We start from the raw sequence: 922,746 nt of genomic DNA, 5'->3' as shown, positions 1-922,746 counted from the left end.
TATTAATTATTGAATAAATCTATTACAAATAACGATATGATAATTTTCTTGACCACCAAGAATAAACTAACAACTATCTCAACAACATCAACTTAAACAACAATCCTAAAAACAATATGAAATAAACTTATAAGGAAATTTGTTAATTTTTTATGTAGTATATTTTTTTGGTTGCTAACTGAATACTCGCTTTTTTTGAATGTAATAATTACTCAAAATCATAGTTTCTTTTTTCAATTATTTTTTCATCAAAGCATTTAAAAAGCAAAAAATAAAACAGTTATTATTTTTATCTCAAGCGCTTACTAAATGATTCCAAATACGAAAAATTACTGATTAATATGAAATAACTAAAAACAACAGATTTCTTTTGTTTTTTGAAATAAAACAATTCTTTAGTAATAGTCCGTTGAAAGTAACTAGCCAATTTTATGTAATTTAGAGACATACTTACCGATGACATCAAACTCTAAATTTACCGTAGACCCAATCTTAAAAGTATTGAATGTAGTATGCTCCAATGTAAAAGGTATAATCGCTACACTGAACTCATTTCTTTTAGAATTCACAACTGTTAAACTTACACCATTAACCGTTATGGATCCTTTTTCTATTGTTATGTTATCACCATTAAAATCATATTTAAATGTAAAAATTGTACTACCTTCAGCATTTTCAATACGAATACACTCTGCTGTTTGATCAACGTGTCCTTGCACAATATGTCCGTCAAGCCTAGCGCCTAATTTCATACCACGTTCAAGGTTTACGGTTTCATTTACCTTCAAATTCCCTATGTTGGTCTTATCTAAAGTTTCTTTAATTGCTGTTACGGTATATTCATCATCTTCAATTGCAACAACAGTTAAACACACTCCATTGTGTGCAACGCTTTGATCGATTTTCAGCTCATTCGTAAATTGACTTTTAACAGTTAAATGCAAGTTTTCTTGTTCTTTTTCTAATCTTGTTATAATCCCAAGAGTTTCAATTATTCCAGTAAACATTCTCTAAATTTTAATTACTTTTGCTTGGATCAAAAATACGACTTTAGAAAACGTAACTATGGACAAATCAAACAAAATTATTGTTGGCATTTCGGTTGGAGATATTAATGGAATAGGTATTGAAATTATACTGAAAACATTTGAAGATAAGCGTATGCTTGATTTTTGCACTCCTGTTTTATTTGCCTCCAACAAAGTAATTTCTATCCATAAAAAAATTCTAAAACTTAATAATAGTATTCAAGTTCTTCAAAATGTAGATAAAATTACACATGAAAAGATAAACCTTGTAAACGTCTGGAAAGAAGACGTTAAGCTTGAAATAGGAAAATTGACCGAAAACGGAGGAAAATACGCTTTTTTTTCGTTGAAAGCGGCAGTTGAAGCTCTTAAAAGCAACAAGGTAGATATTTTAATAACAGCCCCTATTAATAAAGAAAATATTCAGTCTACAGACTTCTCTTTCGCTGGTCATACAGAATACTTAGAAAATGAGCTACAAGGTAAAAGTCTAATGATTTTAGTAGCTGAAAAGTTACGGATAGGCTTAATAACAGGACATATCCCTGTTTCTAAAGTATCAGAAACTATTACTCCTGAGCTTATCAAATCGAAAGTAGAAATTATGTATAATTCGTTAAAGCAAGATTTCAATATTAATAAACCTAAAATTGCAGTACTTGGGTTAAATCCTCATTGTGGTGATAACGGTGTAATCGGTTCCGAAGATGACAAAATTATTAAACCAACTATAAAAGAGATTCAAACAACGGGTAAATTAGTTTATGGTCCATATCCTGCAGATGGCTTTTTTGGTTCTAAAACTTATGAGCAATTTGATGGTGTACTAGCAATGTATCATGATCAAGGTTTAGCGCCTTTCAAAGCACTTTCGTTTGGCAATGGCGTTAACTTTACTGCTGGATTAGATAAAATAAGAACTTCGCCAGACCATGGGACTGGGTTTGATATTGCAGGAAAAAATAAAGCCAATCATCTGTCTTTTCAAGAAGCATTATTTAGCTCTTTACAATTATATAAAAATAGAATTGAATACCAAAAACTTATAAAAAACGCGCTAAAATCTTAAATTTTTAAAAAAAAACTGTGCACTATATTTATAAGAACATTTTTTGTATATTTGCAGGCTCAAATTGGTATTATAAATGAAAGACTTAAAAGATTTCAACATATCCTTTATAGGATTAAAACAGGGAAGTCATTTATTTGAGTATCAAATTAATAAAAAGTTCTTTGATGCTTATAATTTTGATGAATTCAACAATTGTAATATTGCTGTAAATGTTAATTTAGAAAAGAAAAGCACCTTTTTAGAGCTTGATTTCAATGTTAAAGGATTTGTGAATGTCCCTTGTGATATTACAAGTGAACTATTTGATCAAAAAATTAAAGGAGATTTACATTTAATTGTAAAGTTTGGTCATGAGTTTAATGATGACAATGAAGATGTGTTGATCATTCCTCACGAGGAATACCAAATTAACGTCTCACAATATATATATGAACTAATCATTTTATCAGTTCCTAGTAAAAGAATACATCCAAAAGTTTTGGATGGCACCATGAAATCAGAAGCATTGAAAAAGCTAGAAGAATTAAAAATAAAAGAAAATAATCCTATTAAAAATCAGGATTCAACAGACCCTAGATGGGATAAATTAAAGGATTTACTAACAGATAAATAAAACATAAAATGGCACATCCTAAGAGAAAAATATCTAAAACTAGAAGAGACAAAAGAAGAACACATTACAAAGCTTCTGTTCCTCAAATAGCGGTTGATCCAACTACTGGAGAAGCTCATTTATATCATAGAGCTCACTGGCACGAAGGAAAGTTGTACTACAGAGGTCAAGTAGTTTTAGAATCAAAAGTAGCTGAGGCATAATACATAAGACCTTTTAATAAATATATAAAACCCTCTTTTTGAGGGTTTTTTAGTGTATTTGAAGTAAAAAAAGTAAGTTTTCATTTTTTTTTCTTTAAAAAAGTGAAATAAATTTCATTTCTTTGGTCTCTCGTTTTACAACAATACAAACAACTATGACTAAAATAACTGCAGCTATTACAGCAGTAGGAAAATATGTTCCTGAGCATACTCTTACAAATAAAGAGCTTGAATCTATGGTTGATACCAATGACGAGTGGATAACCACCAGAACGGGTATAAAAGAACGTAGAATTTTAAAAGAGGAAGGTGCTGGAACATCATTTATGGCTATTAGAGCAGCCGAAGATCTATTAAATAAATCTGGAGTAAATGCCTCTGAAATTGAAGTGGTCATTGTTGCCACGGCTACGCCTGATCTTCCTGTAGCTTCTACAGCAGCCTACACTGCTTCTAAAATAGGAGCTATAAATGCATTTTCTTATGATCTACAAGCTGCTTGTTCTAGTTTTTTGTATGCCATGTCAACTGCTTCAAGATACATAGAGAGTGGTCGGTATAAAAAAGTTTTAGTGATTGGTGCTGATAAAATGTCTTCGATTATCGACTATACAGACAGAGCTACTTGTATTATTTTTGGTGATGGTGCAGGCGCTGTTTTATTTGAACCTAATTCAGAAAATTTAGGTTTACAAGATGAATATTTACGTAGTGATGGAATCGGTAGAGAATATTTAAAAATTGAAGCTGGGGGATCAATACTTCCTTCTTCAGAGGAAACAGTAAAAAAAGGTCAACACTTTGTTCATCAAGAGGGTAGAACCGTTTTTAAATTCGCTGTATCCAATATGGCTGATGTTGCCGAAAAAATGCTAGTTCGTAATCACCTAACAAAAGAAGATATTCAATGGTTAGTACCTCATCAAGCCAATAAAAGAATCATTGAAGCAACTGCAAATAGAGTAGGTTTAGAAGAAGAAAAAGTTATGATGAATATCCATAAATATGGTAATACTACATCAGCAACTTTACCATTATTATTAGCGGATTACGAAAAAGACTTAAAAAAAGGAGATAACTTAATTTTTGCTGCATTTGGTGGAGGCTTCACTTGGGGAGCCATCTACTTAAAATGGGCGTATAATTCAAAAAACCAAACAACTTAAATTTAGGAAAATGGATATTAAAGAAATTCAAAATCTTATAAAGTTTGTAGCTAAATCTGGTGCAAGCGAAGTAAAGTTAGAAATGGGTGAAACGAAAATCACTATAAAAACAGGAAGTAACGTACCTGAAACAACTATTATTCAGGCAGCTCCACAGGTTACTGCTCCACAAGTAGTTGCTACAGCTCCTCAGATTGCTCAGACTGAAGTTTCTGCAACTCCAGTAAAAGAAGCTCCTGTTAACGATGATTCTAAATATGTAACTGTAAAATCGCCAATAATTGGAACTTTTTACAGAAAACCATCGCCTGATAAGCCTACGTTTGTAGAAGTTGGTAGTGATATTAAAATTGGAGATACCGTTTGTGTTATTGAAGCTATGAAATTATTCAATGAAATTGAATCTGAAGTTTCAGGAAAAATAGTTAAAGTATTGGTAGATGATTCTACACCTGTAGAATTTGACCAACCTCTTTTCTTAGTTGATCCATCATAATTGTAGTTCTTAGATAAACGAGTATTTAGAATTGTAACTATTTTCACTTTCTAAATCCGTAATTCTAACTCTAAATCTTTATATTATGTTTAAAAAAATACTAATAGCCAATAGAGGAGAAATTGCATTACGTGTAATTAGAACCTGCAAAGAAATGGGAATAAAAACAGTTGCTGTTTATTCAAAAGCAGATGCAGAAAGCTTACATGTTCGTTTTGCTGATGAAGCTGTATGTATTGGTCCTGCCCCAAGTAGTGAGTCTTATTTAAAAATGGCAAATATTATTGCTGCAGCTGAGATAACAAATGCAGACGCTATACATCCAGGATATGGCTTTTTATCAGAGAATGCTAAGTTTTCAAAACTATGTGAAGAGCACGAAATTAAATTTATTGGTGCTTCCTCAGAAATGATTGAAAAAATGGGAGATAAAGCTACAGCAAAGGCAACTATGATTGCTGCTGGTGTTCCTTGCATTCCTGGCTCAGAGGGGATTTTAGGGTCTTATGAAGAAGCTGAGAAACTTGCTGTAGAAATGGGGTTCCCTGTTATGCTCAAAGCAACCGCAGGAGGTGGTGGTAAAGGAATGCGTGCTGTTTGGAAAAAAGATAACCTTCTCGATGCATGGGACTCTGCTCGTATGGAGGCGAAAGCATCTTTTGGAAATGATGGTATGTATATGGAAAAACTTATTGAAGAGCCTCGCCATATTGAAATACAAGTGGTTGGAGATGCTTTTGGTAAAGCATGTCACCTTTCCGAAAGAGATTGCTCTGTCCAACGTCGTCATCAAAAATTAACCGAAGAAACACCTTCTCCATTCATGACAGACGAATTACGTCAAAAAATGGGAGAAGCTGCGGTAAAAGCTGCTGAATTTATAAATTACGAAGGTGCTGGTACTGTTGAATTCTTAGTAGATAAGCATCGTAATTTCTATTTCATGGAAATGAATACTCGTATTCAGGTAGAGCACCCCATTACAGAGGAAGTGGTCGATTATGATTTAATTCGAGAACAAATTTTAGTGGCAGCAGGAGTACCTATTTCTGGGAAAAACTATATGCCTCAGCTTCATTCAATTGAATGTAGAATTAACGCTGAAGATCCTCACAATGGATTTAGACCTGCTCCTGGAAAAATAAATTCTTATCATGCTCCAGGTGGGCATGGAGTTAGGATTGATACGCATGTATATTCTGGTTATATGATTCCTCCAAACTACGATTCTATGATTGCCAAATTAATCGTAACTGCTCAAACAAGAGAGGAAGCTATTAACAAAATGAAAAGAGCTTTAGATGAGTATGTAATCGAAGGTGTAAAAACAACCATACCTTTTCATAGACAACTGATGGATCATCCAGATTATGTTGCAGGAAATTATACCACTAAATTTATGGAAGATTTTGAAATGAATTCTTAGTTAGTTATTCAACTAAATATAGTTAATAAAAACCGGTACTTTTGTACTGGTTTTTTTTATTGTCTACCTTCGTACCATGAAACTTATTTACAATATTATTATTTCAACGACCTATTTTTTCTTAAAAAAAATTTCTTTTGTAAGCAAAAAATTAAAGCTATTTACTGAGGGCAGAAAAAAAAGTTTTCATATTCTAAGTGGTATTAAAACAACCGATAAAGTTTTCTGGTTTCATGCCGCCTCACTTGGAGAATTTGAACAAGCCAGGCCTATTATTGAAACAATAAGAGATACTTATTTTGACTATAAAATTGTAGTAACATTTTTCTCTCCATCAGGCTATGAAATACGAAAAAATTATCCTTACGCCGATTTTGTTTGTTACCTTCCCTTCGACACAGAAAGCAACATGAGAAAATTTGTTTCTTTAATACATCCTACCATTGCTTTTATTATAAAATATGAATTTTGGCCCAACCTCTTAGATCAACTCGAGAGAAAAAAAATCAAAACAATTTTAATCTCTGGAATTTTTAGAAAGAATCAATTATTTTTCAAATGGTATGGAAAATATATGAGAAAAAAACTAAACACTTTTGATTATTTTTTTGTCCAAAATAGCACCTCACTTTCACTATTAAGATCAATTAACTTTACTAATGCTATAAGAAGTGGTGACACTAGGTTTGATCGTGTAAATGATATTTTAAAGCAAAATAATCAAATAACCTCTATTGAAGAATTTATAAACGATAAACATACAATAGTAGCGGGTAGTACATGGCCTGAAGATGAAAAATTTATTGTTGACTACATTAATAATCATTTATTAAACAATGAAAAAATTATCATTGTTCCGCATAATATTCATAAAAATAAAATACGTGAATTAAAAGCTTCTATTTCTAAAAATGTTGCATTACTCTCACAACAGAAATTAGTTAATTTTAAAACTTGTCAAGTTTTAATTATTGATACAGTTGGTTTGTTAACTAAAATTTATTCTTATGCAGACATTGCCTATGTAGGTGGGGGATTAGCCACTGGACTTCATAATATACTGGAACCCGCTATTTTTGGGATTCCAATTATTTTTGGTGGTATTAAATATAAAAAATTCCAAGAGGCCGTTGATTTATTAAATTTAGGAGGAGTAACAATTGTTACAAACAAAAAAGAATTAATTCATAATTTTGTAGATCTAAGAACTAATAATGAGTTAAGACAGAAAATGGGAGCCATAAACTTTAACTATATCACCAAAAATACTGGTGCTACAAAAATAATTTTGGAATATATAAAAAATAATTTATGCTAGATCTATTATTACAACCATGGCCATGGTACGTATCAGGAGTACTCATAGCTTTTGTATTATTCTTATTTTTTTACTTTGGAGAAAACTTTGGTGTTTCTTCAAATCTTGAAACTTTATGCACCATAGCAGGTGCTGACAAAGTTAGTAATTATTTTAAAAAAGACTGGAAATCAAAAAAATGGTCTCTTATTTTTCTTATTGGTTTAATTATTGGTGGCTTTTTTACCAAAACCGGGCTAACTTCATCTTCAGAAATTAGTCTAAATCCTGTAACAATAAAAGATCTTGAATCTATGGGTTTTACTGATGCTGGTAAAACATACGTTCCTAAAGAATTATATTCTGTTGACCAATTATTTACCATGAAAGGCTTTAGCTTACTTCTAATTGCGGGTATTTTTATTGGATTTGGAACACGATACGCTGGTGGTTGTACTTCAGGGCATGCTATAACTGGTATTAGTAGTTTACAACTACCTTCTTTAGTAGCTGTAATAGGATTTTTTATAGGAGGATTGTTTATGACTTGGGTTATATTCCCTTTAATTTTTAATTAGTATGAAATTATTTAGATTTTTATTGATAGGCATATTTTTTGGAATTGTATTGACAAAATCAGAAGCTATTTCTTGGTATCGAATATATGAAATGTTTAAATTTCAATCATTCCACATGTATGGAATCATTGGAACAGCGGTTGCTTTTTCTACAGTGTTTATATTCTTCTTCAAGAAAGGGGTTATTAAAAACTTTTTAGGACAAAAAATCATAATCAAAGACAAACAAAAAGGTTGGTTCAGAACACTAATCGGTGGTACAATATTTGGATTAGGGTGGGCATTAGCCGGAGCTTGTCCTGCACCTATCTTTGTTCTTATCGGAAACGGTGTATTTCCAATTATTATAGTTCTTATTGGAGCCGTATTAGGAGCATTTCTTTATGGTTTAACTCATAAAAAACTCCCTCATTAACATTATTTTACTTATTAAAAGCTTAAATTTTAACTACAACATATCCTTTAGAAGTTCTTTTGTGATAACGTCCTTTCCAAAAATAATATTTTTTACCCTTTACACGAACCACTTTGTATTTTGCAGGCCTTTTTACAACTACAATTTTTTGTGCAGGCCTCTTAACTACCACTCTTTGTGAACATGATATTGTTAAAAACCCGAATAGCATAATTAGAATAATTAATAAACTTCTCATTAGATAAAACTTTTATAATGGTAAGACTTACAATATTTAAGAAGGTTTAATCTATTTCTTAAAATTTATTTTTACTTCCTAAACATTTTTAGCAACATATTGTATTCTTATATTACTACTATTCAGTTAGTTTCAAAAAAAATTAAAATCTCACCCTTAATAATATCAAAGTAATATTTGGGTATTAAAACTGCAAATAAAAGGCTTGCTTTTTCTCTCAATTAATAATTAACTCTCTTTAGGAAATGCTTGCTTATTAAAAATAAATAATAAGACTACTCCAATAGAAATCCATGAGTCAGCACCGTTGAAAATAGCATTAAAAAAAGTAAAACTCTCTCCTCTATACATTGGGAAATATAGCATATCAACAACTTTCCCATAAAATAATTCACCATAGGGATTCTCTGCAAAAAGTGTCGCAACTTGTCCATGCGATGAATCAAATATAACTCCATAAAATACAGAATCTATTATATTCCCAATAGCACCTGCAAGTATTAAGGAAATAGCTATAATTACGCCAATATGAGTATTCTTTTTAATATTTTGAATCAACCAATATATAATTCCAGAAACAGCAAATAATCGAAATAACGTCAAAAAGAGTTTGCCTGCTCTTCCACCTAACTCAACACCCCAAGCCATTCCGTTATTCTCTGTAAAATGAATTTTAAACCAATCGGCAAAAACTACTACTTCTTCTCCCAAAGTAAAATGAGTTTTTACATAAATTTTACTAATTTGATCAATTAGAATTGCCAAAAAAACTGTTACGATTGCTATATTTTGTTTTGTCATTTTCAAGAATTAACGATGACAAAAATAAGAAAAGAATTGGAAGGAATTTAAATTATATTTTTGAAAAAATAAGTAATCATTAATTATAATGAATAAATTTGTAAGCGTGATTATTTATCTCTTTAACAAAAAAATTAAACCTTGGTTGATATACCTAAACCACTCTATTTTTTTATTTTAGTTACTCCCCACTCTTTGTAATTTCATTGCTATCTATTAAATTATTACAATTATGGAAAGTCTATTTTTTATATGCTCAATAATAAGCATGTTTTTAGTTGATGAAAAAATAGCAATTGCTCAAACTGATAAAACAAAAAACAAAGAAAATATTTGGAAAGCTTCTAGCGAGGATATTCTAAAAATCTTATGTACTACAAAACTTCTGAAAACCTACATATTCCCCAATAAAAAATATATGATTCTGACAAACCCTATTGTGTGTTTTACAATATCAGAATTATCTCAACCGATGCTCAAACCAATAGGAATTCGTGTAAATCCTAAAAATAATTATTATCATGGGAAGCATGGTGGTACTTCTAAAATAGTTTTAACAATAAAAAATGGAAAAACTATTCCTTTAAATATTCCCAAAAAAGAAGAAGTACATTCTATTTACTGGACTCCTGAAGGAAAACATTTTGCATTATCTATAGGATTTAAAAACAGGATGGAGTTATGGCTAATAGGTGTAGATGGTGACATCGAAAGGATTCCCAATATAACACTTAATCCCCTAATGGACAAAATCATAAAATGGTTTCCAAATAAAGAAAATATTTTAATTAGAAAAATCACCAATAGGAAACCAGCATCTCAAAAAACATTGATTCAAGATGGTCCTAAAATTTTAGAAGATAATAGTCCAATGGCAAAGTCTACCCATAAATCAAGAAATCTTTTAACTTCTGCTTTCAACGATAAGCAATTTAACCATTGTAATCAATGTGGATTAGTTAAATACAATATCAAATCAAAAACAAGAAGAACAATTGGTTTAATTAAAATCTTAAAAACCATAAAATTAACAATGTAAATAAAATAACGTATCTATGCTACCTGATATTCCAAAAGGAAAACAACTAGTTGTATTTGATGGAGTTTGTAACTTATGCAATAGTAGTGTCCAATTTATAATAAAATATGATGTAAAAGAGCACTTTTTATTTACTCCAATAAAAGGTAAAACTGGAGAGAAAATTTTCAATCATTTTAAAAGTCAAATAAAATCGGTGGACTCTGTTTTTTTATATACCGCAGAAAAAAAAATATATTATGGATCAAAAGCAGTTTTATTAATAGCCTCAAAACTAAAGTTTCCAATTAGTCTATTAGTCATATTTTTAATTATTCCATCATTTATAACAAACTTTATTTATAATTATATAGCCAGAAATCGTTATAAATGGTTCGGAAAAAGAAAATATTGTTACTCACCAACTGAAGAACTAATGTCTAAATTTTTAAATTAACACTATTACTGAATACAACGAGGACTAGAAACAAAAAAGATCAATAAATTAATATTGATCTTTTACCTTTTTAGGAAAACTTATTTTATCCTTTTAACCAAGCCTCTTTCAACTGTTTTTCTTGAATAGAAGCTTTTGAATTCACTTCCAATCCTGAAACTTTAGTATAAGATTGAGTTAAGGTTGTTTTAATTAATATTTCTTTCCCTTTCCTATCCAACTTTACTTCTACATCAGTTCCTGGTTTCCACATATACATTTTCATAAAAACCTCCCTTGCTGTTTCTTTAGCTACCTTAATACCGTCAACTTCTTTTATGACATCATCTGGTAATACACCATTTTCAGTCCAAAAACTATTATTTTTTACAGCATTCGTAAATTTAACTGTCTGAGTTACCTTATCAGGATTAAAGATAATCTGTCCATTATTTTCAATATAATTTGTTTTCTCTTTAATTTCTCTTTCTTGTAACCCTACCTTGGAAAAGAACTTACTATAATCTATAGGGGTATTTCCAACAACATGCGTATTTAAAAATATACCAATAGATGGGTAAGTCATTTTAGTAATTTCTTCAATTAATTTTTCATCGTTAAAAGGTTTACTTTTACCATATTTTAAAGCCAACTCTTTCATTAAAGATAAAATCCCCCTTGCTCCATTACTCTCTTCCCTAAGAATTATATCTATACACATTCCAATTAGCGCTCCTTTTTGATATACGTTTAGGTATTGAGATGCATAAGGCTCTTCTAAAATATTTTCACTCATCTTTGTAAAACTCATAGTATCATCCATTGAAGAAGCTGCGCGAATTTTACCTAAAATTTTACTATAAAACTCATCCTCTTTTACCAAACCTTGATTTATTTGAAATAGCGTTGCAAAATATTCTGTTACACCTTCATACATCCATAGATGCTTTGAAAATGTTGGTTGGTTATAATCAAAATAATGTACATCTTCAGAATGAACACTTAACGGAGTTACAATATGAAAAAATTCATGCGAAACAACATCTATCATACTTTTTGCAAGTGCCTGATCTGGCATTGCTTCCGGTAATACAACCACTGTAGAAGTATGATGCTCCAGTGCGCCAAACCCTTTTGGTGCTTTTTCTGTTCCATCAGATAAATACAAATAAATATCATAACGAGCAGTACTATTAATGCTTCCTAAATACGTTTTCTGTGCTTGCATCATTCTTTGAACCACTTCTTTAATTTTTTTCGCAGAGTGAGTTTTATTTGGTGAATAAACACTTAACACTATCTTTATATCTCCGACCTGAAACTCCTCAACATCCAATTCTCCAAAAAACATTGGATTATCAGTAATATCAAAATATCTTGGTGCAAAATAACTAGATGTTATTGTATTGCTATCTGAATTTGTTTCTGAAGCTACTTCTTGTAAAGCCGAAGTTCTTTTATAATTGAGAGGAGAAACTACTTCTAACTTATATTGATTATTCTTCAAAGAGTCAAAATAACCAATAACCCCATGAAGATTTAGAACGTAATTTGTAGGCTCTATATTAGTTCCCGCGGGTGAAAAAGGCACCTTCTTTCCTATACCTCCCTGGAGCTCTTGGTCAAAGGTGTCATTTACTAAATAGATTATCTTATCTAATTGTGTTGCTTTACTAATTTCCCATGTATTTGTATCAACCTTAACTACTGGTAAATCATTACCGTTATAATCAATAGCTTTTAAATTGTCAATATACCTACCAAAATCGCTAACTGAATAGGTTCCTTGAACTACACGAGGTAACCTATAAATTACTTTATCTTTTGTAAATCGTCCTGGATTTATAATTACAGGAAGCTTATCTTCTTTAACTTTCGTTAAATCAAGCTGTGCTTTGATGGGTGATTTGATAGCTAAATCGTTGCTCTTTGTATTTTTTGTTGAGCCACAACTACTAAAGAGTAATACTGTAATTACCCCTAAAATTACTATTCTATTCATGTATTCTATTTTTCTTATAAGTTATAAGTCTTCAAAAATTAAAATCTGTTACATGTATAGAAATAATAATTTTGTTCACTAAACTTTTGAAGGTAAATATCTATTGTTCTAGATTCCGTTTACAAAAATATTCCCCAAAACAGAGTTTACAAAAAGTTGTTTTTCTTTTTCCTCTATTTGTTTCTTAAAAGGGGAATTAACTCTTTTTTCTTCAAACATTATTGTTCCTTTATTGGACCAAAATTCTTTTCTAAATTCACTATTATTAACATACAAATTTCCTTGAAAAAAATCTACTTTATAAAATCCTTCAACAGTATTCAAATAAATATTACCTCTATGTATAGCAATATGGAGGTTTCCGATATAACTATATGAATTAACACCTAAATTTTCTCCATTGACAACAACTGATTTATCTTTCGGTATCTCAATAATTGCACTTGTATTTGATATTCTTCTCGTTATATATTTTCGAAATACTTTTTTATCGTTAAATCTATAAGTATCTTTTTTTACTTGAAAGTAAAACACCTCTTGATCTTGAAGTGATTTTGTTATTATACTGTATTCTCCTTTTTTTTCCGTTCGTAAAAGAATTCGTATAAACTTATCTTTTGAATTTTTGATTATCAAATCATCTAATCCTTCTCCATTAATAACAATTTCATCTGTATGAGTTTCATAAATCTTACTCCATATTTCTTGTGATAGAACTACGGGGCTTATCCATAATACATAAGTAATAAAAAATACTAATCTCATATTTATAAAGGGTACCGTATAATAAAGTTTTTTATTTGTACTAAAACAAAAAAACAGGATTTCAAATTAGAAATCCTATTTTTATATTCATTAGTTATGTTTCAGTATACTTTCTATTGCTTACGTTTTGCTTCAATACTGAGGGTAGCATGTGGAACCAGTTTTAATCTTTCTTTCTGAATCAACTTTCCTGTTACCCTACAAATACCATAAGTTTTATTTTCAATTCTAATCAAAGCATTTTTCAGATCGCGAATAAACTTCTCTTGCCTTATTGCAAGTTGCATATTAGCTTCCTTTGCCATTGTATCACTTCCTTCTTCGAAGGACTTGAATGTTGGAGAGGTATCGTCTGTTCCATTATCTGATCCATTCTTATAAGAATCTCTTAATAAATTTAGGTCGTTTTCAGCTTTATCGATTTTATCTAGGATAATTTCTCTAAACTCCTGTAAATCATCGTCTGAATATCTTGCTTTTACATCATCCATAATGTTATATTTTTTCAATTAACATTTTACTTTTGATAGCATCAAATTCTATTTCTAAGCCATCTTCCAACGCATCTACAAAAACTAGTTCGTTGGTTAAAGTTTCTGTTTTAATATAATTCTCATTTGCCAATACTGATTCTTGTAAGTCCGCATAGGTCAAGAAAGTTAATCTTATTCTATCTGTTACTTCTAAGCCAGAATCTTTACGAGCATTTTGAATGCGGTTGATTAGTTCTCTAGCAACACCTTCTTTTCGCAAATCTTCTGATATTGTTACGTCTAAAGCAACAGTCAAACCTTCTGAATTTGCGACCAACCAACCTTCTATATCTTTTGATGAAATCTCAACATCATCAGAAACTAAATTAATCATTTTATCATTAACTTCCACATTAACTTCTCCTTCTTTTTCTAAAATCGCTATATCTTCTTGCGTAAAATCACTAATTTTAGTAGCTATAAGCTTCATATCTTTTCCAAATTTAGGCCCCAAAACTTTAAAGTTAGGTTTAATTTGCTTTACCAAAATACCAGAAGCGTCATCTAACAGTTCAATTTCTTTAACATTAACTTCTGATTTTATTATGTCAGACACCTCTATAATTTCGTCTCTCTGAGTTTCATCTAATATAGGAATCATAATCTTTTGTAATGGCTGACGAACTTTGATTTTTTCTTTAGCCCTTAAAGAAAGAACTAATGAAGAAATAATTTGTGCATTTTCCATTTTACGCTCCAAGACCTTATTGACAAAACTTTCTTTAAACTCAGGGAATTTAGCGATATGAACACTTTCTGAATCTTCAACACTAGTCGCATTTGTCAAATCTTTATATAATCTATCCATAAAAAACGGTGCTACTGGGGCCGCTAATTTACAAACCGTAAGCATACATGTATATAACGTCTGATAAGCTGAAACTTTATCTTGAGCATACTCTCCCTTCCAAAATCTTCTTCTACAAAGGCGTACATACCAATTACTTAAATGATCTTGTACAAAATCTGAAATTGCTCTTGTAGCTCTTGTAGGCTCATAATCTCCATAAAATTTATCTACTTGTAAAATTAATGTATTTAACTCTGATAAAATCCATCTATCAATTTCTGGTCTTTCTTTAATTGGAATATCTGCTTCACTAAAAGTAAAATTATCAATATTTGCATATAACGAAAAAAAGGAATACGTATTATATAACGTTCCGAAAAACTTACGTTTAACCTCTTCAATACCTTCGATATCAAACTTTAAATTATCCCATGGATTTGCATTTGAAATCATATACCAGCGAGTGGCATCAGGACCATATTTACTTAAGGTTTTAAATGGGTCAACAGCATTTCCAAGACGCTTTGACATTTTCTGTCCATTTTTATCTAAAACTAGACCATTAGATACTACATTTTTATAAGCTACAGAGTCAAAAACCATCGTACCTATAGCATGAAGCGTATAAAACCAACCTCGAGTTTGGTCAACGCCTTCGGCAATAAAATTAGCAGGGTAACTTTCTTGATTATCTATTAAGTGTTTATTTTCAAAAGGATAATGCCATTGAGCATATGGCATTGATCCTGAGTCAAACCATACATCTATCAAATCAGATTCTCTTCGCATTGTTTTTCCTGTAGAAGAAATTAAAACAATTTTATCAACAACATTTTTATGTAAGTCAATTTTTTCATAGTTTTCTTCAGACATATTCCCTACCTCAAAATCAGCAAAAATATCCTCTGACATCACGCCTGCCTCAACTGCTTTTATTATCTCTTCTTTTAATTCAGCAACAGATCCGATACAAATTTGTTCTGTTCCGTCTTCTGTTCTCCATATCGGTAAAGGAATACCCCAAAAACGAGAGCGAGATAAGTTCCAATCGTTGGCATTTTTTAACCAATTTCCAAAACGTCCGTCTCCTGTTGATTTAGGCTTCCAATTGATTGTTTCGTTTAAGCTAAACATTTTATCCTTAATATCGGTTACTTTTATAAACCATGAGTCTAAAGGATAATATAATATTGGTTTATCTGTACGCCAGCAATTAGGATAACTGTGTACATACTTTTCGACCTTGAAAGCTTTATTCTCAGTTTTCAATTTAATAGCGATTTCAACATCTACAGACTTTTCTGGTGCCTCTCCATCCGCATAGTACTCATTCTTCACGTATTTGTTTGCTAAATCTCCTAATTCAGGTCTAAACTTACCTTGCAAATTAACGAGAGGAACTAAATTTTCATTTTCATCTAAAATTAGCATAGGAGGAACCTCTGGAGTTGCCTGTTTTGCCACTAAAGCATCATCTGCTCCAAAAGTTGGAGCTGTATGAACAATACCTGTTCCGTCTTCAGTTGTCACAAAATCTCCTGCAATAATCCTAAAAGCATTCTCTGGATTTTGGTTTGGTAAAACATAATTCAATAGTTGTTCATATTTTATGCCAACCAAGTCTTTACCTATAAACTCTCTGTCTACAAAATAAGGAATCTGCTTCGCTCCAGCTTCATAAGTTGCTATATCTTCTATATTTTCAACCTGAATAAACTTTTTACCTGTAAATTGCTTTCCTACTAAGTTTTTAGCCAATACAACTTGAATTGGCTCAAATGTGTATTGATTAAATGTTTTTACTAAAACATATTCTATCTTAGGTCCTACAGTTAACGCGGTGTTACTAGGTAATGTCCAAGGCGTTGTTGTCCATGCTAAAAAGTAAACATCGCCATCAACTTTCAAAAAGTTTGGTAATGTTTCTTTAATCGCTTTGAACTGTGCTACCACTGTAGTATCAGTAACATCCTGATAAGTTCCAGGCTGATTCAATTCGTGTGAGCTTAAACCTGTTCCTGCTTTGGGTGAGTATGGTTGAATAGTATATCCTTTATAAAGCAGATTTTTATCATAGATTTGCTTTAAAAGCCACCAAACAGACTCCATATATTTAGACTTATAAGTAATGTATGGTTCATCCATATCCACCCAGTATCCCATTTTTTGGGTCAAATCATTCCATATATCAGTGTATCGCATCACTGCTTTTTTACAAGCAATATTATATTCTTCAACAGAAATTTTAGTACCTATATCTTCTTTGGTAATACCTAGCTCTTTTTCTACTCCCAATTCAACAGGTAAACCATGTGTATCCCATCCTGCTTTTCGTTTAACTTGATATCCTTTTTGGGTTTTATATCGACAAAAAATATCTTTAATAGCACGTGCCATTACATGATGAATACCAGGTAAACCATTAGCAGAGGGCGGACCTTCAAAAAATACAAATGGCTCGTTTCCTTCACGGCTAGTAATACTCTTTTCAAAGATTTTATTCTCTTCCCAGTAGTTTAATATTTCCTCAGCTACTTTTGGCAAATCCAATCCTTTGTATTCAGTAAACTTTTTACTCATTTTGTCATCGTATTTGTTGAAAGTGCGAAATTACGTATTTTCTTGTAATTCTTAAGATTGTGAGTTAAAAAAACATAGCCTTTTAATGTGTTCATTTTTAACCCAAAACACATTTAAAGAGCAGTTTTGACTAGAATTTAAAAATTATTATTAGATAAAGAAAAGTGGAAAATATTATGGTTAAAATAAGTCAATTTTCTATTGAAGAATAAAAAGGTATATTTTAACATATCAAAAAAAATCGAGTTAGCTAACTCGATATTATAATAAATAATAGGATTCATTATTTCCATATATTTATGTAGCACCCATGAAGTTTTTTAAAACAAAAAACAGTTAGAGATTAAAAACCTCTAACTGCAATTTTCTTAGCTAGGATACTTATTATTTATTTATTGCTTTTATGTTATCTGGGGCATTTGTTATAAAAAAATATGATCTTCTATTTTTTTCATGTTGCTTTTCTGAACAATCTGATAAACAGTCATTAAGTAACTGACTCTCACCGTACCCTATTGCGCTTTCTATTCGCTCAGGAGCTATCCCTCTTGACAAGATATAATCTCTTGTCGAATTAGCTCTTTTTTGTGATAGTGTTTTATTGTAATTCTTAGTTCCACGACTATCAGTGTGCGATTCAATACGGATGATCATGTTCGGGTGCGCTTTTAATACGCTAATAATATGCTCTAATTCATACTCTGCATCTGCTCGAATTGTATATAGGTCATAATCAAAATAAATAGGATTAATTACTATTTGATCTTCAACTATCAATGATTGTAAAGAAATATTTACATTCAGTGACTTCTTATCTTCATCAAGAGTTGACTGTTCCTTTTGCCCTTGCTTATAATCTGATTTTGAAGCCACTACTGTAAATTTTTGCTCACAATCAAGCTCCGTAAAATTATAGGTTCCATTGCTACCTGTAACTTGCTCTGAAACTGGTTCTCCTTTTCCATTGATTAAACGAACCGATGCGCCTGAAATAGGTGAACCTGTAGTTGCATCACTTATAACTCCATTAATTGTCTCTTTACATCGATAGATACGAAAACTATATATATCATCATCTCCTTTGCCCCCTTCTCTATTAGATGAAAAGTATCCTGCTTTTCGACCTTCATCTAATATAAAACCAAAATCATCCATTGGGCCATTTACTGGCGCACCTATGTTAATCGGGGCTCCATAATCTGATCCCTCAATGGTACTTTCAAAATTATCTAAAGCTCCCAACCCTAAATGACCATCTGAAGCAAAATATAAACGATTATTAGAACCTATATAAGGAAACATCTCTCTTCCTTCTGTATTAATTTTACTGCCTAAATTTTCTGGATCACCATAGCTTCCATCTGATAGAATCGAAACTTTGTATAAATCCGTTTCTCCAAACCCTCCTGGCATATCGGAAACAAAATAAAGTGTCTTTTCATCCAAACTTAAAGAAGGATGACCTGTTGAGTAATTATCATTATTAAATGGTAATTCTTCTACCGCTCCCCAACTTCCATCATTTTGTTTGTATCCTTTATAAATTTTCAATTTGGCTGTCTTACTCTTGTCTCCTGAAGTATTATCTCTTGTAAAATATATTATCGTCCCATCTTTGTTAAGAATTGCATTGGATTCATGAAGTTTACTACTTAAAGAAGTTACCTTCTCGGCAGAACCAACATCTAAGTTACCCTTATCTTGTAAAGGCTGTTCTAAAGACCTGTAAATATTCAAATAAGGTTGATTATTCCACTTATATAATTTCTTGTTTTCTGAGTCGGGTTGAGTCGAAGAAAAATAAAAATATCCATCATGAACGAATCCTCCAAAATCCGAATAACTTGTGTTAACGGCAATATTTTGAATATTAATATATGTTTTGGGTCGATTAGTATAATCTGAAAAATATTTTTTGTTTGCCTCTAACTCTAAAGCCCTGCTATCATCAGCTTTTAAACTTTTTAACTTTAGCAACCACTTATCTGAATCTGATGTCTTTCCGTTACTCTTCAGTACCTGTGAATAACGAAACAAATGTTCTGGTAAAGCTTTTTCTTCAAAATTATCAATTAAATCACTATATGACTTTTCAGCCTCACCAAATGACGAAATAAAATAATAAGAATCCGCCAGCCTGCTGATAACCTCATAAGAACGATCTCCTTTATCATAAAGTTGTTGATATAACTCCGCTGATTTAGTGTAAGCATACTCTTGAAAGTAACGGTCAGCCGCGTAACGTCGTTGACCATAACCACTAAAACATATACTTAATAATAGTATAACAATAATCCGTTTCATACTCTCCTGTTTTTGTAATCCTTATATTATATTAAAAAAATCTTGGTGACTTTACCGTTTGTGGCCTAAATAACTCATAGCGAAGCAAAACTTCATGAGTACCTGAATTATAATTACTATAATTCGATGTTGTTAAATCGTAAGCATAGCCTATATGCAATGGTCTAGTAATTTGAAATCCTAACAGTGCACTGATCGAATCATCCCAGCGCCATGCCAGACCTGCTCGAAACTTCTCATTAAATAAAAAGTTAGCAGATACATCTAATGAAAGTGGCGCCCCACTGACGACTTTGGTTAGTACAGCAGGCTTAAACTTTACACTTTCACTTAAATCGAAAACATACCCTGCTATAAAAAAGTAATGCATACGCTCTACAGCAACACTCCCACCAGCTAAAGTGTCATCGTAATGGTCTGTTCTTAAAATATTAGGAACAGCCAGACCTACATACCATTTATTCGTATAATAATAAATACCTGCACCTATCGTCGGTAAAAATCTATTAATAGGAGCTTCCAACTGTTCATCTCCCCTATCTCTATAGATTCCCTTGGTCCAGTCTATATTGAACAATCTTCCTCCTAGTTTTAAACCAAAAGATAAATTACCCACGTCAGAAGTTCTTACAGTATAAGATACATTCGCATCTATGTAAGTTTCACGAGAAGGTCCTATAACATCATTGGCTAAGTTTATACCCAAACCAACTCCGCTAAACCCCAATGGTGTATCATAACTTAAAGTGAAAGTTTGAGGAGCTCCATCAATACCGATCCATTGAGCTCTTCCTAGTAAATTAATAACACCATGCCCTTTAGAACCCGCGTAAGCAGGATTTACACTCATTGTATTAAACATATACTGTGTGTAATGTGGGTCTTGTTGCCCGTAAAGTTTAACACCAGCAACTAAAAGCCCCAGTATTATAAGGTTCTGTACTATCTTATTCATCTTTTTATACTTTTGATCTTCTTATCTTAATTATCTTGAATATCCTTACCTAGATCAGTTATCTTCAGTCTATTCTTCTCAATAAATGTTCTTAAAAGCCCGATTTACTTAAACTAAGGTAGTTCTTACTAAGTATTTTCTTATTGTAGATCGATTTTAGAGCCGTATCCTTAGATCAAATAACCTTGTTATTCGTTCAAAAGAATACTATCATAAACCATCACTATACATCTTATCTTAAATTTTTAGAGACTAAGTGTATTTGAAATCATGTACTAACAAATACACTTAAGTCTTAAATTTTAGCTGCTTTTTAAAGGATACAGCAACCTTAATTCTGAATTGGTTATTTTCTATTAATATAAATCCAGCCAACTTTTGGTTTTTCTCCATTTCCTAGGTCTAACACATAGTAATAGGTACCAGAGGGGAGTCCTTCATCAACCTGAACATTTACACGTCCATTAGACTCTCCTTTCCAAGAATTATCGTATTGACTTTTACTATATACCGTGTTACCCCACCTATTGAATATTTCTAATCTGTTATTAGGATAATTTTCCAAACAATTGATGATAAGTGTATCATTTAAACCATCATTATTCGGTGTAAATTCATTGTAAACAACTACACAACTATCTAAACCAACTGCATCTCCAAAGACTTCATCATTTAAATCTGCACTATCAGAGATACCGTCACCATCAGCATCTGTTCCACTATCTGGCATTACCCCTGAACCACCACTATTAGGATCAGTTGGATCGGTATCATTCTCATCTGTGTTATCTCCATCTCCAAAGTTGGCATCATCTTGATCTGCTTCATCACTTATTCCATCTCCATCGGCATCGTCAACTATGCCATCTCCATCATTATCAGGGCCATCAACCATTCCATCTCCATTTTTATCTTCATTTCCACCTTCGTTAACGTCGTTAACTCCATCATCATCACTATCTAGATCTTTATAGTCTGGAACGCCGTCACTATCTGAATCAACAGTATCACCTTCACCTCCTGAACCTTCTCCATGATTATCTGGATCTGAATCTACGCTATCTGATATACCATCTTCATCGACATCTGAACCACCAGTATCATTACTATCTATAACTCCATCATTATTAGTATCTGCGTCTTTATTACCATTTTCAATAACATCGTTGATACCATCATTGTCACTATCTAAATCTTTATAATCTGGAACACCATCACCATCAGTATCTGGTTCCTCGTTTTCATCTACCGAATCATCTGCTTGTCCATCGTTATTATCATCTTTATATCCATCATCATTCGAATCGATAACTCCATCTCCGTTAGTATCTTGATCACCATTTCCACCCTCATCTACATCTAGGACACCATCATTATCACTATCTAAATCTAAATTATTTGGAATTCCATCACCATCTAAATCGCCCTCACCTTCCTCTGCATCTGGAATACCATCGTTGTCATCATCTAAATCGAGACTATCTGGTACGCCATCTCCGTCGGTGTCTGATGAATCGCCAAAGCCATCTAAGCCATCTACTGAATCAGGTATTCCATCACCATCTGAATCTGTCCCACTATCTGTTACAGTACCGTCTCCTCCGCTATTAGGATCTGTTGGGTCAGTATCATTTTCATCCGTATTACCGTTATCTCCAAAATTAGAATCATCTTCATCAACTTCATCTTTTATACCATCACCATCAGTATCTGGGCCATCAACCATACCATTTCCATCTTCATCTTCATTACCTCCTTCAGTAATATCATTCACTCCATCATCATCACTATCTAGATCTTGATAATCTGGTACACCATCACCATCTGAATCAACAGTATCACCTTCACCTCCTGAACCTTCGCCAAAATCGTTTGGATTTACATCAGCATCTATACTATCAGAAATCCCATCACCATCGGTATCAGCTCCTCCTGTATCACTCGAATCGATTACGCCATCATTATTAGTATCCTGACTTCCATTTCCATTCTCAATCACATCATTGATACCATCATTATCACTATCTAAATCTTTGTAATCCGGTACTCCATCGTTATCTGTGTCAGGTTCTTCATCTGCATCCACTGAATTATCAGCTTGTCCATCATTATTATTATCAGTGTAGCCTGTATCATTAGAATCAATAACACCATCTCCATTAGTATCTTGATCGCCATTTCCTCCTTCATCTACATCAAGGATACCATCATTATCACTATCTAAATCTAAACTATTAGGGATACCATCATTATCTAAATCTTCTGTACCTTCTTCCACATCAGGGATACCATCGTTGTCATCATCTAAATCTGCTACATCTGGAATTCCATCTCCATCTGTATCAGTTGCATCACCAAATACAGTGTCATCCCCATCTACACTATCCGCAATTCCGTCACCATCGGCATCCGTACCACTGTCCGGAACGGTACCATCTCCTCCACTGTCAGGATCAGTAGGATCTGAATCATTAACATCTGTATTTCCTGAATCTCCAAAATTAGAATCATCTTCATCAACTTCGTCTTTTATTCCGTCACCATCAGTATCAGGACCATCAACCATACCGTTTCCATCTTCATCCTCATTACCACCTTCAGTAATGTCATTTACGCCATCGTCATCGCTGTCTAGATCTTGATAATTTGGTACAGTATCTCCATCTGAGTCAACAGTATCTCCCTCACCTCCTGGACCTTCACCTATGTTATTAGGGTCCAAATTACCATCTACACTATCCGAAATACCATCGCCATCGGTATCAGCTCCTCCTGTATCATTCGAATCGATTACACCATCGTTATTCGTATCAGAAGTACCGTTTCCATTTTCAATAACGTCATTAATGCCGTCATTATCACTATCCAAATCTTTATAGTCAGGTATACTATCATTATCCGTATCAGGCTCTTCATCTACATCCACTGAATTATCAGCCTGTCCATCATTATCATTATCGGTATAACCTGTATCATTCGAATCAATAACACCATCTTCATTAGTGTCTTGATCACCATTCCCTCCTTCATCTACATCTAAAATACCATCATTATCGCTATCCAAATCAAGGAAATCTGGAATATTATCCCCATCAGTATCATCTATACCTTCAACTACATCAGGTATGCCATCATTATCGTCATCAACATCAATAGAATTTGGTATTCCATCATTATCTGTATCCTGACACCAATCAGAAGTTCCATTACTATCTGCATCTGGACCTACTTCTTGGAAATCTGAAGTGCCGTTAGCATCACTATCAATTGGCGTTGTATAACCATCACTACCTGTAACCGTTCCATTAGTTAGATCAATTCCTGTCCCATCAACCTCACCATCTGCGGGTGTCGTATCGGTATAACCCGCCTCCACAGCATCGTTACAACCATCACCATCTGAGTCTATCTCCTGACTATCAGGTATTCCATCTCCATCTGAATCTATTGGTGTTGTACCCTCTAGAGCATCATCCATACCATCATTGTCTGCATCAACTCCATCAGACATTCCATCATTATTAGTATCAGCAGCTCCATTCCCTCCTTCAACAATATCGAAAATACCATCATTATCACTGTCTAAATCTAAATAATCTAAAATGCCATCGCCATCACTATCAGCTGTCCCTTCTTCTATATCAGAAATACCGTCATTATCATCATCTAAATCTTCTGCATCAACTACCCCATCGTTATCACTATCCTGACACCAATCCATCGTTCCATTACTATCTGTATCTGGACCCGCTTCTTGGTAGTCTGAAGTACTGTTAGCATCACTATCTGCAGGTGTTGTATAACCATCACTACCTGTAACAGTACCATTTGTTAAATCAATTCCTGTTCCATCAACAATTCCATCAGCAGGTGCTGTATCGGTATAACCTGCTTCTACAGCATCGTTACATCCATCACCATCTGAATCTATCTCCTGACTATCAAGTATCCCATCTCCATCTGAATCTATTGGTGTTGTACCCTCTAGAGCATCATCCATACCATCATTGTCTGCATCAACTCCATCAGACATTCCATCAGTATTAGTATCAGCAGCTCCATTCCCTCCTTCAACAATATCGAAAATACCATCATTATCACTATCTAAATCTAAATAATCTAAAATGCCATCGCCATCACTATCAGATGTACCTTCTTCTACATCAGAAATACCATCATTATCATCATCTAAATCTTCTGCATCAACTACTCCATCATTATCATTATCCTGACACCAATCCATCGTTCCATTACTATCTGTATCTGGACCTACTTCTTGGAAATCTGAAGTACCGTTAGCATCGCTATCAATTGGCGTTGTATAACCATCACTACCTGTAACAGTACCATTTGTTAAATCGAAACCTGATCCATCAACAATTCCATCAGCAGGTGCTGTATCGGTATAACCTGCTTCTACAGCATCGTTACATCCATCACCATCTGAGTCTATCTCCTGACTATCAAGTATTCCATCTCCATCTGAATCTATTGGTGTTGTACCCTCTAGAGCATCATCCATACCATCATTGTCTGCATCAACTCCATCAGACATTCCATCATTATTAGTATCAGCAGCTCCATTCCCTCCTTCAACAATATCGAAAATACCATCATTATCACTGTCTAAATCTAAATAATCTAAAATACCATCGCCATCACTATCAGATGTCCCTTCTTCTACATCAGAAATACCATCATTATCGTCATCTAAATCTTCTGCATCAACTACCCCATCGTTATCACTATCCTGACACCAATCCATCGTTCCATTACTATCTGTATCTGGACCCACTTCTTGGAAATCTGAAGTACCGTTAGCATCGCTATCAATTGGCGTTGTATAACCATCACTACCTGTAACAGTACCATTTGTTAAATCGAAACCTGATCCATCAACAATTCCATCAGCAGGTGCTGTATCGGTATAACCTGCTTCTACAGCATCGTTACATCCATCACCATCTGAGTCTATCTCCTGACTATCAAGTATTCCATCTCCATCTGAATCTATTGGTGTTGTACCCTCTAGAGCATCATCCATACCATCATTGTCTGCATCAACTCCATCAGACATTCCATCAGTATTAGTATCAGAAGCTCCATTCCCTCCTTCAACAATATCGAAAATACCATCATTATCACTGTCTAAATCTAAATAATCTAAAATACCATCGCCATCACTATCAGCTGTCCCTTCTTCTACATCAGAAATACCATCATTATCGTCATCTAAATCAATAGAATTTGGTATTCCATCATTATCTGTATCCTGACACCAATCCATAGTTCCATTACCATCTACATCTGGACCTACTTCTTGGAAATCTGAAGTACTGTTGGCATCACTATCTGCAGGTGTTGTATAACCATCACTACCTGTAACAGTACCATTTGTTAAATCAATTCCTGTTCCATCAACAATTCCATCAGCAGGTGCTGTATCGGTATAACCTGCTTCTACAGCATCGTTACATCCATCACCATCTGAATCTATCTCCTGACTATCAGGTATTCCATCTCCATCTGAATCTATTGGTGTTGTACCCTCTAGAGCATCATCCATACCATCATTGTCTGCATCAACTCCATCAGACATTCCATCAGTATTAGTATCAGAAGCTCCATTCCCTCCTTCAACAATATCGAAAATACCATCATTATCACTATCTAAATCTAAATAATCTAAAATGCCATCGCCATCACTATCAGCTGTCCCTTCTTCTATATCAGAAATACCGTCATTATCATCATCTAAATCTTCTGCATCAACTACCCCATCGTTATCACTATCCTGACACCAATCCATCGTTCCATTACTATCTGTATCTGGACCCGCTTCTTGGTAGTCTGAAATACTGTTAGCATCACTATCTGCAGGTGTTGTATAACCATCACTACCTGTAACAGTACCATTTGTTAAATCAATTCCTGATCCATCAACAATTCCATCAGCAGGTGCTGTATCGGTATAACCTGCCTCTACAGCATCGTTACATCCATCGTCATCTGAATCTATCTCCTGACTATCAGGTATTCCATCTCCATCTGAATCTATTGGTGTTGTACCCTCTAGAGCATCATCCATACCATCATTGTCTGCATCAACTCCATCAGACATTCCATCATTATTAGTATCAGCAGCTCCATTCCCTCCTTCAACAATATCGAAAATACCATCATTATCACTGTCTAAATCTAAATAATCTAAAATGCCATCGCCATCACTATCAGACGTCCCTTCTTCTATATCAGAAATACCGTCATTATCATCATCTAAATCTTCTGCATCAACTACCCCATCGTTATCACTATCCTGACACCAATCCATCGTTCCATTACTATCTGTATCTGGACCCACTTCTTGGTAGTCTGAAATACTGTTAGCATCGCTATCTTCAGGTGTTGTATAACCATCACTACCTGTAACAGTACCATTTGTTAAATCAATTCCTGATCCGTCAACAATTCCATCAGCAGGTGCTGCATCGGTATAACCTGCCTCTACAGCATCGTTACATCCATCGTCATCTGAATCTATCTCCTGAGTATCAAGCAATCCATCTCCATCTGAATCTATTGGTGTTGTACCCTCTAGAGCATCATCCATACCATCATTGTCTGCATCAACTCCATCAGACATTCCATCAGTATTAGTATCAGAAGCTCCATTCCCTCCTTCAACAATATCGAAAATACCATCATTATCACTATCTAAATCTAAATAATCTAAAATGCCATCGCCTTCTGAATCTATTGGTGTTGTACCCTCTAGAGCATCATCCATACCATCATTGTCTGCATCAACTCCATCAGACATTCCATCATTGTTTATATCAGCAACTTCATTCCCACCTTCAACAATATCGAAAATACCATCATTATCACTATCTAAATCTAAATAATCTAAAATGCCATCGCCATCACTATCAGATGTCCCTTCTTCTGCATCAGAAATACCATCATTATCGTCATCTAAATCAATAGAATTTGGTATTCCATCATTATCTGTATCCTGACACCAATCCATAGTTCCATTACCATCTACATCTGGACCTACTTCTTGGAAGTCTGAAGTACTGTTGGCATCACTATCTGCAGGTGTTGTATAACCATCACTACCTGTAACAGTACCATTTGTTAAATCAATTCCTGATCCATCAACAATTCCATCAGCAGGTGCTGTATCGGTATAACCTGCCTCTACAGCATCGTTACATCCATCACCATCTGAATCTATCTCCTGACTATCAAGTATTCCATCTCCATCTGAATCTATTGGTGTTGTACCCTCTAGAGCATCATCCATACCATCATTGTCTGCATCAACTCCATCAGACATTCCATCATTATTAGTATCAGCAGCTCCATTCCCTCCTTCAACAATATCGAAAATACCATCATTATCACTGTCTAAATCTAAATAATCTAAAATGCCATCGCCATCACTATCAGCTGTCCCTTCTTCTATATCAGAAATACCGTCATTATCATCATCTAAATCTTCTGCATCAACTACCCCATCGTTATCACTATCCTGACACCAATCCATCGTTCCATTACTATCTGTATCTGGACCCGCTTCTTGGTAGTCTGAAGTACTGTTAGCATCACTATCTGCAGGTGTTGTATAACCATCACTACCTGTAACAGTACCATTTGTTAAATCAATTCCTGATCCATCAACAATTCCATCAGCAGGTGCTGTATCGGTATAACCTGCTTCTACAGCATCGTTACATCCATCACCATCTGAATCTATCTCCTGACTATCAAGTATTCCATCTCCATCTGAATCTATTGGTGTTGTACCCTCTAGAGCATCATCCATACCATCATTGTCTGCATCAACTCCATCAGACATTCCATCATTATTAGTATCAGCAGCTCCATTCCCTCCTTCAACAATATCGAAAATACCATCATTATCACTGTCTAAATCTAAATAATCTAAAATACCGTCACCATCACTATCAGATGTTCCTTCTTCTATATCAGAAATACCGTCATTATCATCATCTAAATCTTCTGCATCAACTACTCCATCGTTATCACTATCCTGACACCAATCCATCGTTCCATTACTATCTGTATCTGGACCTACTTCTTGGAAATCTGAAGTACCGTTAGCATCGCTATCTGCAGGTGTTGTATAACCATCACTACCTGTAACAGTACCATTTGTTAAATCAATTCCTGTTCCATCAACAATTCCATCAGCAGGTGCTGTATCGGTATAACCTGCTTCTACAGCATCGTTACATCCATCACCATCTGAATCTATCTCCTGACTATCAAGCATTCCATCTCCATCTGAATCTATTGGTGTTGTACCCTCTAGAGCATCATCCATACCATCATTGTCTGCATCAACTCCATCAGACATTCCATCATTATTAGTATCAGCAGCTCCATTCCCTCCTTCAACAATATCGAAAATACCATCATTATCACTGTCTAAATCTAAATAATCTAAAATACCATCGCCATCACTATCAGCTGTCCCTTCTTCTATATCAGAAATACCGTCATTATCATCATCTAAATCTTCTGCATCAACTACTCCATCGTTATCACTATCCTGACACCAATCCATCGTTCCATTACTATCTGTATCTGGACCTACTTCTTGGAAATCTGAAGTACCGTTAGCATCGCTATCAATTGGCGTTGTATAACCATCACTACCTGTAACAGTACCATTTGTTAAATCGAAACCTGATCCATCAACAATTCCATCAGCAGGTGCTGTATCGGTATAACCTGCTTCTACAGCATCGTTACATCCATCACCATCTGAGTCTATCTCCTGACTATCAAGTATCCCATCTCCATCTGAATCTATTGGTGTTGTACCCTCTAGAGCATCATCCATACCATCATTGTCTGCATCAACTCCATCAGACATTCCATCATTATTAGTATCAGCAGCTCCATTCCCTCCTTCAACAATATCGAAAATACCATCATTATCACTGTCTAAATCTAAATAATCTAAAATACCATCGCCATCACTATCAGATGTCCCTTCTTCTACATCAGAAATACCATCATTATCGTCATCTAAATCAATAGAATTTGGTATTCCATCATTATCTGTATCCTGACACCAATCCATAGTTCCATTACCATCTACATCTGGACCCACTTCTTGGAAATCTGAAGTACTGTTGGCATCACTATCTGCAGGTGTTGTATAACCATCACTACCTGTAACAGTACCATTTGTTAAATCAATTCCTGATCCATCAACAATTCCATCAGCAGGTGCTGTATCGGTATAACCTGCTTCTACAGCATCGTTACATCCATCACCATCTGAATCTATCTCCTGACTATCAAGTATCCCATCTCCATCTGAATCTATTGGTGTTGTACCCTCTAGAGCATCATCCATACCATCATTGTCTGCATCAACTCCATCAGACATTCCATCATTATTAGTATCAGCAGCTCCATTCCCTCCTTCAACAATATCGAAAATACCATCATTATCACTGTCTAAATCTAAATAATCTAAAATGCCATCGCCATCACTATCAGCTGTCCCTTCTTCTATATCAGAAATACCGTCATTATCATCATCTAAATCTTCTGCATCAACTACCCCATCGTTATCACTATCCTGACACCAATCCATCGTTCCATTACTATCTGTATCTGGACCCGCTTCTTGGTAGTCTGAAGTACTGTTAGCATCACTATCTGCAGGTGTTGTATAACCATCACTACCTGTAACAGTACCATTTGTTAAATCAATTCCTGTTCCATCAACAATTCCATCAGCAGGTGCTGTATCGGTATAACCTGCTTCTACAGCATCGTTACATCCATCACCATCTGAATCTATCTCCTGACTATCAAGTATTCCATCTCCATCTGAATCTATTGGTGTTGTACCCTCTAGAGCATCATCCATACCATCATTGTCTGCATCAACTCCATCAGACATTCCATCATTATTAGTATCAGCAGCTCCATTCCCTCCTTCAACAATATCGAAAATACCATCATTATCACTGTCTAAATCTAAATAATCTAAAATACCGTCACCATCACTATCAGATGTTCCTTCTTCTATATCAGAAATACCGTCATTATCATCATCTAAATCTTCTGCATCAACTACTCCATCGTTATCACTATCCTGACACCAATCCATCGTTCCATTACTATCTGTATCTGGACCCGCTTCTTGGAAATCTGAAGTACCGTTAGCATCGCTATCAATTGGCGTTGTATAACCATCACTACCTGTAACAGTACCATTTGTTAAATCGAAACCTGATCCATCAACAATTCCATCAGCAGGTGCTGTATCGGTATAACCTGCTTCTACAGCATCGTTACATCCATCACCATCTGAGTCTATCTCCTGACTATCAAGTATTCCATCTCCATCTGAATCTATTGGTGTTGTACCCTCTAGAGCATCATCCATACCATCATTGTCTGCATCAACTCCATCAGACATTCCATCATTATTAGTATCAGCAGCTCCATTCCCTCCTTCAACAATATCGAAAATACCATCATTATCACTGTCTAAATCTAAATAATCTAAAATACCATCGCCATCACTATCAGATGTCCCTTCTTCTACATCAGAAATACCATCATTATCGTCATCTAAATCTTCTGCATCAACTACCCCATCGTTATCACTATCCTGACACCAATCCATCGTTCCATTACTATCTGTATCTGGACCCGCTTCTTGGTAGTCCGAAGTACTGTTAGCATCACTATCTGCAGGTGTTGTATAACCATCACTACCTGTAACAGTACCATTTGTTAAATCAATTCCTGTTCCATCAACAATTCCATCAGCAGGTGCTGTATCGGTATAACCTGCTTCTACAGCATCGTTACATCCATCACCATCTGAATCTATCTCCTGACTATCAAGTATCCCATCTCCATCTGAATCTATTGGTGTTGTACCCTCTAGAGCATCATCCATACCATCATTGTCTGCATCAACTCCATCAGACATTCCATCAGTATTAGTATCAGCAGCTCCATTCCCTCCTTCAACAATATCGAAAATACCATCATTATCACTATCTAAATCTAAATAATCTAAAATGCCATCGCCTTCTGAATCTATTGGTGTTGTACCCTCTAGAGCATCATCCATACCATCATTGTCTGCATCAACTCCATCAGACATTCCATCATTATTAGTATCAGCAGCTCCATTCCCTCCTTCAACAATATCGAAAATACCATCATTATCACTGTCTAAATCTAAATAATTTAAAATGCCATCGCCATCACTATCAGATGTCCCTTCTTCTACATCAGAAATACCATCATTATCGTCATCTAAATCAATAGAATTTGGTATTCCATCATTATCTGTATCCTGACACCAATCCATAGTTCCATTACCATCTACATCTGGACCTACTTCTTGGAAATCTGAAGTACTGTTGGCATCACTATCTGCAGGTGTTGTATAACCATCACTACCTGTAACAGTACCATTTGTTAAATCAATTCCTGATCCATCAACAATTCCATCAGCAGGTGCTGTATCGGTATAACCTGCTTCTACAGCATCGTTACATCCATCACCATCTGAATCTATCTCCTGACTATCAAGTATCCCATCTCCATCTGAATCTATTGGTGTTGTACCCTCTAGAGCATCATCCATACCATCATTGTCTGCATCAACTCCATCAGACATTCCATCATTATTAGTATCAGCAGCTCCATTCCCTCCTTCAACAATATCGAAAATACCATCATTATCACTGTCTAAATCTAAATAATCTAAAATGCCATCGCCATCACTATCAGCTGTCCCTTCTTCTATATCAGAAATACCGTCATTATCGTCATCTAAATCTTCTGCATCAACTACTCCATCGTTATCACTATCCTGACACCAATCCATCGTTCCATTACTATCTGTATCTGGACCCACTTCTTGGTAGTCTGAAGTACTGTTAGCATCACTATCTGCAGGTGTTGTATAACCATCACTACCTGTAACAGTACCATTTGTTAAATCGAAACCTGATCCATCAACAATTCCATCAGCAGGTGCTGTATCGGTATAACCTGCCTCTACAGCATCATTACATCCATCACCATCTGAGTCTATCTCTAAACTATCTGGAACATCATCTCCATCACTATCCGTTGGATCGGTACTCTCTGCCACATCATCAACTCCGTTATTATTAGCATCCACAAACAATCCATCACTAATATCGATATCTCCATCTCCATCGGTGTCTCTTGATCCGACACCACTTTCAATAACATCATAAATACCATCATTATCACTATCCAAATCTCTATAATTTGGCGTACCATCACCATCGGTATCTGGACAGAATTTTTCATCTACAGAAAATCTAAAACCTTCCATATTGGCACCACCAACAGCTTCAATCGTAAACTGTGTTGCTCCTGTAGGAAAGACAACGTACCATTGTAAATTATTGTTATTCCATGCTCCATTTCCTCTATCAGTAGATACTGTCTGGGTAAAACTCCCACCGTTATTAATGGCTAATTCTCCTCCAGTACTATTCACTATTTGGTTTCCTGCTGGATCAAATACTTTTGCATTGCCATCTCCACCAACCCACGATATAGTATAAGTATTAAACTTAGAACCAAAATCTGCAGAAAAATCAGAAGTGGTCTTATCTACAAATCCAAAAAGTTTTAATTGCAGGTCTGACCCGACCGGTAAACTATTTATCTCGAATGTCGCTGATAAATCCCAATCAGGACTATTCCCGTTATAAACGTAATATAGTTCATCATTATCTGTTGTGCCAGAGGACGCAACAACACCACCTGTTTGCGTCATCGTCCAATTAGCCACTCCATTTGAGTTTGGTAGGCTGAACGTACCTCCTGCCTGTGAGTCAAAAACAAAACTCGCTGGAGTTGTTTGACATTCATCTGAGTCTAAAATTCCATCATTATCACTATCGTCATCACATTGATCTACGATACCATCATTGTCAATATCTGTAAAACCAGAAACATTGACATCACAACATGTAGTACTATCATTGACATCTGTTACAGCAGAATTAGTAGCTTGCCCTACAGATTGATCAACATCGTTGGGTATTCCTGTCGTTAAATTAACCGAAGCAAAAACACCAGATGGGGCATTAGCAATAGTAAAAGTTCCGGCAGCCTCTAAAGCATCAAAACAACCATCATTATCACTATCGGTATCTAAATAATTAAATATTCCATCATTATCTGAGTCACACAACAACCTGAAACCAAAAGCAACAGCTTGAAGGCCTCCTTGGTTTATATTCACATTAATTTCCGTTGTATTCTTAGAAGCATAAATAGAGGTTCCTGTTTGGGTCTCATTAACAATTAAAGTTTTCGTTCCCTCACCACTAAAACCACCGGTTCCTCCTCCTCCTGACTCAACAAAACGCCAAACCTCTCCATTTGTAATAAAAATAGTATTTTCCTGAGCTCCTGCCGCGGTCTCTTCTGCGTCAAAAACCAATAATTCAAGAGGATATGGATTTCCTGATATAGTTGCTGTAAATGTTATTGTAAATGAAACGTCTGCACCATTAACACTTGAATAAAATGCTTCATTAGTTCCAGGTGTATCATATAAATTTTGAAACTTAGCTGCTGGAAAAGTACTTAAATCTTGAGACACGAAAGAAGAAGTGTCACCTACTGCATTTGATATAGTAGCAACTACTGTAACGCCATTAGAGAGATTAAAAGTTTGTGAATCCCCATCTTGAATTCCGTTTATAAAGTCTGCCCCATCCCAGTTAAAAATATAAAATTTATCTTGATTAACACCTAATCCTGATTCCGAATTTGCAACTTCTGGTTGATCACAATAAGCTTCGGAAACATCTAATATACCGTCATTATCATTATCTAAATCACATGAATTTGCAACACCATCACCGTCTGCATCATCAAAACCAGAAACTAATGGATCACAACAAGCTGAATTAGGGTCAGCATCTGTAACTGCCGCTTCTGTAGCTTGCCCTGCTCCTCCGTTAACAGTATTAGGAACTCCATTTGAATTTACATTATTGCTAGGAAAAGATCCTGAAGGCACGGCAGTATGGACAAACCCTCCTGAGGTTTCTAAAATATCATAACATCCATCACCATCACTATCTACATCTAAATGATCAAGAATTCCATCTCTATCTGTATCACATAGCCTTAGCTCTATAAAATACTGATTATTTCCATTTCCTCCGTTAGAAAACACCTCAACACTCTGAACGCCTGGGTTTTCTGAAGTCCACTCAAAAGGTTGACCGTTACTTGTTTCCGATCCTCCTGTAGGGTTTTCAGCAACAAATGTATTTCCTTGGCTTTTAAGCACAAAATCACCGACTAAACTAGTCGATGTAAATTTAAATCTTTCTCCATTAGTCGCTATAAATCCATCTTGACTCCCTTGAGCCAAAGCACCTGCATGTGCTACTTTCATATATGCCAAACTTGCATAAGGACCTGAGAAAGTAAAAGTAGCATTCCCTGTAGCATCATTGGCTTTCCATGCTCCCGCAGATGAGTTTACTGAAGCATTGGTTATTGTTACAAAAAGGCTACCTAACGGTAAATTAAAAACACCACTAACATCTTCATTGACGACATTATAACCAGTTTGGTTTGATGTTGGAGGATTACTGGATATATCTGCTGGTTTTAGTCTTACAAAAGCACATTCCTCGTCATCAAGAATTCCATCATTATCATCATCTAAATCACAGACGTCAGCCACATTATCTCCATCAAAATCAACTGCGCTAGAAACTGTAGAATCACAACACGCAGAACTATCTAAAGGGCTCGTCACAGCAGGTATTGTAGCTTGTCCTGAACCACCATTAACTGCAGTTGGCACTCCATTTGCATTGACACTTCCAACTGGAAAAGACCCATTTACTAATTGTCCGATGTTAAAAACTCCTTGCCCTGCCTCTAATGCATCATAACATCCATCATTATCACTATCTACATCTTGATGATCCGGTATACCATCTAAATCTGTATCTACTCCGGTACAAGCAGTTACCGCAAATTCTATACCATCTTGAGTTCCTGATCCTGGACCTGCTGGATCCATTGGAAAAGATAGTGTAAAGGTAGAAAGGGTACCATTAATTTGTACTGACCCTGCTGCCGTCCCACTAGGGTCATCTAATGTACTTTCAGCAACATGGTTCACACCCCCTGTACCTGCTCCTGAGTCTCTAGCAGTTGTGTTAGTAGTGCCAAAATCACTAGTCCCAGCTAGTTCATTCCATGTCAGCGGATTTCCATCTACAGTAGTCCCACTAAGTGTAACTAATGCAGAATTTTGTGTGTTATCACCATTTCTACCTCCAATCCTATCCATGTGCAATATAGGATTGGTAACCTCAACGGGCACCCCATTAATATCTTCAAAACCAACAATTAATGAATTTCCAAAATCAAAGACTCCACTTAAGGAAGGGGACCCCGCCCATGATGGGTCGGACCAAAAGTTCTGATTATTAAAGTTATTTGAAGACCATAAACTAGCATTGGTAACAGTTTTTGTAAACCTTACAACCACACCTCCTCCTAAATTATAAGTTGCTACATTAGAAGAAACTATTGTCCAAACTCCAGTTTGGGCCTGCACACTACACTGTCCTTCATTAACATCTAAAATACCATCATTATCATCATCTGAATCTTGAAAATTTGAGATACTATCACCATCTTTATCTTGGAGATTATGATTATATGACTTTATATTAAATTGCTTGACTTTATTTCCTCCTATTTCTAAATTCCAATCTCCATCAATACCAGTAATATTGGAAGATGCAGCTATATGTATATTTAAATTTTCTTTTAAAAATTTGACTGCATTATTCCCCTTTTCACCCGAGCCAAAATTACAACCATAAATACTAATCGACTCGATACTTTCTATATCAATATCTAAGTTTTGAAACCAATTAAGAATTCCTTTTTTATCAAGCCATTTACCATCAATCAAAAGTCTTCCTGGTTCTCCATGAGAAAAAATCAAAAATCTTTTATCATTTTTTTCGGAACATTCTGAAAGATTAGCTTCTTCATCAAAGAAGGATTTTATAATATTCTTATCCTTAATAGCATCATCAATAAAAAGTAAATTATGAATATTGTTAGTCAGTTTGTCAACTCCAGAACTGAATGAATTTACTTCATTGGATTTATTACTAAAACAAATCTCTCCTGATTTTATTAATAGAATAAAAATAAACAGCACTGTACTTAAACTATTTATTTTCAGACACGAAAAGTATTTTTTCTTCATAATCAAGGGGTAAAAATTATTTTTTAACTATACATCAAAGTTTTTGTTAAGCACAAAAACCAAAAAATCTTATGTAATAATGAAACCGGTGCACTCATGTGCAAAAAAAGAATACCACAACTTAGACACAACTACGAATTCAAAAAAAATAAATCACGCAATGTATTCAAGCAATTAAAAACAAATATGTTTTTAAAACACAGAAATATGATTCAAAGAATAACAGAATTGTCTTCAGAATTTTTCAGGTTTGGAATTTCTCATTTTAATAGGGGTTTTATTATATCTTTTATCAACAATTCTTCACTCTTAAAAAAGAATTATTGTGTATTTTAATATTTTATCTGAATAATTCTTCACTCTTAAAAAAGAATTATTGTTTATCTAAAGTTTTTCTTTTCAAAAACTTTAACTTTTCATTAACGCTAATATATGTAATTAACATAGATTAACAAATTTTTTTCTTATTAATTTCGACCAAACAAGTCGAAATTAACGTTTAGCAGTAACTGATAAAGCACGAACTACTTTATACTTCACGCTCAGCCTTTATTTCTTCATAAGCCTTTTGAATCTGCTCAAATTTTTTCTTTGCTTCTTTTATATGCTCCTCTCCTAAGCCTACTAATTTATCAGGATGATACTTTTTAACCATTCTTCGATAAGCCTTCTTTACCTCTCCATCGGTTGACTCTTTAGAGACTCCTAAAGTTGCGTAGGCATTTTCAGTTTTCAACAAAAAACTTGATTTAATTGAGTTGAAATCTCCTTCACCTACACGGAAATAAAAAGCTATTCTTGCTATCACTTCCTCTTCACTTACTTTTATTTCACCGTCTGAATAAGCAATTCCAAATAAAAAGTGAATTAACTGTAATCTAGACGAATGTGACATATACTTCCTTATTTGTAAGCAAACCTGCCTCAAAGAAACATCTCTTTTTACAATTCCATTAAAAAGTTTAAAAGCATTATTAGCTCTTTCTTTTCCATAAAGCCTAATAAAATAATGCCTTACAAAATCTAACTCTTTTTTATCTACATTTCCATCTGCCTTAATAACCAAAGATGAGAGGATAAGTAAACTAATTTCAAAATCACCCGAATGCGCATTATTTTTTGATCTGCTTTTATCATAACTACTTTTTTCTCGCTCTCTTTCCAAGTCTTCTATCGAAATTCCATCTATAAAACTCCCCACGACGAAGCCTACAACAGCCCCTATAGGACCTCCTAATGTGAATCCTGCACCAGCACCTAACCATTTAGCAAACTTACTCATGTATTTTTTTTGCAAATATACTATTATTTCATTTTCAAAAGATTAAACTTTTTACGCTTTTCAAAATGTTTATTTTTTTGAAACCCTACCAATAATAATAAGAAAAATTTATTTAAAATATTTAAAAAATAACAAAAAACTATCAAAAAAAACACTGTAAACAACCTTTTAAGAGTCCTAAAACAAAAATACATACAAATACATACCACACGTAAAAAGAACTCTAAAAACCGCCTAAAATAGTTTTTTTGTTTTTTCAATATGAATAAAAACAATTATCTTTGCACAAAACTTAATTTATGTATCCAGAAGAATTAGTAAAACCGATGAGAGATGAATTAATCGAAGTGGGTTTTAACGCTTTATATACTGCTGCTGATGTGGACAATGCATTGGCAAAAAAAGGAACTACCTTAGTCGTTGTTAATTCAGTTTGTGGTTGTGCTGCAGGAACAGCAAGACCAGGAGCTATGGCTTCGTTAGGAGCTGATAAAGTACCCGATAACTTAACCACTGTTTTTGCTGGTGTTGAAAAGGAATCAACCGCAAAAGCACGTGAATACATGATTCCTTTCCCTCCTTCTTCACCAGCAATCGCTTTATTTAAAGACGGAAAATTAGTCCATATGCTAGAACGTCATCATATTGAAGGAAGATCAGCGCAAGCTATTGCCCAAAATTTAGCCGCAGCGTATGATGAATACTGTTAAAAAATATTACGATCTATATTGATAGATAGATTGAATTCTTGAAATCCACTAATTTTAGTGGATTTTTTTATTTTTACTTAACAATAGAAATTAAATATTCTAATACCTTTGTTGAAATTTCAATTTGGAATAATTTCTATACACCTGAAATTAGCGTTCCCCATATAAATAAATTTATGACCAAAAAGTTTAAAATTGACGGTATAGATAAAATTATAATAAAACGACTTGTTAAGGATGCAAGAACACCTGTATTAAGTATTGCGCGCGAAGTTGGTATTTCTGGTGCAGCCATTCATCAACGACTAAGGAAACTGGAAGACTCTGACCTTATTGATGGCTATAGAATGACACTGAACCCCAAAAGTCTAGGTTACAATACAACCGCTTTCGTAGGGGTATTTTTAGATTCCTCAAGTTTATATTCATCTGCTATAAAAAGATTAAAAGAAATTCCCGAAATTGTTGAAAGCCATTATACAACTGGTAATTATGCTATTTTTATAAAAATAATGTGTAAAAACAACGAAGACCTAATGCACTTATTAAACAAAGACATTCAAACAATTAAAGGCGTTTCAAGAACAGAAACCTTTATCTCTTTAGACCAACAAATTAACAGACAAATTAAAATTTAAATGAACGATTTTATTTTTTACTTTAAAATGGGCCTTTATCATGTATTAGATCTTAAAGGCTATGATCACATTCTTTTTTTAATAGTACTTGCAGTCGTTTATCAGTTTAAACAATGGAAAAAAGTTTTATGGCTTATCACTCTATTCACAATTGGACACTCCATTACGCTAACTTTAGCTGTATTTGGTATCTTAAATGTTCGGTCTGATTGGATAGAATTCTTGATACCTTTAACTATATTCATAACAGGTTTAATGAATATTATGACTGCAAAAAAAGCTTCTGTAGGAAAGGAAAATCAAAATTTATTTTTCGCTTTATTTTTTGGCTTAATTCATGGATTAGGTTTTTCAAACTATTTTAAAATAATGATTGGAAAAACCAGTAGTAAACTAATACCTTTATTAGAGTTTGCTGTTGGGGTAGAAGCCGCACAAATTATAATAGTTGTTGGTATTTTACTTATTGGAACATTAGCTCAATCAATTTTAGGTGTAAATAGAAGAGATTGGATACTTGTAACTTCTTCAATTGTTGTTGGCTTTGCTTTACAAATGATGTTTAACCGGGTATTTTGGTAATTTGACTTTTACACAAAAGCTCTTTTAACTTAAAAACATAAACAATCTGTAAAACTGAACTTTACCATACTTGTTTTATATTTTTGTTAACCTTATTTTACATATCTTAGCCTAACTTGTATATGCCTTAAATTTTGAATAAAAAACAACTGAAATACGACAAAGCTTACTTAAAAATGGCTAGAGAATGGGGACAACTATCTCATTGTGATAGAAAAAAAGTAGGTGCACTTATTGTAAAAGACAGAATGATTATTTCCGATGGCTACAATGGTACTCCGTCAGGATTTGAAAATCATTGTGAAGATGAGAGTGGATATACAAAATGGTATGTTCTTCATGCAGAAGCAAATGCTATTTTAAAAGTAGCAAGCTCAACACAGTCATGTGCTGGAGCAACTTTATACATAACACTCTCTCCATGTCAACAATGTAGTAAATTAATCCATCAAGCAGGAATAAAAAGAGTCGTATATGCTGACGCATATAAAGACCCCTCTGGTTTAAACTTTCTTGAAAAAGCAGGAGTTAAATTGACACATCTACCTTATGAACAAGAATAATTTACCTATTTACTTTTCAATTGCCGTTATATTCGGAATACTTATTGGTACCTTTTTTAATAATGGAAAATCTTATTCTTCCATTACGAAAAGAACTTCAAGTAATGAACAAAAAATACGACGACTTATTGAGTACATTCAGAGCGATTATGTTGACACGGTAAACACAGACCAATTATTAGACAATGCTATTGCTGAAATGCTGGATAAATTAGACCCACATTCTGTATATATCCCAAAGGAAAATCTCCAATCAGTTACTGAAAATATGCAAGGCAATTTTGTAGGAATCGGTATTCAGTTCAGAATGAAAGGAGATACCATAACAGTTGTTGATGCCATAAAAGGAGGTCCTAGTATAAAGGTTGGTATAAAGGCTGGAGATCGAATTCTAATGTCAGACAATGATACTTTATACGGAAAAAAAATAAAGTCTAGTGAAATCTTAAAAAAATTAAAAGGAAAACCAAACACTAAAGTTAATCTTCAAATATACCGCAAAACAAATGACAGTCTTTTTAATATAGATATCACAAGAGGAAAAGTTAATATTAAAAGTGTTGATATCGCCTATATGCTAAACGAAAACATAGGATACATTAAAGTAAATCGTTTTGCTAGAAATACTTATAGAGAATTCAAGACTTCCTTAGACACATTACTTACAAAAGGAATGGAAACCTTAGTTTTAGACTTAAGAAATAATGGTGGAGGTTTTATTGATATTGCCAATAAGTTAGTTGACGAGTTTTTGGAAGACGACAAACTTATTGTATACACAAAAAATAATAAAGGAGTTATAAATAAGTCGTTTGCAACAAATAGAGGTAGTTTCGAAAATGGAAAACTTTATGTTTTGATTGACGAAAACTCGGCATCTGCATCAGAAATAGTAGCTGGAGCTATTCAGGATAATGACAAGGGAATCATTATAGGTAGACGATCTTTCGGAAAAGGTTTAGTGCAACAAGAAATGGATTTGGGTGACGGCTCTGCTATTCGACTAACTACCGCACGTTATTACACTCCTACAGGTCGATCAATTCAAAAACCATACAAAAAGAATAAAAAAAGTTCGAATTACAGAGAAGACATAGAAAACCGCTTCTATAATGGAGAACTTTTTAATAAAGACAGCATTAAAACAACAGATAGCTTACAATTTAAAACCCCAAAAGGAAAAATTGTCTATGGTGGTGGTGGAATTATACCTGATGTTTTTGTTCCAATTGACACTACCTCTAATATTTCTACTTTTATTTTTATACCATTACAAAACTTTGCTTTTGATTATGTTGATAATAATCGTGCTACATTAAACACCCTATCAATTGATGAATTTATAAAAACATTTGATAGTAATCGTGAAGTTTCTGAACTCTTTTTCTCTAAAATAAAAGATTTTAAACTTTCTAATAAAAGAAAATCCAAAATAAGAAATAGCCTAAAAACAGTAATCGCAAGAGATCTTTTTAATGACGAGGGACTCTACAAGCTTAGCGAAAAAGATGATAAAATGATCCAAAAAGTACTTAAACTTGAAAAACAAACAAAAAACTTGCCTTAGAGCAAGTTTTTTTTATTTAAAAAAAACTACCTTATATGTAACCTTTTCAATTTTTAATTGTTTTAAAGATAACAACCGATCAAAATCAAGACTTTTGAAAAATTTTACAGATGAAGAACTTATGCTGAAAGTAGCCAATGGTGATCTTAACAAATTGTCTACGCTCTTTGACAGATACCATATTCGTTTATATAATTTTTTCAATAAAATGATAAAAGACAAAACAATTAGTGAAGATTTAACGCAAGAGGTATTCATGAAAATACTAAAAAGTAGACACACCTATAAAAACGGAAATTTTACTTCTTGGATATTCACTATTGCTCGAAATAGTTTTACTAATCATTATCAAAAAAACAAACGTGAAAGAGTTCATTTATTAAACGATGACATTTACAACCATACAGAAACTACCAACAACAAAACCGAAGACAATATAAATCATTTAAAAAATGCCCTTTTACAACTTTCTAAAAATGATAGAGAATTAATTGTAATGCATCGTTTTCAAGAAATTAAATATGAGCAAATAGCTGAAATAACAGGAGCATCTGTAGGCTCAATAAAGGTTAAAATGCATCGAGCAATAAAAAAGCTAAAAACTATTTATTTTCAACAACTTTGAAAAACAAAGAAATATGGATTGTAACAATGTTCAAAAATTATTAGTTAACTACTTAGATGGCGATTTAGCCAACAATGAACTTTCTAAGTTTGAAGCACATATTAAAACCTGTCATAGTTGTACTAAAGAGTTAAAAGAATATAAAGAGCTTTTTTTGACTATTTCTGACGTTAAAATGACTGCACCCAGCCAAAGGTTAACGTCAAATTTCAATAAACTATTACTTGAAGAAGTTAATAAAAACAAAATTACTCCTTTAACTTCAAAAATAGAATGGAAAACCCATATAAGAATTGCCGCAAGTATTCTTATCATTTTTAGCACATTTCTTTTAGGTTGGTATCAAGGAAATAACAACACAACGATTACTAGCGAAATTAACACCAAAGAAAAGAAAGACTTTTTAAGCTTAATCAATAGTGAATCAGCTAGCAAAAGAATTCTAGCTGTAGAGAATTCAAAAAATTTCCCTAAAGAAAGTATCAGAATTATAGAGGTGATCATTAGCAAATTATTTCATGATAAAAATACCAACGTGCGCTTAGCTGCAGCAGAGGCCCTTTCAAAATTTTCATCGCTAGAGATCGTTAAATCCTCTCTTACAAAAGCATTAGAATCTGAAAATGAACCAATTATACAGATAGAGCTTATCCAAATATTAACGAACATCCAGGAAAAGAGAGCACTTATGCCTATGAAAAAATTATTAGAAAATAAAGACACACCCAATTATGTAAAACAAGAACTACAACTTAACATCGCTAAGTTTTTGTAGGAAATAACTAAGAAAAATATGAAAAAATTAAGTTTACTAATAGCATTATTCGTTTTATATCCTTTATACGCACAAAATAAAGAATACACTCACAACTTACAAGAAATAAAAAAAGTACAAATACAATCGAATACCCCAATAAAAGTAGTTGGAGTAGATACTAAAAATTTAACTCTTTCTTTTTTACAAAAAAATAAAAACAATGAATTATTCGACTCAAAAATATCTTTAATAAAATCAAAAAAAAAGGATAAAAAAGCAGGACTTACTGCCATATTTCCTGGAGGTAAAGACGACACTAATGGCTTTGGATTTTCCGTAGAGAAGACCAATAATATATTGCATCTGAATGATCTAAAATCACGTTATGCTGAATCTATTATTATAAAGATACCTAAGAGCCTAAACTTTTCAATTGAATCAAAAAAATTTGCAGATATTACTATTGTTGGATTTTCTTCAGAAATTGAAGCCAAATCAAATATTGGAGAAATTAATATGAAAAATATTACTGGTCCCATTACTGTAAATTCAAAAATTGGCGGTATCAATATTGAATTTTCAACTATAAATCAATCCTCTCCTACAACAATAAGTTCCTCAATCGGAGAAATAGATGTTAGTTTGCCTTCTACTACAAACGCTGATTTGGATATCAAAACAAACGGTACTGTTTACTCTAACTTTAACTTTAAAAAACCTACCAAAGAAGAGCTTTCTGCGAATAATGAAAATAGAAAAATAAAAGGCTCTATAAACAAGGGAGGCGTAAAAATTAGCTTAAAATCTTCTCAGGGAAATATCTACTTAAGAAGAAAGTAAAATCAAAGAACACCGCTTAATTCAGGTTATTTTGACTTATATATTAGTTATTATAAACTATAATACTAAAACACTTATAAAATGAAAAAAATACTATTATTCATCGGGATTTTATTGAACTTAAACATTCTATATTCTCAAAAAAAAGTAATTTTCAAGAAGCATACTGAAGGAATATCAAATATTGATACAAACTTTAAATTTGCTAATGAAATAGAACTCAAAAACTGGGGTAAAAATGAAATATACATTGAAGCATCTGTTAGCCTTAGAAAGAATGATGATAATATCGATTATAATGATATGTATACTTTGAAAAGCAACATATCTAATAACGTTTTAAATATTTATTCTGACTTTGGTGATTTTTTTAAGGGATGTGGAAATAAAAGTAGATATCATCATGAAAATAATAAAAATAGTACTGAACATCACAATGATTGTAATCCTCAGGTCAAGATTAACTATCTAATTTACCTCCCCAAATCTATCGTCTTAAAAGTAAAAAGTATTTCGGGTTCTGTTAATAGCTCTTTAATTAATAGCAAACTAGATCTAGATCTTATCAGTGGAAATATTTCTATTAAAAACTACACTAACGATTTAAAACTAAAAACGATTAGTGGAGATATTGATATTTTTATTTCTGACACAGTATTGCAAGCAGAGACAATCACAGGGAAAATTTACTCTAATACAGACATTAAATTGAGGCATTCAGATAAAGAATTAATTTCAAATAAGATTCAAGGAATTGTTGATTCCGGTAAAAACAAATTAACTTTATCTACTATTTCAGGAAACATATATCTAAGAGACAAACACTTAAAAAACGAATAAATGTATCGAATAAATCTTAAAAAAATAACTGTACTTCTATTACTACTCACTTTTTTTTCTTGTAAAAAAGCTGATAAAAGTACTTCTTTTAAGGCTTTCATAGACCTCATTAATATGGTTGATGATAAAATTCAGGTAACTTTAGTCGCAAATAATTTCACAGCTACATCTAACTTGTTTTATATTCCCGAAATAATCCCTGGTACGTATGTGGATTTAGATTTCGGACAATACATCCATAATTTAAATGCCGAAGACAATCATGGTAATACACTAAAAGTTGACCGTAAAGATAAAAACACATGGTATATTCATGATATTCATAAATTACACAAAATAACCTATTGGGTAGACGATATAATTGAAAGAGAAAATCCAAAAAAAATATCTCATGGTAAAGATCAAATGCTAGCTACCTTTGGTACAAATTTTGAGAAAAACGATAATTTCCTACTCAATATGCAGGCTGTTATTGGATACTTTTCAAATCATAAAGATGTACCCTATAATATTAATATCTCGTACCCAAAAAATTTAGATATAGCTTCATTATGGAATAATTATTCTACAATTACTAAAGACAGCACCAAAATATCTTCTTTCCAATTTGATCGTTACTTTTCAGTAATAGACAATCCAATACTTATTAGTAACCATCAAAAAATAACATTTAATGTTGATAACCTCGAAATAGAGTTCATCTTATTTTCTAAATCAGAAAAAAGAGATGTAATAGGAATAAAAAAGGGTATTGAAGAATTAATTATAAAACAAAAAAAATACCTTGGTAATTTTAAATACCCTAAGAAATATACAATTATTTTATACGAAACACCTGCTGCATTTCACTCTGATGTTGGATGTTTAGAACATTATTTTGGAACTCAAGGTATATTTAGTGAAGAACTAGGGAACGACTATCTTGCTGGGAGGGTTAGGGATATTTTATCTCATGAGTTTTTTCATCTACTAACACCATTACAACTCCATTCTGATCAAATTCATGACTTTACTTACAATAATCCACAAGAAATGTCTCAACATCTATGGCTTTATGAAGGCGTCACCGAATATTTTTCTAATATTTATCAAGTAAATCGAAATATAATTAGCGAGAATGAATTTTACAAAAGACTCTTGAAAAAATACTATAATTCAAAAATATATACAGATAGCTTTCCTTTAACAACTCTAAGTAAAAATATACTAAAAAAAACCTATTCAAGAGAATATAATAATGTTTACCATAAAGCTCCTTTAGTTGCCATGGCATTAGATATTATGTTAAGAGAAAAAAGCAAAGGGGAGTATGGAATTTTACAGCTTATCAAAAAATTATCTGAAAAATTTGGAGAAAAACGACCATTTAAAGATGATACGTTTATCGATGAAATTATCAACATCACAGATAAAGATATCGGTAATTTCTTTAATAATCATGTGAAAGGAGGTATTCCAATCCCATATGATTCTATTTATAAAAAAGTAGGACTGAAATTAATAGAAAAAGAAGTTAGCACTAATTACTTCTCTCACCCAACAAATAATTCTTTAGGAGTTTATTTAAATAGAAACGAAAATAATAAATGGTTAATCGGTGGAATATATCCAATGAATGATTGGCAAAAATCAATAGGCCTAAAAAAGAATGACCTCCTTATTTCTGTTGATAATATAAATTGCAATGGCTTACAGGATATATTGACTATTATTGATAAATCTTTATTGTGGAAGAATAATGAAATTATAGAAATAAAGGTTTTAAGAAACCAGAAAGAAATTACTCTAAAAGGAAAAGCTTTTCCTCCAAAAGTAATGCAACTATACCTGATTGAAGACAGTAATAATTCATCAAAAAAAATAGTAGAGTTAAGAAACAGTTGGCTTTATAAATAAACTGAAATAAAAACAATATCACTAAAAACTTAGCACCATCAATAACCTCTTTTTATTTTAGACAAAAAATAGAGGATTAAAAACAACGATTCGTGATATTGTTTTTTTTTATTGAAAGACTGAACTAATTATCAAAACATTACCCCTATGATTAGTATGTTATATTAAGAAGCTTTTTTTAATCCTTTTATATCTATATACCTCTGCAATTGTTGGATTATCGGCACATTTTTTTATTAGTTGTAATTTATCACCAGCCCTAACCTCTCCTTTTTTTAAAACTTTAAAATAAATACCAGAAAAATCTTGTTTCCAAAACTGTTTTACAATTTTCATATTATTAAATCGCACTCCTAACTTCATACAAGGCTGTCTTGGTTTAGTTGCCTCTAAAATTACCTCTCCTGCCTTATAAATATCTCCAACATAAACTTTCGACTCATCTAAATCAGTAATAGTTAAGTTCTCACCAAACATTCCGAAGTTCCATTCTAAATTAGAATACAGTTTCTTCCAATAATCATAATGTTTAAAAGAATATCCGTATACTGCTTTATCAATTCCACCATGATGTTCTCTATTACAAATAGCATCACCTTTAACCTTCTCTGTATTCAAGAAAATAGCATGCCTTGTTGGATATTTAAAAATACCTGTTATTACTTTCTTCCCTTTCCAATCTATTTCTTTACGTTCTCCTATGTTGGTTGCAATAATTTCCATCTGCAAATATTTTTGACTTGACTAATTTTAATTTTTAATCAAAAAATTTTCAAGAACATTCGCAATTTTTCGGTTATCAGATAATTGAGGTATTTTATTTTGTCCTCCAAATTTACCAATTGACTTCATATATTCATGGAAACCTCCTTTTTTCACTTTCCTTACAATTAGAGTCTTTAAAATTTTACCTTCAATTAAATCTTTATAATAAATATTCTGAGCTTGCATTGATACATCTATTTTCAATGCCATTTCTTCGAGGTTTTCTGGTTCGTTTTCAAACTCGATAAACCACTCATGATATGGCAATCCTGATTCAGGGTTTACCTGTGGAGCCACTGTAAATTCACTTATATTTATATCTGTTCCTTGAATGGCATCGTTTAAAGCCTTTTCAACTTCCTTACCGATAACGTGTTCCCCAAAAGCAGAAATAAAATGCTTAATTCTTCCTGTAACCTTTATTCTATAGGGTTTTAATGATGTAAACTCAACTGTATCTCCAATATTATAACCCCATAAGCCTGCGGAGGTATTTAAGATAATTACATAATTAACACCTAATTTTACATCTTTTAAAGATATTCTTGTTGGGTTTTCATTATAAAATTCTGACGACGGAATAAATTCATAAAATATTCCTGAATTTAATTGCAATAGCATTCCTTTTTCTGTTTGAGAATCTTGATATGCTATAAAACCCTCTGATGCAGGATACAACTCAACATAGTCGATCTTTTTACCTATTAAAGTTTCAAATTTATTTTTGTAGGGTTCAAAATTAACTCCTCCATAGACAAAAAAGTTAAAATTTGGAAAAATTTCAGTAACCTTCTTCCCTGTTTTTTCGATCAATTTCTCAAAATAGACTTGAACCCAAGAAGGTATTCCGCTTATTACCGTCATGTTTTCTGAAACGGTTTCCTCTACAATTTTATCTACCTTTTCATCCCAATCCTCAATACAATTAGTTTCCCAACTTGGCAATCTGTTTTTTAACAAATAATTTGGTACATAATGCGCAGCAATACCGCTGAGTCGTCCTAATTTCACTCCATTTTTATCATCCAACTTAGGACTTCCTTGTAAAAATATCATTTTACCATCAACAAAACTTGCGTTTTTTGTTTCTGCGATATAGAATAAAAGGGCATTTCTAGCTGCTTTTATATGAGTTGGCATCGATTCCTTGGTTATTGGAATGTACTTGGCTCCTGAGGTAGTACCGGAGGTTTTTGCATAATATAAAGGCCTTCCTTTCCAAATTACACTATCTTCACCTTCAACTACACGATCTATATATGGTTTCAACCCTTCATAATCATTAATAGGAACGCGCTTTTTAAAATCTTCGTAATCATTAATAGAAATAAAATCGTGATCTTTTCCAAAAGCAGTTTTACACCCTTCCGAAACTAAATATTCAAAAACTTTTTTTTGAGTCTTGTGTGGCTTACTAGCCCATTTATATACTTGTTTCCTAATTTGATTTGCAAATGGAATTGCTAATTTTGACTTGATACTCATTTATTCAAAAGATATATAGTTAGTTGGATTTACAGAATACCCATCGTTCCATAATTCAAAGTGTAGATGAGGACCTGTTGTAAGTTCTCCAGTAGACCCTACATTTGCGATTACTTCTCCTGATTTCACAAACTCTCCTTGCTGTTTTAATAAAGTACCATTGTGTTTATATACTGACAGAAACTCATTTGAATGCTGAATCATAATGACATACCCTGTTGCTGCTGTCCATTCGGATATAATTACAGTTCCGTCTGCTATTGCTTTAACCGGTGTTCCTTTTTTTGATACTATATCCACGGCGTAATGTTTACTTTTTACATCATAAGATTGTGAAATAATTCCTGTTAAAGGAGCGAAAAAAACGTTTTTAGCCCTATCTTCGTTAACATCAGATAATGGAAATCTATCTTTACTCTCAATTTGCTCTCTGAATAAAGAGTCTTTTTTAGTTGCTAATAGTTTTGATTCATCCAAATCAAGTCCATTATCATTTATGTTCACAATTGAATCTATCTTTTCTGGTTTGATTTCTCCTGTTAAAACAGGTTTTAAAGCGCTTGTATAAGCCTCTAAAACTTCTAACCTACTCTTTAAAGAGTCCGCTTCATAGGTTAACCTAGTCGCCTTTTTCTTTAGAGAAGTCGAAGAATAGCCAGGAATATATTCTCTTAATGACGTAAATGCTATTAAGAGTGTTGTTAACACTATCAATAAAATTGAAAAAAGACCACCTAAAACAAAAACATTTAATCTTGATAGTTTTAATGAAAACCTTTCCTGAAAAGTATCCTCATTTAAAATTACCAAACGGTATTTATCTGTTAGTTTTTGTTTGAACTTTCGTTTTTTATCTTTTCTGGACACAGTCTACTAATTTATAAGTTCAAATATACAATGAAGTCTTTTAACTTTTTCATCATCTTATCTTCTGTTTTCTTTTTTTTGAAAATTTCAAAAATATTTTCTGTTGAATCATAAATAGTTCAAAACTTCGACTGATTATTCGACACCAATATTGGTAACGCTTTATATTTGAAATTTCCAAAAAAGAAAAAGAGAATATTTTTTCTTTGTATAAATTAAAAAGTTAAAAAACAACTAATAGCTATATGTGCTTTTAATTCTGATATAGAAGACACAAAAGAATGTTTTATTTCGATAATTTAAGATTCTAAATCATGGTGTATTTGTAATATCCAATCTAATTAAAATCGAATACGTACGAAATGGATATAGAGAAGGTATTGGTACTTGACAGATTCTCTTCTCCTTCAAACGCTGAGGGTATGTTAAAAACATAACCTAAATCTATATCAAAATTCCTATTTGAATATTGAATTGGAACATATAACTGTGTATTAACTAAGCCATAATCTTCATGATATTGATATAAAGTGATTTGACGACCTCTAAATGTAAAAGTTCTTGCCAACTGAACTGTTTGTTGACCCACGGTAACTCTTAACTCTGGCTTCAATTTAAATTGACTTGATCCTTTTTCAAAAAATTTAAATTCTTTATAGCCACCAAATACAAATTGAGAGGCATTTTCACTTCCAAATAAATAGCTAAAAATGATATCAGCTCCTATACTTTTGCCTTTATTGTCAAACTCTACTCCTGCATTAAAGCTATTTTTAAAGGGATTATATTCTGGATTATTGTAAAAGTAACGATCATAAGAAACAGACCACCTCAACCTGTTACTTTTCACAATATTATTCCCATAACCCAAAGAAATAGAAGTAAAATCCCATTTTGGATCAAATTCACTAAAATAGGTAGCTCCAAAATTTAGAAACAAACCAAGTGAATTAAAATAAGTTATCTGAGGAGCTATATTAAACTGATCTATTCCAACATCCCTTCCCGAAAAGTAGGTATTGTTATTGTAATCAATAGAAATAACTAAAAAATCTGTTTTAAATTTAGCTAACTCCAAAAATTTATCAAAACCTTCTTCATTAATTATATTACTTATTATTTCATTTTCATCATCAGTAAAATCATGTTCTATAACTTGTCCATATGTTAGAGACACTGATATAATTAATAATAAAAATAAAACAATATTTTTCATTTGCTTTTCAACAAAAATAATTTTCAATTCAAATCTGAGACTCCATTAGAAACATATACAATATTAAAATAGGTGATTATAAAAAATTAATTTATAAATATCACGATAAACATTGTGTTCACATCAATTTCTAACTCTTTTGTTTTTTACTCTTTGCATATTTCTTCTTATGTTTTTTTTTGCTCTGACTTTGTCTTTATTTGATACTCGCTCGCGAATTAAATTCTTTTGCTTAGTTGTTAAAGTTGCTCTAAACTTGGCTTTTGCTAATCTTATATTTGTTTTATTTTTTGAAATAATCTTCTTCTGTGAGTTCGTAAGCGTTTTTTTTAGCGCTCTCTGCCTTTGAATTTTAGATAACTTTTTATTTTTTAAAATAGCTCGTTGTTCTTTAGAAAGCGATGCTTTAAAGTATGCACTATTTTTTTTAATCATTTCTTTTTGAGAGCTCAACAACTCTTTTTGCTCGTTAGATAAGTCCAACTTTTCTATCTCTTTTTGAGCAAAAACATGAAAGAAGCTCAATAACAACAATATTAAACTTATATTTTTCATTTTTTCCATCTTTATCTTTTCTGTTATTATCTATCTGTAATAAAATTTTACAAATACAGATCTTTTTCTTATTTGACCTTCTTCAATTAAAAAGTTTTAACTATTAATCATAACTTTACTTACTCTGTAAAAACTTCCTCTGTTAACAGTTTATCATTTACAAAACTATCTAATATAGCATCTAATTCATTATCATCAGCTAATGCAGTTGCAATTAAAATATCTGTTTCTACCGATGAAGAATTACTTCGGAAAGGATTGTAAATAGCAAATCCTATAACCAATGCAATTACAGCGGCCGAAGACCACAAGAGTATTTTTTTAGATAAAGAAATCACTTTGTTCTTAGAATTATTAATTGTCTTATCTATTATCGAGTTTTTTGACTTAATAAAGTAATCTTTAGGTAGTTCTAAACCTAGATCCTCTTTATGTTTTTTCTCTATATCCAAATCCAATGTATTGCGATACATAAAGTTATTATTTTGTTTCTTCATAACAAACTATGCTTTAATTTTTTCTATATAGGAAACTACTGTTATATTCTTTTCTATGTGCCTTACAGCACTATAATAATGTGTTTTTATCGTATTTTCACTCATCTGTAATAACTCTGCAACTTCTCTAAATTTTAGATTATCATAATATTTCAATTGAAAAACTCTTTTTTGCTTTTCTGAAAGTAGCTCTAAAACTTCATTTAGCCTAATCTGAGCTGCCTTTCCATCAAAATACTCGTCTCCTTTTAAATTTATTAGAAACTGACTATCAAAACTCTGCATTGACAAGGTCTTTTTTCTATTTTCTTTTTCTATAAATCGAATAGACTCATTGTATGCTATCCTATACATCCATGTGTGTAAAGAACTTTCTTGTTTGAAAGTTTCTATACTTTTAAAAACTCTTATAAAAGTATTCTGTAAAACATCATCTGCATTTTCATGCGTTCCAACTATTTTTCTAATATGCCAATATAAACGTTCTTGGTATAGATCTAGTAACTTACTAAAAGCTTTTTCTCTATGTTTTTTACTAATTAATTGTTTTACAAAAATAGCTTCATTCATGTGGAAATTTATAGAATATTAATATTATATGATTTAAGAAGATTAAAACACTATGAAAAGTCTTTTTTATTCTTATAATTTACAAATTTAATTTGATAATATTTTTTATTTATTGAATTGAGCCCGTATTAAACACCAGAACAAATACTTAAATTATTTTAAAAAAACCTTCTTATAAATTTTTTAAAAATCCAGTAAATAATACGGGATTGATTTTATTTCATAAATGTTACTGCATATGCTTTATTTACATATTGTGCTCTGTGGGGCGTAGCACTCATTTGTGAAAAACTAATAAAAAACAATAACCTCCTCTAATCAAAGTCTCAATTCAAAATATGTAAAAATCTATTATACCAAATAATCACGAGTTATTTTTAAGCCCATACTCAGATTCGATATAAATACTAAATGTTTATATACCTTTTAAATTTCTGACAATAGCACAAGTGTATTGGCTATCGATTAATGGTAATATATTCGGTAATATTTAATCTTTGTTTTTTGGAGCAGTATTGTGTTATTTAAAATATTACCTTATTACATTTAATTTAAACCCGCATTATACTTTGAACACCTATCACAAAATAAAATAATAAACAAAATGAATAAATAAGTCTTCCTAATACTTTTTGGTATTAAATAATACGGGTTTTTCATTACCCCTAAATTTTACTTTTTCTTTTATCTTTCAATACAATTTCTCTTTTTACGCCATTTTCGTCCGTTATTGTTGCTAAATTGTCACACTCGCCATCTCCAAAATCTATTACATAACTTTCTGTCTCTTTTATTATTTGAGAAACGCCACTTACTATATACTTACAAGCATACTTCCTCTTTAATGGAGATTTTATGCTTGTTTTATAAAATTTTCCATTTTTATTGACTGATTCCCAAAAACCAATAACTAAAAAAACATCATCTTCTCTTTCTATCGAGTTACTTCCTTCAATCATCTCCTTTATTCTTTCCCCTTTTTTAGAAATTATCTCGCCTGTTGATAAGCTCATTGTCATATCAACAATAAATACTCTCTCTGGGTTTCCATTATCATTCTTATCTACCTTTGATAAATATATATTACCGAATACTTTAGTATCATCAACCGAAAACTCCTCAAAAGTAGTCTCTTTTATAAAAATCTCATTTTCTTTAGCATATTCAATAATTATCTTGCCCGCAAAAATTCGGCCTCTTCTTCCTTCACATCCCTCACCAAAATTTAACGTCACTATTTTACCATTTTCAGTTTCTTCAATAGTTCTTATGAAACAATCTGAATTATCATCAAGAACAATCTTTTTCTTTTCTGACACCTCTGATTTAAGTAAATTATCTTCAATTATATATTCTATGTCTGCGACATAATCGTCTGTCAAAACCACATTTTGAATTTCTTCCGTAGGCAGCGCTTCATTGATTGTCAATGGTTCTTCATCAGATTCACAAGAAGCCAATGTTAATAAACCTAAAAATGAAAAGACACACACATTTCTGCTAATAAATTTTACGATCATAATTTCTACCTTTTTAAAGTTAATTAGCTCTTTGACCCATTAAGCCTTAAAAAGTTTTAAAAAAATATTAACTAAAAATCAAACAGACACTTATTATCAAGCCATAAAAAAACAGAAAACTCCCCTATCGGAGAGTTTTCTGTTTTTTTATGATGATTTCTAGTTACAATTTTTTATAAAAATTCATTTCATCAATATAACGCCATACAGCATCTGAGATAAGTGGGCGTATCGATTTTTGTTCTTTAATTCCACTTCTGATCATAGTAGATGATATTTGTACTACAGGAGCCTCTACTCTAATAATCTTAGGATGATTGTGAAACCTAGTTTCAATAACTCCTTCTGAAATTCTAGGATACACATATACCTGATAATCATCTAAAATAGCCTCATAATTTTTCCATCTATGAAAACTTTTTAAATTGTCTTCTCCCATAATAAGACTGAACTTATTATCTGGATATTTCTCAGTAAGTTGTATTAGTGTAGTTATGGTATAATTTGGTTGTGACAACTTAAATTCAAAATCTGATGGTTTAATTTTATCATAATCTTTAGTAGCTAAATACACCATTTCTAATCGATGATAATTATCAAGTAACGAGTTTTTTTTCTTAAAAGGGTTATGAGGAGTAACCATCATCCATATTTCGTCCAAGTCAGAGTTTTCAACCATATGATTTGCTATAATCAAATGTCCTACATGAATAGGATTAAAAGTTCCAAAATACAACCCAATATTCTTACTCATTATTTATTTATTTTATTCATTAACTATTTAATTCCTAAAAACTCATCCACTAAAAATTCAGCATCTTTAAGCGCTACTTCTAAATCATAATTTTTGATAATTTTATCAAACTGAGGTGCCGTTGCTAATTCAACAGAAGCCTTTGCCACTCTTGATGCTATTTTTTCATCACTTTCCTCTCCTCTATTTTTTAATCTTCTAATGAGCTCATTAATATCTGGAGGTTTCACAAATACCGCTAATGTTCTATCGGGAAATTTTTCTCTAATTCTTAACCCTCCAACGACATCAATATCAAAGATGACATGTTTTTTTTGATCCCAAATTCGTTCAATTTCTGTTTTTAAAGTTCCATAAAAATTATCCTTATATACTTCTTCCCATTCTAGAAACTCACCTTTTTTAATTTTTTGTTTAAAATTCTCTAGAGAAATAAAATAATAATCCTCTCCGTCTTTTTCATTACTCCTTGCCGCTCTTGAAGTAGCTGAAATTGAAAATTCAAGATTGAAACGTTTTTTAGCTAAAAGATGACGTACAATAGTAGTTTTTCCAGATCCAGACGGTGCCGAAAACACGAATAATTTGCCTTGAAAACCCTTTGCCATTATTTATAGTATATTTAAAATTTGTTCTTTGATTTTCTCTAGCTCATCTTTCATTTGTATCACGCTTTTCTGCACAGGCGCGTAGTTGGCTTTCGATCCAGTCGTATTTATCTCCCTACCGATTTCCTGTACAATGAAACCTAATTTTTTTCCGTTAGAATCTGGCGTAGCTAATTGTTCTAGGAAATAGTCTAAATGATTAGCTAAACGTACTTTCTCTTCATTAATATCTATTTTCTCCAGATAATAAATAAGTTCTTGTTCAAATCTATTATCATCTACCTCTGTTTCGATTTCGGACAAAGCTTTTTTAAGACGTAATTTTACATGCTCAATTCTTTCGTGGTCTAACTTCTCTATATCGCAAAGCCCGTTTTTAATATTTGCTATTCTTTGCTTAAAGTCACTTTCTAAAGATTTTGCCTCATCGATCCTGTACTGAACAATCTCCTTTGTAGCCTTTTTGATACCTTTTTCAATTTCTTCCCATTCTTTTTCATCTAACTCCTCTCTTTCTGTTTTTAAGGCATCTGGCATCCTAATAGCCATGTTAAGCAATTCTACATCTTCTCCTGTGCCTGATTGAATAATATTTCTTAGCTGATTCATATACTCCTTAACAACCCCCTTATTTACAGTAGTTGTCGTTTCATCTGCAGTAATTTCAACAAAAACTGAAAAATCTATCTTTCCTCTTACTAAATCGCTTGCTAAACCTTTTCTTACTTGAAGTTCTTTTTCTTTATAATACGAAGGCATTCGAACACTAAGGTCCAAAGTTTTACTATTCAATGATTTTATTTCAATTGTAATTTTTTTTGTCGGTAGCTGTAAAATAGATTTACCATACCCAGTCATTGAGTGGATCATAATTTCAATTTTATTGGATGCAAATATACATTTATTTATCAGTAGTTTCTTTTCCTTGAATTGTAACCAGATATACTCCTGTAAATATAAGTATGGTTGCTATAATTTTAACGGTATTAAGTGAGTCACTTCCTACCATCAAAGCGTAAATAGTAGCAACAACTGGTTGTAAATAAATAAATACACTTACCGTAGTAGGTTTCAGTTTTGATAATGCAAATAAATTAAACAAGTATGTTACACAGGTTGAAAAAACAATTACAAATCCTATTTTTGAGTAGATTGAAAATGTCATTGAGGACCATTTTGCAATGATAATTTCATTCCACCCAAACGGTAAAACCATAAAAAAACCAAAAAGGTACAACCATTTAACAAATATAATTGGGTTATACTTTTGAATAATATCTCTAACAATTACTAAAAATAAACCGTAAGAAGCTGCGTTTATAAAAACAAGTAAGTTTCCAAGCATCATGCTTTTCGCTCCTTCTCCGCCTGCGTTCCCATATAGAATTAATATAACGGCGCCCACGAGGCCTATTACAACCCCTAGAACTTTTTTTAAAAACAACCTCTCTTTTAATATTAAACTAGCAAAAACTAGCACTAAGATTGGAGCTGTTAACATCATTACAGAAGCGCTAATTGGTGTTGTATAACTAAGTCCTTTAAAAAAAGTAAGCATGTTAAGTGCAATACCAAAAAAAGATGCAATAACAATTCTCTTAAAATCTTTTTTTTCTATGGCTTGTTTTTTAATAAAAAAACCAATTGACCAAAATAAAATAGCTGCTCCTCCAACTCTCAAAACTATAAAACCAAATGGTTTTAAGTACACAGGCATCACATCCTTTGCAACGGTAAAAGTGACCCCATAAATAATAGTTGCTATTGATGTTGCAAGCAACGCTAATATTCTTGAATTCATTGATAGCTTAAATTAAGAACACAAAGATGAGGAAATATCAACCAACTCTTATTCAAAATAATCATAAATAGAAGTCAAAATGTAACTTTGTTTTTTTTCTAGATGTAAGTGTATTTCACAAGTAATTTTAAGTAAAAATCTAATTGAATGTTATAAAGTACCCTACAAGGTGAAACTTAATTTATATTGTGAGAAAAAACTATTTGTCTAAGCATGATATCATTCGATAAATAAACAAGATTGTGCGTTTTGTCACATTTTAAAAAGGGCTGCACTAAATTTAGGGGAGCCTCTTTTAAAAAACAATTTATTTTTTAATTCATTAATAATGATGTTCATGATACTTGCTCTAGATAAATTTTATCTGAATTTAAAAGCATTAGCTTGATCACTAAACTCAGGTCTCTAAATATGAATAATCGTTCCAAAGAGATATTGGAAACCCTCTCATAAATTTAAAACATTGTAAAATTGACTAATTAAATGAATTCCAGCCTTGAGCTTTTAGAGCTATCTCTTGATTTGCACGGGTAACAAGGTTTAGTCCTTGGTCTTTTTCAGTAACATGACCAATAACCGTTAAATTTGGATTTCCTTTAATTTTATCAAAATCATTTATTGAAATCGTAAATAATAATTCGTAATCCTCACCTCCACTGAGCGCAACCATAGTTGAGTCAATATCAAACTCCTCACATGCAGAAATAACTTGCGGATCTAATGGAAGCTTGTCCTCATATATTTTGCAACCTACTCTACTTTGAGTACAGATATGAAAAATTTCTGATGATAATCCATCTGAAATATCAATCATAGATGTTGGTTTCACCTTAAGCTCCATTAAAAGTCTTGGTATATCTCTTCTTGCTTCTGGTTTTAACTGTCTTTCGATAATATAAGAATAATTATCTAAATCTGGTTGATTCTGAGGATTTACCTCAAAAACTTGCTTCTCTCTCTCTAATACTTGCAAACCTAAATAGGCCCCTCCTAAATCTCCAGAAACTACAATCAAATCAGTCGGTTTCGCTCCATCTCTATACACGACATCTTCCTCTTTAGCTTTACCAATTGCTGTTATCGAAATCAATATTCCTTTATTCGATGAGCTTGTGTCTCCTCCAATTAAATCTACCTTATAGTTACTACAAGCTAATTGAATTCCTGAATAAAGCTCTTCTAATGCCTCCAAGGAAAATCGGTTAGAAACGGCAACAGAAACCGTTATTTGCTCAGCTTCTGCATTCATGGCATAAACATCTGATAGATTTACCATTACTGCCTTATAACCAAGGTGTTTTAATGGCATATAACTTAGATCAAAATGCACTCCTTCTACCAATAAATCTGTAGTAATTAGCGTCTGTTTATCAGATGACCCTACAACTGCCGCGTCATCCCCTACTCCTTTTACTGATGTAAAATGCTGTAATGTAAAATGCTTTGTTAAATGATCTATTAAGCCAAACTCACCTAACTTTGACAATGAGGTTCTTCCTTGATTTTTATTTTCTAACATCTCACAAAGATACTCATATATCCAGAATTAACATAGTATAGTTAGCATAAGAGAATAAAATATATTAAGCATTGTATTTCAATATTTTATATATTTACTATACCTCTATTTTAATTGTATGATATGCTGAAAAAATTACCTTTTATCTTCTTTTTTTTGTTGCTTTCTACTGTTAGGTCTCAAACTCCCTGCATCAATGGCATGGCTAATGAATATCCTTGCAATAACTTTGACTTAATGAGTTTTATTCCTATAAAAACTTTAGCTAACTCAAATGGAACTCCCACCGGAAGTGACGTTTGGGGATGGACGGATCCGGAAACAAATAAAGAATATGCGATCGCTGGTATGTCAAACAGTACTGCCTTTATAGACATTACTGACCCTATAAACCCAGTTTTTTTAGGTAGATTAGACTCAAATAAAGGGAGTAGTCATTGGCGAGACATTAAAGTTTTTAATAATCATGCTTTTATCGTAGCTGATAATGTTGGAGAACATGGAATGCAAGTTTTCGATCTAACAAAACTCCGAGGAGCTACCTCTGAACAAAACTTTAATGCTGATTTTATTTACACTGGAGTTGGAAGCTGTCATAATATTGTTATTAATGAGACTAAAGGAGTAGCATATTTGTTAGGATGTAGGGAGATAAATGGGGGGGGTCCCATATTTATTGATATTACCACACCGACATCTCCTTCTTATATTGGCGACTATAGAATCGAAGGATACTCTCATGATGCTCAGGTAATTACTTATTCTGGTCCTGATACTATTCATCGTGGCAAAGAAATATATATTGGAAGTAATGAAAATAAAATCATCATTCTTGATGTTACGGACAAAACTAATATTGTAAAGATTTCATCATTAAATTATCCTCAAATTGGCTACACACATCAAGGTTGGTTTACAGATGATCATCGTTACTTTATTTTAGGTGACGAAAAAGATGAGCAAAACTTTGGAATGAATACAAGATCATTAATTTTTGATCTACAAGACCTGGAGAACCCGAAATTATCCTTTACTCATTTTGGAAAAACTAAGGCTATTGACCATAACGGATACGTCAAAAATAATGAGTTTTTTTTATCTAATTATACTGCTGGCATGAGAGTTTTTGATATTTCGAATATATTTTCTACATCAAATCCAATGGTTGAAATTGGCTACTTTGACACCTACCCTCAAAACGATAACACCGCTTTTAATGGTGTCTGGAGTATATACCCTTATTTCTCCAGTGGAAGTATAATAATCAATGATATAAATCGTGGGCTATATATTGTAAAAAAAAGCGGAACTTTAGATATAGACGAAAATAAAATAGATAAAATCAATGTAAAAATATTTCCAAACCCTACTCAAAAGCAGCTTGTAATTTCCATAAATAAAGGGAAAATAAAAAACCTAGATATTATATCCATAATTGGTAAAAAAATTATTTCAAGAAAGGACTTAAATTCATCTAAAATTGAATTAGACATAAGTAATCTTTCAACAGGAGTTTATTTAGTCAAGGTCAATACAAAAACGAAAAAAATAATACTAAACTAATAAATATTGTTATTTAAATTCATTAGGCTTAAAATTTTTATAGCTCTAATAATGAGCTGTAGCTCTAAGAAAGTTGAAATAAATTCTTTTTCAATGAGACAAATTGAATTTATAAAAACTTTCGGAGGATCAAAAAATGAAGTCGCAAAATCCGTTGTAAACTGTAAGAATGGAGGATATGCTATCCTTGGATACGTTCAAAGTAACGATTATGATTTTATTTTAAAAAAGAATGAAAGCTTTGATCTCTTTATCATTAAATATTCTGATAATGATCAATTGGAATGGGTAAAGACTTTTGGTGGAAGTAACAATGATAGGGGAGAAAAAATAATTACAACAAAAGATGGAGGCTTTGCAGTAATTGGGTATTCAGAAAGCTCAGATCTTGACCTCACTCAAAACAAAGGCGATAAAGATTTTTGGGTTCTGAAACTTAACTCAGAAGGTATCATTGAATGGCAAAAAAGTATAGGCTTTCTTGGTAAAGATTTCGGAACTGCTATAATCGAAACTTCAGAAGGTGGCTTTTTAGTTACTGGAGAAATCGATGTTACAGCTTCAATTGGGGAAGGAAACTTTAACGCAAAATCATTGCATGCTGGTGGGGACTTTTGGATTATCAAATTGAGCTCGCTTGGACTAATTGAATGGAGTAAATACTATGGGGGTACCCTTACAGACACTCCTTACGGAATAGTTCAGACTCAAAACAACAACTTTATTATTGTTGGTAGCTCTGATAGTCATGATGTTGATATTACCAATAATAAAGGAAGTTATGACTTCTGGATCCTTAAAATAAGTAATTCTGGAAAACTTATTTGGCAAAAGAACTTTGGGGGCTCAGAAATCGACGAAGCGAAAGCCATTGTAGAAACTAACAATAGGGATTTGTTAATTATTGGAAATAGCAGAAGCAAAGACAAGGATATAAACCAAAATTATGGAGGGTCAGATCTCTATATTATAAAAATTGATTACGATGGATCACTATTATCAAAAAGGAATATCGGAGGAATAAATTTTGATTCAGGAAACTCTATTCATCAAACATCTGATGGTAATTTCTTATTATCTGGTAGTACAAGAAGTACTTTTAAAAATATTCAGAATAAAGGCCAAAACGATTCCTGGATTTTAAAAATTGACTCTGAAGCCAATATCCTTTGGCAAAAAAACTTTGGTGGTTCAAATATCGATGTTTGCTTTGATGCAATTGAGCTTAAAGATGGAAAAATTATAGGCGTTGGAGAGACTATTAGCAATGATAAAGACGTCCTTATTAACAAAGGGTTTTCAGATATTTTAATTGTAAAACTTAAATAAAAATATTATAAATGTATATTTACATGAAATAAAAATAGCGATTATGAATAAAATTATAATAACATTTTTGTCTTTTTTCATGCTATGTTGCAGTTCTGATAATGACGAAGCTGTTAAACAAATCTCACTTCGATTACATTTCACTCACAATTGGGACGATACACCTATAAGTAGTGATGACTTTGGAAAATTCAACTACGAGAATCAAAAAGGAAACAAAATAAGCATCGAACACCTAAAATACTTGATATCAAGAGTTAACATAACAAAAAGCAATAATGATACTATTAAGTTTCAAGGATATAAACTGATTACGCTAGATGATGAGGTATTCTATGAATTACCTGAAACAATCTCCGAGGGATCTTATAAATTATCTTTTACTTTTGGGTTTAATGACGACGATAATATCTCGGGAGCTTATCCCGATTTAAATGCTGTAAATTGGAATGTAGAATCAGATAAACCAGGAGGGTATCATTTTTTACAACTTGAGGGTAAATATAAAGACTCCTTAGGCATGGAAAAACCTTACTTATTCCATGCTATAAAAGCATATAATGCTGTTAATGATTCAATAAAAGATACATCATTTAAATTAGATTTAGGAACCATTTCATTAAAAAACAATGCAACAATAGAAGTAAAAATGAACCTAGCAGAATGGTTTAAAAACCCTCATCCATGGGATTTAAACGAACGCAGTACAGATTTGATGATGAATTTTGATGCACAACTAGATATGTCTGATAATGGAAAAGATGTTTTTAGAATTGGTGAAATTACGCAATAACTAAATCATTAGTGCACTTTAAATTGAGGCCCCTAATACTCTTATTTACTCTATTTACTCTATTTACTCTAAGTTGTTCTTCACCAAGTAATGACATTGAAACGTACACACCTAAAAAAGTAGATTTAGAAATACCCGAAATATTCAAGAAGAAGTTAATCGCACCTATAATTCCTGAAACAAACCCATTAACGGAAGAAGGAATTAACCTTGGTAAAAAACTTTTTTTTGACCCTATTCTATCAAAGAATAATATCCAATCATGTGCAGGTTGCCACAACCCCAAAAACTCTTTTTCAGATATTCAATCACTTAGTGAAGGCGTTAACGGAATTAAAGGAGATAGAAATGCAATGCCCTTATTTAATTTGGCTTGGAATTTTAGTGAACGATTTACTTGGAGTGGTTCAGAATTAAGTATCGAAAGACAAGTCTTTTCTCCTATACGTAACCCCAAAGAAATGCATGGTAATTGGACAACTATAATAAAGAAACTAACGACGCATCATGAATACCCAAATTTATTTTTAAAGGCTTTTAACACCACAAAAATAGATTCTTTATTGGTAGCAAAAGCATTGGCTCAATTTCAACGTACTTTGATTTCTGCAAACTCTAAATTTGATAATTTTTTAGAAGGAAAAACCAACTTATCAGATGAAGAATTAAAAGGTTTCCAAATATTTACCAACGAAAATAAAGGAGATTGTTTTCATTGTCACGGAGGTACACAAAACCCGCTTTGGACTGACAATCAATTTCGCAACAATGGACTCGACTCTGAATTTAGTGATTTAGGCCTAGGCAGTGTAACAGGAGATCCTTCTGATTATGGAAAATTCAGAACCCCTTCTTTACGAAATCTAATATTCACTGCACCGTACATGCATGATGGTAGATTTTCCTCAATTGAAGAGGTTATTGACCATTACTCAGAGGGTTTAAAAAACTCCGAAACGATAGATCCTCTAATGAAAACGGTAAATGAGGGCGGCGTTCATTTAACAAACGATGAAAAAAAGAATTTAAAAGCCTTTCTTCTAACATTAACGGATTCGAGCTTTGTAAATAATCCTAACTACCGAAATTAATCATAATTATCGACATAATCTATGGTTTTATAAACGATATTCATCTTAAAAATGATATAAATCATATTTTGTCATTATCTTTGTAGTTGATTTAGGATATTAATCTATTTACAAGTATGATAAAAGTATCAGATACTGCAAAAAAAAAGGTTGTTCAATTAATGACTGAAGATGGCTTCGACGCTAAAATCGATTATGTAAGAGTTGGAGTTAAAAGTGGAGGTTGTTCAGGTTTATCATATGATTTAAAATTTGATAATGAACAAGAGGAAAATGACAAATTATTTGAAGATAATGGCGTTAAAATCATTGTTGACAAAAAAAGTTTCCTTTATCTAGTAGGTACAACACTAGAATATTCTGGAGGTTTAAACGGCAAAGGATTTGTTTTTAATAATCCTAATGCCAACCGTACTTGTGGGTGCGGTGAGAGTTTTTCCTTATAATAACACAAATAGAATAAAGAATATTGACAGCTGATGAGTAAATATACGGAAGACGATTTACGAGAGGAACTGAAAACCAAAGAATATGAATATGGTTTTTACACAGATATTGAAAGTGAAAAGTTTCCAAATGGTTTAAATGAGGATATTGTTAGAGCTATTTCCAAAAAGAAAAATGAACCGGAATGGATGACTAATTGGCGTTTAGAGTCATTTAAGATATGGAAAGAAATGGAAGAACCCGAATGGGCAAACGTCCATTACGAAAAACCTAATTTTCAAACTATATCGTATTATTCCGCTCCTAAAAAGAAACCAAAACTGAACAGCATAGATGAGGTTGACCCTGAGCTACTTGCTACTTTTGAAAAATTAGGTATTTCTTTAGATGAGCAAAAACGTTTGGCTAATGTTGCTGTTGACGTAGTTATGGACTCTGTTTCAGTTGCTACAACCTTTAAGGAAACGTTAGCTGAAAAAGGCATTATTTTTATGCCTATTTCAGAGGCAATTCAAGAACACCCTGAACTAGTGAGGAAATATATAGGTTCTGTTGTTCCTCCAAAAGATAACTTTTATGCTGCCTTAAACTCAGCCGTATTCTCTGACGGTTCTTTTTGTTATATTCCCAAAGGAGTGCGATGTCCTATGGAACTCTCTACTTATTTTAGAATTAATGAAGGAGGAACTGGACAGTTTGAAAGAACTTTAGTTGTAGCAGACGAAAGCAGCTATGTTTCTTATTTAGAAGGCTGTACCGCACCTCAAAGAGATGAAAACCAACTACATGCTGCGGTTGTAGAGCTGATTGCTTTAGATAATGCAGAAATAAAATACTCAACCGTACAGAACTGGTTTCCTGGAGATGCCACAGGTAAAGGTGGTGTTTTTAACTTTGTAACAAAAAGGGGCTTATGCGAAACGAATGCTAAAATTTCATGGACTCAAGTAGAAACTGGTTCTGCCGTTACCTGGAAATACCCTAGTTGTGTTTTAAAAGGTAATAATTCTGTTGGTGAATTTTATTCCATTGCAGTAACTAATAATTTTCAGCAAGCAGATACTGGTACAAAAATGATACACCTTGGAAAAAACACAAAATCTACAATCATTTCAAAAGGAATTTCTGCAGGTAGGTCTCAAAATAGTTATCGTGGATTGGTTCAGGTGAGTCCGCGTGCTGAAAATGCACGTAACTTTTCACAGTGTGATAGCTTGCTTATGGGAAATGAATGTGGAGCTCACACATTTCCATATATCGAAGCTAAAAATAAAACAGCACAAATCGAACACGAAGCTACCACTAGTAAGATTGGAGAAGACCAATTATTCTACTGTAACCAAAGAGGTATCGATACAGAAAAAGCTATTGCTTTAATTGTAAATGGCTTTAGTAAAGAAGTCCTCAATAAACTTCCAATGGAGTTTGCTGTAGAAGCTCAAAAACTTTTGGAAATATCACTGGAAGGTAGTGTCGGATAATTTAAGTTAAAAAATAAAACAAAACGCATACTTAAGCAAAAGCTTAAACAATACAGATTAGAATGTTAAAAATAGAAAACTTACATGCAGAAGTAGAGGATAAGGCCATTTTAAAAGGGATCAATCTCGAAGTTAAAGCTGGTGAAGTTCATGCAATAATGGGACCAAATGGAGCAGGAAAAAGTACGCTATCTTCAATTATTGCTGGTAAAGAGGAGTATGAAGTTACTTCAGGTTCAATTGAATTAGAAGGTGAAGATATCGAGGAGTTAGCTCCAGAAGAGAGAGCTCATTCTGGAATATTTTTATCATTTCAATATCCGGTTGAAATTCCTGGAGTTACTGTTACCAATTTTGTAAAAACAGCTATTAATGAATCAAGAAAAGCCAAAGGTCTTGAGGAAATGCCAGCAAAAGATATGCTGAAAAAAATTCGTGAAAAATCTGAGTTATTAGAAATTGATCGAAAATTTTTATCTCGTTCTTTGAATGAAGGATTTTCTGGAGGAGAAAAGAAAAGAAATGAGATTTTTCAGATGGCAATGTTAGAGCCTAAATTGGCTATCCTAGATGAAACAGATTCTGGTTTAGATATTGATGCTCTTAGAATTGTAGCTAATGGAGTGAACAAGCTAAAATCAAAAGATAACGCTGTTATTGTAATAACACACTATCAACGTTTACTAGATTATATAGTACCTGATTATGTTCATGTTTTACATGATGGAAAAATTGTAAAAACAGGTGATGCCTCTTTAGCTTTAGAGCTTGAAGAAAAGGGATATGACTGGATTAAAGAAGAAATGAATAGTTAAAATGTTAAAATTTATACTTCACCAAGTGAGTAAAATTTAACCTTTGAAATTACAACTATCAAGAATGGAGTTAAAAGAAAAATTATTATCGTCATACGTAGCTTTTGAAAATGGAAGAGACATCAATTCAGATGTTCATGAAATAAGAACAAAAGCCCTACAAGACTTTGAAACGTTAGGATTTCCCTCTAAAAAATTAGAAGCATGGAAATATACTTCCCTAAATTCGATACTAAAAGAAGATTATAGTCTTTTTCCTGAGCATGACATTGCTATAGAACTAGCAGATGTAAAAAAATATTTTATTCACGATATTGACAGCTATAAAATTGTTTTTATTGACGGAAAATACAGTTCTTTCTTATCTGAAACAACGCATGATGTAATAGATGTGTGTCTGATGTCTGCCGCTCTTTCTAAACCTAAATATAAAACTATTATTGATAATTACTTCAATAAAATTGCTAAGCAGGATAATATGACTTCGTTAAATACTGCTTTTGCTTGTGAGGGGGCTTTTATTCATATTCCAAAGAATATAGAAGTTCAAAAACCTATTCAGATTATAAATTTCGCAACAGGTAAAGAGAGGGCTATTATGGTTCAACCAAGAAATTTAATTGTAGTTGACAGTAATTCTCATATTCAAATAATTGAGCGCCATCAAAGTCTAACTGAAAATCCTGTACTAACAAATAGTGTTACAGAAATTTACACAAATACGCACGCAACAGTAGATTACTATAAAATTCAAAATGATAATGTAAATGCTTCCTTAATAGACAATACATATATTGAACAGCAGAAAGAAAGTATTTGTTCAGTGCATACTTTTTCATTTGGAGGAAACATTACAAGAAATAATTTAAACTTTTATCAAAAGGGAGAAAGGATAGATTCCATATTAAAAGGGATAACGATTATTGAAGGAAAACAGCATGTAGATCATCATACTTTGGTACATCATATAGAACCAAATTGTGAAAGTCATCAAGATTATAAGGGTATATATAATGAGCGATCGACAGGTGTGTTTAATGGTAAAGTTATCGTGGAAAAAGAGGCTCAAAAAACAAATGCCTACCAACAAAATAACAATATTCTTATCAGTGATAAAGCTACTATTAATGCGAAACCACAATTGGAAATTTTTGCTGATGACGTAAAGTGTTCTCATGGATGTACCATTGGTCAGCTAGATGATCAAGCTCTGTTTTACATGCAACAAAGAGGAATACCTAAAAAAGAAGGAAAAGCTCTTCTTATGTATGCCTTTGCTAATACAGTTCTGGAAAGTGTTAAAATACCAGAAGTGAAGAAAAGAATTACAAAAATTATAGCCAATAAATTAGGCGTTGATATAGGTTTCGACCTATAAAAAAATAAAAAACCTAAGACTTTAAAATCTTAGGTTTTGTTTAAAACAAAAAGTTTTGCTATTTTATTTTAATAAATGTTTTAGTATAATTAGCCTTATCAGTCTCAACTTCTAAAATATAGATACCTTCATACACCCCGTTCAATGGTATAATTTCTTGTAATTGACCTTCCATTATAACCCCTCCTGCTGCATTTAATATTTTATATTTACCTTTTACCTTCCTTTCAGGAATTTTAAACCGTAGTGTTTTTTGAACTGGATTTGGATAAATCATCAAATCATTTATAATTTCACCGCTAAAGTCAAAATTTTCTACTGCACCCTCATAAGAGTCTTCACCTATGCAGAATGAAGTAGTTTCTGAGCTAGAAAACTTTGCTCCTGAAGCTAGAATAGCCCCTGACTTATCATCAATAAGCGTATATGATCCTGATCCGTATTTACAGCATATACCATCACCATATGAATCTTTTATGATTAAATCATAGCATCCTTTTATTAAATCATTCGAGACTTTAATTTCAGTTCCTCCTTTTTGGTCTCCATAGGCTCCTCCTGAGGCCATCAAATTCCCTTTATCATCATTAATAACCCATGAAGTTTCTTTAGGATAATTATCAAATTTAATAGTTAATGTAACGGAGGTTTCATCACCTCCTGGTTTATCAGTAGCTAAAACGATGTTATCAATGGCAATATCACTAGTCCACCCATCACCAGTTGTACCTATAAACTTCAAGCGAAAAGCCTCTTCTCCTAGATAGTTAGTAAGACTCACCTCTTCTTTCAACCATTTATTCCCTTTATTACCAGATTTTTCCCACAAAGATTTCCAATTGATTCCATCAGTAGAGCCTAATAATTTCAAAGAACCTATTTTATCACCATACATGTGGGCACTAAAAGAAAACCTAGGATTAACTACCTCTTTTAAATTGAAACACGGACTCAATAATTCAGCAGTAGCATTACTTCCTATCTGACCTGCACTACTATTAGAAGATGCTTCCAAAAACATATAAAAATCCCCATCATCACCACTAGAAGGACCAGTGTTTCTAGAAGGAGTACCATTGTCGTCTCTTAACCAATCACCATCATCATTAGAAAGCTGTTTCCATCCATCATTAATCTCGAAACTTTCTGTGTAAGGATAAGAAGATATAACTTTAGTACAAGTTTGCGTTGGTGGTGGTGGAGTTCCTCCGCCAACTCCTTTGCTAGGCATATCAGATCCTATATCAGTAATTAAATTATCACAACGCCCGTATGACCCATTAGGACATCCACCTGTATTATGAATAGAAATAACTAAATTCGTTGTATAATTAATTACAGGAGAGCCCGAGCTCCCTCCTTCTGTATCTGCATAATACTTAACTTGTTGTCCAGAACCAGACGTACTTGCGTATACACTTGAAAAACCATCTGGTGTACCATCTGTGTCTGTTTTAACGGAAATTTCTTTTCTTCTTCCACCGGGATGCTGTGGTATATAAATACGATCACCTACTGAAGGAGCTATGGAACTTAAACTTAAATATCCATATGTATTTGTCGGGTTTACTGGTAATTTAACAAGTGTATAATCAAGCTGTGAATTTGTTTTTATAAAAGCTGCCGAAGAAGCTACAACATCTTTATTAGCAAGTGTAGTTCCTGAACAATTATCATATTGATAATTGAACACAAAATCAGTATTACTTGCTGAAGAAGAAGAACCTATGCAATGATTATTTGTCATTAAATGACCCTCTTCTCCTAATAGCCAACCAGTACAGAGTGAACTTCCTCCAATAAATAATCTACAAACAGCCTTCGCTTTTTCAAACATTTCTGTACCCTTATAACAAGCTATACGCTCTTTATTATCTGATCCACATATTGACTCTTGTCCTACTAGCTTTTTCATAATCTTTTCCTCACTATAACCATAGGCTACTTTTTTGATCTCAAATCCATTATAATTCACTGCTGAACCAGTAGAATAGAGTTCTAAGACTACTTTTTCATCAAAAAGTATTTGGGACCAAAAATTACTTATCATAGTCATTTTTTCATCAACAATCTTTCCTTTTCCTCCATATATAATTGATTCTTTTGTATTCGCTCCTGTAAGTTTAAGATAATCACCAGGCGCTAAATCAAAATTCTCGAAATATATTTTTATGTAAGATGATTTTTTTGAAAAAAACTCCTTCCGATAAACAAGTTCGCTTGCTTCTTTTTTTGTTTTTGATTTTCTGAATTTTTGATATAATTTAGTTACTCTAATATCGGAGTCAAACTCATCTCCAACTGTAAAAACTTTTTGAGCGTTTGTAATATTTACGCACAAAAAGGATATGGTTGTAAAAACCATTTTAAAAAGGTATTTTTTCATTTTTATATGGGCTTTGGTTAGTATTAAAACATTAAAGTATTAATAATCAAACTATTTAACAAGCTAAATATCATATTTTAATATTAATAGTACTAAAATTCAAAAGTGACAACTAATACTTTGTAGTCAAGAAACCTAATAACATAACATCTTTTCCATTATATAGAATGTAATATTATATAAGAATTGTGTGACAAATGCAATTATATCCTTATACAAACAAGAACTGTCCGGATTTTCCGAACAGTTCTTGTTAAAATATTTATTTAGTTATGTTATTTATTTTCTTTTTTAACAAAGGTTCCTTTGTATGTACCTTTTATTGTTTTAACTTCCAGCGTATATATTGATGGCGGTAAATTTACAGGTATATTTTGTCTTAACTTGCCATCACCTACATCCTTTCCTTCAAGATTTATAATTCTATAAGTTCCATTAAAGTCTCTTTCTGGTATTTTAATGTTCAACACCTCTGAAACTGGATTTGGAAATATAATTAAATCATCAACAACTTCGCCTGTAGGCACAAATTCAGATTCGAAATTTATTTCTGTACTATTCCCTAGGCAGAAATTTTTAGTCTCAGATCTACCAAATCTACCTCCAGAAGCTAATGTAGTACCTGTACTAGTAGATAATTTATAAGATCCACTTCCAAATCTACAACAAATACCATCTCCAACTTTATCCTTAAAAACTAAACTGTAACAACCATTTGCTAATTTAATATCTTTGGTTATTGTTGATCCACTAGTGCGAGAGTAAGGACCTCCAAACGATACCACCTTTCCTTTATTATCTTTAATTTCCCATGTAGTTTCTTCAGGATATCTATCAAGTTTTATATTCAACTTGACTATAGAACTTTGTCCATCAGACGATCCTGATCCACTCGTAGATAATGATAATTTATCAATCGCTATATCTCCTGTATACGAAGAACCTGTAGTTCCGTTGAATCTTAACTGAACCGTTTTACCAATATAGTTTCCTAAATTTACAGATGCTGACAACCAAGAACCACCTTGACTGTTAGACTTTTGCCAAATAGTAAGCCACGACTTTCCTTTATCTGTACTAGCTTGCAATTTTAAATTACCAATAGATGATCCATACATATGATAGTTGAATTTAAACGTAGCTTTATTAGCCTTGCTTAAATTAAAACATGGAGAATTAATAATTGCTGATTTAGAAGGGTGATTTGGAGAAGATGACTCCATATATAAATAATAAGACCCTGAACTAGCTGATGAAGGTCCTGTCCCTCTTGACCTTGTTCCTCCTCTATTTACTGCCCAGTTAAAATCATCACTCGTACTTTGCTTCCATTTACCAAGTGTATTTTCAAAATCTTGATTATATGGAAAAGATGAAACAGTACTAGTACATGATGGATTTCCACCACCGCCAGTACTACCACCAACACCATTTGTTGGCATATTGCTGCCAATTGAACTAATCAAGTTATCACATCTTCCATACGAGCCATTTGGACATAATCCAGTATTGTGAATGGCAATTACTAAATTTGAAGAATAATCAATCACTGGAGAACCTGAACTACCTCCTTCGGTGTCTGCATAATACCTAACCTGTTTTCCTGATCCAGACGTACTAGAATATACCCTTGAAAAACCACCAGTTGTTCCATCTCTATCCGTTTTTACTGAAATTTCTTTTCTTCTTCCTCCAGGATGTTGCGGGATATAAATCCTATCTCCTTTAACTGGTATCTTCTTACTTAAACTTAAATAACCATATTTAGCAGTAGGATTCGTAGGAAGTTTTACCAAAGTATAATCTAATGAAGAACTAGTTTTAATAAATGTTGATGATTCTGCTACAATATCACGCTGTGCTGTTGCATTACCAGAGCATCCCTGATATTGATAATTGAATATAAAATCAGTGTTCTGTGCATCTCTTGCAGAACCTATACAATGTTCATTTGTCATTAAGTGACCTTCACTTCCTAACAACCAACCTGTACATAAGTTACTACCATTAATCAATAGTCGACAAACAGCCTTGGCTTTCTCATACATTTGTGTACCCTGATAACAAGCTATTCGCTCTTTATTATCAGAACTACAGATTGACCTTATCTGAGAAGAAACTTTCTTCATAATTTTCTCTTCACTGTAACCATAAGCAACTTTAGTGATTTCGAACCCGTTATGACTAGATACTTCTCCTAATGAATATAGTTTTACAGTTACTTTATCATCAAAAATGACTCTTGACCAGAAATCGCTAATCATAGTCTTTTGACTATCCACTATCTTTCCCTTACCTCCATATACAATTGACTCTTTTGAATTTACACCTTGAATTTGGAGATAATCTCCAGGTGCTAAATCAAAATTTTTAAAATAAAGTTTAATGTAAGAAGAGTTTTTAGAATAAAATTCTTTTTGATAAACAAGTTCTTTAGAACCTTTGTTCAACTTTGACTTTCTGAATCTTTGATAAGTTTTAGTTACTTTAATGTCAGAATCATATTCATCACCAATTTTGAGAGTCTTTTGTGCACTTAAATTTGTTGTACACAGTACAATTATGGCTAAAAAAGCCATTTTGAAAAAGTAATTTTTCATATTATAGAAGGGTTTTAATAATTTAAATATGCAACAAAGTAGCTATAATACAAATACCCTACAACCCTCTGTTAAAAAATTAAATAATAATTAACTTTTTTTAACATAAATTAACAGAATTAGTTTTATTTTTTTGATGAAAACTAATTATAAACGTTAAAAATCACTATTTTAATCTAATAAAGAATTGACGATACTAATGTTGTAATCCACAAATAGAATAGATCCTTATTTAACAATACTACACTTATTTTGATAAGTAAGAAATAGGAATTATACTATAGTAATTTTAATTAAAGTGTAATGAATATCAACAGTATGCGTCTAAAATTTTATTAGAAATTCAAAAACTGGAAAATTATGCGAAAAATAATTACAATCTACCTGCTTACTCTAATCAGCTTTCAAATAAAAGCTCAAACTGATGTTTTTGATGCATTATTAAAAACATATGTCGATAAAAATGGGAATGTTGATTATATTGGATTACGTAAAAATAAAGCTATTTTAAATGTTTATTTAAAACAGCTTGAAAAAACTATTCCAGGAAAAAATTGGTCTACAGATAAAGCGAAGGCTTTTTGGATTAATACTTACAATGCCTATACTATAAAATTAATATTAGATAGCTACCCTCTTAAAAAAATAACTACTATAAAGCGAAAAGGTAGGAACGCATGGAAAATACCATTTGCCAAAGTAGGAAATGAAATGTATTCATTAGATTATATCGAGCATAAAATTCTACGAAGATGGCATGATGATCCAAGAATTCATGTAGGTATAAACGCAGCTTCAAAATCTGGACCTAAATTTGTTAACTTCGCTTTTACTGAAAAAAATATAAATACAAAGCTTGAAAAGCTAATGACTCATTTTATCAATGATCCTACCAAGAATAAGATATCAATTAATCGTGTAGAAGTTTCTAAAATTTTTGAGTGGTATCAAGAGGATTTTACCTCAAGTATTACGCTCATCGATTATTTAAATAAATACTCAAGTATTAAAATTCAAGATGGTGCAGAAATTATATATTCTAATTATGATTGGACTTTAAACGAAAAGTAAAAAAAGTGGCTAAATGCTTTCCTTCTAACTTGAATAAAGAATATCGTTTTGTTTTTTATATTCAAACTCCTGATATAAATTATAATTTGAAAATTACAAAAAATATAGTATTACTAGTAGTAGCACAACAATAAATTAAAATGCCTCTGACTATTCTGTAAGAGGCATTTTAATTCAAATATTTTGTACATTTAATCTAATTTGATATAGATAAACCTATCATAACTCTAATGCTTTATTTGGATTATTATCCATTAATAGCTCAGTTGGATTCTCTAGAGCTTCTTTTACCGCTACTAAAAATCCGACAGACTCCCGCCCATCAATAATCCTATGATCATAAGAAAGAGCCACATACATTATTGGTCTTATAACAACCTGACCATTTTCAGCAACTGGTCGATTGACTATATTATGCATTCCTAATATACCACTCTGAGGGGGATTAATAATAGGAGTCGATAACATTGAACCAAACACTCCTCCATTTGTAATGGTGAAAGTGCCTCCTGTCATCTCATCTACAGTAATTTGACCATCCCTTGCTCTTAAAGCTAATCGTTTTACTTCACTTTCTACTCCTCTAAAAGAAAGATTTTCTGCATTTCTAATCACCGGAACCATCAAACCTTTAGGCCCAGAAACCGCTATAGAAATATCTTGAAAGTCGTGAGATACTTTAAAGTCTCCATCAATCATTGAATTTACATCTGGATACATTCTTAAAGCCCTAACTACAGCTAAAGTAAAAAATGACATAAACCCTAGACCAACTCCATGTTTTTCTTTAAAAATCTCTTTATATTCCTTACGTAAATCGAATATCGGTTGCATGTTAACTTCATTAAATGTTGTTAACATAGCAGTTTCATTTTTTACAGATACTAAACGTTGGGCTACTTTTCTACGTAACATAGAAAGTTTCTTTCGTTCTGTAGTGCGTGTTCCATTACCTGGAGTTCCCATCGAAGGAACGGCTTTTATAGCATCCTCTTTGGTCACTCTACCATCCTTACCTGTTCCTTTTACAGAAGAAGCCTCTATTCCTTTCTCTGCTAACACTTTTTTTGCTGCTGGTGAAGCCGCACCTGTAGCATATGTTTCTTGCACTAGTTCAACTTTTGGAGTTGGTGATTTTTCTTCTTTTACAGACTCTGCCTCTACAGTAGTAGTAGTAGCTCCTTCTGGTTTTGGAGCGTCCATATCAATTAAACAAACTACAGCCCCCACTTCAACAGCGTCTCCTTCTTCAGCTTTTAGGGTGATTACTCCACTTTCCTCCGCTGGTAACTCTAATGTAGCCTTATCAGAATCAACTTCGGCAATCGGCTGATCTTTTTCAACATAATCACCATCTTCAACTAACCAGGTTGCTATTTCTACTTCGGTAATTGATTCCCCCGGAGAAGGAACTTTCATTTCTAAAACCATCAGTTCTAAATTTTATATCTGAATTTATTATTCTCTATTTTTTTGTTAATTCTCGGAATGTTTCTACATCCAAATCAAAGACTTTTGCCATCACAGTATCTTGACGTCGTTCATAACGCTTTTTAGATCCAGCAGCTGGTGCTGAGCGGTAATTCCTTGAAACACATTCTAAGCGAGCCAGTTCAAAGCGTTCTAACATATGAGTCCATGCCCCCATATTTTTGGGCTCTTCCTGAGCCCAAACATAACGCTCTACATTTGGATACTTATCCATGATTTCCTTTATTCTATCATTATGTAACGGAAATAACTGCTCTATTCTAATTAAAGCAACGTCAAATCTTTTAAGATCTTCTCTCTTTTGCAAAAGATCATAATAGATTTTACCTGTGCAAAACACCATTTTCTTTACATTATTTTGATCAATCGTATCGTCAATAACTTCTTGAAAACTTCCTGAAGCTAATTCTTCAATACTACTCACGGCCTTAGGTAAACGTAATAAGCTTTTTGGTGTGAAAACAATTAACGGTTTTCTAAAATCACGTTTCATCTGCCTTCGTAGTACATGATACATATTTGCAGGAGTAGAGCAATTTGCAATAGTCCAATTATCTTTACCACATGACTGTAAAAATCGTTCAATTCTTGCCGACGAGTGTTCTGGCCCCTGTCCCTCATAACCATGAGGTAAAAGCATAACTAATCCATTTTGAAGTTTCCATTTATCTTCTGCTGAAGAAATGTACTGATCAAACATAATCTGAGCTCCATTAGCGAAATCTCCAAATTGCGCTTCCCAAATAGTAAGAGTGTTAGGAGAAGCCATAGCGTATCCATAATCAAACCCAAGAACACCATATTCTGATAAATGAGAATTAAAAATTGTCATTTTACCTTTGTTATTCCTATTAGTATTCAAAAGATTAATTCTCTCTTCTGAAACTTCATCTCTCATTATCGCGTGACGATGAGAAAATGTTCCTCTCTCTACATCTTCACCCGATATTCTAACATTATATCCTTCTTCCAGCAACGTTCCGTACGCTAGATTTTCAGCAGTACCCCAATCTAGTTGATTGGTTTCGAAAACTCGTTTAGCCCTATCCTTTAAAATTTTATTCGCTTTTCTTACAAATTTAACCCCTTCTGGAACGGTTGATATTATCTTTGCTATTTCTTTTAACTTATCAAGCTCATATGAAGTATCAACAGGTTGTAGCATAGCCTCAAGCTGTTTGCGAACAAAACCGTCCCAAACTTCTGGCATAAATTCATTAACCCGAGAAGACTCTTGCTTTTTTGATTCTTGAAAATCATACTCAAGCATTTCCTTAAACTCAGTCGTTAAGCGATTTATATATGAATCATCTACAGTTCCTTCAGATTTTAATTTTTCTGAATAAATTATTTTTGGATTTTTATGTTTAGAGATTGCCTTATATAAATTTGGTTGGGTAAATGTTGGTTCATCACCTTCGTTATGTCCATATTTTCTATACCCTAATAAATCTATAAATACATCCCGTTTAAATTTCATTCTAAACTCAACAGCTAATTGCATTGCATGACAAACAGCTTCGGCATCATCTGCATTAACGTGAAGTACAGGTGACAAAGTTACCTTAGCAATATCTGTACAATAAGTACTAGAGCGTGCATCAAGATAATTCGTTGTAAAACCAACTTGATTATTTACAACTACATGAATTGTACCTCCTGTTTTGTAACCATTTAGTTGGGCCATTTGAATAACTTCATATACAATCCCTTGTCCCGCGATTGCCGCATCACCATGCACTAATATTGGTAAAATTTTACCACTATCACCATCATACTCATTATCAATTTTAGCTCTAACAATACCTTCTGCGACAGCATCTACTGTTTCTAAATGGGATGGATTGGGAACCAAATTCATTTTAATACCCTGTCCTTCTTTAAATTGTTTGCTTAATGTTAAACCTAAATGGTATTTAACATCTCCATCAATATCCTGATCTTCAAAATCTTTTCCCTCAAACTCACTAAAAAGATCTTTAACAGGTTTTCTAAAAATATTAACTAATGTATTTAAACGGCCTCTATGTGCCATACCTAGAACACATTCTTTAACCCCATAAGATTCAGCAGCATCCTTTAAAGCCATACTAATTCCAGGAATTAAAGTTTCTCCTCCTTCTAAGGAAAATCGTTTTTGCCCTACATATTTTGTTTGCAAAAAATTCTCAAAACCTACTGCTTGGTTTAGCTTAGAAAGGATATATTTTTTTACCTCATTCGAATATTTTGGATGATTGTCGTTCTGATTTAAACGATTTTGCCACCACTTTAATTCTTCCGGATTTCGCAAATACATATATTCTATGCCAATGCTATCACAATATATAGTTTGTAAATGCTGAATAATGTCTGCTAAACTCTTAGGACCTATACCTAATATTTCACCTGCTCTAAAAACAGTTGTCAAATCATTATTTGTAAGTCCAAAATTTTCAACATCTAGAGATGGAGTATACTTTCTCCTCTCTCTTACAGGATTTGTTTTCGTAAAAAGATGACCTCTTGTACGATATCCATTTATTAAATCAATGACTAAAAATTCTTTACGAACCTCCTCTGGCACCTCAAATGAGGTATCATTGATTTGCGAATAGTCTTCGCTTGCAAAATCATATCCCTGAAAAAAACTCCTCCAACTAGGCTCTACTCCGTCAGGATTTCTTTGATATTGTTCGTACAAATCACCGATAAAACCTGTGTGTACTGCGTTTAGGAACGAAAAATTGTCCATATTGTATGCTATACTTTTCTTTTTTAAGAATTCAATATTTAGATAAATTCTAAGAATAATAGCTACAAAAGTACAACTTTTAGTAAAAACTAAGTTTTTTTTCCTTCTTATTTTAACTGGTTAAAGTTGAGTTTTTTTTGACTAAACTACAATTAGATTAATTTCAGCAAACCAAACAAAGCACTGACTATCAAAACAAAAACAAAAAAAATATTTTTTTATCAATATTTATTTTGCAAATACGTTAATTTCTATTAAATTTGCACTCGCAATTTGTGAAAAGTTGTATTTAAATTCCTCCTTAGCTCAGTTGGTTAGAGCATCTGACTGTTAATCAGAGGGTCCTTGGTTCGAGCCCAAGAGGAGGAGCAAAAGCAACGTGAAAATCACTGATTCACACGTTAAACATACATACATTCCTCTTTAGCTCAGTTGGTTAGAGCATCTGACTGTTAATCAGAGGGTCCTTGGTTCGAGCCCAAGAAGAGGAGCAAAAAACACCTTTATTCAAGGTGTTTTTTTGTTTTAGTCTAAATAGCTTATTGAAAGCTATTTAGACTAAAGTTATTCCCAAAACAACAACGAGAATCTTAGTTTGCTAAAAATCGATAATTCATTAATTCCTCGTCATTAATCTTATTAAAGCAGACGAAAAACTCAGGAGAATCGACTACCAATGAACACTTATAATTCTCTTCAATATCCAAAGGATAATGATACCATTTCTTCTCTTCTATTTTTAAACTCTCACAACTTATATCTATCTCGTTCAAAGGAATATTCATACCCCTTCCATCTGCTTTCATCCCTGCCTCCTTAATTGTCCAAGTTTCATAAAAAGTATCCTTTGGACTTTTAGAATCTTTTATTCTTAAACTCTCCTTAGTAGTTAAGACTTCTTCAAAATCATTAAGATTAATTTTTGAATCTATTTTTTCTATATCAACACCTATTGAATTAGTTGTTAGAGAAAATAGACAAATAACATATGATCCCGAATGTGATACACTAAAGGATATATCTCCTTTAACATATGGTTTTCCATATGAATTGTATTGAATATCACATAAATTAAATTTCGAATTCTCTTCCAAAACCCTTTTAACAAGTAATTTTCCCAATATAAAAGCTTGCCTATCATTCCAAAATCGAAATGTTTTCGCTTTTTTTATTAATTTATTTGGAAGTACTTTCATCGTGTTATTAAGCTTAGTTTCTGACCATTCTATGTCATTATTAACACAAAGTGCAATAGTTGAAATACTCATTTAATTGTTTAATTTTAATAAAATTCACTTATTGAAATCGTTGCCCCTAAAAAACCAAATACTAATAAACACTTCACATGCTATAAAAATACCCAGCTCTAATATTTAGAAAGAGTTGGTTAATAGCCATGCCATAAATAGTAAAGAATAAGACAATAAATCGTCTAACTTCTTTCTATTATTTAAGAATTAAAGTTTTGGATTATATAAAGGAAGCACTCCTTAATATTTTTTAGCTGAATGTAAATCCTTTGCACAAATAGATAATACTTTGCCAAAAAATATGACTATTTTGTAATAGCAACGTCATATCTTTTTGTCCAATGATGATACACCTATTTATACTTAATAGGGTTTGGAAAAATATTTATTATTCCTTTGCAAACTAGAAGAATTGACTTCTTGAAACAAAAGCGTATGGTAAGATTTGTGCGTCTTTTTTTGTAATTGAAGATTTGACAACATTGTTAGAAGAAACTCATATTTTTTTCTAAAAAAATGAATTTTAAAGTTTTTGCCAATAACTTTATCGACGTTTGTAAAAAATAGATTAAAGTAATTTTTTGTCATAGTTTGTTAGTTTGTTAATGGTTAAAAATGACTATTACTCACAGGGAGTATATTTTAGAAAATTAAGATATCTAAATACAGATAACTATTTATATAGAAGGTAATTGAGTAGCAATGTTTTTATTGCATACATCTAAATTAATCATTTTTTTGAAGAAAAAAAACGAAAGGTTAAAAAAAAGTTAAAAAACTGTTTTCACAAATCAATACTAAACTCTTAATCTAAAAAATTCAACCCTCTTTTAACAGTCTTAATTAGACTCAATTTCTTTGACTTTCAGTAAGTAAAAGCATCTAATTTAATGTAATTTGAAAAACTGAACTTTTTTCACTTTCATTATTTGCCTTATCAAAAGCTTTTACAAACCAATAATAAGTATTTTTTTCTACCCCCTCTTTGTTGTATGACTTATTTACTCCTAAACCTTTAAAAATTAACGTTGTTAAATTCACATCAGAAAAAACATAAATACTATCTACCTCTGGTGTTCCAGCCACATCTATTCGACCCCATGAAAAGTCAATAGAACTTTCAGATTGAATATGGTTATTCTTAGGAAATAGGTTCTCCGGCACATTCGGCTTTTCTGTATCTACTGTAATCTTTCTGTTTACATATTTTCCATTTTGAAAATCATTTTGCGGTCTCACTTGCCATGTGAAGTCGCCTTCCGAAAAATCATAGCTGTATTCTGTTTCAGTTACAATCACATCATCAATCAACACCCCCTGTATATCCGGGCTATAAATTTGAACCCTATAATCAATGGCCCCGGGTACAACAGACCACGTTAAATTTTGATTTGAAATATTAGTTGTTTCTTCTGATTTTGGTGATAATAGCTCTGTTACTGAATTCGTAATTTCAGAATTTATAACTGTAAAAGTATTTGCTTCAAACATTGTTTCATAATCACTATTTTTTGCTTTTACCCTCCACTCATAATCACCTGGATTGAGCTTATGAACAAATGTATTAGGTAAAACAGTTGTGTCCAATATAACTTGACTTGGGTTTGAAAATGAAGGTGAAACTATTTGTAATTGATAGTTATCGGCTTCACTAACTTTCTCCCAAAGAAAACTAATTTCTCCTGTTTTTATGGATGCACTATTTAAGGGGGCTATTAGCGTAATGTAACTTTTTGAAATATCTTCTACAAAAATAGCTTCACAAGCTATTAAAAATAATATTGATAATCCAAATAATATTTTTTTTTTCATACCTAATTTATTTTTTAATAATTAAAATAGTTTTTTTTATGTTTTTTTTCTAGTTTTTTAGGGTCTCTATTTGATTGTATAGTACAATTTTCACCATCAGACACTAAAGAAACAAAACCTATCTTTTCCGCATCGATACCTCCCCAACAAAAAGAGGATAATTTTACACCAAAAATAAAAGCTTTTGATGTATCCAAAACGGCAATTTGTTTTCCATTTTTAAAAAGATATATAGTCTGTTTTTTTTGTTGATCTGTTCTGAAATATAATGCATCAGCTTTTTTAAAATCTTCCTTAACATTATTTTGAAACACAACTCTTAACCCTGAAACTATTTTTGTCTTAGGCATATTTCGAGTATAGTTTTTAACATTTGTATTATCTAAATCATTTAAAGACTCAATAACCAACGCTTTATCTTCAATTATAAGATCCATAAACTTAGGTTTAATTTTCAAAGAGTCCACATATTTAAATTCTTCCGAAACGCCTGTTTCTTTAATAACTTTTTGATATTCTTTATAGATCTTCTTTGTAAAACTCTTTTCTGTAACTGAAACCTTAATAAATTTTTTATAATAAGGAATACTTGATACTTCAAAGTTCGTTTTATATATAGATTTTTTCTTATTTCCTAGCACTCCTAATTCAACCGTATTAGAGAAAGTTTCAAAAGTATTTTGTTCTGGTAAAACTCCACAAGCAAAAAAGCTCATTACCATAATAACAATGGGTAGCAATTTTCTAGAAAACATACTGCAATTAATTTATGATATTTATTTAACAAAAGTAATAATTATTTTTTTTTAAACTTCTCCCCCGATAGCAACAAACAAATGTAATTTTAACTTTTTCAGTTGCTATTTATTAGAAGAATCGAAATTAGTTGAGAGATTTTTTTCTAGATGAACCAATTCCATACCAAACCAAAGCGTATTACAAAATCTCTATAAGGGTGGTTCGGTGCGGATAAATAGTTTTTCTTTAAGAAAAATGAACTTATATTATCTGCTTTAAAATAAATTCTTGTTCTACGAACCCTTCCATTAAAAAAAAGATCTATTGTTGGGTATCCAATTTCTGTTTCATTTTGAATAGTAAAGTCACCTAATAAAGGGTTATAAGCATTTGCTTTATATTTAGTAAAGTATTTAAAAGTCGCACCTATCTGAACTAATAAAGGCGATCCTTTAAACCAACTATCCATATAATAAAGAGTATTCCTAGTTACAAATTCTGGAACTCTTAAAACTTGACTTCCATCAGCAACCTTTTGATACATTATCGTATTATCTAGTCGAAGCTTCCAAGCCTTAAACTCTTTAGAAACTTTAGCCTTTAAATAATTAATATTTTTTTTGTGTTGTTTTGGCAATCCATCTTTATCAAAATAAGTGTAATTATCTATATTTGAAATATTTAAAGAAGCGCTACCCCATTTGCTTTCAAATTCTCCTCCCAAAATGCGCCTTCCAATATTCGCAAAATCATTATCCCAATTAAACTTATTATAATTACTCTGATGCAATAGAAAATTAAAGTCTGGCATCTTATTGTTAATGTGCAATTTAGCTTTTATTGAAAAAATGCTGTCTTTTTTATACAATGCACTTACTAACAAGTTATTTCCAGACAACCTACCTCTGCCGGGAGTTAAAGTTCCAGTTGCTTTAACTTGAAAATTTTTAACATTTCCCCTCCAATCTGCTCCAAAAGAAACCGCTTCTCCTTTGAGCCTATTGTTTTGAATATCAACCAAATTATTTTGTAGATTTTCATAACCATAATTATAAGTTGTATATCCAGACTTTACTCGGAATTTACCCAGCACATATTTTGAATTAAAATCGAGAAATATCTGGTTGTTATGCACCAAATAATTTGTTTTATTGGTAAAAGTTTCTCCAACCCGGTTTGTATCAAAAAAATCGGATGCAGTTCCTTGTTTAAACTCAAAGAGTTTGGAGTTTCTTGTATAAGAATGTCCTATTTTAAGATTTGAAAAATCTTTATCATTAATGGTATCTCTCGAATAAATAATTTTGTAAGTCTGCTCTACAAAAAGCCTTTTACCCTCTAAAACACTTTCAGCGTCGTTCAAATTAACATCAAGACGCCCCCTATCTGAACTAAAATTAGGATCATCTATCAAGAATGCGTTTAAAGACGTTTCCGTAAGCCCTCCATTTTCTTGATTCATAAAATCTTGGTTTACTGCATGTCCTTTTATGGCATATTGCCCTTCTGGACTTTCATAATTAAATGAAAATCTAAAATTACCTGTACTCGATAAAGATCTACGATACGCACCTAAAGATCTTAGTCCTCGATAGGCTATACCAATATTGAATCTTTTTGAGAAATTTACAGTAAATAAAGCGTCCAAAACTTGTCCCTGTTCCAAACCTGTGCGGTACATAATTTCAGTAGTAGGTGTCGGAACATGATAATAGTTTACATCTTTAAGGTCAATATTATTGAACTGTTTTGCTTTAAAACCAATATCAGGCCACTCTGAAGTGTTTTCAAAATCATATGCTAGTTTATTGAAAGTTTGCCCCTGATTATGAAATGCTAATAGTTCAAAATTATCTTTTCTCGTAAAATTAAATTTATAATATTTTTTAATTGTTAATGTAGTATCTACAATAGTTGTATCATTGTCTTGTGAAATAATTTTATAATCTGTGTATTTTGTTTTTCCGCTTAATTTTACTTTAACCTCTCCTTTAAGACTATCAACTTGCCTATCCATTATACCTTGTCCATTTTGAGGATTCGTAAAACCATCATTTATACTACGTATTTGAGAAACCACCTGAATTCCAAACGAACAAAACAATATTATTAACAAGATTTTCTTCATACTGGCAAAAGTAAAATAATAAAACGAAAAAAAGCATCTATATTTTCCTTGAAAACTGTTAATTTGTAGTATGTTGGAACTAAAGTATAGTACATTTTCTCTTGAAGCTGGAACAGATGAAGCTGGAAGAGGTTGTTTGTGTGGTCCTGTCGTAGCCGCAGCTGTTATCTTACCAGAAGATTTTTCTCATGAGCTACTCAATGACTCAAAAAAACTATCTGAGAAACAGCGTAAGCTACTTAGACCTTTTATTGAAGAAAACGCAATTTGTTTTGGCGTATCATTCGTAGATCAAATAGAAATTGATAACTTGAATATTTTACAAGCTTCAATTACTGCAATGCATAGGGCGATTGATAAACTTAAAACTACTCCTGAATTCATCATAATTGATGGAAATAAATTCAAGCCTTATAAAAATATACCTTTTGAAACTATTGTTAAAGGAGACGCCAAATATATGAGTATTGCCGCCGCTTCTATTTTAGCAAAAACATACAGAGATGATTATATGGCTAAAATTAATGAAAAATTCCCTGAATATAACTGGAAGAAAAACAAAGGATATCCAACAAAAGAGCATAGAAACGCCATTAGGAAGTTTGGAGCTACTCCATTTCATAGAAAATCTTTTAAACTACTCCCGGAGCAACTAAAACTTAACCTTTAAATTTTACTTTGATTTTGATCCGACAAATTGATCTGACTTTAACTTAAAAAGTACATTAAAAGTTGTTAAGCTTCCATAGATTCTTGTTATGTACTGCTGTAAATCTATTTTATCTTGATCGTCCAAAGTTTTACTAGAATTAATCTTTTGCTCCATAACCCTTATTCTGTCGCGAACCATAACTATTTTATGAAAAAAAGTATCAATTGGAATTTCTTTTGATACTAAATTCGTATCGGAGGGCTCAATAATCAACTTTCCTCCTTTGTATTTATCTGCAATAGGTACTATTTCCGAAATATCACTCCACTGTTTTAATATTTTTCTAAGCGTATGCTCTACTTCGTAAAAACTAACAGAATCAACTTCTTCATGAATTGCCTCAATAACTTCGAACTCATCGTTTATAGGAATTGTTTCTATTCCCTTATGCTGAAAAGTAACCCAATAATACTTGCTATCAACATTGGTTACAACTCCGAACCCCAGCTCTGAATGATTAATTCTTGATCCTATTCCTAATATTTTCATTTATTTTTTTGTTTAAATTATTTTTAGTTAAAATATAAATTAAAAATTAAAAATCATTACTTGTTTTCATCTAAAAACCCTCTTTATTTAACACATCCGTTATTTTAGCAAGGATTATTAAAATATACAACACGCATACTTAATCTCTTTCATAAAGACAGTTACTTTTTACATCTATCAAACACTCCTTTCAAATAAAATTAAATTTTTCATGTACTTTTGTACCTCAATTTTTTAGTATAATGATTAAAAGAACCCGCGCTGAACTCAATAAATGTATCATTCATAAAGTCGCTAACAAATACAATAGTGGGCAAAATGCTTTTTCTGAAAGTTTAGTCCGTTTTGATGAAGAAAGTTATGAATTACTACTCCCATTCCTTCTTAAGCCTTTTGGCTCTGTTACTCAAAGCTATCGTTTTAATCATCACTCTGATATCGGATTAAACGAAATCAATAAATATTCTACAGATATTTTTGAGAATGAAGATTCTTTTATTGAACATTCTAAAAATATTGTCAATCACCTATACGAGCAATCAAATTCAGCTAATATAAAAACGGGTGATGTCATTGTTGCTTATTTTGAAGGACTTGAGTATAGAGATGTATTGGTCGAAGCTGTGGGAATTTTTAAAATTGAAAGTAAAGTAGATTTCTTTCAAACTTATTTAGATGAAGAAGAAAGTTTTGATGTAGTTGTTCAAAAAGGTATTTCGACAAAAAAACTGGATAAAGGTTGTTTGATTCTAAATTCCTCAGATGTTGAGGGCACTGTTGTTTTATCTGTTGATAATAATAACTATGATGCACAATATTGGATTAAAAATTTTTTGAACGTAAAATATGCTGATGACAGAAACTTACATACGCAAAATTATCTTGAATTATGTAAAGAATTTTCAGAAGAAGTAATTAAACCGGAATTTGGAAAGCAAGAACAAAGCTCTTTTTTAGCCAATACTGTTGATTATTTTAAAGAGCATGAAAGTGTGGATTATCATAATTTTAAAGATGATGTATTTGAAGAAGATAAACATAAAGATATGTTTGAAGATTACAAAAAGCACTTTGAAAAACTAAATGATGTTTTAATCCGAAATAATTTCGATGTTTCCGATGCTGTATTAAAAAAAGAAAAGAGTAAATTTAAAACTGAAATTAAATTAGACACTAATATTCAAATTAAAATCGATGTGGACGCGCCTGACGCTTCCTCTGAATATTTAGAAAGGGGCTTTGATGAAGATAAAAAAATGAAATTTTATAAAGTTTATTTCAATGCAGAAAAATAATGCTACCCAAAAAATAAAAAAGGGATTAGATAATCTAATCTCTTTTTTATTTCATTCATTTTTCAAACCATTAAACATACTAAAGTTACTGTGTTAGAAACAACTATTTTTAAGCCATTTTTTTCACGTAATCCGTAATAATTACGATTTGTGTACCTCCTACTCTTCCTTCAACATACTTGGCATTTTCTGGGTCTAAAGAAATTCTTCTTACAGCCGTTCCCTGCTTGGCAACCATACTAGAGCCCTTCACTTTCAAATCCTTTATCAAAACCACGTTATCTCCTGCCTGTAAAATAGTTCCGTTAATATCTCTATGAATCACTTTTTCGCTTTCATCCAAGTGGTCTCCCAAAGCTTCAGCAAAACTCAATTCTTCCTCATTTAAATACATCATGTCCAATAAGTCTTGTGACCAACCTTCCTTTTTTAATCGATGTAACATTCTCCATGCAACAACTTTCACAGCAGTATACTCGCTCCACATACAATCATTTAAACATCGCCAATGATTAACATTCATTTTTTCAGGAGTTTTAATTTGTTCTACACACACCTTACATGCCAATAAACTTCCATCAAACCCTCCGTTTGAAACAGGAGGAACTTCATAAACTACTATGTTTTTTTTAGAAGTACACAACTCACATTGCCCACCACCTCTTTCTCTTAATTGCTCTATTAAACTCACGTTATAAAATTCAGTTTTTAACAACAAAAATACATTTTTTAACACCAAATTAAGATTGTTTTTATTCCAAATCTCTGCTTAAAAACTCAAGACAAACCGAATTAACGCTAGACATTTCCCCTATAAACCTATAGGGCAAGTACTTATTGTTAAATTACTTTTCAGAAAGTATATTTGACTCACAGAACTAATAAACTTACAATACCATGCAGTCATTTTTCATATCACTATTTTTTTACTGACTATTTCAAATACAACTTAACCCAAAAAAATAACCAAACGATAATTTCACCAAAATGAAAAAAACATTACTCTCAATCGGAGTGGCGGTAGAAACCGACTTGTCTAATATTAATAAACAAGAAATTTCAACGTTACAAGATTTACTTTACAAAAACAGAATAATTGTTATAAAAAATAATGAATTAACAGAAAAACAATTTTGTGACTTTGCACACTTAATGGGCGAACCAATACCATATTTACAAAAAAACTATAATCATCCAGAACATGATTTAATTTTTGTTTCATCCAATGTAAAACAAGGCAACACCCAAAAAATAGGTGTACCAAGAACAGGAGGCTATTGGCACTCAGATACAGCATTCGAAGAAGATCCTAAGTTAATCACAATGTTAATGCCAAAAATTTTGCCATTGAAAAGCCCCAGAACAACCAGATTCATTGACATGTCTAGTGTATACAAAAATCTTCCTTTACACTTAAAAAATGCTATTGAAGATGTTGAATTTTTACATAGTGGTCGTTACAAATACAAAGTAAGACCTGAAGACGTAGGGTTAGATGTTAGCGAAATTCTGGAAATGATTGATTACATCCAAGCACCTGTTGCACATCCTGCAGTAATAACACACCCGTATACGAAAGAAAAAATAATTTATGCTTCAAGAGGCTTTACTATCGGAATTAAAAACAAGGGACTTGATGAATCAAAAAAAGTACTAAATGAGCTATTTGACTTTGCTGAGCAACAAGAATTTGTAAAAGAAATACAATGGGAAAAAGGTGATTTGATTATTTGGGATAATAGATTTTTAGCTCATTCTTCAGGAAGAAAAAAAGCTCCGACAGATGATATCCATGTGGAAGTTTCAAAGGAGGAAGAAACAATGATGTATCGCATTACATTAAAAGATGGACTTCCTTTAACTGAAGAGAAAAAAATATATTGTAACAACAATAATTAAAAAACATGAATTCATTTACAGATAATTGTTCGGTACCTAGTACCGTTCCGGTACCTCCTATATTTCAATCTGACATTTTAACTCCTTACATGGAGCATACTACTTATTTGAAAAAATCTCAAATAATTCTGCCAAATAATGAGCAAACAGATGAAAAACAATCTTATCTTATCAAAGCTTTAGGTGAATTTTCTATTCCTGAAAGTTGCTATATTGATGACACAGGTCATTTTAATTCAGTTGAATTTAATATCTGCTTCAATCAAATATCTTATGTAATGTTTGCTTTCGCTTTTAAGCATAATATTTTCAACTCAGTTCTCAAAGACTGGAAAAAGAAAGGACTTAGCTATGAGTCTTTTAGAAAAAATCAGTTATCATCAATGCTTATCGTAAAAATTGAAGGAAAATTCCTAAGTAATCTAGCTTCTGATCAGTTTTGGGGAGAAGTTAGTTTAAAAAAGATATTATTTAGATCTGATGTAATTTATTTTTATACTGACATTATTTACTACGACAAACACAACGGAAAATCAAATGGATCTGTAGTACTAGCTTACAACCCTAATCTAAACAAAAGAACAACATAAGAGCACATAACAAAAAGCTGCTCTAAAGAGAGCAGCTTAAAATAAATTAACACCCTATTAAAATAAATTTAGACATGAGAAATCAAAAAAATAAAGCTATTAAATCTGCTGAGTCCGTTGCTGCTCTGAGAGCTTCTGCTCATCAAGATGCTGATCTCGAAATAAAATGTAAAGACTATCTTGCAAAACATTTTTTAAAAAGCAATTATAAATTACTTACCTCAATAAAACCTCATAGCTTACAAAAAAAGATTCTTGAAAAAATAGCGCCAGGCAGCTATAATTACATTATCACAAGAACAAAACATTTTGACAAAATTCTTTTGAGTGAAATAACTAATAATATTGAGCAGTTAGTAATCTTAGGAGCTGGTTACGATACTAGAGGTATTAGATTCCAAGAAGCTCTGAGAAATGCTTCAGTTTTTGAGGTAGACATACATTCAACACAGTTACAAAAAAAGAAAGTTTTAAATAAAAAAATTTCGTTCACACCTCCACAAAACTACACTTTTGTTTCCTTAGATTTCACCAAAGATGACCTGAGAGAATCACTTGAGAAACACGGTTTTTTAACTACCCAAAAAACACTGTTCTTATGGGAAGGGGTTTCTTATTACCTTCCTGAAAAAGACGTGAAGAAAACACTTAATTTTGTAAGCCTATGTAAAAAAGGAAGCTCCATTGTCTTTGACTATTCCATAAAGTCATTTGTTTTAGGTGATCATTCTACTTATGGTGGTAAGAAATTAGCAAAATGGTTGAAAAAAATAAAAGAACCATTTTTATTTGGACTAGCACCTGAAGAAACTCCTAACTTTATTAAAGAATGTAATTTAAAGTTACTAAGTGATATGGGACCGGAAGAATTAAGTAATCAATACCTTATAAACTCAAAAGGAAAAATTGAGGGGAATACATTGGGGCATGCAAGAATGGTTCATGCTTCCTCCTAAGAATTAATAAAACATAAATTAATTTAAAGTTAACTACGATAAATAAACAAATTTTAAAAATGAAAAACTCATATAGTCTAAGATACCCTCATCCTGTTTTGCTTTCTTCTAAATTAAAAAGAAAAAAAATAGTTGAAATAGTGATCAACGATAATAAATTCACTTTATTTAGAAATAAAGTAAATAAACCTCAAGCAGTTCCTTCAGCATGCCCTCACAGGGGGGCTAATTTAGCCAAAGGAAAATTAGACAAAAACTTTGAATTAATATGTCCATATCATGCATGGAAAATAAATCATAAAGGAATGGCCAGTAGCCCCTCTGCTCCAAAAAGAGTTTGTAAAATACATAATTTAAAAACTTGGGAAAAATATGGAGTCATATGGGTTGCTAATGAAGATACAACTGAAAAGTTTCCTGATTTTATGGAGGATAATTTTTCACTGGTAGGAAAATTTTCACAAAAATTTGAAGCTCCTATTAATGTGGTTATCGATAATTTTAGTGAAATTGAACATGCTTTTAAAGTACACCGTTTTATTGGTTCAGACAAGAAAGATTTACATACTGTAAACTTTTCAGTTTCAATAGAAGAAGAAGAAACAAAAGGGATTAGCTCAGGAAAATACAGAAAACAGCCTTTTATTTTCCGTAAATTATTTGGTATCGAAAAAGGAGATTATTATCATAATGATTGGTCTTTTAAATTCAAACCACTAAATGCATCTTACAGAAACTACTGGACCAATAAAACCGGAAATAAAGTAAGATCTAACCAATATATCATAACCACTTTTTTTACCCCCATAACATCTAATAAAGTTGATATATTTGTATTTGTACAAATGAGTATTAAAAATAAGTTTTTAAGAAAAATCAAATCTATCTTAAGCTTTTTCACTGTAATGGTTACAAAATATGAAATATGGGAGGATGCCAAAATTGCGAGATTTGCTCCTGAAAAACCTGAAGAGAATACTTCCTGGAAGTTAACAAGTTTCGACAAACAGATTTTTCATAATCGAAAAAAAGCCGAGCGTATTTATTTTGGAATTCAAGAAAAGAATACTGTAGCAGAAGAAGTGTAAAAATAGACGCTTGAAAACATAAAACCAATTTGATAAAATTTAGACTACCACGAAAAATGCCATTATTTTACCTTATGATTAAGGTAAAAATGGTAGGCTTCTACTTTACAAGCTGAATAATTTTCAATGTTTACTTATAAATATAACTCAATCAAACCTTCAGGCGTAACCACCTCTATAGTTTCATTTTCACGATCTACTTTTTTGATAAAATCATCTATCATAGGTATAAAAATTTCTTTACCATCCTTCTCCACTACAAATAACGGTTGTGAAGACGAATCGTTGATCTCTTTTATAACTCCTACTGATCCAAAAGAACTATCTTTTATCTTAAAACCTATAATTTCGTGATAATAAAATTTATCTCCTGATAATTTTGGCAACAAATCTAAAGGTAAATATACCCCGGTTTTAAGTATCGCCTCGGCATCACCCTCACTATCAACACCTTCAAATTTCAACCGAAGCATTGTGCCTCTGCTTAGAGAAGACTTTTCAATAAAAAAAGGAACCAGATTATCGCCTAAATCGACAAATACTGATTCCAAATTTCTATATAGTTCAGGTTCATCAGTATCAAGCTTGATTACTACTTCACCTTTAAAACTATGTTTTTTTACGATTTTGCCAAGATAAAAGCAATTGTCTTTATGCATTACCGTATTCACGTTGTTATTCTTCACTATCAGAACTAGCTTCTTCTGTAGTAGCGTCTTCATTATCTACCACTGGAGCTTTAGCAGCTATACGTGCTTCATTTGTCGCTTTTTCTGCCTCCAAAGCTTTTGCTTTGGCATCTTCTTGCGCCTTAGCTAAATCTTCAGCTTTACCTGCTACTTTTCCACTTTTCTCTTCAACCCACGCGTTGAATTTAGCCTCTGCTTGTTCTTCTGTCAAAGCACCTTTTCTTACACCACCAGCTAAGTGATTTTTCAACATAGCGCCTTTATAAGATAAAATTGCTCTTGCCGTATCTGTTGGCTGTGCACCATTTTGCAACCATTTTACAGCACTATCAACATCTAAGTTAATTGTAGCAGGGTTCGTATTAGGATTATAAGTTCCTATTTTCTCTAAGAAACGTCCATCTCTTTTTGCTCTTGAATCTGCAGCAACCACCCAATAAAATGGTTTTCCTTTCTTACCGTGTCTTTGTAATCTAATTTTTACAGGCATAATTTTAATTTGTAAGGTACACGTACCTTGATTATTAATTTGAGCTTGCAAAGCTACAAAATTTTTATAAAGTATACCGGTTAATTCAATTTATTTTAAAACGTCAACTAAGAATTAATGATCAATTAGCCTCCTCTTTTTTCATATCAATGAGAACTATTTATAATTACCCTTAAAATAGAATTAAATTTTATAAATCTTTCTTTAAAAAAAGCACTTCACTTCTCCATTTCCAAAATTTCATTTGCCTTTTGATGTTGATAACACGAATAATCCTTTTCAAAATACCCCGTAAATTCTTTGTATTTTTACACATTTAACAGAACCATAAGACCTCAAACAGAATATAAAAAAATGTACCTGATTTTTGATACCGAAACAACTGGACTGCCTAAAAGTTGGAATGCACCGATTACCGATATCGATAATTGGCCAAGAGCTATTCAAATTGCTTGGCAGTTACATGATGAAATGGGAAATTTAGTAGAACATAATGATTTTCTAATTCAACCTGAAGGCTTTAATATTCCTTTTGATGCTGAACGTATTCATGGAATCTCCACTGATCTAGCCATTGAGGAAGGTATTTCTTTAGCTGAGGGATTATCGTTATTTAATCAAGCCTTAGAAAAAACAAAATTCATTGTTGGTCAAAATGTTGGTTTCGATGTAAATATCATGGGATGTGAGTTCCATCGTTTAGGTGTTAAGAATAACCTGACTGACCTTCCTGTATTGGATACCTGTACAGAACATACGGCTGAACTTTGTAAAATCCCTGGAGGAAGGGGAGGTAAGTTCAAACTACCAACATTAACCGAACTTCATAACTTTTTGTTTGGAGTTGGATTTGGTGAAGCGCACAATGCAACTGCTGATGTTGAAGCAACAACACGTTGCTTCCTTGAATTAATTAGGCTTCGTCAGTATACTCAGGAACAATTAGATGTATCAGAAGATTATTTTGATAAATATTCCGAAAGCAACCCAATGCCTATTAAGGTTATTGGCTTAAAGCATCTGAACCTAAAAAAAGAAAGTGATAAAATTCGTAAACGAAAATCTTCTGAAGCGAATGATATTTCAACACATAGTACTTCTGAAGGCCTAGCTAAACTAGAAAATGTAAAATTCGCTCACCTCCATAATCACACACAATTTTCAGTATTACAATCAACGATTCAAATTAGCGGTATTGTTAAAGCTGCCGCGAAAGATGGTATGTCTGCAGTCGCACTTACTGATAGTGGCAATATGATGGCGGCTTTTCATTTCGTTAAAGAGGTATTAGGGTATAATAAATCTGCTGAAACTCCTATAAAACCGATTGTTGGATGTGAGTTTTTTGTGTGTGAAAATCATACTGACAAGTCTAAAAAAGACAACGGATATCAAGTTGTCCTTCTCGCCAAAAATAAGAGAGGATATCATAACTTGGCAAAAATGGCCTCCATTGCCTATGTCAATGGATTCTATTATGTTCCAAGGATAGATAAAGAAGTAATAAAACAGTATAAAGAGGATATCATTGTTTTAACAGGTAACTTATATGGTGAAGTTCCTGGTAAAGTTTTAAATATTGGTGAAAAACAAGCGGAGGAAGCTTTACTTTGGTGGAAAGAACAATTTGGTGATGATCTTTACATTGAATTAATGCGTCATGGACAAGAAGATGAAAACGCTGTAAACACAACACTTTTAAAGTTTGCTAAACAGCACAGTATAAAAATAATTGCAACTAATAATACTTTTTATTTAGATAAAGAAGATGCCAATGCACACGATATTTTATTATGTGTGAAAGATGGTGAAAAACAAGCTACACCTAAAGGTCGAGGTCGAGGATATCGCTATGGCTTACCTAACGAAGAATATTACTTTAAATCATCTGAAGAGATGAAAAAACTGTTTGCAGATATTCCTGATGCTATTATCAATATTCAAGAAATCGTAGACAAAGTAGAAGAATATACTTTGGCAAGAGATGTATTACTACCAGCGTTCGATATTCCTGATCAGTACCAGGATGAAGCCGACAAAGAAGATGGGGGTAAACGTGGAGAAAATAATTATTTAAGAGCGTTAACTTATGAAGGAGCAGAAGAAAGATATGATAAAATAACTGAGAGCATCAAAGAGCGCTTAGATTTTGAACTTGAGGTAATTGCCAATACAGGGTACCCTGGTTATTTCTTAATTGTACAGGATTTCATTAAAGCTGCTCGAGAAATGGGGGTATCTGTTGGGCCTGGGCGTGGCTCAGCAGCTGGATCTGCAGTAGCATACTGTTTAACTATTACCAATATTGATCCAATTAAATACGATTTACTTTTTGAGCGCTTTTTAAACCCAGAACGTGTATCAATGCCCGATATCGATATCGACTTTGATGATGAAGGTAGAGGACGTGTAATGGACTACGTAATTGATAAATATGGAGCCAATCAAGTAGCTCAAATTATTACTTATGGGACCATGGCTGCAAAATCATCCATTAGAGATACCGCCCGTGTTCTAGATTTACCATTATTTGAAGCAGATCGAATTTCGAAATTAATACCTGGGGTAAAACTGAAAAATATTTTTGGTGATGATGATAAAAGTAAGGGTAAAATTGCAGGACTTCGTTCAGAAGAGCGAGAAAGCGTTGAAGAACTTCGAAATATAGCCCAAGGAAACGGTTTAGAATCCGAAACAATTAGTCAAGCTGTTATTCTAGAAGGTTCTGTTCGCAATACAGGAATTCATGCCTGTGGCGTTATTATTACTCCTGATGACATCACCAATTTCGTACCTGTTTCCGTAGCAAAAGACTCCGATATGTATGTCACTCAATTCGACAACTCTGTCGTAGAAAGTGCCGGACTACTTAAAATGGATTTTTTGGGGTTAAAAACATTGACCTTAATCAAGGATACAGTAAAAATTGTAAAAGCACGTCATAATGTTGATCTCGATCCAGAAAGCTTTCCTATTGATGATGTAAAAACATATGAACTCTTCCAAAGAGGAGAAACGGTTGGAATATTCCAATACGAATCTCCTGGTATGCAAAAATACATGCGTGAATTAAAACCTACTGTATTTGCAGATCTTATTGCTATGAATGCTCTCTATCGTCCTGGTCCACTAGAATATATTCCTTCTTTTATTAGAAGAAAACATGGAGATGAGCCAATTGAATATGATCTTCCCGCGATGGAAGAATATTTAGCCGAAACATATGGAATTACCGTTTATCAAGAGCAAGTAATGCTGCTTTCACAAAAATTAGCTGATTTCACTAAAGGCGAGGCTGATGTGCTTCGTAAAGCAATGGGTAAAAAACAAATTGCTGTTCTTGAAAAAATGAAGCCTAAGTTCGTTGAACAGGCAGTAGCTAATGGTCATGATGAAACAAAACTCGAAAAAATTTGGAAAGACTGGGAAGCCTTTGCTTCTTATGCTTTCAACAAATCACATTCAACGTGTTATGCCTGGGTAGCCTATCAGACAGCTTACTTAAAAGCACATTATCCAGCTGAATATATGGCTGCTGTTCTTTCAAATAACATGAACGACATTAAACAAGTTTCTTTTTTTATGGAAGAATGTAAGCGAATGGGGCTTGAGGTATTAGGCCCTGATGTAAATGAATCATTTTCTAAATTCTCTGTAAATCAAGAAGGAGCTGTTAGATTTGGAATGGCTGCTATAAAAGGTGTAGGCGGCACTGCGGTTAAATCAATTATTGATGAACGTAAAAAAAACGGTAATTATTCCTCTATTTTCGACGTTGCCAAGCGCGTTGATTTAAGAGTTGCAAATAAAAAAGCTTTTGAAGGACTTATTTTGGCCGGAGGCTTTGATTCTTTTACCAACACACACAGAGCACAATACTTTGCTTTAGATGAAAAAAATCAAACTTTTTTAGAAAAAGCACTTCGCTTCGGAAATAAATATCAAGAAAATAAAAACTCATCACAAGTTTCCTTGTTCGGAGAAGCTTCAGCTGTTGAACTACCAGAACCTACCATACCTCTCTGTGATACTTGGGGAACCATGGAGCTTTTAGCTAAGGAAAAAGAGGTTATAGGAATGTATATTTCTGCGCACCCTCTTGACGATTTTAAAAATGAATTAAAGTTTTGCAACGCTTCTTTAAGTCACTATAAAGAGCTGGCAAAATATGAAGGGATGGCTCTCAGTTTCGCTGGTATTGTTACCGATGTACAGCACCGAGTTTCTAAAATGGGAAAAGGTTGGGCTGCTTTTACAATAGAAGATTATGGCGATAGCTTTGAATTTAGAATTTTTGGAGAAGAATATTTACTTTATAAACATTTTTTAGTTCCTAATTCATTTGTTTTTGTAAAGACGATGGTAAAGCCTGGATGGACAAATAAAGAAGGTATAAAAGGAGACCCTAGAGTTTCTTTTACTGATTTTACACTCCTTCAAGACATTATGGATAAACTGTGTAAAAAAATTACAATAACCATACCGTTAAACGAAATTAAAGAGAAAATCATCAAAGATTTGCAACATTTATTCGCTACAAATAAAGGTTCACAAAGTTTACACTTTACCGTTTGGGATGCTGAAGAAAAAATAGAATTAAATTTACCAAGCAGAAGTACTAAAGTGAAAATATCAAATAAATTTCTTTGTTCATTGGATGAACAATTTATCAATTATAAATTGAATTAAAAAAATATGCTCTCAAAAAACAATGATAGCAAAGACTTATTAAATGATATCTACAAAGGAAAATTGTATGAAGAATTAATTTTACAATTAAACAAAGATTTTTCCTTGGTTGGATTAGACTGTCATTTTTCAAAAGACGAATTGCCTTTTCAACTAAAGGAAAAACTAGACAAAACCATACGAAATCTGATTAAGACAGACTTTAACGTTTATTTATCTCTGCTTTATAGAATTGACGTTTCTGAAGATAATATTACTACCTCAAATACCGACAATCTAGCATCATATTCAGAAAAAGTATCCTTTGAAATCCTAAAAAGAATTTGGAAAAAAGTTTGGTTTAGATCTCATTTTTCTTAACATTCTCTTTTAACAATAAAAATCCTAAAAATAAAAACATCAGCTTTTTAGCTAAATCAAGCTTTTTAATTTTATTTTTAGTATTAAGCATTCTAAATAAGTCAGTACTTGTCTTTATTTTTTGCATATCAGCGATAAAGTATTGGATAAAAGGTTATTCATAGACAAATAATAGTGAGTCAACTAATTAAGCTCTCGTCTCTTATCTATATGTCTATCTCTAAAAACACCAGTGATAATTACGAGAATATAAGCTACTCTAGAGAATAAAATATATTTTTTAGTTGACAACTCTTTTCTTGTCAGTCTCTATTAAAAAATGTAACATTTTAACAATCAAAATTAAATCCAATTGTTTTTGATGATACAAATACATTTTGAAAACGGTGTAACTTATACTGAAAAAAATCTTGACAATTATTTAAACAGCAACTTACATCTTAAAAAAAGTCTTTTCAAAAACATTTATACCTTGACAATAAAAAGATTTTGGATTTTAGATGTGGAATAGCTGGTATATCTATCTAAATTGTAAAACAGTATGAAAATTGCAAAGTACATAGTTTAGATATTGATACGCATCATATTGTAATAACTGAATACATGTTGAGAAAGTACAATATTTCAATATGTAAAGGTAGAATTACATGATGCAATAGAATCACCTTTACAAAATCATGAGAAATTTGATCTGATTATTTTTAACGATGTAGTAGAACATATACCCATTAAAATTTTAGATGAAATTTTCAAACAAGAAGGTAATCATCACATAGTAGATAGACAAATATATTTAGGTTACCCACCTTGGAAGGGGACATATGCCTCACATGTTACCAAAGCAACTAAGTTATAATAGTGTCAGTTTATACCCGCCTAATTAGTAACCTGCTTGATTAGTAAATATAATGGAAAAATTGTTGTTGCGAACTAACCTAATTTAGTAAGTGTTTACAAGAGGTTAAATAAATTAACACAAAAAAATGGATCAAAATAAATTAGGAATATTTAAGAATAGTAACATTAGAATTTTTCCTTTTAATTATTTAATAATAAAAGAAATACTACTCATAGAAGTAAAATAGTTACTAAATAAGTTATTGTAGTCATAAACATTCAAGTATAATATATTACATCTGGAATGTTAATGTTTTTTTATTATTGAAATAACTCTAAAGGTTTAAATAATTGATTTCACAAATAAACAAGTTTCTTTATTGAAATCCTTCTTATTAATCACTTTTATTTTTAATAAAATTATCTCAAACATTGTATCCTTTTTAAATAAATTAAATTGGTAACATGAATCGAAAAAAAATCTTCTAAAACGAAATTTATCCTTGACAAAAACTTAAATCATATAACTCTCCGTTCTCATTTATTTTAAAATACTGATACCTGTATGTAAAAGTATAATTATTTCCATTGTATGGAACTTTCAGTATTGAACCTAATTAAAATATTACCCCTTCTTTGATTTTAATCTCATCATACATATTGTAAGTTATTGAGTCAGGATTAACAAAAACAATATCCTCATATGATAGACTCCAATACCAACCTTTATTAATCTTAATAGGTATTCCTTCTGACTTACAAACATTAACACCAAATTTCATTGGTCTGCTTGGATACCAATCTGTCCATTTTTATTGGCTCCAAAACTTGAACTTTTAGTTCAAAAATCTCGTTTCATTAATCATTGGAATTACTGGTTATTGTATATTTATAATACTAAAAAAACTCCACACCTTGTCCGATATTTTCTATATCTTCCTTTTGTTTTGATAATTATTTTAGAAAAATCAGTCTCTAAATTATTAGACATAATAACATTCTGTGAAGCGCCTTTATTTCTGATTTTTCAAGATCTATTCTATTTTGAAATTACCTCACGGAAAACAAGAAAATACACATTACTTCATCAGCATTACTCTTCGGATGCAAATAAGATACTTGTTTTTTAAGAGGATTCAATTTTTACTCCGAAATTATATTATATGACTCGAGGTAAAATTTGAAGACTTAATTTTTAATTAAATCAGTTTTTATCAAAAAATTAAACTAAAATAAAAACCTATTCTTAACATTGATTTTCCACACAACACATACAACAAACTAAATCCTTAACGAAATTTCATTAATACCCCCTATTACAAATCATATATAATTTGACTTAATTTGTCGAGATATCTTTCTATTAAACTGGGAATGTTATCACATAAATAATTCAAAACTTCACTCAAAAGAGAAAACTGAAAATAGAATTATTTTTCCTATTAAAATTATACTAAAACCAAATTTTATGAATCATTTTTTTAAAATATCAATACTTAGTTTATTAATATCATGCTCTTCAAATAACATAGAAGACGCTGGTTTAGGTGACTCTATCGGTACTAAAAATAAATCACAACAAGTAAGAAAAGAAGCAAAAAAGAATACAAGAAGGATTTCGGCAGGAAGAAATACAAGAAGAATTATAGCGGGTGAATATGAATTAATAGAAAGTAGCTCAGGATTACATATAAATAAATCAATTAAACTAAGGTTTAGAACTTACGGTCCTATATTGGAATCAGTAAACAGTCCTTATTGCTTTGATTTTAAAGCCTCTTTAAAAAGAATTGATTTAAACCCAACCCGTGTTGGTTCAAAATATATGGGTAATATTGAGTTTCATCGTTTTCTTTTTCCGCCACATATTGACCCAGAAACCTCACAACCTTTAGAATGCAACGAAGCAGAGCAAATTTTCAGAGACTTTATTCCATTCTTAATGATTAAAAAATTTACTTATGACACTAGTAATAAACGATTAACGCTACTTAGCAGAGATAGTAAAACGACACTTTTTATTTTTAATAAAATAGAATAGTTAAACATGTAAAACTCTTATAAAATATATTCCTTACCTTTCAAAAAGGTAGGGAAATATCTTAAAAGTTGAGAATTAAAATTCTTAGGTTAACACCCATAATATATGATAACGGAGTGATATTGACACTGCAATTAAATAATTATGAGACTGTCACCCCACAAACCTCGTTTAAAACTTGGTTTCAAAAAATAAACTCTTTTGTACTGTAATAAATCGCACATCCTTTTAGCACAAAATAGCCTCATTTAAAACTTATCTTCTTAAAAAAAGCAAAATTAATTTTTTTTGTTAGGAATCCTTACTATATTTGCATCAGCAATATTGCTACAAATTAAAAAAATTAATTATTATGAGTAAATCTATCTTTTATCATGCAGGTTGTCCAGTTTGCGTTAGTGCTGAACAAGACATCATCAACTTAATAGGCTTAGATAATGTAGAAATTGTAAATTTAGGTGATACAAAAAACAGAATTGATGAAGCTGAAAAGGCTGGTCTTAAATCAGTTCCTGCTCTTTTAACTCCTAATGGAAATGTACTACACATAAATTTTGGAGCTTCTTTGGAAGATGTTAAAGGAGCATAATTTTTTTTTAAAAAACAAAATAGTTAGTAATCCTAATTAAATAATATGAAACAAATAGCAATCTATTTTATAACTTCCCTATTTACATTAGCTGCTTTTAGTCAGGGGGAAAATGAGGATCCCAATTTTAGTTCGTCACCTGATTTAAAAATAACCAATACATCTGTGACCTACGATAGTCGTCTGGATCAATTGGTGTTTAGTATTGAAACGGAAGGAATAGCAGGTAACACCATTCCGAAGGCATTTGGGAAAATGGATGGAGCCCCTGTATTGGGATATGTTTTTCCAACTAATTTAAAATCGAGTGATGTTGGTTTTAGCGATACTCAAGGTATTGTCGCAATGGCTTTAACTTCACATCCTGATTTTGATGACACTCCTCTGTGGGATGAAAATAATGATCGTAATTATAAAAATGATGGCGTTATCTGGCATCCACACTGGGTTGTTTTAACAGAAGATTCAAATGTTAGTAATAACCTTTTTGTAAAACAGTTTGATCCAGATAATAACAACGTTACCCTACCTCCAACAAATCCTAAAATGCCAATGTATATGGATTCTCCAGGTTTTCCTGTTATAACAAAAGGAAATGTTATAAAAGTAGCAATACCTGCTTACCGAATGAATAATAAAACACAATTTAAATTTGATGCCGTGACAGCATATATGCAGGTTAACACATCAAATTCAAGTTATCCAATGCTTGGAGTATATAAAGTATATTCTATAGCTTCTACCGATTTATCACTTCCATATAGTGTTGTTACTAAATAATTAAAAAAGAATTTAATATGAAATTATCTAAAATTTTAGGTATACTCCTTTTAGCCTTCACCCCCTTACTAAACTCATGCTCTGAGGAAAATGAAACATCTGTAACACCCTCTATAAATCAAAACTTTAATCTTACAAGTGCTACAGCAACTTATAATGATGATTTAGAACAAATAGAAATGACAGTTAGTGTGGCAGGCATAGCGGGTGAAACCATACCAAAACCAATAGGTAAACAAGATGGAGCAACTGTTCTGGGGTATGTTTTTCCGACAGATTTAAATAGTAATGATGTCGGATTTGGAGATACTGAAGGTATTGTAGCCATGGCACTTACATCTCATCCAGACTTTGATGACACTCCTTTATGGGATGAGAATAATGACAGAAATTATAAGAATGATGGAGCTGTATGGCATTCTCATTGGGTTTTATTGGTCAATGATTCTAGAGTAGAAGGAGGGTTGTCTGTAAAGGAATTTAAAGATGGTGATTTGAACGTACAGTTACCTCCTACGAATCCTGGGATGAAAATGTACATGGATTCTCCTGGTTACCAAGTTGTTAAAAACAAAAATTCAATGACAGTAGTTATTCCAAAGGCATTTGTAAATAATAAAACTACCTTTAAATTTGATGCTGTTTCTGCCCGCATGAAGGTTAATACTTCTAAATCAAATCTACCTTTACTAGGGGTATATGAAGTTTATGAAATATTATCAGGAAATTTATCAATGCCTTACCAAGTACAATAACATTGATGGCTTAAGTAAACAAAAAATTACAACTGTTTTTGTCTATTAATTTGACATTTTTATCAGATTATTACACTAATAAATCATACGAATAAATTCGTATGATTTATTTTATTTTTAGAACTTAATTAGCAATAACTAATTACAAATGTCTTTGAATACCTGAATTATTAATGAATGGTAATGGCGTATACCAATTAATTTTACGATCTCTTATATGATGAGGTAGATCTTCTTTAGACCTTAAAAATTCTTCTCTAACTTTATTTGTATTTGCATTGGTATTATTTTTAATATATTCTCTGAGTTTTTCTTTTGCTTTAATTGTAAGATCTGAGTTTAGTTCATGTGTTGTTCCTGCAACACTGTTTAAGAGTAAGACGGGATAATCTGGAGATGTATTTGAAGGAATCATGATTGTTTTTCCTAAGGAATTGACACCTAGCAAGTATGATTTTTTTTCATATTGAGGTACAAAAGCAATTATAAAGTCACGCTCTTTATTGCCTATTGAAGGCTTATAATAAGTGAAATCTGAATTCTTTAAAAAACTTTTATAATAAAGATTTTCTTTTTCAATTCGCTGTTGAGCCTCTAAACTTTCTTTTGAATTTTGCTCTTGTTTCTCTTTATCGAAGATAGCAAGTGCTTTTGAAAAGCTTACCCTATCATTATCTTCGAACTCCTCCAATAATGAAGATTTACCACCTTCTTTAAAAATTTGCTTTGAAAGCCAATTTAATACTTTTATTTGACTGTCTTCTGATATCATTTTCTTTTGAACTGGTCTCATTACCTTACCATTGTCAATCGTATCAACAACATTGTCCTGACACGAAATTACTATTAACGGAATAAAAATTAATATCCACTTATATACTTTCTTCATTTATTTCTTTTGATTAGGTTAAATTTAAATATTTGTTTTACAATAAATGTTTTGCTTTGATATTTACCAAAAAATCTTTTTTATTTAATTTAATATGTATTGTGAGCTAAATTTTATTATTCCACCTGATTAAAAACGCTCATAATTTCTTTATTACGTTCAAGATCAACTATTATATAAATTTATTTTTACTAATTAATCAAGAACTTTATACGGTCAATGAAATCTCTTTCAATCATTAGGAATCCCCTTTTTCGGATAAAAAAAACGATTTTATTCCCTATGCCTTTTCTCACGCCTTATGTGTTACTTACTTCTAATCAATAAAATTATACTGATATTAGCTAATTTCATATTTATTAATGTATTTTCGCCACAAAAATATTGCGATTTCAAAACAAAAACAACAGGGATTAACACCCTATTAACACCCCTAAAACACGCATAAAAACAAACCAAAGGCGAGTATCAAAACTATCCTTTAGCGATAGCAAATAATTATATTTTATATATCAGCATAGTATCAAAAATAATATTATCTAAAACAATTAAAATAAAAATCAGTTTGGTATCTAATAAAGCAAAACACTCTTTAAAAACCCATCAACCTTCAAACTAAACAACTCGTAAAAACCCTATCATAATTACATCAAAATCCCTGATTAAAAAAAACTTTTAATTTGGTTTAATTTGTAGTGATATCTTTTCAGTGAATGGGAATTTTATCAAATGAATAATTAAAAGTTTCATTCAAATACGTGGGCCACAAAAAGGAATTTAACTTAAAACTAGGTCAGTAATAACATTGTTATACAAAGCACTCACTATAGAGCCTTATGTTTTTGCTGATTTAAACTAAAAAACAAATATTTATGAATAATTTTTTTAAAATAACAGTACTAAGTTTATTAATATACTCGTGTTCTTCTAATAGAACTGAAGAAGAAGTCGCTTTAAGCGAATCAGTAAATACAGAAATAAATAAACAACAACTTAAAAAAGAATCAAGAAATAATACAAGACGAATTATAGCTGGTAAATATGAATTAACACAAAGTAGTACAGGTATTCATAGAAACCAATCAATCAAATTAAGATTTAGAACTGACGGACCACTTATAGAATCAGTAAACAGTCCATATTGTTTTGATTTTAATGCTTCATTGAGAAAAATAGATGCAAATCCAACACGAGTTGGGTCAAAATATATGGGCGAAATAGGTTTTTACTCACTTCTTTTATTACAACATGTCGATCAAGAAACTTTTAGACCTATTGAATGTGATGAAGCAGAGCAAATTTTAGAGAACTTTGCTCCATTTTTCTGGAATCCAGATACCGTATTAAATAATGTAGAAGATCCTACTATGATCACAAAGTTTACCTATGATGCAACTTCTGGAAAGTTAACTCTTTTATCAGAAGATAATGAAACTACAAAATTTGTTTTTAGCAAAATAGATTAGTAAATATGAAGACTCTTTCTACTATTATCTGTCTTTCTTTTATTATCATCTTGACAGGAATTTCTTGTTCTCAAGATAAAGAAGATAATTATAATATTGATAATCTTAAAATGGAAGCTAGATCTTCTCATAAATTTACAATAAGAGAAGCTAGAAGGTTAATTTCTGGGAATTATAAAATGGTATGGAGCACAAATAATGTTCATTTAGAACAAGATATTAAATTAAAGTTTAGAGTATCAGGTAACTTTATTGAATCAATTGATGATCCATATTGTTATAAATTCCATGCTGGATTTAGAAAAATAGACAAAGACCCTGTTATTAATGGACCTTTATACAGCGGTACAATTGGTTTTTACAATTTAATTGTAACAAAAACAGGAGATCCTGATGATTTTGGTTGCAGTCAATATTATTCTTTATTTCATAACCTAATACCTTATTTCTACAACTATTATGCTGTTGTTTATGGTAGGAATGACCCACGACTTATTACTAGGTATTCTTACAATAAAAACACCAAAGTACTTGTAATTTCTTCAGAAGATGAAGAAACAACTAAGTTTATTTTTAAAAGAATAGAGTACTAAAAAAGTAATGCCTATCAGTTTATTATGATAGGCATTATTATTTTTTTGCAGAACTACTTGGTTAGTTCTTGAAATAATTTTTCTAAATTTTTATTCTCCTTATTTAAACCAAGAATTTTTAACCCATTATCATGAGCAAAATCAAAAATAACAGGACGCATATCTTTTGTGGTTTCGAACTCTAATATCCAATTATTTTCAATTGTGTTTTTAAACCCGCAAATATTAGGAAGCCTTTTTATAAACTGTTCTTCTAATTTATAATCAAAAGTAACTTCTATAACTTGTTTTTCACCAGATTTAAGTTCTTCTAAGGATTTATCTACCACTAATTTTCCTTTGTTGATAATTATAACCCTATCACAAATCGCTTCAACCTCCTGCATTATATGAGTCGATAATAATACTGTTTTATCTTTACCTAATTCTTTAATTAATTGACGAATTTCTACAAGTTGATTTGGATCCAATCCTGTTGTTGGCTCATCTAAAATTAAAACCTCCGGATTATGTAAAATTGCTGCTGCTAAACCTACACGTTGTCTATACCCCTTTGATAATTGTTTTATTCGCTTATGTACTTCTGGGAGTAACCCGACTTTTTCAATAGTATAATCTATTTTATTTTTCTCTACTTTATGTATGCTTGCATGAAACTGTAGATATTCTCTTATATACATATCCAAATAAAGTGGATTGTGCTCAGGTAAATACCCTATTTTTTTTTGTACTTCAATCGGGTTTTCAACAACATTGATATCACATACAGTTACTAACCCACTACTAGGCTTTACAAAACCTGTTAATATTTTCATTGTTGTAGACTTTCCTGCTCCATTTGGTCCTAAAAAACCGACTATCTCCCCTCTCCTTGCCTCAAAAGAAATAGAATTAACGGCTATTTGTTCGTTATAATTCTTTGTTAACGAAGTAAGCTGTATTGACATAATTTATTTATTTCTATTATAGGAAACGAAAGTATAATCGTATTTATTTTGACCGTCTGCTTCAAAGCGTTTTCGACTTACCTCTTTCCACTGTTTTGCATTAATCTCAGGAAAAAAAACATCGGCGTCAAATGAAGCGTTTATATAGGTAATATCTAACTTATCAACCAAATCATTTTCTAATACTTGCTTGTAAACTTGGGCTCCTCCAATAATAAAGATTTCTTTACCTTTTTCTACAAAACTAATAGCTTCCTTTATGCTATTAGCTATCAAACATCCATCTTTCTTGTAATTTGGATCTCTTGTTACAATAATATTAGTCCTATTTGGCAACGGTTTTCCAATACTTTCAAATGTATTACGCCCCATAATGATCGTATTTCCAGAAGTTAGCTTTTTAAACCTTTTTAAATCTGCTGGAAGATGCCAGATGAGTTCATTCTCTTTCCCTAATTCATTGTTTTTTCCTATGGCTGCAATTACCGTTATCATTTGATAAAAATTGTTTTTTTATTTAATTTCTATAATATTGAATTCAAAATCAATCAATACACAAAAATATAAATCTCTGTAATTTCTGTACAAACCTCTATTGAAAGTTTTTGCATTTCTTATGCCTAAAGTTATATTGGATTAATAACTAAAAAACGTTTATAAAAAATATTTTTTCAGTTATTTACCCCCTTTTCTCTTTTTATTGTTCGTTACTTATATAGCGACTTTTCCTTTGATATGGGGATGCGGATCGTAATCTACCAATTCAAAATCTTCAAAAGTGAATGCTTCTATATCCTTTATTTTCGGATTCATTTTAATCGTCGGAAGTTTTTTAGGCGTTCTTGACAATTGCAATTCTAGTTGCTCCACATGGTTGTTATAAATATGGGCATCTCCGAAGGTATGTACAAATTCTCCTGACGCATAACCACACACCTGAGCAACCATCATCGTTAACAAGGCATACGAAGCAATATTAAACGGCACTCCTAAAAATATATCTGCACTTCTTTGGTACAATTGACAAGATAGTTTACCATCTGCAACATAAAATTGAAAAAAAGCATGGCAGGGTGGTAATGCTGCTTTGCCATTGGCTACATTTTCGCTAAAGGATTTTGAAGTATCTGGTAAAACCGAAGGATTCCAAGCAGAAACTAACATTCTTCTACTATTCGGATTGGTTTTTAGGGTTGCTATTACCTCCTTTAATTGGTCTATCTCATCACTATTCCAATTTCGCCATTGGCGGCCATAAACCGGCCCTAAATCTCCATTTTCATCCGCCCACTCGTTCCAAATACGAACCCCATTCTCTTGTAAATAGTGAATATTAGTATCTCCTTTTATGAACCACAACAATTCGTAAATGATCGATTTTAAATGTAGTTTTTTGGTGGTAACCATAGGGAAACCTTTTTCCAAATCAAAACGCATTTGGTATCCAAAAACACTTTTCGTTCCAGTACCTGTTCGGTCCCCTTTTTCATTTCCACTTTCTAAAACGTGCTTTACTAAATCTAAATATTGTTTCATTTCTCTCGTAATTCTTACAACTAAATATAATCTGTAAAAATAAAAAAGCTTTGACATTTAATGCGAAAGCTTTTCAACTTTCTATTCATAAGTTATTAACGAAAATAGCGTCTTATATTTTTATCCTTGCCACTATTTCTTCCTTGTCTTTTCGAGTTAATCGAATTACGCTAGCCTCTTTACTAGCATTCTTTTTCCCTTGGTTTGTATATATGGTAACTTTAAGGAATGTCGGGGTTTCGAGCTTCTGCTTTCTATCTCCAAAATAGTTGATTTTGATATAATAAAATCCTTTTTGTGCCTTTTTTAGATGAAAACACTCTGACCCAAACCCTTCGGTTCCATCTTTGGATAATACGCCGCCTTGTTTTGTTGTTGGTTTAGCGTAATAACACTCTTCTCTATTAGGGTCGATGATATGTAAATCAATCTCGGTATCGTTGTGATTCCAATCGATTACCACTCTTACATCATAACCTATTTTATCTGTGCGAAACTCTTTTGGAATTATAGTGAGATCCAAATCCTCTTTGTATGCTGCATAGAGTAATTTTATCTCCTTTTTAGCTATGGCTTCCATCCCTTTAAAAACTCTTGCTTGGGGATGCTCTTTGTATATTTTTCCTGAGATAATGTCCCAAAAAACAGTATATACCTTTTGGCAAAGCCCCATATTTTGATAGGCCAATGCCTTTAGTTCTTGGTAGCTATCTGGATATAACTCGGCCATATTAGATAAGATTCTAGCAACATATTTTTCTGCCTTAAATTTCGAGTAAAAGAAGCTTGACACATCCAAATAATAGTGTGGTAGCTCTTTATAGCTCTCTCTTTGTCTGAGGTAGAACAGATACGCATTTCCTTTATCTTTAAAAAACTCTAGCGCATATATATAAGGTGTTTGCACCTCTCTTTTCTCTACTTGTAAAGTTTCTTTATGCTTGGGCACATTGTTGTGTTGCCTAGTGATTCCATTATTTCTAGATGTAGGCCTAACTGGATTCGCATTTACCATAGTTTCGCCATCTACCGAAATAGTGATCGGTAGGGTATACGACACTTCCACAAGCCTTCCTCTTTGTTTTCCATTTATCTCCAAGGTCAAACGCGCTATTTCTTGCCCTTCGCCAAGAGGAAATCGCAATTCTCCTTCCATTACCCTTTGCTTAGCATTGTAAAAAGTCATATCGTAATGTGTTAATCGCCCTATTACCCGTTGACGGTATGGATATGTAAGGAAGATAATGCCAATTGTTTTTGACTTTGAACCGCTGTAATCAAAAAGAGGAGTAGTACGCTAAGTATATTTTTCATAGGATATTTTTACATAAGCGGAAACAAAATCCATACCCAAAAAAAGCACCAACAAAATCGTTGGTGCTTTTTATATTTTTTAAATCATTGTCTATCCAATAATCATTCCTGCAATAGTAGCTGACATTAAAGAAGCAATCGTCCCTCCAATAAGTGCTTTTATACCAAACTCAGATAACGTTTTTCGTTGACCTGGAGCCAATGAGCCTATACCGCCTATCTGAATACCAATAGAAGCAAAGTTTGCAAAACCACAAAGCATATAGGTTGCCATTATTACCGATTTATTGAAAGTGAAATGAGTTACGTTAGAAACATCTTTTAATTCAGCTAATTGAATATAACCAACAAATTCACTAGCTGCAAGTTTTATTCCGAGCAACTGTCCCATAAGTGCCATATCCTCGCTAGCCACTCCAATTAACCACATCAAAGGGGCAAAAATGTACCCTAAAATAAACTCTAATTTTAAAGAATCATATGGTGTTGAACTTGCTATAAACTCATTTAGCGAAGTAAATTTCCAATTAAAATATGCTATTCCATCAAAACTACCTATCCCACCAAGAATACCATTGATCATTGCAATAAACGCAACAAAAACAAGTAACATAGCGCCAACGTTCATTGCTAATTGTAATCCCTCAGTAGTACCATTCGCAATAGCATCTAAAATATTTGACCCAATTTTCTCTTGAGAAACCTGCACATCAGTATTAACTTTTTCATTTTGAGGATATAAAATCTTAGATATAATAATAGCGCCCGGAGCGGCCATTACTGAAGCTGCTAATAAATGTTTTGCATACATCAGTTTTAACGCTTCGTCATTTCCTCCTAAAAACCCAATATATGCAGCTAAAACTGCCCCTGCAACAGTAGCCATCCCTCCTATCATAACAAGAAGCATTTCTGATTTATTCATTTTCTCAAGATATGCTTTAATAAGTAGAGGGGCCTCTGTTTGACCTAAAAATATGTTTCCTGCAACAGATAAACTTTCTGCTCCAGAAATTTTAAGAACTTTACTTAACGACCACGCCATAATTTTAACTACTTTCTGAATAACCCCCAAATAAAATAGTAAAGAAGTTAATGCTGAGAAAAAAATAATGGTTGGCAACACTTGAAAAGCAAAAATGAATCCGAAAGTATCCATATCGGAAATCAGCCCTTTAAATAAAAACTCACTTCCTGATTGCGTGAATTCTAAAATCTTAACAAAACCTTTACCTATAAAATCGAAAACCGACTGCACTAATGGGATTTTCAACACCCCAATAGCTATTAATATTTGAAAAGCCAATCCAATACTTACTGTTTTCCAATCAATAGCTTTTCTATTAGAACTTAAAACAAAAGCTAATAGAAGAAGAACAAACATTCCAATACTTCCTCTTAAAATGCTTTTAATAGAAAACCCTTGACTAGGAATAATCTCTTCCTTCTTCATCTCTAATGGGTTAGTTCCAAAAGAACCATCACTAGATAAAGCTTGATTCGTTTGTGTTTTATAAAATTTGTATAGTATATTTTTTTCTGATAATACTAAAGAAGTGTCGGACAATTCTATAATATTGTAATATCGTACTGTATCCTTTGGATAGGAGTAATTGAAAATCAGCAAATTATTCTGACGTATGTATGTTCCAACAGATTTTAGACTATCCTTTGACGCTAAAGTGTATTTAAAGTTTCTCTCTGATAACTCGAAGGTATCATTTTTACTAACAGATACAATTTCCTTTCCGTCTATATTTTGTATTGAAGAAAACCTCCATGTTTTCTGAATGCTTTGTGCTGTTAAAGCAAAAGAAACACAAAGCATTAAAAAAGTTAATACTTTTTTCATTCTTATTAAATTTTTAATAATTTAAGATCGCTTACTTATCTCATCACGAATTTTTGCCGCAAGTTCATAGTCTTCATTAACAACAGCATCATTTAACTGATTGTGCAGTTCATTAATAGACATATCTGAAAAAGTATTTTCATCAGTATCTAAAGCTAATTCAAACTCATCATCTCCTTCTTCTATAATATCGGAAAGGTCCTCATCAATTTTTAAATAAATACCTGCTTTATCTAAAATATTTTCGTAAGTAAAAATAGGTGCCTGAAAACGAACAGCGAGTGCAATGGCATCAGATGTCCTTGTATCAATAACCTCTTCTTCTCCATCTCTCTCACATAGTAAACTTGAGAAAAACACACCATCTACCAATTTATGGATGATTACTTGCTTTATTTTTATATTATATCGATCTGCAAATGTTTTAAAAAGATCATGTGTTAGCGGCCTTGGAGGTTTAATCTCCTTTTCAAGCGCTATTGCAATTGACTGTGCCTCGAAAGCACCTATAATAATTGGTAATGTTCGTTTACCTTCGACTTCACTCAATACTAAAGCGTATGCACCGCTTTGAGTTTGACTGTAGGAAATTCCTTTAATAGTTAGTTTTATAAGACCCATTTATCATCAACAAAAATAAAAAAGACTGTCTAACTTAGGCTTTGTTAAAGTTGTAGACAGCCTTTTATAAGTGGGCACAATTTAATAAAATTATGCGTTCTTTACTATTTTCTTGAAAAGAATATTACTACTAAATCTTAACTTTCTTTAAAAGCTCTTAGTTTTTCTATTAATTCAGGTACAACATCAAATGCATCTCCTACGATTCCATAGTCTGCCGACTTAAAGAAAGGCGCCTCTGCATCCGTGTTAATTACAACCTTAACTTTGGAAGCGTTTACTCCTGCCAAATGTTGAATAGCTCCTGAAATACCAATTGCTATATATAGGTTTGATGCCACAGGCTTACCTGTTTGCCCAACATGCTCACTATGGGGTCTCCACCCTAAATCTGAAACAGGCTTTGAACAAGCCGTAGCTGCACCAAGTACATCAGCTAATTCTTCAACCATCCCCCAATTCTCAGGCCCTTTTAACCCTCTACCACCAGACACAACAACATCTGCATCTGCAATCGTAACTTTTCCAGTAGCTTTATCAACAGATTCTGATTTAACTGTTAATTCAGTTAACGACGCCTCAAAGCTCTCAACATTACCATTTACTTGATTTTCAAATACACCAAAAGAATTTTTAGCTAACCCAATTACCTTTTTTTCTGTAGAAATAATAGTATTATTGAATCCTTTATTTGAAAAGGCCTTTCTTTTTACAACAAATGAATCAGTACTTTCAGGCAAAGCAACAACATTAGAAGCATAACCAGCCTCCAATATAACAGAAACCAAAGGAGCTACCGTCAATCCATCAATACTAGAGTCAATTATCACTAAATTTGACGACTTTGACTCAGCAACCTGAGCTATAACAGATGCGTAAGCTTTTGCATTGAATGAAGATAAGTCGTTTTTAACCTCTACAACATTCGTCGCTCCGTACACAAATAATTCTGAAGCATCTCCACCATTAATTGTTAATGTTACTAAATCAGTACCTAACTGTTCAGCTACTTTTTTCCCGTATGAAACAACTTCGAAAGCTGTTTTTTTAAATTTTCCTTCCGATGAATCGGCAAAAACTAATACAGACATAATTTTATATTTTTTGAATTTGACGATACTATATTGTAATAAGTAAACGTCAAGTTAATTTTACTTTTTATATTGCTTTTGCTTCGTTATGCAATAAATTGATTAACTCATCCACACTATCTACAAGTTTTACAGCACCCTTAGGAGCTGGCTTTTCAAAAGTTTGAGTTGATGTGGCTGCTACTGCCCCTGAAGACTCAACAACACTCAACGGTTTCTTTCGAGCCATCATAATTCCTCGCATGTTAGGAATTCGCAAATCTTTTTCTTCAACAATTCCTTTTTGACCTGCTACAACCATTGGTAAAACAGATGAAACCTTTTCTTCTCCCCCATCTATTTCACGCTCTAAAGAGACGTTAGTACCTTCAACTTCAATACCTACACATCCATTCACATAATTGTAATCCACTAAAGAAGCAAGCATTCCAGGAACCATTTGACCGTTGTAATCAGCAGATTCTTTTCCTGCTAAAACAAGATCATATCCTCCTTTTTTAACAACTTCTGCCAACTCTTTTGCTACCATCAAACCATCAGTAGGCTCTACATTTACTCTTATTGCATCATCTGCTCCAATCGCTAAAGCTTTTCTCAACGTTGGTTCAGTTGAAGCTCCACCAACATTAACAACTGTAACTTTAGCACCTTGCTTTTCTTTAAACCACATTGCCCTTGTTAAACTAAACTCATCATATGGATTAATCACAAATTGAACTCCGTTTATATCGAACTTGGTATTATTGTCTGTAAAGTTAATTTTTGAAGTGGTATCTGGAACATGACTTATACATACTAATATTTTCATATATCGTTATTTTTAAAAATCATTATTTGAACGACGAAGTTAAGGATTTTTTTTAAAAAATACTATGCACGCATAGTATTTTTATTACAAAAAAAAGAGTTTTAATTATTGTCTTACAATGACAATAATGATTACAACTCTATTTATATTTAGAAAATAAAAACACCATTAAAACTAAAAAATTAATATTTACTACAATGAAAAATAAAAATTTATAATTTAACTATAAAATTAATTAGGTAAACTACCTACATTAAACAAAAAGCCTCTCAGGAATCGATGAATAGCTAAAACTCAAAAACAGGCTTACGTTCTCAAAATTTTCACACATTTTAACACTTTTAGAATTCTATTATCATAAACAAATTCACTTTTTTAAATCTATTTTTCTTAATTTTGCAGACTTGATAAACAACTACTTATAAAACGTATGAAAACAGTACAATTTAGAGAAGCCGTTTGCGAAGCAATGAGCGAAGAAATGCGTAGGGATGAAACGATTTATTTAATTGGAGAAGAGGTTGCTGAATATAACGGAGCTTATAAAGCTAGTAAGGGTATGCTTGATGAATTTGGAGAAAAACGTGTTATTGATGCTCCGATTGCTGAATTAGGTTTTGGAGGGATTGCTGTTGGCTCTGCAATGAATGGAAATCGTCCCATTGTTGAGTATATGACTTTCAATTTCTCATTGGTTGGAATTGACCAGATCATCAATAATGCTGCTAAGATTAGACAAATGAGTGGAGGCCAATTTAATTGTCCTATTGTATTTAGAGGCCCCACGGCTTCTGCAGGACAATTAGCAGCAACACATTCGCAAGCCTTCGAAAGTTGGTATGCAAACTGTCCTGGTTTAAAAGTTATTGTTCCATCAAATCCTTATGATGCTAAAGGACTATTGAAAGCAGCAATACGGGATGACGATCCAGTAATTTTTATGGAATCAGAACAGATGTATGGTGACAAAATGGAAATACCTGAAGGAGAATATATCATACCTATAGGTGTAGCTGATATTAAAAGAAAAGGAACTGATGTTACTGTTGTTTCTTTCGGAAAAATAATTAAAGAAGCATATAAAGCCGCGGATAAGTTAGCAGAGGAAGGAATATCTATAGAAATCATTGACCTACGAACAGTAAGACCGATGGATCATAAAGCAATTTTAGAGTCTGTAAAAAAGACAAATAGACTTGTTATTTTAGAAGAAGCATGGCCTTTTGGTAATGTTTCTTCAGAAATTACTTTTCGAGTTCAAGAGGAAGCGTTTGACTATTTAGACGCCCCAATTAAAAGAATAAACACAGCTGATACTCCAGCTCCTTATTCTCCTGTTTTACTCGAAAAATGGTTACCGAATTCTGATGATGTTATAAAAGCAGTAAAAGAGGTTTTATATATTAAATAACCTCATAACAAAGAATAAAAAACAAAATCCTTTTGATTTTCATAATCAAAAGGATTTTGAAGTAAAAAAAAATGAATGAAAAATAAAATTCTATATCTATTTTTATTGATAACCTCATCGATAAGTGCCCAGCTTACAATACAAGGAAAAATAGTTGATGAGTTTAATAATCCGCTTCCTTTTGTAAATGTTATATTAAAGAAAACAACACACGGAACAATTACAGACGATGACGGGAAGTTCTTTTTAAAAACAAAAAAGTATAGAGGTACACTAGAAATATCGTTTATTGGATTTGAAAGCCAAGTGATAAAAGTTAATAAAAAAACTAAATACTTAAATATTGTTCTTAAGGAAGAATCAAACCAGCTTGAAGAAGTTGTTGTTGTTACAAAGCCAAAAAAGCGTTTAAAAAAAGAAGAAAATCCAGCTTACAAAATACTAAAAGAACTCTGGAAGAGAAAAAGAAAACTTGGTTTAAAACTTGTTAATCACTTTGAATACAAAAAACACTCAGCTATTGAAATTGGTTTGAATAACCTCGATACAGTATTTCTAAAAGGCATCTTTAAAAAAAGCTATAAAGATGACATAAAGCAAATCAAATACGATAATGATGGAATCAACTATTATATACCAATTTATCTTCAAGAAATCATAACAAAAGTTTATGGAAATAATGAAAAAAATCTTATCAGGGAAGATATAAAAGCAGAAAAGGAAGAAGGATTAGGTGCACAAGGGTTCGTTTTTGATAGAATGTCAAATACATTTCAAAATATTGATATATTCAAAAACAACATCCGTCTTTTACAAAAATCATTCGTTAGCCCACTATCATCCAATGGTTTCGCAACCTATGACTATGTGCTATATGATAGTATTTCAAGCAACAATCAGAAACTTTATAACATATATTTCTTTCCCAGACGAAATGGAGATTTAGCCTTTCAAGGTAATGTTTGGATTGCTGACAAAAGCTATTCTGTAAAAAGAATTAAAATGGCTGTTCACAAGAGCATTAATTTAAATTTTGTTAGAGGTTTAAGTTTCGACAAAGAATTTGAAGTTAAAAATGATAGTATTTATCTTCCTTTAAAAAATACTTACAGTGGTGATTTTACTTTAATTGATAAAAACGAATCTAATAAAGGGCTCACCATCAAAAAAACTGTTTCTTTTAGTAATTACAGTCTTGATAATCCAAAACCACAAGATTTTTACAGAAAAAAACTGAATAAAATTAGACCCAATCAATTTGAAAGAGATGAAGAGTTTTGGAATAAATCGGCAAAAATTGTTGATGACGAAACTTATGCTATAATTAATACAGTTAAAAATAAAAAAAGAATACAAACAATAACAGGAGTTATTAATACCTTCGCTAATGGTTATATTAATACTGGACTTGATTTTCAAATAGGTCCATTATGGACATTATTTGCGAATAATCAAATAGAAGGTTTTAGAACAAAACTTGGTTTTAGATCCTTTAAAACAAAGGATGATCGTTTCAGATTAGCTGGACATATTGCTTATGGATTTAAAGACAAAAAAATAAAATACGGAATAGAAGGTAAATATCTTTTGTCATACAAACCTAGAATTAGTGTTGGTTTGGCTTATCAGGATGATATTGAACAATTAGGAAGTAATTTATTGAATACAACACAGCTACTAGGAAATACTTTTGGAACAACTGCCTTATTTAATAGAGGTGATAATTTTTTCTTATCAAAAGTTCAAAAATTCGCTACTAACTTTGATTATCAAATAAAGTTGAATTTTCATGTTGGATTTAACTTTTCACATTCAAAAATACGTTCAGCTTCCGAGGAAAAATTTTCTATGAGTTATTTAGATCAAAACTATAATTTTCAATCAGAAACAATTGATGTTGCTTCTGATATATATTTATCTTATACACCAGGAAGATTCGTTTATGGCTTGGGGGTAGAGCGAAGATTTGGACGAAATATTTTTCCCACATTAATACTAAACTATAGAAAGGGCTATAAGGGACCTTTTAACGGAACACATGATTATGACAAGATTCAATTCAAATACAATCACCCAATACTTTTAGGAGAATTAGGTTTATTAGACGCAACGCTTGAAGCAGGAAAAACTTTTGGAACTGTACCTATCGGAATCTTAAGTGCTATACCTGCAAACCAATCATTCTCTCTAGTTAAGAACACTTTTTCTTTACTAAATTATTATGATTTTGTTACAGACGCTTATGCAGCGACACATTTAGAACATCATTTTAATGGTTTTATTTTTAATAGAGTTCCTTTATTAAAAAAGCTTAAATTAAGAAGTTTGATTACTTTCAGAGCTGCTTATGGTAGTATCTCAAATGATAATAGAGCAATCAATCTCTCTAACATAAAATACAACACCCCTGACAATCTTTATTACGAATATGGAGTAGGTATTGAAAATATTGGCTATGGAAATCTTAGATTCCTTAGAATCGATGCCATATGGCGAAGTAATTATACTCCTCCAGCTGGGCCACTAGTACTTCCAACACCTAAATTTGCAATTAGAATTGGTATAAAGCCAGGGTTATAAATCCAACTCTCTATAAAATAAGAGTTTTTTAACTGAAAAAAGCTAAAAAATAGCTAAGTTTGCCATCTTATTTTAGAAAACGAAGAAAAGTTAACAAGTATATGACTGCAAAAGAAAAACAAACAGTAGACGTTTTAATTGAAATTCCAAAAGGAAGTAGAAATAAATATGAATATGACTTCGAATTAAAAAAAATACGTTTTGATAGAATGTTATTCTCTTCGATGATGTATCCTGGTGATTATGGTTTTATTCCTGAAACGCTTGCATTAGATGGAGATCCTTTAGACGTATTAGTTTTAGGAGCAGAACCTACCTTTCCTATGTGCGTTATGGAAGTAAAGCCTATAGGTGTTTTTCATATGGCTGATGAAAAGGGGCCAGATGAAAAAATAGTTTGTGTACCTGTTTCTGATCCTATCTGGAACAAATACAACGATCTTTCCGATTTAAATCCTCATAGAAAAGATGAAATCACACATTTTTTCCAAGTATATAAAGATCTAGAAAAGAAAAAAGTAGATGTTGGAGACTGGGGAGATGCTAATGAGGCTTACGAAATTCTTCAAAAATGCATTGATCGTTATAAAGAAAGCGAACATAAAAGTAAAGGAAATTTCACTATTTAGATAGTAATAAATTATACAAATAAAAACTCTCAGAAAACTCTGAGAGTTTTTTATTGCTCATTGATTTAGTTATATTTACAATACTATAACTAATCAAATAACAAAAAACATGAAACAAAACATGATTTATGCGCCTATTATACTGGCAATCATTGGACTCATTTTTATGTATATAAAAATGATTTGGGTGAAAAAACAAGCTGCCGGTAATGAAAAAATGCAATCTATCTCAAAAAGCATAAAAGATGGCGCTCTTGCTTTTTTAGCTGCTGAATACCGCCTATTATTAATTTTTGTAATTATTGCTTCATTAGCTTTATTTGCTATATCTAAAATAGTGTCAACAACAAGCATAATGATTGTTCCAGCATTTATAATAGGAGCAATTTTTTCAGCTTTAGCTGGAAATATAGGAATGAGAATTGCAACAGATGCTAATTCTCGTACTGCTGAAGCTGCAAAAACTAGCTTACCCCAAGCCTTAAAAGTCTCTTTTGGAGGTGGAACTGTAATGGGCCTTGGTGTAGCCGGTCTTGCCGTTTTAGGTTTAGGACTTTTTTTCTTGTTATTCATCAATCAATTCATTGTTGATCAAAATAATTTCTACAATGAAATGACAGTTGTACTTGAAGCACTAGCTGGTTTTTCTCTTGGGGCTGAGTCCATTGCTTTATTTGCAAGAGTTGGAGGAGGTATTTACACTAAAGCTGCTGACGTAGGCGCTGATTTAGTTGGAAAAGTAGAAGCGGGAATACCCGAAGACGATCCTAGAAATCCAGCTACGATAGCTGACAATGTTGGAGATAATGTTGGAGACGTTGCAGGTATGGGAGCCGACTTATTTGGTTCTTATGTTGCTACGGTATTAGCTGCAATGGTTTTAGGAAACTATTTAATAAGAGACATGTCAATTGGAACTAATTACACTGATGACTTTAATGGCATGGGGCCCATACTGTTACCCTTAGTGATTGCTGGAATTGGTATAATATCATCAATTATAGGTACATTTTTAGTTGGAATTAAAGATAATTCAGCTAAAGAAGCTCAAGTTCAAAAAGCACTTGATTTAGGAAATTGGATTTCAATTATCATTACATTAACAGCAAGTTTTTTCTTAATAAAGTGGATGTTACCCGAAACTCTACAAATGAACTATTTTGGAGAAGGAATACAAGAAGTAAACTCAATTAATGTATTTTGGTCTGCTTGTATTGGATTAGCTGTTGGTGCCTTAATATCTATTGTTACATCTTACTACACAAGTCTAGGTAAAAAACCGGTTTTAGATATTGTACAAAATAGTGCTACAGGTGCTGGAACTAATATAATTGCTGGTTTAGCTGTAGGGATGAAATCTACCTTTTTATCTGTTCTATTATTTGCAGCTGCGATTTACGGGTCTTATTATTTTGCTGGTTTCTATGGAGTTGCATTAGCAGCTTCCGCGATGATGGCTACTACAGCTATGCAATTAGCAATTGATGCATTCGGGCCTATTGCAGATAATGCAGGAGGTGTAGCTGAAATGAGCGACCTAGAAGAACATGTTCGTGAGCGTACAGATATCTTAGACTCTGTTGGAAATACAACTGCCGCAGTCGGAAAAGGCTTTGCCATTGCTTCAGCAGCCTTAACAGCACTTGCCTTATTTGCAGCTTATGTTACTTTTACTGGGATAGATGGAATCAATATTTTTAAAGCCGATGTATTAGCTGCTTTATTTATTGGCGGTATGATTCCTGTTATATTTTCAGCATTAGCAATGCAATCTGTTGGTAAAGCTGCTATGGAGATGGTTCATGAAGTTCGTAGACAATTTAATGAAATACCAGGCATTATGGAAGGAACAGGCGTACCTGAATACGCTAAATGCGTTGATATTTCAACAAAAGCAGCATTAAAAGAAATGTTATTACCCGGATTAATTACCATAATAACACCAGTAATTATTGGAATTATATTTGGCGCAGAACCTTTAGGCGGATACATGGCCGGTGTATGTGTTTCAGGAGTAATGTGGGCTATTTTCCAAAATAATGCAGGAGGAGCATGGGATAACGCCAAAAAATCATTTGAAGCTGGAGTTGAAATAAATGGTGAAATGACATACAAAGGATCAGATGCTCATAAAGCAGCAGTGACAGGTGATACAGTAGGTGATCCTTTTAAAGATACCTCTGGTCCTTCTATGAATATTTTAATAAAGCTAACTTGCTTAGTTGGGTTAGTAATTGCTCCTATTTTAGGGGGACATTCGTCTAAAAGCAATATTGATCATGAAGCAAATTCAGAAAAAATAGATCACGAAATTCAAAAAGTTACTATTTATGATAGTGTCGTTTCTTCAAATACTATAAGTAAAAATGATAAAGTTATAACTAACATAGAAAAAGAAAAATAAAAGTATCAATCCTTTATAAAATTAAGTCCTTACATTAAATTTTAAATGTAGGGACTTTTATTTATCATAAACTGTAAACTATCATTTGTTGTTCTTTGAGCTAATCGGTTGATTCCATTTTCAGTTAATTGCAATACTCTTGGGTAACCTCCTGTAACTTGACAATCTCTCATCAATATAACTAATTTGCCAGATGGTGTAAGTTGCACTGTACCAGGCAAAACTGCAGATGTCAACATTGAACCAAAATTATTTGGTATTAATTTATTTAAACGATATCCCATCCTACTATTGTCGTTCGATATTACAAAGTGCTGACTTGTTAGGGCTTTTTTTTGCTCGTTAGACAACAAGTTGAATTCTGCCCCTTCGAAACATTGAATATTATTATTTAAAAAAAAATTTGATGGAGTTCTAATCACTCCTCTAAAGTTGTTCAACTGGTACTTAAAATTATTCTGGAAAGGTAGTAGCATTGCTTTTTCTAGTTTCGTGTTTGAAGTAATTCCCTCAAACCAACTTCTACTTTTAAGAACCTTATCTGTTTTAATTCCTCCTTTGACACCAATATAAGTTCTTGCGCCATATTTTCTTTTCCCAAAAGCTAAAACACTTCCTTTTTTAGCAAAAAAAGGAACATTTAACCTAATTAATTTAGAATCTAATGATACAGAGAAATCTGCTCCCGATACACATAAATAGCAGTTTTCTAAGAACAACAATCGTACCCCTCCAAAAAACACTTCTATAACAGCATCATTCAAATTATTCTCCAATAAAATGTTAACCAACTTACCTGAATAAGAATCCATTACACCTCCTAATGGAACTCCAATAGACCGGTATCCATATCTACCTAAGTCTTGTATTGATGCATAAAAGCCAGAAGAAAGAACTTTTATCATAAAACTTCTTTTTTTAAGTTAAATTTTCCTGTGGACACCTCTCTCTCTATTGCTAAATATTCCTTTTCACTAATCGAATAGAACTTTAATTTATCTCCAGGTTTTGCAAAACATGGTTCAGTTTTATTTACATCAAAAAAGGAAACAGGAGTTCTGCCTATAATATGCCAACCTCCCGGGCTTTCCATTGGATAAATACCAGTTTGACTTCCACCGATAGCTACAGAACCTCTGGAAACCTTTAGTCTTGGCGTATCTTTTCGGTCGATATGGAGCTTTTTATCTAAACCTCCTAAATACAAGAAACCAGGTAAAAAACCAATAAAAAAAACGGTATAAATCATTTTTGTATGTAAATTGATTATCTCATCAATAGAAATACAATTATTATTGATAATTTCATTTAAATCAATCCCAAATTTTCTATCATAACATACTGGTATTTTCCACAGTATACGCTCTACTTTATTTAATATAGGTTGGGTTTCATATAATTTTTTTAATTCTTGAATATTTTTTTTAAAATCAACTAGATTACTCTCAAAAATAAGTGTCATTGAATTATAACCCATCACTATATCATCAAGTAGAAAAAGTTTGGAATCGATAATTTTTTGTCTTAGGCCAATAATGTCTTCTAGAATAACCTCATCTATTGTCTTTTCCCATTCTATTATGATAGATTGGTCTCCGAAAATCTTGTATTTTAGTTCAAATTTATTCAAAGCAACGCTGTTTTAAATTTTGATTAGCCCTAGTTCTAAAAAATAATAGTTATCCATTTACTACAACTTAGCTACTTCAACTTTAATAGCCTTAAATTCATCAAAGAGATATTTAACCAACTCATTAGCGTTTTTATGATCCCCATGAATACAGAATGTATCAGCTAATAAAGGAATTTCTTTACCTGTAATCGTTCTCACCTTTCCTGTGTTCAAAACAGTGAGTATATGCGAAAAAACTTCTTCTTTTTGATTTATTAAAGCATTTTTATGTAATCTTGAGACAAGTGTTAAATTTTCATTATAATTTCTATCTCCAAAAGCCTCATACTTTATTTGAACTCCTCTACCCTTTGCTAACTTAGAAATAACTGATTGATCGGGAACATATAAATAGGTTTCTGGACAACATTCCAAAACAGTATCTACCACTACTTGGGCTGTTTTCTCATCAACAGCAGCAAGATTATAAAGAGCTCCATGTACTTTTATATGATGCATGCTTAAACCAAATTTCATCAAACTCTCCTTTACAAGTAGAATCTGATCTTCAAGACTTTTTCTCAGCTTATTTGAAGGAATATTAATAACTTTCCTCCCAAAATTTTCTCTATCTGGAAATGATGGATGGGCACCTACTTTAACATGATACTTTTTTGCCAATTGTATAACCTCGTTAATAATATTAGCATCACCCGCATGCCCACCACAGGCAATATTACAAGAGGAAATAAAAGGTAAAAGGTAATCCTCATTACCTACTCCTTCACCAACATCACAATTTATATCTACAACCATTTATAATAAATTAAATACTTTTAGAATACTCCTCAGCCCCAAAAAGATAGTTATTGCCAGTATACACAATACAATAAAATTCTGAAGTCTTGTATTGTGATATTTTCCCAAGACATTTTTCTTATTCATTATCCAGAGGAGGACTCCAACAATGATAGGTAATAATACTCCATTAGCTACTTGAGCAAACTTGATAATCTCAATCGGTTTTATCCCTATGGATGAAAAAATAACTCCTAAGACTAAAATCCCTCCCCAAATTAACTTAAACTTAATTGACTTCATGGTACCTTTCCATCCTAAACACCCTTTAACAACAAAAGCAGCGGCTAAAGGGGCTGTTATGGAAGATGTTACACCAGCTGCAAACAACCCAATAGCAAGAAAAAACTTTGAATATGAGCCATATAAAGGTTCCAAACCTAAAGCTAAATCAGCTCCATTATTGATACTTCCAGATGAAATACCAGAGGCTGAAATGATAATCGACATAGACACCACTCCACCCATCAAAATTGAAATAATAGTATCTTTTTTAGCAAGCGTTAATCCCTCTTTATTTTTCCATTTTTCTTTAACCAAAGAGGCATGTAAAAACAAATTGTATGGCACTACAGTTGTTCCTATTAAACCCATAATAGTAAAAAGACTATTTTCAGGAATAGTAGGCAAAAACACCCCCTTTAAAATAGCTGATAAACTTGGCTTAGTTATCACAGCTGTAATAACAAAAGATATGCTCATTAATAGAACAAGAATAACTAAAACCTTCTCCAATACCTTATAATTTCCAATTAACAATAGTCCAAATGCTATTAAACCAATAAGAATACTAAAAAAGTTCAAAGAAAAAGTCCCAAATTTTATACTAAAACTCCCTGTAATAGACTCTATCCCGATAACACTGCCACTAATATTACCAGCTTCATACGCAGCATTACCAATAACAATAGCAGAAAGAATGAGAAATATCATAAAGCCCCTTAGTATTGGTTCTTTTAACTCACTTCTTAAAACCTCTGACAAGCCTCTTTGAGAAATAATACCTAACCTTGCAGCCATTTCCTGAAGTGTAATGGTGGCAAATATTGAGAGTAACATAGCCCACAAAAGATGTGTTCCAAAATGAACTCCTGCCAACGTGCATAAAGTAACTGTACCCGGTCCAATAAAAGCTGCAGCTACAAGAGTACCAGGGCCTATATTTTTAAACAATTTATTAAGCATAGTAATATATTTATTCTGCTAAATGTAGTAAAAAGAAATTATCTGATTTAAGTTTCGTAGCTCATTTACATTTGTTTTATTTGGGTTTCTTATTTTTGCTCAATGCAAAGAGTGATTCGCAATTTTTCAATAGACAATCCAACTGAATTCAAACAAAAATTATTTGATTGGTCTAAACAATATGAAACGGTTGTATGGCTAGACTCAAATAATTACCAGCAAAAATATAGCTCTTTTGACTGTATGCTTGCTGTTGAAGAGTTTACCTCGATCAAAACAGACTACTTTAATGCTTTTGAAAAGCTAAAAGAATACCAATCACTAACAAAAGATTATATTTTTGGTTATATTTCATACGATGTTAAAAATGACGTTGAGGCATTAGAATCTAACAATCCAGATAGCCTTCATTTTCCTGATTTGTTCTTTTTTCAACCGCAAAAACTAATAACGATAAAAGATAAAAATGTTGTTTTTAGCTATTTAAATTTAATAGATGACGAGTTAGAGGAAGATTTTGAAGAAATTACGCAAGCTAATCCAACTATTATCAATTATGAAATAAGAAAACCGAAAGATAATCACTCGCTTAAAATAAAACTAAGAATTCACAAAAATCAATACCGTCAAAAAGTTACAGAAATTTTAGATCATATCCACAAAGGGGATATTTATGAGGCTAATTTTTGTCAGGAATTTTATGTAGAGAACGTGAATATTGATTCTTACGAAATGTATAAACATTTAAATGCAATATCCGAACCTCCGTTCGCCACGTTTCTCAGAAAAGAAGATCTTTATTTACTTTCAGCATCCCCAGAAAGGTACATTAAAAAAGAGAATAATAAAATAATTTCCCAGCCTATTAAAGGTACAGCAAAAAGATTTGTAAATAAAGTTGATGATGATAAGATTGCCTTTGATCTTTCCAGAGATGATAAAGAAAGGTCTGAAAATATAATGATTGTTGATCTTATAAGAAATGACCTATCAAAAACAGCCAAAAAAGGTAGCGTAAATGTTGAAGAATTATGTAATGTATACACATTTAAACAGGTACATCAGATGATTTCTACCGTAACTTCAACTGTTGATGATTCAACACACCCTGTTGATATTATCAAGAAAACTTTTCCAATGGGCAGTATGACAGGTGCACCCAAGGTATCAGCCTTGAAAATAATAGAAGAGCTTGAAGAAAGCAAACGTGGCTTATATTCAGGGACCGTTGGATACTTTACACCAGACGGGAATTTCGATTTTAATGTAATCATTAGAAGTATTTTGTATAACAAAAGTAACCAATATCTTTCCTTTTCGGTTGGGAGCGCCATAACGTCAAAATCTATACCTGAAAAGGAATATGAAGAATGTTTACTAAAAGCTAAAGCTATGAAACATGTTTTAACTAATTGATAAGAGAAAAAAATAATTTGATTAATGCTTTATTTTTACTTACCTTTTATATTTTGCAAACAAAATCATAATTAAGAAATCAATATGACTCAAGAGAGCTTCACTTACTCATTTCATGAAACACTATTTTTTGCACAGTACTGGAAACCAGAGAAGATCAAAGCTGTTGTAGTAATTATTCACGGAATGGGAGAACATTCTGGTAGATACCAACATGTTGCTCAAAAACTCGTAGCAAACGATTTTGCTGTCATCGCATTTGATCACTTCGGCCATGGAAAAACAAAAGGTAAAAGAGGCCATAATCCCGGATACTCTTTTGTACTAGACAGCATATCAGAATTAATACACAAAGCGAAAGATCTGTTTGGCAACTTTCCATTGTTTTTATATGGTCATTCAATGGGAGGTAATGCTGTTATTAACTATGTTTTACGTAAAAAAAATATTCTAAACGGAGTAATCGCCACGAGCCCTTTTTTACGTCTTGCATTCGAGCCGCCTGCATGGAAATTATACTTAGGCAAAGTTGTTCAAAAAATAGCTCCATCAATAACACTTGGAAATGAATTAGACCCTAATGACATTTCAAGAGATCCTATAGAAGTTCAAAAATATATTGAAGACCCTTTAGTTCATGATAAGGTAAGCCCTAATTTTTCTATAGATTTTATTGATGCTGGCGAATGGGCTATCTCAAATGCAAATAAGTTGGCTACTCCTATGTTAGTAATTCATGGAACTGATGATAAGATCATTGATTATAGAGGTTCAGAAGAATTTGTTAAAAATTCGAGTCTAGCAACATTAAAGTTAATTAAAGGTGGGTATCATGAATTACAAAACGACTTTTGTAAAGAAGAATTCCTAGAAGATATTATCAATTGGCTTCATACAAAAACACAGGTTTCTTGATCAAATGGAGCATAAACTTCTTGAGCATTTAAACGCTGAATTTCCTTTTATTTTTGGAAAAAAATTGGTTTTAGCAATATCAGGTGGTATTGATAGTGTGGTTGCTGCTCATTTACTAAAAAAAATATTTAATGACCTTTCATTGGCTCACTGTAATTTTCAATTAAGAAAAGAGGAAAGTGACAACGATGAACTATTCGTTTTAGAGTTAGGAAAAAAGCTAAGAGTAAAGACTCACACAACAAAATTCGATACATTTAATTATGCTATAAAGAAAAAAACTTCAACTCAAATCGCTGCTCGAGAACTGAGATATGAATGGTTTGCCTCTTTAATTGACGATTTTGATTATGATTACCTTGTTACAGCACATCATGCAGATGATAATTTAGAAACGTTTTTAATCAATTTAACAAGAGGAAGCGGTTTAACTGGTTTAACAGGCATTCCCAAAAAGAATGACTATATTATTAGGCCTTTTTTACTCTTCTCTAGGGATGAAATAGAAAATTACGCTTCTAAAAATAAAATTAGTTGGAGAGAAGATAGCAGTAATTCCGAAGTAAAGTACCTAAGAAATAAATTTCGTCATGAAATCATTCCAACTTTAAAAAAAATCAATCCTAGTTTTCTTAGTTCATTTTCCAATACAATTACATATTTAAGAGATAGCCAGCAAATAATTAACGACATGACTTTAGAGGTCACTAGAAAAGTTTCTAAAAAACATGGTGATATCTTACAAATTGACATTCAAAAAATTAAAGAGCTATCTAATCCGAATATTTATTTGTACCAGATTTTGCACCCCTATGGTTTCACAAAATGGAGTGACGTCTATAAATTAATAAATGCAGAAAACGGAAAATTAATAAGAACAAAATCACATACTTTACAAAAAGACAGAGAATTTTTATTACTTTTACCACTTCACAAACTTAATTCCCCTGATAAAGAGTATTCTATAGAAAGAAACTCCTCAAATATCTCAGTGCCTGTAAGTTTGATGTTTAAAAACGTTCAAAAAATGACATATTTAGATAAAAATTCTATTTATGTTGATAAAAATTTACTAAATTACCCCCTGACTGTTAGAAAATATAAAACTAACGATTTGATTTTTCCAAAAGGAATGAAGGGAAGGAAAAAAGTTAGTAAATATTTTAAAGATGAAAAATTATCATTAATAGAAAAACAAAATACATGGTTGCTTTGTTCCAGTAAAGATGAAGTAATTTGGATTATTGGTATGAGACAAGATCAAAGATTCGTACCAAAAAAGGAATCAACCAGTATTTTACAAATATTATATATCAACCCCTGTAAATTATTATAGAATGAAAAAACTTATTACTCTTTTTTTGTTTTTTATAGGTTTTGTTACTTTTTCCCAAACTGATGACGCTCCCTTGGAAGTTACACCATCTGTTAAAAAAGTATCAGACACTGAATACGATTTAATTTTTGAAATATCAATTGCTGAAGACTGGCATTTGTATTCCCAATTCAATCCAGAAGACGCTTCTTTACCGATGACTATTTCTCCCGCTGAAGGTGAGGAAGGTTATACTTTAGTTGGTAAAGCTGAAGAAAGTGAAACTGAAACTGAATTCAGTGAAATTTGGGGAAAAGACGAGATTTTCTTTGTTGACGAAGCTACTTTAGTACAACGTATTACCGTTCAAGACACTGCGCTGACTAAAATAATGCTTAATCTCGATGCGCAGGTTTGTAAAGAATTTTGTTTACCTTTTGATGAAGACTTCACGTTTACCTTTTCTCTAAAAGGAGGAGAAGTAGTACAAACAGTCACAGAATTAGACGAAAGAAGTAAGGTTCTATCTGAGTCTCTTAAATTAGATCTAAAAAATGAGTCGATGCTCAAAGGAGCAACTTCCAAAGAAAGTGAAAAAAAGAATAGTAGTCTACTTAATGTATTTTTACTCGGTTTCGTAGGAGGTTTATTGGCCTTTTTAACACCTTGTGTATTCCCAATGATTCCATTAACAGTTTCTTTCTTTACAAAGAAAAATGAAAAAAACTCCAAAAGTGGATCTGGAAGTGCATTATTATATGGTTTTTTTATAGTTCTAATATACGGCCTTTTAAGCCTACCTTTTCATTTTCTTGATACCTTAGATCCAGAAATACTGAATAATATTTCAACTAATATTTGGTTAAACATTTTCTTTTTCGTTGTTCTAGTTTTCTTTGCAGGTTCATTTTTTGGACTATACGAATTAACCTTGCCTGCATCTTGGACAAATAAAGCAGATAATGCATCTAGTGTAGGTGGTATTTTAGGAGTATTCTTTATGGCTTTAACATTAGCTATTGTTTCTTTTTCTTGTACGGGACCAATTTTAGGTTCGTTATTGGCAGGATCTTTATCTTCGGATGGAGGAGCTATGTTATTAACATCTGGTATGGTTGGATTTGGTTTAGCTTTGTCGCTACCTTTCGCTGTTTTTGCAAACTTTCCTAAATGGATGGCCAAGTTACCAAGATCTGGTAGTTGGTTAAACACTGTTAAAGTTTCTCTTGGATTTTTAGAATTAGCTCTTGCTTTTAAATTTTTATCTAATGCTGATTTAGTTGGTCACTGGAATCTTCTTAAAAGAGAAATATTTATAGGTATATGGACTATATTAGCTGTTTTAATGGCACTATATCTTTTTGGACTAATTGGTAAAAAATATGGTAAAGTATCAATGTTTAGAGTTTTATTAGGTGTCTTAGTTCTTGGAATTGCAGTCTATTTAGCTCCTGGTGTTTTACAAAAACCTACATGGGATCAAAGCCAGTTATTAAGTGGTTTTGCTCCTCCAAAGTTCCACAGTATTTACAAACAAGATGACAATCAATGTCCTTTAAATTTAACCTGTTTTAAAGATATAGAAGAAGGACTTGCTCATGCCAAAGAGGTTAATAAACCTGTAATATTAGACTTCACTGGATGGGCTTGTGTAAACTGCAGAAAAATGGAAGAAAATATTTGGAGTCAGCCTGATATTTATAAGATGCTCAGCAATAACTTTATTATCATTTCGCTCTATGTTGATGATCATCAAAAAATGCTTTCAAAGGAAGAACAATTCGATTACATTAAACCTAACGGGAAACTTAAAAGAATTAGAACTTATGGTGACAAATGGGCTACGCTTCAAACGGCTAATTTCAAAATAGCATCTCAACCTTTTTATGTTGCTTTGAGTCCAAATTTAGAAGTATTAAACTCACCAGAGCAATATACCGATAAAGACACTTATGAAAAGTGGTTAAAAACTAGTATCAATCGTTTTAAAGAAATAAATTAAAAGTTTATAATAGAATAAAAAAAGAGGAAGTATATTTAAAAGATACTTCCTCTTTTTTATTTGTATAAAAACACATCAAAAAACTAACTAATAAATACATATTTATCTACTTGTAAACATTGATAATATGTTATTTATTTTTTAATACCTATATTTATACAAATAAAAAAGCTATGTTAAAAAAAATATTTGGTAGTGCCGTATTTGGTATAGAAGCGACAACTATAATTGTAGAAGTTAATATTGGAAAAGGAATTGGTTACCATTTAGTCGGTTTACCTGATAATGCCGTTAAAGAAAGTTCGTATCGCATTTCTGCTGCCCTTAATAACATTGGGTACAGGCTCCCCGGAAAAAAAATCACTATTAATATGGCTCCAGCTGATATTCGTAAAGAAGGCGCTTCTTACGATGTTACAATAGCCATTGGAATTCTCGCCGCTTCAAAACAAATTAATTCTGAAAACATTCGCGACTATATAATAATGGGAGAATTATCACTTGATGGTAGCGTTCAACCCGTAAAAGGAGCCCTATCAATCGCTTTAAAGGCTAAAGAAGAGGGTTTCAAACATTTTATTTTACCTGAAGAAAATGCAGAAGAAGCTGGTATTGTTGATGGATTAAATATTTTGGGAGTAAAAAATATAACACAAGTTATAAATCATTTAAACGGAACATCTAAAATACAATCAACAAAAGTTGATATAAAAGCGAAGTACAGTCAACATTTAGAATCATCAGAATTTGATTTTTCTGATGTGAAAGGTCAAGAAGGAATTAAAAGATGTATGGAAATCGCTGCTGCTGGTGGACATAATATCATTCTCATAGGTCCACCGGGGTCAGGAAAAACTATGCTTGCAAAAAGACTCCCATCAATTCTTCCTCCCATGACAATCTACGAAGCTTTAGAAACTACTAAAATTCATTCAGTCTTTGGTAAGATTAAAAATACAGGTCTTGTATATCAAAGACCTTTTCGCTCACCTCATCATACCATTTCAGATGTAGCACTTGTTGGAGGAGGACAATACCCTCAACCTGGTGAAATATCCCTTGCTCATAACGGCGTTTTATTTTTAGATGAGCTTCCTGAATTTAAAAGAAGTGTTTTAGAAGTAATGAGGCAACCACTAGAAGATAGAGAAGTAACTATCTCTAGAGCTAAATTTACTGTAAACTATCCAAGTAGTTTTATGTTAGTAGCTAGTATGAATCCTAGTCCTTCTGGATTTTTTTATAACACTAACACTCCTACTTCTTCGTCGCCATTAGAAGTCCAACGATATTTAAATAAAATCTCTGGTCCATTATTAGATAGAATAGACATTCATATGGAGGTAGCTCCAGTTTCTTTTGAAAAACTTTCTAACAACATAGAAAGTGAAAGTAGTTCTAATATTAGAGAAAGAGTTGTTAAAGCAAGAGAAAAACAGTCAATAAGATTTCAAGCGATTAGTAATTTACATTACAACGCACAAATGGATGTTAAACATATAAAACTATTTTGTAAGCTATCAAAGGATAGTAAATTACTTCTTAAAAAAGCTATGGAAACTTTAAACTTATCAGCCAGAGCATATGATAGGATATTAAAAGTTTCAAGAACCATTGCTGATTTAGCTAATGAAGAGGCTATATTACCAAATCATATTTCTGAAGCAATACAATATAGAAGTTTAGATAGAGATGGTTGGTTGCATTAATTTAACAGATTTTAAACACGAACTTCTATCGTTAAATATTTGAATTAATTTATGGAGTATACTGTTATTTTTTGCTATTCAATATTGAAAAATTTAAATACTTTCGATTACACTTACCATAAACTCTTGCATTTTAAATAAAACAGATTAACATTTTTTTTATTATAATATAGATCCAACTTTAAGGTAAATTCTGACGAAACAAAAAATCAAACTTTATTAATATAATAGTTCACAATAAATTACGATTATTTAAATACGTTGATATTTTTATTTTATGCATGATTTATATACTACTATCATTTATTTGATTACTTAAAAAAAAACTAAATAAACATATACGCAATACTTTTAAACATTTTTACGTGTTTCCTTTTAAAATTAAAAATACGATGTGTTTTTTATGCTGACGTAAAAAACCATCTGTTTTATTATAAATCCTAAATTATAAAAAACATGAAAAAAAAAGGAATTATTATCTGTAGCTCTTTATTAGTGACATTCTTATTTTCTTGTGAAAATAAGATTAATGAAGAACCTACTACTAATCAAAATCAAGTAGAGTTTGTTTACGGCCCTGCAATAAAAATTAAAAGTGACTTTTCAAGAAAAAATCAATCTAGAAAACAAGAAATTATTAATGGAGAATGGAAAACACTCAACAAAGAAAATTTAAAAGAACTCAGCGAAAGCGTTAATATCAATTATAATAATGTTAACGATGCTAAAGAGCAATTTACTAAAGTTTTTAACAGAGGAACAGACCAACCAAAAGGTGTATTTATTAATGAACGTAATTTAGGAGAGGGTACAAACCCAAACTCAGAACAAGATTGGCATGCTGAGTTTAGGGCTACAGGAGAACCTATCAATGACTTCGATAATGAAAATACTAATTTTACCTCTTTCAAAAGAATCAGAGGGACTGCTTCAAGATCTGAAGTAAACAATTCAGGAGAAAGAAAATTCATGGAATTATCAGGTGAATGGAGAATTGAAACGAGTAATGAATCTAATTGGAATGTTACCGGTAATATTAGCACAAAAGTAGGTGGAAGTATCGGAGTACCTCTAGTTACTAAAGGAAGCATAGAAGTTGCTGTTGGACTATCTGCTGGTGGTGGTGGAAGCCATTCAAAAAAAATTACTGAAGTTATACGTGGTGGAAATGGAATATGGGTTCCTGCTGGTCATGTAGCCAATTGGGAGTTAGTAGAACGTCATAAAAACTTTAAAACTAAATGGAGAGTTCCACTTGAGTTTAAAGGTAGAGTTGGTGCTGATTTTGGAAAAATACACCATGGAAGTTATTTCTGGTCTGTTCTTGCCAAAGATTTCTTTGCTGATTTTCTTACAAAAGCTTATTTAGTAGATTTAAATGAAGAATACTCGAAAGAAATTAGAGTAAGAGCCTGGGTCAGTAAAATATAAGAGTTGTTTAACAGCAAAAATAATTCTTATATATTTTATTATAATTGATCACTTAAAAGAGGCTATACGACTAGCCTCTTTTTTAATTAATTAAAGCAACTTCCTAGTACATTTCATACTTGTTAAACTAGCAATAACACCTCCTAAAAAAACTTTAACACATTAGGCAAAATACTTATTTCACAACAAAACAAAACACTCTAAAACAGCTAAATAAAAAAAAAACACCAAGGAAATTATGTTAAAATAAATTATATTTTAAGGTTATTTATGATCAAATAAATTTATTTTTTTGATTGAAAAGAGTATAGAGGTATACTTTTTTCCTTTATACCACTAAATAGAATGAAGAGTTGTTTTTAACAATTATTAATATCGCCCCTAAACCCTCAAAATTATAAAAACGATGGTTCTTAGATTTGCTTCAAAATTATTGATAAATTTCAATTACACCTCTAAAATCTTTTATACTAAAGCATGTAATTTCAATAAAACATGTGCTTTTACCTTAAATAAAATAAAAAATAAATTCTTAGAGATAGAGGGACAAATTGTAAGTCCCTCTATTTTATTTTTTTTTAAAACTTCTTGTTTTAATAATACTTTTAGAAATATCAAGACCTCCATTAGTTTTATTAGAGCATTGAGAAATCTTATTTAAAAACTATTAGAATTACATTGTGTTTATTTCACAATAATTAAATATTATAACCATTCAAATAAAATTAATACTAACTCATTATAAGGAAATAAAAGCTCTATTTAAAAATAGATGCATGATTTTCGTAAATATTAAAACTTCTAATGATATACTCCCGTTAAATTCTATATTATTAGTTGAAAAAATAGTTACACATTGAGCGCCTTTTCTTTTATAAAATAAGTTGTAACAAGTCTTTTTTAATCAAATTAATCATTTTATAAAATCAAAAAACCAAACTTTAACATATCAGCTCAATACGCAAAATCAAACCAAACACAAAGATTTAAAATTCAAAAACTTAAAAACAAAATAATCAAAACACAAATGTTAAAAAAAACTTTATTTTAACTAAAAAACACGATAAATCATTCTTTCAAAAAAACTAAAAAGAGTATTCATAAAAGTTTTTCATCTTATTAAGACTACAACGAGTGAAGAATGATTTTTTTTAATTTATTAATCCCTAAAATACAATACAGAACGATTAAGAATCTGTAGTTTTTTAGATTATATAAATTCAATTTTACCATGAACTTTTTTGTATAATGTAGCATGTAAATTATAAGTTTAAGTAGCTGTTAATGATGCATGTGTTTTTTAACCCTTTATTTAAAAGAAAATGAAAAATAAACTAATTTTAATGAGCAGTGCTCTATTATTCGCAACTTTTTTCTCTTGTCAAAACCAAGAAGAAGAAATTATGTCAAGCCCTAGTCAACAAAAGGATAGAGGTATCAAAGTAGGAAAAACAATCAATATAAAATATTTTGATGTTGATACTTCGCATCGTTCGAAAGCACCTATCGTTGGTGAATGGCAGAAAATTAGTGGTAAGCATCTAAAAACCTTAAGCCGAGATGTTAATTTTAGATATGATAATGAAGGTTCTGCTAAAGCAAGATTTGCTGAAATATTGAACTCTGGTTCGCAATTACCTGTTGGAGTTTTTATTAATGATCGAGGATTAGGTTGGGGAACCAACCCTAACCCTTCACAATATTGGGAGGCCGAATTTAGACCTGTAGGTGAGTCTTTTTATGATAGAGAAAATATATCTGACTACACACCTTGGAAACCAATAGAGGAAACTATTTCTGTAAGAAATTACGACAATGAACCTAGAAGAATGGAAGCTCCAATAAAATGGGAATTCAGAGATACCCATTCTGTAAAATATGAGGTTGGGGGATCACTGGCTCTAACAGCAGGTGGAAAAATTGGCCTACCTCTTGTAGCAGAAGGTGAAACATCGGTTACTGCTACGCTTTCGGCATCTTATTCTGATACTTCGACAACTACTAAAATAATTACTATAGGTGGATCTGCTACTGGAATAATGGTTCCTGGACGCAAAAAGGTTACTTGGACATTATACGAACGTCATAAAAATTTTGATGGAGATTGGAGAGTTCCTGTTGAATTTAGAGGTGAAGTTGGAGCCGATTATGGAGCTGGTAAATATAAAGGTCATCATTTTTGGTATGTCCATGCTGCGGATTTCTTCCGTGAATTTAAGAACCCTAAAAACGCTTATCAGATTAGTGTATTCTCTACAATTCAAAAACAATTTGAAATAAGAGCTGTAATCCACGATAATTAAAATAAAATATTTATCTTAAAAAAGTTATAATAATTACTTATAAGCTTAATAAGAGGAACTACATTTTGTAGTTCCTCTATTTATTTTAAAACACACATAAATTATCTACTGAATATTAAAACAATTTCTTTTCTTACTTGACAACAATTGTTAGAAGCTTTGCTAAGTATTTATTCTTATTATAAGATTGTAATTTTAATTGTAAAGCAGATTTTACTATACATAGAAATAAATGTTCGCTGACCATTTTACACAAAAAATATATCAAATCATTCTATTTTTTTTAGAATCATGAAATTTTGAAATAGTTAATACTCCATTCAATTAATTATTAACATCTCATCATATTTACTAATACAAATATTTTACAATACTTTTTCTACTAGAAATAAAACATTAATAATAAACACCTTAAAACAAAATTTCAATTTAGTTGTATAATTAAATTACAAAAATGTTGATGTTTTTACAGACCAAAAATCAATGAAAATGAATACTCTCCTCAAACTTGAGCTTAAATATCATTAGTTAATAATTCCTTGTATTTTCATTTAGTCTATCTTATTGAAAGATTATAAGAAAAAAATGACTCTAATGTCCAGTATAGAAACTTAAAAATCAAAGAAACCTAACTAATACTATAATTAGTATTAGTTTTGATAGTGGAGCAAACAACAAACAAATTGCACTTTATAAAAAATAAAAAGACATTTTAATAATTAGGCATAATTACTTGTACTACCTTTGCCGATTAACACAAAAACAACTCATCGTATTTTAATTTTTAGAATCAAAAACTGTCTGACAGCAATTAAAGTTCTAAGAATTTAAATAATTTCCGTTACGAGTTGTTTCATTTTTTATAAAAAATTATAAACACGTTAATATGAAAAATAAATTGATACAAACTTTTTATTTAACACTATTTTTTTCTTCATTAAGTTGTAACGACCAAGTTAATGAATTAACTTCATCTGAACAAGGTAAAACAGACGACTACGACCTTTTCATAAAAAGGTCAAAAACCGTCTATCATAAAAAAAAATCTAGGAAGTTAAGTTCTTTTTTTGGGAACTGGCACAAAATTGATGGTTATAATTTAAGAGATATAAGCGTCAATACCAGAATCAATTTCCGAAATATTGACGATATAAAACAACGGTTTGCCCGACTGATAAATTTAGGAGAAGAAACTCCCATTGGAGTTTATTTCAATGAGTATGTCTGTGGTGAGGGACAAAACCCAAACATAAAACATAATTGGTCCTCTCTTTATAGAACAAAAGGTTTTCTTTGTAACGAAAAATCAAAAGAGGCGTACAGCGATTTTAAAAGAATTCCATATTCTGTAACTAGAGTTCATAAAAATAGTAGTAGTAAAGATACTTGGTTACCATTTCCAGGTAGTTCTGAATTTGACATTCATAACTATGTTCACTGGAATATAACTGGTGACATAAAGGAAGAGGTTGGGGGAAAAATAGAAATACCTTTAAGAACAGAACTTGATAATTCAATTACAATTGACTTATATTCGCAAGGGTTCGGTACGGGTTTAAAATCTTCAAAACATGTATTTATTGACGGAACTAATACTCTCTGTATTCCTAATGATAACACTGTCATAATAAATAGTAATAATGAAATTTTTGTTCCTGCAGGTAAAGTCGCGTACTGGGAACTAGTTGAACGACATAAAACTCACTCTTCTAAATGGAAAGCCTCTATAGAATTCAAGGGTAAAATTGGAGCTGACTATGGTAAAAAACATCATGAACATTATTTCTGGGCGATTGATGCAGAAGATTTTTTTTACGAATACAAAAACAAAGCTTATGTCATTGAGGTAAACGAACAGCATTCCAAAGAGATAAAAATTAGATGCTGGATAGCGGATAATTAAATCTAAAAAAATCATAATATTATAAAAGTAGAGTAAAATCAAATAGTGTTCTCCTTCTACTTTTTATCTTTCAATTATTTTACATAGTCTTCATTTTTTTATTAAATATTCTCTCTAATTGTATTAAATCTCATTAATGTTCGTTTATATTTAAAATTACAGATGATATAAGCATTTCTCACTCTTAAAAAGTTTCACCATAAAATAGTGTGTACTTTCTCTAAAATATTAGATATTGTGAAATATGTAATGAGCAAATAATTAATATATATTCACTACTTTAGAAGATTACTAAAAACAGTTAATAAAACTCAAATAATGAAGCAACTATTTTATTTTTCATTAGCCTTTTTATCAATAATCGCATGTAAAAAAGAGCCCAAAAACTACCTTTCGTTTTCAGGTAAAATCACAGATAAAAATTCTGATTCACTTCTTATTTTAAATCCAAAAACAGGGTTTAAAAAAACAATCAAATTAAATAGCGATGGTACTTTTAGTGATACCTTAAATATTAAATCTGGTTTGCATGTTATTTTCGATGGTAAAGAAAAGACAACTGCCTATTTTAAAAATGGTTTAGAACTGAATATGACACTTGATACTAAAAATTTTCATGAAACCGTATCATTTTCAGGAGAGGGTGCAACAGAAAGTAACTTTTTAGCCGAAGCATTCTTATTAGAGGAAGGTCTCATTAAAAATAGAGAAATTTTCAATTTATCAAAAGAAGATTTTGATGCAAAGTTAAAGTCTTATACTGCTAATTTCAAAAAAAGACTTTTGGATAATAATTCAGATTCAATCTTCGTAGCGGATCAAGAAAAACGCTTAAACACCATTATTAATTACATAGAAAAATATTACAATCAAACATCTTCTCTTACCAAAGGAATGGTCTCTCCAAAATTTGTAAATTATGAAAACTTTACTGGAGGAACTACCTCCTTAGATGATTTAAAAGGCAAATATGTTTTTATTGATATATGGGCTACTTGGTGCATCCCATGCTTAAATCAAATTCCCTTCTTAAAAAAAGTTGAGAAAGAATTTCATGGTAAAAATATTGAGTTTATTGGAATTTCAATAGATCAAAAGAAAGATCATGAATTATGGAAAAAAATGGTAGTAGATAAGGAATTAAAAGGAACTCAACTATTTGCTGATAATAACTGGAATTCTGATTTTATTAAGAGCTATAAAATTAATGGCATTCCTCGTTTCATTTTAATTGATCCAGAAGGTAACATTATAGATTCAAAAACACCAAGACCTTCCGATCCAGAACTAATGAAACTTTTAAAATCGCTTAAGCTATAAATTTCAATCGTTTAAACAAGTACAAATCATCAAATAATAATATATACTAGCCCTAGTAATTAAGGTTATTATCATGTTAAAAAAACATAAATAAACATGTCGAACTATCAAAAAAACATAGGCAATCAGAACTTTGACTCTCTGTAAATTATAAATGTAGAAACGGGAAAAATATGGTTTTAAACAAAAAAATAAACAATATCAAATAGCTTACAATAATTGAAATTCTGATTTTACTAAAGCCTATAAAATTGATCGTTTTTCTCGTTTCATTTTGATTGATCCAAGGGAAAATACTATTAACTCACAAACTCATTTCTTTTTAAATTAATACCTAATAAAAGTATTAGATTCTTTAAAGATTTAAGCAATTAAATATTATTTTATCAAAACATCTATTATAGATATAGAAGGTGTTTTTTGTTTTGTATTAAACACTAATTTTATAAAAAATATACTGAATTGGCAACTCTAATCTTGTTTAGATTAATTTAAAATAATATATTTGCATTTATGGAAGCTTCTTTAAAGAGTAAGAAATATTGCGTCATTTCGTCAGAACGAAATTCCTACCAATTAGATCTAGGTTACAAAACTATTGAGCTTACATTTTGTCAGTTATTGGCTTTAAGAAAAAAAATTATATATTACACTAGTTTTGATAAATTAGAAATGCTTATTAATGGAGATAATTATGTTCTTTTATTGGTAGCAGATAAATCGCATTTATTATATCTAGATATACCTCAACTTTTAGACTTGAAAGACCTTGTAGAATCAATTTTCATCTAAAAAGCCATCCTTATTTTTTCATTATTTCAGTTTACTAAGACTACTTTTAAATTGTATATCAAGTTATTAAATCATTGTTTTAATACTTATCTTTGATGTACAAACACCTAAACCACAATTAATATGGAAACTGCAGTAAGAAGAAACATGATTCTACATGTTGAAGTTGTCGATTTATTAAACCATCAAGTTATGATGGAACAAAAAGCCTCATCCAAATATTTAGCTATGGCTTCTTGGTGTGATCAACGAGAATTAAGAAATAGTGCACAATATTTCTATAATCAAGCAGAAGAAGAAAGATCACATATGATGAAAATTTTCAAATTTATCAATGACAATGGAGGTAATGCTCTTTCACCTACAATAGAAGGTATTACACATGAATATGAAAACTTAAAGAGTATATTTGAAGCTTCTTTAGATGCAGAAATAGCAGTAACTAAATCGATCCATAATGTATTTAAAAAAGCTCGTCAGGTTGGAGACTTCACCTCTGAGGTGTTTTTACAATGGTTCGTTACTGAACAAGCAGAAGAAGAAGAGAAAGTGAGAGATATTCTAGACATGATTGACTTAATGGGTGACTTTCCATTAAAAATGATTGATGAAAGAATTCCTAAGGAATAACAAATAACATGACAAAAACTGACATCAAAAAGTCTCAATTTAATTATTGAGACTTTTTGATTTATAATTCAAAGATAAATTAATACGATAAGTAAACATTTAACATATAAATACTTGTTCATTTTCTTTTTTAAACATTGCGATATAATTACGTAATTATAGATATGCTACTTTTTTTTAAAACACTGAAAAAATAAGATCAAATTATTTCTCTTATTTTAAATTAATTTTTTGTCATAACTTAAAAATATGAAAAGCCTGTAGGTTAATAATATTATAAGTTTTTAAAGACTTCCATTAAAAAAATCACATCATTTGCGTTTTAAAATTAGGGCAACTTAGAAAAGTCAAAATTCGCATAAATTCATTAATTTAGATTTACACTTAACGGTATAAATATACTCAAATGAAACAATTTATTTATCTTGCATTAGCTTCACTTGCTATTACTTCTTGTAATGAAAAACCAAAGGACTATGTAATATTTACAGGTAACATCACCAATAGAAATTCAGATTCGCTAGAAATTAACAACTATGAGGCAAAAACTAGAAAAGTTATAAAAGTAAATGAAACAGGAGCTTTTAGTGATACTTTAAAAGTCAAAACGGGTATTCATTACATATTCGATGGAACAGAATACACATCTCTTTTCCTTAAGAATGGAAGTGAAGTTAATTTAACTCTTGATACTAAAAAGTTTGATGAAACCATTACATATACTGGAAAAGGAGCTGATGAGAGTAACTTCTTAGCAAAATCTACTCTAATTAAAGAAAAATTTGATGTTGAAGAACTATACAAATTACCAAGGAAAGACTTTGAGGCTAAGTTAAAATCTTACGAAGAATCTTTTGAAAAAAGACTCGAAGAAAAAGTATTAGATAGTTCATTCATTGCTACTCAAAAAAGAAGTATCACAAAAATGAAAAAATCTATAACAAAAAAATATGATAAAAAAATTTACATAAAAAAGAATCTTGCGCAAGGATTAACTTCTCCAAAGTTTGAAAATTATAAAAATCACAAAGGAGGTACTACTTCTTTAGATAATTTAAAAGGTAAATACGTTTTTATTGATGTGTGGGCTACTTGGTGTCAACCATGCAAAAATGAAATTCCTTACTTAAAGAATATTGAAGAAAAATTCCATGATAAGAATATTGAATTCGTTGGAATTTCAATTGATGAAACCAAGAATTACGATATTTGGAAAAATATGGTTTCTGATAAAAAGTTAGCCGGCACTCAATTAATTGCCGATAAAAACTGGGAATCAGAATTTATAAAAAACTATAAAATAGATGCAATACCTCACTTCATTTTAATTGACCCGGAAGGAAATATTGTGGATGCACAAGCACCTAGGCCCTCTGATCCTAAATTAGTAGAAGTATTAGAATCTTTGAATATTTAAGAGGAATCCCATAGAAAATATTAAAACACCTTTGATAAGTTTACACACTTTTAAAGTGTGTTTTTTTATACTTCAATTTCAAAAAATGAAGTCCAAAGATATCTTAAATTATCTAAAAATTGTTTTTAATGCATAAAAATGAACATATTTATGAAATCACAACCTTCCTAATATGATCTGTCTTTAAAATTTTGTACCGTAATTGATTTTTTTATCACAAAGAATAAAAGAAGGAGGAACATAATCTATAGGCTACATTTTCTTTTTTTATCTGTTAGAAGGTAGAAAGGGATTGGTTTATATGCGAAATAGTTATCTGTGAATCGTACCATCTTTAAACAAGAAAGTCCCACAGCATAGGCTACAGGACTTATAATATAATTTTTGATTCTAAAAATATTTACTGATTTTCTAGTATCTATAGTGTTCTGGTTTGAAAGGACCTTCAACCGTAACTCCAATATATTCTGCCTGATCTTGTCGTAAAGAGGTCAGCTCTACTCCTATCTTTGCAAGATGTAATTTCGCTACTTTTTCATCTAAGTGCTTAGGAAGCATGTATACTTCGTTTTTATAAGCCTCAGCGTTATTCCATAATTCAAGTTGTGCTAATGTTTGATTTGTAAATGAGTTAGACATTACAAAACTTGGATGCCCGGTTGCACATCCTAAATTCACAAGGCGTCCTTCAGCTAAAACAATAATATCATTTCCATTAACTGTGTATTTGTCTACTTGTGGTTTTATTTCAACTTTTGTATTACCATGATTTTCATTTAACCAAGCCATATCAATTTCATTATCAAAATGACCTATGTTACAAACAATCGTTTTATCTTTCATTGCTTCAAAATGCTCTGAACGAACAATGTCTTTGTTTCCTGTTGTTGTAATAACGATATCTGCGTTTTTCAAAACAGTTTCTAATTTCTTAACTTCGAAACCATCCATAGCAGCTTGCAAAGCACAAATTGGGTCAATTTCTGTAACAGTCACGATACTTCCTGCGCCTCTAAAAGAAGCAGCCGTTCCTTTACCTACATCTCCATAACCGCATACTACAACTCTTTTTCCAGCTAACATTACGTCAGTTGCTCTTCTTATTGCATCAACTGCAGACTCCTTACACCCGTATTTGTTATCAAACTTTGATTTTGTAACTGAGTCATTTACATTAATTGCCGGCATTGATAATGTACCATTCTTCATACGCTCGTACAGACGGTGAACTCCTGTGGTAGTTTCTTCTGACAATCCTTTTATTCCATCAACTAAATGTGGATACTTATCAAGAACCATATTTGTTAAATCTCCTCCGTCATCCAAAATCAAATTTAAAGGCTTCTTTTCCTCTCCGAAAAATAACGTTTGTTCAATACACCAATCAAACTCTTGCTCATTCATTCCTTTCCATGCATATACTGAAGTCCCTGCCGCAGCAATAGCTGCTGCTGCCTGGTCTTGAGTAGAGAAAATATTACAAGAACTCCATGTTACCTCTGCACCAAGAGCTTGCAAAGTTTCTATTAAAACAGCAGTCTGAATTGTCATATGTAAACATCCTGCAATTCTTGCTCCTTTCAAAGGTTGTTCTTCTCCGTACTCTTCGCGTAAACTCATCAAACCTGGCATTTCAGCTTCTGCCAACTCTATTTCCTTTCTACCCCAATCAGCTAAAGAAATATCTTTAACTTTGTATGGGATGTATGTTGCTGTATTTGCGCTCATATTTTTGTATATTTAATATCATAAATTTATAAAACAAATTTACGGAATAACTTTTTAACTTATGCCTCTGTATAAAACAGTAATTGTCAATAAAAATACGAAAGTATTAATTTGGAAAATCGAAGAATCTATAGATGACTTATCTTGCAGATTTAGTTTGACTGAAAAAAGTAAAAAGAAACTAATGAACATGAAGTCTGAAATACACCAAAGAGGTTTTTTAAGTATTCGCTGTTTATTGGAACTTGAAGGTTATTCTGACCAAGACCTTAGTTATGATATTTTTGGAAAACCACATCTGAGAGATGGTAAATTTATTTCAATAACACATTCGTTCATCTTCTCAGGTATAATAATCTCTTCGGAGATACCTGTAGGAATTGATATTGAAAAAAGACGTGATAAAATATTAAAAATAGCACATAAATTTACACCAATTGAAGCCTACAAATCAATAGCTAACCATGATGCTTTAGTAAGTAAATTAACCATTGTTTGGGGCGCTAAAGAAAGTCTTTATAAAATTTATGGAAAAAAAAAATTGTTATTCTTAAATCACATGTATATTGAAGACTTTTCATTTGAAACGAATCATACTATTGGGAAAATTCTTTATGATGGAAAAACAAGTGATTATCGAGTGTTTTTTTTGGAAATTGAAGATTTTACTTGTGTGTATGCTTATTAGGTAATTAACAAGGAGTTCTTTTTTATATGTGTTATATAAAAAATTAAGACCAGTAAATAAATTTACAGTATACAATAGAATAACAAATTAATACCTAACAACACTTTTAAGTAAATAGACTTATATTTGTTTTTCAATTTTCACCGATGAATATTTCAGTAGAACTTACACTTACGCCTCTTCAAAATGAATTTGAAGAACCTATTATAAATTTCATTAAAAAAATGAGAACTTCCGGACTTACTGTTATGGAAAATCCACTAAGCACGCAAGTATATGGTAAATACGATGAAGTGATGAAAATATTGAGTTCAGAAATAAAAAATACTTTCGAGCTTATAGACAATGGTCTTATCCTACTTAAAATTGTTAAATCAGATAGAAGTAATTATGAGCCAACTTTTTGATTTCTTCTTTGGTCAATATTCTTTATACGATTCTATTGACATCTGGCTAGAGATTATAGCAGTTATCTTTGGTTTTCTATCAGTTTGGTTTTCTAAAAACAATAACGTTTTGGTGTTCCCTTCTGGGATGATTAGTACTTCTATTTTTGCATATTTATTATTAAAATGGGAACTCTTTGGCGATATGATGATTAATATCTATTACTTTTTCATGAGTATTTATGGCTGGTATATTTGGACTCGAAAGATCGACGAAAACAATGTAACTCCAATATCTAAGATGACATCAATGGAAAAACAAATTAGTTTGATTATATTTACTCTAACGTTGGCTTTTGTTTACTTAGTTTATAATATTTTAGATAAATGGAATGGGTGGACAGCTTATGCAGACACCATTACTACAGCAATATTTTTCGTGGGAATGTGGCTAATGGCTAGGAGAAAAATTGAAAATTGGACTTACTGGATCGTGGGTAATATTATTTCAATTCCTCTTTACTTTTACAAGGGACTTACCTTCACAAGTATTCAATATATTATTTTTACATTTATGGCAATTTTAGGATATCACGCATGGAAAAAAAATATCAACAGCAACCTATTAATTTAGTTAAAGTAGTTTTATTCGGACCAGAAAGCACAGGTAAAACGACACTTTCTAAAAAATTAGCAAAATATTACAATACCTCTTGGGTTCCAGAATATGCCAGAGAGTTTCTTCAAAACAAATGGAATAGAGAGCAAAAAGTTTGTGAAAAAACCGATTTACTTCCTATTGCAGAAGGACAAATGAAACTCGAAAATAAAGCAGCAAAAAGCGCAAACAAAGTTCTTATATGTGATACAAACCTACTCGAAACAAAAGTTTACTCAGAAGAATATTACAACGGATTTGTCGATCCGAAATTGAATGAAGCAGCCCTAAATAACTTTTATGATCTGTACTTACTAACGTATATTGATATACCTTGGGAAGCTGATAATTTAAGAGATCGCCCAAACCAGCGTCAAGAAATGTTTGAAGCATTTGAAAATACCCTAAAAAAATATAAAAAACCTTATGTTTTGATAAAAGGTTCCCTTGATATGCGTTTAAAAAAATCAGTGGAATATATAGATAAACTAATAATAGAAAAAATAAACCTATATTCATCTAAAGAAGAAAATATACTTGAGAAATAAATAAAAAACTCTTTAAATAAGTGCTAAAAGATGAATAAAACTATTATTTTTAGAGAACTGAACTTTAAAGCTGTTAGGAGTTCTGGAAATGGAGGGCAACATATTAATAAAGTAGCGTCAAAAGTAGTACTCAGTTTTTTTATCCAAACGTCACAAGGACTCTCTAAATCAGAAAAAGAGTTAATACTAAAAAACTTATCAAATAAAATTTCCAGTAATGGAGTTCTTAGAATGTCTTCCCAATCAACTCGTTCTCAACATCATAATAAAGAACTAGTCATTATTCGTTTTTTTAGCTTATTAGCACAAGCTACCATCATTTCTAAACCTAGAAAAAAAAGTTTATACAACAAAAAACTTCACCAAAAAAGGTTGAAAGCTAAGAAACATCTCTCAGAGAAAAAAGATAGCCGTAAGAAACTTCGGTTTTAAAAGAGGTCGTTTATTTTTGTAAATAAAATTTTTTTATTGTTTATCCAACCTCAATAAATACATAATCAATATTAAACAAAACTAATTTTAATTTTTAAGGCTAAAAAATCACAGATAAAATAATTAACAAATTATACTAGATGATAATTTATAATTACTTAGTAAAAACTGTCTTAATTAAATTAACAAGACAGTTTTAATATGATTTAAAAACATTCCTATAAAGGTATATTTCCATGCTTTCTTTTTGGTACCTCTATTTTTTTTCCCTCTAACATCGCGAAAGCCTTAATAAGCTTTCTTCTTGTTTCCTCTGGCAAAATTACTTCATCAATAAACCCCCTTTCTGCTGCACGATATGGGTTCGCAAACTTCTCTGCATATTCTGCCTCTTTCTCTGCTAGCTTAGCCTCATAATCGTCCGCTTCTGAAATTTCTTTTTTGAAAATAATCTCACTTGCACCCTTTGCCCCCATTACTGCAATCTCTGCAGTTGGCCATGCAAAATTCATATCAGCTCCTATGTGCTTCGAATTCATAACATCATAAGCACCTCCATATGCTTTTCTTGTAATTACACTTATTCTTGGCACAGTTGCCTCGCTTAATGCATACAATAGTTTTGCTCCATTTGTAATAATAGCATTCCATTCTTGATCTGTTCCTGGCAAAAATCCTGGTACGTCTACTAAAACTAATAATGGGATATTAAAGCAGTCACAAAAACGAGTAAATCTTGCAGCCTTTTTTGAACTATTAACATCCAGACACCCTGCTAAACTCATTGGCTGATTTGCAACAATTCCAATACTTCTTCCCGCAAGCCTGGCAAAACCCACAACAATATTATCTGCATACTCTTTTTGAATTTCAAAAAAAGAATTGCTATCAGCGATACCTTCTATCACTGAGCGCATATCATAGGGTTTATTAATATTATCAGGAACAATGGTTTTCAGCTCATCTCTGATTTCTGTACCTAACTCAAAAGGGAGCCTCTGAGTAATTCCCTGATTATTCTGTGGTAAATAACTCAATAATACTTTAATATTTTCTAGACATTGAACATCATTTTCTGCTGTTAAATGCGTCACTCCTGATTTCGTTGCATGAGTACTTGCACCTCCTAATTCTTCAGATGTTACTTCTTCATTTGTTACTGTTTTAACCACATTAGGTCCTGTAACAAACATATAACTGGTGTTTTCAACCATAATAGTAAAATCTGTCATCGCGGGTGAATAAACAGCACCTCCTGCACAGGGTCCCATAATTGCGGAAATTTGTGGAATGACTCCAGATGCTTGTACATTTCTATAAAAAATGTCTGCATACCCCCCTAACGATCGAACTCCTTCTTGAATACGAGCACCTCCAGAGTCGTTTAGTCCTACTAATGGCGCTCCTACTTTAACGGCTAAATCCATAACCCTACATATTTTTTCTGCATGAGTTTCAGATAACGATCCTCCAAAGATTGTAAAATCTTGAGCAAAAATATATACTAATCTTCCATTTACGGTTCCGTATCCAGTGATTACACCATCTCCAAAATATTTTTTATCTCCCATTCCAAAATCTGTGGTTCGGTGAGTTACCAAACCTCCAATCTCTTCAAAAGATCCTTCATCTAGAAAGTATGAGACTCTTTCTCGAGCTGTTAATTTCCCGTTTTCATGATGTTTATCAATTCGTTTTTGACCTCCACCAATTTTTGCTTTTGCAATTTTATGCTGTAAATCCTCTATTTTTGTATCCATTATTTTTAAAGTTCCTTTATGTTTTTGTTAGAAGTTATAAATTACATTTGTTTTAAATGATATTTTCCATCTCATAGAAAAAACTATATTCTCCAACGATAACCTAAAAATCAAAAATTAACATGTTTTTAAAACTTGTTTTTCCTTTAAATAAGCATACAAGGCTAACCTTGCTGCGATTTCTGCCTCTTGTTTGTATTGAGCACTTAAAGCCTGAGAGGTGTAATATTTTTTCACAAAATGGGTGTCAAAATCCCCAGAGGTAAATGCCTCATGATTAAAAACAAACTTTCCAAAGGGTAAAGTTGTCTCTATTCCCTTTATCTGATAATCATTAATTGCTTGTTTCATTAACTCAATTGCTTCTTCTCTACTTTGTCCAAATACGATTAACTTTGCTATCATCGGATCGTAATAGATTGGAATCTCCATTCCCTCCTCAAAACCATCATCCACTCTTATATTTGTGCCTTTAGGTACTTTATACGTATCAAGGATACCTATACTGGGAGCAAAATTATTCAGAGAATCTTCAGCATATACCCTTAGTTCAAGAGCATGTCCTTTAATTGTGACATCTCCTTGATTAAATGCTAATTTTTCATCGCGTGCAATTCTGATCTGTTGTTCTACCAAATCAATTCCCGTAATCATTTCTGTTACCGGATGCTCTACTTGCAAACGTGTATTCATCTCAAGAAAATAAAAATTTTTATTTTCATCTAACAAAAACTCTACCGTCCCAGCCCCTCTATAGTCGCATGCTTTTGCTACTTTCACTGCTGCCTCTCCCATTTCATATCGAAGCTCAGAAGTTAATACACTTGATGGAGCTTCCTCTACTACTTTTTGATGTCTTCTCTGAATAGAACATTCTCTTTCAAATAAATGAATTGTATTCCCCTTATTATCTGCTAATATCTGAATCTCAATATGCCTTGGAGAGGCTACATATTTTTCAATAAATACAGCTCCATCTCCGAAAGCTGATTCCGCTTCAGAAATAGCCCTATTCATTTGCTCTTCTAAATCTTCTTCTTTATATACAATTCGCATTCCTTTTCCACCACCACCAGCAGATGCCTTAATTAAAATAGGATAACCTATTTTCCTTGCTACTTCTTTTGCATAATTAACATCTGTTACTGCTTCATCAATTCCTGGAACCATGGGAATTCCATATGCCTTCACCGCCTCCTTTGCTGCTAATTTACTTCCCATAATTTGAATAGCTTTTGGCTTAGGTCCGATAAAAATTATTCCATTTTTATTTACTTTTTCACTAAATGAAGCATTTTCACTTAAAAAGCCATATCCAGGGTGAATTCCATCAACATTAAGTTTTTTTGCAACTTCAATTATTTTATCTCCCAAAAGGTACGATTGATTTGATGGCGCAGATCCAATACATACAGCTTCGTCAGCAAAAGCTACATGTGGTGATTTTCTATCTACATCCGAATAAATAGCTACTGTTTTAATTCCCATTTTTTTTACTGTCCGCATTACACGCAAAGCTATTTCCCCTCTATTGGCTACTAAAATCTTTTTCATAATTATTCCATTTCAATTAATAATGTATTTTTTTCAACCTTAGAACTTGGTTGTACTAACAATGATTTTACGATTCCATCTCTTGGGACTGATAACGTGTTTTCCATTTTCATCGCTTCCAGCACCAAAATTCCCTGTCCTTCTTTCACTTCTTGACCTACTGAAACATCAACTGAAACGATTAATCCAGGCATAGGAGCTTTAATATAATTCTCTTTTTTTGATAAATTAGTATTTAGACCTAATTTATCAATAAATACATCTAACGAATTATGTAATTTTACATCATAATTGTTTCCGTTTACTTCCACTTTATAGAGTTTATCTATAAAATTTTTCCCTATGACTTTTGCTTGAAATGATTTACTTTGATGAAGAACGTGTATGCTTGTGTCAGATCCAGTCACCATATCCAATTCACTAATTTGTTCTGGCGTAAAATCAAAATCATAATTATTATTGACAACAGCCTTGAATAGTTTACTCATAAAATTCCTGTTTATTCCTCTAAAATATTAAAATTATCGCAAATAAATTCTCCGAGATAGCACCTTAAAATCCAGCATTATAAATATGCATTTAAAACATGGCATACTTTTCTGTTATTTTTAGATGTTTTTTTAAACTATTCCTTATTAAAACATTGCTATTTTAATTTTCTGTTTTAATTTTGCATCGTTCTCAAAAGGGGTGCCTTTTTAATCTAGAGTTAAATCTATATTTTTATTTATTATTTAAAAATTGTTCTAAAAACATACTTTAAGTAAAAAGTAAAACCTAGGAAAAAAAAGCTGAGATCATACCCATGGAACCTAGAACAGGTAATGCTGTTTAGGGAAAATAGAAAAGCTTTTGGCTTTGAACAAAATTAACTTTAGAATAATAATCTCTTTTTATTCTCTTTAAATATATATAATGGCACTTTACATATTGCTTAAAAAAGTAAAAACTATAACTTTTTTAACACTTTTGCTTATTTCTCTGGGAACGAATGCACAAAATACTTTTGTAACTGGTAAAGTAATTAATCAAGAAAATAAACCACTGGAAGGAGCTACAATTATTGTTTCATCTCAAAAAAAAGGAACTATTTCTAATGCTGAAGGGAATTTTAAGTTAAACATGCCCAAAGGTAATTTTTTATTTGAGGTGTCATTCGTTGGATACAAAACGATTAAACAACAAATCAACACTAATAACTTCAAAAAATTAGTATTTAAACTTATCACTACAGATAATGTGTTAGAAGAAGTTTTAGTATCAGCTGTTCGAGTAAAAGCAGACGCCCCTGTTACACACTCAAACTTATCAAAAAAAGAAATTGCAAAACGTAATCTAGGTCAAGATATTCCTGTACTTTTAAATTATTTACCTTCTGTTACATCATCTTCAGACGCTGGTTCAGGAATAGGGTATACTTATATTCGTGTACGAGGTTCAGATGCTTCACGCGTAAATGTTACTATAAATGGTATTCCTTATAATGATGCAGAAAGCCAAGGTACTTTTTGGGTTAACATGGGAGACTTTGCTTCGTCAACTGAAAACTTACAACTCCAACGTGGCGTTGGAACTTCTACCAATGGATCTGGAGCTTTTGGAGCAAGTTTGAATATATTAACCGATGCCATTTCTAATGAAGCTGGTGGTGAAATTTCAAACTCCTTTGGTTCGTATGGAACCAGAAAACACACTATAAAATTCACTACTGGAAAAATTAATGAAAACTTTGAATTGGCAGGACGGCTTTCCAATATTTATTCAGATGGATACATAGATCGTGCTTTTACAGATTTAAAATCATATTTTCTTCAGGGAAGTTATAAAGATAAAAACACTTTGATAAAAGCGCTTACTTTTGGCGGTCAGGAAAAAACATATCAAGCCTGGTTTGGTTTAACAAAAGAACAACTGAACGAAGATCGTCGCCAAAATCCATATACCTACGACAATGAAACAGATAATTACTGGCAAGATCATTATCAATTACATTGGAATGAAAAAATATCAAATAGATTAACTACCAACGTTGGATTTAATTATACTAAGGGGAAAGGATACTTTGAACAATTTAAAGAAAATAGTCCTGTAACGAAATATAACGGTCTTGTTGATGCAACTGGTACAAGCTGGGATGGAACACCTGCAACAGACTTAATAGTTCGTCGTTGGTTAAATAATGATTTTTATGTAGCCAATGCAAATATAACCTATCAGAAAAATAATTTCGAGATAACATCAGGTGCGTCATACAGTTACTACTCCGGAGCTCATTTTGGAGAAGTTATTTGGGCAAAAAAGATTACAGAGGGCACTTCGATTAGAGATCGATACTACACAAGTGATGCTAAAAAAAGTGATTTCAGTATTTTTTCAAAGTTTACTTTTAATGTTTCTGATAACATAAAAACTTTTGTAGACCTACAAGGTAGATTTATTGATTACAAAACTAAAGGGTTAACTGCTGATAGAAACCCACTTGAAATCAACACCTCTTTTAGTTTCTTTAATCCTAAAGCTGGAGTTACCTATACAATAAATGATGAAAACAGCATATATGCTTCCTATGCTAATGCTAATAGAGAGCCAAATCGTGATGATTTTCAGAATGGCAAAAATGTAAAGCACGAAACCCTACATGACTTTGAATTGGGATGGAGACTAAAAAACACAAAAATTCAACTAAGCTCTAATATTTACTACATGAAATACAAAAATCAATTAATTCAGACTGGTGGCTTGAATGATGTTGGAGAGTACTTACGCAAAAATGTAGACGATAGTTACCGTTTGGGACTAGAAATTGATGCTAATATTAAAGTTAATAAGAAATTCAATATTCAACAAAACCTTACTATAAGTCGTAATAAAATAAAAAACTTCAAACTAGACCGTGATGGTACTAAACGTAATATAGGAAATACTAATATTGCTTTTTCACCAAGTATTATTGCTGGAAATATATTTACTTATTTTCCCGAAAAGAATATACAAGTAGCATTATTATCTAAATTTGTTGGTGAACAATATTTAAGTAATACAGATACAAAGGCTTCGAAATTAAAAAGCTATTATGTATCTGATCTTAATATTAGTTATGAGCTATCTCTAGAGAAAGTAATCAAAACAATAACCTTTACCGGACTCATTAACAACATCTTAAACAAAGAATATGTTGATAGGGGATATACCTATTTAGACTACTGGACAGGGCCTACTTCATTTGAAGTACAAGGTTATTATCCTCAAGCTACACGAAACTTTTTATTGGGTGCTATTTTAAAATTTTAAAATAAAAAAAATATTTGAACATTTTATCAAAATAAAAAGATTGAGAATCTTCTCAATCTTTTTATTTTACACAACTCATCATTGCATTAATTATCTTTTTAAGCTCATGAGGAGGATTTCCATCATCGAATATAGATGATTTGTATTTATTTCCCCCTTTAATTAATAAAAACTCAGCTTGTTTCGCTCTGTCCGTAGAATGATTATCTGTTGGAGCTTTATATTTTTGTATTTCAGCAAATTCTATTTCATTTAATAAATCAAGTAGTCTTTTTTGATCTTTAGTGGAAACTTTAAAGCTTTTTTCTTTTTCATTTGTTTTATATAATGCAGTTTCTGTGGTAACTTTTAAAAATAAAAAACTACCCCTTGTTGAAGCCTTATAAATTAAGGAATCAAAGCTATTTTCTGACTCTTGAGAAAAAGAAGAATAAATTACAATAAAAAATAAAATTAGAAAGTTTAATTGTTTCATGTAGTAACTCTTTTTTATTAAAAAGGACTGCTTTACACAATACTATTTGTTAAATAAGTATCAAAAAAACAATAGTAAGAAAAATAGTTGACTTTTTAAGGATTATAAAATTATTTTGTCGTTAAATATTGAGTTTCAAAAAAAATAAAGTTAACTATTCATTAACACTCTTAACATTAACAACTTATAATTTTGTCGAATATCCTCCACCCCATAAATTATATTTAAATTACAAAAACCCAACAATGAAAAACACGGCCCTTCTATTTAAAATAGCATTGATATTTGTTATTTTACAGGAAAACAATGTTTTTGCTCAAATCCCAGATTATTACAATTCCATAAATGTTAACCAAAAAGGAAAAGAGCTTAAAAATGATCTTTCTGTACTTATTTCAAGTACCCATACCACATTTTTAAGCTACACACCAGGTGTTTGGAATGCACTTAAGCAAGCTGATTTAGACCCTATTGACAAAAACAAAGTACTTCTTATTTATGGATATAATGATAACGACAATACCTCCATTAATGATCGTTCACGCTCAAAAGAAGATAATGGTGGAAATACCGGTGATTGGAATAGAGAACACACTTTTCCTAAATCTTTAGGAAAACCCAATCTGGGAACCAAAGGAGCAGGGGCTGATGCCCATCATTTAAGAGCAAGTGATGTTAAAATGAACAGTAACAGGCAAAGTACGCCTTTTGCTGACGGAGCTGGAAACGCAGGAAATGTTTCTAATGGTTGGTACCCTGGTGACGAATGGAAAGGAGATATTGCTCGAATGATGATGTATATGTATTTACGATATGGAAATCAATGTTCTCCTGAAGATGTCGGAACTGGAAAAAAAACGTACCATAATGAAATGATGGATATTTTCTTAGAATGGAATGCAGAGGATCCGGTTTCAATGCATGAGATTAACAGAAATATTATCATATCAAATATTCAAGGAAATAGAAACCCTTTTATTGATAATCCTGCCTTTGCTACATCAATTTGGGGTGGGCCACAGGCTGAAAATCGTTTCAACTCTAATAATGGAGATAATGAAGCTCCATCAACTCCAACTAGTTTAAGTGTTCAGAACATAACACAAACAACTGCTGACTTGTCTTGGACTGCTTCATCTGACAACACTGGTGTAATCGCTTATCAAATATTTAACAATAGTAAACAAATTTCTGCCACCTCTAAAACAAATTTTACAGTTACTAACTTAACACCAAACACAACGTATACATTTTTTATAAGAGCAATTGACGCTTTTGGAAATGCTTCATCAAATAGTATTGAAGTAAATTTAACCACCCTTGAAGAAGTAAATCCTCCTGTAGGATCTGCAATTGTTTTTCAAGGATTTGAAAAGACCTTAAATGATACCTGGAAATACGTTAATTCGCCTGTGAAATGTACAGACGGATCAGACATATGGGATATTGTAAAAAATGTTGGCTCTATAAATTCAGTTAATAGTGATAATCATTTTTTCGGTGTAAGAGACCTAGATGGTAACTGTGGTTCTGCTGATGGAGGTACTATTATTTTTGAAAATGTAGATATTTCGAATTATACCGATGTATCGTTATCATTTGCTATTAATGTTGTTGACTATGATGTGTCAAATGGTGATAGTATTAACTATGAGCTTTTTCATGATAACAAATCTCAAGGAACAATACCTGTAACATTGGGAAATACATACAACACTAAGGGATGGATTACTATTGAGGAAACCATTCCTAATTCAGTAAAATCAGTTAGCTTTGCCATAAGTGTAAAGCAAAACGGAGGAAGTGATTATGCTGGTTTTGATGATATTCAATTGCAAGGAAACGAAATAAAATCAACTTCAAATATTATAATCAATGAAGTAGATGCGGACACACCTGGTACTGACACTCAAGAATTCGTAGAATTATATGATGGAGGAACAGGAAACACAAGCCTTAATGGATTCGTTCTAGTTTTTTATAACGGTTCAAATAATCAAAGTTATGCTACTTATGATTTAGATGGGCAAAAAACCAATAATGAAGGTTATTTTGTTATTGGAAACGCTGGTGTACCTAATGTTTCTTCCCTTACTTTTAATAGTAATGGGCTTCAAAATGGAGCTGACGCAGTAGCGCTATACTTGGGAAATGCAATTGATTATCCTAATAATTCAAAAATCAGTACCGAAAACCTTATTGATGCCTTTGTGTACGACACCAATGATGCTGATGATGTTGAGCTAAAAAAACTTTTAAATAAAGACCAACCTCAAGTCAATGAAAATGGTGCTGGTAATAAAAATATCCATTCATCTCAACGCTTCGAAAATGGTAGTGGTGGAGCGAGAAATACAGAATCTTACGTACAAGCAATACCAACACCTGGTAAGAAAAATGAGTTAGAGCCTCAGGCAACCAAAGCTATACCTATTGTAGAAGCAAGAACCAAATCAGAAGGTGAAACTGTTACTATTACAGGAACCTTAACCGTATCAGATCAATTTTCTGGATCTGCTTATTTACAAGATAATACAGGAGGAATTGCTATTTTTGATAAGCAAATATATGGTGATGGTGTTTTTATGATTGGTGATTCTATAACAGTGACTGGAATAAGAAGTAGCTTTAATAATCAAATTCAGATTAGTTCAGTTGCAGAAGTTATAAAAAACGGAAAATCTTCGATCTCAATCAAACCTAAAACAATAACGTTAAGCCAATTGTCAGCACATCCTGGAGAGCTAGTTCGCATTAAAAATCCAAAATTCCCTGATCCAGGAAATATCTTTTTTGGAAATTCAAATTATACGCTTACGGATAAAAGCGGTAAAGCAGATATAAGAATAGATATGGATGTTAAGAGTATTGTGGGACTAGGACAACCACAATCTTGCAATGAAATAGTAGGTGTAATAAGTAGATTTAGAAATACTTATCAAATTTTACCAAGAAATCGTAAAGATATTGCATGTGCTAATAATTACGAAGTACCAGATATTTTTATCGAAGTAGACAAATCAAAAGCGTTAGACATAGCAACATGGAATATTGAATGGTTTGGTGATGAGTCAAATTCACCTTCAGCTGGAAGTCCGAATTCAGACGCTATACAGAAAGACAGCGTAAAAAAGGTAATTCAAGCTCTTAATGCCGATATTATTGCTGTGCAAGAAATTGTTGATATTCCTCTTTTCACAGAAATGATTAATGAGCTACCTAATTATAAATTTATTCTTTCAAGTGCTACTTCTTACCCTAACGATAGCAAAGAACCGAAACAACATATCGGCTTTATTTATAATAAGAACACAGTATCGGTTACAGATTCAAAAGTATTATTAGAGTCAATTCATCCATATTATAATGGTGGAGACGAATCGGCACTTGTAAATTACCCTTCAAATGATAAGACGAGATTTTACGCCAGTGGAAGGTTGCCATTTATGATTACAGCTAATATTACTATAGACGGAAATACAAAGGAATTCAATCTTGTAAATATTCATGCCAGAGCGAATAGTCGTAAAGACGCTCAGAATCGTTACGATATGAGAAGATATGATATTCAAATTTTAAAGGATTCTCTAGATACATCTTATGCTGATAAAAATATTGTTCTCTTAGGGGACTATAATGACGACGTAGATGAAACTGTCGCAGATGTCACAACCACTATATCTACTTATAATTCATTTATAGAGGATTCTGAAAACTATAACATTGTATCTTCATCTTTAAGTGATCTTGGATTCAGATCATATGTTTCAAGAGACAATATGATAGATCATATCATGCTTTCTAATGAATTAAATGAAGAATATATCACAACTTCCGAACGTGTTCATTACGAATTCTACAACGCTAACTATACTAACACTGTATCTGATCATTTCCCTGTATCTACACAGTTGTTAATAAAATCTCTCATGATAGATAGGGTAATAACTTCAGGTGTTTCATGTAATGGAAATCAGGATGGAAAAGCAACAGTATCTATTTCGGGAGGATGCTCTCCTTATACATACAAATGGAGTAATGGCGCACTAACTGAAGAAAATACTATTTCGGAACTTATTGCCGGAAATTATTCTGTTGAAGTTAAAGATGCTTTGGGTAACACAGTAACAACCTCATTTAAAATTTCAGAAAATGAACCTCTATCAGCGGTTATCTCTGATGAGAAAACAATTTACTACGGATATGAAACTAGTTATACAACTATTAATGTTTCAGAAGTTAAAGGTGGTCATCCTCCATATACATATCGATGGAATAATGGGGCTATAACAACTAGTAATATTATTCAGCCTTCAAAAACCACAACATATTCTGTTGAAATTACAGATGCTAAGGGATGCTCTATAAATATCAGTACAACCGTAAAGGTAATAGATATTAGGTGTGGAAAGAAGCTCAATCGTGTTGAAATGTGCTTTAGGGGAAAGTCAATTTGTGTTCCAAAATACTTTGTTAATTTTTACTTACACTATGGAGCAACTTTAGGTAGTTGTAATACTAATGATTTTTATTTCACACAATTTAGAGTTTTCCCAAACCCTTTTGCAAGAAACAGCTATGTCAAAATAAAAGGGTCAACAAATAAAACAATAGAACTGATCGTTTATAACTGTATTGGAAAACAGGTCTTCAAAGAAAAAGTTAACCTTATTAATAATAAAGCCAATGCAACGTTAAAATTATCTCATTTGAAAAGAGGACTTTATTACTTACAAGCAATTGTAGATGGTAAAGTAAAAAAGAGGAGAACTCTTTACAAATATAGATAGTAACTAAAAACTTTTTATTTCGGCATCTAAAATTAGATGCCGTTTTTCATTTGAAAGTAATTAGTATCCTTATCACTATTATGAATATATTTGCCAAAAAATATATTTATTATGAAAAATATACACAACACTAAAGTTTTAGCAGCACAAGTATCTCAAGAAGAAAGAATAGCTTTTTATAAAAAAACATATTCTCATGTAGCAGGAGGAGTTTTTCTTTTTTTAGTTTTTGAGTTTTTATTCCTACAAAGTGCCAGTCTTGTAAACTTTGCACTATCTATGTTGGATGGATATAAATGGTTAATCTTATTAGGCGGTTTTATGCTCGTTACAAACTATGCTGAAAGTACTGCGATGAAAACTTCGGATAAAAATGTTCAGTATTTAGCATATTCCATTTATATTTTTGCTGAAGCATTTATCTTTGTCCCCCTTATTTATATGGCTATTAATGCTACTAATAGTTTCGAAATTTTAAATCAGGCAGCTATTGTAACCCTCGGTTTATTTACAGGAATATCTTCAATTGTATTTATCACTAAAAAAGATTTTTCTTTTATTAGAGCTGGTTTAGCTTTAGGGTTTTTCATAGCTATAGCCTTAGTTATTGCTGGAGCAATTTTTGGTTTCAACTTAGGTCTGTGGTTTTCTGTAGGAATGTGTGTTTTAGCTGGAGGTTCTATTTTATATCAAACTTCTAATATGGTTCACAAATATTCGACCGAAGATTATATTCCTGCAGCTTTAGGTTTATTTGCATCTTTAATGTTATTATTCTGGTATATAATACAGCTTTTCTTGTCTCGAGACTAAGAAGAATAAAACTTGTAAAAAATAAAAAGGCATCTCGAAATCATTCAAGATGCTTTTTTTATGAAAAAATTCATTTTTTAATACTTTCACTTAGAAGAATTAGAAAATTTTCTTCTTATACTTTTTAAACCAACATCATTTGTGCCTTTTTTATAGCTCCCAACAATATGTCTATCTCCTCTTTCGTATTATAAAAAGCAAAAGAAGCCCTTACAGTACCTGGTATACAAAAGAAGTCCATAATAGGTTGCGCACAGTGATGGCCTGTCCTAACAGCTATTCCTAATTTATCGAGGATTGTTCCGATATCATAAGGATGAATCCCTTCTATATTAAAGGAAATAACAGCTGTTTTGTTAGTTGTACCATAAATTTTTAATCCATCAATCTCCTCAAGTTGTTTGGTTGCATATTTCAACAAGTCATTTTCCTGTTTCATAATAAATTCAAACCCAATTGAGTTCATATAATCTAAAGCGACACCAAAAGCAATACCTCCGCATATATTTGGTGTTCCTGCCTCAAACTTATGTGGCAAACCAGCATAAGTAGTTTTTTCAAAAGTCACTGTTTCAATCATTTCACCTCCTCCTTGATAAGGTGGTAATAAATTCAATAACTCTTCTTTACCATATAGAACACCAACTCCTGTAGGACCACACATTTTATGAGCAGAAACTACGTAATAATCAACATCTAATTTTTGAAAATCTGGTTTAATATGAGGGCAAGCTTGTGCTCCATCTATAAGTACTTTAGCTCCTACTTCATGAGCGGAATCTATTATTTCTTTAACAGGATTAATAGTTCCTAGAGCATTTGATACATGGTTACAAAAAACAAGCTTCGTTTTCGAATTTAAAAGTTTATGATAAGCTATCATATCCAAAGCTCCATCATCTTTCATTGGAATTACTTTTAAAACTGCTCCTACTTTTTCGCATACCATTTGCCATGGTACAATATTAGAATGATGCTCTAAAGCAGATACCAATATCTCATCTCCAAAACTTAAAATAGAGGAATAACCAGATGCTACTATATTTATACTATGCGTAGTACCAGAAGTCAAAATTATCTCATATGAGTTTTTTGCATTAAAATGCTTTTGAATCTTTATTCTTGACGCCTCATATTTATCTGTTGCCTCTTGGCTTAGAGCATGTACGCCTCTGTGAATATTTGCATTGTAATTAGAATAGTAATCAATTATTGCATCAATAACGATTTGAGGAGTCTGAGAAGTAGCTCCATTATCAAAATAAACCAATTGTTTCCCATTAACTTTTCTTTTTAAAATTGGGAAATCTTCTCTAATTTTCTCTATAGTGGGCATTTGCTATTCTATTTAACACAAAGGTACGGCTTGATTTTCAAAAAAAACAAGAATCAAATAAATTATTCGTATATTATAATAGTTCTAAATTTTTAAAATCAAACTAGTAGATAACAAGATATAACAAAAGACATCGGTATACATTTTTTTACTGAAATTAGTTATTTTTGCTTAAAATATTTAGAATGAAATCATTTAAATTCCCCCTTCTTCTTGTAATTCTTTTTATAATTTTTATTCTTCTGTATTTAAACTATCCGCGTTTAAATATCCTTGCTGGCTATTCTGCAAAAAACACTGCCTCGTCTGTATTTGTTGCTGGTAGAACACTTGCGTTTACTGATAGCACAGACAATAATTTCTCCCCAATCAATCTAACGTCTGATAAGATCAATAGCAAAGAAAAATCAGCTTCAGGGTCAGTTTTTGGTTTATTAACCAGGAAAGCTATTTACAGAAAAGGGCAAGGATGTGTTTTAATTGGTAATGACTTTAATACCCAAAAAACTTTTTTAGTTCCCAAAAGAACAAGACCTAACATAAAATCTTCATTTCCTTTTGGAAATAAACCACAGGAAGATACAATATTCAAAAATATTAATTATCAAAAATTGAATTCAGCCATAGAATCAATGTTTAACCCAATTAATAAAACAAGAGCTGTTGTTGTTGTTTATAAAAATCAAATTATAGCAGAAAAATATGGACCTGAATTCACCAAGAACTCTAAAATTTTAGGTTGGTCAATGACAAAAAGTATTACGGGTACATTATTCGGAATTTTACAATGTCAAGGACACTTAAATGTTTTCGACAAAGCGCCGATTTCGGAATGGCAAAATGATGATCGAAAAAATATCTCCATTCATAATTTACTTCAAATGAACTCAGGACTTGAATGGGAAGAAGATTATAATACCATTTCTGATGTGACTAAAATGCTATTTTTAGAAAAAGATATGACAAAAGTACAAATTGACAAACCTTTTGTTGGAAAACCAAATGAGACATGGAATTATTCTTCTGGAACTACAAACTTACTATCAGGCATTCTTAGACAACAATTTGACTCTCATCAAGAATATTTAGATTTCTGGTACCAAGCATTAATTGATAAAATAGGCATGAACTCAATGTTAGTAGAAACCGATATGAATGGAAATTACGTAGGATCATCTTATGCTTGGGCAACCCCAAGAGATTGGGCTAAGTTAGGACTTTTATATTTAAACAATGGTAATTGGAACGGTGAACAATTATTTGATAAAGATTGGGTCGATTATGCAACAACGCCAACGCCAACTTCGAATGGGGGGTATGGAGCTCAGATATGGCTAAATGCAGGAAATAGATATCCTGACGTACCCAAGGACATGTATTCTTTTAATGGCTATCAAGGACAAAATGTTTTTATATTACCAGAACAAGAAATGGTAATTGTTCGTATGGGGCTGACAAAAAATGCAGACATTAATTTATTTTTAAAATCTATAATTTCAGTAATAAAAAACTAAAATATGAATCCTTATTACTATGTAATTTCCATTAACGGTCTACTATTTTTTTTTAGTATTATATTTTATCTATTTCCTCCTAAAAAAATTAGCTCAATTTATGGATATAGAACACCAAAAACAATGAAAAACGAAACAGTATGGAAATTTGCTAATGCTTTTTTTGTGCAACAATTTTTTAAATATTCGGCAATTTCCTTTATAATGGCTCTTTTATTTGTTTATCTATTTAAGCACGTAAGCTGGCAACCAATGGCTATTATGCTTATATCTTTGGCTGTTTCAGTAGTAAAAACGGAAATAGAGATCGGTAAAAATTTTGACGATAACGGTAACCAAAAATAAACTTCAACAATTCTAAGAAGAACTAGGCTTAAAGTCCCTTTTGTAATAAACTATTTTTTATACTCCTCCTTTAGGATTGAAATATCTTTAATAATTTTCTGTATTTCTTCCTTCTTAGTCCCATCATAAATACCTCTTATTCTTCGTTCTTTATCGATGAGCACGAAATTTTCTGTATGTATAAAATCATTCTCATCTCCGTTTCCTTCATCTAGAACTGCGAAATAACTCTTACGAGCTAAATCATATATGTGCTTCTTGTCACCTGTAGTTACATTCCACTTACTATCAATAACACCCTTCATATCAGCATAATTGCGAAGTACAGAAACACTATCAATGGTTGGAGTAACTGAATGTGACAGAAACGCTATATCATCATCATTTATATAGTAATTTTGTAGGTCTGTCATATTACTAGCCATGACAATACAAATATTCTTACACCTCGTAAAAAAGAAATCTGCTACATAGATTTTATCTTTATAATTATTTTCAGTGATAGTATCTCCATTTTGATTAATCAGTTTAAAGTTTGCTACCGTATGATTTTTTGATTTTCCCCTTAAGGATACATCAACAAGTTTTGGATTAATATCTTTGGGATTAAGTATAGGTAATCTGTTTTCCACCTTTACTAGATGATAGTAAAACGGTAACCCAACAGCCATAAAAACTATAAAAAATATAAACGTATTCTTTGACTTTTTAAAGAACAGTAGATCCATTTTGAATAAATTGTGTATCACAAAAATACAGCTTTAAAAATCGTTTTTATTCCATTGAAACGAAAAGTTTGTTAAAAGAAAAAATAGATTAGGCTTCAAACTTTTAGAACTCTTTTTAAAAACGTACATTTGTCAGATTTTAAAAATATAGAAACGATACGTTTTATGGAAATTTTAATAAAGGCATCTCAATTTATTTTAAGTTTATCACTACTTATAGTTCTTCATGAATTGGGACACTTCATTCCTGCCAAATTATTTAAGACAAAAGTTGAAAAGTTCTATTTATTTTTCGATTATAAATTTTCACTATTTAAAAAGAAAATTGGAGAAACTGTCTATGGAATCGGTTGGATTCCTCTGGGTGGGTATGTTAAAATTGCTGGTATGATTGATGAAAGCATGGATAAGGAGCAAATGAAGCAAGAACCGAAACCATGGGAATTTAGATCGAAGCCAGCTTGGCAACGACTAATCATAATGCTAGGAGGTGTCACCGTAAATTTTATTCTAGGTATTTTAATCTACATCTGTTTATTATGGGGATATGGAGAAAAGTTTATACCTAATGAAAATGTTAAAGATGGTGTTTGGGTACAAGACTCATTAGCTATGAATTTAGGCTTAAAAACTGGAGACAAAATTATAAATATCGATGGTGAAAAGCCAAGAATGTTTCGGGAACTTACAGCCAAATTTATTAATGGGGAAGTATTTTCTATTGAAAGGAATGGAAAAACTATAACAAAACAAATTCCTGAAAACTTTATTGCTCAACTAATCGACAAAAAGGAAAAATTAGAACGTCCTCTAATTTCATTAAGAGTTCCATTCATGATTGCAAAATTGAGTGACAGTTCATTGAATATAAATTCTGGGCTAGAAAAAAAAGATTTAATCGTTGGTGTCAATGGAACAAAACTCAAATACTACGATGAAATTGTTAGTAGTTTTCAAACTTATAAGAATCAAACTATTTCATTAAATGTAAAAAGAGGCGAAGAACTAAAAACAGTAAATGTAAAAATTTCTCAGGAAGGAAAAATAGGTGCCTATCCAGTTAACTTATCTCAAGAACAACTTGAGAGGTTAGGATATTATAAACTAGCTAACTTTAATTACTCTTTTACTGAGGCGATTCCTAAAGGTTTTCAAAAAACTTGGACAACTTTAACAGACTATGTCAAGCAATTGAAAAAAATCTTTAATCCTAGTACTGGAGCTTACAAAGGTTTAGGTGGTTTCTTATCTATCGCAGATGTATTTCCTTCAGCATGGAGTTGGTATGCTTTCTGGAGTATTACTGCCTTTTTATCTATAATGTTAGGTTTCATGAATCTTTTACCAATTCCTGCTTTAGATGGAGGCCATGTAGTGTTTACGCTTTGGGAAATGATTACTGGTAAAAAGCCCAGCGATAAATTTTTAGAATATGCACAGATAATAGGCTTCATTATTTTACTTGCATTACTAATTTTCGCAAATGGTAATGATATTGCCAGAAAATTATTCTAAAAGAACTCATCAATAAAAAGTACTTGATAAAAAACAGCTAGAAACTCTCGAGATATTATCTCGAGAGTTTTTTATTTTTACTAAATGAAACTCCAACCACCTTTTAAAAAAATAATTCATGTTGACATGGATGCTTTTTACGCTTCCGTTGAACAACTAGATAATCCTGAATTAATTGGAAAACCTGTGGCTGTCGGAGGAAGTGAAGTTAGAGGTGTGGTTTCGGCAGCTAGTTATGAAGCTAGAAAATATGGAATTCGATCAGCGATGAGTGGTATTTTGGCTCGAAAAAAATGTCCTCATTTGGTTTTTGTGAAACCTCGTTTTGCTCGATATAAGGAAATCTCTTCTAAAATTAGAACCATTTTTCATGAATATACCGATCTAGTGGAACCTTTATCGCTAGACGAAGCCTATCTAGATGTTACAGAAAATAAAAAAGGAAATCCCTCTGCAAGTTTAATTGCTCAGGAAATACGTAAGAAAATTTGGGAAAAACTTCAACTGAAAGCATCCGCAGGTATCTCTATTAACAAATTCTTAGCCAAAGTGGCCTCCGATTTTAATAAACCTGATGGACAAAAGACTATAAATCCTGATGAAGTTATTAATTTTCTAGAAGAACTCCCAATTAATAAATTTTATGGCATCGGTAAAGTTACAGCAGCCAAAATGCATAATCTTGGCATCTTTGACGGTGCTGATTTAAAGAAAAAATCTCTTGAAGAGCTAACTAAATTGTTTGGAAAATCAGGAAATCATTACTACCATATCGTTCGAGGTATTCAAAAAAACGAAGTGAAACCCGATAGAACTCGCAAATCAATTGCAGCAGAACGCACATTCATAGATAATATTTCTTCTGAAATATATATGCTGGAACGTCTAGAAAGTATTGCAGATGAACTAGAAAAAAGAATGATTAACTCAAAAACGAAAGGAAAAACCATTACCTTAAAAATAAGATACAGCGATTTTACTCAACAAACTCGAAGCAAAACAATTTTAAATTTTATATCAAAAAAAAAGGATTTCTTTCCCTCAGTAAAAGAACTTCTTTTTCAAGAAAATTTAAGAGAATCCGTTAGATTACTTGGCATTTCAATTAGTAACTTGGATAATAACAAACATCCAATATCTATTCAACTTTCTTTCGATTTTTAACTTAAAGGAATTTTTAAAGTAACTCTTGTTCCCTTTGGATCCCCATTTTTCTTTATTAAATCACTGTATTCCAAAGTATAATTGTTCTGAAAACTATCGGAAAAATTTCTCAGCCTTTGTTTTGTTAATTCTATCCCTATTGATTTTCTCTTTAATGATTTATTTGTTTTTATTTTAAAAGCCTGATACCTACCAACACCATTATCTTCGATCTCGATTTGAAAGTAATCATCAGAACATTTAGTTACTTTCAAAGAAACTTTTTTATCGCCTCTCTTTGAAGATAATCCATGCCAAATAGCGTTCTCTAAAAATGGTTGGAGTATTAGTGGTGGAATTTTTACTTTATCAAGATTTATAGCCTCATCAACTTTTTCGATGTAATTTATTTCGTTTGAAAATCTCATGTTTTCAATACTCATATATAATTTCATCGTTTTCAACTCTTCACTTAAACTAACCTCTTTCGTTTTTGAGGACTCTAAAATACTCCTTATTAACTTTGAAAACTTATTTAAATAGAATACTGCATTCTTTTGTTCGTTTTTTATAATATAAAGTTTTATTGAATTTAATGCATTAAAAACAAAATGAGGATTCATTTGACTTTGGAGTGCTTCTTGTTTAAGCATAAGAATTTTCTTTTCATCATTCAGAAGCCTCTGTCCGTATATTGCATAAAGTAAAACACCAAACAAGGCTATCGAAACTAGAGCTATAACTAATACGTTTCTATTACGAGTTAATTTAAGCTTTGTTATCTCATTTTCCTTTGCTAATCCTTTTATCTTATTATTCTTAACTTCATTGTCATATTTATTAATTAAATTATTTACATAAAGTACATTTCTATCATTAAAAGTTTTACGTTCTCCCTCAATTGATTTTTTATAGAACATATAAGCTTTTTTATAATTTTCTTGTAACAAATATATTTCTGAAAGGTACTCGTATGATTTATTAAAAATTTTAGGTAAACCATACTTAATTCCTACTTGAAGAGCTTTTTTAATACTTTTTTCAGCTTCTTTTAATCTTAAAAGTTTTACTTGACAATACCCATAAGTATTATAAAAAATTCCTGAATAATAACTATTATCCATTCCGTCAACTATGGACCTTACTTCTTTAATTACGTCAAAAGCCTTAAGGTATTCCCCTCTCATTATCAAAATATTACTAATACTATTATGACATATAGCTTTCCCTAATTCTGATTTAATCTCCTTATTATACTTTAAAGATAAATTATAGTTTTCCAGCGCAGCGTTAATATCTCCCAGATTTTGATAAGCAAGCCCCATGTTTTGATAATTAATCGCTAAACCTCTTTTATCAGATAATTTTCTTTGAGTAACAATTGCTTCTTCAAATTTATCAAGAGCAAGCTTGTATTGCTTTAAAGTTAGATAAATATTACCTATACTATTTTGAGAGATACTTTTATTACGCATAATATTTTCAGTATCTTCTTCATAATTATTAAGTAATTCAAGAGCATATTGATGATAATTCAATGCACTTCTAATTTTCTCCTGTCTCCTATAAACAACTCCTATAAGATTTAACGTAGTTATTTCTGCAGGAATCTCTTTTATTTTCCTAGAAATGTTTAAAGCTTTATCATGGTTTTCTATTGATTCTCTATATAAAGATTTATTTCTCTGAGCTTTTCCAATCGAATTATATGCATATATTTTCCCAAATTCATTTCCATACTTAAAGCTTTTCTCTAGTAAATTATGTCGATCATAATTACTAAATTTAAAAGGCTCAAAATAAGCCTCCACCTCAAAAAATGTTTGGAATTTCTTTTCAAAATATTCATTAATGATTTCATCATTTTCAGACAGATTATGCTGCCCAAATGCCATAACCGAAAAAAACATTACGAAGAAAAAAACTAGCCCTTTTTTATCCATCAAAGTTAAAATTTATCGAGAAAATCAGATTTTTTTTGTCTTGAAACAGGGATTTTATGCCCTCCCTCTAAAACAACGTAACCATCTGCCTTCAAAAACTCCTTAATTTTATTTAAATTAATAATGAAAGAATTGTGTATTCTAAAAAACTGATCGTCTGGAAGTAATAGGTTTACTTCCTTCAATTTCTTTGTAATTACAATTTTTTTATTCTGTACCATGTATATAGAACTATAATTTCCATCAGATTCTACGTAAATAATTTCTGATTCATCCAAAAATATTAGTTTACCATCTGTACTAATAGTTATTTTTCTTCTATTAAATTGTTCGTTAAAACTCGTTAGAATTTTTTCAAATTTTTGTGTACTGTCTGTTTTTGAATGATACGTTTTTATTCGATTTAACGTTTCTTCTAAATCATCAGAATCAATCGGTTTTAGTAAATAATCTATTGCTTGATTTTTTAATGCTTTTATAGCATACTCGTTATATGCTGTAGTTATGACAACTGCAAAATCTCTCTTTTTTAGCTTTTGTAATAATTTAAAGCCATCCATTGTAGGCATTTCTATATCTAAAAAAAGACAATCTAAACTATTCGAATTTATATAATCTATTGCTTTTTTTTCGTCTGAAAATGTCTTAATCACCTCAATATCACTACTAAAATTAGAAAGTTCCCACTTAAGTCCCTGAATAGCTTTAGGTTCATCGTCAACAATAACTGCTTTTAACATGTATTACTTTTGTACCAAATGTACCTTAATAAAAATTAAAAATAAAATGGTTTTTTGATAATTAGCTACAAAAAACATTAATTTATGACCTTATATAAAATTAATCACTCCATTTATACAACTGAAACAACTAACTATACATAACCGTTTCACCAAACTGTTTTTTAGTCGCATCTTTGTAGTGTATTATACAAGGGGAATCATTTTGATAATTGGGGGATTAGTCAAAAATGATAATTAAATTGAGAGGTATTGTTTTAACAATACCTTTCTTTTTTTTACACATCTAGCATTATTATTTTTTTACAGCATAAAAAAAACTGTTTCATATATTATATGAAACAGTTTTTTTTTATACTAATAAACAATGTTTATACCTCAAAAGGAACTATAGAAACATACGATTTATTATCTCTTTTCTTTTGAAACTTCACAACACCATCAACTCTTGCATGTAAAGTATGATCTTTACCCATGTATACATTTTCTCCTGGATTGTGTTGAGTACCTCTTTGACGAACAATAATATTACCAGCAATTGCCGCTTGCCCTCCGAAGATTTTTACACCTAAACGTTTCGATTCCGATTCACGACCGTTTTTCGAACTACCGACACCTTTTTTATGAGCCATCTTTTAAGTTTTTAAGGTTAATTATTTACTTAATACTTCAATTAATTCAGCTTTCTTAAGAGAAGTGTATCCACTGATACCTTTTTCTTTTGCTAAAGCCTTTAATTCAGAGACAGTTTTTGAGCTTAAATCATTAGCGTCTACTACTTCCTCTGCTTTGGGAGCTTCTTTCTTAGCTACTGCTTTTTTTACACCTGAACTAGCAATTGCTTCAATCTGAATTTCAGTTAAGTATTGTCTGTGTCCATTTTTTTTCTTGTAACCTTTTCTTCTCTTCTTTTTGAAAACAATTACTTTATCACCTTTTAAGTGACCTAAAATCTTAGCAGTAACTCCTGCTCCTTCTATAGCTGGGGCGCCAACTGTTATACTTCCACTTTCTTCTATAAGCATTACTTTATCAAAAGTTACTTTTGATCCTTCTGCTTCTTGTAAGCGGTGAACGTATACTTTTTGGTCTTTTGCTACTTTAAATTGCTGCCCTGCTATCTCTACGATTGCGTACATACTTCTTATTTTGCGTTTATACATTAACACGCAACTCTATAATAGAATTGCGGGTGCAAATATAGTTGTTATTTCTTTAACTCACAATCTACTAGTCATAAAAGCAACAATTCATTTTTAAAAAAATAAAAAAAAGTTATTTTTTGTAACTAATAACCAAAATATGAGTCATATTTTTGATAATTAATAAAGTAAATTAAAAGTAATAGATGAAAAAAAATATTTTCACTCTTGCTGCCACTGTTGCATTTGTTCTTGCATCGAACGCACAGAAGGTTGATTTTGAAGAGTACGACTTAACTAATGGAATGCATGTAATTCTTCATCAAGACAATACTGCACCGATCGTAACAACATCAGTAATGTATCATGTTGGAGCCAAAGATGAAGAACCTAATCGTACAGGAATGGCTCATTTTTTTGAGCATTTATTATTTGAAGGCACTAAAAACATAAAAAAGGGAGATTGGTTCAAGATTGTATCCTCTAACGGAGGAACCAACAATGCAAATACAACAGATGATCGAACATACTATTATGAAGTTTTTCCATCAAATAATTTAGAATTAGGTTTATGGATGGAATCAGAAAGATTAATGCATCCTGTTATAAAACAAGAAGGAGTTGACACTCAAAATGAAGTGGTCAAAGAAGAAAAGCGTTTAAGAGTTGATAACCAGCCCTATTCTCGCTTTCTTGAAAATGTTAAAAAACATATGTTTAAGAAACATCCTTATAAGGGTACTACAATTGGGAAAATGAAACATCTTGATGCAGCAACTTTAGATGAATTTCTTGCTTTTAATAAAAAATTCTATATTCCAAACAATGCTACCCTAGTAGTAGCTGGAGATATTAACATTCAAGAAACTAAAAAATTAATCAAAGCATATTTTGGACCGATACCTAAAGGGAAAAATATTATAAGAAATTTTCCTAAGGAAGACCCTATAGAAAAAGAATTTAAAGCAAAGGCTTATGATCCAAACATTCAAATACCCGCTATAGTTGCAGCATACAGAACTCCCTCAATGAAGACAAGAGATGCTCGTGTATTAGATATGATTTCTTCCTATTTAAGCAGTGGTAAAAGCTCTGTACTATATAAAAAACTTGTTGACAAGAAAAAAATGGCATTTCAAGCTGGTGCTTTTAATTTAAGTCAAGAAGATTATGGAACCTACATCTTATATGCGCTTCCATTAGGAGCGAATACACTTGATGATCTAATAAAAGAAATTGATGTAGAAATTGATAAAATTCAAAATGAATTAATTTCTGAAAAAAGCTTTCAAAAGTTACAAAACAAGTTTGAAAATGATTTTGTAAACTCAAACTCAAACATCGAGGGCATTGCCAATTCATTAGCTCGATTTAACGTACTTTATGGCAACACTAACCTTATTAATACAGAGATCGATATTTACAGATCCATCACAAGAAAAGAAATTCAAACAGTAGCTCAAAAGTACTTAAATAAGAAACAACGCTTGGTAATGGAGTATTTGCCAGAGTCAAAAAAATAATTCCAGTAACTAGACATAATATGAAGAAAATTATAGCATCAGCAGTAGCATTGGTAACCATGTCTTTTGCTGTTACAGCGCAACAAATAGATAGAAGTATCCAACCGAAACCAGGGCCTTCCCCTAAAATTAAATTAGGGAAAGCTCAAAAATTTAATCTATCAAACGGATTAAAAGTTATTATGGTTGAAAACCATAAACTTCCGCGTGTCTCAGCATCATTAACTATTGATAACCCCCCTTTAATTGAAGGAAATAAGGCTGGAGTATCTGAATTAATGGGAGACCTTCTAGGAAGCGGCACTTCAAAAATTTCAAAAGACAATTTTAATGAACGTATTGATTATTTAGGCGCTTCTATTTTTTACAAAAGTAATGGAGCATATGCCTCATCGTTAACCAAATACTTTACTGAAATATTAGAATTAATGGCTGAAGGTGTTAAGGATCCTCTATTTACTAAAGAGGAATTTGATAAAGCTGTAGAAAGGACGCTAGAAGGTATTAAATCCAATGAAAAAAATGTAAAAGCAATAGCAAGAAGGGTAGAAAACGCATTAGTGTATGGTAAAAATCATCCTTATGGAGAGTTCATCACAAAAGAAAGTATTAATCAAATTACTTTGGAAGATGTAAAAAATAATTACACTACTTACTACAAACCTAATAATGCTTATTTAGTTATCGTTGGTGATATTGACACTAAAAAAACTAAAAAACTAGTAGAAAAATATTTTGATTCATGGAAAAAAGGAGTTATTCCATCATCAACAACACCAAAACCTAAAAATGTAAGTGCCACAGAAATCAATTTTATTGATATGCCAAACGCTGTTCAATCTGAAGTTTCTGTAATTAACTCAATAGACCTAACTTTAGGAGATAAAGATTACTATGCTGCATTATTAGCTAATAATATTCTTGGAGGTGGTGGAACAGCTCGTTTATTCATGAATTTACGAGAAGACAAAGGGTACACCTACGGGTCTTATTCAAACATATCTCAAGATAAATTAGAAGGAGCAGGAACCTTTAAGGCTAGTGCTGCCGTTAGAAATGTTGTTACTGACAGCGCTGTAGTTGAAATTCAAAAAGAAATCAATAAAATACGATACCAAAAGGCTTCAAAGGAAGAGCTTAAAAATTCAAAAGCTAAATACATTGGTAATTTCGTAAGGAATGTTCAAAAACCAAAAACAATTGCCCGATTTGCTTTGAATATAGCTAAATACAATTTACCCGATAATTTCTATGAAGATTATCTAAAAAACATTAATGCAGTTACTTTAGAGGAGGTTCAAAATGCAGCTTTAAAATATTTTAAAGGAGATAATGCTCGAATAATTATTACAGGTAAAGGTCTTGATGTACTTAAAAATCTAGAAAAAAACTCCGATTATACAATTAATTATTACGATAAATACGGAGAACCAACATCAAAACCTGCAATGAAAAAAGAGATTCCTGCTGGAGTTACAAAAGAAAGTATTTTGAATAAATACTTTGATGCTTTAGGTGGTGTTAATAAAATTAAATCCCTTTACTCAACATTTACTACTTACGAGGGCGAAGCAGCAGGTAATAAGATTAAGAACATTGAAAAAAGAACTGCGTCAAACTATGAAAATTCTCTTGGGATGAATGATAATATAATGATGAGAATGATCATGAATAAAGAATCTGTAAAAATTAATGGACAACCATTACCTGCAGATATGGCAACTGAAATGACTTTTTCACTTGGAGTATTTCCTGAAATCGGATATTTAAAAGATGAAAACACAAAACTAACAGGAATTGAATCAGTTAATAGTCAAGAAGCCTATGTGATATCTCGGAAAGGAAAAATAATATCATGGACCTCTTATTACGATTCAAAAAGTGGTTTAAAAATTAAAGAAATTCAAACAACCAATATGGGAGGGACGGCACAAAATCAAGAAACTGTTTATAGTGACTACAAGCAGTTTAATGGTGTTCTTTTTCCTTCTAAAAAAACGGGAAATTTAGGCCCACAGAGCATAAATCTAATACTGATTGATGCCAAAGTAAATGAAGGCGTTTCCGATGCTGACTTTAAATAAAAAATTCCTTTTTAAGAGTCAAGTTTTCTCTTGACTCTTTTTATTTTTTCTTATTTACCATATAAACCCCTAATAATATAACCAGTGCGGCTATTATCTGAATTCCACTTAGCTTCTCTCCATCAATTACGCCCCATATAACAGCTACAACTGGTATTAAGTAAGTTACAGACGTTGAAAAGATTGGCGAAGAAATCTGAATTAACTTATTAAATATTATTTTGGCCATCACCGTTCCGAATATAGCTAATATGAATATATATATAAGTGCTGTCTTTGTTTGAGATGTTAACTCAAATGACCCAGGAAAGTCAGAGTAAAAAAGTATTATTAAAGCTGGAATAATAATAAAAATGAAGTTGCCTACTGTGATGGCTAAAGCATCTAAATCTTGTAAATACTTTTTAATAATATTTACATTAAATGCATAACCAAAAGATGAAATAATTGGCAATAAAGCATACCAATAATTTTGATTAGGATTCATAGTTGCTCCTTGAGAAATCAAAACAATAGTCCCACATAAACCGATAAATATTCCCACTAATTGCTCTTTTTTAAAATTGAAACTAAAAAAAGTAGCTCCTATCCATAAAGCATTAAAAGGTGTAATTGAATTTAATATTGAAGCTATGGAACTATCAATACCCATGATCGCATAAGCATACATAAAAGCTGGGAAAAACGTACCCAAAAGTGAACTTATTAAAATCCACTTCCATTGTTTTTTTTTTATTGATTTAATTGATGAATAGCCTATAATTAACAAGAAAAAACCTGCTATAACCAGTCTTAATGCACCAACTTGAATAGGAGTTAAGCCAATAAGAGCTCTTTTCATAAGGATAAAAGAACTACCCCAAACAAGAGAAAGCGTAATGAGGTATAACCATTTTTGGTGATTAATAAGCATTTAAATTTATTTTGGATACAAAAATCGACTATTTATATAGTATAATATTATATTATTGATAAATTTGTATAATAACCCAATAGTCTAAAGTGATGAAAATTGAAAAATTACTAATAGTATTTGCCTTTATATGTCTGATCATTACAAGCTGTAAAAAATCAGAAAATAAAGATACTGAACCTCAGAAGAATGAGTTAACCACTAAAATAGAAGAAGCTAGCTTTACCGTATCAGGGATGACCTGTGAAATCGGTTGTGCAAAGATTATTGCTTCAAAACTCTCTAAAAAAGATGGTATAATTGATGCTAAAGTATCTTTTGAAAATGGTACTGCCAATGTAAAATATGATAGCAATAGAACCGACAAGAAAGATATTATTAAATTTATTGATGGAATTGCTGACGGTGAAACATACAAAGCTGAAGAATTTACAGGAGAAAAAATAAGTTGCAAGAAAGAATGTGAAAAAAATTGCAAAAAAGAGTGTGCAACGAACTCTGATAAAACACCCTCTGTTAAATGTGAGAAAAAATGCTGTGTAAAAGATGATGATAAAAAAGTCGCCTGTGCAGATGATTGTCAAAAAAACTGTTGTTCTAAAGCATAATTAAAATAAAGCAAAATAAAAAAGCGGCTAGTATTTTTAAAAATACTAGCCGCTTTTTTTATTTTGTATAATAACGATCAGTTTACAACAACATTGACAGACTCACTTGCTCTTCTCTCCAACTCCGCCTGAAATTCCTCCATAACAGGCTTGACTGTACTCTCTGGAATATCTATTATCTTGATATACATTAAACCATCAACTGCATTGTTAAATTTGGGATCTACATTAAACGCTACCAACCTTGCATTTTGCTTAACATATTTCTTAATTAATACAGGCATTCTTAAGGCACCTGGTTCAATTTCATCAATTATCTTATCAAACTTCTGAAGATCTGCTTCTGTTTCATCAAAAACGAAATCTTTATCTGTATCTTTTAATTTTACCTTAAACTCTTTCTTTGGATGGATGTATTGTGCTATATATGGATCGTAGTAATGTGACTTCATAAACTCGATCATAAGTGATTTCGAAAACTCAGAAAACTGATTACTAATACTCACACCCCCTATTAGGTATTTATGGTCAGGATAACGAAGTGTTACATGAACAATTCCTTTCCATAGAAGAAATAAAGGCATTGGTTTTTGCTGATATTGTTTCACGATAAAAGCCCTTCCCATTTCAATAGAAGACTCCATCATTGAATATAGCTCTGGCTCTATTCTAAACAACGTCTGAATATAGAATCCATTAATACCCAATTTCTTATAGATTTCTTTTCCAATACCCATTCTATAAGCTCCGACAAGACAATTTGCATCACTATCCCAAAGGAACATATGGTAATAATATTTGTCGTATTTATCTAAATCTAGTGATTTATTGCTTCCTTCCCCAACCTCTCTAAATGTGATCTCTCGTAATCTTCCTATCTCATGGAGGAGATTCGGTATTTGCTTAGCACTGGAAAAAAACACCTCATAATTCTTACTCTTCAATAATCTAGCATCTGATGCTCGAAGTTTTTCTACCTCCTTAATAAATAAATCTGGATTTTTTTGACTAGATATATTTTTTGCTTTCTTAGGAATTTTCAAATGTTGCGATGACAAAATTTTTTGAGAAGATTTTTCATATGGATTAGCTAACATATATGTTTTTCTTCTTAAAAACTGATAAAAATCGGGGATTTCTGGATAAGCTTCTTGATCTTTTACCAAAATAGGCTTTCCTATCCTTACTTTTATAATTCTATTTTTCTGAGAAAGTAACTCAGAAGGCAACTTAGCCGTGCGTAATGTATCACTAATCTTAGATAAAAAATAAAATAATTTACTATTTTTTGCATGAAAGTATATGGGTATAACAGGTACCTTTGCTTTTTTAATCAAGCGAACAGCTCCTTCCTCCCACTCTTTGTCAACCATAAGTTTACCATCACGATAGGTAGATACCTCTCCTGCTGGAAAAATTCCTAAAGGCTTTCCTTCTCTTAAATGAAGGAGCGCGTTTTTTATACCAGAAACACTTGATTTAGCGTCTTTATGGTTCTCAAAAGGGTTTACAGGCATAACATAAGGCTTCAATGGCTCAACCCGATGCAATAAAAAGTTAGCTATTATTTTGTAATCGGCTCTATGCTCAACTAAAAGTTTTAATAAAAGAATACCATCTATACCTCCCAATGGATGATTGGATATTGTTATAAATGGTCCATCCTTAGGTATTCTCTTTAAATCTTCCTCAGGAATTTCAAATTCTATTTGAAATTCATTCAACAATCCATTTAAAAACGGTAAATCTTTCTTATGCTTATGCTTGTTATAGACTTCATTTGCCTTCGAAATCCTCAAAATTTTCATCAATAACCATCCTGAAAACACTCCTAAAACTCCAAACTTATCTGTACCAATTGCTTTCGCTAATTCTTTTGGTGTTACTAATCCCATTATTTAGATTAAGTTAAACATAACTACAAATATAGGGTAAATTTGCGAGGTTTACGTGCTTTCTTCAATGACTAATTGCGCCGTTTTTGTATTTATTTGTCTTATTAGTGATTTTCCTTTTTGCCTTATCAAGTCAATCGCATCATCATCAAAATGTCTTATGGTATATAAAGTTACTCCTTTGTAGGCTTTTATATTATAAATATGTTTAAGCTCTTGGTAAAACTCATCAAAATTATTAAATTTATCGTCTACGCATACTGAAAAACTCAATGCTGAATTTTGCACTAAATTAACCTTTAATCTATGCTTATGTAATTTTTCAAATACCTGGCTAATGTTATTTTCCACCATAAATGAAAAATCTTTAACTGAGATAGAAATCAAAATCTGATTCTTCTTAACGATATAACAAGATATTAAAGGTCTCAATGAAACCCCTTTACTAACTCTTGTCCCTTTTTTATCAAGATGATCGAATGACCTTACATATAAAGGTATATTTCTCTTTTCTAGAGGCTGAATTGTTTTTGGATGAATTACAGAGGCTCCATAAAAAGCCATCTCAATTGCCTCAGAATATGAAATTTCCTTTAACAACTCTGTTTTTGAAAACACTCTTGGATCTGCATTTAAAACCCCCTCAACATCTTTCCAAATAGTTACACTATGCGCATTTAAACAAAAAGCGAAAATTCCTGCTGTATAATCGGAACCTTCTCTACCCAATGTTGTTGTTGTATCATTGTTTCTACCTATAAAACCTTGTGTTATATTTAACCTTTGAACATCAACATTACCCTTTATTATTTTTTCTGTAGAACTCCAATTAATTTTTGCGTCTCTGTAATTAGAGTCTGTTTTTAGATACTCTCTAACATCTAGCCAATTATTTTCGATTCCGATACTTTTTAAATAAAAACTAACAATCGTAGTTGACAACAATTCTCCATAACCTACAATTTGATCATAAACATAATTATAGTCTCTAGATTCATTTTGAATCATAAATCCATTTAATTCCCCTAACAATTCATTAACTCTATTTTTAACATTCTCACTGTCTATTTCAAATAAATCTTTAATAATATTAAAATGAAAATCATAAATGAAAGTTAAAGCTTCATTCAAATTATTTTGTCGGTTATAATAGGCGTCAATTAATACTTCAAAAGCATTTGTCATTTTCCCCATTGCTGAGATAACTACCAAGGTACTATCTGTTCCTTCTTGTTGTAATACTCTTACAACATTTCTTACAGCGGAAGCATTTTTTACAGATGCTCCTCCAAACTTAAATATTCTCATTATTTAGTTTTTCTTCACAAATTCTTTTAATCCAGTTTCATTCATATGCACAACTTGCCAACTATCTAAAATAGTAGCACCTGTACTTTCGTAAAAACCAACAGCACTTTTATTCCAATCCAACACTTCCCAAGATACTCTTTTACACCCCTGAAGGTCTGCATATTTCAGTACTTCTGTATACAAGGCTTTACCTGCTCCAATTCCTCTATGAGATTTTGTTACCATTAGGTCTTCTAGATGAATTATTCTTCCTTTCCAAGTTGAATACCTTTCAAAAAAAAGAGCCATTCCAATAACAAATCCATCAGAATCCTCAGCAACAAATGTTTTAAACTTTGAATTTGAGGAGAAACCATCTCGAATTAAATGATCTTCGGTTACCTCAACTTCATTCGGTAATTTTTCAAATTCAGCTAATTCTTTAATCAATCTAAGAATTGCATTTACATCATGTACCTCACCTTTTCTAATAACAAAATTCATTGTTGATTTTTTCGTAAAGATACTTTGAAAACACTTTTTTAAAAATAATCCTATGATTTAAAACATATCATTTTAATTTGTTGAAAATTTTAAAGTTTAAAATTGTTTCAGAACCTAAAAAGTTGAGATATTTGTATGTAAAACCAGAGAATTTTTAAACTATGAATAACAAGCATACCACACTTGGTGAATTTATCATCAACAATCAAAAATCTTTTAAATATTCCTCAGGGGAACTTTCGCGTTTAATAAACTCAATTCGTTTGGCAGCAAAAGTAGTGAACCACGAAATTAGAAAAGCAGGATTAGTTGATATCACTGGTGCTGCTGGAGATATTAATATTCAAGGTGAAGCTCAACAAAAATTAGACGTATTAGCGAATGATTTATTTAAACAAACCTTGATAAACAGAGAAATTGTTTGTGGTATCGCAAGTGAAGAAGAGGATAGTTACGTTATTGTTGAAGGTAAAAATAAAACAAACGAAAACAAATATGTTTTACTTATGGACCCCTTAGATGGCTCCTCTAACATCGATGTAAATGTTTCTGTCGGAACAATTTTTTCTATTTATCGAAGGGTCTCTCCTGTCGGAACACCAGTGACAGAAGATGATTTCTTACAAAAAGGCAGTGAACAAGTTGCAGCTGGTTATGTAGCCTATGGCACTTCAACTATGTTGGTATTTACCTCTGGAAGCGGCGTTAACGGTTTTACACTAAACCCAGCTATTGGAACTTTTTACTTATCTCACCCAAACATGAAATTTCCTGAAATAGGAAAAATATACTCCGTAAGCGAAGGTTATTTTACTCATTTTCAAGAAGGAATGAAGCGATTTTTAATTCACTGTAAAGAATTAAACAAAAAAGACAATAGACCTTACACCGCAAGATATATTGGATCTTTAGTTTCAGATTTTCACAGAAACTTAATCAAGGGTGGCGTGTATATATACCCCGCAACCGCTATTAATCCAAATGGTAAATTACGTTTACTTTATGAATGTAATCCAATGGCTTTTATTTGCGAGCAAGCCGGAGGGACCGCTTCTGATGGATTTACAAGAATTCTTGACATTAAACCAACGGAACTTCATCAAAGAGTACCTTTTTATTGTGGCAGTAAACAACTGGTTTCAAAAGCAGAAGGCTTCATGCAAGAATTTTCATCGAAAGAAAAGCCTGTTTACGAATAGAATTCATTATTTTTATAAGAAAGGTATTTTACACAAAGCGAATGGTTGTTTGCCTTGTTTTTTTACCCTAACTTTACCTACGTAAAATCAAAAAAATAAAACTTTTAAAAATTAAGAAATTATGGCTTTTGAATTACCAGAATTAGGATACGCGTATAATGCTTTAGAGCCTCATATAGATGCTAGAACGATGGAAATACACCATAGCAAACACCATGCGGGCTATACAAATAAATTAAATACAGCAATTGAAGGAAGTGATCTTGCAGAAAAATCTATTGAAGATATTCTCTTGAACTTGGACATGAACAATTCAGCAGTTAGAAATAACGGTGGTGGTTTCTATAATCACTCTTTATTTTGGTCAGTTATGAATCCTGAAGATAGAGGTTACTTGTCTGGAGAGTTAAAAGAAGCTATTGAAGCTGAGTTTGGGTCGAAAGACGAGTTTATTAATGCTTTTTCCAAAGCCGCTGCTACTCAATTTGGTTCAGGATGGGCTTGGTTGTGCGTACATAAAGGAGGGAAAGTTGAAGTGTGCTCTACACCAAATCAAGATAATCCGTTAATGCCAAATGTTTCATGTGGTGGGACCCCTATATTAGGACTTGATGTATGGGAACATGCTTATTATTTAAACTACCAAAATCGTCGTCCAGACTATATTGAAGCTTTTTTCAATGTAATTAATTGGAATGAAGTTGAAAGAAGATATTCTGCTGCCAAATAAAAATAACAATAACAAGAAAAATATGTCATCGACACATATTTTTCTTGTTATTTTCTTATAACTTTAATTCTATTGTTAGTTCGAACAATAGCTTGTTCATTTTTCCAATCAATCCATTTTTGTCCCTTTAATCTTCTCATAATGTTATCGATTGTTCGCATTATGAAGACATTATAAATGGCTTTTCCTAAATTTTTAGGAGTTCTCGCAATAGCTCTTAAACTCATAGAAAATCCTGGGGTTATGTACCTCATATAATGCCACCATCCTTCTGGCATATACAAAACATTTCCATGTTCTAACTCTGCAACATATCCCTTTACTTTTTTTAATGCAGGCCATTTTTCAAAATCGGGATCATTAAAATCGATATCTTCTCTTGTAATTAATGAGTTTGGAATTTTATAAAGATATTTATTTTGCTTTTGGTCAAACAAAATACACTTTTTTTTGCCTTCAAAATGAAAATGAAAAATATTAGCTAAATCAATATCATAGTGCATAAATGTATATGAATTCTTACCTCCAAAGAATAACATTGGTAATCCTTTCATTAGCCTTAGTCCAAAATCAGGAAACTTAAAGTCTTTTTGAAGTTGCGGCACTTCTTTAAGAATATTCCACAGAAAAATTCTAAATTTTGTAGGTTCTTTTTTTAATAAATCTACGTACTCGCTCATTTTCATGACAGCGTGTGGTTCATTAAACCCGTCCTTATAATCGACAGGTCTGTCATCATATAAAGGAACCTTCTTGTCTCCAGCAATGTCTTTCATATAGTCTAGTGACCATTTTGAATACGCGGGCCAATCTTCTATAAATCGCTCAATTACAACTGGTTTCTGAGGTTTAAAATATTTTTTTATAAAATCCTCCTTTGTAATAGTTTCAACTCTATCAACTTTTGTTAATTGTAGTCCCATTGATTCCATTTTTTCTATGTGTAAAATTAAGAAATTGTTATGAAATTTTTTGTATTATACTTTGTAAAAAAAATTGTTTTTGGTATGTATACTTACTTTTCAGGGAAAAAGTTAATTACTTCTTACGGAATTCTAAAGCCTGTTTCTTTTTTTGCTCATTTCTTTCAATTTTATGACTTGGTCTTGTCCATCTCGGCTTCTCTCCTAGTGCTTTAAATTTAGATTTTTCGGCTTCTATTGTATTACGTTGCTCATGTTTAAAAAAGGCTTTTTGAGGGTTCAATCCAAGCTCTTCAAACATCTTCATATCTTCATTAATGTCAGGGTTTGGTGTTGTCAATAACTTATCTCCGGCAAAAATAGAATTAGCTCCAGCAAAAAAACACATTGCTTGTCCTTCTCTTGACATTTGTGTCCTTCCAGCCGATAAGCGTACCTGAGATTCGGGAAGAACAATTCGTGTTGTAGCCACCATTCGAATCATCTCAAAAATATTTAAAGGAGGCTGATCTTCCATAGGTGTTCCTTCCACAGCAACTAAAGCGTTTATCGGAACTGACTCAGGATGAGGAGAAAACCTTGTTAATGTTTCCAACATTCCTGCTCTATCCTCTAAGCTTTCTCCCATTCCAATAATACCTCCTGAACAAACCGTTACGTTTGTTTTTCTTACATTTTCGATTGTATCAATTCTGTCTTTAAATGCTCTCGTTGAAATCACGTCATCGTAATAATCTTCAGAGGTATCAATATTATGGTTATAGGCATACAATCCTGCTTCTGCCAAACGTTTTGCTTGATTTTCAGTTACCATTCCCAGCGTGCAACACACCTCCATATCAAGTTTATTTATAGTTCTAACCATTTCTAATACTTGATCAAATTCAGGTCCATCTTTAACATTTCTCCATGAGGCCCCCATACAAACCCTTGAAGAACCTCCAGATTTTGCTCTCAATGCTTGGGCCTTTACTTGATTTACTGTCATAAGATCATTTCCTTCAATATCCGTATGATATCGAGCTGCTTGCGGACAATAACCACAGTCTTCTGAACAGCCTCCTGTCTTTATTGATATGAGTGTACTAACCTGCACAGTATTAGGATCATGATGTTTTCTATGCAATGAAGCAGCTTCATATAAAAGCTCCATCAATGGTTTATTATATATCGCTAATATCTCCTCTTTTGTCCAGTCATTTCTTACATCGCTCATAAACTTATGTTTACTTGTTTATTTTTTGATTACTCAAAAGTACTAATAATTAATTTATACTTTTAAATTTTTACTGAATAAGTGTACCCGGAAGACTTATCATTCAACATTTAAATTCTTAAACATTTATTAATTATCTATTGTATTTCTGCTTATTAAAACTGACACTGCATTGCCACCAAAACCAACAGCGTTTATCAATACCTTATTCATACTTTTTGGATCGTCTTGCTTTTCGACAAAAGGAACATGTATTGCCTTTTGATTCTTAATCATTAATACAGCAAGCTCAATACTAAGCAAACCAGAGGTCGCAAAAGTATGTCCTAACTTCCATTTATTCGTAGTTAAAAAAGGAATATTTTGTCCAAATACCGCCCTAATTGCATTCAATTCAGAAAGGTCTCCCTTTACAGTTCCTGGTGCATGCATGACAATAGCATCAATTTCATTTTTATTTGTATTTCCTATTGCCATTTTCATTGATTTTTGAAAACAATCCGCATTTGTCGAAATAGAAATATTATGTTTTAGAACTTCTGTCGCGTATCCCACTCCTTCAATGATTGCTTCTGCAGAAGGTATTACACCTAATTCTAAGCATAAAATTGAAGCCCCTTCACCTAATACCATCGTATTCTGTCTTTTAGTAAGATCAAAAGCTTTACATGGGTAATTTTCTGTATTATTAGCATACACTTTTAATGCTCTCATTTGGGCAATAGTAAACTCCGTTAAAGAGGCTTCACTCCCTCCAACTAAAAACTTATTTGTCATTCCTGACAAAATCCACGCAACACCGTTCAGTAAAGAATGTAAACCAGTAGAACAGGTTATTGAGTGAGATATTTCTGGACCTCTTGTTTGCTGATCATGTGCTATCCATGACGAAATATTTCCAAGGGTGGTTGTTGGTGAACTTATTGTCGAAGATCTACCTGTTTCTAAAAATTCTTTGTGATATTTTTCAAATAATGAAGTCGCTCCTCTTGAAGATCCTATATTTATTCCAAAGTTATCCTGCGGTTGCCAATCTGTATTTTGAACTGCTTTTCGAGCGGCAAATAGTGCATATAAAACAGAATTATCCAAGTTTTTATATCTTACATCTGAACATCTTATTTTTTCGATGAACTGTTTATCTTCTTCTGGAATCTTAGCTATCCATACTTCAAAATTTTCATAGTTTTCTAACTTTAGAAAATGTTCATCATTTTTGTAATTATTCCATACTTTTTCATGACTGCTCCCTAACGCAGATATTGAGCCTATTGAGGTAATCGATATTTTTTTATTCAAACTCAAAAAATTTTGACAAAAATAAAGCTAATTAGCTCCAATTTCCGAATATATACAACTGATTTTATCTTTCAATCTCTTTCTTCCACAAATCAATAAAATCGCAACGTCAAAAATCTTAGCTTTAAATTAATATGACTTTATTCGTTTAGTAGTTGCTTAAGTCGTTCTAAAACTTTTAAATTTGAATCAAAAATCACTTGAAAGCAATTTAACCTAACACTATCTAAATTATTATGTCAGATGAAAATCAGAGAAGTTGGTTTAGCAGAAACTGGCTTTGGTTTATACCAACTAGTGGATGTTTGGGTATTATTTTATTTTTAATTTTCGGAATTGGTTTTGCTTTTTTCGGAGTTTCAAATATGATTAATAATTCTACACCCATTAAAAATGCTATAGAAAAAGCAAATAATAACACTAGGGTGACCTCTATTTTAGGGGCACCTATTAAAAAAAATGGAATGCCTAATGGTAATATTTCATTGTTTAATAGTGATGGAGAAATAAGCTTTGCTATCCCTATAAAAGGTAGTAAGAGCAATGGCATTCTTGTCGTAAATGGCATTAAAACTAACGGAAAATGGGTTTTTGAAGATCTATATGTAAAAATCACAAAAACTCAAGAGAAAATCAACCTAATTGAGGAGGCTCTAAAAAGTATCTAAAGCCTCTTCAATTGTTTCATATATCTTATCTAATTCATCATTATTAATAATAAATGGGGCAAGTACATAAATTGTATTTCCTAAAGGCCTTAAGCAAACTCCTCTATTCATAAAAAAATTAAATAATTGGTAGCGAAGATTTCCATAACGCTCCATTTGAATATTCAAATCTAAAGCAAAAATCACACCTAACTGACGAATTTCTTTGACATTAGGATGACCTTGTATTTTTGCACCAAAAACTTTGTGAGCTTCAATAATTTTTTCAATTCGATCTTGAATCTCTTTACTATTTAAAAGCTCTATACCAGCTAATGCAGCAGAACAAGCTATTGGATTTGCAGAGTATGTATGTCCGTGAAAAAAGCCCTTTGCCAATTCATCACTAAGAAAAGCACTATAAATAAATGACGAACAACTAGTTATAGCCATAGGAACTAAACCTCCTGTTAATGATTTTGACAAACATATTATATCTGGTAGGTTATTTAAATATTCAGAAGCAAAATTTTTACCTGTCTTTCCAAAACCAGTCATTACTTCGTCTGCAATCGTTACTACTCCATAGTCTTTGGCTAATGCCACTAACTCATCTAATAGCTTAGCACTATGCATTTGCATTGCTGCAGCACCTTGAACTAAAGGCTCAAAAATAAAAGCAGCCACTTCAGCTTCTTCTAATAAAGTTTTGAACTGGTTTTTTACCACTTCAAAATTATCCATATTTGGTACTGGAATACGGGATACATTAATTAAGAAATCTTCAAAGGGCCCATTATAAACAGAAAGCCCTGAAACAGACATTGCTCCAAATGTATCTCCATGAAACCCTCCTTCAAAAGCAATTATTTTATTTTTTTTATGACCTCTATTAAAATGAAATTGCAAAGCCATCTTTATGGCAACGTCAACAGAAGTGGATCCGTTATCTGAAAAAAATATTTTCTCCTGATTGTGAGGTAATATTTTGATTAATTCTTCAGATAATTTTACCGCTGGCTCATGGGTAAATCCAGCAAATACTACATGATCAAGCTCCCTCATTTGCCTAGAAACTTTTTTTGTTATATACTCATTACAATGCCCATACATACAAGTATACCAAGAAGCAATACCATCAATATATTTATTTCCTCTCTCATCGTAAAGAAACACTCCTTTTGCTTTAGTTATGGCAATATGATCAGGATGTAACTTATGCTGAGTCAATGGATGCCATAAATGTTTTTTATCTCGTTCGCTTAAAATCATTTTTATCATGCTTTACTCTATAAATAGTGAAATGTATGTCTAAAGCTTTTCCCTGAAAAGATCAGCATACTCTTTGATCACATTTTTATCAAAATAGGGTTCTTCATCAATCCTTCCAATAACCTTGACATCGGTCATTTTCTCAATAATACCCTCTGTTGTTTTATGCTCTTTTCCTGAATAAATTACGGATACGTCGTACCCTTTATCTTTTAGTAAGTTTATAGTTAGAATCGAATGATTTATACTACCTAGATAATGACGAGAAACTACAATAACTTTGTATTCTGGTTCAATTAAATCTAAAATAGTATTTTGATCATTTAATGGAACCAGTAACCCGCCGGCCCCTTCAATTACAATATTATTTTTTGTCTTTGGCTCACAAATGAATTTCAAATCAATGGAAACACCATCTATTTCTGCCGCCGCATGAGGACTCATTGGAGTATGGAGTGCATACGAATTTTCATGAAAAATAGATTTTTTACTTGATACTAAACTTCTAACTTTATCTGTGTCTGAATTAGCTAAATCCCCTGCCTGAATAGGCTTCCAATAATCAGCTTCTAAAGCTTCCACTAAAATTGCTGAAGCAATTGTTTTACCAACCTCAGTGGATATTCCAGTAATAAAGTATTTCTCTTGCATTAAAAATTATCTTTTTAAAATTTTATTAATAAATTTTTTCTTCACGAAAAAGAGAAATATCAATAAAATACACCTAGCTACTCCTATGCAAATGATAGTTTCATATACCTATTCAAAAGAGTTTCTAATTTCCTTGTTTATTCTTGACTCTCTTTTTATATTAATTGTAATCTCTTTGATCTTTTTCATTTTTTCATTACGAAACAAAGGTAGTGAGCTTACCTAAAACTTTGGTTATTTGATCAAAATTATTATAACTATGTAAACAAAATCGTAGGCGTTCTTTTCCTTTAGTGACAGTTGGAGATAGGATTGGCTTAACATCAAACCCATTTTCATATAAGTTCTGAGCTATTTCTTTAGTTTTTTGATTTCCAGAGATTATACAACAATGAATAGCAGACGAGCTCTCTATAAAATTAAGATTTAACTCATACACTTTTTTCTTAAAAAAATCAATATTAGAATGAAGTTGCCCTCTACGCAATTCTCCCAACTTTCCTTGTAAAAACTTATGTGCGCTCCATATCGCGGCTAATGAATGAGGAGCTAAGCCTGTTGTATAAATAAAACTTCTTGAATAATTCACTAAGTAGGTTCTTAAATCGTTACTTCCCAAAATAACTGCCCCATGACAACCTAAGCTTTTTCCGAATGTTAAAATTCTTGCAAAAATTCTATCCTCCAATTTTAGGTTTTGGATAATCCCTAGCTCTTTTTTATCAGACAAACCTATAGCATGGGCCTCGTCAACAACAAAATAAGCCCCATATGACTCACATATCTCAAGCATTTTTTTTAAATCAGGAGTATCTCCATCCATAGAAAAAATAGACTCTGTAACTACATATATTTCCCTTGAGGTAAAAGCTCCTTCTGAAGAAAACTTTTGAAGTATATTTTCGAGTTTGGTACTATTATTATGCTCAAATTTATACGATTGAGCATTAGACAATCTTATTCCATCTCGAATAGATGCATGAATCAATTCATCAAACAATATTATATCATTTCTTTGAGGAACACACGAAAAAAAACCTAGATTTGCATTATACCCTGAGTTAAATATAAGTGCAGATTCAGAATTATGAATAGAACAAAGTACTTTTTCTGTTAAATCGTATAATTGATGATTTCCTGAGAGTAGGCGCGAACCCGTAGCTCCATTTAAGTCCACTTCATTTTTCATTAAAAATTCATATACCTCAAGACGAATCTCTTTTGATTTCGCAAACCCTAGGTAATCATTAGATGAAAAGTCTACTAAATTATTCGTCTCTCCTAGAGTTCTAAGAGAACCTTCTATTTCTCTTAAACTTATTTTTCTCTTTAACTTTTTTGGAAACTCCATAAGGCAAAATTAAAACAAATCAATTCTTACAGAAAAAAATATAGTTCTTTTCCTTGGAAACAATAGTTAGGATTACTAATTTTGTAATCGTAATAACTTTTTTCAAATGTCTTCATTCAATCCTATAACTCAAGGCAAAAAAATAGATAGTAAAATTATTGTTTCACTAGAACGTATTTCTGAGGCATTCCGAGTTCTGTTATGGGATGAAGGTAAAAAAAACTCTTTGAGTCCAATTCAAATACAAATTCTAATATTCCTGTTGTTTCATAAAAAAGAACAATGTAAAGTGAGTTACTTGGCTAAAGAATTTAATATGACAAAAGCTACCATAAGCGACAGTATAAAAACGCTTCATAGAAAAGAACTCATTAAGAAAGAAAATGATTTTAATGATACAAGAAGCTACACGATTTCCTTGAGTAAAAAAGGACTCGTTCTGGCCAAAGAAAGCGCTATTTTTACAACACCTCTAGAAAAAGCTATCGAAAAATTGAACCTCGATAAAAAAGAAATAATTTTAGATGGTTTGTTAGATTTAATTTCCTCTTTGAACAAAGTTGACGTAATAACCGTTCAACGGATGTGCAAAACCTGTAATAACTACAGTTTTAAAAACAGTAGTCATTATTGCAAATTACTAGAATTAGAATTAAATAAAACTGAGTTAAGAGTTGATTGTCCAGAACATGTTTCCAAAGAATAATAAAACTTATGAGCTACGATATAATAACCAATCCAAACTCTATAAAATTAAGTTTAGATGAAATTCATCTGGACAATAACAATAAAGAAAAGCTACAGCAAGTTATAGATGAAGTTAGCTACTTCAATATTTTAAATCAGTACGGACTAAAAATAACTAATAAAATACTTCTTCACGGTGCGAGTGGGTGCGGTAAAACAGCAACTGCTAAAGCGATTGCAAAAAAACTAAATAAAAAAATAATAACGCTTGATTTAAGTGAGTTCATTTCAAGTAGATTAGGAGAGACCTCTAGAAATATAAATAGTTCTTTTAAAAAGGCCGCAAGAGAAAATGCAGTTCTTTTTATAGACGAATTCGATTCGTTAGGAAAACTAAGAGACTACGAAACAAAAGATTCCGGAGAAATGAAACGTGTGGTAAATACCCTTTTACAACTTATTGACCAAATCCCCGATAATGTTTTATTAATTTGCGCAACAAATTTTATTAAAATAATTGACCAAGCTCTATTGCGACGTTTTGAAATCAAACTCTCCTTTAACCTGCCTACTAAAAGTCAACTAGAAACCTTTTATAATGAGATATTAGATAAGTTTCCAAAGAATTTACATGAAATAAAAAGAACTTATCAAATATCATATGCAGAAGCTAAAGATTTGGTAGAAAATCAAGTTAAAAAAAAATTAATAACCCAAGAAAAAGCGAAAGAAACACATTATGAAAACAAATCCATTAATAATTGAAAACATTAATAAAATACAACATAGAATACAAAAAGCTTGCACGGAAGCCAATAGAGAGGTTAACGAAGTAAGGCTTCTTTTAGCCACAAAAACCGTAAGTCCCGAAAATATTAAAATTGCTTTATCAAAAGAAAAACTAATCGGAGAAAATAAAATTCAGGAGATAAAAGAAAAATTTGATAGTCTTAACTCAATTACTCATCAAAAACACTTTATCGGCCATTTACAAAGTAATAAAATCAAAGATATTCTCAAATACAATGTAACATGTATACAATCTGTAGATCGATTAAGTCTTGCTGAAAAGCTACAAAAAAGACTTGTTCATGAAGATAAGCATATAGACATATTAGTTCAAGTAAACACCTCTGATGAAAAGAGTAAATTCGGTATTTCTCCTGAACTAGCCATTAATTTAATAAAAGAAATCGCTTTATTTGATAGAATTCATATTAAAGGACTTATGACTATTGGTGTTTTTAGCTCTAATGATGAAGAAGTAAGAAAGTGTTTTCAAAAGCTCAAACTATTACAACAAAAAATAATCTCAGAAAACATCCGTAATGTTCAAATGCATGAACTTTCAATGGGGATGAGTGGTGATCTTGAAATCGCCATAAAAGAAGGAGCTACAATCATAAGAGTTGGAACAGCTATATTTGGAAAAAGGGCCTACCCAGATAGCTACTACTGGAATGAAAATTCTGATACAAGTTTAAAAATCTAACACTATCACTAACTATCCCACTTGATAAAGTTCTTTTCGTTTAGAAAAGAACTTCTTTATAAAGCTTCTCTTTTTTATTTCTTCTTTGATAGCTGTCGAACCTTGAGTCCGAACGCCGCAAATATTAATGTCATAAATGGACTTAACCAATTAAAGATTGCAAATATTGCATACTCACTAACCCCAACTCCTAAAACACCAGATTGATATGCCCCACAGGTATTCCAAGGAATTAAAACTGATGTTACAGTACCCGAGTCTTCCAAAGTTCTACTAAGGTTTTCAGGAGCTAAGTCTCTATCTTCAAACGCTTTTTTAAACATTTTACCTGGAATTACAATTGCTAAGTATTGATCTGATGCAATCGCGTTTAGCCCTAAACAACTAACTACCGTACTTGCAAATAAACCAAATATGTTTGAAGCTAAGGAAAGTAACGTTTCTGTAATTTTTGAAAGCGCCCCTATTGCATCCATAACGCCTCCAAAAACCATTGCACATATTATCAAACAAATAGTCCACAACATTCCCTTCATCCCTCCTGCACTAAATAATTCCGTTAATTTATCGTTATTAGTTACAATTTGAATATCGGTAAAAATAGCCTTAAAAATTGATTGAATTTTTGAGTCCGATAAGTTAGTTAAGATATCAGATTGGAATACTAAAGCAAAAATTGCTGCTAATACAACTCCCGTACTCAAAGCAAATAATGGTTTGGTCTTTAAAAGAATTAAAACAATTACAGATAATGGGACTACAAAAAGCCAAGGAGTAATATTAAATGAACTATCAATTGAACTAAGTAAATCACTTATATCTGCATTACCCGAAGTTTCAATCGTCCCACTTAAAACGGCAAAAACGATAAGCGCAATTAAAATAGTAGGAACTGTTGTATATGCCATATATCTAATATGTGTAAATAAACTTGTTCCAGCCATTGCAGGAGCTAAATTTGTTGTATCTGACAATGGAGACATTTTATCTCCAAAATAAGCTCCTGAAATTACTGCTCCTGCAATCATTCCAGAAGGAATACCTAATGCATTTCCAATTCCAACTAACGCAATACCAACAGTAGCTGATGTGGTCCACGAACTACCAGTAGCGATAGAAATAATAGCAGCGATAATAACGGATGCTGGTAAAAATATTTCTGGTCTTAATACCTGTAAACCATAATACACCATCGCAGGAATAATACCACTAATCAACCATGTACCTGCTAAAGCTCCCACTAAAAATAGAATCATAATCGGTACGAAGACGCTTTTCCAATTTTCTATAACCTCGTCGAGCATACTTTTAAGAGGTACTTTATTAAACAATCCCATCACGGCTGCAACAGTTCCTCCAATTAGCAAAATAAATTGATTTGAATAATCACCTAACCAAGCACCGTCAGCAAAAAAAATGTTATATGATAAAAGTAACATTAGAAATAAAACAGGTATTAGAGCCTGTTTAAGGCTTAATTGATTGTCGTCGATTATTTTTTGATCTCCAATTTTAATTTCAGTTATTTTTTTCCCCTCTTGCATTTGAAACTAATTTAAGGCTGTAATGTTACTATTTTTAAAAGAATTACACAAATCGAAACTTCATAGCTTGTTTTTTTAGTGAAAAAACAATGACAGAAGCAAGTTTTTATTGCACAAATACAACAATTTCCTCTTCTAAAATTTCTTTACTCTTACTGTTTATCAAAATCATACAACTATAATTACGATCTTTTTTAGAATATAAAAGATCGTAATTATCTAAAAAATATTTACATAACCTGACTAAACAACTTTTTCAAGAACACCTACTTTTATCATACATTCTTTAATCATCCTATAAGTTCTCTGAATATCGTTATCTAAGCCAATTGAAAATCGAATCAACCCGTCACTAAGTCCCATTTCTTCTTGTTCTTCATATGGAATTTCAGACGAGGTTGAAGTCCCTGGAGCAGAAAAAAGAGTCTTATAAAAACCTAAGCTTACTGCTAAATAACCAATATTTACCTCTTGCATCAACTCCATTAATTGATTCGCTTTATCAAGAGATCCTGCATCAATAGTTAGCATTCCTCCAAAACCGTACTCATTATTCATCATTCGCTTGAAAATATCATGAGACGGATGTGATAACAATCCAGGATATACTGTTTTTATACCATCTTGCTCAAATTTCTCCGCCAAAAACAATGCGTTTTTACTGTGTTGTTTAATTCGGATATGTAATGTTCTCATATTTTTTAATATTGAAGCTGATCTCATCGAATCAATAGAAGCCCCCAAAAGCATGCTAGCTCCATCAATTACACTTTTTTGAGCATTTACAAACTCTGCAGTTCCACAGATCACCCCTCCCATTGTATCAGAACTACCGTTGATGAACTTTGTTAAACTATGAATTACGACATCAGCCCCTAACTTGTGAGGAGAAATTGATAGTGGAGAAAATGTATTATCTACAACCAGCTTCAATTTATATTTCTTGGCAAGTTTTGCCAATGCTAGTATATCTGCAACCTCTAGTAGCGGGTTACTGACAGTTTCACAATAAATCATTTTTGTTTTAGGACTGATAGCCTGTTCAACCACATCAAGCTTAGTTATATCAACAAATGAAGTACTAATATTCATTCTAGGAGTAAAGTTTTTTAAAAACGCGTAAGTTCCCCCATAAATAGTTCTGCTTGAAACAATATGATCTCCTGCTCCACATATTTGAAGTATTGTTGGCGTAATAGCTCCCATACCAGAGGCTGTTACATTAGCCATTTCTGTTCCTTCCATGGCTGCCAAAGCTTCTCCTAAATACAAATTTGATGGAGATGAATGCCGGGAATAAAGATAACAACCATCTGTATTTCCCTCAAAAGTATCAAACATGGTTTTAGCACTTAAAAAGGTATATGTTGATGAATCAGAAACAGAAGGATTTACACCTCCATATTCTCCAAAGTATTGTAGATCTTGAATATTATTAGCTGGCTTAAATTCCATTAGAATAAGGTTTATAAATTTAATTACTAAATTCATTTTTAAAAGACTAAAAATCAACATAAATACACAAGAATAGATTATATTTTTATATTTACGCTTTACTACCGAAAATTTAAAATAAAAAAAAGCCTTATTCAACACATAATAGATTATTTTTCAGATGAAATTAGACCAAAAAGACAAAAAGCTTCTTAATCTTTTACAAGAAGACAGTAAGCAAACAACAAAAAGCCTCTCCTTAAAACTAAATCTTTCTGTTACAGCAATATATGAAAGAATAAAAAAACTAGAGAAAGAAAAGATTATTAGGCAGTACACTGCTCTTCTTGATAAAAAAAAGATAGATAAAGCTTTAACGGTTTTTTGTAACATCAAACTTGATAAACATACTAAAGAACATATCACCTTGTTTGAAAATGAAATAAATAAACTTCCTGAAGTTATTGAATGTTTTCACGTAAGTGGTGAATTCGATTATATTTTAAAAATCTATATTAAAGACATGGAATCATATAGAGAATTTATGATCAATAAAATAACAGATCTAAAACATATTGGCAGTACGCATAGTGTTTTCACAATAAGTGATATAAAAAATACAACAACCATTAATTTATAGAAATTAAAAAGGTAGAGCAATAACTTTTTTCTTTTTAACCTTTTTAAGAAATAATTTTTTCTTACTGTAATCAATAATTGCTTTTCCTGCACCAAGAATGTCAGCTCCTATAATCCCCTGAACCTCTGAAACATCTTGCTGCCTTAAGGCTTCATTTACATGAGATAAATCGAAAAGGACCAAGTCGCAGTCCATTGTTTTCCAAGAGCCTATCTTTATATTATTATTGGATGATTTTTGAGTTTCCATTCCTAGAGCACCAGCCCCTGCTGCTTTTACATCCGTCTCCTCAGAAGTAAGATTAAAATGGTTTTTTAAATCAATTCCAATACAAGAACTTGAAGCCCCTGTGTCTAAAATAAAGTTTCCTTTAACTCCATTTACTTTAACTACAACTTCAAGATGATTAGTCTTAATTTGCTTTAATTTAATTTCCGAATACTTCTTTTTCTTTAATATTTTTTTCAAACTCGCCATTTCTTGTACTTTTGTTTCGCAAAGATACAATCCAATTCACAAATTCTATGATTACTGATACACATACGCATTTATACTCCGAACAATTTGATGAAGACAGAGAAAGTGTAATGGAAAGAGCTAAAAAGATAGGTGTTTCACGTTTTTTTATTCCAGCCATTGACAGTTCATATATGGATAGAATGTTAGACCTGGAAAAAAACTATTCAAATAGTATTTTTTTAATGATGGGTTTACATCCAACTTCAGTAAAAGAAAACTACAAAGAAGAACTTAATTTTGTAAAAAAATGGATTGATAAAAGAAACTTTTATGCAATTGGTGAGATAGGTATTGACTTATACTGGGATAAAGATTTTTTAAAACAACAGCAAGATGCTTTTAGAATTCAGATCCAATGGGCGAAAGAAAAAAAATTACCCATTGTTATTCATTGTAGAAATGCTTTTGATGAAGTTTTTGAAATTTTAGAAGAAGAGAAATCTGACAGCTTATATGGAATATTTCATTGTTTTACAGGAACCTTTGAGCAAGCTCAACAGGCAATATCATACAATATGAAGCTAGGTATCGGCGGTGTTGCTACCTTTAAAAACGGAAAGATTGATAAATTTTTGAAACAAATCGATCTTAAAAATATTGTTTTAGAAACTGATGCTCCTTATTTAGCTCCTACCCCATATAGAGGTAAACGTAATGAGAGCAGTTATATTACTAATGTAATAGATAAGTTAGTTGATATTTACGATATAAGCTTTCAAGAAATAACTGAAATCACTACGCAAAATTCAAAAGACGTGTTTGGTGTTTAAGTATTTTTTTAAGCATTTTGAAAAACATTTTTATAAGTAATAATATACTTGGTTCTATTATAACTCAAAACAAAAAAACCACAAGCAACTAAAAAACAATACATTAACTTGTGTTTTTGCATTTTTTTTGTATATTGTCAATGAAATTCTAACTAATTTTTAAATCCCCTTAAAATGAAAACAAAAAAAAGCGTCTAAAATCCCCATTCACTCCAACTTAGAAACTTTCAATAAATTTAAATCATCTATTTGATTTAGGTAAAAACAATGATAACAAGTTTTAGTATCATCAATATTATTTCTTGCTATGATGTAATTAAGTACTCAAATATTAAGAAAATCATCCCTAAAATGGAAAAAACAAACAAATATCTTAGAGACAGTTAACTAATTAACTGTACTTAGCATAACTCCACATGAATTTTTAATGAAATACAATTGAATAAATTTTCAATTGCTACCATCATATTGCATAAATCTATCTCTTATACATGAGTATTCTCATTTGCAAAGAGTATAGAAAGTAACTTAATAAACTAGATTAAACTTTAAATTCTCAAAAATGAAAGTAATTGTATTTATAATCTCATTTTTATTTCTTAATAACTTAACATCTCAAAATATTAGCTACAAAATCAAAAACCTAAGTTTAAATACAAAGGACTCAGAGATAGCACCAACTTTTTATAAAAACAACACTCTCGTTTTTGCTAGACCAATAGCAAACAATTCTAATAAAAGATTAAAATTTTTCAACTTATTTAAAACTGACGAAACTAATTTACTTTATTCCAATTCAACTAAAAAAGTCATTCCTTTTTCTAATGAAATTAACACCTTTTTCCATGAATCAAATGCTGTATTTACAAAGGACTATAATACTATATACTTTACAAAAACAAACGCAAAGAAAAGGAGACCTGGTAAAAAAGACTCAGAAGGCTCTGTTGTTTTGAAAATTTATACAGCAAATTATATAAATGGTAAATGGAAAAATATAAGAGAGCTCCCTTTTAACTCCGATAATTATTCTATAGGACACCCTGCATTAAGTAATGATGATAAAAAATTATTTTTTACCTCGAACATGCCAGGTACCCACGGAGAGTCAGATATATTTGTTGTAGATATTTTAGACAACAATAAGTACAGTACTCCAAAAAACTTAGGAAGACAAATAAATAGTTCAAAAAAAGAAATGTTTCCCTTTATTGATGAAAACAACAACTTGTATTTTTCATCCAATAACAATAACGAAGACTTAGATATTTATTGCTCTAAATTCAAAGATGGCACATACGAAAAACCTCACAAGTTAGACTCTCCTATTAATAGTAATGCGGATGATTTTGGTTTCATCAAAAAAAGAAACCAAAATAAAGGATATTTTTCTTCAAATAGATACGGAGGAAAAGGAGGTGATGATATTTATTATTTCGCACAAAATAATTTTACTTCAAGGCCCAAACCTAATTCTGATTAATTTAAATTCCTTTTTTCGATAAAAAATTTTTTTAACAGAAAACTACATTCTTTCTCCAGAACTCCTTTCTTTACTTTAGTTTTTGGATGAATTTTAGTAGCTAAAACAGAAAAACCTAATTTGGGCTCAGAGGCACCGTAAACAATTTTATCAATCTGAGTCCAATAACTTGCTCCAGCACACATTTGACATGGCTCTAAAGTTACGTAAAGTGTACAATTCTTCAAATACTTACCTCCTAAGTAATCAGCTGCTGCCGTAAATGCTTGCATTTCTGCATGAGCTGTTACATCATTTAAAGCTTCAGTAAGGTTATGGGCTCTAGCAATTATTTGATTGTTAAAAACAATAACTGCTCCAACAGGAACCTCACCTTTATCAAAAGCAACATATGCTTCTTGTAAGGCTTTTCTCATAAAGTATATATCATCAAATGGTTTCATCTAAACTAAGTTACTATGAAATTTTCAACAAAAGTAACCAAAATTAAACTGCATTAACTGAGATCAAATTAGTTATTTTTGTCTAAAATTATACGATTTGATCTCAATTACAATTTCTGAAAATAAAAAAATCTATTTTGCCTCTGATCAGCATTTAGGAGCTCCTAGTAGAGAGATTAGCTTTCCTAGGGAACAAAAATTTGTTAACTGGTTAGATATCGTAAAAGAAGATGCACAAGCTATATTTTTACTTGGAGACTTATTTGATTTCTGGTTTGAATACAAAACTGTTGTCCCTAAAGGTTTTGTAAGGGTTCTAGGTAAACTTGCGGAAATTAGAGACAGCGGCATTCCCATCTATTTTTTTGTTGGTAATCATGATTTATGGATGAATGATTATTTTCAAGAAGAACTTAACATCCCTGTTTTTCATAAACCAAAGGAATTTCTTATCAATGATAAAATATTTTTAATTGGACATGGAGATGGACTGGGGCCAAACGACAAAGGCTACAAACGAATGAAAAAAATATTTACTTTTCCTTTGTTTCAATGGATGTTTAGATGGCTTCATCCTGACTTGGGAGTTCGGCTCGGTCAGTACATGTCTGTAAAAAATAAACTAATTTCTGGAGATGAGGATGCGATGTTTTTAGGAGAAGAAAACGAATGGCTTGCTCAATATTGTAGGAGAAAGTTAAAAACCAAAAAGTATGATTTTTTTATTTTTGGACATCGTCACCTGCCATTAAATATTGATCTCACAGAAGAAAGTAAGTATATAAACTTAGGAGATTGGGTTAAATATTTTACCTATGGAGTTTATGAGAAAAAAAACATAGAATTAAAAGAATTTTAAACTCTTAACTTCACATTCATTATAAAAAACACCTCATAAAAAGTTAGCACTTATAAATTCATAGGGCTCTCTTAAAAAATAATACTATCACTAGAAAAAAGATATAGATCTTTTTGAAACTATAATTATAACTATCATTACAAATGATAATAGAAAAGTTTTAATAGAATCGTTAATGTAAATTTGTAAAGTATTATTCATAACAATACCTAGAGGACTTTAGAAGAAAAGCCTAATAAACTCAAAATATTAATCACTTACAATGTAGCTTTTCATCAAACAGGAGATATAAAAATACCAAAAACATACTGTTATCACTTTTCTGATTACCCTGAATTAAGTTCAGTGAAAACTTATTATCTTATAAAAATTTCAGAAAAAAAAGTACAATTTATTGAAAAAAACTGAAGTAAAACCTTAAAACAGGCAGTAACTCGAAAATGTATACGAACCCTTACTCTTATATTTCTAAAGCCAAAATAGCATGAGCTACTAAAAAACATCAATAAAACGAAACCGAAAAGATTTCAAGAAGTAATCTGATACTTTAAAAAAGAGTTGCGACATTATTTCATCAACTTTATAAATAACCTATCACAAGACTCAACTATTAGAATAACTTCGTTAATAACAATTGAGTATATCAACAAATTGCTATTTAGAACAACATTAATAATGCTAAAGGCAATACCACTTAATACTTTAACAAATGATAATAAAAAGCTAGATTAAGATGATTCAAATACTTATGTAGGCGGTTCAAAGTAATTTTATTTCAAGAGCTATGTAATTATTGAATATTTATAGAGCATAAAAAATATTTAATAGAGAGTAACTATGGATTTTAAAAAGAATTCTTTCTTTAATAAAGAAAGGCACAATAAGAATTTTCTTCTAGAAAAGAAATTTAATATTACTAGTATAAAAAGAAAATTAAAAAACACTAAAACACTAACTTTTATATCATTAGGATCTTTATTTTGGTTATCATCCTGTGACAGCGAAGATCTAGATCAAAAAGAATTGGATAATCGAAGTGATGTACCAATCGCTCAATTTTTAAATGACAATATACCTGATGGAATATCTAATGTTAGGGTTAGGGAGCTACCTATTAAAACTGCTCCTTTCAAAGCTAATGTTGGAACTCCAACCGAAGAAAATTGTGTTGAGCAAGAAGTTTCTTTTAATCAAACAGACTCTGATTTCTTTGTATTAGATGCGAATTCTTCTTTATTATGGCCAGGTAATCTTGTATCTTCAAAATCGATTAAAGACGGAGACCCAAGAGTTATACCCATAACAGGAGTATATAGAAATCCTATACAAGTTCGAGTTAATGCATTAGTAGGAACTAAAGAAAAAACCTATGCTAATATCAACGAACCAACATCAGGTAAAGTTCAAGATAGTCTGAATAATATTTTATATCGCTTGAATAAAAAAGTAAATTTCCCTGCTAGCTTTGAGATTTCTATTCAACAGATTCATGATCAAAAACAATTTCAAATGGCCTTAAAAGCAGGATATTCTGGGGCAAGCGCTGATGTTGCTGGTAGTCTTGGAGTCGACTTTTCTAAAGAGAGAACTAGATTTGCTGTTACCTTAAAGCAACGTTTTTTTACCGTTTCTGTTGAGGGAAAAGAAAATATTATTGGACTTAACGGATGGTTAAAAGATAATGTTGATTCAAAAAGGCTAGATCCATATGTGACTGACTTTAAGCAAGTACCAGAAGATGAGAAAAACCCATCAGGATATGTAGAATCAGTTACTTATGGTCGTATGTATACATTAATTTATGAATCTACTCGTTCTGCAACCGAAGTAGAAGCTGCATTGAATTTTGCATATAAATCTTTAGGTAATTCGGCAGACGCTTCAGCTGAAAGTAAGTATAAGAGTGTTTTTAGTGAATTTAATGTCATAGTAAAACAATTAGGAGGTGACGCAGAAAATGGTATACTTTCTACTATATCAGCAATGGCAAATAATTTAAATGAGGTTGTACAATATTTAAAAGAAGGAGCTAATGCTTCTGCTAGTAATCCAGGATACCCGATTTCTTATAAAGTAAACTACACATATAACAATAGTCCTTTTAAAGTTACTTCAAATTTAAGTTACATTAAAAAAGACTGCGATTTAGTTTACTATAATAATATACGAGTAGATCCTACAATGGTCGCCTATTATGGTTATGATCACGGAACTGATGGAGCTGAACTATTTGGAAGTTTTTATGTAGAGAAATATAACAAAGATACACAATCATGGTATTTGACAGGTAAGAAAATTGATTGGGGGTATGGTATCGAACCCAATATCGGATTAGATCATTATGTGTTTGACAAGAAAAAACATGTGGCACCTGGGAAGTTTATTGATTTTAAAGCAAGAGCGAAAGAAGGTGAGCGTTTTAGAATAGTATCTAGGATAGGAGAATGCGATGCAAGTTGTTATGTTTATCGTGATGGACAAATATCATCTAATGAGTATGAATATAATGCAAAAGAGAAAAAATGGTTTGACATTACGAAACATAATATATACGTATCAGATTATAGTATAGGTGAAAATATTGGCAGCAAAACATGGAACGGAACTAAAACTGAAATCGAAGGGTACCCTTGTTATTTAGATTATAACACATACATTTTACCATAATACATAATGCAAAAATCGCTAACTTATCGTTAGCGATTTTTTTTCTAAATCTAAAATGATAGCATTTTAATTTTAAATTAACCGTCAATAGTAAAAATCCGGTTTTTTAAAAAGAATTAAACTAATCATTTTAGAAGATTTTAAGTTTTTTGCAAAACAAGTTTCACAGTTTCAAAACACCTCACTAAAAAACAGAATTGGAGTAATTGTTTATTAAATAAAAGAAGTATAAGTTTTAGAGAAAAAATTATTAAAAAACAAGATAGAACGAAAAAAAACGATTCGGATTTAAAAGAACAATATTCAATATTTAAAACTAAATAATTAGAACTTTTGAATGCAGAGGGAATAACACTAAAATTAATAAATAAGAGTGCAATAATGCTAAAGAGCTTTAAAAAGAAAAAGAAGGCAATTATATTACCTTCTTTTTGAAAATTATATCAACTAAGAACTACCCTATTAAATTTAGTTTAGAACTTAAACGTTAAACTACCTCTAAACGAAGTTCCGTTAAAACCAAACTGATTGACTTCCCATGGATATTTAAAACGTCCTCCTAAATTAGTTGCTGGATCTCCTTTAGGATCTATCTCGTCAGGAAAAACATCAAATAAATTATTTACTTGTGCTGAAAAAGAAATTGAATCACTAAAATCATATCCTAAAGAAAGATTCGTTACAACCTTTCCTTTGAAGGTTTGATCTTTAGCTGGGTCTGAAGCATGTTGCCAAGTAACCTCTCCAAAATAAGTATTGTTCAAATTCGTTTTAAATTTACCTATTTTATAATCTCCCCCAAATAAAAATTTCATGTTAGGTCTTGCGCTTATAACTCGAGACTGTTCTTTTCTATTGAAAATTTTATTTTTATATCCACCCAAACTAGTCGGAGTCTCTGTATCCCCTTCTAAATTGGTTCTATTAACGTTTAAAGCCAAGTTAAGACCAAGCTTGCCCGAAGCAAAGTCTATGTTTTTATATCGCATGGTATAGTCAAACCCTTGAGTAATTGTGTTAATAGCATTGATAAAAAATTTAATACTTTTAATACTATTATCATCCAATATTTGTTGAACAGCAGCATTAGCAACCCCATTATCATCCTCACCGTTAATTTCTCCAGAGAACAATACCCTATCATCTACTCTAACATTATAGTAATCTAGTGAAATTGTAAAATTAGTTGACGCTTTCACTGTTAAACCCGCTGAAATATTCTTAGAAGTTTCTGCAAACAAAGGCGCAACACCTAATCTTCTAACAACAGGGCTAACATTGTTGAATGTTCCTTGATTTTCTATTCTACCTCCTGTAACAAGAGTTTGTATGTTACTTAAGAATACCTGATGTAATGACGGTGCTCTAAATCCTGTACTATAGGAAGCTCTTAACACTCCTGCTTCTCCTAATTTATATCTAGAATTAACCTTCCAAGAGGTATTTCCTCCAAAATCAGAATAATTCTCATAGCGAACAGCTCCTCCAATCAAAAAACGTTCAGAAATATCCCAATCTAATGTTCCATAAGCTCCAATATTAGTTCTTGTTTCATTTAGAGCATTACTAGGTTGTATTCCTGGAAAAGATTGTGCTCCACCACCTACATAAGATTCCGATTGTCCTTCAGTAACCTTGAAACGTTCTTGACGTGCTTCAACTCCAGCCCCCATGGTAACTTTACCAAAACTTCTATTTACATCTAAGTTTCCAATTATGTTACCAAAAGCATAAGCGCCAGCATCAAATTGGGTAGGGCTATTTGCACCAAGACTTGGATTTATCGTATTACCAATAGTATAATCGACTTGATTCATCCCGTATGTTGTGCTTAAATCAGCATTAAACCCTCCAATTGCAAACTGGCCTCCTGCCGTAAATAAAATATCTTTGATATCCGTTTCAAAAGTAGGCTGAAAACCTTGATAAGCTCCAGTACCATCGTAAAGAACATTATCTTCCGAAGAATTTTGCCCTGGTATTCCTGGAAAATAAGGTGTTCTATACAGGGCAAAACTTTTTCCTTGCCTTATATTAAAACCTCCAAAAGCATAAAGCTTCGTATTTTCATTAAGCGGATACTCAGAATTAAGATAAATATCACCTTTCTTCATTTCTGGTTGCCCAATAATCATTCCTAAATCAGGATTCTCTCTCAACCAATCTGTATTACCATTCAATATATCTGCTCCTGTAGCTATAACACCGTCAGTCGCCAAATAACCATCTGCTGCACCAATTGGTATTGCTCCTGAGTCATATAAAGAACCAAATAAACCATCACCTCCAGGCGAACCAGCTCTATTTGTGTAATCTTGATAACCAACGCCTAAAGAGGCGTTTAAAAAGCGCCCTTCACCAAAAGTAATCGTATGATTTACATCAGCATCAGCATTAAAACCATCTCCTCGTGAGGTTATTCCTGAATTAATGTTAACCTGAGTGTAATCGATATTTTTTTTCAAAATAATATTTACCACCCCTGCTACCGCATCAGATCCATATTGAGCAGAGGCTCCATCTCTTAATATTTCTACTCTCTCAATAGCTGCTGTGGGAATACTTTTCATATCAGTACCAACTTCACCTTTTCCTGGAGTATCATTCACATAAACTAAAGCACTCTGATTTTTTCTTTTGCCATTTACTAGCACCAAGGTTCTACTTGGACCTAACCCCCTCAAATCTGCTGGGTCAAAGTGTGCTGTAGCATCAGAAATTGTTTGGTTTGTTGAATTATAAGACGGCACAGCAAAAGTTAACATTTGATCAATATTAGTTTGACCTGTTGCTTGCAATTCACGTACTCCTACATTGTCAATAGGTACAGCTGAATCTAAAATTGTTCTTGGCTTCGCTCTATTTCCTGTAATCACCACCTCATCTAAAATACCTTTATCTTCCTCCAAAATAACTTTAACACTTGCTTTATCATTCACTGATACCTCTTGTGTTTTGAAACCTACCGAGGAAAATACAAGTATAGTTGGTAATTTAGCTACATTAATGGAAAACTCTCCGTCCATATTTGTTTCTGTCCCATTAAGAGTTCCTTTTATTATTACGTTAACAAAAGGAATGACATTACCTTGTAAATCCTCAACTTTACCAGATATTGTCTGAGCCATGATTGTTGTAGAGTAACAAATTAAAAGCAATATGAGCCATCGCTTTTGATTGATTTGTTTGTTCATTTGTGTATTAATTTAATTATTGATTTTTTTATCCCCCGCGTCAAATAAAGATCTAACAATAAGTTAGATCTACAAAAAATTAGTTGTTATTTTTTACTTTTTCAATTATTTAAACTGAAAATTAAATACGAATTAAATTCAAAAAATAAAACCACAGAATTACATTATTTTAATTAATGTCATTCTATCTATAGGTGAAGTCTAAGTATTACGATGGTTATAGCTATTTTATCATATTCTAACTGAATCCCCCTAACTTTTATGTTAAAATTATATTATAGCCGCTGCTAATTAACAAAAACAAATTAAAAAACACAAATATTAAAATTATGATAAGTACGTTATATATTTATTTTTTATATAAATCATTGATTTTTCAGGTTTAACCATACTTTAACAAATCAAAAATTCTTAATATTGTAGTTTTGTTAAACGTAAAGCTAAGAAAATCTAAAATATTTTATGGACGTAGATGTAAGAGCAATTAATGAAAAGATAGCACAAGAAAGTGCTTTCGTTGACTTGCTAACAAACGAAATGAACAAGGTTATTGTTGGTCAGAAGTATATGATTGAGCGTTTGTTAATTGGTTTATTAGGAAATGGACACATCCTATTAGAAGGTGTTCCTGGATTGGCAAAAACACTGGCTATAAACACGCTTTCAAAAGCTGTTCAAGGAAGTTTCAGTCGTATTCAATTCACCCCTGATTTACTTCCTGCGGATGTTGTAGGAACGATGATTTATAATGTTAAAGAAAACGATTTCGCTATAAAAAAAGGCCCAATCTTTGCTAATTTTGTGTTAGCTGATGAAATTAATAGAGCTCCTGCAAAAGTGCAATCGGCTTTGTTAGAAGCAATGCAAGAAAGACAAATTACAATTGGAGATGAAACTTTCAAACTGGATGAGCCATTTTTAGTTATGGCGACTCAGAATCCAGTTGAACAGGAAGGGACTTACCCTTTGCCGGAAGCCCAAGTAGATCGTTTTATGCTAAAGACGGTAATTGATTATCCAAAAATTGAAGACGAGCAATTAATTATGCGTCAAAATTTAAACGGAAGTTTCGGAAAGGTAAACCCTGTTGTTTCAATAGATCAAATTATAAAAGCTAGAGCATCTGTCAATGAAGTATATATGGATGAAAAAATAGAGAAATATATACTTGACATCATATTTGCAACACGTTATCCAGAAAAATACAACCTAGAAAAACTTCAACCCCTCATAAGTTTTGGTTCTTCTCCACGTGGTAGTATTGCCCTTGCAAAGGCTTCAAAATGTTACGCATTTATAAAAAGAAGAGGATATGTTATTCCAGAAGATGTAAGAGCTGTTGTCTATGATGTATTGAGACACCGAATAGGAATTACTTATGAAGCTGAAGCTGAAAATGTTTCATCAATAGACATTATTACCTCAATAATAAACGAAGTACAAGTCCCTTAAAAACAAACCAAAACAAGCATACTCTACATAAAAACACCCCTTCAACTAAAATACAGTTAGAGATGACATACAAATTAACAACTTACAAAACATTAACAGGAACAAAAACAATATTAGAATTGCAAAAAAGAAAAAAAACTGAAGCTATTGTTTATCAAAATGAAAAACCTTCTTATTATGTGAATTGTTTCGACTTGAAAACAGAATCAAATATCATAATGAACAGTTTGGTACTTGGACAGAAAAGAAGTATTAGCAACGTGATAAAGGAAGTAGCCCACAAAAACAACGTTAACATATCGATAAAAGAGGCGCCTTTGCTGTCAATTGAAAAATCTTTTGAACTTAAAGAAGTTGAACTGCCTCCTTTACCTGAAAATTGGTTAAGCTAGTGCATGGACACAAAAGAATTACTTAAAAAAGTTCGTAAAATTGAAATTAAAACAAAAAAACTATCCAATAATATATTTGGAGGAGAATATCACTCGACCTTTAAAGGTCGAGGGATGACTTTCTCCGAAGTTCGACAATATCAGTATGGAGATGATATTCGTGCTATTGATTGGAACGTTACTGCAAGATATAACGAACCTTTTGTTAAAATTTTTGAAGAAGAACGCGAACTCACAATGATGCTCGTTGTTGATATTTCTGGTTCTGAATTTTTCGGCACTTCTCAACAATTTAAAAAAGACACTATCACTGAAATTGCTGCTACGCTTGCTTTTTCAGCAATTCAAAATAATGATAAAGTAGGTTTAATTCTGTTTTCAGACCAGATTGAACTATTTATCCCTCCCAAAAAAGGTCGTAGCCATGTTCTTCGCATAATCCGAGAACTAATTGAGTTTGAATCGAAAAGTAAAAAAACAAATATTAATCAAGCCCTAAAATTCCTATCAAATGTACTTAAGAAAAAGGCAATTGTTTTTGTTCTTTCAGACTTTATGGACGATAATTATGAGCATACCTTAAAAATTGCAGGTAATAAACATGATTTGACAGGTATCCGTGTTTTTGATAAGCATGATCAAGAGATTCCAAATATTGGAATGGTTTCAATGAGGGATGCCGAAACAGGAGAAGTTATTCTTGTAAATACTAGTTCTTCAACCGTCAGAAAGCAGTATAAAAAACACGCTTTATATCTTAAGGATTATTTCACCTCTTCTTTTAGAAAGTCTGGATCAGGTATTATTCATGCTCGCGTAGATGAAAGCTATGTAAAAAAACTGCTAGGTTACTTTAAACAAAAAAACTAATTTTCAAGCAATTATGATGACTAAATTATGAAACAACACCTTTTACATATTTTATTCTTGAGCATTGTTACCATTGGTTTTTCCCAGAATCCAACGGTAAAAGTAGAAATTGACACAACAAATATTAGGATTGGTGAGCAATTTGAATATAAAATTACAATTGATGAAACAGAAAATGTAATTATTCCGAAATTAGAAAACCTCAAGAATATAGAAGTTGTTGATTCGTTAAAATTAGACACTCTTAACCGATCGTTAGTTCAAAGATATATATTAACTGGGTTTGATAGTGGTGCCTTTTATATACCAAAACAGCAAATATTTATAAAAAACCAAGCATACTTTACAGATAGCTTATTGATAAAAGTTGCTTCCGTAGCTATTGATACCACTAAAGTAAAAAAATTTCCTATTAAAGGGATCAAAGGAGAACCTTATCAAATTGATGATTTCAAAGAGTATATAATATGGATATTAGCTTTACTAATAATTGTTATAATAACTTTATATTTTGCACTTAATAAAACTGAAGAGAGTACATCTGAAACTTTCATTCCAAAATTAGCTCCTTTTCAGGAAGCCATGCAAAACTTAAAACTTTTAGATGATAAGCTTTTATGGCAGAACAATAAAACAAAGAATTACTATAGTGAATTGACTGAAATCATACGAAATTATATTGAACGAGAATTAAATATTCCCGCTCTTGAACAAACCACGAAAGAGCTTATATTTACACTCAACAATTTGAATAAGGTTAATACAATTACTACAGATAAAGATACAATTGAGAAATTGGAAAGATTACTTATTCAATCAGATTTTGTCAAATTTGCTAAATCAAAACCTTTAGCTAACGATATAGAGTTTGACAGGAAAAACGCAGAAATAATCATAAAAAATGTCAAACCAGCTGTTATAAGTGAAAATTCTGAAACTAGCTATTCTTCACCTGTTACTATTGTTGAAAAACCCAAAATAAAAAAACACAGCTTGGTTATTAAAATATTAATAGTTATTTCGTTAGTTTTAATAATAGCTTTGATTAGCTATAGTGCTTCCCAAGCTAAATCAATGTACGAATCAAAAAATCAACAGTTAGAAAATGCTAAATAATTTTGAATTCCACAACCCAGAATTTCTTTGGCTACTTGTGTTCATACCTGTATTAGCTATCTGGTTTATTTTTACAGATAAAAAAAATAGTGCACAGTTAACAATTGGAAATACAAGTGCTTTTCTATTAAAAAGATCTATTTCTTCTCGATTAAAACCGCTACTGTATATTTTAAGGTTACTTGCGTTAACATCCTTAATCATCGGGCTATCACGTCCGAGGAATGTATCTATAAGTAAAAAAACAAAGTCTAATAGAGGTATTGATATTGTTATGGCTATTGATGTATCTGCTAGTATGCTCGCTAAAGACCTAAAACCCAACAGACTTGAGGCTTTAAAAAGAGTAGCCATAAAGTTTGTTTCTAGACGTCCAAATGATAGAATCGGTATTGTGGTATATGCTGGCGAGAGCTTTACTCAGACTCCTATTACTAGTGACAAATCTATTGTAAAAAGAACTATTTCTGAGATTAAGTTTGGTCAAATGGAAGGAGGAACCGCTATTGGAATGGGGCTTGGTTCAGCCGTAAATCGTTTAAAAGAAAGCAAAGCTAAAAGTAAAGTAATTATTCTTCTGACTGATGGTGTAAATAATGCAGGATTTGTAGATCCTAAAACGGCTACTGAACTGGCTAAAGGTAATAACATAAAAGTGTATACAATAGGTATTGGCACAAATGGCATGGCTCCTTTTCCATGGGCAAAAGATCCAAGAACAGGAAAAATCTCTTTTAGAAACCAACAAGTAGAAATTGATGAAAAATTATTACAGCATATTTCTTCAGAAACTGATGGTAAGTATTTTAGGGCGACAGACAATAATAAGCTTAGTGCAATTTATGATGAAATAGACAAACTTGAGAAAACAAAAATTGAAGAATTTAAGTATTATAACTACACTGAACAATATAGACTATTTGTTTTTATTGCAGGATTCTTCTTAATTTTAGAATTTATTTTTAAAAACACCATTTTCAAAAGCTTCATATAACAACAATAAATATATGTACAAGATAGAAGAACCGATATATTTTTACTTATTTATTATCATTCCAGTAATAATTGGTATGCATTTATTAGTTTTCTTTTGGAAGAAAAGAGCTCAAAAAAAGTTTACATCTCCAGAATTATTGAAAAAATTAGCGCCAAACTCTTCTCGTTTCAAACCTCTTCTGAAACTTGCACTACTCTTACTAAGTTTTACGTTTTTAATAATAGCTTTAATTAACCCGAAAATGGGAACTAAATTAAAAACTGTAAAAAGAGAAGGTGTTGATGTAGTATTTGCACTAGATGTTTCAAAAAGTATGCTAGCTGAAGATATTGCTCCAAATAGGCTTGAAAAATCGAAACAAATTATTTCAAAGATAATTGACCGACTTGGTAGTGATAGAGTTGGAATAATAATTTATGCAGGTAGTGCATACCCTTTACTTCCAATAACAACAGATCATGCTGCTGGAAATATGTTTTTACAAAACGCTAATACCGATATGGTCTCTAGTCAAGGTACAGCCATAAATGAAGCTTTAAACTTAGCCAAAACTTACTACAATAACGATGAGCAAACTAATAGATTTTTAATTATAATATCTGATGGAGAAGATCACCAAGAAGAAACCAAGCAAATTACACAAAATATTTCTAATGAAGGAACAAAGATTTTTACTATCGGTGTTGGAACCCAAAAAGGAGGACCAATTCCAATAAAAATAAACGGATCTTTAATTGGCTATAAGAAAAACCGTGAAGGAGCAACGGTTATCACCAAAAAAGAATCCAAAATATTAAAAGACATCGCCGATATTGGCAAAGGAAATTATATTGAAGGTAATAAAACAGAAGCAGCTGTTAAAATTATTACTGATGTTATTGCTAATGCACAAAAAAGCGAGTTCGAAACAAAACAATTCTCTGATTATCAAGATCAGTTTCAATGGCCTTTGACATTCGCTTTATTCTTTTTAATGCTTGATATTTTGCTGTTTGAAAGAAAAACAAAGTGGTTAAAGAAAATTGACTTATTTAATGAAGAATCAAAAAATTAAACAAGTGAACATATTGAAAAGTTTAGTTATAATATTATTGTTATTTCAATCAATTGAGATTAACGCACAAATAGATACCCTTAAACAAAAAAAGGAGGCAAGATCCTTACTTCGTTTAGGAAATGAACTTTACAATAAGCAAAAATTCGATGAAGCTTCAATTTCCTACAGAAAAGCGCTGGAAAAGGACGGTAACTATGAAAAAGCTACCTATAATTATGGAAATTCTTTATATCAAAATAAAAGTTATAAAGAAGCTGTTTCTCAGTATGAATTAACTACAAAAGGTAGTAATAATAAAATTACTAAAGCAGAAGCTTTTCATAATATTGGAAATGCTATGATGGAGCAAAAACAATATGAAAAAGCTGTTGAATCCTACAAAAATTCTTTAAGAAATAACCCTAATGACGATGAAACACGCTATAATTTAGCAGTAGCCCAAAAAGAATTAAAAAAACAACAGCAACAGCAAAAAAACAATAACAATCAGGATAAAGATCAAAAGGATCAAAACAAAGATCAAAAGGATCAGAACAAAGACCAAAAGGATCAAAACAAAGATCAAAAGGATCAAAACAAAGACCAAAAGGATCAAAACAAAGACCAAAAGGATCAGAACAAAGACCAAAAGGATCAAAACAAAGATCAAAAGGATCAAAACAAAGACCAAAAGGATCAAAACAAAGATCAAAAAAATCAGAATAAGAAGAAAGACAAAGACAATAAAAAAGAATCTAAATCTCAAATAGGTAAGATGACTCCAGAGCAAATGAAACAGCTTTTGGAAAGCTTAAATAATGAAGAGAAAAAGACACAAAAGAAAATGAATATTAAAAAATCAAAAGGGCAAAAAGTCAAACAAGAAAAAGACTGGTAATATTTAACAAAAAGCTAAGACAAGGACTTTTTAAATTAATGTCCGTTTTTAGATATTTGGGTGTTTAGACATCAGTTTATAATGAATTAAAAATGAGCAGACATATAATATTGCATATTTTATTATTCTTTTTAGCTATATCTTCATTGCATGCACAAAAAGGAGAATTAGTAGCGAAAGTAAGTAAGAGTAAACTCGGGATTAATCAGCGACTAAAAGTTGAGTATTCAATAAATACACAAGGTGCTGATAATTTTACACCTCCTGTTTATACTAATTTTAAAATTATTGGAGGGCCAAGTCAATCCATAAGTCAATCATGGATTAACGGTAAAATGACATTTTCTAAATCGTACACCTATATCTTACAACCCAAAAAAAAGGGTGAGTTTAATTTACCCTCTGCTTCTATTGAAATAAATGGGGAAAAGATTAAATCAAACACCCTTAAAATAATAGTATTAGATGCAGTTAAACTTCCAAAAGACCCCAATGATCCAAATTATGTTGCTTCGCAAAACATTCATCTTGTAGCTGAAATTTCAAAATCTAAACCTTATTTAGGTGAAGGTATTTACCTGGAATACAGACTTTATTTTAGTGAAAATGTAGGTATTTACGATAATGCTATTACTGAATCTCCTCAGTATAATGGATTTTGGACACAAGAAATAAAGAAAAATGGAACGCAAGTTAAATCAGGCACTTATAATGGAGAAAAATATAGATATGCAGTTTTACATAAAGCACTATTGATCCCAACAAAAGCTGGAAAATTAACAATAGATCCAATGAAAATGGACATTGTAGTGGCTGTACCAACAGGAAGAGTTGACTTTTTCGGTAATCCAATGACAAGACAAATAAAAAAAGAATTTTCTTCTATAAAAAAAACTATCAATGTTAAAGAGTTACCACAGCAAAATAGACCTGAAAATTTTAATGGAGCCGTAGGGGAATTTTCACTAGATGTATCCTTAAGCAAACAAATACTGAAGGCCAACGAATCATCTCAAATATTTATAAATATCAAAGGAAAAGGCAATCTAAAATTATTTGAATTACCTAAATTAGACACTCCTAAAGAATTAGAAGTTTATCAACCAGAAAGAAAAGAAAAAATAATTATTACATCTTCAGGTTTACAAGGTAAAATATCAGACAATTATACACTTGTTCCTGAATATAAAGGGAAATATAAAATTCCTTCAGTTAGTTTTTCTTATTTCAACCCTAAAAAAGAAGTTTATCAAACAATTAACTCTGAAGATATGTATGTAGAAGTGCTAGGAGGTAAAGAACTTATTTCTTCTTCTCAAGAAATTAACAGTACTACCAAACAAAATATTCAGGTTACAGGTAACGATTTCAGATATATTCAAACAAAATCTAACTTTGAAAGCACAAATAAATTAGACTTCTTTAAATCTTCTTTGTTTTATTTTTTACTATTCCTTCCAATAATATCTATTCCAACAGTTATCATTCTCGATAAGAAAAAGGAGAGAAAAAATCGAGATACGGATGGAAATAAAAGAAGATTAGCAGATAAGTTAGCGAAGAAATATCTTTCAGAAGCTCAAAAACAACTTGGACAGAAAGAAGCATTTTACGAATCACTTGAACGCGCATTACACAATTATTTAAAAGCAAAACTAAAAGTAGAAACGCAAGATATTAGTAAAGATAAAATTACAGAGCTACTTAAAAAACGTGAAATAGAAAATAATACCATAAAGGATTTTATCACGGTTCTTAATGACTGTGACTTCGCAAGATATACACCACTTGACGATACTCATATGAATCAAGAATTCGATAAAGCTAAACAAGTGATAACCCAATTAGATAAACAGTTATAATGAGAAATATAGCATTATTTATAGTACTTTTGTCAAGTGTTATGTCCGCACAGACATCTACTGATTTATTCGAAAAAGCGAATAACTTATACCGTCAAGATAAATATGAAGATGCTCTCGCTTTATACGAAAAGATTGAGATAAAAAATGACGTTTCATCTGAGTTGTATTTTAATATTGCAAACTGCTACTATAAGCTCAATAAAGTAGCTCCATCTATTTATAACTATGAGATGGCGTTATTAATTGATCCGTCAAACAAAGATGCTAAAAACAACCTTACTATTGCTCATAAATTAACCTTAGATAGGATAGAGCCGCTTCCCCAAAATGTGTTTGAAAAATTTAGGAGTAATTTTCTAAATAGTCTTCACTATAACACATGGGCATTTGTTGTTATAATTTTCTCATTTATAACGAGTTTATTTTTTATTTTGTTCTATTTATCACATGATTCGTTCAGAAAGAGAATTTTCTTCAGCATTAGTATGTTAAACTTTCTACTTCTTATCTGTTCAATTGTTATAACTTTCCAACAATTCAATGAATTTCATAATGTAAAACATGCCATTATCTATAGTAACGAAATAAGTGTAAAAAATGCTCCAAATTTAAGCTCTGATGATGTTTTTTTGCTTCACGAAGGAACTAAGGTATCATTAATAGATTCGGTAGATGAATGGAATAGAATAAGATTAATTGATGGCAAAACGGGGTGGATTCAAAAACAAAATATTAAAATTATAGATAAATTTTAAATTTTGTTGGCATCAAAATTAAACTTAATGTTGTATATTGTGTTGTTTAAAAATGATCAAATATATACTAACATACCTTCTTTTATTCTTGGTAACTGCAACAGTAGTCGTACCTAGGTATACAAATATATTTGAAGAAGTCTGTGAAATTTCAGGAATGGAAGCGGAAAAAGACTGTGACGAAACAAACAAAGAATTAGAAATAAAATACTTGCACTTTACATCTGAAACAAACAATTTTTGTGGTGTTATAAATCGAACTAAACTTACACATCATAAAAGTTTCTATAGAACTATTTATCAAAAACAAGAGAATCCTCCACCAGAGGACTAAACTTCTCTGTACTGCTAATCTAGTAGTTTAAGACTCTTTTAATTATCCCCGAATTAGTGCGTTATAAGAAGGATTACTGAATAATAGTGTCCTAGAAACTATAATCAATTAATTTCAAATCATTAGTTAAATACTAATAAAAAACTCGTTTTATGTTTAAAACAATTAAAAATGATTTACCCGCTAGTATAGTGGTGTTTTTCGTTGCACTTCCCCTTTGCTTGGGAATAGCTCTAGCCAGTGGAGCTCCGTTATTTTCTGGCTTGATTGCCGGTATTGTCGGTGGTATTGTAGTAGGTGCCCTGAGTGGGTCCAAGATTGGTGTAAGTGGGCCTGCTGCAGGACTTGCTGCCATAGTGTTAACTGCCATTGGTGAATTGGGTGGCTTTAATAACTTTTTACTTGCTGTTGTCCTTGGAGGAATAATACAACTGATGTTCGGAATTTTAAAAGCGGGTATCATAGGGTATTATTTTCCATCATCTGTAATTAAAGGAATGTTAACCGGAATAGGTGTAATTATTATACTGAAACAAATTCCTCATTTTTTTGGGTATGATGCAGATCCTGAAGGTGATTTTGCATTCATGCAAGTAGATGGTGAGAATACTTTTTCGGGAATTTTTAATACTATTAATAATATTGGAACTGGGTCTACTGTTATTGGATTTATAGGCCTAGGAATATTACTATTATGGGAAAAAATTCTTGTAAAAAAAGCTAAAATATTTCAATTAATACAAGGACCTGTTGTTGCGGTTATTATTGGTATAATTTTTTATACAATAACTAAAACTAACGACGTATTAGGCATTAGCTCAAAACACTTAGTGAGTGTTCCTGTGCCTGAAGATATCACATCTTTCTTTGGCCAATTTCAATTTCCTAATTTCTCACTTATTTCTGATTCTAGTATATGGGTTACCGCTTTTACCATTGCACTTGTCGCAAGCTTAGAAACCCTATTATGTGTGGAAGCAACAGATAAGATTGATCCTAATAAAAATATAACCCCCACTAATAGAGAACTGTTAGCACAAGGTACAGGAAATATAATTTCTGGACTAATTGGCGGACTACCTGTTACTCAAGTGATTGTTAGAAGTTCAGCCAATATTCAATCTGGAGGAAAGAGTAAAGCTTCTACTGTAATTCATGGTTTTTTATTATTAATATCCATAATATTAATTCCAAATTTATTAAACAAAATACCTCTATCAGTTTTAGCCGCTGTACTTTTTATCGTTGGTTTTAAACTGGCTAAACCAACACTATTTAAGAAAATGTACGCATTAGGTTGGAAACAATTTCTACCTTTTATTGTTACGGTTTTAGGGATTGTTTTTATTGACTTACTAAAAGGAATCGGGCTAGGTTTAGCTATTGGAATTATTGTAATTTTAATCAAAAGCTATCAAAATTCACATTTTTTACATATTGAAGATGTAAGTAATGGCGTTCATAAAATTAAAATGACACTAGCAGAGGAAGTTACTTTTTTTAATAAAGGTGCTATTCTGAAGGAGTTAAATAACTTACCCCGAAATACATATTTAGAATTAGATGTAAGAAAAACAAGATATTTAGATAATGATATTATTGAAATTCTTGAAGATTTTCTTTTTAAAGCTAGAGAAAAAAGCATAAATATTAAAGTATTCTCAGAAAGAGGAACCATCGAAAACCCAAAAAGTTTCGTAGATTTTTTTAAATTGCGGCCGTTAATTAAATAGTAACTTTTATAACATAATAATTTTTAAGACACGCTAAAGAATATGAAGCTTTCGATTAGATTAAAATTTAATGATTTTTACCATTAAAAATAAAACAATCTATTTATTTGATAAAAAGCAACATACAGACACATTTTCAAAAAAAATCTAAATTATTAAACTCTGGTAAAAATAGCTATCTAAAATTAACGTTGTAGTAAGTCCTATATTATTAAAAGTGATAGGTAGTGATCTTAATCTTTAAGTAATCCTTAACGAAGTTTTACTTTTTATAAATAAAAAGCGATTAATTAAAAATCCACGAATTAATAGATGCATCTATTTAGCTATTTAAAATCAATAAATATAATAATGGAAAATTGCACATTTCATTATTATAAAAATATAAGCCAATTTTAACGAATTAAATATTAAATTAAATGAAAGCCCATACAAAAGAAACTCAAACCGCAATGACACCCCAAAAATCTCTTATAACCTTAAAAGAAGGTAATTTAAGATTTCAAAAAAGTCTAAAAGCGGATAGAAATTTACTTGAACAAGTTAATGACACAAAAAAAGGTCAGTTCCCTTTTGCAACCATATTAAGCTGTATTGATTCTAGAGTATCATCTGAACTTATTTTTGACCAAGGGATTGGCGATATTTTTAGCGTAAGAATCGCTGGTAATTTTGTTAATGAAGATATTCTAGGAAGTATGGAATTTGCATGTAAATTAGCTGGAACCAAATTGATTGTTGTTTTAGGACACACAAGTTGCGGAGCAGTTAAAGGAGCTTGTGATGACGCTAAACTAGGAAATTTAACAGGTATGCTTAAAAAAATAAAACCGGCCGTAGAGGCTGTAACTGAACCAAAGGAAGCATCGGTTAGGAATTCTTCCAATGAGAACTTTGTAAATGAAGTTGCCAAAAAGAACGTAGAGTTAACTATTGATAATATCATAAAACAAAGTGAGGTTTTAGCTGACATGCATAATAATAAAGAGATTCAAATTATTGGTGGAATGTATAATATCCAAGACGGATCCGTAACATTTTATGAATAACAACAAAATCATCACTAAAAACATAGAAGGACTTATGTAAAATAAGTCCTTCTATGTTTTTAGGATAAAATTATTGGGTAATTACAAATATTTCAGTCTATTTTTAAATTCATTACATATTCTTAATCAATTGTTTTTATTAAAAGGTCAATAAAATATCTGCATAAAAACGCACCTACTTACTTTCTTTATGATTTCTATTGTGAAAATCTGTGTTTGAACAACTTCTTTAAAATACTCTTTTAAATAGGAATACTGATAAACACCGAATAAACTTTTTCTAATACTAAATCTAAAAAAATATTCGTTATTCTTCGCGTAATTATTAAGTAATACCGTTTATCCTTTATTCGGTAATAAGAACAACCTTATTTTTCAATAATTTTTGAACAGTGTCACCCCTGAGATATCTTAAGAGATAATATATAACTACAACATCTTAAATAACCGAAATCAATGGAACAGCTTCAATTTCCTAATTTAAAAGGATTTTACTTTAGAGACTAGAATTTAGAATTAGAAATATATGTTTTCATTCTTAAAATCTTACTTAAAAACAAGCTTATAGCTTTCAATTAAAAGCTTTTAAAAATCAAACTTACTTCTACCAACATAAATAGATTTTATTTTATTTAAGACAACTTAAATTATAACTCAAGGAAAAAAAGTATTTTTTATAGATTTTTAGAACTCACATAAAAATCTTGATAAGTTTCCAAAAGACTTACAAGTCCAGAAACTAAATCTTGCGTTTCTAGTAAAATACTGAAATATAACGTAGTATTTTTAGGACTGGTTTCATTGGTTCTAATTCTATCAACTTGCTTTTCTATCGAATGAGATACCTCAGTAAGTAACTCTTTCTTTTCATCAATAATAATAGTGAGCTCATCAAAATTACGCTCAGAAAATACATTTTTCACATTAGTAAGTATGGACGAGAGCGTAACTTCTATTTGTTTTAGATCTTTTAATTGACCTTTTTTAAGATTTTTATGGTTATTATTTACATGTTTATAAGTCGCTCTTGATATGTAACTTATTGATTGCGCTACATCTTGTAAATAACCTAAAATCAATACATAAAACCTACTTGCCTGAACAGAACTATCATCGAGTGATTTAATAAAGTAAAAAACACCATCTTTCAAACTATCTATTTCATCATTTAATTTTGTAACATGTTTATCAGTTTTACGCAGCTTAACCAAATCATGATTTGCTAAATCATTGACAACGTTTGAAAAAAGTTTATTTATTCTTTCTGCAACCCCAGCGATATTGTCAGAACTCTCTTCAATAACACCATTAATAGAAATTAATTCTGCTCTTTCAACATAGATTTGTTTTTTTTCTTCTTTTGTTCTTCTAGAATACATGATACTGGTTCGAGTTACCAAACCAATAATTAATAAAAGAAGCACTGGTACCATAGCGATATGCCAACTTATCAAATAAGCCACAATTCCCGCTGCTATAAAAGCTATTATTGCTGTTAAAAACCATCCTCCTATAACATTAAAAACACCAGCAACTCTGTAAACAGCACTTTCTCTACCCCAAGCTCTGTCTGCTAATGATGTTCCCATTGCTACCATAAATGTTACATAGGTAGTTGATAAAGGTAGCTTCATAGAAGTTGCTATAGATATTAAAATACTAGCCATTATTAGATTTACAGCTGCCCTTACCAGGTCGAAAGCCGGCAATTCATAAACTTTGTCTTTAGGAAGTTTAATAATTGGTTTTTCAAACTTTGAATTAATAAAAACTTGGGTCTTTAACGGTATAACCAAATTAATACCTTTATTAAAAAACATTGCTAACCTTACTACAACTCTTGATAAATTGTTAGGTTGGAATTTTTCTTGTCCTTCTCCTTGACGTGATAAATTTATTCCTGTTTCGATTACTGCTCTTGCCTTTTTTGAAGTCCACAATGTAATGACCATCACTCCTCCCGCAAATAATAATAACCAAACATTTGATGGAACTTTTTCAGCTAGAATACCCATTGTAAATTGATTCGCAGCAACACCAGAAACTTTCCAAGCCTCATAAGAATTCAATGCAGCGATAGGTACACCTATAAAATTAACCAAATCATTCCCAGCAAAAGCCATTGCCAAAGAAAAGGTTCCAATTGCGATAATAAGGACTAATATATTTATTTTAAAAAACTTAACAAGAATGTGAGATACCGAAGACCAAGCTATAAAACTTCCCAAAACAATACCTACAGAATATCCCTCTACCAATCCCTTTATACTGCCATAAAAAGGAGTTCCCTTTAGCCCTTTGATAATTATAAAATAGGTAATAGCGGTAATCGCAAAACCACCAAATAATGAATTGATATAATCAGGTCTTTTCTCAAAATCAAAAGAATAAATAAGCCTAGAAAAATATTGAACAATTGCTCCTACTGTAAAAGCTACAATAACAGAAATAATAATACCTGAAATGATTTCTAAAGCTTTTTCGTCATTTATATAATTCCAAATATCAGTAATCGTCTTAGTATCACTTGCCGAAATTTTTATCAGCGCTATTGCCACAGCAGCTCCCAATAATTCAAAAACAATAGAAACGGTTGTAGAGGTTGGCATACCAAATGAGTTGAAGATATCAAGTAGTAAAATATCTGTTATCATTACCGCCATAAAAATATACATTATCTCCTCAAACACGAACATATGAGGATTGAATATACCTTTTCGGGCAACCTCCATCATACCACTTGAAGTAACTGCACCAACAAATACACCAATACTGGCAATGATCATAATTGTTTTTATTGGTATCGCTTTAGAACCAATTGCTGAATTCAGAAAATTAACGGCATCATTACTTACTCCAACGACCAAATCAGCCAAGGCTAGAACAGCTAAAGCAACTAGCATTAAAATATATGGATCTCCCATTGTTTAGTTTATAGTTTAGCAATGCAAAATTACTAACACGTAAAATCACATATGTTATTTTTATGTTATCATTTTAAATAATTTCATATTAAATTAAATCTTGTTTTTTTTAAAAAAAACAACAATATTCCTTCTAAAAAAAATTTTTTCATCTATTAAACTTCCTTTATAAAATGACACTTACGTTAAGTAACAATAATTAAAAGACTATATTTATTGATTAATGCATAAAAATTACTATAATTATTGAATTATAATCAACTATAATGAAGTAGTTTGTTTTAAAATTAAAGCATTTGAACAAAACACATTTACTGAAAGTCGCAAAACAACAATTATTATAGAAAATTGCTTTAGAAAGATTAAGCTAATAAAATTCTCTCTAAAATTGCATTTTACACCTCTTCTAATGTTAAGTAAATGTTAAGTAATCGTTTTAGATGTATTTTGATAAACTGCTTGGTCCCTCTAATACATCCTTTTTGACTTTTATAACTCCTTTATCATTAACCACCGAATGCCATTTTACTAAAGTTATTTTATTATTTTCAATTTCCAGACCAGTAATACATTTAGGATGAACACAACTTCCATCATTAAAATGAGGAAGTTCTTTATCGGTAGGAAATCTTGGCCTATGTGTATGCCCTGTTATAACCATTTGATTATCATTATTTTTAATCCATTTTTCAAGTAAATATTCCACCCTTATTAAATTTCTGTAATTTTGAGCAGGGCTTGTTGGATCTTTCACCCCCATTACCTGTAAAGGTTTCCAAAGTATTCTAACCAAAAACCTACTCAATTTCCAAAAATTATAATTAAACCAATCTGCTTGATGGCCATGAAGTAAAAAAATACTGCTCCCTCCTTTTTGTATAAGCCGTATTGCTTCAGAAAATTCAACTCCTATCATTAACTTCTTTTCTTTCTGTTCTTTTGAATCAAAATAGAAATGTAAGTTTTCAGCTATTTTTTCTGGTTTTCTGTAGTCCATGTCATGATTACCCCAAATAAAGTGTAACATTCCCTTATCATAAAACTTTTTCAAAATAAGGTAAACATCTTTATTTGCTTCAAAAATTGCGGGAAATTTATTTTCCCAAAGCTCATCTCCATCTCCAAGCTCTATATAAGTAAAATCTTTTTTCAAATATTGCAATAATGCATAACAATAAACATCTCTATTCCGTGAAAAATCATCAGCAAAGCTATTATCACCTCTATGACAATCAGAAAAAATTATATACTTTGAATCCTCTGATAAGTCTAAAGTTTTTGCATTAATAAAAGCTCTTGTAATTCTATCTCCAGACGACATCATAAAGTTTTTAATTATGTTACAATTCATTTAAACACTCTCAAATAATTAACTAATCTTATTTTTTTAACATTTAATTTAGATAAAAAAACAAAAATTAAGGACTGATTACAAACAAGATACACTATTTTAGCTTTAAACTGCTTTATCAGTTTTAATAAAAATTAATTTTAAACCCTTCTAAAAATGAAAAACAAGTATCTACTTACTTGTATAGCGTTGCTGTACATGAGCCTTAATAATATTTATGCTCAAACAACTAGTATGTTTTATGGAACTATTCAAACAGAGGATGCTGTAAAACTGAAAAAATTAGCCCCAGATGATATTAAAATAATTGCTTCTAGAAAAGGATTTAGTGCCGTAAAACTCAGTGATAAAGCTGCTGAAAAGCTTCATCATATGGTTCTAACTCATGGACCAGGCTTTATTTTTGAAACATCTGAACAAGAGGCTTTAAATACTATTAGAAATCATCAACTAAGACGAAAACAACGAAAAACAACTAGTTTTTCTATTTCTGAAAATCAAGCTGTACAAAAGAGTATTGCATTGGTAAAAAACACTAATATTGATACTCACATCAGAGAATTAGAAGCCTACGGCACTAGATACCACACCACTCAAAAAGCGAGGCAGTCCGTATTGGACTTAAAACAAAAATGGGAATCAATAGCTAACGGAAGATCTGACGTTTCTATAAAAATTGTAGAACATCAAAGTACATCAATGCCTTCTTTAATCATGACAATTAAAGGTCAAGAACTACCTAATGAATATGTTATTATTGGTGGACATATTGATTCTGTTAGTCCTCAAAGGACAACCAATGCTCCAGGAGCTGATGATAATGCTTCTGGAATTGCTACCATAACAGAGGTAGCCAGAGTTTTATTTGAAATGGATTTTCAACCAAAAAGAACAATTGAAATCATGGCTTACGCCGCAGAAGAAGTTGGCTTAAGAGGGTCTAAAGAAATTGCTGAGGATTATAAAAGAAGGAATATAAATGTTCTTTCCTATGTACAGTTTGACATGACAAACTATAAGGGCTCTTCAAAAGATGTTTATATTTCTGATGATTCTTACAACAGCTCTTCTTTAAATTCTTTTTTAGCTGATTTAATGGATCATTATAACAGTTCAGGTAATCATAAATTTAACTATGACTATACTCGTTGTAACTATGGTTGTTCTGACCACTATAGCTGGGCTCAACAAGGATACCCTGCTGCATTTCCTTTTGAAGCTTCATTTAATGAATCAAGCCCTTATATTCATACCATAAGGGATACTTCAAGTCAATTCCCTACAGCAAATGCAACCCATGCTGCTAAGTTTGCTAAACTTGGGTTAGAATACTTAATTGAGGTTGCTAAAAGTAAAGGGACAGTTATATCTCCTACTTATTGCAATTCACAAGGAAAAAATGTTAATGATGAATATATTCAAAATGTTAACATTGGTAGTATTAACAATAATTCCACTGCGCAAAATGGATATCAAGACTTCACTAGTAAGAATACTGAATTAAAAAAGAATATTTCTAATAAAATTTCAATTACACCAAAATGGACTAAAAGCAAATATAATGAAGGATACGCCGTATGGATTGATTTTAATCAAGATTCAGATTTTAATGACTCTGGTGAATTAGTATGGAGTAAAAAGGCATCAACCGAATCACCTGTAACTGGAAACTTTACTATACCAACATCTGCAAAACTAGGAAAAACAAGAATGCGTGTTAGTATGCGCTATCAAAAAATTCCTGATTCTTGTGGAAATTTTGATTTTGGTGAAGTTGAGGATTATTCTGTTACAATTTCTGAAGGAGCAGTAGTAAACCCTGATATTTGTGATGGCATACCTCAATATGATTCAAGTAAGAATTACAAAAATGGTGATAAAGTGATATATTTCGGTACATTATACGAAAGAACCTCAAGAGGTTGGAAGCGTATCGGAAAATGTAATGCAAATAAGCTTGAGAATACTAAAGAAATTTTATCATTGGTTAATGATAATGAAGTAATTACCATTTCTCCAAATCCACTGAAAGGTAAAACGTTTAGTATTCATGTAAAAAACGATTTATGGAAACATAAGAAAGTGACTATTTACGATTCTAACAGTAAACTATTAAGAAGTATTTCAATGGCAGATAGCCAAAAAGATATTACCATGTCCATAACTACAGGAGTTTACTACATCTCTCTATCAAATACAGGAAGTAAATATACAAAGCAGTTAATTAAAAAATAGTTTGAATTATAATAAACCCCGACTGTAAACTCGGGGTTTATAAAATAAATCATGCTAATTAAAGTTTATTTTACAGAAACTTTTACATTATCGACATGTATAGTCATATTTTTGTTTTCTCTATCGCTTCCTGTGTATTTAAATGCAATATAAGCTATACCCTCATATAACGATATATCTACCTCTCCAGAATCTACAAAGGTGAACCACGAAGAAAAGTCTTCAATATAACTTATTTTAGAATCTAGAGAATTCCAAGTAGCATACTCTATTCCCTCCTCAGTACCATCGAAATCTGTAGAAATTAATATTTCTAAAGGATCATGTCCTGAATCTGGATATGCATGCTGTGTTTGAAAAGTAAGCACTTCATTATCCTGGTTTTCAAGGTCAATTCTTGGAGTAATTAACCAACTTACATTTTCACTATCATCTGATCCATATGGATTAAATTCAACATATCCATTACTTTGAAACACTTTCTCTGTCCAAACCTTTGAACCCTTTTCTGTATAATTTATCCAACCATCAATATCAAAATCAGCATTACCTACAACACTCTGAAAATCTTCCGCATAAACAGGCTCACACCTACTTTGAATTAAATCCAAATCATTTGTATCTCTGATTAACAACTGAAAAGCTCCTCTATAATTTCCAACAATACCCGTAATTTTTCCTTGCATATTAGGTATCAATTGAGCTCTAAAGTCAGCAAAACCACTATTTCTCATGATAATTGTTTCTTCATCAGCGCAACTCTTAAATACTCTGTTGACCGAAAAGGTATTATTTAAATTTGCAAAAGTTTGATCTTTGGCTTCTATCTGCATGTTATCAATGGAAATTAACATACTGATATGTGAACTGTTTAGATCAGTAATGCTTACTATTTCTCTAGGCTCTATCTGAGCTACTTCTGAAGACCTCATAATGCTATATTTATCCTTCATATTAATAGCCTCAGGATCTTTTATAAGAGAAATTCTATCTACTGCACCTCCATTAAGTTTTCCTATTTCTAAAACACCATTATTATTGTGCATCCCTAAACCATTAAGAGGAACAAATACTTTTCTACCTACATTAAAAAAAGTATACATATCAGTATCATCTACGGTTAATTGAATAGCTGCAGTTGGATCTTTAGGTTTATCTTGAATAGATAGTATTTTATACATATTTCCTGCCTCATCACTAGAAACCACATAGCCTTCAAGTACCATCTCATCTTTTTGGATTGTACTGAAATCAAGTACACCATTTGCTTGTTCGTTAAAAATTCTTATAATACCTGAAATAGAAGTGTTTGCTATTATATTTGGTTCATCTATATTAATTTGAGGTAAATTATAATCATTATTATCTACACATGAGACAGTTACCTCAAAAAAAACAGCTAATATTATCATATTAAGTATCGTGCTTGTCTTCATTTTTTTCATAGCTATTATAATTAGAATCTGAAATAAACATTTATGAAAAACGTCGTACCTCTTCCATACCAATATTTATTCCCAAAAACAGGAGTTGTTGATTCTGAGTCTTTTTTTGATACTCTATAGTTCGCATTTCTACCCTGTTCAAATCCTCCTGACTTATATTTTTTATTAAATAAATTGTTTAAGCTGGCAAAAAAACCAACATAATAGTCTCCTAATTTCCAAGACTTACCTCCTATTGCATTTACTACCATATAATTTTCAAATTCTTCTTGATCTAAAAGATCACGTGCTATAAGTGGATCATAGTCCGAAAACTCAATACCATCTTCATCAACTACAAAATTTTGTGTTCTTCTTAGTGGAGAGATATCTACAAAAACATCATCTAGATAATTGACAGTAGCTCCAAACCACCAGAAGTCTGGGTCTCGATATTCAAAGCCAAGCGAATATGCCTTTTGTGGACCTGAAGCTACTCTGTAGTTCTTTAAATAAGATGTTGTCGGTCGTAAAAAATATTCACTATCATTATGACTCTGATTATCTGCATCTGAAGTCAGATATAACATTGGATTATTATGAAAAGTATACTGACCAATGTTAGTAGCTCCCTTCAATTTAATTGAAGGGGTTATTTGTGCCTCAATTCCTATTTCGATACCCAAATGTTTTTTTTCAATTTCCGTTATCACTTCCTGAATAAATGCCGAATTATTACCATTAATACCATCTACATAAAAAAATGATATTTCAGTTGCATCTTTGATCCCTACATAATACCCTGTTAACTTTGCTTGTATAGTAGGAAATCGCAGGATATAACTGATATCATTAGACATTATTTTTTCTGTAACAAGACCTAAAACAGCATTGTTAGTTTCCCTTGGATTTGAAAATGTATTTCTTATTGTTGGTGCTTTTGTTAAATAACCTCCGTTGAAATCTAATAAATGACGTCCTGAAACTTTGTAGGTAAATCCTCCTTTAAATCCAAAATTCGTAAATTCTAGTTTCTCAGATTTTCCCAAAGAATTATTCTTAAAAGCTCCACTCTGATACAATCCTTCTCTTTGATGCGAAGTTTTTGACGCATCTCCTGCCACGTAAAAATTAACCTTATTGTACTTGAACTGGGCTTGTAAAAAAGCACTTAAGACCTTTGACTTTAGAATATAATTATAATTAAATCGATCTCCTTCAGTTACAATTCTATTTGGATTCCTAAGATTATTTTGCTTTGAGGTTAAATTATCCCCAAAGGTATCTACATCTAAAAAACCTTGCCCACCCAATAGATCAAGAAGATTTGCAAAATTTTCAGATTTTATTTGAGTATAATGTAATTTACTGTTGATTACAATATGTTCATTTAGTTCGCTAAAAAAAATAGTATTCGCAGAAAATTGATCTTCATCATTTCTGTCTTCATATAAAATATACTTTGAATTTGTACTTTCATTACCGGCTAAGTTTTGCCTAATCATTTCATCCCAGTCCCACTGCCCATCATTTAAAAATTCTTGTAATAAATTGTACTCTGTTCGACTGCCATTTCGTATTGCGTAACTTGGTAACTTTTGATAATATGTTGGATCAGGGTTTGAACCTCCGCCAATTGGCCAACCATTTACTAATCGAGCTCCATTGAAGTTAATACGACTATTACCTTCTCTTCCTGTTTGAAAGGATAAATTAGAATTTAAAGTTGTATTATCGGATAATCTCCAAAAATGATTTAACATTAAAATTGGTTCGTATAAATCTCGTATTCGAGAATTTCTTGCTTTATTGTTTTGGTACCCCCAATAAGGATTATACTTGATTCCTTTTAAATCAAATACCTCTTGAGTATTAGGTGATGATTTCCCTCGTTTATTATTAGCAGAAATTATTGATAAATTAAGACTATGATAATCATTTAACTTTTTTTCTAAAGAAATAAAAAATGAATTCCCTTCATAAAAAGTACCTTCAATATATCCTTCCTCCCCTGATCTTCTACTTCCAGATACTGCTATTGCCCACCCATTATTCAATAGTCCTGAAGTATAAGTTCCCATAATACGATGTGAATAACTCCTATTAGAAGAAGCGTAAGATATCCTAATTCCTTTCTTAAAATCGGATGCTCTTGTGTTCATATTAACAGATCCTAAAACACCTCCAAATCCATAATTTGAAGGGGTTAACCCATTACTATATTCTTGATATTTAAAGATATCATTAAGTCCTCCCCAGTTACTCCATTGAGGTTTTCCATTATAAAGTTTATTCATTTCAATCCCATTTATCATTACTTTTCCATTTTCTGAATCTAAACCTCTGACACTATAAAAGGATGGGCTCCATTCAAAAGCTGCTGTTTTCAAATAAACATCTCTTGATGCTTGTAACAGACCTGAAATATTATCTGCTGTACTGGCATCATTATTAAGTTCATCTTCAGTAATTGTAATTGTACTTAAATCTTGATCAATAGAAACGTCTTCATGTAATAAAATAATCCCAAGATCAATGGTTTTCCCGATCAATTTCAAAAGGTATTTTTGCTTTTCATATCCATCAAAAGATATAGTTATAAGTTGCTCTCCATTAGGTATAAGCTCTACCATAAAGCTACCATCTCTTTTTGTTATTTGGCTAAGTTTAAGATCTTCTACATAAATGGATACTCCTTCAAAGGGCTCTTCAGAGTCAGCTTCTAAAACGACTCCTCTTATGATGTTTTGAGATGTAATTGGTAGTTGTGCTAGTAATAGCAATAGCATTATTACTTTAATTTTTTTCATAAACAATTAATTATTTTTAAATAGCTTTTTTTCAATAAAACAGCCATAAAATTACAAAAAATTTTATTTTAAAATAAAAAAATTAAAAAAAACACACTAAAAAACACCTTTTAGTTAAGTTTTTACATTACTTTAACCATTAAAAAAATCAAATAGAATGAAGAATAGAATACTGTTTATTATTCTTGGCCTGCTTTTAAATTATTGTTTTGCACAAAAAAGTAGAAGTTTTAAAATAAGAACTGTTGCCTTCTATAACTTAGAGAATCTATTCGATATTTTCGATAATCCTAATAAAGAAGATGAGAAAAGCCCGATAATGAGAATAAAGAATAATCGTGAAAAAATATACAAGGATAAATTAGATAAACTAGGAGAAGTCATACTTAAGATAGGTTCAGAGAAGACAAATACAAGTCCTGTTATTTTAGGGGTAGCCGAGGTTGAGAATAAAAAAGTATTAAAGGATCTTGTCAAAACAAAAAAATTAAAAAAAAAACAGTATGAAATTATTCATTTTGACTCACCTGATAAGCGTGGAATAGATGTAGCTTTACTTTATCAACAACGTTATTTTAAACCAATAAACTTTGAAACTTTTAATCCAAATATTTATGTAAAGAATAGAAAGATTAACACACGAGACATTCTTTTAGTATCTGGTTATTTAGACAACGAATTAATTCACATAATTGTAAATCACTGGCCATCAAGAAGGGGTGGTGAAGCAAAAAGTAGACCTTTAAGAGAAAAAGCGGCCTATAAAGTTTTACAAATATTAGAAAAAATAAAATTAACAGACACTAATCCTAAAGTCATTATAATGGGTGACTTTAATGATGACCCAAGTAGCTCAAGCTTTAAAAAAATTTTAAATACAAAATCAAAAATTAAGAATACTCTAAAAGGAGAGATTTATAACCCCTATGAAAGCATGTTTAAAAGAGGCTATAATTCTCTAGGCTTTAGAGATAACATTAATTTATTTGATCAAATTATGTTTACTTCTCCCTTTTTAAATTTCGATAACAAAAATTTCTTAGATTATAAAATGTTCAAATCAGCCATATTTAATAAGCTCTTTTTGACTAAAAAAACCGGAAAATATAGAGGTTATCCTTTTAGAAGCTTTTCTAATGGAAAGTATACAGGCGGATATAGCGATCATTATCCTGTATATCTTTACTTAATTAAAGAAGATAAAAAATAGAAGCTTTCTTTTTACTATTTAATTTTTGCATAGATCGTCTAAATAATTATTCATCTTAATTTGAAATAACGTCCCTCTTAATAGGTCTTCAATCTGGGAAAGTTCAGATATTGAAACTGCCATGCTAACTTTATCTGAAGGAGTTTGTAACAAGAGCGATCTACATGAGCCAGCAGCTTCGCATGAAGCACAGGATCTCTGGACTTTTGCGTCACAAACTTTATCTATAAATAGTTCAATTTCCTCTACTGTTAGATGAAAACCAGTATCCCTAAATATAACTTGGATTAGTCTTGATGGTATCTCTTTCCAACGAAAAGAGATACCAATATCGTTATTATAAATTTTGTATATACAGTCCATAATCAGTTTAATTGACGAGCAAATATAATTAATTTAGATTAATTCTAAATTGACTGCTTTAAATCTTTTAATACTAATTGTATTGACGTGGTACCATTCCATGTGTTTTCATCTAGACAATATGCAATATCAAAACTATTTTCTATTAACTTCATTTTTTTTCCCAAACTAAAACCAATGGCTCCATATGTTCTATTATCTGCTCCATATATAATATTGAGTTTTAAATGGCTTTTATCGCCTCCGACCTGCTTTCCGTATCCATTATCTCTAACACATGAACTATAAAACACAGGCTTCAAATTCTGAGGTCCGAAAGGTGCCATTTGTTGTAATATCCGATAAAACTTTGGGGTTATTGAACAAAGATCTAACTCTACATCAATCCCTATTTCTGGAACTAGAAGATTCTTATGAATTGATTCGGAAACTACCTGCTCGAATTTATTCTTAAAATTTTCATATTGTTCTGGTAAAATAGTTAATCCAGCCGCATATTTATGACCTCCAAATTGAACCAAATATTCAGAACAAGCTTCTATAGCATTATACACGTCAAATCCTTTCACTGACCTAGCGGACGCAGCTAATTTATCACCACTTCTCGTAAACACTATTGTTGGCCGATAATATGTTTCTATCAACCTAGAAGCTACAATACCTATTACCCCCTTGTGCCAGTCTTCCTCATATACAACTGTCGTAAACTTATCTTCTTCTTTATTATTCACTATTTGAATTAGTGCTTCTTGAGTAATTGCGGCATCTAATTCTTTTCGATCAGTATTAAATTTTTCAATATTAGAAGCTTCAACAAGTGCTATTTGATAGTCAAGTTCAGTCAGAAGACTAACAGCAAAGTTTCCATGCTTAATTCTTCCTGCAGCATTGATTCTAGGAGCAATAATAAAAACAACATCAGTAATTGTGAGTTCTTTTTTTCCAAACTGATGAATAATCGCCTTTATTCCATTTCTTGGCGCTGTGTTAATTACTTGTAGCCCAAAATAAGCCAATACTCTATTTTCTCCTGTGATGGGAACAATATCGGCTGCCACCGCTATTGCAACTAAATCTAAATAAGGAATTAAATTTTCAATTACACCATTATTACGATACTCTAAAGCTTCTATTAGCTTAAATCCTACTCCGCACCCACAAAGCTCTTTATAGGGATACATACAATCAATTTGTTTTGGATTTAAAACAGCTACTGCTTCTGGAACTTCTTGTCCTGGCTTATGGTGATCACAAATTATAAAATCTATATTATTCTCCTTTGCATATGTTACTTTGTCAATTGCTTTAATTCCACAGTCAAGAGCAATGATTAATTGAAAATTATTTTTTATTGCAAAATCAACACCTAAAAAAGAAATACCATACCCTTCTTTATATCGATCAGGTATATAAGTAGTAACATCAGAATACCTATCCTTAATATAAGAATACAATAATGATACTGCAGTTGTTCCATCCACATCGTAATCACCATAAATTAATATTCTTTCTTTTAATTCAATAGCTTTTTCAATTCTTTCTACTGCTAAATTCATATCCTTCATTAAAAAAGGATCATGCAAATTATCAAGCGAAGGACGAAAAAATTCCTTTGCTTCATCAAATGTCTTGATACCCCTTTGTACCAATAATCTTGATAAAACTTTATCTATTCCTAGCTCTTTCGTTAATTTTTCAACCTCCTCTTCATTGGGTTCAGGCTTTAAAGTCCATCGCATGTAATTTATTTTTTATGATAAAATATCTCTATTTTAACCTCGGCAAACTTTCTAAACATTTCCATAACACCACAATATTTTTCTACAGATAAAGCTACAGCTTTTTCTATTTTATCTTTTTTGAGATTATTTCCTGTAAAATGATAGTCAACCGTAACACTACTATAGTATTTTGGGTGCTCTTCGGTCAATTCTCCTTTTACAATAATTTTAAAATCATCAACTTCAACTCTCATTTTGCTAAGCAATGCGACAACATCTAACCCTGAGCACCCTGCCAAAGAAGAAAGCATCATCGCTTTGGGTGATAATCCACTTGCGTCGCCTCCATTTTCTTTAGATGTGTCAATTATAACATTATTTCCTAGCGGATTATCTGTTTCAAATGCCATATTCTCTTTCCAAATAGTAGTAACTGTATGATAAGCCATAATATTTATTTTTGCTGTTTACGTAATTTTATGTGATATTTACCAAGTTATACTTAATAAGTATACATTTCACAAAACAAACTTACAGTAAAAAAATATCAATAAAAACTAAAAAGTACAGACTATGCCATTAGTAAATCCTTTACCGGCTGATCACGACCAGGAAACAAAAGAACTAGCTGATTTTTTTAATGAAACCTTAGGCTTTTGTCCTAATTCTGTTTTAACAATGCAACATAGACCTAAAATTTCAAAGGCTTTCATCAATATGAATAAAGCCGTAATGGAAAATAAAGGTAGAGTTACATCTGCTTTAAAAAGAATGATTGCTTGGGTTTCAAGTAATGCTACAGGGTGTAGATATTGTCAAGCTCACGCAATAAGAGCTGCAGAGCGCTATGGAGCAGAACAAGAACAATTGGATAATATATGGGAATATAAAACACACCCTGCTTTTAATGGAGCTGAAAAAGCTGCCTTAGACTTCTCTTTAGCTGCTAGCCAAATTCCTAATATGGTAGATGAAAATATCAAGTCCGAGTTACAAAAATATTGGAACGAAGGAGAGATCGTAGAGATGCTTGGTGTAATATCTTTATTTGGTTATTTAAATCGTTGGAATGACTCTATGGGTACTATGATAGAGAAAGGCGCTGTTGAGAGCGGAAAAAAATATTTAGAAAAAAACGGATGGAATGAAGGCAAACATTCATAATTTTTCTTATATTAGTAATCAAAAGCCTTCTCCCTGCATAGAGAAGACTTTTTTTTAACCTTAAATAGATGTCCCCCCACAGTTCACCTAAACTAAGTCTTAATAACAAATTAAAAAAGATTTAGACAAAAGATGGTTGTAAATAATGCAAAATAAAAAATAAATTTTTTGCATTATTTAAGAATACCAGAACACTATTCAAGAGACATTATGGGTATAGAAAAAGATAAGCTCTTTGACGTTATTAAGCAGAAACTGCCTAAGAACGTTCTTTTTACGGAGGAAATCGCAGATGTATTAGATGTTAGCTATGATGCTTCTTATAGGAGAATCAAAGGTAGGACAGCATTAACATTTAAAGAGGCAGTAAAATTAGCAAGTCATTATAAAATTTCGTTAAACGAATTATATGACCTCCCTTCTGATAACACACTCTTAATTAACAAAAACAAATTTCAAGATAATATTGATGGACTTATCCACTTTTACAAAGAATTATCTTATTATACCAAAACTTTTCATTCGGGAAGTAAAGCACAGATTGTGTACTCTGCAAAAGATATTCCTTTTTATCATGTAAAGACAACAAATCTTTATTGGAAATTTAGAATTTATGCACATCTAAACTTTTCAAAAAAGAATTCAATAAATAACAATTTATCATTTTATCAATTTACACCAAAATTTGCTGCAGTTGAAGAGGCCAAAAATTTTAGAGAAACTTTTAAGTTAACTGATATCATTGATATTTGGAGCGACACAACAATAGACAGTTCTCTTTATCAAATTTTCTATTTTTTTAGAACCAAAACATTAAATAAAGAAGAAGCCCTGCTTTTATGCGATGAAATCAATACTATCATAAGTCGGCTTGAACAAAATGTTACTAACGTAAACACAGAAAACCGGCTTATTAATAAGAGAAAATACAGATACACATTGTATTACAGCAAACTACTCAATCTAAACCATTCTATTTTCTTTAAAAATGAGTTTAAAAAAGGAATATTAATGCCTTACGGCTCTTTTTCGCATATAAAAATAGAAGACTCTATAATCTGTAATGAAATGGACAGCTATTTGCAAAAACAGCTACAGTTCGCGAAAAAGATTTCTAGTGAAACAGAAATAGACAGAAAAGTCTTTTTTACTACTATGTATGAAAAAATAGATCAATTAAAAAACGAGATAAAATCAAAAACCTTAATCTCCTTTATGTAATAATTAATCTTCAGTAAAAAACGCCTTGGGAAAAATTTCTCAAAGCGTTTTAGTTATCTAAGATTATTTTTTTAATAAATCTCTTATTTCTGAAAGCAACTCTTCCTGACTTGGTCCTTTTGGTGTCTCTACTGTGGGCTCTTCTTTTCTTTTCATTTTATTGATCCCTTTTACGACTAAGAACATAATAAAAGCAACTATTATGAAATCAATCACATAAGTAAGAAACTCTCCATATAACAAAGCCACTTCTCCAACAGTCTTTCCTGTTTCATCAACCACGCCCTCTTTAAGGATCATTTTTAAATCTTTAAAGTCTGCATTAAATAGCAAACCTATTAGAGGTGATACGATTCCACCTGTAAAAGAAGTTATAACTTGTTTGAAAGCGGCCCCCATGACAAAACCTACAGCTATGTCAACCAAGTTCCCTTTCATTGCAAAGTCTTTAAACTCTTTGAGCATTCCCATATTTTATGATTTTTTAATTAAATTTATTAAATGTATAAAAAAAATTAGTTTTTTACTAATCTTTTAACTCTCTGAGAAATAGATGTTAGAATCTCATATGGAATTGTTTCACATTTACTAGCTATGAACTCGATATGTTTTTGGTTATTAAATATAATCACCTCATCTCCTTCATTACAGTCTATTTTCGTAACATCCACAATAATCATATCCATACAAACATTTCCTATAATAGGTGCGATATTATTATTAATTGTGACGAACCCATTTTTATTTCCTAATCTCCTAGAAATTCCATCTGCATGCCCTATTGGTATTGTAGCACTTTTTGTAAGTTTACTAGCTACGAAAGCCCTATTATAACCAACCGTTTCTCCTGGCTGAATAGTTCGTATTTGAGAAATTATAGACTTTAAATTATGGGTATTTTTTAAGTTTTGTGTTTCCTTGGGAGTATTCCCAAAACCATATAGACCAATCCCCAAACGAACCATATCAAATTGAGCTTTAGAATAATTTATTATTCCCGACGTATTAAGAGCATGTATTATAGGCTTATACCCCAAATGATCATAAATTTTTTTAACAATAAATGCGAAATTATTTATCTGTCCGACAGTAAATTCATACTCATGTAGATCTTCACTTGCGGCAAGATGAGTGAAAATCGATTTTGCTACTACATTATTTGACTTTTTTAGCTCTATTAAAATTGAAGGTACATCAGAATGACTAAAACCGAGTCTATTTAATCCTGTGTTAAATTTAATATGAATTGGATAATTCATCAGGGGCTTCTCATCTGCTAATTTCAAAAATGCATTTAATGTTTTAAAACTGTAGAGTCCTGGCTCTAAATGATATCGAACAATTTGCTCCATATTCTGAAGTTGTGGATGTAAAACTAAAATCGGTGTTTTAATGCCTGCCTCACGTAAAACAACCCCTTCATAACTATAAGCAACAGCAAAATAATCGACTTGTTCTTCAACTATTTTAGCAACTTCTACTGCATCACTACCATACCCAAAAGCTTTGACAACAACCAACACTTTCGTAGTTGATTCCAGTTTTTTCTTAAAATATTGGAAATTATATAAAATAGCTTTTTTATCTATTTCTAATATCGTAACATGGTTATTCATCTAGATTCTCTTTTTCTACTTTTGATTCCTTAATAGCCTTATAATAAGCCGCTCTACTAAGAGGCTCATATTCTTGTGTTTCTCCTAGCATAACAAGATCATCATTCGTTGCCTTTCTATGACTATAATGTGCTAAATTTCCCGTTCGCGTGCAAACAGCATGAACTTTTGTAACATACTCGGCTGTTGCCATTAGGGCTGGCATTGGACCAAATGGATTTCCTTTAAAATCCATATCTAATCCAGCGATAATTACTCGAATCCCTCTATTCGCCAAATCATTACAAACAGCAACAATTTCATCATCGAAAAATTGTGCTTCATCGATACCGACTACATCAACATTATTTGCTAGCAATCGAATATTTGATGAAGCTGGAACTGGAGTAGATCGAATTCTGTTCTCATTATGAGAAACAACTTCTTCCTGATCGTAGCGAGTATCTAAATCTGGTTTAAAAATTTCAACTTTTTGCTTCGCTAACTGTGCCCTTCTTAGACGTCTTATTAATTCCTCAGTTTTACCTGAAAACATCGAACCACAAATTACCTCTATCCACCCAAATTGTTCTGTGTGATTTACTGTATTTTCAAGAAACATTTTGTAATTTTAAGCTCTGTTACTAACATTTACATTATTATTGTAGTGAAAAGCAAATTTATTAAATTTTAAAAATAAAATTTAAAAACATAGAACAACTTATGCACAAAAAATTAGCATCCGATTTAACGAGCTTAGCACATAGTATTTTAAAAATGAAAAATAAAGAGGATGTGCTGGAATTGAAGAAAAAAGCTTTTGAAGTTTATGAAAAGCTTTCTATCTTGGCCTACGTTAATGAGTATATAAATACTACACCTAATGCAGATTTTACTAAAGAAGAGTTGCTAAAAAAAATAGTTGAAACAGAGAGAAAGTTAAGCAAACCAAATATATCCAAAGAAACTTTTAATTCAACAAAAATAGAAAACAAAACTACTCATAAAGAAATAATTCCTAAAGAGGGTCCGTTTAATTCAAAAAACAACAAAGTAGAAGAGCCTTCTCCAATAACAGAAAAAACTTCATCAAACACTACTCAAAATAAACTCGCCTCGGAAACTAAAGATAATGATCCTAACCCTGAGGTGAAAAAAATAACAGAACAGTCTTTCGACGAATTCAATAATATTTTATTCAACAAAAAAAATGATTCGGATGAGCGTAAAACTCCAACGTTAGAGGAAGAGTTAAACGATACACTGCCTGTTGATGTGATGGCCAATCTTTTTGAAAAAGTTGAATCAAAAAAATCTTTAAATGATCAACTACAGAAAACTCTACAAATTGGACTTAATGATAGAATTGCATTCGTCAAAAATCTTTTTGAAGGAAATCAATCAGACTTTAACAGGGTTATTTCTCAATTAAACACCTGTAAAACAGAGAAAGAAGCTAAAAACTTTATCAATAATCTTGTAAAACCTGATTATGATTGGTCTGAAAAAGAAGAATATGAAACACGTTTAATTGAAATTATTGAGAGACGCTTTACATAATGAGGAGCTTTAACTATGTTCAACCTAAAGTTTTAAATTTTTATGTTATTTTTGATCAGTTGATTCTTTCAATAACTAGAAATAACAGTAATTTTGGTATCTTAAAGTAATTTAAAAGAATGTTTACAGACAAAGCAAACGAAATTTTTAAAGAAGTAATAGATTGCTATCACATTGAAGACAGTGTACATCAACCTTTTACAAATAAATACAATAAAAACTCCCACTTAATTGAGCATTTACTATATAGAAAATGCTGGATTGACACTGTTCAATGGCATTATGAAGATATTATCAGAGATCCGAATATAGAACCAATTGCTGCCTTAGATTTAAAGAGAAAGATTGATACTTCAAATCAAGATAGAACCGATATGGTTGAATACATTGATGCTTATTTTTTGGAAAAATACAAAGGTATTGCGACAAAACATAACGCTACCATAAATACAGAAAGTCCTGCTTGGGGCATTGATCGCCTGTCTATTTTAGCTTTAAAAGTGTATCACATGAACGAAGAAGCAAAACGCAATGATGCTTCAAAAACACATAGAAATAATTGTGAAAAAAAATTAGCAGTTCTGCTCGAGCAACAAACTGATTTGTCTTCTGCAATAGACACACTGTTAAATGATATTAAAAATGGAGACAAGTATATGAAGGTATATAAACAAATGAAAATGTATAATGATGCAGATCTAAACCCTATTCTAAGATCTCAAAAATAATAAAGTAAAAAAGGTACTTGAAACTTTCAAGAAAACATATTTTAGTTATACGTCTTTCTTCAATGGGAGATGTTGCAATGACTGCCCCTGTAATACAAGCATTGACGAAGCAAAATTCAAACATTAAAGTTACAGTGCTTACAAGGCCTTTTTTTGCTCCTTTTTTCAAGGATATACAGGGAGTTAGTGTTTTTTGTTCGGATTTCAAAAATCATCATAAAGGCTTCTTAGGGCTTTTAAAGCTTTATAATGAGCTTATTAATCTAAAAATTGATTTTGTTGTAGATCTTCATAATGTACTTAGATCGAAAGTGCTTATTGCACTTTTCAGATTTAACGGATATACTTGTCATCAAATAGATAAAGCTCGAAAAGATAAAAAAAAATTAACTAGTAAAGATCCAAACAAAAAGCTAAAGCCACTCAAAACGACACACGAACGTTATGCTGATGTCTTTAGAAAATTAGGATATACTATTGACTTATCAGAAAGTTATCCGATTAGTAAAAAGATGATTCCTGAGCTCATTTCTAAAAAAGTTAAAGAGAAAAAGTTAATAGGTATTGCACCTTTCGCTGCTTACGAAAGTAAAAGCTTACCAATAAGCAAATTACATGAATTAATTAAAAGTTTAAGCACTACTGATAACATAAGTATTTTACTCTTTGGAGGTGGAGATGAACAAAAAGACATTTTTGAATCAATTACTAAAGATTATAAAAACACATTCTCTTGTGTCGGAAAGGTAAGCTTTAAAGAGGAGCTTGATGTTATTTCTAACTTAAATGTAATGATTTCTGTAGATTCTGGAAATGGTCATATAGCAGCATTATATGATGTTCCAGTAATAACAATTTGGGGTGTAACACACCCATTTCTTGGATTCACACCCTATAAGCAACCTGACTGTAATCAAATTATTCCAGATTTAAAAAAATTTCCGCTTATTCCAACATCTGTTTATGGTAAGGACTATCCTAAAACTTACTTGAATTGTTTTGAAACCATTCAAATTTCAGAAGTTTCTCACCGCGTCAGAGAATATTTATAAAATTAATCATATATAATTAAAAAGTATACTTAGAAGAGGAATCCCCGTCATAAATAACTTGTTTTTAATTTAAATTGATACACCACTGATACCTCATAAAATTTAAATTACACGATTTAAAAGAGATTAATTTAGTACTTTAATTATTAGTATCTCTACAAAACTTTTATACTATATATATGTTTCTACTAAAAATGATAATTTCATTTAAACAATTAATAGAAAAATTAAAAGCTCGATTTAATAATTTTGTAAATCGAGCTTTTATTAAGATACTATAATAATAAATTTATCTTGTAATTTACTTAAGTTTTTTCTTCACTGCAACTTCGGTATAAGCTTCTATACTATCTCCTTCTTTAATATCATTATAACCTTTAATTTGAAGACCACAGTCATAACCTTTTGTTACCTCTTTGACATCATCTTTGAAACGTTTTAACGAAGATAAAAGTCCATCATGAACCACGATTCCTTCTCTAATTATACGAACTTTGGCATCTCTTGTTATTTTACCAGTCATAACCATACAACCTGCGATGTTACCTATTTTTGAAATTTTATAAACTTCTCTTATCTCAACATTACCTAAAACTTCCTCCCTCATTTCCGGAGAAAGCATTCCTTCCATCGCGTCTTTTAAGTCATTAATAGCATCATAAATGATTGAATATGTTCTAATATCTACTTCTTCTTTATCCGCAACGACTCTGGCATTTCCTTGAGGACGCACATTAAATCCAACAATGATAGCATCAGAAGCAGTAGCTAATAACACATCAGATTCTGTAATTGCTCCAACACCTTTGTGAAGTATATTTACTTGAATTTCTTCTGTCGATAGTTTTTGGAATGAATCCGTTAAAGCTTCGACGGATCCGTCAACATCCCCTTTAAGAATAATATTCAACTCTTTGAAATCTCCTAAAGCAATACGGCGACCGATCTCATCTAATGTTAATGTCTTTTGCGTTCTTACAGATTGTTCACGTTGTAATTGAGAACGTTTTGCTGCGATTTGTTTGGCTTCTCTTTCGTCATCAAACACATTAAATTTATCTCCCGCTTGTGGCGCTCCATCAAGACCAAGAATAGATACTGGTGTTGACGGGCCTGCAACTTTAACTTTATTACCTCTTTCATCAAACATTGCTCTTACCTTACCACTGTGTTTACCAGCTAATAGATAATCTCCAATTTTTAATGTACCTGCCTGAACTAAAATTGTTGAAACATAACCTCTACCTTTATCCAATTGAGCTTCAACTACAGTTCCTAAAGCATTTTTATCGGGGTTTGCAGTAAGCTCAAGTACTTCCGCTTCTAGCAATACTTTTTCCAATAACTCGTCAACTCCCTGACCAGTTTTAGCCGAAATTTCCTGTGACTGAATATCTCCTCCCCAGTCTTCAACAAGGAGATTCATTGAAGATAATTGAGTTTTAATATTATCCGGATTAGCATTAGGTTTATCAATTTTATTGATAGCAAAAATTATCGGAACATTAGCTGCTTGTGCATGAGAAATTGCTTCTTTTGTCTGAGGCATTACATCATCATCTGCTGCAATTACAATGATGACTAGATCTGTAACTTGTGCCCCACGAGCACGCATAGCAGTAAAAGCTTCGTGACCAGGAGTATCTAAAAATGCTATCTTCTGACCATTATCTAAAGTTACTCCATAAGCGCCAATATGTTGTGTAATCCCCCCACTTTCACCTGCTATAACGTTTGCTTTACGAATGTAATCAAGTAAAGATGTTTTACCGTGATCCACATGTCCCATAACTGTAATTATAGGTGCTCTATTTGATAAATCTTCTGGCTTATCAATTACTTCTTCAATAGATTCTTCGACCTCTGCTCCAACAAATTCAACCTTGTAATTGAATTCTTCAGCAACTATTTGTAACGTCTCAGCATCAAGGCGTTGATTCATAGTTACCATCATTCCTAACATCATACATGCTGAAATAATGTCCGTAACTGGCTTATCCATCATCGTCGCAACCTCACTTACAGTAACAAACTCAGTAACTTTTAAGACCTTACTTTCCTCTTGTTGTGCTTTTAATTCAGCTTCAACTTGTTGGCGGTGCTGATCTCTCTTATCTCTACGATATTTCGCTCCTTTACCTTTATTTGATTTTCCTTGAAGTTTTTCAAGTGTTTCTCTAACTTGTTTCTGTATTTCAGCTTCTGTAAGCTCTTCTTTCTGAACAACAGGTCTTCTTCCTCTGTGATTGCCTCTATTGTTCCCTCTATTATTATTACCGCCAGGACGATTATTTCCACCTTGACGATTGTTTCCTCCTTGACGGTTATTGTTGCCTTGTGAATTATTGTTTCCCTGATTGTTATTACCACCACCAGGTTTATTTACAATTCTCTTGCGTTTTCTCTTATCTCCGTCTTTCTTATTATCTTGCTTTGGATCAGGTTTTTTCTTTTTAGGTCTTTCAAATTGCTTAAGATCAATCTTTTGACCTGTAATTTTAGGACCATCGAGCTTTTTATACTGAGTTTTAATTTTCTCAGCATTTTCAGGCGTTACCTCAGCTTGTTTTTCAACAGGTTTAGGTTTATCGCCTTTTTTTGATCTTAACAATTGACTTTGTTCTACTGCTTTATCTATTCTAGAAGCAGTGATAGGCTTAGAGTGCTCTACTTTTTGAGCTTTTTCTTCTACTTTTTTTATAGTATCTTGATTTTTTAAAATTGGGGCAGGTTCTTCCTTTTTAACGGGAGGAATAACTTCTTTCATAGGTTCAGTTATTTCTACTTTAGGCATCTCTGCTTGTTTGGTTATATTTTCTTCAACTTTTGGTTCTTGATTTTTTTCTTCAACAGCATTGGTAGCTATTTCTTCTTGACTCTCTACTACCTCTTTACCTGTTTCAATATCGATTTTACCAATAGTTTTAAGTTCTAATTTAGTCGCTTTGGCTTTTAAAACTTCTTGTTTTTTTTCTTCCTCCTCCTGACGTTTCTTTTCTTGCTCTGCCTCTAATTGTTGACGAATAGCCTCTTTTTCTTTTCTTTTCTCTTCGCTAACCTCTTTGGATGCTACTTTCTTTGATTTATCCGTTTGGAAACCATCAAGTAAAATCTGATATTCATTATCAGAAATCTTTGTAGTAGGACGAGCCTCTACATCATAGCCGTTCTTAGCTAGATGCTCCACAGCTCTATCTAAAGAAATGTTTAATTCTCTTAAAACTTTATTTAGTCTTAATTTTTTGCCTTCAGCCATAAATTATTTTATACTTTATTTCTAAAAAACACACTTTACATCGATTACAATATAGTTATGTTTTTTTTCTTAATTGCTGTTTTTTCGCGGCAGCCAGCACTCCGAATATAATTATTAATCTTCAAATTCTTCTCTAAGAATTTTCTGAACGTCTAAAATTGTCTCTTCTTCAAGGTCTGTTCTTTGAATCAACATTGACACATCTTTTTCTAAAACACTCTTAGCAGTATCCAATCCGATCTTTTTAAATTCTTCTATCACCCAAGCCTCGATTTCATCAGAAAATTCTGTTAATTCAACATCTTCTTCTTCAATTCCTTCTCTTTGTACATCAATCTCATAACCGGTTAATTCACTGGCTAGTCTAATATTTACACCGGCTCTACCAATTGCCTTGGATACTTCTTCTGGTTTTAAGAGTACATTTACCCTACCTTTTTTGCCTGACTTTTCCTCTTCAAATAAATCAATTTTTACTGACAAAACTTTAGCTGGACTCAGTGCTCTGGATATGAATAACTGTTCGTTTTTTGTATAATTAATCACATCTATGTTTTCATTACCAAGCTCGCGGACAATTCCATGGATACGTGAACCTTTTACACCAACGCAAGCCCCAACTGGGTCTATTCTATCATCATACGAGTCTACGGCTATCTTAGCCTTATCTCCGGGAATCCTAGCTACTCCTTGAATGGTTATTAATCCGTCGAAAACTTCTGGAATTTCCTGTTCAAATAACTTTACCAAAAATTGCGGAGCAGTTCTAGACAAAATTATAGCAGGTTTATTACCTCTTAACTCTACAGACTTTATAACACCTCTTACCGTATCTCCCTTCCTAAAAAAATCAGATCGAATTTGCTCACTTTTTGGCAATACGATTTCATTTCCTTCATCATCAAGTAAAATTACAGCATTATGGCGAATATGATGTACTTCTGCGCTATAAATTTCTCCTTCTAAATCCTTAAATTGTTTAAATACATTCGTACTGTCGTGCTCGTGGATTTTAGAAATTAAATTTTGACGTAATGCTAAAATAGCTCTTCTTCCTAGATCCACTAATTTCACTTCTTCTGAAACATCTTCACCAATCTCAAAATCAGGCTCTATTCTTCTAGCTTCTGCTAATTCAATCTCTTCGTTATCGTCTTCGGACATTCCATCAGCTACTACAACTCTATTTCTCCAAATTTCTAAATCTCCTTTATCAGGATTAATTATTATATCAAAATTCTCATCAGATCCAAATCTACGTTTTAAAGCTGCCCTAAACACCTCTTCTAGAATAGACATAAGTGTTACTCTATCAATACTTTTTATATCTTTGAATTCCGAAAACGAATCGATTAACGCAATATTTTCCATCTCATTATCTTAATTAAATATAATCTTCACTTTTGCTTCTTTTATATCTACATAAGGTAGCACAATGTTTTTTTCAACCGTATGCTTTCCTTTTCCAACAGGCTTAGGTTCTCTAGCTTTCCAGTGCAAAGTGATACCATTCTCATTCACTCCAGTCAAACTACCTTCATATTCATTATCATTTGTTTTCACCTTTAGAGTACGCCCTTTATTTTTTTTATATTGACGTTTGTGAGTCAAAGGATGAGCAATATCTGGCGTAGTTACCTCCAAGGCAAAATCCTCTTCTTCACGATCTAAATTATGTTCTATATTTCTACTAATCCGAACACACTCGCTTAGAGGCACCCCTTCATCACCGTCAATAACAACCTTTATTTTGTTATTTTCCAGAAACTGTAAATCAATCAAAAACAACTTGTTATTTTGATCTAAAGCCTCCCTTAATAATTCTTTAACTCTCTCTTTATTCATCATGGATATAAAAAGAGGGGACTTTTGTCCCCTGCATTCAATAATTCTTTAAATTCTTCGCAAAGTTACTAACTTATTACTTTATACGCAAATAGTTTTTCTCTTAAATATTTTGTACCTTAGGATTGTTGTTCTCCTCTCAAACCCCAGGTTATTATGAAAAAAATTTTGATCCCTATTGATTTTTCTAAGCATTCAGAATATGCATGTGTTCTAGGTTCTAAGATTGCAAAAAAAACCATGAGTGAAATACACTTGATTCACATGGTAGAATTACCTTCTGGAATTATAGATATGGGAGCTGGAAGTAACTTTAGTATTCCAGAAAGCATGCTATACCTTAGAAAGGTAAGGGATAAACTTATTGACATCAAATTAAAATATTTTGAAGACTTCAATACAATTCAGCACTCAATACGCTTTCAAAATCCATACGAAGGCATTCGTGACTACTCAAAAAAAATCTCCGCAGACTTAATAGTAATGGGGTCAAAAGGTCAAACAGCTTTAAAAGAAATGATTATCGGCTCTAATACAGAAAAAACAATTGCTAGTTTAGATACACCTGTTTTGATCACCAAGAAAAACGACGCTGAGTTTAAATTCAAAAAAATGGTTTTTGCTTCCACTTTTCAAAAAGACGAAGCGAAAGCTTTTGAAAGCTTTCTAGAATTTGCCAAATTCTTCAATTGCAAACTTTATTTACTAAAAGTCAATACCCCAAGAAATTTCGAAGACTCTATAGAATCCAAAGAAAAGGTTGAAAAATTTATTGAGAAATATGATTTAAAAAAGTACTCTATTCATATCTATAATAGCAAATCGGTTCCTAGGGGCATCTTAAATTTTTCAACAGATAAAAAAGTTGACCTTATTTCAATAGCGACGCACGGAAAAACAGGTCTTTCAAAATACCTGAATGGTAGTATATCAATGAGTTTATCGAAAAATGTTGTTAAACCTGTACTAACCTTTAAAGTATAGGCAACTACAGAATCTCTAAAATACAGTTAAAAAAAGCACCCGATCAAAATAATTATTTGACTTGTCGTTTGTTCTGTGTAAAAAAGAAGATACAGAATAGGACATTTATCAACTTGTTATTCATTAAACCCTATTAATGGTCCTTGTTTGAAATCAACAAACATAAACATTCCATTACAAATAAATTTTAAATAAGATACAAAAGACGATAAGGATAAATCCCGTTCAACATTATTGAACGGGAACGATTACAAAAAAAAATAGAAAATAAAATCTTAGATTGTCTCTAAGTTAAAACAAAGTAATTATTAAAATTTCAAACTCCCAATAGGTAGTAATACTATATTTAAACTAGGGTTCGCCATTAAATCAATAACAATATATTATTGTTATTGATTTCCATAGACTATAACGATTCAGTTAAAATAATTTTTAAATAAACTATTTAGAATTTAAAATATCACTTTAAAAAGAGTTGACATCAAATTATTTGCAACAAACACCAATAACAAACTATAAGACAGCATTTATAAACAAGAAAGAATATTAATTGAGATAGGCGAAGCACATATATGAGTTAAGCCATAAAAGATACTATTTACTATAAGAGAAAGGTTTTATTAACAAATTTAAAACTTCATTCAAAAGTAAAAAACTGCGCATTAATCTAGTTCAGGGATGTAGTTAGAAGTTTGGTTAATACGCAGAAGAACAATTACACTAATAAAGATAATAATTATAAAATAATTTTTAACTGTCAAAGACCTATAAAAATACGATTTAAGAGAGAAAATCATAAAATTTAATGTAGCACTTGACATGCTAAACCACAACATGGAACAAAAATAAATAACTATAAAACAGAATAAAAAAGCAACAAACAGAATAAAAAAACAACTTTGAAATCTAGGGTAATTAAAATTATGTTAAAACAGAATAGGACTTAACAATGGTTCTTAAAAACCGCGTGTTAGCTTTTATAGAGTGAAATGTATGAAGTTATGATGTTTTGCTAACACGCAGTAATTCTTACCTAGGACAACAAAAATGAATATTTAAATTTAAACAGGAAATAGACTCTAATACTGAAACTAAAACTAGTACAAACCCTTAGACCAAAAACAAAATTATAAAAAAGATTTTTAGAGTAGATCTATTTAAAAACTATAAATAAATTATCAAACTTGATAATCCTATTAAAGCTATTATTTTAAATCATACTTTTTTCGGTTGGTAAATTTTACTAGAAGAAAACCTTATAAACATTTAGCATGAATTAAACTTAAAACACTTATCAAACAGAATATTTTAATTTAAAAAAACAAGTAAAAAACCAGAAGGTGCTTACCCTTCTGGCTAAAGATGTGATAAAATTTCAAGAAATTCTATCATTTTATAATTAATTGAGAAATACCGCTTAGTTATTTACTAACTAAGGACGTTAAAATATCCGCGCACTAACATTTTTAGAGTGAAATATATGAAGTTATAATGTTTAGCTAATACGCAGAATTTTTAAAATCTAAGTACAAATCTGAAAAAAATATTCGAAGCAACCAATAGGCAATAATACTGAAAGACACACCGGCAAAAACCATTAAAGAAACAACAATAAAACCATTAAAAAAAATTAAAATAATATATTTTTTTAGTTTTAAATATAAAATGCATCTTTACTTAATTGATTTGAGCCTGAAATAATTGTATCATCTAGTTTAAAATAAAAAAGAAAGGAGCCTAAACTCCTTTCAATCAAAATGCGAATAAAAAACCCTTCTAAAATTTAAACGCTTTTATTATTGACAAGGAAGTGAAAATCCTTGGTTTGATCAGTGGTGTAAAAAAGGAGTTAAAAAACTCCTTTCTTCATAAATATAATATAGACTCTGCTAAAAATCTAAGGTTATTGAGAACATGACTGCAAAAAAATGAAAAGAATCTGGAAGGCTATTTGCAAAAAATAATAAGTAATTAAATAGTTATTGCAAATAAAACAAACCCCATTCTTAAGTGACTTAAGAGTAATCACAAACGTATTCAATATAATTTTCATAAAAAGAATTATTTTGCGATTAAAATTTAGATCGATATATGTCTCATTTTAAAAAATAACACAAGGAAGACTTCATTAAAATAGCTATTTACAAAATGTTGATATGAGGAACTACATTATAAAACTTAGAGATAATAAGCTATTCTGAATATTTTATTGAACTTTTTAACTCGATTTAAAATCATTAACGTTAGAAAGACACTATTTACCTATGTTTGAAACCTGATGCTAATAAAGTCAAACTTATAAAATGAAAAAAAGCAGTTATTATTTAATCATTTATTTACTATGTTGTTGTTCTAGTAAAGAATTAATGCTTGAAGATGGAGTAGAGTCCGGTAAAAGCACAAAAAAATATAGCGTAAAATTATCAAAACAAAATAAACACTCTAAAATAATACGATTTCAAGACATAAACTTTAAAAACGCTCTAATAGAAATAGGGATTGATAAAAATCGAGATGGAGAAATTCAGAAAAGTGAGGTGAAATTTATAAGACAACTTGAAATTTCCAGAAAAAAAATTAGCTCCTTAGCTGAAATCATATATTTTAAAAATCTTGAAATCTTAAACTGCATGAATAATCGGCTTAAAAAATTGAATCTATCCAAAAACTTAAAATTAAGGTCCTTGGGTTGTAAAAATAATATATTAACAAGTTTAATTACTTCAAACAATAGCCTTCTTGAAACTTTAAACTGCAGTAATAATCAACTCACAAATCTAGATTTATCATACAACACCAAAATAAGAGGCTTGATGTGTTCAAACAATCAGTTAATAAGTTTAAACTTATCTAAAAATAACAATCTTGAAGTTTTGATTTGCGAGAACAACGCTCTTAGCTGTATTAAAGTACCTTCTAACATAATAAATAAAAAAAGGTTTTGGTATAAGGATAATAAAACTATCTATAGCACCGATTGCTATAATTAATTAAAAATCAATAAAATTAGTTTAAAAAAGAAATTTTATTGATTTTTTTTAAATCTTCCAAAACACTAATCAAGCTATATTTTTAGGGGGTATTTTTTTAAAAACTATCTTAAAAATAATATGTAACCTAATTTAATTTTCAAATAACACATTAATTGTAAACACGTTGAAAAACCGCAAATATTTTTCCTATAAAACCTACAATAAACACTAGTAAAAGTCAGTTTTTTTAATAGTTTAGCGAACTCAAAAAAGGTGGAAAATTTTACCGTAAAGAAGAATTAATGAGTTCTCTTTTTACGATATTTTTCACCTTTTGATATTTAATAATATGTTCAATAAAAATGATAAGCATAAAAAAAGAAATCCCTTTAACATTTTATTTTGTTAGTCTTATTTTTCACCTATATGGGCAGAATAACAATGATTGCCAATTTAACGTCAATAAAGCAATAAGTTACCTACAAGGAAGTGCTCCTCAAGAAAAAAAAGCACTAAAGTACCTACTGCCTTGTCTAGAAGTAAATAATCCTTTCGCTCAAATTACTATGGCTCGTATTCTACTTAGCAAAAATAGTTCTGTTGAACATTGTAAAGCTTTTGAATTACTTAAGCATGCTTCTAGCTCTGGTAATCAAATCGCTATGAACGATTTAGCAGACCTTTACAAATTTGGCATTGGATGCAAGCTAGACTTTAATAAGGCTAGAAAGTGGTACTTAAAATCTTTTGAACATGGAAATAACGAAGCCGCTTATGGTTTAGGTTATTTATATTTAAAAGGGTTTGGTAACATTAAGCAAGATTATGAAAAAGCCATTTATTGGCTAAAAAAAAGCAACCATTCAATGGCTCAATATTGGTTAGGAGTATGCTATTACTTCGGTTATGGAGTCCCTCAAAACATTTCATTAGCTAATAAGCTCCTTAATACTGATTTTAATGAAAATCAAAAAACACAATCAAACAATCAAGCCAGTATACAGCAGGAAAAGGTATTAAAAAAAATAAAAAATCATATTGAAGAACAAAAATTCACCCCCCAAATAATAAGAAAAGATGAACTACTAGGGGAATGGAAAGGAACTTTATTACTAATGGATTGGTCAGACAGCCATATTGAGCATAAAGTACCGATAACAATAAATTTCGACAACCATAATGATGGCAGTCAATTACGAACAACTTGGACACTTGATAAACAAGTACATGAAAAAGATTTCACTAAAATTGATAACACCTTTTTTTACAGTGACTTTTCTATTGAAGTACCCCACACTTCTTTTAGAAAAGAAATCCCTAAAAGGATAAAACATCTTATTGTAGAAGCAGAGTTTTCTATCAAAAAACTTAAAAAAAACACTTATCTAACAGCCGAAGTTGAAAGCTATATAAAACAATGGAAAGAAAACGCTCCCCCAATAAGATTACTATTAACCAAAAATGAAACTACTGAAAAAGAATTATCAGACCAAGCAATTTTAACTTTAACTAAAAAGAAGCAAAAATTTATAAAACTATATCCAAATCCTTTTGATGAAAACTTAGTGATTTCTTACAACTTATTAGAAACACAAAATACAACTGTATTTATAGAAGGAATAACCAATTCTGATAAACAAATTGTAAAGCCAAAGGGTATTCAAAAAAGAGGGAGTTATACATATCTTATTGAAGGAAATACAATGACTGATGGGATATATACTGTTTCAGTAATTACAAATAACAAAAAACATACTCGTATTCTTATAAAGAAATAAAGAAAACATGCAAAAATCATTTTCTTTTTTACTTTTACTAGGACTTGTAACTGTTCTAAAAGCACAAAGTAAAAAAAATAGTAATCAGGCAAATATTGGGGAGTTTAAAATTAAAATAAAAGGTTTCGACGATCTTATTCAGCCTAATTCGATTAAAGTTAGCTCTACTAAAGAAGATATTGATGATATAAACATATCCCCTTCTGAAGACATCAATACTGTATTAAAGAATGAAAAATTAATACGATTAGCTTCCAAAAGAAATTTAAGAAATTGGTTAAAATATCAAAGAAATAACAAAATAAAACCTGCTATAGAGAATATTTTAAATCAAAAATTTAACAATTACAAAAATGCTAGACAAGCTTTATATAAAATCACAGAAGAATTTAATTTAAATCATCTTTTAAAGCATTCAGAACAGGAATACGATTTAAATATTATTAGAAAGGACAAAATCATTAATCAGTGTTTAAGAAGTTTAAAACTTCTTTCAATAAGAGAAAAAGAAATAAGAAATGGCAATCTCAATAATTCGTTATACCCAAAAGTAAAGATTAATGAGATTCTTCTTAAAAACATTAAAAATATTGGCTCTATAAAAAACTTACGAAAAGATCTTATAAAACTTTTTGAATCAAATTCTGCCGAAAAACATGTAAGCGAGAAATTCCAAAAAAAACTATTAGAGTTAAATACGAAGGACTTAAAAAACATCATTAATATAGTTATAAACAAAGAACGTAACTATTATGACTGTTTGGATGAATGGATGAAAATTACATATACACAGGCGCTTCTTTTTAAGCTGTATGTAATAAAAAGCTATTTACCAAAAAGATCTTATACCTACCCTAATTTTAAATACACTATGCTTACCTCATCACATATTGAACAATATATAAAAGACAACACAGATGATATCGCTTCTATTTTTGATGATGACTATTATAATAAACTTATAAACAAAGGCAGCAGGAAAACCAATCAAACAAAAAAAAATAAAAAATTAAAAGAAGAAATCGCAAAAAAGCGTTGGGAAATCATTAAAGAAAAAGAACTTAATCATAAGTTAAACAAAACCTCTATTGGTTGTTGTTCTAAGATTGATTTTTTAATAGAAACTTTTAATATTAAGAACCCTAACGTAATTCAATGGTTAAATGAAAATCATCAAAAAGAAACATTTAATGATTTACTTATAAAAATATATTCATCTCTCAGTAAAGAACATGACATATCAATTACGTATAACAAATACATTAAAGAACAATTTGAAAAGAGTAACTCTTCAAAACAGATCTTAAATAAAAATAGATAAGCCAAATTGATAGTTTTACAAGATACGATAAGGGTACTAATTAAAGTAAAACATCTTTAAACAAAACTCGTACACCATTATTAAAATCAAAAAATAAAACTAACCTATTTGTAACTTGGCTATAAGTTACATCGTAATTATAATTCTTAGAAAGAAATTGAAATAGATAACTTTGATAAATTCATTAATAATTATAGTTACAGATATTTTCAGCTAAAAAATCAACTACTCATTACTTGCTATAATACCTTATAACATCTAACAGAGCTATTTTCAATAAAAAAACCAAAAATTTGATAATAACCCAATATTAACACCCCTTTTAAAGATATTTAATAAATAACACAACCTACATTATTTTTACTTTGTTAAAAGTGTTTTTTTTCTGTTAATATAAAGTCTTATTGCTTTCTTTTGCAAGCACAATAAAATAACAAATAATATTTTAAAATGAAGAATCTATCTTTTAAAAAAAGTAATTTGATTTTACTTATAGCGACTCTATTTTTAGTGTCATGCTCAGAAAACAGTGAAAGCGAAATCCTAAAGAATAATAATGATGAATTTGGTACGATGCTATTAAATATAGAACTCAACAGTACGTCATTAAAGAATCGTAAAGGAAATGAGATTTATATCTCCTGCGAAGAAGAAAGCAATAAAATATCTTATCGCAGTAAGCAAAAAATCGTAGACACTCATAATAGTTTAACGATTGGAGGACGAATGGTTATTGCAAACCGTAGGCAAAAATTGTTTCTATTTACTAAGGTTGATGATGTAAAAAATAACCTAACTGCCAAAAATTTTAATGTAAAAAAACTAAAAAAGAGTTATAAAATTACTCCAATTAACTCCAAGTGTTTAATTTCTGTACCAGAAGAAACAACAGAAACTTTTTCTGTACCAAAAGAAATAATAGGAACTTTTGAAGTTTTTCAAGTTTTTCGAAATAGACAATTGACAGGCACTGGTTCTTACGACCAGGTAATTAAAGATGGAGAAGGTAAATATTTAATGGAGATCAAAAAAGATGGTTCTATTTCGGTATTCAATACATGTTATAAAGTCTCAGGAATTAAATTGTTAACTCTCGAATACGATGAAAACTCAATATTTGATGTTAGTGATTTTAAAATAAGCTTAAAAGAAGGTTGTGAAGACAATATTAATGAACAAAATCGTTTGAGAAAACTGAAGGGGGTTTTTAAAACACTAAGAGGTTATGAAAAAGGATTTTTTGGAATGTTTTCTTTCGAACGTTTTGAAACTGCTGCTCTTTTGTTTGATACTGAAATTATCTTAAGGCCAATTCCATAACTCACTAAATAAACAATAAAGTACTTTTCTATTAACATCAAAAGCCAAAGAAGTTAATTCAAAAGTGTAATAAATTTTATTCTTAAATATCGAGGTAGTTTTACCTCGATATTTTTTTATTAAAAACTAAACAATAAAAATAATTTTCTAAACTCAACAAATTAAATCGGACAAGTACATTGCATTATTATACCTTTTGAAGCTTTTATCAAAGTGTTAGAAAACACGAACCTACTTTTCATTTGCACCACTTTTTTAAGCGATTAATTATCAGTAAAAAAATCAAACAAGACAACTCTTAAAAACCAAGTAATTTAAAACAAAAAGACCAACTATATTTTTTATCGAAATCAGTAACATAACTTTAAAAAATATTTTAACATACAAAAAGTAATAAGTTAAATAAAAATATTGCGGATAACCGTAGTACTGAAATTGTGACAAATTATAACTTTACTCTAAAATGGCTTAAGAACTAATTATACGATAAAGTATTTACATTCTAAATCTTGTCTTTTTAACTCTTAATCCATCAAATAAAAATTATAATTTATAATATTTAAAAAATGAAATATTCTATAACTATTGTTTTAATACTTATTTTCATGTCTTGTGCAAGTGAAGATGAACCAGAAGCGACTGATCGTGGAACTTATATTAGCGGTACTGTTGACTCAAAAGTTGAAAATTATCAGCAACTAAATTTTGAAAATGTAAACACATCAAATACATTTTTTAGCAAGTCAAAAGAAACATGGCTACAGGCTTATGAAAATAAAGAAGAAACTAGTACAGGAGGACACTGGAGAATCAGAATTCATGATTTAAACATCCTGAAAGCTTCTCTACCATATTCGGATTGGTCAACCACAAGTGCATCCATAGCATGGGATAATAACCTTACTGATAAAGACAACAGATGTGGTGGTATTGATGCAGGTTGCGAATTTATAGGGTCCACTGAAAAAGGGTTGAAGCTTATAATAAAATCCGTTACAGATAATTACATCGAAGGGGAGTTTTCAGGTAGATTTTACTTGACTGGTGTAGGCTTTAGCAGGTTTAGAGATGAAGATACATATGTTAACGTTAGTGGTGGTAATTTCAGAATTAAATTCAGTCTTGATGACAACTAATTAAGTACTTTCTCAAGTTACTAATAACAAAGCACTTAATAAGTGCTTAAAAAATAACACAAATACTTCGATTAATTAAACGATTATTATAAGGTGTTGAATTATTTATATTATGCAAAAAGATTTTGATATTCTAAATGGTTATAAATACAACTGATTGGTTGCTTTTATTTGGAGAGTAACACTATTGACCTAAACATCATAAAATTAAGTAATCAAAATAAAACAGAAGGACTTTTACCAAAAAATAGACACAATATCGAAAGTTAAAATAGATATTTTTTTATTTAATAGCTTATTATAACTTTAATCCAAAGGAGTATTTAACAAAAAACACCTCTACTGAGGTGTTTTTAGATGATGAATTTAGTGGTATTTATAGAATATTGTATGGTGTAACAGAATCACAACTTCCACTATCTATATGATGTATGTTGTACTCATACCCTTCTGCCTTTATATTTATTAAATCTTTATTTTCAATTGGAAAGAAATCAAAAAGTAACTCGTCATTCATTTTTAATTTGTGTAGTTCTTTTCCTTCGTAATTAATAGTTAAATTTTTACCTGAATTATTTTTTAAATTAATTTTTACTGTTTTTATTAAATGTAGAGATAAAAAATTACTACTTCCAGTATACTCATTTAAAGTAGTAATTGTGTTATTTTTCATTTTTCCTACTTTTAAATCAAAATAATTATTAATACATCCATTAGAACTGAACGCCTCTACAAAATACTTTTTTCCCCTCTCAACTCCCTCGAAATATACAATACCTAATCCGTTAGTAATACCTTCAAAAACGAAATTTCTTTTCTGTACTAAATCTTCAAGACTTTGGTACAATTTTATATGAATTCCTTCAATAAAATTATTTCTATACTTCGTTACTACTACCAATTGATCCGGACTTTGTTCTGTAACTTTAATTGGTGTAGGTGGTGAAACTTCTATTGTTGGATTACCTTTAGAATTCAAATTAACCTCTGGTCCTAAATGGTCATCTGGAGCACACGAATTTAGCACACTAACAAACAATAAAATAGAAATTTTTTGTATCACTTTCATTTTTATTTATTTTTTAATCAAATAGCACATCATGAATTCCAGTGCATTGATTTTTAATACATCAAAATCATGGGCAAATATATTAGTTTTAAAAGGCTTTAAAACCAATATATTTTCTTTTTAGAGAACTTTAACTAAGCAATATAAACTCAAAGCAAATAACTTATTTTTTTGATTAAAAATCATCAATAAAGCAACCAAGTTGCTTTATTTAAAAAATCATTATATTTACTTTCAGTAAAATAAATAAACCTTATGAATAATGATAACAAAAGAACAAGTATTAGAAGCCCAAAATACATGGGCGAAAGGGGTTATAAAAATTGGATCTTTAAAAAAAGATAGGCTAAGCTGTGAAACATTTACTAATGAATTCTTAGATGAACTTTACGCATTTGATTCGGGTATCGTATTATTTAAGCCCACTAAATGCGCAGTCAAACAATTTAGACCGAAAAAAGTAGAAGCGATGTCTTATTTTATCGCCGGAGATAATCGTGCCTGTGAAGAGGACAAAGGATTTGCTATGAATCCATGGATAAAAGTTCGCTTTGAAAATACTGAAATTATCCTAGATGAAAATCGTGCTATCGCAATGGGGAATTACTTCTTTACTGCTCCTGATGGAAACGAAGCGAAAGTAGAATACACTTTCGGATATAAATTAGAAAACAGTAATTTGAAAATTGATTTACATCACTCGTCTTTCCCATACACCCCATAACCTAATTACAATGGATAAAGACATTGATAAGAATTAATCATATTTCAGAAATTACAGTTATCCTATAAAAAAACAATAAAATAAATCTACATGCATTAAAGAATTAACAATACAGGGAAATAAAGTCGTTAAAAAATCTATTATTATTGAAGAGCAAAAAAATAAAACAAAAGAATTATAGCATGTTTATGATATAAAAACTCTAATGATTGCTTATTAATTACATTTAAAAATTAAAGAGTTACAGAGGCAACTCAACGATTTAAACAAAAAAGCAAAATTTTAAATAAAGTACACTCGGCATTTTATTCATACCATTAAAAGTACAAACAAGCTATCCAGAAGTGAAGAAAAATTAGTTGAAATAAATAATAACTATGTCTGTTGTGCGCTACAAGAGGATTTAAGGGAAGAAGTAGAACACCTAGCCAAAGAAAGCCAATTCGACTACCTTATTATGGAAAGTACAGGCATAAGTAAACCAATTTCTATAGCTCAAACATTTTCATTTATGAATAAAGAAAAAGAAATAAACCTTTCAAAATTTAGCCATGTAGATACAATGGTTACTGCAATAAATACCTTCAACTTTTTCAATAATTTTGGCAACCCTAAAACTTTAATAGGCAGAGAACTTACCAAGATTGAAGGTGGTAATCTTGCTATTGTTGATTTGTTGACTGATCAAATAGAATTTGTTAATGTAATTTTAAATAAAGTAGATTTAATAACTAAGGAACATTTTGTGTGTTTTAAAAGCTACAATTAGTAAACTAAACCCTTCGGCAGGAACACTATCCTCAAACTATAGTCAAATAAATCTTAAAGAAATTCTAAATACAGGTTTGTTTAATTTTGAAGAAGCATAAAAAAGCGCTGGTTGGATAGAAGAATTGAGCGAAGATGATCACACTCCTGAAACTAAGACATACGAAATATCTTCTTTTGTTTATCGTAATAAAAAATCTTTTGATCTTAGACGGTTTTGGTATTATATACAACAAAATTCCCCTAATAACATAATGTGTGCTTCTCGACTAAAGCAAACATTAACACATTTAAAATAATGAAGTTAGATTAAATAAGATAGAACAGATGTTTGGTGGAGTAGCATGTCTTTTGAAAAATGAAATCAACACATAGCTTTCTTAAAAAATCAAAAACAGATAGAGTCTAACTGGGACATAGAAATTGGTGATCGTAAAAATAGACTTGTATTTATAGGGCAGAATATCAACAAAGAAAAAATAAGTGCAAACCTTGAACATTGTTTAACAATGTTAGATAAACTAAATAAGGACACCTAGAAAAAAAGAGTATTCTGATAACTGACCTACACAAAGAGCTTGTTCTATAGAATAATATTTTAATTACTCTTTACAGGAAGTCTTATAAAAACACCTATTACCTGACCAATTTGATCATTATTGAAAAGTAACATTACGCTTCTCTATTTTAAGCAATACTAAAAACAAAAAACACCTTTAATTAGCTTTAAAGGAAGTCTTAACCGCAGACAGTTACTATCAAATAGTTTTTAAGTATCTTTGACTACATAATCACATTAATACAGTACTTTGATAAACACTATACTTCGTTAATCCATTTAGATTTCTTATTTAGAAATTAGGAAAAACAAAATGTAAAAAACACAACCCAAATAATAAATTGCAATATGGATATACAGCATTTAACGAATTATTTATCAAACTACATACCTCTCCCTCAGAAGGATGCATTGCTCATAGCAGAAAAGTGTAAAAGAAGAGTATATCTAAAAGGTCAATATTTACTGCAGCAGGGAGACTATTGTAAATATACAAACTTTATAATTTCTGGCGCCACCAAAACCTTTCATATTGATGAAGAAGGAAAAGAGTATATTTTTAGATTTGCGATAGAAAATTGGTGGGCTGTAGACTTACCCAGCTTTATTCATCAAGTTCCATCAAATACAAATATTCAGGCTCTTGAAAAAACAGAAGTAATTCAAATTTCATCACAACATTTAGAAGAGTTATATAAAGAAATTCCAGAGTTAGAACACGTATTTCGTTTGCTTTATCAAGAAGCTTCCATATCATTAGAGAAAAGAATTATTTCTAGTCTGAGCCACACCGCAAAAGAACGCTATATTTTATTTAAAAAAGAATGTTCGAAATTTGAAAAACGTATCCCTCAGTATATGATTGCTTCTTACATAGGAATATCAAAACAATATTTAAGTGAAATACGAAAACAATTGACCCATGAATTGTAAAACATTCAATTAGTTGAATCATATTTATTCAACCAGCTGAATTTCTATATCATCTTTAGAGCTTAATTTTACACCATTACTAACTTAATAAAAAAATGTATTCAGTAAACTACTTTATACCTCTTTTTGATTTAAAAATAGATTATAATGGAAAAAATCATGTATATCATAGCTTCTCCTCGTGGAGCTAATTCTAAAGCTAAAGCTTTATCTGATGCTTATCTTAAAAAACTAAAAAGTAAAAACCCCAATATAGTCATAGAAACTATTGAGCTTTGGGATGAAAACTTACCCGACTTTGATGCTGATAAAGCCGCTGCGAAAATGACCTTTTTTGGAGAAGGTCAAATGAATGATAAAAAAAAATCAGTTTGGAAATCCGTAGTAGAAATCACAGAACGATTCATGAATGCAGATCATTATGTATTTGCCGTACCAATGTGGAATGGAGGACTTCCATATAGATTAAAACAATACATTGATATAATAACTCAGCCTGGAATTTCATTCAATTTTGATCCTGAAAAAGGATATTTGGGACTTCTAAAAAATAAAAAAGCAACTGTATTTTACACAAGTGGTGTTTTTTCACAAGGAGTCGACCCTAAATATGGAATCGATTTTCAATCTACCTATTTTAATTGGTGGCTACAGATGATTGGAATTAAAAACATAGAAGAAGTAAGGTTTCAACCTACCATACTAACCAAAAATCCTAAAAAAGACTTTGAAGAAGCACTAACTAAAGCACGAGAGTTAGTGTAATAATAGATGATCTCTCAAGCACTTTCAAGTAAAGCTTGATACCGTCCTTTTTTTTAAAAATTCAACAATAATATTTGAATTGACAAAAAATAACTGCAAAAAAAACAATACTTCAACAAAAATACTGAAGTATTGTTTATTATTTAAAACTTTATCGTGCGTGTATGCCTTTATTTAGGGTACTAAAATATTCTTAACGACTCTCGATCCATCTAATTTTTCAACGATTAAAAAATGAATACCTGCTACTTTTAAAGACAAATCAATCTTAATATTTAGTTTTTGATTGTTCTTAAAGCTAATTAACTTTTCAGCTCCCCCTGGCGAGGCTATATAAATTTTTGAAACTTTATTCATAAAAGTCTCTGAACATTGTAAATTTAAATATCCTGTTGTTGGATTAGGTCCATAGACCATATTTGTTTCAGTACTAAAAGTTGCTTCCTTTTCTATAGATCTTTTACTTCTTATGGATCTACCAGATCTACCACTAGATACATTTTCCTCTACATAATTCCCTATTTTTTGTACTACCAAAGATTTAATTTTATCATTAAAATTCGTACTCTTAGATAGTACTGGGGTTTGCGTAGTTAAATCAGTAGAATTTGAATTCAATAAAATAATATCCCCTCGGAATAAATCTTCTGTATAACCGATTACTCGCCATCCAGCAGGTACTTTTATAGAACTTATTGTACCAGAAAATTCTTCTAATAGCAAAGATGTATAATAAGTTATATCGCCCTCTAGCTCTTTTTGCTCTCCTTTAAAATCTCCATCAATAAATAACGTTACTTTTTCATTTTTAGAAATTTCAGGAACACTATAATCTTTTAGCTTTTCTATTTTTACAGATTTAACTTTATCATTCCATTTATCACCAATATAAGGGGTATCAAAGTTTATTTCTATAGGCTGCCCAGGGTCACTTTTCCCTAAGTCTTCATAATAAAGAGTAGCTTTCCACCCCCTAGGAACACGTATTGAAGACATTTGACCACTACCTATGCTTTCAAGGTCGGTAGCAGTATAAGGCTCATTCTCTGGATAAAAACCTTGAGAATTTCCTAGATAAAAAATATCTTGATATAGAAACACTCTTTCATCATCCAAAACAATTGTACTACTGCTACTATTAGATAAAACCTGAACAAGAATAGAACTTACAATATTGTCAAAATCTCCTTCTCCATGCGTTTGTTCTGGTATTTCAGCGTAGTCTCCCTCTTCTAATATTTTCAAAGCACCTTGATATTTTGGATCAGAATATAGTAATACTCGATATCCCTTAGGCACACGAATAGAGCTTAACTGGTCTCCACCAAGAGGTACTAGATCTTTCAAATCATAAGTACCATCCTTCACAAATTTATGATTTCCTGTAAAGTTTTTTTCAGAAAAAAGACCAACAGGGATATTCAATTGCGGTACTTGATAAGAATAATTTGGGTCCTTCTCTATAATTATTGCTTTTGTTTTATCATTCCAATGCTTTCCAACAAAAGGAGTGTCATAAGTAATTGTTAAGGGAGCTGTTCTTTTATGGTGGGTAACAATTCCGTCACTTTCTTCATCCAGAAATTCTAATTCTTCCTGATATAAAGTAGCTCTCCACCCCAAAGGTACTTTTAATGAAGACACCTTATTTTCTAAAACAGTTCCTTCTAACTTGTGATACCCTTCAGGCAACGCAAGTAACTTACCATTATATTGCGAATCTGAATATAACCGCACAAAATTTTGCACATCATAATCAATATCCATAGCACCTAAACAAGCATCGATTGACAAAAATGTACGCGATGAATTTCGTATTAAAGGAAGCCAATAGTCATTATAATATTTTTTAACCGTTTTAGAATCTTCAATAATAGTTGCAAATTCAGCCAGTTGTGCAGGGTACTGCGCGTATAAATTATGAGACCCTATTAGAAAAACACTTTGATCTACCATGATCGTTTTTGCGTGATTTGCAAAAGATTCTTTGGTATTGGGATAGGTTTCAGTAACCTCATCAATTCTAACATAACCCAAGTCAATATTTTCACATAATAACTTCCTGTTTACTAAGCTATCATCTACCCCCATTTCTTTAGCTACTTGCCAAATAATATTGATCAATTCTGTATTGCTGATGTGGCTAGTTGTGTCATGTCCCGCTTGTTCATTAGAAAGGATAATTTTTACAGGAATACCGCTGAGTGCTTTTTTTATAAGTATCCTTATAACTGCCTGGTCAACATGATTAACAAATTTATTATTATTAAAAAATTTATTAATAAACCCATGAGCTATAGCTTGTTGTGATATGTAAATGCTATTTTTTGCATGGTCCAATATATATTTTATAGCTTCTTTAAGTGTAGAAGTAGATAGGTTTGTTAAATTATCATTTTTATTTTCTGCTTTTGCATTTAATTGACCTACAGACAACACTTTAAGTCCTTTATTGGAGGTTTTTGGGGATGATGTAAAGTTTAAAATACTTTTAGCAAGAGGAACTTCTTTTACTGTTATTAAATCTGTCGCACTATCATTCCATTCTCTAATATGAGTTTCTTCTTTTGTTTTAACTTTTTCTAGATGTTCGTTCCATAATATATCCGCAAATTTATGAGCATACAAAGCTGCATCTCCATTAATAATAGTAGCTGCATCCATAGGAGGTGTATCCCCTAAATAAATACCCCACAGGTTGTTACCTCCTGAAAAAAGTGTTTTTCCATCTATTGCGACAATTTTAGAGTGATTCCATGATAATATACCCTCACCTAATAGTCCCTTTCCAAAAGTTCTAGAAGCGGTCATATAAACTTTTAAATTACCATTTCCTCCTTTAGGTAATCCTTCAGTAATTTTACCTAATATCTCGTTAACAACTTCATTACCTCTACTTTGAGGTAATCCTTCTATTCGATGACCTTGGCCTAGTCTCTCAAAAATTCTTTTTAAAGCAGTAAAAACACCATCAGTGTAAGAATCATTGGAAAAGCCAGATAAACCTAGGAAAATTCGAACTATTATCTCATCATCAGTATTTTCTGCTGATTTTTGAATTTGAGCCAAAACATCGTGTAATCCTTTTATATAATCTCCATCAATTTTAGATAAAGTAGTGATATCAATTATTTTTTTAACTTTTTTTAAGTTCTTATATAATTTATCGGTGTAAGAACTAAAAGTCAATTGAAAACGTTCGTTGGAAAAACTTGGAGTTGCAAATACTTCAATTTTATCATTATTAGAAATATCCCAAAGATTAAAGCCATTGCTTTCTAGATGCTTAGCAATATTGTCAATTCCAGTCTTCGCCGACCCATTATCAGATGGGTTATTTTCCATTTTTTCTGATTCAATTGGTTGAACAGAAAAATCTGTAAGGTAATTATAAATATAAATAAGTCCCCCGGCAACACCTCCTATTACAGCACAAGTCGGAGCACCTATTCCACCAGTGATGCTAGACAAATAAAGGCAAGATATTGTCCCTGCTGAAACTGTTGCTAATTCACTCGTATAATTTGCATTAACAGCTAAATCTCTCTTTACCCTTTGATTCTGCCGATTGTTTATATCAATCAAACCAACATAACTATCAGAAAAAAAGGCGTTTTTTTCAACATTTGAATTAGCCTCTATGTTTTTTAAACCTTGTTCTACCTCAATATACGTGACCGTTTTCCCCTTAGGAGTATCAAGGAAATTAGTAATTAATTCCTGATAATTATCATTTGAACTACAGTTGAATTCTCGCTTTTGTATACCAGAATAGAAAGAATTCAATACTTGATTCTTATCATCAAGCAATACTACCTTTAAATAATATTCATCTCCACAATTCAATCTACCGTATGATGATGAAAAAATAATTGCTGGAGAATTTTTTAAATCCGAATCCAAATATCCGTTTAATTTAAGGTCTATTTTCTGATTTCTAACGACCCAGTCTCCTCCTTCAACAGTCAATATTTTTTTATCATCAGCTCCACGAGGAAAAGTATTAATTTCCTCAGATGAGGTAAGCACTTCTTCTTTAACTAATTTTTTAGCACCTTTTACATTTGTTCCTTTCCAATTCCAAGAGTTTTCTTTTTCAGGCACTTCCAATAAATTTGGCGGACTAATTCCTAAATAAGCTTTTTTTAAACGTATACTTTCTCCTGTTCCCTTTCCTCGAATTTTATCAATCCACTTTATATACCGTACACCAAAACCATAATTAGTAATTCGTTTACTCAATAACTCCTGATAACCATCAATACTACAATCTATATTTTTAAATCCTTTATTTTGGCTTTGCCAAGTTCCTATTACTTGTTTTTTGGCATCCAAAAGCTCTAATTCCAAGTTATATTGAGCTCCACAAGTTACCCTTTCATATACTTCTGAAATTACAATAGGTGGTGCTTTATCTAATACCTCTTCAGAAAAGAAATTAGTCAAATTAATAAGCTGACTCCTATCCGCATTAGGACCCCTAGAGGTGAAATAATTATCGTCAGAATCTCTTGGGTTTCCTTGATGACCAAGCCATTCTCCTTTTTCTTGTTCCCAACCTACAACCGTTCCTCCATCAACAGAGTCAGGGTTAACAAGTAGATTCGCATGGTAATTTTGGTTTTTTGCTTTTTGAGCCAAAAGCTGACCGAAGCAACAAAACAAAACAAGTTGTAATGTTAATAATTTAAAAGACATTTATTTTTTATTTTAATTTTAAGTGATTATTCCAACTATAAAAAATCATCCACAACACTGATAACAAGCTGAAAATCTGAACAAAAATACTTAAAACCTAAAATAAAAGAACATTAATATTTAAACTTTAACACATCTCAAAAATAACAACACAAATAAAACAACAAGCAAAAACACCCAAAATTACATAAGTAAAAACCCTTAAACATATTTAGCTTTTAGACACATAAAAAAACATGTTTTTTAAAGAATACTACCATTGGATATTTGAAATTACGATTAAAAAAATTATTTACCTAAAACCATTGGCCATAATTACAGATCTTGGCAATCTAATAGAAATAGCACAATTACAGTAGTTATTAGATTTAATTATAAAAATAAAAAAACCCGCTCAAAATTTGAGCGGGAAAATTGCTATGAAAAAGAAAAGTCCTAAGACGTCTCAAAGGACAGTATCAAATATAAACTTATTCTATCAAAAACCAATGATGAAAATTTAAAAAAATCTATTTTTTAAATTTTTAACCTGAGCAATAATATAAAACACCATGACTCTAGAAAATACTTTTGTTTAAAAACACCCGTAAACACTGGGTTTATTACATTTTTTTATATAGTTTCGCAGCCGAAAAAAAGAATAAAAAAATAATGCTATGGAAAAGAACTCGCTCCTCTTTTCCCAGGTATTGTTTTGCGTTTTTTTTAAAATCAATGTAATACTATGAATACAGTAAAAAGAAAAATTATTTTGGTTATCTGCCTTATCAACATTCTAGGCAGTAGCCATGCACAACAACTAATCGATTGTCATTTTAACATTAGTAAAGCTCTAAATTATTTTGAAGGCGATGAATATCATGAAGTAAACCATCAAAAAGCAACGCGCTACCTTACCCCTTGTTTAACAGCAAAGCACTCACATGCGCAAATAATTATGGCTACTATCCTATTAGAGGAAGAACAAACCTCTTCCGACAAGAAAGCATTTAAACTATTAAAAAGTGCTGCTAATGCTGAGGATCATATTGCAATGAATGATTTAGCAGATCTCTACAAATATGGTATTGGATGTAAACTCAGTTTTAATAAAGCCCGAAATGGTATCTAAAAGCCTATGAACACGGCAATAAAGAAGCGGCATATGGCTTAGGATATTTACACCTAAAAGGAATGGGAAGTAGTCAGCAAAACTATAAAAAAGCCATTTATTGGTTTCGTAAAAGTAACCATCCTATGGCTCGTTACTGGTTAGGTGTGTGCTACTATTATGGCTATGGAGTTCCTAAAAACAGAACAATAGCTAATGAATATTTCAGCACAGAATTGGATTATCAGAATCCTCAAAAACCAGCCTCAGATCGTATCGAACAGCAAGAACTCCTGCTACAGCAATTCAAACAACAACAAACTATCCAAACAATACAGGAGAAAATAATAGAAGACCAACAATTACTAGGAAATTGGGAAGGCTCTCTTTTTGTAATGGATTGGTCTGATAATCAAATTGAACAAGAAATCCCTATTGAAATTAACTTTACAAAAAACGAAGACCTATTGCAAAGTATCTGGGAAATCAATAATAACTCTCATCAAAATGACTTTACCAGAATAGACAACACCTTGTTTTATGATGATTTCTTTGCCTCTATTGCTCACACATCCTTTAAAAAAGAAATTCCTTCAACATTGGTACATCAAATTACCGAAACAACCTTTTCTATTCAAAAAAAGGACGCCCAAACATATTTAACAGCCAATATAAAAAGCAATATAAACCAATGGAATGAAAAAGGAGCTCCCATAAGGTTATTACTAACAAAAAAGGCAACTACAGAAAAGCAACCAAAACAAGAATCACTTGCCCCTATGGCATTAGAACAATCGCAAAACTTTTTGCAGTTGTACCCCAACCCTTTTGAAAAGGATCTTACCATTAGTTATGAGTTAAACCGCCCACAGTACACCACCTTGTTTCTTGAAGGATCTTTTATTGAAAAACAATTGATAAAACCTACAGGTTTACAAAATAAAGGTAGCTATAACTATACTTTTAAAGGAGAAAATTTAAAAGTAGGAACCTACATACTCACCCTGATTACAGACGATAAAAAACACACTAAAATTGTTATAAAAAATTAAAAACGATGAAAAAAATATTTTATTTATTACTTGTATTAGGGCTTATAATTCCCTTGCAAGCACAAAGACAAAGCCGAAGTGCTAGACACCTAAAAAACGGTGAATATAAAGCTAGAAGAACAGCAGTTCGAAATCCAAATTTTCCAGACACCCGAAATGTTGAAGGACTTGACAATATAAGTTTCAATTACAGTTCTAGCCTTCAAACTATAGCCAATAATGAACACCTCATTCAAATGGCGGCCAAACGTAAATTACGACGATGGCTAGAACATCAAAAGAACAATAGAATTAAACCTGAAATAGAAGGAGTACTAGGCAAAAGATTTAGCAACTTTAACGATGCCAAAAATACCTTATTTAATTTTACAGAAAAGAAAAACCTTAACACGTTAATTTCAAAAACAAGAAATCGGTATTCTGGTGAAAACAAAAGAAACCAAACCACACAAAACAACCTGCTAAAGGAGTTAAAAATTCTTCAACACAGAGAAAATGAACTCAAAGGGGGCAATAGAAACAATGCTTTATATGCTGATAGAAGAGTCAATAATATTCCCGTACAAAGAATTGTATCGATACCCCAATTATCTAGAATTCGACAAGAACTAATTAAAAAAGTTGAACCTGCCATAGCTAAGTATCACGTAAGTAATCTCGTTAATAAAAAACTAAACAGTTTTAACAGTGAAGACCATACCCGTATCTTAAATAGTGCTGTAGGGCAGAAACACCAATATTACAATCATCTCAATGATTGGTCAAAATTAGATTATATACAGTCTCTTATATTTAAAATAAAAGATAGTAGAAGGATCGGACCATACTTATCGCGCACCAATTCAAAATTTCAGCATGAAATGCTTAGTGTTGCGCAAATTCAGCAATATGCAGAGCAACACAGAGAAGGAGGGTTTTCTGTTTTTGATTCTAGATCTTATAGCCTTTATATGTATAATATAAGAGATTTAAATAACAAATGGATTAGTAAGAAAAATAGAGAGCTTGCAAACATATTGAGTAAGACTGCTATTGGTGCAACTTCCGAAGTCGATTATTTAATAAATACCTACCGTATCAAACAGCCTGACAGAATTCAATGGTTAAACGAAAATTACCGCTCAAACGTATTTCGTGATATGGTAGCCAAAACAAAATCGTTGATAACTCCTCAAACCATTGCAAATACCAATACTGTTTTTAATAATCATATTAAAACAGCTCTTTATGCTGGGGGTAAAACAACCAATTGGCTAAACCGCGGTAATGTAACTAACGAACTACACCGACAGTTTTTTTACACCAATGCACATGCCAGTAGGGAACTCGATAAACTTATGTTTTTTAATGACCCTGTAAGGCAAACAACTATAATTATGTCTGAAAAAAATGCTACAGACTATTTAAAAAAGATACTGGCACCGTTAGACCGTAGAAATAGTTGGAGTGTTGCTGAGGCTCAACAATGGGCTCTTGGACAAATTGAACTAGACAATATACTTACACGTATTACAGTAAAGTGGCAACCCGCTACAGGAAGAATTAACGGAAAAGTAGGACAAGAATACACACACCGTTACAGTGATGGAAACACTACGTATTATAAAATGACTGACGGGGCTGTGGTTATTAATAGCGATAACACCCTTGTATTAAACAAAAACAATCAGTTAGTTAGAAAATTAAGAAGTGAAGCTGGAGGTAAATCTTGGTACATTAAACCCAACGGAGCTCAACACTGGTCTAACTACCTTATTCTAGGTCCTTCTAGCACAAAAGAAGAACTAGAAGTACTGTTTGAATTAGGTACTACAGCCCTAGCTAAATTTATTGGAAGTGTTATCATCCCTGTGGAAGATGTTAAAGTTCTAATTGACGGGAAAGATTTTGATGGACAAACCGCTTCACGTTGGTTAGCCGCAGGATTACTAGTTGTTGAAGTAGTTCCAGGAGGTAAATTAGTAAAAGTTATAGTGAAAGCAACTAGAACAAAAAAAGCTTGGAAAATTGCAACTAAAATAGGGGATAAAGTATATATTAGCTTGACTAAAGCGGTGAGGAGATTTACAACATCAGAATTAGCGCTTTTGAAAAAAGTTGATGTACCTGATTTTGTCTCAAATAATCTAGATGATCTATTGTTAACTGAAAACAGAACTACAATATGGAGCCTTAACAATGTTTCCTCTGGTCAATTCAAGAGAGGAGATTTAATTGAAGAAATATTTAATCAATGGGGTAATAAATATGGCGGTTATCAAAATTTAAATGATATAATTCCAAATTATAGGACTTTGGATTTTGACGGTGTCCTTGCAAATATTAATGAGGTCGTATCCCTGAAATCATATAAACGAGCAGATAAATCCATATCAACTCTAAAAACGACATTAAGAGGGTATGTCAGAAAGCTAAACAATGATATTGCGATAGGGGTCAATCATGCTGGAAAGAATAGGGTTTTAGATTTTGTGATTGAAGAAGGTTCCTTAACTCAAAATCAAATGGATAATATTTTGGATTACGTAGATGACTTGTTAGATGAGTTTACAGATGTGGATAAAATTAAAATAACACCTTTTTAAAATGATTAAAATAAATTTCAATATCACCTTAAATGAATCTGTAAACTCAAATTTACTTATAGATTTGATAAGGAAAGTAGAACAAATATTTCCGTCTAAAAACTTGATATATGAATATACTACTAATGTTGAAAAGGTTTTATATGGAGAAAAAAGATTTAAATCTTTTAAACCGTTTGCAGAATATTATAAGTCAAATAATTACAGGTTTGACTTATTGAAGCTGAAAAGTAAAGAAGATGATCTATTTATTGGTTTTCAGCAATCAAAAGGGGTATTAAGAGTTTTCGGAAATATAATTAAGCAGGAATTATTTCTTAAAATCGTCACTCTACTTGAACAACACATCCTATTTGCATATTGTCATAACGATTTAGACATTACATTATCTAGAGTTGAGACACATAGAAGTTGGATTAGAAAATTAGGTAAAGTCCCCTCTTATATAAGACTATTACCTAATCGAGAGAGTACAAGTGAAAGAGATAAGTATTTAATCGATTTAGAAAGTATACCAACACATTATCACCTTATCAAAACAGGAGATAGATTGTGGTTTGGTGCTTGTGCAATGATGTACTTCTCGGATGTTTATTATAAATATATTTCAAAAGAAATATGGGAAGAATTTACAGACTGTGAAGAGAATGTAGTTTTAGAAAATGGTCTAAGAAAAATAGTGTTATATAATAATTTATCTGACTTTGAGAATCCCAATAATAGAATAAAACAATGGGCTTTTAGAAATCAATTAGGTATTGATAAAGTTGCCCATAAACTCATTAAAGACGGTTCTACCCCAACTGCTGTTTGAGGTTAGATAAAACATTAAACTAATGTCAATGAAATATTTTGAAATTGATTGGGACTATGATAATTTAGACGTGATTGGGCATTATCCACAAATAAATATTAAAGAGGGATATAATCCAACTTTATCCGATAGTTATTGGAATGTAAAACCACATTCATTTCCTGATTTTATACCCAATTTAGAACTAGAATTGCATGATAAAGCTTATCCAACGGATTTTTTAGAAAAATATGTAGATTTTGGTATGCTTGTGAATACCAAGTTTAAAAATATTTTAAAGCAATTTAAATTACCTTCTCATGCTTTTTATCCTATAAAAGTATATCATAAAGGAGCGCTTTTGGAATATTTTTGGTTTCATTATATCATCGATATTTGGGAGTATGTTGACTTAAAAAAATCAACAGCTCAAATTGGTAAGAAATTTAAAAAGGAAATAGAAAAAGTAATTCTCATTCCTAATTTAGATAATATTCGAGAATATAAAAAGGCTTTACCGCGCCAACAAGAATTGAGGGTTAATGAAATTTATTTTAAACAGAATTTTCCAGCCTATGATGTCATTAAAATTTCAAAGGTAGGATACTTGAGAACTTTAATAAGTGAAGATTTATTAAAGGCTTTACAAAAAGCAGAAATGACTGGTTTTACAGTAAAACCTTACGATAAAATTGTTAATGAGTAATAATAACAAAGGAGCTGCAATAGTGGCTCCTTGTATCATTTTTATACAAATATTAATATTTTAAGATCTTATGAAGTATTACAGTATTAGTTGGGATTATGATAATTTAGAAGTGATTGGGCATTATCCACAAACGAGCTTAAAAAAAGGATATAATCCTTCTTTACCCGATAGTCATTGGGCTGTAGAACCACATTCATTTCCTAATTTTATACCCAATTTAGAACTAGAATTGCATAAAGATGCAAACGCTACAGATTACTTACATTTTGGTGATATTTCAGGGATTATTGTTAGTGGGAAATTTAGAGCCATTTTAAAAAAAATCAATTTACCACCACATGCTTTTTATCCTATAAAAGTATATCTCAAAGGAACACTTTTGGAATATTTTTGGTTTCATTATGCGATTAATGATTTTTTTAGTTGGTTGGATAAAGAAGAATCGAAAGCTATAATATACGATGATAAAAATGGAGTTTATAAAGTTATTTCGGAGTTAAATCTGAGCCTTTCTTTGGAGGAAATTGAAAAAATTAATCAAAAACTACCATGGCATCAACGTATGAAATGGGAAAAAATAATTTTCAAAAAAGAGTTTCCTAAGTATGATGTATATAAAACAAGAGGGTTAGACCTAAAAAATTTTATTAGTGAACGGTTATTAAATGCATTATTAGATACTGGAATGACAGGGTTTACATCGAAACCAATTGAAAATATAATTTGCAAATAACGCATAGGAGTTGTTTTTTAGGGCAACTCCTATCTTATTGTAAACCATAATTTAGCATTTAAAATGAAAGAGTTTGAAATAATTAAAAAATTGATGAAAGAGTTTGAGGACTCTGATTTAACAATTAAAGAATTACAAACTAAAATTCAAAAAATTACTAATAAAAAAATTGATGAGTATGTTTTGAATAATTATTGGAGATCAGAAACTTTAGATAATTTTATAAATAAACTAATATCAAACAAAAATTTTGATTTTTCAAAAAAGCTAGAGGATTCGGAGGCTCTATTGTTGATTGAAGAAATAATGAACAATGTGCATGACGACATAATTATTGAAAAAAATTCAAGAATACTTGAATATAATTATTCAAAACCAAGTGGATTAATATCCGATTTGATTTTTGAAGAAGATATAAATAACTGTAATATCATCTTAGAAAAATTAAAAGAATAGATAAGTTCGCATTTCTCTTAAAGTAAATAATGGTAATTTTTAAAAAACTAGAACCTTTATGTCTTAGAAATATAAATATTTGAGAAGTAAAGGATATACTTTACTAGATAATGGTTTAATGGTCAAACAATAATAAAATGATAGATGATATAGGATATGACACCTTTTTTAAGGATTGTGATGAAGTATTTAAAGATTTTTTAGCAGGTTATGGGTTTGAAGATATAGGAGGAGATGAGGAAGATTATGAAAAATTCTACAAAAGCAAGTTTTGGATATTAGAAATTAATATGCTTTGTAATTTTCCTCACATAGGAGTATGTAGAATATTTAAAAGTACTAGAGAAGAACATATTAAAGGGAGTATCCTTGAAAAAATCTTACAAATCAATTTTTCTGAATCTAGTAAAATTTATAATAAGCATCTAAAATTAAATACTTTTAAAACATATAAAGGAGAAATGATGTATGTTCGAGAAAAATTAGAAAAATTTTACAAACCTATCCTTACAGGAGAATTCACTTATGAAGATTATAAAAAGTTTGAGACTTTAGAGGAAAAATAGTAAATAAATCTAAACCTCTTTCAAATGCGGCTTATCAAAGAGTTAGAAAGATATATTGTCATTAAATGATTTAATGGTTGAACAATAATTATATGGGTTTAGATAATAATGCTTTTTTTGAAGATTGAGAGGAAGTGTTTAAAAAATTTTTAAAAGGTTATGGATTTAAAGATATAGAAGGAAATTAAGAAGAGTATGAAAAGTTCTATAAAAACAAAACACTTTAAAACACTAAAAACAAAACACATATTACTCTCTCTAAAAAATAATATCAGTCTCATATTTTTTCGGAAAATACACCAAAAACTATTGATTTCAGGTATCAACTACTATTGTCATTTCAAAAAATCGTATGATTCTAAAATGAATACATTACTATCCAAACAACTCCTTCTTAACTTAAACAAAAAGAAAAACAATGTTTGTCTTTGTTCATTTCATTATTCTTATCCAAATTTCCTTATTTCCTTTTCCAGATAACGCCCCCTCATTTACCTCATCAACAATATCTGTTAACTCAAAAGTATTTTCATTTGGGAAATGTACCCATCCGTACTTTACAACTTTTCCATTCGAATGCATAACCATGCGATCATCTCTTAACTCTATATTCGTTGGTGTTTTTTTATTTAATTCTTTAGATCCCCTATCCTCAATAACAAATGGAAATTCATAAATACCATCTGCCTTTACCTCTAAAGTTTTTTTCTTTTCATACCTATTTTCATTTAATACCATTCCATTTTTATCATACACTTTATGTAGCCTCCACATGCCAAAAATGAGTTCTTTATTTTGATCTGTTACTTTTTCACTATCATCACTACATGATGTAATAAAACTTAACAGCCCTAAGGTTACAAATATTTTTTTCATGTTTTTTAATTTGAATGTTTTTGTTTAAGTATAAATAAAATCAGTAAAGTAACTCATTGATTTTAATATAGATTTCAGTGTTACCAACACTGAGCTACCTTGCTTAATTTTCTAATTTTTTGAAAAATTTCTCATATATTAATTAACTCAAATATATAAACTAGTATTACTAATCAAAAGCGCTTCTAAATTCTTTTTTATACTCAAAACCCTGAAAATCGTTCCCCTATTCCCCTTATTCTTTTTACAAAATTTATTTTTCAAACACATCATTTAAAAAACGATAAATAGATCAGTTTACGGAATTTCATTAACCTTCGATATAACAACATTTTCTCTTTACCCAACAACTAAAACGTAAAAAAAATGCATAAAAAACCATCTTATTAGTTTAAGTTAAAATTGTTAAAATTTTAAATTCAAAAAAAACAAAAAACTATATTTATTGTTTGAAAAACAGCATATTATGAACACTTCCATTTATTTTTATAGCTTTTTACTAAGTTTATTTCTTTCTTCGTGTGATATGAAAAAGAACACAGAACTCAAAGAAAATCAAGATCAAAATGCCACTTTAGAAAAAAAAGAAGCTGCACAAAAAACCGTATATATAGACCCTGGAAGTACCTATAGTTATGCTACCATTGCACCTAAAAATGCTCAAATGATATATGTATCTGGAATCAATGCTCGGGGAGAAAATGGCGAAGGCTTGAACTTAGAACAACAATTACAAAAGATTTTTAAAAAATTAGATGATATATTAAAAAAAGCAGGCTCTAAGCCAGAATGCATTACTATGATCAAGCAATATACTACACGAATGGACAATGAGTTCTTCGATATTTTCTTACGGGAAAGAGGTAAATTTTTAAAAGGAAGCAAACCCGCAAGTGCCCTAATCCCTATGGCCAAAATACCTGGAGGCATTATTGATGTAGAAATTGAACTTGTTTGTTACAAATGTGAATAATCCTTTTAAAGACATAAACTATTTGACAATATAAAAAAAGCTTTAGAAAAAATCTAAAGCTTTTATTTTGTACGGGCGGAGAGACTCGAACTCTCACACCTTGCGGCACTAGATCCTAAGTCTAGCGTGTCTACCAATTCCACCACGCCCGCGTATACTAAAATTGTGCGTGCAAATATACATAAACTATTCAAATATCAAAGCTATTTTTAAAACTTTTACAGCACACCTCCATACCTCACTGTAAATCAAAACATATCAATAATTCAGAAAGCTCTCTAACGAGAGCTTTCCTTTAGAATCTATCTCAAACCCTTCTAAGATTAGAAAATAGAATATTAATTCAAATCAAAATAAGTACCTTTTTTATATAACTAATCTAATCAATAATCATTCCTAAATTTTAGATATGATATTTTACAATAAGATAAACGTATATACACCCTGTATTTATGAAACAAAAGCAATAAAAAAGTCACATCTTTTTTGAAAAAAGAATTCAAAAAAAATCTGTTAACTTAGCGTACTTAATTAAATTACAATGCAAACTATTCAAGAATATATAAGCAATCATAAGCAACGTTTTTTAAATGAACTCATCGAGCTCCTTAAAATCCCTTCTGTTAGCGCTGATCCTGCCTTCAATCAGGATGTACTTAATACAGCCGAAAGTATAAAAGATAGTTTGGAAAAAGCTGGCTGTGATAAAGTTGAAATATGTGAAACCCCTGGCTATCCAATTGTTTATGGAGAAAAAATAATTGACCCTACACTCCCAACAGTTTTAGTTTACGGACATTATGACGTACAACCCGCTGATCCAATTGACTTATGGGACTCTCCTCCTTTTGAACCCGTAATTAAGAAAACCGATATACACCCAGAAGGTGCTATTTTTGCAAGAGGTGCCTGCGATGATAAAGGTCAAATGTACATGCATGTAAAAGCGCTGGAATATATGACCCATACTGGTAATTTACCCTGTAATGTAAAATTCATGATTGAGGGAGAGGAAGAAGTAGGCTCAGAAAGTTTAGCTTGGTTTGTACCTAGAAATAAAGAAAAATTAGCGAATGATGTCATTTTGATCTCTGATACAGGAATGATCGCAAACAATATTCCTTCAATTACCACAGGATTAAGAGGATTAAGTTATGTTGAAGTTGAAGTCACTGGTCCTAATAGAGATTTACATTCTGGTCTTTATGGTGGGTCGGTAGCCAATCCGATTAATATTTTAACAAAAATGATTGCTTCTTTGCATGATGAAAACAATCATATTACCATTCCTGGGTTTTATGATAATGTTGAAGAATTATCGAAATCGGAGCGAGATGAAATGGCTAAAGCCCCTTTTTCTTTAGAAGCATATAAAAATGCTTTGGCTATTGATGATGTCTATGGTGAGAGTGGTTTTTCTACCAACGAGAGGAGTTCTATTCGACCTACTTTAGATGTGAATGGAATTTGGGGAGGCTACACTGGTGAAGGGGCTAAAACTGTTATTGCAAGTAAAGCCTATGCTAAGATTTCAATGCGTTTGGTACCCAACCAAGACTGGAGAAAAATTACCGAATTATTTAAAGCCCATTTTGAAAATATTGCTCCAGCAAGCGTAACAGTAAAAGTAACTCCTCATCATGGAGGACAAGGATATGTAACTCCTGTAAATAGCGTTGGCTATAAGGCTGCAAGTAAAGCGTATGAAGAAACATTTGGGGTAACTCCAATTCCTCAAAGAAGTGGAGGTAGCATTCCTATTGTCGCTTTATTTGAGGAAGAATTAAAGAGTAAAACTATTTTGATGGGATTTGGGTTAAATTCTGATGCTATTCACTCACCCAATGAACATTTTGGTGTTTGGAATTATTTAAAAGGTATTGAAACCATTCCTTACTTTTATAAATATTTTACAGAGTTAAATGCAAAATAAAACTATAAAAAGTCCCATTTTTTAAACATACGAAAATGGGACTTTTTTCTTCGTTCCTTACTTCACTTTAGTCGTTTTTTCATAATAACGCTTTGCCCTCTCATACTCTCTTTTCGCATGCGCTAATCTTCTCTTTGCTACTTCTTTTCTAGCGTCATTAGCCCCCTTCATAGCTTCTCCATTAATTACATATTTAAGTTCTTCGCCAATAGCTTTTAATTTTTCTTGAAAACCTTTTGAAATCATTTCTTTATCAGCATAAATTCTAACATGTCCCTCACTTAATTTACAACTAAAAGCCTCTTCTTTATTTTTAACTATTGTCCAAAAAGTAGTTTGATTGGTATTAGAAAATTTTAGATCTTTAAATTTCATCTGAAGAAAATCTCTTACATCAGCTGTAATCTCATCATTAAAGGAAGCTTTAAATTTATACGTGGTTTTGTTACTTTTAACTGAAATAGAACTCGAACCATTACACTTACTTTTATTTAACGTACTATTACTAAAGTAGCTCATACTATCCGTGTTCCCATAGTTTTCAGTTAACGATTGGGCTGATTCCTTCTTTTTTTGAGCTGTTGCCATTATAATGGCTAAAAAAAACACTAAACACATTGCATTTCTCATAATTATCGGTTTTAGAATTATATATTGATTTATGATATTAAAATCATTATTCCTGTAAAACAGTACAGAAATTATTTTATGTTGTATATCAATCTTAAACAGCTGGTTAAAAAACCAAAGAATGTTCAACAGTAATTATTTACATCAATTAAAAATGATTAATACTATTTTATTTTTAAGAAATTTTAAATTCAAGCCCTACACCTCTTATGCTTTCAATTTTAATAGAAGCATCTTCTTTAAAATATTTCCGAAGGCGACTAATGAATACATCCATACTTCTTCCTGTAAAAAAATCATCAGCCTTCCAAATGGCTTCTAATATTTCATTTCTTTTTAGCAATTGATTTTTGTGTTCAAATAAAAACTGAATTAGTGCTGCTTCCTTTTCTGTTAACCGTTGGATACTATCCTTATATTTTAATTCAAGCCTAGTTTTAAAAAATTGGTATTTCCCAATACTAAAACTGGTATTTGATGGTGAATCAACAGCTTTCTTTTGTGTTCTTTTAATGATGTTTTGTATTCGCAAAATAAGCTCTTCTGCTTCAAATGGCTTTATAATATAATCATCTGCTCCTAACTTCAACCCTTTAATTTTGTCTTCTTTGTGATTCCGAGCCGTTAAAAAAACAAAAGAAATTTCAGGATTATACTCAATTACTTTTTCGGCTAATGAAAATCCATCCAATTTAGGCATCATTACGTCAAAAACACAGATATCAAAATGGCTTTTGTGAATTCTTTTCAAAGCCTCCTCTCCATCTTTAAGCCAAATAACATGAAATTCATGTAAGCTTAAATATTCTTGTAAAATGTTACCAAAATCAAGATCATCTTCTACTAATAAAATCGTTTTCATTTGTTTATTATTTATTACTTCCATTAGATCAAATTTTGTTTATAAATAACAATCCGTTCATCATCGATGCCTTTGTATAATTTACTTTATTCAATTGGAATTTTAATAATTAGTATTGTTCCTTTAGAAACCTCGCTTTTTAAATTAATATATCCTCCATGAGCTTTAACAATTTGATCTACATAATACAATCCCAAACCCAATCCTTTTATGTTGTGAACGGTTTGATTCGCTATTCTATAAAATTTATCAAATACCTTTGCTTGATCATTTTTGGCAATACCAACTCCATTATCTTCAATTATAATTGCAAATTCTGTGTTTGATTTTTCTGTAGAAACACAAATTTTACTAGCTCCATACTTGGTTGCATTTTCCAATATATTAAGTATCGCAGTATTAAATTGAAATTCATCTAACACTAGTTTCGTACTTTCAGAATGAAAATGGCTTACAATACTGATGTTATTATGTTGCAAACAATAATCATTCAATAAGTTTTCTAACCATATTTTAGCATCCATCTCTTTTTTTTCAAGCTGAATACTTTCAAAACCTAAAGAATCATTAACCACCTGATCAACAAGTTTTTGAAGCCTTTTTCTTTGCCTATCTATAGTTGCTACAGTTGATTGAAATTTAGCTTTACTATTTTGAATAGCATTTGTTTGTAATGTTTTAGTAGCAATACTCAAAGTGGCTAAAGGGGTTTTAAGTTCATGGGTTATGTTATTAACAAAGTCCGTTTTTATATCTGCATTTCTTTTTTGTTTTATAACCGCATAAAAAGCATAAGTAAACAACATAATAATCATTGAGATGGAACCAAAACTTGCCAAAAGCACCCAAAACATACGTCTTAAAACCTCAATTTCCCAATTTTTCACATCAATATAGCTACTTGTTGTAATTTCAAAACCCCTATTTTTATTTACTAAATCCATTCTATTGTCCTTTTGCTTAGAAGAACTCATAGATGACCATTCACCTGTGTTCACATGATATCTCGTATCATTATTTAATAAATCTCCAAAAAGCAATACAGGCTCATTTTCGGCACTCACCAAAGTATCTTTTCCCAACTTATTAAAAACAATAGCGCTAGTGATATTTTTTTGATAAGATATAGGAAACGTAAGCTTTTTAGTTTCAATTTCTTCAGCAAAATAACTTTTAAATCTTTCATTTAAACTATCTCTTTTTTTATAAAACTGTACACGTAATTGCTCAGCTTGAATTACATTATCATCGCATTGAGATAAAGCACCCTCAAACATTTTTGCATATGTGTCATCCCATCTATCAATTTTTTCTAAAAACTTTAATTCTTGTTTTATTTCTTTAAAAAAAATATCACGTTGTAACTTAAAGGTATTTTTAATTAAAGCATATTGAATTGCAGACAAAACAATTAGTGCTAAAGCAGAAGCTATAATTAATATTTTGATTTTCGTTCTCACAATTCAAAAGTATTGTAAACTTTATTGAATAAAGCTATAATACAGTCTCGTTAACCTATCATTAACCATTAAACTAACTTTTAACATAATCAATTATTCAAAAGAAGAAATGAATTGTAAACTTATTTTAAATCAAATCATACAACTTATAAGCACTTCATTTTACCAATCAAGAATAACATTTAGACCCTAAGTATAGGAATGTCTTTTAAAACCACAAAAAAAACTTTAACACTTTTATTTTTTTTTATAAATTCGCAATCTTATTTCATTAATTAATTGCATGAAACCCTTTTACAGAGCTATTTTTGTTTTGTTATTCTTACATAACACTGTTTTTTCTCAAGATACCGAATTAAACGTAAACCTTATTTCTGAAGAATTTAAAGCCAATGCCGATGCGGTTTTGAGACTTTCTGATAAAATTATAACAGTCGCTGAAGTTGATAAACTAATAGTATCTAACAAAAGAATCGTAACAGTTCTTAACAAGAGAGGTAATAAGCATATCAGAGCTTTTGAATACTATAATGAAGATACTAAAATTAAAAAAATATCAGCAATTATTTATGATGCTTCAGGAAATAAAATAAAAAAATACTCAAAAAATGATTTTAAAGATATTAGCGCAGTAGAAGGCGGGCAATTATATTCAGATTCAAGACTGAAATATTTGGAACATACCCCGATATCTTATCCATATACAATAGTGTTCGAATCAGAATATCAAAACTCCTCTACAGCATTTATTCCTAAATGGATTCCACTAGAAGATTATAGAATTTCCGTAGAAAAAAGTGTTTTTTCTTTAAAAAACCCAAGGAATATAACTCTTCGAAAAAAAGAAGAAAATTTCACAGGCTATTCTATTAAAAAAGAAGAAAACGAACAATTTTTACAATATAGTTTAAATGATCACATAGCTATAAAACATGAAAAAAAAGCGCCTTCTTTATACAGCACTACTCCTTTCTTAAGGCTGGCTTTAAACTCTTTTTCTCTTAAAGGAGTTAAAGGAAAGGCTAAAAACTGGACTGAATTTGGAAATTGGATCTATACAAACTTATATGAGGGAAAAAATGAATTGTCTATAGCAACCATTACCAAAGTAAAAGAGCTTGTGAAAGACCTTAAAACAGTAGAAGAAAAAATCAAAAAAGTATACGAGTTTGTCCAAAATAAAACACGTTATATTGGGGTTCAAATTGATATCGGAGGATGGTCACCAATAACCGCTGATAGGGTAGATATATCAGGCTATGGAGACTGTAAAGGTTTAACTAATTATACAAACGCATTACTTAAAGCCATCGGAATATCATCTTATCATGTTATTGTTTTTGCTGGTAAAAAACGAAATATTGATACCGATTTTTCATCTATCGAAGGAAATCATATGATTTTAAATATACCTATCAAAGGTAAGGATGATATATGGTTAGAGTGCACAAGTCAAACAATGCCTTTTGGTTTTTTAGGAGATTTTACTGATGACCGGGACGTACTAGTAATTACACCTGAGGGAGGGATCATTAAAAGAACCCCGAGCTATAAAAACTCAAGTTTTCAAAATACCTTAGCACAAGTGAAACTTCTAAAAAATGGAAACTTGACGAGCTCATTAACTGCAAAATCTACGGGAACCCAATATGACAATAAGTTCTACGTTAAAGATTATACGCAAAAAAAACTTAAGAAGTACTATAAAGAATATCGTTGGGATTACAATAATAATCTAGAGCTAGTATCAGCTGAATTCAATAATAATAAAGAAACTGTTGAATTTACTGAAAAACTAGAACTTGCCATAGATAATTATGCAACTGTAAGTGAAACTAATTATTTGTTTAAGCCTAATGTTTTAAATAGAAACACTAGTATTCCAGATCGCTACAGAAACAGGAAAATGCCTTTAAAATTATACCATAGCTTTACAGATAAAGATGAGTATTTAATTGAAATTCCTGAAGACCATCAAATAAACGAACTACCTAAAGGTAAAGAAATTAAAAACAAATTTGGCTACTATAAAGTAGCCTTCGAAAAGATGGGTAATAAATCTATTAAATACACTCGAGAGTTTTCTTTAACCGAAGGTATTTTTTCTAAAGAAGATTACTCCTTATACAGAAAGTTTATAAAATCCGTAACTCGCCACGACAATCAAAGAATAGAACTTACGAAATAATACATATCCTAAAATTGTTTGCTAAGCCATAGGAAAATTATAGAATTTTTAAAATCAATAGTTTTTATAGCAAAACGTAAGCGCAAATTATAAAAATTAAAAACACATGAAAAAATCGATTGCCTTTATAGTATTGTTAATTTCAGCTTCTCTCTTTTCTCAAGAAATTAAATTTGGAAAGGTATCTAAAGATGCGCTGATGCAAGTTAAACACCCTATTGATTCAACAGCTAATGCATCATATTTATATAAAAAACGAAACACTTATTTCAATTATGATAAAGGTGAGGGCTTTGTTGTAATAACAGAATGTCATGAAAGAATTAAAATATATTCTAAAGAGGGCTTTTCAAAGGCGACTAAAAAAATATCATTTTATTCTCCTGAGTCAGGAAATAAAGAAAAGGTTATCATAGAAAAGGCTTATACATTTAATATTCAAGATAATAAACCTAAAAAAATCAAAGTTACCTCGGAACATATTTTTAAAGAAAAGTTAAATAAATACTACTCTGAGAAAAAAATTACCTTTCCTCAAATTAAAGAAGGAAGTATTCTTGAATTAAAATACAAAATTATATCGCCTTTTTGGTCTATAAGAACTTTAAATTTTCAATACAATATTCCTGTAGATGTTCTTGACTACCAAGTCAAAATACCAGAATACTTTATATTTAATAAGCGTTCAAAGGGCTACTTTTCAGTTCCTATAAAAGAAACTTCTTACAGAAATAGTATTAATTTTCAAACAAAATATAGAAGTAACGGTTATACCAACACTACAAGTTACCAAAACAATCAAGTAAGCTATACGGGGAATAAATATACCTTCAATGCAAAGAACATACCTGCTATGAAGGACAACGAACCTTACGCTGGTAACATTCAAAATTACAGAGGAGGAATGGAATTTGAACTTTCTGGAACAAGGTTTCCAAACACTCCTTATAAAAATATGGCAACCTCTTGGGAAGAGGTGAGCAAAGAAATATTCGAGTCTAATAGCTTTGGTGAGCAATTAAGCAAATCTAGTTACTATAAAGACGATATAAAAACTATTTTAAACGCAACAAAAACAAGTAATGAAAAAATAACTGCTATTTTCAATTTTGTTAAATCCAAAATAACTTGGAACGGGTACTATAATAAGTACACTGAAAAAGGAGTTAAAAAAGCTTATAAAGAGGGGGTTGGTAATACTGCAGAAATCAATCTTATGTTAACTTCAATGCTTCGGTATGCTGGTCTTACAGCCAATCCTGTATTGGTAAGTACCAAATCTAACGGTATTCCTATTTTTCCTACACGACAAGGGTTTAATTATGTTATTGCTAAAGTCAATTTCATGGATGGAAAATCTGTTTTACTTGATGCCACAGATAAATTTTCTGTTCCTAATATTTTACCCCTACACTGTCTAAATTGGCAAGGAAGAGAAATTAGAAAAAACGGAGTTTCGAACACAGTCCCCTTAATCCCCGATAATCAAACTCAAGAACTAAATCAATTAAATTTTGTTATTGATAGTGATTTATCTATAATTGGAAATTATCGAAAAACTTATGACAGGCATAATGCTTTAATATTTAGAAGTAATAATGAAAGTAAAAAGGAGGATGAAATAATTAATGAACTAGAGAATAATTATAACATTGAGATTATTAGCTTTAAAGATAAAAACCGATCTGATCTTTCAAAGAAACCAACTCGTTCATTTAAATTTACATCTGAAGATTTTATTGAAGAAATAGGTAATAAAATTTATTTTAACCCTATGATTTTCCTAACTAAAAGGAAAAATCCTTTTAAAACTGAGGAAAGAAATTACCCTATAGACTTTCTGATACCATGGCAAGAAAAATTTTCAGCAACAATTAAAATTCCAGAAAACTACAGTATTGAATCGGCTCCAAGTTCAATTGCGATTGGCTTACCAGAAAATATAGGCGTATTTAAATATAGAATTCTTTATGAAAAGGATAAAATAAGAGCTGAATGCTTGTTACAAATGAATCAACACGCGATACCTCCTACTTACTACAAAACAACAAAAAGTTTTTATAAACAAATTATTGAAAAAGAGATGGAAAAAATTGTACTTATCAAAAATTAAATCATAAAAAAAATCATCAAACAACATTTAATAAAAAAATAAAATCTTTTTTGTGTTTTTAGATATTTACGCATTATAATAATCAAAATATTTGTTACATTTAGATTTTAGTACCTTCCTAAAATTTCAATTTACTCGCTATATAAAAAAGATGTCAATAAAAAATGAACTTTATATGATAATGGAGGAGTATGGATACACCTTACTCTACTTAACAATATCTTTACTTTCTTTTATTTTTATAGATAATGACTCTACCATAGAGCTTATTTTAAAGCTTCTTTCGATACTTTCATTAACTTTTATGTATCTAAATAAGACTAGAATAATAAATTATTACTATCTGTTAGTTCTTTTATTTTCAATGGCCTCAGATGCCTTTCTTATTTTTTCCGAAGACTTTCTTTTTATAGGCTCCCTACCCCTTATTGCTAATCGATTCTTATATATTATTATTGCAAGCAAGGCTATAATCCAAACGAAATTAAAGTTTTTAATTTTTTATCTTTTTTTGTCTCTTTTGGTTTTTATTGTTATTTACACAATTTTGAAACCTTACATACAAGAAATAGTAGAAATTTTTATTGTTATGGGCCTATCTTCTGTAGTCATGGTTTTATTTTCCTATATCAATTATCTCAATAAGATGAATCGTCGGAATAAACTGTATTTCATAGGATTGTTTCTCCTTGTTTTTGCAGATATTTTAATGACTTTCAATAACTTCATCGATTATGACATAATGTATGTATTTTCCTATACTTTTATATACTATATAGCACGTTATTTGATTTGCGATTCTATGATTATAAACCTAAAAAAATCTACTAAAGGCTAACCCTATCCCCGATGCTCTTCTATTTAATAGGCCTTATAAGACCTTCTTGAGCTATGGAAGCTATTAATTTGCCATCGCGAGTATATATATTTCCTCGTGAAAAGCCTCTTGCACCAAAAGAGTTTGGACTTTCAACAGAAAACAGTATCCAATCACTAAAATTAAAATCTCTATAAAACCACATAGCATGATCTAAACTTGCCATTTGAGTATTTCCAAAATGAGCTTTACTTGCATTTGGATAGAGACAGGCAGTTAGGATATTATAGTCTGATATATAAGCCAAAATTTGCTGTTTTAGCGATAGCTCTATATTTTCTCGACTTCCCTTTAGCTTAAACCAAACATCAACAACAGGAGGTAAATCTTCTTTAGTTAAGGGATTTATAAGCTGGACGGGCTTAAACTCAATGGGGCGTTCAATACCCAAAAAATGCTTCATCTTTCTGGGAATAAAAGTACCATATTGTTTTACAATACAAGACCAACTTAATAATTCCTCTGGTTGCTTTACATTTACTTTCATTGGCATTTGATGCTCATACCCTTTTTCTATTTTATGAAAGGAACATGATAAAATAAACATTGTTTTTTTATTTTGAAATGCGGTCACACGCCGTGTTGAAAAACTACCACCATCTCTGATTTTCTCAACACTGTAAGTTATTGGTAACTTCAGGTCTCCTGGTTCTAAAAAATAAGAATGTAATGAATGTAAAACTCTTTGTTTTGGAAGAGTACGATAAGCGGCATTTAAAGATTGAGCCACTACTTGTCCTCCAAATATATTTAAACTACCAATATCTGTGCTCGTTCCTTTAAAACAATTATTTCCAACATCTTCCAAAATTAGCAATTTTAATAAGTCTTCTCTATCTCTCATTTTTTTATAATAAAAGGTATTATACAACAAAAAAGCTGTTAAAACCTACATAACAACCACTTAAACATCAAATAGAATTATTTAACAAGTACTGACTTAAAAGGGTATTTTTGATTAAAGCCTGTTGGTTTAATCTTTTTCAAAAATAAGCTAAGTATTTTATTCGGTAAATGCTTCCTATGTTTCAAATAAATGGTCATTTCTTCTGGAGTTGCTCCTACAGAGCTTTTTATTTCACTGGCAGTTCTACCAAAGTTAATTTGTTTTACCTTTCTTTGAATCGCTATATCAACATAATCATAAAGCATTCTTTGGTAAATAGCTAGTTCTCTATTTAAGTCATAATCTATTCCAACAAAATGGGCATCTAATATATCCTTTTGGTTAATAACACCTGACATAAACCCAACTAATTTGGTTCCCAGCCAATATCCCTTTAAAATATAATATTCACCAAGATTTTCTTTTAACGTTTTATAAGTTATCAAATTGAAAGCACCTAAATTAAAACTCGCCTTATTCGATACTTTTTTATAAAGTTCAGTCATTTGTGGAATTATGGAGTCCAAGTCTTTCAATTGAATATCAGCTATATGTAACCGTTCACTCTTCAAAAGCGCTTTTTTTGCTTTTACTCTAAATTTTGTTTTCATAGCCAAGAGATAATCTTCAAAGTCATTCCATTCTTTATTTATTTTCATCACCATGTTAGGCGCTACTTTGAAGTCATAAAATCCATCTGATTTTAGTTCGTCGGTAATAAAAGTTGACTCTTTAGTAAAATCTTTTATCATATAAACATCGATCTCTTCGTTTAGTTCTTTTTTAGAATTAACTAACCCTGCGATCGCTTTTGAAAATTGCTTAACTATATTTTTTTTATCCTGATCTGATCGAATAAAAACGCCATGTTCTCCCGTTACAAAAGTATTTCCACAAGTAAGAACTTTTAATGGCTTTCCTTGGGGAAGGATTCGAAGATTCCTAGCAATACATTTGAGGTATTCGAAAATAGTTTGAGTGTCATCCTGAAAACTATCTGAATAAAAATCAATGACTTGAATTACAAAAAAACCTATATAGTTACCCAATTCATTACTTAAGACAATATAAGCAAATTTAATTTGTGGATTATGCGTCTCCAAAGCAATTAAATAACTTGGATGAAAATAAAGATTATTTTTACACTTTAAATCCTCATAAACTTTATTAGGAATAGCATCAACCTTTTCGTAATAATTTACATGAGAAGCTGATAAGTCTTGATTACATGAAAAAAAGCTCACTAATTTTATTTTTGTGTAAAATTAAGAAAGTTTTATTAAGTGATAAAAGTCTAATCGAATTCAATTAACTATTTACATAGTTAAAACTGCTGTTTTATTTTTCGAATGGTTGATGAGCTGAGGTAAAATAGATAAAAACCAGACAGAATAGTTAGCAAGCCTAAAATTGAAAATACCCTTAACATCCAATTTGTAATTTCATCCCTAGTCTCAAAATCCATAACATGTAACATCCATAGAAAATCAAATCGTCTCCAATTATTATTTCTCACTGTGGTTATTTTTGCCAATTCTGGATGAACATACACCTTTGTATCTGTTTCGTGTTCTAACTTAACGATATACGCAGGTAATGGTTTTCCTCGATATTCATGATGCTTACTTACCGTGTTTTTTAAGAGTTCCGTATTTTTTACAGGAATAGGCTCGTATAATCTACTTTCTACAAAAGTAAGTACCTCTTCTTTTGTTAGTTCGTTGCGTAAACGATACGTTCCATGAGATAACGCTATTAATCGTGTGCCTTTCTCGTTAGAAACTCGAAGGATGCTATCCTTACCAAGGATAACACCTTGTATTTGATCTCCTTTAAAACCTTCTTTAAGCTCCAACAAATCCAGACATCTAACCAAAGATTGACTTACCTTAAAACTAAAACTCTTTTCTGATTTATCCAATAGGGTTTTACCATGAACATCATTCATATTGTTCCAGCTAAAATAAAGGCCTCCAAGTGTCCAAAATAAAAATTGAACACCAATAAATAATCCTAAATAACGATGTACTTTTCTCGTGGTTAAATGAAGTTTTCGTGACATTTTTTTGGTTTAATTATTATGTTCTATGAATTTAACTGATCTCTTTCATACTTTTTCTAGAAGACATAAACTTTATTGCGACTTGTGTTTTTTAAGTCTATTTCTTTTTCCATTAATGAAAAAGAAACAAAAAATCTAGTCTTAACCATGCTACACTCAAAAATAATCAATCTCGAACCTAAATTAAAATAACTCACTATCATTCAAACAGATTTTAATTTTAATGGTTCTTACCTAGTTATTTTTGGATTACCTGCTTATGACAATATAACTTTTTTACTCCGAATTATTAGAACAACAGGAATTCAACATTCTGTAGCAAAAAAGCCATTGCAAATTTTTACAATGACTTTTTCTTAATTTTATATAATAGTTTGTTATTTCGACTAATAAAAAGAAATCGTCTAAATTATTAGAGGATCGGTTTAAAATATGTCCTTTAAATCAATAACCTCTCAAGTGAAATAACTTTTACCCAACAATATTGATAATCTTTCCAGGCACAATAATCACCTTTTTTGGTTCTCTTCCTGCGAGTTGTTGCTGTGTTTTTTCATGAGCCATTACTGTTTTTTCAATATCCGCTTTACCCATATCCAATGGTAAATTCAATTTGAATCGCATTTTACCATTAAATGACACAGGATATTCTTTTTCAGATTCAACCAAATACTTTTCTTCAAATATTGGAAAATTTGCAAAAGCAATAGATTCTTGGTAACCTAACTTGCTCCATAATTCTTCTGCGATATGCGGTGCGTAAGGTGAGATCAAAACTAATAACTGTTTCAATATTTCTTTATTCCTACACTTTTGTGCCGATAATTCGTTCACTGCAATCATAAAAGTAGAAACCGATGTATTAAAAGAAAAATTCTCGATATCTTCTTCTACTTTTTTAATGGTTTTATGTAATGTTTTTAAACTTTCTTTGCTTGCTTCTCCTTCGGTAACTTCGAAATTATCATTGTTATGAAATAATTTCCATAATTTTTTCAAGAATGAATATACACCTGAAATGCCCGAAGTTTTCCAAGGTTTAAATTGCTCTAATGGTCCTAAAAACATTTCAAACAAACGTAAACTATCAGCGCCAAACTCTTCGCAAATATCGTCTGGGTTAACCACATTAAACCAACGTTTAGACATTTTTTCTACCTCTCTTCCTACAAGATATTTCCCGTCTTCTAATTTAAAATCTGCATTCGCAAATTGAGGCTGCCAATTCTTAAGCTTCTCTATGTTTAACTCATCAGATGAGTTGATAAGCTTTACATCTACGCGTAGCGCTTCTGTTTCATATTGATCTTTTAAGCCTGCCGAAACATAGGTATCAGTTCCAGAAACTCTATAAACAATTGCGGAAGTTCCTAGAATCATTCCTTGGTTGATTAGTTTTTTAGCAAACTCATCAACAGGTAAGAAACCTCTATCAAATAAAAACTTTTGCCAAAAACGTGCATATAACAAATGTCCTGTAGCATGCTCAGAGCCTCCAATGTATAAATCAACATCTTTCCAATATTCAACCGCTTCTTTACTTACAAACGCACCATCATTTCGAGCGTCCATATAACGGTTAAAGTACCAAGAACTCCCTGCCCAACCTGGCATGGTATTTAACTCTAATGGAAACACCGTTTCGTTATCAATTAGCTCATTGCTTACTACTTTATTTTCAACGCTATTCCAAGCCCATACCTCAGCATTTCCTAATGGCGGTTTTCCATCTTCAGTAGGTAAATACTTTTCCACTTCAGGTAGTACGATTGGTAAGTACTTTTTATCAATCATTTGAGGCATTCCGTCTTTGTAATACACCGGGAATGGCTCTCCCCAATAACGTTGACGACTAAATACCGCATCGCGTAAACGATAGTTTATTTTTCCGAAACCAAAACCGCGTTGCTCCATTTCATAGATCACGGTTTTCATTCCTTTTTTATAATTCAATCCATTTAGGAAATCAGAATTCGCTAAAACTGTTTTTCCTTTATCAGCAAAAGCTTGCTCCGAAATATCAACATCTTCAAAAATATTTGGAATATCTAATCCAAAATGCTTTGCAAAATCGTAATCGCGTTGATCTCCACAAGGAACTGCCATTACCGCACCTGTTCCATAACTAGCTAACACGTAATCACCAATCCAAATTGGCACTTGCTTTCCTGTAAACGGATGTAAAGCATAGCCTCCAGTAAATACTCCTGAAATCGTTTTAACATCTGCTAAACGATCGCGTTCCGAACGCTTTGCTGTAGCCTCAACATAGGTTTCTACAGCTTCTCTCTGCGCATCAGTAGTAATCTTAGCTACCAGCTCATGTTCTGGAGCTAATGTCATAAAAGACACTCCAAAAATAGTATCAGGACGTGTCGTAAACACGTCAATATTTGCATCATAACTGTCTACTTTAAAAGAAACCATCGCTCCTTGAGAGCGACCAATCCAGTTGGTTTGACTATCTTTTAACGGCTGTGGCCAGTCTATTTTATTCAATCCATCTAACAAGCGTTGCGCATACGCTGTAATCCGCATTGACCATTGTGTCATTTTTTTACGCACGACTGGGTGTCCACCACGTTCAGAAACACCGTTTACAATTTCGTCATTTGCCAGCACGGTTCCTAAAGCAGGACACCAGTTTACTTCCGTATCTGATAAATACGTTAAACGATATTGTAATAAAATTGCTTGTTGTTCAGTTTCAGAAAAGCTATTCCACTCTTCTGCAGAAAAACTTTTAATATCCTCCTCAGAAACTGCATTCACTTTTGCATTCCCCTCTTTTTCAAACATTGCAACTAATGTTGAAATATCTGCTGCTTTGTCAGTATCTTTATTGTACCAAGAGTTGAATAGTTGAATAAAAATCCACTGTGTCCATTTATAGTATTCAGGATTAGAAGTACGTACCTCACGAGACCAATCAAAAGAAAATCCGATTTTATCTAACTGACCTCTATATGTTTTAATATTAGTTTCTGTAGTAATTGCTGGGTGCTGTCCTGTTTGAATTGCATATTGCTCAGCAGGCAATCCAAAACTATCATATCCTTGAGGGTGCAATACATTAAAGCCTTTATGACGCTTATAACGCGCATAAATATCACTAGCAATATAGCCTAGTGGATGTCCAACATGTAATCCAGCTCCTGATGGATAAGGAAACATATCTAACACATAATACTTTGGTTTATCAGAATTATTTTCAGCTTTAAATGTACCGTTATCAGCCCAGTACTTTTGCCACCTTGCTTCAATTTCTTTATGATTGTATTGCATTTCTGTAACTTCTTGTTTTAAAGGAAGCAAATTTACGGTTATTTACCTATTATAAAAGAATAAGGCATAGCATTTCTATGATTCTCCTTATTTTTTAATTCCTTAGGAAAAGAACTCCATTTCAGAATAGTACAATATTCCTTGTTGAAACATTTTTATGTTTGATGGCAAGTCAGTCGTCACTTACTAAAATTTATAAAAAGCTTTCTTATTATGATAAAAAAATTACTCACTATTTTATAGCTTAAAACCTCAGTTAATATTACTCTATATAATATATTAAATAAAATATTCGCATTTAGCTACAAACACTCATTAGTATTTTAACTAATTTTGAAACGGGAAGTTTCTAAATATTAAAAACGTACGTATGAAATATCAACCTATTAATAGCAATCTTTTTAAAAGAAATCGCAAAAATTTCATGTCTCAAATGCAGGGTAATAGTTTAGCCGTATTTAATTCAAATGATATTTATCCTGTGAGTGCCGATAGTACATTGCCGTTTGAACAACACCGAGATATTTTTTATTTAAGCGGCGTAGATCAAGAAGAAAGTATCTTAGTTCTATTTCCGAGTTGTCCAAAACCACAGTATCAAGAAATTTTATTCTTAAAAGAAACGAATGCGCATATAGCCATATGGGAAGGCGAAAAATTAACAAAAGATAAAGCTTTTGAAGTAAGTGGAATTAAAACTGTTTTTTGGCTACAAGACATGGAAAAGGTAATGCGAGAACTAATGAGTTACGCTGATACTATTTATATAAACACAAATGAGCATTACAGAGCTGTTGTTGAAACCGAAACAAGAGAAGATCGATTTACTTCTTGGATTAGAAATAAATATCCAGCACATTCAATCGCTAAAAGTAATCCTATTTTACAGAGATTACGTTCCGTAAAAGATTCTATAGAAATTGATTTAATGCAAAAAGCCTGCGATATAACAGAGAAAGGATTTAGACGTATTTTAAATTTTGTAAAACCTGGAGTTTGGGAATATGAAATTGAAGCTGAATATATTCATGAGTTTGTAAAAAATCGCTCTAAAAAATTTGCATACACTCCAATTATAGCATCTGGTAACAATGCTAATGTTTTGCATTATATAGAAAATAATCAACAATGTAGTGAAGGAGAACTTATTTTAATGGATGTTGGTGCTGAATATGCAAATTATTCTGCTGATATGACAAGAACCATTCCTGTATCTGGTAAGTTCACAGATCGACAAAAAGCCGTTTATAATGCAGTTCATAGAGTAAAAAATGAAGCTACTAAAATGTTAGTTCCAGGAACCATCTGGGCAGATTACCATGTTGAAGTCGGTAAAATAATGACATCTGAATTATTAGGTTTAGGTCTTTTGAATAAAGAAGATGTTCAACATGAAAACCCTGAATGGCCTGCTTACAAAAAATACTTTATGCATGGTACCTCTCATCATATTGGTTTGGATACACACGATTACGGTTTACTTCATGAGCCAATGCAAGCTAATATGGTTTTTACAGTTGAGCCAGGTATTTATTTACCTGATGAGGGCTTTGGGATTCGACTGGAAGATGATGTTGTTATTAAAGAAAACGACACGCCGTTTAATCTAATGAGAAATATTCCTATCGAAGCTGAGGAAATCGAAGAGCTAATGAACTCGTAATAAAGAGTAAAATATTTTCAATAAAAAAAATGGATCATATGATCCATTTTTTTTGCTTTATGTAAGTAATATTTGAGCAAAATATGAAAGTCAGATTATTTATTATTCCGTAATTTGGCGAAAAATTAAAGCAGTATGTATTTATCTTTACAAAACATTGTATCTGAATTTTCCCAATGGGTATGGGGAATTCCGTTATTAATTTTGTTAATTGGAGGAGGGTTGTTTCTCTTTTTATATTCTGGGCTGGTTCCTTTCAGGTATATGAAGCATGCAGTCAATGTTTTAAGAGGTAAATACGATAAACATGATTCACCAGGAGATTTATCACATTATGAAGCTTTATCTTCTGCTATAGCAGCAACAGTAGGTATGGGGAATATTAGTGGCGTTGCTATTGCTATTGCTTCTGGAGGACCTGGAGCAATATTTTGGATGTGGGTGAGTGCTTTTGTCGGAATGGCAACTAAATTTTTCACTTGTAGTTTATCTGTAATGTATAGAGGAAAAGATGAAGATGGTAATGCTAAAGGAGGCCCCATGTATGTGATTACAGAGGGATTAGGTGAAAAATGGAAACCTTTAGCTGTATTTTTTGCCTTTGCAGGTTTATTCGGCACACTACCAGCGTTTCAAGCTAACCAATTAACGCAAACTTTAGTTGATGTTTTTCAAGTTAAAGCTACAAACATTGATACCGTAAAATTTTGTTTAGGTGTAAGTATTGCCTTAATTACAGGAATGGTAATTTTCGGAGGTATAAAAAGAATAGGAAAAGTAGCAGGTAAGTTAGTCCCTGCTATGGTAGTAGTTTATTTAATTACCGTACTCACCATTTTGATACTAAAAGTCGAAGAAATTCCTTCCATCTTTTCTCTCATTTTTACAGATGCATTCTCAGGAAAAGCTGTTGTAGGTGGTGCACTTGGTACCCTTATCATTACTGGTGTTAAAAGAGCTGCTTTTTCAAATGAAGCTGGTTTAGGAACAGCGCCTATGATGCACGGAACTGCAAAAACAGACGAGCCTATAAGGGAAGGATTAGTAGCAATGCTAGGGCCTGCTATTGACACACTTTTGGTCTGTACATTAACTGCTTTAGCTATTTTGGCTTCAGGGGTATGGCAAAACTTTAATGGCAATGGTATTTCGTTAACGCTTGTTGCCTTTGATAGCGTGTTACCATCTAATATAGGCAGCATCATTATCACAGTTTGTGTACTAATTTTTGCTTTCTCTACCTTGTTCACCTATTCATTCTATGGATATAGTTGCTTAAGCTATTTATTTGGTGTAAAAATCGGAAAGTACTATAACTACATCTACATAGTAACAATTATAGTAGCTTCAATTATAAAGTTAGACTTTGTTATAAACGTGATTGATAGTGCGTATGCATTAATGGCGATTCCTACGTTACTTTCAACGTTAATTCTAGCTCCCAAAGTAAAAAGAGCTGCTAAAGACTATTTTAATAGACTGAAAGAAGGAGCTTTTAATCATTAGCTACATAAAACTTTTTATTTTAATACAATAGCTTTATTCTCAAATAATAGTCCATCAAATCCATATTTAATAAAATTTCTAATATTTTGGTGATCTGTTCCCTGAGGATTTCCTAATACATCTTCGAAATAAAATGCTCCAAAACAAGCTAAAGTTTCTTCCTTAGTTAGCTCTTGATCTAAGGCAAAAGAAAAAACTTTGCAAGAGCCATTGTTTTCATTGGGCTTATTACTAATATCTCCATTCTTAAAAGCTGTTGGAGTAAAACTATAATGTGAATCTATTAATGCTATTGTATCTGAAAAATTAATCTGCTCCCTGCTATTAATCAATTTCGTTTTGAATTGTTCTAGTGTCATGATAATCATTTTTAAAAAACAAATTAACGTTGTATTGAGTGACAAAACCAATAATATTTAATTTTTAACAGACTGGCAATTCTCGTTGTATTTATGTGAAAAAGTATGTGTTTTTTTATAAAAGGCATAAACTTCAGCTCATCGATTATCCCTTTTTGTAATGAAAACTTAAAACAATAGCCTTCCAAACAACATACACGTTAAGCATTGTTATTAAAATTCCCCAAAACCAATAAGGGCCAAAAGTGTTTTGAGCAATAATTTCAGTATCAGAATAATTGATTTGACCAAACCTTTCAAATTGTTTTGTAAAAACATATCCTAATTCATAGTAACTACTTAATATCGCTTGCAAGCCCAAAAATAAAAGTGTTGATTTTTGAAAGCTCTTATTAGTAAACTTAAGAATTCCAGCAATTGCAATCGCAAAAACACTTAATAAAAAAACGCCCCAAAATGATCGAATCCATAAAAATAATGAAAGTACCATAAGAAAAAATAATACCCGTAATACATGAACTGCTGTTATATTATATTTTGAAACAACAATACATATGGTTCCGCCGATAGTAGTTCCTATTAAACCTCCAGCAGCTGTAATAGCTCTGGCCAAACGATATGGTAAATAAGAATTAGAAACATCAGTATAGGCAACACCGCCTCCATTTTTATAAATTTCTAAATACACAAATTTTCCCCCAAGTAATAAAGAAGCTATTCCATGTCCCATCTCATGAAACCATGTACCCAATAATCGAAATGGGTATTGTACAACATCAAAAAAGGGCAATTGAACAATTAAAAATATGAGAAAAGTAAGAAGAAATGGGACAAAGTGTTCTCTTTTATTCATATGATGAAAATTACATTTAGTTTTTACTAAAATAAAATTGTACTATTTATATCAGCTTTTATAAATATTATTAAAACAAACTATTATTTAAAAAACGAACTTAATGTAATTTTTTTGCATCCTGACATTTATAGTTAAATTTGCGAAGCTAAAAATTCAAAAAATGTACAGAACGCATAATTGTGGTGAGTTAAGAGCATCGCATGTTAATACCGAAGTTACCCTAGCAGGATGGGTTCAGAAGTCACGTGATAAAGGATTTATGATATGGGTAGATTTACGTGATCGTTACGGAATTACTCAATTAATTTTTGATGAAGAGCGTACTCCAAAAGAATTAATGGATCGTGCCAAAACACTAGGGCGAGAGTTCGTTATTCAGGTGAAAGGTTCTGTTATTGAAAGGGCTTCTAAAAATGAAAATATTCGTACTGGAAATATTGAAGTACTAGTTTCAGAATTAACTATTTTAAATGAAGCAAAACTTCCTCCATTTACTATTGAAGATGAAACTGACGGTGGAGAAGACTTGCGTATGAAGTATCGTTATTTAGATATTCGTCGTAATCCTGTAAAAGAAAGCTTAATTTTCCGTCATAAAGTATCAATGGAAGTCCGTAAGTATCTTTCAAATAAAGGGTTTATTGATGTAGAAACGCCGTACTTAATTAAGTCTACTCCAGAAGGAGCAAGAGACTTCTTAGTTCCTTCTCGTATGAATGCAGGGCAGTTTTATGCCTTACCACAGAGTCCACAAACCTTCAAACAACTTTTAATGGTCGGCGGTATGGATAAATATTTCCAGATCGTAAAGTGTTTTAGAGATGAAGATTTAAGAGCGGATCGACAACCAGAATTTACGCAAATAGATTGCGAGATGGCCTTCGTAGAGCAAGAAGATATTTTAGAAATTTTTGAAGGAATGACACGTCATCTATTAAAGGAAATTAATGGTGTTGAAGTAGCTAAGTTCCCAAGAATTACTTTTGATGAAGCAATGCAAAAATACGGAAATGACAAGCCAGATATTCGTTTTGGGATGGAGTTTGGTGAGTTAAATGAAGTAGCACAACATAAAGAGTTTAAAGTTTTTAATGATGCTGAATTGGTTGTGGGTATTGCTGTACCAGGAGGCGCGTCTTATACTCGTAAAGAAATTGATAAATTAATTGATTGGATAAAGCGTCCGCAAGTTGGTGCTTTAGGAATGGTATATGTGAAATGTAATGAAGATGGTAGTTATAAGTCATCTGTGGATAAGTTTTATGATCAAAACGATCTAAAAAAATGGGCTGAAGTAACAGGCGCAAAAGCTGGAGATTTAATTTGTGTGCTTTCTGGTAAAACCTCAAAAGTAAGAGCGCAATTAAGTGCTTTACGTATGGAAATTGCTGAGCGTTTAGGATTACGAAAAGCCAATGAGTTTGCTCCGTTATGGGTAATTGATTTCCCATTATTAGAGCTTGATGAAGAAACAGGTCACTATCACGCAATGCACCATCCATTTACCTCACCAAAGCCAGGGCAATTAGCATTATTAGATACCGACCCAGGAGCTGTAAAAGCAAATGCTTATGACTTAGTGTTGAATGGAAATGAAATTGGGGGTGGATCAATCAGAATTCACGATAAGGAAACGCAAGCAATAATGTTCAAACATTTAGGATTTACTTCAGAAGAAGCTAAAGCACAGTTTGGCTTTTTAATGGACGCATTTGAATACGGAGCTCCACCCCATGGAGGGTTAGCATTCGGCTTAGACCGTTTAGTAGCTATTTTGGGAGGACAGGAAACAATTAGAGACTTTATTGCTTTTCCAAAAAATAATTCAGGAAGAGATGTTATGATCGATGCTCCTGCTGCAACAGACAAAGAGCAATTAGAAGAACTGAATATAACTCTAGCGGTAAAAGAATAGATACCAAGTATTTTTTAATTATAAAAAAACCTCTAATAAATTAAAATTAATTTGCTAGAGGTTTTTTATTGTTTCTCTCTTTATCAAATATTAAAGAAAACAGAGCGGAAAAATTTAATTTAATGTTACGTTTTGCTTGCTTTTTAGTAAGGCTATTCTATTTTTTAACATCATAAACCAAAACTAAACACCGTATCACTTCTTTTTTACATTTAAAAACTTAAAAAGGCCGTAAAAATGTTTTTTACGGCCTTTTAAATATCTATTAATTTATCTTAATTATTGATAATCCAAGAGATATAATACTGTTGTCCTATTTGTCCCATCCCTGGAGCTACAAAATATTCTTTACCGAACAAATTGGTTCCTCCAATTTTTATTCTAGATTTAAACGAAGGAATACGGTAGTTCATTTGAGCATCAGCTACCCATCTAGCATTCACAACACCTCTTACAAATGGAGAGAGCCATGTGTAACGATCTTGCCATCTACCATTAATATTAAATCCGAAATTCTTAAATAATTTGTCATTCCCTACTTGAACTTTAAACGTATGTTTAGCAGTATTAAAATTAGGTGTAAATAAATTATAATCTTTATCATCAAGTGAATAGTCAATGAAATTATAATTAAGTCCTAAATCAAAATTCTTTAAAAATTTAGTGTGCATACCTATAGAAGCCCCATACGATGTTACTTGAGATTTACTGTTGGTAATGATATTAAAATCAGAAACATCCCCAAAGGAAAAAGCGTCCTCTGCTTCAGAATCAAGCTCACCATCACCAAGAACTTTTCCATACATAGGAACTGTAACAGCTTGATAAAATACAAAATCGTCATGTTTACTATAGAAACCATTGATATCTAAATCTAAATTTTTATTATTATTCAACCTAATTATACTTCTGTAACCTAACTCAAAAGACCTAACAGACTCTGGTTGAATTGATTTATATTCAGATTTTATCACTTTCTCTTTATATGGTCCAGAAGATTGGTCTTCATTTTCTTCGTAATAAAATCTTGTTAGTAATGCATTATTAATAACATCACTTCCTTTAATCCCATTTTCGTAAGTTACTCTATCTAAATTATCTTCAACAGTTCCAATAATATTAAGAGGAAAGCCATCCCTTCTTAAATATTGCTCCTGAATAGTTGGGTTTCGAAAACCAGTTTGATAAGAAGCTCTAAGGATATGGTCCTTATTTTCTCCTAAAGCATAGTTAACGGCAAATCTTGGCGAATAGTGCCCTGTAAAATTTTTAGACTTATCATAACGAACAGAACCTGTTAGCTTCAATCTTTCGTTAAATAACTTCTTTTGAATTTGCGAATAAAAACCATACTCTTCAACCCTAATAGGCTCCTCTTTGTCGTTAAAAATGGTTCCTCTTGAATTAGGAGAATATTTACGATAAGAACCTCCTATTTGAACATCTGCCCAATTATTTAATAAACTTTTAAAATTATAATTACCATCTGCATGAATATAAGAGCTTCTGTCATATATTGTACTTCCTCCTTCTGTAATTAAAGTATTGGTTATTTTATCTAGATTCTCGTTGAATAATGGTGTACCTGGTTTAAGACTAAAACCTTCAACATATGAATAAGCATCATTTACCCTACCCTCATGATTTACTTCAGGAGAATTAAAATATCCATATAAGAAGTCATATTTATAACTATTACCAGATGAATTAGCAGACCTAGCAATTTTTAACAAATTTCCTGTTCGCTCTAAATCGTAAGTTTTCCCAGCATCATTTTCAGTAAAGTATCCGCGTAAAAAGAAATTATTCCCTTTGAACTCTAATTTATGCTGGCCCAGGTAATAACCTCGTTGTGCTAATCTGCTATTTCCTTGTATCATGTTATCTCCTATTGCTAGTCTTGATGTTAACTCAACTTCTAGAGATTCATCTTTAAAGGGTCTAAAATATAAAGATCCTGAAAATTTTAAATTGTGTGTTTTAAAATCGTCTATTAAATCGCTTTCAAGGTAGCCCTTACGTCTTAGAAGTCGGTTCAAAAGGAAAGTTCGATCTTCATTAGGAAAGAAATCAGTTTCAACGATTTGTGAATATAATTCATCCCCATATACGTTTACTCCATCATAACTAACACCAGAAGGTTCAGGCGCTATTTCCTGTGTATCAATCAATCGGTTACGGGTATCATTTGCATGCCACTCTTCCGCTTCAAAATAAGAAAAATTTACTTTTGCCGCAAAAGCATCGCTAAATTTATAAGCCATTCTTGTAGAAACATCATAATAAGGGTTGGTTCCTGCTGCTAACTGATGGGTAACTCCCGTTTTAAAAGAAGTACTAATTCCTGTATAATCAAATGGACTTTTAGTATTCATCAATAAAATACCATTATATGCGTTCGCTCCATAAAGAGCTGAAGAAGCCCCAGGTAAAACCTCTACACTCAAAATATCAAGTTCTGAAACCCCAGAAAGGTTTCCTGGACTATAGTTTAATGCAGGAGCAGCAGTATCAATTCCATCGACTAATTGAACAAAACGAGAATTAGCAAAATCAGCAAAACCACGTGTGTTTACAGTTTTAAAACCATAACTACTTTCTCGCACATCAATACCTTTTAAATTAGCAAGACCATCGTAAAATGAATTGGCTGAATTTCGTTTAATTTCACTTAAACCTAAGCGTTCTACCGTTACTGGTGATTCTATAATACGTTCAGGGACTCTTGAAGCAGAAATAATTACTTGATCTAGTAGCAAGTTTTCTTTAAGAATTACATTAATTTCCTGATCAAGCGAAGTTATTTCAATTTCTTCAGTTTTATAACCAAATGCAGTTACCGTAATGGATGTTGGCAGTTTTCCTTCAAGGATTAAAGAAAACTCTCCAGATGTATTAGAAATTTCATAATTTTTACCTTGAGATATTTTAGCACTATAAAAAGGTTCTAAATACTCATCATAAACAGTTCCACTTATTTTTACTTGTGCATAGGAGGTGATCGCTAGCAAAGTAAAAACAATTAGCGTTAATTGTTTTTTTACCATTTTTTTGGGGTTTTAAAATGTATTGATTGATTGATTTATTCTTCTAAAGAGAAGTTAATGGGAAAACCATATTTAACAGACACCGATTTTCCATTTTTTCTGGCAGGCGCAAAACGGGGAAGTTTTGTAACAACTCTCTTAGCTTCTTCATTAAGAAGGTCACCTCCTTTTGGACCTAATGTTTTAATATTTTTTACGTATCCGTTTTTATCAATAACAAAACGAACCCAAACTTCTCCTTCCACCTGATTTCGAACAGCCTCACTAGGATAGCGGAAGTACTTTTGAATATGTTTTATCATTTCTGTATTAAAACAATCTAACTTTTCTTTGTTTCTGATTTTTTCACAAGCTTTAAATGAAGGCAGTTCACCAACAGTACTAAAACGTTCTGCTTTTTTAACCTCTTCACGAGATAACCTTTCTGTTAAAGATTCTAGGTTTCCTTTGATAGATTCCGATTTTGACTCGCTTGAACTTGTTAGAGAAGATTTGTTATTCTCACTAGACGATGTTGAAATTTTGCTATTCTCTATGCCAGAACTTGTGCTTAACTTGGTTACTCCAGCAGTATTAATACTACCGATACCTGAAGATTTTTTCTTTTTTTTGATCTCTCTTTTTTTAAGAAAACGCTTGCTAGCTGAAACTTTCACCATAATTTGACGAGATCTTTTATTTTTCGAATTCTTAGAAGGTTTTATAGAACACTTTGTAATACTGTTTAAATCAGCAATATCTTCATCTGGTGTTTCACATACTTCCTGAGCGGATGTTATAAATGACAGCATAAAAAATGCCATCAAAACAATTATTCTTTTCATAATTTAGGGGTTAAGAAGAATTATTATTTTACTGTATTATATTCGGCTAGTATTTTCTCTCTGGGGGCAAAATTAGCAAAAAAATACCAATAAACGTCAATGTTTACTCTTTTCTTAAAACCAGATCTTTTCCTTAAGTAATTTTACTTTAATTATTTAGTTCCAAAACTCATAGTTAACAGTCAAAGCCCATATAAACACTGGGAATATAAAACTTTTAAACAAGGTGTTTTATTTTACAAAAGAACACTTCTTTTTTTTGTAAAAAACACAAACAAAAAATTTATATGGAATTAAACGCTGTTTTTTATGGAAACTATTCTAAAATTAATCTCCTAGTTACGCTTTTTTACATAGTTTTTGAAAAGTAATGGCTTGAAAATATACTTTTTCGTTTAACAAAAATTATTTTATGATCATTAAACACTATTTTATGTAAAAGAGGACTACTAAATAAATCAAGAATACAAATTTCAAGAATGAAAAATTCTTGAAACTAAACATAAATGATTTACTATAATTTTATATAATTAATCTAAATTAAAACTAATTGGAAATGTATATCTCACACTTACTTCTTGATTATTTTGTTTTCCAGGTATGAAAGAAGGTAAAATTGAAATTACTCGTATAGCCTCTTTTGTTAACATTTCGCTACTTTCATCACCACCCGTAGCAAGTATATTCTTAACTTCTCCAGAATGCGTTATAATAAAGCTTACCCAAACATCACCTTGAATGTTGTTTTTTAATGCTTTTTCTGGATAGCTTATGTTATTTACAAGATGCTTTTCCATTTCGTGATTAAAACAATCATAAGGATCGAGAGACTCATCTGAGCAATCTCTAAATTGGGGTATGAATTCAACCTCATTAAAACAAACCTGTTCTTTAACAAGTTTTTCTTCGATAACGGTATTTACAGCTATGATATTTTCTTTTATATGATCTAATTGAAGGTGTTTAACACTGTCATTTATCTTTTTTCTATTACTAGCAGTGTTTTTTTGATCATTTTTTATTTCAATAGACCTTCTTTTTTGTCGACTTCTTGAAGACACTACCTTAACTTTTGATTTTTCCTTGTCGGTAGAAGATAAATTTCCATTTACCGAACACTTAGTGATGCTAGATATATCGTTAGCATCTTGCACAACATTTTTACTTTCACATACTTCTTGAGAAAGTAAAGATTGAGCCACTAGGGAAACTAGAAAAAATAGAATTAGCTTTTTCATGATGTTTTTTATTGTTTTTAACCTATAACACAAACATTATACAATAACAAAAGCCTTAGAAATATTAGGTTCAAAGCTGACTGAAATTATTTAATGTAGATTATTGATTTTTAATTAAACATCATTTTATCTATTGATAAATCAATTAGTTCTCTGCGAAAATAAACGCTCGTATAACTATTTTTTGATATAAAAGTCCATATTCTCATTCTTAGGGGGATTAAAGCATTAATAATTAGTAACTTATGTTTTATATGTAATTTCACTAAAAATAAGAAAAAAAAAATAAATAGGCAATATAAACGAGGTTTGTTTTAAGTAAACAAAATATTATCAATATGTTAACTTATTCAAAATATAGGAAATCATTGTATGGAAATCTTTGAATATGTAGCTCTCTGACACTTGCATATACCTTTTCACGAAACTCATCTAAATTACTTTTTTCTATGGCGGAGATAAAAATACTTTTTTTACCAATATCACTAATCCATGTTTTTCTCCAGTCATCCAAAGAATAATACTCTTTTGTTTTTTCAGTAACTAAATCATCCTCTTCTATAATTTTTGTAGTATAGGCATCAATTTTATTGAAAATCATTATTGTAGGTTTATCGACACTATTTATTTCTCCTAAAATATTATTGACTGACGCAATATGATCTTCAAAATTTGGATGTGATATATCTACAACATGTAGAAGTAAATCAGCCTCTCTAACCTCATCTAGTGTAGACTTAAACGATTCTACTAATTGAGTAGGTAGCTTTCGAATAAAACCAACTGTATCGGTCATTAGAAAAGGAATATTCTTAATGACTACTTTTCTTACTGTTGTATCAAGAGTAGCAAATAACTTATTTTCAGCAAAAACATCACTCTTACTAACAACATTCATAAGTGTTGATTTACCAACATTTGTATAGCCCACTAGCGCAACACGTATCAATTTACCACGATTTTTTCGCTGTACAGACATTTGCCTATCAATACTTTGCAGTTTTTTCTTCAATAAACTAATTTTATCTCGAATTATCCGTCGGTCAGTCTCTATTTCTGTTTCACCTGGTCCACGCATACCAATTCCACCTTTTTGCTTATCTAAGTGGGTCCACATTTTTGTTAAACGTGGCAATAAATACTGATATTGAGCAAGCTCTACTTGTGCCTTAGCAGAACTGGTTTGTGCACGATTGGCAAAAATATCAAGTATCAAATTAGTTCTATCTAAAACCTTACAATTTAAAATACGTTCAATATTTCTAAGTTGTGCAGGTGAAAGCTCGTCGTCAAAAATCGCTGTACCAATATCATTATTATCAATATATGTCTTAACATCATCTAATTTTCCTGATCCTAAAAAAGTTTTTGGATTTGGTTTATCAAGCTTCTGCACAAAACGCTTTAACGTTTTTCCTCCTGCTGTTAACGTAAGAAATTCTAATTCATCAAGGTATTCCTCCGATTGTTTATCATCTTGGTGCTGAGTAATAATGCCTATTAACACTACATACTCTGATATGGATTCTCTTGTTTCTATCATAAGGATGTAAAAATACAAATAAAAAGCGGTTAAGTGAACTATTGTATTTTATACTAATGCACTTGGCTTATAAACTATTTATACTTTCTAAATTAAATAAATACAATTAACCAGATTTAAGTAAAACAAGCTCATCAAATAGATTACTGCTGCAGTGTCGAGGTGGTTTATTAATTATAATAGCTTAATCTAAAGTAATTAGATAATTATTTACGTAAGATAAATGAATAATTATCTTTGATTTTTATTATTAATAAATGATTTGAGAACCGAATAAAAACGCACAAATGATAAAAGATAAACTAAAAAACACCTTAACTGTTGCTTTCTATAATGTTGAGAATTTATTTGATACACTAAAAGACCCCCTAAAAAATGATAAAGATTTTACTCCTAAAGGAAAGTTCAAATGGAATAAAAGTAAGTACTATCATAAAATAAAAAAAATCTCATCTGTATTAGCTAAAATTGGGGAACATGAATCTTATTACGCACCTGCTATAATTGGTTTGGTCGAAATCGAAAATCCCAAAGTATTAGATGATCTTATCACTCATAAGAATTTAATCAATCATAATTATAGGTTTATTCATTATGATTCACCTGATAAAAGAGGGATAGATGTTGCTTTGCTTTATAGACCTGATGTATTCAAAATTATTTCGTCAGAAACAGTTTATATTCCCCCCCTCGACGAGGGTAGTATTCTAGACCATACAAGAGATGTTTTAGTGGTAAAAGGAGTTCTCAATGGTGACCTTGTTTATATATTAGTTAATCATTGGCCTTCAAGAGCCAAAGGAAAGCTTGAAACAAAGCCTAAAAGAATAAATGCTGCAAGAATAGTATCAGAAACTATACATAAAATTATAGCTGAAGAGCGTCATGAACCTAAATTTATTGTGATGGGTGACTTTAATGACGACCCATCTTCTCAAAGCTTAAACGAGATATTAGTTGATAATACATTTTACAATCCAATGTTTTCACTACACGAAAAAGGTTTGGGCACCCTAAAATATAATGGAGATTGGCATTTATTTGATCAAATCATTTTATCTAAGAATTTTTTTAAAGAAAGTAGTAGCTTAGAATTTATTGAAGCTAAAATATATAGCAAGCCATGGATGAAAGTTGCTAAAGGCAAGCTAAAAGGGAGCCCTCTAAGAACATTTATAGGCCCCTGGTATCAAGGAGGCTTTTCCGACCACTTCCCTGTTTATATAAAATTAAAAAAGAAAAAAGCCAATTATTGATAATTGGCTTTTTTTGAAATATTTTATAAGTATATTATTCTACAGTAACAGACTTCGCTAAATTTCTTGGTTGATCTACATTTTTACCCAACATAACCGCAATATGGTACGATAACAACTGTAGTGGAATGGTTGTAAGTAAAGGAGTAAATGCATCTTCTGTTTCAGGTATTTCAATAACATGATCGGCTATTTCTTTAACAGTTACATCACCTTCAGTAACGATCGCTATAATTTTTCCACTTCTAGATTTTATTTCTTGAATATTACTAACAACTTTCTCATAATGCCCTTTATTTGTAGCTATTACAAACACCGGCATGTTTTCATCAATAAGTGCTATTGGACCATGTTTCATTTCAGCTGCGGGATATCCTTCTGCATGAATATATGATATCTCTTTTAACTTTAATGCGCCTTCAAGAGCTACTGGAAAGTTAAAGCCCCTGCCTAAATATAAACAATTACCTGCATTCATGTATACTTCGGCAATATGTTGAACTAAAGGATCTATTTTCAGCAATTTCTCAATTTGTTGTGGTATGTACTGAAGCGTCTGTAAGTAATTGTTTACTGTTGTCTTGGATAATGTTCCTTTTTCTTTAGCAAGTTTCAATGCTATTAAGGAAAGAACAGTTATTTGCGTTGTAAATGCCTTTGTTGATGCTACACCGATTTCAGGACCTGCATGTGTGTAAGCACCTGCATCGGTTTCCCTGGCAATTGAAGAACCGACAACATTACATACACCAAAAACAAAAGCTCCTTTTGATTTAGCTAATTTAATCGCCGCAAGAGTATCCGCAGTCTCTCCTGATTGAGAAATTGCTATAACAATATCTTTAGAAGTAATAATTGGATTTCTATACCTAAATTCAGATGCATATTCTACTTCTACAGGAATTCTTGCCATGTCTTCAAATAGATATTCCCCTACAAGACCTGCATGCCACGAAGTGCCACATGCTACTATAATTATTCTGTCAGCATTTAAAAACTTAGATAAATTATCATCAATTCCGGCCATCTTAATGATTCCTTCATTAGGCAGCATTCTTCCTCGATAAGTATCCAAAATTGCTTTAGGTTGCTCGTGAATCTCTTTAATCATAAAATGATCAAAACCGCCCTTTTCAATCTGGTCAAGATTCAATTGTAGTTTTTGAATATTCGCATCAATTTTCTCATCAGTTTCAATTTTACGGACAGCTATGTCTTTTTCTTTTTTAATAATAGCTAATTCACCGTCATCTAAGTAAATAGCATCTTTAGTGTACTCAATAAAAGGAGAAGCATCAGAAGCTATAAAAAACTCTTCGTTTTCTTTTCCAACACCAATAGCTATCGGACTTCCTAATTTTGCTACTACCAACTCATCTGGTTTACTTTTATCAAAAACAGCAATAGCATAAGCACCTATTACGCTGTTTAATGCCAGCTGAACCGCTTTACCTAATTTACATCCTTCACTATTTTTAACCTCTTCAATAAGATTGATTAAAACTTCTGTGTCTGTATCACTTTTAAATGTGTAACCTCTCGAAATAAGTTCTTTTTTAATGGTGTCATAATTTTCTATAATTCCGTTATGAACAATAACTAAATCTCCTGATTCAGAAAAATGAGGATGTGAATTTATATCGTTTGGAACACCATGAGTTGCCCATCTTGTATGACCAATTCCTATATTTCCTTTCCTACTCTTATGATCAACCTCAATAATCCCCTCTAGATCAGCCACCTTTCCTTTTGTTTTTGATAGATGAATTTTTTCACCATCATAAATCATTATACCAGCACTATCATACCCTCTATACTCGAGTCTTTTTAATCCATTAATAACTATTGGGTAGGCCTCCCTATTCCCAATATATCCTGTAATACCACACATATTAAATTCTTTGTCTTTTTTCTAGTTTATTTACTTTGTTCTGAGTACGAAAGAGTCAAAACTGCTTTTTTTGCTCCATGTGAAGCCTCATTACCATTTAGAAGAGTTACTCCTCTTGGATTCCAATTATACGTAGGCACATTTACATCTAGTGCACCTTTATAAAATGGGCTATCAGTAGGGTTATTAAAAACCCGAAGCTCTAAAGGAGAAAAGTTAGTAGAATTTTTATTAAGAAGGTTTGATATATAATCTGTTATTCTAAACGTATATTTTTCAGGTTTATCATTTGCAACAACTAAATTCCCACCATATAAAGCGCTTTCCGTGTGAGCATCTACTATATGTTTTGGTGATGAAGTATTAGTACCCTCATTAGATTCGTTTGTATAAATTACTAAACGTTGTGGAACAATATTTAGATCGTTACTTATTATTTCATTTACATAAAAAGAAAGAGAAGCATCATTAATCAAAATACCAAAATTATCGTCACTTGAATCTTCAATAGCCGATAATTCTTCCAAACTTAGATAACCATTATTATTTTCATCAAAGGCCTCATAGTTCAGAATAGGGTTATTAGGATCATTTTGTCTTGTTTTTTCAAGATTAACTCCTATGATTTTTACGGTTGCTTTTGTTCCAACAGTTCCTTGAATAGCAAAATTATCACTTGGAATGGCAATACTTGCTGACCCCATATCATATTTGGCTGCACGAATTCCATTTAAAGGAAAGCTATATTTTGATGGAACTGTATCTTTATATATCAAGTTTCCACTTTCATCCTTCTCAAACCGTGTAATTGTGTAATGAAATTCAACAGCAGCTGTATTTTGAGCATTTCTTGAATTTAAATCAAGCGGTACAAGAGAACCATTACTTCCTGTAGCTTTCACGTATAGCCCCCTAAAATAGTTATTAAACTGTTCTGTTGACGAGAACTCTGAATCTTCAAATTTATCCCAAAACAATTCTTTCATAAGATCTTTCTTAAGAGGTATTGCTATAAACGGGCCTTTTGAAGCTAATTTTTCTTCGCTTGTAAATAGTTCAACCGTATTGGGAGTATTAACACCCATAACTTTATGTCTAGTTATGGTGTATACCGTATCAGTAGCTTGAGGTCTTAGACTAAATACTTGATCATTTTTATTTAATAATCTTTTTTCATCATATATTTTATTCGAAAAAAATGAATTTGAATTAGCAGGGCTCAAAGGGTCCAAATTACTCAAATAAGTTCCATTCTCGAAAACTTCAATATTTGCAGCAATATCAGGGTTTCCTAGTATTGAATCTAAAACAAACTTAGGAGACCCGTCATCATGTACTCCATTTCTTGTTGCTTGGTAGGGTAATTTTAGTATTACCTCATCTAATGTGTAAACAGAATCGACTTCAACCTGATTATCATTAGTTTTAAGGTTTGTTATCAAACCTAATTGACTAACAAAAGATGATTTTACTGTTTTATAATTCCCACTATTATAAACTCCTATCCAATATTCAGGAACTACTCCTGGATTTTGTAAAAAAGCTATATTATCAGCCCTTACAGAGTCTATACTAGATGAAGAAATTTCTAGTTCTAGTTCAATTTGATTTGTAGTAAACGCTGTATTTTTTATAACGTTTCCTCCAATATCTTTAAAATCTTCCTCACATGAAATTAGTGACAACAAAGAACAGAGTCCTAATCCTAAGATACCAATTTTTCTAATCATTTATTCGCTTAATTCTAAAACATTTTCTTTGTAAAACTCTAAGTATGCTTCTGTAAGATTTTCTTCTTGCTGAAACTCAAGAACTTTTGTGTTGCTTTCTGCTATAAACTCTTCTATTTCTTCAGAGATAATTTCACTTCCCTTAACCACTGCGTCCGAATTCTCAATAGCGCTTTTTAAAATATTAATGTGATTTGGAATTTCTAAATTCGATGCTTTTTTATTATCTATACGATCAAAACGAATTTTATTCGCTAATTCTTTATTTAGCTCTCCTTCAAAACCAGTATTATACAAAGAAGTAACTATTTTACTTTGGTTAAACAAAGGCTCCTCTTTATAATATTCTCTTAGGTATAAAGGTAATAAAGAAGCCATCCAACCGTGAACATGAATAATATCAGGCGCCCAATTTAATTTTTTAACAGTTTCAACAACTCCTTTAGCAAAAAATATCATACGCTCATCATTATCGATAAAGAGCTGATCATCTTCGTCAGAATACATCGCTTTTCGCTTAAAATACTCATCGTTATCAATAAAATAAACCTGCATTCTTTCTTTAGGAATAGATGCGACTTTAATAATTAATGGCATATCCATATCATTAATTATTAGGTTCATACCTGATAAACGAATAACTTCGTGTAGTTGATGCCTCCTTTCATTAATGACCCCAAAACGAGGCATAAATATTCTTGTTTGAACTCCTTTTGAATGTGCTTGCTTCGCTACATTAAACGAGGTTGATGCCAATTCTGTCTCTGGTAAATAAGGTGTTACCTCTGAAGAAACATATAGTATTCTCTTATCCTTCATTAAATCGAACTCTTTGTATGAAGATGCAAAAATACGAATTTTTATGCAAAAATCGTGTTAAATTCCTAATTTAGCAGGATTTTCAACGAATAACTAATGAATGTTTTCAAATTAAAATCGGAATTAGAAGCCTTTTTAGGTCTTCAGAAAAAAGAGAACAAAACAATTGGTTTTGTTCCAACTATGGGGGCTTTACATAGAGGTCATTTATCTTTAATAGAGAGTGCTAAATTAAAAAATAGTTTAGTGGTAGTAAGTATATTTGTAAACCCTACCCAATTTGATAATAGCGATGATCTTAAAAAATATCCTAAACCTCTGGAAAATGATTTAAAATTATTAAAACAGGTTAAATGTGATGTTGTATTTATTCCCGACGTCAAAGAAATTTATTCAAAAAAAATCACTTCTCAAAATTTTGATTTCGATGGGCTTGAACTTGAAATGGAAGGCAAGCACAGAGAAGGGCATTTTGACGGTGTTGGAACTATTGTTAAAAAACTTTTTGAAATCATAAAACCAGATAATGCTTACTTTGGAGAAAAAGATTTTCAACAATTACAGATTATAAAAAAGTTAGTAAAAAAACTAAACATACCCCTAAAAATCATTGGTCTTCCTATTTATAGGGAAAGCAACGGTTTAGCTATGAGCTCAAGAAACTCAAGACTTTCAGAACAACACAAAAAAGCGGCTCCTTTTATTTATGAAGTTTTAAGAGATACTCAACAAAGATTTACTTCTAAAACTCCTAAAGAATTAACATTATGGGTAGAAGAAAAATTTAAAAATAATGAACTTTTACAGCTCGAATATTTCACAATTGCTGAAGAAGAAACCTTAAAAACAACAGAAAATATTCAGCCAAATAAAAACTATCGTGCTTTTATTGCTGCCTATGCCGGGAATGTAAGACTAATAGACAATATTAGACTACAATAAAAAAATAAAGAAATTAGTATTCATTAAAAAAGAACTATTTTTGCATTATGTTAGTACAAGTTGTGAAATCAAAAATACACCGTGTAAAAGTTACCGGTGCTGATTTAAATTATATCGGTAGTATTACCATTGATGAAGATTTGATGGATGCTGCCGGAATTATTGAAGGGGAACGCGTTCAAATCGTAAACAATAATAACGGAGAACGTTTAGAAACATATGCGATACCTGGTCCACGCGGAAGTGGAGAAATAACGCTTAATGGTGCTGCCGCTAGACGGGTTCAAAAGGGAGATGTGTTAATTCTTATTGTCTATGCTTTTATGGATTTAGAAGAAGCTAAAAATTTCAAGCCTAAATTAGTTTTTCCAAATGAATCTAATAATACGTTAACATAAATATGATTGTATTTTGAAAAAAACTTTAAAAATTATTTTACCTCTCATTTTGGGAGGTTTTTTAGTTTGGTATTCATTTACTATTGTATCACCCAAAGAGTTACTTGAGTATTTCAAAGGAGCCAATTATTATTGGGTTTCACTTGGATTACTTTTTGGTATACTAAGCCATATTTCGCGTGCTTATCGTTGGAAATTTTTATTAGAGCCCATTGGATTTAAACCTAGCTTTTTTAATAGTACTATGGCTGTTTTAGTCGCTTATCTTATGAATATTTTTTTACCGCGAGCAGGAGAGGTCTCCAGAGCCGCAGTAATGTCAAACTATGAGAAGATTCCTTTTGAAAAAGGATTTGGTACTATCGTTGCTGAACGAATTGCCGACTTGATCATGCTAATAATCGTAATTTGTATTGCCCTTTTTGTTCAATTCGACTTTATTTATAATCTTTTGACAAAAAACTTTTCTTTAGGTAAAATTATTCTTCTTATCGTTATTTTAATCGGAAGTTTTTTAATGTTTTTTAAATATGTGAGGAAGGCAAACAAAGGAGTTGGCTTGAGAATTAAAGAGTTTATTACAAGTCTTTCGGAAGGTGTTACTAGTATTTTTAAGATGAAAAATAAATGGGCCTTTATTTTCCATACAGCCTTTATTTGGATTATGTATATCGCTATGTTTTGGGCAACAGTTCCATCTATTGAAAATCTTAGTATTCCTTTTGGAGCAGTTCTCGTAGGCTTTATTGCAGGAGCATTTAGTATTGCGGCTACAAATGGGGGAATTGGTTTGTATCCTATTGCTGTGGCAGGAGCGTTTAGCTTGTTCAACATTTCTGAAGAGCCTGCTATTGCCTTTGGAAGTGTGATGTGGGCATCACAAACATTAATGATAATTATTTTCGGAGGATTAGCTTTTTTACTATTACCAATTTATAACAAAAACAAATAATATTTTATTCAGCTCATTCATAAAATGGCAAAAACTAAAACTACTTTTTTCTGTCAAAACTGCGGGACTCAACATGCACAATGGGTAGGTCAGTGCAATAATTGCAAAGAATGGAATACAATTGTTGAAGAAATTATTCAGAAAGAAGAAAAAAGAAACTGGAAAGTATCGTCTAATAAGGAGAAAAAAACTTCAAAACCATTAAAGGTAGAAGAAATAAGTTTAAATCCTGAAGAAAGAATTCTTTGCCACAATAACGAATTAGATAATGTATTAGGAGGAGGTATTGTTAAAGGAGCTGTCGTATTACTTGGTGGAGAACCAGGAATTGGAAAATCAACTTTGTTGCTTCAAGTTGCTTTGCACATCCCTCAAAAGGTATTGTATGTTTCTGGGGAAGAGAGTCAATCTCAGATTAAGATGAGAGCGGAAAGGTTAGACGCAAGTACTTCAAACTGTCTTATTTTAACCGAAACAAATACGCAACAAATATTTAAAAATATTGAAGAAGTACAGCCTGATGTATTGGTTATTGATTCAATACAAACATTACATACAAATAGCATAGAAGCCTCACCTGGAAGCATTTCTCAAATACGTGAAACTTCTGCAGAACTAATAAAATTTGCAAAAGAAACCGCTACTCCAGTTATACTGATAGGTCATATTAACAAAGAAGGGCATATTGCGGGACCTAAGATTTTGGAACATATGGTAGACGTTGTACTACAATTTGAAGGAGATAGAAACCATACCTACCGAATATTACGTTCTCAAAAAAACAGATTTGGATCAACATCAGAATTAGGAATTTACGAAATGTTATCAAATGGATTACGTGAAGTATCAAATCCCTCTGAAATTTTAATTTCCAAAAAAGATGCTGATTTAAGTGGCACTGCTATTGCTTCAACGTTAGAAGGAGCACGTCCTCTTATGATTGAGATACAAGCACTTGTAAGCACAGCTGTTTACGGAACTCCACAAAGAACAACCACTGGTTACAATTTAAAACGCCTTCATATGATTTTAGCAGTTCTTGAAAAAAGAGCGGGATTTAAATTAGGAGCCAAAGATGTATTTTTAAACATAACTGGAGGAATTCAAGTTGATGATCCAGCAATAGATTTAGCCGTTGTTGCTGCAATTCTATCTTCAAATCAAGATTTAGCAATAAATCCTGATGTTTGTTTTGCTGCCGAAGTTGGTTTAGCTGGAGAGATAAGACCTATTTCGAGAATAGAGCAACGTATTGTAGAAGCTGAAAAATTGGGATATAAAACTTTTGTAGCCTCAAAATACAACAAAATAACTATCAAGAACAACTCAATAAAGCTACTTTTAGTAAGTAAAATAGAAGAAGCTTTTGCTACCTTATTTACTTAGTTTAATTTTTCCCTATCAAGAATACTTAAATTATTTTAACATAATTACTAGCTAGTAAGTTCTATCAATTTTGTTCTATACGCAGACAGTAATTTGGATTTTGAAATAAACCCAATATATCTTTTGTTTTTAATAACAGGTAAGTTCCAAGCACCACTTTCCTTGAATTTTTTCATTACGATTTCAATTGAATCATCATAAAAAATAATATTGGGAGCGCTTTTCATTAGTGTGTGGACACCAACTTTGTCATATAAATCTTGGTCAAACATAAGTGATCTTATATCATCAAGCAAAACAATTCCTAAAAATCTATTTTCATTATCTACTACAGGAAATATATTTCGTGATGATTTTGCTACGACCCCTCTTAACATTTCTCCAAGATTCATTTCTGGATAAACCGTTTTAAAATTAGTTTCTATAAGATTATTAATACGCATCATCATCATCACATTTTTGTCTTTATTATGGGTTATCAACTCTCCTTTCCGAGCCAATTCAACAGTATAAATTGAGTTTGAAATAAAGTACTTTGTAAACGCATAAGATATAGCTACTACTAGCATTAATGGCACAAATAAATCGTATCCTCCTGTAATCTCTGCAATTAAAAATATAGCCGTTAAAGGCGCGTGTAACACACCTGCCATTAAACCACTCATTCCTATTAAAGTAAAATTACTTTCTGAAACAGCTCCTCCAATCTGGTTTATAATTTTTGCGAAAACATTTCCAAGAGCACTTCCCATTACTAAAGTAGGGATAAATATACCCCCAACGCCTCCAGCGGCAAAAGTTGTTGTCATGGCAATTGCTTTGAAAATTGTTATTAACAATAAAAAAACAACAACCATCCAAACGTTATTAAAATCTACCGAATAATGAATCGCCTCAAGGGCTTTCTGAGCATTCCCCTCCAATAAATTATTTATAATGTCGTAACCTTCACCATACAATGGAGGAATAAAATAAAGCATAATTCCAATAGCAATAGCTCCCAAAACAAGTCTATGTAAAGGATTTTTAAAAAGATTAAAAAATCGTGTAATTTTAAAATACATTTTAGAAAAGTATACCGAAGCTATACCAGTTCCAACACCTAATAATATATAGAAAAGAACATCCTTCACAAGAAACTCGTCCTGAAGTTTAAAACCGAGTAAAATATCCTTTCCCAAGAAAAAATACGATGTTATTACTGCTGAAACTGATGCTAATAAGAGTGGAACTAAAGAAGCAAAAGCAAGATCTAAACTAAATATCTCTATCGCAAAAATAATAGCCGCGACAGGAGCTTTAAACATTGACGACATTGCTCCTGCTGTTGCACAGCCAATTAAGATCATTCTTGTCTTAGTATTCATGTGAAATATTTGTGCTATAACTGAACCAAGGGCAGCTCCTGTGCTAACTGCAGGTCCTTGTAAACCTGCAGATCCCCCAAATCCAACTGTAATAGGAGCTGTAATAAGAGAAGCGTAAATCTTATATTTTTCTATAATTCCACTCCTTTGTGAAATAGCATGTAATGTTGTAGAAATGCCGTGATTAATATCTTTTCTTATAATTCTTTTCTTCAAATAGTAAACAATAATTAATCCAATAATAGGAAAAATGAAATATAATGAATGATGTAGATCTTTAATAAATCTCCCTTCTAAAATAGAATGAAAGAAAAATGTCAGATTTTTTAAAATCACAGTTCCTAATCCAGAAAGAAATCCTACTAAAATACTAAGTAAGTAAACAAACTGTCTTTCAGAAATATTTTTATATCTCCAAATTAGAACCTTCTTAAATATCATTTTTGTTTTAGGCATTTCTAATAGTCAATTAAATAAAAAACACTATTGAGAAGACAAAAACACCTTATTACCTCAAAATTAATTAACAACAACCGCCTCCATCATAGTGAAATGTAGACTCACTGATAAAAATATCGTTTCTTCTCAATTCTGCTAACAACTTAGCTGTTTTATCACAAACAGCTAACGGTTGATTTTTTAATAAAGTATGTCCTTTTCCATCGTCAAAGTACTCTTCTTCTCCAAAGTAAATAGCGGCTTTACCGGTAAATACACATGGTCCATCTTTTGGCATCGGATCTTTTATAGCTGCTACTTCTATGGACTCAATATATATTAATTCATCTGTAGGGTAATTCTTTGGATCCAAAATCCGATATGGTTTTCTAGCTCTTATTTCAATAGTTCCAAAACCTGCATCTGTTAACATCTTTACATATTCATTAATTGGTAGACTTCCGCTCAAGCATAAGGCACGAAGCCGCTCGTCACTTCTTAAGGTATCGTTCATAACTTGCTCGCAAGTTGGATCACTCATTACCAAACGTCCATGCGATTTTAAAACACGATACATTTCTGAAATAGCCTTTTTCAGGTCCTCTTCTTTAAAAATATTAAATAAGCAATTTTGTGCAGCAACATCAATCGAATTATCTTCAACAGGAAGGTTTAAAGCATCTCCTTTACGTAAATCAACAAATTCACTTTTAAACCAGTCATTTTTTACTTCAGCTTCTTTAAAGTTCGTTTTTGAAGCTTCTAACATTTCTTCAACAACATCAACACCTATAACCCCTTTTTGTTGTCGAGAAAAATAAGAAAACTGCAATAACTCCATACCTCCACCTACGCCAACGTATAGTATCTTTGGATTATTAGTCAAATCTCTTGCATGCACTGTTGAACCACAACCGTAGTTCATTTCTTGCATTATTTTTGGAATTTTCAGTCCTGGCAGTTCCCAAATTGGATTGGTAGTACAACAGAGCCCCACATCTGGTGATAAGGCCGCCTCTTTATATAGATTTTTAGTGGTTTCTAAATAGCTCATATAGTTTATTTAATGTATTCGTGAAATTCTTTTTTATTAAAATAAGATATTATTAAACAGCTTTCATTATTTTCTATCTGTATTTTTTCTATTTACATAGATACTCACTTTATAATTCTTTTAACAACTCTTTAAAAAGTGTTATCATTTTAGGCTCTGCCTTTCCTGCCACTTCAATTATTTCTGGAATATCAACTGGTTTTAAATTTTCCGGATCACACTCGTCTGTCAAAACAGAAATAGCTGCGCAAGGAAGTTTTAAATGTTTTGCTACGATTACCTCTGGAACCGTACTCATTCCAACAGCATCTACTTTTAAAATTTGTAGCATTCTATATTCCGCTCTCGTCTCCAACTGCGGACCAATTACACTGGCATATACTCCTTCCCTAAGATTTATCTCCTTTTTATTAGCTATAAGTTTAAGCTTATTATTCATTGTTTTTGAATATGGCTCCAACATATCGGCAAATACATCTCCAAATTCTCCTACCCCTTTAAAAGCTAAAGGCGAAGCACCTTGTAAATTCAAATGATCTTCAATAAGCATTAAATCGCCCTTCTTGTAATTTAGATTTACTGCCCCAGCAGCGTTTGAAATCAACAAATTATCAATACCTAATTCGTGCATGGTTCTTATACCATAGGTAATTTCCCACAAGCTGTATCCTTCATATAAGTGAAAACGCCCAGACATAACAATTACCTTTTTACCAGATAAAGTTCCATAAATTAATTTACCTGAATGGAATTCTACTGTGGCTTTTGGAAAATGTGGTATCTCGACGTACGGAATTTCCTTTTCAATAGTAATTTCATTTACTAACTTACCTAATCCAGTCCCCAAAACAATTCCTATCTCGGGCTTTTTAACTCCATTTTTAAATAGATATGCTTTGGTCTCTTCTAATTGCTCTCTTTTCAATTTTTATATGTTTTAAGTATAGTTAAAATTAGTACGTGTCTATTTATAAAATTGATCAAATATCGAATTATATTGAATATCTTCGAAAACATCAATATCATTTAGCGTAGGGAGTAAATGTACCGAAAGATCTTGTAAATCTTTTAAAGTATCTTTCCTTACTGTTTCTGTTCCCCATTTCTTATTTCTAAAAATTCTCGGAATCATTCTTTTTAAACCCAAGAGATAATAGCCCCCATCTTCGGCTGGACCAATAACTACCTCTGTTTTGTCTAAACTGTCAAAGGCTTCATTTATATGGCTTAACTCTAAGTCATATAAATCACTGCCTACAATCACTATTTTAGTATAGCTGTTTTCAAAGCCTTCTTCAAATGCTTTTAGCATGCGTTCTCCCAAATCATTTCCATTCTGAACATATTTTGTGAATTTTGGACCAGCCCAAATATCATTCTCTTTAATTTTCTCAGAATAATATACAGCGATATCGAAAGCTCCTTTTTCAATAACTTCCTTTGTATGGTTTAATAAGAACTCATAAATGTTTAAAGCAGCAGCATCTCCAATAGATTTTGCTAGGCGAGTTTTTACTTTACCAATTTCAGGATTACGTGTAAATGTTAACAGTAAGTTTTTTGACATATTTATTTTTTAAAAGTATCCATTATTTCCTAAATGGGTAAAGCTCTTGACCTATAAAATCTTTTGGAAATTTTTCATCCTCTTTAAATCCAATTTCTATGTCTCTACCATCATATGGAATGTAATTTGTCTTAAAAATATAATCCCATATACTTAAAGTAATTCCATAATTAACACCATTTTTTCTTTCAGGGGGAAGTTCTTTAGCATGATGCCAAATGTGCATTTTAGGATTGTTAAAAACATACTTTAAAAGACCATAATCTAAATTAATATTAGCGTGATTTAAATGACCTATACTAATATTAAAGAAATGAACAATAGCAACATCCTGAATAGTAAAACCTCCCATAATCGCTAAAACAATATATTTCAATGAATTATACAGAACAGGCTCCATCCAATGATAACGTAAATGGGCCGCAAAACCCATTTGCTTTACTGAGTGATGCACTTTGTGGAAGTTCCAAAGAAATTCATAACGATGAAGCAGAATATGCGTAAACCACTGAATAAAATCTAATGAAATAAAAAACACCAATAATTTTAATACATACGGAAAACTATTGACTTCAAATAATTGAAAGCTAGCAACGGATAAATTTACTATTTCTAAAGTATCATTTAAAAACTGCTCGGTCACGTTTGATAAAGCTATCAGAACAATTAGATTGAGTAAGAAAAAATTGAAGAACATATAAAAAGTATCTAACCAAAAGTCTTTTCTAAATATAGGTTGATTTTTACGCCATGGAAATCGTAACTCTAGAAGCCAGGTAAAAAGAGAAATGATAATTAAACCGTAAAAATAATTTTCCAATTGAACCTCAAAAAGAACTAAATCCTTTAGGTAATTCCAATATCCAGAATAGGCGTTTTTTATAAGTTCTATATATCTATTCATTTCGCACTCGTCTTCTCTATAAAAGTAATGAATTAATTATTAGTAAATCAATTTGTTCAAAGGTCGTCCTTTCCATAGTCGTTCTTTTAATGGTAAAATTTCCATATTATCCCAAAAACCAGTAATTAAAGTTTTGGCGTACTCTTTGGGAAGATGGTTTTTTATCATCAATCCATTGGCTCTTGAATGATCATATTCTAATGTTTTAAATTTAAAAGAAAAACCATCAGAATCATCAAGAATCATATACCAAACATAAGGAGTGCCGTCGTTAGCAGGCATACCAATAACACCTGGATTTAGCCAAAGCTTATCCTGATAGTTATCTACAAAAGGAAGTCCACAGTGTCCAGCAATAATCACATCACTTTCGGTTGAGATAAATGAAGGCTTTTTATACTTCCAAGGAGTTGATTTAAAAATAAAATCAGAAATTTGTTTGTAACTTCCATGTACTATCGTTAATCTTTTTTCCGCATATTCAAAACTTATATGATCTGGTAGATTTTTCATCCAATTGATAGATACTTCAGAAAGCAGAGATTGAGCGTATGGATACCAGAGCTTTGAAAGGTTATCGCAACGCGATCCTGTTGTAAAATCGCATCCACAATCTTCATCACCATTCCTTAACTGTAATTCTACATTTCCAATAATACTGTGTGCTCCCCAATTGATAAATCTCTGAACGGTCTCTTCTGGCTGAGCACAATAGCCGACAATATCCCCTGTGCAAAAACAATATTCTGATGAAATACCTTCTTTATTTGCAATACTTATAAGCGCTTCTAAAGCCTGTAAATTGCTGTATACCCCACCAAATAAAATTACTTTTCCTGTTAATGAACCTAGTTGAATGTTTTTTTTATCCATATGGGTAATAAATATAAAATGAAACAAATAAAACTTCCCCAAATATTAATCCATAACAAATCTGCATATTTTCCAGTTGTTAAAATTAAAGATGATGGAAAAGTTTTAAAAACCAATAGAAAGCCGAAGGTAATCCCAGCAAAAACAGATGCGTAAAAACTAATTTTTGGTGTTTTCATTTTCCAAAGAATAAAAACAGGAGCCAGACCAATAACCATAGTTCCACTAATCGTCGTAGCAGATAGAATAGAAGCATCTAAAAATACCGGTATCGTTCCTACAATAGCGATTCCTATCATAACAAGTCTACCAAAAGATAATGTAGGTTTTATATTTAAATCTATAGCTAGTAGCTTTGAGGCCGACGCAAAAGTAGAGTCCAATGTTGAAGCGGCTGAACTAATCATAATAAAATTGATAACTAATAAAAATACAGTACCAAATAATCTGCTAACAACTAACGTAGGCTGACCTACACTACCATTAGCTTTTGCAAAAACTCCAATAAAACTGAATAAAAGAATACAAAAAAAACCGACTATTGCTGCCCATAGAAAACTCTTTAATGTAGTTTTTGGATTACTTAAAAACCCACGATCTGTTAAAACAGGATCATGAAAAGGATAACTAAACGACTGAATTAAAGCGGTAAAAATTAAATTTCCTCCCAAAGCCATACTCCACTCACTTGACCAATAGATATCCGAAAGACTAAAGTTCTTATAAGAAAAAATCTTCCCTAAAATAAATATCAATAGAATAGCAAAAAATAGCATTTGAATAGCATCTGTAAAGATACTACTACTGAGCCCTCCTTTTAAAGCATAAAACAAAGTAAGTCCTGTAAAAACAACAATAGAACAATAGTAAGAACTACTACCAATACTGCCAAAATAAGCTCCTATAACCATGGTATTTGACCACACTTCATTAAAAAGTCGAATCAAAATTAAAAAAGAGAAAATAAGAATAGCTGTATGACCAAATTTCACTTTTAAAAAATCGTGTATACTTTCAAAATTCCCTTTTGTTCTTATTTGATAAATAACAACTCCTGCAACTACAAATGAAAAATAATACATTGCATAGGCCACACCACCAGCTACGCCAAATTGTTGTCCAAGGTTTGCTGCATTCGTAATACTTTTAGCGAAAATCCATGATATTACTAGGCTGCCCATTAATAACATAGTGTTTGGAGCTCTATTTTTTTGAGTCGCCTTAAAGAATACTTTTTTTGTTTTTGCTAGTGGAGAAAAGAATATAAAGGCTAAACTTGATATTAAGAGTATCCCCCATTGCCCTATTTCAATATGTTCGTCTATTGTTTCCAACACAAATTTTAAAATTTAATTATCATCTGGCCCACCAAACTTTAGCATTTATGCTATTGTTATCAGTTACCTCTGCTGCAATAGCATAATTTGTACTATTCAATGTTTTCTCTTCCGCAGGATAAGGCATTCTTAAAGGAATTAAACCGTTATTTAAACTCGCAGAAACGGGTTTTAGTTTTGGAAACCCTGTTCTTCTATATTCAATCCATCCTTCATAACCATTTATAAAGTTAGCAATCCATTTCTGTGTAATAATTTGTTCTAAAGCAATATCAGCGCGGTAAGCCGCTACCTCTGTTAAGTAGTCATCAGGTAAACTCACCCCCCAATAATCAAAAGCACTTTTAACTGCTGTATTATAAAGTAACCCAGCGTCATCAATTATCAATCCTTTTAAAGCCGCCTCTGCTAATAAAAATTTAGTTTCCCAATGCGTCATATAATTTATTTTCAATTTTCCTGTTTCTTCTCTAAAAATGGTGCCAGCCAATGAATAATCACCAAGAGAAATAGTTGTTTGTGAGGCATCTATTCCGTTAATTAAACCATTGTATTCATTGGTAGAGTTACCAAAAGGACGAAACAATATTTTTATTCTAGGATCATTTAAGTTTACTAAAACATCTTCTAAGGTTTCTGAAAGCACAAAGTTGTTGAAATCTCCTGCACGTAAGCGAGCCATTCTAAAGTTATTTGGTTCACCATCTGTAAATTGGAAAATTGCATTTTCATTATTAGTAGAAATATAATTTCCGTCAGAAACTATTGCTTGTAAAGTTGAAGAAACATCTTGTTTAGAAGAAATTCTTAACAAAGCCTTTATTAGAAGAGAGTTTGCAAATTTAACCCAATTTAAAAGATTTCCGTTATATAAAACATCACCCTCAAGAGGTAAGTTTCCAGCATAATTTTCTATGGCTATAATTCCTTTTCGCAAGTTATCCAGTATACCTCCTTCATCTAAATAAATACTTTGCTGTTTATCGTATTTAGGAGTTATTGTTTGTTGATTCCCAGAAAACGCTTCACTATAAGGAACATCGCCAAAAAGATCCGTTAAAGCCATGGTCATATAAGCTTTAAAAATTAAAGCAGGTCCTTCGTAAACTGAAAATATAGATTCCTGCTGTGCCTTATTTAAAATAATCTCATTATCACGCAAATTGGTATAGAAAATCGCCCATGGATTTCCTCCAAGTTGCGGTGATTTCAAGGCATGTCGATCAAATAAATTAAAATCTAGTGCGGTAAGTTGTTGGCTTAATAAGTTTCCAGCAACAAAACCTTCGTACGACATAGCTTCTCCGTAATTGTAAATCACCTTTCTGAATAACAAACTTGGGACTACATCTACTGGAAAATTTGGATTTGTATTAGTCTCTCGGAAATCTTTAGTACACCCGAAACTAGTCAAGATGATAAGAATATATATAAAACGTTTCATTTTTTAATAAGATTAGAAGTTAACACCAAGTTTAAAACCAAAACTTCTGGAAGAAGCATAAGACATGTCTTCAACACCTCCAACAATACCTTCTCCTTGAACAGCAATTTGTTCTGGATCAAAATGAGGAATATCGCTAATAGCAAATAGGTTTCTTCCAATGAGAGATAGGTTTACCTTCGCTCCATTTTTTACAAAGTCAAATGCATTGTTTTTCAAATGGAATGTATATCCTAAAGAAAACTGACGAAGCTTTAAAAATGAAGCATTATATACATTGTTTTCTTCATGATTTCTATCATAAAACTGACGATAATAACTTTCAGGAGTTACCGCTGTAGTATTAGGAGTGTATACTGGATTTTGAGCGGTTCCTGTATTCACAACACCCTGAGCAACAATACCCGCTTCAGGTCTGTAAGCAGTCTCTTCTAGTTGACCACCAACACCGGCAAGGGATAAAGTTCTTGAAACCAACTCTCCTCCTTGACGCCAGTCAAATAAGAAGCTTAGATTCCAGTTTTTATAGCTGAATTCGTTATTAAAACCAAGAGTGAAGTCGGGATTGTAGTTTCCTAGTTTTTTTAATGTTGGATCAGCGATAAATCTTCCCTCGGGAGTCAAAATAAAGTCTCCGTTTTCATTTTTTAAATATCCCGTACCATAAAAATCTCCAATTCTTCCACCTTCTTCTACTTGAAACCAAACTGTTTGATCAGGATTATTATATACCCTCGAATAAGCTAAAGTCACTCTTCCATTATTTTGAGGTAAAGATTCAATCGTAGAAACATTTCGACTGAAGTTTAAGGAAGTATTCCACTTAAAACTTTTGTTATTAATAAGAGTACTGTTCAATACAATTTCAATCCCTTCTGATCGCACCTTACCTCCATTCACAACTTGTTCGTTAAAACCAGATGATATTGGGATCGGTAGCGATAAAATTTGATCCTTAGTCAAATCATTATAATAGGTTACATCAAAGTTTAATCTATCGTTAAAAAAACGTAGATCTGTTCCTATTTCAAAAGAAGTTGTTTTCTCAGGTCTTAAGTTCGGATCCGGAATAAAATTCTGACTCGTAAAACTTGGTTGAGAATTTACATTTGCTGTTGGAAGGAACGTTCTTGAGGTTTGATAAGGATTTGTATCGTTTCCTACTTGAGCAATACTAGCTCTTAACTTTGCAAATGATATTGCATTCGGAAGTTGCAATAGATTGCTAACAATTAAACTCGTTGAAGCTGAAGGATAGAAGAAAGAGGTATTCTCTGCTGAAAAGGGAGTGGCTAAAGCACTTGACCAATCGTTTCTACCAGTAATGTCAATAAATAGGGTATTCTTATATCCAACTTTTAACAATCCGTATAAGCTATTGATTCTTTTCTCAGAAGAGAAATCAAAGGTTTCAATAGGGGAAGCAGCATTGTTAAAACTGAAAATTTCAGGTTGTGCTAGTTGTGTTGTTTGTGTTTGCTTTGTTGTGGCTTTCTGACGAAGTTGATTTCCCCCTAAAGAAATATCAACATCAAAATCAGTTATTTTCTTAGTATAGTTCAGTAAGAAGTCTGTGTTGATTTCTCGATAACTTACATCGTGTTCTGCATAAGCACCGTTTCTAAATCGGTTGGTACTAAAGTTCCTTAAAAACCTTCTTCTTTCTGTTGAGTAATCCATTCCTGTTCTCAACGTTGCAGATAAATCTTTTGTAATTTGTTGCTTTAAAGATACATTTCCGAAAATACGATCTCGGTTGAATTCATTTCGGTTTTCATGTAAAATAAAGTAAGGGTTGTCAAAGAAAGTATAATTGAATGAATATTGTTGTCTTCCTTCCAATCCAGGTTGCCAATAATTTCTCAGGTTATCAATATTTAAAGACCTCGGTCCCCAAGCAACTAGTGAATAATTTACATTTTCGGAGCCATATCCATTCGAAGGCCTATTATCACTAGTACTATTTACATAATTGATATGGGCTGAAACTGTTATTTTATCTGATGGAAGAAATTGAAGATTGGTTGTAATAGTCTTACGCTTTAAATTCACTCCAGGTATAATAGATTCACTATTTAAATCTGTAAAGGAAAGTCGATAATTTCCTTTCTCAAATCCAGAACCGATAGCAATATTATTAATGGTAGTTATTCCTGTCCTATAGAAGTTTTTAAGATTATCTGGATTAGAAACAAAAGCAGTCGGTGTAATTGGTAAGCCACTATAAAGTGAAGTGTCTCCACCTCTTACAATTGTTCCATCGGGTAAGTTAACAGGACTGTCAAACTGAGGAATTTTAGTACCTTGGTTTAACCTTGGTCCCCAGCTATAAGTAATATTGTCGTTAATTCCTGCACCTAACCCATCAACAAATTCAAAATTACCTGAGTTACCTTGTCCATATAAATTTTGAAACTGTGGCAACTTAAAAGCCGTATCGATAAATAAAGAAGAATTTAGATTCACTGAAAATTTATCTTTAGCTTTTTTAGTATTGATAATAATAACACCATTCGAAGCTCTTGTCCCATATAATGCCGCGGCACTAGCACCTTTTAATACAGATACCGATTCAATATCGTCAGCATTTACTTCCATGGCCCCATTTCCAAAATCTACTTCCTGAAAACCAGTAGCGGCTTCATTGGTGGAATTGAAAACCGTATTGTTATTAATAGGTGTCCCATCTACAATAAATAGTGGGTTATTATTAGTAAATGATTTTTCACCTCTAATCACAATTTTCGAAGAAGATCCAACTCCAGTTGCACTTCCTGGAGTAATTGAAACTCCAGCAAGTTTACCTGTAAGATTGTCTAAAAAGTTTACGGCTTTCACTTCTGCAATATCCTTTTGTTGAATACTTTGAACTCCGTATCCCAGTTCTTTAGATACTCTTCTTTTATTTAAAGCCGTAATAACAACTTCTCTTAGTCCAGTTGTTACTTCAGATAGCGTTATGTTAATCCTATTTTTACCCAATGTTTTAATCTCTCTGGTTTGATAACCAATCGACGAAAAAACCAGGATGCTTTTTGAACTAATCACTTTTATAGAATAATTTCCATCACTATCGGTCACAGTTCCAACATTGGAGTTTTTAACAGCTACATTTATATATGGAATAGGACTCTTATCAAGTTCTGATATCACTGTTCCAGTTATTATTTGTTGTGAATAAACATAATTTATAACAAATAATAATAAACCTATTAAGATATTCTTCATTTAGAGAAAATATTTGACATAAATTTATCGACTCTTTTGTTAACACAAAAAAACCGATAAATAAAGTCGATATCAAAAATTAAACATTACAAAATAAAAATAAAAAAACCACCAAAAAAATCGGTAGCTTTTTATGATATTCAATAAAATCTAATCTTAGGATTATTTTTTTCCATTTGATGTTTTAATATATTTTTCTAACGCCATTGTCATAGAGGGAGTTTCTGGTGCCGGAGCAGCAATATCTACTCTTAAACCTCTATCTTCTACAGCTTTTTTGGTAGAATTTCCGAAAACAGCAATTCGAGTATCGTTTTGTTTGAAATTTGGAAAATTCTTATACAAACTTTCAATTCCTGAGGGACTAAAAAACACTAAAATGTCATAAAAAACATTTTCTAAATCTGATAAATCACTAACAACAGTTCTATATAAGTCTGCTCGCGTCCAATTAACAGCCAACTTATTTAACTCATTAGGGATAAGGTCTTTTAATTTATCTGAAGAAGGTAATAAGAATTTTTCATCCTTATGCTTTTTAATTAATTTAATTAATTCGGGAAATGTTCTCGTTCCCACATAAATTTTACGTTTTCTATAAACAACGTATTTCTGCAAGTAATATGCAACAGCTTCAGACTGACAAAAATATTTCATATCATCTGGGACGGTAAAACGCATTTCTTCTGCAATTCTAAAGAAGTGATCAACTGCATTCCTACTCGTTAATATGATAGCTGTGTAGTTGTTCAAATCAATCTTTTGTGCTCTAACTTCCTTTACAGGAACACCTTCAACATGAATAAAAGAGCGGAAGTCTACTTTAATTTTAAGCTTATCTGCTAAGTCAAAATAAGGAGAAGTTTCTGTTTTGGGGGCTGGCTGGGATACTAAAATAGTTTTCACTTTCATAAATTTCTCTTTACGTAGTTGTTGTTTTATAAAGAATCAATAGCGGTGCTATTTCAAGTGTGCAAAAGTACAAAATAAAATAAAACAACTTACCTAGAATAAGTCTTTTATTGTTAAACAATATTAACAGGAATCTAAAAAGTATCAAAATAGTTAAAATCATGATTAAAAAATAATTGGTCTTGATAGCAAACTCATTCACAACAACAACAGGATAAATAAGCAGACAAATTGTGGATAGATAACTGTATTTCAATTGCAAGAAATAGTTAACCTCCTCCTTTATATCTAAAACACTTGCTAGAAAAACATCCGTAAAATATTTAAAAATCAAAAAACAAAAAACCACAGAAAAAATTTTTAAAAAAAAATAAAAACCAATATTACTGGATAGATGATTTACAAATAGTGAATATATTATAAGAGAGAATATAATAGTACTAAACAAAAAAAGTGTTAGTTTAAAAGGAGAGAAAACACTGATAAATTCACTTTCCTTTTGTTTAAAAAAACCAGGATTAAAAAACGCAATACAATAACCCGCCAAATACTTGGGTTTCAGTAGCTTTAAAAAAGCTAAAAGAATAAAGGAAAATAAAAGTACTAGTATAATCCAATTTTCTTTCTCACTATTCAATTCAATTGCTTGCAAAAAAAAAAATTAAAACAAAAATACATGATTTTACTAAGTATTCATATGGCGAACCAAAATTAAGCAAAGAAACACATAAAAAATATTAAATAAAATATATTCAATTTTAAAAAATTAGTTTTTTTATCAGGAAAAACTAGCAACAAATTAATGTATATTTGTACTTATTTCATAAAAAAATCTGATGTCAGATACAATTGTTATTATTCCCACTTACAATGAAAGAGAAAATATTGAACCTATAATAAGGGCAACTTTTAGTCAAGAAAAAAAATTTCACATTTTAGTTGTTGATGATAATTCTCCAGACGGAACTGCAGCCATTGTGAGAAAGTTGCAAGAGGAATATGAAGGACAATTGTTTTTAGAAGAAAGAGCCGGTAAAAATGGTTTAGGTACAGCTTATATTCATGGATTCAAATGGGTACTACTTAAAAAATATGATTTCGTAATAGAAATGGATGCCGATTTTTCACATGACCCTAATGACTTGGTAAAACTTTACAATTCATGCAAAAAAGAAGGAGCTGATGTATCCATTGGGTCTAGATATTCAATTGGAGTAAACATAGTAAACTGGCCAATGGACAGAGTACTTTTATCATATTTCGCATCAAAATATGTGCGTTTTATAACGGGGATACCAATACACGATACAACTGCAGGTTTTGTGTGCTGGAAACGGAAAGTTATTGAAACTATAAACTTGGACAAGGTAAAATTTGTTGGATATGCTTTTCAAATTGAAATGAAATACAAAGCCTGGAAACACAAATTTAAAATAAACGAAGTTTCTGTTATATTTACTGATAGAACTAAAGGAGAATCTAAAATGAGCGGTAGCATATTTTTCGAAGCTTTTTTGGGTGTTATAAAGATGAGATTAACCGGATTACCTAAATAATATGAAATCATACCTGATAAAAAAAGCAAAAATTGTAAACGAAAATAAAACCTTTGTTGGTGATGTTTTAATTGAAGGTGCTTATATAAAACAAATAGCTGAAAATATTGAATTTAATGACGCTATCATTATTGATGCATCAGGAAAATATTTAATTCCTGGAATGATCGATGATCAGGTACATTTCCGTGAACCCGGACTAACACATAAAGCAAACATCGGAACAGAAAGTAAAGCAGCTGTTGCTGGTGGTATTACTTCTTTTATTGAAATGCCCAATACCATTCCGCAAGCAACTACTCAAGATTTACTAGAAGATAAATTTGAAATAGCTAGTAAAACGTCTTATACTAACTATTCCTTCATGTTTGGAGGAACAAATGATAATTTAGAAGAATTATTAAAAACAGATCCTAAAAATGTGGCTGGAGTAAAGTTATTCTTAGGATCATCAACAGGGAACATGTTAGTGGATAATGAGGAAGTGCTAGAAAAAATTTTCTCATCAACAAAATTACCTATTTCGGTTCATTGCGAAGATGAAGAAACAATCCGCAAGAATACCCAAGAATTTATTGATAAATATGGTGAAGATATTCCTATTAAAAATCACCCGATAATTCGAAGTGAAGAAGCTTGTTATTTATCATCATCAAAAGCTATTGAGCTTGCTAAAAAAACAGGGGCGCGATTACATGTTTTTCATCTTTCGACAGCAAAAGAAATGGAATTATTTAGAAATGATATTCCGCTAAAAGAGAAACAAATTACAGCTGAGGTCTGTGTTCATCATTTATGGTTTTCAGATAAAGACTATGATGAAAAAGGAACGTTAATTAAATGGAACCCTGCTGTAAAAACAGAAAATGACAGGGATGCTTTATGGGAAGCACTGCTTGATGATCGCATTGATGTAATCGCAACAGATCACGCTCCTCATACGTTTGAAGAAAAAAACAATAAATACACCAAGGCTCCTAGTGGTGGCCCTCTTGTTCAACACGCCGTCATTGCTATTCTTGAAAAAGTAAAAGAAGGCGTTATACCAATTGAAAAAGCTGTTGAAAAAATGAGTCATAATCCTGCGATTCTTTTTAATATAGAAAAAAGAGGTTATATCAAGGAAGGGTACTACGCAGATATAGTCCTAATTGACCCTAATCAAAACTGGATGGTAGAAAAAAACAATCTTCTATATAAATGTGGATGGTCTCCCTTCGAAGGACAAAAGTTTTCTACTAAAATAACACATACTTTTGTCAATGGTAACCTTATATATAATGATGGTATATTTAATGATCAAGTTAAAGGTAAACGCTTAGTATTTGAAAGACAATGAAAAATATAATCTTTATTATTTTCTTAAACCTTTTGGTATCTTGTTCGAGTAATACTATCTATGAAAAACCAAACGATTTAATTCCGAAAGATACAATGGTAGCTTTTTTAACAGATATGTATATAGCATCATCCGCTAAAGAATTAAAAAACAAACTTCAAAAAAAAGAACCTAGTTATATTTTTCTAATCTACGATAAATATAAAATTGACACTACCAGATTTGATAAAAGTAATAAATACTATACCTCTAGAGTAGATGAATACTCTGAGATTTTAAAGCAGGTAAAAAATAATATTGATAGTCTTAGCACTTTATATCGTAATAAAAAAAGAGCCAGAGACTCTGTAAAGGTGGAACCTAATGATATTATAAAAACAAAAACCCCTCTCATTTCGAGACCTAAAGATACTGTAAAACCTAAGGATTTAATTCCAAAAGACACCATGATCGACATCATGAAGTATGTACAGCATTTTCAAAAAAAAATGGAAGTAAAAAAACCTAATAAGCTAATTAAAAACCGTATTTACTATTTTGATTCTATTCAGTCAAAATATAAGATTGATAGTTTAAGGCTCGATAAAAGTAGAAAATACTACATGTCTCAAAAAGATCTATTTACTGAAATGCTAAAAGAAACTAATAAAAGTAACGATAGTTTAATAGAAAAAGAGACAAAATCAAGAAAACAATTGTAATTCAATAACATATTTTATTTATACAAACCTAAAAACTTATTATAAGATTTATTGTCTATTCATTTTTTTCAATTTATAATCCTGACAAATAAGAGCTATCGATTTTGCAATAGGCGTAAACTCATGACTAATTATTTGTTTGATTTTTTCTGAAGTGTAAAACGATTGAGAATGAGATGAACGTGCTGAATTTTTTGTTAGTAGTGGCTTTTTTCCCGATAATTTGGTTATTACCCAGTCAATTCTCCAAAAAAATTCAGTAAAAAATTTTCCAATTTTTACATTCGGAGCTTTTTTATCAAATTCTTTTGCTATCATCGTTAATATTTCTTTGAATGACTTATTCTCTGAAACAAGAATAAAACGCTCATTATCAATACTTGATTCTACCAGACTAATCATGGCTCTAACAACATCCTTTACACATACAAAACCTGTAATTCCATTCGTATAAAATTTAAAATTGTTATCAACTCTCTTAAATAGTAAACCAGATCCTTCATTCCAAAATCCACTTCCAAGAATTACGCCTGGATTTACAATAACAACGTCTAGCCCTTCCTGACTACCACGCCAAACTTCCATTTCAGCTCCATACTTTGAAATTGCATAACCATGTTGACTACCATCATCAGACCACTCATTATCTTCATTTATATATTTTTCATTTAAAGAATCTCCTATAGCTGCAATCGAGCTTACAAAACAAAATTTTTCTATTTCAAAATCAATAGAAAAATTAATCATATTAGCTGTTCCATTAATATTTATATCACGCATTTTTTTATAGTCTGATGGATCAAAAGAAACTAATGCTGCACAATGATAAACTTTAGTAACTGGATATGAAAAAACTCTACTTAGAGATGGAATATCCGTAATATCAGCTTTAATCCACTGTATTTTATGAAAAATCTCATCAATATTATTGCCATAGTATAAGAAAACTTTTTTTACACTTTCTAATTTTTCTTTTCTCCTGTAAATAGCTAAGATACTGTCATTAGACAATGCTAAATGATATAATAAATGCGATCCGACTAATCCTGTTCCTCCCGTTACTAAAATCATATTACGAAAATAGAATTTTTTGTTTGATAAATGTATCTTTGTTTACTTAAAACGATAAAGATATGACCAAGAATTTAATTGAAGAGTTACAATGGCGTGGAATGATTCACGATATTATGCCTGGAACAGAAGACCAATTACAAAAGGAAATGACGACAGCGTATATTGGTTTTGATCCAACTTCAGATTCGTTACATATCGGTAGTTTAGTCCCTATCATTTTGTTAGTACACATTGAAAAGGCTGGGCACAAGCCAATTGCTTTAGTAGGAGGTGCAACAGGAATGATTGGTGATCCATCTGGAAAATCAGATGAACGTAATCTCTTAAATGAAGAAGCGTTAGCGCATAATGTTGCTGGAATTAAAAGAACATTAGGGCGTTTTCTAGATTTTGATAATGGTGCTGAAAATTCTCCAGTATTGGTGAACAATTACGATTGGATGAAAGATTTTTCATTTATCGAATTTGCTCGTGATGTTGGAAAAAGAATTACAGTAAACTATATGATGGCAAAAGATTCTGTAAGAAAGAGGATTTCTGGCGAAGGTGGAGCTGGAATGAGTTTTACAGAATTTACTTATCAGTTAATTCAAGGATACGATTTCTATCATTTACATAAAGCGCACAATTGTAAACTTCAAATGGGTGGTTCAGATCAGTGGGGAAATATTACTACTGGAACTGAATTAGTGAGAAGAATGAATGTTGGAGAAGAGGTAAAAGCATATGCAGCTACTTGTCCATTGATTACCAAAGCAGATGGTTCTAAATTCGGTAAATCTGAAGGCGGTAACGTATGGTTAGATGCTGACAAAACATCTGTATATAAGTTCTACCAGTTTTGGTTAAATACTTCGGATGAAGATGCTGAAAAGTATATTAAAATCTTTACATTCTTAGATAAAGAAACCATTGATAGTTTAATTGAAGAACATAAAGAAGCACCTCATGTAAGAGTTTTACAAAAGCGATTGGCAGAGGAGGTAACGATTTTTGTACATTCAAAAGAAGAATTAGATAAAGCAATTGCAGCGTCGAATATCTTGTTTGGGAAATCTACTGCGGAAGATTTAAAGGGTTTGGATGAGCAAACATTCTTAGATGTTTTTGATGGAGTTCCTCAAGCTTCTGTTTCTAACGAAGATTTTTCTGAAGGATTGGATATGATTGGTGCATTAGCCGCTAAGACAAATTTTTTAAAATCTAATGGAGACGCGAGAAGAGCTTTAAAAGAAAATTCTATATCTGTAAATAAAGAAAAAGTGAAAGAAAGCTATACTATAAGCAATAAAGATTTAATAGCTAATAAATATGTTTTGCTCCAAAGAGGTAAGAAAAACTACTTCTTATTAAACGTAGAACAAGTCTAAGAAACAGCCTTGAGTTCAAATATTAAAGGGCATCTTTTACAATTGATGCCTTTTTTCAAATATTTATTACAACATTTGTTCTTTGGTTTTATACAATTTGAAGAACACAAATCACTGCACGAATTACGTATATTAATATTTGTTAATTCCGAGCTAGAAACGGACATCAGCTTTTTAATATCTTGGTAAAAAACAATCATCTTTCTAAGTAAATCATTGCAAATATACGTTTTTTATTTAGAATAAATTAAAATTAAACAAAGCCTCATTAATTTTTCAAAAATCGCCTTTATTAAATCATGCAATTTTTATTGCGAAGTTCTCTAAAATTTACACTTACTTGAACAAGCAATTAAATTTGAAAAACTAACTGATTACCACATTAAGATATTCAAGATATAAACACTATCGGTACATCAGATATAGAAAATCATCTGATTATAAGTATGTCAAGTCGATAATTTGATCTTTTAAAAAAACATAAAAAACTATCTTTCAGAAACTTATTTAAAAAAAACAACAATTAAAATATTTCTTTATAAGAAATTTCATTTTGTTAGGTATCCTTACTATATTTGCATTGTTAACTTTATAAAAATTAATTATGACGTAATACATCTATTTTAATCAAAAAAATATTCCTTAAATAACACATAGGTGATATTAGAAATCATTTCTAATACTCAGCATAGAAATTTAAAAAATTAATAATATTAATCAATTAAACTGATGTTTATAATTAGAATAATTTAAATCAGAAGTGTTCCTTATCGAACATTTTTCCTTCTTATCTAGAAATAAAATTCATGATGTTTTTTTTTGAAAGAAGGACGAGGAAAGCTATTTTTGTTACGCAAATTTCTGTTTAAAATTTATTTCTTAAACAACTATAAATCTTGTTAAAAAATATAATAACATATCTTTTTGTATTTCTTTACTTTATAGCCATGCTTAGGCCTATCAAAGCCTATGTAGAGTATGTTATAAATTATGACTACATTTCAAAAGTGTTGTGCATTAACAAAGATAAGCCCGAAATGCGTTGTAACGGAAAATGTCAATTAGTGAAGAAACTTAAGCAACAAGAGGAGAACGATTTTAAATCGTTAGAGATTTTAATTGAAGAGTATCCGATTGGTTTCATATCCATTTTAAGTTTACAAATCCCGCAGCATAGCTTTTCACTTTACTTAAAAGATCACTTTAATCATATTGAAAATTACTTTTATTTAAGAATTCAAAAAGTATTTCATCCACCAGTTACATAAAATCGTAGTGTATATAGAAAAGATGTTTTTACAACTGTATGTGTTTTAGTAGATACACATTGATGATACTACTAAGCATTATTTCTTATATATACTTATTTTCTTTACCCCTATTATGTGAGTGACTATTTGTCTTCTACAATCTATGGTACTTGAAACATAGATATGTATTAGATGGCAGATCGCTACTTGAAAACACCTAAACAAATACTTTTACCTATTCTACTCATGTTTCATTGGGAGTAGATGTATTAAATAACAAAAAATGAAAAAAATAACAATACTTATAATCACCCTACTTATAATTACTTCATGTGGTAACAATGAAGAACTAGACTCTATTTTGGATGGAAAAAACAATGTTAAAATTGAATTTGATAATGGATTCAAAAATGATAAATTGATATTAGGATCAGCGTATACTAATGCTAATGAAGAAATATTAAAAATAACCTCTTTTGACTATATCGTAAGTAACTTTACTTTAATCTCTGATAAGGGAGAAGAAATAAAATACCTTAAAGAAAACAACTACTTTATTATTAGCGAAGGCGGAAATGATAAAATCAAGAATACTGGAATTATATTAAAAGACATACCTGCAGGAAAATATACAAAAATAAAGTTTGGGATCGGAGTTGACAGAGAACGATTTCTTCAGGGACAAGCAGTTCAAGGTGACTTTTGGACATTAGCAGAAGATTATAATCTTACCTGGAGCTGGCAAGCTGGCTATAAATTTATAGTTTTAGAGGGTACTTTTACATCTGATGATAAAGAAAAAGATGCCCCTTTTATGCTTCATATAGCTAGCAGAGGTAGTAATGGTGACGATCTGTATAGGGAAATTGAACTACCAATGGATTTAGCTATTGTTAGTAATGAACAATCACCTCAATTGCATATCAAAGTTAATGCTAGTGCAATGCTGGATGGTAACGAAAAGATTAAACTTGCTGATCAGTCGACAGTGATGGGAGGACCTAATGCACTAAAAATTGCAGATAACTGTAAAGATATGTTCTTCGTCCATCATGTGCATAATGCAAACCACCACTAAAAAAGAAAATTAAAGAAAGATTGAGTTTTTGACAAACCATATTTAAAAAACGTTTTTTAGCGAGTAACTAAAAAATCAATAAAGTCATGGCTTTTCAGATCTCTTCTCTTCACAAAATCTTAAAATAAATACTACTTTTTCTTTGTACAGGAAAAATATTTGAATGTACCAAGGAGAAATACATCATATGAATTAAACTAATTGTTAATACATGAGAAAACAATTCGTGATATTATTATTAGGTTCTTTTTTGAGCTGTAAAAATCAAGAAGTTTATACGAATGTTGATCTGGTTTTTGAGCAACCTTCAAATTTTCCGGAACCCAGCTATGATTTAAATACAAATCCAATAACTGAAAAAGGTTTTGAATTAGGCAAAAAACTATTTTACGACGGAAACTTATCATCCGATGGGGTAGTTTCGTGTGCGTTTTGCCATCAACAAAAGTTTGCATTTACCCATCACGGACATCGTTTAAGTCATGGGGTAGAAGAACGAGAAGGTAAACGTAATTCTCAACCCATTCAAAATATGGCATATCAAAAACAATTTTCATGGGACGGAGCCGCATTTCATTTAGATTTATTCCCTATCATTCCTATTACAAATCCTGTTGAAATGGATGAAACAGTGAGTAATGTCATGCAGAAATTAAAAAAGAACAATGATTATAAAAAACTTTATGAATTGGCTTTTGAAGATGGACAAATCAATGCTGAAAATACTTTCAAAGCAATGTCTCAATTCATGAATATGATGATTTCGTCTAACTCTAAATATGATCAATATAAGCGAAATGAGAACGATGTAACTTTCTCCTCACAAGAAAAAAAGGGTTTACAACTTTTCAAAAAAAAATGTGCCTCTTGCCATGCTTCAGACTTGTTTACTGATGATTCCTTTAGAAACAACGGACTCCCTATTAATCCTAATATAAATGATTTGGGAAGGATGACAGTTACCTTACTCGAAAAAGATAAATACAAGTTTAAAGTACCTAGTCTACGAAATGTTGAGGTAACTGCTCCGTACATGCACGATGGAAGATTCGGCTCCTTAAAATCCGTATTAGACTTTTATACTAGTGGGGTACAAGAAACAGAAAACTTAGACCCCCTACTAAGAGGTGAAAATCAAACCTTAGGAATACAGCTAAATGAAAAAGAAAAGATCGATATAATAACATTTTTAAAAACACTAACAGATTATGAATTTCTTTCAGACAAAAGGTTTGCTGAGTAAAATTCTCATACTTTTAACACTATTTCTTGCAACTCAAATGATAAAGGCCAATAATCCATGCCCTAAATTTCACCTTCATATAATGGAAGAATGTGATGCTTGTGGCTGTAGCAATAATGGAGGTAGCTTAGGTTTAGGAGGCGTAATAGAAAACAACTTTATAGGTATCAGATACCTACACCAAAAATACCAATCAAAAGATGGTATTTTTGATAACTCTCCAACAATTAATGAATATTTTAATACCATTCAGATTTGGTCAAGAATTCCTGTGATAAAAGATTATCTAGAGGCGCAAATATTTATGCCTATACATTTTCATCAAAGAGTATATTCAAATAAAACAACAAAAATTGATGGGCTAGGAGATATTTCTTTTCTTGTAAATTATACTCTCTTGAACAAAAATTACAGCAAGTATCGTAAAGAAAAAAATAAAATATTCTCCTATAATCATATTTTAAAACTAGGAACAGGGTTGAAGCTTCCTACAGGTACCTTTAATGAAACTATCAATAACGCTGTTAATCCTAGTTTTCAACTAGGAACAGGAAGTATTGACTTTTTAGCGAGTTGTCAATATATATTCAAGCACAATAATTTCGGAGCTACAAACTACCTAAACTATTTTGTAAAGACAAAAAATAGTGATCAATACAAGTTTGGTAATCAATTTAATTTTAACTCCACTATTTTTTATGCATTTGAGGATGTTAAGAAAAATAAATTCGTCCCATCTCTTGGTGTATCTGGAGAGTTTTATCAACCCAATGAAATACTTGGAATTCCCATTAGAAATACAAAAGGATATGCTATCTTTTCCAATATAGGAGCAGAATATAACTCAAAAAAAATTACGCTTGGACTTCTAACGATGTATCCGATTAACCAGGAACTTGCACAAGGTACTATTCAAATAAAATATAGATCAAGTGTCTACCTAAATTATAATTTTTAAATCATAAAAGATGAACGGAAAAAACATAATTCTAATTGTCTGTATTTTTGTTACCCTTACTACAGTAAATTCCCAAACACAATTTAAAGGAAAAATAACAGATGAAAACAATCTTCCGTTAGTAGGTGCTAATATCTTTTCTACTGAAAAAAAAGCAACTGGAACTATTTCAGACACCAATGGAAACTTCATCATAAAATCTTCTAATGGTAATGTAACCATTTCTATGATAGGATATGAAACAAAAAAGACGATCCTTGAGCCTCGTCTAACAAACACTATCATGTTAATCACTAAAAATGAGGGGCTCGAAGAAATCGTAGTTTCAGCAAGTAGAGAAATTCAAAAAAGAAGCGAAGTACCTGCATCAATTGGGTTACTAACAGCAAAACAGATTGAAGAGACAAAGGCTTTTGGTATTGAACAGATAATTAACCAAGTTCCAGGGGTTTTCATGAGTACCTCAAAAGCTTCTGGTAATGAACAACATTTCATGGCCGTCCGATCTCCTATTTCTACAAAATCATTATTTTTATATTTAGAAGACGGATTGCCTATTAGACCTGTAGCAGTATTCAACCATAATGCTCTGTTGGAAATGAATAATACTACTTTTGATAGAGTTGAAGTTTTGAAAGGCCCAGCATCAAGTATTTACGGAAGCGAAGCTATTGGAGGGAGTTTTAACTTCATAACAAAAAAACCAAATGAAGAACTTAAAGGTTCGGTAGGTTTTCAAATCAATAATTTAGGACTTACCAGATATGAAGCGGAAGCATCGGCAACATTGAATAAAAAGTACGGATTTTATGTTGGAGGACATCATGCAAGAAGAGATAATGGTTTAATTGGACACTCCGATTATGAAAAAACAGCAATAACATTTAAAAATGTAAATGACTTTTCTGAAACATTACAATGGATTAATAGCATTACTTTAATCGATTATCGCTCCGATATGTCGGGATCTTTATCTGAAAAAAACTATTTTGATGGCAATTATGAAAGCAATCAAACTTTTACAGAAAGAGTCGCTAAATCGTTCAGATTTAGATCTACATTAAATAAAGCTTGGAATAATTCACACAAAACTGCAATTAATTTTGTTTATAGAAATAACGAAATGAATCAAATCCCATCCTATAGAATCAGACAAAATAGAGTTTCTGGAGTTTTAGACGGTACAGGAAAAGGGGAAATCAATTCTAATAAGTTTCAAAGTTATGTTGGGTTAATTCAACACAAAATGAATTTCGGCTTTGCAAACTCTAGTTTAATTCTTGGAACAACGGCTGACTTTTCACCCCAAACGTATGAGGCGGAAAAAATTGATGTTAATGTAAATACTGCAACGGCGCAAAACGTTGGGTATACGGTAAGAAATGATCAATATATTATGAAATATGATGCCGATATCTTTAATTATGCTGGATACGCTCAATTTGAAATATCGCCACTTAGAAAAGTAAAGCTTACTGCAGCTATACGTTACGATGGCTTTACGTATGACTATGATAATTTAGATGAGGGTAATTCAGGAGTTGTTGACACAACAGTTAGTTATGAAAATATAGCTCCTAAATTAGGTATAAACTTCGACCTCCATAAAAATATTGGAATTTATTCCAATTATTCTAAAGGATTTACACCTCCACAAATAAGTACGTTATTCCGAAACGGAAAAAATAATACAGGGTCAGTTTTCTCATTAAAACCATCGAGGTTTCATAACTATGAAATTGGTGGGTATTTTATGATTCCTTCAAAGTTAAAAGTTGATATTACTTTATACCAATTAGACGGTTTTGATCGATTAATTTCTTTAAGATCTGATGACGGAAGTTTTATTCAAAAAAACGCAGGAAAAACAAGATCTGTTGGAACCGAATTAGGAATAAAATACTCAATATTAGATAATTTAGATATAAATTATAACGGAAGTTACGCTACACATAAGTATATTTCTTTTTTTGAAAACAATATTGATTATTCAAATACAAATATGCAAATAGCTCCCAATTATATAGCTAATACTACACTGAATTATCGCCCAATAAAAGATATTTTATTCACTATTGAACACGAACAAGTAGGTTCTTATAACACAAGTTTTGAAGGACAAGCAATTGTTGGAACTGATAATAGTAATGACCCAATCTTTGGAACAACTAACTATGCAGGTCATAATGTTTTCAATGTAAGAGCGAACTTTACCTATCGTCAATTCGAAGTTTGGGGGCAGGTTTTAAATGTATTTGATAAACTTTATGCTGTAAGAGCTTTATATAGCCGATGGTCAAGAGAAAACACCTACAGTATTGGTAATCCAAGAGCATTTCATTTTGGTATAAAATATAACTTTTAAACTACAGGGGCATCCCCTTGATTTTAAATATGAAAGATAGAAAATTAAATCAATGGTTGTGGAAATGGCATTTTATAGCAGGACTCTTTTCTTTACCATTTGTGATGGTTTTATCTGTTACTGGCGCTGTGTATCTTTTTAACCCTCAAGTTGAAGAAGCTTATAAAAGATCTATGACTAAGGTTTTAAGTAGTAAGGTTTCGAAGCTTTCTTATCAGCAGCAGTGGTTAATTGCAAAAAAGAATATAAAGCAACCATTGAACTCTATAATTGTATCAAATGATGACCAGCTTACTACTGAATTTGTAGCGGGAAGGTTCAGTCATAAAAAATCAGTTTTTGTCGATCCGAATACGGGTGAAGTAACGGGTAAGTTCTCACCGAAAGATACTTGGATGTATACAATCAGAAAACTACATGGTGAGCTTCTAGGCGGTTCTTTTGGAACAAAAATAATTGAATTAATAGCCTGTTGGATGATTGTATTAATTATCACTGGACTCTATATTTGGTGGCCTTTTAAAAAAGAAGTTAGGAGCGTGTTTTTTCCAAAATTAAACAAAGGTAAACGTATTTTTTACAGAGACTTACATGCAATTCTAGGATTTTGGTTTTCTGGATGGCTTTTGTTAGCCTTGGCTGGAGGATTGCCATGGACAGATGTTTTCGGTAGCGAATTTAAGTGGATTCAGAAAATAACAAACACAGGGTACCCTAAAACATGGAACGGCAATGGATTATCCTCAGAACTCCAAAAAAATCCGCTTGCTTTAGATAAAATGATAACAATAGCCAAAAATCAAGACTTAAAAGGAGAGTTGTATATAGGATTACCCAAATCAAAGAAGAGTACTTTTAGTGTTCATAATAAAACTTTCGACTTAAAAGCTCAAAAAATGATACACTTTGATCAATATAATGGAAATTTGATTAAAGCGCATAACTGGGGTGATATAGGCGCTTTAATGAAAGCCAGATTGTGGTTGATGGCATTTCATCAAGGACAACTAGGAGGGTGGAATTTTTGGTTAATGTTTATTATTGCCGTAGCCCTAACCTTTATAAGTTTGGCAGCAATAATGTCATATCTATTAAGAAAACGAAAAGGAAGTTTAGGCATCCCCAACATTCCTAAATCATTTTCAATACCACCATTGCTATATGTTATTATAATTATCCTAGGTATTATTTTACCTCTTTTTGGATTGAGTATTTTAATAATTTATTTAGCAACTATAACCAGTCAAAAAACTTCTAGGCATTAAAATTAATTCCTTAATTTTAAGTTAAAAAAGTAATTCATCTTGCAAGAATTAGTAATTTTAGAGACTAATCACATAATAATTAATAAAAAAACATAAATATGAAAACATCAATATTATCAATTATTATTTTTGTTTTAGCCCTAATCTCTTCAAACGAGCTCAATGCACAAAAATTCCCGAGTTTGGATAAAAGTCCGATGGATGCAGCTTCTTACCCATCAAGCTATCGAAATTCTGACAAAAAAATTAAAATTATATACAGCAGACCTCAACTAAAAAGTAGGAGCCTTTCAAAGCTAGCTCCTGCCAATAAAATATGGAGAACTGGAGCAAATGAAGCTGCAGAAATTACTTTTTATGAAGAATTAAACTTCGGAGGAAAAAAAATAAAACCAGGAACTTATTCTCTTTTCTCTATTCCTAGCGAAAATGAATGGACCATTATTTTGAGTAGTGCCAAAAATGTTTGGGGATCTTATTTTTATAAGGAAAGTGAGGACATTGCAAGAGTTAAAGCAAAAGTATCCGAAAGTAAAAATAATATTGAAGCCTTTTCAGTTACCTTTGACGGAGAGGATGATAAATTTAATATGTATTTGGGGTGGGGTAACACCATTGTAACCGTACCGATAAATAAATAAAGAACTTTCTTCTTTCAAAAAACTTATAAAAGTTGATTTTTAGAAACTCTAAAAATCAAATTATTAAACCGTATTAATATATAAATACGCTTTGTTCTTTTTGGATGAACAAAGCGTATTATTCTTCTTTTCATAAGCAATTTTTATACTATTAAAAGATTGTAGTATACAAATCGTTTAAACACTTCTAATATTATTTTGATATCTGTAATAATAAAACTGAATTTAATTACTTCTTAAAAGAAATAAACACGTCTCGAAAAGAAGTCACGTTTTATAAACACAGCCACCTTTAAAACTGAAAACCAAACAACAACAGTCTTATTTCTTCATTTAATGGCAAAAAATTTATAACTAATAACCATCCATTTTTTTATTAGCTTTTAAGTGAGAAATGAAAAAGTATTTTCTAGTATTAGACCTTATACCATGATGAATAAGACACGCAATAACCTTGTTTAAATTTGACTTCAATTTCTTATTTATCTAGTATTTATAACCCTTTCCAGAAACATCTAAAATGTAGCTAGCATTAGAAATAGTATCACGAATTGCAGTTCAAAATAAAAACTTCTTCGTAAAAAAACTTATTAAACATCTTTTGTCAAAAAACACAATTTTCTGAAATTTATAAAAAAGCTATGAAAATCGCTCTATAGTTTAATCATTGTACATTAAGTGTTTTTTTTCTTAGACATAAGCCAACTACCACTCATGAAATTATCTAATTTTAAAACACTTAAATCAAAAGTATTTCTCATTGATGTTACAAAAAAAATTAAACACACTTTTCAAATTAAACTTTATTTGTTTTATTAAAAAAAATATAATTTTTTGTTAAAAAACAAAAAATAAAAAACAAAAATCCTAAAAAACAGTAATTTAGCCACGAAAATAAAATAAAAAATAAAATGGTAAGCAAATTTAAAATGCTATCGACAAAATCGTTGATAGTAACTGTACTTTTGGCTACTTCTTGTGCCAACGACGATTCTGCAATAACTGCAATTGATCATCAAAATGAAATCTCAAATGACCTAAAAACAAGAAATCGCTCTAAAGATAAACTTTCATGGGGAATTCAAAAAATTGGTTATCAAAATGTTGAAAACGACCAAAATTACTCTGGAAAAAAGATTTGGATTATTGACTCAGGAATTGCTAAAATAGATGCTTTAAACATAAATGAAGATTTAAGCAGAAATTTTGCTCCAGATTCTAATGGCAATATAGACCCTAAAGCATGGACAGATCAAAGGGGTCATGGAACGAGTGTCGCTGCTGTAGCGGCCGCAAAAGAGCTAGGAAATGGCTATACAGGAGTAGCTGCCGGAGCTGAAGTTGTAGCTATTAAAATTATTAATGAAAGAGGAAATATAGCTCCTATCTTAATAGATGCCTTGGCTTATGTAAACGATAAAATTAAACCAGGAGATGTGTGGAACATGAGCTTAGGGTCTTTACGTCCTTTAGATGCTATGGGAAGCGAAGATTTAGAGAATTGGAAAGAAATTCAGATACTTCTTAAAAAACTAGAAAAAAAAGCCCCTGGAACAATTGCAGCAGGAAACTTCCCAGCACCTTTAGATAAATATCCTTATCCAGAAAGTTATTTTTCAGATAATCATGATCAAATTTATATTGTTGGCGCTGTGAATGAAAATGAAAAAGTACTAGGTGCCTTTGGGAAAGTTATCGATTTCTTTGCCCCAGGCTATAATTTACCTATTTTAACCAACAAAGGAGTTCTTGATAATGATAATGATTCCGATAATCAAGGAACTTCATTAGCGGCTCCGCATATAGCAGGATTACTATTTATTGGACATTATGACACAAGTCATTCTATAAAAGAACAAGAATTTCGTGCTGGTCTTAAACAAGAATCAAGACCTATTCCAGTTATACTAAACACTCGAAAATAATACACACTTTTTAAAATAATACTTAAAATTATATTATATAATTTTAAGTATTATTTAATTATAGTACAGTAGTAAGGACTGCCATTATATATATTTATTAAACAATCGTACCCCCCCTTAATGCTTTTTTACTGTTTTTTCTTGTAATTACTCCTCATTTCATTTTTACTTAAGTGTAGAACAAAAGTAGCATTAAAGCCAAAATGAAAATTACCGTCATGAAAATTAAAATTATTTTTTGTTTGAGTAATAAAGGTGTCATCCGCATAATTTCGAACGTTGGTAATTTGAAACTGCAATAATAAATGACTTAACTCCCAATTAACTCCAATCATAAAGGGATTGTAAGATGTGACTATTTTGCTCGTGTTAAAAACCTTATAATATTCTGAAACAAAAGAAACATGCCCTCCAACTTTATATCGAGCTCCAAACCCTAAAGCGAACTGATTTTTGGGTTGCCCTTCAAAAACACTATGATTTCTTGTGATAAAAATAGGAGAAAATTGAGCTGAAAACTTGGTGTTGAATTTCCTTGCAATTAACAGCTGTAAAGTATAACTGTATACTGATGATTTGTTACTATCAGATGTAAGTACCCCATATTGATCGTATTCTTGTAATGCTTCTTTATTCCGATGAGAAATAGTTTGAAGCAAGACCATGCTCAATGGAATTTTTTTAGATTTTTTTAACTGTTTTAAAAATTTATATTTTAAATAACCTTCTGTAATTTTATCAAAATTTGTATAGCTAACCCCCATAGTAAAGTTATTTGTAATGGCATAGTCCAAACCGAATCGAGTACTTACTTCGTCTGCTAAAAATCGTTGTGTTGTTCCTTCCTTATGATTCCAAAACCGATTATAAAGAGATATTTCAAGAGCACCCTGTTTTCTTGTTTCTATGGAGTGCCCTAATCCTATTCTTGTAGTTTTAAAAGTAGCAATTTCATAAACTGGTGTACTTGGAAATTCTTTATCTAGTTGATTTAATAAATCTTGAGCAATAAGAAATGAAGGGAATAATAATAATAATATAAGTTTAGTTACTTTCATATGGCAAATAGTTGAGATTAAACTTTACCAAAACAACTTTGGCAATATTATTAGATAAAATTGGAGGAATTTTAATATTAAAATCATTCACTGTTAAATTAAATTCTCCCTTTAGTTGAATTGCTTCTTTCGATTTTGAAATAGTCGTTTTTACCTCTATTTCTTTCGAAATTCCATGTATCGTAATAATCCCATTAATCAACCGGGTTTGTTCTCCATTCTCTTCTATATTAAATTTTTCAAGAGATCCCTCAAAAGTAGTTTTTGGATACATATCAGATTCAATATAGCTTTCATTGAAATGCTCATGCATTAAATCTTTTTTAAAAACAAAAGCTCTCATCAACATACTGATAGCTATTTTTTGATTGTCAAGATCAATAAGACTTAATACGTGATTATTTTCTGCTTCAATGTTTTCAAAGGAAGCATAAGAAAAGAAAGTGACTTGTCCTTGTCTGGCTATAAATTGATTAGATAACGAATCTCTAGCAAAAGTAGTTGGAAAAGCGAGTAATAAAACTAAGAGTTTATTCATTGTTTTTTAAAGTGTCTAAATAACAGTTTAGAAGAATAATATCTTTTAAATATCCTTTACAAACGCCTTTTATATAGACTAATTGATTTTTTTTAAGTTGATTAACTAATTCTCGTTGGCTTTCATCAATATCACAAATAATACTTGTATTTTCTGAATTCCCTACTAAAAACACAGTTTTTCTATTGTTTAGGAATGAAACTTCTTTAACTCTTCCAAATACTTCTATTACCTTATTTCCATACAAGCTATCTGCTTGTTTTTCGTCATATGAATATAATTTCATAAGACTCTCTGAAGCAATACTAAAACAAGGTTCAGAGTATTCAATTTTGTTTGTATTGGTAAAAAAACAATACAAGATAAATCCAAATAAAAGAACGAAACTACTGTTAATAAATAAATACTGTTTTTTAATCATTAGGAAAAATGAAAAATCCATTTCAAAGAAACTCATTTATTTTAATAAATTTAGCACAATTTTGTTGAGAAAAGAAAAAATGGGTTTGAAAAAGGAAAAAAACGAGTTGTATTTGTGAGTATATGATATAAAAAATGAAGAAAGACAAGTTATATTTATTTACAGTATTAGCCATTACAGTGGTGTTTCTTATAATTTCCGTTGTTGGAGTTCAATATTTTATTAAGGTAAGTGCTAATCAATTAATAGAAGTACAGGTAGAAACGAGTAAAAGAGAAGCAAATGAAATTGCTGGTATCTTGAATTTTCAATTAAAAACAGACCATGATAAGAAAGCTATTTTAAAAAACTTTCAGCAAATCATATCAAAAAGTAGTTCTGATACATGGTTCATTTCTATTTTCGATTGGTCTGGGAAAAAAATATGTCATCCAGATATTACAAAAATTGGAGAAGCTGTAAATTCAAAACCTAATTTATTAGCATCATTGAAAGAAAAAAATAATTCCGAAAATTTACATGATTTACTAGTTTCAAATAGTGCTATTAGAAAAAATGAAAAGGCTATTTCAGAAGTGATACATATTGCACCTGTACAAAGTTCCGACTTGATTGTTGCTGCTAATGTAAATATCAATAACATTCATAAACAATTAAAAAGGTTAAAACGTAATTTCTATATGATTTTTTTAATCATGGGAATATTAGTAATTGTTTTATCATCTGCTGCCGTTAGAATTATTGGAAGTAGTTATGAGAAACAACTTGAAATGAAAAACTCTAATTTAGCTAATGAAGTAATTAATCTTTCCAGATTGAATACAGATTTAATCTCCTATCAAGAAAAAAAAGAAAAAGAAACGAATGAGGTTGCGGTTACTTCAGGAAAAATAAATGAAGCTTCTGAAAATAATAAAATCCGAATTCTAACATATATTCGAAACGAATTGGTACCTGTGCTAATTAGTGATATCGCATATATTTATACTGAAAATACAATAACCTACATTGTTTGTTTTGATGGTAAAAAATCTACCTCAAACTCAAGTTTAGATGAAATTCATTCTAATTTAGACGAAACCCTTTTCTTCAGAGCGAATCGTCAGTTTATTATTAGCATATCTGCGATTAATAAAATCATAAAATATGGAAAAAGTCAATTAAAAATTTTACTGAAAGCTAAAATTTCAGAAGAAATTTTAATAAGCAAAAATAAAGCTGCTGAATTTAAGCAATGGTTAAGTATGTAATATTTTAAATCTGTTTTCTCTTTTTAAACATACTAACTGACCATTTCAATAAAGTTTATTGGTTTTTTATTTTTTTAGTCAATTATCTGCATAGTTAAAAAACACATTTAAAGCACCTTAGCATTTAAAATGGAATAGCGATCAAAAGCTTTTCATCTTCAGGTATTCTCTCAGAGTAGCTCATATGCATTCTGAAAATATTCTTTCTACAAGATTAGTACTCATCAACTTGGTAAATGATAATGTAATTTTTTTAAAAAAACAAAGCTCACTAGGGAGCCACTAACCTTAGTTTAGATAAATGAAGTGCATTAAGTAGAGGCAACGTTTATGTTACACGTATACTCAAGTAATGGGTAATCTATTTTGCTAAGAGGTCAAATTCATTAGAGAAACAATAATTTAATTAGCATCAGGAAATCTTAATTCTTTATTTTTTAATTCTATTTAAGCCACTAAAACAATATAAAATCAATTAAATCTAAATCATTGTTAATTACTATATATATACTAAGAGTCAAATATAATTAAATCTCTCCGACATGAAATAGAGCATCTCCCATATTAATAATTGGAAAATTGTTTTTTGCAATTATGTAACCACTAATCGGAGCTTTAACAGCATAACTTGTTTCTCCATAAGTATCCATAATCCTCCCAAGAACTTGTCCTTTTTCTATAAATTCTCCATTAGCAATTGTGGAAGAAAATAAACCCGCAACTTTCGCCCTCACCCACTTTCTTTTTTTTAAATGTATACTCTCTCGACTACTCTCAACAGCTAAATTATCATCTATCATACCGAAATAATTTAAAACCCTTAACGTTCCTTTGATTCCTTCTTTAATCGCACGCTCATCTAACCTTAATGACTCTCCCCCTTCGTATACAACTACAGGTATATTATTCTTGTAACACTCATTTCTAAATGATTTGGAAATTAATTTTGATCCAAAAATTAAAGGCGCCTTGAAAACCTTTGCCAACTTCAAACTTTGAGGATCCTTTGGGGTATACCTAATTTGTGGAAAATTATTTCGCTGTGCACCCCCAGTATGATAGTCAATTGCAAAATCAATATTTTTAACTAATTCTTTCATCAAATAGAAGGCGATTCTGCTCGCAAGAGATCCTGATCTAGATCCTGGAAAACTTCGATTAACATCCTTTCCATGCATATTTCTTGTCAAATCAAGAAAACCAAAGACATTAAGTAATGGAATTACAATAACACAACCTTTATAAATTTTATATCGCTTATCAATAAGCATCCTTCTAACTAATTCAATACTATTGATTTCATCACCATGCAACCCTCCCTGTAATAAAACAGTCGGTCCTAACTCATCTCCATTAAAAACATAAACAGGTATCTCTATTAATGTTCCTGTTGCTAATCTGTCAATTGGAATTTTGATTAATTTTGACTCTCCCAACTGAACTCTTTCATTTCTTATTTTTATTTCTTTATTTTTACATGCATCACTGAACATTTTTTTCTAAATATTTAATTATCTTTTCTGCTACATTTATACCCGTATATGTTTCTATTCCTTGCAGTCCTGGAGTAGAATTTACCTCAATTAATAATGCCCCTCTTTTAGATCTTATAAAGTCTACACCTGCTACAGGTAAACCTAATAGATTAGCTGCCTTAACTGCCATTTCTTGTTCTCCGGTAGATAAAATTACTTTAGTTCCCTCTCCTCCTCTATGAATATTAGATCTAAAATCATCATCCAAACCCTTTCTCTTCATTGAAGCAACAACTTCATCTCCAACAACCAATGCTCTTATATCCTCATTATTACTTTCTTCTATAAATTCTTGTAATAGAAAACTAGTATTCATTGTATATAAAGTATCGATCATTGACTTAGCTGACTTCTCTGTTTCGGCTAAAATCACCCCCATGCCATGGGTTCCTTCTTGTAACTTAATAATAACTGGCGCTCCTCCAAGTAGCTCAATTTGTTCTTTAATATTCTCTGTATTCACAGAAAAAACGGTGTCTGGTATAGGAATATTTTTTCTGTTCATTATTTGTAAAGTTCTTAACTTGTTTTGAGCTCTTAAAATTCCCAATGATCGCGCTGTGCTGAAAACGCCACTCATTTCAAACTCTTTTACAATTGCAGCTCCATGATTAGTTATAGAAGCCCCAATCCTAGGAATAATAACATCTGGCCAATTAATAATATTATTTCCGTTATAAATAACGTGTCTATCACCCCCACTTAATTTTACCGAGCACTTAGCATGACTAATTACATTAACACGATGACCGCGGTAAATAGCCTCCTCATAAAGTCGCTTAGTAGAGTACACTTGCTTACTAACCGAAAGAATAAAAATATTCATAAACAATACTTTGTTTTTTTGTAAAAACTATTAAACTAAACGAAACTTGACCTAATCATATTTGAAAAGACATAATTTGTCTTTCTTTCTCATCAATCTTATGCTGCTTTTAATTCAAAAGAACTTTTAAATTCGACGCAAAGCATTTTCTATCGTTACAAATCTGATATTTTCTTTAACTTTAAAGCATTCGAAATAAAGCTGTTAAATTAATACTTGTTTTTTATTTTACAACTTTATCTTTCAGAAATAACAATTAAATAAATGAAAACATTTATAAACTTATGGTTATTGTTGTTATCGTTAAATATAATAGCACAATTAAAACCAACTTCAGTAGAAAATATCCAACAATTTTTGAGAAAAAAACATAAACTTGATAGTAGCTCCTTAGTTAAAAGGACTACTTTTAAAAATATTGGACCAACAGTTATGAGTGGGCGTGTTGTTGATATTGATGTAAACCCCAATAATACAATAGAATTCTATGTCGCATATGCTTCTGGTGGTCTTTGGTACACCAAAAATAATGGTAACTCCTTCTCTCCTATCTTAGACAAGTCGCAAACACAAAATATTGGCGATATTGCTGTAGATTGGAAAGCAAATATTATTTGGGTTGGGACTGGCGAAAATAATTCTTCCCGATCTTCATATGCTGGAATCGGTATTTTAAAATCTACCGATAATGGGAAAAATTGGAAGAATATGGGACTGTATGATAGTCACCATATCGGTAAAATTCTTATAAACCCTAATAATACTGACGAAGTTGTTGTTGGAGTGATTGGGCACTTGTATTCTAAAAATATAGAAAGAGGTATTTTTAGAACAACTGACGGAGGAGAAACTTGGCACAATACTTTATTTATAGACGACAAAACAGGAGTTATCGATATTCAGCAGGTTCCTGGTAATTTTAATGTTTTATTCGCTGCTTCATGGGAACGTGAGAGAAAAGCTTGGAATTTTGACGGTGATGGTACTAGATCTGCGGTTTATAAGAGTATCGATGCTGGTAAATCATGGAAAAAAATTTCAAAAAACAATGGATTTCCTGAAGGGGAAGGAATAGGAAGAATTGGACTAGCTGTATTTGATGAAAATAAAGTTTACGCTATTCTTGATAACCAATTCAGACGAAAGGAAGAGAAAAGTAATTCTAACACGTTAACTAAAAAAAAACTCATAAGCATCAGTACTTCTGAATTTTTAAATTTAACTGATGAAAAGCTAAATACCTACCTAAAGACAAATGGTTTCCATGAAAAATACAATGCAAAAAATATTAAACAAAAGGTGCGTTCTGGATCCATAAAGCCAATAGATTTGGTAAAATACTTGGATAATGCGAATGCTTTACTTTTTAACACACCAGTTATTGGGGCACAAGTTTATAAAACAATTAATGGTGGTAATTCATGGAGAAAAACACATAAAGGGTATCTAGATGACTTATATTACTCATATGGTTATTATTTTGGCGAAATAAGGGTGGATCCACAAAATGAAAATAAAATTTATGCTTTAGGAGTACCTATTTTAAAATCAAATGACGGAGGCAAGACCTTTTTCTCTATTAGTAAAGAAAATGTACATGCTGATCATCAAACTCTATGGATCAATCCAAATAGATCAGGGCATCTAATTGATGGGAATGACGGAGGGCTGAATATATCTTATGATGATGGTGAAAACTGGATAAAACTAAACTCCCCTGCAGTAGGTCAATTTTATTCAGTTTACGCCGATAATCAAAAAAATTATAAAATATACGGAGGTCTTCAAGATAATGGGGTTTGGGTTGCCAACAATAATGTTGAAATAAATAAATCATGGAAACAATCTGGCAAAAATCCTTATGAAAATTTAATGGGAGGAGACGGAATGCAGATAGCGGTTGATGACAGAGATCCTGATATTGTTTATACTGGTTATCAATTTGGTAATTATTACAGAATTAATAGAAAAACAAAAAAACAAAAACATATTCAACCAAAGCATGATTTGGGAGAGAATCCATTTCGTTTTAATTGGCAAACACCTATTCTATTATCTAAGCATAATCAAGACATTCTTTACTTAGGAGGAAATAAACTGCATCGTTCATTAAACCAGGGGAACAATTGGGAAACTATTTCTAAAGATTTAACTCAAGGGGAAAAAGAAGGAAATGTTGCATATGGGACTCTTACCACTATTTCTGAAAGCCCATTTAAGTTTGGTTTAATATATGTAGGATCTGACGATGGTTTAATTCACATAACTAAAAATAGTGGTGGGTCTTGGGAAAAAATCTCAAAAAACCTACCCAAAAATCTTTGGGTCAGTAGAATTATAGCCTCTAAGCACAAGCAAGAGAGAGTTTACGCTACGCTAAACGGATATCGCTTCGATCACTTTAAAAGCTATATATATAAATCAGATAATTACGGAAAAGACTGGGTTAGTATTAGCCACAATATTCCAAATTCTCCTGTTAATGTTATTAAAGAAGACCCTTTAAAAGAGAACGTTTTATATGTCGGAACGGATAACGGAGCTTACATTACTTTTGATGACGGTAAGAATTGGAACCCATTTTCGAAAATTCCAAATGTTGCTATTCATGATTTAGTCATTCAACCAAAAGCAAAAGAACTAATATTAGCTACTCATGGCCGCAGCTTATACAAAACAAAAATTTCTCATTTCCAACAACTTAAAAATACAAAAGAAAATTTTCTTTTTCCAATTAATGATATTGATAAAAAACCTAGCTGGGGTAGTTCATGGAGTAAGTGGTCAAAAGCCAACATACCCAAACAAATAATAACGTTCTTTTCAAATTCAGACAAAAAATTAACGCTAAATATTAAATCGAAAAACACTACTGTTAATCAAATAATTACTAATGTGTCGAGAGGTTTTAACTATATAGTTTATGACCTTACTTTTTCAAAAAAAGGCAAAATAGATTATTTAAATTATGAAAAAAAAGCTGAAATTAAAAAAGCTGACAACAACATGTATTATTTACCAAAAGGTAAGTATACCGTTGAAGCTTCCTCAAAAAAACAAACTTTTGAGATTAAATAAATAAAGTCATTAAGAATACTATCTTGCCTAGAAAACATCACTTGCGTACTAAAAGATTAATATCTTTGTGCTATGGGAATAATACAAGTAAATAATATCCGTTTATTCACTAATCACGGATGTTTAAAAGAAGAAGCCAAAATAGGATCTGAATACAGGGTAGATCTTGAAATCAAAGCAGATTTAACAACATCTGCAGAATCTGATATATTAACAGATACTGTCGATTATGTACATTTGAATAATATTGTTAAAGACGAAATGGCTGTAAGGTCTAAGTTACTTGAACATGTTGCGAAAAGAATTTTAAATCGTATTTTCAAAGAATTAAGTTTAGTTCAAGAAGCAACGGTAAAAGTAGCTAAAATAAACCCTCCTATTGGAGGAAATGTTGAAGAAGTGGTGATTGTATTAAAAGATATTCGTAAAAATTAAAAAACATTTGTAATAAAGAATAAAAGGTGTAAATTTGCATCCCGAATCACACCAATAAAGGGTGTCGTGGCCGAGTGGCTAGGCAGTGGTCTGCAACACCATCTACAGCGGTTCGAATCCGCTCGACACCTCAAAAACCTAATAATTTAAAATTATTAGGTTTTTTTAAAATTATTCTTTTACAGACTACTCTTTTATTTTTCAGTAACGATAAATTAATTAAAATTACGCATCTTTGTAGTTATGCATATATATCCTATTGAAACAGGCAACTTTAAATTAGATGGAGGTGCTATGTTTGGAGTCGTTCCAAAATCAATTTGGGAAAAAACGAATCCAGCAGACGAAAAAAACATGATTGAAATGAGCATGCGTTGCTTATTAATCGAAGACGGAAATCGTTTAATTTTAATTGATACAGGACTTGGTAATAAACAGTCTGATAAGTTTTTTGGCTACTACTACTTATTCGGTAATTTTTCACTAGACTCCTCCCTTGCTAAACATGGTTTTCATCGCGACGACATCACTGATGTATTTCTAACACACTTACACTTTGATCATTGCGGAGGTGTTATTCAATGGAATGATAATAGATCAGGGTATATACCTGCATTTAAAAACGCTAAAGTTTGGAGTAATGATAGACATTGGCAATGGGCAATTAAACCAAATTTTCGCGAAAAAGCTTCTTTTTTAAAGGAAAACATAATACCTATTGAAGAAAACGGACAACTAAACTTTATCCATCGTAATGCTAAAGATCAAATAGGGTTTGATGTTATCTTTGTAGATGGTCATACAGAAAAACAAATGTTACCAAAAATCAGTTACAAAGGAAAAACCATTGTTTTTATGGCTGATTTACTTCCTACAGTAGGTCATATCCCGCTACCATATGTAATGGGGTATGATACAAGGCCGTTACTCACAATAAAAGAAAAACAAGTTTTTTTAAATGAAGCTGCCGATAATAATTTCTATTTATTTCTCGAACATGATGCTAATAACGAAATATGTACAGTCCAGCATACTGAAAAAGGTGTTCGTTTAAAAGAAAGTTTTAAATTTACAGACATTTTTAATTAAGATAAGAATTATGAGAATTTTGAAGCCCGTATTTTTTTCGGCTATGACTACCGCAATTTTGACAAGTTGTTCTTCTATAAGTAAAATTCCTGTACCTGCAGGAAATAACAATTCAGTAATTATTGCTCACAAAAAATCACCTTTAACAGAATATCAAAAAAATAACTGGCAACACTTAGACCTAGCTAAAGATACGATTCCAGGAATGAGTGTTATCAAAGCTCACGAGTTTTTAAAAAATAAGATAGGAACTGAAATTGTTGTTGGAGTAGTAGATAGTGGAACAGACTTAAAACATGAAGATTTAAAAGATGTTGCTTGGATTAATAAAAATGAAATTGCTAATAACGGTATTGACGATGATAAAAATGGTTATATCGATGATATAAATGGGTGGAATTTCCTAGGAAAATCTTACACAGAACATCTTGAGTATGAACGGATTTTAATGAATCCTGCTATTGCAGATAAAGAAACTTTAGATGAAGTAAAGGCCTTTCAAGAAAAAAAGGTTGATGAGGCTCAAAGAACAAAGGCCACTTATGGAAACTACGTATTTGGATGCCTTGAATCAAAAAAAATACTGGAAGAACACTTTGGTAAAAATGACTATACTGCTGATGATATCAAAAAAATAAAAGATCCATCTCCAGAATTAAAAAAAGCAGTGGATTTTGCATCAGGTATGTTTAATTATTTCTCTTCGCTAAATGAAGCAAAAGAATACTTTGAAAAAGAACTAAAAAAAGCAGATAAAACTATAAATGGAGATAATCTAAAAAAAGATTATCGTAAAGTTGTAGGGGATAATGCTTACGACATTAATGACAAACCTGGTTATGGAGATGCTAATACTGGTCATTCTGAAAAAGACGAAGCTCATGGATCACATGTTTCTGGAATCATCGGAGCAACAAGAGATAATAACATAGGAATTAATGGTGTTGCTAAAAATATTAAAATAATGGCTGTAAGAACAGTTTCTGATGGCGATGAATATGACAAGGATGTTGCACTAGGTATCCGATATGCTGTAGATAATGGAGCCAAAGTAATTAATACAAGCTTCGGCAAAGGATTTTCTCCAAATAAAGAATGGGTTTATGACGCAATTAAATATGCAGCGAAAAAAGATGTTTTAATTGTAAATGCAGCAGGAAATGATGGAAAAAATATTGATATTGAAAAAACATTTCCAAATGATGCTCCTGATTTAAAAAACGAAATTTCTGATAATTTTATCACTGTGGGGGCTATGAGTGTAAAGTATAACGAAAACTTACCAGCCTCTTTCTCTAATTATGGTAAAATAAATGTAGATGTATTTGCTCCTGGAGTAGAAATTTATTCTACTACTCCCGAAAATGAATATAAAAAGTTTAGTGGCACCTCTATGGCTGCTCCGAATACGGCAGGTGTTGCGGCATTAATTCGTTCTTACTACCCTCAATTAACAGCGAGTCAAGTAAAGCATATTTTAATGAACTCTGGAACTAAAATTAATATGAAAGTTTTAAAACCTGGATCACAAGGGCCATCTTCTTCTGCAAATGATTTGGTTAACTTTTCTGATTTATCTGTTTCTGGACGTATTGTAAATGCCTATAATGCCTTAATAATGGCAGACAGCATGTTGAAAAAATAAAATAACTCATTTAATTTGAGTATCTTTGAAAAGAGCATTTAGTTTAATTAAATGCTCTTTTTATGTAAAGAAATAAAATATAACTAAAATTTATCCGCTTGAAAAAACTAATATTAATAACCTTGTCTCTTTTTTCACTTACCAATATATCTATATCTGCGCAGGAGAAAACTAATAATACAAGACAAGAACAATCTAAAAAAAATAATAGTTATTGGCAACAGCATGTTAATTATAACATGGAAATTGACATGGATGTTAAAAAATACCAATATAAAGGAAAACAACATTTAACATATACTAATAACTCGCCTGACACTTTAAAAAAAGTCTTTTATCACTTATACCTAAACGCCTTTCAACCAGGATCTCAAATGGATATTCGCTCAAGAAACATTCAAGATCCAGATAGCAGAGTGAGTGATCGAATTAGTAAATTAACCTCATCTGAAATAGGGTTTATAAAGGTGAAAAGCTTAAAACAAAACGGAATTAATCTTACTTTTAAAACAGTAGGAACTATTCTAGAAGTTCCTTTAATTACACCTATTAAACCTGGTGAAAGTGTTGCATTTAATATGATATTTGATGCTCAAATTCCTAAACAAATCAGAAGGTCTGGAAGAAATAACAAAGAAGGTGTAGCCTTGTCAATGACTCAGTGGTATCCTAAAATGGCTGAATATGACTTCGAAGGATGGCATACACCCCCATATATTGGTCGGGAATTTCATGGGGTTTGGGGTAACTTTGACGTTACCATTCACATTGACAAAAACTACACTGTTGCTAGTACTGGATACTTACAAAATCCAAAAGAAGTAGGACACGGGTACAACAAAGGAAACCCTATAATTAAGGAGAATAAAAACAAAAAGATTACTTGGCGATTTAAGGCACCCAATGTTCACGATTTTACATGGGCTGCTGATCCAGAATATATTCATGACATATATGAAATGAAAAAAGGAATTTCTCTACATTTCTTTTACAAAAAAAACTTAAGCAAAGAATACATCAAAAATTGGAAAAAGCTACAAAGTAAAACTGCTGATTTAATGAATTACTTTAGTAAAAATATTGGTCATTACCCTTACAAACAATACTCCGTTATCCAAGGTGGTGATGGAGGTATGGAATATGCCATGTGTACACTAATCACAGGTAAGCGAAATTTCGATAGTCTTTTTGGAGTTACTGCACATGAATTAGCGCATACTTGGTTTCAATTTTTATTAGCCACAAATGAAACAAAACACCCGTGGATGGATGAAGGTTTTACGACGTATATTTCAAATAAAGCTGAAAATGACATACTAAATAAAAGAAGAAAAAATCCAAATTTAGGATCTTACAAAAGCTATATGAATGTTGTATATGGAAATATGGAAGAGCCTTTAACTACTCACGCTGATAGGTATCATACAAATACAGCATATGGAGTTGGGAGCTATTCTAAAGGGAGTATTTTTCTCTGTCAACTAGAGTACATCATTGGTATAGAAAATGTAAAAAAAACATTAAAAAGATATTTTAATGACTTTTCATTTAAACACCCTACACCTAATGATTTAAAAAGAACTGCCGAAAAAGTTTCTGACATACACTTAGACTGGTATATAAATGAATGGACGCAAACAACACACACTATAGATTACGGTGTAAAAGAAATAAACGAAAAAGAAATTACTTTAGAGCGTATAGGTAAAATGCCAATGCCTATTGATCTTGAAATCACTTATATGGATAACTCTAAAGAAACCTTTAATATCCCTTTAAGAATGATGAGAGGGAACAAACCTACAGAAGCAATCATTTTAGAGGACTGGACATTTGCACACCCTACATATTCTTTTACAACAACAAAAAAAGTAAAAACTGTAGAAATTGACCCATCCAAACTCATGGCTGACATCAACATGAATAACAATCGTTTATCTGTAAAATAAAACGGTGCTTTTTTGCACAGACTGACTAAGGCTTTTATATAAGGTTTTAGTCAGCTTTTATTTCAACAAGGTTTTTTGTAATTCAGAAGGACTATATCCTGACATTTTTTTAACAAAAAGGCTAAAATTTGACAGCGAATCAAAATTAAACTTATAGCAAATCTCTTTTATATTAAGACTATTAAATATGAGCTCTCTTTGTATCTCAAGAATTAAAGCGTTATGAATAAATTTTAGCGGAGTAACTCCATAAGCCTCTTTAACCAAATCTGTTAATTTCCTTGTTGAAATATGTAACATGGATGCGTACTCTTTTACAGAATACTGATTAAAATATTCATCTACCAATTTTGTATATTTCAACAGTGTTTTATCAACTACCTTATTTCCAACACATTCATCTACCAAATTAAGCTCTAATTCATAAATAATTAATGCCAACAAATGACTCATTCTTTCCCTTATAAACGCGGTTTCAGATTTTTTTAAATCAGCCAATATTTTTATAAATTGAACAATTTTGGTTGTTAAGTCTTCATTATTTTCAAATATAATAGAAGTGTTACTGTAGTACTGCAAAATAGATAAAGAATTTTTTAACTCTCTAGGTATAGATGCATCATCAAATTGAATAAGGTAGCCATCAGCTTCTTTGTCTCGTTTCAAAAGATGTATCTGTCTTGGCTTAACCATATAACAGGCATAATTTTTGATTTCAATAGTCTTAAAATCAATAAGCTGAGTCCCTCCTCCCTTGACAAAAAAAAGCACTTCAAAATATTTATGTCTATGTACTCTTTGAAAATCATATGGATTGTCATGTGATATTCTCTCTATATTGACAATTGCTGAATGTTTAAATCCATGAACTGGAATATCTTTATTTACACACATATTAAGATCAAAATTATAAGCCTTTAAATGTTTTTAATAACCTAACTATCAATTGTTTATTTATTTTTGCAAATAAATAGAAATTTATTAAAATAATGAAAAAAAATTTATTATCATTTTTAACATTTTTAATTGTAAACTTTTGCTTCTCGCAAACTAGTTGGAACGCAGATTTAGCGCATTCTTCAATCGTTTTTTCAGTATCTCATTTTAAAATTTCAGAAGTTGTTGGTAACTTTAATAAATTTGATATCGCTACTAAAACACAAAATGATTTTAAAAATCCTGTTTTTGAAGTGACAATAGATGCCTCCTCAATTGATACAAATCAGAAAGGTAGAGATAATCATTTAAAATCTTCAGACTTTTTTGATGTTACCAAGTTTCCTAACATAAAATTCACTAGTAATAAATTCGAAAAATTAAACGATGATGAGTTCTCTTTAACAGGAGAAATAATACTGAAAGGTATTTCCAAAGAGATCACTTTCAAAGGTAAAATAAATGGAATAATTTCTGACTCTAAAGGTAAACAAAAAGCTGGTCTTTCTCTTAAAACTGTTATTAAAAGAGAAATATTTAAGATAGGCTCAAAAATGTCTCCTATAGGAGATGATGTAAATGTTACGATCAACCTGCAATTACATCAGCAGTAATTTTAAAAGAAATATTTTTAACTTGAATAAGCAAAAAAGACAAAGTTACACTTTGTCTTTTTTGCTTATTCAAGCACGCTATTTCAACTGAATATTTTTGTTTAATTTTGCACATCAATTTCAAGAGAATGTCAGAAGAAAAAAAATCGTTAAACTTTATTGAACAAATAATCGAGGAAGATTTGGCTAATGGAATGCCTAGAGAAAGCTTGCGCTTTCGATTTCCTCCCGAACCCAATGGTTATTTACATATTGGACATACAAAAGCGATTGGTATTAGCTTCGGATTAGGAAAGTATTATAATGCACCTGTTAACCTTCGTTTTGATGATACAAACCCCGCAAAAGAAGAACAAGAATATGTTGACGCTATTAAAAGAGATGTTTCTTGGTTAGGCTATCAATGGGCTAATGAATGTTATTCGTCTGATTATTTCCAGCAACTATATGATTGGGCTATTCAATTAATCAAAGAAGGTAAGGCTTATGTTGACTCTCAATCTTCAGAAAAAATGGCTCTTCAAAAAGGAACTCCCACAACACATGGAATAGATAGTCCTTTTAGAAATCGAGCTGTTGAAGAAAATCTTGACCTTTTTACTAAAATGAAAGAAGGTCAATTTAATGAAGGAACTCATGTTTTACGTGCAAAAATAGACATGAAATCTCCAAATATGTTAATGCGTGATCCCATTATGTATCGTGTTTTAAAAAAGACACATCATAGAACTGGTAACGATTGGGTAATTTATCCAATGTATGACTGGACTCACGGTGAAAGCGATTATATTGAACAGATTTCTCATTCATTATGTTCTCTTGAGTTTAAACCTCACAGAGAACTCTATAATTGGTTTAGAGATAATGTATATGGCTATGGTAAATTAAACTACCCTTTAGCTCCAAAACAACGAGAATTCTCTCGTTTAAACTTGAGTTATACTGTTATGAGTAAGCGAAAGTTAATGAAGCTCGTTGAACAAGGCGTTGTCTCTGGATGGGATGATCCTAGGATGCCCACAATTTCAGGGTTGAGAAGAAGAGGATATACTCCAACAGCAATCAATAGTTTTGTTGAAACTGTAGGTGTTTCAAAAAGAGAAAATGTTATTGATGTAGCCTTGTTAGAATTTAAGATTCGGGAAGACTTAAATAAAACAGCTAATAGAGTAATGGGGGTGTTAAACCCTGTTAAATTGATAATCACCAATTATCCTGAAGGCAAAGAAGAAATATTAATTGCAAAGAACAATCCAGAAGACAACAATACCGATACCAGAGAAGTTCCTTTTTCAAAAGAACTATATATTGAACGAGAAGACTTCAAAGAAGAAGCAAATAAAAAATATTTTCGTTTAACACTTGGTAAAGAAGTTCGTTTAAAAAATGCATATATCATCAAAGGTAAAAATTGTATTAAAGATGAAAACGGAAATATTACAGAAATTCATTGTACATATGATCCTTTAAGTAAATCTGGCAGTGGAACGGAAGAAAGCAAGCGTAAAGTTAAAGGAACACTTCATTGGGTATCTATAAAGCATTCTATAAAAGCTGAAGTTAGAATTTATGATCGCCTATTCTCTGATGAAGCTCCAGACAATCATAAAGAAAAAGATTTCATGGAATTTTTAAACCCAAATTCTTTAAAAGTAATTCATGCTTATGTTGAACCCAGTCTAAAAAACTCTAATATAGGAGATTCCTTCCAGTTTCAAAGGCTTGGATATTTCAATATTGATAATGATTCAGCTCCAAATAACCTTGTATTTAATAAAACTGTTGGTTTGAGGGACACTTGGAATAAATCAAATAATTAAAAAAAGCTGTTTAAAAGACAGCTTTTTTTAATTAATCTCTAATATTTCACTTTGAACCCAATTTGCTCTAAGTTTAAACTCTTGAGGCATATATATAACCTTTTCTGGTTGAACTCTTTTTAAATAATCTCCTGTATCCCACAAACCGTTATCATTTTTATCTATAATAACCCTTATGGTATACTCATCAGGTTCAAGTGACATGAATTTAATTTCTTTAGATAGCCTCACTTTCTTTTCAAGAAAGACTTTATTCTTTCTAAGTAACTGAAGAATTAGGCTTTTTTGCGACTTGTTTCTCACATCTAAAACAATACTCCCATAATCTTCAACATCTTTAGTATTAAACTGGTAATTAAGTGTATCATTTTTGACCTCATATAGATCATTTATTGCATTTGGTAGCAGCTTTAAACTGTAACCCCAGTTATCTTTTGATTTAAAAAGTACGGCTAATTTATTAATATCTATTTTCTTCAAATTAAAAGGAATTTGAACAGTATCTTTATCAGTTAAGTGTATTTTTGTAGAATCTATGCTTTTTATAGGATTGTTAGTCTCTAAAAAAAATGTATCTCTTGGATGTAATATAGATGAAATATTGGATGTAATTTTCAACGAATCTATTTTTTTCTTTCTCAAGCGAACCGTTACTGTATCAATTACTTCATCTTTTTTTACTAAAAAATTTAAAGAATCTACCTCTAAAGGAGTATGCCAGTATAACAAGGTATCTTTTTCTTTTTCATACTTATAGAACCCTTTATAAGAAGGGATAGTTTTAGATAACAACTCAATTTCAACTCCTTTTCTTTCTCCTTCAAAACCAAACTGAATCTTTCCTTTAAAAAGCTCTTTTGCCCTTTTTAGTTTGAATGGCTTCTTTTCTTTGAATAAGCGTAACTTCTCTATAACAATACTATCTTTTGGTAAAGTAAGTGTATCATTCAAAAAACCGATTTCATCTGTTTTAGGGTTGTATAAATAATCATTAGTAGTCTCTTTTAAAGCTATCATAAAATACTTCCCTTCTTTTATATTACTAAAATTAAAATTAGTAGAATCCAAAGTACTAGTAACATACTCAGGTTTAGATTTATATATTATTGAATCGTTAAGTAAATCGCTTAATTTATATAATAAAACACTAATATTTTTTTCTTTTTCTTTATTGTATGAGTGTGTAACTTCTCCTTTAATATTTAAAGAATCTATAGATTTTCCTGTTGAAAATACATATTTGAAACTTTCTAGTTTATTACCCTCATTATTGTCTTGAATTGCATTACCAAAATTAAAAGTATAAGTGGTATTAGATTTTAACGTATCTAATATTTTAATAGTAAAATGCTTGCTTGGCGTGCCCTGTGGATTGATAACTAAGGGAGTTTTTAATGGAGGTGAAACTATTAATTGTTTCATAAGATCTTTTAAAACAACATATTCATTAAAGTATATTTTCACCGATTTTTTGTCGAAATTAATTGTTTTATAAGGAGGATTAGCAGTCACCATAATTGGAGCTTCTTCATCTTTAGGGCCTCCTTCTGGCCTTCCTTTTCTAGCACAACTGAAAAATAACATAGCCATAAAAAACACTACTATTTTTGATATTATCTTCACAAGACAAGTATTTTGAATAAGTATCAAAAGTAGTAAAATAACACTAACTAAAAATTATCCTTTCTCTGTATATGCAATAGTACATATGCTTATTTTGATATTTTTAACTTTCAATAACTCTTCACTACAAGATATTAATGTCCCTCCTGTTGTAATTACATCGTCTAATAATAAAACATGCTTGTTTTCCAAACATTCAATATTGGGAATATAAAATTTACGATCTGAATTAGAAAACCTTTCAAACCTTCGTTTTCCAGTCTGTGTTTTACTTTTTGCTTCCCTTTCAATCACTCCACTCATAAATGGAATATCCAAATGAATGCTTAAAACCTTTCCAAGATAATCAACTTGATTATAGCCTCTTATTTTCAATTTACTTTTATGCAATGGAACAGGAACGATAACATCTATTTTAGTAAATAATTGTAATTTAGTTATTTCATAACATATTCTTCTTCCAAGAAATTCACCTATATTCTCCTGATTTTTGTATTTTAACCCGTGAATTAATTTTTGAGTGATTCCATTTTTAGTGAAATACATAAACGAATAAATGTCCTCTATGGGTATTTTTCCATAAAAAATGCTTTTTAACATTTTTTTAGTTATATCGTTGAAGACTATAACAGGTATATCATTTAAGCAAATAGTGCATAAATGATTTTCCTTTTCTAAAAGTCTTGAATAACAATTGATACATAAATCAGGAAAAAAAATAGAGAGAAGGTCTTTTATTAATTTCATTTTACATCAGCTCTTTTTTAGCAATTTATTAAAAAACAATCAATTAGTGACCAAAACAATCTCTTTTTTCAAGGAAGCTGTAAAAAGCTATAAAACATCTGGAACATTAATTCCCAGCTCTCGCTTCTTAACAAATAAAATGCTCGATAAAATTGATTTCTCAAAATCTCAAATAATAATAGAACTTGGACCTGGGAATGGCGCTATTACGAAAAGTATTTTAGAAAAGTTAAACCCTAAATCTAGACTTATTTGCTTTGAAATAAATGACACCTTTTATAGAATGTTAAAAGAATTTAAAAATCCGCAACTTATCGTACTCAACAAGTCTGCTGAGAATATTATTCAAGAATTAGATAAATTAGGTTTTAATGAAGTTGATGTAATCATCTCAAGTCTTCCCCTTACCATTATCCCTAAAAAAACATCCAACAACATACTCAATAACAGCTACATTTGCCTAAAGAAAAACGGATTATTTATTCAATACCAATACTCTCTATCATATCTTAGAAAATTAAAAAAAGTTTTTGGGAAAAATATTATTTTAGGTTTCGAAACTTTAAATTTTCCTCCTGCATTTATCTATAAGTGCATAAAAAAATAGTTTTTTAGTGAATATCTTCTTAAATTTGAGACTTATAATTCCCCTTACAATGATTTTCAAAAAACTAAAAAACAAAGGGTTAATAGTATTTCTGCTATCACTTGTAACTTTTATTGGTCTTCTTGCGTATCAAAATTCAAGGGACTTTAATATTTTAAAAGCAACGTTCGAAAACGAAAAACAGCAACTTGAAGAAGCCCTAAAAGGAGCAATAAATCAATCCCAAAACTTTTCATCTGAAAATCATAATTTTTCAGTAAAAATGAAGGATCAACTTGAAATAATAAAATCACTACAAGACACTATTCTTACTCTAAAGGCTTCAAGAAATAACCTTATAAAACGTTGCAAAAATTTAGCCTGCGAAAAAACAAATAAACCTCAAGCTAACAACAAGCTAACAACAGAAAATAAAAGCATCAAAACTAAAACCATTAAAAGCAATAACTTATATAACTTTTCAAAGAAAAAAATCACCCCTTCAATATATGATGCTTCAAGTACTAATTTTGATAGAACACGAAAAAAAAGGGAAGAAAATTAAGTATAGTCCATCAATAATATTTTTAAATTAAAATTTCTAAAAGAAGTTTCTTGTAAAGCTATTAGTATTACGTTGTAATCAATTTATATTTTATACTCATAGAACTTTAAATAAAAGATATGAGACAACGTAAAGAACATCAAAAAGAAAAAACAATACGAAAACATAATACTGTAGAACTATAAACGTTAAAAACTTTAATTTACACACAGGTTTATTTTTTTAAAACTTTAAAATCATTAACCTTAATGCAATACGAATATATTTATAGCAACCTTCTTAACACTTTATAAAAATGAAATCAAATACTAAAAAAAACACTTTACTTGTCGTCCTATTATTTATTATACTCTTTTTGTCATTATATAGCTTGAAAACATCAAGTGAAATCAAAGAGCTTCAGAGTGTTTTTAAACAAGAAAAAAAGGACTTAAAAAATGCATTAGATGAGATGATTAATGATTATACTGAAGTTGTAGTAGTGAAAAAAGGACTTTCAAAAAGATTAAGAATAGAAGTTCAAAAAATGAAAAACTTAAGAGACTCTATTTCTAAAATTGAGATGAATAATTATAACTTAATTAGAAAATATAGAAGTAAAATTACAAGTCTAGAAAGAGAAAACAGAAGACTCTTTATAAAAATTGACTCACTAAACTCAGCAAATAAAGATTTAGCTGAGAAAAATATTTTGACTAACGAAATATTAACTCAAAAAGAAACTACAAATACAGAACTAGTTGAAGAAAATAAAAAACTCGAGGCTAAAGTTGCCATAGCCTCAAAAATTGAAATTAGTCCTGTAAAAATAGTTGCCATGAAAGAACGAAGTAGTGGAAAACTAACAAGTACCTCAAGATCAAGTAGAACAGATGCATTCAAAATAAACTTTGACTTGCTTGATAATGAGGTAACTACAGCTGGAAATAAAAAAGTTTATATCCAAATTATTGATGATAAAAAAAATGTGATTACTCCAAAAGGTAAAACCAACCTAAACAACGGTACAAAAATATTATATAGCGATTCTTTGGTTGTAAATTACAACAATAGTAGATTGAGTTTAGTTTCCCTTATCTTAGTTAACCGTGATGATATATTCAAAGGTAAATATACCGTAAGTACCTTTATCGATGGAAACTATTCGGGTAACTCCTCAATTGATCTAAAATAGATTGAAAATAATTTACATTGCATAACACAAAAAAGTGAAGCCTAAAAAACTTCACTTTTTTTTATGTAATTAACAATAGTTTAAAAGCTTCTTTTATTTTTGCAAGATGGCAAAACAAGATGATTTATTTAAAAAAGTAATTTCGCACGCAAAAGAATACGGTTATATCTTTCAATCTTCTGAAATTTATGATGGTTTAAGTGCTGTATATGACTATGCTCAAAACGGAGCTGAGCTTAAGAAAAATATAAGAGACTATTGGTGGAAAGCAATGGTCCAGATGCATGAAAATATTGTTGGCATTGATGCTTCTATTTTGATGCACCCAACTACTTGGAAAGCTTCTGGCCACGTTGATGCTTTTAATGATCCTCTTATTGATAATAAGGACAGTAAAAAAAGATACCGTGCCGATGTTTTAGTTGAAGATTACTGTGCAAAAATTGAGGTAAAAATTGAAAAAGAAATAAAAAAAGCACAAAAGCGTTTCGGCGATACTTTCAGTAAAGATGAATTCGTAACTACGAACCCCCGTGTTCTTGGTTATCAAGAAAAAATTAATACAATCTTAAGTAGACTGGGCAAATCTCTAGAAAATGAAGATTTAGCTGATGTCAAATTATTGATTGAAGAACTTGAAATTGCTGACCCTTTAACAGGTAGTAAAAACTGGACAGATGTTAAACAGTTTAACTTAATGTTCGGTACTCAATTAGGTGCTTCTGCAGATAGCTCTATGCAGGTATATTTGCGTCCTGAAACTGCACAAGGTATTTTTGTGAACTTTTTAAATGTTCAAAAAACAGGGCGTATGAAGATTCCTTTTGGAATTGCACAAACAGGTAAAGCTTTTAGAAATGAAATTGTAGCTCGTCAGTTCATTTTTAGAATGAGGGAATTTGAACAAATGGAAATGCAATTCTTTGTAAAGCCAGGAACTCAAAAAAAATGGTATGAAACATGGAAAGAAACACGCTTGAAATGGCATTTATCTTTAGGCATGGGAAAAGACAATTATCGTTTTCATGATCATGAAAAACTAGCTCATTACGCAGATGCTGCAGCCGATATTGAGTTTAAATTTCCATTTGGTTTTAAAGAGCTAGAAGGAATTCACTCAAGAACCGATTTTGATTTAAAAGCTCATGAAGAATATTCTGGAAAAAAGATGCAGTATTTTGATCATGAAGAAAATAAAAACTACGTACCATATGTGGTTGAAACTTCTATTGGTTTGGACAGAATGTTCTTAGCTGTTTTTGCTAATTCTTTAAAAGAAGAAAAACTCGATAATAATACCACTAGAGTAGTTCTAAAACTACCCTCTGTTTTAGCTCCTATAAAAGCAGCTATTCTACCATTAGTTAAAAAAGATGGTTTACCAGAAATTGCTCGTAAAATTTTAGATGAGTTAAAATGGGACTTTAGTACTACCTATGATGAAAAAGACGCTGTAGGCCGTCGATATCGTCGTCAGGATGCCATAGGAACACCTTTTTGTATTACTGTAGATCATGAAACCATTGACAACAATACTGTTACTATTCGACACAGAGATTCTATGGAACAAAATAGAGTAAAAATAACAGATTTAAAAACTATTATTAAAAAAGAAATTGATATAAAATCATGGCTGCAAAAAATGTAAGGAAAATATAAAAATACATTAAACACCTATCTTTAACCAGATAGGTGTTTAATTTTAAAAGTTATTTTTACTATAATCTAAGAGAAATCAAAAATGAAATTGATAAAAATATTATTCTTGCTATTTATTTTATGGATGGCTACGGGCACAATTTTATTAAACTTAGCACACCCAAAAGCTCAAATCGTTATGGGGTTAGGTGTCCTATACATGGCCTTTATATTAATGCCAATTTTTATTTATCATCGGTATAAAGATGGAAAATATAAAAAATACATTATCAATTCTGATAAAGAAAAAGAAGTTGAAAATTAAATTTTCAACTTCTTTTTCTTTATAATTATAAAATCGCCTAAGTTAGGGTAATAACGTAGGTGAGTAATTTGTTGGAAAGTCTTCTGCTTTTGCTAAAGTGTTTGTTGCATCAGTGAAATTTGATTCATACTTGGCGTCTATTGCTTTTAAAATCGTATTAGCCATAAAAGCATACCCTCTTGCTGTCAAATGAATTCCATCTAACCCCACTAAACCACCAGAAACTAAACTTGTGTTCATGGTGAATTCATCAAAAGCAACTCCGCTTTTTGAAGCTTGCTCCAAAGTCGCTTTAATGTCCGCAAGAGCTAAATCTTTTGTTTGTGCAATATTTCTTATTGACGTGTTATACGAATCAGTTGCTGTAATTACTTTAGACTTTTCATCTGCTGTTAAAACCCATCTATCTTCTAAAGGTTCTGAAACTCCATATACCTTCGTAGGGTTACCCACTACAGCTGTGCCAATAATAGGCTTTGCTGGTAACACTATTAAATCATCAGCAGTAGTTTGTCTGTAATTTAGTAATGCTGGATTAATTGCAGTTAAATCAGTTAAACTTTCATCTAAAATAACTACTGGATTGCCGTCGCCTTCAGTAAAACTAATGGTACGTTTCGCTATTTCAGTATCAGCCATTTCTTGCGTCATTGATGCATTAGCTACCAAATACGAAAACGCTTGTTGTATACCTGCATTGTACGCTTCAAATCCTTGATTTGCTAGTTCTGCAGTAGCCGCATCTAGAGGCACTGGATTATAAGGAATGGTTGTAAAATAAGGCAATGACGTTACATAAGGAATGGTCGTTAACACTCCTTTAGCTCCTCCAGAAGTTAAAGCATCCACTATTAAAGAATAGGTTTGTGCAAAAGTATCTGGATCCGTTATATCTTTCGCTCCATATGTATTAACATCTGAATTTCCTGTTTGATCTTCTCCTATTCCTCCTTCCATTGCGTAATCAAGAACATCATTCCCTCCTACTTCTGAAAGAGTGAAAAATGTAGGTTCTTTTGCTACTACCTCATCTATAACTGAAGACGTAGCAGTAGGTCCCATTCTTACAAAATAAGGATTTGCTGTATTTGTCGCCAAACCTGCCGGATTTCCATAACCAGATGCTAAAAGGTGAAAACTTTTTGATCCTGGAATTCCATAATTATGAAAATCAGGAGCCCCTGTTGCTGGCACTCCAACTTGTGTGGTTGGTATTTTATCTAGCCTTGCTGGTCCTGCACCATTAAAATAAAATCTTGGTTCTTGTACTACAGTAGTACCACTTATTAAACCTCCGATATTATCAGACATTAATGGTTGATTGAAAGCACCACCATTAGCCATTGCAAATTTACCTGCCAGAATATTTGGAAAAGAATTTTCTTGCCCCTTGATAAATAAAGCTCCATCAGTAAAACCAGCAGTAAATGAGCCACCAACAGCAATATATTTTGAAAAATCTAAGTTTGCTACCTGTAAAGCAACTTTCTCTGCCTCTTCAGGTCCTTTAATTTCGGGTAATTCATTGTTCACGTCACAGGAATTCAGTAAAACCCCTAAACTTAAAACCCAACCTATATGTTTTCTCATTGTTAAATTTTTTAATTGTTAATAGTCCAAGAGATGAAATATTGCGATCCTATTGCACCAACTCCAGGCGCACTTAAATACTCTTTTCCTGTTAAATTTGTACCTCCTACTTTAAATACTGATTTAATCGATGGAACAGCATAATTTATCTGAGCATCTAAAACAGTTCTTTCGTCAACAATTCCTTCAAGGAAAGTAGACTCCCAATAAAATTCATTCTGCCAACGTCCGCTAATATTGAATCCGAAATTTTCAAACAAATTAGGATGTCCGAACTGAACTTTTACCTTATGCTCAGGTGTATTAAACCCTGCCTCAAAATCTGGATCCATAGATTTATCAAAATCAAATTTAGACCAGGTATAATTTAAACTTGCATTGAATCCATTGAATACTTTTGTTGATAACCCTAAGCCTACACCATAAGAGCTTACGTCAGCCACAGAATTTGTTTTTACACTAAATGCTGCTGATTGATTTTCTAAAGCACCTATTAATTCAGATTGATTATTTACATTTACGTTATTCGGATCTAACAATACTAAAATATCTTTAGTTGCAATAAACTTATCATAGATATTATAATAAGCACTTAAGTCAACTGACAACTTATTCTTTCCTGTCGGAATTTCTCCACGATATCCAACTTCATAAGCTCTCACCTGTTCTGGAGTAACCAACTCTGTAGTAACTAATTCTGGAGTCCCATTTTCTAAAGACCTAGTAGAGTAACCTCTTTCAACAGCATCTCTTGCTGTTACGTCAAATCCACCTACTGTTTTCACAAACCTATCTAAATTATCTTCTACGGTACCAATTAAGAAGCCAGCGCCAGTGTCTAGACCGATATACTGATCTTGAGTTGTTGGGTTTCTAAATGCTGTTTGAAAAGAAATTCTAAAGTTATGATTTCTTGTATCTCCTGCCGCATAAGCAAAGGAAATTCTTGGAGAAAAATTACCATCAAAATTTTGTGATTTATCATAACGAAGAGAACCTGTAAACTTCAAGCGATCATCAATCATCTTCTTTTGAATTTGTGAGTAGACACCGAATTCTTCAAAAGTAATTGGCCCATCATAATCTGTATAAATTGTACCTGATGAATTTAAGTTAAATTGACGATAAGACCCACCAAATTGAACCTCTGCCCAATCAATATAATCTCTTAAATTTAAATTTGCGTCGACATGATAATAGTTGGTATTGTCTTTAAGTTTTGCTCCTGTAGCAACATCGGGATCTGAGATCACTTCATTAAAAAATCTATTAAACTCTGGCGAGCCAGGTAAAGCTCTTCCAGAATCAGCCTGTGTTCTTGCTAATTGATGAATTTCAGCCTGTGATAAGTTTCCTGGGTTTCCACCTAAAGCAACGTTTGCAAATGTACCGATATAATCTCCAAACCAGTCTTCATTTGATTTCCATCTTTTATTAACATTAATTGCTGCAAAACGAGTATCATAAGAGTCTCCTGCATCTTCTCCTGCATAGTACCCTCTTACGAAAAAGTTTTTACCATTTACTTCAAGTTTATGTTGCTGCATGAAGAAATTTCTTAAACTATATCGATTTAATCCTTGATAAATAGTATTACCTGTTCCAAACTTAGAATTCCAAATAATTTCTACACGATCGTTACCTAAAGGTCTATAGTGTAAAGCTCCGTTAAACTTTATACTCTTTGCACTATAATCAATTAAATCTGACTCATTATATCCAGTTCTACTAACCCTTTCATTAGGAATAATACCTTGACCTCCAGAAGCTGTTCTAAGATTAGTTGCAACTTCATCTCCATAAACGTTAACTCCATCATAAGCTATATCAGAATTTAGATTTCCAATTTCTCTGAAACCTGGTTTATAAGTTCTACCTACGCCATTAGTATTTCTATAATCAACAGCATTCCATTCTTCTCCAGTAAAATGACTAAAACTTACCTTAGCAGCGAATTTATCATCAAAAACGTGTGCCATTCTTACTCCTACATCATAAAAACCATTATCACCAGCGGCCTCTTGACTTGTTACACCTGCTTTAAGACCAACACTAATCCCTTGGTCATCAAACGGGTTTCTACTCTGCATTAACATAATACCATTAAATGCGTTAGCTCCATAAAGAGCAGATGCCGCTCCTGGTAAAACTTCTACACTTTTAACATCAAGCTCTGACATTCCTAGAAGATTTCCTACGGCAAAATTTAAAGCTGGAGATGAATTGTCCATTCCATCAACTAGTTGAATAAATCTTTCATTTCCAAAAGTAGCAAACCCTCTTGTATTTACTGTTTTAAAGGTTAAACCTCCAGAGTTAATATCTACTCCTTTCAAATTTTCAATTGCATCGTAATAAGAAGCTGAAGCTGTATTTTTTATAGCTCTAGAATCAAATCTTTCAATTGTTACAGGAGATTCCATAACACGTTCAGGTGTTCTTGATGCTGAAACCACAACCTCACTTAAATAAGTTGCATTTTCAGATAAGCTTAGTTCAACTACTTGATTATTTTTTGTTATTTCAACCTTTTTAGTTTGATAACCTATCAAGGAAACTTCAAGAGTAAAAGGTGGTGTATCCGTAACAGTTAATGTAAATTTTCCATCAAAATCAGTGGTTGTACCCACGGCTTTTCTCGAAACTTTGATATTAGCTCCTGGAAGTGGTCCTCCCAGTGATTCGTCATTCACAGTACCTGTAATCGTTGTTTGTGAAAACAACAAATTACTGCACAATGCAAATACAACGAGTAATAATCTATTCATCATAATAATTGTATAAATTAATTTGTTAACTAAACGCAAAATACAATTTTTTTTTATTTCATAATTAACTGAGTGAAATTTTATTAGATAACTAATGTAGGATCTATTTTTTATCAATCATAAAATCCTAACTTACAATGAAGGTCCTTAAAATACATTTTCAATTTATGATATACAAATTGTACCTTTGTAAAAACACATAAACCACAAATTGAAAGTAAAGCACTCCATTTTTGATTTTAATTCTTCTCAAAAGACATATGTTACTATTGGCACTTTTGATGGAGTACACATTGGACATCAAAAAATTATCAAAAAATTAATTAAAAACGCCAAAGCGAATAATAAAGAGTCTGTTGTACTCACTTTCTTCCCTCACCCTAGAATGGTTCTTCAAAAAGATCTTAAAATCCAATTAATAAACACCATTACAGAAAGAATAGATCAATTAGAGCGCTTGGGCTTGGATCATTTAATAATTCACCCTTTTGACAAAGATTTTTCACGACTAACAGCATTCGATTTTGTAAGAGACGTTTTAGTAAACAAATTAGATATTGACAAGTTAATTATTGGCTATGACCATCACTTTGGAAAAAATAGAGAAGGAAATATTGAACAATTAACAGAATACTCATATTTGTATGACTTTAAAGTTGAAGAAATACCAGCACAAGATATTGATAATGTTTCCATAAGCTCAACAAAAATTAGAAAGGCCCTCCTAAGCGGTCATTTGAAAACAGCTAATAATTACCTAGGATACAATTTTTCTATAAAGGGAATCGTTGTTAAAGGAAAGCAACTAGGAAACACCATAGGTTACCCGACAGCAAACCTAAACGTAAAGGAAAGCTATAAACTTATTCCTAAAGAAGGAGCATATGTTATTAAGTCAGTAATAGAAAATAAATTGAAATTTGGAATGATGAATATCGGTATGAGACCAACTGTTGGTGGTAATGATAGGACTATTGAAGTTCATTTTTTTGATTTTAATAAAAACATCTATAATCAAACGATAAAAGTTGAATTACTTTATTTTTTAAGAAATGAACAAAAATTTGTATCTTTAAATGAATTAAAAAAACAATTAAATCAAGATGAAAAAGACTCCAAACGCTTTTTAAAAAGTTACGCCAACTTCTAACCTCAAAAATTATTAAATATTTCCCCCCTTATTTTCTAACTTATAGAGTTAACTTATGACGCAACTAAGGACAAAAATAGTTCTTTTTTAAGTCATGTATAATGACAAGTGTGTCATTATGTAATTCATATGTTTTTAAGATTTTGTGTCAAAAAAGAATGATACTGTCAAAAGAGGAGGTTATATTAAAAAAGATCGCCCTTTGTGTTAAAAATCTTCGAGATGAGTATAACGTAACTTTGAGTGAATTTTATATTGATACGGGAATACATTTAGCAAGAATAGAACAAGGGAAAACAAATATTACCATTTCTACACTTCAAAAAATATGCGATTATTTTAACATTACCTTATCTACCTTCTTTATGATGATAGAGGAAATATAGTATTATCAAAGCGTTGCTTTAATCTGATACATACTTTATATTTGCGTTTCTTAAAAAAGTAAAAATGTTACAAATTCAGTTTATTAGAGAAAACAAACAAGCTGTTTTAAATGGACTTGCAAAACGAAATTTTGCAGATGCCGAGACGGTTATTGATGAAGTGTTAAATACAGATGAAACTAGAAGAGCAACTCAAGTTTCATTAGACAATGTGTTAGCTGAATCTAATAAACTGTCCAAAGAAATTGGATCTTTATACAAATCTGGTGAAATTCAAAAGGCAAATCTAATTAAAGAGAAAACAAGTCGGTTAAAAGAGCAATCAAAAGAACTTACAGAAAAATTAAATATCGCTACTGAAAACCTTCAAAAAACGCTATATCAAATCCCTAATGTACCTCACTCGTCTGTTGTAAAAGGTAAAAATGAAGAAGATAATGAAGAAATATATAGAGAAGGCATCATTCCTGAACTTGGTAATAGTTCATTACCCCATTGGGAACTTGCTAAAAAATATGATATTATTGATTTTGATTTGGGCGCCAAGGTAACTGGAGCAGGTTTTCCAATATATAAAGGTAAAGGAGCCAAACTACAACGAGCCCTAATTTCATATTTTTTAGATAAAAATACAGCTGCTGGATATAATGAAGTACAAGTACCACACTTGATTAACGAAGCTTCTGGTTTAGGGACAGGCCAACTTCCCGATAAAGAAGGACAAATGTATCATATTCCATTAGATGATCTATACTTGATACCAACTGCAGAAGTACCAATAACGAATATGCTAAGAGGTGATTTGTTACAAGAGTCTGATTTACCGAAATCTTACACTGGTTATACCCCCTGTTTCAGAAGAGAAGCAGGAAGCTATGGTGCTCATGTAAGAGGATTAAATAGATTACATCAATTTGATAAAGTAGAGATTGTTAGGGTTGAACATCCAGAAAACTCATACAAAGCTCTCGATGATATGGTCGAACACATTAAGAATATTTTAAGAGAACTAAAATTACCTTATAGAATTCTTCGTTTATGCGGAGGTGATACTGGATTCACTTCTGCCTTGACATTTGATTTTGAACTGTATTCTACAGCTCAAGAACGTTGGCTTGAAATTAGTTCTGCTTCAAATTTTGAAACCTATCAAGCCAATAGATTAAAGTTACGTTTCAAGAATAAAGATGGGAAAAGCCAGTTGGCTCACACCCTTAATGGTAGTTCTTTAGCTTTACCGAGAGTTTTAGCAGGAATTCTAGAAAACTATCAAACCAAAGATGGAATAAAAATTCCTGAAGTATTAGTTCCCTATTGTGGATTTGAAATTATCAATTAAATAAAAAAAGAATAGATAAGATAAAAAGTAAGTTTCTGCAGAAACTTACTTTTTTAATTGGCCATTACTGCAATCATTAACCTCTTATACTTATTCATTTCTAAAAGAGCATCAAAATATTGAGAAACTTCTCCTTTTGCCATAGATCTGTTTGCTCTTCTTTTTGCCGATTCATATTGTTGTGAAAAAGTCTTCATTTGCTAATTATTTAGTTATTTATAACCTCTTTTCAAAGTCCATGCCAAAAAAATATAACAAAACAAATAAGTCTATTTGACATTTCTCTATAATTACAAGGTTTATTAATAAATATGCTTAAAACAGAAGTAAATCTTTGATAATAGGTCTTTTTTTTAGAATTTTGTATGACTATCGTGTTTCGGTATGCACAAATCTTATTTTGATGAAAAAAAATATAGTAATCATTTTTTCCCTTTTTATAACTTTTTTTTCTTTTGCTCAAAAGAACAATTTTATAATTGCTGAAAACTATTTCAGAAACAGTGAATATAAAAAGGCTATTCAGCTTTATCAAGAGCTCTATGAAAATAGTCCATATAACACCACCTACCTTAAAAGACTAATCAGTTGTTATCAAGAAACCAATCAATTTCATCAAGCTGAAAATATACTTTTAAAAAAAATCGATAAGTTTCCAAAACAAATTTATCTTTTAGTAATTCTAGGACATAATTTTGAAAAACAACAACTTAAAAACAAAGCGAATGAACAATACCAAAAAGCACTAAGAACCATTAAAGATAATATTGGCTATGGAAGTCTCACTGCAAATCTTTTTAAAGAATATAATCAATTAGATTCTGCCATTGAAGTATACAATATAATAATGGAACAAAACCCAAAAGCTAATTTTGGGTTTCAATTAGCTCAAGTCTATGGAGAGAAAGGAAATTTTGAAAAAATGTTTGAATGTTATGTTGATTTGGTAGATAAAAATGAAAATTTTGTCAGTAGCGTAAAACGATATGCCAATAGATATATTACCGAAAATAATGAGAGTCATCATAATAAGTTATTTAAAAAAGCACTACTAAGAAAATCTGTCAGTAACCCTAAAAATATATGGAACAACCTACTAGCATGGTTATTTATCAAAGAGAAACAATATCCAAAAGCCCTTGTTCAATATAAAGCCTTGATTGCACGTAAAACTGAAAACCTTTCCAATATCAAGGAATTAGGTAAAATTGCTTATGATAATTTAGATTATCAAACTGCAAAGAATTGTTACAAAATTATCATTGAAAACACCAACTATGAGAAGGATAAATTTCATGGTATTTATATGAATTTACTTATTGATATCGCAAATAAAGAACAAAATTTAGAAGCTAAGTTTAAAGAGGTATTTGATCAATATGGCTTCAACAAAAAAACTATTTACATACAATTGACATATGCTGATTTTTTAACATTTCAGCGCAATGAACCCCAAAGGGCTATTTCTATTTTACAAAAAGCATTGAATTTATCCTTATCTAAATTTTCAAAAGCTTCTATTAAATTAAAACTAGGAGAAATTTTAGTATTTACAAGGAATTTTAACAAAGCTTTAATTTATTTTTCTCAGGTTCAAACAAAATTTAAAAACCATGAACTCGCTCAAAAAGCTCGATTTAAAGTAGCTCAGACCTCTTACTTTAAAAGTGATTTTAACTGGGCTAAAGCTCAACTTAAAGTACTGAAAGGGTCTGCCAGTCAACTTATAGCAAATGACGCCACTGAGCTTTTCTTAACAATTTCTGACAATCAGCCTTCAGATAGCATCCCTACAGGGCTAAAAGAATATGCCAAAGCAGAATTATTAGCGTTTCAGAATCAAGATAAAAATGCAATCACTCTATTATCAAAATTAATAACCAATTATAAAAATCAACCAATAGAAGATGAAGCTCTTTTCAAACAAGCACAAATTTTTGTAAAAAATAAAATGTTTAATAAAGCAATAGCTAACTTAGAAAAAGTTATCTCCATAAATAAAGAAGGTGTATTAGTGGATAACAGCCTATATGCTTTAGCGGAATTATATAATTCAAAATTAAATACTCCTAAAAAAGCCTCCGAATACTATCAAAAGATTATTTTTGACCATCCTTCGAGTATCTATTTAGTAGATGCAAGAAAAAAATTTAGAGAATTAAGGGGCGATAATATTTAATTAATGCATAGATTTTTACAGTTGTTAATGCTAAAATCTTTGCGTTTCAATTTTATTTTAACATATGCATATATATAATGTAACTGTAAACGTTGATGAAAGTATTCATGATGAATGGCTTGTTTGGATAGAAAAACACATTTCAGAAGTATTAGAAACAGGGCACTTTTTAAGTGCGAAAATGACTCAGGTTTTAGTTGAAGAAGAAATGGGGGGAGTTACTTATTCAATTCAGTACAGCGCTAAAACATACAAAGACATTAAAAATTACTATAAATTTAGTGCGGAAAAGCTAAGAGGTGATGGATTAAAAAAATTTGCTGATAAAATGCTTGCTTTCAGAACTGAATTAAAAGTTATCAAAGAATTTTATCCAATGAAAAAGAATAACTAAAAAGAACATATATCTTATTTAGATTATGAGCGTAAGAGCAAAAAAACATTTGGGGCAACATTTTTTAACAAATGATAACATTGCAAAAAAAATAGCTGATTCTTTAACGGATGAAGGCTACAATAATATACTTGAAATTGGACCAGGGATGGGGGTTCTTACAAAGTACCTTCTTGAAAAAAAGTCAAAAATCAAGGTTATGGAAATAGACTCAGAATCAGTCTATTACCTAAGAGATGTGTTTCCTATAGAACATATTAAACTAGATACCTCCTCTGAGAAATTTACCATCATAGAAGGTGATTTTTTAAAACAAAATTTAGCAACTCTTTTCTCTCATAGTCAAACAGCAATTATTGGTAATTTTCCTTATAATATATCTTCACAAATAGTATTTAAAGCTATTGAAAATAGATCATTAATTCCTGAATTTTCAGGAATGTTTCAAAAGGAAGTAGCCATGAGAATTGCAGAGAAAAAAGGAAGTAAAATTTATGGGATCTTATCTGTTCTAACACAAGCTTTTTATAATGTTGAATATTTATTTACAGTACCTCCAGATGTTTTCAATCCGCCCCCTAAAGTTAATTCTGGCGTAATCAGATTAACTAGAAAACCAAACTACTCACTTCCTGTAAATGAGGGTTTATTTTTTAGAGTTGTTAAAACTGCTTTTAACCAACGAAGAAAAATGCTTCGCTCGAGTTTAAAATCATTTAATCTCTCGGTTACTTTAAAAGAAGAACCTATATTTGCTATGCGTCCTGAACAGTTATCTGTACAGGAATTTGTTGATTTAACATCTAAAATAGCAAACGATGGCACTGGAGATCACTAAAGAACTTATTGAAAATGTAAAAGAGCTAATTATCAACAAAAAAGATATAGCTCTTAACGATTTTTTTTCAGAAACTCATCATGCTGATATAGCTGAAGTTTTAGATGAACTCTCTTTTAATGAAGCAATCTATATTATTCGCTTACTTGACTCTGAAACTACTGCCGATGTGCTAATGGAAATAGACGAAGATATTCGAGAAAAAATATTTGAGAGACTATCATCTAAAGAAATTGCTGAAGAAATTGAAGAACTTGATACAGACGACGCCGCTGATGTGATCGCTGAACTTCCAGAAGAAAGGAAACAAGAGGTTATTCAGAATATAGAAGATAAAGAACACGCCAAAGAAATTGTTGAGCTATTACGATATGACGAGGACACAGCTGGTGGACTTATGGCAAAAGAATTAGTAAAGGTAAATGAAAACTGGAACGTACTTACCTGCGTAAAAGAAATGCGTCAACAAGCAGAAGAAGTTACACGTGTACACTCAATTTATGTCGTTGACAACGAAGGTAAGTTAAAAGGTCGTTTATCTTTAAAAGACCTTCTTATGGCCTCTACTAGATCTAAAATTGCAGAGGTTTATATCCCTAAAGTAGATTTTGTTGATGTGCATGATAAGGCAGAAGAAGTTGCTAATGTAATGAGAAAATATGATTTGGAAGCTATCCCTGTTGTTGACGAAAGAGGTGTTTTGGTAGGTAGAATTACCATCGATGATATTGTTGATGTAATTAAAGAGGAAGCTGACAAAGATTATCAATTAGCTGCTGGTATTACACAAGACGTAGAAGCAGGAGACTCAATAGTTCAACTTACAAAAGCGCGCTTACCATGGTTATTTTTAGGATTAATAGGAGGAATGGGAGCTTTTTTGATTATGAAAAACTTTGAAAATTCATTTCAAGAAAACGCCTTTCTGTTTTTCTTTACTCCTCTGATTGCTGCTATGGCAGGTAATGTTGGTGTACAGTCGTCCGCTATTATAGTTCAAGGACTTGCAAATGACGATGTTAAAGGAAGCATTAAAAGTAGGTTAATTAAAGAAATGTTTTTAGCTTTACTTAATGGAGTTGTACTAACTATATTTTTATTCTTTTTCGTATTCGCTTATGAACAAGAATTTATAAAGGCTCTAGCTGTTTCTATTTCCCTAATTGTTGTTATTGTTGTTGCAGGGTTAATAGGTACTTTTATCCCTTTATTTCTAAATAAAAGAGGTATCGATCCAGCTATTGCAACAGGTCCATTTATTACCACCAGTAATGATATTTTTGGAATTTTAATTTACTTTTCCATAGCTAAATTAGTCCTAGGAATCTAAATAGGAATATTTAGTGAATTTTATGGATACCTTATCTACTTTAACTGTTATCAAAACTTTCTATTTGAACTTTATCTATTAACGTATTCATTTTTTCTTTAGGAAGAACTCCTTTTAACATAAAAAATGCTCCAAAAACTATCAATAAAACTCCCATGCCTCTTTTAATTCTATAAATGACTAAAGGAGTAAGCTTTTTCTTTAATTTCTTTGCCAATAGAATCTTAATTAAATCAGTTGATGCATACCCAAGAATTACAATAGCAAAATACCAAAAAATTGAAGAAGGATCCATGTTCAAAGTGGGGCCAACAACTACCATTATACCAAGCCAGCCAGCTAAAACACCTATATTTATAAAATTTAATAAAAAACCGTTAAAAAAAAGTTTAAAATAATTGTTAGCAGTAGGAACTTCAACATGATCTTGATCAACTTCTTTTTTATTACTTTTATCTAAATAAGTTATAATTCCATAGACTATAAGTATAAGCCCTCCTATTAAAAATAATCGTGGATCATCTTTAATCTTTTCCAATAAATTCCTACTACCGAAATAAGCTATTAAAATAAAACTAATATCTCCTAAAATAACTCCAAAATTAAACGCTATTGCGGCTCTTGCCCCCTTTAGAATACTTGTTTTTAATAGCATAAAAAACACAGGACCTATCATAAAAGCCATGAAAACACCGACTAAAAACGCATTTTTAAATATGTAAAAACTCATCTATTCCTTATTTTCTATACTTCATCAAAATCAATTGAAATTTTTGGTGTAACAGGGTGTGCAACACAAGTTAAAACTAAACCTTCTTCCAACTCATCATCAGTCAGTATTGAGTTTTTAGTCATTACCGCCTTTCCTTTGGTTACCATTGCTATGCAGCTACTGCAAACTCCTCCTTGACAAGAATAAGGTGCATCTAATTTATTTCGTAAACTGGCAGCCAAAATGGTATCCGACTGCTTCATCGTAAAAATGGTTTCATCATCATCTAATAAAACAGTTATTTCTGTTTCACCTTCTTTAATCTGATTTTTATTTTCTTCAGAAACAGAAGCCGTAAAAAGTTCAAAATTTACAGCATCTTTACTTAAACCATTTTCTTGTAACGTTTCTGAGACTGTATTGATCATTTCTTCTGGCCCACATAAAAATACCTCATCAAAAGTAGTTTCGCTATAAATATTTTTGATAAAATAATTTACATGTCCTTTATCAATTCTTCCAAAAAGCGTATCATCATCACGCTCTCTACTAAAAACATAATGAACTTTTAAACGCCCTTCATATTTATTACTTAAATCATATAATTCGTTATAAAAAATAGTAGCCGACTTACTCTTATTACCATAAACCAAAGTGAAATTTGCATCTGAATCCTCTAAAGTAGCTTTCACCATAGAAAGAACTGGAGTAATTCCACTTCCAGCGGCAAACCCAATATAACTTTTTCCTGTTTCAGGTATTAAAACAAACTTTCCTTCGGGTTCAGATACTTCAAGTTGATCTCCTTTATTTAGTTTCGTAGTCGCAAATAGTGAAAATTTCCCATTTTCAACAGCTTTTACAGCAACTTTCAATTCTCCACTACTAGGTGATGAGCATATCGAGTAAGCCCTCCTTATATCCTCGCCATTAATTTTCTTCTTCAAAGTAACGTACTGCCCCGCCTTAAACGAGAAGTTATCTTTTAATTCTTTGGGTATATCGAATAAAATAGAAACAGAGTCTACAGTTTCCTTTATAATTTTTTTAATAGGTAGTCTATAGAATTTCGTCATATTATTAGTTATGTTCAGCAAAAATAACAAACAAAAAATGAACAAATGATCAACTTCATAAGTAAAATAATTTATAAAATGATTATGCGTATATTTATTCTAATTTTTAAAAAAAGGAAATCAAAAATTATACCTGGAATATAAAAATAGCTTAATTAGTTTTTTTACCTTCTACAACAATAACAATCTCCCCTTTAACAGAGTTTTCGGTATAGTGTGATAGAATTTTTTTTACGTTTCCTCTTTTAGTTTCTTCAAATAGCTTGGTCAATTCCCTAGAAACTGAAACTTGTCGGTCTTCGCCAAAATATTCAACAAAATTACCCAAAGTTTTTAGAAGTTTGTGTGGACTTTCATAAAAGATCATAGTTCTTGTTTCTTCTGCTAAAAACTTCAGTCGAGTTTGTCTTCCTTTTTTCACGGGTAAAAAACCTTCAAAAACAAATTTATCATTTGGCAAACCAGAGTTTACCAATGCAGGAACAAAAGCTGTCGCACCTGGTAAACATTCAACTGCAATGTTATTTTGAATACAAGCCCTCGATAAGAGAAAACCAGGGTCAGAAATTGCAGGAGTCCCTGCATCAGAAATTAAAGCAAAAACCTCTCCTTGCTTTAAACGTCTAATTATTGTGTCGACTGTCTTATGCTCATTGTGCATATGATGTGATTGCATGCACGTAGATATTTCATAATACTTTAGTAATTTTCCGCTAGTCCTTGTGTCCTCTGCTAAAATTACATCAACCTCTTTTAACACTTTAATTGCTCTAAAAGTTATATCCTCTAAATTTCCAATGGGTGTTGGAACTATAAATAATTTGCTCATTTAGCAAAACTACCAAATTAATAATTCTTTTTCCTACGAATTAAAAGTTTACGATATTAAAGAGCTGGTAGAAATTTATTCGGACCAGCTTTAATTAAACTAATATAATTACCAAACACTTAATGTTTGTACTTCAAAATTTCTATGAATTGATTTTTCTGAAGCTTTCCTAGAGTAATAAAGTCGCGTATAATCAGTAATGGTATTATTCTCCTCTGAACTCATTAAAGAAGGATATTCATAATATGCATGTCCTCCAATAATTTCTCTATCACTACCCCAATGGATTAGATCAGGCGAGGTTGCACACCTTATAGTTCCTCCCCATTTATGATATACCATTACGTATTTTTTTATTTTGTGATTCCATTGAACAAAAGGATTCGCTCCTAATAAAAAACCATGACCATTTTTAAGTGCTGTTTTTAAACCATTCGTATGAAGAGCATTGGTTGTAAATGATCCTTTATAATATTTTTTCCATGTTCCAGGGGATGCAAAGTAATTAGTTGAACGGGCTATGTGTAAAACATAGTTATTTGCGTTAGCTTCATATTCACTATAAATAGCATACCAATTACCATCTTGTCCTTTAAAAACGTGCCCATTACCAGCGCCACCAAATGTTTTACTTGATGGTTTAGGTTTTGAAGATTTTATAATATACCCTTCATTTCTAGAACCTCCTAGAGATTTAAAAGTTTTACCTCCATCATTAGAATAAACAACTCCAATAGACGCCCAATATCTATTATCATCCGCTTCCTGTTCCTTACACCAATGATCTTCAACATGATAAAAGCCTACAAGGTTATTTTCATCGTCTAATTGTTCGATATTGTTTAGCCATTTTCCTCCATTATCTGGATTACAATTATACTGCTGTTGTCCAAAAGCTTCAGAAATCTTAATACTTGCATTCTCTGGCCAAATATTCTCCCCTTCATAGATATAACTTGTAGAACCTGACATTGTGAATCGCCATTTACTACCAACCTTAAACCTAGTGATGCCTCCATCAGGAAAATATTGATTGTGACTTTTAATATTAGACCAGTTTAAGAGTTGTTTATTTGATAATTTATATTTATTCTTTTTTGTTTTGATTGGTCCATATTTATCAGTAGACAAAGAAGACGCTTGTTCCTCAGAACTCTTTTTGTCAGGTAAATATGATTTTTTAGTACAGGCTGATAAATAAATCATAATAATGAGTGTCAGAAATTGTAAAGGGTTATTTTTAAACATAATTTTTTATTTTAGAATCCTGATTGACATTATCTAAATACCAAAAAACAAAAGTTATCAAAATACTATGAAGCATCTTATAGAAGTTTGCATACTTTATGAAATTTGACAGATGTATTGCTTACTAGGAAATTAATTACTTAACAAATATCATACTGAATCAAGAACTCTAATAAAGTGCTGTGTATGTGATGAGTTCATAAACTTAAAAGAAAAAAAAAATGTCTAAAAAGAGAATCAAAGTTGAATAAAAAGGAATTACTAATTAATTATTTCTATTTCAATTAAAAAATCAGCACAAAAAAAGCTGACAGAATTTTATTCTAATCAGCCTTTTACGAACTTATATTATCTGTTGATTACCAAACATTTAATGTTTGTACTTCAAAATTCCTTTGACTTGAGTTTCGTGACGATTTTTTAGAGTAATAAAGTCGTGTCCAATTTTTAGACGTATTTCCCCCTTCTGGACTCATTAAGGTAGGGTATTCATAATAAGCATCACCTCCAAGAAGTTCTTTTTCACTATCCCAATTTATAAGATCTGAAGAAGTAACGCATCTTATTGCACCTCCCCATTTATGATAAACCATCACATATTTACGAAGTTTATGATTCCATTGAACAAAAGGATTTGCTCCAAACATGAAACCAAGGTTGCTTCTTAGTGCTGTTTTTGCACCGTTTGTATGAAGTGCATTTGTACTAAAGTTTCCTCGATAATATTTTTTCCATGTTCCGGGAGATGCATAATAATTAGTTGAACGAGCTATATGTAAAACATAATTGTTTACACTAGCTTCATATTCACTATAAATAGCATACCAATTACCATCTTGTCCTTTAAAAACGTGCCCATTACCAGCTCCCCCAAATGTTTTATTTGATGGTTTAGGCTTTGAAGATTTTATAATATATCCCTCATTTCTAGAACCTCCTAGAGATTTAAAAGTTGTACCTCCATCATTAGAATAAACAGCTCCTATAGATGCCCAATATTTAGTGTCATTATTTGTTTTACACCAATGGTTTTCAACATGATAAAACCCTACTAGATTATTTTGATTCCATAATTGATCAACATTATTTAACCATTTTCCTCCATTATCTGGATTACAATTATATTGCTGTTTACCAAATGCCCCAGAGATTTTACCATCTGAATATTCAGGCCACATATTTCCTCCTTCGTAAACATAACTTGAAGAGCCCGCCATTGTAAAGCGCCATTTATTTCCAACTTTAAATCTGCTAATACCTCCATCGGGAAAATAGTAATTTTGTCTTTTGATATTTGACCAATTTAAAACCTGTTTATTTGATAAGTTATATTCGTTGCTTCTAGCTCTATTATCATTATCTTTCGGGGTGATGGTGGAAAAGCTATTTTCTTCACTTAATTCTTTTGTTTCTCTCAATTCTTGAGTGTTGTTACAAGATGTAACCGTTATTAAAAAGCTTAGAATTAAAAATTGTAAAATGTTATTTTTTATCATTATTTATTATTTTGATTAATACTCAAATAGATAATGTAGGCTTAGCCTTTATAAAAAATAAGATATGGTTAGTGTCGAGTCATATTACAAACCATCAACACTAGGGGGATAATTGCATGAAGTACTCGCAAATTGGCTACATATGAAATTTACAGCCTAGGCAATATATAAAAAAATGCTGTAAATCAAAATGTTAATAAAAAAAACTTTAAATGAATGATCTTTATACACCTATTTGCTTTTTGTATTTTTGTCATTATGTCAAAAAAGCTTTTAGATACCATTGATTATCCTTCAGATTTACAAAAATTAGCCATAGCGGAATTACCCGAAGTGGCCCAAGAGCTTCGTCAATTGATTATTGATATCGTTTCAACTAAAGAGGGGCATTTGGGAGCAAGCTTAGGAGTAATAGAACTTACCATTGCCTTACACTACTGCTTTAATACCCCAAAAGATTTGATTGTTTGGGATGTTGGACATCAAGCTTATGGTCATAAAATTCTTACAGGGCGAAAAAAGGCTTTTGGAAGCAATCGTCAATTAGGTGGTATTTCTGGATTCCCAAAAAGAAGTGAAAGTGAATTTGACACCTTTGGCGTCGGGCACTCTTCAACCTCGATATCTGCTGCGTTAGGAATGGCTATAGGATCGAAATTAGCAAAAACAAACAAGCACCATATTGCAATTATTGGAGACGCTTCAATTGCAAGTGGAATGGCTTTTGAAGCATTAAACCATGCTGGTGATACAGATGCTAACTTACTTGTAATTTTAAATGATAATGCCATCGGAATTGACCCCTCTGTAGGTGCTTTAAAAGATTATTTAACAAGAATAAAGTCTACGAGAAATGATGTTGAGCAACATAATATTTTTGAAAGTTTAAACTTTGATTACTCAGGTCCTATTGATGGACATAATATCGATGAATTAGTACAAGAGTTTAATCGTTTAAAAACCATAAAAGGGCCTAAATTTTTACACGTAATAACAACCAAAGGAAAAGGACTTCGTCAAGCAGAAGAAAATCAAGTAAAGTACCATGCTCCCGGAAAATTTGACAAAATCTCTGGGGATGTATTTCCTAAAACAAACAATGAATTTTCAAAATTTCAAGATGTCTTCGGAAGAACTATTTTAGAACTAGCGGGTTTAAATCAAAAAATTGTTGGTATTACACCTGCTATGTTAACCGGAAGTTCTCTAAAACTTATGTTAGACGAATTCCCTGAACGAACTTTTGATGTAGGGATTGCAGAACAACATGCAGTAACACTAGCAGCAGGTATGGCAACACAAGGTTTGGTTCCTTTCTGTAATATTTACTCTACTTTTATACAGCGTTCATATGATCAAATTATTCATGATGTCGCTTTGCAAAATTTACCAGTAATTTTTTGCTTAGATCGCGCTGGACTAGTCGGAGAAGATGGAGCAACCCACCATGGTATTTTCGATATTGCTTTTTTGCGTTGCATTCCTAATCTTATTCTTTTTGCTCCAAGAAATGAAATTGAACTCAGAAATATTCTTTATACAGCTCAATTGGGTCTAAATGCCCCTATTGCTATAAGGTATCCAAGAGGATACGGAAAATTAAAAAATTGGCAGCTACCTTTTCAGAAAATTAAAATTGGTAGGGCTAACACTTTACAACAAGGAGAATCACTTGCCATTCTCTCTATTGGTACTATTTCAAGTAACGTAACGGATGCCATAGAGAAAAGTAAAAATAATAAAGAAATTGCTCACTTTGATATGCGTTTTATAAAACCTTTAGATATGGAGCTACTAGTTTCTATTTTTGAAAAATTCGATGCTATTCTAACAGTAGAAGATGGTTGTGTTAAGGGTGGGTTCGGAAGTCTCATTTTAGAAGTTGCTGCACAACATAATTATGATGGAAACATTGAAATTTTAGGTATCCCTGATTCGTTTATTCATCATGGTACTATCGAAGAGTTACAAAAACAATGTGGTATTGATACAGAAAATATTAGAGACAAAATACACCAGTTGCTTCCCTAATAAAATATTACATTCTTCTTTTCAGCATGAATAAGTATTAATTGTTTTTATATATCTTATTTATTGATTTTAATTGTTTTTTTTCATTAAAGATTTCGATAATATAGAAATTTGAGGTAGGAAAGTACGTGAGATCGATTTCTCCATTAATCACAGGAGCTACGTCTAGTACTTTACCATTAATATCTTTAATGATAGCAGTCCAAAATAAGGTATTGACACTCTCTTTAATCTTAATTTTATTTACAGCTGGGTTGGGATATAATAATAAATCTACAGAATTAATCTTACTACTTTTTGTTTGTTCTAGATATTTTGCAGTAAACTCAGACAAACAAATTGTTTTTACTTCGTGAGACCCAAAAATATCGCCAGATACTAATACTTCTTTATCAGAGTTAATAACTTGATATGACCCTTTACCATAATCACAGCAAATACCATCTCCAGCAGAGTCGTCAATAATAAATTCATAACACTCAATAGGTAAACATTTTGAACTAATTACCATTTCTCCTTCATTTTTTGAATAATCACTACCACTCATTAATATTTCCCCTTCAACATTCTTCATTTTCCATGACGTTTCTGAAGCATATTGATCAAAAATTAGTTTGACAGATACCTCCTTACAAAAAGATATATTTCCATCAATACCCTTGGTGTATTTTACTACTAATTGAGGCGCTTTACTTACGTTCCCATCATATGATTCTGCAGTTCTTTCTCCCTTTCCTGAAATATAAAAAAGTATTCTATTTCCATACTTCCAATTTGACTTGTTTACGATGTCTTGAACGAGAGAACTTAAATCTGGTGTTCTTTGACCTTCTTCAGAAGCACCAATAGAACTCCATGGCTCAGGATTCCAACTTACCTTTTTTCTGTTGTATTCTCTTGAAGTAATATTGTACTTTAAAGGACTTATTTCTGTAGCATTTGATGAGTTCTCTACTTTAATGTTTAGACTTGTACTACTCGAATTTATTTCATCTACTGTAAACTGTATGTATGCTTGTTTAATAACTGCATTCTTAGGAATATTAATATTTCGAAATAACAGCCCAACGTGTTGATTTCCTCTAGAAATTCCGTCATAAGTCATTTCTAAATCCGAACTATTCATATATATTTTACCTGACGACTGGTACTCTTCAACATCATCATTTGATCTTGTAATTTTCGCTATCATAGTCCTTATAACATCCCCTACAAAAACACTTATTTCACTAGGGAAACTTTCGTTGGTTTCGTTATCAAAAGCGATCGCTTTAAGTTTATATAACTTCTTATCAACTATTGGAATCCAAGATGCATCAAAAGGAGGGTTTTTATCTACTTTTATCAAAGAATCATTAACATAAAATCTAACCTCATTAACATAACCATCAGCATCCGATACTTTAGTAGTTATATTAACTTTTGAGTTTACTTCAATGGAGGCATTATTAAGAGGGCTTTTAATCTCAACTTCTGGAATGTAAATATTAGGGTTTAAAATAGTAACTATGCTTCCATTAGATGGAGTCCAAATATCTATATTTGTTGGCATAAAAAATGGGTCATCATTTGTTACAGAACCTACAGTACTTGCATTACCTACTTTCACAGTTCTTACTTCTATTTTTGACTCTTCTACAAAAAACCATTTAAACTGATTAAAAGAACTTGCATTACGAGTCCATGTTTTATTATCATTAGAAGAGCGTAGAGGAGCTCCCCAGCAACCTTCACCAATATAGACAGTCCCACTAATATCATCTCGGATAAAACCTTCATCACATTCTCCCTTACCAGAACACGGTCTTACAGGCCAAGTTGTTTTTACTGTATGAGAGTCTGATTCGAAAACAAGTTTTACGCGATAATCATGGAAAAGAGCAGACCAGTTTGAATATTCATCATTCCCTTCGGACTTTGAAGACACGTGCGGACGCATTGGTTTATGATATTGAACAGACTTCCATATAGCTGTGTTATTAGATAGCTTATGCTTTAACCAATTCAATTGATTTCCTCCAGCCGAAATTTCTGAATTTAATGTATACATAGTAAAAAGATCGTTCCCAAAAGTTATATCGTAGTATATTTTAGAAGAGGGTACATTAAATAAATTATAAATACTATTATTAGAATCCTCATGATTTCCTCTAGCAGGAATAATCGGAAACATTCTTCCATCATCGGCAATTGTATTTTGCCAATCATCAAACCACTTTTTCCATTCTAAACTTGAATCACCATTAGTCATATCTCCTCCAAAAAACACAGCGGTTGGTTTTAATTTAGCTACCAACAAATTAGCCTTTCTTCTGGGAGTTCTATTATTTCTTGAATCTCCACCTGCAATAAAAGATAATTTTTTATTAGTACTTGGAGCGGTTTTAAACCAAAACCGATCACTTACTCCCTCGCTATCTTTTATTATAAAATAATAATTAGTATCTGGTCTTAAACCTGTCATTTTAATAAACGTATTATTCATCCCTTTATAATAAACTGAACGATCTACTGATTTTGAATTTGAATAATTTGACCAGTTTGTTCCGTGATCAATGATATCATAATACAAAATGGGACTTGAACCTGAAACTTGATTCCAACCTAATGTAATTGTTGTAGCTGGATTATCTGTAATTACAAGCCTATATCTATTATTGAAAGAAAAAGTAACCAAAGAAGTCATATAAAACAAAGTGAATATTTTTTTTTTCATAATGAAGGATTTAAGTTTACTATACAAAATCTACAAATATATTTCTGAATACATTACATATTGAACTCAAAAAAACAATTAATGCAATGATCACTTTCCTGGTAAGCTCTTAACTTACACAAGCTAATTTTATAACTGCTAATTAACATAAAGTCAAAAACATCATTTTTATATTTAAATATGAAGAATTCAACACTACTACGTATTCTAAAAATTAGTTCCTTTTTAATTTTTTTGGGAAGGTGTTATCAACATTTATTTTGGGATGCACCCTACAGAAGCCTTTTTTGGGACCAAAATCTATTGGAACCAATTGTATCGACTGTACTAGGTATTTCTTGGCAAGCTTATGTCACCAACGTATATACAGATGATGCAATTCAATTTTTAACAAAAATTACTGGTATTCTATATGGCATCTGTGCAATAATTTCACTAACTATTAATGAGCGCTCTAAAACTTGGATGAGCTCAATTTTAAAATTAGGTGCTATTAACTTAATCTTTTTGGCCTTATTATTAACCAAAGAAAAGTTTTATCATTTGATTATGTTCTTTGAACACAGCATACAATTTGGGGTTCCTACCCTATTAATCTATTTTTTAAAAGATAAGAACCAAGAAAAACTAATTATATTTTTAAAAATTTTCATCCTGTTAACTTTTAGTTGTCACGGAATATATGCTATCGATTACTTTTATCCATTACCTGTAAACTTCGTTACGATGACGTTGAACATACTAAACCTTGAAGAAGAAATAGTAAAAAAAATATTACTTATTGCCGGAATTTTAGATTTTCTAGTAGCGGTTGCTGTTTTTATACCTAAAATTGCTAAAGTTGCTTTGTTGTATGCCTCTTTTTGGGGTTTTGCAACTGCTTTTGCTAGAATTTTTAGTGGCTTTCATTATGATATTTCTCTAAGCATAATACACCAATATTTATATCTTGTGATCTATCGATTACCACACAGTATAATGCCGTTACTTGTCTTTTTTTATATAAACCAAGAGAAAAATAATAGAATTAACTCTGTAATATTTTTGAAGTTAAAAAAATAATAGAAAAAAAGCGAACCAAAAATTAGTTCGCTCTGTAATCATTTATGTTTTTCTTATTATTAATAGATATTAAACCCTAACACTCCACTACCTGAAGCATCATTATAACCACCTATTTCAAGATAATAACCTCCTGGAGATAAATTTCCATTTATTTTTGACAAATTCCCGTTTCCTGCTCCATCATCATCAGAACTTATAAGCTGTCCGTTAGAGTGATATAAATACAGATAAGTATCATAGTTTGCTGCTAAAATTTCAAAATGGTAATTAAATGATGTTTGAGTTGTAAAACTGATGCGAACTCTTCCATTGATCGATATGGAATTATTATAATCGAAATTTTTATGAAAAGGTGTTGATATATTACCTAAATTATTATTATGCGAGGTTCCTTCAAATTCTTCAATTTTAATATTAAATGAGCCATTAATTTCATTGTACGCATAATTATTCTTAATAACTTTTAAGTGAAATGTTTCTGGACCTGTTAGAACTGAAAATAATGACTGGTTATTATGATTGCTTGTATTTGTCAGTAGGTTCTGATTGCTATCTCTTAATTCAAAATAGACACTTGAATTTGAAGAAAATGTATATTTATAATTACCTGATGGAATAGTAAAAGTATAGATAATGCTATTATCTGGTTCTTCATTTATAGAAGTAATATCATAAGACTTACTATAAGGAAGTGCTATACTTCCTAAATTAGTATTTGTTTCTCTTGGGTCTCTAAAAATAAGATTAAAAGAACCATTGAATAAATTACCATAATTATTTTTAACTTCAATATAGTAACTACCAGCATTCAAATTTTCACTTTTCAAGTTATTTTGTCCACGAAAAATATAATTGTTGTTAGCATCTCTTAACGAATACTCAATATTTCTGCCATAATCATCAGTTAAAGAAATGCCTGTTCTTTCTGTGAGAATAAATTTATACCCGATTCTATTATCTACTTCGTCTGCTAAAAATTCATAATTAAGTATTTCACTATAGGGCAATGAAACTTCACCTAAATCAATATCTGTAGCTCTAAAATTGACCGTTTTTGATACCTCTTTTACACCTCCTGATCTATCATTAGCTATAATTTTAATGGTAATCTCCTGATCCAATAATTCTTCAAACTGAAAAGGAATATTTACTGAACCCATATTACTATTCGAATTGGTTCCTATTACAAAATCATTTACATAAAGCTTTTCATTAATATAGATATCGTAAGAAAGTAAATCATTGTCAGCATCATTAGAAGGAAACCAATCCACACTTACTGAACTATAAGTGTAAAAATCAAAATTGACTTCTTTAAAATCAAAGTCGCCTGGATTCCTATTCACAAAAACATACCTTTTCACAACTGACTCCTCAGAAAGATTATTCTCAGAATCAATGGCAGTGATATTAACGGTAAGCTCAAGTCCCATACCTCGAGTACTGTTATTTTTTGCTCCTGTCAAATATGACCCTACATCAATATCAAGGTTATTTTCTTTAGTTCTACTAGCCAATACATTACCATTCACAATAACATTGTAGCTAACTTCATCTCCATTTGGATCTTCAGATGCATTCCAATATAATTTTACAAATGTATTCTCAATCACCTCCAACTCTATTCCAGAAACTTTTAAAGGCGGTAAATTAGGTTTTTCTTCTTCACTACTACATGATGAAAGAATAAGTAAAATAAGGGCTGGTATAAAAATGAAATTTTTTATCATAGCGTATATATTAGTGTTTAAAATTTTCTTAGCATTGACATTCTTATTTAACCTAAAAAAAGAATGCGGCGCGAAATTAGTGCTTTTTTTAATAGTAAAAAAATTTAAACCTACTATTTCTGATATTAGAATAAATAAATTATCTCAATATGTATATCCGATAAACCTTTAGAAAGTAACTTTTTATCAAAAGAAACTATAAAGTCAAATCGGACTATTATAGCTTCAATAATTCAATTTACATAACCTAAACGTCAAGTATACTATTATTTCTTATTGAACATTTTCCATACTCTTTCATCGAAGAGTCATAGATTTCATAGCATGGTTACTATTACCTTATTAAAGCTAATTAGAAATTTTCGCTTTTAAGTAATATAGCACTTAATTAAAAAGTTTATCCTATTTCTTTATCTTATAATAATTATCTAGTATTTTTATGTAAATCGTAAAACAAAAATGAAATAATATTGATAAAAATTAATCTATAAACTAATGTATATTGTAAAGGTTATTTTTATAATAGATGAAGTAACTTTTAGTTAAGTATAACCCTTATGTATGGATTTATCAAAACAAAAAACCAAAACGAAATGTTTTGGTTTTTTTATTTTATATATAATATTTTATTAGTTATTTAGTGCTTCTGCACCTCCAACAATTTCAAGAATTTCATTGGTAATAGCAGCTTGACGAGCTTTGTTATACGTTAATAATAACTCATCACGTAATTCCGTAGCATTATCTGTTGCCTTGTGCATTGCAGTCATACGAGCACCATGTTCGGCAGCAAATGAATCACGAATAGCTTTGTATAATTGCGTTTTTAATGATTTCGGAATTAATTCTAAAACAATCTCTTCTTTTGAAGGTTCGAAAATGTAATCTAAGTTTACGCTTTCGTCACTTTCAATAGGCTTAATTGGTAAAAATTGCTCTACTTGTACAATTTGAGTAGCTGCATTTTTAAACCTGTTGTATATGATCTCAATTTTATCATAAGATCCATCAACATATAAGTTCATTAATTGCTCAGCTACCAATGCTACGTTATCAAAAGTTAACTCATCGAAAACATCATTTCTGTTTTCAATAATATTATACTCTTTTGATAAAATATCATTTCCTTTTTTACCTATGGTGAGTAAATCTGCAGCAACTCCGTTATACTTTCCGTTGATTGTTTTAACTGTTTCTTTTATAATTGAAGAGTTAAAGCCACCACATAATCCTCTATTCGAAGTTACAGCAACTAATAATACCTTCTTTACTTCTCTTTCTGTAGAATAAGCTCCACCTGCATCACTATCTAGAGTAGCACTTAAGCTCTGCAATAACTCTGTAAGCTTCGATGAATAAGGGCGCATTGCCGTAATAGCATCTTGAGCTTTTTTCAACTTTGCAGCGGATACCATTTTCATGGCAGAAGTAATCTGCATTGTTGATTTGATAGAACTAATTCTGTTACGTATTTCTTTTAAGTTTGCCATACTAGCAGTTATTTAGTATTGAGCATTGAGTATTGAGAAATATCATCTCAATACTCAACACTAAAATCTTTAATTAAGCTGAAAATTTAGCTGAAATCTCTTTAGCTGCCGCAGTTAAAGTATCAATTACTTCATCTGTTAATTTACCAGCTTTTAATGTATCTAATGTACCTCTATGCTTTGCATTTAAATACTCTATGTAATCGCTTTCGAATTCTTTTACTTTGTTTACTGGAACATCTTTTAATAAGTTCTTAGACCCAGCATAGATGATTGCCACCTGATCTTCAACAGTAAAAGGATCACCTTGATTTTGCTTTAAAATTTCAACATTACGCTTACCTTTTTCAATTACATTTAAAGTAGCGGCATCTAAATCAGAACCAAACTTAGCGAATGCTTCTAATTCGCGATATTGAGCTTGATCTAACTTTAATGTACCAGATACTTTCTTCATTGATTTAATCTGAGCAGAACCTCCTACACGTGATACAGAAATACCTACATTAATTGCAGGACGAACCCCTGAGTTAAATAAATCAGACTCTAAGAAGATCTGTCCATCAGTAATCGAAATTACGTTTGTTGGAATATACGCAGAAACGTCTCCAGCCTGTGTTTCAATAATTGGTAATGCAGTTAAAGATCCTCCACCTTTTACTTTACCTTTTAATGAAGCTGGTAAATCGTTCATTTCAGCAGCAATCGCATCATCATTGATTACTTTTGCAGCACGTTCTAATAATCTTGAGTGTAAATAGAAAACGTCTCCAGGATACGCCTCACGCCCTGGTGGACGACGTAATAATAAAGACACCTCACGGTAAGCTACAGCTTGTTTAGACAAATCATCATAAACAATTAAAGCTGGTCTACCAGTATCACGGAAATATTCTCCAATTGCAGCACCCGCAAATGGAGCATATACCTGCATAGGAGCAGGATCAGATGCATTTGCAGCTACTATAGTAGTGTATGCTAAAGCTCCCTTTTCTTCTAACATATTTGCAATAGCAGCTACCGTAGAAGCTTTTTGACCTACAGCTACATAAATACAGTAAACTGGCTGTCCTGCATCGTAAAACTCTTTCTGATTTAAGATAGTATCGATAGCAACTGTTGACTTTCCAGTTTGACGGTCACCAATAATTAATTCACGCTGACCACGTCCGATAGGAATCATAGCATCTACAGACTTAACTCCAGTTTGCATTGGTTCTGTTACAGGTTCTCTATAAATTACCCCAGGAGCACGACGCTCTAAAGGCATTTCATAGGTTTCGCCTTTAATAGGGCCTTTACCATCAATTGGGTTACCTAATGTATCTACAACACGCCCAACTATTCCTTCTCCTACTTTTAAAGAAGCGATTCTTTCAGTACGCTTTACTGTTGAACCCTCACTAACACCTGTTGAAGGACCTAACAAAACAACACCTACATTATCTTCCTCTAAGTTTAACACGATTCCTTCTAAACCGTTATCAAACTCAACTAGCTCACCGTATTGTACATTAGACAAACCATACACACGAGCAATACCATCACCCACTTGTAATACGGTTCCAACTTCATTTAACGTAGCTTTCGCTTCGAAATTTGTTAATTGCTCCTTTAAAATTGCTGATACTTCAGCTGGTTTAATTGCTGCCATTTTATATCTTTTGATGTAAAATTAAATTTTTGGAATATAATGACTATTGTCAAATTCTCTCCTTAATTCCTTGAATTGGTTTGAAATGCTAGCATCATACTGTACATCACCAACTCTTAAAATAAATCCTCCTACAATGTCTGGATTTACTATATTTTCAATATTTGCTTGGTTTCCTGTTATTTCAACAATTTTAGCCAAGATTCTTTGTTCTAATTCTTTATTCAAAGGCACTGCTGTAGTCACCTTTGCTACTTGCATGCTTTTGTGGTAATCATAAATAACAGCATATTGCTTTGCTATTGGCTCAAGCATAACCATACGCTTGTTCTCTTCCAATATATTAAACAATCCTTTCAAAATGTTATTTACTTTATCTCCAAAAAGCGCAGTCAAAACTTTTCGCTTATCAGCTGCTTTTATTACTGGACTTTTTAGCATTGCATCTAACTCGCTACTTTCAGCAATTGTATCAGCGATTAACTTCATATTGTTGTTAACCTCTGTTTCATTCCCCGCGTCAGTTGCTAGATTTAAGAGTGCTTTTGCATAACGTAATGCTGGTCTTGCTCCTTTCATTGAATGATTAGTTTAAAGTAACTTCTTCTAACATTCCTTCAACAAGCTTTAATTGATCATCTTGTGAAGCTAATTCTTTTCTTACGACAGTTTCTGCAATACCAATCGATAATTCAGCTACTTGTTGTTTGACATGAGCTAAGGCAGCTTGTTTTTCTTGTTCTATTGAAGACTTTGCATTTTCAATTAATTGAGAAGCTTGCTCTGTTGCTTCCTCTTTTGCATCTGCAACAATTTTATCTTTAATTTCACGCGCTTCTTTTAACATTGCATCTCTTTCAGCTCTTGCTTCTTTAAGTAATCTATCATTATCAGCCTGCAAGTTTTGCATTTCTTTTTTTGCTGCATCTGCAGCGTCTAATGCGTTTTGAATACCTTCTTCACGTTCTGTAAGCGCATTCATTATTGGCTTCCAAGCAAACTTGATCATTAAAAAAAGTATAACTACTAAGATTAATGCTTGCATGAAAAACAACCCCGGTGAAAAATCATTTAATAACTGATCCATTATATTATGTAATTTATTCTTTAATAATTTTGTTTAATTCTAACTAAAAACATTTCCTGCAACCAACCGTTACAGGTAAATGTTTTTATTTTTTTAATTTCTCCGGAATTATTTCCCTAAGATTAATGCACCAAATGCCAAACCTTCTAATAATGCCCCGATGATGATCATCGCAGTTTGGATTTTACCAGCAGCCTCAGGTTGACGAGCAATACCTTCCATTGCTTTACCTCCAATTTGACCTAATCCGATTCCTCCACCTATTACGATTAATCCTGCTCCAATTAAATTGTACATACTAATTGATTTATATATAATTAAACAAATTCTTAATTTCTATTTTTAATGATGTTCGTGTTCTTCAACAGCCATCCCAATGAATAATGATGATAACATTGTAAAAATAAATGCCTGTAAAAACGCTACCAGTATTTCAATCACAGAAATAAACAAAGCTAATAACAATGACATTCCTGTTGACCCAAAAACTCCAAACTGATTCTTCAATGTAATCATTAAGGCAATTAAGCTCATTACTACAAAGTGACCTGCTGTCATATTTGCAAACAAACGAATCAATAAAGAAAATGGTTTTGTAAACATTCCCAGCACCTCAATTGGCGCTAAAATTATTTTCATTGGCACTGGCACTCCAGGCATCCAAAATATATGCTTCCAGTAATCTTTATTACCGCTAAATTGTACTATAAAAAAAGTAAATAATGCCAAACAAACTGTAACAGCAATCTGCCCTGTAACATTAAACCCTAACGGGGTTAAACCTAATAAGTTTAAAATCCAAATAAAGAAAAACACTGTCAAAAGGAACCCCATGAACTTACGATATTTTTTTTCTCCGATATTAGGTCTTGCTATTTCATCTCTAACATACAAAACCAACGGTTCTAGAACACGACCAACACCTGTTGGAATAGCTTCTTTTTTGTATCCATTCGCTAAAGACCTAAACCCTAAAAACATTAAAAGACCTGCAAGCAACATCCCAAAAACACTTTTAGTAATCGAAAAATCAAGCACTTTATGAGCGTTTGTCGCATGATGAGACGCATCAAAAACAACTTCATCCGCGCCTTCGTTTAATTCATAAATTTTGCTATGAATCTTCACTAATTTCACGTTTCCTTTATCCACAATTACATGCCCATCATCATTATGATGAAATGCCGAAGACATAAAAGACTTCAAACCTTTACTTGTCCAAACTATAACAGGTAATGGAAAACCTACATGCTTTCGCTCACCAACATCATTAGTATACGAATACAAAGCGAAATCATGAGAATCCGCTAAATGATGTTTTATATATTCTTTAATACCTTCAGGAGTGTTGATTTGCCCCTCTTTACTTGAAGTTTCTTCTCCACTAGCGAACGCTGTGAATGAACTAAATACTAATGCTATTATCGTTAAATAAAAGATAGGTTTGTTTGCTATCATAATGCCTTGCTAAATATAGATTTACTTGGTCTCTAAATTTCGGTGCAAAGGTACACAATAAATTAGAACTACAAACCCTTTTTTTGTTTAGTTTTTTAAAGGATATTGAATCTACTAGTAATAGAAAAACTATTTGTTATTCAAGAGCTTTGCGATAAAAATAGTTTCCAGAGAAAGAAACAACAGGAAAGGTATTACTAAAGATATTTTTTCTGGCTTATCAATTGGAATTTCTGAAAAAACTGTGCTTTTAAATAGTATTAAAAAAAAACCAATTTTCACAAACATCAACGCTAGGTATCCATAACCCGCCTGGTTTGGTGTTTTTTCAGAAATGACGGTGACTATTAAATATATTAAAACCGCTGAAATTGCATAAAAAAAATACACCCTTTGTAATGAAAATGAAAGTTGTAAGTCTTTATTTTCCAAAACAGAAAAATGAAAAAAATAACTAGCTATAAAAGTCACACATATAACAACAAAAAAAAGTAAAATACGCTTAATCATTTTTTATTTAGATAAATTACTTACTTGACGTATAACAGCGAACATAGCACCAAAAACAGCAAAAAGGGTACAAATTTTCATAAAAAGACCATCATTGGTTGCCAAAGTAACATCTAACCACTTCCCTAAAACACTTCCTAAGTAGATAGTCAAACCCATTTGAAATGCTATACCAGAGAAACGAACATATTTATTAAGCTGATTTTTCGGTCTTTTTTTGTTCATTTTTCTTTAGCTCTTTAACAGCCCCTTTCATAGAACAAGTCGCATTAAAAGTTGCTCCTGGCTCTACGGATAACTTCCCAATTATAACTTCACCTGTAATATTTGCTGTGGCTTTTACGGTTAAAACATTTGAAACCTGTAAATCTCCTGCAAACTTACCTTCTACATCTGCATTGGTGCACTCTGCCTTTCCTTTAACTAAGCCTGCTTCTCCAATAATTATTCTACCGTTAGTTTTTATATTACCTTCTAGTGTTCCGTCGATCCTAAAGTCACCTTCGGATACAATTTCTCCTACAATTTTAGTGTTTCCTCCAATTACGTTTCTTTCTGAAACTACTCTCTCTCCTGGTTTTTTACTGTCTTTACTGAACATTTACACGGGGGCTTTACAAAAAAAAATTTTATTCAATTAACTGTTTCAATATTTCCTCTGCTTTTTTACCAGCATCGGTATTTGCATAACTCAAGGAAACAAACTCAAGCGCCTTTTTATAGCTTGCTTTATCATCAACTTTCCCTATGCACAGAGCTTTCAATAAAGCTAATTTAGGAATTAAATTTGAATTTTTAACTCTAGGCTCAAACTTATCAATTTCTACTAGAGCTTCATCAAATTTATTTAACTTATAAATAACGTATATTTCTTTATATCTATTAAGAACCTCATCTATTTTCTTTTCCTCTACCAGCTTTACATTAGGCTTCCTTATAATTTGGGCAAATTTACTATCTGGATATTGATTTAGCACTACTTTTTTATGTTTATTTGCTTTTTCCTGATTATCAGCATTGGTATAAACTTGGTATAAATGATAGTTTATAGCTAAGTCAGACTGTTCGTGGCTTTTGATATTTAATAATCTATCGAATTTTGAAGAAGCTAACTCGTAATCTTTAAATTGCTCTTTATAAATTAAGCCCAGTTGATATAATGCCTCATTTCTATCTTTCTTTAAAACTATTATTTCTTCTTTCTCTTTTGGTAATGCATCTAAATAAGTACCAAGGACATATTTTGGGTTTTCTTTTTCCTCTTCTTCTGAAGCTATTAGCTCGTTCTCTACTATTAAACCTCCTTCTTTTTCTGATAATCTCCAATTATCTTCCAAAGGGCGGTTTCCCCATACTCTTTCAAATTCAGCTTTACCAAATGCTATTGTTTGATCGTTATAAAAATACCATTTCCCTTGTTCAGAAATGTCACCAATAAATGAACCTCCACCAAAAGAACTTCCGAAATTCTGAGAATTCAATAATTGTTGTCTTTTTTCCTCATCTTCTTTCTTAATTCTTTCTATATATTCTTCAAAGAAAACCTTTCTTTGATCTGGACTCATTGCAACCAATTTTAGAATGCTATCATTCACTTTTATCGTTTCTTCGTGCTTTCTTAAAGTTGTTAGTCCTTTATTTTTTCTACGAATTCTTCTAATTCTCTTTTCTTGCTCAAACTCTTTTGGTGTCGCAACTAGTAAGCTGTCATAATAAGTCCCAGCTAAAACATATTTTTGCTTATTAAAAGCAATGTTTCCTAATTGCTCATATGCATATGTTTTCTGATAATCAGTATTTGTTTTAGCTTTCAATGATTTATTAAAATAATCAACAGCGTTATCAATTTTATTTCTTCCAACTTCAAGTACTCCTAACTGGTAATACAAAGCATTCAAAAATTTACGATTATCTGTATTTTTAACTAGTTTCTTCAACCTACCTAACACTACTACTGAAGAAGAATCATTATCCGTATTTTTGGCTAATTCAATACCAGCTCTTACTCTATATTTTCTTGAAGCCCTTTTTGTATCAGCTAATTTTTTAAAAACGATACGAGCAGAATCACGCCTATCTAATTCTGCATATATTTGTCCTAGAATAAACATATTTCGTGCCGATTGTTCTTTATTTTTAAATGTTTTTGAGGCAAGTGTTAAGTGCTTAATTACCTTTTGTATCGTATCTGTTTTTTCATAAGCCATCGCCATTGCTGTATGTGCACGTTCCCTTTGTGAATCTGATAAGCTTTTTTCATTTTTATCTAATTCTATTAACAAGTTTAAAGTCTCAATCGCTAACTTTTCATTATCTAACCTAATGTTTGCCTTCGCCCTCCATATTTTGGTATCGTATATTAAACTTGCTTTGGGATAATTGGAAATCACATAATTTAAAGCTTCTACAGCTGGTATAAATCGTTGTGTATAATATCGTGCTTTTCCCAAAAGCAAATAAGCTTCATCAATTTTGTTATTTCTTTCTATCCCATTTATATTCATTGAATGCTTCTGAACTGCCTTTACTGCTTTCTCCTCTGCTTTATCAAAGTGTGATAACGGCTTTATTTCTTCTTCTTCTTCAGAATCATCGAATCCTACACCAGGTTTAAATAGCGGTGCTTCAATAACATTCTCATTAAAAGTTATTGGCTCAATTGGCAACCGTCTCCAAAAATTATCTTGATGCTTTTCTTCTATTTCTTTTAAACCTTTTAAAAATGCCTGCTCACCATTAAACAACACGTTATATTTTGTTGTTAACGAATGAAATTTACGATTTATAAGGGTATTTTTCTTCGTGCCACATGAGCATACGTAAAGTAAAACAATACTGAAAACGAATATTTTGGATAGTTTTTTCATAAAAAATACGCATATATTGTACAACAATTATACTGCTAAGTTATTGTACGTAAATGCGTAAAATTAGTAATAAAAAGGAAAAATTCTGCATTTTTAAAATTGAAATAAAAAAAATATCGAAATTACGACAGTCAGAATGATTTTAAAAACACTTTTGACATACTATATTTTATATGTTTACTTGATAAAAAGCAGGATTATTTTTTTATAACCATCCTGCTTTTTAAGCATGTTTATTATCCTATAATTTCTTCAGTAGCTAAAACTTTTGCATAGGCAAATTGTAATGCAGCCATGTATGCAGCATGCACTTGCTCGGCTGGAACAGTAACTCCATTAAATGTTAAATCTAGGGTTGCACACGCATCATGAGCGACAGTACAATTATATCCAAAATCACTAGCTGCTCTTGTTACAGCGTCAATACACATATGACTCATTGCACCACATATCCATAAATTTTCTATATTATTTTCATCTAAAATTTCTTTTAGATTGGTATTCTTAAAACTATTTATTTCTTGTTTTAAGACAACTGGCTCTCCTTCTTGATTTATCACACTTGCATGAATTTCAGCACCTTTAGAATTTGGCTTAAAAAAAGGAGCATCGTTGTTTGGAAACTCATGTCTAACATGCACAACAGGCATATTTTTTTTTCTAGCATAATTTAAAAGTTTTGCTGCGTTTCCTGCAGCTTTTTCTGTTCCTTTAAGCTCCCAATCTCCATTAGGAAAATAATCGTTCTGTAAATCTACAATAACTAAAGCTGTTTTCATTTTATCTAATTTTATCTGATTTTTATAGGAACAAAATTAGCTACTCTTTAGCATGTATACATTGCTGTAAAGTTATATGTTTTTGCTGTGAAGTTTTTATATCGTGCTAGTATTTCTCTCGTTTACGGGACTTAATCCAAATTTAGCTTTATATGACTTCGAAAAGTGTGATACATTCTCAAAACCACAATGGAATGCAATATCAGAAACAGTACGTGTCGTTTTGGTGATTAAATAATTAGCATACTTAAGCCTTCGATTAATTAGCCATTTCATAGGTGTTGTTTTGAATTCCTCTTTGAATTCTTTTTTAAAGGTACTTAAACTTCTTCCTGTTTGTTTTGCTAACGTTTCAATATTTAAGGCTTGTGTAAAATTCTTCTCCATATAGTAAGGTAAATTTATTTTCTGATTATTCACCAGATATTTAAGGTATTCTACGTAAACATTATTTTTATTTCTATCAAGTATTTGAAGTAAAATTTGGTGCAACGAAAACTTCACAATGCAAGATCTATATTCTCTTTTACTATTAATTACACTTACTATTTCCTCTATATTATAGGTTATGAAAGGAGTCACTCTAAAGGTAAAAGGAGGTAACTCTTCTTTTGTTTCTCTTTTTGAATGAATAATGACATGCTCTTCAAGAAAATCAGTAATAAACATGTTTTCAAAGAAGAATAAAACTCCTTCATAGTCAGATGAGGTTTCAAAAATATAATTAGCTCTTTTTCTAAACTGTACATCACCTTTAGTTATTATTCTTTTATCTACTGAACTTATTATATTTCGATGACCAACTAAAACAACTTCTAAGCAATGCGTTGTTTGAAGAACTGTACTATATTTGTTTATAGAGTCTGCTTTTACATGTAGTGCTAAAACTTCTTTTCTTAAACTTTGAACTGAAGATACATGACTCTGGAGATCTTTTGGAAATTGAAACATAAAATAATCGATAAGTCAAATTGAAAGCCTATTTTGAAAAATTAACGGTGTTTATTTTTTTATTATAATTATATCTAATTAAATTTATTAACAAGTTTTAATAAAAGTTTACTAACTTTTAATTATATTTTTATCAACAATTAAATCCCATCTTATAAATACACCAAAAGAAATATAAAAATATTATTTAATTTTTAATGTTTTAGCAATTGCCTCAAGTTCAAAAACAAAATTTCTCTTGTTTACAGACGGTGCATATGTAAATCCTTCAAAAACCACTAATCTTTTATTTTTTTCATCAATGATTGTGTAATTAAGAAATGGTCCAGCCATGAAATCATTTTTAACCTCCCATTTACCTCTGGTTTCAAAGGCTTTCCTGCCATCAAACTCGATTTCATTTGTATGCGGAGTATACGCCTGTTCAGTAATCATATACATTCCTTCTTTTCCACCTGGAATATACTTTTCACCAATCATATCTCTCATAGATGAAATATTATCTGCCACATTAGATCCATTTTCATAAGGAACACTATATATTAAAATATTATTACTACCATCTCCTCTGGCAATACCACTTTTTAAGTGCTGACGAAGCCATAAAAAATCATCTTTATCTTCTACTAAATTATATCTCTTAGGTATATCAACCTTAACATTCAAGTTTTGAATGGTTTTAAATTTACGCTCATCCATGCGTTCGCTTTTAAAAACACTTTGAATAAACTTGATATCTTCTTCTTGAAAAATTTTAATAATTTCTTTTCCTCTATTTCTTATCAAACCTACTAAATCTTTTTCATTTTTAGCTGTAGCGTAAACAATTATTTGAGGCTCTGCGTATTTATTTCTTTCTATTGAAATTTGTTCTTCTTTTCCTTTTCTACAAATTAAAATCGCCTTGCTATGCTTAATAAACCCCTTAAAACCAGCAGGGTCTATTTGACCTACATTTAATAATGTTTCTGGCTGTGGCAATCCTACCTGATGCTCTCCAAATACAACTCGAATTTCATCACCTACCTTACCATCCCAATCATTAGCTTTTAAAACTACTAAAATCTTATTGGTATTACCTGAAGATGAGGGTAAAATAACCTCTCTACTTTTTGAACTTTGTTTGCAGGAAATTATCAATAACAATAACAGTAGTAATGACAATGACTTTCTCATACTTTTATGTATTTAAGTTTATTTTTGGTTACAAATTAAAATCAAAAATCATTCCATTATTAATAATAACTACAATGATTGTTTTTTATATTATACAACATAAATAGCATTAAAAATTAAATAGATTTAATTTTTGTTTTTAAATTCTTTTTTTGATTATTAGAAGTTGGTTTTGAGACCACTATTCGCTTTGGGTAAACGAATAATCGTTGACCAATTTTTAGATTACTTTTTTTCAACCCATTCCACCCCTTCAGATCTCTAATTTTTACTCCAAATTTATTTGCTATTTTACCTAAATAATCTCCCCCTTTAACTCGATATACAATCCGTTTATCCATTTCAAAGTAACGTGGCAATGGCTTCTCCCGTTTGGCTTCATCTTGCTTTGCCAAATTGTAAATCTCCTCTTCCTTATCAAGAAAATCAATAACTCTTAATTTAGGTAACCTTATGGAATAATTACGGCCTTCAACATAAGGAACAATATCTAATTTGTATTCTGGATTTAAAAAAGAAAGTAATTCTTCATCTATATTTACCTTTTGTGAAATTTGTTTAAAACTAATTGTTTCTTTTACTTTTATGGTATCTGTTTCGAAATAAAAAATTTCTGGAGTTTTAGGGTATAAATTATGCTCTTTTGCATATTCAAAAATATACATTGTTGCATAAAAAGCTGGCACGTAACCAGCTGTCTCTCTAGGCAAGAATGGCCTAATATTCCAATAATTTTTATACCCTCCTGATCTTTTTATCGCTTTTGAGACATTTCCTGGGCCAGAGTTATATGCTGCAAGAGCTAAATCCCAGTCACCAAAAACTTTGTACATTTGATTTAAGTATTTGCATGCTGCGACCGTTGATTTTATTGGGTCTCTTCTCTCATCAACATAAGAGCTTACTTTCAAATCAAACTGCCTACCCGTTCCATACATAAATTGCCATAGACCAGTAGCTCCAGCAAATGAACGAGCTTTAGGATTTAAGGCAGACTCCACAATTGATAAGTATTTCATTTCAATTGGAACGTCGTATTGATCAAGATACTGCTCAAACATTGGAAAATAATATTCTGCTTTAGCCATTAAAGCTGGGTAATATTTTTTTCTATATTTCAGATATTTATTAATTACTTTTTCTAGAGCTGGGTTATATGATAAATTAAACGGTGTTTTTTCATCTAGTTTTTTTAATCTATCTATTAGCGACTCTTTAGACAGAATAACATTTTCTTCAATCTTTACATCCTTATCGTTAATAACGTATTGTATACTATCGAATAAAGAAGAATTAAAGGTACCCTCAACGAGAAGACTATCAATTCTTTTTAGATCACTGTTAGTAAAAAAGTCTTTTTTTCCTACTAACTTAACAGAATCAGGCTTTATAGTTCCTTTTGTCTTTAAAATAGAGTCTACTGGCTGCTGTGCAATTAACACTGATCCATAGAAAAATAATAGCTTTAATAAAATTTTCAAAAATATGTTTCTTTAAAAAATTATTTATTAGAATAAATGAAATACTACATTTTATTCTTAACGTACTTAATTAATATTCATTTCGACCACAACTGGACAATGATCAGAATGTTTTGCTTCCGGTAAAATATAAGATCTTTTAATCTTATCTTCCAATAAATCTGACACCATGCAGTAGTCGATTCTCCACCCCTTATTGTTTGCTCGCGAGTTTGCTCTATAACTCCACCAACTATAATGACCTGAATTTTTATTTAAATACCTAAAACTATCAATAAATCCACTATCTATAAAATTTCCTATCCAAGCTCTCTCTTCTGGCAAAAAACCAGAAACGCCTTTCATCTTAGGATTATGAATATCTATTTCTTCGTGACAAATATTGTAATCTCCGCAAATAATAATATTAGGATGCTTCTCTTTTAGAATATTGATGTACTCTTGAAACTCCTTCATATAAGTAAACTTATAATTTAGTCGATCAATATTTGTTCCAGAAGGTAAGTACAAACTCATGATTGAAACATCATCATAATCTACTCTTAGGTTCCTACCTTCAAAATCCATACTTTCTATCCCAGTACCATATTCCACATGGTTAGGTTCGTTTTTACAGAAAACTGCTACGCCAGAATATCCTTTTTTCTGAGCTGAAAACCAATATTGGAACGGATAACCTGCTTCAGTAAAATCATTAGCATTTAACTGATTTTGTTGCGCCTTCGTCTCTTGAATACATAGCACATCAGGATTCGCTTGTTTAAGCCACTCTAAAAAACCTTTTTTTATTGCAGCTCTTATACCGTTTACGTTGTATGAAATTATTTTCATCGATTAACTTCCTAATCTTTTTATGTTTAAATATCCATTTCAGGTATTTCTCCTTGTACCACTAAAGTTCCTTCCGTTGATGCTTTAATTTCTTCTACAGAAACCCCAGGTGCTCTTTCCAGTAAGTGAAAAGCGTTATTTTTTATCTCTATTACGGCTAAATTCGTAACAATTTTTGTTACACATCCCACACCTGTCAATGGTAAGGAACACCTTTTCAATAGTTTTGATTCTCCTCGTTTGTTTGTGTGCATCATTGCTACAATGATATTCTCAGCACTTGCCACTAAATCCATGGCTCCTCCCATTCCTTTTACCATTTTACCTGGAATTTTCCAGTTAGCAATATCACCATTTTCTGCCACTTCCATGGCTCCTAAAATAGTTAAGTGTACGTGCTTTCCACGAATCATTGAAAAGCTGGTTGCTGAGTCAAAAAAACTAGCCCCTGGAAGCGTAGTTATTGTTTGTTTTCCTGCATTTATTATATCAGCATCTTCTTCACCTTCGAAAGGAAATGGTCCCATTCCTAAAACACCATTTTCACTTTGAAATTCAACTTGAATATCATCTCGAACAAAATTGGCTACCAATGTTGGAATACCAATTCCTAAATTTACGTAGTAACCATTTTTCACCTCTTTTGCTATACGTTTAGCGATTCCGTTTTTATCTAACATTTTCTATTGTATCAATTTAATAATGTGTATGTGTATAGTCTGTTTTTAAAAAATATGCAAAAATGACTCAATAGATTTCTAAACTATTGACTCACTACTGTACAAAAGGAATTAAACCTTTTGACGAACGGTTCTTTGCTCAATTCTTTTTTCATATTTTTCGCCTTGAAAAATACGCTGTACAAAAATCCCAGGAATATGTATATTGTTAGGGTCTAGCTCTCCTACTGGTACTAGTTCTTCAACCTCTGCAACTGTTATTGTTGCAGCACCACACATATTTGGATTAAAATTCCTTGATGTGCCTTTAAAAATAAGATTTCCTGCCGCATCTCCTTTCCAAGCCTTAACGAAAGAGAAATCTGCTTTAAATGCCGGCTCTAGCACATGCATTTTACCATCGAATTCTCTTACTTCCTTGCCTTCTGCTACTTCAGTTCCATAGCCAGCAGGTGTATAAAAAGCAGGAAAACCTGCTTGTGCTGCTCTACATTTCTCTGCTAGCGTACCTTGAGGGGTTAATTCTACTTCTAACTCACCTGATAGCATTTGACGCTCAAACTCATCATTTTCTCCAACATAAGATGAAATCATTTTTTTTATTTGGCGGTGTTGGAGTAACAGCCCCAAACCGAAATTATCAATACCTGCATTATTTGATATACAAGTAAGATCTTTTATCTCCAACCGAACCAATTCTGCAATAGCATTTTCAGGAATTCCACACAAACCAAATCCACCTAACATTAACGTCATTCCACTCTTAACTCCAGTAACTGCCTCTTGTACATTTGTTACTTTTTTATTAATCATATATAGCTGCTTGTTATATTTTAAAAATCTGTGTCTTCATAATCAATTTCTTTTTTTTCTTCTTTTTCAATTCCTTTATCTTTATTAGGATTTTTTGTCGAACAATTAATATTAATTGTTAATTCCTGAGAAGGTTTCTCAAAGTCTTCCTTACTTATATTCAGTGTTTTGTCTTGGTAACATTTTTGCATGAACAATGCCCATGTTGGTAATGACATCGTAGCTCCTTGACCTCGACCAATCCCGTAAAAATGAGTTGCTCTATTTTCTCCACCAGTCCAAACACCTGTCGCTAAATTTGGCACTATTCCCATGAACCATCCATCTGACTGATTTTGAGTAGTTCCTGTTTTACCAGCAATTGGATTAGTAAACTTATACGGAAAACCTGTACATTCTTTCTTCTGCCTTGTCCAATTAGACCTTAATCTTCCTCCTGATCCAGATTCCGTAACCCCTTTCATTAAATCTAGAATAACATAAGCTGATTCTTCACTTAACACCTCTTTGGTTTGAGGCACAAATTCTTCTAGAAGAGTTCCATTTTTATCTTCAATTCTAGTTATCATCATAGGACTTACCCTAAGCCCTTTATTAGCAAAAGTTGAGTAAGCACTGACCATTTCAATTAAAGATAAGTCTATAGCTCCTAATGCGATCGATGGATTCGCTTCTATTTTAGACTTAATTCCTGCTGACTCTGCCAAACGCGCTACATTTACCGGCGAAACTTTATCTATTAATTGTGCTGTAATTACATTAGTTGATTTAGCCAAAGCTTCTTTTAATGTTAATTCCCCTCCATACTTATCACTTGAATTTTTAGGTGTCCAATCCTCGGGCATTCCATACTTTTCTTTTGGAATTGTGTATGGAGTATTTGATAACTTATCGCAAGGAGACATCTTTAACTGGTTAATTGCTGTAGCATAAACAAAAGGTTTAAATGTAGACCCTACCTGTCGCTTCTGTTGTTCAACAGCATCATATTTAAAATACCTATGATTTATTCCACCCACCCAAGCTTTAATATGGCCTGTTTGTGGCTCAATAGAAACCAAACCAGATCTGAGAAAATGCTTATAGTAACGTATAGAATCATATGGCGTCATAACAGTATCACGATCTCCTCTCCAAGAAAACACTCTCATCTCAATCTCAGTATTAAACGCTTGCTCTATTTCTTTTTCGCTAGCTCCTTTTGCTTTCATCTTTTTATAACGATCAGAGTTTTGTTTTGCTCTTCTCATCGTACTAGCTATTTCAGCTTTGTCTAAATCATAAAACGGTGCTGTTTTGTTAGTCTTTTGTTCCTTATTGAAGAAGGACTGTAAGTTTGTCATATGAGCTTTTAATGATTCTTCTGCATATTTTTGCATACGTGAATCAATGGTTACATGAACCTTTAAACCGTCTTTATAAATATTATAAGCGTTACCATCTGGCTTCAAATTATTTTTAGCCCATGTTTTTAAAATTTTCTTTAGATTCTCCCTAAAATACGTTGCTAAACCATCACTATGACTCTCCGGTGTAAAATTAATTTTAAGTGGTAACTTTTGAAGAGAATCTTTTTCTTTTTCTGTTAAAAAATTGTTTTTTCTCATTTGAGAAAAAACAACGTTCCTCCTACCTAAAGATTTCTTTTTTGAAATTTCTCTATGCGGATTATACTGTCTTGGATTTTTAAGCATTGCAACAATGATTGCAGACTCTTGTATATCCAGCTCTTTGGGTTCTTTTCCGAAATAAATCCTTGCTGCTGAACGAATCCCTGTAGCATTGAAGAGGAATCCTTGTGTATTTAAATACATTGTGATTATTTCGTTTTTAGTATACTGTCTTTCTAATTTTACCGAAACAACCCATTCTTGCATTTTTTGAATAATTCTTTTCAGTTTATTCGAAGAAGCTCTTTTTGTAAAAAGGTTTTTAGCTAATTGCTGAGTTATGGTACTTGCTCCTCCTCCAGCACCCATTTTTGCAATTGCTCTTGCTAGACCTTTAAAGTCTATTCCAGAATGTTCATAAAAACGCTCGTCTTCAGTTGCTATTAATGCTTTTATTAAATTATCAGGAAGGTCTTTGTATTGAATTGGTGTTCTATTTGCCTTAACGTAATATTTCCCTAGGGTTTTCCCATCAGCAGAAATTACCTCTGTTGCTAAATCACTCTTAGGGTTTTCCAGCTCCTCAAATGTCGGAAGCTTCCCAAAGACTCCCCAAGATGCAAGTAAAAATAAAAAAGAAATAAAAATTATTCCCCCTAAAATTATTCCCCAAAACCATTTTGTATACTTTATAAAACTTACTTTTCTTTTCTCTGTCATTACTCTCTTTTTTCAATTCTTAACCCAATATCTGTAATTCCTTTTAACTTTTCAATACCTTTTACTTCACCATTTTTTCTCATTGCTTGTCTAATTTTAAAAATGTAAGTTCCTTTTTTAGGAAAAACGATATTCTCTTTGTAAAAAAGTTTATTCTCTTTAATATCAGAGAATCCATGACCTAAAAACTTACCTGAAGCATCAGCCATATCATACTCTAATGTATCGATTATGACATTTCCATCAGGAAACTTTAACTGCGTTATTAAAAATAAATTACGAAAATGAAACTCTTTATTATTCCTTAAATTAATGAATATATTTCTTTTTTTGAGAGTATCTTGAATAGAAAAAACAAACTGGAGCTCATCCTTAATATTCCATTCTTGATTGTCTAATGTCAAATACTTGTCATAAATTCTTTTCTTATCACAAGAGATAAAGAAAATTAAAAGTACTAAACAACCAATCAAAAGTTTACTTTTGCTTATTATTCTCAGCATTGTTCTTACTATTATTTCTTCTTTTATTATTGGTGTTTCTTTTTGCTCTACTGTTTGTGTTAGTTTTATTATTTACAGTATTATTACCAGTACCATTTTTTTTCGTTTCTGAATTAGGCTTATTATTATTTCTTCTTCTATTACCTTGCGACTTAATTGGCTGTGCTTCTTTTTTATTATTTTGTTGATTTGTTTTTTTATTTTCGTTTTTTATGTGAGAAACTTTTTTATCTTGATTTTTGTTAACTTTTTTGTTTTGCGATTTTCCTGAGGTATTTGTTCTCTTATTTCCCTGCTGTTTATTATTTGTTTTTTTTATCTTTTTTCTATTCCTCCTTGGTTTTTTTGGAACATCAAACCTAGTAAGACTATCTTGACCTACAACATTTTCGAAATCATTTTTAGGCTCATCCACAACTTCTAATTCGTATTCTTCAAGTGGAGCTCCTAATTCATCTGATTCATTTAGTTCAATTATCTCTTTTACCTGGTCTAAAGATAATTTGTACCATTTATAACTTTCTTCTTTGTATGTATACCAAAGCAACTGTTTAAATATATCCATTTTAACAAAAATGGCGTCTCCTCTTTCTGTTTTTAAAATAGCATCTTGCTTTGGGAATTCTTTAAGAGCATCTAAATACGAGTCTAACTCAAAATTTAAACAACACTTCAATTTTCCGCACTGTCCCGCTAACTTTAAAGGGTTTAAAGATAATTGTTGATACCTAGCTGATGCTGTATTTACCTTTCTGAAATCAGTTAACCAAGTGGAACAACACAGTTCCCTGCCACATGAGCCAACACCACCTAATCTTGCTGCTTCCTGTCTCATTCCTACTTGTTTCATTTCTACCCTTATTGAAAAAGCACTTGCTAAATCTCTAATTAACTGGCGAAAATCAACACGGTCATCTGCCGTATAATAAAAAGTAGCTTTTGTCCCATCTCCTTGATATTCAACATCCGATAATTTCATCTTCAGTCCTAGCTTCAATATTATTTCTCTACCTCTTCGCTGTGTTTCTTTTTCTCTTTCTCTTGCTTCCTGCCAAACGTCAATATCCTTCTGTGATGCTTTTCTATATATTTTCTTTACATCATCACTATCTACGAGCACCTTCTTTTTTCTCATTTGAACTTTTACTAGTTCACCTGCTAAAGAAATAACGCCAACATCATGACCAGAAGACCCCTCCACAGCAACGATATCTCCCATTGAGATACTCAAATTGTTTGTATTTTTAAAAAAATGTTTTCTACCGTTTTTAAAACGGACTTCGAATATGTTAAAAGGGACCTCACCTGCTGGTAAAGACATATTTGATAACCAATCAAAAACGGCTAATTTTGTTCCACTACTACATGATCCGGTAGCACAATTTCCGTTACTTTTACATCCTTTTGGAATGCCGTTTTTGTTAGTTGAGCAACTGCTACAACCCATAATTAATATTTATATTTTTTAAAAGCCTTCTTAAACCTGAATTTCAATCAGTATCAAGAAGCATTTGTATATTTTTGATTTTAATCTAATTATTTTTTTGATAGTTATATCTTATCAATCAGTAAAGATACGTATTCTTGACTAATGTAAAAATTGATATTTTTAAACTCAAAAAATTCATATAATAATTAAATAAAAAAAAACCCCTATAATTGAAAAATTATAGGGGGTTTATATTTTTTAAATAAATTCTAAACTACTCCTTGATCTATCATAGCTTCGGCTACTTTCACAAAACCTGCAACATTGGCACCTTTTACATAGTCAATATATCCGTCTTCTTGACTACCATATTTTACACATGACTCATGAATACTGTTCATTATAGCATGTAATTTGCTATCAACTTCTTCTCTAGTCCACGATAAACGTAACGAGTTTTGAGACATTTCTAAACCAGAAGTTGCTACTCCACCTGCGTTAGATGCTTTTCCTGGGGCAAAAAGTATTTTTTCCTTTAAAAAAACTTCAATTGCTCCAGGAGTAGATGGCATATTTGCTCCTTCAGAAACACATATACAGCCATTTGAAATCAAAGTTTTAGCTTCATCTTCGTTAAGTTCATTTTGCGTTGCACAAGGTAAGGCTACTTGGCAAGATATTCCCCATGGTCTTTCTCCTTTAAAAAACTTTGCTGATGGATATTTTTCTACATATTCATGAATCCTTCCTCTTTTTATATTTTTGAGTTCCATAATAAAAGCTAGTTTATCTGCATCAATCCCTTCCTCATCATAAATATATCCAGATGAATCTGACATAGTTACCACTTTAGCTCCTAATTCTGTTGCCTTCTCTGCAGCGTATTGAGCTACGTTTCCAGAACCAGAAACAACCACAACTTTACCATCTAAAGAATCGTTCTTTGCATTAAGCATATTTTGCGCAAAATACACATTACCATAACCTGTAGCCTCTGGCCTTATAAGTGAACCACCCCAAGTAGCTCCTTTACCAGTTAAAACTCCAGTAAACTCATTTCTTAAACGTTTATATTGCCCAAACATATAACCAATCTCACGCCCACCAACTCCTATGTCTCCTGCTGGTACATCTGTATCAGGACCTATATGTCGTGATAATTCTGTCATGAAAGATTGACAAAAAGCCATAACTTCACGATCTGATTTTCCTTTCGGGTTGAAATCAGAACCTCCTTTACCCCCCCCCATAGGCAATGTTGTTAAAGAATTTTTAAAGACTTGTTCAAATCCTAAAAACTTTAAAATTGATAAATTTACCGATGGATGGAAACGCAACCCTCCTTTGTAAGGGCCTATTGCTGAGTTAAACTCAACTCTGTATCCCCTATTTACCTGAGTTTCCCCCTTATCATCAACCCATGGCACTCTGAACATAATGACACGTTCTGGTTCAACCATACGCTCTAATAATTTTTTACCTTGGTATTTCGGATTATTTTCTATGAAAGGAATTACTGTTTCTGCAACCTCATGTACAGCTTGCAAGAACTCTGGTTCAAATGCATTACGTTCTTTAACGTAATCCATGAAAGCTTTTATTTTAGACTCCATAAACCTTTTTAGTTGTTTTGTTATTTAAATTTCGACAATTTATATGAAGCAAATATAATTAATTTGCAATTTGTTAAATTTAATTTTTTTATTTATTTTAAATAGCTTTTTTATGTTTTTTTGATTCATCAAAAACTCATTATTTTTTTACTAAAAAAACCTTAAATTTGTGACTTAATTTTGACGACTCATAGATAATGTTAGATAAGGTAAAAGAGTTAATTGGTGACGTAAAGACGTTTCAAGCTACATCCAAAGAAGAAATAGAGGCTTTTCGAATCAAGTATTTAGGTAGTAAAGGGCTATTGAAGGACTTATTCGCTGAATTTAAAAATGTTGATGCAGAATTTCGTAAAGACTTTGGACAAGCTTTGAACAATTTAAAGAAATCAGCAGAAGATAAAGTCTCTCAGTTAAACGAAGCCTTTGAAACTTCTGATAACGAAACCCACTCCTGTAGTGATTTAACTAAGCCTGCAGAACCAATTGAACTAGGATCAAGGCATCCGATTTCAATAGTTAAAAATCAAATTATTGAAGTTTTTAACCGAATTGGCTTCACTGTCTCTGAAGGACCTGAAATTGAAGATGATTGGCATAACTTTACCGCACTCAACTTACCAGAATATCATCCAGCACGCGACATGCAGGATACTTTCTTTATTGAAAAACACCCAGACACGCTTTTAAGAACGCATACTTCATCTGTTCAGGTTCGCTACATGGAAAATAATGAACCTCCTATTCGAACAATTTCACCAGGTAGGGTTTTTCGTAATGAGGATATTTCTGCTCGAGCTCATTGTATTTTTCATCAAGTTGAAGGGCTGTATATTGATACAGATGTATCTTTTGCTGACTTAAAGCAAACACTACTATATTTTACTAAAGAAATGTTTGGGAAATCTAAAATACGCTTGCGTCCTTCCTATTTTCCTTTTACTGAACCTAGTGCAGAGGTTGATATCTATTGGGGGCTGGAAACTGAAACAGATTATAGAATTACTAAAGGAACCGGGTGGTTAGAAATAATGGGCTGTGGAATGGTAGATCCAAACGTATTGAAAAACTGTAATATAGATCCTATCAAGTACTCAGGGTATGCTTTTGGAATGGGTATTGAACGTATTGCTATGCTCTTATATCAAATACCAGACATTAGAATGTTCTACGAAAATGACAAAAGATTTTTGGAACAGTTTAAATCAGTAATTTAAGTTTTATTAGAAAGCTTACTTCTAGCGTTTGATTTCTAATCAAAATTTAGAAATATAGCAAGGCTAAAGTCATTAACTCCCATAGCTTATAAAACCATTGTTATTAATAACCAATTAAAAATATAGCAGAAATTAAATTTATATAACTGATAATTATACTGTCATATAAAGTAAAATTTTATGATTTATTTAATAGGTACTCAAAATAAACATTTATTGCAATATTTTTCTTAATATCATTATTCAATAAAACTAACTTATAAATTCAATTGAATTACAATAAAAGAAATGAGAAAAGACATTCATATTCCTGATGTTAAAAATATTGAAATGGCTGTTGTTTTAGAACATAACAAAACTCACAATGTTAAAGAGTGGATTGTCTATCTAATTAATAGAAAGGAAGTTCCTTTGAACATGGTTATCATTGTATCTCAAGGGTTTTCAGAAACAAAAACAACGTCTGTATTTAGAAAAAAAATAGATCTACTCCCAGAAAATTCTTCTGCTAAGATAGAATTAATTCAACCCGAACTATTTGCTTTAGACAACAGGTTTCAGGTAAGTTTCTTTGAAAACAATATTCTTTACGATAAAACATTCTTGTTTAAAAAGAACACTATAAGAGAGGATGATTTAAAAAATATAAAAGATCTCAATAAACCCGGAATTATTTGTAAATAAAAAATCTATGAAGATTATCAAAAGATTAAAAGGACGCCAAAATAAGCACCCTTTTTTTAAAAGTTTATAGAATAATCATAAAAACTACTTACCTTACAACAAGACTATATTGAGGAGTTGGATTTAGTGGACAGAAATAAACGTATCTTCCTTTTGTCAAAACAACCTCTTTAGTCTTTGATTTTTTATTATTCTTTACTAATGATGTGACATATGCATTTTTAATATGATTTACTTCATCTATTTTTCCTTCTGGAGTTAATACAAAACCTACATCATGACCTACTTCATTATTTGCTATCTCGAAAACATAGGTTCCTTCGGAAAGAGAAATAGACTTTTGAGTGAATTCTCCTTTAGTCTGTTCAAGGGCTACTGTCTTTATTTGTTGTGCATTCCCCTGGAAAGAAAATCCTACTAATAAAACTAATACTACTATTATTCTTCTCATTTTATTTATTTTTATACGTTTACTGAATATTTTCCTGCTTCTACCTTTGGGAAATCAATTTCCGTTTCAGCAACATGATTTACGTAGTTTGTTAATGTATTGGCCACTACATTTAATATGATTTCCAAAACATCACCATCATCATATCCTGCCTCTTTAAAAGCTATAATTTCTTCAGAAGTAACATTCCCTCTTTTTTTTGTAACACTTTGAGCAAACTGCAATGCTGTTTTAACTTTTTTATCTAAAGCGTCACCTTTTCTATTACTATTGATTTCAGCTTCAGACAAACCGTTCATTTTACCAATAGCTGTATGAGCAGACAAACAATAATTACAATTATTTTCCTCTGCTATCGCCAATGCTAACTGCTCTCTAAATTTATTTGAGAAGTTTCCACTAGCCGTTAATTCTCCTAGGCTTAAATACGTTTGCAATGTTGCTGGTGAATTTCCAAACACTTTTATTAGGTTTGGAATGAATCCTAATTTTTTATTTACCAAATCAAATAATTCTTTTGATTTACCTGTAGTTGTATCTGGATTTAAAGTTTTTATTCTTGTACTCATAATTTTAAGATTATTTTATTGTATTACTTAATTTATCACACTCATTATAATTTACACCATTCCCATATTCTTGATAACCCCAACAATTCGGGCAATTCTGTTTTTCTGAATTCATAATATCTTGTTTTTATTTCTGTTACAAAGATGCAACTAAGAGACAGCTTAAAAAATGGACAAAAGTTCTTATCTATTGGACAAATTAGAAAAGGGACGGTTTTCAAGTTTTTTTAAACCCTTATTAAACTATTATTAGAAAAACTTAATAACTCATATCGGCTATGAAAAAACTCATCAATTTTTCATCAAAAAAATAGCTCTATTATAAAAATAGACTAGGTTGTTTTTTGAAATAATTTTGGAGATTTTCCTGTGGCTTTTGTAAAGAAACGTGAAAAATATGCAGGATCATTAAACCCTAAATCAAAAGCAATATGTTTAATTGTTTTACTTGAATATAAAAGTTGTCTTTTAGCTTCTGTAATGATTCGACTTTTAATTAAGTCACTAGGAGTTTCAGTACCTATCTTTTGAAAATGCTTACTTAAAGACTTTGGAGATAATCCTAACCGGTTTGCATACTCAGTAACACTATGTATACTTTTAAAGTTTTGCTCAACTAAAACGCTAAAGTCTTTGTACAATCTTGTTTCTATATCATCTTTAAGTGACACAGAACTACTTATCATTCTAACTGAATGTACAATAAACTGTTTCAGGTAAGACTGTAACATGTCATACTTAGCCGTTTCTGACTGTTCAAATTCCTCTATTAAATTTTCTACTATGAAATCAAGCTTTCTTCTATCTTTTTGATCAATTGAAACAGAAGGTGTTTTGTATACATTATTAAAAAGCACCCCATTACAAGCAACCTCTGAATCATGCGCTTGGAGACAATAAAAATCCTGTGTAAAACTGATTTGATACGCATTCTTTATTTTTTCAGAGTCTACAGAAAACACTTGACCAGGCGAAAGGAAAAACAAAGTGTCACTTTCAGCTATAAACCTATCAAAATCAATACTATAAACACCAGAACCTTCTTTTACCCAAATAATTTTATAAGAATTAACTCTTTCTTCTTTACTAATGGAGCACGCTTTATCGAACGCTATTTGTTGCAGCGAAAACACATTGCGAAATTGATATGTTTTTATGTTTTGTAATGCCAAACCTGTTTCTCTTTACACCATATATAATCGTTATTTTTCTCAATTTATAGATATAGTCGTAAATTAACTAATTTCTAACAAAAAATATTACCATAATAAATCAAAACAACTATTTCTTGTGAACTCAATCAGTTCACTCCTATTACATATTTAATTTGAAGCTATATCATTCAATGAAATAGTTGCAACCCCATGATTGAACAACAAACACACATCACTGCAATCATCTTCTTTGGAGTTAAAAATAGAATGTACAGATATAATGTCTAAGATCGTTTCCTAACCTTGGCCCGAAATAATAGTTTATGAATCAACCGATCCCAATACAGTCGCTGAATAAATACTTTGACTATTTTCAACACAGAAATACTTTCTAGAATATCAATTAAATATGCATTGTACCTGACATAGTCTAGAGAACATACACTATTGATCCAGAAATATCAGTACTTATAGTTGCCGAGCCCGAATTTCCTGGTTCTATAAAATATAATGCATTTCCTTCTATTAACATACTATCTCCAACTATACGTATGCAACTATCATCCTAAATTCGTTCAGTAAATAATGGAACCTTTACTGTTTTTATTCCTGAAATTTCTCGACTAGTACCGACAGCCACTAAATAAACATTAACCTCACTAATTACTGAAACAGCAGATACATTTCCATTTCGTTAACTAAAAATCTACGATTAGACTCCCCTTTTGATTGTTTAGCATCAATATAGCTATCAATTAAGTCTACATAAATTTCTTGCGTTGGTCTGTTACCTGTGTCAAAGTAACTTTTTATGATTTTTTCGTTTTGTTTCATTATTCATTTTTAACAAGATCAATATTACAAAAGGTGAATTATTGAAAGTAGAAAATTATTACAAAATTACACATGATACTTTCATTAAAAAATAGCTATATCTAAGGCTTTTTTTCTTTTTCCTCCTCCAACATTTTCTTTATTGTTTGATTTGATAGAGCTTGACTTAATATTTTATAAAACTCTTTGACTGGATTAACTCCATAGATTTTATTGTAATTCACTAAAATTGATTTTATTTCCGTTATAGCGATAAACCCAGCAATAACTTTTAAAAAAGGTGCCTCACTCACAATATATTTCTCTAAAAAAAAAGCAGCTATAATAATCAAATTATAAATAAAAAGTTTAGAAATAGTATTTGATAAATGACCACTATTGAAAGACTTATTTAACTTAAAAGAAGCATAGGTTGCGGTTATAAAATTAACTAAAATTAAAAATACAACAGTAATTAATACGCCTTCTAATGGAGTCAACAAAGCTATCATTCCATAAAAAACAGCTGTTACTTTATCCATTTTTTCTTAATTTTCGATAAGCTATAATTCTTTTTTTTGGAAAAGCTTTTATACTTACGCTTTTACCTTCGTTCACACCTAAAAGGTACACGTAACGTTTAGATTCCTTAACCAGAAAACCAACATGCCCTTTCCAACTATCAGGTGACTCTCTCCATAGAACTACCACATCTCCCTGTTTAGGTATCGTAGGAGATACACCTACGGCTAGCCAGCTTCTGGCTGTCAGATAATTTGATTTTTCATACCCTGCTTGGTATGCCACCCAACTTATAAAAACACTACACCAAGATGTTTCTTCTTTTAGTCTAGAGGTATCAAAACCAAGAGAAGTAAAATAATTAATTATTTGAGGGTGATCCTTTGAGCCTTTTACTTCTTTTAGCCCATATTGAGATAACGCTATAGATATTAACATATTCATACAAATGTTTGATTTAAATCGTTAGCAGATAAAAACCAAAAATCTAAGACTTCTTTTTTTCTCTTTTAAAGCTATAAAAATTTAGTTTCTGCCCCACATTAAAAAGATTAATAAACTTTTTGAAAGCGCAACAAAAATAAAACATTTTACAAAAAAATCAAGAAGTATTTTTTTTATTTTGTAATAAGTTTAATAATGATTGGAGAAAAAATATAGATATTGTAATAACACATAAAAAACTTTCAAATGGTTTTTATTGAATATGGATTTTAATCAAACCACACAAAAATATTTTGACAGAGCTTTCTTGAGTATACTTTTTATTAATTAAAGAATTTAATTAATTTCTAAAATTATTCAAACAATGTAGTTTAAATTCAACACTCTAAACTGGAAATCAACACTTTTACTTACTAAAGACAGTTTAATCAAAATAGAGTCTTCTTTAACTCCTATAACAAAAGCCCAAATAAAGGTAAGTTTTAAGAGTACTTTGATACAATTTTACTATGTTAAAAACCACACAAATGTTTGATTCTCTATTTTTTTGTATATTAGCAACGTAAATTTAAAGCAAATATAAAAACATTTTACACTAAAAACAAACATATGTTTTACAATCGCTTTAAAATATTAAATATCCTAAGTGGAAAACAAAATGGAAATTTCAAAAAAAATAGTGGCGATTAGAGATGCTTTTAATCTTAATAATTTTTCATTTTCTAAAAGAATTGGAGTTACAGGAACAACTATTGATAGTATTATAAATGGTAGGCCACAGCCTGATGGTAGCAGAAAAAGAACAAAGCCAGGTTACGATGTTTTAACTGCCATAATCAATGAATTCAATATTAATCCTGATTATTTATTCGGAAAAAGTGACAATATGTTGTATTCGAAAGCAACTAAAAACTCAATGTACTCTGAAATACCACAAGTTGTATCTGTAAATTCATCAGGAAATGAAAATATAGTATATGTTCCTTTACAGGCGAGAGCTGGTTACCTAAATGGTTACGGAGATGCTAATTACATTGAACAATTATCTTCATTTAGCATTCCTTTACTAAACAACGGAACCTATAGATGCTTTGAAGTTCAGGGAAACTCAATGGTAGGTACTTTTTTCGATGGAGATCTAGTTTTTGGTAAGTATGTAGAGAGTCTCAACGATGTTAAAAATGGTCGAGTTTATGTTATTGTTAGTAAAAATGATGGTATTGTCTTAAAACGGGTTATTAATAGAATCAATGAAAGAGGGAAGCTCATCTTAAAAAGCGATAACAAAACAGGTAATTACCCAACATATACAATTAATGCTGATGAAATTATGGAACTATGGTATGTTACCATGTTTGCCTCAAAACAAATGCCCGAACCCGTAGATGTTTACGACAGATTACATGATTTGGAAAGTAAAGTTATTGAACTGGAGCAACAAATAAGTAAAAAAACCTCTAGCTAATAGTGAACAGATTATTTTTTTTATTTGTTATTTTTCTTTGTTTTAAAATTTCAGCTCAATCCAATTGGAATATTTATAAACGACTATCTTGTTCAAAAAAAGTTTGGGTAATATCGCACCCCTTTAAAGCAAAAAAAGCACTTCAAATTTCGAAAGAAGCGAAAAGAGTTGCAGATTCGATGAAACTATCACCTCTGCTAGACAAAGATCCTTCTGGAGGCCAAGTAGATGCTTTTAGACATGCTTACTGGATGGCAAGACTAAAAGAAGAAATTGGTGAAAACGCCGCTAGATCATTAGGAAAAGCACATGAAAAAGAAAATTATTGGACTTTTAAAAAACAAAAACTTGAAGACGGTATTGTGCCTGATGAAGTATCTAGTATTATGGATTTATTTAATAACGAAGTTGGGTTACAACTTTCTTTGACGGGAAAGAAAAAATCCAAACGAGGATTAATTTATAAAGTTATTAACGCTATTCGTCAAGGAAGACTCAAGGTTATCAAAAAAGACAAGAATGGAAACTTTTTAACCTGCTCAGGTAACAAAATTAAACCAAAATTACTTCTAGGTAAGTGGAAAAACAACAAATGCTTAGTTTCTTCAAAAAAAAGATAATCAAATGATTGATGTGTTTTTTATTTCAGGTACCATGTGCACTAAAGATTTATGGCAATACATATTCCCTTATCTAAAAAACATAAATCCGATTCATATTGACATTACTTCTGCATCTTCTTTTGATGAGATTAATAATATTATTCTTGAAAGTATTAGCTATCCTGCTATACTAGTTGGATTTTCATTAGGTGGTTTTTCTGCAATGAATTTCACCAGTCAATATCCAGAGAAAGTTGACAAATTAATTGCCATTGCTACTAACTCTAAAGGACTAAACCCAATCGAAATAAAACTAAGAAAAAGTACCATTGAGTTTTTAAAAAAAAATAATTACGGAGGAATTTCTCAAACTAGAATACAACAATTTTTACACCCTAAAAATCATGATAATCAAGACATTATAGCTGTTATTAAAAAAATGGATGCTAATTTAGGGAAAGACGTACTTATAAAACAATTAAAAGCGACTTCTGAAAGAACTGATATTACCCATCAATTAAAGAGTTACAAAAAACAAATATTATTGATATCAGCAGAAAACGATATACTAATTAATCCCGCTGAAATAAAACAGCTTTCAAAAGAAATGTCTAGTTCGACTCATGTAAATTTAAAACAATGTGGCCACATGATTCCATTGGAAAAGCCAAAAGAATTGGTGTATTTACTTCACTTATTTATAGATTCATAGTTTTTTGAGAAAACCTTATCTTTGCACTAGACGAAATACTCTTTTAAACTTTTATTTCTTTATGACTGTCTTATGGAGTTAAATACATTTTTTAATACTTTAAGCGAAGCCATTGAGGTTTCTCTTTCTTACTTGACCAGTCCTAATAGAAGAACTTACTTTGTTTACTTGCTATCTTCATTTATATTAGCTTATTATGTGTATTACAAATCGAAAAATAAAGGGGATTTTCTAAAGTTTTTATTCCCTAAAAATATTTGGCTGGGCAAATCTGCTTTTGTTGATTATGCTATGGTTATGTTTAATAGCGTATTTAAAGTACTATTCATAGGACCTTATCTTATCCTAGGGTTATATATTGCCTTTTACACGAACGAATTTCTATTAGAAAAATTTGGGTATGCTACTTTTAATCTAAACAAAACCGAAACCATTATTTATTATACAATTACCTTAACTATTGTTGGCGATTTCTTTACTTATTTAACTCATCTTTTAATGCATAAGGTTCCTTTTTTATGGGAATTTCATAAAGTTCATCATTCAGCCACAGAACTGAATCCTTTTACCCAGTATAGAATTCATCCAATTGAATTGCTAATCAATAACGCAAAGAGCCTCCTGGTTTTCGGAGTTCTTACGGGGATTTTCGATTACCTATCCAACCACCAAATTAACAAACTCGTATTTTTAGGAGTCAATGTTTTTGGCTTCTTGTTTATGTTTTTAGGAGCAAATTTAAGACATTCACACATTAAACTTACGTATCCTAGTTTTATAGAGAAACTATTAATAAGTCCTTTTCAACATCAAATTCACCATAGTAACTCACCAGAACATTTCGATAAAAACATGGGGTCAAAGCTCGCTATTTGGGATTGGATGTTTGGGACACTAATTTTATCCAAATCGACAAAAAAAATTGAATTTGGAATTGAAGATAAACACAATGAATTTACTTCTTTTTTGGGAAATATAGTTTCACCTTTCATAAACATTTTCAATTCGATAAAAAAATATTTGCTTTTTTTAAGTAGTCACTAGAGACCAAAATCAACACGTAAAATTTATTTTTCAAAAATTGAAAATTAATTTACAACAGTGATTTACAAACACAAAAACCTTATTTAAACCAATTCTAAATATTAAACAAAACAAATCCGAAAGTTTGTGCAAGTAATGCATAGCCCTTAAATTTGTAGCTATTATTTAAACAACATATAAAATAATGAGCGGATTATTAAAATCTTCCATAGGAAGAAAAATAGCCATGGCACTTTCGGCTTTTTTCTTAATGTTTTTTTTGCTACAGCATTTTGCAATCAACATAACTTCAATATTTCCCAATAACGGAGAAACATTTAATAAATTGTCTCATTTCATGGGAACGAACCCAGTAGTTCAGTATGCCTTACAGCCAGTATTAATTATTGGCGTGGTTTTTCACTTTGTTATGGGTTTTATTCTAGAATTGAAAAACACAAATTCTAGAGAGGTTAAATATGCAAAAAACAATGGAGCCGCGAATTCTTCTTGGATGAGTAGAAACATGATATTTAGTGGTCTCACCATACTTGCTTTTATTGTTTTACACTTTATAGATTTCTGGATTCCAGAAATAAACACAAAATTCATAAAAGGAGATTGGTCAGGGCTTCATAATGGTGAATTGAGATACTTTCATGAATTGCAACATAAATTTGTAAACCCACTAAGAGTAGGGGCTTACATTATAGCATTTGTTTTTTTAGCTCTTCATTTATTACATGGTTTTAATTCTGCTTTTCAATCAGTAGGTTTGAATAATAAATACACAAGAGGGTTAAAAACATTTGGTAAGATTTATGCTATTGGAATTCCTGTTGGATTTATAATTATCGCATTATTTCATCACTTAGTTCATTAATAAAACCACTTAAAATATGGCAATTTTAGATTCAAAAGTACCAAAAGGTCCATTAAAAGATAAGTGGACTACCTATAAAGATAAAATAAACCTAGTTAACCCTGCAAACAAACGTTTGATTGATGTAATTGTTGTTGGTACAGGATTAGCTGGCGGCTCTGCTTCTGCTACTTTAGCAGAACTTGGATACAATGTAAAAGCATTTGCGTATCAAGACTCTCCTCGTAGAGCACACTCTATTGCTGCTCAAGGAGGAATTAATGCAGCAAAAAATTATCAAGGAGATGGCGATTCAAAATATCGTCTGTTTTATGATACAGTAAAAGGAGGAGACTATCGTTCTCGAGAAGCTAACGTATATCGTCTAGCAGAAGTATCTGCAAATATTATTGACCAATGTGTTGCTCAAGGGGTACCTTTTGCTCGTGATTACGGAGGTCTTTTAGATAACCGTTCGTTTGGAGGTGTATTAGTATCTCGTACTTTCTATGCAAAGGGTCAAACAGGGCAACAATTATTATTAGGAGCTTACTCTGCTATGAACCGTCAAATTGCACGCGGTAAAATTGAAATGTTCAATCGTCACGAAATGTTAGACGTTGTTATTGTCGATGGAAAAGCAAGAGGTATTATTGCTCGTAATATGGTAACTGGTGAAATAGAGCGTCACTCAGCACATGCCGTAGTTATTGCCTCAGGAGGATACGGAAATGTATATTTCTTATCAACAAATGCAATGGGATCAAATGCTACTGCCGCATGGAAAATTCATAAAAAAGGAGCTTTCTTCGCAAATCCTTGTTTTACTCAAATTCACCCAACATGTATTCCTCGTTCAGGTGATTATCAATCAAAACTTACGTTAATGTCTGAATCATTGCGTAATGATGGTCGAATTTGGGTTCCAAAAAAAATGGAAGATGTTTTAGCGATTAGAGAAGGTAAATTAAAGCCAACTGAAATTACTGAAGAAAATAGAGATTACTACTTAGAGCGTCGTTATCCAGCTTTCGGTAATCTGGTACCCCGTGATGTTGCATCACGTGCCGCAAAAGAGCGATGTGACGCAGGGTATGGAGTAAATGCTACGGGAGAGGCTGTTTATCTAGATTTTAAATCAGCTATTGAGCGTTATGGCAAAGAACAAGCAAAATTAAAAGGGAACGACAATCCAACACATGCTGAAATTTTAGCAGAAGGAGAAAAAGTTGTTGAAAATAAATATGGGAATTTATTCCAAATGTATGAGAAGATTGTAGATCAAAATCCATACAAAACTCCAATGATGATTTATCCTGCAGTTCACTATACTATGGGAGGAATTTGGGTAGATTACAATTTAATGACCACTATTGAAGGGTGTTACGCTATTGGAGAAGCGAATTTCTCTGATCATGGGGCTAATCGTTTAGGAGCTTCTGCACTAATGCAAGGTTTATCTGATGGATATTTTGTTCTTCCTTACACTATTGGAGATTACCTAGCAAATGATATTAGAACTGGAAAAATTTCAACAGACACTCCTGAATTTGAAAAAGCAGAAAAAGAAGTAAAAGATCGTATTAATTTCTTTATAAATAATAAAGGAACCAACTCTGTAGACTATTATCACAAAAAACTTGGAAACATTATGTGGAATAAATGTGGTATGTCAAGAAATGAGCAAGGTTTAAAAGAAGCTATTAATGAAATCAAAGCCCTACGTGATGATTTCTGGAAGAATGTTACCGTTCCTGGAGGAGCAAATGAGATGAATCCTGAACTTGAAAAGGCGGGACGTGTTGCTGATTTTTTAGAATTGGGTGAGTTATTTGCAAAGGATGCCCTTAATAGAACTGAGTCATGTGGAGGACACTTTAGAGAAGAATCTGTTGAATTAGATGGACCTCAAAAAGGAGAGGCAAAACGAGATGATGAGAACTTTACTTACGTATCAGCATGGGAATATAAAGGAGAACCAGCCGATGCGGTGCTTCATAAAGAAAATTTAGAATTTAACGATATTGAATTAAAACAACGTTCATATAAATAAAAAGGATTATGAATTTAACACTTAAAATTTGGCGTCAAAAAAGCGCAAGTGATAAAGGAAAAATGGTCGAGTATAAAGTGACTAATATTTCTGAACATATGTCCTTCTTAGAAATGATGGATGTATTAAACGAACAATTAATTGCTAGCGGAGACGAGCCAGTAGCTTTTGATCACGATTGTCGTGAGGGAATTTGTGGTATGTGTTCAATGTACATCAATGGTGAAGCTCACGGACCTGATAGAGGTATTACAACCTGTCAATTGCATATGCGTATGTTCAAAGATGGAGATACCATTTTCATAGAACCATGGAGAGCTAAGGCATTTCCAGTCGTTAGAGACCTAGTAGTGGATCGTTCCGCTTTTGACAGAATACAGCATGCTGGAGGATATGTTTCTGTTAATACTTCTGGTAATACACAAGATGCAAATGCCATCCCTATTAACAAGGATAATGCTGATAAAGCATTCGATGCTGCTACCTGTATTGGTTGTGGTGCTTGTGTTGCAACCTGTAAAAACTCTTCAGCAATGTTATTTGTTGGTGCAAAGGTCTCACAATATGCATTACTTCCTCAAGGGCAAGTTGAAGCTAAAGACCGCGTTAAAAATATGGTGGCCCAAATGGATTTAGAAGGGTTTGGAAACTGTACTAATACTGGAGCATGCGAAGTTGAATGCCCTAAAGGAATTTCTTTAGAAAACATTGCTCGTATGAACTCAGAGTTTCTTAAATCAGCACTTAAAAAATAAAATTTTATAAAAAACTCGTTTGTAAATTGTTCATATTCAAACGAGTTTTTTATTGAATTTTTTTAAGCAGTTAAAAAATAAAATTCTTTTTAGCGACTTAATTTATTTAACTTTAATATAAACACTTCATACGTATTCCACTGAAATAATACTAAACCTCGATCATTATTACTTATATTACCTGGATACAAGCAGATTATTTCAACTTAGTTATTTTATAATTATGATTATTTTAATTAAAAAATAGTTTCTTTTATTTATAGACCACGCCATCTTTCATTACAAAACTAACTTTTTCCATAGTTTCAATATTCTTCAAAGGGTTTTGATCTACCGCAATAATGTCAGCATAAAATCCTTTTTTAATTTGACCTATATTATTTTCCATTTTCAATATTTTGGCATTTGTTACAGTAGCTGACTGTATGGTTTTCATAGCAGGCATTCCTGCTTCAACCATGTATTTAAATTCCTTACCATTATTACCATGTTTAAATACGCCAGCATCTGTACCAAATGCAATTCCTACACCTTTTTTATATGCCGTGGCAAAAGTTCCTTGAATTTGCGGCCCAACGGCTAAAGCTTTTGGAACAACAATTGCAGGATAAAAACCTTTAATTTTTGCCTTCTCTTCAACCTCTTTTCCTGCGGTAATTGTAGGAACTAAATAAACATTGTGCTTTTTCATTAATTCCATGGTTTCTTCACTCATATAAGTTCCATGTTCTATTGTCTTAACACCACCTAAAATAGCTCTTTTCATACCTTCATCACCATGTGCATGTGCTGCAACATGCATTCCATAATCTCTAGCCATATCACAAATTGCTTTTACTTCTTCAATAGTAAACTGTGGATTGTCTCCGCTTTTAGCTACACTCAAAACACCTCCTGTAGCAGTAATTTTAATACAATCTGCGCCATTTTTATAGCGTTGTCTAACTGCTTTTTTTGCATCCTCTACACTATTTACAACCCCTTCCTTTGGACCTGGATTTCCTATGAGTCCCCTACTGCTACCGTTCGTAGGATCGGCATGTCCTCCTGTTGTTGCTAAAGATTTTCCGGCAGTAAACACTCTTGGTCCAAGGATTTTACCTGCATTAATAGCATTTCTAATGGAAATATTGACACCAGTACCTCCTAAATCTCTTACCGTAGTAAAACCATTTAGTAATGTCGATTTCGCAAACCCAACAGAATTAAAAGCAATATCTGCCTCATTCAAGATATAGCGTTTTAAGCGTGATTTTGGACCAAATTCTTTTTCTATATGAACATGCATATCAATAAGTCCAGGCATAACGTATTTCTCCTTTAAATCAACTATTTTATCAGATTCATTCTTAGGTTTTACAAAGCCATTTAAAACATTTTCGATTCGATTCGACGTAATAATAACTGTTTTATCTTTTTCAATAATTCCTTTTTTAGTGTTAATGAGTTTTCCACAGTATATATAAGTACTTTGACCTACTAGTAAAACCGTGTTTAATAAAAAGATAAATAATATGAATATTCTTTTCATTTCTTTTAGTTATTTCAATTAAAAACAACGCTCATATACAATGAATGCATATGAGAAATTATTTAATTAAGTAAAGATTATATTAATTTATAAATCTAAATATAATACTATTAAAATAAAAGTTGTTGTTAGAAACAAACTAGAAAATAGAAAACCTTGATTCAGTAGTAAATTTTTCAAGAAACCGTATTCCTTTAAATGAATTACCTTTTTTATTCAATTTGGGGCTCCAAACAGAAATTACATATTCACCTGGGTGTATAGCAACAATTCCTCCTCCTACACCACTTTTTCCGGGAAGACCAACTTTAAAAGCAAACTCACCAGATTCGTCATAAAAACCACAAGTTTGCATCAAAGCATTAATTCTTTTGGATTGACTCTTGGTGAGTATTTGTGTATTATTATATGGATTTATTCCCTGATTGGCAAGAAATGAAAAGGAAGTCGATAATTCCTCGCAATTCATTTCAAGTGAACAGATATCAAAATAAAAATCTAATACATCCTCTGGATTATTTTTTATATTTCCAAAAGACTTTATAAAATTACATAAAGCAATATTTCTATAACCTACTTCTTTTTCTGAAGCCGCAATTTTTTCAGAATAGTTTATTGTTTTTTTGCCAGAAAGAGCCTGTACAAAATCTAAAAAACTTTTTCTGTATTCTGGTAGATTACTAATTAAAATATCAGTGATCACAATTGCTCCAGCGTTTATAAAAGGATTTCTTGGGATTCCACGATCAGTTTCTAATTGCGTTAGTGAATTATAGCTTGTGCCTGATGGCTCTACTCCTAATCTTTCCCATATAAGCTCGCCTTTTATACTATAGGCCAAAGAAAGAGAAAGAACCTTAGCAATACTTTGTATTGAAAATTTATCTTGATAATCTCCAACACCTAAGTTATCTCCTTTGTTTGAAGAAAAATAAACTCCAAAACTATTAGAATCAACTTTTAATAATTCAGGAATATACGAGGCTATTTTTCCTATATTATCTATTTGCTTTATTTCTTCATAAATCTCTTTTATTATGGTATCGAAACTCATTTTTTTATCTTATCATGTATTTTTGTTGGAATATTTTGATTCCAAACAGTTAAAATATCTGTAGCAACACTAGCTCCGCTACCCGCAGCAATTGCAAATTGGCTTCTCCATCCAGCAAGAGTTCCACAAACATATAAACCCTCTTTAATTAAGTGGTTAAAGTTTCTCAACTGAATCCTATCTTTTACTGCATTTGCTCTAGAATGCCTTTCTATGTATTGTTCAAGTCCGGCTATATCAAAAGGTTTAGCATAATTTAAAGCTAGTACTACCACTTTAGTAGTATAGGTTCTTTTGTTCGATACAACTTTATAACCAACACCAACATCAAGTACAGCAGTGACTTTTTCGTTTGAAATTTGAACTACCTCTGGATACTGGGTTTCTAAATGTATCATTCCTTTATTAAGAATATCTTTACCTTGTGTTCCTATTGGAAGCCCGAGAACATTATTAAACAAAGCTTCTTGTAAATGTGATGCTTTCTGGTGAATAATGATTCCTACTTTTTTTCCTTTAGCATACTCTTTTTCTAAGGCTGAGCCTAAAACAAGACCACACTGCATACCAGCAACCCCGCCCCCTATAATTAAAACATCAAAATCCATAGTCTAAGCTAAAAGTATTTTGATATTGGCTGCGAAAAGTTTCACTGATATAGCTAATAAAATAACTCCAAATACCTTCCTAATAATTTTAATTCCATTGGCTCCTATTAACTTCTCTATTCTCGCAGATGTTTTCAAAACAATATAAATAAAGAGAACATTAAAAAGAACCGCAACTAAAATATTTTCCCAGGCATACTCTGCTCTTAATGAAAGTAATGTAGTTAAACTACCTGGACCTGCTATTAATGGAAAAGCTATTGGGAATACAGTTGCATTAAGTGCTTCCTCTTCATCTTCTTTATATAATGTTATACCTAAAATCATTTCTAAAGCAATAAAAAATAAAATAAATGCACCAGCTACAGCAAAAGAATTGACATCAATTCCAATAAACCCAAGTAATCTTTGCCCGGCAAATAAAAATACTATCATAATTAAGCCTGCAATTATTGATGCTTTTTCAGACTGAATATGACCGACTTTTTTCCTAAGGTCAATGATGATTGGAACATTACCTACAATATCAATTACTGCAAATAAAACCATAAATGCAGTAAAAATTTCTTTTAAAATAAAATTCATGATCTTTTGTTTTTCGACTACAAAATTAGATAAGTATTCTAACAAACTACTATTTTTGTAAAAATTTTACATAAACCTAACATACTTTTTTTTAAATAGAATCTCTTTGTTCATAAAAACCATTCTATTAAAAGTATTTTAGTAATTCGATATATATGTTTCAGTTAGGAAAAACCATAGTCTCAGAAGATCTTTTAGAAAAAGAATTTGTTTGTAATCTATCTGCCTGTAAAGGAATATGTTGCATTGAAGGAGATGCTGGAGCTCCTTTATCGATAGAAGAAACAAAAACTTTAGATGAAATTTATCCGAAAGTCAAACCTTTTCTAAGACAAGAAGGGGTCGAGGCTATTGAGAAGCAAGGAAAATGGATTTCAAATGATTTTAATGAACTAGAAACACCGCTTATAAATGGTGCAGAATGTGCATATGTTACATTTGATGATAAAGGTACTGCCTTGTGCGGAATAGAAGAAGCATATAACCAAAATATAATAAATTGGAAGAAACCTGTTTCTTGTCACCTATACCCTGTAAGAATTCAAGAATATAGTGAATTCTCAGCAGTAAATTATCACCATTGGGAAATATGTTCCGATGCATGTTCACTTGGCAAAGAACTTAAAGTCCCTGTATACAAATTCCTAAAGGAAGCTTTAACCAGAAGGTTTGGACAAGACTGGTACGATGAATTAGTAAAAATTGCCGAACAAAGAATAAAATAAATTTTATTCAACAGCATTAACTATTTTACAATAATTCTCCTTGATCTCTTTCTATTTTTTGAATCAATAATATTCACAAAGTAAATACCTGAACTTAAACTAGTGTTTATATCAATCTTTTTATCTATTGTAAAGTCGAGTTGCTTGTTATAAACTTTTTGTCCCTTTAGACTGTATATTTGTAATTCAACATCTTTCAATTTTTCGTCACCATAGATAATAAAATTACCATCTGAAATGGTTGGAAAAATAGTAAAATCTTCCATTTGATTATCAACATCTTTAATTGAAGCAGTTTCACCTGTAAATTTTCCAGAAAAAATCCCTCTTCCATAGGTTGCTGCGAAAACGGTATTATCATCTCTCAAATCAAGATCTAAAACAGGAACATTGCTCATACCATTATAGGATTGAAACCATTCTGGAGAAATAGCCATGAAATTTGAAGTTTTCCAAACTCCAATATCAGTTCCAATAATGACCTCTTCTCTATTTAGGGGATTTTGTAGAATAGTTTTAACGGGAATATCTGGAAAATTTCCTTCTTTAGCGGACCAAGAAATACCACCATCATCAGAATACCAAATATTTTGAACACCATAATTATGCATTGTTACAAAAATTTCATTTTCATCTCTCCCAAACTCAATATCAGAAATAGAACCAACAAAATCGCTCCCTGTTATTTCTGACCATTGTGCTACAGTATCGGCGTCACTGACAACAAGTAGCTTTCCATTTTTCAAACCTAAATACAACTTGCTCGATTGAGATGTGTAGGGCGATACTTTTATTACTGAAGGACTAGCATTCATAATAGGATCAGTTAGTATTGTTTTTAATACATCTCCTTTTAAATCGCTATATCTCCTTAATCTGTAAATATTTCCAACTGAATAGTTTGTATATAAAATGTTTAAATTTGAATCTAAATCTGCTTGGTTTATAAAATCTCCATTTGATTCTTCCTCTGAGTTTATTAATTTAGGAGACCCTGTATCATAGTTAAAAAAACCAATTGACGAATTAAAAACGTAATTAGTTACAAAGTATCTATCTGTCCCATCTAAATCAAAAAAACTAGCTGCCCCATCTCCTCCTGAAACACTAATTGAACTGTTAATTCCATCATTTGCGTTTGCTATTAGCTGAGTACCATTATCTTGAGCTCCTGCTAAAAAATACTCATCCCCTTCAAAAGCAGTCGTCGGTGCCACTCCAATAGTATAAAATTGGAGAGTATTAAAGTTATTATTTCTTGCTTGAATATTAGTCCCTGAATTAGAAGAATAATAAACTCCTCCATCATTACTAAAAAGTATCTTTTGCGAGGAGGCAAAAGCAATACCATGTTGATCCGCATGAACTTCTTGAAAATTAAAACCACCATACCAATGTGTTAGTTGACTCCATGAATTTCCTCCATCTAGTGATTTAAATAAATCAATACCACCTATATAGACAATATCATCATTATTTGGATCTACCTTAATGATCAAATTATAAAACGCTTGCCCCCTTGTAAAGTCATTTGCTGGTATATCAGTATCTGCATCATTTGGTAATGACACTGAATTTACTGTTGAAAACCCATCTGTAGTTTTATAAATTTTAACAGGATCTTCACTTGTCTGAACCAAAATATACCCTACATTTTCGTTGAATGATGATAGCGATATCTCTGTTCTTAAACCACCTGAAATTGTGTGTTTCAACACAAAATTGTTGCCATCAAAAGAATGAAAAATACAACCTCCTCCATCTTGATAAGTTCTTGAGTTAATAGTACTCAGGTATATTGAATTATTGGCAGCAATTTCTATATTATTTGGTTCATATTTATTTCCATTACTAGTGCTGGGTAAATTGATTTGGGTAAAATTACTTCCATCTGTTGACTTATACACACCAAAAGAATCCCCTCCAATAATCGCAACACTAGAAGAACTAAAGTATCCCGATTCTCCAGCAGCCACGTAAACCTCTGACTGACCATTAATATTTCTTACAGCTATATCATTTATATGGTGAATACCTGGTACTAACCTAACTCCAATTCCCTCACTTTTTTCCATAGTTATATTTACAGTTGAACCTAAAGAACTAATTAATGAGTTACCATCTTCCAATGAAATCATAAGTGCAGGGATCGTTATAGAAGAATCATCCCCACTCATAGCGATCGGATCTCCTGAAATATTATTAACCATGATCACTGCAATAGCCCCAGAATTCTGCGCTTTTACCACCTTATCATCAAAGTTACATGAACCTCTTTTTATGACGGCTATTTTTCCATTAATGTCCCCCGCATTTAAAATGTTTTCACATGCATCATCGGTTGGAGCTTCACCATCATCCACAAGAACCAAATCACCTGTAATTGAATCATTTAACTCACCTCCAAAAGTTGCTATTACTGCTGTATACCTTCCTGATATAAAAGTAGGAGTGTTAACAACCAAAGATGTTCCTGTATCTAAAAAGGAATTACCTGTACTACCTCCAAAAATATGTGTCCAAGTGCTTCCTCCATCTGTAGACTTCCAAACACCATTACCATTAACATCTCCATCAACATATGATTCTCCAGTTCCTACATAAAAAATCTTTGAATTATTTGGGTCAACTGCAATACATGAAACGGCTAGGTTCTCCGGAATTCCTATTCTTTCCCATTTTGAATTCGAATCTGAAATATTTGTATTTTTCCATAGTCCCCCACTAACCCCTCCAGCAAATACAGTCTCTTTTGTTGGATCATTTGGATCAAAAATGATAGCTCTAGTTCTTCCTCCAACATTATCTGGCCCTCTTTCAATCCACGGAGTATTTTCCCCTCCTGGACTATCAATATTTACTTCTTTTTTAATTCTCCTGTCTTTTTCTAACATTTTTTGAACTTTAAAAATATTTTCTTTGTGAACGAACCCATCAACAGGATTAATTTCAGATAAATATTTGTATTCGAAATAAGGATTTGGTGGAAGTCCCCTAGATATTCTCTCTTCTTTAGTTAATTTTATTAACTTCTGAAATTCATGGTTTTTTAAAAATTCAGTATGTTTTGTTCTTAATATGTCAACTGATGTACTTTCTCTGACTAGGAGAAACGGTGAAGTCATAAGAATTAAAGATCCTGTTATTAAGTATAATATTTGTTTTTTTTTCATGCTATCTAGTTTTTTATAAAAGGTAATTAACTTAACAAAAAATTAGATTAAAACATTAAAAAAACCATGGAAGGGTTTTTAGTGAAGTTGAATTACACTACATCGCCTCTAAGCTTTTTATGCAAACGAATTGCATACCCATCTGACAGTCCAGCCACATAACTACAAACTTGCATAATTCTGTCATATAAATATTCTTTTTCATGCTGATATTCTTCTGGTAAAAGATTCAAAACTAAACGATCGTAATTAGTTGAATTTTCATAAAATTTATTATTAAGTGCAGTGATAAATACGTCAAGAATATCAGCGATTATCCTATAACCTGCTACTTCTTTCTCTATTACCTCATTACTCTTATATATTTTTTCAATACTCTTGTTAATAATATCATTAATTTGAGCTTCATACTTACACTTATCCATCAACCCCTTTTCGAATGTTCCATTTAAAATTGCTTCTTCATTATCTAAAAAAATAGTTACTGCCTCATCAATTAAAGACCCTATTGCTAAAGCTCTCAAATAACCTGTTCTATCTTTTTTATGTTCTAATGCGTAATATTTTTCCCTATTAATATGCTTAGTTAACTTGGACATGTACTCTAATGCATAAGCCTCTTCAATAAGTCCTAGATTAATTCCGTCTTCAAAATCAATAATCGTATAACAAATATCGTCGGCAGCTTCAACCAAATATGCAAGAGGATGTCGAAAGTAAGAAATTCCTTCACTCCCTTTCTTCTTAAGCCCAAGGTTTTCCGCAAGATCCAAAAAAGCTTTTTTTTCAGATTGAAAAAAACCATATTTTTTATCAACTATATGCGTAGTAGGTTTTTTCGGTAAGCTTTCTTTAGGGTATTTTATAAAAGCTCCTAATGTTGCATAAGATAACCTTAAACCTCCTTCACTCCCTTTTCTTTTTTCAGTCAAAATTTTAAGCCCATTAGCATTTCCCTCAAAATCAATTAAATCTTGATACTCCAGTCTATTCAATTGATTTTTAAATTTTACTCCATTTCCTGTTTTAAAATACTCTCCAATTGCTTTTTCACCAGAATGGCCAAAAGGAGGATTTCCTATATCATGCATTACAGCTGCAGCTGCTACAATAGCCCCAAAATCATTGAACGTATAACCTAATCTAACTAAATTAGGATGTCTTTTTAACAACTCTTTACCAACTCTTCTTCCAAGGGTTCTCCCAACAACAGATACCTCAAGACTATGAGTCAACCTTGTATGAACAAAATCAGTCTTTGACAAAGGAATAACCTGTGTTTTATCTTGTAAGCTTCTAAAAGCAGAGGAAAATATGATTCTATCAAAATCAACTTCAAAACCAAGTCTCGTTTCATCTTGTTCTGCTCTTAGTCTTTTTTGAGTATCTCCAAATCTTTTTAATGATAATAATTGCTCCCAGTTCATTTTAAAACTTTTTTACAAAAATATTTATTCTTTTTATAAGAACCTCTTTTATGGACTGTTTTCCTATGAAGTAAAATTATTACTTTAAAATTGACTGCCTTTGTATGATACAGGTTTTTTATTAAAAACATGTTATGTTTATTAACTAAAATAATATGCGAACAACTATTGCTGTTGCCAATGAATTTTTAAAGCTGTCAAAAGACTCAAACCTTCATATAACAAATATGAGGCGAGTTAAGATCATATATCTAGCTCAAGGACTTTCCTTGTCACTTTTAGAACGACCTTTATTCGGTGACGATAATATAGAAACCAGGAAATACGTATCAATAATTCCTAGTATTAATAACGAGTTTAAACCCTTTAAATCATCACACATTACATCTAAATCTGTTGTAACAGGAAATAACTGGAAAAGTTTCTTAAAACCTAAAGTTGTGGATATTGAGAACAAAAAACGTAGTTAAATTAACTTGGAACTTATATCGAGACGTTTCTACTGAGGAATTAGCAACATCTTGAATGTTTTACATATACCGTAAAAATAACATCATTTAACAATGATCTTGTAAGAAAATATTATGACAAGTTTGTTAATAATTTACAAAGTTATTTAAAAAATGCCTAAATCAAAATTAGATATTCTACTTGTTGAATCTGAAAAAGATCATTTCAACACACGCTAGATTCATACAAATTCGTTGCTTAACAAGCAAGAAATACTGGACAGAAATCAAGATAGAGAAGGACTTAAAAAATACGCTTTTAGAACCTTCGTCTTCTTATATTATTTTACTATTGTCGTTCTCGTTTTATTTATTATAATTGCTTTAGGATTTTTTAAAGTCATAGATTTCCGTCCTAATGATACAGTGTCTATAACACTTATAACTTCATCATCAGCTACTATAGTTGGTCTTTTTATTTTAGTAATGGGATATCTTTTTAAATAATAAAGAGAAATGTTAAAACAACATCTCTCTTTAAAAATATAAAAACTTTTACCTTTTTAAGATCCGCACATTAAACAATCGTCTGGTCCTGCATCTTTAGAAGCTTCAATCATAGCTTTAAATTCTTCTGGACTTAATATATTATCCTCTTCCTTCTTTTCTACATTTAACGTAAACTGTTTCGCATTTACAGCAGATTTAGTTCTCAAATAATACATTCCTGTTTTCAAACCTGATTTCCAGGCATAAAAATGCATTGATGTTAGCTTTCCAAAATCTGGATCCTTCATAAAAAGGTTTAGTGATTGAGATTGATCTATAAAATACCCTCTTTGTCTAGCCATGTCAATTATATCTTTCATACTCATTTCCCAAACTGTCTTATATAATTCTTTCAAATTCTGTGGTATAGATCTTATATGCTGAATGGAACCATTGGCCCTCATTATTTCCTCTTTCATGTCATTATCCCATAGACCTAAATCTACTAAATCTTCTAACAAATGTTTGTTGACAACAATAAACTCACCTGATAAAACTCTTCGAGTATAAATATTTGATGTATATGGTTCAAAAGCTTCATTGTTGCCTAAAATTTGAGACGTTGAAGCTGTTGGCATTGGAGCTACTAACAAAGAGTTTCTTACACCGTACTCTAGTACATCTTTACGCAATGTTTTCCAATCCCATCTTCCACTTAATTCCTCATCTTTCACTCCCCACATATTATACTGGAACTCTCCTTCAGACATAGGAGAACCTTTAAATGTAGAATAGGCTCCTTTTGCTTTAGCTACCTCCATAGATGAAGTTACTGCTGCAAAATATAATGTTTCAAAAATTTCCTGATTAAGTTTTTTAGCATCATCACTAGTAAATGGAAGACGTAGCATAATAAACGCATCAGCAAGTCCTTGAATCCCTAGTCCAACAGGACGATGACGAAAATTAGAATTCTCTGCTTCTTTTACTGGATAATAATTCCTATCAATAACAGTATCTAAATTTCGTACAACTTTTTTTGTTACCTCAAATAATTTTTGATGATCAAAAAACTTATTACCAGCTTCATCTTCTGCTACAAACATTGGAATTGCGATAGAAGCTAAATTACATACAGCAACCTCGTCTTCTGCTGTATATTCCATAATTTCAGTACACAAGTTTGATGATCTAATTGTACCCAAGTTTTTCTGATTCGACTTTCGATTTGCTGCATCTTTATACAGCATATATGGTGTACCCGTTTCAATTTGAGATTCTAAAATCTTTTCCCATAACTCTCGAGCTTTTATTTTTTTTCTTCCCTTACCTGCTGCTTCATAACTTGTATACAGACGTTCAAATTCCTCTCCATATGTATCATATAAGTGTGGACATTCATGAGGGCACATTAACGTCCACTCTCCATCTTCTTGTACACGTTTCATAAATAAATCAGAAATCCACATTGCATAAAATAAATCACGGGCACGCATTTCTTCTTTACCGTGATTTTTCTTTAAATCTAAAAAATCAAAAATATCAGCATGCCATGGCTCTAAGTACATTGCGAATGATCCTTTTCTTTTACCTCCCCCTTGGTCAACATATCTAGCAGTATCATTAAAGACTCGTAACATTGGCACAATACCATTTGATGTTCCATTTGTCCCACTAATATAAGAACCTGTTGCACGAATGTTATGAATAGACAAACCAATACCTCCAGCAGACTGCGAAATTTTAGCTGTTTGTTTCAGCGTATCATAAATACCATCAATACTATCGTCTTGCATCTGTAGTAAAAAACAAGAAGACATTTGAGGTTTTGGCGTACCAGAATTAAAAAGAGTTGGTGTTGCGTGAGTAAAATACTTTTTACTCATCAATTCGTATGTAGCAATTGCCTCATCAATATCATCTTTATGAATTCCGATAGAGACACGCATCAACATTTGTTGTGGTCTTTCAACAATTTGACCATTTAATTTTAGCAGGTAGGAACGTTCGAGTGTTTTAAAACCAAAATAATCATAATTAAAATCTCGACTATAAATTATCGTTGAATCCAATTTATTCGCATTTTTCATAATGATGTCATACACATCATCTGCTAACAAAGGAGATTCCTTACCTGTGCGTGGATTTACATAATTATACAAATCTGTCATTGTTTCTGAAAATGACTTTTTTGTATTCTTATGTAGATTAGATACAGCTATTCTTGCTGCTAACTTAGCATAATCAGGGTGCGCTGTGGTCATTGTTGCAGCTATCTCAGCAGCTAAATTATCTAATTCAGAAGTAGTTACTCCATCGTAAAGTCCTTCTATCACACGCATTGCTACCTTTACAGGATCTACTATGTTATTTAAACCATAGCACATTTTACGCACTCTTTCAGTGATTTTGTCAAACATTACGGGCTCTTTTCTACCGTCTCTTTTTACTACATACATATTTAAATATGGGTCTTTAACGTTGCTTTTAAGGATATCCCAGGCAGATCCTGAGAAACCTACAATAATATAAATGATGGTTTCTTTGTCTATGAAACTGATTATAAAATCAATAAAAAATTAATTTTATAGCATTACCACGCACAGGGGATAGCGGTATAATAAGATCTCTTTTTAAAAATCCGCATCAAAACTGATGCTTCCTGTTCCTCCAGATTTAACTCCAGCTTTTTGATATTCCCCAACTCTTTTTTCGAAAAAATTAGTTTTACCTTCTAAAGAAATCATTTCCATGAAATCAAATGGGTTTGTAGATTCAAAAACTTTTTCACAGCCAAATTCTAATAGCAACCTATCTGTAACATACTCCAAATACTGAGTCATTAACTTAGCATTCATTCCTATTAAGCTTACGGGCAATGACTCGGTTATAAATTCTCGTTCAATGTCAAGAGCAGAAACTATGATTTCTTTTATTCTTTCTTTTGAAACTTTATTAATCAAGTGATTATTATGCAAATGTACAGCAAAATCACAGTGCATTCCTTCATCACGTGATATTAACTCATTGGAAAAAGTAAGTCCTGGTAATAAACCTCTTTTCTTTAACCAAAAAATAGAGCAAAATGACCCTGAAAAGAAAATTCCCTCAACTGCTGCAAAGGCAATTAATCTTTCAGCAAAAGAATCAGAATCTATCCATTTCAATGCCCAGTTTGCTTTCTTTTTAATTGCCGGGAAGACTTCAATAGCCCTAAAAAGATTGTTTTTCTCTTTTTCATCTTTAATGTAAGTATCAATTAATAGAGAGTACGTTTCTGAGTGTATATTCTCCATCATAATTTGAAAACCGTAAAAAAACTTCGCCTCAGAATATTGAACTTCATTCACAAAATTTTCGGCTAAATTTTCATTTACAATTCCATCTGAGGCCGCAAAAAAAGCCAAAATATGTTTTATGAAATAACGTTCGTCTTCATTCAACTTTGTATTCCAATCATTTAAATCTGAATGTAAGTCAATTTCTTCAGCAGTCCAAAAACACGCCTGTTGTTTCTTGTACCAATCCCATAAATCATTATGTTGAATTGGAAATATCACAAATCTGTCTTTGTTTTCTTCTAAAATTGGTTCAATGGACGTCATTTTCTAAACTAATATTTTATCGGTTACTTTTACTCATTCTAAAGGATGAACAAAGATTGAAAATTTTACTAAAAATTGAAAGCGTTACTTATTCACAAAACCCTTGAAGTTTTTAACAAAGCTTATATTTTCGGTTAAAAAACCCCAACCTCTTAAACCATATAAAACACTATAATACAAATAGTTATTTTTTTTAAACTTTTTTATGTAGTGATTTTTACTGCATTTATTAAAACATCATATTTAAAAAAACAAAGTGAAAAAATTATTCATTTTATGCTTACTTATTTACCTTCAAAACTTCATTAATTATTTTTTTAATTTGATTTTTGGGTAATGCTCCATGTGCCATTTGAGGCTCATCTTTTTTTGGACAAAAAAGCATTGATGGAATACTCCTAATCCCGAAAGCAGCTGCTAATTCTTTTTGTGCTTCGGTATCTATTTTGTAAATTATAATTTTACCCTCATACTCATTACTCAGATCTTCTAATATTGGTGTAAGCGCTTTACATGGTCCGCACCAGTCAGCATAAAAATCAACAATTGCTGGCAACTCTCCTTCATATTTCCAATTTTTATTTTTTTCGAAATTAAATACTTTCTCAAAAAATGTTTCTTTTGTTAAATTTTCTATCATTTTATTTTATTTGTTTTCATTTTAGTCGTTCACTTAAGTGACAAATTACATTGTAATCATACAAATAAGTAAAGATAAAAATATCGCTCCTTTTTTGTTTTAAAAAAATTTTTCAAAAAAGTTATAAAATATCTGTATGTTTTTTTAGAATCTACCATGCTTCTTAACTATTTTTTTACACTTTTTTAAAGCATAAAAAAATATTAAAAAATTACATATTCTTCCATTTATTATACCTTTTTATGTTAAATTCGTCATAAAACATAACAATCAGGTACTTTTTTCATCTAACTTTGAGAGAATTTTCGAACCATTTCTATATCATGAAAAAAATTATATTTTCAATTCTTACGGTAGTCTTCGTCATTGCATCTTGTAAGAAAACACTTCAAAAAGAAACTAAAAAAAATAACTTAGTGACATACCCTAAAACAAATAAAAAACCAATTACTGACACTTATTTTGGAACACGTATAATTGATAATTATCGTTGGCTAGAAGATGATAAAAGCGCCGAAACAGAAGATTGGGTGAAAACAGAAAATAAAGTTACTTTTAATTATTTAAGTAAAATTTCATATCGTGATCAATTAAAAAATCGTTTGTCAGAACTTTGGAATTATGAAAAAGTCTCCGTTCCTTTCAAAGAAGGAGATTTTACGTATTATTTTAAAAACAATGGACTTCAAAACCAATATGTTCTTCACAGGATCGACAAAAATGGTAATGACGAGGTGTTTTTAGACCCTAATACTTTTTCGAAAGATGGAACAACATCTTTAGGAAATTTACAATTCACAAAGGATGGAGGAACTTTAGCCTATTCAATTTCAGAGGGTGGAAGTGACTGGCAAAAAATAATTATAATGGATACAAAGACTAAAGAAATCAAAGAAGACACTTTAGTTGATGTTAAGTTTAGTGGAATTTCTTGGAAAGGAAAAGAAGGCTTTTATTATTCAAGCTACGATAAACCACAAGGAAGTGTTTTATCTGCTAAAACAGACCAACACAAATTATACTTTCACAAACTAGGTACTCCTCAAAGTTCTGATAAAGTGATTTTTGGTGGAATCTCATCCGAAAAACATCGCTATGTAAGTGGAATAATAACCGAAGACAATAGATATCTTATAATCTCAGCTTCTACATCAACCTCTGGAAATAAACTTTTTATAAAAGACTTAAAAGACCAAAACAATAAGTTATCACCAATAATCGACAACTTTGATAGTGATACATATATTATAGATAATAAAGGAAGTAAACTTTATTTAGTAACAAATTTAAATGCCCCTAATAAAAAGATAGTTACTGTTGATGCAAATAACCCTTCTCCTGAAAACTGGAAAGACTTTGTTCCCGAAACTGAAAATGTATTATCACCTACAAAAGGAGGTGGTTATATTTTTGCCAACTATATGGTTAATGCCGTTTCTAAAGTTTTTCAATATGCTTTTAATGGTAAACTTATCCGTGAAATAACATTACCAGGAGTTGGTACTGTTAATGGCTTTAGCGGAAAAGAAGAAGAACAAGAATTATACTTTTCATTTACCAATTATAATACCCCTGGATCTTCATTCAAATACAATACAGAAAATGGAACTTATAAAGTTTATTGGAAACCTTCTATTTCATTTAATCCTGATGACTATGAAAGTAGTCAAATTTTCTTTACTTCAAAAGACGGAACTAAAATTCCTATGATTATTACTCATAAAAAAGGGCTTGAATTAAATGGAAAAAACCCTACAATTTTATATGGTTACGGTGGATTTAATATCAGTTTGACTCCTAATTTTAGCATAGCTAATGCTGTTTGGATGGAACAAGGTGGAGTTTATGCTGTACCAAACTTAAGAGGTGGCGGTGAATATGGGAAAGAATGGCATAAAGAGGGGGTTCAACTTAAGAAACAAAATGTTTTTGATGACTTTATTGCAGCAGCAGAATATTTGATTAAAAATAAATATACTTCATCTGATTTCTTAGCAATTAGAGGGGGGTCAAATGGCGGCTTATTAGTAGGAGCCACCATGACACAACGTCCTGACTTAATTAAAGTTGCGCTACCAGCTGTTGGCGTGTTAGACATGTTACGATATCATAAATTTACTGCTGGTGCAGGTTGGGCTTATGATTATGGGACTTCTGAACAAAGCAAAGAAATGTTTGAGTATTTAAAAGGCTATTCACCTGTTCATAATGTAAAAGTAGGAACAGAATATCCAGCAACATTAATCACTACAGGGGATCATGATGATAGAGTAGTCCCTGCGCATAGTTTTAAATTTGCCGCCGAACTACAAGACAAACAAAAAGGAAATAATCCAGTGCTAATTAGAGTTGAAGTAAACGCGGGGCATGGTGCAGGGACCCCAGTAGCAAAGACTATCGAACAATACGCTGATATATTTGGGTTCACATTATTTAATATGGGTTTTGAGAACCTACCCAACATATCAAATTCAAAAATAAAATCTTAACAAATATTAAACATAAAAATGAAAGTATTAAAAAAACTATTATTTACAACTGTAATTGCTTCGTTAGGTATAACTGCATGTAAAACAGAGCAAAAACCTGAGAAAAAAACTAAGGGAATTGCACTAGAAAATATGGATACCACGGTAAAACCAACAAGCGATTTTTTTAGATATGTAAACGGAAACTGGGTAGATAAAACTGAAATTCCTGCAGATAGAACTTCTTGGGGTGGTTTTGGAGAGCTGAGAAAAAAAACAGATACTGATGTTCTTGCTATTTTAAACGAAGCAATAGAAGAAGGGAACTTTCCAAAAATAAAAGATTCTAATGGCAATGAAATTGATTCTGACCAACAAAAAGCGGTAAACTATTATGAAACTATCATGGATACGGTTGCTAGAAATAAAGCTGGAAAAAGCCCTGTACTTCCTTTCTTAAAAAAAATTGATGAAATTAAAAGTTTTGATGATATCCAACAGTTCATCACTAACATGGCTCCATTTGGTGGAATTGGTTTTTATAGCTTTGGCGTATTTAACGATCTTAAAAACAGCAATATAAATGCTGGATACATGGGAGCTGATGGTCTAGGTCTAAGTCGAGATTACTATGTCGATGAAAAAGTAAAAGACAAACTAGAGAAGTATCAAGATTTTATAGCTAAAATGCTACAAGAATTTGGTACTAACGAAACGATTGCTAAAAAAAATGCGGCCATTATTGTAGCGTTTGAAAAAAGTCTAGCAGAACCAAGAATGACCAAGGAAGAAAGAAGAGATACACGGAAAATATACAATCCAATGACAATAAAAGAGTTATCCAAACTATCTCCTATTATAAACTGGGAAGCTCACTTAAAAGGATTAGGGGTTGAATCAATAGATAAAGTTATTGTAACTGACCCAGGGTATTTCAAAGCAATGAATACTATCCTTAAAAATCGTCCGGTTGAGGACATCAAACTAGTACTTCGTTGGAATATCATTAACAATTCACTAGGAACATTGTCTACCGATTTAGAAAGGGCTAACTGGAAATTTTACAGTAAAGAAATGAGAGGAGCTAAAGAACAACGTCCAAGAGATGAACGTGCTTTAGGAAGTCTTAACAGAGCTATTGGTGAAGCTTTAGGAAAATTATATGTAGATAAAAAATTTCCCCCAGAAGCTAAGAAAAAAGCTAAAGAAATGATTGACAATGTAATGCTTGGATTTGAAAAAAGAATTAATGCATTACCTTGGATGAGTGCCGAAACAAAGACTAAAGCTTTGGAAAAACTAAACAAGTTGACAATAAAAATAGCCTATCCAGATAAATGGAAAGATTATTCTGAACTGCAAATAAAAGGTCTTAAAAACGGAGGTAGCTACTTTGAAAACTCAATTAATGTAAGTAAATGGAACTTTGACAAAGATATTAGGAAACTAGGAAAAGAAGTAGATAGAACTGAATGGGGAATGTCACCTCAAACAGTAAACGCTTACTTTAACCCTGTCAATAATGAAATTGTATTCCCTGCAGCTATCTTACAACCTCCTTTCTATGATTACAAAGCCGATGAAGCTGTTAACTATGGTGGTATAGGTGCTGTGATTGGACACGAAATTTCTCATAGTTTTGATGATTCGGGAGCCCGTTTTGACGGTGACGGGAACTTAAAAAACTGGTGGACCGAAGAAGATTCAGAGAAATTTGGAAAAGCTGGTGAAAAATTAATTGCTCAGTTCGATAACATTATTGCTATCGACAGTATGCACTTGAATGGTAAGTTTACCTTGGGTGAAAATATTGGAGACTTAGGTGGTATTCAGGCAGCTTATGAAGGACTTCAAATATTCTTGACGAAAAATGGTCGTCCAAAAGATATTGATGGTTTTACTCCGGAACAAAGATTCTTTCTTTCGTGGGGAACAATCTGGAGAACAAAAATAAGAGACGAAGCTCTCAAAAACTTAATTATGACCGATCCGCATGCTCCAGGAATGTACCGTGCTTATATGCCTCTAAAAAATGTTGACGCTTTTTATGATGCTTTTGATGTTAAAGAAGGGGATAATATGTACTTAAAACCGGAAGACAGAGTTAGAATATGGTAACTCTTTTTTATAAAAAAAGCCAACAAAATGTTGGCTTTTTTCTTTCTCTTAGTAGTTTATCAAAGTTATATTTTGACTATTGATTTCTTATTTTTGCTAAATGCTTAAAGTAAAAAATATCTCTTTCCAATACTCAAACCAGAAACAAACTCTTGAAGATATAAGCTTCAATTTAAATAAAGGAGAACATTTATGTATAATGGGAGAGAGTGGTTGTGGAAAATCTACACTCCTTAAAATAATATATGGGTTACTCGATGTGGATAAAGGAACACTCTTCTGGAATCAAGAACAAATTTTAGGTCCGAATTTTCATCTAGTTCCAGGGATAGATTTTTTTAAATACGTCGCTCAAGATTTTGATTTAATGCCCTATACAACTGTTGGTGAAAATATTGCTAAGTTTTTGTCTCGTTTTCATCTAGAAGAAGCAAATAAGCGAATAGAAGAATTACTAGAAGTAATTGAAATGAAAGAATTCATAGATATCAAAGTGAAAAATTTAAGTGGAGGTCAACAACAACGTGTCGCTATTGCTAGAGCTTTAGCTAAAGAACCAGTACTTCTATTACTTGATGAGCCGTTTAGCCAAATCGATAACTTCAAAAAAAATTCACTTAGAAGGAAATTATTTAACTATTTGAAAGAAAAAGATATCGCTTGTATTACTGCTACCCATGATGGTGATGATGCCTTATCTTTTGGTGATAAAATAATGATTATTAAAAGCCATAAGATCATTGAATATGACACACCAATAAATCTTTATAGAAAAGGGAAAAAAAAATATGTTTGTTCCTTATTCGACGATATCAATGAAATTACAATAAATAACAAAAAGCTATTGGTTTACCCTCATCAATTACAAATTGATGATAAAGGAACAATAGAAGCCTATGTTTTAAAGTCTTATTTCAAGGGATCTCATTGGTTAGTTGAATCCATTTTTAATGGACAACCCTTATTTTTTGAAAATCTTTATTATATTGAAGAAAAAAAAACAGTCCTGCTAAAATTGCAAAACTGTTATGATTAAAACAACTGATGCTATTGACACTCATCAATTATACAACATTCTTATTTACAGACACCCTACTTCTTTTTTGTTAAAAAAGAAGTTTACTTGTTTTTAAAATTAAAGAAAACATCTATTTCTTTCGAAACTCGAAACAAAAATTTATTGCAACTTATAAAATATTTTCTAAAACAATATTATCTCCTCTAAACTGAACAACATCACCTAGACACTTACCTATAAACAATTTTCCTATTGGAGAAGAAATAGAAACAGCAAAATACAATTCCTCATTAAACCTAATTTGTCCTGCTGAAACGGATAAAAAGTAATTTCCCTTATTTGTTATAATAATGCTCCCGAGGCAACCTATTTCTGGCTTCTTATAAATGTTGACTCTAGCAAGTGTGTTTCTCATTGTTGTAATTCCTTCAAGTTGTTGGCTAATGTTTTCTAGTTCCAACTGTAACATAGCTCTACCAGTTTCATGCTTATCTCCTACGGAACTTTTGGTCTCAGAAAGTAGTGCTTGCTTATTAGACGCTATCAATTTTTGAATTGTTTCTTCTCTTTTATTAACAAAATCAATACATTTTTGATACAATACCTGTTTTAATTTCTCCATATTAATACGCCATTTCGGCTAAATCTTTACCAATAATACTTCCAATAGCAACCCCCATACCTCCCAATCTAATACCACAATAAACATTATTAGAAATCTGTTTAACAATTGCTTTTTTCTTACTTCCTACGCCCATTATACCACTCCATCGTCGTTCTATTTCTATTTTTTGATTTGGCAAAATAATATTATTCAAAATAGCTTCTAATTTATTTTGAATCAAATCTGTTTGTGCAAAAACAGTAGTTTCTTCTGACTTAAAATTTAAGTTTCTTCCACCACCCAAAAGTATTCTACTATCTATGTTTCGAAAATAATAATACCCTCTATCTAAATGAAATGTACCTTTTATTGATAAATCTTTTATTGGTTTTGTGATTAAAACTTGTGTTCTTGCTGGTTTTACTTCTTCATCAAGTAATTTTTGACTAAATCCGTTCGTTGCAAACAACAGTTTTTTTGAGGTAAACTCAAATTTATTCGTTTTTACAATAACCTCATTTAAATTTTCCTCATACGCTATAAGCTCTGTAGCGTTTAAAATTTGAATATTAGAATTTATTACCATTTTCAATAATGCTGCCATCATTTTACCAGTATCTATCTGTCCTTCATAGTTATTCGTAATATAGTTTTTATAAATCTGCTTGAAATTAAATATGTTTTTGTCAATCTTAAAAACTGGCTTTTTAAATAATGTTTGTAATAAAGAGTTTACCTTATTTTTTTTATCTAAACATTCATCAAAAAGTTCGGGTTTGAAGAATAATTCATACCCCTTATGTTTTTGATAGGCTATTTCTTTTTCTCCTAAGTTTTTTTTTAAAAGTTGTAAACCCTCCAATCTTTTTTTCACTAAACTAAAAACCTCTTCTTCAGTATGTCTTTTCATGTCATCAATTAGCTCCGAAAGACTCCCAAAACAAGCAAAACCAGCATTTTTTGTACTTGCTCCTTGTGGTAAAACTCCTTTTTCAATAATTAAAATCTTTGCATTTGGATATTTTTGTCTTAAATAGAAAGCACAATTCAAACCAACAATACCACTACCTACAATAGTAAAATCAATATTCTTAAACCACTCTTTTACCTCCCAATAACTATAATCCATCATTTTTTAATAATAAATTAGTACTTTGCTACGTGTTTTTAGCAAATATGTAAAATAATTTGCTTAGAATTAAATAAGTTATACATTTAAATTTATTCTCGTGAAAACAATAAATATAATATATACCTGCTTTTTTGCTATAAGTTTTAGCCAATGTGTTAGTCAAAAATTTGAAAATAATCCTCCATTTACTATAAAAAGTGCTATTTATAAAAATGTTACTGGAGGTAGAGCTGGAAATAATTCTTTAGATATACATTTAACCTTTTCTTCAAAAAAGAAAATTGAGTTTGATAAATTGTACTTTCAAAATAGAATTACAAAAGCTGTCATAGAAATAAAAAGTGGAGTAAAATATATTATGGGACGATATAATACATCTCCCCAAAATCCAAGATTTCTTTTTGACAAAGCAACACTTGAAAGTAAAGAGATTAAAAATGGAAAACAAGAAAAGTTTCCTTTCGAATTAAAAGAAAATGAGGCTATTTTAAGCTATAAAGAACACGGCACAATAAAATTTTATAAAATTAGCAGCCTTAAGAAAGATAGACATGTAATGATGCAGTAAAAAAATTATATAATAAATAAAAAAGACACTTTAAAGTGTCTTTTTTATTTATTATAGCTTTAAATTAAATTTACTTTTAGTTCTTACCTAAAGAAACATCTGTTCTTCTATTTTTTGCTCTTCCTTTTTTAGTATTATTACTTGCAATAGGCTCAGAATCTCCTTTCGATATTGCTTTAATTCGATTATCTAAAATTCCACTTTTTACAAAAAAATCCTTTAAATAATTTGCTCTTTGTTGTCCCAAATATAAATTTGTTTTTGTAGTTCCAGTATTGTCTGTATGTCCAGTTATTGTACAAATTGATTTTTCCACCTTATCAAGATAGGTCGAAATATTAACAATTTTTCTTCGCTGATCTGATTCTAGCTTTAATTGAGCTTTTCCAGACTCAAAGTTTAAAACTAATGGATTTGATTCTATGTCTTTGATAATACTAGCCAACAATTGAGTATAATCTTTTGACTTTCCTACATTCAACTTCAAAGGCTTTTTAATATTATTATTCTCATCAATTTCTGAGTTATCTCTTAATTCTCCTTTTACATCAATTAGCTTAGTAGGAATACCTTTTTCTGAGACATAATTCTTAAAAGATATTGCTCTTGCCAAACCTATATTTGGAAAAACTGAACTATTTGTTTCATCACTCGTATAAAACGATGTAATTGATAATGATTTTTCTTTTTCTGAAATCAAAAAATCCTTCAACTTATCAATTTTTTCATCTAACTCAACTGAAACTGGAGCATCAAATTTAATACTAGATTTTTTAAATTTTACACCTTTATCTAATGGAATTGATATATTTCCATCAGAATCTAGAATTCCAAAACTAATAATAGGTTTTGATTCAACTTCTTTCGGTTTCTCTTTTTTTACTTCCTCAACGATCTGGTCGTTACAACACAGTAACCAACCAAAATATGCGCCAAAAACTATGACTAATAAAATTACAACAAGGTAAAATGTTCTTTTCATTTTTCAGGAGAATTAAAATTAAATATATTTCATCTATTGGAAACAAATGTAAAAAAAAGTCACATCATTTCGATGCGACTTTAGATATAACTTATTATAAATCTGTATTATAAGTCAAATTTTATTCCTTGAGCCAAAGGTAAATCTGTAGTATAATTAATTGTATTAGTTTGGCGACGCATATAAACTTTCCAAGCATCTGATCCAGACTCTCGACCTCCTCCAGTTTCTTTCTCTCCACCAAAAGCACCTCCAATTTCTGCTCCTGAGGTACCTATATTAACATTTGCTATTCCACAATCTGAACCAGCATGCGATAAAAAACGCTCTGCCTCACGTAAATTATTTGTCATAATAGCAGACGATAGTCCTTGAGCCACTCCATTTTGGATTTTTATCGCATTTTCTACCCCTCCAGTGTATTTAATTAGATATAAAACAGGTGCGAATGTTTCATGTTGTACAATCTCGAAATCATTTGATGCCTCAGCAATTGCGGGCTTCACATAACATCCACTTTCATATCCTTCACCATTAAGAACTCCTCCATCTACAACTATTTTTCCTCCTTCGGCAACTACGTTATTCAAAGCTGTTTTATACATTTCGACGGCTTGTTTATCAATTAGGGGCCCAACATGATTATTCTCATCTAATGGATTTCCTATCTTTAATTGTTCATATGCATCAACTACAGCAGTTTTCACTTGATCGTAAATAGATTCATGGATTATTAAACGTCTCGTTGAAGTACAACGTTGCCCAGCGGTCCCAACAGCTCCAAAAACAGCCCCAATAACCGTCATTTTTATATCTGCGTCTGGTGTTACAATAATTGCATTGTTTCCACCTAATTCTAATAAAGACTTTCCTAAACGACCTGCAACTTCTTTTGCTACAATTTTACCCATACGTGTTGACCCTGTTGCAGAAACTAATGGAACTCTTGTATCCTTTGAAAGAAATTCTCCTACGCGATAGTCACCATTTACTAAACAAGAAATACCTTCTGGTAATCCGTTCTCTTTTAACACTTCTGCTATTATATTTTGGCAAGCTACTCCACATAAAGGTGTCTTCTCAGATGGTTTCCAAACACAAACGTCACCACAAATCCATGCTAAAGCTGTGTTCCATGACCAAACTGCTACAGGAAAGTTAAATGCAGAAATTATTCCAACTACCCCTAAAGGATGGTATTGTTCATACATTCTATGACCAGGGCGCTCAGAATGCATAGTTAATCCATGCAGTTGACGTGATAAACCTACTGCAAAATCACAGATATCAATCATTTCTTGAACTTCACCTAATCCTTCCTGATAAGATTTTCCCATTTCATAAGAAACAAGTTTTCCTAAAGCTTCTTTTTTCTCTCTTAGCTTCTCTCCAAATTGCCGAACAATTTCACCACGTTGAGGAGCTGGCATTATTTTAAACGTACCAAATGCTTCTACTGCTACTTCCATCACTTTTTCATAATCCTCTTTAGTTGAAGTTTTAACTTTTCCAATTAATTTTCCATCTACAGGTGAGTATGATTCTATTATTTCTCCATTAGAGAAATTTACAGAACCTGTTGAAGTCCCTTCATTTATTTCTTTTAAGCCTAATTCTTTAATGGCTTGATCAATACCAAAATCAGTCATTTGTTTTAAAGTTTTATTATAAAGTGTTCTTATATTGAAACAAAACTACAAATAAATTAATTATATAATAATTAAACAATTAAAAGAATTTTGTTGATTTTTACAACATTTTGTATTTATAACAAAACCACGTGTAATAAAAATTACACGTGGTTTTGTTATAAATATATACCTAAAGTAGTATTATTTTACTCAAAAAAAATACTATTTATTTAACAATTAATTTTTTTGACAAATCATTGACATAGAAGATATATGCTCCCTTATTTAAATAAGGAACATCAACTTTTATATATCTACTAGTGTTAGGTGATTTTTTAGCACTAAACAAAATATTTCCTGACGTATCGGTCATTCTAATTTCTACGTTTGAATTGATTCTTTTGTTCAATTCAATAGTTATTTCACCTCCCTCAAAAGGGTTTGGAAATAATGTATACTTAATTTTTGCTATACTTGAATTAGAACAAAGGCCTAAATTCGTCCAATATCCATAGGCAGGAGACCACCAAGCTTTAATTTGTGCTTCCCAAATATTTCCATTAAAAAATACCTTAGCTCCTTTTTCATATGTTTTATTGTTTTGGTAAGCAGGTATATTTGCACAATCACCATCTCCATTATTTTTTGTTGTAAAATTCACTTCGGTTGAATAAGGTGATGCTTGCCCATTAGTGCAAGTATATTGAATTCTAGCATTATATTTTGAATTCTCTACCAAATTTGTAAAAGAATAACTTGTACCTGATACATTTAAAGAAATATAAGATGAAGAAGACGATTTTTTATACTCAAGTTTATATGTATTCACTCCAGGAATAGCTGACCAAGTTACTTTAGCTCCTTTTTTTACAATATCCGAAACAACTACGTTTTGAACAGGATTACAGTCTTGATTTCCTTTGGTCAACGTAGTAAAAGTAATCAATATTGAGTAAGGAGAATCCTTAAGTCTTTTAATTAATGAAGCAGAACAAGAACCTAAATCAGTCCATAGATATGAGTATACATTACCTACTGGAGGAATATTATAAATTCCATTAGAATTACATTTATACTTTCTGCCTTGGTAAGTAATCTTGTCGCCTAAATTATATATTTTTGGATAGTTTTGATATGCATTCAAGCCACTGCACCCCGTATTACTACCTCCATCACTAGAATTACAAGTATACTTTATTCTTACATTATATGTTGTTCCTGGCTTTAAATTATTTAATATTTTACTGTTGGTATTTGTATTAACCGCGTAATATGAACTACTAGAAGCTTCCTTATACTCCGCAACATAAGAAGTAATACCTGTTTTTGAGCTCCAAGAAATTAACGCTGATGTTTGCATGATTTCTGATGCTTTTACTCCTGTTACTGCATTACACTTTGGCGGCTCTGAATCATTTTTCGTACGGAAATTAATGATAGTTGAATATGGAGCTAATTGTCCATTACAAGTATATGTAGCTCTTACCTGATAAGATGTATTGGCTGATAAACCAGATAAATTATAAGATGATCCATTTACAGAAATATTACTATATGCTGTTGAAGATGCTTTTTTATACTCTAATCGATAGCTAGTTACTCCTGATTTTGCGGTCCAATTAATTTGAGCACTTGACTTTGTTATATTACCAGCTTTTAAATCTTTAACAGCAGCACAATTAGTAGTACTACAACCTGAACCTGAGTATTTAGCACCAATACCTACAGCATACATAGCATCAGTGGTAGCAACTAATTCGCACGAATTTGCTCCGTATAAATCTGAAGCTGCACTAATCACAGCGTTTCTTGCCGAAGAATAATTGGAACTAGAAGTTAAGTAACGTGTAAGAGCTCGGTATGCTACCTGGACTGCTTTTTTTATTCCGATACCTTTTACATTGTATGAACTTCCTTTATCATTTGTTCCTTGTTTTCCCTGAGATAATATGTAAAACCAATGGTTTAATACACCACTATTGGTATGTACTCCTCCATAATCAGCTGATCCAGAATACCAATTAGTCCCTAGATAAGTATCTGGTTGTCTATGTCTTTTGGGGTTAGATAATGATCTTTGGAATGAAATATTTTCACCCATTGTCCAAGTATTATTATCTAATCTGTTAAGTATATAATATTCTGCATAACAACCAAAAATATCACTAAATCCCTCATTCATTGCTCCTGATTCATTTCTGTAAACTAGTCCAGCCGACGTCTGAGTTACTCCGTGAGCAATTTCATGACTAACTACATCAAGAGGTGTGAATGGAGTTCCTTGTGACGCATTACCAAAATAAGTCCATGAACCTACCCAAAAAGCATTGTTAGTTAATTCTCTATCTGATGCATTTACAAATATATTTATTTTTCCTCCTGAACCATTATATCCATTTCTTCCAAACTCATCCTTAAACATATCCCACGTTCTCTCAGCACCCCAATAAGCAGCCATATAATAAGCTTCATTACCAGATTTTCCAAAACCATCCGAGGAACTACTCGAAATTATAGTCCCCCCCCTTGGAGGAGAATTGGTACGCCCAATAGTTCTTCCATTCAAATTTGTTATAGAAATATTTCTTTTTCCTGTTTGGGAAGCCAAGTACCTTCCTGATGATCCTGAAACATCAATGCTTTTTGTTCCATAATACCCAGTTTTTGTAGTCCCACCTGCAAAGGCTTTTACTTTTTGACCTCCTTCTTCATAATGATTGTGGTGCTTACAAGAACTTGATTTTTCACTATCAAAAGCAGAATGCATTAAGGCTTCTGCAAAAACAGTATTTCCTGAACGAAAATCAATGTATACTTTCTTTCTATCGAAAGGCTTTTTTGAATAAATATCAAATTTATAAGCTAGCTTTAAATTTGATATGTCCAACTCGTTATTCTTACAGATATAAACTTTTGTTTCTTTTTTCTTAAAAGTCGACTTGATTTCTACCTCTTCAGAAAGAAAAGCATCTCCTCCCATAAAATTCTTTGCTTTTTGAAGTGCTTCTTTAGGTGATATTCCAGAACTTTCAGAGATTCTATTTTTATTAACTAGAGCAACCTTAAACACTTCTCCGTTAGCAGAATGAATAAATCCATTCTTTGAATGGATAATATAAAACGCATTTTCGACTGGATAGCCATTTAAATACTGCTGAACTTTCAGATGATTAATCCCTAAATCATCGGTCTCTGTATTAACTTCAACAAATTGATAGGCTCTATCTATCTTTAAAATGTTATATAAGAGTTTTTCATAGTTCTCCTTACTTATTTTGTTTTCTTGATTAATTTTGAGAAATCGTGGAGCCAATCCTTTTTCTCCTTTTTGAAGAACGCTTACACCTTTTTGAGCAAATGTAAGTCCGATTGTCATTAGTGAAAATATAATGACAAAAGCGTAATTTAGTTTTCTTTTCATTATTAAAAAGTTTTTAATTAGACAGCTAATAAACACAAAATCAATATTTTTAAAAAGAAAACTATGTTTACAATCATGTTTTGAGACAGCTCAAAAAAAAGTAGACAAACTATAATTTATTGGTTCCTTTTTTCATTAATGAAGTCAAGAGGGGAAACGCCTACGATTTTTTTAAAATTTTTGTAGAACGATGCTCTGGAGTTATATCCCACTTCATTTGCTAATGCTTCGATACTATATTTTAAATAATCTTTTTTTAGAATTAATTTTTTAAATTCTTCTATTCGATATTCATGTACATAAGCATTAAAGTTTTTTTTCTTTATTTCATTAATCGCTTTTGATATTAACCTCATAGGTATTTCCGTTTCCTGAGAAATCAATTTCAAATTTAAATTGGGATTTAGATATAATTTCTTTTCTACCATTATCTTTTCTATCTTATCAAAAATCGTACTGAGATCATAACCACTAAAAATCAATTTATTAGAATCTATCACATTATCTATATTAATTTGGAGTAGACTTGAGATAGCCACATAGTATAAAGAAAAAAGATAAAATCCTTCGTAAAATAGAAGGTAACTTTCATTTTCTAAAAAAATAAACTTCCCTAAAAATCCCATTAGGTTAAACATTAAACACATAACACAAAAAACTGTTAGCCAATGTAGTGTTTTGTATGTTTTGTTTTTAAAATAGGATTTTATTCTTCTCTGATGTTTAAAATTAATTTCAATTATTCTAAAACAAAAGAAAATAATATAAGCAGACGAGCTCAACATATATACATCCATAAAACCTATGGTAAATAAATATTTAAGTAAACCGTAATCAAACCATAGATAGACATATAGAAAGCTAAATAAAAAAAATTCTACAATTGCGAAAATGTAATACCGCCGTTTATTTTTAATGGTAAATCCAGCTGTTTCTGAAGCATAAAAAAATAAAAATACTATTGTCAGAAAATTAAAGCTCAACGGTAAGAAAAGAAGATGCCCGCTCTTATATATCTTTAAAAGAATTATTTTTACAACCTCTAAAAAAAGTGTCAGAAAAAAATATCCTAAATATTGATTAACATGTATTTTTTTTGAGCGATATAAAAAGCAAATAAAAGTAATTAACAGAGTCTGTACACCTGTTAAAAAGTAGTAAGTATTTAGCATGGCTTTATTTGAGTTTTAACTTGTTTTTAACATTTTATAAATTAAAACAACTATTTATATCAAACAAATAAAAAACTTAATTATTATTTAACATATCCAAAAAATTATTCTCATTGACTTTATAAACCAATAAGTATACTTGTTAAAAAAATTATAAACTTAGAGATATTAAGGGTAAAATTCATTTAATATTAAAAACACAGGCTAAAACCTAGTCAACATAAATAATCAAGAATTCGTAGAGCAAATTGATGTATTCGTATTTTTGAATCGTCACCGTTTCTAGGTGTTTTCAACATACTACTTTTTCGATTTTTTATTTGGTAAATTACTATTTAGCTTAAGTAAAACACTGTTCAACCTAAATATTTGTCAATATAGCGAATACCAAGATTAAAGATTTAAAATTAAATTTATATTTGAGGTAATTATTCCCCAAATAATTAATTTTTCCCAAATAATTAAACATCTTAATTGTCTAAATTCAATAGAACAATGAAGATGTTTTTTTATTCCTCTAATTTCATTGAAAGTTCAAACCAACGTTCCTCTTTCTCTTCGATTACTTCAATTATTTCTTGAAGTTCAAGAGACTTATCAGTGATTTCTTCAGGTAATATATCTCCATTTGCGAACAAAGCTTCAATAGTCTTTCGTTTTTTCTGCAACTTTTCAATATCCTTTTCTAAAGCTCCATATTCTCTTTTTTCATTATAACTAAGTTTTCCTTTAGTACTTTTTTTATCTGATGTTTCAACTGTAGCTTTATCTATTTTACTTAAAGGTGGTTGCGAATTTTCGTATACTCTGAAATCTGAATAATTCCCTGGAAAATTTTCAATAATTCCATCTCCTCTAAACACGAATAAAGAGTCCACAATCTTGTCCATAAAATAACGATCATGTGATACGACCATCAAGTTACCCGGATAATCCAACAAAAACGATTCCAATACGTTTAACGTTACAACATCCAAATCATTTGTAGGCTCGTCAAGAATTAAAAAATTTGGATTTTGAATCAATACTGCACATAAATAAAGTCTTTTCTGTTCACCGCCTGATAATTTTTCTACAAAATCATACTGTTTTTTTCTATCAAATAGAAACCGCTCAAGAAGTTGCCCTGCTGAAATTTTACGTCCTTTTGTTAATGGAATATATTCTCCGAACTCTTTTATTATATCAATTACTTTTTGTCCTTTCTTAACTTCTATTCCTTTTTGAGTGTAATAACCAAACTTTACTGTTTCTCCTTTAACTACTTTACCACCATCAACTTTTTCTCTTTGAGTTATTATATTTAAAAAAGATGATTTTCCCGTTCCGTTTTTTCCAATAACTCCAATACGTTCACCTTTTTTAAATACATAATCAAAACCATTTAAAATTAATTTTTCTCCAAAAGTCTTTTTTAAATTATGGAGTTCTACTATTTTACTACCAAGGCGTTCCATATTTATCTCTAATTGAACTTCATGATCTTGTCTTCGTTGATGGGCTTTTTCTTTGATTTTAAAGAAATCGTCTGTTCTTGATTTAGATTTTGTTGTTCTTGCTTTTGGTTGGCGACGCATCCAGTCTAACTCTTTTTTAAATAAACTTTTAGCCTTGCTTAAGTTTGTTGCCTCTAAGGCTAATCTTTCCTCTTTATTTTGAAGATAGTAAGAATAATTTCCCTTGTATTTATGTAATTTGCCGTTATCCAATTCCAATATTTCATTACAAACACGTTCTAAAAAATATCGGTCATGAGTCACCATAAAAAGTGTTATTTTCTCTTTAGCAAAAAACATCTCTAGCCATTCTATCATCTCTAAATCTAGATGGTTTGTTGGTTCATCAAGAATTAAAAGATCTGGCTTATTAATAAGAATAATAGCCAGTCCAAGACGTTTTTTTTGTCCTCCAGAAAGGCTATTAACTTTCTGCTTTAAATTATCAAGTTTAAGCTTAGATAAAATTTGCTTATATTTTGTTTCAAAATCCCATGCATTATGTTGCTCCATAAGTTCAAAAGCTTCTTGGTATGCTTCTTGATCATCTGGGTTTTCTAGTGCTTTTTCATAATTATGAATTATTGGTAGTATTTTATTTTCTGTCGAAAATATGGTTTCTTCTACCGTTAATTCAGGGTTAAATTTTGAATCTTGTGCTAAATAAGCTATGTGTATTCCCTTTCTATTAATTACTTGTCCGGTGTCAGAAGTATCTTTTCCTGCAATTATATTTAAAATTGAAGTCTTACCACTTCCATTTTTAGCTACAAACGCAATTTTCTGATCTTTATTTATTCCAAAAGAAATATCTTGAAATAATACTTTGTCTCCATAAGATTTGGAAATATTTTCTACCGTTAAATAATTCATTTGACAAAAATAAGTAATTTTATTATAGGCCAACCATAAGAAAATTTCAAAAGGAATTTCAGTTTCTATAATACTTAAATAGGTTAATATAGGTGAAAAAAATACCCTGAACCTTTTAGTTCAGGGTATATTTCCATTAAAAAATAGAAGGGTTATAAGATAATCTTTCAATGAATTTTAATATAATGCAATTTTAGAAATAAAAAGCAAATAACATCAGTAATTAACTAAATTATCTAAGATTAGCATTACATTTTTCATTTTGAGAACCATTAAAAAACCGATACTTCTCACTTTTTTAAAATTACTTCTTTATTAATTTAGTTGATTTTGATTTCTGACCATCATTTACTTTCAAAATATAACGAACATTTGGGTTTAAGTATGATACGTCTACTTTTGAATTGTTAGGAATATTTCCTTCACTAAATACAGCTCCTTTTTCATCTGTAATTAAGAAATTTATACTCTTACTATTTCCAAACCTAATCGTAATAGTATCATCTGTAACTGGATTTGGGTAGAAAATTGATTTTTCTATAGAAAGTTTTTCCTCCGTTAAATTATCATCTATCTTGGCAAAAGAGATACTTTTCTCTTCAGATTTTATATTTACCGTATAATCTTCAACTTCACCATATTCAAGTGTTTTACATGGGCTTAAAGTTCCTCTATCTGTCATAGAAACTCGCATTCTTGTTTTACCTAAAAGGGCCGTAGAAGGAATCTTTATATTTGTATAAAGGTTTCTAGACGTTCTTGAGGATGTCGAAACAACTTTTTCGTCATCAGAAAAAACACCATCTTGATTATAGTCTATCCAAATTGCCCAATCTTCTTTGTAAATAGTTCTGTAAAAACCAGCACTAAAGTATAATCTATTCGTACTGTTTCTTGAAACTGTAGCAACTTTATCGGTATAATCTCCATAACCACCGGTACCTCTAGAGGTGTTTGTCATCCCTCCAAAAGAAACATAATCAATCCATTCAAAAGTTGAACTATTTCCTTTTGAAGTACAATAATTAACCGAAGCAGTATCTGTTAAAACGGTAATTGAATTACTTGAAGCAGATTCATTACCTACTTTATCTATAGCTTTTACAAAAAACGTATAACGACTATTTGCTTTTAAACCTGTTACCTTATGAGTAGTGCCTGTAACTGTAACTATTTTTGTTGAACCCTGATAAATATTATATCCCGTAACGCCTATATTATCCGAAGAGGCTGTCCAACTCAATGTAGTTTCAGTTTGAGTAATGTTTGATACACTTAGGTTTGATGGAGCTGTTGGAGCCTGTCCGTCTGAAGATGCTCCTGAAGTTGTCAATGATAAATCATCAATGGCAATATCACTTCTAAAATTACGACCTGTTTTTCCCACAAATCGGAGTTTTAATTTATTCCCCAAATAAGAAGAAAGGTCTAAGGAAACAGCGTTCCATTGGTTTCCTTTATCTCCCGAGGCTGTCCAAATATCTTTCCATGATGAACCACCATCTGTAGATGCTTGTACTCTTAATGTTCCCATATGGGATCCATACATATGGTTTTTAAAAGCAAATGAAGCCAAAGTAACTGACGACAAATCAAAACAAGGACTTTCTAAAATGGCTGTAGCATTACTTCCAATACTTCCAAAACCGCTTGTAGAAGCCTCTAAATACATATAATATCTCTTTTCAATTGCAGAACTTGGACCAGTACTACCTGAAGTAGTACTACCACTTTTTCTGGTCCAATTACCATTATCTCCTAACAATTGCGTCCATCCAAAACCTGACTCAAACCCTTGGTTATATGGAAAATCGCGAACTGTTTCTGAACAACTAGATACAGTTCCTTTGTTAGTTGTAAAGTTCACCATTCTTGAATAAGAAGAAATTAAACCATTAGTACACTTGCTTCGTATTTGAACCTCATATTTAGTTTCGTTTTTCAACTCTTTTAACTTGATAGATGCATCAGAAACAGAACGTACTATCCAAGAACTTGTCCCTGACTGACGATACCTAACATCATATGTCACTTCAGAAATTGATGACCATGAAACAATTGCTCCAGTAGAAGAAATAGACGATATATTTACTGAAACGGGTACACTAGCTGAACAGTTAGTATTACCTCCTGTTTTATCAGACAAAGCCAAACTTCTTCTTGCTCCTCCCGGTTCAAATAAAACACGCATTCTATTTTTCTGTCCTAAAGTAAAGAGATTCATACAACTATCGTCTGAATAGTCCATATAGTTTTCAACCATATCAAGAGAACCACAAGAATAGTGGTTTGATGAACAACCAGAATTTGCTCGATCAGAACTTGGAGTATCAGATACTTTATCATCTGAACCACATCCATTTCCCCATATATGCATTAAATTTAGATAATGACCTACCTCATGCGTAGTCGTTCTTCCTTTATCAAATCTAGCTGCCAAGTAAAATCCAGAGCCTTTGTCAGAGCTACCAAAATATTGAGGAGACATAACAACACCATCATAAGTAACAGTTGCTCCTGGATAATATGCAAACCCAAGAGTACCTCCTCCAATATTACAAACCCACATATTTAAATATTCAGATGTATTCCATGCATCTACACCTCCTTTAGAGGACCTTTTCATATCGTTTCCAGTTCCCCATGATTTTTTTGTTGTATATTTTCTTGTAATACCGCTTGTCGGATTACCATTAGGATCTACTTTAGCCAAATAAAATTCAATCCCAACATCAGCTGCCTGAGACCATTTATTTGTTTTATCCGAATTAGTTCTTCGAAAATCTTCATTTAGCACATCTATTTGAGATTTAATCTGGGCTTCACTAATATTTTCTTTAGAGCTATTATAAATAATATGAACAACTACTGGCAGTTTAATAATGTTATTATTAGTTGCTCTATTCATTCTTTTACTTACTCTTTTTGTAAAACTTTCAATAGCCTCCATCTTTTGTTTTAGATGGGGATTTTTTGCTAGTTCTTGTTGCATCTTTTCATCTGTGTAACAATTTCTCTTTGTCTGAGCTAACAGGGTATTAGCAAAAAAAAGATACACAAGTATTAAAATAGGGTTTAACTTCATTTTAATGAGGGTTTTTAGTTATAAAAGCAGTAAGAAAAACTATTTTTTCCCACTGCCTTATTTTAATTTAATATTTATTATTACTTACTTTTTTATTAGTTTCATTGATTCTGATTTCTGACCATCATTTACTTCCAAAATATAAAGAACACTTGGCTTTAAGTATGATACGTCTACTTTTGAATTGTTAGGAATATTTCCTTCACCAAATACAGATCCTTTTTCATCTGTAATTAAGAAATTTATATTCTTACTGCTTCCAAACCTGATCGTAACTGTATTATCTGTAACTGGATTTGGATAACAAATTGGTTCCTCAACAAATAACTCTTCCTCTAACAGCTCTGAATTTACTTGAGAGAATAATACTGAATCACCTGAAGATGTTATGTTAACACTGTAGTCTTCAACCTCGCCATATCTATATGAATTACAAGGTTTTAAAACTCCTCTATCTGTCATAGAAACACGCATTCTTGTTGAACCCAAAAGAGCAGTAGAAGGAATCTTTATATTTGTATAAAGATTTCTAGAGGATCTTGATGATGTTGAAACAACTTTTTCGTCATCAGAAAAAATACCATCTTGATTATAGTCTATCCAAACCGCCCAATACTCTTTATAAATGGTTCTACTAAAGCCAGCACTAAAGTACAGTCTACTCGAACTGTTTCTTGAAACTGTAGCAACTTTATCAGTATAATCTCCGTAACCACTATCACTTATAGATGAATTAGTCATTCCCCCAAAAGAAACATAATCAATCCATTCAAACGTTGAACTATTTCCTTTTGAAGTACAATAATTAATCGAAATAGCATCCGTTAAAACAGTTAATAAATTACTTGAAGCAGATTCATTACCTGCTTTGTCTATAGCTTTTACAGAAAACTTATAACGACTATTTGCTTTTAAACCTGTTACTTTATAGCTAGTTTCTGTAACTGTAGCTATTTTTGTTGACCCTTGGTAAATATTGTATCCTATTACTCCTGTATTATCTGAAGAAGCTGTCCAACTCAATGTAGCCTCTGTTTGAGTAATGTTTGATGCACTTAGGTTTGATGGGGTTGTTGGAGCCTGTCCGTCTGAAGCTGCCCCTGAGGTTGTTAATGATAAATCATCAATAGCAATATCACTTTTATAATCACGACCTGTTTTTCCTACAAATCGGAGTTTTAATTTATTCCCCAAATAAGAAGAAAGGTCTAATGAAGTGGTGTTCCATTGATTTCCTTTATCACCCGAGGCTGTCCAAATATCTTTCCATGATGAACCATCTGTAGATGCTTGTACTCTTAATGTTCCCATATGTACTCCATACATATGATTTTTAAAACCAAATGAAGCCGAAGTAACTAACGATAAATCAAAACAGGGGCTTTCTAAAATAGCTGTAGCATTGCTACCAAGACCATCTCTAGAAGCCTCTAAGTACATATAGTATCTCTTTTCAACCGCAGAACTTGGACCTGTATTTCTTGAACCTGTACGACCACTACGTCTCGTCCAATCTCCACTGTCTCCTGATAACTGAGACCATCCATTACCTGACTCAAATCCTTGGTTATACGGAAACTTATTTACCGTTTCTGAACAAGTAATTGTTGGAGTTCCTCCACCACCTGTTGATCCAGAAGCAGTAAATTTACCAGTAAAAACACCCCTTCCATAAGTTGATGCAATAACCTTATTATTCTTATGATCACCACTTACATTCCAATAGTCAAAAGATGTTACACTTACATCGCTCATTCCATTATACGCTTGCGACCATGTCGGATTTGTATCGTTAAAATTTCTAGTAGACCAAACACCTAATTGTGTTGCAAGAATTGCCTCATTTCTAGCCAATGGATTTTGCAAAATATCTCTTACAGGTATATTCGGTAAATTTCCCTCTTTACTAACCCAACTTGTGCCTCCATCAGCAGTTGCCCAAACACTCTTAACTCCATAATTATGAATAGTTACGAAAATATCATTTTTAGTCTCGCCGAATCTTACAGAAGAAACTGAACCTACGAAAGGAGTGTTAATGCGTTTCCAAGAAGCATTAGTATTGGTTACGTTAGATAATTTTAACAACTTTCCATTTGCCAAACCAACATACCATGTATTGTTATCGAAAGGGGAAGCTCTAAAAGCTGTACCCTTAGAGTCCATTATGTTGTTTCGTAAAGTTCCATTAGTATTTGTAGCAACGTTAATACTTTTTATAGCCCCTCTTCCTCTACTAGCTAATAAACGATTAGCAGAGTCATCATAATCCATTGGATTAACAAAATCACCTGAATCTTCACTTAGTAAGGTTACTTCTCTCTGTCTACCATTCCATGGTAATTTAAAACGATAAATATTATTGTAAACGTAGGTAGAAATCATATACTCTCCGTCTTTATCAATAAATGTGTAAAACCCATCTCCTCCAGTTAACTCTTGAGAACTATTCACTCCAGCACTTGCATTTCTAAATATTTGAGTTCCATTATCTTGAGCTCCTGCAGTAAAAATACCTCTCGTGTCTCCTCTTCCATTAGGACCTATTGCTGCTTTAACAAATTGTGTTACGTTATAGCCTTTGTTCCTCTCACTTATTGTTCTACCTGAATTAGCCGAATAATAGATGCCTCCATCATTTCCAAACAACATTTTTGATGGATTGTTATTTGCGAACGTAATAAAGTGTTGATCAGCATGCACATTCTGATATCCATATCCTCCATACCAATGTGAAAGCTGAGACCATGAAGAACCGCCATTGGTACTTTTAAATAAGTCAATTCCACCAACAAAAACAGTTTCATCATTTCTTGGATCAGCTTCTATAACCAAATCATAAAAAGATTGTCCTCTTGTAAAATCATTCGATGAAATTCCTCTATCAGCATCATTCGGTAAACTTGTTCTTGTTACGGAAGCAAAACCATTAGTAGTTTTATAAATATATACTGGAGATCTTGTTCCTTGTGTTAAAGCATACATCTTATTTGGATTTGTTTTTGATGGCTCTAGCTCAACTCTGTTAGAATATGGAAGTGGCGAGGCTCCTGCTTCTTTCCATGTTACACCGTCTAAAGAACTATAAACTCTTCCTCCTCCATTATTTGAAGTCCCTGAAGATCTAATAGTTCCCATCCATAATTTGTTATCAGCTCCTACTTCTAAATCGTTTGGAGTATAATAATAATTCTTTCCATTATATCGATATCTCATATTGGCTGACTCTATTCTCTTCCATGTAGCTCCTCCATCTGGTGAACGATAAAGACCTGCTGATTGAACACCTAAATAGTTACTTGGACCAGAAGAATCTCCATAAAAACTACCTCCTACAGCAACATATAACTCAGTTGAAGTTCCATTATCCCAAGCTAATATGTCATTCACAAAATAAACTCCTGATAAAAAAAGGCTATAAGATCCTTGACTAAAGGTACTTCCTCCTGCGGGTGGTATATTTAGAGCACTCCAAGTTCTTCCTCCATCATTCGTCATGTAAACTCCGTTTCCAACAACATCTCCCCCAGTATATTGTTCACCTGTTCCAACATACCATCTATTAGAATTCCTTGGATCAACTGTTATGGATGTTACCGATAAATTACCTGGAACATTTTGAACTCTTTGCCATTGTGAGTTAGAGCTCGTAATATTAGTGTTTTTCCATAAACCTCCACTAACTCCTCCTGCGTAAACAGTTTTATTAGATGTGTCGTTAGGATCAAATAAAATAGCTCTTGTTCTGCCTCCAATATTATTTGGTCCTCTTTCAATCCATGCATTATTTGCATCCCCGGGACTTTTTCTTTGTTTTCCTTCTTTTGAAAACCTTTGCTTTAATAAACGCTCCCTTATATTGGTAACTTCTCCATCTTCCATTTTACCTGTTGCTGGATTCATAGTTAGCAACTTCATTTGATCGAAGTACTTATTCGGAGGCAATCCCTTTAATTTTCTTTCTTTTTTTCCCCATTTTAATGTTTCATTTAATGGGCTGTTGTCCATAAAAGCTACATGCTTTCTTCGTTTTTTTTCTAATTCATTCCTAGCATTTTGTTCTTTTAGGTTCATAGAACCTACAATTGAAATCGCTGCAAGTGACAGCCCTCCAATTATTAATTTAAACTTATTATTCATTATAAGAAGGGGTTTTGAAAATAAAACAGAAGGAAGCTCCTACTTCCTGCCGTTTTAACATTAATAATAATTGTATTTTAACTTTTTGTTATATAACTATAATGTTGTCAGTTGTAATTTTTAATATTAACTTTTTTTGATAATTAAATTAATATCGTTTTGATTTACAGTGTTTTTGATCTACAGAACATAGAATCCAATAATTTAAATAACTATGAAACATAGCTTTTTTAAATATTAAGAAGAGAGTACTATACATTAAAAAGGGGTTTTAGGAAAAAAAGTCAAGAGTTTCAATTCTCCTATTACTTTAAAAATTTTTTACTTTTTATTGCTTTTAAAATTTTAACAATACGAACATAAAAGAGAGGATAATATTCAAGTCATATAAAAAATCACTTTGCTTATATTGAATTTGTTTCCTGAAAAAGGAAATATTAAAAATCAATTCAAAAAGGCTTTTTTAAATGTAAAACGGTAAGGTGATTAAAAGACCCCTTACCGTTTTATATTATTTTATTTTCTCACGATTTTTGCAGTTTTAGACTTTTGACCGTCATTTACTAATAAATTATAGGCAACACCTCGTTTTAAAAATGAAACATTTAATTTTGAATTATTGGGAATATTCCCTTCATCTAATAATCCTCCTTTAAAATCAGTAATTGAATAACTTATATGCTTACCAGTTCCAAACCTAATCGTAATTGTATCATCTGTGACTGGGTTTGGATAAAATATTGACTCATTATCAAACAACCCATTATCAAACGACTGAGCATTATCATCCGAAAATTTCACAGCGTCACTTGAAGATGTTATGTTAACACTGTAGTCTTCAACCTCACCATATTCAAGTGTTTTACATGGGCTTAAAGTTCCTCTATCTGTCATAGAAACTCGCATTCTTGTTTTACCTAAAAGGGCCGTAGAAGGAATCTTTATATTTGTATAAAGGTTTCTAGACGTTCTTGAGGATGTCGAAACAACTTTTTCGTCATCAGAAAAAACACCATCTTGATTATAGTCTATCCAAATTGCCCAATCTTCTTTGTAAATAGTTCTGTAAAAACCAGCACTAAAGTATAATCTATTCGTACTGTTTCTTGAAACTGTAGCAACTTTATCGGTATAATCTCCATAACCACCGGTACCTCTAGAGGTGTTTGTCATCCCTCCAAAAGAAACATAATCAATCCATTCAAAAGTTGAACTATTTCCTTTTGAAGTACAATAATTAACCGAAGCAGTATCTGTTAAAACGGTAATTGAATTACTTGAAGCAGATTCATTACCTACTTTATCTATAGCTTTTACAAAAAACGTATAACGACTATTTGCTTTTAAACCTGTTACCTTATGAGTAGTGCCTGTAACTGTAACTATTTTTGTTGAACCCTGATAAATATTATATCCCGTAACGCCTATATTATCCGAAGAGGCTGTCCAACTCAATGTAGTTTCAGTTTGAGTAATGTTTGATACACTTAGGTTTGATGGAGCTGTTGGAGCCTGTCCGTCTGAAGCTGCCCCTGAAGTTGTCAATGATAAATCATCAATGGCAATATCACTTTTATAACTACGACCTGTTTTTCCCACAAATCGGAGTTTTAATTTATTCCCCAAATAAGAAGAAAGGTCTAAGGAAACAGCATTCCATTGATTTCCTTTATCACCTGAGGCTGTCCAAATATCTTTCCATGATGAACCATCTGTAGATGCTTGTACTCTTAATGTTCCCATATGTACTCCATACATATGATTTTTAAAACCAAATGAAGCCGAAGTAACTGACGATAAATCAAAACAAGGACTTTCTAAAATGGCTGTAGCATTACTTCCAATACTTCCAAAACCTCTTGTAGAAGCCTCTAAATACATATAATATCTCTTTTCAATTGCAGAACTTGGACCAGTTTTATCTGAAGTTGTACTACCACTTTTTCTGGTCCAATTACCATTATCTCCTAACAATTGCGTCCATCCAAAACCTGACTCAAACCCTTGGTTATATGGAAAATCACGAACTGTTTCTGAACAAGTAATTGTTGGGGTTCCTCCACCTCCTGATGCTCCTATACCACTTACGATCAATGTAAAGTTTTGATTTCCTCCAGTTAAATTACCTTTATGAGTAACAGTAATTGTATAAGTTCCAGAAGCATTTGCTATATCAACTCTTTCATAAGGATCAACATTATTGTCTCCTTTAGTATTCGTTGTTGGACTTGTTAATTTATACGGCAAATAACTCTGTCCTGTTTTTTTAACTCTTATATCCAAATCATTAACTAAAACAGGTGTACTTGAATTAGCCACACCTCTATTAGCTGTACCAGGTCTATCTGTCCAAGAAATTGAAGCTAATAAAGGACTTTTTCCGTCAGAATTAACTGTAACTGTATATGTTTCTCCTGACTTTAAAGTAAGTTCTTCTATTTTTGATTTGCTTCCTCTTTCTGTAATCACTTGTGCTGCTTTTTTCGTATTTAAAAGCCCCCAACCAAAAACGGCATCAGGCCCTGATCTACCAGCATCATCTGCTGTATGTAAAGCTAATCCTTTAAGTGATGCTGCCCTCATAAAAGAACCATGAGTGTTTTTATAATGTTCTTGTAATAACAATAAAGACCCTGTAACATTTGGTGAGGCCATGGAAGTACCTGTTAAACTTCCATAAGATGAATCATTATTGTGAAATGTTGAATAAACGCCTGTTCCATTTCCCGCAATATCAGGTTTTATTCTGTAGTCGTCTGTTGGTCCTTCACTACTACCACTGTTAATTGACACTGAAATTAAGTTTCCAGTAGCATCAATATTAGCATCTCTTGCATTTGCTACAACTAAGTTATTCTTTGAAGTTGCTTTAGCTGACAATTTATCGAACGAAGAGTTTCCATTTAATGGAATTCCATTAGATCTATTATCATTACCGTCATTTCCTGCGGCAACAACCATCAAATACTGAGGAGCATTAAACATAATTTCATCCCAATCACGAGATTCTCTTATGTACGCTCCGAAATAATAATCAGGTATTTGACTAGCACGATAACCATAAGAATGATTAGAAATTAACATACCGTTTGAAGCAGCTCTTATTGCCTCAGATTTGTCATAATTCCAATCGTAACCGACTGCTTTTGCATGTGGAGCCATTCCTTTAGCTGAGGCAGTGACTCCTGAAGCTATAATTGTCCCCGTTACATGCGCTGCATGTGAATCTATATCATTAGTTCCATCCCCAATAGAAAATCGATTTCTTCCTCCATTACCATCATACTCTCTATGAGAGGACCTAGCAATTCCGGCATCCCAAACATGTGCAGTCAAATTTTTACCCATTAAGTTTAAACCGAGAGAACCTCCCGAATGTAAGTGATTTGTTCTTGTTGATTTTGCTGCTGCTGAGTTGTATGTTGTAAAATAAATGGGCTTACCGTCAACAATTTTTTGCAATTCAACTAAATTACCATTTTCTGTAGTAAATCGCTCTTTCCAGCCTTTTTTCTTGGCAAGTGATAAAGCTTTTTGTTTTTCATCAAAAGCTTTTTTGTGAAGGGATTGCTTAAGTCTTTCAAGCTTTTTTAAGTTGTATCCTTTTCGGATTTTTTCAACTTCACGTTTATCTTGAGCTTGCATTTGTATGTTAAGGCCTAAACCAATAAACGTACTAGCAAACACAAGACTTTTAAAGTACTTATGTATCATTTTAAGAAGGGTTTTAATTTTGTGTTTTTATTTTTTTATTGAATACTTATTTATTTAAATATAAAATTAGTTTTTATCAATTTTTTAAACAAAACACTGCCAAATATATAATTTTTTTTCTAAAAAAAATACTACCTTATTAAAGACTCTTCTTTTTTGGTTTCAAAAAAAAACCACAACCCTAGTATTTATCTAGGTTTATACGAACTTTTACTGAAAATTAAAATTTCAAAAAAAATCAAATTTTATATGTTTTTTAACTATTAATTGATCAAATGTTTAAAAAAACAGCTATTATAGTTATATATTTTAAAAACACACTTAAAATATATTTATTTCCAAAAAAAGCTCGAAATATAATCGAGCTTTTTTTGGAAATAAATATACTTTGATTCTATTATTTCTTAATTAATAATTTTGTTGTAATCAACTTTTGACCATCATTAACCTCTAACATATAAACACCTGATTCAATAAAAGATACATCAATATTTGGTTTTATTTTTCCTGAATTAACAACATTCCCAATTGCGCTTATAATTTTGTAAGTACTATGATCTGACCTAACATTGATCTTTACAAGGTCTTTAACAGGATTTGGATATATTGTTATGTCATCATGGTTTTTTTCAAACCTTAATTCTTCTGCTGCTATAAATTCATTTGTTTTAAGTAAACCTGAAGAGATATTTACAGTATAATCTTCAACTTCTCCATGAGAGAAATTTTCGCAAGCTGTTTGAGACGAACGCCATTTCATAGAAACTCGCATTCTTGTTTTACCAAGCAATGCATCTGTAGGTACCGAAATATTATAACTTAAATTGTTTGAACTTCTAGAAGACCCTGAAGCTACTTTCTCTTTACTTGAAAAATTCCCATCCTGATCATAGTCAATCCAAATCGTCCAATATTCATTATAGGACGAACCGCTAAACCCTGCACTTACCAATAACTGATTGGTAGTACCTCTTCCAATCATTGCCTCTTTATTTATATAACTTTTATAACCTCCATCATTTCCTGTGCTATTTGTCATTCCTCCAAAGGACACGTAATCAATCCATTCATAATTAGAATTATCTCCTTTTGAAAGGCAATAAGAAGCTGCATTTCCTAAAGTAGTTGCTGTAATACTGCCTGCTTCTGATTCATTACCAGCTGTGTCCAAAGCCACCACTGAGAATGTATATGAAGTATTTGCAGTTAGTCCAGTTACATCATATGAAGTTTCAGTTACTGACCCCATCTTAGTTGATCCACGATACACGTCATATCCAATTACACCAACATTATCAATTGAAGCGGTCCAATTTAAATTTAAACTTGTTTGGTTAATATTTGAAACTTTTAAATTTCCTGGTGTTGTTGGTGGTTCGTTGTCTGTTTGATTTGCCCCAATTACTACAGAATAATCTTCCGTTTCACCATAATCATAAGCTCCACAAGAGTTTGGTAATGAATTATATCTTAAAATAACACGCATTCTTGTTACTCCTTCAGAAGCATTTGCAGGAACGATAAAAGTACCGCTCACCAGACTATCTTTGGAAGCTGCTTTTGTCCATACAGTTTCTCCTGTATCTAAAAAATCACCATCTTTGTTGTAATCTATAAAAACAGCATATCCTTCATTATAAATAGTTCCTGTCCACCTTGGAGTAATCGTTATTGTATGGGAAGTAGATTTTGCTAGATTAGTTGAAATAGATGTATGGTCTGTATAACCATTTCCAGCACCAGATTCATTATCTATTGATCCTAATTTAACTCTTTGAATGTATTCATCCTGTACACTATTTCCTTTAGACTCACAGTAAGAAACAGTTGCTCCCTTCGTAGTAAAATTAATTGAATTCGAGTACGACGAATTTGACCCATCAGAACACTTGCTACGTACCTGAAATTCGTATTTAGTAAGTGCAGATAACTCAACTAATGAGGCCGATATTTTCGAAACAGTATTCGTTATCCAAGTACCTGTTCCGAATTGACGATATCTAATATCGTAAGTCGCTCCTGAAACAGAAGACCAAGAAACTGTTGATTCTGAAGAGGTAATTGATGATACAGTTACGTCTGTCGGTACTGTTGCTGTACAATTACCGCCACCGCCTGTTTTATCAGATAAAGCTAAACTTCTTCTTATTCCTCCTGACTCAAGGACTGCTCGCATTCTGTTCTTTTGTCCCAAAGTATATAAATTCATACAACTATCATCAGAATAATCCATATAATTTTCAACCATATCTTGAGAACCACAAGAAGAGTGATTAGATGAACATCCATAATTTGCTGCATCAGATTCCGGCGTATCCGAAACATAATCATCTATACCACATCCTCCATCTCCCCATATATGGCGTAAATTTAAATAATGTCCAATTTCATGAGTTGTTGTTCTTCCTTTGTCAAAGGGAGCTGATAAATAAAATTCAGATCCTTTATCTGAACTACCAAAGTACTGAGGACTCATTACAACTCCATCAGTGGCCGAAGAACCTCCTGGAAATTGAGCGTACCCTAAAATTCCTCCACCAATATTACATACCCACATATTTAAATATTCAGAAGTATTCCAAGGGTTAACACCACCTTGAGATGCTTTTTTCATTGCATCATTTGAACCCCAAGATGTTTTTGTTGATGCTTTTCTTGTGATACCACTGGTTGAATTTCCATTAGGGTCTACTTGAGCTAAATAAAACTCAATTTCTGTATCAGCTGCTTGAGACCATTTATTTGTTTTATCTGAATTTACTCTTCGAAAGTCTTCATTAATTACATCTATTTGTGATTGAATTTGAGCATCACTAATATTTTCTTGGGATTTGCTGTATATTACGTGAACCACCACAGGAATTTTAATTACATTTCCTACAAGATTTCGTGTTTTCTTATTCATAGATTTCACCCTATTTCTTGTAAATAGTTCAATTTGATTCATTCTATTTTTAAGAAGTGGATCTTTTTTTTGTCGATACTCTAGATTTTCCATTGTATGACAGTTTCTTTTGACTTGAGAGAATAGCGTACCAACAAAAATACAGCACGAGAGTGCTAAAGTAATTTTTAGTTTCATTGTTAGAAGGGTTTAATTTAATATTTTCTACTTAAATCATTAAATTAATGATGATTCAGTTATCAAATATACATTTTTTTTAAAAAAAACAAACAAAAAGCTGTTATTAATAAAAAAAGCCCAGATTAAACCTGGACTTTTTCTGTTTATTTTTATACTATAACTATATGTTTACTTTTTTATAAACTTAGTCTTTAACGTTTTTTGTGTGTCATGAATTTCCAAAACATAAATACCTGTATTCAAATTGGAAACATCAATTCGTCTTTTTAATTGAGTTGAATCAATGAAAACTTTTCCAGCTGAATCTACTATTCGATACATAGCTCCTTGAATTATTTTGCTTGTATTTATACTCAAAATATCGATTACAGGACTTGGATAAGTATGCATTAATTTCCTTTCTTCATACCCTAAAACGTGCCCTTCATTTAAGTCTGTATCTAAGTAAGTATTTGTAAATAACCTACCTGAAGACTCTTTAATATTAACAGAATAATCTTCTACTTCTCCAAAATCAAATCTTTCACAAGCAGTTTGTTGTGCATCAGATTTCATAGATACTCTCATTCTTGTTTTTCCTAATTTAGCGTCATCTGGTATAGTAATTTTTCTTTTCAAATTTTTACTCTTAGAAGATGACCCTGAAACAACTTCCTCATTATTGCTAAAAGTTCCATCTTGATTAAAGTCTATCCAAACTTTCCAATACTCAAGATAAGAAAGTGATCTGAACTCGGCACTAATAACAATTGTATTTGTTGTTCCTCTCTCTACATTTGCTACTTTATTTGTAAAATTCCCATAACCGGCATCGCTTTTAGTTTTATTTTTCATTCCGCCAAATCTTACATAGTCAATCCATTCATAGGCTGCATTTTTTCCTTTTGATTTACAGTATTTCAGTTTTTTTGTTGTTACCGAAATTGTATTACTGCTTTCCGACTCATTTCCTGCATTATCTCTTGCTATCACGTTAAAAAAGTATTTTGTTTTAGCAGATAAACCATCAATCGTTACTGTTGTGTCTAAAACAGTTTTAATCAACTGAGAATTCTGATATATATCATATTCTAACATTCCAGAATCATCTGTTGATCGACTCCAATTTAGACCTACAGTTATTGGTGTAACATTATAAGCTTTTAGTTTAAAAGGTGCTGTCGGTGCTTCATTATCTCCCTCTCCTATTATTACTGTATAGTCTTCAGTTTCTCCGTAAGAAAAAATACCACAAGCGTCAGGAGATGAATTAAACTTTAAAACAACTCTCATCCTAGTTGGTCCTGAAAGAGCATTATCAGGTACAACAAATGTACCTATAAAAGGTGCCTCAGAACTTGGTTCTTTTACATAAACAACCTCTCCCTCATCATCAAAATCATAGTCTTGATTATAATCTATAAAAACCCCCCATCCTTCTTTAAAAACAGTACCTGACCATTCGGGAGTTACAGTTATTGTGTGTTCTACTCCTTTTTCTAAATCTGTTGAAATGTCTGTATAATCAGAATATCCTGTATTTGTTTCAGACGTATTATTAATCGTTCCTATCTGAACGATTTGAATATGTTCATCACTTACATTTGTTCCTGCTGATTCACAATACATCGGTGGTGTTTCCGTAGTTATAAATGTTATCACTGGACTATAATCCGAACTCTCAGATGGACAAATACTTTTAACTTGTACTTCATACTCTGTTGAACCTGTCAAATCTTTAATAATTGTTGGTATTTGAGAAGCTGTAGTTGACAACCAATCATTAGTACCCTTAGGTCGGTATCTTATTTCATAGCTCGCATTTGTAACTTGCTCCCAGCTTATTGTGGCTTCGTCATAGGTTACGTTTGATGTAGCCAATCCAATAGGAATAGAAGCATTACAACTTAAGTTTGTTGTTTTGTCTGATAAAGCTAGCTCATGTCTTATACCTCCTTCTTCCAATACTGCTCTCATTCTATTTTTCTGTCCTATTGTAAACAAATTCATACACGCATCATCAGAATAGTCCATAAAATTCTGAACCATATCCAGAGAACCGCAAGACTCATGTGTAGTTGCGCATCCAAAATTAGATCCATCTGACTCTGGAGTATCTTCTACAAAATCATCTACACCACAGCCTCCGTCGCCCCAAATATGACGTAAATTAAGAAAGTGACCAACTTCATGTGTTGTAGTTCTACCTTTGTCAAAAGGAGCTGACAAATAAAAATTTGTTCCTTTGTCAGAACTTCCAAAATATTGATGTCCCATTACAACGCCATCAGTAGCCGCTTCTCCGCCTGGAAATTGAGCATATCCTAAAATTCCTCCACCAATGTTACAAACCCACATATTGAAATATTCTGAAGTATTCCATGCGTCGACTCCTCCTTGTGACGATAATTTCATTGCATCAGCAATTCCCCATGAAGTTCTTGATGAAAACTTTCTTGTTACTCCGTTTGTAAGATTTCCGTTAGGATCCACTTGTGCTAAATAAAACTCTATACCTGAATCAGCAGCTTGTAACCATTGTTCAGTTTTATCAGGATTTAATCTTCTAAAATCTTCATTTAGAACATCTATTTGAGATTGAATCTGCTCCATACTAATGTTTTCATCATCATTACTATATATGATATGGACCACCACAGGAATCTTGATAATATCTCCCTCAATTTTTTGATCTTTTTCCTTTATTTCTAATAGTTTTTTTTGTGTAAACTTTTCAATTTCATCTAATTTGTCTTTGATCGACGGATTTTTTATTTTTCTATACTCAAAATTATTCATTGTATGACAATTTCTCTTCTTTTGAGCAGTTATAGAAGACAATAAAAAAAGACACCAAAGTGTTAGTAGTAATTTTTGTTTCATTTTTATGATTGTTTAGGTTAACTTAGATCCTAAATTATTAAAAAAATGTTAAATATTAAACAATATTTCACAAAAAACGAACAATAAGTTGTTTTTTGTGTTAAAAAAATAATTTTTTAACAAACCTAAACAATACCTAATTTATAAACATACATCTTGATGTTACAAATTAATGATCTAAATATTTATTTCAACGATTCAAAATTTACTCTTGATAAAGTATCATTCAGTTTAAAAAAAAATCAAATTATTGGAATTGTTGGGGAGAGCGGGAGTGGTAAGTCTCTTTGTTCATTAGCTATCATGGGACTTTTAAACTCAAATACTATTGTTAGTGGAGAAATAATATACAAAGACACAAATATTTTAACTTTAAATGAAACTGAACTCCAAAAAATAAGAGGTAAAGAAATAGCAATGATATTTCAAGACCCTATGAGTTCTCTTAATCCCACCTTAACCTGTGGTTATCAGGTAGCGGAAAATCTTAAGCAACACACGAATTTAAGCAATAAAGAAATTTATAAAGAAGTTATAACTCTTTTTCAAAAAGTTAAATTACCCAGAACTAAAAATATCTATGATTCTTATCCACATGAAATAAGTGGAGGACAAAAACAAAGAGTTATGATTGCTATGGCCATCGCTTGTAAGCCAAAAGTTTTGATAGCAGACGAACCAACAACAGCACTAGATGTAACTGTTCAAAAAGAAATTATTAATTTATTGAAAGAGCTTCAGTCCTCAGAGAAAATGAGTATTATTTTCATTTCTCATGACCTTGCTTTGGTATCTGAAATAACAGACTACAGTATAGTTATGTATAAAGGAAAGGTTGTTGAAAAGGGAAACTCAAAAAATATATTTAAAGAACCGAAAGAAAATTACACAAAGGCACTTATAAATTCAAAACCAAACTTATCTGTTAGATATAAAAAACTACCAACTGTTTCAGATTTCATTGATAATAAACTAGATAAAACAATAATTACAGAAAAAGAAAGAAGGGAAAAACATAACGTTATTTATGAAAAAAAACCTCTATTAGAAATCAAAAATTTAAAAAAAGAATTTATTAGACGACCTTCTTGGTTTTCAGAGGAATCGAAAGTAGTTGCTGTTGATGACTTAACTTTTAATATATATGAAGGAGAAACACTTGGTTTAGTTGGGGAAAGTGGTTGCGGAAAAACAACGTTAGGAAGAACTATTTTACAATTGGAAAAGGCAACCTCAGGGAAAATCATCTACAAAGGCGAAGACATCATTAAAATTTCGAAATCTAATAAAAAAAAATTACGAAAAGATATTCAGATTATATTTCAAGACCCTTATTCTTCCCTTAATCCAAAAATTACTGTTGGTGAGGCTATTATTGAACCTATGAAGGTTCATAATATTTTATCCTCTTATAAAGAACGTAAAAAATATGTTATAAATCTACTTCAAAAAGTAGGGCTTGAACCGGTTCATTTTAATAGATATCCTCATGAATTTTCAGGAGGTCAGCGACAAAGAATCGGCATTGCAAGAACAATATCATTGCAACCAAAACTAATTATTTGCGATGAATCTGTATCAGCATTAGATGTTTCTGTGCAAGCGCAGGTTCTTAATCTTTTAAATAGCCTAAAATCAGAGTATCAATTCACTTATATTTTTATTTCTCATGATTTATCTATTGTAAAATATATGTCTGATCAACTACTTGTTATGAATGAAGGAAAAATTGAAGAAATGGGAGATGCAGATGATATTTATAAAAATCCTAAAACATCTTATACAAAAACATTGATAAATGCCATCCCTAAAGGGATATAACTTTCTATAAACATAATTTAATGGTATATTGCACTTTTTAAATATTCTTCACTCTAATTATAGAGTCATAGAATATTTTTGGATAATTTATAATAAATTAAATGAAAATTATTGTTCCTATGGCAGGAATTGGTTCGAGATTAAGACCACATACCCTGACCACTCCTAAACCTCTTACCGTTATTGCTGGTAAATCTATTGTTCAACGTTTAGTTGAAAATATTGCCTCAGTCGTTGACCAACCTATAGATGAAATAGCCTTCGTTATTGGACCAACTTCAAAAGGCTTTCCTTTGAATACGAAAGAAAAACTTCTTGAAATCGCAAAAAACCTTGGTGCAAAAGGAAGTGTTTACACTCAAGAAGAAGCATTAGGTACAGCTCATGCTATTTACTGTGCTAAAAATTCTTTAAGTGGACCTTGTATTGTTGCTTATGCTGACACACTTTTTAAAGCTGATTTTACGTTAGATGTTAATGCAGATGGCGCTATTTGGGTGAAACAAGTTGAAGATCCAAGTGCCTTTGGTGTTGTTAATCTTAAAGATGGGTTTATTGCTGACTTTATAGAAAAACCAAAAGACTTTATTTCAGACTTAGCCATCATTGGGATTTATTATTTTAAAGATGGTGATAAGTTGCTCAACGAAATTAAGTATCTAATAGATAACGACCTTCGTGAAAATGGAGAATATCAGATTACGAATGTTTTAGAATCTTTAAAACAACAAGGTGCAAAATTTATTCCAGGGAAGGTAGATGCTTGGATGGATTGTGGTAAAAAAGACCCTACTGTAGACACAAATAAACAAATTCTTAGCTTTGAGCAAGAAGATGGTAATAACCTCGTTTCGTCTGATGTAATATTAGAAAACTCAACTATTATTGAACCTTGCTTCATCGGTAAGAATGTTGTTTTGAAGAATACCACCATCGGACCTTATGTATCGTTAGGTAAAAACAGCATCGTTGAAAATTCAACAATTGTTAATTCATTGATACAAAACAATGTTCAGATTTCTAATGCAAATTTAGAAAATTCAATGATTGGAAATCATGCAAAATACAATGGTAAATTTACATCAATCAGTATCGGTGATTACACAGAGATTATATAAAATAGAGGAAAAATATTTCATTAAAACCATAACCAAAATTTTTAAAAATTTTGGTTATGGTTTACTCTTTTTTATATCTATAACAGCAGTTTACACTCAAGATAGTATTCCTGTTTCTAAGGATAAAAAAGATAAATTTAATGAGGACTTTCATGAATTTTTTTTTCAAGCAATTACAAATAAAGCTATTAATAATTACCAAAAAGCTATTAATAATTTAGATGCTTGTAATAAATTAGTACCAAACAATGTTACCATTCTTTTTGAGTTATCAAAAAACTACTATAAACTTAAAAAATACATTGAATCCATAGCTTATGCAAAGGAGGCTCTTATTGTTGAGCCTAAAAATACTTGGGTGCTAGAACACATGGTAGCTGCCCAAAAAGGGAATAGTAACTTTAAAAGTGCCATTTCATACCAAAAAAAATTAATTCGAATTACTCCCGAAAAGAAACAAGACCTTGTTTTTCTTTATATGCAATACGATCAGATTGATTCCGCAAAATTAGTGCTTAATGAACTAAAGTCTACTAAACGTTTAACCCCACGTTTAAGGCGAATTCATAAAAAATTAGATCGATACCAAAAATCTGAAATTAAAAATAACGATATTCCGAATAAAAAAATAAATCAGGACAATGTAACCCTTGAATTACAGTTTAAGAATAACAAGTCGTTTACAAATTTAAAACAACTACTTAACAAACTTGATAAAAAAAATGATACAAAATTACTGGAATATAGTGATAAAGGGATTACTCTTTTTCCTGCTCAACCTTTTGTATACCTCATGAATGCGAAAGCACTTAATAAAATGAAAAGACATAAAAAAGCTGTTCTCAGCTTAAAAAATGGTATTGATTTTGTTATTGATAATCCTGCACTAGAACATCAATACTACAATGAATTTGTTATCAGTTACCAAGGATTAGGAGACATAAAAAATGAAGGTAAGTATAGAAAAAAGTTAATCAAATAACGCTTATTAATAATCAATGTTTTAAGAAATGAAGCTATTAAATTATTTACTCATTGCTGTTTTTGTTTTCACATCATGTAAACCAACTAAAGAAGTGGCTTCTGTATCTATTAAAAAAATTTCTTCCAGAAAAGTTGCTAAAAAGCATCTAGCGGAGGAGTTTAAGGAAGAAACAGTCGATACTAAATTAAAGCTAAACTATGAAAACAATAAAAATCAACTGAGTTTATCAGTAAGAATGAAGATTAAAAAAAACGAAGTGATTTGGCTTAAAGGCACCAAATTAATCACTGTTTTCAAGGCTAAAATAACTCCTGAAAAAGTTAGTTTTTACTCTCCTTTTCAAAAAATTTATTTTGAAGAAAATTTCACTTCTATAAAAAAAGTATTAGGCGCTGATATTTCTTTCAAACAATTACAAAATATTCTTTTGGGTGAAGCTATAATCGATATAAAATCTGAACGCCAAAATATTGATATCACTTCAAACTCTTACAAATTATCACCTAAGCAACAAAACAAATTATTTGAACTATTCTTTTTTATAAATCCAAAACATTACAAGCTAGATAAACAGTCTATTATCAGTTCAGTAGAAAACCAACGCCTCGAGATTTCATATCCAAGTTACAGCAGAAAAAATGATGTGCTTTTTCCAGATAAAATAAATATACTTGCCAAAGAAAATAATAAATTTACAAAGATTGAGATGATTGTTCGATCTGTTGATTTTAATACAACCCCTAACTTTAGTTTTTCAATTCCTAAAGGATATAAAGAAATTCAATTATAACACATGAAAAGATTTCGTATCTGTTTTACAGCTTTATGCTTTTTCTTAATGTACTTTGTCTCTTTTTCTCAAACAAGAAAGCAGCTTGAAAGAAAACGCTCCAACTTAAAAAAAGAAATAAAGCAAGTAAATAGCTTATTAATAGAAACGAAAAAGAAAAAAAATAATGCTTTAGATGATCTCAAAGACTTAACCCACAAAATTAGTATTCGTGAACGGCTCATTAAAACAATTACGCTAGAAACAACTATTTTAAGCAAGGAAATTCAAAATAATCAGAAGGAAATTCAAAAGAATAACGATGAATTAACTAAACTTAAATTGGATTATCAAAAAATGGTTGTGAAAACCTATAAGAGTAAATCACTTCAAAGTAAAACAATGTTTTTACTATCTTCAAAAAACTTTTATCAAGCTTATAAGCGTGTAAAATACATGCAACAATACAATGATTTTAGAAAAAAACAAGGAAATGATATCTTATTAAAAACAAAAATCATCGAACAGTTAAACGACTCTCTTCTAAATAGAAAAAAAGCAAAGGATCGTTTAATTACAGAAGAAAAAACTCAAAATAAAGCCGTTGAAAAAGATAAAAAAAATCAAGAAAAGCTGGTTTCTTCAATTAAAAAACAAGAAAGACGATACAAAAGCCAACTATTAAAAAAACAAAAAGAAGAGAAACGAATTGCAGCAAGAATTGACCGATTAATTCGTGATGCTATTGCAAAAGCAAACAAAGCAAAAGGTGCTAAAAAATCATCAAAATTTACCCTAAACGCCGCAGAAAAAGCCTTAAAAGCAAGCTTTGAGCAGAATAAAGGAAATTTACCGTGGCCTGTGCCAGGAATTATAACAAGAAAATATGGTGTACAACCACATCCAACCTTTCCTGGAATTAATATCAATAGTACAGGCCTACACATTGCAGCAAAAGGAAACGCTGATGCTAAAAGTATATTTAATGGTAAAGTAATGAGTATACAAAGCCATACTGATGGGAAAAAATCGGTTTATGTAAGACACGGAAACTATATTTCGGTATATAACAGCCTTGAAAAAATATATGTTAAGAAAGGAGATCCAATAAAAACAGGAGATAAGTTAGGAAAAATTTTTACCGATAAAATTACAGGAAAGACAAAGCTAAGCTTTATTCTTTACAAAAACACAACACGTTTGAATCCGCAAGAATGGATACAATAATGTATTTTTGTTTCCGTATTTGCTTACTATTCCTAAAGACGACATAAATCTAAATTTAATTTTGTGAAAAATTCGGCTAATATTATTATTGTTATTACAGCAATTATTTCCATTTTAGTTATTGGAAAAGGAATTTTAATTCCTTTTATTTTTGCTTTAATCTTTTGGTTTTTAACAAGAGAAATTAGGAAGTTAATTTATCAAATACCCTTTACTAAAAAACTAATTCCTAAATGGTTAAGTAACATTATTGTATTTAGTATAATTATTTTAAGTTTTGGGTTTATTTCTGAAATCATTACTAATAGTATTTCTAATTTAACGGCATCCTATCCAAAATACGAGTCTAATATTGATAACATAATTGAAAAAATAGATAGTTTTTTTCATGTTGATCTTGTAGGATCAATTAAAACACTCATCGGAAAATTCAGTTATGGATCTTTTTTAGGCGATATTGCTAATGGAATTAGTGGTTTATTAGGAGATACATTTATGATCATAATATATGCATTGTTCTTATTCTTAGAGGAAACTAGTTTTAAAATTAAGCTCGATAAAATGTTTTTAAGCAATAAGGATAGTAATATGCAAGAAATCCTAACTAAAATTGAGGAATCTATTTCAAATTACCTACGATTAAAAACCTATGTTAGTTTACTTACAGGAATCTTAAGCTATTTTGTTTTACTATTCGCTGGTGTTGATAGTGCTCCTTTCTGGGCCTTTTTAATTTTTCTACTCAACTACATTCCAACAATTGGTTCATTAGTTGCTACTGTTTTTCCGTCGATATTCTGTTTATTACAATTTGGTGAAATAACATCGTTTTTAATTGTTCTATTTGCTGTTGGTGGCATTCAAGTTATCGTAGGAAATATTATAGAACCCAAATTATTCGGTAGATCTTTAAATTTAAGCCCTTTAGTAACGATATTATCTCTTGCTATCTGGGGTAAAATTTGGGGAGTTACCGGTATGGTTTTAAGTGTCCCTATCACCGTTATTATGATTATAATTTTTTCTCAATTCGAAAAAACAAAAGCTATTGCTATGGTTTTATCTGAAAATGGGGACATTGAGAAAATTTCATAGTATTTTGAAATGCAAAATATATTCTCTTTAATTAAAGAAACAAAAACCTCATCAGTTATAATAGCATACTTTTGAAGCTTTTGTATTCCTAAGGATTGTATTAATTTTTAAAGAAATTTCAACTTCATATAAAATACTCTTAAGGTACAAAGAGTGCTTTTAATTCAGTTGCTTCTTGTGGTGGCATTTTTCCTGCTAAAACTAAACTAAGTTGCTTTCTTCTCAGAGCTCCTTCATAACGTTCTCTTTCTAAATCTGTTTCAGGATCAATCTGTGGTATTGGTACCGGTTTTCCTGTTTCGTCAACTGCTACGAATGTATATATTCCCTCATTAACTTTGGTTTTTTCGCCTGATTGACGGTCTTCAATCCAAACGTCAACGTATACTTCCATTGAAGTTTTAAATGCTCTAGAAACTTTAGCTTCAATAGTTATTACACTTCCTACAGGAACTGACTTTGTGAATGCCACGTGATTTACAGAGGCTGTTACAACAATTCTTCTTGAATGTCTTCTAGCAGAAATACTGCACGCCCTATCCATTCTTGCTAATAGTTCTCCGCCAAAAAGATTGTCTAAATAGTTCGTTTCACCGGGCAATACTAAATCAGTAAGCGTAGTCAATGACTCGCTAGGGGTTTTCACTCTCATTCTATAAAATTTAATACAAAGATAGTAGATATTTCTCTAGAATAAATAAACGTAAAGTATAGGCTAATAAAATTTAGAGTTATAAAATATCAATACAAATTTACTTATAAGATTAGTTTGTAGATTAGAAAACACTTTAAAACTTTTTCTAATTGTTAAAAAATAATCATTATCAACTTTTTAGTTCCCTATCTTGTAGGATACCTGGAAGTTCAAAAAGCCTTCAAAGAGGTTTAAAATTTCTATCTGTCAGTTAAAAGTAAAGAATCTTTACTATTTTTCAAGTAACCAAGCCTCTTCTGATTGATTTCTCTTAATACTTTTTAACGCTTTACGAGCTAATTCTTTTGTTACATAGCTTCCGTATACAACATGTGTTAATCCAAAGGAATTTTCACCTATTATACTAGCTTCAAAACCTTCATTTTTTAATTCGATAAGTTTTTTTTGTGCGTTTAACTCTTCTTCAAATGCACCAGCTACTACATGAAAATTCTTAAGTTTTTCTTTTGAAACCTTTAAATCTAGCATTGGTAAAGGTGTATTAATAACAAAGGTAGCAGACTGGATCGCTTTTTCTTGTTGATTTATAAATTCTTTTTGATGATTATAATTTTGTACATAATTCCATCCTGTATAGGTAAGACCAACAAAAATTGCTGCCACAGCTGCTCTTTTTATAATCAACGGTATTACTCTATTGCTTTCTTGAACAACACTATCATCAATTACTTCTTTTCTTGTAATAACAGGAGCTTCTGTTTTCGATAAACCAAATGACTCTGATAAAAAATTATTAGAAACATCTGGCTCAAAAAACAATTTACTTTCTTCATTAATTGTAAGTACACCAACACCTTGTAAAGCTAACTTACCTTGTTCGAGTTGCTTTTTCCAAGTAGCCACTTCTTCGGTTATTTTTTCTAAAGACTTTTCAAAAGAAATTCTTTCCGTGGAAGCGATATGGTTCGCAAGCAAGCCATCGTTATGCTGTAAATAAGTATTAAAGGTTACCTGCTTTTTTGGTGGGTAAATAACATTTGTTTCTTTATTTACTCTTGCTCCAATTTTATTGGTAACAAATCCTCCAAAATTAGGAACGATTACACAATCATATCTATGTAATAAATCATTAATGTAACTGGCTAAACTCATAAGACAAAATTAATAATTTTAAGTGGCCTTATTGAGTTTTATGTACAATACTTATTAACACTTTTTTGTATATTGATACTCAAAAAAATGACTATGAAAGATGAAAAATTATTGGCTATTTTAAGACTTCAAGCCACCAAAAACATTGGAGATATTACTGCCAAAAAACTCATATCAGCATGCGGTAGCCCCGAACAGGTTTTTAAAGAACCCCTCTCAAACTTATTAAAAATACAAGGAATTAACAACTATGTACTACAACATATTTTTGATAAAAAAAACTATAAAAAAGCAGAGGCAGAGTTACTTTTTTTAAATCATTCCAACTACAATTATCATTATTTTTTTGATGATGACTATCCTTATAACCTAAAACACTGTTTTGATGCTCCAATACTTATTTTTACAGATGGTAATATCTGCTTAAATACTAAGCGAATTATATCTATTGTTGGAACAAGAACAATAACAAATTATGGAAGAAATTTTTGTAATAAAATTATCAAAGAACTTGCTCCTTATCAGCCTATTATAGTAAGTGGGTTTGCATACGGTGTAGATATTTGTGCTCACAAAGCAGCTATTGATAATAAGCTTCAGAATATTGCTGTTTTAGCGCATGGTTTAGAAAAAATATATCCGAAAGCGCATAAAAAATATATACAAGAAATTAACTCAAATGGAGGTTTTATAACAGATTTTTGGCATGAAGAAAATCCAGTACGGGAGAATTTTTTAAAAAGAAATAGAATTGTTGCTGGTATTTCAAAAGCTACTATTGTTATTGAATCGGGAAAAAAAGGAGGGGCTCTTGTTACTGCAGATATAGCAAACTCGTACAACAGAGATGTGTTTGCGGTGCCAGGAAGAGCAAACGATGAATATAGCAAAGGCTGTAATAACTTAATTAAAAATAATAGCGCTCATATACTTACCTCAACTGAAGATTTAGTAACGATGCTCAATTGGGATGTTTGTGAAAAACGAATAAAGCAAACCTCTCTTTTTGTAAATCTTAATAAGCAAGAACAACAAATTTTAGATTATTTATCAAAAGAAGGTAAAAAACACTTTGATGTTATTGCTAGGTACTGCAATATACCTGTATATCAATTATCTTCAATTTTGCTTGAAATGGAACTAAACGGAGTGATAAAACCTTTACCTGGTAAATGTTTTGAAGTTTAAAATCACCCCGTAAATTTATTCAAACTAATTACCTAGTTTAATTTCTAAAACTTTATCTGGCATTCTATAGTTACCCATTTTAATAAACTTTGAGCAATTATCTTGAATGCCTTTTCTATCATCAATAGAAACTGTATAATTTAACTTTTCAATAAGAATATCCCCGTCAAAATAAAGTGCAAGGTAGTCTCCATTCACATCATTATTACAGTAATGCCATTCCTCGATATTATCACTAAACTCACTTTTTGCAGGATTTCCAATCAAGGCAATAACTGCACTTTTTTTCATCCCTGGATATAGACCATTAGCGTATCCCACTACATCAAAATCTCGATAATCACCAGTTTTAATATTATCTACACAAGAGCCAAATCTATTATCTGCATTATATATTTGTTTTTCAACAAGTTTTCCAGATACAAAAGCTATAGAAATATAATTACCATTATTTGAATTCATTGAATAGTTACAGTAATGCCAAATCTCATAATTTTTCAGAAGCTCACTTTTTACTGGTGGCCCCATTACATCGAGTACTTCAGATTTACTGATTCCTTTTCCTAACTTATAAGACAGATCAAATGGTTCTAATTGAGAAGTTAAAAATATATTTTCTGGCTCTCTATAATTTCCTTTCTTGATGTTATCTGAACATGATCCGTATATTCCTCTAACAGTATAAAACTGTTTTTGCGCTAAAATTCCTCTCACAAAATATAATGCAATATACTCATCAGCATTTCGTTTCGTATTACAGTAATGCCATGTCTCATAGTTATTATTAAACTCTGTACGTATAGGTACTCCTAAAATATTTTCGGCTTCATTTTTAGTTATACCTGGTGTTAATCTATGCGCTACGCTCAAATCTGTTCTTGTAAAAGAGCTATGCTCTGCTGCCACATAAGTTCCAACTAACAGAGGCACACAAGATGTCAATAATAGAAAAGTAATCAATAGTCCTATATATTTCATAATCAAATGTATAAGTGTTTATTTAAAAACTCCAAATATCATGCCACAAAAAACAAAAGTCGTTGTTTTTCAGTAAGTTACTAAAAAAAAAGAAATAATACTCTATAACTATAGTTACACTACATTTTTTCCTTTACTTAACACTAAAAGTGCTGTATAATAGGCCTATCACAAAAATAAAGAACATTATTTTCAATACTATTAACTAATCTCTAAAAGAAATTATCAATTAGCATATATTTAAATGAGAAAAACATTTTTTATTTTTTATTTTCTGCTGATAAAAATTGTATGTACTTTATTATTTCGCTGTCGATTATTACCTATTTTTGAAAAAATTCCTTTATTGTATGTCCTCTGGAGAAAAACTAATGTCGCAAAAGAAACCTGCTTTTCCAGTAAATAATCAGTTGAATGATTATTTACTGGAACATAGTAGAAATATAAAAATACCTATTTTTTATGATGATTTACTTCGCTTTCAGGGTTCTATAGTAGTATATGATAGAAATGATAAAGATACGCTATGGGTCCGTACCTACTATTCAGAATTTGAAAGAATAGAAATTGATTTGAGTTTAAAAAAAGTGTATACACTTCTTCACTCTAATGGTAATGAAGATACCATACCTTTTTTAAATATTGACGCCATTGATTATTGTACTTTTGGTAATTCTAAACCTTTCCGTGTAAAGGTTAGAAATATTTTAAATGATAACTACACCTATTTTTATATAAAAAAAACTGATGCTTCACGAATTTATGGACTAGAACTAGAGCATATTTTATCTCCCTATAACCTTAATTTTTTAGTTTATAAAGACACACTTATTGAAGAGCATATCGCTGGTATTCCTGGTGACGATTTTATTAAAGATTTCCTTCCTAAATGTACCGAATCTGAAAAAGCACAAATTGCCAAAGAATTTGTTAAGTTCAATGAAAGATGTATGATTCGTCTTTTAGGAGATATGCGATCATACAACTATGTGATTGTTCCAACACACGATTTTGATCATGTTGTCTACAAAATTAGAGCTATTGATTTTGATCAACAATGCTTTGAAGGGAAATTTAAAGTATATAATCCTCAATTTTTTAAAGAAAATTTACCCATGGTTTCTTTGGTAGGACTAAAGCTACAAGATGCTTCTATTAATCAGTATAAAATTGAAGAGCGTTCAATAGTTGCTAAACGTATTCTAAGCTCTGGAAGTAGAATTAACCAACTTGTTAGCTGTATGATAAATGATACTATTTCAACTAATAAAAACATCGACCTTTTAAAGTTTCAGATTTATGAATTTACCAAAGACATTGCCTTTAAAAAAAGTAAAAATATGGGAGAAGTATTAGCAGCTGCCTTGGACTTTGTTAAAAGAAATTATGAGAATATGAGAGTTAGTTGGTAAATAATATTTCTTCAATTCTTTTACTACTAAAAGAACTCAATTTTTACTTCGAATACTTTCTATTATCACAGTTGCTAAGATTAAGCTACCTCCAATAAAGGTGTTTATGCTTGGAATTTCATTTAAAAATAAAAATGCGAGAATAATACCAAAAACTGGCTGTACACTACTAATAATACTTGCTGTTGACGCAGTAAAAAACTGAAGAGAATGCACCATTAAACTATGCCCAATAGCAGTTGTTAGAAAAGCGAGAAGCAATAAATAAGGTAATTGACTTTGAATTCCAGAGATATCCATAAAAAATAGAGTAGGGAATAAGCATAAAGAAATGACCACAGTCTGGTAAAACATTAACATTATTCCATTGTATTGATGGACATATTTCTTTAAAATTAAAATTCTTATTGCGTAGCAAAAAGCAGAAAGAACGCCAAATAAAATTCCTTGAAGATTAGAGCTTTTAAGGTTAAAATCTGGAGATAATACATATAAACCTATTAAAACTAGTAATCCTAAAACAATATAAATAGGTTTAAATTGAGTTTTTAAAAATACAGGCTCTAAAAAAGCAATTATTACTGGAAAAGTATAAAGCGATAACATTCCCATGGCTACGTTTGATAGTTTTAGTGCGTAAAAATAAGTAACCCAATGAGCTGCCATAAAAGCACCTGCTATTAAAAAAGGCTTTTTGTGTTTCGAAGATTTTAACTTAAAATTTATTTTACGATACTTGCAAAAAACAAATAAAAATATAGCAGCAAACGTTGAACGAAACCATATAATAACTTCAGATGGCATAGCTATATACCTTCCTAAAACTCCAGAAGTACTGATGAAAAAAGTAGCTACTAATAAAACGATTACATTTTTTAAGTGATTATTATACATAATTCCATGAATAAGAAATCAAATGTAATGAAGTTTCTCACTTACAAAAGACAGTTTCCAATTTAACTTCAAAATTGACTATATATTTAACAAAAAAATTGCTTGTATTATTAATAAACTCTTTAAAAAAGAGAAAAAATAGGATCCGCTGTAATTCTAGAAAATTTTATGTATGTTAGTAAAGCCAATAAATTACTATGATTAATAACTACATTTCTTACTTTTATCATTGCTTTAAGGCTGATAATAGAGAAACTGGTATTCTTAATTTTTTTTCATCAAAATATGAACATCAACTTATTATTAAGTCAGAAGAGGAGTTAAGTAATAAGAAATATCCATTACAATATATCTCAAAAGAAAAGGCACTTCCTATCCTTCAAACTATAGAACTTTTTAAAAATGACAAAGAACTTTGGTACGGAAGCCTATTTTGCCTTGGAAAACGTACTAACTTTAGTAAGCGTAATACTACTATTGCGGCGCCATTACTAATTTACAAAGCAACTATAGAGCAAAAGGAAGAAGATTATTTTTTAAAAATTAACCACAATACAAAGCAACTAAATATTGCCTTTTTAAAAGGACTCCTATTTAAAACATCTTTTTATGATTTTCAAGTAGATATTGAATTGCTTTTTGAGACAAATACGAACATGAATTTTTATGTTGTAAGTAGGCTAAAGCATATTCTAGAAAAACACATATCAAACCTTCATTTTGAAACTGATTTCTTATTATATCCAAAACTTAAAAATAAAGCTTTTTTAAAAACAGTACTAAAACAAAAAAAAGAATCAGAAAACTTCACCGTCGTATCAAGTTCTGGAATTTTTATATCTAGCCGTGTTAACAATATAAACGCGGTAGTAAATGAATTGGAAATTTTAAAGAATCAAGCTGACTATTCACAAGGTTTGCATGCCTTCTTTTCATCTGGAGTCAATGAAATTTCTAACCATAATAAGAATATAAAAATACCGCAGCTTTTGAACTCAGCACAAGAACGAATCGTTCGAAATGCTTCTAAGTACAGTAAGTCTGTAATCTTTGGTCCTCCTGGAACTGGAAAAACCTAAACTATAAATGCCATTGCTCAAGATTATATTAGTAAAGGTAAAAGCGTTTTAATTGTAACTAAAACTAGTCAAGCATTGGATGTTATTTCAAATAAATTAATGCATTCTAAAATTAATAATTTTACAATAAAAGTAGGAGGGAACTACTACAAAAGGAAACTACTAGCCAAATTAAACAAAATTATTAAAGGTACATATTACCGTTACAATCATAAAGAAGAAGCTTACGAAGCTGATATAAAAAGAGAAATTCAATTCAATAAAGTAAAAGCATTAGAAATAGATTTTGAAGAGAAGGTTACCAAAGAAATTGAACGTGTTGAAAATTTATTTTCTGAAAGTTTTTATAAAAAAACGCTCTCTAAAGTTGATATTAATTTTATTCGTGTTTTTGAAAAGATAGAATGGGAAATCATTGAAAATTATTTTAAAGAACTCACTTTATTTGAAAAAAGGGCAGAAGAAGCCTTGCTCAAAAAATTAATCAGTAACATTGTTTTTTATTCAAATACAGAACTTCAGAAACTTATTACTTTAAAAAACATAATTCAAATAGAAGATAAGTCCTTAATTAATAAAAATCTTCAAAAATTAGATGTCGAAACATTAACGCATTTTTTACCTGTTTGGTTAGTTAAAATTGATGAAATTGCCAGTTGCCTTCCAATGCAAAAAGATGTATTTGATGTAGCTATTGTTGATGAAGCTACACAATGCGATATTGCCTCATGTTTACCTATATTTCAAAGAGCAAAAAAAATAATAGTCGCTGGAGATACCAATCAATTGCGTCATCTTAGTTTTTTATCAGAGAAACAGATGAACGTATTTCAAAAACAACATCAAATTACAGACCCAATTCGATTTAACTTCAGGAAAAAAAGTTTGTTAGATTTTACCATTGAACACGCAGCAAAAGGAGATCAAATTGTTTTATTAAATGAACATTATAGATCATTGCCAGAAATTATTCAATTTAGTAATGACTTTTTTTATGGAAGTACATTAAGAATAATGACACATAAACCAGAAAACCGAAATAAAAAAAGTGTTTTCTTACACAAAACCAATGGATTACAAGATAAAAAAGGTGTTAATTCAGAAGAAATATCTCAACTAATTAAACAGATTCAAACAATAGTAAAAAAAGAGCATTCACTAAATAAAAACTTTGCTACTAGCATTGGTGTATTATCACCATTTCGACAACAAATAAATGCCTTAACCCAAGCCATTAAAATAGAATTTGATTTAAATATTATCAAAAAACATAGTATAAAAATTGGAACTCCATATCATTTTCAAGGAGAGGAGCGCGATATAATGCTACTTTCTATGGCGGTAAACTCACATTCACATTTTGCGAGTCTCAACTATCTCAATAAAAAAGATGTTTTCAATGTAGCAATTACACGAGCTAGGAACGAACAACATGTATTTTACTCTTTAGATACAAAGACTCTTTCCGAAAAATCACTATTAAAACAGTATCTAAGTTGTTTCGAACAAAAAAAACTACCTAAGTCGCAAAATGAACTTTTAGAAGATACATTTAGTAAAGAAATTAAAGCTTTTTTAATACAGTTTCAAACAACAATTCATATTGGATACGCTATTGCAGGACTAAATATTGATATACTGGTAGAAAAAAATAATAAATACCTGGGTATTGATTTAATTGGCTATCCAGGTAATTTTGTTACCGCCTTTGATATTGAACGTTATCGTATTTTATATCGTGTCGGAATACAAATTATTCCCATTTCTTACCTCTCATGGACTTATCACAAAGAGGAAACAAAAAGATTTATAAAAGAAAAAATTAATGCTTTTAGTTAGTACTAAGTTAATCAATGACATTCCATAAGAGTTTGTGAATCAAACCCAAAATGATGATTTTGGTACAATCAATATAAAGAAAGCCCATAAATACTGAGCTGACATCGTTAAATAACGGTGCAGTATTGTAATTTAGCGTATTTTTAAAACCAAAAAGTAAGTAGTTCTAGTCAAATACTTCTATGTAGTAAATGAGTTTAAAACTCAGTAAACATTCAATATCGTAATGCAAAAAAAAGGTTTCTTTAAGTTTCTTAAATTTTACACACGAGGGGAAAATACAGTAACTAATTTAAAAACAAGGGTACTAACGAGCCCCAAATATATTTAGTATATGATCTCTAAATTAATGAATATGAAACAAATCAGTCATGAAATAATTTATTTTTATGGTTGGTGGCAACTCTCAGTGTGTTTATTTGCTTTTATCGCTTTAATAGCGATTTGGTGGCATATTGGAAAAAAACAAAATGATTTTGGACAAATATGGTTAGCGCTCTCTGTTTTATGCTGGAGTATCTCAGGTGCATCTGAAATTTATTTTATAGAAAGTGATACTAAAATCGAATATATTATCAATGGATGGAGAAGTGTTTGGTCGTTACTTAACAGTTTGTTTATCTTATTATCCCTTCCTTGGTTTAGGTATTTACCAAGTACTATTAAACATATCATTAAATCAAAGCAATGGATATATATTGTGGGAATTCCATTTCTTTTTTCATTGCTTCCCACACTAAATCGAATGATTTCTGGTAATGTAATTACTGTGATTAACGAGCTAGATGTATACTATGCTTTCTTTACACTTGGCTTTTTAGGTTATGTTTTATGGGAGTCGTTCTTAAAAAGACGTTTAAAATCACTTGCTTTTTTATCATTAACTTGTGTTTTGGTTGCTTGGATAGCTCAGATTTACAAACTCTCTGGAAATGCTATTAATTTAACTTTATTTTCAGCCATTTTTAAGACTTCCTTAATTATGATTTTCTTTGCTTTGGCTTTAAGTTGGGTTAAAGAACTTTCTGAAAACATTATTCCTAACTCTCATCATTTATACGTCAAATTTCAAAAAACCAAACTTGCCTCTGGAAAAGTAGAAAATCTTGTTGTTTTAAATGGATTTCCAGGTTCAGAAAAACGCAGAGTCAAATTAACACCTGCCTTATTTGAACTTTTTATAAAGTTCGCAAAACGCAAATTATCCGGTATGGAATGGTTAGAAATTAAACCAAAAAACTTTTCTATAGCCACAAAAACCTTCGATATTAAAGATTATAATGAGGTAAAAAGATTACTTGTCTGCTTACTAGATGGTATTTTTGGAAAGGGTAACTGGAGTACAGAACACCATCTAAACCCACTAAAAACAACACTTTTTGAAATGTCGGAAAAAAGAGATAGAAAAATTCGTTTAAAAATCCCAAAAGAAAATATTTCACTGTAAAACAATGTGTTATTTTTTTTGTCAGTAGATTTTTTACTGACATTTATGTATTATTTCTGATAATTAGTTTTAGAAAAAAATCTATTTTAAAAATTGCGGTCGCAAATCATAAAACTTTAATTATGTCTGAAAGACTACAACGCTTACTAGCCATCTTTTTTTTTTTAATTCCTATCATTACTAAGGCACAACCTCATGAGATAGACAAACAACTTAACGATGCCTTTATGCCATTTGCTACCTGGTGGGAAAACCTCATTTTAGCATCCATTAATTTCTTCGGACTAGAGCTTCCTATTATTTTAATAATATTAGTTTCGGGCGCTTTATTTTTCACTCTTTATTTTGGTTTCATTAATATACGACATTTTTCTACAGCAATCCAAGTAGTAAGAGGAAAATATGACGATATAGAAAAATTTAGTACACAAAAAGACAATGAAACACATGAAAAAGCAACTAATGAACATTCTGGTGAAGTAAATCACTTCCAAGCTCTAGCTACCGCCGTTTCGGGTACTGTTGGATTAGGCAACATTGCCATGGTAGCCGTTGCTATATCTATTGGTGGCCCTGGTGCTACATTCTGGATGATTATTGCAGGATTACTAGGTATGTCTTCTAAGTTTGTAGAATGTACTTTAGGTGTAAAATATAGAGATATTGATGGTGAAGGAAATGTATATGGGGGACCTATGTACTATTTATCAAAGGGGTTAGAAGAGCGAGGTCTTGGAAAGCTAGGTAGAGCTTTGGCTATTATTTTTGCTGTTTTGTGTATTGGTGCATCTTTCGGAGGAGGAAATGCATTTCAAACAAATCAAGCTGCAGCACAGATTATTTCAAGATTTGGCATTGAAGGAGCCGCTTCAGGTAGTATTATAGGCTTAATTTTTGCTGTTTTTGTTGGTATTGTTATCATTGGAGGTATTAAAAGAATTGCTTCAGTCACCGAAAAAATAGTTCCTTTAATGGCGGCATTATATGTACTTTCAGGATTTTTTATAATTCTATCAAATTTTAGCTTTGTAGACGATGCTGTTCATATAATAATTACTGAAGCTTTTACACCAAAAGCAACCATTGCAGGAGGATTTATTGGAGTTCTCATACAAGGATTCCGTAGGGGAGCTTTTTCTAATGAGGCAGGAACTGGCTCTGCAGCCATTGCACATTCTGCTGTAAATACTAAATATCCCGCTTCAGAAGGCCTTGTAGCCATGTTAGAACCTTTTATCGATACGGTTATCGTTTGTACCATGACAGCCCTTATTATTGTAATGTTTAATATGGACGGGGCTTTTGTTTATGGTGATGTAGTGAATGGAAGAGCACTTATGGCTGATGGTTCTAGGCTTGGTGGTGTAAACTTAACTTCTTTGGCTTTTGATAGTGCTATTCCAGGTTCTTCTTATGTGCTTGTAATTGCCGTAGCTTCATTTGCTTTTTCTACCATTTTATCATGGTCTTACTACGGATTACAGTCTTGGAAATATTTATTTGGCAGAGGTAAGTGGAGTGACCTAGTATTTAAAATTATATTCTTAATGTTTACTGTTTTAGGAGCAGCCGTAACGCTTGATGCTGTAATTAAATTTTCTGATGCAATGATTCTTGCACTTGTTTTTCCTAATATGATTGGCCTATTGCTATTATTTCCAAAAGTAAGAAAAGAAATTAAACGTTATTTATATGATATTCAAATATTAAAATCAAAAATATAATTCAATTTTAAAAGAGTCTTCCTGTTTTTATTATAGCGCTGATATTTTGTGTACGCAACCACATTTGTCAGTGCTTTTTCAGATTTTCTATTTTAAAAAATAATAAATATCCAATAATATCATCATTTTTAAATCTTACTATCCTTATTGTAATAAATCGGTAAGGATTTTAGCTGTTTTAGTATCTGACGGTTTATACATATTGCTATTTACAATATTTCCTAAAGGATCTATTAAAATAAACCTTGGAAGGGATGCTACTCCATAACTTCTTATAAAATCAGAATCAAATGACTTGTCTGCAAAAAGCTGTACACCTTTCATAGCTTTAGTTTTTACTGTTTCTTTCCAAAAGTCTATTTTATCTTCATCGTCTACAGAAATACTCACAAAAACGATCTTTTTCTCTTTAAACTTCTTTTCTAAGGACTCTATATAAGGAATTTGCTGAAGGCAAGGCATACACCACGTAGCCCAAATATCAATAAAAACATACTTTCCTATAAAATTAGCTAAAGTAACTTGCTGTCCTTCTGTATTCTTGTAATTAAAACTCGGTGATTTTTTTCCTTTTGCAGTAGCTTTTACACTATTTAGTTGACTTTTAGCGCGTCTTATAAAATTAGGACTCGTTACGTATTTCCGAAACAGTGCATAATAGTCTTCTGCTTTTTCAGGTTTTTCTGTAATAGCGTAATAAAAGCTAAAAAGTAACTCCAAACTTAAGGGTTTGGTTTTTACTTTTGAAAAAACTTGATCCATTTTTACAAAACCTTCGTTGTTTTCTATATCTAACTTCCATTTTAAGGATGCTAAATTTTTATACGCTGGAAATATTGTGTACAATTTTTCATTATCTAAATTTGTCTTTTCAAAAAGTGCTAAAAATTCACTTGGCATCTTAATTTCCTTACCAAAATATACCTTTTGTGAATTTTTATAGTTAAATAAATCCAATAAATAATCATACTTTAAATTAGTTATTTCATGGTCTACAAAGTCCTTGTCTAACTTTTCTTTGGTCAATAATTCTTTGTACCTTTTATGCAAACTCATAACATTCTTCTTATACTGTACTACATCAACACCATAAAATATGTCTGTTTTTTCTTTAAGTTTATCACTGTAACGTCTTTTGGAAATTAGATAGGTATTTCTTTTCGTTCCCTCTCCTGAAAAAGCGACTGTATTTACCAATTCACCTGCATCAAAATTAATGACAAGTACATCGTTTTGTTTTAAGTAAATGGTAATGGATTCATTGCCACTTCTAAATAAGTAATAGCCTTCAGATAACTTTAAATTTTCAGTAGAAAATGTTCCTTCATTATCAAGCTTTATTTCTTTAATAACCCGTTCTGATATTTCAACAATGGAAAGCTCTGATGTACTAGAAAAGTGTTGCACTTTTCCTATTAATTGCTGACTTACTAGTGAAGAGCTCATCATAACAATGATTAAAAAAAGTACTTTTTTCATATGTAAATTAATTTATATTTTTTTTAATGTATTTAACGCCTTATTAACCGTATCAATTCTAATAAAAGTTATTAATAAGCGTAATCCGTTTTTTGTTTCTTTTTCTTTCATTACCGAACTTTTCGAATGCTCCTGAACATATTTTAATACCCTTGTAAAAGCAGATGTTTGATAAAAATCACTTTGCTGGTTCGATACAAAATACCCTATCATTCTTTTTTGTTTCAATATAATTCTTTCCAGCCCCAAGGATTTTGCCAACCATTTGATACGAACACTATCGAATAAATCAGATACTTGCGTTGGATATTCTCCAAAACGATCAATAATTTCACTTTCAAAAACTTGCAATTCTTCTTCGTTCGTAACTTCTGAAAGTTTGTTGTAAAGTACCAATCGTTCACTTACCGAATTTACATAATCATCCGGAAATAAAATTTCAAAATCAGTATCAATTTGTACCTCTTTTACATATTCTTTCTCTCCTTTTTCCACTGTTTCATATAACTCTTTGAACTCATTTTCTTTTAATTCTTCAATAGCTTCTTGCAAAATTTTCTGATAGGCATCAAAACCTATATCATTGATAAAACCGCTTTGTTCTCCACCTAACAGATCTCCAGCACCTCTAATTTCTAAGTCTTTCATCGCAATATTAAGCCCACTTCCTAAATCAGAGAATAATTCAAGTGCCTGAATCCTTTTTCGCGCATCGTCAGTCATATGATGATAGGGAGGCGTAATAAAATAACAAAAGGCCTTTTTATTAGAACGTCCTACACGTCCACGCATTTGATGCAAATCTGACAAGCCAAAATTATTGGCATTATTAATAAAAATAGTGTTGGCATTTGGTACATCAAGACCACTCTCAATAATCGTTGTTGATACCAATACATCAAACTCATTATTCATAAAAGCCAACATTAGTTCTTCTAATTTTTTTCCTTCCATTTGACCGTGACCGATACCAATTTTAGCATCAGGCACTAAACGTTGCAATAAACCTGCAACTTCTTTAATGTTTTCTATTCGATTATGAATAAAAAATACTTGTCCACCACGAGCTATTTCGTATGAAATAGCATCACGAATCGTTTCTTCGCTAAAACGCATCACATTGGTTTCAATAGGGTGTCGGTTGGGTGGGGGGGTTTTAATAACTGATAAATCACGGGCTGCCATTAAACTAAACTGCAATGTTCTAGGAATTGGAGTTGCTGTTAAAGTAAGGGTATCTACGTTTTCTTTTATCGTTTTTAGCTTATCTTTCGCTGCTACACCAAACTTTTGCTCCTCATCAATAATTAGCAATCCTAAATCTTTAAAATTTATACTTTTATTAGTTAACTGATGCGTCCCAATTACAATATCTACATGCCCACTAGAAACTCCTTCTAAAACATTTTTGCGTTGTTTAGTTGTTCTAAAACGGTTAAGATAATCAATTACAACTGGAAAATCTTTTAATCGCTTTGAAAAAGTTTTAAAATGTTGAAAAGCCAATACAGTAGTAGGTACTAAAATAGCAACTTGTTTTCCGTTGTCTACTGCTTTAAATGCTGCTCTTACAGCTACTTCTGTTTTTCCAAATCCAACATCTCCACAAACCAAACGATCCATTGGTTGTTCTTTTTCCATATCAATTTTTACATCTTGCGTAGCCGTGAATTGGTCGGGTGTATCTTCAAAAAGAAAACTTGCTTCCAATTCATGTTGCATATTTGTATCTGGACCAAAAGCATGCCCTTTTTGTAATTTTCTTTTAGCATATAATTGTATTAAATTAAACGCAATTTCTTTAACACGATTTTTTGTTTTTTGCTTGACTTTTTTCCAAGCATTAGATCCTAGTTTATAAATTTTAGGTGCTTTCCCATCTCTACCATTAAATTTTGATATTTTATGTAAAGAATGTATACTAACATACAAAATATCACGGTCTCCGTAGATTAACTTAATAGCTTCCTGTTTTTTACCTTCTACGTCAATTTTTTGTAGGCCTCCAAATTTTCCGACACCATGGTCAATATGAGTTACATAATCGCCAACTTCAAGTTTAGTTAATTCTTGTAGTGTGATGGATTGTTTTTTGGCATATCCGTTTTTTAAGCGAAATTTATGATATCTTTCAAAAATCTGGTGATCAGTATAACATGCTATTTTTTTATCGATGTCAATAAACCCTTGATATAAAGGAAATACCAGCGTTTCATAATGAACTTCTTGATCAGCATCATCAAAAATATCTTTAAATCGTTGTGCTTGCTTATCATTTGCACAAAAAATATAATTGGTAAATCCTTCCTTATGATTATCGTTTAAGTTATCAATTAATAAATTGAACTGCTTATTAAAAGAAGGTTGTGGTTTTATGCGAAATAGCACATCTTTTTTAGGATTTTCTTCTTTTAATTCTGAACGAAAACTTATGTGTGCTACTGTAAAATCTTGTAATTGATCTTTAATTTCATGACCATTACAAAATAGGGTAGTGGGTTTGGCATGTTGAACCTCTTTAGATAATTCAGTAAAAGCTTTTTCTGCTTTTTTATAAAATTTATCAAGGTTTGCAGTTAATATCTCTGTATTTCTAGAAAATATTACAGTTTTTGAAGAAATATATTTTAAAAAGCTTTCTCTTGTTTCTTTTAATGCCTTGTTTTCAACATTTGGCATAATACTTACTTTAGTTAACTTTTCTTTTGACAGTTGTGTTTCTACATCAAAACTTCGGATACTATCAATTTCTTCACCAAAAAACTCAACACGATAGGGTTCATCGTTTGAAAAAGAAAACACGTCGATAATTCCTCCTCTTACTGAAAATTCTCCTGGCTCTGTTACAAAATCTACTCGATTAAAATTATACTCAAATAAGACCTCATTTACAAAATCGAGTGATACTTGCTCTCCAACACCTAACTTAAGCGTATTTTTTTCTAACTCTTTTTTAGTGACTACCTTTTCAAATAGAGCAGTAGGGTAGGTAACGATTATAGCTGGTTTTTTTTGAGAATTAATTCTATTTAAAACTTCTGAACGTAATAGAACGTTAGCATTATCTGTTTCTTCTATTTGATAGGGTCTACGATACGAACCTGGATAGAATAAAACATTTTTCTCACCCAAAAGCTGTTCTAAATCGTTCAAATAGTAAGCTGCCTCTTCCTTATCATTCATTATTAGTAGATAAGGCTTATTTGCTTTTTTAAAAGTTTCAGAAATAACAAAAGACAACGAAGATCCTACCAAATTCGTTAATTGAAAATGGTGTGGGCCTTGTTGAAGCTGACCTACAATCTGTGTTACTTTACCTGATTGCTGGTAATGATTTACAATGGTTTGCTTGCTCAACGAAAAATTTTTTCACAAAGATAAGAGAATGCATTTAATAAAATGTTTAGACTGCTTGATGTATTTTTTTATTAATTACGAAACATTTCTAATAACTGTATCATAGACCATTTTAAAATAAATCAAAAAACTACTAAGCGTAAAGAAAATTTAGTCCATTTTTATCAAAACCTTTTTTAAAGCTATTAGAAACTAGGTTTTATCTAAATAAATACAAGAACATTACTATCTAAAAAAATAGCTTAAAAAGCTTTTTAAATACAGCTTTAAAAATTAGGAATATTTATAAAAAAAAACATTTCAATAAGAAAAAAAAATACTTTAATTCACAAAAAATACAATAAAAATATTGTGAGATTATTTTTTTTCATTTGTAACAATAATAACCACTATGTAGTAATCATTAGACTTTCGAAATATTTGGAGATCTACTTTTAATTTCTAAAAAATTACATCTGAAAATTGAATTGAAATAATTAAAAAATTGATATCTAAATAAATAGAAAAAAATTATACTATTCTGTAGTAATTATATGATGTTTTTGTCGTGGTTTTGTAGTACTTATAAAAAACTAATAATTTAAAAAGTTATTTATGTTGCAGTCTCAAAATATAACTGATAGATTGAATAAAAAACTAAGGAAAAATACTTATTACTTTTTGATATTATTTTTTATTTAAAAATAATCCATATTTACAAATAAGAGCTTTGAGCAATGCTGAGAATGAATTTACACCATGTAATAAAATGTCTTTCAATATTATAAAAGTAAAATTAAGAAATAAATCTACTTTGAATTACATATCAAATATATCTTTAAAAACTACTTAAACACCAAACAATAATTTCATTTTTTTCAAAATACTGTAAAATCTATAGCATACTTGGTTAAGTTCCCCGATTCCCTTTATAAAGCCGTCTAAAAGAATTTTTTAGACGGTTTTTGTTTTTAAATTAGAAGAAATTGACAGTAACTTTTTTCGCTAACTTTGTGTCATAAAAAAACGTTTATTATGTCAATATCAGATTTATATTCAAAAGGAAAACATTTACAAGAAATTGGTCATTTTGCAAGTATCATAAAAATTGCAATAGTAGACAATGTAATTACTAAAGAAGAACAAAAATTACTTGATAGAGCTGCTAAAAAATTAAACATAAGTGATGAAGAATATCAAAAGATATTAAAAAACCCTGAAAAGTACCCAGTAAATCCTCCTATTGAGTATGAAGAACGAATTGCACGATTGTATACGCTAACAAAAATGATTTTTGCAGATGAAAAAATTGATAAAAAAGAAGTAGGTATTCTTAATAAAATTGCCGTCGCTTTAAATTTTCCTTTACAAAATATTGAAAAAATATGTGATGAAGCTATTCATTTGGTTCTAAATGATGATGATCTAACCATTTTTAATTCAGCTATTAAAAAAGTAAATCAGAATTTATAATTATACTATTTTTACATTTTATAAGTTATACTATATAATATATCCTTAATTCATGAAAAAACTCTTCATTGTAGTTGCTTTATTTTTAATTACCGGATCCATTTTAGGTCAAAATTTAAATGATACTTGGCAAGTTGGTTTTGGTGCTGGTATCACTAAATTTAGTTCAAAAGATGCTGGTTTTATTGGAGATGCAACTATTTTTCAAGTTCCTCGTTTTAATTTAACAGCTCCAATCGGTAAACATTTTTCTATTGATGCAGCCCTATCCTTCAATACTATTGACGATATAGGTATTATTAAAAATTCTGTTTCTTACTTTTCAATGGATGGATCTTTTCGTTATAATTTAGATGCTATTTTAAAAAATTTTGCACCTTATATTTTTGTTGGTGGAAGTGTAGTAGATTCTGAACGAAAAATGACACCTACATTAAACTTAGGAGTAGGAGGAGTTTTTTGGATATCAAAACGAATAGGAGTAAGCCCACAAATTTATTATAAGCATTCTTTTGAGGGTTATGAAAGTATGCGTTCTCATGTACAAGGAACAATGAGCCTTATTTTCAAATTAGATTGGAGAAATATTTTTAATAAAGGTAATCAAGTAACCACTACAAAAGGTGGATTCTGTTTCTAGCAAAAAACATAAAAAGCGGCTTATAAATTAGCCGCTTTTTTTATATTATAAATTATTAATTGCATTTTGAATTCTTTCTATTGTAGCCTTTTTTCCAATCATTTCCATGATATCAAATAAATGAGGTCCTTTTAAAGCTCCCACTAGACTTAGACGTAAGGGTTGCATAACTTTACCGAAACCTATTTCTCTTTCAGAAATCCATTTTTTAACTATTTCTTCAATATTCTCTGAATTAAAATCAATTATTGACTCTATTACAATAATCAATTCTTTCATAAGATCTGGTGTAGATTCTTTCCATTGCTTTTTAACTGCCTTTGTATCGTAATCCGAAGGAGTTTCATAAAAGAAACTAGCTAAATCCCAAAAATCAGAGACAAAAATAGCTCTTTCTTTAACTAAAGAAATTACTTTTTCTGTATAACTGTGTTCAAATTTTAATCCTTTTTCGGCCAGTATTAGTTCAAATGCATCTGACAATTCAGTATTTGATTTTAGTTGCATATACTGTTGGTTAAACCATTTCGTTTTATCTGGATTAAATTTGGCTCCAGATTTACTAACTCTTTGTAAATCAAAAACTTCAATTAATTCAGTTAAAGAAAATAATTCCCTTTCTGTACCAGGGTTCCACCCTAAAAAAGCCAACATATTAATAAAAGCATCCGAAAAATACCCATCTTCTTTGTATCCTCTTGATATATCACCTTTTTCTTCATTTACATATTTTAATGGAAAAACAGGAAACCCTAATTTATCACCATCTCTTTTACTTAATTTCCCTTTACCAACTGGCTTTAAAATAAGAGGCAAATGTGCAAATTTTGGTGACTTCCAATCAAAAGCTTTATAAAGTAATGTATGAAGTGGGAGAGAAGGCAACCACTCTTCACCACGAATTACATGTGAAATTTGCATGAGATGATCGTCTACAATATTAGCGAGATGATAAGTAGGCATTCCATCAGATTTATACAACACTTTGTCATCTAAAGTGCTTGTATTCACCGAAATTGTTCCACGTATTTCATCCTCCATAACTAAAATTTCATCTTGAGGAGTTTTAAAACGAATTACAAATTTTTCTCCAGCATTGATTTTTTTCTGTACCTCGTCTTTAGATAATGCTAATGAATTTTGAAGTTTTTCACGGTTATGCCAGTTATAAATAAAGGTTTTACCATTTTCTTCATTATTTTTTCTATACGCATCTAACTCTTCATTAGTATCAAAGGCATAGTATGCCCAATTATTTTTTATAAGTTGATCAGCATATTGTTTATATAAATCTTTACGTTCTGACTGACGATAAGGCCCATATTTTTCATTTTTACCAGGTCCTTCATCAAATGGAATATTACACCATTCCAATGAGTCTATAATATACTTTTCTGCATTGGCTACATAGCGTGTTTGATCGGTATCTTCAATTCTTAACACAAAAGTTCCATTATGCTTTTTAGCAAATAAATAGTTGAATAATGCAGTTCTTACTCCTCCCATATGAAGGGGTCCTGTTGGACTTGGAGCAAATCGTACTCTTACGTTGTCAGTCATTTTAATTAAATTCTTTTAATAATCTGTTTGTATGAAACTGGTTCATTCCTAAGGCAACGCAAAGATAACTTTATCTTATAAACTCATTGCATATTTTTACTATCGAAGTGAAATTTAAAAAACTTTTAGGAACATAGTAATAATTAAAAACTAGATATTCTGAAATTCAAAAAATACAAGACAAAATTGATTCCAGATATAAAATCAAAAAAGACCTCCAAATGGTGGTCTTTTAAATAAAATATCCATCTATTTTTAATCTAAATTTTGTAATATATACCAAAACTAAAAGCAGGCTTTCTAGCAACATTTCTTCCACCAAACGCGCCTCCAATTCCGGCATTTGCTCCAAAATTATCATTAATTTCTCCAATCAGTTTTAATCCGAAAGCAGCATAGCTCTGGTTATTTACATACAATCCTGTTAAAACATTACTAATTGGAATCACAGTTTCTCCATTTTGAAAAGAAGCAACACCATCCAAAAATCCAGCAACCCATAACCAATCAACAGCCTTGTAACCAAGTTCTCCACCTAGTTTATAAGCACTACTGTAATCATTTGTTCTAATATCTACTCCAGTAAATGCTTGAATATACCAACTATTAAACCCTCTTCCAACAAGTACTAAGGGTGTAATTGTCCATGCATCGTATCCAGTACGAAGACCTGTTGTAGTATTATACGTACCCGTATTTGCCTCAATACCTATTTGCCCAGAGATCAACCATTTTTTATTGTAAAAATTATGTTTTACCCCTAATTGTATATTCCCAAAAGATGATTCTGATCCTTCAGAGGTTATTGCAGTATTAAGAGTAGAGTTTCCTGATTTTACCATTTTAAAAGGTATGTTAGCGAAAAGAGACGTTTTATCTGACATACCATATTCTGCGTACAGTTGTAATGTATTGTCCGTAATCTCTCTGTCAGTGCTATAATCTGGATTTCCAAATAATTCTTTATAATTTGAAATTGAAGAAAAAGTTATTTGTAAATAGGCTTCATTTTTATTTTTTGTCCAAGGACTTTGAGCAAATAATGTGCCTGTAAAGGCCAGTGCTAGAATGATTTTTATGTTTTTCATATGTTTGATTTTAATTATAATACTTATTAATTGAGTTAGTTAATAATTTACTAACATTATACTATAGTAGAAGCAAGTAATATTCCCTTACACTTTTTTTTATATTAATTAAATGTAAATGTAGTATTTTTATAAGTTATATTATAATGACATTCTTAACACTTTACTTACCTAAAAAACATTTTAAAGCAAACAAAAAATAGTAGTAAACTAAAGGTTGTTTAAAAAACAAAATAACTAGTAAAGGAATGTTAAATTTTATATTCTTTAAGGAAATAGTGATTTTACAAAAAAATCATACGGCACATAGATGTTTCAAAGCCTTAATTATATAAGAATTAATTATTCAATTTATTAAAAACTGAAAGAGTAAATAAAATAAATCAAGAAAACAGATGGAAAATTTTAAAAAAATTGAGCTAAAATTAAACCAGTTTAGTAAAAAATACTACACCAATGAACTTATAAAAGGAACTTTATTATTTATTTCTCTTGGGGTAATTTACCTATTCATAACCTTATTCATTGAATTTTTTTTATGGTTAGATACAAGTTTGAGAACATTACTTTTCTGGTTATTCATAACAGTTGAAGTTATTTTATTAATGCGATTTATTCTTTTCCCCTTATTCAAAATTGTTGGTTTAAAAAAAGGTATTTCTTCCGAAGAAGCTTCAAAAATAATAGGAAAACATTTTCCTGAAGTTAATGATAAATTGATTAATATTCTACAATTAAAAAGTCATACAGAACAGTCCGAATTACTTTTAGCAAGTATTTCTCAAAAATCTGAAGAAATTCATCCAATACCGTTTTCAAACGCTGTTAATTTTAAATCTAACTTTAAATATCTAAAATATACATTAATTCCTATTTTCATTTGGCTTTTCACTCTTTTAACTGGGATTAATTCAAAACTCAATCAAAGTTTTGAGCGCGTTATGAACCCCAGAAAAGCATATACTCCTCCGAGCCCTTTTTATTTTTTTCCAACAACATCTAATTTCTCTGTTATAAAAGGAAAATCAATTACAATATATTTTGAGACAAAAGGTGAGTTTATTCCTCAAGAAGCTAAAGTTCATTTTAATGGTCAACAATACTACATGCAACATGACGGTAACGGTCTTTTTTCATATACTTTCAATAATGTTCAAAACTCTTTCTCTTTTTTCATAAAAGCGAATAATGTTAAATCAAGAGCATATTTACTTAAAACTATAAATACTCCTTCAATACAAAACATTACTCTAAAACTTATATATCCAGCATATTTAGACAAAAAAAATGAAACTATTCAGAACGCATCAAATTTAATTGTTCCACAAGGAACATTTATAACCTGGAAGATTAAAACATCTGATACAGATACGCTTAAATTTAATTCGCAGAAAATAAATAAAGAATTTATTCAAGATTCAAAAAACATATTCACACTAGAAAAGCAAGTTTTAGAAACACTTGACTATACTTTATCAACCTCTAATAAAGACCTAAAAAATTATGAGGAACTGCAATTTAAAATTAATGTTATAAAAGATGATTTTCCTGATATTGAAATAAAAACGAATATTGATAGTATTACCAGAGGTAATGCCCAATTTTTAGGTCAAATTTCTGATGATCATGGAATATCAAAACTAGAAGTAATTTATAGTGATCAAAAAAATAAAGAAGATGTAAATATTCAAATCATTAAAACTAATAGAGAAACTATTCAGAGTTTCTTCTATGAATTTCCTAACAATTTAAATTTAAAGAATGATGTAAATTATGAAATCTATTTTAAAGTATATGATAATGATGGTGTAAATGGTAGTAAATATACAATTAGCAGGAAATTTTATTATCGTCAAAAATCTGCACATGAAATAAAAGAGGAGCTTTTACAAGAACAAAAAAACCATATAAATAAATTAGAAAATTCATTAAAAAAACAAAAAGAAACTAAAAAAGAAGTAGACAAAATACAGTTAGAACTTCAAAATAAAAAAAATATTAGCTGGAGTGATCAAAAAAACATCAAAGACTTAATAAAACGCCAACAACAATATAAACAAATAATGGAGCGTCAGGCGGAAAAAATAAAACAAAATTTGGAAGAGAAAAAAGAAAATACTCCCTCATTAAAAGAAAAAAAAGAAAATTTAAAAGAAAGAATAGAGGAATTAAAAAAAATAAACAAACAACAAAAGCTGCTTAATGAACTAAAAGAATTAGCTGATAAGTTAAAAAAAGAAGATCTTATAAAGAAAACAAAAGAGCTAGCCGAGCAGAATAAACAAAAAGAAAGGAGTTTAGAAAGGATCCTTGAAATGACCAAACGTTATTATGTTGAGCAGAAAATGAATCAAATTAAAGAAAAACTTGATCAACTATCGGAAAAGCAGGAGGATTTATCTAAAAAAGAAAATGATATTAAAAAACAAGAAGAGTTAAACGAGGACTTTAAAAATTTAAAAAAGAATATAGACGAACTTGAAAAAGAAAATAAAGATTTAAAAGAACCAATGGACATTCCGTCAATGGAAGAAATGGAAAAACAAGCTGAACAAGAAATGAAAGAATCATTAAACAATATGAATCAACAAAAAAGTTCGCAAGCAAAGCAAAATCAAAAAAAAGCTGCTCAAAAAATGAAAGAAATGAAGGATATGATGACCAATTCAATGCAATCGATGAGCGCTGAAATGGAAGAAGAAAACATGGAGAGTTTAAGACAAATACTTGAAAATTTGGTAACATTCTCATTTGGCCAAGAGGAATTAATGAATGAGTTTACAAATACGAATACAGCGCATCCAAGTTTTGGGAAAAATATTAAAAAACAAAATCAATTAAAAACTTACTTTGAACATATTGACGACAGCTTATTTACTTTATCAATGCGAGTACCTAGTATAAGTACTAAAATTCAAGAAGAATTAGCAAATGCTCATTACAATATTGATCAATCATTAGATAATCTTACAGAAAACAGAATAACGAATGGTATCTCAAATCAACAATACGTAATGACTTCAGCAAATACACTTGCTGATATGTTAAGCGACACACTTGATTCAATGCAAAACCCACAGCAGGGAATGGGACAGGGTAAAGGAAAAAAAGGCAAAGGAGATTCTTTTAGTTTGCCTGATATTATTCAAAAGCAGAGTGAACTAATGGAAAAAATGAAAAATGCTATTAAAAAAGGAGAAAAAGGAAACCCTAAAGAAGGAAAAGGTAAGCAACCAGGTGAAGGTGAAGATCAAAATGGAGCGCAAGGAAAAAATGGTAAAAACGGAGAAGAAATGAGCGGTGAATTATATGAAATATTCAAAGAACAATCTAGATTAAGACAGCAACTAGAAGATGCTATAGGTAAGGGGAAAGAAGGTACAGGTAATTCAAAAAAAGCAATTCAAAAAATGGAAGAGTTAGAAAATAAAATTTTAGAAAATGGCTTTAATAAAGAGAATATTAAAAGAATGCAGAATCTAAAATATGAATTATTAAAGTTAAATAAAGCATCTTTTGATCAAGGTAAAAAACAAGAACGTGAATCAAATACCAATATAAGGGAGTACATTAATAACATTGAAAAAGAACTTATTTTCAAAAAGCAGTATAACAATCAAACAGAAATATTAAATAGACATTCGTTACCTTTGCATCAAAATTATAAACAGAAAGTTAAACAATACTTTACAACTACAAAAAAAGAGAAGACATCTAAAAATTAATTATAAATAAAAATTTTAGATAAAAATATTTTCAACAAATCAAATGATAGAATTTAATTACGAAATAGACTTTAAATTAACGAATGAAAAAAGCACTAGTTCTTGGATACAAAAATGTATTCAAGACGAAGCTGGCTCTCTCGGTGAGATCAATTATATTTTTTGTGATGATGCTTATTTACATAAAATCAATGTAGAATTTCTTCAACACGATACATTAACCGATATCATAAGCTTTGATTACTCTTTAGGTAGAAAAATCAGTGGAGATATATTTATATCAATTGAACGTGTTAGAGAAAATGCTAGTCTTTATAATGTTAATTTTGATAATGAACTTCATCGCGTAATTATACATGGCATATTGCATTATCTAGGATATAAAGACAAATCTGATATAGAAAAAAAAAACATGAGAGAAAAAGAAAATAAATGTTTAAAAATTTTAAGTAAAATATAACCTAGTTCCACGTGGAACTTAAATTTATAAAATGAGTTTATATAATACCATATACGACGTTATAGTAGTAGGAGGAGGACATGCAGGTAGTGAAGCGGCAGCCGGTAGTGCCAATATGGGAGCTAAGACATTATTAATTACAATGAATTTGCAAAATATAGCACAAATGAGTTGTAATCCTGCCATGGGAGGAATCGCAAAAGGACAAATTGTGAGAGAAATCGATGCATTAGGTGGATACAGTGGGATAGTAACAGATAAAACAGCTATTCAATTTAAAATGCTTAATAAATCGAAAGGGCCCGCCATGTGGAGCCCCAGAGCTCAATCTGATAGAATGCAGTTTGCAGAATGCTGGAGAACTATGCTAGAACAGACGAAAAATCTGGATTTCTATCAAGATTCAGTTAATGGTTTATTATTTGAAAACAATAAAGTTATAGGTGTTAAAACAGCATTGGGTTTACAAATAAAGGCAAAAACTGTAATTGTAACAGCAGGAACATTCTTAAATGGATTAATCCATATTGGTGAAAAAACATTTGGTGGTGGTAGAGCAGGAGAGGGGGCATCAACTGGAATTACAGAAGATTTAATAAAAATTGGATTTGAATCAGGAAGAATGAAAACTGGCACACCACCTAGAGTAGATGGTAGATCTTTAGATTATTCGAAAATGACAGAACAACCTGGCGATGAAATACCAGAAAAATTCTCATACCTTCCAATTACAACTTCTCTAAAAAAACAAAGATCATGCTATCTAACATATACAAATCCGGAAGTACATGAAATATTAAAAGAAGGATTTGATCGTTCACCAATGTTTAACGGCAGAATTAAATCAACGGGACCTCGTTACTGTCCTTCAGTTGAAGATAAAATTAATCGTTTTTCGGAGAAAGAAAGACATCAAATATTTGTAGAACCAGAAGGCTGGAATACTGTAGAAATTTACGTAAATGGTTTTTCCACTTCATTACCAGAAGACATACAAGATAAAGCTATAAGAGCAATACCAGGATTTAAAAATGTAAAATTCTTTAGATATGGTTATGCTATCGAATACGATTATTTTCCACCAACACAATTAAAACATAATTTAGAAACCAAGAAAATAGAAAATCTATTTTTTGCTGGACAAATTAACGGAACAACTGGATATGAAGAAGCAGCTGCACAAGGGCTTATGGCAGGGATTAATGCAGCATTAAAAACCAAGAACAAGAAACCTTTTATATTAAAAAGAAGTGAGGCTTATATAGGTGTTTTAATTGACGACTTAATTACAAAAGGAACTGAAGAGCCATATAGAATGTTTACATCTAGAGCGGAATACAGGACTCTATTAAGACAAGATAATGCAGATTTAAGGTTAACGAATAAATCTTTTAACTTAGGTTTAGCCTCACAAGAAAGACTTAATAGGGTAAAAGAAAAAGAACTAAAAACAGAAAAGTTACTACAATTTATAAAAGAATTAAGTGTTTCGAAAGAAGAAATAAATCCAATTTTAGAAGCTAAAAATTTAGCGTGCATAAATCAATCAATGAAATTATATAAAATTGCTACAAGACCACAACTAGTATTTAATGATTTTAAAAACATAGAAAAATTAAATTCTTTTATAAGAGAAAACTCAATTGATGATGAAATTATTGAACAAGTAGAAATTCATTTAAAATACTCTGGTTATATTCAAAAAGAAAAAAATAATGCGGATAAACTTAATAGACTAGAAAATGTTCCTATTCCTTCATCATTTGATTACAGTAAAGTTAAATCACTTTCTTATGAAGCAAGAGAAAAATTAAACAAAATACAGCCTACTTCTATTTCACAAGCAAGTAGAATAAGTGGTGTATCACCAAGTGATATATCTGTTCTTTTAGTATATATGGGCCGATAATATATTAATATCTATACGATAAATAAAAATTTTCTTTAAAAAGAAAATCATTTATTGGAAACCAACTAATAAAATTAAATTTTATTAGTTGGTTTTATTTTAAAAAATAATAAATATTACGTAATTTTCACAAATGTTCCATGTGAAACGTTTGTGAAAATTACGTAATATTGTTCTCTATACATTAACTAATAATTCTTAACATTGAGAAAAGGCAAAGATCTTTACAAAAATTTAAAACCATATCTAAACTGTATTGATTATACAGTATCGAAAGAAAGCTATGAAGTAATGTATAATGAACAATTAAACATGCTAGTCACCTCTCCTTTACCAAAAGATTTACATAATTATTATGAAAGTACTAACTATATTTCTCATACAGATAGTAGGAAATCATTGGTAGATAAAGTTTACCAGTTAGTAAAAAAATACTCGTTACGAAAAAAACTAAATCTTATAAATAGTTTTGGTTTCAAAAATAAAACCATTTTAGATGTTGGTGCAGGTACAGGTGAATTTATAAAATATTGTAGCGAGCATAACTGGGAATCAGAAGGAATGGAACCTTCAGAAAAAGCAAGACTAATTGCTTTAAAAAAAGAAATACAATTGAAAGACTCTTTAGAAGAAATACCTGATAAAAAATACAATATAATAACGCTTTGGCATGCTCTAGAGCACATTACTGAATTACATTTATATATTGATAAGTTAAAAAAATCGCTTTCAAAAAATGGTAAACTTATCGTAGCCGTTCCTAATTTTGAAAGTTATGATGCATCATACTACAAACAATACTGGGCAGCCTATGATGTACCAAGACACGTATGGCATTTTTCAAAAATTTCGATGAATAAAATCTTTAAATTTCACGGATTAAAAATTATCAAAATTCGTCCAATGCTTTTCGATTCTTTTTATGTGTCGCTTCTAAGTGAAAAATATAAATCCGGAAAAATAAATTACATTAAAGCTTTTTACATAGGACTGAAATCTAATATCAAAGCCATTGGTAAAAACAACTATTCATCTTTAATATATATCATTGAAAAAGAAGAATAATCATTTTTAATTGATTTAAGGATATATTATACAAACTATCATAGATGTATATGAAAAACAAAAAAAACTGCTTAAAACTAATTTAAACAGTTTTTTTAAATAAAGATAACATATTATAAAATAATAAGTATAAATAAAATTTATTTTAACAAATACATACCTAATACTGTAATAATAAAATAAACAGCTAAGGTCATTGCTCCAGCATAATCTTTTGCTAATCTTTGACCAATAAGTAAAAATACTAAAGTTAATGATGATAATTGTACACCTAATAGAGCTAAATCTTTAGACCCTGTAGTAACCAAATTAAAAATACCTATAAACATAAAAGCACCAGCTGTTATTTCCATAACAAGAATAATAGATAATAAAATAGAAACCATATTTTTCAATGGTGAATTTTTAAAATGATCTTTAATAAATGATAAATTTCCAGACCAGTCAGTTACTTTATCAACACCTGATTGCAAAAAAGTTGCTACCAAAAACAATAAAATTAAAATTTGTGTTAGATTAGATTTAATAAGTTCCATATGTTGTTTTTTGCAAATATAACTTTATCATAATGAACAAACCTCCTAAATAAAAATTACTTAATGAAACAAAAGAAAATGTATCTTTAACAAACTAATTATAATATCTTTTGTTATGTCATTTTTTTCAGTTCCTATACTATTTATAGTAATAATTCTATTATTATCGTCTTTCTTTGTTATTAAACAACAAACTGCCGCAATTGTTGAACGTTTTGGTAAGTTTCAAAGCATTCGTCACTCAGGATTACAACTTAAAATTCCTTTAGTTGATAAAATTTCAGGAAAGCTTAGTTTAAAAATTCAACAATTGGATGTTATAGTTGAAACTAAAACCTTAGACGATGTTTTTGTTAAATTAAAAGTATCTGTTCAATATAAAGTTATTAAAGAAAAAGTTTACGAGGCCTTTTATAAACTAGATTACCCTCATGATCAAATTACTTCTTATGTATTTGATGTTGTTCGTGCAGAAGTACCTAAAATGAGATTAGACGATGTTTTTGTCAATAAAGATGATATAGCTATTGCTGTTAAATCAGAATTAAACAATGCCATGATGGAGTATGGCTATGATATTATAAAAACTCTAGTTACAGATATTGATCCAGACGCACAGGTAAAAGAAGCAATGAATAGAATTAATGCTTCTGAAAGAGAAAAAGTTGCGGCACAATACGAAGGAGACGCACAACGTATTTTAATAGTAGAAAAGGCAAAAGCTGAAGCAGAAAGTAAAAGATTACAAGGGCAAGGTATTGCTGATCAAAGAAGAGAAATAGCAAGAGGTTTGGAAGAATCTGTTGAAGTTTTAAACAAGGTAGGAATAAATAGTCAAGAAGCTTCCGCTTTAATAGTAGTAACACAACATTATGACACTTTACAAGCTATAGGAGCCGATACAAATAGTAACTTAATTCTACTACCAAACTCACCACAAGCCGGAAGTGATATGTTAAATAATATGGTAGCTAGTTTTACTGCAAGTAATCAAATAGGTGAGGCAATGAAAAACGCTAAGAATAGAAAAAAAAATGATTAAATAATAATGAATACAACTTGAACAATAAACAAAAAGCGAATCAAATGATTCGCTTTTTGTTTATAATTTATGATTTAGTATCTTCGTCTGAATCCGATTTTGTTGCATCTTTAAACTCTTTAATGCCTGTTCCCAATCCCCTCATAAGCTCAGGTATTTTCCTACCACCAAACATTAATAAAACAAGTGCAACGATAATAGCAATTTGCCATGGTCCTACAAGTCCTAAAAAAATATTAAATGCATTCATTTTAAAATAATTTTTTTACAAAGATACAAAATTAACTTCTGTGTTCTATTACCCCTCCAATTACTTTTTTCTCTTTCAAAACCTCGGGCTTCCCTTTATAAAAAATTGAGCCACCAAAAGATACCTTAGCATCAAGTGTTTCACCTGAATTAACTTCTGCTTTAGCTCCTGAGCCAGCTCTAATAATGTTCATTGCTGCTACCTTTAAATTGTATCCATGATAATTAGCACCTAAATCTACATTTACTGATTGGTTTTTACTAGAACCTGAAAGTTTAATTACAGAACCTGAAGTACTTTTTACCTTCAAATGTTTAACATTAATAACCATATTAATAAATGCACCTTCTTGAGCCTTTATCTGAACAGATTGCTGTTCTAAACTCTTTGCCGTCATCACAGCACCTTCATTCGCATCAATAATCTCTATATCATTAGCGTAGTGCAGAACTACTTTAGCTTTACCATCCGCCGTTGTTTCAGGAAATGATAACGAAATTTTTAATTTATCATTATCTAACTTAAATCTCACTTTGTCAGACTTAATACCTGATACAATAGCTTCATTTTTATTCGACCTGATTAGGTCAATAGTTATACCGTTATAGACTTTTAATACTTTAAAAGACCCTAAATCTTTTGTTATTTTATTTTGAGCACAAATAAAAAAACTAACAAAAAACATGCTAAAAAAAATATTTCTTTTCATTTTATTTATATTTTAACAACTCTTCAATTACTTATGATAAAATTAATAATTGTCAATCGTAGTAATACTGTAAGGGCAATTTTATGAATTTATTATTAGTTATTAATAAACTTTAACTTAATACTAATTCGAAGTCGAGATGCTTTCGTTCTAAATCTGTATGCTTTACCTTAACAACAACATTGTCTCCTAATTGAATTGTATTTTTAGTTGCCTGTCCAACAATAGCGTATTGGCTTTCGTCAAAAATATAATAATCATCTTTTATATCTTTAATTCGAATCATTCCTTCACATTTATTAGCTATAATCTCAACATAAACCCCCCATTCGGTAACACCTGAAACAACTCCATCAAATTTTTGATTTTTGTGGTCTTGCATATATTTTACCTGCATATATTTTATAGAATCACGTTCAGCTTTAGATGCTAGTTCTTCTCTTTTAGACGAGTGTTTACATCGCTCTTCATAAATTTCTACTTTGGGTGATTTTTTTCCTTCTAAATAGTGTTGTAATAACCTATGTGTCATGACATCAGGATATCTTCGTATTGGAGAAGTAAAATGAGAGTAATAATCAAAAGCGAGACCATAATGACCTATATTTTGAGTTGTATATTCAGCTTTACTCATAGATCTTATGGTTAATGTTTCAACCATATTTGCTTCTCCTTTTCCATGTACATCACTTAAAAGTTTATTAAGGCTTTTAGAAGTTTTTTCTTTTGTTTCTGTGTTAATTTTATATCCGAATTTATTTACTATATTCTGTAATGAAGCTAGTTTTTCTACATCAGGTTCATCATGAACTCTATAAATAAAAGTTTTATTAGATGCTTTACCTTTGGAAAATCCTATAGCTTCAGCAACTTTTCTGTTAGCCAATAACATAAATTCTTCTATTAATTTATTTGCATCTTTTGATTCTTTAAAAAAAACTCCAACGGGATTTGATTTTTCATCCAAATCAAATTTCACTTCAACCTTATCAAAAGAAATCGCCCCTTCATCCATTCTTTGTTTGCGTAATATTTTAGCTAATTTATCTAATGTTAAAATGGCATCAACTATATTATTATCAACACTATATTTTTCACCTGTTAATGAAACTTCCTCAGAAATTTCGTTACTTTCAGAATCAATAATATATTGAGCTTCTTCATATGCAAATCTTTTATCTGAATAAGTAATCGTGCGTCCAAACCATTGATTCATAATTTGCGCCTTTTCATTTATTTCAAATACTGCAGAAAAAGTTAGTTTTTCCTCATTAGGACGAAGTGAACATACACCATTCGATAATATTTCTGGCAACATAGGCACAACCCTATCCACTAAATATACAGAGGTAGCTCTTTCGTATGCCTCTCTATCTAAATCAGTTCCTTCTTGAACATAGTGAGAAACATCTGCTATATGTACTCCTATTTCATAATTTCCATTATCTAATTTGGTAAAAGATAGTGCGTCATCAAAATCTTTAGCATCTTTTGGATCTATCGTAAAAGTTAAATCATTTCTAAAGTCTCTTCTTATAGAAATATCATCTTCAGTTATTTGAATAGGAAGTTTTTTTGCTTCTTCTTCAATTTCAGGAGGAAAGTCATACGGAAGTCCATATTCTAACAAAATTGAGTGAATCTCTGTATCATGTTCTCCTGGCTTTCCTAATATATCTAATATTTTACCAAAAGGATTCTTTGAGTTTTCCGGCCAGTCAGTAATTTTAATTAGAACTTTATCACCGTTAACTGCTCCATTAATTTTACTTTTAGGTATAAAAATATCAGTATACATTTTATTGCTATCAGGCAGAACAAAACCAAAATTTTTACTCATCTGTAAAACCCCAACGAACTCTTTTTTAGCACGTTTTATAACTTCTACTACATCTGCCTCAGTTTTATTACTGCGTCTTTTTTTATAAACATAAGCTCTTACAGTATCATTATGTAATCCATGACCTAAATTAACAGAGGGTACAAAAATATCTTCATCAAAATCATCACATATAAAATAGGCATTACCATTTGAGGTAGTATCTAATGTACCTGTATAATATTTTCGATCTTCATTGATTTTATATTTTCCACGTTCTGTCTCGATAATTTTTTTTGTAGCTAAAAACTCATTTAGCTTTTTTATAACAAGATTCTTTCCCTCTGAATCACTTATTTCAAGCTGTGATGCAAGTTGTTTATAATTATAGTTCTTATTACTATCTTTATTTAGGATTTTTAATATTTTCCTTCCTAAGTCTTTTATAGTTCTTCCTTTTCTTTTTGGTATTTTTTTCTTTCTAGTCATTAATCTAGCGTCTTAAAATTTTTTGCAAATTACAAATTAATTTCTTATTAAACTTTTTGTACTTTTCTGATTTAGATTTTACTTACTAAAATATGACTCAAAAATGGTATGCTATTGCTAACCCGATTGCCGGAAAGAATAATTATAAACAACAACATATTAAAATTCATTCCTATTTAAAATATTTCAATATTGAATATGAATTTAAAATAACAGAGTATCATAAACACGAAATTGAAATAGTTTATGATGCTATAAGAAAAGGGTACACTCATTTTATTTCAATTGGAGGAGATGGAACTCTTCATTACATAGTTAACGGAGTAATGAAGCAAAATATAATCTCTCAAAACAAAATTGTAATAGGAGTAATTCCAATAGGTACGGGAAATGATTGGATAAAAACCTACAATATTGATAACGATATTAAAAAATCAATAGAGATTATAAAAAAAGTAAATACAGAATATCAAGATATAGGTTTCTTAGAGTTAAAGAATACCTCAAGATATTTTAATAATGTAGCTGGAATAGGTTATGATGGTTATATTGTTAGTAATATGGATAAATTAAAAAATTTAGGAGCCATTTCCTATTTGATAAGTAGTATTTCAGCGATTATATCTTATAAAAAAAATAAATATGAAATAAAAGTAAACAATGAAACAATAAAAGAAAAATGCTTAATGATACTATTTGGTATTTGTAAATATTCTGGTGGCGGAATGAAATTAACAAGTTATTCAAGTTCATCAAATGGATTGTTTGATATTACAATTGCTAAAAATCTAAATATATTAGATTTGATTAAGAACTTACGAGGTTTATACAATGGTTCCATTATAAACCATAAAAAAATTTCAACATACAAAAGTACGTCGTTGTTAATAGTTCCTAAAAATCAAAATCTAAGTAGTTTTATAGAAGCCGATGGAGAGTTAGTAGGTAGTGGTTCCGTTAAAGTTTCTATTTATAACAAAGCAATTCAATTTGTTGTTAATAAACCTTTTTATGGTTAAATACAATATTAAGTGGCATATGAAAGTAATACTTAAATATAGAAATAGCTCTTCTAATTTTTTTATTCCACCAAGACTGCTGCAGATAAAGTAATTAATTTGAAAGAAACCATAGTTTACTAGCCAACGAATCTAAACCAATACTCTATATTAAAGTATATAGCATTATACCTTTCTTAACTAAAATTCCAGACTACTTTCTTTTAAATAAATTTTAATTGTAAAATCATGTTATTAACATCTAATATTATAATACAAATAGAATTTAAAAATTTAAAAAATATATATTAATTATTATAGTGTGTGAATATGTAGAGTAAAAAAATGAAATAATAATTGTTTTTCTGATTTATTAAAAATCATTAACATATTATAAATAGAGTAAGTCTTTTAAAACTATACATTTATTGAGGTTATCAACAATGTTATTAAATACTATTTCACTATTTTTTATTGATTAAAAGTTTAATATTTTATGTAAATAAACTGTAAAAAAAATGTTGATAAATGTTAGTTAAAAACTAAGAAAAAAAGTTGCTTAATTGAAAGTTGTAATTGTATTGAAAAAAAACTAAACAAACACAAATTTATTTTTTAAAATATACCAATAGTTTTTAACATTTTTATTTTTTATTGAAATACCTTGATAGTAAAGGACTTATTAAAGGTTTTCAAAAAAGTATTGATAATTACTGTTGACAACCACTAATAACCTTACTTTTGTAGTTCACAACTTAATTAAAATCAATAAATTATGACAATAGCAATTGGTAATGATCATGCTGGTACTGATTATAAGTTTGAGATAGTTAAACTCTTGGAAGAATTAGGACATACGGTTATAAATTTTGGAACCGATACGAACGATAGCATGGATTATCCTGACTCTATTCATCCTACTTCAGATGCTGTTGAAAAAGGTAAAGCAGAAATTGGTATTATACTCTGTGGAAGTGGAAATGGTGCGCAAATAACTGCTAATAAACACCAAGGTGTGAGAGCAGCTTTGTGTTGGAATAATGAACTGGTTGAATTGGCACGTCAACACAATAATTCAAATATATTGGCAATTCCTGCACGTTTTGTTTCATTACATCAGGCTCTAGGTTTTGTGAAGATATTTTTGTCTACCGAGTTTGAAGGTGGTCGTCATGAAAATAGAGTTAATAAAATAGCATGTAATCAATAATGAATTTTGTAGTAAAAACATTTTCTGAATTAACAACGTCCGAATTATATAGAATTCTACAATTGCGTTCGGAAGTTTTTGTTGTGGAACAAGATTGTGTATACCAGGATCTTGATGGAAAAGATCAAAAGGCTTTGCATGTAATTGGAACCAAAGAAGAGAAAATTATAGCATATACGCGTTTGTTTGATAGTGGACAGTATTTTGATACTTCAAGTATAGGTAGAGTTGTTGTAGATCAATCGCAACGAAAGTTTGGATATGGACACGATTTAATTAAAGCCTCTATTAAAGCTGTTAATAACTACTATAATACTCAGGAAATCAGTATATCAGCACAAACGTATTTGTTGAAATTTTATACTTCCCATGGTTTTGAAACTATCGGAGAAGAATACTTAGAAGATGGTATACCACATGTTAAAATGATAATAAAAAATAAAAAGCTTTCCAATTAAGGAAGCTTTTTATTTTTAAGAAACTAATATTTCTTTATGATATTCTATTAAGTTATCTATTGGCTTTGCAATAATGCCTGTAATTTGAACTCCATTTTTCTTTGCTTCTTCTCTTAACAAATCTCCAAAATAAAATGCAATAGACCCAATAAAATAAATTGGCGTGTCTTTACTTTTTTTGTAATTTAAAACATGATAAAGAAAAAACTTTTTAAAACCATTCATTACTAGTTTTCTTATATATGAATCATTTTGATGATTGAACATGAATTTAGCAAAAGAAGCTAAATACTTATTAGGATTATCTATTTTATACAAGTTAGACTTAATTACATCAGGAGTTAAATCAAATTCATCACTCATAGCAGCAGCAATTTCACTAGGCATTTTTTTGTAAAAGAAGTCTCTGATTAAACGTTTCCCAAAATAATTTCCGCTCGCTTCATCCATTATAATGTATCCTAATGATGGAGCAATACACGTTATAGATTCTCCATTATAATAGCAGCTATTAGCTCCTGTTCCTAAAATACATACAATGGCTTTTTCATTTTTTGCAGAGGCATATACTGCTCCTAATATATCTTCTTCAACTGTTATTTTTTTGGTATTTTGAAAGAAATTTTTTAGAATTTCATTTAAAATTATTTTTGGAGAAGAGGTTCCAAGTCCTGCACCATAAAAGTAAATTTCAGAAATTAATGTCCTGTACTCCATTAATTCAGAAGAACTTTCTAAACGTGATTGTAATTCTAAAGAAGAAACAACATTAGGATTGAGCCCTAAAGTACTTGTTCTAAATATTTCATTTTTATCATTGTCTATGGCTACCCAGTCAACTTTTGTAGAGCCACCGTCTGCTACTAAAATCATTATTTACAGTTTAATAGGTTTTAAATAATTGTCAATTATTTTCATAATTTATATGAATCATTACAGAAAAGTTTTCTATTTCTCATAGAAAAAAAATGAGTTCAAATATAAAAATATGTTTATTAATGAGTTAATTTTTTAGACAGGTTACGTAAATTTAAGGATTTAAAAACAATTAATTATCAATCAAATTTTTTATAACTCATTTAAAACTTATGTCATAAAACATTTTTTATTTGTTAATAAATCATTTTTTTTAGTAAAATATAAGTTATATGTACTAAGTAAAAACTAATAATATTTTAAGTAAAAAACAGTAAGTTTTTTATAACTTAGCATTTCTTATTTTTTATTAAAAAGTTTTTAGCAGATTTTATGGCAGCAGATAAAGAGAAAGAAGCGAAATTAAAAGCGCTTCAACTTACTTTGGATAAGTTAGATAAAACTTATGGTAAAGGTACAGTAATGAAACTAGGTGATAGTCAGATTGAAGATATAGACGCAATTTCTTCTGGATCACTTGGGTTAGACTTAGCGTTAGGAGTTGGAGGTTATCCAAGAGGTCGAATTATAGAAATATATGGACCAGAATCTTCTGGTAAAACAACTTTAACAATACATGCAATAGCTGAGGCTCAAAAAAGTGGTGGAATTGCTGCTTTTATTGATGCCGAACACGCTTTTGATCGTTTTTACGCAGAAAGTCTAGGAGTTGACGTTGATAATTTGATTATATCACAGCCAGATCATGGTGAACAGGCACTTGAAATTGCTGATAATTTAATTAGATCTGGAGCTATTGATATTGTTGTGGTAGATTCTGTAGCTGCCTTGACCCCAAAATCTGAGATTGAAGGAGAAATGGGAGATTCTAAAATGGGACTCCATGCTCGTTTAATGTCTCAGGCTCTACGTAAATTAACAGCAACCATAAGTAAAACGAACTGTACAGTTATATTTATCAATCAGTTAAGAGAGAAAATAGGAGTAATGTTTGGAAATCCAGAGACAACAACTGGTGGTAATGCTCTTAAATTTTACGCTTCTGTTCGATTAGATATAAGAAGACGAACTCAAATTAAGGATGGTGATAAAGTTGTTGGTAACAGTACTAAAGTTAAAATTGTAAAAAATAAAGTTGCTCCACCTTTTCAACAAGCAGAATTTGATATTATGTATGGTGCAGGAATTTCGAAGGTAGGGGAAGTATTAGATATTGGTGTAGATTACAATATTATTAAGAAGAGTGGATCTTGGTTTAGTTATGGAGATACTAAATTAGGTCAGGGAAGAGATGCTGTAAAAGGGATCATTAAAGATAATCCTGAGTTGATGGATGAGCTTGAAAATAAAATTAAAGAAGCTATTGAAAATCAAGAGTAAAAAATGAAATGATAGTTTTAGCCATCATCAAAAAATAATTAAATGAAAAGCTACTATATATTTTATTAGTAGCTTTTTTATTTTTTTAGATGCTTATGTGAAATGTTGCGGCTTTGATAAAAATATTTTTACTTTTACAAAGTAGGCTATTTAAATTTTAAAATAAATTTATTTTTAATATTTCAATAGAATGAATACAAGTATAATTATTTCAGATTTAATAAAATTAAGTGTTGTAAAAACGTCAGATGTTACCGTCATGTATGCTCTAATGAAAGAAGTTTATTCACTGGCGTATGGGCATTTTTGGAAGGACAATGGAAATTGGTTTGTTCAAAAACAGTACGGTAAGCAAAACATTTTAAAAGAAATTTTAGAAAAAAATACAGAATACTATTTTGTTTTGTATAAGAATGAAATTATCGGTAACATGAGAATTATATGGGACGAACCATTAAAAAATTTTTCACAGAAAAAAATAGTAAAACTTCAAAGAATTTATTTGCATCCAAAAGTACATGGTTTAGGAGTTGGTAGTAGTTTATTAATGTGGATTGAAAATAAAGCTAAAAAAAAGCAATATGAATTTTTATGGCTCGACACTATGAACGAAAAACCACAGGCATTTAATTTTTACAAAAGAAAAGGATTTCAATACCACTCCCACTGCTTTTTAGATTTTAATTTATTACACGATTCGGTAAAAAAGATGAATCAAGTCGTAAAAGACTTACGGTAATTTAAATACCTGTACTACCAAAACCACCTGTATTTCGTTCGGTTTCAATTAACTTTTCTACTTCTGTCCAAGTTATTTGTTCATGCTTAGCAATTACTAATTGTGCAATTCGTTCTCCATCTTTTATATGGAACTCTTCATTAGAAATATTTACTAAAATAACTCCTATTTCTCCTCGGTAATCAGAATCTATTGTTCCTGGAGCATTTAATACAGTAATTCCTTTTTTAGCAGCCAACCCACTTCTTGGACGAACTTGAGCTTCAAAACCTAATGGAAGTGCTATAAACAAACCTGTTTTTACAATAACCCTATCCAAAGGTTTCAGTATAATAGATTTTTCTAAATTTGCACGTAAATCCATTCCTGCTGATCCTTTTGTTTCATAGGCTGGAATTTCATGTTTTGATTTATTTATAATTTTTATATTCATAATTAAAATTTAGATTGATGAAGTCAAAAGTACATGATTTTTTTATTAAAAAATAAGTCTTTTTGAAATGCAAATTAATCGTTTATTTAACGTTACTTTTTAAAAATAAAATATAATGACTTTAAGTTTGAGGTTATAGTTATCATATTTATTAATTTCGCACTGTAAAACAAATAACTAAATGGAAGAAAATCAAAAGATAGCTGTATTAGGAGGTGGAAGTTGGGCAACAGCTATTGTTAAAATGCTCTCTGAAAATTCCAATACTATTGGATGGTATATGAGAAGTACTTATGCAATAGAGCATATAAAAAGAAACAATCATAATCCTAGCTATTTAAGTTCCGCAGAATTACATCCAGAACAATTAGAATTATCTGATAATATTGATATAATTGTTCAAAATTATGATGTTTTAATTTTTGCAATTCCCTCTGCTTTTTTAAAAGCAGAACTTGATAAATTAAAAGGTTCATTGAAGGGGAAAATAGTTTTCTCTGCTATTAAAGGTATTGTTCCAGAAACAGGATTAATTGTAGGAGAGTATTTTCACGAATTCTATGATATACCTTATGAAAATATTGGAGTTATAACTGGGCCATGTCATGCTGAAGAAGTTGCAATGGAACGATTATCTTATCTTACTATAGCTTGTCAAGATAAGAAGAAAGCTAACTATTTAAGTAAGCAAATTAAAGGTCGTTATATCAAGACAAAAATTTCGGACGATATCATTGGTACTGAGTATGCAGCGATGTTAAAAAACATTTATGCTATAGCTGCTGGAATTGCACACGGTCTTGGTTACGGTGATAATTTCCAGTCTGTTTTAATGAGTAACTCGATTAGGGAAATGAAACGTTTTATTAAAAAAGTTCATAAAATGAAGCGAAATATCAATCATTCAGCTTATTTAGGAGATCTATTGGTTACAGGATATTCCGTATTTAGTAGAAATAGAATGTTTGGAAATATGATTGGTAAAGGCTATACAGTAAAATCTGCAATGTTTGAAATGAGTATGGTTGCGGAAGGTTATTATGCATCAAATAGCGCTTATAAAATCAAAAAAGAAAACGGAGCTAAGACTCCCATAATAGATACTGTTTACAATATATTATATGATAAAAAAGAAGCGAAAGATGAGTTCAGAAAGTTAACAAATAGATTAGATTAGTTGTTTGTATTTGTACAAAAAACTTTTCTTACAATTAAGAAATCCTCATCAATCGCTTCAGTTTAATTACCTGATTTTTAACGTTGTTTTAAAATGAAATTTATAAAACCACTCCAAAAACGAATTTACAATTTTTTTATAAAACTCATTGATTAAGAAATAAAAGCATATTTTTACTTCAAATCAAATATTTCCTTTTTTTATTTATAATTACAAAAAATAGATCTTTTGAGAATTTAAAATTTAAAGTAATTTTATTATTTAGATAGTTAATTTTTAATCTAAAAGCTCAATTTAATTAACCCATGAAAACAATTCAAGAAGCTGTTGAAATAACCATTAGAAAAACACCTTTTATAGAAGAAGCACTTAACGAAAAACTCATCAATGTATCCTCACTTGCGAGAGAAATTTTACCAGAGGTTTCCAAGCTTTTGAAAAAAGATGTGAAAGTAGGAGCAGTTATGATGGCAATTAACAGGTTGTCTCCAGTTAATGAATTAAGAATCAGAAAAAATATAAAAAAACTGGCTCTAGATTTGGGAGATGTTATTGTGAGGTCTGATTTATGTGATTTCACTTTTAAAAATACACCCTCTTTACTCAAAGAAATAGCAAAAATTTTGAGTAAATCAGCAGATAGTAATGATTACTTTTTAACAGTTTCACAAGGAATTTTTGAAACAAATATAGTAACAAGTAAAAATTTACAACCTTTTGTGGAAGATATCTTTAAAAGCGAAATATTAATTAATAATGTTAATGATTTAGCTTCAATTACTATTAAACTTCCAAAAGAAAATCTTGAACAATCTGGTGTTTATTATTTTATATTGAAGCAGTTTGCATGGGCTAATATAGCCGTTCAAGAGGTTATATCAACTACACATGAAATGACAATCGTTGTTAAGGAAGAAGATGTAAATGAAACTTTTGCTATTCTAATGGATCTAAAATTGAACTAGATTAAGTATTATAAGATAAAACCAGTTAATTAACTAGTGTATTATTTTAATTTAGGTTTTTGAATCTATATTTTTTAACACTTTGTATCGTGTTATTTTCTATACTTTTGATGTTATAATGGGGTAAAATCCGAATTAATCAAATTTATGAAAACAAAAGATCCTTATGCTTCTTTAAGAATTAAAGAGTTTAACATATTTCTTTTAATGCGTTTTTTTTTAGTATTTGCTTGGTCAATGCAGTTTATAATTATTGAATGGCAAGTATATTCTTTAACTAAAGATCCATGGAGCTTGGGCCTTATAGGAGCATTCGAATTTTTACCGGCTTTTTCTATGGCATTATTTGCAGGACATATAGTTGATCAAAAAGAAAAAAGAAATTTATTAGCGTTATGTATTGCTTTATTTTCTCTTATTAGTTTCGGTTTGTACTTTTTAACTAATACATCATTTATTGCAGATTGGAGTCAAAACACTGTCTTATATAGCATTTACGGTTTGGTATTTTTTGGAGGTTTTTTACGTTCATTTTTTGGCCCTACAATTTTTTCTTTGATGGCATTGATTGTTCCAAAAAAATTATATCCAAATGCAGCTACCTGGAGCAGTTCTACATGGCAAATTTCTGGAGTTTTAGGTCCTGCTTTTGCTGGATATTCAATTTCTTTTTTTGGTGTAAGTAAGTCACTTAGTTTTGTGTTTATTTTGGTCTTAATTTCATTATTATTAGTTTTTTTAATAAAGAAAAAGCCCATTTTAAACCCCAATAAAGGAGAAAAAATATGGAAAAGTTTAGGAGAAGGAATAAACTATGTATTTAAAACTAAAGCAATTTTAGGTGCCATAACTTTAGATATGATTTCTGTATTATTTGGAGGAGCAATTGCATTATTACCTGTGTTTGCGCAAGATATTTTGAAAGTTGGGGCTGAAGGGTTCGGTGCTCTAAGAGCGGCTCCTGCTATTGGTGCTTTTTTAACTATGTTACTTACTGCCTACATACCAGTAAGTAAAAATGCGGGAATAAAGCTTTTAGTCGCTATTTTTGGATTTGGTATATGTATTATCACATTTGGTTTATCAACATCTTTTATTGTTTCTTTGGTAGCATTATTTTTTAGTGGTGTAACTGATGGAGTGTCTATGGTTATTAGACAAACTATTTTACAATTAAAAACTCCAGATCACATGCGTGGAAGGGTCGCTTCCGTAAATTCTATGTTTGTTGGTTCTTCTAATGAGTTAGGTGCACTTGAAAGCGGTTTTACGGCTAAAATTATGGGTACAGTTACTGCAGTGATTTTTGGTGGTACCATGACTTTAATAACGGTAGTAGTAACAGGAATATGGAATCCAATTTTAAGAAAGTTAGATCTTACTAAAGATTTAGAAGAACACGAAAAATCAGTATAATATATAGGGCGTGGGGGGTGGAAAAATTATATAATTTGTCTTTTATGATATAAATAATAATTGGGCTTTATAATAGAAAGCCTAATTATTACTTTAGGGAGTACATACAAACATTTTGTACTAATTTTATTTAATATTATGGTTTGTTAATTGGTATAACTTTAGTCGATATCTTGCTCAACTATGGTTAGCTGGTACCCTGCAAAAACACCTAATGCATCTTTTCCTTCTATATTCGAAGGGCTAACGACACTTTCATAAAAGAGAATACCTTCATTCGAATAGTTGGAGTCCATAGCACTAATTGCATCGTATAATATCTTCTCCGCATTGGCAACACGTACTTGAATTTTTTCTGGTTGTTCGTCAAAATAATATTGGATTGCTGTTGCAGTAATATTTCTATTTTCAAAACCAGTATCTAAAACAAATAAATATTCATAAAAATTTGAATTTGGGATATCATCATAGGAAGCGACGATATAATAGTTTTTTGTGTTTTTAATATCGGGAAAATTAATTATTATTTCTTTTTCTTCGCCTCCCCAAGGCTTTATATGATTTTGCACAGTAACATCAACATTTTGTACCATTTCTGATGGTATGGTACAAGAAGCTTGAAAAGTGTCGTCATTTATTTCTACGGAAAGAAAGTATTTTTGTCCTGCAATAATTGGAAATTCGGAAGCAGAAATTTCGTAGCTATAAGAAGTAGAAGAATAAGGTAAGTTTATGCTATTTCCATTGGTATCTTTGATAGATACTAAGGCATTTGCAATCAATAAATCTTCGATACCTTCGCTACCACCGATAGTTTTAGACTTTGATACTTGTATTTTTATATTTGCATCTTGAGGGCATAGATACCCATTAATTACGGTATATTGTTTTTGATCTAATAAATGATTTGCATCAAAATTATTTTCACAGCTGATGCATAAAAGACAAAGTGTTCCTAAAATAATATTTTTTATGTAATTCATAGTATTAAAATCTATAGGTGTAACTTATGGAGGGTACAAATTGAAGAAAAGTTCTTTTCATTAGTTTATTTTCTCTGTAATCATAATGATAAAAAAAAGGATTTTTTCTTCCATAGGCATTATATATCGAAAATTCCCAAAAGCGAGATGTATTTTTACTTAGTTTTTTGTGTAGTTGAATACCAAGATCTAGTCTGTGGTAATTTTCTCCCTGAAAGTTGTTACGTTCTTTTAAAAACGGTTGTATTGAATTATCATTAGGAATTAAGGAGTTATTCAGACCCGTTAAGGCTTCACGATCCAATAAATTGAAATTATCTCCACTAGAAAATACCCAAGATCCAGATAAAACAATATTTTCAGATGGCTTATAGACGCTTACCAAAGAGATATCATGTCGTCTGTCATATTTTGCAAAAAAACGTTTTCCTTTATTTATTTCATCAAATTGACGTTCAGACCAAGAGAGTGTATATCCTAACCACCCTGTTACTTTACCAATATTTTTACGAAACAAAAGTTCTGTACCATATGCCCAACCTTGTCCATTTGTAATATTTTTTTCCCAATTGATTTCTTTTGCATTCATTGAATTTTCAAGTGTTATAAAAGAGGTACCTTCTTTATAGGAAATGATATTATCCATTTTTTTATAATATCCCTCCAAAGTAAGTGTGTACCCTTTATCTACAAAGTCTTTTGCAATACCTAGAGCAAACTGTTCTGATTTTTGTGGTTTTAGATTTTCTGTAGAAGATACCCAGATATCCGTTGGAAGTCCAGCGTTGGCATTAGTTAATAAATGAATGTATTGGTTCATATTAGCATAAGAAGCTTTAACTGCTAAATTGGGTTGCACATTCCAAGATAAAGTAGCTCGTGGTTCAAAACTCATATAAGTTTTAGCTTTATGCTTGTAATGCGAGAATCGAAATCCTCCTGAAAACCGTAAAGAATTGGATAATTTCCAATCATCTTCGGCGTAAAGTGCACTTTCTAATGATTTTATATCCTGTTTAAATGCTGCGTTATCACCACTACTTTGTTCTAATCTAGATTGTCTTGGTGTAAAATGATGGTAGGTTGAGGCAAATCCAAACTTTATGAGATGTTTTGGATTTGGGTAATAATCGAAGTCCATTTTCAAACCAAAATCGTTAATTCCAGATTTTAAATTAAATATATTTTCTTGTGTTTCAGTAGTGTATTCATTTTTAACCTGTAAATTATAATTGCTGTAAATAAAAGAGGTATTAGAAAAAAACGTATCGCTGAACTCATGATTCCATCGCAAAGTAGAGGTAATATTACCCCAATTTAAAGAACTATGATTATTTAGTATCCCATTTTCAGTGGGTTCAGAAATAGATAAATGATCATTACCGTAATAGTTACTCCAATATAATTTGTTTTTATCATTAAAAACATGATGTATTTTAAAGTTGAAATCAGTGAAGTTAAATAAAGAGCTAGTAGCACTATTTGAAAATGGTTTTAATAACAAATCTAAATATGTTCGTCTACCACTGAATAGAAAAGATGTTTTTCCTTTTTTAATGGGACCTTCTAAAACGGCAGATGTAGATACTAAACCTACAGAAAACTTACCTTTTAATTTTTCTTTGTTACCATTTTTTGTATCTATTTTTAATACAGAGGATAACCTACCACCAAATCGTGCAGGAAAGCCGCCTTTATACATTTCTATAGATTTAATGGCGTCTCCATTAAAAACGGATAAAAATCCAAATAAATGATTAGAGTTATACACTGGTGCATCGTCTAATATGATTAAATTTTGATCTGGTGTTCCTCCTCGTACAAAGAAATTAGAGAACCCTTCACTTCCTCTATGAATACCTGGTAGTAATTGTAAGGTTTTAATCACATCCTTTTCTCCAAATATTGCTGGTACTTCTTTTACATCTTTGGTTTTCAGTCTAAGCATACTCATTTGTGATTGTTGACTTTCTTTAGTTTCCTTATTGGCATGCAAAATTACTTCATCAAGTACTTCCCTACTCACTTCCATTTCAAAGTTGAGTTTTAGGTTTTCTTGGAGTTTTACTGTTTTTTTTTGATTGGTGTAGCCAACATAAGAAATAACTAACTCGTATTCTCCTTCAGGAAGGGTTAAAGAATAAAAGCCATAATCGTTGGTACTAGTTCCCAAATTTTTATTAGGAATAAAAACGGAAACCATGGGAAGATCTTCTTGACTCCCGAGTTCTTTAACATACCCGCTAATAGTATATTTTTTATTTGTTTTTTGCCCATAAAGATGTTTAGTAAAACAGCAAAAAAATAAAACAATTAAAAAAAAATAATTTGAATTTTTCATTAATTAAATGATAAAAAAATAAACGCAAAGTAATGATTTTCAGTTATGAAATCATTTTTTTTTATTGTTAAAAAAAATACAAATTAGTATATTTAGTATCAATTACAATAAATTTCATAGTCTTCATTAATGTATAAATAACATTCAAAATCTTTTTTAAAAAGGTATGAATATTTTGTATATTAAAATTGATTCACTAATTGTACTTTGTAAATAAATCCCATAAAACAACGCCACAACTTACTGATATATTTAATGAATGTTTTGTTCCTAGTTGAGGTATTTCAATGCAAACATCAGAATTAGAAACAACTTCTTGTTGAACTCCTTTTACCTCATTTCCAAAAATGATAGCTGTTTTTTTAGAAGCATTAGGGGTAAATTTATTGAGCATAGTGCTATTTTCTGCCTGTTCAACACTAGCAATAAAAATGTCATTTTTTTTAAGATTATTTACCAAATCTACGGTGTTTTCAACATATTCCCAATCTACCGATTCTGTTGCGCCTAAAGCAGTTTTATGTATTTCTTTGTTAGGAGGTGTTGCGGTAATGCCACATAAATAGATTTTTTCTATTAAAAAAGCATCGGCTGTCCTGAATACTGAACCAATATTATTTAAACTCCTTATGTTATCTAAAATTACAATTAATGGTGTTTTTGAAGCTTTTTTAAACTCAGAGACACTGATTCTTCTTAACTCATTGTTTTTAAGTTTCCTCATAAAAAATATATAAACAGTATGATGTTTTATTAAATATAAAACCAGTTATTAAAAACCAACAACTAATCACTTTTTTCTATCTTCGCAAAACTAACAGAAAAAATCCACAAACTTGACAAAAACAAAGGCAAAAAAGATAACCCCATTAATGCAACAATATAACGGAATTAAAGGAAAATATCCTGATGCGATGTTATTATTTAGAGTAGGGGATTTTTATGAAACCTTTGGCGAAGACGCTATTAAAGCATCGGAGGTTTTAGGTATTATTTTGACTAAAAGAGGAAATGGTAGTGAAAGTGAAACAGCGTTGGCTGGATTTCCGCATCATTCTCTTAATACATATTTGCCTAAGTTGGTTAAAGCAGGTCTTCGAGTTGCCATTTGTGATCAGTTAGAGGATCCTAAAATGACTAAAAAGATTGTTAAGCGTGGCGTTACAGAATTAGTAACGCCAGGGGTGGCTTTGAATGATGATATTTTACAATCAAAATCTAACAATTTTTTAGCAGCAGTTCATTTTAGTAAAAAAACAATAGGAGTTTCTTTCTTAGATGTTTCTACAGGAGAGTTTCTAATTGCTGAAGGAAATGATGAATATGTAGATAAATTGCTACAAAACTTTTCTCCAAGTGAAATACTTGTTCAAAAACAATTCAAACAAAAATTTTTAGAGCTTTTTACAAAAAGATTTCACACCTTTTATTTAGAAGATTGGGTGTTTCAAAAAGACTATGGACTTGAAACTTTGAGCAATCATTTTAAAGTTAAAAATTTAAAAGGATTTGGTGTAGATGAACTTGAACAAGGAATTGTGGCTGGCGGGGCTGTTATGTATTATCTTTCAGAAACACAGCATAATAAACTAGAGCATATTCAAACAATAAGTAGAATAGCAGAAGATAATTATGTTTGGATGGATCGTTTTACCATAAAAAATTTAGAGCTATATGGTGGTAATTCACTCAATTCAGTTTGTTTGTTAACCATTATAGATAAAACGATTTCACCAATGGGAGGAAGGCTTTTAAAACGTTGGTTAGCGCTTCCTCTAAAAGATTTAGATGCTATTAAACAACGTCATGAATTGGTGAAGTTTTTAATTGAGACTGATGATTTTTTTGAAACTGTTACCTATCAACTAAAGCAAATATCAGATATTGAACGCCTAATTTCTAAAGTTGCTACAGGTAAAGTTTCTCCAAGAGAAACAGTTTTATTGAAAAATTCATTAAAAGCCATAAAGCCCATAAAAGAAGCGTCTGAAAACAGCAAAAATGCTTCTGTTAAATTAATTGGAAAACAATTAAACGATTGTAAAGAATTAATTGATAAAATATCTTCAACAATTTTTGATGATGCGCCAGTAAATATTAATAAAGGAAATACAATTGCCAATGGAGTATCAGAGGAATTAGATGAGTTAAGAAATATAGCCAATTCAGGTAAAGAATATCTTGATTCGATGCTCGAAAGAGAAACAGAAAGAACAGGAATACCTAGTTTAAAAATTGCTTTTAACAATGTTTTTGGTTATTATATTGAGGTAAGAAATACGCATAAAAATAAAGTACCTGAAGAATGGATTCGTAAGCAAACTCTGGTAAATGCAGAACGTTATATTACTGAAGAGCTTAAAGAATATGAGTCAAAAATTCTAGGAGCGGAAGAAAAAATTCAACAACTGGAAAGCGAGTTATTTGGTACTTTAATAAGTTTTATAATTGAACATGTTCAATCTGTACAAAACAACGCTCAACTAATAGCTCAAATTGATTGTTTATTATCATTTGCAACCTTAGCAATAGAAAACAACTATGTACGGCCTATTGTTGATAAAAGCACTGATATTGAAATTAAAAATGGACGACATCCTGTTATCGAAAAACAACTACCAATTGGTGAAGAGTATATTGCCAATGATGTTGTATTAAACAGAAATCAGCAACAAGTAATCATGATTACTGGTCCTAATATGTCAGGTAAATCAGCCATTTTACGTCAAACAGCTTTAATTGTATTATTAGCCCAGATGGGAAGCTATGTACCAGCGCAAAATGCTCGTATTGGATTGGTTGACAAAATTTTTACAAGAGTAGGAGCCAGTGATAATATTTCAATGGGAGAGTCAACTTTTATGGTAGAAATGAATGAGACAGCTTCCATTTTAAATAATATATCTGAAAGAAGTTTGGTACTTCTTGATGAAATTGGAAGAGGAACTTCTACTTATGATGGCATTTCTATTGCTTGGGCTATTGCTGAATATTTGCACGAGCATCCTTCTAAAGCAAAAACCTTATTTGCTACTCATTATCATGAGTTAAATGAAATGACCACTACTTTTGAACGGATAAAAAACTTCAACGTTTCAGTAAAAGAACTAAAAGACAGCATTATTTTCCTTAGAAAATTGGTGTCAGGAGGAAGTAACCATAGTTTTGGAATTCATGTAGCAAAATTAGCTGGAATGCCACCTATGGTTATTCGAAGAGCAAATAAAATATTAAAGCAACTAGAAGAAAATAATTCAAATAAAGAGGTAAAAGATACTTTAAAGGAGGTAGGTAATGAAGAAATGCAATTGAGTTTTTTTCAGTTAGACGATCCTTTATTAGAAGATTTAAGAGAAGAAATATTAACTACTAATATCGATACTTTAACACCTATTGAAGCTCTTATGAAGTTGAATGAAATAAAGCGTATGTTGGTGAAGAAGTAAGCTCTAGTATCTTCTTATTTCTATAACTCATCACCCAAATAAAACTTAAAAATACACCGTAAGAAGCAAAAGATATGGAAAATTGCTTTAGTAACATAAGTACTTTTCATGGTAGTTTTGGATATAAAGAGTTAATAGAAAAGATTTATGTAAACTACATTTTCATTTTTTTTCATCGGTAGAAGAAAGAATATGAACTATTTTTAACCCTTATTATGAGTCAAGATATTAGTTTTAGAAGAATTAATAAATTAGCTATTCCAGCTTTAGTTGCTGGTATTGTAGAACCTTTGCTGTCTACTACTGATTTGGCAATTGTAGGTAATATTCAAAACAATGCTACAGAAAGCATTGCAGCGATTGGAATTGTAGGTGCTTTTTTATCTATGCTAATTTGGGTTTTTGGTCAAACAAGAAGCGCTATTTCTTCGATAGTTTCACAATATTTAGGAGCTGATAAATTAGAAGAAATTGAAGATCTTCCAGCTCAAGCAGTTTTTATAGTAATTGTTGCAAGTTTAGTTATTTTACTGCTCAGTTATCCATTTGCCAAACAAATATTTGAATTTTATAATGCACAAGGAATTATTTTAGATTTTTCAATCCAGTACTATAAAATACGTGTTTTTGGATTTCCTTTTACTTTATTTGTCATTGCTGTTTTTGGGATTTTTAGAGGTTTACAAAATACTTATTATCCGATGTTAATAGCAATTGTTGGAACTATAGTAAACATTGTATTAGATTTTGTTCTAGTGTATGGTATTGAAAATTATATTCCTGCAATGAATATTCAAGGAGCAGCTTATGCTAGTGTCATTGCTCAGTTTGTAATGGCATTATTATCCTTGTATTTATTACTTACTAAAACTACGATACGGTTAAAATTTAAATTACCATTTAATAGTGAAATACCGCATTTCATTAATATTATAGTAAACCTTTTTGTTCGAACAATAGCTTTAAATGTAGCCTTATATTTTGGAACATCCTATGCTACTGCGTACGGGAAAGAGTATATAGCAGCATACACTATTGGTTTTAATATTTGGTTAATGGGAGCTTTTATGATTGATGGATATTCTAGTGCAGGAAATATTCTTTCAGGAAAGTTATTAGGAGCAAAAAAATATAAAATCCTCCTACAACTTGGCAGAAAACTTGTTATTTATGGTTTATTATTTGGTAGTACTTTGGCTGTAATAGGATTTATATTTTATACTTTTATAGGACAAATATTTACCAAAGAACCCTTAGTTTTAAAACAATTTTATAAAAGTTTTTGGATCATTTTATTAATGCAACCAGTTTGTTCGGTAGCCTTTATATTCGACGGTATGTTTAAGGGGATGGGAGAGGCTAAATATCTAAGAAATTTATTACTAATAGCAACTGCGTTTATTTTTATTCCTGTTTTAATGATTTTTGATTATTGGAATTACAAATTAAATGCTATTTGGATTGCTTTTTATTTATGGATGATAGCAAGAAGTATTCCTTTATTATTAATTTTTAAGAATAAGTTTTTACCATTAGCTAATCAACAAAAAGCTGAATAGAAAATTGCTATTTTTGAATAAACCATAAGAGACACATGACAACAACTAGAATTAACGGAAGTTTATATACTAAAATCGAAAGTAATATTGCCACTATTGAATTTGGACATCCAGCTAGCAATTCCTTTCCAAGCGAATTATTAGATCGCTTGACAAACGAATTCAATGAATTGTCTAATAATGATGAGGTGGCTATTATTGTACTAAAATCTGAGGGAAATAAAGCTTTTTGTGCAGGAGCTTCATTTGATGAATTGGTAGCCATTACAAATTTAGAGGAGGGTAAAAAGTTTTTTTCAGGTTTTGCAAATGTAATTAACGCTATGCGAAAATGCTCAAAGTTAATTATTGGAAGAGTACAAGGTAAAACTGTTGGAGGAGGAGTAGGTTTAGTAGCAGCATGTGATTATGTTTTTGCTACAGAGCACGCTTCTATTAAACTTTCTGAATTTACCATAGGAATTGGTCCTTTTGTTATCGCTCCTGCTGTAAAACGTAAAATAGGAGTAAGTGGTTTATCAGAACTGACTTTAGAAGCTACCAATTGGAAAAATGCTTATTGGGCAAAAGAAAAAGGATTGTATGCTCGAGTATTTGAAAGTATTGATGAAATGGATAGGGAAGTAGATCTTCTTTCTTTAAAATTAGCAAGCTATAATCCCGAAGCATTAAAAGAAATGAAAAAAGCATTTTGGCTAGATACAGAAAATTGGGATAACTTATTAATCGAAAGAGCAGAAACCTCTGGAAAGTTGGTTCTGTCAGACCATACGAAGAAGGCATTAACTAAGTTTATACGATAAGTATAACAACAACAGTTTATAAAAAATTAAAAGACCTCTAAATTTATATAAATTAGAGGTCTTTTTTACATAATAGAAATAGTATCAAAAATTATATAGTAATAATTTTTTTGCTTGTTAATAGTATTAATTGTGAATTATTTTATCACCACCATCAAAGTCGCCAGTTGTTTTTCCATCAGTATTAGGTCTACCATTGGTAACTAATAGAACACCAGCTGCATGAGGAGCAGCCATTGATGTACCACTAAATACACCATATCTACCTCCGGGTAAAGTAGAATTAACTTTACTTCCAGGAGCAGCATAGTCTACAGGACCTCCCCAATTTGAAAAATAAGACATATCATCTTTATTATTCATTGAAGAAATGGTATAAAAGTTTTTACCATTAGCTTTTGCTGGGGTGAAAAAAGCAGCAGGGGCAGAAGAATTACCAGCAGCTACAGAAACATATACACCCGTTGCAGCTAACTTAATTAAAGCTGTTTCAGCAGGAAAACTACCTCCAAAAAATGAAGGTCCACCAAGACTTAAGTTTACAACATCACCTGGACGAGAATTTTGAGCAACATAATCAACGCCTGCAAGTATATCTGCATAAGATCCTGATCCTTGATCACTTAAAACTTTTATACCGGCTACTTTAACTCCTGCAGCAACGCCTACTACACCAAAATTATTATTGATAGCGCCTATCGTACCGGCAACATGTGTTCCATGACCATTACCATCATCAGGAGTTCCTTTTCCAGTAAAATCTTTTGATCTAGCAACATCAACGTTTAAATCTGGATGGTCTAAATCGATTCCTGTATCAATAACCCAAGCAGTTTTTGATGATTTAGAAAAATCTCTAGGACCTCCCACTCTTGCAATCCCCCATGGTGTTTTTTGTTGTCTATCTTCTCCACCAGATACATCTCCAGTTTCGCTACATAGCCAAGGAATAATTTGACAAATTGGATTAATTCCAAAAATAACATTATCGTGTACTTTATAGCCTTTTTCTTTTAGAAGCTTTGCTTGACGAGGTTCAAGTTTTGCAAGAAATCCTACATTCGCTTTAGAACTATACACTTTCATTATTGCTTCTTTTTGTAAAGCGATTTCTCCTGATTTAAAAATATCTTCTACATAACTACGAACAAGACTTTGTCTTTGTCTATAATTAGAAGCATTTTTCAATTGTGTGTTATTTTCGAACATCTTTTGTTTTTGCTCCTTTCCGAGTAAAACAATGTATTCTCCACTAATTTTTTCAGCTTCTTTAAAAGTAACAAGCGAAGTGTCATCTTGAGTTATAGTAACTTCTTCTTCTATCTTATCACTCTCACAAGAGTAATTAAAAGCTAGAATTGTTAAAAAAGCATAAAATAATTTTTTTCTATTCATATTAAGAAGGTTTTTAATTAAAATTTCACAATATTATTGAAAATATGTTAAAAAATTATTATTAATTGTGATTTTTACAAAAAGAATATTTTTATTGTATTCAACAAAATGATGCTCCGTAGTTGAATTTATTGAGTTTTGTGTTTTTTAATTTAAATTATTGTTTTTGTGGTATTTATGTAAAAACACTATAAAATTTTAGATAATCAAAGAGGTGGGGATAGCATATAATTCTTAAAAAAAAGCAGTTGATTACAAAAAGTCAAGCGCTAAATCAAAAACAACAAAATAGTGCTTATAACTTTTCTTTATGGAACCTTAAAAATCTAGTAAATTCAATTCAAATTTGTACTTTCGGATCCACAAATTAAATTCTGAAAAGATGGATAATGTTTTATTTGCAGGATTGGCATTTTTAGTTGCAATCGTATACTTTTATAATAAATACAGAAGTAATAAAAAGTTTAGAAGAAAGTGAGTAATATTAGAATTACAAAACAATTTAGTTTTGAAACAGGGCATGCACTTTATGGTTATGATGGAAAATGTAAAAACGTTCACGGGCACAGTTATAAGCTTTCGGTAACAGTCATAGGGCAACCCATAATGAATTCTTCAAATGTAAAGCATGGAATGGTTATAGATTTTGGAGATCTAAAAAAGATTGTCAAAGAGGAAATAGTCGATGTATTTGATCATGCAACGGTATTTAATAAAAATACACCACATGTAGAATTAGCTAAAGAATTGATAGATAGAGGACATCATGTTATTTTAGTTGATTATCAACCAACCAGTGAAATGATGGTTATTGATTTTGCGCAGAAAATTATAAAATATCTTCCTGGTAACATCAAATTATATTCATTAAAACTTCAGGAAACAGAAACAAGTTTTGCAGAGTGGTATGCATCAGATAATTAATTGATTAATTCATACAATAATATATGAGTTTTTGTATGAGCTAAAAAAAACATCATATTTCAATCATGCTTTCGTGTCAATTTTAGTGATTTGGAGTAAAAGTTTTAGATATAAAATTAAAAAGAGCGAGATGATTCTCGCTCTTTTTATATAGAAATTAATTATTTACATTGTTCATTAAGCTTTTTAAAATCATTTTTTTTGAAGTAAGTATAGCTTGTCATACCTGAATGCTCTACAAAACCAATAATTTCTTTAGATTTTGTATTAATAATTATCTTATGAGTTATTGGGATAACTGTACTTAATGAGAAACCACTTAATTTACCTTTTGATTTTTGTAGTCTTTTTACAATTGGAAAAGCAACAAGAATATCTTCTTCGTTAATAAATGCTTGTGCTATCCTATTAGCTGAAACCAATTCTATATTTGCTTTCGGTAGCAAATCTTTTAATGAATTTTTTATTTTACCATGAACTATTGTCTCTTGAAATAAAATGTTCTTTCCTTCTAATTCTTTACAATTTTTCTTCATTTCTTCTTCTGCAAATTCTTGAAAAGATATTTTATCGTTTAACGTTAAAACTTTTTCAATGTATTTTTGCGAAAGTATAACAGAGGCAATCATATTCTCTTTTGATAAAAGTTTTGGGCCATTTTTACGTTCCTCTATTAATCGTTCAATAGCTTTTTTAAGTTCTTTGTCAGCATATCCAGGAGTATTATAACTTACATTAGTAAGGTGGTTTTTATAAGACGCTTTATGTCTTTTATTTTCAGAACTACCATAAGTAATTATTTGAACATCTAAGCTATAGTAATACATGAATCTTGAACCTATGTCATTTATATTAACGTTTACATTTTCTGGAGTTAAATCAAGTACAGCATATTGACTTGTTTTAGCATTTTTTAATTCTTCTTTGGTAAAATACTTTATGTTATCCGTGTTATTTAATTTCCAGTACGTTGTTATAACTTCTTTAATATTGGTGTTGAAATAGCTAATATGATTTCGATAATCGTTTAATTGTTCTTGAAATTTTTCCTTTTTTTTGTTATTCTTTGCTATCTTTTTTTCTAATTTTTCAATTAGTTTTTTGTTTTCTTTGAGAAGAATAACAGCTAAAGGTTTATCTGTTAAGTTTTTGAGTTCTTTTATTTTTCCTTTAATACAATTTTGACTATTCGTAAATTGAAAACATAAAAAGGATAAAAGTATTAGGGCTTTTTTCATTTTTGATAATTAATTTAAGGGTATTTATTATTCGATGTGATTATGCAATTTTTTTAAGAAGTGCGAAAATAGTATTTTTTAATCAATTGGCACTTTTCTAGTTTTTTTATTTTTTAAAAAAACATTATTATTTTGCATGTATTTTAGACTTGGTACCTATGATTATTTATTCAGTGTTAACCTTTGATAAAAAATTACTTAAATGATGTTTTAAACTTTTTAAAAGAGCAGTAAGATGATGATAAATAGCTGAGGTGTTTAGGTAAGTATAAGGGAAAGAAAGCCTTTTAATGTCCAAAATGATGAATAACTAAAAAGTGTATAAAGAAGGGAGGCAAATATCATTGCGATACTTTTTAAAAATATAGTTGTATTTTATTTTTAGATCTCAATTTTGATGAATGAAGATGTTTTTGTAGGTATTTATTTAGGTAGTTTTGAGACAGGAACCAGAAGCCTCTCTAAAAAGAAAAATTAGACAGAGCTTACTTTAAATAGCTAATACATCCACTATTTATTTACCGTTAAACTCGTTCATGGTATTTGCTAGACCTGCTGTAACAAAAGAGGTAACTGCATTAACACTAAAAGGGATACGTTCTATCATAGCACTTTCTTCTTCATTACTCCATTCACCTAAAACAAAATCTACTTGCCCACCTTTTCTGTATTCTGATCCTACTCCAAATCGAAATCTTGGATAGGCTCCTGAGTTTAATTTATCTTGAATGTCTTTCAAACCATTATGGCCACCTGAGCTTCCTTTACCTTTAATTCTAACTTTACCAAATTCAATATTCAAATCATCAGTTATTACCAAGATGTTTTCTATTAGAATATTTTCTTTTTTCATCCAGTATACCAATGCTTTACCACTTAAATTCATGTAAGTATTTGGCTTTAAAACGGTAACTGTTTTTCCTTTAATTTTAACGGTAGCAATATCTCCTAATTTTTCAGTTTCAAAATTTCCTTTATGCTCTTTTACAAAGGCATCCACAATTTTAAATCCAATGTTATGTCGAGTATTAGTATACTTTTCGCCAATATTACCAAGCCCTACAATTAGAAATTTTTTCATTTGATTAAGTTTATCAAGTATTTTTGAATGAAAGTAATTGAAAAATAATTTTTAGTAAGAAAAAAAAGCGCTACACAAGTGTAACGCTTTTTTCTTAAAAATAGAATATTTTATGATTCAGCTTCAGCTGCTGCTTTGGCTGCGTTACGAGACATACGTACTTGTGCAACAACAGTATTGTCTGGGTGCAAGATAGTATACTTTTCATTAAATAACTCAGTAACGTATAATTTGTTACCAATTTCTAGCTCAGTAATATCTGCTTCTAAGAAATCAGGTAAATTAGCTGGTAATGCTTTAACTTTTAATTTACGTAAGTTATGACGTAAAGCACCACCAATCATAACTCCTTTAGAACTTCCTACTAATTTTACAGGAATTTCCATAGTAATTTGCTTGTCCTCAAATAATTGATAAAAATCAATATGTAAAATTTTATCAGACACAGGATGGAATTGAATATCTTGTAAAACAGCGGTATATGATTGTCCGTCAAGTTCAATCGTTGCAGTATAAACGTTTGGAGTATACACTAACGATTTGAACGCTTTTTCTTCTGCTGAAAAGTGTACAGGCTTGTCTCCTCCGTATAATACGCAAGGAACCTTTCCAGCATTACGTAAGGCTTTAGTAGCTACTTTACCTACGCTTTCTCTTTGAGATCCTTTGATTGTAATTGATTGCATTACTTTTTAATTTATGATTAAATTACATTAAAAATTCATCGCTAATAGATGTATTATCTTGCACTTTATGCATAACATCTGCGAATAAAGTGGCGCAAGATACAACTTTTATTTTAGATATATGCTTTTTTAAAGGAATTGTATCAGAAACAATTAATTCTTTTAACTTTGAGTTTTCTATCTTCTCATAGGCATTACCTGATAATATTGGATGTGTTATAATAGCACGAACACTTAAGGCACCTCTTTCTATCATCAAATCCGCTGCTTTGGTCAATGTACCACCCGTATCAATCATGTCATCTACTAGGATAACATTCTTTCCTGTAACATCACCAATAAGTTCCATATGACTAATCACGTTTGCTTTTTTACGTTGTTTGTAACAGATTACTACATCACTCTCAAGGTATTTAGAATAGGCATAAGCTCTTTTAGACCCCCCCATATCAGGAGAAGCAACAGTGAGTTTATCTAAATTTAAACTTTCTATGTAGGGTAAAAATATAGAGGAAGCAAATAAATGATCTACAGGTTTTTCGAAGAAACCTTGGATTTGATCGGCATGTAAATCCATAGTCATAATCCTAGTAGCGCCAGCTTCTTCCAACAATTTCGCAATTAATTTGGCTCCAATTGCAACTCTTGGTTTATCTTTTCTGTCTTGACGCGCCCAACCAAAATAAGGTAATACGGCAGTAATATGTCTTGCTGATGCACGTTTAGCTGCGTCTAGCATTAATAACATTTCCATAAGATTATCTGCATTTGGAAAAGTAGAACCAATGATAAAAATTCTTCTTCCTCTTACAGATTCTTCAAAAGCTGGCTGAAATTCTCCATCACTGAAGCGTAATATGTTAACATTACCTAATTCTGTTCCAAATTTCTTTGCAATTTCTTCTGCTAATTCTGTACTCTGAGAACAAGCAAAAAATTTAGGAATTAAATGATTTTCTGACATTTATAGAAAGTGTATTTTTAGTTTGTGTTGTTATGTAGAAACAAAAATAAAACTATTTTAAGAGTTTAAAAGTATTTTTGTTAATTAACTAAAATATTTTAATAAATTTGCAACCGATAATCGCCAAAGTGGTGGAATTGGTAGACACGTTGGATTCAAAATCCAATGTTCGCAAGGACGTGTGGGTTCGAGTCCCACCTTTGGTACAAAAGGTAGCTACAACATAAGCTACCTTTTTTTGTTCCTTAATTAATGTCGTTTTAAGCTAATCAAAAAACGCTCAATTAAACGTAAATCTTCTGTAATGATCTCCGCAAAACCAAGCATTTCTTGCTTAAAGGCTATTTCTTTGTTATATGAAGTAATTAATTTTTTAGGAAGTGATACATTTATAAAGTAATTACCTTCTTTATCTGGGATTACAGCTATTCTATTCACTTTTCCTTTTAAGATTCCAAATTCGACTTCAGGATAATTTTCTAATTTAATATTTACGGTTTGTCCAATTTTTATTTTTCCAGACCAATTTTTACAAGGCTTTTCAAGCCAATAGATTCAGCAACATCACTTAAACCTAACAAACTACTTCCTGTTCGTAACGTTTCGCTTAAATTTCGTAATTGTTGCAAACAAATAGTCCTACCATAATTTTTAGCTATGATTTTGAGATAAAACGGAAATTGTACCCTCAAAATAATGGATAAATTTTGTAATAAAAACTCTTTTTATTACCCCTTAAAAGATTCTTTAATCACAGTTTTTTTTGGTTCTGGAGGAATACGTTTGCTTAGAAATAGTATTTGTCCTAAATGGCTAGATTGATGTTCCATAACATGAAACCAACAATATTGATTACTCCATCCGTAGACTTTCTGTACTTCTTGAAACCATTGGTCATCCCTTTTTCTTAATTCTCGAATAGTTTTTTGACGCACTTTATTATAAATATCCAAATAATACTGAATGTCTTTTCCTTGAAATTGATCTCTCCCTGCCTGGTCTAAACTTAATGCTACTTCCCATTGCTTTTGTTCTTCTGGATTAAACCCTCTACTTTCAAAAGTAAAAACTTGGTAATATACCTCTGCTGCTGCTAAGTGCATAATAAGCGCACCAATTCTATTGGCTTTTTCGTCATGCAAGTGATCAATTTGATATTGACTCATGTTTTTTACCTTTCGTTCTACTCTTTCTTTTAAATCTTCCAGCATAGAAATCATGGCTTCAATTTGCACTTGACTTCCTTTTTCACCTTTGATACCAATTTTTACCACTTCTTTTTCAATGCCTTTGGCTTTGATAAGCAAAGCTTTTTTTCCTTGAACAGCATCATTAGTTAACGACACGTTGAATCCTTTTACACCATAAGTTTTTTCGGTGGAATAGCCTTCACTCCAATGTGCTAAGACATTTTCTGAATGCACGTTTTCAAAGTCTGAGTTGAGTAATTTATAAGGTTCAAAATCACCTTTTTCATTTTGAAATGATAAAGAAAAGTCATCAAAATAAAAGGCACCATTATTTTTACACAGCCCACCAATGATGAGGGCTTTGGAGTTGCTATCGATAAAGCCATCTATCTCATAATAACGCCACTCATTAGAAGTTATGGGTCTATCATACATATTATCATAAAATCCAGGTTCTTCGTTTTTAGTTTTTACATTTACCCAAATACTTCCCCAAGCTAATGAGTCGTTAGACATCAATTTTACAGCAGCTCGAAATTTAAAGGCCGCTTTTTTATCGGTTTCCACTTTTATAGATTGTATAAATGGTTTCCATCTACTTGTTTTTACTTTTTTTTGTCCGTTTACGGAAAACACCATTAGTATAATAAAGCTAAAGGTTAGTAACAATTTAGTGTTGTGCATGTACATAGTAATTTTTATTTTTTTAATTGATAATCAGGGTGTCCTGTTTGCCAAAGCAAAAGTTTCATAACATTTACTGTTTCTTGATCTTTTTTTTTTGGGATGCTTGAAAGTCATAACCTTTTTTTCTCTCGAACACCAGTTTAAAATATTTTTGTGTTCTGTATTTCTAAAGTTATTAAAATTTCGTGTTTTGTCAAATGTATGGATAAGGAAAGTAATTTTAAAATTAAGTTGCCATAAATTTATAAATTTAGTGTTGTTTTTAAAGTATTCAATTGTTTAATGAAATAAGAAGGATAAATACCTGTTTGCTTGAAAAAAGAGGATGAAAAAGACTGCGTATTGCTAAAACCAGAGGTCTCAGCAATGGCTTTTACCGTATAATTTCTAAATGTTGTATCCATTTTTAAGCGCTCTACGACATAGTTAATTTTAAGTTGGTTTAGATAGTTGGCAAAATTACATTGTTTTTCTTCATTAATTATTTTGGAAAGGTAGGCGCTATTAGTAACCAATTCTTTTGCTAAGGAAACCAACGTGTATTTTTTTTGTAAAAACAATTGTTTCTCTTCAAATTCATGTAGTTTTTTTAATATTTGATTTTTAGTTTCTTCAGAAAGAGTACTTTTCGAATTAGTAGTATTTTGTTTGGTAAGTAATGCTTCTTTGATTTTCGGGGTAGTATTGGAATGCATTAATGTATCGAAGTGCTTCTTATACAGTTTAGTATTTCTAATTTTATAAAAAAGCAGGAAAATTAGAAGCAATCCAATGCTAAGTAGCAGATAAATAAGGGATTTATTTCGTTTACTTTTATTTGCTAGTTGTGCAATAAGCTTCCTTTTTTCTTTTAAAAGTGGTTGTATTTCATAATTGGTTAAGCTACTATTGCTTATGTTAGCCCTACTTTTCCTGAAGATACTATTAAAAGATTTAGAAGAGCTTATTTTTGATTCGGAAAAAACACGTTGTAGCGTGGATGATTGCGGAGTTAAAGATTTGAGCTTTGGTTTTGAACACGCCAATATTAATGGTCGATATCGAGAAATTATTACCGATAAGTTTACTATTGCTTATGGAAGCGGGGCCTTTAAGAATACTACGATGATCAATTTTGAAATGCAAGGTGAAATTGTAGAAATGCATTTTACCATACTAGGCTCTACCTTAACCCAAATGCAGTATATTTCCGAAGAATTTTTAATTAAAAAAAACTAACATAATATTTTCTATGGTAGTGATGTGCAAGGAAAAATGGTAGTTGGAGAAGGGGAGATGTTTAATTTTGAGATAAAAATAAGACCAGATTTTTTTCAAAAATATATTCCAGAAAGTAAATTTTTCAAAAGGTTTATTGCGCTTATTGCGAATAAAGAGGTTGGTTTTTTGAACAAAAGTAATTACCCAATAACACCAGAGATGCATTTTATCATCCACGAAATCGTAAATTGTAAATGGAAAAATACATTTCGTTTGTTATTCTTAGAGTCTAAAGTTTTAGAGTTACTGTTATTGCAAATAGATCAAATAAGCAGTTATAATGGAATTACGGCGTCGTATTCGAGTTCTAAAAATGTAATGGATAAGATGTACCGTGCTAAAGAATTGATTACAAAAAAACTAGATAGTCCTATGCGACTGGCAGACCTTGCCAAAGAGGTGCATACGAACGAATGTACTTTAAAAAAAGAATTTAAAAATATTTTTGGTACTACAGTATTTGGGTATATAAGAAACTTGAAAATGGAGCAAGCAAAGAAACTTCTCTTACAAAAAGATCATTCTGTTTATCAAGTTTCGGATGCGGTTGGCTATAAAAATCCGCAACATTTTTCTACTGCTTTCAAGAAGCATTTTGGCTATACGCCGAGTAAATTATTAAACAAGTAGTTTAATCTTTTGAATCATTTTTTTCTTAAAATTACGATAAATCTATACTTTGATTAAAAATAGCCTAATGCTGATGTTAATAAATTATTACGGATAAGTTTGTCAGTAACTATAGAAAAATTTTAAGTATTGACTTTTAGATAAGAAGTTTTAAAAAAGAGGATTAAATACTAATATTTAATTATTTTTGACAAAAACTATATTTGACTGATATTAAAAATATTTTTAATGAATTTTACAGTCCGTTATGTAATTATGCTGTAAAAATTGTAAAAGATTCAGTTATTGCTGAAGACATTGTACAATCATTATTTATACAGTTGTGGGAGACCAATAAGTTAGTTACAATAGAAAAACCAGAACGATTTTTATTAAGAAGTACAAAGTTTAAATGCATCGATTATTTACGAAAAAACAATTCAAGTACTAAAGTGTTTGCTAGCCAAGAATCATGGGATCAAATTACAAGTACAGTAGATTTAAATGAAGAGGACATTGAACCGTTGTTACACTATTTTGCATCTAAATTACCCCGAAAAACAAGAGAAGTTTTTTTACTAAGTAGAACATCCGGGTTAACATATAAAGAAATAGCGAAAGATAGAGGAATTGCTGTTAAAACTGTAGAAACCCATATGAGTAAAGCATTAAAAATAATGCGAAAGCTTTTAAAGGATCATGACTTTTTTACACTATTAGTACTTTTAGAGTTTATGGATTTATAAAGAAGTCCAAATCACATCGTCTTCTGACTTTAGTGTTGTTCTATTTTCTATTTTAAAATGGGCGTATGTATCAAGACGAATTATTTCTTCTGTTGGAGTTATAATAGTTGTTGTTTTCATTAATTTGGTTAAATAAAATCGTAAAAGATTGTCATCTAGATTTTTAAAAAAACGGTTGCTTTTAAAGTAAACTAATATTTCTTCATTTTTAGCTATTTGATAGGCTCCAGTTAGTGTTTCCCCTAGTCCTTTTAATTCGCATTCTCCCGAAGGTTTAAAAACAAGTTGAAATTCACCTTTGTTAGTATAACTAGCTTTAAATTGTTTTTGTGAATCAAAAACAGACAAATTTCTAGGTAAAAAAATAGTTTTGTTCACAGAGTACTCTTTGCAGCTAACTGCAGAGAAATAACCTGAAATTTCTTTATTATTAAAATTAGAGGCTAAACTACTTGGCTCGTACTCCCCAAAACCACTTATGCCAAGTTCAGACAAAATAGACCACATATATTTTTCATAATTACTTGTTAAGGTATACCTTCGAATCGTTTTATATACACCGGAATTAGGGTTTAAAAAATGACCTGGATTTTCTATAGGAACGGGGTTAGCAAAGCTAATTCTTTTATGGGTGTTTTTTATGTCATGATTACCTCTAGTAGAGGTTAGAAGAATTGAAACTTGTTCTTTAGAAGTAGTATTAACATTCTCCCAAATGGCAGATCTATCCATCCCGAAAATATGTTTTGTTTCTTTACCTGTTCTTTTTAGTGCGTTAAATTCTGCTGAATTAATTTCATCTGCTACTGGCATTGTTTGTGTTGCTGTGTAGGTTTTACCTTTTATAGTTATGGATAATGTATAACTAACATTTTCTTTTCCTGCAAAATAACGGTCACTTTCATAAATTCCTTTTTGAGGTAACTCTGTGAAATTCCAAGTATTTGTATTGTCAGTAATTTTAACAGTAGCATCTGAAATACCTACATTTTTTACAAGATCATTTTTTATACCAATGCTCGTAATAATTACGTGATGTTTTGATGGAGTATTAGTGATTTGACCTTCTATGGTATATTTTACATCTGTGTGGTAGTTTTTTATTAAATCACCAGTAAGTTCCCCTTCATCTAAGCAAGAAGAAAAGGTTCCGATTAATATGAACAGGAAGATTATCGTTTTTTTTAGTACCATATTTAAATATTTTAAAATTGAAAACTGTAAGATAAAATGGGAAATAATCTAAATACATTACCTCCTTCTAATTTAAATTTGTTATCCTCACCTATGTTTTGTAGATTATCTCTAATTGTTATTGGGTTTAATTGCGCATACGCATTGGTAATTCCAGCATTCCAAGTTCCTTTCCAACCTTTTTTACTTATTTTTGGTTTTAAGGTGAACATGAAATCAAGTCTGTGATAATCTTCTAATCTAGCGTTGTATCTTTTGCCGTATAATGGAATTAAAGATTTACCTCCATTTAGTAATTGAACTGCAACCGGTAAGGTATAGGGGCGCCCAGTCTTGTATACCCAAGTGGTTGTAAAATCAAGACGTTTTGTAAAATTGAAAGTCCCTAGTAGATTTAATTGATGAGGTATATCATAGCGAGTTATATACTTTTCTCCATTGTTAAGGTATTTATTTTTAACTGTTGTTTTCGAATAACTATAATCCGCTTTTAGGTGTATTTTTTCGGTTTTATAACCTAAACCTAATTCCATACCGTATGATGTAACATTCCCTCTTCTTAAATAACGTTCGTAATTAGTGTCTCTAATATCCGGATAAGGAACATAATCCAGTTGATTTTTAATATCCTTGTAATAACCTTCTATATTGATTCCGAAATTTCCATATGAATAATCATAGCCAACAGAAAAAATATTGCTACTTAGAGGATCTACATTATTAGAAGTAGGAACCCATAAATTAATAATACTAAAATCATTTTTATAGGGGTGTGGAGAGTGAACAAACTGACGCATTTTTGAGTAAGAGGTATAGGATCTATTATATTTATTAAACTTATATAATAAATTAATTCTTGGCTCTATACCTGCCCAAGTTTTATAGACACCACCATCATTTTGAAAGGTATTACTAACATTAAAATCGGAGTCTAAAGTGATTAGTCTTGCTTTTCCTAGAGCGTTTGTTAGATTAAAATTGATTCCATAGTCAAGTGATAAATTGCTGTTTATTTGGGTTTTATGATTAGTAAATATATTAAGTGAATTAAGCTTTTTTGTGCCAAAGTTTATATTTAGGTTTTCATACAAACCAGGTTGATAATTATGAAACCCTGTTTTTACGCCTGCGTTGAAGGTGTGTCTATTATTTAAATAATAAGATAATTGATATTTTAAATGTACTTCTTTTATATTGCTTTTCCAATTGTCTGCATCATTTGAAATTGTATAATCTCCTTTAAACTCGTTATAAATTAATGAGGTGTTAGCAAATAATTTTTCATTAAAAATGTGGTTCCATCGTATGGTAGCAAAATGATTAATGGTTTTAACGTTAAAAAAAGAACCTTTAAGTGTGTAAATATCTTTTCCGTTATAGAAGGAAAAAAGCAAGTTGTTATTTTTATTGATCTTCCAATTTACCTTAGTGTTTATATCATAATAATTTGGTGAAAGAACTTCTGTGTTCCTAGCTAACAAATCTAATAAACTTTTTCTACCAGAGATTATATAGCTGATCTTGTTTTTTATTATTGGACCTTCTGCTGCTAATCGAACTCCTAAGGTTGAAATTCCACCAGATAACTGAAAATTTTTCTTGTTTCCATCTTTAGTGGTGATATCTAAAACAGAAGCCAGTCGTCCTGAATATTTTGTTGGAAAAAAGCCCTTGTAAAATTTAGTGTTTTTTATGATATCTCCATTTATTACAGAAACCATACCTAGCAAATGAGAATTATTATACAAAGGAGCTTCGTCTAATAACACTAAATTTTGATCAAAATTACCTCCTCTTACGAAGTAAAAAGAAGACCCATCGTTTACTGTACGAATTCCGTTTTGTTGTTGTATGGCTTTTAATACATCAGGTTCACCAGACAGTAGAGGTATTTTTTTTATTTCTGATGATGAAATATTTAAAGCTCCAGCATATTTTTTTCGTAATTTATTTTTTGTTGCTTTAATTTCAATTTCATTTAATTTGGAATTGTCAATTACTAAATAAATGTCTTGACGTTTGTTTTTAACTGTCAATATTTTGTTTTTGTATCCCACATAACTTACAGAAACCGTATTATTTTTTTCAGGTAATGATAGGCTGTAAAATCCGTAGTTATTTGTATTTGTACCCTTACCTGTTTCTACCGAAAAAATTGTAGCGCCTATTAGTACTTCACCCGACTTTTCGTCAAAGATATAACCAGATATAATTTTATTCTTTTTCTTATCTTTTTTTGATTTGGCATAAATAATAATGGTATTTCCTATTTTTTTATAGGTTAGTTTTTCTGATTTTAATAAGTCGTTTAAAATTTCATATAATGTTTTGTTTTTATATGATTTATTTATTTTTTTATGTAATTCTTTTAAATTGTTGTTATATGAAAAAGATCTATCGATAGTCTTTTTTTCTAATTTATGTAGGGCATCTTTTAAAGTAATTTTATTGAATTTAACGGTAATTTTTTGTGCCATTGAATTAACACTAATACATAAAAGCAAAACTGCTAATAGGTGTTTCATTTTTTCGTTATTTTGTAACTATTATCCTCTTTGTTAATATTTATGGAACAGGTTAATTTTAATATTTCAATGATTTCAGTAATAGGACTGCTAGTGAATTTTGCGGTTAAATGACAATTAGGTAATGTCTTAGTATTCTCTATATTTAGCTTTGTTTCATAGAACGTATTCAAATCTCTTATTACTTGATTTATCGGGGTGTTGTTAAATTCAAAATTTCCTGTTTTCCAAGCTAAATAATTCTTGTTTTTTGTCTCGAAAGACTCAATCTTCGTTGCGTCTACTTTTGCAGTTTGGTTAGGTGTAATTATGATTGATTTATTTAATTGATTAGCTTTCACAAAAACTTTACCTGTTTTTACGCTTACTAATGTTTGCAAACTATCTTCTTTAATATTAAAAGATGTTCCTAAAACAGTTACATTGGTAGTTTTCATTTGCACGGTAAATGGACGGTTTTTGTCTTTGGCAATCTTAAAAAAAGCCTCTCCGTTAAGAGATACTTCTCTCGAATTGGTTTTAAAATTTTTAAGATATGAAAGTGTTGAGTTTTTATTAAGCCAAACAATAGAACCATCTTCTAATAGAACTTTTTTACTTTTTACTGTTGTATTTGAGGCTATTGTTACAGCAGTATTTACCCTACTATTTAAAGCGAAATACCCTATAAAAACTGTAGTTAGCAGTAAAGCAATTGTAGCTACAATTTGTCTCATAGATGTAAATAATGGTATTACCTTTGTTTGTTGCTTTCTTTTCATTTGCTGTTCTATTTTTTTGAGTGCTCTTTGGGTATTGAATTCTATTGTATCTATGGTTTTTCCATTTACGTTCCATAACTTTCTTAGTGCTTCGTACTCTAGTGGAGATTGTTGTTTAAATTCATCGATTTCCAACTCTTCTTTTATGGTTGTTTCTCCAGAAAAATGTTTTGCTAATAGGCTATAAATTTCACTCATACATATAATTTTAAAACCGCTCACCCCCAAATAAAAATAGGAGATACCTTTAGTTTATTTAAAAACTAAAGGTATATTTTTTCTTTATAATATATCTATTATAATGTCATCAATAGCAACAGCTTCTTCTCCTCCCATTTCTATTTTTATATCGGTGATTTTATTGTTAATGTTAGCAGGGAAATTTAAAACCAAATTTGTCCATTGATTTTTTTTGTCTAGCTCAGATTGGATTACCCACGAATTTTTTTCGTCTTTGATAGTGATTTTAATATTAGATTTACCTGAATTTAAAATCGAAGTTTGATAGTATTTTAACCTTAATTGTAAAGGACGTGAATTATTTACTTTAGTAATATTAAACTCTTCTTTTAATAAAATTGTAGCTTTACTTTTAGTTTTGCAATTTTCAGGATTAAATGCTAAAAATCTTCCATTGTTTTGACTTTCTTTGTAGTCTACTTTTTTAGAATTATGTTCCTTTGTTGTTCCTATTCCTGCTTTATTACAACTTGATGCTCCTTGTTCAATACTAGATTTTTCTGTATCCGCATTTATAAATTGTTCAGGCGAGGATTTTTCAAAACTTTCAGAAAAAAAAGGCTTGTGTTTAATTACAGGAGGTTTTGGAAGTATCTCTTCACTATTATTACAAGAAATAGTTACTGTTAAAATACTTAAGAAAACTGTTACGATATTTATTGATTTTTTAATCATTTTAAACTTGTTTTTAATATTTGTTTCAATGATATGTCGCAGTAAAAAGAATACACCCTTAGTTTTTTTTAATTTTTTTAAATAATGTAAGAAGAATACAAATCAGTTTTTTATTAAATACACTATGAAATGATTAAGAACTATAAAAATTCGTTTCCTTATAAATAGTTATTAGGTTTTGATTTATAGTGTTTTATAGTAATTAACTTAAAGTGTATTTATTTTTGAGAAGACCTTACAATTTTTTAAATTATTATAAAGCTATATTTTGAGTAGTTTTTTCCATAACTAATTTGTTCTTTCCAATTTGTTAAATTATCAATTTCAATTTTTAAGAATGTAATTAGTTTTAAAAAGCAAATTGGAGCATTAAAAAGTTTAATACTTTAAGAAAGCTATTTTTAACTAGTATTTTTATTTTTCGAGACTAAGTTTAGTATGTTATAGCGCTAATTAACATTATTTTTTTATAATGTTATACAAACTAAAATTTATATTAATTATTGAGTTTGGAAAGTTTGTATATATAAGTTTATTTATAATAAATATGCAACAAATAGTTTTTTCAATATTCGTCTTCTTATTTCCATTTAAGATAAATAACTTTTATTTAATTTATGTTGTTATTTTTTGTAAGCTGTTATTGTTTGATTCAATTTTTTTACCGCACATCCTTTGTTTATTTAGTAATTAGATTGTCTACGAATTATTTTTAAGTATTTAATTATAGTTTTTTATTATCGTTAATTTATTATCTATAGTTTTTTTATATATAGATTTGAATTAAATCAATTAATAATATAAAAATGAAGAAAATTGTATTCAGCCTATTGGCTTCTATGATTCTTTTATCTTGTTCTAGTGAAAAGAGGCAAAGTGATAAGAAAGAAGCGGGGGGCTGTCCTTTTGGTTTTGATAAAGGGCATAAGAAAGAACAGATCTCTGAGAGAAAACTAAACAAAGATTGGTGGCCCAATAAACTAAATTTAGATGTTTTGGCTCAAAATTCTGAACTAAGTAATCCTATGGGGGAAAAGTTTAACTATGCAGATGAATTTAGTAAGTTAGACTACAAAGCATTGAGATCAGATTTAACAAAATTGATGACGGATTCTAAAGATTGGTGGCCAGCAGATTATGGCCATTATGGCCCTTTATTTATTAGAATGGCATGGCATAGCGCAGGTACTTATCGAACAGGCGATGGAAGAGGAGGAACAAGAATGGGATTACAACGTTTTGCTCCACAGAATAGTTGGCCTGATAATGGTAATTTAGATAAGGCAAGAAGGTTATTATGGCCGATAAAACAAAAGTACGGGAAGAAAATTTCATGGGCAGATTTAATGATTTTAACTGGAACTGTTGCTATTGAGTCAATGGGATTAAAAACCATAGGTTTTGCAGGAGGGAGAGAAGATGTTTGGGTTCCACAAGAAGATGTTTATTGGGGTTCAGAATCTGGATGGTTAGAAAGTAGAAGACTTAATGAAAAAGGTGAATTGGATTTAGAAATCGAGAATCCGTTAGCAGCTGTTCAAATGGGGCTGATATATGTAAACCCAGAAGGTCCCAATGGAAACCCAGATCCCTTAGCTTCTGCAAAAAATATTCGAATTTCTTTTGATAGAATGGGAATGAATGATGAAGAAACAGTTGCGTTAATTGCTGGAGGGCATACTTTTGGAAAAACACATGGAGCTAGTGCTGTTGAACATGTGGGTGCTTCGCCTGAGGCTGCAGGAATTGAAGAGCAGGGCTTAGGATGGAAGAGTAGTTATAAATCAGGTAAAGGAAAAGATGCCATCACTACTGGACTAGAAGTTATTTGGACTCCAACACCTACAAGATGGAGTCATGCTTTTTTGAATACGCTACTCAATAATGAATGGGAATTAACTAAAAGTCCAGCAGGAGCTCATCAATGGTCAGCTAAAGGAGTTGGAGAAGTTTTTCCTGATGCATTTGATAAAAATAAACGACATAGACCAACCATGTTAACATCTGACTTAGCTTTAAAATTTGACCCAAAGTATAAAAAGATTTGTCAAAAATTTTTAGACAATCCTTTGTCTTTTGATGCTGCTTTTGCAAAGGCATGGTTTAAGTTGACACATAGGGATATGGGACCAAAAACAACCTATTTAGGAAATGACATACCTGAGGAGGACTTTATTTGGCAGGATCCAATACCCGTTTCAAACGGAAAAGTAATTTCTAAAAAGAATATAACTGAGTTAAAAAAGATTATTTTAAGCTCAGGAATTCCAGCAAACCAATTGATAGAGACGGCTTGGGCTTCGGCATCTTCATTTCGCGGATCTGACAGAAGAGGAGGTGCTAATGGAGCAAGAATCCGTTTAGAGCCTCAGGTTAATTGGGAAAGCAATAATCCTAAACAATTAAAAAAAGTATTAGCTATATATGAAGAAATACAGTCTAATTTTAATAAAAAAAATACCCTAAAAGTATCTCTCGCTGATTTAATTATACTAGGTGGTTCTGCAGCTATTGAAATAGCAGTAAAAAAAGCAGGATATACAATGGAAGTACCATTTATTCCAGGAAGAATGGATGCCACTCAAACACAAACAGATGTTAATTCTTTTGCAGTTTTAGAGCCAATAGCCGATGGGTTTAGAAATTATCAAAAGAAAAAATATACGTTAAAAACTGAGGAGCTGCTAGTGGATAAGGCACAATTACTAAAGCTAACAGTTCCTGAGATGACTGTCTTAGTAGGTGGAATGCGTGTGTTAGATGCAAATTTTAATAATTCTAAAAATGGGATATTTACTCAACGACCAGGAGTGTTAACAAACGATTTTTTTAAAAATCTTTTAGATATGCGAATAAAATGGTCACCTGTTTCTGAAGATAAATTAGAATTTAAAGGAATAGAGAGAGGTACTGACAAATTAGTATGGACAGCAACAAGAGCCGATTTAATTTTTGGCTCTAATTCTGAGCTTAGAGCAGTCGCTGAAGTATATGCTAGTGATGATGCTAGAGAAAAATTTGTAAAAGATTTTATAGCAGCTTGGACAAAAGTGATGAATTTAGATCGATTTGATGTTAAAATATAAAAATTACTTAATCTTTATTTTTAAGTTTTAAGTATTTGATAATTAGGATTTAATGAAGCGATACAAAATTTGTATCGCTTCATTTTTTATATTTAAAATAAAGAATTGTATTTTTACGGCATCTGTTCAAAATGGGGATGTAGCTCAGTTGGCTAGAGTGTTTGACTGGCAGTCAAAAGGTCGCGGGTTCGAGCCCCGCCTTCTCCACAAAAAACTCTTATACTTTATAAGAGTTTTTTTTATAAAATGTTAATAAATTATATATCAACATTTTTTCTCTGTGATTTGAAAAATAAGATGATTTTTTTTCAGTATCCACGTTTTTTAATTCTAACAACCATATTTATTTTAATTAGTTAATGTTTTGAAAAAAGTAGCTATCCTTTTAAAAATAGCGACTATCATACAATAAAAATAATTACGTTTGGGCTGAATATATAGGCTATTCAAGAATCTATAGCACAGAATAAAAATCAAATTAAATATTATTTTTATGCAAAAAGGTAACTTAATTAAATTTGGAACCGAATCGATGACTACAGGAGCAGCAACACTTCATCATAAGGTTGTTTGGGAATCTAGTACAGGTAATTTAGAAGATCTTTCTCATATTAAAACAAGAGAAAGAGTTGTTTGGGATTCTGCTCCTATTGAGTTTGGCGCACCTATAGAATATCAAAGATCAGCATTCCATAATGGATTAGGTACTAATGGAGCAAATTCAGGTTTTGCTTCTGATGATCACTCGATCGTTCCACCTGAATTTAAATATCAGCTAGCTACTGATGGAGAATCGAAGGTTTGGAAAATGAAACAACAATATGAAATGCAGATAGACGGAGGTGATTGGGTACCGATACCTGATGCAGTGTTTGAAATTACCCGCTGGTTTGAAAGAAAAGGAAAAGACTTGATAGCTTATACCGCAAAAAGAAGAGTTGCGGGTGTTGAAGGCACAATGCATAGGGCAATGGTTAAGGTCCCCGGTTGGTTTAAATAAAAAAGTATTTTTATTTATAAAACATAATCAAGAAAGCTATTTTTCAAGCGCTTACTTGATTATGTTTGCTCTTAAAATTATTAAAAGAGCTGATTTTTAAGTGACTAGAGAAATTCTATTTTATGGTAATTGACTTTGTTATTCTCTATTTTAATCAACTTTCTAATTATTTGATTTTTAGTGTAAAAAAAGCATATAAAAGGACCAGAAATTAATGTATTATCTAAATTTAAAAGTTCCCCGTTAACAAGTTTTGTTTTAGTGACTACCTTTTGACCTGAAAGGTTATACACCTCTATATCGAGATTATCTATGGTTTTATCATTAGAACGATATTTAAGGGTATTATTGGAAATCTCAAATATAACTTCCATCACAGAAGAAGAAGCATCGATGAGAGTCTCTAAAAACTTTCTTTGATTAGTGTAACTTACAAACTTTGTATGACTATCAATTTGAAAAATTTGACGACTTACAGCTATTCTAGCACCGTCAGGATAATTTGTATGAATTTCATAAAGAGACCTATTTGATTTTGTTTTTAAAGTATTGAGATTGGATCCGTGTCCCTGAAAGTAAATCTTTAATGTTTTTAGTTCATTATTTTCACAATTCAAAACATTAAGATTTTTATTAGGTCTTATATCCAAAATTTCAATTTTATTGTTAGCACAACTCAAATATTTTAATTCTTCATTATTACTAGTGTCGAGATTTGTTATTTCGTTGTTGTTACACAGAACAGATTTTATTTTTAAATTATTTGACATGTCAAGAAAGCGTAACATATTATTTGAAATATGTATTGTTTCCAGCTCTGGAAGTTCTGCTATATTTAAATTTCGTAATCTATTATTACTTAGTTTTAAAAACCGTAGGTATTCAGAAGAGGGAAGTTTTAATAAACGAAGTTTATTTCCACTACACGACAAATATTTCAGATTAGCATTATGTTTTATTTCAAGGTAAATGAGATCGTTATTATCGCAGACTAATATTTGTAGTTTTTGATTTAAAGATAAATCTGTGTGCCTAACTTTATTACCAGAAAAATCAAGATATTTTAAATTTGAAAACTCTTGAATGCCCTCAAGTGATTTTATGTTTTTATTCGAAATATCAAGGTTGACAAACTTAAGAGCTTCAATATTAGTGATTTCATTATCGTTGTTTTGATTTATTGAAGATTGAAGTAAATATTTTTTAAAGTTTACATCTGGAATGTCAATAGGGTACACATATTGAGAATAACAGTCTGTTATAATTGTTATTTTTGCTATAACTAAAAATAGCTTTAATTTTTTCATTTTAAAGAATAAATTGGATAATATGTTATTGTTGGAAGGGGTTTGGAATTATTATAATGTTATTAAAACATCAAAAATCGAAAAATATAGCCTTATAATGATGACCTACACTAGGTTCTAATATTTGCCACAAAAGTAATATGTTTTTATGGGATGAAAGTATATTTCGTTCAAAAAAATAACCTTTAAATAAATAAAAAACCAATGAATTAAAATTTAAAATGTTACGTTATTATTATACTATATGTTCAGATTTGATAATGAATATTTAATAGATTAAGATAGCTTAATTTGATAAAACAATTAATATTAATAGAGAAATTAAAAACAAAAAGGTAGTCGAGATAATTACGTTTGTGGAATTCTCTTTATTTCTAATTGAGCCATTTTGAATTCCTCACAGGTATTAATGTTTCTTATCAAATTATCATCAACCTCAATAACTTTAATGTCAGTGTTGATAAGCATTTTTCTCGGACAAGAATAACCTTGAGCTAGGTATTGCAATAGTTTACCATACGCTTTGGGTTCATAAATAGTTACCAAAGGTTCAGGAAACTCTTTGTTTTTTCCTTTGATAGTTGTGGCAATTTTACTGGGATCTCTATTTTCTAGTAAAAGTTGAATAATCTCTTTATTTATAAAAGGAATATCAGTGGCTAAAACAAACCAAGCAGTATTGGGTTTTTTTTGAAAAGCCGAACAAATGCCTCCGAATGGACCTAAGTTGAGAAAAGTATCATTAATTTCATTAGTTTTATTAGTAGAAGGTGAAATATTTCCTACGGAAAAAAAGGTTTCTAGAGAACATTCTTTAAATAAATCTTTAAGGTGTTCTTTTTGTGGTTTTCCATAATAGTTTAATGTAGATTTATCCATCCCCATTCGAGTACTCTTACCACCAATTAATACCAGTCCTTTTACAGGAGCAATGTTATCTTTTATAATACTTTCAATATGATTTGTAATTCCATCCACATCTTTAATATCGTAGCATTTTATTTTTTTTATTTTGGGAAATTTTTCTACTAGGCAGTCAAAGAAATGAGTCTCTTTGTTTAGTTTAATTATAAAAGCAATATTAGTTATTTGAGACAATCTTTTTTGAATTGAAGCTTCTTTTTCACCGTCTAGAATAATAATTTGTTTTTTGCCTGGATAATGATTTCCATTTATAAAAACTAAATCATGGTTGTAAAACTGTAATCTTTGCTCGTATTTGTTATGGTGAGAACTAGTGCTTATTTTAAGGTTTCCTTCATAGTGGAAAGTATATTCCGTTAATATATTTTCATCAACGTTTTTGGCATGAGATGCATCAAAGTATCCTAAATTGAAATACGTAAGTTTTTTACTTATTATATAAATTAAATTGCTAATAGTAGTGCATTTAGTACCCAAAATAGCAATTTCATTAGGAGCAAAATTATCGTTATTTTTTTTACTTAACAGAGCATGTTTATGGTGTTGTTGCATTTTAGAGTATCGCTAGGCGGTTTAAATTACGCACGGTTTTGTGCTTTTTAAAGGTACAAATTTTAATATAATAAAATGCTTTTGAAGAAGACTACCTTAAAAGACTTATACGATTAATATTTTGAGTTGCGATATTTATTTAAAAAATAACAGCTGTGTACAATATTTAAGATCTATTAACAGTCAAAGTTAAAAGTATATCAGTTAGTATTTATAATGACCTCACTTTACTTTATAGCTGAATTATTTTGTAATAATTTCAAATTATAAGCGGTATTAAATATTTGTTAATTTTTTTCAAAAAATTGAAAAACAAATTATCTTCACGTAATAAAATAAAATAAAAAATGATTAAAAAATTTAAAAAACTATCAACACCTTGGTTGATAGTATTAGCGTTGGTAGCTACATCTTGTAGTGATAACTTATCAGAGAATGTTCCTAATACCAATGAAATTGGCCAAAGCCTAATTTTTCAAAAAGGTAAGGGAGATAATAAAAAGAATCTATCCAATTATGTAAACAAAGTAGCCGTGTTTACAACACAGAGAGATGACGATCATGGTTCTAGTCTATATTTGGTTACTAACGAGTGGGTTTTTAGATGTTCAGGAAACACTAATGGACGTGAAGCAGAGACTTTTGGAAGAAAACGTGCTATAACGTACACAAAGCCAGGAGCAAAGTTTGATTTTCCAGCTATTGGCTTATCACCAGTTGAGGGAGGGCACACAGGAAATCCTGTTTCGTTTGTGTTAAATGATGATGGTAAAATTCCTGCAGAAGCTCCAAAAAATTGGAATGAAAAAAATGGAGTTTCATGGAAAACAGCTGTAATAGAAGTTTTTGCTGCACAGGCTGCGTCATATACAAGTGTAGGGAAAAACGGTCGATTTAGTCGTAAAGTTGGAGATCCTGTATTTAAAGAAGATTAGATCAAAACTATTGTCTTTTTAGTTTTCAACTAATTGATAGTTAATGATTATAGAAAAAGATTCAATAAGGTCTCTTAATGCTTCAAAAATTTATTAGGAGACCTTATCTAAAGTGATTTTTTGTTTTTTGATTATACTTAATCCATGAAATTTTGCTTGGTAATTTTTAAATCAAATTTTTATTGTTGGCAAAGTAATAATGGTATAATTATTTCTACAAAATAGGCCATCTATAACACTTCTATTTTTTAATAAAATCCTTGTTATTCTTCTCAATTAGAGAATGCTTTTGATGTTGTCATATCGAGAGCATAGCTAATTGTTATGATACTATTATAGTATCTGCGTTAGGTAAAATTATTGGATTCTATATTCTGTAGATTAAAATCACTTTTTATGAAAACGATACTGACTTGTTGGTTACTAAAGTATTAATACTAAAAATTACAACAGATAACTTTATAAAACAATAAGTTTTTACAAATTGATTTTTAATACTTTTTTAAAGTATTCTAGTTTTAGAATTCGTGATTACATTATCTCAAAAAACCTCTTTATAATGTATGGTCTTTTTTAATTAATATTTAAAAAAACTATTTTTTAAAGTCAGATGCACCTCCCTTTTTTTCAACAAGCTTCACTTCTTTAATAATCATTTTTTGATTAAAAGCCTTACACATATCATAAATTGTTAAACAAGTAGCTGAAACTCCTGTAAGTGCCTCCATTTCAACACCAGTTTTTCCTTCAATGCTAACTTCACAAGTGACTTTAATTTGCGTGGCATCGATTACAGAAATATCAATATCAACTCCGTTAATTAATAAGGGATGACACATTGGTATAATATCGGATGTTTTTTTTACGGCTTGAATTCCTGCAATAATGGCTGTTTGGAAAACAGGTCCTTTTTTAGTGATGAGTTCTGAATTGGTAAATTGATTGATGATTTCTTTTCCTAAAAACATGGTCGCTTTAGCTATTGCCTTTCGTTTAGTGACTTTCTTTTCAGAAATATTCACCATTTTAGGATTGTTTTTTTTGTTTATATGTGTAAAGTTACTCAACTTAAATCTATAAATTTTACGGTAAAACTTTTTTTACTTTTATTGTCTATTACTTTTTAATTTTTGAATTCATTGAATTCATTGAATTCATTGAATTCGTTTTTGACAAAACCTAAAATTAGATATTTATGATGAGATTTTAATTAAAAGAAAATAAACATTTTTACAAAATTCAAAATTCAAAACTACGATAGCGATGTATAGGAAAAACGTGCCCTTTTTTGTATGATAGTTCTTTTTGTTTTGGAAGCTCTATAAAACCATCCGCTGCTGTTAGGCTAGCTAAGTCACCAGAACCATTTCCTTTGACAGGATAGGCGATTAATTGACCATCTTTAAGTTGTAAATTTACTTGTAAAAAATATGTTAAATTAGGTTTAAAATCAACATTTTCACCTAAAATAGCGGTTAAAGAAACAGGAGCTATGTTCATGCTATAATAGTACCATGAATAAAAATAAACCATACAATTTACATAGGTAGATATTGGATTTCCAGGAAAAGCAAAAACAAAAGTATTTTTCTGCGTACTTTTTTCTGTAGTATTGGTGTTTTCATTAGAATTATGAGTGTCATTGAAGGTAGTTCCCATCCAAAAAGGTTTACCTGGACGCTGTGAAACTGTATGAAATAATTTTTGAACACCTAAGCTCTCTAAAACTTCAGGCAAAAAATCGTATTTTCCCTTACTAACAGCTCCGCTAAATAATAAAACATCATACTGTTTAAGGTATGTTGCTATTTTTGAATTCAGTACTTCCTTTTGATCTGTTAGGTGTGCGTTTTCTGAAGGAATATTTAATTTTTCAAGGAGAGAAACGAGAGTATAAACATTACTTTTTCTGATTTGATGGTCCAAAGGAGTTTGATTAACCTCTATTAATTCGTCACCCGTAGAAACGATCATTATTTTTGGTTGCTTTGCCACTTTAACCGTTGTCTTTCCAACCGTGGCTAAAACACCAATTTCTGCAGGGGATATAATAGTGTCTTTTTTAATTAAAACGGTTTCTTTCAATTTGTCTGAACCCTGATGGTGTATATTTTGTCCTTCTTTAATTTCATCAACTATTACGGAAGCCATTAACGTGTTTATAGAGATATCTTCATAACGGATAACGGTATCAGTATTGTGAGGAAGTACAGCTCCTGTCATTACCTCATAGCAGTGTGCCGCATTCTCCATAGTCTCTTGAACCGTTCCAGCAGGTTGAATTCCTTCAATTTTAAAATCGCGAACGCCGTATTTAAAAAATCGATAATTAACAGCAATACCATCCATGGCTACTCTATTAAAAGGCGGAAAATCTCTATCGGCAACAATATCTTCCTTTAGAACTCTTCCAACAGATTCTATAAATGGAACCTCTTCAATACCAAAATCTAATTTATGTTTTAATACAATTTGTTTAGCTTCTTTTACTGTGATCATTTTAGTATAAGTTTCATAGAAAAAACAAAGTTAAGGTATTCTGGTAAACAAGTCTAGGAATGGCGAAAATAGAAATCGAACTATGAAGTAACTATAGATTATATTACCTTATAAAATTTAAGATTACCGCTGTAAAACGATTTTTTCCTTTTTATTAGAGGAGAAAAAGAAACGGTAGCCAATTTATGTAAAGAGAACTATATTTTTGCAGCAATTTTAAATGTAAATGTGTTTATAGAAAATAATTATTTGGTGTGTGATGCTAAATTTTTTTACAGTTTAAATTAGTAAATATCAAAAAACTACAAATTAATATCTGTAGCTATCCTCCAATAGTACTCATGCTTTCAGACACTTTGCCTTGTGTCCTATTAGCTTCTGCTATAAAGCCGTTTTCAGGTTTTTCTTTTACAAGTTTTAAAAACAATATTTTTAATTCATTGTCACTAGCACCTTTCCTCAAAAAATCTCGAATATTAAAAATACCGTCATCAAACAAACAATTTTTTAACGCGCCAGTTGAGGTAATTCGAATGCGATTACAATCATTGCAAATGGTTCTTGTAAAGGCTGGAATAATCCCTATAGTACCCTTAAAATTTTTAACCTGATAGTTTTTAGAGGTACTGGATTTTTTATCTAGAATTTTATCAATTTTAAAGGCTGTTTGTATTTCTTGTAAAATTCTTATTAGGTTCCATTGTTCTTTCCACTCTCTTTGACCACTTCCATTAAAAGGCATTTCTTCTATAAAGCGAACGTCTATGTTTTTGGTTTCGGTAAGTTTTACAAAATCAACAATCTCATCAGTATTAAAACCTGACTGAACAACTACATTTAACTTTAAATGCAGGCTGCTTTTTTCTAATAATTCAAGAGTTTTATAAACGTCCTCAAAAACGGCTCTTCTGGTTATTTTAAAAAATTTACTAGCTTGTAAGCTATCAATACTTAAGTTGATGTTTTTAACTTTTGTCAAACGTTCAATACGCTCAATATGTTTTTGAATGAGTACACCATTGGTAGTAATATTAATCGTTTTCAGCAAGTCATTAAAAGATAGCATTTCTAAGAAACTCATAAAATCTTTTCTTACAAAGGGCTCACCTCCTGTTAATCGGACTTTTGTAACTCCCAATTCTGTAAGGACTCTAATAATTCGATACATTTCTTTGTAGGTTAGCAACTCATTTCTTGGAACGATGGCTATTCCTTCTGCCGGCATACAATACTGGCAGCGTAAATTACACCGATCCGTAACGGCTAATCTAGCGTATGTTATTTGACGCCCAAAATTGTCTATTAATGACTGCATAAAACAAATATAACAAATTCAAAACCGTTGATTTTATCGAGCAATCAAAGAAGTTATCGACTTTAAAGAAACAATAAAGAGCCATCGAGTATAATTGTATGACTATTCATTTAAAATGGTAAGTTCAAATTCACTAGGCGCTAATGTTAAAATTCATTTCATTGTTTTTTTACTTGAAGTAACATCTCGATAACCATCACTATTAATATATCTAAAAGCATTTCCTACCAAAAATATAACCACGTGTGTCTGAACATTAATTGCTACGGTGAATCACTATTAAGCTTCTAGTAGGTGCGTTTTTAGTATAATAATTGCAATTGTATTTTTCATTATTTAGACTATTATTTTTGTTTTCGCATTAAGTAAGCTTTACTTCTAAATCATTGTTATGAGAAATTATTTTTTTACTTGATTTTCCATATCATAAAGCAATGTTTTTTTAACTCTTCCACTTTTTCTATCAGATAAAAAAGTAATGATGTTTGTAATAATTGAAATGAATACACTTTTATGTTCTAAAATAAAGTCCATATGGTTTTCAGCTGTATATTCTTATCTGAAATTAATTTGTCGTTTTAATAGCAAACTCACTACTTGTTATATTTGGTATAATGAGCATAGCGCTCATTTCTAAAAGTAAAAAGAGGTTATTAAATTTAAATTAGCTTTGTGTTTTCTGTTAGTAAATTATTTTTTTGCGATTAATGCAAATAAAGGTGATTTTATTCTCCATAAAAAAATAATATAAATTGTAACTTGCAATTTGAAAAAAGAAGGATTGCTGAGATAAAAATTGCCAAATAAATCACTTCTTACATAAGAAAACAATTGGGTTTTTGATTTTTTTCAAAGACTTTAAAAAAATATAGCTAAAAAAGATGGGGTTTCATTTTTTTACAGAAGTAAATACACTACGGATTCAAATTAAAGAGAATACACATGAACATCTGCATGCGAATGGAGATTTAGAAGAATTCAATGCGTATAATCAATTTTTGAAAGCGAAAAAACGCAAGCACATTCTCTGTGAAAAATCACTTATTTTTTAGAAGAGTATAAACAGGATATATATAATACAGTGACACATTGAATTGTATTATTATAAAACCAAATATATGAAACATACGGTGGCCTTTAGTTTATTATCACTACTCATATTTTCTTCTTGCACTTCCCAGCAACAAAAAGGGAAGTATGCTAGTTATTTTAAAAATACTTGGCAAGAGCAATACTTAAATGGACCTGTTAAAATGCAGCGTCAGGTTTTTAATTATGCGAAATCTAAAGATAACCTGCCAAAAGACAGTTTGTATATGTTTAATGCGGTTTTTACCGTATTACCTGTGGGGAATTCTGGTTATAGTTAATTCGATAGGTATGGTATTACCACTAAATTTCATCCTTTAAGAGGGCGATTGAATCGTTCGGTTCCTTATGATTCTGCTGTAGTAAAACATAAAGAAGGAAATATATATGTATATATAGAAAAGTATTTTAAAGATGATGTAACGAAAAAGGTAGAATACAGGCAACAGTTTCCAATAAAAAAACATGTATTTAATCCTTATAGGGTGCATTTAAATTATTATTCATACCAACCCTACTATTTTTATGTAAAAAAAGACAGTACGGCAAAAAGGCAGGTCAGAGCATATCGCTATAACCTAAATAGTGATGGAGCAATAAAAGAAGAGATAGGAGTTACCTTATGGGATAGAAATTTAGATGATATAATAGAAGAAGAAACAATAGATTATAAGGCTATTTACAATTATAATGAAAAGAACCAATTAATCAGTAAAAACTATACTGAGTTGGGTCATGTACCTGGTCTTCCAGATCATGACGCTGAATTTTATGATACGGGGTATAAAACTCCTTTTGAAGCATATACTTATGATGAGAGAGGTAATTTAACGTCATTCCGCTTATATACCGATGAAGATAAAAGTAAAAGAAGAATAGTTGCAAAAGAAGAATATAAATACAACGAGCGAAACAATTTAATATGGAAAAGAAAATGGGCAACTTTTGTATATGGAAGTCATTTTAAATTGATTAATGATTTAGAATTCAATAAAAAAGGAGATGTAGCTAAAGTAACCACCTTTGAAAACGATGGAAAAACGGTACACCTTTGGTATCGTTTTGAATACTTTGGATATGATGAATACGATAATTGGACGGGGTTTTTCGTGTATTTAAAAGATAGTAAAAAACCTTTCGGTACAGGAAAAAGAATACTTGAATATTATAAAGAAGAGAAAGAATAAGGAACCAATTAATAGATATGTACACCCAACAATTGTATTGTTATTTTATTGCAGTAGCCAGCATAGCGCTGCTCATAGGCTGTTCAACCCCTAAAGTAAGTACTGGAAAATATCAGAGTATTTATAAACATTCGGAGAGTGACCATTATTTAAGCGGCCCTGTTAAAATAGCACGTTCTAAAATGACTGTTTATAAAAAAAACGATCCTGAATTTCGAAAAAAAAATTCCCTTTATTTTAACCCTTATGGTAATCTTAATGTTATTGGGTTAACTGGATATTTTGAGTTTGATAAAAATGGTGTCGAACAGGTACATTATAGATTAGAAGACTCCCTAACAGAGCCATTTCCTGCAAAAGAAACAAAGGACAAAAAAACCTTGCTAAAAATACGTTTGGAAGTTCAGGATACTGCAGAGATCAAAAAGAAAATACAGTTTAAGCAAAATTTACAACCTAAAAAATTTGTGTTTAACCCTTATCGGGTGCGTTATAAAAACGATTCTTATACTTTAAGTACTGTAATTATCGATAAAGATAGCTCTTACAAGAGACTAGCTATTGGTTATGACTATGTACTAAATAGTAATGGTACAATTCAACAAGAAATATCGAAAAAGTTGTGGGATAATAATTTAGATGGATTTGTGGATGAAAAAGAACACAATTATATAGCTACCTACTCCTACAATGACAAACAGCAACTAATACGAAAAACCTATGACGCAATAGCTTATTTAAGGTATGAAGATCACGATCATCTTAAGTTTGATACTAGTTTTCCGTTAGAAGAGTACACCTATGATGAGGTAGGTAACTTGGCAACAGTTACCGTATATTCTATGGTAAAACGAAATGGTGAAATTTTGAAAGAATTTGCCTACCACAAGGAAAAGTATTTTTACGATGAAAATAACCAACTCATACATAAAAAAGTCAATTCTGGTCACGGAGGTGGGTTTATGAATAAAAATTGGAAATTCTATAATGAATTTTTCTTTACCGACAAGCAAGAGGTTGCCAAGGTGGTTTCTTATGAAAGTGATAGAAAAACAGTGTATGCTACCTATTATTTTAAATACGAAGGGCATGATGCCTATGATAACTGGACCAAATGCTATTTTTATTTTGGAGATGAAAAAGAACCTTTCGCAGAAGTAAATCGAATTATAGAATATTATAAAGAAGAGAAAGAATAAGGAACCAATTAATAAAAAATTATGAATGAAAAACAAACCTTTTCAGGTACCTATCAAGTAGGAAATAACTCAGAAAAAGAGTTTGAGATAACGTATAACAATTCTCCTGAAAAAGAAGAAAATACAGCACAGCTTTTAAAGTTGCTCAATAGCCCATGGCAATTAATTAAAAACGGCGGTAAGTTTGGTGTAAACAGTGTAAAGCGCTTTTTTACCGTGTTGTTTTTATTTGGGGCTTGCAATACAATACTGTTTTTTTATGCTTTAGCCACACTTTTTGGCTCAGGCTTTGCTTTTGGAAAATTAGCGTTTGTATTTTTAGTACTTATAATTGGTGTAGCACTTACTGTTTTTGCAAGCTATAAAACCTACCAGTACGTTGTTATAGATACCATTCGTGTAATTTATGAAAACCTAGCCAGCTTGTTTAAAAAATTAACGGATTTATTAGTGGATAAAACCGAAGCTGTTTTTGATGGAAAAGTAAACCTAAACTCCCAACAATTTTCAAAAGCCATTGATATTGGAAAAACAGTACACCAAACCTATAGCGGATTGCCTAGTTTTTTAAGAAAAGGTATTGTGTTAATTCTGAATAAAATTCCGTTAGTAGGAATGCTTACAGAGTTAAAAGAAGATATTGCTTCGGGAAATAAAGCTGAAGCAAGTACTAAGCTTTATACTAAAATGGATGATTTTATCACCGAAACCGTATTTGGTAACAACAATACCAAATGGATTTGGTGGTTATTGCCTTTAAATATTATAGGGTTAATAGTCCTGATAAAAATAAAAATTGGTTAATCAATAATAAAAAGTCAAAGAGATTTATACTCTTGGAAGTAACAAAAAAGTAAGTAAAAGTAAAAAAGAGAATAATTAGCATAAAAAGTAAACAAATGAAAAAAGTAAAAGGAATACTAGCAAGTTTTATCTTGATAACCATTGTATTATCATGTAGCTCAAATGATGACGAAGCAAACCTATCAAACAATTGCGGTGATTTTAAAGAGCAAACAGCACAAGGAAATTTTCGAGGCAAGAGTTTTACAGTAAAGGGAGGCACTTATAAAAAGGTATTCGATGATTACAGTTTTACCTTATTTATTTATGAAGAAACAAGTGGTGATCCATGTTTTGTCCCACAGTTTAACGAAGGACAAGATGTAATTAATATTACTTTAAGTTCAGCGGAACCACAATCCATAACAATATCTAATACCGGTCAATCAGGTACTGATATGTTAAGTTTTATTAGAACAACGCAAGATTCAAATGGAGCATCAATTGATTCTGAACTATCAGAATGTGGCACCATTGAAATTATATCTGTGGATAGTACAACCAAAGCTTTAAAAGGTCGAGTAGTAGCCAAAGGTGTTCAAGGGAGTGAAATTAATGGAAACTTTACATTGCAATTATGTGAATAATTGAGATGGTTTTGTTACCCATGTAGTTTCTAAATAAAAAGAAACTGTTCATATGGGAAATATTTATAAATAACTAATCATAGAGGGAGATAGAAATTACACTGCTTTTTTATGTGTTTAACTGTTGTTTATGATTAGAGAGTTAAAGTAAAACAATTAGTTCTAGAATTAATTGATAAAAAATAAGCCTGTTGGTATTGCTGTATTATATACATCCAGAATCGACACGGCATTAGAAATTGAAAAAATAATTACCTATGGAAAATAGTATGTACCCATCATTGAGTGAGCTTTTACCGATAGAGAGAGAACCCACTGGCGCTCGTTTATAACGAGTGACTAACCTAAATAGCGTTTGCAACGCCAACAAAAAAAATAAAAGACAAGCAATGTCAGAGAAATACAAAATAATAGATAGTTCCAAGCCCACTTTTATAACCTTAACATTAGTAGGTTGGGTAGATTTATTTATACGGCCTATTTACAGCCAAGTCATAGATAACTCATTAAACTACTGTATTTCAAACAAAGGTTTGCAAGTTCATGCATATGTATACATGACCAGTCATTTGCATTTAATTGTATCATCAGTAAAAGAAGAGTTACAAAACATAGTAAGAGATTTTAAAAAATTTACGGCAAAAGAATTCATAAAAATAATAAAAGAACACCCGGAAAGCAGAAGAGAATGGTTGTTAAATAAGTTTAAATATGAGGCAAAAAGAACTCAAAGAGCAAAGAATTATAAAGTATGGCAAGACGGTTTCCATCCAGTACTATTAGATACTATTATGAAAATAGAACAGCGTGTAAACTACATACATAATAATCCAAAAGTAGCAGGATTTGTATACCATGAAAGAGATTGGGTAAATAGTAGTTATGCAGTTTATGAAGAAGATAACAAAGAAATGAGTCATGTTAAGGTAACTGCTTTATGGTAGGCTCGTTGCGTTGTAGTAATATAGGTACTCGTTACAAACGAGCACCAGAGCTAGTTAGGGGCTACAGTTATACAGGTACTCGTTACAAGCAAGAACCAGAGTGTTGTACCAGAGGGTACAATAACTAATTAAAAAAATTTGAATCAACTATAAAAAATAAAAAGACAACTAAAAATTATGAAAAAACAACTAATATTTCTAATAGCGTTATTGTTTAGCGTAATATTAATAGCACAAGAAAAGAAAGTAGCCGTAGTTACTTTTTACTCCGACAAAATGATCGGTTTTAGCGACCTTGTAGGAAAAGGAAATGAAATACTCGCTACCAAAATTGCCGATTTAAAAAACAATCCAGATTTTAATCTTACACCTATTTTAGAAAAATTTCATGACAAATTTTTTAATGAATACTCGAAAAAATTTCCATTCGAATTGTTAAGAGAACAAGAAGTTTTAAAAAATGAAGCCTATAAAAACTACGACTTGAGCAAGGTAGAAGAACGAGAAGTAATGCTTGATAATTATGAGATTTATCCAGAGTATAAATATATAAGTGAATCTTGGTTTAAAACTGATGGAGAAAAAGCCATGACAGCTATTTTTAAGGATAAAGCGGATGGAACCATGTATGTAAGAATTCATTTTGACTTGGTAAAAGGTTTTGGAATTGGCGGAACAGGTAGTGTAAAAATGAGAGTATATGCCAGAATAGCACTTTTGAATGATGAAGGAAAACAAATTTTAGCGATTAACGAAAGTGCACAATCTAAAAAAACAGGTGCTATGGTTGCAGGAATTCCAGTGATAAAGCCAAAAAAACTATTACCCATGTGCGAAAGTGCGTTAGAACGTTTATTAAAAGATTTAGACAAACGTTTACCAAAACTGGTTAAAAAAACGAATAAAAAACTGTAAAAACAAAACAATCAATTAAAACAATTAAAAATGAAAATATTAAAAGGAATACTAGCTAGTTTTATCTTTATAACAAGTGTAGTATCATGTAGTTCAAGTGATGATGAAGCAAATACATCAAAAAATTGTGGTGATTTTATAAATCAAGAAGCTAAAGGAAAAGTAAAAGGCTTTGACTTTACCAACCAAGGAGGTACCTATACCTTAATGCCAAATAGAGAATATAACTGTACCATTCGAACAAAAGAAGTAACTGGGGGATCTTGTTTTTTTCCTGAATTTGATCCGTTTAGCGAAGAACTACGAGAGGTTAAAATTTTGTTTGGGTTAAAGGAATTAAAACCTCAAACCATTACTTTCTCAGATACTGCTAATGCTGGAGGAACTCTAGAGAATACATTAAATTTTAATGCGAAACATTATGATAGCAATACAAATAGTAATTATACAGATGCAGAATTAGCTATCTGTGGAACATTGGAAATAACGGAGGTTAATAATAATAAAATTAGCGGAAAAATTATTGCAACAGGGCAAAAAGGAAGTACCATAAATGGAAACTTTACATTAGAATTATGTGAATAATAAATAATTGAGATATTAAAATAAAAGTAATACGCTTAATTTATTTTAGACAAAATTGTTTAGAAGAGTTGATGACTTATAAAAGTTCGTTTTGATAGTCATCATATGATTGCGATATATTTAAAAAATAAAAAGGACTTTTTTTAAAAGTCCTTTTTATTTTTTTCTTGAAAAAACGGTTATACAATTTCCATTTTTTTAAGTAAAAAAGAAGCATTCATGTTTTTACAAATACCTTCTTTCATTTTATAATCAAAAAATAATTCGTTGTTAACTATTTCGGCATCAAAATAATAATTTTGAATTTGCTTGTATTCTTCTGCTAATTCGCACAAACTAACATCATGCGTAGCAATAATACCCGTAGATTTTGACCTCGTTAATTTTTCAATAAACTGTTTTGAACCAATCGCTTTATCTTTACTATTAGTCCCTTTTAATATCTCATCAAGAATGATGAAGTAGGTATCTTCTTTAATTTCATCGACAATAAATTTCAATCTTTTTAACTCAGAATAGAAATAAGATTCGTCATCTGTTAACGAATCAGAAGTGCGCATACTTGTAACTAGTTTTATGGGTGAATACTTAAAAGCTTTTGCACAAACAGGCAATCCACAATTTGCCATAACAACCGACAATGATAAGGTGCGTAAAAAAGTACTTTTTCCAGCCATATTTGCACCAGTTATAATAAAAAAATGTTCACTATCAAGCATAAAATCATTATCAACTCTATTTACAGGCTTTAAAAGAGGATGTCCTAAGCTAGTAGCTTCGATGGTTTGGTTTTTATTTTCAATGGCAGGAAATATGTAATTAGGATGATTAAAAACAAAATTTCCGAATGAGTTATAAGCATCAAAAAAAGCAACTACCTCAAACCATTCATTAACAACATTTTTATACTTAGCAATCCATGCTTCAGTTTTTGAAGCATTACGGATATCCCATAAAAACAAACCGTTACCAAAAACAGCAATAATTAAATTATTTCTTTGATCAAAAGCATTTAGTACATCTGAAAACTCTTTAAAAATAGAAGAAGCTTTTTTTTCTTTAATCTGTATTTTGGATTGTTTTTCTTTTAAAACTTTTGAGGTGAAATTTTCAGTTTCTATTTGCTCCAATAGTAAGTAATATTGTTTAAAAATGGCTTTAGCACTACTTGCTGAGGTATATAAACTTTGGGTTTTTTTTAAATAAAACATAGAAATTCCTAAACCAATAAAAAACCAAGTCGTTATCAAAGAAAAAGAGGCAATATTAAATACAATAAGACCGAAAACAAGGATAGATACTATTGAAAAAACTTTAGGTAGAATGATTAAAAAGGAAGGTAATTGAGATGTATAGTTCTCTATCCATAAAGAAATATTTGAAATTTGCTTTTTTTTAGGGCTAGCTAGTTGAGCGAGCATAGTGAAATTTTCTCTCCAATTGTATTTTTTAGAGAGTTCCTGTATTGCTTTCTGATAGTCTTCAATAAAATTAATAGTATTAGCTGTAAGCAAAGAAGCTAAAAGTTCTTTTCCTTTTTTGGTAGCAGTTCTATTGACATATTGAAAAAAAGAACTTTTTCCAAATAAATCGATATCGTTGCTGTAATGATGCATTGAATTTATGAATTCTTTTCCATCGGGTCGATCTACAAAATTACCTTCTAGAATAGAAATCTCTGTTTTGTTAAATGCGATTTTAAGTTCGACGTGATTTTTTTTATCTTTTAAGTTTTGGTGTTTTGAAACAAGAAAACCAAAAATTAGAACACCAATACCTCCAATGAAAAAAGGAATATTTGGAATTTGATAGGTAAAATAAATACTTATAATAAAACCAAAGAAAATTAAAGATCGAAAGATTCTAATCAATCGGATTTTTTTTTTGACTTCTACTAGTTTTTGCTCGTGTTTTTTGAGTTGATTTGCGTAATGATTATGTAGTTTTTGCATCTCTTAAAAAAACAATAAAAATACAAGTTTAGGCTAATACAGACTTCTAAAATGGGAAAAATAATAAACCATTATGTTTTTAGAAAGTTGTATTTTCGTTGCTTTCGTTTGAGTTTTTCGAATTGAAGCGAAAATTGAAAATAATGAGTGTTATTGTTAAAATATGTTTTTTGTTTTCATAACTTTTGGGAATAAAAAAGACAAAAGAGGATTTAACAGTATAATTTTTCGGCAAATTAAAAGAGTTCTTGAATGCCAACAACTTTAGAACTACAAATAAAAACATTACCAAATTTACCTGGAGTCTATCAATATTTTGATAAAGATGACGTAATTATTTATGTAGGAAAAGCAAAGAGTTTAAAAAAAAGAGTTTCATCATATTTTACCAAGAACCATGAAAATGGAAAGACTCGAATCCTCGTAAAAAAGATTGTTCGTATTGAACATATTGTTGTTGATACAGAAACTGATGCACTTCTTTTAGAAAATAATTTAATTAAAAAATATAAACCCAGATATAATGTACTTTTAAAAGATGATAAATCTTATCCATGGTTATGTATCAAAAAAGAGCGCTTTCCTAGAGTTTTTTCAACACGAAGAATCATAAAAGACGGCTCTGATTATTTTGGTCCTTATACGAACGTTAAAACTGTAAATGCTTTATTAGACCTTATAAAAGAACTTTATACGCTTCGTACTTGTAACTATGACTTGCATGAAACAAAAATACAAGCAGATAAATACAAAGTTTGTTTAGAATATCATTTAGGAAATTGTAAAGGACCTTGTGAGGGCATGCAAACCGAAGAAAGTTATGGAAATGATATTAGAGCTATTAAAAGTATTATTAAGGGTAATTTTAAAGAAAGTATAGAACAGTTCCGAAACATTATGATGTCTCTTGCAGGAGAAATGAAGTTTGAGGAAGCTCAAAAAATTAAGGAAAAAATTGAATCATTACAGAATTATCAAGCGAAATCAACGATTGTTAATCCTGCGATAAACAATGTAGATGTTTTTTCAATTATTTCTGATGAAACTCATGGTTATGCAAATTTTTTTAAAATCATGAACGGCGCAATTGTACAATCCTATACTACTGAAATAAAAAAGAAGCTAGAGGAAAGTAATAAAGATTTATTAGAGTTATTTATTGTTGAAACTAGAAATCGCTTTAATTCTTTATCAAGAGAAGTGTATGTTCCGTTTGAGGTTGATTTAGGAGAAAAAATTAAGGTTACCATTCCAAAACTTGGAGATAAAAAACGAATTGTTGAGCTTTCCATGAGAAATGCTAAATATTACAGGCAAGAACAGTTTAAGCAAATAAAAATTGTAGATCCTGATCGTCATGTGAAAAGAATAATGTCCCAAATGCAAAAAGATCTACGTTTAGGGACTGAACCTCGCCATATAGAATGTTTTGATAATTCTAATATTCAGGGAACGAATCCAGTTGCTGCTTGTGTTGTGTTTAGAGATGGAAAACCAAGTAAAAAAGAGTACCGTCATTTTAATATTAAAACGGTTGAAGGACCTGATGACTTTGCTTCAATGGAGGAAGTTGTTTTTAGAAGATATAAACGCTTGTTAGAAGAAGAAAAACCACTGCCTCAACTTATTGTTATTGATGGTGGTAAAGGACAACTTTCCTCTGCTTTAAAAAGTTTAGATGCTTTAAACTTAAGAGGAAAAATAGCAATCATCGGCATAGCAAAACGTTTGGAAGAAATTTTTTATCCAGGAGATAGTATTCCATTATATTTGGATAAGAAATCTGAAACATTAAAGATTATTCAATATTTAAGAAATGAAGCGCACCGTTTTGGAATTACATTTCATAGAAACAAACGAAGCAAAAGTGCAATTCAATCTGAATTAGAACAAATTCCTGATGTTGGAAAGCAGACGATAACCAATCTATTACGCAAATTTAAATCAGCAAAACGGGTAAAAAAGGCAAGTTTCGAAGAATTGAAAGAGGTGGTTGGCTTTTCAAGGGCAAAAAAAATTTTTCAATATTATCAAAAGAAGCAGTAATTGCCTTAATTTTCTTTAGAGCTTTAATCATTTTCAAAATTTTTAACCTCTCAAGAAAGTATGAAATACCCTTAAAAATAAAAATAAAAATGAACAAGCTGTTAATTTTTTTAATGACAACCTTGTCATTATTTTCGCAAAAACAACCTAAGGTAGGCTTAGTTTTAAGCGGAGGTGGTGCTAAAGGATTTGCGCATGTTGGTGTTTTAAAGGAACTTGAGAAAACAGGTTTACAAATAGATTATATTGGAGGAACCAGCATGGGAGCTATTGTTGGTGCTTTATATGCTTCTGGTTATTCGCCCAAACAAATTGAGGGTGTTATTAAAGAGGCTGATTTTATGAATCTTCTACAGGACGAAGTAGTTAGAGAGTCAAAGCCTTTTAGGGTAAAGCAAAATTCGGAAAAGTATGCAGTAACACTGCCTATTAGAGAGGGGGGAATTGGATTACCACTTGGTTTATCAAGAGGACAAAATGTACTTAATTTTTTAACCGAATTATTAGCTCCTGTTGATGATATAGTTGATTTTTCCAAATTACCTATTCCTTTTTTCTGCGTTGGAACTAACATAGAAACAGGAAAAGAGGTGGTTCTCGAGAAAGGGTCTTTACCACTTGCTTTAAGAGCTAGTGCTGCTTTTCCTTCGCTATTAAACCCTGTTGATATTGATGGTCAATTAATTGTTGATGGAGGTGTTGTTAACAATTTTCCTGTTGATTTAATGAGAACTAAAGATGTGGACATCGTTATTGGTGTTAATGTTCAAGGACACCTGTTGGAAAGAGAAGAATTATCTTCTGTTGCATCATTACTTCTACAAATTGTTAATTTTCAGATGTATAAAAAGACAGATGAGCAAATGAGGCTTCTTGATGTTATTCTGAAACCAAATATTTTGGAATACAATATCATTTCTTTTGATAGGAATAAAGAAATTATTAAAGAAGGAGTAAGAGTTGCTAAATCAAATAGGATTGTTTTCGATAGTATTGCAAAACTTCAAACAATTAAAAGGCAAAGACCCCAAATTAATTTGAAAAAAACTAAATTTTTAGTTGATAGAATCATTATTAGAGGAAATAAGAATTACACTGATAATTACATTCTTGGAAAGTTAAAGCTTGAAGAAGGTGATAGTACGTCTTACAGAGATGTATCAGAAAAAATAAGTTCATTATCTGCTACAAATAACTTTGAAAGAATCGATTATCATTTCGAAAATTCATTTTCTGGAAAGAAATTAGAACTGAAGGTTAAGGAAGAAAAAATTAAATCATATGTTAGGTTTGGTCTTCATTACGACTTGCTATATCGAACGGGAGTTCTTCTAAATTATGACCATAGAAAATTATTTAGGCAAAATGATGATTTTAATCTTGATCTGGTAATCGGAGATCGTATTCGCTATAAATTGGACTATTTTATAGATAATGGTATTATTCCAAGTTATGGTTTTAGCTCGAGTTATAATTCTTTTAGAAATGCTATGGTTTTTGATAAAGATTTTACAAATAAATACAACGTAAGATATTTAGATTTTACAAACACCTTTTATGTTCAAACAACCATCAATAAAAAGATTGCTTTTGGTATTGGTATAGAAAATAAAAGAATCAAGGTTTCATCAGATACTTTTTTAACAAATGGAGAGGACGCATTTTTTGATAATAGTAATTATATTGACGCATACTCATTTTTGAAATTAGATGCTTATAATAAATCTGTGTACCCGACAGATGGATATTTTGCAAATATTGGTTTCAAATGGTTTATTTGGTCAGATAGAAATAATAGGATAGATGAATTTATTCAACAGAGTGAAGAATTTAAACAATTCTCTCAAATATCAGGAACTATTGGCTTAGCAAAATCCTTTTTCGATGAGAAATTCACGTTTCAATATACTGGAGAGGGTGGTTTTACACTGGGAAACGAGTCTTCAGAGGTGTTTGATTATCGATTAGGAGGATATAATAAAAATTACATTAATAATTTTGTTTCATTTTATGGTTACGATATGTCTGAGCTAGTAAATCAAACTTTTGTAAAGTCTGAGTTTAACTTTAGATATAATTTTTTTAAGAAACATCATTTTAATTTTATCGCCAATTATGCAAGTGTAGAGCACGATGTTTTTAAACATAAAAAAATAATTGATAATATTAAATCAGGATATGCTTTAGGATATGGATTAAGTACATTTCTAGGTCCTGTAGAGTTAAAATACTCCTGGTCACCAGATCATAAGGAAAAATACTGGTTGTTTAATCTTGGGTTTTGGTTTTAAATTTATTAAAACTAATTATATTGCTTTTTGTAAGGTAAACGAAAATTCAGACCCGCTACCATACTTACTTTTTAAAAGAATTGTTTCTCCGTGTGCTTCAATAATATGTTTTACTATAGATAGCCCGAGGCCAGAACCTCCTTGTTCTCTGGACCGACTTTGATCAACTCTATAAAACCGTTCAAATAGACGAGAAATATGTTCTTGCTTTATTCCCTCACCGTTATCATTAATTTTAATAATGAACTTTTTTGAATTATAATTTTCGACACTAACTGTAGTTATACCATTTATTTTACCATATTTTATAGAATTAACCACTAGGTTTATAATTACTTGCTCAATTCTTTCAATATCGCCTTTTACAAAAAAAGGAAATTCATAGGTTTTATCAAGTTTTAATTTAATACCTCTTTTTTTGGCTTTCATCTCAAATAAGTCAAATACATTTTGAATCATTTCAAGAATATTGAAAGTTTCAATATTCATTTTCATCCCCTCAGTTTCAAGTTTAGCAATCATGTCTAAATCTTTTACGATAGAAGTTAGTCTTTCGACTCCTTTGCTAGCTCTTTCTAAGTACTTTGTTCTTATTTCTTTATCATCAGCGGCTCCTTCAATTAGTGTTAAAATGTATCCTTGAACCGTAAATAAAGGAGTTTTAAGCTCATGAGCAACGTTTCCTAAGAAATCTCTTCTGAAGGAATCTCTTTGCGTTAAATCTGCGATTTCTTCACTTTTTCCTTCAATAAACTCCTGAACAGTTTTCGTTAAAGCTTCTACATCAGTAGTTATTTTTTTTCTTTTTAGATCATTGACATCAAGAAAGCTAATGTCTTCATATAATTTTTTAATTCTTTGATAAATGAAGTGTTCTGCTCTAAACTGAATAACAAAAAATGAGAAAATAAATATAACAAGACTAAAAACTATGTAGGATAGTAACCCTAGATACTTAAAAAGCAAAAAATAGATAAGAGTAGATAAAAATGTTGAAAAAACAGTTAGATACAGAGCCGACCAAAGAGCATATTTATATGTTTTTTTCAGTTTCAAAGTAGTGTGGTTTTATGATAAAAGAAAGATAGTTTATTGAAATAAACTAATGCGCCTAATTTTAAATAGTTTTAGTTACTTATCAGATGGTTCTAAAACAAATTTATATCCTACACCCTTAACAGTTTTAAAATAATCATCTCCAATTTTTTCGCGAAGTTTTCTAATATGAACATCAATGGTTCTTCCTCCAACGACAACTTCATTACCCCAAACATTATCTAATATAACTTCTCTTTTAAATACTTTACCAGGCTTTGATGTTAGCAAAGAAAAAAGTTCGAATTCTTTTCTCGGAAGAGAAATTCTGTTGTCTCCTTTAAAAACAACGTACTCATCTCTATTAATTACTATATCTCCTATTTTAGTAGTACTATCTGTCTTTTCTTCTGCTTTTAAGCGTCTTAACAATGATTTTATTTTACTAATTAAAACTTTCGGTTTGATAGGTTTTGTTATATAGTCGTCAGCACCAGCATCAAATCCTGCTACTTGAGAATAATCTTCACCTCTAGCAGTTAAAAATGAGATAATGGTATTTTCAAGTAATTTTACGTTTCTAATTTTTTCACAGGCTTCAATTCCATCCATCTCAGGCATCATGATGTCAAGTAAGATAAGGTGCGGTTGTATTTTTTTCGCTATTTTAACTCCTTCGATTCCGTTATTTGCTGTGTAAACTTGATATCCTTCAGATTTTAAGTTATAGCCTACAATTTCTAATATATCTGGCTCATCATCAACTAATAAAATCTTAATATCGTTAGTGTTCATAAAATGAATTTTTAAGTAGTATTAATCAAAAGTAACAATAAATTAACAAAATAACTATTCCCCGTTTTAACTTAACGATCTTTTAATGATTTGTAAACTTTTAAATCTGTTAGTACTTGTAATACAGTTGTTTATTTTTTATATCTTAGTGCTTGTAGAATAGTAGATTTAAACTTTATGTTTATCATAAATTTATTAAAAAATAATTGCTGTTAATGTTCTTTTTAAGTGCTTTTATCTTATGATTTTCATCATTTTAGTGAAGGGTTGAATTTTATTTTTTGCTATGCTTCCATAAAAAAACGTCTATTATAAAAACTAAAACATATGTTTGGAAAAAAAGAATTTGAAAATATTTTATTTTTAGATATTGAGACGGTTCCTGAGTATGAATCTTGGGATAGTTTAACCATTGAAGAGAAAGAGCTTTTTCATGAAAAAACGAAATACCAAAGAAGTGATCAAAATGATTTAGATTTATTCTACCAAAGAGCTGGAATATGGGCAGAATTTGGGAAAATAATATGTATTTCTGTTGGTTATATAAGTTTTAAGGATGAGAAAAGATCATTTCGAGTTACCTCTTTTGCAGGAAAAGATGAAAAAACAATTTTGATAAATTTTAAAAGGTTACTTGAAAAGTATTTTAACCATAAGAAAAGCTTATTGTGTGCTCATAATGGTAAAGAATTTGATTTTCCATACATTGCAAGGAGAATGATTATTCATCAAATACCGCTTCCTACAAAATTAGATTTAGCCGGTAAAAAACCTTGGGAAGTTCCCCATTTAGATACATTAGATTTATGGAAGTTTGGAGATTATAAACATTATACATCATTAAAATTATTAAGTCATGTTCTAGGAATTTCTTCTCCTAAAGAGGATATGGATGGAAGTCAAGTTGCTGGAATTTTTTACGTAGAAAATAATTTAGAAAAAATTATTAACTACTGTGAAAGAGATACCATTACTGTAGCTCAAGTTTTTTTTAGATTACAAAACACACCTATTTTGAAAGGAGAGGAAATTATTAAAATTAAAAAAGAATCATTGATTTGATTGATAATTCGTTAAAGAATGAAATTTATAAAAAAAAGTTTTTGTAATTAGAGCTTCTATCATAAAGATTAGATGAGTTATATTTTACTATTTTTCACCTATGACATATTCAGTTTTTGCGTCTTTAGTTATAAAATGATATTTGTTCTTGTTTTTAAAGAATTTTAAATAGCTATGTTAAAAAATAAAAAATAGGTCTAATACCCTTATTTTTGTACGAATTATGCAAAATAAAGTTTTTAACATACAATCTGAAGAAGAGTTTAACGAGGTGTCTTTTGATGTTTTTAGATATCAATTTTCGAACAACCGAGTATATCGCTCATTTTGCGACTTACTAAATATACACCCTTCAGATATTACAAGAATCGAGGAAATTCCTTTCATACCAATACAGTTTTTTAAATCAAAAAAAATAATTTCCTCAAATGAACAGATACAAGAAACTTTTTTAAGTTCAGGCACAACTGGATCAATCACAAGTAAGCATTATGTTACCGATATATCATGGTATGAAAGGAGTTACTTATTAGGCTTTGACTATTTTTATGGAGATATAAGTGATTATGTGGTATTGGCTTTATTACCTAATTATTTAGAACGAAAAGGCTCTTCATTGATACACATGGTAAAAGATCTAATTGAACGATCAAAACAATCAGAAAGTGGATTTTATTTAGATGATATATCTGATCTAGCTAAAAAAATAAACATGCTTGATCAAAGAGGAAGAAAGGTTTTATTAATAGGTGTTTCATTTGCACTGCTTGATTTAATTGAAAAATATCAGTTTTCTTTAAGAAATACAATCATCATGGAAACCGGTGGAATGAAAGGGAAGAGAAAAGAATTAATTCGACATGAACTTCATCAACTTTTAAAAAAAGGTTTTGGTGTTGAGCAAATTCATTCAGAGTATGGAATGACAGAATTATTTAGTCAAGCATATTCTAAAGGTAATGGTGTTTTTAATTGTCCTCCTTGGATGAAGGTTTTGACCCGCGATGCGGAAGATGCTTTAACAATTCAGCCAAATGAAAAAACAGGGGGTATTAATGTAATTGACTTAGCAAATTACAATTCTTGCTCGTTTATTGCTACTCAAGATTTAGGAAAAGTTTATTCAGATAATGGTTTTGAGGTTATTGGACGGTTTGATAATTCTGATATAAGAGGTTGTAACTTAATGGTGTTTTAATAATACTAATTAGTATTATTAAAATAAAAATATTAATAATCAATGGTTTATATGTGTGTATGATTTTTTTACATTAAAAAAAAGATACAGTATTCAAATAATTGGTACCTCCTGTGAAAAAGAATGAAAAAAAAAATACTATTTCTATTATTTTTATTAAGCATAATAACGCTTATTAGTTTATTTTTGTTTGAAACAGCCTAAATAGCATGAATAATTTTTCATTTTTTAATCGAGAAACGAGTATACAAGAATTACAATCTACAGAATTTGATATTCTGATTATTGGAGGAGGAATAACTGGTGCAGGGATAGCACTTGATGCAGCTTCAAGAGGCATGAAAGTAGCATTAGTTGAGAAAGATGATTTTGCTTCAGGAACAAGTAGTAAATCTACAAAATTGATACATGGAGGGTTACGTTATTTAAAGCAATTTGATTTTTGGTTAGTAAAAGAGGTCGGAACGGAACGGGCGATTGTTCATAAATTAGCTCCTCATCTTGTAGTTCCTGAAAAAATGATTCTTCCCTTAATAGAAGGAGGTACTTATGGTTCTTGGTTGACTTCAATTGGTTTAAAAGTATACGATGTATTGGCCTCTGTTGAGGGAGATGATAAACGAAAAATGCTTGATAAAGGAGAAGCACTTAAAAAAGAACCTTTATTACCAACAGAAATATTAAATGGAGCAGGTTATTATGCTGAATATCGAACAGATGATGCTCGTCTAACAATTGAAATTTTAAAAACAGCATATCAGTATAATGCACAAATTATTAATTATATTGAAGCAAAAGAGTTTATTTATGAAAATAAAAGAGTAGTTGGGGCAAAAGTATGTGATGTGTTTTCCAATGCTTTATTTGATATTAAAGCAAAATACGTAGTGAATGCCGCAGGACCATGGGTAGACGAATTGAGACAAATTAACAACTCAAAAATAGGTAAACGTTTGCATTTAACAAAAGGAGTTCATTTGGTAGTTCCGCATGAAAAGCTACCAGTAAAGCAATCAGTTTATTTTGATATTCCTGATGGTCGTATGATGTTTGCGATACCAAGAGGTAGAGTAACTTATTTTGGAACTACCGATACAAATTATCAGGAAAACAAAGATAATATTGAAACTACCATCGTTGATGCTTTGTATTTAATAGAAGCTGTGAATAACATGTTTCCTGACATTTCATTGACAATGGAAGACATCGAATCTTCTTGGGCTGGTTTACGACCACTAATTCATGAAGAAGGAAAGTCAGCCTCAGAATTATCAAGAAAAGATGAAATTTTTGTTTCAGACACTAAACTTATTTCAATTGCTGGAGGTAAGTTGACTGGATATAGAAAAATGGCAGAACGGATCGTTGATTTAGTGGCAAAAAAGATGAAACGTCGATTTGAAATTGAATTCGATCCAATTCAAACTGAAGAGATTGTTTTATCGGGAGGTCCATTTCAAAATTTTAAATCTGTAAAATTATATTGTAAGCAAGTGTTTAAACGAATTAAATCTCATGGGTTTACAGAGCAGCATGCAGATTATCTCGTTTATAACTATGGAAAGCAAGTGGCTATAATATTAGATAAGTTTGATGAGTTATCAGAAGCTAACAGTGAAAGAAGGTTGTTGAAAGCTGAAATTTGGTTTACCATTCATCACGAAATGACTTGCACACCTACTGATTTCTTCATGAGAAGAACAGGACGTTTATTTTTTGATAAACCGAGTGTAGACAGGAATAAAAAATACATTATTGATGAGTTTACAAGTTATTTTAAATGGAATGCTGAACATATTAAGAAGCATGAAAAGGATTTGGATAGAAATATAGAATTAACAGTTCAATTCAGATAAAAAAAAATTAATGCGTTTTTTCTTTGTATCATTATTAATAACAATTGAGTTGTTTTCTCAAGTAGATTATTCTAAGAGAGATAAACTTAGTCGTGAGGGAATATCGCATTATCGAAAAAAAGATACAATTAAGTTACAAAAAGTAACAAATGCTTTATGGGATCTTTACGTTAATGAAAAGGATTCAATTGCTTTAGCAAAATATTATCAATTTAAAGCGGAAGGGTTTCAGTTAAAGCATAGTCCTGACAGTTCATATTATTATCATCATGAATCAAAGAATATTTCAGTTTTAACGGGTGATTTTGAAGAAGCAGCAAAGAGGTTAATAAGTATTGCTTTTTTACAAAGTGAAGCAAAAGACTTTGTTGGAAGCGAAGTAAGTTCCATAGAAGGTCTAAATTATTTAGAATCTATTAAGTCATCAAGTGTCTATATAGATTTATCTATTATCTACAATAATCTAGGGATTATTTCTGATGAGTTTAATCAATATGAAGATGCTTTAAGATATTTTAATAAAGCTTTAGAGATTAATAGTAAAATTTCGAGTGTTTGGACTAAAGAAAGAGGTTACATGTGGATACAAAATAATATTGGTCGATTGTATCAGAGAAAAAACGAACATAAAAAAGCAATAGAGTATTTTAAAAAAGGTTTAAATGTCGAAGATGTTAGACAAAAACGACCATCAATTTACGCGAGTCTGCTAGAAAATTTAGCAGCGAGTAGTTTTCTATCTGGTGATAAGAAAAATGTTTTGAGTAACTATATGGAGGTACTAAAAATAAGAGATAGTTTAAATGATCGTTTAATTTGTAATACCTACGTGAATATTGCAGATTATTATAAAGATCAAGGAAGGCTTCGATTAGCCAAAGCTAATTTAAAGGAAGCATTAAAAAATGCCAACGAAGTACATTATAATAGAACTAAAATAGAGTCTTTAAGAAAGTTGGCAGAGCTAACTTCAGGTAAAAAATCAAAAAGATATCTTAAAGAGTATCTTAAGTTAAATGATAGTCTACTTCATAAAGAACGAAGTTTAAAACATCAATTTGCAAAAATTCGTTACGAAACAGATAAAAAACAACAAGAAATTATTAGACAAAAACAACAAAAGCTGGTTGGCTGGTTAGCGGCTGTTATTGCCTTCTTAGGTTTAGGTTTTACAATAACAATTTTTGTTTTTAGACGAAGAAAACTTATATACCAAACAAAGTTACATGAAGTTTTAGCAAGAGAACAAGAGCGAAAACAAATAGCAAAAGCTCTTCATGATGAAGTAGCGGGAGATTTACGATTACTTCATAAAAAGCTTGAAAAATCTAGCCTAAACGAAGAGGCAAATAAGTTAAATGCAATTAAAGATAATGTAAGAAACCTCTCCCATCAATTAAGTAGCGTGCCTTTCGAGAAAGTTGGCTTTAAAGATCAGTTAATTAATTTAATTAGTGATTATTTTGAACCTAAGTTTCGAATTATAATAAGAGGCATAGAAAATCATGATTGGTCAACAGTAAATGATGCAGTTAAAAGACTCTTATATTTATGTATTAGGGAAAGTGTTCAAAATAGTAAAAAACATGCGCAAGCAACAGAGGTGATCGTAACTTTTCTAGTACACAAAAAAAACGTATTTTTGAATATAACTGACAATGGTATTGGCTTCGATACTAAGGTCAGAAAAAAAGGAATAGGTTTATACAATCTACGAGAAAGAGTTGAAGAGTTACAAGGAACTTTCATACTTGAAAGCACTGTAGGAGTAGGAACCAAGACCGATATTCAAATACCATTAGATGTCTGATAAATTAAAACTACTACTCGTTGACGATCATCAATTGATTATTGAAGGAATTACTTCCTACCTAAAAGATATTGATGGATTAAAAATAACAACCACTAATTCTTGTGATGAAGCTTATAGACTTATAAAATCAAGCTTAGCAATAGATCCATTTCACATTTTATTTACCGATCTAAGTTTTGATGTAGGTAAGAAAAATGTTGCAATTGATGGGGGTGAGAGTCTAATCAAAGCTTTACAGAAAGATAAGGTGCCTATAAAAATAGGCGTAATCACTGGACATTCTGAAACAAATAGGGTTTTTAATGTTGTAAAAAACTTAAAACCGTTAGCTTATATTTTGAAAGGACAGTGCAATACTGTAGAATTGAATTTTGCGATTCAAAAAATGATGTCTGATCAGGTTTATTATACACATGACATTCATGAAAAATTAATGAAAAGAACACTTGTTGAAATTCAGATGGACGATGTTGCCATTCAAATTCTAAAAGAATTGCCTAATCACACTAAAATATCAAATTTAGAAGGCGAAATTACCAAACCAGATGGTTCATTAGTTAAAATACGAACAATTGAAAGTAAACTTGCAAAACTGAGAACTGATTTTAATGCAAATAACAATACAGATTTAGTTTTAAAAGCGAAAGAATTAGGTGTTTTGGATTAATTATTTTCGAATGATTTATTGTGTGTTGCTGTTTATTTGGGAGTTCCTATTTAATATAAAATAACACTCCAAATGTTTTATGACTTTTGAAGAATATGAATTGATTGTTCTAAAAAATAAATTCTCTTTTTAGAAAAACATTTTAACCATAAAACTTCATGAATTTTTTGAGTAAAAATAAAAACTGTTTTATCTTTGCATTGTAGGTTTATTAGGAATAAATCTACAATTTAAGGGGAAAAACAAAACCTTCTGGGAATATTTAGTCTAGAAGGTTTTTTTCGTACATTCTCATGCCTTCCATTTTCTCATAAACTATTAATTAGCTTTATTTTTAACGGTAAATCGCATTATACGTGTCGGTTATCCCATTATTTGTGTTGTTTATAGTTGATACCTTTACAATGTGACTTTTTAAAGCACAAAAAATAAGAGGAATTAAAACTTTATTTATTATGGGGAAATTATTGATAAAAAAGACAAGACTATTTTTGAGCCGCTTATTACTATTACTTGGTGAATTCGGTAAAGGGGCAGGTTATGCTTTAAGAAACTAAGAAGATCTAACAATCTAAACTGATTACTTTATAAAATAACTCCTAGGATTGAAAAAATTCTAGGGGTTGTTGGTTTTTATACGTATCAAATAGTTTTATTTTTAATTCTATATAGCATTATGTAATAGAGGTACTTATTGTAATTTTTTAAATAGATTTAATTCACGGCGGAAAAGTACGGAATATGTATCGGTTATCCCTTCTTATAGGCTGATTGTTAGGTATATATTTACAATGTTGTTTTAATATAAAAAATCAAACGAATTAAATTTTATTATTATGGGGAAATCATTAGTAAAAAAAATAAATCTAGCACTACGAAGTTTATTATTGACACTTACTGAGTTTGGAAGAGGTGCTAGTTACGCGCTAAGGCATTAAGCAAACATTACGAACCAAATTAATTATTTAAAGAACTCCTTGGGAAATATTCCCTGAGGAGTTTTTTTTTTTGATATAAATTGTAAATTGCTGGTGTTGGATTAAGAAAATGATATCGTCATTAATCTTAATTAACTTAAAGACAATTAAAATTATTTACGTGCAAAAAAAAGAATACATTATTGCCTTAGATCAAGGAACTACAAGCTCAAGGACTGCCATTTTAGATAAAGAGGGAAAAATAGTTGCTATGAGTCAAAAAGAGCTTACGCAAATATTTCCGCAACCAGGATGGGTAGAGCATGATCCAATAGAAATTTTAGAGGCTCAAATAGCAACTTTAAAAGAGGTTATTAGTGAGCAAAGTATTAATGCTTCTCAAATAGTTAGTATTGGCATTACAAATCAAAGAGAAACAACGGTGATTTGGGATAAGAGCACAGGTAAACCTATATACAATGCAATTGTTTGGCAGGATAAAAGAACAGTTGATAAGTGTAATGATCTTAATAAAAATGGTTTAGCTGAATACATCAAAAAAACAACAGGATTGGTTATTGATAGTTATTTTTCGGCAACAAAAATTCATTGGATTTTAAATAATATTAAAGGAGCTCAAGATAGAGCCGAAAAAGGAGATTTATTATTTGGAACAATAGATACATGGTTACTTTGGAATCTTACTGATGGGAAAGTTCATGCTACTGATTATAGTAATGCTTCAAGGACCATGCTCTATAACATAGAAGAACTAGAATGGGATACTAAATTATTAAATGAGTTAAATATTCCAGAGAATATATTACCAGAAGTAAAGCCATCAAGTTTTTTATATGGGCACTATTCTTATGAAGGAGTTCAGCTACCAATTTCAGGTATTGCAGGAGACCAACAAGCAGCACTTTTTGGCCAAGCTTGTTTTACAAAAGGAGAAGCTAAAAACACTTATGGAACGGGTTGTTTTATGCTGTTAAACACAGGAGAAGATATTGAATATTCCGATAATGGATTACTTACAACGATTGCTTGGGGAGTAGAAGATAAAGTTTATTACGCTTTAGAGGGAAGCGTGTTTGTGGCTGGATCAGCAATACAATGGCTTAGAGATGGTTTAGAGGTAATAAAAACGGCTTCTGATAGTGAGTTTTTTGCGAATAAAATAAAAGGAGAAAATCCTGTTTATGTTGTACCCGCATTCGCGGGTTTGGGGGCTCCTTATTGGGATATGAATGCCAGAGGAGCTGTTTTTGGCTTAACTAGAGACACAGGAAAAGAACATCTAATTAAAGCAACACTTGATTCTTTAGCTTATCGTGTAAAAGATGTGCTTTCAGTTATGCAAAAGGATAGTAAAACAAAATTAACATCATTGAAAGTTGATGGTGGGGCTTGTGTTAATAATACTTTAATGCAGTTTCAAGCTGATATTTTAAATGTTATTGTTCAGCGACCAGAAATTATTGAAACAACCTTAATGGGGGCAGCGTATTTAGCAGGAATAGGAGTAGGGATTTGGAACCTTGAGGATATTGAAAATAATAGAAAATTAAGTTCTGAGTTTAGTCCATCTATAACAGAGGAAAAGAGATTAAATCTTTATAAAAAATGGCAAAAAGCTGTGGAAAGAACAAAAGATTGGATTGATTAAAAATAATGATCTCTCAGTTTTGTATGGCTAGTTAACTAGAGGCTTTTAATTTTATATTTTTAAGACGAATTTGAAAATAAAACGTATAAATTTTTTGTATTTAAATAGGTTAACGATTAGTTAAAGCCAAAATTTTTGAAATACTGATAAAAGTCATTTTTTACAGGCCTAATTAATATTACTTTTACCTTAAAAAGTATGGATATACTACATTATTACTTAGTACTTATATAAGCGCTAATAAATTAATGTTTTTCATAGTATTTGGTATTTTTTAGGGTGATTAGCCGCTCTTTAGATGTTGGTGAAATTTGAAAAAAAGAGCGGCTATTAGTTGCCGATTTTAATAGTTGATTGTGAGAGTGTTCTAAAAGTTTTTTCGTTTTAGAACACTCCTTTTATTTAAAAGCATTTAGGCCAGTAATATCTAGACCAGTGATGAGTAAATGTATATCGTGTGTCCCCTCATAGGTTACAACACTTTCAAGATTCATAGAATGTCTCATTATAGAGTAGTCACCTGTAATTCCCATACCGCCCAAAATTTGTCTTGCTTCACGAGCTATACGTAATGCTATTTCGACATTATTTCTTTTAGCCATTGAAATTTGAGCAGAAGTGGCACGATCCTCATTTTTTAGTACACCAAGTCTCCAAGTTAAAAGTTGTGCTTTGGTAATTTCAGTAATCATTTCAGCCAGTTTTTTTTGCTGTAACTGAAATTGACCTATCGGTTTACCAAACTGATTTCGCTCTTTTGCGTAACGTAAAGCAGTATCATAGCAGTCCATTGCGGCTCCTAGTGCTCCCCATGAAATACCATATCTTGCTGAATCTAGACATTGAAGTGGAGCACCAAGCCCAGATTTACCCTCGAGTAAATTTTCTTTAGGTATTTTGACATTATCAAAAATTAATTCACCAGTAATAGAAGCTCGTAATGACCATTTATTATGTGTTTCAGGTGTTGAAAATCCGTCCATTCCTCTCTCAACAATAAGTCCATGAATTCTCCCATTTTCATCTTTAGCCCAAACAACAGCTATATTTGCTATTGGGGAATTTGAAATCCACATCTTTGAACCATTAAGTAAATAATGATCCCCCATGTCTTTAAATTTGGTTTCCATCCCCCCAGGATTGGATCCATGATTAGGTTCTGTTAGCCCAAAGCAACCAATCCATTCACCACTTGCAAGTTTAGGAAGATACTTTTTTCTTTGTGCTTCATTTCCATAATTAAAGATAGGATACATTACTAAAGATGATTGTACTGAAGCGGTAGAACGAATTCCACTATCGCCTCGTTCAAGTTCTTGCATAATTAATCCATATGAAATTTGGTCCAAACCAGCACCACCGTATTTTTCGGGAATATATGGTCCGAAAGCACCCACTTCGGCAAGTCCGTTTATTAGTTTTTTTGGAAACTTTGATTGTTGTGCATAATCCTCAATAATGGGTGAAAGGTGCTTCTTTACCCATTTGCGTGTTGTGTCTCTAACTAATTTATGCTCTTCAGAAAGTAAATCGTCTACTCCATAGTAGTCAGGAGATTGAAATAAATCAGGTTTCATAAGTCTGTTTTTAAACAAATAAATTTACTAAAATTGAAAGATTTATAGAAATTTAGTAACTAATAAAAAAACATGATAGATTCAAAAATAATCAAAAAAATGGTTAATCCTAGAAGGTTTATGTATGTTTGTATATTATGAGATTTACTTTAAGAAGAGAAGAGCGACTAAAAAGCAAAAAAATAATAGCTAAGTTATATGATGAGGGGAAGTCTATTAAAGTTTTTCCTCTTAGAATGGTTTATTTACAAATTGAACACACTTCAAACTACCCTGTGCAAATAGGATTTTCTGTACCAAAGCGAAATTTTAAAAGAGCAGTCGATAGAAATAAAATTAAAAGACTCTTAAGAGAATGTTATCGTAAAGAAAAACACACTATTTATTCGGAGTCTAATAAAAAATTTGTGTTTATGATTTCTTATCTTGCGAAAGAAGATAGAGGGTACTTTGAAATTGAAATGAAAATGAAAAAACTATTAACCAATTTTATAACGGAAATAAATAAAGATGAAAAATAAAAGGTTTTTTACGTGGAGTTTAACGATTGTGATAATAGTTTTTTTTTCCTTCCAGTCTAGGTTTTTTGAAATTGCTAAGCAGATAGAAATCTACAATACATTGTTTAAGGAAATAAACATGAATTATATCGATGAAATTAATCCAGGTGACTTTACCGATAAGACTATTAAAAATACTTTGAAAAGTTTAGATCCATATACTAACTTTTATAATGAACAGGATGTCGAGGATGCCAGAATAAGAAGAGAAGGTGAGTATGGAGGTATCGGCGTAACGACATTCTATACAAAAAGAGGGGTTGTCCTAACAGAAGTTTACAAGGGTTTTCCTGCAGATTTGGCTAATTTAAAACCAGGTGATGTTATTGTTGAAGTTGATGGTCAACCTTTGTTAGGTTTAGAAAAAGCACAGCTATCTCAAATGCTAAAAGGAACTCCTGGAAAAAAACTTTCTTTGAAGGTTAAATCAAAAAAAGCAATCAAAAATGTTGAAATAGAATTAGATAAAATTATTGTTAATCCTGTACCTTTTTTTGATATGGTAGATCAAGAAACAGGCTATGTTGTTTTAACACGTTTTATAAATAGAAAAGCAACAGATGAAGTTAAAAAAGCCATTGATTCTTTGAAGAAAAGAGGTATGCGTAAGCTAATATTTGATTTGAGAAGTAATCCGGGGGGCTCTCTTTTTGATGCTGTTAATATAACCAATTTATTTATACCCAAAGGAGAAAGAGTTGTTGACACTAGGGGTAAAACAAAAAAAAATAGTAGAATTTATAAAACAAGTAAAGAACCATTAGATAAAGAGATCCCATTAGTTGTTTTAATTGACGATCGTTCGGCTTCAGCTTCTGAGATAGTTTCGGGAGCTCTACAAGACTATGATAGAGCTATTGTATTAGGAAAGCGTTCTTTCGGTAAAGGACTGGTTCAAAGATATTATGACCTTACTTATGGAACACAAGCTAAAATTACAATTTCCAAGTATTATACACCAAGTGGAAGGTGTATCCAAGAATTAGATTATTCAAATAGAGATCCTAAAACAAAAAAAGTTCCGAAATTTTCTGACGGAGAAGTTTCTTCGTTTAAAACTAAAAATGGAAGAACTGTATATGATGGAGGAGGGGTAACTCCAGATGTATCATCAAAGTATGTTGATAAAAATGAATCGACAAAAGCTCTTTTGAAATCGAGAGCAATATTTACTTTTGTAGAAGAGCATACCAGTAAAATTGGGATAATTGATTCATTAAAGTACAAATTTAAAGAGTCAGATTTTGAGATGTTTAAGAGTTTTTTATTTGAAAAAGATACGGCATTTGTAACCAAAGAAGAAAAGCTTTTTAAAAAAGCTTATAAAATTATTGAAGACAAAAAAAAAATAGAGAAAGAGTATGAAAGTCTTCAATTAAAACTAAAGCAAGATAAAATAAAAGAAATCAATAAAAATAAGGATGTAATTATGACCAGTATAGAAAAAGAAATAGTTAAGAACTTTTACTATAGAGAAGGTATGTACAGGCATCAACTACGAAATGATGAAGTAATTAAACAGGCCTTAGAATTACTCAATGATGAGGATAGGTATAATTCAATACTTAAAAAATAAAACAAACTATATAACCTAATACTTGATTAAACAAATGTCAAAACCAAATCAGAAAGAAAGAACAAGGGCTCAGGAGTCAACCAGTGCGATTGAACGTTTGTATATTTCAATGCGACACCTTTTTAGTCGTGGATTTTATAAACCAATGGGAGTTTCAGGAGAAACACTAATAAAATCGTTGTTAGCATTAAGGCCTGAAATATATGGTTCTATTACAGAGAAAAAAACAGAATTAAATGGCTTAACTTATGTAATAGAAAGATTACCTGAAGGAATTGAAGAGTGTCAATTTATTAACTTAACGGCAGACGAAGGTTATAGAAATTCTAATTTTGAAGTAATAATTCCTCCAAAAAGAAGAAGAAATTGCTACAGAATAGATAAAGATCAAATGAATATCGAAATAACTAGAGGACGTTCAGAGATATATGATATTCTTACACATTTAACTTTTCTATTTATTGAGTCCCATAAAATTAAAGATAGAGTAATGATTGGCACTTCAAAAGAAAAGTTCATAAGAGAATGGACTCATTTGGAGGAAACGGTAATTTATAATAAAACTCTTTTGGACCAAGAAAGAGATGTAATGATTGTTCATCTAGCAAGTATTCTAGGTAGAACTTATGATGAGGTTTACGATAGTTATAATTCTTTCGGCTCAGATGAAAATCCTAATCGTTTCCTACATCTAATTTATTGGTTAGGTAAACTTGCTATAAATGAGGTAGTTCATGACAAAAAAAGATCTGTTAAGTTTAGTTCTATATTAATTGATGAAATTGGTCGTCATTTCTATGGTGAAGTATGGGCAAATAACATAAAAAACACACTCTTAGAAAATAACTTAATCAATAGACCCATCCATATCATTAGTGCTAATATGCATAGTGTAATGAATACAATTTATGCAAAAAATGCACTACCAAAGGAAGCTAAAACGAAGGAACTTTTTGAACTTTTTGAGTTACTGAGTAATTCTTCGAGTGAAAACTTACAAACTAAAGTAAAGAAATATGCTTCTGAAAATGGATTGATTTATTTGAAAGATACTTCAGGTACCAATATCAATGTTCAAGTTATTGATACAGAAAAATTGAGTTCAAATACTACTTATTTAAATAAAACTGAATCGTCTAATGACAAACCGGTTATTATTGTTATGGATTATGCTTTTGGAGAACAAGCATATGAAACAATGGATGAGTTATTGAAACCATATAAAGTTAATGATTTAGATATTCATTTAAATGTTGAATCTGTGTCTATTATGGGAAAAGCAGGAATTTTAGAGGGAGGTAAAGGAGATATAATGATTCCAACTTCTCATATTTTTGAAGGTACAGCAGATAATTATCCTTTTAAAAATGAATTATCAAAAGAAGACTTAGAGGGATTTGGCGTTGAAGTTTTTGACGGATCTATGGTTACTGTTCTAGGTACTTCATTACAAAATAAGGACCTTTTAAAATTCTTTCATGATTCAACTTGGGATGTTATTGGGTTAGAGATGGAAGGAGCTCATTATCAAAAAGCAATTCAATCTGCTTCAAGGATAAGAGGAAATATTTCGGAAGAGGTTAAAGTCCGATATGCTTATTATGCATCAGATAATCCGCTAGAAACAGGGGCAACATTAGCATCTGGAGGTTTAGGAATGAGTGGCGTTACTCCTACATATGCCATTACTCAAAAAATTCTTGAACAAATTTTTAAATGCAATGAGCAATTATAAGGAGGAAGAAGCGGACTTAGGATCATTATTTTCAATAATTGGAAAAGGTTTTTCTAAACTTTTGATGTTAATAAGAAATGGTTTTAAAAATATTTTTTATTTTTTGATTGAGAGTTTACTTTTTTTTAAACAAAATTATAAAGTACTAGGGATAGCCCTTGCAATGGGGGCTATCATTGGACTTATAATAGAACTGAATGAAGAAACTAAGTATAGTTCTAATCTTCTGGTTCAAACAAACTTCAATAGTGCCAGGCAGTTATATAGTAATGTTAACTTCTACAATAACCTGGTTAAACAGAAAGAAATAAGTATTTTATCAGAAACATTTGGGATAGATTTAGAAGAAGCATCATCATTGAAACAATTTAAAGTTGAACCTATTATAGATAGTAAAGATCTTATTGTAACTTATGATAAATTAATTCTTCAAATAGATACAATTGCGGTTAAAAGCTACCCTTTTTCTGATTTTAAGAAGACATTTAATAAGTTTAATTACAAATTGCATAATATTGAAGTGCAATCATCAAAACAGGATGTTTTTTCCAAGTTGGATGAAATAATTATTTCATCTGTTACTAAAAACAAGTATTTTAATAAATTAAAAGAATTAACCAATGAGAATTTAAATAGGACTGATGCTTTGTTAAGAAAAAATTTAAAGCAAACAGATTCATTACATGATACCTATAAAAAAGTTCTTTTGGGTGGCTCAAAAGTTTCTCATCAGGGAATAAATATAAATCTAGGAGATACAAAAAAAGTAAATAAAGAAAAGGAATTAGAGTTGTTTTCAACAATTCTTGAAATAAATAAAGAACTTAAGAATGTTAGTGAGGAAAAAACAGAAAAGTCTGAGGTAATAAATGTGATTTCAAATTTTCAAGTTATTGGATACAGAATCAATGGGGTTTATGAAAATAGATCTGTACAACTCGCATTTCTTTCCTTTTTTTCTATGGTATTTATTTTACTGCTACTTAAACTTAATAAATTTTTGGAAAAATATAGTATTCGTAAAGATTATATACAAAGCCACATTGAAAAACAAAATTGATTTAAAAAGAATAATTTAATTATTTTCAGTTCATATTTTATAATAAAAATGAAATAAAACTATACGATAAATAGTATCTTAGAGTAGATTTACTATTAGATTGAAAGAGCTATTGATTTTATCGAATATTTCTTCAGAAAAATATGGAGATTCAACAAGACCTTATTTCTTAGGAAGGTATTTGAGTTCTTGCTTCCGCGTAACTCATTTTTGCTTGCTAGAGGAATTAAAAGATAATATTAAGTATGAAAAATTACCAAGTTCGTTATCTTTTTCAAGACCATTATCAATTTGGAAAGTTGTTCAAAAAATTAATAAGAGTATAAAGAAAAAAGAGTTTAAGATACTTTATACTCATCAGTTGCTTTATGGTATTATTGGGTCTTTTGTAAAATTGATGAACCCTAGATTACCATTTTACGTCGATTTTCATTCTTGTGAGTATTTTGAGTTAAAATATCAACCAAACAAGCACTTAAAAGAACGACTTAGAATATTTCTTGTTCCTTACCTTGAGAGGTTTATATGTGAAAAATCTGATAAAATTATTACAGTGTCCGAAGAAACAAAAAACCTTTTAGTTAACTATTATTCCATAGACCAAGAAAAAATCATAGTTATTAAAAATGCTACGGACACATCAGTAATAAGTAAAGTAGATACTTTTGATAAAGCTAAACTAGAAAAGTATAGGCTAGATAAGAAAAATAATGTACTAGCTATGTTCCCCAATCCGAGAAATGGTTTTGTGAGTAACGAGTTGGCAATGGAGTTTTTATTTGAGGTAGCTGAAAAAGTTAGGAAGAAAAGGAACGATATTAAATTTTTAATTTTAGGTGGAGGAAAGACACCCAAGATAAGTTTAGATAATGTCATTTTTACGGGATACGTTAAAGATTACAATGAATGGTTAAATATAGCTGATGTTTGCATTGCTACTTATCCTCTCAATGCTGTATGTGGTGGAGTAAGAAATAAGATATGTGATTATTTGGCTGTTGGAAAGCCTATTATTGCAACAAAAGAGAGCATGAGAGGATTTGATGATCTACTGCCTGATATTCATTATTATGAGTGTAATACAGTAATATCTTTTTCAGAAAAGCTGATTCATTTTGACAAAACCGATAATAATTTAAACAATATGGCTTTTAGAAACTTAAAAAAATCTAAGATATACAGTTGGGATAAAAAAGCAGAAGCACTAATTGATGTTTTTAACCAAGTGTAAATGATAAAAAGTATTGTTCAAATATTTTCAGCACATGTTGTTGCTAAAGCCATTGGACTCTTAACTTTTATAATAATAATTGAGTTTCTTAGTCTTGAACAATTTGGAAAGTATAGTTATTTTCTTATTGTCCTTAATTTAATGGGGGTGATTGTTGACCCATTCACTGCATCTTACTTAGTTGATTTTAAAACAGAATCTTTTAAGAAATACAATCTAGGTATTTTTTCAATTAGTCTCATTTTATTGCCTGTTTTTTACGGAGTACTTTACTTTTTAAAATTACCATTAAATGTTGAAGTTTTTATGCTATTTGGTTTTACTTTTCTTATGAGTGTAATGTTAAAGTCTTTTTTAAACACTTATGAATCTTTTTTAAATTATGGATTAATTGATGTTTTTAGACAAATAAGTATTTTTTTTAGTACCATAACATACTTCTGCATTTATGAAAATTATGATTATATTTTTTTGTTGAAAGTAAATTATAGCATTGCCTTTTTGACCATGTTATTATTAGTACCAATTTATATAAATAAAGATTTTATTTTTTTTGATGTTAGCTTTTCAACACTGAAAAATCTTTTTTATAAATCCAGGTACTTAATTTTTTATACAGCGTTTATTCCTATATTTTCTTTTTTAGATTCGTATTTTGTAAGTAAATCTCTTACCGAAAGAGACTTAGGACTGTATTCTTTTTCTTTAAAAGTTTATAATATGTCATTAATGCTAGTTGTGCCAATGTTTACGGTTCTAAATATTAAGCAGATAGAAATAGTGAAAAAAAATGCGTATGCTTTCTATGTAAAAGAAAAAGTTAGAAAAGTATTACTTTTTTCAACCTGTATCTTTATTCTTTTTTTAGTAGCTAATTATATTTTATTGAATTATGTATACATTGATTATAAAGAATCGATTATAAACACAACTATTCTTTTATTTGGTTCTTATATTACTTACTCTTCACTACCTTTTTCTTTTTTAATAGCTTACAAAAAATATAAGGTTTTATTCACAATTGCTGTTTTAGCAATAGGAATAAATATTTTATTAAATACTTTATTTATAGAAAAGTATGGGACAGTTATAGCCGCAACATCTACGCTTCTATCTCAGATTATAATTAACTTGGGTTCTGTGATTGCATCTTTTATTATTTTTAAAAGTATTAAAAAATGAATATATCTCTGAGAAAAATATACACGGTCTTATTTTTTTTAGGGGTTTTTTTTATCCCTTTTAATTCTTATAGAGGTATTTCTTTTCTAGGAGAATATAGAAGAGATGCTGCTATTTTATTTTTTTTAGCAAGCATACTATTTTGTTTCCTTGAAGTAATGCTTAAACGAAAAATAGTTGTTCCGATTAAAAGTATTTATTTCCAAATATTACTGTTATTTGTTATGTGCTTAATATTTAGCATTGGTGTAAATTTCATTTCGGTTTTAGATAACTACTATAAGCAAACCTCTGGATTGAATAGGTTTTTAAGGCAGTTTATAGCATTATTGTTGATGATCTTGGTGTTTTTAGTCTGTCATGCGATTACAATAAGATATTCCGTAAAACAAGTTCTTTTTAAATTTAGGAAAGCGTTTCTTTATTCTTTTATTGTGGTAGTATTTTATGGTTTTTTTGAATGTTTAATTGTTTATTTTAAAATTTTGGCATTCAAAGATTTTCTATTTTTATTTAATTATTTTCCTTTTACAGATGTTTATTTAGATACAACTTTTGGAAGAATTTCATCTGTTTCCTATGAACCCCCATTTTTAGCTATTTATTTAATAACAGTGTCCGGATGGATGTTTAGTTACATAGTGACAGAAAAAGGATTCTCAAGGTATATACCAAGTATTCTAATTATGTTACTTACTTTTTTTTCAGGATCAAGAACAGCTTTTATTGTAGTTTCATTGCAATTGAGTGCATTCTTATGGATTACTTTTTCTGTTAGTAAAAAGTTTCAAAATATTTTACAGAGATTTATTTTAATCAATTTTATGTTTTTTACAATTCTACTTTCGTTTAACCATTCAAAAATTATTCCGGCGATAGAGAAAAAAATACAAACATTAAATTTTAAGAAAAATATTGACACAAATGTCTCCAATAAATCAAGATTTGGAATTCAATATGCTTCATTATTAGTGTTTAGTGAAAATCCAATTTTAGGGGTAGGTTTCGGACAACAAACATATCATTCTATAGATAGGTACCCAATGTGGGCAACAAAGGAAAATTATGAATTTAAAGAGTCGTATTTAAATCAATTGAAAAAATCTTTTCCTCCTGGTTTTAATATGTATACTAGATTACTTGCAGAAACAGGATTAGTTGGCACTATGATTTTTATAAGTTTTATTTTTATTCTCATATATATATCAAAAAAAAGAATTTTATCCCAATTTAATGAACAACGCGTATTGTCTATTATTATTTATGTATCTTTTGTAGGCTTTACAATAAATTGGTTTCAATTTGATAGTTTTAGACTTTATGGTTTTTGGATTTGTCTTTCTCTTTTTATTTATAATGGGAAATATTTAGTTAATGAATAAAACACTATTATTAATTCCTCATTTTAACAACCAAGAAGGCTTGATAAAATCAATTCATTCAATAAATGAAGGAGAGAATATAGATGTTTTAGTAGTTGATGATGGTAGTTTTTTTGATATTAATGAATTTCAGATTACAGAAAACTTTAATGCGAAAGGGCAAATTTTCTTCAGATATTTAAATTATAATAAGGGAATAGAAGAGGCATTAAATTATGGATTAAGTATAGCGTTTTCTATGAATTATAAATATTTAGCAAGACTTGATTGTGGTGATGTATGTATTGGAAATAGGTTTAAAATTCAAGAGGAGTTTTTAGATAAAAATAGCGACATAGTCTTGGTTGGATCATACGTTAATTTTGTGAATAAGGAAGGGGTAATGATACATAGACTACGCTTGCCAACTAAAGACAGATTTATCAGAAAAAAAATGTATTTAAATGCAATGCATATCCACCCTTCGATAATGTTTAAATTGTCGATAATTAAAAAAATAGGAGTATACCCAACAAAATATAAAGCTGCTGAAGATTATGCTTTTTTTTTTAAAATTTTAAAGGAATTTAAAGTAGCAAATTTAAATAGGTTTTTAGTCAGTTGCGAAGCCAATAATAACGGAATTTCACGTAAATTTAGGAAAGAACAGATAAAAAGTAGAATAAGAATTATTCTTGATAATTTTTATTTCGGAATATATCCTATTTATGGGTTATTAAGAAGCCTGATTCTGTATATAACTCCAAATAAAGTAACAGAATCAGTTAAAAGTATATTTAAGATGTGGAAAAAAAACTAGCTAACACAACCAACTTTATAACAGCTCTTCTTATGTTTTTCTTACCTCTTTCGATGGCAATTCCAAACATATTATTGGTGTTAATAATTGTTCTATTCATTTTGCAGAGAAAAAATACTATTTGGTTCTCAAATTACATAGGGGTTGCGTTTGCATTTGGATGTATTTCTCTTTTCAAAGATATTTTACTAACTGAACAACCGAATGATATAACCGAATATAAATTTTCTTTACTACTGATTTTTGTATTAGTTGTGGGGATAAATATACATAATTACATATGGCTAGAAATAGGTTTTGTTTTAGGCACCTTATCAGCTGTTTTTAGAGCTATATATAGAATTGTAAACTATTATTTTTTAAATGATGTGATCCCATTTGGGAACACGTCAGGTATTAATGAGTTGATAATAATAGATAGGCCATACATTGGTTTCATGTGTGTTATATCTATTATCTTTTTGAGTAAGTTCATGAAACTAAGAAAAAATGTGAGAACAAACGTCTTATTTACTTTATGTCAAATTATATTAGTAACGTTTATATATTTAATTACAGCTCGCCTAGCATTGATGATGATTTGCTGTTATTTTATACGTATAGTTTTCAAAAAAAGAAATTTTAAAAAAATAAAAACTTGGGGTGTATGTATATTTTGTTTAGGATTGATTTTTCTATTAGGAAATAAAAATATTAAAGAACGATTCTACGTGGGTGGGTCTATAAAAACAACAGTTAATAAGTTAAAAGATTACGAACCGAGATTTACTATTTGGAAGTGTGGATTTGAACAACAAAAGTTTGACAGTTTTTCTTTGTTATTTGGATTTTCTGAAATAAAAGAGGTTCAAAAAAATTTGCTTCAATGCTATTATGAAATAATAGATAAAAAATCAAAAAGAGATTACTATCTCAAAATGAATTTTAATATGCACAATCAGTTTTTGGATGTTTTTTTAAAAAATGGTTTATTGGGGTTAAGTTTGTTTTTATGCCTTTGTTTTTTTTGGTTTTTCAAAAAAAAATTAAGTTTTGAACAAAGGATCGTTATATTTTTTACAATTATTTTTTTAACAATAGAAAACCTTTTAAATCGACAATTAGGAACCTATCTTCTAATTTTTTTAATACCTTTTAAGTATAAAAAAGAAGATAAACAATGATTAAAATTCTTCATATTGCCAGGCCTCTTGGAGGAATAGGTACTTATATTCAGTTGTTAAATGAGCATTTAGATAAAAATCAATTTAAGAATTTAATACTCTGTAATTATAAAGATGATTTAAGCTTTATAAAAGATAAAACCATAAATAACAATAACTTTTCACACATTAATTTAAGAAGAGAGGTTTCTCCTTTGTCTGATATAATATGTTTGTTTTCTATACTAAAAAAGGTAAAGCAAATACAACCAGATGTAATACATTGTCATAGTGCTAAGGCAGGTTTTTTCGGTAGATTAATAGGTGCTTATCTAGGCATTTCAACTCTATATACGCCCCACGCGTTTTCTTATCTTAGTTCAGGTTCTGTATTTAAAAAATTGTTATTTCTCTTAATAGAGAAATCTTTTGTACGGTTTCCGTCAAGTATTTTATGTTGCTCAGAATCCGAGTACCACAGAGCTGTTTTTGATCTGAATTTTAAAAAAAATAAAGTGTTTATTTGGAGAAATTCTATCAAAGATCCAAGTCTTTTTCTAAAATTAAAAAATACGTCAAAACTTACTGAGAATTATATATGTTCAATTGGGAGGTTGTCTTTCCAGAAAAATCCACTTTTGTTAATAGATGTATTCGAAGAAATAAAAAAGAGAGGTAAGTCATTTAAACTCGTTGTTCTTGGGGTAGGCTTTTATTCACCCTTTTTGGCAAAAATAAATAAAGTTATTAGAGATAAGAATTTAATAAATGATGTTTTTTTAATGAATTGGACAGGAAGAGAAGAAGTACTACAAATTCTTAAAAATGCATTGTTATATGTATCTACCTCAAAGTATGAAGGGTTGCCATATTCATTATTAGAAGCTTTGTCTTTATCTAAAGCTTGTGTTGTGACGGATGTAGACGGTAATAAGGATTTAGTAATAAACAATTTTAATGGATATAAGTTACCTGAGAATGCAAAAGAAATTGCAGAAAAAATTATTTGGTTAATAGAAAATACCAATGAAAGGAAACAGATGGAATACAATTCACGAAAATTGTTTGAAAAATCTTTTAGAATAGAGGATAATATTCATCTTTTACAGGATATCTATAAAAAAGTAGTTTAAATGAAATGTAGCGGTTCAAAAAATAAGAAGACTATTTATTTATACAAAGTCTTATTTGTGCTAATCATAGGGTTTTTTGTTTCTACAAAAATAGTCGATACTGGTTTGATTTTTTATCTGCAAGCTATTACTTTAGTTTTTATCATTTACCTTTTGAGTATATATGTATTCGTAGCTAAATTATGTTTAAACACATCTTTAATTCGGTTACTTATTTTAATTTTTAATTATCTAGTGTTTTTTTTATTTTATGCTAAAAATGTATTGAAAGAAAATGAATTAGGGGACTTTGTATCACTTGTTTTATTACTACTTTTTATACCCTTTATTGAGTTTTATATATTAAAAAATAGAACTGTTGTAAATAGACCTTTGTTGAAAACAAATTTTTATTTTGAGGAAGAGGTGTTCAGGATAATTATAGAATTAATTTGTACAAACCCATTACGAACAGCAGGATTTTTGTATCAAATAAAAAATAAGCCGAATGGGCTTAAATATTTAACTTCAAATTTTAATGAATTACCTATAAAGTCGAAAGAAAAGCATTGGTTAAAAAATAAAAAAGACTGGAAGTATAGATTTCTCTCAAGTAGTTTAGTAGGTGAAAAAGCAGTATCAAAAAATCATGAGGTGTCAATAGGTAGTGATGAAGTAGAAAATACATCTTTTGAATTAATGAGAAGTAGGTTACTAAAAAGAATATTTGATATATTTTTTTCAATATTAGTATGTGTTTTTGTTTTATCGTGGTTATACCCAGTAATATTTATTTTCATAAAAATAGAGTCACAAGGACCAGTTATATTTAAGCAACATAGAGAAGGCCTCCATGGAAGACAGTTTATTTGTTATAAATTTAGATCAATGTATTCGAATAGTCTTACTGATAATAGAAGTGCGGATAGTAACGATAAAAGAATTACAAAAGTTGGAGCGTTTTTGAGAAGAAATAGTTTAGATGAACTTCCTCAATTTTTAAATGTTCTTTATGGTTCAATGAGTGTTGTAGGTCCAAGGCCTCACCTGAAAAGATTGGCTCAAGAATACCAAAAAGAAGTCGAAAATTATATACACAGACATGATGTAAAGCCAGGTATTACAGGTTTGGCTCAGGTAAGTGGATATAGAGGAAAAATTAGGAAAAAAGCAGATATAAAAAATAGAATTAGACTAGATGTTTTTTATATTAAAAAAAGATCATTAGGGTTAGATATAAGTATCATAATTAAAACTATTTATAACCTTTTGAAAGGAGATGAAAATGCGTGCTAAATGAATAAAGTTAAGTTGACTTGTTCTATGGTTATTTTTAATGAAAATAATGTGGTTTTAGGTAAAATAATCAATAGTTTTTTGAGTATTCCTTTTTCCAAAATTATGTATGTTATTGATAATTCACCGAAACCGAGCCATTTTATTAAAGAGCAGCAGGAAATTAAATATATTAAAAATGATAAAAATTTAGGCTTTGGGAAAGCACATAATCAAATTATAGAAAGAATAAAATATAAATCAGATTATCATCTTATTTTAAACCCAGATGTAGAGTTTGAAGGAGCAATTCTTAAGAAGTTAATAAGTGTTTTAAAAGCGAATAAAAACATCATAATGATCGCTCCTAGAGTTGTTGATAATAATGGACAATTACAGTATACATGTCGTAAACATCCAACAATTAAGGAGCTTTTATCAAGAAGGTTGGGTATTAATAGCGAATATGTTAAAAATAGAGAGTATAGAAACTTAGATTTAACCAGGCCTTTTATGCCTGAATTTATTTATGGGTGTTTTATGCTTTTTAAGACCAATAGATTTGTTGGCTTATCTGGATTTGATACACGTTATTTTCTTTATTTAGAAGATGCTGATTTGTGTAGAAAAATTTATCAGAATAATGAACAAATTTTGTATTTTCCTGAAGTTCAGATAAAACATATACATCGTAAGGGGTCTTCAAAGCAAATAAAACTTTTTTTAATCCATCTCTTATCAGCATATAAATATTTTAAAAAATGGACATGATTATAAAGAGAACTAATTCAGTCATACTTATATTTGCACCAACAAAACAACACACAAGAAATGAATATTTTAATATTAGGATCTGGAGGTAGAGAACATGCTTTTGCAAAAAAAATATCTGAAAGTGAAAGAATTAATAACTTATTTGTAGCACCTGGAAACGCAGGTACCGAAACAATAGCGACTAATATATCAATTAGTTTAACTGATTTTCATGCAGTGAAGGAGATGGTGTTGGAAAACAATATTGATATGGTTGTGGTAGGTCCAGAAGCTCCTTTAGTTGAAGGAATTCACGATTTTTTTCTAGGTGATGAAGCTTTGAGAAATGTTTCAGTCATTGGTCCTAAAAAAGATGGCGCTTTGTTGGAAGGTAGTAAGGATTTTTCCAAGCAGTTTATGGAAAAACACCAAATACCAACCGCCAAGTATAAATCTTTTACAAGTAAAACGCTAGAGGAAGGGAAGTTATTTCTCGACACATTACAGCCTCCATTTGTTTTAAAGGCAGACGGTTTAGCTGCAGGAAAAGGCGTGTTAATTTTAAATGATGTAAACGAAGCAAAAATCGAATTGGAGGAAATGCTGTCCAATAATAAGTTTGGTAAAGCATCGTCAAAAGTAGTAATTGAAGAGTTCTTAGATGGAATAGAATTATCTGTCTTTGTACTTACAGATGGTAAGAGTTATAAAGTTTTACCTTCTGCAAAAGACTATAAAAGAATAGGTGAAGGAGATACGGGATTAAATACAGGGGGAATGGGAGCTATTTCGCCTGTTCCCTTTGCAAATGACCAGTTTTTAAGTAAGGTAGAAGAAACCATAATTAAACCGACTATTAAGGGATTACAATTAGATGGTATTGATTATCGTGGATTTATTTTTATCGGTTTGATGAATGTTAATGGGAAGCCCTTTGTTATTGAGTACAACGTTAGAATGGGAGACCCAGAGACTGAAGTTGTATTGCCAAGAATTCAATCGGATTTAGTTGATTTATTTGAGGGTGTGGCTAATCAAACGTTGGAAATGAAAACGTATTCAGTAACGACTCAAACTGCAACTACAGTAATGTTGGTCTCAGGTGGATATCCAGAATCCTATGAAAAAGGAAAGGAAATCACAGGATATGATTCAATAAAAGATTCGATCGTATATCATGCAGGTACGACTTCTGATCAAGAAGGTAAAGTTGTTACCAGTGGAGGAAGAGTAATGGCTATTACATCTTTTGGAAATTCTATAGAGGAAGCTTTGGATAAATCTTATAGAAATATTGATAAAATAGCTTTTGATAAAATGAATTTCAGATCGGATATTGGATTTGATTTGAAATAAATGAATTATACGTTCGATGATTTTTAGCATTTGTATTATTTTTTTAAATTGATAAACAAAATAAAACCCCCTCTCAATTTATTTGAAAGGGGGTTAATTTCATAATAAGACTTTACCTTACTTGTTATTTTTAGTATATGAAAACTTATATTGTAAGTATAGGTAAGCATCTCTTGGTAAAATTTTTATCCACTTTTTATATCTTAAGAACCATTTAAAACGAATTGAGTTCATTCCTTTAGTCAAATATCCAGCTACAAAAGGATGCACGTTTAGCGTAACATTTTTAAAACCTTCTTTTCTGTTAAATAATTTTTCCAATTCGAATTCGAACTTATCTAATAATACTATAGGAGCTTCAACTTCTCCATTTTTATTAGGGTTGGGTTCTCTTGTTTTTATGTGTAGTTCAGGTCTTACACGTTGTCTTGTAATTTGTACTAAACCAAACTTACTAGGAGGTAAGATTTTATGTTTTGTACGGTCTAAAGACATTACTTCTTTTAAATGTTGGTATAATTTTTGTCTGTTTTCAGAACTTTTCATGTCTATGAAATCAATTACGATAATACCGCCCATATCTCTTAATTGCAATTGTCTTGCTATTTCTGATGCGGCAATTAAGTTGACTTCCAGAGCAGTTTCTTCTTGACTTAAAGCTTTATTTGATCTGTTACCGCTGTTTACATCGATAACGTGTAAAGCTTCAGTGTGCTCAATTACTAAATAAGCACCTTTACTCATAGAAACTGTTTTACCAAACGATGTTTTTATTTGCCTCTCAATACCATATTTTTCAAATATTGGGGCTTGTGATCTATGAAGTTTTACAATATTTTCTTTTGTGGGGAAAATTTCCCCTAAATATTCTTTAATTTCTTGAACTAAAGCTTCATCGTTTGTTACGATACTTGTAAAAGAATCATTCATAACATCTCTTAAAATGGAAGATGCTCTATTTAATTCACTTAAAATTTTTGTTGGTGTATTTGAATTTGGAATTCGCTTACACATATTTTTCCAACGATCTAGTGAATTTTGTAAATCTTTGTCAAGTTCTGCTACTTTTTTTCCTTCAGCAACAGTACGTAAAATAAGTCCAAAACCTTTTGGTTTTATACTTTTTGCTAATCTTTTTAAGCGCTCTTTTTCTGTATTATCAGCTATTTTCTGAGAAACTGATATTCTATTGGAAAAAGGAACTAAAACTAAATATCTACCCGCTATTGATAACTCTGAACTTATACGTGGTCCTTTGGTAGAAATCGGTTCTTTTACAATTTGTACTAATAAATTCTGACCTGATTTTAGTACATTTTTAATACTTCCATCTTTGTCAATGTCTTCTTCAAAGCGAAAGTTTTTTAAAGTGAATTCTTTAAATTTACCTGTGCTTACTTTCTTCATGAATTTATTCAAAGATTGTACTTGTGGACCCAAATCGTGGTAGTGTAAAAAACCATCTTTGGGGTATCCAACATTTACGAACGCTGCATTTAATCCAGTCATTACTTTTCCGATTTTTGCAAGGAAAATGTCTCCAACTGAAAATTTATTATCGTTTGTTTCTTTGTTTAATTCAATAAGTTTACCATCTCTTAATAAGGCAAAATCAATATCAGAAGAATTTGAACGAATAATTAACTCTGTTTTCATCTGAGTATAATTTTTTAGCCTACGTGTAAAACAATACACGAAGACGGATTATGAATTTGTAAACAGGTATTTTAATACCTTTTAAGGTGTTTAAACCTTAATGTCAATGAACTTTTCTAAGCTAAATAAAGCAAACTGAAAAAGTAAGCGAAAGCTTACTTTTTCTTATGACGGTTTGCTCTTGCTCTTTTTTTTCTTTTGTGAGTAGAGATCTTAGCTCTCTTCCTTTTTTTACCGCTCGGCATATTTAAACTGGTTTAAAAAAAAATCTTTATTTTGATTTTTTGGTTAATAATTTATTTGCAAGATTGTATTACTTAACACTTACCTTAGTTTTTACTCCTTCTGTAAATACTTTTGAAGGTTTAAAAGCTGGAATATTGTGTGCAGGTATTTTTATGGTAGTGTTTTTCGAAATGTTTCTACCAGTCTTTTCAGCTCTTTTCTTAATTATAAAGCTTCCAAAACCTCTTAAGTAAACGTTGTCTCCATTTTCTAATGCGTCTTTAACTTCATCCATAAATGCTTCTACAGTCGCTAAAACATCTGCTTTTTCAATTCCACTTTTGTCTGAAATTTTAGATACGATATCTGCTTTTGTCATTATATAATATTTTTTTTATTTGTTTTCTGCGAAAATTGCGGAGGCAAAGATATGATAATTAATCTATTCCGGAAAAGGTTAAATTTAAAAAAAAACACCCAAATTACACTAACTTTGTTGGATTAATTTGATTAAATGTTTTTTGATAAAAAGTTAACCATCTGGTATTTACAAAATAAAAGAGACTTGCCTTGGAGAAAAACAAAAAACCCTTACAGCGTTTGGTTAAGCGAAATAATGCTTCAACAAACGCGAGTTTCCCAGGGTTTACCGTACTTCCAGCGATTTAAGGAAGCTTTTCCAACAGTGTTTGATTTGGCCAATGCAGAAGAAAGCACTGTGCTAAAACTTTGGCAAGGTTTGGGGTATTATTCTAGAGCCCGTAACTTACACCATACAGCAAAACATGTCGCTTACCAGTTAGATGGAGTATTTCCTTCCAATTATAAAGATTTGCTAAAATTAAAAGGAGTTGGGGAGTATACAGCTTCCGCAATTGCATCGATCTGCTTTGATGAGCCCGTGGCTGTTGTAGATGGAAATGTATATCGTGTACTTTCAAGAGTGTTTGGAATTCGTACACCGATTAATTCAGTGGCAGGAATAAAAGAGTTTAAAAATTTAGCGCAAAGTTTGCTTAGCAGGAATGAACCTGGTAATTATAATCAGGCGATAATGGATTTTGGCGCCCTGAATTGCAAACCACAAAAACCACTATGTGAAAACTGTTCACTTTCTGTTGAATGTATTGCTTTTAAGAATGACCTTGTTAAAGAATTACCAATTAAGGAGAAGAAGGTGAAAATTAGAAAGAGGTTTTTTAATTTTTTAGTTTTAAATACTGACGATGGTAAAACCATTTTAGAAGAGCGCAAAACAAAAGGGATCTGGCAAGGGCTTTATCAATTTCCACTTATTGAAACTAAGAAAATTATTAGTGCTGATGAGCTCGTTGAAAATTCATGCTTCAATCAAATGAATTTAGAAGGGTGTGTTATTAACAAGTTCAATAAAAAGACTATAATTCACAAACTCTCACACCAGCACTTACACACACAATTTTGGATTATTTCTGTAAATAGAAACGATCAAGCAAATTTGAATTGGTCGCAAATTTTAGAAAAACCAGTACCAGTTTTAATAGAAAAATTTATAGAGGAGTACAGAAAAACATTGGTACAAAAAGAATAATGTTATCATCCTTTAATTTATTAGAGAGTAAATTTTGTATCTTTGACTATAAAGAAAATATGTGTTGGCTATGGCAGGAACAGTGAATAAAGTAATTTTAATTGGGCATTTAGGAGATGAGGTTAAAATGCATTATTTTGAGGGAGGAAATTCGATTGGTCGTTTTCCAATAGCAACTAATGAAACGTATACTAATCGTCAATCAGGTGAAAGGGTTACAAATACCGAATGGCATAATATTGTTGTACGAAATAAATTAGCTGAAATATGTGAAAAATATCTTGTTAAAGGAGATAAAGTTTATGTTGAAGGAAGATTGAAAAATAGGCAATATGAAATAGATGGTCAAAAAAGATACACAACTGAGATTCATGTTCAGGACATGACATTCTTGTCAACAAAAAAAGACCCTAGTAATCCATCATCCAAGATGGACCAAAAAATTATACCAACTAGAACTAGAGATAATAGTATTTCATCAATTCCAAATGAAGACGATGATTTACCATTCTAGAATAATTAAATTATAAATTTTGGATTCAGAACCCGAACCGATTTCATTTTTACTATTAAATATAGATTGGATAATTGTTATTAAGCTAATTATACTAATTTTATTACTTCTTTGTTCAGCCTTAATATCAGGAGCAGAAATAGCTTTTTTCTCAATATCACAAACAGAAATTGATGATTTGAAAGAAAAAACAAAGGGAAAAAGCACAATTGTTAAACTACTGGATAGACCTAAGCGACTTTTAGGAACTATTTTGATTGCAAATAATTTTATAAATATTTTAATAGTCTTATTATTTGCTTCACTTGGAGAGTTTTTGCTGAAAGAGGTGTCAAAGGAGTTGAGATTCTTTGTTGAAGTTATTTTAGTAACTTTTTTGATTTTACTTTTTGGAGAGGTATTACCTAAAGTTTATGCAAATAGAAAGGCTTTAGTTTTTGCAAATATCATGGCAAAACCAGTAAACTTTTTAAGTAGATTACTGACTCCATTGAGTGTTCCTCTAATAAGAGTAACAGGTAGTATAGAAAATAAACTTGGAAATAAAAATAACAACTTGTCTGTTGAAAAACTATCACAGGCACTTGAATTAACTTCAAATAATTCAACATCAAAAGAAGAACAAAAAATTTTAGAAGGAATTGTTACATTCGGAAATACGGAAACTATCCAAATTATGAAGCCAAGAACAGATGTTTGTGCAATTTCTGAAGACACCAGTTATGAAGAAGTTTTGAAAATTATTTTGAAAAATGGTTATTCCAGAAATCCTGTTTATCAGGATAATATAGATAATATTATAGGTGTGCTGTATGCGAAAGATTTGCTAGTTCACTTAGATAAAATAAATTTTAAGTGGCAGAGTTTAGTTCGAAAACCTTTTTTTGTTCCTGAAAATAAGAAGTTAGATGATTTACTTAAAGAGTTTCAGGAAAAAAAGAATCATTTGGCAATTGTTGTTGACGAATATGGAGGTACAAGTGGTATTGTTACCTTGGAAGATGTGATAGAAGAGATTGTTGGGGATATAAACGATGAGTTTGATGATGATGATTTATTTTACTCTAGACTTGATGAGAATAATTATATTTTTGAGGGTAAAATTACTATTAAAGATTTTTGTAGAGTGATGGAAGATGATAACGAGGATCAATTTGAAAAAGAAAAGGGAGAAAGTGAAACGTTGGCGGGATTAATTTTAGAAGCATCAGGAAAGTTTCCAAAGAAAGGAGAGAAAATAAATTTTAGTAATTATACGTTTATAATTGAAGCGCTGGACAAGCGACGTATAAAGCAAGTAAAAGTTACCAGAAATGTATAAAATTATATTGTTGTTTGTAGCAACAATCTTAATAAGTTGTCGGGAAGATAATATTCCAAAGCAAAAAGCGTACTTAAGTTTAGAATATCCAAGTCAAAATTACCAAGATTTGGATGTTGACCGACCTTATGTATTCGAAATAGACGAAAATACCTCTGTCAAAGCATTGCCGAAGAATTGGTTAAAAATTGTATATCCTGGTTTAAAAGCTTCTGTTGATATCACATACAGACCGGTAAATAATAATTTAAAAGAATTATTTATGGAGGCTGAAAAGTTAGTTTTTGAACATACTGTAAAAGCAGATAACATAATTTGGAGAGATTTTTCTAATACAAATCATAAGGTATATGGAAAGTTATGTCAAATAGAGGGTAATGCCGCTTCTCAGGTTCAGTTTCATGCTACAGATAGCGCAAAGCATTTTATTAAAGGCGCCTTGTTTTTTTATGCTAAACCTAATTATGATTCGATTTTTCCAGCTGTCGAATATATTAAAAAAGACATGGTTAAAATGATGGAGAGTTTAAAATGGAGATAATAAAAAACGAGATAGAAATTTTATGTATTAATTTACCAAAACAACAATACGTAAAATTTTACAACTAGACTTCTTATCTTTTTAATAAAATCACATATTAGATTTACTTACCGATGACTTTTTGCTTTGTAACCAAAGATAAAATTGCATACCAAATAAAATAGCTCCAGCTAGTAAGTGTGTTGCTTGTGTACCTATTGGAAATTCAGCGTAATACATTAAAATACCCGTAATAGCCTCTAAGAATATTAAAAATATCACCCAATTAATAATATCATAACCTAAACTCTTGACTTGGTTTATATAGAATAGGCTTAAATTCACTAAGACAATGGCAATTGTAAAAGAGCGGTGAAAGTAAAACTTAAAGCTAGGGTTCATCAAACTGTATTGTTTATTTTCGAAGCCACTTAGTTTTATTTGTTCATCTATAAATTGACGAACCTGTGTTCCTAGTGCTATTTGAATTAAAGAAAAAATAACTGATATAATAAGTAATTTGTTGAATAAGTTATCGTATTTTCTATAGTTTTTTTCAGTGTCTTTGACGATGAAATGAAGCCATAATAGGATCGCTATTATAAGCAAACCAACAATCATGTGTATTGTTATAACAGTCGGTTTTAAATTGGTGTCTACTACAGTTTTACCAAGCCAAGCTTCAAAAAGCATGAAAAAAAATGCGATGTATGTTAGTATTGGGATAGATTTATTTTCTTTCCAGAATTTTGAGGCAGCATAAATTAAAAAAAGAAATACGAAGCCAGATAATACAGATGCTAATCGATTAACATACTCAGTCCATGTATGGTATTTATTAAATTTAGCGTAATTATGTTTAGTATATTTTTTCCAGTTTGATAGGCTGAATTCTTTTCCAGTTTTTAAGTTGTTTTGAGCAACGAATAACGTCTTGTCTTTTACGATAATCATTCCTTTTTTATAAAATGAGTTTGGTTGCCAAGTAATTTGTTTTTCAGAAGTGGGAGGAATGTAGTATCCAAAACATTTTGGCCAATCAGGACATCCCATTCCAGAACCAGTCATTCGGACAATTGAGCCTGCTAAAAAAATTAAATAAACAGATATGATTGAAATTTTAACAATTAAAGGAAATCGCTTCTTCACAAGAAAAAAAGTATTATTAAACTATCGAAATACACACTATTGTGCTATAACAAAGGTAAAAAAAACTAAAGCAAAATGTATTTATATTAATTCTAATTAAAAGTAAATAATTAATCAAGAGCCAAAAGCTCTTGATTATTTTAATACAAATTCATAGCGTATGAGCTCTAATTTTAATACGTTGATTTTAAATCTTTATTTTTTGTATTTTAAAACCTCAGAACGCCCCTTTTTAAAAATTTTATTGCTAGCGTGCTTCCCCTTTCTAATTTCTTTTTGTTTCTCATAAGGAAGCTGAATAATATCTTGACATTCTTGAGAACAAGTATTGTCAGTTTTTGTTTTACAGTCATCACATTGGATAAACAATAAATGACATCCTTCGTTTGCACAATTCGTGTGTGTGTCACAAGGTTTTCCACATTGATGACAATTTGAGATGATATCGTCTGAAATTCGTTCAGCACGTCTGTGATCAAAAACAAAGTTTTTTCCTAAAAATTTATTTTCAAGTTCTTCTTCTTTAACTTGACGCGTATATTCAATAATTCCTCCTTCAAGTTGAAATACGTTTTTAAACCCTTTATGTTTGTAATAAGCGGAAGCTTTCTCGCATCTAATTCCACCAGTACAATACATTAAAAGATTTTTATCTTCTTTATGGTCTTTTAAGTCTTCTTCAATAATGTCCAAAGAGTCTCTAAAAGTATCAACATCTGGAGTAATAGCTCCATCAAAATGTCCAATTTCACTTTCATAATGATTTCTCATATCCACACAAACAGTTTTAGGATCTGCTAGCATTTCGTTAAACTCTTTAGCCGATAAGTGAACACCTTTATCAGTTACATCAAATGTTTCATCATTTAATCCATCTGCAACAATCTTATCACGAACTTTTACTTTGAGTTTCAAGAACGATTTGTTGTCTTGCTCAACCGCCACATTCAAACGGATATCTTTCAAGAATGAAATATTATCTAATTGCTCTTTTAGTTCTAAGAACTTCTTTGCTGAAATAGAAATTTGAGCATTAATACCTTCATAAGAAACATAAGTTCTTCCTAAAATACCTAGTTTATTCCATTCAATAAATAATTTATTTCTGAAAAGGGTTGGGTTTTGTATTTTGTGATATTGATAAAAAGAAATGGTAAGACGGTCTTCTCCCGCTTCGTCAATTAATTTTGCGCGTTCTTGTGCGCTTAACTTGTTGTACAGTTGCATGCTATACTTTTTAAAGTTAAACAAAATTTTGGGTGTTTAAAAAAACGAGCCAAAGGTACTGATTTTCTGAACTGATTGTTTAAAATAAGACGATTAATTTCTTTTTTGATAAGATTTTAAACTTAGCTTAAAAAAAAATAGATTATTCATACAAGTATAGCGAATTTTTTAAACCTTTGTAATTATATGTTTATAACAAGTCAAACTAGAAAAGAAACCTTTGTTTTTTTAAAAAGGTTTTGTTTGATTATTAAAAGAATTAATAAAAATGAAAGTAGCGGTCGTAGGTGCTACCGGAATGGTAGGTAATGTAATGTTACAGGTGTTAGCTGAAAGAAATTTTCCAGTAACAGAGTTAATCCCTGTTGCTTCTGAACGTTCAGTTGGAAATCAAATAGAATTTAACGGAACCAATTATACAGTTGTTGGTTTAGAAACAGCAGTTTCTATGAAGCCAGATATAGCCTTATTTTCAGCAGGAGGAAACACATCATTGGAGTGGGCCCCAAAATTTGCAGAAGTAGGAACTACGGTGATTGATAATTCTTCAGCTTGGAGAATGGATCCAACAAAGAAATTAATAGTTCCAGAGATTAATGCAACAGAATTAACAGAAAATGATAAAATAATTGCAAATCCGAATTGTTCTACAATTCAAATGGTATTAGCACTAGCTCCCTTGCACCAAAAATACAAGATTAATAGAATTGTGGTATCTACTTATCAATCGATAACAGGTACAGGGGTAAAAGCAGTACGACAGTTAGAAAATGAATCAAAAGGGATTGAAGGAGATGCTGCTTATCCTTATCAAATTCATAAAAATGCATTACCGCACTGTGATGTTTTTGAAGAGGCTGGTTATACCAAGGAGGAACTGAAATTGGTTCGAGAGACCCATAAAATTTTAAATGATCCAACTATAGGGGTCACTGCCACTGCTGTTAGAATACCAGTTGTCGGTGGACATTCAGAAGCTGTTAATTTGGAGTTCGATACTAATTATGATATTGAAGATATCAGAAAAATTCTTTCTAGTACAGATGGTGTTATTGTTCAGGATGATATTGAAAACAATCAATACCCAATGCCCTTCTTTGCAGAAGGTAAAGATGAAGTTTTCGTTGGAAGAATTAGAAGAGACTTATCAAGGGAAAATGCTTTAAATATGTGGATTGTTGCAGATAACTTAAGAAAAGGGGCAGCAACAAATACAATTCAGATAGCTGAATATTTAGTGACTAATAAACTAATAAAAAACAATGTATTAGCATAGTTCAAAAAATATAAAAACTATTATAAAGTCTTGGGTTATATTGCCCAAGGCTTTTTGTTTTATGCTAAATTCGAATTTATCTTCTTCGCGTAAACAATTCTATAGCTTAAAAAATCACAAATTGTGGGGATTTGATATTTTTGTAAAATGGATGAAAATATAATAATAGAAAACACAAAACTTTTTGTAAAAAAAACATTAATCGGAGCAGAAAGTGGGCATGATTTTTTTCATGCTGAACGTGTTTATAAAAACTCATTGACCATAGCGAAAAAAGAAAATGTAAATGAGTTTATAGTAGGTTTAGGAGCTTTACTTCATGATATTGCTGATAGTAAATTTTATGAGGGAGATGAAACCATAGGGCCAAAGAAAGCAAGGCTCTTTATGGAAGATCAGCATGTAGACAAGCCAGTAATCGACCATGTTGTAAAAATTATAGAGAATATCTCATTTAAAGGTGGAAATTTCGTGCAAAATTTTAAATCTTCTGAGTTGGATGTTATTCAAGATGCAGACCGATTAGATGCAATAGGAGCTATTGGTATTGCGAGGTGTTTTAATTATGGAGGATATAAAAATAGAGAGCTTTACAATCCTGATATTTCGCCAAAATTAGAAATGAATAAAGAAGAATATAAAAAATCTGAAGCTCCTACGATTAATCACTTTTACGAGAAATTATTATTATTAAAAGACCGAATGAATACAAAAACTGGAAAAGAAATGGCGCTTAAGAGGCATCAATATATGGAAGGTTTTTTGAAACAATTTTACAAAGAATGGAGTGGTGAATTTTGTTAAATTAGCATTAAATCATCATAAATTTTATGTTAAATTTTGATTTTTCACAAAATAACATTATGTTTGAAACATATTCCCAAGAAAAATCTTTTTTTCCCCTTATTAAAGAATAGCATTTAAATACATAGTTTAAGTGCTATTTTTGGTTGTAAGATACTAATCGTTCTGTAATACAGGCAACTATTGTATTGTTAACGAATTTTATAATAATTTAATTAATAAGTGTTATTAATTAAAAAATAAACTTTTAGTTTGATGATATTAAATCATTAAAACCGATTTAATATCATCATGGTTTATTAGTGAAAAATCTTTTAAATTCCTGGAAAATTAGGAGTTCTTTTTTCTAAAAAAGCAGTCGTGCCTTCTTTAAAATCTTCCGTATCAAAGCTAGCACCAAAAACTTCAATTTCGGTTTCATAACCATTAATTCCGTCCTTAAAGTTATCATTAATTGCTTTGATCGCTGAACCAATAGCAACAGATGAATTCTTCATAATTTTTGAAGCTAATTTTTCTGCTAGAGATAATAATTCATCTTGAGAAGTGATGTGATTTACAAGTCCATAATCTTTTGCTTCAACTGCGTCAATCATACTTGCTGTCATTATTAATTCCATGGCTTTACCTTTTCCTATTAGCTGAGGCAAACGTTGCGTTCCTCCATAGCCAGGAATAACTCCAAGAGAAACTTCGGGAAGTCCCATTTTTGCATTATTAGAAGCTATTCTGAAATGACAAGCCATTGCAAGTTCCAAACCACCACCTAACGCAAAACCGTTTACAGCTGCAATTACTGGTGTTGAGAGATTTTCTATATAATTAAATAATATTTCTTGCCCTCTTCTCGCTAGGGAAGCACCTTCATTAGAGGAAAAATTAGCAAATTCCGAAATATCTGCACCTGCTACAAATGCCTTTTCACCGTTTCCTGTAATAATAATTACTTTGATATTTGAGTCATCTTCTAATGTTTCAAAAGCTATATGAAGTTCCTCTATAGTTTTTTTATTTAATGCATTTAACTTTTTTGGTCTATTAATAAAAATAGTAGCTAATTTATCTTTTTGTTTAATTAAAATATTTTCGAAATTCATGTTTAGTTTATTTTTCAATTTAGTTCAATCACTATGTTTTCGGTAAAATTACGTTAAAAACCGTTCCTATATTTTTTGTAGAGGTAAAATTAATAGAGCCATCATAAGTCTCAATTATTTTTTTTACCATAGGAAGCCCTAGTCCCATTCCACTAGTTTTTGTAGTAAATTTAGGTTCAAATACTAGCTCTTTATTCTGATCTAAAATTCCTTTTCCGTTATCTGAAACAGAAATTTTAATACTATTCCCTTCAGAGGTGACCTTAACTTCTATTTTAGGAATGGTTCCATCATTTCGCATTGCTTGCGTTGCGTTTTTAACTAAGTTAGTTACAATTCGTATTAGTTGTGTTTTATCTAAACTAGCATACAGCTCAGTTTCTTCAGAAATATATTCAATATAATCCTCGGTAAAAATATCCAAAGCATGTTTCACAACATCATGCACGTTTAATTTTTCTCTATTTTGTTTTGGCATTTTAGCAAAATCAGAGAAAGCCGAAGCAATAGAGCTTAAAACATCAATTTGTTGAATAAGTGTTTGACTATATTCAGCAACTTTTTCTTTAATATTAGATTCTTCTGGATCGAATTTTCTTTCAAAACTTTGTACAGTAAGTCGCATGGGAGTAAGAGGGTTTTTGATTTCATGAGCAACTTGTTTTGCCATTTCTTTCCATGCTTCTTCACGTTCACTTTTTGCTAGTTTTATAGCGCTTTCTTCAAGTTGATCAATCATATTGTTATATGATTTAACAAGAGCGATAATCTCAGAGCTCGCCGCATTTAGAATTATTTTTTCGTTACGTTGGTTAAGTCTAGTTTCTTCGATTTTTTCAGCAATGGTTTTAATTGACCTAGTGATGTAACTTGAAAGAAAGTAGGCTAGAACAATGGCTAGTACTAACATTAAACCGTATACCAATGATAGTCTAGATAAAAATTCTTCAAGCTCTTTTTTTTGATTTGAATTATCTTGGGCAATACGAAGCTCTAGAATACCTATTCTTTTAAATCGAGCGTCATTAATATATGCAAAAGAAGACTGGTGTTTTAAGCCATCAATAACAGTATCTTTAACAATCCTATGGTTCGAATTAATTGCGAGATTTTTTAGTGTTTTTTTAGGTAAAGGAATTTCTTTCGCCCTATCAAAGTTGTATGGAATTGATGACTTAAGTAATTTTCCGTCCATGTCATACATTGAAATAGTTAGTTTATGTATGGAAGCAATCTCATAAATTTTATCTTGAAATATTTTTGATAGATTTTCAGATGTAACAGGATAGGTTGTTTTGCCAAGTTCAATACGAACATTATGTACCGTAGCAGATTCTTTTCTGCCAAAACGTAATTCATTATAATCTTTTGTTTGCTCTTCGTATTGGTGCACGGTTATATAAACGATAAGCATTGATGTAAAAAATAACAATACTATCATTGATAGGAATATTCGTGTCTTTAAGGAAATATTATTAAAAAATGTCAACTTTAGAGGGCTTTTAGTATTTTGTTCTATATCTTAATTTTACAACGTATTTATTTAAGATTTTTAAAAATTAGTGTTGTTGCAAATATATTTATTGAAGTAAGGATTATGATTAAATTAAACTTACTTAAAATGATTAATTGCATTTTATCTAATTACTCTAAATCAAAAACTGAACCGATTTGCATCGGATAAACTTTTATAACTCTATTACATTAGTTCATAAAAAGGATTGTGATAATACATTTAAATAATTTAATTACTAATAGTATCTTCTTTTGTATGTAATAGACGCGTTAGTTTAATGGATAAATCTAATAAAATTATTTTAGGATTTCCATTTCTTTCAATATGATATTGTGCATCACTTATTTCTTTTTCAATGAGAAGTATGTTTCCGCTATGAATAAAGGGAGCAAATTTTGATAACTGAAAGTTAAGTGATTTTGTTTCTAAAAAGACGAGATCTGATGCGCCGTAGTTTAAAAGAAGAGCTTGTCTAAAAAACTGTGAGCAATATTTAAGAAATTGTTTTTGAGTTTCTCTTCCAGATTTTGCAATGACATCTGACCATTCAATTAAATCTTGAATAACAGCTGCATTTCCTTTAGCTTTAAAAGCAGTTCTGATCCATGTTATAAACCATTGCTCATACACTTGATCATTTGAATCGTTATGATATAGATGAAGTGCTTTGTTATAATTACCTTCAGATTGATGAGCAATTCTAAGTGCTTCATTTTTTTCAACACTTTCTCTTTCAACAAGGGCGGTTACAATGTTTTTCTCATTTAATAAAGGAAAATGTAATGCTTGACATCTTGATTTAATAGTGTTTATTATCTGACCCTCATCTTCAGTAACTAATAAAAAAATTGTTTTGCTAGGGGGTTCTTCAATAAGTTTTAAAAGTTTATTAGAAGCAGCAGTATTCATTTTTTCCGCCATCCAAATAATCATTATTTTAAAACCACCTTCATAAGATTTTAAATGAAGTTTTTTTACAATTTCTTCAGCTTCATCAACCCCGATTTGCCCTTGCTTGTTTTCAACCCCTATGTACTGAAGCCAGTTGTATAAGCTTCCGTAAGGTTGTTTACTAACAAAGTAGCGCCATTCTTCAAGAAAAAGATTACTTATAGGGTGACTTTTTACAGAGTTTGTAGTGGTTACAGGAAAAGCAAAATGTAAATCTGGATGCTGAAGCTTCTCACATTTAATTCTGCAAGCCTCTGGTTTATCTGAAAAACTACATAAAACATGTTGTGCATATGCAATAGCCGTAGCTAAACAACCAGTACCTTCTTTTCCAATAAATAATTGTGCATGAGGAATCCTATTGTTACTAGAAGATTTTTTCAAATGTTCTTTGATATGTTCTTGTCCTATAATACTATCAAAAGTCATATTGCAAATATACAGTTTAGACAAAAGTTTACATAGTTTTTAAAAAATCAATTCGATGTTTTTAAAAAAGTATCTATAAGGTTTTTTTCAAATGATTTTATTTAAAAGTGTAACATAAAAATAGCTTTTTAGTTTTCAAAGAAGCTTTGTCTTTGTACTTTCAGTTTAGAATAGTTCTATTTTAGTATATTTGCATGTTAACACATTATTTTTTTTGAGTACAATCGCATCACTACAAATCGGGGAAAAGGGAATTGTATCTGAGGAATGTTTAGATCGGATACCATTAAAACTATTAGAAATGGGTTGCTTGCCAGGAGCTGAAGTTCAATTATTACAGGTTGCCCCCCTGAAGGATCCTATATATATATGTATTAATGGAAGTTACTTAGCAATTCGTAAAAAACTAGCTGATCAAATTTTAGTTACCAAAATCTGAAAATAATGGCTCAAAAGTTAAAAGTAAGTTTAATTGGAAATCCTAATACAGGAAAAACATCATTGTTTAATGAATTAACTGGTTTGAACCAAAAAGTAGGAAACTATCCAGGGGTTACGGTTGATAAAAGACAAGGAACAGCTAAGTTAGATAATGATATTGTTGCTTTAGTTACTGATTTGCCAGGGACTTATAGTGTTAATCCGACTTCATTAGATGAGAGTATTGTACTAAAAAACTTGTTAAAAGATAATTCAGAAGATTTACCAGATGTTATTGTTGTAGTAGCAGATGTTGAAAATTTAAAAAGAAATTTGCTTTTGTTTTCTCAGGTACAAGATTTTAATATACCTGTTGTTCTTGCTATTAACATGGCAGATCAAATGCAGAAGAAAGGGATTTCTATTAATATTCAAGAGTTAGAAAAAGAATTAGAAACTAAAGTTATTTTAATTTCGGTTAGAACTAAAGAAGGAATTAGTGAGCTTAAAAGTACTATTGCAAATTTTTCAGACCTTAAAGCGAATACAAACTTTAAAAGTTTTTGCGAAAGAATTGATTCTTCCTACTTTGCTTCGCTGAAAAAAATAAGCAACCGTTTTTCGGTATATCAGTTATGGTTAATTCTGACTAAGAACCATGATATATTATTATTATCTGATGAGATTGAGGCGTTAAAACAGTTTGAAAAAGATGTTTCACTACATAAGAGATACCAGCACAAGGAAACTATATACCGTTACCAGAAAATTAATGAAATTTTAAAAAGAACGTATTCTGTAAATAAGGAAAAAGCTTCAGACTTAAGAAGTAAGCTTGATCGTGTTTTTACACATAAATTTGCCGGATACGCCATATTTTTCGCGTTACTTCTTTTGATTTTTCAATCTATATTTGATTGGGCATCTGCACCAATGGACTTTATCGACGAGTTATTTGCAGAGATAGTTACTTACTTAAAAGGAGTTATGCCTGAAGGAATGTTTACCGACTTACTTATTGAAGGTATTGTTCCTGGTATTGGAGGAGTTGTGATTTTTATACCACAGATAGCTATTCTGTTTTTATTTATAGCCATACTTGAAGAGACAGGTTATATGAGTAGGGTGGTCTTCTTAATGGATAAAATTATGCGACGGTTTGGAATGAATGGAAAAAGTGTAATTCCTTTAATTTCAGGAACAGCATGTGCCATTCCTGCAGTCATGGCTACTAGAACAATTTCTAGTTGGAAAGAGCGATTGATCACCATTTTGGTAACTCCATTTACAACTTGTTCAGCAAGATTGCCAGTATATGCCATTATAATAGCTTTGATAATTCCTGAAAAGAAGATTCTCGGTGTGTTTAATTTACAGGGGCTTACGTTACTCAGTCTTTACATATTAGGTTTTGCTGTGGCTGTTTTCGCGGCATTTCTTTTACATAAACAGCTTAAAATTAAAAATGACAGTCTTTTTGTTGTGGAGATGCCAGATTACAATATACCATCTTTTAAAAATGTTTTTTTGGAGGTTTTTGAAAAAACTAAAACGTTTGTTTTTGACGCCGGTAAAATTATTTTAGCAATTTCTGTAATTCTTTGGTTTTTAGCCTCTCATGGGCCTTCTTCTTTTGATAATGTTGAACAAATAGTAAGTGCGCAGTATCCTAAAAATATGATTTCACAGGAAGAATTAGATAAAAAGATAGCAGCGTCTAAGTTGGAAAATTCTTATATTGGTATTATGGGTAAAACCATAGAGCCAATAGTAACGCCATTGGGCTATGACTGGAAAATAGGTATTGGTTTAATTACTTCATTTGCAGCACGAGAGGTTTTTATAGGAACGCTAGCTACAATTTATAGTGTTGGAAATAATGATGAAGACACCACAACAATTAAAGAAAAGATGGCGATGGAGATAAATGCTAATACGGGTAAAAAACGATTTAATTTTGCAACAGGTGTTTCTTTATTGCTGTTTTACGCCTTTGCTATGCAATGTATGGCAACATTAGCGGTAGTAAAACGCGAAACTAAAAGTTGGAAATGGCCTCTACTACAGTTGGTGGGAATGGGAGTTCTGGCGTATCTATCTGCTTTAATATTTTATCAAATTTTGAGGTAATGCAAGAAGTACTATCATATATAACCGTTGCGCTCGCTGTGCTTTTTTTAATTAGAAAATTTTTCTTCAAAGCAAAGAAAAATAATAATTGTGACAAAGGATGTGGATGCGGGTGATACGTAAATTTTTAATTTAAAAAACTCTGTTTTAGAGGGGGGTAGTGAAAAAACAATAGCTCTTTTGTAATACGTATTGAGTGAAGTGATTATATTAAACTTAGTTTTACAGATATTTTTTTGCACCGCAAAGCCAACTGAATTTTATATTTAGTAAAAATGTAATATTTCCTTTATTTCATGTTTACGGACATAAAAATCTAACAATGTTATTTTAAAATTAAGTTGATTTTTTAAGTTTTGGAAGCATTTATTGACCATAAATTGTTTTAAATAAAAAGGAAAAAAGTATACAAACTAAAAATAAATTATAGTTAAAACCTCTTAAAAGGTAGATAATGTCTGTGTTTGTTACTAAAACAAAAAATTGTTTTATTGTTCAATTTAATTTTTATAATTTTGTCGCAACAAACTGATAGAGAGCTTTTATACGCTGTTTTAAAATTCAGCAAATTTTTTAACTTATGTTTGTTAAAAAACGAGTTAAGCAACATGGCAAAATCCCTAAAATGTTCCTGATGCTAATTAACGTTTTGAGAGTGAATAATTTAAATATTAATATAGAGTAGATTCTTACTCTGTATATAAAAAATCAATAAGACTTAGTTCCCCCCGACTATAAGGCTTTTGCCCCTTGTATGAGGGTTTAGTGCTTTTTTTTATTTCAAGTGAAATTAAGAGGAGGTTCAATTTTTTTGTACGCTTTTAACAAAAAGTATAAATGAGAAACGTCTAAAAAAATCAATTAACTCTATTCAAAAATAAGAAAAAGTAAAGAAAATAAAAAAGCCAGAAATAAGAATTAACAATAAGTTAACGATAGAATAAAATAAATAATTAAACAAGAGAACATGAGAAGATTAATTACTTTCGTAATCACTTTACTTTTTTTTACATTACAAGCGCAAAATAAGCAAGAAGGGCTTGCAGTACAGGGTATTGCAAGAGATCCAGGCACTGGCTCTGTAAGAGCAAATCAAAAAATTACTCTAACATTTGATTTATATTATCTTGACAATGGTGTGCCAGAGAGTACTTTGGTGAGAGATACAGAAGTTACTACAGACGCTTTTGGGGTATTTTCTCAAGTTTTAGAGTTAGATTCAAATATTGAAAGTATTTTATCCCAACATAAGCATTTCTTAAAAATTAGTGAAGGGTCAAAATTAATTTCTAATGAGGTTTTTAAAGATGTACCTTATGCTTTATCGGCCGCTAATGGAGTGCCCACTGGAAGTATTATGCCCTTTATGGGTAAAGAAGCACCTAAAGGGTGGTTGTTATGCGATGGAAGACCTTTACCCAATGAACCATATGCAAGGCCTTTAAAATCTATATTAGGATCGAATACAACTCCAGATTTGAGAGGGATGTTTTTAAGAGGTACAGGAACATCAACGGTTAATGGTCAGGAAGGACCTGAAGTTGGAGATACTCAAGACTCTCAAAATAAAAGCCATAATCATGGTTCAGGAAATCTAGTAGCTAATAGTGCTGGAAACCATAGGCATCAAGTTAAACATATTTTTGAATGGGCTTCGGCAGCTGGTAATGATGGAAGTAGTACAAAAAACCTTTCAGGAAATGATAGGGATGGTGATCACACTAAAACTTCGGCATTCAGTGGTGAACATAGGCACTCGATTTCAGGAAATACAGACTTTCACGGAGGCAATGAATCCCGTCCAGTTAACTATGGTGTTAACTATATTATAAAATTATAAGCTACCACATGAGTTTTAGGATTATGAAGAAAACGCTAATTTTTTGGCGATTGTTTCCATGTATTTTACTTACGATTATTTTTAATATAGGTATCATTCATGGGCAATCAAATAGTGAAGGAGCAAAGTTTGTTCAAACTTCAGTAAGTAAAAATAATGTTAATGATGGTGAGTATACTGTACAGGTTGGAAACCCTATATTAGGGAGTTTTTCCAACTCGCAAAGAAATGTATCACCTATCGATATTCGCTTCCCATGGGGGGTTTCTTACATATATGATACATTTTCATACGATAGTTTTGAGGTGTCTAAAGGGTATTATAGTGATAGAATCTCTTTAAACTGGACAATAAAAAGTAATACTGATAAAATTGAATCAATCAGAGTGTCAAGAAGAGAGTTAAAAACGATTGAGGAATCTTTTACTGTTATTAAAAACCTTCCTTCTAATGCTACTGAATTTGATGACTTTCGAATCGAAGGAGCTAAATTATACGAATATAAAGTAGAAGCGATCGGTGTAATACCAAGCGGAGAAAAAGAAGTTGAAGAAAAATCATTTGTGCGTGGTATTGGATTTAGAACTCCTAACGCAATAGTCTCTGGAAATGTGAATTTTGAAGGAGGAAACCCCGTAGCAGGTGTAACTTTAGATGTAAAGTCTACCAATGGTTCAAACATAGCTGTAAGAGGTCCAGCTATATTTATACCAGAAAAGGGTCAGTTAGATATAGACTATACAAGTAAAACCATAAAAAATGCTTATACTTTTCAAGCTTGGGTAAAACCAGGTTCAGCATTTACTGATCAAGATAAGTACATGACTCTATTTGTCTTAAAAAATGGTAGTGAAATGTTGCATAAAGAGATAAAAACCAAACTATGGTCTGGAAATAACAATTATCTTGAGGTTGATGTAGATGGAAGTATATTTAAGCTACATAATTTCATCCCTGCGGGAGTCATTAATATGCGAGGAGAAGAAACAATAATACCAGTATCTAATTTCAATACTGAGTATACTCATATTAGTGTAGTTGCAAAACAAGGAGAAGCTCCTATGTTATTTATTAATGGAATTGAGATTTCTCAGGACGATGAAAATATCCAATCATTTAATGATGTTTATTTAGGTACTAACCCAAAATATAATGGACCGGTCTATTCTGTAGAGGTGTCAACAAAACAGGTTAATTTATTAAACGAGAGAAATGAAATTATAGAATGGAACAAAATGTCTTTTGGTGTTACTGACACAAAAGCTTTCTTTTTAGATGAATTACGATTATGGAATAGCACGTTAGACCAAACAACTATTTACAATGATTATAAGAGATATATAAAAGGAGACCATGAAAATTTAATTTCATATTTTAGATTTGATGAAGGGGTAGGCATAAATGCTTATGATTTATCTCATCAAGGGTTTAAGTATAATGGAAATATTGCGAGCTTTCAAAATGTTGATAAATTTGATAAAGAACACAATGTACGTTGGGTTACTAACCAGCAAGATTTACCAAGAGTAAACAAACTAGGTATTTTAGGCCTAACAGATAGCAACGGGAACTATATTATAACAGGAATTCCTTATGAGGGAGATGGACAGTCTTTTGAAATAATTCCTAGATTAGGAGTTCATGAGTTTTCTCCTAAGCAACAGTTGGTTGTATTGGGGGAGCAAAATCAAATCGCTAATCAAATAAATTTTACAGATATTTCATCTTTTACATTTAAAGGAAAGGTGTTATATGATACAAGAGGAGTATTCCCTTCCTATGTTGATTTAAATAGTGTAGGTTCTAATAAACCTAATTTTCAAAATTTAACAGATGGTGATGAATATATAAAAGGCCCAGGTATTATTGATGAAGGCTACAATTACTATTTAAAAGGAGATACTAAATATAGTAAAGGTGATTATTGGTTAAACGATGCAGGTACTCCTGATGATAAAAATGATGACTATCTGGAGCGTTATGCACGTATTGGTCTTGAAGGAGCAAATATATATGTTGATAACAATATCGTATTGGACAAAAATAATGTACCAGTTGTATCTGATAGTGAAGGAAATTTTGAAATTCAGGTTCCTATTGGAGATCATTTTATAACGGTAAAAAAATTAAATCACGAATTTGAATATGAAGGAAGATTTCCTGCAAATCCAGATGAGTTTACTGAGTTTTTTCAAGATAGGGAAGAACAAGTAACTTTTATTGACAAAACAAGGGTTGATGTAGTAGGAAGAGTTGTTGGGGGTTCTATTGAGTCTGAAAAAGAGATTGGTTTTGGCTATGATGGTACTTATAAAGTTCCATATACAGATTCAGATAATATTGAGCATGAGATAAACATTAGTTCTGTAAATAATATAGGGATAGCTAATATAATTTTTGAGTATGCTCCACTAGGAGCCGCTGCAACGGATTATACTAAATTTAATTTTTCAACAAACTCTGAAACTGGAGAATACAGGGTAAAAGTTTTACCTTTAAATTATACTGTTAATCAGTTGAATGGAGTGAAGATAAAAAATAATAATGCCAATATTTCTATTTTAGACGCTAATGAAACAATTAACGTGCCAGCGACATCTGCAGTGATAACTCCAAGTTATGAACTACCAGACGAAACAAAAATTACAGAAAAGGGGTATCATTATAATTTTGATTTTATATATCGATCTACTCCGGTACTGAGAGTTATTGACCAAGAGACTGAGGCTACTATAGAAATTGATAAAAATGGAACCAGAATTAGCACAGAAGGTTTTGAGTATCCTGTATATGAACAATTCAAGTATTATCAAATTTCGTTAGAGCGCTTTGAACCCTATTATAACTATGATAAAAATAGTGAAGGTGACGAGTTTAAAGTTCCAGTGGCTGACGGAGAGTTCGTTATCAAAAATAATTTGGCTTTACCAGATTCAGAATCTACAGAAACAAGTGAATCTGATGATAAAATTATTATTTATAAATTTAGAGGAGGAAATCCTTCAATTACCCCACCATTTACAAATACTTTAAGTATCAAATATCGTATTAATGGAAGTGAGTATGAAGCTCAAAATTATCATAAGAAAGCTGTGCTGTTAGGAGGGCAGTCCGATGGGAGTCAGACTTTTGTTACCTCTGCTCCGGATACTCCAGATATTATTTTAAGAGACCCACCAGGTTCACATAGTTCTGCTACGATTGAAAAGGGAGAAACAATTAGTTTTACTGTAGATACAGACTTTACTTATGGAGGTCTATTGAATGAAGAGATTACAGTTAAAGCTGGTGTGAAATTTGAAGTAGGTGGAGGTTTGGCTGGACCTGTTATAGAAAGTGAAGCAACAAATAATATTGTTACAGGTATAGGTTTAACTAATTCTAGCACCGATGGTACCAGTTTGACAAAAACATATACTTTTAATCAGTCAATATCGACGAGTGGAGAAATAGATCGTGTAGGGGCAGATGCAGATTTATATATAGGGCAGTCAAAAAATTATTTTTACGGAACCTATAATAATATACGAGCTAAAAGCAGTAATAATGGAGAAGGTTATGAACTTACCAATAAAAGTGGAGAAAGTGCATTTATAGGAAAAGAAAGAGCTGTTTATTTTTCAGAAGAACCTTCAAATACCTTCTTTGTTTATACTCAAAAACATATTCTAGAAGTTTTAATTCCAGAGCTTAAAGAGATGGTTAAAGGAATTGATAATGGAACAATTGATCCTAAAGAACCAGGTGTTTTGTCTAAAGAACAATACCAAGATCAAATTAAATTATGGCGTTCAACAATAAGAGAGAATGAACGTATCAAGTACATGGTCAAAAACGATAGAGAGTCATATAGAAAATCAATGGTTGCCTCTATAGATACGTATATTTCAAAAATTAATAAAGCTTTAGATGATAGTAAGCATCCTGCCACAGAGGAAATATTAAAAAAGAGATTTATGCAGGCAAATCAGCTTTCTGAATTAGTTGAAAAGAATTTCGAAGATAATGTTTCTTTTGTTGCAGGAGCTGGAGAAATTACAAGGTCTATCGAAACTACTGTCTTGAATACTAGTTCTAGGTCAATTAATTTAAATACATCTCAAGAATTTATAGCAACATTAGGTTTTGCCGTAAATACAACAGGGGTGTTATCTGAGACAACAATTGGTCTTGAGCAAGATATTTTCACAGAGCTTACCCAAGAGGATGAATCGACAACAACCATTTCTTATACCTTATCAGATTTAGATATTCATACACTTTTAAGTGTAGATATTGTTGATCCATTTGATGGGAATGGTCCTGTTTTTATGACTCTTGGAGGAAGAACTTCTTGTCCATATGAAAAAGCTACTAAGTCATTGTTTTATGATCATGAAACCTATGATCAAGACAGCGAAGAGATTAAAGAACTTGCCGAAAAGGATAGAGAGGACCTAAGTTATGGTACACAACCAATTGAGGTTCCTGTAATTACCGCAGAAGTAGTGAGTATTTCTAATATTCCTGAAAGTAATAAAGCAGAATTTAAGATATTACTTGAAAATAGAAGTGTAACTGAATCAGCTACACACATGGTTTTGAGTGTGAACGAAAATACGAATCCTCATAATGCAATCATCAATATAGCTAAAAATGGTCTTTGGTTTTATAATTTTGAACCAGGAAAACCAACAGAGTATGTTGTAACAATTGAAAAATCAGTTTCTGATATATATGACTATGAAGATATTGAGATTGCTTTTGAAGGTGAATGTAACACGCCTTCGGGAGATAGTAATGCAGCGACGATAAAGCTTTCAGCACATTTTACACCGTCTTGTACCAGTGTTGATATTAAGACACCATTAGACAAGTGGGTTTATAACCTTTCTGAAGCATACAATACTGATCAAAGTACCAATCCTTTACAAATCAGTTTGGGTGATTATAACACGAGTTTTTCTAGTTTTCAAAAAATTGATTTACAATATAGAAAAAAAACCTCTTCGACTTGGACAAGATTACATACATATTATAGTACAGAAGCCTTTTATGATGATGCAGTTGCAAATAACGAAAATGAGATTTCATTAATTGATGGAGCTAATACTAGTTATGCTTGGGATGTTGTAGGTCAAAATATACAGAATGGAGAATATGAAATAAGAGCAATTAGTACATGTACTAACAACACAGAATATATATCAGAAGTTGTTTCAGGTACCATTGATTTGATCGCGCCAAGACTTTTTGGTTCGCCAAGTCCTAGCAATGGAATATTAAACTTTGGAGATGATTTAAAAGTTCATTTTAATGAGCCTATCGTGTATAACCCAGCAGTTAGTTTAATAGAAGTTAGAGGAGAAACGAATGAGCAGAAAATTGATCATAGTGTTTCTCTAGCATTCAATGGGGCTTCTAATACGGTGCTTATAGAAAACCCATCTATGCTTAACGGAGATTTTACATTAGAGTTTTGGATGAAAAATGATACTGAGTCATCAGCAACTATACTATCGCAAGAGGGAGGTGTAGAAATTAAGCTTAATGAAAATAATGGGAATAAAAATTTAGAGTTCAAATTTGGCAATGAGGTTGTTTCTGGAGTTATAAGCGATAATGATAATTTATTCCACCACTACGCATTTGTTTATAATAGCTTAAACAATAGTATAAGTATATATCAAGATGATCGCGAAGTTGCTACAGCAGACACACCTACTGATCTAAGGTATAACTTTACTAAAGATGTTGTTATAGGAGGGAATACTTTTAAAGGTAATATTCATAACCTAAGACAATGGTCTAAGGCATTAAGCTTAGCGGAATCTACTTCAAATATTTATACAAATTACCAAGGTAATGAACATGGTTTGATTGGTATTTGGCCAATGGACGAAGGTATGGGAAATTTGGCAAAAGATTTGGCTAGATTTAAGCATGCTAAAGTAAATACTTCTTGGGATATTAAACCACGTGGTACATCATATGGATTCGGTAACGGTAGATACTTAACTTGTGACAATGTTAATTTTGTGCAAATTACCAATCAAATGAGTTATACATTAAGTTTTTGGATGAAAACAGATGTATCTCAAAATGCAACAATATTCTCTAATGGACGCGGAGATAACAGTGAAAATAATACGGTAGCCGTTAATATTAATACGAATGGAGTATTATCGTTAGATAACGAAGGGAATTCATATGTGCTAACTGAAAATCATAATGTCGCTGACGGGAAATGGCATCACGTAGCTATATTGTTAAATAGATATGGTAATCTAAATACATATCTTGATGCAGAATTAGTATCTACTTTACCTAGTAATGAATTATCAGGTTTTTATGGTAGTAATATTTGGATTGGAGCCAGAGGTAAATTTGTCCCAAATTCTACCCCTGAAATTGATAATCATTTTGTGGGATACGTGGATGAAGTTCGTTTATGGAATACATTACGTTCTTATGAACAAATTGACAGAGATCGTTTTAATGAGGTTGATATTAATCATTCTAGTTTGTTATTGTATCTACCAATGAATATGCCTGATATACCTACAGGAAATGGACCGAGATATTATCATAGAACATCAAATTTGCAACATACCAATAGTTTAAGTATTTTAAGTGATGGTAGTGTAAACTATTCTAATGATGCACCGCCTATTAAGCCGGCAAGAAAAGAAGTCTTGTTCCAAGTAACTCGTGTAATTAACGAAGATGAAATGATTATAGAACCTGTAATCAATGATAAATCTTTGATAGAGAGGCAAATACTGGATATAACAGTACATCGTATGTTTGATGCAGTTAATAATATGCAACAGTCACCTATTACTTGGTCAGCTTTTGTAAATCAAGATCAATTAACTTGGACTATTAATAATGAAAAAGAAATAGTTCAAGAGGAAACCAATAAAGGTGATAAAGCAAACTTTGAAATTAACATTATAAATAGCGGAGGTACACCAAGAGATTTCGATATTACAAATGTTCCTGATTGGTTATCATTGTCTCAAACTAATGGAACTATTCCTCCTTCGAGCAGTATTACAATTCAAGGAAGTACAAGCTCTCAATTAGGGGTAGGAAATTATGAGGAAGTTTTATACTTGAATTCTAATTACGGTTATGATCAAAATATTCAGATCAAATTAAATGTTAATCCCGTAGGTCCAGACTGGAATGTAAATCCTTCAGATTACCAGTTTGCCATAAATATTGTAGGGAAAATTAAGATAGATAATACTTTTTCTTTGAGTACTAAGGATAAAGTAGCTGCATTTATTAATGGTGAAGTAAGAGGGGTTGCCAGTTTAGTATACGATGATTCCTATCAAGATTACTTCTTATACTTAACAGTTTATTCAAATCAATCTGAAGGGGAAGCAATAAATTTCAGTATTTGGGAGGCTTCAACAGATATTGTTTATCCTGCTACTATTGGGAATAGTTTAGAGTTAAATTTCGAATCAAATCGAATTTTAGGAGCCAAAAATAATCCTGAAGTGTTTAAAAACTCTGATCTGGCATACCAAAATATTAAGTTTAGTAGTGGTTGGAATTGGGTTTCTTTTTTCCTTGAGGATGAAAAATTTGCAGATTTGAACAATCTTACGGTAGATTTAAGCTTAAGTAATCAGGATAGAATTTTAAGTCAAAGTCAAAATAATGGACTAGAAGTGTTTGATTCTACTACTGGAGAATGGTCAGGTTCTATAACAAGAAATGGAGGTTTGAGTTCAAATCATATGTATAAAGTTTATTTAGCAAAAGATAATAACTTAAGAACAGTTGGTCCAAAGGTTAATTTAAACACATGGAGTTTTGATATTCAAAAAAGATGGAATTGGCTTCCTTACATTGCTAATACAGCAACATCAGTGAAGCAAGCGTTAGCAAACTTCCATCCGCAAGAAGGAGATGTAATAAAGTCACAACACCATTTTGCTATTTATGATAATTTAAGTGGATGGTCAGGGAATTTAGAGTTTTTACAACCAGGTGTTGGGTATATGTTGTACTCTTCAAATGAACAAGAAAATTTTACGTACCCTTCGTACATTGCCTCAAGACGTGCTAGAACTTTCAAAATTTCCAATAAAAGTTATGTAAGAGCCAATAAATATCAAAAGTATAAAGGTAATATGAATGCGGTAGTTGAAATTCCTAAAGAATATTCAATATTAGAGATAGTAGATAAAAAAGGAAACCTAAGAGGTGAAGCGAATGAAATATTTATAAACAATAAAAGATTGTTTTTTATGACAATTTATGGTGAAGATACTAATGAAGAGTTAGTTTTCAACCTAAAAAATTCATTTGAAAAAGCTCCTAGCAACACTATTTCTTTTAAGGAAAATGATATTCTAGGAACTATTCAAAAACCCTTGGTTTTAAAGAAAGAATCTGAAATTATAAATACAGATTTACTTGTATGGCCGAACCCATTTGAAAAGAGCTTGAGTGTTAGACTTTATAGTCCAAAAAAGAATAAAGCTCAGGTTCAAGTAGCCTCATATATAGGATCTATTGTTTACGACAAAAAATTTGATCTAAAAGAAGGAAGTAATGTTTTGACTCTTAGCTTAGACGATTTATCAGATGGGGTATATCAAATGAAGATTGTTGTAGGTCAGAAAGTTTATATGAATAGTCTAATTAAATAATAGAGTTTCATGATGAATAAAATATGTTATAAAATAGCTTTACTGTTATTATTTGTAAATTCTTTACTATTAAAAGCCCAGTCTTCTTTGGACTGGGAGGTAGAGAATGGCTATCAGTATGATATGTCTGTAGTTGCGTTTTTGAATTTAAACGGAAAAACACTCAATAGTGAAAACGATAGAGTCGGAGTCTTTGTAGGCGATGAGTGTAGAGGGGTAGCGAATCTTATTAAGGCTGGAGTTGAGGGTAAATATTATGCTTATTTACAAATTTTTTCAGATGAAGATAACAAAACCATGAGATTTAAAATTTATGATTCAACAAACGATAAAATTATTGATGTAAATAAAACTTTTAAATTTAAATCAGGAAGCATTCAAGGAGATTTAACACAGGCTTATAGTATTGCTGAGCCTGAGTTATTATCAGAAGCAGAAATTATAAGCTTTTCTTTACAAGATCTTAGATCGTTAAGTTATGATTATAATGCTAGCAATGGTACATTGACCATTGATGTTTTTGATACAAGTGATATAACAAGTTTAGCACCTATTTTCGAATTAACACCTTTGGCTGAAATTTTTTATAAAGGACAAAAAGTTGTTTCGGGAGTAACAGAAATAGACTTTACGAGACCTATAGAAGTTTTCCTTAGATCGCCGGATCAATCAAAAATGAAAAAAATACTAGTTACTATTAATAAAGTTAACATTGCGACGCCTCGTTTTTTTAGAAAGCACGTTGTTTGTGATTATAAAGGAGTCATAAAAGTTGTTTATGAGTTAGAGGGGGAGCAAGTAAGCCTAGAAAAAAATGGTGCTAATGTTAGAAATTCTGTTATTTCAAATAATGAAGTTATTTTTGATTCACTAGAGCCAGGGCTTTACCAAGTAAAAGTAAATAATGTAGTAAAGTCTGTAAGAATCGAATCAAAGTAATGTTTTACATAATTTTTTAAAAATGAAAAAAATAAAATATATACTTGTTCTCTTAATAATGATTTGCGCTTTTATAAGTTGTGGAGGTGATGATAAACAAGAGAATATATGTCAAGCTACTCAAGGTGATTTTGAGGAAGTATTATAAGAATATTTCGTAAAAATATATTAAAAATGAGTTTATAAAAAGAGGGGTAATCTCCCTCTTTTTATATTAAGCAATAGGTGGTTGTATTTTCTTTAATGATTGTTTTTTTATAAAATGTACTTATTCATAAAGAAAAATACAATGTTGTCTTATTTTTATCTAATACAACTATAATTATTAATTGCTTTGTAGCTAAATTGAAAAAAGAGCACCCTCAATCCATGTAAAATGGGACTTCAGGTGCCTTTTTGAAGGGAATCAAAGTTTTATAAAACAACAATTATTTTAGGTTGTCGTCTAGTTAGATGCTTTAAATTTTAAGAAGTCACATAAATTGGGTAAACTGTTAAAAAAAAGTTAATCGTTAATAGACAGGTAAACTATTAGAAGAAGTAATTTTCGTTTAAAAAGCTATCTAAATAAAAAAGAATGTTTTTTGAAATAGCAGTTATAGTTTCTGATAATCAATATTTAAAAACGAAAAAGGCAAATGATTTTCTATTCATAAAATAATGTTTTACTTTTTTTTTAAGATATAATTATAATGATTGAAATAGTTAAGAATATTAAAAAGCATTACAGAAAGGACACTTCACAATTAATTACTTCGTTATTAGTAGATTTGTAACCCTTAATAAAAATTCAACATTAATTAAATATGTATACAAAAAAGAATTTTGGTTTAGTATCTATTTTAAGATTTAGTGGAATACACTTAATATGGTTAACAGTATGGACTTCTTTTGTCGCAGTACTGTATAGATTTACACACTGGGATTGGTTAGTTATTCCATGGTTACCTTTATCGCTTATTGGTACAGCAGTAGCTTTTTACGTTGGTTTTAAGAACAATAGTTCTTATGATCGTCTCTGGGAGGCAAGAAAAATATGGGGAGCAATTGTTAATGATAGTAGAAGTTGGGGAGCTACCACAAGAGCTTTCATAAATAATCTTTCAGTAAATAGCCCTATTTCAAAACAAGAGTTATATGGTATTCATAAAAAATTAATTTACAGGCACATATCATGGTTGTATACCTTGCGTTGTCAATTGTTAACACCTACTCCTTGGGAACACATTAACCAAGGTTGGCATTTACGAAGAACTACAGAGAAGAGAATAAGAGAAGGAGGTGTAGGGCTTTTTATCGATGAGGTTACTAGTCAAGAATTAAACATGTGCTTGGAAAAAAAAGAAAAGGATAGGTTGTTAAAGCACACTAATACAGCAACTCAAATTATTGATCAGCAGTCTAAAGATTTAGCAGACATCAGGTCAAGAGATTTATTAGATAACTTTAGACATGTAGAATTACAAAAATTACTACATAATTTCTATACTTATCAGGGACAATGCGAGCGAATAAAAAAGTTTCCATTACCAAGGCAATATGGTAGTTATAGTTTCATATTTGTTGCTATATTTTTATTCTTATTACCATTTGGTATTGTCTCGGAATTTGATAAACTCGGAACATTTGGAATTTGGCTTTCTATTCCATTTAATATTTTAATTGGATGGGTTTATCTTATGATGGAGCTTATAGGAGATTATTCTGAAAATCCTTTTGAAGGACTACCTAACGATGTTCCAATGCTATCAATTTGTAGAACTATAGAAATTGATTTAAAGGAAATGCTAGAAGAAGAAACAATACCTCCACAAATAAAACCCAAAAAAGGTATTTTAATGTAAATATATTAAGCAAAGTAGCACTAAAGGAGTGCTATTTTGCTTTTATTCATTCAAATTTGGATAGGGTAGAAAGATTTTCTATGTAAACTAATTATTTCTTGGTCATATTACCCTTTTAAACGGTTAAACTTAAGTATTATCTGGTCTCTTAATTTAAGCAATACATAATGTTATTTCTATAGCCGTGAAAAATACTAGATATTAATTTTATAAAAAATAATGATACAGTAAATTGATTACATCAACTATATTGTAATCTATTGATGGAATTGCTACATTACTGTATTATGTTTAGTAAATTTTTTTGTGTTTTTATACTAGTAATTATAAATAGTTATGCTCAAAGTATATCTGAAGAGTTTCGTTCAAAAGAAATATTTGTTGTTAATGATACTATTCAAATCGATAGTATCAGTATTCAAAAAGAGGGTTTTAAAATTTTAGATTTAGGAAAGAAAAAAGAGGTTATTCCGAAAAGTGAATACAAAATTGATTTTATTGCTTCTCAACTTGTTATTAATAAGAAAAAGTATAAGGAAATTATTATTGAATATTATCGATATCCTGACTTTTTGACTAAAACATATGTTCCTTTTGATAAGGGACTAATTGTTGCAAATAGTAAATATACAGGAAAGTTGTACAGTGAGACAACCAATAAAAAAAATAATGATTTTGTGTTTTTTGATGGTTTACAAACATCGGGGTTTATCACCCGAGGAGTTACTACTGGAAGTAACCAAAATGCAGTTACTAATGCCACATTAGATTTAACAATATCAGGAAAGCTATCAGATAAAGTAGGAATTAGAGCAAATATTTTCGACACAAATTTTCCATTACAACAAGAGGGATATTCACAAAATATTACTGATTTCGATCGAATATTTATTGAACTGTATAGTAAGAGTTGGAATATAAAAGGAGGAGACTTAAATTTATCAAATAAAAATACTTATTTTTTGAATTTTGAAAAACAAGTTTCAGGCATTGAAATAGGGACCAAGTATAGTAAATATTTAAATGCTAAATTTTCAGGAGCCATCGTAAGAGGAAGATTTTCAGTATTTGATTTTATTGGTTCTGAAGGGAATCAAGGTCCTTATAAAATTTATGGGACTAATGATGAATCAGCTGTTATTATGGTTGAAGGAAGTGAACGTGTATTTGTAAATGGTGTTGTCATTGAAAAAGGAGAAAATAAAGACTATACCATAGATTATAATTTAGCAGAAATTAAGTTTAATACAACGTATCCAATAACGAATGATATGCGTATTCGGATTGAATTTCAGTATGCAGATAGAAACTATACACGATTTATTACTTATGGAAATACAGAATATAAAAATAACTCTTTTTCAGTAGCAGGTTTTTTTTACAACGAAAATGATGTTAAAAGCCAAACTGTTCAACAAAATTTAACAGATGCTCAAAAAGAAATATTGAAAAATGCTGGAAATAACCCCGATAAAATGGCTACTCAAAGTGCCTTTATTGACGAGTTTTCCATAAATAAGATTCAATATAAGAAAATTCTGAGAGGGACTAAAGAAATTTTTGAATATACTACTGATGATAACAGTGAAGTGTATACAGTAACTTTTACAAATGTTGGAGAAAACAAAGGAGATTATCGAGTAAATGAAATGATTGCTTTAGGAACAATCTATAAGTATGTTGGTGAAAATTTGGGAGATTTTAATCCTGTTGTTAAACTGAGCGCTCCAACAAAACTACAAATACTAGCATTGAATTCTACTTTTAAACCATCTGAGAAAATACAACTTTCTGCTGAGTTAGCCATTAGTGATAACGATCAGAATTTATTTTCAGTAATTGATAATCAGGAAAATAGAAGAATAGCCACTAGAGTTAAGTGGGAACAGCAAATAGTAAATAAGACTTGGAATATTTCTGGTAAATTAAATTACAAGTTTATTCAAGATAAATTTCAAACAGTACAACGTTTTCAAGCTGTTGAATTTAATAGAGACTGGAATTTAGAAAATAGAATTGGAAATCAATCCGAGTTAGGAGCAAGTGTAATATTTAACAATAAAAAAAACACAAAAATAGCGTATGATTTTCAATATCTTACTTTTTCAAATAATTTTTTAGGTTATAGACAAGGTATTGAGACTAACATAAAAAAACAAAAAATCAATTTTTGGCTAAATGCAAGTATGTTAAGTAATATAACTAGCTTAATAGAAGGTAATTTTTACAAGGTAAAATCAAAAATTAAAAGAAGCTTTAATAAATCTTGGGCAGGGTTAGCCGTGAATTTTGAATCAAATCTGCGGAAATTATCAGAAACTAATTATTTTGATAGTTTAAGTCATCGTTTCAACGAAGTCGAAGGAGTATACGGAATAGGAGATTCTGTTAAAGTATTCGCAAAAATAGGGTTCAATTACCGAACAAATGATAGTATAAAATCAAATGTTTTTAAACAAATAAATGAACGCAAGATGTTTTATTTAAAAACTAAACTTATTCAAAATAAAAGAACTAATTTATCAGTTTATACAAACTTTAGAATGACTGATAATAAGTTTGAAAAGAATGAAATAGCACTTAATTCTAGAGTGGTCTATAATCAGCATTTTTTTAAAAATTTTTTGAAGCTTGGAGCTCTTTATGAAACAACTTCTGGTAATCTTGCTAGACAAGATTTTGTTTATATAAAAACAGAACCAGGTCAGGGGTATTATATTTGGAATGACTATAATAAAGACGGAAAGCAACAAATTGATGAGTTTGAAGTAGCTCAGTTTCAGGACCAGGCAATTTATTTAAGAGTTGCGCTCCCTAATATACGCTTTATACCTACGCAGCGTTTAAATTATAAACAATCCATAACTTTAAACCCACAAAGATGGGAGGTTAAAAAAGGAATAAGAAAACTAATATCTCATTTTTTCAATAATGGTTATTTTTCTATTTATAATGAGCAAGAAAAAAAAGAGAAAGGTTTTTGGTGGAATCCATATAAAATTAATCCAAGTAATTTATTAAGTCTTTCCTACAGTATCAGAAACAATTTTTATTACAATAGAAATTTACAGAGATATAGCTGGGTTTATACTTATGGAAAGTCTAAAAATAAACAACAGTTTTCAGTTGGAAGTCAAGAAAATACTTCTTTAATTCATCAATTAAATTTTCAACACAAACTGACATCATTTTGTGCATTCGAAACACAAGGTGTATTTTCAGAAAGCCGTCTACAGACAGAGAATTTAGTTAATAGAAACTATCATATTAAAACAAAAGAAATTAGACCCAAACTAACATTGTTTTATAGTAAAGATCATAAGCTTTCTTTTTTCTATAATTTGAAGAAGAAAGAGAATTTTGATTATGGTACAGAAAAGTTGAGGCTACAAAAGCTGGGATTATCTTATTTTTTATTTTCGCGTAAGAATCAGTTAAAAATAGATGTAGCTGTTTTTTCGAATAAATTTTCTGGTAAAACAAACACGCCTGTTAGTTATCAAATGCTCGAAGGATTACAAGTTGGAAATAATTATACTTGGAGTTTATTTTGGAATCAAAAGTTAACATCAATGTTAAATTTATCACTGAACTATTTTGGTAGAAAAAGTCAAGAGACAAACACAATACATTCGGGAGCAGTGCAATTGAAAGCTATTTTTTAAGTATTTTTGTGGTATAATAATTGCTTAATTACAAATAAATAAAGTTAAACAAAACGAAACATAAAATTCAAAAACTAATAAATGAAAAAAATAATTGTAGCTTTTTTGTTGTTTGCAGGATCATTTGTAAATGCTCAGCAAGAAATAAAGGTAGATTTAGCAGATGCAATCATATTCAAAACATTAGAGCTTTCTTATGAACACTATATTAGTGATCAATCGTCTGTTGGAATTTCTGCGCTTTTCAATTTTGAAAAGCAAAACGCAGATTTTAGATATAATGAAAATGAGGTGTTTACTCCTTATTTTCGTCATTACTTTACGAGTAGTAGAAATTGGAATCACTTTGGAGAGGTATTTTTAGCAATCAACTCAGGTAAAAAAGAGTTGAATAATGGCTTTCTTAGAGAGTATACTGATGGCGCTTTAGGAATTGCTGTAGGATCAAAATATATCTCTAACGGAGGTTTTATTGTTGGAGCCTATGCAGGATTAGGTAGGAATTTATTTACTTCTGAATCCTATGCAGTTGTACCAAGGGTTGGAATTAACGTAGGATATCGATTTAATTAGAAAATTGTTAATCTGAAAAATATTTAATTATTAAAATTAATAAATGTTTTTATCAGTGCTACAAAATCATGCTAATTTTTTAAGCATTGTATCATAAAAACGTCTCCCTATTAAGTGAGACGTTTTTTATGCTGTAGGTATTCATAAATACTGACTAAAGCGAGTGAGATAAAAGCAGGAAGAACCCAACCCAAATGATTGTTTGCAAAAGGAATAATATTAGTTATCGAGGTAAGTATATTTTTATTAAAAAACTGTAAAAAGTCAGGTAGGCTAAAAATAAAAGTTATTATCGTTACAATTTTAAAGTTCATTGAGCTTATATTTTTTGTAGGCAGTACATTTAAAATAATTAACATAATTGTTATTGGATAAATTAAACGTAATGTAGGTGTTGCAAAAACAATAATTTTTTGAACATCAAGCTGGCCCATGACTACACCCAAAATAGATCCAATTAGAGCTGTTATAAAATAAGCTTTGGAAGAATTTTTAAATAAACTTTTGAAATAGTCAGCAGTACCTGTAATAATTCCTACAGCGGTAGTAAAACAAGCCAAAGCAACTAAGATTCCTAGAAGGGAGGTTCCTATATTACCTAAAGTTTGCATACTCAATGAAGATAGTATTTCTGATCTCGTGGCTTCTTCTTTAAAGGTACTGTTAAATAAGGCACCATTAAAAATAAGCCCAGCATAAATTATCAATAAACCTACACCAGCAATAAACCCAGCTTTAATTATAATTAATTGTTTTGATTTGAAAGAGGCTTTCTTTTTAAAGTTGATTGAAATAACTAAAACTCCACCAACAATAATAGCTCCAATAGCATCAAATGTTTGATAACCTTCTAATATACCGTTAACGAAAGGAGTTGCTAGTTTGCTATCTAACATATATTCTGGAGGGTTTAATATTCCAATGAAAATAATAGTTAATAAAATAAGAATGATTAAAGGAGTTAAAAATTTACCTAAAAGCTCTAATACTTTTGATCTGTTTAGCGCAAAAATAAAGACTAATGAAAAGTAAGTTAAGCTAGTAATAATTGAGTCAATTTCGAAGTAAGGAGCAACGGCCATCTCATGAGTTACAGAAGCTGTTCTGGGTGCAGGTAGAACAACAGCTATGAGATAAACGATAACACAATAAAAGTAGCTAAAAATAGGAGAAACTTTTTTTCCAAAATCATACATGCTTCCTTGGAGTTTTGCATGAGCAAGAATACCTAAAAAAGGAATAATTATTGCAGTTAGAAAAAATCCGATAGTAACTAAAAACCATGTGTCTCCGGCATTTTTTCCCAATGAAGGAGGGAGTATGAGATTTCCGGCTCCGAAAAACATTGAAAATAAAGCGAATCCAATTATAAATGTTTCTTTAATTTTGTTCATAATTTAACAAATTTATTTTTGCCGAAAATAGGTTAAAATGATTGCAAAATATAAGGAGACACACGTTTTTTATACTGATAAAGGAAAGGGTCAGGTCATTGTTCTGTTACATGGGTTTTTAGAAAACCAAACTATGTGGAATAAGATTTCAGAAGAGTTGTCAAAGAGAAATAGAGTTATTGCTGTAGATCTATTAGGGCACGGTAAAACAGGAAATATAGGCTATATTCATTTGATGGAAGAAATGGCTCAGGCAGTACAATCAGTTTTGAAGAAAAACAAAATTAGAAGGTCGTATTTTATAGGGCATTCAATGGGAGGTTATGTAGCATTAGCGTTTGTAAATTTATACCCTAAGAATGTTAAAGGTATTTGTTTACTGAATTCTACTTCGCAAGCCGATTCAATTGAAAGAAAGAATATACGTAAAGGAGCAAATGAGGTAGCCAAAAAACAATTAGGTAAATTAATTAAACTGTCATTTTCTAACTTGTTTGCAAAAGATTCAAAAGAGGTTTTTTCGGAAGAAATTAAAGATGCTTTACAGCAAGCTCAGAATACATCATTAAGAGGTTATATTGCTGCAAGCTCAGGGATGATGTTGAGGAGAAATAATGAAGAAGCCTTAATTCAGGTTGAAAAAAGAGCAATCATTGCAGGGAAAAAAGATCCTGTTTTAAGTTATGGTAGTATTCTTAACGAAGCTGAAAGAACTCAAACCCTTCTCATTGAGTTTCCTAATGGGCATATGAGTCATATTGAGGACAGAGAACCTTTGATAAAATTTTTAAAAAAATTTGTTAAATAATTTTAACGAAGATATGATATTTTACAAGAAGCTTATTAATTTAGCCTACTTACGCAAAAAGAAACAATAATGAACATATATAATAAATCTATAGAAAATTCTATTCTAAATAAATTCTTAAGCGAAATTAGAGATATTTCCATTCAAAAAGATGCCATGCGTTTTCGAAGAAATATTGAACGAATAGGAGAGATTTTAGGATATGAGTTGAGTAAAAATTTAGAGTTTACAAAAATTACGACTACGACTCCATTAGGAGAAAAGGAAATTAATGTTCCCACTAATGATATTGTATTATGCTCAATTTTGAGAGCTGGTTTACCCTTACATCAGGGAGTTTTAAATTATTTTGATAATGCAGAGAATGCATTTATATCTGCTTATCGGAAGCATCAGTCAAACGATGGAGAATTTGATATCGTTGTAGAATATTTTGCTTCACCTTCTATCGAAGGAAAAACCCTAATTCTTATTGATCCGATGTTAGCAACGGGCAAATCCCTAGTAGCTGTACTAAAGGGAATTCTAAAGTATGGGACTCCTAAGAAAATTCATATTTTATCAGTAATAGGATCATCTGAGGGGGTTGCATATGTAGAGAAAAATTTCCCTGAAAATACCGATTTGTGGATTGCTGTAATTGATCAAAAATTAAACAATAAGGGATACATAATTCCTGGTTTAGGAGATGCCGGAGATTTAGCGTATGGTAAAAAGAAATAATTCAAGTTAAAATTTGGATAGCTGAAGCTGCTAGGAATAGTAAAATAAAAACATCGGCAAGCAATTTCTTTTTTATTAATTCAATACCATTAGCAAGTATAACAGAAATAGGAAAAAGTAAGTATAAAAATTCAATTCCTGTTCTTTCTGAATTTTGAATAAAGACTAACAAGGATAAAAAAAGATGTGTCAAAATAAGAATCCAATTTTGTCTAGACTTATCGAGAATGGCAAATGTTTGAGGTGATTTTATAAGTATGGAAATCAATGTAAATATTCCAATGATAACACTGGAAAACAAAAAATTACCCGAATTGTAAGGGCTAAAATCTAGAGAAATCTCCCATGAAAACAAACTAAAAAAATGTTCTGTTTGATTCAATACTAAATTATATGTATAAAATATAAATACTGGGGTTATAAAGCCAAGAATTGGAATAATCAGAGTACGATAGGTAAGTTGGTTGTATAAATAAATAGCAATATACAAGAGTAGTATAAATGTTAAAGTATGTGGCTCAATAATAAATAAGATCCCTGACCAAAGACCACCATCAAATAGTTTTTGATATACTTTTTTGGAAGATTGTAAGCTGTAGACTTTTCTAAAAAGAAATAGGCAGAGTAAATTGTTATAAAAAACAGAATTAATTTGGATGTATTTAATGAGAAACCCAATGAGAATAACATAAAATAAAAAAGCAAAGCTATTATCTTTTGCAAGCTCATTTTTTAAAAGAATAAAGTTATAAACAGAGAAAGTAATTATGAAAATAATAGCTTCTTTACTTGCATTTAATAACGAAATATCTTTCAAAAATAAACTGATACCAAAGTAAACTATGAATAGTAAAAAAAGTATCACAAAATTAACAGGTTTAGATTTACTGAAAAAATTGGCTAGCATTGATTGTTTTTATATTTTTGCAATTGTAAAGATAAGCAAGTTATGTTAGGATTAAATATTTTTAAATTAATTGAGGATGTATTTGGAATGTTGTTCACGCCATTTGAATGGATTCGTCTTACCTTAGCAAAAGGAGGCGCTGGATGGTGGGTTTCTAACGCTATAAACTGGTTTTTTTTAGGGATTCTTATTTTGTTATTGAGTTACTGGATGGGGCAAGCACTAAAATTTAAGCGTGAAGGAACCGAAGATAGAGCCTAATTCTTAAATCAATTGGGAAGTAAAAATAAGCTAAAACGTTTTAAAGAAAACGAAACATTTCAAAATGTTTTGCAACCAAGTAGAGAAGAGGTTGTTACTGGTTTTGAATTAAAAGGAAAATGGAATTCTTTCTTTAAAAATGACAATCCTATTGTTTTAGAGCTAGGGTGTGGTAAAGGAGAATATACAATTGCTCTTGCTAAGAAAAATCCAAGTAAAAATTATATAGGAATTGACATAAAAGGAGCTCGTTTCTGGAGAGGAGCTAAGACGGCTATAGAAGAGGAGATGAAAAATGTTGCTTTTATTAGAACACAAATAGAATTAATTGATTTTATTTTTGGGAAAAATGAAGTTTCAGAAATTTGGATTACTTTCCCAGACCCTCAAATCAAATATAAAAGGACTAAACACCGTCTTACAAATACTACCTTTTTAAAGAAATATCATCAAATTGTAACTGAAGAAGGAACGATCAATTTAAAAACAGATAGTGAGTTTATGCATGGCTATACTTTAGGATTATTACATGGAGAAGGCCATGAAATATTACATTCAAATCATGATGTTTATAAGAATCATTATTCCCCTGAAGAGGTTATAAACACTCAAACTTTTTATGAAAAACAATATCTAGATCAAGGAAAGCCTATAACTTATATTAAATTTAGAGTGAAATATTAGAAATATGCTTTTAAAGATATCTTTATAAATTTATATTTATTTTATCTTTTTGTAATATCTTTAAAATATGGGAAAATCGGATAGTTTTTTTGATAAGGTATATCGTGTTGCTCTCTTAATTCCTTTCGGAAAGGTTACAAGCTATGGAGCTATTGCCAAATACCTAGGGGCCACTAGGTCTGCACGAATGGTTGGGTGGGCAATGAATAATTCGCATTCTCATACAGATGAAATTCCAGCACATAGAGTTGTAAATCGTAAAGGAGTTTTAACAGGAAAACATCATTTTCAAGGAATAAATTTAATGCAGCAATTATTAGAAAACGAAGGTATTTTAGTAGTTGATAATCAGGTGCAAAATTTCGAAGAAGTATTTTGGGATCCCTCAGAAAACTTAGATGATTCAATTTTAATGGATCTTTAATAAGATCTTTTTATTAATCTATAAATTTTGATAATTCAAACACTTTAAAATCTAAGTGTTATGCCGTATCTTTGTTATTGGTTTAATAGAACAGTAATAAGCATAGTGCAAATTACGCAAAGTGAAAAGCATAAATGAGTTTTAAGAAACAAGACATATATACAGCGTTAGAAAAAATAACGGCACCAGGAGAAGGAAAAAACTTAGTTGAAAATAACAATATAAATAATGTTGTTGTTTTTGGGGAAGAGGTTGTTGTAGATGTAGTTATTAGTAATCCTACATTACAAGCAAAGAAAAAAGTAGAGGTTGAAATTATAAAAGCTATTCACGAGCATGTTAACCAAAAGCTTGAAGTTAAGGTTAACGTAAAAGTAGAGGTTGCTCCAAAAGAGAACCCAAATCAGATACGAGGTAAAGAAATTCCAAATATTAAAAATATCATTGCTGTAGCCTCTGGAAAAGGAGGTGTTGGAAAGTCTACTATTACTTCAAATTTAGCAGTTTCTTTAGCAAAAATGGGCTTCAAGGTTGGAGTACTAGATGCAGATGTTTATGGGCCATCTCAGCATTTAATGTTCAATGTAGAGCAAGAAAAGCCTTTGGCAACTAATGTAAAGGGACGATCAAAAATGAAGCCTGTAGAGAATTATGGAGTTAAACTTTTATCCTTAGGGTTTTTTACAAGTCCAAATCAGGCCGTTATATGGCGTGGACCAATGGCCTCCAAGGCATTAAATCAGTTAATATTTGATGCAGATTGGGGAGAATTAGACTTTCTACTAATTGATTTGCCACCTGGGACTGGTGATGTACATTTATCAATTGTTCAAGCTGTTCCTATTAACGGAGCAGTTGTAGTTAGCACGCCACAAAATATTGCATTAGCAGACGCGAAAAAAGGAGTCGCAATGTTTCAGCAAGAAAGTATAAATGTTCCAGTACTTGGAATTGTTGAAAATATGGCCTATTTCACACCTGAAGAACTTCCTAATAACAAATATTATATTTTTGGACGAGAAGGCGCTAAGAACTTGTCAGAAGATATAGGTACAAGTTTTTTGGGTGAGATACCACTTGTTCAAAGTATAAGAGAGGCCGGTGATGTTGGTCATCCAGTAGCTTTACAGAAAAATACATCATTATCTGAAGCTTTTGAAAGTGTAACAAAAGAAATGGTATCACAATTATTAAAGAGAAATGCAAATCTACCACCAACAGAAGTTGTAAGAATAACAACAATGAGTGGTTGTAGTACTAAATAAAGCGTATTTTTATAAATACTATTAAAATTTGTTTAACAAAAATTCAAATACCCAGTTTGAATTGCTTCTTGTATGAGGAGGTTAAATGGGATGTTTATGGCATCAGCAGAAACTAAAAATAATGTAGAAAAAGCACTAGAAGAAATTCGTCCTTTTTTATTAAGCGACGGTGGAAATATTAAACTTTTGTCTATTGAGGAAGATACTGTAAAGGTTCAGTTGGAAGGAGCATGTAGTGGATGTTCGGTAAATCAAATGACTTTAAAGAATGGTGTAGAAGCAACAATAAAAAAGCATGCTCCAGAAATAAAAGAAGTCATTAATATAGCATAATTCTTCTTGATTTTTTGTAGAATTGACTATTTAGAAAAAAGTTTTTTTACGGAATATTAGCGACGAATATTTATTTGTTGCCTCTTTGAAATAATTAAATTTATTTCCCAATAGTTATGTTTTATATTTATTAAAGTGTAAATCTCGATGTAAAAAAGAATATTTTAGGATAGCAAATGATTAAAACAGATATATTAATAATTGGAGCAGGTCCTACAGGACTTTTTACGGTCTTTGAAGCAGGATTGCTCAAATTACGTTGTCATCTTATTGATGCTCTTCCACAACCAGGAGGTCAGTGCTCTGAAATTTATCCCAAAAAGCCAATCTACGATATACCAGCTTATCCAGAGATTTTGGCTGGAGACTTGACTGATAAATTAATGGAACAAATTAAACAGTTTGAGCCTGGTTTTACTCTTGGAGAAAGAGCCGATACTATAAAAAAACAAGAAGACGGTACATTTATTGTTACCACAAATAAAGGAACAAAACATCATGCTCCAGTAGTTGCGATTGCTGGTGGCTTAGGGAGTTTTGAACCTAGAAAGCCTCCAATTCCAAATATTGCAGATTTTGAAGATAATGGGGTAGAGTATATGATCAAAGAGCCAGAATTGTATCGAGGTAAAGATGTGGTGATAGCGGGTGGAGGCGATTCAGCACTAGACTGGTCTATTTTTTTGACAGATATAGCGAAGTCAGTTACTTTAATTCACCGAAGAAATGAATTTAGAGGAGCTTTGGATTCTGTAGATAAAGTTCAGGAGTTGAAAAATGAAGGAAAAATTAACTTGATTACACCTTCAGAGGTAAAAGGTATTTTAGGAAAAGACAGTTTACAGGGGGTTATTATAGAGAAAAAAGGGGAAGAACCGTTTAACTTGAAAGCGGATCACTTCATAGCACTTTTTGGCTTAGCTCCAAAATTAGGACCTATTGCGAATTGGGGGTTAGAAATAGAAAAAAACGCGATTAAAGTAAATAATGCATTAGATTATCAAACAAATATCCCAGGAATATATGCAATAGGTGACGTGAATACATATCCTGGTAAATTAAAATTGATTTTGTGTGGATTTCACGAGGCAACTTTAATGTGCCAAAGTGCTTATCAACGAATTTACCCAAACAAAAAGTATGTCATGAAATATACTACTGTTGGAGGAGTTCAAGGTTTTGACGGTACTAAAAAAGAGGCGCCAAAAGCCGTTGTAAAAGCAATAAATTAGGGTATATTGAGGTTTTTAATAAATATAATATGGTTTTATTAAAATAGTAAGTAACTAATAAAAACAAGAAGAGTTTGGATATTATTGATTATGTGATAGAGCTTTCTCAAGATAAATTATTATACTTTGCATTGCCTCTTTTTTTGTTATGTTTATTTGTAGAATATCAATTTGCAAAGGAAAAATATAATATTAAGGATACTGGAGTATCGCTTATGATGATGATTTTTTCATCTATAGTAGAGTTTATTCCAAAAATTTGTGCTTTTATTATATTTTTCTATTTACATCAAATAAGCCCATTAAGAGATGTTATTGAACGTCAATGGTGGGTGTGGTTTTTATTATTTTTTGCAGATGATTTTTCTTATTATTGGTTTCATCGATTAAATCATGAGATAAGGTTGTTTTGGGCAGGTCATGTTTCTCACCATTCTTCAGTATATATGAATTTTGGAACTGCATTAAGACAAGGAGTAGGAGAACGTATTCATAAATTCTTTTTTTGGATGTGGATACCTCTTTTAGGAGTTGACCCTTTAATGATTTTTACAATGATGGGCGTAAGTCTTGTATATCAGTTTTTTGTTCATACAGAATTAATTGATAAGTTTCCAAGAGTTATTGAATTTGTTTTCAATACTCCTTCTCATCACCGAGTACATCATGCTTCTAATATTCGATATTTAGATTGTAACCATGCAGGGGTCCTGATAATATGGGATCGTTTATTTGGGACTTTTTCCAAAGAACTAAAGGGGCTTGATAAACCAAGATATGGGTTAACAGAAAATATAAAAACATTTAACCCACTAAAAGTAGCTACTCATGAATACATAGCTATTTGGAAAGACGTCAAAAGATCAAAAAGGTTGAGTGATAAGTTAAACTATATTTTTAAATCACCAGGCTGGAGTCACGACGGTGATGATAAAAGAGCAAAAGTGCTAAGAAAAAAATTACAAGAATACGAAGAAGCAACTCAGATTCATCTTTAATAAAAAGATTTTAGATGGACTTGTAAAGTAGTGTTTTTATCTTATTTTTAATAGAACTTTTTCCTTGAAAAACATTTCAAAATACTTTTAACCATTATTAAATCTCATTGTATCGTGAATAAAATTTCGTTGCTATTTTACCTATTTTTGTAGGTGTGTTTGTTTGAAAAACACTTTTAAAAAAGAACACTAATAATTATTTTCATGGATAGTCAAGACATTAAAATTAAAATCACGGATAGAGAAGGGGTTATACATGAAGTTATAGCTCCTACTGATATGGCAATGAATTTAATGGAAGTTGTTAGGTCGTACGAATTAGCCCCAGAGGGTACCATAGGTATTTGCGGAGGAATGGCTATGTGTGCATCTTGTCAATGTTATGTAAATTCAGACCACCCATTACCTGAAATATCAGATGATGAAGACGCAATGTTGGCAGAAGCTTTTGATGTGAGAGAAAATAGTAGGCTTGGATGCCAAATTCAAATGACCACTGACTTGGATGGATTACAGGTAGAGTTAGCACCAGAGAGTTAATTTAACAAAACGCTAAGGTATGTGTATAATAATACGATGTAAAAATATATTATAAAACCTTAAATTGATTCAGATTCAAGTTGATTTAGCCAATTTTTAACTCTTTCTTGTGTTAATTCAGGTTGGTTATCCTCGTCAATAGCAAGTCCGTAAAATAAATCTTCATCTTCTATTTTTGCTTTCGATTCTGTAAAATCATAACCCTCTATAGGCCATTTTCCTATAATTTTACCGCCATTTTTTAGAATTACTTTAGCTAACATTCCAACACCGTCAATAAAGAATTCTCCATAACCATATTGATCACCTAACCCAAACAAAGCAATTGTTTTCCCTGTAAAATCAATAGTTTGAAATTCGTCAAAAAAACTTTCCCAATCACTTTGAAGGTCTCCATCATACCAAGTAGACAAGCCTAAAATTAAAAATTCAAATTTTTCAAAGTCAGAGGCTTTCACATTACTAACTTCAATTACTTTAATATCTGAAGATTTCCACTCATCTACTATATTATGTGTTATTTCTTCAGTCATCCCAGTGTCTGATCCGTATATTAATCCAATTGTTTTATTCATGACTTATGTTTAAGTATTGCTATTGTAAATTGTCGATTAACTAAATTACCTGTTTTACTTTTAATTTTTTCTATTTTTTTCACTGTAGAGGCTATTTCAAGAGTTGAATTCTTAATTAAGAAAAGAATGTCATCAATATTGTATAACTTGAACTTTTTTCTCACAAAAGGGAGTGTTTCCATAAATTCTTTATTAGCAAAGGTAATAATCAAAGTACCGTTTTTTTTTAAAACTCTTGCTATTTCATATAGCAATTTTTGTGGTTTTTCCCAGAAATACAGAGTGTTTACAGTAAGTATTTTGTCTACACTTAAATCGGCAAGTGGTAAAGATTTTCCATCATATAAATCAAACGAAACACGAGTGTGATCTGATGTGATTTTTTGATTTTCAGCTTCAATTTTCATAGTTTTCGATATTTCTAAACCGATAAAAGATAAAGATGAAGCCTTTGACAGTAGGTAATTAATATGACCACAGTTCCCATGACCTATCTCTAAAATTAATTCTTTATCACGAATATTTAATAAATCAATAGAAGACTTGGTCATGCTGATGTTCGTTTTATGCATCATATCAGCTACTTCTTTTCCTATCTTGCCATCAGGACAACTTAGTTGTTCTTCTAGTTCAATAAGCTTTTTTTCTTCACTGGGATTCATTTTTTTGATTTTGGATAGTATTTAATTTACGAGTTTCTCCAATTATTTATCGCTTTTACTAAAAAGGTATTAGCAACAACAAGTAATACAAGTATTAGTATTTCTGAAATATTGGAAGCTTCGTATATAATTGCGGTAATTACGTGATATACATTGAATATGCCCAGTATGACTGACCAAATAAGAGAGGCCCAAACAAACCATTTCTTTGAAATTTCAAGACTCAGTAGTCCAAAGGTTAGTGCAAGACCTTCCATTAAAATTCTCCATTGATGTGCCCAAAAGGGAGTTTCGCCTGTAGCCCCTTCCATTAGTAGAGATTCTTTGAAATAAATAGTTGCTAATCCATATATATGATGAAATATGAATCCAATAGCTATGAATATCCATAAAAGTGAAATTTTAATTCTCATTGGAATATGATTTTTAGTGTTATTTATAGTTTTTTTTTGAAGATCTGTATTGTTTTTATCAATGTCCTCTTCTATTAATGTTTTTAAGTTTTTATAATCTATTGGTGTTTTGTGATAACTACTTTTTGTTTTTATATTCGGTCTAATTTTTGAATAGCTTAACAAGCTCAGCGAAGAGATGATGATCCAGATAAGATCAACTAGTAAGATATCATATTGTTTGCTAAGAAAAGAAATCCAAATCCAGTTACCAGAAACAACACCATTACTAATTGGGACAAGAATTCCCAATACCCCTCCTAAAAGTAAGGTTGATTTATTAGTGAAATAATTATCTCGTTTAAATCTATAAAAAAGAATAAATAGCAACCATGTTAAAAAATAGAAATAATAGATAGCGTTTTGTTTATTTGATAAATAACCACTTGTTACTTTCACAAATAAAAAGGCAAGGGCTGTTACAGGTAAAAGAGATAAGCATACAGCGATATATATATGACCTATCTTAGCAGTATATAGACGTTGTCTTAAATTTATACTTTTTTTATTTCTTGCCTCCACCCAGATTAAAACTCCTGTAATAATAACAAAGCAAGTAATCAACGCTAAGATGAAATAGATAATTTTAATTGATAAGCCACCAAAATCTCCAAAATGCAGTTTTTCCATGGCTCTTTGAATATCTACTATATATTCTGGATTATATGGATTTTTCTCAATTTCTAATTGTTTATTTTTGACATGGTAGCTAACAAGACCTGTTCCAATAAATCGTTTTTTACTATCTAATTCTCCAGTCACTATGTACTTCATATTGGAGCCTTCATAGTTTTTTATATAAACTTTATTTAAATTAAAGTTATCCCACTGACTATTTGCTTTTTTAATAAAAGCATTAAAGTTTGGAATGTTTTCTTCAAGAGATGAAACCCAAGCATGGTTTTTCATAGCGGGTTGAAGATTTTCCAAAAGTTTTTCTTGGTTCCCGTTGTATAATATTTTGGCAGGAATCAAAACAAGTATTCCTAAAGCAAAATAGGCTCCGGTTAGGGCAAAAATAAACTGAAAAGGAAGTCCTATAACTCCGAGAGCCGTATGCGCATCAGCCCATACTTTTTTTAGAATGGTTTTAGGGTTAAAATTAAAAAAGTCAGGTATTATTTTTTTCCAATGAACTATTACTCCTGTAATAATGGCAAATAAAAAAAAGAAAGAAACGAGTCCAGCTAGATATAGACCAATAGTTGGAATTTGATAAAAAAAATGTAAGCGATATAAGAATTCGCCAAGGCTATATTGTTGATTGTAAGTTTGAGTGCTACCAGACTTTATATCGGTATAGAAATAATGAGCTATTTTTCCTTTTTTAGATGAAGTAGTATCCTTACTTGGAGATAAATAAACATATATTTGGTCTGTATATTTTCCAAGATGCATTTGAATATCCCTACCTTTTAATTCATAGTCATCATTTAAATTACCAAGTAATTTATTGAAGTTGATATTTTGTCTTTCAGTATAGCTTAATGGTTTTCCTTCTTCCCAAAATTGAATTTCCTCTTTAAAAAGAGAAAAGGCTCCCGCAAAAAACATTACATATAGCGCAATACTAATTATAATTCCACTTACTGTATGCGTGTTAAAAAAGACATTATAATTTCTCCTACCCATTATACATTATAAAAAAGGGTTGTTTTTATTAGCGAAAAAGTACAACAAGTATAAAATTACTATTGTAACTCCGTATATAATCCAAACTGTCCAACCATTATTAAATAAATAAGGAATAATTAACAGTATACACCAAATAAGAAATAATGAAAAGGTAGAAGTTACAATTATTTCATTATGCAAAGGTATTTGTATGGCAATAAACATATGTAAGAGAGCGGTAATTGTGTATCCTCCTATAATTCCAGCAGATAATTTAGCAACTTTTTGCCAAGGTGATTGTGTAAGATATTTTGGGTTAGCAGGCATAATTAAAATATATTTTCAAAAATGAAACTAATGATTAAAATAAATACTACGCCTAAAACATTTACTTTTCTTATTGGTATAAGCAAAATCATCAGACTGAATAAAGTTATTGTTAAAAATAGCCAAGTTAAAATACCTGATGTTACCCCAAATATTAAACAAGCGAAAAAAAAAGCTATTATTAGAAAGGTAAAACCTACCATTCTCGATGAATTTTTATTTTTTTGTATCCAGTTTAGAAGATGATTTGTTTGGGCTAGTGGTGTTTTCTCTGAAGTACTATAAATTAAGTAGCAACTTACGGTAGTAAATGTAATAAAAAGGCTAATCATTTTCTTGATTTATATAATAAACTCCGAGCATATTGCTCGGAGTTTATTTTTGTTAAAATTTATAGGAAAGAGTTCCTAAAAACGCACGAGTAGCTTGTGCATTTACTGTTCCCCATCCATTATAATAAACTTTATCAGTAAAATTATTTACTTTAAGTCCAATTCTAAATTTATCAGTATCATAATATGCTCCAGCATTAAATATAGTATAACTTGGAAGTGTAAATTGACCGCTAATAGTATTGTTGATAGTATGATGTTCTGATGCTCCATTGAAACCAGCACCTAAGCCAAGATTCTCTAAGAAACTTCCTTCTTGGAACTTATAGTCGGCCCAGAAATTGTAAATTGTTTGAGGACCGGCCTCCTCCGGTCTTCTGTTTAATAACTCAGTAACATATCTTTCGCCAAATTCACTGGTAGGGTCTGTTATTTGGGTATCATTATACGAATAAGAAGCTCTTAGGTTAAGCCCATTAAAAGGGTTTGCGTTCATTTCAAGTTCTATTCCTTTGCTTACGATTTCTTTTAGATCTATTTGACTTAAACTTACAATAGCCTGTGGATCTGTCGTTCTTATATTTTTTGCTATAATATGGTAATAACTAGCTCCAAAGTTCAGTTTTCCATTAAATAAGTTGGTTTTAACCCCTCCCTCAAATTGATTTGCTTTAACAGGTTTGAAGTTATCCGTACTTCCATCTGTGTATATTACAGGATCTACATTGGTAAATCCAGTCTGATAATTGGAGAAAAGAGATAATTTTTTGGGAAGTACTTGGTATATGATACCTGCTTTAGGTGAAAAGGTTGTCTTAGTATAATTGTCATACATGATTGCTTCGTTTCCATCTTGTTCAAAATGATCTAAACGTAAACCTAAATTTAAGGTTAAATTATCGGTAACATTTAGTACATCAGAAACATATAAAGCATAGGTTTCTGAGTTTGTTTTTACATCATTGACTGGTGTCTGAGTGAATATTTGGTCCAAACTAATTTGAGATGGAGAATACTGTGCTTCAGGTGTGAAACTAGTATTTAAAACATTACCCTGTGCATCGATAAAAGCGTCAAAATATGGAAACGCTGTAAACTGATTTGTTATTTGTTGCGCAACTTGTTGTTGTCCTATTGCTCCTAATGTAGTGAATAGCGCTGGAAAGTTTGATGTAGTTGTTATGATAGGGTTTCCAGATTGATTTTTAAAGTGTTGTGACCTGTTTACATAATCTAAACCAAAAACTAGCCTGTTTCTTAGGTTTCCGATTTTAAAGTCTCCAATAAAGTTTTGTTGGAAGTTATAATTTGAAGCGTTGGCATTGCGTTTATCGAAAAATCTTGTGAAAGCCTCACTTTGTAATAAGCCTTGTGCTTCCTGTAGCATAGGTCCTACGGTAGGTGTTAGAATAGGAGCTAATTGAGGGTTTTCTAATAATGGTTGCAAAGCCAATAGACCTAATGCACCACCATCAATTTGATATTGGTAGTAACCGTTTGCCTCTGAGTAGCTACTTGCAAAAATTGATTGAGAAGTCCATTTATCTGAAATTTTATAATCAATAATAGTCCTTGTGTTAAACGTAGGACTCGTCAAGTGTATATCATTTGATGTAAATGATTTTTTTGGATTTATATTTAATTCTTCAATATTCGTTGCGATTAATGGTACCCCTCTTCGTAAGAATAACATGGAAGGGTTTGTTTGTTTTGTTCTAGCATATTCAAGACCCAAAGAAATATTTAATTTATCATTTATTGAATAAGAAATAGATGGGGCTACAAAAAATGTTTTTCTAAAACCAGCATCTTGAAAACTATCTTGTGTTAAATATGAAGTGTTTAACCTAAAATAAGGTCCGTTTTTTCCTCCTAGTGGAGTGTTAATATCGGCAGAAACTCTATGTGTTCCAAAAGACCCGCCTGTATAAGAGATACTTCCTCCAAATCCTTTAAATGGTTTTTTAGTAACGATGTTAATAAGCCCCCCAATAGAGGTTTCAGTGCTACCAAATAATGTAGCAGAAGGACCTTTAATTACCTCTATTCTTTCAATATAAGATGGATCTACCGCACTTAACGTGAATCCCGGCATACCATCAACAAGTTTTGGTTGCATAGCAAACCCCCTCGATGTAAAGTATCCTGTTCCTTCACCAGGTGCTCTACCAGTGGCTTCCCATAATTTACTTAATCCAGTAGCGTTTTTTAAAGCATCATCTAAATTAGTTATTACCTGAGAATCTAATAATTCAGAAGTAACAGTAGTATAAACTTGTGAATTTTCTAGATCTTTTAAGGGAAGTTTTGAAACATAGGCAGTTTGTTTACGAGAAAATTTGTTCTTTCTACTTGTAACCTCCACCTCTTGAAGTAATTCGTTTCCTTCATATAATGTGATCATTAATTCATCAGCAGGTATTTTAATATTAACTACTTTCGTTTTAAAACCTATAAATGATAGTTTAATATCTTGTGGTCCATTAGGAATGTTTTTGATTTCAAAATGACCATCAATATCTGTTTGTGTTCCAAGATTCATACCTGTAATTGATATGTTAACATTTGGAAGAGGTTCGTTGTTGTTGTCTACAACTGTGCCCTTTATTGCCCCCCGCTGAGCTACAGCGCTTGCCATCATAAAAAAAATTGTGATGGCATTTAATAATCCTTTCATTGTTTTTATTTAGATTTAATAAAAAATTTTATTTTGCAAAAATACTGCATCATTACATAAAAACAAAAGTTGTTTAGATTAATTTTAAATAATAACCGTCTTTTAATGAGATATTTTCATTTTTAGTTGTTGCCTGATAAAAAACATTAAATACCTAAGCGTTTAATATTAATTCTCAAAAAAAGCCCTGAAATCAATTCAGGGCAAGGGAAATAAAATGAAGTTGGATTCCAATCTTTATAGATTAAGAATCGCAAAATCGGGGATTAAAGGAATTGGGAATTATTGAGTAAGTTTGAAAATACCTTTTAAACTTTTTCCATTTACTTTAGCTCCTTTGGTAGCTGAAGCGGTACTGGGATCTACAATATAAACTCTCGTTTCTTGGTCATTTGAAACACTTATAAACGCTTTATTATTTTCTTTAAAAATCGGAGAGGTATATCTTTGTCCATGCGGATTTGGAACCCCTTTTACATTGGTAACTGTTTTTGCATCGAGATCGATAATCACTAATTTAACAACATCTAGTCTGGTATACGCCTCCCAGTGATCATCTTTAACGGAATCGTCGATTATGATTCTAGCAATAGCTTTACCGTTTCCAAGATAGTCCATCCAAAATATTTTACCGCCATTGGGAGCATTTTCTACATCAAAAAAATAATCAGCATCAAATTCTGTAGTATTATTTTTTATTTTTAAAATACCAGAAGGTTTACTTGCAGCTGTAAACCCAGCGCTTAAAGCAGAAGAGGAAAAAGAGTAAATATCGTTATTTTCTGTTTTAATAATACCTGTAGTATGCCCGTTGGTACCTATAGGGCTTGTCCGGTTGTCAGTTATTATTTTTTCTAATGTAAACTCTGGATAAGAAAATATTGCCACATAAGCTCGGTCTGTATCTGGAGTTTTATAACTGCCATCGGCAGTCCACTTGTGGTAGGAAATAAATAGTTTGTTTTTTAGTTGTACCATGCCTGTAATCCATGGAATTGATTCAGTGTTACTTGGTTTTCCGTCACCTCTGTCGATATCAACTTCATGCTCAACAATTCTTTCTATTTTTCCTGTTTCATTATTGACTATGTGAAATCTTTTTTTTTCGAATCCACTATAGGATAGTTGTACGGCAATTAGTTTATTATCTTCTGTATTTGCATAAGTATCTAAGGTTTTGTTAAAAGTAAACTTTGCTTTTTCTGCTAGTACTTTGTTTTCATTAATTGCGTAGCTTACGCAAGTAACATCATCAGAATATCCAGCTGTATATAATACGTTACTAGATTGATAAAAAAAACGCCATCCAATTTGTGGTATTCCTTTGTTTTCTGCATCAATAATTCCGCTTGATAAATCTTGAATAGAGGATAGTTCTACAAGGTAATCTACAGGTGCTTCCAGACCGATCGGATTGGCTTCTAAAGCTACAAGATATTTTGTGGTGGATGCTATTGAGGGGCGATTTGCTTCTTCACTATTACAACTAATTAGTCCTACTGAGAAAGCTAATAAGAAGCTTTTTATATATTGATTGAGTTTATACATGATTATATGATTTAATTTATGGTATTGCATAACGAAGCTTCACGTAGTAAGCACGTCCTGGTTGTTGAATTCTAAAATTGTCATATAAGCGTTCATTGGTAAAATTACTGATTAGTAATGAAACGTTATATTTTCTTTTTTGAAAAGAATAGCTGGCTTCAAAATCTTGTGAAAATTGACTAGGGATTAACTTTCTATCTCTCTCATTACCTAGTTTGTAAGACTGTAGGGGGTAACCATCCACATATCTACTATTCCAATTCAAGTTTAGTGAACTGTGATCATTAAAAAGAGAATTAATATTATAGTTTAAACGAATGTTTCCATACAATAACGGTATGTTAGGTATTCTAATTTTTATATTGTTTTGATCTTTTTCAGTAATTTCTTGCTTGGTAATATTAGCCGATAGCTTCCAGTTTTTATAACTATATTCAGACTCTAGCTCAAAGCCAATGATTTTTGAATTAGCTTTATTTAAATATTTTGAAAATAAGGCTTGTGCTTGCAGAATAATCATGTTTTTTGCATCACGATAAAATCCATTAGCAGCAAAATTAAATTTAAAACCTTTAGTTTTTGTAGTACGATATGAAAGACCTAAATTGTAATTATGACTTTCCTCTGGAATCAGTTTTAGATTTGTAAGCAATAAATTACCGTTTCCAAATATTTCATACCCTTCGGGCAAACGATATGCTTTTTCAAAAGAGGTTTTTACGGTTAATTCTTGTACTGGTTGAAATCTTGCTGCAAAGCCACCCCCTATTTTATTATAAAAATTATTTTCAGGGGTATATTTGGTTGGGTCAGATTCATTCTTGTAAATAGCATTGATAATTCCATAGGTTTCCATATTAAAATACTTCGCAAAAAAAGTGGTTTTTATAGAACGATCGAAAAAAATAGAATTAAAGGATAGACCAAGGACGTGTTTACTTAGTTTATGCGGATCTGTAAAAGGCACTCTAGAAGTAGCTATTGGGTCTTTACCTTTTCTCAATAAGTAATTTTTAGTATAATTCATAACAATATTCTGTTTCCGTGTAAAATGGTATTTTATTAAAGAGTTGAATATATGTGACTCGTCTTCGATTCTAAATAAAGATTTTGGGCCAATTTCTCCAGTAGCTGTATTACTATTTTCAGGCGCTTTATACCAGTAGAATTTTTTAGAAACGGTATCGATTAATTTTGCGTATTTTTTAAAAGCAGTAGCGTATATTTTAAGATAAAGTTTTTTTTTAAAAATTTGGTCGTTTTCATAGTTTAGTGAAACTTTATTTAATATTTCTTTTGTTAGAGCACCTCCATAAGGTTTTTGTGGGTCTAATGCGTGTTGAATTTCATTTCTATTAGAAGAAAAAACACCACCCAATATCAATTTTTTGGCAAAGTACCTGTTTTGATAGCCTAGGTTTATTTTTATCATATTGGAAGCATAAGCATCATGAAAACGTTCAACATTATCAATTGTACCATTAATATTACCTAAGTTATCATAAGTGTCAATGTTATCTATGGTAAAGTTGTTGTCAGAATAGTTTATAAAAGAAGTAATTTTAGCGGTAAACCCATTATTTTTATTGTAATGTTGACCTAAAAAAGATAATACATGGGTATTGAAAGATCCTGTGCTATATGAAAAATCTAAATAATCATTAAGTTGATGATTAGATACTATATTGATGGCTCCGCCAAGGGCATCAGCACCAAGTTCAATGGGTATTACACCTTTATAGATTTCTATATGATTAATTAGGTTTGAAGGAAAATTATTTAAACTTAAAGAAGAGCCTAAATTGTCCATAGGAATTCCATCGATAAAAAATTTAATCTGTTTACCAGAAAGCCCATTCATGGATAATGAAAAAGAAGAACCGACACCTCCTGATTGTCTTATATTAATTCCAGAAATGCCTTTTAAAGCAGTGTTGATATTCGTATTTGAATTTTTTAATTGTTTAGTTTCAAGGAGTGATACTTCAAATGCTTTTTCTTTGATTTTTTCTATGTTTGATTTCGTTTTGATTTGAACTTCATTCAACGAAATATGGTTTTCTTCTAGCGTAATGTTGAAATGGTTTTTATGTTTTCTTAAAAGAACATCTTTCGTTTTGTAACCTAAAGACCTTACCACCAAGGTTGTGTATTTAGAGTCAAAAAATAGCTCAAAATAACCGTTTAAATCAGTATTGGTTCCTATATTTGAGTTTTTAATTTTGATATTAACTCCAGAAATAGGTCTGTTATAAATGTCTTGAATTACTCCCGATATTTGTCTTTGAGCAAAATTAGATGTAGTAAGAAAACATAACAAAATAAAAGCCCTTTTCATTTATTTAGATTTAATAAAAATAGCAAAAATAAGAATCGGTTTTTGTTTGTCAAAATTTATTTAGAATTAATTTAAATAATAACTACTTTTTGATTTTTCTTGTTAGCTTTCTTTTATTTGGCGTGGTTTTATTCGGAGTACACCATTTTACCATTAAAATGATACTTAAGAACTCTGAATAAATATGTATATTTGTAAAACGACATAAAATTATGATGGTTTGTAATGTAAACGAAGGCTTATTATTACTTCTAAAATTTTTTATCAAAAGAAATCCAGAGTAACCTCGATTTAAAGAACTAATAATGAAAAAAAATAATCTTTAAATCGAATAATTATGCCTTTTTATCACAAATTAGGAAAAATTCCACCCAAACGCCACACTCAATTTAGAAAAGAGAATGGTGATTTATATTACGAACAGCTTTTCGGTACTATAGGATTTGACGGAATGTCAACGAATATGTATCATAACTACAGACCAACAATGGTCAAAAAAATCGAAAAGCAATATAGTGTTAAGCCTAAAATAGCTAAACCCAATAACATCCAATCATTTCGTTTTCGAGGTTTTCAAGTACCTCAATATGACGATTATCTTGAGAGTAGAAAAGTTGTTCTAACTAACAATGAATGTAATATAATTTTATCAGCACCTAGAAAATCAACAAAAAATTATTTTTATAAAAATACGGATGCTGACGAGGTTATATTTATCCATAAGGGTTCTGGTAAACTTCGAACAATATTGGGTAACATAAAATTTAAGTATGGAGACTATTTAGTAATTCCTAGAGGGGTAATATATAAATTAGACTTTGATGACGAAGATAACCGATTATTTATAATAGAATCTTATAGCCCAGTTTATACTCCTAAAAGATATAGGAATTGGTTTGGTCAACTTTTAGAACATTCTCCATATTGTGAGCGAGATATTCGAAGACCTGAAGAGTTAGAAACTCATGATGAAAAAGGAGACTTTTTAATGAAAATTAAAAAGAAGGATGAAATTATCGAAATGGTATATGCATCTCATCCATTTGATGTGGTTGGTTATGATGGATTTAATTATCCTTATGCCTTTTCAATTCATGACTTCGAACCAATTACAGGTAGAATACATTTACCCCCTCCAATTCATCAAACTTTTGAAAGTGCAGGTTTTGTAATATGTAGTTTTGTACCTAGGTTATATGATTACCATCCAGATTCAATTCCAGCACCTTATAATCACAGCAATATTGATTCAGATGAGGTTCTTTATTATGTAGATGGAGATTTTATGAGTAGAAACGATATTGCTCCTGGCCATATTTCATTACATCCAGCAGGAATTCCACATGGCCCTCATCCAGGTGCAACTGAAAGAAGTATAGGTGAAACAGAAACAGAGGAGTTGGCGGTAATGGTAGATACATTTAAACCATTAATGGTAACGGAAGAGGCAATGAAAATAGCTGATGACGACTATCATAAATCTTGGCTAGAGTAAAAGATGGTACTTGCAGAAAAGTTAAAATAATTTACAGTACAAAAAATATAACTTAGCGATAATGATTTCTCTTATTTAAATATAAGAGACAAAAATTAAGGTGCTTTAGGCTAGTTATTCCTAAATTTTGATAGTTATATTTCTGTTAATTAGTGAATTATTTTTTGTAAATTACAATGCTAGTTTACTCAAAAATATTAGGTTTATCTCGATCATAACCTAAAATAACACAATAAAAATTAATAAAAATCCAAGGAAATATCAGTGAGATTTTCACAGAAAAACGATTTTGTAAAGAACAAAATAAATCTCGATTTCCTTAAAAAATAAAAACACATGTCAAAAAAAATAAAATCGGTAAACTATGGCTTAGAGAAAATATTTGACGGAGCTCAAGATTTTTTACCTCTTTTAGGAACAGATTACGTTGAATTTTATGTTGGTAATGCAAAACAATCTGCTCATTTTTATAAAACTGCTTTTGGTTTTCAATCGCATGCCTATCGTGGTTTAGAAACAGGTTCAAAGGATTCTGTGAGTTATGTGTTAAAACAAGATAAAATAAGACTAGTACTTACGACGCCATTAAATAGTAAGTCGCCAGTAAATGATCATATTGTAAAACATGGCGATGGCGTAAAAGTGGTGGCTCTTTGGGTGGAAGATGCTCGTTCAGCTTGGGAGGAAACAACCAAAAGAGGAGCAAAATCATACATGGAGCCTACTGTTGAGAAAGATGATAATGGAGAGGTTGTACGAGCGGGTATATATACGTATGGTGAAACAGTTCATATGTTTGTTGAAAGGAAAAATTATAAAGGAACTTTTTTGCCAGGGTTTAAAGAATGGAATCCAGATTACAACCCTCCAAGCGCAGGTTTAAAGTATATAGATCATATGGTCGGCAACGTTGGTTGGGGACAAATGAATAAATGGGTTAAATGGTATGAAGATGTAATGGGGTTTGAAAATTTCTTGTCATTTGATGACAAGCAAATACATACAGAGTATTCTGCCTTAATGAGTAAGGTAATGAGTAATGGAAATGGAAGAGTTAAATTCCCTATAAATGAACCCGCTAAGGCTCCCAAAAGATCACAAATAGAGGAGTATTTAGACTTTTACGAGGGGGAAGGAGTACAACATATTGCGGTAGCAACGGACGATATTATTAAAACAGTAGCACAATTAAAAGCAAATGGAGTTGAGTTTTTACCGCCACCACCTCAATCGTATTACGATATGATTCCAGAAAGATTAGGGGTTCATATGGAAATTATGAAAGAAGATATTGCAAAATTACAAGAGTTGTCTATTTTGGTAGATGCTGATGAAGAAGGGTATTTATTACAAATATTTACAAAGCCTGTTGAAGATAGACCCACTTTGTTTTTTGAAATAATTCAAAGAATGGGAGCTCGTGGATTCGGAGCTGGAAATTTCAAGGCATTATTTGAATCTATCGAGAGAGAACAGCAACTAAGAGGAACCCTATAAAAAACTTTTTATTATAAAAAAGCCAAGAATTACATCTTTTTATTTTCTTGGCTTTTTGTTTTTTTATGGATCGATACATCAATATAAAATCTCCTTTTTCTTAATTGAAGTTAACTCGCTTTGATATGATTACCTTTGCTGAAAAAAGAATACTAACCAATTTTCTTCTAAAGAAATCAATCTTAGGAGTATTCAATTGTTATTTAATAGGAAATGAATCAACAGTAATTAACATAATTTTGAAACATGAAGAAAGAGGAAATATTAAGAGCTATAGAAAACAAATATAGTGAGCTTGGAGTTTCAACAGAAGCAATGCTAGAAGGGCTTCTTTGGAGTAAACCAATAACATATTGGGATTATATACAAACGGACGCCCTTTTAGGGCTGCAAATACCCAGAACAACAGAACCAGATGAAATGGTATTTATAATGTATCATCAGGTAAATGAATTGTTGTTTAAAATGATTTTATGGGAAATAGATCAAGTGGCGAAGTCGATTGAAATTGCTGCAGAAAAATTTTCAAAACACTTAACAAGAATTAGTCGTTATTTTGATATGCTTTGTAGCTCATTTTTAGTAATGGCAGAAGGAATGGATGTTGAGCAATATTTAAAATTTAGGAATACATTAACTCCTGCGAGTGGTTTTCAAAGTGCCCAGTATAGAAAAGTTGAATTTGCTTCAACAGAATTAATAAATTTAATAGACTCAAGATTTAGAGATCAGTTTAATGAAAACTTGTCTTTTCAGAAAGCATATGATCACCTATATTGGCAGGCTGCAGGAAAAAATTATAGTACAGGACAAAAAACAACCTTGTTAAAGCTTTTTGAAAAAAAATATATGGGAGAGTTTATTGATTTCATGAAAGATTATAGAGGGTGTAATCTATCTGAAAAGTTTAAACAGTTACCGAAAGAAACACAAAAAGATAAAGGACTAATTAATGCTATGAGACATTATGACTATACCGTTAATGTTAAATGGGTAATGGCGCATTATAATGCTGCAGGAAAGTATTTAGGAGGAGATGAAACAGCTTTAGAAGCTACTGGTGGTAGTAATTGGAGAAAGTATTTACACCCAAAATATCAAAGACGCATTTTTTTTCCTTACTTATGGAGTCAAGAGGAGCTTAAAAGTTGGGGAACTTTTTAATAAACTATAGCCATTGATTTAAAATCAGTGGCTTTTTATTTTTTGAAATGGAATTTGTCCATCAAAATTCATAAGTTTGATTGTCATAAGATTAAATGTTTTATTTAAATAAAAAAATAGATGATAAAAAATATAACCTATTTAGCTCTAATATCGCTTACCTTGAATATCAATGCACAGGGGGCTCCTAAAGCTTTTAAAGGAGGAGAATGGTTGCAATATAAAATGAGCTATAGTGGTTTCTTAAGAGCAGGGACTGCAACCTTGGAGCTTAAAAATGAAACGTTAAAAGGAAAAGAAGTTATTCACGCAATAGGTAAAGGACGTACTTCAGGGATGATTAGTTGGTTTTTTAAAGTTAAAGATAGGTATGAGAGTTATTTTACCCCCGAAAGTATTAAACCCTACCTATTTATAAGAGATATTGATGAAGGAGGGTATAAAAAGAGAAAAAATATTACGTTTAATTATCAGGATAACACGGCTTATGTTGAAGACTTTATTAATAAAAAAGATAGTGTTATTTCAGTAAAGAGTCCTCAGGATATGATCTCAACCTTCTATTTTTTAAGAAATCATAATACAAAAAACATGAAAAAAGGAGATGAGATTAATGTATCTATGTTCTTTGATGATAGGAGTTACCCTTTTAAGTTAAGGTTTTTAGGTTATGAGATCTTAAAAACAAAGTTCGGAAAAGTAAAAACTCAGAAATTCCAGCCTATAGTTCAGGCAGGTAGAGTATTCGAAGCAAAGGAAAGTGTTACTGTTTGGATCACTGCAGACGATAATAAGATTCCTATAAAAATGAAGGCTTCTCTTGCTGTTGGTTCTTTAAGAGCCGAGCTTGAAGCATATAAGGGTCTCGCAAATCCTTTTGAAATTGTTTTCACAAAGTAATAAGTTGTTTGTGAGTTGTTAAAAAATAAAAATCAAATGTAAATATTTGTATTTTTGTGAAGACACTCATTAAACTTATCTCTTTTTGAAACAATTAATATACATACTACTAGTTATCATAGGCTTTTTTTTATCGTGTAAAAAACAGGCTGAAAAAAAAACTATTGAAATAAAAGAAATAAAGAAACCGAAGCCAATAATGTTTTTGGGTTATAATTTAGATCAATTTAATGTAGTTCATGATACCATTGAAAATGGTGAAAGTTTTGCTGTAATTTTGGATAGGCACCATGTAATGTACCCTAAAATAAATAAAATTGCCACAACTATTAAAGATACATTTGATGTTAGAAGAGTTAGGTCAGGAAAACCATATACCATACTCACCTCAAAAGATTCTCTTCAGAAAGCACAAGTGTTTATATATAAGCATAATAAAGTACAATCAACGATTATTGATTTTAAAGATTCTGTTATTTCAGCTTTTAAGCATAAAAAGAAAATAAAAATTGTAGAAAAAGAAGTTGCAGGTGAAATAAACTCTAGCCTTTCTGTTACTATAGATAGTCTTGGTTTGCGGCCAACATTTACCAATACCGTAGCAGATATTTATGCATGGACTTTGGATTTTTATCGTCTTCAAAAGGGAGATAGTTTTAAACTTATTTACGAAGAAAAGTTTATTAATGATACTACTTTTGTTGGGTATGGCGACGTAAAAGCAGCTCTTTTTAATCATAAAGGAGAACATTTATATGCTTATAAATTCATTGCAGATACAATTAAGAGTGATGCAGAATATTATGATGAAAAAGGAAATATGTTGAGGAGTACTTTTCTAAAATCGCCTATAAAATTTCAATATAGAATTTCATCAAGATTTAATTTACGGAGAAGAATTAAGCTTTATGGTAACAGGGTACGTGCGCACAGAGGAACTGATTTTGCGGCCCCTTATGGAACACCAATTATGACTACAGCAAGTGGAACGATAGTAGAGTCTAGGAGGCGAGGAGGAAATGGAAATTATGTAAAGGTAAAGCATAATAGTACATACACAACACAATATTTACACATGAAAAGAAGGAAAGTACGTGTGGGAGATTATGTGAAGCAAGGAGATATTATTGGATGGGTTGGAATGACAGGAAACACTAGTGGACCTCATGTTTGCTATCGTTTTTGGAAAAATGGAGCACAAGTGGATCCATTTAGAGAAAAACTTCCAGCAGCGAAACCATTGGCAGACAGTATTAAGCCTAGATATTTCGAATTTATAAAGCCATTTAAAAAACAATTAGATAGTATTTATTTTTTTAAAAAAACAGATTCTATATTTTTGGACAAAGAAAATCTAGCAACTAATTAAAACATGGCGTTGAACAGCATTAATCCGACTAAAACTGAAGCTTGGCGAACACTAGAAAATCATTACAAAGACACACAACAATTTAACTTGAGAAAGCTTTTTCAAGAGAATAATCAGAGACAAAAACAATTGACAATTCAGTTTGATGACTTTAAAGTAGATTTTTCAAAAAACTTAATTTCTCAAGAAACAATAGGTAATTTATTGTCTTTGGCGGATGCTGTAGATTTAAAAGAAGCAATAGAGAAATATTTTTCAGGTGATATGATTAATGTTACGGAGAAAAGATCTGTTCTTCATACCGCACTTCGAAGTAACTCAGAAGATCCGATTCTGGTTGATGGTAAAGATATTAAGCCCCAAATTAAAACAACTCTAAGGAAAATTAAGACTTTTTCCGGAAAGGTAATTTCAGGAAAATGGAGAGGATATTCAGATAAACAAATAACAGATATTGTTAACATAGGTATTGGAGGGTCAGATTTTGGTCCAAGAATGGTTATAGAATCCTTGAAATACTATAAAAACAAGTTAAAAACACATTTTATTTCAAATATCGATGGAGACCATGTTTACGAGGTATTAAAAAATATAAATCCAGAAACAACAATTTTTGTTATCGTTTCTAAGACATTTACAACCCAAGAAACAATAACGAATGCAAATACAATAAGAGACTGGTTTTTAAATTCAGCAACAGTTTTTGATATAGCGAAGCATTTTGTAGCAGTATCTACAAATACAAAAGCAGTTATAAATTTTGGAATTGATAAAAAAAATATTTTTCCTATTTGGGATTGGGTTGGTGGTCGTTTTTCTTTGTGGTCAGCAGTAGGTATAACGGTTAGTCTTGCCCTAGGTTTTGATAAGTTTAAAGAGTTATTGGATGGAGCTGAGAAAATGGACATTCACTACAGAACAGCACCATTTGAAGAAAACATTCCGGTTGTATTATCATTACTCAGTATTTGGTATAATAATTTTTTGAATTGCGAATCTGAGGCAATTTTTAGCTATACACATTATTTGAAATATCTACCTGAGTACTTGCAGCAAGCTTTCATGGAAAGTAATGGAAAGGAAGTAGATAGGAATGGAGAAAAAGTAGATTACCAAACAGGTACAATTGTTTGGGGAAGTGTAGGGACGAATATGCAACATTCCTTTATGCAGTTATTGCATCAAGGAACTAAAATTATCCCTTCTGATTTCATTGGTTTTGAAAAACCATTGCATGGAGATGAAGAGCATCATAAAAAATTAATGGCAAATTTTTATGGGCAAATAGAAGCATTGGCTTTTGGAAAAACAATTGAAGAAGCACATTTAGATTTAAAAATGGCTGGACATATCGACGCTATGGCCCGACTGCTTCCATACAAAGTTTTTTCAGGGAATAAACCTTCAACATCACTGATTATCAAAAAGTTGACGCCTAAAAATTTAGGGATGTTAATTTCCATGTATGAACATAAGGTCTTTACTCAAGGTGTTTTATGGAATATTTATTCTTTTGATCAATATGGTGTAGAACTAGGTAAGGAATTAGCAAAAAAAATGTTAATTAATTAAGAACGTAAATAATAAACAAATGTTAAAAAATTTAACATTAAATTAATGTTAGGAATAAGTAAATATTAGAATTTTGCAAAGGCTATTTAATAATTAAATTAGATAATGAAAAATATTAAAAACATTTTACTGGGAGCTTTGTTTTTTGTAACAGCTACCATTTTAGGACAAACTAAAATTACGGGAAAAGTAGTGGATGAAATGGGAGATCCATTGCCGGGTGCCAATATTGTTGTAAAAGGAACAACAAGTGGTGCTGCAACTGACTTTGACGGTAAATTTATTTTAAATGTAGAATCGAGTTCGGGAGTTGTACTGGTTTCTTTTGTAGGATATGAATCAAAAGAAGTTTCGTATACCTCTAGCGACTTGGGAACAATTCAGCTAATTTCATCAAATCTATTGACAGAGGTTGTAGTCGTAGGAAGAGGGGTTATCGATTTAGCTGAGGGAAGAAAAACACCAATTGCAGTATCAACAATTAAATCAGCTGAGATTCAGGATAAAGCAGCAAACTGGGATTTACCTGAAATTTTAAAATCCACACCATCTGTTCAAAATATAAAAGCTGGTGGTTTCGGTGATGGTCAAATGTTTTTGAGAGGTTTTGATCAGACTAATACAGCCTTTTTATTAAATGGGCAGCCTATAAACGGAATGGAAGATGGGAAAATGTATTGGTCTAATTGGTCTGGTGTAATGGATGTAGCGAATGCGATACAAGTACAAAGGGGGTTAGGTTCTTCAAAATTAGCTATTTCTTCTGTTGGAGGTACCGTTAACATAGTTACAAAAACTATTGACAATAAATCAGGCGGATATATTAAACAAACTGTAGCGAATAATAACTATATTAAAAGTACAATCTATTATTCAACAGGAGTAAGTGAAAAGGGATGGTCTTTTTCTTCTTTGTTGGGGCATTGGCAAGGTGATGGCTATGTAAATTATACAGGTGGTCAAGGGCAAACATATTTCTTTTCTGTAGGTTACCAACCAAATATTAATAATACATTCAATTTCCTTTTAACAGGGGCACCACAATGGCATGCAGCTGCGGGAAGAGGAACAATTCAAGAATTTTTAGATAATGGAATAAGGTATAATAGTTGGAACGAGGAAGGGGTAAATAGTCCAAACCTTATAAATGGTCCAGAGGGTAAGCGTTATCCAGGAGGAAGAAATATTTACCATAAGCCCGTAGCCAATTTATCTTGGGACTGGAATATAAATGAAAGTTCGTCACTTTCATCTGTTTTGTACGGATCTCTTGGAAGGGGAGCTTTTGTTTCTGAAAGAATATCGAACGGAACAGGTTTTGCAAGAGGCTCATATAACAATCATAATTGGTATGGTTTAGTTTCAAATTATTCGAACGAATTGTCCGAGAATTTTAATTTTAATATCGGTGCTGATATTAGGACCTATAATGGACTCCATTTTAGAGGTGTAAATGAGTTTGTTGGAATTTCTTCAATAGATGAGTCTAGTACTTTTTCTGGAAACTATACAATATCTAATACATATGGGGGAATAAATCCGTGGGGAATGTTATTTAATCCTAATACTGATCATGACCAAAGATTAGATTATGATTACGAGGAAAATATAACATATTATGGTTTATTTACACAATTGGAGTATTCGAGTGATAAATTATCTGCATTTTTTCAAGGTTCTTTATCAAATCAGGATCATGTTAAAACAGATCATTATAATTTTACAGAATCGACTGATTCAGAAAAAGTATCTAACTTTGGTTATAATTTAAAGGCTGGTACAGCATATGAAATCACTGAAAATCATAAGGTATTTGGTAATGTAGGATATTATTCAAGACAGCCATTTCATGATGATCTTTTTGATAATATAAGAAACTCGAATGATTTAATTATACCTGCAGTGGAAAATCAAAAAATAACTGGATTTGAACTTGGTTATCAGTTTGGAAGTGAGTTTGTTTCCGCAAATTTAAATGCTTATCATACGACTTGGGGAAATAGAACATTGTTATCAAATAATGGAGAGATTTTTGATACCCCTGCTTATGAATCATATCAAACACAAGGAGTTGAACAGATTCACATGGGAGTAGAGTTGGAGGTGTTTACAAGACCTTTGAAAGGGCTAAAGGTAAACGGATTCGTTTCTGTTGGAGATTGGCAATTTAATGGGAATGGACGACAAAGAACGTTTGATTCAGATGGAGATGAAATAGGTTCTTCTACATCGGTCCAATTAGATGGGTTCAAAGTAGGAGGCGCTGCTCAAACAACTGCAGGAGTTACTGTAGACTATAAACTTTTATCAATTTTATCTGTTGATGCTAATTGGAATTTCTATAAAGATCTATATTCTGTTGGTTCTTTAACTCAAGAGTCTTTAAAATTACCTACGTATAATATTGCGGATTTAGGAATATCAATTAGCCCAAAGTTAAAAGAAAACACCTACTTAAAAGGAATTAGTTTTAGATTAAATGTTAATAATTTATTTGATGAAGTATACCTTGAGTCTGTAAATGGAAATACTCCTGCTTCAGTTAACCCGTCAGAGAATTGGAAAGGTTTAAATACTAGTAATAGAGCTAGATTTGGGTATGGTAGAACATGGAATGCCTCAATTAAATTAAGTTTTTAGATTTATAAAACACAAACACAAAAAAAGCACTTCAATTGAGGTGCTTTTTTTGTGTTTTATGCTTTAAGATAAAGGTATTTTAAATAAGTAAAATTCAGTAAATTTGTGGTTACTAAAACTAACAAAGTATGATGAAAACCATTCATTCCTATTGGGCATATATTGTATTAGGCATTTTGCTTTATACAGTAGTTAATGTTGTAATAGGTTTAATTCAGAAAAGAGAATTTACACATAAAGAATTTCGTTTAGGCTTATTTACATTAATTACAAGTCATATTCAATTATTGATTGGATTGGGTTGGTACTTTATGTCTCCATGGTATAAGGCTCTCAAATCAAATACAGGAGAGGTTATGAAAGAGTCTGCAACTAGGTTATTGGCTATTGAACACCCTATTACCATGATCACCGCAATTATTTTAATAACTGTGGGGTGGTCTAAACACAAGAAAAAAACCAAAAGCGAAGATAAATTTAAAACACTAGCTATATTTTATGGTATAGCATTAGTACTTATTTTATCAAGAATACCATGGAATAATTGGTTTTAAACTGAAAAAAATAGTCCTGCTTTGGCAGGATTTTTTATTTTTGTGTGTTTAACAAAATACTTAAGCAATCGTATTTGTTGTTTTAAATAACTTATTTACATTGTTTTAGTTTTTATAATATCAAACAAAAAGTGAAAATAATTAGTCATTTCTTATCGCCGATATTTGCCTTTGTGTTTATTTTATTATTGATCATATTCCATCCAATTCAGTGGATTGGTTTAAAAATATTTGGATCAAAGGGACACCAAAAGGTTGTTGATGTAATGAATTTTTTTTTAGTTAAATCACTTTTGGTTCTTGGAGTTCCGGTAAGGTTGATTAATCCTTATAAATTACCCCAAAACAGTACAATATTATTTGTAGCTAATCATCAAAGTTTATTTGATATACCTCCAATTATTTGGTTTTTTAGAAAACATTTACCAAAGTTTGTTTCAAAAAAAGAACTAGGTAAAGGAATTCCTAGTGTTTCTTTTAATTTACGGCATGGAGGCGCTGCCTTAATTGACCGAAAAGATGGAAAAAAAGCCATAGTTGAACTGGCAAAATTTGCAAAAAGAATAGATAAAAATAAGTGGTCTGCTGTTATTTTTCCTGAAGGAACAAGAAGCAGAACAGGAAAGCCTAAAAAATTTGCTCCTAACGGTTTAAAAACATTGGTAAAGTACAACCCAGAAGCCTACGTAGTTCCAATTAGTATAAACAATTCTTGGCGGGTGTTTAAATATGGGAAGTATCCATTTGGAATAGGGAAACCAATAACTATTACAGCTCATGAAGCTATAAAGATTAACAGTCTTCCTTTTAATGAGTTGTTTGAAACTATAGAATCAAAAATAAAATCTTCTGTCGAGTAATTCAGTATTGATAGAGTTTGTTTATTATATAGGAAAAAGTAGTTCTTTTTAAATGGGAAGAATATCTTGTTTTGTTTTATCTTTGATAAACAAACAATTAGAAGATAAAAATCCTATAAATTTATGTCAATACAAAACATAAGAAAAGAAGTAATGCAAACTCTGGAAAAGAAAATAGACAGGTTTGTTGAAAAATTTTTGGTTCCGGTAGAGGAAATATGGCAACCTACAGATTTTTTGCCAAACCCTCAAAAAGAAGATTTTATAGAGGAGGTGAAAGAAATTCAAGAGATATCAAAAGATTTAGAAGATGATTTTTGGGTGGTGTTAGTTGGTGATACAATTACAGAAGAAGCACTGCCAACCTATGAATCTTGGTTGCTAGACTTAGACGGGGTTACCCAGCATCCAGATAACGGATGGGCAAAATGGGTACGAGCTTGGACAGCGGAAGAAAATCGTCATGGAGACGTACTTAATAAATATTTATATCTTTCAGGAAGGGTTAACATGCGCGAGGTAGAAATCACAACACAACATTTAATATCAGATGGTTTTGATATCGGTACCGCTAGGGATCCCTACAAGAATTTTGTTTACACTTCTTTTCAAGAGTTAGCTACTTATATTTCACATTTAAATGTTGCTAAAATAGCAAAGAAAAAAGGGCATAAAGCTTTGGCAAGAATGTCTAGAATAATTGCAGGAGATGAGATGCGTCACCATTTGGCATATTGTGAGTTTGTTAAGGAGATATTTAAGTTTGATCCAAGCGAAATGATGTTAGCTTTTCAGTTTATGATGAAACATAAAATTGTTATGCCTGCAATGCATCTGCGAGAATCTTTTGGACAAAAAGGGAGTTTGTTTGATGATTTTTCAACTGTAGCTCAAAGAATAGGAGTTTATACAGGTTTTGATTATGTAGATATACTAAATAAATTAAATAGTTTTTGGGAGATCGATAAGATAACCAATTTAACACCAGATGCAGAGAAGGCCCGGGAGTTTTTAATGAAGCTACCAAATCGTATGTACAAGATAACAGAGAGAATTATAGTTCCTGATACAAAATTTGAATTTAAATGGATGTTATCAATATAAAAAGGCAACCTATATAGGTTGCCTTTTTTAATTACTTAGTTGTTTGTAATTCTAGTGTATATTTAACTGTCAATTAATTCAAATAATTTATAATCTACACTAATTATGATTAATTAAATGGTTTTTCATTAGCCCGCCCCAAAGGATGCATGGCAAACGTAATAAGAGATGCGAGTTAATTTTTACGGACTTCCGTAATAATTGATTTTTATATTAAAAAAAACTTCTTTTGTATAATGACTTTTAACAAACCCAATAAAAAAAAGATATTAAAATAAATAAAAGATGTGCAAAAGGAATATAAAATGTATTTTTTATTTTTTTAAAAATATAGAGTGCGATAGATATCAAATATGAAATAGGATACAGTACACTACTAAATAAGCAGACTCCAGAAATAACATTATGAAAGTGACTCTGATGTCCACACTGTTGTGGTTCTATTGCCACTATGTCTTCAATAAAAAGAAAAGGATAAACAAGAAAAGGTAGTCCTAATAGTGTAAAAAACAGATAATGAGAGTTTTTTGAATTCATGCTTAAGTATATCGCTATATTTTCAATGAAAAAATCGGGTACACACAAATATATTTTTTTATTTCAAGATAGCCTAAATCATTTTGATTTTTAGTTAAAGTTTTGTTTTTTAGTTGTTTAAGTTTGTTGGTGGTTGCCTAATAAAAGATAAATTATAACACATTAAATTTTGGATTTCAGACATTTAAATTCATTATGGAATGTTTAGGAAAATGATTTCTGAACACAGGAAATTAAAATAATAATCACTTTAATTCACTTATTTATTTAAAGAAAGGCTTCTTCGGTTAAAATTATCTTATAAACGTAATGTCTGATGTCTGATGTCTGATAAAGTAAAGAATAGAATTTTTGCGTATTAAAAATATAATATTTCAATAAAGAAAGCTTTTAAATATGTTTGAAAGAAAGTTCTATAGAGCTACTTTTCAACCCTAAAAAGCTAATTTAGTTTGAATATCAGGGCAATTATCTTAAAATAAAGTCTTTTATTACGGAAAACCGTATTAAAAATCATGGTTTAATCTTTATGTTCGAAGTGTAATAGGGAAACAATGTTTTAATAAGAACAAAAAATGAAATAATATGGATTTTTTTACATCAGAAATAGAAATTATTATAGCTTGTTTTAGTATTGTTGTTGGTTTTTTATTTAGCATCATTATGACGGGTAAAAACAACAAATTAAAGGCAGAAAATAGAACACTTAATATTAAGTTAAAGAACATGAGATCAGAACTTGCAGACTTTAGTAAAAATAATCTCGTTAAGTCAAGAGGCAAGAATATCCAAACGGGTACTGAAGCAGCTGGTATTACAATGAATTTTTAGAGTTTAGTTAGTAAAGTGGTTTGAAAGTTTTAAAGAAACTAATGCTTTTTACATTTATTATAAAAACCAAACAATTGGTTGGTAGGGGAGAAAAAACAGTCTAAAATTTAAATTAATATCTTTAGAAATAAAGATGTAAATAATTTTTTTTTATTAACTTAGAAATAAGTATTTAAAATAACCCCCATGAAAAAATTATTCTTCTTTTTAACTTTTTTTGTTTTTGCAAGCGTCAATGCACAACGTTTATTTAATGTAAGTGAACAAAATCAACCAGATGTTAAACTGTTTGTTGTAGACGATCCTAATCAAGCCGATTTAAACGTACATGAGGTTAGAAGTGCTGATAAAGCAAAAAATAATGACGGTATTTGGTTTTTTACTAAAAACATAGATCAAGCAGAAAAAAAGGTTTGTTTTGTTAAGGAGGAAAATCAAGCGGACTTAAAAATTCATTTCGTTTCGAATCAAAATGAAGCAGGTTGGATAAACGAATCAAAAAAAAGCTTGTTAAATTAGATAGTTCATCAAAACACATTTAAGAAGATGTATATTTGGTTTTTACACTGCAGATAACAACGAAGAATTTAAAGACAAACGAGCACTCTGTTAAATAAAGTAGATTAAACAAAATAGCTAGTTAGTTGTTTTCTTAATTATTTGCGAACTTATAGAATATTATTTATTCCTGGTAGATCAAACCCGTCTCTATCAGCTAGAAAATTATATCGTTCTCTTTGTATATCTTGAGTTTCTTTGTTTAATGTAGTTATTAAAACAGCCTCTTTATTACTGAAATCCTTTGTCATACAATTGCCAAGAGTATCGAAACATGCTGAATAACCTGTGTAATTTTGATTGTTTAGATCTTTTCCAACCCGATTTACACCAATTGTATAGCTCATATTCTCAATAGCCCTTGATTTCAGTAGTGAATTCCAAGCACTTATTCTTGAATCAGGCCAGTTTGCCACATAAAATAACAAATCGTAGTTACTGGTATTTCTTGACCATACAGGAAAACGTAAATCATAACAAATTAAAGGGCACAGTTTCCAGCCTTTAAAATTGATTATGAGTCGTTTTTTTCCAGCACTATATACTTCATTTTCACCAGCTAAGGTGAATGTGTGTTTCTTATTGTAATATTCGATATCACCATTGGGATAACAAAATAACAATCTATTAAAATATTCAGTTGTTTTAAGATTATTTGTTATTTCCTTGATGATAATACTTCCGGTAATTGCTAAATTTTTTTCTTTTGCTATTTCACGCATCCAAGTAATTGTTTTTCCACTCATACTTTCAGCATTATCTGAAGGATTCATAGTAAAACCAGTAGTAAACATCTCAGGTAAAATAACTAAATCTACATCAAGGGGCAAAGCATGTATTTTTTCTTCAATAGCTTTAAGATTTGATTGTGCATCTTCCCAAAATAGATCAATCTGCATCAATGCTACTTTTAGTGTTGTTGTCATAAAATAATATAATTGCTAAAAAAAACAGTGTAAGCTCTCGTGTAAAACAAAGGTAGTAATCCTTTTTTACCTAGCCAATACCCTTTAACCTATATCAAGTGTTTTTTTATAATTTTAAGAGGTATAAATTTAGAGTCATCCAAAATGAAAATTGTACTTTGGTTTGAGAATATAGAACTATGCAATCTTTTATCAACGATACCTTAGATGAAATATTAAAAACAACGAAAACATTTGAAAATGTGGTATTTATTTTGCCTTCACAAAGAGCGGGTATCTTTGTGAAAAGAGCTTTAAAAAATAAAATAACTACAGGTTTTTTACCCAGTATTATCAATATTGGAGATTTTATTGAAGAAATTTCAGGATTAAAAAAGGCAGACTCTGTTCAACTACTATTTCACTTTTATACGATTTACAAAAAAGAAGAGAAGGAAGCAGATTCTTTTGATACATTTTCTTCATGGGCATATACTGTTTTACAAGATTTTAATGAAATTGACCAACATCTAATTAATCCTCGTGAAATCTTCTTGTATTTACGTGATATTCATCGTTTAAATAAATGGTCTATTTCAGATTCAATTGATGAAACAAGTCTTATGAAAGATCATTTTTCTTTCATGGAAAAATTGTATTATTTGTACGAATTGTTTTATAAGTTTTTAGTATCCAGTGGTTTTGGTTATCAGGGTGTCATATATAGAGAAGCGGTAGCCAAAATAGATGCTTATATCCAGAATATAAAAAATAAGAAATATTTTTTTATTGGATTCAATGCTCTGAATGCAGCGGAAGAACTATTAATTCAAAAAATGTTAGCAGCAAAAAACACGGAAGTATTTTGGGATATTGATAAGGCTTTTTTTGAAAATAATCATCAAGCAGGGAGCTTCATTAGGAAATACAAAGCAAATTGGAAGTTTTATCAAACCAGTTCTATTGGAACGATTACAAATTATTTCTCAAGAACTAAAAATATAAATATAATAGGAGCATCAAAAAATATCACTCAAGTAAAATATGCAGGTGAAATATTATCAAAGTTTTCAAATTATAATGATACAGCTTTTGTAATGGCTGATGAATCTTTGTTACCTATTACTTTGAATTCATTGCCCTCAAATGTAGATGCTGTAAATATAACGATGGGATACCCTTTAAAAGATATTCCTACTACTAGTTTATTGGAAGGGGTATTTCGGCTTTTTTTAAATCAAGAGAAATTCCAAAAGAAAGAAAGTAAATCGTTCTATTATAAAGATGTAATAGCCGTATTAAAACATCCATCACTTTACCAATTACTTTATCAAAATGATAGAAATATTTCGGACGTTTTTTTAGAAGAGATTGTGATTAGTAATAGTACATTTATAAGTTTCGAAAAAATCACTCTATTTTTTAAGGTATTACCCGCCACAGTTAAAGAAATAATTTTGACACTCTTTAAACCATATAAAACAATCGATGGTTTTCTGTCGAGAATAATTATGTTATTACTTGCATTAAAGGATAAAGCTACGGACTTAGAAAAAGAATATCTATTTCGTTTTTATACAGCATTTACGCAGTTGCAAAATTTACATGAAACATTTAACTATATTCAAGATTTAAAAACGTTACAGCAGTTTTTTAAACAATTAATTCAATCGGAGAGTTTATCATTTCAAGGAGAGCCTCTTCAGGGACTACAATTGATGGGGGTGTTAGAAACAAGAGTGCTTGATTTTGAGAATGTTATTGTGACTTCAGTTAATGAGGGAGTATTACCCGGAAATCACCAACAAACATCATTTATACCTTTTGATGTAAAAAAACAATTTGGTCTTCCAACTTACAAAGAAAAAGACGCGTTATTTTCATATCACTTTTTTAGGTTGTTGCAACGTGCAAAAAATATTTATATTTTATATAATACAGAACATGATGTTTTTGGAAGTGGGGAAAAAAGCAGGTTTGTCAAACAATTAGAAATGATACGAAATGATATTAAGGAAGAAATTATCAGTCCAAAGATCGTTACGGTAGTTTCTGGGCAAAAAAACATTTCTAAAACACAAGATGTTTTAGAAGAATTAAAAGAGTTAGCAAAAAAGGGAATATCTCCTTCAGCATTAACAAACTATTTATACAACCCTTTTGCTTTTTACAAACAAAAGATACTTAAAATAAAAGAGTTTGATGATGTAGAAGAAACTGTAGCAGCTAATACGATGGGAACAGTAGTTCATGATACATTAGAAGAGTTATATAAACCATTTGAAGGGAGGTATCTTTCCTTTAGTGACATAACAGTAATGCAGCAAAAAACCAAACAACGAATCATCTTTTATTTTTCTAAGCATTTTAAAAGTGGAGATATCAGTACAGGTAAAAATCGTTTAATTTTTGAAGTTGCAAATCGATTTGTAATTAATTTCTTGAAGCAAGAAAAGGAATTATTGAAGAACAAAGAAAATAAACTAAAGATTATAGCAACAGAACAAACATTGGCAACTGAGATCAATATTAATGGACTTGATTTTCCTGTAAAAATTCATGGTCAAGTTGATCGAATTGATGAGCTTAACGGAGTTACAAGAATTATTGATTATAAGACAGGAAGGGTAGAAAGCACGAATCTAAAAGTGTCTGATTTTGATGGTATTAGAGAGTTGAGGTTTCATAAAGCAATTCAAGTAATGTTATATGCATATTTATACACACAAAATAATCAATATGATTTTTCTAAGGTTTTAGAAGCAGGTATTTATTCATTTAAGAATCTTAAAAAAGGCTTTTTGAAAATGAATTTTTCTACGAATTCAAGAAAACCAGATAGTACTGTAACCGAAGAACGATTAGAAGAGTTTATGGTGGAAATAAAAGAGTATATTAAAGAAATATTTAATTCTGAAATAGATTTTATTGAACCGATTGATTTAAAGTATTAATTTATAGTTTCTTTGTTGAATAGTTTTGAGTTGATATAAAGGTGTTTTTCTAAATTTTTTTAAAAACTATAATCCATGTTTCATTTTCAAAATTGTAACGAGTTAATTCGGAAAAACCAATAATCATATGTGCATTGATTGAACGAGTATTTTTAGTATTAATCTCCGCTATAATATAATTGAAAGTTTCATAAAACACTTTAGCCATATGAGTATATAAGCCCCTAAAAATTCCTTGACCACGAAAATTTTTGGAAATACAAACATACCCATGATCAGGTAATTAGATTTTCCTATTTCTGAAGCATCAATTTTCGAAAACATTGGGACAAGTACAGGAATATTGTCTCAGAATTTTCTTGACATTGATAAGGCATATCCAGCAACAATTCTATCTGATACGGTAATGATATGCGGATGAACATCATGCATAGTTTTTAAAATATCCATATCATGATGAGCAGTCACAAAACCTTGTTCTTTTTTAGTTTCGTCAGTTAAGTTATCCTTTAGGTTTGTAGACTGAAGCATTAAAATTTCAGACAATTCTTTGGTGCTTTCAGTAACTTTATAATTAACCATTTCAATTTGCTTTTAAGGGTGTGCATTTACCCAAACCTCTCCATCAGAGAAGTGTTCTTTTTTCCAAATAGGAACCGTTTCTTTCAGATTGTCAATAGCATACTGGCAGGCCTCAAAGGCAGCCTTTCTGTGAGGAGATGAAACGGTAATAATTACAGGTATCTCACTTATTTTTAATATACCTTTAGCATGATGGATAGCAATTTTAGTAACGCCAAATTTCTCAATAGTACTATTAGCAATTTTCTGCATTTCTTTTAAAGCCATAGGCTCATAGGTTGAAAAATCAAGCTTTTTTACCTTTTTATTATTGGTCGTATTTCTAACGGTTCCAATAAAAATAGCAATACCACCGCATTTAGGATCAGTAACAAAATCATAACAGTCTTGAAAATTCAAAGAATGTGAGGATATTTTGATGTATGTTTTATTCATAATTAGTTCATAAAAATAAATGATTATTTTGTTTATTATTATCTAAAATAGAAAAAAGAAAGTTGTTTAGTGATTTAAGTACAAATGTTAAATTTAGAGTGGGTTAAATGCAAAATATGGTTTGTTTTAAAATAATTTGATAGTTCATATTAATTAGATTTTTATATGATTATAAATAATTACATTTGTTGGAAAATGAAAAGAATGAAAGCCAAATAGGTGTTTTTTACGCTAATTCTGATCTTAATTAGGAAGCTTTCAAATAAATATAATCACTACAATATGAAAACACTTGACAATTTTAATTTTAAAAATAAAAAAGCACTTATTCGTGTTGATTTTAATGTTCCATTAAATGATGCTTTTGAGGTAACAGATATAACAAGAATTCAAGCAGCAAAGCCAACGATTACTAAAATTTTAGAAGACGGAGGAAGTTGTGTTTTGATGTCACATTTGGGACGTCCAAATGGAGTTGAGGATCAGTTTTCTCTGAGACATATTGTTCATAAAGTAAGTGAAGTTTTAGGTGTTAAGACTCGTTTTGTAAATGATTGTATTGGTAGTCAAGTTAATGAAGCTGTTAGTAATATAGTGGCTGGTGAAGTGTTACTTCTTGAAAATTTACGTTTTTATGAAGAGGAAAAAGCAGGAGACACAGGTTTTGCTGAGCAACTTTCTGGATGGGGTGATATATATGTAAACGATGCTTTTGGTACAGCTCATAGAGCGCATGCCTCAACGGCAGTTATCGCACAATACTTCGAAGGGAACAAATGTTTTGGAAATTTATTAGCGCAAGAGATTGAGAGTATTGATAAGGTTTTAAATAACTCAGAAAAACCAGTAACTGCTATTTTAGGTGGAGCAAAAGTATCGTCTAAAATTGGAATTGTTGAAAATATTATTGAAAAGGTAGATCATATTATTATTGGTGGAGGAATGACCTTTACTTTTGTGAAAGCTTTAGGAGGAAAAATTGGAAACTCATTAGTTGAAGATGATAAGTTAGATTTGGCACTTGATATTTTAGAAAAAGCGAAGAAAAACAATACTCAAATTCATTTACCAGTTGATGCAGTAATTGCAGATGCTTTTTCAAATGATGCAAATACACAAACAGTGAATACAAATGAGATTCCAGAAGGGTGGATGGGGCTAGATGTTGGGCCAAAAACATCGGAAAATTTTGCGAAAGTTTTAACTAATTCAAAAACTATTTTATGGAATGGGCCGTTAGGTGTATTTGAAATGGATAATTTTTCTAAAGGAACTACTGAGTTAGGCAATGCGATTGCTGAATCTACTCAAAATGGCGCTTTTTCACTAGTAGGCGGAGGCGATTCTGTAGCTGCAGTAAAGCAATTTGGTTTTGCAGATAAAGTAAGTTATGTGTCAACAGGAGGGGGAGCAATGTTGGAAAGTTTAGAAGGAAAAGTGCTTCCAGGAATCAATGCAATCTTAAAATAAAAATAGAAATGAAGTACATAACCTTACCGAATACAGATATAAAAGTCTCTAAAATTTGTCTTGGAACAATGACCTGGGGAAATCAGAATACCGAAACCGAGGGGCATGAACAAATGAGTTACGCTTTGGATCAAGGTGTTAATTTTTTTGATGTAGCTGAACTATATCCCGTACCAGCTAATGCTAAAACATATGGTGATACGGAGAGGATTATTGGGACTTGGTTTAATAAAACAAATAATCGGGATAAAGTAGTTTTAGCTACAAAGATAGCTGGATCAGGAGATTATACAGCTCACATACGTAAGGATGGTTTTAGTAAAAAAGCAATTAAAGAAGCGGTTGAAGGTAGTTTAAAACGTTTACAGACAGACTATATCGATTTGTATCAATTACATTGGCCAGAAAGAGGAGTGAATTGCTTTGGAGTACGTGATTATCCCTATAAGACATCTGCAAAAGAGGCAGAAAATCATTTAGAGATATTAGAAACATTAAATGATTATGTAAAACAAGGAATTATAAAGCATATTGGCTTGTCTAATGAAACTCCATGGGGAACTATGAAGTATTTACAAGCTTCAGAACAGCACAATTTACCAAGACCAGTAACGATACAAAACTCATACTCATTGATACACCGTGCTTATGAGTATGGAATGTCAGAGGTGTCATTGCGAGAGAATATAGGATTATTGGCCTATTCTCCTCTTGCTTTTGGAGTTTTATCTGGTAAATATTTAGGAGGTAATAAACCTCAGAATGCTAGGGTAACATTGTTTCCAAATTATAATAGATACTCTTCTTCTCAATCATTAAGGGCTGTTGAAAAATATCAAGAAATCGCTCAAAAAAACGATTTAACATTAGTAGAATTATCCTTGTCTTATGTTAATCAATTACCGTTTGTAACAAGTAATATAATTGGCGCAACGAAAATGAGTCAATTAAAAGAAAATATTAATTCAATACATATTGAATTATCAAAAGATATTTTAAACGAAATTGAATCAGTACATCGCTTGATGCCTAATCCTGCTCCATGATATACTAAAAATATAAAATTAAAAAGGCAAGAACTAAATTCTTGCCTTTTTAATTAGTATCCAATTTTTTTACGAATTCTTTGTAAAACTTCTTGAGCAACTTCCCTGGCTTTGTCTGCCCCGATACTTAAGGCTTTATCAATTTCATGACGATTTTCCATGTAATAATTATACTTCGCTCTAATATCAGCAAAATCATCAATTATTAATTCGTAAAGAGCCTGTTTTGCATGTCCGTAACCATAATTGCCACCTTCGTAATTGGCTCTCATTTCTGCGATCTGTTTTTCATTCGCTAATAACTTATACAAGGCAAAAACATTATCTGTATCTGGATTTTTAGGTTCTTCTAAAGGAGTACTATCCGTTTGAATTCCCATGATTTGTTTTCTTAATTTTTTATCCGGTAAGAAAATGTTGATAACGTTGTTTCTAGACTTACTCATTTTTTCACCATCAATACCAGGAATTAACTTTGTTTCTTCGTTGATTTTAGCTTCAGGTGGAACCAAAGTTTCTCCAATAATATTGTTAATTCTGTTGGCTACATCACGAGAGATTTCCAGATGCTGTAATTGATCTTTACCTACGGGAACAACCTCTGCATCGTATATTAAAATATCAGCAGCCATTAACATAGGGTAGGTAAATAAACCAGTATTTACATCGGCTAAACGATCCGCTTTATCCTTAAAACTGTGCGCTAAGGTTAATCGTTGGTATGGGAAATAACAGCTCAAGTACCAAGATAATTCAGTAACCTCAGGAATGTCACTTTGACGATAAAATACCGTTTTATTAATGTCAATACCACAGGCAAGCCAAGTTGCAGCAACGCTATAGGTATTCTCACGCAGTTGCTCTCCTTCTTTAATTTGTGTTAAAGAGTGCATATCTGCAATAAAAATAAAAGATTCATTGTTAGAGTCGTTTGCCATTTGAATTGCTGGTAAAATAGCTCCCAATAAATTTCCTAAGTGTGGTGTTCCTGTACTTTGAACTCCTGTTAAAATTCTCGCCATGGATTTTTATGTAAAATTATTCAATCTTATTAATCTAAGAAAATAAGCAAACAAATTTTAGATTAAAAAACTAACAAAATTCTTTGCTACTATATTTCTGAGGTTCTCTATTCTTTTGCATTAAAAGAAGATGAGCAAAAGTAAGCTTTAAATTTATCAAACAAAAGAAATTACTACATTCGCAATTATGATACACTATTTAAAAGTACCATTTTTGTTAATTTGGAGAGCATGGTTTTATATTCTAATGTTCAGTACGATATTACTAATGACACCTGTACTTCTGGTATTAACAACTAGAGAAAAATATTATCCCGCTTTTTGGAAGGTCATCAGAGGATGGTCTTTTGTATTAGTATACGGCATGGGGTTTCGTTTGCATATAGAGCGAGAAGAGTACATTAAAAGAAATAAGAGTTATTTATTTATTGCAAACCATACTTCTTTAATAGATCCTTGGATTATGATTATTTTGAGTAAAAACCCAATAGTTTTTGTAGGAAAAAAAGAGCTTGTAAAAATTCCCGTTTTTGGGTTTTTCTATCGCAAAGTTGTTATTATGGTTGATCGAGAGTCTGATAAAAGTAGGAAACAAGTATACCAAAGAGCAAAGCAAAAACTAACGGATGGAATGAGTATTGGTATATTTCCTGAAGGACTTGTACCTGAAGAAAAAATAGTATTGTCCCCTTTTAAAAATGGAGCTTTTAGTTTGGCAATTGAGTTTAAAACTCCTATTGTTCCGCAAATTTATTTTGATTGCAAAAGATATTTTTCTTGGAATATTTTTAAGGGAGGACCTGGCGTTATAAGAATTAAGCAAGCTTATTTTATAGAAACAGAAGATAAAGAAATTAAGGATAGAAAAATTCTCAGAGACCAAGTATATGATCTTATTTTTCATGAACTAAATACTGATGAAAAATATATGAGTGATACATTAAAAGTCATTTAGTGTTTTTTATTAAAATCAAAATAATATTTACTTCTTTTTCTTTATTTAAGTGTCTCATTTTTAAATATTAAATAAAAATAGTATATTTATCGATTCTACTTATGAAAACGTTTTTTAAAATAAAGTAAAAGCCAACCTCGAATAATGTATTGTTCGGTACAATACTGTTTGTGCTGTATTGTAAACGAATCTTATTTGCTCCCCCCTGCATTAAAGTAGTCTTAACTAAGTATAATATAGATGAGTGAATGTATGATAAAGATTGTTTTGATTGATGATACTAATGATGCCGTAGAGACATTTAAGGAAAGTTTAAGGAGATGGAACCCAAATGAAAATTTTGATATTATAAAATGTACTAATTTTTCAAATGCATTAAATGAGATAAAAAAAGTTAATCCTGATGTGGTTTTTTTAAAAAGTCGAAAAATTGCTCAAAAAGAACTTAATTTTATAGATAGCTTGCCAAAAAAAGAATTTCATTTAATTATTTCATTAGTAGTTGGTTATGGTGATTGGAATCCTGTTAGGTTAACTGATTTACCTTTAACAGGAAGAACTGAGAATACTAACTTAACTTATCAGTCAGTAGATAAAATAAATATATCAGCAGATGGGAAGGTTTATTTTCTGAATAGAAGCGATGTTATTTATTTGAAATCTGATAAAAGTTATACGACAATTTTTCTTTCAAGAAAACGAAAAATTGTAGCTTCAAAAACGTTGAAAGAAATTCAAAAAAAATTTATATTTCCAGAATTTTATAGAGTTCATAATTCTTATGTTATCAACCTCAATCATATTGTAGAATACAATCGAGGTTTAAGTGAATTAACTTTAAGCGATGGTACCGTTGTGAGTGTTAGTAGGCGAAAGAAAAACCAGCTTCTGGAAATACTACAATTAGAAAGAAAGTCTTAGTCTTATTTAAAAAAACAGTTGTTAAGTTATTAATTACCAGATATTGTTCGATTTGAGTTGTTTGTTTAAATTCTTCTTCCAAACATAAAAATACTAAAAAACAAGCTATGATCTTTTGTAATTTAGGGGCATCAAAATTAAGGGATTGTGATTTTTAGGGGGAATTCACAGTTTTATTTGGGGAAAGATCAAAAGAGAATTTGATCTTTTCTTTTGTTATGGTTAATTTGTAAAATATGTATTAGGAGGTTACTTCAAAACCAAAATTACCATTTGTTAAATGGCAACTTACTTAAATTTGAGTTATAATATTTTTCATCACCTGTTACTTCTTCTGCTAACCAGTTAGGTTTTATGAAGGGCTCGTTTTCTGAATTAAGTTCAATTTCAGCAACAATCAACCCTTTATTATTTCCTAAAAAGACGTCTACTTCGTATATGTGTGATTCAACTTGTACAAGATATCTTATTTTTTCAATTATACCTTCTTCACATAAATCTAACAAATTTTCAGCATCGGAATAATTTATTTTTTTTTCCCATTCAAAACGAGTTGTACCTTCTATATTTGAGGGGCCTTTTATAGTTAATAATCCAATATTATTTTTTAATCTAACTCGAACAACGCGCTCTTTGTTAGAATTCAAAAAACCTTGTTTTATATGTGTTTTTTTAAATGATTGATTTTCAAAATCTTTTGAAGAGACTAAAAATTTACGTTCAATTTCAAAGGTCATTAAAGTTTAATTTTTGCAAATTTAATACTTTTAGTACCAACAATAGTATTTTTAAATTATAACAAATAAATCATAATAATTGAATCACATAAATTAAAGAATTTTTAATATAAATTTTTATATTGAAGTAAATACTAAAATTAAATTATCAAGTGAGGAGCATACTATTGTTTTTTCTATTTTTTTATAGTAACATGTTCTTTTCTCAAACAGACTTTTCCGATAGCTGGGAAGACTTATTTTCTTATTCTAATGTAAAGAAAATTGTCAAAGCGGATACAAGTATATATGCTTTGACTGATAACGCAATATTTGTATACGACGAAGCTTCTAAAGAAATTAATAAAATATCTTCAATTCATGGATTGTCTGGAGTTATTACTTCAGCATTGCATTATAGTCGTTCTCAGAATCAGTTGGTAATTGGCTATGAGAATGGATTACTTGAAGTTGTTGATAAAGATGGAAGTATAACAGTATTGCCACAGATTGTTAATTTTAATCAGATTGGAGAGAAAAGAATTAATGATATTTTTGAATATAAAAGCAAACTTTACTTAGCAACATCATTTGCTATTATAGAATATGACTTAGTAAAGTTAGAATTTGGAGATACATATTTTATCAGAGCAGGTTCATCTGATTTGAATATACACCAGATTGTTATTAATCATAATAAAATCTATGCGGCTACAGAGGATGGTATCTATTTGGCGAACATAAATAATTCTAATTTAATAGATTTTAATAATTGGTCTAGGGTATTTAGTGGCAACTGTAGCAGCATAACAGTTTTTAATAATTTTGTTTATTTTTCAAGAGAAAAGGAGCTATTTAGAGTTCAAGACTTAGCCATTAACCTTTTGGAAACTTTCACAGAGGAAATTTTAGCTGTAAGAAGTTTTGATAAAAGTATGACAGTTTCATTTGACAATACTGCGGTCGTTTACAACAATCTGATGGAGGTGTCAAAACAAATAAAAGCTAGTGATCAGTTTAATTTTCAAATAAATGAAGCTTTTGAATGGGGAGGGAATGTTTTTTTGGGAACTAAAAATCATGGTGTTTTAAAAACGTTAAAAGGAAATACTTTTCAAGAAATCCATCCGCAAGGACCGATGTATAATGATATTTTTTCAATGGATGTTCATAATAATAATTTATGGCTTGTTTATGGAGGCTACGATTTAACGTATACACCTTCTGGAAGCAGAAAAGGTTTTTCTCATTTTAATGGGCAGACCTGGACAAATTACCCTAATAATTCTAACATCGCTTTTCCAGACTTAGTGTCGGTCAATATTAACAAAAATGAAGAAAGTTCTATTTTTATTTCTTCTTTTGGTGATATTAGCGGAAGTGAAATTAACTCCCCGTTGACAGGTGGGTTATTGAATGTCAAAGAGGGGCGAGTTAATACTTTTTATAATCAGTTAAATAGTTCTCTTGAGGATATAGTAAAGAATGAATTGAACAGAGTAACAATTCGCGTAAGTGGATCAGTTTTTGATAGTCAAGGGAATCTATGGATGACTAATGTAGGAGTATCAAATAGACTAAAAAAGTTGTCATTTAATGGAGAATGGCTTGGTTATGATATTGATTTGGAGGTGGATGCAAATAAAATAGGACTAAATGAAATTGATGTTGATCAATTTAATAATATATGGATTGGTACAAGGGCAAATGGACTTCTCGTTTTTAATGAAAATAATCTTTCAAAAAAAGCGTTAATAGCTGAAGTTAATAAAGGTAATTTACCTAGCAATAATGTTAGAACATTTCGAATAGATAGAAGTGACCGAATATGGATTGGTACCTCTATTGGACTTACAGTATTTAATAATGCATCTGGTATTTTTGATGAAAGTATTTATAATTCTGAACCAGTTGTTATTTTAGACGATGGTATTCCTAAAAAATTATTAGGTGACCAAACGATTAATACAATCGAGATAGATGGAGGAGATAATAAATGGTTTGGTACAGAAACAGGTGGAGTTTTATATACAGATCCAAGCGGTGAAAATACATTAGCTTCTTTTAATAAAGATAACTCTCCGTTGCCTTCCAATAGAATTATAAAAATAAAGGTGGACGATGTAACGGGTAAAGTATATTTTTCAACAGATAAAGGAATGGTAGTTTATAAAAGTGAAGTTGTTCCTTATGGAACGCATTTGGAAGAGGCTTATGCATACCCTAACCCGTCATTAATGAAGGATGCTACTGTGACTATTACGGGTAGAAAAGGAAAAAATCTGCCAAGAGGTACTAATATAAAAATAGTAGACGCATCTGGAAATCTAGTTTTTGAAACAAATGTTTTAGAAGGACAAGAATTTGGAGGAGGAAGAGTTAGATGGAATAAGCGTAACTTGGCTGGTCAGAAGGTAGCCTCAGGAGTATATATCATATTGCTTTCTAATAAAGATAATACAGAATCAACAACCACTAAAATAGCTATTATAAACTAATGCCAATCGTAAAAACTAAAGCAATTGTATTCGGGGCCATTAAGTATAGAGATACAAGTCTAATTGTAAAATGTTTTACTCTGGAGGAAGGGATGAAAACATACATTGTAAAAGGCGTTTTAAAATCGAAAAAAGGAAGGCTTAAAATAGCCTATTTTCAACCCTTAACTCAATTACAAATCGAAGCAAGCCACAATCATAAAAATGTCTTGAATACTATAAAAGAGGCGCAAGTTATATATCCATATAACAGCTTGCATGTCTCCGTTATTAAACAAACTATAATTCTATTTTTATCGGATATTCTCTCAAATATTATAAAAGAAGAAGAAAAAAATATGCCGCTATATATTTATATAGAAACAGCAATGCGTTGGTTGGATACTAATGATAAGGTAGCCAATTTTCATATCGTTTTTTTGATTAATATATCAAAGTATTTAGGTTTTTATCCAGATATGAGTAACATTGATAAAATAGGTTTTGATTTATTAGAAGGAAGTTTTACCGATAAAAAATATCAGCGCTCAGGGATATATGATCTTGAATTAGTTCTTTTCAAAAGAGTTTTAGGCATAAATTTTGATAAATTAAATGAGCTCTCGTTAAATAAAAATGAAAGACAAATTGTACTCAGGACAATGATAAGATATTTTGAATTACATTTGGATGGTTTTAGAAAACCAAAGTCGCTAAGTATTTTAGAAACAGTGTTTAACTAATTAGATAATGAAAGAATTAGTATTTATCATATTTTTATTCTTTGCTTGTTTAGTTTTTTCTCAAAAAATAACAGTTTTTGATGCAGAAACAGGAAAGCCAATAGAATCAGTTGTGGTATTCAATAAAGAAAAATCAAAATCGGGAATAAGTGATGAAAATGGTATTATTGATATTACAGAATTTTCTAAAAGAGAGTTATTACTTTTTTCGCACGTAACTTATGCCGAACATCAAGTTAGAAAGGAGATAATTCTAGCAAATTATAATAATGTCTATTTATCTAAGCACTCGGAACAATTAGATGAAGTTGTACTTTCTGTATTTAGAAGCAAAGAGAAAAGAAATAGAATTGCAGAACAAATAGCATTAATTACTAGTAAAGACATAGCGAAAGTTTCTCCTCAAACTTCGGCAGATTTATTGGCAAGTATACCTGGAATTAAAGTGCAAAAGTCTCAGTCTGGTGGTGGAAGTCCTGTACTAAGAGGTATGGAAAGTAATAGAGTATTATTAGTGGTAGATGGTGTTCGCTTGAATAATGCTATTTACAGAAAAGGACATCTACAAAATTCTATAACTGTATCTCCAAATATACTTGATAGAACAGAAGTGGTTTTTGGTCCTTCTTCAGTCATTTATGGCTCAGATGCTTTAGGAGGAGTTATTCATTATGTTACAAAAACACCAAAACTATCAAAAAATAATGCTGTAGTAAAAGGAGGATTGTTTTCAAGATATAGTTCGGTAAATACTGAAACAACAAATACAATATCAGCGGAATTAAGATTCAAAAAATGGGCATCATTTACAAGTGTTTCTCATAGTAATTTTGATGATTTAAGAATGGGAACAACTAGATCACATGGTTTTGATGATTGGGGTAAAGTTCCATCGTATTCTGACAACTTGAATGGGAACTATGAAGAGGCTCCAACGGTAAACGACAATCAAAATGTACAAAGAAATACGGGATTTAATCAAACGGATGTTCTTCAAAAGTTCTTTGTACCATTATCTAAGCGAACAGATTTAAAGGTAAATATTCAATATTCGACATCTTCAAATATTCCACGTTTTGATAGATTAACTGTTTTGAAAGGAGAGAGTTTAAAATTTGCAGAATGGTATTATGGTCCTCAAAAAAGATTATTAATTTCTCCGCAGTTAGAAATTAATCCTAAGAAAAAATGGCTAGAAAAAGGAGTAGTCACCTTGGCTTATCAAAATATTGAAGAAAGCAGAATTCAAAGAAAATTCGGAAGTCTAGATAAGTCTTTTCGAGAAGAAAATGTAAGGGTATTTAGTGTAAATGGTGACTTTAAAGCGCTATTAGCAAAGAAACGTAATTTGGAGTACGGTTTTGAGATGGTGTATAATGATGTTTATTCTAATTCTTACGGAAAAGTGTTGAATATAGTTGATGGAGTGATTCAAGGGTTCAATGGCGATTTTGCCGTTCAATCAAGATATGCCGATGGAGGAAGTTCGTATTTTAGTTCAGCTTTGTATTTAGGTTATAGACAAGATTTAAATAGTAAATCAACACTAAATACAGGGGTGCGTTTAACCAACACAAACTTAACGGCAAAGTGGCTTGATGAGCAATTTATTCAATTACCTAATAATGATATAGTCCTGAATAACAAGGCCTTAACAGCAACGATTGGTTATGTATATAAACCTAATAGAACATGGCAATTAAATGCTCTTTTATCTTCAGGTTTCAGGTCTCCAAATATTGATGATGTAGGAAAGGTAAGGGAAAAGAATGGGAATGTTACTGTTCCAAATATTGATTTAAAACCAGAGTACGCTTATAATGCTGAAATTGGTATTCAGAAGTATTTTAACGATCGTAAATTTAGAGTAGGAGCAAATGTATATTATACTTTGTTGAATAATTATATTTATAGAACTCCATTTGATTTAACTATAAATAGCGAAGCCAAGACAGGTTCAGAAATTGAATTTGACGGGGAAATAGGAAACGCTGTTGCCAATGTGAATAAAGGAAGTGCATATATAACGGGTTTTACTATTAGTTACGAGGGTAAATTATATAAAAATTTAAAAACATCTGGTTCTGTAACTTATACAAAAGGAGAGAGTTATGATTTGAAAGAGCCAATGTCATCGATTCCTCCATTATTTGGTAACTTTGAGTTAAATTATACTGATAATAGTTTCGAAGCAGGGGCAAACCTTATATTCAATGCTAAAAAGCATATTAAAGATTATAATATCAGTGAAGGAATAGATAATCATGAAGAAACCCCAGTAATAAACCCAGATGCTAAAGATGAGGTTGCTAAGTATTATGGAAGCCCGAGTTGGATGACAGTAGGAGTATTTGGTAGGTATATAGTCTCAGATAGTTTTACACTGCAAGGAAATATTATGAACCTTTTCGATGAGCATTATAAAGAATTTGCTTCAGGAATTTCTGCGCCAGGAAGGAACTTTTCAATAGCTTTGCAAGTAAATTTATAATTCAAATGATCAATTTTTTTAAAATCATAAGTCTTTTGGAAGGACTTTCTTATATTCTGTTACTTTTTATAGCGGTTCCAATTAAGTATTTGCAAAACAATCCTGAATATGTTAAAATCCTAGGAATGCCTCACGGGTTATTGTTTGTTGTTTATATCCTCTTGGCTATTATGTTGAAATATGAATTAAATTGGAAGGGTAAGGACTTTTTAATGGTCTGCTTTTTATCAATTTTACCTTTTGGAACTTTTTTTGTTGGTAAATATTTAAAAGATAATTCTTAAAAGAAATTTCCCTTCACAAAGAAGTCGATTATCCACCGCTTACAGGAGGTATTATAGCAACAATATCATTGTTTTGTAGCTGCTTTTTGTCATCTGCATATGCTTCATTTATAGCAATAGCAAATGAACTGAGTTTATTCATTTCTGGAAATTCAGAAACTAAGTATTTCCTGAATTGAGCTACTGAAATTTCTTTGTCAAATACTAATTCAGAAATGGGATTAACGATCTCGCTTGCTGCACCAAATGCTAGTAGTTGGATTTTCATGATCATAAATTGATAAAAAATTGCGTTGAAATCTAATCGAAATTTTCAACGCATATTTCACGTTTTAAAATACTTTCTTTTCATTAAAGATAAAAGTCAAAGATAGTTATTACGATTTTTCTTTTCTCAAGAAGGTAATCATTTTGTCAGGAAAATCAGTAAATCCTCCATCAATATTGGCCTCAAAAAATAATACATGCATCATCTCTTCAAAAGATGTGAAGTCTTCAAGTTGATCGTGTCTAAAGGTATATGGGTGAACGAATAAATTAAGATTGTGGGCTTTGTTGATTAGGTCTGTGAATATCCATTTTCCATTTTCTTTTTTGTCTAGAATTTGTTTGTACCATGGACCAATACCGTTTGCATAAGAAGAAAAATAGTCTAACCGCTTTATTTTTTCAGTAGATTCGATCAATTGAACAAGTAAAAGTTTGGATTTTAATACCATCCGAGTTCGTTCTAATTCTTTGGCATCAAAGCATTGTAGAATGCATTTGTCTTCTTCTGTTTTGTAATCATACGAAGAAAGAATATCAAGCGTAATTTTAGTGATATCTTTCCCGTTTTTATAATGAAAATTAGGATTTTTAATTTCAGGATAAATTCCAACAAAATTGCCTGTACTATAATTCAGGCCTTGAATTAATTCAATTTCCTGTTGCAATGAATGTAGTTTAAAAGAGGCTTTATTTTTAGGAAAACGATTTGGGTAAAGTTGTGCTCCTGTGGTAGGATTGAATCGTTCGCTTACTTGTAGCTGTAACAATTCATTAAAAGTAAAATCAATCACATAATAACGACCGTCTTCTCTTTTTCTATTTGGGAATATTCGGGCTACATTAGTTACATCATCAAGATAAATATCGTGAATAACAATAGGAACATCATCTTTACTTAAAACCAAATCTTGTTCAATATAGTCAGGAAGCATGGCGTAAGCCATTGCTTTGGCTTCCATTGTATGTTCTGGTAAATAGCCAGAGGCACCTCTGTGGGCGATTACTATTTTAGAATTCATCTTATTATTTATGTTTTCTTACAATCAACACCGAATAATATAAGGTATTAGATTGCAAATGATAATCTTTTTAACAGACATAAAATTCTTTTAAAAGACATTACTATATGTATACAAATGTAATCGAATGGATTAAAAGATAATAATTGGACGTCTTCGATTGTTGACACTAAATTAATAGGGAAATTACATTATACGTTTTTTAATTTTTAATTAAGAATGTTTTTAAAAAACACCTCTTTACCAAAAAGCTTTATATTTTAATTAGAGCAGCGTATAAACAATATAGTAAATCATGCAATATGTACTTATTGTTTTTAAGATAAAGAGGCGTATTTTTTCTAGCAATTTTCCCCTACGATAATCAATGACTGTGATGAGTCATACCAAATGATTTATACGTTTTTAGTTGTTAATCGTTCTTATAAAACCCCATTGAACTTGATAATGCGTTTTTAAAATATTGATATTACATTTCATAAAGCTTTTGGTTTTCGGTATCAAATGTATGTAATAATCTACATACTGACTCATTTAATAGAATGCCTACTTAACTGAATAAGCACGCCGAAAATAAAACTTACTGAAAATTAGTTTGTTAAAATAATAAATCGGTATGCCGATAGATATGTTTAGGTATCCCGAGTATTTAAAAATTAGCTCTTTTTAGATCTAAAAAAGTTATTAACCCTTTCTTCGATTTATTTGAAACACCTAAAGATTTATATATTGCAGTAGTATGAGTTGTAAATGTACTACGAGAGATATTTAATTTTTCAGAGAGATCAGTGTATGATTTTTCAGGATTTTTATAGATCTCAATTATAATCTCTTTTTGCCTCTTGGTAAGATTAAAATTTAGCTCATCCAAAAACTTAAAATCTACTTTTCTATTTCCGTATCGTTTTATCCATAAGGTCTGATAAAAAAAGAATGAACTTAAAGAAATATACCCAATATTATAGATACCTCTTTCCAGAGGTTGGTTGTTTTCAAAAACAATCAATACAATGGGAAATGTAAACAAACTTATAATAGCAATCAACCCCGAATATGATTTCATTTTTAAATAAGTACTCCAAGTTTTATAACTTGAATTAACCATCCAGATTCTAAACTTATAGAACCAGTAGAATGATATTCCAATGGGATATACAAAGAATATAATTCTGCAGATTGATAGATCATTTGTGATGGAGTATAAACATACAAAGCTAACGATATACCAACCACAGAATCCTGTTATAATTCCTCTTACCATACCCTTACTAAATATTTTAATATTATGTGCATAATGTATGTAATAGAAAGAGTAGCAGGAAGCCAAAATTCCGATTGCAAAAGTTATATAATATTGTGATCGAATATCTGTAATAAAACTTCTATTAGGTATAAGTCCATTGGAAATATTATAAAATAGACACAAAATTGATAATATGGTGTATTTGAATCCGAGTTTACTTTTTTTTGAAATAATAAAAAAGAGGGATAATAAAAGTGCAATTATTTGTGCGATAATAAGACTAAATGTCAAAGGATGTAAGTTGGTTCCAAACATTATATTTTCTTTTTCAATATATAAAGAGTTATTTCAAGTTCTTTGTGAACATTAACGATATCAAACCCTAATTTTTTGTATAAGTTTAAGTTTCTTTCATCGGAAGTTTCTAAGTAAACAATATTGTAGTTATGATAATAATTTATTGCTTCTTTAATAATTTTTGAACCAATTCCATTCCCTTGATAATCGTTGTAAACTCCTACGTAATACAGATGTAAAAAATCCTCATTGGGATGATTTTTGTTTATAGCTTTTTCGCGTTGTAATACATTTCTTACATTCTTTATTCCGAGTATATTAAAAAATAAGTTTAATTTCCAAAAAAGAAAAAGTAGATTGATTTTTAAAGTCTTTTTTTTCTCCTTTTTGTTGGTTAGCATTAATAAACAAGCTTTATTATTATCTGATAAAAAAACATCGCCGTTATAATAAGCATTGATTAAAAAGAATTTCATTAGGTTTCTGATTCTTTTTAATTTGTTTTTTCCATTTCTTGTAACGTTTATTATGGATTTATTTTTCTGAAAGGAATTAGTGAGTATATCAGTAACAAGCTCAAAATATTCAGGAGAAACTTTTTTCATTTATTAGTTTTTTCGGTTTGAACGGGCGAAATTACTTAATTTACTGGAAAAATATTATGCTATTTTTTTAAAAGAATATTTAGTTATTCTGATAATATTGTAATTAATACTATCAATGGCGAAAGGTTCACTATTTTTTTGCAATTTATTTAAATAATATAAGTCATTACTCTTGTTTTTATTGTGCTTTTTGACAAGTAGCCTGAGTCAATTCCATTTGAAATGGTATGGTAGTTTTAGAGTGTCTAAAACCAATTAAGCGTTATTTTTTTCATTAACTTAAAATAAGTTAATAGTAAAAACTTAAAAAAGTATAACCTAGTAATGAATAGTTTGTATAAAACAAGAGTTAGTATTTTTTGCGATTCAGTATTATTAAATAACAAAAATTGCTAATTAAAAAGCAACATCTTTTTTAAAGATGTTGCTTTAATATTTTTTAGTAATCCAAAATTTAAGGATTACAGTTTATAAAGGAGCACGAACTAATAAGCTCTTTTGTCATTTCCTTCGTAAAAATTAATAAATGCCTGGTTCACGACTCTATGGCCACCGTTTGTTGGATAATCTCCTGTAAAGTACCAGTCTCCTAAATTATCTGGACAGGCTTTATGCAATCCATTGACTGATTGATATATAACCTCTACTTCTGATTTGATTTCTGGAGTTTTTAACATTTCGGCAATTTTACCTGATATTTGTTCATCTGTGAAGGGAGCATAAATTTCTTTCACGTAATTTATAATAGCATTATCATCATTGTTTTTTTGATCAATACATTTCTGATAAACATCATAAACTATATGATATTGATTCGTTTCTTTAAGAAGCTCTAAAGCTGCTTTAAAGGCAATAAAATCACCAATTTTAGCCATGTCAATACCATAACAATCAGGGTACCGTATTTGTGGAGCAGAGGATACAATAACGATCTTCTTCGGTGCTAGTCTATCCAGTATCTTAATAATACTCTTTTTTAAAGTAGTTCCTCTAACGATACTATCATCTATAATTACTAAGTTGTCTGAAGGTTTAACTACGCCATAAGTAACATCATAAACATGAGCAACTAGATCATCTCTACTACTATCATCTGTAATAAAGGTTCTTAACTTGGCGTCTTTAATGGCTATTTTTTCAAAACGAGGCCTTGCTGATAAAATCTCGGTTACTTTTTCTTTTGAAAGTTTTCCTGCTCCAGCTAAAATAGCATCTGTTTTTTGTTTGTTTAAAACATCCTCAGCAGCTTCCATCATTCCAAAAAATGATGTTTCAGCAGTATTGGGAATATAAGAAAAAACAGTGTTTTTAATGTCTTGATTTATAGACTTCAATACGTCTGGAAAAACATATTTACCAAGATTTTTTCGTTCAGTATAAATGGAAGCATCACTGCCTCTAGAAAAGTAAATTCTTTCAAAAGAACACGATTTCTTTGGCTTTTGCTCTAAAATTGGAGCCATGGTTGTCTTACCACTTTTTTTAATAATTAAAGCATGTCCTCTTTCAATTTCTTTAATAGTGTCGATATTTACATTAAACACAGTTTGGATAACAGGACGCTCAGAAGCCACTACAACAACTTCGTCATCTTGATAGTAAAATGCAGGACGAATTGCAGAAGGATCTCTAAATACAAAAGCATCTCCATGTCCTAGCAAGCCAGCCATAGCATATCCACCATCCCAGTTTTTTGATGATCTTTTTAAAATACGTTGCAAATCTAAGTTCTCTTCAATAAAAGGGGAAGAGTCTTTTTTATTAAGCCCGGCTTTTTTTGCTTCAATATATGTGTCAGCCACCTCATCTTCTAAGAAATGACCTATCTTTTCCATCACAGTTACAGTATCAGTAGATTCTTTTGGATGTTGCCCTAGCTCTATTAGTTCTTTCATTAACTGACTAGAGTTTGTCATATTAAAGTTTCCTGCTACTATCAAACTTTGATGACGCCAGTTACTCTGACGCAAAAAAGGATGTACATTTTCAATACTATTCCCTCCAAAAGTTCCATAACGAACATGACCAAGGAAAAGATTTCCAATATATGGCATGTTTTCCTCTTGCCATTGAATATCGTCAGTTTTATCAGGGTTTTTTTCAAAAATACCATTAATTCGTTCATTTATTTGTCCAAATATATCTTGAATAGGTTGGGTTTTATTTGAACGAATTCTGCTAATGTATCTAGTACCAGGTTCAACATTAAATTTAATACTAGCAATTCCAGCACCGTCTTGCCCACGATTGTGCTGCTTTTCCATTAATAAGTACATTTTATTTACACCGTAAAAAGCAGTACCATATTTTTCTTTGTAGTATTCTAGGGGTTTTAATAATCGCACTAAAGCAATCCCACATTCATGTTTAATAGCATCACTCATTATTTAAAAAGTGTTTAGTTGTGTTTTCTTATATTTTTTAAATAAAAAAATCCGCAGTTAACCCGCGGATTCATTTTATGATAGTTCGATATCAAATTGTGTTAACTCTTTAAATGCTTGCAAACGATGCAGCACTTCTTTTTTTGTTAGCTTTTCCATTCGTTCAGTTCCAAATTTTTCAACACAAAAAGAGGCTAAGTTTGATCCGTAGATTATAGCATTTTTCATGTTTTCAAATGATATGTCTTCTGTTTTTGTTAGGTAACCACAAAAACCACCAGCAAATGTATCTCCAGCACCTGTTGGATCAAATACCTCAGCTAAAGGTAAAGCTGGTGCATAGAACATTTTTCCTTCGTTAAACAAAATGGCTCCGTGTTCTCCTTTTTTGATAACAACAAACTTAGGTCCCATCTCATGAATTTTTTTAGCTGCGTTTACTAACGAATATTCACCACTTAGTTGTCTAGCCTCTTCGTCGTTAATAGTTATTACATCAACACGTTTTAAAACCTCGTGTAAGTCATTTAAAGCGATATCCATCCAAAAGTTCATCGTATCCAAAACGACCAGTTTTGGGCGTTTACTCATCTGGTCAAGAACAGAAGCTTGTGTTAAAGGATGAAGGTTTCCTAACATCACGATTTCAGCATCTTTAAATTCTTGAGGAACAATAGGTTTAAAGTGTTCTAAAACATTTAATTCAGTTACTAGGGTGTCTCGAGAGTTCATATCATTATGATATTTTCCACTCCAAAAAAATGTTTTACCATCTTTTACAATTTCAATACCATCTGTGTTAATCCCTTTACTTTGCATCATATCTAAGTATGATTGAGGGAAATCTCCACCAACCACAGAAACCACTCCCGTAGTGACTCCAAATTGCGAGGCAGCCAAACCCACAAAAGTTCCAGACCCCCCTAAAATTTTATCTGTTTTACCAAAAGGAGTTTCAATGGCATCAAAAGCTACTGTACCAACAGCTAATAGTTTACTCATAGTGTTAATTGCGCGTCTTTATTCAAATAGGTCGTTTTTATCAAAAATATTTTAAATAAAAATACGTTGTTTGATCAACTCAATATTACCTATTTGATAGATCTTTGTTATACTTTGTCTGTATTCTTATGAATACCTTACAAAAATTAATATTTCGGTTTACTTTATTAATATAAAGCATAAAAATGCCTTTTTTTGTCGTAATTTTGCTCTTTGAAACAAAATTATTTTGACTGTGCAAAAATAGTTCTAAAAAATGACTATCAAAGAAATACAACAAGAAATTATTGATGAGTTCTCTATGTTTGAAGATTGGATGGAGCGATATGAATATATAATTGAGTTAGGGAGATCATTACCGTTAATCAATGAATCATACAAATTGGATGAAAACTTAATTAAAGGTTGTCAATCTAAAGTATGGTTACATTCTGAGTTAAATCAAGACAGGGTTCAATTTTCTGCGGACAGCGATGCCATTTTAACAAAAGGAATTGTGGCACTTTTATTGCGAGTTTTTTCAGAACAATCGCCCAAAGATATTTTAGAAGCAGATACAGAATTTATCAATGAAATTGGTTTAAAAGAACATTTAAGTCCAACAAGAGCAAATGGGTTGGTATCAATGGTAAAACAAATTAAATTATATGCTTTGGCTCAACAAGCCAAATTAGCAAAATAATATTTTAGTCATGACAGAAGATAAACTTGAAGAGTTGGGAGATAAAATAGTACGTGTTTTAAAAACTATTTTTGATCCTGAAATTCCAGTCGATATTTATGAATTAGGGTTGATCTATGATGTTTTTGTGTCGGAAGAAAATGATGCGAAAATATTGATGACGCTTACTTCTCCTAACTGCCCTGTAGCTGAGACATTGCCAGTTGAGGTAGAAGAGAAAGTAAAAACATTAAAAGAAATTAATAATTGCGAGGTAGAGATTACATTTGATCCGACCTGGACACAGGAAATGATGAGTGAAGAGGCTAAGCTTGAATTAGGACTTTTATAGAAATGAGTGATGAAATCATAAATAGGGTTGCGAAAAGCCCGCTTCAAACGATTGATTTAGATGACCTTTATCCAAAAGGGAAAAGAATTGTTTTTGATATTAAAGATTGGCTTTATGAAGGTCTTATTCTTAGAGAAAAGGAATTTAGGACCTGTGTTAAAGATCATGATTGGAGTCAATATAAAAACTGTTATGTGAGCCTTACTTGTAGTTCTGATGCTATAATTCCATCTTGGTCGTACTTGCTCTTGGCAACCATGTTAACTCCTTATGTTAAGAAAGTGGTGGTTGGTGATTTAGAACTTTTAGAAACGATCATCTTTAACGAAATTATAGCTAATTTAACTATTGAAAATCTGAGAGATAAGCCTGTAATTATTAAGGGGTGCGCTAACCAGGCGATACCTCCTTCAGCATATACTTTTTTAATTCAAAAGATTCAACCAGTAGCAAAAAACATTATGTTTGGCGAAGCTTGTTCTACGGTACCTTTGTTTAAAAGAAAATAAAGAGGTATAACAATGGATTATGGGTAACTAAAGTAATTATAACTTAGTTTTTATAAATTGAATCAGCGCTAATTTTAGCATATTAAAAAATTTTTAGGTCTAATTTTTTGTTTACTTTTTAAGAGTCCAAACTTCGATAAAGTAAAATACTAATCAATAAAAGATTTTTTAGATAAACTTTCTTCATAGTTTTACCCTTTTTATTGGATGTAACCATATTATCGAATAAACCGATGATCATTACATACTAAACTTCATTACTTAAGGAAACTTGATCCTTATAAGGATACGTTTAAAAGAACAGTAATTACTATAGAAAGAAAATAATAGTTGATTTAAGATTGAATTATCTTTTCATAAAAAGGTGACTTTTTCAAAATAACGTTGTCTTAAGCTAATGAAAACAGTTAGATTTGTGTGTCTAAAAATCAAAAAGGATATTAATATGAAAAAATTATTAGCTATTACAATTTTATTAACGGCAATGACCGTTAAAGGCCAAGAGGCGACAGAAGAAAAAAAAGAAGGATGGAAAAAAAGCGGTGTTGTTACTTTTCTATTTAACCAATCCGCATTTAACAATTGGTTAGCTGGAGGAACCGATAATATATCAGGAACGTTAGGATTAAACTATGATTTTAATTATGCTAAGGGTGATTGGACTTGGGATAATAAAATTATAGCATCTTACGGGTTAACGAAGTTAGATTCAGAACAAACTCAAAAAACAGATGACCGTCTTGAATTTAATTCTGTAGTTGGTAAGAAAGCTACTGAAAACTGGTACTATTCTGCATTTTTTAATTTTAAAACTCAAATGTCTTCAACAGATGTAGGTGGTGTACAATTATCTCATTTTTTTTCTCCAGCGTATTTTCAGTTTGGACCAGGTATGTTGTGGAAAAAATCAGATAACTTAAAAGTGAATATTGCTCCAGCTACTTCGAAACTAATAGTACTGAGTTCTGATTTAGCTCCAGCATTTGGAGTTGATTTAGGAGAGTCAACGCGTTATGAGATTGGTGCTTCTATCAATGGTTATTACAAGTTTAATATAATGGAAAATGTATCGATCGAAAACATACTAAACTTATATAGTAATTATATCGAGGAAGCTAAAAATATTGATATTGATTACACGATGAATGTGATTATGAAAATCAATAAATACTTATCAGCGAACTTAGCATTACAAGCAATTTATGATGATAACGCTTTTGAAGGTTTTCAAACCAGAGAAGTTTTTGGTTTAGGAGTTAATTATAATTTCTAATAATACATCTTAAAAAGATAAAAAAAGAGCTGTCTACAATTGTAGATAGCTCTTTTTTATTATGCTGTGAGTTACTTTTTTTCGTAATTATCTTAAATAACTAATTTTTTGGCACGTAATTTGAAATTATCAAATTGAACCACAAAATGGATGTTTATGAATCGTTTTAAATTACTATTTACATTATTGATAGCAGTAGGAGTTTTAAGCTCATGTGTTTTTGTTAGTGAAGATCGAATAGTTACTGATATTCCTGTTGAAGGTGGTATTTCACTTAATGAATTAATTTCTAGTTACGATTTATGGTATGTAGATTATCATAGAACAGAGGGTAATGGGGATGTGCCGTTTGTTTCAAAGGCATTTACCTTGTCCTTTTTTAATGGAAGGATGTATGCGAATAATAATATTGTTGATGTAGGAATGACAGGAGATGGATTTGGTCTACAAGTAGGCAGGTATGGAGTATTCAATACAGTTTTAGAGACGCAACATAGTTTGGATGGAAATTATGATTTTGAAGTAATTCAATTGTCTAGTAATGAAATAAGAATTGATTATTTATCTCAAAATGTTAGTTATTACTTAGTCGGCTACCAAAGAGACAGGTTTGATTATGATAAATTATTTTATGATAATATAGAGTACTTTTTACAAGAATATGTGGCTTGGGAAAGAATTGATTCTGAAGGTGGAGTCCCAAATGCCTTTGATAGAGAGCATTATTTACAGTTTACACCTCAAGATGATGTAACATTTTATTCATCTCAAGATCCATTTGGCATCAATATTGACCGTATTGCTTGGGATTTTGTTGGGCTTTATGAAGTGGCAAATGTAAGAGATACTGATAACCTTAAAATTTTAACACTTAATTATGAAGAGGGCGATACTGAGGTATTTGAATTGCGCGTTATAAACTCAGAGACCGTAGCCTTGTATCACATAAATTCAGAAACGACATATACTTTTGCAGGAAGAGGTTTCATAAGGCATCTTAGAAATAATGGCAATCGCACATCTAAAACGAGTTCAAATACTATTTCGAAAAGTAACGGAAGGAAAAGATCTAAAATAGAAAGAAAAACAATAGAAAGAAGAAATTTACAATAAAGTTTGGTTAGTTGATTTTTGGTTGGTTATAATTCAATAGCCAATTGAAAAACCGTCCCAAAGGGGGCGGTTTTTCTTTTTTTAATATTTGATTTGATAAAATATATATATTTTTTATTAAATTCCTCTTTAAATCAGCATTTTAATGAATCTAGATAGTTTCATATATTGGTTTTTTAAAACTAAAATAGATATTTATAATAATGAGAAAAACAGCTTTTATAACCGGAGCAACTTCTGGAATAGGCGAAGCTACCGCGAGATTATTTGCTAAAAGTGGTATTAATTTAGTCATTTGTGGAAGACGTGCTAAGCGTCTAGAATTACTGAAAGAGGAGTTAAGCAATTATTCAGAAGTACAAACACTTTTGTTTGATGTACGCTATCAAAGTGAGGTTCAAAAAGCTTTTGAGACCTTGCCTGACGATTTTAAACCCATCGATATTTTGATAAACAATGCAGGAAATGCCCATGGATTAAGTCCAATTCAAGAAGGAAGTCTTGATGATTGGGACGCTATGATTGATGGGAATGTAAAGGGTCTATTATATGTAACAAAGATGATTATTCCTGAAATGATAAAACAAAAACAGGGTTTCATTCTTAATATAGGGTCTATTGCAAGTAAAGAAGTTTATCCAAATGGTAATGTATATTGTGCTTCAAAATATGCTGTAGATGCCTTGAATAAAGGGATGAGAATTGATTTGAACCAGCATAATATTCGTGTAGGAGCAATCCATCCAGGGTTAGTTGAAACTGAATTTTCAGAAGTTCGATTTAAAGGAGATAAAGATAGAGCTAAAGGTGTATACCAGGGTTACAAAGCACTTCAACCAGAAGATATAGCAGACATAATTCACTTTGTTGTTACGAGACCTTACCACGTTAATATTGAAGATTTAATTGTATATCCAACGGCGCAAGCTAGCGCTACAATTTTGAATAAAAATGGATAAATGTTTCAACGTTATGAAGGGTGTGTTTTTTAGAAATAGCGGATTAAAAGTTGTAATAACTTAAAAATAAGTGGTTTAATTAGGTTTTGTTTAGGGGTGGCTTTACTCTCATTGATTACATTAATACTGGTAATGGCTGTCTTGTAAAGAGGTTACTTCAGAAAGGTATAAAGAAATATAGTATATTTAAGTAAAAACTCAATTAGTGTCTAAGTGATCTAGTATTCAGTATAATATAGAAGTTAAGTCGAAAGTATTTAATAATTTTATTGGGTACATTTTTAAGAGTGTATAGTAAATATTGAAAAATTTACATATCAACTGTTTATGCTTATTATAAAGACGATCAAGTCCAAATAAATAATCTGTTATGATTTATAGCTTTATAATTGAAATAAAAAAAGATAATCAGTTCGCTTTATTTGTAGAGAGTCAAGGATATAAATTACCCTAATATGATTAATAAAAGGCTTTTAATAAAAAGTTTACTTTCAAAAAATGATGAGAATAGCTTTTATGATAAGAAACAAAAGCTATCTCTACAATCAAGAGAAGGTAAAGCAAAGTTTGTGAAACATGTTTGTGCGTTATCAAATTCGAATCCTGATAATAATTCCTATATAGTAATAGGTGTACAGGATGAGGAAAATAAAATTATTGGAGTTGATTTTTTTGATGATAGCAAGATTCAAAACTTAGTCAATGCATATCTTGTCAACCCACCCAAAATTAGTTATGAAAATGTTCATTTTCCGAGATTGCCTCGTTATAAGGTAATTGGATTAGTTACTATTTTTCCAAATAAGGAGGTTACCTCATTATCAAAAACAGCTTGGAAGTACCCCAAAAACACTATTTTTTATAGAGTAGGTAGTAATTCTTTACCTGTTGAAGATGAATTAATTTTAACAAATACTAATAAGCCTATTGTGGAAGCTATTGAAAAACATGCAAGAAATAATATAGAGCTTACTTTAAATGGGGTCTTTGACTTTTATAATCGACATAAGAAAGAGTATAACCCACAATATAAGGTTTTTAGTGAACAATTTGTTTTGTGTTGGGCTGGTAAAAAATCCTTAGTTAACGGAGAAGAATATTTTTCGAGGGTGGATATAGAGTTGATTAACGAGCAAGTTAGGTTGTTTTATTCAGATTTAGATGAGGTGAAAATTTCGTTTAATGAAAACTGTTTTATCATTACCGAATATATATTACTTGGTATTGATAAGGAGTATAAGTATTATCCTTTAGAGAAAACGATTATTAATTTCAAGGAAAATGGACGACATGATATTGCTACAGAATTTTTGTTTAAACCTCCCCAATTTGACAGAAAGGCATTGCATCATATTTATAATAGTAATAACTCGCTTGTTTCTAAAATAGAAAAAAAAATACCTTTATCAGCAATGGAGCGTGAAGATCTTCTCAAAATACCTACATCTTATCTTATCTGTTATATAAATGGCTTTTCAGAAGCTGCTGAAAAATTAAAAAAAGTTAAAACTTATATCCGTAGCTTGGAGAGAAAAAAGACATATATAGAATACAAAGAAGTTTTACGAGTTATTCGTAAGGTAAAATATAATTAAAAACTAGCTTTAGAGATTATTTACCGTATTAAAATTATACTTCTTTTCAAGTTTAGTTTTAGAAATAAGAAACTTTATGAACCGCAATAATATTAAAATTTTAACGATGTCGATTGTTGGTTACTATTTATGTTTATTAATCGATTTCTTTTTTCGATGGCCTAAAAGACAAGTAGGATAGCTGTTTTTAAATATTTAATCAAGCATGGCAACTACTCTTGCAGGTGCAGCTGAAGCACCAACAATTTTTAAAGGAAAAACAGCAACTTTAAATCCTGATAGAGGTAATGCATCAAGATTTACTAATTGTTCCATGTGACAATACTCCTTATTTTTTCCAACCAAATGAGCCTCCCAGAATAACTCTGGATCATTGGTTTCTTTCGCTTTTTTAATTAGGTAGGGAAGAGGTAAATCCCATCCCCAAGCATCAATACCCATTATTTTGATTCCTTGATCAATTAACCATTCTGTTGCTTCTGCACTCATTCCTGTCCCTTTTTTATGAAAGTCCTTTGTTCCATTAAACTTATCACGACCAGTTTTTATTAAAACAATCATGTTTTCTCTTAATGCCAGTTTGTTTTTTGATAGGTATGTTTTGATATCCTTAACTGTAATTACTTCAAAATCAGGCTTGTGCTTCATGTCAATAACAATGCCTTCTCCAAAGCACCATTCCAAAGGAATTTCATCTATAGTTTTTGATTTTTTTCCATTTGTTGTAGGTGAGTAATGCCATGGGGCATCAATATGCGTAGTAGAGTGAACACCCATTTTTTGAATGGTGTCGTCAGCCCAGCCAGAAAATCCTTTGGGAAATAATTTAAAAGGGAGTCCTAAAAAACGAATCAACCATTTTGCTTTTTTATGCGGTTTATGCTTAATTTTTACCTTCATAAACCAAGGATCTTGTTTGTTGTTTTTTATGGGTTTTGATAGATCAATGATTTTCATCTAATAAAATTTAGTTAGGATCAAAAATAATTTAAAAATGATAATCAAAGATTGAATTTTAATATAGATAAAAAAAACCTTACAGGTGTAAGGTTTTACTATTGATATTTTAATGATTTTGGTCAGATTTTTCCGCCATCTAGTTTATCTTGCCATTCAAGAAGTTCTTTCCATTTTCCATCGTAAGCTAGTTTGGCCTGTTTGGGCCATGTTCCGGGTTTATGTATTCTATACCGATCGCCACCGCTATTTAATACTTCTTGGCATTTTTCTATTGAAGTTTCTGAAAGATCTTTCCATGTTTTGATATTAAACTGGTGAAATAAACCTTCAATTTTAGGCCCAATTCCTTCAATTATTTTTAGATCATTATGCTTTATTTTTTTTCCAAATACAGTTTTAGCTAATGCTGAATCAAAGCTTTTTTCTTTAACAGACACTTTGGTAATATTATTGTTTTTAGACGATAATCCTTTTTCTAATTCAAAACTTTTTGTTTTTTGTGCTTCTAACTCTGATTTTAGAAAGTTTTTTTGGCTTTCGCAAGATTTTAGTTTTGAAGTTAATTCATCTAATTCGCGTTTGTCACCAGAATTATCGCTTTTAAATAATCTTCCTAAAAGATAACCCAAAAAAGCGCATATAACTCCAACTATTATGGGAATTATCCAGCACCAAGGTATTTGCGTAGCTAATGCATTCATTTTTTTATTTTTATAAGTTATTATTAAGTTCTTTATGTACTAACAATTTTCATGTTGAATTATAAATATTTCTTCCTTAGTTTTTTATGGCAGCTTTTTGTTTCCTGAATAAGAGCTAATACTAAAATAGCTATGTTCAAATGTTATATGCATCTAAAAGAGTAGCCGAAAAACATAAGTTCTGTTAAATATATTAAAAAATAAAAAATAAAACCCTTATTTACAGGTGTTTATTTGTTTTTTTGCTTTTGGTAAGTTAGAAACTTGATAATTGTTTTTTCTAAAATGAAATTTTTATGGTGTTAACTCTTAAGTTTTTAGGATAAGCTAAGAGTTCACTTTTGATAATAGTTAAATAAGGGGTAACTATAAAAATAAAGGATGCGTATTCGAAAATGTTAATTCATGCTAAATAATTGTTAACTAATTGTTTAATATGTAACATTTTAAAAAGTGAAGAGTCTTTTAGATATATTATAAAATTAAAATTACAACCATGAAAAGAATTGTATTAACCACCTTTATCATTTTAGTTTCATTTACATCAGTAAATGCCTCAACAAATAAAAGTGAAATTTATGAATCATATAAAGCAGACCTTAAAGGTCCTAGTACATTTTGTAAAATGATTAGGTCAGGAAATTATGAAAGCGTAAAGGCTTTTATAAAGAATGGAACTAATATCAATAGAAAATCGCTTGGATTGACCCCAATTATGTACGCAGCACGTTATAATCAAGTTAAAATATTAAAGCTCCTAATTAAAGAAGGAGCAAAATTAAATACTAAATCTTCAAATGGATATACGGCTTTAGAGTATGCGAAAATGTCTAAAGCAGATGAAGCTCATGCAATACTAAAGCAAGCACTAGAAAAATAATAAATTTAATTAATTGATTTATAAGATCGTCCAGTAGGACGGTCTTTTTTATTTATTTTAGCTAAAAATTAATAAATATGACTTTATTACTGATTTACGCGACACTATCAATACTTTTCTCTTTTCTATGTTCTATTTTAGAGGCTGTTTTGTTAAGTGTAACGCCAACATTTGTAAATGTAAAAAAGAAAGAAGGTAAAAATTATGCTGATGACTTAGAAGCATTAAAAAAAGATGTCGATAAACCATTAATTGCGATATTAACTGTAAACACGATAGCACACACTGTTGGTGCAATTTTAGTTGGTGTACAAGCAGAACAACTTCCTTATAAATTTGAAATCTTAGGAATAAATGTTGTTGGAATAGTATCAGCTATTATGACAATTTTAATTTTGGTGGTTTCTGAAATTATTCCTAAAACTATTGGAGCAACTTATTGGAAAGGTCTGGCTAATTTTACAGCCAAAGCTTTAAAAATTCTTATATTTCCTTTACGATGGACAGGAATATTATGGATATTACAATTGACAACAAAGTTAATTGGAGAAAAAGGAGGTCATGGCGAGAGTGTCCTCAGTAGAGAAGACTTTACGGTGATGACTGATATTGCAGAGAAAGAAGGTGTTTTTAAGGAGAATGAAAGTAAGGTAATACGTAATATGATCGGTTTTAAAGAAGTGCAAGCGAATCATATTATGACGCCGAGAACAGTCCTTAAATCAGCTGACGAAAATCAAACAATTCAATCGTTTTTTGATGAAAATCAACCGTTACGATTTTCTAGAATTCCTGTTTATGCAGAAAAAACAGACAATATAACGGGGTACTTTTTAAAAGATCAATTGTTGTTGTCATTGGTAAATGGAAAAGGAGAAGAACCATTAAAAAATATTAAAAGGGAAATTATTGTCGCGAAGCGAGACTTATCTATTCCTGATTTGTTTGAAAGACTTATAGAGAAAAGAGAGCATTTGGCTTTGGTGGTAGATGAGTTTGGAGCAGTAAGTGGATTGGTTACCCAAGAAGATGTTATTGAAACACTATTAGGTTTTGAAATAATGGATGAAAGTGATAATGTAGCAGATTTACAGAGCTTTGCAAGAAAGAACTGGGAAGAAAGAGCAAAACGACTTGGGATCATCAAAAAAGAGAATGAGTAAAATATTTTAATAGTGACATGTTAAAATTGTACAGTGTTATAATGTGTTAGAAAAGATAAAAAATGGTTTACTTTTATCAGTTCAATCACTTGTTTTTCTTAATACTTAAAAATTAATCTTGCTCAAGATTACCATATTGTTGTTAGAAGGAATAAATACCTAAAGTTGAATAGATGATTCTTCAATAAATACAAACAATTAGGCTTGAGGAATGATATAATTTGTGTGTTAAATTATTCAAATACTAGATTGGTACACAAAATAGATTAGATTTAACATGACCAATATAAATTTACTTGAAATGATATAGGATATATGTCTTTCATGGATTAATGAAGTGTTTAATTTTTTAACAATTAAAAGATTAAGCTATTGCTTAAAATGCTGCTTTTTAAATAGTTTAAGCTTTCAAAATAGAAGAACGATTATTTCTATGATTTTTAAAAATTAAGGAATTAATTTTGCTAAATTATCAAAATTAATATTTGGTTTTTTATTTGTTGGTTCTCTTGAAAAATTGGTATAAGGACTTGTGGGTAGATTAAAAAAACCACAATTTTTCAAGAAAAACATTGATCCTTCAGTACCACCTTGAAAGTCTAATCGATCTCTATTCGTTCCAGTTGCGTCAACGGTAAATTTACCATTTTTTAATTCAATCCATTGATTACTGGTAGTATATGCCCACTGATTTGAAAGGAAAACTTTTCTAGTCTGATCACCTGTGCTTGTATAAAAATTTTCTAGAAATGAATGAGGGTTTTTCAAATATGTATTTGTTTTCGGCCTTCTTAGGCTTGCAATAAATTCCCATTTCTTTTTTTCTGGAGAAAAAAAGAAAGCTGTATAAATTGTCGCATTATTCTTTGATGGTGTTACTTTAAGTAAAAATTTGTACGTTGTATTAGATTTCCAAAAATACCTTTTAAAACATTGCTTTCCTGAGCCTTCATTTCCAAAGTCTTGTACAGTTACATCATCCCCATTTCCTAGATTAGTAACTTTAAAATCTTCCGGGACTTCGTTGGGGTTATCTGTTGAGTAGGCACTCCATATTGAAAACAAAATTCGTCTCTCAGTCTTAGAGTTTACTTGAATTCCAAAATATCCTTCAGAACATCCATTAGCCATAAAAAATGAGCCTAATTTATCTTGATTATTAGGCACCTTTAGTTCATTATAAAACCAAGTAACTTGCTTGTTATTTGGTATTTCATAGCTCATATGAACTGAAGGTCCTCTTCTTCCAAAATAGATGCTTTTACTAGGTATAAAGTCAATTTCTTTAGCAGCATCGCCTCCTAAAAGTAAGTTTGAAATATCAGCTATTTTTGTTCCTTTGTTTTCGACACAACTTATTTCTATGTATTTATAGCCAGGTTCAGCAATTGAAAACTTACCAATTTCTATGTCTTCAATTGAAGTATTGTTAACTATAATTTCTTTAACCTGATTATCAAGACTAAACTTGAGTTTAGTACCTTTGGCTCTGGTTTTTAACCTTAACCCAACGTTTAAGTCGCCAGAATGTGCTGTTTTAAAATAAATTCGAAATTTATCTGATGCTTTTGTCCAATTGGAAATTCCTAATTCATTAATAATTTCGCGGTTTCTCATATCACCATTAACTAGCCATGCATTAGCTCCTACAGATAGAGTTTCAGAAAATTCAAGTAAGTTCGAGGTTTCATTAGTGGGTGTTTTTCCTTCTTCTTCTGAACAAGAAAAAAAAATATAAGAAAAGAGAATTCCCACAAAAAGGCTACGGGAAATTTTAATTTTGTTGATGGTAACCATAACTAATAAACTTTTTTGATTTACAATATACAAAGTTCTGTTTACTAGTGTTTTAATTTTTTTAAGGAATGGTTGCCCAAAGGCTATTTAAAGCCGTATTCCAATTATGATTCTATTTTCGGTGTTGTCATTAAAGTTAGAGCGTACAAAATCGATTCTTAAAAAGCGCCACTTTCCAAAACCGATATTATCCAAACCAAATGAAAACTCTGAATAAGGTCTGTTGTTTGCTGTAAACAATCCTTTTGAGCCTACTACCAAATGGAATTTCAATAAATCTAGGTAGGGAACTCTGTTTAATATAGCACCTTTAAAATTGTGTTCCATATGCAATTCTCCATATTTATCATTAGTACTTAAGTTATAGTAGGGAAGTGCAAGAAAGTTGTCAACATAATTATCGTTAGGGGCAAATAATAATCTGTTCCCATTAAAGTGTACATAATCTATAAATTGAATATTTTTTTTCTTAAGGAAGGTGCCTCCTTTGGCTTCATAAGCAATAATCCCCCAGTGACCTATAGCAAAATCCTGAGATAATTGAGAAAACACAAGGTCAGAATTCCATTCAGTATTAGAAGCGCCAAAATTTTTTCGAAAACCAACATTCAAAGACGGATATTTTGAATTTCCTAGTTTTATTTTCTGGTTTGGATACGATAAATATTTTTGTCCGAAACGAATTTTTGCATTAATGTTAATAGACCATATGTTATGGCCTTCAAAAGAAGTATCAAAATTAAAGGGAGTCTCGGGATTGTTGGAGGTATAACTAATGTTTTTCCTTGGGAACATTACGTAATTTGTAGTATTAAATAAAGCAGTTCTATTAGCGTATTCAATGTTTGAGAATAGATGAACTCCATTAACTATTTCACGTGAGAATGAAATTTTAGCAAAAGTCTTTTCGTAAATTTTCATATAGTTCCTTTCAAAGTAAATAGAGCTAATGGTGTTCCAAAGCGGAGATATAGGATTTTGAGTATTGAACTGTGTTATAGTAGTTCCTCCTGAAAATGATAAAATCGGATATGTTCTATTGTTCCACTTATAGGATAGGAATCCAGAAGGTCTTAGCCTTTGATCTGAAAAACCATAGTTAGTATTAAGGCCAATATTTAAATGTTTTCCTTTGTTGTCATACTTTTTCTTATAGCCTATACCAATAGTAGAGTTCCAACCTTGAACGGTATTGAATGCAAGTTTTTTAATTGGAGATGAAAGTGAAACAGACCATTTCTTATAAGTGTTTCGGAAGGTGTAGCCTGTAATTATATTCAATAACTTGAATTTATTTTGTTTATTATCAATAGAGTCAAGGTGTTTTTTTGATTTTTTAATAATCATAAGACTATCTTTTTTTTGATAGTCTGAAACCTCTTCTTTAGTCAAGGGGATTGGTCTTGTTTTATTCCAATATGAAGTGTCTTTTTTTGTGGCATTTTCTGAGAAAGACAATACTTCATTTGTAAAGGTCGAATCATCAAAATTGGGAGCGAAATTATAGTTTGAATATGTTGCTGAGAAGCGTCCTTCAAAATTAAATTTGAATATACCAGCATCTACATCAATTATTTGAGTGGTTTTAGCCCAAATATCAAATTTTTTAACATAGTTGTAATTTTGTTTAATCTTTAATTCCTTTACAAAAGGAATTCCTGCCTGCATACCCGAAACAAGCACATCTACTCCGTAGATTGCCCAGTCATTTTCGACAATATATATGTGCCCTGAGAAAACACGATCATTTTTACGTTTAGGAATGAGTTGTATTTTATTTATCAGTCTGCCGTTTTTATTATAAATTGTGCCTACTAATTTGTATTTATAATAACCAAAAGCGTTATTTGCAATCGGTGATATCATTTCGGTATCATCTAAATTAAAAGAGTTCTCATAAAAATCGAAATTTACTTCTTCGGCTTGGTTAAAACTAATCCCATTATTTTCTCCCGCAACTTTTGAGGCAATGATTTGTTCATTAAATATTTTTGTTTTTTTTTGATGCTTAATAACTGATATGGTTTCAGAAAGATATATGATGCCGCTTCTTGTAGAATCCAAATTACCTCCCAAATTGCCGATTTCATTTCCTAAAAATTTCTGAGGAGCTTTATTTATTTTTAACATACCTCTTGAGTAGAAATTAGCTGTATACTTAGATAATTTACTTTTACTTAGTTTTTTGTTATCAATAGTTTTTTGAATTATTATATCAGCAGGATTCTCCTTAGAGCTTACCTGTACTTCTTCTAATGAAATTTGTTCTTCAAGGAGTATAATGTTAAGCGTTGTATAGCCACTGAAATTGAACTCTTTTTTTTGAGTTTCAAATCCCAAAAATTGAAAAACAACTGTATATATGCCTTTTTTTTTGATTTCAAGAGAGTAATTACCATTATTGTTTGTTGTCGTCCCTGTAACACTACCTTCTAAATAAACACTTGCGAAAGGTATTGGGTTACCCTGCTTATCTGATACTTTTCCAATCAATTGCCCAAAAGTTGAATTAGATAAAATAAGTAAAGTAAAAGTGACTATTAATTTTTCAAAAAAATCCATTAGATTTAATTTGTTTTAAATATAAAAATTTTATAGTCATTACTATATAAGAATGTTAGTTTAACATAGTGAGACTTTAAAATAAGATTTTAACAAAAATCTAATGTGTAATAAAAAAGTTATTTTTTTTTCTTTTTACCAAACAAACCTCCAAAAGCATCTTTAACTTTGTTTACAGCTTCTTTTTTAATATCCTTTGGGCTTTTCTTAGTAGAATCTTTTTTTGATCCACCTAGTAAATTTCCAATAGTATTGTTAACTAAACTTTCTTTTTGTTGTTGAATTAATTGTTTAGTTAATTTTGAAGTAGAAGAAGTTAGATCTGTTTGGACACTTGGAGAGGACATATTTCCTGTAATTTTGGCTGTTACAGGAACAGACATATTCTGATCTTTTTTATTAAGTTTTGCTAAAAGCCCAGAAACTTCACTCCCAAAATATTTAGCTGGAACATCAAGAGTCAAATTATAATTAACGCTTTGATCAAAACCATGACTTCCACCGATATTAATTCCGATATCTTTATATTTAAGTTTGAACGGCGCTACATTCACTTTTCCATTTTCAAAGGATAGTTTGGTTTTGATATCTGATAAATTTAATTTGGTCATATCTATAAAAGATAGCTGCCCATCCAATAAACTCAAAGCTTTTGTCTTTTTTGGGTCAATTTTAGTGTCAAGTAAATGAGCAAGAGCCTTTCCCGATATTGTTTTTAGATTTGGGGTGAAATCATCGTTTAAACTACCGGATAAGCTAATGTCAGAATTAAGTTTTCCATTCATTGATCCAGCAATAGGGCTTAATGATTGTAGTAAATCCATAGCATTAAAAGATTGAGAAATATCAAATGAATCAACACCAAGTTTCATAGAAAATGTTGGTTGTTCTTTTCGAGTATCTACTTCTCCATTCAAAGAGACTTGGCCATTAAAAATTCCTGCTTTTATATTTTTAAAAGTAGCCTTCTGATCTTTCAACCAAAGAGTTCCTTTAACGTTTGACAAAGTTAAATTATCATAAAATACATTTTTTGCATTTGCATTTATTTTACAATCAAGAAAGGCTGGTATTTTCAAGGAACTTTTGCTTGATGTTTCACTTGTTTGCTTTTTTTGAATTTCTTCGTTGTTCTCTTCCATGAAATCACTGATATAGAAATTAGATGAAGCTACATTGAAAGTCCCTTGTAGTTTTTTATCAGACAGTAAGAAACCAAGAAGATTGTTAATTTGTCCAGTAGCATCTATATCACTATTACCTGTATAGGCTTGAAATTCATCTAATGAAATTTTTTCTGGAGTAAAATTAACTTTGGATTTTTTAATATTAATAGAGTTGACAATATCATTCGAAGAATACAAGAAATCATTGATTTGAACTGTTCCGTTATTTTTGATACGATTAATTATATTATTTTTAATAGCATTAACATCAAATTTTGTTTGAAGATTGGCTTTAAGAATACCACTTAGTTCATTATCTAATTTAACAGGGTAGGCTTTAGTCAAGTTAGCTAGGTTTAAAGTTCCTTTTAGCTTGGCATTAATTAACGGGTTCGTTGTTAAATTATGAATATTACCGTTACCAGAAAAAACATCTTCATCAATTTTAAAAGATAAATTATCAATAGTTACAAAGGTATTATCTATTTTACCTGTCGTATTTTTAATAGTTGTATTAATATAAATATTCTTTACACTTTTTGGTAACTCGGGATATTTAAAAGAGGCATTTTCTGAACTTAAAGCAATATTTATATTTGGAATTGTTATTTGATCAAGAATACCCTCTATTTTACCAGAAACACTGAAATTACCCGAAGTTTTTACATTGGAAACGTTTTTTGCATAAGTTTCTGGAATTAATCCTAGGAAGTTCTTAAAGTCTGAAGAAGGAGTTTTGAAGTTTATAGATATTTCTTGATTGCGATCATTTAACTTAACAAAACCATTAAAAATCAAAGGAAGATTATTTAATTTAGCCTCATTTTTAAGAAACGAAAACTTATTATTTACCAGATCCATTCCCAATAGAGCATCAAGTGATATTTTCTGTTCTTTGGCATAGTTTGTGCCTTCCATTGCGATAGAAACAGAACTACTTGTTATTGTTTTTAATTCACTATTTTTTTGTGAGAAGTCTCCTTTTCCATTATGGTTAAAATCTTCTAAAAGTACGATTGTCTTACTTTTTTCATCGTAATATTTTATTTTAGAGTTTGTTATGCTGTAACTTTCGATCGAAAATTCGAAAGAAGAAGGTTTTGAGTTTTCAGTTTTTTTGTTTGTGGTGTTTTTAGTTATATTATAATTTGCAATCCCTTGTAGGTTTGTAAGAATATTAATCTTAGCATTATTAATTGAAAAAGAATTTAAACTCTTCTTTTCTCTAAAAAGATCAGTAAGTTTTATGGTTCCATTAATATCTTTGGCAAAAATTAATGTATCTCCTTCGAAAGGCTCCGTATTTATTACGGAAATATTTTCGATACCAATCGAGGCATTTGGAAAATCGCTAAAGAAGCTAAGATTAACATCTGAAAAATCAATTTTCGCATTTAAATTTTCATTTGCTGCCTCTTTTACCAAAGAAATAATTTTATCTTGAAATAGTACAGGGGCAATTAACAATGAAAGAAATAAAAAAAAGATAATTCCTAAGATAGCTTTATAAAACTTTTTCACACATTTAGATTTTAAATTAAACGACAAATGGATTCACATCCTTAAAGTTATACTATAATTATTACTTACAAAAGTTATTAGCAAGAAATAGTTTAGATAACATATACATAACGAACAAAGGTCTGTATTTATTTGCAAACAAAATAATAAGAAAAGTATAAAAGTAAAAGTTTTGATAATTTTGCAAAAAAGAAACAGTTTTGGGAGATACCTTAAGAGATCAGTATAGTAGTTTTATAAAAGAGCAAGCAAAGCGTCTTGGTTTTTTAAATTGTGGGGTTGCTAAAGCCGAATTTTTGGAAGAAGAAGCTCCTCGTTTAGAAAAGTGGTTAAAGAAAGGATATCATGGACAGATGCATTACATGGAAAATCATTTTGAAAAAAGATTAGATCCAAGGTTGTTGGTTGAAGGAGCAAAATCTGTAATTTCATTGTCGTATAATTATTTTCCAGCAAATCAACAAAAGTCAAAAGAATATAAAATATCAAAGTACGCATATGGCCAAGACTATCATTATGTTATTAAAGATAAGCTAAAGGAATTATTGCAGTTAATCAACGATGAGATCGGTGAGGTTTCAGGACGTTGTTTTGTTGATTCAGCCCCTGTGTTGGAAAGGTCATGGGCAGAGAGATCAGGCATGGGGTGGAATGGTAAAAATTCTCTATTAATACAAAAGCAAGAAGGGTCTTTCTTCTTTTTGGCAGAATTAATTGTTGATATTGAGCTTTCTTATGATTACCCATTTCAAACAGACCACTGCGGTAGTTGTACAAGATGTATTGATGCGTGTCCAACACAAGCAATATTATCCAATAGTACAGTTGATGGTAGTAAATGTATTTCATATTTGACTATTGAATTAAAAGACGCAATCCCAAATGAATTTAAAAATAAAACAGAGGGATGGATGTTTGGATGTGATATTTGTCAAGATGTGTGTCCTTGGAATAGATTTTCTAAGCCCCATTCAGAGCCATTATTTAATCCACACAAAGAGTTGTTGGAGATGGATACTAGGGATTGGCAAGAATTGACGCAAGAGACCTTTGGAAAGGTATTTAAAAAATCAGCAGTTAAGAGGACTAAATTCTCAGGTCTTCAACGAAACATAAAATTTCTTCAGTAGACTAACATCTCTTACAAAAAAGAAAGAGGGAAGTATTATTTTTTAAAATTATATAAGGGTTAGTGTGTAAATTTATATAAGTGTTTTTACTATTTTGTTTTAGGGGTTGTTTTCTTTAAAGTACGTTAAAGGTTTGTTTTTGAGTTTTTTGAGTTTGCTTTTTTTTAAGGGGAATTGAGGGGGTAATGAGCGAAGTGTTTTTTTTGAGTTATTCCTAAGTTGTTTTTTTGAGTAATTAAATTTAGTTTTAGTACTCTCAATTACGTAGTTGAAAATTAGTTCTTTATTAGTTGCTACTCTTCTTCGTAATTGGAATTTATTAACCAAATTTAGTTAAAAATGTCAATTTATCAAGTTCAAAACAAATGGGGAAATTCCCCATTTCAGAATGGGGGAATCTACGTTTTAGGTTCAAGAAGTAATCAATTAATTGTAGATGTTAATATTAAATCTGAAGATGGAGGTAAAACTCTTGCTGGAACCATAACTTATCAAGGCGAGGGACCAATTGGCTTCAAGGGAGTTCAGGTTGTTGGGAATAATTATAAGGTTAAAAATGAATGGGGAGATACTTGGAATGATGGCGGTAATTGGGTTATTGGAGGAAGAGATGGGCAGAATGTCGTTGCTTTAAAAGCAAGTGCTACATCGGAAGGGTTAGATTTGATAGGAAAGGTAACTTACGAGGGAGAAGAATCAATTCTTTTTGAAGGAGAAAAGATTTCGGGAAGCGCATATGAAATAAAAAACCAGCATGAAGAGATAAGTGATTCACAGAGTCCCGAAGGAGTTTTTGTTTTAGGTGCCCGAGATAGACAACATCCAGTATCTATAGATATGGATTCAGAGGATAATGGTAAAACTTTATTGGGAACAATGACTTATGAGAATGAAGGAGTTATTGGAGTAAAAGCAATTCATGTAATGGGTAATGTTTATAGTGTTCAAAATCAATGGAATGGAGAGGTTTCTCCATGGCACCCTGGTGGATGTTTTATTATTGGAGGTAGAGTTGCACAGCGTGTTATAGAAATACAAATCATTTCAAAGGACGACGGACAAAATTTTTCAGGAGAAATAACATATAATAATGAAGAGCCTATTCTTATTGAAGCTTCTGTGATTGATAAATTGGCAACAGTATAAAATTTATTAAATTAAGGAGATTGTTTTTTATTTTGTGAAGCAGTCTCTTTTTTTAAAGCTCTATTCAAAAGATTTTTGTTGATTCGGTTGCTTAACAAATACAGGAGCCCACTAAAAAACGAGTGGTAACTCATGTATTCTTGTTATAAAAATATTATTTATATTTAATTGTTTGTTAATCACCAAAGAAAAACCAATTAAGCCCTTTTTTAATGGATTTAGCATTTTTTTCTTTGTTACTTTCTTCTTCGAACAAACTAACTACGAATTCATCATAATTCATTTTAACTTCTTCTTTTAAAAATGCTTCAAAATAGAGCTCACTAGCTTTTTCTCCTTTGATTTGTTCAATTTCAAGTAAAGTTTTATAAAATGGAGCTATTTGATCAATAATGCTATTTTGGATAGCCTTTCTTCTTCCTGTGTAGCCAATGGCTTTTCCGTTTTCATCTCTTTCGATCTCAAAATCAGTGATTACCCAATAATAGCGGCCAGACCTTGATAAATTTTTTACAATAGCATTAAAGTTTTCCTCCTTTTTTAGTGAATTCCAGAGGACTTTAAAAACAATTTTAGGCATATCTGGATGCCTAATAATATTATGTGGTTCTCCGATAAGTTCAACTTTATTGTATTCTGAAGCTTCCTCAAAAGCATCATTCATGTATAAAATTGTACCTTTTAAATCAGTTTTACTAATGATGATTTTTGATTTATCCCATTTAACTTCTTCATCAATTATTTTTGTTGGACGGGGGGACAGGTTTGTGTTCATTTTTTGTAAGTTTAATTATACACAAACATAACTTTATTAAATAAAAAACACAAGGGAAACCTTTTTTGCATATAATTGCTGATGTTCCTTATAATTAAATGTTTGAAATAGTTAAAAGGCTTTTAATTACAAAAAACAGTTAAATCCTCTTTCAATAGAACTTCTCTTTTGATTATGCTTTTTTCTGATTTCTTCTTAGAATAGACCAATATCAAATTTATGGTAGTTCATTTTAAACTCTTTTTTTAAAAATATCTGAAAATAGAGATAACTATATCTTGCACTTTTTAATCTTTCAATAGTTAATAAGTGTGTTGTAGATAGGCTCAATCTTTTTGACAACACCTTCCGGAACAGATTTTCTTCTAGCGATATAACTGCAAGGGATTTTATTTGCGTCTAAGTCAATAGTAAAGTCTGCAATTATCCAGCAATATTTACCATGTTTCGTTGCGTTTTTAATGATCGCATGACAATTTTTGTGTGCTTTAAGTGAGTTCCAAAGTATTTTAAATGTAACTTTAGGTATGTCTAGGTTTCTAATAATATTATGCTGTTATCCAATTAGTTTCGATCCAGTATACTCACAAACTTATTCAAAAATTTCATTCACTTAAATTATTGTTTCTTGAAGATCAGTTTTTCTAGCTGTTGTTTGTATTGTGTTCCATTTTTTTTAGTTCAACGTTTTTTATTACTTTGAGGAATACAAAAAATAGATAGGGTTATTTAGTTTAAATATGATGTTATGTAAGATAATAAAAAATGACTTTTATCGGGTTGTGAATTTGTTACTCAAATACAAAGCTTATATTTGTAAGTTAATACAAACAACACTTTTATGAGCGAATCAAGAAAAAGACGAGAAGCTTTATTATATCACGCTAAACCTACACCAGGGAAAATTTCCGTAGTACCCACTAAAAAATATGCAACCCAACATGACTTATCATTAGCCTATTCTCCAGGAGTTGCAGAGCCATGTTTAGAAATAGCAAAAGATAAAAATAACGTATATAAATATACATCTAAAAGTAATTTAGTAGCCGTAATTTCTAATGGAACAGCGGTTTTAGGTTTAGGAGATATTGGTCCAGAAGCTTCAAAACCCGTTATGGAAGGAAAAGGAGTGCTTTTTAAGATTTTTGCAGATATTGATGTTTTTGATATTGAGGTAGATGTAACAGATGTTGATAAATTTGTAGAAACAGTCAAGGCAATTGCTCCAACATTTGGAGGAATTAATTTGGAAGATATAAAAGCTCCTGAGGCTTTTGAAATAGAAAGAAGGCTAAAAGAAGAATTGGATATTCCAGTAATGCATGATGATCAACACGGTACAGCAATCATTTCTGCGGCGGCATTAATAAATGCATTAGAAATCAATGGAAAGAATATTGCAGAAGTTCAGATAGTTGTGAACGGGGCGGGTGCAGCGGCCATATCATGTACTCGTTTATATCTTGCACTTGGAGCTAAAAGGGAAAATGTAGTCATGTGTGATAGTAAAGGGGTTATCAGAAAAGATAGAGATAACTTGACTTCTCAGAAAGAAGAATTCGCATCCGATAAAAATGTTAGTTCACTAGAAGAGGCAATGCATAATGCAGATGTTTTTATAGGGCTTTCAAAAGGAAATGTGGTAACTCCAGAAATGTTACTTTCAATGGCTAAAAACCCTATAGTTTTTGCAATGGCAAATCCTGAGCCAGAGATTTCCTATGATTTAGCTGTAAAAACAAGAGAGGATATTATCATGGCGACAGGTAGATCAGACCATCCAAATCAAGTAAATAATGTATTAGGCTTTCCATTCATATTTAGAGGTGCATTGGACGTTCGTGCAACCAAGATAAATGAAGCCATGAAGTTAGCTGCTGTAAAGGCTTTGGCGGATCTTGCAAAAAAATCAGTGCCCGAGCAGGTTAATATAGTTTATGATGAAATTAGCCTTTCTTTTGGAAAAGATTATATTATTCCTAAACCATTTGATCCTAGGCTAATTTATGAAATACCGCCAGCGATAGCAAAAGCAGCTATGGATTCAGGAGTAGCTAAGGAGCCTATAGAAGATTGGGAGAAATATAGAGAAGAATTAATGGATCGATCGGGCACTGGAACAAAAGAAATAAGATTATTGCATAATCGTGCTAAAAAAGATCCAAAGAAAATTGTATTTGCAGAAGCAGACCACTTAGATGTTTTGAAGGCTGCTCAAAGAGTATTCGAAGAAAAAATAGGGTTTCCAATTTTACTTGGAAGGAAAGAACTTATTTTGGAATTAAAAGAGGAGCTAGGTTTTGATGATGAAGTTCCAATTTTAGATCCAAAAACAGATGAAGAAGAAGAAAAGAGAAATCGCTATGCAGAAGTATTTTGGAAATCAAGACAACGAAAAGGAGTTACCTTATTTGAAGCAAAAAAGATGATGCGTGAACGCAATTATTTTGCCGCAATGATGGTTAATTCAGGAGAAGCAGATGCTTTAATAACAGGATATTCAAGACCATATCCTTCTGTTGTTCGCCCAATTTTAGAATTGATAGAGAAAGATAAAGGGGTTACTAGGGTGGCCGCAGCTAACCTAATGTTAACAAAGCAAGGTCCAATGTTTTTGTCTGATACTACGATTAACGTAAATCCAACAGCAAAAGATTTAGCTAAGATAACCCAATTAACATCTGCATTAGCCAAGATGTTTGGAATGAAGCCTAATATTGCAATGCTAGGTTTCTCTAATTTTGGTTCTACAAAATCTGAAAGTTCAGTGAAAATTAGAGAGGCAATATCTTATATCCATAGAAATCACCCAAGCGTAATTGTTGATGGTGAATTACAAGCAGACTTTGCTTTAAATCCAGAGCTTTTAGCTAAAGAGTTTCCTTTTTCTAAATTAAACGGAAAAAAAGTAAATGTTTTGATATTTCCAAATTTAGATGCAGCTAACATAACCTACAAGTTAATGAAACAAATTAATGAAATAGAGTCAATTGGTCCAATTTTGCTAGGTATGAGTAAGCCTGTTCACATTATTCAATTAGGAGCGAGTGTCGATGAAATGGTAAATATGGCTGCTTTAGCTGTAGTTGATGCTCAGAATAGGGCTGTGATAAAAAAAGCTTAGATTTTTGAAAAACATTAAAAGCGATAATTTTTAAAAACAAATAATTTTTCTACATTAGTCATTAAGAAAAAAAAGATAAATGATAACACAAATAAGGGGAAAGCTTGTTGAGAAAAATCCAACAACTGTTATTATTGATTGTAATGGAATAGGGTATTTACTCCATATTTCTTTAAACACATATTCTTCATTATCCAATGAGGAAAATATTCTTTTGTATACTCATTTATCTATTAGAGAGGACGCTCATACCCTGTATGGTTTTATTAGTAAAAATGAACGAGAAGTTTTTAAGTTACTTATATCGGTTTCAGGTGTTGGTCCAAGTACGGCAAGAACAATGCTTTCCTCAATGACTTCTGAAGAAATTCAACAAGCGATAGCTTCTGAGAATTTTAAGTTAATTCAATCAGCCAAAGGGATTGGAGCAAAAACGGCTCAAAGGATCGTTGTTGACTTAAAAGATAAAATACTTAAGGTATTTGAATTGGAAGAAGTTTCTGTGATTCAGAACAATACAAATAAAGAAGAAGCGTTATCTGCTTTAGAAGTCTTAGGATTTGCTCGGAAACAAGCCGAAAAAGTTATCAATAAAATATTAAAGGGAAGGCCTGATGCATCAATAGAAGAGCTTATAAAGCAGGCGTTAAAAAACTTATAAAAAAGTTGAAAAATACATTTACGAATAAATTATTTACAGCACTTGCCCTATTGGTAAGTGTTGTTTCGTTTTCACAAAGTGTTACCAATAATAGTGCAGTTATGGATACCATAATACCACTTAAATACAATTTTAATCATGATCAAAAAGGAAAACTTTTTTTAAATAATCCGTCAGAGTTACAGGTAGCATATGATAAAGTACTTAACAAATTTGTGCTTGTAGAGAAAATTGGAAATTATCTAATTGGTACTCCTATTTTTTTAACACCAAAAGAATATGAAAAGTATCGACTAGATAAAGATATTGCATCTTACTTTAAAGAAAAAGTTAACGCTGCTGATGATAGAAAGGGCGGAAAAAAAGGGGGGAGAAAAAATTTACTGCCTAAATATTATGTTAATTCTAAGTTTTTTGAATCCATCTTTGGAGGAAATACAGTTGAGGTAATTCCAAGAGGTCAGGTAAACATAAAGTTAGGTGGGGTATATCAAAATAATGAAAACCCTCAGATATCGATTGATCAGCAAAGTAGTTTTACTTTTGATTTCGACCAACAGATTAGTGCTAGTTTACAGGCTCAAATTGGAACAAGATTGAAAGTAACAACAAACTATGATACTCAATCTACCTTTAATTTCCAAAATTTGATAAAGCTTGAGTATACACCAACAGAAGACGATATTATTCAAGGTATTGATGCGGGTAATATAAGCATGCCGATTAAAAACTCTTTGATAAATGGAGCACAAGCCTTATTTGGGGTTAAAACGGAGCTTCAGTTTGGAAAAACGAGAGTAACTGCTGCATTCTCTCAGCAAAATTCACAATCAAGAACCGTTGTTGCTGAAGGAGGAGCAGCTCTTCAGGAATTTGAGTTCAGAGCCTCTGATTATGATAATGATAAACACTTTTTCCTTGCTCAGTATTTTAGAGAAAATTATAAAAAAGCACTTGCACAGTATCCGTTAATTAATAGCCCTATTAACATTACAAGAATTGAGGTCTGGAAAACTAATAGAGCACAGGCAGTTGATGATTTTAGAAGTATTGTTGCAATTGCAGATTTGGGAGAGTCAAATACAACGCCTCTTTCTAATAATCTTGTTAATAATTTGGTTGTAGATCCTTCCATTACACCTATTCAGGCAAATGGGGTAAATCTACCCTACAACGGTGTAAATAAACTTAATAGGCTCTTAGTAGAGAATGGAGGCATAAGAGATATCGCAACAATGCAAAGTGCCTTTGAGAACGAAGGAATTACAGGAGTTACGCAAGGAACAGACTTTTCATATTTACAAAACGCAAGAAAGTTAAGACCCAATGAATACAGATTACATCCGCAATTAGGATTTATTTCGTTGAATAACAGGTTGCTAGATGGAGAGGTGTTGGCTGTTGCTTATGAATACACTGTGGTTGGAGCCTCAACAAACGAGACTGTTTTTAAAGTAGGAGAATTTTCTAACGATGGAGTGGTAGCACCTGCGAACTTGGGAGTTAAGTTGTTACGAAGTGAGATTTTAACAACTACAAGACCAGGGGCTGTGCCACCTCAGCCATTTCCGACATGGCAATTAATGATGAAAAATGTTTATGCTTTGGGAGCATATCCACTAAGAAATGAAGGATTTCGTTTTGAGTTGTTATATAGAGATGATGAAACAGGGATACTACAGAACACATTGCAGAATGCATCGGATGGTGATATAAAAAAGAAACCCTTAATGCAAATTTTTCATATTGATCGTTTAGATCAGAGTCAAAATCAGATAACTGGAGGAGATGGTTATTTTGATTTTGTAGAGGGGTCTACTGTAAATTCCGAAAAGGGATACATTATTTTTCCAGACCCAGAGCCATTTGGTTCAAATTCATATTTAGATAGTGAACTAATAAATGCAAACGATGATAAGAAATTTTTATTTGAAGAATTGTATTTAACCACTAAAATTCAAGCCAAGAACGAATATCAGAACAAGGATAAATTCTTTTTAAAAGGGTATTATAAATCTGAAACAAGCAGAGGTATTTCTTTGGGTGCTTTCAATATTCCAAGAGGGTCGGTTAATGTTACAGCAGGAGGAAGAACTCTTGTTGAAGGAGTAGATTATGTGGTAGATTATCAATTGGGGAGAGTTCAGATTCTTGATCCTGGGCTGGAGGCTTCGGGAATTCCAATTAACGCGACCGTCGAAAACAATACTTTTTTTAATCAACAAAGAAAGACGTTCATAGGTATTGATGTAGAACACCGATTTTCAGATGATTTTACTTTAGGAGGTACATTTTTAAATGTTAGTGAACGCCCAATTACGCCTAAAGTTAATTTTGGAGGAGAACCCATAGATAACGTAATGCTGGGGTTAAATTTTGATTACTCAGCAGAGGCGCCTTTTTTAACGAAGTTAGCCAACAAACTCCCTTTTGTAGAAACAGAGGCTCCATCTAAAGTCTCAGTGAGAGCAGACATGGCTTATTTATTACCGGGATCGCCTAGTGGAATTGATGTAAACGGTACAGCTACTTCTTATTTAGACGATTTTGAAGCATCGCAGATTCCGATTAATTTAAACTCACCTCAACAATGGTTTTTAGCGAGTACTCCAGAATCGCAAGGCTTTGAAGATGATGGAAAAGAGAATAACAATATAGCATATAATGATCATAGAGCAAAGATTGCTTGGTACAACGTAGATCAATTGTTTTATGGAACTGTTAATAGGCCCAGTAATATTGACGAAAATGAGCTTTCAAGAGATGAGGTTCGCCAAATTCGATTTGAGGAACTTTTTGATCTTGATCTAGATATTACGCAGCAAAACTTGGTAAGAACATTAGATCTGGCGTACTATCCTTCAGAGAGAGGTCCCTATAATTTTAATGCGAATGCAAGTGAGGTAAGTGTTGATCCTGGAGGGAATAGTGTTACCCTAACAAATCCAGAAAATAATTGGGGAGGAATTATGCGCTCATTAACAACTAACAATTTTGAACAGGCAAATGTAGAGTACATTCAATTTTGGCTGATGGATCCTTATGATAATTATTCATTAACTACTCAAGAAGGAGTACCTGTTGGAATTAAACCAGCTGATATTGCAAACCAAGTAGGTAAGCTGGTAATTAATTTAGGTAATATTTCAGAAGATATCTTACGTGATGGAAGTAAACAGTATGAAAATGGACTCCCCGAAGATGGGTTAAAGACTGTAGGAAGTAACGTGAGAGAGTCTGTTTGGGGGCTTACTCCAATTAATCCGTCAATTTTGTATGCTTTTGCTTCAGACCCTGCAGCAAGGAGTAATCAGGATCTTGGTTTAGATGGATTAAATGATAGTGAAGAAAAAGCAAGATTCAACGTGCCTGTAGGAGGAAGAAATTACAATCAATTTCCAGATCCAGCGGGAGACAATTTTCAGTTTTTTAGAGGTGGTGACTTAGACAATGCAAATGCATCTATTTTATCTCGTTACAAGAATTATAATAATACGCAAGGAAATTCTCCAACACCTGAGCAATCTTCAGAAACCTATCCAACTTCATCGACTACGTATCCAGATACAGAAGATATTAATAAGGACCAAACGATGAATCCTGTGAGTAGTTATTACGAATATGAAGTATCGTTAGATAAAGTTGACTTGAATAGAGGTATTGGTTTTAATCATATTGTAGATATAAAAGATACACAAGTAACACGCCCCAATGGAACTGAAAGAACAACCAGATGGTATCAATTTAGAATTCCTGTTAGGTCGGGTACGCCAATAAACGGTATCTCTGACTTCAATAGTATCCGTTTTGCAAGAATGTTTTTAACACGTTTTAAAATGCCTGTTGTTTTGCGTTTTGGAGAATTAGAGCTTGTAAGAAGTGATTGGAGAAGGTACGTGCAGTCAGTTCCTAACGATCAATTAAACAATTTTGAAATTGGAGTTGTTAATATTGAACAGAATGGTGATAAGTACGAGTTGCCACCAGGAATTCAACGAGAATTATTACAAGGAACGAATAGAATTCAAAGGCAAAATGAACAATCAGTTACTTTAAAAGTAACAGACCTACCAGCAGATTCTATTCGCACAATATACAAGAATATAAGTATTGACATGCGACGATATAAAAAGATGCGAATGTTTTTGCACGCCGAAGATCCCGTTGCAAATCCAGGTCAAGGACAAGATGCAGGAGCTGTTGCTATTATTCGTTTGGGGACTGATTTAAACGAAAATTACTATGAAATAGAAAAACCGTTGGTTTATTCTGCTTTGGGAGGTACTCCTGTAGCAAGCCAAGTATGGCCAGAGGAAAATAATTTAGATGTGATTTTAGAGGATTTATCAGGGTTGAAGTTGCAACGTCCTGCAGGTTCGTCTGTTACAGATTTGTTTTCTGGGACGAGCTCTAATGGTCTTAAAATATCGGTAAAAGGAAACCCTACTTTGGCTCAAATTAGGACTGTTAGTTTAGGAGTGAAAAATACATCTCCAAGTCCAAAATCTATAGAGGTTTGGTATAATGAATTGAGAGCGGTAGGTTTTGATAATAAAGGAGGTTGGGCAGCTGTTATGAATGCTGATGCTAACCTTGCCGATGTTATGAATTTTTCTGTTGGTGGAAGAATGTCTACTATTGGTTTTGGAAACGTTGAGGATCGTGTTCAACAAAGAAGTCTTGAAGAGGTAAAACAATATAATGTAGCAACAAATGTTCAGTTAGGCAAAATGATGCCTAAGAAATGGAACATGCAAATACCCATGAATTATACCTATGGAGAAGAGTTTCGTGATCCAAAATTTGACCCTCAATCACAAGATATTACATTAGAGCAAGCACGCACTGCGGCAGAAAATTCAAATAATGTCCAGGCAAGAAAAAATATAGCAAACGCTCAAGATTACACACGTAGAAAAAGTATTAGTTTCATTAATGTTAAAAAGAATAGAAACCCAGAGAGTAAGAAAAAACAAAAATTTTACGACGTAGAGAATTTTTCAGCATCTTATTCTTTCAATGAAGAATACCATAGAGATTATAATATTGAAAAATATCTTAATCAAAACTTGATGGCAGGAGCAAGCTATAATTTTAATTTCAAGCCTTTTATCATAGAACCATTTAAAAAGACTAAGATTTTAGGAAGTAAATATTTAAAATTTATCAAAGACTTGAATTTTAACCCAGTACCTAAATCTATCTCAGTAAATTCAAGGATCAAAAGAAATTTTAGCTCACAAAGATCAAGAAATTTAATAGAAGGTTTGACTCCACAACCAGAGTTGAAACAGCGTAACTTTATGTTTGATTGGGATTACACGGTTGGCTTTGATCTAACAAAGTCATTACAACTTAATTTTAATGCAACAAATAGTTTCATTTATGACAGCTTTGGTAAGACTGAAGATTTGGAGCTTTATGATAAGTTTTTCAACATTGGAAGGCCCAATACGTACCACCAGAAATTAAACGGAACGTACAAGGTGCCTATAAATAAAATTCCGTTTTTAGGATTTATAACGGCAGATTATGGGTACACAGCAGATTTTGACTGGCAAGGAGCGTCGCAAAGTCCAATTATTGAAGAGATTAATGGTCAGATGGTAGAAACAGGTAATGTAAGCGACAAGGTTGGGAATATGATTCAGAATGCCAATACCCACAACCTAAATACTACCGTAGATTTTGGACGTTTTTATAAAACATTAAAATTAGATAAGCTCTTAGCTAAAAAAGCTAAAAAGCAACCTGTTAAAAAAGGTTCTTTGAAATTAGGCGAAAACCAAAATTTAGAAAGATTAAAATTGAGGAAAAATGCTAGTTTTAGTCAAAAAGCATTGAAAGGTCTTTATGATGTATTAACCTCTGTAAAGAGGGCTAAAATTAGTTATAGTCAAAATAATGGTACGCTTTTGCAAGGATATAAGCCATCAGTTGGGTTTTTAGGTAGAAATAGTTATGGGGGAGGTTTAGCACCTTCTTTAGGATTTGTTTTTGGAAGTCAGACAGATATGATTAGGAACGCTATAGATAATGGATGGTTAGTTACTAGAGACCCCAATAATCCTAATGATACTTATTATAATAAAAATTACGGTAAAAACAGTAATACCAAATTAGATTATAATATTTCTGTTAAACCTCTAAAGAGTCTCACCATTGATTTGAGGGGAAATAGAATTCAAACTAGAAGATTAACGCAACAACTTGATATTATTAAAACAGGAGTAAATGGAAATGGGGAAGATGTTTTTGAACAAAATAACACCATTAAGCCTTTTGAAACAGGAGATTTTAGTATTAGTCATTTTATGTTATCTACGATGTTTACTGACGGAGATATTTTATATCAAAACTTTAGAGATTACAGAGGAACAATAGCAAACAAACTTTATGCTGAATCTGGCTTTAATAGACCTGTTAACCCTGATGATCCTGCATTTAAAGAAAACGGTCAACAAGCAATGCTTCCTGCGTTTTTAGCGGCTTATTCAGGAAAAACTCCTGATGCTGTAAGTACGAGTCCGTTTAGAAACATACCAATTCCTAACTGGACATTGCGCTACAATGGTTTAATGAAGTATAAATGGTTTAAGAAAAATTTCTCGTCGTTTACGCTTACTCACGGATATAAATCATCTTATACACTAGGAAATTACACCAATAATTTACAATATGAGCCAGGTGTAGGAAATACTTCTGGGAATTTTCAACCAGATTTATTGATATCATCGGTAACATTAATTGACGAATTTTCACCATTAATAAAAGTTGATTTTAGAATGAAAAGTGCACTTTCATTTAAAGGAGAGATTAGAAGAGATAGAAGTTTAACTTTAAATTTTAATAATAATACAATTACAGATATTAATGGAACAGAATATGTGTTTGGATTTGGATATAAGATAAGAGATGTTAAATTTGTAACTCGATTTACTGGGAAAAAAGAGACGTTGAAAGGGGATGTTAATTTAAGAGCAGATATCTCCTTGAGAGACAACCTTACGTTAATCAGAAATGTTGACGATAGCAATAATCAAGTTACAGGTGGGGAAAGATTGTTTGGTATTAAGTTTTTAGCAGATTATAATTTAAGTAAAAACATAACGGCATCTTTTTATTACAATCATCAAACATTTAATTATGCAATTTCAACAACATTTCCAAGACAATCAATTAATGCAGGATTAAACCTAGTTTATAATTTAGGAAATTAAAAATAATCAAGAATAAAAACAAACAAAGCAATGAACATTCCATCAGAATTAAAATACACAAAAGATCACGAGTGGGTTAAAATAGAAGATGATATAGCTACTGTAGGGATTACAGATTTCGCTCAAGGAGAGTTAGGCGATATTGTTTACGTTGATGTAGATACATTAGATGAAACAGTTGAAGTTGAGGAGGTTTTTGGCTCTGTAGAGGCTGTAAAAACTGTATCGGACTTATTTATGCCTTTAACAGGAGAAATAGTTGAATTTAATGAGGCCTTGGAAGATGAACCTGAATTGGTTAATACAGACCCATATGGAGAAGGTTGGTTAATTAAAGTTAAGGTTTCTGATACTACCCAAATGGAGAGTTTACTAACAGATGAAGATTATAAAGACCTTATTCCGTCATCATAAAATTATGCTTTTAATAGCGATATTTATTACGATAAGTATTGCTATTTTAGGTTTAGTTAAATTTGACAGTCCACCAGTTAAGATCAAGCATTTTGATAAAATTGAACATTCTATAGCCTATTTTTTTTTAACATTATTTTGGTTATTTTCTTTTAAAAAGCACAACTCATTGTTGATAATAGTTATGTGTTTTTTTTATGGTATACTTATTGAGGTATCTCAAGAAGTCTTTACGAGACATAGGGTAGGAGAATATTATGATATCATAGCTAATCTGATAGGTGTACTTTTAGCTTTTGTATTATTCAATGCTTTTTTTTACAAAAAAGATAGTTTTTCGAAAAAATAGCTTGTAAAAGTTAAAATAAATTAATTAAATTAGCACACTATTAAAAACAGAAAGGATGGAAATTAAGAAAAATCCAAAATCAAATCTTGAGAACTACAGCAAGCTGTTTGTTCAGTTAGGATTGGTTTTAGCTTTATTTATGACATACGTTGCTATCGAAAATAAGACGTACGACAAAGAGTACGGAGAACTTGGAGAAAGTAACATGTCAGCTGATGTTGAAGAAGAAACCTTTGAAATACAGCAAGAAGTTATTCCACCTCCTAAGAATACACCACCACCTCCAGCACCTGAAAAAATTGAAATAGTTGAAGATGAACAAGAAGTTGAAGAAACTATCATTGAGTCAACAGAGACTGATGAAGCAGAGGCAGTAGTAGTTGAAGAAATTGAAGAAGTTGAAGAAGAAGAGGAGGTAGTAGAGGATGTACCTTTCTCTATTATAGAAGATGTACCAGTATTTCCAGGGTGTAAAGGATCAAAGGCTCAAAAAAAATCTTGTCTTAATGAAAAGATGAACAAACATGTTCAAAGATATTTTGATGCTGATTTGGCGAATGAATTAGGTTTAGCTCCAGGAAAGAAAAGAATATATCTTGTTTTTAAGATTGGAAAAACAGGAAATATAGAAGATGTAAAAGCAAGAGCTCCGCATCCAAGGTTAAAGCAAGAAGCAATACGTATTGCTAAGAAGCTTCCCAAGATGGAGCCTGGAAAACAAAGGGGTAGAGCTGTACGTGTAGGATATACTTTACCAATCACGTTTAATGTAGAGTAAAATAATAAAATATATACAAAAAAAGAGCAACAAATTTGTTGCTCTTTTTTTATGATTTTAAATCACTAATCATTCAATATACAATACACGTAAGAAAAAGAGAATACTTAAAAGTTTGCAATTCATTATAGCAGATCATCTTGATTAAGTTAATAACTTGGTTAATATTATTTGTTGTGTTTATTACATTTGTATTTATGGATTTTAATCAACAATATTTTGTCCATGAAACTTCTGTTATAGATAAAGGAAGTATAATTGGTAATGGAACTAAAATATGGCACTTTAGCCATGTTATGTTTAACGCTAAAATTGGCGAAAATTGCACTATAGGGCAGAATGTTTTTATTGCACCTGAGGTTGTTCTTGGAGAAAATGTAAAGGTTCAAAATAACGTATCTATTTATACGGGTGTTGTATGTGAAGATAATGTTTTTTTAGGTCCTTCAATGGTATTTACTAATGTGTTAAATCCCAGAAGTGAATTTGATCGTAAAAATGAGTTTAAAACTACTCTTGTAAAGCAAGGCGCTTCTATTGGAGCGAATGCAACGATTATTTGTGGAGTTACGATTGGAGAATATGCGTTAATCGGCGCAGGTACTGTTGTTACTAAAAATATTCCTCAATATGCTTTAGTGGTGGGCAATCCTTCTAAACAAATAGGCTGGGTAAGCAAGTATGGACATCAACTAAAATTTAATGAAAAAGGGATAGCTTATTGTCGAGAATCCGAAATTGCTTATTTTAAAAAAGGAAATATGGTAAAAGAAAAGATTATGTAATATAATAAGTAATATTTTTTAATAAAAAATTTGTGGAAAAGAAAAAGTTTTCTAAATTTGCTTCGTGGTTGAATAAACCACTTTCTTTTTCTTTTTCATAGCAATTTTTCCCACTCAGATTTTTTTGAGTGGGTTTTGTTTATTAATACTTGATTGATCTCGTTGATTCTCTTACAACTAAGTCGGTCTTAATTACTTTTGTTTCAATATGCTTCACTTTTCTTTCTAGTTTGTTTATTAACATTCTAGCTGCAGTGGCTCCCATTATTTCACCATGCTGGCTTACTGTAGTCATTTTTGGGCTTGAATGCCTTGCTAGTATTCCATTTGAAAAAGAAATTACAGAGAAATCTCTAGGAATATTATAGCCCATTTTAGTCGCTACTTTCATAGCAGCAATAGCAGATGATTCATCTGTTGTAATTACACTGTCTATTGGATTTTTTTCAAATATTGGAGCTAGTATTGTTTCATACTTCTTGTAATCTTCTTCAAAAATGTTAACTACTATATTTTTATTAAGAGGAATGTTAAGGTCTTCAAGACCTTTGATATATCCTAAATACCTTCTTTCTCCAACTTTTAAGTCACTGATTGTTGAAATAAAAGCGATGTTTTTATGACCAGTTTTATAAAGATGTTTCACTGTAGTTACGGTGCCTTCAAAATCATTTGTAATTACTTTATCGCATTCAATATTTTGAGCTACTCTATCAAACATCACAATAGGAATACCGTTATCAATTGCATCCTGAAAATGAAGAAAATTTCTTTTTCTCAGTGTTTCCTCAGCCAAGGAAAGTATAAGACCATCAATACTACCGTTTGATAACATTTTAACAGCTTCTAATTCTTTTTCGTAGGATTCATTCGAGATACAAGAAATAATTTTATAACCATTTTTACTTGCTATTGTTTCAATTCCCTTAAATACTTGTGCTAGGAAGTAGTTTAGCATATTTGGTATTAAGATACCAATAGTTTTAGTTTTTTTATTTTTTAAATTAACAGCAGTAATATTAGGCCTGTAATTATTTTCTTTAGCAAATTTTCTAATTCTTTCTTTGGTAGTTTCGCTTATTTCATAGCTGTCATTTAATGCTTTAGAAACTGTAGAGATTGAAACATTAAGATATTTGGCAATGTCTTTTATTGTTAGCCTTTTCATATAAATGTGGTGAATAGTAAAAAAACAATAATACGAAAAACGATTATAAATGATGTAATTAATTTGTTAGTTTAGATTTATCTTTAAATTGGTTTTGATAAACTTTAGTTCGTATGAAATGATTACAAAAACTACTATATATTCAATAAAAATAATCCACAAATTTTCTTTCCATGGAGTATTAGAATATGCTTGGTAACTAAGTACAATAAGAAAGCTCCAAGCAACAGAGAATCGATATTTAGTGAAGCAACTTAGACAAACTAATGTTGCTAAATACCATGGATGTACAGTTGTTGATGTTAAATAATAGAAAGATAAGGACAAAAGCATTGCCGTGATTAATTCTTGAAGTCCCTCATTTTTTCTAAAAAAAGTTATGCAAATGATGAATGATGTTGCTATTAAAGGCATTATCTTTCCTATAATTGCGATTTCATTGTATCCTCTAAACAAATATCCTATTTCTCTAGCAACATAATAAAAGCTAGCATTAAATTCAAAACTTCTAAACCAAAGTCCAATAGAATTTATATAGTTTGCAAAAAAGTCATTGGATATGAAAGGGCTAAAAGTTATTATAAGTGTAAGTAACACTAGAGTATAAAAAGCAATTAATTTTTTCATACCATTAAAAAAGGACATTTTTTTATTTACGAAATAATTGAATATTATGGGTAATAAAAGTAGCGGTATTAATTTTACCGATATTGAAAATGCTAAAGATATAGCAGCTATTATCCATTTATTTTTAGCTAGCTTATATAACGAAAAAACAAGAAAAAAAAGCATTACAGGTTCAAAATGTAAATTACCTGTTAATTCAATTATCACAAATGGATTTAAAATGTAAAAGAAAATATTTGATATAGGTAGTTCTAGTAGTTTTAATAGTTTTTTTCCATATAAAAGAATACCCAGATCAGCTACAATGATTATTATATGCATTACTGCTATGGAAATAAAAATACTATGATTCCCCAATAACGCGGCAATATAAAAACACAGTTGGTTAATAGGAGGGTAATTTGTAAAATGGCTTCCATTCATTTCCCCCATTCCTTTGTAAAGTTCAGTAGCTTCATTTATAGGTTGTTTTCCCATTTCAATAAAGGCTTCTGGTAATGATAGGTAGGGATTAAATCCTTCAAAAAGCATTCTTCCATCCCAAATAAAACGATAAAAGTCTTGCGATAAGTTTGGAATGGCAAATAGAAAAACCAGTCTAAATAATATGGAAACTCCACATAAAAAGCGAAAGTTTTCTTTTTGGGAACGAAATAAAAGGTAGGAACCAGCAAACAAACTACTCCATAAGGCTAGCAAAGAGTAAAAAGAGGCTCTTTCAAGTAAAAATGCAAATAAGAAATATAAAATTAAGATAATTAAGGTTACTATCAAGCTATATTTCCTGATAATATCATTAAGCTTTTGAAAATATAGACTTATAGAACACATACGCAAAACCTATAAAAAGCATTAAATGAAAAGGAAATAGACCAAAGTCACCACCTTGATCACCAACGATAAACGCACTGTACATACCAAAGGCAAAGTATATAGCTAATAGACCTTCAATAATGATATTTAATGAGAGCTCTTTTTTGATATACTTATTATTTCCCCAACTGTCAGTAAGAGATTTTATATTAAATTTAGGAGTTCTAACAAATTCACTTTTTTTACCAATGTGCCCTTCAAGAACAGCAATGGTATTATGAAGAGAAAACCCCATTGCTATTGAGAAAAAAGATAAGAAAGCTCCAATATATTTTATGAAATTCATAAAGCCACCACCATAAGTTTTCTTGTACATATACCAATAACAAATAAAGAAAATAAGTGTACTAACTATAAAGAAACTCATTACTAAAAAGTAAATTTTTAAGTGCGCGTATTCATTTTTTATATATAGCATTGGAATACTTAGAATTGCTACTATAAAAATACAGGTAAACATTGAACTATTTAATAAATGTAAAACACCATGTATTTTTGTTTTAATAGAAAAATCTTTACTCATAATAACACGTTTTAACATTTTTTGAAAATTTTCTGCACCTCCTTTATTCCATCTAAACTGTTGTGAACGAGCAGCACTAATAATTACAGGAAGTTCTGCTGGTGTTTCTACATCTTCTAAGTACTTAAATTTCCAATTTTTTAATTGAGCTCGGTAACTCAGGTCTAGATCTTCTGTTAAAGTGTCTCCTTCCCAATTTCCAGCATCATAAATACATTTTTTACGCCAAATACCAGCTGTACCATTAAAATTAATAAAGTGCCCCTTACTATTTCTACCTACTTGTTCTAACGTAAAATGAGCATCAAGAGCAAACGCTTGAATTTTGGTTAATGTAGAATAATTTCGATTAATATGTCCCCAACGTGTTTGAACAACTCCAATTTTAGAGTCTTTAAAAAAGGGAACTGTTTTGGTCAACCAACAGGGTTTGGGTAAAAAGTCCGCATCGAAAATAGCAATGAAATCTCCTTTAGCAGTTTTTAAACCTTCTTTTAATGCCCCTGCTTTAAATCCGTTTCTGTTTTTTCGTCTAATATGCTGAATATCTAACCCGCTTTTTTGCAGTTTTTCAATATGTTTTGATGTAGTCTCTATTGATTCATCAGTAGAATCATCAAGTACTTGAATTTCAAGCTTATCACTTGGGTAGTTTATTTTGGCAATATTGTTTAACAAACGCTCCATTACATACAGCTCATTGTAAACTGGTAATTGAATAGTTACATAAGGAACCTCTTCTGATTTTGTCAAATCAAATTTGGGTGAATCATCTTGCTTTTTATTTGCTTTTAAATAATTGAAAAGTAGATTTAATTGAGCTAACGCATACATTAAAATTAGAACTAGCGATATTGTGTATAAAACGATTACAATATATTCTAAAATCATTATTTGAAACTATATTTAAATATCCAACCTAAAATTTTTATGCCTGCAAAGATAGTACCTTTAACGGTTCCTGAAACTTTTGAAATACCTATTCTGTTTCTATACTTCACATTAATTTCTTTATAAGTAAGTTGTTGTTTTATAGATTTTAACTGCATCTCAACAGTCCATCCATAGGTTTTGTCTTCCATATTTAATTTTAGAAGTTTTTCATATTTAATTGCTCTGAAAGGACCAAGGTCCGTGAATTTAGCTTTAAAAAAGAGTTTCATTAAAAAAGTAGCCAACCAGTTTCCAAAAATTTGTTGCGGTGTCATAGCGCCTTTTTCACGTAATTGTTTAATTCTGGTTCCAATGACGAAATCAATGTTTTCATTAATTATCGGGGCAATTATTTCAGTTAACTGCTCGGGATAATCAGAATAATCTCCGTCAAGAAATACCAAAATTGTAGGTTTTATAGCTTGATTAGCAATGTAATTCATTCCTTTCAAACAAGCATATCCATAACCTCTTCGTGACTCTTTTAGAACAGTTGCTCCAGCATTTTTAGCATTTAATTCAGTATTATCAGTAGAATTATTACTTACAACGATTATTTCATCAACTATAGTGGGGACGTCATTTATTACATTTGCAATAGAATCTTGTTCATTATAAGCAGGAATAATAACTTTAATTATTTGGTTCATTTTTATCTTAAATCATTCAGATCATTCTCTTTTTTAAAAGAGGAAAAGTCAGACCACTCATTTATTTTTTCACCGTTTTTAAATTTAACAGCTTTTATTAATTGTTTTTTTCGATAAAGTAAACAATATCCATCTTTTTTGTCATTTTTCAGTTGACATTTATGATTAACGTTTCCCATTTTATCATAGTATAACCACCATTTATTTTGTTTGCCATTAACAAAATGTCCTTCTTTTACTTTCTTCCCATCTTTGTGGTAAAAGTACCAATAATTTGTAGGAAGATTGTTTTTATAACCCCCTTCTTTTTTTAGTGCTTTATTTTTGTAATAAAATTTCCAATAATCGATTTTTTTATTGCCTACTAGCCATCCTTCTTCCTTTAAGTTTCCGTTAGCATAATAGTTTTTATAATATATTCTTTGACACCATATCTGTTGGTAGAAAACAACTAGAAAAAGTAAAGCAATATTCTTTTTAATCATTATTCTGCTTTTTTACTTGACTTATTTACTGTCATTAACTAATGTCATTAAGTCAATATCGTTCCCAAGTAAAACATCCGTTGGATTAATTCTACCTTCTTCTGGTCCGTTTTCTAATTTTAAAACTCCTCTAGGGCATACCGCAGAGCATATTCCACATCCTACACAACTGGCACGAACAATATTTTCACCCTTTTGTGCATAGGCCCTTACGTCAATACCTTGTTCACAGTACGTAGAACAGTTACCACAAGAAATACATTGCCCTCCATTTGTGGTAATTCTGAAGCGAGATTTAAATCGTTGAACCAAGCCAAGATATGCAGCTAAAGGACAGCCGAATCGACACCAAACTCTATTTCCAAATATTGGGTAAAACCCAGTTCCAATAACACCAGCAAACCACGCACCGATTAAGAAGCTATAGGCATCTTTAATTCCTTGAGAGTTAATTCCAAGAAAAGAAGAAGCACCAGTAAAATAACAGTACAATGTAACGATCGTCATAATAACAGAGAATACCAATACAGCATGAATTACCCAACGTTCAAGTTTCCATGCTTTTAAGGTTTTGTTTGAATGTTGACGGTAAGGGTCTCCCAAAGTTTCTGCAAGACCTCCACATCCACATACCCACGAACAGTACCATCTTTTACCAAAGAAATAAACCATGACAGGAACAAAAACTAAGGTTAATAATACTCCCCATACCAGAATAAAAACACCAATACCACCACTTTTTGATAAAGAAGCTAAATTCCATTCAAAAAAGAAATCATAGTCTAAAGGGAAAGCATTTTTAAAGTCATATCCAGGCATGTTCAAGCTTGTCATAATTTCAGGAATTAAGAAAGCGAATACTATCTGAAAGAATAAAACAGAAGTAGTACGAACAATTTGGTAATTGTTATGGCGGTATTTAATGTACATACGTACTCCCATAACAGTCATGATTACACAATACAAGAAACCATATACGAACCATTGACTTGCAGCTCCTCCGTTTAAAGTTTTGCTAATAGGATCTAAAATAAAGGTCCAATTCACAACATAATCTGGTAAAAAGTATAGGAGGATATAAAATAGCACTAGGTAAAATAATACTAGCCAGGCAATCCAACCTCTATTTGTACTCGATTCTAAGTAAATACCATTGTTTTTAATTCCTTTAGGGCCTAATAAAACTACATTTGGAATTATAAATAACAAAGCTCCAATGATACCAAGGCCAAAAGTTAAAAACCATACTAAACCTGGATTTTCTTTGATATAACCTTTGCCAGCTTTTTTAGCTAAGTCATAACTTAAAGTATGCGGTTTTCCATAGATTTTATACTGAAATTGAGCTCCTTTTAAATCCCAATTTTTTTCAGCATCGTATTTTGCAATAAGTTGATCATAATGGTCATTTGTGTTGTTAAAAGCTTGACGTGCTCTTGATGAAAATTCAAAAATATTCAATGGTTCATCAGTGATCACTGCTTTCGCCAACTCATCTTTTATGATCTCACTTTTAAATCCTTTTTCTTTGATATAGTTTTCTAATTCAGCAGAAGTTAAATTAAAAGAACCAGTAAATAGACTTGCTGAAAATACGGCTAATCCAAGTAAAAATAGTACAAGGCCAAGTTGTTTGATTGCTTTCATATTTTAAACTCTGCTAAAAATGCGTTTCCAGCTTTTCTTTTTTAATTTAATATTAGTATTGTTTTCTTGGTTGAATTTTTGAACAATTTCGGGTTCGTGAAGTTTGTAAAATTCTGGATCAAAGTTAGCGTCGGCTAAATGCTCAATAACATGATCTATGCTTTCACCATTCGTAAGAACTCTGTCAAAAAACTCATGTCTCATTCGTATTCCAAAAGTGTTAATACCAATAAACTTTCGAGTGTTTTTATCGAAATTAACATGAATACATTTCTTACCACTTTTATGTTCCCAGTAGAAACGAGCTTCGTTTTCTCTAGTTTTTGCCCAAACCCATCCATAAGTTTGATATTCGATATCAATAAACTTTGCTGAGTTAAACCAATGTCCAGGTTTGTATTCTAATTTGTTACCACAAATGGTTTGAGCTACGGTTTCACCCATCATTCTTCCTGTATACCATACTGCTTCAATAGCTCTTCTTTCTCCGATGGGCTCATGTTGCTCGGCACAATCACCAATTGCATAAATATTTGGAATGCTTGTTTCTAAAAATCTGTTTACTTTTACGCCTTTTCCAATTTCAATATCGCTATCTCTTAAAAAATCAACATTAGGTGATACTCCAGCGGTTAGCCCTACCACATTACATTCAATCTCTTCGCCTGTTTCAGCTATAATTACTGATTTAGCTTTTCCGTTTGTATCTGTTTTAATTTCTTTTAAGTTCACTCCTAAACGTAAATCGATTTGATTCTCTAAAATTTCTCTATTAATCATTGCAGACTCACCTTTAGGCAATACGCTGTTCCAGAAACTACTTTCACGAACTAAAAAAGTTACGGGAATATTTCTACTGTGAAGCATTTCTGCAAGTTCTATTCCTATAAGTCCTCCGCCAATTATAACAGCTCTTTTGCATTTTTTGTTATCAGGAGCATACTTTTCGAGCTTTTCTAAATCTTGTTTATGGTACATTCCAAAAACTCCTTTTGCCTCCTGACCGGGCCATCCGAATTTATTAGGTTTTGAGCCTGTTGCAATAATGAGCTTATCATATGTCATGATTTCATCATTGTCAAACTGTATTTTTTTAGCCAAAGGATGAATTTTCGTAACGGTTCCTTCCTTCAAATCAATATTGTTTTTTCTCCAAAACCAAGGTTCATAAGGTTGAGTGTGTTCAAACTTCATGTGTCCCATATAAACATACATAAGTGCTGTTCTTGAAAAGAAGTACTTCGTTTCACTTGAAATGATCGTGATTTTCTTATCAGACAATTTTCTAATGTGCCTAGCGGCTGTAATTCCAGAAATCCCATTACCAATAATTACAACATGTTCCATAAAAAAGTTGATTTGAAAATTAGGTCGTCATTAAAGTTAATAACTTAATGAATAAAATAAATTTAGAATGATTATAAATAGCGATTGAGGTTATTGTGTTTTTTTAAGAGCTTTGAATCAAGTATATATCTTTTTGCAGATTGACTAAATTTCAGAGTATAAAGTTACTTTAATTAAGAAAAATGCTAACATCATTTTATATTTTGGGAATCAATACATAAAACGCTCTTTAAATGACCAAAACATTAACCAAAAGAGTTAAGTAGTTAATTTTTTAGTAGTATTCTAATTTGAGTTAATCGTGAAACATACGAATCTTATAGTTCTAACTTTAATGAAATAGAAATATAATCGTATTAAACTGAAAGAAATTTAAATTTCTTAATTTTTGCAAATAATGCAATTATAAACTTCTAAGAAAGCCGTTAATTACTGCTTATTCGATTATTTTGTTGATTGCTTTTTTGTGTTGGTTAATCCTTTGTTTTAAAGGTTTTTTAGTGTTTTTTTTAGCTTTTTGTCGAAAAATAGATAAGGTCCCTAGATATAGTAGTGTGAGTTGAGTGTTAATATTTTTGTGCTGTTTACCAATGCTTTAGTTGTTGGGTTATTATAAAAAAGGTAACTTGCGACTATGAAAATTAAGATTAAATGGCTTTTTATCTTTGGAATTATTTGTCTTCATACATCTTGCGAGAGTCAAAGAAAAAAAGTTAATGGAGTTAGTTTTGTTGCTTCATCGGATCAAATAAATTTTAAACACACGCTTCCAGTTAAAGAGGTTTTGGCAAATTTCGTAGCCTTGATGCCATATGCTTTCATAGAAAATATAAGTTCTCCAGAGGTGCAATTTAATGCTTCAAAACAATGGTTTGGAGAGACCTCTGAAGGTGTTGAACAATATGCTGAGAAATTCCACAGAGAGCAGGTTCAGATTATGATTAAACCCCAAATATGGGTTTGGCAAGGAGAATATACTGGGTTGATAAATATGAAGACAGAAAGCGACTGGAAAAAATTAGAAAAAAATTATACTAAATTTATTTTAACCTTTGCTAAGGTTGCTCAAAAAGTGAAAGCGCATTTATTTTGCGTTGGCACTGAACTAGAACGGTTTGTAGTTAAAAGACCAGAATATTGGAACGATCTGATAAAAGAGGTAAGAAAAGTGTATACCGGTAAAATAACGTATGCTGCTAATTGGGATGAATATCATAAAATAGATCTTTGGAACGTGTTAGATTATATAGGAGTTGATGCTTATTTTCCTCTAAGTGATGAAGAGTCACCGTCAAAAGAAGATTTTAAGAAAGGATGGAACAAATACAAGAAAGAAATTATTGCTGTTAAAGATAAGTTTGAAAAGCCAGTTTTATTTACAGAGTACGGATACAGAAGTGTTTCTTATACAGGAAAAGAACCTTGGAATTCAAATACAATAGAGGGAAATGTAGATCTAGAATCACAAAAAAAAGCACTGGAAGTTTTGTACGAAGAATTCTGGGATGAATCATGGTTTGCAGGGGGGTTTTTATGGAAGTGGTTCCATAATCATGGCCAAGTTGGTGGGAATAATAACAATAGATTTACTCCTCAAAATAAACCAGCATTAGAAGTGATAAAAAAAGCATACGGGAAAATAGAATAAGATTGTTTACAATTAAATAAATTCTGTTTTAAAAGGAAGTAAAATTTAATTAGGGTTATTTTAAGTTTAACACGATTTTTTAGGGGGAGTTAGTAGACCTTTTTACCTTTTAATAACCATTTTCCCCATTCTTTACTATAAATATGAATTTGTTCTGTTAGTTTATTTTCGTTTGAAACAACTATATTTTCTTTGTTTTTCCATTCAAAAATCCCACCGTAAAGGTTGTAAACATTTAAAAAGCCTGCTTTCTTTAGCTCTTCAGCAATATCCTCAGACCGAATTCCAATAGAGCAATATACAATAACCTTGGTATTCTTATTCTTTATTAATGAAACGGTGTTTTGGATGTTAAAATAATTATAGCCAACAGGTAAGGCATTCTTGATATGACTTACTTTAAACTCTATCGGTTCTCTTGCGTCTAGAAGAATAACTTTTGAAAGTTCTTTTTTTAATTCATCAACGCTTATGTAAGGAATGCTCTCATTATTGTGTTTTTTTAATAACAGTTTCAACTCCTTTTTTTGAGCACTGACAGAAACTATTAAAAGAAAAAGTAGTAACAGTAGTATTTTCTTCATGGTTAACAATTTATGCTACAGTTCCTTGACAGCTACTTCCAGCACCAGCCGTACAACCATAACAATGTTGATTAATAATAATGTTTCTGTTAGTTAATAGTTCCTCGTTATATTCAGAAATATGTTGTACTCTGCTAGAAACTTTAAGATTAAGCATCTGATTAAAATCACAATCATATAAATACCCATCCCAACTTACAGATAACGTATTGGTACACATTACATTTTCAACTGCCTTAGGATTGTAGGCTTCTACTAAAGTGTACATGTAATCTTCGTAATTTTCAGAGGCAATTAAATAATCTAAAAATCTACTAATAGGTAAGTTAGTAATTGCAAATAGGTTGTTAAAAGTTATGTTAAAGTCTTCGGCAAGAGCCTTTTTAAAATCTTTTTCCATGGAGATTTGATCTCCAGGAAGAAATGCTCCAGAAGGATTATAGACTAGGTCAAGTTTTAGACCTGTCCCCTCAACACCATAACCAATGGCATTTAATTCTTGAAGCGCTTTAATCGATTTGTCAAAAACGCCATTACCTCTTTGTTTATCAGTTTTTCCTCTTGTCCAGTGAGGCATCGATGAAACAACATGAACGTTATGCTTTTTGAAGAATTCTGGCAGGTTAAAATATTTTTTATTAGCTCTTATGATGGTTAGGTTTGAACGGACAATAAAATCCTTTATACCGGCTTTGGAAGCTTCTTCAACAAACCATCTAAAATTAGGGTTCATCTCTGGAGCTCCTCCCGTTAGATCTAAGGTATGAGCTCCTGTTCTACGAATTACATCTAAACATTGTTTCATAGTTTCAGTAGTCATGATTTCTTTTCTATCTGGCCCTGCATCAACATGACAATGTGCACAAACTTGATTACACATATACCCAACATTAATTTGAAGAACTTCCAGTTTTCTTGGCTTTAAAGGAAATTGACCTGTCTCTTTTATTTTATCAGCAAAGGTTGGAAGTTCATTTTTAAAAATTCCGTTGGATAAAATTTCCAATTGACGCTTTGTATTTGCCAAATCATTATTCCTAGCTAGTAAAGATTTTTTCATTCTGTATTTTATGATTTATAAGGTCAAGTGCCGTCGAAAACTACTTGATGTCATTTTTTAATTAGATTTTGCTACATATCTAATTTATTTACTTTATTCATCATTTGAACTCCATGAACAAGTGTTGCGCCACTTTTGATTGCCGCTCCAACATGAATCGCTTCCATCATTTCCTCTTTAGTAATACCTCTTTGTAAACCATCTTTTGAATAAGCATCAATGCAATATGGGCATTGTTCTGTATGAGCCACAGCGAGTGCTATTAAACTTTTTTCTCTGGCGGTTAAAGCTCCTTCTTCGAAAACTTTTCCATAATAATCAAAAAATTTGTTACCAAGTTCTTCGCTCCATTCCGTTATTTTACCAAATTTTTTTAGATCTGTTGGGTCATAGTACGTTTTAGACATATATCTTATTTCTTTATTAATTGCTAGTTTTATGCTTGAAATAGGCTCAATGATGTTGAAGAAATCAAATATTATAAAAAAAAATGATTCAATAGTCTATTTCTAAATTCACTCAAAGTGATAAAAATACAAAATGTATTATCAAAATTTATTTTGAAAAAAAGTTATTTCCCATTCAGGCTCCAATCATACTCTAAATATTTAATTTTTGCCGTTGTACTAATTTTTGTGTTAGAATATTTATTAAGAAAATCAATAATAGAACCATTTTGAGTAAAATCAGATTTGAACCAATCAAATATTTTTGAAAGTTGAATTTCATTATGAGAGATTTTATTCTTTTGTGGATTATTAATGAATTTTTTTAGTAACAGGGTAGTTTTGACGTCATAATTAGCTTCAGTAAAAGCGAAATTCCCTAATTGAGGGCAAGATCCGGAAGCACAATTTACACCAACATGAATTTTGGGATCGTTAAATTTTTTCCTTAATATTTCATGTTCAATATGGTTTAGTGTGTAATTTTTACCTCCAACTTTTACAAATTGTATATCCCATGCGCCCTTGCCTTTTTCTTTAATGGTAGTAATACTTTTTAAAGGATAATTGTCTAATATTAGTTTGATAGTGTAAGCGTTGTAGGTATTGATCCAAAAAGCTTTACTCTTAGCAGGAGACCAGTTTTTTTGAGGAGTAGTCCTTTCTAAGTAATTTAGATACTCTTGAAGTTTTGATTCCTCATTTTTAAAAGCTTTGTAGTTTACATTTCCCTTGTTATTAACATGTTTTTTTAGTAATGAATTAAAAATACTTGTTTGGCTGTAAGTATTTGTGAAGAGAATCAGACTTAAAAGAAAAAATATTTTTTGCATATTAAATTGAATTTAGAATCTGTTTTTAGTTAGACGTTTTTTTTTATTGGTGATTACAAATATGTTTATAATTTTTTGCTTATTTATACCTGTATTGACTTCACATAGGAAAAATAAGTTTTTTATACTTTATTGAAGGGGTTTACTTTTTAAGCGTACTTCAAGTGTTATGTTTCTTTTTGTTGTTTTCTATTGAGTATTATGCTTAATAGTGATTTATTTTATTACTTGTACCTAAAGGTACAAATTAGGTCAGTTGTCCTGTTATATTTTTGATCAATAATTTAAAAAACAAAAAAATGATCAAATTTAAGCTGCTTTTTCTAAGCCTACTTCTTGCTCTTTTAGGATGTAAAGGAGAGACGAATATCAATGATAACTCAATAGATAATTTACCAAAAGAAACTTATGTTTTGGTTCATTCTGCTTGGTTGGGAAAATGGCAATGGGAAAATATAGTTCCTATTTTAACAAATAAAGGCCATAAAGTTATAGCTCCCGATTTACCGGGACATGGAAGTGATGGCACACCTGCATCGGATATTACTATGGATGATTATGTTAACACCTTGGTAAGTATTTTAGACGAGCAAGATAAACCAGTGATACTGGTAGGGCATAGTTTTAATGGAATAACCATTAGTAGGGTGGCAGAGTTAAGACCAAATAAAGTAAAAAGCCTTGTTTATATGGCTGCATTTTTACTTCCTAATGAGAGCTCTTTTTTAGGAGCAGTTCAAGGGGTTTCAGGCTCTAATGCTGTAGATAATTTTAAGGTGTCAGACGATGGTTATTCTGCGTATATTAATGAAAATCAACAAAAAAATGCTCTCGTTCATGATGTTTCTCAGGAATTTTACGATGTTAATATTAAACCATACATAGTTTCAGAGCCTTTATCACCATTAAAGTATAAATTACAGATAACAGATAAGAATTTCGGAAGAATTCCTAAGTATTATATTGAAACAACGGAAGATAAAGCTATTCCTATAGAAATACAAAAAAGCATGTATAAGGGAAATGTACTTAAAGTATATACGCTTAATAGTAGCCATTGTCCTAATTTTTCTCAACCAAAAAAATTAGCAGAGGTATTGTTAGATGTAGTTAATGAGCAAGAAAAAAAAGACTTAATAATGAGTCATTTTGAGAAGGAAGAAGAAGTTAAAGTGCACAGACTATTTTCTAACGAAAATCAAATTTTTGCTCATTTTGAATCAAAAAGAGGTGGAGAAAAGTATGCTCATATGGCTCTTTTGGAAATAACAGGAGATAAAAAAATATATACAACTATTCAAAAGGTGCCAAAAAATCAAATTTCGGAGAATAGAATGTTTGAAGGAGCAAAACTAGTATCCACAAAATCTAATAATACAGTTTCAAACTTAACACACATAAATAAATTTATAAAAAATGTTTGGATAGATGGTAAATATGAAACACTTCCCGATTTTTTTAATAACGGAATACTAATTCAGCATAATCCAACAGTTCAAGATGATGTTAAAGGGTTGTATGTTTTATTAGACTATTTAAAAAACCAAGGAATAACTTTGAAATATGAAGAGATAGTGACTTCATTTGCGAAGGGTGACATGGTTTTAGTATATTCAAAAGGAATATTTGGGGGTGATAATTATTTATTTGCCGATTTATTTAGATTAGAAAATCAAAAGATAGTGGAGCATTGGGATGTTATTGAACAAAAGTAGCAGATAAACATAATAAACCGGTGATTAGGGTCGTCTAAGTTATTTAGGCGATCTTTTTTGTAAAAAAAGAAAAACTTGTTGGTTGTTAGTGTTAGAGTTGCTTTTGTAAAAAGTTAGCTGACAAATAAACTCAAAGAATAAATATTAATTTATTGAATACTTATAACTTTGCCTAAGTTTTGGGAGTTGTGTTCAATGATAATGATTTAAATCCATGTACAAAATATTTACAGTACATTTTGATGGTGAGAAGATCTGCTGATTAGATTTTAAATTTCAAAGCAAAAAACAAGTTGTCGTTGTTATATGACAAAACTATAGTATTTGCAGATAAAAGTAGATGTTGTGAAACAAGTAGAAACTGTTTGTGGTCGACCAATTATTATAAAAAAGGTAAAATTGTGTTGGGTCAATTGTTAGCTGATATACAAAAACACGCCACTCAAATTATAAAACTTATATTTGAGAAACAAATTTAGTATCTATTTTTCTTCTCTAGAAAACAAAAATAAGGCAACGAATAAGAGTGAAAATACTTGGTAACTAGGATTTGATACTGAAAAAATACAAGATGTTACTAAAAACAAGGTAAGTCTTTTTTATTCTTAGAGTCCTCGGTTATTCTCATTTCTGAGTGACGTGAGTTTTTAAATACTCAAAAGCTTCTAAGACTGTGGGAAAAATAAATTGACTTCCAGCTTCTCTTAACTCAGAGTCTGAATATTGGGTTAAAATTCCAATAGGAACCATCCCTGCTAACTTCGCTGCAGTAGTTCCTGTTAAGCTATCTTCAAAAACCCAAATATCTTTAAAATCTGACACTGTAAAACCCAGTTTATTCGCTAAAGTAATATAAGCTTCTGGTGCTGGTTTTGGTTTTTTATAATCTTGAACTCCAAAATAAGTTTCAAAATCAATATTTAAATGATAAATACTGTTTTTTAAGAATTGTCTCGTTGCATTACTTGCAATTCCGTAAGGTGTGTTATTTTCCTTTAAAAAAAAGGTAATTTCTCGTATACCAGGCAATAATTCAGGTACTTTAAAAAATTTATTTAAATGCTCGTCTTTCAAAAAATATAAATCTTTAAACTGATTTTCTTTACCAACTGTACTTGCATAATATTCGGCTATTTTATAAGGAGAAGCTCCTGCTAATTCCATGGGAAATGCAGGAAGTTCTTTATGAAATAATTCTTTAAAGGCTGATTCCCATGCACTTCTATGGCTTTGGAAACTATTAACTATTACACCATCAAAATCGAATAGAAAACCTTTAGGCAATTGCATTAACTTTGTTTTTTTCATTAACTAAATTGGTTAAATATGGATTCAAAAATTTATTGGTTGGATCTAATTCGCTTCTTAATCTTTTAAAGTCTTCCCACATAGGATAAATTTTAGAAAGTTCTGCATCCTTAGCCACAAAGCGTTTCCCCCAATGAGGTCTTCCTCCATGTTTAATGAATATTTTTTCAACACTTTTAAAAGCTTCATAAGTATCTGCAGTTGCGGCATTTCTAGAAACACAACCCATAGTTACAGTATCATGCCCATAAGCGTAACTCAACCAGGATTTATCTTGGTATACGAAGCGAACATCCATTGGGATATGGACAAAAGATTTGTTACCCCATTTGTTCAGTTCTCTTTTTAATTCTGCAAAAACTTTTGGAAACTTATCCAGTGCTATAGTCCATTCAGCTAATTCCAAAGTGGAACCTCTTGATTTAGTTACGGTTGCTTGGTAAAGAGATCCTTTATGTTCTTTTTTTGCACTGAAAAATCCTCTGTATAACAACTTATTTGCAATGGCAGTTAACCAAGGAAAAATATGAGTGTATTTGTATAAAATCTTTGAAGCATTCCTTCTATGTTTCAAATATCTAGGTCCTAAATTTTCTGTAACTTCAGTCTCTGGATCAATTTTATCACCTGTAATAACATATCCTCTGTCAGTATGGGGTAACCATAAAATTCTTAAAAAATCATGTTTCTTTAATCTGCTTTTTATTTTTGGTAGCCACTCGCTATCTTTCTCAGGACCTTCCTTTACATGAAGCGTATATTCTTCTTCACACTGAAAAGTGATCGTAGACATTACACCTAACATTCCCAAAGAAACGCGAACAGCATCCATCAACGGATCCTCTTTTGTAATTTTTTTTAAGCTACCATCAGCTAATACCAAATTACATTCAATCATGTATTCGCTTAATAATTTACCACTTGTACCGTGTGTGCCAGTTGCCAATGCGCCACCAATTGTAATAGTGTTAATGTCTGGTAAACAAGAAATACACCAACCAACAGCTTCAATTGCCTCTAATAACTCTCTTAAAATTAAACCAGATTGAACTGTAATTGTTTTTTTATTGTAGTCGTAAGAAACAATCTTATTGTAGCCAGTCATATCTATCAATGCATTTGTTCCAGCGGCAATATCAGCCGAAGATTGCTTACTTCCAAAAAAACGAATTTTTTCATTCGAAGATATTGCTTCTTGAAGTTCTTCTTCAGTGGTGACTTTATATAGCTTTTCGAAGTTGTACTTTAAGTTTTCATTCCAACTAACCCAAGTATTTGTGTTTTTTTGTTTCATTATATCTAGTTATTGTTAAACAAAAATACGTAATTAAAACAATTAAAAATTTAATTTTATGAAAAGCAAACTAATTTTCACAAAAAAAACCTTAACAAATAAATGTTAAGGTTTTTGTACAGAAGGCGGGACTTGAACCCGCACGGGCATTACGGCCCATTGGATTTTAAGTCCAACGTGTCTACCAATTCCACCACTTCTGCTTTATAGTTATCGACAATAACTAAATTTAAGCTTATTCTTGAATAAGTCTTAGTACTGAAGGCGGGACTTGAACCCGCACGAGCATTACGGCTCATTGGATTTTAAGTCCAACGTGTCTACCAATTCCACCACTTCAGCGTAAATTTTGATAAATCTTGGAGCGAAAGACGGGATTTGAACCCGCGACCCTCACCTTGGCAAGGTGATGCTCTACCCCTGAGCTACTTTCGCGTAGTCGATTCATTTATTTTAATGAACGTCGCGCTATTTGAACGCGGATGCAAATATAAATTGTTTTTTTTAATTACAAAGTCCTTTTTCTTTTTTTTTAAATAATTTCAAAAAATTCGGATGTTAAATTAGAAAGAAATATCTTTGCAAAAAAGTTTGAAAAATCAGTGAGTTCTGTTTCAGCAATACAAAATAAAATAACTATCAAAACACTTTTTTCTGATTTTAAGCAACTTACTAAAGTTGGGTTATCAGTTAGCGTGGTGTTTACATCAATTACAGGTTATCTTCTAGGCGTAGATGAAATTAATTATACTATCGTCCTATTATTAGGTATAGGAGGGTATTTTATGGTTGGGGCTTCGAATGCATTTAATCAGATTATCGAAAAGGATATTGATTCAATAATGACAAGAACTAAAAATAGACCGTTGCCTTCTGGGCGGATGTCTGTTACTACAGCCATGATTATAGCTGTTTCTTTTACAATAACGGGGTTGTCAATATTGTATGGAATACATCCGAAATGCGCTTTATTTGGAGCCATTTCTATTTTTTTATATACTTCAGCCTATACTCCCCTAAAATCATATACACCGTTAGCTGTTTTTGTAGGAGCAATACCAGGTGCTATTCCGTTTATGTTAGGGTGGGTTGCAGCAACAGGAAAATTCGGTATTGAAGCTGGCTTTTTGTTTATGATACAGTTTTTTTGGCAATTTCCTCATTTTTGGGCTATTGGTTGGTTACAATACGAAGAATATAGTAAAGCAGGTTTACATATGCTTCCAATGGATAAGAAGGATAAAGGAGCAGTGATACAAATTATTTTTTATACCTGCATTATGATGTTGGTTTCTATAGCCCCTGTATTGAAGGTAACCGGAGAATTTTATATTTATTCTTATACAGCTTTTGTTATATTTTTGTTGGGAGGACTTATGTTATGGAGAGCTTTTAAACTTTATAAGTCACAAGATAATTCAGATGCGAGAAAATTAATGCTAGTAAGTGTTTTTTATATAACGGTGGTACCTATAATATATGTAATAGATAAATTTTTACACTAATGACTGAACAAATAGAAACAATTGATGATGAATTAAGACAAGGTAGAAGGAAGTCAGCAAAGCCAATGTTATGGGTTTCCATGATAAGTATGGTTATGTTTTTCGCAGGTTTAACGAGTGCCTATGTTATAAGTATGAAAAGGGAGGATTGGGTTAGCTTTGGTCTTCCACAAGCCTTCTACTTGAGCACCATATTTATCTTATTAAGTAGTTTTACATTGTGGCTCTCTCAAAAAGCCTTAAAAAAGAACCAATTACCTAAATCTTTTATACTCTTAGTAACGACTTTTATTTTGGGGCTTGGATTTATTTGGTTCCAATATATCGGTTTTAATCAATTAAAAGAAATGGGTTTGTATTTCACAGGCCCCGAAAGCACAGTTTCGACTTCATTTATTATAGGGATTACGTTTATGCATGTTATCCACTTAATAGCTGGAGTTTTGGTATTATTGGTTGTAATTTATAATCATTTTAAAAAGAAGTACTCAAGTGCTAATATGCTTGGGTTTGAACTAGGTGCAATCTTCTGGCATTTCGTTGATGTTTTGTGGATTTATCTATTTTTCTTTTTCTATTTTATTAGGTAATTAAAAATGCGTAATTTTGAAGCATTGTTTTAACAAAAATAACGAGAAATAACAAAAAAGTATTTATGGAAGCAAATATTGCTGTAGATTCTGACAAAAAAGAGACTTGGAGCGGAGGTGGTGTAAAACCATTTGGAGCTAGTTACGGTAAAATGATGATGTGGTTTTTCATATTATCAGATGCGTTAACCTTTTCTGGATTCTTGGCGGCTTATGGATTAACTCGCTTTAAATTTATTAACTCTTGGCCTATCGCTGACGAAGTATTTACTCATATACCATTTTTTCACGGTAATTACCCTATGATATATGTTGCATTTATGACGTTTATTCTTATTGTTTCATCTGTAACAATGGTGTTAGCAGTAGATGCAGGACATCAGATGAAACAGCGAAAAGTAGCAGGATATATGTTTGTTACTATTGTTTTTGGTCTAATCTTCGTTGGCTCGCAAGCATGGGAGTGGAAAACTTTTATAAATGGTTCTTACGGGGCACTGAAAACATCGGATAATCATATATTGCAGTTTGTCAAAGACGGTCATCAAGTAGCATTGGCTGATTTTGTATACAATGAGAGAGTTGATGGTAGGGTGGAGCATTCGAGAAAGAATGGTTTATGGTTTGAAGGTGAGAAGACGATATCTAACTATTCTATTACTCAAGTTCAAAAAGCATTTAAAAACGATCCTTCTTTACTTATAAGAACTGAAAGAATTAATCCAGATACAAAACAAAAAATTATCTTATCAAGAGAGGAAAGTTTAGCGCAATTAAAGAAAGCTACAGGTGTTGTTGAAGGAGCTAATTTAATTCAAAATGAATACGGAAACCCTATATTTGCAGATTTCTTTTTCTTCATAACAGGTTTCCATGGATTTCATGTTTTTTCGGGAATTGTTCTAAATATTATTATCTTTTTTAATGTTGTTTTAGGAACGTACGAAAAAAGAGGGCATTATGAAATGGTTGAAAAAGTTGGCTTATATTGGCACTTTGTTGATTTAGTGTGGGTATTTGTATTTACTTTTTTCTACTTGGTATAATTATTAAAAAATAGTAAACAATGGCAGGTCACGCACACGAATCGAATACGAAAAGAATCTGGATTGTTCTAGCAATCTTATCAATAATAACTGCAGTTGAGGTAGTATTAGGAATCTATAAGCCAGATTCACTTTACTTAAGCGGTTTTTTGGGAACTAGTTTTTTGAACTGGATATTTATTATCTTAACTATTGTGAAAGCATATTATATTGCATGGGCATTTATGCACCTCGAGGGTGAAAAAACATGGTTTAGACGCTCGGTGGTTTGGACAGCTGTATTTCTTATATGTTATCTAGTAACATTAATACTTATTGAAGGAGGTTATTTATACGACACATTGGGGCCACTAGTAAAGTGGTAAAATATAAAACAAAAGAGAGGTGGTTAAAGACCACCTTTTTTTGTCTTAAAACAAATCTAAAATGAGTAGGAAGCAAAAGTTTATAGTATTATTTATACTCTTTATAGTGCCATTATTGTTTTATATTTCATTACAGTTTAGCACGCATAATTTTGGTAAATTACCAATAGTGTCCAAAGGAGTAATTGATCTTTCTTTTTTAAATAAAGAACACACCTTTGAAAATAAAGTAACTGTATTGACTTTTTTAGGTAATGATATAGCATTGGCAGATGCAGAAATTTTTAATCTTAATGAAAAAGTTTATAAGAAATTTTATGGATATACTGATTTTCAATTAGTCTCTTTAGTTACGAAGAAAGAAGAACAGAAGGTGGAGAAATTAAAGAAAAAACTTAGTATAAACACTAATTTGATAAAGTGGAAGTTTTTATTTGTCTCTGAGAATGAAATAGAAGCTCTTTATGAAATTCTTAAGACAAATGAGAGTTTAGACGGCAATTATCATTCGAAGAAAGCATTTATAATTGACAAAGAAAATAACCAAAGAAGAGGTAAATCAACGATAAACGAATTAAAAAAGGTCGATTTATTTGGTTATAATATGAGATCAGTAGCAGAATTAAAGGGAGATATGCACGACGATGTTAAAGTAGTTCTTGCCGAGTATAGTTTTGCATTGAAGAAGAATAGAAGTGAAGACAGAAGAAAAAATCGTATTTCAAATGAAAAAAGGTAATTATTCTTACGTAGGCATTTCATTTATAATTTTATTATTTGGAGTCTATTCCATCCCTAAAATAATAAAACATTTTCAGTCGGCTAATCTTCATACTTTTAACAAAGTTCCTAATTTTGAGTTTACGAATCAAAATGGGAATTTAATAACAAATAAAGATTATGAAGGAAAAGTATACGTGGTTGAGTTTTTCTTTGCAACATGTCCTACAATATGTCCAATTATGAATAGAAAGATGGTTGAAATTCAAAATGAATTTATGGGAAATCCTAAATTTGGAATAGCCTCTTTTACTATAACTCCTGAATTAGATACACCTCAAAGTTTACTTGCTTATGCAGAACAAAACGGTATAAATCATAAAAATTGGAATTTATTAACTGGAAAGCCAGATAAGATAGTGTATGCCTTGGCCAATAAAGGGTTCAAGATGTATGCAGGAAAAGGGGAGGTTTCGCACGGAGGGTTTGAGCATTCAGGCTTGTTTGCTTTGGTTGATAAAAATGGAAATATTCGTTCAAGATATGATGAGCACGGAAATCCAATAATATATTATAGGGCTTTAGATGAACATGGTTTCAAAGATCAAATAACAGAATTAAAACAGGATATTAAATTATTATTAAATGAGTAATCTAACATCAAAAGAAGCAAATTATAAGAAAATAATAATTACAATTTCTATTGTAATTCCATTAGCAGTAGTCGCTCTTTTTAGAATAAAAATTCCAAATGTCGAACCTTTATCTTTTTTACCACCAATTTATGCTAGTATAAATGGTGTTACAGCAGTTTTGTTAATATTATCAGTTGTTGCTATTAAAAATGGAAATAGGAAGCTACATGAACGATTGAATACAATGGCAATAATTCTTTCAGCTTTGTTTTTGGTTATGTACGTTGCATATCATATGACCTCAGACTCAACACGGTTTGAAGGAGAGGGGCTTATAAAATATGTTTATTATTTTATACTAATAACACATATATTATTTTCTGTAATCATTATACCTTTTGTATTGATTACATTTATGAGAGCGAAGTTAGGTCAGTATAATGATCACAAAAAAATTGCAAAATTGGCTCATCCGTTATGGTTCTATGTTTCAGTTACAGGTGTGTTAGTTTATTTAATGATATCCCCATATTATGCTTAAAAGAATTATACTCTCTATCGTTTTTTGTTTTTACAATTTTAGCATTTTCTCTCAATGTGCAATGTGTAAAGCTGTGATTGAAGGCGGGAACGAATCTGTAGCTGAAGGTGTGAATAATGGAATAACGTATTTAATGGTTTTTCCTTATATTTTAGTGGGGATTTTATTTTATTTCATTTATAAATATCGTAAAAAGTAAGAGATTAAATTTTCTACTTATATACTAATTGTAACATAGTTAAAACTTATTCGTCCTATTCATAGGAATTGTCATAAAGTGTTTTTTATGTTCGTTTTTGAACACGTTGATAAAATCAAAATTTATTTAAAAAACTGTTTTTCAGCGCTTTGTGTTTTTTGTTTTTTACGGAATGGCAATTGATTGAACTAAACGAATTTAAAAGAAAAGTATTTTGAAAATTAAAATTTTATTATTTTTATCAATATTGTCAACATATAGTTTATTTGCTCAAAAAAAATGGACATTAAAAGAATGTGTGGAGCATGCCTTGAAAAATAATATCACAATAAAGCAAAATGAACTTAATATTGAATTAGCGGAAAAAGATGTGGCAATTGCTAGAGGTAGTTTTTTGCCAGATTTAAGTGCTAGTACAAATGGTAGTTTCACTTCTGGATTATCTCAAGATCGTAATGGAGTTTTGCAAAATACTCAAAATTTTAATAGTAGTTTTAATTTGTCTAGTGAAGTTACTGTTTTTAATGGATTTAGAAATTTAAATACATATAAGCAAGCACAGTTAGGTGTGAAATCTAGTAAGTTAGATTTAGAGGTAATTGAAAATGATATTATTTTAAGAATTATAAATACTTATCTAAACACATTATTTGCGAAAGAAAATTTAGAGGTTGCAAAAATTCAACACAACATAAGTAAAAAACAGATTGAAAGAGTTCAGGCTCAATTTGAAGCAGGAGTAATTCCCAAAGGAAACCTTCTTAATGCAAAATCTACTGTGGCTAATGATTTACAAAATGTCGTTTTACAAGAAAATGCTTTAAATTTGGCATTTTTACAATTAACACAATTATTGCAAATTTCTAGCGATAATTTTGATGTAGAAAATATTGAAATTGATATTGTGTCATCAACTTTATTTTTTGATAATTCAAAAGAAATTTTTAGCAATGCATTAGACAATAGACCTGAAATTAAAAGAGCGATTTTAGATATAGATAATGCTGAGTTTAATATTAAAATTTCTAAAGGGAGCTACCTACCTACCTTGTCATTGAGTTTAGGGGTGGGCAGTTCTTATTTCCATCAATTTAATAATTTAAGATTTTCAAATGATAATTTTTTTAGTCAGATAAATGATAGAGTTCAGTATAGTGTTGGTGCTTCATTGAGAATACCTATATTTAATAGATTTCAAACAAAAAATCGATTAGCCAAGTCTCTAATAAATAAAGAAGTATCAGAGATAGCTTTAGAGAATGAAAAACTTCAATTAAAACAAACAATTGAACAAGCTTATTTAGATACTAAAGCCGCAGCAAAGGCTTTTGAAGCAGCTGAAGTTTCATTAATAGCACAAAAGGAGGCTTTTAAAAACGCTCAAGTGAGTTATGATTACGGAGCAACTACGCAATTTGATTTTGATCAAGTTCGTAATAGATTAGTAGCTGCCGAGAGTGCTATGATAAGAGCTAAGTACGATTATATATTTAAAACTAGAGTATTAAAATTTTATTCTGGAGAGCCCGTGATTAATTAAATTATTTTAAAACTAAGAAAGAAGTTCATAAAGCACCTTTTATTTTTATCTTTGTTTCATAATATATTTATTGTGGCATTAATATTAAATATTGAAACAGCAACGAAAAATTGTTCGGTAAGTATTGGAAACATGGGGGAGCTTATTGCTCTGGAGGAATTGAGTGATATGGGTTATTCTCATGCTGAAAAGCTACATCCTTTTATTCAAAGTGTTATCGATAAATCCGGTCTTAGTATCAATGATTTTGATGCTATTGCTGTTAGTAAAGGCCCTGGCTCTTACACAGGTTTGCGAATTGGTGTTTCAGCAGCGAAAGGATTGTGCTTTGCAAATAATATCCCTTTGATTGCCGTTGAGACTTTACATTCCCTCGCAACAAGTATTGATATCGAGGAAGGATATATTGTTCCAATGATAGATGCTAGGCGAATGGAAGTCTATTCAGCAGTGTATGAAAAAGACTATACTAGAAGAAGAGATATTGAAGCAGAAATTATAAATGAAGATTCCTTTAAAGATTTATTAATAAGTACTAAGGTTCACTTTTTAGGTGATGGATCAAGTAAGTGTAAGGAGTTAATTCAAAACAGCAACGCAGTTTTTTATGAAAATAAACTCCCCTCTTCAAAACATATGGTGCCAATAAGTTATAATATGTTTATAAGTAATTCTTTTGAGGATGTTGCATATTTTGAACCATTTTATTTAAAAGATTTTATAGTGACCCCAAGTAAGAAGAAGCTGATTTGATAAATAAATTTCAGATTACTTGTAACGGTGTAGTAAAGTAAATATTGGATTCTTTTGAAGAAGTTAGTCATTATAATCTTTTATGTTTTGTAAGTCACTAGTATAAAAAAAAATTGCGTTTCTTTAGCCTTACATAAAAAATAATTATCTAAATATTTTAAATTTTCAGTTGATCTTTTTAAAATAAGATAGGCTGAATTTAAGATAATAATATAACCGTTGATAAGGTGCTGTAGCTTAATAAAAATGGTTTTATAAGAAAATTAACCGTTTTCACCAATATAATTAGTGGAGAATTCTAGTAAAAAAGATCAAATATTGAAGATTACTTGTTTTTGTTTTATTTTTTGTTAAGTAACTGTATTACAGAGTTCTGTGAAATGCGGGTAACTATCGATAACAGGGAAGATAAAATAAAATATTGGTTATTAAGGCATTAAAAGAGGTTGTTTTTTTGCGAGAGTGTTTTTTTGATGTATATTTGTACCACTTTATTAGAAAACACCCCCCGAATTTATTGCATACAAGCATTAACAATGTTTGTAGTTAACTTATAAATATGCCATTAGGTATGTTAAATGTTTAGCAAATTTAAATAACGAAAATACTTCGTTTTAATTTTTTTTGTGGTGGGGGATAATTTATTAAAATGGCTTAATTATTGTATAGCCAAAGATTTTACGAAATGTGTAAGTATATTTATTTTTACTTATATCATAGCTTTTAAAAAGTGTTTTTTTAGATGTGCATTAAAGGTTAACTTGAAATGCTCGTCAATATTTAATGCAAAAATAAGTTATTTTACTCACAATAAAAATCTTTTAACATTTGGTTTATTCAATATTGTGTTTTTTTTAAGCTTTATTCAAATAAATGTCTATGCACAGATAAAAAATACTATCTCACAAGTTCCTAATAGTTCGTTTAACACATCTTTATTAAATAGATCATTTATCGATAGTGATAATGATGGGGTTTTTAATAATCAAGACTTGGATGCTGATAATGACGGTATATCCAATTTTGACGAGGGGTGTGTTACTTCATTGGGAAATGGAATGTTGAACTACAAAGAATGGATTTTACCTGAGCTACGGTTCTGGGACGGATTTTATAATGACCTTACGCAACGTCATAGGAACGATAAAATTGTTTATGGTGATTTTCCAGCAAGAAACTCTCGACCAAATGAGGATTCCTCTTTTATTTTAGATCTGACTAGACCTCCATTTTATGATGCTTCACCAGGTGGAAGGAATCCGAATGATGGTAATTTCGTTCAGATTGAAGGTTACTTAATTGTACCCACTGTAAATAATCTAGAGCTTAGAGTTCGATCTGTTGGATCTCCTGCTTCTCCTGTAGGAGGTGGTGTAAGAGAGGGTTTGATAACGTTGCATATATCATTAAATAGTGAAGGAAGAATTTCTACAAATCAAGCTTTTTTGAAAAAAGTTTCTTGGTATAAAGTTAATTACAGAGGGTATAAAATTCAGGATAAAAGTTATGCATTCAATAGAGGGGTTCAAGGAGGATGGATGAGAATAGGAATAGCTATTTCCGATGGGGCAGATTTCTACGGTTCCACAATAGAATGGAATATCAATAATACAGGGTGGAGATCAATACCAAGACAAAATTTTAGTTCTATTTCAGGAGGAGTTCTGTCTTGTTCAGGAGTCGATTTTGATAAAGATGGAATCCCTAATCATTTAGACTTAGATAGTGATAATGACGGTATATATGACATAGTCGAAGCAGGAACAGCAAATCTGGATTCTGATAAAGATGGCATGGTTGATAGGCTTAAAGATAACAATAAGAATGGGATTGATGATAATATTGAGAAAACGAATCAAGGAATAATTCAAGGAACTACGCCAAGGCAAACAACGATTGGAGTGTCAGATTATCTAAATGCAGATAGTGACGGAGATAACTGTTCTGATGCCAATGAGGCCTATAATAGTAAAAGTATTGACGGAAATGGAAATTCCTATTATAACCCAACCAATCTACCAGAGCCATTAAGACAAGTTTCCGGTACTGTAGATAATAAAGGTAAAGTGATTTTAGCATCGTACAGGAGTGGAGATAATATTAAAGTCACAGATAGAGATGCTGCGTCTAGTGTATGTAATTCTAACAATTGCTCTACATCGAGCAGAGAATTAGATTGGGACGGTGACGGTATTCATAATAATTGTGATTTAGATTGGGATAATGATGGAATATCTAACAAGGAAGAAAACAAAGATTGTGGGACTAACTGTGTTTGGAACGGATCCACTATGATTCCATTAAAAAACGCTAATAACAATATCACTTGGCAGCCTGGAGATTTAAGATATAGCAATAGTATTGACTTATTGGGAGATAATGTTAGCTCAATAGCAAACGGAATTCGTTTTGAACCTAATCAAGATATAACGAATAAGGTTATCTATGGTTTTACTACCGAATGCCCTGTAGTAATAGATGGACTGGAGCATGATCAAGTTGGAGATAGTGAAAACTTGTTTTCAGAAGGTTCAGTAGTTAAACTACAAGCACTAATAGATGGTTCGAATACTGGCTGGATAGATATTTCTTCTGACTTAATTGTGTCTGGAGGGCCTTTAAATTCAAATGGACAAGGCATTTTATTATCTACAACTAAAGATGTGATAGCTACTAAATATAGACTTTTAGGAGTTAAGGGAACTACCTCTCAAGCAAGACAAGTTGCACCTAAACCATGTAACTGGAAAGATTACACTAATTTTAGTCAGAGTGGTTGGAATACATCAGGTGGAGGTTGTTTTGATTTTACATTTTTTAGAGGAGATGGATGTGTTAATACCAACGTAGTTCGTTTTGATAACTGTGGAGGCAGAACTGGTTTGAAATTATGGAGAACATTTAATACGACTGCAGGAGTGCAATACCAATTAAGGTTTAAGCAAAGAAAAAATACAGGTGGGGAAAGAGGCGATATTGCTGGAGTTGCATCTGCAAGAAATGGTTCTTCTAATACAAGTAATACAATAGCTTCTGTAAATTGGAATTCTAGGATGCCTCATTGTGAGGATATTGTAATGAATTTTACAGCACAGGGAAATCAGACGACTATCGTTTTTGAAAATACGTTAGATGGAAATAGTAAAGACTCTGAACTAAGAGATATTCAAGTACTAAATCTCGGAGGTAGCTTTCCTTGTGGTACTAATTCAGTAAATCAAGGTGATGTTAATAGCACTGTTTTAGAAGAAGTTTTTCTAACTACTAAATACCAAAAAGATATTTGTGCTGATTTTGATGGCGATGGTGTTGTTAATGCGTTAGATATAGATAGTGATAACGATGGTATATACGATATTGTAGAGGCAGGTACAGCGTTTTTAGATGTTGATAAGGATGGTTTTATTGACGGTATGAATATTTTAGGAAGTTCTCTTGATTTAGATAGTGATGGGCTTGCAGATAGTGTTGAATCGATTAATGGTAATGATCAAGGAACGAGGCCAAGAAATACAATTAACTCTACAAGAGTGGATTATTTAAATGCAGATAGTGATGGTGATAATTGTAGTGATGCTAATGAGGGACAGAATAGCCTTTTGGCTGACGGCAATAATGATACCTACTTCAATCCAAATAATTTACAGGAGCCCCTTACAATTAGTTCAGGAGCTGTAATGAACAGTGGAAAAGTAATTGGAGCTAATTATAATTTAGGAAACATTCCCTCAGTAATAGATCAAACTATTTCTATATGCAATACCCTAAATCCATGTTCAGATGGAGCAGTGGCTGGCATAATAACACAAAATGATGCAGATGGCGATGGAATAAATAATGTTTGCGATCTTGATGATGATAACGATGGAATTCTAGATGCAAAAGAGAATCCCCGTTGTTTTAGCAATTCGGATGTTTGGAATGGAAGCTCTAGTATTCCAATTGCGTTAGAAAATAAGAATATCGTTGTTTCTGCCTTTCATACTAATATGGCAAATATTACTAATGGAAGTGGAAGTGGAGTAGGTGATTTACAAGTGTTATTTGATAGAGCTTATACAGATGCTAATTCAATAAAATATCCAAGTGGAAAAAGTATAGCAGGTAAAGTAATTTATAGATTTGAACTGACAAATGCTGTTGTTTTAAAAGAGATAGAGCATGATTATTCTGGTAATGCAGGCTCTGCACAAGGTACTTTTGAGCCTGGCTCAATTATTCAGTTACAAGCAAAAGATTATTCTAATAATCGTTGGGTTAACATAGCGTTACCTTATACTACAACCGGCATATATGACTCTAATGGGGGAGGAGATATAATAGTGACAAATTTAGATTTTCCTTCATCTCGCTTCAGACTTGTTGGTGTTTCAGGAACTACACTGGCTACAACAGGGAAATTTGAAGAACTATGGGTAAAAATAAAAAGGGCAAATGAAAACTTTTATAATGGAGCTTGTATACCTTCTGATAAAGATAAAGATCAAATACCAAATTATCTAGATCTCGATAGTGATAATGATGGGATATATGATATCGTAGAAGCAGGAACAATCTTATTAGATGTTGATAAAGATGGTAGGGTAGACAATAATTTAGATAATGATTCAGATGGAGTTTCGGATATAGTTGAGGGAATAAATGGCCCCGATAAAGGAACAACACCAAGACAAACAACTTCTGGAATAGATGATTATTTGAATTCAGATAGTGATAATGACGGCTGTTCTGATGCTAACGAAGCATATGATAATAAAAATATTGACGGAGTTGGAGAAATTTACTATAACCCTAATAATCTCTTAGAACCTCTTACACTAGTTTCTGGAGCAATTACAGCTTCAGGTAAAGTAGTCGAGGCTCCTTATAATTTGGGAGATGTAGCAAAAGTTATTGATAAAAACTTTTCTTCATCAATTTGCTTTAGTCCACCTGATTATTATCCTACGTTGTTTACAGGAAAAACAGTTGTTAACGGTAAGACTGCCAAAATAGACTTTATCATTTTTGTTGCAGAAGCCAATGGTGAGGATGCAAATGGTCTGAACCCTGTAGAGGTCAGGATTGCAGATAGTGATAGGTTTAGTTTTGAGTTTGACAAAAACTTGACAACATTAAATGGGACAAAAATTAACAATTCGGATTGGAGTTACAGAAAAGAATCGGGATTACATAAGTTTATATACAAAGGAAATGGCGAGGTGTTTTTAGGAAATGCGTTTTCTAGAATAGGTGTAAATGCAACATTTCATTCACCAGAGAATGCTTTAGGACAAGTGCCTCTAAAGGTGACTGTGAAATCAGATTCTGGAGGACAGGTAAACACCAGGAATGATAATGATCAAGATATAATAGAATATAATAATAAGAATTAAAGAGTTAATAATTAGTAATCAACAAGTAATGGGGGAGATTGATAACAGTTTACTGGATAATTATTAGCATTTAAAATAGGTAGGTTTAGTTTAATAATTTTAAAATGTTTTCGTATGATAAGAAAAATTACTTTTTTAATAACATTTTTGTGCTGTGTCCAAATAGGATATGGCCAGTCCGTTAATTTAACGGATGCATCAATTAGCCCTGCGCCATTGCCGTCTGTTCAGGTAAATGGTAGTGGACAAGCTAGTTTTAGATTGCAAGAGACTTCAGGAAGTCCTGTTACCTCTCCTGTTTTTGGGAGTCAACCGAATGTAACGATTACGGTAGATTTAGGAGATTGGATAGATCTTCCAAATGGAATTGCGTCTTTAAGTACTATTACAATTGTAGATGCAGGATCAGGGGATGATAGAAGTTCTATTTTTACAAGAAGTTACGATGAAACAAGTCGTATTTTAAAGTTTGAACAAACAGGTGAAGATATTCCTGATGATGCTAATATACTTTTTACCTTTCCTATAAAAGTAATTCAAAACTCAAGTGAAGCTGAAGCAAACAATGGATTTAATGCTAATATTGCTGCTCTTGGTTCTGATACAAATGCAGAGGGGAATGCTGCCTTTTTTACTTGGACAACGAATACAACTACAGCAGTTAACGATTTTAATAATACTTATGCGGGCAATGCAGTTAGTGGAAATGTATTGACGAATGATTATGATTTAGAGGGAGATACACAGTTGGCAACAGAGCAGGCAAGTGGTACAACTTCTAATGGGGGAGCATTCACAGTTCTTGCTAATGGTAATTATACCTATACTCCAGCAAGTGATTTTGTAGGAGAAGATAGTTTCACCTATCAGGTTTGTGACAATGTTAATCCAGCAGCATGTGATTCAGCTATTGTATTTATTGAAGTACTATCAAATGGTTCTGTAGCAAATGAAGCACCTATTGCAAATGCCGATACAGCAATAACAGAAGGTGGAGTACCTGTAAAGATTAATGTACTAAGTAATGATTTTGATCCAGATGGAGATACATTAAAAATTACTTCAAATACCAATCCTAGCAATGGGGCATTGACCTTGAATCCAGATGGTACATTTACCTATGAACCAGCATCTGATTTTATTGGGACTGATAGTTTTACGTATACTGTCTGTGACGATGCAGACCCTACGCCTTTGTGTGATACAGCCACAGTAGAAATTAATGTTAATCCAGATACAGGGAATATTACAGTAGCGAATGATGATGCATTCACTACAACACCAGGTACAGTATTAACAGGAGGAGATTTGTTAGCAAATGATTTTGATCCAGAAGGAGATAAACAAGAAATTACTTCAAATACCAATCCTAGCAATGGGGCATTGACCTTGAATCCAGATGGTACATTTACCTATGAACCAGCATCTGATTTTATTGGGACTGATAGTTTTACCTATACTGTTTGTGATAAGAATGCTTCACCTGCGTGTGATACAGCTACAGTAATAATTACAGTAGGAGGCGTAGCAAATACAACTGTTGCGGTTAATGATATAGTTAATACATATGAAAATATAGCAGTTAGTGGAAATGTATTGACGAATGATTATGATTTAGAAGGAGATACACAGTTGGCAACAGAACAGACTAGTGGTACAACTTCTAATGGGGGGACATTCACAGTTCTTGCTAATGGTAATTATACCTATACTCCAGCAAGTGATTTTGTAGGAGAAGATAGTTTTACCTATCAGGTTTGTGATAATGGAACGCCTAAAGCATGTGATGAAGGCCAAGTATTTATAGAGGTGTTAGATTCTGGTACAGCGGCAAACGAAGCACCTATTGCAAATGCCGATACAGCAATAACAGAAGGTGGAGTACCTGTAAAGATAAATGTACTAAGTAATGATTTTGATCCAGATGGAGATACATTAAAAATTACTTCAAATACCAATCCTAGCAATGGGGCATTGACCTTGAATCCAGATGGTACATTTACCTATGAACCAGCATCTGATTTTATTGGGAAGGATAGTTTTACGTATACTGTTTGTGACGATGCAGATCCTACACCTTTATGTGATACAGCCACAGTAGAAATTAATGTTAATCCAGATACAGGGAATATTACAGTAGCGAATGATGATGCATTCACTACAACACCAGGTACAGTATTAACAGGAGGAGATTTGTTAGCAAATGATTTTGATCCAGAAGGGGATAAACAAGAAATCACTTCAAATACAAATCCAAGTAATGGTACATTAAACTTAAATCCAGATGGTACGTTTACTTACGAACCAGCATCTGATTTTATTGGGACTGATAGTTTTACCTATACTGTTTGTGATAAGAATGCTTCGCCTGCGTGTGATATAGCTACAGTAATAATTACAGTAGGAGGCGTAGCAAATACAACTGTTGCGGTTAATGATATAGTTAATACATATGAAAATATAGCAGTTAGTGGAAATGTATTGACGAATGATTATGATTTAGAGGGAGATACACAGTTGGCAACAGAACAGACTAGTGGTACAACTTCTAATGGGGGAGCATTCACAGTTCTTGCTAATGGTAATTATACCTATACTCCAGCAAGTGATTTTGTAGGAGAAGATAGTTTTACCTATCAGGTTTGTGATAATGGAACGCCTAAAGCATGTGATGAAGGCCAAGTATTTATTGAAGTACTATCAAATGGTTCTGTAGCAAATGAAGCGCCTATTGCAAATGCAGATACAGCAATAACAGAAGGTGGAGTACCTGTAAAGATTAATGTACTAAGTAATGATTTTGATCCAGATGGGGATACATTAAAAATTACTTCAAATACGAATCCTAGTAATGGGGCATTGACCTTGAATTCAGATGGTACATTTACCTATGAACCAGCATCTGATTTTATTGGGAAGGATAGTTTTACGTATACTGTTTGTGATGATGCAGATCCTACACCTTTATGTGATACAGCCACAGTGGAAATTAATGTTAATCCAGATACAGGGAATATTACAGTAGCGAATGATGATGCATTTACTACAACACCAGGTACAGTATTAACAGGAGGAGATTTGTTAGCAAATGATTTTGATCCAGAAGGAGATAAACAAGAAATTACTTCAAATACAAATCCAAGTAATGGTACATTAAACTTAAATCCAGATGGTACATTTACCTATGAACCAGCATCTGATTTTATTGGGACTGATAGTTTTACCTATACTGTTTGTGATAAGAATGCTTCACCTGCGTGTGATACAGCTACAGTAATAATTACAGTAGGAGGCGTAGCAAATACAACTGTTGCGGTTAATGATATAGTTAATACATATGAAAATATAGCAGTTAGTGGAAATGTATTGACGAATGATTATGATTTAGAGGGAGATACACAGTTGGCAACAGAACAGACTAGTGGTACAACTTCTAATGGGGGGACATTCATAGTTCTTGCTAATGGTAATTATACTTATACTCCAGCAAGTGATTTTGTAGGAGAAGATAGTTTTACCTATCAGGTTTGTGATAATGGAACGCCTAAAGCATGTGATGAAGGCCAAGTATTTATAGAGGTATTAGATTCTGGTACAGCGGCAAACGAAGCACCTATTGCAAATGCCGATACAGCAATAACAGAAGGTGGAGTACCTGTAAAGATTAATGTACTAAGTAATGATTTTGATCCAGATGGGGATACATTAAAAATTACTTCAAATACGAATCCTAGCAATGGGGCATTGACCTTGAATTCAGATGGTACATTTACCTATGAACCAGCACCTGATTTTATTGGGAAGGATAGTTTTACGTATACTGTTTGTGATGATGCAGATCCTACACCTTTATGTGATACAGCCACAGTAGAAATTAATGTTAATCCAGATACAGGGAATATTACAGTAGCGAATGATGATGCATTTACTACAACACCAGGTACAGTATTAACAGGAGGAGATTTGTTAGCAAATGATTTTGATCCAGAAGGGGATAAACAAGAAATTACTTCAAATACAAATCCAAGTAATGGTACATTAAACTTAAATCCAGATGGTACGTTTACCTACGAACCAGCATCTGATTTTATTGGGACTGATAGTTTTACCTATACTGTTTGTGACAAGAATGCTTCGCCTGCGTGTGATACAGCTACAGTAATAATTACAGTAGGAGGCGTAGCAAATACAACTGTTGCGGTTAACGATATAGTGAATACTAATAAAGGTACAACTGTTAGTGGAAATGTATTGACGAATGATTATGATTTAGAGGGAGATACACAGTTGGCAACAGAGCAGGCAAGTGGTACAACTTCTAATGGGGGAGCATTCACAGTTTTTGCTAATGGTAATTATACCTATACTCCAGCAAGTGATTTTGTAGGAGAAGATAGTTTTACTTATGAGGTTTGTGACGATGGAACGCCTAAAGCATGTGATACTGCAATCGTATTTATTGAAGTATTACCGGATGCAACTTCATCAAATAATGCTCCTATTGCGAATGCAGATACAGCAATAACAGAGGAAGGAGTACCCGTAAAAATTAATGTATTAAGTAATGATTTTGATCCAGATGGAGATGCGTTAAAGATCACTTCGAACACAAACCCTAGTAGTGGAACGTTGACATTGAATTCAGATGGTACATTTACCTATGAACCAGTACCTGACTTTACAGGAACGGTTAGCTTTACGTATACTGTTTGTGATGATGCGGATCCTACACCATTATGTGATACAGCTACGGTAGAAATCCAAGTTAATCAAGAGTCTGGGAATATTACGGTAGCGAATGACGATGCTTTTGTTACTACTGCTGACATCGCAAATAATAATATTGCAGGGAATGTGTTGGCTAATGATTTTGATCCCGAAGGACATGACCAAACAGTAGAATTAAATACAGATCCTAGTAATGGTACATTAACTATAAAATCAGACGGGACATTTAATTACCAACCAAAGCCAGGGTTTAGTGGTCAAGATAGTTTCACTTATCAAATATGCGATAGCGGTACACCTAAAGCATGTGATACTGCTACAGTAATTATTTTGGTTAAGAAATTTATGGCTCCAGATTATACAATTTCTGTAATCACAAGAGAAACAAATATTGTAGGAGCTGGAGGCGACATTGATTTTGTAATATTTATCGGTGAAGGAAATGGATTTGATTCAAATGGTTTGAATAAGGTTGAATTCAGAATTTCAGATAGTCAAAACTTTCAATTTACATATGAAGATTCATTAACCGAGTTAAATGGTCAGACTGTTTCTAACGCTGATTGGGAACATGTATTAGAAGGTAGCCTTCATAAGTTTACATACATCGGAAACGGAGAAATATTTGCTGGAAATACATTCTCAAGAATTGGAGTTAAGGCAAAATTTGTTTCTCCAGCTAACTCAAGAGGAGAAAGACCATTAAAAGCTACAATTAGAGGTAACTCAGGTGGTCAGGTTAATAGGAGTAATGATAATGACTCTGATACTATAAAGTATAGTAATAAAGAATAAATCTTTTAAAATGTTAGCACTGGTTGTAAGCTCTCTGGTGCTAACATTATAATATAAAATGAAGTATAATATGCTTCTTTTAATTTTAAAGGATTTTAGTATATAAAAAATAATAAAAATAAACATAATGAATATATGGGGGGGATAATTAAATTATGTGCTTTTTTGTTTCTAATATTTTCTCAAGTTGGTTTCTCGCAATCAATAAGTTTGCAGGATGGTTTTATTACCCCTGCTCCATTGGGAACGGTTGAGAACTTAGGACAAGGAGTAGCAAGTTTTAGAATTCAGGAAATGTCAGGAACAGACATTGAAGCGTCTGTATTTGGAGGTCAACCAAATGTTAAAGTAGTTCTTGACCTAGGAGATTATATTACTTTAAATGGTGTAATAGGAGATATTACTGGTACTTCGAACGGAGTAAACGTAGTTTCATTATTTGATATTGAATTTAATACTACAGATAATATAATTACATTTCGACAGAAGGAAGTGATTCCAGCAGATTTCTTAGGAGAAATAAGTTTTCCGGTAAAAGTGACTCAAAACTCTTCAAGAGCTGAGAGTTTAAATGGTTTTAATGCCAATATATCAGCGTTAGGAACAGATACTAATGCAGATGGAAATACAAGTTTCTTTACATACACATCAGAATCTTCATTAGAAGTGATTAAATCTGTTGTAAACGTGCCTTCAGAGTTTTCGGTTGGTACAGTTATTAATTATGAGATAGAAGTTACTAACTCAGGAGATGAAATCATATCTAATATAGAAATAACAGATCCAGGAGCAACAATAACATCAGGGAATCCAATAGCAAGCTTATTTCCTGGAAAATCTTCAATTGTTAATGCCAGTTATACTTTGACACAAGCAGATATTGACAAAGGAAGCTATAGAAATACGGCAAGAGCCATAGGAGATAGCCTTGGAGGTGAAGATAATGTGATGGCGATATCAGATGCAGGAACAGATGTAAATGGAAATGAGATTGTAGATCCATTAAATGTAGATGGACCTGATTCAGATACCGATACAACAAATGATCCAACGGATCTTGATTTATCAAAAGATCAAAATCCTGCTATGACATTAATTAAAAGTATTACATCTAATGGACCGTATACTGTAGGTTCTAAACTAACTTATGAGTTAGTAGTAACCAATACAGGTATGGTTACTTTAAGTAATATTGAAGTTACTGATCCAGGAGCAACAATAACATCTGGAAATCCAATTGCTAGTTTAGCACCAGGAGAATCTGTAGTAGTTGAAGCGAGCTATACATTGTCTCAAGAAGATGTTGATAAAGGTAGTTATAGCAATTCTGCAACGGTTATAGGAGATAGTACAACTGGAGTAGACGACGTTATTGTGGTTTCTGATGCAGGAACAGATGAAAACGGGAATGAAATTATCGATCCGCTAAATGTAGACGGACCTGATGCTGATAATGATCCTACAAATGATGCTACAATTATTAATATTACCAATGAGAGTGTATCAAGTATGACTTTAATAAAAAGCATTAGTTCAAGTGGGCCTTATGTTTCTGGTTCTACGATTACATATGATTTGGTAGTTACTAATACTGGTACAGTTACTTTAAGTAATATTGAAGTTGAAGATCCAGGGGCTACTATAATTTCAGGAAATCCAATAGCTATTTTAGCTCCAGGTGATTCAGTAGTAGTAACTGCGGCCTATACAATTACTCAGGCTGATCTGGATAGCGGAAAATATAGTAATTCTGCAACAGCTACAGGAGATAGTACAACTGGAGTAGATGACGTTACTGTGATTTCTGATGCAGGAACAGATGAGAACGGAAATGAGATTGAAAATCCTTTAGAAGTTGATGGTCCTGATACTGATAATGATCCAACCAATGACGCAACTGTTTTAAATTTAGGTGGAGCTATGACTTTGATTAAAAGTGTTACCTCTACTGGCCCATATTCGTTAGGTGATACCTTAACTTATGAATTGGTGGTTACTAATATAGGAAATGTTGTGTTATCTAATATAGAAGTAATAGATGATGGAGCTACCATAACCTCTGGAAATCCTATAGCAAACTTAGCTCCGGGTGAATCACTTGTTGTAACAGCTATGTATGTGATTACTCAGTTAGATGTTGATAACGGAAGTTATAGTAATTCAGCCACTGCCATTGGAGATAGTACTAATGGAACAGACGACATAACTGTAATTTCAGATGCTGGTACAGATGAACAAGGAAATGTTATTCCTGATCCATTAAAAATTGACGGTCCAGATACTGATGATGATCCAACAAATGATGCGACAATTATCGATCTCTCATCCAACGGAGGAGTAAATGATTCAAGTATGACTCTCATTAAAAGTGTAACTTCTGTGGGGCCATATGGTGTTGGTTCATTAATTAAATACGAGTTAGTTGTAACTAATACTGGAGACACGGTTCTTTCTAATATTGAGATAGAGGATCCAGGAGCGACGATAATCTCAGGTAACCCTATTGCAAGTTTAGCTCCAGGTGCTTCAGCTACAGTGAAAGCTCAATACGCCGTAAATGAAATAAATATTTATAATGGAAGTTATAGTAATTCAGCTACAGCTACAGGAGATAGTCCAGAAGGAATAGATGATGTCACGGTGGTTTCAGATGCTGGGACAGATGAATTTGGAGAAATTATAGAAGATCCGTTAACAGAAGAAAGTGATATAAACCCTGATGGTGATCCTACAAATGATGTAACTCATCTAATATTAGATTCGTGTATAAAAATTTATAACGAGTTTAGTCCGAATGGAGATGGTGTTAACGAATATTTTAAAATAGAATGTATTAGAGATTATCCTGAAAATGTAGTTGAGATTTTCAACAGATGGGGTAACCTCGTATATAGTATTGAAGGATACAATAATTCTACAATTTTATTCGCTGGGAAATCTAAAGGAAGAGTAAATGTAAGAGTAGATGAGGAGTTGCCAACGGGAACATATTTTTATATGATTGATTTAGGTAACGGAAGTGATGTGTTAAAAGGTTGGTTATATCTTAACAGATAAATTTACCTAGTTGTGAAATTTTCAAAATAGATTGAAAAAATGAAGATAATAATAAGATTATATTTTTTTCTTACAATAATAGGTCTTGTTGAGCTTTGTGCTCAACAAGATCCTCATTATACTCAGTATATGTTTAATACAATGAGTGTAAACCCTGCTTATGCAGGTTCAAGAGGACATGGAGTGATTACAGCGCTTGGTAGGTCACAGTGGGTCGGTTTTAATGGGGCTCCGGATACTCAAAATTTAAGTTTTGACACACCCCTAGGTTACTCAGGTCTTGGTTTAGGTATTAATTTGTTAAATGATAAAATAGGGCCTTCAGATGAATTTTATTTTGATGTAAATGGTTCATATAATATTGAAACAGGTCAGCAAGGTAATCTTGCTTTTGGATTAAGGCTTGGTGGTAGAATTTTAAATATCGATTGGTCAAAAGGTCAAGTAGATGAAAATGAGCCAATTTTTGCCAATAATATTAGTGGTAGATTTTTACCAACAGTAGGAGCTGGAGTTTACTATCATGAACCAAAATGGTATGTAGGATTATCTGTTCCTAACTTTTTAAAGTCTGAACACTATGATGGCAACCTACAATCGCTCCAAACGACAGCAGTAGAGAGAATGCATTTCTACTTTATCGGAGGGTATGTGTTTGATGTAACGGAAAGTATTAGGTTAAAACCAGCAACTCTTTTAAAAGCCGTATCAGGAGCTCCATTATCTTTGGATATATCAGTTACAGCAATGTTTAATCAAAAGTTTAGAGCTGGGCTCGCATGGAGATGGGATGACTCGATAAGTGCTTTGTTAGGATTTCAAGTAAGCAAATCATTTTTAATTGGGTATGCATATGATCTTACTACTTCTAATTATAACGTAACCAATTCTGGAACACATGAAATTATGATACGTTATGATATTTTTAAAGATTTAACGTATAGATCACCAAGATTTTTCTAATAGAACTATTTATGAAAATAAAAATAAGACAAGGCAAAGAATTATTTTTTCTTTGTTTATTTGTGGGTAGTATTAATTTTTACGCACAAAGTAGGAGGGTAGCAGATAGGTATTTTGATGAGTTTTCTTATGTTCGATCAGCTGAGTTATACAAAGAAATATATAATAAAAAAGGTGATGATTCAAAGCACTTATTGTCTAGATTAGCAGATTCATATTATAACAATGCAGATGTTACAGAGGCTGAGATTTGGTATACTAAACTTGTTAATAAGTATAAAAAAGATTTGTCTGAAGATTATCTGTTTAAATACGCTCAAGTATTAAGAAGTGTAGGGAACTATACAAAGTCTGATTCCATTTTGGCATCTTTAAGCTCTTTATCTGAAGATATTACAAAAAGTGGAATGAAAAGCTCTGATTATATCCTTGAACACTCTAAGATGAAAGAGAAGCGAATTAGTATAAATAATTTGTCTGTAAATTCTGAGTATTCTGATTATGGTGGTTTTATTTTAGATGGAAATGCCTATTTTACTTCCTCTGCTTTACAAGCAAAGAAGAAGCAGAAGATTTATGCTTGGAATAAAGAACCTTTTTTAAATATTTTTAAAGCAAAGACAGGAGTACAATCTTTAGAATGGAGTAAAAATGATACAATTTTAACTTTAAGTAAAGCTGAAATACTTAATTATCCGGTCACTACGGATTATCATGAAGGGAAGCCTATTTTTTCTAAAGATGGAAAAACGATGTACTTTACAAGAAATAATTATGATGGTAAAAGAGTTAGAAAGGATAAAAAGAGAACTGTGAACCTAAAAGTTTATAAGGCTTCTTTTATCAATGGTGTATGGACTAATGTTGTTGAGTTACCCTTTAATAGCGATTCATATTCTGTTGGACATCCAGCATTAAGTCCAGATGAAAAAGTATTGTATTTTACTTCTAATATGCCTGGAGGACATGGTATGACAGATTTGTACATGGTAGAAATTTATGCGGAAGATAACTATGGGGTTCCCGTTAATTTAGGTAGTAAAATTAATACTCGTGGTAGGGATGAATTTCCCTTTGTAGGAAAAGATGGCACCTTTTATTTCTCTTCTGATGGTCATACAGGTTTAGGATTGTTGGATATTTTTCAAACAAAAATAGGAGAAGGGGTTGATAATAAAGATACTGTTGTAAATTTAGGAAAGCCTTTAAATAGTAAAAAAGATGATTTTGCATTTTTTATAAATGACGAAGGTAAGTATGGATTCTTTTCTTCCAACAGAGATAAAGGAAAAGGAAGTGATGATATATATAGTTTTTTTATTTATGCACCACCGCCAGCATGTAATACTGTAATTAGAGGACATATCGTCGATTCAAATTCAAAAGAGAATATCGCTTTTGCTACAGTCTCTTTACTAAATCAAAAAGGAGAAATTATTGAAGAGGTTCTTTCTAATTCAGAAGGAAAATACAGTTTGGATAATGTTCCATGTAACACTAATTATAAGATAACTGCTAAAAAGTTTGATTATGAGCCTTCAAAACGAGATTTAAAGTTAACTTCGGATAAAATAGAAAGCTTTAATGTTGTTTTAGATAGGTTGGTTGTTGGAGATAGAATAGAGTTAAAACCTATTTATTTTGATTTAGATAAATATAAAATTCGTGAGGATGCAAAATACGAATTAGAGAAACTTTATCGAGTTATGAAAAATCATCCCAAACTGGTGATAAAAATAGAATCGCATACAGATAGTAGGGGTAGTGCTGCTTATAACTTAAAGTTATCTCAAAATAGAGCAAGCTCAACTAGAAATTATCTTGTTAAAAGAGGTGTTTCTTCAGAAAGAATAAGAAGCGCCAAAGGGTTTGGAGAATCTAAATTATTGAATAACTGCAACGATAAGAATCAAAGTAAGTGTTCTGAGGAGGAACATCAGTTAAATAGAAGATCTTATTTTATAATCGTTGAAGGAAAAGAATCAATTATAGATAGGGCAGAAAGAGAAAGACAAAAAGCAATAAAAGAAATTGAAAAAAGAAGATCTAAAATCAAAAAATTAAGAGGGAACATGTAGTTTTCTCTTGTGAAAGAATAACATTGGTCAATGTACCTCCATTATCCTTGAAAGTCGTTTGTTTACTCAAACGACTTTTTTGTTTTTTAAATGGATTAATTCTAGATAATTTATTTTATTTGTCCTATTGGTTGTTTCAATTTTATAGTTAAAAGTCAGTGTTTTATTTTGTATAATTATAATAGATTCCATTTTTAAAATGCTATTCTCAATGCAATTTTAATAAGAACACATCGAAACCTATTCAATAATAAGATTTGTTTTATAAAAGGAACTGTTAAAGCGTTGAATTTAGCTATATATCTTCATGTTTTAAAATCACTAAACATCTTATGTTAAATTAATGTTACCAAAACGTTGCTTGAGTGTGAAATATATAGTATATTTGTTTAACTAGATGTTAATCAATAAAAATATATGATATGAAAAAAGTGGTATTTTATGCTTTTCTTCTATTTGTTTTTTCTTTACAGGCTCAAACGGAACCTAAATATGAGAGTGTTGGAGACCTTGTAGAAGTTACCTATTTCTATAAAGATGGAACAGTTAGAGAGAAAGGTTTTTTTAAAAATAAAAAATTAGAAGGGACTTGGCTCAGTTTTGACGAAAGAGGCAATAAGACAGCAATCGCGCATTACAAAAATGGAAAAAAAATCGGAAAATGGTTTTTATGGCACAAGGATGGATTGAGAGAAGTGAATTACAAAAATAATATGGTAGCTAGCGTGCAAAATTGGAGAGAAGAAACTAAAATAGCAATTAAGTAGAAGTTTTTCTTTATTTTCTTCCAAAATCTGCGGGTATTTCACCCCAAGCCTTTGTTTCCCATTTTAAAATAGGGTTTTTAAAACTGTTATTTTGAAGCCATATTTCAGCTCTTTTTATTAATTCCAATAAATCCTTATTCGAATTATCAAAAAGAATGTTCGTTTTGCATTTTTTCTGCTTGATCCAGCTAATTGCTATTTTTGAGTCAGAGTAAATAGGAGTGTTAAACATTTTTCTTTGCTTTAAAAAAGCAATTCCATGGACCAATGCTAAAAACTCCCCAATATTGTTAGTACCTTTCTTAAACGGTCCTTTTAAAAAAAGTTGATTTTTATTGTGTGTTAAAACGCCTCTATACTCCATAATTCCAGGGTTTCCAGAGCAAGCAGCATCTACTGAAATACTTTCCAAAACCGGAGAACCAAACTTTTTTTTCTCAGACTCAGATAGTGTTTTGGTGTTTGTTTTTAAACCTTTATAGTCATCATATGTTTTTTTAAAAGCTTCTTCAGCTTCTTTCTTAGTGGAGAATGACTTATATTGTGCCCCTTGAAAGCCTGTTATTTGTTGTTTACACGCAATCCAAGTATTGAAAACACCTGATTGTTTTCCTTTCCAAACAACATAATATTTTTTTTTACTATTCATTTCCTAGTAATATATTTTTAATAATTTTAGGAAAATATTTATATTCCAAAAGATGTACTTTGTTGGCAATCTGTTCAGGTGTGTCATTTGGTAGAATTTCTGTTTTCGCTTGAAATATAGTAGCCCCTTCGTCGTAATTTTCATTAACATAATGAATAGTGATTCCGGTTTCTTTTTCATTATGTTCTTTAACAGCTTTATGAACATTCATTCCATACATTCCCTTGCCACCAAATTTAGGTAATAAAGCAGGGTGAATGTTAATAATCCTATTTGGAAAAGCGTCAATAATATTAATTGGCATTTTCCATAGAAAGCCCGCAAGAATTATAAAGTCCGCTTTCGCTAGCAGAAACTTCATAACAACATCATTTTCATAAAAGTCATTCTTACTAAATAAAGAAGCTTCAATTTTTAAACGTTTACATCTTTCAAATACTTTTGCTTTTTTGTTGTTGGAAAGAACATGAGTTACTAAAATTTCTCTCGAATTTTTAAAGTAATTAATTATGTTCTCAGCGTTACTTCCTGATCCTGAGGAAAAAATAACGATTCGTTTCATGTTTTATGACTTTACTTTACAAATGCAAAAAAAAGAATAATTATCAATAAACACAGCTTATAGAATAAAATATTCCGGTATTTTTTTTATTTTAGTCAACACATTTTTGAGGAAAAATTAGAATTAAAACTTAAGATTTGTATTTTTGCCACGATTTTAAATTTTAAAACTTATAAAATTATGTCAGACATTTCATCAAGAGTAAAAGCAATTATCGTAGACAAATTAGGTGTAGACGATAGTGAAGTAACATTTGAAGCGAGCTTCACAAATGACTTAGGAGCTGACTCGTTAGATACAGTTGAGTTAATCATGGAGTTCGAAAAAGAATTTGATATTCAAATACCGGATGATCAGGCTGAAAATATTGCTACCGTTGGACAAGCGATAACTTATATAGAGCGTAATAATTCTGAAGCTGGAGAAGAAATGTCACAGCTTCATACTGTAGTAAGTGGTGATACTTTGAGTAAAATTGCTAAGAAGTTTTATGGTGATGCAATGAAATATTCAGTGATTTTTGAGGCTAACAAACCTATGTTGACAGACCCAGATAAGATTTTACCTGGTCAAGTCTTGAAAATACCATCATTAAAAAAAGAAGATACGAAAAATTAAAAAGTATATGCAATTAAAGCGAGTTGTAGTAACTGGACTTGGCGCATTAACGCCTATAGGAAACAATAAAGATGAGTATTGGAAAAACTTGGTTAACGGAGTTAGCGGAGCAGCGCCTATAACATATTTTGATGCTGCCAAGTTCAAGACTCGTTTTGCATGTGAGCTTAAAAACTTCAATGTGAATGACTTCATTCACAGAAAAGAATCACGTAGAATGGATAAATTCACACAGTATGCTATGGTTGCTTCAGACGAAGCAATTGCGGATGCTCGAATTAATCTAGACGAGGTGAATAAACTAAGGGTTGGAGTTATTTGGGGAGCTGGTATTGGCGGGCTTGAAACTTTTCAAGATGAAGTTTTAAGTTATGCAAAAGGAGATGGTACTCCTAAATTTAATCCATTCTTTATTCCTAAAATGATAGCAGATATTGCGCCTGGTAATATTTCTATAAAAAATGGTTTTATGGGGCCAAACTATACTACTGTTTCTGCCTGTGCTTCTTCAGCAAATGCTATGATTGATGCATTGAATTATATTAGGTTAGGACATTGCGATGTGGTAGTAACAGGAGGTAGTGAAGCAGCAGTAACAATTGCAGGTATGGGAGGGTTTAATGCAATGCATGCTCTATCCACAAGAAACGATGATCCCGAAAGTGCCTCAAGACCTTTTGATGCAGAGCGCGATGGGTTTGTTTTAGGAGAAGGAGCCGGAGCAATTGTATTAGAAGAATATGAACATGCGGTCGCAAGAGGAGCAAAAATATATGCTGAAGTCGTTGGAGGAGGATTGTCTTCTGACGCGCATCACATGACAGCGCCTCATCCTGAGGGTATCGGAGTTATTGCTGTTATGAAAAACTGCCTTGAGAATGCAGGTTTAAAACCAGAGGAAGTCGACCATATTAATACACATGGTACATCAACACCGTTAGGTGACGTGGCAGAGCTAAAGGCTATTTCAGAGGTTTTTGGCGAACATGCAAAAAATATCAATATCAATTCAACTAAATCAATGACAGGTCATTTATTAGGTGCTGCTGGTGCTATTGAGGCAATAGCGTCTATATTAGCTATGGAGCACGGTGTAATTCCGCCAACTATTAATCATTCAGTAGTTGATGAAAATATAAATCCAAACCTCAATTTGACACTTAATAAAGCACAAAAGAGAGATGTCAAAGTAGCAGTGAGTAATACTTTTGGCTTTGGTGGGCATAATGCCTGTGTAGCGTTTAAAAAAATAGTGTAGTTAATATGAATTTTCTTCGTAGAATAGTTAAGCCCCAAAATAAAGAGGACGTAAACTTTTACTACGAACTAAAAGAGCTGTTGAACTTTAAACCAATAAAATTAACACATTATAAAAAAGCATTTACTCATAGGTCACTAAAATTAGTCGATAGAAAAGGTAATCCGGTAAATTATGAACGATTAGAATTTTTAGGTGATGCGATACTAGGATCTGTAATAGCTTCTTACTTATATAAGAAAGTCCCTGAAGGGGATGAAGGCTATTTAACACAAATGAGATCCAAAGTGGTGAGTCGAGAGCACTTGAATGCATTAGGGAAAGATCTGGAACTTTTAAAGTTTGTAAAGAGTAATGTTGCTAATAATCAGATAAGTGAAAATATCCACGGTAATATTTTTGAAGCCTTAATTGGGGCTATTTATTTAGATCGAGGTTACAATTATTGTCATCAATTCATATATGAGCAAGTAATATTACCCTATGTAGATATCAGTAAGTTAGAAGGTAAAATTTCAAGTTATAAAGGGTTCATTATAGAGTGGTGTCAAAAGAATAAGAAAAAATATAAATTCGATTCTTATGAAGACACTGGAAACCAAGATAAGAAACACTTTAGTGTACGAATAAGTATTGATGGAGTTATAGTAGCAAAAGGAAGAGCGACTTCTAAGAAGAAAGCAGAGGAAATAGCTGCCAAAAGAGTTTATTTTTCAATGCAGGATAAAATGTCAAGATCCTAATGTAATGTCGAAAACCTTTTCGTTATTTTCGTATTAAATATTATCTACTTTCACTAACTTAGCAAAAACTTAACGTTGTTTATGACAGTCTATGAGTTAGACTTTGATGATTTTTCTGCGTGTGAGTATTCATTGTTAGCAATACACACACCACTAGAAGATTATAAGCTAGCCTATCTTTTAAATAGACGACTAGATTATAAATTCAACAAAAGCGATATCAATATAGATAAGAAGAGTAAAAATGATGTTTTAACATCATTTTCTGTTTACGAATATTCTGATGGTGAGTATAATTTTTTACTTATCAAGAATACTTTAAAGAAAAAAGTAATTATTGATAATAACAGTTTGTTTAATGTTAGTCATGAAGTTCATCACCTTATTCCTGAAAGAAAAAAAGTTGATTACTTTATAAAAATAGAAGGAGATGTCGACTCTATTTACTTATCAAAATTGATACAGAAATTAAAAGAGTTTCCTCAACTGCTAACATCATACAAGATAGATATAAATTCATTAAAATCTAAAGATTTTTTAATTTTTTAGTATATGCCACATAATAAAAAAACTAAAATTGTTGCAACTTTAGGGCCTGCTACAAATACAAAGAATATTCTTGAAAAGATGGCCGAGCAAGGGGTCAATGTTTTTAGAGTTAATTTTTCACATGCTGACTACGATATTGTTAAAAAACGAATACAGCAGATAAGGCAAATAAATGAGGAAAGGGGGTATAATGTCGCTATTCTAGCAGATTTGCAAGGTCCTAAGCTTCGTGTAGGTGTTATGGAAGAAGGTGTAGAGCTAAATGCTGGTGATACCTTTGTTTTTACTACTGAGGAATGCCAAGGAAGTAAAGAAAGGGCTTACATGACATATCAAAATTTTCCAAGAGATGTAAAAGTGGGAGAAAATATTTTGGTAGACGATGGTAAATTGATGTTTGAAGTAATTTCTACGGATAAAGAAAAAAATGTTGTTACGAAAGTTATTGTTGGAGGTGTTTTAAAATCAAAAAAGGGAGTCAATTTACCTAACACAGCTATATCTCTTCCAGCTTTAACTGAAAAGGATAAAAAAGATGTTGTCTTTGCTCTTGAACAAGAGGTAGACTGGATTGCACTATCTTTTGTTAGAACGCCAGAAGATTTAAGAACATTAAGAGATTTAATTAAGCAGAAATCTAGATATAGAGTTCCTGTAATAGCAAAAATAGAAAAACCAGAAGCGGTAGAAAATATTGACGCTTTAATTCCTTATTGTGACGGCTTAATGGTAGCGAGAGGAGATTTAGGTGTTGAAGTTCCAATGCAAGATGTGCCTTTAATACAAAAAAGTTTAGTTAATAGGGCTAAACAAGCAAGGATTCCAGTTATTATTGCTACGCAAATGATGGAAACAATGATTGAAAATTCGGTACCAACAAGAGCCGAGGTTAATGATGTTGCTAACTCTATCATGGATGGTGCTGATGCCGTTATGCTTTCTGGAGAAACATCTGTAGGGAAACACCCTTTAAGGGTAATTAAAAAGATGTCTGAAATTATTGAAAGTGTTGAGTATTCACATCTTATTAAAGTTCCTCAAGAAGCGCCACATATTAGAACTAATCGTTTTATTACAAAATCCGTTTGTCATCACGCTGCTTTAATGGCTGATGATATTAAAGCAGCAGCTATCTCTACTTTAACAAATAGTGGGTACACAGCTTTTCAGATATCAGCTTGGAGACCAAAAGCTCATGTTATAGCATTCTCTTCAGAAAAAAGAATATTAGGAAAATTAAATTTGTTATGGGGAGTTAGAGCTTACTATTATGATAGAAACTTGAGTACAGATGATACCGTTGAAGATATTAATGAAATTGCTAAAGAAAAAGGATATGTAAAAACAGGTGATTTTATTATTAACCTATCTTCTATGCCAGTAGAAGCAAAAGGAATGGTCAATACATTAAGAATATCTCACATAGATTAAAAAATTAAAATTACTTCTCTTTAGTTATTTAGAGGAGTAGTTTACGAAAATTATGAGCTGTAATTTTTTATTTAAAAAGTTTAAGCGTATTTGTTCAAATGAATATTGTAATTAATCTTTCTGAATCTTGACATTTAGCGATAGCATGGTGACAAGATTTAAATGGAGGTTTAAAAAGAAACAAGCATATTATTAGCCATTTATAATGGCAAAACGAGAATTTTAAAAAGAAGCTACCTTGTATTAAATTGTGAGGTAGTTTTTTTTGAAATCTAATGAATAGATACCTCTAATATACATATATGATTAGTCCTGTCATATCAGTGAAGGAGGTGATAACATAAATAGAAGTTTTGATAAAATACCGTTTGTAGAGAAAAAAAGAAGCACAATTTGTCTAAAAGTATTTCAAGTATTATTTAATAGTTAGAAAATTTTTTTTGCAGAAAATACTGAAAATATTATGATAAATTAATTCATAAAAAACCATTATATGTTGTAAATATGCACATGATTTTAAGTGTTATTAAATACTATTTTTTCTGCAGAAGGTAAGGAGGTAGTTGTTTTTTACACCAATCTAATTTGCTTAATAAGCACCTTTACGAATATAGAAATAGCCTTAAAATTTAATTAAAAACCCTATAATTTTTGTAAAATTAAATTTTTGTCATTTAAATATGAAAAAAAAATTATACTCAATAATTGTATGGTTGCTCATCACCCTTATTTCTGGGTGTGGTGGAGATCAAGAAAACCCAAAGTCAGAAATAGCAGGGTCTTGGACAATGTTGGCTATGCGAACCAATGGAATAACAAAAAAAAGGGGAGACCTTATTAAATTCAATACTCTTTCAAAGAATATAAATTCAACATTAGAGGTAAATGAAACAGCAAAAACAGTAACCGTTTCAGGTTCTTATAATCTAGTGTTCAGATCCTCCATCCATGGAAAGCATACCTATGGAGAGTTAATAGTAAAGCAACCTCCAAGAACATCCAATAGCCTATACCATGACAATTTATTACAAATAGAAAATAGTTTGTTTAATTCGTTGAATGCACAAGGAGAACTCGTGGCAATAGGAACTCGCTTTATAGTTGAAAAATTAACTGATACCAGACTAACGCTAAGGAATATAACATACCTTCATCCGGAGAATGATGAAACTGTTATTACTGGAAATATTGAAACAGTCATGGAATTCTCTAGAAAATAAGATTAAAAATAAAAGTTACGTGAGTTGGTGATTCAAACTATCTGTTTAACAATACTTTAAGGGTTTGTTGCTAGGTAAAAGCGTAATTTACGCCGATTTTATCAAAAATTATCTCTCGTTTGATTTAATTCTATTATTATCAATTACTTAATTAAGTAGTGTCAAAAAGTATGAATAAAATGGGGACGTATTTTGTAAATATCAAAAATTGTTTTTTTAAAAATAAAAAACGATGTTGTGCAGAAAGCACAAAAGTTAAAATTGATTCGAATAATTTAAGCAATAAACTTTTTAACATAAAATTTCAGTTTGTAAATACACTGAAAGTAACTAAAAGAAGCATCATTTTTTATAAAAATCTTCATTATTTAGTTGGGTTTTTCGTAATTATTATTAGTGGCAGCTGTAGTAATAATGAAGAAAATCTAATAATAGATACAACTATCTCAGGAAGATGGAAAATGGTTGCTCTAGATACCAGAGGAAAAACCAAAGAAAAGGGTAGGCTTATCAGCTTTAAAAGTTTTTCGAAGAATATGAACTCATTATTAGAAATAGATAATGTGGCTAATACTGTTACTGTTTCTGGTTTTTATGATTTGGTGTTTAGATCATCTGCACATCCTTTGCATAGCAATAAGAAATTCAGAGTAAAGCAGCTTAAGAAAACAACCAAAAGTTTATATAAGGATAATCAATTACAAATAGAAAGTAGTTTGTTTACCACGTTAGGTTCGCAAGGAAATTATTGTCCAATTGGATCACAATTTGTAGTAGAGGAATTGACTAATAAAAGATTATTATTAAAAAATAGTACATATGTATACTCTAAAAAAGATAGTAATGTTGTTGTTGGTAAAATGGAAACTGTTATAGAATTTGTTAGATAAATATTTTAAAGTGTAGTGCTTTGTTTTTAAACCTATTGATGTTAATAGAATGTGCATATTCAATAAACAAAAACCTTTGTTTAACAGTATTTTAAGGTTGTTTTTTTTTATTTTGTTTTTAAAAAGAGTATTTTTGCCGCTATTTTTAGTAAATATTTCCCCCGGTTGGTATAATAACATAATCATCATAAGATTTCAATTTTTTTGGAAAGGCATGATTAAAAGAAAAAAAAATGTGGGAGGATTTTTTATGTGTTAAAAGGTATTTTTTAAAAGGAAAAATACATCACAACAAAGTCAATAGTTCAATTGGCGATTTCAAGTTTACATCAAAATGGTTAAGATTAGATCAAGTTACTTATCTGTTTTATAAAAACCTTAAGTACTTAATCTTTTTTATTATAAGTATTTCAAGTTACCATAATGCTTTTGCGAACGAAAGAAATATAAAATTCACTTATTTTGAGAAAAATGTTAAAGAGCCTGAATTAATAAAACGGGCCATTAAAAATTCAAGTACTGTTTTTAATTTGATAACACATGGAAAGCCAGGAGAGTTATTCATCAAAAATCAGTGGAGAAATGCAAGCGAGATAGCAGTTTGGTTAATCGAAAATGTAGATCTGACAAAACTTTGTCAGATTAATATTTTTGGCTGCGAATTTGGGAAAGGTAGAAAAGGAAAAAAAGCCATAACTTTTCTTGAAAACACACTGAATTTAGGTGTTGCAGCTTCCAATAATATCACAGGTAGCGACGGTGATTGGAATTTAGAAATAGGAAATATTGAGCTATGCATCGATAATGAAAGCTATGCTTATAATCTTCAGACATCAAGTGTTTGTTCAGCAGGGCTTGATTCAGATGGTGACGGAATTAACAATGATTGCGACTTAGATGACGATAATGATGGTATCTTAGATGTGAATGAGCTTTGTGCTCCCATTCCAGGGGCAGCAAACCCTATTTTAGGAAATGTATGCTGGAGTTTAAGAGGTTTTGATATATATACTATTGGAGGAAGCACGGATGGGTTAGGTTATAAAAAATCAGGTTTTGAAAAGGGAGCTTACAAGCAAGGTAAAAAGTTAACAGTACTTAATGGTGTAAATGACTTTAAAGCTAGTCATATTGGTGATGGTACAGCTATTTTGAGTACCGTTACATTTCCGAATGGGAGTATGAAATACCGATCAAATCATCCAGTTAATAGTAGAGCAGAGTTTAGAGATATACGTGCAGATAACTTTATATCAGGAGGTATTGGAGGTGATGGTGCTTACCTAGAATCAGAGTTAGGAGTTAAAGTGGGAGATACTTATAGTATTGAAATTGACTTTATAAAACCTGTTACCGCTTTTAGTCTAGATATTATTGACGCCTTTGATACCTATAAAGACAACCTACCAGTTCTTAAGTACCAGGTGTATGCAGATGGTAAACTCATCGCTTACTTAGAGGGAGGCGTTGTAGGAAATGATGAAACAGGGATGATTAATATTTATGATGCAGATGGCAACTTAAAAGGAGCTTTAAGAGTGGGGCAAAACATCGAAACTTCTATTGGTTTTGTCACTATTGGTTCTGTTCGTAAAGTAGTTGTTAAACACGATGTAACAAGTGGTTTTATTCGTTCAATTTCTTATGATCCTCATGGATTTGATGGTTTTGCATATAGCACTGATTTTTGTGACACAGATGAAGATGGTATTCCTAATCATTTAGATTTAGATAGTGATAATGACGGGTGTCCTGATGCTATAGAGAGTAGTGGAAATCCATACGATTTTAGTGATCTTAATTCTAATGGAAGTTTAAAGGCAATAATAAATACAAATAGTTCAAGCGCTTCTTACGGTGTACCTAATGGTATTAACTATGAAGGTGGAACTTCCTACAATGATAGTAAGGTTTCTAGTATATGTGATAGTTGTTCAAAAGAAAGCCCTTCTTATGTTGATTCCGATGGCGATGGAATAGGTGATGCCTGTGATTTAGATGATGATAATGATGGGATTTTAGATACTGATGAGTTGTGCGCAGCAATTCCTGGAGCAGCGACACCAAGTTCAGATCGTATTGCTTGGAGTGAGGGTGGCTTTGATGTTTATACTAGTGGAGGAAATACAGATGGACTAGGGTATGAAAGATCAGGTTTTGAACAAGGAGCATATTTTCAAGGGAAAAGTTTAAGAGTTTTAAACGGGGCAAATGATTATAGAGCCACTCATTTTGGTGACGGTACAGCTATTTTAAGTACAGTTACTTTTCCTAATGGTACTATGAAGTATGTATACAATCAATCGAGAAATGGAAGAGCGGAATTCAGAGATACTACAGTGAATAACTATATTTCTGGAACTGGTGGCGATGGTGCTTATATTGAATCAGAATTAGGCTTAAAAGTTGGTGACAGTTATAGCATAGAAATTAACTTTACCAAACCTGTTACTGCTTTTAGTTTAGATATTATTGATGCTTTTGATACCTATACAGATAATCATCCAGTTCTTAAGTATCAGGTATATGCTGATGGTAAATTAATAGCATATTTGGAAGGCGATGTTTTTGGAAACGATGTAACAGGAAAGGTAAATATTTATGACGCTAAAGGACGTTTAAAAGGAAACCTTAAAGCAGGACATGATATTGAAAATACTATTGGATTTGTTACGTTGTCTTCTGTTAGCAAAGTTGTTGTAAAACATGACGTTACAAGTGGTTTTATACGTTCAGTATCTCATGACCCGCATGGGTTTGATAATTTTGCCTACAGTGTTGATTTCTGCGACACAGATCATGATGGCGTACCAAATCATTTAGATTTGGATAGCGATAATGATGGTATATACGATATTACAGAAGCAGGAACTAACAGTTTAGATAATAATAATGATGGAAGAATAGATAATTTAGATAGTGCTGGTTTTGAGTATGATCGTGATAGAGACGGTTTAGCCGATATTATTGAAACAGCTCAAGGAAATGATAACGGAACAACTCCAAGAGAAACCTCATTTGGAGTACCTGATTTTTTAAGTTCTGATAGTGATGCCGATGGTTGTAGCGATGCAAATGAAGCTTACAATGACCCTTTAGCTGACGGAGATGGAAATCTGTATTACAATCCAAATAACTTCGAAGAACCTCTTATGCTAAGCGCCGGAGCAGTTACAGTTTCAGGTAAGGTTGTCGGAGCATCTTATAAAACGGGTGATGTTGCAAAGGTTATCGATAAAGATTTTTCATCTTCGATTTGTTTTTGCCCACCCGACTATTCACCTACTTTATATACGAAAAAAACAATTGTTGTTGGCAGTCGCTCAGAAATTGATTTTGTAGTGATAGTTGCAGAATCAAACCTTCAAGATGCTAATGGAATAAACCCTGTAGAGCTTCGAATTGCAAATAGCACTAGTTTTAATTTTATTTTTCAAAATGATTTAACAACACTAAATGGAGTTGAGGTTGATAATTCAAATTGGAATTATATTGGGATAGAAAACGAACTTCATAAATTTCAATTCATCGGAAATAATGGCGTGTTTCCAGGAAATACAATTTCTAAAATTGGAATTAAAGCAGAATTTATATCACCAATTAATTCAAGAGGTCAAAAACCCTTAAAAGTGACCATTAAATCAGATTCGGGTGGACAAACTAATAGAACAAATGATAATGATCAGGATATTATATATTATAACAATACTGTTTTAACAAATTAAAAATAAAACTCTGTTATATTCACAAAAACATAAGGTATCTAATTTTAGATACCTTATGTTTTTGTTATAATTCAAGTTTTTGTGAAGTAATAATAGCATCATTATTAACAAAAGGCATTGGCATCATGTTTTCATTTCTCGGAGATAAATTAAATAAAGAGGTCTTTAATAAGTCATAAGATACTTCATTTAAAGTAAGAGATGGTTTCGTGTTTTTAGGGATTTTTAATAGTAAGCTAATATCGTTTTCGAATGGTGTCATTTGATAGGTAAAAACAACTCCTTCGTTTATTTTTAAAGGTGTTTTATAGTCATGAGATACACCATTAATACAAATCCCCTCTATTTCAAATGGGGTTGAAGTATGGATTTCATATTTGTTAATCTTTCTTTGAGGTGTTATTAAAAGGCTAATTTCTCTTGTTTTTTCAAAAATAGTATCGATCAAAATAGAAACCTTTGAATTAGCTATATTTTGATATTTTTCTGGTTTATAATATTTAAAAGGGGTATTGTATTTGCTCTTCCCAGAAGATTCAGGAATATTTCCTTTAATGTAGTTTTTATTAAAAATTTGTTTTGTATAGGTATCTAAAGTATTGTTGTAGGTTGCCCAGTATGATGTTTTTGTATTAGAGTTTTCGATAAAAACTAAACTGTTTGGTTTTTTGTTGTTTACATCAAAACCACTGTTTATAAAGCTGATTATAAATAAAATAAAGGTGCTTAAACCAGCAACAACTTGCCACCTGCTTTTATAATCTTCTCTCAATAAAATAGGAATAAGCCAGCCAAATAAAAAAGTAATGAAAATAGATGAGATAAATAATGTTTTGAGTCCAAGACCAATAGGGAATAGTTTGATGAGTGGAGCTAGTATGTAAATAGAAGGTATTGAAAGTGTTGCATATATAAGTGGCTGCTGTTTGATTTTTAAAAATAGGCTAATTAATAGTATGATAATAGCAATAAGGACAGGGATGATTAAAAACGTAGCACCAGGAAGGTAGCTTGTTACTAATACATTTAATAAGATTCCAAACGTAATGGGAGCGATAAAAAGATCAGTTGGTTTAATGTACGTAAAATAGCTATATACCTTATATAAAACCCATAGGGTAAGAGCTGTAAAGGCGCACATATAGATATAGCCATTATAAGTAAAGCCATGCAACATGTCAGTGTAGCCAGGGTGAATAAATAAAAGCAATTGCCATAACAAAAAACTAATTCCTGATGAAGCAAGCAAGCTTATTAAAAAGGGAACAAACCCTAGTGCGCTATTATTTATAGAAATTATTTGCTTTCTTACTCCTAAAAAATAGGCTATTGCAAATAGAAATATAGAAAACAATAGTAATGGAAAAATCCACTTATAAGAATAAGAAATCATTTTTATAAAAGGGAAGTTGACAAAAATTAAATCTTCGTCACTATTTAAATTTGAGATATCTGAATTTGCAAAATAATTTAATGAATTCATTAAATAATCGGCTTGATGTATCAATGATTTTCTATCAAGACGCTCATAAGAATCCTGTTCGGTATGGTAATCAAAATGATCACCTATAAAGGCAAAATTAAAACCATTTATATCTTTATGTTCTCTAAATACAGTTAAATCTGTGTCATTTGGTAAGATTTTGTAAATGCTATAAAGTAAAGAGTTGGAGATTGGAAAATTAACATTTGCCTTTCTAAATTCTTCGAAAAGTTTTTTGTTTTTACCATTCGTTTCCATAAGCATAATGCTAGAACCACCACTACCTCGAGCTTCAAAATTTAAAATTAGTTTTATTTGTGATGCCCATGGATGATTATCGACAAAAGATTGAGCCCCTAGTAATCCAAGTTCTTCAGCATCTGTAAAAACAATAATAATATCATTGTTAAATTCTTTGTTTTTGGAAAGAAATGCACGTATACCTTCTAAAATTGTTACAACCCCAGAACCAGCATCACTGGCTCCTTTTGATGAGTGTGGATGTGAATCATAGTGTGTAAGTAAAAGCAATGCATTTTTTTCTGACCTACCTTTAATTTTAGTAACAATATTTTCTGTTGTAGTAGCTGCTTTCCATTTTTTATTATAAGCAACTTGACGCTTTATGGTTGGTTTAAGACCTATTTTTGTTAGTTCATTTATAATGTATTGTTGAACTTCTTTATGCTCACTACTTCCTGTAAAATGAGGTTTTTGAGAAATGTTTTTTAAATGATGTAGCGCATTGTCAATGGAAAATAGCGTTTCTTTTTTCAGTTTTTCAATATCATTATTGCTAGGAGAAGTGTCACTTAAACTCCATAAAATTGAAGTTATAATAATGATGATTGCAATAAAATTATTTGATTTTTTCATTAAATAGTTTTTGTTAGATAAAAATATTAAATTGAAAGGTAAAATTTAATGAACATCAATCTATTTTTTGGAATGGTGTTTTTAATAGGATAATTTAAAACAATTAAATATGGGAATTATTAATTTTCAGGGTAAAAGAAGCCCTGTTCAAAAGGATAATTCAGAGCCTATTTTGGTATCTGATTATATGACAACAAAGATAATTTCTTTTAAAGAAGAGCAATCGATAGAAGAAGTAATAGAAGCATTGATTAAAAACAGAATTTCAGGAGGTCCTGTTGTCAATGAAAAAAATGAGTTGATAGGAATAATTTCAGAAGGAGATTGTATGAAACAGATTTCTGAAAGTAGATATTATAATATGCCCATAGATAAAAAAAGAACCGTTGGTAAGGCAATGGTTAGAGAAGTTGAGACAATAGACGGAAATATGAATATTTTTGACGCTGCTAATAAATTTGTAGAATCAAAACTAAGGCGATTTCCGATTATAAAGGATGGTAAGTTAATAGGTCAAATAAGCCAAAAAGATGTTTTAAAAGCAGCAATAAAGCTAAAAGGAAATACTTGGAAAATAGAATGATGATTATAGTTGATAAGGTTATTCTTGTTTAACTAATAAAAACCATTCATTTTCTAATTCCAAATATCCTTGATCATACACATAAAAGTAGGTATTCCCTGCTTTTGTTGTGTATAAGGTAGTGATAAATTTAAAATCAAAACCTTTATCAAATAGTTTTCTTCTAGTTACTTTAGTTTTACCGGAAATATTAAGTTCTGTTAGGATTTTATAGTTTTTTCGTAATCTATTATTAATATTTCGAATTAAATTTTTATTACCCTTGTCCGCTTTATTATTATAGGAATTTCGACAATAATCAGTACAGAATTTTTTATCGATTCTGCCCGAAATTTTTTCACCACAATCCAAACATTTTCTATTACTCATATTCAAATTTGTTTAATGCATACCATTTCATTTCATTCCGTTCAAAGGAAATTTTTTAATAAACTTTAAGCCTATTTTTTCAAGAACTTTATTAAACCCTACATTCGCTGCTACTACAGCACCATAAATTATAAGATATTTTTTTCGAAAACCATAATCTAAGCATTTTATAGCGGATTTTGTAGCGTAATCATTGCCCCAAAATTTAGGAATCAGAGGATAGCCAATATCGACAAAATTTGTAAAACTGTTTAACTGTTTTTTGATGCCGGTATTTAGTTTTAGTTCAGACCACTCTACAAAATAGCCAGATGATTTCTCAAATAGCGCAAATCTTCCAACTTTTCGAGAGGCATATTGATCTAAGAAAAAAGTAAGTGTGTCCTCTGACTCTTTATGGGGTGAAATAGGCTTATTCCCTAAATATTTATGAACTTCTGGATTCGAATCTAGTTCAAAGATATGCGCTATATCAATCTCTTTAAATTCTCTTAGTATTAAGTTTTTAGTTTCTAAAAATAGTCCCATAACAAAATATTTAAGCGAATATACAATAAAATTAAACGACTACAAACGACTACAAACGACTACAAACGACTACAAACGTTTAATAACCGAATATAATTTTTATGTTGTTACACCTTTGCATTGTCTTTAATATTTTACTTATAAGACAAATTAAATCTTAACTGTTTAACAAAAAAATAATAATTATGAATGCACTTAAAAACAAGGTACAGTTGATTGGAAATTTAGGAACAACACCTGAAATTATTACTCTTGATGATGGAAAAAGAATAGCTAAATTCTCATTAGCAACAAATGAAACGTATAAAGATTCTTCGGGTCAAAAAGTAACAGATACACAATGGCACAATATTATAGCTTGGAATAATATTGCAAGTATTGTTGAGCAATTTTTACAAAAGGGAAGCGACGTGATTATTGAAGGAAGATTAAGATCACGATCTTTTGATGATAAAGATGGTAATAAACGATATTTTACTGAAATCGTTTGTAACGAGTTATTAATGTTAGGTCGTAAATAGTTGGGAGGATTGCTAGAAGTATCAAATGAATTATTTTTGATGTTCAAAAAATAAATGAAAAAGAAAGAAAGAGTTGTTTATGAAGACAACTCTTTTTTTGCTGTAAAATAGATGAAGTTTATTTGTTTTTTTTTAGTTTTTTCAATCGTTTGATAAATAGGGGGCTAGGTTTTAATCAGATAATAAAATTTTGAAATATCTTCATTTACTGCATAAAGACTGGGTTAGTAAGTTAAATTATTAGACAATTGAATTATATTTGCTCAATTGATAAAGGGTAAATTTGATATACTTTTTAAAAGAATAATTAATTTAAAATTTTATGAAAAGAAAATTTTTCGTGTTTTTTTTGATGTGCTATACCTCTTATGTTACATCTCAGATTGATGCAAATTCTGTATTTGTATTACCAGCTTTAAGTAACGTAGAAATGAATAGCATTACAACAATAAGTCAAGGAGGATTAGTCTACAATTCTACAGATAAAAGACTATATAAGTATACTGGTAGTGAGTGGGTTCCAATAGGTTTAGGAACTTCTTTAGGTGAAGATTTAAAGCTCATAAGAGGTAATGTAAATGAGAACGGTACAATTGCTCAGGGTACAGGATTTACTGTTAAAAAACTCACAAATTCGAGATATCAAATTGATTTTTTATCACCATTTAAAGCTATACCATCGATAACATTTACAGCAGGTGAATTAACAGCGCTTAATAGTTATGAAGATAATGTTGTGAATATTATATCCTTGTCCAATTCAAGAGCTACTGTTATTATTCACGATAACGAAGGGGAGAATAATGTAGAAGACTCTTGGTTTTCATTTATAGCTGTTGGACCTAAATAGATTTTTTATAATCGAAATATAATTGATTAAAAAAAAATACGGCTTTCATAATATTTATGATATTAACAGCCTGAGATAAATATAAATTAAGTTTTATTATTTAGGTTTAGGCAAAGTAAAATAAAAGGTAGTCCCTTTTTGATCTACTGAGTCAATCCATATTTTTCCATCGTGCATGTCTATAATTTTTTTTACAATTGAAAGCCCTACACCTGTTGAAGAATTAAGATCTTTTAAAGTTTTGAAAATTTTAAAAACTTTATCATGGTATTTTTCAGGAATACCTGGACCATTATCTTTTATGTAAAATTTCCAGCAAGTGTTTTCCTCTGTTGCACCTACGGTGACAAAACCGTTGTTTTTATCGCAATATTTTATGGCATTGCTTAGTAGATTTTGAAATAATTGATGTAATCTAAATTTATCCATTTTTATAAGCGGTAATTTAGAGTTGATATGCACGGTTACATGTTCTGGTATGTATAAAGTTTTAATCAAGTTTTCGACCAAATTTTGAATATTTATTTTTCTATTTACCGAGTTTACTTGGTCAATCCTAGCGTATTTTAATATCCCATTTATTAAGTGATCCATTTTGTCTATTTGATTGAATAACATTTGGATATTTTCCTTTATTGAATCATTTTCAGTATCTTCTGTTTCTTCTTGTATCCAGCTAGTCAATGCATTCATATTTCGTAATGGAGATTTTAGGTCATGCGAAACAACATGAGCAAAATCATCGAGTTCCTTATTGCTTCGTCGTAGATTTTTAACTAGCTCTTTATTTTTATTTCCTGTTTCAATTAATAACTTTAAGTTGGTGGCACTTTCCAGTTTTACGGCTGCAAGATTAGTAATAGTAGTTAATGTTTTAGAAAGATGATTTGAAAAGAAATTTTTATTTGAATGCTTAGAATACAGCAAACCAATAACATGTTTTTTGACAATGATTGGAATAAAAATTATCGAGCCATATGTTATATTTTCTTTTGTATACCTCTTATCGTTAACTACATCATTTATTATTAGGGTATTATTTTTTTTTATTACATCATTAGCAATTTTATTGTATACAGAGCATTCTTGTTCTTTAGGATAATTTGCTGCTTTTTTTAGTTCTTTCGTTACTGGGTCTATGAGTTGGATAGCACAATTTTCAAGGGCAAGAAGTCTAGATGTGTTCGTTACTATTTCTTTAGCTATTTCTTGTATGTCAGTTTTTCCTAAAACAGAGTACATCAATCTATTTAAAGACATGAGCAAAGACTGATTTATAAAATCTTTGGTAATGTCTTCAATGACAATTACTTTAAGGTCTTTATTGTCTGTATTAATAACTAGCGAAACTTTTGTTTTAGCCTTGAATATTTTAGCGTTCTTTGTTTTATATCTTTTAATGATAGAAAAGCTATGGGCTTTTTTATTAGCAAGCTTTTTAACATGATTATTAAATTTTCTTCGATCTTCTTCGATCAAGATATGAGTAAAAGGAAGTCCTGAGAGTTCTCCTTCTTCGTAGTTTAATAGATCTCTAAAGGTTTTGTTAGTTTTTAAAATTTTTCCATCTTCTATTAGTGCTATACCTAAGGACGAATTTTCAACAATAATGTCTAATTGTTGCTTTTGCATGTTGAAAAATTCTTGCTGTTGTTTTTGGTGTGTAATATCTCTTATAATTCCTTGTGCTAGTTTTGGCTTTTGATTGACATCAAAAATTATATTACAATTAATATCTACCCATTTTAAATTTTTATTTTTATCAAATAGGCGTATTTGAAAATTACGAAGACTTCCTACCTTTAAAAATTCATGAAACGCATCAACCATATGCTTCATGTCTTTTTCATAAATGTTGTTTTTTACGTTAAAACTTCCCTTTTTTAAAGAAGTACCAAAAAAATCGATTGCAGCATTATTCATCTGTATAACATAACCTTTAAGATCCATGAGAATATAAGGGTCAATTATCGTGCGGAATAAATTGTCAAGTTCAATTTGTTTTTCATTTACTAGTTTTAGTGTTTTTAATTTAACATTTTCTAGTTCTTGATTTTTATTTTGGAGAGCCTTCGATGCCTGTTGCAAAGCTATCTCAGTTTCTTTATGGGCAGTTTTTTCATTTTCGAGAGAAGTTTCCAATAATTGCCTCTTGTTATGACTCATGAGTGGTTAGTTAGACTTTGTAATAAAATTGTATTGTTATCAGTAAATGATAATAAATGTTTTATTAAAATAATGAAAACTAATGTATTATGCTAAAGTATTAGCTATAAATATTTTCACTGCCTAACGAAATAACTACCTAGAGCTTCATACTTAGCTGAATTCGTTTTCTGGTTAAATCTACTTCTAAAACTTTAACTTGTACTTGTTGTTGTAAGCTTACGTGGTTATTAATATCTTTTATATAGGTATTTGAAACATTTGATACGTGAACCAATCCACTCTCTTTAATACCAATATCAACAAAGCAACCAAAATTAGTAATGTTGTTTACAATTCCTGGTAAAACCATTCCTATTTTCAAATCATCGATGGTTTTGATATGTTCGTTAAAAATGAATGCTTTAGCTTTTGACCTCGGATCTAATCCTGGTTTTTCAAGTTCTTTAATAATATCCTGAAGTGTTGGTAACCCGAAAGAGTCGGTAATATATGTTTGAAGTTTAATTTGCTTTAAAATTCCTGAGTTTCCTATTAAATCATGAATGTCTTTACCAGCATCTTTTGCTATCTGCTTAACTACATCATAGCGTTCGGGATGTACGGCAGAGTTATCTAGGGGATTATTTCCGTTTTTTATACGTAAAAAACCTGCAGATTGTTCAAAAGCTTTTCCACCTAATCTAGGCACTTTTTTAATAGCAACTTTGTTGTTAAATGCTCCATTTTCATTTCGGTAGTTGACAATGTTTTCAGCCAGTTTCGGACCAATTCCAGAAACATAACTTAAAAGTGATGCACTTGCTGTGTTTACATTGACTCCAACTTTGTTTACACAATGTTCCACGATCGTATCTAACGATTGTTTTAGGCTAGATTGATCGACGTCATGCTGATATTGTCCAACACCGATAGATTTGGCGTCAATTTTAACTAATTCAGCCAAAGGGTCGGCTAAACGACGACCAATAGAAACAGCGCCTCTTACCGTAACATCATGATTTGGAAACTCATCACGCGCAATTTTTGAAGCAGAATAGATTGATGCCCCAGCTTCATTTACTACAAAAATTTCAATAGGTGATGAAAACGAAATATTTCGTACTAAGCGTTCCGTTTCTCTCGAAGCCGTTCCGTTTCCAATAGATATCGCTTCTATTTGATGTTTTTTAACTAGGTGTTCAATTGTATATGAGGCTTCTTTCGATTTATTTTGAGGTGGATGTGGGAAAATAGTGTCGTTTTCCAACAAATCACCTTGTTTATTTAAGCAAACTACTTTACATCCCGTTCGAAAACCTGGGTCAATAGCAAGTATTCGCTTTTCACCTAAGGGCGCACCCAGTAATAATTGTTGTAGATTTTTAGCAAAGACAGTGATGGCCGATTCGTCTGCTTTTGCTTTCGCAAGGTTCATTGCTTCGGTAGTTAATGAAGGAAGTAATAAACGTTTGTAAGAGTCATCAATAGCCTCTTGAATTTCAGCACCACTTTCATTATTCGATTTAATGAGTTTGTGATCAATTTTATTTAAAACATTCGTATCGTCAATTTCAATTTTGACGCGAATAAATCCTTCTTTTTCGGCTCTTAAAATAGCCAACATTCTATGAGATGGAATTCGACGTAAATTTTCCGACCAGTCAAAGTAGTCTTTGTATTTTTGAGCGTCTGCTTCGTCTTTTTTAGACTTGACAACTTTGGTGGCTATGGTTGAGTATCGTTCCAATTCTCTACGAACCATATTACGAATATCGGTACGTTCGTTAATCCATTCGGCAATAATATGACGTGCTCCCTCTAGGGCTTTATCCACTGATTCTATTTCGTTCTTCACGTATTTTGAAGCCACATGTTCTAAATTATCACTACGCTGACTCATAATGATTTTAGCTAATGGTTCTAATCCGTTTTTTCTTGCTGTTTCGGCTTTTGTTTTTCTTTTCTTTTTAAAGGGTAGATAAAGGTCTTCTAAAGTAGTTAAATTGTCTGTTCTTTCAATTTTAGCCTTTAATTCATCTGTTAGACTGCCTTGCTCATCAATTGCTTTAAAGATAGCCTTTTTTCTCTTTTCTAAAGCTTCAAATTGTTGTTTTAATTGAACAATTTGCCCTATTTCAACTTCATCTAGATTTCCTGTTTTTTCTTTTCGATATCTCGCGATGAAAGGAACAGTACAATCTTCATTTAATAGTTCAATTGTACTTTCAATTGATTTTAGAGAAACTTGAACATGTGAAGAAATATAGGTGATAAGTTGCATATAGTGTGTTTTTTAAAAAGAACTCCATGAAACCTTGGAGTAGTTGCTAAGATAATAAAGGTTTATTTTTGGCTGTTCAATTTTCTAAGGGAATATAATTGCATCTAATAATATATGAACTATCTTCAAGTATACTCTCTATTAATTTTTTAGTTTTATTTGAAAATTAGAATCAGTTTATAAGACTTTGTTTTTACTGAGTAAATTTAATTAGATAGTAACTTTTATTTAAGTTACTGTAGTATCCCTGAATAAAGAAATTTTTATATTTAAATAATGTTTCATGACTTGTGTTTGATACTTTATGTTTTTTGATTTTATCAAAGATAGTTTCAAGTCTTTCCTCTTTTTCAATATGTTCCAGATGTTTATTAAATAAGCATTCTATTTTTGTGGATTTAGTAGTGTTAAAAGAATTATATGCAAACATTGTCGGGTTAAAGTAAAACGTAACGTTACTAACACTTCCTAAGGGAATTCCTCCAAAAGCCCCCATCCCCATCATGGGTATCGCACCACCAGGACTATTACGTGTTACATAACCTCCTATGGTAAATTGATAATCATCATTATTTTTGATAATAGAGACCCCCATATTGCTTGCACTTATTTTTCTTAAAAATTTAGATGTTTTTTCAAATTCTCGAAATTTAGCGTACTCTCCGCCCGTTTGTATTATTGGAGTATTTTTGAAAGATATTTCTTCGTCTTTACTTATCGCATATTCTTGGATAAGTTCACCAGAGGAGTATTTTAAGATATGCATTTTAAATATGTTTGCATCTCCTGAGATTAGTGCAATTATATCATCATAGATAAAGGAATTACTTTTTTTTCGAAAAGATTTTATCTTTGATAAGGGATTCATGAATGTTTTTTTCGTGATAGTTTTTTTATCAATATTTATTGTAATTACTTGAGTGCCTTTCAAGCTTTCATCAAAGGATAATATAATTTCATTATTTTTCAAGTACATTTTTATCAAATTAGATGCTGATTCTATTGAGTTAGGGGTATCTTTTTCAAATTTTTGTATCCTCCTCCCGTACTTATTTATTACATCAGCAATTCTCTTAACCTGATCATTTTTAGTTAATAAAAAGTTATTTTTTTCGTCTATTTTATTTCTATCAATTTTTTTATTTTTTGAGTTGAATTCGTAGAGTAAAATATCTTTTGAATCTTTATTTATTGCTAACATGTAAAATCGATTTTTATAAGAAAAAGATTGTACAAAGTTATCCCCTTTGTGAAGAGAGAATTCTTGAAAAATAGTTGTTTTATTCTGAAAAGACAAGTTGACGTAAGCAAACTTTTCTTGATTGCTATTTGAAAGGAAAAGCATGCAATCATCCTTGTTTATTGTACTACCTAAAATTGTTTTGTATTTTCTTTTTTTATTCTCGGAAGTAATTTTGTCTACAACTTTAAAGTTCTCATTTAATTTATAGGTGTAGACTTTTTTGGGATCCATAATAAAAATAACAAGTTCATTAGTGTCTTTGTTTACAGTTGGAATAATATTTTTAACAAAAGAATAGCTTGTTTTTAAATCATTTTTAAATTGGGTAATTTCTGTTTGTGCTTCACTAATTAAACAATAGAGGAGAGTTAGAGCGAATAGTAATTTTGATTTTTGCATGATTTTTATAACTATAAAAACAATTTTTTTTGGCGCAAAAATATAAAAATACTAATAGATAGGTGCGTTCTTGTTTTGATAAAATTGTTGTTACATTTTATAGGATTTTTTTGATGTTTTCTAAGAGAATGTTTTATTTCAGTAAACACAAATAACACTTTTGAATCTTCATGTAAAAAACGTATATCTGATCACCATTTATTTTAGATGGTTGTTCATATCAGGTAAAATATTTTGTGATGTTTTTTTAGTAAAATATTCTGCCTATTTAAAAACCTCGCTTCAAAGCGAGGTTAAATTTAAAAGCTTATCAAAACTAAAATATTTTATTTTCTTTTAAAATATTAATCAACTCTTTCTTATACTCATTGCTCAGGCTTTCTATGGAGTTAACATACTTTATACCTTGCTCAATCTGTGATTTACTATCTCTAGGTTTATTTAATTTTTTGTATGCTAGGGCTTTAAAGTGATATCCCCATACCCCTGATAACTGTCCTTTATTTTTTTCTATAATTTGATCACAGATATCTAAAGACTTTTCCAATTCGATTCCTTCGGATATTAAATAGTTAGCCATTTTCCGAAAATTTAATTCGTGTGGACTTAAAAATGAATTGATATTGTTTAAAGCGTATTTTTTAGTATCTAAGTAAATAGGTATAGTTACTCGTGTGTTTTCCCATTCTAAATTTAAGTTTGCCTTATTTGAATTAAGGTCTGTGAAATTGATAGAAAATGATTCAACAGCTGAGGTAAGATGTTTTGTGTTTATTTTAGTTTTTAGAACAATTTTTGATTCATCAATTTTTTCAGGGGTACCCCAACCATTATGGTCCGAGTATAGAATTATTTCCCAATACTCTTTATTAGGAATAGTGAAAATAGCATAGGTTCCAGCATTTATTTGTTTTTTTGCTATGGTAAATGGAGTACTTGCAGTTATGGTAGTATTTGCATTCGCTCCAGTTCGCCATAAGTCTCCAAACGGAACCAGATTTCCAAAAATAACTCTTCCTTTTTTACTAGGCCGATTATAGCTTATTTTAAATTTTGTGAGTCCTACGGATTGCTCTATTAATGATTTAGGACTTCGCTCTGGTAACAACACTTCTGTTAAGTTTGTTTCTTGACTGTAAGCTGTGAGAACAAAAATAAAGCTTGTAATAAATAAATTAACTAATGATTTCATAATTTTGATGTTTATTCTTTTAAATATTAATCCAACGTTTGATATCATTATTACTTTGTGTTGTGTAAAAATTTGATTTTTCTTTTTTAGCCTCCTTTAAGCCTTCCTTAGCTGTTTCAATAGCTTCATCATACCTTTTAAGTTTTGCGAGAATTTGAGATTTACATCTTAAAAACCACCAACTACTGTTTTCAGCTTTATTAATAGCAATATTTATATATTTTAAAGCCTCTTTCAATTTGATAGAATTGCCCATATAAAAGTTTGCGTAATCATAGTATTGCCAAGGTGTTGGTTCTTGTAGTCTTTTTTCGATTGATTTGATTGCTTGTCCAGTTGATTTGGTGGTAAACGGTACTGCTACTTTTATTTCTTCCCAGGCCATAAATAATTCACCTCTACTTAGGCTAATATTTTGGATGCCAAAAGTTAATGTTTCTGTATACTCAACTTGTTTTATGGGTACTTCAAATTCTAATTTTAATTTTTCAGGATTCCAAGCATGTTGTTCTTTTGAGTTTTTAGGAGGAACTCCTCCCCAGTCAGTCGTAGATTTTTGATAAAAATAAAATACACAAGATTTCTCTTTTGGTTTTATAAAAATGGAATAACTACCTTCTTTTAGGGTTTCGTTGTTAATTTCTACATCTGTACTAAACGTAATTTTGGTATCTTCGTTAGCACCAGCCCGCCAAATTCTTCCGAGGCTTACTAGATCACCAAATATTTTTCTACCTCTAGCAGATGGTCGTGAATATTCAATTTTAATATCTGTATATCCTATTTTCTCGTTTATTTCAGAGTAACCACTCAATGGAGGTAGATCTTGTGCTTGTAATTTTAAAGTACTTAAAATTATAAATAAGAATAACGCGGTTGAATTTAATAAGATTCGATCCATAATTTATTTATTTTAGTTATTGATTTTTATTATCAAAATTGAAGTTTAAGTATTTAATTTATTATAGATCATTTTTCAAATTTAATGAATTGCTAGGTTAGTTGTTCTTATCTGAACTGGTCTTAGATCTATTTTATAAATTATAAACAAACAACAACGATATTTGTTTTTTATAATATGATTGGAAACTTTTACTTCAATTGGAGAATTTGTTCTGAAGGTAAAATATTATTTTGAACTGTTGATGATGGATTTAATTGTTTAACTATTGTTTAACAGTGTTTTGCGTTTTTTGAAGCCAATTAAACCAAGGAGTGTTAACGTACTTTTTTAGTTTGGTTTCAATGATTTTAAACTAGTGCCTTTTGGCACTCCAAAGGCGTAAGAATATAACTCTATAGAAGTTTTTACGTCTTATTTTTTAGAAAGAATAGTTTACTTTTCTGTAGATTAGATCGGAGTTAAACATTTAAAAGGTATTTACTCTTTTGGCAGTGAGTATTCCAGTTTATCATAAAATATAATTTATTTATCATGAACAATTTTAATGTCTTTGAAGTTTATGATTTTGTTAATAAAGCTATAGACATCACGAGAAGAAATGCTATCTAATTCGCGTTTAAAGTTTTGTTGATCTTCAATATTATTGATATTAGACAAGCTTTGACGAATATAAGTGTTCCAGTCATGACTATCTTTACTATTTAAAATAGTATTATGGTTTATTAAAGCACTTTTTTTATACCATAAGAGTTCTTCTTCTGTTAACCTTTTAGTCAATATTTCTTCTATTGATTTTACAACAATTTGTTTAATTTTTTCTGTATTTGTAGCCTTGTTTTGATACTGAATCTCAAGTATTGAAAAGTTTTTTAAACTTTTACTTTTTTCGACAGTAACAATAGGGGTATATACTAAACCATTTTTTTCTCGTAATACTTTATGTATTCTGTTACGTAAATATTTTTCGGTCAAATAATATAAAATTGTATTCTTTAAATTAGGCTTAAAGTAATTATATAATAGAAAAGTTGTTGTTACTGTTTTTTTATTATTTGATGATGGGGTTCTTAAAATATTTGAAAATTTACTTTTATCGAATAATTTTACATTTTTTAATTTAGAGTTCTTATTCAAATTACCTAGATAGAAGTTTAGAATAGGTATAAGCGTACTAGTAGAAAAATCACCTGTTATAATAAATTTCCAGTCGTATGCATTATTAAAAGCACGATCATAAAATTTCTGCATTCTGAAGATGTCTAAATTTTCATAATGTTTTGTAGAGTAAGTAATATTGCGGTTTGGAAAATATAAGTTTTTTAGTTCAGCTACTTTTTTGTTATATGTGTTTTGTTTGAAAAGTATCCTGTTTTGTTCTTTTAATGCTTGTATTTCATCTTTTATCACAGCGTTGAATTCTAGTGTGTCTGCAGTAGCTTTTGTCATTTTTAAGAATAAATACTTCATAAACTCATTGATTTCGTTTGTTGTGGAGTGTCCAAATATATTTCGTTCAAATTCTGATATAGTAAAAGAAGCCCCAAAGTTTTTGCCTTCATGATAAGCCTCAAGTTGTTTTGAATTCAAATTTGAAATCCCTCCGAGTTCCATATATGGAACAGTAAATTCATAATGATAGTAAAGACTATCGGGGATCGATGAGGTTCCTCCTTTTGAGATTCCTGAAATTTTTATTTCGTTGCTGCTGTCTCTTATTTCTTTTAAATATATTTCAATTCCGTTTTTGTATTCTAATTTAGTAATATTTAAGTCATGATAATAAGATTTTTGACTAGGTTGTTTTGGTTTTATATTTGGGGTTAATAGTTTAAAAGAATTATTATTTTTTTCTTCCGCCTTGTCAGGAACATCAAAAACAATTGCTTTTAAATTTTTATTTCGAACTCTTGCTTTTATGTTTTTAAATTCTTGTAATGAAAGACACCTATCGTTTTCGTTAGACTGTTCAATGAAAATAAGTGATTTATTTGACATTTGAAGTTGCTTGGCGACTTCTTGTATGTTTTCGACGGTAATTTCTTCTAAAGCCTCTTGTTTTAATTTCTTTTCTTTAATTTCAGATATGTTAAATTTTAGCCCTAGATACTGATTTATATTAGCATTCAAAATTTGCTCCGAACTTTTCTTTTGATTTCTTTTTTTATTTAACTTGTAAAGCTCTTGTTTTACATAGAATTGTAATTCTTTTTCAGAAATTAGATGTAATCTTAATCGTTGAATCTCGTCTAATATTTTTTCAATACTTCTTTTAATAGAAGACTTTACCTCAAAAGAAATTGACGAATAACTAACATCAGAAAGAAAGTAATTGCTTTTTATTGAAGGATATTTTATATCGTTAGCTAATAAGCTATCTAGTCTTCTTTGTAAAATTCTATTAAACAGTTTTTTCGTTATTGTTTTAACGAGCTCTTGTTTAGGAGATGTAAGAACCTGTTTAAAAGCCCAGTCCAGGTATATTTTTGATAATGTTTTCTCTGTAACTTTATTAACCATACAGTTAGTGTTAATAAAATTATATAATTGGTTTTCAGTTTCTTTATTTAACGAAGTATTGTTTTCAATAGGAGTAAAAATATTTTTTATGATATTTTTAGTTTTCTTTGAATCAATATCACCAACAATAAAGACAGCTGAGTTTTTAGGCTGATACCATTGCTTGTAAAATATATTTAGTTTTTGTTGTGTAATATTATTAATGCTATTATCGGTACCAATAGCCAATCTATTTAAATAAAGGCTATTTCCTAACTTAAAATTATAGTACTTGCTGGGTGAAGGTGTAGTTCGTTTTTCTTCTAGAACTATTTTTTTTTCAGTTTCTATTTGTTGACAATCTAAATGAAGTCCATTTAAAATATCAGCGAAAAAAACCATTACTTTTCTTACTATTTCGGATGTTATTTTTTTAGGAAAAGATATTCTATAAACGGTATAGTTGTAGTTTGTAATGGCATTGAAATGAGTGCCTATTTCCATACCCTGTTCTTCTAAGAACTTTGTAAACTGTTTGTTTTTAAAACGTTTTCCTCCTTTAAAGGCCATGTGTTCTAAAAAGTGTGCATACCCCAATTGATTTTTGTTTTCATTAATGGAGCCTGTTTTAACAACTAAGCAGAAAAGTGCTTTCTGAGAAGGATAATTGTTCTTTTGAATATAATAAGAGAAGTCATTACTTAGTTTGTTTTTTATTGGCTTTGTATTTTGAGAAAAAGTTAACGAGTACACAAAACAAATGAGCATCCTTACAATAAGAAATACAGATGTTTTTTTTATTTTAAAAATGCTCATTTAAGTCAGTTTTATTTTGGTCGTTAGTTAGGTGATGTGAAACTTACTTTAATGATGTCGTAGTCTCCTGAATTTGAGTGGTCAATATTAAATTCAAAGGTCATTTTTTTATCTGAACTATTATAATTCCCCGACGGGTCAACCCAGTTACCTTCTTCCCACTCATCAGATAAAACAGAACCACCTGTAATATAATTGTTTGGATGAAGAGAGCCACCTTGTTGTATCTGTTCAGTTAACTCGGAATTACCATTAGCCAGTATGACTAGTTCGTTCCATAGTTCAAACTCATAGTTGAAGTTTACAGCAGAGACTTTATATTTTTCTCCTCCAGGTAAAAAATTAGAATAGTAATCATAAGCACCATCTTCTCTTATAAATGTCACGGTGTTGTCTGTTTTAAGTTCAAGGTCATCAACAGTAACATTGAAATCATACTCTTTATTTTTCCATTTAGTTACTCTATCATTACCTATGGCTACCAGAACAGCAGATGATGAAGGTGATCCTGCATTATTCCAATACACTGTATTTAAAATAGTTTCATTTCTAAATACATATTGCAAATATTCATTTAAACCGAAAGCATTTCTTGTCATTACTAATAAAGGCTTATCTCTAGTAGCATTATCACTTAAGGTAATGTAAGTTGTACCCGTATAAGACAGGGTTTCAGAAGTTTCAAAGGGAGCAAAACCGCCACCTGCAGCTGTTATTACTTCCACTTCTACAGGAATTTTACCAATCCAAGGAGTGAGGTCTATGCCTTGCGATTTATAGTGCTCAATAAGTGTTTTTTGCGATTGAGTTAATGGGGTAAAACTTTCTTCTGGCATAACTATTATTGTTTGAGATCCTTCTAAAACAATATTTTTTTCAGTGCCTTCATAGGAAATTAGATTAATTTTAAAATTTGTGTTTTCTGTTAAAATGTTTTCAATATTTGGCTTGTATTTAGCAATAATTTTCAAAGTACCTTTTGTCTCGTTCTTCGAGATTACTACAGGAGTAGTTTCTATAGATAATAGATCTGGATAATTTGATGTATTTTCCAAGTCAAAAGTGAGCTTAATTTCTTGGTTAAAAGACTTACTTAAGATTACATCAAGTGTAAATTCTTTTGAGTCTCCCTCTGTAACTTGTAATCCTTTATTAGTTAATAAGTTTACTGTTATCGGATTAGTGAATTGAACTGGTTCATTTTCTTCACAAGAAATTATTGTAATAGTGAAGAGGAGTAAAAAAAAGAATGATTTAATTGTTTTCATTTCGATCAGTGTTTAAATAAATGTATCCCAAAAGGGGTTTTGTATTATATTCTTATTATTCTTGATTTCGCTAGATGGTATGGGGAGTAACCACCTATAATCTTCAGGAGTAATTGTTTTTATATAGGCGTTTGTTTTATAATTTATTTTTTTTAGATCTAATTTGTAGTGTTTTAGATCAAAGTATCGTAAGCCTTCCCCAATAAATTCTTTTTGTTTCTCATGCAAAAGATCTCTGAAAAATAACTCTCCTGTTGAGGTAATTTCTTGAGAATTTCTCATTGATAGAAAAGTGTTAATTGTTTTTTTTGCAGCTTCCTTATCAAAAGTTTCGTACTGTGCTTCTGCTTTGATAAAATATAATTCGGCAGTTCTCAAGGCTATAATTGGGTTTATTGATCTTCCTGATAAATCAGTCTGCCCTTTTCCTAAGTAATTTACATATATCTTATTGTTGTTTAGTTGTATATATTCTGAGGGTATAAAACAGATATCTTTTCTGTAATCATTGTTGTCAAATGTTAATGAAGTATTACAGAAAAATATATATTGTTGAGAAGAATTATCAAAAATACTACCATAATTAAAAACATTATTTTCAAAAGCTAATAAAGTTTCTTGATTGGCAAAAGGAGAGGTCCATACTTTCTCATGATCTTGTTTTGTTAGGATTGTAGAGGAAATAAGCTCGTTACATAAAACAATTGATTTTTCGTATTTATTCCAGCTTAAATATATTTTTGCCAGTAATGCTTTTGCGCTATTTAAAGAAAATCGGAAGATGGTATTTGTAGTATTGTTTGAATTTTCTTGAAACAGATTTATAGCCTCTAATAATATTTGTTCTATTTCATGAAAACAAGTTTCAATATCAGATCTTGGTAATTCTTCAGCAGTTAAATTGTTTTTTAAAATAATACCTGCATTATTTTTTGTTGTTTCTGAATATGTTGAAGCGTATAATTGTAGCAAATCAAAGTAAGCTAATGCTTTTAAACAAAGTGTTTGCGCTTTGATGTATTTTAATTTTTGGATGTTTATTTGTTCTTCTGATATAATTTCATTTATTCTTATTAAAAGTATATTAGCTTTATTAACCGTTCTGTAGTAGTCGGTCCATAGCGAATTAGAAAATAATATTATTTCTTGGGTTTGCCATTGATAAAAGTCATAAGTCGACTTATTTGTAGAAATATAACGATTGGGATAGAGATCATCCGTTAATACTGAGAGTAATATTTTGTTCTTAGGGTAGCTTAGGTAAACGCTTGATAAAGTTTCATCCGCTATGTCAGCATTATCGATAGCGTCTAGCCCTGTTATTTCGTCCTCAACAGGAATATCTAAAGAGCAGGAAACGATGATAGCTAAAATAATTATGTATATAAATTTAATCATTTTTTGTTAAAAAGATAGGTTAATGCCCATTGTAATAATTGGTTGAGAAGAACCTTCCAAATTTGCAGACTCAGGGTCTCCACCTCCAAAACTAGACCAGGTAGCTATATTTTTTAATTGCAAATAGAGTTGCGAACTTGAAATGTTATTGTTTGAAATTATCTTTAAAAATTCATCATCAAATTGATATCGTAGCATTATGTTATTTAGCCTAATAAAATCAGTTTGACCAACAGTACTGGTTGATGCAAATGAGTTATTGAGGTAAACATCACCATATACACTATTTAGACCTTGATAAATTTTATTCTCATCACCCGGTTTAAACCAGGTGTTTTTTAATTGTCCAGCCACAGCATTTTTTATAACGTCCTCTTCATCTTCAATTACAGATTTGTTCGTATATTTTGCAATTCCACCAAAATTATAATATAGATCTACTGATAACTCCCAGTTTTTATAATTGAAATTATGGTACCAACCACCGCTATAAGGAGGAGTACTATTTCCTAAAACGATAAAGTCTTCTGGCTTGGGTCTATCGAGAGCACCATTTAGAATGGAACCGTTAGCAGCTTGATATCTGGTAATACCGTCGGCTGGATAAACTCCTAGATTTATCAATCCATATATTATATCGGCAGATTCTCCCTCTTTATAGTCAGGATAATATTCATTACTTAAACTTAACTCGGAACCTTCGTATAAGTCTACTACTATATTTTTATTGTAGGATAAATTTGCAGAAGTACTCCAGGTAAAGTTATCATTATTAAAAATGCTTGTATAAACAGAAAGTTCTATTCCTTTATTATCCATTATTCCTACATTTTTTAACTGAGTTGTAAAACCGTTTGAGGGAGCAATAGGAACTGTTAATAACATATCTTTAGTTCTTCTTTTATACGCATCAATTGAAATATTGAAGCCATTAGCAATACCTATATCTAGGCCTATATTTATAGAGGTGTTTTGTTCGGGGCGTAGACCGGTATTGAATAGGTTTTTTAAATAAAACTCTCGTATTCCTTGGTAACTAGAGGTATTGTACGCAAAAGTAGGCACAGTTAAAGAAGCATCGACTCCCGCTAAACTAGCAGTTACACCATAGGTAGTTCTTAACTTTAAATACCTTAGATACTTGTTATTTTTTAAAAATCTTTCATTACTAATAGTGTAGCCAAACCCTGTTGCCCAAAAAGTGTTCCAACGTTTATCTTTTGGCATTAATGAAGATCCATCAGTTTTGTAGCTACCGTAAACCTCGTAAATATTATTATAATTGTATAGTCCAGAATAACCAAATCCAATTTGTGCGGTAGATATATTTTTTGAAGACGTTATCGAACGCCTTGCCCCTGATATATCATTGTTAATACCGGCAGCTGAATTTAGTTTACTAGGTAAACCATAACCTTTAATGCCAATAAGATCAACATTGTTTTTATAAAAGTCTATATTGGCACTAGCAGAAAAATGGTGCATATTTATGTTTTTATTATAATTTACACGTGTATTAGCGCTAAAATTTATATTCGTGTTTTGATTTTTAGTTGCTTTTCCACGTTCTATTATTGACGTACCAGATACTGTTTCAGAGTATGAATCTCTAGGAACTATCGCAAGTGATCTTTGAAATAAAAAATCTGCTCCAATAATTGAATTAAGAATTAAGTTTCTGGACAGTTTAGCTGATATATTACCTGAAAAATTAAATCGATTCTCTTTTGTTTTTTTATTATATTGATTTACTAGATCTTTAAATGTTCGGTTAGGAAAAGAAATTAATGTTCCTTTTTCAATCCGTTCATAAGGGTTTAATTCATAAATAAGTTGAGATGGATTGTAGTCTGATGAATTGGACGTGTTATTTTCAGAAATTCCAAAACCAGAATTAAAAATAATCGATGTCTTTTTTGAGAGACTATATTCATAATTAAGTCTTCCGGTAAATCGATCAATATTATTTCCGTCAAACTTTCCACCTTGTTTTGTATAGTTTCCAGATATGTAGAATTTTTTTTTGTCATCTCCTCCTCTTGAGCTGATATTATAGGACTGGTAGGTATTTATTCTTGATAGCTTATTAAACCAGTTTGTATTTATTTTTTTTATCGAATCTAATTTGTTTTTTCCATCAATTATAAGTTGATTTAAATTAGAAGCATTACCGAAGTATCTTCTGAAATATTCTTCTGATAGATTGTATCCTGGGGTGTTTATATTTTTTGAAATTCTCTCAAATTCAAGTTTTTCGTCGGTTTCCATCATTTTTACACTTGGAACTCCTTTTAGTGTTAGTCCTTGTTGTAATGAAAATGAAAATTGTGTTTTACCATTAACACCTCGTTTACCCGAAATTTCAATAACGCCATTAGCAGCTTTTATTCCATATAGTGCATTAGCTGCGGCATCTTTAAGTACTTTTATCTCTTGAATATCATTTATGTTAAGGGTGGCAAAAGCTTCAGGTGTTATAATTTGCCCGTCCAAAACAAATAATGGTTGATTGGCTTTATTATCAATATTTTGTTTTTCGTCATCACTTAAGGTGTTAAATGGTTTTTTGATAGGGAGTGTTGAAGTTCCTCTTATTCTTATTTTTAAAGGTTTACCTAGTTCACCATCTGATTTAATAGTTAAACCTGCCACCTGACCTTGTAGTGATTCTAAAATATTAACTGAAGGCCTGTCTTTTATTTTTCTAGTAGAAAGCGTATTTATAGATCCAGTTGCTTTTCGAATATCTGTATCATTTATATTTGTTTTAGGACTAAGAACAACCTCTTCAAGCGTGTTTGAATACTCTTTCAAGAATATTATAATATTAGGTGTTACTACTTTTTTTATTTGCTTTTTGTAACCTATGGCACTAAAGACTATAGAGTCTCCTGGTTTGAGTTTAATCTTAAAATCTCCATTAAAATTGGAGTATGTTCCTGTTTTTTTATTAAAATCAAAAATGTTTACACCTGGTAAAGGTGTCTTGGTGCGCATGTCTAATACCTTACCTTTGATTAAAATATTTTGAGATTGTATTAGTGTACCCGATAAAAGTAAAAATGAAATTAAAATAACTTTACGCAATATTTATTTAGATTTAATATAAATAGTTTGCAAATGTATTATTTTTTTTTATATTATCGTAGTTGTTGTCAGTGTTTTACACTTTTTAGGAAAGAAGTTGTTTAATAATTTTTACCAAAACGAGTGAGTAAAGGGATTAATCCATGGATTTACACTGAAAATTTTATCTAATAAGTTAATGAAAACTTATAAAATAAAAGCTTGAAAGAGATGTTTTGGTTTTTGGCTACTTGGTAAAAGAATTGAGGAAGATTTAAAAATAAATATCTTGTGCTGCTCTAAAAGTATTAGCATGTGCTTCAATAATAATTTTTAAGTCTTTAGAATAGCCACCCCCCATAGAGCAGACTACAGGTATTTTATTTTGATAACACGTTTGTAAAACAAATATGTCTCTTTCTTTACAGCCTTCTGGAGAGATGTCCAACTTACCTAACGAATCACTTTTTAAGATATCTACTCCAGATAAATAAAAAATAAAATCAGGTTTTTCATTTTTAATAAGTTGTGGAAGTACTTTTTTTAATAAAAAAATGTATTCATCATCAGAAGTGTTATTCTCTAGAGAAATATCTAAGTCTGATTTTTCTTTTTTGAAGGGGTAATTTGTTTTTCCATGCATGGAAAAGGTGAATACTGAGTTGTCATTACTGAAAATTTCGGCGGTACCATTACCTTGATGTACATCTAAATCAACAATTAGAACTTTGTTAGCTAATTTTTGTCTCTGTAAATACTTTGCGGCGACTGCTTGATCGTTCAATAAGCAGAAACCTTCACCTTTGTCAGAAAAAGCATGATGCGTTCCTCCTGCAATATTCATGGCTATCCCATTTTCCAAAGCATAATGAGTGGCTTTCATAGTACCATCTGCAATAATCATTTCTCGAGTTATAAGTTGCTCTGTAAGTGGAAAACCAATTTTGCGTTCTTCCTTTTTTGATAGTGTAATATTTAATAAATCAAAGAAATATTCAGGGGTATGAACGGTAAAAAAGTGCTTGTTATTTGGGATTTCTGGGGTAAAGAAATTTGCCTCAACACAAGTTCCTTCATGAAGTAATTGTTGAGGCAATAAATCATATTTCATCATCGGAAACCTGTGGTTGTCAGGTAACGGATGATTGTATATTTTATGATACGCTATTTTTAACACACTTGAGATCCGTTGATAACCTTTTCTTTTGGTTCCATAAATGCTAATTTTCCCTCAAGAGTGTCGGTCATTAAAATCATTCCTTGGCTTTCAACACCGCGTAACTTTCTTGGTGCTAAATTGCAAAGAACGGTAACTTGTTGTCCTACAATGTCTTCAGGTTTAAAACTTTCAGCAATACCTGATACGATGGTACGAGTATCGATACCTACATCAACGGTAAGTTTTAAAAGTTTTTTAGTTTTAGCCACCTTTTCGGCCTCAATAATAGTACCTACACGAATGTCCATTTTGGTAAAATCATCAAATTGAATAGTTTCTTTTTGAGGTTCTACTTCTTTGTTAGCCATTTCGTTTGCTTTTTTTGTTGTTTTTAGCTTATCTAGCTGAATTTGAATTGTTTTATCTTCAATTTTAGTAAATAATAGCTCCCCTTTATTTATTTGATGGCTTGGATCTAAAAGTACTTCCTTCTCAGAAATGTCAGTCCACTTGTTGTCAGCTTCAGGGGTATTTATATTTAAAATGTTTTTTAACTTCGACGAAGTAAATGGTAAAAATGGCTCACAAAGAACAGCTAAACCAGTAGCGATTTGCAGTGCTACATACATGATTGTTTTTACTCGTTCTTCATCTTCCTTAATAACTTTCCAAGGCTCTTCGTCCGCTAAATATTTATTGCCTAGTCTCGCCAAATTCATCATTTCCTGAGATGCTTCTCTGAAACGATAACGTTCAATAGATTTGGCAATTATATCAGGGAATTGTTTTAACTGCTCTAAAACATCTGTATCAGCTTCAGAAAAATTCCCAGCAGGTGGTACCTGTCCGTTATAGTATTTGTTAGTTAATACAACTACACGGTTAATAAAGTTACCAAATACAGCAACTAACTCATTATTATTCTTAGCTTGAAAATCTTTCCAAGTAAAATCGTTGTCTTTGTTTTCAGGGGCATTCGCCGTTAATGTATAACGTAATACATCTTGTTGCCCAGGGAACTCTTCTAAATATTCATGTAACCAAACAGCCCAATTTTTAGAAGTAGATAATTTATTTCCTTCTAAGTTTAAGAACTCATTGGCTGGTACATTTTCCGGTAAAATATAATTCCCATGTGCTTTTAACATTGCAGGGAAAATAATACAGTGGAATACTATGTTATCTTTACCAATAAAGTGTACTAATTTGGTATCATTTTTCTTCCAATAATCTTCCCAATTTTTACCTTCTCTTTCTGCCCATTCTTTCGTAGAAGAAATATATCCAATAGGAGCATCAAACCAAACATATAATACTTTTCCATCAGCCCCCTCAACAGGAACAGGAATTCCCCAATCTAAATCACGGGTTACGGCACGTGGGCGCAAACCGTCATCAATCCATGATTTTACTTGTCCAAGCACATTTGGTTTCCAGTCGTTTTTATGACCTTCTAAAATCCATTCTCTTAAAAAGTCTTCATGTTTATCTAAAGGTAAAAACCAGTGTTTTGTTTCTTTTAATGTTGGAACGTTTCCGGTAATGGCTGATCTCGGATTTATCAAGTCTGTAGCATTATGGCTAGTACCACACTTTTCACATTGATCTCCATAACTTTCTTCATTACCACATTTCGGGCAAGTACCAATAACAAATCTATCTGCTAAATATTGATTCGCTTCTTTATCGTATAATTGTTCGGTTACCTCTTCAATAAATTCTCCATCTCTATATAATTTCTGGAAAAAGTCTGACGCTGTTTTATGATGAACTTCAGCAGAAGTACGAGAGTAATTATCAAAAGAAATTCCGAAGTCAACAAAAGAATTTTTAATAATACTATGGTATTTATCGATAATATCTTGTGGTGAAACTCCTTCTTTTTTAGCGCGCATAGGAATTGCCACCCCATGTTCATCTGAGCCACATATATAAGCTACATCTTTACCAGTACCTCGTAAAAAACGTGCATAAATATCTGCTGGTACATAAACACCTGCTAAATGTCCAATATGAATGGGACCATTTGTATAAGGTAATGCTGCTGTTATTGTATATCTTTTTGGTTTGTTCATGAATGTTACGCTAAAAATTAAAGGGTAAAAATACAAAAAAGCTATTTTTTAGACTGCTCAAAATTAGATACATTTACTTGAAGCTAAGAATTTATAATTACTTCAATCTGATTAATAAAACGATGGATGTCGATTCTATATAATAATGAGCGATATTAGAGTAAGAAAAACCAAAGAGGATGAAGTAATATGGTTAAATTCATGTTACGAGAAAATAGGGTTTAAAAAATCTGAGTTTTCGAATGAATTTATTGTAGTTGCTGAATTTAATAATCAAAAATTTGGTTTAGGCCGCTTCTTTAAACTAGATGAAGAGAATTGTGAGCTAGACGGAATTTTTGTTGATGATCAATACAGAGGAATGGGAATAGTAATAGTTTCGTTTTTATGTGATGAGATTGATTGGACACATAAAAATATTTGGTGTTTACCTTTCGAAAACCTTGAAGGGCTTCATAATGAATTTGGATTTAACATACCGAAAGCTTTGCTTCTAAAGGAGATTTTTGATAAAAATGTATGGTGTAATAAAAATGCTGGTTACACAAAAAAAGTACTATTATTGTCTAAACATATGTCATAATGAGAAAGAAAATAATCACTTTATTCTTAATAGGTATAAATATCATGGTTTACAGTCAAGCGGAAGCTAAAAAATTAATTACACCTCCAACCTTACAGAAAGGAGATACGATTGCAATAGTGGCACCAGCAGGAATTCTTAAGAACAGAAAGCATGTAATTGATAAAGCGAAAAAGTTAGCTGAGAGTTGGGGGTTAAAAGTAGTATATGGAAAAAATATGTTTAATCAGAATCATCATTTCGCAGGAACCGATGAAGAACGATGTCAAGATTTTCAGGAAGCTTTGGATAATCCGAATATAAAAGCTGTTTGGAGTGCTAGAGGTGGTTATGGTTCTGTTCGAATTTTAGACTTATTGGATTTTTCAAAATTTAAAGAAAAACCAAAATGGATTATAGGTTATTCTGACATTACAGCTTTTCATAATCATATTCACAATCTAGGAGTGGAAACGTTGCATGCTATGATGGGAACAAGTATGCAAGACAAACCAGAAGAAATACTTCATACAATTACAACATTTAAAAAGGCGCTTTTCGGAGAAAAGTTGAGTTACAAGATACCGTCTTCGAAGTATAATAGAGAAGGAAATATATATGGTGAATTGGTTGGAGGTAATATAGCAATATTAGCTTCAATGCTTGGCTCAAACAGTCAAATCTCTACAAGAGAAAAGGTGTTGTTTATAGAAGAAATAGGGGAGTATAAGTATTCTATTGATAGGATGTTACAGAGTTTGAAAAGAGCAGGATATTTTACAAAAGTAAAAGCAGTGGTAGTAGGAGATATGACTAAGATTAAAAAGAATACAACATCTTGGGGATGCTCAATAGAGGAATTGATTTTACGAATTATCCCAAAAGAAATTCCTATTCTTTTTAATTTTCCCGCTGGGCATGAAAAGGATAATAGAGCATTGATAATGGGGAGATTAGTTAAGCTTCATATAAGAAAAAATAACACTTCTACATTATCATTTGAGTAAATGAGTAAAGATGGCAGACCATTATGAATTAGGCAAAAAAGGAGAAGAGCTTGCTTGTAATTTTTTAATAGAAAAAGGATTTCAAATACTTTTTAGAAATTATCGATTTCGAAAAGCTGAGATTGATATAATCGCTCAAGTAAATGATTTATTAGTTGTTGTTGAGGTGAAAACTAGGACGTCAGATTATTTTGGGAATCCTCAAGATTTTATTAATAAGAAGAAAATAAGTTTATTGGTTGGAGCAATTAATAATTGTGTTGAAAGTAATGATATTTCTCTAGAAATTCGCTTTGATGTTATTGCGATAATTTACCGCAATAATAACTATTCAATTGAGCATATTGAAGATGCTTTTTTATTTTTTCAATAATAAAAAAACCTGCAAAAGCAGGTTTTTATTATATATAATATTTTTTATAGGTTTTCAAAATATTTATGAACATCATCAATTGTATTTGGAATGGCAATAATCTTTTTATTTTGATCTAGTACAAAATAGGTAGGTGTTGCATCAATTTTATATTTCCTAACAACCTCATTGTCAAACTTATATTCAGGATGTGTTCCGATAGCATGGTGCCATCCCTCAAGTTTAGCTTTAAACTTTTTGAACTCCGTATCATTATCTTCAATAGCAAAACTAACTACCGAAGTACCGCTAAAATCTTTCATGAATTTATGTACTTCTGGTATTTCTCTTGTACAGTGTGGGCACGCTGTGCTCCAAAAAATTAATAAATAATTTCTACCATCACTTAATTCTGAAAGCTTGTATTCTTGCTCACCTTCTTTCCAAGTAAAGTCCGGAGCTTCTCTTCCAACAGAAACACTTAATTGATCTAATTTCTTTCTTTTAAATTTTTCATCGCTATTTGATAATCTGTCATAGAATTCAGTAAATAACCAATCTACAATTTCAGAATTTCTTTTGTCTGTAAAACTAGTAGCTAAAAACTCAATAACCTCTTTTTTTACTTTTTTATTAGAGATAAATCCAAGTGCTTTTTCAATAGATTCTTTGTGGAGTTCCTGTCTTGTTACTTGATCTTCAGAAGAATTAAGATAAAAGACAAAGTCGTTAACACGATCAATTAAAAAAGCAGAGTTGTAAAGTACTTCATCGTCAAAATCTATATATTTGAAGAAATTATCATTGGTAGCTTCAAGATAGTCTGGCATTTCGTCAATTATATTTGAAGAGTTAAAACGTTGCGAAGCTTTTATGAAGTTATGAGACAGCATTCCTTCAGACTTATTCTCGTATTTTTCTTGTATATCTTTTAAGTTTTTTAATTCTGTTTTGTACTTTTTCTTAGTATCCTTTGAAGGGTCTTTCAAATAATTCATTTGATGTTCAAATATTTTGTTTTGAACTTTTGCACAAGCTTCTTGATATTGAGAGTATAATTTGTTTTCACGTGAACTATTAAACACAATGGATTGCTCAGGATACTTAGGGTTAAAAATAAATTCAACATTTTCTTTGTTGAATATAAAGTCAATAAAACCCGAACCTTTTGTTCTATATGTTGCCCTGTAAACTCCCGGTTCTGCATTATTAGGTAATTCAAAAGAAAACTTTCCTAAGGCTTGTTTTTGAGCTCCCATAACAATAGTGTCAAACTTGATAGTTGCATTTGTAATGTATTTTGGTTTTACACCCTGCAACTTATGAAGCATTACCCAATCACTATCTTCAGGAGGAGTCATGGTTCCTTTTATTGAAAATTGTGCGTTAGCTATTGAATTAATTAGTAGAATTAAACTTAGTAATTTTTTCATCATATGAGTTTTGATAAATTATTATAAAGGGGTTAAAAATATTTCCTAATAAACACATTTCAAGAAGCATACCAAAAACTATAATTTATTAGGCTTGTTATTTAAAACAATAAAATTACTCAGTAAATATATAATAGTTTATCAAAATAACAATAGATTGCGTTTGATAATTGAAACAAAATCTTCTGTTTAATTGAAAAAGCCTAAATTTTGAAAATAACTTATGATAGCTTCTTTGATTAATACCGATTGCTCTCCGGGTTTTAAGTTTGGAAGTTCATTTATCGTTTTATAGTGTGGCCATCCATCTTGGTCAAAAAAATCAAATTCATAGTAGCCGTAAGGTTCTAGAAGCTTGCATATAGCTATATGCATTAAATTTATTTTTTCGTCTTTCTTAAAAGTTTGGCGTCCTTTTCCAAGTTCCTGTATTCCGATTAAATATATAATTGCATCTACATCTAATACGTCGCCATCTGCAAATTGAGAGGATAGTTTTTTAATAATTAGCTCCCATTTTTCCCTTAAGTCTACTTTTTTATTCATTTCTCCAAAATTACAAAGATACGAATGAGTTATTTATATTTGCTAATTAGGTATTGGATAAAATTTATCTTAAGATAATTTAATAAAAATGAACACATTTGATTTTATAGTTGCCGTATGCTTATTATATGGATTTGTTAAAGGGTTGTGGAGAGGGCTTTTTGTAGAAGTATCTTCTTTATTGGCTTTGTTATCGGGTGTATACGGAGGTATTCATTTTTCACATTTTTTGGGGGAGTGGTTGAAAAAAAATTTTCAATGGGATCAAAAATATATATCATTAGTTGCTTTTGCAGGAACCTTTATCGTGATTGTTATAGTAATTAATTTAATGGGAAAAATATTTACAAAAATAGCAGATTTTGCAGCTTTAGGTATTTTAAATAAAATTCTGGGGGGAGTATTCGGTTTTTTAAAGGTAAGTTTAATACTAAGTGTTGCTTTTATTTTTTTTGGAAAAATGAACAATTTTATTCCTTTTGTGAAACAAGAAAGTTTAGAAAAATCTATCTTGTATGAACCTGTAAAGAGTATAGCCTCAATTATTTTTCCATCTATAATAAATGTTGATCAAGAAAAAGAGCCTAATCAACAGACATAGAAAAGAAGTGTGTATAATCTTTTTTTACATGGGGATTACAATTGCCCCTGAAAATTTTTCTCTTATTTTGTTGAGAGCTCTATCGGCATCAAGTCGAGTTTTGTAATTCCCAACTTGAACTTTCCATTCTGGTGCTTTGTATTCAAGTTCTGTTGGGATTTCAGGAAACTCCTCTTTAAATCGTTTTCTAGTGTTTTTAGCAATGTTTTCGAGCCCATTATACAGCTGTATTAGGTATCCTTTTTTGTGTGTTTTATTGTATTCTCTTTTTTTTTCTATCATTTTTTGAATAGCAGGCTTATTATTATACATCTCTTGGGCACTTGCAACGATCGTACCTAAAGCCATAATTATTAAGAGGAATATTGCTTTCATGATTTTCATATGTTTACCAGATCTTTTTGCAAAAATAACGAGTTGTAAAGAAAAAGATTGTAGTTCTAATTTATTTAGAATTGATATAAATTAACAATTACAAATCTCCTAATATTTCACATTTTATAGATAAGTAGTACTTTTGTCCAACTTTCTGTATTCCTTGTTTTTTGTGTAGTTTGCAGAAAGAATTGTACCAAAATCGATACAAAACTTATATTTTATAGTATGAAAAGTGTGAATCATCACAGTAAATTAACTCGAACACTCTTACAAGGGTTAGCTTTCTTTTTAGTTTTTTTAGTTAGTTTTTCAGTTTACTCACAGGAAATTGATGTGGCTCGGCAAAAAGAAGGGAAAAAATTATTTAAGTCTCTTTGTGCTTCTTGCCATAAGTTGAATAAAAAGCTTGTAGGGCCTGCACTTGGTAAGGTTGAAGAAAGAAGAGAAAACGATTGGTTGAAAAAATGGATTCGTAATAATGCTGAGTTGAGAGCTTCTGGAGATAAAGAAGCAATCGCTATTTATGAGGAATATAACGGGTCGAATATGACTGCATTCCCTCAGTTGACAGATAAAAATATTGACGATATTCTTTACTATACGACTGTTGGTGATCCGAAACCCGTTGTGGCTTCAGAAAATCCAGAGGTTTCTGGAAAAGATGGTAGTGGAGGTGGTCCCAAATGGCTTATAAATATATTGGCTGCAGCAATTGTTGTTGCGTTCCTGATAATAGGAAGTCTTTTGAAAACGATCAGTGAGTTGAAAGGAGCCCCTAAAACACCAGGTTTACTTGGTCAGGCAGCTGAATTGTGGGTTGGGATAAAGAAAAACACATTTCTTCATGTAATGTTTGTAATTTTTGGTGCTTTAATGACTGCTTATGTTTTGTTTGGAACCTTGTTTAAAATTGGAGTAGAAACGGGTTATATGCCTGTTCAGCCTATTGCCTTTTCACATAAAATTCACGCAGGAGAAAATAAAATAGATTGTCAGTACTGTCATTCAGCTGCAAAGCACAGTAAGCATTCAGGGATTCCATCAGGGAATATTTGTATGAACTGTCATAAAAACATTGCAGAGGTGGCAGAAGGGACTAAAGTCGCTTACAACGACATAACACTCGGAAAGAGAGAGTTGGATAAAGAGATCGCTAAAGTATATGATGCTGTAGGATGGGATTCAGAGAAGTTGGAATATACAGGAAAAACAAAACCCATTAAATGGGTGAGAATACATAATTTGCCTGATTTTGCGTATTTCAATCACTCACAGCATGTCACTGTCGCGGGAGTTAAGTGTCAAAAATGTCATGGACCAGTTGAAGAAATGGATGAGATGTATCAGTATTCACCACTAACAATGGGATGGTGTATTGATTGTCATAAGGAGACAAAAGTAGACTTAAAGGGTAATGAATACTATGCTAAAATCCATAAGGATTTAGCAGAGAAGTATGGAGTAGAGCAAGTGACTATTGCTCAGTTAGGTGGAAAAGAGTGTGGTAAGTGCCACTATTAATCAATTAGAAAGCAGAAAAACACGTATATAAATGGCTTCAAACAAAAAATACTGGCAAAGTGTTGAGGAACTAAATGATAGTTCTATTGTTGAAACGCTACGTAATAAAGAGTTCGTTCAAGAAATACCTACTGATGAGTTTTTATCGGATAAAGAAACATTAGAAACTTCATCAACTTCACGTAGAGATTTCTTAAAATATGTCGGATTTACAACCGCGGCTGCATCGTTAGCAGCTTGCGAAGGTCCGGTTAGAAAATCAATTCCTTATGTAGTACAACCTAATGATGTAGTAGTTGGAATAGCAGACTGGTATGCAACTACCATGGCAGACGGATTTGATTTTGCAAACGTTTTAGTTAAAACTAGAGAAGGTAGACCAATTTTGGTTATGCCAAATAAAGAGGCAGGTGCTGATATTAATGCAAGAACTGTCGCCTCTGTATTATCATTATATGACGAAAAGTTACGTTTAAAAGAACCAAAGAAAGGTGAAGCAAATATCACCTGGAATGATTTAGATAAAGAAATTGTAGAAAAACTTACAAAGTTAAGGGATGCCAACGAGCATGTTGTTTTATTAACAGGTACTTTGGCAAGTCCTTCAACAGAAAAAGTAATCGCTGATTTTATTTCAGCTTATCCAAATGTTAAGCACGTAGTTTATGATGCAATTTCTGAGGATGGAGCATTAGAAGCATTTGAAGCGGTTTACGGTAAAAGAGCGTTGCCTAATTATGATTTTTCAAAAGCAGATGTAATTGCTTCTGTAGGAGCTGATTTCCTGGGAGATTGGCATGGAGGTTTTGAAAAGAGTTATTTAGATGGAAGAAGAGTGAACACAGGTAAAATGTCTTATCATGTTCAATTCGAAAGTAACCTTTCATTAACTGGTGCAAATGCTGATAAACGAGTGGTAATAAAACCATCTGATCAGGTGTTTGCATTAATTAATCTATACAACGAAGTAACTGGAGAGAACTTGCCTTCGAAAGCTACTCCAGCTGATACTGAGGTGAAGAAGTTAGCTGTTGCATTAAAGAAAGCAAAATCGAAAGGTGTTGTTGTTACAGGTTTAAATGATAAGAACGCTCAAATTGTTGCTTTAGCTATTAACAAGGCTTTAAATAGTGAGGTTCTTGATGTTCAAAACCCGTTATATACAAGACAGGGTAATGACGCTCAAGTTGCCCAATTAGTAGCTGATATGAGTGCTGGTAAGGTTTCAGGTTTAATTACTTACAATGTAAACCCTGCCTACTCCCACGTAAATGCTGCTGGCTTTGTTGAAGGAGTTAAGAAGTTGAAATTATCAGTAGCTTTATCTACTCAAAATGATGATACTTCTGCTTTAGCTCAATATAGTTTACCTACGCCACACTACTTAGAGTCTTGGGGTGATGTTCAGTTAACTAAAGGAAATTATGGGTTAGTTCAGCCTACAATCCAACCATTATTTAATACACGTCAAGTTCAAGATGTTTTACTAAATTGGTCAGGTAGCAAAGTAAACTATTACGATTCATTAAAAGAATTTTGGTCAACCAATATATTAAACGGTAGATCATGGAATCAAGCATTGCATGATGGGTATTTCAATGTGAATGAGTTAGATGCTGAGGAAACAGAAAACTTTGAGACTTCGGTTGATATAGCTGTCGTTGTATCTAATTTACTAAAAGCAACGAAGCCTTCTCAATACGAATTAAACTTATTTAGTTCTACCGCATTAGGCGATGGTAAACAAGCGAACAACCCTTGGCTTCAAGAATTACCTGATCCTATTACAAGAGCTTCTTGGGATAATTACTTAACTGTTTCTTTAGCTGATGCAAAAGAACTTGGTTTTGAAAACCCTGTTAAAGATAATGGAGCCATTGACGGAAACTATGCGAATGTTACTGTAAATGGGGTAACAATTAATAATATTCCAGTTATTTTACAGCCAGGTCAAGCAAAAGGTTCATTTGGGCTTGCTCTAGGGTATGGTAGAAAACACGGGATGAAAGATGAGATGCAGGTAGGTGTAAATGCTTATCCTTTCTATAAAGATGGAAATAATGTACAGTATAATGTAACAATCGAAAAGGCAGCAGGGTGGCATAAGTTTGCTTGCATGCAAGTTCAAAGTACATTAGCTGGACGTCATGATATTTTAAGAGAAGCTTCATTAAAAGAAGTAAATGACAAGAATTTAGATCCAAAACATACATGGAATAAACCTTTCATGGTGTCTTATGATCATCAGGAAGTTGAAGGGAGTACGATTGATTTGTGGGATGATCATGATAGAGAATTAGGGCATCATTTTAAGTTGTCTATTGACCTTACATCATGTACAGGTTGTGGGGCATGTGTTGTAGCTTGTCACGCTGAAAACAACGTTCCTGTTGTGGGTAAAGATGAATTAAGAGTCGGTAGAGATATGGCTTGGTTACGTATTGACCGTTATTATTCTTCAACCGTTCAAGATAAACAATATGATAAGGAGCAAGCTGAAATGACTCTCGAAGAGTTTAAAGTTCAAAATCCTAATGTTGCAAATCAAGAAGTTGAAAGGCTCTATACTGAAAAAGTATTAAAGCTAAGCAAAGGAGACTTATTTGACGCATTGGAAAATCCAGCTGAGAATCCTCAGGTATCTTTCCAGCCAATGATGTGTCAGCATTGTAATCATGCACCATGTGAAACGGTGTGTCCTGTTGCTGCAACTTCTCACGGTCGTCAAGGTCAAAACCAAATGGCATATAACCGTTGTGTGGGTACTCGTTATTGTGCAAATAACTGCCCTTACAGAGTACGTCGCTTCAATTGGTTCAATTATGCAAACAACGATGAGTTTGATTTCAATATGAACAATGAGTATGGAAAGATGGTGTTAAATCCAGATGTTGTAGTTCGCTCAAGAGGTGTTATGGAAAAATGTTCTTTCTGTATTCAATCAACTCAAGCGGTAATTTTAAAAGCTAAAAAAGAAGGTAGAACTGTAAGAAAAGATGAGTTTAATGATGCTTGTGCTTGTTCTGCAGCATGTTCCTCTGGTGCCATGGTATTTGGAGATGTAAATAATCCAGAGGATCCAGTAACACCGTTAGTTGAAGATAAGAGAGCTTTCCATGTATTAGACTATATTGGAACAAAACCGAATGTAGTGTATCAAGTGAAAGTAAGAAATACAAACGAAGCTTAATAATAAAATAAACAATTATATAGATTATGTCGTCTCATTACGAATCATCTTATAGAGAACCTCTTGTCTTAGGTAATAAGAGTTACCATGACATTACTGAGGATATTGCTAGGCCTATTGAAGGTAAGGCAAACAAGAATTGGTATATCGCATTCTATATTTCCCTGGCAGGTATGTTATGGGGATTTGGATGTATCTTTTACACCGTTGGAACAGGAATAGGTGTTTGGGGATTAAGTAAAAACATCGGTTGGGCTTGGGATATTACCAACTTTGTATGGTGGGTAGGTATCGGTCACGCTGGTACTCTAATTTCTGCCGTATTATTGCTATTCCGTCAAAAATGGAGAATGGCAATTAACCGTTCAGCGGAGGCCATGACAATTTTCGCAGTATTTCAGGCAGGTTTATTCCCAATTATTCATATGGGACGTCCTTGGAATGGTTACTGGGTATTACCAATTCCTAACCAATTCGGTTCGTTATGGGTAAATTTTAACTCGCCTTTATTATGGGATGTATTTGCGATCTCTACGTATTTATCTGTTTCACTAGTATTCTGGTGGACAGGTTTATTACCTGATTTCGCAACCATTCGTGATAGAGCTGTAAAGCCTTTCCAAAAGAAAATTTACGCATTATTATCATTCGGATGGTCAGGTAGGGCCAAAGATTGGCAACGTTTTGAAGAGGTATCGTTGGTGTTAGCAGGTTTAGCAACTCCTTTAGTACTTTCAGTACATACGATCGTATCTTTTGATTTCGCAACATCCGTTAATCCAGGATGGCACTCTACTATCTTTCCGCCTTATTTTGTTGCAGGTGCAATTTTTTCAGGATTTGCAATGGTTCAAACCCTTTTAGGGGTTATGCGTAAGGTAACTAATTTAGAGGCATATATAACACGTCTTCATGTTGAATATATGAATATTGTAATTATATTAACAGGAGGAATAGTTGCTGTTGCATATGCTACCGAGTTTTTCATTGCTTGGTATACAGGTTCACCGTACGAAAATTATACCTATTTGTCTTTCGGAGCAGAGGCGGGTGCATACGGATGGGCGTTTTGGTCGTTAATGATTTTTAATATCATTATACCGCAAATTCTATGGATTAAGAAGCTTAGAAGAAGTTTTATCGTTTCATTCTTGGTTTCAATTGCAATTAATATTGGAATGTGGTTCGAAAGATTTGATATTATTGCAATTGTATTAAGTAAAGGACAGTTACCATCTACGTGGTGGCGTTTCGAGCCTACTTTCGTTGACGTAGGTATCTTTATAGGAACAATTGGTTTCTTTGGTGTTTTATTCTTGTTATACGCAAGAACTTTTCCCGTAATTCCTACGGCAGAAGTAAAAACAATTTTGAAATCATCTGGAGAGAATTTTAAAAAAATAAGAGAGAAGAACAATGAGCACTAGTAAAGTAATTCACGCATTATATAATGATGATGATATCTTAATGGATGCTGTTAAGAAGGTGAAAGCAGCGCATCATCATATTGAAGAGGTCTTTACACCTTTTCCAGTTCACGGTTTAGATAAAGCAATGGGGTTAGCTCCAACTCGGTTAGCAATAACAGCTTTTCTATACGGAATTACAGGTACCAGTGTTGCCATATGGCTTACCTGGTATACCATGATTGCTGATTGGCCACAAGATATTGGCGGAAAACCAAGTTTTTCATGGATAGAAAATATGCCTGCATTTGTACCTATATTATTTGAATTAACAGTGTTCTTTGCGGCACATCTCATGGTTATAACTTTTTATATGAGAAGTAAATTATGGCCTTTTAAAGATGCTGAAAATCCAGATCCAAGGACAACTGATGATCATTTTTTAATGGAAATTGCAGTAAATAATAACGAAGATGAGTTAACATCGCTATTAGCTTCTACTGGAGCCGTTGAGATTAACGTAGTTGAAAAGCATTAATAAGTAAAGTATGAATAGTTTAAAAATATTTTTGACTTTGTTAGTTGTTACAAGTATCATATCTTGTAACGATAAAAGAAAATCACAGGTACAATATATGCCTGATATGTATGTTTCTGTAGCTTATGATGCCAATGGAGTTACCTCTGCGGGAGGAGTTCCAGTAAACAGAAAGCCTGTAGCCGGAACAGTTAGCAGAAGTGGTATCGTAGCCTATGATATCGCAGATACTAACGAGGGGTATGAAAAAGCGAAAGCTGAATTAAAAAACCCTTTTGTAACTAATGAGAAGAATTTAGCTAAAGGAAAAGAGCTTTATAATATCTATTGCGTTGCATGTCATGGAAAAAAAGGTGATGGAAATGGAATTTTATCACAGAGAGATAAGTTTAACGGGATTCCTAATTATAAAGATAGAGACTTAAATGCAGGTAATATATATCATGTTATTATGTATGGTAAGAATTTGATGGGGTCACATGCTTCACAACTAAGATACAAAGAACGTTGGCAAGTTGTTCAGTATGTAGAGAAATTAAGAAGCGAATTAAAATAATTCTATTTTAGATATTTAAAGATATGTATCAGTTTACAGGAAAATTAAAAATATTTGCACTTGCTTTAATGGTAGTTGGGTTATTAGGTACTGTTTATAATTTTATATCGGCTCCTAGTACCTTAGAAGAAGCTAAAGAAATAATAGCAAAGCAAGAAGGTGCACATCATGGTGGCCATGATGAAGCCAATGTTCATCATGAAAATACCAACCATCATTCAACAAAAGTTCACGCTGAATCACATCATGACAGCAAAGAAGATAAGCACGCATCTTCTGACTCCTCTGCTCATCATAATGATCACTCAGATCATCATGTAGCGCATGCTTTTCATCAAATGCAGAATAGACCATGGTCTGCATTCTATGTTGCTATGTTATTTTCGCTTGGGATCAGTTTATTAGTCTTAGCATTTTATGCCGCCCAAAGAATTGCACATGCGGGTTGGTCAGTTGTTTTATTTAGAGTTTTTGAGGCGATAACCAACAATATCCATTACGTAAGTATATTCATGATAATTTTTATTGGATTGACGGTAATGCATAAAAACCATTTATTTCCATGGATGGCCGAGGGCGTTTTTGACACTCAAAGTCCAAATTATGATCCAATTGTTGATAAAAAACATTGGTGGATGAATGTTCCTGGGTGGGCTATCAGAAGTTTTCTTTACTTAGCAGGTTGGAACATTTTTAGGCTAATTATTAGAAAAAAATCTATAGAACAAGATAACGGAAGTTTAAAGCTTCATAAGAATCTTTACAATATTAGCGTAGGGTTTGTAGTTTTCTTCATGATCTCGGAATCTATGATGTCATGGGACTGGATTATGGGAATCGATCCTCACTGGTTTTCTACATTGTTCGGATGGTATGTATTAGCTACATTGCTTGTTTCTGCTTTAACAGTTATTTCTATGGTTACTATTTATTTAAGATCTAAAGGAGTTTTACCTTTTGTAAATGAGAGTCATATACATGATATAGCTAAGTTTATGTTTGGTTTTTCTGTATTTTGGACCTATTTATGGTTTGCTCAATTTATGCTTATCTGGTATGCAGATATGCCAGAAGAAACAACTTATTTTGCTCAACGATTTAATGAATACAAGTTACCCTTTTTAGGGATGGTGGTCTTAAACTTTGCTTTTCCTGTTTTATTATTAATCAATAGTGATTTTAAGAGTATACCTTGGCTTGTAATTTTAGGTGGTGTTGCTATATTAATCGGTCACTATGTAGATTTATTCGTGATGATCATGCCTGGTACTGTTGGTGCTCAGTGGGGATTTGGTATAGGAGAGATTAGTGCTATTTTGTTCTTTATAGGCTTATTTATTTACGCAACATTTAGTGCTTTTTCTAAGGCTGAAGTTTTAGCAAAAGGGAATCCTTTTTTACATGAAAGTGAAACGCACCATTATTACATTATAGAACACAAGGGTGAAGATAGTAATCATCATTAACAAATAAATAAATTAAAAACAATAATAGTTTATATATTATGCTCGCTTTATTTTACATTTTTATAGCAGTTGCAATAGGAGTTAGTTTTTGGCAAATAACTCGTATTATGAATTTCCGCTCTGTAATTGCTACCGATAAAGATAACGATACACAAGGAAAAATAGCTATTGGATTCTTAGTAATTCTATACGCGTTAATGATTTACAGTTTACTTGCTTGGAATGTAATTATGTTACCAGAAGCCGCTAGTGTTGAAGGTGAACACGATGACAATCTTTTTGATATAACCTTTTGGCTTATTGGGATTGTTCAGTTTGCAATGCAATTTTTAATATTTTATTTTTCTTTCAAATATAGAGGTAGAAAGGACAAAAAAGCTTTGTTTTTTGCCGATAGTCACAAACTAGAACTAATTTGGACAACAATTCCTGCCATTACTATAGTTTTACTGATTGGTTATGGGCTATGGCAATGGAATAATGTTATGTCTATAGGAGATGATGAAAATCCAATTGTTATAGAAGTTTATTCACAACAATTTAGATGGGATGCCCGTTATGCTGGAGAAGATAATGAGTTAGGTTTAGGTAACGTTAATTTCATCAAGGGTATAAATACCATGGGAGTTGATATGACTGATCCAAACTCAAAAGATGATAAGCAGGTAACCGAGTTGTATTTACCAAAAGGAAGGAAAGTATTATTTAAATTCCGTTCACAGGATGTTTTACATTCAGCTTATATGCCACACTTTCGAGCACAAATGAATTGTGTTCCTGGAATGGTCACTCAGTTTGCCTTTACTCCAAAATATACTACAGAGGAAATGCGAAATAATTCTGAGGTAATTGAAAAAACTAAGGGTATTAATAAAATTCGTGCAGCCAAGGGTGAAGAATTATATGAATTTAATTATTTACTTTTATGTAATAAAATTTGCGGGGCTTCTCACTACAATATGCAAATGAAAATTACTGTTGTAGAAGAAGCTGATTATAAAAAATGGTTGTCAGAGCAAAAAACCTTGGCTCAAGTTATTAAATAAGATATTTTAAAACGTATAGATTATGTCAGATCATCATCATAAAGAAACATTTGTAACGAAATATATCTTCACTACAGACCATAAAATGATCTCTAAACAGTTTTTAATAACTGGTATGTTTATGGGAATCATTGGGGTTTTTATGTCCATGTTATTTCGTTTACAAATAGCTTGGCCGGAAACTTCTTTTTCGATAATTGAAGCATTTCTAGGTCATCACCAAACAGACGGAGTAATGGATCCTGATATGTACTTAGCATTAGTTACAATACACGGTACAATCATGGTATTCTTTGTATTAACAGCCGGTTTAAGCGGAACTTTTTCTAATCTTTTGATTCCTTTGCAAATTGGTGCTAGGGATATGGCTTCTGGTTTCTTAAATATGGTTTCATATTGGTTATTTTTCCTTTCATCAATAATAATGGTTATTTCCTTATTTGTCGAAGCAGGGCCTGCTTCTGCAGGATGGACAATTTATCCTCCTTTATCTGCTTTGCCCCAAGCTATTCCAGGTTCAGGCACAGGAATGACGCTATGGCTCGTATCAATGGCTATTTTTATTGCTTCTTCTTTAATTGGATCTTTAAATTATATTGTTACAGTTTTAAACCTCAGAACAAAGGGTATGAAGATGACAAGGCTACCCTTAACTATGTGGGCATTTTTTATAACAGCGATTATTGGGGTGATATCATTTCCTGTACTATTGTCAGCTGCTTTATTATTAATATTTGATAGAAGTTTTGGAACTTCATTTTACCTTTCCGATATCTTTATCTCAGGGGAAGTACTACACTATCAGGGGGGATCACCTGTTTTGTTTGAACATTTATTCTGGTTTTTAGGACACCCTGAAGTCTATATTATCTTATTACCTGCATTAGGTTTAACATCTGAAGTAATTTCAACGAATGCCCGTAAGCCAATCTTTGGTTATCGTGCAATGATCGGATCAATTATAGCAATTGCTTTTTTATCTACAATAGTTTGGGGACATCATATGTTCGTTTCGGGAATGAATCCTTTCTTAGGTTCAGTTTTCACATTTACTACAGTTTTAATTGCAATTCCATCAGCTGTTAAGGCATTTAATTATGTGACAACTTTGTGGAAAGGTAATTTACAAATGAATCCCGCAATGTTGTTTTCGATAGGTTTAGTATCTACTTTTGTTACAGGAGGATTAACAGGGCTTGTATTAGGAGATTCTGCATTAGATATTAATGTTCACGATACTTATTTCGTTGTAGCGCATTTCCATTTAGTAATGGGAGTTTCAGCATTATTTGGAATGTTTGCCGGAATTTATCATTGGTTTCCTAAAATGTATGGTAAAATGATGAATAAAACAATGGGATATTGGCATTTTTGGATTACCATTATATCTGCGTATGGTGTATTTTTTCCAATGCATTTTATTGGGTTAGCTGGACTTCCTAGAAGATATTATACAAATACTAACTTCCCTATGTTTGATGATTTAGCTGATATTAATGTTTTTATTACAGTAATGGCCATTATCGGAGGTTTAGCACAGTTAATATTTTTAGCTAATTATTTTATTTCAATATATAGAGGAGAAAAGGCAACTCAAAACCCATGGAACTCAAATACATTAGAATGGACTACTCCAGTAGAACATATTCATGGAAATTGGCCTGGAGCTATTCCAGAAGTTCATAGATGGGCTTATGATTACAGTAAAACTGATGAAAATAATAATTACATACATGGAAAAGATTTTGTTCCTCAAAATACACCTCTTTTAAATGGAGAGGATCCTTCGTAATTATTTCAAAAAATTTATGAATAAAACCGGCCTTAGATTTTTAAATCTAAGGCCGGTTTTATTCATAATGATTATTACTACTCTAGTCTTTAATATTTATTTTTACCTAAAATGTCATTAAATATTATTCTCAATAATTATACTATCTTATAAATATGATTATCTAATAAAGATTAGAGAATAAACTTCCTCATTTTAAACAATTTTAATAAGATTATTTATCAGCAATAGGAAGCATACTTAATTAAGTTTTAAAATAAAATATCTTATAGATATGCAAAACAAGTAGAAAAAGGAATCTAATATTCTTTTTTATTTGATTACGATTTTATACTCTTTGTAATTGGATTTAGCACCAATTTTTATGATATAAGTACCTGTACTTGCATAGGACATGTCAAGATCATACTTATATTCAGCGCCTGATTTTGAAATATTATTAAAAACGATTGTTTTACCCAATATATCATAAACCCTGAAGGTAAGTATTCCTGTATACCCTGTTTTTAAAAGAAAAGTATATTTCTTATTGGGCAATGTCAGTACTTTTAGATCAGAATCCTTTATAATGATATTATTGTTTGTGTTTTCATCCGTTATGTTAACTAAATAATCATGAACCTCTCCAAATCCATAATCACCGCATGGATCCTTAATATCACCATCTCCTATTTCAGCAATCGCTTTTATTCGCAATTTGTGTTTTCCTAAATTAGCATCAGGAGGAAGTGTAAATTCAAATTTTTCTAACGAATTAGCGACACTGAACATTTCTCCCTTAATTACATGTTCATTTTCATCAAACGAGCTACTATCATTGTAATCAATCCATACAGATATTGTTTGCCCTGATGGACTTTCACTCCAATTATGTTGTACTTCTAATACATGTTGTTCTGTTCGATTTAAATCAGTTATGTATTTTGTTCTATCTACATACCCAAGAATATTTCCGGTTGAATTACAACCATCTTCTCCATTATCTACATTAATATTCCCTAAAATTATCTGCTTTATACCATCCTCCATACACCCAAATTTAGCTTCAGGAACACAATGTCTAATTGAATTGGTTATATTTATAATCTTACTATTGTTTTGTGAATTTTCGTCGCCATCCAACTCGGTACTTGTTTTTATTTCATAATTAACATTTAATACGGACATATCAAAAGTTGTATCAAATGTATAAACTGCAGATGTGTATGGCAATAAAGTATTTTTGAATGTTTCTGTAATCTTTGATTCTCCATTTATTGAGTAGCTAATTGTAAAATTACTTTGACTATTTTTTCCGTAATTGGTAATCAGAACAGTCACTTCCTCTAAACTCGTTGGAGTTGCCCCAGTTGGGGCTACTATACGAGAAACACCAATGTCATTATTCAATGGTTCACTAATTTGAAATACACCAACCATATTACTCCTATTTCCATTATTAAAATATTCACCTACAAACCAAAAATCAGAATTGTTAGATGGATCCACTGTGAGATGTGAATAGTCAGCATATCTATAAATTGGATTGTCGGATGTACTTAAAACAATTAGTTCTTCTTGTCCCGTCATTACGTTTAGTGGATCGTCATGAAATCTACCTGTGTATCTTAATGAAATACTTTCATCTGTACTTACAGATGAATATGCCATAGCAATATTACCTTGTTCGTCGATTCCCATACTAGCTCCAAAAGCATGTCTATTACCAGGAGCAGTATAAGTACCTTCTTGATGAACAAACCAAGGTTGACCATCCCCATTTTGTCTTAATTCATACCACCTTATTCCTGCCAATTCGTTTGTAGTATTCGTGTTTACGACAAAATTAAATATGGCAGAATTGTAAGTACTAAACTTTCTAAACTGAGCTTGATTCATAATTGCGCCTTGCATAGCGTCAATATCAGGTCCTGTTGGTTGCGATAAATTAGAAAAATCACCGCCATCAAAAACTGATGTGAATGGTGTTGTGGGTATCTCAATTGGTGCCGATATTGAGGAGTTAACAGGGTTATTCCAGTCAATATTAATGTTCCATAATTTTAGATGATCAGTGTCAATCCCTTCCCAAGCATCATCTTGCAAGTATACAAGAGTAGCGTTACCATCTGAAGGCAAGTTGTCATCAATTACATTAAATACTTGCGGGCTGTAAAATCCGTTAGTAACCATACCTGTTAAGGTAAAAGATTGAATACTAGCACTGCTATCTCCATTTAGCATCTTATCCCTTTCTAAAGCCCAAACTTGACCATTCCTTATATTGTTTGAATCATCACTTTCAGAGATATTAGCTGTCACATAGTAGGCGTCTGACCAAATAGAAAACTTAGTATAATCTGGAAAAGTTCCTGTTTGAAATGAATCTGCACTATATGTATGCCAGCCTCCATTCACGGGATCATTTGTCTGTGAAATAGCGATATGGAATCCATTTGGGTTATCTTCAAATTCGGTAACAATGTATCTGTCAGCTTCTGAATCATAAAGTACAATAGGATCACCATCGGCACTTCCTGGAAACAATGTTTCTAAACTAATAGCTTCTGATGCGGGTGTACCATCTTTATTAAAAATCCTAAAGGCTGTATTCCAGGCCGTGATATAATAATCCCTACCAACGGCTCCTGTTGGATCTGAAGGAGAATCAGTCTGATTTGTTGACTCAAATGTAAATTTAGTTGATTTTATTTTTTTTGTAGCGGATCTTTTTTGCGTACTCAATAGCGGATCAAATTGTCTAGGAAGTCCCTTTCCTGGTATAACTTTATTCCCCTTAATTTTTTTATCCTTAGCGTAAGGGGTTTTCTTATTTTTCGATGGTGAGATCAAAGTACCTCTTTTAATCTGTTCTTTTATACTTGGTATAAAGTTGTATTTCAATTGTCCAGTCCATGTTGTTTTTTGGGATGTCTTTTGACCAAATAGTACTGAAGTCAAAATTATCGACATCATGAAGGGTAGATACTTAAGTCTCATTTCAAGTTTTATTTTGTATGATTGGGAAATTTATATTTACTCTATATCCTAAACTAAGGTTTTTAATAAACATGCAAAATACTTCTTTTTTTTTATAAAACGTTATTTTTCAGTGTTAAAGGGGGGGGTGATGAAATAAAATTGTAGTTAAAATAAATTTGTAAATTATAAAATAAATTAAAATAATTTGAACTATTCATTGGTTGTGAGTAACATTTATTACAAATCAGATACTATATTTGGAGTATATTTGTATGTGTATGAATGAACATTTAAATCCAGATAAAAATAACTATTCTCATGAAGAGTTAGATGTAGAGAAAAAGCTTAGACCTCTTTCATTTAGTGATTTTACTGGGCAGGATCAGGCACTTGAAAATCTACAAATTTTTGTAGAGGCTGCTAATAGGCGGGGAGAAGCTTTAGATCATACGTTATTTCATGGTCCTCCTGGACTTGGAAAAACTACGTTAGCTCATATTTTAGCAAATGAATTGAAGGTAGGGATCAAGGTAACTTCAGGTCCTGTTTTAGATAAACCGGGAGATTTAGCCGGTTTATTAACTAACTTAGAGGAGAGAGATGTTCTGTTCATAGATGAAATTCATAGGTTAAGTCCTATTGTTGAAGAGTATTTATATTCTGCAATGGAAGACTTTAAAATAGATATTATGATAGAGTCGGGACCAAACGCAAGAACCGTTCAAATTAATTTGGAGCCATTTACTCTGGTTGGTGCCACAACTCGTTCTGGTTTACTAACAGCTCCAATGAGGGCAAGATTTGGAATTAGTAGTAGGTTACAATATTATTCAACCGAGTTACTAAGTACAATTATAGAACGTAGTGCTTTTATTTTGAAGGTCCCTATTTCACTAGAAGCAGCGATTGAAATAGCAGGAAGAAGTAGGGGAACGCCACGTATTGCCAATGCTTTACTCAGAAGGGTTAGAGATTTTGCTGAGATTAAAGGAGATGGAAATATTACTGTTGGCATAGCAAAATATGCTTTAACGGCTTTAAATGTAGATGCATATGGTTTAGATGAAATGGATAATAAGATTTTAAGCACAATTGTTGATAAATTTAAAGGCGGACCAGTTGGTCTGACTACTTTAGCAACAGCTGTAGCAGAGAATGCGGAGACGATAGAAGAAGTATATGAACCCTTTTTAATTCAGCAGGGATTCATTATGCGTACACCCAGAGGACGAGAAGTCACGGATTTAGCCTATAAACATTTGGGACGCACAAGAAGTTCGTCTCAGGGGGAATTGTTTTAATTGATTAGTAATCTATTTTATTAATGTGGTTACTATAACGATACGAAAATCAAAACGTTGGTATTTATTTAAAATTAATGCTAAAAGCTTAGTTTATTTAACTTAAAGATGAAATTGATTAAGAAGTTAATACCTGTTTTTGCTTGGTTACCAAGCTATAAAAAGGAGTATTTACAAAATGACATATTTGCAGGAATCACTGTTGCCATTGTTTTAATACCACAAAGTATTGCATATGCTTTAATAGCTGGTTTACCTCCAATCTATGGGTTATATACAGCTTTAGTTCCTCAAGTTATTTATGCAGTTTTTGGATCATCACGTCAGGTTGCGATAGGTCCTGTAGCAATGGATTCACTTATCGTAGCAACGGGAGTTTCTACGTTAGCTTTGGTAGGATCAGAAAGCTATATATCTATAGCAATACTATTAGCAATGATTGTAGGAAGTATGCAATTGCTTATGGGAGTTTTTCAATTAGGTTTTATAGTTAACTTTTTATCTAGACCCGTTATTACGGGATTTACTTCTGCAGTTGCTTTGACTATTGGTTTAAATCAATTTAAAAATCTTCTTGGTGTAGAGTTCCTTCAAAGTGATCAGATTCATATTTTGGTAGATGATATTATTAACAGAATTCAGTTTTTAAATATTAAAACAACTATAATTGGTCTGCTAGCTTGTATTACAATCTTTTTATTTAGAAAATTAAATAAAAAAATTCCAAATGCGTTGATCGTAGTCACAAGTGGAATTATTTTAATAAAGTACTTTGGTGATAGTTGGGAAGGTGTTGATATCGTAAAAGGGGTACCTTCAGGTTTACCAAGTTTTTCTATTCCTGTTATCGATATTCCATTAATAAAAGAATTAATGCCAATAGCATTAACTTTAGTTATGGTAGGATATCTTGAGACTATCTCCATAGGAAAAACTTTAGAAGCTAAACAAGATCAATATAGAGTTCAACCTAATCAAGAACTAATAGCATTAGGACTTAGCAATATTTTAGGATCTTTTTTTAAAGCATACCCTTCTGCTTCTAGTTTTTCTAGATCAGCAATTAACGCTGAGTCTAATGGGAAAACAGGGGTTGCAGCCTTTGTATCTTCTATACTTGTTATGTTAACATTATTATATCTTACACCAGTCTTTTATTACCTTCCTAAATCAATACTGGCGGCAATTATTATTGTGGCAGTATTTAATTTAATTAACATAAGAGAGGCTAGACGATTATGGAGTGCAAATAATCTTGATTTTTGGTTATTAGTAGCTACCTTCTTTTCTACTTTGGTTTTTGGAATTGAATATGGTATTTTGGTAGGAGTAGGGCTTTCATTGATTTTATTAATTTATAGAACATCAAGACCTTATGTTACTGAGCTAGGAAAGGTTCCTAATTCAGATTTTTATAGAAATAAAAACAGGTTTAAAGAAGTTCTGATAGATAACCAGGTTCTGGTATTTCGGTTTGACGCACAACTCTTTTATGCTAATGCTGGATACTTTAGAGATAAATTAGAGGAAATGACAGGTGAAAAAGGAGCGGTATTAAAGTTGATAGTATTGGATGCAGAAAGTATTAATAGAGTTGACAGTACAGGTGTTGATATGCTAATAGAAAGAATTCGATTTTATAAGAAAAAGGAAATCACTTTTTATTTGGCAGGGGTAAAAGGTCCTGTTAGAGATGCTCTTTTTAGAGGTGGTGTATTAGATGAAATTTCAATAGATCACTTTTTCATGAGAGCAAATGGTGCAGTTCATTATTTTAAAACAGGAGATAATTTAAATCAAAAAAAATACGCACAATACATTCATCAAGCGTATCGATAATAAACAAATAATATATTTATATTATGAAGATAGAACAAATTTATACAGGTTGTTTGGCTCAGGGGGCGTACTATGTTGAAAGCGGAGGAGAAGTCGCCATTATAGATCCATTGAGAGAGGTTCAATCTTATATAAACAAAGCAAAGGAAAACAAAGCTAAGATTAAGTATATTTTTGAAACGCATTTTCATGCTGATTTTGTTAGTGGTCATGTTACTTTAGCTGAAAAAACTGGGGCAACTATAGTCTATGGTCCAACGGCAAAAACAAAGTTTAAGGCACATATAGCCGAAGATTATGAAGTTTTTCAATTAGGAGAAATAACTATTTCAGCGCTACATACACCTGGGCATACTATGGAAAGTACCACTTATTTGTTAAAGGATAAAGATGGTAATAACCATGCTATATTTAGTGGAGATACACTTTTTTTAGGAGATGTAGGGAGGCCTGACTTAGCTCAAAAAACAAATGATTTAACTCAAGAAGAGTTGGCAAGTTTTCTATTTGATAGTCTTAGAAATAAAATCATGACATTAGAAGATGATGTTATTGTTTATCCTGCACATGGCGCTGGTTCTGCCTGTGGTAAAAACTTAAGTAAAGAAACTATTGGAACGATAGGAGATCAAAGAAAAACAAACTATGCACTTCGTCATGATATGACTAAGGAAGAGTTTATTAATGAAGTTACGGATGGTTTATTACCGCCCCCGGCATACTTTCCTTTAAATGTTAAAATGAATAAAGAGGGCTACAGGTCTGTTGACGATGTTATTAAAAATAGTTCAAGATCTCTCTTGCCAGATGAGTTTGAAAAAAAAGCAAATGAAACCGATGCGATAATCCTTGATGTAAGACATCAATCAGAATTTATAAAAGGATTTATTCCTCAATCTATTTTTATAGGCTTAAAAGGTACATTTGCTCCATGGGTAGGGGCCTTAATTAAGGATATTCATCAGCCTATTTTACTGATAACGCCAAAGGGAGAAGAAGAAACAACAATAACTCGACTTTCTAGAGTTGGCTTTGATAATGTTTTAGGGTATTTAGATAACGGTTTTGAAACTTGGAAAGATGCTGGTAAAGAAATAGACACCTTGTTGTCAATTTCAGCATATGAGCTAGAAAATAAATTATTAAATAAAGCACTAGTTTTTGACGTACGAAAACCTGGAGAGTATGAGATTGGACATATTAAAAATGTGCCAAATACTCCATTAGATTTTTTGAATAAATTTATTGAAGGATTTCCTCTTGATCAGGATTTTTACGTTCATTGTGCAGGAGGCTATCGATCTGTTATTGCTGCTTCTATATTAAAAGCAAGGGGTTATCATCATGTTATTGATGTAGCAGGAGGGTACAAAGCAATTAAAGAAACAACTATACCAAGAACGATGCAGGCTTGTTCATTAAAAAAGCAATAAGTTTATGATAAAATTGATAAGAATTTACTTCGTCATATTATTTTTTATTTCATGCGAACAAAAAAATAAAAATTTTGTGAATATAAAAACATCAGATTTAAAAACAGTATTAAGTACCCATTCAGACATTCAATTAGTTGATGTAAGGACACCCGAAGAATATGCTGAAGGAAAAATAAACAACGCGATTAATATTGATGTTACTTCAGATAATTTTGAAGAAAGAGTATCGAATTCATTAAAAAAAGATTCACCAGTTTATCTATATTGCAGGTCTGGAGGTAGAAGTGTTATTGCATCCAAAATACTGATAAATAAGGGTTTTGAGGTCTATAACTTAGAGGGGGGCTATATAAATTGGGAAAGTAAAGCTAATTAGAAAAATACGAGATTCTGAATATTAAAGAATTGTACCACTATAATATTTTTATTATATGGAAGTATCTTACAAAGTATTAATTAAAGTACGTCTTTGAATCAGTTGGAAAGTAAATTGATAATTTATTTAGGATAAGCAATTGATTAAGTTTCGAAAAGAAAATTAAGTACTTTTAAATAAATAAAAAAGCGAAAAATATTTCGCTTTTTTATTTATTGGTTTGAATTTATGTTAAGCTTGCACTAGATTTTAATTTACAAACTTCCTTAATTCGTTTTATAGCCTCTCGTAATTGTAATTCAGATGCAGCATAAGACATTCTAATGCAGTTTGGAGCTCCGAAAGCATCACCTGTAACGGTAGCAACGTTGGCTTCTTCCAGTAAGAACATTGAAAAGTCATTTGCATTTTTTATTTCTTTTCCTTTTAGTGTTTTTCCAAAAAAGGCAGAAATATCTGGGAATATATAAAAAGCACCTTCAGGAATATTTAATTTAAATCCTTCAATTTCATTTAACAATTTTAAAACTAAATCTCTTCTGTTTTTGAACTCATCAACCATATATTTTACTTTAGAAGGTGGAGCTAAAACTGCAGTTATAGCAGCTCTTTGAGCAATACAGTTTGTACCTGAAGTAATTTGACCTTGCATTTTAGTACATGCCTTGGCAATCCATTCTGGAGCTCCAATATATCCGATTCTCCATCCAGTCATAGCAAAAGCTTTAGCCAAGCCATTTACTGTAATAGTTCTATCATACATACTTTCAATAGCAGCAAAACTAAATAGTTTACTACCATAGTTAATATGCTCGTAAATCTCATCTGAAAGTATATAGATTTGAGGATGCTTTTCTAAAACAGCAGCCAAAGCCCTGTATTCTTCTTCACTATAAATAGAACCACTTGGGTTATTAGGCGAATTAAAGAAGACCATTTTTGTTTTTGGTGTAATAACCGCTTCTAATTGCTCTGGAGTAATTTTAAAGTCGTTATCAATACTTGAAGGAATTTCAATAAATTTTGCCTCACAAAGCGTTGCTATTGCTGAGTAACTTACCCAATAAGGAGCAGGAAGTATTACTTCATCTCCTGGGTTTAATAAAACTTGCGCAACATTCGCTATGGATTGTTTCGCTCCAGTAGATACAACAACCTGATTGGGTTTATATTTTATGTTGTTATCTCTTTCAAATTTATGACAAATTGCTTCTTTGAGATCTAAGTATCCATCAACCGGTGTATATGAATTAAAGTCTTGATTAATTGCTTCAATAGCGGCTTCCTTAATAAATTCAGGAGTGTTAAAGTCAGGCTCGCCTAAGCTTAAGCTAATAATGTCTTTACCTTCATTTTTTAGCTCCCTCGCTTTTGCTGCCATAGCTAAAGTTTGAGAAACGGGTAAACTTTTAATTCTGTTTGATAATTCGTTTGACATTGTTTGTATTAATTCTGTTGTTGATTTTATGCTAGCTGTGGTTTTTTCCCTAGTTCAGCTAAGTGTTTAAAATGTTCAATAATTGCTTTTCTAGTTGTCTTATACTCGTTATAAGGAAGATTGAATTCCATCGCTGTTTCCTTTACGATTTGAGCAAGTTTTTTATAATGAATATGTGAAATATTAGGAAAAATATGATGTTCTACTTGATGGTTTAGACCTCCTGTGTAAAAATTAATAAACCAATTTTTAGGAGCAAAGTTAGCTGTTGTGTAAAGTTGGTGTATTGCCCAAGTATTTTTCATATTACCATTTTCATCAGGAAGAGGCATGTCAGTTTTAGGTACCACATGAGCCAACTGAAAAATGATACTTAATATGATTCCTGCAGTATAATGCATTACAAAAAAACCGATTAGTACTTTCCACCATGAAATTTTAAGTACTGCTATTGGAAGAACTATCCATAATGAATAGTAAATGAGTTTTGAAATCACTAACTTGGTCCATTCCGTCGTTGGATTAGGAAATTTCCCATAGGATAACTTTCTCTTTAAAAAACTTTTCATTTGTTTAAAATCTGTAGTTATAGCCCAATTGATGGTAAGTAAACCATAAAGAAGGAAAGAATAATATTTTTGGAATTTATGAATCCATAACCAATTTGAATGTTTGGAAAAACGAATAATTCTTCCCGCGTCAATGTCTTCGTCATGGTCTTTGATATTGGTATAAGTATGATGGAGAACATTATGTTGAACTTTCCAGTTGTATACGTTACCTGCTAGTATATAAATACTGCTTCCCATTAATTTGTTAACCCATTTATTGCTTGAGAAAGATTCATGATTGGCATCATGCATTACATTCATTCCTACACCAGCCATCCCTACTCCCATAATAATGGAAAGCATTAATTTTAACCATTGGGACATGTCTACTGTTAAAATCAAGACAAAAGGAACTAAAAATATTGAAAACATAACAATAGCTTTACTGTAAAGTTTCCAGTTTCCAGTCCGTTTAATATTGTTTTCTTTAAAATAATTATTTACACGCTTGTTTAATGTTCTAAAGAACTTTTGTTTATCTATCCGAGAGAAGTTTACCGTCTTCATTTGTTGTTTGTTATTAAAAGCTAAAATAAGTGTTTTTGAGTGACTATCAGTATCTAAAATAACTTTTTAACTAGAATGATATCTTTGATGTAAAAATAAACAATAACAATTTAGTTTTTTATTTTTGTACAGAAAATACATTTGAATGAAAATCATCAAAAAATACTTTCCTAATATATCAGGAGAACAAGAAGAAAAATTTTCAAAGTTACAAGAGCTTTATGAAGATTGGAATTTGAAAATCAATGTTGTTTCTAGAAAGGATATTGATGAGTTATATCTTAGACATGTTTTACATTCTTTAGGAATAGCAAAGGTAGCCTCTTTTCAAGCTGGAGCAAAAGTTATGGATGTTGGAACTGGAGGAGGTTTTCCAGGTATTCCATTAGCAATTTTATTTCCTGAAACTAAATTTCATTTAGTAGATTCAATAGGGAAGAAAATTAAAGTAGTTGATGAAGTAGTTGAGGGCTTAGAGCTGAAAAATGTTGAAACAACACATGGAAGAGTTGAAGAGGTAAAAGATACATATGATTTTATAGTAAGTAGGGCTGTTGCGCAAATGGAAACTTTTCATAGGTGGGTAAAAGGAAAGGTTCAAAAAAAGCAAAACCATGAATTAAAAAATGGAATTTTGTATTTAAAAGGAGGAGATTTAACTGAAGAGTTAAGTGGATTTCCGAGGGCTACTATTTACGATTTACCGAATTATTTTGATGAATTATTTTTCGAGACTAAAAAAGTAGTTCACATCCCCATAAAGTATAAAGGTTAAAAGAGAGCCATTTGGCTCTCTTTATGTATTTTTAAAAGCTCATGCTAATATTAGCTGTAAGTCCTGTATTTTCTGGAACATTTCTGCAGACACCTCCCACACAAATTAGTCCTCCTCGTTGCCTGCCATAATTCAAACTAAATCGATACGATCCATAGGTATAATTACCTCCAAAATTGTAGTAATGGATTTTTTCACTAGTCTCATCACTTCCGTAGTTATAAATATCATTTAAGTAAAAACCAAGTCTTGAAGAAAGATTACACTCTAGTGTTCCTCCAACCCAATTTTTCCTGTCATCTTCAGTCCACAAATGTTGAGCTTCAAATCGTAGAGATTTTCCACCTCCTATCTTATAGGTTGTTTCTCCAACCAAGATCTTAGCATGAACATCTCCAACGGTTTCTTCAATATAACGTTTATTGTAATACTGATTTACAAAATAGAAGATGTTGCTCCATTGTTTAGACCATTTTTTACGAATCTCTAAACTAAAATCAGAGAAGTATTTTTCCCCAAAACCGAAGTTAGATGTATTATAAGTAAATTTCGAAGAGTTGCTTAAATCAGCTTCTCCTTTAAGACCATACCAATACGATGCATTAACTGCAATCTTAGTCCCATATTTACCTCCTAAGACCGATCCTTTTTTAAATTTGTAAAAGAAGTCTATCTGACCTCCAATTTCACCAAATTTAGGAATGGGATTAAAAGCTCCTTGAGCTTGAGCTTGATAAACATAAATATTTGTAAGTAAATAATCATGTTGCTTTGTTAATCCTGGTAAGTAGTTTATAATATACTGATTGAATATATTTCCAGTTGTCTCTCTATCCGAATAAAAGCCCATATTTTCAAGTCTTCTAAGTGTTACATCAACGCCAAGACCTTTTTGAGTATATCCAAAATTCAAGAAAAAGGCATTACCTTTTTCTGCACCTCTAGGTTTATTCATTACATAAATAGCATCTTCATTTTTTGTTAAGAATTCAACTCCTGAGTAAAAATTACCCGAAGAGAAATCGATTCTTCCTCCAAAAACATTGGTTATTTCAGGTAGGTTAAAACTAGCTAAAGCTGTTTCATCGTTTCTACCAACATAACTCAAACCAAATGATAAATACGAGTTTTCAAGATTCAAAAAATCTGATAAACCAATATTAGAGTCAAATCCGAAAATATCTGCTTTTGAATGCTCGAAACCTGCTCGTTGTTTACCATAGATAGCTTTTAACTCAATAAAATTAGTTGGGTAGTATTTTATTCTAGCTCCTCGTAATGCGTTATTGATTCCCAATTGACGATCTTCCCATGATCGTAAAGACAAACCGTTTCCGAATTGTTCGTAAAAATGGCCTAAGGTAACCTCAAACTTTTTGTTTTTATATCCGGCATAGTACAAACCAAGGTTAGTTTTTTTAAATCTGGCATCGTAATTCAATAATGCCATTGGCGAATAACTTTCAGCTTGAATCCCCGCGTAAAAATCTTTATACTCATATAAAACAGTTAAGTAGTTATTAGATCTAAATCTTTCAGGCTCCAGAAATGGGCCCGTTTTCGAATCATCGACGTAGTATTGCGAATTCGATTCAAAACCTAATGATAGGTTATGATCGTTTTGTGCTTTTAGCGTAAAACTGAAAGAAAAACAGCCTAAAAGCATTATGTAGAGCTTTTTCATTAAGTAGTAAGTGTTTTATAAGTTAGGAGTTTTCTTTTATTATTTCATAAAGTTCATCTTCGAAACCTGGAGAATACCCCGAATGACGATAAATTATTTTGCCCCCTTTTACAATAATAAGCTCTGGAATTGTATGTATATTTAAAGCTCTTTTTAACTCCTGATTTTTATCTAATAGAACTTTATATGGCCAACCTTTTCCATTGATCAGTGCTTTTACTCTTTTCTGAGATCTGGAATCATCTGTTGAAATTGCAATTAATTCAATATTTAACTCATCTTGCCACTCTTCATATACTTCATTTATCGTGTCAAGTTCATTTAAACAAGGAACGCACCAAGTTGCCCAAAAACTAATAATAGTTATTTTATGATTATCAATCTCCTTTTCAATATTGGAAGAACTATTATTTAGAAGGTAAATATTTTTATTAGGAAGTTTTTTTTGAGAAAAAGAATATGCGGTTGTAATAAACAAGCATAGTGTTAAAAGTGGCCTCATAATTTTAATAGTTTTATTTATTTCACCGAGTATAACAGAGAATCTAGAGTTTCCCCTAAAATTCTTTTTCGTTATTTTTTAGGGTAAACTTCTATTGTCTTGTTTCAACAGATCAATTATTTTAAATTTAAAAAATATCGATATGATGAAAATAAAGGAAAGAAGAAAATTCAATCATTTAATTTGTATAGTTTTAACTCTTTTTCTCTTGTCCTGTTCAGGATCAGATCTGAGTGAAGATTCAACGGTTGAAGCATCATCGGTTTCAAATACCGCTTTTTCTGAGAATACTAAGTACGAAATAAATTTAGAGATGGAAGGTCAAACATTTCAAAAAAATGTGCTGATTGAAGATTACACAGGGGCTTGGTGTGGATGGTGCCCAAGAGTAACTCATGCCATAGAAGAGGTGAATAAAAGAACGGAAAATGTAATTACAGTGGCAATACATGAGCTAGATTCCCTACAGAACCAGTTTACAAGAAAAATGAGACTTTTATTTGATGTTGATAATTTTCCTACGGCTTACATTGATAGAAAATATGTTTGGGATTTTCCTGAACCGGATAATTTAGATCAAGTAACAGACCTAATTAACACTGACACTCCTTTAGGGATTAAATTGTCATCAACAGTTTCAGGAAATCTAATGAAAATAAAAGCAACTATTGGATTTGGCACAACAATAAGCAAGGGGTTAAAGTTTACTTTAATGGCTATAGAAGATGGGGTTAGAAAAGTACAGCTAAACTACACTGATTATTTTGGAGAAGCTACAAAAATTGATAAGTTTGTGAATAACGATGTTCTTAGATTTGTTTTTTCTGAAGAAATTTCTGGGGAAATAATGTCTAATTCTAGAACAATCAAGGGAGCTATAATAGAAAAAACATTTGAGTCCAATGTCCCTGATTATATAGAGGATGTGGCCAATTTGAGTTTTGTTGCAGTGGTTTCTTATGCTGATACTAATGAAGTTTTAAACGCTAGAGAAGTCAAGGTTAACGAGAGTAACGATTTTCAAAATAAGTAATTCTCTTAGAATTGAGGATCCTCTATAAAAAGAGCACATATTATACTAATAATATGTGCTCTTTTTATATTTTTGTTTTATGGATATTCAAACACCAACAGAAGAAAAATGGAATACGATTTCCCATGCGGTTGGTGCTGTTATGGGAATTTATGGACTTGCAGTACTGTTGCTGGTCAACACAAATAAACCTTGGAGTGTTTTCAGTATTATAGTTTATGGCGTTTCTGTTATTATACTTTTTAGTGCTTCGGCTCTGTACCACGCTACGAAAACTGAGGAGAGAAAAAGAAAATTCAGAATTATTGATCACATTAGTATTTATCTTCTTATAGCTGGAACATACACACCTGTATTATTATTGTTATTATCTCAAAGTAAAGGTTGGTTATTGTTTTTTATAGTTTGGGGTATTGCTTTTATAGGTACCATATTAAAGCTTTTTTATACTGGTAAATATGGTTTTTTATCTACATTGCTATATTTGTTTATGGGATGGTTAATTGTATTCGATTTTAAAGCTTTGAAATTAGCTATGAGTCAAGATGGGTTACATCTTTTATGGGCAGGTGGTGCATTTTATACTATAGGAATAATTTTTTATGCAGTAAAAAAAATACCTTTTCACCATGTTATTTGGCATTTCTTTGTTTTAGGAGGCGCTATTTGTCATTACTTTATGGTATTAAATCATGTTATAAAATAATTATGTAATTTATAAAACATGCTAATATTAAGGAAGGATAAAGTCAACAACTTTCAATGTATAGATAATAGTATTTTGTGAGAATTTTTTCAAATATACTATTCTGATAATAGTAATAAATATTTCTAAGTGAGTTTTATTGCCTCGCGTTTAGACTTGTTTTTAAATAAAATTATAAAAAAAGGCTACATTATTGTAGCCTTTTTTTGTAAATATTTGAAATTATATGTGTTTTAACCTAAAAACGGATAACGATAATCAGTTGGAGAAACAAAAGTTTCTTTGATTAAACGAGGCGATACCCAGCGCAATAAGTTTTGTGCAGATCCAGCCTTGTCGTTTGTTCCTGAAGCTCTAGCTCCACCAAAGGGTTGTTGTCCAACTACAGCACCTGTGGGCTTGTCGTTAATATAGAAGTTTCCAGCGCAGTTTTCCAAAGCTTTAGTCGCCTCGGCAACAGCATATCTATCTGTTGAGAATACAGCTCCAGTCAAAGCGTACTCAGAAGTACTATCAACTAATTTTAAAGTTTCAGACCAATCAGCATCTTCATATACATAAACAGTTACTACAGGACCAAATAATTCAGTTTCCATTGTAGTATATTTTGGGTTTGTAGTTAAGATAACTGTTGGCTCAATAAAGTATCCTTTTGATTTATCATAGTTACCACCGGCAATAATTTCGGCATCAGCATCTTCTTTTGCTTGGTCAATGTATTTTGCTAATTTATCGAAAGAGCCTTCGTGAATAACAGCAGTAATAAAGTTACTCATATCTTCAGGAGACCCCATTTTAAAAGAAGCAACATCTTCCTTTACAAAATCTAGAACCTTATTAGCAATTGATTTTGGAAGATAAACTCTAGAGGCAGCAGAACATTTTTGTCCTTGGAACTCAAAAGCACCTCTTGAGATGCCCGTAGCAACTTGTTTAGGATTCGCAGATGGGTGAGCAATTATAAAATCTTTCCCCCCAGTTTCACCTACAATTCTTGGATATGTTTTGTAATTGTGAATGTTCTCTCCAATTTTTTTCCAAATCTCTTTGAAAACGTAAGTGGATCCTGTAAAGTGAATTCCAGCAAAATCAGGAGAAGCCAAAACAGCATCAGTAATTTCAACAGGATTACCGTATACTAAATTAATTACTCCATCAGGAACTCCAGCTTCTTTAAATACATCGACAATTACTTTTGCCGAGAAAATTTGACTGTCAGATGGTTTCCAAACAACAACATTCCCCATCATAGCAGCAGATGCAGGTAGGTTGGCGGCAATTGCAGTAAAATTAAATGGAGTAATAGCATAAACAAAGCCTTCTAAAGGTCTATATTCAATACGATTCCATATTCCTTCATCAGAATTTGGTTGTTCATTGTAAATGTCAGACATGTATTCTACGTTAAAACGTAAAAAGTCAATCAATTCACAGGCTGCATCAATTTCCGCTTGATGAATAGTTTTTGATTGAGCAATCATAGTAGCTGCGTTAATTTTAGAACGGTAAGGGCCTGCGATTAACTCAGCTGCACGTAAAAAGATAGCAGCTCTTTGTTCCCAAGGCATTTGAGCCCATTCGTTTCTTGCTTCTAAAGCAACTTCAATAGCTTTTTCAGCATGAGTTCTATCTCCCAAATGATATTGACCTACAACGTGTTGGTGATCATGTGGAGGAGTCATGTTTTGGGTGTTTCCAGTTCTTACCTCTTCACTACCAATGTACATTGGTACGTCAACCGATCCGTTAAAAAATTCTTTGTATTGTTTTGAAACTGCTTCTCTTTCAGGAGAGCCTGGTGTGTATCCCTTAACTGGTTCATTAATAGCAGGCGGTACATGAAAAAAACCTTTTCCCATTTCTATGTGTTGTTTGTTATTAAAATTATTTATTTGTATTTCTTACAGAAAAAAACAAAGTTAAGGTTATTTTTAGTAATAAATAAATGGTTAATACGTCTTATTTACTTAAAAAAGAAACAATATGTGTACAGTAACCTTTTTACCCTTAGGAGATAATGATTTTATTTTAACATCTAACAGGGATGAAATGCCCGCTAGAAAAACTTTGGAGCCTAGAAGCTATAGAGAAAATGGTGTGAAACTAGTATACCCTAAAGATCAGGTGGCTGGAGGAACATGGTTGGGGTTAAGTGAAAAGCATAGGTTAGTTTGTCTTTTGAATGGAGGGTTTAAAAATCATCAAAGAACTTCTTTTTATAAAATAAGTAGAGGTGTTATAGTTAAGCATTTATTATCTAGTAACGATGTAATAGGTGAAATAAAACGAATCTCTTTTGAAGGAGTTGAGCCTTTTACAATTATTCTTTTAGAGTGGTCTAAAGGTTTAAAAATTTATGAGTTGGTTTGGGATGGGGTAAAAAAATATTTTAAAAAAATTGATAATAAGCCTCATATTTGGTCTTCCTCTTCTTTATATGATGAAGAGGTTAAACAAGAAAGAAAAAAATGGTTTTCGGAATGGTTGGAAGATAATAAGAGATTTGATAAAAATAATATTATTGAATTCCACCAGGATGACTCTAAGGGAACTCCAGAGACTGCTGTTAAAATGAAGCGAAAATTAGTTGAAACTGTTAGCATAACATGTGTTTTCAAAAAAGAATCAAATATTTCATTCGAATACAGATCAATTATAAATTCGCAATTATTTGAGTTAGAGTTAAAATCACTTTAGGTAAACGTGTTGTTAACTAAATTTTTTAACAATAACTAATATATGGAAAACACGATTACCGAAATGGTTAATATTCCGATTGCTAAAAGACTTATAAATAGTATATTTGATAGAATATATTTTATGAATGTTTTTAAGTTTCTTTGCTTGTAAAATTTTTTCATCGCTAAATAAAGATAAATAGCAAAAAGTAGTATAAAAATAGGGCTCATGTCAAATAAAGTTCTATTAACAATTATGCCTGTAATGAGAAATAAAATTAATAGTAAAAAGAATATTGTTTGAATATGGAACACAAATATTAGATGCTCTACGTACGTGTATTTCCTTCTAATTTGAATAAAGTTTAAACATAGCGCAAATAATGGGAGCAATAAGAACAGAGAGATAGACCCCATTGATATTATTTGTTTAAAGAAATTATTTTGTTCGTCTTTATTTGTTAATATTTTATTTAATTTTTTAGCTCTTGTATACCAAAATCGGTTTGTGAAATTTGTTTTGAGCCCCATGTTTTTAAGAGCTTGATCAGTTTTTATTTCAGGGTTGTACTTATTGTAATTAATCATTTTATCCATGAACATACTCCCGGTAAGAATATTAGAAGAGTTCACTATGTTTTTTGAAAGGCTATCTGATTTCTTCAAATTGTCAACAATCTTCTTTGGAGTCTCCTTTGGCATTTGAATCTTTTTCTGATTTCTAATATCACGAACGATTACTTGTGTGAGTGAATCTTTATTGATATTTGTGTTCAAATTTAAATTGAATATTTCTTCTTCATTTTTTTCTTCATTATTTAGTTTGTTGATTTTCTTATAAGTTTCATTAGTATTGAGCAATAAAAAGAATAAAACAGATGTGGTTAAGTAAAAACGAAAAGGATTTGAATATCGACTTCGCTTTCCTGAAATATAATCTAAAGAAACTTTCCCTGGACGGAATAATAATGGTAGTAGAGTTCTCCAAAACTTTGCATCCCAAGAGAAAAATCCACGGAACATTTCCTTTAGAAAATTAGCTAGGGTTATTTTACTTCCTTTATTTTCCTGACCACATTCTGGGCAAAATTTTTCATTTCTAGTAAAAGGGTATCCACAATTTAGGCAGTTTAAGTCTTTTACTTTTGAGGGCTTATTTTTTTTGATTAATTTCAATTAAGCTGTGGTGTTGTTGTTAATTGGAAAGTAGGGATTTTGACATAGAATTCATTTGAAGTAGCAGTATTGATCATTTTATACTTTCCGCTCATAGCACCAATTGAGGAAATCAAAAAACAGTTTGATTTATAGTTGTAAATCTCACTTGGTTTTAAAGTCGGTGTATTACCTATCACTCCAATGCCTCTCACAGATTCCACAGTATTTAATGAATCAAAAATGGTCCAAAACCGCTCTAATAATTGTACGGTTTGTGAAGAGTAATTTTCTATTAAAATATGGTAACTGAAAGCGTAATAAATCATATGACCTCTATGCCTCGTTCCGTTATATTCTGTGTTAACCGAGATCTTGATCCCATTTGATATTTGCTGAAACATAAAAATAAAAGTAACTATAATAAATTAAAAATTAGATCAATACTGTTTTTTTTCCTTATTCGTTTTGATTAAAAACACCATATCCAATTCCAATAACTCTATCATATAGACCTCCTATAGGACGGTAGTAAATAAGTGCCATGTACTCGTTTTCAGTTTGAAAAAAAGAACCACCTATTTCTTTTAAGTTTATGCCAGAATTATTGTCAACAATTGCGTAGGTATAATTATAAAACCCTTGCTTTAACAAAATAGAGGCTTCATAAGTTCTAGTTTTAAAATTATATTCCATTCTGTTTTCTCTTGATAGTTCGAAGTTATTAAAACCTCCATAAACATAAAGTTGCGTGTTTTTTAAAGGAGTATCGTAAGCTAATGAAAAATGGACCATTGTGTAATCTGCCTCTGTTCTGGAATCATTGGTGTTAGGATCTTTTGAGTTTATTAAAAATTGACCATTTATGTCAGGGTTATAAGTGTATGATCTTCTTGATTTTGGTTGATCAGTAAACAAGTAGGTATTGTAAACAGTATCCCTTTCTACTTTTGAAATATTTAAACTTGTATTTCTAGCATATTTAGTATCGAAAAAATAAAATTCATTATTTCCTGAAAAATTGGTTAGACTTACGTGGTTGTATATAAGTGTTTTATGTTGTATGAAAGCAGGTGGAATATTTTCGATAATAGTATTCCAATCGTTATTTTGTATTAAACTAGCTTTGATTTCTTGACTCGGATTATTCAATGTTATACTTGGATGATTGACTCTAAATTGAACTGTTTGATCGGTCTGATTTGAGTTAGCATTTCTACTTCTTAAAACATTTAAGCCTACGGTACTTTTGTCTTCATAAAATACACAACGTCTTTTAAAAACAGTTTCGTAGTCTTCATTTAATACGGATATAATATAATTTCCACTTTTCGTGATTATCGAACTGCTATTTGGAATATTAACTGAATAATGAGTGTAAGCTTGTAGAGAATTAAAGGAGTTTGTAACATTAATTATTGAATTTTGATTAAAACCATCAATATATTGATTGCTAATTAAGCCACTTGGCTTCCAGTCATATGTCATCAGTTCAATTTTGTAATAATAGTCCTTATTATCAGCATCAAGATCATCAAAGGATAATTCTAACGATTTTCCTAGCTTAACAACTGAGCTGTATTGTTTTGGATTATTTACTGGTCTGAGCAATATACTCTTTATATTTTGTGATAATAAGATCGAAGTAAATCCAAGGCAGCAAAAAGTAATTGAAATTTTATTCATGATAACAAAAGTACCAAATTAAACTTCAAATGGATGTATTTTATTTAGAACTAGTATAAATAGGTGTTTTTACTAAAGATATAAAAGAAATATCTGACTATGGCTTTCAAAATTTTTAAATTTGCGTGTTTTTAAGAAAATCAAATTAATCTGTTACTATGTCAAAAGACATCCGTATTAAAAGAGGTCTGAACATCAGCCTTATTGGTGAAGCAGAAAAAGTAACTACCGAATATTCTTTGGGTAGTGTTTTTGCAATTAGACCAGATGATTTTCACGGCGTAATTCCAAAAATTTTAGCAAAAGAGGGTACAGAAGTAAAAGCAGGTGAAGCACTTTTCCATAGTAAAAGTGATGAACGTGTTTTATTTCCGAGTCCCGTAAGTGGGAAAGTTTCTGAAATCGTTCGTGGAGCAAGAAGAAAAGTTTTAGCAATTAAAATCACTGCAGATGAAAAGCAGAAGCATGTAGATTTTGGTAAGAAAAATATTGATGAAATGTCAGGAGAGGAAGTTAAGAGTCACCTTTTTAACTCTGGATGCTGGCCATTTATCAAGCAACGACCCTACGATGTTGTAGCGAATCCTAATCAAGAACCCAAGGCTATTTTTGTATCTGCTTACGCAAGTGCTCCCTTGGCAGCTGATTATGATTACACTCTAAGAAGGAAAGAGGCAGAATTGCAGGCCGCTCTAAAGGCACTTTCTAAACTAACATCAGGAAAAGTTCATGTTTCTATTGCGAAAGATTCAAACGAATCACCATTTTTAAAGTTAAAAGGAGTTGAGTTACATAAAGTTTCTGGACCACATCCTGTGGGTAATGTAAGTACTCAAATTGCACAAATCGATCCTATCAACAAAGGTGAAGTTGTATGGGTAGTTACTCCACAAGATTTAGTAGTAATTGGAGAGTTGTTATTAACTGGGAAATTCAATATTACAAGAACTGTTGCTCTAACAGGGTCTAAATTCGATAAGCCCCAATATGTAACGGCATTAGCAGGAGCTCAAGTTTCTGATGTTGTAAAAGGAAATTTAAATACTGATAACGTTCGTGTTATTAGTGGAAACGTGTTGTCTGGAGCTCAGGTTGATGAAGATGGATTCTTAGGATACTATGATAATCAGTTTACTGCAATCGCAGAAGGTGATGACTATGAGTTTTTTGGATGGAATAAGCCAGTTTTTAATAAAATATCAACCAGTAGAGCATTGACATTTTCATGGTTAAATCCAAAGAAGAAGTATGATTTAAATACAAATACGAACGGTGAACATCGTGCATTTGTAGTAACTGGATCTTATGAAGAAGTGTTTCCTTTGGATATTTATCCAATGCAGTTATTAAAGGCTTGTATGTATAAGGATCTTGATGAAATGGAAGGCTTAGGAGCTTATGAGATTGCTCCGGAAGACTTTGCTTTGACGGAATTTATTTGTGTTTCAAAACAGCCTCATCAAAAAATAATTCGTGAAGGATTAGATTTGATGAGATCAGAATTAGGATAAGACATGGGGTTAAAACAAAATTTACATAATTTAAAAGAGAAGTATAAAGGTACCAAAATGGCCCCTGCATTTAACGCCATCCATACCTTTTTATACCTGCCCAATGAGGTTACCCATAATGGAACCCACATTAAGGCAGCAGATGATTTAAAACGTACAATGAACACTGTAATCATGTCATTGATTCCTTGTTTAATATTTGGTATGTTCAACGCAGGTTATCAACATCACCTCGCGATTGGAGATGTAAAACCTGTGGAAGGCTTTTTTAGCGGTGATTTTTGGAGCTTAGCAAATCTTTGGATTGGAGCTGCTAAAATTTTACCATTAGTAATTGTTTCTTATGGTGTAGGGTTATTGGTTGAATTTATATTCGCTGTAATCAAAGGACACGAAGTAGAAGAAGGTTATTTAGTAACTGGAATGTTAGTCCCATTAATTGTGCCAGTTGATTTGCCTCTTTGGATGCTTGCAGTTGCAGTTGTATTTGGAGTTGTGATAGGAAAGGAAGTTTTCGGTGGTACAGGAATGAATATATTAAATCCGGCGTTAACAATTCGTGCATTTTTATTTTTCGCATATCCAACTTGGATGTCAGGAGATAAGGTATGGGTTCATGATGCAGTAAGTAGAGCAGGATCGGCTGATGCTATTTCTGGAGAAACTATTTTAGGTAGTTATGCTCAAAATTTAACACCAAGTTATTCAGTATCTGATATGTTTTTTGGGTTTATTCCGGGTTCTGTTGGAGAAACTTCAACATTCTTAATTCTATTAGGTGCAGCATTTTTAATCTTCACGAAAATTGGTAGTTGGAGAATTATTATATCAACGTTTATTGGTGCTGCGGTAATGGGGCTTATATTTAATGCGGTTGCAGATACTGGTTTAATTACAGATACTAGTAAGTTTTACGGTTTAATGAGTACAGAATGGTGGAAACATTTAATTATTGGAGGTTTAGCTTTCGGTGCGGTGTTTATGGCAACAGACCCGGTAACAGCTTCTCAAACGAATAAGGGTAAATGGATTTACGGATTCTTAATCGGATTTATTTCTATTATGATTCGTGTATTCAACCCAGCTTACCCAGAAGGAGTGTTCTTAGCAATCTTGTTAATGAACGTATTTGCTCCGACAATCGATCATTACGTAGTTCAAGGTAATGTAAAGAAGAGATTAAAACGTTTAAAAGCTAAAACTGCCTAGTTATGAGTAAAAAGACAGATAGTAATGGATATACGCTAATATTCGCAATAGGAATGGTATTAGTGGTAGGGGCGTTATTAGCTTTTACAGCGTCGTCTCTTAAGCCTATGATTAATGCAAACAAGCGTGTTGAAAAGCAACAAAATATCTTGTATGCAATGGGCGTAAATGAAAATGATGAAACAAGTGCAGTTTTTATCTCTAAGGATAAAGTGGCTGAAGCATTTTCTCAGAATATTAAAAAGCAAATTGTTATCGAAGGTTCAAACGTGACTGAAGATGAAAAAGCTTTTTTAATTGATGTTAAAAAAGAACAGGCATTAGCAAAAGATGGTAAAACAAGAAAATTACCTTTATTTATTGGAGAAAAAGATGGTAAAACTTTTTACATAGCTCCAATTAGAGGTAAGGGGCTTTGGGATGCTATTTGGGGATACGTTGCCATGGATAAAAACATGGTGGTTAAAGGAGTATTCTTTGATCATAAAGGGGAAACTCCTGGTTTAGGAGCTAACATCAAGCAACGTTTCTTTATGGACGATTTCACAGGTGAAGATTTAATGAGCAATGGTGTATTCAAAGGAATAGCTGTTTCTAAATCAAATGCTGATCCTAAGAATGAAGATAAAAATGATAACGAAGTTGATGCAATTGCTGGAGCAACTATTACTGGTGACGGTGTAGCTGCAATGATTAAATCAGAGTTAGCATTATATGTACCTTACTTTAAAACATTAAAATAGTTATGGGATTATTATCAAAAAAAGATATAGCGTTAATAAAAGACCCATTAGCGGATAACAACCCAATTACAATTCAGGTATTAGGTATATGTTCTGCTTTGGCAATTACGGCAGAATTAAAGGCGTCAATCGTAATGTCTATTTCTGTATTGTTTGTACTTGGAGTAGGAAATGTGGTAATTTCTTTAATGAGAAATATCATTCCTTCAAAAATTAGAATTATTGTACAGTTAATCGTAGTAGCAGCTTTAGTAATTATCGTTGATCAAGTACTAAAAGCTTTTGCGTACGAGTTGAGTAAAACACTATCGGTTTTCGTAGGGTTAATTATTACAAACTGTATTATTATGGGACGTTTTGAGGCATTTGCTCTAGGAAATGGTCCTTGGAAATCATTTTTAGATGGAATAGGAAACGCTTTAGGATATGCAGTAATATTAATTATTGTAGGATTCTTTAGAGAATTATTAGGTTCTGGTACGTTATTAGGGTTTAAAGTGTTAGGTGATCCAATCGAAAAAACTGGATTATATTCTTTAGGATACGAAAATAATGGGTTCATGTTACTTTCTCCAATGGCATTAATTGTAGTTGGAATTATAATTTGGATACAGCGTAGTAGAAATAAAGCATTAATTGAAGATTAAAATAGTAATGAGGTGTTAGAACAAGAATTGAGTCTTATAAATCGTATACAAACTCAATACTAACTACTCAATACTCAATACTATAAAAATATGGAACATTTAGAATTATTTTTCAAGTCGATATTCATAGATAACATGGTATTCGCAACCTTTTTAGGAATGTGTTCTTACCTTGCTGTATCTAAAAAAGTATCTACGGCTGTTGGTTTAGGTGCTGCGGTAATTTTCGTACTAGCAGTAACGGTGCCTGTAAACTGGCTGTTAGATCAATATATATTAAAGCCAGGAGCATTGGTTTGGTTAGGGGGCGAGTATGCTGATTATGACTTAAGTTTCTTATCATTTATCATGTTTATTGCAACGATTGCAACCATGGTACAATTAGTAGAAATTATAGTTGAAAAATTCGCACCTGCCTTATATAACTCACTAGGTATTTTTTTACCATTAATCGCAGTAAACTGTGCGATTTTAGGAGGGTCATTATTCATGCAATCTCGTGAAATTCCAACTTTAGGACTTTCATTGGTGTATGGTATTGGTTCTGGTATCGGTTGGTTCTTAGCAATTTTGGCGATTGCTGCTATCCGTGAGAAGATTCGTTATTCTCAAATACCACCTGCTTTAAGAGGTTTAGGAATTACTTTCATTACTACTGGTCTTATGGCTATTGGTTTTATGAGTTTTGGAGGAATGCTTACTGGAGGAGATGATGCTGCTAGTAAGAAAGAAAAAAGTGCAGCTACTGAAGTTATTGAAACTGTAAAAGAAGATGTAGTGGAGATGGAGCCAGTTGATAAAAAGGAAGAGGCTAAAATAGCTTCAAAAGAATTAGCTAATAACACAAAATAAATAACAGAATAATGATAGCATTAGCAGCAAGTACAGGAGGAACAGTACTAATTACAGTTGTAGCATTCTTGGCATTAACACTGTTATTAGTTGCTTTATTACTATTTGTAAAGCAAAAGTTAGCACCATCAGGTCCTGTAAAAATTACAGTAAATGGAGATAAGGTAATAGAAGTGCCATCAGGTGGTACGTTGTTATCAACTTTAGGGAATGAAAAAATATTTTTACCATCTGCATGTGGTGGTGGTGGGTCATGTATTCAATGTGAATGTCACGTTCATGAAGGTGGTGGTGAGGCACTACCTACAGAAACGCCGCATTTTACAAGAAAAGAACTACAGCATGGAGTTCGTCTGGCATGCCAGGTAAAGGTCAAACAAGATATGGATATTTCCATTCCAGAAGAGATTTTTGGAATTAAGAAATGGGAAGCGGTTGTTGTACGTAACTACAACGTAGCTTCTTTCATTAAAGAGTTTGTAGTTGAAATCCCCGAGGATATGAACTATAAAGCTGGAGGGTATATCCAAATTGAAATTCCTAAGTGTGAAGTAAAATTCGCTGATATGGATATCACTGCACATCCAGAAGAACATGAAACTCCAGATAAATTTAAAATGGAGTGGGATAAGTTTGGGTTATGGCCGTTAGTAATGAAGAATGATGAACTCGTAGAAAGAGCATATTCTATGGCTTCTTATCCAGCTGAAGGTAGAGAAATCATGTTAAATGTTCGTATTGCTACACCGCCATGGGATAGAGCTAAAAATGGATGGATGGATGTAAATCCAGGAATTGCTTCTTCCTATGTATTCTCACGAAAGAAAGGGGATAAAGTAACAATTTCTGGACCTTATGGAGAATTCTTTATCAATGAATCTGAGGCAGAGATGTTATATGTTGGTGGAGGAGCTGGAATGGCACCAATGCGTTCTCACTTATACCACTTATTCAAAACATTAAAAACTGGTAGAAAAGTTTCTTACTGGTACGGAGGTCGTTCTAAACGTGAGTTATTCTACTTGGAACACTTCTGGGCGTTAGAGAAGGAATTCCCTAACTTTAAATTCCACATCGCATTATCTGAACCGTTAGAGGAAGATAATTGGAAAGTAAAAGAAAATATTGATGCTGAAGGTGATGGATTCGTTGGGTTTGTTCATAACTGTGTTATTGAGCAATACTTGAGCAAACATGATGCTCCTGAAGATATTGAGCTTTACTTCTGTGGACCACCATTAATGAATAAAGCCGTTCAAAAAATGGGAGAAGATTTTGGTATACCAGATGAAAACATTCGTTTCGACGATTTCGGAGGATAAAATCTCACTAAATAGTATGAAAAGCCGATGCAATAATTGTATCGGCTTTTTTTGCAATTATTATAAGTATAACTACTAGGAAATGTTTAGTTAGTATTAATAGAGGTAATTTGGGGCTTTTGAAATATTAAGCCAAACTAATAAATAGATCAAAGTATTTAAATCTGATCTATTCGAAAGGGGACTACCACATATTCTTTCAAATATCTTGGGTTATTCGTTTAGTGGGGGTAAAAACTAATATACATGAACTGCCCAAACTGTCAATCTCAATATCTGAGAAGAGAAAAGAGAATTGTGCTTCAACGACTCATAATTTCGAGTAAAAAGTATAAGTGTTTTAATTATAGATCAACATTTTTACACATGGTAATCATAAAATAGAAACTTTCTTTATCTAAAAAATAGAAACCGTACCTTTGTACAAATTTTAATTGAATGGTTTCTTTTCAAGATTTAGACTTATCGAATCCATTGCGTAATGCAATAGAAGAGCTCGAATTAGTGCATCCAACACCAATCCAGCAACAAGCGTTTCCAGTAGTGCGTTCTGGGAAGGATATAGTAGGTATTGCACAAACAGGTACGGGAAAAACTTTTGCTTATCTTTTACCAATTTTAAGAGATTTAAAATTCTCAAAACAACAACATCCTAGAGTTTTAATTTTAGTACCAACAAGAGAATTGGTTGTTCAGGTTGTTGAAGAAATCGAAAAATTAGCAAAGTACATCACGCTACGTGTTATTGGAGTTTATGGAGGGGTTAATTTGAACCGACATAAGGAAGCGGTAGCCCTGGGTGCTGATGTTTTGGTAGCAACTCCTGGCCGTTTATATGATTTGGCATTGAGTAATGTGCTTAAATTAAAATCGATACAAAAGTTGGTAATAGATGAGGTTGATGTAATGCTTGATTTGGGCTTTCGTTTCCAATTACTTAATATCTTTGATTTACTGCCTCAGAGAAGGCAAAATATAATGTTTTCTGCTACTATGACTGAAGATGTTGAGACTTTGATTGATGATTATTTTATAGCGCCTAAAAAGATTGCAATTGCGGTTAGCGGTACTCCTCTTGAGAATATCGATCAAACTGCTTATAATGTGCCGAACTTTTACACGAAAATGAACTTGTTGAATGATTTATTATTTGATAAATCTGATTTTAGTAAAGTATTGGTATTCGCTCCTAATAAGAGAAATGCTGATAGGATTTTTAACCTAATAGAAGAGGAGTTTCCAGGTCAAGTATGCGTAATTCACTCGAATAAAACTCAAAACTATCGTTTACGATCGATTGAGGAATTCAATAGTGGAAATCATCGAATTTTAATTGCTACTGATGTTATTGCAAGAGGTTTAGATTTGCATGAAATTTCGCATGTTGTCAATTTTAACCCTACGCAGTATCCAGAAAATTATATGCATAGAATTGGTAGAACGGGTAGGGCGGAGAAAAAAGGAAAATCAATTTTATTCACAACAGAAAAAGAACAAGAAGCTAAGAGACGTATTGAGGAATTGATGAATTTTGAAATACCTTTGATTGATATTCCTGAGAATGTAGAAATTTCAAAGCAGTTAACTGAAGAGGAACGACCGAAAGAAGATAGACAACAGTCTGCAAATAGAACTTCGCAAGAGTATATTCCAGGAGAGGCATTTCACGAAAAAAAGGCTAAAAATAAAAAAGTAAATCTAGGAGGAACATATCGTAGAGAGATTGCTAAGAAGTATAAAAAGCCTAAAACTAGAGGAGATAAGAATTTCAATAAACGAAATAAGAAGAAAAAATAATGAGACAACTTACCGAGCAGGAGTTGCATAACCTTGGAATGAACATAGTCGGCAAAGAATTAGAAAGATTAGGGTATGAATTTGTCGCAGTAAATAGTACTTTAAAAAAACATCCACAATTTGTTTTATTCAAAAAAGGAGAGCCCACTATTTTTGTTTTGGTTAAAGTTTCAAAGAATATACAAAATCCTCAAGAATATGATCGGTTATGGATGGAAACTTTTAAGGAGCATGCTAAAAAGCAAAATGCAAAAGTTTGGTTTGCTGGTGTTGGTGTTGCGAATTCTCAAAGTGTTGATCTACCGGTGTTTAAGGATGCTCCATATTACCTTTCTTTTGATGGTTTCATAAAAATTTTATAAATTTTCATACTATTAGATACTACTTTATTGATGTCTATGACTAAAAGAATACCATTTATGTGCAATTCTGATCAAAAGATACATAAAGTTAAAAAGTAGTGTTATTTACAAGAGTTATATAGTAATTTTGCTCCCGGGAAATTTAATATACAAATCATGGGAAAAAAATTATTCAAGGGGATTCAAAATCTTTTTAAAAGTGCTTCAGCAATTTTAGCAGAATTCGGTAAAGGAGCCGGATACGCTATTAATCATTAGTAGCTTACAAAGATTTTGAAGGAAAACACTCGTTAAATTATGACGAGTGTTTTTTTTTATTATTAAAATAACGCCTAAGACAAACAATTATTGTATTTCTTTTATAAAATATTTATTAGAGCTTTCACCTTAAGCCTAGGAGAATCATAAATCAATTGCTTTTCATAAAAATTAATTTTATTATTGATCCATTTGGTTATTTGGTGCTACTAAATTTATCAATAACATCTAATATTGATGTTATTTTTAATAATAGATTCTAGTATATGATTTATTATATATCGTAAGTTCATTTAATGCGCTTCAAGCCAGTTTTGACCTAACCCGATTTCAACATCAAGAGGAACAGAAAGTTTAAAGGCATTTTCCATTTCTTCCTTAATAATTGGTTTTATATTTTTTAATTCGTCTTTATGAGCATCAAAAACCAATTCATCGTGTACTTGAAGTAACATCTTTGATTTGAAGTTTTCGGCATTAAATCGCTTATGAATATTGATCATTGCTAATTTAATAATATCTGCAGCACTCCCTTGAATAGGAGCATTTACAGCATTTCTTTCTGCAGCTCCTCGAACAATAGCATTACGAGAGTTAATATCTTTTAAATAGCGTCTTCTATTTAATACGGTTTCTACATAGCCATTTTCTCTTGCAAAATCAACTTGCTTCGAAATATAATTCCTAAGTTTTGGATAGGTTTCATAATAAGCTTCAATCAATGCTTTTGCCTCTTTTCTGTCCAAACTTGTTTGATTGCTTAATCCAAAAGCAGAAACCCCATAAATAATACCGAAGTTTACTGTTTTAGCGTTGCTTCTTTGTTGACGAGTAACTTCTTCAATCGGAACTTTAAATACTTTTGAAGCCGTTGAAGCGTGAATATCTTCTCCGTTTTTAAAAGCTTCAATCATGGTTTCTTCCTCACTTAAAGCGGCAATAATTCTTAACTCTATCTGGCTATAATCCGCAGCAAGGAGTACATAATCATTATTTTTTGGAATAAAAGCTTTTCTAATTTCCTGACCTCTTTTGGTTCTAATAGGTATGTTCTGTAAGTTCGGATTATTAGAACTTAATCTTCCTGTAGCGGCTACAGCTTGCGCATAAACTGTATGTACTCGGCCAGTTTTCGAATTCACTTCTTCAGGTAGGGCATCAACGTAAGTACTCTGTAGTTTTTTATATTGACGGTATAACAAAATATCAGCAACAATTTTGTGATCGTTGGCTAGATAAGATAACACATCTTCCGCAGTCGAATATTGTCCTGTTTTAGTTTTTTTAGGCTTGTCTACCAACTTTAGTTTTTCAAAAAGAATAGGACCAAGTTGTTTTGGTGAGGCAATATTGAATTCCTCCCCAGCTTGTTCATAAATACGTTGTTCTAAGTCTATAATATCAGTCGAAAGTTCGCCAGATAATGACTTTAAGAATTCAGTATTTAAGTTAATACCTTCAATTTCCATTGCTGTTAAAACAGATACTATTGGTGTTTCGACATCTTGAAACAGTTTAGTTACATTCCCACTCTCAAGTTCTTTGGTGAAATGCTCTTTTAGTTGTAGGGTAATATCGGCATCCTCAACAGCATATTCACTTTGTCTATCTAAAGCAATATCGCGCATTGAAAGCTGGTTCTTACCTTTTTTACCTATAAGCTCAGTAATGGAAACCGGCTGATAGTTTAGGTAGGTTTCTGCAAGAATATCCATGTTGTGCCTCATATCAGGATTTATTAGATAATGAGCGATCATCGTATCAAACAAATTCCCTTTTACGTTAATATTGTAGTTGGAAAGAACTTTAATATCGTATTTAATATTGTGGCCTATTTTTTCGATATTTTCATTTTCAAAGAAAGGAATAAATTCATTAATAACGTCTTGTGCTTCCTCTTGATTTTCGGGGAGTACTAAGTAGTAGCCTTTTCCAATTTCCCAAGAAAATGCAATTCCAACAAGCTCAACCTCTAGGGCTTTTAAGCCCGTTGTTTCTGTATCAAAACAAACAGAAGTTTGTTGAAGTAATTTATTTAAAAGTAACTTTCTACTTAAAGGAGTATTAATTACTTGATATAAGTGATTGGTATTGTTGATAGTTCTATATCCATTCATATTATCTTCATCGGTTGAAGTGGTATTACCACTTCCAGGAGCAGCAAATAAATCAAATTGCTGTGCATTAGCATTCGAAGAAGTCTTATTTGAATTGTTGGATGTTGAATCTGGATCAGAAATGGAGAAAGTTTTTTTAAAGCTATCTGCCATTCTTCTAAACTCTAAATCATCGAAAATTTTAATGGTTTTTTGAATGTCTGGCTGTTCAAAAACGAGCTTATCTTCTTCTAATTCCACAGGAACATCTAACATGATCGTGGCTAGCTTTTTAGATAATAAACCGAGTTCTTTGTTAGCTTCCACTTTCTCTTTCATTTTACCTTTTAGTTCGTGAGTGTTCTCAAATAAACCTTCCATACTTCCATAAGCAGCAAGAAATTTCTTCGCTGTTTTCTCACCAACACCAGGTAGCCCAGGGATATTGTCTACGGAGTCCCCCATCATCCCTAAGAAGTCTATTACTTGTTCAGGTTTTTCTACTTCGAATTTAGCTTTTACTTCCTCGACACCCCACTTTTCATATCCGTTGCCCATTCTTGGAGGGCGAAACATGAAAATGTGCTCAGAAACTAATTGCGCATAATCTTTATCAGGAGTAACCATATATGTTTCTAATCCTGCTTGCTCAGCTTTTTTGGCTAAAGTTCCAATAATATCATCAGCTTCAAATCCTTCTTTAACAATAACAGGAATATTCATAGCTTCTAATATGTTTTCTATGTAGGGTACAGCAATTTTAATAGCTTCCGGAGTCTCTAACCTATTTGCTTTGTAGTCAGGAAAGACGTTTACTCTATCAACACTACCGCCTTTATCAAAACATACGGCTAAATAGTCTGGTTTTTCTCGTTTAATAACATCGAGTAAAGAATTGGTAAAACCTAATATAGCAGAGGTGTCAAGCCCTTTTGAGTTAATTCTTGGGTTTTTAATAAATGCATAATAACCTCTAAATATTAAAGCATAAGCGTCTAGTAAAAAAAGTCGTTTCCTGTTTGCCATTTTCTGTAAAATCTATTGATTTGTTAAGAGTGTTAATTTAAAGTATCCTTATGTAGAATCGCAGTTTGTAAAACTACAAAACTTTAACAAGAAGTTAAAAACTGATTTTTTTTAATAAATGTATCTTTACGAGATATTTAAAACAAATTTATGTTACGCTGGTTAATTCCTCTGATAATATTCTCTGCTTTTATTATTGTTTTTGAAGTTTACGCATTTCAAGCTATAAAAATAGTATCAAAAAATAAAGTTTTTCGATATTCGTGGTTATTACTTGGAGGCATAGCTTATGTCAATTTCTTTTATGTCATATTTCGATATGATAGAAGTGCTGGTCAAACAAGAGAGTTTCAGTGGGCTGTTGGTTTACTTTTACTAGTACTCTTGCCAAAATTGATTGTTTTAGTTTTTATGCTAGGAGAAGATATTTTTAGGTATATTCAGAAAGGGTTTACTTATTTTTCTAATGGAGAAACAAAAAGCTTAGTAAGTAGAAGAAAATTTATTTCCCAGCTAGCATTAGGTTTAGCTTCAATTCCTTTTGCGGGTATTTTATATGGTATTTTTAAGGGAAAGTATAATTATAAAGTCATAAAGTATCAGTTGAATTTTGATGATTTACCTGAAGCTTTTGATGGTTTTAAAATTACCCAAATTACAGATATTCATTCTGGAAGCTTTGACAATAATCAGAAAATCGCTTATGGAATTGATTTAATTAATGAACAAAAGTCAGATATTATACTTTTTACGGGTGATATAGTTAACAATTTTGCTAGCGAAATGGATACATGGCTTTCAGCTTTTTCTAAATTAGAAGCCCCCTTTGGGAAATTTTCGATCTTAGGAAATCATGACTATGGTGATTATGCGGAATGGAAAAGTGATGAAGATAAAGCTGCTAACTTTCAGGCAATAAAAGAAATTCATCCTAAAATAGGTTTTGATTTATTACTGAATGAACATAGGTATCTTGAAAAAAATGGACAAAGAATAGCATTAGTAGGTGTTGAGAATTGGGGAAAAGGTTTTAATAAGGCAGGGGACTTGAAACAAGCTTCGAAAGGAGTAGACAAGAAAGATTTTAAGATATTGATGAGTCATGACCCAAGTCATTGGGAGTATAAGGTTAAACAAGATAAATTTAATTATCAATTAACACTTAGTGGTCATACACATGGTCTTCAGTTTGGCATTGAAATTCCAGGCCTATTTAGATGGAGCCCTTCACAATATGTTTATAAGCAATGGGCTGGTTTATATAAAGAGTTTGGAAGATATATAAATGTTAATAGAGGGTTTGGTTACCATGCATTTCCAGGGAGAGTAGGCATATGGCCTGAAATTACAGTGATAGAATTAAAAAAATCTTGAAAGTGATCGTTTTTATTAAGGATATGACTTTTAATGAAAATAAAAATTTGTACTTTTAAGGTTTTTACAGTAAAAATTTGTTTTTATGACAAAATTTGGAGATATTATAGGAATTGATAAACCTGTTTTAATTGATTTTTATGCAGACTGGAGTGATTCTGAGCCAAGTCTTCAAACACTTCGTGATGTCGCAGCTGCTCTAGGAGATAAAGCAAAAGTTATTAAAATAGATATCAGGAAAAATCAAATTTTAGCAGAAGCACTAAGGGTTAAGGGTAATCCGACCTTTATAATATATAAAAATGGTGAAATGAAATGGCGACAAACAGGAGAGCAAGATGCTAATACTCTTATTGGTTTAGTCAAACAGTTTTTCTAAATAATTCTCTCAAACTGATAGCCTCTAATACTTAATTCTTTTAGTATAATTGGAAGAGAATAGTAAATGTTTTCTTTAGCTTTTTCACTATCATGAAAAACAATGATATCTCCGTTTTTTATTTTTGTTAAGATATTCGAAACACATTCTTCTTTTGAAATATTTTTGTCAAAATCACCTGAGAGAAGACTCCACATAATCACTTTATACCCTTTTTTAATTAGGGCTGATGTCTGAGAGTTTTTGATTTTTCCATAGGGAGGTCTGAATATTTTTGGTTGAATAACATTATTAAAGTTACTTATTAATAATTCAGTTTTTAAAATATTATTTAAATAGTCCTTTTTTTTAGTTTTCCATCCATCTAAATGATTATAAGTGTGATTTCCAATACTGTGTCCGCCTTCGATTATTTTTTTGAAAATAGAAGGATGTTTTTGGATATTATCGCCTACACAAAAAAAGGTAGCTTTTGCATTGTGCTTTTTAAGTTTATCTAAAACGAATTCTGTAACTTCTGGAATAGGTCCATCATCGAAAGTAAGATAAGCTTTTTGAGTACTGGATTTAAAACACCATATATATTTAGAAAAATATTTTCTAAATATATATGGTGTCCTTAAAGGGTATAACCTCATTAGTTAAGGAATAATAGTATCAGACTCATTCTTTAAAGAAGAAGGAGCTTTATTTTCATCTGGCATTAAGTATTTGAATAAGCGCCCTATATTCACAAAGTTATTAAAAACGGTATCAGAGTATTCTTTAGTATCGTATTCAATTATTTGCATGACGATATTTCTATACATATACAATTTCGTGTCGATATTTTCAATAATAAGCTCAATGTCTGATTCTTGAAAGGTACTGTAATACTTTAGGTATTGCTGAAAAATATCAATTAAGGTTGCAGCCGTTTGTCTTGCTTTTTTAATATCACCAACTTTATAATAAAGTTCAGGGTAACCAAGAGATAAACTGAAATGTCCAAAATCCTTAATAGGCATTTTATCTAAAGACAGGTCTAAAATTTCTTTAGCTTTTAATGTGTCTTTCCTTGCTATATACTCTTCAGAGAGTCTCATTAAATTATTTCTTAATGAAATTACATTCCGTTTACTTTGTTCATCTAAATAAATTTTTCCGTCATTAATAGTTTTCCAATCCCATTTTTTTACATTCTCATACATTTTATTAGGGTCTATTCGTCCCATTTCAAACATAGACTTACCTTTATTAGGTGTTTTTATAGGTACTAATTTATAAGCCATACCATCCAGTTGCAGGTAATCTTTTAACCAAATATATTCTTCATCGGCGTTAGCCCCACCGGTAAAATAAATTGGACGTTCCCAGTTGAAATTATTCAAAATATCGAGCATTAAAATTCGATTTTTGGTAATGGCACTTTCATCAATCTCAATATCAATAAAATCAACGATTCTATCAGCATCTTTTTTTGAAACAAGACCTGTTTTCAATACATTGTCTTTATTTACTGGAATTCTAATACGATTTGTTGGATAGAATTTTTCGTGAATATTATTCTCTTCATCTATATAATAAGTTCCATCATTGTCACTTTCAATCCACCTCATGAAGTTATTAATAGATATTATGGAGTCTTTAAATCTTGGATGTTGAATATGATAGGCAACATCAAGTGTTCCGTATCTGTATTGGTCATGTGTTAATTTTGAAGGAATGGGGTCTGCATCATACGTTTTCTTTTTCATTTGGTCAATATACCAGTCTGTTTGAAAAAGACTCGTATTTACAATTTTAATATCTTTTCTAACGCCTTCAACTTGCTGCATATACCATAAAGGGAAAGTGTCATTGTCTCCAATTGTAAAGATTATTGCATTAGGATCGCAGCTTTCAAGATATGTTTGAGCATTTAATTGAGCTAAATATCTATTAGATCTGTCATGGTCATCCCAATTTTGATTTGCCATTAATAATGGAACCGTAACCAAAGATATTATTGAGACACCAAATGCAACCGTTTTATTGTTTGCATATTTTTTAAAATAATCATACAGTGCAAGCACGCCAAAACCGATCCAAATTGCAAATACATAAAATGAACCCACCACGGCATAGTCTCGCTCTCTTGGTTCAAAAGGTTTGGGGTTTGTGTAAAATATAATTGCAAAACCAGTAAACGCAAAAAACAGCGCTAGTGTATATAAGCTTTTTTGATCTCTACCTGCTTGATATAATAATCCAATAAGACCTAAAATTAATGGCAGGAAAAAATAAGTGTTTCTACCTTTATTATTCTTAATATCTTCAGGTAAGTTTTGTTGAGAGCCTAAGCGCATCTCGTCTATAAAGTCAATACCGCTTAACCAGTTTCCGTTTTCTATATCTAGATGTCCTTGAATATCGTTCTGTCTACCTACAAAGTTCCACATAAAATAACGACCATACATATATCCAAACTGAAAGTCAATCATAAACTTTATATTCTCTCCAAAAGTTGGTCTTCTTGTACTTTTTAATGGTATTCCAGCAATTTTCTTATAGTGTTCTTGAGACCCAGGGTCTACCATTCTAGGAATGAACCCTTTATGTTTGTCGGAGTAGTTGGGTAAGACATTTTTATATTTGTTAACAATTACATATTTACCATTTTTTTGTTCATATTTTGGTTTTTCGTCTCTAGTAGGAGTATTTGGATCTCGTTCCTGTTTGTAAGCAAAAGAGTAGTATTTGTCGTAAAAAACATTTGCATCGCCATATTGTTCTCGTTCATAATAGGCTAGTAATTCACGTGCACTAGAGGGATTGTTTTCGTTAATAACAGTGTCAGCATTAGCTCTAATAGGTAGCATTAACCATGAAGAAAAACCGATTACAATAAATAAAACAGAAATTATTAGTGTGTTAATGGTAACTAAATTTTTTTTCCTAGTATATGAAATTGCAAAGTAAAAAAATCCAATTAAGGTAAATCCTGCAATGATAGTACCAGAGTTGTAGGGTAACCCGATTTGATTTACAAAAAATAACTCAGAGGTACTGAAGAATTTTAAAGTATATGGAAATAAAAGTTTAAAAACGAAAGCAAGAATAAGAATTGAAATAATTGTAGCAATAGCAGTAGTTTTTATAGTTATCTTAGGATAAGTTTTAAAAAAATAAAGCATAAATATTGATGGAATTACCAACAGAGATAATATATGAACTCCGAAAGAAAGTCCTACTATAAAACAAATAATAACAAGCCATTTATTTCCTCTAGGAGAGTTTATTTCGTTTTCCCATCTTAAACCTAGCCAAAAGAGTAGTGCCATTAAAAAAGAAGACATAGCATACACTTCGCCTTCTACAGCGCTGAACCAGAAACTATCAGAGAAGGCGTAGGCTAAAGAACCAACTAAACCACTTCCTAAAACAGCATAAGCTTCGTTAACTTCTAATTTGCCATTCTTTTCAACAATTCTTTTTGCTAAATTCGTAATTGTCCAAAACATAAACAGAATGGTAAATGCGCTTGCTAACCCAGACATGAAATTAACCATTATTGCAAGTTGACTTGTATCTTTACTGAATATAGCAAAAAATGCGCCTAGCATTTGAAATAAAGGAGCTCCAGGAGGATGTCCAACTTCTAAATTAACGGATGTAGAAATGTATTCTCCGCAATCCCAAGAACTAACAGTAGGCTCTAACGTAAGCGTATAAGTGATTAAAGCTACGATAAATGAAACCCAGCCTAAAATAATATTCCACTTTTTGTAGTTGAATTTGTTCATATTAATTTTAATAAGTTGTTGCGAATGTACTAATAACTAGCGTTTTTTATTGAAAGCAAAAATATAATTTTGATTTTTTTATTAGAATAAATTTCTGTTAAAAGAAATTATTAAAAAAATTTGTCAAAATAAATTTCTACCTTATATTTGCACCCGCAATAAGTAATTGGCCTATGGTGTAATGGTAACACACCGGTTTTTGGTACCGATATTCAAGGTTCGAGTCCTTGTAGGCCAACAAAAAGCTTTAGTTATATCTAGTTTGTGAAATTTAAACTAAAGTTTTATATTTGTAAAGCTATATTGGCCTATGGTGTAATGGTAACACACCGGTTTTTGGTACCGATATTCAAGGTTCGAGTCCTTGTAGGCCAACAAAAGTTCTGATAATTAATATCAGAACTTTTTTGTTAATTTAACTTTTCTTTGAGAGCTTCAATTACTTTTCTATTATTTCCGATGTATATATCATTATCGACAATAAACACAGGTCGTTTTAAAAATGTATATTCTTTTAAAATGTGGTTTTTATAATCTATTTCAGATAGGTTTGGTTGTTTGCTCTTTAGGTCCTTGTAGAGTTTAGCTCGTTTGTTAAATAACGCTTCATAGCTATTGCTATAGGAGTGCATTTGCTCTAACTGATCTATTTTAATAGGATCGGTTTTTATTTCTTGTTTTTCGAAACCTTCGATATTTACCTCTTTCAAAATTTTTCTGCAGGTGTCACAGCTTTTTAAAAAATAAACTTTCTTCATGTATGTATACGAATGATAATAATATATTTGGGCTAAAATAATCAGAAAAATGAATGTACAGTTTGATGTGTTGAAAAAATCAAGGGAAATAGTTGTTAACATGATAGATGGTTTAACTATGGATCAATTACATTTGGTGCCGAAAGGATTTAATAATAATATTGCCTGGAATGTGGCTCATTTAGTTGTTACACAGCAATTACTTCATTATAAATTATCAGGTTTACCATGTTTAATTCCTGATGAATTAATTGATAGTCACCGAAAAGGAACAAGGCCAAGTAAATGTTTTTCTCAAGAGGAATTTCAAGAAGTTAAGGAGTTGTTAATGGGGTTACCGGATACATTGAGAGAAGATTACAGAGCTGGTATCTTTAACGGCTATGAGGAGTATGAAACTAGTACAGGGTATGTGTTACGTTCTCTTGAGCATGCAATTACTTTTAATAATCTTCATGAAGGTATACATTTAGGAGTCGTGATGGCTATGAAAAAATTAGTTTAACTTTTGTAGATTTGTTAAGTATAATAGCCCTGTTTATTAATGTTAATGAGTAGTAAGAATTTACTCTTTATAATTAAACTATTAGGTAGAATTAGGTCAATAAAAAAGAAAAATAATGAAATTTAATACAAAAACTATCCATGGTGGACAAAAGCATGAGGAGGCGACAGGAGCCGTAATGCCTCCTATTTTTCAAACATCTACTTATGCTCAGTCCAGCCCTGGTATCCATAAGGGATACGAATATTCAAGAGCTGCAAATCCTACTAGGACAGCTTTGGAAAATGCGTTTGCATCCATTGAAAATGGAACACATGGTTTTGCTTTTTCGTCTGGGCTATCAGCGATAGATTGTGTTCTTCGTCTTTTAAAGCCTGGAGATGAGGTTGTTGCTGGTGATGACTTGTATGGAGGAACTTACAGGATGTTTACAAAGCTGTTTAGTCAATATGGACTTAAATTTCAGTTTGTAGATATGAATAATGTCACAAATGTAACAAACGTGATAAATGAAAAAACTAAATTAATTTGGTTAGAAACTCCTACGAATCCTTTGATGAAAATTGCAGATATAGCTGGAATAACGACTGCTGTAAAGGAAGTAAATAGTGCTATATTAATTGCTGTGGATAATACTTTTGCTACTCCTTATTTGCAGCGTCCTTTGGATTTGGGGGCAGACATAGTAATGCATTCGGCAACAAAGTATTTAGGGGGGCATTCAGATTTGGTTATGGGGGCTTTAATGGTTAAAAATAGTAAATTGGCAGAAGAACTTCATTTTATCCAGTTTGCAGGAGGAGCTGTTGCATCACCAATGGATTCATTTTTAGCATTACGCGGTATCAAAACATTGCATATTCGAATGCAAAGACATTGTGAAAATGGTAAGGCAATTGCTGCTTATCTTGCAAAGCACCCACAAGTTTTGAAAGTTTATTATCCAGGTCTTGAAAATCACTCAAACCATTTAATAGCAAAGAAACAAATGGATGATTTTGGAGGTATGGTATCTTTTATATTAAAAGATGAAAGTAAAGAGGCAGCTTTTAAGTTTTTAGAGAATACAAAAGTTTTTACACTTGCAGAGTCGCTCGGAGGTGTTGAAAGCCTTGTAAATCATCCTAGTTCAATGACACATGCATCAATCCCAAAAGAAACGAGAGAGAAGATTGGTATTACTGATTCTTTAATTCGTTTGAGTGTAGGAATAGAAGATATTAGTGATCTTATTTCTGACATAGAACAAGCATTAATTTAGTCATAAAAATTATTTAAAATAAAAGGCATGTGTATAGCATGTCTTTTTTTATTGCAACTAACTTGCTGTATTGAAAAAAATACACTATATTGCAACCGTGTTGCGATTTTTGCAACTGTTTAATTTAATATTTTTTAAGAGACAATTTACCTCATTAATTAGCTTTGTTTGGGTTTAAAGTTATTAAATTCTATTGTCTTCAATAGGTGCCGATTTTTTCGGCACCTATTTTATATATTAAGAAAATAGAATTATTATTTTTGTTATATTACTTTTGAAGATATAAACGATAAAAATGACAGGTATGAGGAAAACAACTTCGTTATTAGCAATTAGAGACTATTTGGAAAGTAAAAGCGTTGCAATAAGTGCTGTTGAACTCGTAGATCATTTTTCCGGTAGTTTTAATAAAACAACGATATACCGCGTATTAGCTCGTTTGGAAAATGAAGGTGAAGTCCATTCAGTTATAGGAAATGATGCAAATACCTATTATGCTACGTGTAGTTCAAAATGTAGTAAAGAGCACCATGATCATAACCACATTCATAGGCAATGTAGAAAATGTGGAGAATTATCTTGCACAATGGTTGAAATGCATTCGCCTAATAATGATGATTTTGAAGTAGAGGAATTAAGGGTTTTACTTGTTGGAATTTGTAAAAAGTGTCAGTCAGTTGAAAAAAATGAATAGATAGATATTTTTTTAAGAGTAGTTAAATTGGAATTCTTAATTTTCACACATAAGGGTATATATTATTTAGTTCAAACATAGCATCTGTTTTCTTCATAGCTATAAGTTTTCATTTCGCTGGAAATTTCATTTTGATTTTATCCACAATCGTTTGAGCTAATTTTTCTTTGCTTTCTTTGGTCCATCCAGCTACATGAGGAGAGAGTATAACTTTTTCAGAATTTATTAGATAATTAAATGACTTAGGTGGTTCTGTTGTAAATAATTTTTCAAATGATTTTTTTTCATATTCAAGCACATCTAAGCCAGCACCTAAAATTTTTCCATTTTTTAATGCTCTGACCAAATCAGATGTCACCACAGTAGTTCCTCTGGCTGTATTTAATAGCCAGAATGAATTTTGAAACCTGTTAATAAAGCGGGTATTGATCATGTTTATACTTAATTTATTCTGTGGAGTATGTAGACTCACAATTTCGACTTTTTCCTGAAACTCTTTAAGGCTTACTTGGGTACAATTTTCGTCACCCACATCATCTTTTATATCATAACATAAAATGTTTACATCAAAACCTTTGAGTTTCTTTGCGAAAGCTTTCCCCATATTACCATAACCAATGATACCAATAGTTTTTCCATTAAGTTCAATTCCTCTATTTTCTTCCCGCAACCATTTACCTTGTCTTATTTCTTTATCAGCTTTATTTAGCTTGTTGAATAAAGAGAGTAACATTCCTAAGGTATGCTCACCTACAGCATTTCGATTACCTTCTGGTGCCGAAATAAGATGAATATCTTTAGCTATAGCATAATTACAATCAATATTTTCCAAACCAGCTCCAACGCGACCAATAAATTTTAGGTTAGTTGCTTTATCAATAAATGACGAGTCGATGGTGAATCTGCTTCGGATTATAATGCCATCATATTGATATATCTTACTTTCTATTTCTTCTTTGGTTGAAACATAATCTTCATCATTTATATATCCTAGCTGATTCAATTGATCAATGAGAATTGGATGATTAGTATCTAAATGCATTATTCTCATATTTTATTTATATTTAACTAATTGTAAAAGTATTAATACTGTTCTTTTTCGTTAGGAAAATCTTTAGATTTAACATCGTGTATATATTCTTGAAATGCCTTTGTCATTTCCGAATATAAGTCTAAATAACGTCTTAAAAATCTTGGACTAAATTCATGTGTCATTCCTATCATATCGTGTGTTACTAATACTTGACCATCGACACCACCCCCAGCACCGATTCCAATAACGGGTATGGATAAACTCTCAGCTACTTCTTGAGCTAACTTTGCGGGTACTTTTTCTAAAACAAGAGCAAAACACCCCAGTTTTTCAAGTAATTTAGCATCTTCTTTCAGTTTCTCCGCCTCAGTATTTTCTTTTGCTCGTACAGTATAGGTTCCAAACTTATAGATTGATTGAGGTGTTAAACCTAAATGTCCCATAACAGGTATTCCAGCAGTTAATATTCGAGAAATTGATTCTGAAATTTCACTCCCTCCTTCTAGTTTTACAGCATGACCTCCAGATTCTTTCATTATTCTTATTGCCGATTCGAGTGCATTTTTAGAATTACCTTGGTAAGTTCCAAAAGGAAGATCAACAATCACTAGCGATCTATCAATTCCTCTAACGACTGAGCTAGCATGATAAATCATTTGATCAAGTGTTATAGGCAAAGTAGTTTCATGTCCAGCCATAACGTTAGAAGCAGAATCTCCTACTAGAATTACGTCAATTCCTGCTCCATCAACAATTTTAGCCATGGTATAGTCATATGCAGTAAGCATAGATATTTTCTCCTTATTAGCTTTCATTTCAACTAATGACTTGACAGTCACTCTTTTGTATTGCTTTTTTGCTACTGACATATCATATATCTATTTGTGTCATGTAAAAATAGTAATTTAATAAGATTAATGTATCGTTAATCTTCTGTTAATTAATTTTCTTAATTGTCCATAATGAATAGTTTTACTACTTTTTAAATCAGTATAGAATTATTTGTTTTATTTGATTGTCATTTAATTAAAAAAATAGTTAATTAAAAAGATTTTTTAAGGCTGACAAAGGGTTGAAAATTTTAATAAAAGTTTTATTCATTACAATGATCAAAGCTGTTATCATTATATTTTCACATCCTATATTTTTAAAATCATGTTAATTTTTGATAAAACTATACTGAGTTACCTACAAAGTAGATGTTATTTGCAATTCATAAAAAATAGCCGTAAAGGATTTTATGTTGTCAGTGTTAATGCATACATTATTAAATAATATTTAGTGTATATTTGAAATGAAAAACCCAAAAAAGTGAGAAATAGTTTGTTGCCCGATAAGTGGGTTGATAATTATGCTGATTATTTATTTAATTATGCTGTAGTTAGAGTTAATAATGAAATGTTAGCGAAAGATTTAGTTCAAGAAACCTTTTTTGCGGGTCTAAAATCAGCAAAAAATTTTGAAGGAAAATCAAGTGAAAGGACTTGGCTTATTTCTATTTTGAAGAGAAAGGTCATTGATTACTATAGAAAAATTAATTCACGAAAAGGTCAAGCTGAAATAAAAATGAATTTCTACGGGTCTGGTAATAAGGAAGGTGACTGGATAGAGGAGCGAGTTCCTCAATCTTGGAATAATGAAGCAGAGCGTAGTATAGAAAATCAAGAGCTTAAAGAACAAATAGATAAATGTATTGATAGTCTGCCAGAAAAGTATGCTATGGTTTTTAAAATGAAAACGATACGTGAATTTGAAACTGAAGAGATTTGTAAGGAGTTAGAAATTACACCGTCCAATCTATGGGTTATTATACACAGAGCGAGAACACAATTAAGGGGATGTTTAGAAAAGAATTGGTTTAATATTTAAGGTTTATGTTTATTAAGTTTAAAATATCTTGTGATGAGGCAACAACAATTTGTGATAAATCACAATATGGTGAGGCATCCCGGAAGGAAATTATAAAGCTAAAATTACATTTCTTATTTTGTAAATTGTGTAGGCTATATTCTAAGCAAAACAGCTTTTTATCACTATTCTATAAGGAAAAAGCAAAAAACTGTAGCTCACAAAAATATACATTGACTAATGAAGATAAATTAGCTCTTAAAGAAAAAATTAAAAACATAAAATGATTTTTTAGGTTTTTTTCGAAAAAACCATTTTTGATTTTTTGTTAGATTGAAACGGAATTTGTTGCTAAAATGAATTCCGTTTTTTTTAGTTTTGTATTAAAACTTAAAGATGCATTTTTTACCTGATTCAATAAATAAATACGCTATAGATCATTCTCAGAAAGAACCGTTAATTTTAAAAGAACTTACTAGAGAAACTTGGCAAAAAGTATTAAATCCAAGAATGCTAAGTGGTTCATTCCAAGGAAGAGTACTTGCTATTATTTCGAAATTAATACAGCCAACGAAAATATTGGAGATTGGTACTTATACTGGCTATTCTGCTCTTTGTCTAGCGGAAGGTTTAAAAGAAGAGGGAGTTTTGTATACGATTGATAAAAATGAGGAACTTGAAGAGTTACAAAAAAAATATTTTGATAAATCACTTTATAAGAATCAAATTAAACAATTCATTGGTAATGCAATAGAAATAATACCAAATATTAACGAGAAATTTGACATGGTTTTTATAGATGCCGATAAGTCTAATTATTTAAATTATTTTAAATTAATTATTGACAAAATGAATCCAGGAGGTATAATACTATCAGATAATGTATTATGGAGTGGGAAAGTTGTCGAAGAGGTAGATCCTAGAGATGTAGATACAAGAATCCTTTTAGAGTATAATAAATTATTGAATGAAGATGAACGCTTAGAGACTGTATTACTGCCTATTAGAGATGGATTAACTATAAGTAGAGTGAAAAAAATATAAAGCGGAAATATTTTTTATCTATTTCTCTTTATGGGGCCTGTTAATTTATCGATGTTATCTTTAACATCATTAACTTCTTTGTTAATGTCTTCTACAATATTGTTGTCTAAACCATGTTTACTTGCACTTTCATTAATCTCTCTTTTAATATCGTTTGTTGCATCTCTTACCTGACGCATCCCTTTACCTAAACCTCTAGCAATTTCAGGTAATTTATCTGCACCAAAGAACATTATTACAATTAGTAAAATTACAAATATCTCAGGGCCTCCAATAAATAAAAAAGAAATTTTCATAAAACAAAGATAGTTAAAAAGTATTAGTCTAAAAAAAAGCCAAACCCTTAGGGCTTGGCTTTTTTTAGATATATTCATAATAATTAATCTGCTAGAATAATTACTTTATTGTCCTTTATTTCAATTGTTCCTGATTTAATATTAAGTGTAAAAACTTTATCGTCAGAAGGCAATTTCTCTAAACTACCATGTAAGTCATCAAATGATAAATTATTTTGCAAATGCGTATGAATTTTGATAACACCCCTATTTAAAATAGAAACAATAGGTGCATGATTATTTAACATTTGAAATTCTCCGTTGATACCAGGTACAGTAACAGAGTCAACATCTGATGAAAATAATATAGCTTCTGGAGTAACAATTTCTAAAAACATAAATTCAATTGATTATTAATTATAATTGTTAATCAGATTATGCTTCTGCTAGCATTTTTTCTCCCGCATCAATTGCTTCTTGAATCGATCCTTTAAGGTTAAAGGCAGCTTCAGGATATTTATCCAAATCACCATTCATAATCATATTAAAACCTTTTATGGTATCTTTAATATCAACTAAAACCCCTGGTATACCAGTGAATTGCTCGGCCACGTGGAATGGTTGAGATAAGAAACGTTGAACACGACGCGCTCTGTGAACGACCAATTTATCTTCTTCAGATAATTCTTCCATACCTAGGATTGCAATGATGTCTTGTAATTCTTTATAACGTTGCAATAATTCTTTAACTCGCTGTGCACACCCGTAGTGTTCGTCTCCAAGAATTTCCGGAGTAAGAATTCTAGAAGTAGAATCTAAAGGATCTACGGCAGGGTAAATACCCAATTCTGCAATTTTACGTGATAATACAGTAGTTGCATCTAAGTGAGCGAAAGTTGTAGCAGGAGCAGGGTCTGTCAAATCATCAGCAGGTACATAAACTGCTTGAACTGAAGTAATAGATCCTTTTTTAGTAGAAGTAATACGTTCTTGCATAGCTCCCATTTCTGTTGCTAATGTTGGTTGGTAACCTACAGCAGAAGGCATACGCCCTAATAATGCAGAAACTTCAGAACCAGCTTGAGTAAAACGGAATATATTATCAACAAAGAATAATACGTCTTTACCTTGAGCTTCACCAGCACCGTCACGGAAATATTCTGCTATAGTTAATCCAGATAATGCTACTCGAGCACGAGCTCCAGGAGGTTCATTCATTTGACCAAAAACAAAAGTTGCTTTCGATTCTTTCATACCTTTCTTATCAACTTTTGAGAGATCCCATCCACCATCTTCCATAGAATGCATAAAATCGTCTCCGTACTTGATAATTCCAGATTCTAACATTTCTCTTAATAAGTCATTACCTTCACGAGTTCTTTCACCTACACCTGCGAATACTGATAAACCACCGTGACCTTTAGCGATATTATTAATCAACTCTTGTATTAGTACAGTTTTACCAACACCAGCACCACCGAATAAACCAATTTTACCTCCTTTTGCGTAAGGTTCAATTAAATCAATTACTTTAATTCCAGTGAATAAAACTTCTGTAGCAGTAGATAAGTCTTCAAATTTAGGTGCAGATCGGTGAATAGGTAAACCATTTTTACCCGTTTTAGGCAACTCACCTAACCCGTCAATAGCTTCCCCTGTTACATTAAATAAACGACCGTATATATCATTACCAATTGGCATTTGAATTGGATTGCCTGTAGAAATTACATCTTGTCCTCTTTGTAAGCCGTCAGTTGCATCCATTGAAATCGTACGAACTGTATCTTCTCCAATGTGCTGTTGAACTTCTAAAACTAAAGTAGAACCATCGGCTTTTTTTATTTCTAATGAATCATAAATTTTTGGCAGTTCAGCATTTTCTGTATTAAACTCAACATCGATAACTGGACCAATAATTTGAGAAACTTTACCTTTTATTGTAGACATTACTATTGTAATTAAAGTTATTTATTTTGTTAAGTGAGAATTAACTCATTTTTTCACGGCGCAAAGGTACTTTTTTAAAGCCAAAATTAAAAATGTTTCTGACTATTTTTAATTTCGAACACAATAAAAAAAAGCCTCGCAAACTGCGAGGCTTTTTTTTTATGATTAAATTAAAATTATTTTACAACTTTAATTTCTACACGTCTGTTTTGAGCTCTTCCATCTCTAGTTTTGTTAGAAGCAATTGGATAAGCTTCTCCAAATCCTTTAGATGATAATCTACTTGAAGAAATACCAGCTTTACCAACTAAATAGTCAACTACAGCCTTAGCTCTTCTTTCAGATAATCTTAAGTTAGAAGCTTCTCTACCTTGACTATCAGTGTGTCCTTCAATACTAAAGTTAGCTTTTGGATATTCGTTCATAATACCAGCCATTAAATCTAATTTACCTTTAACTCCAGGTCTGAAAGAAGTTCTTCCTGAATTAAAATAAATAGCTTTTGCGAAATTCTCTAATTTCTTAACCGCTTCTTCTTTAATAACAACTTCAGGACATCCGTTGTTAGAAGCAACACCTTTTACATTAGGACACTTATCGTCTTTATCTAAAACACCATCACCGTCGGTATCTGGCCAAGGACATCCATTATTAGCAGCTGGACCAGCTGTATTTGGACATTTATCTTCTTTATCCGCAATACCATCGCTATCAGCATCTGGGCATCCATTTAATGCAGCTAAACCAGCTTTGTTAGGACAAGCATCATCTTTATCTGCGATACCATCACCATCAGCGTCAGGACATCCGTTTAATGCAGCTAAACCAGCAACTTCAGGACAAGCATCATCTGAATCTTTAATACCATCATTATCAGTATCAGGACATCCGTTAAATTCTTTTAAACCAGCAACTTCTGGACAAGCATCATCTTTATCATAGATCTTATCTCCGTCAGTATCTTTTCCTCCAAATTTGAACACTAAACCGATTGAGTGTTGAAAATGATCTTGAACTTTATCTGCAAACTCTTTTTTTCCTCCCGATTGGAAGTTTAAACCTAAATTATCATTGAACCAAGTATTAAAACCAAGACCTGCATTTAATGTTCCTTCACCTAAATCACCTAAGTTAGCATATCCACCACCTAAATATACATAAGGATCGAACCAAGCAGTATCACCAAATAAATTATTTAAGTCATACTTTACGTTAGCATCGATAGCCCAATAAAGCTCATCCATATCGTCTTCAGAACGGAAAGTTTCAATTTTATTGATAGACCCTGCTAATTGTAAACTAAAACCGTCGTTTAAGTATCTGTCAACAGAAATTCTAGAAACTGAAGGAAGAATATTCCAGTCACTTGTACCAATATAGTCTTTTGCGTAATCTCCAAAATCTGAAGGGATTCTAAAGTCAACAGCATTAACTCCGAAACCAACTACCCATGGGTTGTCTGAATCCTGTGCGCTTACCGTTCCCACTGTTGCGAACGCAAACAAAGCCATCACAGCTAATTTTAATTGTTTCATTATTAAAAATTTAAATTAAAAGTTCGTTTATATATAACGCAAATGTAAGTTGTTAAAACTTATTTACAAAAACAAATCTACAAAAACTTACCAGAAAAGCAAGTTTTTTACATCAATCATCTATATAACTTTCAGTTCTTTTCCTACCTTAATAAATGCATTAACAGCCTTGTCAAGATGCTCTTTTTTATGAGCAGCAGATAGCTGAACTCTTATTCTAGCTTGTTCCTTTGGAACAACAGGGTAGAAGAAACCAATAACGTAAATATCTTCTTCTAAAAGTTTATTAGCCATTATCTGAGATAATTTCGCATCATACAACATAACCGGTACTATTGCGGCATCAGCTCCAACCAAATTAAAACCTGCGTTCTCCATTTCAGTCCTAAAATACTTTGTATTCCATTCTAGTTTATCTCTAAGTGAAGTGTCATTTGATAGTAGATCAAATACTTTTATAGAGGCTCCAACAATGGCAGGAGCTAATGAATTTGAAAATAAATAAGGACGAGACCTTTGTCGTAAAATTTCAATGATTTCTTTTTTTCCTGTAGTATATCCACCCATTGCACCACCTAAAGCTTTTCCTAATGTTCCTGTTATAATATCAATACGTCCCATTACTTTTTTTAGTTCCAATGTGCCTCTTCCTGTTTCACCTATAAAGCCAGCTGCATGACATTCATCAATCATAACCAAAGCATCATACTTATCTGCTAAATCACAGATTTTATCTAATTCAGCTACAATACCGTCCATTGAGAATACCCCATCAGTCACAATAATTTTAAACCTATGATTTTGCTTATTAGCTTGAATTAATTGTTCTTCCAGAGAAGCCATATCGTTATTTGCGTACCTGTATCGAGCAGCTTTACACAATCTAACACCGTCTATTATCGACGCATGATTTAAGCTATCTGAAATAATAGCATCTTCTTTAGTGAGTAGTGGCTCAAATACACCTCCATTAGCATCAAATGCTGCAGCGTACAATATGGTATCCTCTGTCTCATAAAAATCAGCAATTTTCTTTTCAAGTTCTTTATGGATGTCTTGTGTGCCACAAATAAAACGAACAGATGACATACCAAACCCATGTGTATCCATAGTATCTTTAGCCGCTTGTATAACCTCAGGATGATTTGATAATCCTAGATAGTTGTTAGCACAGAAGTTAATCACTTCTTGGCCTGAAGATATTTTTATAATAGCATCCTGGGATGAAGTAATAATTCTTTCAGATTTATATAGCCCCTCTTCTTTAATATTTTGAATTTCTTTTTGTAGGTGATCCTTTAATTTTCCGTACATGTTACGATGTTTTTATTAGAGTATGATGTTTGTAGAAGTCAAATTTAGGAGGTTAGACTTCTCTGACCAAAATTTCTTTTCCAATATATACCAGTAGTTTCTTTTGAATTTTAAGATTCATTTCTCCTATGGTATTTGCATATTTTAATATTTGTTGATGATGCTGTGAAGAATGTTTTCCTGTTTTATAATCAATTACGACAGCATCACTACCATTGATAACTAACCTGTCAGGAATGATAATTTGATTATCGATTGTTACTATTTCTCGTTCATTAAAGACAGTAATGTTTTTTTTGAAAAACTCTTCTAAAAGAGGATGTTTAACAATATTTATAATGATACGCTGAATTAATTTTATATTTTTTTTTTGAATAATTCCCTGATTGGTATATTCATCAATGACTTTTGTAATATCTTCTTCAGAAATTATTTTAGACATCATTTCATGAATTAGGTTTCCGTATTCAATGGCCTCTTCTTGTTTTGTATCCCATAGTTTTGAAGCACTGGCAAGCATATAAATATTATGATCTTGCCAAGGAGAAGAAATAAAACTGTCTTGGGTTTTTGTTTTATTTTCAATGTTGGTCAATTTACTTTTGCGCTGAACATCACCAAAAGCATAGTTTAATTTGTCATTATTCCAGTTGTTCGTTTTCTTTAAATAATTGATGAAAATTCCAGAGTAATAGTTTGTGTTTTCAATGTTTTTCGAAATTTTTTTATTAGTAATTATATGTAGTTGTTCAATAGGGCGCGTAAGGGCTACATAAAGAAGATTAAAATTGTCTAATTCTAGTTCTTCTCTTTGCTGTTTATAAATTTCTTTTCCTCGATTACTAATAAAGTTTAAATCTTTATTAAATGGAAGTAACAGTTCATTAAAAGGGGTGTAGTTTTTAGGTAACTGATCCAGCCAGGTTTTAGGGTTTATTTGTTGGTAAATATCCAAATCACAAGGAAAAATTACAACGGGAAATTCTAGTCCTTTTGATTTATGTATTGTCATTATTTGAACTGCACCTGCACTTTCCGGAGCCACGATACTAAGGTTTTCCTTTTTACGATCCCAATAATCTAAAAAACTTTGAATGTCTGTATTTTTTCTTTGCTGTTCTAAAATAACATCTAGGAAAAACTGTAAATAGGCATCGGAAGAATTGGTTAAATGAAACCCTCGAATGATACTTTCTATTTTTTCATAAAATGGAAGAAGATTAAAATCATTAAGATTAAATGATGTACTGTAGTAAGCCAAGCTATCGAACAAATCATGATTGTTAAGTTTGATATGCTTTATGATAAAGGAATGTTTCTTTTCCTGAACATTTAAATGACTGTGCAGAAAGTATAGAACATTAATTAATGTTTCTTTGTCAGTGGGGTTTTGTAATACCTGAAGCATATTAATAATAAAGCTGACTTTGGTATTACTTTTAAGTAATAGTGTTTCTGAAGAAACGATTGGAATTAAATTTTCAGACAGATAATTTGCAATTGCAATACCGTCACTTTTTTTTCTTACCAAAATACATATCTCATCTAATCTGAATTGAGATTGTACTTCTTTAATTTTTTCAAGAACCTTATTCGGATATTGCAAAGATTCAATTTCTCTATCTTTTTCTTTTTCTAAAAAAGTTAAAGTTACATAACCGCCTTTTCTGTTATTTTCTAGTTGCTTATTTCCATCAATAAATAATTGCTCGTAACTTTTGTTTTGAAGGAATGCAGCAGAATGTTGGAAAAAATTATTATTGAAATTGATAATTTCACTAAAACTTCTATAGTTTATTTCAAGTGTTTTAGCTGTTTTAGTTATCTGAAAAGGGTTTGCCGAATTTTTATCACTAGAACCTAAGTTGATGAATTGTTCCGCTTTACCACCTCTCCATCGATATATAGCTTGTTTTCCATCACCTACGAGTAAAAGATTACTATTTTCTTGAGCCAGAGCATTATCTATTAAAGGTATTAAGTTTTTCCATTGTAAAGTTGAAGTATCCTGCATTTCATCAATGAAGTAGTGCATAAAACGTTGACCAATACGTTCATAAATAAAAGGGCTAGGTTGGTTTTTAATATTATTCGCGATTAATTGATTAAATTCAGCGTTCAAGCGAATATTATTGTCCTCTTTTATAGTATTTAGTTCGGTATTAATATTATTTAATACAGCTAGCGGAATTAAACTTTTTAGTGCTAATTCACACAGTATTAGCTGACCATAGATTTCTTTGCTTTGATCAAATATAGTGATCAAGTCTGGTAAAATTCCTTCAATAGAGTTCTTGATTTCTGGTTTAGCTGTTTTTGTATAAAAGTTATGATTTTCTATTGCTTTGTCAATCGTTTCACTTCTTTTTTTGAAATCGAAAGAAGAAGTAAACTCGCTTAAGTCTTTAAGGAATTTAGGGAAAGTACCTCTTGAAAAATCTTTTACCTCAAGTCCTGCATTTTCTATAATATTTAAAGCTGTTTTTCCTTTACTTTTTATTTCTTCAAGTAATTCACTTTTATTTTTGGATACTTTATTCTGTATATTATCGAAATCATTTAGCTTTTTCGAGGCTAACAAGTTCACGTGTTTGGCGTCATCTTCGTTTAAAAGTATTTTGGCAATATCGTTTAACTCTTTAGAAATGTCCCAAGATTTGTCTTCATCCGTTTTACTTAGAGAAAAATGAATTAATAACCGTGTAATATCCCTATTATTACCAATTTTTGAAACTAAAACATCAACTGCTTCACTTAATAGAGAAACGGCATCCATTTCAACTTCGAAATTAAGACTAAGTCCGAGGTCAAAGGCAAAACTCTTAATTATTTTATGAGTAAAACTATCAATGGTGGTAATAGAAAAGCTAGCATAGTTTTGTAAGATAGCATCAATAATTTTTTCACTTCGTTTCTGAATAGTTTGTCTATCTAAGTTAGTTTCATCCAATATTAAAGTCAAAATGACGCTTTCTTCTTTTTCTGCAAAACTTTGAAGATTATTTAAAACCCTTTCTTTCATTTCACCAGCAGCTTTATTGGTGAATGTTATAGCAAGAATTTTTTGAAAAAGAAAAACGTCTTTAGCGGTTAGTAGTATTTTTAGATATTCCTTTACTAATGTAAAGGTTTTACCACTTCCAGCAGAGGCATTGTATATTTGAAAAGTGGAGGAATGACTCACAGGCTTATAATTTATCGCAAATTAAAATTTTATGCCTAAAAAAACATACGAAATCAAATCTTCCTAAAAATATTTTTATGTTTTTTAGAGTAAAATCTTTTTATCCGAGACCTACATCAAGTGCCATCATAACAATAAAACCTCCTATAAACCCTAAAGTAGCAATGTCTGTATATTTATCTCTTTGGGTTTCGGGGATAACTTCTTCAACTACCACAAAAATCATAGCTCCTGCAGCAAATGCTAGTGCGTAAGGTAAGATTGGAGTAAAAAATGATACAGCAACAGCACCTAAGACAGCAGCAAAAGGTTCAACAATTGCAGAAAGCTGTCCATACCAAAAGCTTTTTCGCCTACTTATGCCTTGTCGTCTAAGGGGCATTGCTACAGCAAATCCTTCTGGAAAGTTTTGTATTCCAATACCAATAGCTAAAGAGATAGCAGCTATAATCATTTCGGTTTGTTCTGCCCCCACTAAGGTTGAAGCGGCTCCAAATAAGACGCCAACAGCTAAACCTTCAGGAATGTTATGAAGTGTGATTGCTAATACTAGTAAGGTTGTTTTATGCCAGTTAGTTTTAACTCCCTCAGCTTCATTATCCTTAAAATTTAGGTGAAGATGTGGAAGCCATTTGTCCATTCCAAACAATGCCATGGCACCAAGTGCAAATCCTATTGCAGAGGGTATTACTTTAATAAACCCCTCGCCAGGACTATTATCAATAGCAGGTGAAAGTAAGCTCCAAAAACTCGCAGCGACCATAACTCCACCTGTAAAACCAAGCATGCCGTCCAGTACAGCACGGTTTAGGTTTTTAAAGAAAAAAACTAAACTTGCACCAAGTCCAGTCAACCCCCAAGTAAATAGAGATGCGTAGAGTGCACCTTGTATTGGATGTTCTTGACAAAAAGCAACTATTTGATCAAATGAGCCCATAATGTTTTTTAATATATTTATTCTTGTTTATGCGTTTGCTGAATGTATAAATTGTCAGCAATTTTATTTGAAATATTGAGGGTTTTATCATCCATTCTGATAGTAAATGACCCGTCAAAAGGTTCTTGTTCGGTGATTTGAATTTCCTTTCCAAGTGCAATTTCGTGCTTGTTTAAAAATTTAAGGAACTCAGTTGAACTATCTTTAACGCCAATACAAATACCTTTTTCACTGATTTTAAGTGTAGATAATAGTTTTTTTTCTACAATACTTAAGTTTCCCTCTTTATCTGGTATAGGATCACCATGCGGGTCTTTTGTTGGGTATTCTAAAAAAGCATCGAGTTCATCAATTAATTTGGAAGACTTAATGTGCTCTAATTGTTCAGCTACCTCGTGTACTTCATCCCATGAAAAATTTAATTTGTCAACTAAAAAAACTTCCCAAAGCCGATGTTTTCTTATAATATTCGTAGCAGTCTTTTTACCTAGATCTGTTAAACTTACTCCCTGGTATTTTTTATAAATAACAACGTTTTTTTCGGAAAGTTTTTTCACCATATCGGTGACAGAAGACGCTTTGGTCTTGAGTTTTTTAGCAATAGAATTAGTACTTATTCCTTTAGAAGAAGTACCTCCTAAGTGAAATATGGTTTTTATATAATTTTCTTCTGATTGACTAAACATGAAATTTGTAAGAGTCTGCAAATATATAAATTTTGTTTTATATAAACATATTTTTAGGTATGTCTAAAAAATATTTTAAATTTGCACAAAAATAAAAACAAAATAGAATGAAATATTTCATTGTACTACTTTTCTTCTGTAGTACGCATATTCTTTTATCTCAAAATATATTGAGGGGGAAGGTAACATTTAACGGTAAGCCATTAGAAATGGCAAGTATTATTATTAAAGGGACCCGTACAGGAACAGTTTCTGATAATGAAGGAATTTACTCTTTAAAAACAGACCTGAAAGGAAAGTTTAAAATGGAAGTATCTTCAGTTGGGTTTAATACTATCACAAAAAGAGTGTTTTTGGATGGTAAGAAAACTTTAAACATAAACTTTCAACTAGTCGAAGTAAACTCGTCTTTAGATGAAGTAGTTATTTCTGGAACAATGAAACCTGTAAAAAAATTAGATAGTCCTGTTCCTGTGGAAGTCTATTCACCTGTTTTTTTCAGAAAAAACCCTACACCGTCCGTTTTTGAGTCTTTAGCAAATGTGAACGGTATTAGACCACAGGTTAACTGTAGTGTTTGTAATACAGGAGATATCCATATAAATGGATTGGAGGGGCCTTATACTTTTGTTTTGATTGACGGAATGCCAATTGTTAGTGGTTTGTCAACCGTTTATGGGTTAACTGGCTTACCCCAGTCTTTGATAGAAAGAGTTGAAATTGTAAAAGGACCTGCTTCAACATTGTATGGTTCAGAGGCAGTTGGAGGTGTTATCAATATCATTACAAAAACATCAAAGGCTGCACCAAAGCTTACACTAGAGTCTTTTGGTAGTTCTTGGGGAGAAATAAATGCAGATTTAGGATTTAAATACAATCTGGGTAGAGCACAAGGATTACTTGGTGTTAATTATTTCAATTATCAAAACCCCATTGATAATAATAAAGATGGGTTTACAGATTTAACATTACAGGATCGTATCTCAATATTTAATAAGCTTTCTTTTCCAAGAAAAAATAATAAGATTTTTACCGTTGCAGGACGCTATGTTTATGAAGATAGATGGGGAGGAGAAATGGATTGGACTCCAGCTTTTAGAGGAGGGGACGAAATTTATGGGGAAAGTATTTATACTAGTAGATGGGAGACATTTGGAACATATGACTTACCGACAAGCGAAAAATTGAGTTTACAATTTAGTGCTAATGGACATTCTCAAAACTCCTTTTATGGAAATGCGCTTTATCAGGCGGATCAATACATAGGGTTTGGACAGCTTCTATGGGATACTTCGTTAGGTAAAAATCATAATTTACTTTTTGGAGCAACTTACAGATATACTTATTATGACGATAATACCACTGCTACAGGGAATGATTTAAACAATGATCCTTCAATTACACACTTACCAGGTGTTTTTATTCAAGATGAAATCACTTTAGCACCAAATAATAAACTTCTACTTGGAGCTAGGTATGATTATAATAGCATACATGGAGGGATTTTTTCACCAAGGATTAACTATAAGTGGAATTCGGAGAATAATAAGGACGTTATAAGAATTAGTATGGGGAACGGGTTTAGAGTCGCTAATATTTTTACAGAAGAACACGCTGCTTTAACAGGTAATAGAGAAGTTTTTTTTGAAGATGAGTTAAAACCCGAAACCTCTTGGAATGCTAATGTTAACTATGTTAAGAGGTTTACAACGGATAATGGGGGTATAATTAATCTCGATGCAAGTACTTTTTATACTTATTTTGAGAATAAAATAATTCCTGATTACGAAACAGACACAAATAAAATTATCTACGGGAACCTAAGTGGTAATTCTGTTTCAAAAGGAATTTCACTAAGCACAGATATTACTTGGCAAAATGGTTTGTCAATTTTGGCTGGGGCAACTTTAATGGATGTTTCAGTTACAGAAAACGGAGTTACCGAAAGACAAGTATTAACAGAGAGTTTTAGTGGTACTTGGAGTATTTCATATCATTTACCTAGTTTAGATATGAAGGTTGATTATACAGGAAATATTTATGGTCCGATGGATTTACCTTTGCTGGAAAATGATCCAAGAGCGCCAAAATCTCCATGGTACAGCATTCAAAATATTCAATTATCTAAGAAGTTTACGAATAACTTTGAGGTTTTCGGAGGGGTAAAAAATCTATTAGATTTTACTCCTGTTGCAAATGGTATATGGAGTGCAGATGATCCTTTTGCAGATGATTTTGATACCACTTACGTTTACGCATCAAATCAGGGAATACGAATGTTTCTTGGATTGCGATATAAAATATTTTAATTGAAATATATTTTAGTCATATTACTTCTAATAATTTCACACCATTTGTGCTCCCAAACAAATGGTGTTGAGGTTGTTGAATACACATTTGAAGAAATAGAAGAGCTTCAAAAACAAAAGCAAAAACCAATAGTTGTGTTTATCCATACTTCTTGGTGTAAATTTTGCTACGCTATGCGAGAAAAAACTTTTGCTAATCCAGAGGTTACAAGACTATTAAATGAGTATTTCTACTTCGTGTCACTCGATGCTGAATTAAAAAGACCGGTAAGGTATATGAAACATCTATTCGAGTACAAAAAACAAACTTCTTCTTCAGGAATACATGAGTTAGCAGAAGTGTTAGCCTCTACAAATAAAGGGATTACATATCCGACCACTGTATTTTTAGGCGAAAATAATATTATTGATGAACAAATTGATAGTTATATGTCGGCAAAGCAATTTTTATGGGTGTTGAAGAGGTATTTAGAAGTAAAATAATATATTTATTTGATAAGAAATTAATGATAAGGTAACACTGAAGACTTCTCTTAACATTAAAAAAACATTCTAATAATGGAACAATAATTTACAGCTAACATTAGGTTTACAGCTTAGACTGAATTTTGCGACATAAGTAAACAGAATTCAAAGTTAGTGATGAAAAAAATGTTGTTCATAGCCTTTATAGGTTTATGTAATTTGGTCTTTTCGCAAGGTAAAGGAACTATTGCAGGGGTGGTTACCGACAAAGAAATGGGAGGAGAGTCTTTACCTTTTGCTAATGTTTTTATTAAAGGAACTTCTATTGGAGGTACAACTGATATTGACGGAAAATACGCTATTAATGTGCCAGCAGGAGCTCAAACTATCGTATTTAGTTTTGTAGGATATGAAACGGTAGAGAAAACGGTATTTGTTAAAGAGGGACAAACGGTCATTGTAGACCAACTTTTGGGTGCTAACCAAGGCGTACAATTAGAAGAGGTTAAAATTAATGCTTCAGTAAGTAGAGAGAAAGAAAGCGCTTTAATATTAGAACAGAAAAAAGCTGTGTCTATTAAAACAAGCATCGGAGCTCAAGAACTTTCAAAAAAAGGAGTTTCAAATGCAGCAGCTGCAGTTACTAAAACAGCAGGGGTATCAAAAGGTGCTAAGAATGTTGTAGTAAGAGGCTTAGGTGATAGATATAACTCTACAACATTAAATGGATTACCATTACCATCTGAAGATCCTGAATATAAAAATATATCATTAAGCTTTTTTGATACAAGTATTATTCAAAGTGTTGGAATAAATAAGGTGTTCTCTTCTGATATCAATGGTGATGTTGGCGGTGCAAATATTGATATTGTCTCTAAGGATTTACGTAAAAAGAGAGTAGCGAACTTAGGAGTTTCATTAAGTGGTAACTCGCAAACTTTGGTAAAGAAAAATTTTCAAACTATTGATGGAACAAATAGGTTAGGTATTCAGAAGTTAAATCATGAGATAACTGACCTTAATACATATTCATTTAGTAATTCTTTCAAACCAAAAACTCAAAACTTTCAATTGAATAATTCATTTTCTTTTAATTATGGGAAAAAGTATTCCGTTGGAGAAGAGGGAACTTTAAGTTATTTCTTTGTTGGAGGATTTAGCGGAGCTTACAATTTTATAGAAGGAAATATCAAACAAAATACCAATGATGGGGTAGCGGAGCCTTTTAGAGATATGGATTTCTCTGAATATACTTATAATACTTCTCAGTTACTTATGGGGAATTTAAAGTATAAATCAGGAAATGGATTAGATTTAGCATATAATCATTTATTTATTCATAATAACAAGCAGAGTGTGGGTGATTACTATGGGAAAGATGACCCACAAGAAGAAGGTGATTTAGTTTTTCGCCGTAGACAGCAAACTAATAATAACGAATTGTATGTAAATCAATTATTGGCTAAGTATAAATTTAATGATCGATTGACTATAGAAGGGAAAGGAGCTTTAAACTTTGTTAGAGGAAATGAACCTGATAGAAGAACTAATAATTATTTGACACGAAATGGTCAAACGGTTCCAAATCCGGGTAGTGCTGGGTATAATGAAAGGTATTTTTCAAAACTTCAAGAGAATGATTATGCAACAAAAGCAATATTGAGTTATAAATTAAGTTCAAACGAGGAGGATAAAAACGTATTCGATCTCGGGGTAGATTATCGATATACAGAGCGTTTGTTTGCGGCAACAATTTTTAATCATAATTTCTCTGGTTTTGATGTAGGAGTTGATGTCAATAATCCAGATGCCATCTTTAATCAACAGTCTGTTGATAATAATGTATTTGGATTTTGGACCGCTAGAGGTAGGCGTAATGATGATTTGAAAACATTTATACCATTTACCTATAGAGGAAAGCGTTTAGTAAGTGGTGCTTTTTCAAATGTAGTTTATCAACTAGGTGAAAAGTTAATTCTTTCTGGTGGGGTTAAATTTGAAAGAGCTGCTCAGAGAGTTACCTATGATACGAATATAGCGAGAAGTGAAGTGGATGGTCCATCTGAAATAGATAAAACGTATATATTACCTAGTTTCAATGTAAAGTATAGTTTTAATGATGATAATATTTTTAGATTGGCAGTAAGTCAAACTTATACCTATCCTCAATTCAAGGAAATAGCGCCTTTTAAATACCAAGATATAAACTTTGCAAGTCAAGGAGATCCAAACTTAAAGCCATCAGATAATTATAATATAGATTTAAAATATGAGCATTATATATCTTCTGGTGAATTAATTTCTTTAACAGGGTTTTATAAATTGATTAAAAATCCAATTGCTAGAAGTGAAATTTCTAGTGCAGGAAATACCTTAACTTATTTAAATGTAGGAAAAGATGCCTATGTATACGGGGTTGAATTGGAGGCAAGAAAAAAACTTGTTGATAATAAAGAAAAGGATTATCAATTAAAGGGAGGTTTAAATGCATCGTATTTATATTCTAGAGTTAATTTAAATTCTAATTCAATAGCACAATTTCAACAAAGTTCTAGTGAGTTAGAAGGTGCTACTCCGTTTTTATTAAATGCGGATTTAGCTTTTACCAAGAAGTACGAGAATAGTGAGTTTACCTCGTCAATTGTTTTAAATTATTTCAGTGATAGAGTATATTCTATTGGAACCAGAGGTTTTGAAAATATAATAGAGAAAGGAATTCCAACCTTAGATATTGTTTCTTCATTAAGATTAGCAAAGAAATATAGCTTGAAATTGAAATTAATGAACTTGCTGAATCCTGAATTTCAAACAAGTAGGGATGGTTCTGTGAACAAGAATAGTGTAGTGTTAAGAAATTATAAAAAAGGAGTAAATATAAGTTTAGGTTTTTCTTATGATTTTTAATCGTAAGCCTAAAATCATAGCGATTCATTAAAGATTAAGTATAAATAAAGAAATATTAGTAATGCAAATTTGCAGAGACTAAAACAAAATAATAATATAAATAAAATGAAAAAAATTATTTTATCAACGATAGCATTCTCATCTTTATTCTTTGCTTCATGTTCATTAGATAATGATGATGAAATTTCAGGAGTAAATCCAATTGAGCCAGTAACTACTCAAAATTTAGCAGGAAACTTAACTACTGATTTAAAATTACAGTCTGGATTTGATTATACTTTGACGGGAGCTTTATTGGTTAAAGATGGCGCTACTCTAACTATTGATCCAGGAGTAAGAGTTAAAGCCTTGGCAGGAGGAACTGATGTATATCTTTTAGTAGAAAAAGGGGGTAAAATTATTGCGAATGGTACAGAGTCAAACCCCATTGTGTTTACCTCAAACGCAACAAATCCTCAATCTGGTGATTGGGGAGGTATTATCTTAAATGGTAAAGCACCATTAAGTAGACAAAACGGTGCTGAAAGTAATTCAGCATCAGAGGTTAATACAGCTGTTATGTATGGGGGGGCTATAGCCAATGATAATTCTGGAGTTTTAAATTACGTAAAAATTGAATATACGGGAGCTAGAATTGATAATAATGCAGAGCATAATGGATTGACTTTAAATGGAGTTGGTTCAGGAACAACTATTTCTAACATCGCTATTTTAAACGGTGATGACGATGCCATTGAATTTTTTGGAGGTACAGTAGATGCAACAAATATTTTAGTTGTAAATGCTAAAGATGATATGTTTGATTTTACACAAGGTTATGTAGGTACTTGTACAAATTTATATGGAGTTAGAGAAAATGGTTTTACTGCGGTAACAGATGATCCTCGTGGGATCGAAGCTGATGGGAATTTAGATGGAATCACCCCTTCTGATATTAACCAATCTAATTTTATAATAAACGGATTGACCATCATAAATAATGCAGAAATGGTAAATTCCAATGGAGAAGCAATTGGTTTATCTGATGCAATCAAAATTAGAAGAGGAGCAGCTGCAAACATTACCAATGCTTATTTAGCTTTAGGGACTGGAGCAATATTTTCAGATGTTATCGATTTAAAAGATTCAAAAGGTGATGCAAACGATACTACGAGTATAACAGCAAATGTAAACCCTGCAAATGGTTTAGATTCTAGTGATATTAAGAATACTACTTCTGGTGGAGCAACAATTAATGTTACAGAAGCTACAACTGGGGGAGCTGATATTTCGGTTTTTGCTTGGACAGGATATAATTTTTAATGAGTAGCATAAAGTATGAAAACCGAGCATTAAGCTCGGTTTTTTTATGCTTTTATTTTATCTAAAACTCCAGTTTTTATACTGCGTTGATTTTTCTAAACGATTCTCTAAATCATTCGGTAAAGAAGGGAAAAAGTCGATCCCTGTTTTCTTTTCTATTTCGTCAATAGAAGTAACAAATTCATAAAGGGGTTCAGTACTTTCTTCGTGAGGCATTAAAAATGCGATTGCTTTAATTTCAGGTTCGGAGTAATCTAAAATAATCTTGTAAAATTCTTTTGGAATACTTACGTTTTCTTTTCCTATAGTTTTTAAATTATTATTTAAAATTCCCCCAGTAACAACATATAACTGATCATATTTCTTTGCCCAATACCTGGTTTTTTGTTCTAGTTTGTTCCAAATACCAGCATTAAACTTATGTTTTTGAGGTGAAATGTTAGAGGTGTAAAAAGTTTCATCATGCGCCTTTTTAGAAAATCTTCTGTCGCCGGCAGGACATAAATGACCTCTATCGTACCCTGATCTTTTATAGTTTCTCCAATCTGCTGATTTACTTTTAACTTTTGGGTCTCTAATGAAAAAAGGTCGTTTATGGTTTATTTTAACAACATCTTCACCTCTCAATGAATAAGCAACCCATTCAGCTTGTTCATGATTTTCGTTATATGATAACTGATAATTTTCATGATGAATAATAACGCCTGTTGTTGAGGTAGGAAGGTAATTAAAGTTTTGCAACTTTTTGCTTTTAGACAAAGTATGCTCTACTTTATTTTGTTTGTTTTTTTCTGATTTATTGAGCCAAAAACTTACAGCAAAACCAACTAATAATACAAAGACTTTTATTTTTCTTGATGTTGTCATGATGGTTTGATTAAAATTTCTTCAAAATTTTCTGTTTTTTCAACTTTATTAAATATTGAGAGGAATTTGATTGGGGGAATTGTTAATTTTCTCTTAGCTAAGTCTAACCAAGCGCCATATACATTTATAATAGCTGAAAGTTCTTTGTTGTTATTGAAAACTTCATGTTGAATTTTCCATCTTTCAGCATTTTTTGATAAGCCAAGTAATTTTAAATTAACCGTTATATCTTCTCCTAAATGAATTTCTTTTAAAAATTTTGTGTTTTCCTCAAATAGAATAGGGCCAATTTGTTCTTTAGTGAAATCATGTACGGTTATATTCTGCTTCTTAAAAAAGCGTAACCTACATTCTGCTGCATAATCGTTATAGGCCGTATGACGCATATGAATATTGGCATCGAAGTCAGCCCATTTGGTAACAAAGTTTACTTCAAAGTTCATTGTAATCGTATTTTGAACGAAATTAATTAAATTCTATAAAAAGACGTTTGAAAATTTTAAAGTGTTGTTATTTGTATGCTATAGGTCCTTGTTTTTTATGATTTAACATCTAAAACATCTCTTAGTACATTACCTAAAAGCATAAAAGACATTACCAAACACATTATGGCAATTCCAGGCACAATTGCTAAAAAAGGTTTTCCTAAGATGATATAATTGTAGTGATTTTTTATCATAGATCCCCATGAAGGAATTGGCGGTTGGGCACCTATTCCAAGAAAGCTTAGGCCACTTTCAATGAGTATAGCTGACGCAAAGTTTGCTGCTGAAATAACAATTATTGGAGCAAATATATTAGGAATAATATGCTTAAAAATAATTCTGAAATCTGAGTACCCTAAAGCTTTTGCAGCCTCAATATATTGCTCTTCTTTACAACTAATTACTTGGCCTCTTACGATGCGAGCTATTTCTACCCACATAGTCAATCCGACGGCAATGAATACTTGCCAAAAACCTTTGCCAAGTACTAATGTTATCGCAATAACAAGAAGTAAGGTTGGAATAGACCAAGTAATATTAATTATGAGCATAATTAGGGTGTCTATTTTACCTCCAAAATACCCGGCAATTGCTCCAATAGGAATTCCTATGATTAATGAGATAAACACAGCTACAAATCCTATAGAGAAAGATATTCTTGTACCAATGAGAAGCCTACTTAACAAATCACGCCCATACTTATCAGTTCCAAGCCAAAATGTTTTATTCTTTATGAATTTTCTAGGTTCATTTTTGAAAATTTCAAGAGGGTATAACTTGCTCATCCCTTCTGGATATTTACCAATTTTTAAATGATTATTTTCTATAGCATATGATCTAATTGGTATTTCCGGGTCTATTTTTGCTTTTCCTTGAAAAAGTGTTTCAAAAAAGTTGGTTTTAGTTTTTTTATGAGAAGGTATTGTAAGCATTAGACAATTAAAACCTGGTGGCTTCGAATGAATTTCTAAATGCATTTTGTTAGCATTATTACTGTTATCGGGAGTTAGAAAATAGCAAAATATTGAAATTAAAGCACAGGTTATGATGTAGATTAAGCATAAGAGACCTAATCTGTTTTTTATGAATTTTCTGAGTGCTACACCCCAAAGAGAAATTGATTCATTCATAAGTCAAAGCTAAATAAATGAATCTCTACGATCAACTTTTTTAAGAAAGAATGTGCGTAATAATATTTTTTAATTTTTAGAATTCTAAAAAAAAGTAAAAACAGTTATGTGAATTTAGTGATCAATGAAATAAGTTTTGATTCAACTTCATCATAATTTACATGCCCAAATTGAGAAAAAAGAATTTCATAAGAATCATTAAAGATTACCATAGTGGGGGTTCCTTTAAATTGGTTAAGAACAAAGGTTAAAGCTAAACTATCTAAACTTTTTAGATAGTTATATACCTTGCTGTGTAATGTTTTCTTTTCAAATTCAGGCCAAAGGTTAAATTCAGGATGAAGTTTACAAATGATTGAGGCCGCCTCATTAAAATTAAAATTTTCGTCAACTATTTTGTCAAATGCAACAGGAAAATTTATGGGATGTGGATAGTTATCAAAGCCATGTTGTTTGAGTACTTTTCGAGTTTCTCCAATTGTTTCACCTTGTTCGATTAATTTTTTTGTATTTATTGCTGTATTATAATTGAAATCTTCAAAGGCTGTTGATATTCCAATAAAACTAACTTTATCTTTAAATTTTTCATAGAGTTTATTAACAATGGGTATTCCGTAAATGAAACACCCAGGACAATTGACTTGAAAAATAAATAGAAAATTGATTTTATTTAAATTAAAATTTCCTTGGATGATTTTACCATAATGTAAATTTAATTTTTTCATATCTATAAATAATTCATTTGTTATGAGTAATAAGCTACTTTATTTCCAATAATTATTGGCTGCAGCGACTGTCTGAAAATTTAAAGCCACAACTTGAGAAGCCATAGTTAACCCTTTTGCATCATTAGCATAATTAGGACGACTTTTTTTTAAAATTTCGATATCGGGTTGGGTATATTTAACACCCATACGTGAGAGTTTAATCGCTAATTCAAAGCCTTCTTCTGGTGAATTGGTAATTAAGCTTGGTAACCATTGTTCTTTAAGCATAGTTAAATTTTGAATTAATTACAATTTTCCATTTCGATTATATAATATCCCTTGTCCAATATTTGTTTTTCAACATCATCAGGAGCTTTTTCCATATGACAAAATTTACATTCATTTGTAGAGAGTTTATAGTTTGGAAGACCTTTGTTATTTAGGTAGTCTTTACCATAGGCGTATACGTTTTCAATAGATTCATTATCCTTAACAATGATGTCAAAATGCATTATTATGCTGTTTCCTTTAGGAACATATGTGTCGTAGACTGATACTTTCATAAGTGTTTCTTTAAGTTTAAAATTTATTTTACGAGACAAATATAGTTAGTAATCCTAACTAAAAAAAATAAGTTTTATAAATTTTATTTATTGATAGATTATTTTCTCTAATAGGTTACATACAGTTTATAACTTTGAAGTTGTTTTTTCATTGAATTCTATTATGTATCTATATAATAGAAAAGTTATATGTTTAATTTTAAATTTAGGAAGAATAAAGTATTCTTGATTTCGAATATGATTTTTATTTTGAAAAGCAATTTTTGAATTATTAATAGATTTACTATCTAATGAAAATTATTTTTTAAAAAATAGCATGAAGTGATTTGGGTAAAGCGCTATTGCTTAAATTAAATTATTAATAGTACTAAAAATAGGTCATAAAAAAAGGCTGTCAAAAAACAGCCTTTTTTATATTTTAAATTGCTTCAACAAATAACCCTTGCTCTGTTTTTTCAACTTTAGCAAGTTTATTTTTTGTTAAACCTTTAATAGTCTTATCCCATTTTTTATTACTTAAACCACTTTTGGATTTTAAGTCATTAAGATCAATTTTTGTAGCTTTTGTAATGATTTCTAAAACAGATCGTTCATCATCATTTAATTCAATAGTAGGAGCTTTTTTTTCTGGTTTCATTTGTGGAAAAAAGAGAACCTCTTGAATAGATTGATTATTTGTTAAGAACATGATTAAGCGATCAATACCAATTCCCAAACCAGATGTAGGTGGCATTCCGTATTCTAGTGCTCTTAAAAAGTCCTGATCAATAAATTCACCCGCTTCATCATCGCCTCTTTCAGCTAATTTTAATTGTGCTTCAAAGCGTTCACGTTGATCTATAGGGTCATTTAATTCTGAGTAAGCATTGGCAATTTCTTTACCGCAGACCATTAGTTCAAAACGTTCTGTCAGTTCTGGATTATCGCGATGCTCTTTACAAAGAGGAGACATTTCTTTAGGATAATCGGTTATAAAAGTTGGCTGAACATAGTTGCCTTCGCATTTTTCTCCAAAAATTTCATCAATTAGCTTTCCTTTACCCATAGTTTCGTTTACCTCTATTCCCATTCCTTCAGCAGCTATTCTTATTTGATCTTCAGTTTTTCCAGTAATATCAAACCCTGTAAAATGTTTAATCGACGCGGCCATTGTAACCCTTTTATATGGTGCCTTAAAGTCAACTTCATGATCTCCAAAAGTTGCTTTAGTTGTTCCATTAACAGCTATAGCACAGTGTTCGAGAAGTTTTTCTGTAAACTCCATCATCCAGTTGTAATCTTTATACGCCACGTAAATTTCCATGGCAGTAAATTCTGGATTGTGTGTTCTATCCATGCCTTCATTTCTGAAGTTTTTAGAAAATTCATATACACCATCAAAACCTCCAACAATTAAACGTTTTAAATACAATTCGTTTGCTATACGCATGTACAAAGGTATGTCAAGAGCATTGTGGTGTGTTGTAAAAGGTCTGGCTGCAGCACCTCCTGGAATTGGCTGTAAAATAGGGGTTTCTACCTCGAAATAACCAGCGTCGTTGAAAAATTGACGCATGGCTGAAAATAATTTTGTTCGCTTAACAAAAACTTCTTTTACGTGAGGGTTCACTACCAAATCTGCATAACGTTGACGATAACGAAGCTCTGGATCTGTAAAACCATCGTAAGTATTGCCTTCAGAATCTACTTTTGGTAACGGTAACGGTTTTAATGATTTACTTAGTAAGGTGAAATTTTTGACTAGCACAGTAGGCTCTCCAACTTGTGTTACGAATAATTCTCCTTCAACTCCTATGAAGTCACCAATATCTAATAATTTCTTATATATGTCATTGTATAATGCTTTATCTTCTCCTGTACAAATTTCATCTCTATTAAAGTAAACTTGTATCCTTCCATAACTATCTTGCAATTCAGCAAAAGAAGCTTTTCCTTGAATACGACGAGACATTAATCTACCAGCAATAATTACCTTTTTACCTTCTTTGAAATCAGCTTTAATTTCCTTTGAATTTGTGTCTAAGGGAAATAAATCTGCTGGGTATGGATTAATGCCGAGCTCTTTCAGTTTGCTAAGCTTTTCTCTTCGTACAACTTCTTGTTCTGATAATTGCATTGCTTTGTTTTTTACGTTTTAAAATTTAAAGCTACAAAGATACAATCTATTACTTATTATTCAATGTGGTGTTGAATCAGTTTTTAGGGTTTGTTTTTTTTTTAGTTTAATTTTAATTTATATATTTGCAGGCTGTCTTGTTAAAAAGGCAGTATTTAGTTGTGTTGTTAAGGTGCTTTAAGGCACCGTGGTTTTGTTACCAATGGAAAGCTTCCCTGAAATGGGTTGCTTTTTTTTTGACGCTATTTAGTGCTACATAAAGTTTATTGGATTAATAAAAAATTAAAATAAACCTTCTCTGTGTTCCCATAACTTTATTAAAAAAATAGTAAAATAAGTAAATGCTACAATGAATTTAAGAGTAATTGATACTATAAAACCGACAAAAGCTCCAAATGAAGCTTTTAAAACTCTTTTAATATTTTGATTATAAATAAGTTCACCAATGAACGCGCCTAAAAGAGCACCTATAATTATTCCAAAAGGAACAGGAATAATCATTCCAATTATTAATCCAATGGTTGTCCCGTATATGCCAAACTTTGTGCCACCAAATTTCTTTGTGCCAATAGCAGGGATAAAATAGTCTAAAACAAAAATAATTAGAGCGATAATAAATGTTGTCAACAAAAATATCACATTCATAGGGACAGCCTCTGTTATATGAAGAATCCATAAGCCAAACCAACCTGTTAGTGGACCGGGTAGAATAGGCAAAAAAGAGCCTATAATTCCCAAGCAGGAAAAAATAAAGGCAATGGTTAGTAAAAATAAATCCATAGATTATTTTTTAGTTGTTATGATTACATAAACAATAGACTAAAAATGTTAAAATTTGTTACATATAACTATAAAATTAGTTTAAACTAATTTTATAGTTATATTTGTAAATGTTTGATAATAAGAATATGATGAATAAGCAATTAACAAAAGGGGAAGAGCAAATAATGAAAGTTTTATGGAGTTTATCTGAAGCTTCTGTCAAAGAAGTTATTGAAAAATTAGAGTCACCTAAGCCAGCCTATAACACAGTTTCTACAATCATTAGAATTTTGGAGACAAAAAACTTTGTTGGACACAAATCAAAAGGTAGAGGGTACGTTTACTTTCCATTAATAGAAAAAAGTGATTATAGTAATCAGAGTCTACATAAGTTAATGAATGGGTATTTTGAAGGTTCTTTTAGAAGTATGGTTTCTTTTTTTATGAAAGAGAATAAATTGGATGTCAATGAACTCGAGAGTATAATGAAAGAAATTAATAAAAATGATAAGCTATGATCAATTACATTATCCAAGTAATATTGTTTCAGGGGCTATTCATATTATTTTATGACTTATTCCTGAGTAAGGAAACTTTTTTTAAACAGAATAGAGGGTATTTAATAATCACTTTGTTGTTGTCTTTTTTTATACCAAAAATTGATTTTTCTGTAGTGTCAAATGAAATTGTAAAGAATTATATTATTCAGTTACCAGAAATTGTTTTATCACCTCAAGGTGTAATTGAAAAAACATTTTGGTATGATTCGTTGTACAACTTTAAAATAATATTTGTTATCGGTGCTTCAATTTCGTTTGTAATTTTTACGTTAAAATTAATTCAGATTTCAAGGTTAATCTTGAGTAACCGAATTAAAAAAGAATCTGAATATAATTTGGTGTTTTTAAATAATGGATTAAGAGCATTTTCTTTTTTTAAATACATTTTCATAAGTGAAAAAATCGAAGGATTCAAAAAAGAGCAGATTATTAAACATGAACTAATTCATGTAAAACAAAATCATAGCATTGATTTGTTAATTATAGAGGTGCTTCAGGTGCTAATGTGGTTTAACCCTTTATTACTAATATACAAACAAAGAGTAATGGTTTTGCATGAATACATAGCTGATGCTAATGTGGTAGAAGAAACAGGAAGAGTTAATTATATTAATAATTTATTGTCAGAAGTATTTCAGGTTGAATGTATTCCATTTATTAATCAATTCTACAAACATTCTTTAATCAAAAAACGAATTATTATGATTAAGAAAAAACAATCTAAAAAAGTTAACAACTTCAAATATTTATTGATATTTCCAACTCTAGTAGCAATGATTTTATACGCTTCAATAAGTACTGCTAAAGCTGATGATGAAACAGCTGAAAATATTTTGATGAAAATTATTAATGAGAGAAATAAAGAGAAAGAGGTTGAGAAAACACAAAGAGTAACTAATTCCGTAACTCCAAAAGTAGCCCCTTATAAGTTAGTTCATAAAGGACCGATTTTTCCAGGATGTTATGAGGATGCGACCAAAGCATGTTTCAATTCTAAAATGTCAGATTTTATTGCAAAAAATTTTGATATGAATAGCCTTCGAAGTTTGAGTACTGATTTACCACCTGGTAAGAAAAGAATCTATGCTATTTTTAAAATAGCTACAACCGGTAAAATTATAGATATAGAAACAAGAGCACCAAATAAAAAATTGAGAGATTATACACGTAGGGTTATAGAAAAGCTGCCCAATATAACTCCTGGTGAGAATGAATTGGGGGAAAAGGTTATTGTTGGTTATACCTTACCTATAACTTTTAGTATTGAAAAGTAAAATTCAAGAACATAAAGAATGATGAAAAAAAAAATATTTGTTGTATTTGTTTTGATTATTTTAAAGGTCAAAGGTCAAACTTTGACATTTAATTCGATTGATAGTTTAGTGAGTATCGGAAGATTTAAAAAGGTGAAGTTATTTCTTGAAAATCAAAAAAATACATTTTTAAAGTATGAAAAGTTAGCTGAATTAAGTGAGGTATTTGATGATAATGAGAGAGCTATTAGTTTTTTGGAAAAAGCACTTACTCTTAAGGAAGAATATAAAGTAAGGGTTAAGCTTATAAAACTATATAAAAAACAAAAGAAGTATGAAAAAGCAATTTTTCTTGAAGAACAAATTTTAGAAAATGATAAAGGAAATCAATTTATTGCTTATGATTTAGCTAAATTATATATAAAAGTAGGTAAAGCGGAAAAAGCTTTGGTGTTGCTGAATTTTCTTGTTTTGACAGATGATGAAAATGCTAATTACTCGTTTTACAAGGCAAGAGCCTATGAGGTATTAGCGAAATATATAAAAGCTATTAAATATTATAAAGAAGCTTTTTTTAAAGACAAGGAACATTTTTACGCTATTAAAGAATTGGCTATGTATTTTGCCGGAATTAAAGCTAAAGACTCACTTGTTTTTTATATTGATAAGGGACTAGAATTACGACCAGAAGATATTGATTTAAATCGTCTTAAAATAAATGAGCTTTTTAGGGAGAAGAAATACGATGAGTCTTTAAAATTATTAATGAAAATCGATTCTTTACAACCTAATCAACATTATACAAATAAAATGATTGCCCGATGTTATTATAAATTAAAGGATTTCAAAAGCGCACGGGATTATTTTGAAAAGGCTTTATCTATAGAAAAAAATGATTACAAAATATATACCTATTTCGGTGATATGTATTTTGATGAAGAACAATATGATAAAGCGAGGTTAAATTATTACATGGCTACTCAAATAGCAAAAGATTCTCGGAGTGTAGAGTATCTTAAAGAAGGAGAAGCATATGAAAAATTAAAAAAATACAAGAAAGCATTAAATAGCTATAGGATATCATTTGAGGGTAATAAAAAGAATTATAAAGCGCTTTATAAGATAGCTGTGCTCAATGATATTATATATAATAAGGATAAAAAGAAAGCGTATAGATATTACAAAGAATATTTCCGTAAATTTAAGTTAAGTAAGGTTGAGCTAACACGCAATGTGAGTAATAGAATGAAAGAAATTAGAAAATATTACTTTAAACAAGGAGTTGTTCTAAAATAATTTAAATTATTTATGTTAATAAAATCGATAAAACGTGTTTTTTAGGGGTTAAATAGCTGTTTTTTAGGGTTTAAGATCGTTATAAATACAAAATCGAACGTTTGTTTGTTAATTTTTTGTTAAATTTAACAAATTTTAAAATGTTCAATTATGAAGAAATTGTTGTTTACACTTACAACCTTTATTCTTCTGTTAGTTTCATGTAGCGATGATACGTCAGGAGACTTAATTAATCAAAACCTTTCACAAAATGAAGATAAAAGAGATGTAACAATTGTCTTTGATAAACAGAGTAGCTTATCAGAGTCGATTGTGAGTGTGGAAGAAAATAAAATTGTGTTTAAGAAAGATAATAGCTTAAACTTAAAGAGTCAAGAGTATCTTGTAGCAGGACAACTAGCAGTAGCACCAAATGGTTTTTTGAGAAAAATAAAATCCATTTATGAAGAAGGTGATAAAGTAGTTGTAGAAACAGAGATTGCTGAGGTTACGGATTTAATGCCAGATGGTAATCTTGATGTAATTTATAACTATGATAACTTGAAGCTTAAAAAGTCTTTGAAGACTGATAAGGGAGATTTAGTTTCTTATAAGACTTCTTCAGAGAAAGGTAGAAATCTTGGAAGTTTTACTATTTCTTTGAATAGAGTAATTTTTGATGCTGATGGGAATCATAAGACAACCCATGATCAAATCCGTGCGAATGGAAGTTTCACAGTGCAACCTTCATTAGATTTTGGTGTTCGTTTTCATTGGTGGCATTTACAAGAATTTAGATCTATTGTGACTAGTAGAAAAATTGCTAATCTTGATTTGACATGGAGTCATTCAGTTCCTTTATTTGGGCATAGTATTCCATTAGCTCAAATTCCGTTGCCACCAGTTACTTTTTGGATAGGATGGGTTCCAGTAGTTATAACTAATTCTGTTAATATTTCTTTAGATGCTAATGGTTCAGTGAATGCTAGTATTTCAACAGGCGTTCAGGGGTCTGTAATTTTAAGAGAGGGGATTCATTATAATAGAGGTCGTGGATGGAATTATATTCATGAAGCGCATAATTTAAATTTTAAATTTAAGCCTTTGTCAGCAACTGTTGGTTTTAACTCGTCAGTAGCATTAAATGGGGCTTTTAATACATCGTTTTATGGGCTTTTGGGTGTTGGAATTGGTGCCAACGCAGGCTTTTATGTGAATGGAACTTATTATGTTGACTCAAATAGGCTTAGCTTTATTAATTATTTTGCAGGATTTGAAGCGGGAATGAACGCATATGCAAGAGCCGGACTTTTTGGTATTCCAGGTTTAAATTTTACATGGGGTTATCCAATATGGTCTCAAAGTTGGCCTATTACACAAGGAACAATTCCTTTATAGTCTTTTAAAATAAGTTTATTAAAAAAGCTATAAAAGTAGTCTGATGCAAGTTAGACTACTTTTTTTATGTTGAATTATGTCTTATCTTTCGCTTAAAAATCAGGTAAATGAGGTTTTATTTTATTTCATTTCTTTTATTTTTAAATTCTTGTAATTACTCAATAAAAAGTAGTTTTGAAAAGAAAAATTATCTTGAAGCAATAAATATTAATCAGATAGATCATTTTCCAGCTTTCTTAAGTTGTGATAGTCTTAGTAATATTAACAGAGAAAGATGCTTTAAAGAAGGGGTTCTAAGGAGGGTTAAGAAAAATTTATTTCTGGAAAACATTCAAGTTGAAGGAGAGATTAATGAACAAGTTATATTGAGTATAAAAGTATGTAAAACAGGTAATATAAAACTAGAAAAAATTCAATCATCTAAAGCGGTATTAAAAAAAATACCCATGTTGGATAGCCTTTTAAACACTGCTATTAAAAAACTGCCAAAAGTAAAGCCAGCTATAAAGAAAGGAGTTGCTGTGACATCACAATTTACATTACCTATAAAAATTCATTAAATGATTTGTAGCTTTTGAGATCCTTAAATTAAAAAAAGTGTTTATATGTTGTTTTTTATAGACTCAAAAGTTCGTCAATGAACTCACGTTTATTAGATAATCTAGGGACTTTGTGTTGGCCTCCTAACTTCCCTTTTATTTTTAACCATTCATAGAACAAGCCATTTCTAGCTTGATGAACTTTTGGCATTCCTAGGGTCATATTATTATAACGTTTTGCTTCGTAGTCTGAATTGCAATTCTTTAGATGGCTGTCTAACATTTCAGTAAAAAAATCTAGATTTTCTGGAGCCTTACCAAATTCTATTACCCATTCATGAGCACCTTGAATACTATTATCCATAAAAACAGGGCCAACTGTGTAATCTTTAACTGTTGCATCTGTTTTTAAGCATGCAGCCTTTAGGCTCTCCTCAGCATTCTCAATAATCAATTCTTCTCCAAATACGTTTATATGATGTTTCGTTCTACCGGTGACTTTAATTCTATAAGGGTTTGTGGAGGTAAATTTAACTGTATCACCAATTAAATAACGCCATAGGCCACCATTAGTAGTTATAACAACTGCATAGTTTGTGTTTTTTTCAACCTTTTCTAAAGGAATGGCAATAGAGTTTTCACCGTCAAAATGGGGCATGGGAATAAACTCATAAAAAATACCATAATCAAGCATTAATAAAAGTTCATCTGAGTTGTTTTTGTCCTGTATTCCGAAGAAACCTTCCGAAGCGTTATATGTTTCATAGTATTTAAAAGATTCTTTTGGAATTAATTTTTTGTATTGCTCACGATATGGATTGAAGTTTACTCCTCCATGAAAATAAACTTCCAAGTTAGGCCAAACTTCTAATATATTGCTCTTGCCCGTTTTTTCCAACACTCTGTTTAGTAAAACAAGCATCCATGATGGAACCCCTACGAGGCTAGTAATATTTTCATTAATGGTTTCATCTATAATTGCTTCCATTTTTGTTTCCCATTCACTCATTAAAGCTACCTCTTGTTTGGGAGCAGAACTGAAATCAGCCCAAAAAGGCATATTCTCTATTATTATAGCAGATAAATCTCCGAAGTTAGAGTTATTGTCTTCATAGACATTAGAACTTCCACCTAGTCTAAGACCTTTACCTGTAAATAATTGTGCGTTTTTGTTGTTGTTAATATAAAGACATAACATATCCTTCCCTGCTTTAAGATGACAGTCTCCGATTGCTTGATCACTAACAGGGATAAACTTACTTTTTGCGTTAGTAGTACCACTGGATTTAGCAAACCAACGAATTTGGGTTGGCCAAAATATGTTTTGTTCTCCTTGCCTACATCGTTCAATTAAAGGTTCAATACTCTCGTACTTTCTAATAGGAACTTTCTTAATAAAATCTTCATATGATTTAATAGAAGAAAAGTTGTGCTGTTTTCCATATTCGGTGTTTTTTGCGGTATTTAGTAGTTTTGACAAAACTTCGTTCTGAACATAAACAGGGTATTTCAGGAAAAGTTCTACCTGATGTTTTCGTTTTTTTAAAAACCAAGAAATGATTGAATTTATAAACGTAAACGCCATAATATTTTTTAAGTTTGTAGTTGTAGTTTATTGTTATGATTTTTTGATAATAAAACTATTTCTAGTTTAGTTAAAACAAGTAAATAATTTTAGATAAAAGTAATAAAATTTAGGTTATGGAATATCAAGGAGTGTTAAAAAAAATGTCAACTGAAAACTTAGAGTGTGTTCAATATTATTTGGATATGAAGTCTGACTTTTTGAATATTAACCAACTTTTAAATAGAGTTATTTCATTAAGTTTTATAACTTATGAGTGTTTAAATTGTGGTAGTGAAAGAGAAATCTATAGACAAGGATTTTGTAAAAAATGCTTTTTTGAATCACCAAGGGTTGCTGATTGGATTCTTAGGCCAGAGTTAAGTAAGGCTCATTTAGATAAAGAAGATAGGGATCTTGAATATGAAAAAGAAATGCAGTTACAGCCACATATTGTTTATTTAGCAAACTCAAGTAATGTGAAAGTAGGAGTAACAAGAAAAAGTCAGGTGCCAACTAGATGGATAGACCAAGGTGCGCATGAGGCAATTGAAATTTTAGAAGTGCCGAATAGATATTTAGCAGGAATTACAGAAGTTGCTCTTAAAAAGCATGTAGCAGATAAAACGAATTGGAGAAAAATGCTAAGAAATGATATTGAAGAAGCTGATTTGAAGGATTGGAAAGTAAAGTTGATGCCTTTTATTCCAGAAGAGACAAAAGAGTATTTTTTAGAAAAAGATAAGGCAATGAATATTTATTTTCCTGTAGAAAAATACCCCATAAAACCTAAAAGCTTGAATTTGATTAAACAGGAAAGTTTTGTAGGAAAATTAGTTGGAATTAAAGGACAATATCTAATTTTTGAGGACGACACAGTATTTAATATTCGAAGTAATGAAGGTTTAGTTGTAAGGATTCGGATTGTTAAAAAATAGGAGAGAAAACACTAGTTCATATTAAATAGAACTAGTGTTTTTCTGGATAAATTATTTATTTGCTTCGTTTTTAGCAGTATTCACCATTTGTTGGTTTGCTACAATAGCGAATTCAACGCGTCTATTTTTACTTCTCCCTTCTGCAGTATCGTTCGATGCTATTGGGTTTTCGATTCCTAAACCTTTTATTTGGAATCTATTTGGGTTTAATCCTTTACCAATAAAAAAATCTTTTACAGAGTTAGCTCTTTTTTCAGATAACGTTTTATTGTATTCTGCTCTACCAGTACTATCTGTATATCCATAAATAATAATATTGGTATCCTTGTATTCTTGGAAAACATTAATCAATTTGTTCAAATTAGCTCTAGAGGTTGTTGTTAACGAAGATTTGTTAACAGCAAATCTTATTGCGTTTTCTCCGAGTGTTAATTTGATCCCTTCACCAACTCTTTCTACCTCAGCTGTAGGGAGTGCTTGTTCGATTTGACGGGCTTGCTTGTCCATATTATTTCCAATTAACCCTCCTGCTACACCACCAATTACGCCACCTAAAACAGCTCCAAGTGCTGGGTTTTTTCTTGCTATGATCGCACCAAGTGCCCCGCCAGCAGCTGTTCCAATAGTAGCTCCTTTTTGTGTGTTATTTGCATTTTTTATAGCGCTACAAGAAGTAAAGGTGCTACCTGCCAGGAAAGACAATGCTAAAATATATAATATTGCTTTTTTCATTTTAAAAGTTTTTAATAATTATTTCTTTGAAAAGTATAGGTTATATCTTTGATACTACCCGCTACATCAACTTTGTTAGACAGTTGAAAACTTGTCTCAGATATGTTTTTTACGCTCATTATATAACCACTTTTGACTTGTTTCGCTTTATTACCATTGATAATTTTGAATATGAAATTTCCATCTGTATTGATATACCAAGTTATTGGTGAATCAAATGATTGGCATTTATTATTTCCTTTAATACGCATCGTTCCTTTGTTATTGTTGGATATAAAGTTCCAATCACTTCCAATAAAACATTGTGAGTCTAGCAGGTTGAATGAGGTAACGTTTAGATATTCCGATCCAGGAAACGTCACGGAGGTAATAGTCCAGTCACCTTTTAACATTCTTTCTTTTTTCCCATCTAGTTTATTGTTGGTAATAGATGTGGATTTACATCCTATACATAAACTTACCAATATGATTAATAATAAATTTTTTCTCATAATTTTAATTTTCTTATTTTAATTAGATTTACTTTCCTATTTTTTAGCAAGGGAACAATTTTTATTATTTTTTGTAAATAAATTCAGTGTTAAAACGGTTAAACATTTATGAAAGTCCAGAGATTTTTCCAGTATTATCGATGTGCATTCCTTCAGAGGCAGGTGCTGAGGGTAAACCGGGCATTCTCATCATTTTTCCGAGTATTGGAATGATAAATTTAGCTCCAGCTGCTATTTCTATCTCACGTACTGTAACTATAAAGTTTTCTGGTCTACCTATTAAGTTTTCATTATCAGAGAAAGATTTTTGGGTTTTGGCCATACAAATGGCAAAGTCATTAAAGCCTAATCGATCGATCCTTCGAAGGTTTAGTTGTGCTTTTTTACTGTATTCAACAGAGACAGCTCCGTAAACTTCTTTTGCAATAGTTTCAATTTTTTCTTTTACTGGAGATTTCCAGTCATAAAGAGGTTTGTATTGAGAGGATTTGTTTTCAATAACATCTACTACAGCCGTAGCTAAACTCTTAGTCCCTTCTCCTCCTTTAGCCCATCCTTCTGATGTTACAGCTTGCACTCCTAAGGCAGCGCATGCCTTAATAATAAAATCAACCTCTTCTTGAGAATCTGAGATAAATGAATTAATTGCTACAACAGGCTCAATATTAAATTTTCGAATATTTTCAATATGCTTTTCTAAGTTTTTAAACCCGTTTTTAATTCGTTCTAAATTTGGAGTATTGTATTCATCTTTTGGAGATCCTCCATGATGACGTAAAGCTCTTACCGTAGCCACTAAAACAATACATTTAGGATTCAATCCAGCATATGCGGATTTAATATTCAAGAATTTTTCAGCTCCTAGATCTGCACCAAAGCCAGCTTCAGTAACTACATAATTTGATAAAGATAGTCCCATTTTAGTGGCGAAAATGGTGTTAGTTCCTTGCGCAATATTAGCAAAAGGACCACCATGAATAATTGCAGGGTTTTCCTCTAATGTTTGAACTAAATTTGGTTTGATTGCATCTTTTAGTAGAATAGCCATGGCATCTTGAGCTTTTAAATCGCGAGCAAAAATAGGTTTCTTATCAAAGGTAAAACCAATAAAAATATTTCCTAATCGCTCTTTTAGGTTATCAAAGTTATCCGCCATACACAAAATAGCCATTACTTCAGAAGCAGGAGTAATATTGAATCCATCTTCTCTTGGAATACCATTCGTTGTTCCACCTAAACCAATTGTTATTTGGCGTAATGATCTGTCATTCATATCAATAACTCGTTTCCAGAGAATGGTTCTAGGGTCTAAGTTTAAGTTATTAGTTTTGCTTTGAAGATTGTTGTCAATTAGAGCAGATAATAAATTGTTCGCCTTTTCAATGGCATTAAAGTCTCCAGTAAAATGTAAGTTAATGTCTTCCATCGGTACTACCTGAGAATACCCTCCTCCAGCAGCTCCACCTTTAATACCAAAAACAGGTCCTAATGATGGTTCACGTAATACAACAGTGGCTTGTTTCCCAATTTTATTTAGACCTTCTGTTAAGCCAATCGATACAGTTGTTTTTCCTTCTCCAGCAGGAGTAGGTGTCAAAGCAGTTACTAAAACTAAATTATTGTTTTTAATTTGCTCCTCATTGATGAGGTTTAGGGGCAATTTAGCTTTATACTTGCCGTACATTTCTAAATCATCTTCATCAATGTTTAATTTCTTAGCAATGTGTTTTATATGTTTAAGTTTTTTTAACTGTGCAATTTCTATATCAGATAAATGTATTGTTTCATTATTCGATGTTTGCATAATCACTTTAGTGTTTGTTTTTTTATTTAAACTTTACCCTAATTAAAATTAAAGATTTACCAAAGGTAAAAAACAATATTTATATATAAAGTTATAGATAAACAAGTTCTTTGATTATAAATATCTTAAAAGAATTGGCAATTCTTTTTTTGAAATACTATATTTGCACGTTTAAAAAAGTCGATTTAAATTAATTAAAAATGCAAAACAAAGGTCTAATTAAATTATTTGCTGTTCTTTTTGGAATAGTAAGCGCCTATCAATTGTCATTTACATTTTTTGCCAATAAGGTAGAAAGTAGTGCTAAGGAGTACGCGAAAAAAAATGTTAAAGATAATAATGGTAGAGAGTTAGCTAGATTCGAAAGAAGATATCTGGACAGCGTAGCAAATAAGGAAGTAGTAAATTTAGGAATTGCCAAATTCACTTATGATGATATCAGAGATAAAGAGATGAATCTTGGTCTCGATCTAAAAGGGGGGATTAATGCAATTCTACAAGTGTCAGTTAAAGATATCCTAATAGGATTATCTAATGATTCTAAAAATGAGGTTTTTAGAGAGGCTCTGTCAAAAGCTGATGAAGCTCAAAAAAACAGTCAAGATAATTACTTAGATTTATTCTATGATGCATTCGTAGAATTAAGTAAGGGTAACGTTAAATTAAGTGATCCAAATATTTTTGGAGCAACTAAATCATTACGTGATAAAATAAACTTCAACAAAACAAATGAGCAGGTTAAATCGACTTTACAAGAAGAAATTAATTCTTCAATAAACACTGCATTTGAAGTATTACGTAGCCGTATTGATAAATTTGGAGTTGTTCAACCAAACATTCAGCGTATTGGTACATCTGGACGAATTCAGGTTGAGTTACCTGGAGCAAAAGATATTGAACGTGTTCAGAAGTTATTACAAAGTACTGCTGAATTACAATTTTGGGAAGTATTTACAAACTCTGAAGTAATTCCTTTTTTCCAATCAGCTAATATGAAGGCTATTGAATTATTAAAAGAAGAAGTAGAAGAAGAAGCTGAAAAAGTTAAGGACACGGTTAAAAAAGAGGATGATATTGATGATTTATTAGGTGAGGCTAAAGATTCAGTAAAAGTTGAAACCCAGAAATCATTATTTACTTACTTAATACCAAATTTCCAACAGGTTAGTTCTACTATTGCTTATGCTAAGTTACAAGATACAGCAATGGTAAATAGTCTTCTAGCTAATAAAGATATTAAGTCTTTACTTCCTAAAAATTTACGATATGCAAAATTCCTATGGGATTATAAACCATTTACACCGGAAAGAACTGAGCAGAATAAAGACCAAGATTTAACACCAATGATTGGACTTTATGCAGTGAAGTCAAATAGAAATGATGATGCGCCTATAGAGGGAGATGTTATTGCTGATGCAAAGCAAGATTTCCATCCTACTAGAGCCAACCAACCAGTTGTAAATATGCAAATGAATGGTGTTGGCACAAAAGCATGGGGTAAAATGACTACTGAAAATGCAGGGAAATTTGTCGCTGTTGTTTTAGATGATTATGTATATACTGCACCGTCGGTTAATGAGCCTATAACTAGTGGGAGTACTCAGATTTCTGGAGGAAACATGACTATAAATGAAGCAAAAGATATTGCAACTGTATTAAAGGCAGGTAAATTGCCAGCGCCAGCTCGAATGATTGAAGCAGAAGTTGTAGGACCATCGTTAGGTCAAGAGTCTATTAATGCAAGTATTTGGTCATTTGGTTTAGCTATATTACTTGTTTTACTATGGATGATTTTATATTACGGAAAGGCAGGTGTATATGCGAATGTAGCTTTGATTGTTAATATATTATTCATTTTTGGGATATTAGCTTCGTTTAATTCAGTATTGACATTGCCTGGTATAGCAGGTATTATCTTGACGATAGGTATGTCAGTTGATGCTAACGTGATTATTTTTGAAAGAATCAAAGAAGGTTTAAATGCGGGAAAAGGTTTAGGTGTTTCTGTAGATGAAGGATTTTCGGTTAAAGGAGCTTTGTCTGCTATTATCGATGCTAATATTACTACTTTATTGACAGGTTTTATTTTATATGCTTTTGGAACGGGACCGATTAAGGGATTTGCTTTAACATTAATGGTTGGTATTGCAACATCATTATTTACAGCTGTATTTATTACACGTTTGTTAATTGATAAATCGGTTAAAGATTCAGAGGATTTAACATTCAATACCAACGTTTCTAAAAATTGGTTTAAAAATATCAATGTTGAGTTTTTAAAGAAGCGTAAGTTGGCCTATATTGTTTCAGGAACATTAATTATTTTTGGATTGACTTCTATGTTAACACTAGGACTAAAACAAGGTGTTGATTTCAAGGGAGGTCGTTCATATGTTGTTCGTTTTGAAAAACCAATGAAGGCGAATGAAGTAGCAAATAATTTAAAAGATGTATTTGGAACAGCTCCAGAGGTTAAAACTTACGGAGCTGAAAATCAACTAAAAATAACCACTGTTTTCAAAATTGAAGATAAGAGTAAGGAGGTTGACGAAGAGGTGCAAAGTGCATTATTTAAAGGCTTACAACCTTATTTGGGAGATGTTTCCTATGAAAACTTTAAGCCTGGTTTTGAAAAAGTAAATAATGGAGGAGGTATTATGAGTTATATGAAGGTAGATCCTACAATAGCTGATGATATAAAGCAATCTGCCTTATGGGCCGTATTAGGGTCATTAATTGGAGTATTCTTGTATATATTATTACGTTTTAGAAAAATGGCCTTCTCTATTGGTGCTGTTGTAGCTGTATTTCACGATGTATTGGTAGTGCTAGGAGTTTTCTCTATTTTTTACAAAATTATGCCTTTTGACATGGAAATTGGTCAATCGTTTATTGCAGCAATCTTGACTGTAGTAGGTTACTCTTTAAATGATACCGTAGTTATTTTCGATAGAATTAGAGAGTATGCAAATAACAGTAATTCGCTTACGGCTAATTTGGTTGATAAAGCTTTAAGTAGTACTTTAGGAAGAACAATAAATACATCTTTAACAACATTATTAGTAATGTTAGCTATTTTCTTCTTTGGAGGTGATAGTATTAAAGGGTTTATGTTTGCTTTAATTGTTGGGGTAGTTGTGGGTACTTACTCATCATTATTCGTTGCAACACCAATTATGTTTGACGTAGCCAAGAAAAAAGAAAAAAAATAAATTATAATTGAGATTATAGTCAAACCGTTTTGAATAGAGTTCAAAACGGTTTTTTCATTTAATATCAAGAAACTATCTTTGCATTCAGATGGAAATTACAAAAATTCACGATTTATATTTTAAGGAGTATGTCTCTAAAAAAGAAATAGCCAGTATTGTTACTGAATTAGCTGTACAAGTTAAAAATGATTTACCAGAAAATGAAGTTCCTCTTTTTATAGGTATATTAAATGGATGTTTTATTTTTGCGTCTGATTTTATGAGGGCTTTTAAAGGTGATTGTGAAGTGTCTTTCGTAAAACTTGCCTCATACGAAGGAACTTCTTCTACTGATAAAGTGAAAAAATTAATTGGTGTTAATGAGAATCTTGAGGGAAGAACTGTGATTATTCTAGAAGATGTAATAGATACAGGAAATACACTTCAGGAAATATACGAAATATTTAAATCTAAAAATTTAAAAGAATTAAAAATAGCAACACTTTTCTTTAAACCAGACGTCTACAGAAAAGAATTACCAATAGATTATATAGGGAAGAGTATTCCGGATAGTTTTATTATTGGTTACGGATTAGATTATAATGGTTATGGAAGAAATATGCCTGCTGTTTATCAATTAACAACACAACCAAAAATGAAAAATATTGTATTATTTGGTCCCCCAGGTGCTGGAAAAGGGACACAAGCTTCTATTTTAAAAGAAAAATATAATTTAATCCATATTTCAACAGGGGATGTATTTCGATTTAATATCAAAAATGCTACAGAGTTAGGGCTTTTAGCAAAAAAGTATATTGATGCAGGCGAACTTGTTCCAGATAAGGTTACCATTAGTATGCTACAAGATGAAGTAGAAAGACATATTGATGCAAGTGGATTTATTTTTGACGGATTTCCGAGAACTGAATCTCAAGCAGTAGCTTTAGAGAAATTTTTAGCCGAGAAGGGAGAAAAAATTAACGGAATGATAGCGCTGGAAGTACAAGAAGATTTATTAGTTAATCGAATTCTTGAAAGAGGAAAAACTAGTGGTAGATCTGATGATACTGATGAAAGCAAAATCAGAAATCGATTTAATGAGTACAATACAAAGACAGCTATATTGAAAGATTTTTACCGTGAGAAAGGTAATTATCATGGAGTTGATGGAGTAGGTACTATTGAGCAAATTACAGAACGGTTATCAAATATATTTGATAATTTGTAAAATTGTGAAGAGGGTACTTATTAAAGTCCCTTTTTTATTTAAAAAACAATTAAAATGACTGAAGGAAATTTTGTAGACTATTTAAAAATTTATGCTTCTTCTGGAAAAGGAGGTAGAGGGTCAGCACATTTACATAGAGAAAAGTTTGTAGCTAAAGGAGGGCCTGATGGAGGAGATGGCGGAAGAGGAGGTCACGTAATAGTTCGTGGTGATAAAAGTATGTGGACACTATTTCATTTAAAGTTTAAACGTCATTTTAGAGCAGAACACGGGGGAGATGGAGGTAGTAGTAGAAGTACAGGTAGTGATGGTAATGATATTATTATTCCGGTACCGTTAGGTACTATTTTCAGAGATGCTGATACTGATAAAGTACTATTTGAAGTTAATGAACACGACGAAGATGTAGTTTTGCTAGAAGGGGGAAAAGGGGGGAAAGGAAACTGGCATTTTAAATCGCCTACTAATCAGACTCCAAGATATGCTCAACCTGGTTTGGAAGGTCAGGAAGGGTGGTATCGAATTGAGCTAAAGGTACTAGCAGATGTAGGTTTAGTTGGATTTCCTAATGCTGGAAAGTCTACTCTATTATCAGTACTTACCGCAGCAAAACCTAAAATTGCTGATTATGCATTTACAACATTAAAGCCAAATTTAGGAATTGTAGAATATAGAAATCACCAGAGTTTTGTAATGGCTGATATTCCAGGTATTATAGAGGGAGCTTCTGAAGGAAAAGGATTAGGTCATTATTTTCTTCGCCATATTGAACGTAATTCAGTATTACTATTTCTTGTTACGGCTGATAGTGAGGATGTAAAAAAAGAATTTAATGTTTTATTAGAGGAACTAAGAAAACATAATCCTGAATTATTAGATAAAAAACGACTATTAGCAATTTCTAAATGTGATATGCTTGATGAAGAATTAAAAGAAGAGTTATCTGAAGAGTTACCAAGTGATGTTGATACTGTATTTATCTCATCCGTAGCACAAATAGGGCTAATGGAACTTAAGGATAAATTATGGGAGTTATTAAATTAGAAATTTAACCATCAGATAATATATTATAAATTTAAAAATAGTTGTAAATTATGTACAGCTCTTTTTAAATTTATAATATTTAAAGAGCACGATTTTTTAATTATTTTGTATAGCGAATAAAGTTAAACTAATAATTAGTTTTTTTATAAAAACATATGAACAAAAGTTTATATTATATGGATTATTGATGAATAATCCGTTTAGCACTAACAAAAGCCCTTTTCCAATATTTTTCACTTAGATAACTTACTAGAACACCCTTTGAGCTTGTTGCATGGATGAATTGAATTTTTCCTTTTTCTGTTGAAGTTATTAAGCCAACATGATTTACCGTCTTTCTTCGTGATGTTTTAAAAAATAATAAATCTCCTCTTTTAACTTCATTAAGTTTTATGTATTTGCCTTTAGTATACATTAATCTTGAAGAGCGAGGTAAAAGAATTTTTCTTTTCTTGAACGAGGTGAAAATTAAGCCTGAACAATCCATTCCTTTATTACTTGTTCCTCCATACTTGTAGGGAGTTCCTTTGAAAGATACAGCTGTCCAAACTACTTTATCAGCAATAGAGGGGGCTTTATTGAGAGTTTTTGAAGCTACGGGACTATTTTTATTTTCATTTATTTTCTGATAAGAGCCACAAGAATAAAATGATATAAAGATTAGTAAAAAGAGGAGTATTTTTTTTTGCATTTATATTGTTTTTGTGATTCAGTTTTTCAAGAAATTACTTAGTAATTTAAATTATTCTAATGAGAAGGCTATTAAGTTTTTGCAATAGGTCATTTTGTTGCACCTGAAATAATCAGTTTAGCCGTTTTATCTGAAGCCCCTGCTCCTCCCAAACGTTGTTCTAGATCAAAGTAATCAAGAAATAGTTTCTCTCTATGTTTTCGATCTAAAATTAGCTTAAGTTCTTGTTTTAAGTTTTTATATGTAAACTCATCTTGAATTAATTCTGAAACAACTTTTTTTTCCATAACTAAATTTACTAAAGAGATGTATTCTAAAGTAATAATTCGTTTTGCTATTTGATACGATAGGTTGCTAGCCTTGTAGCACACGACCTGCGGTACTTTAAATAATGCAGCCTCTAAAGTAGCAGTTCCAGAGGTTACTAAAGCAGCATAAGAAATACTTAATAAATCATACGTTTTATTTGATATAAAAGAAGCGTCACTTTCATTTATAAATGCTCTGTAAAATTCGAATGACTGACTAGGAGCTCCAGCGATAACAAATTTATAATCGCTGAAGTCATTTATTAGAGATAACATAACGGATAGCATTTTTGTAATTTCTTGTTTTCTGCTTCCTGGAAGTAATGCAATAATTGGTTTTTCCCCCAAGTCATATTCTTTTCTAAATTCGGATTCATTCACTAACTTTCTATTGTCAATTCCATCAATTAGAGGATGACCAACAAATTCTACATCATAGTTGTATTTTTTGTAAAAAGATTTTTCAAAGGGAAGGATGACAAACATTTTATCAATATCTCGTTTAATGGTTTTTATTCTGCCAGCCCTACTAGCCCAAACCTGTGGAGAAATATAATAGTTTGTTTTAAACTCATTTTTTTTAGCCCATTTCGCAATCCTTAAGTTAAACCCTGAATTATCTATAAAAATAATTATGTTTGGATTGAACTTACGAATGTCTTTTTTACAGAATGATATAAAATTTAATATTTTTCTTAGATTCGTGAAAACCTCTGCAAATCCCATAAAAGCTCTCTCCTTGTAATGAACAACAAGATCACCTCCTGTTTTTTTCATTAGATCTCCTCCCCAAAAGCGTATCTCAGCGTCAGTATCAAACTTGAATAATGATTTCATAAGGTTTGCTCCATGAAGATCTCCTGAGGCCTCTCCTGCAATTATATAGTATCTCACTTATTTGGTATTATTTTAAACTACTAAATGATTTTTAAAACGAATGTAAGCAATGCAATACAAATAGTGCCTACTAAAACACCTCTTGCTCTATAATCTTGTTTCTTTTTTAAAAATACAAAGAAGACAAATAAATTAGGAATGGCAGCTAAGGTGATTACAGTACTTATAACACCGCCTTCTTTGACTTTATGATATGTAGACATTAAATCACTTTCAGTGATGTATTGTAAGTAAATAAAAAAACTACAAATAGTAGCAAGTAGCGAAATTAAAACCCCAATACAAACCTCTTTTCTTATAAATCCCATGTGTTTAACTTTTGAATTGCGTGATGAGCAGTCATATCAAATTGTACAGGAACTACGGATATATAGCCGTTTTCTAGAGCCCAAATATCAGTATCTTGTCCTTTATCTTTATTTATAAATTCACCCGTCAACCAATAATACTCCTTTCCGTATGGACTTTTTCTTTTGTCAAAGTTTTCCTTCCAATATCCATTTGCCTGTCTACAAACACGTATTCCTTTAATTTCTTCTTCTTTCAGCTTAGGAATATTAACATTAAGAACAACTCCATCGGGTAAGCCATTTAGAATTACATTAAGCGTAATTTGTTCTATAAATTTTTTAGCAGCCCTGAAGTTAGCATGCCAATCAAAATCTAGTAAAGAAAAACCAATTGCAGGTATTCCCTCAATTCCAGCTTCAACAGCAGCACTCATTGTACCTGAATAAATTACGTTAATTGAAGAGTTTGATCCATGATTGATCCCTGAAACACAAAGATCAGGAATTCTATTTAGTATCTCATTCTTTGCCATTTTAACGCAGTCGGCAGGAGTTCCCGAACAGCTATATTCAATTTGTGGACCTTCGTCAATTGTTATTGGATTACAGTGAAGAACGTTGTTTACGGTAATTGCATGACCCATACCACTTTGAGGACTATCAGGGGCTACAACAACAACATCTCCTATTTTATTCATTATTTCTATTAACATTCTTATACCAGGAGCTGTGATACCATCGTCATTGGTAACTAAAATTAAAGGTCTTTTTTTCATACTAAATCAAGTTTAAAACAAAAGTACATGAATTTTTTTATTGGACTCAATTAAAATTGTTCATTTGAAAAGTTACTTAGGCGAAGAATTTTATTAGTAAAAAAGTGTCAATTTATAATAACAACGAGAGTATACTTGAAAAGTTTTCTAAAGAAATGATATTTATAGTTTTTAACATTTATTAAAGAGTTAATCTTACAATGATTGTGTATTATTGGTGTGTTTTTATGCTAAACATTGAGAAAAATATAGAAACAAAATTTTTGGGAAGTATTCCTTTGTATTCTCTATTTATTCCGATGAATAATGATTGGTTTATATTGAAAAATGGGTAATAAAATTCCTCTATTTTTTTTTAGAACAATATTTTTAAAATTGAGTAAGTCTTATTTTAAATAAAGGATCTTATTGATATTTAGTAGAGTATGAAAATAAAAAGAGAGTTAGCTAATTATTATAATAAAGGCTCTAAGTTAGTAAAAGTGGCATTATTTTAGTAGCTTAGCCAAGGTATATAATATCATTTAATACAAAACGATAGGAGAGTTTATGAAAACGAAATTTTTTATTTCATTTCTTATTTCAGCATTTTTTTATTCAAATATTGTAAGTGCAAATAAGATAGGGAAACAATATAGTGATTCAGAAAAAGATAAAATAATTGTTTATGTCTTAAAAAACATTTTAAGTAGGTATCATTATGTTCAAAAAAAATTAGATGATGATTTTTCAGAACATGTTTATAATGAGTTTATTAATAATCTTGATCCAAGTAAGCGATACTTTACTCAAAAAGATATTCTAGAATTTTCAAAATACAAGTATTTAATTGATGATCAAATAAAAAACACAAATATTGATTTTTATAAGCTTGTCTATAATCGATTTCTAGAAAAAATTGACAAAGCTAAATCTTTGTATAAATTATTATTGAAAGATTCTTTTGATTACAATAGTGATGAGGAAATAAACATAGATTATGAGAAAATACCTTTTGCTAAAAACGATTTAGAGTTACGTGATATTTGGAGAAAGCAATTAAAGTTATCAGTAATTAGTAGAGTAGAGCAATCAGAAAGTGATCAAGATGAAAAAGCCAAAAAAGATAGTATTTTTAAAAAGAAAAGTTTTGCTGAACTAGAAAAAGTAGCAAGAGCGAAAGTTCTAGAAAACATGAATGAATTATACAACCGAATTGATGAGTTGGAGAATTCTGATTGGTATTCCTCTTTTTTGAATAGTATCGTTAGTGGATTTGATCCGCACACTACTTACATGTCACCAAGAGTTAAGAGTAGGTTTGATCAAGATATGTCTGGAAGGTTAGAGGGCATTGGAGCTAGACTCCAAAAAAAGGGAATGTACACACATGTTGTTGAGCTAATTTCTGGTGGGCCCGCATGGAAGCAGGGAGAATTAGAGTCAGGGGATATTATACTAAAAGTAGCTCAAGGAAAAAACGAACCTCTTGATATTGTTGGAATGCGGTTAGATGATGCTATTAAGTTTATAAAAGGTAAAAAGGGCACAGAAGTTAGACTTACGGTGAAAAAAATTGATGGATCTCTTCAAGTGATTTCAATTATTAGAGATGTCGTCGAGCTTGAAGAAACTTTTGTTAAGTCAAGTATTGTTGAAAAAAATGAAAAAACATATGGAATAGTTAATTTACCGAAATTTTATATTGATTTCAATGACCCAGGAAGGAGGGATGCTGCGAAAGACATGGAGAAAGAAATAGAAAGATTAAAGAAAGAAGGTGTTGAAGGGCTGATAATTGATCTTAGAGATAACGGAGGAGGATCCTTACAAATGGCAATAGAAATAGGAGGGTTGTTCATCGATAAAGGGCCAATTGTTCAAGTTAAGTATAGAGGAGAAGCTCCAACCGTGAAGAACGATGTTGATGAACAAATTCAGTGGTCTGGCCCCCTAGTAGTTATGGTTAATGAGTTTTCTGCATCTGCATCGGAAATATTTGCGGCTGCTATGCAAGACTACAAAAGAGGGATTGTTATAGGAGGAAAACAGACCTATGGTAAAGGAACTGTTCAAAACATATTACCAATCAACCGTTTTTATGAACAATACCCAAGTGATTTGGGTTCTCTTAAAATGACCATTCAAAAGTTTTATAGAATCAGTGGAGGGTCAACTCAAAAAGAAGGAGTTTATTCTGATATAGCATTGCCTTCAAGGTATAGTTATATGGAGTTTGGAGAACGTGACTTAAAAGGAGCTTTACCTTGGGACAAGGTAGTTCAAGCCAATTATAAGAAGAAAAATTCGTATAGTAATTGGGAGGAGGTTGTTAATAATTCTCAACAAAGAATATTTAATGATAAAAAATTTAAGAAAATCAGTGAATACGCAAAATGGCTCAAAAGAAATCAAGAAGATAATATACTTTCTTTGAATTACAATGATTTTAAGAGCAAAAGACATAAAAAAGAAAATGAAGGAAAAAGATTTAAAGAGGTTTTTAAATTTGATTCGAATTTGACTTTTAGTTCTCCAAAATATGAGAATGAATTATTTAAAAAAGACACAGTATTAAAAGATAAGCGTTTTGCATGGCATAAAAGCCTTAAAAAAGATATATACATGAATGAAGCATTAAATGTGTTGAGTGAGTTAAAAATGAATAAAGAGTATGCAATTGTAGAAAAATAGATACCAAAATATTCTATTTGTTTAGATGATTTAAATCATTGCCCGTAGGTAATTCAAACGCTTCTAAATCGAAGTAAGAAATACTTGCAAAAATATGATCAAATATGTCAGCCGTAATTCTTTCATAATTTATCCAAGTTTTATCTTTGCTAAAAGCATATACTTCCAATGGCATCCCATTAGGGGTTGATTCTAATTGACGAGTCATAAAGAGAAGTTCTTGATTTATTTTGGGATGTTGCTTTAAGTATTCGTCTAAGTATTTTCTGAATAACCCCAAATTAGTTAAATTACGACCATTTATTAATAGTGATTTGTCAATTTTTTTTTCTGTATTATATCTATTAATTTCTTTTAAAGAGTTGGCTATATAAGGTTTTAGTAATTCGATTTTGTTAAAAGAGCTTAAATCCTCTACAAACTTGATTGAATTTACTTTAATTAATACAGAGCGTTTAATTCTTCTACCTTTTGAATTATTCATTGCTCTCCAATTTTTAAATGAATCTGAAATTAATGAATAAGTAGGAATACTTGTTACAGTATTATCGAAGTTTTTAACGATAACCGAAGCTAAGTTAATTTCAATAACACTACCATCAGCAGAGTACTTTTCCATGGTAATCCAGTCATTTAATCGTACAGTGTCATTGATTGTTATTTGAATACTAGCAACAAAGCCTAATATTGTGTCTTTAAAGATTAAAAGAAGAATGGCAGAAAAAGTTCCTAGTGCTGTTAAAAATCTGTAAAGAGATTTGTCTGTAAGCACAGAGAAAGCAATTACTATAGCTATCATCCATAAGATAACCATAAAAATTTGTACATAGCTCTCAAGTGGTTTGTCTTTGAAAGACGAAAATTCTCTCAAAAAGTCTTTTATCGACAGTAAAATACTTCTAATTAGCCAAACGGTAAATAGAATAATTGCAATAGAAACAACTTTTTCAAAGTATCTGTATAAAAAAGGGAGGTCTTCCAATAAAATATGCAAAGAGGAATTAAACATTGATAATATTATTATCCTAGATATGTTACGAAATACTTTATTTTTAATTAGTAAGTCGTCAAATGAAGTTTTTGTTTTGTATGCTATCTTACCAAGAAACTTCTTTCCAAAAAACCTGAGAAGCTTAAACAAGATATATCCAAAGATACCTATGACTACTAAATTAGTAATTAAGTTTAGGTATATTGAAGCCTCATGAGGAACAAGAAGTTTATCTTTGAAAAAATGATAAAAAAATTTACTGACCATTTTGAATTATATTAGTTGTCAAAATTAGGAATTTCTTCGCCAGGTTTTAAATTAAATTTCTTTCTAAATAAGTATACGGTAATATATAGTAGTGGTGTATCAAGAATTGCAATGATAACCTTAAATAGAACACCACTAACAAATAACCCTAAAAATTTATTCCATTCAATAATATTGAACGAACATAATAGAACTAGAACAGTTAGTGTATCTATGAGCTGTGAAGAAAAGGTTGAAAAGTTATTTCGTAGCCATAAATGTTTTCCTTTGGTATAAGATTTCCAAAAATGATAAATACGAATATCAATAAATTGAGCAGCTAAATAAGCTAGCATAGATGCGAAAACAGCTATTGGGGCAGCACCAAACACATGTGTAAAAGTAGCATCATTTACCTTAGACCATTGTGTTGATGGGGCATGTTGAGAAACATAAATAATAGCTAAAGAAAAAATGGAAGCAAAAACCCCTGCAACAACCATTTGGTTTGCTTTAGTTTTTCCATAAATTTCCGAAATAATATCCGTAATTAAAAATGTTATTGGATAGGGTAAAAGGCCAACTGATATCTCAAAAAGCCTCGTGTCAAAAATTGTAATATCAAAAGGGTACCAATAAAAGAATTTTTGAAAAATTAAATTAGACGTTATTAGAGATGCTACAAATAAAGAGGTTAAAATCAAGTAAATTAAATTTGCTTGTAATTTTTGTTGTGTAGTCATGTTTGATAAAATAGTAATTTTAAAAATTGTATGTTTGCACGAGCAAGTAAAAGTAAATAAAACCTATTTATTAAATGGTTTTTATTAATGCTTTAAACATAATACCTCTTTGTATTAACAAAGGTGTCTCTGCTTAAGTTAAAAAATAATAATAAACAGATGAAAGCATATATATTTCCTGGTCAAGGTGCACAGTTCACTGGAATGGGATTAGATCTTTACGAAAAATTTCCAATAGCTCAAGAGTTATTTGAGAAAGCAAATGATATACTAGGTTTTAGTATCACAGACGTAATGTTTGAAGGTAGTCCAGAGGAATTAAAGCAAACTAAAGTAACACAGCCAGCAGTATTTTTACATTCTGTAATATCAGCAAAAGTGCTAGGAGATGATTTTAATCCAGAGATGGTTGCTGGGCATTCTTTAGGTGAATTATCAGCATTGGTAGCAAACAAAGTTTTATCTTTTCAAGACGGGTTAAGCTTAGTTTCAAAGAGAGCCAAAGCAATGCAAAAAGCTTGTGAAATACAGCCATCGACAATGGCTGCAGTTTTAGGTGTTGAGGATACTTTGGTAGAGAAAATTTGTGATCAAACTGAGGGAGTTGTAGTAGCAGCTAATTATAATTGTCCAGGTCAGTTGGTGATTTCAGGAGAAATAGAGGCAGTTGAAAAGGCTTGTGAAGTTTTAAAAGGACAAGGAGCTAGAAGAGCTATGATTTTACCTGTTGGTGGAGCTTTTCATTCTCCGATAATGGAACCAGCAAGAGAGGAGCTGGCAAAAGCAATTGAAGAAACAGACTTTAAAGAACCAATATGCCCCATATATCAAAATGTGGTAGCAGAGGCCGTAATTACTCCAAAAAAAATAAAAGAAAATCTTATTTCTCAATTAACTGCTCCTGTTAAATGGACACAATCAATTCAAAATATGATTGCAGATGGAGGTTCTGAGTTTGTCGAAGTAGGACCTGGTAAAGTTTTACAGGGACTTATGCGAAAGATAAACCGAAGTATTCCAGCCTCTTCAGCAACTTTTTAGTTTTACTAATTAACTTATAAACTCCGTCAATTAAAAATTTTCGGAGTTTTTTAAATAAGAGCGCTTTTTTGATACAACCTATCGATACATTATCTTCAATTGATGGATAGTTAGCGAATAATTTTATACTTAATTACTTAATTTGTGGCAACATGATTTCGCTATATGTCAAAATGGGATTTTATAAGAGAAGTTGGAAGGTTAGAGTCTTTTGAAATAAAAAACAGTAGTAAGGTACTGTGTTTAATCAGTCCAGGTATTTTTTTTTATTCCCTGTTAATACATTATCTAAATCCAACTCTAATATATATTCCTTTTGCAAGAGAATTTTTTTCAATATTATTTTTGTTCTTAGGGCTTTTGCCCCTAATTAAAAGCAAGATAGTGTTAAACTATTACGGACTTTTAGTGTTCATTCCGATGTTTTTTTTTGAACACTATCTGATTTATATGATGGCTATTAATAATTTCTCAATAGACTATTTATTAGGAGCATATATAGCAACATTTGGAGGTATATTGATGCTCAATAATAGATGGTTAATAATTTTGTTTAGCACCATGCAACTATTTCACATGACTTATCAAGTAATAAGTAATAATGTTAATATCGTTACAGAAGGAGCAATTTTAATATCAATTACTACAATTTTTATTTTCTCATTTATAATTTTAAATGGTGCTATGCAGTATAGGAGAGGGCTCGAGGAAATTAATTTACAGTTAGAATCTAAAATAAAAGTACGTACAAATGATTTAGAAAAAAGAGCCGGAGAATTATTTCGACGAAATAAAGACTTGGAAGAGTTTGCTTATGTGGTATCTCATGACCTGAAAAGACCTCTTCGAAATATTTATACAATGGCAGAATGGGTAACCTCAAAAGAACTATTGGAGGAAAATTTTGTGAAAGAAGATTCTGAAATGCATAAGAATTTATTTATTATTAGAGAACAGGCTGAGCAGATGGATATGTTGATTAACGGCATTCTAAATTATTCTTTGCAGATGGAAAGAGAGAAAGAAATAAAAAAAGTAGTTTTAGAAGACCTTATAAAGAGGATAATTCTTGTTAATAGTTCAGATAGATGTATTATTGAAGTTAAAAACAAATTACCTGATGTTTATTTTAATGAATCTCAATTATTACAGGTTTTTCAAAATCTTATTCAAAATGCGATTAAGCACAACGATAAAGAAAAATCAGTTATTTATATAAATGTAAAGGAAAATTCTGAAAATTATATATTCTCAGTATCTGATAATGGCCCTGGGATAGATAAAAAATACCACCAAAAGATTTTTCAGTTATTTCAAAAATTAGAATTGAAACCACATATTGATTCTATTGGAATAGGATTGGCGTTAGTTAAAAAGATAATAGAAACAAATGGAGGCAGGGTTTGGTTAGAGAGTGATAAAGGTAAAGGAACTGAGTTTTTTTTTACAGTTGTTAAACGGACTAAAAATTAGAAGAACCTTTATTGATATATTTCAAAGGAATTCTATTTAAGTTGTTGATATATAGTATATTTTTGTATTTTTGACGCTTGATAAATAAAAACGCGTATTTGTTTTGAACTTCCCCCAAAAAAATTTGTGATAACAAGTTTTTTTAAAATCAACTTTATATTTCAGTAATATATAGGCGTACAGAAATAATTTTAGTTAAAATAAATAATATTCAAAATGTGGGGGATTGGTAAAAAAAAATGGAAAATAGGATTCTTATTAATTTTATTGTGTTCGTTAATATTTGAGGGAACAGCGCAAAATTGGAGCATTAGTGGCAGGAATGCAGTTGCTATTGTCGATGGTGTAAAAATTATTGTAAAAACCACAAGCCCAGGTTTTGAGCGAAAAGCGATGAATATCAATGGAAGAAATTTTTGGTCTCCTTCTAGTGTAGCTGGAATGACGGGTTTGAGCACAACATTTAATTGGAATAATTCAATAACGTTTGAATTTAGAGATCCAATTACAAATCAATTCATAAATGTTAAGAATCCTGTAATACATGTTGACCATGTTGGAGGTATTCAACATAAAATTTTATTTTATCCTTTTTTTAGGAGTACTTCATATTCATCACTATTAACTTTAAATAATGGATTGTCTTGGCAAAAAATATCTGGAACTTCAGACTTTATTCTAAATAATGGTAATGGTGTTTATGATTCGAGCGCAGGAAACGTTGTAACGGGTGTTCCTTTATCTACAGATATACCATCGGCTGATGATTGGAATTATGCTGCTTCAGGATCATTGAGAATAAATGGTGCCGTTTCTAGTTTTACATTAACAGTTCCTCATTTCAGAGGACCTAGGGCGCCTAGAGGAGATCGTATGAAATTTGCTTTTACTAGTTTGGATACAAATAGAACAATAGCTGTAGATGATTTCTTTACTACTGATTTTGAAAAAAAATTAGAAGGGGCTAATATCAATGTCTTATTAAATGATATTGATAATGAAGGGCATGCTCAGTCAGTTGTTCCTAAGAGAGTTAATACTTCACAAGGAGGAATAGCTATCTTAAGTTCTTCAGGAGATTTAATTTATTTACCTCCTAATGGGTTTTCAGGTACAGATTCTTTCGTTTATGATGTTTGTGATTCTGAAGGAGCTTGTGATCAGGGAAGCGTGGAAATTAAAGTTAATGGGTTTTCTCCGCCGGATTACTTCCCTACTTTATTTTCAGGAAAAACAATAGTATTTGGTGAAAAAGGAAATATTGATTTTTTTATCGCTGTTGCTGAGAGTAATGGGAAAAATTCTAGAAGAAATTTTTCTGTTGAAGTTAGGGTGCCCCATAGTCAAAGTTTTGCTTTTACATTCGATCCAGATTTACTTGATATAAACGGGGTAGCCGTAGATAACTCAGATTGGTCTTATAGCTTTGATTCTGATCTTCATAAGTTTGAATATATTGCTAATGGGGGAGTTTTTTTAGGTGGAGGATTGTCTAGAATTGGTGTTAAAGCTGTGTTTAATTCACCAACTAATTCTTCAGGAAAAGTCCCCTTAAAAGTTACGATTAAATCGGACTCTGGTGGACAGACTAATAGGAGGAATGATAGTGATCAAGATATAATAGAGTATAAAAATTAAAATATGGACCTGATTAATAAAATAAAGGGCTCTTGATAGTTATTTGATTAATAATTAATTGATTTTTTTAAGTTAGCATAGCTAATTAAGTATTTTGTTATATTGTTTGAAGAATAAAGCTTATGCTTTTTTTAATTTTTAATTTTTGATTTTAAATTTTAATTCATATTCAGTAGCTTTCAATAAAGTTTACGTATTATTTAAAATATAAGTAATTGGTATTAAGCTGTTTTTTTGTTTGGTTTAAAAAAGGTTAAAAAAAGTCTTGTTAGAATAAAAAATGGTTGTATGTTTGCAACCGCTAACGTGAAAACGCATAGTAAAAGAGTTAGCAAGTTCATTGATTTAGCGTGTTGTTTTAGAGTTATAAAGGGGGTAAGATAATTAGTAATTGTCTGCTTTTTTTTAGTTTGTTTGAGGTTTTAATTTGACTTCGGCTGTTCTGAAAAAAAAACTAAAAAAACTTTCAAAAATGTTTGTTATTTTTAAAAAAGTTTTTAGTTTTGCATCCGCTTACGGAGAGCGATACGATCACAGAAATTTTGGAATGATAATTAGTTTATCAGTTAGTTCGATTCTAGCATTTCTACAAGAGTTTAATTTGAGATATTGATTGAGATTATATTAATTATTTTGGGTTAACAAGTTCATTGAAAATATTGAAATTGACAGCGTAATTAGAGTAGAATTACCACGGTAAGCTTTAGGGTTTACCACTTGAAAATTCTTTTGAAGACTTGACATTAAATAATATTAAAGATTATACAATGAAGAGTTTGATCCTGGCTCAGGATGAACGCTAGCGGCAGGCTTAACACATGCAAGTCGAGGGGTAACAGGAGTAGCTTGCTACTTGCTGACGACCGGCGCACGGGTGCGTAACGCGTATAGAATCTACCTTGTACAGGAGGATAGCCTTTAGAAATGAAGATTAATACTCCATAATATATATGATTGGCATCGGTTGTATATTAAAGATTTATTGGTACAAGATGACTATGCGTCCTATTAGCTAGATGGTGAGGTAACGGCTTACCATGGCAACGATAGGTAGGGGGTCTGAGAGGATTATCCCCCACACTGGTACTGAGACACGGACCAGACTCCTACGGGAGGCAGCAGTGAGGAATATTGGTCAATGGGCGCAAGCCTGAACCAGCCATGCCGCGTGCAGGAAGACTGCCCTATGGGTTGTAAACTGCTTTTATACGGGAAGAAACAGTCGTACGTGTACGACCTTGACGGTACCGTAAGAATAAGCACCGGCTAACTCCGTGCCAGCAGCCGCGGTAATACGGAGGGTGCAAGCGTTATCCGGAATCATTGGGTTTAAAGGGTCCGCAGGCGGTCAATTAAGTCAGAGGTGAAATCCTACAGCTTAACTGTAGAACTGCCTTTGATACTGGTTGACTTGAGTTATACGGAAGTAGATAGAATGTGTAGTGTAGCGGTGAAATGCATAGATATTACACAGAATACCGATTGCGAAGGCAGTCTACTACGTATATACTGACGCTCATGGACGAAAGCGTGGGGAGCGAACAGGATTAGATACCCTGGTAGTCCACGCCGTAAACGATGGACACTAGTTGTTGGATTTAGATTCAGTGACTAAGCGAAAGTGATAAGTGTCCCACCTGGGGAGTACGATCGCAAGATTGAAACTCAAAGGAATTGACGGGGGCCCGCACAAGCGGTGGAGCATGTGGTTTAATTCGATGATACGCGAGGAACCTTACCAGGGCTTAAATGTGGAATGACAGGGCTAGAGATAGCTTTTTCTTCGGACATTTCACAAGGTGCTGCATGGTTGTCGTCAGCTCGTGCCGTGAGGTGTCAGGTTAAGTCCTATAACGAGCGCAACCCCTATCGTTAGTTGCTAGCAGGTAAAGCTGAGGACTCTAGCGAGACTGCCGGTGCAAACCGTGAGGAAGGTGGGGATGACGTCAAATCATCACGGCCCTTACGTCCTGGGCCACACACGTGCTACAATGGTATGGACAATGAGCAGCCACTATGCGAATAGGAGCGAATCTATAAACCATATCACAGTTCGGATCGGAGTCTGCAACTCGACTCCGTGAAGCTGGAATCGCTAGTAATCG

Annotated in this window: 730 protein-coding genes, 11 tRNA genes, 1 rRNA gene and 1 pseudogene (1 of these 743 cut by a window edge); 406 read left to right on the top strand and 337 right to left on the bottom strand. The window is 31.1% G+C overall.

All coding sequences use genetic code 11. From position 1 onward, the window contains the following. Positions 1–419: 419 nt before the first annotated feature. Positions 420–1,007, bottom strand: coding sequence for a riboflavin synthase (locus AC2GW8_RS11320; protein WP_440879981.1), 588 nt, complete (start codon positions 1,005–1,007; stop codon positions 420–422). Between the two features lie 58 nt (positions 1,008–1,065). On the opposite strand from AC2GW8_RS11320, the gene pdxA reads away from it, so the two are divergent. The 9 genes from pdxA (at position 1,066) to AC2GW8_RS11275 (ending at position 8,294) form a co-directional block, all read left to right on the top strand. Beyond that, complete coding sequence (gene pdxA, locus AC2GW8_RS11315) at positions 1,066–2,097, top strand: 4-hydroxythreonine-4-phosphate dehydrogenase PdxA (RefSeq protein ID WP_440879980.1); 1,032 nt, start codon at positions 1,066–1,068, stop codon at positions 2,095–2,097. Between the two features lie 76 nt (positions 2,098–2,173). Beyond that, positions 2,174–2,713 (top strand): YceD family protein, encoded by a 540-nt coding sequence (locus AC2GW8_RS11310; protein ID WP_440879979.1) that lies wholly within the window; start codon positions 2,174–2,176, stop codon positions 2,711–2,713. Positions 2,714–2,721: 8 nt separating this feature from the next. After that, positions 2,722–2,916: a 50S ribosomal protein L32 gene (rpmF, locus tag AC2GW8_RS11305; RefSeq protein WP_440879978.1), complete on the top strand. Its 195-nt coding sequence runs from the start codon at positions 2,722–2,724 to the stop codon at positions 2,914–2,916. A 155-nt stretch (positions 2,917–3,071) separates the two neighbouring features. After that, positions 3,072–4,082, top strand: a complete 1,011-nt coding sequence (locus tag AC2GW8_RS11300) for a beta-ketoacyl-ACP synthase III (RefSeq protein WP_440879977.1) — start codon at positions 3,072–3,074, stop codon at positions 4,080–4,082. 10 nt (positions 4,083–4,092) lie between these two features. Then, positions 4,093–4,578: an acetyl-CoA carboxylase biotin carboxyl carrier protein gene (gene accB, locus AC2GW8_RS11295; RefSeq protein WP_440879976.1), complete on the top strand. Its 486-nt coding sequence runs from the start codon at positions 4,093–4,095 to the stop codon at positions 4,576–4,578. Positions 4,579–4,663: 85 nt separating this feature from the next. Then, positions 4,664–6,004, top strand: coding sequence for an acetyl-CoA carboxylase biotin carboxylase subunit (accC, locus tag AC2GW8_RS11290; protein ID WP_440879975.1), 1,341 nt, complete (start codon positions 4,664–4,666; stop codon positions 6,002–6,004). Positions 6,005–6,080: 76 nt separating this feature from the next. Then, entirely contained in the window at positions 6,081–7,322 is a 1,242-nt protein-coding gene (locus tag AC2GW8_RS11285) for a 3-deoxy-D-manno-octulosonic acid transferase (RefSeq protein ID WP_440879974.1), read from the top strand. Continuing rightward, positions 7,316–7,879, top strand: coding sequence for a YeeE/YedE family protein (locus tag AC2GW8_RS11280; RefSeq protein WP_440879973.1), 564 nt, complete (start codon positions 7,316–7,318; stop codon positions 7,877–7,879). Before AC2GW8_RS11285 ends, AC2GW8_RS11280 begins: the two co-directional genes overlap by 7 nt. A 1-nt stretch (position 7,880) precedes the next feature. Next, complete coding sequence (locus AC2GW8_RS11275) at positions 7,881–8,294, top strand: DUF6691 family protein (RefSeq protein WP_440879972.1); 414 nt, start codon at positions 7,881–7,883, stop codon at positions 8,292–8,294. Between the two features lie 22 nt (positions 8,295–8,316). On the opposite strand, the gene AC2GW8_RS11270 is transcribed toward AC2GW8_RS11275, so the two are convergent. Together AC2GW8_RS11270 and AC2GW8_RS11265 are read right to left on the bottom strand one after the other, a co-directional pair. Next, positions 8,317–8,532, bottom strand: a complete 216-nt coding sequence (locus AC2GW8_RS11270) for a DUF6515 family protein (protein WP_440879971.1) — start codon at positions 8,530–8,532, stop codon at positions 8,317–8,319. Between the two features lie 228 nt (positions 8,533–8,760). Continuing rightward, entirely contained in the window at positions 8,761–9,333 is a 573-nt protein-coding gene (locus AC2GW8_RS11265) for a lipoprotein signal peptidase (RefSeq protein WP_440879970.1), read from the bottom strand. Between the two features lie 232 nt (positions 9,334–9,565). Here AC2GW8_RS11265 and AC2GW8_RS11260 point away from each other — a divergent pair, with 232 nt between their 5' ends. Both AC2GW8_RS11260 and AC2GW8_RS11255 read left to right on the top strand, forming a co-directional pair. Next, entirely contained in the window at positions 9,566–10,372 is an 807-nt protein-coding gene (locus tag AC2GW8_RS11260) for a hypothetical protein (RefSeq protein WP_440879969.1), read from the top strand. Between the two features lie 16 nt (positions 10,373–10,388). Further along, on the top strand, positions 10,389–10,808 hold the full coding sequence (locus AC2GW8_RS11255) for a thiol-disulfide oxidoreductase DCC family protein (protein WP_440879968.1): 420 nt from the start codon (positions 10,389–10,391) through the stop codon (positions 10,806–10,808). 85 nt (positions 10,809–10,893) lie between these two features. Here AC2GW8_RS11255 and AC2GW8_RS11250 read toward each other — a convergent pair whose 3' ends face one another. The 8 genes from AC2GW8_RS11250 to AC2GW8_RS11215 form a co-directional block, all read right to left on the bottom strand. Further along, the gene (locus tag AC2GW8_RS11250) at positions 10,894–12,789 is read right to left on the bottom strand and encodes a M61 family metallopeptidase (protein WP_440879967.1); all 1,896 of its coding nucleotides are present in this window, start codon (positions 12,787–12,789) and stop codon (positions 10,894–10,896) included. Between the two features lie 108 nt (positions 12,790–12,897). Then, positions 12,898–13,554, bottom strand: a complete 657-nt coding sequence (locus AC2GW8_RS11245; protein WP_440879966.1) for a hypothetical protein — start codon at positions 13,552–13,554, stop codon at positions 12,898–12,900. A gap of 113 nt (positions 13,555–13,667) precedes the next feature. Next, positions 13,668–14,045, bottom strand: coding sequence for a TraR/DksA family transcriptional regulator (locus AC2GW8_RS11240; protein ID WP_440879965.1), 378 nt, complete (start codon positions 14,043–14,045; stop codon positions 13,668–13,670). Between the two features lie 4 nt (positions 14,046–14,049). After that, a complete protein-coding gene (ileS, locus tag AC2GW8_RS11235) occupies positions 14,050–17,457 on the bottom strand; it encodes an isoleucine--tRNA ligase (protein ID WP_440879964.1) in 3,408 nt (1,135 codons plus the stop codon). Positions 17,458–17,841: 384 nt separating this feature from the next. Next, positions 17,842–19,761, bottom strand: a complete 1,920-nt coding sequence (locus AC2GW8_RS11230; RefSeq protein ID WP_440879963.1) for an OmpA family protein — start codon at positions 19,759–19,761, stop codon at positions 17,842–17,844. A gap of 31 nt (positions 19,762–19,792) precedes the next feature. Next, on the bottom strand, positions 19,793–20,716 hold the full coding sequence (locus tag AC2GW8_RS11225; RefSeq protein WP_440879962.1) for a PorP/SprF family type IX secretion system membrane protein: 924 nt from the start codon (positions 20,714–20,716) through the stop codon (positions 19,793–19,795). A gap of 346 nt (positions 20,717–21,062) precedes the next feature. Further along, positions 21,063–37,040: a T9SS type B sorting domain-containing protein gene (locus AC2GW8_RS11220; RefSeq protein ID WP_440879961.1), complete on the bottom strand. Its 15,978-nt coding sequence runs from the start codon at positions 37,038–37,040 to the stop codon at positions 21,063–21,065. Between the two features lie 529 nt (positions 37,041–37,569). Beyond that, positions 37,570–38,322, bottom strand: a complete 753-nt coding sequence (locus tag AC2GW8_RS11215; RefSeq protein WP_440879960.1) for a TerB family tellurite resistance protein — start codon at positions 38,320–38,322, stop codon at positions 37,570–37,572. 299 nt (positions 38,323–38,621) lie between these two features. On the opposite strand from AC2GW8_RS11215, the gene AC2GW8_RS11210 reads away from it, so the two are divergent. From AC2GW8_RS11210 to AC2GW8_RS11165, 10 genes are all read left to right on the top strand, one after another. After that, complete coding sequence (locus AC2GW8_RS11210; RefSeq protein WP_440879959.1) at positions 38,622–39,032, top strand: BrxA/BrxB family bacilliredoxin; 411 nt, start codon at positions 38,622–38,624, stop codon at positions 39,030–39,032. A 176-nt stretch (positions 39,033–39,208) separates the two neighbouring features. Continuing rightward, positions 39,209–39,670 (top strand): Lrp/AsnC ligand binding domain-containing protein, encoded by a 462-nt coding sequence (locus tag AC2GW8_RS11205; RefSeq protein ID WP_440879958.1) that lies wholly within the window; start codon positions 39,209–39,211, stop codon positions 39,668–39,670. Then, on the top strand, positions 39,671–40,252 hold the full coding sequence (locus tag AC2GW8_RS11200) for a HupE/UreJ family protein (protein ID WP_440879957.1): 582 nt from the start codon (positions 39,671–39,673) through the stop codon (positions 40,250–40,252). 131 nt (positions 40,253–40,383) lie between these two features. Beyond that, entirely contained in the window at positions 40,384–40,815 is a 432-nt protein-coding gene (locus AC2GW8_RS11195; RefSeq protein ID WP_440882213.1) for a deoxycytidylate deaminase, read from the top strand. Then, on the top strand, positions 40,802–42,382 hold the full coding sequence (locus AC2GW8_RS11190) for a S41 family peptidase (protein WP_440879956.1): 1,581 nt from the start codon (positions 40,802–40,804) through the stop codon (positions 42,380–42,382). Before AC2GW8_RS11195 ends, AC2GW8_RS11190 begins: the two co-directional genes overlap by 14 nt. A 94-nt stretch (positions 42,383–42,476) precedes the next feature. After that, complete coding sequence (locus AC2GW8_RS11185) at positions 42,477–43,007, top strand: RNA polymerase sigma factor (protein ID WP_440879955.1); 531 nt, start codon at positions 42,477–42,479, stop codon at positions 43,005–43,007. Between the two features lie 13 nt (positions 43,008–43,020). Then, positions 43,021–43,782 carry a HEAT repeat domain-containing protein gene (locus AC2GW8_RS11180; protein WP_440879954.1) on the top strand — a complete coding sequence of 254 codons (762 nt, stop codon included), beginning with the start codon at positions 43,021–43,023 and terminating at the stop codon, positions 43,780–43,782. A gap of 18 nt (positions 43,783–43,800) precedes the next feature. After that, entirely contained in the window at positions 43,801–44,604 is an 804-nt protein-coding gene (locus tag AC2GW8_RS11175; RefSeq protein ID WP_440879953.1) for a DUF4097 family beta strand repeat-containing protein, read from the top strand. A gap of 81 nt (positions 44,605–44,685) precedes the next feature. Continuing rightward, complete coding sequence (locus tag AC2GW8_RS11170) at positions 44,686–45,444, top strand: DUF4097 family beta strand repeat-containing protein (RefSeq protein ID WP_440879952.1); 759 nt, start codon at positions 44,686–44,688, stop codon at positions 45,442–45,444. Then, positions 45,445–47,340 (top strand): M61 family metallopeptidase, encoded by a 1,896-nt coding sequence (locus AC2GW8_RS11165; RefSeq protein ID WP_440879951.1) that lies wholly within the window; start codon positions 45,445–45,447, stop codon positions 47,338–47,340. Between the two features lie 159 nt (positions 47,341–47,499). Here AC2GW8_RS11165 and AC2GW8_RS11160 read toward each other — a convergent pair whose 3' ends face one another. The 13 genes from AC2GW8_RS11160 to thiL all read right to left on the bottom strand — a co-directional run bounded on the left by AC2GW8_RS11160 (position 47,500) and on the right by thiL (position 59,497). Then, positions 47,500–48,063, bottom strand: coding sequence for an MOSC domain-containing protein (locus tag AC2GW8_RS11160; RefSeq protein ID WP_440879950.1), 564 nt, complete (start codon positions 48,061–48,063; stop codon positions 47,500–47,502). A gap of 27 nt (positions 48,064–48,090) precedes the next feature. Next, positions 48,091–49,590 (bottom strand): GH3 auxin-responsive promoter family protein, encoded by a 1,500-nt coding sequence (locus AC2GW8_RS11155; protein ID WP_440879949.1) that lies wholly within the window; start codon positions 49,588–49,590, stop codon positions 48,091–48,093. Next, a complete protein-coding gene (locus AC2GW8_RS11150) occupies positions 49,591–50,457 on the bottom strand; it encodes a M23 family metallopeptidase (protein ID WP_440879948.1) in 867 nt (288 codons plus the stop codon). A gap of 337 nt (positions 50,458–50,794) precedes the next feature. Further along, complete coding sequence (locus AC2GW8_RS11145; protein WP_440879947.1) at positions 50,795–51,673, bottom strand: hypothetical protein; 879 nt, start codon at positions 51,671–51,673, stop codon at positions 50,795–50,797. A 123-nt stretch (positions 51,674–51,796) separates the two neighbouring features. After that, positions 51,797–52,228, bottom strand: a complete 432-nt coding sequence (locus AC2GW8_RS11140; protein ID WP_440879946.1) for a hypothetical protein — start codon at positions 52,226–52,228, stop codon at positions 51,797–51,799. Between the two features lie 119 nt (positions 52,229–52,347). Continuing rightward, a complete protein-coding gene (locus AC2GW8_RS11135) occupies positions 52,348–52,725 on the bottom strand; it encodes a hypothetical protein (protein WP_440879945.1) in 378 nt (125 codons plus the stop codon). A gap of 6 nt (positions 52,726–52,731) precedes the next feature. Beyond that, complete coding sequence (locus AC2GW8_RS11130; RefSeq protein WP_440879944.1) at positions 52,732–53,295, bottom strand: RNA polymerase sigma factor; 564 nt, start codon at positions 53,293–53,295, stop codon at positions 52,732–52,734. A gap of 665 nt (positions 53,296–53,960) precedes the next feature. Then, positions 53,961–54,815, bottom strand: a complete 855-nt coding sequence (locus AC2GW8_RS11125; protein WP_440879943.1) for a hypothetical protein — start codon at positions 54,813–54,815, stop codon at positions 53,961–53,963. Positions 54,816–54,978: 163 nt separating this feature from the next. Then, positions 54,979–55,569: a nicotinate (nicotinamide) nucleotide adenylyltransferase gene (gene nadD, locus AC2GW8_RS11120; protein WP_440879942.1), complete on the bottom strand. Its 591-nt coding sequence runs from the start codon at positions 55,567–55,569 to the stop codon at positions 54,979–54,981. 23 nt (positions 55,570–55,592) lie between these two features. Next, the gene (gmk, locus tag AC2GW8_RS11115; protein ID WP_440879941.1) at positions 55,593–56,177 is read right to left on the bottom strand and encodes a guanylate kinase; all 585 of its coding nucleotides are present in this window, start codon (positions 56,175–56,177) and stop codon (positions 55,593–55,595) included. Positions 56,178–56,180: 3 nt separating this feature from the next. Next, entirely contained in the window at positions 56,181–57,047 is an 867-nt protein-coding gene (locus AC2GW8_RS11110; protein ID WP_440879940.1) for a YicC family protein, read from the bottom strand. Positions 57,048–57,078: 31 nt separating this feature from the next. After that, the gene (locus tag AC2GW8_RS11105; protein ID WP_440879939.1) at positions 57,079–57,978 is read right to left on the bottom strand and encodes a DMT family transporter; all 900 of its coding nucleotides are present in this window, start codon (positions 57,976–57,978) and stop codon (positions 57,079–57,081) included. Between the two features lie 475 nt (positions 57,979–58,453). Next, a complete protein-coding gene (thiL, locus tag AC2GW8_RS11100; RefSeq protein WP_440879938.1) occupies positions 58,454–59,497 on the bottom strand; it encodes a thiamine-phosphate kinase in 1,044 nt (347 codons plus the stop codon). 123 nt (positions 59,498–59,620) lie between these two features. Between thiL and AC2GW8_RS11095 the strand changes: the two genes are divergently transcribed. The 8 genes from AC2GW8_RS11095 to sufD all read left to right on the top strand — a co-directional run bounded on the left by AC2GW8_RS11095 (position 59,621) and on the right by sufD (position 68,394). Further along, positions 59,621–61,060 (top strand): choice-of-anchor B family protein, encoded by a 1,440-nt coding sequence (locus AC2GW8_RS11095; protein ID WP_440879937.1) that lies wholly within the window; start codon positions 59,621–59,623, stop codon positions 61,058–61,060. A 93-nt stretch (positions 61,061–61,153) separates the two neighbouring features. Further along, on the top strand, positions 61,154–62,389 hold the full coding sequence (locus AC2GW8_RS11090) for a hypothetical protein (protein WP_440879936.1): 1,236 nt from the start codon (positions 61,154–61,156) through the stop codon (positions 62,387–62,389). Positions 62,390–62,432: 43 nt separating this feature from the next. Further along, on the top strand, positions 62,433–63,182 hold the full coding sequence (locus AC2GW8_RS11085) for an MbnP family protein (RefSeq protein WP_440879935.1): 750 nt from the start codon (positions 62,433–62,435) through the stop codon (positions 63,180–63,182). A gap of 23 nt (positions 63,183–63,205) precedes the next feature. After that, positions 63,206–64,273, top strand: coding sequence for a cytochrome-c peroxidase (locus tag AC2GW8_RS11080; RefSeq protein ID WP_440879934.1), 1,068 nt, complete (start codon positions 63,206–63,208; stop codon positions 64,271–64,273). A 116-nt stretch (positions 64,274–64,389) separates the two neighbouring features. Further along, on the top strand, positions 64,390–64,719 hold the full coding sequence (locus AC2GW8_RS11075; RefSeq protein ID WP_440879933.1) for a HesB/IscA family protein: 330 nt from the start codon (positions 64,390–64,392) through the stop codon (positions 64,717–64,719). 33 nt (positions 64,720–64,752) lie between these two features. Further along, positions 64,753–66,201 (top strand): Fe-S cluster assembly protein SufB, encoded by a 1,449-nt coding sequence (gene sufB / locus AC2GW8_RS11070; RefSeq protein ID WP_440879932.1) that lies wholly within the window; start codon positions 64,753–64,755, stop codon positions 66,199–66,201. A 62-nt stretch (positions 66,202–66,263) separates the two neighbouring features. Beyond that, positions 66,264–67,016, top strand: a complete 753-nt coding sequence (sufC, locus tag AC2GW8_RS11065) for a Fe-S cluster assembly ATPase SufC (protein WP_440879931.1) — start codon at positions 66,264–66,266, stop codon at positions 67,014–67,016. Positions 67,017–67,080: 64 nt separating this feature from the next. Then, positions 67,081–68,394 (top strand): Fe-S cluster assembly protein SufD, encoded by a 1,314-nt coding sequence (gene sufD, locus AC2GW8_RS11060; RefSeq protein ID WP_440882212.1) that lies wholly within the window; start codon positions 67,081–67,083, stop codon positions 68,392–68,394. Between the two features lie 58 nt (positions 68,395–68,452). Here sufD and AC2GW8_RS11055 read toward each other — a convergent pair whose 3' ends face one another. Together AC2GW8_RS11055 and AC2GW8_RS11050 are read right to left on the bottom strand one after the other, a co-directional pair. Continuing rightward, positions 68,453–70,780, bottom strand: a complete 2,328-nt coding sequence (locus AC2GW8_RS11055; RefSeq protein ID WP_440879930.1) for a trypsin-like peptidase domain-containing protein — start codon at positions 70,778–70,780, stop codon at positions 68,453–68,455. 275 nt (positions 70,781–71,055) lie between these two features. After that, complete coding sequence (locus tag AC2GW8_RS11050) at positions 71,056–73,380, bottom strand: trypsin-like peptidase domain-containing protein (protein ID WP_440879929.1); 2,325 nt, start codon at positions 73,378–73,380, stop codon at positions 71,056–71,058. A 360-nt stretch (positions 73,381–73,740) separates the two neighbouring features. Between AC2GW8_RS11050 and AC2GW8_RS11045 the strand changes: the two genes are divergently transcribed. Then, positions 73,741–74,451 (top strand): DUF547 domain-containing protein, encoded by a 711-nt coding sequence (locus AC2GW8_RS11045; protein ID WP_440879928.1) that lies wholly within the window; start codon positions 73,741–73,743, stop codon positions 74,449–74,451. Between the two features lie 219 nt (positions 74,452–74,670). Here the strand turns inward: AC2GW8_RS11045 and odhB are convergent, their stop codons facing one another. Both odhB and AC2GW8_RS11035 read right to left on the bottom strand, forming a co-directional pair. Next, positions 74,671–75,882 carry a 2-oxoglutarate dehydrogenase complex dihydrolipoyllysine-residue succinyltransferase gene (gene odhB / locus AC2GW8_RS11040; protein WP_440879927.1) on the bottom strand — a complete coding sequence of 404 codons (1,212 nt, stop codon included), beginning with the start codon at positions 75,880–75,882 and terminating at the stop codon, positions 74,671–74,673. A gap of 34 nt (positions 75,883–75,916) precedes the next feature. Continuing rightward, positions 75,917–78,676 carry a 2-oxoglutarate dehydrogenase E1 component gene (locus tag AC2GW8_RS11035; protein ID WP_440879926.1) on the bottom strand — a complete coding sequence of 920 codons (2,760 nt, stop codon included), beginning with the start codon at positions 78,674–78,676 and terminating at the stop codon, positions 75,917–75,919. A gap of 295 nt (positions 78,677–78,971) precedes the next feature. Between AC2GW8_RS11035 and AC2GW8_RS11030 the strand changes: the two genes are divergently transcribed. Both AC2GW8_RS11030 and AC2GW8_RS11025 read left to right on the top strand, forming a co-directional pair. Next, a tRNA-Asn gene (locus AC2GW8_RS11030) sits at positions 78,972–79,045 on the top strand. Positions 79,046–79,093: 48 nt separating this feature from the next. Then, positions 79,094–79,167: transfer RNA gene (locus AC2GW8_RS11025), tRNA-Asn, on the top strand. Positions 79,168–79,266: 99 nt separating this feature from the next. Here the strand turns inward: AC2GW8_RS11025 and AC2GW8_RS11020 are convergent. The 4 genes from AC2GW8_RS11020 to AC2GW8_RS11005 form a co-directional block, all read right to left on the bottom strand. After that, on the bottom strand, positions 79,267–79,944 hold the full coding sequence (locus AC2GW8_RS11020) for a 4'-phosphopantetheinyl transferase family protein (protein WP_440879925.1): 678 nt from the start codon (positions 79,942–79,944) through the stop codon (positions 79,267–79,269). An 864-nt stretch (positions 79,945–80,808) separates the two neighbouring features. Further along, a complete protein-coding gene (locus tag AC2GW8_RS11015) occupies positions 80,809–81,738 on the bottom strand; it encodes a hypothetical protein (protein WP_440879924.1) in 930 nt (309 codons plus the stop codon). Between the two features lie 14 nt (positions 81,739–81,752). Continuing rightward, the gene (locus AC2GW8_RS11010) at positions 81,753–82,493 is read right to left on the bottom strand and encodes a hypothetical protein (protein ID WP_440879923.1); all 741 of its coding nucleotides are present in this window, start codon (positions 82,491–82,493) and stop codon (positions 81,753–81,755) included. Between the two features lie 146 nt (positions 82,494–82,639). Beyond that, positions 82,640–84,604, bottom strand: a complete 1,965-nt coding sequence (locus AC2GW8_RS11005; RefSeq protein WP_440879922.1) for a putative porin — start codon at positions 84,602–84,604, stop codon at positions 82,640–82,642. 70 nt (positions 84,605–84,674) lie between these two features. Here AC2GW8_RS11005 and rnhB point away from each other — a divergent pair, with 70 nt between their 5' ends. Further along, entirely contained in the window at positions 84,675–85,274 is a 600-nt protein-coding gene (gene rnhB / locus AC2GW8_RS11000; RefSeq protein ID WP_440879921.1) for a ribonuclease HII, read from the top strand. A gap of 3 nt (positions 85,275–85,277) precedes the next feature. On the opposite strand, the gene AC2GW8_RS10995 is transcribed toward rnhB, so the two are convergent. Further along, the gene (locus tag AC2GW8_RS10995) at positions 85,278–85,805 is read right to left on the bottom strand and encodes a DUF8685 domain-containing protein (protein ID WP_440879920.1); all 528 of its coding nucleotides are present in this window, start codon (positions 85,803–85,805) and stop codon (positions 85,278–85,280) included. 242 nt (positions 85,806–86,047) lie between these two features. Here AC2GW8_RS10995 and AC2GW8_RS10990 point away from each other — a divergent pair, with 242 nt between their 5' ends. Then, a complete protein-coding gene (locus tag AC2GW8_RS10990; RefSeq protein WP_440879919.1) occupies positions 86,048–87,100 on the top strand; it encodes a nucleoid-associated protein in 1,053 nt (350 codons plus the stop codon). A 109-nt stretch (positions 87,101–87,209) separates the two neighbouring features. Here the strand turns inward: AC2GW8_RS10990 and AC2GW8_RS10985 are convergent, their stop codons facing one another. Then, positions 87,210–87,791 carry a PhnA domain-containing protein gene (locus AC2GW8_RS10985; protein WP_440882211.1) on the bottom strand — a complete coding sequence of 194 codons (582 nt, stop codon included), beginning with the start codon at positions 87,789–87,791 and terminating at the stop codon, positions 87,210–87,212. Between the two features lie 296 nt (positions 87,792–88,087). Between AC2GW8_RS10985 and AC2GW8_RS10980 the strand changes: the two genes are divergently transcribed. The 4 genes from AC2GW8_RS10980 (at position 88,088) to AC2GW8_RS10965 (ending at position 91,633) form a co-directional block, all read left to right on the top strand. After that, complete coding sequence (locus AC2GW8_RS10980) at positions 88,088–88,999, top strand: TauD/TfdA dioxygenase family protein (protein WP_440879918.1); 912 nt, start codon at positions 88,088–88,090, stop codon at positions 88,997–88,999. Positions 89,000–89,004: 5 nt separating this feature from the next. Beyond that, positions 89,005–89,589 (top strand): FcoT family thioesterase, encoded by a 585-nt coding sequence (locus tag AC2GW8_RS10975; protein ID WP_440879917.1) that lies wholly within the window; start codon positions 89,005–89,007, stop codon positions 89,587–89,589. A 74-nt stretch (positions 89,590–89,663) separates the two neighbouring features. After that, on the top strand, positions 89,664–90,545 hold the full coding sequence (locus AC2GW8_RS10970) for a class I SAM-dependent methyltransferase (protein ID WP_440879916.1): 882 nt from the start codon (positions 89,664–89,666) through the stop codon (positions 90,543–90,545). A gap of 59 nt (positions 90,546–90,604) precedes the next feature. After that, entirely contained in the window at positions 90,605–91,633 is a 1,029-nt protein-coding gene (locus AC2GW8_RS10965; protein ID WP_440879915.1) for a Rieske 2Fe-2S domain-containing protein, read from the top strand. A gap of 134 nt (positions 91,634–91,767) precedes the next feature. Here AC2GW8_RS10965 and rimM read toward each other — a convergent pair whose 3' ends face one another. Both rimM and AC2GW8_RS10955 read right to left on the bottom strand, forming a co-directional pair. Beyond that, on the bottom strand, positions 91,768–92,292 hold the full coding sequence (gene rimM, locus AC2GW8_RS10960) for a ribosome maturation factor RimM (RefSeq protein ID WP_440882210.1): 525 nt from the start codon (positions 92,290–92,292) through the stop codon (positions 91,768–91,770). Between the two features lie 16 nt (positions 92,293–92,308). Continuing rightward, positions 92,309–92,812: a 30S ribosomal protein S16 gene (locus AC2GW8_RS10955; RefSeq protein ID WP_440879914.1), complete on the bottom strand. Its 504-nt coding sequence runs from the start codon at positions 92,810–92,812 to the stop codon at positions 92,309–92,311. Positions 92,813–93,166: 354 nt separating this feature from the next. On the opposite strand from AC2GW8_RS10955, the gene dnaE reads away from it, so the two are divergent. After that, a complete protein-coding gene (gene dnaE / locus AC2GW8_RS10950) occupies positions 93,167–97,501 on the top strand; it encodes a DNA polymerase III subunit alpha (RefSeq protein WP_440879913.1) in 4,335 nt (1,444 codons plus the stop codon). Positions 97,502–97,507: 6 nt separating this feature from the next. Beyond that, complete coding sequence (locus tag AC2GW8_RS10945; RefSeq protein ID WP_440879912.1) at positions 97,508–97,861, top strand: hypothetical protein; 354 nt, start codon at positions 97,508–97,510, stop codon at positions 97,859–97,861. Positions 97,862–99,315: 1,454 nt separating this feature from the next. Here AC2GW8_RS10945 and AC2GW8_RS10940 read toward each other — a convergent pair. Then, complete coding sequence (locus AC2GW8_RS10940) at positions 99,316–99,480, bottom strand: hypothetical protein (RefSeq protein ID WP_440879911.1); 165 nt, start codon at positions 99,478–99,480, stop codon at positions 99,316–99,318. A 686-nt stretch (positions 99,481–100,166) separates the two neighbouring features. Here AC2GW8_RS10940 and AC2GW8_RS10935 point away from each other — a divergent pair. The 4 genes from AC2GW8_RS10935 to AC2GW8_RS10920 all read left to right on the top strand — a co-directional run bounded on the left by AC2GW8_RS10935 (position 100,167) and on the right by AC2GW8_RS10920 (position 102,863). Continuing rightward, the gene (locus AC2GW8_RS10935; protein WP_440879910.1) at positions 100,167–100,739 is read left to right on the top strand and encodes a hypothetical protein; all 573 of its coding nucleotides are present in this window, start codon (positions 100,167–100,169) and stop codon (positions 100,737–100,739) included. 352 nt (positions 100,740–101,091) lie between these two features. After that, on the top strand, positions 101,092–101,328 hold the full coding sequence (locus AC2GW8_RS10930) for a thioredoxin domain-containing protein (protein ID WP_440879909.1): 237 nt from the start codon (positions 101,092–101,094) through the stop codon (positions 101,326–101,328). Between the two features lie 45 nt (positions 101,329–101,373). Beyond that, complete coding sequence (locus AC2GW8_RS10925; RefSeq protein WP_440879908.1) at positions 101,374–102,108, top strand: hypothetical protein; 735 nt, start codon at positions 101,374–101,376, stop codon at positions 102,106–102,108. A 17-nt stretch (positions 102,109–102,125) separates the two neighbouring features. After that, positions 102,126–102,863, top strand: a complete 738-nt coding sequence (locus AC2GW8_RS10920) for a hypothetical protein (RefSeq protein WP_440879907.1) — start codon at positions 102,126–102,128, stop codon at positions 102,861–102,863. Positions 102,864–103,005: 142 nt separating this feature from the next. Here the strand turns inward: AC2GW8_RS10920 and AC2GW8_RS10915 are convergent, their stop codons facing one another. Then, the gene (locus AC2GW8_RS10915) at positions 103,006–103,752 is read right to left on the bottom strand and encodes a hypothetical protein (RefSeq protein WP_440879906.1); all 747 of its coding nucleotides are present in this window, start codon (positions 103,750–103,752) and stop codon (positions 103,006–103,008) included. A gap of 872 nt (positions 103,753–104,624) precedes the next feature. Here AC2GW8_RS10915 and AC2GW8_RS10910 point away from each other — a divergent pair. Further along, positions 104,625–105,218 carry a hypothetical protein gene (locus AC2GW8_RS10910; RefSeq protein ID WP_440879905.1) on the top strand — a complete coding sequence of 198 codons (594 nt, stop codon included), beginning with the start codon at positions 104,625–104,627 and terminating at the stop codon, positions 105,216–105,218. Between the two features lie 5 nt (positions 105,219–105,223). Continuing rightward, entirely contained in the window at positions 105,224–105,811 is a 588-nt protein-coding gene (locus AC2GW8_RS10905; protein ID WP_440879904.1) for a hypothetical protein, read from the top strand. Between the two features lie 53 nt (positions 105,812–105,864). On the opposite strand, the gene gldA is transcribed toward AC2GW8_RS10905, so the two are convergent. The 8 genes from gldA to AC2GW8_RS10865 form a co-directional block, all read right to left on the bottom strand. Continuing rightward, the gene (gene gldA, locus AC2GW8_RS10900) at positions 105,865–106,758 is read right to left on the bottom strand and encodes a gliding motility-associated ABC transporter ATP-binding subunit GldA (RefSeq protein ID WP_440879903.1); all 894 of its coding nucleotides are present in this window, start codon (positions 106,756–106,758) and stop codon (positions 105,865–105,867) included. 3 nt (positions 106,759–106,761) lie between these two features. Beyond that, a complete protein-coding gene (locus tag AC2GW8_RS10895; protein WP_440879902.1) occupies positions 106,762–107,253 on the bottom strand; it encodes a dihydrofolate reductase in 492 nt (163 codons plus the stop codon). 216 nt (positions 107,254–107,469) lie between these two features. Continuing rightward, positions 107,470–108,294 carry a thymidylate synthase gene (locus AC2GW8_RS10890; RefSeq protein WP_440879901.1) on the bottom strand — a complete coding sequence of 275 codons (825 nt, stop codon included), beginning with the start codon at positions 108,292–108,294 and terminating at the stop codon, positions 107,470–107,472. A 112-nt stretch (positions 108,295–108,406) separates the two neighbouring features. After that, a complete protein-coding gene (locus AC2GW8_RS10885) occupies positions 108,407–109,480 on the bottom strand; it encodes a YfaP family protein (RefSeq protein ID WP_440879900.1) in 1,074 nt (357 codons plus the stop codon). 219 nt (positions 109,481–109,699) lie between these two features. After that, positions 109,700–111,460, bottom strand: coding sequence for a nucleoside transporter C-terminal domain-containing protein (locus tag AC2GW8_RS10880; protein ID WP_440879899.1), 1,761 nt, complete (start codon positions 111,458–111,460; stop codon positions 109,700–109,702). A 21-nt stretch (positions 111,461–111,481) separates the two neighbouring features. Beyond that, entirely contained in the window at positions 111,482–112,081 is a 600-nt protein-coding gene (locus AC2GW8_RS10875; protein ID WP_440879898.1) for a bifunctional nuclease family protein, read from the bottom strand. Between the two features lie 137 nt (positions 112,082–112,218). After that, positions 112,219–113,172: an electron transfer flavoprotein subunit alpha/FixB family protein gene (locus AC2GW8_RS10870; protein ID WP_440879897.1), complete on the bottom strand. Its 954-nt coding sequence runs from the start codon at positions 113,170–113,172 to the stop codon at positions 112,219–112,221. Positions 113,173–113,239: 67 nt separating this feature from the next. Beyond that, positions 113,240–113,980 (bottom strand): electron transfer flavoprotein subunit beta/FixA family protein, encoded by a 741-nt coding sequence (locus AC2GW8_RS10865; protein WP_440879896.1) that lies wholly within the window; start codon positions 113,978–113,980, stop codon positions 113,240–113,242. Between the two features lie 430 nt (positions 113,981–114,410). Between AC2GW8_RS10865 and AC2GW8_RS10860 the strand changes: the two genes are divergently transcribed. The 4 genes from AC2GW8_RS10860 (at position 114,411) to AC2GW8_RS10845 (ending at position 121,004) form a co-directional block, all read left to right on the top strand. Next, positions 114,411–115,391, top strand: coding sequence for a pyruvate dehydrogenase complex E1 component subunit beta (locus AC2GW8_RS10860; protein ID WP_440879895.1), 981 nt, complete (start codon positions 114,411–114,413; stop codon positions 115,389–115,391). Between the two features lie 75 nt (positions 115,392–115,466). Beyond that, entirely contained in the window at positions 115,467–117,971 is a 2,505-nt protein-coding gene (locus AC2GW8_RS10855) for a DUF5686 family protein (protein ID WP_440879894.1), read from the top strand. Positions 117,972–118,072: 101 nt separating this feature from the next. Continuing rightward, entirely contained in the window at positions 118,073–118,600 is a 528-nt protein-coding gene (locus tag AC2GW8_RS10850; protein ID WP_440879893.1) for an inorganic diphosphatase, read from the top strand. 109 nt (positions 118,601–118,709) lie between these two features. Next, positions 118,710–121,004 carry a sodium-translocating pyrophosphatase gene (locus AC2GW8_RS10845; RefSeq protein WP_440879892.1) on the top strand — a complete coding sequence of 765 codons (2,295 nt, stop codon included), beginning with the start codon at positions 118,710–118,712 and terminating at the stop codon, positions 121,002–121,004. Between the two features lie 41 nt (positions 121,005–121,045). Here the strand turns inward: AC2GW8_RS10845 and AC2GW8_RS10840 are convergent, their stop codons facing one another. Genes AC2GW8_RS10840 through AC2GW8_RS10825 form a run of 4 tightly spaced genes read right to left on the bottom strand, consistent with a single transcriptional unit; the run spans position 121,046 to position 124,659 of the window. Beyond that, the gene (locus tag AC2GW8_RS10840; protein WP_440879891.1) at positions 121,046–121,909 is read right to left on the bottom strand and encodes a 5-oxoprolinase subunit C family protein; all 864 of its coding nucleotides are present in this window, start codon (positions 121,907–121,909) and stop codon (positions 121,046–121,048) included. Then, positions 121,906–122,634 (bottom strand): 5-oxoprolinase subunit PxpB, encoded by a 729-nt coding sequence (gene pxpB / locus AC2GW8_RS10835; RefSeq protein ID WP_440879890.1) that lies wholly within the window; start codon positions 122,632–122,634, stop codon positions 121,906–121,908. The genes AC2GW8_RS10840 and pxpB overlap by 4 nt, the downstream gene beginning before the upstream one ends. 60 nt (positions 122,635–122,694) lie before the next feature. Beyond that, positions 122,695–123,432 (bottom strand): 5-oxoprolinase subunit PxpA, encoded by a 738-nt coding sequence (gene pxpA / locus AC2GW8_RS10830; RefSeq protein ID WP_440879889.1) that lies wholly within the window; start codon positions 123,430–123,432, stop codon positions 122,695–122,697. Next, positions 123,433–124,659 carry an Nramp family divalent metal transporter gene (locus AC2GW8_RS10825; RefSeq protein WP_440879888.1) on the bottom strand — a complete coding sequence of 409 codons (1,227 nt, stop codon included), beginning with the start codon at positions 124,657–124,659 and terminating at the stop codon, positions 123,433–123,435. Positions 124,660–124,761: 102 nt separating this feature from the next. Here AC2GW8_RS10825 and AC2GW8_RS10820 point away from each other — a divergent pair, with 102 nt between their 5' ends. From AC2GW8_RS10820 to AC2GW8_RS10765, 12 genes are all read left to right on the top strand, one after another. Continuing rightward, positions 124,762–126,075 carry an anthranilate synthase component I family protein gene (locus AC2GW8_RS10820; protein ID WP_440879887.1) on the top strand — a complete coding sequence of 438 codons (1,314 nt, stop codon included), beginning with the start codon at positions 124,762–124,764 and terminating at the stop codon, positions 126,073–126,075. Positions 126,076–126,159: 84 nt separating this feature from the next. Then, a complete protein-coding gene (locus tag AC2GW8_RS10815) occupies positions 126,160–126,990 on the top strand; it encodes an alpha/beta hydrolase (protein ID WP_440879886.1) in 831 nt (276 codons plus the stop codon). 4 nt (positions 126,991–126,994) lie between these two features. Further along, a complete protein-coding gene (gene tilS / locus AC2GW8_RS10810; protein ID WP_440879885.1) occupies positions 126,995–128,326 on the top strand; it encodes a tRNA lysidine(34) synthetase TilS in 1,332 nt (443 codons plus the stop codon). 1 nt (position 128,327) lies between these two features. Next, entirely contained in the window at positions 128,328–130,307 is a 1,980-nt protein-coding gene (locus AC2GW8_RS10805; protein WP_440879884.1) for a protein-disulfide reductase DsbD family protein, read from the top strand. 173 nt (positions 130,308–130,480) lie between these two features. Beyond that, positions 130,481–132,016 carry a YifB family Mg chelatase-like AAA ATPase gene (locus AC2GW8_RS10800; RefSeq protein ID WP_440879883.1) on the top strand — a complete coding sequence of 512 codons (1,536 nt, stop codon included), beginning with the start codon at positions 130,481–130,483 and terminating at the stop codon, positions 132,014–132,016. A 456-nt stretch (positions 132,017–132,472) separates the two neighbouring features. Next, positions 132,473–133,447, top strand: a complete 975-nt coding sequence (locus AC2GW8_RS10795) for a hypothetical protein (RefSeq protein WP_440879882.1) — start codon at positions 132,473–132,475, stop codon at positions 133,445–133,447. 1,322 nt (positions 133,448–134,769) lie between these two features. Then, positions 134,770–135,750 (top strand): ETX/MTX2 family pore-forming toxin, encoded by a 981-nt coding sequence (locus AC2GW8_RS10790; protein WP_440879881.1) that lies wholly within the window; start codon positions 134,770–134,772, stop codon positions 135,748–135,750. Positions 135,751–136,636: 886 nt separating this feature from the next. Next, positions 136,637–137,653, top strand: coding sequence for a hypothetical protein (locus AC2GW8_RS10785; protein ID WP_440879880.1), 1,017 nt, complete (start codon positions 136,637–136,639; stop codon positions 137,651–137,653). Between the two features lie 318 nt (positions 137,654–137,971). Next, positions 137,972–138,973: a TlpA family protein disulfide reductase gene (locus tag AC2GW8_RS10780; RefSeq protein ID WP_440879879.1), complete on the top strand. Its 1,002-nt coding sequence runs from the start codon at positions 137,972–137,974 to the stop codon at positions 138,971–138,973. A 513-nt stretch (positions 138,974–139,486) separates the two neighbouring features. Further along, complete coding sequence (locus AC2GW8_RS10775) at positions 139,487–139,765, top strand: hypothetical protein (RefSeq protein WP_440879878.1); 279 nt, start codon at positions 139,487–139,489, stop codon at positions 139,763–139,765. A gap of 123 nt (positions 139,766–139,888) precedes the next feature. Beyond that, positions 139,889–140,395 carry a ferritin gene (locus AC2GW8_RS10770; RefSeq protein WP_440879877.1) on the top strand — a complete coding sequence of 169 codons (507 nt, stop codon included), beginning with the start codon at positions 139,889–139,891 and terminating at the stop codon, positions 140,393–140,395. Between the two features lie 406 nt (positions 140,396–140,801). Next, the gene (locus tag AC2GW8_RS10765; protein WP_440879876.1) at positions 140,802–141,812 is read left to right on the top strand and encodes a TlpA family protein disulfide reductase; all 1,011 of its coding nucleotides are present in this window, start codon (positions 140,802–140,804) and stop codon (positions 141,810–141,812) included. A 411-nt stretch (positions 141,813–142,223) separates the two neighbouring features. On the opposite strand, the gene ahcY is transcribed toward AC2GW8_RS10765, so the two are convergent. Beyond that, entirely contained in the window at positions 142,224–143,540 is a 1,317-nt protein-coding gene (gene ahcY, locus AC2GW8_RS10760; RefSeq protein WP_440879875.1) for an adenosylhomocysteinase, read from the bottom strand. Between the two features lie 61 nt (positions 143,541–143,601). Between ahcY and AC2GW8_RS10755 the strand changes: the two genes are divergently transcribed. From AC2GW8_RS10755 to AC2GW8_RS10735, 5 genes are all read left to right on the top strand, one after another. Then, positions 143,602–144,228 carry a 4'-phosphopantetheinyl transferase family protein gene (locus AC2GW8_RS10755; protein WP_440879874.1) on the top strand — a complete coding sequence of 209 codons (627 nt, stop codon included), beginning with the start codon at positions 143,602–143,604 and terminating at the stop codon, positions 144,226–144,228. Positions 144,229–144,374: 146 nt separating this feature from the next. After that, positions 144,375–144,635: a hypothetical protein gene (locus AC2GW8_RS10750; protein ID WP_440879873.1), complete on the top strand. Its 261-nt coding sequence runs from the start codon at positions 144,375–144,377 to the stop codon at positions 144,633–144,635. Then, positions 144,619–145,248 carry a nicotinamide riboside transporter PnuC gene (pnuC, locus tag AC2GW8_RS10745; protein WP_440879872.1) on the top strand — a complete coding sequence of 210 codons (630 nt, stop codon included), beginning with the start codon at positions 144,619–144,621 and terminating at the stop codon, positions 145,246–145,248. The genes AC2GW8_RS10750 and pnuC overlap by 17 nt, the downstream gene beginning before the upstream one ends. Continuing rightward, positions 145,212–145,820: an ATP/GTP-binding protein gene (locus tag AC2GW8_RS10740; RefSeq protein WP_440879871.1), complete on the top strand. Its 609-nt coding sequence runs from the start codon at positions 145,212–145,214 to the stop codon at positions 145,818–145,820. The genes pnuC and AC2GW8_RS10740 overlap by 37 nt, the downstream gene beginning before the upstream one ends. Positions 145,821–145,850: 30 nt before the next feature. Beyond that, positions 145,851–146,252: a peptide chain release factor-like protein gene (locus AC2GW8_RS10735; protein WP_440879870.1), complete on the top strand. Its 402-nt coding sequence runs from the start codon at positions 145,851–145,853 to the stop codon at positions 146,250–146,252. A 218-nt stretch (positions 146,253–146,470) separates the two neighbouring features. Here the strand turns inward: AC2GW8_RS10735 and AC2GW8_RS10730 are convergent, their stop codons facing one another. The 3 genes from AC2GW8_RS10730 to AC2GW8_RS10720 form a co-directional block, all read right to left on the bottom strand. Then, entirely contained in the window at positions 146,471–148,012 is a 1,542-nt protein-coding gene (locus AC2GW8_RS10730; RefSeq protein ID WP_440879869.1) for an acyl-CoA carboxylase subunit beta, read from the bottom strand. A gap of 117 nt (positions 148,013–148,129) precedes the next feature. Further along, on the bottom strand, positions 148,130–149,566 hold the full coding sequence (accC, locus tag AC2GW8_RS10725) for an acetyl-CoA carboxylase biotin carboxylase subunit (RefSeq protein WP_440879868.1): 1,437 nt from the start codon (positions 149,564–149,566) through the stop codon (positions 148,130–148,132). A gap of 2 nt (positions 149,567–149,568) precedes the next feature. Next, complete coding sequence (locus tag AC2GW8_RS10720; RefSeq protein ID WP_440879867.1) at positions 149,569–150,054, bottom strand: acyl-CoA carboxylase biotin carboxyl carrier protein subunit; 486 nt, start codon at positions 150,052–150,054, stop codon at positions 149,569–149,571. Positions 150,055–150,481: 427 nt separating this feature from the next. Here AC2GW8_RS10720 and AC2GW8_RS10715 point away from each other — a divergent pair, with 427 nt between their 5' ends. After that, complete coding sequence (locus AC2GW8_RS10715; RefSeq protein WP_440879866.1) at positions 150,482–152,857, top strand: TonB-dependent receptor; 2,376 nt, start codon at positions 150,482–150,484, stop codon at positions 152,855–152,857. Between the two features lie 61 nt (positions 152,858–152,918). On the opposite strand, the gene AC2GW8_RS10710 is transcribed toward AC2GW8_RS10715, so the two are convergent. Next, positions 152,919–153,332: a hypothetical protein gene (locus AC2GW8_RS10710; RefSeq protein WP_440879865.1), complete on the bottom strand. Its 414-nt coding sequence runs from the start codon at positions 153,330–153,332 to the stop codon at positions 152,919–152,921. Positions 153,333–153,577: 245 nt separating this feature from the next. Between AC2GW8_RS10710 and AC2GW8_RS10705 the strand changes: the two genes are divergently transcribed. Both AC2GW8_RS10705 and AC2GW8_RS10700 read left to right on the top strand, forming a co-directional pair. Continuing rightward, entirely contained in the window at positions 153,578–158,122 is a 4,545-nt protein-coding gene (locus tag AC2GW8_RS10705) for an endonuclease (RefSeq protein WP_440879864.1), read from the top strand. A gap of 111 nt (positions 158,123–158,233) precedes the next feature. After that, positions 158,234–158,935 (top strand): Bax inhibitor-1/YccA family protein, encoded by a 702-nt coding sequence (locus AC2GW8_RS10700; protein ID WP_440879863.1) that lies wholly within the window; start codon positions 158,234–158,236, stop codon positions 158,933–158,935. Positions 158,936–159,059: 124 nt separating this feature from the next. On the opposite strand, the gene AC2GW8_RS10695 is transcribed toward AC2GW8_RS10700, so the two are convergent. Continuing rightward, positions 159,060–160,271 carry an aminotransferase class V-fold PLP-dependent enzyme gene (locus AC2GW8_RS10695; protein WP_440879862.1) on the bottom strand — a complete coding sequence of 404 codons (1,212 nt, stop codon included), beginning with the start codon at positions 160,269–160,271 and terminating at the stop codon, positions 159,060–159,062. Positions 160,272–160,456: 185 nt separating this feature from the next. Between AC2GW8_RS10695 and AC2GW8_RS10690 the strand changes: the two genes are divergently transcribed. Both AC2GW8_RS10690 and AC2GW8_RS10685 read left to right on the top strand, forming a co-directional pair. Then, on the top strand, positions 160,457–161,785 hold the full coding sequence (locus AC2GW8_RS10690; protein WP_440879861.1) for a serine hydrolase domain-containing protein: 1,329 nt from the start codon (positions 160,457–160,459) through the stop codon (positions 161,783–161,785). A gap of 3 nt (positions 161,786–161,788) precedes the next feature. Continuing rightward, positions 161,789–162,130 (top strand): SdpI family protein, encoded by a 342-nt coding sequence (locus tag AC2GW8_RS10685; RefSeq protein WP_440879860.1) that lies wholly within the window; start codon positions 161,789–161,791, stop codon positions 162,128–162,130. Between the two features lie 50 nt (positions 162,131–162,180). On the opposite strand, the gene AC2GW8_RS10680 is transcribed toward AC2GW8_RS10685, so the two are convergent. Beyond that, complete coding sequence (locus AC2GW8_RS10680) at positions 162,181–162,858, bottom strand: SCO family protein (protein WP_440879859.1); 678 nt, start codon at positions 162,856–162,858, stop codon at positions 162,181–162,183. Positions 162,859–163,023: 165 nt separating this feature from the next. Here AC2GW8_RS10680 and rseP point away from each other — a divergent pair, with 165 nt between their 5' ends. Further along, positions 163,024–164,373, top strand: coding sequence for an RIP metalloprotease RseP (gene rseP / locus AC2GW8_RS10675; RefSeq protein ID WP_440879858.1), 1,350 nt, complete (start codon positions 163,024–163,026; stop codon positions 164,371–164,373). A gap of 84 nt (positions 164,374–164,457) precedes the next feature. Further along, entirely contained in the window at positions 164,458–165,537 is a 1,080-nt protein-coding gene (gene dinB / locus AC2GW8_RS10670; protein ID WP_440879857.1) for a DNA polymerase IV, read from the top strand. On the opposite strand, the gene AC2GW8_RS10665 is transcribed toward dinB, so the two are convergent. The 4 genes from AC2GW8_RS10665 to rplU all read right to left on the bottom strand — a co-directional run bounded on the left by AC2GW8_RS10665 (position 165,534) and on the right by rplU (position 169,338). After that, positions 165,534–167,459 (bottom strand): tetratricopeptide repeat-containing sensor histidine kinase, encoded by a 1,926-nt coding sequence (locus AC2GW8_RS10665; RefSeq protein ID WP_440879856.1) that lies wholly within the window; start codon positions 167,457–167,459, stop codon positions 165,534–165,536. The genes dinB and AC2GW8_RS10665 overlap by 4 nt on opposite strands. Positions 167,460–167,464: 5 nt before the next feature. After that, positions 167,465–168,199 carry a LytR/AlgR family response regulator transcription factor gene (locus AC2GW8_RS10660; protein WP_440879855.1) on the bottom strand — a complete coding sequence of 245 codons (735 nt, stop codon included), beginning with the start codon at positions 168,197–168,199 and terminating at the stop codon, positions 167,465–167,467. Between the two features lie 371 nt (positions 168,200–168,570). Beyond that, positions 168,571–168,831, bottom strand: a complete 261-nt coding sequence (gene rpmA / locus AC2GW8_RS10655) for a 50S ribosomal protein L27 (RefSeq protein WP_440879854.1) — start codon at positions 168,829–168,831, stop codon at positions 168,571–168,573. Positions 168,832–168,852: 21 nt separating this feature from the next. Beyond that, on the bottom strand, positions 168,853–169,338 hold the full coding sequence (rplU, locus tag AC2GW8_RS10650) for a 50S ribosomal protein L21 (protein WP_440879853.1): 486 nt from the start codon (positions 169,336–169,338) through the stop codon (positions 168,853–168,855). Positions 169,339–169,547: 209 nt separating this feature from the next. On the opposite strand from rplU, the gene AC2GW8_RS10645 reads away from it, so the two are divergent. Then, entirely contained in the window at positions 169,548–170,864 is a 1,317-nt protein-coding gene (locus tag AC2GW8_RS10645) for a M16 family metallopeptidase (RefSeq protein WP_440879852.1), read from the top strand. A 20-nt stretch (positions 170,865–170,884) separates the two neighbouring features. Then, entirely contained in the window at positions 170,885–172,948 is a 2,064-nt protein-coding gene (locus AC2GW8_RS10640; protein ID WP_440879851.1) for an insulinase family protein, read from the top strand. 40 nt (positions 172,949–172,988) lie between these two features. Here the strand turns inward: AC2GW8_RS10640 and AC2GW8_RS10635 are convergent, their stop codons facing one another. Beyond that, the gene (locus AC2GW8_RS10635) at positions 172,989–173,861 is read right to left on the bottom strand and encodes a DMT family transporter (RefSeq protein WP_440879850.1); all 873 of its coding nucleotides are present in this window, start codon (positions 173,859–173,861) and stop codon (positions 172,989–172,991) included. A gap of 92 nt (positions 173,862–173,953) precedes the next feature. Between AC2GW8_RS10635 and AC2GW8_RS10630 the strand changes: the two genes are divergently transcribed. Beyond that, positions 173,954–174,469: a heavy-metal-associated domain-containing protein gene (locus AC2GW8_RS10630; RefSeq protein ID WP_440879849.1), complete on the top strand. Its 516-nt coding sequence runs from the start codon at positions 173,954–173,956 to the stop codon at positions 174,467–174,469. Between the two features lie 77 nt (positions 174,470–174,546). On the opposite strand, the gene AC2GW8_RS10625 is transcribed toward AC2GW8_RS10630, so the two are convergent. The 3 genes from AC2GW8_RS10625 to AC2GW8_RS10615 are packed head-to-tail and all read right to left on the bottom strand — an operon-like array spanning position 174,547 to position 178,158. Beyond that, complete coding sequence (locus tag AC2GW8_RS10625; protein WP_440879848.1) at positions 174,547–176,364, bottom strand: lysophospholipid acyltransferase family protein; 1,818 nt, start codon at positions 176,362–176,364, stop codon at positions 174,547–174,549. Between the two features lie 51 nt (positions 176,365–176,415). Then, a complete protein-coding gene (locus tag AC2GW8_RS10620) occupies positions 176,416–177,672 on the bottom strand; it encodes an aspartate kinase (protein ID WP_440879847.1) in 1,257 nt (418 codons plus the stop codon). Between the two features lie 3 nt (positions 177,673–177,675). Beyond that, entirely contained in the window at positions 177,676–178,158 is a 483-nt protein-coding gene (locus tag AC2GW8_RS10615; RefSeq protein ID WP_440879846.1) for a GNAT family N-acetyltransferase, read from the bottom strand. A gap of 161 nt (positions 178,159–178,319) precedes the next feature. Between AC2GW8_RS10615 and fbp the strand changes: the two genes are divergently transcribed. Beyond that, positions 178,320–179,357, top strand: a complete 1,038-nt coding sequence (gene fbp, locus AC2GW8_RS10610; RefSeq protein ID WP_440879845.1) for a class 1 fructose-bisphosphatase — start codon at positions 178,320–178,322, stop codon at positions 179,355–179,357. 121 nt (positions 179,358–179,478) lie between these two features. Further along, positions 179,479–180,087: a superoxide dismutase gene (locus AC2GW8_RS10605; protein ID WP_440879844.1), complete on the top strand. Its 609-nt coding sequence runs from the start codon at positions 179,479–179,481 to the stop codon at positions 180,085–180,087. A 47-nt stretch (positions 180,088–180,134) separates the two neighbouring features. Here AC2GW8_RS10605 and AC2GW8_RS10600 read toward each other — a convergent pair whose 3' ends face one another. The 3 genes from AC2GW8_RS10600 to AC2GW8_RS10590 all read right to left on the bottom strand — a co-directional run bounded on the left by AC2GW8_RS10600 (position 180,135) and on the right by AC2GW8_RS10590 (position 183,525). Beyond that, positions 180,135–181,010, bottom strand: coding sequence for a cupin-like domain-containing protein (locus AC2GW8_RS10600; RefSeq protein WP_440879843.1), 876 nt, complete (start codon positions 181,008–181,010; stop codon positions 180,135–180,137). Between the two features lie 115 nt (positions 181,011–181,125). Next, the gene (gene bioB / locus AC2GW8_RS10595; protein ID WP_440879842.1) at positions 181,126–182,226 is read right to left on the bottom strand and encodes a biotin synthase BioB; all 1,101 of its coding nucleotides are present in this window, start codon (positions 182,224–182,226) and stop codon (positions 181,126–181,128) included. A gap of 129 nt (positions 182,227–182,355) precedes the next feature. Further along, positions 182,356–183,525, bottom strand: a complete 1,170-nt coding sequence (locus AC2GW8_RS10590) for a beta-ketoacyl synthase N-terminal-like domain-containing protein (protein WP_440879841.1) — start codon at positions 183,523–183,525, stop codon at positions 182,356–182,358. A gap of 236 nt (positions 183,526–183,761) precedes the next feature. Here AC2GW8_RS10590 and AC2GW8_RS10585 point away from each other — a divergent pair, with 236 nt between their 5' ends. Next, complete coding sequence (locus AC2GW8_RS10585) at positions 183,762–184,193, top strand: cytochrome c oxidase assembly factor Coa1 family protein (protein WP_440879840.1); 432 nt, start codon at positions 183,762–183,764, stop codon at positions 184,191–184,193. Here the strand turns inward: AC2GW8_RS10585 and bioA are convergent. The 3 genes from bioA to bioF all read right to left on the bottom strand — a co-directional run bounded on the left by bioA (position 184,179) and on the right by bioF (position 187,446). After that, the gene (bioA, locus tag AC2GW8_RS10580) at positions 184,179–185,444 is read right to left on the bottom strand and encodes an adenosylmethionine--8-amino-7-oxononanoate transaminase (protein WP_440879839.1); all 1,266 of its coding nucleotides are present in this window, start codon (positions 185,442–185,444) and stop codon (positions 184,179–184,181) included. The two genes, AC2GW8_RS10585 and bioA, sit on opposite strands and share 15 nt — an antisense overlap. 39 nt (positions 185,445–185,483) lie before the next feature. After that, positions 185,484–186,095, bottom strand: coding sequence for a dethiobiotin synthase (gene bioD / locus AC2GW8_RS10575; RefSeq protein ID WP_440879838.1), 612 nt, complete (start codon positions 186,093–186,095; stop codon positions 185,484–185,486). Positions 186,096–186,291: 196 nt separating this feature from the next. Continuing rightward, positions 186,292–187,446 carry an 8-amino-7-oxononanoate synthase gene (bioF, locus tag AC2GW8_RS10570; protein ID WP_440879837.1) on the bottom strand — a complete coding sequence of 385 codons (1,155 nt, stop codon included), beginning with the start codon at positions 187,444–187,446 and terminating at the stop codon, positions 186,292–186,294. A gap of 106 nt (positions 187,447–187,552) precedes the next feature. Here bioF and AC2GW8_RS10565 point away from each other — a divergent pair, with 106 nt between their 5' ends. Genes AC2GW8_RS10565 through AC2GW8_RS10555 form a run of 3 tightly spaced genes read left to right on the top strand, consistent with a single transcriptional unit; the run spans position 187,553 to position 189,625 of the window. Continuing rightward, positions 187,553–188,152, top strand: a complete 600-nt coding sequence (locus AC2GW8_RS10565) for a MarR family winged helix-turn-helix transcriptional regulator (protein WP_440879836.1) — start codon at positions 187,553–187,555, stop codon at positions 188,150–188,152. Between the two features lie 8 nt (positions 188,153–188,160). Next, positions 188,161–188,898 carry an AAA family ATPase gene (locus AC2GW8_RS10560; protein ID WP_440879835.1) on the top strand — a complete coding sequence of 246 codons (738 nt, stop codon included), beginning with the start codon at positions 188,161–188,163 and terminating at the stop codon, positions 188,896–188,898. Further along, the gene (locus AC2GW8_RS10555) at positions 188,873–189,625 is read left to right on the top strand and encodes a YggS family pyridoxal phosphate-dependent enzyme (protein WP_440879834.1); all 753 of its coding nucleotides are present in this window, start codon (positions 188,873–188,875) and stop codon (positions 189,623–189,625) included. The genes AC2GW8_RS10560 and AC2GW8_RS10555 overlap by 26 nt, the downstream gene beginning before the upstream one ends. A gap of 74 nt (positions 189,626–189,699) precedes the next feature. On the opposite strand, the gene nhaC is transcribed toward AC2GW8_RS10555, so the two are convergent. Both nhaC and AC2GW8_RS10545 read right to left on the bottom strand, forming a co-directional pair. Beyond that, complete coding sequence (nhaC, locus tag AC2GW8_RS10550; RefSeq protein WP_440879833.1) at positions 189,700–191,169, bottom strand: Na+/H+ antiporter NhaC; 1,470 nt, start codon at positions 191,167–191,169, stop codon at positions 189,700–189,702. A 243-nt stretch (positions 191,170–191,412) separates the two neighbouring features. Beyond that, the gene (locus tag AC2GW8_RS10545; RefSeq protein ID WP_440882209.1) at positions 191,413–192,624 is read right to left on the bottom strand and encodes an aminotransferase class I/II-fold pyridoxal phosphate-dependent enzyme; all 1,212 of its coding nucleotides are present in this window, start codon (positions 192,622–192,624) and stop codon (positions 191,413–191,415) included. A gap of 160 nt (positions 192,625–192,784) precedes the next feature. Here AC2GW8_RS10545 and AC2GW8_RS10540 point away from each other — a divergent pair, with 160 nt between their 5' ends. Next, positions 192,785–193,243: an Lrp/AsnC family transcriptional regulator gene (locus AC2GW8_RS10540; protein WP_440879832.1), complete on the top strand. Its 459-nt coding sequence runs from the start codon at positions 192,785–192,787 to the stop codon at positions 193,241–193,243. Positions 193,244–193,246: 3 nt separating this feature from the next. Here the strand turns inward: AC2GW8_RS10540 and AC2GW8_RS10535 are convergent, their stop codons facing one another. Then, the gene (locus AC2GW8_RS10535) at positions 193,247–193,720 is read right to left on the bottom strand and encodes an aspartyl protease family protein (protein WP_440879831.1); all 474 of its coding nucleotides are present in this window, start codon (positions 193,718–193,720) and stop codon (positions 193,247–193,249) included. Positions 193,721–193,767: 47 nt separating this feature from the next. On the opposite strand from AC2GW8_RS10535, the gene AC2GW8_RS10530 reads away from it, so the two are divergent. Next, complete coding sequence (locus AC2GW8_RS10530) at positions 193,768–194,532, top strand: TatD family hydrolase (RefSeq protein WP_440879830.1); 765 nt, start codon at positions 193,768–193,770, stop codon at positions 194,530–194,532. 562 nt (positions 194,533–195,094) lie between these two features. Then, positions 195,095–196,015 (top strand): TolB-like translocation protein, encoded by a 921-nt coding sequence (locus AC2GW8_RS10525; RefSeq protein WP_440879829.1) that lies wholly within the window; start codon positions 195,095–195,097, stop codon positions 196,013–196,015. Here the strand turns inward: AC2GW8_RS10525 and AC2GW8_RS10520 are convergent. Next, entirely contained in the window at positions 196,012–196,458 is a 447-nt protein-coding gene (locus AC2GW8_RS10520; RefSeq protein WP_440879828.1) for a nucleoside deaminase, read from the bottom strand. The genes AC2GW8_RS10525 and AC2GW8_RS10520 overlap by 4 nt on opposite strands. A 106-nt stretch (positions 196,459–196,564) precedes the next feature. Here AC2GW8_RS10520 and AC2GW8_RS10515 point away from each other — a divergent pair, with 106 nt between their 5' ends. Further along, on the top strand, positions 196,565–197,317 hold the full coding sequence (locus tag AC2GW8_RS10515) for a UDP-2,3-diacylglucosamine diphosphatase (RefSeq protein ID WP_440882208.1): 753 nt from the start codon (positions 196,565–196,567) through the stop codon (positions 197,315–197,317). An 837-nt stretch (positions 197,318–198,154) separates the two neighbouring features. Then, on the top strand, positions 198,155–199,984 hold the full coding sequence (locus tag AC2GW8_RS10510) for a thiol-activated cytolysin family protein (RefSeq protein WP_440879827.1): 1,830 nt from the start codon (positions 198,155–198,157) through the stop codon (positions 199,982–199,984). A gap of 473 nt (positions 199,985–200,457) precedes the next feature. On the opposite strand, the gene AC2GW8_RS10505 is transcribed toward AC2GW8_RS10510, so the two are convergent. After that, positions 200,458–203,178 carry a TonB-dependent receptor gene (locus AC2GW8_RS10505; protein ID WP_440879826.1) on the bottom strand — a complete coding sequence of 907 codons (2,721 nt, stop codon included), beginning with the start codon at positions 203,176–203,178 and terminating at the stop codon, positions 200,458–200,460. Between the two features lie 462 nt (positions 203,179–203,640). Between AC2GW8_RS10505 and AC2GW8_RS10500 the strand changes: the two genes are divergently transcribed. From AC2GW8_RS10500 to AC2GW8_RS10445, 12 genes are all read left to right on the top strand, one after another. Continuing rightward, the gene (locus tag AC2GW8_RS10500) at positions 203,641–204,630 is read left to right on the top strand and encodes an AAA family ATPase (RefSeq protein WP_440879825.1); all 990 of its coding nucleotides are present in this window, start codon (positions 203,641–203,643) and stop codon (positions 204,628–204,630) included. A 62-nt stretch (positions 204,631–204,692) separates the two neighbouring features. Then, complete coding sequence (locus tag AC2GW8_RS10495) at positions 204,693–205,022, top strand: hypothetical protein (RefSeq protein WP_440879824.1); 330 nt, start codon at positions 204,693–204,695, stop codon at positions 205,020–205,022. 3 nt (positions 205,023–205,025) lie between these two features. Continuing rightward, positions 205,026–205,892, top strand: coding sequence for a DUF58 domain-containing protein (locus tag AC2GW8_RS10490; protein WP_440879823.1), 867 nt, complete (start codon positions 205,026–205,028; stop codon positions 205,890–205,892). Positions 205,893–205,919: 27 nt separating this feature from the next. Beyond that, positions 205,920–207,008 carry a hypothetical protein gene (locus AC2GW8_RS10485; RefSeq protein ID WP_440879822.1) on the top strand — a complete coding sequence of 363 codons (1,089 nt, stop codon included), beginning with the start codon at positions 205,920–205,922 and terminating at the stop codon, positions 207,006–207,008. After that, entirely contained in the window at positions 206,998–208,002 is a 1,005-nt protein-coding gene (locus AC2GW8_RS10480) for a vWA domain-containing protein (protein ID WP_440879821.1), read from the top strand. The genes AC2GW8_RS10485 and AC2GW8_RS10480 overlap by 11 nt, the downstream gene beginning before the upstream one ends. 13 nt (positions 208,003–208,015) lie before the next feature. Continuing rightward, a complete protein-coding gene (locus tag AC2GW8_RS10475) occupies positions 208,016–209,059 on the top strand; it encodes a vWA domain-containing protein (protein WP_440879820.1) in 1,044 nt (347 codons plus the stop codon). 4 nt (positions 209,060–209,063) lie between these two features. After that, positions 209,064–209,939 (top strand): TPR repeat aerotolerance protein BatC, encoded by an 876-nt coding sequence (gene batC / locus AC2GW8_RS10470; protein WP_440879819.1) that lies wholly within the window; start codon positions 209,064–209,066, stop codon positions 209,937–209,939. Positions 209,940–210,031: 92 nt separating this feature from the next. After that, complete coding sequence (gene batD, locus AC2GW8_RS10465) at positions 210,032–211,801, top strand: aerotolerance protein BatD (protein WP_440879818.1); 1,770 nt, start codon at positions 210,032–210,034, stop codon at positions 211,799–211,801. After that, positions 211,801–212,559: an SH3 domain-containing protein gene (locus AC2GW8_RS10460; RefSeq protein WP_440879817.1), complete on the top strand. Its 759-nt coding sequence runs from the start codon at positions 211,801–211,803 to the stop codon at positions 212,557–212,559. The genes batD and AC2GW8_RS10460 overlap by 1 nt, the downstream gene beginning before the upstream one ends. Before the next feature lie 52 nt (positions 212,560–212,611). Further along, complete coding sequence (locus AC2GW8_RS10455) at positions 212,612–212,893, top strand: hypothetical protein (protein WP_440879816.1); 282 nt, start codon at positions 212,612–212,614, stop codon at positions 212,891–212,893. A gap of 152 nt (positions 212,894–213,045) precedes the next feature. After that, positions 213,046–214,626, top strand: coding sequence for a SulP family inorganic anion transporter (locus AC2GW8_RS10450; RefSeq protein WP_440879815.1), 1,581 nt, complete (start codon positions 213,046–213,048; stop codon positions 214,624–214,626). Positions 214,627–215,045: 419 nt separating this feature from the next. Further along, positions 215,046–215,675, top strand: coding sequence for a carbonic anhydrase family protein (locus AC2GW8_RS10445; RefSeq protein ID WP_440879814.1), 630 nt, complete (start codon positions 215,046–215,048; stop codon positions 215,673–215,675). A gap of 674 nt (positions 215,676–216,349) precedes the next feature. On the opposite strand, the gene AC2GW8_RS10440 is transcribed toward AC2GW8_RS10445, so the two are convergent. Continuing rightward, a complete protein-coding gene (locus AC2GW8_RS10440) occupies positions 216,350–218,599 on the bottom strand; it encodes an inorganic phosphate transporter (RefSeq protein ID WP_440879813.1) in 2,250 nt (749 codons plus the stop codon). Positions 218,600–219,035: 436 nt separating this feature from the next. Beyond that, positions 219,036–219,950, bottom strand: a complete 915-nt coding sequence (locus tag AC2GW8_RS10435; protein WP_440879812.1) for a metallophosphoesterase — start codon at positions 219,948–219,950, stop codon at positions 219,036–219,038. A gap of 156 nt (positions 219,951–220,106) precedes the next feature. Here AC2GW8_RS10435 and AC2GW8_RS10430 point away from each other — a divergent pair, with 156 nt between their 5' ends. Then, positions 220,107–222,185 (top strand): M20/M25/M40 family metallo-hydrolase, encoded by a 2,079-nt coding sequence (locus AC2GW8_RS10430; protein ID WP_440879811.1) that lies wholly within the window; start codon positions 220,107–220,109, stop codon positions 222,183–222,185. 65 nt (positions 222,186–222,250) lie between these two features. Here the strand turns inward: AC2GW8_RS10430 and AC2GW8_RS10425 are convergent, their stop codons facing one another. Next, a complete protein-coding gene (locus AC2GW8_RS10425) occupies positions 222,251–223,621 on the bottom strand; it encodes a DUF5689 domain-containing protein (protein ID WP_440879810.1) in 1,371 nt (456 codons plus the stop codon). A 20-nt stretch (positions 223,622–223,641) separates the two neighbouring features. Beyond that, positions 223,642–226,419: a carboxypeptidase-like regulatory domain-containing protein gene (locus AC2GW8_RS10420; RefSeq protein ID WP_440879809.1), complete on the bottom strand. Its 2,778-nt coding sequence runs from the start codon at positions 226,417–226,419 to the stop codon at positions 223,642–223,644. 157 nt (positions 226,420–226,576) lie between these two features. Here AC2GW8_RS10420 and AC2GW8_RS10415 point away from each other — a divergent pair, with 157 nt between their 5' ends. Further along, complete coding sequence (locus tag AC2GW8_RS10415; protein ID WP_440879808.1) at positions 226,577–227,629, top strand: endonuclease/exonuclease/phosphatase family protein; 1,053 nt, start codon at positions 226,577–226,579, stop codon at positions 227,627–227,629. An 18-nt stretch (positions 227,630–227,647) separates the two neighbouring features. On the opposite strand, the gene AC2GW8_RS10410 is transcribed toward AC2GW8_RS10415, so the two are convergent. Genes AC2GW8_RS10410 through AC2GW8_RS10400 form a run of 3 tightly spaced genes read right to left on the bottom strand, consistent with a single transcriptional unit; the run spans position 227,648 to position 230,162 of the window. Then, the gene (locus tag AC2GW8_RS10410) at positions 227,648–227,992 is read right to left on the bottom strand and encodes a hypothetical protein (protein ID WP_440879807.1); all 345 of its coding nucleotides are present in this window, start codon (positions 227,990–227,992) and stop codon (positions 227,648–227,650) included. A 44-nt stretch (positions 227,993–228,036) separates the two neighbouring features. Next, positions 228,037–229,731: a single-stranded-DNA-specific exonuclease RecJ gene (recJ, locus tag AC2GW8_RS10405; protein WP_440879806.1), complete on the bottom strand. Its 1,695-nt coding sequence runs from the start codon at positions 229,729–229,731 to the stop codon at positions 228,037–228,039. A gap of 5 nt (positions 229,732–229,736) precedes the next feature. Beyond that, positions 229,737–230,162, bottom strand: coding sequence for an OsmC family protein (locus tag AC2GW8_RS10400; protein WP_440879805.1), 426 nt, complete (start codon positions 230,160–230,162; stop codon positions 229,737–229,739). 124 nt (positions 230,163–230,286) lie between these two features. Between AC2GW8_RS10400 and AC2GW8_RS10395 the strand changes: the two genes are divergently transcribed. Beyond that, entirely contained in the window at positions 230,287–230,877 is a 591-nt protein-coding gene (locus AC2GW8_RS10395) for a carboxymuconolactone decarboxylase family protein (protein ID WP_440879804.1), read from the top strand. Between the two features lie 168 nt (positions 230,878–231,045). Next, positions 231,046–232,098, top strand: coding sequence for a hypothetical protein (locus tag AC2GW8_RS10390; RefSeq protein WP_440879803.1), 1,053 nt, complete (start codon positions 231,046–231,048; stop codon positions 232,096–232,098). Positions 232,099–232,161: 63 nt separating this feature from the next. Here the strand turns inward: AC2GW8_RS10390 and mscL are convergent, their stop codons facing one another. The 3 genes from mscL to AC2GW8_RS10375 are packed head-to-tail and all read right to left on the bottom strand — an operon-like array spanning position 232,162 to position 234,315. Beyond that, the gene (gene mscL, locus AC2GW8_RS10385) at positions 232,162–232,563 is read right to left on the bottom strand and encodes a large conductance mechanosensitive channel protein MscL (RefSeq protein WP_440882207.1); all 402 of its coding nucleotides are present in this window, start codon (positions 232,561–232,563) and stop codon (positions 232,162–232,164) included. Between the two features lie 50 nt (positions 232,564–232,613). After that, the gene (gene alr / locus AC2GW8_RS10380) at positions 232,614–233,714 is read right to left on the bottom strand and encodes an alanine racemase (RefSeq protein ID WP_440879802.1); all 1,101 of its coding nucleotides are present in this window, start codon (positions 233,712–233,714) and stop codon (positions 232,614–232,616) included. After that, on the bottom strand, positions 233,707–234,315 hold the full coding sequence (locus tag AC2GW8_RS10375) for a thymidine kinase (protein ID WP_440879801.1): 609 nt from the start codon (positions 234,313–234,315) through the stop codon (positions 233,707–233,709). The genes alr and AC2GW8_RS10375 overlap by 8 nt, the downstream gene beginning before the upstream one ends. Positions 234,316–234,416: 101 nt before the next feature. Between AC2GW8_RS10375 and AC2GW8_RS10370 the strand changes: the two genes are divergently transcribed. The 3 genes from AC2GW8_RS10370 (at position 234,417) to AC2GW8_RS10360 (ending at position 237,033) form a co-directional block, all read left to right on the top strand. Next, a complete protein-coding gene (locus AC2GW8_RS10370; protein ID WP_440879800.1) occupies positions 234,417–235,253 on the top strand; it encodes a DUF8457 domain-containing protein in 837 nt (278 codons plus the stop codon). 119 nt (positions 235,254–235,372) lie between these two features. Then, a complete protein-coding gene (locus tag AC2GW8_RS10365; RefSeq protein ID WP_440879799.1) occupies positions 235,373–235,981 on the top strand; it encodes a DUF4254 domain-containing protein in 609 nt (202 codons plus the stop codon). A 17-nt stretch (positions 235,982–235,998) separates the two neighbouring features. Then, complete coding sequence (locus tag AC2GW8_RS10360; protein ID WP_440879798.1) at positions 235,999–237,033, top strand: glycosyltransferase family 9 protein; 1,035 nt, start codon at positions 235,999–236,001, stop codon at positions 237,031–237,033. A 301-nt stretch (positions 237,034–237,334) separates the two neighbouring features. Here the strand turns inward: AC2GW8_RS10360 and infB are convergent, their stop codons facing one another. From infB to rimP, 3 genes are all read right to left on the bottom strand, one after another. Continuing rightward, positions 237,335–240,289: a translation initiation factor IF-2 gene (gene infB / locus AC2GW8_RS10355; protein ID WP_440879797.1), complete on the bottom strand. Its 2,955-nt coding sequence runs from the start codon at positions 240,287–240,289 to the stop codon at positions 237,335–237,337. Positions 240,290–240,403: 114 nt separating this feature from the next. Continuing rightward, entirely contained in the window at positions 240,404–241,660 is a 1,257-nt protein-coding gene (nusA, locus tag AC2GW8_RS10350) for a transcription termination factor NusA (RefSeq protein WP_440879796.1), read from the bottom strand. A 9-nt stretch (positions 241,661–241,669) separates the two neighbouring features. Next, positions 241,670–242,134, bottom strand: coding sequence for a ribosome assembly cofactor RimP (gene rimP / locus AC2GW8_RS10345; protein WP_440879795.1), 465 nt, complete (start codon positions 242,132–242,134; stop codon positions 241,670–241,672). 156 nt (positions 242,135–242,290) lie between these two features. Between rimP and AC2GW8_RS10340 the strand changes: the two genes are divergently transcribed. The 6 genes from AC2GW8_RS10340 (at position 242,291) to AC2GW8_RS10315 (ending at position 251,645) form a co-directional block, all read left to right on the top strand. Then, positions 242,291–243,118: a universal stress protein gene (locus AC2GW8_RS10340; protein ID WP_440879794.1), complete on the top strand. Its 828-nt coding sequence runs from the start codon at positions 242,291–242,293 to the stop codon at positions 243,116–243,118. 2,303 nt (positions 243,119–245,421) lie between these two features. Beyond that, positions 245,422–246,108, top strand: a complete 687-nt coding sequence (locus AC2GW8_RS10335; RefSeq protein WP_440879793.1) for a leucine-rich repeat domain-containing protein — start codon at positions 245,422–245,424, stop codon at positions 246,106–246,108. A gap of 344 nt (positions 246,109–246,452) precedes the next feature. Next, the gene (locus AC2GW8_RS10330; protein WP_440879792.1) at positions 246,453–247,868 is read left to right on the top strand and encodes a tetratricopeptide repeat protein; all 1,416 of its coding nucleotides are present in this window, start codon (positions 246,453–246,455) and stop codon (positions 247,866–247,868) included. A 7-nt stretch (positions 247,869–247,875) separates the two neighbouring features. Continuing rightward, positions 247,876–249,189, top strand: coding sequence for a hypothetical protein (locus tag AC2GW8_RS10325; RefSeq protein WP_440879791.1), 1,314 nt, complete (start codon positions 247,876–247,878; stop codon positions 249,187–249,189). 450 nt (positions 249,190–249,639) lie between these two features. After that, positions 249,640–250,509: a hypothetical protein gene (locus AC2GW8_RS10320; RefSeq protein WP_440879790.1), complete on the top strand. Its 870-nt coding sequence runs from the start codon at positions 249,640–249,642 to the stop codon at positions 250,507–250,509. 566 nt (positions 250,510–251,075) lie between these two features. Next, positions 251,076–251,645 (top strand): hypothetical protein, encoded by a 570-nt coding sequence (locus AC2GW8_RS10315; protein ID WP_440879789.1) that lies wholly within the window; start codon positions 251,076–251,078, stop codon positions 251,643–251,645. Positions 251,646–252,021: 376 nt separating this feature from the next. On the opposite strand, the gene AC2GW8_RS10310 is transcribed toward AC2GW8_RS10315, so the two are convergent. Continuing rightward, the gene (locus AC2GW8_RS10310; protein WP_440879788.1) at positions 252,022–252,714 is read right to left on the bottom strand and encodes a hypothetical protein; all 693 of its coding nucleotides are present in this window, start codon (positions 252,712–252,714) and stop codon (positions 252,022–252,024) included. Positions 252,715–252,976: 262 nt separating this feature from the next. On the opposite strand from AC2GW8_RS10310, the gene AC2GW8_RS10305 reads away from it, so the two are divergent. The 5 genes from AC2GW8_RS10305 to AC2GW8_RS10285 all read left to right on the top strand — a co-directional run bounded on the left by AC2GW8_RS10305 (position 252,977) and on the right by AC2GW8_RS10285 (position 256,463). After that, on the top strand, positions 252,977–253,438 hold the full coding sequence (locus AC2GW8_RS10305; protein ID WP_440879787.1) for a metal-independent carbonic anhydrase family protein: 462 nt from the start codon (positions 252,977–252,979) through the stop codon (positions 253,436–253,438). Between the two features lie 286 nt (positions 253,439–253,724). Next, positions 253,725–254,207, top strand: coding sequence for a GTP-binding protein (locus AC2GW8_RS10300; RefSeq protein ID WP_440882206.1), 483 nt, complete (start codon positions 253,725–253,727; stop codon positions 254,205–254,207). 370 nt (positions 254,208–254,577) lie between these two features. Then, positions 254,578–254,745, top strand: coding sequence for a CobW C-terminal domain-containing protein (locus AC2GW8_RS10295; protein ID WP_440882205.1), 168 nt, complete (start codon positions 254,578–254,580; stop codon positions 254,743–254,745). 368 nt (positions 254,746–255,113) lie between these two features. Next, positions 255,114–255,698: a Crp/Fnr family transcriptional regulator gene (locus tag AC2GW8_RS10290; protein ID WP_440879786.1), complete on the top strand. Its 585-nt coding sequence runs from the start codon at positions 255,114–255,116 to the stop codon at positions 255,696–255,698. Between the two features lie 147 nt (positions 255,699–255,845). After that, entirely contained in the window at positions 255,846–256,463 is a 618-nt protein-coding gene (locus AC2GW8_RS10285) for an FMN-dependent NADH-azoreductase (RefSeq protein ID WP_440879785.1), read from the top strand. A gap of 174 nt (positions 256,464–256,637) precedes the next feature. Here the strand turns inward: AC2GW8_RS10285 and AC2GW8_RS10280 are convergent, their stop codons facing one another. After that, a complete protein-coding gene (locus tag AC2GW8_RS10280; RefSeq protein WP_440879784.1) occupies positions 256,638–261,161 on the bottom strand; it encodes a phospholipase D-like domain-containing protein in 4,524 nt (1,507 codons plus the stop codon). 724 nt (positions 261,162–261,885) lie between these two features. Between AC2GW8_RS10280 and AC2GW8_RS10275 the strand changes: the two genes are divergently transcribed. The 9 genes and pseudogenes from AC2GW8_RS10275 (at position 261,886) to AC2GW8_RS10235 (ending at position 269,145) form a co-directional block, all read left to right on the top strand. Next, a complete protein-coding gene (locus AC2GW8_RS10275; RefSeq protein ID WP_440879783.1) occupies positions 261,886–262,272 on the top strand; it encodes an SEL1-like repeat protein in 387 nt (128 codons plus the stop codon). Positions 262,273–262,307: 35 nt separating this feature from the next. After that, positions 262,308–262,376, top strand: a pseudogene (locus AC2GW8_RS10270) (hypothetical protein); the annotation flags it as partial. A 21-nt stretch (positions 262,377–262,397) separates the two neighbouring features. Continuing rightward, positions 262,398–263,303 (top strand): SEL1-like repeat protein, encoded by a 906-nt coding sequence (locus AC2GW8_RS10265; RefSeq protein WP_440882204.1) that lies wholly within the window; start codon positions 262,398–262,400, stop codon positions 263,301–263,303. Between the two features lie 5 nt (positions 263,304–263,308). Further along, positions 263,309–265,888: a hypothetical protein gene (locus AC2GW8_RS10260; protein WP_440879782.1), complete on the top strand. Its 2,580-nt coding sequence runs from the start codon at positions 263,309–263,311 to the stop codon at positions 265,886–265,888. 1 nt (position 265,889) lies between these two features. Beyond that, positions 265,890–266,702, top strand: coding sequence for a hypothetical protein (locus AC2GW8_RS10255; protein ID WP_440879781.1), 813 nt, complete (start codon positions 265,890–265,892; stop codon positions 266,700–266,702). A gap of 28 nt (positions 266,703–266,730) precedes the next feature. After that, complete coding sequence (locus AC2GW8_RS10250; protein ID WP_440879780.1) at positions 266,731–267,387, top strand: hypothetical protein; 657 nt, start codon at positions 266,731–266,733, stop codon at positions 267,385–267,387. Positions 267,388–267,457: 70 nt separating this feature from the next. Beyond that, the gene (locus AC2GW8_RS10245; RefSeq protein WP_440879779.1) at positions 267,458–268,123 is read left to right on the top strand and encodes an imm11 family protein; all 666 of its coding nucleotides are present in this window, start codon (positions 267,458–267,460) and stop codon (positions 268,121–268,123) included. Positions 268,124–268,186: 63 nt separating this feature from the next. Beyond that, on the top strand, positions 268,187–268,579 hold the full coding sequence (locus AC2GW8_RS10240; RefSeq protein ID WP_440879778.1) for a hypothetical protein: 393 nt from the start codon (positions 268,187–268,189) through the stop codon (positions 268,577–268,579). Between the two features lie 137 nt (positions 268,580–268,716). Further along, entirely contained in the window at positions 268,717–269,145 is a 429-nt protein-coding gene (locus AC2GW8_RS10235) for a hypothetical protein (protein ID WP_440879777.1), read from the top strand. A 432-nt stretch (positions 269,146–269,577) separates the two neighbouring features. Here the strand turns inward: AC2GW8_RS10235 and AC2GW8_RS10230 are convergent, their stop codons facing one another. Further along, a complete protein-coding gene (locus tag AC2GW8_RS10230) occupies positions 269,578–270,021 on the bottom strand; it encodes a hypothetical protein (protein ID WP_440879776.1) in 444 nt (147 codons plus the stop codon). Positions 270,022–270,547: 526 nt separating this feature from the next. Here AC2GW8_RS10230 and AC2GW8_RS10225 point away from each other — a divergent pair. Further along, positions 270,548–270,994, top strand: coding sequence for a RidA family protein (locus tag AC2GW8_RS10225; protein ID WP_440879775.1), 447 nt, complete (start codon positions 270,548–270,550; stop codon positions 270,992–270,994). 70 nt (positions 270,995–271,064) lie between these two features. Here the strand turns inward: AC2GW8_RS10225 and AC2GW8_RS10220 are convergent. Next, positions 271,065–271,146: transfer RNA gene (locus AC2GW8_RS10220), tRNA-Leu, on the bottom strand. Between the two features lie 389 nt (positions 271,147–271,535). Here AC2GW8_RS10220 and AC2GW8_RS10215 point away from each other — a divergent pair. After that, entirely contained in the window at positions 271,536–272,927 is a 1,392-nt protein-coding gene (locus AC2GW8_RS10215) for a dipeptidase (RefSeq protein WP_440879774.1), read from the top strand. 57 nt (positions 272,928–272,984) lie between these two features. Here AC2GW8_RS10215 and AC2GW8_RS10210 read toward each other — a convergent pair whose 3' ends face one another. The 3 genes from AC2GW8_RS10210 to AC2GW8_RS10200 form a co-directional block, all read right to left on the bottom strand. Next, complete coding sequence (locus AC2GW8_RS10210) at positions 272,985–273,557, bottom strand: hypothetical protein (protein WP_440879773.1); 573 nt, start codon at positions 273,555–273,557, stop codon at positions 272,985–272,987. Between the two features lie 175 nt (positions 273,558–273,732). Then, complete coding sequence (locus AC2GW8_RS10205; protein WP_440882203.1) at positions 273,733–274,419, bottom strand: response regulator transcription factor; 687 nt, start codon at positions 274,417–274,419, stop codon at positions 273,733–273,735. 86 nt (positions 274,420–274,505) lie between these two features. After that, on the bottom strand, positions 274,506–275,879 hold the full coding sequence (locus tag AC2GW8_RS10200) for a sensor histidine kinase (protein ID WP_440879772.1): 1,374 nt from the start codon (positions 275,877–275,879) through the stop codon (positions 274,506–274,508). Between the two features lie 283 nt (positions 275,880–276,162). Here AC2GW8_RS10200 and AC2GW8_RS10195 point away from each other — a divergent pair, with 283 nt between their 5' ends. From AC2GW8_RS10195 to AC2GW8_RS10185, 3 genes are all read left to right on the top strand, one after another. Next, a complete protein-coding gene (locus AC2GW8_RS10195) occupies positions 276,163–278,067 on the top strand; it encodes a DUF3858 domain-containing protein (protein ID WP_440879771.1) in 1,905 nt (634 codons plus the stop codon). A gap of 106 nt (positions 278,068–278,173) precedes the next feature. Then, a complete protein-coding gene (locus tag AC2GW8_RS10190) occupies positions 278,174–280,180 on the top strand; it encodes a DUF3858 domain-containing protein (RefSeq protein ID WP_440879770.1) in 2,007 nt (668 codons plus the stop codon). 151 nt (positions 280,181–280,331) lie between these two features. Continuing rightward, positions 280,332–281,018: a lysoplasmalogenase family protein gene (locus AC2GW8_RS10185; protein WP_440879769.1), complete on the top strand. Its 687-nt coding sequence runs from the start codon at positions 280,332–280,334 to the stop codon at positions 281,016–281,018. A gap of 19 nt (positions 281,019–281,037) precedes the next feature. Here AC2GW8_RS10185 and AC2GW8_RS10180 read toward each other — a convergent pair whose 3' ends face one another. The 4 genes from AC2GW8_RS10180 to leuS all read right to left on the bottom strand — a co-directional run bounded on the left by AC2GW8_RS10180 (position 281,038) and on the right by leuS (position 287,290). Next, a complete protein-coding gene (locus tag AC2GW8_RS10180; RefSeq protein WP_440879768.1) occupies positions 281,038–281,901 on the bottom strand; it encodes an acyl-CoA thioesterase in 864 nt (287 codons plus the stop codon). 77 nt (positions 281,902–281,978) lie between these two features. Next, on the bottom strand, positions 281,979–283,187 hold the full coding sequence (locus AC2GW8_RS10175) for a GNAT family N-acetyltransferase (protein ID WP_440879767.1): 1,209 nt from the start codon (positions 283,185–283,187) through the stop codon (positions 281,979–281,981). 80 nt (positions 283,188–283,267) lie between these two features. Continuing rightward, a complete protein-coding gene (locus tag AC2GW8_RS10170) occupies positions 283,268–284,005 on the bottom strand; it encodes a hypothetical protein (RefSeq protein WP_440879766.1) in 738 nt (245 codons plus the stop codon). Between the two features lie 471 nt (positions 284,006–284,476). Beyond that, positions 284,477–287,290 carry a leucine--tRNA ligase gene (leuS, locus tag AC2GW8_RS10165; RefSeq protein WP_440882202.1) on the bottom strand — a complete coding sequence of 938 codons (2,814 nt, stop codon included), beginning with the start codon at positions 287,288–287,290 and terminating at the stop codon, positions 284,477–284,479. Between the two features lie 370 nt (positions 287,291–287,660). On the opposite strand from leuS, the gene AC2GW8_RS10160 reads away from it, so the two are divergent. After that, positions 287,661–288,953 (top strand): aminopeptidase P N-terminal domain-containing protein, encoded by a 1,293-nt coding sequence (locus AC2GW8_RS10160; protein ID WP_440879765.1) that lies wholly within the window; start codon positions 287,661–287,663, stop codon positions 288,951–288,953. A 135-nt stretch (positions 288,954–289,088) separates the two neighbouring features. Further along, positions 289,089–290,459, top strand: coding sequence for an alanine/glycine:cation symporter family protein (locus AC2GW8_RS10155; protein WP_440879764.1), 1,371 nt, complete (start codon positions 289,089–289,091; stop codon positions 290,457–290,459). Positions 290,460–290,473: 14 nt separating this feature from the next. Here AC2GW8_RS10155 and AC2GW8_RS10150 read toward each other — a convergent pair whose 3' ends face one another. Both AC2GW8_RS10150 and AC2GW8_RS10145 read right to left on the bottom strand, forming a co-directional pair. After that, positions 290,474–290,818, bottom strand: coding sequence for a HopJ type III effector protein (locus tag AC2GW8_RS10150; protein ID WP_440879763.1), 345 nt, complete (start codon positions 290,816–290,818; stop codon positions 290,474–290,476). A gap of 145 nt (positions 290,819–290,963) precedes the next feature. Beyond that, positions 290,964–291,671 (bottom strand): M50 family metallopeptidase, encoded by a 708-nt coding sequence (locus AC2GW8_RS10145; protein WP_440879762.1) that lies wholly within the window; start codon positions 291,669–291,671, stop codon positions 290,964–290,966. Between the two features lie 163 nt (positions 291,672–291,834). Between AC2GW8_RS10145 and aspS the strand changes: the two genes are divergently transcribed. Next, the gene (gene aspS / locus AC2GW8_RS10140; RefSeq protein WP_440879761.1) at positions 291,835–293,589 is read left to right on the top strand and encodes an aspartate--tRNA ligase; all 1,755 of its coding nucleotides are present in this window, start codon (positions 291,835–291,837) and stop codon (positions 293,587–293,589) included. A 275-nt stretch (positions 293,590–293,864) separates the two neighbouring features. Here aspS and AC2GW8_RS10135 read toward each other — a convergent pair whose 3' ends face one another. The 4 genes from AC2GW8_RS10135 to hflX all read right to left on the bottom strand — a co-directional run bounded on the left by AC2GW8_RS10135 (position 293,865) and on the right by hflX (position 300,241). Then, positions 293,865–296,636, bottom strand: a complete 2,772-nt coding sequence (locus AC2GW8_RS10135) for a TonB-dependent receptor (protein ID WP_440879760.1) — start codon at positions 296,634–296,636, stop codon at positions 293,865–293,867. Between the two features lie 35 nt (positions 296,637–296,671). Next, positions 296,672–297,460, bottom strand: coding sequence for an energy transducer TonB (locus AC2GW8_RS10130; RefSeq protein WP_440879759.1), 789 nt, complete (start codon positions 297,458–297,460; stop codon positions 296,672–296,674). Between the two features lie 530 nt (positions 297,461–297,990). Further along, positions 297,991–298,698 (bottom strand): energy transducer TonB, encoded by a 708-nt coding sequence (locus tag AC2GW8_RS10125; RefSeq protein WP_440879758.1) that lies wholly within the window; start codon positions 298,696–298,698, stop codon positions 297,991–297,993. Between the two features lie 346 nt (positions 298,699–299,044). Further along, complete coding sequence (hflX, locus tag AC2GW8_RS10120; protein ID WP_440882201.1) at positions 299,045–300,241, bottom strand: GTPase HflX; 1,197 nt, start codon at positions 300,239–300,241, stop codon at positions 299,045–299,047. A 287-nt stretch (positions 300,242–300,528) separates the two neighbouring features. On the opposite strand from hflX, the gene AC2GW8_RS10115 reads away from it, so the two are divergent. Then, on the top strand, positions 300,529–301,497 hold the full coding sequence (locus AC2GW8_RS10115) for an endonuclease/exonuclease/phosphatase family protein (protein ID WP_440879757.1): 969 nt from the start codon (positions 300,529–300,531) through the stop codon (positions 301,495–301,497). A 34-nt stretch (positions 301,498–301,531) separates the two neighbouring features. On the opposite strand, the gene glmS is transcribed toward AC2GW8_RS10115, so the two are convergent. Genes glmS through AC2GW8_RS10100 form a run of 3 tightly spaced genes read right to left on the bottom strand, consistent with a single transcriptional unit; the run spans position 301,532 to position 305,937 of the window. After that, positions 301,532–303,388, bottom strand: coding sequence for a glutamine--fructose-6-phosphate transaminase (isomerizing) (gene glmS, locus AC2GW8_RS10110; protein ID WP_440879756.1), 1,857 nt, complete (start codon positions 303,386–303,388; stop codon positions 301,532–301,534). 26 nt (positions 303,389–303,414) lie between these two features. Further along, complete coding sequence (locus AC2GW8_RS10105) at positions 303,415–305,118, bottom strand: DUF4270 family protein (RefSeq protein WP_440879755.1); 1,704 nt, start codon at positions 305,116–305,118, stop codon at positions 303,415–303,417. Then, positions 305,119–305,937 (bottom strand): glycogen/starch synthase, encoded by an 819-nt coding sequence (locus AC2GW8_RS10100; RefSeq protein WP_440879754.1) that lies wholly within the window; start codon positions 305,935–305,937, stop codon positions 305,119–305,121. A 96-nt stretch (positions 305,938–306,033) separates the two neighbouring features. On the opposite strand from AC2GW8_RS10100, the gene panC reads away from it, so the two are divergent. From panC to radA, 4 genes are read left to right on the top strand one after another with little or no spacing between them, the layout of a single operon-like run. Further along, positions 306,034–306,879: a pantoate--beta-alanine ligase gene (panC, locus tag AC2GW8_RS10095; protein ID WP_440879753.1), complete on the top strand. Its 846-nt coding sequence runs from the start codon at positions 306,034–306,036 to the stop codon at positions 306,877–306,879. Positions 306,880–306,926: 47 nt separating this feature from the next. Beyond that, positions 306,927–307,277, top strand: a complete 351-nt coding sequence (gene panD, locus AC2GW8_RS10090; protein ID WP_440879752.1) for an aspartate 1-decarboxylase — start codon at positions 306,927–306,929, stop codon at positions 307,275–307,277. 13 nt (positions 307,278–307,290) lie between these two features. Beyond that, the gene (locus AC2GW8_RS10085; RefSeq protein ID WP_440879751.1) at positions 307,291–308,229 is read left to right on the top strand and encodes a lysylphosphatidylglycerol synthase transmembrane domain-containing protein; all 939 of its coding nucleotides are present in this window, start codon (positions 307,291–307,293) and stop codon (positions 308,227–308,229) included. Positions 308,230–308,253: 24 nt separating this feature from the next. Further along, the gene (gene radA / locus AC2GW8_RS10080) at positions 308,254–309,615 is read left to right on the top strand and encodes a DNA repair protein RadA (RefSeq protein WP_440879750.1); all 1,362 of its coding nucleotides are present in this window, start codon (positions 308,254–308,256) and stop codon (positions 309,613–309,615) included. 47 nt (positions 309,616–309,662) lie between these two features. Here the strand turns inward: radA and AC2GW8_RS10075 are convergent, their stop codons facing one another. The 11 genes from AC2GW8_RS10075 to AC2GW8_RS10025 all read right to left on the bottom strand — a co-directional run bounded on the left by AC2GW8_RS10075 (position 309,663) and on the right by AC2GW8_RS10025 (position 323,376). Next, on the bottom strand, positions 309,663–311,423 hold the full coding sequence (locus AC2GW8_RS10075) for a chloride channel protein (protein WP_440879749.1): 1,761 nt from the start codon (positions 311,421–311,423) through the stop codon (positions 309,663–309,665). Positions 311,424–311,505: 82 nt separating this feature from the next. Continuing rightward, positions 311,506–312,474 (bottom strand): arsenosugar biosynthesis arsenite methyltransferase ArsM, encoded by a 969-nt coding sequence (gene arsM / locus AC2GW8_RS10070; protein ID WP_440879748.1) that lies wholly within the window; start codon positions 312,472–312,474, stop codon positions 311,506–311,508. 109 nt (positions 312,475–312,583) lie between these two features. Next, positions 312,584–313,399: a purine-nucleoside phosphorylase gene (locus AC2GW8_RS10065; RefSeq protein ID WP_440879747.1), complete on the bottom strand. Its 816-nt coding sequence runs from the start codon at positions 313,397–313,399 to the stop codon at positions 312,584–312,586. A 39-nt stretch (positions 313,400–313,438) separates the two neighbouring features. Beyond that, the gene (locus AC2GW8_RS10060; protein WP_440879746.1) at positions 313,439–314,041 is read right to left on the bottom strand and encodes a TIGR04282 family arsenosugar biosynthesis glycosyltransferase; all 603 of its coding nucleotides are present in this window, start codon (positions 314,039–314,041) and stop codon (positions 313,439–313,441) included. Between the two features lie 22 nt (positions 314,042–314,063). Continuing rightward, on the bottom strand, positions 314,064–314,945 hold the full coding sequence (locus AC2GW8_RS10055; protein ID WP_440879745.1) for a sterol desaturase family protein: 882 nt from the start codon (positions 314,943–314,945) through the stop codon (positions 314,064–314,066). Positions 314,946–314,984: 39 nt separating this feature from the next. Further along, positions 314,985–315,818, bottom strand: a complete 834-nt coding sequence (locus AC2GW8_RS10050) for a metallophosphoesterase family protein (RefSeq protein ID WP_440879744.1) — start codon at positions 315,816–315,818, stop codon at positions 314,985–314,987. Beyond that, the gene (locus AC2GW8_RS10045) at positions 315,794–317,152 is read right to left on the bottom strand and encodes a sodium:solute symporter family transporter (protein ID WP_440879743.1); all 1,359 of its coding nucleotides are present in this window, start codon (positions 317,150–317,152) and stop codon (positions 315,794–315,796) included. Before AC2GW8_RS10045 ends, AC2GW8_RS10050 begins: the two co-directional genes overlap by 25 nt. A gap of 22 nt (positions 317,153–317,174) precedes the next feature. Next, positions 317,175–318,599 carry a SusD/RagB family nutrient-binding outer membrane lipoprotein gene (locus tag AC2GW8_RS10040; protein WP_440879742.1) on the bottom strand — a complete coding sequence of 475 codons (1,425 nt, stop codon included), beginning with the start codon at positions 318,597–318,599 and terminating at the stop codon, positions 317,175–317,177. Positions 318,600–318,611: 12 nt separating this feature from the next. Continuing rightward, positions 318,612–321,827 carry a SusC/RagA family TonB-linked outer membrane protein gene (locus tag AC2GW8_RS10035; protein ID WP_440879741.1) on the bottom strand — a complete coding sequence of 1,072 codons (3,216 nt, stop codon included), beginning with the start codon at positions 321,825–321,827 and terminating at the stop codon, positions 318,612–318,614. Positions 321,828–321,989: 162 nt separating this feature from the next. Beyond that, positions 321,990–322,739 carry a uroporphyrinogen-III synthase gene (locus AC2GW8_RS10030; protein ID WP_440879740.1) on the bottom strand — a complete coding sequence of 250 codons (750 nt, stop codon included), beginning with the start codon at positions 322,737–322,739 and terminating at the stop codon, positions 321,990–321,992. A gap of 10 nt (positions 322,740–322,749) precedes the next feature. Beyond that, the gene (locus AC2GW8_RS10025; RefSeq protein WP_440882200.1) at positions 322,750–323,376 is read right to left on the bottom strand and encodes a DUF4271 domain-containing protein; all 627 of its coding nucleotides are present in this window, start codon (positions 323,374–323,376) and stop codon (positions 322,750–322,752) included. Positions 323,377–323,575: 199 nt separating this feature from the next. Here AC2GW8_RS10025 and AC2GW8_RS10020 point away from each other — a divergent pair, with 199 nt between their 5' ends. Genes AC2GW8_RS10020 through AC2GW8_RS10010 form a run of 3 tightly spaced genes read left to right on the top strand, consistent with a single transcriptional unit; the run spans position 323,576 to position 326,335 of the window. Continuing rightward, positions 323,576–324,295, top strand: a complete 720-nt coding sequence (locus tag AC2GW8_RS10020; protein ID WP_440879739.1) for a polyprenol monophosphomannose synthase — start codon at positions 323,576–323,578, stop codon at positions 324,293–324,295. Between the two features lies 1 nt (position 324,296). Continuing rightward, positions 324,297–325,634 (top strand): dihydroorotase, encoded by a 1,338-nt coding sequence (locus AC2GW8_RS10015; RefSeq protein ID WP_440879738.1) that lies wholly within the window; start codon positions 324,297–324,299, stop codon positions 325,632–325,634. Then, positions 325,631–326,335, top strand: a complete 705-nt coding sequence (locus tag AC2GW8_RS10010; RefSeq protein ID WP_440879737.1) for a DUF4296 domain-containing protein — start codon at positions 325,631–325,633, stop codon at positions 326,333–326,335. Before AC2GW8_RS10015 ends, AC2GW8_RS10010 begins: the two co-directional genes overlap by 4 nt. A gap of 48 nt (positions 326,336–326,383) precedes the next feature. Here AC2GW8_RS10010 and AC2GW8_RS10005 read toward each other — a convergent pair whose 3' ends face one another. Next, positions 326,384–327,406 carry an NAD-dependent epimerase/dehydratase family protein gene (locus AC2GW8_RS10005; protein ID WP_440879736.1) on the bottom strand — a complete coding sequence of 341 codons (1,023 nt, stop codon included), beginning with the start codon at positions 327,404–327,406 and terminating at the stop codon, positions 326,384–326,386. 62 nt (positions 327,407–327,468) lie between these two features. Here AC2GW8_RS10005 and tyrS point away from each other — a divergent pair, with 62 nt between their 5' ends. The 9 genes from tyrS (at position 327,469) to AC2GW8_RS09960 (ending at position 339,504) form a co-directional block, all read left to right on the top strand. Next, on the top strand, positions 327,469–328,779 hold the full coding sequence (gene tyrS / locus AC2GW8_RS10000; RefSeq protein ID WP_440879735.1) for a tyrosine--tRNA ligase: 1,311 nt from the start codon (positions 327,469–327,471) through the stop codon (positions 328,777–328,779). Positions 328,780–329,675: 896 nt separating this feature from the next. Beyond that, on the top strand, positions 329,676–330,047 hold the full coding sequence (locus AC2GW8_RS09995; protein ID WP_440879734.1) for a hypothetical protein: 372 nt from the start codon (positions 329,676–329,678) through the stop codon (positions 330,045–330,047). Between the two features lie 265 nt (positions 330,048–330,312). After that, positions 330,313–331,107, top strand: a complete 795-nt coding sequence (locus tag AC2GW8_RS09990; protein ID WP_440879733.1) for an MbnP family protein — start codon at positions 330,313–330,315, stop codon at positions 331,105–331,107. A 211-nt stretch (positions 331,108–331,318) separates the two neighbouring features. Then, complete coding sequence (locus AC2GW8_RS09985; RefSeq protein ID WP_440879732.1) at positions 331,319–332,350, top strand: cytochrome-c peroxidase; 1,032 nt, start codon at positions 331,319–331,321, stop codon at positions 332,348–332,350. After that, positions 332,316–333,308 (top strand): transporter, encoded by a 993-nt coding sequence (locus AC2GW8_RS09980; RefSeq protein ID WP_440879731.1) that lies wholly within the window; start codon positions 332,316–332,318, stop codon positions 333,306–333,308. The genes AC2GW8_RS09985 and AC2GW8_RS09980 overlap by 35 nt, the downstream gene beginning before the upstream one ends. A gap of 10 nt (positions 333,309–333,318) precedes the next feature. Further along, positions 333,319–335,673: a TonB-dependent receptor gene (locus tag AC2GW8_RS09975; RefSeq protein WP_440879730.1), complete on the top strand. Its 2,355-nt coding sequence runs from the start codon at positions 333,319–333,321 to the stop codon at positions 335,671–335,673. Positions 335,674–335,702: 29 nt separating this feature from the next. Continuing rightward, on the top strand, positions 335,703–336,938 hold the full coding sequence (locus AC2GW8_RS09970) for a PepSY-associated TM helix domain-containing protein (RefSeq protein ID WP_440879729.1): 1,236 nt from the start codon (positions 335,703–335,705) through the stop codon (positions 336,936–336,938). Positions 336,939–337,036: 98 nt separating this feature from the next. Continuing rightward, positions 337,037–337,579: a DUF2911 domain-containing protein gene (locus AC2GW8_RS09965; RefSeq protein ID WP_440879728.1), complete on the top strand. Its 543-nt coding sequence runs from the start codon at positions 337,037–337,039 to the stop codon at positions 337,577–337,579. A 929-nt stretch (positions 337,580–338,508) separates the two neighbouring features. Beyond that, positions 338,509–339,504 (top strand): S8/S53 family peptidase, encoded by a 996-nt coding sequence (locus AC2GW8_RS09960; RefSeq protein ID WP_440879727.1) that lies wholly within the window; start codon positions 338,509–338,511, stop codon positions 339,502–339,504. Positions 339,505–339,632: 128 nt separating this feature from the next. Here the strand turns inward: AC2GW8_RS09960 and AC2GW8_RS09955 are convergent, their stop codons facing one another. The 3 genes from AC2GW8_RS09955 to AC2GW8_RS09945 are packed head-to-tail and all read right to left on the bottom strand — an operon-like array spanning position 339,633 to position 341,557. Then, positions 339,633–340,562, bottom strand: a complete 930-nt coding sequence (locus tag AC2GW8_RS09955; protein WP_440879726.1) for a DUF5777 family beta-barrel protein — start codon at positions 340,560–340,562, stop codon at positions 339,633–339,635. Next, positions 340,549–341,100 (bottom strand): YceI family protein, encoded by a 552-nt coding sequence (locus AC2GW8_RS09950; protein ID WP_440879725.1) that lies wholly within the window; start codon positions 341,098–341,100, stop codon positions 340,549–340,551. The genes AC2GW8_RS09955 and AC2GW8_RS09950 overlap by 14 nt, the downstream gene beginning before the upstream one ends. Further along, positions 341,093–341,557 (bottom strand): OB-fold protein, encoded by a 465-nt coding sequence (locus AC2GW8_RS09945; protein ID WP_440879724.1) that lies wholly within the window; start codon positions 341,555–341,557, stop codon positions 341,093–341,095. The genes AC2GW8_RS09950 and AC2GW8_RS09945 overlap by 8 nt, the downstream gene beginning before the upstream one ends. A 98-nt stretch (positions 341,558–341,655) precedes the next feature. On the opposite strand from AC2GW8_RS09945, the gene AC2GW8_RS09940 reads away from it, so the two are divergent. Beyond that, entirely contained in the window at positions 341,656–342,771 is a 1,116-nt protein-coding gene (locus AC2GW8_RS09940; protein WP_440879723.1) for a LytR/AlgR family response regulator transcription factor, read from the top strand. Between the two features lie 527 nt (positions 342,772–343,298). Here AC2GW8_RS09940 and AC2GW8_RS09935 read toward each other — a convergent pair. Then, entirely contained in the window at positions 343,299–344,264 is a 966-nt protein-coding gene (locus AC2GW8_RS09935) for a succinylglutamate desuccinylase/aspartoacylase family protein (protein WP_440879722.1), read from the bottom strand. Beyond that, positions 344,254–345,132, bottom strand: coding sequence for a RimK family alpha-L-glutamate ligase (locus AC2GW8_RS09930; RefSeq protein WP_440879721.1), 879 nt, complete (start codon positions 345,130–345,132; stop codon positions 344,254–344,256). Before AC2GW8_RS09930 ends, AC2GW8_RS09935 begins: the two co-directional genes overlap by 11 nt. A 264-nt stretch (positions 345,133–345,396) precedes the next feature. Between AC2GW8_RS09930 and AC2GW8_RS09925 the strand changes: the two genes are divergently transcribed. The 6 genes from AC2GW8_RS09925 to AC2GW8_RS09900 all read left to right on the top strand — a co-directional run bounded on the left by AC2GW8_RS09925 (position 345,397) and on the right by AC2GW8_RS09900 (position 353,328). After that, positions 345,397–348,210 carry a beta propeller repeat protein gene (locus AC2GW8_RS09925; RefSeq protein WP_440879720.1) on the top strand — a complete coding sequence of 938 codons (2,814 nt, stop codon included), beginning with the start codon at positions 345,397–345,399 and terminating at the stop codon, positions 348,208–348,210. 72 nt (positions 348,211–348,282) lie between these two features. After that, entirely contained in the window at positions 348,283–348,645 is a 363-nt protein-coding gene (gene folB, locus AC2GW8_RS09920; RefSeq protein WP_440879719.1) for a dihydroneopterin aldolase, read from the top strand. Positions 348,646–348,705: 60 nt separating this feature from the next. Continuing rightward, positions 348,706–348,776 (top strand) — tRNA-Cys (locus tag AC2GW8_RS09915). Between the two features lie 112 nt (positions 348,777–348,888). Then, positions 348,889–349,734 (top strand): MBL fold metallo-hydrolase, encoded by an 846-nt coding sequence (locus tag AC2GW8_RS09910; RefSeq protein WP_440879718.1) that lies wholly within the window; start codon positions 348,889–348,891, stop codon positions 349,732–349,734. A 10-nt stretch (positions 349,735–349,744) separates the two neighbouring features. Continuing rightward, positions 349,745–351,379, top strand: a complete 1,635-nt coding sequence (locus AC2GW8_RS09905) for a S8 family serine peptidase (protein ID WP_440879717.1) — start codon at positions 349,745–349,747, stop codon at positions 351,377–351,379. Between the two features lie 98 nt (positions 351,380–351,477). Beyond that, positions 351,478–353,328 (top strand): M1 family metallopeptidase, encoded by a 1,851-nt coding sequence (locus AC2GW8_RS09900; protein WP_440879716.1) that lies wholly within the window; start codon positions 351,478–351,480, stop codon positions 353,326–353,328. Between the two features lie 57 nt (positions 353,329–353,385). Here AC2GW8_RS09900 and AC2GW8_RS09895 read toward each other — a convergent pair whose 3' ends face one another. Further along, the gene (locus AC2GW8_RS09895) at positions 353,386–354,222 is read right to left on the bottom strand and encodes an AraC family transcriptional regulator (protein WP_440879715.1); all 837 of its coding nucleotides are present in this window, start codon (positions 354,220–354,222) and stop codon (positions 353,386–353,388) included. 95 nt (positions 354,223–354,317) lie between these two features. On the opposite strand from AC2GW8_RS09895, the gene AC2GW8_RS09890 reads away from it, so the two are divergent. Together AC2GW8_RS09890 and AC2GW8_RS09885 are read left to right on the top strand one after the other, a co-directional pair. Further along, a complete protein-coding gene (locus AC2GW8_RS09890) occupies positions 354,318–354,878 on the top strand; it encodes a YceI family protein (RefSeq protein ID WP_440879714.1) in 561 nt (186 codons plus the stop codon). 128 nt (positions 354,879–355,006) lie between these two features. Further along, positions 355,007–356,698, top strand: coding sequence for a glutamine--tRNA ligase/YqeY domain fusion protein (locus tag AC2GW8_RS09885; protein ID WP_440879713.1), 1,692 nt, complete (start codon positions 355,007–355,009; stop codon positions 356,696–356,698). 27 nt (positions 356,699–356,725) lie between these two features. On the opposite strand, the gene AC2GW8_RS09880 is transcribed toward AC2GW8_RS09885, so the two are convergent. Together AC2GW8_RS09880 and AC2GW8_RS09875 are read right to left on the bottom strand one after the other, a co-directional pair. Next, complete coding sequence (locus tag AC2GW8_RS09880) at positions 356,726–358,321, bottom strand: Ig-like domain-containing domain (protein WP_440879712.1); 1,596 nt, start codon at positions 358,319–358,321, stop codon at positions 356,726–356,728. Between the two features lie 54 nt (positions 358,322–358,375). After that, complete coding sequence (locus AC2GW8_RS09875) at positions 358,376–359,068, bottom strand: ComF family protein (protein WP_440879711.1); 693 nt, start codon at positions 359,066–359,068, stop codon at positions 358,376–358,378. Positions 359,069–359,114: 46 nt separating this feature from the next. On the opposite strand from AC2GW8_RS09875, the gene AC2GW8_RS09870 reads away from it, so the two are divergent. The 5 genes from AC2GW8_RS09870 (at position 359,115) to AC2GW8_RS09850 (ending at position 363,356) form a co-directional block, all read left to right on the top strand. Continuing rightward, positions 359,115–359,675, top strand: coding sequence for a class I SAM-dependent methyltransferase (locus tag AC2GW8_RS09870; RefSeq protein ID WP_440879710.1), 561 nt, complete (start codon positions 359,115–359,117; stop codon positions 359,673–359,675). Positions 359,676–359,724: 49 nt separating this feature from the next. Then, positions 359,725–360,219 (top strand): hypothetical protein, encoded by a 495-nt coding sequence (locus AC2GW8_RS09865; protein ID WP_440879709.1) that lies wholly within the window; start codon positions 359,725–359,727, stop codon positions 360,217–360,219. Positions 360,220–360,514: 295 nt separating this feature from the next. Beyond that, positions 360,515–361,393, top strand: coding sequence for a DUF8428 domain-containing protein (locus AC2GW8_RS09860; protein WP_440879708.1), 879 nt, complete (start codon positions 360,515–360,517; stop codon positions 361,391–361,393). Positions 361,394–361,499: 106 nt separating this feature from the next. Continuing rightward, positions 361,500–363,041 carry a glycine--tRNA ligase gene (locus AC2GW8_RS09855; RefSeq protein ID WP_440879707.1) on the top strand — a complete coding sequence of 514 codons (1,542 nt, stop codon included), beginning with the start codon at positions 361,500–361,502 and terminating at the stop codon, positions 363,039–363,041. A 93-nt stretch (positions 363,042–363,134) separates the two neighbouring features. Further along, complete coding sequence (locus AC2GW8_RS09850) at positions 363,135–363,356, top strand: hypothetical protein (RefSeq protein WP_440879706.1); 222 nt, start codon at positions 363,135–363,137, stop codon at positions 363,354–363,356. A 42-nt stretch (positions 363,357–363,398) separates the two neighbouring features. On the opposite strand, the gene AC2GW8_RS09845 is transcribed toward AC2GW8_RS09850, so the two are convergent. Together AC2GW8_RS09845 and AC2GW8_RS09840 are read right to left on the bottom strand one after the other, a co-directional pair. Beyond that, positions 363,399–364,946, bottom strand: coding sequence for an SGNH/GDSL hydrolase family protein (locus tag AC2GW8_RS09845; protein ID WP_440879705.1), 1,548 nt, complete (start codon positions 364,944–364,946; stop codon positions 363,399–363,401). Between the two features lie 11 nt (positions 364,947–364,957). Further along, on the bottom strand, positions 364,958–367,714 hold the full coding sequence (locus AC2GW8_RS09840; protein WP_440879704.1) for a TonB-dependent receptor: 2,757 nt from the start codon (positions 367,712–367,714) through the stop codon (positions 364,958–364,960). A gap of 211 nt (positions 367,715–367,925) precedes the next feature. Here AC2GW8_RS09840 and AC2GW8_RS09835 point away from each other — a divergent pair, with 211 nt between their 5' ends. The 3 genes from AC2GW8_RS09835 to serS all read left to right on the top strand — a co-directional run bounded on the left by AC2GW8_RS09835 (position 367,926) and on the right by serS (position 370,589). After that, positions 367,926–368,864, top strand: a complete 939-nt coding sequence (locus AC2GW8_RS09835; RefSeq protein WP_440879703.1) for a bifunctional riboflavin kinase/FAD synthetase — start codon at positions 367,926–367,928, stop codon at positions 368,862–368,864. 158 nt (positions 368,865–369,022) lie between these two features. Beyond that, on the top strand, positions 369,023–369,250 hold the full coding sequence (locus AC2GW8_RS09830; RefSeq protein ID WP_440879702.1) for a helix-turn-helix domain-containing protein: 228 nt from the start codon (positions 369,023–369,025) through the stop codon (positions 369,248–369,250). Positions 369,251–369,314: 64 nt separating this feature from the next. Continuing rightward, positions 369,315–370,589 (top strand): serine--tRNA ligase, encoded by a 1,275-nt coding sequence (gene serS, locus AC2GW8_RS09825; protein WP_440879701.1) that lies wholly within the window; start codon positions 369,315–369,317, stop codon positions 370,587–370,589. A 53-nt stretch (positions 370,590–370,642) separates the two neighbouring features. Here serS and AC2GW8_RS09820 read toward each other — a convergent pair whose 3' ends face one another. After that, complete coding sequence (locus AC2GW8_RS09820) at positions 370,643–370,786, bottom strand: hypothetical protein (protein ID WP_440879700.1); 144 nt, start codon at positions 370,784–370,786, stop codon at positions 370,643–370,645. Positions 370,787–370,992: 206 nt separating this feature from the next. Between AC2GW8_RS09820 and AC2GW8_RS09815 the strand changes: the two genes are divergently transcribed. The 4 genes from AC2GW8_RS09815 (at position 370,993) to mgtE (ending at position 375,330) form a co-directional block, all read left to right on the top strand. Then, on the top strand, positions 370,993–372,768 hold the full coding sequence (locus tag AC2GW8_RS09815) for a tetratricopeptide repeat protein (protein ID WP_440879699.1): 1,776 nt from the start codon (positions 370,993–370,995) through the stop codon (positions 372,766–372,768). A 64-nt stretch (positions 372,769–372,832) separates the two neighbouring features. Beyond that, a complete protein-coding gene (locus AC2GW8_RS09810) occupies positions 372,833–373,162 on the top strand; it encodes a DUF4286 family protein (protein WP_440879698.1) in 330 nt (109 codons plus the stop codon). 25 nt (positions 373,163–373,187) lie between these two features. Further along, positions 373,188–374,000: a 16S rRNA (adenine(1518)-N(6)/adenine(1519)-N(6))-dimethyltransferase RsmA gene (gene rsmA, locus AC2GW8_RS09805; RefSeq protein ID WP_440879697.1), complete on the top strand. Its 813-nt coding sequence runs from the start codon at positions 373,188–373,190 to the stop codon at positions 373,998–374,000. Beyond that, positions 373,981–375,330: a magnesium transporter gene (gene mgtE / locus AC2GW8_RS09800; RefSeq protein ID WP_440879696.1), complete on the top strand. Its 1,350-nt coding sequence runs from the start codon at positions 373,981–373,983 to the stop codon at positions 375,328–375,330. The genes rsmA and mgtE overlap by 20 nt, the downstream gene beginning before the upstream one ends. A 40-nt stretch (positions 375,331–375,370) precedes the next feature. Here the strand turns inward: mgtE and AC2GW8_RS09795 are convergent, their stop codons facing one another. From AC2GW8_RS09795 to AC2GW8_RS09775, 5 genes are all read right to left on the bottom strand, one after another. Beyond that, entirely contained in the window at positions 375,371–376,060 is a 690-nt protein-coding gene (locus tag AC2GW8_RS09795; protein ID WP_440879695.1) for a LysE family translocator, read from the bottom strand. Positions 376,061–376,074: 14 nt separating this feature from the next. Then, positions 376,075–377,118, bottom strand: a complete 1,044-nt coding sequence (locus AC2GW8_RS09790) for a 2Fe-2S iron-sulfur cluster-binding protein (RefSeq protein WP_440879694.1) — start codon at positions 377,116–377,118, stop codon at positions 376,075–376,077. 151 nt (positions 377,119–377,269) lie between these two features. Beyond that, positions 377,270–377,947: a 16S rRNA (cytidine(1402)-2'-O)-methyltransferase gene (gene rsmI, locus AC2GW8_RS09785; RefSeq protein WP_440879693.1), complete on the bottom strand. Its 678-nt coding sequence runs from the start codon at positions 377,945–377,947 to the stop codon at positions 377,270–377,272. 108 nt (positions 377,948–378,055) lie between these two features. Further along, the gene (locus tag AC2GW8_RS09780) at positions 378,056–379,195 is read right to left on the bottom strand and encodes a hypothetical protein (protein ID WP_440879692.1); all 1,140 of its coding nucleotides are present in this window, start codon (positions 379,193–379,195) and stop codon (positions 378,056–378,058) included. Positions 379,196–379,554: 359 nt separating this feature from the next. Then, complete coding sequence (locus tag AC2GW8_RS09775; RefSeq protein ID WP_440879691.1) at positions 379,555–380,691, bottom strand: glycoside hydrolase family protein; 1,137 nt, start codon at positions 380,689–380,691, stop codon at positions 379,555–379,557. A gap of 258 nt (positions 380,692–380,949) precedes the next feature. On the opposite strand from AC2GW8_RS09775, the gene dxs reads away from it, so the two are divergent. Beyond that, positions 380,950–382,722: a 1-deoxy-D-xylulose-5-phosphate synthase gene (gene dxs / locus AC2GW8_RS09770; RefSeq protein ID WP_440879690.1), complete on the top strand. Its 1,773-nt coding sequence runs from the start codon at positions 380,950–380,952 to the stop codon at positions 382,720–382,722. A gap of 37 nt (positions 382,723–382,759) precedes the next feature. On the opposite strand, the gene AC2GW8_RS09765 is transcribed toward dxs, so the two are convergent. Further along, positions 382,760–385,438 carry an Ig-like domain-containing protein gene (locus AC2GW8_RS09765; RefSeq protein WP_440879689.1) on the bottom strand — a complete coding sequence of 893 codons (2,679 nt, stop codon included), beginning with the start codon at positions 385,436–385,438 and terminating at the stop codon, positions 382,760–382,762. Between the two features lie 180 nt (positions 385,439–385,618). Between AC2GW8_RS09765 and AC2GW8_RS09760 the strand changes: the two genes are divergently transcribed. Then, entirely contained in the window at positions 385,619–386,500 is an 882-nt protein-coding gene (locus AC2GW8_RS09760; protein WP_440879688.1) for a hypothetical protein, read from the top strand. A gap of 59 nt (positions 386,501–386,559) precedes the next feature. Here the strand turns inward: AC2GW8_RS09760 and AC2GW8_RS09755 are convergent, their stop codons facing one another. From AC2GW8_RS09755 to gdhA, 22 genes are all read right to left on the bottom strand, one after another. Beyond that, positions 386,560–388,233, bottom strand: coding sequence for a hypothetical protein (locus AC2GW8_RS09755; RefSeq protein WP_440879687.1), 1,674 nt, complete (start codon positions 388,231–388,233; stop codon positions 386,560–386,562). Between the two features lie 629 nt (positions 388,234–388,862). Then, the gene (atpG, locus tag AC2GW8_RS09750; RefSeq protein ID WP_440879686.1) at positions 388,863–389,723 is read right to left on the bottom strand and encodes an ATP synthase F1 subunit gamma; all 861 of its coding nucleotides are present in this window, start codon (positions 389,721–389,723) and stop codon (positions 388,863–388,865) included. 73 nt (positions 389,724–389,796) lie between these two features. Continuing rightward, entirely contained in the window at positions 389,797–391,377 is a 1,581-nt protein-coding gene (gene atpA, locus AC2GW8_RS09745; protein ID WP_440879685.1) for a F0F1 ATP synthase subunit alpha, read from the bottom strand. A 21-nt stretch (positions 391,378–391,398) separates the two neighbouring features. Beyond that, complete coding sequence (gene atpH, locus AC2GW8_RS09740) at positions 391,399–391,956, bottom strand: ATP synthase F1 subunit delta (RefSeq protein ID WP_440879684.1); 558 nt, start codon at positions 391,954–391,956, stop codon at positions 391,399–391,401. 7 nt (positions 391,957–391,963) lie between these two features. After that, on the bottom strand, positions 391,964–392,464 hold the full coding sequence (locus tag AC2GW8_RS09735; RefSeq protein ID WP_440879683.1) for a F0F1 ATP synthase subunit B: 501 nt from the start codon (positions 392,462–392,464) through the stop codon (positions 391,964–391,966). Between the two features lie 108 nt (positions 392,465–392,572). Next, entirely contained in the window at positions 392,573–392,761 is a 189-nt protein-coding gene (gene atpE / locus AC2GW8_RS09730) for an ATP synthase F0 subunit C (RefSeq protein WP_004569351.1), read from the bottom strand. Positions 392,762–392,806: 45 nt separating this feature from the next. Then, positions 392,807–393,922: a F0F1 ATP synthase subunit A gene (gene atpB / locus AC2GW8_RS09725; RefSeq protein ID WP_440879682.1), complete on the bottom strand. Its 1,116-nt coding sequence runs from the start codon at positions 393,920–393,922 to the stop codon at positions 392,807–392,809. Between the two features lie 129 nt (positions 393,923–394,051). Further along, the gene (locus tag AC2GW8_RS09720; protein ID WP_440879681.1) at positions 394,052–394,432 is read right to left on the bottom strand and encodes a DUF6168 family protein; all 381 of its coding nucleotides are present in this window, start codon (positions 394,430–394,432) and stop codon (positions 394,052–394,054) included. 3 nt (positions 394,433–394,435) lie between these two features. Continuing rightward, positions 394,436–394,657: an AtpZ/AtpI family protein gene (locus AC2GW8_RS09715; protein WP_440879680.1), complete on the bottom strand. Its 222-nt coding sequence runs from the start codon at positions 394,655–394,657 to the stop codon at positions 394,436–394,438. Then, complete coding sequence (locus AC2GW8_RS09710) at positions 394,626–395,033, bottom strand: bactofilin family protein (RefSeq protein ID WP_440879679.1); 408 nt, start codon at positions 395,031–395,033, stop codon at positions 394,626–394,628. Before AC2GW8_RS09710 ends, AC2GW8_RS09715 begins: the two co-directional genes overlap by 32 nt. A gap of 28 nt (positions 395,034–395,061) precedes the next feature. Continuing rightward, on the bottom strand, positions 395,062–397,299 hold the full coding sequence (gene porW, locus AC2GW8_RS09705; RefSeq protein WP_440879678.1) for a type IX secretion system periplasmic lipoprotein PorW/SprE: 2,238 nt from the start codon (positions 397,297–397,299) through the stop codon (positions 395,062–395,064). Between the two features lie 236 nt (positions 397,300–397,535). Continuing rightward, on the bottom strand, positions 397,536–398,078 hold the full coding sequence (locus AC2GW8_RS09700; RefSeq protein ID WP_440879677.1) for a cysteine hydrolase family protein: 543 nt from the start codon (positions 398,076–398,078) through the stop codon (positions 397,536–397,538). 96 nt (positions 398,079–398,174) lie between these two features. Continuing rightward, a complete protein-coding gene (locus tag AC2GW8_RS09695) occupies positions 398,175–399,029 on the bottom strand; it encodes a helix-turn-helix domain-containing protein (RefSeq protein ID WP_440879676.1) in 855 nt (284 codons plus the stop codon). A gap of 183 nt (positions 399,030–399,212) precedes the next feature. Continuing rightward, entirely contained in the window at positions 399,213–400,205 is a 993-nt protein-coding gene (locus AC2GW8_RS09690) for a DUF4837 family protein (RefSeq protein ID WP_440879675.1), read from the bottom strand. Between the two features lie 116 nt (positions 400,206–400,321). Beyond that, positions 400,322–401,686: a lytic transglycosylase domain-containing protein gene (locus tag AC2GW8_RS09685; protein WP_440879674.1), complete on the bottom strand. Its 1,365-nt coding sequence runs from the start codon at positions 401,684–401,686 to the stop codon at positions 400,322–400,324. A gap of 66 nt (positions 401,687–401,752) precedes the next feature. Continuing rightward, positions 401,753–402,517: an exodeoxyribonuclease III gene (locus AC2GW8_RS09680; protein WP_440879673.1), complete on the bottom strand. Its 765-nt coding sequence runs from the start codon at positions 402,515–402,517 to the stop codon at positions 401,753–401,755. A gap of 26 nt (positions 402,518–402,543) precedes the next feature. Beyond that, complete coding sequence (locus tag AC2GW8_RS09675; RefSeq protein ID WP_440879672.1) at positions 402,544–403,197, bottom strand: 3-oxoacid CoA-transferase subunit B; 654 nt, start codon at positions 403,195–403,197, stop codon at positions 402,544–402,546. 111 nt (positions 403,198–403,308) lie between these two features. Beyond that, a complete protein-coding gene (locus AC2GW8_RS09670; protein WP_440879671.1) occupies positions 403,309–404,010 on the bottom strand; it encodes a CoA transferase subunit A in 702 nt (233 codons plus the stop codon). 20 nt (positions 404,011–404,030) lie between these two features. After that, complete coding sequence (locus AC2GW8_RS09665) at positions 404,031–406,340, bottom strand: transglycosylase domain-containing protein (protein WP_440879670.1); 2,310 nt, start codon at positions 406,338–406,340, stop codon at positions 404,031–404,033. Next, entirely contained in the window at positions 406,340–406,843 is a 504-nt protein-coding gene (gene gldH, locus AC2GW8_RS09660; RefSeq protein ID WP_440879669.1) for a gliding motility lipoprotein GldH, read from the bottom strand. The genes AC2GW8_RS09665 and gldH overlap by 1 nt, the downstream gene beginning before the upstream one ends. Further along, positions 406,818–408,290 (bottom strand): PSP1 domain-containing protein, encoded by a 1,473-nt coding sequence (locus AC2GW8_RS09655; RefSeq protein ID WP_440879668.1) that lies wholly within the window; start codon positions 408,288–408,290, stop codon positions 406,818–406,820. The genes gldH and AC2GW8_RS09655 overlap by 26 nt, the downstream gene beginning before the upstream one ends. Before the next feature lie 251 nt (positions 408,291–408,541). Continuing rightward, complete coding sequence (gene gdhA / locus AC2GW8_RS09650; protein WP_440879667.1) at positions 408,542–409,885, bottom strand: NADP-specific glutamate dehydrogenase; 1,344 nt, start codon at positions 409,883–409,885, stop codon at positions 408,542–408,544. 197 nt (positions 409,886–410,082) lie between these two features. On the opposite strand from gdhA, the gene pheS reads away from it, so the two are divergent. Together pheS and AC2GW8_RS09640 are read left to right on the top strand one after the other, a co-directional pair. Beyond that, the gene (gene pheS, locus AC2GW8_RS09645; protein ID WP_440879666.1) at positions 410,083–411,102 is read left to right on the top strand and encodes a phenylalanine--tRNA ligase subunit alpha; all 1,020 of its coding nucleotides are present in this window, start codon (positions 410,083–410,085) and stop codon (positions 411,100–411,102) included. Between the two features lie 288 nt (positions 411,103–411,390). Then, positions 411,391–411,786 carry a hypothetical protein gene (locus AC2GW8_RS09640; protein WP_440879665.1) on the top strand — a complete coding sequence of 132 codons (396 nt, stop codon included), beginning with the start codon at positions 411,391–411,393 and terminating at the stop codon, positions 411,784–411,786. Between the two features lie 88 nt (positions 411,787–411,874). Here AC2GW8_RS09640 and AC2GW8_RS09635 read toward each other — a convergent pair whose 3' ends face one another. The 6 genes from AC2GW8_RS09635 to AC2GW8_RS09610 form a co-directional block, all read right to left on the bottom strand. Next, positions 411,875–412,237, bottom strand: coding sequence for a cupredoxin domain-containing protein (locus AC2GW8_RS09635; protein ID WP_440879664.1), 363 nt, complete (start codon positions 412,235–412,237; stop codon positions 411,875–411,877). Positions 412,238–412,248: 11 nt separating this feature from the next. Next, positions 412,249–412,806, bottom strand: coding sequence for a carboxymuconolactone decarboxylase family protein (locus AC2GW8_RS09630; protein WP_440879663.1), 558 nt, complete (start codon positions 412,804–412,806; stop codon positions 412,249–412,251). 332 nt (positions 412,807–413,138) lie between these two features. Then, positions 413,139–413,978: a helix-turn-helix domain-containing protein gene (locus AC2GW8_RS09625; RefSeq protein ID WP_440879662.1), complete on the bottom strand. Its 840-nt coding sequence runs from the start codon at positions 413,976–413,978 to the stop codon at positions 413,139–413,141. Positions 413,979–414,623: 645 nt separating this feature from the next. Then, positions 414,624–414,794, bottom strand: coding sequence for a hypothetical protein (locus AC2GW8_RS09620; RefSeq protein ID WP_440879661.1), 171 nt, complete (start codon positions 414,792–414,794; stop codon positions 414,624–414,626). 101 nt (positions 414,795–414,895) lie between these two features. Then, positions 414,896–415,315, bottom strand: coding sequence for a phage holin family protein (locus AC2GW8_RS09615; protein WP_440879660.1), 420 nt, complete (start codon positions 415,313–415,315; stop codon positions 414,896–414,898). Then, positions 415,308–415,739 (bottom strand): TIGR02594 family protein, encoded by a 432-nt coding sequence (locus AC2GW8_RS09610; RefSeq protein ID WP_440879659.1) that lies wholly within the window; start codon positions 415,737–415,739, stop codon positions 415,308–415,310. The genes AC2GW8_RS09615 and AC2GW8_RS09610 overlap by 8 nt, the downstream gene beginning before the upstream one ends. A gap of 658 nt (positions 415,740–416,397) precedes the next feature. Here AC2GW8_RS09610 and AC2GW8_RS09605 point away from each other — a divergent pair. From AC2GW8_RS09605 to AC2GW8_RS09575, 7 genes are all read left to right on the top strand, one after another. Continuing rightward, positions 416,398–417,204 (top strand): XRE family transcriptional regulator, encoded by an 807-nt coding sequence (locus tag AC2GW8_RS09605; RefSeq protein ID WP_440879658.1) that lies wholly within the window; start codon positions 416,398–416,400, stop codon positions 417,202–417,204. 2 nt (positions 417,205–417,206) lie between these two features. Further along, the gene (locus AC2GW8_RS09600; protein WP_440879657.1) at positions 417,207–417,824 is read left to right on the top strand and encodes a DUF6973 domain-containing protein; all 618 of its coding nucleotides are present in this window, start codon (positions 417,207–417,209) and stop codon (positions 417,822–417,824) included. Between the two features lie 4 nt (positions 417,825–417,828). After that, a complete protein-coding gene (locus tag AC2GW8_RS09595; RefSeq protein WP_440879656.1) occupies positions 417,829–418,518 on the top strand; it encodes an alpha/beta fold hydrolase in 690 nt (229 codons plus the stop codon). Between the two features lie 72 nt (positions 418,519–418,590). After that, the gene (locus AC2GW8_RS09590; protein ID WP_440879655.1) at positions 418,591–419,562 is read left to right on the top strand and encodes a sterol desaturase family protein; all 972 of its coding nucleotides are present in this window, start codon (positions 418,591–418,593) and stop codon (positions 419,560–419,562) included. Between the two features lie 184 nt (positions 419,563–419,746). Further along, positions 419,747–420,424, top strand: coding sequence for a succinate dehydrogenase cytochrome b subunit (locus AC2GW8_RS09585; protein WP_440879654.1), 678 nt, complete (start codon positions 419,747–419,749; stop codon positions 420,422–420,424). A 16-nt stretch (positions 420,425–420,440) separates the two neighbouring features. Then, complete coding sequence (locus AC2GW8_RS09580) at positions 420,441–422,456, top strand: fumarate reductase/succinate dehydrogenase flavoprotein subunit (RefSeq protein WP_440879653.1); 2,016 nt, start codon at positions 420,441–420,443, stop codon at positions 422,454–422,456. Between the two features lie 8 nt (positions 422,457–422,464). Next, a complete protein-coding gene (locus AC2GW8_RS09575) occupies positions 422,465–423,211 on the top strand; it encodes a succinate dehydrogenase/fumarate reductase iron-sulfur subunit (RefSeq protein WP_440879652.1) in 747 nt (248 codons plus the stop codon). 253 nt (positions 423,212–423,464) lie between these two features. Here the strand turns inward: AC2GW8_RS09575 and AC2GW8_RS09570 are convergent, their stop codons facing one another. The 4 genes from AC2GW8_RS09570 to AC2GW8_RS09555 form a co-directional block, all read right to left on the bottom strand. After that, complete coding sequence (locus AC2GW8_RS09570) at positions 423,465–424,742, bottom strand: metal-dependent hydrolase family protein (RefSeq protein WP_440879651.1); 1,278 nt, start codon at positions 424,740–424,742, stop codon at positions 423,465–423,467. A gap of 139 nt (positions 424,743–424,881) precedes the next feature. Then, complete coding sequence (locus AC2GW8_RS09565; RefSeq protein WP_440879650.1) at positions 424,882–425,796, bottom strand: glutaminase; 915 nt, start codon at positions 425,794–425,796, stop codon at positions 424,882–424,884. Then, a complete protein-coding gene (locus tag AC2GW8_RS09560) occupies positions 425,793–426,404 on the bottom strand; it encodes an NAD(P)/FAD-dependent oxidoreductase (protein WP_440879649.1) in 612 nt (203 codons plus the stop codon). The genes AC2GW8_RS09565 and AC2GW8_RS09560 overlap by 4 nt, the downstream gene beginning before the upstream one ends. Before the next feature lie 3 nt (positions 426,405–426,407). Beyond that, positions 426,408–426,989 (bottom strand): MarC family protein, encoded by a 582-nt coding sequence (locus AC2GW8_RS09555; RefSeq protein WP_440879648.1) that lies wholly within the window; start codon positions 426,987–426,989, stop codon positions 426,408–426,410. A 155-nt stretch (positions 426,990–427,144) separates the two neighbouring features. On the opposite strand from AC2GW8_RS09555, the gene AC2GW8_RS09550 reads away from it, so the two are divergent. Next, on the top strand, positions 427,145–427,714 hold the full coding sequence (locus AC2GW8_RS09550) for a DUF3109 family protein (RefSeq protein WP_440879647.1): 570 nt from the start codon (positions 427,145–427,147) through the stop codon (positions 427,712–427,714). Between the two features lie 20 nt (positions 427,715–427,734). On the opposite strand, the gene AC2GW8_RS09545 is transcribed toward AC2GW8_RS09550, so the two are convergent. Together AC2GW8_RS09545 and AC2GW8_RS09540 are read right to left on the bottom strand one after the other, a co-directional pair. Then, positions 427,735–430,887, bottom strand: a complete 3,153-nt coding sequence (locus AC2GW8_RS09545) for a PA domain-containing protein (RefSeq protein ID WP_440879646.1) — start codon at positions 430,885–430,887, stop codon at positions 427,735–427,737. Positions 430,888–430,979: 92 nt separating this feature from the next. Next, complete coding sequence (locus tag AC2GW8_RS09540) at positions 430,980–432,314, bottom strand: deoxyguanosinetriphosphate triphosphohydrolase (RefSeq protein ID WP_440879645.1); 1,335 nt, start codon at positions 432,312–432,314, stop codon at positions 430,980–430,982. Positions 432,315–432,469: 155 nt separating this feature from the next. Between AC2GW8_RS09540 and AC2GW8_RS09535 the strand changes: the two genes are divergently transcribed. After that, positions 432,470–432,784 (top strand): Panacea domain-containing protein, encoded by a 315-nt coding sequence (locus tag AC2GW8_RS09535; RefSeq protein WP_440879644.1) that lies wholly within the window; start codon positions 432,470–432,472, stop codon positions 432,782–432,784. Positions 432,785–433,326: 542 nt separating this feature from the next. Here the strand turns inward: AC2GW8_RS09535 and AC2GW8_RS09530 are convergent. The 3 genes from AC2GW8_RS09530 to trxA all read right to left on the bottom strand — a co-directional run bounded on the left by AC2GW8_RS09530 (position 433,327) and on the right by trxA (position 437,497). Then, positions 433,327–435,711, bottom strand: coding sequence for a ribonucleoside-diphosphate reductase subunit alpha (locus AC2GW8_RS09530; RefSeq protein ID WP_440879643.1), 2,385 nt, complete (start codon positions 435,709–435,711; stop codon positions 433,327–433,329). Between the two features lie 174 nt (positions 435,712–435,885). Next, complete coding sequence (locus AC2GW8_RS09525) at positions 435,886–436,857, bottom strand: ribonucleotide-diphosphate reductase subunit beta (RefSeq protein ID WP_440879642.1); 972 nt, start codon at positions 436,855–436,857, stop codon at positions 435,886–435,888. A gap of 280 nt (positions 436,858–437,137) precedes the next feature. Beyond that, positions 437,138–437,497 carry a thioredoxin gene (gene trxA / locus AC2GW8_RS09520; protein ID WP_440879641.1) on the bottom strand — a complete coding sequence of 120 codons (360 nt, stop codon included), beginning with the start codon at positions 437,495–437,497 and terminating at the stop codon, positions 437,138–437,140. Between the two features lie 323 nt (positions 437,498–437,820). On the opposite strand from trxA, the gene AC2GW8_RS09515 reads away from it, so the two are divergent. The 3 genes from AC2GW8_RS09515 to AC2GW8_RS09505 all read left to right on the top strand — a co-directional run bounded on the left by AC2GW8_RS09515 (position 437,821) and on the right by AC2GW8_RS09505 (position 443,119). After that, entirely contained in the window at positions 437,821–439,986 is a 2,166-nt protein-coding gene (locus AC2GW8_RS09515) for a prolyl oligopeptidase family serine peptidase (protein ID WP_440879640.1), read from the top strand. Between the two features lie 18 nt (positions 439,987–440,004). Continuing rightward, positions 440,005–442,083 (top strand): M13 family metallopeptidase, encoded by a 2,079-nt coding sequence (locus AC2GW8_RS09510; protein ID WP_440879639.1) that lies wholly within the window; start codon positions 440,005–440,007, stop codon positions 442,081–442,083. A 100-nt stretch (positions 442,084–442,183) separates the two neighbouring features. Then, positions 442,184–443,119, top strand: coding sequence for an ABC transporter ATP-binding protein (locus tag AC2GW8_RS09505; RefSeq protein WP_440879638.1), 936 nt, complete (start codon positions 442,184–442,186; stop codon positions 443,117–443,119). Positions 443,120–443,270: 151 nt separating this feature from the next. Here the strand turns inward: AC2GW8_RS09505 and AC2GW8_RS09500 are convergent, their stop codons facing one another. After that, the gene (locus AC2GW8_RS09500; protein ID WP_440879637.1) at positions 443,271–443,723 is read right to left on the bottom strand and encodes a 3-oxoacyl-ACP synthase; all 453 of its coding nucleotides are present in this window, start codon (positions 443,721–443,723) and stop codon (positions 443,271–443,273) included. Between the two features lies 1 nt (position 443,724). Further along, on the bottom strand, positions 443,725–444,834 hold the full coding sequence (locus AC2GW8_RS09495; protein WP_440882199.1) for an NAD(P)/FAD-dependent oxidoreductase: 1,110 nt from the start codon (positions 444,832–444,834) through the stop codon (positions 443,725–443,727). A 100-nt stretch (positions 444,835–444,934) separates the two neighbouring features. Here AC2GW8_RS09495 and AC2GW8_RS09490 point away from each other — a divergent pair, with 100 nt between their 5' ends. Beyond that, a complete protein-coding gene (locus tag AC2GW8_RS09490; RefSeq protein ID WP_440879636.1) occupies positions 444,935–445,405 on the top strand; it encodes a hypothetical protein in 471 nt (156 codons plus the stop codon). Positions 445,406–445,481: 76 nt separating this feature from the next. On the opposite strand, the gene AC2GW8_RS09485 is transcribed toward AC2GW8_RS09490, so the two are convergent. The 10 genes from AC2GW8_RS09485 to AC2GW8_RS09440 all read right to left on the bottom strand — a co-directional run bounded on the left by AC2GW8_RS09485 (position 445,482) and on the right by AC2GW8_RS09440 (position 471,866). Then, entirely contained in the window at positions 445,482–446,387 is a 906-nt protein-coding gene (locus AC2GW8_RS09485) for an OmpA family protein (protein WP_440879635.1), read from the bottom strand. 107 nt (positions 446,388–446,494) lie between these two features. Beyond that, on the bottom strand, positions 446,495–448,036 hold the full coding sequence (gene amaB / locus AC2GW8_RS09480; protein ID WP_440879634.1) for an L-piperidine-6-carboxylate dehydrogenase: 1,542 nt from the start codon (positions 448,034–448,036) through the stop codon (positions 446,495–446,497). 208 nt (positions 448,037–448,244) lie between these two features. After that, complete coding sequence (locus AC2GW8_RS09475) at positions 448,245–451,439, bottom strand: M4 family metallopeptidase (protein WP_440879633.1); 3,195 nt, start codon at positions 451,437–451,439, stop codon at positions 448,245–448,247. A gap of 116 nt (positions 451,440–451,555) precedes the next feature. Further along, positions 451,556–452,611 carry a helix-turn-helix domain-containing protein gene (locus AC2GW8_RS09470; RefSeq protein WP_440879632.1) on the bottom strand — a complete coding sequence of 352 codons (1,056 nt, stop codon included), beginning with the start codon at positions 452,609–452,611 and terminating at the stop codon, positions 451,556–451,558. Positions 452,612–453,120: 509 nt separating this feature from the next. Beyond that, positions 453,121–454,980: an ABC-F family ATP-binding cassette domain-containing protein gene (locus tag AC2GW8_RS09465; protein WP_440879631.1), complete on the bottom strand. Its 1,860-nt coding sequence runs from the start codon at positions 454,978–454,980 to the stop codon at positions 453,121–453,123. A 304-nt stretch (positions 454,981–455,284) separates the two neighbouring features. Further along, positions 455,285–458,065, bottom strand: coding sequence for a GEVED domain-containing protein (locus AC2GW8_RS09460; protein WP_440879630.1), 2,781 nt, complete (start codon positions 458,063–458,065; stop codon positions 455,285–455,287). 84 nt (positions 458,066–458,149) lie between these two features. Then, positions 458,150–462,205, bottom strand: a complete 4,056-nt coding sequence (locus AC2GW8_RS09455; protein ID WP_440879629.1) for a GEVED domain-containing protein — start codon at positions 462,203–462,205, stop codon at positions 458,150–458,152. Positions 462,206–462,721: 516 nt separating this feature from the next. Continuing rightward, positions 462,722–465,919 carry a S8 family serine peptidase gene (locus tag AC2GW8_RS09450; protein WP_440879628.1) on the bottom strand — a complete coding sequence of 1,066 codons (3,198 nt, stop codon included), beginning with the start codon at positions 465,917–465,919 and terminating at the stop codon, positions 462,722–462,724. A 397-nt stretch (positions 465,920–466,316) separates the two neighbouring features. Then, the gene (locus AC2GW8_RS09445) at positions 466,317–469,001 is read right to left on the bottom strand and encodes a GEVED domain-containing protein (protein ID WP_440879627.1); all 2,685 of its coding nucleotides are present in this window, start codon (positions 468,999–469,001) and stop codon (positions 466,317–466,319) included. Positions 469,002–469,172: 171 nt separating this feature from the next. Beyond that, positions 469,173–471,866 (bottom strand): GEVED domain-containing protein, encoded by a 2,694-nt coding sequence (locus AC2GW8_RS09440; RefSeq protein ID WP_440879626.1) that lies wholly within the window; start codon positions 471,864–471,866, stop codon positions 469,173–469,175. A gap of 159 nt (positions 471,867–472,025) precedes the next feature. On the opposite strand from AC2GW8_RS09440, the gene AC2GW8_RS09435 reads away from it, so the two are divergent. The 6 genes from AC2GW8_RS09435 to AC2GW8_RS09410 all read left to right on the top strand — a co-directional run bounded on the left by AC2GW8_RS09435 (position 472,026) and on the right by AC2GW8_RS09410 (position 478,881). Further along, positions 472,026–473,687 (top strand): ABC transporter ATP-binding protein, encoded by a 1,662-nt coding sequence (locus tag AC2GW8_RS09435; protein WP_440879625.1) that lies wholly within the window; start codon positions 472,026–472,028, stop codon positions 473,685–473,687. Between the two features lie 101 nt (positions 473,688–473,788). Beyond that, positions 473,789–474,805 (top strand): sugar phosphate nucleotidyltransferase, encoded by a 1,017-nt coding sequence (locus AC2GW8_RS09430; RefSeq protein WP_440879624.1) that lies wholly within the window; start codon positions 473,789–473,791, stop codon positions 474,803–474,805. Beyond that, positions 474,744–475,787: a tetratricopeptide repeat protein gene (locus AC2GW8_RS09425; protein ID WP_440879623.1), complete on the top strand. Its 1,044-nt coding sequence runs from the start codon at positions 474,744–474,746 to the stop codon at positions 475,785–475,787. The genes AC2GW8_RS09430 and AC2GW8_RS09425 overlap by 62 nt, the downstream gene beginning before the upstream one ends. 28 nt (positions 475,788–475,815) lie before the next feature. Further along, a complete protein-coding gene (gene lolB1, locus AC2GW8_RS09420) occupies positions 475,816–476,580 on the top strand; it encodes a lipoprotein insertase outer membrane protein LolB1 (RefSeq protein ID WP_440879622.1) in 765 nt (254 codons plus the stop codon). Positions 476,581–476,583: 3 nt separating this feature from the next. Further along, positions 476,584–477,786 (top strand): murein hydrolase activator EnvC family protein, encoded by a 1,203-nt coding sequence (locus AC2GW8_RS09415; RefSeq protein WP_440879621.1) that lies wholly within the window; start codon positions 476,584–476,586, stop codon positions 477,784–477,786. Positions 477,787–477,849: 63 nt separating this feature from the next. Continuing rightward, positions 477,850–478,881 (top strand): AI-2E family transporter, encoded by a 1,032-nt coding sequence (locus AC2GW8_RS09410; protein ID WP_440879620.1) that lies wholly within the window; start codon positions 477,850–477,852, stop codon positions 478,879–478,881. 139 nt (positions 478,882–479,020) lie between these two features. Here AC2GW8_RS09410 and AC2GW8_RS09405 read toward each other — a convergent pair whose 3' ends face one another. Together AC2GW8_RS09405 and AC2GW8_RS09400 are read right to left on the bottom strand one after the other, a co-directional pair. After that, complete coding sequence (locus tag AC2GW8_RS09405; RefSeq protein ID WP_440879619.1) at positions 479,021–479,533, bottom strand: acyl-CoA thioesterase; 513 nt, start codon at positions 479,531–479,533, stop codon at positions 479,021–479,023. Between the two features lie 273 nt (positions 479,534–479,806). Next, entirely contained in the window at positions 479,807–480,688 is an 882-nt protein-coding gene (locus AC2GW8_RS09400) for an HU domain-containing protein (protein WP_440879618.1), read from the bottom strand. A gap of 93 nt (positions 480,689–480,781) precedes the next feature. Between AC2GW8_RS09400 and dprA the strand changes: the two genes are divergently transcribed. Further along, complete coding sequence (gene dprA / locus AC2GW8_RS09395) at positions 480,782–481,876, top strand: DNA-processing protein DprA (protein WP_440879617.1); 1,095 nt, start codon at positions 480,782–480,784, stop codon at positions 481,874–481,876. 24 nt (positions 481,877–481,900) lie between these two features. On the opposite strand, the gene AC2GW8_RS09390 is transcribed toward dprA, so the two are convergent. Next, entirely contained in the window at positions 481,901–482,854 is a 954-nt protein-coding gene (locus tag AC2GW8_RS09390) for a hypothetical protein (protein WP_440879616.1), read from the bottom strand. 350 nt (positions 482,855–483,204) lie between these two features. Between AC2GW8_RS09390 and AC2GW8_RS09385 the strand changes: the two genes are divergently transcribed. Next, positions 483,205–484,266 carry a hypothetical protein gene (locus tag AC2GW8_RS09385; RefSeq protein WP_440879615.1) on the top strand — a complete coding sequence of 354 codons (1,062 nt, stop codon included), beginning with the start codon at positions 483,205–483,207 and terminating at the stop codon, positions 484,264–484,266. A gap of 36 nt (positions 484,267–484,302) precedes the next feature. Here the strand turns inward: AC2GW8_RS09385 and AC2GW8_RS09380 are convergent, their stop codons facing one another. Continuing rightward, the gene (locus tag AC2GW8_RS09380) at positions 484,303–485,160 is read right to left on the bottom strand and encodes a DMT family transporter (RefSeq protein WP_440879614.1); all 858 of its coding nucleotides are present in this window, start codon (positions 485,158–485,160) and stop codon (positions 484,303–484,305) included. A gap of 197 nt (positions 485,161–485,357) precedes the next feature. Here AC2GW8_RS09380 and AC2GW8_RS09375 point away from each other — a divergent pair, with 197 nt between their 5' ends. The 4 genes from AC2GW8_RS09375 (at position 485,358) to AC2GW8_RS09360 (ending at position 491,249) form a co-directional block, all read left to right on the top strand. Further along, on the top strand, positions 485,358–486,239 hold the full coding sequence (locus AC2GW8_RS09375; RefSeq protein ID WP_440879613.1) for a DEAD/DEAH box helicase family protein: 882 nt from the start codon (positions 485,358–485,360) through the stop codon (positions 486,237–486,239). A gap of 75 nt (positions 486,240–486,314) precedes the next feature. After that, positions 486,315–488,078: a DEAD/DEAH box helicase gene (locus tag AC2GW8_RS09370; RefSeq protein WP_440879612.1), complete on the top strand. Its 1,764-nt coding sequence runs from the start codon at positions 486,315–486,317 to the stop codon at positions 488,076–488,078. A gap of 355 nt (positions 488,079–488,433) precedes the next feature. Then, complete coding sequence (locus AC2GW8_RS09365) at positions 488,434–489,525, top strand: hypothetical protein (RefSeq protein ID WP_440879611.1); 1,092 nt, start codon at positions 488,434–488,436, stop codon at positions 489,523–489,525. 122 nt (positions 489,526–489,647) lie between these two features. Then, on the top strand, positions 489,648–491,249 hold the full coding sequence (locus tag AC2GW8_RS09360) for an alanine/glycine:cation symporter family protein (RefSeq protein ID WP_440879610.1): 1,602 nt from the start codon (positions 489,648–489,650) through the stop codon (positions 491,247–491,249). 144 nt (positions 491,250–491,393) lie between these two features. Here the strand turns inward: AC2GW8_RS09360 and AC2GW8_RS09355 are convergent, their stop codons facing one another. Both AC2GW8_RS09355 and mfd read right to left on the bottom strand, forming a co-directional pair. Then, positions 491,394–492,728, bottom strand: coding sequence for a TlpA family protein disulfide reductase (locus tag AC2GW8_RS09355; RefSeq protein WP_440879609.1), 1,335 nt, complete (start codon positions 492,726–492,728; stop codon positions 491,394–491,396). A 12-nt stretch (positions 492,729–492,740) separates the two neighbouring features. Continuing rightward, positions 492,741–496,085, bottom strand: a complete 3,345-nt coding sequence (gene mfd, locus AC2GW8_RS09350; protein ID WP_440879608.1) for a transcription-repair coupling factor — start codon at positions 496,083–496,085, stop codon at positions 492,741–492,743. Between the two features lie 1,014 nt (positions 496,086–497,099). Here mfd and AC2GW8_RS09345 point away from each other — a divergent pair. Then, positions 497,100–497,537 (top strand): tellurite resistance TerB family protein, encoded by a 438-nt coding sequence (locus AC2GW8_RS09345; RefSeq protein WP_440879607.1) that lies wholly within the window; start codon positions 497,100–497,102, stop codon positions 497,535–497,537. A 52-nt stretch (positions 497,538–497,589) separates the two neighbouring features. Continuing rightward, a complete protein-coding gene (locus AC2GW8_RS09340; protein WP_440879606.1) occupies positions 497,590–498,177 on the top strand; it encodes a hypothetical protein in 588 nt (195 codons plus the stop codon). A gap of 45 nt (positions 498,178–498,222) precedes the next feature. On the opposite strand, the gene gltX is transcribed toward AC2GW8_RS09340, so the two are convergent. After that, positions 498,223–499,737 (bottom strand): glutamate--tRNA ligase, encoded by a 1,515-nt coding sequence (gene gltX, locus AC2GW8_RS09335; RefSeq protein WP_440879605.1) that lies wholly within the window; start codon positions 499,735–499,737, stop codon positions 498,223–498,225. 260 nt (positions 499,738–499,997) lie between these two features. After that, on the bottom strand, positions 499,998–500,825 hold the full coding sequence (locus AC2GW8_RS09330; RefSeq protein ID WP_440879604.1) for a transporter: 828 nt from the start codon (positions 500,823–500,825) through the stop codon (positions 499,998–500,000). A gap of 395 nt (positions 500,826–501,220) precedes the next feature. On the opposite strand from AC2GW8_RS09330, the gene AC2GW8_RS09325 reads away from it, so the two are divergent. From AC2GW8_RS09325 to AC2GW8_RS09310, 4 genes are all read left to right on the top strand, one after another. Continuing rightward, positions 501,221–504,550 (top strand): DUF4175 family protein, encoded by a 3,330-nt coding sequence (locus tag AC2GW8_RS09325; protein ID WP_440879603.1) that lies wholly within the window; start codon positions 501,221–501,223, stop codon positions 504,548–504,550. A 43-nt stretch (positions 504,551–504,593) separates the two neighbouring features. Continuing rightward, positions 504,594–505,010 (top strand): rRNA maturation RNase YbeY, encoded by a 417-nt coding sequence (gene ybeY, locus AC2GW8_RS09320; RefSeq protein ID WP_440879602.1) that lies wholly within the window; start codon positions 504,594–504,596, stop codon positions 505,008–505,010. A 31-nt stretch (positions 505,011–505,041) separates the two neighbouring features. Further along, on the top strand, positions 505,042–506,919 hold the full coding sequence (mnmG, locus tag AC2GW8_RS09315) for a tRNA uridine-5-carboxymethylaminomethyl(34) synthesis enzyme MnmG (protein ID WP_440879601.1): 1,878 nt from the start codon (positions 505,042–505,044) through the stop codon (positions 506,917–506,919). A gap of 204 nt (positions 506,920–507,123) precedes the next feature. Beyond that, complete coding sequence (locus AC2GW8_RS09310) at positions 507,124–507,984, top strand: class I SAM-dependent methyltransferase (RefSeq protein ID WP_440879600.1); 861 nt, start codon at positions 507,124–507,126, stop codon at positions 507,982–507,984. Between the two features lie 140 nt (positions 507,985–508,124). On the opposite strand, the gene AC2GW8_RS09305 is transcribed toward AC2GW8_RS09310, so the two are convergent. After that, complete coding sequence (locus AC2GW8_RS09305) at positions 508,125–508,520, bottom strand: DoxX family protein (RefSeq protein ID WP_440879599.1); 396 nt, start codon at positions 508,518–508,520, stop codon at positions 508,125–508,127. A gap of 115 nt (positions 508,521–508,635) precedes the next feature. Between AC2GW8_RS09305 and AC2GW8_RS09300 the strand changes: the two genes are divergently transcribed. Next, positions 508,636–509,562, top strand: coding sequence for an SPFH domain-containing protein (locus tag AC2GW8_RS09300; RefSeq protein ID WP_440879598.1), 927 nt, complete (start codon positions 508,636–508,638; stop codon positions 509,560–509,562). Positions 509,563–509,629: 67 nt separating this feature from the next. Here the strand turns inward: AC2GW8_RS09300 and AC2GW8_RS09295 are convergent, their stop codons facing one another. The 3 genes from AC2GW8_RS09295 to rnr form a co-directional block, all read right to left on the bottom strand. Further along, on the bottom strand, positions 509,630–509,812 hold the full coding sequence (locus AC2GW8_RS09295; RefSeq protein WP_440879597.1) for a twin-arginine translocase TatA/TatE family subunit: 183 nt from the start codon (positions 509,810–509,812) through the stop codon (positions 509,630–509,632). Between the two features lie 31 nt (positions 509,813–509,843). After that, positions 509,844–510,521 carry a head GIN domain-containing protein gene (locus AC2GW8_RS09290; RefSeq protein WP_440879596.1) on the bottom strand — a complete coding sequence of 226 codons (678 nt, stop codon included), beginning with the start codon at positions 510,519–510,521 and terminating at the stop codon, positions 509,844–509,846. A 112-nt stretch (positions 510,522–510,633) separates the two neighbouring features. After that, positions 510,634–512,829: a ribonuclease R gene (gene rnr, locus AC2GW8_RS09285; RefSeq protein WP_440879595.1), complete on the bottom strand. Its 2,196-nt coding sequence runs from the start codon at positions 512,827–512,829 to the stop codon at positions 510,634–510,636. Between the two features lie 92 nt (positions 512,830–512,921). Between rnr and AC2GW8_RS09280 the strand changes: the two genes are divergently transcribed. The 3 genes from AC2GW8_RS09280 (at position 512,922) to AC2GW8_RS09270 (ending at position 515,495) form a co-directional block, all read left to right on the top strand. Next, positions 512,922–513,848 (top strand): diacylglycerol/lipid kinase family protein, encoded by a 927-nt coding sequence (locus AC2GW8_RS09280; protein ID WP_440879594.1) that lies wholly within the window; start codon positions 512,922–512,924, stop codon positions 513,846–513,848. Between the two features lie 754 nt (positions 513,849–514,602). Continuing rightward, on the top strand, positions 514,603–515,037 hold the full coding sequence (rpiB, locus tag AC2GW8_RS09275; RefSeq protein WP_440879593.1) for a ribose 5-phosphate isomerase B: 435 nt from the start codon (positions 514,603–514,605) through the stop codon (positions 515,035–515,037). Next, complete coding sequence (locus AC2GW8_RS09270; protein WP_440879592.1) at positions 515,037–515,495, top strand: GNAT family N-acetyltransferase; 459 nt, start codon at positions 515,037–515,039, stop codon at positions 515,493–515,495. Before rpiB ends, AC2GW8_RS09270 begins: the two co-directional genes overlap by 1 nt. Positions 515,496–515,510: 15 nt before the next feature. Here AC2GW8_RS09270 and AC2GW8_RS09265 read toward each other — a convergent pair whose 3' ends face one another. Then, positions 515,511–516,368: an N-acetylglucosamine kinase gene (locus tag AC2GW8_RS09265; RefSeq protein WP_440879591.1), complete on the bottom strand. Its 858-nt coding sequence runs from the start codon at positions 516,366–516,368 to the stop codon at positions 515,511–515,513. Between the two features lie 375 nt (positions 516,369–516,743). Here AC2GW8_RS09265 and recA point away from each other — a divergent pair, with 375 nt between their 5' ends. Together recA and AC2GW8_RS09255 are read left to right on the top strand one after the other, a co-directional pair. Next, positions 516,744–517,751 carry a recombinase RecA gene (gene recA / locus AC2GW8_RS09260; RefSeq protein ID WP_440879590.1) on the top strand — a complete coding sequence of 336 codons (1,008 nt, stop codon included), beginning with the start codon at positions 516,744–516,746 and terminating at the stop codon, positions 517,749–517,751. A gap of 190 nt (positions 517,752–517,941) precedes the next feature. Beyond that, positions 517,942–518,490, top strand: coding sequence for a GNAT family N-acetyltransferase (locus AC2GW8_RS09255; RefSeq protein ID WP_440879589.1), 549 nt, complete (start codon positions 517,942–517,944; stop codon positions 518,488–518,490). A 1-nt stretch (position 518,491) separates the two neighbouring features. On the opposite strand, the gene dut is transcribed toward AC2GW8_RS09255, so the two are convergent. Next, positions 518,492–518,923, bottom strand: a complete 432-nt coding sequence (dut, locus tag AC2GW8_RS09250) for a dUTP diphosphatase (RefSeq protein WP_440879588.1) — start codon at positions 518,921–518,923, stop codon at positions 518,492–518,494. Between the two features lie 181 nt (positions 518,924–519,104). Here dut and AC2GW8_RS09245 point away from each other — a divergent pair, with 181 nt between their 5' ends. From AC2GW8_RS09245 to AC2GW8_RS09235, 3 genes are all read left to right on the top strand, one after another. After that, a complete protein-coding gene (locus tag AC2GW8_RS09245; RefSeq protein ID WP_440879587.1) occupies positions 519,105–520,100 on the top strand; it encodes an NAD(P)H-dependent glycerol-3-phosphate dehydrogenase in 996 nt (331 codons plus the stop codon). A 305-nt stretch (positions 520,101–520,405) separates the two neighbouring features. Further along, the gene (locus AC2GW8_RS09240; protein ID WP_440879586.1) at positions 520,406–521,065 is read left to right on the top strand and encodes a hypothetical protein; all 660 of its coding nucleotides are present in this window, start codon (positions 520,406–520,408) and stop codon (positions 521,063–521,065) included. Between the two features lie 147 nt (positions 521,066–521,212). Beyond that, positions 521,213–522,481, top strand: coding sequence for an MFS transporter (locus tag AC2GW8_RS09235; RefSeq protein WP_440879585.1), 1,269 nt, complete (start codon positions 521,213–521,215; stop codon positions 522,479–522,481). A gap of 161 nt (positions 522,482–522,642) precedes the next feature. Here the strand turns inward: AC2GW8_RS09235 and AC2GW8_RS09230 are convergent, their stop codons facing one another. From AC2GW8_RS09230 to AC2GW8_RS09220, 3 genes are all read right to left on the bottom strand, one after another. Continuing rightward, complete coding sequence (locus tag AC2GW8_RS09230; RefSeq protein ID WP_440879584.1) at positions 522,643–523,464, bottom strand: DUF4249 family protein; 822 nt, start codon at positions 523,462–523,464, stop codon at positions 522,643–522,645. Between the two features lie 4 nt (positions 523,465–523,468). Beyond that, the gene (locus tag AC2GW8_RS09225) at positions 523,469–525,805 is read right to left on the bottom strand and encodes a TonB-dependent receptor (protein ID WP_440879583.1); all 2,337 of its coding nucleotides are present in this window, start codon (positions 525,803–525,805) and stop codon (positions 523,469–523,471) included. 196 nt (positions 525,806–526,001) lie between these two features. Further along, a complete protein-coding gene (locus AC2GW8_RS09220) occupies positions 526,002–526,529 on the bottom strand; it encodes an RNA methyltransferase (RefSeq protein WP_440879582.1) in 528 nt (175 codons plus the stop codon). Between the two features lie 148 nt (positions 526,530–526,677). On the opposite strand from AC2GW8_RS09220, the gene mutS reads away from it, so the two are divergent. From mutS to AC2GW8_RS09205, 3 genes are all read left to right on the top strand, one after another. Next, positions 526,678–529,251 carry a DNA mismatch repair protein MutS gene (gene mutS / locus AC2GW8_RS09215; protein WP_440882198.1) on the top strand — a complete coding sequence of 858 codons (2,574 nt, stop codon included), beginning with the start codon at positions 526,678–526,680 and terminating at the stop codon, positions 529,249–529,251. A gap of 215 nt (positions 529,252–529,466) precedes the next feature. Further along, on the top strand, positions 529,467–530,810 hold the full coding sequence (locus AC2GW8_RS09210; RefSeq protein WP_440879581.1) for an MATE family efflux transporter: 1,344 nt from the start codon (positions 529,467–529,469) through the stop codon (positions 530,808–530,810). 35 nt (positions 530,811–530,845) lie between these two features. Beyond that, the gene (locus tag AC2GW8_RS09205) at positions 530,846–531,613 is read left to right on the top strand and encodes an enoyl-CoA hydratase/isomerase family protein (protein WP_440879580.1); all 768 of its coding nucleotides are present in this window, start codon (positions 530,846–530,848) and stop codon (positions 531,611–531,613) included. A 126-nt stretch (positions 531,614–531,739) separates the two neighbouring features. Here the strand turns inward: AC2GW8_RS09205 and AC2GW8_RS09200 are convergent, their stop codons facing one another. Then, positions 531,740–533,008, bottom strand: coding sequence for a S8 family peptidase (locus AC2GW8_RS09200; protein ID WP_440879579.1), 1,269 nt, complete (start codon positions 533,006–533,008; stop codon positions 531,740–531,742). A gap of 474 nt (positions 533,009–533,482) precedes the next feature. On the opposite strand from AC2GW8_RS09200, the gene AC2GW8_RS09195 reads away from it, so the two are divergent. After that, positions 533,483–533,932, top strand: coding sequence for a 6-pyruvoyl trahydropterin synthase family protein (locus AC2GW8_RS09195; protein WP_440879578.1), 450 nt, complete (start codon positions 533,483–533,485; stop codon positions 533,930–533,932). Between the two features lie 161 nt (positions 533,933–534,093). On the opposite strand, the gene AC2GW8_RS09190 is transcribed toward AC2GW8_RS09195, so the two are convergent. From AC2GW8_RS09190 to AC2GW8_RS09175, 4 genes are all read right to left on the bottom strand, one after another. Beyond that, on the bottom strand, positions 534,094–535,170 hold the full coding sequence (locus AC2GW8_RS09190; protein WP_440879577.1) for a hypothetical protein: 1,077 nt from the start codon (positions 535,168–535,170) through the stop codon (positions 534,094–534,096). 514 nt (positions 535,171–535,684) lie between these two features. Beyond that, positions 535,685–536,251: an aminoacyl-tRNA hydrolase gene (gene pth / locus AC2GW8_RS09185; protein ID WP_440879576.1), complete on the bottom strand. Its 567-nt coding sequence runs from the start codon at positions 536,249–536,251 to the stop codon at positions 535,685–535,687. A gap of 110 nt (positions 536,252–536,361) precedes the next feature. Beyond that, on the bottom strand, positions 536,362–536,937 hold the full coding sequence (locus AC2GW8_RS09180) for a 50S ribosomal protein L25/general stress protein Ctc (protein ID WP_440879575.1): 576 nt from the start codon (positions 536,935–536,937) through the stop codon (positions 536,362–536,364). Between the two features lie 22 nt (positions 536,938–536,959). Then, positions 536,960–537,901, bottom strand: a complete 942-nt coding sequence (locus AC2GW8_RS09175; RefSeq protein WP_440879574.1) for a ribose-phosphate pyrophosphokinase — start codon at positions 537,899–537,901, stop codon at positions 536,960–536,962. Between the two features lie 122 nt (positions 537,902–538,023). Here AC2GW8_RS09175 and AC2GW8_RS09170 point away from each other — a divergent pair. After that, positions 538,024–538,107: transfer RNA gene (locus tag AC2GW8_RS09170), tRNA-Leu, on the top strand. 43 nt (positions 538,108–538,150) lie between these two features. On the opposite strand, the gene AC2GW8_RS09165 is transcribed toward AC2GW8_RS09170, so the two are convergent. The 4 genes from AC2GW8_RS09165 to AC2GW8_RS09150 all read right to left on the bottom strand — a co-directional run bounded on the left by AC2GW8_RS09165 (position 538,151) and on the right by AC2GW8_RS09150 (position 540,473). Then, entirely contained in the window at positions 538,151–538,339 is a 189-nt protein-coding gene (locus AC2GW8_RS09165) for a hypothetical protein (RefSeq protein WP_440879573.1), read from the bottom strand. A 71-nt stretch (positions 538,340–538,410) separates the two neighbouring features. Continuing rightward, a complete protein-coding gene (locus tag AC2GW8_RS09160; protein ID WP_440879572.1) occupies positions 538,411–538,593 on the bottom strand; it encodes a cysteine peptidase family C39 domain-containing protein in 183 nt (60 codons plus the stop codon). A 36-nt stretch (positions 538,594–538,629) separates the two neighbouring features. Beyond that, positions 538,630–539,775: a DinB family protein gene (locus AC2GW8_RS09155; protein WP_440879571.1), complete on the bottom strand. Its 1,146-nt coding sequence runs from the start codon at positions 539,773–539,775 to the stop codon at positions 538,630–538,632. Between the two features lie 245 nt (positions 539,776–540,020). Continuing rightward, positions 540,021–540,473, bottom strand: a complete 453-nt coding sequence (locus AC2GW8_RS09150; RefSeq protein WP_440879570.1) for a helix-turn-helix domain-containing protein — start codon at positions 540,471–540,473, stop codon at positions 540,021–540,023. Between the two features lie 199 nt (positions 540,474–540,672). On the opposite strand from AC2GW8_RS09150, the gene AC2GW8_RS09145 reads away from it, so the two are divergent. The 3 genes from AC2GW8_RS09145 to AC2GW8_RS09135 all read left to right on the top strand — a co-directional run bounded on the left by AC2GW8_RS09145 (position 540,673) and on the right by AC2GW8_RS09135 (position 542,393). Continuing rightward, the gene (locus tag AC2GW8_RS09145) at positions 540,673–540,996 is read left to right on the top strand and encodes a hypothetical protein (RefSeq protein ID WP_440879569.1); all 324 of its coding nucleotides are present in this window, start codon (positions 540,673–540,675) and stop codon (positions 540,994–540,996) included. 36 nt (positions 540,997–541,032) lie between these two features. After that, entirely contained in the window at positions 541,033–541,668 is a 636-nt protein-coding gene (locus AC2GW8_RS09140) for a helix-turn-helix domain-containing protein (RefSeq protein WP_440879568.1), read from the top strand. A 203-nt stretch (positions 541,669–541,871) separates the two neighbouring features. Then, positions 541,872–542,393: an RNA polymerase sigma-70 factor gene (locus AC2GW8_RS09135; RefSeq protein ID WP_440879567.1), complete on the top strand. Its 522-nt coding sequence runs from the start codon at positions 541,872–541,874 to the stop codon at positions 542,391–542,393. Here AC2GW8_RS09135 and AC2GW8_RS09130 read toward each other — a convergent pair. The 4 genes from AC2GW8_RS09130 to AC2GW8_RS09115 all read right to left on the bottom strand — a co-directional run bounded on the left by AC2GW8_RS09130 (position 542,388) and on the right by AC2GW8_RS09115 (position 547,788). Continuing rightward, complete coding sequence (locus AC2GW8_RS09130; protein ID WP_440879566.1) at positions 542,388–543,587, bottom strand: DUF4249 domain-containing protein; 1,200 nt, start codon at positions 543,585–543,587, stop codon at positions 542,388–542,390. The genes AC2GW8_RS09135 and AC2GW8_RS09130 overlap by 6 nt on opposite strands. A gap of 11 nt (positions 543,588–543,598) precedes the next feature. Then, entirely contained in the window at positions 543,599–546,112 is a 2,514-nt protein-coding gene (locus tag AC2GW8_RS09125; protein WP_440879565.1) for a TonB-dependent receptor domain-containing protein, read from the bottom strand. Beyond that, positions 546,109–547,071 carry a FecR family protein gene (locus AC2GW8_RS09120; RefSeq protein WP_440879564.1) on the bottom strand — a complete coding sequence of 321 codons (963 nt, stop codon included), beginning with the start codon at positions 547,069–547,071 and terminating at the stop codon, positions 546,109–546,111. The genes AC2GW8_RS09125 and AC2GW8_RS09120 overlap by 4 nt, the downstream gene beginning before the upstream one ends. Before the next feature lie 84 nt (positions 547,072–547,155). After that, positions 547,156–547,788, bottom strand: a complete 633-nt coding sequence (locus AC2GW8_RS09115; RefSeq protein WP_440879563.1) for a hypothetical protein — start codon at positions 547,786–547,788, stop codon at positions 547,156–547,158. An 806-nt stretch (positions 547,789–548,594) separates the two neighbouring features. Here AC2GW8_RS09115 and katG point away from each other — a divergent pair. From katG to AC2GW8_RS09100, 3 genes are all read left to right on the top strand, one after another. Continuing rightward, positions 548,595–550,874 (top strand): catalase/peroxidase HPI, encoded by a 2,280-nt coding sequence (katG, locus tag AC2GW8_RS09110; protein WP_440879562.1) that lies wholly within the window; start codon positions 548,595–548,597, stop codon positions 550,872–550,874. A 133-nt stretch (positions 550,875–551,007) separates the two neighbouring features. Beyond that, positions 551,008–551,081 (top strand) — tRNA-Ala (locus AC2GW8_RS09105). A gap of 286 nt (positions 551,082–551,367) precedes the next feature. Continuing rightward, the gene (locus AC2GW8_RS09100; RefSeq protein ID WP_440879561.1) at positions 551,368–551,874 is read left to right on the top strand and encodes a hypothetical protein; all 507 of its coding nucleotides are present in this window, start codon (positions 551,368–551,370) and stop codon (positions 551,872–551,874) included. Between the two features lie 104 nt (positions 551,875–551,978). Here the strand turns inward: AC2GW8_RS09100 and AC2GW8_RS09095 are convergent, their stop codons facing one another. Then, the gene (locus tag AC2GW8_RS09095) at positions 551,979–553,181 is read right to left on the bottom strand and encodes a leucine-rich repeat domain-containing protein (protein WP_440879560.1); all 1,203 of its coding nucleotides are present in this window, start codon (positions 553,179–553,181) and stop codon (positions 551,979–551,981) included. 348 nt (positions 553,182–553,529) lie between these two features. Further along, positions 553,530–554,657 (bottom strand): NTP transferase domain-containing protein, encoded by a 1,128-nt coding sequence (locus tag AC2GW8_RS09090; RefSeq protein WP_440879559.1) that lies wholly within the window; start codon positions 554,655–554,657, stop codon positions 553,530–553,532. A gap of 347 nt (positions 554,658–555,004) precedes the next feature. Between AC2GW8_RS09090 and AC2GW8_RS09085 the strand changes: the two genes are divergently transcribed. Then, positions 555,005–555,592, top strand: coding sequence for a hypothetical protein (locus AC2GW8_RS09085; RefSeq protein ID WP_440879558.1), 588 nt, complete (start codon positions 555,005–555,007; stop codon positions 555,590–555,592). Between the two features lie 593 nt (positions 555,593–556,185). Here the strand turns inward: AC2GW8_RS09085 and moaC are convergent. From moaC to moaA, 3 genes are all read right to left on the bottom strand, one after another. Beyond that, on the bottom strand, positions 556,186–556,659 hold the full coding sequence (moaC, locus tag AC2GW8_RS09080) for a cyclic pyranopterin monophosphate synthase MoaC (RefSeq protein ID WP_440879557.1): 474 nt from the start codon (positions 556,657–556,659) through the stop codon (positions 556,186–556,188). Between the two features lie 172 nt (positions 556,660–556,831). Beyond that, positions 556,832–558,091 carry a molybdopterin molybdotransferase MoeA gene (locus AC2GW8_RS09075; RefSeq protein ID WP_440879556.1) on the bottom strand — a complete coding sequence of 420 codons (1,260 nt, stop codon included), beginning with the start codon at positions 558,089–558,091 and terminating at the stop codon, positions 556,832–556,834. 322 nt (positions 558,092–558,413) lie between these two features. Further along, complete coding sequence (moaA, locus tag AC2GW8_RS09070; RefSeq protein ID WP_440879555.1) at positions 558,414–559,406, bottom strand: GTP 3',8-cyclase MoaA; 993 nt, start codon at positions 559,404–559,406, stop codon at positions 558,414–558,416. Positions 559,407–560,287: 881 nt separating this feature from the next. On the opposite strand from moaA, the gene AC2GW8_RS09065 reads away from it, so the two are divergent. The 9 genes from AC2GW8_RS09065 (at position 560,288) to AC2GW8_RS09025 (ending at position 566,755) form a co-directional block, all read left to right on the top strand. Further along, complete coding sequence (locus AC2GW8_RS09065) at positions 560,288–560,458, top strand: hypothetical protein (RefSeq protein ID WP_440879554.1); 171 nt, start codon at positions 560,288–560,290, stop codon at positions 560,456–560,458. Positions 560,459–560,524: 66 nt separating this feature from the next. Continuing rightward, on the top strand, positions 560,525–560,776 hold the full coding sequence (locus tag AC2GW8_RS09060; RefSeq protein WP_440879553.1) for a hypothetical protein: 252 nt from the start codon (positions 560,525–560,527) through the stop codon (positions 560,774–560,776). Positions 560,777–560,824: 48 nt separating this feature from the next. After that, positions 560,825–561,682 (top strand): hypothetical protein, encoded by an 858-nt coding sequence (locus AC2GW8_RS09055; RefSeq protein WP_440879552.1) that lies wholly within the window; start codon positions 560,825–560,827, stop codon positions 561,680–561,682. 17 nt (positions 561,683–561,699) lie between these two features. After that, positions 561,700–562,881 carry a hypothetical protein gene (locus AC2GW8_RS09050; protein WP_440879551.1) on the top strand — a complete coding sequence of 394 codons (1,182 nt, stop codon included), beginning with the start codon at positions 561,700–561,702 and terminating at the stop codon, positions 562,879–562,881. A 21-nt stretch (positions 562,882–562,902) separates the two neighbouring features. After that, positions 562,903–563,685 carry a hypothetical protein gene (locus AC2GW8_RS09045; protein ID WP_440879550.1) on the top strand — a complete coding sequence of 261 codons (783 nt, stop codon included), beginning with the start codon at positions 562,903–562,905 and terminating at the stop codon, positions 563,683–563,685. Between the two features lie 95 nt (positions 563,686–563,780). After that, on the top strand, positions 563,781–564,311 hold the full coding sequence (locus AC2GW8_RS09040; RefSeq protein WP_440879549.1) for a hypothetical protein: 531 nt from the start codon (positions 563,781–563,783) through the stop codon (positions 564,309–564,311). Positions 564,312–564,700: 389 nt separating this feature from the next. Beyond that, positions 564,701–565,255, top strand: a complete 555-nt coding sequence (locus AC2GW8_RS09035) for a transposase (RefSeq protein ID WP_440879548.1) — start codon at positions 564,701–564,703, stop codon at positions 565,253–565,255. A gap of 177 nt (positions 565,256–565,432) precedes the next feature. Next, the gene (locus tag AC2GW8_RS09030; protein ID WP_440879547.1) at positions 565,433–566,170 is read left to right on the top strand and encodes a hypothetical protein; all 738 of its coding nucleotides are present in this window, start codon (positions 565,433–565,435) and stop codon (positions 566,168–566,170) included. A 30-nt stretch (positions 566,171–566,200) separates the two neighbouring features. After that, positions 566,201–566,755 (top strand): hypothetical protein, encoded by a 555-nt coding sequence (locus tag AC2GW8_RS09025; protein WP_440879546.1) that lies wholly within the window; start codon positions 566,201–566,203, stop codon positions 566,753–566,755. Between the two features lie 179 nt (positions 566,756–566,934). Here AC2GW8_RS09025 and AC2GW8_RS09020 read toward each other — a convergent pair whose 3' ends face one another. Further along, the gene (locus AC2GW8_RS09020) at positions 566,935–568,626 is read right to left on the bottom strand and encodes a MutS-related protein (protein ID WP_440879545.1); all 1,692 of its coding nucleotides are present in this window, start codon (positions 568,624–568,626) and stop codon (positions 566,935–566,937) included. A 333-nt stretch (positions 568,627–568,959) separates the two neighbouring features. Between AC2GW8_RS09020 and uvrC the strand changes: the two genes are divergently transcribed. Continuing rightward, a complete protein-coding gene (gene uvrC / locus AC2GW8_RS09015) occupies positions 568,960–570,753 on the top strand; it encodes an excinuclease ABC subunit UvrC (protein ID WP_440879544.1) in 1,794 nt (597 codons plus the stop codon). Between the two features lie 89 nt (positions 570,754–570,842). Next, the gene (locus AC2GW8_RS09010) at positions 570,843–573,044 is read left to right on the top strand and encodes a patatin-like phospholipase family protein (RefSeq protein WP_440879543.1); all 2,202 of its coding nucleotides are present in this window, start codon (positions 570,843–570,845) and stop codon (positions 573,042–573,044) included. A 15-nt stretch (positions 573,045–573,059) separates the two neighbouring features. Here the strand turns inward: AC2GW8_RS09010 and AC2GW8_RS09005 are convergent, their stop codons facing one another. Both AC2GW8_RS09005 and AC2GW8_RS09000 read right to left on the bottom strand, forming a co-directional pair. Next, positions 573,060–574,100 (bottom strand): sensor histidine kinase, encoded by a 1,041-nt coding sequence (locus tag AC2GW8_RS09005; protein WP_440879542.1) that lies wholly within the window; start codon positions 574,098–574,100, stop codon positions 573,060–573,062. Positions 574,101–574,175: 75 nt separating this feature from the next. Continuing rightward, entirely contained in the window at positions 574,176–574,874 is a 699-nt protein-coding gene (locus AC2GW8_RS09000) for a response regulator transcription factor (RefSeq protein ID WP_440879541.1), read from the bottom strand. A gap of 327 nt (positions 574,875–575,201) precedes the next feature. Between AC2GW8_RS09000 and AC2GW8_RS08995 the strand changes: the two genes are divergently transcribed. From AC2GW8_RS08995 to glpK, 6 genes are all read left to right on the top strand, one after another. Continuing rightward, positions 575,202–575,936, top strand: a complete 735-nt coding sequence (locus tag AC2GW8_RS08995; protein WP_440879540.1) for a 3'-5' exonuclease — start codon at positions 575,202–575,204, stop codon at positions 575,934–575,936. A gap of 223 nt (positions 575,937–576,159) precedes the next feature. Further along, the gene (locus AC2GW8_RS08990) at positions 576,160–577,134 is read left to right on the top strand and encodes a LuxE/PaaK family acyltransferase (protein ID WP_440879539.1); all 975 of its coding nucleotides are present in this window, start codon (positions 576,160–576,162) and stop codon (positions 577,132–577,134) included. A 209-nt stretch (positions 577,135–577,343) separates the two neighbouring features. Then, complete coding sequence (locus AC2GW8_RS08985) at positions 577,344–578,990, top strand: glycerol-3-phosphate dehydrogenase/oxidase (RefSeq protein WP_440879538.1); 1,647 nt, start codon at positions 577,344–577,346, stop codon at positions 578,988–578,990. A 10-nt stretch (positions 578,991–579,000) separates the two neighbouring features. Next, a complete protein-coding gene (locus AC2GW8_RS08980) occupies positions 579,001–580,800 on the top strand; it encodes a tetratricopeptide repeat-containing sensor histidine kinase (RefSeq protein ID WP_440879537.1) in 1,800 nt (599 codons plus the stop codon). Continuing rightward, on the top strand, positions 580,793–581,470 hold the full coding sequence (locus tag AC2GW8_RS08975; protein ID WP_440879536.1) for a response regulator transcription factor: 678 nt from the start codon (positions 580,793–580,795) through the stop codon (positions 581,468–581,470). Before AC2GW8_RS08980 ends, AC2GW8_RS08975 begins: the two co-directional genes overlap by 8 nt. 1,098 nt (positions 581,471–582,568) lie before the next feature. Next, complete coding sequence (glpK, locus tag AC2GW8_RS08970; RefSeq protein WP_440879535.1) at positions 582,569–584,056, top strand: glycerol kinase GlpK; 1,488 nt, start codon at positions 582,569–582,571, stop codon at positions 584,054–584,056. Between the two features lie 398 nt (positions 584,057–584,454). Here glpK and AC2GW8_RS08965 read toward each other — a convergent pair whose 3' ends face one another. Beyond that, positions 584,455–585,633 carry an acyl-CoA dehydrogenase family protein gene (locus tag AC2GW8_RS08965; RefSeq protein WP_440879534.1) on the bottom strand — a complete coding sequence of 393 codons (1,179 nt, stop codon included), beginning with the start codon at positions 585,631–585,633 and terminating at the stop codon, positions 584,455–584,457. 137 nt (positions 585,634–585,770) lie between these two features. Here AC2GW8_RS08965 and rnpA point away from each other — a divergent pair, with 137 nt between their 5' ends. From rnpA to AC2GW8_RS08925, 8 genes are all read left to right on the top strand, one after another. Next, positions 585,771–586,154: a ribonuclease P protein component gene (gene rnpA / locus AC2GW8_RS08960; protein WP_440879533.1), complete on the top strand. Its 384-nt coding sequence runs from the start codon at positions 585,771–585,773 to the stop codon at positions 586,152–586,154. Continuing rightward, positions 586,144–587,769 carry a S41 family peptidase gene (locus AC2GW8_RS08955; RefSeq protein ID WP_440879532.1) on the top strand — a complete coding sequence of 542 codons (1,626 nt, stop codon included), beginning with the start codon at positions 586,144–586,146 and terminating at the stop codon, positions 587,767–587,769. Before rnpA ends, AC2GW8_RS08955 begins: the two co-directional genes overlap by 11 nt. A gap of 34 nt (positions 587,770–587,803) precedes the next feature. After that, the gene (locus AC2GW8_RS08950) at positions 587,804–589,504 is read left to right on the top strand and encodes a DUF6909 family protein (protein WP_440879531.1); all 1,701 of its coding nucleotides are present in this window, start codon (positions 587,804–587,806) and stop codon (positions 589,502–589,504) included. After that, positions 589,491–590,564, top strand: coding sequence for a hypothetical protein (locus AC2GW8_RS08945; RefSeq protein ID WP_440879530.1), 1,074 nt, complete (start codon positions 589,491–589,493; stop codon positions 590,562–590,564). The genes AC2GW8_RS08950 and AC2GW8_RS08945 overlap by 14 nt, the downstream gene beginning before the upstream one ends. 100 nt (positions 590,565–590,664) lie before the next feature. Further along, positions 590,665–591,795 carry a glycosyltransferase family 4 protein gene (locus AC2GW8_RS08940; protein WP_440879529.1) on the top strand — a complete coding sequence of 377 codons (1,131 nt, stop codon included), beginning with the start codon at positions 590,665–590,667 and terminating at the stop codon, positions 591,793–591,795. After that, positions 591,796–592,977 (top strand): MATE family efflux transporter, encoded by a 1,182-nt coding sequence (locus AC2GW8_RS08935; RefSeq protein WP_440879528.1) that lies wholly within the window; start codon positions 591,796–591,798, stop codon positions 592,975–592,977. Next, positions 592,974–594,359, top strand: a complete 1,386-nt coding sequence (locus tag AC2GW8_RS08930; protein WP_440879527.1) for an O-antigen ligase family protein — start codon at positions 592,974–592,976, stop codon at positions 594,357–594,359. Before AC2GW8_RS08935 ends, AC2GW8_RS08930 begins: the two co-directional genes overlap by 4 nt. Then, entirely contained in the window at positions 594,352–595,158 is an 807-nt protein-coding gene (locus AC2GW8_RS08925; RefSeq protein WP_440879526.1) for a glycosyltransferase family 2 protein, read from the top strand. Before AC2GW8_RS08930 ends, AC2GW8_RS08925 begins: the two co-directional genes overlap by 8 nt. Here AC2GW8_RS08925 and AC2GW8_RS08920 read toward each other — a convergent pair. Next, positions 595,136–595,258, bottom strand: a complete 123-nt coding sequence (locus AC2GW8_RS08920; RefSeq protein WP_440882231.1) for a hypothetical protein — start codon at positions 595,256–595,258, stop codon at positions 595,136–595,138. The genes AC2GW8_RS08925 and AC2GW8_RS08920 overlap by 23 nt on opposite strands. On the opposite strand from AC2GW8_RS08920, the gene AC2GW8_RS08915 reads away from it, so the two are divergent. From AC2GW8_RS08915 to purD, 5 genes are all read left to right on the top strand, one after another. Next, positions 595,212–596,321, top strand: a complete 1,110-nt coding sequence (locus AC2GW8_RS08915; protein ID WP_440882197.1) for an O-antigen ligase family protein — start codon at positions 595,212–595,214, stop codon at positions 596,319–596,321. The genes AC2GW8_RS08920 and AC2GW8_RS08915 overlap by 47 nt on opposite strands. After that, on the top strand, positions 596,318–597,433 hold the full coding sequence (locus AC2GW8_RS08910) for a glycosyltransferase (RefSeq protein WP_440879525.1): 1,116 nt from the start codon (positions 596,318–596,320) through the stop codon (positions 597,431–597,433). Before AC2GW8_RS08915 ends, AC2GW8_RS08910 begins: the two co-directional genes overlap by 4 nt. 375 nt (positions 597,434–597,808) lie before the next feature. Beyond that, on the top strand, positions 597,809–598,708 hold the full coding sequence (locus AC2GW8_RS08905; RefSeq protein ID WP_440879524.1) for a sugar transferase: 900 nt from the start codon (positions 597,809–597,811) through the stop codon (positions 598,706–598,708). Then, the gene (locus AC2GW8_RS08900) at positions 598,709–599,458 is read left to right on the top strand and encodes a glycosyltransferase (protein ID WP_440879523.1); all 750 of its coding nucleotides are present in this window, start codon (positions 598,709–598,711) and stop codon (positions 599,456–599,458) included. It begins immediately after the preceding gene. A 60-nt stretch (positions 599,459–599,518) separates the two neighbouring features. Then, positions 599,519–600,796, top strand: coding sequence for a phosphoribosylamine--glycine ligase (gene purD / locus AC2GW8_RS08895; protein ID WP_440879522.1), 1,278 nt, complete (start codon positions 599,519–599,521; stop codon positions 600,794–600,796). Between the two features lie 117 nt (positions 600,797–600,913). On the opposite strand, the gene AC2GW8_RS08890 is transcribed toward purD, so the two are convergent. Next, entirely contained in the window at positions 600,914–602,452 is a 1,539-nt protein-coding gene (locus tag AC2GW8_RS08890) for an Rne/Rng family ribonuclease (RefSeq protein WP_440879521.1), read from the bottom strand. Between the two features lie 313 nt (positions 602,453–602,765). After that, entirely contained in the window at positions 602,766–603,056 is a 291-nt protein-coding gene (locus AC2GW8_RS08885; RefSeq protein ID WP_408029324.1) for an HU family DNA-binding protein, read from the bottom strand. A 135-nt stretch (positions 603,057–603,191) separates the two neighbouring features. On the opposite strand from AC2GW8_RS08885, the gene mutY reads away from it, so the two are divergent. The 4 genes from mutY to gldD all read left to right on the top strand — a co-directional run bounded on the left by mutY (position 603,192) and on the right by gldD (position 606,623). Further along, a complete protein-coding gene (gene mutY / locus AC2GW8_RS08880; protein WP_440879520.1) occupies positions 603,192–604,247 on the top strand; it encodes an A/G-specific adenine glycosylase in 1,056 nt (351 codons plus the stop codon). A 70-nt stretch (positions 604,248–604,317) separates the two neighbouring features. Beyond that, positions 604,318–604,761 (top strand): single-stranded DNA-binding protein, encoded by a 444-nt coding sequence (locus tag AC2GW8_RS08875; protein WP_440879519.1) that lies wholly within the window; start codon positions 604,318–604,320, stop codon positions 604,759–604,761. Positions 604,762–604,780: 19 nt separating this feature from the next. After that, the gene (gldE, locus tag AC2GW8_RS08870; RefSeq protein WP_440879518.1) at positions 604,781–606,082 is read left to right on the top strand and encodes a gliding motility-associated protein GldE; all 1,302 of its coding nucleotides are present in this window, start codon (positions 604,781–604,783) and stop codon (positions 606,080–606,082) included. Next, positions 606,075–606,623 carry a gliding motility lipoprotein GldD gene (gene gldD / locus AC2GW8_RS08865; RefSeq protein WP_440879517.1) on the top strand — a complete coding sequence of 183 codons (549 nt, stop codon included), beginning with the start codon at positions 606,075–606,077 and terminating at the stop codon, positions 606,621–606,623. The genes gldE and gldD overlap by 8 nt, the downstream gene beginning before the upstream one ends. A 90-nt stretch (positions 606,624–606,713) precedes the next feature. On the opposite strand, the gene AC2GW8_RS08860 is transcribed toward gldD, so the two are convergent. Together AC2GW8_RS08860 and trhO are read right to left on the bottom strand one after the other, a co-directional pair. Beyond that, positions 606,714–607,751: a COX15/CtaA family protein gene (locus AC2GW8_RS08860; protein ID WP_440879516.1), complete on the bottom strand. Its 1,038-nt coding sequence runs from the start codon at positions 607,749–607,751 to the stop codon at positions 606,714–606,716. A gap of 195 nt (positions 607,752–607,946) precedes the next feature. Continuing rightward, positions 607,947–608,978, bottom strand: coding sequence for an oxygen-dependent tRNA uridine(34) hydroxylase TrhO (gene trhO / locus AC2GW8_RS08855; RefSeq protein ID WP_440879515.1), 1,032 nt, complete (start codon positions 608,976–608,978; stop codon positions 607,947–607,949). Between the two features lie 268 nt (positions 608,979–609,246). Between trhO and AC2GW8_RS08850 the strand changes: the two genes are divergently transcribed. Further along, the gene (locus AC2GW8_RS08850) at positions 609,247–610,254 is read left to right on the top strand and encodes an aspartate-semialdehyde dehydrogenase (RefSeq protein WP_440879514.1); all 1,008 of its coding nucleotides are present in this window, start codon (positions 609,247–609,249) and stop codon (positions 610,252–610,254) included. A 147-nt stretch (positions 610,255–610,401) separates the two neighbouring features. Next, entirely contained in the window at positions 610,402–611,058 is a 657-nt protein-coding gene (locus AC2GW8_RS08845) for an HD domain-containing protein (protein ID WP_440879513.1), read from the top strand. A gap of 314 nt (positions 611,059–611,372) precedes the next feature. Here AC2GW8_RS08845 and AC2GW8_RS08840 read toward each other — a convergent pair whose 3' ends face one another. From AC2GW8_RS08840 to AC2GW8_RS08830, 3 genes are all read right to left on the bottom strand, one after another. Then, on the bottom strand, positions 611,373–612,155 hold the full coding sequence (locus AC2GW8_RS08840) for an enoyl-CoA hydratase/isomerase family protein (RefSeq protein WP_440879512.1): 783 nt from the start codon (positions 612,153–612,155) through the stop codon (positions 611,373–611,375). A 31-nt stretch (positions 612,156–612,186) separates the two neighbouring features. Then, positions 612,187–613,596 carry a sensor histidine kinase gene (locus tag AC2GW8_RS08835; RefSeq protein WP_440879511.1) on the bottom strand — a complete coding sequence of 470 codons (1,410 nt, stop codon included), beginning with the start codon at positions 613,594–613,596 and terminating at the stop codon, positions 612,187–612,189. A 303-nt stretch (positions 613,597–613,899) separates the two neighbouring features. Then, on the bottom strand, positions 613,900–615,051 hold the full coding sequence (locus AC2GW8_RS08830) for a DNA polymerase III subunit (protein ID WP_440879510.1): 1,152 nt from the start codon (positions 615,049–615,051) through the stop codon (positions 613,900–613,902). A 214-nt stretch (positions 615,052–615,265) separates the two neighbouring features. On the opposite strand from AC2GW8_RS08830, the gene AC2GW8_RS08825 reads away from it, so the two are divergent. The 8 genes from AC2GW8_RS08825 (at position 615,266) to AC2GW8_RS08790 (ending at position 635,116) form a co-directional block, all read left to right on the top strand. Further along, the gene (locus AC2GW8_RS08825) at positions 615,266–615,490 is read left to right on the top strand and encodes a FeoA family protein (protein ID WP_440879509.1); all 225 of its coding nucleotides are present in this window, start codon (positions 615,266–615,268) and stop codon (positions 615,488–615,490) included. A 5-nt stretch (positions 615,491–615,495) separates the two neighbouring features. Beyond that, a complete protein-coding gene (gene feoB / locus AC2GW8_RS08820) occupies positions 615,496–617,601 on the top strand; it encodes a ferrous iron transport protein B (protein ID WP_440879508.1) in 2,106 nt (701 codons plus the stop codon). Between the two features lie 967 nt (positions 617,602–618,568). After that, positions 618,569–619,441, top strand: a complete 873-nt coding sequence (locus AC2GW8_RS08815; RefSeq protein ID WP_440879507.1) for a phage tail protein — start codon at positions 618,569–618,571, stop codon at positions 619,439–619,441. Positions 619,442–619,464: 23 nt separating this feature from the next. Beyond that, positions 619,465–628,095 (top strand): LamG-like jellyroll fold domain-containing protein, encoded by an 8,631-nt coding sequence (locus AC2GW8_RS08810; protein WP_440879506.1) that lies wholly within the window; start codon positions 619,465–619,467, stop codon positions 628,093–628,095. Between the two features lie 9 nt (positions 628,096–628,104). After that, positions 628,105–629,034, top strand: a complete 930-nt coding sequence (locus AC2GW8_RS08805; RefSeq protein ID WP_440879505.1) for a hypothetical protein — start codon at positions 628,105–628,107, stop codon at positions 629,032–629,034. Positions 629,035–629,840: 806 nt separating this feature from the next. Then, positions 629,841–630,878, top strand: coding sequence for a bestrophin family protein (locus AC2GW8_RS08800; protein WP_440879504.1), 1,038 nt, complete (start codon positions 629,841–629,843; stop codon positions 630,876–630,878). A gap of 287 nt (positions 630,879–631,165) precedes the next feature. Continuing rightward, positions 631,166–634,543 (top strand): DUF8818 domain-containing protein, encoded by a 3,378-nt coding sequence (locus AC2GW8_RS08795; RefSeq protein ID WP_440879503.1) that lies wholly within the window; start codon positions 631,166–631,168, stop codon positions 634,541–634,543. Between the two features lie 81 nt (positions 634,544–634,624). Beyond that, positions 634,625–635,116 (top strand): hypothetical protein, encoded by a 492-nt coding sequence (locus AC2GW8_RS08790; protein WP_440879502.1) that lies wholly within the window; start codon positions 634,625–634,627, stop codon positions 635,114–635,116. 110 nt (positions 635,117–635,226) lie between these two features. On the opposite strand, the gene brnQ is transcribed toward AC2GW8_RS08790, so the two are convergent. Next, positions 635,227–636,510 carry a branched-chain amino acid transport system II carrier protein gene (brnQ, locus tag AC2GW8_RS08785; RefSeq protein WP_440879501.1) on the bottom strand — a complete coding sequence of 428 codons (1,284 nt, stop codon included), beginning with the start codon at positions 636,508–636,510 and terminating at the stop codon, positions 635,227–635,229. 37 nt (positions 636,511–636,547) lie between these two features. Here brnQ and AC2GW8_RS08780 point away from each other — a divergent pair, with 37 nt between their 5' ends. Together AC2GW8_RS08780 and upp are read left to right on the top strand one after the other, a co-directional pair. Further along, positions 636,548–637,318 carry an alpha/beta fold hydrolase gene (locus AC2GW8_RS08780; protein ID WP_440879500.1) on the top strand — a complete coding sequence of 257 codons (771 nt, stop codon included), beginning with the start codon at positions 636,548–636,550 and terminating at the stop codon, positions 637,316–637,318. A 69-nt stretch (positions 637,319–637,387) separates the two neighbouring features. Next, positions 637,388–638,041, top strand: coding sequence for a uracil phosphoribosyltransferase (upp, locus tag AC2GW8_RS08775; RefSeq protein ID WP_440879499.1), 654 nt, complete (start codon positions 637,388–637,390; stop codon positions 638,039–638,041). A gap of 1 nt (position 638,042) precedes the next feature. Here upp and AC2GW8_RS08770 read toward each other — a convergent pair whose 3' ends face one another. Further along, complete coding sequence (locus AC2GW8_RS08770; RefSeq protein ID WP_440879498.1) at positions 638,043–638,858, bottom strand: hypothetical protein; 816 nt, start codon at positions 638,856–638,858, stop codon at positions 638,043–638,045. Between the two features lie 132 nt (positions 638,859–638,990). Between AC2GW8_RS08770 and AC2GW8_RS08765 the strand changes: the two genes are divergently transcribed. From AC2GW8_RS08765 to AC2GW8_RS08730, 8 genes are all read left to right on the top strand, one after another. Next, positions 638,991–639,209 carry a DUF6341 family protein gene (locus AC2GW8_RS08765; protein ID WP_440879497.1) on the top strand — a complete coding sequence of 73 codons (219 nt, stop codon included), beginning with the start codon at positions 638,991–638,993 and terminating at the stop codon, positions 639,207–639,209. Between the two features lie 12 nt (positions 639,210–639,221). After that, entirely contained in the window at positions 639,222–639,893 is a 672-nt protein-coding gene (gene trmB, locus AC2GW8_RS08760; protein ID WP_440879496.1) for a tRNA (guanosine(46)-N7)-methyltransferase TrmB, read from the top strand. A 67-nt stretch (positions 639,894–639,960) separates the two neighbouring features. Continuing rightward, on the top strand, positions 639,961–640,317 hold the full coding sequence (locus AC2GW8_RS08755; RefSeq protein WP_440879495.1) for an MGMT family protein: 357 nt from the start codon (positions 639,961–639,963) through the stop codon (positions 640,315–640,317). A gap of 134 nt (positions 640,318–640,451) precedes the next feature. After that, positions 640,452–641,582, top strand: a complete 1,131-nt coding sequence (locus tag AC2GW8_RS08750; protein ID WP_440879494.1) for an Mrp/NBP35 family ATP-binding protein — start codon at positions 640,452–640,454, stop codon at positions 641,580–641,582. 96 nt (positions 641,583–641,678) lie between these two features. Further along, positions 641,679–641,915 carry a NifU family protein gene (locus AC2GW8_RS08745; protein WP_440879493.1) on the top strand — a complete coding sequence of 79 codons (237 nt, stop codon included), beginning with the start codon at positions 641,679–641,681 and terminating at the stop codon, positions 641,913–641,915. Positions 641,916–642,091: 176 nt separating this feature from the next. Then, entirely contained in the window at positions 642,092–643,147 is a 1,056-nt protein-coding gene (locus AC2GW8_RS08740; protein ID WP_440879492.1) for an NAD(P)/FAD-dependent oxidoreductase, read from the top strand. A gap of 74 nt (positions 643,148–643,221) precedes the next feature. Next, a complete protein-coding gene (locus tag AC2GW8_RS08735; RefSeq protein WP_440879491.1) occupies positions 643,222–644,145 on the top strand; it encodes a sterol desaturase family protein in 924 nt (307 codons plus the stop codon). 204 nt (positions 644,146–644,349) lie between these two features. After that, positions 644,350–644,685 (top strand): 2Fe-2S iron-sulfur cluster-binding protein, encoded by a 336-nt coding sequence (locus AC2GW8_RS08730; RefSeq protein ID WP_440879490.1) that lies wholly within the window; start codon positions 644,350–644,352, stop codon positions 644,683–644,685. A 59-nt stretch (positions 644,686–644,744) separates the two neighbouring features. Here AC2GW8_RS08730 and AC2GW8_RS08725 read toward each other — a convergent pair whose 3' ends face one another. The 7 genes from AC2GW8_RS08725 to AC2GW8_RS08695 form a co-directional block, all read right to left on the bottom strand. Next, positions 644,745–645,260 (bottom strand): flavodoxin, encoded by a 516-nt coding sequence (locus tag AC2GW8_RS08725; RefSeq protein WP_440879489.1) that lies wholly within the window; start codon positions 645,258–645,260, stop codon positions 644,745–644,747. Further along, positions 645,257–645,922: a class I SAM-dependent methyltransferase gene (locus AC2GW8_RS08720; protein ID WP_440879488.1), complete on the bottom strand. Its 666-nt coding sequence runs from the start codon at positions 645,920–645,922 to the stop codon at positions 645,257–645,259. The genes AC2GW8_RS08725 and AC2GW8_RS08720 overlap by 4 nt, the downstream gene beginning before the upstream one ends. Positions 645,923–645,948: 26 nt before the next feature. Then, positions 645,949–648,006, bottom strand: coding sequence for a PepSY-associated TM helix domain-containing protein (locus AC2GW8_RS08715; RefSeq protein WP_440879487.1), 2,058 nt, complete (start codon positions 648,004–648,006; stop codon positions 645,949–645,951). A gap of 6 nt (positions 648,007–648,012) precedes the next feature. After that, entirely contained in the window at positions 648,013–648,315 is a 303-nt protein-coding gene (locus AC2GW8_RS08710) for a hypothetical protein (RefSeq protein WP_440879486.1), read from the bottom strand. Between the two features lie 384 nt (positions 648,316–648,699). Next, positions 648,700–651,324 carry a TonB-dependent receptor domain-containing protein gene (locus AC2GW8_RS08705; protein WP_440879485.1) on the bottom strand — a complete coding sequence of 875 codons (2,625 nt, stop codon included), beginning with the start codon at positions 651,322–651,324 and terminating at the stop codon, positions 648,700–648,702. Positions 651,325–651,606: 282 nt separating this feature from the next. After that, the gene (locus AC2GW8_RS08700) at positions 651,607–652,872 is read right to left on the bottom strand and encodes a DUF4374 domain-containing protein (protein ID WP_440879484.1); all 1,266 of its coding nucleotides are present in this window, start codon (positions 652,870–652,872) and stop codon (positions 651,607–651,609) included. Between the two features lie 16 nt (positions 652,873–652,888). Further along, on the bottom strand, positions 652,889–655,210 hold the full coding sequence (locus AC2GW8_RS08695) for a TonB-dependent receptor (protein ID WP_440879483.1): 2,322 nt from the start codon (positions 655,208–655,210) through the stop codon (positions 652,889–652,891). A gap of 337 nt (positions 655,211–655,547) precedes the next feature. On the opposite strand from AC2GW8_RS08695, the gene AC2GW8_RS08690 reads away from it, so the two are divergent. The 12 genes from AC2GW8_RS08690 to AC2GW8_RS08635 all read left to right on the top strand — a co-directional run bounded on the left by AC2GW8_RS08690 (position 655,548) and on the right by AC2GW8_RS08635 (position 670,252). Then, positions 655,548–656,705, top strand: a complete 1,158-nt coding sequence (locus AC2GW8_RS08690) for a homogentisate 1,2-dioxygenase (protein WP_440879482.1) — start codon at positions 655,548–655,550, stop codon at positions 656,703–656,705. A gap of 336 nt (positions 656,706–657,041) precedes the next feature. Beyond that, the gene (hppD, locus tag AC2GW8_RS08685) at positions 657,042–658,202 is read left to right on the top strand and encodes a 4-hydroxyphenylpyruvate dioxygenase (protein ID WP_440879481.1); all 1,161 of its coding nucleotides are present in this window, start codon (positions 657,042–657,044) and stop codon (positions 658,200–658,202) included. A 246-nt stretch (positions 658,203–658,448) separates the two neighbouring features. Then, entirely contained in the window at positions 658,449–659,366 is a 918-nt protein-coding gene (locus tag AC2GW8_RS08680) for a tryptophan 2,3-dioxygenase family protein (protein WP_440879480.1), read from the top strand. A 120-nt stretch (positions 659,367–659,486) separates the two neighbouring features. Next, entirely contained in the window at positions 659,487–660,266 is a 780-nt protein-coding gene (locus tag AC2GW8_RS08675) for a DUF3108 domain-containing protein (RefSeq protein ID WP_440879479.1), read from the top strand. An 85-nt stretch (positions 660,267–660,351) separates the two neighbouring features. Then, entirely contained in the window at positions 660,352–661,635 is a 1,284-nt protein-coding gene (locus AC2GW8_RS08670; protein WP_440879478.1) for a M23 family metallopeptidase, read from the top strand. Positions 661,636–661,638: 3 nt separating this feature from the next. Then, entirely contained in the window at positions 661,639–663,207 is a 1,569-nt protein-coding gene (gene pgi / locus AC2GW8_RS08665; RefSeq protein WP_440879477.1) for a glucose-6-phosphate isomerase, read from the top strand. 105 nt (positions 663,208–663,312) lie between these two features. Then, entirely contained in the window at positions 663,313–665,847 is a 2,535-nt protein-coding gene (locus AC2GW8_RS08660; protein ID WP_440879476.1) for a TonB-dependent receptor, read from the top strand. A 131-nt stretch (positions 665,848–665,978) separates the two neighbouring features. Next, on the top strand, positions 665,979–666,401 hold the full coding sequence (locus AC2GW8_RS08655) for a hypothetical protein (RefSeq protein WP_440882196.1): 423 nt from the start codon (positions 665,979–665,981) through the stop codon (positions 666,399–666,401). A 131-nt stretch (positions 666,402–666,532) separates the two neighbouring features. Further along, positions 666,533–667,261 carry a lysophospholipid acyltransferase family protein gene (locus tag AC2GW8_RS08650; protein WP_440879475.1) on the top strand — a complete coding sequence of 243 codons (729 nt, stop codon included), beginning with the start codon at positions 666,533–666,535 and terminating at the stop codon, positions 667,259–667,261. Positions 667,262–667,384: 123 nt separating this feature from the next. Next, on the top strand, positions 667,385–668,365 hold the full coding sequence (locus AC2GW8_RS08645; RefSeq protein ID WP_440879474.1) for an acyl-ACP desaturase: 981 nt from the start codon (positions 667,385–667,387) through the stop codon (positions 668,363–668,365). Positions 668,366–669,487: 1,122 nt separating this feature from the next. Next, positions 669,488–669,733, top strand: a complete 246-nt coding sequence (locus AC2GW8_RS08640) for a hypothetical protein (RefSeq protein ID WP_440879473.1) — start codon at positions 669,488–669,490, stop codon at positions 669,731–669,733. Positions 669,734–669,919: 186 nt separating this feature from the next. Then, the gene (locus AC2GW8_RS08635) at positions 669,920–670,252 is read left to right on the top strand and encodes a 7(1) septoil knot domain-containing protein (protein ID WP_440879472.1); all 333 of its coding nucleotides are present in this window, start codon (positions 669,920–669,922) and stop codon (positions 670,250–670,252) included. A gap of 149 nt (positions 670,253–670,401) precedes the next feature. On the opposite strand, the gene AC2GW8_RS08630 is transcribed toward AC2GW8_RS08635, so the two are convergent. Then, positions 670,402–671,217 (bottom strand): nitrilase family protein, encoded by an 816-nt coding sequence (locus AC2GW8_RS08630; RefSeq protein ID WP_440879471.1) that lies wholly within the window; start codon positions 671,215–671,217, stop codon positions 670,402–670,404. A gap of 179 nt (positions 671,218–671,396) precedes the next feature. Here AC2GW8_RS08630 and AC2GW8_RS08625 point away from each other — a divergent pair, with 179 nt between their 5' ends. Next, positions 671,397–674,150, top strand: a complete 2,754-nt coding sequence (locus tag AC2GW8_RS08625; protein WP_440879470.1) for a PD-(D/E)XK nuclease family protein — start codon at positions 671,397–671,399, stop codon at positions 674,148–674,150. 348 nt (positions 674,151–674,498) lie between these two features. On the opposite strand, the gene AC2GW8_RS08620 is transcribed toward AC2GW8_RS08625, so the two are convergent. Next, the gene (locus AC2GW8_RS08620) at positions 674,499–674,732 is read right to left on the bottom strand and encodes a hypothetical protein (RefSeq protein WP_440879469.1); all 234 of its coding nucleotides are present in this window, start codon (positions 674,730–674,732) and stop codon (positions 674,499–674,501) included. Positions 674,733–674,744: 12 nt separating this feature from the next. Next, positions 674,745–675,167, bottom strand: coding sequence for a molybdenum cofactor biosynthesis protein MoaE (locus tag AC2GW8_RS08615; RefSeq protein ID WP_440879468.1), 423 nt, complete (start codon positions 675,165–675,167; stop codon positions 674,745–674,747). A 282-nt stretch (positions 675,168–675,449) separates the two neighbouring features. Here AC2GW8_RS08615 and AC2GW8_RS08610 point away from each other — a divergent pair, with 282 nt between their 5' ends. Both AC2GW8_RS08610 and AC2GW8_RS08605 read left to right on the top strand, forming a co-directional pair. Next, positions 675,450–676,637: a phosphoglycerate kinase gene (locus AC2GW8_RS08610; protein WP_440879467.1), complete on the top strand. Its 1,188-nt coding sequence runs from the start codon at positions 675,450–675,452 to the stop codon at positions 676,635–676,637. A gap of 8 nt (positions 676,638–676,645) precedes the next feature. Then, a complete protein-coding gene (locus tag AC2GW8_RS08605; RefSeq protein ID WP_440879466.1) occupies positions 676,646–677,683 on the top strand; it encodes an aldo/keto reductase in 1,038 nt (345 codons plus the stop codon). Between the two features lie 53 nt (positions 677,684–677,736). On the opposite strand, the gene trpS is transcribed toward AC2GW8_RS08605, so the two are convergent. Further along, positions 677,737–678,705, bottom strand: a complete 969-nt coding sequence (gene trpS / locus AC2GW8_RS08600; protein WP_440879465.1) for a tryptophan--tRNA ligase — start codon at positions 678,703–678,705, stop codon at positions 677,737–677,739. Positions 678,706–678,892: 187 nt separating this feature from the next. Here trpS and AC2GW8_RS08595 point away from each other — a divergent pair, with 187 nt between their 5' ends. Both AC2GW8_RS08595 and AC2GW8_RS08590 read left to right on the top strand, forming a co-directional pair. After that, complete coding sequence (locus AC2GW8_RS08595; protein WP_440879464.1) at positions 678,893–679,660, top strand: lysophospholipid acyltransferase family protein; 768 nt, start codon at positions 678,893–678,895, stop codon at positions 679,658–679,660. Between the two features lie 240 nt (positions 679,661–679,900). Next, a complete protein-coding gene (locus AC2GW8_RS08590; protein ID WP_440879463.1) occupies positions 679,901–680,581 on the top strand; it encodes a LytR/AlgR family response regulator transcription factor in 681 nt (226 codons plus the stop codon). 266 nt (positions 680,582–680,847) lie between these two features. On the opposite strand, the gene AC2GW8_RS08585 is transcribed toward AC2GW8_RS08590, so the two are convergent. After that, positions 680,848–681,318, bottom strand: a complete 471-nt coding sequence (locus tag AC2GW8_RS08585; protein ID WP_440879462.1) for a CYTH domain-containing protein — start codon at positions 681,316–681,318, stop codon at positions 680,848–680,850. Positions 681,319–681,470: 152 nt separating this feature from the next. Here AC2GW8_RS08585 and porZ point away from each other — a divergent pair, with 152 nt between their 5' ends. Genes porZ through AC2GW8_RS08565 form a run of 4 tightly spaced genes read left to right on the top strand, consistent with a single transcriptional unit; the run spans position 681,471 to position 687,292 of the window. Next, positions 681,471–683,795, top strand: a complete 2,325-nt coding sequence (gene porZ / locus AC2GW8_RS08580) for a type IX secretion system anionic LPS delivery protein PorZ (protein ID WP_440879461.1) — start codon at positions 681,471–681,473, stop codon at positions 683,793–683,795. Then, positions 683,795–684,517 (top strand): DNA repair protein RecO, encoded by a 723-nt coding sequence (gene recO / locus AC2GW8_RS08575; RefSeq protein ID WP_440879460.1) that lies wholly within the window; start codon positions 683,795–683,797, stop codon positions 684,515–684,517. The genes porZ and recO overlap by 1 nt, the downstream gene beginning before the upstream one ends. A 7-nt stretch (positions 684,518–684,524) precedes the next feature. After that, a complete protein-coding gene (locus AC2GW8_RS08570) occupies positions 684,525–687,008 on the top strand; it encodes a TonB-dependent receptor (protein ID WP_440879459.1) in 2,484 nt (827 codons plus the stop codon). 5 nt (positions 687,009–687,013) lie between these two features. Then, positions 687,014–687,292, top strand: coding sequence for a DUF3817 domain-containing protein (locus tag AC2GW8_RS08565; protein ID WP_440879458.1), 279 nt, complete (start codon positions 687,014–687,016; stop codon positions 687,290–687,292). 28 nt (positions 687,293–687,320) lie between these two features. Here AC2GW8_RS08565 and AC2GW8_RS08560 read toward each other — a convergent pair whose 3' ends face one another. The 7 genes from AC2GW8_RS08560 to AC2GW8_RS08530 form a co-directional block, all read right to left on the bottom strand. Then, the gene (locus AC2GW8_RS08560) at positions 687,321–687,560 is read right to left on the bottom strand and encodes a MoaD/ThiS family protein (RefSeq protein ID WP_440879457.1); all 240 of its coding nucleotides are present in this window, start codon (positions 687,558–687,560) and stop codon (positions 687,321–687,323) included. A 109-nt stretch (positions 687,561–687,669) separates the two neighbouring features. Beyond that, positions 687,670–688,581, bottom strand: coding sequence for a glycerophosphodiester phosphodiesterase (glpQ, locus tag AC2GW8_RS08555; protein WP_440879456.1), 912 nt, complete (start codon positions 688,579–688,581; stop codon positions 687,670–687,672). 649 nt (positions 688,582–689,230) lie between these two features. Next, entirely contained in the window at positions 689,231–689,644 is a 414-nt protein-coding gene (locus AC2GW8_RS08550; RefSeq protein WP_440879455.1) for a helix-turn-helix transcriptional regulator, read from the bottom strand. A 2-nt stretch (positions 689,645–689,646) separates the two neighbouring features. Next, the gene (locus AC2GW8_RS08545) at positions 689,647–689,814 is read right to left on the bottom strand and encodes a hypothetical protein (protein WP_440879454.1); all 168 of its coding nucleotides are present in this window, start codon (positions 689,812–689,814) and stop codon (positions 689,647–689,649) included. Between the two features lie 324 nt (positions 689,815–690,138). Next, on the bottom strand, positions 690,139–690,726 hold the full coding sequence (locus AC2GW8_RS08540; protein WP_440879453.1) for a GNAT family N-acetyltransferase: 588 nt from the start codon (positions 690,724–690,726) through the stop codon (positions 690,139–690,141). A 485-nt stretch (positions 690,727–691,211) separates the two neighbouring features. Then, on the bottom strand, positions 691,212–693,110 hold the full coding sequence (locus tag AC2GW8_RS08535; protein ID WP_440879452.1) for an amidophosphoribosyltransferase: 1,899 nt from the start codon (positions 693,108–693,110) through the stop codon (positions 691,212–691,214). A gap of 75 nt (positions 693,111–693,185) precedes the next feature. Continuing rightward, positions 693,186–694,112 carry a PfkB family carbohydrate kinase gene (locus AC2GW8_RS08530; protein ID WP_440879451.1) on the bottom strand — a complete coding sequence of 309 codons (927 nt, stop codon included), beginning with the start codon at positions 694,110–694,112 and terminating at the stop codon, positions 693,186–693,188. A 256-nt stretch (positions 694,113–694,368) separates the two neighbouring features. On the opposite strand from AC2GW8_RS08530, the gene AC2GW8_RS08525 reads away from it, so the two are divergent. The 7 genes from AC2GW8_RS08525 (at position 694,369) to AC2GW8_RS08495 (ending at position 700,574) form a co-directional block, all read left to right on the top strand. Beyond that, positions 694,369–694,794 carry a SufE family protein gene (locus AC2GW8_RS08525; protein WP_440879450.1) on the top strand — a complete coding sequence of 142 codons (426 nt, stop codon included), beginning with the start codon at positions 694,369–694,371 and terminating at the stop codon, positions 694,792–694,794. A gap of 10 nt (positions 694,795–694,804) precedes the next feature. Beyond that, positions 694,805–695,125: a DUF59 domain-containing protein gene (locus tag AC2GW8_RS08520; RefSeq protein ID WP_440879449.1), complete on the top strand. Its 321-nt coding sequence runs from the start codon at positions 694,805–694,807 to the stop codon at positions 695,123–695,125. Between the two features lie 2 nt (positions 695,126–695,127). Then, a complete protein-coding gene (locus AC2GW8_RS08515) occupies positions 695,128–695,634 on the top strand; it encodes a DUF2480 family protein (RefSeq protein WP_440879448.1) in 507 nt (168 codons plus the stop codon). A 445-nt stretch (positions 695,635–696,079) separates the two neighbouring features. Then, positions 696,080–696,907 carry a DUF3078 domain-containing protein gene (locus AC2GW8_RS08510; protein WP_440879447.1) on the top strand — a complete coding sequence of 276 codons (828 nt, stop codon included), beginning with the start codon at positions 696,080–696,082 and terminating at the stop codon, positions 696,905–696,907. A 156-nt stretch (positions 696,908–697,063) separates the two neighbouring features. Continuing rightward, positions 697,064–698,020: a hypothetical protein gene (locus AC2GW8_RS08505; protein WP_440879446.1), complete on the top strand. Its 957-nt coding sequence runs from the start codon at positions 697,064–697,066 to the stop codon at positions 698,018–698,020. Positions 698,021–698,223: 203 nt separating this feature from the next. Next, the gene (locus AC2GW8_RS08500; RefSeq protein WP_440879445.1) at positions 698,224–698,979 is read left to right on the top strand and encodes an SDR family NAD(P)-dependent oxidoreductase; all 756 of its coding nucleotides are present in this window, start codon (positions 698,224–698,226) and stop codon (positions 698,977–698,979) included. Positions 698,980–699,434: 455 nt separating this feature from the next. Continuing rightward, complete coding sequence (locus AC2GW8_RS08495; protein ID WP_440879444.1) at positions 699,435–700,574, top strand: ATP-binding protein; 1,140 nt, start codon at positions 699,435–699,437, stop codon at positions 700,572–700,574. 195 nt (positions 700,575–700,769) lie between these two features. Here the strand turns inward: AC2GW8_RS08495 and AC2GW8_RS08490 are convergent, their stop codons facing one another. Both AC2GW8_RS08490 and AC2GW8_RS08485 read right to left on the bottom strand, forming a co-directional pair. Next, positions 700,770–701,531 (bottom strand): cyclase family protein, encoded by a 762-nt coding sequence (locus AC2GW8_RS08490; protein WP_440879443.1) that lies wholly within the window; start codon positions 701,529–701,531, stop codon positions 700,770–700,772. A 122-nt stretch (positions 701,532–701,653) separates the two neighbouring features. Further along, positions 701,654–702,235 carry a helix-hairpin-helix domain-containing protein gene (locus AC2GW8_RS08485; protein WP_440879442.1) on the bottom strand — a complete coding sequence of 194 codons (582 nt, stop codon included), beginning with the start codon at positions 702,233–702,235 and terminating at the stop codon, positions 701,654–701,656. A gap of 496 nt (positions 702,236–702,731) precedes the next feature. On the opposite strand from AC2GW8_RS08485, the gene AC2GW8_RS08480 reads away from it, so the two are divergent. Further along, complete coding sequence (locus tag AC2GW8_RS08480; RefSeq protein WP_440879441.1) at positions 702,732–703,115, top strand: ankyrin repeat domain-containing protein; 384 nt, start codon at positions 702,732–702,734, stop codon at positions 703,113–703,115. 77 nt (positions 703,116–703,192) lie between these two features. Beyond that, a complete protein-coding gene (locus AC2GW8_RS08475; RefSeq protein WP_440879440.1) occupies positions 703,193–704,278 on the top strand; it encodes a CNNM domain-containing protein in 1,086 nt (361 codons plus the stop codon). A gap of 447 nt (positions 704,279–704,725) precedes the next feature. On the opposite strand, the gene AC2GW8_RS08470 is transcribed toward AC2GW8_RS08475, so the two are convergent. The 3 genes from AC2GW8_RS08470 to AC2GW8_RS08460 all read right to left on the bottom strand — a co-directional run bounded on the left by AC2GW8_RS08470 (position 704,726) and on the right by AC2GW8_RS08460 (position 711,324). Next, a complete protein-coding gene (locus tag AC2GW8_RS08470; RefSeq protein WP_440879439.1) occupies positions 704,726–706,075 on the bottom strand; it encodes a DUF3472 domain-containing protein in 1,350 nt (449 codons plus the stop codon). Positions 706,076–706,162: 87 nt separating this feature from the next. Further along, positions 706,163–708,637 carry a DUF5686 family protein gene (locus AC2GW8_RS08465; protein WP_440879438.1) on the bottom strand — a complete coding sequence of 825 codons (2,475 nt, stop codon included), beginning with the start codon at positions 708,635–708,637 and terminating at the stop codon, positions 706,163–706,165. Between the two features lie 119 nt (positions 708,638–708,756). Further along, a complete protein-coding gene (locus tag AC2GW8_RS08460; protein WP_440879437.1) occupies positions 708,757–711,324 on the bottom strand; it encodes an AsmA family protein in 2,568 nt (855 codons plus the stop codon). Between the two features lie 200 nt (positions 711,325–711,524). On the opposite strand from AC2GW8_RS08460, the gene queG reads away from it, so the two are divergent. Beyond that, on the top strand, positions 711,525–712,454 hold the full coding sequence (gene queG / locus AC2GW8_RS08455) for a tRNA epoxyqueuosine(34) reductase QueG (RefSeq protein WP_440879436.1): 930 nt from the start codon (positions 711,525–711,527) through the stop codon (positions 712,452–712,454). A 339-nt stretch (positions 712,455–712,793) separates the two neighbouring features. Next, on the top strand, positions 712,794–713,600 hold the full coding sequence (locus AC2GW8_RS08450; RefSeq protein ID WP_440879435.1) for a hypothetical protein: 807 nt from the start codon (positions 712,794–712,796) through the stop codon (positions 713,598–713,600). Between the two features lie 175 nt (positions 713,601–713,775). Here AC2GW8_RS08450 and AC2GW8_RS08445 read toward each other — a convergent pair whose 3' ends face one another. Further along, entirely contained in the window at positions 713,776–714,375 is a 600-nt protein-coding gene (locus tag AC2GW8_RS08445) for a PAS domain-containing protein (RefSeq protein WP_440879434.1), read from the bottom strand. Positions 714,376–715,216: 841 nt separating this feature from the next. On the opposite strand from AC2GW8_RS08445, the gene AC2GW8_RS08440 reads away from it, so the two are divergent. From AC2GW8_RS08440 to AC2GW8_RS08410, 7 genes are all read left to right on the top strand, one after another. After that, positions 715,217–717,499 (top strand): NADP-dependent malic enzyme, encoded by a 2,283-nt coding sequence (locus AC2GW8_RS08440; RefSeq protein WP_440879433.1) that lies wholly within the window; start codon positions 715,217–715,219, stop codon positions 717,497–717,499. 79 nt (positions 717,500–717,578) lie between these two features. Next, positions 717,579–718,160 carry a Holliday junction branch migration protein RuvA gene (gene ruvA, locus AC2GW8_RS08435; protein WP_440879432.1) on the top strand — a complete coding sequence of 194 codons (582 nt, stop codon included), beginning with the start codon at positions 717,579–717,581 and terminating at the stop codon, positions 718,158–718,160. Between the two features lie 5 nt (positions 718,161–718,165). Further along, entirely contained in the window at positions 718,166–725,380 is a 7,215-nt protein-coding gene (sov, locus tag AC2GW8_RS08430; protein WP_440879431.1) for a T9SS outer membrane translocon Sov/SprA, read from the top strand. Positions 725,381–725,410: 30 nt separating this feature from the next. Beyond that, entirely contained in the window at positions 725,411–725,794 is a 384-nt protein-coding gene (gene gcvH, locus AC2GW8_RS08425; protein ID WP_440879430.1) for a glycine cleavage system protein GcvH, read from the top strand. Further along, positions 725,760–726,143: a VanZ family protein gene (locus tag AC2GW8_RS08420; protein WP_440879429.1), complete on the top strand. Its 384-nt coding sequence runs from the start codon at positions 725,760–725,762 to the stop codon at positions 726,141–726,143. The genes gcvH and AC2GW8_RS08420 overlap by 35 nt, the downstream gene beginning before the upstream one ends. A gap of 55 nt (positions 726,144–726,198) precedes the next feature. Continuing rightward, positions 726,199–726,921 carry an energy transducer TonB gene (locus tag AC2GW8_RS08415; RefSeq protein ID WP_440879428.1) on the top strand — a complete coding sequence of 241 codons (723 nt, stop codon included), beginning with the start codon at positions 726,199–726,201 and terminating at the stop codon, positions 726,919–726,921. Between the two features lie 197 nt (positions 726,922–727,118). After that, positions 727,119–727,706, top strand: a complete 588-nt coding sequence (locus AC2GW8_RS08410; RefSeq protein WP_440879427.1) for an acyltransferase — start codon at positions 727,119–727,121, stop codon at positions 727,704–727,706. 142 nt (positions 727,707–727,848) lie between these two features. Here AC2GW8_RS08410 and AC2GW8_RS08405 read toward each other — a convergent pair whose 3' ends face one another. The 7 genes from AC2GW8_RS08405 to AC2GW8_RS08375 form a co-directional block, all read right to left on the bottom strand. Next, positions 727,849–728,874, bottom strand: a complete 1,026-nt coding sequence (locus AC2GW8_RS08405; protein WP_440879426.1) for a LacI family DNA-binding transcriptional regulator — start codon at positions 728,872–728,874, stop codon at positions 727,849–727,851. 66 nt (positions 728,875–728,940) lie between these two features. Then, positions 728,941–730,332, bottom strand: a complete 1,392-nt coding sequence (locus tag AC2GW8_RS08400; protein ID WP_440879425.1) for an MptA/MptB family glycosyltransferase — start codon at positions 730,330–730,332, stop codon at positions 728,941–728,943. After that, complete coding sequence (locus AC2GW8_RS08395; protein WP_440879424.1) at positions 730,298–731,788, bottom strand: cellulose synthase family protein; 1,491 nt, start codon at positions 731,786–731,788, stop codon at positions 730,298–730,300. Before AC2GW8_RS08395 ends, AC2GW8_RS08400 begins: the two co-directional genes overlap by 35 nt. Next, on the bottom strand, positions 731,788–732,480 hold the full coding sequence (locus AC2GW8_RS08390; RefSeq protein ID WP_440879423.1) for a glycosyltransferase family 2 protein: 693 nt from the start codon (positions 732,478–732,480) through the stop codon (positions 731,788–731,790). The genes AC2GW8_RS08395 and AC2GW8_RS08390 overlap by 1 nt, the downstream gene beginning before the upstream one ends. A gap of 2 nt (positions 732,481–732,482) precedes the next feature. Then, complete coding sequence (locus AC2GW8_RS08385; protein WP_440879422.1) at positions 732,483–732,965, bottom strand: toxin-antitoxin system YwqK family antitoxin; 483 nt, start codon at positions 732,963–732,965, stop codon at positions 732,483–732,485. Between the two features lie 21 nt (positions 732,966–732,986). After that, positions 732,987–734,612, bottom strand: coding sequence for a 4Fe-4S binding protein (locus AC2GW8_RS08380; RefSeq protein ID WP_440879421.1), 1,626 nt, complete (start codon positions 734,610–734,612; stop codon positions 732,987–732,989). Positions 734,613–734,615: 3 nt separating this feature from the next. Further along, the gene (locus AC2GW8_RS08375; protein WP_440879420.1) at positions 734,616–735,959 is read right to left on the bottom strand and encodes an NAD(P)/FAD-dependent oxidoreductase; all 1,344 of its coding nucleotides are present in this window, start codon (positions 735,957–735,959) and stop codon (positions 734,616–734,618) included. Between the two features lie 634 nt (positions 735,960–736,593). Here AC2GW8_RS08375 and AC2GW8_RS08370 point away from each other — a divergent pair. Continuing rightward, complete coding sequence (locus AC2GW8_RS08370; RefSeq protein ID WP_440879419.1) at positions 736,594–737,607, top strand: glycoside hydrolase family 113; 1,014 nt, start codon at positions 736,594–736,596, stop codon at positions 737,605–737,607. An 89-nt stretch (positions 737,608–737,696) separates the two neighbouring features. Here the strand turns inward: AC2GW8_RS08370 and AC2GW8_RS08365 are convergent, their stop codons facing one another. The 4 genes from AC2GW8_RS08365 to AC2GW8_RS08350 all read right to left on the bottom strand — a co-directional run bounded on the left by AC2GW8_RS08365 (position 737,697) and on the right by AC2GW8_RS08350 (position 740,530). Further along, positions 737,697–738,191: a rhodanese-like domain-containing protein gene (locus AC2GW8_RS08365; protein ID WP_440879418.1), complete on the bottom strand. Its 495-nt coding sequence runs from the start codon at positions 738,189–738,191 to the stop codon at positions 737,697–737,699. A gap of 10 nt (positions 738,192–738,201) precedes the next feature. Beyond that, positions 738,202–739,251: an arsenosugar biosynthesis radical SAM (seleno)protein ArsS gene (arsS, locus tag AC2GW8_RS08360; RefSeq protein WP_440879417.1), complete on the bottom strand. Its 1,050-nt coding sequence runs from the start codon at positions 739,249–739,251 to the stop codon at positions 738,202–738,204. 71 nt (positions 739,252–739,322) lie between these two features. Beyond that, complete coding sequence (locus AC2GW8_RS08355) at positions 739,323–739,658, bottom strand: arsenosugar biosynthesis-associated peroxidase-like protein (RefSeq protein WP_440879416.1); 336 nt, start codon at positions 739,656–739,658, stop codon at positions 739,323–739,325. 164 nt (positions 739,659–739,822) lie between these two features. Next, positions 739,823–740,530 (bottom strand): DUF547 domain-containing protein, encoded by a 708-nt coding sequence (locus tag AC2GW8_RS08350; protein WP_440879415.1) that lies wholly within the window; start codon positions 740,528–740,530, stop codon positions 739,823–739,825. A 299-nt stretch (positions 740,531–740,829) separates the two neighbouring features. Between AC2GW8_RS08350 and AC2GW8_RS08345 the strand changes: the two genes are divergently transcribed. Continuing rightward, a complete protein-coding gene (locus tag AC2GW8_RS08345; RefSeq protein ID WP_440879414.1) occupies positions 740,830–742,245 on the top strand; it encodes an alpha/beta fold hydrolase in 1,416 nt (471 codons plus the stop codon). A 624-nt stretch (positions 742,246–742,869) separates the two neighbouring features. Here AC2GW8_RS08345 and AC2GW8_RS08340 read toward each other — a convergent pair. From AC2GW8_RS08340 to AC2GW8_RS08320, 5 genes are all read right to left on the bottom strand, one after another. Next, positions 742,870–743,553: an HAD family hydrolase gene (locus tag AC2GW8_RS08340; protein WP_440879413.1), complete on the bottom strand. Its 684-nt coding sequence runs from the start codon at positions 743,551–743,553 to the stop codon at positions 742,870–742,872. Next, complete coding sequence (locus tag AC2GW8_RS08335) at positions 743,522–744,847, bottom strand: D-arabinono-1,4-lactone oxidase (protein WP_440879412.1); 1,326 nt, start codon at positions 744,845–744,847, stop codon at positions 743,522–743,524. The genes AC2GW8_RS08340 and AC2GW8_RS08335 overlap by 32 nt, the downstream gene beginning before the upstream one ends. A 117-nt stretch (positions 744,848–744,964) precedes the next feature. Beyond that, positions 744,965–745,050 (bottom strand) — tRNA-Leu (locus AC2GW8_RS08330). A gap of 53 nt (positions 745,051–745,103) precedes the next feature. Continuing rightward, positions 745,104–745,189, bottom strand: a tRNA-Leu gene (locus AC2GW8_RS08325). Between the two features lie 18 nt (positions 745,190–745,207). Further along, positions 745,208–745,282, bottom strand: a tRNA-Gly gene (locus AC2GW8_RS08320). Positions 745,283–745,449: 167 nt separating this feature from the next. On the opposite strand from AC2GW8_RS08320, the gene cyoE reads away from it, so the two are divergent. The 16 genes from cyoE to AC2GW8_RS08240 all read left to right on the top strand — a co-directional run bounded on the left by cyoE (position 745,450) and on the right by AC2GW8_RS08240 (position 770,504). Continuing rightward, complete coding sequence (gene cyoE / locus AC2GW8_RS08315; protein WP_440879411.1) at positions 745,450–746,352, top strand: heme o synthase; 903 nt, start codon at positions 745,450–745,452, stop codon at positions 746,350–746,352. Next, entirely contained in the window at positions 746,352–746,942 is a 591-nt protein-coding gene (locus AC2GW8_RS08310) for a cytochrome c oxidase subunit 3 (RefSeq protein ID WP_440879410.1), read from the top strand. The genes cyoE and AC2GW8_RS08310 overlap by 1 nt, the downstream gene beginning before the upstream one ends. Before the next feature lie 65 nt (positions 746,943–747,007). Then, on the top strand, positions 747,008–747,988 hold the full coding sequence (locus AC2GW8_RS08305; RefSeq protein WP_440879409.1) for a cytochrome c oxidase subunit 3: 981 nt from the start codon (positions 747,008–747,010) through the stop codon (positions 747,986–747,988). 20 nt (positions 747,989–748,008) lie between these two features. Then, positions 748,009–748,353: a cytochrome C oxidase subunit IV family protein gene (locus AC2GW8_RS08300; RefSeq protein WP_440879408.1), complete on the top strand. Its 345-nt coding sequence runs from the start codon at positions 748,009–748,011 to the stop codon at positions 748,351–748,353. Positions 748,354–748,414: 61 nt separating this feature from the next. Next, on the top strand, positions 748,415–749,092 hold the full coding sequence (locus AC2GW8_RS08295; RefSeq protein WP_440879407.1) for a hypothetical protein: 678 nt from the start codon (positions 748,415–748,417) through the stop codon (positions 749,090–749,092). Next, on the top strand, positions 749,079–749,726 hold the full coding sequence (locus AC2GW8_RS08290; protein ID WP_440879406.1) for an SCO family protein: 648 nt from the start codon (positions 749,079–749,081) through the stop codon (positions 749,724–749,726). Before AC2GW8_RS08295 ends, AC2GW8_RS08290 begins: the two co-directional genes overlap by 14 nt. Then, positions 749,719–750,249: a DUF420 domain-containing protein gene (locus tag AC2GW8_RS08285; protein WP_440879405.1), complete on the top strand. Its 531-nt coding sequence runs from the start codon at positions 749,719–749,721 to the stop codon at positions 750,247–750,249. Before AC2GW8_RS08290 ends, AC2GW8_RS08285 begins: the two co-directional genes overlap by 8 nt. Continuing rightward, entirely contained in the window at positions 750,242–750,448 is a 207-nt protein-coding gene (locus tag AC2GW8_RS08280) for a CAMCR motif-containing small membrane protein (RefSeq protein WP_440879404.1), read from the top strand. Before AC2GW8_RS08285 ends, AC2GW8_RS08280 begins: the two co-directional genes overlap by 8 nt. Before the next feature lie 214 nt (positions 750,449–750,662). Beyond that, positions 750,663–751,988 carry a TolC family protein gene (locus AC2GW8_RS08275; protein ID WP_440879403.1) on the top strand — a complete coding sequence of 442 codons (1,326 nt, stop codon included), beginning with the start codon at positions 750,663–750,665 and terminating at the stop codon, positions 751,986–751,988. 72 nt (positions 751,989–752,060) lie between these two features. Then, on the top strand, positions 752,061–752,741 hold the full coding sequence (gene tsaB, locus AC2GW8_RS08270; protein ID WP_440879402.1) for a tRNA (adenosine(37)-N6)-threonylcarbamoyltransferase complex dimerization subunit type 1 TsaB: 681 nt from the start codon (positions 752,061–752,063) through the stop codon (positions 752,739–752,741). Positions 752,742–753,586: 845 nt separating this feature from the next. Continuing rightward, entirely contained in the window at positions 753,587–758,116 is a 4,530-nt protein-coding gene (locus AC2GW8_RS08265; protein WP_440879401.1) for a hypothetical protein, read from the top strand. A gap of 114 nt (positions 758,117–758,230) precedes the next feature. Beyond that, the gene (locus AC2GW8_RS08260; protein ID WP_440879400.1) at positions 758,231–763,639 is read left to right on the top strand and encodes an Ig-like domain-containing protein; all 5,409 of its coding nucleotides are present in this window, start codon (positions 758,231–758,233) and stop codon (positions 763,637–763,639) included. Between the two features lie 135 nt (positions 763,640–763,774). Continuing rightward, on the top strand, positions 763,775–766,696 hold the full coding sequence (locus AC2GW8_RS08255; protein ID WP_440879399.1) for a CLIPPER-2 domain-containing protein: 2,922 nt from the start codon (positions 763,775–763,777) through the stop codon (positions 766,694–766,696). A gap of 39 nt (positions 766,697–766,735) precedes the next feature. Next, positions 766,736–767,659, top strand: a complete 924-nt coding sequence (locus AC2GW8_RS08250; RefSeq protein WP_440879398.1) for a PorP/SprF family type IX secretion system membrane protein — start codon at positions 766,736–766,738, stop codon at positions 767,657–767,659. Between the two features lie 11 nt (positions 767,660–767,670). Continuing rightward, positions 767,671–769,737 carry an OmpA family protein gene (locus AC2GW8_RS08245; RefSeq protein WP_440879397.1) on the top strand — a complete coding sequence of 689 codons (2,067 nt, stop codon included), beginning with the start codon at positions 767,671–767,673 and terminating at the stop codon, positions 769,735–769,737. Positions 769,738–770,159: 422 nt separating this feature from the next. Continuing rightward, positions 770,160–770,504, top strand: coding sequence for a toxin-antitoxin system YwqK family antitoxin (locus tag AC2GW8_RS08240; protein WP_440879396.1), 345 nt, complete (start codon positions 770,160–770,162; stop codon positions 770,502–770,504). Between the two features lie 10 nt (positions 770,505–770,514). Here the strand turns inward: AC2GW8_RS08240 and AC2GW8_RS08235 are convergent, their stop codons facing one another. Beyond that, positions 770,515–771,153 carry a ribonuclease H1 domain-containing protein gene (locus AC2GW8_RS08235; protein WP_440879395.1) on the bottom strand — a complete coding sequence of 213 codons (639 nt, stop codon included), beginning with the start codon at positions 771,151–771,153 and terminating at the stop codon, positions 770,515–770,517. Beyond that, positions 771,146–771,715, bottom strand: a complete 570-nt coding sequence (gene purN / locus AC2GW8_RS08230) for a phosphoribosylglycinamide formyltransferase (protein WP_440879394.1) — start codon at positions 771,713–771,715, stop codon at positions 771,146–771,148. The genes AC2GW8_RS08235 and purN overlap by 8 nt, the downstream gene beginning before the upstream one ends. A 180-nt stretch (positions 771,716–771,895) precedes the next feature. On the opposite strand from purN, the gene AC2GW8_RS08225 reads away from it, so the two are divergent. From AC2GW8_RS08225 to AC2GW8_RS08190, 8 genes are all read left to right on the top strand, one after another. After that, positions 771,896–772,333 (top strand): acyl carrier protein, encoded by a 438-nt coding sequence (locus AC2GW8_RS08225; RefSeq protein WP_440879393.1) that lies wholly within the window; start codon positions 771,896–771,898, stop codon positions 772,331–772,333. A 7-nt stretch (positions 772,334–772,340) separates the two neighbouring features. Further along, positions 772,341–773,591 carry a beta-ketoacyl-ACP synthase II gene (gene fabF / locus AC2GW8_RS08220; RefSeq protein ID WP_440879392.1) on the top strand — a complete coding sequence of 417 codons (1,251 nt, stop codon included), beginning with the start codon at positions 772,341–772,343 and terminating at the stop codon, positions 773,589–773,591. A 5-nt stretch (positions 773,592–773,596) separates the two neighbouring features. Continuing rightward, positions 773,597–774,334: a ribonuclease III gene (gene rnc, locus AC2GW8_RS08215; protein ID WP_440879391.1), complete on the top strand. Its 738-nt coding sequence runs from the start codon at positions 773,597–773,599 to the stop codon at positions 774,332–774,334. An 81-nt stretch (positions 774,335–774,415) separates the two neighbouring features. Then, entirely contained in the window at positions 774,416–774,883 is a 468-nt protein-coding gene (locus AC2GW8_RS08210) for an IPExxxVDY family protein (RefSeq protein WP_440879390.1), read from the top strand. A gap of 3 nt (positions 774,884–774,886) precedes the next feature. Beyond that, entirely contained in the window at positions 774,887–776,314 is a 1,428-nt protein-coding gene (gene pyk / locus AC2GW8_RS08205) for a pyruvate kinase (protein ID WP_440879389.1), read from the top strand. A 680-nt stretch (positions 776,315–776,994) separates the two neighbouring features. Beyond that, entirely contained in the window at positions 776,995–777,534 is a 540-nt protein-coding gene (locus tag AC2GW8_RS08200; protein WP_440879388.1) for a hypothetical protein, read from the top strand. A 179-nt stretch (positions 777,535–777,713) separates the two neighbouring features. Next, positions 777,714–778,424, top strand: coding sequence for a hypothetical protein (locus AC2GW8_RS08195; RefSeq protein ID WP_440879387.1), 711 nt, complete (start codon positions 777,714–777,716; stop codon positions 778,422–778,424). Between the two features lie 233 nt (positions 778,425–778,657). Continuing rightward, positions 778,658–782,149, top strand: coding sequence for a DUF4347 domain-containing protein (locus AC2GW8_RS08190; RefSeq protein WP_440879386.1), 3,492 nt, complete (start codon positions 778,658–778,660; stop codon positions 782,147–782,149). A 64-nt stretch (positions 782,150–782,213) separates the two neighbouring features. Here the strand turns inward: AC2GW8_RS08190 and AC2GW8_RS08185 are convergent, their stop codons facing one another. Beyond that, complete coding sequence (locus tag AC2GW8_RS08185) at positions 782,214–784,508, bottom strand: M28 family peptidase (protein WP_440879385.1); 2,295 nt, start codon at positions 784,506–784,508, stop codon at positions 782,214–782,216. Positions 784,509–784,617: 109 nt separating this feature from the next. Between AC2GW8_RS08185 and AC2GW8_RS08180 the strand changes: the two genes are divergently transcribed. Further along, positions 784,618–785,091, top strand: coding sequence for a CBS domain-containing protein (locus tag AC2GW8_RS08180; protein ID WP_440879384.1), 474 nt, complete (start codon positions 784,618–784,620; stop codon positions 785,089–785,091). A gap of 18 nt (positions 785,092–785,109) precedes the next feature. On the opposite strand, the gene AC2GW8_RS08175 is transcribed toward AC2GW8_RS08180, so the two are convergent. Next, on the bottom strand, positions 785,110–785,460 hold the full coding sequence (locus AC2GW8_RS08175; RefSeq protein ID WP_440879383.1) for a hypothetical protein: 351 nt from the start codon (positions 785,458–785,460) through the stop codon (positions 785,110–785,112). Positions 785,461–785,487: 27 nt separating this feature from the next. Continuing rightward, a complete protein-coding gene (locus AC2GW8_RS08170) occupies positions 785,488–785,988 on the bottom strand; it encodes a GNAT family N-acetyltransferase (RefSeq protein ID WP_440879382.1) in 501 nt (166 codons plus the stop codon). Positions 785,989–786,173: 185 nt separating this feature from the next. Here AC2GW8_RS08170 and AC2GW8_RS08165 point away from each other — a divergent pair, with 185 nt between their 5' ends. Further along, positions 786,174–786,509, top strand: coding sequence for a single-stranded DNA-binding protein (locus tag AC2GW8_RS08165; protein WP_440879381.1), 336 nt, complete (start codon positions 786,174–786,176; stop codon positions 786,507–786,509). A 322-nt stretch (positions 786,510–786,831) separates the two neighbouring features. After that, positions 786,832–787,359 (top strand): phage tail-like protein, encoded by a 528-nt coding sequence (locus AC2GW8_RS08160; RefSeq protein ID WP_440879380.1) that lies wholly within the window; start codon positions 786,832–786,834, stop codon positions 787,357–787,359. A gap of 96 nt (positions 787,360–787,455) precedes the next feature. Here AC2GW8_RS08160 and AC2GW8_RS08155 read toward each other — a convergent pair whose 3' ends face one another. The 11 genes from AC2GW8_RS08155 to metG form a co-directional block, all read right to left on the bottom strand. Next, positions 787,456–789,525 (bottom strand): ATP-binding protein, encoded by a 2,070-nt coding sequence (locus AC2GW8_RS08155; RefSeq protein ID WP_440879379.1) that lies wholly within the window; start codon positions 789,523–789,525, stop codon positions 787,456–787,458. Between the two features lie 139 nt (positions 789,526–789,664). Then, positions 789,665–791,788 carry a Tex family protein gene (locus AC2GW8_RS08150; RefSeq protein ID WP_440879378.1) on the bottom strand — a complete coding sequence of 708 codons (2,124 nt, stop codon included), beginning with the start codon at positions 791,786–791,788 and terminating at the stop codon, positions 789,665–789,667. A gap of 193 nt (positions 791,789–791,981) precedes the next feature. After that, positions 791,982–793,430, bottom strand: coding sequence for a hypothetical protein (locus AC2GW8_RS08145; protein WP_440879377.1), 1,449 nt, complete (start codon positions 793,428–793,430; stop codon positions 791,982–791,984). A gap of 316 nt (positions 793,431–793,746) precedes the next feature. Next, on the bottom strand, positions 793,747–794,622 hold the full coding sequence (locus tag AC2GW8_RS08140) for a DUF2911 domain-containing protein (RefSeq protein ID WP_440879376.1): 876 nt from the start codon (positions 794,620–794,622) through the stop codon (positions 793,747–793,749). 19 nt (positions 794,623–794,641) lie between these two features. Further along, a complete protein-coding gene (locus AC2GW8_RS08135) occupies positions 794,642–795,523 on the bottom strand; it encodes a DUF2911 domain-containing protein (RefSeq protein ID WP_440879375.1) in 882 nt (293 codons plus the stop codon). 525 nt (positions 795,524–796,048) lie between these two features. After that, complete coding sequence (locus AC2GW8_RS08130) at positions 796,049–798,838, bottom strand: M16 family metallopeptidase (RefSeq protein WP_440879374.1); 2,790 nt, start codon at positions 798,836–798,838, stop codon at positions 796,049–796,051. Positions 798,839–798,861: 23 nt separating this feature from the next. Continuing rightward, positions 798,862–800,106, bottom strand: coding sequence for a DUF4929/DUF8472 family protein (locus AC2GW8_RS08125; protein ID WP_440879373.1), 1,245 nt, complete (start codon positions 800,104–800,106; stop codon positions 798,862–798,864). Positions 800,107–800,118: 12 nt separating this feature from the next. Next, on the bottom strand, positions 800,119–801,504 hold the full coding sequence (locus AC2GW8_RS08120) for a RagB/SusD family nutrient uptake outer membrane protein (RefSeq protein ID WP_440879372.1): 1,386 nt from the start codon (positions 801,502–801,504) through the stop codon (positions 800,119–800,121). Positions 801,505–801,510: 6 nt separating this feature from the next. Beyond that, positions 801,511–804,591 (bottom strand): SusC/RagA family TonB-linked outer membrane protein, encoded by a 3,081-nt coding sequence (locus AC2GW8_RS08115; protein WP_440879371.1) that lies wholly within the window; start codon positions 804,589–804,591, stop codon positions 801,511–801,513. Positions 804,592–804,844: 253 nt separating this feature from the next. Then, the gene (locus AC2GW8_RS08110) at positions 804,845–805,747 is read right to left on the bottom strand and encodes a histone deacetylase family protein (RefSeq protein WP_440879370.1); all 903 of its coding nucleotides are present in this window, start codon (positions 805,745–805,747) and stop codon (positions 804,845–804,847) included. Further along, entirely contained in the window at positions 805,741–807,804 is a 2,064-nt protein-coding gene (gene metG / locus AC2GW8_RS08105) for a methionine--tRNA ligase (protein WP_440879369.1), read from the bottom strand. Before metG ends, AC2GW8_RS08110 begins: the two co-directional genes overlap by 7 nt. Before the next feature lie 145 nt (positions 807,805–807,949). Between metG and AC2GW8_RS08100 the strand changes: the two genes are divergently transcribed. Genes AC2GW8_RS08100 through AC2GW8_RS08090 form a run of 3 tightly spaced genes read left to right on the top strand, consistent with a single transcriptional unit; the run spans position 807,950 to position 809,746 of the window. Next, on the top strand, positions 807,950–808,387 hold the full coding sequence (locus tag AC2GW8_RS08100) for a GNAT family N-acetyltransferase (RefSeq protein WP_440879368.1): 438 nt from the start codon (positions 807,950–807,952) through the stop codon (positions 808,385–808,387). Beyond that, positions 808,387–809,373, top strand: a complete 987-nt coding sequence (locus AC2GW8_RS08095) for a S66 peptidase family protein (protein WP_440879367.1) — start codon at positions 808,387–808,389, stop codon at positions 809,371–809,373. The genes AC2GW8_RS08100 and AC2GW8_RS08095 overlap by 1 nt, the downstream gene beginning before the upstream one ends. Before the next feature lie 10 nt (positions 809,374–809,383). Further along, positions 809,384–809,746 (top strand): YraN family protein, encoded by a 363-nt coding sequence (locus AC2GW8_RS08090; protein ID WP_440879366.1) that lies wholly within the window; start codon positions 809,384–809,386, stop codon positions 809,744–809,746. Between the two features lie 44 nt (positions 809,747–809,790). Here the strand turns inward: AC2GW8_RS08090 and AC2GW8_RS08085 are convergent, their stop codons facing one another. Next, positions 809,791–811,158: a TlpA family protein disulfide reductase gene (locus AC2GW8_RS08085; RefSeq protein WP_440879365.1), complete on the bottom strand. Its 1,368-nt coding sequence runs from the start codon at positions 811,156–811,158 to the stop codon at positions 809,791–809,793. A 189-nt stretch (positions 811,159–811,347) separates the two neighbouring features. Then, positions 811,348–811,704 (bottom strand): hypothetical protein, encoded by a 357-nt coding sequence (locus tag AC2GW8_RS08080; protein WP_440879364.1) that lies wholly within the window; start codon positions 811,702–811,704, stop codon positions 811,348–811,350. A gap of 88 nt (positions 811,705–811,792) precedes the next feature. On the opposite strand from AC2GW8_RS08080, the gene AC2GW8_RS08075 reads away from it, so the two are divergent. Next, a complete protein-coding gene (locus AC2GW8_RS08075) occupies positions 811,793–812,305 on the top strand; it encodes a CvpA family protein (RefSeq protein WP_440879363.1) in 513 nt (170 codons plus the stop codon). A gap of 24 nt (positions 812,306–812,329) precedes the next feature. Here AC2GW8_RS08075 and AC2GW8_RS08070 read toward each other — a convergent pair whose 3' ends face one another. After that, entirely contained in the window at positions 812,330–812,680 is a 351-nt protein-coding gene (locus AC2GW8_RS08070; RefSeq protein ID WP_440879362.1) for an SPOR domain-containing protein, read from the bottom strand. A 228-nt stretch (positions 812,681–812,908) separates the two neighbouring features. Here AC2GW8_RS08070 and AC2GW8_RS08065 point away from each other — a divergent pair, with 228 nt between their 5' ends. Genes AC2GW8_RS08065 through AC2GW8_RS08030 form a run of 8 tightly spaced genes read left to right on the top strand, consistent with a single transcriptional unit; the run spans position 812,909 to position 824,198 of the window. Further along, on the top strand, positions 812,909–814,204 hold the full coding sequence (locus AC2GW8_RS08065; RefSeq protein ID WP_440879361.1) for a c-type cytochrome: 1,296 nt from the start codon (positions 812,909–812,911) through the stop codon (positions 814,202–814,204). A gap of 31 nt (positions 814,205–814,235) precedes the next feature. After that, positions 814,236–817,394, top strand: a complete 3,159-nt coding sequence (locus AC2GW8_RS08060) for a TAT-variant-translocated molybdopterin oxidoreductase (RefSeq protein ID WP_440879360.1) — start codon at positions 814,236–814,238, stop codon at positions 817,392–817,394. A gap of 26 nt (positions 817,395–817,420) precedes the next feature. Continuing rightward, entirely contained in the window at positions 817,421–818,821 is a 1,401-nt protein-coding gene (gene nrfD / locus AC2GW8_RS08055; RefSeq protein WP_440879359.1) for an NrfD/PsrC family molybdoenzyme membrane anchor subunit, read from the top strand. Continuing rightward, positions 818,811–819,338 (top strand): DUF3341 domain-containing protein, encoded by a 528-nt coding sequence (locus AC2GW8_RS08050; RefSeq protein WP_440879358.1) that lies wholly within the window; start codon positions 818,811–818,813, stop codon positions 819,336–819,338. The genes nrfD and AC2GW8_RS08050 overlap by 11 nt, the downstream gene beginning before the upstream one ends. Before the next feature lie 10 nt (positions 819,339–819,348). Next, positions 819,349–819,894: a c-type cytochrome gene (locus AC2GW8_RS08045; RefSeq protein ID WP_440879357.1), complete on the top strand. Its 546-nt coding sequence runs from the start codon at positions 819,349–819,351 to the stop codon at positions 819,892–819,894. 23 nt (positions 819,895–819,917) lie between these two features. Further along, positions 819,918–821,360 (top strand): quinol:cytochrome C oxidoreductase, encoded by a 1,443-nt coding sequence (locus AC2GW8_RS08040; protein ID WP_440879356.1) that lies wholly within the window; start codon positions 819,918–819,920, stop codon positions 821,358–821,360. Positions 821,361–821,398: 38 nt separating this feature from the next. Continuing rightward, the gene (locus AC2GW8_RS08035) at positions 821,399–822,406 is read left to right on the top strand and encodes a cytochrome c oxidase subunit II (RefSeq protein WP_440879355.1); all 1,008 of its coding nucleotides are present in this window, start codon (positions 821,399–821,401) and stop codon (positions 822,404–822,406) included. Positions 822,407–822,428: 22 nt separating this feature from the next. After that, positions 822,429–824,198, top strand: coding sequence for a cytochrome c oxidase subunit I (locus AC2GW8_RS08030; RefSeq protein WP_440879354.1), 1,770 nt, complete (start codon positions 822,429–822,431; stop codon positions 824,196–824,198). 312 nt (positions 824,199–824,510) lie between these two features. Here AC2GW8_RS08030 and AC2GW8_RS08025 read toward each other — a convergent pair whose 3' ends face one another. Beyond that, complete coding sequence (locus AC2GW8_RS08025) at positions 824,511–827,177, bottom strand: GEVED domain-containing protein (RefSeq protein WP_440879353.1); 2,667 nt, start codon at positions 827,175–827,177, stop codon at positions 824,511–824,513. A 260-nt stretch (positions 827,178–827,437) separates the two neighbouring features. Here AC2GW8_RS08025 and ruvB point away from each other — a divergent pair, with 260 nt between their 5' ends. The 4 genes from ruvB (at position 827,438) to AC2GW8_RS08005 (ending at position 832,111) form a co-directional block, all read left to right on the top strand. After that, a complete protein-coding gene (gene ruvB, locus AC2GW8_RS08020; RefSeq protein ID WP_440879352.1) occupies positions 827,438–828,460 on the top strand; it encodes a Holliday junction branch migration DNA helicase RuvB in 1,023 nt (340 codons plus the stop codon). Between the two features lie 108 nt (positions 828,461–828,568). Beyond that, positions 828,569–830,299, top strand: coding sequence for a SulP family inorganic anion transporter (locus AC2GW8_RS08015; protein ID WP_440879351.1), 1,731 nt, complete (start codon positions 828,569–828,571; stop codon positions 830,297–830,299). 23 nt (positions 830,300–830,322) lie between these two features. After that, positions 830,323–831,732 carry an MBL fold metallo-hydrolase gene (locus AC2GW8_RS08010; RefSeq protein WP_440879350.1) on the top strand — a complete coding sequence of 470 codons (1,410 nt, stop codon included), beginning with the start codon at positions 830,323–830,325 and terminating at the stop codon, positions 831,730–831,732. Between the two features lie 76 nt (positions 831,733–831,808). Then, on the top strand, positions 831,809–832,111 hold the full coding sequence (locus AC2GW8_RS08005; protein WP_440879349.1) for a rhodanese-like domain-containing protein: 303 nt from the start codon (positions 831,809–831,811) through the stop codon (positions 832,109–832,111). 226 nt (positions 832,112–832,337) lie between these two features. Here the strand turns inward: AC2GW8_RS08005 and AC2GW8_RS08000 are convergent, their stop codons facing one another. Together AC2GW8_RS08000 and AC2GW8_RS07995 are read right to left on the bottom strand one after the other, a co-directional pair. Beyond that, positions 832,338–833,549, bottom strand: coding sequence for a pyridoxal phosphate-dependent aminotransferase (locus tag AC2GW8_RS08000; protein WP_440879348.1), 1,212 nt, complete (start codon positions 833,547–833,549; stop codon positions 832,338–832,340). A 26-nt stretch (positions 833,550–833,575) separates the two neighbouring features. Then, positions 833,576–834,667 carry a fatty acid desaturase family protein gene (locus AC2GW8_RS07995; RefSeq protein WP_440879347.1) on the bottom strand — a complete coding sequence of 364 codons (1,092 nt, stop codon included), beginning with the start codon at positions 834,665–834,667 and terminating at the stop codon, positions 833,576–833,578. Between the two features lie 145 nt (positions 834,668–834,812). On the opposite strand from AC2GW8_RS07995, the gene rsmG reads away from it, so the two are divergent. Continuing rightward, complete coding sequence (rsmG, locus tag AC2GW8_RS07990; protein ID WP_440879346.1) at positions 834,813–835,442, top strand: 16S rRNA (guanine(527)-N(7))-methyltransferase RsmG; 630 nt, start codon at positions 834,813–834,815, stop codon at positions 835,440–835,442. Positions 835,443–835,473: 31 nt separating this feature from the next. On the opposite strand, the gene AC2GW8_RS07985 is transcribed toward rsmG, so the two are convergent. Both AC2GW8_RS07985 and AC2GW8_RS07980 read right to left on the bottom strand, forming a co-directional pair. Further along, entirely contained in the window at positions 835,474–837,126 is a 1,653-nt protein-coding gene (locus AC2GW8_RS07985; RefSeq protein ID WP_440879345.1) for a DUF6029 family protein, read from the bottom strand. Between the two features lie 22 nt (positions 837,127–837,148). Continuing rightward, entirely contained in the window at positions 837,149–837,628 is a 480-nt protein-coding gene (locus AC2GW8_RS07980) for a TlpA family protein disulfide reductase (protein ID WP_440879344.1), read from the bottom strand. Between the two features lie 142 nt (positions 837,629–837,770). On the opposite strand from AC2GW8_RS07980, the gene AC2GW8_RS07975 reads away from it, so the two are divergent. Then, positions 837,771–838,661 carry an Omp28-related outer membrane protein gene (locus AC2GW8_RS07975; RefSeq protein ID WP_440879343.1) on the top strand — a complete coding sequence of 297 codons (891 nt, stop codon included), beginning with the start codon at positions 837,771–837,773 and terminating at the stop codon, positions 838,659–838,661. A 79-nt stretch (positions 838,662–838,740) separates the two neighbouring features. Beyond that, the gene (trhA, locus tag AC2GW8_RS07970; protein ID WP_440879342.1) at positions 838,741–839,367 is read left to right on the top strand and encodes a PAQR family membrane homeostasis protein TrhA; all 627 of its coding nucleotides are present in this window, start codon (positions 838,741–838,743) and stop codon (positions 839,365–839,367) included. Positions 839,368–839,600: 233 nt separating this feature from the next. Here the strand turns inward: trhA and pruA are convergent, their stop codons facing one another. Beyond that, positions 839,601–841,226, bottom strand: coding sequence for an L-glutamate gamma-semialdehyde dehydrogenase (pruA, locus tag AC2GW8_RS07965; protein ID WP_440879341.1), 1,626 nt, complete (start codon positions 841,224–841,226; stop codon positions 839,601–839,603). Positions 841,227–841,350: 124 nt separating this feature from the next. On the opposite strand from pruA, the gene AC2GW8_RS07960 reads away from it, so the two are divergent. Beyond that, on the top strand, positions 841,351–842,064 hold the full coding sequence (locus tag AC2GW8_RS07960; RefSeq protein ID WP_440879340.1) for an NRDE family protein: 714 nt from the start codon (positions 841,351–841,353) through the stop codon (positions 842,062–842,064). Positions 842,065–842,099: 35 nt separating this feature from the next. Here AC2GW8_RS07960 and AC2GW8_RS07955 read toward each other — a convergent pair whose 3' ends face one another. From AC2GW8_RS07955 to AC2GW8_RS07945, 3 genes are read right to left on the bottom strand one after another with little or no spacing between them, the layout of a single operon-like run. Next, the gene (locus AC2GW8_RS07955) at positions 842,100–843,221 is read right to left on the bottom strand and encodes a DUF3667 domain-containing protein (protein ID WP_440879339.1); all 1,122 of its coding nucleotides are present in this window, start codon (positions 843,219–843,221) and stop codon (positions 842,100–842,102) included. Then, positions 843,218–843,604 carry a Co2+/Mg2+ efflux facilitator ApaG/CorD gene (gene apaG / locus AC2GW8_RS07950; RefSeq protein ID WP_440879338.1) on the bottom strand — a complete coding sequence of 129 codons (387 nt, stop codon included), beginning with the start codon at positions 843,602–843,604 and terminating at the stop codon, positions 843,218–843,220. The genes AC2GW8_RS07955 and apaG overlap by 4 nt, the downstream gene beginning before the upstream one ends. Before the next feature lie 55 nt (positions 843,605–843,659). Beyond that, positions 843,660–844,886, bottom strand: a complete 1,227-nt coding sequence (locus tag AC2GW8_RS07945; RefSeq protein ID WP_440879337.1) for a type IX secretion system plug protein — start codon at positions 844,884–844,886, stop codon at positions 843,660–843,662. Positions 844,887–845,044: 158 nt separating this feature from the next. Between AC2GW8_RS07945 and AC2GW8_RS07940 the strand changes: the two genes are divergently transcribed. The 8 genes from AC2GW8_RS07940 to AC2GW8_RS07905 all read left to right on the top strand — a co-directional run bounded on the left by AC2GW8_RS07940 (position 845,045) and on the right by AC2GW8_RS07905 (position 853,329). Beyond that, positions 845,045–846,397: a Na(+)-translocating NADH-quinone reductase subunit A gene (locus AC2GW8_RS07940; RefSeq protein WP_440879336.1), complete on the top strand. Its 1,353-nt coding sequence runs from the start codon at positions 845,045–845,047 to the stop codon at positions 846,395–846,397. Positions 846,398–846,400: 3 nt separating this feature from the next. Beyond that, positions 846,401–847,606: an NADH:ubiquinone reductase (Na(+)-transporting) subunit B gene (locus AC2GW8_RS07935; protein ID WP_440879335.1), complete on the top strand. Its 1,206-nt coding sequence runs from the start codon at positions 846,401–846,403 to the stop codon at positions 847,604–847,606. A 2-nt stretch (positions 847,607–847,608) separates the two neighbouring features. Beyond that, a complete protein-coding gene (locus AC2GW8_RS07930; RefSeq protein WP_440879334.1) occupies positions 847,609–848,349 on the top strand; it encodes a Na(+)-translocating NADH-quinone reductase subunit C in 741 nt (246 codons plus the stop codon). Between the two features lie 2 nt (positions 848,350–848,351). Continuing rightward, the gene (locus tag AC2GW8_RS07925) at positions 848,352–848,996 is read left to right on the top strand and encodes an NADH:ubiquinone reductase (Na(+)-transporting) subunit D (RefSeq protein WP_440879333.1); all 645 of its coding nucleotides are present in this window, start codon (positions 848,352–848,354) and stop codon (positions 848,994–848,996) included. Between the two features lie 90 nt (positions 848,997–849,086). Beyond that, positions 849,087–849,848, top strand: coding sequence for an NADH:ubiquinone reductase (Na(+)-transporting) subunit E (gene nqrE / locus AC2GW8_RS07920; RefSeq protein ID WP_440879332.1), 762 nt, complete (start codon positions 849,087–849,089; stop codon positions 849,846–849,848). A gap of 14 nt (positions 849,849–849,862) precedes the next feature. Then, entirely contained in the window at positions 849,863–851,170 is a 1,308-nt protein-coding gene (gene nqrF / locus AC2GW8_RS07915; protein ID WP_440882195.1) for an NADH:ubiquinone reductase (Na(+)-transporting) subunit F, read from the top strand. 438 nt (positions 851,171–851,608) lie between these two features. Beyond that, positions 851,609–852,967 carry a DEAD/DEAH box helicase gene (locus AC2GW8_RS07910; protein WP_440879331.1) on the top strand — a complete coding sequence of 453 codons (1,359 nt, stop codon included), beginning with the start codon at positions 851,609–851,611 and terminating at the stop codon, positions 852,965–852,967. Next, positions 852,967–853,329, top strand: a complete 363-nt coding sequence (locus AC2GW8_RS07905) for a DUF8840 domain-containing protein (protein WP_440879330.1) — start codon at positions 852,967–852,969, stop codon at positions 853,327–853,329. The genes AC2GW8_RS07910 and AC2GW8_RS07905 overlap by 1 nt, the downstream gene beginning before the upstream one ends. Before the next feature lie 551 nt (positions 853,330–853,880). On the opposite strand, the gene polA is transcribed toward AC2GW8_RS07905, so the two are convergent. Further along, positions 853,881–856,709 carry a DNA polymerase I gene (gene polA, locus AC2GW8_RS07900; RefSeq protein ID WP_440879329.1) on the bottom strand — a complete coding sequence of 943 codons (2,829 nt, stop codon included), beginning with the start codon at positions 856,707–856,709 and terminating at the stop codon, positions 853,881–853,883. 150 nt (positions 856,710–856,859) lie between these two features. Between polA and AC2GW8_RS07895 the strand changes: the two genes are divergently transcribed. Continuing rightward, a complete protein-coding gene (locus AC2GW8_RS07895) occupies positions 856,860–858,083 on the top strand; it encodes a metallophosphoesterase (protein WP_440879328.1) in 1,224 nt (407 codons plus the stop codon). Between the two features lie 85 nt (positions 858,084–858,168). Beyond that, complete coding sequence (locus AC2GW8_RS07890) at positions 858,169–858,462, top strand: thioredoxin family protein (protein ID WP_440879327.1); 294 nt, start codon at positions 858,169–858,171, stop codon at positions 858,460–858,462. On the opposite strand, the gene AC2GW8_RS07885 is transcribed toward AC2GW8_RS07890, so the two are convergent. Further along, entirely contained in the window at positions 858,459–859,100 is a 642-nt protein-coding gene (locus tag AC2GW8_RS07885) for a polysaccharide deacetylase family protein (RefSeq protein ID WP_440879326.1), read from the bottom strand. The genes AC2GW8_RS07890 and AC2GW8_RS07885 overlap by 4 nt on opposite strands. 3 nt (positions 859,101–859,103) lie before the next feature. Further along, a complete protein-coding gene (locus AC2GW8_RS07880; RefSeq protein ID WP_440879325.1) occupies positions 859,104–862,226 on the bottom strand; it encodes a glycosyltransferase family 117 protein in 3,123 nt (1,040 codons plus the stop codon). Positions 862,227–862,393: 167 nt separating this feature from the next. Between AC2GW8_RS07880 and AC2GW8_RS07875 the strand changes: the two genes are divergently transcribed. Both AC2GW8_RS07875 and AC2GW8_RS07870 read left to right on the top strand, forming a co-directional pair. Continuing rightward, positions 862,394–862,464, top strand: a tRNA-Gln gene (locus AC2GW8_RS07875). Between the two features lie 66 nt (positions 862,465–862,530). Continuing rightward, positions 862,531–862,601 (top strand) — tRNA-Gln (locus tag AC2GW8_RS07870). A 35-nt stretch (positions 862,602–862,636) separates the two neighbouring features. Here the strand turns inward: AC2GW8_RS07870 and AC2GW8_RS07865 are convergent. Continuing rightward, complete coding sequence (locus AC2GW8_RS07865; RefSeq protein WP_440879324.1) at positions 862,637–862,984, bottom strand: arsenate reductase family protein; 348 nt, start codon at positions 862,982–862,984, stop codon at positions 862,637–862,639. A gap of 49 nt (positions 862,985–863,033) precedes the next feature. Between AC2GW8_RS07865 and AC2GW8_RS07860 the strand changes: the two genes are divergently transcribed. The 3 genes from AC2GW8_RS07860 to AC2GW8_RS07850 all read left to right on the top strand — a co-directional run bounded on the left by AC2GW8_RS07860 (position 863,034) and on the right by AC2GW8_RS07850 (position 865,444). Next, on the top strand, positions 863,034–863,489 hold the full coding sequence (locus tag AC2GW8_RS07860; protein ID WP_440879323.1) for a DinB family protein: 456 nt from the start codon (positions 863,034–863,036) through the stop codon (positions 863,487–863,489). Positions 863,490–863,604: 115 nt separating this feature from the next. Then, positions 863,605–864,750, top strand: coding sequence for a cystathionine gamma-synthase (locus tag AC2GW8_RS07855; protein WP_440879322.1), 1,146 nt, complete (start codon positions 863,605–863,607; stop codon positions 864,748–864,750). A gap of 304 nt (positions 864,751–865,054) precedes the next feature. Then, positions 865,055–865,444 (top strand): Fur family transcriptional regulator, encoded by a 390-nt coding sequence (locus AC2GW8_RS07850; protein WP_440879321.1) that lies wholly within the window; start codon positions 865,055–865,057, stop codon positions 865,442–865,444. A gap of 109 nt (positions 865,445–865,553) precedes the next feature. Here the strand turns inward: AC2GW8_RS07850 and AC2GW8_RS07845 are convergent, their stop codons facing one another. Continuing rightward, positions 865,554–866,495, bottom strand: coding sequence for a 2-hydroxyacid dehydrogenase (locus AC2GW8_RS07845; RefSeq protein ID WP_440879320.1), 942 nt, complete (start codon positions 866,493–866,495; stop codon positions 865,554–865,556). 32 nt (positions 866,496–866,527) lie between these two features. After that, positions 866,528–867,346, bottom strand: a complete 819-nt coding sequence (gene panB / locus AC2GW8_RS07840) for a 3-methyl-2-oxobutanoate hydroxymethyltransferase (RefSeq protein ID WP_440879319.1) — start codon at positions 867,344–867,346, stop codon at positions 866,528–866,530. A 442-nt stretch (positions 867,347–867,788) separates the two neighbouring features. Between panB and AC2GW8_RS07835 the strand changes: the two genes are divergently transcribed. Then, positions 867,789–868,346 (top strand): sigma-70 family RNA polymerase sigma factor, encoded by a 558-nt coding sequence (locus tag AC2GW8_RS07835; RefSeq protein ID WP_440879318.1) that lies wholly within the window; start codon positions 867,789–867,791, stop codon positions 868,344–868,346. A 375-nt stretch (positions 868,347–868,721) separates the two neighbouring features. Further along, positions 868,722–869,369 (top strand): O-methyltransferase, encoded by a 648-nt coding sequence (locus tag AC2GW8_RS07830; protein WP_440879317.1) that lies wholly within the window; start codon positions 868,722–868,724, stop codon positions 869,367–869,369. Positions 869,370–869,383: 14 nt separating this feature from the next. On the opposite strand, the gene AC2GW8_RS07825 is transcribed toward AC2GW8_RS07830, so the two are convergent. The 8 genes from AC2GW8_RS07825 to AC2GW8_RS07790 form a co-directional block, all read right to left on the bottom strand. Then, the gene (locus AC2GW8_RS07825) at positions 869,384–869,665 is read right to left on the bottom strand and encodes a Sec-independent protein translocase subunit TatA/TatB (RefSeq protein WP_440879316.1); all 282 of its coding nucleotides are present in this window, start codon (positions 869,663–869,665) and stop codon (positions 869,384–869,386) included. Positions 869,666–869,748: 83 nt separating this feature from the next. Further along, positions 869,749–870,042: a F0F1 ATP synthase subunit delta/epsilon gene (locus AC2GW8_RS07820; protein ID WP_440879315.1), complete on the bottom strand. Its 294-nt coding sequence runs from the start codon at positions 870,040–870,042 to the stop codon at positions 869,749–869,751. A gap of 37 nt (positions 870,043–870,079) precedes the next feature. Then, positions 870,080–871,591: a F0F1 ATP synthase subunit beta gene (gene atpD / locus AC2GW8_RS07815; RefSeq protein ID WP_440879314.1), complete on the bottom strand. Its 1,512-nt coding sequence runs from the start codon at positions 871,589–871,591 to the stop codon at positions 870,080–870,082. Between the two features lie 176 nt (positions 871,592–871,767). Next, complete coding sequence (locus AC2GW8_RS07810; RefSeq protein ID WP_440879313.1) at positions 871,768–873,126, bottom strand: OmpA family protein; 1,359 nt, start codon at positions 873,124–873,126, stop codon at positions 871,768–871,770. A gap of 120 nt (positions 873,127–873,246) precedes the next feature. Next, on the bottom strand, positions 873,247–874,440 hold the full coding sequence (gene kbl, locus AC2GW8_RS07805; protein WP_440879312.1) for a glycine C-acetyltransferase: 1,194 nt from the start codon (positions 874,438–874,440) through the stop codon (positions 873,247–873,249). A 52-nt stretch (positions 874,441–874,492) separates the two neighbouring features. Then, on the bottom strand, positions 874,493–877,624 hold the full coding sequence (locus AC2GW8_RS07800; protein ID WP_440879311.1) for a UvrD-helicase domain-containing protein: 3,132 nt from the start codon (positions 877,622–877,624) through the stop codon (positions 874,493–874,495). A 100-nt stretch (positions 877,625–877,724) separates the two neighbouring features. After that, entirely contained in the window at positions 877,725–878,561 is an 837-nt protein-coding gene (locus tag AC2GW8_RS07795; RefSeq protein WP_440879310.1) for a ZIP family metal transporter, read from the bottom strand. 17 nt (positions 878,562–878,578) lie between these two features. Further along, the gene (locus AC2GW8_RS07790; RefSeq protein WP_440882194.1) at positions 878,579–879,247 is read right to left on the bottom strand and encodes a metal-dependent transcriptional regulator; all 669 of its coding nucleotides are present in this window, start codon (positions 879,245–879,247) and stop codon (positions 878,579–878,581) included. A gap of 107 nt (positions 879,248–879,354) precedes the next feature. On the opposite strand from AC2GW8_RS07790, the gene AC2GW8_RS07785 reads away from it, so the two are divergent. The 4 genes from AC2GW8_RS07785 to AC2GW8_RS07770 all read left to right on the top strand — a co-directional run bounded on the left by AC2GW8_RS07785 (position 879,355) and on the right by AC2GW8_RS07770 (position 886,227). Further along, positions 879,355–881,556 (top strand): TonB-dependent receptor, encoded by a 2,202-nt coding sequence (locus AC2GW8_RS07785; RefSeq protein WP_440879309.1) that lies wholly within the window; start codon positions 879,355–879,357, stop codon positions 881,554–881,556. Next, positions 881,557–882,039 (top strand): thioredoxin family protein, encoded by a 483-nt coding sequence (locus AC2GW8_RS07780; protein WP_440879308.1) that lies wholly within the window; start codon positions 881,557–881,559, stop codon positions 882,037–882,039. A 159-nt stretch (positions 882,040–882,198) separates the two neighbouring features. Beyond that, the gene (locus AC2GW8_RS07775) at positions 882,199–884,925 is read left to right on the top strand and encodes a TonB-dependent receptor (RefSeq protein ID WP_440879307.1); all 2,727 of its coding nucleotides are present in this window, start codon (positions 882,199–882,201) and stop codon (positions 884,923–884,925) included. A gap of 105 nt (positions 884,926–885,030) precedes the next feature. Then, the gene (locus AC2GW8_RS07770) at positions 885,031–886,227 is read left to right on the top strand and encodes a beta-helix domain-containing protein (RefSeq protein ID WP_440879306.1); all 1,197 of its coding nucleotides are present in this window, start codon (positions 885,031–885,033) and stop codon (positions 886,225–886,227) included. A 57-nt stretch (positions 886,228–886,284) separates the two neighbouring features. Here AC2GW8_RS07770 and AC2GW8_RS07765 read toward each other — a convergent pair whose 3' ends face one another. The 8 genes from AC2GW8_RS07765 to AC2GW8_RS07730 all read right to left on the bottom strand — a co-directional run bounded on the left by AC2GW8_RS07765 (position 886,285) and on the right by AC2GW8_RS07730 (position 892,875). Continuing rightward, positions 886,285–887,094 (bottom strand): DNA/RNA non-specific endonuclease, encoded by an 810-nt coding sequence (locus tag AC2GW8_RS07765; protein WP_440879305.1) that lies wholly within the window; start codon positions 887,092–887,094, stop codon positions 886,285–886,287. Continuing rightward, a complete protein-coding gene (locus AC2GW8_RS07760) occupies positions 887,091–887,537 on the bottom strand; it encodes an acyl-CoA thioesterase (RefSeq protein WP_440879304.1) in 447 nt (148 codons plus the stop codon). Before AC2GW8_RS07760 ends, AC2GW8_RS07765 begins: the two co-directional genes overlap by 4 nt. A 95-nt stretch (positions 887,538–887,632) precedes the next feature. After that, on the bottom strand, positions 887,633–888,709 hold the full coding sequence (locus AC2GW8_RS07755) for an ABC transporter permease (RefSeq protein WP_440879303.1): 1,077 nt from the start codon (positions 888,707–888,709) through the stop codon (positions 887,633–887,635). Positions 888,710–888,813: 104 nt separating this feature from the next. Next, the gene (locus tag AC2GW8_RS07750) at positions 888,814–889,434 is read right to left on the bottom strand and encodes a hypothetical protein (RefSeq protein WP_440879302.1); all 621 of its coding nucleotides are present in this window, start codon (positions 889,432–889,434) and stop codon (positions 888,814–888,816) included. 39 nt (positions 889,435–889,473) lie between these two features. Continuing rightward, a complete protein-coding gene (locus tag AC2GW8_RS07745; protein WP_440879301.1) occupies positions 889,474–889,704 on the bottom strand; it encodes a hexameric tyrosine-coordinated heme protein in 231 nt (76 codons plus the stop codon). Positions 889,705–889,718: 14 nt separating this feature from the next. Continuing rightward, a complete protein-coding gene (locus tag AC2GW8_RS07740) occupies positions 889,719–889,979 on the bottom strand; it encodes a DUF2024 family protein (RefSeq protein ID WP_440879300.1) in 261 nt (86 codons plus the stop codon). 418 nt (positions 889,980–890,397) lie between these two features. After that, complete coding sequence (lysS, locus tag AC2GW8_RS07735; RefSeq protein ID WP_440879299.1) at positions 890,398–892,095, bottom strand: lysine--tRNA ligase; 1,698 nt, start codon at positions 892,093–892,095, stop codon at positions 890,398–890,400. A gap of 282 nt (positions 892,096–892,377) precedes the next feature. After that, positions 892,378–892,875 (bottom strand): DUF456 domain-containing protein, encoded by a 498-nt coding sequence (locus tag AC2GW8_RS07730; protein ID WP_440879298.1) that lies wholly within the window; start codon positions 892,873–892,875, stop codon positions 892,378–892,380. A gap of 131 nt (positions 892,876–893,006) precedes the next feature. Here AC2GW8_RS07730 and AC2GW8_RS07725 point away from each other — a divergent pair, with 131 nt between their 5' ends. The 5 genes from AC2GW8_RS07725 (at position 893,007) to AC2GW8_RS07705 (ending at position 897,903) form a co-directional block, all read left to right on the top strand. Then, a complete protein-coding gene (locus tag AC2GW8_RS07725; protein ID WP_440879297.1) occupies positions 893,007–893,375 on the top strand; it encodes a BlaI/MecI/CopY family transcriptional regulator in 369 nt (122 codons plus the stop codon). Further along, positions 893,372–894,691 carry a M56 family metallopeptidase gene (locus AC2GW8_RS07720; RefSeq protein ID WP_440879296.1) on the top strand — a complete coding sequence of 440 codons (1,320 nt, stop codon included), beginning with the start codon at positions 893,372–893,374 and terminating at the stop codon, positions 894,689–894,691. Before AC2GW8_RS07725 ends, AC2GW8_RS07720 begins: the two co-directional genes overlap by 4 nt. A gap of 21 nt (positions 894,692–894,712) precedes the next feature. Then, positions 894,713–895,966 (top strand): tetratricopeptide repeat protein, encoded by a 1,254-nt coding sequence (locus AC2GW8_RS07715; RefSeq protein ID WP_440879295.1) that lies wholly within the window; start codon positions 894,713–894,715, stop codon positions 895,964–895,966. Between the two features lie 150 nt (positions 895,967–896,116). Further along, entirely contained in the window at positions 896,117–897,343 is a 1,227-nt protein-coding gene (locus AC2GW8_RS07710; RefSeq protein ID WP_440882167.1) for a hypothetical protein, read from the top strand. A 107-nt stretch (positions 897,344–897,450) separates the two neighbouring features. Then, positions 897,451–897,903 carry an energy transducer TonB gene (locus AC2GW8_RS07705; protein ID WP_440882166.1) on the top strand — a complete coding sequence of 151 codons (453 nt, stop codon included), beginning with the start codon at positions 897,451–897,453 and terminating at the stop codon, positions 897,901–897,903. 55 nt (positions 897,904–897,958) lie between these two features. Here AC2GW8_RS07705 and AC2GW8_RS07700 read toward each other — a convergent pair whose 3' ends face one another. After that, on the bottom strand, positions 897,959–899,467 hold the full coding sequence (locus tag AC2GW8_RS07700; protein WP_440882165.1) for a GH3 auxin-responsive promoter family protein: 1,509 nt from the start codon (positions 899,465–899,467) through the stop codon (positions 897,959–897,961). Between the two features lie 116 nt (positions 899,468–899,583). Between AC2GW8_RS07700 and AC2GW8_RS07695 the strand changes: the two genes are divergently transcribed. After that, on the top strand, positions 899,584–900,384 hold the full coding sequence (locus AC2GW8_RS07695) for a DUF2797 domain-containing protein (RefSeq protein ID WP_440882164.1): 801 nt from the start codon (positions 899,584–899,586) through the stop codon (positions 900,382–900,384). A 51-nt stretch (positions 900,385–900,435) separates the two neighbouring features. Here the strand turns inward: AC2GW8_RS07695 and AC2GW8_RS07690 are convergent, their stop codons facing one another. From AC2GW8_RS07690 to AC2GW8_RS07680, 3 genes are all read right to left on the bottom strand, one after another. Beyond that, positions 900,436–901,116 (bottom strand): YiaD family glycine zipper/OmpA-like lipoprotein, encoded by a 681-nt coding sequence (locus AC2GW8_RS07690; protein WP_440882163.1) that lies wholly within the window; start codon positions 901,114–901,116, stop codon positions 900,436–900,438. Between the two features lie 11 nt (positions 901,117–901,127). Beyond that, the gene (locus AC2GW8_RS07685; protein ID WP_440882162.1) at positions 901,128–901,607 is read right to left on the bottom strand and encodes a hypothetical protein; all 480 of its coding nucleotides are present in this window, start codon (positions 901,605–901,607) and stop codon (positions 901,128–901,130) included. 106 nt (positions 901,608–901,713) lie between these two features. Then, positions 901,714–903,411 carry a formate--tetrahydrofolate ligase gene (locus AC2GW8_RS07680; protein WP_440882161.1) on the bottom strand — a complete coding sequence of 566 codons (1,698 nt, stop codon included), beginning with the start codon at positions 903,409–903,411 and terminating at the stop codon, positions 901,714–901,716. Between the two features lie 200 nt (positions 903,412–903,611). Between AC2GW8_RS07680 and secDF the strand changes: the two genes are divergently transcribed. The 3 genes from secDF to obgE all read left to right on the top strand — a co-directional run bounded on the left by secDF (position 903,612) and on the right by obgE (position 908,874). Continuing rightward, on the top strand, positions 903,612–906,623 hold the full coding sequence (gene secDF, locus AC2GW8_RS07675) for a protein translocase subunit SecDF (RefSeq protein ID WP_440882160.1): 3,012 nt from the start codon (positions 903,612–903,614) through the stop codon (positions 906,621–906,623). Between the two features lie 88 nt (positions 906,624–906,711). Beyond that, positions 906,712–907,830, top strand: coding sequence for an adenylate kinase (locus AC2GW8_RS07670; RefSeq protein WP_440882159.1), 1,119 nt, complete (start codon positions 906,712–906,714; stop codon positions 907,828–907,830). 54 nt (positions 907,831–907,884) lie between these two features. Continuing rightward, on the top strand, positions 907,885–908,874 hold the full coding sequence (gene obgE / locus AC2GW8_RS07665) for a GTPase ObgE (protein ID WP_440882158.1): 990 nt from the start codon (positions 907,885–907,887) through the stop codon (positions 908,872–908,874). Between the two features lie 181 nt (positions 908,875–909,055). Here the strand turns inward: obgE and AC2GW8_RS07660 are convergent, their stop codons facing one another. The 4 genes from AC2GW8_RS07660 to surE form a co-directional block, all read right to left on the bottom strand. Next, complete coding sequence (locus tag AC2GW8_RS07660; RefSeq protein WP_440882157.1) at positions 909,056–909,565, bottom strand: C40 family peptidase; 510 nt, start codon at positions 909,563–909,565, stop codon at positions 909,056–909,058. 89 nt (positions 909,566–909,654) lie between these two features. Further along, entirely contained in the window at positions 909,655–910,767 is a 1,113-nt protein-coding gene (gene lpxB / locus AC2GW8_RS07655; protein WP_440882156.1) for a lipid-A-disaccharide synthase, read from the bottom strand. 23 nt (positions 910,768–910,790) lie between these two features. Next, positions 910,791–911,078, bottom strand: a complete 288-nt coding sequence (locus tag AC2GW8_RS07650; RefSeq protein WP_440882155.1) for a hypothetical protein — start codon at positions 911,076–911,078, stop codon at positions 910,791–910,793. After that, entirely contained in the window at positions 911,066–911,836 is a 771-nt protein-coding gene (gene surE / locus AC2GW8_RS07645; RefSeq protein ID WP_440882154.1) for a 5'/3'-nucleotidase SurE, read from the bottom strand. Before surE ends, AC2GW8_RS07650 begins: the two co-directional genes overlap by 13 nt. A 549-nt stretch (positions 911,837–912,385) precedes the next feature. Between surE and AC2GW8_RS07640 the strand changes: the two genes are divergently transcribed. Next, the gene (locus AC2GW8_RS07640) at positions 912,386–914,509 is read left to right on the top strand and encodes a carboxy terminal-processing peptidase (RefSeq protein ID WP_440882153.1); all 2,124 of its coding nucleotides are present in this window, start codon (positions 912,386–912,388) and stop codon (positions 914,507–914,509) included. A 13-nt stretch (positions 914,510–914,522) separates the two neighbouring features. Here AC2GW8_RS07640 and AC2GW8_RS07635 read toward each other — a convergent pair whose 3' ends face one another. Together AC2GW8_RS07635 and AC2GW8_RS07630 are read right to left on the bottom strand one after the other, a co-directional pair. Continuing rightward, positions 914,523–915,767 carry a mechanosensitive ion channel family protein gene (locus AC2GW8_RS07635; RefSeq protein ID WP_440882152.1) on the bottom strand — a complete coding sequence of 415 codons (1,245 nt, stop codon included), beginning with the start codon at positions 915,765–915,767 and terminating at the stop codon, positions 914,523–914,525. A gap of 11 nt (positions 915,768–915,778) precedes the next feature. Beyond that, a complete protein-coding gene (locus AC2GW8_RS07630; protein ID WP_440882151.1) occupies positions 915,779–916,489 on the bottom strand; it encodes a queuosine precursor transporter in 711 nt (236 codons plus the stop codon). A gap of 159 nt (positions 916,490–916,648) precedes the next feature. On the opposite strand from AC2GW8_RS07630, the gene fabD reads away from it, so the two are divergent. The 4 genes from fabD to AC2GW8_RS07610 form a co-directional block, all read left to right on the top strand. Then, the gene (gene fabD, locus AC2GW8_RS07625) at positions 916,649–917,530 is read left to right on the top strand and encodes an ACP S-malonyltransferase (protein WP_440882150.1); all 882 of its coding nucleotides are present in this window, start codon (positions 916,649–916,651) and stop codon (positions 917,528–917,530) included. Positions 917,531–917,950: 420 nt separating this feature from the next. Then, positions 917,951–919,003, top strand: a complete 1,053-nt coding sequence (locus tag AC2GW8_RS07620) for a sensor histidine kinase (protein WP_440882149.1) — start codon at positions 917,951–917,953, stop codon at positions 919,001–919,003. Between the two features lie 216 nt (positions 919,004–919,219). Continuing rightward, on the top strand, positions 919,220–920,641 hold the full coding sequence (locus tag AC2GW8_RS07615; RefSeq protein ID WP_440882148.1) for an Ig-like domain-containing protein: 1,422 nt from the start codon (positions 919,220–919,222) through the stop codon (positions 920,639–920,641). Positions 920,642–921,405: 764 nt separating this feature from the next. Next, positions 921,406–922,746: ribosomal RNA gene (locus AC2GW8_RS07610) — 16S ribosomal RNA — on the top strand; it runs 181 nt beyond the window's last position.

It is taken from the genome of Tenacibaculum profundi, assembly GCF_057162725.1.
This window is presented reverse-complemented; position numbering and strand designations above follow the sequence as displayed.

Bases quoted from the DNA above. Each gene is read 5' to 3' on its own strand.
- AC2GW8_RS09455 (WP_440879629.1), bottom strand. From the start codon at position 462,205: ATGAATAATAAGTTTAAATTAATAATTGGAGGGCTGTCACTTGCAGCG.
- AC2GW8_RS09295 (WP_440879597.1), bottom strand. From the start codon at position 509,812: ATGAATGCATTTAATATTTTTTTAGGACTTGTAGGACCATGGCAAATT.
- AC2GW8_RS08235 (WP_440879395.1), bottom strand. From the start codon at position 771,153: ATGAATAGTAAAAAAAAATATTATGTTGTTTGGAAAGGAAAACAATCA.
- AC2GW8_RS08910 (WP_440879525.1), top strand. From the start codon at position 596,318: ATGATTAAAATTCTTCATATTGCCAGGCCTCTTGGAGGAATAGGTACT.
- AC2GW8_RS07930 (WP_440879334.1), top strand. From the start codon at position 847,609: ATGAGTAAAAAGACAGATAGTAATGGATATACGCTAATATTCGCAATA.
- gmk (WP_440879941.1), bottom strand. From the start codon at position 56,177: ATGGCAAAGGGTTTTCAAGGCAAATTATTCGTGTTTTCGGCACCGTCT.
- obgE (WP_440882158.1), top strand. From the start codon at position 907,885: ATGACTGAAGGAAATTTTGTAGACTATTTAAAAATTTATGCTTCTTCT.
- rnpA (WP_440879533.1), top strand. From the start codon at position 585,771: ATGAGATTTACTTTAAGAAGAGAAGAGCGACTAAAAAGCAAAAAAATA.
- AC2GW8_RS08080 (WP_440879364.1), bottom strand. From the start codon at position 811,704: ATGAATAAAAAAGTAGACTTAAGGGAAAAATGGGAGCTAATTATTAAA.
- AC2GW8_RS09340 (WP_440879606.1), top strand. From the start codon at position 497,590: ATGAAAAAACTCTTCATTGTAGTTGCTTTATTTTTAATTACCGGATCC.
- AC2GW8_RS07960 (WP_440879340.1), top strand. From the start codon at position 841,351: ATGTGTACAGTAACCTTTTTACCCTTAGGAGATAATGATTTTATTTTA.
- AC2GW8_RS09795 (WP_440879695.1), bottom strand. From the start codon at position 376,060: ATGAGTTTTTACATATTTAAAAATGCGTTTTTAGTCGGTGTTTTCATG.
- AC2GW8_RS09980 (WP_440879731.1), top strand. From the start codon at position 332,316: ATGAATTTCTTTCAGACAAAAGGTTTGCTGAGTAAAATTCTCATACTT.
- AC2GW8_RS10005 (WP_440879736.1), bottom strand. From the start codon at position 327,406: ATGATTTTAGTAACGGGAGGAACAGGATTAGTCGGATCGCATTTATTA.
- AC2GW8_RS10790 (WP_440879881.1), top strand. From the start codon at position 134,770: ATGAAAAATAAACTAATTTTAATGAGCAGTGCTCTATTATTCGCAACT.
- AC2GW8_RS09775 (WP_440879691.1), bottom strand. From the start codon at position 380,691: ATGATAAAAAATAACATTTTACAATTTTTAATTCTAAGCTTTTTAATA.
- AC2GW8_RS08725 (WP_440879489.1), bottom strand. From the start codon at position 645,260: ATGAATAAAACAATTGGATTAATATACGGATCAGACACTGGGATGACT.
- AC2GW8_RS08675 (WP_440879479.1), top strand. From the start codon at position 659,487: ATGATAAAAAATATAACCTATTTAGCTCTAATATCGCTTACCTTGAAT.
- AC2GW8_RS09495 (WP_440882199.1), bottom strand. From the start codon at position 444,834: ATGGATTATAGTTATTGGGAGGTAAAAGAGTGGTTTAAGAATATTGAT.
- AC2GW8_RS08850 (WP_440879514.1), top strand. From the start codon at position 609,247: ATGAAAGTAGCGGTCGTAGGTGCTACCGGAATGGTAGGTAATGTAATG.
- AC2GW8_RS10735 (WP_440879870.1), top strand. From the start codon at position 145,851: ATGAATAAAACTATTATTTTTAGAGAACTGAACTTTAAAGCTGTTAGG.
- AC2GW8_RS10680 (WP_440879859.1), bottom strand. From the start codon at position 162,858: ATGGATCTACTGTTCTTTAAAAAGTCAAAGAATACGTTTATATTTTTT.
- AC2GW8_RS08765 (WP_440879497.1), top strand. From the start codon at position 638,991: ATGTTAGGATTAAATATTTTTAAATTAATTGAGGATGTATTTGGAATG.
- AC2GW8_RS09615 (WP_440879660.1), bottom strand. From the start codon at position 415,315: ATGGATAAAGTAACAGCTGTTTTTTATGGAATGATAGCTTTGTTGACT.
- AC2GW8_RS10305 (WP_440879787.1), top strand. From the start codon at position 252,977: ATGATAACAAAAGAACAAGTATTAGAAGCCCAAAATACATGGGCGAAA.
- AC2GW8_RS08250 (WP_440879398.1), top strand. From the start codon at position 766,736: ATGAAGATAATAATAAGATTATATTTTTTTCTTACAATAATAGGTCTT.
- AC2GW8_RS10710 (WP_440879865.1), bottom strand. From the start codon at position 153,332: ATGAAACAATTAAACTTTCTAATTTTATTTTTTATTGTAATTTATTCT.
- AC2GW8_RS09045 (WP_440879550.1), top strand. From the start codon at position 562,903: ATGAATGAAAAACAAACCTTTTCAGGTACCTATCAAGTAGGAAATAAC.
- AC2GW8_RS11255 (WP_440879968.1), top strand. From the start codon at position 10,389: ATGCTACCTGATATTCCAAAAGGAAAACAACTAGTTGTATTTGATGGA.
- AC2GW8_RS08745 (WP_440879493.1), top strand. From the start codon at position 641,679: ATGGCATCAGCAGAAACTAAAAATAATGTAGAAAAAGCACTAGAAGAA.
- AC2GW8_RS11020 (WP_440879925.1), bottom strand. From the start codon at position 79,944: ATGAGTATTTCAACTATTGCACTTTGTGTTAATAATGACATAGAATGG.
- AC2GW8_RS07890 (WP_440879327.1), top strand. From the start codon at position 858,169: ATGACAAAATTTGGAGATATTATAGGAATTGATAAACCTGTTTTAATT.
- AC2GW8_RS09985 (WP_440879732.1), top strand. From the start codon at position 331,319: ATGAGAAAACAATTCGTGATATTATTATTAGGTTCTTTTTTGAGCTGT.
- AC2GW8_RS07880 (WP_440879325.1), bottom strand. From the start codon at position 862,226: ATGAACAAATTCAACTACAAAAAGTGGAATATTATTTTAGGCTGGGTT.
- AC2GW8_RS09890 (WP_440879714.1), top strand. From the start codon at position 354,318: ATGAAAAAAAATTTATTATCATTTTTAACATTTTTAATTGTAAACTTT.
- AC2GW8_RS08520 (WP_440879449.1), top strand. From the start codon at position 694,805: ATGACAGAAGATAAACTTGAAGAGTTGGGAGATAAAATAGTACGTGTT.
- AC2GW8_RS11275 (WP_440879972.1), top strand. From the start codon at position 7,881: ATGAAATTATTTAGATTTTTATTGATAGGCATATTTTTTGGAATTGTA.
- AC2GW8_RS10660 (WP_440879855.1), bottom strand. From the start codon at position 168,199: ATGTTAAAAGCAGTTATTGTTGACGATGAACCTAAAGCTATTCAGGGA.
- mutY (WP_440879520.1), top strand. From the start codon at position 603,192: ATGTTTTTTGATAAAAAGTTAACCATCTGGTATTTACAAAATAAAAGA.
- AC2GW8_RS10225 (WP_440879775.1), top strand. From the start codon at position 270,548: ATGAAAAAGAACACAGAACTCAAAGAAAATCAAGATCAAAATGCCACT.
- AC2GW8_RS09125 (WP_440879565.1), bottom strand. From the start codon at position 546,112: ATGAAACACCTATTAGCAGTTTTGCTTTTATGTATTAGTGTTAATTCA.
- AC2GW8_RS11225 (WP_440879962.1), bottom strand. From the start codon at position 20,716: ATGAATAAGATAGTACAGAACCTTATAATACTGGGGCTTTTAGTTGCT.
- AC2GW8_RS08175 (WP_440879383.1), bottom strand. From the start codon at position 785,460: ATGAGTAATAGAAAATGTTTGGATTGTGGTGAAAAAATTTCGGGCAGA.
- AC2GW8_RS10935 (WP_440879910.1), top strand. From the start codon at position 100,167: ATGAATCATTTTTTTAAAATATCAATACTTAGTTTATTAATATCATGC.
- AC2GW8_RS10685 (WP_440879860.1), top strand. From the start codon at position 161,789: ATGAATCCTTATTACTATGTAATTTCCATTAACGGTCTACTATTTTTT.
- AC2GW8_RS10115 (WP_440879757.1), top strand. From the start codon at position 300,529: ATGATAAAAGATAAACTAAAAAACACCTTAACTGTTGCTTTCTATAAT.
- AC2GW8_RS10800 (WP_440879883.1), top strand. From the start codon at position 130,481: ATGTTAAAAAAAATATTTGGTAGTGCCGTATTTGGTATAGAAGCGACA.
- AC2GW8_RS09100 (WP_440879561.1), top strand. From the start codon at position 551,368: ATGCAAAAAGGTAACTTAATTAAATTTGGAACCGAATCGATGACTACA.
- bioB (WP_440879842.1), bottom strand. From the start codon at position 182,226: ATGAGCGATGTAAGAAATGACTGGACAAAAGAGGAGATATTAGCGATA.
- AC2GW8_RS08180 (WP_440879384.1), top strand. From the start codon at position 784,618: ATGGGAATTATTAATTTTCAGGGTAAAAGAAGCCCTGTTCAAAAGGAT.
- AC2GW8_RS11075 (WP_440879933.1), top strand. From the start codon at position 64,390: ATGATAAAAGTATCAGATACTGCAAAAAAAAAGGTTGTTCAATTAATG.
- hflX (WP_440882201.1), bottom strand. From the start codon at position 300,241: ATGATAGAAACAAGAGAATCCATATCAGAGTATGTAGTGTTAATAGGC.
- AC2GW8_RS11310 (WP_440879979.1), top strand. From the start codon at position 2,174: ATGAAAGACTTAAAAGATTTCAACATATCCTTTATAGGATTAAAACAG.
- AC2GW8_RS08075 (WP_440879363.1), top strand. From the start codon at position 811,793: ATGAACACATTTGATTTTATAGTTGCCGTATGCTTATTATATGGATTT.
- moaA (WP_440879555.1), bottom strand. From the start codon at position 559,406: ATGCAGTCATTAATAGACAATTTTGGGCGTCAAATAACATACGCTAGA.
- AC2GW8_RS08800 (WP_440879504.1), top strand. From the start codon at position 629,841: ATGTATACAAAAAAGAATTTTGGTTTAGTATCTATTTTAAGATTTAGT.
- upp (WP_440879499.1), top strand. From the start codon at position 637,388: ATGAACATATATAATAAATCTATAGAAAATTCTATTCTAAATAAATTC.
- AC2GW8_RS07885 (WP_440879326.1), bottom strand. From the start codon at position 859,100: ATGAGGTTATACCCTTTAAGGACACCATATATATTTAGAAAATATTTT.
- AC2GW8_RS10620 (WP_440879847.1), bottom strand. From the start codon at position 177,672: ATGAGAATATTTAAGTTTGGAGGAGCATCTGTAAAAAATGCTTCCGCT.
- AC2GW8_RS10315 (WP_440879789.1), top strand. From the start codon at position 251,076: ATGAAATATTCTATAACTATTGTTTTAATACTTATTTTCATGTCTTGT.
- AC2GW8_RS10850 (WP_440879893.1), top strand. From the start codon at position 118,073: ATGACTGCAAAAGAAAAACAAACAGTAGACGTTTTAATTGAAATTCCA.
- AC2GW8_RS07740 (WP_440879300.1), bottom strand. From the start codon at position 889,979: ATGAAAGTATCAGTCTACGACACATATGTTCCTAAAGGAAACAGCATA.
- AC2GW8_RS08710 (WP_440879486.1), bottom strand. From the start codon at position 648,315: ATGCCTGCTAACCCAAAATATCTTACACAATCACCTTGGCAAAAAGTT.
- rpiB (WP_440879593.1), top strand. From the start codon at position 514,603: ATGACAATAGCAATTGGTAATGATCATGCTGGTACTGATTATAAGTTT.
- AC2GW8_RS10375 (WP_440879801.1), bottom strand. From the start codon at position 234,315: ATGTTTCTTGAAAATACAGTAAATCACACAGAACAATTTGGGTGGATA.
- AC2GW8_RS10980 (WP_440879918.1), top strand. From the start codon at position 88,088: ATGAAAAAAACATTACTCTCAATCGGAGTGGCGGTAGAAACCGACTTG.
- AC2GW8_RS08540 (WP_440879453.1), bottom strand. From the start codon at position 690,726: ATGAAAAAAGTTTCTCCTGAATATTTTGAGCTTGTTACTGATATACTC.
- AC2GW8_RS10640 (WP_440879851.1), top strand. From the start codon at position 170,885: ATGAAGAAAATTATAGCATCAGCAGTAGCATTGGTAACCATGTCTTTT.
- AC2GW8_RS09190 (WP_440879577.1), bottom strand. From the start codon at position 535,170: ATGAAAAAAGCCCTAATACTTTTATCCTTTTTATGTTTTCAATTTACG.
- AC2GW8_RS10265 (WP_440882204.1), top strand. From the start codon at position 262,398: ATGGCTCGTTACTGGTTAGGTGTGTGCTACTATTATGGCTATGGAGTT.
- AC2GW8_RS10565 (WP_440879836.1), top strand. From the start codon at position 187,553: ATGTCTTCATTCAATCCTATAACTCAAGGCAAAAAAATAGATAGTAAA.
- AC2GW8_RS09525 (WP_440879642.1), bottom strand. From the start codon at position 436,857: ATGACGTCCATTGAACCAATTTTAGAAGAAAACAAAGACAGATTTGTG.
- AC2GW8_RS10870 (WP_440879897.1), bottom strand. From the start codon at position 113,172: ATGTCTGTATTAGTTTTTGCCGATTCATCGGAAGGAAAATTTAAAAAA.
- AC2GW8_RS08550 (WP_440879455.1), bottom strand. From the start codon at position 689,644: ATGAAATCATATTCGGGGTTGATTGCTATTATAAGTTTGTTTACATTT.
- AC2GW8_RS10840 (WP_440879891.1), bottom strand. From the start codon at position 121,909: ATGATAAAAGTTCTTTCTTCTGGCTTTTATGCATCAATACAAGACTTA.
- AC2GW8_RS07845 (WP_440879320.1), bottom strand. From the start codon at position 866,495: ATGAGAATAATGCATTTAGATACTAATCATCCAATTCTCATTGATCAA.
- AC2GW8_RS10530 (WP_440879830.1), top strand. From the start codon at position 193,768: ATGATTACTGATACACATACGCATTTATACTCCGAACAATTTGATGAA.
- AC2GW8_RS09780 (WP_440879692.1), bottom strand. From the start codon at position 379,195: ATGTTTAAAAATAACCCTTTACAATTTCTGACACTCATTATTATGATT.
- AC2GW8_RS11285 (WP_440879974.1), top strand. From the start codon at position 6,081: ATGAAACTTATTTACAATATTATTATTTCAACGACCTATTTTTTCTTA.
- AC2GW8_RS07785 (WP_440879309.1), top strand. From the start codon at position 879,355: ATGAAATATTTCATTGTACTACTTTTCTTCTGTAGTACGCATATTCTT.
- AC2GW8_RS08380 (WP_440879421.1), bottom strand. From the start codon at position 734,612: ATGAAAGCAATCAAACAACTTGGCCTTGTACTATTTTTACTTGGATTA.
- pnuC (WP_440879872.1), top strand. From the start codon at position 144,619: ATGAGCCAACTTTTTGATTTCTTCTTTGGTCAATATTCTTTATACGAT.
- AC2GW8_RS09465 (WP_440879631.1), bottom strand. From the start codon at position 454,980: ATGAATTATTTAACGGTAGAAAATATTTCCAAATCTTATGGAGACAAA.
- apaG (WP_440879338.1), bottom strand. From the start codon at position 843,604: ATGTTTCAGCAAATATCAAATGGGATCAAGATCTCGGTTAACACAGAA.
- AC2GW8_RS09445 (WP_440879627.1), bottom strand. From the start codon at position 469,001: ATGAAACTAAAAATTACTTTAGCACTCTCGTGCTGTATTTTTGTTGGT.
- bioF (WP_440879837.1), bottom strand. From the start codon at position 187,446: ATGGAGTTTCCAAAAAAGTTAAAGAGAAAAATAAGTTTAAGAGAAATA.
- AC2GW8_RS08050 (WP_440879358.1), top strand. From the start codon at position 818,811: ATGAGCACTAGTAAAGTAATTCACGCATTATATAATGATGATGATATC.
- AC2GW8_RS09415 (WP_440879621.1), top strand. From the start codon at position 476,584: ATGAAAAGATTTCGTATCTGTTTTACAGCTTTATGCTTTTTCTTAATG.
- AC2GW8_RS09305 (WP_440879599.1), bottom strand. From the start codon at position 508,520: ATGGAACTTATTAAATCTAATCTAACACAAATTTTAATTTTATTGTTT.
- AC2GW8_RS09515 (WP_440879640.1), top strand. From the start codon at position 437,821: ATGAAAAAAATTATATTTTCAATTCTTACGGTAGTCTTCGTCATTGCA.
- AC2GW8_RS08705 (WP_440879485.1), bottom strand. From the start codon at position 651,324: ATGAAAGGATTATTAAATGCCATCACAATTTTTTTTATGATGGCAAGC.
- AC2GW8_RS10890 (WP_440879901.1), bottom strand. From the start codon at position 108,294: ATGAAACAATATTTAGATTTAGTAAAGCACGTTTTAGAAAGTGGAAAT.
- AC2GW8_RS09895 (WP_440879715.1), bottom strand. From the start codon at position 354,222: ATGTGTGTAAATAAAGATATTCCAGTTCATGGATTTAAACATTCAGCA.
- AC2GW8_RS09180 (WP_440879575.1), bottom strand. From the start codon at position 536,937: ATGCAATCAATTACAATCAAAGGATCTCAAAGAGAAAGCGTAGGTAAA.
- AC2GW8_RS11160 (WP_440879950.1), bottom strand. From the start codon at position 48,063: ATGGAAATTATTGCAACCAACATAGGAGAACGTAAAGAAATAGATTGG.
- fabF (WP_440879392.1), top strand. From the start codon at position 772,341: ATGCAATTAAAGCGAGTTGTAGTAACTGGACTTGGCGCATTAACGCCT.
- AC2GW8_RS08510 (WP_440879447.1), top strand. From the start codon at position 696,080: ATGAAAAAATTATTAGCTATTACAATTTTATTAACGGCAATGACCGTT.
- AC2GW8_RS10820 (WP_440879887.1), top strand. From the start codon at position 124,762: ATGCAAAGAGTGATTCGCAATTTTTCAATAGACAATCCAACTGAATTC.
- AC2GW8_RS10665 (WP_440879856.1), bottom strand. From the start codon at position 167,459: ATGGATAAAAAAGGGCTAGTTTTTTTCTTCGTAATGTTTTTTTCGGTT.
- AC2GW8_RS08495 (WP_440879444.1), top strand. From the start codon at position 699,435: ATGATTAATAAAAGGCTTTTAATAAAAAGTTTACTTTCAAAAAATGAT.
- AC2GW8_RS08375 (WP_440879420.1), bottom strand. From the start codon at position 735,959: ATGGAACATGTTGTAATTATTGGTAATGGGATTTCTGGAATTACAGCC.
- AC2GW8_RS11190 (WP_440879956.1), top strand. From the start codon at position 40,802: ATGAACAAGAATAATTTACCTATTTACTTTTCAATTGCCGTTATATTC.
- AC2GW8_RS07635 (WP_440882152.1), bottom strand. From the start codon at position 915,767: ATGGTCAGTAAATTTTTTTATCATTTTTTCAAAGATAAACTTCTTGTT.
- AC2GW8_RS08935 (WP_440879528.1), top strand. From the start codon at position 591,796: ATGATAAAAAGTATTGTTCAAATATTTTCAGCACATGTTGTTGCTAAA.
- AC2GW8_RS09435 (WP_440879625.1), top strand. From the start codon at position 472,026: ATGTTACAAATTAATGATCTAAATATTTATTTCAACGATTCAAAATTT.
- AC2GW8_RS09735 (WP_440879683.1), bottom strand. From the start codon at position 392,464: ATGGATCAGTTATTAAATGATTTTTCACCGGGGTTGTTTTTCATGCAA.
- AC2GW8_RS10880 (WP_440879899.1), bottom strand. From the start codon at position 111,460: ATGAAAAAAGTATTAACTTTTTTAATGCTTTGTGTTTCTTTTGCTTTA.
- AC2GW8_RS09640 (WP_440879665.1), top strand. From the start codon at position 411,391: ATGAGAAAAGACATTCATATTCCTGATGTTAAAAATATTGAAATGGCT.
- AC2GW8_RS07695 (WP_440882164.1), top strand. From the start codon at position 899,584: ATGGAATATCAAGGAGTGTTAAAAAAAATGTCAACTGAAAACTTAGAG.
- AC2GW8_RS11250 (WP_440879967.1), bottom strand. From the start codon at position 12,789: ATGAATAGAATAGTAATTTTAGGGGTAATTACAGTATTACTCTTTAGT.
- AC2GW8_RS10370 (WP_440879800.1), top strand. From the start codon at position 234,417: ATGCACAAAAAATTAGCATCCGATTTAACGAGCTTAGCACATAGTATT.
- thiL (WP_440879938.1), bottom strand. From the start codon at position 59,497: ATGTTAGAAAATAAAAATCAAGGAAGAACCTCATTGTCAAAGTTAGGT.
- AC2GW8_RS10290 (WP_440879786.1), top strand. From the start codon at position 255,114: ATGGATATACAGCATTTAACGAATTATTTATCAAACTACATACCTCTC.
- AC2GW8_RS09050 (WP_440879551.1), top strand. From the start codon at position 561,700: ATGTACACCCAACAATTGTATTGTTATTTTATTGCAGTAGCCAGCATA.
- AC2GW8_RS08400 (WP_440879425.1), bottom strand. From the start codon at position 730,332: ATGTGTTCTATAAGTCTATATTTTCAAAAGCTTAATGATATTATCAGG.
- AC2GW8_RS09855 (WP_440879707.1), top strand. From the start codon at position 361,500: ATGGCAAAACAAGATGATTTATTTAAAAAAGTAATTTCGCACGCAAAA.
- AC2GW8_RS08805 (WP_440879505.1), top strand. From the start codon at position 628,105: ATGATGAATAAAATATGTTATAAAATAGCTTTACTGTTATTATTTGTA.
- AC2GW8_RS07995 (WP_440879347.1), bottom strand. From the start codon at position 834,667: ATGAAGACGGTAAACTTCTCTCGGATAGATAAACAAAAGTTCTTTAGA.
- AC2GW8_RS09665 (WP_440879670.1), bottom strand. From the start codon at position 406,340: ATGACAGAGAAAAGAAAAGTAAGTTTTATAAAGTATACAAAATGGTTT.
- AC2GW8_RS11175 (WP_440879953.1), top strand. From the start codon at position 43,801: ATGAAAAAATTAAGTTTACTAATAGCATTATTCGTTTTATATCCTTTA.
- tilS (WP_440879885.1), top strand. From the start codon at position 126,995: ATGGAGCATAAACTTCTTGAGCATTTAAACGCTGAATTTCCTTTTATT.
- rimM (WP_440882210.1), bottom strand. From the start codon at position 92,292: ATGCATAAAGACAATTGCTTTTATCTTGGCAAAATCGTAAAAAAACAT.
- sufC (WP_440879931.1), top strand. From the start codon at position 66,264: ATGTTAAAAATAGAAAACTTACATGCAGAAGTAGAGGATAAGGCCATT.
- AC2GW8_RS08680 (WP_440879480.1), top strand. From the start codon at position 658,449: ATGAAGAAAGAGGAAATATTAAGAGCTATAGAAAACAAATATAGTGAG.
- AC2GW8_RS09585 (WP_440879654.1), top strand. From the start codon at position 419,747: ATGAGCGGATTATTAAAATCTTCCATAGGAAGAAAAATAGCCATGGCA.
- AC2GW8_RS08155 (WP_440879379.1), bottom strand. From the start codon at position 789,525: ATGAGTCATAACAAGAGGCAATTATTGGAAACTTCTCTCGAAAATGAA.
- AC2GW8_RS11180 (WP_440879954.1), top strand. From the start codon at position 43,021: ATGGATTGTAACAATGTTCAAAAATTATTAGTTAACTACTTAGATGGC.
- AC2GW8_RS09130 (WP_440879566.1), bottom strand. From the start codon at position 543,587: ATGGTACTAAAAAAAACGATAATCTTCCTGTTCATATTAATCGGAACC.
- AC2GW8_RS08160 (WP_440879380.1), top strand. From the start codon at position 786,832: ATGAAAAGAAAATTTTTCGTGTTTTTTTTGATGTGCTATACCTCTTAT.
- bioA (WP_440879839.1), bottom strand. From the start codon at position 185,444: ATGATTTTAAGCGAACGAGATAAAAAACATTTATGGCATCCATTGACT.
- pgi (WP_440879477.1), top strand. From the start codon at position 661,639: ATGGCGTTGAACAGCATTAATCCGACTAAAACTGAAGCTTGGCGAACA.
- AC2GW8_RS11135 (WP_440879945.1), bottom strand. From the start codon at position 52,725: ATGAAGAAACAAAATAATAACTTTATGTATCGCAATACATTGGATTTG.
- AC2GW8_RS09120 (WP_440879564.1), bottom strand. From the start codon at position 547,071: ATGAGTGAAATTTATAGCCTATTAGCAAAACATTTTTCTGGAGAAACA.
- AC2GW8_RS10455 (WP_440879816.1), top strand. From the start codon at position 212,612: ATGATCAAATATATACTAACATACCTTCTTTTATTCTTGGTAACTGCA.
- gldD (WP_440879517.1), top strand. From the start codon at position 606,075: ATGTATAAAATTATATTGTTGTTTGTAGCAACAATCTTAATAAGTTGT.
- AC2GW8_RS09965 (WP_440879728.1), top strand. From the start codon at position 337,037: ATGAAAACATCAATATTATCAATTATTATTTTTGTTTTAGCCCTAATC.
- AC2GW8_RS11265 (WP_440879970.1), bottom strand. From the start codon at position 9,333: ATGACAAAACAAAATATAGCAATCGTAACAGTTTTTTTGGCAATTCTA.
- AC2GW8_RS09720 (WP_440879681.1), bottom strand. From the start codon at position 394,432: ATGATTAAGCGTATTTTACTTTTTTTTGTTGTTATATGTGTGACTTTT.
- AC2GW8_RS08980 (WP_440879537.1), top strand. From the start codon at position 579,001: ATGCGTTTTTTCTTTGTATCATTATTAATAACAATTGAGTTGTTTTCT.
- AC2GW8_RS09675 (WP_440879672.1), bottom strand. From the start codon at position 403,197: ATGTTAGATAAAAACGGAATCGCTAAACGTATAGCAAAAGAGGTGAAA.
- AC2GW8_RS09085 (WP_440879558.1), top strand. From the start codon at position 555,005: ATGATTAAAAAATTTAAAAAACTATCAACACCTTGGTTGATAGTATTA.
- brnQ (WP_440879501.1), bottom strand. From the start codon at position 636,510: ATGAACAAAATTAAAGAAACATTTATAATTGGATTCGCTTTATTTTCA.
- AC2GW8_RS08655 (WP_440882196.1), top strand. From the start codon at position 665,979: ATGAAAACCATTCATTCCTATTGGGCATATATTGTATTAGGCATTTTG.
- AC2GW8_RS08750 (WP_440879494.1), top strand. From the start codon at position 640,452: ATGAGTTTTAAGAAACAAGACATATATACAGCGTTAGAAAAAATAACG.
- AC2GW8_RS10765 (WP_440879876.1), top strand. From the start codon at position 140,802: ATGAAACAATTTATTTATCTTGCATTAGCTTCACTTGCTATTACTTCT.
- secDF (WP_440882160.1), top strand. From the start codon at position 903,612: ATGCAAAACAAAGGTCTAATTAAATTATTTGCTGTTCTTTTTGGAATA.
- AC2GW8_RS10480 (WP_440879821.1), top strand. From the start codon at position 206,998: ATGCTAAATAATTTTGAATTCCACAACCCAGAATTTCTTTGGCTACTT.
- AC2GW8_RS09450 (WP_440879628.1), bottom strand. From the start codon at position 465,919: ATGATACATAAGTACTTTAAAAGTCTTGTGTTTGCTAGTACGTTTATT.
- metG (WP_440879369.1), bottom strand. From the start codon at position 807,804: ATGAACAAACCAAAAAGATATACAATAACAGCAGCATTACCTTATACA.
- AC2GW8_RS09580 (WP_440879653.1), top strand. From the start codon at position 420,441: ATGGCAATTTTAGATTCAAAAGTACCAAAAGGTCCATTAAAAGATAAG.
- AC2GW8_RS10170 (WP_440879766.1), bottom strand. From the start codon at position 284,005: ATGTCACGAAAACTTCATTTAACCACGAGAAAAGTACATCGTTATTTA.
- AC2GW8_RS09155 (WP_440879571.1), bottom strand. From the start codon at position 539,775: ATGCACAACACTAAATTGTTACTAACCTTTAGCTTTATTATACTAATG.
- AC2GW8_RS09575 (WP_440879652.1), top strand. From the start codon at position 422,465: ATGAATTTAACACTTAAAATTTGGCGTCAAAAAAGCGCAAGTGATAAA.
- AC2GW8_RS08635 (WP_440879472.1), top strand. From the start codon at position 669,920: ATGAAAAAATTATTCTTCTTTTTAACTTTTTTTGTTTTTGCAAGCGTC.
- AC2GW8_RS09830 (WP_440879702.1), top strand. From the start codon at position 369,023: ATGATACTGTCAAAAGAGGAGGTTATATTAAAAAAGATCGCCCTTTGT.
- AC2GW8_RS10365 (WP_440879799.1), top strand. From the start codon at position 235,373: ATGTTTACAGACAAAGCAAACGAAATTTTTAAAGAAGTAATAGATTGC.
- AC2GW8_RS10895 (WP_440879902.1), bottom strand. From the start codon at position 107,253: ATGATAACGGTAATTGCAGCCATAGGAAAAAACAATGAATTAGGGAAA.
- AC2GW8_RS08035 (WP_440879355.1), top strand. From the start codon at position 821,399: ATGCTCGCTTTATTTTACATTTTTATAGCAGTTGCAATAGGAGTTAGT.
- AC2GW8_RS11130 (WP_440879944.1), bottom strand. From the start codon at position 53,295: ATGAATGAAGCTATTTTTGTAAAACAATTAATTAGTAAAAAACATAGA.
- AC2GW8_RS09565 (WP_440879650.1), bottom strand. From the start codon at position 425,796: ATGAGTTTCGATACCATAATAAAAGAGATTTATGAAGAAATAAAGCAA.
- AC2GW8_RS10750 (WP_440879873.1), top strand. From the start codon at position 144,375: ATGAATATTTCAGTAGAACTTACACTTACGCCTCTTCAAAATGAATTT.
- AC2GW8_RS09850 (WP_440879706.1), top strand. From the start codon at position 363,135: ATGAAATTGATAAAAATATTATTCTTGCTATTTATTTTATGGATGGCT.
- AC2GW8_RS08945 (WP_440879530.1), top strand. From the start codon at position 589,491: ATGAGCAATTATAAGGAGGAAGAAGCGGACTTAGGATCATTATTTTCA.
- AC2GW8_RS10125 (WP_440879758.1), bottom strand. From the start codon at position 298,698: ATGAAAAAGCTAATTCTATTTTTTCTAGTTTCCCTAGTGGCTCAATCT.
- AC2GW8_RS08305 (WP_440879409.1), top strand. From the start codon at position 747,008: ATGGAAGCAAATATTGCTGTAGATTCTGACAAAAAAGAGACTTGGAGC.
- AC2GW8_RS08420 (WP_440879429.1), top strand. From the start codon at position 725,760: ATGAAGATTATAAAGACCTTATTCCGTCATCATAAAATTATGCTTTTA.
- AC2GW8_RS10340 (WP_440879794.1), top strand. From the start codon at position 242,291: ATGAAAAAAATTTTGATCCCTATTGATTTTTCTAAGCATTCAGAATAT.
- AC2GW8_RS08030 (WP_440879354.1), top strand. From the start codon at position 822,429: ATGTCAGATCATCATCATAAAGAAACATTTGTAACGAAATATATCTTC.
- AC2GW8_RS10100 (WP_440879754.1), bottom strand. From the start codon at position 305,937: ATGAAGGATAAGAGAATACTATATGTTTCTTCAGAGGTAACACCTTAT.
- AC2GW8_RS07700 (WP_440882165.1), bottom strand. From the start codon at position 899,467: ATGGCGTTTACGTTTATAAATTCAATCATTTCTTGGTTTTTAAAAAAA.
- AC2GW8_RS07980 (WP_440879344.1), bottom strand. From the start codon at position 837,628: ATGAGGCCACTTTTAACACTATGCTTGTTTATTACAACCGCATATTCT.
- AC2GW8_RS09970 (WP_440879729.1), top strand. From the start codon at position 335,703: ATGAAAGATAGAAAATTAAATCAATGGTTGTGGAAATGGCATTTTATA.
- AC2GW8_RS10715 (WP_440879866.1), top strand. From the start codon at position 150,482: ATGGCACTTTACATATTGCTTAAAAAAGTAAAAACTATAACTTTTTTA.
- AC2GW8_RS09385 (WP_440879615.1), top strand. From the start codon at position 483,205: ATGTCCTCTGGAGAAAAACTAATGTCGCAAAAGAAACCTGCTTTTCCA.
- AC2GW8_RS08715 (WP_440879487.1), bottom strand. From the start codon at position 648,006: ATGGGTAGGAGAAATTATAATGTCTTTTTTAACACGCATACAGTAAGT.
- purN (WP_440879394.1), bottom strand. From the start codon at position 771,715: ATGAAACGAATCGTTATTTTTTCCTCAGGATCAGGAAGTAACGCTGAG.
- arsS (WP_440879417.1), bottom strand. From the start codon at position 739,251: ATGAAAAAATCTTTACTAGCTAGGAATAATGATTTGGCAAATACAAAG.
- AC2GW8_RS09150 (WP_440879570.1), bottom strand. From the start codon at position 540,473: ATGCATTCCAATACTACCCCGAAAATCAAAGAAGCATTACTTACCAAA.
- AC2GW8_RS09630 (WP_440879663.1), bottom strand. From the start codon at position 412,806: ATGAGTACAAGAATAAAAACTTTAAATCCAGATACAACTACAGGTAAA.
- gcvH (WP_440879430.1), top strand. From the start codon at position 725,411: ATGAACATTCCATCAGAATTAAAATACACAAAAGATCACGAGTGGGTT.
- AC2GW8_RS08365 (WP_440879418.1), bottom strand. From the start codon at position 738,191: ATGAAGAAAATACTACTGTTACTACTTTTTCTTTTAATAGTTTCTGTC.
- AC2GW8_RS08605 (WP_440879466.1), top strand. From the start codon at position 676,646: ATGAAGTACATAACCTTACCGAATACAGATATAAAAGTCTCTAAAATT.
- AC2GW8_RS10415 (WP_440879808.1), top strand. From the start codon at position 226,577: ATGAAGAATAGAATACTGTTTATTATTCTTGGCCTGCTTTTAAATTAT.
- AC2GW8_RS08090 (WP_440879366.1), top strand. From the start codon at position 809,384: ATGGCAGACCATTATGAATTAGGCAAAAAAGGAGAAGAGCTTGCTTGT.
- ileS (WP_440879964.1), bottom strand. From the start codon at position 17,457: ATGAGTAAAAAGTTTACTGAATACAAAGGATTGGATTTGCCAAAAGTA.
- AC2GW8_RS07615 (WP_440882148.1), top strand. From the start codon at position 919,220: ATGTGGGGGATTGGTAAAAAAAAATGGAAAATAGGATTCTTATTAATT.
- AC2GW8_RS09505 (WP_440879638.1), top strand. From the start codon at position 442,184: ATGCTTAAAGTAAAAAATATCTCTTTCCAATACTCAAACCAGAAACAA.
- AC2GW8_RS11095 (WP_440879937.1), top strand. From the start codon at position 59,621: ATGCTGAAAAAATTACCTTTTATCTTCTTTTTTTTGTTGCTTTCTACT.
- nrfD (WP_440879359.1), top strand. From the start codon at position 817,421: ATGTCGTCTCATTACGAATCATCTTATAGAGAACCTCTTGTCTTAGGT.
- AC2GW8_RS10485 (WP_440879822.1), top strand. From the start codon at position 205,920: ATGAAACAACACCTTTTACATATTTTATTCTTGAGCATTGTTACCATT.
- AC2GW8_RS09470 (WP_440879632.1), bottom strand. From the start codon at position 452,611: ATGCTAAATACTTACTACTTTTTAACAGGTGTACAGACTCTGTTAATT.
- AC2GW8_RS11125 (WP_440879943.1), bottom strand. From the start codon at position 54,815: ATGATCGTAAAATTTATTAGCAGAAATGTGTGTGTCTTTTCATTTTTA.
- lolB1 (WP_440879622.1), top strand. From the start codon at position 475,816: ATGAAGCTATTAAATTATTTACTCATTGCTGTTTTTGTTTTCACATCA.
- AC2GW8_RS10940 (WP_440879911.1), bottom strand. From the start codon at position 99,480: ATGAAATTTGGTGTTAATGTTTGTAAGTCAGAAGGAATACCTATTAAG.
- batD (WP_440879818.1), top strand. From the start codon at position 210,032: ATGAGCAGACATATAATATTGCATATTTTATTATTCTTTTTAGCTATA.
- AC2GW8_RS10010 (WP_440879737.1), top strand. From the start codon at position 325,631: ATGAAAAATATAATCTTTATTATTTTCTTAAACCTTTTGGTATCTTGT.
- glmS (WP_440879756.1), bottom strand. From the start codon at position 303,388: ATGTGTGGTATTACAGGATATATTGGGAATAGGGAGGCCTACCCAATA.
- AC2GW8_RS09345 (WP_440879607.1), top strand. From the start codon at position 497,100: ATGTCAATATCAGATTTATATTCAAAAGGAAAACATTTACAAGAAATT.
- AC2GW8_RS07660 (WP_440882157.1), bottom strand. From the start codon at position 909,565: ATGCAAAAAAAAATACTCCTCTTTTTACTAATCTTTATATCATTTTAT.
- AC2GW8_RS08740 (WP_440879492.1), top strand. From the start codon at position 642,092: ATGATTAAAACAGATATATTAATAATTGGAGCAGGTCCTACAGGACTT.
- AC2GW8_RS09225 (WP_440879583.1), bottom strand. From the start codon at position 525,805: ATGAAAAATTCAAATTATTTTTTTTTAATTGTTTTATTTTTTTGCTGT.
- AC2GW8_RS10020 (WP_440879739.1), top strand. From the start codon at position 323,576: ATGTCAGATACAATTGTTATTATTCCCACTTACAATGAAAGAGAAAAT.
- AC2GW8_RS10105 (WP_440879755.1), bottom strand. From the start codon at position 305,118: ATGATTAGAAAAATTGGTATCTTAGGATTAGGACTCTGTTCTTTGTTG.
- AC2GW8_RS07760 (WP_440879304.1), bottom strand. From the start codon at position 887,537: ATGAACTTTGAAGTAAACTTTGTTACCAAATGGGCTGACTTCGATGCC.
- pyk (WP_440879389.1), top strand. From the start codon at position 774,887: ATGCCACATAATAAAAAAACTAAAATTGTTGCAACTTTAGGGCCTGCT.
- AC2GW8_RS10435 (WP_440879812.1), bottom strand. From the start codon at position 219,950: ATGAATTGTAACATAATTAAAAACTTTATGATGTCGTCTGGAGATAGA.
- AC2GW8_RS08225 (WP_440879393.1), top strand. From the start codon at position 771,896: ATGTCAGACATTTCATCAAGAGTAAAAGCAATTATCGTAGACAAATTA.
- AC2GW8_RS07730 (WP_440879298.1), bottom strand. From the start codon at position 892,875: ATGGATTTATTTTTACTAACCATTGCCTTTATTTTTTCCTGCTTGGGA.
- gldA (WP_440879903.1), bottom strand. From the start codon at position 106,758: ATGTCAATACAGCTTACTTCGTTAACAAAGAATTATAACGAACAAATA.
- sufD (WP_440882212.1), top strand. From the start codon at position 67,081: ATGGAGTTAAAAGAAAAATTATTATCGTCATACGTAGCTTTTGAAAAT.
- AC2GW8_RS10700 (WP_440879863.1), top strand. From the start codon at position 158,234: ATGAAAAATATACACAACACTAAAGTTTTAGCAGCACAAGTATCTCAA.
- AC2GW8_RS09540 (WP_440879645.1), bottom strand. From the start codon at position 432,314: ATGAACTGGGAGCAATTATTATCATTAAAAAGATTTGGAGATACTCAA.
- panD (WP_440879752.1), top strand. From the start codon at position 306,927: ATGTTAGTACAAGTTGTGAAATCAAAAATACACCGTGTAAAAGTTACC.
- AC2GW8_RS11050 (WP_440879929.1), bottom strand. From the start codon at position 73,380: ATGAAAAATTACTTTTTCAAAATGGCTTTTTTAGCCATAATTGTACTG.
- AC2GW8_RS10875 (WP_440879898.1), bottom strand. From the start codon at position 112,081: ATGGGTCTTATAAAACTAACTATTAAAGGAATTTCCTACAGTCAAACT.
- AC2GW8_RS10230 (WP_440879776.1), bottom strand. From the start codon at position 270,021: ATGAAAAAAATATTTGTAACCTTAGGGCTGTTAAGTTTTATTACATCA.
- AC2GW8_RS10445 (WP_440879814.1), top strand. From the start codon at position 215,046: ATGAAAGCCCATACAAAAGAAACTCAAACCGCAATGACACCCCAAAAA.
- AC2GW8_RS08530 (WP_440879451.1), bottom strand. From the start codon at position 694,112: ATGAGTAAACTATTAGCTGTTGGTACAGTAGCTTTTGATGCCATTGAA.
- AC2GW8_RS08060 (WP_440879360.1), top strand. From the start codon at position 814,236: ATGGCTTCAAACAAAAAATACTGGCAAAGTGTTGAGGAACTAAATGAT.
- dxs (WP_440879690.1), top strand. From the start codon at position 380,950: ATGTCAAAAAAGCTTTTAGATACCATTGATTATCCTTCAGATTTACAA.
- AC2GW8_RS10430 (WP_440879811.1), top strand. From the start codon at position 220,107: ATGAAAAACAAGTATCTACTTACTTGTATAGCGTTGCTGTACATGAGC.
- AC2GW8_RS10540 (WP_440879832.1), top strand. From the start codon at position 192,785: ATGAAATTAGACCAAAAAGACAAAAAGCTTCTTAATCTTTTACAAGAA.
- AC2GW8_RS08490 (WP_440879443.1), bottom strand. From the start codon at position 701,531: ATGAAAATCATTGATCTATCAAAACCCATAAAAAACAACAAACAAGAT.
- AC2GW8_RS11035 (WP_440879926.1), bottom strand. From the start codon at position 78,676: ATGGACAATTTTTCGTTCCTAAACGCAGTACACACAGGTTTTATCGGT.
- AC2GW8_RS08255 (WP_440879399.1), top strand. From the start codon at position 763,775: ATGGGGGGGATAATTAAATTATGTGCTTTTTTGTTTCTAATATTTTCT.
- AC2GW8_RS07910 (WP_440879331.1), top strand. From the start codon at position 851,609: ATGGTTTCTTTTCAAGATTTAGACTTATCGAATCCATTGCGTAATGCA.
- AC2GW8_RS08260 (WP_440879400.1), top strand. From the start codon at position 758,231: ATGATAAGAAAAATTACTTTTTTAATAACATTTTTGTGCTGTGTCCAA.
- dnaE (WP_440879913.1), top strand. From the start codon at position 93,167: ATGTACCTGATTTTTGATACCGAAACAACTGGACTGCCTAAAAGTTGG.
- AC2GW8_RS10275 (WP_440879783.1), top strand. From the start codon at position 261,886: ATGAATACAGTAAAAAGAAAAATTATTTTGGTTATCTGCCTTATCAAC.
- AC2GW8_RS07765 (WP_440879305.1), bottom strand. From the start codon at position 887,094: ATGACAACATCAAGAAAAATAAAAGTCTTTGTATTATTAGTTGGTTTT.
- AC2GW8_RS08445 (WP_440879434.1), bottom strand. From the start codon at position 714,375: ATGAACACAAACCTGTCCCCCCGTCCAACAAAAATAATTGATGAAGAA.
- fabD (WP_440882150.1), top strand. From the start codon at position 916,649: ATGAAAGCATATATATTTCCTGGTCAAGGTGCACAGTTCACTGGAATG.
- AC2GW8_RS08130 (WP_440879374.1), bottom strand. From the start codon at position 798,838: ATGAGCATTTTTAAAATAAAAAAAACATCTGTATTTCTTATTGTAAGG.
- AC2GW8_RS09360 (WP_440879610.1), top strand. From the start codon at position 489,648: ATGTCTGAAAGACTACAACGCTTACTAGCCATCTTTTTTTTTTTAATT.
- AC2GW8_RS08010 (WP_440879350.1), top strand. From the start codon at position 830,323: ATGAAGATAGAACAAATTTATACAGGTTGTTTGGCTCAGGGGGCGTAC.
- AC2GW8_RS10330 (WP_440879792.1), top strand. From the start codon at position 246,453: ATGATAAGCATAAAAAAAGAAATCCCTTTAACATTTTATTTTGTTAGT.
- nhaC (WP_440879833.1), bottom strand. From the start codon at position 191,169: ATGCAAGAGGGGAAAAAAATAACTGAAATTAAAATTGGAGATCAAAAA.
- AC2GW8_RS11215 (WP_440879960.1), bottom strand. From the start codon at position 38,322: ATGAGTAAGTTTGCTAAATGGTTAGGTGCTGGTGCAGGATTCACATTA.
- AC2GW8_RS10190 (WP_440879770.1), top strand. From the start codon at position 278,174: ATGAAAAAATCGATTGCCTTTATAGTATTGTTAATTTCAGCTTCTCTC.
- AC2GW8_RS08150 (WP_440879378.1), bottom strand. From the start codon at position 791,788: ATGCAACTTATCACCTATATTTCTTCACATGTTCAAGTTTCTCTAAAA.
- AC2GW8_RS07670 (WP_440882159.1), top strand. From the start codon at position 906,712: ATGGAAATTACAAAAATTCACGATTTATATTTTAAGGAGTATGTCTCT.
- AC2GW8_RS11140 (WP_440879946.1), bottom strand. From the start codon at position 52,228: ATGAAAAATATAAGTTTAATATTGTTGTTATTGAGCTTCTTTCATGTT.
- AC2GW8_RS08465 (WP_440879438.1), bottom strand. From the start codon at position 708,637: ATGGATTTTTTTGAAAAATTAATAGTCACTTTTACTTTACTTATTTTA.
- rpmA (WP_440879854.1), bottom strand. From the start codon at position 168,831: ATGGCTCATAAAAAAGGTGTCGGTAGTTCGAAAAACGGTCGTGAATCG.
- AC2GW8_RS10285 (WP_440879785.1), top strand. From the start codon at position 255,846: ATGGAAAAAATCATGTATATCATAGCTTCTCCTCGTGGAGCTAATTCT.
- AC2GW8_RS07650 (WP_440882155.1), bottom strand. From the start codon at position 911,078: ATGGGATTTATAAGAAAAGAGGTTTGTATTGGGGTTTTAATTTCGCTA.
- AC2GW8_RS10510 (WP_440879827.1), top strand. From the start codon at position 198,155: ATGGATTTTAAAAAGAATTCTTTCTTTAATAAAGAAAGGCACAATAAG.
- AC2GW8_RS08625 (WP_440879470.1), top strand. From the start codon at position 671,397: ATGCAATCTTTTATCAACGATACCTTAGATGAAATATTAAAAACAACG.
- glpQ (WP_440879456.1), bottom strand. From the start codon at position 688,581: ATGAATTCTAAAATAGTAATCGCCCACAGAGGTGCCTCTGGCTATTTA.
- AC2GW8_RS10075 (WP_440879749.1), bottom strand. From the start codon at position 311,423: ATGATATTTAAGAAGGTTCTAATTTGGAGATATAAAAATATTTCTGAA.
- AC2GW8_RS10845 (WP_440879892.1), top strand. From the start codon at position 118,710: ATGAAACAAAACATGATTTATGCGCCTATTATACTGGCAATCATTGGA.
- AC2GW8_RS07690 (WP_440882163.1), bottom strand. From the start codon at position 901,116: ATGAAAAAAGCAATATTATATATTTTAGCATTGTCTTTCCTGGCAGGT.
- AC2GW8_RS10920 (WP_440879907.1), top strand. From the start codon at position 102,126: ATGAAATTATCTAAAATTTTAGGTATACTCCTTTTAGCCTTCACCCCC.
- nusA (WP_440879796.1), bottom strand. From the start codon at position 241,660: ATGGAAAATATTGCGTTAATCGATTCGTTTTCGGAATTCAAAGATATA.
- AC2GW8_RS10320 (WP_440879790.1), top strand. From the start codon at position 249,640: ATGAAGAATCTATCTTTTAAAAAAAGTAATTTGATTTTACTTATAGCG.
- hppD (WP_440879481.1), top strand. From the start codon at position 657,042: ATGTCAAAAAAAATAAAATCGGTAAACTATGGCTTAGAGAAAATATTT.
- AC2GW8_RS10050 (WP_440879744.1), bottom strand. From the start codon at position 315,818: ATGGATAAAAAAAACATTCAACTAGGTTCATTAACAGGAAAAGTAATT.
- AC2GW8_RS10915 (WP_440879906.1), bottom strand. From the start codon at position 103,752: ATGAAGAAAGTATATAAGTGGATATTAATTTTTATTCCGTTAATAGTA.
- AC2GW8_RS08395 (WP_440879424.1), bottom strand. From the start codon at position 731,788: ATGATTTTAGAATATATTGTAATCGTTTTATACACAATATCGCTAGTT.
- rplU (WP_440879853.1), bottom strand. From the start codon at position 169,338: ATGTACGCAATCGTAGAGATAGCAGGGCAGCAATTTAAAGTAGCAAAA.
- AC2GW8_RS10600 (WP_440879843.1), bottom strand. From the start codon at position 181,010: ATGGGACTACAATTAACAAAAGTTGATAGAGTTGAAACTATTACAAAG.
- rpmF (WP_440879978.1), top strand. From the start codon at position 2,722: ATGGCACATCCTAAGAGAAAAATATCTAAAACTAGAAGAGACAAAAGA.
- purD (WP_440879522.1), top strand. From the start codon at position 599,519: ATGAATATTTTAATATTAGGATCTGGAGGTAGAGAACATGCTTTTGCA.
- AC2GW8_RS08385 (WP_440879422.1), bottom strand. From the start codon at position 732,965: ATGATTAAAAAGAATATTGCTTTACTTTTTCTAGTTGTTTTCTACCAA.
- AC2GW8_RS08120 (WP_440879372.1), bottom strand. From the start codon at position 801,504: ATGATTAAATTTATATACATAATTATTTTAGCTATCATCGTTTCCTGC.
- AC2GW8_RS07775 (WP_440879307.1), top strand. From the start codon at position 882,199: ATGAAAAAAATGTTGTTCATAGCCTTTATAGGTTTATGTAATTTGGTC.
- AC2GW8_RS08755 (WP_440879495.1), top strand. From the start codon at position 639,961: ATGGGAAAATCGGATAGTTTTTTTGATAAGGTATATCGTGTTGCTCTC.
- AC2GW8_RS09960 (WP_440879727.1), top strand. From the start codon at position 338,509: ATGCTATCGACAAAATCGTTGATAGTAACTGTACTTTTGGCTACTTCT.
- AC2GW8_RS08790 (WP_440879502.1), top strand. From the start codon at position 634,625: ATGAAAAAAATAATTGTAGCTTTTTTGTTGTTTGCAGGATCATTTGTA.
- AC2GW8_RS07985 (WP_440879345.1), bottom strand. From the start codon at position 837,126: ATGAAAAAGCTCTACATAATGCTTTTAGGCTGTTTTTCTTTCAGTTTT.
- accC (WP_440879975.1), top strand. From the start codon at position 4,664: ATGTTTAAAAAAATACTAATAGCCAATAGAGGAGAAATTGCATTACGT.
- AC2GW8_RS10475 (WP_440879820.1), top strand. From the start codon at position 208,016: ATGTACAAGATAGAAGAACCGATATATTTTTACTTATTTATTATCATT.
- AC2GW8_RS07725 (WP_440879297.1), top strand. From the start codon at position 893,007: ATGAATAAGCAATTAACAAAAGGGGAAGAGCAAATAATGAAAGTTTTA.
- AC2GW8_RS09000 (WP_440879541.1), bottom strand. From the start codon at position 574,874: ATGAACACTAACGATATTAAGATTTTATTAGTTGATGATGAGCCAGAT.
- accC (WP_440879868.1), bottom strand. From the start codon at position 149,566: ATGAAAAAGATTTTAGTAGCCAATAGAGGGGAAATAGCTTTGCGTGTA.
- AC2GW8_RS10560 (WP_440879835.1), top strand. From the start codon at position 188,161: ATGAGCTACGATATAATAACCAATCCAAACTCTATAAAATTAAGTTTA.
- AC2GW8_RS10690 (WP_440879861.1), top strand. From the start codon at position 160,457: ATGAAATCATTTAAATTCCCCCTTCTTCTTGTAATTCTTTTTATAATT.
- AC2GW8_RS11230 (WP_440879963.1), bottom strand. From the start codon at position 19,761: ATGAAACGGATTATTGTTATACTATTATTAAGTATATGTTTTAGTGGT.
- AC2GW8_RS10335 (WP_440879793.1), top strand. From the start codon at position 245,422: ATGAAAAAAAGCAGTTATTATTTAATCATTTATTTACTATGTTGTTGT.
- AC2GW8_RS09200 (WP_440879579.1), bottom strand. From the start codon at position 533,008: ATGAATAGAAAAAAATTATTTTATGCTTTTTTAACAATTCTAGCTTTT.
- AC2GW8_RS10625 (WP_440879848.1), bottom strand. From the start codon at position 176,364: ATGGGATTAGTAACACCAAAAGAATTAGCGAAAGCAATTGGTACAGAT.
- AC2GW8_RS07770 (WP_440879306.1), top strand. From the start codon at position 885,031: ATGAAAAAAATTATTTTATCAACGATAGCATTCTCATCTTTATTCTTT.
- panC (WP_440879753.1), top strand. From the start codon at position 306,034: ATGAATGTTTTCAAATTAAAATCGGAATTAGAAGCCTTTTTAGGTCTT.
- AC2GW8_RS08720 (WP_440879488.1), bottom strand. From the start codon at position 645,922: ATGAATCCCAGTGAAGAAAAAAAGCTTATTGAACTAGAAGAACAACTA.
- AC2GW8_RS09860 (WP_440879708.1), top strand. From the start codon at position 360,515: ATGAAATCAAATACTAAAAAAAACACTTTACTTGTCGTCCTATTATTT.
- AC2GW8_RS10785 (WP_440879880.1), top strand. From the start codon at position 136,637: ATGAAAAATAAATTGATACAAACTTTTTATTTAACACTATTTTTTTCT.
- AC2GW8_RS08950 (WP_440879531.1), top strand. From the start codon at position 587,804: ATGTCAAAACCAAATCAGAAAGAAAGAACAAGGGCTCAGGAGTCAACC.
- AC2GW8_RS07745 (WP_440879301.1), bottom strand. From the start codon at position 889,704: ATGCTTAAAGAACAATGGTTACCAAGCTTAATTACCAATTCACCAGAA.
- AC2GW8_RS08340 (WP_440879413.1), bottom strand. From the start codon at position 743,553: ATGAAAAAAACAAAGTTAATGCAATTGCCTAAAGGTTTTCTATTCGAT.
- AC2GW8_RS09595 (WP_440879656.1), top strand. From the start codon at position 417,829: ATGATTGATGTGTTTTTTATTTCAGGTACCATGTGCACTAAAGATTTA.
- AC2GW8_RS09700 (WP_440879677.1), bottom strand. From the start codon at position 398,078: ATGAAAACAGCTTTAGTTATTGTAGATTTACAGAACGATTATTTTCCT.
- AC2GW8_RS09255 (WP_440879589.1), top strand. From the start codon at position 517,942: ATGAATACAAGTATAATTATTTCAGATTTAATAAAATTAAGTGTTGTA.
- AC2GW8_RS10965 (WP_440879915.1), top strand. From the start codon at position 90,605: ATGAAAAACTCATATAGTCTAAGATACCCTCATCCTGTTTTGCTTTCT.
- AC2GW8_RS10520 (WP_440879828.1), bottom strand. From the start codon at position 196,458: ATGAAACCATTTGATGATATATACTTTATGAGAAAAGCCTTACAAGAA.
- AC2GW8_RS09240 (WP_440879586.1), top strand. From the start codon at position 520,406: ATGAAAACAATTCAAGAAGCTGTTGAAATAACCATTAGAAAAACACCT.
- AC2GW8_RS08730 (WP_440879490.1), top strand. From the start codon at position 644,350: ATGGATAGTCAAGACATTAAAATTAAAATCACGGATAGAGAAGGGGTT.
- dprA (WP_440879617.1), top strand. From the start codon at position 480,782: ATGAAAGATGAAAAATTATTGGCTATTTTAAGACTTCAAGCCACCAAA.
- AC2GW8_RS09975 (WP_440879730.1), top strand. From the start codon at position 333,319: ATGAACGGAAAAAACATAATTCTAATTGTCTGTATTTTTGTTACCCTT.
- AC2GW8_RS11085 (WP_440879935.1), top strand. From the start codon at position 62,433: ATGAATAAAATTATAATAACATTTTTGTCTTTTTTCATGCTATGTTGC.
- atpB (WP_440879682.1), bottom strand. From the start codon at position 393,922: ATGATAGCAAACAAACCTATCTTTTATTTAACGATAATAGCATTAGTA.
- AC2GW8_RS07940 (WP_440879336.1), top strand. From the start codon at position 845,045: ATGTCAAAAGACATCCGTATTAAAAGAGGTCTGAACATCAGCCTTATT.
- AC2GW8_RS10260 (WP_440879782.1), top strand. From the start codon at position 263,309: ATGAAAAAAATATTTTATTTATTACTTGTATTAGGGCTTATAATTCCC.
- AC2GW8_RS10795 (WP_440879882.1), top strand. From the start codon at position 132,473: ATGAAAAAAAAAGGAATTATTATCTGTAGCTCTTTATTAGTGACATTC.
- AC2GW8_RS08285 (WP_440879405.1), top strand. From the start codon at position 749,719: ATGAGTAATCTAACATCAAAAGAAGCAAATTATAAGAAAATAATAATT.
- AC2GW8_RS11145 (WP_440879947.1), bottom strand. From the start codon at position 51,673: ATGAAAAATATTGTTTTATTTTTATTATTAATTATATCAGTGTCTCTA.
- AC2GW8_RS09090 (WP_440879559.1), bottom strand. From the start codon at position 554,657: ATGCAACAACACCATAAACATGCTCTGTTAAGTAAAAAAAATAACGAT.
- gldH (WP_440879669.1), bottom strand. From the start codon at position 406,843: ATGCTGAGAATAATAAGCAAAAGTAAACTTTTGATTGGTTGTTTAGTA.
- AC2GW8_RS11055 (WP_440879930.1), bottom strand. From the start codon at position 70,780: ATGAAAAAATACCTTTTTAAAATGGTTTTTACAACCATATCCTTTTTG.
- AC2GW8_RS08845 (WP_440879513.1), top strand. From the start codon at position 610,402: ATGGATGAAAATATAATAATAGAAAACACAAAACTTTTTGTAAAAAAA.
- AC2GW8_RS10500 (WP_440879825.1), top strand. From the start codon at position 203,641: ATGGACGTAGATGTAAGAGCAATTAATGAAAAGATAGCACAAGAAAGT.
- AC2GW8_RS08660 (WP_440879476.1), top strand. From the start codon at position 663,313: ATGAAAAATATTAAAAACATTTTACTGGGAGCTTTGTTTTTTGTAACA.
- AC2GW8_RS08525 (WP_440879450.1), top strand. From the start codon at position 694,369: ATGACTATCAAAGAAATACAACAAGAAATTATTGATGAGTTCTCTATG.
- AC2GW8_RS07715 (WP_440879295.1), top strand. From the start codon at position 894,713: ATGAAAAAAAAAATATTTGTTGTATTTGTTTTGATTATTTTAAAGGTC.
- recO (WP_440879460.1), top strand. From the start codon at position 683,795: ATGCCAATCGTAAAAACTAAAGCAATTGTATTCGGGGCCATTAAGTAT.
- ruvB (WP_440879352.1), top strand. From the start codon at position 827,438: ATGAATGAACATTTAAATCCAGATAAAAATAACTATTCTCATGAAGAG.
- AC2GW8_RS08480 (WP_440879441.1), top strand. From the start codon at position 702,732: ATGAAAAGAATTGTATTAACCACCTTTATCATTTTAGTTTCATTTACA.
- AC2GW8_RS08830 (WP_440879510.1), bottom strand. From the start codon at position 615,051: ATGACTTTTGATAGTATTATAGGACAAGAACATATCAAAGAACATTTG.
- AC2GW8_RS09010 (WP_440879543.1), top strand. From the start codon at position 570,843: ATGAACAAGCTGTTAATTTTTTTAATGACAACCTTGTCATTATTTTCG.
- AC2GW8_RS09025 (WP_440879546.1), top strand. From the start codon at position 566,201: ATGAAAATATTAAAAGGAATACTAGCTAGTTTTATCTTTATAACAAGT.
- trhO (WP_440879515.1), bottom strand. From the start codon at position 608,978: ATGCAACTGTACAACAAGTTAAGCGCACAAGAACGCGCAAAATTAATT.
- AC2GW8_RS09925 (WP_440879720.1), top strand. From the start codon at position 345,397: ATGAAAACATTTATAAACTTATGGTTATTGTTGTTATCGTTAAATATA.
- AC2GW8_RS08145 (WP_440879377.1), bottom strand. From the start codon at position 793,430: ATGCAAAAATCAAAATTACTATTCGCTCTAACTCTCCTCTATTGTTTA.
- panB (WP_440879319.1), bottom strand. From the start codon at position 867,346: ATGTCAGTAGCAAAAAAGCAATACAAAAGAGTGACTGTCAAGTCATTA.
- AC2GW8_RS10460 (WP_440879817.1), top strand. From the start codon at position 211,801: ATGAGAAATATAGCATTATTTATAGTACTTTTGTCAAGTGTTATGTCC.
- AC2GW8_RS08920 (WP_440882231.1), bottom strand. From the start codon at position 595,258: ATGAATAGAACAATTATTAACACCAATAATATGTTTGGAATTGCCATC.
- ruvA (WP_440879432.1), top strand. From the start codon at position 717,579: ATGATAACACAAATAAGGGGAAAGCTTGTTGAGAAAAATCCAACAACT.
- sufB (WP_440879932.1), top strand. From the start codon at position 64,753: ATGAGTAAATATACGGAAGACGATTTACGAGAGGAACTGAAAACCAAA.
- AC2GW8_RS10030 (WP_440879740.1), bottom strand. From the start codon at position 322,739: ATGAAAGTGAAAACTATTTTAGTATCCCAGCCAGCCCCCAAAACAGAA.
- AC2GW8_RS08355 (WP_440879416.1), bottom strand. From the start codon at position 739,658: ATGTCTAAAACGTACTATGACCCAACAGATCTAAAAAAATTTGGTAAA.
- AC2GW8_RS08930 (WP_440879527.1), top strand. From the start codon at position 592,974: ATGAATATATCTCTGAGAAAAATATACACGGTCTTATTTTTTTTAGGG.
- AC2GW8_RS10975 (WP_440879917.1), top strand. From the start codon at position 89,005: ATGAATTCATTTACAGATAATTGTTCGGTACCTAGTACCGTTCCGGTA.
- recJ (WP_440879806.1), bottom strand. From the start codon at position 229,731: ATGCGATGGACTTTAAAGCCTGAACCCAATGAAGAGGAGGTTGAAAAA.
- AC2GW8_RS11260 (WP_440879969.1), top strand. From the start codon at position 9,566: ATGGAAAGTCTATTTTTTATATGCTCAATAATAAGCATGTTTTTAGTT.
- AC2GW8_RS08640 (WP_440879473.1), top strand. From the start codon at position 669,488: ATGGATTTTTTTACATCAGAAATAGAAATTATTATAGCTTGTTTTAGT.
- AC2GW8_RS11200 (WP_440879957.1), top strand. From the start codon at position 39,671: ATGAACGATTTTATTTTTTACTTTAAAATGGGCCTTTATCATGTATTA.
- AC2GW8_RS08070 (WP_440879362.1), bottom strand. From the start codon at position 812,680: ATGAAAGCAATATTCCTCTTAATAATTATGGCTTTAGGTACGATCGTT.
- alr (WP_440879802.1), bottom strand. From the start codon at position 233,714: ATGAATAACCATGTTACGATATTAGAAATAGATAAAAAAGCTATTTTA.
- AC2GW8_RS10325 (WP_440879791.1), top strand. From the start codon at position 247,876: ATGCAAAAATCATTTTCTTTTTTACTTTTACTAGGACTTGTAACTGTT.
- AC2GW8_RS10525 (WP_440879829.1), top strand. From the start codon at position 195,095: ATGAAAGTAATTGTATTTATAATCTCATTTTTATTTCTTAATAACTTA.
- AC2GW8_RS11015 (WP_440879924.1), bottom strand. From the start codon at position 81,738: ATGAAAAAAAAAATATTATTTGGATTATCAATATTATTTTTAATAGCT.
- AC2GW8_RS08875 (WP_440879519.1), top strand. From the start codon at position 604,318: ATGGCAGGAACAGTGAATAAAGTAATTTTAATTGGGCATTTAGGAGAT.
- pheS (WP_440879666.1), top strand. From the start codon at position 410,083: ATGTTAGATAAGGTAAAAGAGTTAATTGGTGACGTAAAGACGTTTCAA.
- AC2GW8_RS10155 (WP_440879764.1), top strand. From the start codon at position 289,089: ATGTATTTATCTTTACAAAACATTGTATCTGAATTTTCCCAATGGGTA.
- AC2GW8_RS09550 (WP_440879647.1), top strand. From the start codon at position 427,145: ATGTTTCAGTTAGGAAAAACCATAGTCTCAGAAGATCTTTTAGAAAAA.
- AC2GW8_RS10930 (WP_440879909.1), top strand. From the start codon at position 101,092: ATGAGTAAATCTATCTTTTATCATGCAGGTTGTCCAGTTTGCGTTAGT.
- AC2GW8_RS08475 (WP_440879440.1), top strand. From the start codon at position 703,193: ATGACTTTATTACTGATTTACGCGACACTATCAATACTTTTCTCTTTT.
- AC2GW8_RS10250 (WP_440879780.1), top strand. From the start codon at position 266,731: ATGAAATATTTTGAAATTGATTGGGACTATGATAATTTAGACGTGATT.
- AC2GW8_RS11165 (WP_440879951.1), top strand. From the start codon at position 45,445: ATGTATCGAATAAATCTTAAAAAAATAACTGTACTTCTATTACTACTC.
- AC2GW8_RS11220 (WP_440879961.1), bottom strand. From the start codon at position 37,040: ATGAAGAAAAAATACTTTTCGTGTCTGAAAATAAATAGTTTAAGTACA.
- AC2GW8_RS10990 (WP_440879919.1), top strand. From the start codon at position 86,048: ATGATTAAAAGAACCCGCGCTGAACTCAATAAATGTATCATTCATAAA.
- AC2GW8_RS08505 (WP_440879446.1), top strand. From the start codon at position 697,064: ATGAATCGTTTTAAATTACTATTTACATTATTGATAGCAGTAGGAGTT.
- AC2GW8_RS10885 (WP_440879900.1), bottom strand. From the start codon at position 109,480: ATGACTTTTTACAATGCTAAGCAAAGGGTAATGGAAGGAGAATTGCGA.
- AC2GW8_RS09440 (WP_440879626.1), bottom strand. From the start codon at position 471,866: ATGAAACAAAAATTACTACTAACACTTTGGTGTCTTTTTTTATTGTCT.
- AC2GW8_RS10240 (WP_440879778.1), top strand. From the start codon at position 268,187: ATGAAAGAGTTTGAAATAATTAAAAAATTGATGAAAGAGTTTGAGGAC.
- AC2GW8_RS09695 (WP_440879676.1), bottom strand. From the start codon at position 399,029: ATGTTTCAATTTCCAAAAGATCTCCAGAGTCATGTATCTTCAGTTCAA.
- AC2GW8_RS10775 (WP_440879878.1), top strand. From the start codon at position 139,487: ATGGAAGCTTCTTTAAAGAGTAAGAAATATTGCGTCATTTCGTCAGAA.
- AC2GW8_RS09400 (WP_440879618.1), bottom strand. From the start codon at position 480,688: ATGAGTTTAGCCAGTTACATTAATGATTTATTACATAGATATGATTGT.
- AC2GW8_RS10825 (WP_440879888.1), bottom strand. From the start codon at position 124,659: ATGCTTAATAAATTGTTTAAAAATATAGGCCCTGGTACTCTTGTAGCT.
- AC2GW8_RS09140 (WP_440879568.1), top strand. From the start codon at position 541,033: ATGGTAGTTGGAGAAGGGGAGATGTTTAATTTTGAGATAAAAATAAGA.
- AC2GW8_RS11045 (WP_440879928.1), top strand. From the start codon at position 73,741: ATGCGAAAAATAATTACAATCTACCTGCTTACTCTAATCAGCTTTCAA.
- AC2GW8_RS09060 (WP_440879553.1), top strand. From the start codon at position 560,525: ATGAAACATACGGTGGCCTTTAGTTTATTATCACTACTCATATTTTCT.
- AC2GW8_RS08345 (WP_440879414.1), top strand. From the start codon at position 740,830: ATGATCAAATTTAAGCTGCTTTTTCTAAGCCTACTTCTTGCTCTTTTA.
- AC2GW8_RS08100 (WP_440879368.1), top strand. From the start codon at position 807,950: ATGAGCGATATTAGAGTAAGAAAAACCAAAGAGGATGAAGTAATATGG.
- mgtE (WP_440879696.1), top strand. From the start codon at position 373,981: ATGGCACTGGAGATCACTAAAGAACTTATTGAAAATGTAAAAGAGCTA.
- AC2GW8_RS08690 (WP_440879482.1), top strand. From the start codon at position 655,548: ATGCCTTTTTATCACAAATTAGGAAAAATTCCACCCAAACGCCACACT.
- AC2GW8_RS08515 (WP_440879448.1), top strand. From the start codon at position 695,128: ATGAGTGATGAAATCATAAATAGGGTTGCGAAAAGCCCGCTTCAAACG.
- AC2GW8_RS10055 (WP_440879745.1), bottom strand. From the start codon at position 314,945: ATGAATAGATATATAGAACTTATAAAAAACGCCTATTCTGGATATTGG.
- AC2GW8_RS08620 (WP_440879469.1), bottom strand. From the start codon at position 674,732: ATGGTTAATTATAAAGTTACTGAAAGCACCAAAGAATTGTCTGAAATT.
- AC2GW8_RS09220 (WP_440879582.1), bottom strand. From the start codon at position 526,529: ATGAGGAAACTTAAAAACAATGAGTTAAGAAGAATCAGTGTCTCTGAG.
- AC2GW8_RS09530 (WP_440879643.1), bottom strand. From the start codon at position 435,711: ATGTATGTAGTAAAAAGAGACGGTAGAAAAGAGCCCGTAATGTTTGAC.
- AC2GW8_RS08990 (WP_440879539.1), top strand. From the start codon at position 576,160: ATGCAAAATAAAGTTTTTAACATACAATCTGAAGAAGAGTTTAACGAG.
- AC2GW8_RS10815 (WP_440879886.1), top strand. From the start codon at position 126,160: ATGACTCAAGAGAGCTTCACTTACTCATTTCATGAAACACTATTTTTT.
- AC2GW8_RS09115 (WP_440879563.1), bottom strand. From the start codon at position 547,788: ATGATTAAAAAATCAATAAATATCGTAACAGTTTTCTTAAGTATTTTA.
- AC2GW8_RS07810 (WP_440879313.1), bottom strand. From the start codon at position 873,126: ATGAAACAATTAAAATTAGCTGTGATGGCTTTGTTTGCGTTCGCAACA.
- AC2GW8_RS07830 (WP_440879317.1), top strand. From the start codon at position 868,722: ATGCATTTTTTACCTGATTCAATAAATAAATACGCTATAGATCATTCT.
- AC2GW8_RS09460 (WP_440879630.1), bottom strand. From the start codon at position 458,065: ATGAAGTTAAACCCTATTTTAATACTTGTGTATCTTTTTTTTGCTAAT.
- folB (WP_440879719.1), top strand. From the start codon at position 348,283: ATGGGAATAATACAAGTAAATAATATCCGTTTATTCACTAATCACGGA.
- AC2GW8_RS10235 (WP_440879777.1), top strand. From the start codon at position 268,717: ATGATAGATGATATAGGATATGACACCTTTTTTAAGGATTGTGATGAA.
- AC2GW8_RS09755 (WP_440879687.1), bottom strand. From the start codon at position 388,233: ATGATAAAAAATTTCATTTTTATACCAGCCCTTATTTTACTTATTCTT.
- AC2GW8_RS08300 (WP_440879408.1), top strand. From the start codon at position 748,009: ATGGCAGGTCACGCACACGAATCGAATACGAAAAGAATCTGGATTGTT.
- bioD (WP_440879838.1), bottom strand. From the start codon at position 186,095: ATGCAAGAGAAATACTTTATTACTGGAATATCCACTGAGGTTGGTAAA.
- AC2GW8_RS10185 (WP_440879769.1), top strand. From the start codon at position 280,332: ATGTCAATAAAAAATGAACTTTATATGATAATGGAGGAGTATGGATAC.
- AC2GW8_RS08985 (WP_440879538.1), top strand. From the start codon at position 577,344: ATGAATAATTTTTCATTTTTTAATCGAGAAACGAGTATACAAGAATTA.
- AC2GW8_RS09425 (WP_440879623.1), top strand. From the start codon at position 474,744: ATGCAAAATACAATGGTAAATTTACATCAATCAGTATCGGTGATTACA.
- AC2GW8_RS08630 (WP_440879471.1), bottom strand. From the start codon at position 671,217: ATGACAACAACACTAAAAGTAGCATTGATGCAGATTGATCTATTTTGG.
- AC2GW8_RS10905 (WP_440879904.1), top strand. From the start codon at position 105,224: ATGAAGACTCTTTCTACTATTATCTGTCTTTCTTTTATTATCATCTTG.
- AC2GW8_RS09845 (WP_440879705.1), bottom strand. From the start codon at position 364,946: ATGAGAAAACATATAGGTTGGGTTTTAAGTTTAGGGGTTTTACTGAAT.
- AC2GW8_RS08165 (WP_440879381.1), top strand. From the start codon at position 786,174: ATGAATGCACTTAAAAACAAGGTACAGTTGATTGGAAATTTAGGAACA.
- AC2GW8_RS08795 (WP_440879503.1), top strand. From the start codon at position 631,166: ATGTTTAGTAAATTTTTTTGTGTTTTTATACTAGTAATTATAAATAGT.
- AC2GW8_RS09265 (WP_440879591.1), bottom strand. From the start codon at position 516,368: ATGATTTTAGTAGCAGACGGTGGCTCTACAAAAGTTGACTGGGTAGCC.
- AC2GW8_RS08955 (WP_440879532.1), top strand. From the start codon at position 586,144: ATGAAAAATAAAAGGTTTTTTACGTGGAGTTTAACGATTGTGATAATA.
- trhA (WP_440879342.1), top strand. From the start codon at position 838,741: ATGGATATTCAAACACCAACAGAAGAAAAATGGAATACGATTTCCCAT.
- AC2GW8_RS08585 (WP_440879462.1), bottom strand. From the start codon at position 681,318: ATGACCTTTGAAATTGAACGTAAATTTTTAGTCTCTTCAAAAGATTTT.
- AC2GW8_RS10395 (WP_440879804.1), top strand. From the start codon at position 230,287: ATGCCATTAGTAAATCCTTTACCGGCTGATCACGACCAGGAAACAAAA.
- pdxA (WP_440879980.1), top strand. From the start codon at position 1,066: ATGGACAAATCAAACAAAATTATTGTTGGCATTTCGGTTGGAGATATT.
- AC2GW8_RS11090 (WP_440879936.1), top strand. From the start codon at position 61,154: ATGAGACAAATTGAATTTATAAAAACTTTCGGAGGATCAAAAAATGAA.
- AC2GW8_RS09065 (WP_440879554.1), top strand. From the start codon at position 560,288: ATGGGGTTTCATTTTTTTACAGAAGTAAATACACTACGGATTCAAATT.
- AC2GW8_RS08135 (WP_440879375.1), bottom strand. From the start codon at position 795,523: ATGGATCGAATCTTATTAAATTCAACCGCGTTATTCTTATTTATAATT.
- leuS (WP_440882202.1), bottom strand. From the start codon at position 287,290: ATGCAATACAATCATAAAGAAATTGAAGCAAGGTGGCAAAAGTACTGG.
- AC2GW8_RS10910 (WP_440879905.1), top strand. From the start codon at position 104,625: ATGAATAATTTTTTTAAAATAACAGTACTAAGTTTATTAATATACTCG.
- AC2GW8_RS08065 (WP_440879361.1), top strand. From the start codon at position 812,909: ATGAAAAGTGTGAATCATCACAGTAAATTAACTCGAACACTCTTACAA.
- AC2GW8_RS08280 (WP_440879404.1), top strand. From the start codon at position 750,242: ATGCTTAAAAGAATTATACTCTCTATCGTTTTTTGTTTTTACAATTTT.
- AC2GW8_RS10695 (WP_440879862.1), bottom strand. From the start codon at position 160,271: ATGCCCACTATAGAGAAAATTAGAGAAGATTTCCCAATTTTAAAAAGA.
- AC2GW8_RS09670 (WP_440879671.1), bottom strand. From the start codon at position 404,010: ATGATTAATAAAAAAGTAACAAATGTACAAGAGGCAGTTACTGGAGTT.
- dinB (WP_440879857.1), top strand. From the start codon at position 164,458: ATGAAACTCCAACCACCTTTTAAAAAAATAATTCATGTTGACATGGAT.
- AC2GW8_RS11110 (WP_440879940.1), bottom strand. From the start codon at position 57,047: ATGATCCACTCAATGACTGGGTATGGTAAATCTATTTTACAGCTACCG.
- AC2GW8_RS07755 (WP_440879303.1), bottom strand. From the start codon at position 888,709: ATGAATGAATCAATTTCTCTTTGGGGTGTAGCACTCAGAAAATTCATA.
- AC2GW8_RS09175 (WP_440879574.1), bottom strand. From the start codon at position 537,901: ATGTCAGAAAATCATTTAATTCCTAAATTTTTTGCTTGTTCTCAGAGT.
- AC2GW8_RS08780 (WP_440879500.1), top strand. From the start codon at position 636,548: ATGATTGCAAAATATAAGGAGACACACGTTTTTTATACTGATAAAGGA.
- aspS (WP_440879761.1), top strand. From the start codon at position 291,835: ATGTACAGAACGCATAATTGTGGTGAGTTAAGAGCATCGCATGTTAAT.
- AC2GW8_RS10410 (WP_440879807.1), bottom strand. From the start codon at position 227,992: ATGGACTGTATATACAAAATTTATAATAACGATATTGGTATCTCTTTT.
- AC2GW8_RS08700 (WP_440879484.1), bottom strand. From the start codon at position 652,872: ATGTATAAACTCAATCAATATATAAAAAGCTTCTTATTAGCTTTCTCA.
- AC2GW8_RS10440 (WP_440879813.1), bottom strand. From the start codon at position 218,599: ATGGGAGATCCATATATTTTAATGCTAGTTGCTTTAGCTGTTCTAGCC.
- lysS (WP_440879299.1), bottom strand. From the start codon at position 892,095: ATGCAATTATCAGAACAAGAAGTTGTACGAAGAGAAAAGCTTAGCAAA.
- ahcY (WP_440879875.1), bottom strand. From the start codon at position 143,540: ATGAGCGCAAATACAGCAACATACATCCCATACAAAGTTAAAGATATT.
- AC2GW8_RS10450 (WP_440879815.1), top strand. From the start codon at position 213,046: ATGTTTAAAACAATTAAAAATGATTTACCCGCTAGTATAGTGGTGTTT.
- AC2GW8_RS09955 (WP_440879726.1), bottom strand. From the start codon at position 340,562: ATGAAAGTAACTAAACTTATATTATTATTATTATTCCCTTCATTTCTT.
- AC2GW8_RS09950 (WP_440879725.1), bottom strand. From the start codon at position 341,100: ATGAATAAACTCTTAGTTTTATTACTCGCTTTTCCAACTACTTTTGCT.
- AC2GW8_RS09355 (WP_440879609.1), bottom strand. From the start codon at position 492,728: ATGAAAAAAGTACTTTTTTTAATCATTGTTATGATGAGCTCTTCACTA.
- AC2GW8_RS10255 (WP_440879781.1), top strand. From the start codon at position 265,890: ATGATTAAAATAAATTTCAATATCACCTTAAATGAATCTGTAAACTCA.
- AC2GW8_RS10925 (WP_440879908.1), top strand. From the start codon at position 101,374: ATGAAACAAATAGCAATCTATTTTATAACTTCCCTATTTACATTAGCT.
- AC2GW8_RS09605 (WP_440879658.1), top strand. From the start codon at position 416,398: ATGGAAATTTCAAAAAAAATAGTGGCGATTAGAGATGCTTTTAATCTT.
- AC2GW8_RS08190 (WP_440879386.1), top strand. From the start codon at position 778,658: ATGTGGGAGGATTTTTTATGTGTTAAAAGGTATTTTTTAAAAGGAAAA.
- AC2GW8_RS09485 (WP_440879635.1), bottom strand. From the start codon at position 446,387: ATGAAAAGAACATTTTACCTTGTTGTAATTTTATTAGTCATAGTTTTT.
- AC2GW8_RS08485 (WP_440879442.1), bottom strand. From the start codon at position 702,235: ATGAATGCATTAGCTACGCAAATACCTTGGTGCTGGATAATTCCCATA.
- AC2GW8_RS09405 (WP_440879619.1), bottom strand. From the start codon at position 479,533: ATGAGAGTGAAAACCCCTAGCGAGTCATTGACTACGCTTACTGATTTA.
- AC2GW8_RS10215 (WP_440879774.1), top strand. From the start codon at position 271,536: ATGCAAACTATTCAAGAATATATAAGCAATCATAAGCAACGTTTTTTA.
- AC2GW8_RS08040 (WP_440879356.1), top strand. From the start codon at position 819,918: ATGTATCAGTTTACAGGAAAATTAAAAATATTTGCACTTGCTTTAATG.
- dut (WP_440879588.1), bottom strand. From the start codon at position 518,923: ATGAATATAAAAATTATAAATAAATCAAAACATGAAATTCCAGCCTAT.
- AC2GW8_RS09535 (WP_440879644.1), top strand. From the start codon at position 432,470: ATGCGAACAACTATTGCTGTTGCCAATGAATTTTTAAAGCTGTCAAAA.
- AC2GW8_RS09930 (WP_440879721.1), bottom strand. From the start codon at position 345,132: ATGAATATTTTTATTCTTTCGGTTAGTAAGCAAGTGTACTCTACTAAG.
- AC2GW8_RS08595 (WP_440879464.1), top strand. From the start codon at position 678,893: ATGATACACTATTTAAAAGTACCATTTTTGTTAATTTGGAGAGCATGG.
- AC2GW8_RS07865 (WP_440879324.1), bottom strand. From the start codon at position 862,984: ATGAAGAAAGTTTATTTTTTAAAAAGCTGTGACACCTGCAGAAAAATT.
- AC2GW8_RS10490 (WP_440879823.1), top strand. From the start codon at position 205,026: ATGGACACAAAAGAATTACTTAAAAAAGTTCGTAAAATTGAAATTAAA.
- AC2GW8_RS10945 (WP_440879912.1), top strand. From the start codon at position 97,508: ATGCTCTCAAAAAACAATGATAGCAAAGACTTATTAAATGATATCTAC.
- AC2GW8_RS08925 (WP_440879526.1), top strand. From the start codon at position 594,352: ATGAATAAAACACTATTATTAATTCCTCATTTTAACAACCAAGAAGGC.
- AC2GW8_RS09690 (WP_440879675.1), bottom strand. From the start codon at position 400,205: ATGAGAAAGTCATTGTCATTACTACTGTTATTGTTATTGATAATTTCC.
- rsmI (WP_440879693.1), bottom strand. From the start codon at position 377,947: ATGAGCAAATTATTTATAGTTCCAACACCCATTGGAAATTTAGAGGAT.
- AC2GW8_RS11210 (WP_440879959.1), top strand. From the start codon at position 38,622: ATGTATCCAGAAGAATTAGTAAAACCGATGAGAGATGAATTAATCGAA.
- AC2GW8_RS09330 (WP_440879604.1), bottom strand. From the start codon at position 500,825: ATGAAAAACATAAAAATCATTCTAGCACTGGCCTTTACAGGCACATTA.
- AC2GW8_RS08310 (WP_440879410.1), top strand. From the start codon at position 746,352: ATGACTGAACAAATAGAAACAATTGATGATGAATTAAGACAAGGTAGA.
- AC2GW8_RS10420 (WP_440879809.1), bottom strand. From the start codon at position 226,419: ATGAAAAAAATTAAAGTAATAATGCTATTGCTATTACTAGCACAACTA.
- AC2GW8_RS10720 (WP_440879867.1), bottom strand. From the start codon at position 150,054: ATGAGTAAACTATTCAAGGCTGTTGTCAATAATAATTATGATTTTGAT.
- AC2GW8_RS09035 (WP_440879548.1), top strand. From the start codon at position 564,701: ATGTCAGAGAAATACAAAATAATAGATAGTTCCAAGCCCACTTTTATA.
- AC2GW8_RS08885 (WP_408029324.1), bottom strand. From the start codon at position 603,056: ATGACAAAAGCAGATATCGTATCTAAAATTTCAGACAAAAGTGGAATT.
- AC2GW8_RS07680 (WP_440882161.1), bottom strand. From the start codon at position 903,411: ATGCAAACATCGAATAATGAAACAATACATTTATCTGATATAGAAATT.
- AC2GW8_RS07750 (WP_440879302.1), bottom strand. From the start codon at position 889,434: ATGAAAAAATTAAATTTACATTATGGTAAAATCATCCAAGGAAATTTT.
- trpS (WP_440879465.1), bottom strand. From the start codon at position 678,705: ATGGCGAGAATTTTAACAGGAGTTCAAAGTACAGGAACACCACACTTA.
- AC2GW8_RS08170 (WP_440879382.1), bottom strand. From the start codon at position 785,988: ATGGGACTATTTTTAGAAACTAAAAACTTAATACTAAGAGAATTTAAA.
- AC2GW8_RS09910 (WP_440879718.1), top strand. From the start codon at position 348,889: ATGCATATATATCCTATTGAAACAGGCAACTTTAAATTAGATGGAGGT.
- AC2GW8_RS09380 (WP_440879614.1), bottom strand. From the start codon at position 485,160: ATGTATAATAATCACTTAAAAAATGTAATCGTTTTATTAGTAGCTACT.
- AC2GW8_RS09655 (WP_440879668.1), bottom strand. From the start codon at position 408,290: ATGGGTTGTAGCAGTTGCTCAACTAACAAAAACGGCATTCCAAAAGGA.
- atpG (WP_440879686.1), bottom strand. From the start codon at position 389,723: ATGGCAAACTTAAAAGAAATACGTAACAGAATTAGTTCTATCAAATCA.
- AC2GW8_RS09095 (WP_440879560.1), bottom strand. From the start codon at position 553,181: ATGAAAAAATTAAAGCTATTTTTAGTTATAGCAAAAATAACAATTATA.
- AC2GW8_RS09635 (WP_440879664.1), bottom strand. From the start codon at position 412,237: ATGAGAAGAATAATAGTAGTATTAGTTTTATTAGTAGGATTTTCTTTC.
- AC2GW8_RS11300 (WP_440879977.1), top strand. From the start codon at position 3,072: ATGACTAAAATAACTGCAGCTATTACAGCAGTAGGAAAATATGTTCCT.
- AC2GW8_RS08645 (WP_440879474.1), top strand. From the start codon at position 667,385: ATGTCAATACAAAACATAAGAAAAGAAGTAATGCAAACTCTGGAAAAG.
- AC2GW8_RS08500 (WP_440879445.1), top strand. From the start codon at position 698,224: ATGAGAAAAACAGCTTTTATAACCGGAGCAACTTCTGGAATAGGCGAA.
- AC2GW8_RS09230 (WP_440879584.1), bottom strand. From the start codon at position 523,464: ATGAATTACATAAAAAATATTATTTTAGGAACACTTTGTCTTTTATGC.
- AC2GW8_RS10755 (WP_440879874.1), top strand. From the start codon at position 143,602: ATGCCTCTGTATAAAACAGTAATTGTCAATAAAAATACGAAAGTATTA.
- accB (WP_440879976.1), top strand. From the start codon at position 4,093: ATGGATATTAAAGAAATTCAAAATCTTATAAAGTTTGTAGCTAAATCT.
- AC2GW8_RS08995 (WP_440879540.1), top strand. From the start codon at position 575,202: ATGTTTGGAAAAAAAGAATTTGAAAATATTTTATTTTTAGATATTGAG.
- rnr (WP_440879595.1), bottom strand. From the start codon at position 512,829: ATGACTAGAAAGAAAAAAATACCAAAAAGAAAAGGAAGAACTATAAAA.
- AC2GW8_RS08210 (WP_440879390.1), top strand. From the start codon at position 774,416: ATGACAGTCTATGAGTTAGACTTTGATGATTTTTCTGCGTGTGAGTAT.
- AC2GW8_RS09940 (WP_440879723.1), top strand. From the start codon at position 341,656: ATGAAGAAAGACAAGTTATATTTATTTACAGTATTAGCCATTACAGTG.
- AC2GW8_RS09270 (WP_440879592.1), top strand. From the start codon at position 515,037: ATGAATTTTGTAGTAAAAACATTTTCTGAATTAACAACGTCCGAATTA.
- AC2GW8_RS10205 (WP_440882203.1), bottom strand. From the start codon at position 274,419: ATGAAAACGATTTTATTAGTAGAAGATGATCTTGATTTTGGTAACATT.
- AC2GW8_RS11105 (WP_440879939.1), bottom strand. From the start codon at position 57,978: ATGAATTCAAGAATATTAGCGTTGCTTGCAACATCAATAGCAACTATT.
- AC2GW8_RS09040 (WP_440879549.1), top strand. From the start codon at position 563,781: ATGAAAAAAGTAAAAGGAATACTAGCAAGTTTTATCTTGATAACCATT.
- AC2GW8_RS09145 (WP_440879569.1), top strand. From the start codon at position 540,673: ATGTTAGCCCTACTTTTCCTGAAGATACTATTAAAAGATTTAGAAGAG.
- arsM (WP_440879748.1), bottom strand. From the start codon at position 312,474: ATGAGCTATTTAGAAACCACTAAAAATCTATATAAAGAGGCGGCCTTA.
- AC2GW8_RS08350 (WP_440879415.1), bottom strand. From the start codon at position 740,530: ATGCAAAAAATATTTTTTCTTTTAAGTCTGATTCTCTTCACAAATACT.
- AC2GW8_RS07895 (WP_440879328.1), top strand. From the start codon at position 856,860: ATGTTACGCTGGTTAATTCCTCTGATAATATTCTCTGCTTTTATTATT.
- polA (WP_440879329.1), bottom strand. From the start codon at position 856,709: ATGGCAAACAGGAAACGACTTTTTTTACTAGACGCTTATGCTTTAATA.
- AC2GW8_RS10145 (WP_440879762.1), bottom strand. From the start codon at position 291,671: ATGAATAAAAGAGAACACTTTGTCCCATTTCTTCTTACTTTTCTCATA.
- AC2GW8_RS08535 (WP_440879452.1), bottom strand. From the start codon at position 693,110: ATGAGTGATGCTATTAAACATGAATGTGGGATTGCTTTAGTGCGATTA.
- AC2GW8_RS09590 (WP_440879655.1), top strand. From the start codon at position 418,591: ATGGAGTTAAATACATTTTTTAATACTTTAAGCGAAGCCATTGAGGTT.
- serS (WP_440879701.1), top strand. From the start codon at position 369,315: ATGTTACAAATTCAGTTTATTAGAGAAAACAAACAAGCTGTTTTAAAT.
- AC2GW8_RS09765 (WP_440879689.1), bottom strand. From the start codon at position 385,438: ATGAAAAAAAAAATATTCACTTTGTTTTATATGACTTCTTTGGTTACT.
- AC2GW8_RS09710 (WP_440879679.1), bottom strand. From the start codon at position 395,033: ATGTTCAGTAAAGACAGTAAAAAACCAGGAGAGAGAGTAGTTTCAGAA.
- fbp (WP_440879845.1), top strand. From the start codon at position 178,320: ATGAATAACAAGCATACCACACTTGGTGAATTTATCATCAACAATCAA.
- infB (WP_440879797.1), bottom strand. From the start codon at position 240,289: ATGGCTGAAGGCAAAAAATTAAGACTAAATAAAGTTTTAAGAGAATTA.
- AC2GW8_RS11170 (WP_440879952.1), top strand. From the start codon at position 44,686: ATGAAAAAAATACTATTATTCATCGGGATTTTATTGAACTTAAACATT.
- katG (WP_440879562.1), top strand. From the start codon at position 548,595: ATGAAGAAAATTGTATTCAGCCTATTGGCTTCTATGATTCTTTTATCT.
- AC2GW8_RS10545 (WP_440882209.1), bottom strand. From the start codon at position 192,624: ATGGAATTTAAGCCAGCTAATAATATTCAAGATCTACAATACTTTGGA.
- AC2GW8_RS10865 (WP_440879896.1), bottom strand. From the start codon at position 113,980: ATGAAAATATTAGTATGTATAAGTCATGTTCCAGATACCACTTCAAAA.
- AC2GW8_RS08000 (WP_440879348.1), bottom strand. From the start codon at position 833,549: ATGTCAAACGAATTATCAAACAGAATTAAAAGTTTACCCGTTTCTCAA.
- AC2GW8_RS08450 (WP_440879435.1), top strand. From the start codon at position 712,794: ATGTCAATTTATCAAGTTCAAAACAAATGGGGAAATTCCCCATTTCAG.
- tyrS (WP_440879735.1), top strand. From the start codon at position 327,469: ATGACCAAGAATTTAATTGAAGAGTTACAATGGCGTGGAATGATTCAC.
- AC2GW8_RS08405 (WP_440879426.1), bottom strand. From the start codon at position 728,874: ATGAAAAGGCTAACAATAAAAGACATTGCCAAATATCTTAATGTTTCA.
- AC2GW8_RS09875 (WP_440879711.1), bottom strand. From the start codon at position 359,068: ATGAAATTAATAAAAGACCTTCTCTCTATTTTTTTTCCTGATTTATGT.
- rsmG (WP_440879346.1), top strand. From the start codon at position 834,813: ATGAAAATCATCAAAAAATACTTTCCTAATATATCAGGAGAACAAGAA.
- AC2GW8_RS11245 (WP_440879966.1), bottom strand. From the start codon at position 13,554: ATGAGATTAGTATTTTTTATTACTTATGTATTATGGATAAGCCCCGTA.
- AC2GW8_RS09545 (WP_440879646.1), bottom strand. From the start codon at position 430,887: ATGAAAAAAAAACAAATATTATACTTAATAACAGGATCTTTAATTCTT.
- AC2GW8_RS08025 (WP_440879353.1), bottom strand. From the start codon at position 827,177: ATGAGACTTAAGTATCTACCCTTCATGATGTCGATAATTTTGACTTCA.
- AC2GW8_RS10805 (WP_440879884.1), top strand. From the start codon at position 128,328: ATGAAAAAACTTATTACTCTTTTTTTGTTTTTTATAGGTTTTGTTACT.
- mnmG (WP_440879601.1), top strand. From the start codon at position 505,042: ATGAGTTTATATAATACCATATACGACGTTATAGTAGTAGGAGGAGGA.
- AC2GW8_RS07855 (WP_440879322.1), top strand. From the start codon at position 863,605: ATGAAATTTAATACAAAAACTATCCATGGTGGACAAAAGCATGAGGAG.
- AC2GW8_RS09815 (WP_440879699.1), top strand. From the start codon at position 370,993: ATGAAAAAAAATATAGTAATCATTTTTTCCCTTTTTATAACTTTTTTT.
- rnc (WP_440879391.1), top strand. From the start codon at position 773,597: ATGAATTTTCTTCGTAGAATAGTTAAGCCCCAAAATAAAGAGGACGTA.
- AC2GW8_RS10505 (WP_440879826.1), bottom strand. From the start codon at position 203,178: ATGAACAAACAAATCAATCAAAAGCGATGGCTCATATTGCTTTTAATT.
- AC2GW8_RS07630 (WP_440882151.1), bottom strand. From the start codon at position 916,489: ATGACTACACAACAAAAATTACAAGCAAATTTAATTTACTTGATTTTA.
- AC2GW8_RS10630 (WP_440879849.1), top strand. From the start codon at position 173,954: ATGAAAATTGAAAAATTACTAATAGTATTTGCCTTTATATGTCTGATC.
- AC2GW8_RS07820 (WP_440879315.1), bottom strand. From the start codon at position 870,042: ATGTTTTTAGAAATTGTTACTCCAGAAGCTATATTATTTTCATCAGAT.
- AC2GW8_RS10705 (WP_440879864.1), top strand. From the start codon at position 153,578: ATGAAAAACACGGCCCTTCTATTTAAAATAGCATTGATATTTGTTATT.
- rnhB (WP_440879921.1), top strand. From the start codon at position 84,675: ATGTTGGAACTAAAGTATAGTACATTTTCTCTTGAAGCTGGAACAGAT.
- AC2GW8_RS10160 (WP_440879765.1), top strand. From the start codon at position 287,661: ATGAAATATCAACCTATTAATAGCAATCTTTTTAAAAGAAATCGCAAA.
- AC2GW8_RS07710 (WP_440882167.1), top strand. From the start codon at position 896,117: ATGAAGAAATTGTTGTTTACACTTACAACCTTTATTCTTCTGTTAGTT.
- feoB (WP_440879508.1), top strand. From the start codon at position 615,496: ATGGCTCAAAAGTTAAAAGTAAGTTTAATTGGAAATCCTAATACAGGA.
- AC2GW8_RS07945 (WP_440879337.1), bottom strand. From the start codon at position 844,886: ATGAATAAAATTTCAATTACTTTTTGCTGCCTTGGATTTACTTCGATC.
- AC2GW8_RS10615 (WP_440879846.1), bottom strand. From the start codon at position 178,158: ATGAATTTTGTTATTAGAAAAGGTGAGGTACATGATGTAAATGCAATT.
- AC2GW8_RS08470 (WP_440879439.1), bottom strand. From the start codon at position 706,075: ATGGTTACCATCAACAAAATTAAAATTTCCCGTAGCCTTTTTGTGGGA.
- AC2GW8_RS07640 (WP_440882153.1), top strand. From the start codon at position 912,386: ATGAAAACGAAATTTTTTATTTCATTTCTTATTTCAGCATTTTTTTAT.
- AC2GW8_RS08610 (WP_440879467.1), top strand. From the start codon at position 675,450: ATGAAAACACTTGACAATTTTAATTTTAAAAATAAAAAAGCACTTATT.
- AC2GW8_RS11240 (WP_440879965.1), bottom strand. From the start codon at position 14,045: ATGGATGATGTAAAAGCAAGATATTCAGACGATGATTTACAGGAGTTT.
- AC2GW8_RS09560 (WP_440879649.1), bottom strand. From the start codon at position 426,404: ATGGATTTTGATGTTTTAATTATAGGGGGCGGGGTTGCTGGTATGCAG.
- AC2GW8_RS10635 (WP_440879850.1), bottom strand. From the start codon at position 173,861: ATGCTTATTAATCACCAAAAATGGTTATACCTCATTACGCTTTCTCTT.
- AC2GW8_RS10995 (WP_440879920.1), bottom strand. From the start codon at position 85,805: ATGAAAATATTAGGAATAGGATCAAGAATTAATCATTCAGAGCTGGGG.
- odhB (WP_440879927.1), bottom strand. From the start codon at position 75,882: ATGGTTTTAGAAATGAAAGTTCCTTCTCCGGGGGAATCAATTACCGAA.
- AC2GW8_RS07790 (WP_440882194.1), bottom strand. From the start codon at position 879,247: ATGTTTAGTCAATCAGAAGAAAATTATATAAAAACCATATTTCACTTA.
- AC2GW8_RS08240 (WP_440879396.1), top strand. From the start codon at position 770,160: ATGAAAAAAGTGGTATTTTATGCTTTTCTTCTATTTGTTTTTTCTTTA.
- AC2GW8_RS08915 (WP_440882197.1), top strand. From the start codon at position 595,212: ATGGCAATTCCAAACATATTATTGGTGTTAATAATTGTTCTATTCATT.
- AC2GW8_RS09610 (WP_440879659.1), bottom strand. From the start codon at position 415,739: ATGAATATGTTAATATCTATAGCGTTATCTCAATATGGGCTAAAAGAA.
- AC2GW8_RS08440 (WP_440879433.1), top strand. From the start codon at position 715,217: ATGAGCGAATCAAGAAAAAGACGAGAAGCTTTATTATATCACGCTAAA.
- amaB (WP_440879634.1), bottom strand. From the start codon at position 448,036: ATGACTGATTTTGGTATTGATCAAGCCATTAAAGAATTAGGCTTAAAA.
- AC2GW8_RS08390 (WP_440879423.1), bottom strand. From the start codon at position 732,480: ATGAACCAAATAATTAAAGTTATTATTCCTGCTTATAATGAACAAGAT.
- AC2GW8_RS09990 (WP_440879733.1), top strand. From the start codon at position 330,313: ATGAAAAAAATAACAATACTTATAATCACCCTACTTATAATTACTTCA.
- AC2GW8_RS10645 (WP_440879852.1), top strand. From the start codon at position 169,548: ATGAAAAAAAATATTTTCACTCTTGCTGCCACTGTTGCATTTGTTCTT.
- AC2GW8_RS09810 (WP_440879698.1), top strand. From the start codon at position 372,833: ATGCATATATATAATGTAACTGTAAACGTTGATGAAAGTATTCATGAT.
- AC2GW8_RS08140 (WP_440879376.1), bottom strand. From the start codon at position 794,622: ATGAAATCATTAGTTAATTTATTTATTACAAGCTTTATTTTTGTTCTC.
- AC2GW8_RS08565 (WP_440879458.1), top strand. From the start codon at position 687,014: ATGATCAATTTTTTTAAAATCATAAGTCTTTTGGAAGGACTTTCTTAT.
- AC2GW8_RS07825 (WP_440879316.1), bottom strand. From the start codon at position 869,665: ATGAAAATTTCTTTTTTATTTATTGGAGGCCCTGAGATATTTGTAATT.
- AC2GW8_RS10780 (WP_440879879.1), top strand. From the start codon at position 137,972: ATGAAGCAACTATTTTATTTTTCATTAGCCTTTTTATCAATAATCGCA.
- AC2GW8_RS08185 (WP_440879385.1), bottom strand. From the start codon at position 784,508: ATGAAAAAATCAAATAATTTTATTGCAATCATCATTATTATAACTTCA.
- AC2GW8_RS07975 (WP_440879343.1), top strand. From the start codon at position 837,771: ATGATGAAAATAAAGGAAAGAAGAAAATTCAATCATTTAATTTGTATA.
- AC2GW8_RS09075 (WP_440879556.1), bottom strand. From the start codon at position 558,091: ATGATCACAGTAAAAGAAGCTAAACAAATTGTATTAAAACATAAATTA.
- AC2GW8_RS09430 (WP_440879624.1), top strand. From the start codon at position 473,789: ATGAAAATTATTGTTCCTATGGCAGGAATTGGTTCGAGATTAAGACCA.
- AC2GW8_RS10310 (WP_440879788.1), bottom strand. From the start codon at position 252,714: ATGAAAGTGATACAAAAAATTTCTATTTTATTGTTTGTTAGTGTGCTA.
- kbl (WP_440879312.1), bottom strand. From the start codon at position 874,440: ATGTACGGAAAATTAAAGGATCACCTACAAAAAGAAATTCAAAATATT.
- AC2GW8_RS08095 (WP_440879367.1), top strand. From the start codon at position 808,387: ATGAGAAAGAAAATAATCACTTTATTCTTAATAGGTATAAATATCATG.
- uvrC (WP_440879544.1), top strand. From the start codon at position 568,960: ATGCCAACAACTTTAGAACTACAAATAAAAACATTACCAAATTTACCT.
- AC2GW8_RS09820 (WP_440879700.1), bottom strand. From the start codon at position 370,786: ATGAAGACTTTTTCACAACAATATGAATCGGCAAAAAGAAGAGCAAAC.
- AC2GW8_RS07620 (WP_440882149.1), top strand. From the start codon at position 917,951: ATGTTTTTTTTTGAACACTATCTGATTTATATGATGGCTATTAATAAT.
- surE (WP_440882154.1), bottom strand. From the start codon at position 911,836: ATGAAAAAAAGACCTTTAATTTTAGTTACCAATGACGATGGTATCACA.
- AC2GW8_RS09235 (WP_440879585.1), top strand. From the start codon at position 521,213: ATGAAAACAAAAGATCCTTATGCTTCTTTAAGAATTAAAGAGTTTAAC.
- AC2GW8_RS11270 (WP_440879971.1), bottom strand. From the start codon at position 8,532: ATGAGAAGTTTATTAATTATTCTAATTATGCTATTCGGGTTTTTAACA.
- radA (WP_440879750.1), top strand. From the start codon at position 308,254: ATGGCAAAAACTAAAACTACTTTTTTCTGTCAAAACTGCGGGACTCAA.
- AC2GW8_RS10860 (WP_440879895.1), top strand. From the start codon at position 114,411: ATGAAAACAGTACAATTTAGAGAAGCCGTTTGCGAAGCAATGAGCGAA.
- AC2GW8_RS08370 (WP_440879419.1), top strand. From the start codon at position 736,594: ATGAAAATTAAGATTAAATGGCTTTTTATCTTTGGAATTATTTGTCTT.
- AC2GW8_RS07935 (WP_440879335.1), top strand. From the start codon at position 846,401: ATGGGGTTAAAACAAAATTTACATAATTTAAAAGAGAAGTATAAAGGT.
- AC2GW8_RS07795 (WP_440879310.1), bottom strand. From the start codon at position 878,561: ATGGGCTCATTTGATCAAATAGTTGCTTTTTGTCAAGAACATCCAATA.
- rimP (WP_440879795.1), bottom strand. From the start codon at position 242,134: ATGAATAAAGAGAGAGTTAAAGAATTATTAAGGGAGGCTTTAGATCAA.
- AC2GW8_RS09325 (WP_440879603.1), top strand. From the start codon at position 501,221: ATGGAAAATTTTAAAAAAATTGAGCTAAAATTAAACCAGTTTAGTAAA.
- AC2GW8_RS08810 (WP_440879506.1), top strand. From the start codon at position 619,465: ATGAAGAAAACGCTAATTTTTTGGCGATTGTTTCCATGTATTTTACTT.
- AC2GW8_RS09570 (WP_440879651.1), bottom strand. From the start codon at position 424,742: ATGAAAAGAATATTCATATTATTTATCTTTTTATTAAACACGGTTTTA.
- AC2GW8_RS09555 (WP_440879648.1), bottom strand. From the start codon at position 426,989: ATGAATTTTATTTTAAAAGAAATTTTTACTGCATTTATGGTTTTATTT.
- AC2GW8_RS09280 (WP_440879594.1), top strand. From the start codon at position 512,922: ATGACTCAAAAATGGTATGCTATTGCTAACCCGATTGCCGGAAAGAAT.
- AC2GW8_RS08125 (WP_440879373.1), bottom strand. From the start codon at position 800,106: ATGAAAACAATTAAATCATTCTTTTTTTTACTCCTCTTCACTATTACA.
- AC2GW8_RS11205 (WP_440879958.1), top strand. From the start codon at position 39,209: ATGACCAAAAAGTTTAAAATTGACGGTATAGATAAAATTATAATAAAA.
- AC2GW8_RS09620 (WP_440879661.1), bottom strand. From the start codon at position 414,794: ATGAAACAAAACGAAAAAATCATAAAAAGTTACTTTGACACAGGTAAC.
- AC2GW8_RS09375 (WP_440879613.1), top strand. From the start codon at position 485,358: ATGATTAATAACTACATTTCTTACTTTTATCATTGCTTTAAGGCTGAT.
- AC2GW8_RS09365 (WP_440879611.1), top strand. From the start codon at position 488,434: ATGAAACAAATCAGTCATGAAATAATTTATTTTTATGGTTGGTGGCAA.
- AC2GW8_RS08840 (WP_440879512.1), bottom strand. From the start codon at position 612,155: ATGAATTTCGAAAATATTTTAATTAAACAAAAAGATAAATTAGCTACT.
- atpA (WP_440879685.1), bottom strand. From the start codon at position 391,377: ATGGCAGCAATTAAACCAGCTGAAGTATCAGCAATTTTAAAGGAGCAA.
- AC2GW8_RS10280 (WP_440879784.1), bottom strand. From the start codon at position 261,161: ATGTCTTTTAAATTATTAACATTACAACTTGTTTTGTTTTGTTGCTTC.
- AC2GW8_RS09885 (WP_440879713.1), top strand. From the start codon at position 355,007: ATGTCAGAAGAAAAAAAATCGTTAAACTTTATTGAACAAATAATCGAG.
- AC2GW8_RS10060 (WP_440879746.1), bottom strand. From the start codon at position 314,041: ATGTCAAAAAACTTACTGTTAACATTTACACGTAATCCTGAAATTGGT.
- atpE (WP_004569351.1), bottom strand. From the start codon at position 392,761: ATGTACAATTTAATTGGAGCAGGATTAATCGTAATAGGTGGAGGAATC.
- AC2GW8_RS10040 (WP_440879742.1), bottom strand. From the start codon at position 318,599: ATGAAACGTTTTATATATATTCTTATCATCTTGACTAGTTTCGGGTGT.
- AC2GW8_RS08570 (WP_440879459.1), top strand. From the start codon at position 684,525: ATGAAAGAATTAGTATTTATCATATTTTTATTCTTTGCTTGTTTAGTT.
- AC2GW8_RS08965 (WP_440879534.1), bottom strand. From the start codon at position 585,633: ATGAAACCTGATTTATTTCAATCTCCTGACTACTATGGAGTAGACGAT.
- AC2GW8_RS09510 (WP_440879639.1), top strand. From the start codon at position 440,005: ATGAAAGTATTAAAAAAACTATTATTTACAACTGTAATTGCTTCGTTA.
- AC2GW8_RS11320 (WP_440879981.1), bottom strand. From the start codon at position 1,007: ATGTTTACTGGAATAATTGAAACTCTTGGGATTATAACAAGATTAGAA.
- AC2GW8_RS08295 (WP_440879407.1), top strand. From the start codon at position 748,415: ATGAGTAGGAAGCAAAAGTTTATAGTATTATTTATACTCTTTATAGTG.
- AC2GW8_RS10130 (WP_440879759.1), bottom strand. From the start codon at position 297,460: ATGAAAAGAATAATTGTTTTGATGGCATTTTTTATGCTGTCATTTATA.
- AC2GW8_RS10730 (WP_440879869.1), bottom strand. From the start codon at position 148,012: ATGGATACAAAAATAGAGGATTTACAGCATAAAATTGCAAAAGCAAAA.
- AC2GW8_RS09790 (WP_440879694.1), bottom strand. From the start codon at position 377,118: ATGACGAAATTCTATAGACTACCTATTAAAAAAATTATAAAGGAAACT.
- porW (WP_440879678.1), bottom strand. From the start codon at position 397,299: ATGAAAAAACTATCCAAAATATTCGTTTTCAGTATTGTTTTACTTTAC.
- gltX (WP_440879605.1), bottom strand. From the start codon at position 499,737: ATGACTGACAACGTAAGAGTACGATTTGCTCCAAGTCCAACAGGACCC.
- AC2GW8_RS11005 (WP_440879922.1), bottom strand. From the start codon at position 84,604: ATGAAGAAAATCTTGTTAATAATATTGTTTTGTTCGTTTGGAATTCAG.
- AC2GW8_RS10150 (WP_440879763.1), bottom strand. From the start codon at position 290,818: ATGACACTAGAACAATTCAAAACGAAATTGATTAATAGCAGGGAGCAG.
- AC2GW8_RS09210 (WP_440879581.1), top strand. From the start codon at position 529,467: ATGAGTCAAGATATTAGTTTTAGAAGAATTAATAAATTAGCTATTCCA.
- AC2GW8_RS10855 (WP_440879894.1), top strand. From the start codon at position 115,467: ATGAAAAATAAAATTCTATATCTATTTTTATTGATAACCTCATCGATA.
- AC2GW8_RS09390 (WP_440879616.1), bottom strand. From the start codon at position 482,854: ATGAAATATATAGGACTATTGATTACTTTTCTATTATTGACATCTTGT.
- AC2GW8_RS07925 (WP_440879333.1), top strand. From the start codon at position 848,352: ATGGGATTATTATCAAAAAAAGATATAGCGTTAATAAAAGACCCATTA.
- mutS (WP_440882198.1), top strand. From the start codon at position 526,678: ATGCAACAATATAACGGAATTAAAGGAAAATATCCTGATGCGATGTTA.
- AC2GW8_RS10770 (WP_440879877.1), top strand. From the start codon at position 139,889: ATGGAAACTGCAGTAAGAAGAAACATGATTCTACATGTTGAAGTTGTC.
- pruA (WP_440879341.1), bottom strand. From the start codon at position 841,226: ATGGGAAAAGGTTTTTTTCATGTACCGCCTGCTATTAATGAACCAGTT.
- AC2GW8_RS10245 (WP_440879779.1), top strand. From the start codon at position 267,458: ATGAAGTATTACAGTATTAGTTGGGATTATGATAATTTAGAAGTGATT.
- AC2GW8_RS09935 (WP_440879722.1), bottom strand. From the start codon at position 344,264: ATGTTCAGTGATGCATGTAAAAATAAAGAAATAAAAATAAGAAATGAA.
- AC2GW8_RS09865 (WP_440879709.1), top strand. From the start codon at position 359,725: ATGATTTTCAAAAAACTAAAAAACAAAGGGTTAATAGTATTTCTGCTA.
- AC2GW8_RS08695 (WP_440879483.1), bottom strand. From the start codon at position 655,210: ATGAAAAGGGCTTTTATTTTGTTATGTTTTCTTACTACATCTAATTTT.
- AC2GW8_RS08015 (WP_440879351.1), top strand. From the start codon at position 828,569: ATGAAATTGATTAAGAAGTTAATACCTGTTTTTGCTTGGTTACCAAGC.
- AC2GW8_RS08335 (WP_440879412.1), bottom strand. From the start codon at position 744,847: ATGAAACAAAAAAACACAAATACTTGGGTTAGTTGGAATGAAAACTTA.
- AC2GW8_RS07860 (WP_440879323.1), top strand. From the start codon at position 863,034: ATGAATGTACAGTTTGATGTGTTGAAAAAATCAAGGGAAATAGTTGTT.
- AC2GW8_RS10135 (WP_440879760.1), bottom strand. From the start codon at position 296,636: ATGGTAAAAAAACAATTAACGCTAATTGTTTTTACTTTGCTAGCGATC.
- AC2GW8_RS09715 (WP_440879680.1), bottom strand. From the start codon at position 394,657: ATGAACAAAAAAAGACCGAAAAATCAGCTTAATAAATATGTTCGTTTC.
- AC2GW8_RS11010 (WP_440879923.1), bottom strand. From the start codon at position 82,493: ATGTTTTCTAGAAAATTGCTACCCATTGTTATTATGGTAATGAGCTTT.
- recA (WP_440879590.1), top strand. From the start codon at position 516,744: ATGGCAGCAGATAAAGAGAAAGAAGCGAAATTAAAAGCGCTTCAACTT.
- gdhA (WP_440879667.1), bottom strand. From the start codon at position 409,885: ATGGAGTCTAAAATAAAAGCTTTCATGGATTACGTTAAAGAACGTAAT.
- nqrE (WP_440879332.1), top strand. From the start codon at position 849,087: ATGGAACATTTAGAATTATTTTTCAAGTCGATATTCATAGATAACATG.
- AC2GW8_RS11280 (WP_440879973.1), top strand. From the start codon at position 7,316: ATGCTAGATCTATTATTACAACCATGGCCATGGTACGTATCAGGAGTA.
- AC2GW8_RS10425 (WP_440879810.1), bottom strand. From the start codon at position 223,621: ATGAAGACAAGCACGATACTTAATATGATAATATTAGCTGTTTTTTTT.
- AC2GW8_RS10210 (WP_440879773.1), bottom strand. From the start codon at position 273,557: ATGAGAAATGCAATGTGTTTAGTGTTTTTTTTAGCCATTATAATGGCA.
- trxA (WP_440879641.1), bottom strand. From the start codon at position 437,497: ATGATAGAAAATTTAACAAAAGAAACATTTTTTGAGAAAGTATTTAAT.
- AC2GW8_RS07850 (WP_440879321.1), top strand. From the start codon at position 865,055: ATGAGGAAAACAACTTCGTTATTAGCAATTAGAGACTATTTGGAAAGT.
- AC2GW8_RS09500 (WP_440879637.1), bottom strand. From the start codon at position 443,723: ATGGAGAAATTAAAACAGGTATTGTATCAAAAATGTATTGATTTTGTT.
- AC2GW8_RS09945 (WP_440879724.1), bottom strand. From the start codon at position 341,557: ATGAGTTTCTTTGAAATGGATTTTTCATTTTTCCTAATGATTAAAAAA.
- mscL (WP_440882207.1), bottom strand. From the start codon at position 232,563: ATGCTCAAAGAGTTTAAAGACTTTGCAATGAAAGGGAACTTGGTTGAC.
- AC2GW8_RS10740 (WP_440879871.1), top strand. From the start codon at position 145,212: ATGGAAAAAAAATATCAACAGCAACCTATTAATTTAGTTAAAGTAGTT.
- AC2GW8_RS08195 (WP_440879387.1), top strand. From the start codon at position 777,714: ATGGGGACGTATTTTGTAAATATCAAAAATTGTTTTTTTAAAAATAAA.
- AC2GW8_RS08835 (WP_440879511.1), bottom strand. From the start codon at position 613,596: ATGATAGTATTGTTATTTTTTACATCAATGCTTATCGTTTATATAACC.
- AC2GW8_RS08590 (WP_440879463.1), top strand. From the start codon at position 679,901: ATGAGTGAATGTATGATAAAGATTGTTTTGATTGATGATACTAATGAT.
- AC2GW8_RS09290 (WP_440879596.1), bottom strand. From the start codon at position 510,521: ATGAAAAGAAATATTTTTTTTAGCATGTTTTTTGTTAGTTTTTTTATT.
- AC2GW8_RS08415 (WP_440879428.1), top strand. From the start codon at position 726,199: ATGGAAATTAAGAAAAATCCAAAATCAAATCTTGAGAACTACAGCAAG.
- rsmA (WP_440879697.1), top strand. From the start codon at position 373,188: ATGAGCGTAAGAGCAAAAAAACATTTGGGGCAACATTTTTTAACAAAT.
- AC2GW8_RS10400 (WP_440879805.1), bottom strand. From the start codon at position 230,162: ATGGCTTATCATACAGTTACTACTATTTGGAAAGAGAATATGGCATTT.
- AC2GW8_RS10495 (WP_440879824.1), top strand. From the start codon at position 204,693: ATGACATACAAATTAACAACTTACAAAACATTAACAGGAACAAAAACA.
- AC2GW8_RS08200 (WP_440879388.1), top strand. From the start codon at position 776,995: ATGAAAAAAAAATTATACTCAATAATTGTATGGTTGCTCATCACCCTT.
- AC2GW8_RS10955 (WP_440879914.1), bottom strand. From the start codon at position 92,812: ATGCCTGTAAAAATTAGATTACAAAGACACGGTAAGAAAGGAAAACCA.
- AC2GW8_RS10585 (WP_440879840.1), top strand. From the start codon at position 183,762: ATGTCAGATGAAAATCAGAGAAGTTGGTTTAGCAGAAACTGGCTTTGG.
- AC2GW8_RS08560 (WP_440879457.1), bottom strand. From the start codon at position 687,560: ATGAAAATCCAACTACTAGCATTTGGTGCAGCAAGCGAGATCGTTAAT.
- AC2GW8_RS09245 (WP_440879587.1), top strand. From the start codon at position 519,105: ATGGAAGAAAATCAAAAGATAGCTGTATTAGGAGGTGGAAGTTGGGCA.
- AC2GW8_RS08975 (WP_440879536.1), top strand. From the start codon at position 580,793: ATGTCTGATAAATTAAAACTACTACTCGTTGACGATCATCAATTGATT.
- AC2GW8_RS08045 (WP_440879357.1), top strand. From the start codon at position 819,349: ATGAATAGTTTAAAAATATTTTTGACTTTGTTAGTTGTTACAAGTATC.
- nadD (WP_440879942.1), bottom strand. From the start codon at position 55,569: ATGAGTAAGAATATTGGGTTGTATTTTGGAACTTTTAATCCTATTCAT.
- AC2GW8_RS09840 (WP_440879704.1), bottom strand. From the start codon at position 367,714: ATGAATAGATTATTACTCGTTGTATTTGCATTGTGCAGTAATTTGTTG.
- AC2GW8_RS08615 (WP_440879468.1), bottom strand. From the start codon at position 675,167: ATGAATAAAACATACATCAAAATATCCTCACATTCTTTGAATTTTCAA.
- AC2GW8_RS10970 (WP_440879916.1), top strand. From the start codon at position 89,664: ATGAGAAATCAAAAAAATAAAGCTATTAAATCTGCTGAGTCCGTTGCT.
- AC2GW8_RS10180 (WP_440879768.1), bottom strand. From the start codon at position 281,901: ATGAGAGATAGAGAAGACTTATTAAAATTGCTAATTTTGGAAGATGTT.
- AC2GW8_RS07905 (WP_440879330.1), top strand. From the start codon at position 852,967: ATGAGACAACTTACCGAGCAGGAGTTGCATAACCTTGGAATGAACATA.
- AC2GW8_RS09300 (WP_440879598.1), top strand. From the start codon at position 508,636: ATGTCATTTTTTTCAGTTCCTATACTATTTATAGTAATAATTCTATTA.
- AC2GW8_RS08890 (WP_440879521.1), bottom strand. From the start codon at position 602,452: ATGAAAACAGAGTTAATTATTCGTTCAAATTCTTCTGATATTGATTTT.
- AC2GW8_RS09905 (WP_440879717.1), top strand. From the start codon at position 349,745: ATGAGAATTTTGAAGCCCGTATTTTTTTCGGCTATGACTACCGCAATT.
- AC2GW8_RS09205 (WP_440879580.1), top strand. From the start codon at position 530,846: ATGACAACAACTAGAATTAACGGAAGTTTATATACTAAAATCGAAAGT.
- atpD (WP_440879314.1), bottom strand. From the start codon at position 871,591: ATGTCTACAATAAAAGGTAAAGTTTCTCAAATTATTGGTCCAGTTATC.
- AC2GW8_RS11155 (WP_440879949.1), bottom strand. From the start codon at position 49,590: ATGAGTATCAAGTCAAAATTAGCAATTCCATTTGCAAATCAAATTAGG.
- AC2GW8_RS08085 (WP_440879365.1), bottom strand. From the start codon at position 811,158: ATGAAAAAATTACTAAGTTTAATTCTACTAATTAATTCAATAGCTAAC.
- AC2GW8_RS09475 (WP_440879633.1), bottom strand. From the start codon at position 451,439: ATGAAAAGAAAACTAAATTACGCTTTTGTCATTATATTTTCACTAATG.
- AC2GW8_RS10535 (WP_440879831.1), bottom strand. From the start codon at position 193,720: ATGGCGAGTTTGAAAAAAATATTAAAGAAAAAGAAGTATTCGGAAATT.
- AC2GW8_RS07720 (WP_440879296.1), top strand. From the start codon at position 893,372: ATGATCAATTACATTATCCAAGTAATATTGTTTCAGGGGCTATTCATA.
- AC2GW8_RS10035 (WP_440879741.1), bottom strand. From the start codon at position 321,827: ATGAAGAATATCTTAATAGGTTTATTATTATTTGTTATAAATTATGTT.
- rseP (WP_440879858.1), top strand. From the start codon at position 163,024: ATGGAAATTTTAATAAAGGCATCTCAATTTATTTTAAGTTTATCACTA.
- pxpA (WP_440879889.1), bottom strand. From the start codon at position 123,432: ATGGTTGTAGATATAAATTGTGATGTTGGTGAAGGAGTAGGTAATGAG.
- AC2GW8_RS08245 (WP_440879397.1), top strand. From the start codon at position 767,671: ATGAAAATAAAAATAAGACAAGGCAAAGAATTATTTTTTCTTTGTTTA.
- atpH (WP_440879684.1), bottom strand. From the start codon at position 391,956: ATGAAAGGAGCAAGACCAGCATTACGTTATGCAAAAGCACTCTTAAAT.
- AC2GW8_RS07705 (WP_440882166.1), top strand. From the start codon at position 897,451: ATGAGGTTTTATTTTATTTCATTTCTTTTATTTTTAAATTCTTGTAAT.
- AC2GW8_RS08815 (WP_440879507.1), top strand. From the start codon at position 618,569: ATGAGAAGATTAATTACTTTCGTAATCACTTTACTTTTTTTTACATTA.
- AC2GW8_RS09030 (WP_440879547.1), top strand. From the start codon at position 565,433: ATGAAAAAACAACTAATATTTCTAATAGCGTTATTGTTTAGCGTAATA.
- AC2GW8_RS08410 (WP_440879427.1), top strand. From the start codon at position 727,119: ATGGATTTTAATCAACAATATTTTGTCCATGAAACTTCTGTTATAGAT.
- AC2GW8_RS10195 (WP_440879771.1), top strand. From the start codon at position 276,163: ATGAAACCCTTTTACAGAGCTATTTTTGTTTTGTTATTCTTACATAAC.
- ybeY (WP_440879602.1), top strand. From the start codon at position 504,594: ATGATAGAATTTAATTACGAAATAGACTTTAAATTAACGAATGAAAAA.
- AC2GW8_RS07685 (WP_440882162.1), bottom strand. From the start codon at position 901,607: ATGAGAAAAAATTTATTATTAATCATATTGGTAAGTTTATGTATAGGA.
- AC2GW8_RS09760 (WP_440879688.1), top strand. From the start codon at position 385,619: ATGAAGAATTCAACACTACTACGTATTCTAAAAATTAGTTCCTTTTTA.
- AC2GW8_RS08900 (WP_440879523.1), top strand. From the start codon at position 598,709: ATGAATAAAGTTAAGTTGACTTGTTCTATGGTTATTTTTAATGAAAAT.
- pth (WP_440879576.1), bottom strand. From the start codon at position 536,251: ATGAAAAAATTTCTAATTGTAGGGCTTGGTAATATTGGCGAAAAGTAT.
- AC2GW8_RS08290 (WP_440879406.1), top strand. From the start codon at position 749,079: ATGAAAAAAGGTAATTATTCTTACGTAGGCATTTCATTTATAATTTTA.
- AC2GW8_RS10015 (WP_440879738.1), top strand. From the start codon at position 324,297: ATGAAATCATACCTGATAAAAAAAGCAAAAATTGTAAACGAAAATAAA.
- AC2GW8_RS10555 (WP_440879834.1), top strand. From the start codon at position 188,873: ATGAAAACAAATCCATTAATAATTGAAAACATTAATAAAATACAACAT.
- AC2GW8_RS09680 (WP_440879673.1), bottom strand. From the start codon at position 402,517: ATGAAAATAATTTCATACAACGTAAACGGTATAAGAGCTGCAATAAAA.
- AC2GW8_RS10605 (WP_440879844.1), top strand. From the start codon at position 179,479: ATGGCTTTTGAATTACCAGAATTAGGATACGCGTATAATGCTTTAGAG.